The organism is Psychrobacillus sp. INOP01 (assembly GCF_018140925.1).
GTDB lineage: Bacteria > Bacillota > Bacilli > Bacillales_A > Planococcaceae > Psychrobacillus.
In genome coordinates this window covers 806630-1729375 of sequence record NZ_CP073315.1, presented here as the reverse complement: position 1 = coordinate 1729375, position 922746 = coordinate 806630, and the positions used below count along the sequence as shown (strand labels likewise).

The 922746-nt window shown below is 36.8% G+C and carries 862 protein-coding genes, 25 tRNA genes, 14 rRNA genes, 1 other RNA gene, 11 pseudogenes, 11 riboswitches and 1 other annotated feature (2 of these 925 only partly in view); of the genes and pseudogenes, 697 read left to right on the top strand and 216 right to left on the bottom strand.

Translation table 11 applies throughout. From position 1 onward, the window contains the following. Window positions 1-341, bottom strand: the 5' portion of a protein-coding gene (locus tag KD050_RS08680) for an RNA polymerase sigma factor SigV (protein WP_211895771.1). 157 nt of this gene lie to the left of the window's left edge; only the first 341 of its 498 coding nucleotides appear in the window; the start codon lies at window positions 339-341; its stop codon lies beyond the left edge, outside the window. 191 nt (window positions 342-532) lie between these two features. Here KD050_RS08680 and KD050_RS08675 point away from each other — a divergent pair, with 191 nt between their 5' ends. The 5 genes from KD050_RS08675 to KD050_RS08655 all read left to right on the top strand — a co-directional run bounded on the left by KD050_RS08675 (window position 533) and on the right by KD050_RS08655 (window position 4804). Then, on the top strand, window positions 533-910 hold the full coding sequence (locus KD050_RS08675; protein ID WP_211895770.1) for a GntR family transcriptional regulator: 378 nt from the start codon (window positions 533-535) through the stop codon (window positions 908-910). Next, entirely contained in the window at window positions 907-1779 is an 873-nt protein-coding gene (locus KD050_RS08670; RefSeq protein WP_211895769.1) for an ATP-binding cassette domain-containing protein, read from the top strand. Before KD050_RS08675 ends, KD050_RS08670 begins: the two co-directional genes overlap by 4 nt. Before the next feature lies 1 nt (window position 1780). Further along, on the top strand, window positions 1781-2563 hold the full coding sequence (locus KD050_RS08665; protein WP_211895768.1) for a hypothetical protein: 783 nt from the start codon (window positions 1781-1783) through the stop codon (window positions 2561-2563). 259 nt (window positions 2564-2822) lie between these two features. Continuing rightward, a complete protein-coding gene (locus KD050_RS08660; RefSeq protein ID WP_211895767.1) occupies window positions 2823-3512 on the top strand; it encodes an ABC transporter ATP-binding protein in 690 nt (229 codons plus the stop codon). Beyond that, a complete protein-coding gene (locus KD050_RS08655; RefSeq protein WP_211895766.1) occupies window positions 3512-4804 on the top strand; it encodes an ABC transporter permease in 1293 nt (430 codons plus the stop codon). Before KD050_RS08660 ends, KD050_RS08655 begins: the two co-directional genes overlap by 1 nt. A gap of 823 nt (window positions 4805-5627) precedes the next feature. Here the strand turns inward: KD050_RS08655 and KD050_RS08650 are convergent. Genes KD050_RS08650 through nhaC form a run of 3 tightly spaced genes read right to left on the bottom strand, consistent with a single transcriptional unit; the run spans window position 5628 to window position 8525 of the window. After that, the gene (locus KD050_RS08650) at window positions 5628-5891 is read right to left on the bottom strand and encodes a hypothetical protein (RefSeq protein ID WP_211895765.1); all 264 of its coding nucleotides are present in this window, start codon (window positions 5889-5891) and stop codon (window positions 5628-5630) included. 37 nt (window positions 5892-5928) lie between these two features. Further along, window positions 5929-7092: a class I SAM-dependent methyltransferase gene (locus tag KD050_RS08645; RefSeq protein ID WP_211895764.1), complete on the bottom strand. Its 1164-nt coding sequence runs from the start codon at window positions 7090-7092 to the stop codon at window positions 5929-5931. Between the two features lie 53 nt (window positions 7093-7145). Further along, entirely contained in the window at window positions 7146-8525 is a 1380-nt protein-coding gene (nhaC, locus tag KD050_RS08640) for a Na+/H+ antiporter NhaC (RefSeq protein WP_211895763.1), read from the bottom strand. Between the two features lie 174 nt (window positions 8526-8699). On the opposite strand from nhaC, the gene KD050_RS08635 reads away from it, so the two are divergent. The 4 genes from KD050_RS08635 to hflX all read left to right on the top strand — a co-directional run bounded on the left by KD050_RS08635 (window position 8700) and on the right by hflX (window position 13044). Then, complete coding sequence (locus KD050_RS08635) at window positions 8700-10331, top strand: AMP-binding protein (RefSeq protein WP_370627197.1); 1632 nt, start codon at window positions 8700-8702, stop codon at window positions 10329-10331. A 71-nt stretch (window positions 10332-10402) separates the two neighbouring features. Then, window positions 10403-10921, top strand: a complete 519-nt coding sequence (locus tag KD050_RS08630) for an RDD family protein (protein WP_211895762.1) — start codon at window positions 10403-10405, stop codon at window positions 10919-10921. Window positions 10922-11012: 91 nt separating this feature from the next. Further along, window positions 11013-11759: a VOC family protein gene (locus tag KD050_RS08625; protein ID WP_211895761.1), complete on the top strand. Its 747-nt coding sequence runs from the start codon at window positions 11013-11015 to the stop codon at window positions 11757-11759. A 13-nt stretch (window positions 11760-11772) separates the two neighbouring features. Continuing rightward, window positions 11773-13044 carry a GTPase HflX gene (gene hflX / locus KD050_RS08620; protein ID WP_211895760.1) on the top strand — a complete coding sequence of 424 codons (1272 nt, stop codon included), beginning with the start codon at window positions 11773-11775 and terminating at the stop codon, window positions 13042-13044. Window positions 13045-13229: 185 nt separating this feature from the next. Here the strand turns inward: hflX and KD050_RS08615 are convergent, their stop codons facing one another. Continuing rightward, the gene (locus KD050_RS08615; RefSeq protein ID WP_211895759.1) at window positions 13230-14948 is read right to left on the bottom strand and encodes an ABC transporter ATP-binding protein; all 1719 of its coding nucleotides are present in this window, start codon (window positions 14946-14948) and stop codon (window positions 13230-13232) included. A gap of 322 nt (window positions 14949-15270) precedes the next feature. Between KD050_RS08615 and KD050_RS08610 the strand changes: the two genes are divergently transcribed. From KD050_RS08610 to zupT, 11 genes are all read left to right on the top strand, one after another. Next, on the top strand, window positions 15271-16758 hold the full coding sequence (locus KD050_RS08610) for a peptide MFS transporter (protein WP_211895758.1): 1488 nt from the start codon (window positions 15271-15273) through the stop codon (window positions 16756-16758). 133 nt (window positions 16759-16891) lie between these two features. After that, window positions 16892-17737, top strand: coding sequence for a DUF6612 family protein (locus KD050_RS08605; protein WP_211895757.1), 846 nt, complete (start codon window positions 16892-16894; stop codon window positions 17735-17737). Between the two features lie 477 nt (window positions 17738-18214). Then, window positions 18215-19171 (top strand): ABC transporter permease, encoded by a 957-nt coding sequence (locus KD050_RS08600; RefSeq protein ID WP_211895756.1) that lies wholly within the window; start codon window positions 18215-18217, stop codon window positions 19169-19171. Beyond that, window positions 19158-20114, top strand: a complete 957-nt coding sequence (locus KD050_RS08595) for an iron chelate uptake ABC transporter family permease subunit (RefSeq protein ID WP_211895755.1) — start codon at window positions 19158-19160, stop codon at window positions 20112-20114. The genes KD050_RS08600 and KD050_RS08595 overlap by 14 nt, the downstream gene beginning before the upstream one ends. Then, entirely contained in the window at window positions 20111-20878 is a 768-nt protein-coding gene (locus KD050_RS08590) for an iron ABC transporter ATP-binding protein (protein WP_211895754.1), read from the top strand. The genes KD050_RS08595 and KD050_RS08590 overlap by 4 nt, the downstream gene beginning before the upstream one ends. 119 nt (window positions 20879-20997) lie before the next feature. Then, on the top strand, window positions 20998-22035 hold the full coding sequence (locus KD050_RS08585; protein ID WP_211895753.1) for a siderophore ABC transporter substrate-binding protein: 1038 nt from the start codon (window positions 20998-21000) through the stop codon (window positions 22033-22035). Between the two features lie 387 nt (window positions 22036-22422). Beyond that, a complete protein-coding gene (locus tag KD050_RS08580) occupies window positions 22423-23034 on the top strand; it encodes a phosphatase PAP2 family protein (protein ID WP_211895752.1) in 612 nt (203 codons plus the stop codon). Window positions 23035-23079: 45 nt separating this feature from the next. Then, the gene (locus KD050_RS08575; protein WP_211895751.1) at window positions 23080-23730 is read left to right on the top strand and encodes a uracil-DNA glycosylase; all 651 of its coding nucleotides are present in this window, start codon (window positions 23080-23082) and stop codon (window positions 23728-23730) included. A 197-nt stretch (window positions 23731-23927) separates the two neighbouring features. Continuing rightward, on the top strand, window positions 23928-24287 hold the full coding sequence (locus tag KD050_RS08570; protein ID WP_211895750.1) for a hypothetical protein: 360 nt from the start codon (window positions 23928-23930) through the stop codon (window positions 24285-24287). A 92-nt stretch (window positions 24288-24379) separates the two neighbouring features. Continuing rightward, window positions 24380-24712 (top strand): antibiotic biosynthesis monooxygenase family protein, encoded by a 333-nt coding sequence (locus KD050_RS08565; RefSeq protein WP_211895749.1) that lies wholly within the window; start codon window positions 24380-24382, stop codon window positions 24710-24712. A gap of 331 nt (window positions 24713-25043) precedes the next feature. Continuing rightward, window positions 25044-25853, top strand: a complete 810-nt coding sequence (zupT, locus tag KD050_RS08560) for a zinc transporter ZupT (protein ID WP_211895748.1) — start codon at window positions 25044-25046, stop codon at window positions 25851-25853. A 123-nt stretch (window positions 25854-25976) separates the two neighbouring features. Here the strand turns inward: zupT and thrB are convergent, their stop codons facing one another. Together thrB and thrC are read right to left on the bottom strand one after the other, a co-directional pair. Continuing rightward, window positions 25977-26888, bottom strand: coding sequence for a homoserine kinase (gene thrB, locus KD050_RS08555; protein WP_211895747.1), 912 nt, complete (start codon window positions 26886-26888; stop codon window positions 25977-25979). Beyond that, window positions 26888-27946 carry a threonine synthase gene (thrC, locus tag KD050_RS08550; RefSeq protein ID WP_211895746.1) on the bottom strand — a complete coding sequence of 353 codons (1059 nt, stop codon included), beginning with the start codon at window positions 27944-27946 and terminating at the stop codon, window positions 26888-26890. The genes thrB and thrC overlap by 1 nt, the downstream gene beginning before the upstream one ends. A gap of 182 nt (window positions 27947-28128) precedes the next feature. On the opposite strand from thrC, the gene KD050_RS08545 reads away from it, so the two are divergent. The 4 genes from KD050_RS08545 to KD050_RS08530 all read left to right on the top strand — a co-directional run bounded on the left by KD050_RS08545 (window position 28129) and on the right by KD050_RS08530 (window position 31998). Next, window positions 28129-29331 carry an MFS transporter gene (locus tag KD050_RS08545; RefSeq protein ID WP_211895745.1) on the top strand — a complete coding sequence of 401 codons (1203 nt, stop codon included), beginning with the start codon at window positions 28129-28131 and terminating at the stop codon, window positions 29329-29331. Window positions 29332-29424: 93 nt separating this feature from the next. Next, a complete protein-coding gene (locus tag KD050_RS08540; protein ID WP_211895744.1) occupies window positions 29425-29946 on the top strand; it encodes a P-loop NTPase family protein in 522 nt (173 codons plus the stop codon). 194 nt (window positions 29947-30140) lie between these two features. Continuing rightward, window positions 30141-31412 carry an acetyl-CoA hydrolase/transferase family protein gene (locus KD050_RS08535; RefSeq protein WP_211895743.1) on the top strand — a complete coding sequence of 424 codons (1272 nt, stop codon included), beginning with the start codon at window positions 30141-30143 and terminating at the stop codon, window positions 31410-31412. After that, the gene (locus KD050_RS08530; RefSeq protein WP_235753952.1) at window positions 31384-31998 is read left to right on the top strand and encodes a DNA-3-methyladenine glycosylase; all 615 of its coding nucleotides are present in this window, start codon (window positions 31384-31386) and stop codon (window positions 31996-31998) included. Before KD050_RS08535 ends, KD050_RS08530 begins: the two co-directional genes overlap by 29 nt. Before the next feature lie 50 nt (window positions 31999-32048). Here the strand turns inward: KD050_RS08530 and dnaN are convergent, their stop codons facing one another. From dnaN to hmpA, 3 genes are all read right to left on the bottom strand, one after another. Further along, window positions 32049-33182, bottom strand: coding sequence for a DNA polymerase III subunit beta (dnaN, locus tag KD050_RS08525; protein ID WP_235753951.1), 1134 nt, complete (start codon window positions 33180-33182; stop codon window positions 32049-32051). A gap of 662 nt (window positions 33183-33844) precedes the next feature. After that, complete coding sequence (locus KD050_RS08520) at window positions 33845-34645, bottom strand: GNAT family N-acetyltransferase (protein ID WP_211895742.1); 801 nt, start codon at window positions 34643-34645, stop codon at window positions 33845-33847. A 158-nt stretch (window positions 34646-34803) separates the two neighbouring features. After that, a complete protein-coding gene (gene hmpA, locus KD050_RS08515; RefSeq protein ID WP_211895741.1) occupies window positions 34804-35991 on the bottom strand; it encodes an NO-inducible flavohemoprotein in 1188 nt (395 codons plus the stop codon). 155 nt (window positions 35992-36146) lie between these two features. On the opposite strand from hmpA, the gene KD050_RS08510 reads away from it, so the two are divergent. From KD050_RS08510 to KD050_RS08500, 3 genes are all read left to right on the top strand, one after another. Then, window positions 36147-36596 carry an RrF2 family transcriptional regulator gene (locus tag KD050_RS08510; RefSeq protein ID WP_211895740.1) on the top strand — a complete coding sequence of 150 codons (450 nt, stop codon included), beginning with the start codon at window positions 36147-36149 and terminating at the stop codon, window positions 36594-36596. Between the two features lie 38 nt (window positions 36597-36634). Then, window positions 36635-37564, top strand: a complete 930-nt coding sequence (locus tag KD050_RS08505; protein ID WP_211895739.1) for a manganese-dependent inorganic pyrophosphatase — start codon at window positions 36635-36637, stop codon at window positions 37562-37564. Between the two features lie 240 nt (window positions 37565-37804). Next, on the top strand, window positions 37805-38440 hold the full coding sequence (locus KD050_RS08500; RefSeq protein ID WP_211895738.1) for a DsbA family oxidoreductase: 636 nt from the start codon (window positions 37805-37807) through the stop codon (window positions 38438-38440). A gap of 44 nt (window positions 38441-38484) precedes the next feature. Here the strand turns inward: KD050_RS08500 and KD050_RS08495 are convergent, their stop codons facing one another. After that, complete coding sequence (locus tag KD050_RS08495) at window positions 38485-38838, bottom strand: DUF2500 domain-containing protein (protein WP_211895737.1); 354 nt, start codon at window positions 38836-38838, stop codon at window positions 38485-38487. 98 nt (window positions 38839-38936) lie between these two features. On the opposite strand from KD050_RS08495, the gene KD050_RS08490 reads away from it, so the two are divergent. The 6 genes from KD050_RS08490 (at window position 38937) to KD050_RS08465 (ending at window position 45071) form a co-directional block, all read left to right on the top strand. Beyond that, window positions 38937-40469 (top strand): FAD-dependent oxidoreductase, encoded by a 1533-nt coding sequence (locus KD050_RS08490; RefSeq protein WP_211895736.1) that lies wholly within the window; start codon window positions 38937-38939, stop codon window positions 40467-40469. After that, the gene (locus tag KD050_RS08485; RefSeq protein WP_211895735.1) at window positions 40459-40620 is read left to right on the top strand and encodes a hypothetical protein; all 162 of its coding nucleotides are present in this window, start codon (window positions 40459-40461) and stop codon (window positions 40618-40620) included. The genes KD050_RS08490 and KD050_RS08485 overlap by 11 nt, the downstream gene beginning before the upstream one ends. Continuing rightward, window positions 40607-41068, top strand: a complete 462-nt coding sequence (locus tag KD050_RS08480) for a PadR family transcriptional regulator (RefSeq protein WP_211895734.1) — start codon at window positions 40607-40609, stop codon at window positions 41066-41068. Before KD050_RS08485 ends, KD050_RS08480 begins: the two co-directional genes overlap by 14 nt. A 13-nt stretch (window positions 41069-41081) precedes the next feature. Continuing rightward, on the top strand, window positions 41082-42824 hold the full coding sequence (locus KD050_RS08475) for an ABC transporter ATP-binding protein (RefSeq protein WP_211895733.1): 1743 nt from the start codon (window positions 41082-41084) through the stop codon (window positions 42822-42824). Between the two features lie 118 nt (window positions 42825-42942). Then, window positions 42943-44634 carry an ABC transporter ATP-binding protein gene (locus KD050_RS08470; RefSeq protein WP_235753984.1) on the top strand — a complete coding sequence of 564 codons (1692 nt, stop codon included), beginning with the start codon at window positions 42943-42945 and terminating at the stop codon, window positions 44632-44634. Between the two features lie 131 nt (window positions 44635-44765). Beyond that, window positions 44766-45071, top strand: a complete 306-nt coding sequence (locus KD050_RS08465; protein WP_211895731.1) for a DUF4288 domain-containing protein — start codon at window positions 44766-44768, stop codon at window positions 45069-45071. 101 nt (window positions 45072-45172) lie between these two features. On the opposite strand, the gene KD050_RS21380 is transcribed toward KD050_RS08465, so the two are convergent. The 7 genes from KD050_RS21380 to KD050_RS08435 form a co-directional block, all read right to left on the bottom strand. Further along, on the bottom strand, window positions 45173-45295 hold the full coding sequence (locus KD050_RS21380) for a hypothetical protein (RefSeq protein WP_255553765.1): 123 nt from the start codon (window positions 45293-45295) through the stop codon (window positions 45173-45175). Then, window positions 45292-46578 (bottom strand): helix-turn-helix transcriptional regulator, encoded by a 1287-nt coding sequence (locus KD050_RS08460; protein ID WP_211895730.1) that lies wholly within the window; start codon window positions 46576-46578, stop codon window positions 45292-45294. Before KD050_RS08460 ends, KD050_RS21380 begins: the two co-directional genes overlap by 4 nt. 275 nt (window positions 46579-46853) lie before the next feature. Further along, window positions 46854-48575 carry an ABC transporter ATP-binding protein gene (locus KD050_RS08455; RefSeq protein ID WP_235753950.1) on the bottom strand — a complete coding sequence of 574 codons (1722 nt, stop codon included), beginning with the start codon at window positions 48573-48575 and terminating at the stop codon, window positions 46854-46856. A 134-nt stretch (window positions 48576-48709) separates the two neighbouring features. Further along, window positions 48710-48991: a hypothetical protein gene (locus tag KD050_RS08450; RefSeq protein WP_211895729.1), complete on the bottom strand. Its 282-nt coding sequence runs from the start codon at window positions 48989-48991 to the stop codon at window positions 48710-48712. 140 nt (window positions 48992-49131) lie between these two features. Continuing rightward, window positions 49132-50304, bottom strand: a complete 1173-nt coding sequence (locus tag KD050_RS08445) for a M20 metallopeptidase family protein (protein ID WP_235753983.1) — start codon at window positions 50302-50304, stop codon at window positions 49132-49134. A gap of 83 nt (window positions 50305-50387) precedes the next feature. Further along, window positions 50388-51575, bottom strand: a complete 1188-nt coding sequence (locus KD050_RS08440) for a hypothetical protein (protein WP_211895727.1) — start codon at window positions 51573-51575, stop codon at window positions 50388-50390. Window positions 51576-51761: 186 nt separating this feature from the next. Then, window positions 51762-52289: a YceI family protein gene (locus KD050_RS08435; protein ID WP_211895726.1), complete on the bottom strand. Its 528-nt coding sequence runs from the start codon at window positions 52287-52289 to the stop codon at window positions 51762-51764. A 249-nt stretch (window positions 52290-52538) separates the two neighbouring features. On the opposite strand from KD050_RS08435, the gene KD050_RS08430 reads away from it, so the two are divergent. The 8 genes from KD050_RS08430 (at window position 52539) to KD050_RS08395 (ending at window position 62533) form a co-directional block, all read left to right on the top strand. After that, window positions 52539-52844 (top strand): winged helix-turn-helix transcriptional regulator, encoded by a 306-nt coding sequence (locus KD050_RS08430; RefSeq protein ID WP_093537533.1) that lies wholly within the window; start codon window positions 52539-52541, stop codon window positions 52842-52844. Window positions 52845-52923: 79 nt separating this feature from the next. Next, entirely contained in the window at window positions 52924-53841 is a 918-nt protein-coding gene (murB, locus tag KD050_RS08425) for a UDP-N-acetylmuramate dehydrogenase (RefSeq protein WP_211895725.1), read from the top strand. A gap of 420 nt (window positions 53842-54261) precedes the next feature. Then, on the top strand, window positions 54262-56619 hold the full coding sequence (locus KD050_RS08420; protein WP_235753949.1) for a penicillin acylase family protein: 2358 nt from the start codon (window positions 54262-54264) through the stop codon (window positions 56617-56619). 240 nt (window positions 56620-56859) lie between these two features. Beyond that, window positions 56860-58053, top strand: a complete 1194-nt coding sequence (locus tag KD050_RS08415; RefSeq protein WP_211895723.1) for a YhgE/Pip domain-containing protein — start codon at window positions 56860-56862, stop codon at window positions 58051-58053. Between the two features lie 43 nt (window positions 58054-58096). After that, window positions 58097-58636, top strand: a complete 540-nt coding sequence (locus tag KD050_RS08410) for a PadR family transcriptional regulator (protein WP_211895722.1) — start codon at window positions 58097-58099, stop codon at window positions 58634-58636. 297 nt (window positions 58637-58933) lie between these two features. After that, window positions 58934-59308, top strand: a complete 375-nt coding sequence (locus KD050_RS08405) for an ArsR/SmtB family transcription factor (protein ID WP_211895721.1) — start codon at window positions 58934-58936, stop codon at window positions 59306-59308. Further along, window positions 59292-61388 carry a heavy metal translocating P-type ATPase gene (locus KD050_RS08400; RefSeq protein WP_211895720.1) on the top strand — a complete coding sequence of 699 codons (2097 nt, stop codon included), beginning with the start codon at window positions 59292-59294 and terminating at the stop codon, window positions 61386-61388. Before KD050_RS08405 ends, KD050_RS08400 begins: the two co-directional genes overlap by 17 nt. A 20-nt stretch (window positions 61389-61408) precedes the next feature. Beyond that, window positions 61409-62533 carry a GNAT family N-acetyltransferase gene (locus KD050_RS08395; RefSeq protein WP_211895719.1) on the top strand — a complete coding sequence of 375 codons (1125 nt, stop codon included), beginning with the start codon at window positions 61409-61411 and terminating at the stop codon, window positions 62531-62533. 154 nt (window positions 62534-62687) lie between these two features. Here the strand turns inward: KD050_RS08395 and KD050_RS08390 are convergent, their stop codons facing one another. Then, the gene (locus KD050_RS08390; protein ID WP_211895718.1) at window positions 62688-62843 is read right to left on the bottom strand and encodes a lmo0937 family membrane protein; all 156 of its coding nucleotides are present in this window, start codon (window positions 62841-62843) and stop codon (window positions 62688-62690) included. Window positions 62844-62959: 116 nt separating this feature from the next. On the opposite strand from KD050_RS08390, the gene KD050_RS08385 reads away from it, so the two are divergent. The 8 genes from KD050_RS08385 (at window position 62960) to KD050_RS08350 (ending at window position 68337) form a co-directional block, all read left to right on the top strand. Continuing rightward, the gene (locus tag KD050_RS08385) at window positions 62960-63229 is read left to right on the top strand and encodes a late competence development ComFB family protein (RefSeq protein WP_370627196.1); all 270 of its coding nucleotides are present in this window, start codon (window positions 62960-62962) and stop codon (window positions 63227-63229) included. A 122-nt stretch (window positions 63230-63351) separates the two neighbouring features. Then, window positions 63352-63771, top strand: coding sequence for a transcriptional regulator MntR (gene mntR / locus KD050_RS08380; protein WP_211895717.1), 420 nt, complete (start codon window positions 63352-63354; stop codon window positions 63769-63771). Window positions 63772-63835: 64 nt separating this feature from the next. Further along, entirely contained in the window at window positions 63836-64087 is a 252-nt protein-coding gene (locus tag KD050_RS08375) for a nucleotidyl cyclase domain-containing protein (protein WP_211895716.1), read from the top strand. Window positions 64088-64145: 58 nt separating this feature from the next. After that, window positions 64146-65006 carry a CvfB family protein gene (locus tag KD050_RS08370; protein ID WP_235753948.1) on the top strand — a complete coding sequence of 287 codons (861 nt, stop codon included), beginning with the start codon at window positions 64146-64148 and terminating at the stop codon, window positions 65004-65006. Between the two features lie 90 nt (window positions 65007-65096). Then, window positions 65097-66011 (top strand): DUF1002 domain-containing protein, encoded by a 915-nt coding sequence (locus KD050_RS08365; protein WP_211895714.1) that lies wholly within the window; start codon window positions 65097-65099, stop codon window positions 66009-66011. A gap of 249 nt (window positions 66012-66260) precedes the next feature. Then, the gene (locus tag KD050_RS08360) at window positions 66261-67229 is read left to right on the top strand and encodes a ring-cleaving dioxygenase (protein ID WP_211895713.1); all 969 of its coding nucleotides are present in this window, start codon (window positions 66261-66263) and stop codon (window positions 67227-67229) included. Between the two features lie 33 nt (window positions 67230-67262). After that, complete coding sequence (locus KD050_RS08355; RefSeq protein ID WP_211895712.1) at window positions 67263-67544, top strand: GNAT family N-acetyltransferase; 282 nt, start codon at window positions 67263-67265, stop codon at window positions 67542-67544. A 325-nt stretch (window positions 67545-67869) separates the two neighbouring features. Next, on the top strand, window positions 67870-68337 hold the full coding sequence (locus tag KD050_RS08350) for a DUF4064 domain-containing protein (protein ID WP_211895711.1): 468 nt from the start codon (window positions 67870-67872) through the stop codon (window positions 68335-68337). A gap of 17 nt (window positions 68338-68354) precedes the next feature. Here KD050_RS08350 and KD050_RS08345 read toward each other — a convergent pair whose 3' ends face one another. Beyond that, window positions 68355-68846, bottom strand: a complete 492-nt coding sequence (locus KD050_RS08345) for a GNAT family N-acetyltransferase (protein ID WP_211895710.1) — start codon at window positions 68844-68846, stop codon at window positions 68355-68357. 909 nt (window positions 68847-69755) lie between these two features. Here KD050_RS08345 and KD050_RS08340 point away from each other — a divergent pair. Further along, window positions 69756-70094 carry a hypothetical protein gene (locus KD050_RS08340; RefSeq protein ID WP_211895709.1) on the top strand — a complete coding sequence of 113 codons (339 nt, stop codon included), beginning with the start codon at window positions 69756-69758 and terminating at the stop codon, window positions 70092-70094. A 232-nt stretch (window positions 70095-70326) separates the two neighbouring features. Here KD050_RS08340 and KD050_RS08335 read toward each other — a convergent pair whose 3' ends face one another. Next, window positions 70327-71454, bottom strand: coding sequence for an MFS transporter (locus KD050_RS08335; protein WP_211895708.1), 1128 nt, complete (start codon window positions 71452-71454; stop codon window positions 70327-70329). A gap of 576 nt (window positions 71455-72030) precedes the next feature. Here KD050_RS08335 and KD050_RS08330 point away from each other — a divergent pair. The 4 genes from KD050_RS08330 to KD050_RS08315 all read left to right on the top strand — a co-directional run bounded on the left by KD050_RS08330 (window position 72031) and on the right by KD050_RS08315 (window position 75036). Further along, window positions 72031-72822 carry a helix-turn-helix domain-containing protein gene (locus KD050_RS08330; protein WP_211895707.1) on the top strand — a complete coding sequence of 264 codons (792 nt, stop codon included), beginning with the start codon at window positions 72031-72033 and terminating at the stop codon, window positions 72820-72822. Between the two features lie 78 nt (window positions 72823-72900). Then, a complete protein-coding gene (gene yidC, locus KD050_RS08325; RefSeq protein WP_211895706.1) occupies window positions 72901-73668 on the top strand; it encodes a membrane protein insertase YidC in 768 nt (255 codons plus the stop codon). A gap of 102 nt (window positions 73669-73770) precedes the next feature. After that, window positions 73771-74016, top strand: a complete 246-nt coding sequence (locus KD050_RS08320; RefSeq protein ID WP_211895705.1) for a hypothetical protein — start codon at window positions 73771-73773, stop codon at window positions 74014-74016. Between the two features lie 174 nt (window positions 74017-74190). Then, on the top strand, window positions 74191-75036 hold the full coding sequence (locus KD050_RS08315; RefSeq protein WP_235753947.1) for a M15 family metallopeptidase: 846 nt from the start codon (window positions 74191-74193) through the stop codon (window positions 75034-75036). Between the two features lie 300 nt (window positions 75037-75336). Here KD050_RS08315 and cls read toward each other — a convergent pair whose 3' ends face one another. Further along, window positions 75337-76791, bottom strand: coding sequence for a cardiolipin synthase (gene cls, locus KD050_RS08310; RefSeq protein WP_211895704.1), 1455 nt, complete (start codon window positions 76789-76791; stop codon window positions 75337-75339). A 173-nt stretch (window positions 76792-76964) separates the two neighbouring features. On the opposite strand from cls, the gene KD050_RS08305 reads away from it, so the two are divergent. The 5 genes from KD050_RS08305 to KD050_RS08285 all read left to right on the top strand — a co-directional run bounded on the left by KD050_RS08305 (window position 76965) and on the right by KD050_RS08285 (window position 83430). Next, window positions 76965-78359 (top strand): L-cystine transporter, encoded by a 1395-nt coding sequence (locus tag KD050_RS08305; RefSeq protein WP_211895703.1) that lies wholly within the window; start codon window positions 76965-76967, stop codon window positions 78357-78359. 170 nt (window positions 78360-78529) lie between these two features. Continuing rightward, on the top strand, window positions 78530-79459 hold the full coding sequence (locus KD050_RS08300) for an ABC transporter ATP-binding protein (protein ID WP_211895702.1): 930 nt from the start codon (window positions 78530-78532) through the stop codon (window positions 79457-79459). A gap of 15 nt (window positions 79460-79474) precedes the next feature. Next, on the top strand, window positions 79475-80749 hold the full coding sequence (locus KD050_RS08295) for an ABC transporter permease (protein WP_211895701.1): 1275 nt from the start codon (window positions 79475-79477) through the stop codon (window positions 80747-80749). Beyond that, complete coding sequence (locus tag KD050_RS08290; RefSeq protein ID WP_211895700.1) at window positions 80746-81855, top strand: ABC transporter permease; 1110 nt, start codon at window positions 80746-80748, stop codon at window positions 81853-81855. The genes KD050_RS08295 and KD050_RS08290 overlap by 4 nt, the downstream gene beginning before the upstream one ends. A 15-nt stretch (window positions 81856-81870) precedes the next feature. Beyond that, entirely contained in the window at window positions 81871-83430 is a 1560-nt protein-coding gene (locus tag KD050_RS08285) for an aminotransferase class V-fold PLP-dependent enzyme (RefSeq protein WP_211895699.1), read from the top strand. An 89-nt stretch (window positions 83431-83519) separates the two neighbouring features. On the opposite strand, the gene KD050_RS08280 is transcribed toward KD050_RS08285, so the two are convergent. Genes KD050_RS08280 through KD050_RS08270 form a run of 3 tightly spaced genes read right to left on the bottom strand, consistent with a single transcriptional unit; the run spans window position 83520 to window position 86217 of the window. Continuing rightward, window positions 83520-84083: a hypothetical protein gene (locus tag KD050_RS08280; protein WP_211895698.1), complete on the bottom strand. Its 564-nt coding sequence runs from the start codon at window positions 84081-84083 to the stop codon at window positions 83520-83522. 2 nt (window positions 84084-84085) lie between these two features. Then, window positions 84086-84973 carry a hypothetical protein gene (locus KD050_RS08275; RefSeq protein WP_211895697.1) on the bottom strand — a complete coding sequence of 296 codons (888 nt, stop codon included), beginning with the start codon at window positions 84971-84973 and terminating at the stop codon, window positions 84086-84088. Between the two features lie 17 nt (window positions 84974-84990). Further along, window positions 84991-86217 carry a helix-turn-helix domain-containing protein gene (locus tag KD050_RS08270; RefSeq protein WP_211895696.1) on the bottom strand — a complete coding sequence of 409 codons (1227 nt, stop codon included), beginning with the start codon at window positions 86215-86217 and terminating at the stop codon, window positions 84991-84993. Window positions 86218-86343: 126 nt separating this feature from the next. Between KD050_RS08270 and KD050_RS08265 the strand changes: the two genes are divergently transcribed. Continuing rightward, window positions 86344-87639 (top strand): MFS transporter, encoded by a 1296-nt coding sequence (locus KD050_RS08265; RefSeq protein ID WP_211895695.1) that lies wholly within the window; start codon window positions 86344-86346, stop codon window positions 87637-87639. Between the two features lie 240 nt (window positions 87640-87879). Here the strand turns inward: KD050_RS08265 and KD050_RS08260 are convergent, their stop codons facing one another. Both KD050_RS08260 and KD050_RS08255 read right to left on the bottom strand, forming a co-directional pair. Beyond that, window positions 87880-89043 carry an MFS transporter gene (locus KD050_RS08260; protein WP_211895694.1) on the bottom strand — a complete coding sequence of 388 codons (1164 nt, stop codon included), beginning with the start codon at window positions 89041-89043 and terminating at the stop codon, window positions 87880-87882. Window positions 89044-89223: 180 nt separating this feature from the next. Then, complete coding sequence (locus KD050_RS08255; RefSeq protein WP_211895693.1) at window positions 89224-89637, bottom strand: CBS domain-containing protein; 414 nt, start codon at window positions 89635-89637, stop codon at window positions 89224-89226. Window positions 89638-89811: 174 nt separating this feature from the next. Here KD050_RS08255 and KD050_RS08250 point away from each other — a divergent pair, with 174 nt between their 5' ends. After that, window positions 89812-89949 (top strand): Lmo0850 family protein, encoded by a 138-nt coding sequence (locus KD050_RS08250; RefSeq protein ID WP_211895692.1) that lies wholly within the window; start codon window positions 89812-89814, stop codon window positions 89947-89949. A 313-nt stretch (window positions 89950-90262) separates the two neighbouring features. Here the strand turns inward: KD050_RS08250 and KD050_RS08245 are convergent, their stop codons facing one another. Next, window positions 90263-91444 (bottom strand): FtsW/RodA/SpoVE family cell cycle protein, encoded by a 1182-nt coding sequence (locus tag KD050_RS08245; RefSeq protein ID WP_211895691.1) that lies wholly within the window; start codon window positions 91442-91444, stop codon window positions 90263-90265. Window positions 91445-91598: 154 nt separating this feature from the next. Here KD050_RS08245 and KD050_RS08240 point away from each other — a divergent pair, with 154 nt between their 5' ends. The 9 genes from KD050_RS08240 to KD050_RS08200 all read left to right on the top strand — a co-directional run bounded on the left by KD050_RS08240 (window position 91599) and on the right by KD050_RS08200 (window position 100462). Next, window positions 91599-92342, top strand: a complete 744-nt coding sequence (locus KD050_RS08240) for a hypothetical protein (RefSeq protein WP_235753946.1) — start codon at window positions 91599-91601, stop codon at window positions 92340-92342. A 61-nt stretch (window positions 92343-92403) separates the two neighbouring features. Further along, the gene (sugE, locus tag KD050_RS08235) at window positions 92404-92739 is read left to right on the top strand and encodes a quaternary ammonium compound efflux SMR transporter SugE (protein WP_211895690.1); all 336 of its coding nucleotides are present in this window, start codon (window positions 92404-92406) and stop codon (window positions 92737-92739) included. Beyond that, window positions 92739-93053 carry a DMT family transporter gene (locus tag KD050_RS08230; protein WP_211895689.1) on the top strand — a complete coding sequence of 105 codons (315 nt, stop codon included), beginning with the start codon at window positions 92739-92741 and terminating at the stop codon, window positions 93051-93053. The genes sugE and KD050_RS08230 overlap by 1 nt, the downstream gene beginning before the upstream one ends. Before the next feature lie 66 nt (window positions 93054-93119). Continuing rightward, window positions 93120-94202 (top strand): D-alanine--D-alanine ligase, encoded by a 1083-nt coding sequence (locus KD050_RS08225; protein ID WP_211895688.1) that lies wholly within the window; start codon window positions 93120-93122, stop codon window positions 94200-94202. Window positions 94203-94206: 4 nt separating this feature from the next. Then, window positions 94207-95577: a UDP-N-acetylmuramoyl-tripeptide--D-alanyl-D-alanine ligase gene (gene murF / locus KD050_RS08220; RefSeq protein ID WP_211895687.1), complete on the top strand. Its 1371-nt coding sequence runs from the start codon at window positions 94207-94209 to the stop codon at window positions 95575-95577. Window positions 95578-95596: 19 nt separating this feature from the next. Beyond that, on the top strand, window positions 95597-96310 hold the full coding sequence (locus tag KD050_RS08215; protein ID WP_211895686.1) for an alpha/beta hydrolase: 714 nt from the start codon (window positions 95597-95599) through the stop codon (window positions 96308-96310). Between the two features lie 338 nt (window positions 96311-96648). Next, a complete protein-coding gene (locus KD050_RS08210) occupies window positions 96649-98202 on the top strand; it encodes a degradosome RNA helicase CshA (RefSeq protein ID WP_211895685.1) in 1554 nt (517 codons plus the stop codon). 282 nt (window positions 98203-98484) lie between these two features. Continuing rightward, window positions 98485-98964, top strand: coding sequence for a PH domain-containing protein (locus tag KD050_RS08205; protein WP_211895684.1), 480 nt, complete (start codon window positions 98485-98487; stop codon window positions 98962-98964). Then, window positions 98957-100462, top strand: coding sequence for a PH domain-containing protein (locus tag KD050_RS08200; RefSeq protein WP_211895683.1), 1506 nt, complete (start codon window positions 98957-98959; stop codon window positions 100460-100462). Before KD050_RS08205 ends, KD050_RS08200 begins: the two co-directional genes overlap by 8 nt. A 596-nt stretch (window positions 100463-101058) precedes the next feature. Here the strand turns inward: KD050_RS08200 and KD050_RS08195 are convergent. Then, window positions 101059-101685: a rhomboid family intramembrane serine protease gene (locus KD050_RS08195; RefSeq protein WP_211895682.1), complete on the bottom strand. Its 627-nt coding sequence runs from the start codon at window positions 101683-101685 to the stop codon at window positions 101059-101061. A 68-nt stretch (window positions 101686-101753) separates the two neighbouring features. On the opposite strand from KD050_RS08195, the gene acpS reads away from it, so the two are divergent. The 29 genes from acpS (at window position 101754) to KD050_RS08050 (ending at window position 127530) form a co-directional block, all read left to right on the top strand. After that, complete coding sequence (acpS, locus tag KD050_RS08190; RefSeq protein ID WP_211895681.1) at window positions 101754-102107, top strand: holo-ACP synthase; 354 nt, start codon at window positions 101754-101756, stop codon at window positions 102105-102107. Window positions 102108-102165: 58 nt separating this feature from the next. Further along, complete coding sequence (locus tag KD050_RS08185; RefSeq protein ID WP_211895680.1) at window positions 102166-103191, top strand: LolA family protein; 1026 nt, start codon at window positions 102166-102168, stop codon at window positions 103189-103191. Window positions 103192-103257: 66 nt separating this feature from the next. Further along, complete coding sequence (alr, locus tag KD050_RS08180) at window positions 103258-104364, top strand: alanine racemase (RefSeq protein WP_211895679.1); 1107 nt, start codon at window positions 103258-103260, stop codon at window positions 104362-104364. 133 nt (window positions 104365-104497) lie between these two features. Continuing rightward, entirely contained in the window at window positions 104498-104779 is a 282-nt protein-coding gene (locus KD050_RS08175; protein WP_235753945.1) for a transcriptional regulator, read from the top strand. Window positions 104780-104783: 4 nt separating this feature from the next. Continuing rightward, window positions 104784-105134 (top strand): type II toxin-antitoxin system PemK/MazF family toxin, encoded by a 351-nt coding sequence (locus KD050_RS08170; protein ID WP_211895677.1) that lies wholly within the window; start codon window positions 104784-104786, stop codon window positions 105132-105134. A gap of 313 nt (window positions 105135-105447) precedes the next feature. Next, window positions 105448-106275, top strand: coding sequence for an STAS domain-containing protein (locus KD050_RS08165; protein ID WP_211895676.1), 828 nt, complete (start codon window positions 105448-105450; stop codon window positions 106273-106275). Next, complete coding sequence (locus KD050_RS08160; RefSeq protein WP_305080244.1) at window positions 106275-106637, top strand: STAS domain-containing protein; 363 nt, start codon at window positions 106275-106277, stop codon at window positions 106635-106637. The genes KD050_RS08165 and KD050_RS08160 overlap by 1 nt, the downstream gene beginning before the upstream one ends. A gap of 5 nt (window positions 106638-106642) precedes the next feature. Next, window positions 106643-107044: an anti-sigma regulatory factor gene (locus tag KD050_RS08155; RefSeq protein ID WP_211895675.1), complete on the top strand. Its 402-nt coding sequence runs from the start codon at window positions 106643-106645 to the stop codon at window positions 107042-107044. A gap of 16 nt (window positions 107045-107060) precedes the next feature. Beyond that, on the top strand, window positions 107061-108059 hold the full coding sequence (locus tag KD050_RS08150) for a PP2C family protein-serine/threonine phosphatase (protein WP_211895674.1): 999 nt from the start codon (window positions 107061-107063) through the stop codon (window positions 108057-108059). Window positions 108060-108126: 67 nt separating this feature from the next. Next, entirely contained in the window at window positions 108127-108474 is a 348-nt protein-coding gene (locus KD050_RS08145; protein ID WP_211895673.1) for an anti-sigma factor antagonist, read from the top strand. Beyond that, window positions 108461-108931, top strand: coding sequence for an anti-sigma B factor RsbW (gene rsbW, locus KD050_RS08140; RefSeq protein ID WP_211895672.1), 471 nt, complete (start codon window positions 108461-108463; stop codon window positions 108929-108931). Before KD050_RS08145 ends, rsbW begins: the two co-directional genes overlap by 14 nt. Further along, window positions 108909-109694, top strand: a complete 786-nt coding sequence (gene sigB, locus KD050_RS08135) for an RNA polymerase sigma factor SigB (RefSeq protein ID WP_211895671.1) — start codon at window positions 108909-108911, stop codon at window positions 109692-109694. The genes rsbW and sigB overlap by 23 nt, the downstream gene beginning before the upstream one ends. Then, a complete protein-coding gene (locus KD050_RS08130) occupies window positions 109691-110287 on the top strand; it encodes a PP2C family serine/threonine-protein phosphatase (RefSeq protein ID WP_211895670.1) in 597 nt (198 codons plus the stop codon). The genes sigB and KD050_RS08130 overlap by 4 nt, the downstream gene beginning before the upstream one ends. 113 nt (window positions 110288-110400) lie before the next feature. Further along, window positions 110401-112566, top strand: a complete 2166-nt coding sequence (locus tag KD050_RS08125; protein ID WP_305080243.1) for a Tex family protein — start codon at window positions 110401-110403, stop codon at window positions 112564-112566. Between the two features lie 65 nt (window positions 112567-112631). Continuing rightward, on the top strand, window positions 112632-113102 hold the full coding sequence (locus KD050_RS08120) for a SprT family protein (RefSeq protein WP_211895669.1): 471 nt from the start codon (window positions 112632-112634) through the stop codon (window positions 113100-113102). 80 nt (window positions 113103-113182) lie between these two features. Beyond that, a tRNA-Asn gene (locus KD050_RS08115) sits at window positions 113183-113257 on the top strand. Window positions 113258-113261: 4 nt separating this feature from the next. Beyond that, a tRNA-Glu gene (locus KD050_RS08110) sits at window positions 113262-113333 on the top strand. 28 nt (window positions 113334-113361) lie between these two features. Then, window positions 113362-113437 (top strand) — tRNA-Asp (locus KD050_RS08105). 3 nt (window positions 113438-113440) lie between these two features. Then, window positions 113441-113515, top strand: a tRNA-Gln gene (locus KD050_RS08100). Between the two features lie 5 nt (window positions 113516-113520). After that, window positions 113521-113593: transfer RNA gene (locus KD050_RS08095), tRNA-Lys, on the top strand. A gap of 64 nt (window positions 113594-113657) precedes the next feature. Then, window positions 113658-113744: transfer RNA gene (locus KD050_RS08090), tRNA-Leu, on the top strand. Window positions 113745-113772: 28 nt separating this feature from the next. Beyond that, window positions 113773-113846: transfer RNA gene (locus KD050_RS08085), tRNA-Gly, on the top strand. Window positions 113847-113995: 149 nt separating this feature from the next. Then, window positions 113996-115549 (top strand): 16S ribosomal RNA (locus KD050_RS08080). A gap of 197 nt (window positions 115550-115746) precedes the next feature. After that, window positions 115747-118675 (top strand): 23S ribosomal RNA (locus KD050_RS08075). A 185-nt stretch (window positions 118676-118860) separates the two neighbouring features. Continuing rightward, a 5S ribosomal RNA gene (gene rrf, locus KD050_RS08070) occupies window positions 118861-118976 on the top strand. 1246 nt (window positions 118977-120222) lie between these two features. Then, window positions 120223-121776 (top strand): 16S ribosomal RNA (locus tag KD050_RS08065). A gap of 197 nt (window positions 121777-121973) precedes the next feature. Continuing rightward, window positions 121974-124902 (top strand): 23S ribosomal RNA (locus KD050_RS08060). A 185-nt stretch (window positions 124903-125087) separates the two neighbouring features. Continuing rightward, a 5S ribosomal RNA gene (rrf, locus tag KD050_RS08055) occupies window positions 125088-125203 on the top strand. The 16S, 23S and 5S rRNA genes sit together here with 7 tRNA genes alongside, the layout of an rRNA operon. Before the next feature lie 635 nt (window positions 125204-125838). Continuing rightward, entirely contained in the window at window positions 125839-127530 is a 1692-nt protein-coding gene (locus KD050_RS08050) for a M3 family oligoendopeptidase (protein ID WP_211895668.1), read from the top strand. Between the two features lie 345 nt (window positions 127531-127875). Here the strand turns inward: KD050_RS08050 and KD050_RS08045 are convergent, their stop codons facing one another. The 3 genes from KD050_RS08045 to KD050_RS08035 form a co-directional block, all read right to left on the bottom strand. Continuing rightward, complete coding sequence (locus tag KD050_RS08045) at window positions 127876-128274, bottom strand: VOC family protein (protein WP_211895667.1); 399 nt, start codon at window positions 128272-128274, stop codon at window positions 127876-127878. Window positions 128275-128465: 191 nt separating this feature from the next. Then, window positions 128466-128948: a hypothetical protein gene (locus KD050_RS08040; protein ID WP_211895666.1), complete on the bottom strand. Its 483-nt coding sequence runs from the start codon at window positions 128946-128948 to the stop codon at window positions 128466-128468. Between the two features lie 292 nt (window positions 128949-129240). Beyond that, window positions 129241-129594, bottom strand: a complete 354-nt coding sequence (locus KD050_RS08035) for a VOC family protein (protein ID WP_211895665.1) — start codon at window positions 129592-129594, stop codon at window positions 129241-129243. Between the two features lie 197 nt (window positions 129595-129791). Here KD050_RS08035 and KD050_RS08030 point away from each other — a divergent pair, with 197 nt between their 5' ends. The 4 genes from KD050_RS08030 to KD050_RS08015 are packed head-to-tail and all read left to right on the top strand — an operon-like array spanning window position 129792 to window position 132454. Next, window positions 129792-130163: a GntR family transcriptional regulator gene (locus KD050_RS08030; protein ID WP_211895664.1), complete on the top strand. Its 372-nt coding sequence runs from the start codon at window positions 129792-129794 to the stop codon at window positions 130161-130163. After that, on the top strand, window positions 130163-131050 hold the full coding sequence (locus KD050_RS08025) for an ATP-binding cassette domain-containing protein (RefSeq protein ID WP_211895663.1): 888 nt from the start codon (window positions 130163-130165) through the stop codon (window positions 131048-131050). The genes KD050_RS08030 and KD050_RS08025 overlap by 1 nt, the downstream gene beginning before the upstream one ends. After that, complete coding sequence (locus tag KD050_RS08020) at window positions 131037-131765, top strand: hypothetical protein (RefSeq protein WP_211895662.1); 729 nt, start codon at window positions 131037-131039, stop codon at window positions 131763-131765. The genes KD050_RS08025 and KD050_RS08020 overlap by 14 nt, the downstream gene beginning before the upstream one ends. After that, a complete protein-coding gene (locus KD050_RS08015; RefSeq protein WP_211895661.1) occupies window positions 131762-132454 on the top strand; it encodes a hypothetical protein in 693 nt (230 codons plus the stop codon). The genes KD050_RS08020 and KD050_RS08015 overlap by 4 nt, the downstream gene beginning before the upstream one ends. A 34-nt stretch (window positions 132455-132488) precedes the next feature. Here the strand turns inward: KD050_RS08015 and KD050_RS08010 are convergent, their stop codons facing one another. After that, window positions 132489-133631 (bottom strand): FAD-dependent monooxygenase, encoded by a 1143-nt coding sequence (locus KD050_RS08010; protein ID WP_211895660.1) that lies wholly within the window; start codon window positions 133629-133631, stop codon window positions 132489-132491. Between the two features lie 52 nt (window positions 133632-133683). On the opposite strand from KD050_RS08010, the gene KD050_RS08005 reads away from it, so the two are divergent. Further along, a complete protein-coding gene (locus tag KD050_RS08005; protein WP_211895659.1) occupies window positions 133684-134664 on the top strand; it encodes a GNAT family N-acetyltransferase in 981 nt (326 codons plus the stop codon). Window positions 134665-134764: 100 nt separating this feature from the next. Here KD050_RS08005 and KD050_RS08000 read toward each other — a convergent pair whose 3' ends face one another. Continuing rightward, a complete protein-coding gene (locus KD050_RS08000) occupies window positions 134765-135766 on the bottom strand; it encodes a PQQ-dependent sugar dehydrogenase (RefSeq protein ID WP_211895658.1) in 1002 nt (333 codons plus the stop codon). Between the two features lie 162 nt (window positions 135767-135928). Between KD050_RS08000 and KD050_RS07995 the strand changes: the two genes are divergently transcribed. Both KD050_RS07995 and KD050_RS07990 read left to right on the top strand, forming a co-directional pair. Then, on the top strand, window positions 135929-136663 hold the full coding sequence (locus tag KD050_RS07995; RefSeq protein WP_211895657.1) for a sulfite exporter TauE/SafE family protein: 735 nt from the start codon (window positions 135929-135931) through the stop codon (window positions 136661-136663). A gap of 13 nt (window positions 136664-136676) precedes the next feature. Further along, on the top strand, window positions 136677-137636 hold the full coding sequence (locus KD050_RS07990) for a D-2-hydroxyacid dehydrogenase family protein (protein ID WP_211895656.1): 960 nt from the start codon (window positions 136677-136679) through the stop codon (window positions 137634-137636). Between the two features lie 57 nt (window positions 137637-137693). On the opposite strand, the gene KD050_RS07985 is transcribed toward KD050_RS07990, so the two are convergent. Further along, window positions 137694-139826 carry a M28 family peptidase gene (locus tag KD050_RS07985; protein WP_211895655.1) on the bottom strand — a complete coding sequence of 711 codons (2133 nt, stop codon included), beginning with the start codon at window positions 139824-139826 and terminating at the stop codon, window positions 137694-137696. Between the two features lie 199 nt (window positions 139827-140025). Between KD050_RS07985 and KD050_RS07980 the strand changes: the two genes are divergently transcribed. Further along, window positions 140026-140481 (top strand): helix-turn-helix transcriptional regulator, encoded by a 456-nt coding sequence (locus KD050_RS07980; RefSeq protein WP_211895654.1) that lies wholly within the window; start codon window positions 140026-140028, stop codon window positions 140479-140481. Between the two features lie 17 nt (window positions 140482-140498). Beyond that, entirely contained in the window at window positions 140499-141659 is a 1161-nt protein-coding gene (locus tag KD050_RS07975) for a PstS family phosphate ABC transporter substrate-binding protein (RefSeq protein WP_211895653.1), read from the top strand. A gap of 202 nt (window positions 141660-141861) precedes the next feature. Here the strand turns inward: KD050_RS07975 and KD050_RS07970 are convergent, their stop codons facing one another. Genes KD050_RS07970 through KD050_RS07950 form a run of 5 tightly spaced genes read right to left on the bottom strand, consistent with a single transcriptional unit; the run spans window position 141862 to window position 144748 of the window. Then, the gene (locus tag KD050_RS07970; protein WP_235753944.1) at window positions 141862-142344 is read right to left on the bottom strand and encodes a small multi-drug export protein; all 483 of its coding nucleotides are present in this window, start codon (window positions 142342-142344) and stop codon (window positions 141862-141864) included. A 17-nt stretch (window positions 142345-142361) separates the two neighbouring features. Next, entirely contained in the window at window positions 142362-142772 is a 411-nt protein-coding gene (locus KD050_RS07965; RefSeq protein ID WP_211895652.1) for a DUF3021 domain-containing protein, read from the bottom strand. Then, window positions 142769-143227: a LytTR family DNA-binding domain-containing protein gene (locus KD050_RS07960; RefSeq protein ID WP_211896241.1), complete on the bottom strand. Its 459-nt coding sequence runs from the start codon at window positions 143225-143227 to the stop codon at window positions 142769-142771. The genes KD050_RS07965 and KD050_RS07960 overlap by 4 nt, the downstream gene beginning before the upstream one ends. A gap of 52 nt (window positions 143228-143279) precedes the next feature. Continuing rightward, the gene (locus KD050_RS07955; protein WP_211895651.1) at window positions 143280-144026 is read right to left on the bottom strand and encodes an ABC transporter permease; all 747 of its coding nucleotides are present in this window, start codon (window positions 144024-144026) and stop codon (window positions 143280-143282) included. A gap of 11 nt (window positions 144027-144037) precedes the next feature. Continuing rightward, window positions 144038-144748: an ABC transporter ATP-binding protein gene (locus KD050_RS07950; protein WP_211895650.1), complete on the bottom strand. Its 711-nt coding sequence runs from the start codon at window positions 144746-144748 to the stop codon at window positions 144038-144040. 451 nt (window positions 144749-145199) lie between these two features. Here KD050_RS07950 and KD050_RS07945 point away from each other — a divergent pair, with 451 nt between their 5' ends. Both KD050_RS07945 and pcp read left to right on the top strand, forming a co-directional pair. After that, the gene (locus KD050_RS07945) at window positions 145200-145400 is read left to right on the top strand and encodes a cold-shock protein (protein WP_090568674.1); all 201 of its coding nucleotides are present in this window, start codon (window positions 145200-145202) and stop codon (window positions 145398-145400) included. A gap of 211 nt (window positions 145401-145611) precedes the next feature. Further along, window positions 145612-146220: a pyroglutamyl-peptidase I gene (gene pcp, locus KD050_RS07940; RefSeq protein WP_211895649.1), complete on the top strand. Its 609-nt coding sequence runs from the start codon at window positions 145612-145614 to the stop codon at window positions 146218-146220. 247 nt (window positions 146221-146467) lie between these two features. Here pcp and KD050_RS07935 read toward each other — a convergent pair whose 3' ends face one another. After that, entirely contained in the window at window positions 146468-148156 is a 1689-nt protein-coding gene (locus KD050_RS07935; protein WP_211895648.1) for a methyl-accepting chemotaxis protein, read from the bottom strand. A 227-nt stretch (window positions 148157-148383) separates the two neighbouring features. On the opposite strand from KD050_RS07935, the gene KD050_RS07930 reads away from it, so the two are divergent. From KD050_RS07930 to KD050_RS07900, 7 genes are all read left to right on the top strand, one after another. Next, on the top strand, window positions 148384-149334 hold the full coding sequence (locus KD050_RS07930) for a coiled-coil domain-containing protein (protein ID WP_211895647.1): 951 nt from the start codon (window positions 148384-148386) through the stop codon (window positions 149332-149334). A gap of 942 nt (window positions 149335-150276) precedes the next feature. Next, window positions 150277-150792 carry a hypothetical protein gene (locus KD050_RS07925; RefSeq protein WP_211895646.1) on the top strand — a complete coding sequence of 172 codons (516 nt, stop codon included), beginning with the start codon at window positions 150277-150279 and terminating at the stop codon, window positions 150790-150792. Window positions 150793-150960: 168 nt separating this feature from the next. Continuing rightward, window positions 150961-151161 carry a cold-shock protein gene (locus tag KD050_RS07920; RefSeq protein WP_090568691.1) on the top strand — a complete coding sequence of 67 codons (201 nt, stop codon included), beginning with the start codon at window positions 150961-150963 and terminating at the stop codon, window positions 151159-151161. 211 nt (window positions 151162-151372) lie between these two features. After that, window positions 151373-152011: a PAQR family membrane homeostasis protein TrhA gene (locus KD050_RS07915; protein WP_211895645.1), complete on the top strand. Its 639-nt coding sequence runs from the start codon at window positions 151373-151375 to the stop codon at window positions 152009-152011. A 248-nt stretch (window positions 152012-152259) separates the two neighbouring features. Beyond that, a complete protein-coding gene (rlmN, locus tag KD050_RS07910) occupies window positions 152260-153327 on the top strand; it encodes a dual-specificity RNA methyltransferase RlmN (protein ID WP_211895644.1) in 1068 nt (355 codons plus the stop codon). 238 nt (window positions 153328-153565) lie between these two features. Then, window positions 153566-154180 (top strand): NUDIX hydrolase, encoded by a 615-nt coding sequence (locus KD050_RS07905; protein ID WP_211895643.1) that lies wholly within the window; start codon window positions 153566-153568, stop codon window positions 154178-154180. Window positions 154181-154410: 230 nt separating this feature from the next. Beyond that, window positions 154411-154617, top strand: a complete 207-nt coding sequence (locus tag KD050_RS07900) for a hypothetical protein (protein ID WP_211895642.1) — start codon at window positions 154411-154413, stop codon at window positions 154615-154617. 433 nt (window positions 154618-155050) lie between these two features. Here the strand turns inward: KD050_RS07900 and KD050_RS07895 are convergent, their stop codons facing one another. Continuing rightward, window positions 155051-156019, bottom strand: coding sequence for a sugar phosphate isomerase/epimerase family protein (locus KD050_RS07895; protein WP_211895641.1), 969 nt, complete (start codon window positions 156017-156019; stop codon window positions 155051-155053). Between the two features lie 200 nt (window positions 156020-156219). Here KD050_RS07895 and KD050_RS07890 point away from each other — a divergent pair, with 200 nt between their 5' ends. From KD050_RS07890 to rpsN, 8 genes are all read left to right on the top strand, one after another. Next, window positions 156220-157203, top strand: a complete 984-nt coding sequence (locus KD050_RS07890; RefSeq protein WP_211895640.1) for a LacI family DNA-binding transcriptional regulator — start codon at window positions 156220-156222, stop codon at window positions 157201-157203. 122 nt (window positions 157204-157325) lie between these two features. Beyond that, entirely contained in the window at window positions 157326-158291 is a 966-nt protein-coding gene (locus KD050_RS07885; protein ID WP_211895639.1) for a substrate-binding domain-containing protein, read from the top strand. Window positions 158292-158369: 78 nt separating this feature from the next. Further along, window positions 158370-159884, top strand: a complete 1515-nt coding sequence (locus tag KD050_RS07880) for a sugar ABC transporter ATP-binding protein (protein WP_211895638.1) — start codon at window positions 158370-158372, stop codon at window positions 159882-159884. Continuing rightward, entirely contained in the window at window positions 159877-160851 is a 975-nt protein-coding gene (locus KD050_RS07875) for an ABC transporter permease (RefSeq protein WP_235753943.1), read from the top strand. Before KD050_RS07880 ends, KD050_RS07875 begins: the two co-directional genes overlap by 8 nt. A gap of 9 nt (window positions 160852-160860) precedes the next feature. Continuing rightward, the gene (locus KD050_RS07870; RefSeq protein WP_211895636.1) at window positions 160861-161895 is read left to right on the top strand and encodes a Gfo/Idh/MocA family protein; all 1035 of its coding nucleotides are present in this window, start codon (window positions 160861-160863) and stop codon (window positions 161893-161895) included. A 269-nt stretch (window positions 161896-162164) separates the two neighbouring features. After that, a complete protein-coding gene (locus KD050_RS07865) occupies window positions 162165-163307 on the top strand; it encodes a GTP-binding protein (protein ID WP_211895635.1) in 1143 nt (380 codons plus the stop codon). Next, complete coding sequence (gene rpmG, locus KD050_RS07860; protein WP_211895634.1) at window positions 163304-163453, top strand: 50S ribosomal protein L33; 150 nt, start codon at window positions 163304-163306, stop codon at window positions 163451-163453. Before KD050_RS07865 ends, rpmG begins: the two co-directional genes overlap by 4 nt. 54 nt (window positions 163454-163507) lie before the next feature. After that, entirely contained in the window at window positions 163508-163777 is a 270-nt protein-coding gene (gene rpsN, locus KD050_RS07855; RefSeq protein WP_211895633.1) for a 30S ribosomal protein S14, read from the top strand. Window positions 163778-164141: 364 nt separating this feature from the next. On the opposite strand, the gene KD050_RS07850 is transcribed toward rpsN, so the two are convergent. Next, window positions 164142-164573 carry a MarR family winged helix-turn-helix transcriptional regulator gene (locus KD050_RS07850; RefSeq protein ID WP_211895632.1) on the bottom strand — a complete coding sequence of 144 codons (432 nt, stop codon included), beginning with the start codon at window positions 164571-164573 and terminating at the stop codon, window positions 164142-164144. 117 nt (window positions 164574-164690) lie between these two features. On the opposite strand from KD050_RS07850, the gene KD050_RS07845 reads away from it, so the two are divergent. After that, a complete protein-coding gene (locus tag KD050_RS07845) occupies window positions 164691-165278 on the top strand; it encodes an NAD(P)H-dependent oxidoreductase (protein ID WP_211895631.1) in 588 nt (195 codons plus the stop codon). A 401-nt stretch (window positions 165279-165679) separates the two neighbouring features. Beyond that, on the top strand, window positions 165680-165922 hold the full coding sequence (locus KD050_RS07840; protein WP_211895630.1) for a hypothetical protein: 243 nt from the start codon (window positions 165680-165682) through the stop codon (window positions 165920-165922). Window positions 165923-167132: 1210 nt separating this feature from the next. On the opposite strand, the gene KD050_RS07835 is transcribed toward KD050_RS07840, so the two are convergent. The 4 genes from KD050_RS07835 to KD050_RS07820 all read right to left on the bottom strand — a co-directional run bounded on the left by KD050_RS07835 (window position 167133) and on the right by KD050_RS07820 (window position 171489). After that, window positions 167133-168335 (bottom strand): hypothetical protein, encoded by a 1203-nt coding sequence (locus tag KD050_RS07835; protein ID WP_211895629.1) that lies wholly within the window; start codon window positions 168333-168335, stop codon window positions 167133-167135. Between the two features lie 236 nt (window positions 168336-168571). Continuing rightward, window positions 168572-169315, bottom strand: coding sequence for a hypothetical protein (locus KD050_RS07830; protein ID WP_211895628.1), 744 nt, complete (start codon window positions 169313-169315; stop codon window positions 168572-168574). A 460-nt stretch (window positions 169316-169775) separates the two neighbouring features. Then, a complete protein-coding gene (locus KD050_RS07825) occupies window positions 169776-169940 on the bottom strand; it encodes a hypothetical protein (RefSeq protein ID WP_211895627.1) in 165 nt (54 codons plus the stop codon). A gap of 304 nt (window positions 169941-170244) precedes the next feature. Continuing rightward, entirely contained in the window at window positions 170245-171489 is a 1245-nt protein-coding gene (locus KD050_RS07820; RefSeq protein ID WP_211895626.1) for a helix-turn-helix transcriptional regulator, read from the bottom strand. A 1446-nt stretch (window positions 171490-172935) separates the two neighbouring features. Here KD050_RS07820 and KD050_RS07815 point away from each other — a divergent pair. From KD050_RS07815 to KD050_RS07755, 13 genes are all read left to right on the top strand, one after another. Further along, a complete protein-coding gene (locus KD050_RS07815) occupies window positions 172936-173196 on the top strand; it encodes a PqqD family protein (RefSeq protein WP_211895625.1) in 261 nt (86 codons plus the stop codon). A 143-nt stretch (window positions 173197-173339) separates the two neighbouring features. Then, window positions 173340-173630: a lasso peptide biosynthesis B2 protein gene (locus KD050_RS07810; RefSeq protein WP_211895624.1), complete on the top strand. Its 291-nt coding sequence runs from the start codon at window positions 173340-173342 to the stop codon at window positions 173628-173630. Continuing rightward, window positions 173617-175410 carry an asparagine synthase-related protein gene (locus KD050_RS07805; protein ID WP_211895623.1) on the top strand — a complete coding sequence of 598 codons (1794 nt, stop codon included), beginning with the start codon at window positions 173617-173619 and terminating at the stop codon, window positions 175408-175410. The genes KD050_RS07810 and KD050_RS07805 overlap by 14 nt, the downstream gene beginning before the upstream one ends. A 59-nt stretch (window positions 175411-175469) precedes the next feature. Next, window positions 175470-175688, top strand: coding sequence for a hypothetical protein (locus KD050_RS07800; protein ID WP_211895622.1), 219 nt, complete (start codon window positions 175470-175472; stop codon window positions 175686-175688). Between the two features lie 130 nt (window positions 175689-175818). Beyond that, window positions 175819-176244: a hypothetical protein gene (locus KD050_RS07795; RefSeq protein WP_211895621.1), complete on the top strand. Its 426-nt coding sequence runs from the start codon at window positions 175819-175821 to the stop codon at window positions 176242-176244. A gap of 7 nt (window positions 176245-176251) precedes the next feature. Beyond that, window positions 176252-176665: a MauE/DoxX family redox-associated membrane protein gene (locus tag KD050_RS21510; protein WP_211895620.1), complete on the top strand. Its 414-nt coding sequence runs from the start codon at window positions 176252-176254 to the stop codon at window positions 176663-176665. Between the two features lie 40 nt (window positions 176666-176705). Beyond that, window positions 176706-177239: a MauE/DoxX family redox-associated membrane protein gene (locus KD050_RS07785; protein ID WP_211895619.1), complete on the top strand. Its 534-nt coding sequence runs from the start codon at window positions 176706-176708 to the stop codon at window positions 177237-177239. 2 nt (window positions 177240-177241) lie between these two features. Then, entirely contained in the window at window positions 177242-177781 is a 540-nt protein-coding gene (locus KD050_RS07780) for a hypothetical protein (protein WP_211895618.1), read from the top strand. Then, window positions 177765-179597, top strand: a complete 1833-nt coding sequence (locus tag KD050_RS07775; RefSeq protein WP_211895617.1) for an ABC transporter ATP-binding protein — start codon at window positions 177765-177767, stop codon at window positions 179595-179597. The genes KD050_RS07780 and KD050_RS07775 overlap by 17 nt, the downstream gene beginning before the upstream one ends. Window positions 179598-179626: 29 nt before the next feature. After that, window positions 179627-180388: an ABC transporter ATP-binding protein gene (locus KD050_RS07770; RefSeq protein WP_211895616.1), complete on the top strand. Its 762-nt coding sequence runs from the start codon at window positions 179627-179629 to the stop codon at window positions 180386-180388. A gap of 6 nt (window positions 180389-180394) precedes the next feature. Further along, window positions 180395-182962: an ABC transporter permease gene (locus KD050_RS07765; RefSeq protein WP_211895615.1), complete on the top strand. Its 2568-nt coding sequence runs from the start codon at window positions 180395-180397 to the stop codon at window positions 182960-182962. 641 nt (window positions 182963-183603) lie between these two features. Then, window positions 183604-184044, top strand: coding sequence for an Lrp/AsnC family transcriptional regulator (locus KD050_RS07760; protein ID WP_211895614.1), 441 nt, complete (start codon window positions 183604-183606; stop codon window positions 184042-184044). An 11-nt stretch (window positions 184045-184055) separates the two neighbouring features. After that, a complete protein-coding gene (locus KD050_RS07755; RefSeq protein ID WP_211895613.1) occupies window positions 184056-184715 on the top strand; it encodes a LysE/ArgO family amino acid transporter in 660 nt (219 codons plus the stop codon). A gap of 24 nt (window positions 184716-184739) precedes the next feature. On the opposite strand, the gene KD050_RS07750 is transcribed toward KD050_RS07755, so the two are convergent. Both KD050_RS07750 and KD050_RS07745 read right to left on the bottom strand, forming a co-directional pair. After that, window positions 184740-185270, bottom strand: coding sequence for a dihydrofolate reductase family protein (locus KD050_RS07750; RefSeq protein WP_370627194.1), 531 nt, complete (start codon window positions 185268-185270; stop codon window positions 184740-184742). Between the two features lie 51 nt (window positions 185271-185321). Then, window positions 185322-185954: a TetR/AcrR family transcriptional regulator gene (locus tag KD050_RS07745; protein ID WP_211895611.1), complete on the bottom strand. Its 633-nt coding sequence runs from the start codon at window positions 185952-185954 to the stop codon at window positions 185322-185324. 114 nt (window positions 185955-186068) lie between these two features. On the opposite strand from KD050_RS07745, the gene KD050_RS07740 reads away from it, so the two are divergent. From KD050_RS07740 to KD050_RS21505, 5 genes and pseudogenes are all read left to right on the top strand, one after another. Next, on the top strand, window positions 186069-186818 hold the full coding sequence (locus tag KD050_RS07740) for an SDR family NAD(P)-dependent oxidoreductase (RefSeq protein WP_211896240.1): 750 nt from the start codon (window positions 186069-186071) through the stop codon (window positions 186816-186818). 95 nt (window positions 186819-186913) lie between these two features. Further along, a pseudogene (locus KD050_RS21260) lies at window positions 186914-187048 on the top strand (CoA pyrophosphatase); the annotation flags it as partial. Window positions 187049-187171: 123 nt separating this feature from the next. Continuing rightward, complete coding sequence (locus KD050_RS07735) at window positions 187172-188005, top strand: alpha/beta fold hydrolase (protein ID WP_211895610.1); 834 nt, start codon at window positions 187172-187174, stop codon at window positions 188003-188005. Between the two features lie 272 nt (window positions 188006-188277). After that, window positions 188278-188436 (top strand): hypothetical protein, encoded by a 159-nt coding sequence (locus KD050_RS07730; protein WP_211895609.1) that lies wholly within the window; start codon window positions 188278-188280, stop codon window positions 188434-188436. Between the two features lie 316 nt (window positions 188437-188752). Further along, window positions 188753-188878 carry an HRDC domain-containing protein gene (locus tag KD050_RS21505; protein WP_370627224.1) on the top strand — a complete coding sequence of 42 codons (126 nt, stop codon included), beginning with the start codon at window positions 188753-188755 and terminating at the stop codon, window positions 188876-188878. A 141-nt stretch (window positions 188879-189019) separates the two neighbouring features. On the opposite strand, the gene KD050_RS07720 is transcribed toward KD050_RS21505, so the two are convergent. Then, the gene (locus KD050_RS07720; protein WP_211895607.1) at window positions 189020-189346 is read right to left on the bottom strand and encodes a nucleoside triphosphate pyrophosphohydrolase; all 327 of its coding nucleotides are present in this window, start codon (window positions 189344-189346) and stop codon (window positions 189020-189022) included. A 182-nt stretch (window positions 189347-189528) separates the two neighbouring features. On the opposite strand from KD050_RS07720, the gene KD050_RS07715 reads away from it, so the two are divergent. Together KD050_RS07715 and KD050_RS07710 are read left to right on the top strand one after the other, a co-directional pair. Then, window positions 189529-190683 (top strand): TerD family protein, encoded by a 1155-nt coding sequence (locus KD050_RS07715; protein ID WP_211895606.1) that lies wholly within the window; start codon window positions 189529-189531, stop codon window positions 190681-190683. Between the two features lie 37 nt (window positions 190684-190720). Then, window positions 190721-191452, top strand: coding sequence for an MBL fold metallo-hydrolase (locus tag KD050_RS07710; protein WP_211895605.1), 732 nt, complete (start codon window positions 190721-190723; stop codon window positions 191450-191452). Between the two features lie 134 nt (window positions 191453-191586). On the opposite strand, the gene KD050_RS07705 is transcribed toward KD050_RS07710, so the two are convergent. Continuing rightward, window positions 191587-192174 carry a hypothetical protein gene (locus KD050_RS07705; RefSeq protein ID WP_211895604.1) on the bottom strand — a complete coding sequence of 196 codons (588 nt, stop codon included), beginning with the start codon at window positions 192172-192174 and terminating at the stop codon, window positions 191587-191589. Window positions 192175-192295: 121 nt separating this feature from the next. On the opposite strand from KD050_RS07705, the gene splB reads away from it, so the two are divergent. Together splB and KD050_RS07695 are read left to right on the top strand one after the other, a co-directional pair. After that, a complete protein-coding gene (gene splB / locus KD050_RS07700) occupies window positions 192296-193324 on the top strand; it encodes a spore photoproduct lyase (RefSeq protein WP_211895603.1) in 1029 nt (342 codons plus the stop codon). A 204-nt stretch (window positions 193325-193528) separates the two neighbouring features. Beyond that, window positions 193529-194206, top strand: a complete 678-nt coding sequence (locus KD050_RS07695) for an ankyrin repeat domain-containing protein (RefSeq protein WP_370627223.1) — start codon at window positions 193529-193531, stop codon at window positions 194204-194206. A 305-nt stretch (window positions 194207-194511) separates the two neighbouring features. On the opposite strand, the gene KD050_RS07690 is transcribed toward KD050_RS07695, so the two are convergent. Further along, on the bottom strand, window positions 194512-195390 hold the full coding sequence (locus tag KD050_RS07690) for a LysR family transcriptional regulator (RefSeq protein WP_211895601.1): 879 nt from the start codon (window positions 195388-195390) through the stop codon (window positions 194512-194514). Between the two features lie 119 nt (window positions 195391-195509). Between KD050_RS07690 and hutG the strand changes: the two genes are divergently transcribed. Both hutG and gltS read left to right on the top strand, forming a co-directional pair. Further along, a complete protein-coding gene (gene hutG, locus KD050_RS07685) occupies window positions 195510-196493 on the top strand; it encodes a formimidoylglutamase (RefSeq protein WP_211895600.1) in 984 nt (327 codons plus the stop codon). Beyond that, window positions 196477-197667, top strand: a complete 1191-nt coding sequence (gene gltS, locus KD050_RS07680; RefSeq protein WP_211895599.1) for a sodium/glutamate symporter — start codon at window positions 196477-196479, stop codon at window positions 197665-197667. The genes hutG and gltS overlap by 17 nt, the downstream gene beginning before the upstream one ends. Window positions 197668-197769: 102 nt before the next feature. Here the strand turns inward: gltS and KD050_RS07675 are convergent, their stop codons facing one another. Beyond that, window positions 197770-198180, bottom strand: a complete 411-nt coding sequence (locus tag KD050_RS07675; RefSeq protein ID WP_211895598.1) for a pyrimidine dimer DNA glycosylase/endonuclease V — start codon at window positions 198178-198180, stop codon at window positions 197770-197772. A 188-nt stretch (window positions 198181-198368) separates the two neighbouring features. Between KD050_RS07675 and KD050_RS07670 the strand changes: the two genes are divergently transcribed. Further along, window positions 198369-199040 (top strand): DUF4386 domain-containing protein, encoded by a 672-nt coding sequence (locus tag KD050_RS07670; protein ID WP_370627192.1) that lies wholly within the window; start codon window positions 198369-198371, stop codon window positions 199038-199040. Between the two features lie 8 nt (window positions 199041-199048). On the opposite strand, the gene KD050_RS07665 is transcribed toward KD050_RS07670, so the two are convergent. Then, complete coding sequence (locus tag KD050_RS07665) at window positions 199049-199633, bottom strand: Crp/Fnr family transcriptional regulator (protein ID WP_211895597.1); 585 nt, start codon at window positions 199631-199633, stop codon at window positions 199049-199051. Between the two features lie 169 nt (window positions 199634-199802). Between KD050_RS07665 and KD050_RS07660 the strand changes: the two genes are divergently transcribed. The 15 genes from KD050_RS07660 to KD050_RS07590 all read left to right on the top strand — a co-directional run bounded on the left by KD050_RS07660 (window position 199803) and on the right by KD050_RS07590 (window position 216895). Next, window positions 199803-200507, top strand: coding sequence for a DUF421 domain-containing protein (locus KD050_RS07660; protein WP_211895596.1), 705 nt, complete (start codon window positions 199803-199805; stop codon window positions 200505-200507). A 286-nt stretch (window positions 200508-200793) separates the two neighbouring features. Further along, on the top strand, window positions 200794-202377 hold the full coding sequence (locus KD050_RS07655; protein ID WP_211895595.1) for a SpoIID/LytB domain-containing protein: 1584 nt from the start codon (window positions 200794-200796) through the stop codon (window positions 202375-202377). Between the two features lie 557 nt (window positions 202378-202934). Then, a complete protein-coding gene (locus KD050_RS07650; RefSeq protein WP_211895594.1) occupies window positions 202935-203906 on the top strand; it encodes an N-acetylglucosamine kinase in 972 nt (323 codons plus the stop codon). A gap of 55 nt (window positions 203907-203961) precedes the next feature. Further along, the gene (locus KD050_RS07645) at window positions 203962-205014 is read left to right on the top strand and encodes a serine hydrolase domain-containing protein (protein ID WP_211895593.1); all 1053 of its coding nucleotides are present in this window, start codon (window positions 203962-203964) and stop codon (window positions 205012-205014) included. Window positions 205015-205024: 10 nt separating this feature from the next. Then, a complete protein-coding gene (locus KD050_RS07640; RefSeq protein ID WP_211895592.1) occupies window positions 205025-205741 on the top strand; it encodes a PIG-L deacetylase family protein in 717 nt (238 codons plus the stop codon). 1 nt (window position 205742) lies between these two features. After that, window positions 205743-207311 carry a beta-N-acetylhexosaminidase gene (gene nagZ / locus KD050_RS07635; protein ID WP_211895591.1) on the top strand — a complete coding sequence of 523 codons (1569 nt, stop codon included), beginning with the start codon at window positions 205743-205745 and terminating at the stop codon, window positions 207309-207311. 105 nt (window positions 207312-207416) lie between these two features. Next, a complete protein-coding gene (locus tag KD050_RS07630) occupies window positions 207417-208568 on the top strand; it encodes an anhydro-N-acetylmuramic acid kinase (RefSeq protein WP_211896238.1) in 1152 nt (383 codons plus the stop codon). Between the two features lie 25 nt (window positions 208569-208593). After that, window positions 208594-209925 (top strand): extracellular solute-binding protein, encoded by a 1332-nt coding sequence (locus KD050_RS07625; protein WP_211895590.1) that lies wholly within the window; start codon window positions 208594-208596, stop codon window positions 209923-209925. Window positions 209926-209985: 60 nt separating this feature from the next. Next, entirely contained in the window at window positions 209986-210930 is a 945-nt protein-coding gene (locus KD050_RS07620; protein WP_235753941.1) for a carbohydrate ABC transporter permease, read from the top strand. 17 nt (window positions 210931-210947) lie between these two features. Beyond that, a complete protein-coding gene (locus KD050_RS07615; RefSeq protein WP_211895589.1) occupies window positions 210948-211916 on the top strand; it encodes a carbohydrate ABC transporter permease in 969 nt (322 codons plus the stop codon). Next, the gene (locus KD050_RS07610; RefSeq protein WP_235753940.1) at window positions 211916-213079 is read left to right on the top strand and encodes an exo-beta-N-acetylmuramidase NamZ family protein; all 1164 of its coding nucleotides are present in this window, start codon (window positions 211916-211918) and stop codon (window positions 213077-213079) included. Before KD050_RS07615 ends, KD050_RS07610 begins: the two co-directional genes overlap by 1 nt. Before the next feature lie 12 nt (window positions 213080-213091). Then, entirely contained in the window at window positions 213092-214006 is a 915-nt protein-coding gene (murQ, locus tag KD050_RS07605) for an N-acetylmuramic acid 6-phosphate etherase (protein ID WP_211895588.1), read from the top strand. 6 nt (window positions 214007-214012) lie between these two features. Beyond that, window positions 214013-214960 (top strand): GNAT family N-acetyltransferase, encoded by a 948-nt coding sequence (locus KD050_RS07600; RefSeq protein WP_211895587.1) that lies wholly within the window; start codon window positions 214013-214015, stop codon window positions 214958-214960. A gap of 56 nt (window positions 214961-215016) precedes the next feature. Then, window positions 215017-215895, top strand: coding sequence for a MurR/RpiR family transcriptional regulator (locus KD050_RS07595; protein ID WP_211895586.1), 879 nt, complete (start codon window positions 215017-215019; stop codon window positions 215893-215895). Between the two features lie 325 nt (window positions 215896-216220). Next, window positions 216221-216895: an AlkZ-related protein gene (locus KD050_RS07590; protein WP_211895585.1), complete on the top strand. Its 675-nt coding sequence runs from the start codon at window positions 216221-216223 to the stop codon at window positions 216893-216895. 55 nt (window positions 216896-216950) lie between these two features. Here the strand turns inward: KD050_RS07590 and KD050_RS07585 are convergent, their stop codons facing one another. The 5 genes from KD050_RS07585 to KD050_RS07565 form a co-directional block, all read right to left on the bottom strand. Further along, complete coding sequence (locus KD050_RS07585) at window positions 216951-217631, bottom strand: cyclase family protein (RefSeq protein ID WP_211895584.1); 681 nt, start codon at window positions 217629-217631, stop codon at window positions 216951-216953. 12 nt (window positions 217632-217643) lie between these two features. Further along, window positions 217644-218687, bottom strand: coding sequence for a zinc-dependent alcohol dehydrogenase (locus KD050_RS07580; protein ID WP_211895583.1), 1044 nt, complete (start codon window positions 218685-218687; stop codon window positions 217644-217646). Beyond that, window positions 218688-219575 carry a 3-hydroxyacyl-CoA dehydrogenase NAD-binding domain-containing protein gene (locus KD050_RS07575; protein ID WP_211895582.1) on the bottom strand — a complete coding sequence of 296 codons (888 nt, stop codon included), beginning with the start codon at window positions 219573-219575 and terminating at the stop codon, window positions 218688-218690. Between the two features lie 14 nt (window positions 219576-219589). Continuing rightward, a complete protein-coding gene (locus KD050_RS07570; RefSeq protein WP_211895581.1) occupies window positions 219590-220192 on the bottom strand; it encodes a carboxymuconolactone decarboxylase family protein in 603 nt (200 codons plus the stop codon). 212 nt (window positions 220193-220404) lie between these two features. Then, window positions 220405-221736 carry a short-chain fatty acid transporter gene (locus tag KD050_RS07565; RefSeq protein ID WP_211895580.1) on the bottom strand — a complete coding sequence of 444 codons (1332 nt, stop codon included), beginning with the start codon at window positions 221734-221736 and terminating at the stop codon, window positions 220405-220407. A 155-nt stretch (window positions 221737-221891) separates the two neighbouring features. On the opposite strand from KD050_RS07565, the gene KD050_RS07560 reads away from it, so the two are divergent. Beyond that, window positions 221892-222212: a DUF3870 domain-containing protein gene (locus tag KD050_RS07560; RefSeq protein WP_211895579.1), complete on the top strand. Its 321-nt coding sequence runs from the start codon at window positions 221892-221894 to the stop codon at window positions 222210-222212. Window positions 222213-222290: 78 nt separating this feature from the next. On the opposite strand, the gene KD050_RS07555 is transcribed toward KD050_RS07560, so the two are convergent. The 6 genes from KD050_RS07555 to KD050_RS07530 all read right to left on the bottom strand — a co-directional run bounded on the left by KD050_RS07555 (window position 222291) and on the right by KD050_RS07530 (window position 227874). Further along, a complete protein-coding gene (locus KD050_RS07555) occupies window positions 222291-223484 on the bottom strand; it encodes a thiolase family protein (RefSeq protein ID WP_211895578.1) in 1194 nt (397 codons plus the stop codon). A gap of 12 nt (window positions 223485-223496) precedes the next feature. Continuing rightward, entirely contained in the window at window positions 223497-224132 is a 636-nt protein-coding gene (locus KD050_RS07550) for a 3-oxoacid CoA-transferase subunit B (RefSeq protein WP_211895577.1), read from the bottom strand. Further along, window positions 224125-224811, bottom strand: coding sequence for a CoA transferase subunit A (locus KD050_RS07545; RefSeq protein WP_211895576.1), 687 nt, complete (start codon window positions 224809-224811; stop codon window positions 224125-224127). The genes KD050_RS07550 and KD050_RS07545 overlap by 8 nt, the downstream gene beginning before the upstream one ends. A gap of 14 nt (window positions 224812-224825) precedes the next feature. Further along, window positions 224826-225542, bottom strand: coding sequence for a carboxymuconolactone decarboxylase family protein (locus KD050_RS07540; RefSeq protein WP_211895575.1), 717 nt, complete (start codon window positions 225540-225542; stop codon window positions 224826-224828). Window positions 225543-225741: 199 nt separating this feature from the next. After that, window positions 225742-226575 (bottom strand): alpha/beta fold hydrolase, encoded by an 834-nt coding sequence (locus KD050_RS07535; protein WP_211895574.1) that lies wholly within the window; start codon window positions 226573-226575, stop codon window positions 225742-225744. A 756-nt stretch (window positions 226576-227331) separates the two neighbouring features. Next, window positions 227332-227874 (bottom strand): NADPH-dependent FMN reductase, encoded by a 543-nt coding sequence (locus tag KD050_RS07530; protein ID WP_211895573.1) that lies wholly within the window; start codon window positions 227872-227874, stop codon window positions 227332-227334. 388 nt (window positions 227875-228262) lie between these two features. Here KD050_RS07530 and KD050_RS21255 point away from each other — a divergent pair, with 388 nt between their 5' ends. The 3 genes from KD050_RS21255 (at window position 228263) to KD050_RS07515 (ending at window position 230905) form a co-directional block, all read left to right on the top strand. Next, on the top strand, window positions 228263-228511 hold the full coding sequence (locus KD050_RS21255; RefSeq protein WP_235753939.1) for a LexA family protein: 249 nt from the start codon (window positions 228263-228265) through the stop codon (window positions 228509-228511). Between the two features lie 837 nt (window positions 228512-229348). Further along, complete coding sequence (locus KD050_RS21445) at window positions 229349-229984, top strand: 3D domain-containing protein (protein ID WP_305080241.1); 636 nt, start codon at window positions 229349-229351, stop codon at window positions 229982-229984. 171 nt (window positions 229985-230155) lie between these two features. Next, a complete protein-coding gene (locus KD050_RS07515) occupies window positions 230156-230905 on the top strand; it encodes a 3D domain-containing protein (RefSeq protein ID WP_235753938.1) in 750 nt (249 codons plus the stop codon). A gap of 255 nt (window positions 230906-231160) precedes the next feature. On the opposite strand, the gene KD050_RS07510 is transcribed toward KD050_RS07515, so the two are convergent. Together KD050_RS07510 and KD050_RS07505 are read right to left on the bottom strand one after the other, a co-directional pair. Beyond that, window positions 231161-232186: a FecCD family ABC transporter permease gene (locus KD050_RS07510; RefSeq protein ID WP_211896233.1), complete on the bottom strand. Its 1026-nt coding sequence runs from the start codon at window positions 232184-232186 to the stop codon at window positions 231161-231163. Beyond that, window positions 232186-233226, bottom strand: coding sequence for a FecCD family ABC transporter permease (locus KD050_RS07505; RefSeq protein ID WP_235753937.1), 1041 nt, complete (start codon window positions 233224-233226; stop codon window positions 232186-232188). The genes KD050_RS07510 and KD050_RS07505 overlap by 1 nt, the downstream gene beginning before the upstream one ends. A 122-nt stretch (window positions 233227-233348) precedes the next feature. Between KD050_RS07505 and KD050_RS07500 the strand changes: the two genes are divergently transcribed. Next, window positions 233349-234344, top strand: coding sequence for an ABC transporter substrate-binding protein (locus KD050_RS07500; RefSeq protein ID WP_211895572.1), 996 nt, complete (start codon window positions 233349-233351; stop codon window positions 234342-234344). Between the two features lie 44 nt (window positions 234345-234388). On the opposite strand, the gene KD050_RS07495 is transcribed toward KD050_RS07500, so the two are convergent. After that, window positions 234389-234886, bottom strand: a complete 498-nt coding sequence (locus KD050_RS07495) for a hypothetical protein (RefSeq protein ID WP_211895571.1) — start codon at window positions 234884-234886, stop codon at window positions 234389-234391. Between the two features lie 142 nt (window positions 234887-235028). On the opposite strand from KD050_RS07495, the gene purU reads away from it, so the two are divergent. Beyond that, on the top strand, window positions 235029-235937 hold the full coding sequence (purU, locus tag KD050_RS07490) for a formyltetrahydrofolate deformylase (RefSeq protein ID WP_211895570.1): 909 nt from the start codon (window positions 235029-235031) through the stop codon (window positions 235935-235937). A gap of 523 nt (window positions 235938-236460) precedes the next feature. Here purU and KD050_RS07485 read toward each other — a convergent pair. After that, window positions 236461-237507 carry an acyltransferase family protein gene (locus KD050_RS07485; RefSeq protein WP_211895569.1) on the bottom strand — a complete coding sequence of 349 codons (1047 nt, stop codon included), beginning with the start codon at window positions 237505-237507 and terminating at the stop codon, window positions 236461-236463. A gap of 110 nt (window positions 237508-237617) precedes the next feature. On the opposite strand from KD050_RS07485, the gene KD050_RS07480 reads away from it, so the two are divergent. The 8 genes from KD050_RS07480 (at window position 237618) to KD050_RS07445 (ending at window position 242960) form a co-directional block, all read left to right on the top strand. Beyond that, window positions 237618-238229 carry an SGNH/GDSL hydrolase family protein gene (locus tag KD050_RS07480; RefSeq protein WP_211895568.1) on the top strand — a complete coding sequence of 204 codons (612 nt, stop codon included), beginning with the start codon at window positions 237618-237620 and terminating at the stop codon, window positions 238227-238229. Window positions 238230-238289: 60 nt separating this feature from the next. After that, window positions 238290-238700, top strand: a complete 411-nt coding sequence (locus KD050_RS07475) for a YugN family protein (protein WP_211895567.1) — start codon at window positions 238290-238292, stop codon at window positions 238698-238700. A gap of 236 nt (window positions 238701-238936) precedes the next feature. Then, entirely contained in the window at window positions 238937-239389 is a 453-nt protein-coding gene (tsaE, locus tag KD050_RS07470) for a tRNA (adenosine(37)-N6)-threonylcarbamoyltransferase complex ATPase subunit type 1 TsaE (RefSeq protein WP_211895566.1), read from the top strand. Continuing rightward, on the top strand, window positions 239386-240072 hold the full coding sequence (tsaB, locus tag KD050_RS07465) for a tRNA (adenosine(37)-N6)-threonylcarbamoyltransferase complex dimerization subunit type 1 TsaB (RefSeq protein ID WP_211895565.1): 687 nt from the start codon (window positions 239386-239388) through the stop codon (window positions 240070-240072). The genes tsaE and tsaB overlap by 4 nt, the downstream gene beginning before the upstream one ends. Continuing rightward, a complete protein-coding gene (gene rimI / locus KD050_RS07460; protein ID WP_211895564.1) occupies window positions 240062-240517 on the top strand; it encodes a ribosomal protein S18-alanine N-acetyltransferase in 456 nt (151 codons plus the stop codon). The genes tsaB and rimI overlap by 11 nt, the downstream gene beginning before the upstream one ends. Continuing rightward, window positions 240514-241533 (top strand): tRNA (adenosine(37)-N6)-threonylcarbamoyltransferase complex transferase subunit TsaD, encoded by a 1020-nt coding sequence (tsaD, locus tag KD050_RS07455; RefSeq protein WP_211895563.1) that lies wholly within the window; start codon window positions 240514-240516, stop codon window positions 241531-241533. The genes rimI and tsaD overlap by 4 nt, the downstream gene beginning before the upstream one ends. A 526-nt stretch (window positions 241534-242059) precedes the next feature. After that, window positions 242060-242548 (top strand): DinB family protein, encoded by a 489-nt coding sequence (locus KD050_RS07450; RefSeq protein ID WP_211895562.1) that lies wholly within the window; start codon window positions 242060-242062, stop codon window positions 242546-242548. 67 nt (window positions 242549-242615) lie between these two features. Next, window positions 242616-242960 carry a helix-turn-helix domain-containing protein gene (locus KD050_RS07445; protein ID WP_211895561.1) on the top strand — a complete coding sequence of 115 codons (345 nt, stop codon included), beginning with the start codon at window positions 242616-242618 and terminating at the stop codon, window positions 242958-242960. A gap of 60 nt (window positions 242961-243020) precedes the next feature. Here the strand turns inward: KD050_RS07445 and KD050_RS07440 are convergent, their stop codons facing one another. Beyond that, window positions 243021-244952: an ABC-F family ATP-binding cassette domain-containing protein gene (locus KD050_RS07440; RefSeq protein WP_211895560.1), complete on the bottom strand. Its 1932-nt coding sequence runs from the start codon at window positions 244950-244952 to the stop codon at window positions 243021-243023. Between the two features lie 130 nt (window positions 244953-245082). On the opposite strand from KD050_RS07440, the gene KD050_RS07435 reads away from it, so the two are divergent. Next, on the top strand, window positions 245083-245724 hold the full coding sequence (locus KD050_RS07435; protein ID WP_211895559.1) for a redox-sensing transcriptional repressor Rex: 642 nt from the start codon (window positions 245083-245085) through the stop codon (window positions 245722-245724). 223 nt (window positions 245725-245947) lie between these two features. Here the strand turns inward: KD050_RS07435 and KD050_RS07430 are convergent, their stop codons facing one another. Continuing rightward, on the bottom strand, window positions 245948-246685 hold the full coding sequence (locus KD050_RS07430; protein ID WP_211895558.1) for a CPBP family intramembrane glutamic endopeptidase: 738 nt from the start codon (window positions 246683-246685) through the stop codon (window positions 245948-245950). A 187-nt stretch (window positions 246686-246872) separates the two neighbouring features. On the opposite strand from KD050_RS07430, the gene groES reads away from it, so the two are divergent. From groES to KD050_RS07400, 6 genes are all read left to right on the top strand, one after another. Next, window positions 246873-247157, top strand: coding sequence for a co-chaperone GroES (gene groES, locus KD050_RS07425; protein ID WP_211895557.1), 285 nt, complete (start codon window positions 246873-246875; stop codon window positions 247155-247157). A gap of 38 nt (window positions 247158-247195) precedes the next feature. Then, entirely contained in the window at window positions 247196-248827 is a 1632-nt protein-coding gene (gene groL, locus KD050_RS07420) for a chaperonin GroEL (RefSeq protein WP_211895556.1), read from the top strand. Between the two features lie 94 nt (window positions 248828-248921). Further along, a complete protein-coding gene (locus tag KD050_RS07415; protein ID WP_211895555.1) occupies window positions 248922-249833 on the top strand; it encodes a tyrosine-type recombinase/integrase in 912 nt (303 codons plus the stop codon). A gap of 475 nt (window positions 249834-250308) precedes the next feature. Continuing rightward, the gene (locus tag KD050_RS07410; protein ID WP_211895554.1) at window positions 250309-251838 is read left to right on the top strand and encodes a DEAD/DEAH box helicase family protein; all 1530 of its coding nucleotides are present in this window, start codon (window positions 250309-250311) and stop codon (window positions 251836-251838) included. A 257-nt stretch (window positions 251839-252095) separates the two neighbouring features. Then, on the top strand, window positions 252096-253031 hold the full coding sequence (locus KD050_RS07405) for a hypothetical protein (protein WP_211895553.1): 936 nt from the start codon (window positions 252096-252098) through the stop codon (window positions 253029-253031). Window positions 253032-253090: 59 nt separating this feature from the next. After that, complete coding sequence (locus KD050_RS07400) at window positions 253091-253306, top strand: hypothetical protein (protein WP_211895552.1); 216 nt, start codon at window positions 253091-253093, stop codon at window positions 253304-253306. A gap of 418 nt (window positions 253307-253724) precedes the next feature. Here KD050_RS07400 and KD050_RS07395 read toward each other — a convergent pair whose 3' ends face one another. The 3 genes from KD050_RS07395 to KD050_RS07385 form a co-directional block, all read right to left on the bottom strand. Then, window positions 253725-254246, bottom strand: a complete 522-nt coding sequence (locus KD050_RS07395) for a putative periplasmic lipoprotein (RefSeq protein WP_211895551.1) — start codon at window positions 254244-254246, stop codon at window positions 253725-253727. Window positions 254247-254394: 148 nt separating this feature from the next. Next, window positions 254395-254838, bottom strand: a complete 444-nt coding sequence (locus KD050_RS07390; RefSeq protein ID WP_093533805.1) for a hypothetical protein — start codon at window positions 254836-254838, stop codon at window positions 254395-254397. Window positions 254839-255001: 163 nt separating this feature from the next. After that, window positions 255002-255442, bottom strand: coding sequence for a hypothetical protein (locus KD050_RS07385; RefSeq protein WP_211895550.1), 441 nt, complete (start codon window positions 255440-255442; stop codon window positions 255002-255004). Between the two features lie 638 nt (window positions 255443-256080). Between KD050_RS07385 and KD050_RS07380 the strand changes: the two genes are divergently transcribed. The 8 genes and pseudogenes from KD050_RS07380 to KD050_RS07350 all read left to right on the top strand — a co-directional run bounded on the left by KD050_RS07380 (window position 256081) and on the right by KD050_RS07350 (window position 269325). Beyond that, the gene (locus KD050_RS07380; RefSeq protein ID WP_211895549.1) at window positions 256081-258024 is read left to right on the top strand and encodes a retron Eco8 family effector endonuclease; all 1944 of its coding nucleotides are present in this window, start codon (window positions 256081-256083) and stop codon (window positions 258022-258024) included. A 317-nt stretch (window positions 258025-258341) separates the two neighbouring features. Beyond that, window positions 258342-259262: a reverse transcriptase family protein gene (locus tag KD050_RS07375; RefSeq protein ID WP_211895548.1), complete on the top strand. Its 921-nt coding sequence runs from the start codon at window positions 258342-258344 to the stop codon at window positions 259260-259262. Between the two features lie 520 nt (window positions 259263-259782). Continuing rightward, a pseudogene (locus tag KD050_RS21500) lies at window positions 259783-259923 on the top strand (hypothetical protein); the annotation flags it as partial. Window positions 259924-260430: 507 nt separating this feature from the next. Further along, on the top strand, window positions 260431-261000 hold the full coding sequence (locus tag KD050_RS07370; protein WP_211895547.1) for an SF0329 family protein: 570 nt from the start codon (window positions 260431-260433) through the stop codon (window positions 260998-261000). 1101 nt (window positions 261001-262101) lie between these two features. Continuing rightward, on the top strand, window positions 262102-263526 hold the full coding sequence (locus KD050_RS07365) for a hypothetical protein (RefSeq protein ID WP_211895546.1): 1425 nt from the start codon (window positions 262102-262104) through the stop codon (window positions 263524-263526). Between the two features lie 413 nt (window positions 263527-263939). Then, the gene (locus tag KD050_RS07360; RefSeq protein WP_235753977.1) at window positions 263940-264761 is read left to right on the top strand and encodes a nicotianamine synthase family protein; all 822 of its coding nucleotides are present in this window, start codon (window positions 263940-263942) and stop codon (window positions 264759-264761) included. A 907-nt stretch (window positions 264762-265668) separates the two neighbouring features. After that, the gene (locus tag KD050_RS07355) at window positions 265669-268455 is read left to right on the top strand and encodes an ATP-binding protein (RefSeq protein WP_211895544.1); all 2787 of its coding nucleotides are present in this window, start codon (window positions 265669-265671) and stop codon (window positions 268453-268455) included. 12 nt (window positions 268456-268467) lie between these two features. Beyond that, complete coding sequence (locus KD050_RS07350; RefSeq protein ID WP_211895543.1) at window positions 268468-269325, top strand: CheR family methyltransferase; 858 nt, start codon at window positions 268468-268470, stop codon at window positions 269323-269325. Window positions 269326-269509: 184 nt separating this feature from the next. On the opposite strand, the gene KD050_RS07345 is transcribed toward KD050_RS07350, so the two are convergent. The 4 genes from KD050_RS07345 to KD050_RS07330 all read right to left on the bottom strand — a co-directional run bounded on the left by KD050_RS07345 (window position 269510) and on the right by KD050_RS07330 (window position 272874). Then, window positions 269510-270649, bottom strand: coding sequence for a SpoIIE family protein phosphatase (locus KD050_RS07345; protein WP_211895542.1), 1140 nt, complete (start codon window positions 270647-270649; stop codon window positions 269510-269512). A gap of 298 nt (window positions 270650-270947) precedes the next feature. Further along, window positions 270948-271736, bottom strand: coding sequence for an ABC transporter permease (locus tag KD050_RS07340; protein ID WP_211895541.1), 789 nt, complete (start codon window positions 271734-271736; stop codon window positions 270948-270950). Continuing rightward, window positions 271733-272638, bottom strand: coding sequence for an ABC transporter ATP-binding protein (locus tag KD050_RS07335; RefSeq protein WP_211895540.1), 906 nt, complete (start codon window positions 272636-272638; stop codon window positions 271733-271735). Before KD050_RS07335 ends, KD050_RS07340 begins: the two co-directional genes overlap by 4 nt. Continuing rightward, window positions 272635-272874: a PLD nuclease N-terminal domain-containing protein gene (locus KD050_RS07330; protein WP_211895539.1), complete on the bottom strand. Its 240-nt coding sequence runs from the start codon at window positions 272872-272874 to the stop codon at window positions 272635-272637. Before KD050_RS07330 ends, KD050_RS07335 begins: the two co-directional genes overlap by 4 nt. Window positions 272875-272997: 123 nt before the next feature. On the opposite strand from KD050_RS07330, the gene KD050_RS07325 reads away from it, so the two are divergent. The 14 genes from KD050_RS07325 to KD050_RS07260 all read left to right on the top strand — a co-directional run bounded on the left by KD050_RS07325 (window position 272998) and on the right by KD050_RS07260 (window position 288210). Then, window positions 272998-273543 (top strand): helix-turn-helix domain-containing protein, encoded by a 546-nt coding sequence (locus KD050_RS07325; protein WP_211895538.1) that lies wholly within the window; start codon window positions 272998-273000, stop codon window positions 273541-273543. A gap of 28 nt (window positions 273544-273571) precedes the next feature. After that, window positions 273572-274036, top strand: coding sequence for a tetratricopeptide repeat protein (locus KD050_RS07320; protein ID WP_211895537.1), 465 nt, complete (start codon window positions 273572-273574; stop codon window positions 274034-274036). A gap of 9 nt (window positions 274037-274045) precedes the next feature. After that, window positions 274046-274579 carry a hypothetical protein gene (locus KD050_RS07315; protein WP_211895536.1) on the top strand — a complete coding sequence of 178 codons (534 nt, stop codon included), beginning with the start codon at window positions 274046-274048 and terminating at the stop codon, window positions 274577-274579. A 120-nt stretch (window positions 274580-274699) separates the two neighbouring features. Continuing rightward, the gene (locus KD050_RS07310) at window positions 274700-275518 is read left to right on the top strand and encodes a class I SAM-dependent methyltransferase (protein WP_211895535.1); all 819 of its coding nucleotides are present in this window, start codon (window positions 274700-274702) and stop codon (window positions 275516-275518) included. A gap of 170 nt (window positions 275519-275688) precedes the next feature. After that, window positions 275689-276051 carry a helix-turn-helix domain-containing protein gene (locus KD050_RS07305; RefSeq protein WP_211895534.1) on the top strand — a complete coding sequence of 121 codons (363 nt, stop codon included), beginning with the start codon at window positions 275689-275691 and terminating at the stop codon, window positions 276049-276051. A 292-nt stretch (window positions 276052-276343) separates the two neighbouring features. Beyond that, a complete protein-coding gene (locus tag KD050_RS07300) occupies window positions 276344-277447 on the top strand; it encodes a sugar ABC transporter substrate-binding protein (RefSeq protein ID WP_211895533.1) in 1104 nt (367 codons plus the stop codon). 84 nt (window positions 277448-277531) lie between these two features. Continuing rightward, entirely contained in the window at window positions 277532-279052 is a 1521-nt protein-coding gene (locus KD050_RS07295) for a sugar ABC transporter ATP-binding protein (protein WP_211895532.1), read from the top strand. Between the two features lie 13 nt (window positions 279053-279065). Continuing rightward, window positions 279066-280241: a sugar ABC transporter permease gene (locus KD050_RS07290; RefSeq protein WP_211895531.1), complete on the top strand. Its 1176-nt coding sequence runs from the start codon at window positions 279066-279068 to the stop codon at window positions 280239-280241. 275 nt (window positions 280242-280516) lie between these two features. Continuing rightward, window positions 280517-281497: a substrate-binding domain-containing protein gene (locus KD050_RS07285; RefSeq protein WP_211895530.1), complete on the top strand. Its 981-nt coding sequence runs from the start codon at window positions 280517-280519 to the stop codon at window positions 281495-281497. Beyond that, window positions 281494-282957 (top strand): sensor histidine kinase, encoded by a 1464-nt coding sequence (locus tag KD050_RS07280; RefSeq protein ID WP_211895529.1) that lies wholly within the window; start codon window positions 281494-281496, stop codon window positions 282955-282957. The genes KD050_RS07285 and KD050_RS07280 overlap by 4 nt, the downstream gene beginning before the upstream one ends. After that, entirely contained in the window at window positions 282932-284479 is a 1548-nt protein-coding gene (locus KD050_RS07275) for a response regulator (RefSeq protein WP_211895528.1), read from the top strand. Before KD050_RS07280 ends, KD050_RS07275 begins: the two co-directional genes overlap by 26 nt. Window positions 284480-284491: 12 nt before the next feature. Next, complete coding sequence (gene xylF / locus KD050_RS07270; protein WP_211895527.1) at window positions 284492-285553, top strand: D-xylose ABC transporter substrate-binding protein; 1062 nt, start codon at window positions 284492-284494, stop codon at window positions 285551-285553. Between the two features lie 485 nt (window positions 285554-286038). Continuing rightward, window positions 286039-287943 (top strand): endonuclease MutS2, encoded by a 1905-nt coding sequence (locus KD050_RS07265; RefSeq protein ID WP_211895526.1) that lies wholly within the window; start codon window positions 286039-286041, stop codon window positions 287941-287943. A 90-nt stretch (window positions 287944-288033) separates the two neighbouring features. After that, window positions 288034-288210, top strand: a complete 177-nt coding sequence (locus tag KD050_RS07260) for a hypothetical protein (RefSeq protein ID WP_211895525.1) — start codon at window positions 288034-288036, stop codon at window positions 288208-288210. A 104-nt stretch (window positions 288211-288314) separates the two neighbouring features. On the opposite strand, the gene KD050_RS07255 is transcribed toward KD050_RS07260, so the two are convergent. From KD050_RS07255 to KD050_RS07245, 3 genes are all read right to left on the bottom strand, one after another. Continuing rightward, window positions 288315-290393 (bottom strand): SA1320 family protein, encoded by a 2079-nt coding sequence (locus KD050_RS07255; RefSeq protein WP_211895524.1) that lies wholly within the window; start codon window positions 290391-290393, stop codon window positions 288315-288317. Window positions 290394-290406: 13 nt separating this feature from the next. Next, entirely contained in the window at window positions 290407-291357 is a 951-nt protein-coding gene (locus KD050_RS07250) for a DUF1672 family protein (protein WP_211895523.1), read from the bottom strand. Window positions 291358-291629: 272 nt separating this feature from the next. Further along, window positions 291630-292232, bottom strand: a complete 603-nt coding sequence (locus KD050_RS07245; protein WP_211895522.1) for a DUF1672 family protein — start codon at window positions 292230-292232, stop codon at window positions 291630-291632. 754 nt (window positions 292233-292986) lie between these two features. Here KD050_RS07245 and KD050_RS07240 point away from each other — a divergent pair. The 7 genes from KD050_RS07240 (at window position 292987) to KD050_RS07210 (ending at window position 296780) form a co-directional block, all read left to right on the top strand. Continuing rightward, a complete protein-coding gene (locus KD050_RS07240; protein ID WP_211895521.1) occupies window positions 292987-293694 on the top strand; it encodes a nucleotidyltransferase domain-containing protein in 708 nt (235 codons plus the stop codon). A gap of 16 nt (window positions 293695-293710) precedes the next feature. Then, window positions 293711-294034, top strand: a complete 324-nt coding sequence (locus KD050_RS07235; RefSeq protein ID WP_211895520.1) for a hypothetical protein — start codon at window positions 293711-293713, stop codon at window positions 294032-294034. 15 nt (window positions 294035-294049) lie between these two features. Then, complete coding sequence (locus KD050_RS07230) at window positions 294050-294496, top strand: NUDIX hydrolase (protein ID WP_211895519.1); 447 nt, start codon at window positions 294050-294052, stop codon at window positions 294494-294496. An 18-nt stretch (window positions 294497-294514) separates the two neighbouring features. Next, window positions 294515-294970 carry an SRPBCC family protein gene (locus tag KD050_RS07225; protein ID WP_211895518.1) on the top strand — a complete coding sequence of 152 codons (456 nt, stop codon included), beginning with the start codon at window positions 294515-294517 and terminating at the stop codon, window positions 294968-294970. 150 nt (window positions 294971-295120) lie between these two features. Continuing rightward, window positions 295121-295585: a hypothetical protein gene (locus KD050_RS07220; protein ID WP_211895517.1), complete on the top strand. Its 465-nt coding sequence runs from the start codon at window positions 295121-295123 to the stop codon at window positions 295583-295585. A 70-nt stretch (window positions 295586-295655) separates the two neighbouring features. Next, complete coding sequence (locus KD050_RS07215; RefSeq protein ID WP_235753936.1) at window positions 295656-296135, top strand: GNAT family N-acetyltransferase; 480 nt, start codon at window positions 295656-295658, stop codon at window positions 296133-296135. A gap of 114 nt (window positions 296136-296249) precedes the next feature. Beyond that, the gene (locus KD050_RS07210; protein WP_211895515.1) at window positions 296250-296780 is read left to right on the top strand and encodes a D-glycero-alpha-D-manno-heptose-1,7-bisphosphate 7-phosphatase; all 531 of its coding nucleotides are present in this window, start codon (window positions 296250-296252) and stop codon (window positions 296778-296780) included. A gap of 145 nt (window positions 296781-296925) precedes the next feature. Here KD050_RS07210 and KD050_RS07205 read toward each other — a convergent pair whose 3' ends face one another. Genes KD050_RS07205 through KD050_RS07195 form a run of 3 tightly spaced genes read right to left on the bottom strand, consistent with a single transcriptional unit; the run spans window position 296926 to window position 300700 of the window. After that, window positions 296926-298023 carry a GerAB/ArcD/ProY family transporter gene (locus KD050_RS07205; RefSeq protein ID WP_211895514.1) on the bottom strand — a complete coding sequence of 366 codons (1098 nt, stop codon included), beginning with the start codon at window positions 298021-298023 and terminating at the stop codon, window positions 296926-296928. A 16-nt stretch (window positions 298024-298039) separates the two neighbouring features. Beyond that, complete coding sequence (locus KD050_RS07200; RefSeq protein WP_211895513.1) at window positions 298040-299203, bottom strand: Ger(x)C family spore germination protein; 1164 nt, start codon at window positions 299201-299203, stop codon at window positions 298040-298042. After that, entirely contained in the window at window positions 299204-300700 is a 1497-nt protein-coding gene (locus KD050_RS07195) for a spore germination protein (RefSeq protein WP_211895512.1), read from the bottom strand. Between the two features lie 339 nt (window positions 300701-301039). Here KD050_RS07195 and KD050_RS07190 point away from each other — a divergent pair, with 339 nt between their 5' ends. From KD050_RS07190 to KD050_RS07175, 4 genes are all read left to right on the top strand, one after another. After that, window positions 301040-301318 carry a DUF1292 domain-containing protein gene (locus KD050_RS07190; protein ID WP_211896231.1) on the top strand — a complete coding sequence of 93 codons (279 nt, stop codon included), beginning with the start codon at window positions 301040-301042 and terminating at the stop codon, window positions 301316-301318. A gap of 76 nt (window positions 301319-301394) precedes the next feature. Next, the gene (locus KD050_RS07185; RefSeq protein ID WP_211895511.1) at window positions 301395-301694 is read left to right on the top strand and encodes a DUF1292 domain-containing protein; all 300 of its coding nucleotides are present in this window, start codon (window positions 301395-301397) and stop codon (window positions 301692-301694) included. Window positions 301695-302148: 454 nt separating this feature from the next. Next, window positions 302149-302871, top strand: coding sequence for an EcsC family protein (locus KD050_RS07180; RefSeq protein WP_211895510.1), 723 nt, complete (start codon window positions 302149-302151; stop codon window positions 302869-302871). Window positions 302872-302970: 99 nt separating this feature from the next. Then, a complete protein-coding gene (locus tag KD050_RS07175; protein WP_211895509.1) occupies window positions 302971-303162 on the top strand; it encodes a hypothetical protein in 192 nt (63 codons plus the stop codon). A gap of 1 nt (window position 303163) precedes the next feature. Here KD050_RS07175 and KD050_RS07170 read toward each other — a convergent pair whose 3' ends face one another. After that, window positions 303164-303955 (bottom strand): serine/threonine protein kinase, encoded by a 792-nt coding sequence (locus KD050_RS07170; RefSeq protein ID WP_235753935.1) that lies wholly within the window; start codon window positions 303953-303955, stop codon window positions 303164-303166. Window positions 303956-304077: 122 nt separating this feature from the next. Between KD050_RS07170 and KD050_RS07165 the strand changes: the two genes are divergently transcribed. The 13 genes from KD050_RS07165 to KD050_RS07105 all read left to right on the top strand — a co-directional run bounded on the left by KD050_RS07165 (window position 304078) and on the right by KD050_RS07105 (window position 316942). Further along, a complete protein-coding gene (locus KD050_RS07165; RefSeq protein ID WP_211895508.1) occupies window positions 304078-306306 on the top strand; it encodes a PepSY1/2 domain-containing protein in 2229 nt (742 codons plus the stop codon). Between the two features lie 264 nt (window positions 306307-306570). Beyond that, window positions 306571-307053, top strand: a complete 483-nt coding sequence (locus KD050_RS07160; protein WP_211895507.1) for a PTS sugar transporter subunit IIA — start codon at window positions 306571-306573, stop codon at window positions 307051-307053. Between the two features lie 38 nt (window positions 307054-307091). After that, on the top strand, window positions 307092-307916 hold the full coding sequence (locus KD050_RS07155) for a PRD domain-containing protein (protein WP_211896229.1): 825 nt from the start codon (window positions 307092-307094) through the stop codon (window positions 307914-307916). Between the two features lie 63 nt (window positions 307917-307979). Beyond that, window positions 307980-309422 (top strand): N-acetylglucosamine-specific PTS transporter subunit IIBC, encoded by a 1443-nt coding sequence (gene nagE, locus KD050_RS07150; protein WP_211895506.1) that lies wholly within the window; start codon window positions 307980-307982, stop codon window positions 309420-309422. A gap of 115 nt (window positions 309423-309537) precedes the next feature. Continuing rightward, the gene (nagA, locus tag KD050_RS07145) at window positions 309538-310692 is read left to right on the top strand and encodes an N-acetylglucosamine-6-phosphate deacetylase (RefSeq protein ID WP_211895505.1); all 1155 of its coding nucleotides are present in this window, start codon (window positions 309538-309540) and stop codon (window positions 310690-310692) included. A gap of 20 nt (window positions 310693-310712) precedes the next feature. Continuing rightward, entirely contained in the window at window positions 310713-311432 is a 720-nt protein-coding gene (locus tag KD050_RS07140) for a sugar isomerase domain-containing protein (protein WP_211895504.1), read from the top strand. A gap of 147 nt (window positions 311433-311579) precedes the next feature. Continuing rightward, a complete protein-coding gene (locus KD050_RS07135) occupies window positions 311580-312278 on the top strand; it encodes a glucosamine-6-phosphate deaminase (RefSeq protein WP_211895503.1) in 699 nt (232 codons plus the stop codon). A 163-nt stretch (window positions 312279-312441) separates the two neighbouring features. Beyond that, a riboswitch (guanidine-I (ykkC/yxkD leader) is annotated at window positions 312442-312540 on the top strand. Between the two features lie 64 nt (window positions 312541-312604). Further along, entirely contained in the window at window positions 312605-312946 is a 342-nt protein-coding gene (locus tag KD050_RS07130; RefSeq protein WP_305080239.1) for a DMT family transporter, read from the top strand. Further along, window positions 312946-313260, top strand: a complete 315-nt coding sequence (locus KD050_RS07125; protein ID WP_211895502.1) for a DMT family transporter — start codon at window positions 312946-312948, stop codon at window positions 313258-313260. Before KD050_RS07130 ends, KD050_RS07125 begins: the two co-directional genes overlap by 1 nt. Window positions 313261-313508: 248 nt before the next feature. Then, on the top strand, window positions 313509-314783 hold the full coding sequence (gene kynU, locus KD050_RS07120) for a kynureninase (protein ID WP_211895501.1): 1275 nt from the start codon (window positions 313509-313511) through the stop codon (window positions 314781-314783). A 15-nt stretch (window positions 314784-314798) separates the two neighbouring features. Continuing rightward, window positions 314799-315647, top strand: a complete 849-nt coding sequence (kynA, locus tag KD050_RS07115) for a tryptophan 2,3-dioxygenase (protein WP_211895500.1) — start codon at window positions 314799-314801, stop codon at window positions 315645-315647. A gap of 143 nt (window positions 315648-315790) precedes the next feature. Beyond that, the gene (gene kynB / locus KD050_RS07110; protein WP_211895499.1) at window positions 315791-316417 is read left to right on the top strand and encodes an arylformamidase; all 627 of its coding nucleotides are present in this window, start codon (window positions 315791-315793) and stop codon (window positions 316415-316417) included. A 93-nt stretch (window positions 316418-316510) separates the two neighbouring features. Then, a complete protein-coding gene (locus KD050_RS07105; RefSeq protein WP_211895498.1) occupies window positions 316511-316942 on the top strand; it encodes a hypothetical protein in 432 nt (143 codons plus the stop codon). Between the two features lie 45 nt (window positions 316943-316987). On the opposite strand, the gene KD050_RS07100 is transcribed toward KD050_RS07105, so the two are convergent. The 3 genes from KD050_RS07100 to KD050_RS07090 form a co-directional block, all read right to left on the bottom strand. Beyond that, window positions 316988-317167 carry a hypothetical protein gene (locus tag KD050_RS07100; protein WP_211895497.1) on the bottom strand — a complete coding sequence of 60 codons (180 nt, stop codon included), beginning with the start codon at window positions 317165-317167 and terminating at the stop codon, window positions 316988-316990. Between the two features lie 88 nt (window positions 317168-317255). Then, window positions 317256-317516: a helix-turn-helix domain-containing protein gene (locus KD050_RS07095; RefSeq protein ID WP_211895496.1), complete on the bottom strand. Its 261-nt coding sequence runs from the start codon at window positions 317514-317516 to the stop codon at window positions 317256-317258. 198 nt (window positions 317517-317714) lie between these two features. Beyond that, a complete protein-coding gene (locus KD050_RS07090) occupies window positions 317715-318056 on the bottom strand; it encodes a hypothetical protein (RefSeq protein ID WP_211895495.1) in 342 nt (113 codons plus the stop codon). A gap of 578 nt (window positions 318057-318634) precedes the next feature. Between KD050_RS07090 and KD050_RS07085 the strand changes: the two genes are divergently transcribed. The 5 genes from KD050_RS07085 to KD050_RS07065 all read left to right on the top strand — a co-directional run bounded on the left by KD050_RS07085 (window position 318635) and on the right by KD050_RS07065 (window position 327672). Then, the gene (locus KD050_RS07085; protein WP_211895494.1) at window positions 318635-320026 is read left to right on the top strand and encodes a protoporphyrinogen oxidase; all 1392 of its coding nucleotides are present in this window, start codon (window positions 318635-318637) and stop codon (window positions 320024-320026) included. Window positions 320027-320149: 123 nt separating this feature from the next. Then, the gene (locus KD050_RS07080; RefSeq protein ID WP_235753976.1) at window positions 320150-321094 is read left to right on the top strand and encodes a nuclease-related domain-containing protein; all 945 of its coding nucleotides are present in this window, start codon (window positions 320150-320152) and stop codon (window positions 321092-321094) included. 225 nt (window positions 321095-321319) lie between these two features. Continuing rightward, a riboswitch (SAM riboswitch) is annotated at window positions 321320-321429 on the top strand. A gap of 72 nt (window positions 321430-321501) precedes the next feature. After that, a complete protein-coding gene (locus tag KD050_RS07075) occupies window positions 321502-323361 on the top strand; it encodes a bifunctional homocysteine S-methyltransferase/methylenetetrahydrofolate reductase (RefSeq protein ID WP_211895492.1) in 1860 nt (619 codons plus the stop codon). After that, window positions 323342-326785 carry a methionine synthase gene (metH, locus tag KD050_RS07070; RefSeq protein ID WP_211895491.1) on the top strand — a complete coding sequence of 1148 codons (3444 nt, stop codon included), beginning with the start codon at window positions 323342-323344 and terminating at the stop codon, window positions 326783-326785. Before KD050_RS07075 ends, metH begins: the two co-directional genes overlap by 20 nt. 281 nt (window positions 326786-327066) lie before the next feature. Then, window positions 327067-327672 (top strand): TetR/AcrR family transcriptional regulator, encoded by a 606-nt coding sequence (locus KD050_RS07065; protein ID WP_211895490.1) that lies wholly within the window; start codon window positions 327067-327069, stop codon window positions 327670-327672. 230 nt (window positions 327673-327902) lie between these two features. Here KD050_RS07065 and tatA read toward each other — a convergent pair whose 3' ends face one another. The 4 genes from tatA to KD050_RS07045 all read right to left on the bottom strand — a co-directional run bounded on the left by tatA (window position 327903) and on the right by KD050_RS07045 (window position 330980). Beyond that, window positions 327903-328106, bottom strand: coding sequence for a twin-arginine translocase TatA/TatE family subunit (tatA, locus tag KD050_RS07060; protein ID WP_211895489.1), 204 nt, complete (start codon window positions 328104-328106; stop codon window positions 327903-327905). A gap of 83 nt (window positions 328107-328189) precedes the next feature. Then, window positions 328190-329914 carry a GMC family oxidoreductase gene (locus KD050_RS07055; protein ID WP_211895488.1) on the bottom strand — a complete coding sequence of 575 codons (1725 nt, stop codon included), beginning with the start codon at window positions 329912-329914 and terminating at the stop codon, window positions 328190-328192. Between the two features lie 26 nt (window positions 329915-329940). Further along, a complete protein-coding gene (locus tag KD050_RS07050; RefSeq protein WP_211895487.1) occupies window positions 329941-330693 on the bottom strand; it encodes a gluconate 2-dehydrogenase subunit 3 family protein in 753 nt (250 codons plus the stop codon). Window positions 330694-330722: 29 nt separating this feature from the next. Further along, a complete protein-coding gene (locus KD050_RS07045) occupies window positions 330723-330980 on the bottom strand; it encodes a hypothetical protein (protein ID WP_211895486.1) in 258 nt (85 codons plus the stop codon). Between the two features lie 396 nt (window positions 330981-331376). Between KD050_RS07045 and KD050_RS07040 the strand changes: the two genes are divergently transcribed. The 3 genes from KD050_RS07040 to KD050_RS07030 all read left to right on the top strand — a co-directional run bounded on the left by KD050_RS07040 (window position 331377) and on the right by KD050_RS07030 (window position 336008). Further along, on the top strand, window positions 331377-331973 hold the full coding sequence (locus KD050_RS07040) for a hypothetical protein (RefSeq protein WP_211895485.1): 597 nt from the start codon (window positions 331377-331379) through the stop codon (window positions 331971-331973). A gap of 72 nt (window positions 331974-332045) precedes the next feature. After that, window positions 332046-333650 (top strand): catalase, encoded by a 1605-nt coding sequence (locus KD050_RS07035; RefSeq protein ID WP_235753934.1) that lies wholly within the window; start codon window positions 332046-332048, stop codon window positions 333648-333650. Window positions 333651-334652: 1002 nt separating this feature from the next. Then, entirely contained in the window at window positions 334653-336008 is a 1356-nt protein-coding gene (locus KD050_RS07030; RefSeq protein ID WP_211895483.1) for an FAD-containing oxidoreductase, read from the top strand. 265 nt (window positions 336009-336273) lie between these two features. Here the strand turns inward: KD050_RS07030 and KD050_RS07025 are convergent, their stop codons facing one another. Continuing rightward, window positions 336274-337059, bottom strand: a complete 786-nt coding sequence (locus KD050_RS07025) for an SDR family oxidoreductase (protein ID WP_211895482.1) — start codon at window positions 337057-337059, stop codon at window positions 336274-336276. Between the two features lie 203 nt (window positions 337060-337262). Between KD050_RS07025 and KD050_RS07020 the strand changes: the two genes are divergently transcribed. From KD050_RS07020 to guaA, 9 genes are all read left to right on the top strand, one after another. Beyond that, on the top strand, window positions 337263-338015 hold the full coding sequence (locus tag KD050_RS07020; protein ID WP_211895481.1) for an exodeoxyribonuclease III: 753 nt from the start codon (window positions 337263-337265) through the stop codon (window positions 338013-338015). A 102-nt stretch (window positions 338016-338117) separates the two neighbouring features. Further along, window positions 338118-339398: an aminotransferase class I/II-fold pyridoxal phosphate-dependent enzyme gene (locus KD050_RS07015; RefSeq protein ID WP_211895480.1), complete on the top strand. Its 1281-nt coding sequence runs from the start codon at window positions 338118-338120 to the stop codon at window positions 339396-339398. A gap of 605 nt (window positions 339399-340003) precedes the next feature. Continuing rightward, window positions 340004-342187 carry an outer membrane protein assembly factor BamB family protein gene (locus KD050_RS07010; RefSeq protein ID WP_211895479.1) on the top strand — a complete coding sequence of 728 codons (2184 nt, stop codon included), beginning with the start codon at window positions 340004-340006 and terminating at the stop codon, window positions 342185-342187. A gap of 291 nt (window positions 342188-342478) precedes the next feature. Next, window positions 342479-343963: a nicotinate phosphoribosyltransferase gene (locus KD050_RS07005; RefSeq protein ID WP_211895478.1), complete on the top strand. Its 1485-nt coding sequence runs from the start codon at window positions 342479-342481 to the stop codon at window positions 343961-343963. Next, window positions 343963-344790 (top strand): NAD(+) synthase, encoded by an 828-nt coding sequence (gene nadE / locus KD050_RS07000; protein ID WP_211895477.1) that lies wholly within the window; start codon window positions 343963-343965, stop codon window positions 344788-344790. The genes KD050_RS07005 and nadE overlap by 1 nt, the downstream gene beginning before the upstream one ends. Before the next feature lie 159 nt (window positions 344791-344949). Next, window positions 344950-345900 (top strand): AAA family ATPase, encoded by a 951-nt coding sequence (locus tag KD050_RS06995; protein WP_211895476.1) that lies wholly within the window; start codon window positions 344950-344952, stop codon window positions 345898-345900. Continuing rightward, window positions 345897-347102 carry a DUF58 domain-containing protein gene (locus tag KD050_RS06990; protein ID WP_211895475.1) on the top strand — a complete coding sequence of 402 codons (1206 nt, stop codon included), beginning with the start codon at window positions 345897-345899 and terminating at the stop codon, window positions 347100-347102. Before KD050_RS06995 ends, KD050_RS06990 begins: the two co-directional genes overlap by 4 nt. Then, window positions 347099-349303 carry a transglutaminaseTgpA domain-containing protein gene (locus KD050_RS06985; RefSeq protein WP_211895474.1) on the top strand — a complete coding sequence of 735 codons (2205 nt, stop codon included), beginning with the start codon at window positions 347099-347101 and terminating at the stop codon, window positions 349301-349303. The genes KD050_RS06990 and KD050_RS06985 overlap by 4 nt, the downstream gene beginning before the upstream one ends. A 34-nt stretch (window positions 349304-349337) precedes the next feature. Then, a riboswitch (purine riboswitch) is annotated at window positions 349338-349439 on the top strand. Between the two features lie 252 nt (window positions 349440-349691). Continuing rightward, a complete protein-coding gene (gene guaA, locus KD050_RS06980) occupies window positions 349692-351245 on the top strand; it encodes a glutamine-hydrolyzing GMP synthase (protein ID WP_305080237.1) in 1554 nt (517 codons plus the stop codon). A 52-nt stretch (window positions 351246-351297) separates the two neighbouring features. Here the strand turns inward: guaA and KD050_RS06975 are convergent, their stop codons facing one another. After that, on the bottom strand, window positions 351298-351681 hold the full coding sequence (locus tag KD050_RS06975) for a GyrI-like domain-containing protein (protein ID WP_235753933.1): 384 nt from the start codon (window positions 351679-351681) through the stop codon (window positions 351298-351300). Between the two features lie 31 nt (window positions 351682-351712). Then, window positions 351713-352639: a helix-turn-helix transcriptional regulator gene (locus KD050_RS06970; protein ID WP_211895472.1), complete on the bottom strand. Its 927-nt coding sequence runs from the start codon at window positions 352637-352639 to the stop codon at window positions 351713-351715. A gap of 189 nt (window positions 352640-352828) precedes the next feature. Next, window positions 352829-352930, top strand: a riboswitch (purine riboswitch). A gap of 91 nt (window positions 352931-353021) precedes the next feature. On the opposite strand from KD050_RS06970, the gene KD050_RS06965 reads away from it, so the two are divergent. From KD050_RS06965 to rrf (KD050_RS06950), 4 genes are all read left to right on the top strand, one after another. Further along, window positions 353022-354353 (top strand): NCS2 family permease, encoded by a 1332-nt coding sequence (locus KD050_RS06965; RefSeq protein ID WP_211895471.1) that lies wholly within the window; start codon window positions 353022-353024, stop codon window positions 354351-354353. 596 nt (window positions 354354-354949) lie between these two features. Next, window positions 354950-356504: ribosomal RNA gene (locus tag KD050_RS06960) — 16S ribosomal RNA — on the top strand. A 197-nt stretch (window positions 356505-356701) separates the two neighbouring features. Further along, window positions 356702-359630, top strand: a 23S ribosomal RNA gene (locus KD050_RS06955). 185 nt (window positions 359631-359815) lie between these two features. Further along, window positions 359816-359931, top strand: a 5S ribosomal RNA gene (gene rrf, locus KD050_RS06950). Between the two features lie 801 nt (window positions 359932-360732). Here rrf (KD050_RS06950) and KD050_RS06945 read toward each other — a convergent pair. Then, a complete protein-coding gene (locus KD050_RS06945) occupies window positions 360733-361059 on the bottom strand; it encodes a transposase (RefSeq protein ID WP_211895470.1) in 327 nt (108 codons plus the stop codon). Window positions 361060-361503: 444 nt separating this feature from the next. Here KD050_RS06945 and KD050_RS06940 point away from each other — a divergent pair, with 444 nt between their 5' ends. The 34 genes from KD050_RS06940 to rlmD (KD050_RS06775) all read left to right on the top strand — a co-directional run bounded on the left by KD050_RS06940 (window position 361504) and on the right by rlmD (KD050_RS06775) (window position 399466). Continuing rightward, on the top strand, window positions 361504-362046 hold the full coding sequence (locus KD050_RS06940) for a DUF2179 domain-containing protein (protein WP_211895469.1): 543 nt from the start codon (window positions 361504-361506) through the stop codon (window positions 362044-362046). Next, window positions 362043-362228 carry an NETI motif-containing protein gene (locus KD050_RS06935; RefSeq protein WP_211895468.1) on the top strand — a complete coding sequence of 62 codons (186 nt, stop codon included), beginning with the start codon at window positions 362043-362045 and terminating at the stop codon, window positions 362226-362228. The genes KD050_RS06940 and KD050_RS06935 overlap by 4 nt, the downstream gene beginning before the upstream one ends. 101 nt (window positions 362229-362329) lie before the next feature. Then, window positions 362330-362429, top strand: a riboswitch (purine riboswitch). Between the two features lie 219 nt (window positions 362430-362648). Beyond that, window positions 362649-363137 (top strand): 5-(carboxyamino)imidazole ribonucleotide mutase, encoded by a 489-nt coding sequence (purE, locus tag KD050_RS06930; RefSeq protein WP_090567971.1) that lies wholly within the window; start codon window positions 362649-362651, stop codon window positions 363135-363137. Continuing rightward, window positions 363134-364255 (top strand): 5-(carboxyamino)imidazole ribonucleotide synthase, encoded by a 1122-nt coding sequence (gene purK, locus KD050_RS06925; protein ID WP_211895467.1) that lies wholly within the window; start codon window positions 363134-363136, stop codon window positions 364253-364255. Before purE ends, purK begins: the two co-directional genes overlap by 4 nt. A gap of 16 nt (window positions 364256-364271) precedes the next feature. After that, the gene (gene purB, locus KD050_RS06920; protein ID WP_211895466.1) at window positions 364272-365567 is read left to right on the top strand and encodes an adenylosuccinate lyase; all 1296 of its coding nucleotides are present in this window, start codon (window positions 364272-364274) and stop codon (window positions 365565-365567) included. Between the two features lie 28 nt (window positions 365568-365595). Further along, a complete protein-coding gene (gene purC / locus KD050_RS06915; protein WP_211895465.1) occupies window positions 365596-366312 on the top strand; it encodes a phosphoribosylaminoimidazolesuccinocarboxamide synthase in 717 nt (238 codons plus the stop codon). Next, window positions 366309-366563: a phosphoribosylformylglycinamidine synthase subunit PurS gene (purS, locus tag KD050_RS06910; protein ID WP_211895464.1), complete on the top strand. Its 255-nt coding sequence runs from the start codon at window positions 366309-366311 to the stop codon at window positions 366561-366563. The genes purC and purS overlap by 4 nt, the downstream gene beginning before the upstream one ends. Beyond that, window positions 366560-367246 carry a phosphoribosylformylglycinamidine synthase subunit PurQ gene (purQ, locus tag KD050_RS06905; protein WP_211895463.1) on the top strand — a complete coding sequence of 229 codons (687 nt, stop codon included), beginning with the start codon at window positions 366560-366562 and terminating at the stop codon, window positions 367244-367246. Before purS ends, purQ begins: the two co-directional genes overlap by 4 nt. Then, window positions 367230-369461, top strand: a complete 2232-nt coding sequence (gene purL / locus KD050_RS06900; protein WP_211895462.1) for a phosphoribosylformylglycinamidine synthase subunit PurL — start codon at window positions 367230-367232, stop codon at window positions 369459-369461. The genes purQ and purL overlap by 17 nt, the downstream gene beginning before the upstream one ends. Further along, entirely contained in the window at window positions 369437-370858 is a 1422-nt protein-coding gene (purF, locus tag KD050_RS06895) for an amidophosphoribosyltransferase (RefSeq protein WP_211895461.1), read from the top strand. Before purL ends, purF begins: the two co-directional genes overlap by 25 nt. A gap of 11 nt (window positions 370859-370869) precedes the next feature. Then, window positions 370870-371925 carry a phosphoribosylformylglycinamidine cyclo-ligase gene (gene purM / locus KD050_RS06890; protein WP_211895460.1) on the top strand — a complete coding sequence of 352 codons (1056 nt, stop codon included), beginning with the start codon at window positions 370870-370872 and terminating at the stop codon, window positions 371923-371925. After that, window positions 371925-372503 (top strand): phosphoribosylglycinamide formyltransferase, encoded by a 579-nt coding sequence (gene purN / locus KD050_RS06885; RefSeq protein WP_211895459.1) that lies wholly within the window; start codon window positions 371925-371927, stop codon window positions 372501-372503. The genes purM and purN overlap by 1 nt, the downstream gene beginning before the upstream one ends. Window positions 372504-372928: 425 nt before the next feature. After that, a complete protein-coding gene (purH, locus tag KD050_RS06880) occupies window positions 372929-374464 on the top strand; it encodes a bifunctional phosphoribosylaminoimidazolecarboxamide formyltransferase/IMP cyclohydrolase (RefSeq protein WP_211895458.1) in 1536 nt (511 codons plus the stop codon). Window positions 374465-374478: 14 nt separating this feature from the next. Then, window positions 374479-375738 carry a phosphoribosylamine--glycine ligase gene (gene purD, locus KD050_RS06875; RefSeq protein WP_211895457.1) on the top strand — a complete coding sequence of 420 codons (1260 nt, stop codon included), beginning with the start codon at window positions 374479-374481 and terminating at the stop codon, window positions 375736-375738. A 352-nt stretch (window positions 375739-376090) separates the two neighbouring features. Continuing rightward, entirely contained in the window at window positions 376091-377821 is a 1731-nt protein-coding gene (locus tag KD050_RS06870; protein ID WP_211895456.1) for an adenine deaminase C-terminal domain-containing protein, read from the top strand. Between the two features lie 13 nt (window positions 377822-377834). Continuing rightward, on the top strand, window positions 377835-378893 hold the full coding sequence (locus KD050_RS06865; RefSeq protein WP_235753932.1) for a DUF3048 domain-containing protein: 1059 nt from the start codon (window positions 377835-377837) through the stop codon (window positions 378891-378893). Window positions 378894-378928: 35 nt separating this feature from the next. Beyond that, on the top strand, window positions 378929-379246 hold the full coding sequence (locus tag KD050_RS06860; RefSeq protein ID WP_211895455.1) for a YerC/YecD family TrpR-related protein: 318 nt from the start codon (window positions 378929-378931) through the stop codon (window positions 379244-379246). Between the two features lie 354 nt (window positions 379247-379600). Beyond that, window positions 379601-380290, top strand: coding sequence for a heptaprenylglyceryl phosphate synthase (locus KD050_RS06855; RefSeq protein WP_211895454.1), 690 nt, complete (start codon window positions 379601-379603; stop codon window positions 380288-380290). Between the two features lie 53 nt (window positions 380291-380343). Next, entirely contained in the window at window positions 380344-382572 is a 2229-nt protein-coding gene (gene pcrA, locus KD050_RS06850) for a DNA helicase PcrA (RefSeq protein ID WP_211895453.1), read from the top strand. 18 nt (window positions 382573-382590) lie between these two features. Then, window positions 382591-384594 (top strand): NAD-dependent DNA ligase LigA, encoded by a 2004-nt coding sequence (gene ligA, locus KD050_RS06845; protein WP_211895452.1) that lies wholly within the window; start codon window positions 382591-382593, stop codon window positions 384592-384594. 13 nt (window positions 384595-384607) lie between these two features. Beyond that, window positions 384608-385744: a CamS family sex pheromone protein gene (locus KD050_RS06840; protein ID WP_235753931.1), complete on the top strand. Its 1137-nt coding sequence runs from the start codon at window positions 384608-384610 to the stop codon at window positions 385742-385744. Window positions 385745-385823: 79 nt separating this feature from the next. Beyond that, on the top strand, window positions 385824-386114 hold the full coding sequence (gatC, locus tag KD050_RS06835; protein ID WP_211895451.1) for an Asp-tRNA(Asn)/Glu-tRNA(Gln) amidotransferase subunit GatC: 291 nt from the start codon (window positions 385824-385826) through the stop codon (window positions 386112-386114). Between the two features lie 21 nt (window positions 386115-386135). Next, on the top strand, window positions 386136-387599 hold the full coding sequence (gatA, locus tag KD050_RS06830; RefSeq protein ID WP_211895450.1) for an Asp-tRNA(Asn)/Glu-tRNA(Gln) amidotransferase subunit GatA: 1464 nt from the start codon (window positions 386136-386138) through the stop codon (window positions 387597-387599). A gap of 1 nt (window position 387600) precedes the next feature. After that, window positions 387601-389028, top strand: a complete 1428-nt coding sequence (gene gatB / locus KD050_RS06825) for an Asp-tRNA(Asn)/Glu-tRNA(Gln) amidotransferase subunit GatB (RefSeq protein ID WP_211895449.1) — start codon at window positions 387601-387603, stop codon at window positions 389026-389028. Between the two features lie 721 nt (window positions 389029-389749). After that, the gene (locus KD050_RS06820; protein WP_211895448.1) at window positions 389750-390397 is read left to right on the top strand and encodes a Type 1 glutamine amidotransferase-like domain-containing protein; all 648 of its coding nucleotides are present in this window, start codon (window positions 389750-389752) and stop codon (window positions 390395-390397) included. Between the two features lie 76 nt (window positions 390398-390473). Continuing rightward, window positions 390474-391007: a sigma-70 family RNA polymerase sigma factor gene (locus KD050_RS06815; protein ID WP_211895447.1), complete on the top strand. Its 534-nt coding sequence runs from the start codon at window positions 390474-390476 to the stop codon at window positions 391005-391007. Further along, a complete protein-coding gene (locus tag KD050_RS06810; RefSeq protein ID WP_211895446.1) occupies window positions 390991-392133 on the top strand; it encodes a hypothetical protein in 1143 nt (380 codons plus the stop codon). The genes KD050_RS06815 and KD050_RS06810 overlap by 17 nt, the downstream gene beginning before the upstream one ends. Before the next feature lie 83 nt (window positions 392134-392216). Further along, window positions 392217-392780 (top strand): thioredoxin family protein, encoded by a 564-nt coding sequence (locus tag KD050_RS06805; protein WP_211895445.1) that lies wholly within the window; start codon window positions 392217-392219, stop codon window positions 392778-392780. Between the two features lie 126 nt (window positions 392781-392906). Beyond that, complete coding sequence (locus tag KD050_RS06800; RefSeq protein WP_211895444.1) at window positions 392907-393818, top strand: diacylglycerol kinase; 912 nt, start codon at window positions 392907-392909, stop codon at window positions 393816-393818. A gap of 258 nt (window positions 393819-394076) precedes the next feature. After that, window positions 394077-395423: a cytochrome ubiquinol oxidase subunit I gene (locus KD050_RS06795; RefSeq protein ID WP_211895443.1), complete on the top strand. Its 1347-nt coding sequence runs from the start codon at window positions 394077-394079 to the stop codon at window positions 395421-395423. Then, complete coding sequence (locus KD050_RS06790; protein WP_211895442.1) at window positions 395420-396448, top strand: cytochrome d ubiquinol oxidase subunit II; 1029 nt, start codon at window positions 395420-395422, stop codon at window positions 396446-396448. The genes KD050_RS06795 and KD050_RS06790 overlap by 4 nt, the downstream gene beginning before the upstream one ends. A 217-nt stretch (window positions 396449-396665) precedes the next feature. Beyond that, entirely contained in the window at window positions 396666-397373 is a 708-nt protein-coding gene (locus KD050_RS06785) for a YjjG family noncanonical pyrimidine nucleotidase (protein WP_211895441.1), read from the top strand. Window positions 397374-397516: 143 nt separating this feature from the next. Further along, entirely contained in the window at window positions 397517-397840 is a 324-nt protein-coding gene (locus tag KD050_RS06780; RefSeq protein ID WP_211895440.1) for a YckD family protein, read from the top strand. Between the two features lie 267 nt (window positions 397841-398107). Then, window positions 398108-399466 carry a 23S rRNA (uracil(1939)-C(5))-methyltransferase RlmD gene (gene rlmD, locus KD050_RS06775; RefSeq protein ID WP_211895439.1) on the top strand — a complete coding sequence of 453 codons (1359 nt, stop codon included), beginning with the start codon at window positions 398108-398110 and terminating at the stop codon, window positions 399464-399466. A gap of 52 nt (window positions 399467-399518) precedes the next feature. Here the strand turns inward: rlmD (KD050_RS06775) and KD050_RS06770 are convergent, their stop codons facing one another. Beyond that, the gene (locus KD050_RS06770; protein WP_211895438.1) at window positions 399519-400217 is read right to left on the bottom strand and encodes a ferredoxin reductase domain-containing protein; all 699 of its coding nucleotides are present in this window, start codon (window positions 400215-400217) and stop codon (window positions 399519-399521) included. Between the two features lie 524 nt (window positions 400218-400741). On the opposite strand from KD050_RS06770, the gene KD050_RS06765 reads away from it, so the two are divergent. From KD050_RS06765 to KD050_RS06685, 17 genes and pseudogenes are all read left to right on the top strand, one after another. Continuing rightward, window positions 400742-401545 carry a hypothetical protein gene (locus tag KD050_RS06765; RefSeq protein WP_211895437.1) on the top strand — a complete coding sequence of 268 codons (804 nt, stop codon included), beginning with the start codon at window positions 400742-400744 and terminating at the stop codon, window positions 401543-401545. A gap of 545 nt (window positions 401546-402090) precedes the next feature. Further along, entirely contained in the window at window positions 402091-402942 is an 852-nt protein-coding gene (locus KD050_RS06760) for a DegV family protein (protein WP_211895436.1), read from the top strand. 182 nt (window positions 402943-403124) lie between these two features. Then, complete coding sequence (locus tag KD050_RS06755; protein ID WP_211895435.1) at window positions 403125-403634, top strand: YfiT family bacillithiol transferase; 510 nt, start codon at window positions 403125-403127, stop codon at window positions 403632-403634. A 418-nt stretch (window positions 403635-404052) separates the two neighbouring features. Then, window positions 404053-405024 (top strand): tRNA dihydrouridine synthase, encoded by a 972-nt coding sequence (locus KD050_RS06750; protein WP_211896224.1) that lies wholly within the window; start codon window positions 404053-404055, stop codon window positions 405022-405024. 31 nt (window positions 405025-405055) lie between these two features. After that, window positions 405056-405622 carry a DUF4256 domain-containing protein gene (locus KD050_RS06745; protein ID WP_211895434.1) on the top strand — a complete coding sequence of 189 codons (567 nt, stop codon included), beginning with the start codon at window positions 405056-405058 and terminating at the stop codon, window positions 405620-405622. Window positions 405623-405980: 358 nt separating this feature from the next. Then, entirely contained in the window at window positions 405981-406634 is a 654-nt protein-coding gene (locus KD050_RS06740; protein ID WP_211895433.1) for a M48 family metallopeptidase, read from the top strand. 268 nt (window positions 406635-406902) lie between these two features. Then, a complete protein-coding gene (locus KD050_RS06735; RefSeq protein WP_211895432.1) occupies window positions 406903-407091 on the top strand; it encodes a hypothetical protein in 189 nt (62 codons plus the stop codon). Between the two features lie 18 nt (window positions 407092-407109). After that, window positions 407110-407339 (top strand): annotated as a pseudogene (locus tag KD050_RS06730) (DUF4256 domain-containing protein); the annotation flags it as partial. Window positions 407340-407581: 242 nt separating this feature from the next. Then, window positions 407582-408382: a nucleotidyltransferase gene (locus KD050_RS06725; protein ID WP_211895431.1), complete on the top strand. Its 801-nt coding sequence runs from the start codon at window positions 407582-407584 to the stop codon at window positions 408380-408382. A 167-nt stretch (window positions 408383-408549) separates the two neighbouring features. Beyond that, window positions 408550-408969, top strand: a complete 420-nt coding sequence (locus tag KD050_RS06720; protein WP_211895430.1) for an SRPBCC family protein — start codon at window positions 408550-408552, stop codon at window positions 408967-408969. 78 nt (window positions 408970-409047) lie between these two features. Then, entirely contained in the window at window positions 409048-409920 is an 873-nt protein-coding gene (locus KD050_RS06715) for an aminoglycoside 6-adenylyltransferase (protein ID WP_211896223.1), read from the top strand. Between the two features lie 301 nt (window positions 409921-410221). Further along, the gene (locus tag KD050_RS06710) at window positions 410222-411058 is read left to right on the top strand and encodes a phosphate ABC transporter substrate-binding protein (protein ID WP_211895429.1); all 837 of its coding nucleotides are present in this window, start codon (window positions 410222-410224) and stop codon (window positions 411056-411058) included. 180 nt (window positions 411059-411238) lie between these two features. Beyond that, on the top strand, window positions 411239-412153 hold the full coding sequence (gene pstC / locus KD050_RS06705) for a phosphate ABC transporter permease subunit PstC (protein WP_235753930.1): 915 nt from the start codon (window positions 411239-411241) through the stop codon (window positions 412151-412153). Between the two features lies 1 nt (window position 412154). Continuing rightward, window positions 412155-412982 (top strand): phosphate ABC transporter permease PstA, encoded by an 828-nt coding sequence (gene pstA / locus KD050_RS06700; protein WP_211895428.1) that lies wholly within the window; start codon window positions 412155-412157, stop codon window positions 412980-412982. Window positions 412983-413062: 80 nt separating this feature from the next. Continuing rightward, window positions 413063-413830 (top strand): phosphate ABC transporter ATP-binding protein PstB, encoded by a 768-nt coding sequence (pstB, locus tag KD050_RS06695; protein ID WP_211895427.1) that lies wholly within the window; start codon window positions 413063-413065, stop codon window positions 413828-413830. 166 nt (window positions 413831-413996) lie between these two features. Then, on the top strand, window positions 413997-414656 hold the full coding sequence (gene phoU, locus KD050_RS06690; RefSeq protein ID WP_211895426.1) for a phosphate signaling complex protein PhoU: 660 nt from the start codon (window positions 413997-413999) through the stop codon (window positions 414654-414656). A 171-nt stretch (window positions 414657-414827) separates the two neighbouring features. Continuing rightward, window positions 414828-415340, top strand: a complete 513-nt coding sequence (locus tag KD050_RS06685) for a YehS family protein (protein ID WP_211895425.1) — start codon at window positions 414828-414830, stop codon at window positions 415338-415340. 423 nt (window positions 415341-415763) lie between these two features. Here the strand turns inward: KD050_RS06685 and dapA are convergent, their stop codons facing one another. Beyond that, complete coding sequence (gene dapA / locus KD050_RS06680; protein ID WP_211895424.1) at window positions 415764-416651, bottom strand: 4-hydroxy-tetrahydrodipicolinate synthase; 888 nt, start codon at window positions 416649-416651, stop codon at window positions 415764-415766. 263 nt (window positions 416652-416914) lie between these two features. Then, a riboswitch (Lysine riboswitch) is annotated at window positions 416915-417094 on the bottom strand. Window positions 417095-417276: 182 nt separating this feature from the next. Here dapA and KD050_RS06675 point away from each other — a divergent pair. The 8 genes from KD050_RS06675 to KD050_RS06640 all read left to right on the top strand — a co-directional run bounded on the left by KD050_RS06675 (window position 417277) and on the right by KD050_RS06640 (window position 426432). Next, window positions 417277-418464: a DHH family phosphoesterase gene (locus tag KD050_RS06675; RefSeq protein WP_211895423.1), complete on the top strand. Its 1188-nt coding sequence runs from the start codon at window positions 417277-417279 to the stop codon at window positions 418462-418464. Between the two features lie 274 nt (window positions 418465-418738). Further along, window positions 418739-419797: an LLM class flavin-dependent oxidoreductase gene (locus KD050_RS06670; RefSeq protein ID WP_211895422.1), complete on the top strand. Its 1059-nt coding sequence runs from the start codon at window positions 418739-418741 to the stop codon at window positions 419795-419797. Between the two features lie 225 nt (window positions 419798-420022). Beyond that, window positions 420023-422395, top strand: coding sequence for a polyprenyl synthetase family protein (locus KD050_RS06665; RefSeq protein ID WP_211895419.1), 2373 nt, complete (start codon window positions 420023-420025; stop codon window positions 422393-422395). Between the two features lie 242 nt (window positions 422396-422637). Then, window positions 422638-423648 carry an ABC transporter substrate-binding protein gene (locus tag KD050_RS06660; RefSeq protein ID WP_211895418.1) on the top strand — a complete coding sequence of 337 codons (1011 nt, stop codon included), beginning with the start codon at window positions 422638-422640 and terminating at the stop codon, window positions 423646-423648. 14 nt (window positions 423649-423662) lie between these two features. Further along, a complete protein-coding gene (locus tag KD050_RS06655) occupies window positions 423663-424652 on the top strand; it encodes a FecCD family ABC transporter permease (protein WP_235753929.1) in 990 nt (329 codons plus the stop codon). A 1-nt stretch (window position 424653) separates the two neighbouring features. Next, on the top strand, window positions 424654-425433 hold the full coding sequence (locus tag KD050_RS06650; RefSeq protein WP_211895417.1) for an ABC transporter ATP-binding protein: 780 nt from the start codon (window positions 424654-424656) through the stop codon (window positions 425431-425433). A 31-nt stretch (window positions 425434-425464) separates the two neighbouring features. Beyond that, the gene (locus tag KD050_RS06645) at window positions 425465-425974 is read left to right on the top strand and encodes a heme iron utilization protein (protein WP_211895415.1); all 510 of its coding nucleotides are present in this window, start codon (window positions 425465-425467) and stop codon (window positions 425972-425974) included. A 26-nt stretch (window positions 425975-426000) separates the two neighbouring features. After that, window positions 426001-426432, top strand: coding sequence for a DinB family protein (locus tag KD050_RS06640; protein WP_211895414.1), 432 nt, complete (start codon window positions 426001-426003; stop codon window positions 426430-426432). Window positions 426433-426628: 196 nt separating this feature from the next. Here KD050_RS06640 and KD050_RS06635 read toward each other — a convergent pair whose 3' ends face one another. Continuing rightward, window positions 426629-427123: a L,D-transpeptidase family protein gene (locus KD050_RS06635; protein ID WP_211896220.1), complete on the bottom strand. Its 495-nt coding sequence runs from the start codon at window positions 427121-427123 to the stop codon at window positions 426629-426631. 181 nt (window positions 427124-427304) lie between these two features. Here KD050_RS06635 and KD050_RS06630 point away from each other — a divergent pair, with 181 nt between their 5' ends. Both KD050_RS06630 and KD050_RS06625 read left to right on the top strand, forming a co-directional pair. Continuing rightward, complete coding sequence (locus KD050_RS06630; RefSeq protein WP_211895413.1) at window positions 427305-428000, top strand: hypothetical protein; 696 nt, start codon at window positions 427305-427307, stop codon at window positions 427998-428000. A gap of 138 nt (window positions 428001-428138) precedes the next feature. Then, complete coding sequence (locus tag KD050_RS06625) at window positions 428139-429044, top strand: hypothetical protein (RefSeq protein ID WP_211895412.1); 906 nt, start codon at window positions 428139-428141, stop codon at window positions 429042-429044. A 102-nt stretch (window positions 429045-429146) separates the two neighbouring features. Here the strand turns inward: KD050_RS06625 and KD050_RS06620 are convergent, their stop codons facing one another. From KD050_RS06620 to KD050_RS06610, 3 genes are all read right to left on the bottom strand, one after another. After that, window positions 429147-430955: a sulfatase-like hydrolase/transferase gene (locus KD050_RS06620; RefSeq protein WP_211895411.1), complete on the bottom strand. Its 1809-nt coding sequence runs from the start codon at window positions 430953-430955 to the stop codon at window positions 429147-429149. A 351-nt stretch (window positions 430956-431306) separates the two neighbouring features. Then, on the bottom strand, window positions 431307-431669 hold the full coding sequence (locus KD050_RS06615) for a phospholipase A2 family protein (RefSeq protein ID WP_211895410.1): 363 nt from the start codon (window positions 431667-431669) through the stop codon (window positions 431307-431309). A 154-nt stretch (window positions 431670-431823) separates the two neighbouring features. After that, entirely contained in the window at window positions 431824-432567 is a 744-nt protein-coding gene (locus KD050_RS06610; protein WP_211895409.1) for a GTP pyrophosphokinase, read from the bottom strand. 152 nt (window positions 432568-432719) lie between these two features. On the opposite strand from KD050_RS06610, the gene KD050_RS06605 reads away from it, so the two are divergent. The 6 genes from KD050_RS06605 to KD050_RS06580 all read left to right on the top strand — a co-directional run bounded on the left by KD050_RS06605 (window position 432720) and on the right by KD050_RS06580 (window position 438938). Further along, a complete protein-coding gene (locus KD050_RS06605; protein WP_211895408.1) occupies window positions 432720-432893 on the top strand; it encodes a hypothetical protein in 174 nt (57 codons plus the stop codon). A 217-nt stretch (window positions 432894-433110) separates the two neighbouring features. Next, window positions 433111-434226 carry a M20 metallopeptidase family protein gene (locus KD050_RS06600; RefSeq protein WP_211895406.1) on the top strand — a complete coding sequence of 372 codons (1116 nt, stop codon included), beginning with the start codon at window positions 433111-433113 and terminating at the stop codon, window positions 434224-434226. Between the two features lie 39 nt (window positions 434227-434265). Beyond that, a complete protein-coding gene (locus tag KD050_RS06595; protein ID WP_211895405.1) occupies window positions 434266-434913 on the top strand; it encodes a GntR family transcriptional regulator in 648 nt (215 codons plus the stop codon). Window positions 434914-435054: 141 nt separating this feature from the next. Continuing rightward, on the top strand, window positions 435055-436170 hold the full coding sequence (locus KD050_RS06590) for a M20 metallopeptidase family protein (protein ID WP_211895404.1): 1116 nt from the start codon (window positions 435055-435057) through the stop codon (window positions 436168-436170). 41 nt (window positions 436171-436211) lie between these two features. Then, window positions 436212-437624 carry a YfcC family protein gene (locus tag KD050_RS06585; RefSeq protein ID WP_211895403.1) on the top strand — a complete coding sequence of 471 codons (1413 nt, stop codon included), beginning with the start codon at window positions 436212-436214 and terminating at the stop codon, window positions 437622-437624. Window positions 437625-437714: 90 nt separating this feature from the next. After that, window positions 437715-438938, top strand: coding sequence for a M20 metallopeptidase family protein (locus KD050_RS06580; protein WP_211895402.1), 1224 nt, complete (start codon window positions 437715-437717; stop codon window positions 438936-438938). Between the two features lie 207 nt (window positions 438939-439145). On the opposite strand, the gene KD050_RS06575 is transcribed toward KD050_RS06580, so the two are convergent. Further along, window positions 439146-440708: an alkaline phosphatase family protein gene (locus KD050_RS06575; protein ID WP_211895401.1), complete on the bottom strand. Its 1563-nt coding sequence runs from the start codon at window positions 440706-440708 to the stop codon at window positions 439146-439148. Window positions 440709-441067: 359 nt separating this feature from the next. Here KD050_RS06575 and KD050_RS06570 point away from each other — a divergent pair. The 10 genes and pseudogenes from KD050_RS06570 to KD050_RS06525 all read left to right on the top strand — a co-directional run. After that, a pseudogene (locus KD050_RS06570) lies at window positions 441068-441541 on the top strand (GGDEF domain-containing protein); the annotation flags it as partial. Window positions 441542-441651: 110 nt separating this feature from the next. After that, window positions 441652-442356, top strand: a complete 705-nt coding sequence (locus KD050_RS06565) for a YwaF family protein (RefSeq protein ID WP_235753927.1) — start codon at window positions 441652-441654, stop codon at window positions 442354-442356. Then, on the top strand, window positions 442343-443122 hold the full coding sequence (locus KD050_RS06560; RefSeq protein ID WP_211895399.1) for a methyltransferase domain-containing protein: 780 nt from the start codon (window positions 442343-442345) through the stop codon (window positions 443120-443122). The genes KD050_RS06565 and KD050_RS06560 overlap by 14 nt, the downstream gene beginning before the upstream one ends. A gap of 71 nt (window positions 443123-443193) precedes the next feature. Further along, complete coding sequence (locus tag KD050_RS06555) at window positions 443194-443979, top strand: SDR family oxidoreductase (protein WP_211895398.1); 786 nt, start codon at window positions 443194-443196, stop codon at window positions 443977-443979. 164 nt (window positions 443980-444143) lie between these two features. After that, a complete protein-coding gene (locus KD050_RS06550) occupies window positions 444144-444605 on the top strand; it encodes a hypothetical protein (RefSeq protein ID WP_211895397.1) in 462 nt (153 codons plus the stop codon). Window positions 444606-444824: 219 nt separating this feature from the next. Continuing rightward, window positions 444825-444965, top strand: coding sequence for a hypothetical protein (locus tag KD050_RS06545; protein WP_211895396.1), 141 nt, complete (start codon window positions 444825-444827; stop codon window positions 444963-444965). 16 nt (window positions 444966-444981) lie between these two features. Continuing rightward, window positions 444982-445449, top strand: coding sequence for a cytochrome c oxidase subunit II (locus tag KD050_RS06540; RefSeq protein WP_211895395.1), 468 nt, complete (start codon window positions 444982-444984; stop codon window positions 445447-445449). Between the two features lie 16 nt (window positions 445450-445465). After that, a complete protein-coding gene (locus KD050_RS06535) occupies window positions 445466-447145 on the top strand; it encodes a cbb3-type cytochrome c oxidase subunit I (protein WP_211895394.1) in 1680 nt (559 codons plus the stop codon). Between the two features lie 65 nt (window positions 447146-447210). Continuing rightward, window positions 447211-447843: an SCO family protein gene (locus KD050_RS06530; RefSeq protein WP_211895393.1), complete on the top strand. Its 633-nt coding sequence runs from the start codon at window positions 447211-447213 to the stop codon at window positions 447841-447843. Next, window positions 447836-448393 carry a hypothetical protein gene (locus tag KD050_RS06525; RefSeq protein ID WP_211895392.1) on the top strand — a complete coding sequence of 186 codons (558 nt, stop codon included), beginning with the start codon at window positions 447836-447838 and terminating at the stop codon, window positions 448391-448393. The genes KD050_RS06530 and KD050_RS06525 overlap by 8 nt, the downstream gene beginning before the upstream one ends. 300 nt (window positions 448394-448693) lie before the next feature. Here the strand turns inward: KD050_RS06525 and KD050_RS06520 are convergent, their stop codons facing one another. The 4 genes and pseudogenes from KD050_RS06520 to KD050_RS06505 form a co-directional block, all read right to left on the bottom strand. Beyond that, window positions 448694-448987 carry a metal-sulfur cluster assembly factor gene (locus KD050_RS06520; RefSeq protein WP_211895391.1) on the bottom strand — a complete coding sequence of 98 codons (294 nt, stop codon included), beginning with the start codon at window positions 448985-448987 and terminating at the stop codon, window positions 448694-448696. A 23-nt stretch (window positions 448988-449010) separates the two neighbouring features. Continuing rightward, window positions 449011-450255 (bottom strand): hypothetical protein, encoded by a 1245-nt coding sequence (locus KD050_RS06515; RefSeq protein WP_211895390.1) that lies wholly within the window; start codon window positions 450253-450255, stop codon window positions 449011-449013. A gap of 1 nt (window position 450256) precedes the next feature. Further along, window positions 450257-450472 (bottom strand): annotated as a pseudogene (locus KD050_RS06510) (DUF2249 domain-containing protein). Continuing rightward, on the bottom strand, window positions 450462-450716 hold the full coding sequence (locus KD050_RS06505; protein ID WP_211895389.1) for a DUF2249 domain-containing protein: 255 nt from the start codon (window positions 450714-450716) through the stop codon (window positions 450462-450464). Before KD050_RS06505 ends, KD050_RS06510 begins: the two are co-directional and overlap by 11 nt. 182 nt (window positions 450717-450898) lie before the next feature. On the opposite strand from KD050_RS06505, the gene KD050_RS06500 reads away from it, so the two are divergent. The 6 genes from KD050_RS06500 (at window position 450899) to KD050_RS06475 (ending at window position 455174) form a co-directional block, all read left to right on the top strand. Further along, window positions 450899-451366, top strand: a complete 468-nt coding sequence (locus KD050_RS06500) for a GNAT family N-acetyltransferase (RefSeq protein ID WP_235753926.1) — start codon at window positions 450899-450901, stop codon at window positions 451364-451366. 50 nt (window positions 451367-451416) lie between these two features. After that, the gene (locus KD050_RS06495; RefSeq protein WP_211895388.1) at window positions 451417-451887 is read left to right on the top strand and encodes a hypothetical protein; all 471 of its coding nucleotides are present in this window, start codon (window positions 451417-451419) and stop codon (window positions 451885-451887) included. Window positions 451888-451937: 50 nt separating this feature from the next. After that, on the top strand, window positions 451938-453173 hold the full coding sequence (locus KD050_RS06490; protein WP_211895387.1) for an erythromycin esterase family protein: 1236 nt from the start codon (window positions 451938-451940) through the stop codon (window positions 453171-453173). Window positions 453174-453259: 86 nt separating this feature from the next. Further along, on the top strand, window positions 453260-454009 hold the full coding sequence (locus KD050_RS06485; RefSeq protein WP_211895386.1) for an aminoglycoside phosphotransferase family protein: 750 nt from the start codon (window positions 453260-453262) through the stop codon (window positions 454007-454009). A gap of 115 nt (window positions 454010-454124) precedes the next feature. Next, window positions 454125-454880, top strand: a complete 756-nt coding sequence (locus KD050_RS06480; RefSeq protein ID WP_211895385.1) for a class I SAM-dependent methyltransferase — start codon at window positions 454125-454127, stop codon at window positions 454878-454880. Between the two features lie 27 nt (window positions 454881-454907). Beyond that, window positions 454908-455174 carry a hypothetical protein gene (locus tag KD050_RS06475; RefSeq protein ID WP_211895384.1) on the top strand — a complete coding sequence of 89 codons (267 nt, stop codon included), beginning with the start codon at window positions 454908-454910 and terminating at the stop codon, window positions 455172-455174. A gap of 62 nt (window positions 455175-455236) precedes the next feature. Here the strand turns inward: KD050_RS06475 and KD050_RS06470 are convergent, their stop codons facing one another. Continuing rightward, a complete protein-coding gene (locus KD050_RS06470) occupies window positions 455237-455929 on the bottom strand; it encodes a Crp/Fnr family transcriptional regulator (RefSeq protein WP_211895383.1) in 693 nt (230 codons plus the stop codon). Between the two features lie 174 nt (window positions 455930-456103). Here KD050_RS06470 and KD050_RS06465 point away from each other — a divergent pair, with 174 nt between their 5' ends. The 5 genes from KD050_RS06465 to KD050_RS06445 all read left to right on the top strand — a co-directional run bounded on the left by KD050_RS06465 (window position 456104) and on the right by KD050_RS06445 (window position 459283). Continuing rightward, window positions 456104-456343 (top strand): DUF2249 domain-containing protein, encoded by a 240-nt coding sequence (locus KD050_RS06465; RefSeq protein ID WP_211895382.1) that lies wholly within the window; start codon window positions 456104-456106, stop codon window positions 456341-456343. 150 nt (window positions 456344-456493) lie between these two features. Continuing rightward, a complete protein-coding gene (locus tag KD050_RS06460) occupies window positions 456494-457627 on the top strand; it encodes a TIGR04053 family radical SAM/SPASM domain-containing protein (protein ID WP_211895381.1) in 1134 nt (377 codons plus the stop codon). A 166-nt stretch (window positions 457628-457793) separates the two neighbouring features. Continuing rightward, window positions 457794-458291 (top strand): YbaK/EbsC family protein, encoded by a 498-nt coding sequence (locus KD050_RS06455; protein ID WP_211895380.1) that lies wholly within the window; start codon window positions 457794-457796, stop codon window positions 458289-458291. After that, window positions 458275-458748: an NUDIX hydrolase gene (locus KD050_RS06450; RefSeq protein ID WP_211895379.1), complete on the top strand. Its 474-nt coding sequence runs from the start codon at window positions 458275-458277 to the stop codon at window positions 458746-458748. The genes KD050_RS06455 and KD050_RS06450 overlap by 17 nt, the downstream gene beginning before the upstream one ends. Before the next feature lie 73 nt (window positions 458749-458821). Next, complete coding sequence (locus KD050_RS06445; protein ID WP_211895378.1) at window positions 458822-459283, top strand: hypothetical protein; 462 nt, start codon at window positions 458822-458824, stop codon at window positions 459281-459283. 58 nt (window positions 459284-459341) lie between these two features. Here KD050_RS06445 and KD050_RS06440 read toward each other — a convergent pair whose 3' ends face one another. Both KD050_RS06440 and KD050_RS06435 read right to left on the bottom strand, forming a co-directional pair. Then, entirely contained in the window at window positions 459342-460796 is a 1455-nt protein-coding gene (locus KD050_RS06440) for a phospholipase D family protein (RefSeq protein WP_211895377.1), read from the bottom strand. Window positions 460797-461015: 219 nt separating this feature from the next. Next, a complete protein-coding gene (locus KD050_RS06435) occupies window positions 461016-461528 on the bottom strand; it encodes a helix-turn-helix domain-containing protein (protein WP_211895376.1) in 513 nt (170 codons plus the stop codon). Between the two features lie 169 nt (window positions 461529-461697). Between KD050_RS06435 and KD050_RS06430 the strand changes: the two genes are divergently transcribed. From KD050_RS06430 to KD050_RS06405, 6 genes are all read left to right on the top strand, one after another. After that, window positions 461698-463038, top strand: coding sequence for an MFS transporter (locus tag KD050_RS06430; RefSeq protein ID WP_211895375.1), 1341 nt, complete (start codon window positions 461698-461700; stop codon window positions 463036-463038). A gap of 62 nt (window positions 463039-463100) precedes the next feature. Further along, window positions 463101-464084 (top strand): ornithine cyclodeaminase family protein, encoded by a 984-nt coding sequence (locus KD050_RS06425; RefSeq protein WP_211895374.1) that lies wholly within the window; start codon window positions 463101-463103, stop codon window positions 464082-464084. A gap of 186 nt (window positions 464085-464270) precedes the next feature. After that, the gene (locus tag KD050_RS06420; protein ID WP_211895373.1) at window positions 464271-465248 is read left to right on the top strand and encodes a ring-cleaving dioxygenase; all 978 of its coding nucleotides are present in this window, start codon (window positions 464271-464273) and stop codon (window positions 465246-465248) included. Window positions 465249-465775: 527 nt separating this feature from the next. Next, window positions 465776-466738 (top strand): ABC transporter ATP-binding protein, encoded by a 963-nt coding sequence (locus KD050_RS06415; protein WP_211895372.1) that lies wholly within the window; start codon window positions 465776-465778, stop codon window positions 466736-466738. Continuing rightward, window positions 466739-467383, top strand: a complete 645-nt coding sequence (locus KD050_RS06410; protein ID WP_211895371.1) for an ABC transporter permease — start codon at window positions 466739-466741, stop codon at window positions 467381-467383. Window positions 467384-467387: 4 nt separating this feature from the next. Then, complete coding sequence (locus tag KD050_RS06405) at window positions 467388-468281, top strand: glycine betaine ABC transporter substrate-binding protein (protein WP_211895370.1); 894 nt, start codon at window positions 467388-467390, stop codon at window positions 468279-468281. Between the two features lie 42 nt (window positions 468282-468323). On the opposite strand, the gene KD050_RS06400 is transcribed toward KD050_RS06405, so the two are convergent. Further along, entirely contained in the window at window positions 468324-468806 is a 483-nt protein-coding gene (locus KD050_RS06400; RefSeq protein ID WP_211895369.1) for a QueT transporter family protein, read from the bottom strand. Between the two features lie 7 nt (window positions 468807-468813). Next, window positions 468814-468858: riboswitch (PreQ1 riboswitch) on the bottom strand. 113 nt (window positions 468859-468971) lie between these two features. On the opposite strand from KD050_RS06400, the gene KD050_RS06395 reads away from it, so the two are divergent. The 5 genes from KD050_RS06395 (at window position 468972) to KD050_RS06375 (ending at window position 472385) form a co-directional block, all read left to right on the top strand. Next, complete coding sequence (locus KD050_RS06395) at window positions 468972-470174, top strand: MBL fold metallo-hydrolase (RefSeq protein ID WP_211895368.1); 1203 nt, start codon at window positions 468972-468974, stop codon at window positions 470172-470174. Further along, a complete protein-coding gene (locus tag KD050_RS06390; RefSeq protein ID WP_211895367.1) occupies window positions 470161-470406 on the top strand; it encodes a DUF3006 domain-containing protein in 246 nt (81 codons plus the stop codon). Before KD050_RS06395 ends, KD050_RS06390 begins: the two co-directional genes overlap by 14 nt. A 261-nt stretch (window positions 470407-470667) precedes the next feature. Beyond that, the gene (locus tag KD050_RS06385; RefSeq protein WP_211895366.1) at window positions 470668-470931 is read left to right on the top strand and encodes a CD3324 family protein; all 264 of its coding nucleotides are present in this window, start codon (window positions 470668-470670) and stop codon (window positions 470929-470931) included. A gap of 154 nt (window positions 470932-471085) precedes the next feature. Then, the gene (locus tag KD050_RS06380; protein WP_211895365.1) at window positions 471086-471727 is read left to right on the top strand and encodes a FusB/FusC family EF-G-binding protein; all 642 of its coding nucleotides are present in this window, start codon (window positions 471086-471088) and stop codon (window positions 471725-471727) included. A gap of 16 nt (window positions 471728-471743) precedes the next feature. Further along, window positions 471744-472385 carry an NUDIX hydrolase gene (locus KD050_RS06375; RefSeq protein ID WP_211895364.1) on the top strand — a complete coding sequence of 214 codons (642 nt, stop codon included), beginning with the start codon at window positions 471744-471746 and terminating at the stop codon, window positions 472383-472385. Window positions 472386-472401: 16 nt separating this feature from the next. On the opposite strand, the gene KD050_RS06370 is transcribed toward KD050_RS06375, so the two are convergent. From KD050_RS06370 to KD050_RS06360, 3 genes are all read right to left on the bottom strand, one after another. Beyond that, entirely contained in the window at window positions 472402-472968 is a 567-nt protein-coding gene (locus tag KD050_RS06370; RefSeq protein WP_211895363.1) for a 3D domain-containing protein, read from the bottom strand. A gap of 450 nt (window positions 472969-473418) precedes the next feature. Continuing rightward, a complete protein-coding gene (gene dapF / locus KD050_RS06365) occupies window positions 473419-474267 on the bottom strand; it encodes a diaminopimelate epimerase (RefSeq protein WP_211895362.1) in 849 nt (282 codons plus the stop codon). Window positions 474268-474334: 67 nt separating this feature from the next. Beyond that, window positions 474335-475183, bottom strand: a complete 849-nt coding sequence (locus KD050_RS06360) for a KPN_02809 family neutral zinc metallopeptidase (protein WP_211895361.1) — start codon at window positions 475181-475183, stop codon at window positions 474335-474337. A 121-nt stretch (window positions 475184-475304) separates the two neighbouring features. On the opposite strand from KD050_RS06360, the gene KD050_RS06355 reads away from it, so the two are divergent. The 12 genes from KD050_RS06355 to KD050_RS06295 all read left to right on the top strand — a co-directional run bounded on the left by KD050_RS06355 (window position 475305) and on the right by KD050_RS06295 (window position 487637). Continuing rightward, entirely contained in the window at window positions 475305-476336 is a 1032-nt protein-coding gene (locus KD050_RS06355) for a S66 family peptidase (RefSeq protein ID WP_211895360.1), read from the top strand. A 3-nt stretch (window positions 476337-476339) separates the two neighbouring features. Beyond that, window positions 476340-477428, top strand: a complete 1089-nt coding sequence (locus KD050_RS06350) for an NAD(P)/FAD-dependent oxidoreductase (protein ID WP_211895359.1) — start codon at window positions 476340-476342, stop codon at window positions 477426-477428. Window positions 477429-477452: 24 nt separating this feature from the next. Next, complete coding sequence (locus KD050_RS21440; protein WP_211895358.1) at window positions 477453-478361, top strand: methyl-accepting chemotaxis protein; 909 nt, start codon at window positions 477453-477455, stop codon at window positions 478359-478361. A gap of 69 nt (window positions 478362-478430) precedes the next feature. Then, window positions 478431-478721 (top strand): hypothetical protein, encoded by a 291-nt coding sequence (locus tag KD050_RS06340; protein WP_211895357.1) that lies wholly within the window; start codon window positions 478431-478433, stop codon window positions 478719-478721. Window positions 478722-478836: 115 nt separating this feature from the next. Next, window positions 478837-478938: riboswitch (purine riboswitch) on the top strand. Between the two features lie 146 nt (window positions 478939-479084). After that, window positions 479085-479672, top strand: a complete 588-nt coding sequence (locus KD050_RS06335; protein WP_211895356.1) for a xanthine phosphoribosyltransferase — start codon at window positions 479085-479087, stop codon at window positions 479670-479672. After that, a complete protein-coding gene (locus tag KD050_RS06330; RefSeq protein ID WP_211895355.1) occupies window positions 479669-480943 on the top strand; it encodes a nucleobase:cation symporter-2 family protein in 1275 nt (424 codons plus the stop codon). Before KD050_RS06335 ends, KD050_RS06330 begins: the two co-directional genes overlap by 4 nt. Before the next feature lie 176 nt (window positions 480944-481119). Then, window positions 481120-481560 carry a cell wall hydrolase gene (locus KD050_RS06325; RefSeq protein WP_211895354.1) on the top strand — a complete coding sequence of 147 codons (441 nt, stop codon included), beginning with the start codon at window positions 481120-481122 and terminating at the stop codon, window positions 481558-481560. A gap of 225 nt (window positions 481561-481785) precedes the next feature. Beyond that, a complete protein-coding gene (locus KD050_RS06320; RefSeq protein ID WP_211895353.1) occupies window positions 481786-483072 on the top strand; it encodes a globin-coupled sensor protein in 1287 nt (428 codons plus the stop codon). Between the two features lie 303 nt (window positions 483073-483375). Beyond that, window positions 483376-484650, top strand: a complete 1275-nt coding sequence (locus tag KD050_RS06315; protein ID WP_211895352.1) for an MDR family MFS transporter — start codon at window positions 483376-483378, stop codon at window positions 484648-484650. A 400-nt stretch (window positions 484651-485050) separates the two neighbouring features. Continuing rightward, on the top strand, window positions 485051-486034 hold the full coding sequence (locus KD050_RS21230) for a bifunctional NUDIX hydrolase family protein/GNAT family N-acetyltransferase (RefSeq protein ID WP_235753925.1): 984 nt from the start codon (window positions 485051-485053) through the stop codon (window positions 486032-486034). A gap of 186 nt (window positions 486035-486220) precedes the next feature. Beyond that, on the top strand, window positions 486221-486571 hold the full coding sequence (locus tag KD050_RS06300) for a hypothetical protein (RefSeq protein ID WP_211895351.1): 351 nt from the start codon (window positions 486221-486223) through the stop codon (window positions 486569-486571). 79 nt (window positions 486572-486650) lie between these two features. Beyond that, window positions 486651-487637: a ketoacyl-ACP synthase III gene (locus KD050_RS06295; RefSeq protein ID WP_211895350.1), complete on the top strand. Its 987-nt coding sequence runs from the start codon at window positions 486651-486653 to the stop codon at window positions 487635-487637. A 124-nt stretch (window positions 487638-487761) separates the two neighbouring features. On the opposite strand, the gene KD050_RS06290 is transcribed toward KD050_RS06295, so the two are convergent. Next, window positions 487762-489126, bottom strand: coding sequence for an aspartate kinase (locus KD050_RS06290; protein ID WP_211895349.1), 1365 nt, complete (start codon window positions 489124-489126; stop codon window positions 487762-487764). 733 nt (window positions 489127-489859) lie between these two features. Between KD050_RS06290 and serA the strand changes: the two genes are divergently transcribed. Beyond that, on the top strand, window positions 489860-491446 hold the full coding sequence (serA, locus tag KD050_RS06285) for a phosphoglycerate dehydrogenase (protein WP_211895348.1): 1587 nt from the start codon (window positions 489860-489862) through the stop codon (window positions 491444-491446). 730 nt (window positions 491447-492176) lie between these two features. On the opposite strand, the gene KD050_RS06280 is transcribed toward serA, so the two are convergent. Together KD050_RS06280 and KD050_RS06275 are read right to left on the bottom strand one after the other, a co-directional pair. Next, the gene (locus KD050_RS06280) at window positions 492177-492956 is read right to left on the bottom strand and encodes an HAD family hydrolase (RefSeq protein ID WP_211895347.1); all 780 of its coding nucleotides are present in this window, start codon (window positions 492954-492956) and stop codon (window positions 492177-492179) included. 60 nt (window positions 492957-493016) lie between these two features. Next, the gene (locus KD050_RS06275; protein WP_211895346.1) at window positions 493017-493625 is read right to left on the bottom strand and encodes a DUF3298 and DUF4163 domain-containing protein; all 609 of its coding nucleotides are present in this window, start codon (window positions 493623-493625) and stop codon (window positions 493017-493019) included. A 54-nt stretch (window positions 493626-493679) separates the two neighbouring features. Here KD050_RS06275 and KD050_RS06270 point away from each other — a divergent pair, with 54 nt between their 5' ends. From KD050_RS06270 to KD050_RS06245, 6 genes are all read left to right on the top strand, one after another. After that, window positions 493680-494414, top strand: coding sequence for an AAA family ATPase (locus KD050_RS06270; RefSeq protein WP_211895345.1), 735 nt, complete (start codon window positions 493680-493682; stop codon window positions 494412-494414). Then, a complete protein-coding gene (locus tag KD050_RS06265) occupies window positions 494415-494990 on the top strand; it encodes a VanZ family protein (protein WP_211895344.1) in 576 nt (191 codons plus the stop codon). A 48-nt stretch (window positions 494991-495038) separates the two neighbouring features. After that, window positions 495039-495197, top strand: a complete 159-nt coding sequence (locus KD050_RS06260) for a Fur-regulated basic protein FbpA (RefSeq protein ID WP_211895343.1) — start codon at window positions 495039-495041, stop codon at window positions 495195-495197. 123 nt (window positions 495198-495320) lie between these two features. After that, window positions 495321-496472 (top strand): DEAD/DEAH box helicase, encoded by a 1152-nt coding sequence (locus KD050_RS06255; protein ID WP_211895342.1) that lies wholly within the window; start codon window positions 495321-495323, stop codon window positions 496470-496472. Between the two features lie 2 nt (window positions 496473-496474). Further along, a complete protein-coding gene (locus tag KD050_RS06250; RefSeq protein WP_211895341.1) occupies window positions 496475-497704 on the top strand; it encodes an aminopeptidase in 1230 nt (409 codons plus the stop codon). A 13-nt stretch (window positions 497705-497717) separates the two neighbouring features. Next, complete coding sequence (locus tag KD050_RS06245; RefSeq protein WP_211895340.1) at window positions 497718-498587, top strand: SGNH/GDSL hydrolase family protein; 870 nt, start codon at window positions 497718-497720, stop codon at window positions 498585-498587. 272 nt (window positions 498588-498859) lie between these two features. Here KD050_RS06245 and KD050_RS06240 read toward each other — a convergent pair whose 3' ends face one another. Both KD050_RS06240 and KD050_RS06235 read right to left on the bottom strand, forming a co-directional pair. After that, window positions 498860-499129, bottom strand: coding sequence for a magnetosome magnetite crystal formation protein family (locus tag KD050_RS06240; protein WP_235753973.1), 270 nt, complete (start codon window positions 499127-499129; stop codon window positions 498860-498862). A 321-nt stretch (window positions 499130-499450) separates the two neighbouring features. Continuing rightward, window positions 499451-500515, bottom strand: a complete 1065-nt coding sequence (locus KD050_RS06235; protein WP_211895339.1) for a M20 family metallopeptidase — start codon at window positions 500513-500515, stop codon at window positions 499451-499453. A gap of 106 nt (window positions 500516-500621) precedes the next feature. Further along, window positions 500622-500713, top strand: a riboswitch (TPP riboswitch). Between the two features lie 63 nt (window positions 500714-500776). Between KD050_RS06235 and thiT the strand changes: the two genes are divergently transcribed. Together thiT and map are read left to right on the top strand one after the other, a co-directional pair. Next, entirely contained in the window at window positions 500777-501358 is a 582-nt protein-coding gene (thiT, locus tag KD050_RS06230; RefSeq protein WP_211895338.1) for an energy-coupled thiamine transporter ThiT, read from the top strand. A 47-nt stretch (window positions 501359-501405) separates the two neighbouring features. Beyond that, a complete protein-coding gene (gene map, locus KD050_RS06225) occupies window positions 501406-502155 on the top strand; it encodes a type I methionyl aminopeptidase (protein WP_211895337.1) in 750 nt (249 codons plus the stop codon). Between the two features lie 747 nt (window positions 502156-502902). Here map and KD050_RS06220 read toward each other — a convergent pair. Continuing rightward, a complete protein-coding gene (locus KD050_RS06220) occupies window positions 502903-503631 on the bottom strand; it encodes a tryptophan-rich sensory protein (protein ID WP_211895336.1) in 729 nt (242 codons plus the stop codon). Between the two features lie 157 nt (window positions 503632-503788). Between KD050_RS06220 and KD050_RS06215 the strand changes: the two genes are divergently transcribed. Then, on the top strand, window positions 503789-505591 hold the full coding sequence (locus KD050_RS06215) for a M3 family oligoendopeptidase (protein ID WP_211895335.1): 1803 nt from the start codon (window positions 503789-503791) through the stop codon (window positions 505589-505591). A 6-nt stretch (window positions 505592-505597) separates the two neighbouring features. Continuing rightward, on the top strand, window positions 505598-506143 hold the full coding sequence (locus KD050_RS06210) for a GNAT family N-acetyltransferase (RefSeq protein WP_211895334.1): 546 nt from the start codon (window positions 505598-505600) through the stop codon (window positions 506141-506143). Window positions 506144-506246: 103 nt separating this feature from the next. Here KD050_RS06210 and KD050_RS06205 read toward each other — a convergent pair whose 3' ends face one another. From KD050_RS06205 to KD050_RS06195, 4 genes are all read right to left on the bottom strand, one after another. After that, entirely contained in the window at window positions 506247-506816 is a 570-nt protein-coding gene (locus tag KD050_RS06205) for a beta-class carbonic anhydrase (RefSeq protein ID WP_211895333.1), read from the bottom strand. A 649-nt stretch (window positions 506817-507465) separates the two neighbouring features. Then, complete coding sequence (gene mreBH / locus KD050_RS06200) at window positions 507466-508473, bottom strand: rod-share determining protein MreBH (RefSeq protein ID WP_211895332.1); 1008 nt, start codon at window positions 508471-508473, stop codon at window positions 507466-507468. A gap of 255 nt (window positions 508474-508728) precedes the next feature. Then, a complete protein-coding gene (locus KD050_RS21375; RefSeq protein ID WP_255553613.1) occupies window positions 508729-508863 on the bottom strand; it encodes a hypothetical protein in 135 nt (44 codons plus the stop codon). 91 nt (window positions 508864-508954) lie between these two features. Then, window positions 508955-510187: an aminopeptidase gene (locus tag KD050_RS06195; protein WP_211895331.1), complete on the bottom strand. Its 1233-nt coding sequence runs from the start codon at window positions 510185-510187 to the stop codon at window positions 508955-508957. A gap of 191 nt (window positions 510188-510378) precedes the next feature. On the opposite strand from KD050_RS06195, the gene motA reads away from it, so the two are divergent. The 4 genes from motA (at window position 510379) to KD050_RS06175 (ending at window position 514056) form a co-directional block, all read left to right on the top strand. After that, complete coding sequence (motA, locus tag KD050_RS06190) at window positions 510379-511182, top strand: flagellar motor stator protein MotA (RefSeq protein WP_211895330.1); 804 nt, start codon at window positions 510379-510381, stop codon at window positions 511180-511182. Continuing rightward, the gene (motB, locus tag KD050_RS06185) at window positions 511166-511939 is read left to right on the top strand and encodes a flagellar motor protein MotB (RefSeq protein WP_211895329.1); all 774 of its coding nucleotides are present in this window, start codon (window positions 511166-511168) and stop codon (window positions 511937-511939) included. Before motA ends, motB begins: the two co-directional genes overlap by 17 nt. 108 nt (window positions 511940-512047) lie before the next feature. After that, complete coding sequence (locus KD050_RS06180; RefSeq protein WP_211895328.1) at window positions 512048-513148, top strand: carbohydrate kinase; 1101 nt, start codon at window positions 512048-512050, stop codon at window positions 513146-513148. Further along, window positions 513145-514056: a pseudouridine-5'-phosphate glycosidase gene (locus tag KD050_RS06175; RefSeq protein WP_211895327.1), complete on the top strand. Its 912-nt coding sequence runs from the start codon at window positions 513145-513147 to the stop codon at window positions 514054-514056. The genes KD050_RS06180 and KD050_RS06175 overlap by 4 nt, the downstream gene beginning before the upstream one ends. A 480-nt stretch (window positions 514057-514536) precedes the next feature. On the opposite strand, the gene KD050_RS06170 is transcribed toward KD050_RS06175, so the two are convergent. Together KD050_RS06170 and KD050_RS06165 are read right to left on the bottom strand one after the other, a co-directional pair. Further along, window positions 514537-514758 (bottom strand): DUF1128 domain-containing protein, encoded by a 222-nt coding sequence (locus tag KD050_RS06170; RefSeq protein WP_211895326.1) that lies wholly within the window; start codon window positions 514756-514758, stop codon window positions 514537-514539. A gap of 65 nt (window positions 514759-514823) precedes the next feature. Then, window positions 514824-516182 carry an alanine/glycine:cation symporter family protein gene (locus KD050_RS06165; protein ID WP_211895325.1) on the bottom strand — a complete coding sequence of 453 codons (1359 nt, stop codon included), beginning with the start codon at window positions 516180-516182 and terminating at the stop codon, window positions 514824-514826. Between the two features lie 200 nt (window positions 516183-516382). Between KD050_RS06165 and KD050_RS06160 the strand changes: the two genes are divergently transcribed. After that, window positions 516383-516766, top strand: coding sequence for a YtxH domain-containing protein (locus KD050_RS06160; RefSeq protein WP_211895324.1), 384 nt, complete (start codon window positions 516383-516385; stop codon window positions 516764-516766). A gap of 26 nt (window positions 516767-516792) precedes the next feature. After that, a complete protein-coding gene (locus tag KD050_RS06155) occupies window positions 516793-517764 on the top strand; it encodes a YihY/virulence factor BrkB family protein (protein WP_211895323.1) in 972 nt (323 codons plus the stop codon). Between the two features lie 725 nt (window positions 517765-518489). Here the strand turns inward: KD050_RS06155 and KD050_RS06150 are convergent. The 3 genes from KD050_RS06150 to KD050_RS06140 all read right to left on the bottom strand — a co-directional run bounded on the left by KD050_RS06150 (window position 518490) and on the right by KD050_RS06140 (window position 522701). Further along, a complete protein-coding gene (locus KD050_RS06150) occupies window positions 518490-520400 on the bottom strand; it encodes a heavy metal translocating P-type ATPase (protein ID WP_211895322.1) in 1911 nt (636 codons plus the stop codon). Between the two features lie 370 nt (window positions 520401-520770). Next, window positions 520771-522300: a fumarate hydratase gene (locus KD050_RS06145; protein WP_305080236.1), complete on the bottom strand. Its 1530-nt coding sequence runs from the start codon at window positions 522298-522300 to the stop codon at window positions 520771-520773. 215 nt (window positions 522301-522515) lie between these two features. Further along, the gene (locus KD050_RS06140; RefSeq protein WP_211895321.1) at window positions 522516-522701 is read right to left on the bottom strand and encodes an SE1561 family protein; all 186 of its coding nucleotides are present in this window, start codon (window positions 522699-522701) and stop codon (window positions 522516-522518) included. Between the two features lie 394 nt (window positions 522702-523095). Here KD050_RS06140 and KD050_RS06135 point away from each other — a divergent pair, with 394 nt between their 5' ends. From KD050_RS06135 to KD050_RS06120, 4 genes are all read left to right on the top strand, one after another. Beyond that, window positions 523096-524274 carry an MFS transporter gene (locus tag KD050_RS06135; RefSeq protein WP_211895320.1) on the top strand — a complete coding sequence of 393 codons (1179 nt, stop codon included), beginning with the start codon at window positions 523096-523098 and terminating at the stop codon, window positions 524272-524274. Then, entirely contained in the window at window positions 524271-526022 is a 1752-nt protein-coding gene (locus KD050_RS06130; protein WP_211895319.1) for a methyl-accepting chemotaxis protein, read from the top strand. The genes KD050_RS06135 and KD050_RS06130 overlap by 4 nt, the downstream gene beginning before the upstream one ends. Window positions 526023-526159: 137 nt before the next feature. Beyond that, window positions 526160-526597 carry a hypothetical protein gene (locus KD050_RS06125; protein WP_211895318.1) on the top strand — a complete coding sequence of 146 codons (438 nt, stop codon included), beginning with the start codon at window positions 526160-526162 and terminating at the stop codon, window positions 526595-526597. A 363-nt stretch (window positions 526598-526960) separates the two neighbouring features. Then, complete coding sequence (locus KD050_RS06120; RefSeq protein WP_211895317.1) at window positions 526961-527785, top strand: DUF2785 domain-containing protein; 825 nt, start codon at window positions 526961-526963, stop codon at window positions 527783-527785. 72 nt (window positions 527786-527857) lie between these two features. Here KD050_RS06120 and KD050_RS06115 read toward each other — a convergent pair whose 3' ends face one another. Next, window positions 527858-528997, bottom strand: coding sequence for a zinc-dependent alcohol dehydrogenase (locus tag KD050_RS06115; protein WP_211895316.1), 1140 nt, complete (start codon window positions 528995-528997; stop codon window positions 527858-527860). 138 nt (window positions 528998-529135) lie between these two features. Here KD050_RS06115 and KD050_RS06110 point away from each other — a divergent pair, with 138 nt between their 5' ends. Together KD050_RS06110 and KD050_RS06105 are read left to right on the top strand one after the other, a co-directional pair. Continuing rightward, on the top strand, window positions 529136-529480 hold the full coding sequence (locus KD050_RS06110; protein ID WP_211895315.1) for a MerR family transcriptional regulator: 345 nt from the start codon (window positions 529136-529138) through the stop codon (window positions 529478-529480). Continuing rightward, on the top strand, window positions 529477-529929 hold the full coding sequence (locus KD050_RS06105) for an SRPBCC family protein (protein ID WP_211895314.1): 453 nt from the start codon (window positions 529477-529479) through the stop codon (window positions 529927-529929). The genes KD050_RS06110 and KD050_RS06105 overlap by 4 nt, the downstream gene beginning before the upstream one ends. A gap of 47 nt (window positions 529930-529976) precedes the next feature. Here KD050_RS06105 and rlmD (KD050_RS06100) read toward each other — a convergent pair whose 3' ends face one another. The 3 genes from rlmD (KD050_RS06100) to KD050_RS06090 are packed head-to-tail and all read right to left on the bottom strand — an operon-like array spanning window position 529977 to window position 533150. After that, window positions 529977-531350, bottom strand: a complete 1374-nt coding sequence (rlmD, locus tag KD050_RS06100; protein WP_211895313.1) for a 23S rRNA (uracil(1939)-C(5))-methyltransferase RlmD — start codon at window positions 531348-531350, stop codon at window positions 529977-529979. A gap of 42 nt (window positions 531351-531392) precedes the next feature. Continuing rightward, on the bottom strand, window positions 531393-532202 hold the full coding sequence (locus KD050_RS06095; protein ID WP_211895312.1) for a polysaccharide deacetylase family protein: 810 nt from the start codon (window positions 532200-532202) through the stop codon (window positions 531393-531395). A 51-nt stretch (window positions 532203-532253) separates the two neighbouring features. Continuing rightward, a complete protein-coding gene (locus KD050_RS06090; RefSeq protein WP_211895311.1) occupies window positions 532254-533150 on the bottom strand; it encodes a TIGR01777 family oxidoreductase in 897 nt (298 codons plus the stop codon). A 103-nt stretch (window positions 533151-533253) separates the two neighbouring features. Between KD050_RS06090 and recX the strand changes: the two genes are divergently transcribed. From recX to KD050_RS06075, 3 genes are read left to right on the top strand one after another with little or no spacing between them, the layout of a single operon-like run. Beyond that, on the top strand, window positions 533254-534066 hold the full coding sequence (recX, locus tag KD050_RS06085) for a recombination regulator RecX (protein ID WP_211895310.1): 813 nt from the start codon (window positions 533254-533256) through the stop codon (window positions 534064-534066). Continuing rightward, the gene (locus tag KD050_RS06080; RefSeq protein WP_211895309.1) at window positions 534059-534388 is read left to right on the top strand and encodes a YfhH family protein; all 330 of its coding nucleotides are present in this window, start codon (window positions 534059-534061) and stop codon (window positions 534386-534388) included. Before recX ends, KD050_RS06080 begins: the two co-directional genes overlap by 8 nt. 1 nt (window position 534389) lies before the next feature. Beyond that, window positions 534390-534656, top strand: coding sequence for a YfhJ family protein (locus KD050_RS06075; RefSeq protein WP_211895308.1), 267 nt, complete (start codon window positions 534390-534392; stop codon window positions 534654-534656). A gap of 684 nt (window positions 534657-535340) precedes the next feature. On the opposite strand, the gene KD050_RS06070 is transcribed toward KD050_RS06075, so the two are convergent. Beyond that, window positions 535341-536321: a metal-dependent hydrolase gene (locus KD050_RS06070; protein WP_211895307.1), complete on the bottom strand. Its 981-nt coding sequence runs from the start codon at window positions 536319-536321 to the stop codon at window positions 535341-535343. A 122-nt stretch (window positions 536322-536443) separates the two neighbouring features. On the opposite strand from KD050_RS06070, the gene mutY reads away from it, so the two are divergent. The 10 genes from mutY to nikC all read left to right on the top strand — a co-directional run bounded on the left by mutY (window position 536444) and on the right by nikC (window position 547057). Beyond that, window positions 536444-537508: an A/G-specific adenine glycosylase gene (gene mutY / locus KD050_RS06065; protein ID WP_235753924.1), complete on the top strand. Its 1065-nt coding sequence runs from the start codon at window positions 536444-536446 to the stop codon at window positions 537506-537508. Window position 537509: 1 nt separating this feature from the next. Next, window positions 537510-538256, top strand: coding sequence for an enoyl-[acyl-carrier-protein] reductase FabL (gene fabL / locus KD050_RS06060; RefSeq protein ID WP_211895305.1), 747 nt, complete (start codon window positions 537510-537512; stop codon window positions 538254-538256). Between the two features lie 361 nt (window positions 538257-538617). Further along, window positions 538618-538770: a gamma-type small acid-soluble spore protein gene (locus KD050_RS06055; protein ID WP_235753923.1), complete on the top strand. Its 153-nt coding sequence runs from the start codon at window positions 538618-538620 to the stop codon at window positions 538768-538770. A 138-nt stretch (window positions 538771-538908) separates the two neighbouring features. Then, entirely contained in the window at window positions 538909-539448 is a 540-nt protein-coding gene (locus KD050_RS06050; RefSeq protein ID WP_211895303.1) for a nucleoside tri-diphosphate phosphatase, read from the top strand. A 60-nt stretch (window positions 539449-539508) separates the two neighbouring features. Further along, window positions 539509-541260: an ABC transporter ATP-binding protein gene (locus tag KD050_RS06045; RefSeq protein ID WP_211895302.1), complete on the top strand. Its 1752-nt coding sequence runs from the start codon at window positions 539509-539511 to the stop codon at window positions 541258-541260. A gap of 178 nt (window positions 541261-541438) precedes the next feature. Continuing rightward, a complete protein-coding gene (locus KD050_RS06040; protein WP_211895301.1) occupies window positions 541439-542458 on the top strand; it encodes an ABC transporter ATP-binding protein in 1020 nt (339 codons plus the stop codon). After that, window positions 542433-543416 (top strand): ABC transporter ATP-binding protein, encoded by a 984-nt coding sequence (locus KD050_RS06035; RefSeq protein WP_211895300.1) that lies wholly within the window; start codon window positions 542433-542435, stop codon window positions 543414-543416. Before KD050_RS06040 ends, KD050_RS06035 begins: the two co-directional genes overlap by 26 nt. A gap of 25 nt (window positions 543417-543441) precedes the next feature. Continuing rightward, on the top strand, window positions 543442-545070 hold the full coding sequence (locus KD050_RS06030) for an ABC transporter substrate-binding protein (RefSeq protein WP_211895299.1): 1629 nt from the start codon (window positions 543442-543444) through the stop codon (window positions 545068-545070). Between the two features lie 68 nt (window positions 545071-545138). Next, window positions 545139-546143, top strand: a complete 1005-nt coding sequence (locus KD050_RS06025) for an ABC transporter permease (RefSeq protein WP_211895298.1) — start codon at window positions 545139-545141, stop codon at window positions 546141-546143. 23 nt (window positions 546144-546166) lie between these two features. After that, entirely contained in the window at window positions 546167-547057 is an 891-nt protein-coding gene (gene nikC / locus KD050_RS06020; RefSeq protein ID WP_235753972.1) for a nickel transporter permease, read from the top strand. Window positions 547058-547291: 234 nt separating this feature from the next. Here the strand turns inward: nikC and KD050_RS06015 are convergent, their stop codons facing one another. Beyond that, window positions 547292-548374: an FUSC family protein gene (locus KD050_RS06015; protein ID WP_211895296.1), complete on the bottom strand. Its 1083-nt coding sequence runs from the start codon at window positions 548372-548374 to the stop codon at window positions 547292-547294. 38 nt (window positions 548375-548412) lie between these two features. Beyond that, window positions 548413-549699 carry a glutamate-1-semialdehyde 2,1-aminomutase gene (locus tag KD050_RS06010; RefSeq protein WP_305080235.1) on the bottom strand — a complete coding sequence of 429 codons (1287 nt, stop codon included), beginning with the start codon at window positions 549697-549699 and terminating at the stop codon, window positions 548413-548415. Between the two features lie 179 nt (window positions 549700-549878). Between KD050_RS06010 and bcp the strand changes: the two genes are divergently transcribed. From bcp to perR, 3 genes are all read left to right on the top strand, one after another. Continuing rightward, window positions 549879-550361: a thioredoxin-dependent thiol peroxidase gene (gene bcp, locus KD050_RS06005; protein WP_211895295.1), complete on the top strand. Its 483-nt coding sequence runs from the start codon at window positions 549879-549881 to the stop codon at window positions 550359-550361. A gap of 2 nt (window positions 550362-550363) precedes the next feature. Next, complete coding sequence (locus KD050_RS06000; RefSeq protein ID WP_211895294.1) at window positions 550364-551305, top strand: D-2-hydroxyacid dehydrogenase; 942 nt, start codon at window positions 550364-550366, stop codon at window positions 551303-551305. 113 nt (window positions 551306-551418) lie between these two features. Continuing rightward, a complete protein-coding gene (perR, locus tag KD050_RS05995; protein ID WP_139185114.1) occupies window positions 551419-551862 on the top strand; it encodes a peroxide-responsive transcriptional repressor PerR in 444 nt (147 codons plus the stop codon). A 290-nt stretch (window positions 551863-552152) separates the two neighbouring features. On the opposite strand, the gene KD050_RS05990 is transcribed toward perR, so the two are convergent. Next, a complete protein-coding gene (locus KD050_RS05990; RefSeq protein ID WP_211895293.1) occupies window positions 552153-552497 on the bottom strand; it encodes a YgzB family protein in 345 nt (114 codons plus the stop codon). A gap of 134 nt (window positions 552498-552631) precedes the next feature. On the opposite strand from KD050_RS05990, the gene KD050_RS05985 reads away from it, so the two are divergent. The 21 genes from KD050_RS05985 (at window position 552632) to KD050_RS05885 (ending at window position 560580) form a co-directional block, all read left to right on the top strand. Then, window positions 552632-553498: a nucleotidyltransferase-like protein gene (locus KD050_RS05985; RefSeq protein ID WP_211895292.1), complete on the top strand. Its 867-nt coding sequence runs from the start codon at window positions 552632-552634 to the stop codon at window positions 553496-553498. A gap of 340 nt (window positions 553499-553838) precedes the next feature. Beyond that, window positions 553839-555392, top strand: a 16S ribosomal RNA gene (locus KD050_RS05980). Between the two features lie 94 nt (window positions 555393-555486). Then, window positions 555487-555563: transfer RNA gene (locus KD050_RS05975), tRNA-Ile, on the top strand. Between the two features lie 16 nt (window positions 555564-555579). After that, a tRNA-Ala gene (locus KD050_RS05970) sits at window positions 555580-555655 on the top strand. Between the two features lie 115 nt (window positions 555656-555770). Continuing rightward, window positions 555771-558699: ribosomal RNA gene (locus tag KD050_RS05965) — 23S ribosomal RNA — on the top strand. A gap of 118 nt (window positions 558700-558817) precedes the next feature. Next, window positions 558818-558933: ribosomal RNA gene (gene rrf / locus KD050_RS05960) — 5S ribosomal RNA — on the top strand. Between the two features lie 8 nt (window positions 558934-558941). Further along, window positions 558942-559016: transfer RNA gene (locus KD050_RS05955), tRNA-Asn, on the top strand. A 5-nt stretch (window positions 559017-559021) separates the two neighbouring features. Further along, a tRNA-Ser gene (locus KD050_RS05950) sits at window positions 559022-559113 on the top strand. Window positions 559114-559137: 24 nt separating this feature from the next. Continuing rightward, window positions 559138-559212, top strand: a tRNA-Glu gene (locus tag KD050_RS05945). A 52-nt stretch (window positions 559213-559264) separates the two neighbouring features. Next, window positions 559265-559340: transfer RNA gene (locus tag KD050_RS05940), tRNA-Val, on the top strand. Window positions 559341-559493: 153 nt separating this feature from the next. Beyond that, window positions 559494-559568: transfer RNA gene (locus tag KD050_RS05935), tRNA-Met, on the top strand. Window positions 559569-559571: 3 nt separating this feature from the next. Then, window positions 559572-559647, top strand: a tRNA-Asp gene (locus KD050_RS05930). A gap of 141 nt (window positions 559648-559788) precedes the next feature. Beyond that, window positions 559789-559864: transfer RNA gene (locus KD050_RS05925), tRNA-Phe, on the top strand. Window positions 559865-559873: 9 nt separating this feature from the next. After that, window positions 559874-559949: transfer RNA gene (locus KD050_RS05920), tRNA-Thr, on the top strand. 7 nt (window positions 559950-559956) lie between these two features. After that, window positions 559957-560040: transfer RNA gene (locus KD050_RS05915), tRNA-Tyr, on the top strand. A gap of 9 nt (window positions 560041-560049) precedes the next feature. Continuing rightward, window positions 560050-560123: transfer RNA gene (locus KD050_RS05910), tRNA-Trp, on the top strand. A 26-nt stretch (window positions 560124-560149) separates the two neighbouring features. Further along, window positions 560150-560225, top strand: a tRNA-His gene (locus KD050_RS05905). Window position 560226: 1 nt separating this feature from the next. Then, window positions 560227-560298 (top strand) — tRNA-Gln (locus tag KD050_RS05900). A gap of 7 nt (window positions 560299-560305) precedes the next feature. After that, window positions 560306-560380 (top strand) — tRNA-Gly (locus tag KD050_RS05895). 12 nt (window positions 560381-560392) lie between these two features. Then, window positions 560393-560466, top strand: a tRNA-Cys gene (locus tag KD050_RS05890). Window positions 560467-560497: 31 nt separating this feature from the next. Further along, window positions 560498-560580: transfer RNA gene (locus KD050_RS05885), tRNA-Leu, on the top strand. Window positions 560581-561078: 498 nt separating this feature from the next. Here KD050_RS05885 and KD050_RS05880 read toward each other — a convergent pair. Both KD050_RS05880 and KD050_RS05875 read right to left on the bottom strand, forming a co-directional pair. After that, window positions 561079-561927 carry an MBL fold metallo-hydrolase gene (locus KD050_RS05880; RefSeq protein WP_211895291.1) on the bottom strand — a complete coding sequence of 283 codons (849 nt, stop codon included), beginning with the start codon at window positions 561925-561927 and terminating at the stop codon, window positions 561079-561081. Window positions 561928-562174: 247 nt separating this feature from the next. Next, window positions 562175-562579: a nuclear transport factor 2 family protein gene (locus KD050_RS05875; RefSeq protein ID WP_211895290.1), complete on the bottom strand. Its 405-nt coding sequence runs from the start codon at window positions 562577-562579 to the stop codon at window positions 562175-562177. A gap of 164 nt (window positions 562580-562743) precedes the next feature. Between KD050_RS05875 and KD050_RS05870 the strand changes: the two genes are divergently transcribed. The 4 genes from KD050_RS05870 to KD050_RS05855 all read left to right on the top strand — a co-directional run bounded on the left by KD050_RS05870 (window position 562744) and on the right by KD050_RS05855 (window position 564794). Next, a complete protein-coding gene (locus tag KD050_RS05870; RefSeq protein WP_211895289.1) occupies window positions 562744-563196 on the top strand; it encodes an SRPBCC family protein in 453 nt (150 codons plus the stop codon). Window positions 563197-563420: 224 nt separating this feature from the next. Further along, window positions 563421-563816, top strand: a complete 396-nt coding sequence (locus KD050_RS05865; protein WP_211895288.1) for a VOC family protein — start codon at window positions 563421-563423, stop codon at window positions 563814-563816. 125 nt (window positions 563817-563941) lie between these two features. Further along, a complete protein-coding gene (locus tag KD050_RS05860; RefSeq protein WP_211895287.1) occupies window positions 563942-564328 on the top strand; it encodes a DUF1801 domain-containing protein in 387 nt (128 codons plus the stop codon). Window positions 564329-564332: 4 nt separating this feature from the next. Next, entirely contained in the window at window positions 564333-564794 is a 462-nt protein-coding gene (locus KD050_RS05855; protein WP_211895286.1) for an SRPBCC family protein, read from the top strand. Window positions 564795-565009: 215 nt separating this feature from the next. Here the strand turns inward: KD050_RS05855 and KD050_RS05850 are convergent, their stop codons facing one another. Then, complete coding sequence (locus KD050_RS05850; RefSeq protein ID WP_211895285.1) at window positions 565010-565381, bottom strand: VOC family protein; 372 nt, start codon at window positions 565379-565381, stop codon at window positions 565010-565012. 206 nt (window positions 565382-565587) lie between these two features. Continuing rightward, window positions 565588-566370: an alpha/beta fold hydrolase gene (locus KD050_RS05845; protein WP_211896213.1), complete on the bottom strand. Its 783-nt coding sequence runs from the start codon at window positions 566368-566370 to the stop codon at window positions 565588-565590. 220 nt (window positions 566371-566590) lie between these two features. Then, window positions 566591-566806 (top strand) — a binding site (T-box leader). A gap of 242 nt (window positions 566807-567048) precedes the next feature. Between KD050_RS05845 and proS the strand changes: the two genes are divergently transcribed. The 3 genes from proS (at window position 567049) to KD050_RS05830 (ending at window position 569997) form a co-directional block, all read left to right on the top strand. After that, a complete protein-coding gene (proS, locus tag KD050_RS05840; RefSeq protein WP_211895284.1) occupies window positions 567049-568488 on the top strand; it encodes a proline--tRNA ligase in 1440 nt (479 codons plus the stop codon). A 134-nt stretch (window positions 568489-568622) separates the two neighbouring features. Continuing rightward, window positions 568623-569135, top strand: a complete 513-nt coding sequence (locus tag KD050_RS05835) for an RNA polymerase sigma factor (RefSeq protein WP_211895283.1) — start codon at window positions 568623-568625, stop codon at window positions 569133-569135. Further along, entirely contained in the window at window positions 569122-569997 is an 876-nt protein-coding gene (locus KD050_RS05830; RefSeq protein ID WP_211895282.1) for a hypothetical protein, read from the top strand. Before KD050_RS05835 ends, KD050_RS05830 begins: the two co-directional genes overlap by 14 nt. A gap of 89 nt (window positions 569998-570086) precedes the next feature. Here the strand turns inward: KD050_RS05830 and KD050_RS05825 are convergent, their stop codons facing one another. After that, complete coding sequence (locus KD050_RS05825) at window positions 570087-571148, bottom strand: ATP-grasp domain-containing protein (protein WP_211895281.1); 1062 nt, start codon at window positions 571146-571148, stop codon at window positions 570087-570089. A 32-nt stretch (window positions 571149-571180) separates the two neighbouring features. Next, window positions 571181-571846: a B3/B4 domain-containing protein gene (locus tag KD050_RS05820; protein ID WP_211895280.1), complete on the bottom strand. Its 666-nt coding sequence runs from the start codon at window positions 571844-571846 to the stop codon at window positions 571181-571183. A 55-nt stretch (window positions 571847-571901) separates the two neighbouring features. Between KD050_RS05820 and queG the strand changes: the two genes are divergently transcribed. The 10 genes from queG to KD050_RS05770 all read left to right on the top strand — a co-directional run bounded on the left by queG (window position 571902) and on the right by KD050_RS05770 (window position 579862). Further along, window positions 571902-573041, top strand: a complete 1140-nt coding sequence (queG, locus tag KD050_RS05815) for a tRNA epoxyqueuosine(34) reductase QueG (protein ID WP_211895279.1) — start codon at window positions 571902-571904, stop codon at window positions 573039-573041. 12 nt (window positions 573042-573053) lie between these two features. Beyond that, window positions 573054-573527, top strand: coding sequence for a tRNA (uridine(34)/cytosine(34)/5-carboxymethylaminomethyluridine(34)-2'-O)-methyltransferase TrmL (gene trmL / locus KD050_RS05810; protein ID WP_211895278.1), 474 nt, complete (start codon window positions 573054-573056; stop codon window positions 573525-573527). 296 nt (window positions 573528-573823) lie between these two features. After that, window positions 573824-574006, top strand: coding sequence for a hypothetical protein (locus tag KD050_RS05805; RefSeq protein WP_093538562.1), 183 nt, complete (start codon window positions 573824-573826; stop codon window positions 574004-574006). A 40-nt stretch (window positions 574007-574046) separates the two neighbouring features. After that, a complete protein-coding gene (locus KD050_RS05800) occupies window positions 574047-574871 on the top strand; it encodes an aldo/keto reductase (protein WP_211895277.1) in 825 nt (274 codons plus the stop codon). Window positions 574872-575393: 522 nt separating this feature from the next. After that, on the top strand, window positions 575394-575669 hold the full coding sequence (locus KD050_RS05795) for a hypothetical protein (protein ID WP_211895276.1): 276 nt from the start codon (window positions 575394-575396) through the stop codon (window positions 575667-575669). A 21-nt stretch (window positions 575670-575690) separates the two neighbouring features. Beyond that, window positions 575691-575909 carry a hypothetical protein gene (locus KD050_RS05790; protein ID WP_235753922.1) on the top strand — a complete coding sequence of 73 codons (219 nt, stop codon included), beginning with the start codon at window positions 575691-575693 and terminating at the stop codon, window positions 575907-575909. Between the two features lie 20 nt (window positions 575910-575929). Next, window positions 575930-576493, top strand: a complete 564-nt coding sequence (locus tag KD050_RS05785; protein ID WP_211895275.1) for an NUDIX hydrolase — start codon at window positions 575930-575932, stop codon at window positions 576491-576493. A gap of 360 nt (window positions 576494-576853) precedes the next feature. Continuing rightward, entirely contained in the window at window positions 576854-577069 is a 216-nt protein-coding gene (locus tag KD050_RS05780) for a hypothetical protein (protein WP_211895274.1), read from the top strand. A 5-nt stretch (window positions 577070-577074) separates the two neighbouring features. Beyond that, window positions 577075-577557 (top strand): NUDIX hydrolase, encoded by a 483-nt coding sequence (locus KD050_RS05775; RefSeq protein ID WP_211895273.1) that lies wholly within the window; start codon window positions 577075-577077, stop codon window positions 577555-577557. A gap of 532 nt (window positions 577558-578089) precedes the next feature. Beyond that, a complete protein-coding gene (locus tag KD050_RS05770; RefSeq protein WP_211895272.1) occupies window positions 578090-579862 on the top strand; it encodes an HNH endonuclease in 1773 nt (590 codons plus the stop codon). Between the two features lie 72 nt (window positions 579863-579934). On the opposite strand, the gene KD050_RS05765 is transcribed toward KD050_RS05770, so the two are convergent. Next, window positions 579935-580174, bottom strand: a complete 240-nt coding sequence (locus tag KD050_RS05765) for a 23S rRNA (pseudouridine(1915)-N(3))-methyltransferase RlmH (protein WP_370627222.1) — start codon at window positions 580172-580174, stop codon at window positions 579935-579937. 846 nt (window positions 580175-581020) lie between these two features. Between KD050_RS05765 and KD050_RS05760 the strand changes: the two genes are divergently transcribed. Next, complete coding sequence (locus tag KD050_RS05760) at window positions 581021-581791, top strand: isocitrate lyase/PEP mutase family protein (RefSeq protein ID WP_211895271.1); 771 nt, start codon at window positions 581021-581023, stop codon at window positions 581789-581791. Window positions 581792-581837: 46 nt separating this feature from the next. After that, window positions 581838-582083 (top strand): annotated as a pseudogene (locus tag KD050_RS05755) (Ada metal-binding domain-containing protein). Window positions 582084-582199: 116 nt separating this feature from the next. On the opposite strand, the gene KD050_RS05750 reads toward KD050_RS05755, so the two are convergent. From KD050_RS05750 to KD050_RS05735, 4 genes are all read right to left on the bottom strand, one after another. Beyond that, a complete protein-coding gene (locus KD050_RS05750; protein ID WP_211895270.1) occupies window positions 582200-584821 on the bottom strand; it encodes a cadherin-like beta sandwich domain-containing protein in 2622 nt (873 codons plus the stop codon). Window positions 584822-586082: 1261 nt separating this feature from the next. After that, the gene (locus KD050_RS05745) at window positions 586083-586931 is read right to left on the bottom strand and encodes an RluA family pseudouridine synthase (RefSeq protein ID WP_211895269.1); all 849 of its coding nucleotides are present in this window, start codon (window positions 586929-586931) and stop codon (window positions 586083-586085) included. Window positions 586932-586982: 51 nt separating this feature from the next. Then, window positions 586983-587453, bottom strand: a complete 471-nt coding sequence (locus tag KD050_RS05740) for a thioredoxin family protein (protein ID WP_211895268.1) — start codon at window positions 587451-587453, stop codon at window positions 586983-586985. A 1-nt stretch (window position 587454) separates the two neighbouring features. Further along, a complete protein-coding gene (locus tag KD050_RS05735) occupies window positions 587455-587880 on the bottom strand; it encodes a disulfide oxidoreductase (protein ID WP_211895267.1) in 426 nt (141 codons plus the stop codon). Window positions 587881-588009: 129 nt separating this feature from the next. Between KD050_RS05735 and KD050_RS05730 the strand changes: the two genes are divergently transcribed. From KD050_RS05730 to KD050_RS05715, 4 genes are all read left to right on the top strand, one after another. Beyond that, on the top strand, window positions 588010-589551 hold the full coding sequence (locus KD050_RS05730) for a carbon-nitrogen hydrolase family protein (RefSeq protein WP_211895266.1): 1542 nt from the start codon (window positions 588010-588012) through the stop codon (window positions 589549-589551). A gap of 21 nt (window positions 589552-589572) precedes the next feature. Then, window positions 589573-591294 carry a phospho-sugar mutase gene (locus tag KD050_RS05725; protein WP_211895265.1) on the top strand — a complete coding sequence of 574 codons (1722 nt, stop codon included), beginning with the start codon at window positions 589573-589575 and terminating at the stop codon, window positions 591292-591294. An 822-nt stretch (window positions 591295-592116) separates the two neighbouring features. Continuing rightward, complete coding sequence (locus tag KD050_RS05720) at window positions 592117-593232, top strand: GAF domain-containing sensor histidine kinase (protein WP_211895264.1); 1116 nt, start codon at window positions 592117-592119, stop codon at window positions 593230-593232. Window positions 593233-593244: 12 nt separating this feature from the next. Further along, window positions 593245-593892, top strand: coding sequence for a response regulator (locus tag KD050_RS05715; protein WP_211895263.1), 648 nt, complete (start codon window positions 593245-593247; stop codon window positions 593890-593892). 133 nt (window positions 593893-594025) lie between these two features. Here the strand turns inward: KD050_RS05715 and KD050_RS05710 are convergent, their stop codons facing one another. Both KD050_RS05710 and KD050_RS05705 read right to left on the bottom strand, forming a co-directional pair. Next, a complete protein-coding gene (locus tag KD050_RS05710; protein WP_211895262.1) occupies window positions 594026-594910 on the bottom strand; it encodes a cation diffusion facilitator family transporter in 885 nt (294 codons plus the stop codon). A gap of 82 nt (window positions 594911-594992) precedes the next feature. Next, window positions 594993-596327 (bottom strand): hemolysin family protein, encoded by a 1335-nt coding sequence (locus KD050_RS05705; RefSeq protein WP_235753921.1) that lies wholly within the window; start codon window positions 596325-596327, stop codon window positions 594993-594995. Window positions 596328-596548: 221 nt separating this feature from the next. Between KD050_RS05705 and chrA the strand changes: the two genes are divergently transcribed. From chrA to KD050_RS05660, 9 genes are all read left to right on the top strand, one after another. Beyond that, window positions 596549-597706 (top strand): chromate efflux transporter, encoded by a 1158-nt coding sequence (gene chrA / locus KD050_RS05700; RefSeq protein ID WP_211895261.1) that lies wholly within the window; start codon window positions 596549-596551, stop codon window positions 597704-597706. 377 nt (window positions 597707-598083) lie between these two features. Further along, complete coding sequence (locus KD050_RS05695; RefSeq protein WP_211895260.1) at window positions 598084-599826, top strand: ABC transporter ATP-binding protein; 1743 nt, start codon at window positions 598084-598086, stop codon at window positions 599824-599826. Beyond that, entirely contained in the window at window positions 599823-601562 is a 1740-nt protein-coding gene (locus KD050_RS05690) for an ABC transporter ATP-binding protein (RefSeq protein WP_211895259.1), read from the top strand. Before KD050_RS05695 ends, KD050_RS05690 begins: the two co-directional genes overlap by 4 nt. A gap of 985 nt (window positions 601563-602547) precedes the next feature. Beyond that, window positions 602548-603354 carry a DUF2935 domain-containing protein gene (locus tag KD050_RS05685; protein ID WP_211895258.1) on the top strand — a complete coding sequence of 269 codons (807 nt, stop codon included), beginning with the start codon at window positions 602548-602550 and terminating at the stop codon, window positions 603352-603354. Window positions 603355-603504: 150 nt separating this feature from the next. After that, entirely contained in the window at window positions 603505-604758 is a 1254-nt protein-coding gene (locus KD050_RS05680) for an MFS transporter (protein ID WP_211895257.1), read from the top strand. Window positions 604759-604821: 63 nt separating this feature from the next. Then, window positions 604822-606144 (top strand): transcriptional regulator, encoded by a 1323-nt coding sequence (locus KD050_RS05675; protein WP_211895256.1) that lies wholly within the window; start codon window positions 604822-604824, stop codon window positions 606142-606144. Window positions 606145-606743: 599 nt separating this feature from the next. Continuing rightward, a complete protein-coding gene (locus tag KD050_RS05670; protein ID WP_211895255.1) occupies window positions 606744-607862 on the top strand; it encodes a mandelate racemase/muconate lactonizing enzyme family protein in 1119 nt (372 codons plus the stop codon). Window positions 607863-607887: 25 nt separating this feature from the next. Further along, a complete protein-coding gene (locus KD050_RS05665) occupies window positions 607888-609306 on the top strand; it encodes a YfcC family protein (protein WP_211895254.1) in 1419 nt (472 codons plus the stop codon). A gap of 32 nt (window positions 609307-609338) precedes the next feature. Continuing rightward, on the top strand, window positions 609339-610517 hold the full coding sequence (locus KD050_RS05660) for a M20 metallopeptidase family protein (RefSeq protein WP_211895253.1): 1179 nt from the start codon (window positions 609339-609341) through the stop codon (window positions 610515-610517). A 133-nt stretch (window positions 610518-610650) separates the two neighbouring features. Here KD050_RS05660 and KD050_RS05655 read toward each other — a convergent pair whose 3' ends face one another. After that, window positions 610651-610854: a YheE family protein gene (locus tag KD050_RS05655; protein WP_211895252.1), complete on the bottom strand. Its 204-nt coding sequence runs from the start codon at window positions 610852-610854 to the stop codon at window positions 610651-610653. A 72-nt stretch (window positions 610855-610926) separates the two neighbouring features. Between KD050_RS05655 and KD050_RS05650 the strand changes: the two genes are divergently transcribed. The 7 genes from KD050_RS05650 to KD050_RS05620 all read left to right on the top strand — a co-directional run bounded on the left by KD050_RS05650 (window position 610927) and on the right by KD050_RS05620 (window position 618382). Then, a complete protein-coding gene (locus KD050_RS05650) occupies window positions 610927-611316 on the top strand; it encodes a ferritin family protein (RefSeq protein WP_211895251.1) in 390 nt (129 codons plus the stop codon). A 66-nt stretch (window positions 611317-611382) separates the two neighbouring features. Next, window positions 611383-612525 carry a DUF445 domain-containing protein gene (locus KD050_RS05645; RefSeq protein WP_211895250.1) on the top strand — a complete coding sequence of 381 codons (1143 nt, stop codon included), beginning with the start codon at window positions 611383-611385 and terminating at the stop codon, window positions 612523-612525. 19 nt (window positions 612526-612544) lie between these two features. Further along, a complete protein-coding gene (locus KD050_RS05640; protein ID WP_090570206.1) occupies window positions 612545-612889 on the top strand; it encodes a YlbF family regulator in 345 nt (114 codons plus the stop codon). Window positions 612890-613505: 616 nt separating this feature from the next. Next, entirely contained in the window at window positions 613506-614285 is a 780-nt protein-coding gene (locus KD050_RS05635) for an enoyl-CoA hydratase (RefSeq protein ID WP_370627186.1), read from the top strand. 280 nt (window positions 614286-614565) lie between these two features. Then, window positions 614566-615267, top strand: coding sequence for a polyphosphate polymerase domain-containing protein (locus tag KD050_RS05630; protein WP_211895248.1), 702 nt, complete (start codon window positions 614566-614568; stop codon window positions 615265-615267). Window positions 615268-615328: 61 nt separating this feature from the next. After that, complete coding sequence (locus KD050_RS05625) at window positions 615329-616015, top strand: DUF4956 domain-containing protein (protein ID WP_211895247.1); 687 nt, start codon at window positions 615329-615331, stop codon at window positions 616013-616015. Between the two features lie 51 nt (window positions 616016-616066). Further along, a complete protein-coding gene (locus tag KD050_RS05620; protein ID WP_211895246.1) occupies window positions 616067-618382 on the top strand; it encodes a carbohydrate-binding domain-containing protein in 2316 nt (771 codons plus the stop codon). 403 nt (window positions 618383-618785) lie between these two features. Here the strand turns inward: KD050_RS05620 and KD050_RS05615 are convergent, their stop codons facing one another. Next, window positions 618786-618971 (bottom strand): YhzD family protein, encoded by a 186-nt coding sequence (locus tag KD050_RS05615; RefSeq protein ID WP_211895245.1) that lies wholly within the window; start codon window positions 618969-618971, stop codon window positions 618786-618788. A gap of 134 nt (window positions 618972-619105) precedes the next feature. Here KD050_RS05615 and KD050_RS05610 point away from each other — a divergent pair, with 134 nt between their 5' ends. The 6 genes from KD050_RS05610 to yhaM all read left to right on the top strand — a co-directional run bounded on the left by KD050_RS05610 (window position 619106) and on the right by yhaM (window position 624791). Then, window positions 619106-619321 (top strand): helix-turn-helix transcriptional regulator, encoded by a 216-nt coding sequence (locus tag KD050_RS05610; protein ID WP_370627185.1) that lies wholly within the window; start codon window positions 619106-619108, stop codon window positions 619319-619321. After that, entirely contained in the window at window positions 619314-619625 is a 312-nt protein-coding gene (locus tag KD050_RS05605; RefSeq protein WP_211895243.1) for a DUF2178 domain-containing protein, read from the top strand. The genes KD050_RS05610 and KD050_RS05605 overlap by 8 nt, the downstream gene beginning before the upstream one ends. A gap of 18 nt (window positions 619626-619643) precedes the next feature. Continuing rightward, on the top strand, window positions 619644-619838 hold the full coding sequence (locus KD050_RS05600; protein WP_211895242.1) for a hypothetical protein: 195 nt from the start codon (window positions 619644-619646) through the stop codon (window positions 619836-619838). Between the two features lie 95 nt (window positions 619839-619933). Then, window positions 619934-621145 carry a metallophosphoesterase family protein gene (locus tag KD050_RS05595; RefSeq protein ID WP_211895241.1) on the top strand — a complete coding sequence of 404 codons (1212 nt, stop codon included), beginning with the start codon at window positions 619934-619936 and terminating at the stop codon, window positions 621143-621145. Beyond that, complete coding sequence (locus KD050_RS05590; protein WP_211895240.1) at window positions 621142-623856, top strand: ATP-binding protein; 2715 nt, start codon at window positions 621142-621144, stop codon at window positions 623854-623856. Before KD050_RS05595 ends, KD050_RS05590 begins: the two co-directional genes overlap by 4 nt. Then, window positions 623853-624791 (top strand): 3'-5' exoribonuclease YhaM, encoded by a 939-nt coding sequence (gene yhaM / locus KD050_RS05585; protein ID WP_211895239.1) that lies wholly within the window; start codon window positions 623853-623855, stop codon window positions 624789-624791. Before KD050_RS05590 ends, yhaM begins: the two co-directional genes overlap by 4 nt. Before the next feature lie 402 nt (window positions 624792-625193). On the opposite strand, the gene KD050_RS05580 is transcribed toward yhaM, so the two are convergent. Beyond that, window positions 625194-626144, bottom strand: a complete 951-nt coding sequence (locus tag KD050_RS05580) for a peptidylprolyl isomerase (protein ID WP_211895238.1) — start codon at window positions 626142-626144, stop codon at window positions 625194-625196. A 140-nt stretch (window positions 626145-626284) separates the two neighbouring features. Between KD050_RS05580 and KD050_RS05575 the strand changes: the two genes are divergently transcribed. Beyond that, a complete protein-coding gene (locus KD050_RS05575; protein WP_211895237.1) occupies window positions 626285-626395 on the top strand; it encodes a YjcZ family sporulation protein in 111 nt (36 codons plus the stop codon). A gap of 114 nt (window positions 626396-626509) precedes the next feature. Here the strand turns inward: KD050_RS05575 and KD050_RS05570 are convergent, their stop codons facing one another. From KD050_RS05570 to KD050_RS05545, 6 genes are all read right to left on the bottom strand, one after another. Next, the gene (locus tag KD050_RS05570) at window positions 626510-626695 is read right to left on the bottom strand and encodes a hypothetical protein (RefSeq protein ID WP_211895236.1); all 186 of its coding nucleotides are present in this window, start codon (window positions 626693-626695) and stop codon (window positions 626510-626512) included. A 70-nt stretch (window positions 626696-626765) separates the two neighbouring features. Next, window positions 626766-627311: a DUF3267 domain-containing protein gene (locus KD050_RS05565; protein WP_211895235.1), complete on the bottom strand. Its 546-nt coding sequence runs from the start codon at window positions 627309-627311 to the stop codon at window positions 626766-626768. A 112-nt stretch (window positions 627312-627423) separates the two neighbouring features. Then, window positions 627424-627960 carry an HTH-type transcriptional regulator Hpr gene (locus KD050_RS05560; protein WP_211895234.1) on the bottom strand — a complete coding sequence of 179 codons (537 nt, stop codon included), beginning with the start codon at window positions 627958-627960 and terminating at the stop codon, window positions 627424-627426. A 473-nt stretch (window positions 627961-628433) separates the two neighbouring features. Next, window positions 628434-628805, bottom strand: a complete 372-nt coding sequence (locus KD050_RS05555; RefSeq protein ID WP_211895233.1) for a YtxH domain-containing protein — start codon at window positions 628803-628805, stop codon at window positions 628434-628436. A 258-nt stretch (window positions 628806-629063) separates the two neighbouring features. Next, the gene (locus KD050_RS05550; RefSeq protein WP_211895232.1) at window positions 629064-629588 is read right to left on the bottom strand and encodes a tryptophan transporter; all 525 of its coding nucleotides are present in this window, start codon (window positions 629586-629588) and stop codon (window positions 629064-629066) included. A gap of 119 nt (window positions 629589-629707) precedes the next feature. Then, window positions 629708-630133: an HIT family protein gene (locus KD050_RS05545; protein WP_211895231.1), complete on the bottom strand. Its 426-nt coding sequence runs from the start codon at window positions 630131-630133 to the stop codon at window positions 629708-629710. 121 nt (window positions 630134-630254) lie between these two features. Here KD050_RS05545 and KD050_RS05540 point away from each other — a divergent pair, with 121 nt between their 5' ends. Both KD050_RS05540 and KD050_RS05535 read left to right on the top strand, forming a co-directional pair. Next, a complete protein-coding gene (locus KD050_RS05540; protein WP_211895230.1) occupies window positions 630255-631004 on the top strand; it encodes an ABC transporter ATP-binding protein in 750 nt (249 codons plus the stop codon). Beyond that, entirely contained in the window at window positions 630988-632184 is a 1197-nt protein-coding gene (locus KD050_RS05535) for an ABC transporter permease (RefSeq protein ID WP_211895229.1), read from the top strand. Before KD050_RS05540 ends, KD050_RS05535 begins: the two co-directional genes overlap by 17 nt. Before the next feature lie 19 nt (window positions 632185-632203). On the opposite strand, the gene KD050_RS05530 is transcribed toward KD050_RS05535, so the two are convergent. Further along, complete coding sequence (locus KD050_RS05530) at window positions 632204-632698, bottom strand: antibiotic biosynthesis monooxygenase family protein (protein ID WP_211895228.1); 495 nt, start codon at window positions 632696-632698, stop codon at window positions 632204-632206. 199 nt (window positions 632699-632897) lie between these two features. On the opposite strand from KD050_RS05530, the gene hemE reads away from it, so the two are divergent. The 12 genes from hemE to KD050_RS05470 all read left to right on the top strand — a co-directional run bounded on the left by hemE (window position 632898) and on the right by KD050_RS05470 (window position 644953). Beyond that, on the top strand, window positions 632898-633950 hold the full coding sequence (gene hemE, locus KD050_RS05525; RefSeq protein WP_211895227.1) for a uroporphyrinogen decarboxylase: 1053 nt from the start codon (window positions 632898-632900) through the stop codon (window positions 633948-633950). Between the two features lie 17 nt (window positions 633951-633967). Beyond that, complete coding sequence (gene hemH / locus KD050_RS05520) at window positions 633968-634897, top strand: ferrochelatase (protein WP_211895226.1); 930 nt, start codon at window positions 633968-633970, stop codon at window positions 634895-634897. Window positions 634898-635543: 646 nt separating this feature from the next. Further along, window positions 635544-636479: a YncE family protein gene (locus KD050_RS05515; protein WP_211895225.1), complete on the top strand. Its 936-nt coding sequence runs from the start codon at window positions 635544-635546 to the stop codon at window positions 636477-636479. Beyond that, window positions 636479-637153 carry a response regulator transcription factor gene (locus tag KD050_RS05510; protein ID WP_211895224.1) on the top strand — a complete coding sequence of 225 codons (675 nt, stop codon included), beginning with the start codon at window positions 636479-636481 and terminating at the stop codon, window positions 637151-637153. Before KD050_RS05515 ends, KD050_RS05510 begins: the two co-directional genes overlap by 1 nt. Then, the gene (locus KD050_RS05505) at window positions 637150-638544 is read left to right on the top strand and encodes a sensor histidine kinase (protein ID WP_211895223.1); all 1395 of its coding nucleotides are present in this window, start codon (window positions 637150-637152) and stop codon (window positions 638542-638544) included. The genes KD050_RS05510 and KD050_RS05505 overlap by 4 nt, the downstream gene beginning before the upstream one ends. Then, a complete protein-coding gene (locus KD050_RS05500) occupies window positions 638541-639005 on the top strand; it encodes a FixH family protein (protein ID WP_211895222.1) in 465 nt (154 codons plus the stop codon). The genes KD050_RS05505 and KD050_RS05500 overlap by 4 nt, the downstream gene beginning before the upstream one ends. A gap of 90 nt (window positions 639006-639095) precedes the next feature. Further along, window positions 639096-639665 carry a TetR/AcrR family transcriptional regulator gene (locus KD050_RS05495; protein WP_211895221.1) on the top strand — a complete coding sequence of 190 codons (570 nt, stop codon included), beginning with the start codon at window positions 639096-639098 and terminating at the stop codon, window positions 639663-639665. A gap of 68 nt (window positions 639666-639733) precedes the next feature. After that, entirely contained in the window at window positions 639734-641923 is a 2190-nt protein-coding gene (locus tag KD050_RS05490) for a YhgE/Pip domain-containing protein (protein ID WP_211895220.1), read from the top strand. A gap of 387 nt (window positions 641924-642310) precedes the next feature. After that, a complete protein-coding gene (locus KD050_RS05485; RefSeq protein ID WP_211895219.1) occupies window positions 642311-642979 on the top strand; it encodes a vWA domain-containing protein in 669 nt (222 codons plus the stop codon). Window positions 642980-643314: 335 nt separating this feature from the next. Then, the gene (locus tag KD050_RS05480; protein WP_211895218.1) at window positions 643315-643953 is read left to right on the top strand and encodes a nitroreductase family protein; all 639 of its coding nucleotides are present in this window, start codon (window positions 643315-643317) and stop codon (window positions 643951-643953) included. 193 nt (window positions 643954-644146) lie between these two features. After that, window positions 644147-644575, top strand: a complete 429-nt coding sequence (locus KD050_RS05475; protein WP_211895217.1) for a MarR family winged helix-turn-helix transcriptional regulator — start codon at window positions 644147-644149, stop codon at window positions 644573-644575. 81 nt (window positions 644576-644656) lie between these two features. Next, window positions 644657-644953 (top strand): putative quinol monooxygenase, encoded by a 297-nt coding sequence (locus KD050_RS05470; protein WP_211895216.1) that lies wholly within the window; start codon window positions 644657-644659, stop codon window positions 644951-644953. 87 nt (window positions 644954-645040) lie between these two features. On the opposite strand, the gene KD050_RS05465 is transcribed toward KD050_RS05470, so the two are convergent. Beyond that, window positions 645041-645184 carry a hypothetical protein gene (locus KD050_RS05465; RefSeq protein WP_211896398.1) on the bottom strand — a complete coding sequence of 48 codons (144 nt, stop codon included), beginning with the start codon at window positions 645182-645184 and terminating at the stop codon, window positions 645041-645043. Window positions 645185-645230: 46 nt separating this feature from the next. Then, window positions 645231-646487 (bottom strand): MFS transporter, encoded by a 1257-nt coding sequence (locus KD050_RS05460; RefSeq protein ID WP_211895215.1) that lies wholly within the window; start codon window positions 646485-646487, stop codon window positions 645231-645233. Between the two features lie 145 nt (window positions 646488-646632). On the opposite strand from KD050_RS05460, the gene KD050_RS05455 reads away from it, so the two are divergent. Then, window positions 646633-647547, top strand: a complete 915-nt coding sequence (locus KD050_RS05455; RefSeq protein WP_211895214.1) for a LysR family transcriptional regulator — start codon at window positions 646633-646635, stop codon at window positions 647545-647547. Window positions 647548-647979: 432 nt separating this feature from the next. On the opposite strand, the gene yhfH is transcribed toward KD050_RS05455, so the two are convergent. After that, window positions 647980-648105: a protein YhfH gene (yhfH, locus tag KD050_RS05450; protein ID WP_211895213.1), complete on the bottom strand. Its 126-nt coding sequence runs from the start codon at window positions 648103-648105 to the stop codon at window positions 647980-647982. Between the two features lie 122 nt (window positions 648106-648227). Between yhfH and KD050_RS05445 the strand changes: the two genes are divergently transcribed. From KD050_RS05445 to KD050_RS05420, 6 genes are all read left to right on the top strand, one after another. Then, complete coding sequence (locus tag KD050_RS05445; protein WP_211895212.1) at window positions 648228-649220, top strand: lipoate--protein ligase; 993 nt, start codon at window positions 648228-648230, stop codon at window positions 649218-649220. Between the two features lie 82 nt (window positions 649221-649302). After that, the gene (locus KD050_RS05440; protein WP_211895211.1) at window positions 649303-650007 is read left to right on the top strand and encodes a response regulator transcription factor; all 705 of its coding nucleotides are present in this window, start codon (window positions 649303-649305) and stop codon (window positions 650005-650007) included. Between the two features lies 1 nt (window position 650008). Next, window positions 650009-651055: a sensor histidine kinase gene (locus KD050_RS05435; protein WP_211895210.1), complete on the top strand. Its 1047-nt coding sequence runs from the start codon at window positions 650009-650011 to the stop codon at window positions 651053-651055. Further along, window positions 651015-651788, top strand: a complete 774-nt coding sequence (locus KD050_RS05430; protein ID WP_211895209.1) for an ABC transporter ATP-binding protein — start codon at window positions 651015-651017, stop codon at window positions 651786-651788. Before KD050_RS05435 ends, KD050_RS05430 begins: the two co-directional genes overlap by 41 nt. Continuing rightward, complete coding sequence (locus tag KD050_RS05425; RefSeq protein ID WP_211895208.1) at window positions 651760-653691, top strand: FtsX-like permease family protein; 1932 nt, start codon at window positions 651760-651762, stop codon at window positions 653689-653691. The genes KD050_RS05430 and KD050_RS05425 overlap by 29 nt, the downstream gene beginning before the upstream one ends. A 145-nt stretch (window positions 653692-653836) precedes the next feature. After that, window positions 653837-655399 (top strand): fatty acid--CoA ligase family protein, encoded by a 1563-nt coding sequence (locus tag KD050_RS05420; RefSeq protein WP_370627221.1) that lies wholly within the window; start codon window positions 653837-653839, stop codon window positions 655397-655399. A gap of 156 nt (window positions 655400-655555) precedes the next feature. On the opposite strand, the gene KD050_RS05415 is transcribed toward KD050_RS05420, so the two are convergent. From KD050_RS05415 to KD050_RS05405, 3 genes are read right to left on the bottom strand one after another with little or no spacing between them, the layout of a single operon-like run. After that, window positions 655556-656776 carry an FtsW/RodA/SpoVE family cell cycle protein gene (locus tag KD050_RS05415; protein ID WP_211895206.1) on the bottom strand — a complete coding sequence of 407 codons (1221 nt, stop codon included), beginning with the start codon at window positions 656774-656776 and terminating at the stop codon, window positions 655556-655558. Further along, window positions 656752-657141, bottom strand: coding sequence for a helix-turn-helix transcriptional regulator (locus KD050_RS05410; RefSeq protein ID WP_211895205.1), 390 nt, complete (start codon window positions 657139-657141; stop codon window positions 656752-656754). Before KD050_RS05410 ends, KD050_RS05415 begins: the two co-directional genes overlap by 25 nt. Then, complete coding sequence (locus KD050_RS05405) at window positions 657132-657611, bottom strand: sigma-70 family RNA polymerase sigma factor (RefSeq protein ID WP_211896209.1); 480 nt, start codon at window positions 657609-657611, stop codon at window positions 657132-657134. Before KD050_RS05405 ends, KD050_RS05410 begins: the two co-directional genes overlap by 10 nt. Before the next feature lie 278 nt (window positions 657612-657889). Here KD050_RS05405 and KD050_RS05400 point away from each other — a divergent pair, with 278 nt between their 5' ends. Next, window positions 657890-659866 (top strand): S9 family peptidase, encoded by a 1977-nt coding sequence (locus KD050_RS05400; protein WP_211895204.1) that lies wholly within the window; start codon window positions 657890-657892, stop codon window positions 659864-659866. A 163-nt stretch (window positions 659867-660029) separates the two neighbouring features. On the opposite strand, the gene KD050_RS05395 is transcribed toward KD050_RS05400, so the two are convergent. Continuing rightward, window positions 660030-661385 carry an amino acid permease gene (locus KD050_RS05395; protein WP_370627184.1) on the bottom strand — a complete coding sequence of 452 codons (1356 nt, stop codon included), beginning with the start codon at window positions 661383-661385 and terminating at the stop codon, window positions 660030-660032. Window positions 661386-661521: 136 nt separating this feature from the next. Here KD050_RS05395 and KD050_RS05390 point away from each other — a divergent pair, with 136 nt between their 5' ends. Genes KD050_RS05390 through fetB form a run of 3 tightly spaced genes read left to right on the top strand, consistent with a single transcriptional unit; the run spans window position 661522 to window position 663520 of the window. Beyond that, window positions 661522-662049 carry a GNAT family N-acetyltransferase gene (locus tag KD050_RS05390; RefSeq protein ID WP_370627183.1) on the top strand — a complete coding sequence of 176 codons (528 nt, stop codon included), beginning with the start codon at window positions 661522-661524 and terminating at the stop codon, window positions 662047-662049. Then, complete coding sequence (locus tag KD050_RS05385; RefSeq protein ID WP_211895202.1) at window positions 662046-662765, top strand: ABC transporter ATP-binding protein; 720 nt, start codon at window positions 662046-662048, stop codon at window positions 662763-662765. The genes KD050_RS05390 and KD050_RS05385 overlap by 4 nt, the downstream gene beginning before the upstream one ends. After that, a complete protein-coding gene (gene fetB / locus KD050_RS05380; RefSeq protein WP_211895201.1) occupies window positions 662762-663520 on the top strand; it encodes an ABC transporter permease in 759 nt (252 codons plus the stop codon). Before KD050_RS05385 ends, fetB begins: the two co-directional genes overlap by 4 nt. A 90-nt stretch (window positions 663521-663610) precedes the next feature. Here the strand turns inward: fetB and KD050_RS05375 are convergent, their stop codons facing one another. After that, a complete protein-coding gene (locus KD050_RS05375) occupies window positions 663611-663865 on the bottom strand; it encodes a DUF6774 domain-containing protein (protein ID WP_211895200.1) in 255 nt (84 codons plus the stop codon). Window positions 663866-665026: 1161 nt separating this feature from the next. Between KD050_RS05375 and KD050_RS05370 the strand changes: the two genes are divergently transcribed. From KD050_RS05370 to KD050_RS05310, 13 genes and pseudogenes are all read left to right on the top strand, one after another. Further along, entirely contained in the window at window positions 665027-665941 is a 915-nt protein-coding gene (locus tag KD050_RS05370; RefSeq protein ID WP_211895199.1) for a tetratricopeptide repeat protein, read from the top strand. Between the two features lie 154 nt (window positions 665942-666095). After that, window positions 666096-666452, top strand: a pseudogene (locus tag KD050_RS05365) (putative zinc-binding protein). A gap of 139 nt (window positions 666453-666591) precedes the next feature. Beyond that, window positions 666592-668436, top strand: a complete 1845-nt coding sequence (locus tag KD050_RS05360; protein WP_211895198.1) for an SLC13 family permease — start codon at window positions 666592-666594, stop codon at window positions 668434-668436. 129 nt (window positions 668437-668565) lie between these two features. Beyond that, window positions 668566-668739: pseudogene (locus KD050_RS05355) on the top strand (SDR family oxidoreductase); the annotation flags it as partial. Between the two features lie 518 nt (window positions 668740-669257). Next, window positions 669258-670209, top strand: a pseudogene (locus KD050_RS05350) (DUF4822 domain-containing protein). A gap of 115 nt (window positions 670210-670324) precedes the next feature. After that, complete coding sequence (locus KD050_RS05345) at window positions 670325-671821, top strand: sensor histidine kinase (protein WP_211895196.1); 1497 nt, start codon at window positions 670325-670327, stop codon at window positions 671819-671821. After that, complete coding sequence (locus KD050_RS05340) at window positions 671799-672488, top strand: response regulator transcription factor (protein WP_211895195.1); 690 nt, start codon at window positions 671799-671801, stop codon at window positions 672486-672488. Before KD050_RS05345 ends, KD050_RS05340 begins: the two co-directional genes overlap by 23 nt. A gap of 38 nt (window positions 672489-672526) precedes the next feature. Then, window positions 672527-673231 carry an ankyrin repeat domain-containing protein gene (locus tag KD050_RS05335; RefSeq protein ID WP_370627220.1) on the top strand — a complete coding sequence of 235 codons (705 nt, stop codon included), beginning with the start codon at window positions 672527-672529 and terminating at the stop codon, window positions 673229-673231. A 277-nt stretch (window positions 673232-673508) separates the two neighbouring features. Next, complete coding sequence (locus tag KD050_RS05330; RefSeq protein ID WP_211895194.1) at window positions 673509-674726, top strand: amidohydrolase family protein; 1218 nt, start codon at window positions 673509-673511, stop codon at window positions 674724-674726. A gap of 192 nt (window positions 674727-674918) precedes the next feature. Further along, window positions 674919-675557, top strand: a complete 639-nt coding sequence (locus KD050_RS05325; protein ID WP_211895193.1) for a class I SAM-dependent DNA methyltransferase — start codon at window positions 674919-674921, stop codon at window positions 675555-675557. A gap of 12 nt (window positions 675558-675569) precedes the next feature. After that, complete coding sequence (locus KD050_RS05320; RefSeq protein ID WP_211895192.1) at window positions 675570-676040, top strand: S-ribosylhomocysteine lyase; 471 nt, start codon at window positions 675570-675572, stop codon at window positions 676038-676040. Continuing rightward, the gene (locus KD050_RS05315; RefSeq protein WP_211895191.1) at window positions 676040-676969 is read left to right on the top strand and encodes a PLP-dependent cysteine synthase family protein; all 930 of its coding nucleotides are present in this window, start codon (window positions 676040-676042) and stop codon (window positions 676967-676969) included. Before KD050_RS05320 ends, KD050_RS05315 begins: the two co-directional genes overlap by 1 nt. Before the next feature lie 2 nt (window positions 676970-676971). Further along, window positions 676972-678105 carry a bifunctional cystathionine gamma-lyase/homocysteine desulfhydrase gene (locus KD050_RS05310; protein WP_211895190.1) on the top strand — a complete coding sequence of 378 codons (1134 nt, stop codon included), beginning with the start codon at window positions 676972-676974 and terminating at the stop codon, window positions 678103-678105. Between the two features lie 833 nt (window positions 678106-678938). Here KD050_RS05310 and KD050_RS05305 read toward each other — a convergent pair. Further along, the gene (locus KD050_RS05305) at window positions 678939-679190 is read right to left on the bottom strand and encodes a hypothetical protein (RefSeq protein ID WP_211895189.1); all 252 of its coding nucleotides are present in this window, start codon (window positions 679188-679190) and stop codon (window positions 678939-678941) included. 146 nt (window positions 679191-679336) lie between these two features. On the opposite strand from KD050_RS05305, the gene KD050_RS05300 reads away from it, so the two are divergent. Beyond that, window positions 679337-680176, top strand: coding sequence for a DUF2268 domain-containing putative Zn-dependent protease (locus KD050_RS05300; RefSeq protein ID WP_211895188.1), 840 nt, complete (start codon window positions 679337-679339; stop codon window positions 680174-680176). An 87-nt stretch (window positions 680177-680263) separates the two neighbouring features. On the opposite strand, the gene KD050_RS05295 is transcribed toward KD050_RS05300, so the two are convergent. Continuing rightward, complete coding sequence (locus KD050_RS05295; RefSeq protein ID WP_211895187.1) at window positions 680264-681142, bottom strand: LysR family transcriptional regulator; 879 nt, start codon at window positions 681140-681142, stop codon at window positions 680264-680266. Between the two features lie 133 nt (window positions 681143-681275). On the opposite strand from KD050_RS05295, the gene KD050_RS05290 reads away from it, so the two are divergent. The 4 genes from KD050_RS05290 to KD050_RS21495 all read left to right on the top strand — a co-directional run bounded on the left by KD050_RS05290 (window position 681276) and on the right by KD050_RS21495 (window position 684052). Continuing rightward, complete coding sequence (locus KD050_RS05290; RefSeq protein WP_211895186.1) at window positions 681276-682244, top strand: DMT family transporter; 969 nt, start codon at window positions 681276-681278, stop codon at window positions 682242-682244. 104 nt (window positions 682245-682348) lie between these two features. Further along, window positions 682349-683230 (top strand): DMT family transporter, encoded by an 882-nt coding sequence (locus KD050_RS05285; RefSeq protein WP_211895185.1) that lies wholly within the window; start codon window positions 682349-682351, stop codon window positions 683228-683230. A 164-nt stretch (window positions 683231-683394) separates the two neighbouring features. After that, window positions 683395-683715 carry a DUF378 domain-containing protein gene (locus KD050_RS05280; protein WP_211895184.1) on the top strand — a complete coding sequence of 107 codons (321 nt, stop codon included), beginning with the start codon at window positions 683395-683397 and terminating at the stop codon, window positions 683713-683715. Between the two features lie 232 nt (window positions 683716-683947). Then, entirely contained in the window at window positions 683948-684052 is a 105-nt protein-coding gene (locus KD050_RS21495; protein WP_370627182.1) for a putative holin-like toxin, read from the top strand. Between the two features lie 210 nt (window positions 684053-684262). Here the strand turns inward: KD050_RS21495 and KD050_RS05275 are convergent, their stop codons facing one another. Continuing rightward, complete coding sequence (locus KD050_RS05275; RefSeq protein WP_211895183.1) at window positions 684263-685039, bottom strand: enoyl-CoA hydratase-related protein; 777 nt, start codon at window positions 685037-685039, stop codon at window positions 684263-684265. Window positions 685040-685196: 157 nt separating this feature from the next. On the opposite strand from KD050_RS05275, the gene KD050_RS05270 reads away from it, so the two are divergent. Then, on the top strand, window positions 685197-686426 hold the full coding sequence (locus KD050_RS05270) for an EAL and HDOD domain-containing protein (RefSeq protein ID WP_211895182.1): 1230 nt from the start codon (window positions 685197-685199) through the stop codon (window positions 686424-686426). Between the two features lie 212 nt (window positions 686427-686638). Next, complete coding sequence (locus KD050_RS05265; protein WP_093495024.1) at window positions 686639-687004, top strand: YhjD family protein; 366 nt, start codon at window positions 686639-686641, stop codon at window positions 687002-687004. Here the strand turns inward: KD050_RS05265 and KD050_RS05260 are convergent. Next, the gene (locus KD050_RS05260; protein ID WP_211895181.1) at window positions 687001-687540 is read right to left on the bottom strand and encodes a competence protein ComK; all 540 of its coding nucleotides are present in this window, start codon (window positions 687538-687540) and stop codon (window positions 687001-687003) included. The two genes, KD050_RS05265 and KD050_RS05260, sit on opposite strands and share 4 nt — an antisense overlap. Before the next feature lie 178 nt (window positions 687541-687718). Here KD050_RS05260 and KD050_RS05255 point away from each other — a divergent pair, with 178 nt between their 5' ends. The 4 genes from KD050_RS05255 to KD050_RS05240 all read left to right on the top strand — a co-directional run bounded on the left by KD050_RS05255 (window position 687719) and on the right by KD050_RS05240 (window position 694323). Next, entirely contained in the window at window positions 687719-687955 is a 237-nt protein-coding gene (locus KD050_RS05255; RefSeq protein WP_211895180.1) for an IDEAL domain-containing protein, read from the top strand. Between the two features lie 301 nt (window positions 687956-688256). Continuing rightward, window positions 688257-690239, top strand: a complete 1983-nt coding sequence (gene uvrB, locus KD050_RS05250) for an excinuclease ABC subunit UvrB (protein ID WP_211895179.1) — start codon at window positions 688257-688259, stop codon at window positions 690237-690239. A gap of 6 nt (window positions 690240-690245) precedes the next feature. Next, window positions 690246-693137, top strand: a complete 2892-nt coding sequence (gene uvrA, locus KD050_RS05245) for an excinuclease ABC subunit UvrA (RefSeq protein ID WP_211895178.1) — start codon at window positions 690246-690248, stop codon at window positions 693135-693137. An 82-nt stretch (window positions 693138-693219) separates the two neighbouring features. Then, complete coding sequence (locus tag KD050_RS05240) at window positions 693220-694323, top strand: DUF4097 family beta strand repeat-containing protein (protein ID WP_211895177.1); 1104 nt, start codon at window positions 693220-693222, stop codon at window positions 694321-694323. 801 nt (window positions 694324-695124) lie between these two features. Here KD050_RS05240 and KD050_RS05235 read toward each other — a convergent pair. Further along, complete coding sequence (locus tag KD050_RS05235; RefSeq protein ID WP_211895176.1) at window positions 695125-695676, bottom strand: N-acetylmuramoyl-L-alanine amidase; 552 nt, start codon at window positions 695674-695676, stop codon at window positions 695125-695127. A gap of 123 nt (window positions 695677-695799) precedes the next feature. On the opposite strand from KD050_RS05235, the gene hprK reads away from it, so the two are divergent. The 20 genes from hprK (at window position 695800) to KD050_RS05135 (ending at window position 712766) form a co-directional block, all read left to right on the top strand. Then, window positions 695800-696735: an HPr(Ser) kinase/phosphatase gene (gene hprK, locus KD050_RS05230; protein WP_211895175.1), complete on the top strand. Its 936-nt coding sequence runs from the start codon at window positions 695800-695802 to the stop codon at window positions 696733-696735. Window positions 696736-696758: 23 nt separating this feature from the next. Continuing rightward, window positions 696759-697568: a prolipoprotein diacylglyceryl transferase gene (lgt, locus tag KD050_RS05225; protein WP_211895174.1), complete on the top strand. Its 810-nt coding sequence runs from the start codon at window positions 696759-696761 to the stop codon at window positions 697566-697568. 15 nt (window positions 697569-697583) lie between these two features. Further along, on the top strand, window positions 697584-698522 hold the full coding sequence (locus KD050_RS05220) for a nucleoside recognition domain-containing protein (RefSeq protein ID WP_211895173.1): 939 nt from the start codon (window positions 697584-697586) through the stop codon (window positions 698520-698522). Then, complete coding sequence (gene ppaX / locus KD050_RS05215) at window positions 698519-699169, top strand: pyrophosphatase PpaX (RefSeq protein ID WP_211895172.1); 651 nt, start codon at window positions 698519-698521, stop codon at window positions 699167-699169. The genes KD050_RS05220 and ppaX overlap by 4 nt, the downstream gene beginning before the upstream one ends. Next, complete coding sequence (locus tag KD050_RS05210; RefSeq protein ID WP_211895171.1) at window positions 699166-699675, top strand: acyltransferase; 510 nt, start codon at window positions 699166-699168, stop codon at window positions 699673-699675. Before ppaX ends, KD050_RS05210 begins: the two co-directional genes overlap by 4 nt. A gap of 294 nt (window positions 699676-699969) precedes the next feature. Next, window positions 699970-701148, top strand: a complete 1179-nt coding sequence (locus KD050_RS05205; protein WP_211895170.1) for an ATP phosphoribosyltransferase regulatory subunit — start codon at window positions 699970-699972, stop codon at window positions 701146-701148. Further along, window positions 701141-701770, top strand: a complete 630-nt coding sequence (hisG, locus tag KD050_RS05200; protein WP_211895169.1) for an ATP phosphoribosyltransferase — start codon at window positions 701141-701143, stop codon at window positions 701768-701770. The genes KD050_RS05205 and hisG overlap by 8 nt, the downstream gene beginning before the upstream one ends. Window positions 701771-701778: 8 nt before the next feature. Beyond that, window positions 701779-703062 (top strand): histidinol dehydrogenase, encoded by a 1284-nt coding sequence (hisD, locus tag KD050_RS05195; RefSeq protein ID WP_211895168.1) that lies wholly within the window; start codon window positions 701779-701781, stop codon window positions 703060-703062. Beyond that, window positions 703062-703655, top strand: coding sequence for an imidazoleglycerol-phosphate dehydratase HisB (gene hisB, locus KD050_RS05190; protein ID WP_211896206.1), 594 nt, complete (start codon window positions 703062-703064; stop codon window positions 703653-703655). Before hisD ends, hisB begins: the two co-directional genes overlap by 1 nt. 15 nt (window positions 703656-703670) lie before the next feature. Continuing rightward, entirely contained in the window at window positions 703671-704411 is a 741-nt protein-coding gene (gene hisA / locus KD050_RS05185; RefSeq protein WP_211895167.1) for a 1-(5-phosphoribosyl)-5-[(5-phosphoribosylamino)methylideneamino]imidazole-4-carboxamide isomerase, read from the top strand. Between the two features lie 47 nt (window positions 704412-704458). Continuing rightward, window positions 704459-705085 carry a bifunctional phosphoribosyl-AMP cyclohydrolase/phosphoribosyl-ATP diphosphatase HisIE gene (gene hisIE / locus KD050_RS05180; protein WP_211895166.1) on the top strand — a complete coding sequence of 209 codons (627 nt, stop codon included), beginning with the start codon at window positions 704459-704461 and terminating at the stop codon, window positions 705083-705085. A 78-nt stretch (window positions 705086-705163) separates the two neighbouring features. Further along, a complete protein-coding gene (locus tag KD050_RS05175) occupies window positions 705164-706690 on the top strand; it encodes a tetratricopeptide repeat protein (protein WP_235753920.1) in 1527 nt (508 codons plus the stop codon). 69 nt (window positions 706691-706759) lie between these two features. After that, the gene (gene trxB / locus KD050_RS05170) at window positions 706760-707710 is read left to right on the top strand and encodes a thioredoxin-disulfide reductase (protein ID WP_211895164.1); all 951 of its coding nucleotides are present in this window, start codon (window positions 706760-706762) and stop codon (window positions 707708-707710) included. A gap of 197 nt (window positions 707711-707907) precedes the next feature. Then, complete coding sequence (locus KD050_RS05165; protein ID WP_211895163.1) at window positions 707908-708378, top strand: NUDIX hydrolase; 471 nt, start codon at window positions 707908-707910, stop codon at window positions 708376-708378. A gap of 3 nt (window positions 708379-708381) precedes the next feature. Next, window positions 708382-709266, top strand: a complete 885-nt coding sequence (rapZ, locus tag KD050_RS05160; RefSeq protein WP_211895162.1) for an RNase adapter RapZ — start codon at window positions 708382-708384, stop codon at window positions 709264-709266. Window positions 709267-709270: 4 nt separating this feature from the next. Next, window positions 709271-710242, top strand: a complete 972-nt coding sequence (yvcK, locus tag KD050_RS05155) for a gluconeogenesis factor YvcK family protein (protein ID WP_211895161.1) — start codon at window positions 709271-709273, stop codon at window positions 710240-710242. A 28-nt stretch (window positions 710243-710270) separates the two neighbouring features. Continuing rightward, entirely contained in the window at window positions 710271-711212 is a 942-nt protein-coding gene (gene whiA, locus KD050_RS05150; protein ID WP_211895160.1) for a DNA-binding protein WhiA, read from the top strand. A gap of 18 nt (window positions 711213-711230) precedes the next feature. After that, window positions 711231-711488 carry an HPr family phosphocarrier protein gene (locus KD050_RS05145; RefSeq protein ID WP_211895159.1) on the top strand — a complete coding sequence of 86 codons (258 nt, stop codon included), beginning with the start codon at window positions 711231-711233 and terminating at the stop codon, window positions 711486-711488. Between the two features lie 502 nt (window positions 711489-711990). Then, window positions 711991-712416 (top strand): hypothetical protein, encoded by a 426-nt coding sequence (locus KD050_RS05140; protein WP_211895158.1) that lies wholly within the window; start codon window positions 711991-711993, stop codon window positions 712414-712416. Window positions 712417-712478: 62 nt separating this feature from the next. Next, window positions 712479-712766: a MafI2 family immunity protein gene (locus tag KD050_RS05135; protein WP_211895157.1), complete on the top strand. Its 288-nt coding sequence runs from the start codon at window positions 712479-712481 to the stop codon at window positions 712764-712766. Between the two features lie 113 nt (window positions 712767-712879). On the opposite strand, the gene clpP is transcribed toward KD050_RS05135, so the two are convergent. Beyond that, a complete protein-coding gene (gene clpP / locus KD050_RS05130) occupies window positions 712880-713476 on the bottom strand; it encodes an ATP-dependent Clp endopeptidase proteolytic subunit ClpP (RefSeq protein WP_211895156.1) in 597 nt (198 codons plus the stop codon). Between the two features lie 162 nt (window positions 713477-713638). Between clpP and KD050_RS05125 the strand changes: the two genes are divergently transcribed. Further along, a tRNA-Arg gene (locus KD050_RS05125) sits at window positions 713639-713710 on the top strand. Between the two features lie 603 nt (window positions 713711-714313). Here the strand turns inward: KD050_RS05125 and KD050_RS05120 are convergent. Then, window positions 714314-715252 carry a catalase gene (locus KD050_RS05120; protein ID WP_211895155.1) on the bottom strand — a complete coding sequence of 313 codons (939 nt, stop codon included), beginning with the start codon at window positions 715250-715252 and terminating at the stop codon, window positions 714314-714316. Between the two features lie 395 nt (window positions 715253-715647). Here KD050_RS05120 and KD050_RS05115 point away from each other — a divergent pair, with 395 nt between their 5' ends. Together KD050_RS05115 and KD050_RS05110 are read left to right on the top strand one after the other, a co-directional pair. Next, window positions 715648-716226 (top strand): LemA family protein, encoded by a 579-nt coding sequence (locus tag KD050_RS05115; protein ID WP_211895154.1) that lies wholly within the window; start codon window positions 715648-715650, stop codon window positions 716224-716226. Beyond that, the gene (locus KD050_RS05110) at window positions 716226-717038 is read left to right on the top strand and encodes a TPM domain-containing protein (RefSeq protein WP_235753919.1); all 813 of its coding nucleotides are present in this window, start codon (window positions 716226-716228) and stop codon (window positions 717036-717038) included. The genes KD050_RS05115 and KD050_RS05110 overlap by 1 nt, the downstream gene beginning before the upstream one ends. A gap of 69 nt (window positions 717039-717107) precedes the next feature. On the opposite strand, the gene KD050_RS05105 is transcribed toward KD050_RS05110, so the two are convergent. Both KD050_RS05105 and KD050_RS05100 read right to left on the bottom strand, forming a co-directional pair. Continuing rightward, the gene (locus tag KD050_RS05105; RefSeq protein WP_211895153.1) at window positions 717108-717854 is read right to left on the bottom strand and encodes a hypothetical protein; all 747 of its coding nucleotides are present in this window, start codon (window positions 717852-717854) and stop codon (window positions 717108-717110) included. Next, on the bottom strand, window positions 717829-718353 hold the full coding sequence (locus KD050_RS05100; RefSeq protein ID WP_211895152.1) for an RNA polymerase sigma factor: 525 nt from the start codon (window positions 718351-718353) through the stop codon (window positions 717829-717831). The genes KD050_RS05105 and KD050_RS05100 overlap by 26 nt, the downstream gene beginning before the upstream one ends. Window positions 718354-718563: 210 nt before the next feature. Here KD050_RS05100 and KD050_RS05095 point away from each other — a divergent pair, with 210 nt between their 5' ends. From KD050_RS05095 to KD050_RS05005, 19 genes are all read left to right on the top strand, one after another. After that, window positions 718564-718794: a glutaredoxin family protein gene (locus KD050_RS05095; protein WP_211895151.1), complete on the top strand. Its 231-nt coding sequence runs from the start codon at window positions 718564-718566 to the stop codon at window positions 718792-718794. A gap of 280 nt (window positions 718795-719074) precedes the next feature. Then, window positions 719075-720112, top strand: a complete 1038-nt coding sequence (locus tag KD050_RS05090; RefSeq protein ID WP_211895150.1) for a sugar-binding transcriptional regulator — start codon at window positions 719075-719077, stop codon at window positions 720110-720112. Between the two features lie 12 nt (window positions 720113-720124). After that, the gene (gene gap, locus KD050_RS05085) at window positions 720125-721132 is read left to right on the top strand and encodes a type I glyceraldehyde-3-phosphate dehydrogenase (protein WP_211895149.1); all 1008 of its coding nucleotides are present in this window, start codon (window positions 720125-720127) and stop codon (window positions 721130-721132) included. 151 nt (window positions 721133-721283) lie between these two features. Then, window positions 721284-722468 carry a phosphoglycerate kinase gene (gene pgk, locus KD050_RS05080; protein ID WP_211895148.1) on the top strand — a complete coding sequence of 395 codons (1185 nt, stop codon included), beginning with the start codon at window positions 721284-721286 and terminating at the stop codon, window positions 722466-722468. Window positions 722469-722483: 15 nt separating this feature from the next. Then, a complete protein-coding gene (tpiA, locus tag KD050_RS05075; protein ID WP_211895147.1) occupies window positions 722484-723245 on the top strand; it encodes a triose-phosphate isomerase in 762 nt (253 codons plus the stop codon). Continuing rightward, window positions 723238-724776: a 2,3-bisphosphoglycerate-independent phosphoglycerate mutase gene (gene gpmI / locus KD050_RS05070; protein WP_211895146.1), complete on the top strand. Its 1539-nt coding sequence runs from the start codon at window positions 723238-723240 to the stop codon at window positions 724774-724776. Before tpiA ends, gpmI begins: the two co-directional genes overlap by 8 nt. Window positions 724777-724778: 2 nt before the next feature. Further along, the gene (gene eno / locus KD050_RS05065) at window positions 724779-726074 is read left to right on the top strand and encodes a phosphopyruvate hydratase (RefSeq protein ID WP_211895145.1); all 1296 of its coding nucleotides are present in this window, start codon (window positions 724779-724781) and stop codon (window positions 726072-726074) included. 691 nt (window positions 726075-726765) lie between these two features. After that, entirely contained in the window at window positions 726766-726993 is a 228-nt protein-coding gene (secG, locus tag KD050_RS05060; RefSeq protein WP_211895144.1) for a preprotein translocase subunit SecG, read from the top strand. Window positions 726994-727242: 249 nt separating this feature from the next. Beyond that, window positions 727243-727989 (top strand): alpha/beta hydrolase, encoded by a 747-nt coding sequence (locus tag KD050_RS05055; protein WP_211895143.1) that lies wholly within the window; start codon window positions 727243-727245, stop codon window positions 727987-727989. A gap of 42 nt (window positions 727990-728031) precedes the next feature. Beyond that, window positions 728032-730344, top strand: coding sequence for a ribonuclease R (gene rnr / locus KD050_RS05050; RefSeq protein ID WP_211895142.1), 2313 nt, complete (start codon window positions 728032-728034; stop codon window positions 730342-730344). 47 nt (window positions 730345-730391) lie between these two features. Beyond that, window positions 730392-730859: an SsrA-binding protein SmpB gene (gene smpB, locus KD050_RS05045; RefSeq protein WP_090566820.1), complete on the top strand. Its 468-nt coding sequence runs from the start codon at window positions 730392-730394 to the stop codon at window positions 730857-730859. Window positions 730860-730948: 89 nt separating this feature from the next. Continuing rightward, window positions 730949-731303: a transfer-messenger RNA gene (gene ssrA / locus KD050_RS05040) on the top strand. A 151-nt stretch (window positions 731304-731454) separates the two neighbouring features. Beyond that, a complete protein-coding gene (locus tag KD050_RS05035; RefSeq protein WP_211895141.1) occupies window positions 731455-731859 on the top strand; it encodes a hypothetical protein in 405 nt (134 codons plus the stop codon). A gap of 56 nt (window positions 731860-731915) precedes the next feature. Beyond that, window positions 731916-732890, top strand: a complete 975-nt coding sequence (locus tag KD050_RS05030) for a tyrosine-type recombinase/integrase (protein WP_211895140.1) — start codon at window positions 731916-731918, stop codon at window positions 732888-732890. 166 nt (window positions 732891-733056) lie between these two features. Next, window positions 733057-734325, top strand: a complete 1269-nt coding sequence (locus KD050_RS05025) for a hypothetical protein (RefSeq protein ID WP_211895139.1) — start codon at window positions 733057-733059, stop codon at window positions 734323-734325. A gap of 231 nt (window positions 734326-734556) precedes the next feature. Beyond that, window positions 734557-734730 carry a hypothetical protein gene (locus KD050_RS05020; RefSeq protein ID WP_211895138.1) on the top strand — a complete coding sequence of 58 codons (174 nt, stop codon included), beginning with the start codon at window positions 734557-734559 and terminating at the stop codon, window positions 734728-734730. Between the two features lie 488 nt (window positions 734731-735218). Continuing rightward, the gene (locus KD050_RS05015) at window positions 735219-736184 is read left to right on the top strand and encodes a ParA family protein (RefSeq protein WP_211895137.1); all 966 of its coding nucleotides are present in this window, start codon (window positions 735219-735221) and stop codon (window positions 736182-736184) included. Between the two features lie 20 nt (window positions 736185-736204). Beyond that, complete coding sequence (locus KD050_RS05010; RefSeq protein WP_211895136.1) at window positions 736205-736555, top strand: hypothetical protein; 351 nt, start codon at window positions 736205-736207, stop codon at window positions 736553-736555. Further along, the gene (locus KD050_RS05005) at window positions 736552-737205 is read left to right on the top strand and encodes a hypothetical protein (protein WP_211895135.1); all 654 of its coding nucleotides are present in this window, start codon (window positions 736552-736554) and stop codon (window positions 737203-737205) included. The genes KD050_RS05010 and KD050_RS05005 overlap by 4 nt, the downstream gene beginning before the upstream one ends. A 425-nt stretch (window positions 737206-737630) precedes the next feature. Here the strand turns inward: KD050_RS05005 and KD050_RS05000 are convergent, their stop codons facing one another. Then, on the bottom strand, window positions 737631-738386 hold the full coding sequence (locus tag KD050_RS05000; RefSeq protein WP_235753918.1) for a tyrosine-type recombinase/integrase: 756 nt from the start codon (window positions 738384-738386) through the stop codon (window positions 737631-737633). A gap of 36 nt (window positions 738387-738422) precedes the next feature. After that, a pseudogene (locus tag KD050_RS21490) lies at window positions 738423-738500 on the bottom strand (hypothetical protein); the annotation flags it as partial. Window positions 738501-738819: 319 nt separating this feature from the next. Between KD050_RS21490 and KD050_RS04995 the strand changes: the two are divergent. From KD050_RS04995 to KD050_RS04975, 5 genes are read left to right on the top strand one after another with little or no spacing between them, the layout of a single operon-like run. Next, window positions 738820-740226 (top strand): DNA cytosine methyltransferase, encoded by a 1407-nt coding sequence (locus KD050_RS04995; protein WP_211895134.1) that lies wholly within the window; start codon window positions 738820-738822, stop codon window positions 740224-740226. 12 nt (window positions 740227-740238) lie between these two features. Then, entirely contained in the window at window positions 740239-741378 is a 1140-nt protein-coding gene (locus tag KD050_RS04990) for a DNA cytosine methyltransferase (RefSeq protein WP_211895133.1), read from the top strand. Between the two features lie 11 nt (window positions 741379-741389). Beyond that, entirely contained in the window at window positions 741390-743441 is a 2052-nt protein-coding gene (locus KD050_RS04985; RefSeq protein WP_211895132.1) for an AAA family ATPase, read from the top strand. Continuing rightward, on the top strand, window positions 743441-744898 hold the full coding sequence (locus tag KD050_RS04980; protein ID WP_211895131.1) for an LlaJI family restriction endonuclease: 1458 nt from the start codon (window positions 743441-743443) through the stop codon (window positions 744896-744898). The genes KD050_RS04985 and KD050_RS04980 overlap by 1 nt, the downstream gene beginning before the upstream one ends. A gap of 21 nt (window positions 744899-744919) precedes the next feature. Next, a complete protein-coding gene (locus tag KD050_RS04975) occupies window positions 744920-745324 on the top strand; it encodes a hypothetical protein (RefSeq protein ID WP_211895130.1) in 405 nt (134 codons plus the stop codon). Window positions 745325-745878: 554 nt separating this feature from the next. Here KD050_RS04975 and KD050_RS04970 read toward each other — a convergent pair. Next, complete coding sequence (locus tag KD050_RS04970; protein WP_211895129.1) at window positions 745879-747057, bottom strand: hypothetical protein; 1179 nt, start codon at window positions 747055-747057, stop codon at window positions 745879-745881. Between the two features lie 570 nt (window positions 747058-747627). On the opposite strand from KD050_RS04970, the gene KD050_RS04965 reads away from it, so the two are divergent. Together KD050_RS04965 and KD050_RS04960 are read left to right on the top strand one after the other, a co-directional pair. Beyond that, the gene (locus tag KD050_RS04965; RefSeq protein ID WP_211895128.1) at window positions 747628-747879 is read left to right on the top strand and encodes a hypothetical protein; all 252 of its coding nucleotides are present in this window, start codon (window positions 747628-747630) and stop codon (window positions 747877-747879) included. 290 nt (window positions 747880-748169) lie between these two features. Beyond that, complete coding sequence (locus tag KD050_RS04960; RefSeq protein ID WP_211895127.1) at window positions 748170-750266, top strand: HelD family protein; 2097 nt, start codon at window positions 748170-748172, stop codon at window positions 750264-750266. A gap of 849 nt (window positions 750267-751115) precedes the next feature. Here KD050_RS04960 and KD050_RS04955 read toward each other — a convergent pair. Further along, window positions 751116-752510: a sigma-54 interaction domain-containing protein gene (locus KD050_RS04955; protein WP_211895126.1), complete on the bottom strand. Its 1395-nt coding sequence runs from the start codon at window positions 752508-752510 to the stop codon at window positions 751116-751118. Between the two features lie 364 nt (window positions 752511-752874). Between KD050_RS04955 and KD050_RS04950 the strand changes: the two genes are divergently transcribed. The 8 genes from KD050_RS04950 to KD050_RS04915 all read left to right on the top strand — a co-directional run bounded on the left by KD050_RS04950 (window position 752875) and on the right by KD050_RS04915 (window position 761712). Then, window positions 752875-753621 (top strand): SDR family NAD(P)-dependent oxidoreductase, encoded by a 747-nt coding sequence (locus tag KD050_RS04950; protein ID WP_211895125.1) that lies wholly within the window; start codon window positions 752875-752877, stop codon window positions 753619-753621. 186 nt (window positions 753622-753807) lie between these two features. Beyond that, window positions 753808-754587: an SDR family NAD(P)-dependent oxidoreductase gene (locus KD050_RS04945; RefSeq protein ID WP_235753917.1), complete on the top strand. Its 780-nt coding sequence runs from the start codon at window positions 753808-753810 to the stop codon at window positions 754585-754587. 19 nt (window positions 754588-754606) lie between these two features. Next, entirely contained in the window at window positions 754607-756007 is a 1401-nt protein-coding gene (gene gcvPA / locus KD050_RS04940; RefSeq protein ID WP_211895123.1) for an aminomethyl-transferring glycine dehydrogenase subunit GcvPA, read from the top strand. Window positions 756008-756032: 25 nt separating this feature from the next. Beyond that, the gene (gene gcvPB, locus KD050_RS04935) at window positions 756033-757610 is read left to right on the top strand and encodes an aminomethyl-transferring glycine dehydrogenase subunit GcvPB (RefSeq protein ID WP_211895122.1); all 1578 of its coding nucleotides are present in this window, start codon (window positions 756033-756035) and stop codon (window positions 757608-757610) included. A 77-nt stretch (window positions 757611-757687) separates the two neighbouring features. Further along, window positions 757688-758410, top strand: a complete 723-nt coding sequence (locus KD050_RS04930) for an amino acid ABC transporter ATP-binding protein (protein ID WP_211895121.1) — start codon at window positions 757688-757690, stop codon at window positions 758408-758410. A 29-nt stretch (window positions 758411-758439) separates the two neighbouring features. Next, window positions 758440-759270 carry a transporter substrate-binding domain-containing protein gene (locus KD050_RS04925; protein WP_211895120.1) on the top strand — a complete coding sequence of 277 codons (831 nt, stop codon included), beginning with the start codon at window positions 758440-758442 and terminating at the stop codon, window positions 759268-759270. Window positions 759271-759313: 43 nt separating this feature from the next. Then, window positions 759314-760012 carry an amino acid ABC transporter permease gene (locus KD050_RS04920; RefSeq protein ID WP_211895119.1) on the top strand — a complete coding sequence of 233 codons (699 nt, stop codon included), beginning with the start codon at window positions 759314-759316 and terminating at the stop codon, window positions 760010-760012. Window positions 760013-760059: 47 nt separating this feature from the next. Beyond that, window positions 760060-761712 carry a M20/M25/M40 family metallo-hydrolase gene (locus KD050_RS04915; RefSeq protein WP_211895118.1) on the top strand — a complete coding sequence of 551 codons (1653 nt, stop codon included), beginning with the start codon at window positions 760060-760062 and terminating at the stop codon, window positions 761710-761712. A 447-nt stretch (window positions 761713-762159) separates the two neighbouring features. Here the strand turns inward: KD050_RS04915 and KD050_RS21485 are convergent. Further along, window positions 762160-762857 (bottom strand): annotated as a pseudogene (locus KD050_RS21485) (M24 family metallopeptidase). Between the two features lie 182 nt (window positions 762858-763039). Here KD050_RS21485 and rpoN point away from each other — a divergent pair. Further along, window positions 763040-764347, top strand: coding sequence for an RNA polymerase factor sigma-54 (gene rpoN, locus KD050_RS04900; RefSeq protein WP_211895115.1), 1308 nt, complete (start codon window positions 763040-763042; stop codon window positions 764345-764347). Between the two features lie 90 nt (window positions 764348-764437). Here the strand turns inward: rpoN and KD050_RS04895 are convergent, their stop codons facing one another. Continuing rightward, window positions 764438-764671: a hypothetical protein gene (locus tag KD050_RS04895; RefSeq protein WP_211895114.1), complete on the bottom strand. Its 234-nt coding sequence runs from the start codon at window positions 764669-764671 to the stop codon at window positions 764438-764440. A gap of 61 nt (window positions 764672-764732) precedes the next feature. On the opposite strand from KD050_RS04895, the gene KD050_RS04890 reads away from it, so the two are divergent. Next, window positions 764733-764924, top strand: coding sequence for an aminopeptidase P family N-terminal domain-containing protein (locus KD050_RS04890; RefSeq protein ID WP_211895113.1), 192 nt, complete (start codon window positions 764733-764735; stop codon window positions 764922-764924). A 209-nt stretch (window positions 764925-765133) separates the two neighbouring features. Here KD050_RS04890 and KD050_RS04885 read toward each other — a convergent pair whose 3' ends face one another. Further along, a complete protein-coding gene (locus tag KD050_RS04885; protein WP_211895112.1) occupies window positions 765134-765772 on the bottom strand; it encodes a 2OG-Fe(II) oxygenase in 639 nt (212 codons plus the stop codon). Between the two features lie 481 nt (window positions 765773-766253). On the opposite strand from KD050_RS04885, the gene KD050_RS04880 reads away from it, so the two are divergent. The 10 genes from KD050_RS04880 (at window position 766254) to sstT (ending at window position 775678) form a co-directional block, all read left to right on the top strand. After that, window positions 766254-766721 (top strand): hypothetical protein, encoded by a 468-nt coding sequence (locus KD050_RS04880; protein ID WP_211895111.1) that lies wholly within the window; start codon window positions 766254-766256, stop codon window positions 766719-766721. Between the two features lie 154 nt (window positions 766722-766875). Further along, window positions 766876-767160, top strand: a complete 285-nt coding sequence (locus KD050_RS04875; protein ID WP_211896204.1) for a DUF3219 family protein — start codon at window positions 766876-766878, stop codon at window positions 767158-767160. A gap of 16 nt (window positions 767161-767176) precedes the next feature. Beyond that, window positions 767177-768181: an LLM class flavin-dependent oxidoreductase gene (locus KD050_RS04870; protein WP_211895110.1), complete on the top strand. Its 1005-nt coding sequence runs from the start codon at window positions 767177-767179 to the stop codon at window positions 768179-768181. Window positions 768182-768798: 617 nt separating this feature from the next. Next, entirely contained in the window at window positions 768799-769146 is a 348-nt protein-coding gene (locus tag KD050_RS04865; RefSeq protein WP_211895109.1) for a PadR family transcriptional regulator, read from the top strand. Continuing rightward, entirely contained in the window at window positions 769133-770140 is a 1008-nt protein-coding gene (locus tag KD050_RS04860; protein WP_211895108.1) for an HAAS signaling domain-containing protein, read from the top strand. Before KD050_RS04865 ends, KD050_RS04860 begins: the two co-directional genes overlap by 14 nt. 330 nt (window positions 770141-770470) lie before the next feature. Continuing rightward, a complete protein-coding gene (locus tag KD050_RS04855; protein ID WP_211895107.1) occupies window positions 770471-771607 on the top strand; it encodes a YibE/F family protein in 1137 nt (378 codons plus the stop codon). Beyond that, on the top strand, window positions 771604-772368 hold the full coding sequence (locus KD050_RS04850; RefSeq protein ID WP_211895106.1) for a YibE/F family protein: 765 nt from the start codon (window positions 771604-771606) through the stop codon (window positions 772366-772368). The genes KD050_RS04855 and KD050_RS04850 overlap by 4 nt, the downstream gene beginning before the upstream one ends. A 393-nt stretch (window positions 772369-772761) precedes the next feature. Then, window positions 772762-773163 carry a hypothetical protein gene (locus tag KD050_RS04845; RefSeq protein WP_211895105.1) on the top strand — a complete coding sequence of 134 codons (402 nt, stop codon included), beginning with the start codon at window positions 772762-772764 and terminating at the stop codon, window positions 773161-773163. 607 nt (window positions 773164-773770) lie between these two features. Next, window positions 773771-774157 (top strand): gamma-type small acid-soluble spore protein, encoded by a 387-nt coding sequence (locus KD050_RS04840; RefSeq protein ID WP_211895104.1) that lies wholly within the window; start codon window positions 773771-773773, stop codon window positions 774155-774157. A gap of 288 nt (window positions 774158-774445) precedes the next feature. Beyond that, a complete protein-coding gene (sstT, locus tag KD050_RS04835; RefSeq protein ID WP_211895103.1) occupies window positions 774446-775678 on the top strand; it encodes a serine/threonine transporter SstT in 1233 nt (410 codons plus the stop codon). A gap of 470 nt (window positions 775679-776148) precedes the next feature. On the opposite strand, the gene KD050_RS04830 is transcribed toward sstT, so the two are convergent. Continuing rightward, the gene (locus KD050_RS04830; RefSeq protein ID WP_211895102.1) at window positions 776149-776928 is read right to left on the bottom strand and encodes a DeoR/GlpR family DNA-binding transcription regulator; all 780 of its coding nucleotides are present in this window, start codon (window positions 776926-776928) and stop codon (window positions 776149-776151) included. Window positions 776929-777261: 333 nt separating this feature from the next. On the opposite strand from KD050_RS04830, the gene KD050_RS04825 reads away from it, so the two are divergent. The 11 genes from KD050_RS04825 to fsa all read left to right on the top strand — a co-directional run bounded on the left by KD050_RS04825 (window position 777262) and on the right by fsa (window position 787873). After that, window positions 777262-778275, top strand: a complete 1014-nt coding sequence (locus KD050_RS04825) for a DctP family TRAP transporter solute-binding subunit (protein WP_211895101.1) — start codon at window positions 777262-777264, stop codon at window positions 778273-778275. A gap of 38 nt (window positions 778276-778313) precedes the next feature. Continuing rightward, on the top strand, window positions 778314-778796 hold the full coding sequence (locus KD050_RS04820; RefSeq protein WP_211895100.1) for a TRAP transporter small permease: 483 nt from the start codon (window positions 778314-778316) through the stop codon (window positions 778794-778796). Next, entirely contained in the window at window positions 778793-780070 is a 1278-nt protein-coding gene (locus KD050_RS04815; protein WP_211895099.1) for a TRAP transporter large permease, read from the top strand. Before KD050_RS04820 ends, KD050_RS04815 begins: the two co-directional genes overlap by 4 nt. Before the next feature lie 272 nt (window positions 780071-780342). Then, window positions 780343-781338 (top strand): dihydroxyacetone kinase subunit DhaK, encoded by a 996-nt coding sequence (locus KD050_RS04810; RefSeq protein WP_211895098.1) that lies wholly within the window; start codon window positions 780343-780345, stop codon window positions 781336-781338. A 5-nt stretch (window positions 781339-781343) separates the two neighbouring features. Continuing rightward, on the top strand, window positions 781344-782033 hold the full coding sequence (gene dhaL, locus KD050_RS04805) for a dihydroxyacetone kinase subunit DhaL (protein ID WP_211895097.1): 690 nt from the start codon (window positions 781344-781346) through the stop codon (window positions 782031-782033). After that, window positions 782026-782823 (top strand): triose-phosphate isomerase, encoded by a 798-nt coding sequence (locus KD050_RS04800; protein ID WP_211895096.1) that lies wholly within the window; start codon window positions 782026-782028, stop codon window positions 782821-782823. The genes dhaL and KD050_RS04800 overlap by 8 nt, the downstream gene beginning before the upstream one ends. Further along, a complete protein-coding gene (locus KD050_RS04795; protein ID WP_211895095.1) occupies window positions 782814-783620 on the top strand; it encodes a sugar phosphate isomerase/epimerase family protein in 807 nt (268 codons plus the stop codon). The genes KD050_RS04800 and KD050_RS04795 overlap by 10 nt, the downstream gene beginning before the upstream one ends. Before the next feature lie 85 nt (window positions 783621-783705). Continuing rightward, window positions 783706-784551 carry a phosphogluconate dehydrogenase C-terminal domain-containing protein gene (locus tag KD050_RS04790; protein ID WP_211895094.1) on the top strand — a complete coding sequence of 282 codons (846 nt, stop codon included), beginning with the start codon at window positions 783706-783708 and terminating at the stop codon, window positions 784549-784551. 115 nt (window positions 784552-784666) lie between these two features. Then, on the top strand, window positions 784667-785134 hold the full coding sequence (locus KD050_RS04785) for an RpiB/LacA/LacB family sugar-phosphate isomerase (protein ID WP_211895093.1): 468 nt from the start codon (window positions 784667-784669) through the stop codon (window positions 785132-785134). 80 nt (window positions 785135-785214) lie between these two features. After that, entirely contained in the window at window positions 785215-787209 is a 1995-nt protein-coding gene (tkt, locus tag KD050_RS04780; RefSeq protein WP_211895092.1) for a transketolase, read from the top strand. Between the two features lie 13 nt (window positions 787210-787222). Then, window positions 787223-787873: a fructose-6-phosphate aldolase gene (gene fsa, locus KD050_RS04775; RefSeq protein ID WP_211895091.1), complete on the top strand. Its 651-nt coding sequence runs from the start codon at window positions 787223-787225 to the stop codon at window positions 787871-787873. A gap of 84 nt (window positions 787874-787957) precedes the next feature. Here the strand turns inward: fsa and KD050_RS04770 are convergent, their stop codons facing one another. Continuing rightward, a complete protein-coding gene (locus tag KD050_RS04770; protein ID WP_211895090.1) occupies window positions 787958-788590 on the bottom strand; it encodes a GntR family transcriptional regulator in 633 nt (210 codons plus the stop codon). 175 nt (window positions 788591-788765) lie between these two features. Here KD050_RS04770 and KD050_RS04765 point away from each other — a divergent pair, with 175 nt between their 5' ends. From KD050_RS04765 to KD050_RS04695, 15 genes are all read left to right on the top strand, one after another. Continuing rightward, entirely contained in the window at window positions 788766-790211 is a 1446-nt protein-coding gene (locus KD050_RS04765; protein ID WP_211895089.1) for an aldehyde dehydrogenase family protein, read from the top strand. A 17-nt stretch (window positions 790212-790228) separates the two neighbouring features. Further along, window positions 790229-790990 carry an SDR family NAD(P)-dependent oxidoreductase gene (locus tag KD050_RS04760; RefSeq protein WP_211895088.1) on the top strand — a complete coding sequence of 254 codons (762 nt, stop codon included), beginning with the start codon at window positions 790229-790231 and terminating at the stop codon, window positions 790988-790990. Window positions 790991-791038: 48 nt separating this feature from the next. Continuing rightward, on the top strand, window positions 791039-792097 hold the full coding sequence (locus KD050_RS04755) for a tartrate dehydrogenase (protein ID WP_211895087.1): 1059 nt from the start codon (window positions 791039-791041) through the stop codon (window positions 792095-792097). Beyond that, on the top strand, window positions 792094-793347 hold the full coding sequence (locus KD050_RS04750; RefSeq protein ID WP_211895086.1) for a nickel pincer cofactor-dependent isomerase, group 22: 1254 nt from the start codon (window positions 792094-792096) through the stop codon (window positions 793345-793347). Before KD050_RS04755 ends, KD050_RS04750 begins: the two co-directional genes overlap by 4 nt. Window positions 793348-793377: 30 nt before the next feature. Beyond that, window positions 793378-794823: an aldehyde dehydrogenase family protein gene (locus KD050_RS04745; protein WP_235753916.1), complete on the top strand. Its 1446-nt coding sequence runs from the start codon at window positions 793378-793380 to the stop codon at window positions 794821-794823. Between the two features lie 18 nt (window positions 794824-794841). Continuing rightward, window positions 794842-796047 (top strand): hydroxyacid-oxoacid transhydrogenase, encoded by a 1206-nt coding sequence (locus KD050_RS04740; protein WP_211895085.1) that lies wholly within the window; start codon window positions 794842-794844, stop codon window positions 796045-796047. 104 nt (window positions 796048-796151) lie between these two features. After that, window positions 796152-797141, top strand: a complete 990-nt coding sequence (locus KD050_RS04735) for a 2-hydroxyacid dehydrogenase (RefSeq protein ID WP_211895084.1) — start codon at window positions 796152-796154, stop codon at window positions 797139-797141. 13 nt (window positions 797142-797154) lie between these two features. Continuing rightward, window positions 797155-797763 carry a uridine kinase family protein gene (locus tag KD050_RS04730; protein ID WP_211895083.1) on the top strand — a complete coding sequence of 203 codons (609 nt, stop codon included), beginning with the start codon at window positions 797155-797157 and terminating at the stop codon, window positions 797761-797763. Next, entirely contained in the window at window positions 797760-798302 is a 543-nt protein-coding gene (locus KD050_RS04725; RefSeq protein WP_211895082.1) for an ECF transporter S component, read from the top strand. The genes KD050_RS04730 and KD050_RS04725 overlap by 4 nt, the downstream gene beginning before the upstream one ends. Before the next feature lie 448 nt (window positions 798303-798750). Further along, window positions 798751-799929, top strand: a complete 1179-nt coding sequence (locus KD050_RS04720; protein WP_211895081.1) for a NupC/NupG family nucleoside CNT transporter — start codon at window positions 798751-798753, stop codon at window positions 799927-799929. Window positions 799930-800629: 700 nt separating this feature from the next. After that, complete coding sequence (ahpC, locus tag KD050_RS04715) at window positions 800630-801193, top strand: alkyl hydroperoxide reductase subunit C (RefSeq protein WP_211895080.1); 564 nt, start codon at window positions 800630-800632, stop codon at window positions 801191-801193. 15 nt (window positions 801194-801208) lie between these two features. After that, the gene (gene ahpF, locus KD050_RS04710; protein WP_211895079.1) at window positions 801209-802741 is read left to right on the top strand and encodes an alkyl hydroperoxide reductase subunit F; all 1533 of its coding nucleotides are present in this window, start codon (window positions 801209-801211) and stop codon (window positions 802739-802741) included. Window positions 802742-803050: 309 nt separating this feature from the next. Next, entirely contained in the window at window positions 803051-803254 is a 204-nt protein-coding gene (locus tag KD050_RS04705; protein WP_093269942.1) for a helix-turn-helix transcriptional regulator, read from the top strand. Further along, on the top strand, window positions 803255-803932 hold the full coding sequence (locus KD050_RS04700; protein ID WP_211895078.1) for a DUF3169 family protein: 678 nt from the start codon (window positions 803255-803257) through the stop codon (window positions 803930-803932). A 369-nt stretch (window positions 803933-804301) separates the two neighbouring features. Next, complete coding sequence (locus tag KD050_RS04695) at window positions 804302-804511, top strand: hypothetical protein (protein ID WP_211895077.1); 210 nt, start codon at window positions 804302-804304, stop codon at window positions 804509-804511. A gap of 66 nt (window positions 804512-804577) precedes the next feature. Here the strand turns inward: KD050_RS04695 and KD050_RS04690 are convergent, their stop codons facing one another. After that, window positions 804578-807610, bottom strand: coding sequence for an efflux RND transporter permease subunit (locus KD050_RS04690; protein WP_211895076.1), 3033 nt, complete (start codon window positions 807608-807610; stop codon window positions 804578-804580). A 565-nt stretch (window positions 807611-808175) separates the two neighbouring features. Between KD050_RS04690 and KD050_RS04685 the strand changes: the two genes are divergently transcribed. From KD050_RS04685 to KD050_RS04560, 26 genes are all read left to right on the top strand, one after another. After that, window positions 808176-809468: an ABC transporter substrate-binding protein gene (locus tag KD050_RS04685; protein ID WP_211895075.1), complete on the top strand. Its 1293-nt coding sequence runs from the start codon at window positions 808176-808178 to the stop codon at window positions 809466-809468. A 76-nt stretch (window positions 809469-809544) separates the two neighbouring features. Next, complete coding sequence (locus KD050_RS04680) at window positions 809545-810492, top strand: carbohydrate ABC transporter permease (RefSeq protein WP_211895074.1); 948 nt, start codon at window positions 809545-809547, stop codon at window positions 810490-810492. Further along, window positions 810489-811331 carry a carbohydrate ABC transporter permease gene (locus tag KD050_RS04675; protein ID WP_211895073.1) on the top strand — a complete coding sequence of 281 codons (843 nt, stop codon included), beginning with the start codon at window positions 810489-810491 and terminating at the stop codon, window positions 811329-811331. Before KD050_RS04680 ends, KD050_RS04675 begins: the two co-directional genes overlap by 4 nt. A 34-nt stretch (window positions 811332-811365) precedes the next feature. Beyond that, window positions 811366-812400: a LacI family DNA-binding transcriptional regulator gene (locus tag KD050_RS04670; protein WP_211895072.1), complete on the top strand. Its 1035-nt coding sequence runs from the start codon at window positions 811366-811368 to the stop codon at window positions 812398-812400. 18 nt (window positions 812401-812418) lie between these two features. Further along, window positions 812419-813762, top strand: coding sequence for a GH1 family beta-glucosidase (locus KD050_RS04665; RefSeq protein WP_211895071.1), 1344 nt, complete (start codon window positions 812419-812421; stop codon window positions 813760-813762). Between the two features lie 774 nt (window positions 813763-814536). Beyond that, window positions 814537-815019: an MgtC/SapB family protein gene (locus tag KD050_RS04660; RefSeq protein WP_211895070.1), complete on the top strand. Its 483-nt coding sequence runs from the start codon at window positions 814537-814539 to the stop codon at window positions 815017-815019. 256 nt (window positions 815020-815275) lie between these two features. Continuing rightward, on the top strand, window positions 815276-816544 hold the full coding sequence (locus tag KD050_RS04655) for an ammonium transporter (RefSeq protein ID WP_211895069.1): 1269 nt from the start codon (window positions 815276-815278) through the stop codon (window positions 816542-816544). A 73-nt stretch (window positions 816545-816617) separates the two neighbouring features. After that, a complete protein-coding gene (locus tag KD050_RS04650) occupies window positions 816618-817592 on the top strand; it encodes a DUF294 nucleotidyltransferase-like domain-containing protein (protein ID WP_211895068.1) in 975 nt (324 codons plus the stop codon). Then, window positions 817582-818304, top strand: coding sequence for an exonuclease domain-containing protein (locus KD050_RS04645; RefSeq protein ID WP_211895067.1), 723 nt, complete (start codon window positions 817582-817584; stop codon window positions 818302-818304). The genes KD050_RS04650 and KD050_RS04645 overlap by 11 nt, the downstream gene beginning before the upstream one ends. 338 nt (window positions 818305-818642) lie before the next feature. Beyond that, window positions 818643-819296, top strand: coding sequence for a sugar transferase (locus tag KD050_RS04640; RefSeq protein WP_235753915.1), 654 nt, complete (start codon window positions 818643-818645; stop codon window positions 819294-819296). A 246-nt stretch (window positions 819297-819542) separates the two neighbouring features. After that, complete coding sequence (locus tag KD050_RS04635) at window positions 819543-820847, top strand: tyrosine-protein kinase domain-containing protein (protein ID WP_211895066.1); 1305 nt, start codon at window positions 819543-819545, stop codon at window positions 820845-820847. Window positions 820848-820861: 14 nt separating this feature from the next. Continuing rightward, the gene (locus KD050_RS04630) at window positions 820862-821587 is read left to right on the top strand and encodes a tyrosine-protein phosphatase (RefSeq protein WP_211895065.1); all 726 of its coding nucleotides are present in this window, start codon (window positions 820862-820864) and stop codon (window positions 821585-821587) included. Between the two features lie 30 nt (window positions 821588-821617). Next, the gene (locus tag KD050_RS04625; protein ID WP_211895064.1) at window positions 821618-822781 is read left to right on the top strand and encodes an O-antigen ligase family protein; all 1164 of its coding nucleotides are present in this window, start codon (window positions 821618-821620) and stop codon (window positions 822779-822781) included. Next, window positions 822759-823754, top strand: coding sequence for a glycosyltransferase (locus KD050_RS04620; RefSeq protein WP_211895063.1), 996 nt, complete (start codon window positions 822759-822761; stop codon window positions 823752-823754). Before KD050_RS04625 ends, KD050_RS04620 begins: the two co-directional genes overlap by 23 nt. A gap of 9 nt (window positions 823755-823763) precedes the next feature. Continuing rightward, window positions 823764-825248, top strand: a complete 1485-nt coding sequence (locus KD050_RS04615) for a lipopolysaccharide biosynthesis protein (RefSeq protein WP_211895062.1) — start codon at window positions 823764-823766, stop codon at window positions 825246-825248. Further along, window positions 825248-826459: an ATP-grasp domain-containing protein gene (locus KD050_RS04610; protein ID WP_211895061.1), complete on the top strand. Its 1212-nt coding sequence runs from the start codon at window positions 825248-825250 to the stop codon at window positions 826457-826459. The genes KD050_RS04615 and KD050_RS04610 overlap by 1 nt, the downstream gene beginning before the upstream one ends. 32 nt (window positions 826460-826491) lie before the next feature. Further along, window positions 826492-827610: a DegT/DnrJ/EryC1/StrS family aminotransferase gene (locus KD050_RS04605; RefSeq protein WP_211895060.1), complete on the top strand. Its 1119-nt coding sequence runs from the start codon at window positions 826492-826494 to the stop codon at window positions 827608-827610. Further along, window positions 827607-828485 (top strand): glucose-1-phosphate thymidylyltransferase RfbA, encoded by an 879-nt coding sequence (gene rfbA / locus KD050_RS04600; protein ID WP_211895059.1) that lies wholly within the window; start codon window positions 827607-827609, stop codon window positions 828483-828485. Before KD050_RS04605 ends, rfbA begins: the two co-directional genes overlap by 4 nt. Window positions 828486-828496: 11 nt before the next feature. Further along, window positions 828497-829531 carry a dTDP-glucose 4,6-dehydratase gene (gene rfbB / locus KD050_RS04595; RefSeq protein WP_211895058.1) on the top strand — a complete coding sequence of 345 codons (1035 nt, stop codon included), beginning with the start codon at window positions 828497-828499 and terminating at the stop codon, window positions 829529-829531. 18 nt (window positions 829532-829549) lie between these two features. Next, on the top strand, window positions 829550-830749 hold the full coding sequence (locus KD050_RS04590; protein ID WP_211895057.1) for an ATP-grasp domain-containing protein: 1200 nt from the start codon (window positions 829550-829552) through the stop codon (window positions 830747-830749). 59 nt (window positions 830750-830808) lie between these two features. Continuing rightward, the gene (locus KD050_RS04585) at window positions 830809-832095 is read left to right on the top strand and encodes a type III PLP-dependent enzyme domain-containing protein (RefSeq protein WP_235753914.1); all 1287 of its coding nucleotides are present in this window, start codon (window positions 830809-830811) and stop codon (window positions 832093-832095) included. Window positions 832096-832179: 84 nt separating this feature from the next. Beyond that, window positions 832180-833280: a glycosyltransferase family 4 protein gene (locus KD050_RS04580; protein WP_211895056.1), complete on the top strand. Its 1101-nt coding sequence runs from the start codon at window positions 832180-832182 to the stop codon at window positions 833278-833280. Further along, on the top strand, window positions 833277-834185 hold the full coding sequence (locus tag KD050_RS04575) for an NAD-dependent epimerase/dehydratase family protein (RefSeq protein WP_211895055.1): 909 nt from the start codon (window positions 833277-833279) through the stop codon (window positions 834183-834185). The genes KD050_RS04580 and KD050_RS04575 overlap by 4 nt, the downstream gene beginning before the upstream one ends. A 15-nt stretch (window positions 834186-834200) precedes the next feature. Continuing rightward, on the top strand, window positions 834201-835835 hold the full coding sequence (locus tag KD050_RS04570; protein WP_211895054.1) for a GNAT family N-acetyltransferase: 1635 nt from the start codon (window positions 834201-834203) through the stop codon (window positions 835833-835835). Window positions 835836-835884: 49 nt separating this feature from the next. Beyond that, the gene (locus tag KD050_RS04565; RefSeq protein WP_211895053.1) at window positions 835885-836607 is read left to right on the top strand and encodes a hypothetical protein; all 723 of its coding nucleotides are present in this window, start codon (window positions 835885-835887) and stop codon (window positions 836605-836607) included. Between the two features lie 4 nt (window positions 836608-836611). Then, window positions 836612-837619: a polysaccharide deacetylase family protein gene (locus KD050_RS04560; RefSeq protein ID WP_211895052.1), complete on the top strand. Its 1008-nt coding sequence runs from the start codon at window positions 836612-836614 to the stop codon at window positions 837617-837619. Window positions 837620-837824: 205 nt separating this feature from the next. Here KD050_RS04560 and KD050_RS04555 read toward each other — a convergent pair whose 3' ends face one another. Continuing rightward, a complete protein-coding gene (locus KD050_RS04555) occupies window positions 837825-839039 on the bottom strand; it encodes an NAD(P)/FAD-dependent oxidoreductase (protein WP_211895051.1) in 1215 nt (404 codons plus the stop codon). Between the two features lie 103 nt (window positions 839040-839142). Between KD050_RS04555 and KD050_RS04550 the strand changes: the two genes are divergently transcribed. Then, window positions 839143-840018, top strand: a complete 876-nt coding sequence (locus KD050_RS04550) for a 5'-3' exonuclease (RefSeq protein ID WP_211895050.1) — start codon at window positions 839143-839145, stop codon at window positions 840016-840018. On the opposite strand, the gene KD050_RS04545 is transcribed toward KD050_RS04550, so the two are convergent. Beyond that, window positions 840019-840534 (bottom strand): C39 family peptidase, encoded by a 516-nt coding sequence (locus KD050_RS04545; protein ID WP_211895049.1) that lies wholly within the window; start codon window positions 840532-840534, stop codon window positions 840019-840021. Between the two features lie 146 nt (window positions 840535-840680). Between KD050_RS04545 and eis the strand changes: the two genes are divergently transcribed. Continuing rightward, window positions 840681-841940: a GNAT family N-acetyltransferase gene (eis, locus tag KD050_RS04540; protein WP_211895048.1), complete on the top strand. Its 1260-nt coding sequence runs from the start codon at window positions 840681-840683 to the stop codon at window positions 841938-841940. A 204-nt stretch (window positions 841941-842144) separates the two neighbouring features. Here the strand turns inward: eis and KD050_RS04535 are convergent, their stop codons facing one another. Next, window positions 842145-842603, bottom strand: coding sequence for an STAS domain-containing protein (locus KD050_RS04535; RefSeq protein WP_211895047.1), 459 nt, complete (start codon window positions 842601-842603; stop codon window positions 842145-842147). Between the two features lie 188 nt (window positions 842604-842791). Next, a complete protein-coding gene (locus KD050_RS04530) occupies window positions 842792-843112 on the bottom strand; it encodes a thioredoxin family protein (RefSeq protein ID WP_211895046.1) in 321 nt (106 codons plus the stop codon). Between the two features lie 243 nt (window positions 843113-843355). Between KD050_RS04530 and KD050_RS04525 the strand changes: the two genes are divergently transcribed. The 17 genes from KD050_RS04525 (at window position 843356) to KD050_RS04445 (ending at window position 862491) form a co-directional block, all read left to right on the top strand. After that, window positions 843356-845695 (top strand): 3-hydroxyacyl-CoA dehydrogenase/enoyl-CoA hydratase family protein, encoded by a 2340-nt coding sequence (locus tag KD050_RS04525; protein ID WP_235753970.1) that lies wholly within the window; start codon window positions 843356-843358, stop codon window positions 845693-845695. Window positions 845696-845724: 29 nt separating this feature from the next. Then, the gene (locus KD050_RS04520) at window positions 845725-846900 is read left to right on the top strand and encodes an acetyl-CoA C-acetyltransferase (protein ID WP_211895044.1); all 1176 of its coding nucleotides are present in this window, start codon (window positions 845725-845727) and stop codon (window positions 846898-846900) included. A gap of 25 nt (window positions 846901-846925) precedes the next feature. Beyond that, window positions 846926-848707 carry an acyl-CoA dehydrogenase family protein gene (locus KD050_RS04515; RefSeq protein ID WP_211895043.1) on the top strand — a complete coding sequence of 594 codons (1782 nt, stop codon included), beginning with the start codon at window positions 846926-846928 and terminating at the stop codon, window positions 848705-848707. 1124 nt (window positions 848708-849831) lie between these two features. After that, entirely contained in the window at window positions 849832-850194 is a 363-nt protein-coding gene (locus tag KD050_RS04510; RefSeq protein WP_211895042.1) for an arsenate reductase family protein, read from the top strand. A 74-nt stretch (window positions 850195-850268) separates the two neighbouring features. Beyond that, window positions 850269-850649 (top strand): glycine cleavage system protein GcvH, encoded by a 381-nt coding sequence (gene gcvH / locus KD050_RS04505; protein WP_211895041.1) that lies wholly within the window; start codon window positions 850269-850271, stop codon window positions 850647-850649. 74 nt (window positions 850650-850723) lie between these two features. Next, a complete protein-coding gene (locus KD050_RS04500; protein WP_211895040.1) occupies window positions 850724-851074 on the top strand; it encodes a toprim domain-containing protein in 351 nt (116 codons plus the stop codon). 11 nt (window positions 851075-851085) lie between these two features. Then, complete coding sequence (locus tag KD050_RS04495) at window positions 851086-851406, top strand: thioredoxin family protein (protein ID WP_211895039.1); 321 nt, start codon at window positions 851086-851088, stop codon at window positions 851404-851406. A 34-nt stretch (window positions 851407-851440) separates the two neighbouring features. Then, a riboswitch (SAM riboswitch) is annotated at window positions 851441-851545 on the top strand. Between the two features lie 90 nt (window positions 851546-851635). After that, window positions 851636-852661, top strand: coding sequence for a methionine ABC transporter ATP-binding protein (locus tag KD050_RS04490; protein ID WP_211895038.1), 1026 nt, complete (start codon window positions 851636-851638; stop codon window positions 852659-852661). After that, complete coding sequence (locus KD050_RS04485) at window positions 852654-853322, top strand: methionine ABC transporter permease (RefSeq protein ID WP_211895037.1); 669 nt, start codon at window positions 852654-852656, stop codon at window positions 853320-853322. The genes KD050_RS04490 and KD050_RS04485 overlap by 8 nt, the downstream gene beginning before the upstream one ends. 62 nt (window positions 853323-853384) lie before the next feature. Continuing rightward, window positions 853385-854191, top strand: a complete 807-nt coding sequence (locus KD050_RS04480; protein WP_211895036.1) for a MetQ/NlpA family ABC transporter substrate-binding protein — start codon at window positions 853385-853387, stop codon at window positions 854189-854191. Window positions 854192-854387: 196 nt separating this feature from the next. Beyond that, window positions 854388-855545 (top strand): dicarboxylate/amino acid:cation symporter, encoded by a 1158-nt coding sequence (locus tag KD050_RS04475; RefSeq protein WP_211895035.1) that lies wholly within the window; start codon window positions 854388-854390, stop codon window positions 855543-855545. A gap of 556 nt (window positions 855546-856101) precedes the next feature. Then, on the top strand, window positions 856102-856881 hold the full coding sequence (gene sufC / locus KD050_RS04470; protein ID WP_211895034.1) for a Fe-S cluster assembly ATPase SufC: 780 nt from the start codon (window positions 856102-856104) through the stop codon (window positions 856879-856881). 18 nt (window positions 856882-856899) lie between these two features. Then, on the top strand, window positions 856900-858207 hold the full coding sequence (sufD, locus tag KD050_RS04465; protein ID WP_211895033.1) for a Fe-S cluster assembly protein SufD: 1308 nt from the start codon (window positions 856900-856902) through the stop codon (window positions 858205-858207). After that, window positions 858207-859439 carry a cysteine desulfurase gene (locus KD050_RS04460; RefSeq protein ID WP_211895032.1) on the top strand — a complete coding sequence of 411 codons (1233 nt, stop codon included), beginning with the start codon at window positions 858207-858209 and terminating at the stop codon, window positions 859437-859439. The genes sufD and KD050_RS04460 overlap by 1 nt, the downstream gene beginning before the upstream one ends. Next, window positions 859429-859863, top strand: coding sequence for a Fe-S cluster assembly sulfur transfer protein SufU (gene sufU / locus KD050_RS04455; protein ID WP_211895031.1), 435 nt, complete (start codon window positions 859429-859431; stop codon window positions 859861-859863). Before KD050_RS04460 ends, sufU begins: the two co-directional genes overlap by 11 nt. Before the next feature lie 21 nt (window positions 859864-859884). Further along, window positions 859885-861282, top strand: coding sequence for a Fe-S cluster assembly protein SufB (gene sufB, locus KD050_RS04450; RefSeq protein ID WP_090567075.1), 1398 nt, complete (start codon window positions 859885-859887; stop codon window positions 861280-861282). Between the two features lie 444 nt (window positions 861283-861726). Then, window positions 861727-862491, top strand: a complete 765-nt coding sequence (locus KD050_RS04445; protein ID WP_211895030.1) for a DUF3891 family protein — start codon at window positions 861727-861729, stop codon at window positions 862489-862491. Window positions 862492-862550: 59 nt separating this feature from the next. On the opposite strand, the gene KD050_RS04440 is transcribed toward KD050_RS04445, so the two are convergent. After that, window positions 862551-863630 carry an FAD-dependent monooxygenase gene (locus KD050_RS04440; protein WP_211895029.1) on the bottom strand — a complete coding sequence of 360 codons (1080 nt, stop codon included), beginning with the start codon at window positions 863628-863630 and terminating at the stop codon, window positions 862551-862553. A gap of 197 nt (window positions 863631-863827) precedes the next feature. Here KD050_RS04440 and KD050_RS04435 point away from each other — a divergent pair, with 197 nt between their 5' ends. From KD050_RS04435 to KD050_RS04405, 7 genes are all read left to right on the top strand, one after another. Next, complete coding sequence (locus tag KD050_RS04435; RefSeq protein ID WP_211895028.1) at window positions 863828-864679, top strand: DUF72 domain-containing protein; 852 nt, start codon at window positions 863828-863830, stop codon at window positions 864677-864679. Next, window positions 864680-865498, top strand: coding sequence for a sulfite exporter TauE/SafE family protein (locus tag KD050_RS04430; protein ID WP_211895027.1), 819 nt, complete (start codon window positions 864680-864682; stop codon window positions 865496-865498). 148 nt (window positions 865499-865646) lie between these two features. Then, on the top strand, window positions 865647-867020 hold the full coding sequence (locus tag KD050_RS04425; protein WP_211895026.1) for a bifunctional metallophosphatase/5'-nucleotidase: 1374 nt from the start codon (window positions 865647-865649) through the stop codon (window positions 867018-867020). Window positions 867021-867062: 42 nt separating this feature from the next. Continuing rightward, window positions 867063-867833: a sporulation protein YunB gene (gene yunB, locus KD050_RS04420; protein WP_370627172.1), complete on the top strand. Its 771-nt coding sequence runs from the start codon at window positions 867063-867065 to the stop codon at window positions 867831-867833. Between the two features lie 48 nt (window positions 867834-867881). Beyond that, a riboswitch (Lysine riboswitch) is annotated at window positions 867882-868064 on the top strand. 79 nt (window positions 868065-868143) lie between these two features. Continuing rightward, window positions 868144-869703: a Na+/H+ antiporter NhaC family protein gene (locus KD050_RS04415; protein ID WP_211895025.1), complete on the top strand. Its 1560-nt coding sequence runs from the start codon at window positions 868144-868146 to the stop codon at window positions 869701-869703. A gap of 108 nt (window positions 869704-869811) precedes the next feature. After that, window positions 869812-870747, top strand: a complete 936-nt coding sequence (lipA, locus tag KD050_RS04410) for a lipoyl synthase (protein ID WP_211895024.1) — start codon at window positions 869812-869814, stop codon at window positions 870745-870747. Between the two features lie 14 nt (window positions 870748-870761). Next, window positions 870762-871103, top strand: a complete 342-nt coding sequence (locus KD050_RS04405; RefSeq protein WP_211895023.1) for a YutD family protein — start codon at window positions 870762-870764, stop codon at window positions 871101-871103. Window positions 871104-871828: 725 nt separating this feature from the next. On the opposite strand, the gene KD050_RS04400 is transcribed toward KD050_RS04405, so the two are convergent. Continuing rightward, window positions 871829-872095, bottom strand: a complete 267-nt coding sequence (locus KD050_RS04400; protein ID WP_211896199.1) for a DUF3055 domain-containing protein — start codon at window positions 872093-872095, stop codon at window positions 871829-871831. Between the two features lie 85 nt (window positions 872096-872180). Between KD050_RS04400 and KD050_RS04395 the strand changes: the two genes are divergently transcribed. Together KD050_RS04395 and KD050_RS04390 are read left to right on the top strand one after the other, a co-directional pair. Then, a complete protein-coding gene (locus KD050_RS04395) occupies window positions 872181-872642 on the top strand; it encodes a DUF86 domain-containing protein (protein ID WP_211895022.1) in 462 nt (153 codons plus the stop codon). Continuing rightward, a complete protein-coding gene (locus tag KD050_RS04390) occupies window positions 872629-873393 on the top strand; it encodes a TIGR01457 family HAD-type hydrolase (protein WP_211895021.1) in 765 nt (254 codons plus the stop codon). The genes KD050_RS04395 and KD050_RS04390 overlap by 14 nt, the downstream gene beginning before the upstream one ends. A gap of 28 nt (window positions 873394-873421) precedes the next feature. Here the strand turns inward: KD050_RS04390 and KD050_RS04385 are convergent, their stop codons facing one another. Continuing rightward, on the bottom strand, window positions 873422-873658 hold the full coding sequence (locus KD050_RS04385) for a YuzB family protein (RefSeq protein WP_090567114.1): 237 nt from the start codon (window positions 873656-873658) through the stop codon (window positions 873422-873424). Between the two features lie 127 nt (window positions 873659-873785). Between KD050_RS04385 and KD050_RS04380 the strand changes: the two genes are divergently transcribed. Next, window positions 873786-874853, top strand: a complete 1068-nt coding sequence (locus KD050_RS04380; RefSeq protein WP_211895020.1) for an NAD(P)/FAD-dependent oxidoreductase — start codon at window positions 873786-873788, stop codon at window positions 874851-874853. Window positions 874854-874911: 58 nt separating this feature from the next. Here KD050_RS04380 and KD050_RS04375 read toward each other — a convergent pair whose 3' ends face one another. Further along, complete coding sequence (locus KD050_RS04375) at window positions 874912-875235, bottom strand: YuzD family protein (protein WP_211895019.1); 324 nt, start codon at window positions 875233-875235, stop codon at window positions 874912-874914. 82 nt (window positions 875236-875317) lie between these two features. On the opposite strand from KD050_RS04375, the gene KD050_RS04370 reads away from it, so the two are divergent. After that, window positions 875318-875551 carry a NifU family protein gene (locus KD050_RS04370; protein ID WP_090567122.1) on the top strand — a complete coding sequence of 78 codons (234 nt, stop codon included), beginning with the start codon at window positions 875318-875320 and terminating at the stop codon, window positions 875549-875551. A 229-nt stretch (window positions 875552-875780) separates the two neighbouring features. Here KD050_RS04370 and KD050_RS04365 read toward each other — a convergent pair whose 3' ends face one another. Further along, window positions 875781-876473, bottom strand: coding sequence for a DUF2225 domain-containing protein (locus KD050_RS04365; protein ID WP_211895018.1), 693 nt, complete (start codon window positions 876471-876473; stop codon window positions 875781-875783). A 146-nt stretch (window positions 876474-876619) separates the two neighbouring features. Here KD050_RS04365 and KD050_RS04360 point away from each other — a divergent pair, with 146 nt between their 5' ends. The 4 genes from KD050_RS04360 to KD050_RS04345 all read left to right on the top strand — a co-directional run bounded on the left by KD050_RS04360 (window position 876620) and on the right by KD050_RS04345 (window position 879513). After that, complete coding sequence (locus KD050_RS04360) at window positions 876620-876982, top strand: HesB/IscA family protein (protein WP_211895017.1); 363 nt, start codon at window positions 876620-876622, stop codon at window positions 876980-876982. Window positions 876983-877491: 509 nt separating this feature from the next. Beyond that, the gene (locus KD050_RS04355; protein WP_211895016.1) at window positions 877492-878703 is read left to right on the top strand and encodes an NAD(P)/FAD-dependent oxidoreductase; all 1212 of its coding nucleotides are present in this window, start codon (window positions 877492-877494) and stop codon (window positions 878701-878703) included. 273 nt (window positions 878704-878976) lie between these two features. Continuing rightward, window positions 878977-879093 (top strand): YuiA family protein, encoded by a 117-nt coding sequence (locus KD050_RS04350; protein WP_370627219.1) that lies wholly within the window; start codon window positions 878977-878979, stop codon window positions 879091-879093. 96 nt (window positions 879094-879189) lie between these two features. Next, entirely contained in the window at window positions 879190-879513 is a 324-nt protein-coding gene (locus tag KD050_RS04345; RefSeq protein WP_093062552.1) for a YuiB family protein, read from the top strand. A 384-nt stretch (window positions 879514-879897) separates the two neighbouring features. On the opposite strand, the gene KD050_RS04340 is transcribed toward KD050_RS04345, so the two are convergent. Further along, window positions 879898-880371, bottom strand: a complete 474-nt coding sequence (locus KD050_RS04340) for a divergent PAP2 family protein (protein WP_211895014.1) — start codon at window positions 880369-880371, stop codon at window positions 879898-879900. A 121-nt stretch (window positions 880372-880492) separates the two neighbouring features. Between KD050_RS04340 and KD050_RS04335 the strand changes: the two genes are divergently transcribed. The 4 genes from KD050_RS04335 to KD050_RS04320 all read left to right on the top strand — a co-directional run bounded on the left by KD050_RS04335 (window position 880493) and on the right by KD050_RS04320 (window position 883501). Continuing rightward, window positions 880493-881995 carry a leucyl aminopeptidase gene (locus KD050_RS04335; RefSeq protein WP_211895013.1) on the top strand — a complete coding sequence of 501 codons (1503 nt, stop codon included), beginning with the start codon at window positions 880493-880495 and terminating at the stop codon, window positions 881993-881995. Between the two features lie 59 nt (window positions 881996-882054). Beyond that, window positions 882055-882294, top strand: a complete 240-nt coding sequence (locus tag KD050_RS04330) for a hypothetical protein (protein ID WP_211895012.1) — start codon at window positions 882055-882057, stop codon at window positions 882292-882294. 205 nt (window positions 882295-882499) lie between these two features. Next, window positions 882500-883066 (top strand): signal peptidase I, encoded by a 567-nt coding sequence (lepB, locus tag KD050_RS04325; protein ID WP_211895011.1) that lies wholly within the window; start codon window positions 882500-882502, stop codon window positions 883064-883066. Window positions 883067-883132: 66 nt separating this feature from the next. Further along, window positions 883133-883501, top strand: a complete 369-nt coding sequence (locus KD050_RS04320; protein WP_211895010.1) for a hypothetical protein — start codon at window positions 883133-883135, stop codon at window positions 883499-883501. A 139-nt stretch (window positions 883502-883640) separates the two neighbouring features. On the opposite strand, the gene KD050_RS04315 is transcribed toward KD050_RS04320, so the two are convergent. From KD050_RS04315 to KD050_RS04280, 8 genes are all read right to left on the bottom strand, one after another. Then, complete coding sequence (locus KD050_RS04315; RefSeq protein ID WP_211895009.1) at window positions 883641-885125, bottom strand: polysaccharide deacetylase family protein; 1485 nt, start codon at window positions 885123-885125, stop codon at window positions 883641-883643. A gap of 146 nt (window positions 885126-885271) precedes the next feature. Continuing rightward, window positions 885272-885631 carry a monovalent cation/H(+) antiporter subunit G gene (mnhG, locus tag KD050_RS04310; RefSeq protein ID WP_211895008.1) on the bottom strand — a complete coding sequence of 120 codons (360 nt, stop codon included), beginning with the start codon at window positions 885629-885631 and terminating at the stop codon, window positions 885272-885274. Then, on the bottom strand, window positions 885615-885896 hold the full coding sequence (locus KD050_RS04305; RefSeq protein WP_211895007.1) for a Na(+)/H(+) antiporter subunit F1: 282 nt from the start codon (window positions 885894-885896) through the stop codon (window positions 885615-885617). Before KD050_RS04305 ends, mnhG begins: the two co-directional genes overlap by 17 nt. Next, window positions 885893-886372: a Na+/H+ antiporter subunit E gene (locus tag KD050_RS04300; protein WP_211895006.1), complete on the bottom strand. Its 480-nt coding sequence runs from the start codon at window positions 886370-886372 to the stop codon at window positions 885893-885895. Before KD050_RS04300 ends, KD050_RS04305 begins: the two co-directional genes overlap by 4 nt. Window position 886373: 1 nt before the next feature. Continuing rightward, window positions 886374-887861, bottom strand: coding sequence for a Na+/H+ antiporter subunit D (locus tag KD050_RS04295; protein WP_211895005.1), 1488 nt, complete (start codon window positions 887859-887861; stop codon window positions 886374-886376). Then, window positions 887854-888195 carry a Na(+)/H(+) antiporter subunit C gene (locus KD050_RS04290; protein ID WP_211895004.1) on the bottom strand — a complete coding sequence of 114 codons (342 nt, stop codon included), beginning with the start codon at window positions 888193-888195 and terminating at the stop codon, window positions 887854-887856. The genes KD050_RS04295 and KD050_RS04290 overlap by 8 nt, the downstream gene beginning before the upstream one ends. Next, the gene (locus tag KD050_RS04285; protein ID WP_211895003.1) at window positions 888195-888617 is read right to left on the bottom strand and encodes a Na(+)/H(+) antiporter subunit B; all 423 of its coding nucleotides are present in this window, start codon (window positions 888615-888617) and stop codon (window positions 888195-888197) included. The genes KD050_RS04290 and KD050_RS04285 overlap by 1 nt, the downstream gene beginning before the upstream one ends. Then, entirely contained in the window at window positions 888604-891036 is a 2433-nt protein-coding gene (locus KD050_RS04280) for a Na+/H+ antiporter subunit A (RefSeq protein WP_211895002.1), read from the bottom strand. Before KD050_RS04280 ends, KD050_RS04285 begins: the two co-directional genes overlap by 14 nt. Before the next feature lie 246 nt (window positions 891037-891282). Between KD050_RS04280 and KD050_RS04275 the strand changes: the two genes are divergently transcribed. The 4 genes from KD050_RS04275 (at window position 891283) to KD050_RS04260 (ending at window position 894031) form a co-directional block, all read left to right on the top strand. After that, window positions 891283-891843 (top strand): DUF5366 family protein, encoded by a 561-nt coding sequence (locus tag KD050_RS04275; protein ID WP_211895001.1) that lies wholly within the window; start codon window positions 891283-891285, stop codon window positions 891841-891843. 110 nt (window positions 891844-891953) lie between these two features. Continuing rightward, complete coding sequence (locus KD050_RS04270; protein ID WP_211895000.1) at window positions 891954-892469, top strand: GrpB family protein; 516 nt, start codon at window positions 891954-891956, stop codon at window positions 892467-892469. Between the two features lie 76 nt (window positions 892470-892545). Then, the gene (locus KD050_RS04265; protein WP_211894999.1) at window positions 892546-893418 is read left to right on the top strand and encodes a protein kinase family protein; all 873 of its coding nucleotides are present in this window, start codon (window positions 892546-892548) and stop codon (window positions 893416-893418) included. A gap of 52 nt (window positions 893419-893470) precedes the next feature. Then, window positions 893471-894031 (top strand): AAA family ATPase, encoded by a 561-nt coding sequence (locus tag KD050_RS04260; RefSeq protein WP_211894998.1) that lies wholly within the window; start codon window positions 893471-893473, stop codon window positions 894029-894031. Window positions 894032-894345: 314 nt separating this feature from the next. Here the strand turns inward: KD050_RS04260 and KD050_RS04255 are convergent, their stop codons facing one another. Further along, on the bottom strand, window positions 894346-895044 hold the full coding sequence (locus tag KD050_RS04255) for a Type 1 glutamine amidotransferase-like domain-containing protein (RefSeq protein ID WP_211894997.1): 699 nt from the start codon (window positions 895042-895044) through the stop codon (window positions 894346-894348). 153 nt (window positions 895045-895197) lie between these two features. Further along, the gene (locus KD050_RS04250) at window positions 895198-895419 is read right to left on the bottom strand and encodes a hypothetical protein (RefSeq protein ID WP_211894996.1); all 222 of its coding nucleotides are present in this window, start codon (window positions 895417-895419) and stop codon (window positions 895198-895200) included. Window positions 895420-895600: 181 nt separating this feature from the next. Here KD050_RS04250 and KD050_RS04245 point away from each other — a divergent pair, with 181 nt between their 5' ends. Then, window positions 895601-896329, top strand: a complete 729-nt coding sequence (locus KD050_RS04245) for a hypothetical protein (RefSeq protein WP_211894995.1) — start codon at window positions 895601-895603, stop codon at window positions 896327-896329. Here the strand turns inward: KD050_RS04245 and KD050_RS04240 are convergent. The 3 genes from KD050_RS04240 to KD050_RS04230 form a co-directional block, all read right to left on the bottom strand. Beyond that, window positions 896313-896828 (bottom strand): DNA topology modulation protein, encoded by a 516-nt coding sequence (locus tag KD050_RS04240; RefSeq protein WP_211894994.1) that lies wholly within the window; start codon window positions 896826-896828, stop codon window positions 896313-896315. The two genes, KD050_RS04245 and KD050_RS04240, sit on opposite strands and share 17 nt — an antisense overlap. Before the next feature lie 227 nt (window positions 896829-897055). Beyond that, complete coding sequence (locus KD050_RS04235; protein WP_211894993.1) at window positions 897056-898909, bottom strand: transglycosylase domain-containing protein; 1854 nt, start codon at window positions 898907-898909, stop codon at window positions 897056-897058. 70 nt (window positions 898910-898979) lie between these two features. Then, window positions 898980-900215, bottom strand: coding sequence for an MFS transporter (locus tag KD050_RS04230; protein WP_211894992.1), 1236 nt, complete (start codon window positions 900213-900215; stop codon window positions 898980-898982). Between the two features lie 136 nt (window positions 900216-900351). Here KD050_RS04230 and KD050_RS04225 point away from each other — a divergent pair, with 136 nt between their 5' ends. Together KD050_RS04225 and KD050_RS04220 are read left to right on the top strand one after the other, a co-directional pair. After that, complete coding sequence (locus KD050_RS04225; protein WP_211894991.1) at window positions 900352-901089, top strand: peptidylprolyl isomerase; 738 nt, start codon at window positions 900352-900354, stop codon at window positions 901087-901089. 16 nt (window positions 901090-901105) lie between these two features. Beyond that, window positions 901106-901309 (top strand): hypothetical protein, encoded by a 204-nt coding sequence (locus KD050_RS04220; protein ID WP_211894990.1) that lies wholly within the window; start codon window positions 901106-901108, stop codon window positions 901307-901309. A 719-nt stretch (window positions 901310-902028) separates the two neighbouring features. On the opposite strand, the gene KD050_RS04215 is transcribed toward KD050_RS04220, so the two are convergent. After that, window positions 902029-903195: a MalY/PatB family protein gene (locus KD050_RS04215; RefSeq protein WP_211894989.1), complete on the bottom strand. Its 1167-nt coding sequence runs from the start codon at window positions 903193-903195 to the stop codon at window positions 902029-902031. 76 nt (window positions 903196-903271) lie between these two features. On the opposite strand from KD050_RS04215, the gene KD050_RS04210 reads away from it, so the two are divergent. Next, window positions 903272-903532, top strand: coding sequence for a DUF1871 family protein (locus tag KD050_RS04210; protein WP_211894988.1), 261 nt, complete (start codon window positions 903272-903274; stop codon window positions 903530-903532). Between the two features lie 49 nt (window positions 903533-903581). On the opposite strand, the gene KD050_RS04205 is transcribed toward KD050_RS04210, so the two are convergent. Together KD050_RS04205 and KD050_RS04200 are read right to left on the bottom strand one after the other, a co-directional pair. Then, on the bottom strand, window positions 903582-903794 hold the full coding sequence (locus tag KD050_RS04205; protein WP_211894987.1) for a helix-turn-helix domain-containing protein: 213 nt from the start codon (window positions 903792-903794) through the stop codon (window positions 903582-903584). A gap of 90 nt (window positions 903795-903884) precedes the next feature. Further along, window positions 903885-905222, bottom strand: a complete 1338-nt coding sequence (locus KD050_RS04200; protein ID WP_211894986.1) for a sodium-dependent transporter — start codon at window positions 905220-905222, stop codon at window positions 903885-903887. 129 nt (window positions 905223-905351) lie between these two features. Here KD050_RS04200 and KD050_RS04195 point away from each other — a divergent pair, with 129 nt between their 5' ends. The 3 genes from KD050_RS04195 to yugI all read left to right on the top strand — a co-directional run bounded on the left by KD050_RS04195 (window position 905352) and on the right by yugI (window position 908476). Then, on the top strand, window positions 905352-905906 hold the full coding sequence (locus KD050_RS04195; RefSeq protein WP_211894985.1) for an RNA polymerase sigma factor: 555 nt from the start codon (window positions 905352-905354) through the stop codon (window positions 905904-905906). Next, window positions 905896-908025 carry a hypothetical protein gene (locus tag KD050_RS04190; protein WP_211894984.1) on the top strand — a complete coding sequence of 710 codons (2130 nt, stop codon included), beginning with the start codon at window positions 905896-905898 and terminating at the stop codon, window positions 908023-908025. The genes KD050_RS04195 and KD050_RS04190 overlap by 11 nt, the downstream gene beginning before the upstream one ends. A gap of 76 nt (window positions 908026-908101) precedes the next feature. Next, window positions 908102-908476, top strand: coding sequence for a S1 domain-containing post-transcriptional regulator GSP13 (gene yugI, locus KD050_RS04185; RefSeq protein WP_211894983.1), 375 nt, complete (start codon window positions 908102-908104; stop codon window positions 908474-908476). Window positions 908477-908684: 208 nt separating this feature from the next. Here yugI and KD050_RS04180 read toward each other — a convergent pair whose 3' ends face one another. Continuing rightward, window positions 908685-909992 (bottom strand): AAA-type ATPase lid domain-containing protein, encoded by a 1308-nt coding sequence (locus KD050_RS04180; protein WP_211894982.1) that lies wholly within the window; start codon window positions 909990-909992, stop codon window positions 908685-908687. Between the two features lie 137 nt (window positions 909993-910129). Between KD050_RS04180 and pruA the strand changes: the two genes are divergently transcribed. The 4 genes from pruA to KD050_RS04160 all read left to right on the top strand — a co-directional run bounded on the left by pruA (window position 910130) and on the right by KD050_RS04160 (window position 915654). Continuing rightward, window positions 910130-911674 (top strand): L-glutamate gamma-semialdehyde dehydrogenase, encoded by a 1545-nt coding sequence (gene pruA, locus KD050_RS04175; protein WP_211894981.1) that lies wholly within the window; start codon window positions 910130-910132, stop codon window positions 911672-911674. Window positions 911675-911738: 64 nt separating this feature from the next. Then, window positions 911739-912932 (top strand): ornithine--oxo-acid transaminase, encoded by a 1194-nt coding sequence (locus KD050_RS04170; RefSeq protein ID WP_211894980.1) that lies wholly within the window; start codon window positions 911739-911741, stop codon window positions 912930-912932. A gap of 82 nt (window positions 912933-913014) precedes the next feature. After that, entirely contained in the window at window positions 913015-914259 is a 1245-nt protein-coding gene (locus KD050_RS04165) for a Glu/Leu/Phe/Val family dehydrogenase (RefSeq protein ID WP_211894979.1), read from the top strand. 231 nt (window positions 914260-914490) lie between these two features. Next, window positions 914491-915654 (top strand): iron-containing alcohol dehydrogenase, encoded by a 1164-nt coding sequence (locus KD050_RS04160; RefSeq protein WP_211894978.1) that lies wholly within the window; start codon window positions 914491-914493, stop codon window positions 915652-915654. Window positions 915655-915736: 82 nt separating this feature from the next. Here the strand turns inward: KD050_RS04160 and KD050_RS04155 are convergent, their stop codons facing one another. Further along, the gene (locus tag KD050_RS04155; RefSeq protein WP_211894977.1) at window positions 915737-916726 is read right to left on the bottom strand and encodes a cation diffusion facilitator family transporter; all 990 of its coding nucleotides are present in this window, start codon (window positions 916724-916726) and stop codon (window positions 915737-915739) included. A gap of 12 nt (window positions 916727-916738) precedes the next feature. Beyond that, window positions 916739-917458, bottom strand: coding sequence for an MgtC/SapB family protein (locus tag KD050_RS04150; protein ID WP_211894976.1), 720 nt, complete (start codon window positions 917456-917458; stop codon window positions 916739-916741). Window positions 917459-918103: 645 nt separating this feature from the next. Here KD050_RS04150 and KD050_RS04145 point away from each other — a divergent pair. Beyond that, window positions 918104-919657: ribosomal RNA gene (locus tag KD050_RS04145) — 16S ribosomal RNA — on the top strand. A 197-nt stretch (window positions 919658-919854) separates the two neighbouring features. Further along, a 23S ribosomal RNA gene (locus tag KD050_RS04140) occupies window positions 919855-922746 on the top strand; it runs 37 nt beyond the window's last position.

The following is a 922746-nucleotide window of genomic DNA, read 5'->3' as shown; positions in this document are numbered from 1 at the left end:
GGTGCTAAATTATCGATTGCTTCGTACAGGTCGATATCTGGTACTTCCATTTCGCTGGAGGGTAAATGAAAATCTAAAACTTCATCCTCCACTACAACTATTCGTTTGTTTTTATGAATAAAATCTATGGACGTATTTATTAAAATGCGGTAAAACCATGTTTTTAAATACCCGGTTTGCTCAAGTGAATCAATAGATTTTAAAGCTTTCATAATACTGTCCTGAATAATATCAAGAGCCGATTCCTTATTTTTAACATAGCTAAAGGCAAGCCGATAATGGGCATTTTGATTTTCAATTATATAGTTTTCCACTAGTTGAAACTTTTCTGATTTTGTCATGACAGGGGTGTGCTCCTTTTTATAACTATAACGTTCGAACGTATTAAATATTAGACGGGGTTAGCTGTAAGAAAGTTTGCCTTTTATAAATTTTAACGATAAAGCTCCTGCTTGACGAAAATTACTCTAGCTGTTATGGTTATACACACAAGTATATAACCATATAAGTGGTAAGGGAAGAGGTTTTTGTAGTGAGCACACTTTTCGACCATGATAAACCGATCTATTTGCAAATACGGGAAAAAATTGAAGATCAAATTGTAAACGATCAATTAAAAGAAGGAGAGCAGGCACCTTCTACGAATCAATTGGTTAGCTTCTACAAGATAAATCATGCAACCGTATCAAAAGGGGTCAATCAATTAGTAGAAGAAGGAATACTATTTAAAAAGCGGGGGATAGGGATGTTTGTAGCAGAAGGGGCTAAAGGAATGCTCGTCCAAAAACGGAAAGACGCATTCGTAGATGATTATATAGTGGGTCTAGTGAGAGAAGCTGAGAAATTAGGTATAACCGAAAACGAAATTATCCAGCTGTTAAGCAAAGTGAAAAGGAGTGATTCTAAATGACTTTAAATGTTTCAGTAAACAATTTAAGCTTAACTTATGGTTCCTACCCTGCTTTAAAGGATGTTTCGTTCATGCTAAATGAGCCAAAAGTTTACGGGTTATTAGGTAGGAATGGTGCTGGAAAAACATCTCTACTGTCTATCTTGGCTTCGTTCAGGGAACAAACAAGTGGAACTGTTACAATTGGTGGCGAAGCTCCATTCGAGAATGCAGAAGTTATGCAATATGTATCTTTCATCTTCAATAAAGACTATAAAGATGAATCAGATAACGTAAAAGAAACGCTAGAGTATGTAGCGAGATACCGTTCAAAGTTTGATGCAAAATACGCTGACTATTTAGTGCAAAAGTTCAAACTTCCGTTAAAAAAACCAATAAAAGAATTTTCAAAGGGTATGCAGTCTGCTCTAAATGTAACGATTGGTCTAGCGAGCAGGTCCCCGATTACGATATTCGATGAGGCCTACCTAGGGATGGATGCCCCGACTAGAGATATATTTTACCGTGAATTGTTAGAGGACCAATCAAACCACCCGCGCATCATTATATTATCTACACATCTCGTTTCCGAAATGGATTACTTGTTCGATGATGTAATCATTTTGCATAAAGGAAGTATCGTTTTGCAAGAGGATTTTGAGTCACTAATAACAAAAGGTTCCTCCATTACAGGTGCGACAGAGGTTGTAGACGAATTTGTACGCCCGATGAAACAGTTAAATACCCAACAATTAGGAAATACGAAGTCCGTTATGGTATATGGAGAACTGAATGATCGTGACCGAAAAGCGGCTCAGCAAAAGGGACTCGAGGTTGGTCCTATTTCACTTCAAGATCTGTTTATACATTTGACAGAGGGGGATGATTAAGTTGAAAAAAGCATCGATTTTTCCAAAGGTAGCAACAGATTTGTTCTGGGTTCAACTATTTTGGGCATTCGGCTTCTTAGGAATAATGTTCGCTATTCATATAGTAAAAATTGTCCTAGCTATTAACAGTGACAATGATATGGAATTGTATTTTGTCTCGACATTTGTAGCTTCTAATATATTCATGCTTGTAGTAGGTATAATTTCATCATATGGTTTTTTGCCTCACTATGTTAGTAATGGAGTAACGAGAAAAGATTACTTTAAAGGAGCGGCACTTGCTTCTGTCGGGCTTTCTATTACCCTGCCAGTGATAACGAGTATAGTTTCTGGAATTGAATTATTCGTTTTGAAAATATTTAACATGTCTACTGTATTTACTACTACTTTTGGAGAAAGAGTCAACATGGAAGACGATGGGATTGTCACTGACATTATTCAATCTATTATTATAGCTCCTTATGTTGATCCTCAAAGTAACTGGTTGTTAGCGATTTTCATCGTTACTTTAAACCTCTTAACGTTCTATCTACTAGGTTGGTTAATAGGAAGTGCCTTTTATCGCTTTGGAGTGATAATCGGTATAGTGTTCATCGCAATTTCAATTGTCTTAATCCTCATAGAGAATGCATTATTAAGTATTGGATTAGGACTTACAGTATCAGAAAGTTTCTCCTCATATGACTTTGGTTTACCTATATCAATACTAGGGGTAGTAGTAATAATAATTATAGTTCTATGGGTTATCCGCCAGATTACGAAAAGGGTAGCTATTAAAATGTAAAAAAGTGATGTGAGTGTACGAAGTGAAAACTTCGTGCATTTTTTATTTTATTGTCCAGTTCCGGATACCAGCCCCTCGTTTCGCTTCAATCTTGCTAATAAAGACGCGCAAAGCTCGTCGCTGAAGAACGGTGTTAGGGCTATCAGACGACTCCGTCCACATTTCAACCTATCTTAAGAATTTCTTCATTTTTATCCTTCTAGAATGTTAAGAATTGGTGGGTACAATTAGTGAAGTAGCGAAACGGGAGGGTAAATAAATGATACAAGTTAATCATGTGAATCATACATTTCTAATAGGAAAAAAAGGAAAAGAGAAAAAAGTGCCGGTTTTAAAAGGTTTATCGTTCGAAGTAAAACAGGGGGAAATCGTGGCAATTGTAGGAAAAAGTGGATCTGGCAAGTCGACTTTGCTTCATACAATAGCAGGATTTATGAGTCCCGAGCATGGTTCGATTACAGTAAATGGACAAGAAACAGCTAATTTAAATGAAACGGAAAGAGCAGCATTTCGCTTAAATAATTTTGGGTTCATCTTTCAAAACTTTCAACTGATGCCTGGATTAACAGCTTTTGAAAATGTAGAGCTACCTTTGAAACTAAAGGGTATATCACCGAAACAAAGAAAAGCAAGTGTTCAACAAATGATGGACAAGGTAGGGCTAACGGAGGTTGGGGACCATTATCCAAATGAATTATCTGGTGGACAGCAGCAGCGTGTAAGTATTGCACGTGCTGTAATTACTAACCCACCTATACTATTTGCAGATGAGCCGACTGGGAGTCTAGATTCCGAAACCGAACAGGATATTTTATTGTTAATACAAAATTTAAATCAAACACTAGGCGTAACGTTTGTGATGATTACGCACGACGAGGAAGTGGCGAGTATTGCGCATAGAACATTTAAAATGCGTGACGGGGAATTAGTGAAGGGGGATGTTCTATAATGTTATTTAAAGATCAGATCGACTTTGTTCGCCAACATATTAAGAAAAATAAACTACGCGTATTTATGACAGTGCTTGCCGCAACAATGGGCTGTGCATTTTTGATCGTACTAGCTTCCATTGGATTTGGTATACAAGATACGATGCGCAACGAAATCCTACAAGATCAATCCATCACGGAAGTGGAAGTTTACCCGAATGAAGATGAAGAATTGAATCTGGAAGAAATAAAATCTGTTCCACATGTTGGAGCAATCGTCCAAAGAACAAGCATGGAAGTCATGACAAATTTTCAATTCGAGGATCGTTCGATACAAGGAAACTTGCTATTAACTGATATGAAAGAGGAAGAACAATCAAATCTAAAATTATCAGAAGGCCGTTTACCGCAAAATGAATCGGAAATAGTAGTAGGCTATCACTTTGCACAGAATTTATGGACAGACGCAGAACGTGCAAAGATGGAAGAAGGTTTAGAAGAGGCAGATTTTCCAAAGGGCTATGAAAAGTCGATGATAGGCGAAACAGTTTCATTATCTTTACAACCATATGAGTCGGATGATGCTTTCCCAGAACAATGGGATTTTACAGTAGTAGGTGTAACGGATAACCCTGCAAGAGACTGGATTGTAGATCAAAGTATTTTAATGGATAAATCATGGCTACCGAAATTAACAGGAGCTTATGAAGCAAATGCAGAAGAAATTCCGGAAAACTTTACTTACACAACCACAAAAATATATACATCTAGTTTAGAACATGTGAAATCAGTAACTAAAGAATTAAAGGATATGGGCTATAACGTCTATTCTGTCTCAGAGCAATTAGAGCAAATCGATGTGTTCTTTATGGCCTTTAAGATTGGATTAATATTTGTTGGAACTATTGCAATTCTAATATCATCTATTGGTATCTTCAATACAATGACAATGGCTGTAACCGAACGAACTCGTGAAATTGGGGTGATGAAAGCAATTGGAGCTAGCCCTAAACTCATTCAACGATTGTTCTTAATGGAAAGTGCGTGGATTGGCATAATTGGGACTGTCCTTGCAGTCATTATTTCATACGCAGTGAGCTTCCTAGCTAACTGGCTACTGCCGATGGTTGTTGGGGCTGCATTAGGAGAGGATGGACTTCAAGACTTATCTATTACATTTTCATTAATCCCTTGGCAGCTAGTGGCTTTAGCATCAACTATTAGTATTGGGGTAGCAATGATCTCCGGTTGGAGACCAGCACGCAAAGCTACTAAAATTGATGTGATCCAAGCATTACGTCAGGAATTATAAAAGAAAAGAGTGGCCAATGAGTGTCTTAAGACATCTATTGGTCACTCTTTTTAAAAGATAAGAAATTATATAAAGATGTAGTGAATACTGAGTTCATGGGACTTGAAAGAATGAATAATACTACTGATTTCCGTTTCAGGTGGACGCTTCCCGCGGGGTCTCGACTTTCTTGCTTAGATGATAAGAGTAGTCAAAATTAATATAGGGATAAAATCGTCTGTTGAATTAGGGATACTATGCTGTCATGAAGGATGAAGTAAGTAGATTTTCTTTTATTCTAGTGAATATATACAGTGAAATAATAAGTGTTCACTAAATAAAGAAGCGTAATAGCGAACGAAATTGTATCTTCGGGGCCCGCATGATGCGGGTCAGGCAGTCGTTGCGAAATAGTTTTTATTTTGCGACGAGCTTTGCGCAGGAGCACCACGATGTCGCGTACCTAGACTGTCATCCCCTCTACGAATAGGAAAGTATTTTTTCTCTAGTTATCCAAAAACTCACTTACCTGTTTCTAAGAGTTGTAGAAGGGCGACGGACAGATAAAGTGAAACTTCAATTAATGGGGCTTCATCCACCACTAATTGTTAGTTGAACCATTCGGGCTTTTACGGGCAGTTATCTACTACCTGTTAATGCGGGATAAACGCCATTAGATTAACGAAAAAAAGGGATGCTGGTTGGTTGTGACGAACGTCACAACCAACCAGCATCCCTAAAAATTCCCTCGGCAATCATATAGTAAAATGTCTGTCCAAAGCCCTTCGGAAACGATAGAAACAGGTTTTGGACTTAAACTGGGCATCTTTTTACCCGGTTTTTCTTATCCAGAAATCTTAAAATAAGCGATAAAAAGAACAAGTACAACGACTCCATTTATTAAATTATAATTAGTTCTAGAAATCGGTTGATCCAATCTATCGAATTTATTTATTGATACAATACCAAGATAGGTTATGAAAATCGCTAAAAACAATGCGAAAATTGGAGGCATCGCATAAACGCGAGCATCGATAAAGTGCACAATGATTATTGCAATCGCCATTGCTATACCATAGGCTACCTTTTTAATAGTTGGTTCTTTCATCGGTAAAACCCCCAGTAGCATAATATTTCAATCTTTATCAATTGAGATAATCCTTCAATTCATTCTCCAAAAATGGCTTTGCATTTAGCATCTGTTTAAATTGTTGATAACTTATCATTTGTTCAGAGGTTGGTTTTTTACCAGTTTTATAAGCACGTATCAATATGTTTTTCGGTGTGTTTTCCATATCGATAAACTCGACTAATTGTGCCTCGTAGCCAACCATATTCAAAATCTCCGCTCGAATGGAGTCCGTTGCTAGGGCAGCAAAACGTTCCTTTATTAGTCCATGTTTCAACATAATATCTAAACCCGGTGCATTTAGCTGTGTGTTTAATTCATGCTGACAGCAAGGTACACTTAAAATTACGCTCGCATCCCATTTTACGGCTCTAGCAAGTGCCATATCTGTTGCAACATCGCAGGCATGAAGCGTGACAACCATATCCACAGCAGTTTCGTCATTGTAGTCATTAATATCTCCTACTAGAAACTCTAACTGCTCGTATCCTAAATCATCTGCAATTTGTGCACATTCCTCAATGACTTCCTTTTTCAAATCAAGTCCAGTAACCCGAATATCAAGCCCTTTTTCGATTTTCAAATAATGATACAATGCGAATGTCAAATAAGATTTACCAGATCCAAAATCGAGAATTCGAACGGTTTTATCCTTTGGCAAGTAGGCAAGCGTATCATCTATAAACTCGATGAAACGATTTATTTGTTTAAACTTGTCATACTTTTGCTTTTTTACTTTTCCGTCAGGTGTCTGAACGCCTAATCGAATAAGGAATGGGTATGGTGTATTTTCATCCAACAAATAATTCTTTTTACGGTTATGGGAGAGGTCTACCGTTTTGGTGTCTGTTGCTTTCTCGGATTTCCACATGACTTTGTTTTTCTTAGAAAGCTGAGCCTGTACTTTTTCCGCTTTGAAATCTATATGAAGCTGACGGAACTGTTCTAAGAGTTCATCTAATGTTTCTGTAAAAGCATCTAATGGGATATTTTCATGCTTTAAAACTCGTTCATATTGGTATTCTAGCTGGATATGATACGTATTTTTTATCTCAATCGGTTTTAATTTTACACGTTTCACTTCATTAGACTTTGCGCGTGGTTGACTAATGGTTGCGCTGACTAACTGCTTCGCTACTATTTGCTCAAGCAAGTATTCTTTCATTTCCTGAAATTCCATAATATCGCCTACTTTTTCCGTAATGTACTTGGAAATAGTGTATCATATTGATCTCATTTATTATAAGTAAGTGTTTTTCCAGTCAGTCCAAACAAAATAGTGAGTACTGGACAAAGCAAACAGAAAAAGGCGAACGGCAAGTAGTCAATCGTTGATACATCTAATACATCTGTGATGAAAATCCCACAAACACTCCAAGGGACCAGTGGGTTTACAACAGTACCTGCATCCTCCATCACACGAGCTAGGTTTTTGTTTGCTAATCTGACTTTTTGGAAATGGGCTTGGAATGTTTCACCTGTCAATAAAATCGATAAGTATTGCTCTCCGATAAGCACATTCACACCAATAGCGGTAAAAGCCGCTGCTGAAATAACCTTCCCTACACTCGTTAGTAAACTCTCCACTTTCTGCAGTAAACTTTGTACGATACCTAAAGTAAATAAAAGGCCACCCATGCTCAGGGCCAGTAAGACAAGTGAGATAGTGAACATCATACTAGTCATTCCGCCTCTAGAAAGTAAAGAGTCAACCGCCTCTATACCAGTTTGAGATGTATAACCACTAAAAAGGATGTTTAATACTTCACTTGCAGTAAAAAAATGATGGAAATATGCAACAGCTATTGCGCTAGCAGAAGTCAATGCAAGAGCTAAAATAGCTGGTACTTTTTTAAAAGAAAGCACAATAAGCAAAGCTAACGGCAGTAATGAATACCAATGAATCATACCAGTTTGAAGTAGACCATCCTTAAGTGTATTTATTTGTTCTAGCTGCTGAATTTCCTTGTTAGGTGAAAGTATTGCATAACCAATAATCGCTATAAAAAAAGCAGGAATTGTCGACCATCCCATATTTCGAATATGCTCAAATAGATCTACTCGAACAATGGCAGATGCTAGATTCGTTGTATCAGATAAAGGAGACATCTTGTCGCCGAAAAAGGCACCAGATACAACAGCCCCCGCAGTTATAGCCAAAGAAATATCCATAGCACTTGCTATTCCGACAAAAGCAACACCTATAGTTGCTACTGTTGTCAATGAACTTCCAATGGATAAACCAATGACGCAGGTAACTAAAAAGACAATTGCAAAGAAAAAATGTGGAGAAATGAATTGAAAACCTATATAAATAAGCGTTGGAATAGTTCCACCAATCATCCAGCTACTTATTAAAATTCCTATAAAGAAAAAGATGAAAACTGCTCCAAGTCCCGTTTTAGAACCTTCTATGAGACCTTCTTCCAATAAGTTGAATGGTACTTTTTTTATGAACCCATAAATGATTAAAAGTAAAATAGCAAATAAAATGGGCATGTGAGGTACAGCCTCAAATTCTATAATACAAACAGCCATTAAAGTAATGATTACTAAAATAAGAAACAATGCCTCTCGAAAAGGAGGCGTAATCGTAGATGAAATTCGAAACATTATATAACCTCCTAAATTAATTTTAGCACTTCGTCGATTCAACGCTTTCAATCGTTAAAGTAATTAGGATTTTACCATGTTTCAACAGACTGTCAATTGGAAAACGAAATGTCTATTTCATCAGAATTTTATGATAAAATAGAATACATATAAACAATCAAAGGGGTGATTGGTTTGTTAAATGAAAAAACAGTTGGGGAAATTGTTAAAGAAGCAGCAAGAAAATTTCCAGACACAGAAGCGTATGTGTATCCGGAGCATGGTATTCGAAAAACCTATAAGGAATTTGATGAAGAAACGGATAAGCTAGCAAAAGCATTTATCGGCATGGGTATTCAAAAAGGAGAGCATGTGGCCATTTGGTCTGACAATAAGAGAGAGTGGTTACTTAGTCAATTCGCAACAGGCAAAATGGGTGCAGTTCTAGTGACAGTAAACACAAACTATCAAGAAAAAGAGCTTGAATACTTATTGCAGCAATCCGATGCTACAACTCTCATATTATGTGAATCTTTTAAAGGAACTTCCTATTTAGATATTATACGTGCTATATGCCCGGAAATCATTCAGTCGGAAAAAGGCAATATTCACTCCGAAAAGTTTCCGTATTTTAAACGTGTCATTGTAATGAGTGAGAATGAGTATAAAGGTATGTATACATGGTCGGAGCTATTAGCGCATGCTGATCAAGTTGCTGACGAAACACTGGAGAACTCTATGAATTCACTTCACAATGAAGAGGTTATTAATATTCAATATACTTCTGGGACAACGGGCTTCCCTAAAGGTGTTATGCTCTCGCATAAAAATGTAGTAAATAACGGGCAACTTGTAGGAGACTATATATATTTGACCGAAAAAGATCGTCTTTGTATTCCAGTACCATTTTTCCACTGCTTTGGTTGTGTAATGGGAACAATTGCATCCGTGACACATGGGTCTACAATGGTTGTTATCGAACGGTTCGATCCAGGAAAAGTACTTCAAATGGTACAGGACGAAAAATGTACAGCGTTGCATGGGGTACCTACAATGTTCATCGCAGAATTAAACCATCCAGACTTTAAAAAGTTTAAATTGTCTACGCTACGAACAGGTATTATGGCAGGATCCATTTGTCCAATCGAAGTGATGAAAAAAGTGATGAATGATATGGGCGCAACCGAAATAACAATAGCTTATGGACAAACTGAATCCTCTCCAGTCATTACGCAAACTAAGACGAATGATCCAATTGAGAAACGTGTGTCATCAGTTGGCCAGGCACACCCGGGGGTTGAGGTTAAAATTATCGATCCAGTAACTGGAGAAGATACACCAGCAGGAGTTCCTGGTGAGCTTTGTACTAGAGGATATTTAGTGATGAAAGGCTATTATAAAAACGAACAAGCAACTAAGGCAACAATCGACAATAATGGCTGGCTTCACACGGGTGATATCGCAGTGATGGATGAGGAAGGATATATCGATATAACAGGACGTATTAAAGATATGGTCATCCGTGGCGGAGAAAATATCTATCCAAAAGAAGTGGAAGAATTTATATATCAGCACCCTAAAGTCCAAGACGTACAAGTAGTTGGAGTACCTGATCCAAAATACGGGGAAGAACTTATGGCGTGGGTTATTTTAAAAAGTGGTGAGCAATTAACTTCTGATGAATTAAAGGGATACTGCAAAGGGAAGATCTCATTTCATAAAATACCGAAGTATATTGAGTTTATAGAGGCATATCCAATGACAGCTTCAGGGAAAATCCAAAAGTTCCTCCTTCGTGAAATGTCTAAAGAGAAGACCGAGGCATAATTCGAATTATTTCCTGGGAAATCGACAAGTTTCATGTAAGAAAACAAATCCAATAGGAGGAGTAATTTTAAGTGAATGCAACATTTCTTATGCGTTTCAAAGCGTTTATGCTTGATTACTTTCTTATATTTGCCTACTTGGTTGTTCTCGCTATCTTGAATGTATTTCTATTTCCATCTATACAGAATCTTTTTAGTAATTCACTTGTATTAGCACAGCTCACAGGATTTCTAATGGTGACATTGCCGGTTTCACTCTATTTTATTATTAGTGACTCAGTCGTAGGTAGGCAGTCATTTGGAAAAAGATATATAGGGATTAAGGTGGTCAATGAACGGAATGAAACTCTTTCTATACAGCATGCAATTTGTAGAACCATCCTGAAATTTCTACCTTGGGAGCTTTCGCATTATCTTGTTTATCGACTAATCTATCTGGGAGATGCAGAAGTACCATTAAATTACTATGTATTTGGTGGAATTATCTATGCGCTTATGTTTGCATATATCTTAACGACTCTATTTACTAAAAGAAAAAAGTCGCTTTATGATATTGTTGTCAGGACACAGGTTATTAAGGTAGGGTCTTAGTAAAATATGAGAGCATCGGTTTTTAAAACGATGCTCTTCACATTAGTTGGTATACTGATGAAAGGGTAAAATATTGAATGGAGGTGCTACAATGTATTTGGATCATATCGTTCATAGCGTAACGAAAAAGCCAATAGAAGTAGCTGAGGATTGGACTGATAAAGGTATCCATGCAGTAGTGGGTGGCCAACATACTCAGTGGGGAACATATAACGCACTTCTTTATACGAAAACTAGCTATATTGAATGGCTTGCAGCAGAATATGAAGAAATTGCAAAAAACGCTAATCATCCTTTAATAAATCTTATGCTTCATGATTTGAAAACGAGTGGAGCAGGGTTCAATACAATTTGCATTCGCACGACAACCATTGATGATCTTAGTAAACAGCTAGAGGAGCAGGGTATAAAAACATCTGGAGTTCTACATGCTGAAAGAAAGACGACTAGTGGATTAGTACGTAAGTGGAAAATGCTATTTGTGATAGAAGAGATAAGTGACGCACTTCCTTTGCCGTTCTTTATAGAATGGGAGGAAAGCGATGAGGACAGGTTTCGCTTACTTCAGGAGGATGGAACAATAGAAAAAAGTAATTTAGAGTTATCTATTGCTACCTGTGAGTTTCATGTTCGAAATCCGCGGGAAGTAATGAATAAGTGGAAAAGTTATTTTCAATTTGTCGAGCAGGATGAACAAACATTACTGTTGGAAAATACACGATTAATATTTAAGCAAAATACTAGTGAAACAAAAGAGCGACTTGCAAGCATTGATATAAATGGATCTAATCGACATGAAGAAATCATATATGAACAAGCAATCTATCGCTTTCTTTAAAAGGAGAAAATAAATGGATGAATTAATAGAAAAGGCAATACTAGTTGCAGTGAAACTACAAAAGGACGAGCATTTTGAATATGGATTAGAAGAATTACACAATTTAGCAGAGGCATTAGATGTGGAAGTAGTTGGAGAAGTAACGCAAAATCTTGAACGTGTTACCTCGTCTCATTACGTTGGTACAGGTAAGGTAGAGGAGATTAGAAACCTTTATGAAGAAGCTGGAGCCAATCTGGTAATATTCAATGATGAGCTTTCACCGTCACAAATTAGAAACTTAGAACGTGACCTAGACTGTAAAGTTATTGACCGCACTATGCTTATCCTCGATATTTTTGCTCGACGTGCAAAATCAAATGAGGCACAGATGCAAGTTGATTTAGCGCAGCTTCAATATATGCTTCCACGTCTTGTGGGACTTCGAGCATCTCTTGGTCGACAAGGGGGAGGAACTGGCGGCGGATTTAAAAACCGTGGTGCTGGGGAAACAAAGCTAGAGCTTGATAGACGTAAGATTGAAGACCAGATTGCTAAGCTTAAAAGGGATCTCGAACATGCAAAAGATCAACGAGAAACACAGCGGAAGCAACGTAGGAAAAATGCAATTCCTGTAGTATCCTTAGTAGGTTATACGAATGCTGGTAAATCGACGATTATGAACCAATTGCTTTACAAAGCTGGGCAAGTGGAATCCAAGCAAGTATTTGAAAAGGACATGCTTTTCGCAACTCTAGAAACTTCCGTTAGACAGATTAAACTTTCGGACCAGAAGGAATTTTTATTAACCGACACGGTAGGGTTCGTTAGTAAGCTTCCCCATCACTTAGTGAAAGCTTTCCGTTCAACATTGGAAGAAGCTCGTGATGCGGATTTACTTCTACATGTTGTAGATGTCTCCAACGACGAACATCGCTTTATGATGGACGTTACGAATGAAACACTTCATGCTGTTGGTGTTGAAGATGTTCCAACTGTCTTTGTATACAACAAATCTGATTTAGCAGATATGAAATACCCACATATGGCTGGAGATAATATTTGGATTTCTGCGAAAGAGGGAGCAGGACTGGATGAACTATTAGAGATTATTAAAAAGCATATTTTCTCTAATTATGTACGTTGCTCATTATTGATCCCGTTTGATCGTGGAGATATTGTGTCTTATCTAAATGAGCATGCATCAGTTTCCTCTACTTCATATGAAGAAGAAGGGACAGTTGTACAAGTAGAATTGAAAAAGTCAGATTATGACCGCTTACAAGAATTTCTATTTGTTCAATAGAACCTGTTTTAGAGAAGCTAATCATGAAACACTGGAATGTTGTAGAGAAACACCCGAATGCACCAAAGAAACACCTGAATACAGTGAAGAATCACCGTAAAGCATCGAAGAATCAATAAGGTAAATAAAAAAGTTGTCTCGCCAGTGGTTTCCAACTGGGAGACAACTTTTTAGTTTAATTAGTATTAAACCTCTTGAAACTGTATATTATGCAGTCTAGCAAATATACCATCTTGTGCCACTAAATCACTATAGGATCCATCCTCCGCAATCCCGTCCTCTGTTACAACAAGTACACGATCTGCATCACGAATAGTCGCTAGTCTATGTGCAATAATAAGCGTAGTTCTATTTTCAGCTAGTTCCATTAAAGACTTCTGGATAAATCGTTCCGTTTCAGTATCAAGAGCCGATGTTGCCTCATCCAAAATGAGAATCGGCGGGTTTTTCAAGAACATACGCGCTATCGCTAGACGTTGTTTCTGCCCACCAGATAACTTAAGTCCACGTTCCCCGATTTGTGTATCGTAACCCTCAGGTAGAGAAGCAATCATGTCCTCTAAATGTGCTTTTTTGGCAGCATCCCGAATTTCAGCTTCACTTGCATCTTTTTTACCGTATGCAATATTTTCCCGAATAGATCCAGTGAACAAAAATACATCCTGTTGAACAATCCCAATCTGTGAACGTAATGATTTCATCGTAATATCTTGAATGTTCAATCCGTCAACAGAAATGGCACCCTCTTGAACATCGTAAAATCTTGGGATAAGTGAACAAATTGTAGTTTTTCCTGCACCAGATGGACCTACAAAGGCAATAGTTTCTCCAGCTTTTATAGACAAATTAATATTGTCTAATACAGGTTTATGTTCATCGTATCGAAAACCAACCTTCTCAAAAGTAATATCTCCTTTTAAATGCTGAACAGTATGTGCATTAGGCTTGTCCTGAATTTCAGGATCCTGTTCAACAAGCTCTAAGAAACGTTTGAACCCAGCCATTCCTTTAGGGTATAGCTCAAGTAGTGCGGTAATTTTATCAACAGGTTTGATCAACACATTGACATATAGAACAAAACTTACAAGCTCTCCGTAAGAAATGACTTTCTTGAAAGTAAACCAAGCTCCGACAACAAGCACGACTAATGTCACAAGGCGAGTTAACATATAAATACTGGAATGTGTACCAGCCATCACTTTATAGGCAACAAGCTTAGCTAAACGGAATTGTCCGTTATCTTCTTTAAAACGAGCTATTTCAAAATTTTCATTTGTAAATGATTGAACGACGCGAACACCAGAAACACTGTCTTCCACTCGTGCATTAACATCGGCAATTTTGCCGTACATGTTTTTCCAAGCTTTATTCATCATAATGTTACCGTATGTTGCTACGACGGATAAGATTGGCACCATGACAATAGCGATGATTGCAAGTTCTGGATTGATATTGTACATAATCGTAAATGCCCCGATTAACGTCATAATTGCTATGAACAAATCCTCAGGACCATGATGAGCGAGTTCACCAATATCAAATAGATCATTTGTAATTCGACTCATAATATGACCTGTCTTTGTATTATCGAAGAATCGGAATGATTGGCGTTGAACATGGGTGAATAATTGCTGTCTCATATCGGTTTCGATATTTATGCCAAGCTTATGGCCAAAATAACTTACAACATACTGTAGAAAAGTGCTGATTACGTAGACTACTAGTAGTAGAATACTAATTCGTGTAATCATGCTCCAATCACCAGTAGGTAACAAATCATCGATAAACCATTGAACTGCTACTGGAAATGCAAGCTCTAAAATTGCTACAAATACAGCGCTGCTGAAGTCAATGATAAAAAGTCGTTTATGCGGTTTGTAATATGAAAAAAACTTCTTGAGCACTTAAATCGCTCCTTCCTCTGTCATAACGACTATTATAACGAACAATTTCAAAAGTCGAAATAATAAAATTAGATTAGCGAACTAATTATTCTAATTTTTGGTAATTTAAAGATGTGAATGTTTTGAATTTCGTTGTTATAACGGCTTTTTTGAGAGTAAACTTCCTAGTTTAAATATAAAAGGTTTTTTGACAATTGAAAAAGGGAAGTTTATAATATGTGTCTTGTTAGTGTAAGGACATTAAGTAACTTTTCATATGCTTCAAGTTATATTGAAGTATAGAGATTTCTAAAGTTTTCTAAATTAGAAAAGAGGTAAAAAGATGGCAACACGAGAGGAAATAATTAAATCCGTCCCACAAAAGGGGTTCTTTGGTCATCCGAAAGGATTACTATCATTGTTTTTCACTGAGTTTTGGGAGCGCTTTTCTTACTATGGAATGCGTGCCATATTAATTTATTACATGTACTACGAAGTGACGCAGGGTGGACTAGGTTTAGAGCGTTCTACTGCTAACTCAATTATGGCTGTTTATGGTTCACTAGTATACATGTCCGGAATTATTGGAGGTTGGATAGCTGACCGTCTATTTGGTACAACGAAAACCGTATTCTACGGTGGTGTTCTGATAATGTTTGGTCATATCGTCTTGGCATTCCCAGGAGGATTGACTACTTTGTTTGTTTCGATGGCATTAATCATCATTGGGACAGGCTTGCTGAAGCCAAACATTTCAAGTATTATCGGTGATCTTTACTCGAAAGAAGATACTCGCCGTGATTCAGGATTTAGTATTTTCTACATGGGGATTAACATGGGAGCGTTCATCGCACCTTTAATCGTTGGAACAATTGGTCTAGAGTATAACTTCCATTTAGGATTCGGACTTGCTGCAGTTGGTATGGCATTAGGATTAATCGTGTTTTTAATCACGAAAAAGAAATATCTAGGATTAGCAGGTACATATGTGCCAAATCCAATGTCTAAAGAAGAACGTAAAAAAGTATTAACGAGAATTGGTATTGCTTTAGTTATTATTCTAGTTGTTGGATTTATATTGATTCAACAAGGTATATTAACGATAGATGGATTCATCATGACAGTCTCTATTCTAGGTATCGTTATTCCTACATTGTACTTTATCGTTATGTATAGAAGCAGCAAAACAACAGAAGATGAAAAGTCTCGATTACTTGCTTATATTCCATTATTTGTTGCAGCTATGATGTTCTGGGCAATTCAAGAGCAAGGATCAAATATCCTAGCACAGTATGCGGATGAACGAGTCAATTTAATGATTGGATCATTTGAGATTTCACCTGCATGGTTCCAATCGTTAAATCCATTATTCATCATTGCACTTGCGCCGGTGTTTGCGTGGATGTGGATGAAGTTAGGGGATAGACAACCATCTACTCCGAAAAAATTCTCGTTTGGTTTGCTCTTTGCGGGGATGTCCTTTGTCGTCATGATAATTCCTGCTTACTTAAATGGAACAGAGTCTCTTGTTAGTCCGTTTTGGCTTGTTCTGAGTTTCTTCCTAGTAGTATTAGGGGAATTATTATTATCACCAGTTGGATTATCTGCTACTACAAAGCTTGCACCAGGAGCGTTTGCTGCTCAAACAATGAGTTTATGGTTTATGACGAACGCATCTGCTCAAGCTATCAATGCTCAAGTAGTTAAATTTTACACACCGGAAAACGAAATTATTTACTTTGGTGTCATTGGAGCAGTAGCTATAGTTATTGGTTTATTACTCTACTTTATGACTCCGTTGATCCAAAAATATATGCGTGGCGTTAAGTGAAGTGAAAATTCCATCAGTGTGGAGTTCTTCATCCATCACTGCCCGTTAATGCGGAGTAATTCCAAAATAATGAAACTTTTTAAGTAATCATCCCGTAAAGTAAGTATCTTACTGAGAAGGGATGATTATTTTTATGAAAAAATGGACAGCGCTATTATCGGTAGTAACCTTATCATTAGGTTTGGCTGCTTGTAACGAAACTGCAACTCCGGTACAAGAAAAAGAGGTAACGGAAACTAGTAAACTCACTTTACAAGAAGTATATGACAAGTCATTGAAAACTTCGGAAGAGCTAAAAAGCGTAAAAGGCACGATAGATATGAAACAGACGATGAATATCCCAAGTGCAGAAATGACTTTGGATATTAAATCTTTATTGGAAATGGAATATATAATAGAACCCATGAAAATGCATCAAAAGGGTACAACTACTATGATGGGCGTTAGTGAAGGTGGAGAATCTCAAGAGACTGACATGGAGACTTATATTACGGAAGATGCGATGTATGTGTATGAAGGCACTACTGCACAATGGATGAAGTTTCCTCAGGAGATGGTAGACCAAATGTTGAGTACTACAAAACAAACTGATCCTTCAGCTCAACTGCAGCCTCTACAAGAGTATCTAGAACAAGTGGAATTTGAACAAGACAATGAAAACTATATTTTAACACTTGAGGGTAGTGGTGAAGAGTTTACGAGTCTTGTGCAAGATCAGGTAGATAAAGCACTTCAAAGTCTTACTACAGAAGAAAATGTTAACTTAGATGTTACTATTCATTCGGTCAACTACCTAGTTCATATTGATAAACAATCATTCCAAACGAACAAATTAGATATGATTATAGATATGGACATGAAAATGGATGGAGAAACGGTGAACATGAAAATGGATGCTAAAACTGACTTCTCTAAATTCAATGAAATAGATGAAATTGTCGTTCCTCAAGAAGTTATTGATAGTGCTACTGAACTTTAAATGAATAGCTGGTGTCAAAAAGACTATTGTAATTGTTGCGAAAAATCAACAATTGCAATAGTCTTTTTGAATTAGGGGGAGAATGTAGTAAAATAGAATAGGACTAAAATAGATTCAAACGGCATATATGTGTATGGTCAATTGAAAATCATTTTCATCTAATCGTTGACTTAACTAGTCGAGATGCTATAATTGAACTGTCATTAATTGATAATGATTTTCAATGTCGTCTATTTACAAAAAGAATGATGAGGATAGTTGCAAAGTCGTAGTAGAAAAAAGTTTGTATCACGAACTACTGCTGGGACGTTTGATGCAACTAGATTAGAAATATCAGTATTAGTATGTACTAATACATCGTATTTTACATTTGTCCCTTAGTTGGGTTAATGTTTAGGAATATTTTATCAAGTATTTACTCAGTGTTGAGAATAATTTTCACTAGCATCTGAGAATAAAAGAAATATGGGGTTCAAAATGAGACTGTGGATGTTAATTGTTACAGTAATCATCCTGTCAGTTATTTCGCTATTTATTGGTGCAATTGACATAAAGCCAAGTGATTTGCTTAATTGGGAATCATTAGAAACACAGATTTTCTTAATAAGTCGTTTACCAAGATTATTAGCAATAATTTTAGCTGGCGCAGGGATGGGTATTGCAGGTTTGATAATGCAAAGTTTAAGTCGAAACAAATTTGTATCGCCAACAACGGCTGGTACGTTAGATGCAGCAAAACTAGGGATTATCATATCAATGATGTTCTTTACAGGTATGTCATATATTGGGCAAATCGCTTTTAGTTTTGCATTTGCTTTAATTGGTACATTTATTTTTATGCAGCTGCTTGAACGAATTAAGTTCAAAGATGCTGTGTTTGTACCACTTATCGGTATTATGTACGGAAATGTTATAGGAGCACTATCTACTTTCCTAGCGTATGAAGGGAACATGCTACAAAATGTCGATGCATTTTTTCAGGGGAGTTTCACGCTAGTTGTTTCTGGACGCTATGAGCTTCTTTATGTAGCTGTACCAGCAATTATTATTGCTTATATTTACGCCAATAAATTTACCGTAGCGGGTATGGGTGAGGATTTTGCTAAAAATCTCGGCTTAAGCTATCGTACGGTATTGAATATAGGGTTAATTATTGTTGCTGTTATTTCGACGACAGTCATATTAACTGTGGGTGTTATCCCGTTTTTAGGATTAATAGTACCAAACCTTGTTTCCCTTTATTTAGGGGATAATTTACGTAAAACAATACCACACACCATTTTTATGGGTGCAGCATTTTTATTGTTCTGTGATATTATTAGCCGCTTAATCGTACATCCATTTGAAATTCCGGTAAATACAACTGTTGCAGTAATTGGTAGTGCGATCTTCTTAATTATGTTGTTTAGGGGGAAAGCATATGCGAAAAAATAGTACGAAGTTAATTATATTATCGGTTATTGCGCTCATTTGTATGTTGTTATTTGCCTTATACGATATTCAAGGTGGTTTTAGTTATGCATTTCCAAAACGTTTAGAACGAATGTTTGCGATGATCATTACAGGTACTGCAATCGCTTATGCAACAGTAGCGTTCCAAACTGTAACCCACAATCGGCTATTAACACCATCGGTAATGGGTATTGACTCCATGTACAATATAGTTCAAACGATTATTTATTTTGCCTTAGGTTCATCTTCCATTTTTGTTGTAAGCCGTTATTTAAACTTTGGAGTATCAATTATTGCAATGGTTTTGTTTGCTTTAATTTTATACCGCTTCTTATTTCGTGCAGATAAGTATCCAATTTTCTTATTGCTATTGGCAGGAATGATTATCGGTACATTGCTTGGAAGCTTAGTTACCTTTATGCAAGTAATTATTGATCCAGTAGAGTATGAAAGCTTACAAGCTAGATTGTTTGCTAGCTTTATGAATGTAAAGACAGAATTGTTATTTTTATCAGCAGGTATTTTAGTATTAGCATTTCTTTATGGCACACGCATATTACATAAATTAGATGTTATGGCTTTAGGGCGAGATAATGCCATGAACTTAGGTATTGACTATGACAAGATGGTTTTACGAATTCTAATTTTGTCATCGATTTTAATAGCAGTATCGACAGCGTTAGTAGGACCAATTACGTTTTTAGGGTTAATCGTTTCCAACTTAGCATATCAATATTTTGCTACATACAAACACTCGGTTTTAATTATAGGAGCAAGTTTAATTAGTATCATTGCATTAGTCGGCGGTCAATTTTTAGTGCTACACGTATTTAATTTAACGACAACGATTAGTGTAATTATTAACTTTATCGGCGGTCTTTACTTTATTTACTTATTACTAAAGGAAAGTAGGAAAGCAGCATGATAGAAATTAAAGGGCTCTCTAAAAGCTTTGGGAAAAAAATTGTAGTCGAAGATGTTACTTTAAAAATTCAATCAAAAGCCATTACGTCCTTTATTGGACCTAATGGTGCGGGGAAATCAACGTTATTATCAATGGTAAGTCGTTTGTTAGATGCGGATACAGGTGAAGTATTGTTAGACCAATCAGATGTAAAGAAAATGAAATCTGATAAATTTGCGAAGCGTGTTGCAATTTTAAAGCAAGCAAATCATTTAAATATTCGTTTAACAGTTCGAGAGCTTGTAGCTTTTGGTCGTTATCCATACTCAAAAGGGCGTTTGAACGAAGAAGATAACAAGTTTGTGGATCAAGCGTTAGAGTATATGAATTTAACTGATATGCAAGATAAGTTTTTAGATGAGCTTTCTGGTGGACAAAAGCAGCGTGCATTTATATCTATGGTTATTGCGCAAGATACTGAATACATTTTACTCGACGAACCATTAAACAATCTAGATATGAAGCATTCGGTTCAGATCATGAAGATTCTACGCAAATTAGTGGATGATTTAGGGAAAACAGTAGTTATCGTATTGCATGATATTAACTTTGCCTCTGTCTATTCAGATCGTATCGTTGCGTTAAAGGATGGTCGTTTAGTAAAAGATGGTCCAACAGCTGAGATTATTAACTCAGATTCTTTACGTGAAGTGTATGATATGCATATTCCTGTTCAAGTGCAAGATGGCTGTAGAATTTGTGTCTATTTTAATTCACATAATTAAATTTAAGAAAGTAATTGACAATTGAAGCAAACTAAACTAGAATTTGGTTTAGTTGATTGAGAATGATTTTCATTATCGCTATAAAAATGAAAGAGTTTTATTAGGAGGAGAAATATAGTATGAAGAAGTGGAATATTATAACTGCTGCAGCATTAGCATTAATGTTAGCTGCTTGTGGATCAGAAGAAACAGAGACACCTAAAGTAAGTGACACGAACGAAGCAAGTGAAACAGAAAAAGAAGTAGTGGAAGAATCAGCATTTCCAATGACAGTATCTTCGTTAACTTCTGCTCGCGAAACAGAAGAAGGTGCTTCAGTTACTTTTGAAGACATTACGTTGGAAGAAGAGCCAAAGCGCATCATCTCTTTGGACTATGGTTTCTTAGATACACTTGACGCATTAGGAGTTGAAGGTATCGTAGGTGTAGCAGCAGGTGGCGGTAAAGGGAATATTCCAGAACACTTAAAAGAAAAGTATGCACCAAGCGATGAGATTGCTGATGTTGGTACATTAAAAGCAATCGACTTCGAAGCAGTTGCAGCTGCAAATCCAGATATCATTTTTATGTCAGGTCGTCAAACTCCATTCTATGAAGAGTTAAAAGAAATTACACCAAATGTAGTATTTATCGGTTCCGATAATTCAAACTATATTGATGCAGTTTATGAAACAGTTGACCTAGCTGCTAACATGTTTGATAAAGTTGAAAAAGGTGAAGAGTTAAAAGCTGAATTACAAGAAAAAGTTGATGCTGTGAAAGAAAAAGCAGCTGGCTATGAAAATGCATTAGTTGCAATGTATAACGACAAAAAAATCTCTGGCTTTGATAATGGCGAAGATTCACGTTTCGCATATGTGTACAATGACTTTGGTTTCAAACCAGCAACAACTGATATTAAAGCATCTTCCCACGGGTCTGACTTTTCTTATGAGTCATTACTTTCTGTAGATCCAGAAGTATTATTAATCGTTGACCGTACAGTTTCGGATGTAGAAACGATTAAAGCAGATATCGAAAATGATATTATCAAACAAACTCGTGCTTATAAAGAAGGTAAAATCGTATACTTAGATGGTACGAACTGGTACTTCTCAAGCAACGGTGTAACAACTGAAGCAGCAAAACTACAAGAAATTTTAGATGAATTAAAATAATCCATACTAAAGAGCTACCCTATTCGTGTATACGAGTAGGGTAGCTCTTTTTATTATTTTGCATCTGAGGGGGTTGAAGAAAATGTTTGTCCAAATTCGAAACATATTGCGGGTCATAAATCGAAAATTAAATCATGGCGGTAAGTCACCAATGGCCAGAATATGTTCTTTCAATGGAGCATGCAAACTATAAGGTTATAGAATAGCTTTACTTGTGAATGATTAAATAATATCTAGACTATAATAGAAATCGAATCAACCTACTTTACCAATCAGACTGAAAAGTAGGTTTTTTCACTTAAGTGAGGTTTTGGTTTTCGCTGTATTCATTGTACAACCTAAAAATTTTAGCATATAATTTGGGTAATGGATAGGAGGGTTTTTGTTATGAGGAAATGGTTTTATCCACTTAGCCTAGTAACATTATTAGGATTTGCTGTCCTGCTATTATATTTCAATTCGAAAGAAATAGCTCAGTTCGACTATCAGATGTCCCAGTTGTTTGGGGATAATAAAGTGATTGGATTGTTCCATTACTTAGGGGAAACTAAATTTATTGTATTTATAACGCTTATATTAATAATTTATTTGTGGTTTCGGTCCAGAAACTACCGGGGAATGCTCTTTGTTGTACTTTCCATAGGATTTGGAAATGTTCTGAACCAAATGCTCAAAAAATGGGTTGAAAGAGAACGTCCGGATGTTCCACAACAGTTAGAAACCTTTAGTTTTCCGTCCGGTCATGCGATGGTCGGACTTTTATGTTGGTTTACGATTGCTTACTTTTTAACAGAGCATCAGTCGAGTAGACTGAAACAGGTTCTAATCTGGATAATCACCATATTAATCACCATGATGGTCGGGCTATCTCGTATTGCAGAACATCGACATTATGCTTCAGATGTAATAGCTGGTTGGATGATTGGGTATTCTTGGTTTGTAATCGTGGCATTGTGGTATGAATATAGAAACAGAGTTTTTAAAAAGTATACACAGTAAAAACCTTTCCTTGCTGGAAAGGTTTTTTTAGGAGGAGTGAGATACTTGTTCGAAATACCAGAGGAGCTTGTTAAACTAGGGATCGAACGTATAGCAGGATTTCCTGTAGAAGGATTTGTTAAAGGGAAGGGGCCAAAAAAACCAAGTATACTACTAATAGGTGAGGCACCAGGAGAGAATGAGGCGATAAAAGGAGTACCATTTATCGGTAGAGCTGGTGACGAGTTAAATAAGTCATTAGAAAGTATTGGATTGACTCGAGAAGACGTATATATGACAAGTGCAGTTCGTAGTCGACCATATGTGTGGAGAGAAAAGAAGGCTCGAAATGGAGAGTTAATACAAAGAAAGTATAATCGCCCTCCTACTCAATTAGAAGTGGTTGCACATGCACCGATACTAGATTATGAATTAAAAAACATTGTACCTCAAATTATTGTTACGTTAGGAAATGTAGGTTTACAAAGGTTATTAGGAAAAGATGCAAAGGTATCATTATTGCATGGAGAATTGCTTCATAGGCAAATACGTCATTTGGAATCACTGGATTCTGCTGGGTTTATATGGTCTGCTGAGAGTTATATAATCATTCCTACCTACCATCCTGCATCTGTTTTTTATCGACCATCCAATCGGGACCTTCTTGAGCAGGATTGGGTGCATATTGGAAACTATTTAGCGAATAGGAAGTTTTAATGGATGTTTTAGACGAGAAGTCGTATCTATCTTATATAGTTGCAGCTAATCTCTGTTCCAAATGATGACTGCCTCTATTCAAGGGTTTCGGTAATGTTGTATTTTAAGCTAGTTTCAAATAATATCAATTGACTAATTGTATACGTTTGTATACAATTTTAATTAAGTATACAAACGTATACGAAGGAGGCGTTGATATGAGAAGTGAATCACATTCTAGAGGTAGGCATGGTCATCGTGACGAACATCATCGCGAAGGACGACGCAGAGGAAGACCAGAACAAGTAGAGGGTATAGAGAAAAGACATGGTGCTAAAACGTTCCGACGAGGTAGAGCATTAGCTTTTTATGATATGATGAATATGAAATCTAATGCATTAAAGAAACAATTGGAAACTCCTGAATTACAGTCGATTAATCCAATTTTAGTGGGTGAATTGAAGGCAGTAGAAACACTAATGGAAGAGTTTGCACAGCTATTTGAATTATATGAAGTAGAAGAAACAGCTCAAGAGGTTATTAATGAAGAGAAGTCAATTGATACGGAAAGCTTATAAGATAGAAGTAGTATAAATCCTGTCCAGAAAAGCTGCTATGCATTAAAAATAGTATAGCTTCACTCAGATATATATTAAATGGAGGAATGGAAATGTTAGTACAAATTCGTAAATGGACAGTGACGGAAGGAAATGCTGATAAAATTCTTGAACGTTTTAAGAAAAAGCCAGATCAAGGTCCATCGTTAATTGAGCAACGTGAAGGTTTTATAGGCCGTGAGTTATTAGTGAAAAATGTTCGTCGCGGTGAAGAAGAAGTATTAATGATTGTTCGTTGGGAATCAGAAGAGGCTTGGAAAGCATGGGAAAAGAGTCCGGAGCATATTGCGGGACATAAAAAGAAAATTAAAGAGCATAGTGGAAAACCACCACAGCCTGAATATGTAATTGCTATGGAGCATGGTAGTTACACTATCGTGGAATAGAAGAGTAGCGGCAATAACGTAATAATAAAATATATATATATAATTCTAGCATTGGATTTAGTGTCTCAAACACTTTTTCCAATGCTTTTTCATTTCTATGAAGGGGATAGGAGGACGTTTGCATTTTAAATTGAATTGGCATACACATAGGTAAAATCTAGTTCATTTAGGGAACAATTGAGGAATGGGATGGTACTTTCTTAATTTGTAAGAAATTTTCCAATTGACCATAGGTAAAAAATAATGTTTTCGTTAGTTGAAAAGAGTTGCACAAAGGAAACATTCTGCGTATAATAAATGAAAATCGATTAAAAAGAAAGAAGTTGAGTCAATGGATGGAAATGTAGTTTTTGCTTTGTTACTTACATTATTTGCTGGTCTTGCAACAGGGATTGGTAGTCTGCTATCTTTATTGACATCTCGTACAAATACAAAGTTTTTATCAGTTGCACTAGGTTTTTCAGCGGGTGTCATGATTTACGTGTCCTTAGTAGAAATTTTCGTGAAGGCTAAGGATTCTCTTGTAGCAGAACTTGGAGCGACTAATGGGTATTGGATGACAATAGTTGGTTTCTTCGGTGGGATGGTTGTAATTGCAGTAATCGACCGATTAATACCTACTCTTGGTAATCCCCATGAAGTTAAAAGTGTAGAGGATATGGATGAGAAGTTAAGTAACCCAGAGCATACAAAATTGATGAAAATGGGTGTTTTCACAGCTCTTGCTATAGGAATTCATAACTTTCCTGAAGGAATTGCAACTTTTGCATCTGCTTTGCAAGATCCCAATTTAGGAATTGCAATTGCAATTGCGGTAGCAATTCACAATATTCCAGAAGGGATTGCCGTAGCAGTGCCTATATACTTTGCAACAGGAAGTCGAAAAAAGGCATTTAAATTATCCTTCTTATCTGGTTTAGCTGAACCAGTTGGAGCGTTCGTTGCGTATTTAATACTGATGCCGTATTTAAATGGAGCGGTATTTGGAGTAGTATTTGCAGCGGTAGCGGGAATTATGGTCTTTATTTCATTGGATGAATTACTACCAGCAGCGAAAAAATATGATGAAACTCATTTATCTATTTACGGAGTCGTTGCAGGAATGCTCGTAATGGCCCTAAGTCTCGTTCTATTAGCTTAACGATGAAAAAGGCAGTGTAGCTTCTCTTAGGAGAGAGTAACACTGCCTTTTATTATTTATCAAAGAGGTATAAAATCTTCAACCTGTAGAAAACTTTCTATAAGTACATACCTACTTAAGTGCTTAACGAGTGCGTTCTGCGTCTTTTACTGAAACAATGGTTCCAGTACTATTCATGGGTACTGCAACGAGGTCGAAATTAGAGAACTGTCCTTTTAACTTAGAGATGAATTCCTCTTCTGTTCCTTTTTCAACAAGTGAGAGCAGGGTAGGTCCAGCACCACTTATACAAGTTCCATACGCACCTGCATTTTTAGCTGCGATTTTAATGTCTTTACTTTGTGGGATTAAATCGAGTCGGTATGGCTCGTGAAATAAATCCTGTTCCATATAAGTTCCAGCTTGTTCAAATGCTTGTGATAAAAAAGCTGCAGTTAACAAGTTTGCAGTGGCACTTGCTTGTGCTGCATCTCGACGTGTATAGGTATCTGGTAATACTTGTCTGGCCTTTTCTGTTTTTAACTCAAAATTTGGGATAAAAAGCACAAATGATGCCTCGATATGATTGGCATGAAATACATTTATTTCTCCATTATCTGCATTAGAGGAGATGGTAAAGCCTCCATAAATGGAAGCTGCTGCATTATCAGGATGTCCCTCCATAAGTGTTGCGACTTTTAATTTGTCCTGGGAGGTCAAGTGTAATTCCATGATTTGATTGGCTAACTCAACTCCCGCGACAATGGCAGAAGCACTGCTCCCCATCCCTCGTGCTAATGGAATTTCACTCTTCACTCGCACTGTGCACGGAGGAAGTGAAAAACCATGTAACTCAGCAGTTTTTTCGGCAGCTTGGACAATTAAGTGATCATGTGGGTTTGGAATATCGGGAAGATTACCCGATAAATTAATGATTTCCCAATCAGAACCTAACTCGACTTCAAGCTCCAAATACTTATCTAATGCAATACCAATGGAATCAAAGCCCGGTCCAAGGTTCGCTGTACTTGCTGGAATTGATATACACCAAACCATTACGCTAGCACCTCCTCTATAAATGCGCTAAGAGCTGGTGCATTACTTTCAAGTTTATGTGGCTCAGCAACTTTTACGTCGATAGCAGTTTGTGGATCTTTTAAGCCATTACCAGTTAATACTGCAACTACTTTGCTTCCTGCTTTAATTTTTCCATTTTTTACTGAACGTAATAGACCTGCGATAGATGCACAAGAGCCTGGTTCTGCGAAGATACCTTCTCTGCTTGCGATTAGTTTATAGGCTTCAATAATTTCTTCATCAGTTACAGCTTCAATAACACCATTAGACTCATCACGCGCTGCTTCGGCGCCTTTCCAGCTTGCTGGATTACCGATACGAATTGCAGTAGCAATTGTTTCAGGGAATTCGATAGGTTTTCCTTGTACGATGGCAGCAGAGCCCTCTGCTTCAAAGCCAAAGATTTGAGGTAGACCTGTTTGTTTTTTCTCGTTATATTCTTTAAACCCTTTCCAGTAAGCAGTAATATTACCAGCGTTTCCTACTGGTATTGCCAGATAGTCAGGTGCAGTACCTAACACATCGCAAATTTCAAAGGCTGCTGTTTTTTGTCCTTCAATACGATAGGGGTTAACAGAATTCACTAGTGTAATAGGAGATGTTTCGCTAATTGCACGGACCATATCAAGCGCCACGTCAAAGTTTCCTTCTATTTGAATGACTTCTGCTCCATACATATATGCCTGTGCTAATTTCCCGGCAGCTACTTTCCCTTCAGGAATAACAATAACTGCTCGCATTCCAGCACGAGCTGCATAAGCAGCTGCCGCAGCTGAAGTGTTACCTGTAGAAGCACAAATAACTGCTTTGCTACCTTCTTCTTTTGCCTTTGCAACCGCAAAAACCATGCCTCTATCTTTAAATGATCCAGTAGGATTTGCTCCTTCTACCTTCACGTATAATTCGATTCCTAATTCTTTTGATAAATTTTCTAGCTTAATTAGAGGCGTATTACCCTCTAGTAAAGTCAATTTAGGTGTTTTTTCTGTTACTGGTAAAAACTCTTTATACTCTTCGATTAATCCTTGCCAAGCCATGATGGATTCCGCCTCTCTGTTCTCCTTGAATAAACATATGTATTTGTATAAAGGACATTTTACTCTAATAAAGTGCAAAAAACAAGATAAAATTTATATTGTAACTTTGATGTTCCATGCGTATACTAAACAAGTAAACTAAAAACTTTACAGGTGTAAAGACAGGAGTGAAATGCAGAGCTATGAAAGAACAAAAAAAGATATCTAAAAATAAACTACTAGGAATAGCAGGGCTTGCATGGATGTTCGATGCAATGGACGTTGGAATTCTATCATTTGTAATTGCAGCCTTGGCTGTGGATTGGAATTTATCTCCAGAACAAATGGGGTGGATTGGTAGTGTCAACTCTATTGGGATGGCGGTAGGGGCTCTAGTATTTGGAGTTTTTGCAGATAAAGTAGGACGAAAAAAAATATTTATGATTACTCTACTAATGTTCTCTATCGCAAGTGGACTATCCGCACTAACGACAACTCTTGCTGCATTTTTACTTTTACGATTCTTTGTAGGAATGGGGCTTGGAGGAGAGCTTCCAGTAGCATCTACATTAGTATCTGAAAGTGTGGAAGCAAAAGAACGGGGAAGAGTGGTTGTTCTATTAGAAAGCTTTTGGGCTGCAGGATGGATTATTTCCGCAATAATTGCCTATTTTATAATTCCTGATTATGGCTGGAGAGTTGCTTTAATAATCACAGCATTACCTGCCTTTTATGCAATTTACTTACGTATAAAATTACCCGATTCCCCTAAATACACGGAGAAAAAATCGGAATCCAGAAGTATTATGCAAAACATGAGTGAAGTTTGGTCAAAGAAATATGCGAAGCGAACATTAATGTTATGGATAGTATGGTTTACAGTCGTGTTTTCCTATTATGGAATGTTCTTATGGCTACCAAGTGTAATGGTCATTAAGGGATTCACTCTTATTAAAAGCTTTGAATACGTATTGATCATGACTATTGCCCAATTACCGGGATATTTTTCTGCTGCGTGGTTAATCGAGAAGGCAGGACGTAAATTTGTATTAGTTACTTATTTATTGGGAACTGCGGCAAGTGCATTCGTCTTTGGTTCAGCCGAGACAACAACGTTATTGATAGTTTCAGGAGTTCTTTTATCATTCTTTAACCTTGGTGCATGGGGAGCATTATACGCTTACTCCCCAGAGCAATATCCAACTGTCATTCGAGCAACCGGTTCTGGAATGGCCGCCTCTGTTGGGCGTATAGGGGGGATTTTAGGTCCGTTGTTGGTTGGGACTCTCGTAATGAGAGGCTATGAAATTGGCTATATCTTTACTATCTTCTGTATTGCAATCGTTATCGGAGTATTTGCGGTACTGTTCTTAGGTACAGAAACAAAACAAGTAGAATTAGAATAGTTGCAAAACCTGTTCCTAAAGGAGCAGGTTTTTGTTTTGCCAGCAGGTGAAAACATAGTAAAATGAATAATGGCTTAACAAAGGGGGTAGAGGATGTATCAGTTAAAACATAAACGTATACTCATCATCGGTTCAAGCGGTGCAGGTAAATCTACATTATCCAAACGATTGTCTGAAAAATGGGATTTGCCTTTAATCCATCTAGATGCTCTTTATTGGAATGAGGGGTGGGTCCCTACACCAAAGCCAGAATTTCGTGAAAAAATTCAAGCAGAACTAGAAAAAGATAAATGGATCATAGACGGAAATTTTGATTCGACATTAGAATTGCGAGCATCCTATGCAGATTTAATTGTTCTTTTGGATTTCTCTAGAGTATTATGCACGTACAGAGTTTTCAAAAGGGCATGGATCCATCGTGGCAAAACACGTCCGGATATGGCACCGGGCTGCAAGGAAAAAATGGACATAGAATTTGCTAAATGGGTATGGCGTTTTCCAAAGGATGTACGCCCACATACAATCGACATATTAAGAAATGTAAAAAATACAGATATATGCATTTTGCGAAATCCTAAGGAAGTAGAAGGATTCCTTATGACCGCACCATTTTAGTCAATTTCATAATTACTTATTTTGAATGATATTATATTCAGTTATCTGTTTAGATAAAGTGGGCTTCGTTGATTGGAGCGGAAAGCGTCCGCCTGGAGAGAAAATCAACTTTGTCCGTATTTTACTTCTAATTACTACTTTCTGAAATTAGCACCAATGATAAAAAATATGATACACCATAGGAGTATAACAACATGAATAACAAACAACTAACAGAACAACAGGTAATCGATCTAATTCCTAATAATGCAGATATTATTCTTCCGCTAACGAATGGAGAACCACATAAACTGTTGGATATTTTAGAGGATCAAGCACATCAATTATCTAATGTGAAAATACATCAATTGCTTGCCTTACAATCTAGAAAGTATATGAATGGTTCCTTTCCAGGACAACTACACCATGTCTCTTACTTTTTAAGCGGGGCAACAAGAAAACAGTTCTACCAGGGATTGGTAGACTTAGTACCTAATCATTTTCATGAGATGCCTCGCATATTAAAAAGCTCTACAAACCTGTCAATGATTATGGCTGTAGCTTCGCCAATGGACGAATTTGGTTACTTTTCACTAGGGACACAGGCAGATGTTGTGAGTGAGTTTATCGGTACAGTCCCGTTTATATTAGAGGTGAACCAGCATATGCCTCGCACTTTTGGTCAAAATCAAATCCACATTAGCCAAATTGCCGGATTTGTTAATAATGATCGTCCTCTATTCGAGGATGTTGCAGTTCCTATCGGAGAGAAGGATTTGAAAATTGCTGAGTATGTGACGGAGACGATTAAAAATGGGGACACACTGCAAATAGGTATTGGCTCAATTCCAAATGCAGTAGTGAGCTTATTAAAAAGTCATCGTCATTTAGGTATTCATACAGAAATGTTCGTCGATGGAATCGTGGATTTAGTACAAGCAGGTGCTATTGACGGGACACAAAAGTTTACGAATAAAGGGAAGATTATTGCTACATTTGCTCATGGATCAAAGAAAATGTATGACTTCCTAGACAACAATCCTTCTGTGGAGTTTTTACCTGTAAGTATTGTGAATGATCCACGAGAAATTGCTAAAGAGGAGCGTATTGTTTCGATTAACGCAACTACAGAGGTCGACCTATTTGGACAATGTGCCTCCGAAACGGTAGCTGGTAAATACTATTCATCTACGGGTGGCCAAGCTGACTTCGCTCGTGGTGTTCGTTTTGCTAAAGAAGGAAAAGGCTTTGTATGTATGACCTCTACAGCCAAAAATGATGAAATCTCTCGTATAAAACTAAGTATTACTCCAGGCTCAGTTGTAACTACTTCAAAAAATGATGTGGATATGATTGTTACGGAGTACGGCGTTGCTAAAATGTTTGGGAAACCAATTTCAGAGCGTGCGAAACAGCTTATTTCAATTGCTCATCCAAAGTTTAGAGAAGAGCTAACATTTGAAGCGAAAAAAATGGGGTTTATTTAAGGTGAAGCCAATCGATGCTAGTTTTTTTCAACAGCCAACTTTAGAACTTGCTCGTCAATTATTAGGGAATTACATTGTCCATGAGCATCCAAGTGGATTAATTGTTGGTAAAATCGTAGAAACCGAAGCATATATGGGGCCAGATGATCGAGCAGCACATAGTTTTGGTAATAGGAGGACGAAACGGACGGAAGTTATGTTTGGTGAGCCAGGTTTGATTTACACATATCAAATGCACACTCATACACTCATCAATGTAGTCTCGGCACCTATCGAAATTCCCAATGCAATATTAATACGTGCTGTGGAACCAATAGAGGGCTTAGATTTGATGAAGGAATTCCGTAACGATCTTCCTATGAAACAGTGGACGAACGGACCGGGAAAGCTAACAAAAGCTATGGGCATATCCATGGAACACTACGGTTCACATTGGACCGATAAGCCTTTGTATATGGCAGAGGGAGAGCAGATAACTGCTATATCGGCTGGACCAAGAATAGGCATTGAAAACAGTGGAGAGGCTGTACATTACCCTTATAGATTTTGGGAAACAGATAATCCATTTGTATCGAAAACAAGATAACCAGAGATGGCCTGAAAATAGGTCACCTCTGGTTTTTGTTATGTAAAGTATTAGTTTGTACGTACTTGTGAAATTAGTTGGATATAAGAAGGATTATTGATTGAATCGATTAATATCGGACCCATTGAACCACTATAACTCAATCTAAATTCCTCTTCTTTAATCGCTTTTAAAGCGTCCATTAAAAAACTTGCATCAAGTGAAATCTTTAAGTCCGTCTCCCCAGTGATTTCTTCGATAGGTTGTGTTTCTTCTATTAATCCTATCTCAGAGAAGTATGATGAAATTTTAATTTTATTTTCACTTTCTATTTCTAGATATACGTTATTATTTCTCCACTCACTTGCAAAAAGGCAGGCTCTATCAATACCTTGTAAAAATTGTTTGGTGTTTAAAGTAATGATTGTTTTAGACTCTTTTGGGAACAATCCCGATGTGTTGGGATAACTACCTTCTATAAGGTTTGAAAAAAGTGTCAGACTTTCAGATTTAAATACTGCATACTTTTCCGAAAAATAAATAGTAATCATATGAACTTCATTTTTAATTAACTTAGAAAGCTCTCGTAAACTTGTTTCAGGAATAATGAATGAGCCTTCAAATCTTGTTTCTAATGCTAATTTTAGGGAAGCTAGTCGTTGTGAATTAGTTGCGATAAATGAAATTTCATTTGCGGATAAGGTAATATTTACACCTGTCAAAACTGGTCTAGACATGTTTTTAGAAACAGCGAACAAAGTTTGGTCTATAATATCTAACAGTTTATTGCTTGGGATACTTATGTGTTTTGATAAATCGATGTCTGGAAGAGTAGGATATTCCTCCGAACTAAAACCATTTAAATGGATTATGATTTCTTCCGATTGTATAGCTACCAATTGTTTCTCCTGCATTTTTATATGAATGTCACTGGGTAACTTTTTTACGATTTCACTTAAATGTTTTGCTGATAAGACAACGCTACCTGTTTCAATAACATCCAATACGTTATAGTTATTCAATGTTAATGGAATAACCCTTTCTATAGCAATTTCAGAATTGCTTCCACTTAGGATTATATGATCACTATTGACCACTATCCTAATGCCCGATAAGACTGGTAAAAGTGACTTCGGCGACACTGCCTTACTAACATCTGAAACTGCTTTGTTAAAACAATCTTTATTGATTTTAAAATCCAACATACTACTCCCCCCATCTCAGTAACAATTCGACATTATGTTACAAATTCCTTTTCACAAATAAAGAGACTTCCAGGAGCTAACTATTGGAAGTATTTGTTAGAGAATAATATAGTATATAAAAATATAGAATGGAACACTTGGTTCATGTACTAAACAATTGAATAGTACTGCTGATTTTCGTTTCAGGCGGACGCTTTCCGCGAGGTGAGCGATAAGCCATCACCGCCGCTTATGCGTTCGTCTGTGATGTCTTATCTGCATCACTCATCTCGAGAGCTTCCTCTATGAATAGGAAAGTAGCTTTTCTCTAGTTATGCAAAAACACACTTACCTGTTTCTAAGAGTTGTAGGAGGGAGAGGGACAGATAAAGTGAAACTTCAATTAGTGGCGCTTCATCCCCCACTAATTGTTAGTTGAACCATTCGGGCATTAACGGGCAGTTATCTACTGCCCGTTAATGCGGGACAAACGCCATAAGATTACCGAAAAAAGTGATATTGGTTGTGACGAACGTCTCAACCAATATCACTAAAAATTCACTCGGTAATAATATAACGAATCGTATGTCCGAAGCCCTTCGAAAACGAAGAAACAGGTTTTGACCTTAAGGGCAGGGCCTGTCTTTTTGCTTGGTATTTCTAAGAGGATGTTAAATCAGATTCTAAATCTGTTTTCCCATATAGTATTCATCTACGAATTGGTCATGAATAATTAATGCGTTTTTTCGTGTACCCTCTAATTCAAACCCAAGCTTCTTATACAGCTTTTGGGCATTGATGTTTTCTTTAATAACAGTAAGTTCCAGTTTAGAAATACCAGATCCTTTTGCCCACTTTTCTCCTTGAATCATTAGAGAAGAAGCAATTCCCTTTTTAGAAAAGGCTTGTTTAACCCCTATAACCACGGAAGCTCGATGTACAGCACGTGGAGCTGGACCTCCTATAAATTGTACATAGCCTGCATATTGACCGTTCATAATAGCTAAAAGCAAAATAGAGTTAGGTGAAGTTTTCCATGTATTCATGCTCTTGCGGATACTTTGAACTGTTAATTGTCTATCAGATTTTCCGAATAACATAAAATCTGTTTCTGCAAAAATGGTTTCCTGTAAGTTTATAAAAGGACGTGCATCCTCTAAATCTGCTTCACGAATAATAAGGATATCCTTATTGCTGTTATCATCGGATTTCCGTTCATCAGTCTCATGTAAAACACTATGAAAATGAATTGCTTTTCCAAGATCAACGCTCTTTACAGAATATCCAGAATCTGTCCATGCAAAATAATGGAGCGCAGGTGGCTTCGTTTTTTTCCACCAACTACTACTTAAATAAGCAGCATTAGGAAGAACATGCCCAATAATTGCTTCGATTTCAGCGTATGTTAATGTGATTTCTTTGTTAGTCGATTGTTTAAAAAAGTCGGCCAACGGAATATATTTGCTCTCAGAATTTTTGGGCATTAAACATTTTCACTCATTTCTACTCAAAGTATGAATTATATCCTAATTATAACATTATTGTTGATAAGTAAACAAAACTTAAAATCTATTCATAAGTAAAATTATTCCTAAATTGAAAAAGTGTTACTTCAAATAGAAGTAACACTTTTAAAAAAATATTAGGCCTTCACTAATTCTAATTGCATCGCTGGTCCGAAGAATTCGAAGTGAATATTTTCATTTGGAACTCCTAGCTCTAATAAGTGATTGATCATAGCTTCCATAAATCCTGCTGGACCACATACGTAAATATCGCCGTTTATATTAGCATGTTCTTTAAGAACATCTTTTGTGATAAAGCCATCCCCAGTTTCAGAGTAAAGCGATATATATTTTGCATCATCCATGTTTTCCATCAAAGAACGAATATCTTTATCGAATGGATGTAAGTTTTCATTACGGGCACTATAGATAAAGGATACAGAACGGCTCGGATTGTTTTTCGCAATCGTCTCGAACATACTCATCATTGGTGTGATTCCAACGCCACCACTTACGAATGTTACTGGTGTTGTTTTTAATGGATCTAAAATGAAATCTCCAGCTGGTGCAGTAAGCTCTACTTTGTCTCCAACATTCACATTATTGTGAAGGTAAACAGATACTTTACCTTCCGGATTATTTTCATCCTCTTTTTTAACAGAAATACGGAAAGATTCACTATCTGTTGCTTTTGATAAACTATATTGTCTGTTCATCAAATATTTTTCTCCAGGGATACTAACACGAATCGTGATAAATTGACCAGGCTCATAAGATGGTAATACAGAACCATCTGCAGGCTTCAAATAGAATGAAGTAATATTATCACTTTCTTTTACTTTGTCAGCAATAACGAAGTCTTTGAAGAATCTCCAACCACCTTGTTTAGATTCAGTTTCCGTATACATTTCTTCCTCTATACCGATAAACGCATCTGCGATTATTCCGTATGCCTCTGCCCATGCATTAATAATATCATCCGTTGCTGCATCACCAAGTACTTCTTTAATAGCACCAAGTAAGTGTTCTCCGACGATTGGATAATGTTCAGGCTTAATACCCAAACTTACATGTTTTTGCCCAATTTGTTTAACTACAGGAATGATTGCTGCAAGGTTATCGATATGAACAGCAGCAGCATAAACTGTGTTCGCTAAAGCAGTTTGTTGACGTCCCTTTGCTTGGTTTGCATGATTGAATATATTTAATAATTCTGGATGAGCTTCGAACATATTTTTGTAAAAAGCAGTGGTAATAGCTACACCGTGTACTTCTAAAACTGGTGCTGTAGATTTTACGATATCAATTGTTTGTTGGGATAACATTTATGAACACGTCCTTTTTATTTGATTACAAACACAATATACTCCTGTCCATATTTAAAAGCAATATTTAAAATACATCTTTAATAAATCAGACACATTTATACCACAATGTTGTCAAAATCGTTATAATGATATGGAAGAATGGCGGTGGCAATATGAGAATGACTATGTATACAGATTTCTCACTTCGCGTGTTAATATACCTTGGAGCGCAAGAAAAAGAAAAACTTTCTACAATTCAAGCTATATCGGATGCTTATGGTATATCGAAAAACCATCTGATGAAGGTAACCCATGAGCTTGGGAAACTTGGCTATATAGATACAGTTAGAGGAAGAGGTGGCGGCATCCGTTTAGCAATGGAGCCTGAAGCTATTAATATAGGACAAGTCGTACGACATACAGAAGACGACTTCCATCTTGTAGAATGCTTTGATTGTCAGTCGAATAGTTGTGCTATTACATCAGTTTGTGGATTACGTGGAGCGTTACGTTTAGCGCTTAATGCCTATCTACAGGTGTTAGACGGATATACACTGGCAGATTTTCTACATCAAAAGCATAAATTAGCGGATTTACTTTTCAATGACACACAGGATGTATGATAAAATATAGTCGGAAATAGATTTTAGGAGGATTATTCATGGAAAAAGTACTCGTTTTTGGACATAAAAACCCTGATACAGACACAATTACATCTGCTATCGTTTATGCACACTTAAAAAATCAGATTGGTGTGAAAGCAGAAGCGGTTCGTTTAGGCGATTTAAATAATGAAACAAAGTTTGCATTAGAAAAATTCGGCATAGAAGCACCGAGATTAATAGAAAACGTCTCAACAGAAGCAAAAAAAGTTATTTTAGTTGATCACAATGAAAAACAACAAAGCGCAGATGGTATCGAAGAAGTTCAAGTAACTGAAGTAATCGATCACCACCGTATTGCAAACTTTGAAACAGCCGATCCACTATACTATCGTGCAGAGCCAGTAGGTTGTACAGCAACTATTATAAATAAAATCTATAAAGAAAAAGGCGTAGAAGTACCTGCAAATATTGCTGGATTAATGCTCTCTGCAATTGTTTCAGATACATTATTATTCAAATCACCTACTTGCACAGAGGAAGATATAACAGCTGCAAGAGAGTTAGAGAAAATTGCTGGAGTTAATGTAGAAGAGTACGGGCTTGCAATGCTAAAAGCAGGAGCAGACTTAAGTGATAAGAGCTTAGAGGACCTACTTACGCTAGATGCGAAAGAGTTTGGTATGGGTGAATCTAAGGTAGTCATTGCGCAAGTAAACGCAGTAGATGTCAACGATGTGATGAATCGTCAAGTGGAACTAGAAGAGTTAATCACTCGTGAAATCCAAGAAAAAGAATTGGATCTATTCTTCTTTGTCGTAACAGATATCCTAAACAACGATTCTGTAGCATTAGCTCTTGGAAAACTAGCATTAAAAGCAGAAGCTGCATTCAGCGTGAAATTTGAAAACAATACTGCCCTTCTAAAAGGTGTAGTATCTCGTAAAAAACAAGTTGTACCAGCCTTAACAGAAGCATTAACTGAATAAGAAATACCAAAAAACGGTGCAATTTGCATCGTTTTTTTTATATCATGCAGTAAACGCACAATCCTCTAAAATTCACACTCTTGGTAGTGGGATAATCTCTAAAAGCATTTACTTGGTTTGACATGTTGTTTACTTTCGCTCAAAGGGTATTTACTTGCAAAAAAAGATAATTATACAGCAAGCAGTAATTTTGAATTCAAGATTTGTTCCTATTACAATGTAGAAGAGGTGATGATGAAAATGAAAATTGAAGTTTGGTCCGATTTCGTATGTCCTTTTTGTTATATTGGAAAAAGAAGATTAGAAGAAGCATTAGAACAAACTGGTTTTACTTCACAAGCACAAGTAGAATTTAAAAGCTTTGAATTAGACCCAAATACACCAAAGCAATCAAATAAAACCATGTACGAGGTGCTAGCAGAAAAATACGGCTCTACGGTGGAAGCTGCGAAAACGATGACAGCTGGTGTAGTAGAACAGGCGAAAACAGTTGGGCTAGATTATAATTTTGATGCAATGAAGCCTGCTAACACATTAGATGCACATCGATTAGTAAAATGGGCATCTGCACAAGGTAAAGCAAAAGAGGCAAATGAGTTATTATTGCATGCTTACTTTATCGAAGGGAAAGAAATTGGAAATAATGATGTACTGCTTGATCTGATCGAATCACTTGACCTATCAAGGGAAGAAGCAGAAAAAGTCTTAAACTCCAAAGAGTATTTAGCAGATGTACGTATAGACATCGCTAAAGCAGGACAAATCGGAGTCCGTGGAGTACCTTTCTTTGTTATAAACGACAAATATGCTATTTCAGGAGCTCAACCAACAGAAACATTCGTTGGTGCGCTACAAAAAGTGGCTGAAGAAGGATAACAAAAATAAAAAGAACGTGCAGCTCAAATTGAACCTGCACGTTTTTATTTTCTTTCAAATGAGTGATATCTTGTACCCTGGAAAGTCAGTACACCTAAATCATCCTCTGCTAGCATTCCATAATCTGAGCCACTAAGACACAATTCCAAACGATCGCCACTATCAAATTGAAAAGTAACATAGTAGTAAGTCGATGCTGAGCTATCGCCCGCACCACCGCTCGTTTTAGAGCGTTTAGTCACAACCTGTGCAGGCACAGATAACTTAGGTGAGTTATTGTTCTTACTCCACTGCGTTAAACCCTTAATAATAGTGAAAATAATAAGCCCAAAAATTAATAAAAATACTACCACAAAAAATATAGGCATCCCTGCAACGAAGAACCCAAAAGTATCCATGCTCATTCCCCTAACTAAAAACTGTTTTTCTGTTATACGCAAAATATTGAATAAAGTTTCATCAATAGATAGACACTGTAGAAAAAGGAGGAAATACATTGTCAGATCAAATTTTACCTAAGGAATCTAAATCTTACTGGAGAGCAACTAATGACCTTCCACTATTCCCTAAAATAAACGATAATATCGAAACGGATATTGTCATTGTCGGTGCTGGCCTCACAGGAATTACCGCAGCATATTTGCTGAGTAGTAGCGGTCGAAAGGTGACAGTGGTGGAGGGTAGTCGGATATTGGAAGGAACTACGGGATTCACAACTGCCAAGGTGACAGCCCAGCATGGTCCCATCTATCAGCAACTAATTACTACCTTTGGAGAAGAACAGGCACGGTTATACTATGATGCAAATACAGAAGCCAAAGAGTTTATCAAACAAACAATTGAACAATTGGGCATACACTGTGACTATGAAACGATGCCCGCCTATATTTATGCAGATACCGAGGTTGGTATAGAAAAAGTGGAAAAGGAAATGGAAGCTTACAATACTCTTGGCATAGAAGGAGCAGCCCTGACGAAGGATACGGGACTACCTTATACAGTGAAGCAAGCACTTAAACTAGAGGGGCAAGGTCAGTTCCATCCGATAAAATACGCAAAGGCATTAATGGAAAAAGCAATTGAAAATGGTGTGGAATTTTTTGAAGAGTCTCGTGCAAAGACGGTTAAGTCTAATACAGTAGAATTGATGGAGGGTCAGCTAATACGTGCAAACAAAGTATTGGTATGCAGTCATTTCCCATTTAATGATGGAGATGGATTATACTTTGCGCGAATGCATTCAGAACGTTCCTATGCACTAGCTTCTATCGCACCGACTAATTATCCAAAAGGTATGTATATAAATGTAGAGAAACCGACAAGATCTGTACGAACTGCATTAGGCAATGATGGAAAAAGGTATTTGATGATTGGTGGAGAAGGTCATGTAACTGGCCGTTTCGAAGGCGATACAAATGAAAATTACGAAACCCTCGCAGCTTTTGGTCGAGAACAGTTTAAAGTGAAAAATTATGATTATCGCTGGTCTGCTCAGGATTTAGTCACTTTAGATCAGCTACCATATGTCGGTGCGATGACAGCAGGAAAGTCAGATGTATTAGTAGCAACGGGATATGCAAAATGGGGAATGACCAACAGTACTGTTGCCGCAAGAATCATGGCTGATCTTGTATTGGAAAGGGAAAACCGCTATATAGAACTTTATAACCCAGCCCGCTCTAAACTGAAAAAAGAAGATATAACAAGCTTCGCAAAGACCAATGCAAGTGTTGCAAAGGAACTAGTTAAAGGGAAAACAGAACTGGTAGATTTGAAGCTAGAGGATATACAATCCGGTAGTGGAGATATAATAATGATGGATGGTAAAAAGGTAGGGGCTTATAAGGACGACCAAGGAAAAGTATACCTTGTTAAACCTGCTTGTTCACATATGGGCTGTAATGTTTCTTTTAACAATGCGGAAAGTTCATGGGATTGTCCATGTCATGGTTCAAGATTTAGTTATAAGGGAGACGTACTAGAAGGCCCAGCATTTGAACCATTAGAAAAAGTTGAATATGTCGACTGATAGTAATTGGAATATACGATTCCATAATAGTTTGATCACAGAGGAGTTACCTAAATTATATTGGGTAACTCCTTTACTATTGTTTTTAATCGATATATCGATTAATATTATCGATATAAGTGAAGGAGTTGGTTTACATGAAAAAGCGTAGAGGATTTGTTCAAATGGCAATCTTGCATCTATTGGAGGAAGCATCGATGCATGGATACCAAATAATGAAACAATTAGAAATTAGGTCGGGAGGACATTATTCAGCCAGTGCGGGAACAGTATACCCGGCACTTCAAGAATTGCTAGAGCAGGAAATGATAGAACTCGAACCTTCATCCGATAAAAAGACTTATTGCATTCAAGAAAAGGGGAAAAGTCGCTTGCAGGAGTTTGCAAACCGTAAAGAGGGAGCATTTTGGAGCAACTGGGAGGCTCGGTGGATCTGGCAAAACTCTGAAGAAGCTATTCGTTTAAAAGAGACAATCGATTTGTGGGAGGCGGAGCTTAGAAAGGCGATAAAGCAAAGCCGGAGCACTCCCGAGAATTCGCCAAAACTTATTGCGTTTATGAAAGAAATAACAGAACGATTACAGACAGAGGACTATTAGGGAGTGAGATTTTATGAAATCCTTTAGGAAATTACTTCCTTATGTTAAACCATATATGCTTTTTGCTATTTTAGCACCAATTTTTATGTGTATTGAAGTGGCGATGGATTTATTATCCCCGACAATCATGCAACATATTATTGATGATGGTATTGCTAATGATGATACAGCTTATGTCGTGAAATTAGGTGTTCTAATGCTTGTAACAGCAGTCATTGGGCTGATAGGTGGAGCAGGATGTACGATATATAGTACTAGAGCTGCAGTAAATTTTGCTGCTGATATTCGAAGAGATGTATTCAAAATGACAGAGAAGTTTTCAAGTAAAAATATGGACAATATTGGTGTGGGAAAATTAATAACGATTGTGACAAATGACATCACTGCTGTCCAACAGGCACTTATGATGACACTTCGAGTTTTTGTAAGGGGACCGCTGTTATTTATAGGAGCAGTTGCGATTGTTTGGTTTACAGCTAGAGAGTTATTTCCTGTGCTATTGGTTGTTATTCCTATCTTAATGGTTTTAATCTACTTTTTCTCTTATAAAACAGGTAAATTATTTGCGAGAGTACAAAAAGCTATGGACAAAGTGAATACGAAGCTTCAAGAAACGTTTGCAGGTATACGTGTGATTAAAGCATTTGATAGACAAGATTATGAGATAAAAGCATTTAAACGTGTAAATGAAGAGTTAACGAAACGTAATATGTCGGCAGAACAGGTGATTCTTACACTAATGCCCGTTATGCTATTTATCGTTAATATTGGAGTAGTAATTGGAATGTGGATGGGTGCCATCAAAGTAAATGAGGGAACACTACAGGTCGGTGTTATTTTAGCGTTCATCAACTATTTAACTATTATTATGAACGGATTGGTATCGAGTAGTCATGTATTAATGCAAATTACGAAATCGTTCACTTCTGCTGGTCGAATTCAACAAGTTTTGGAAACAAAAATTGATATAACTGATCCTGTAAACCCTGTATCGGAGAATGATATCAAGGGCGAGGTAGAGTTTAAATCGGTCTACTTTAGCTATAGTAAAAATGGAGAATATGTATTAAAGGATATTTCCTTTCATGTGAATAGTGGAGAAACGATTGGAATTATAGGACCAACAGGAAGTGGGAAGTCAACGCTTATCAAACTTCTCCCTCGATTGTATGACCCTGATTTAGGAGAGGTATTGATCAACGGGATAAATATAAAAGAGTATTCTATTGAGAAGTTACGAGGGTTAATTGGGTTTGTACCGCAGAATGCAACGTTATTTGCAGGATCAATAGAGGAGAATATACGCTTTGGAAAAGAAGAAGCGACCTTAGAAGAGATGAAAAAAGCGACAAACTCAGCAGCGGCAAGTGAGTTTATAGAAAAATTAGAAGACCAGTTTGCGCATGAGCTTATGCAAGGGGCAACCAATTTGTCAGGAGGACAAAAACAACGATTATCCATGAGCCGGGCATTCATACGCCAGCCGAATATATTAGTTTTAGATGATTCAACTTCAGCAATAGATGCAATATCTGAAGTTCAGGTACAACAAGCACTTGGACAGTATCTATCGGATACAACTGTATTCATCGTATCATCCAAAGTCTCTTCCATTATAAATGCTGACCGAATTCTTGTAATGGAAGATGGAATGATTGTAGCAAGTGGTACACATGAAGAGCTGCTTGTAGCGAGTGAGGTTTATTGTAGTATTTATGCAACGCAAAGTGGAAAGGGGGTCCTTTCCTATGAGTAAAGCTCCAGCTCAACCAGCCTCTAATGCAATAGGTCGTGCAAGAGGCCCAAGAGGATTTGGTGGACCGGTAGAGAAAGCAAAAGATAAAAAGGGTACGATAAAACGAATCTGGCGATATATGGAGAAACAAAAAATTGCTATTGTTGTTTCAATTATATTGGTTGTAATTTCTACTTTATTAAACTTGTTGGTTCCTTATATGATTGGTGTCACCATTGATGAGTATATAATTCCAAAGGATATGGACGGAACACTACGTTTCTTAGTAATATTAGCAATTGTGTACACGGCAGCTGCTATGTTTACTTGGCTACAGAACTTTTTAATGGTTCGAGTGTCTTTGAAAACAATTAGGTCACTACGCCAGGATTTATATGAAAAGTTTCAAACTCTGTCATTGCGGTTTTTCGATAAACGTACGCATGGAGACCTTATGAGTCGCGTTACGAATGATATTGAAAGTTTGAATAACGCATTAAGTCAAAGTGTGATTCAAATTATTTCTACTATAATGATGGTGACAGGTGTAACGATAGCGATGTTTATGCTTAACTGGGTGTTGGCTATAGTGTCACTGTTAGTGGTTCCATTAGTTATTTTCACAACGAAAAAGATAATCACCTATAGTAGTAGCAACTTCATCAAAAGACAACGTGATTTAGGTGAGCTAAATGGTTTTATAGAAGAAGCCATTTCAGGAAATGAAGTAATTACCCTTTTTGGGCAAGAAGAAAAGAATTTCAACAAGTTCTCGATAGTTAATGAACGACTTCGTCACTCAGCAACTGCTGCTGATACTGTATCGGGATTTCTAGGACCTATCAACAACTTTATCAACAATTTAGGTCTTGCTTTAATTATTGGAATTGGGGCAGTGATGACAGTACAAGAATTGGCGACAGTCGGTATAATTGCAGCATTTGTTAATTATTCAAGACAATTCTTTAGACCAATTAATCAGCTTTCAACTTTATTGAATACCTTTCAGTCTGCTATAGCAGGAGCTGAGCGAGTATTTGAAATTATGGATGAAGCTCCGGATCTTCAAAACCAGGAGAACGCACTTACAATAGATACTTTAAAAGGGGACGTTACATTTTCCGAAGTTCACTTTTCTTATGATACTGGAAAACCGATTTTGAAGAATATTAGCTTCGAGGCTAGAGCAGGAGAAAAGATTGCTTTAGTAGGTCCAACAGGATCGGGGAAAACTACAATTATTAATTTGCTTATGCGTTTTTATGAATTAGACTCTGGAAACATCAAAATCGATGGGAGGTCCATCAGTGAATATCAAATAAGTAAGCTTCGTGAAAAAATTGGTATTGTTTTACAAGATACCTTTCTGTTTTCAGGCTCCATTTTAGAAAATATTCGCTACGGTAGACTGGAGGCAACTGATGAGGAAGTAATAGAAGCTGCTAAACTGGCATCTGCTCATCGGTTTATCAAGCATTTACCTGATAAGTATGACACGCAGATTGCTGGGAATGGGTCTAATTTAAGTCAAGGACAGCGCCAATTATTAGCGATTGCTCGTGCCATTTTAGCAGATTCAGATATACTAATCCTAGATGAAGCAACTTCAAGCATCGATACGAAAACGGAGATAGATATTCAGCAAGGGCTCAATAGACTTTCTGAAGGACGTACTAGTTTTGTCATAGCCCATCGTTTAAAAACGATTGAAAACGCAGATAAAATCTTAGTCATTCACCATGGTGAATTAATCGAGGTTGGAACACATGCAGAGCTACTGAAACAAAAAGGTTTCTACTCCGAGCTATATGAAAGTCAGTTTAATATATAAACTAACAAAAACGATGAAAGTAAGAACAAAAAATGTGGTTTAAGTGCATATTTCCTGCGACACTTTCACACATGAAATATATAGCATTCCAAGTGCTCACATAATAGAGTTATAAGTAAGAGGTGAGCACAATGTATAAAATTTTTTCAGTTAAATTATTGTTTGAACACATTTCGTTATCCAAAACCGTGTCTAACAAAATCTATGAAGAGACCATTAATATCATACGCGCTGCAAAAATAGAGGATGTTGATCCACTAGTAAAGGCACATTATAAAGATATCACCTATAAAAACATTTTTGGAGAAGAAACGACGATAAAGCTCGTAATGATTCTCGACGTCTTTGAGCTTGTCGACAATATTGAGGAAACCTTGGAATTTGTAGAGGTATACAGCCAGCATATTATTGTGGATGAAGAAGTGGCGGTTGAATAAGAGTTCCTAAAGCTAATAGTATTTAATATATTTAACAGATAAAACGAGTCCATCTTTTGAGGAGGACTCGTTTTTATGTTTCACTAAATCTGATTTTCAGTTTAGATAAATTCGCCAACAGAAGTGATTTTTGGCTTGTCATCTTCTGCAAGATGGTTTGAACTTAAAAGCGGTAGTGCGAATAGAACGAAACAAAGTAGAACCCCAAATACAACTTTTTTCATGACAATTCCTCCCAACTAGATACTTTTGATAGCTTCAAATGAAAATGAAAACCTAAATCGTAGTAAATTGACGCTTGCTTATATTGTTTAGTTTCAGCTAATCGCTTAGCTAAAACGTGGCAATAAATCATACAGTTTTTATAGTCCTGCTTACCACCGAAATAATCCAAAGCTTTCTTGAAAATAGCGATAGTCTCTTGTTTCTCCAGTAATATCGCTCCATATACGGAGAAGTGGTTTGTATAAAGTTCCTTTTTGCTATTAGATAGATGCTCAGAAATCTCTAGACCCTTTTGCAACCATACTAATGCATTCTGTAAATCACCATTTTTGTGATATTCCTTCAAGATAGATAAAATAGTCACAACTTTATCATTAGGGCCATGCTTTGCATCTAAACTATAAAAAAAGTGCTGCAATGCTTGATGAGAGTCTTTTTGTAGCGAGTAACAAGAGCCTAAATTATGCTCAATCATGCCATTGAACTCAGAGGATTCTATTTTTGAATTGATATCTCTCGCCCTTTCAAAAGTAGCGAGGGCTTCCTTTAAGAGACCGGTATTCTTTTGTGCAATCCCAAGGATTATTAAACACTCAAGTGATCGTTCGATTAAAATCTCTTGATTGAAATAGGAAATGGCTTCCTTTACATAATCGATAGCTAGAATGTAGCGAGATTCAGATAAAAGAGATAACCCAGATATGTAATATAGTTCTGCCATCTCCCAGTCTTCCATTCGAAAGCCTTTTATCAATTGAAAAACTTCTTTAAAAATATGAGAGGCTTGGCTAAACTGATTATCTTGATATGCGGTAATACCTTGAATTGTGTAGAGATAAAACAACTGTTCAATCGACATTTCTTTTTTGAATTCTTCTAAAATGTAGACATTACTTTTCATATCCCATGCTTCAGGTAACATAAGCATCAAGCGAGCTTCTAATAAAAGGAGCGTTAGTCTTTCTTCCTCTAGCGGATGTTCCACGATATAAAGATGAATTTCAGAAAAAAGCTCTTTAGCCAACTTTTTATCTCGAGAATTTAGTACTTGCTTGAACTGTAATTTAAACTGAACAATCTTTTTTTCATTTTGATTGCTATTCAACGAGTCTAAAGAAATATTTAATCTCATCAGAATATGATGTTTTATGTCTTCACTTGGAATGACTAATCCGTTTTCAATTCTGCTCAAGTAAGAAGGGACACAAATACCAATAGCCAATGCCTCTTGCTTTATATTCTGTCTCTGTCGCTCTAACTTGATCAATTGTCCTAGGTTCATCTAATCTACACCCCCTCCTAAGCCAATGAAAAGGAAAACAAATCCAATTATATAAATAAGATACCATATTCTAGTAAGAAAAACATAGAAAGCATTCATTATGAAAGTAATGATGGAAAAGCACTAAAATACAACACTATTTCAGTGTAACTTTCTTAGTTTAGCAATGACGCAACGAAAAAATGACAAGTTGCCAGGGTTTTAGTTTTGGGCAATTTTCTCGGAGTTACTAGTGTATACAAGTCTGATCGTTCTTTCATGTTGTTACAGTCCGATTAAGATAAACCTTGTCCGTGAGTAAACTCTCGATACAGATTGTGTTGGGCAAGCAGCTCTTCATGTGTACCGCTACCTGTAATTTTTCCTTGTTCTAAAAAGAATATTTGGTTGGCGTGAATAATCGTTGCTAGTCTATGTGCAATGATTAAGGTGGTTCTACCTTTCATTAAACGTTCGAGCGCTTCTTGTACGGATGCTTCTGAACCACTATCTAAGTTAGAGGTTGCTTCGTCTAATAATAATATTTTGGGATCATGTAAGAGTGCACGTGCAATAGCTATCCGTTGACGTTGACCCCCTGATAGCTTGATGCCGCGTTCTCCAACAAGTGTGTCGTATTTGTCTGGCAGTTCCTCTATAAAATCTGTAGCATTCGCTGCCTCAGCAGCTTGGATTATTTTATCCATCGGAGGATCTTCCGTCATTCCATACGTCATATTCGATAAAATAGTACCGCTCATTAATGGACTTTCCTGAGAGACGTAGCCAATTTTAGAGCGCCAGGCATGTAAAGATAAATTGGTAATAGGTGATCCATTAAATAAAATGGTTCCAGAATCGGGGTCATAAAATCGTTCTAGCAAGGAGAAAATAGTTGTTTTTCCTCCACCACTTGGTCCGACAAAAGCAGTAACGGTTCCTGGATGAGCTGTTAAGGAAATTCCATCTATTACTTTCTTCTCGGGGCCATAAGAAAAATAGACATCATCAAATGTTATAACTCCATCTTTTAAAGGTTTTGGTGCTTCTAGTTCTACTGCCTCAGCATCCATATGGAATATTTCTTGGATACGCTCCGTTGCTCCAACTGCTTTTTGGAAAGAGGTGAAGAATGTTGCCATCTGTGCAAAAGGAACAATAATATTCACTAAGTAAAAGATGATCGCAACAAGATCTCCGGCAGATAAGATTCCTTTAGACACTTGTAAACCGCCATAGCCTAAAATAACGACTAAAATTGCCATCATGATGAGTGTCATAAAAGGGGAGATGAACGCTTGTATTTTCGCTTCTTTCAAGCCAAATCGATATAAATTTTGAATGGCTTCATTTCCACTAACAGTTTCCGTTTTCTCCGCACGGTAAGATTTGACTAACCGGATTTCAGATAGCACTCGTCCTAGAAGTCCTGAAAACGAAGCCATTTCTTTTTGGGTAGATTTTGATACTTTATGCATCATCGTGCCGAGTGGCATCATGATCGCTATGCTTAGCGGAACACTAATAAGCATGATTAATGTCATTTTCCAATCAATAAAAAATAAGATAATAACGGACCCAATAATTGTAATAATTCCAGATACGAAATTTACTAAATGATCCGTAATAAGTGATTTCAACGTCGTCGTATCCTGTGTAATACGACTCATCGTTTCGCCACTTTCATTTTGATCATAGTAGGGAACAGGAAGATGGAGTACTTTGCTCCATAGTTTTTTACGAAGATCCGCTACGATAAATTCACCGATATAAGATAATAAATAAAATGAAAATCCGCCGGATATCGCCTGTAAAAGGAATACGACGAGTAAAACGCCAATCATTTTCCAATTAAAAGCAGTAGTTGTTAGCGTATCAACTAAATCTTTTGTAACAAGAGGTACGATTAATCCAATAACAGTGCTTAAGAGAGATAGAACAATCGCTATAATTGTTATCTTTACTGGCCATTTAAGACTTTTAAGTAGTTGGAAAAATCCTTTGGTAGATGTTTTCATAGTAAACTCCATTTCGTTTAGTAGATTATTTCTATTGTAATCGATGGATTGGTAAAGTAGCGACTGAGAAGGATAGGGGTGAGGAATAATTCTTCGAAAAAACAATCGTGCGGAATAAAATCTGCACGATTGTTTTAAGTAGATATAGTTTTTGTCTCCGTTTGTACACTTTTTTGCAAATCTAAAACAAGTGGATCTGAGCTTCCTAGCAAGTTTTCTTGTTTTTGCTGAAGATCGATTCGCATTTTTTCCGTTTCTAGTAAAAAGTTATTATATTTGAGTTTTTCTAGTTCAATTTCATCTTTTACAATTATTAATTTCACTTTCTGCGACTTTCGTAGATGGGTTGTCCAAATTGCAGTAAGCGGTATAGAAAAAACCATAACCACGGCCACTAATCCTATAAAATTTTCCATAAATATCCCTCCAAGTCTTTTATATAAGTATATACGATTTTCTGTATAAATAGTTTCAAAGATCAGATAATAATCTACTCGCAAAAAAGGGCAGAGAAAACTACGAATCTGTTTTCTCTACCCGAATGCATTTTAAGACTTTATTTATTCAAATATGCCCAAGCGTACTGCGCGTATAGTTCAGCGCCAGTAGAAAGTGCATCCTCATCTATATTAAAGTTACCATGATGATGAGCCCACTCTGTATCCTTTTCAGGATTTCCGCTACCGACAAATGCAAAGCTACCAGGAGCTCTTGTTAAAAATGCAGAGAAGTCCTCTCCACCCATTGTCGGCTTCTCATTGTAAACTACTTCTGGTCCAAATGCAGCTGAAGCCACCTGTTGGACAAGTTTAGCACTTTCTTCATCATTATCTACAGCATCTGTGCCTCTTATATATTCTACTTCAGCAGTTGCTCCGTAAATTGCTGCTACACTTTCTGCATACTGGGTAATAGATTTTTCAATATGGTCTCGGGTAGCAGGCTGGAACGTACGGACAGTTCCCTCTATCTCTGCATTCTCCGCAATTACATTAAATCGTGTACCAACGACCATTTTACCAACTGTTAGAACAGCGGGGCTTTGTGGGTCAATAGTTCTTGAAATAACTGTTTGAACGTTCATAACGAAGGAAGAAGCAACAATAGCTGCATCGATACAAGCCTCTGGAATGGCACCGTGACCACCGCGGCCCTTGAATGTCACTTTGAAGATATCGGCTGCAGCGAAAGAAGGACCTGGGGTACAAGAAACCTTATTTGTCGGCATTTGAGACCAAATATGAATGCCGAAAACATTATCAACATTCTCCATAGCGCCTTGGTTAACCATAGCCTTTGCACCTTGCGCTATTTCTTCTGCTGGCTGGAATATGAAGCGTACATTACCGGGAAGCTGATCTTTTACCTCTGAAAGTGCCTTTGCTGCTATTAATAGCATAGATGTATGTGCATCATGACCACATGCATGCATTTTACCTTCTATTTTAGAGGCATAAGGGACGTGCTTGTTAAGCTGTTGAACAGCAAGGGCATCCATATCTCCTCGAAGAGCGACAGTTTTTCCTCCTGTTGCCCCTTTAATTTCTGCAATAACTCCGGTAGGTTCAGTTTTTCGATAAGAGATTCCTAGATTATCTAAATACTCGCATACAAACTGTGTTGTTTTGAATTCCTCAAATGATAGCTCAGGCTCGCTGTGCAATTTTCTACGTAATTGAGTTAGTTCTTCATTATTATTTTTGATTGATTCTTTTATTTTATTGTTAATCATGCTGTTCCCTCCGTTAATTGTAATGCCGTTCCATATATAATCATTGTTCAATATGTTCTTTGACTTTTTTCAAACACTCCTTATAAGAATCCTACGAAAATACCTGCTAGAATAACAGATACGATAGTTACACTAATGAATCCTCCTACAAGCATTGGAGGAAGCATGTGACTAGTTAAAACTTCTCTTTCTTCTTCATCCTCTGTCAAAGATTTAATAACTTCATTTGTAATGATGTAATCAGCGGGAAATCCGTAAAGTGCTGTTAAAGAAACTGCAAAGGCCATGTTTTTGCTAACTTTTAGGAGTTTTCCGATGATGAAGGAGAAGATGTACATCCCGATTACCCCTATAACAATTGTTCCTACAAGTGGATAAAGAAGTTCCATAATCATTGAGGGAGTAGCATTTTTCAGAGCATCGAAAACAAAGAGCATTAAAACTAAGATACAGATACCGAAGCTGTTTGCTTTTTGTAGGACATTTCTTTCTAAGAAACCAATACTTCCCGCGATAATACCAAATAACAAGCACAGTACAAAAGGACTGATTTCTATAATAGGATTTAAAAGAGTAGATACCCCATAAGCAAGGAAGCCGATGAAAGCTAGACGGAACAGCTTAAAATAATCCGTATTATATTTGGCTGGCAACTTGCTAAACATTTTAAGTTCTTCTTTTGATTTTCCTGCTTCACTGTTAGTTTGTCCTGCAATAGTAATCTCGCCAATACGGAACTTTTGAAGAAGGTCTTTTCCTTCTTTTTTTAGAACGATTGAAGTAAGTGGATACCCGGCGAATCCTTGCATAACGTAGATGACAATTGCGAAAACTGACAAAGTGGTAAGACCCGCATTCGCAGCACCTTCAGACATGATGAGAGCAGAAACGACACCTCCTACTAATGGAGGAATTGCAACAATGACAGTTTCAATTCCAAATAATACAGTTCCAATTGCGAATAATGCGACAATTATACCTAAAATTCCTGCTAATGAAATTAATATAGTTTTCCATTGTTCTTTTAATTGTTTAAGAGAAAGTAATGTACCCATATTTGTGATTAGAAGATAAATCATCATAGTTGCAACTACTGGTGGTACACCAGCTATCGAAACGATTTCCTTGGGGAAGAATGTCCAATAACCAATAATGAAAAGAACAGCAGCTACGAAGACAGATGGAATCCAAGCCTTAGTCCGTATGGAAACAAAGTCTCCAATAAATAAAATAGCAACGACAATAACCAAAGCGAGCATTTGCGACATAATATTCCGTCCTTTCAGAAAATAAGATAATTCATACAATAACACATTTTTTTATCAATATAAAGTATGTAATATATTTCTTAATATTCCGTTAATTTTAGGCGGTATTAAACTTGTGAACAGGTGGTTTCAATAGTACAAAACAAAAAAGCTATCCAAAAGGATAGCTTTTTGCATTTACAAGAATTATTGAGCAGGGTTTAATTCAAGTTCAACAGTGATTTTAATGTCTTCACCAACTAGAACGCCACCAGTTTCTAATGCTTGGTTCCAAGTTAAACCAAATTCTTTACGGTTTACTTTCGTATCTGCAGAGAAAGCTACTACTTCTTGACCCCATGGATTAGTACCTTTACCACCATATTGAACGTCAAATGTTACTGGTTTAGTAACGTCTTTAATCGTAAGGTCACCAGTTACGTCATATTCACCATCGTCTGTTTTCTTAATACTAGTTGCCACAAATTTGATGCTTGGGTAGGTTTCTGCATCAAAGAAATCTCCAGAACGTAAGTGGTTATCACGATCCTCGTTGTTTGAGTTGATTGATTTTACATCAATGTCAAAGCTAATTGTAGCACCGGTTAAATCTTCAGCATTACCATCTAAGTCTGCCGTAAAATTAGTGAATGATCCTTTTACTTTTGAAACCATCATGTGTTTTACTGAAAAGTCGATAGTAGAATGTGCAGCGTCAAGATTAAATTTTGTCATTGTTAATTTCCTCCTAAGAATTGTTTTTTTTAGTATAAAACAATATTGTTTTGAAATCAAGAGTTATTGTTTCGAAACAATATAATAAAACCATAATTTAAATTACCTGTTTTCTTTAAAAGGTAAACAAATAGTTACTTTATGTAACTAAATGTAGATTAATATCTTAGTTACGTCAAGTAATTAAATTACTTAATTTTACAAAGTGAGCAGAAAAGAATATAATAGGAAGTAATAGAGGTGAATCAGATGAAAGAAACGTTATTATGTCCACGTTTATCAAAGGCAATGGAGTTGCTGGGAAAAAGATGGACCGCGCTAATCGTGTATCAACTAATGGATGGAGCAAAAAGATTTAATGAAATTGAGTCGTCACTTCCTATAAGTGGCCGTTTGTTATCAGAGCGTTTAAAGGAACTTGAAAAAGAGGGAATAGTTGAAAGAACTGTCTTTTCCGAGGTACCTATACGGGTAGAATATAACTTGACGGAGAAAGGTCTTGCGCTAAAAGAAGTAGTTGGTGGAATCGAGACTTGGTCTAAAGAATGGTTATAGCATTTTCGCTTGATATATTATGAGTGAAAATGCATACTATGTAAGGGTAACAGGTTAAAGTAGAAAGGATTGTCTCTCTTTGAATAAACAAAAATGGTTTCAAAGCTTAAACGAAAAATTAAATCCGGAAAATATTAAAATAGATGAAGCATTGAATTTACACACAGTAACTAAAATGGGTGGAAAGGCAGATTTGTTTGTTACACCTTCCACACAGGACGAGGCAGCCTTTGTCGTTCAATATGCATATGAACATAATATACCGTTATTATTACTTGGAAACGGCTCAAATATGGTCGTTCGTGATGGTGGAGTACGAGGAATTGTACTGCGACTAGAAAATTTAAACAAAATTATAATTGATGGTAACAGTGTGATTGCCGAGAGTGGTGCTGATATAATTGATGTATCAAAGGCGGCAGCACAAAAATCCCTAACAGGCTTAGAATTTGCCTGTGGTATTCCCGGCTCAATTGGTGGAGCAATGGCGATGAATGCAGGAGCATATGGCGGAGAAATCCAAGATGTAATTGTACAATGTACAGTGCTAACTCCGGCAGGAGAAAAACTTGTTCTTTCCAAAGAGCAATTAGAGCTAGGATATCGAAAAAGTATTATTACGAAAAAAGGCTATTATGTATTATCGACTGAGTTTTTATTGGAAAAAGGAAGTCAAGAAGAGATCGATGCAAAAATTGCAGATCTTACTTTTCAACGAGAATCGAAACAACCATTAGAATACCCTTCTGCTGGTAGTGTATTCAAACGACCACCAGGATATTTTGCAGGAAAGCTCATTCAAGACAGTGGCTTGCAGGGTAAAGGCTTTGGTGGAGCAGAGGTATCCACGAAGCATGCCGGGTTTATCGTCAATAAAAATAATGCTACTGCAACTGATTATATTAGTACGATTGAAATGGTCAAAGAAACAGTAAAAGAAAACTTTGGCGTCGAGCTAGAGCTAGAAGTGAAAATTGTTGGAGAAAATATAGACTAATACAAGCCCTGACCCATGAATATAATTATTCATGGGTTTTTTTATTAAGAAATTATAAGGGTATTGTGTGGAAACGAGTGTTCATAGTACTTTAAAGAATAAAGCGATATTGCTGATTTCCTTTTCAGGCGGACGCTTTCCACGGGGGGAGAGAGGAACCTTCACCGCCATCCACTGCAATCAATGGTGTAAGTGTTTCTCAAGATTTAAATACAGCCATTTTATGAGTTAGTAAGTAGATTTATTATTAGAAGTTTTTACATCTTTTATTTCCAAAAATTAACTGTTAATAATAAGCTACAAATCTCCAAAGCACTTTGGAAACGATAGAAACAGCTTTTGTGCTATACGAGAATATTATTGGAAGGTGAATTTCTAATAATGTCGAATACTGTAAAGGAACAAAGGGGGGCAAGGTATATGAGAAAAGGGTGGAAGATAACTGCTTGGATAATAGGTACTATTGTTACTTTAGCAGTTATTGTCGTTATTGGGTTGAACATGTATTTGTCTAGCACGAAAGCAATTATTGAAGGGGAACTTGCGATGGAGGTATTGGACTCGGATGTAAAAGTAGTACGTGATGCAGACGGAGTTCCGCATATTACAGCTCAATCAGATGCTGATCTTTACCGAGCGCAAGGATTTGTGCAAGCACAAGATAGGCTTTTTCAAATGGATTTGGCTAGAAGGCAGGCTAGTGGGCGTTTGGCAGAGGTTGTTGGGGAATCTGCTGTAGATACAGATAAGTTTTTCTTAACCTTCAGCTTACGTGATGCTGCCGAGAAATCTTATGATGGATATAGTGAGGAAGCAAAAGAAGTATTAAAGTTCTATGCAGAAGGGGTCAATGATTTCATTGAATTTGCAAAAGAAGAAAATAAATTAAGCTATGAATTTAAATTATTAGGTTATGAACCAGAAGAGTGGACTCCAACTGACTCACTAGCGATTGGGAAGTACATGGCGTATGACTTAGGTGGAAACTGGTCGACACTTGCAATAAGACATTGGGCTTTAAACGAATTGGATGAAGAAAAAGCGAAGGAGCTTTTTATAACTTATCCCGATAATGCCCAATCAATTATAGAGGCGAATATAAGTAAACCAGTAAATGTAAGTGATTACTTTGATTCGTCGGTTCTACCGAACGAATTTAATGGTAGTAATAACTGGGTAGTGAGTGGGGAAAAGACAGCTAGTGGGCTTCCTTTACTTGCAGATGACCCACATTTAGGATTGAGTACACCATCTGTGTGGTATCAAATGCATTTAGAATCGCCAGAGCAAAATGTGAGCGGTGTTATATTTGCTGGAATACCCGGCATCATTCTGGGCCATAACGAAGAGGTTGCTTGGGGTGTGACCAATGTAGGACCGGATGTACAGGATCTTTATATTGAAACACCAAATCCAAATGACCGTACACAATTCTTATACGAAGGGGAATGGGAGCAGGCGGAAGTTCGTCCTTCCCCTATTAAAGTTAAAGGACAGGAGGATGTACCATTTGAAGTAGTAGTGACTAGACATGGTCCTATTATTTCGGATGTCTTATTCAAAGATGAGGAAGCATCTGCATTATTTTCCATGCAATGGACCGCGTTAGAACCTACGCTAGAATTACAAGCAATTATAAAAATGAATAAATCATCGAGCTGGGAAGAGTTTGAAATAGCTTTGGAGGACTTCCATGCACCAGCGCAAAACTTTGTGTTTGCTGCCAAAGATGGGACGATTGCATATAAAGCGAATGGGAAGATACCTCTAAGGAAGACGGGGGATGGTCAATTGCCCGTACCTGGAGACTCTGCCGACTACGATTGGGAAGGCTTTGTTCCTTATGACGAACTTCCAATAGTTGTGAACCCAGAGGAAGGCTTTATAGCAACTGCAAACAATGAGGTTGTGGATAATTCCTATCCATATCACATTACTAATTTTTGGGCTCAATCGTATCGATATGAGCGAATAGCAGAGGTACTTGAAAGTAAATCAGACCTCACTAAAGAAGATATGATGATTTTACAAATGGACCAAACGAATTTATACGCTAAAGAGTTTTTGACACAAATGCTTGAATCAGTTGAAAACCTTGATGCCGAGGGTAAATATAAAGAAATTCTTACTTTGCTGAAGCAGTGGGATCAAGTCGATGATAAAGATCAAGCAGCGCCACTCGTATTTCATAGGTGGATGAAGGAGCTACCTCAAACTTTGCTAGAGAAAGAAATGCCTGAAGATGTATATTCGATGCTACCTGGTAAAGGTAATATTTCGGATCAATTACTAAGAAAAGGCTACAATAACGAGCAAAGTGCTTGGCTAGAATCGTACGGTGGTGTAGACAAATGGGTATATGATTCATTTGTAGAAGCTACAGAAGAAATATCTGAGGAATTTGGTTCGAATGAAAAGAAATGGAAATGGGGAGATTACCACCAGCTAACCTTTGATCATCCACTAGGAGGGGCTTCTCCCATTTTAGCTTATCTGCTAAATCCAGACCCGGTACCAATTGGAGGATCCAATATTACCGTTCAAGCAGCTGGTTATGGAGAGGATGGAAAAGTGGATCACGGAGCGTCCTGGCGATTTGTTGCAGATTTGGCTAATTTAAATGAGACATATCATATTGTAGGGCCAGGACAAAGTGGTCACATGAAATCCGAATGGTATCATAGCCAAGTAGATGATTGGGCAAAAGGTAACTATCACACGACTGTAATAGATGGGAATATTAAAGAAGGATATGAATTACTACTGAAAGCAAACTAAATGAGGCAGCCGAAGATTAACTATCTTCGGCTGCCTCATTTAATGTGTCTAAAAAGTATCACTTCCCTCCACTTTTTAGACATATTTATATTACAAATAGATGAATTTAAAAATTTTATATTTGATTTTAAAAGTAAAATAGATTAATGTATCAATATGGTTTAATTAAAGTACTTTTATTAGAGTACTTTTGTGAGGGTGTTAAACTAAACCCGTTTAAGATGAGGAAGGAAGCAAAGAATGAAATTTGTAGAGTTTTTAAAAACTAAAGGTGCAATTGCATCGATTTTTATGGCAATATTTTATGCAGTTGCCATGTTAGGTATTTTCTTGCCAGGTTATACAGCTATACCAGGGAATATTGATCAATTACCGGTAGCCATTGTTAATGATGATGAAGGTGAATATGGTAAAATGATCGCAAAAAATCTAGGAGAGCAACTACCATTTGAAGAAATCCAAACAGATATAACAAATAAAGTAGCATTAAAAGAATTAGAAAAAAATGATATAGCTTTAGTTGTACATATCCCTAAAACATTCTCAGCGGATATGGAAAACGGAGAAATATCCTCAAGTATTGACTTTACGGTTAACGAGGCTGGAGCAACAGTTGTTTCTTCAACAATGACTTCGATTGTAACAGAAATTAATAACCAACTAAGTGCACAGTTTTCACAACAAACAGCACAAGGTGTGTTAATGAATTTTAACGTTCCCGAAGAACAAGCTGTTGAAATGGCGGATATGATTGAGAACTCCTATGTAGGAAATTTCATAACAATTAATGAAGTTCCAGATGGTATGCATAATAATATGCTACCGATGTTCTTAACGATGGCTGGTTATACAGGTGCAATGATCGGTGCAATGCAGTTAGTTGGATCATTTAAAGCGAGCCGTGGGAAAGCTAGTAAAACTCGGTTATTTATATATGTACAATTAACAGCATTATTAATTGGAGTTGTGTCTTCACTTGCTGCTGCTGGTGTTACATATTTAGTAAATGAGCCAAGTGGCGACATATTACTAAGTCTTCTAGCCCACCAAGTATTGAATTACATGGTAGCGTTTAATTTCACTGCAATTTTCATATTTCTAATAGGTGAAGGCGGTATGATTTTAAATCTACCGATTTTATTAATACAAACATTAGCGAATGGGGCCACTATCTCGCGTGACATGATGTACGCACCGTATGAATGGATGAGCTACATTTCACCAATGTATTATTCTGTACAAGCGTATTTTGCCAGTATGTATGGTAGCATAAGCCCAGCACCCTACATTTGGGGAATGATAGCTGTTGGTTTAGGGGCAATGTTGATTAATATGTTCATCGTGTGGATTTTCCACAAACCTTTACCAGTAACGGAATTAGAAGCAAACGTCAAAGTAGAAAATGAAAAGGTTAGTACTGAAGTAATAGCCTAGTTTTGTTACAATTGAAGTAAATCTCGCCAAAAGGGGCGTAATCATGGCAATCCAAATTTATATTTTGAGTAAACTGATGAAGGATAACAGTTATCCATATAAACTAAAAAAAGAGCTTTCAGAGCCAATTCCATTGGATAAGCTTGGGGGATTAACAGAAAGCAAACTGTATTATCATTTCGAAACGTTAGCTAAAAAAGGTTTAATCGAATCATTTGAAACTATTAAAGAAGAAAATAGACCAGATAAGCAAGTATTTGCTATTACTGCAAAAGGTCGTGAAGAATTACCGAAAAAAATTTATCAGTTGTTTGAAACTGCAGATACGATTAGTGAAATGCTCGTTGGCATCGCAAGTATTGAATATGTAGAACGTGATAAAGTAGTAGAAATACTAGAAAAGAAATTGGATAATTATATTGAACGTTGGGAACAGATTACAAATTATGATACGCACGTGCAAGTAGGTAACGATAAAGAAAAACTTTTGGAACTTATTGGTGGATATATGGAGACAAAAGTAGAACATGCAACTTTTTGGCTAAAAGAATTAATTAAACGTATTCAACAAAATGAAATTTAATTGCTCTAAGTACAATAAAGAGAAACGCTTATCGAACCGATAAGCGTTTTTCTTTTTTTAAAGATAAGAGAGTATATTAAAAAGTACCGTGAACACTGGACGCGTTCCACGGAGTTAGCGATGAACCACCGCCATCGCTCACGCGTTTATTGCTCATTTTTTAAAACATACAGGAACAAAAGCTATGAATAGAATCTAAAAAAACATTCAAATGCCCATTTGAATAAGTTGCATTTTAAATATTTTGAACATATACTAAAAATAACAATCAAACGAACATTTGAATGAGGTGAAAGTATGCAAGCGAAAGATATGTGTGAAGTAACAAAGGTACATGAAGATGTAGTAATTTCCGTGAAGAAGCAAATGCCAGAATTAGTGAAGGCTGCTCAAATTTTCAAAGCCCTAGCAGATGAAACAAGATTAAAAATAGCGTATGCCTTAACAATAGAGGAAGAGCTTTGCGTTTGTGATGTTGGAGAAATTATAGGTTCATCTACAGCGACAGCATCTCACCATTTACGATTTTTACGTGATTTATCTCTAGCCAAATCACAGCGCAAGGGAAAACTAGTCTATTATTCGTTAGCAGACCATCATGTGAATGCGTTAGTAAAACTCGCATATGAACATGCGATAGAAGAGGGTGAAGAGGATGGGGAAAGCAGTTAAGCAAGAATATCGGTTAGAAAATCTTTCATGTGCCAATTGTGCCATGAAATTTGAAAATAATATTAAAAATCTTCCTGAGGTAGAGGATGCCACGGTTAATTTTGGTGCATCTAAAGTATCCGTCATTGGAAAAGCAACGATAGAGGATATTGAAAAAGCTGGAGCATTCGATGGCATAAAGGTGACAACTGTCAAAAAACGTCAAATTGAAAAAGTTCCTTTTTTCAAAAGAAAAGAAAATGTCTTAACGGTTATTTCTTTTGTTTTTTTAGTAATAGGGATTATCGCATCATTTGCATTTGAGGAATCACACCCGCTCGCAATAGGATTATTTATCGTTTCTATATTAGTGGGAGGCTTTGATTTATTTAGAGGTGGGCTAGTTAATTTATCTCGTTTTTATTTCGATATGAAGACGCTTATGACGATTGCTATTATTGGAGCAGCGATTATTGGGGAATGGCGCGAGGGTGCTGTAGTAGTATTCTTATTCGCTGTCAGTGAGGCATTAGAAGCCTACTCGATGAATAAAGCGCGTCAGTCAATCAGTCAATTAATGGATATTGCACCACCGACTGCAACCATACGCAAAAATGGGAAGTTAGTAGAGGTTGATACAGATTTTATACAGATAAATGATGTGCTAATTGTAAAACCAGGACAAAAAATTGCGATGGATGGAGTTGTATTAAAAGGTACTTCTGCAGTGAATCAAGCATCAATTACCGGTGAGTCAGTGCCAGTCATGAAGTCGATAGATGATGAAGTTTTTGCTGGTACATTAAATGAAGAAGGGTCACTTGAAGTAAAAGTGACAAAGCGTGTGGAAGACACAACAATAGCAAAAATCATCCATCTTGTTGAAGAAGCACAGGCAGAAAAAGCACCATCTCAAAAGTTTGTAGATAAGTTTGCGAAGTATTATACACCTGCCATTATAGTCATTGCTATATTAGTGGCTATAGTTCCTCCGCTGTTCGGAGCAGATTGGCAAACATGGATTTACCAAGGACTTGCGGTTTTAGTAGTAGGCTGTCCATGTGCATTAGTAGTTTCCACTCCAGTTGCCATAGTGACAGCAATCGGAAATGCAGCAAAACAGGGCGTATTGATCAAAGGTGGTATCCACTTAGAGGAAATTGGTCGACTTCAAGCAATTGCATTTGACAAAACAGGCACGCTAACAAAAGGGTATCCAGAGGTCACACATGTAGAGGCTGAAGTTCCGAAAGAGTTTATTCAAAAAGTAATGTCTATCGAAACTTACTCTCAGCATCCTCTGGCGCAGTCTATTGTAAAATATGGTGCAAAAGAGCATATTCATCGTGTAGAAATCGAGCAATTCCATTCTGTCACTGGTAAAGGGACAGAGGGTGTAGTTGACGGAACAAAATGGTCAGTCGGAAGTGTTAGTTGGATTTCCTCTATAAGCAATGTTTCAACCGAAGTCATTACTAGAATTGAGCAGCTGCAAACGGAAGGGAATACTGTCATGCTTGCATCAGCAGATGGTGTATATCAAGGGTTTATAGCTGTAGCAGATCCAATACGCGCAACAAGTAAAAACGTACTTGAAAAGCTGAAAAAAGCAGGTATACAACATACTGTAATGCTAACAGGAGATGATAAACGCACTGCAAACGCCATCGCAGCGAAGCTTGGAATGACGGATATAGAGGCGGGGCTAATGCCAGAGCAAAAACTTTCTGCTATAAAAGCCTTAAAAGATAAGTACGGGACGGTTGCAATGGTTGGAGATGGTGTCAATGATTCTCCTGCATTAGCAGCAGCAACTGTTGGTATTGCAATGGGCGGAGCAGGAACAGACGCGGCACTTGAAACAGCAGACGTGGCTTTAATGGGCGATGACCTAGAAAAGTTGCCTTATACAATCCGATTAAGTCGAAAAGCATTGCATATTATTAAAGAAAATATTATGTTTGCTTTAGGATTAAAAGTAATTGCACTGCTCCTCATTATTCCTGGATGGTTAACTTTATGGATTGCTATCTTTGCAGATATGGGGGCTACATTATTAGTAGTGCTGAATTCTTTACGACTTATAAAGGTAAATAAATAGCACGTACGGAGGCAGGAAAAATGAAGCTTACGGAATGGACAATGGAAGAACAAGAGCAGCTAATCCACTTTATGACGACAAATAGTTGGCCCTATCATGGAAACTCACACCCAGCAAGGGAGCTAATAGAGAAAACGATTGAAGAGGGTGGATATCAATCGGATGAAGTGAAAACCTTTTGGATTGAAAACGAAGCAAATGAAAAAGTTGGGTTCGTTAAAATTTATGATTTACAAGATGAGATTCCCCTTTTTGACTTGCGTATTGCTGATCATGCTAGGGGTAGCGGCTATGGACCAAATGCATTAAAGCTTGTAGCAGAATATGTATTCCAACTGCCAGAAGCAAAAATTCGTTTAGAAGGTCATACACGACAAGATAATTTCGCGATGCGAAAAACGTTTGAGCGAGCTGGATTTGTAAAGGAAGCTCAACTACGACAAGCTTGGTTTTCACCTAAAGAGGATTCCTACTATGATGCAGTAACATATGGTCTGACGAGAGAGGATTTCTTAAAAGGGACTGCCACTCCGGTGAAATGGGATGAAGATTTTCATAAACCTTTACCTGTTAAAGAAGAGCTTTCTTTTCCTGAGGAATTTTACACGGAGCGTTTGTTGATACGTGCACCTAAAGTGGAAGACGCCGAGGAAATTTGGAAGGCGGTAATCAATTCGGATTCAGCATTAAAAGAATGGATGCCATGGGCGCAAAAAAAACAGTCATTGGAGCAGATAACTACTAATATGCGCCAAGCGGTTGCGGATTTTATAACCCGAAAGGATTTACGACTTCAGTTATATTTAAGAGACACAGATGAGTTTGTAGGTGCTTCTGGATTACATCGAATAGATTGGGATGTTCGTAAATTTGAAATTGGCTATTGGATCGATAGCAAGTTTGAAGGAAAAGGTTTAATGACAGAAGCCTGTGAACGTATTACCCAATTTGCATTTGAGGAATTACATGCCAATCGAGTAGAAATTCGTTGTGATAGTGAAAATGTCCGAAGCCGCTCTGTTGCAGAAAGGTCTGGATATACATTGGAAGGCATACTGCAAAAAGATTCTTTATCTGCGGATGGGAAAAAGCTGAGGGATACATGCATATACGCCAAAGTTAGGCAATCGCAAGAGTCCATCTAAGAAATATTGTTTAAAAAGTTTCGATAAAAACGGAGCAATATTGACAATGTAAGAGTAGATAGTTTAATTTAACTCAATCTTCTAATCTTTTAGGTGCTAGTTATAAGTAAATTAAAGATAGAAAAAGGTGTTGCCAGTTCGGCAACACCTTTCTTTACACTGATCTTTTTCCAGTGATTAATTGAACAACAAAAATAATACCTGCAATAATTAATAGTGCGTGAATAAGTCCTCCGCCAATCTTCAATACTAAACCAAGTAACCAAAGTACGATTAATACGACGATTATTCCCCATAAAATTTTACCCATAGTATATTCATCCTCTCTTTATTTTATTTATTAGTCATGTTGATATTAAAATTTTACCCTTTTGGGTATAGTATTAAACATGCTTCCATTTTCTATGCATGAAAGGAGTGTAGTCATTGCTTACGAATGTGATGCAAGAAATAGTTCATAGTCTTGTCAGTGTATTGATGAGAGGTCCGGAATACCAAACCTTCTGCAAATGTGAACAATGCGAGCGAGATATTATCGCATTGAGTTTAAATACATTACCGGCGCATTACGTTACAACAGAAAAAGGAAGAAACGCCGTTTTCGAACGCTTAAATACAAAAGAAAACTTAGAATGGATCAATAAAAGAATTATCCACTCCATTTACGTTGTGGGAAAATACCCGCATCGCCACTAGAACCTTGTCTGTATTTGATAAGGTTTTTCATATGTATCGAGATATAGGAAAAAATATCTATAATTGTGATAGGGTCTTCATTGTAGTAAAATATATAGAGTAGAGATGAAAGGAAGATATATATGCCAACACCAAGCATGGAAGACCATATCGAACAAATTTATTTGTTAATCGAGCAGAAAGGGTATGCTCGTGTGTCTGATATTGCAGAAGCATTGTCTGTATTACCATCTTCCGTAACAAAAATGGTTCAAAAATTAGATAAAGATGGCTTCTTAATATATGAAAAGTATCGAGGACTAACTCTTACCGCAAAAGGGATGAAACTTGGCAAGAGATTGGTGAAAAGACATGAACTTTTAGAAAATTTCTTACGGATCATTGGTGTGAAGGAAGAGAATATTTACAATGATGTAGAAGGAATCGAACATCATTTAAGTTGGAACTCCATCGACCGTATTGCAGATTTAGTATTATTTTTAGAAGAGAATCCAGCATTACAGTCAAAGCTTTTGGAATTACAAGACAGGGATAGTGAGTAATTTTCATTAGAATTATTGAGATAACAAATACAACATACATACAACCTTTGAGAAGGATATGGGGTTGAGTTTTGAAAGTAAAGGATTTATTACGCGCTTTTGTATTCATGAATTTATAACTATGGTTTATGATTCAGATGAATCGGTTATAGGGGAAGTAGCACATAATGTTCTTGTGAAAGTTCATGAAATAAGGGACAGTTATACCTGTGATGAAATTTGGATAACATTGTCGGTAAGTCAGGGTGGAGCAATATTACAAAAGTTAGAGGATAGTGAAGCGTCATTATTTATCCGAGCTGATAATGCTCTATAAAATCAAAAATAACAGGTAAAGATCAGTACCATAAATGGTCAGAAGGAGAGCGGTAATTTTGATAGGAACAGCATCAGGAGAAATAGTAAAGTTACAAGTGAAAGAACAAGACGGATCGAAATGGGTTTTAACATATGATGGAATGGACATTCCGTTAAATGCATCTGAGGCTCCAGAGGACTTAGAGGTTGGTGGCACAATTGAAGCATTCTTGTTTGTGGACAGACGAGGGAATCTATCTGCCACAACGCAGCTTCCATCTATTCAAAAAGGCACATACGGTTGGGCTCGTGTTATTAAAGTAGCTGATAGAGAAGGTGTATTTGTCGATATCGGTACGTCCAAGGAAGTTCAGGTTAAAGAGGACGATCTACCGAAAATTAAAGAATTATGGCCGGCTGTTGGTGATCATTTATATATGACTCTTCGTACAGATAAAGATGGTGAGTTATTCGGACGTTTAGCTACCGAGGATAGAGTAGAGGAGTTATATATAGACGCTCCAACGACATTATTCAATCAGAATCTTCAAGCGCGTGCGTATCGTTTGCTACCTGTAGGTACTTTTTTGTTAAGCGTTCCAGAAAACTATCGTATTTTTGTGCATGAGTCAGAACGACTAAATGAACCAAGACTAGGGGAAGATTTGACTGTTCGAATTATTGATGTGAAAGAGGATGGATCATTGAATGGTTCACTACTACCACGTAGACATGAACGTTTAGAGGACGATGCAGAATCTATATTCCGTTATTTAAATGATGTCGGCGGTAAAATGCCATTTACAGATAAGTCATCTCCAGATGAAATTCAAGAAATGTTCAGCATGAGTAAAGCGGCGTTCAAACGTGCCCTAGGCAAACTGATGAAAGATAAAAAAATTGTTCAAGAAGATGGTTGGACACAATTGAAAATGTAATTCATATGGAGTAAAAGGAATCGATTAGTCGGAACTTTTTACTCCTGTTTTCGTATTATTGAAGGAATAGAAGGGAAAGGGGTTAATAGAATGAAGAAATTATTTTTGCCATTCATTACAGCTATGTTATTAATTGGTATGGTCATCGCACCTACTTCTTCAATGGCAGATTCAGATGGCTCCACTGAAGAAGTTGTAAACGAAAAATTTGGTGCACCTATTGTAGTATATGGTGGAAACCTAACTGCTGAACAAAAAGATAGCGTAAAGAAAAGCTTGAAAATAACGGATAAATCAGATGTTCAAGAAATAGAAGTAACTGGTCAGGATCTAGCAACTTATTTACAGGACGGAGACGCATCTGCAAGAATGTTCTCTTCTGCTAAAATTACAAGAAAAGATGCTGGAAAAGGTCTGGTCATAAGCATTGTTACGCCAGATGATATTACCGAAGTAACATCTGAAATGTATGCAAATGCTATGCTTACTGCTGGAATTACGGATGCAGTAGTAGAAATTGCTGCACCCAAGCCTGTGACTGGCCATTCGGCTCTAGTAGGAATATACAAAGCTTATGAGGTTACAGGTGAAAAACTAGACCCTGAGCGTACTGATGTAGCAAATGACGAACTATCTATTGCTACTAGTTTAGCAAAAGATGCGGGTATTGATGAAGCAAAAGTAAGTGAATTACTAACGGAAATCAAAAAGCAAATTGCTGAACAAAATCCAGTTTCCCGTGAAGAAGTGGAGAAAATTGTTTCCGAGCAATTAACCAATCTAAACATTGAGCTTTCAGAAAAAGATCGCCAGCTATTAATCGATTTAATGGACCGCATTCGTCAATTAGATATCGACTTCAGCAAATGGTCAGATGAACTGAATGATTTAAGTAAAACAATTGAAGATAAAATTGCTGCAATTGTCGACAATGAAGGATTTTGGGAAGGTGTTAAAAACTTCTTTAAAGATCTAATTGATTCGATTCGCTCTATCTTCAACTGATATGTAGCCCTCCCGTCTATTATTGGACAGGAGGGTTTTGTTTGATGTAGTAAAGTAATGGGGATATGCTTGTTCCCGCATAGAATATATTCTATGTATATAGAGTTGTTGTCCTCTTGAATAGCGAGAGGGGCTCTAGTATAAAATCTATTCCCCTTATTCACTTTATTTGCAAAAGGTCCAACCCTTTGTTAATATAACAAATAATATATCTTGAATTCAAAGTAATTAGCAAAAGGAGGAAAACAAATGAAATTGGCAGGAATCCACCACGTCTCAGCAATTACCGCTGACGCTGATAAAAATCACGACTTCTACACAAGAATTTTAGGAATGCGATTAGTGAAAAAAAGTGTAAATCAGGATAATCCGTCCTCCTATCATTTATTTTACGCAGATGCGGTAGGCTCACCAGGAACGGATATGACATACTTTGACATACCACAAGCAGGAAGAACATATCCAGGAGTATCAAGTATCAGTAATACAGGTTTCCGTGTAAAAAGTGAGGAAGCACTGCAATTTTGGAAAAGTAGATTTGAGAAGCTAGGTATATCACATGATTCCATTACAGAACGATTTGGTCGTAGTACACTTTACTTTGAAGATTTTGAAGGGGCACGGCATATGCTAGTTGTCGACGATGGGACTGGAATTCCCTATGGTGAAGCATGGGTTAAGGAGGAGATTTCAGCTGATAATGCAATTGTTGGCCTAGGTCCAATAAAGCTAACTGTCCGAAAACCAGCGGCTACAAAAAAAGTATTAATAGAAATACTTGGATTTGAGTTAGCAGGTTCTTACCCATCCGACATCAATGAAATGCCACATATCCAGGTTTATACGACTGGAAAAGGCGGTCCAGCTGGCGAAGTTCATGTAGAGACACGTACAGATTTACCAATGGAGCGACCTGGACGCGGAAGTGTACATCATGTAGCATTTCGAATTCCCACTATGGAGGATTATCCAAAATGGGAGGAGCGTTTACGCGAAAATGGCTTTACGACGTCTGGATTAGTGGACCGTTACTATTTCAAGGCAATCTATTTCAGAGAACCGAATGGTATTTTATTTGAACTGTCTACGGATGAGCCAGGATTCGATACAGATGAACCAATGGAGACCTTGGGAGAAAGGTTAGCACTACCACCTTTTCTAGAAACAAGAAGAGAAGAAATTGAAGCAAAGTTGCGTCCGTTGTCAATCAATAAATAAATATGCTAAAATTCAGAAAAGGAGTGGTTAAAGATGGAATTTCAATTCAAAGAATTAGGAAACGATGTTTATGCTTATCAATATATACAAGGCGGAGAAAGACTAGGGGAAATTACATGGACGTTACTTGGGGATGTAATGGTGATGGATCACACATATGTTTCTGATAAATTGAGAGGCCAGGGAGTTGCTAAGAAATTATTAGATAGCGCTGCTTCTTATGCGAGAGAGCAGGAGCTAAAGATGGAGCCAGTTTGCTCGTATGTAGTGGCAGCCTTCTCAAAATCTGACGAATATGATGATGTAAAAGCATAAAACAAAAAGGCAATCCGCTTCTTTTTAGAAAAGGATTGCCTTTTTATAATAATCTTATTAAATTTGTGTAAAAAATACTAAAATTCCTGTTAATGCCGATGCACCTGCCAACGTATAAAGGAAATCTGATTGGCTAAAAATTAATTTTTTTTCCATGAAACTCATCCTCTCTATTTTCGTTAATAGTTTATTAATACCCTTGTCCTTGGATTTTTAAACAGGTTTAAACTATATTATGAAGGGGACATTAAAATTATACGAAACTTTTTCAAGTATTTATCGTAGAATTAAAAGGAACACATAAAAAATGAGGGGACTGAATTCTATGTCACGTACAGGAGAAATAGTATTAGGTGTCATTAGTGCAATTATGACATTACTTAGCATCATTTTAGTAACAATTTTAGTGATAAGTGGAAGCAACGTATTGAAAGATGAAGCTTTCACAACCGAATTCCAGAACGTCATTGCCGAGGAACCAACCATGACGGAAGCGGATTTGCAAATTATAGACGATAATATGGACTTAGTTATTGATGCGTTCAATATATTTGGCTGGGTATTTGTCATCATTCTTGTAATTAGCTTGATCTTGAATATTATCGGAATAGTTTCTATTTCAAAAAATAAAAACCCTAAGTTAGCAGGAATTATGTTCATCATAGCAGGTCTATTTGCTGGCATACTATCGCCAACATCTCTTCTATTGTATATCGCGGCAATCATGTGCTTTGTCCGTAAACCACCAGTTCAACTCCAAGAGGAATTCTATACAACAGAGAAGACACTTTAATTCACAAAAACACCGACCTAATAGGCCGGTGTTTTCAATAGATATACATATTTAGCTGTAGTTAAAGGATGTCCTTCAAAATATTCATCGAATTCTTCTAAACACTCAAAGCCGAAATTTTCATAAAAATGACGAGCGCTATCATTTTCGCTTTCAACGTAAACAAATAGTTGTCGACCAGCTGGCATTTCATTTAGCCCGGCTAATAATAGCTTTTTTCCATATCCAATGTGTTTGTACTCCGGTAATACATAAATTGCAGTTAGTTCTGCATCACCATCTTCGTCCACATATGTAAAATTGGCAAAACCAATAGGCTTACCTTCATACTCAGCAACTAAGAAAATAGTCTTTTCTATTCTTTTAACTAGCATCATAGGGGAATAAGCCTTTTCTAAAAAAAGCGATTGTATGTCAATAGGTATAATATTTTTATATGTATCGTTCCAACTGACCTTTGCGATCTGTTGAATCATCGAAATATCATCTAACGTAGTCGCCCTAATCATTTGAAATCACCTCTGAATTCTTTTTGTAATCATAACAAAAATAACTATAATCTTCTACAAATATATAGAATTAAAATCAATTAGAAATCAAAATGTAATATAAAATGGAAAAACTATTCTTTTACAGAACAACAAAGTATAAATTTTCGCTGCCATAATTGTAGTGTTGCCGATATTTTGAAGATTAAAATCTAGTCAATAAACACTGCTGATTTTCGTTTCAGGCGGACGCATTCCGCGGGGTGAGCGATGAGCCGTCACCGAGCTACGCTTCGTTGTGACGTCTCATCTGTCTCACTCATCCCGCCGGAGTCGCCACCTTCCACTACAATCAACTAAGGGAGCAGTACTCAACGATAAGATTTGCGTAGCATATCGCCAAGATAAAGAATTAATTTAATATAATGTAAGGAAAAATCATCCTGAAATCATCGAAGGGATGCTATTATCCTTTATAAATTCTGCTGAAATTTTCATATAGTAGTGGAGTTATAAAGAAATAGTGAGTAGCTATCCAATAGAGAAGGAGAGTAGCGACCGAAATTGTATCTTCGGGCGCTTACTCTATGTGTAGGAAAGAATTTCTTCCCTTCTTCCCATAAATATGTTAAATCTGTTTTGAGTTTTTGTAAGAGGGCTACGGAGAGACTAACCGTATAAGATTACTGAAAAAAGAGAGGCTTCTCATGACGTTAGTCATGAGAAGCCTCTGTGAAAAATAAACCGGTCATATTATTGCAACAGATCTGTCCAAAGCCCACTGAAAACGATAGAAACAGATTTTGACCTAAAGGTTATTTTCACTTTTTTTAATACTTAAATCTCTCTCAAAATTAGTTTGTTTAATAGGTGTGAACTTATTTAAAGTAGGGTATATAAACTATATATATAAAATTGGAGGTAATTATGATGGCAAAAAACAAATCACTTTTATTGGCAGGATTAGCAGCAGGAGCTTATGCATATTTTAGTAAAAAAGAGAATCGTGATAAAGCAATAGTAGCATTTAATAATACAAAATCTAAAGTGAATGCTTACATAGACTCACAGAAGCATCAAAAATCTGATTTAACTTCAGCGGGGCATCCAGATCCTCATGATATACCAGATAATAAAATGGTGGATGAAGGGGCTATGACAAGTGTTCAGTACTATAATGAAGAGGTACAGGACAAGTCTAAGAAGTCTTCTAAGGATACTGCAGATGCAGAAAAGAAACCTAATCTTAATGAGCAAATAACATTATAATGCATAATAAAAACAGGAATGGGCAAATTGCCACATTCCTGTTTTTTAAAGACATTATATGAAAATGTCCGGTGAACACTGGTTTCTTGGGTTGATTGGAGTGCAGGGCGGCGACTCCAGTGGGAACAGCAAATGTTTTCTGCACCGAAAGCGTCCGCCCGGAGCGGAAATTAACGGCATATCTATGTTTCTGTTCTTAAAGGACCAGGCGTCTTTTGCCCGGTTTTTCTTATTATTTCCTCCAGGCAAGTGCCAAGATAGACACGATGATCAATATAACTCCTGTCATCGTAAATCCGCCCGTGGCATCTAGTTCAAGAAAACCAGTAATACTTGATCCCACAACGACACCAATAGAGAAGAATGCGTAGAAATAACCGTATGCCTTACCACGGTATGACTGTTCGCTGGAATCGATTAAAAGTGAGTTAATAGAAGGAAATAGAAACGCAAACCCAATTCCATATAACCCCATGCAGATGTAAAGAAAGTTCAGGGATTCATTATGTCCAAGTAATAGCATACTGATTCCCATGATGCACATCCCAAAAGCAAGCGTGTAGACAGGCTTCACTCGATCAAATATTCGATTGATTGGTAGAATAAATACTAAAATTGCCACAAAACCAAACGTACTTAAAAGTAACCCACTTGTTTTAGTGTCAAATCCAAGATGTAATACCTTTAAAGGCAGCATATATGCTAAAACCCCTTGCGAAAACATTAAGAAAAAAGCACCTGCAAATGATTTAACTATTCCATTCTGTTGAAAAATAGAACGAACTGAATGAGGAGAGGAAGCCTCCTTATCCCTTCTTTCAATAGCTATTTTTCTTAAAAAAACTAATGACAATATACTTAATACAAGCATAATGGAACCTGTCATCCCTAAAACAAATACCTCACTTTTTTTACTAGCGAGAATTCCACTTGTAGCTGGTCCTATGATTGCAGCTAGTCCAACAAATGCACCAGAAAGGGCAACTCCCTTACCACGTTTATCCTTTGAAGTTTTATTGGCTGAATAGGTAAACGCTGCTGGTACTATTAGTCCGGCAACTAAACCATGTAAAAATCGTATAACTAATAACCCAATAGGATCTCCGGCAAATTGGTAAAGGAATAATGAAAAGCTCGTTGCAAACAAACCGATGATTAATATATAAAATGGTCCTTTTCTATCGGTTAAAAATCCAGAAACAATATTACCAATTGTATTCGAAAGAGAGTACATTCCTACAACTAAACCGGTTATAAAGGGGGTAGCACCAAGTGATTCTGCAAAGGGACTCATTATTGGTAGCTGGGAAAATAAGTCGAAAAACGAGAAAAAAATAATAATATATACGAAAAAGCGCATTGTTGCTCCTCATTTCTATAATGAACATTACTTATAGTTTAGCATTTATTTGTAGTAAAACGGTATAGTCTTGCAGAACAACTATATCGAATATCTACTGAAGAAATGGAGATGTATGATTTAGGTATTTGGAAGGGTGCACTGTTTCCTTTACTGTTGCCTTAGCGAATATAGTAGGAGGATTTGAAAAAATGGTAAATTCCGTCGAGATAAATGATGGGAAATTACATATTTATATTATAAAACAAGCAGGATTAGCTTCTATAGCTAGAATGGGTGCAAAATTTTAATTGGAGCCATAGAAACGATAATGGAGTTGAAGTGATTGAATCGAACCATAAATTAATCGAATTAGAAAACCTCTATATTCTACTGTAGATGGGGAAAAAGGGAGATTGTACACATTTGCAAAGAAAAGTATTACCCAAACATATAAAAATGCTATTTACCCAAAAAAATTGAAACTTAACAGTTGAAAAAACTCTTAATTTCCAGGATAATGATATAGAATAATACAACATACCTAATAGGGTTATATAATCAATAAGGCCTAACAAAAGAGAAAAAGAGGGACATATGAAGACTGTAGAGAAGCAATTTTTAGAGAATTTCTCCAAAGTATATAATAGAGAAATAGGTGCGATAATAAAATTAGAGGGTTTTGATTCTTTCCTAGAACTAGAAGAACAGCTATTTCAAAAAATGTTTTCCTTTGAAATAACTGAAGCAAAACAAATTTTAAGAAGCATGATTGATATATTAATAGCTAGAACACGTAAGAATATGATTCTAAACGTAAAGTATTACTACATACAATTATCAGCTGTTATGGCAAGAAAGTTAAATGAAAGTCAAGTACCAGCTGATAAAGTGATGGCTTTTAATATTGCATGTGTAGAAACGATCGAGACGAAAATGAGTGATGCACAATTTTTACTATGCGCAGATGAGCTGGTAGAGTTTTTTGTGATGGTAATAACCGAAAGGAAAAAACCATCATTTGGACATCAAACTGTTAACAAAGTAATCCTCTATATTAATGATGAAATAGAGTTAAATCTAACGGTAGAGGATATTGCTAAACACTTTAACATAAGCACTAGTCATCTTTCTCGTATCTTTAGAGAACATACGGGTGTGACTCTCGTGGAATATCTAAACATTCGTAAAGTGGAAGAATGTCAATATTTTTTAAGAAATACGAATAAAGCTATATCCGATATTTCGAATAGTTTCCATTTTTGTAATCAAAGCTATTTCACCCGCATATTCAAAAAGTATACGGGACTAACTCCGAAGCAATATCGGGATAACCAAGAATATCCAAGTTTTAAATATAATTTTCCTAATGAACAACAGTCTGTTTAAAAATTTAGGGTTAAATTTGATAAATAGCTTCATAGTAAGGTATACTTCTTATAGTTTGATGAGTGAAGGTGAATAGATTTGAAAAAGAAGATTAGTTTATTTTCTATCCTTGTATTTGCGGCATTAGTGCTTAGTGGATGTTCTGGAGTAGAAAACAAAGAAGGTACTTTTTATAATATTTTTGTTCGACCTTTTGAATTTCTTATACATTTCTTTGGAGAAATGTTCAATGGTAGTTACGGATTAGCTATTATCGCTATTACCGTGCTGATTCGACTTGCTCTTATGCCTTTAATGCTTAAAAATTATAAAAATCAACAAGGCATGAAACAAAAAATGGACAAGCTGAAACCAGAAATGGACGATATCCAAAAGAGACTAAAAGAGACAAAAGATAAAGAACAGCAAATGGCTCTACAACAAGAAATGATGGGATTATATCGTAAGCATGGGGTAAACCCACTAAACATGGGTTGTCTGCCGATGATTATTCAGATGCCTATAGTTATGGGATTGTATTTTGCGATTCTTTATTCTGCCGAAATTAAAGCGCATCCATTTTTATGGTTTAACTTAGGTTCTCCTGATATTGCGATGACACTTATTGCTGGAGCAGTTTATTTCATACAAGCAAAAGTCTCATTATGGACAGTCCCTGAGCAGCAACAGAAACAAATGAAGATGATGATTTATATTTCGCCTATTATGATTATGTTTATTTCCTTCAGTTCTATGGCAGCATTGCCAGTATATTGGGCAGTCGGAGGACTATTACTAATATTCCAAACATATTTGGGCCGTAAATTCTACTCAAATCATCCGGAAAAAGCAGAAGAATCTGTATAACATGAAAACGAAGCGCTTGCTGCTTCGTTTTTTTCTTGAGTGTCCAGACTCCAGTACCTTTCAAAATACAGGTGCTTACGCTTTTCTTAGGAGGTGTAATTGATGAAAAGAAATTGGATTTTTGGATTATTAATCGCTGCAGTGAGTATTTCTGCATTGGTATTTATCATTAAAGGAAATATTAATATGGCTGTTTTATTTATGACGGCAATCTTTGCACTTAGTAACGGCTTTCGAGCGATGAGCTTTAAAGAAAAAGGGTTCGTCAAAGAGGCAAAATGGATGAAGGGTATGTCCATTTTGTTTGCAGTCCTATTTTTTGTCGTTTTATTTTTATTATTTTTTTAATTAGAGCGTATTTACCTATAACAGGTAAATACGCTTTTACTTATTTAGGAGGATTCTTTTATCGGTAACGATGGTTATAATTATTTTGTTAAAGTTCAATTTGAATAGGAGAATAGTTATCGGAAAAATGGTAAACTAGAAATAACGTAATAAGAAAGAAGGAAGTCCAAAAAAATGCAATCAAGATATAATTTGTTACAAGGAAAAAAGAAGAAAAAATGGCCATATATTGTTTCTGGAACTACTGCAGGACTACTAATTGGAGTAATGGTAGTGTGGATAGGGATGAATGATTGGAATATAGATAAGAGTATAGAGGAACTTCGTAATCTGACAGAGGTTAAACAAACGGTTGAAGTAGACAAAGCAGGAGAATCTAATGTAGAGGAACCTATCGTAGAAGAGCCGGTACAGGAAATCCCTGTTAAGGAGGAGCCTGTTGTGGAAGAAGTAGATATGTCTGGGGCAAAGGGCTATATTGGAAATGAAACATTACCTCAGGAACCGACAGTAGTAGAAGGGGTAATAATTGCTAGTAAAAAATATCCTCTTCCCTCAACTTATGCACCTGGTGAAAGCAAAGAAGCAAGAGCAGCATTTCAAGAAATGGCAGCAGAGGCTACTTTGTCTGGATATGAACTTATAGCGTTCAGTACGTACCGATCATTTGACTATCAAACTCAGTTGTATGACCGCTACGTAACGAATGATGGTCAAGATGCAGCGGATCGTTATAGTGCGCGTCCTGGATACTCTGAACATCAAACAGGATTAGCCTTTGATATCGGAGAACAGCTTTTTGAGCAACATTTTGCACGGGAAAGCTTTGGTGAAACAGAGGCTGGAAAATGGGTGGCTGCTAATGCCCATAAGTACGGATTTATCATGCGCTATCCTAAAGGGTCAGAAAAAATTACAGGCTATATGTATGAGCCGTGGCACTTCCGTTACATTGGTGAAGAACTAGCTCTTAAAGTATACGAAGCTAACGTAACATTAGAAGAATTCCTGAATCTCTAACAGACGGGATTAGGATATAAAAAAGTGGTTTCCAGAAATGGAAACCACTTTTTTTATGAGAGAAGTAAGTATAAAATTTTGTGTCTTGAATCAGAAGATTTAGCATATCCTAACGAGACAAACGCCATAAGATTACCGAAAAAAGAGAGACAGGTTGTGACGTCAGTCACGACCAGCCTCTTAAAAAAATCAGTCGGTAATAATATAGCAGCAAGCCTGTACAAAGTTCTCCGAAAACGATACAAATTAGGTTTTTAACTTAAAAGGGCGCATCCGCTTTTCTTATAAGTCATAGTTTTATTAAAGTATTGGTGAAATCAAACGAGCTAATGACTCTTTAAATTTAATCATTCTTGTTCTTTCTTCATATATCTCTGCTGTCATCTCTGTAGATAACTTCATATCCTCTTCAAATGTCTCTGCTAACTGATGAGAAGTTTCACGATCATATATAAATGCATTTACTTCAAAATTCAATTTAAAACTTCGCACATCAATATTTGCCGTGCCCACTGTAGAAGCTTCATCATCAATTACAATCATTTTTGTATGCAAAAATCCATTTTGGTAAATATACACTTTAGCTCCTGCTTTTATTAAATCGCCTACATATGAGTACGTTGCCCAGTAAACAAAAATATGATCAGGTTTATTTGGGATCATGATTCTTACATCAATGCCGGAAAGACATGCGATACGTAACGTATCCATGAAGCTAGCATCTGGGATGAAGTATGGAGATTGAATATAAATATACTTTTTGGCCATCATAATTAACTTAAGGTATCCATTTTTTATTTGCTCCCATTCGGAATCGGGTCCACTAGAAACAATTTGTAAACCAACGGAACCCTTCATCGGAATAGCTGGGAAATATATATCAGAATACTCGATATCATGCTCTGCTGAGGCTTGGTTCCAATCTAGAATGAATCGAGTTTGAAGAGGATGCACAGAACTACCTTCAATACGTAAATGCGTATCACGCCAATAACCAAATTTCTTTTTTAGACCAAGATATTCATCGCCAACATTAAATCCTCCGATATATCCGATCCGTCCATCTATTACGACTATTTTCCGGTGGTTCCTATAATTCATGCGTGGATTGATTAGTGGAAAGATAGCAGGGAAAAATGCTTCTACACGTCCACCTAACGCAATTAGTTCATGAAAATGTCTCTTTCTTAAGGAGCGTGATCCAGTATCATCGTATAAAATTCTTACTTTTACCCCTTGTTTTGCCTTTGCTAACAAAGCCTGATAAATTTGCTGCCCTAGGGAATCTAATCGGAAGATATAGTATTGAATGTGGATATGATTCTTTGCTTGTCCAATATCGTGTAGTAGTGCATCAAATTTTTCTCGTCCATCAGTGAAAATTTCCACTTTATTGTCTTGGGTTAAGACAGCTTGGTTATTATGTAAATGCATGACGATTAACTCTTTGTAGTGCATTGCATCATCTAAACGAAAATCGAACGAGTCATCTTCAATAGCTTCCATTTGAAATTCAATGAGTTTATCGATACCAATCTTACTTTTTCCTTCCCAACGGAATAATGTTTTTTTTCGTAGCTTTCTACCAAACAATAAATAAATACCAAATCCTAAAATAGGTATAAAAAATAGGACTAGAATCCATGCCCAAGTAGCGGAAGCATCTCGACGCTCTAAAAATATTAGAGCAATCGCCAAAGAAATATTTAAAATAAGAATGCCGGAAACGATAATGCCATAAAAACTTGCTACCAAATTTTCACCCCCCGGTGCCTGTCTAATGATTCATTTATTTATTTATTTCTAGTATAGCTGATTTGTCTCAAAGAAAGTAGGGAAGACATATATTAATTAGAAAGTAATCCCTACTTGACCAATAGGGATAAAAGTATTATTATATGATGAGCACAAGACATGGAGGTATTTATATGAATTTATTATTTGTTATTCTTAACATAGTAGCTTTACTGCTATTAGTTGGGGTATTAATCATAATGCAGAAAAAACATGTTTCATTTTCGAAACGTGTATTTACAGCTCTAGGATTAGGTATTGTACTAGGGTTAGTATTGAATCTTGCCTACGGGGTAGATTCGGAAGTATTAGCAGAAACCGTACCTTGGTATAACTTAATTGGTACTGGTTATGTGAAATTACTACAAATGATCGTTATGCCTCTAGTATTCATCTCTATTTTAGGGGCATTTACAAAAATCACGATTGGTAAAAACTTCGGTAAAATGGCAGCAATCATTTTAAGTTTCTTAATCGGGACAACTGCTATTGCTGCAGTTATAGGTATTAGTTCCGCGGCACTATTCGATTTGAATGCAGACCAAATCATTCAAGGGGATGCAGAAACTGAACGCGCAGAATATTATGAAGGTCGCTCCGCAGAAGTTGCAGATAAAGGACTTCCAGAGCAAATGCTTGACTTATTACCCGCAAATCCATTTTTAGATTTCACGGGAGCACGTCCAACTTCAACTATCGGTGTAGTTATCTTTGCGGCATTTTTAGGGTTTGCTTATTTAGGAATAGCTCGTAAAGAGAAAGAAACGGCAGCAATTATTAAAACAGGCATTGATGCAATTTACAAATTAATTATGCGAGTAGTAACACTTGTACTTCGCTTAACTCCATACGGAATTTTAGCAATTATTGCAAGAACCGTTGCAACATCTGATTTTGGTGCCATATACAATTTAGGTAAGTTTGTTCTTGCTTCATATGTTGCGTTGGCGGTAGTGTTCGCAATTCATTTATTGATCATTTCACTTTCTGGATTAAACCCAATAACGTATGTGAAAAAAGCAGCAGAGCCATTAATCTTTGCGTTCACCTCACGTTCAAGTGCTGGTACGCTACCGATTAATATCAATACACAAACAACTAAAATGGGGGTATCAGAAGGGGTAGCAAACTTCTCTGGTTCGTTCGGTTTATCAATAGGACAAAATGGATGTGCAGGAATTTACCCAGCGATGCTTGCATTTATGATAGCTCCATCAGTAGGTATCAATCCATTAGATCCAATGTTCATCTTAACTGTAGTCGCAGTAGTAGCAATTAGCTCGTTTGGTGTAGCAGGAGTTGGAGGCGGTGCAACATTTGCTGCAATCCTAGTTCTATCCGCATTAAATTTACCAGTTGCGTTAGCAGGGCTTCTAGTATCTGTAGAACCATTAATCGATATGGGACGTACCGCAGTAAATGTAAGTGGATCTATGACAGCTGGTGTCGCAACTGCGAAAATCACTGGTGAACTAGATAAAGATCTATACAATACACCTTTAAACAAAATCGCAACAGACGAAGCATAAAATCAATAAAAAAGCTGTCCTTTAAAGGGCGGCTTTTTTGTATTTAAAAATACGCTCTCTCGGAGGCAACCGTTAATCCTTGTGAATACAAAATATTAAAAATATTTTTACATAAACTGGTGTAGTAGTTTGCTATAATCGTTTTAACTAGGTTGTAAGGAGATGGGAGAATGCTTCAAGCAAAAAATCTTTCCAAAAAATTTAAAACAAAGGAAGTGGTAAGAGCAATCAATATGGAACTGTTGGCAGGGGAATCAGTTGGACTATTAGGTCCAAATGGAGCAGGGAAATCGACAACTATTTCTATGCTTTCTTCTCTAGTCATACCGACAAGTGGTGAAATATTATGGGATGAAAAATCCATCGCGAAAGATCCGGAGCCTTTGCGTAAAACACTAGGTGTGGTTCCTCAAGAAATCGCATTATATCCCGAGCTTTCCGCAAGAGAAAATCTAGCTTTTTTCGGAAGAATATATGGGTTAAAAGGTGAACTTTTAGAAACACGGATAACGGAAGTGCTTATGAAAATTGGATTGTCTGAAAGACAAAAGGATATAGTTAAAACATTTTCTGGTGGGATGAAAAGACGTCTAAACATTGGGGCAGCTCTTCTGCACAAGCCTTCTATGTTAATCATGGACGAACCGACTGTCGGGATAGACCCTCAATCGAGGACGTATATTTTAGAAACGGTAAAACAGTTTGTAGAAGAGGGGATGACCCTTTTATATACCAGTCACTATATGGAAGAAGTAGAAATGCTATGTGACAGAATTTACATTATGGATCAAGGAGAAATAATTGCACGCGGTACAAAAGAAGAGCTTAAAGCGCTAGTCTCTGACAACCAAACAATTGAATTGAAAGCGAATTTACTTACGGAGAATTTTGAAAAAGCCTTGGGTGAACAGTTCCCAAAAGCAACTCTTCGAATAGAAGAAGAGATACTAACGATTTCGATGTCCAAAAGTGAAGAACCACTGGCGACTATTTTTGCGATTGCCGCGGCAAACAATGTAGTGATTACCTCTGCGATTGTCAAAGTGCCATCTCTGGAAGATGTGTTTTTGCATTTGACCGGAAAAGCACTGAGAGATTAGAGGGGAGATTGAGTCATGCTGTTTAGTTTAATTGCAAAGCAAATGAAAATGCTTATCCGAAATAAGCAACCGTTAATTATTTTGTTAGTCATGCCACTCGTTTTAATAACGATTCTTTCAAATGCGTTAGGAAGTATAATGGATGGTGGAGAAGGAGCGGCTATTCAAGCAAATTTACTCATAGTAGATGATTCATCATGGACTCAAGAGGAAGAAGCGATTAAGCTTTTTCTAGAACGAGAAGGAGTTACTGGTCCAGCCTTGGATGCTTTGCTCAAACAGTTTAAAAGTAGTGATCCAGTTGAATTATTAAAAGATACAATTCTGGCTTCCGATGAAATGAAAAAGTATATTGCAGTGGACTATAAACAGACAGTTGATTTAAAGGCTGTTCGACAGGATGAAAACATAGATGGGATACTAAATATTCCGACTGATTTTCGTCTGAATTATATTAAAACAGCGTACTTTAACAATGCAAACTTTGCAGAACTATCATTATACTTAAACCAAGATAATGACATTCGTGCGTCCATAATCCAATCTGTTCTAGCAGATTGGCAAAGTGGGTATACGCAATCGGCAGCACTTTTAGAGGCTAATTTATCACCTCAGGAGATAATGAGTAATCTCGAAGGTGTTGAGAAAATAGAGCAGGTTTTAGAGGCAAATGAGCGTAAAATCCCTGCATCTATTTACTACACAGTTGGGATGTTGGTGATGTTCGCGTTATATATTCCTGCTTTTCTAGCAGGCTTTGCTCTGCAGGAAGTACAGTGGAAAGTATATGACCGTATTTTATTGGCTGGAGTCTCGCCTATTTTATATACACTTTCGATTTTCTTTACAGGAACACTCGTGGCCTTTACCCAACAAGTGATTATGCTATTATTTGGTATGTTTGTATTAGGAATAGAATGGATTAGTTTAGAAGGCATGACCGTAATTATTGTTAGCTATAGTTTATTTGTTGGTGCGTTATCCGCTTTAATGACAACGCTCCAGTTTCGAACTAAAACAGATGGTATTGCGAATATATTCAACGGGTTATTCATAACGGTATTTTCCTTCCTAGGCGGATCATTCTTTAACATTCGAGATATTTCTGAAATGCTTGGGAAAATTGGAGATTTAACTCCCAATGGAGCAACGATGTCTGCCATACTATCTATACAAAAAGGTCAGGATTTATCTGTTATTTGGCCCTTTATGTTTGCTCTATATATACTTGTCGTTGTTTGTGTGTTACTTTCCATTGTTTTCTTTCCGAGAAGAGGTGTGGCAGAATGACGGGAATATGGATTGCTAGATTTCAAAATTTGGTACGTAAGCCTACCGTTTTAATAATGATGACGGTAATGACTTTAGTAATGGCATATTTGGTAGGAGGCACTAGTAATGGAAAGATGAGTATATCAGTGTCTGTGGATGGCTCTGAAACGACTCAAGCCGTACTAGAAAGATTAAAGGAAGAGGAAGGATATTCCCTTCGAGAAACTACAGAAGAAGAGTTACAACAACAAGCAAAAGAAGATATTCGAATGGTCGGTATTGCTTTGAAAGAAACATCCTATACCATTTTTTCTGCCTCGGATTCAGATAGTGTGAGAAATCTATCTCTAATAGTTGAATCAGCTTATAGTGATATTAGTTTTAAACAACAAGTAATACAGGCAGGAGGAGAGGGTGCATGGGCAAAGTTAGAAGTGAGTTTGAAAGAAAACCAAGCATTCCTTATTCAAACAGAGGCAATGGATGAGTCAGAGGTCTTTCGTTACGATAATGCTCTTCAAAGCTTGTTTGGTTTTATGTTATTCTTTGTTTTTTATACGGTGTCTATTAATGTTCAATTTATATTAGATGATAAGCGTTCGGGTGTATGGAATCGTTTGAAGCTAGCATCTATTAGTAGATTCCAATTATACTTTGGACATCTTTCTTTTAGTTATATTATTGGGCTTGTGCAAGTGCTGCTAGTCCTGTTCGTTTTCCGATATGTGTTAGGGACTAATATGTACGATGGTTTTTGGAAAGTAGTGATCATTGCTGCTTTCTATGTATTGCTTGTAATGGCGTTCTCTGTTTTTGTAATCTCTTTAGTGAAAACAGTAAGTCAGAGCAGTGTTGTCATTTCACTTGTAGCGGTGGCATTTGCAATGATTGGTGGAGCGTACTGGCCTCTGGAAATTGTTCAGTCGGAAGGGTTGCTTGCGATGAAATGGATTTCCCCTATTTATTATGCGATGGAGTCTATGAAACGAGTGACGGTTTACGAGGGAACTTTAAGTAGTGTTTGGACGTATGTAAGTATGATGGTCGTTATTGCACTATTACTGTTGGTAGTAGGGATTACTTTATTGGAAAAAAGAACAGAACGCTATCATTCCAGTGAATAGATGGGGGAGACGCGGATGTATTGGTGTAAAATTGCACGAACAGAAAAAGAATTTGAAGCTATTGCACGACTAAATTATGAAACGTTTGTGGAGGAGATACCACAGCATGAGCCGGATCCTAGTGGGATGCGGGTCGATGCGTTTCATCATGAAAATGTATATGTCATTGTACTAAAGGATCAGGAGTTAGCGGGGATGGTGGCGTTTCGAGCTGCGCGTCCCTTTTCTCTCGATTTAAAGCTTGGTCCGGTGGAAGAATTTCTTCCAAAGGATGCATTAACCGGATTGTTATGTGAAGTACGATTAATGGCTGTTGATAAGGCACATCGAAACGGACGAGTGTTTTATTACTTAGCACGTGCTCTATCCGATTACGCTTATGAAAATGGATATGGGGCAGCTGTAATATCGGGAACAGTAAGGGAACAGAAATTATATAATCAGCTTGGCTTTGAACCTTTTGCAGATCCAGTGGGTACAGAGGAAGCCAAATTTATCCCTATGGTACTAACTAGAGATCGTTTCGACCTTTCCGTTGCAGCCCGATTTAAACAGAAAAGATATTCGTTTTATCCGGGGCCAGTGCAACAGTCTGAAGCAATTCAGCAAGCATTTTCTGTGAGACCTGTGTCTCATCGAACACATGAGTTTAAAGTCATGCTAGAACGAGTAAGGAAAGACCTATTATCGATGAGTGGTGCAGCATATGTCCACTTGTTATTAGGTAGTGGTACGCTTGCAAATGAAGCTATGATAGCGCAGATACACGTATTAGGAGAGAATGGCCTGATCGTCAAAAACGGAGCTTTTGGTGACCGCTTGGAAAAACAAGCGAAACGTTGGCAGATATCTTTTGATGTTGCTCCTTTTGATTGGGGGCAGTCCTATAACCTGAAGTATATTGAAGAAAAATTGGCTACTGGGGCATATAGTTGGCTCTTAATGGTACATGGTGAAACGTCTACAGGAATGTTAAATAGCATGGAAGAAATGAAGTTATTATGTAACCGATATAATGTGCTGTTATGCATGGATTGTGTAAGCTCGTTTGGGGCACTTCCATTTAACTTAGAAGGAGTATATCTTGCTACAGGTGTGAGTGGGAAAGCCATTGGGACTATGAGCGGATTAGCCTTTGTATTCGCTAACACAGAAATAACATCGAGTAGTAATATTCCTTCATATTTAGATCTGGGATTAAGCGCGAATAATGTAATACCTTTTACGATGCCTTCCCAGTTTGTACATAGTTTAGAGGTTGCGTTAAAATCCTATGAAAATGGAGCAAGGTACAATTTGTTACATAGTCGAATGCGATTTATAGAAGGGGAAGTTTCCAAGCATGGGATTGAATTGCTTTCGGAAAACCACTATCCGATGATTTTCACATGGAAAGAGGAAAAATTTCCTTATCTATCGGAGGATGCAAGAATGTCCGGATTCGACCTTCACTATAAAAGCGATTATTTAATGGAAAAGGGCTTACTGCAGGTATCCTGTATTCAACCAGATTTTGAAGATGCCTGGGTAAAGTTCATGGATTGGCTAGACAACTATCGTTTATACCAAGGGTAACTTTTAGCGTCTCGTCAGATCTTAATTGTGAAAATCTAATAGAGAAAGGGCTGATTCTATCAAAAAATGAATAGATGTCAGCCCTTTTGCTATACAAATTTCTCAATCACACTATCTTTTGGGAACTGTTTTTGTATATTACGTAAGTACACAAGAAATGCAATCTCGATAATGAAAGAAGCGACAATAACGATAATCATTAGTTGAATACTTATATCCATTGAAATGTTCATCAAAAAAGATTGAGTTAATAGTGTACTAAGCGTTACGACCATATACCAGGAGAATATACGATTTGTCCTATAAATCGCTTCCTCCGTGGGAAGCAATTTAGCAACAACCCGCAGTAAATCAAATAAGTAATAAACAAGCACAATTTTGATCAGGTTTAACAAACTTGGGTAATATATAAGCCATTCGATTTGCTGAATCATCTGATCGTTCAAGAAGAAATTAGGGACAGATATAATTGCTAAAACAATGCAAAGTGTTTTTAGTTTGTCATATGACTGATTTGATAAAGTCGAGATTTGCTTAATACCGTTATATATAAAAATATAGCCAATAAAATCTGGTAAAATATCCACAATAATTTGGATTTTAAGAAAGACGAATAGAAAGCCGATAAAGAGTTGTTGGAATCCTTGTTTCATTTTCATTCACCTCTTGCTTTCTGAACGATATCAACAACATCCTGTTTTGAAAGATTGGGTTCAATTAGAAGAGGAAAAGTATGAGTAAAGGTTTCTCCGGATTCAGTTATACCCGACCAATCATTGACAATATCTATATAAGAATCGCTATCCTTTATTTGAAATATTAGTCCGACCGAATCACCTTTCTGAATTTCTAAAGGCCACTCTATATCATCGTATAGTGGAGCGGCGATATCCTCCCAATTCATGCTCGCTAGTTTATCAACCTTTGCTTCGACGGAGGAAGTGTCGGATAATAACTGCACCTTGAGGTCAACATGATTTAGTAGTGAATCTGGAAGTGCAATCGCATCCATCCTAACAGTTTCCGATGCCTCAAGAAGGTTTCCTTCAATCCCTTGGTTGCTTCCGAATCCAGCTTTACTCGATATGAAGTTCTGTTCGTTATGTGGTGTTCGGAAATTCAGTTTCTCCAATTGGACAGATACAACCTGACCATTTGTAAAACGTGCGTATAGTTCATTGGCCTGAAATCCTTTTAACACTTGTTTCAATGATTCATCATCAAATGTAAAACTTGCCTGTTTTAAATATTGATGTGTAAATTCTTGTCTGTACGATTGAGCAGTCACATCTCCAAACCATGGGAAAAAGTTTTGTTCATTGCTGTAGGTATATCCATCAGCAATTAGGGATTCTAACTCCACCACTTCACTGCTGTTAGTCAAATAAAATAAAGAGAAAATAGTGTTTTCGGAGGCAGGAATGTCAATGTAAGCATCTAATATGACAGGCTCTTCTAATTGATGTAGTTCAAAGTAAATTATATTAACAATCCAACTTATTAATATGATAATTAGTATTCCTAAAAACCAATTTTTCTTCAATTATCCGATCCCCCCTATCAATGTTTCATCACTTTCTCATATACATTTTGGATAAATATTTTATAAGGTGTGTCCGGCATTTCTTTAACATTGGTCATTGCTACTTTTACTGCTCTTATTGCCTTTTCTATTTGGTTTTGTTCTAGGTAGCATAATGCAATGTATGCATCCTTTTCATAGAAAATGGATAAATCGATTGGATGGTGGGTGATTTCGGGAATCGTTACTTTATCCAATTGAACAAATGCTTCCTCCAAACGTCCTAAACCGTATAAAGTCTTACCTCTTTCAAGCAGGAAGTACGGAGTGAATAACTTTACATTTAACTGGTCAATGGAAAACTTATGGTATAAAGCGTCTGCCTCTTCGTACCTTTTCTTAAACGTGTTTAAGTAATGAATATTAGCATAATGGATAAAAACTCTAGAATCCTCGTCATCAGCAAATTCGCTGTAGGCTTCAAGTTTTTTCAAATAATAATCCATTTTCTCTACATCTTCTTCCATCATTGCTTGCGCTGCTGCCAACCTAAATAGATTGTCTATGTGATTAAATATTTTATGTTCATTGGAATACTGAATGGCTTCGTTCATCATTCGAATGGCGTCCTCGTATTTCCCGACTGCAAAGTAAAACGCGGCTTCGTAATAGTCATAATCCATTCTTGATAACGGATCAATCCATAAAGGATTTGCTTCCAGTTTTTTTCGTTCTGCTAACAGAATATCTAACGCTTCTTGATATTGATGATTCATAAATGGAATTATTGCAAGATATGTTCCTATTTCAGCTCTTTTTGTTATCAAGTTCAAGTCTTCATACATTTTAGAAACCTTTTGCAATAGAACAACTGATTCATTTGGGGAAGAATAAGATAAACATCTTCCATATAACTCGAGTAAGCGCGTTGCCTCATATCCTTGAGTTAGTTTTGGAATTAAGGGTTCTATTAGATTCATCACGCGTTTAAACTCATCTTTGTGTTCATCGTACTTTGTATTGAACAGTAATTCTGCTTGATCCAATATCTTTCGCAACTCTTGTCCGCTTATTTCTTCCAGTAACTCAGTTACTTCAACACCTAGCTGTGATGCGATATAATTTAAGCTTTCCATGGAAGGATTTGCTTTGTTGTTTTCTATTAAACTGAGCATGCCCTTTGTTAACTCTGTGCCAGCTAACGCTTCAAGCGTCATTTTCTGCTGTTTACGTAATGTACGAATTCGTTCGCCTAATGTGGACAACTTTTTCACCTCTTTATTTAGTTTAATTATATTAAACTTTTTGTTGAAAAGGAAGGAAAACTATGGTATTATTTGTTTAATTAAATTAAACTTTTTGATAATTCTTAAAACAAAGGGGTAGGGAAGATGGATGAAGTATTAAAGCTTAAAAAAGCAACATATCACTTGTGGACGTTCACGGTTAGTAAGCTTGTTTCCACTTTTGGTGCACAGGTGTATTCATTTGCTATTAGTTTTTACATTTTGCAGTTAACGGGATCTGCGTCGAGTTTTGCGCTAAATCTGATTTGTAGCATTTTACCGAGGACATTGGTTGCTCCGTTTGCAGGATATGCTGCTGACAAGTATTCTCGTAAAATGATTGTCATCGTATCGCAGATTGCTACGACACTTGCAATTAGTGGCTTACTTATTGTGAGTTTGACGGCGGGTTTATCATTAGTAGCTATTTATAGTACGACTGTGATCCTATCGTTAACTTCTTTATTTTCCGGAGTGACTTTTAGTTCGTCTATTACAGGATTAGTTGACGAGGGACGAATTCAAAAAGCGATGTCGCTCAATCAAATGTCCATCTCTTTTGCAGCTATTGGAAGCCCAGCAGTAGGAGGACTTCTTTACGGAGCGGTATCTATGCCTGTATTTTTAATTATGTATATGGTTGCTTCCGTTATAGCGGTTATTTTGGAATCTACGATGGACTTTAAACTATTTGCTAAACGAAAAGTAGTTGTTGAAGGGGAACCTAAGGAATCAATGCTAGAGAGTATGAAAGCGGGCTTCCGTTACTTGATGAAGAAACCTATTTTAAAAACAATGGTTGTTATCTCCTTATTTATCAACTTCTTGTTTGGTGCCTATCAGGTAGGATACTCATTTATTCTAATTGAAAAATTGAAGGTTAGTGCTCAACACTTCGGTTTTACTGAGGGGGCATTTGCGATTGGGATGCTTCTACTGTCTATCTATTTCTCTGCACGGAAGGAATTGAAATTTCCGTTTCTAGTATCTAAATGGGGAATTATTGTCTTGGGAGTTCTTATGGGAGCAGTTGCTTTGCCATTGTTAATCAATATGTCCTATATAGTGATAGTTGTATTTTATATTGTACTAATGTTCTTCTTTGGAGTATCAATGATTGTGACAAACACGCCGATACAGGTAATGATGCAGAAAATGATAGAAGATGATTATAAAGGGCGTGTATTTTCTATAATTGAAACTTGCGCGTTGGCTCTTATGCCTCTTGGAATGGTTTTGTTTGGATTCTTATACGATGTCTTCCCAGCAGAAGGTATTTTAATTGTCTCTAGTATTTTGCTGATATTAGTAACTCTATTCTTGGCAAGACCTTCTGTAGTCAGATCAGCCCATCCAGAACTTGGACAGAAAAAAGTGGGTTATCTGAAAACGGAAAGTTGATCAGGTTTTGTGGTGGGAGAGAGAAACTATCCTATACGAGAATGAATAGCCCTTATACGAGAGAGATCCATGCCTATACGAGAGAGCATGGCATATACGAGAGGGACTACCAGTGATACGAGAGAGAATGAAACCTATTCGAGAGGGATTAACTCTTATACGAGAGAACTTAATCCACAAAAAAACAGGTGAGAGAAAACAATACGTTTTCTTTCACCTGTTTCCTATTAAAGCGCAATTCTACGCAACATTCTTCAGTGACTTCGTTGACTTGCGATATGCGAAGATTAAACCAATAGAAAGAACGGCAAGCACCCCAGATAACATATAAATATTGTCAGGTTGCATTGTAAACAGCCAAGCGAACAATAATGGACCGATAATGCGACCTAGGTTATCCATCGAGTAGGACATCCCGGCGGCTGTACCATAGCGTCCGCCAGATTCTTTCGTAGTTAGCGAAACAATTGTAGTTCGCGCTAGCGCATTTCCTGCGGTGAACACACATAGGGACAGTCCTGCCCAGAAAATACTTTGAGTGAAGACAGTCATGAATAATCCAACCGCTGTAACAATTTGCGCATATAATAGCCACTTTGTTTCTGTACCATTTTTAATGCGGCGGACAACACCACCTTGAATTGCTGCATCGACAAATCCACTGAACATAAACAGATAGCCGATTTGTAGTGGAGTAATTTCGATTCTTTCGATTTGAAACAGCTGGAATGTAGCTTCAAGACCTGCTAGTAAAAACGTTACCATGAACGAAAATAGGAATAGATATTTAATGCGATAGCTCCATAGACTTGCTGCTCCTTTCGGAAGGAGTGCACGTTTATTTGCTTCACCCGTACGTTTTGGTTCCTTTAAAATAATTAAAGCATAAACAAAAATCACGAGCAATAAAATCGCGGAAGCTGTAAACGGAAGTGCCAAGTCTATATGCCCTAATACTCCGCCGATTGCTGGACCAAAAATAAACCCTAAACCAATCGACATGCCGAGGAATCCCATATACTTATTTCGGTTCTCTTCATTGGATAAATCAGCCGCAAATCCAGTAACTGCTGTGTAAAGAGCACCGGAAAATAATCCACCAACTACACGAGACAAGTAGAGCATAAAGAGAGAATCAAAAAATAAAGAAAACAACCAAAAGCTTAAACTGAAGCCCACTAAACCGATTAAAATAAGCGTTTTTCGTCCAATACGATCTGATAGCATTCCCCATAATGGAGCAGTGAAAAAGGAAGCTAAAGAGTAGACCGTCAATAGACCACCAACGTGAATTTCATTATAATTTTGCTCTAAAATAACCTCTGGCAATACTGGAATGATAATTCCAAAGCCAAGATAAACCAAAAATTGGATAGACATTAATATAAACATAATCTTATTCATGCATCAAACCTGCTTTCTGCAAATCTTCTATCCTCTATACTACACGTTTTTACCCTGTTTGACACGTTGTAATCGGATAGCATTTAAGACAGCAGAAACCGAGTTAAGTGCCATTGAAGCACTAGCAACGCTCGGTGGTGAAATGTAAAAAGCCATCCTAATTTAGGATAGCTCGTATGTTTAGAATTGCCGTGGTTCGGATATACTTTCCATAGCATTAGAAATTTCTTGGACATGTGGGAAAGGGAAAGCTAAATCCGCTAAGGAGACGAAGCCAACGAGTTTGCCATCGTCCATTACGGGGAGTCGTCGAACTTGATTGCGTGCCATAACAATAGAAGCGTCGGATGTGGAATCTTCTGGAGAAACGGAGATAACGGACTTAGTCATGACATCCTCCACTTTGCTTTTCATATCTTTGGCAACCGACCTTGTCACGATGTCCCGATCCGTTATCATTCCAACTAATTTATTGTTACTGACTACGGGTAAACATCCAATGTCTAGTGTTCGCATTTGATCTGCCACTTCACTTACATAATCCTGAGGATTGCAGGTTACTACTTCTTTACTCATTACATCTTTTATATTCAAACCATTCACTCCTTTAGGAAATAGCATGGTTTACAAGTCCATAATATATGTAACAAAATTGAAAGATTCAACTTAGGTAATAAGTGGTATAATAAAATGAAGAAATTAGTTAAAAAAAAGAAACTTTTATTAAAGAAAAACGTAATTATTAAATAGAAGGACGAGGTGGATTCAATGGCAAAGGAAGTTGATTTGAAGAAAATTGTAAGTAATCTTTCAAAGCTTGGTGTTACTGTTACAATGACGAAATCTAGACTTGACCTACTTAAAGCTTTAGCACCACCAGCACAAAGTCCTCACGCACAAAACTAAAAAGAAGGTGACTTGAAACTTCGTTAGTAAATGAAGTTAGAGTCATCTTCTTTTTTTAAAAAGGGAATAAAGTATATAAAAATGTACCGTGAAAACTGGGTTCACGGAACTCTCCAGAATCAATAATCCTGCTTTATCCGTTTTATAAATGGAACGTTTGTTGATTGGAGCGCAGGAAGCGGCTGAAGCCGTGCCCACGGAAAGCGTCCGCTCGGAGCGGAAATCAACGGCCCGTTTTTTCTTATCCTGTCCCACCTATAAAAAGCGTGTAGAGAATGGACATAAGTCTCTTTCTCCACACGCTTTAACTAAATTAATCGTCTTCGTTTTTCGCAAACATATAAGTTCGATGATGAAACTTCATACCAAATACTAAACCAATAGCTAACATATTCCCCATGAGAGAACTACCACCATAACTTATAAATGGAAGAGGTATACCCGTAATAGGCAATAATTGAATGGTCATACCAATATTTTCAAATACATGGAATGTAATCATTGCGATAATTCCCGCACAGACATACGTACTATACGCATCTTTTAATTGAAGTGTAATTTTCGTCAAATGAAAAATAAGTAAGAAGTAAAGACTTACAACAATGCTTGCTCCTACAAAACCATATTCCTCTCCAATTACAGCAAATATAAAGTCGGTATGATTTTCCGGAACATATACAATACGCTCGCCATAGCCTTTGCCAAAAATCTCTCCAGAGCCAATTGCATTCAAAGAAGTGATTAAATGCATCCCTTCATCATTTGCATAAGAGTAGGGATCCAACCAAGAATAAATACGTGCAAATTGGTATGGATTAAAACCAAACTTGTCACTCAAAAAATCTTGCATATAGACGGCCATCCACAATAGTAGACCACCAATTCCTATCCCTCCTAAAAAGATGGGTAGAATTATCTTCCATGTAATTCCAGCGACTATAATAAGTGCCGCAGTGATTGCTAGGAACACTAACGAGGTGCCAAGGTCGGGCTGAGTAAGGATAAATGCTAGAGGGATAATTAGTGTAACCCCAATTTTTACTAGCAAAATTATATCTGTCTTTACTGTTTTAATAAGATTTCTCTCATTATGAATCGTGATTAATCGGGCAAGTCCTAGTATATAGAAGGTCTTCATAAATTCAGCAGGCTGAATATCACCTACAGGCAAGTGGAACCAACTCTTTGCCCCATTTCGTGGTTTTACTAAAGCTAAACTATCAGGCAAAAGGAAAAGGATAAGTAGTAGAACTACCCCGATTCCGTAAATATACCAGGATAATTTTTTATATTGCTCTGGTTCAAAAAACATAACAATGCCAATAATAACGATACCGACAACATACCAAAATAGCTGTTTTGGTATAAAATTTATTGCATATTGTCCAGATGTTTGTGCGGACGAAATAGCAAGTAAACTAATGATTAGAAATAATAATATGATAAAAGCAAGTGTCCAATCGAAACGATCAGCAAAGCCTTTTTTGTTCTCCATGTAAAGTCACCTATATTTCCTTCAAATTTCATTCACTTATTATAGCGTATAATGATATTTTTTGCTTGATGGTTTAATAGAGACGTCGGGGAAATAAAGATGTTTCCTAGGATAATTCATGCTATTATTATGAACAGATAAAGGAGTGAGTTTAGTGGCAAAAAAAGAAATGAGAGATACAGATGAGTATTTAACTCATTTATATGTTCACGTGAATGAGGTAGAGCACTTTGCTTTGTTTAGCGGGATTACGGTTCAACAATTTATAAGGAATTTCTCTGACTTGTCCGCTCTTTTATTGCTAAAGCATAGGTATGATGATGCTTCTTTTAATATGCATACACAGCTTGAATTTATAGTTCCCGAGCAATACAACCACTTTATAAAGGAATTTGCAGAAGGACCTTTTGAAGTTTGCTTCATGGATTTTGAAGATGAGCGCAAATTAAATATGCTTTCTCCTCAAGAACAAGCGGAGCTACTATACATTGCACATAAAAAAGAATCTTTTCGATCGCCTTTTTATCATCACCTACAAAATAGATTTGTCTATCTATCGGACGAAGGTGAGAAAATTACAAAAATATATTTCCGAGATATGGAAGACTTCAACCATTTAGTTGCAAGTGTCTTTACCCAACTGATTGCTGAAAAGTCAAAGTCAACCGCTTTTTGGCGTAAAAAAAACAATATCGTATTACCAAGATTGTCTGCAGAAAAGATGACAGAACATAACGAAATGTTTGAAGATGGTGTGCTTATGTCTTTGTTCAAAACAGATAAATCTAATTATGGTATTGAAATTCGCATTCTCCCTGAGAATATTTTCCCAGATGAAGTTTTGGAGGATTTAAAGTTACATATGGCTAGGCCTTTTGATGTCTTGATAGAAGTATAAATAGGACGCTTTTGCCACGAAGAAGGGGCAGGGGCGTTTATTATTTAATGAGGTGAAATATATGGCTTGGATTTTATTAATAATTGCAGGACTGACAGAAATAATATGGGCAATTGGTTTAAAAGAGGCTCATGGATTTACGGAGCTTGTCCCTTCTATTGTTACGATTATATTCTTAATCGTAAGTTTTTTCCTGTTTGCTAAAGCTATGAAGACGATTCCGATCGGTACAGCATATGCTATATTCACAGGCATTGGAGCAGCAGGCACGGCTATTGTAGGGATTATTTGGTTTGGGGAAGAGGTAGGCTTTGGTAAGCTCTTCTTTTTGTTTGTCCTACTATTTGGGATCATCGGTCTAAAATTAGTGGATGATGATGAAGAGGAGGCGAGATAATGGAGTGGATTTTATTAATAATCGCTGGGCTATTTGAAGTGGCATTTGTTATTTGTATGAAGTTATCTGATGGCTTCAAAAAAGTGAAATTTACAATTCTCACAGTTATCTCTGCTTCTTTAAGTTTTTTCTTATTGTCTTTAGCGTTAAAAGAAATTGCAGTCGGTACTGGTTATGCTGTATGGACAGGAATTGGGGCTGCAGGAAGCGTTCTTCTGGGGATGTATTTATTTCAGGAGAAAAAAAGTAGAAAGAAATTATTCTTTCTAAGCTGTATTATCATGGGAGTAGTGGGTCTAAAATTGTTTGGGTAATTACTCAACTATTGAGGCTGTCCGTGATAAACTAATAGTATCCAAAACATGGAGGTAACTTAACTAATGAAAATTAAAGTGGGCTTATTATACGGTGGGAAATCTGCAGAGCATGAAGTGTCGCTACTTACAGCGAGAGCAGTTTCTCAAGCGATCAATTTTGATAAATATGAAGTATATCCAATTTTCATAACGAAAACAGGTGAATGGAGAAAAGAGGGGCAGTTAACTGCACCAGTAGAGTCACTTGAATCTCTAAAATTCGGCAGCGAAATCACAAATCCGAATACCATTTCTAGTTTTCTACCGGAACAAGGGGACGATACAACTCAGCTTGATGTGATTTTCCCTCTTTTGCACGGACCAAATGGGGAAGATGGAACGGTACAAGGATTGTTAGAAGTATTGAACTTACCATATGTAGGTAATGGCGTATTGGCATCTGCTGCTGGGATGGATAAAGTGGTGATGAAGCAATTATTTGCACAGGCTGGCTTATCTCAAGTTCCTTATGTCTACTTCATAAGTAAAGAGTGGAAAAAGAATCAAGATGCTTTACTTCAAAAAATGGAGGAAAATCTACAATGGCCATTATTTGTAAAGCCTGCCAATCTTGGTTCAAGTGTTGGTATTAGTAGGGTTAAAAATCGAGAAGAGCTTATCAAAGCGGTGGAATATGCTTTTAAATATGACCGTAAAATTATAGTGGAGCAAGGGATTTTTGCGCGTGAAATTGAAATGAGTGTCATTGGAAATGATGAACCAAGATGCTCCGTTGCAGGGGAAGTACTACCGACCAAGGATTTCTATGATTACGAAGCAAAATATGAGGATGGTACAACGAATTACGCAATTCCTGCTGAAATTTCCGGGGATCTTCAAGCAAAGTTAGAGGATGCTGCTATTCGTGCGTTTAAAGTATTGGATTGTTCAGGCCTTGTTAGGGCAGACTTTTTTGTAACGGATTTAGATGAAGTTATTATCAATGAAGTAAATACAATGCCTGGCTTTACACCAATCAGCATGTATCCAAAGCTTTGGATGGAATCAGGACTTTCTTATCCGAGCTTAATAGAAGAACTTATACGTTTGGCAATTGAACGCCATGAAGAAAAACAGCAGCTTGAACACTCGAAAGACGGGAAGTGATCAAGTGAAAAAAACATTAGCGCATATAGCAGATTGGTTACACATTCAAAAGAAAACAGCTGATAATCCCGTTGTTACGGGAGTTTCCATAAATACGAGAACGATTCAACCAGGCGATTTATTTATCCCGTTTCGTGGAGAACAAGTCAATGGTCATCGATTTGTTCAGGATGCTTTTGCAAAAGGAGCAGCGGCATCACTTTGGCTGAAGGACGAACCGAATCCACCTGAGGACGTTCCGCTTTTATTTGTAGAAAGTGGGGAAGATGCACTTCAGCAAATGGCAGAGGCTTATCGAGCTGAACTGAAGTCGGTGTTTATTGGCATTACTGGATCTAATGGCAAAACGTCCACAAAAGATTTAGTGGCAGGCATGTTGTCACCTTATTTCCGTGTAAAAAAGACAGAGGGTAACTTTAATAATGAGCTAGGCTTACCTTTAACTATTCTTTCTCTAGAAGAAGATACGGAGTTTGCGGTACTCGAAATGGGTATGAGCTCCTTTGGAGAAATCGAATTTTTATCCAATTTAGCTAAGCCAAAATATGTAGTCATTACGAATATTGGGGAAGCACATATGCAGGATCTTGGCTCTCGTGAAGGGATTGCAAAAGCGAAATTTGAAATCATTGAAGGATTAGATAATGAGGGGGAATTATTCTATGATGGGGATGAACCATTACTTCGTCCATTTGTAGAAAATGCTCCTAATATAAAGGCAAAATCTTTTGGTGTTCAGGAGCAAAATGATTTGCGTATTTCTGAAGTGGGCTTTACCGAGCAAGGGAGTACCTTCCGTGTAGAGGGAGAGCTAAACGAGGAAATGTCTATCCCTGTGTTAGGTGAGCATCAAGTGAAAAATACACTTGCTGCGCTGTTGATCGGAAAAGAAATTGGATTGACTGCAGGGCAGATGCGTGAAGCGTTAAAACAAATAGTTTTGACGGATATGCGTATGCAGGTGATCGAAGGAAATAATGGTGCGATTTTCATTAATGATGCTTATAATGCTGCTCCGACTTCCATGCGTGCGGCAATTTCCTTCCTTGAAAAGTCTTCTATTAAGCCAGTAAGGTGGCTAGTACTAGGTGATATGCTCGAACTTGGAGATAATGAGCAGCAATACCATGAAGAGATGAGCAAATCGATTTCCAATAAGGTCTTTGACGGAGTTTGCTTATATGGGCCTCGTATGGAGTGGCTATATAACAAGCTAGTCAAAAAATTTACAGCTGAACAACTTATTTGGGTCAATGACGACGCAGAAAAACTCGTTGCTTTTTTAGCAAAAAAAATAAATGATCGCTCTATTGTTTTAGTGAAGGGCTCAAGGGGAATGCAGTTAGAAAGAGTTATTGAGCCGTTCCGAAAATAATATGACAGGTGTGGGGACAATGAAAACAGGAGTATTAGGTATTCACGGTTTTACAGGTGGACCATATGAAATTCAACCATTTGTTGACTATTTACAAGAACATACTGACTGGCATATTGTTGTTCCTACATTACCTGGTCATGGCGAAACATTGGAGTTAAGAAATGTAACGGCAGAATCGTGGATGATGGCGGCAGAACAAACTCTTAGACAGCTGCAAAATGAAGTGGACCGTGTAATTATTGTGGGATTTTCAATGGGTGGAATTATTGCAATGTACTTAGCGAATCGTTATCCAATACACAAGCTTGTTTTATTGAGTGCTGCAGCGAAGTATATATATCCGGCACAGCTTTTACAAGATATAAAGGATATAGCAAAGGAAGCAGTTGTCGGTAAGCTTGAGGAAAATTCTCTATATAAACAATACAGTTATAAAGTAAAGGGTACTCCATTTCCAGCGACGTTAGAATTTATTCGATTAGTACGTATAGTTCAGCCCTATTATGGTCAAATTACAGTACCAGTCTATATAGTCCAAGGTAAAAAAGATGGTATTGTCCCTTATGCCACTGCCCAGTTTATCTACGATGAAATTGGATCTTTGAAAAAGGAAATTGTCTATTCGGAATTAGGGAAACACCATATTTGCTATAGCGAGGACTGCGAAGATTGGTTTAGCACGGCACTAAATTTTTTAGGGAAAGAGGAGGAGGAAGAGACTATTAATTAACTAATAATTATAACAGTTGCTTATTCATTGCAACTGAGTTTGTTGCATGATATACTACGTTTAGAGCAATGGATACATTTTGTGTGAAGACTCTTCAGCGTTTATTGAAGAGTACTTTTTTTTGAACATAACGGTTTGTTGAAGTAGTATTGCATGATCACTCATTAACAGACCGCTCGGCAAAAGACCGGGCTTTCCCTTTATATAAGACCCCTCTGATCTAAAACCACAGAGAATTTTAAGTAACGGAAACGTTCCTCGTATAGGCTCGAATTTGCCGCAATTTCATCTGAAAATGTAACCATTTGTCAAAACAGAACAAAAAGGAGATTAAAATTTTGACAAATTTTTCAGAATTAAATATTAGCGCTTCTACATTAAAATCCGTACAACGTATGGGGTTTGAAGAAGCAACACCAATCCAAGAAGGTACTATTACACATGCTATGGGTGGACGCGACGTTATCGGTCAAGCACAGACTGGTACAGGTAAAACTGCTGCATTTGGTATCCCTATGATTGAAAAAATTGATACTAAAAACCCGAACATCCAAGCATTAATCATCGCTCCAACACGTGAACTTGCAATCCAAGTTTCGGAAGAGCTTTACAAATTAGGGTATGACAAAAAGGTTCGTCTATTATCAGTATACGGTGGGCAAGAAATTAGCCGTCAAATCCGTGCACTTAAAAACAAACCACAAGTTATCGTAGGGACACCTGGTCGTATTCTTGACCATATCAACCGTCGTACGTTAAAACTTGATCAAGTTCAAACACTTATCTTAGACGAAGCAGATGAAATGCTTAACATGGGATTCATTGAAGATATCAACACAATTTTGGAAAGCGTTCCTGCTGATCGCCAAACATTATTATTCTCTGCTACAATGCCAGGACCGATTCGTAAAATTGCTGATCGCTTCATGAAAGATCCAGTTGAAGTAAAGATTAAGTCTAAAGAAATGACTGTTGAAAACATTGAACAGTTCTACGTAAAAGCTACTGAACGTGAAAAATTTGATGTTCTTTCAAGAATATTAAATGTACACCAACCAGAACTTGCGATTATCTTTGGTCGTACAAAACGTAGAGTTGACGAATTAGCACATGCTCTAAGCATTCGTGGTTACCTTGCAGAAGGAATTCATGGTGATTTAAGCCAAGCGAAACGTATGTCTGTACTAAAACAATTCAAATCAAATAAAATTGATATTCTTGTTGCGACGGATGTAGCTGCACGTGGATTAGATATCTCTGGCGTAACGCATGTATATAACTTTGATATTCCACAAGATCCTGAAAGCTATGTTCACCGTATCGGTCGTACAGGTCGTGCGGGTAAAAGTGGTATCGCTACTACATTCGTAACACCTAGAGAAATGGGATACTTACGTATCGTTGAGAATACAACGAAAAAACGTATGGAAGCTTTAATCCCTCCAAGCTCAGATGAAGCTCTAGTTGGACTTAAACGTGTAGCAGTAGAATCTTTATCTGAAATTGTAAACAAAAATGATTTAGGCGATTACCGTCCATTAGCACAAGAAATGCTTGAGAAATATGAAGCAGTGGATGTAATTGCTGCAGCTTTAAAATCAATGACGAAAGAACCGGATGATACTCCGATTTCTCTTTCTGAAGAACGTCCACTACCTGCTCGTAGAGAACGTAGTGGTGGAGGCGGTTCTCGTTCCGGCGGTGGTTACAAAGGTAACCGTAGCGGCGGAGGCGGACGTAGTTCATCAGGTAGTCGTGGTGGAAGCAGCGATCGCGGACCTCGTTCAGGTGGCGGTTCACGCCCAAGTTCAAGCGGACGTCGTAGCAGTGGTCCCCGTGATGGTTCTACACAACGTAGCACAAGAACTCGTTCATCACGTAGCGAAAACTAAAAAGAAAAGCGTAAGCACCTATGCAAGCGCTGAGACATTTCGTGTAAAGGCTTCCTTTAGCGAAATATTCTGAAGCGACTCGCAAGGTTAGGTGCTGAAACTGGACAAAATTTCAAAGGATGAGCTTACATTTCAATGTAAGCTCATCCTTTTTATTTTGGAAAACTAAACTGTAGGCTATTAAGAAAGTGGACTTCATTTTTGAAGACTAGTAGAAAGTTGTAATATATTGAAACATTTTATTGTTGGTTTCGTATACAATGATGAAAGAGGGGGGTTAATATGAGACAAGAACCAATCAATCGGTTATCTGAAAAAGGGTTACGTGTATGGAGAATTTATGGAATATTTCAATCCTTAATTGCCTTACTAGTAGGTATTGGAGTAGGGGTTATCAATTATTTCACAGGGGAATATATATGGCTATACATAGTAGATGGAGTAGTGATATTACTCGTTGGATATTTATTAATTTATTTATTTCCGAAAATTAGATGGACTCGTTGGAGATACGAAGTGCGTGAACAAGAAATCGAATTGCAACATGGTTTGTTTATCGTCAAAAGAACGCTTGTGCCAATGGTTCGTGTACAGCATGTAGATACAGAACAGGGACCTATTTTGAGAAAGTATGATTTATCGTCGATTACTATTTCGACTGCTGCAACTAGTCATACAATTCCTGCACTCATAACTTCAGAGGCAGATGAACTTCGAGGCAGAATTTCTGTACTTGCAAGGGTGGCGGAAGATGATGTCTAAAGAAAAATTTACTTTACATCCTATATCTGCAGTTATTAACTTTGTAAAAGTATTAAAAGAAATGATTGTTCCATTAGTTGTAGTCATTGCAGTAAATGGATTTGGAGGAGGTAGGGACTCTGATGGCTGGAGCTCCTATATAATCTATATTATTTATGCAGTAGTATTAGTCGCAATGTTGGTTAGCGGAATTATTAAATGGAAAAGATTTCGTTACTGGTTCGAAGAGGAAGAGCTCCGCATTGAATATGGTCTTTTCGTGAAGAAAAAAAGATATATCCCATTTGAGCGCATTCAAAGCTTAAATTACACGGAGGGTATCTTTCATAGACCATTCGGGTTAGTAAAGGTGAAGGTAGAAACGGCTGGTGGGGGAGCAACTAAAGAGGCGGATGCAGAATTGACAGCAATTTCCAAAGAAGCAGCCGAACAAATAAAAAAAGAAATGAATTTCGCCAAAAATAAGCAATCAGATATGCTTGATGAAACGCTTCAACTAGAAGATCAGGTAATAGAACAACGAAAGCCTTTGTTCCGTATGTCACAAAAGGACTTACTCATTCTCGCTAGTACATCTGGGGGAGTAGGTGTCTTTTTCTCGGGTTTAGCTGTGTTTGTCTCGCAATTCTCGGAATTAATCCCATACGAAACTATTTATAATGAAATTATTATGTTTATCAGGTTTGGGGCGCTCTTAATCGCTTTATCTGTATTCTTTGTACTACTTGTTGCTTGGATTGTATCAGTGGCGATTACTTTTATTAATTACTATGAGTTTACTATTCGGGTAGAAGATGAGGAAATCATAATAACTAGAGGATTACTCGAAAAGAAAAAGATTACAATTCCTTTATCTCGTATACAAGGAGTACGTATTGTAGAAAATCCGCTACGTCAGCTTACAGGGCACGCGACAGTCATCGTTGACAGTGCTGGGGGGTCTTTAGCTGAGAAGGACGAGAAAATTAGATTAATCCCTCTTATTAAAAAGGACCAAATTAATCCTATTCTCGTTCAAATCTTTCCTAATTACGACTTTGAACCTAGTTTTACACGAGTTCCGAAGCGCTCTAGAAAGTTTTTCTATCGTTTAGATTTCTTGTGGATGATACCAGTGGCGGCAGTTGTTAGTTATTTCTTTTATCCGTTTGGATTGTTCTCTCTATTACTATTTCCGCTAAGCTTTCTATTTGGGGCATGGCAGCACAAGACTGCTGGATTTTGGATGGATGAAAAACAGCTAGTTGTGCAGTATCGCCTATTTAGTAGAGTATCTATATGGATGGAAAAGAAACGTATTCAGGCAATGACAGAACGTACTACGTATTTTCAAAAAAAAGCAGACGTTTCTTCTATTATGACTACTATCAAGTCTGGTGTGTCTGGATCGGCTACTACTATCCAGCATATTGAAAAAACTGATGCAGAAAGTCTAATGGAATGGTATGAACCAGCTAGAATAGAACCTATAGATATAGAAAAAGAACAGCCTTTGTAGTGGCTGTTCTTTTTTGAAGATTAGAAAGTGTATTGATTTCCGTTTCAGGCGGACGCTTTCTGAGGTGTGAGCGATGAACCTTCACCGCCGCTTCGCTTTCGTTGTGAAGTTCCGTCAGTCTCAATGATCCCTCCGGAGTCGTCGCCTTTCACTTCAATTAATAAAGTGATTAGTACCTATCGGGAGGAATTAGCATAGCTTATCGCTAAGATAATAGGATTAGATCTCCTGTAATAGCTATCTGAATTAGAAGTGGAAATATAAAGGAATAGTAAGTGTTTACCAAATAAAGAAGCGAAATAGCGAACGAAATTGCATCTTCGTGAGCTTATCTTATGGATTAGAAAGTATCGTTTCTTTCATTAGATAAGAATGCACTAAACCAGTTCCTAAAGTTGTAGGAGGGCGACGGACAGACAACGCGATAAGATTACCGAGAAAAGAGTTGCTGGTCGTGACGTTAGTCACGACCAGCAACTCCAAAAAATCAATCGATAATAATGTAGCCAAAAGTCTGTTCAGAGCCTACTGAAAACGCTAGAAACAAGTTTTGAACTAAAAGGACCGGGCATCTTTTTTGCCCGGTCTCTATTATGTTACACAGATTTAAGCTTACGTTTACGTTTTTTCCATGCGGCAATCCGTTTTGGGTGGAAGTAAACCATTCCAAGTATAAAACCGGTTATTAACCCTGCAATATGGGCAGTAACATTAATCTGTGGCTGTAAGAATGTCATAATGACACCAATGACAATAATCGGAATAATGATTTGTTTTAGCTGTGGCATGAAATTTCTCGTATAATATACTAAAGCCCCAAAAGCACCGAATATACCATAAATCGCGCCACTAGCCCCGACACTCGTATAATTCCAGTCCTGCAGTAAGTATGTGGCAATATTACCGACTAATCCCGCTAGTATATAGATAGTAAGGAAACGAGCTTTCCCAGCTAATTGCTCCAACTCTGGTCCAAATATGTATAAAGAAAACATATTAAATAATAAATGAGCAAAGTTAGCGTGCAAGAATATAGGAGTTAGTAAACGCCAGTATTCCCCCTCACTGATTAATAAGTTGAAATGAACGCCAAAATTAAAAAGTTGCGATCCAAGTATTGGAACCAAAGTTAACAAGTGAATAACTATATTTAATGCGAGCAGTGAAGAAACAACTGGATATAGTTTTATGTATTGTTTAAAATTTTCTGTTCTACTAAACATTATTTCACCTCAAGTTTTCTACTAATAGTATATCCTGTAAGAAGGATATTTGGAAAGGAGAAACATTCGTGATTACTGGAATAGGATTAGATATAACTGAAATAGAAAGAATAAAATTAATTCAAGCTAAAACACGTAAATTTGAAGAGCGTATACTTACCGACAAAGAAAGAGTTCAATTAAACGAATTATCAGAGGCAAGACAAATAGAATATTTAGCAGGAAGATTTGCAGCAAAAGAAGCATTTTCTAAAGCGCGAGGAACTGGAATAGGGAAAGATTGCAGTTTTCAAGACATTGAAATTCTTAAAGAACCTTCTGGTAAGCCAATCCTGTATTTTAAGGGAATAGAAGTTAATGGATTTGTTTCTATAACTCATACAAAAGTTTATGCGGCTGCTCAGGTAATTCTACAATCATAACCGGTCGTCCATCTACATACAATGAATGAACGCAGTGATAATAGAAAGGATGGACTGATTGAAGAGCCGAGTGGCTAAACTATTATTTTTATTTGTAACAATCTTAGTACTATCTGCATGTGGAGCCGATTCGAAAGAAGACGTTGTGAAAAAACTAAGTAACAAGTGGGTGGATACAAAGGGATATGAACTCACAGCTGAGATGAGCATCTTGACTGGGGATGAACCAAGAGTGTACGGTGTGGAAGTTTGGCATACTAAACCAGATTTTTACCGAGTAGAGGTGTCGGATACAAATGCTGAGAATACGCAAATGATAATTCGTAACACAGAAGGCGTATTTGTCGTAACACCAGCACTAAACAAAACGTATAAGTTTCAAAGCAAATGGCCAACTGAAAATAGCCAAGCATATTTGATCGGTTCGCTAGCTAACGACATCAAAAAAGATAAAACAGCAACCTTCAAAGAAGAAGGAGACAATTATGTCTTTGAAACAAAAACTAGTAATAATCATAAAAACATGCTGCCGCATCAAAAAATTTATATAAATAAAAAGACATTACTACCAACAGATGTTTCTATCATGAATGAAAACAAAGAAGAACAAATTCACATTAAATTCAACAAAGTATCGCTAGGAAAAACACGTGCAGCAGCGGAATATAAGATTGAACAAAAACCTACTGGTAAAGCAGAAGGCACGGAAGAAACAGTAGAGACATCAGCGGAGATCGATGATGCTGAATTTGAAACGTATTATCCAATGTTAAAATGGGATCAAGTGCATAACATTGATGAAAAAGTAATGGAAGTCGACGGAGAAAAAAGAATTATTTTAACCTATAGCGGAGACAAAGAATTTACAATTATTCAACATCGTAGTGAACAAGGCGATTCTTCTATCATTCCTGTATTTTCACCTGGAGATCCAGTTGATCTAGGAGTTGCAATTGGTGCGATAACAGACCAATCTCTTTCTTGGGAACAAGACGGAATGTCATTCTTTATTGCTTCTTCTACTTTAACAAAAGAAGAAATGATTGAAGTTGCGGCATCAATGACTACTGGTGGTTTAAAGTGATTAGGGTTGACTACTTCATTACACTAGTAGGATAATCGATTTAAACTGATTAAAAGAGGGAACTATATGTCGCAAGAGCATTACCGACCTACATTCATCAAGGTAAATTTACAAGCCATACAAGATAATATAAAACGACTCAAGGAAACACTTCCAGCACATACAGAAGTGATTGCAGTAGTTAAGGCAAATGGGTACGGCCATGGAGATATTGCTGTTGCGCGAGCTGCATTAAAAGCAGGAGCCATTCTCTTGGCGGTTGCCACGCCGGAAGAGGCATTGCGCTTAAGGGAAGCGGGTATTCAAGCGGATATACTTTTACTAGGTACATCCCCGCTCTCTTTCTTGGAGGAGGCTTCCAAACAGAACATTACACTTACAGCATATTCATATGATTGGCTAAATGCTACTCGGAATTTCCAAAGTCCTTTGAAGCTGCATATAAAGATTGATAGCGGTATGGGCAGAATTGGTTTTACGGAAGAAACAGAGCTACAGCAGGCACTTGCTTTCATTCGTGAAAGAAATTGGTTGCATATTACGGGCGTTTTCACGCATTTTGCAACCGCGGATGAGGAAGAACAAACACTATTCCAACAACAAGTTACAAGATTTGAAAAGTTATTAAATGTATTTGAGCAAAGACCTACCCTAGTACACACCTCTAATAGTGCAACGGCTTTGATACATCCTGAGCAACACTGGAATGCTGTGCGTTTTGGTATATCTATGTATGGGATATCACCATCCCCTTGGGTTAATGGGGAACTTCCATTTCCGTTAGAAAAAGCACTTACGTTGCACACGGAGGTTGCGCATGTAAAAAAGGTTCCAAAGGGCTCTACCATTGGTTACGGAGCTACATATGTAGCTCCATCAGATGAGTGGATTGCAACAATTCCGATTGGTTATGCAGATGGCTTATTAAGAAAACTACACAATCAATCTGTATTGATAAAAGGAAAAAAGATGCCAATCGTCGGGAAAATTTGTATGGATCAATGCATGGTTCGTCTCGATGAAAAAGTGAAGATTGGTGAAAAAGTTGTATTAATAGGTAAACAAGAAACAGAGGAGATCCTTATAGAAGAATGGGCTGAAGCACTGCAAACTATCCCATATGAAGTTTGCTGCACATTTTCCAATAGAATCCCTAGAATATATAGCAAATAAACTTTCGACAAAATTTAAGAATATATGCATAATTTGTCTAACCATTTCTCGTAATGTCTTTTATTTCATCTTGAGAAATGGTAAGATGAAGTATATTGTCATATAGGGAAATGTTTTGTCGGAGGTGTTTGCTGTGGTAAGTGATAAAAAGAAAAAGGAAGCGATTATTCAGCTTCCACATCAATTGGTTAATGAAGGAGTAAAAACCGTAAAACAATCATTAACTGGCGTAGAAAGTTTCGTTCGTGTCCAAGCAAATGAATATATAAAAAATGGTCAGGCAAATCTTATAAGAGAAGCGATGATGAAGGGCTATGTTGAGATGTCTCATATAAATCTATCCATTTGTACGGAGTGTTTACATGCAGAATACGAAGCTCAACATACAACAGAGCGACTCGTAAGTGGAGGATGAAAATTTGATCGTAAAACGTGGAGACGTTTTTTTTGCGGATTTATCACCAGTAATCGGGTCTGAGCAAGGTGGAACCAGACCCGTTTTGGTGATACAAAATGATATCGGTAATAGATTCAGTCCAACTGTCATTGTGGCAGCTATCACAGCTCAAATTCAAAAGGCAAAATTACCAACGCATGTAGAGATAAATGCAAAAGAATATGATTTTGAACGTGATTCGGTTATTTTATTGGAACAGTTAAGAACAATTGATAAATCTCGACTCACGGATAAAATCACCCACCTAGACGTAGACGTGATGGAAAATGTGGATCATGCATTAGGGATTAGCTTAGGGATCGTTAAATTTTAATACATAGTAAGAACACAATGTGTAGCCGACAAAGACACATTGTGTTTTTTAATAGCTAGAAATCTTTTGTTATTAAATAGAAGATCTGAATAACATCTATTAATAATTTTAATGAGGTTACAGTGGGCGGAAAACATTACCGTTCGTGCTTGCTCAATGTAGAAAAACGTTGTAGTTACACTGCGGCGTCTGTGCTTTTTTAAATGTGGACAAGTTTAAAAGATCACGTAAACCGTGTATAAAAGATGTAATGTAAGATGAAATTCTGTACAATATAATTACTAATATTCAACGAGGAGATGTATGGTAAACGATGAATAAAAGAATTGCTTCGTATATCCACGAAAATATTGATGAAATTTTAGAAAATTGGAGAGTCAAAATGGAAGAAGAAAAGGATGATCGTTTCTTCCAAATTATGTCGGATAAAGTTGTTGACAATACAGTTCGTGAATTCGGAGAGTTAATGATTTCGAATCTAACGGAAGAACGAGCAACATATACGGCAAAGTTAAATGATTTCTCCGTTCAAATTGTACGATATGGATGGTCTATTTCTTTTGTATTAAAGGCACTAACCAACTTTACGGAAGTAATTTATGAAAAAATGGACGAAGTAGAGTATTTAAACGAAGGTAATTTCAAATCACACAGAGAAATATTAACTAATTGGATTACTCCTTTAAATCATAGTATTGTGGATGCTTATTCTGTTGTTTGGGAAAAAACAGTGAGCTTACAAAAAATTGCGTTACAAGAACTTTCTGCTTCATTAATTCCTGTTTTTGAAAAAATTTCAGTAATGCCTTTAGTGGGTACAATAGATACGGAAAGAGCAAAACTAATAATGGAAAACCTACTACAGGGAGTAGTTAAGCATCGTGCAGAAGTAGTATTACTAGACATTACAGGAGTTCCTGTAGTAGATACGATGGTTGCGCATCATATAATTCAAGCGGCAGATGCCGTACGTTTAGTCGGAGCCAAATGTATGTTAGTTGGAATCCGACCAGAAATTGCACAAACTATCGTCACTCTAGGCATTAATCTAAATGATTTCACAACAACAAGCACTTTACAAAAAGGGGTTGAACAAGCCTTAGCAATGACAAATCGTGCAATAGTAGAGGTGAATATATAATGATGGCAAGAATACCGATTTTAAAACTGAGAGATTGTTTAATCGTTTCCATCCAATGGGAGTTAGATGATCAAACTGCACTTGCTTTTCAAGAAGATTTACTTGATAAGCTTCATACAACCTCAGCAAGAGGAGTAGTACTTGATCTTACTCCGATTGACTTTATCGACTCATTCATCGCTAAGGTACTGGGTGATGTTATTAGTATGTCCGGTCTAATGGGTGCGAAGGTAGTGATTACAGGCATTCAACCTGCAGTAGCTATTACCCTCATAGAATTAGGAATTAGGCTTGAGAATGTAGTCACAGCTCTAGACTTAGAAAATGGATTGGAAAAATTAGAACGAGAATTGGAGGACTAATCCATATGAACTTAAGGTCTTCTGTTGATATAATAACTGAGTGGGATATCGTTGCTGCAAGGCAACTTGGAAGAAATGAAGCGAAAGATGTTGGCTTCGGTACAGTTGACCAAGCGAGAATTACGACAGCGATTAGTGAACTCGCTCGAAATATATATTTATATGCAGGTAAAGGTAAAATAGAAATTAGACAAATTACAGAAGGTAATCATAGAGGTCTACTAGTAATCGCATCTGATAAAGGGCCTGGAATTGTAGATGTTCGAAAAGTCATGGAAGATGGCTATACGACATCAGGCGGTCTAGGTGCCGGTCTACCAGGTGTAAAGAGACTAATGGATGACTTTAAAATTGAAACTGTACTAGGAGAAGGTACTACAATTAGCGCATCTAAGTTATTAAGATAGGAGGTAAATTTAAAGTATGCCTCAAGAGTTTAAGAGACAATACAAAGAAATTTTAGGACAATATACACAGAGACAAACGGAACATAATTTATATGAGGGTCAAAATTTCAGCAGACAACTCATTCAAAAGAATATTTCTCCGGAGGAAGTTATAAGCATACATAAGGCTTCTTTAGAAGAACTTATGCCTGATTTGCCGAAAGATGTTTGGCATTCTTTTGACTTATTAATAGAAGTGATGATTAGATATGGACTAGCATTAAAAGAACATCAAACGTTAATAAAAAAACAGGAAAACTTTAAAATGGAAATGGAGCTGGCGTCTAATGTTCAACAAACCTTGTTGAAAACAAAGGTGCCAGAGATGAACGATTTGGATATAGGAATGATCTCTGTTCCTGCAAAAGAAATGAATGGTGATTATACGCATTTTCTAAATGACGATACTACAGTAGGTATCGCTGTTGCTGATGTAATCGGGAAAGGAATTCCAGCTGCCCTATGCATGTCCATGATTAAATATGGGATGGATAGTTTGAATGGGGCAGAAACCGAACCTATCATTGTACTAGACGTCATTAATAGAATTGTTGAGAAAAGTGTAAGTGATTCGATGTTTATTTCTATGTTTTATGGAACCTACGACACTTCGAAAAGTGTGTTTACATATGCATCAGCTGGACACGAACCACCTTTATTTTATTGTGCTAAATCTAATAGTTTTTCAGAATTACAAGCAAAAGGATTGTTATTAGGCGTTATTTCCAATGTTAAATATGAACAACATTCTATTTCCTTAGAAAAAGACGATTTTATCGTTATGATGACCGATGGCGTAACTGAATGTCGTTCAAAAGATGGATTCATTGACCAAAATACCGTGATGGATATTATTGAAAGCGTAAGAGATCAGTCCGCTCAAGAAATGGTGGAATATGTATTTCATAAGCTGGAGGAATTACAGGAGTTTGAACAACGAGATGATTTTACGCTCGTTATTTTCAAAAAGAAGTAATTTAAGGTTTATCAAAAGCTAATTGGTGGTATATAGACTATATATAGCGAAAACGGGGGAACAGTAAATGAATATATCAGTTGAATTACATACATTAGATGAGTTACACGTTAAAGGATTAATAGGTGGAGAGATTGATGCTTTTACAGCACCAATTCTAAGAGAGAAACTTATGGAGATAACCTTACAAGAAAATACGCATGTTGAATTGAATTTAATGGACGTTTCATATATGGATAGTACAGGACTAGGTGTTTTTGTTGGCTTTTATAAAAGTATAAATGCTGCAAATGGTCATATGGAGTTAACGGGACTTTCATCTAGATTGAAGCGCTTATTCGATATAACTGGTTTAGTTGAGATTATGGATATCCAGGCTACAGATAAAGAGGTGAAAATAGATGAAACCGTTTGATTATGTAGAAATCCGGGTGCCGGCAAAGCCACAGTATGTTAGTGTTGCTCGACTCACAATTTCTGGTTTGGCCAATCGCATCGGATTTACGTATGACGATATAGAAGACTTAAAAATTGCTGCAAGCGAAGCCATTACAAATGCTGTACAACATGCTTATGCGGATAATGAGGAAGGCGAAGTGGTCATTGGCTGCGCGTTGTACGAAGAAAAAATGGAAATCATGGTAGCTGATCATGGGAAAAGTTTTAACTTTGAAGAAACGAAAGCAAAAGTAGGACCATACCACGAGTTAGAAGAAATTTCTTTTTTAAGAGAAGGCGGTCTTGGGTTATATTTAATCGAGACGTTAATGGATGAAGTGAAAGTCCATCACCAAGAAGGTGTTACTGTATTTATGACGAAACATGTCGGAGTAGAGCAGGTGGATGAAAATGTCGAACACGTCCCTTCCTAATAAAGAATCGAAAGAGAAAATATTGGAATGGATCAAGGAATATCAAGAGACAGAAAGTGAAGAGGCTCAAACAAATTTAGTGCTAAATTATACTAGGTTGGTTGAATCTATTGCTCGAAAATATTCTAATGGTAAATCGCATCATGAGGATATCGCGCAAGTAGGCATGCTTGGACTCCTTGGTGCTATTCGAAGATATGATCCATCTTTCGGTAAAAACTTTGAAGCTTTTGCAATTCCGACAATTATAGGCGAGATAAAACGCTTTTTGAGAGATAAAACGTGGGCTATTCATGTTCCAAGAAGGATTAAAGAGCTAGGACCACGTATCCGAGCAGCGGTTGAAACACTAACAGTTGAATTTCAACGTTCACCTATTATCCCTGAAATAGCTGATTTTCTAGGGGTAGAAGTAGAAGATGTACTAGAAGCTATGGAAATGGGTAAAAGTTATCAAGCGCTATCTATGGATCATTCCCTTGAATCAGATTCGGATGGAAGTACAATTACATTATTTGACGTAATAGGTAAAACGGATGGCGAATACGAGAAAACTGATCAACGTCTACTTGTAGCTAATGCACTTAGTGTTTTATCTGAACGAGAGAAAGAAATAATTCAACTTACATATATGGAGCAGCTTAGTCAAAAAGAAACGGGAGATCGTCTCGGTATATCCCAAATGCACGTATCTAGAATTCAACGCAAAGCTATAAAGAAATTACAAGAGACCATTTTATCGTCAGGTGGAGTAGTAAAATGATGGATTTTTCAGATGACAAAGTAGAATTGTTTGTATACCAAGAAGCCAAAAGTGGAAATTTAGAATCTGGAGATACCTATTACATTACAAAGACAGATGATTTTATGCTTTGTGCTATAGCAGATGGATTGGGAAATGGACCAGTGGCTAAAGAGTCTGCTGATATTATCCCAGAAATTTTAGAGCAATATAAAGAAGAAACGTTAGATGAATTATTATTACGTTGCAATGATTTGATGATTCAAAAACGAGGTGCGGCAGTAGCCTTAGTTAAAATAGATTATAAAAATCAAACTATATCCTATAGCTGTGTAGGAAATGTGAAGTTTTATATGTATAAACGCGTTACCGACAAAATGATTTATCCTTTACCAGTAATGGGCTATTTGTCTGGAAGAAAACAAAGGATTAATACCCAAACGTACGCATGCGAAAAAAATGACTTATTCATGCTACACTCTGATGGTGTTGTGATGAGTAGTCCAAAATCTACTATTAAAGCTTCGGCAAATGCTCGATGTCTCTATGACACGGTTTTTAAGGAAATCGAACATGGCGACGACTCTACATTTATAGTTGGAAGCTTACTCTAATCTAGGGTAAGCTTTTTTTGTTGCTCTTTTTCTATATTCTTCGATAGTTCTCTAATAAAAAGAAGATGACACATATGGTAAAATGAGTACTATAAGGAAAGGACGTGTTTGTTTTGGAAATAAAGAAGATGCTCCAACTAGTTTCAAAAGATACGGGTGTCAAATCATCGCAAGCAGAACAGGTTATAAAATTACTTGAAGAGGGGAATACGGTTCCCTTCATCGCTCGATATAGAAAAGAACAAACAGGGTCTTTAGACGAAGTTCAAATAAAAGCCGTCGAAGATCGCTATAACTACATACAACAACTAGAACAAAGAAAAGAAGAAATTCTCCGCTTAATCGAAGAACAAGGTAAATTAACCGAAGAGTTGGCAACTTCAATTAATAATGCGACAGTGCTTCAGCGAGTAGAAGATTTATATCGCCCTTATAAACAAAAACGTAGAACGAAAGCTACTATTGCAAAAGAAAAAGGATTAGAACCGCTGGCTACTTTAATAATGACTTTCCCTAAGGAGTCCGTAGCTCTATTAGCAGAAGACTTTCTGAATGAGGATTTAGAAGTGCTATCTGTGGAGGACGCATTACTAGGAGCTAGGGATATCCTAGCAGAGCAATTCGCTGATGATGCCAAAATACGAGAGCAAATTAGAAATATTACCCGTGCAGACGGCAAAATTATTGCATCTGTTAAAAAAGCAGAGCTAGACGAAAAGAATGTATTTGAGATGTATTACGAGTACGAAGAACCTGTGAAAAAGATTGTTCCTCATCGTATTTTAGCGTTAAACCGAGGAGAAAAAGAGGATATTCTAAAAGTAGGTCTTCAGGTTCCAATGGAGAAAGCTACTAATGTGATGAAAGCTCAATGGATAAAATCCTCTTCTAGTAACGCGATAGATCAGATTGAAATGGCAGTAGAAGATTCGTATAAGCGACTAATACAACCTTCTGTAGAGCGAGAGATTCGAGCAGAGCTTACAGAAAAAGCAGAAGCGCAGGCTATTCATATTTTCTCTGAAAACCTACGAAATCTACTATTGCAACCACCTTTAAAAGGTAAAGTCATTCTAGGCGTCGATCCAGCTTATCGTACTGGGTGTAAGCTAGCGGTTGTAGATGATACAGGAAAGCTTTTAGAGGTTTCTGCTATTTATCCACATGCACCCAAAATGGATGTAGAAGGCTCAAAGAAAAAAGTGCTTGCTTACTTAAAGAATTATCCTATTTCTTTAGTTGCAATCGGAAATGGAACAGCCTCCCGCGAAACAGAGCAATTTATCGTGGACTGTTTGCAAGAAGCTGAGGGAGAAGTCGCATATGTAATAGTGAACGAAGCAGGTGCCAGTGTGTATTCAGCTTCCGAAACTGCACGTAACGAGTTTCCTGACTTACAAGTAGAGCAGCGTAGTGCGGTATCTATTGCAAGAAGGCTACAGGATCCTTTGGCAGAATTAGTGAAAATAGATCCAAAAGCAGTAGGAGTAGGGCAATACCAGCATGACGTTTCACAAAAAAAATTATCGGATTCCCTATCCTTTATAGTAGAAACTGCAGTTAACCAAGTCGGAGTAAATGTAAACACAGCATCAGCATCTCTATTACAATACGTTTCTGGACTTTCAAAAACAGTTGCAGAAAACGTTGTGAATATGAGGAATGAGCAAGGAAGATTTACTTCTCGAGCACAACTGAAGAAAATTCCACGCCTTGGCGCTAAAACATATGAGCAAGCAATTGGATTCTTACGCATACCAGATGCAAAAAATCCATTCGATGCAACTGGTATCCATCCTGAAAGCTATAAAGGTGCAGAGCAGGTACTGGAAATTGCGGGTCTAAAGAAAACGCAAATCGGCACAAGAGAAGCAGAAGAGGCATTAAAGGAAATTTCAATAGAAGAAGTCAGTAGAGAATTAGAAATAGGCGAAATCACATTAATAGATATAGTAGAAACATTGATCAAGCCGGCACGTGATCCTCGTGAAGCATTCCCACAGCCGATCCTGAAAAAAGATGTACTCAAATTAGAGGACTTAAAAACGGGGATGGAACTGCAAGGAACAGTACGAAATGTAGTCGATTTTGGTGCATTTGTCGATATCGGCGTAAAACAAGATGGCTTAGTGCATATTTCTAAACTGAAAAAAGGTTTTGTCAAACATCCTTTAGATGTTGTTTCGCTTGGAGATATAGTCACTGTATGGGTAGAACAGTTCGATGCCAATAAAGGAAGAATTGCATTAACGATGCTTCCTCCAGAACAACAAATGTAACTAATAGAGTTGTCCAATGGAGATATGTCGTTGGACAACCTCTTTTTAAATAGGGGTGAGTTAATTTGTCAGATGAAAAACTGTACGAACTAGTATGTCATGTATCGAACGAGATCTTTGGGAAAGACTTTCTACATAGCGCGTATTTTAACAAACGACTTAGAACTACTGGTGGAAGATATATGTTGAGATCACATCATATAGAAATAAATCCCTTAGTATTCGAAAAATATGGAATGGATGAATTGGTCGGGGTTATCAAACATGAACTTTGTCATTATCATTTACATATAGAAGGAAAAGGCTATCAACATCGGGATGCTGACTTTCGAGCGCTACTCCAAATAACAAACTCACCTAGATTTTGCTCTACATTAATGGAGAGAAAAGTAAGCAAGACTACAAAGAAGTATACGTATAAATGCGCAAAATGCTCCCTTTTATATAATCGGAAAATTCGTTTAAATACGAAGAAATACCGTTGTGGCAAGTGTTACGGGGATTTGATATTAGTTTCTTTAGAAAAACTGAAATAAATTTCCGAAAAGTAGTTGACGTTTTGCAAAACCCTCTCTATAATAGAAAAAGTCGAGTAAAACAAAACGACAAAAATTATTCCGAAGTAGCTCAGTGGTAGAGCAATCGACTGTTAATCGATTGGTCGTAGGTTCGAGTCCTACCTTCGGAGCCATTATGGCCCCTTGGTCAAGCGGTTAAGACACCGCCCTTTCACGGCGGTAACACGGGTTCGAATCCCGTAGGGGTCATTACCATTTATAAATTCATATCTTTAACGGTCCCGTGGTGTAGCGGTTAACATGCCTGCCTGTCACGCAGGAGATCGCCGGTTCGATCCCGGTCGGGACCGCCATGTTGGGGTATAGCCAAGCGGTAAGGCAATGGATTTTGATTCCATCATGCCCTGGTTCGAATCCAGGTACCCCAGCCATTTTTGAGCCATTAGCTCAGTTGGTAGAGCATCTGACTTTTAATCAGAGGGTCGTAGGTTCGAATCCTACATGGCTCATCAAATTGTTATTGACATTTAAGGTGTAAGAGAGTATAATCAACCTTGTCCTATTAATTACTAAGCGGTCGTGGCGGAACGGCAGACGCGCTAGGTTGAGGGCCTAGTGGGGGATAACCCCGTGGAGGTTCAAGTCCTCTCGGCCGCACCAGTCACATAACAATTTAACATAATTAAATGCGGGTGTAGTTTAGTGGTAAAACCTCAGCCTTCCAAGCTGATGATGAGAGTTCGATTCTCTTCACCCGCTCCATTATTTAATACTATTGAACATTGAAAACTGAACATGCAAAACGTTAAGACATACAGCTTATCGACTAACTTTGTTAGTTTGATAGCAAAACAATTTTGACATCATTTAATGATGATGCCAGCAAAACAAATGAGCTTTTTAAGTTCTCTATTATGGAGAGTTTGATCCTGGCTCAGGACGAACGCTGGCGGCATGCCTAATACATGCAAGTCGAGCGAATGACGAAGAAGCTTGCTTCTTCTGATTTAGCGGCGGACGGGTGAGTAACACGTGGGCAACCTGCCCTGTAGATTGGGATAACTCCGGGAAACCGGGGCTAATACCGAATAATCCATTTCCTCACATGTGGAGATGTTAAAAGACGGTTTCGGCTGTCACTACAGGATGGGCCCGCGGCGCATTAGCTAGTTGGTGAGGTAACGGCTCACCAAGGCGACGATGCGTAGCCGACCTGAGAGGGTGATCGGCCACACTGGGACTGAGACACGGCCCAGACTCCTACGGGAGGCAGCAGTAGGGAATCTTCCACAATGGACGAAAGTCTGATGGAGCAATGCCGCGTGAGTGAAGAAGGTTTTCGGATCGTAAAACTCTGTTGTGAGGGAAGAACAAGTACGAGAGTAACTGCTCGTACCTTGACGGTACCTCATTAGAAAGCCACGGCTAACTACGTGCCAGCAGCCGCGGTAATACGTAGGTGGCAAGCGTTGTCCGGAATTATTGGGCGTAAAGCGCGCGCAGGCGGTCCTTTAAGTCTGATGTGAAATCCCACGGCTCAACCGTGGAAGGTCATTGGAAACTGGGGGACTTGAGTACAGAAGAGGAAAGCGGAATTCCAAGTGTAGCGGTGAAATGCGTAGAGATTTGGAGGAACACCAGTGGCGAAGGCGGCTTTCTGGTCTGTAACTGACGCTGAGGCGCGAAAGCGTGGGGAGCAAACAGGATTAGATACCCTGGTAGTCCACGCCGTAAACGATGAGTGCTAAGTGTTAGGGGGTTTCCGCCCCTTAGTGCTGCAGCTAACGCATTAAGCACTCCGCCTGGGGAGTACGGTCGCAAGACTGAAACTCAAAGGAATTGACGGGGGCCCGCACAAGCGGTGGAGCATGTGGTTTAATTCGAAGCAACGCGAAGAACCTTACCAGGTCTTGACATCCCGCTGACCGGTCTAGAGATAGGCTTTTCCCTTCGGGGACAGCGGTGACAGGTGGTGCATGGTTGTCGTCAGCTCGTGTCGTGAGATGTTGGGTTAAGTCCCGCAACGAGCGCAACCCTTGATCTTAGTTGCCAGCATTCAGTTGGGCACTCTAAGGTGACTGCCGGTGATAAACCGGAGGAAGGTGGGGATGACGTCAAATCATCATGCCCCTTATGACCTGGGCTACACACGTGCTACAATGGACGGTACAGAGGGTCGCAACCCCGCGAGGGTGAGCAAATCCCATAAAACCGTTCTCAGTTCGGATTGTAGGCTGCAACTCGCCTACATGAAGCCGGAATCGCTAGTAATCGTGGATCAGCATGCCACGGTGAATACGTTCCCGGGCCTTGTACACACCGCCCGTCACACCACGAGAGTTTGTAACACCCGAAGTCGGTGGGGTAACCCTTACGGGAGCCAGCCGCCGAAGGTGGGACAGATGATTGGGGTGAAGTCGTAACAAGGTAGCCGTATCGGAAGGTGCGGCTGGATCACCTCCTTTCTAAGGATAATATCGGAATACAGATTTTTATCTGTATCTTAACGTTTTGCAGTTCAGTTTTGAATGTTCATTTTTATATGAAGATTCGATACTTGTTCTTTGAAAACTGGATAAAACGACATTGAAACAATAAACAACAAGAAATTCAAGTTGTGGTTACTTCGGTAATCATAATGTGTAAGACTTTTTAACTTTTAGGTTAAGTTAATAAGGGCGCACGGTGAATGCCTTGGCACTAGGAGTCGACGAAGGACGGCACTAACACCGATATGCTTCGGGGAGCTGTAAGTGAGCTTTGATCCGGAGATTTCCGAATGGGGAAACCCACTGTTCGTAATGGAGCAGTACATTTGCGTGAATACATAGCGCATCTGAGACACACCCAGGGAACTGAAACATCTAAGTACCTGGAGGAAGAGAAAGAAAAATCGATTCCCTGAGTAGCGGCGAGCGAAACGGGAATAGCCCAAACCAAGAGGCTTGCCTCTTGGGGTTGTAGGACACTCTACATAGAGTTACAAAGGAATGAGTTAGACGAAGCGATCTGGAAAGGTCCGCAGGATAGGGTAAAAGCCCCGTAGTCCAAAATTCATTCTCTCTTGAGTGTATCCTGAGTACGGCGGAACACGTGAAATTCCGTCGGAATCCGGGAGGACCATCTCCCAAGGCTAAATACTACCTAGTGACCGATAGTGAACCAGTACCGTGAGGGAAAGGTGAAAAGCACCCCGGAAGGGGAGTGAAATAGATCCTGAAACCGTGTGCCTACAAGTAGTTAGAGCCCGTTAATGGGTGATAGCGTGCCTTTTGTAGAATGAACCGGCGAGTTACGATTACATGCAAGGTTAAGTTGAGAAGACGGAGCCGCAGCGAAAGCGAGTCTGAATAGGGCGAATGAGTATGTGGTCGTAGACCCGAAACCAGGTGATCTACCCATGTCCAGGATGAAGGTAAGGTAACACTTACTGGAGGTCCGAACCCACGCACGTTGAAAAGTGCGGGGATGAGGTGTGGGTAGCGGAGAAATTCCAATCGAACCTGGAGATAGCTGGTTCTCTCCGAAATAGCTTTAGGGCTAGCCTCAAACGTTAGAATCTTGGAGGTAGAGCACTGTTTGGACTAGGGGCCCATCCCGGGTTACCGAATTCAGACAAACTCCGAATGCCAATGATTTATGTTTGGGAGTCAGACTGCGAGTGATAAGATCCGTAGTCAAGAGGGAAACAGCCCAGACCACCAGCTAAGGTCCCAAAGTATTTGTTAAGTGGAAAAGGATGTGGCGTTGCTTAGACAACCAGGATGTTGGCTTAGAAGCAGCCATCATTTAAAGAGTGCGTAATAGCTCACTGGTCGAGTGACGCTGCGCCGAAAATGTATCGGGGCTAAACAAATCACCGAAGCTGTGGATTGATACCTTTGGTATCAGTGGTAGGAGAGCGTTCTAAGGGCGTTGAAGTCAGACCGGAAGGACTGGTGGAGCGCTTAGAAGTGAGAATGCCGGTATGAGTAGCGAAAGACGGGTGAGAATCCCGTCCACCGTATGACTAAGGTTTCCTGAGGAAGGCTCGTCCGCTCAGGGTTAGTCGGGACCTAAGCCGAGGCCGATAGGCGTAGGCGATGGATAACAGGTTGATATTCCTGTACCACCAAACCACCGTTTGAGTAATGGGGGGACGCAGAAGGATAGGGTAAGCATGCTGTTGGTTATGCATGTCCAAGCAGTAAGGTGTGAATGTAGGCAAATCCGCATTCTGTAACATTGAGCTGTGATGGCGAGGACGTATGTCCGGAGTTCCTGATTTCACACTGCCAAGAAAAGCCTCTAGCGAGGTGATAGGTGCCCGTACCGCAAACCGACACAGGTAGTCGAGGAGAGAATCCTAAGGTGAGCGAGAGAACTCTCGTTAAGGAACTCGGCAAAATGACCCCGTAACTTCGGGAGAAGGGGTGCTCTTTTGGGTGCATAGCCTAGAAGAGCCGCAGTGAATAGGCCCAGGCGACTGTTTAGCAAAAACACAGGTCTCTGCAAAACCGTAAGGTGAAGTATAGGGGCTGACGCCTGCCCGGTGCTGGAAGGTTAAGAGGAGTGCTTAGCGCAAGCGAAGGTGCGAATTGAAGCCCCAGTAAACGGCGGCCGTAACTATAACGGTCCTAAGGTAGCGAAATTCCTTGTCGGGTAAGTTCCGACCCGCACGAAAGGCGTAACGATCTGGGCACTGTCTCAACGAGAGACTCGGTGAAATTATAGTACCTGTGAAGATGCAGGTTACCCGCGACAGGACGGAAAGACCCCGTGGAGCTTTACTATAGCTTGATATTGAATTTTGGTGCAACTTGTACAGGATAGGCAGGAGCCTTAGAGCCCGGAGCGCCAGCTTCGGAGGAGGCGTCGGTGGGATACTGCCCTGGTTGTATTGAAATTCTAACCCATACCCGTAACCCGGGTAGGAGACAGTGTCAGGCGGGTAGTTTGACTGGGGCGGTCGCCTCCTAAAGTGTAACGGAGGCGCCCAAAGGTTCCCTCAGAATGGTTGGAAATCATTCGAAGAGTGTAAAGGCAGAAGGGAGCTTGACTGCGAGACCTACAAGTCGAGCAGGGTCGAAAGACGGGCTTAGTGATCCGGTGGTTCCGCATGGAAGGGCCATCGCTCAACGGATAAAAGCTACCCCGGGGATAACAGGCTTATCTCCCCCAAGAGTCCACATCGACGGGGAGGTTTGGCACCTCGATGTCGGCTCATCGCATCCTGGGGCTGTAGTCGGTCCCAAGGGTTGGGCTGTTCGCCCATTAAAGCGGTACGCGAGCTGGGTTCAGAACGTCGTGAGACAGTTCGGTCCCTATCCGTCGTGGGCGTAGGAAATTTGAGAGGAGCTGTCCTTAGTACGAGAGGACCGGGATGGACACACCGCTGGTGTACCAGTTGTTCTGCCAAGAGCATCGCTGGGTAGCTATGTGTGGACGGGATAAGTGCTGAAAGCATCTAAGCACGAAGCCCCCCTCAAGATGAGATTTCCCATTACGCAAGTAAGTAAGATCCCTCAAAGACGATGAGGTAGATAGGTTCGGGGTGGAAGCGTGGCGACACGTGTAGCTGACGAATACTAATCGATCGAGGACTTAACCAAATTTGTTTAACGTAACAATGTCGTTTATCCAGTTTTGAGTGAACAAGCACTCTATTATAAGAGGGTTTCAAGATACAAGCAGTGCTAGGAAACGATTGAGAGAAGGAAGGAGCGTACTAACGTACGTGACTGACGGAACGAATGAAGTTGACAACGCAATGCGCAGTATATTGAAAGCCGAAGAGTCTAGTGATGATGGCGAAGAGGTCACACCCGTTCCCATACCGAACACGGAAGTTAAGCTCTTCAGCGCCGATGGTAGTTGGGGGTCTCCCCCTGTGAGAGTAGGACGTCGCTGGGCATCAAAGTAAAGTCATTACCGAGTAAATCGGTAATGACTTTTTTGTTTATACTAAAACAGAATAAATAAAGCCGTAGGCAGTCTTTTCTCTATAAGGTAGTGTGCAGGAAAGTAGAGGGGCAAAGAGTTCAAGAAAGCAATGAGAGAGGCTAGGAACGTATAACATACGCGAGAATCGCACGAATGTAGCTGACGAAGAAATCTGTAGCCCATCTGATTTCGCAGCCCCGGACACGGAAGTTGAGCTCTTGTGCCGATGGTAGTTGGGGGTCTCTCCCTGTGAGAGTAGGACGTCACTGCACCAAAGAAAAAGTCGTTACCGAATTATCGGTAATGACTTTTTTGTATGTTTGTAAAGAAAGCTCAATTAAATAATACTATTGTTTTCTGTTACAACTGGGCATTTTTCATGGTCTAGGTTGAGTCTCCACAGGTTTAAATATTGCAAATCACCACTAATTGTTTTCTTACGGAGATGATTCTAGCTTTCGTTCTTATATAAGAGCACTAGAAATTATAGATTAACTAAAAATATATGCTTACGTTTACGTAATTGACCAACTTTCTTCAGAATATAGGATCGATTTTTCTGACTCATTCAACGAAAATCATCAAATATAGTAATATCAATAATAAGATATAGCAATGCCTTAGAGAAAAAAGCCGAAGGCAGACTCACTCTATAAAAAATGTGTGAGAAAATAGAAGGTAAAGAGTTTGACGAAGCAAGTCTCAGAGCATATACGACATCACTTATTTAAATGAATTGTATCTCATATCATTATGTAGTAATCGAAGATCTTACTTTGTGCTAATATCTTTTATTTTGTTAAATAGATAACACTGCTGGTATTGAATAGGATGCAGTTAGCTTAATAAAATCCTAGTAATACAACAATATGAGGCAAGTAATACAGCTATTTATATATTAAATATAAAGTTTTTAAAAAAAATGAAAAAATCACTTGCCAATGTTAATGACAGGTGGTATAGTTATCAAGTTGTCATTTTCATTAGTGACTTACACAAAAAACAAATTAAAAAAAGTTGTTGACAACAATATCAGGATTTGATATGATATTAAAGTCGCCAAAACGACATCACAACAACATGAACATTGAAAACTGAACATGCAAAACGTTAAGACATACAGCTTATCAACTAACTTAGTTAGTTTGATAGCAAAACAATTTTGACATCATTTAATGATGATGCCAGCAAAACAAATGAGCTTTTTAAGTTCTCTATTATGGAGAGTTTGATCCTGGCTCAGGACGAACGCTGGCGGCATGCCTAATACATGCAAGTCGAGCGAATGACGAAGAAGCTTGCTTCTTCTGATTTAGCGGCGGACGGGTGAGTAACACGTGGGCAACCTGCCCTGTAGATTGGGATAACTCCGGGAAACCGGGGCTAATACCGAATAATCCATTTCCTCACATGGGGAGATGTTAAAAGACGGTTTCGGCTGTCACTACAGGATGGGCCCGCGGCGCATTAGCTAGTTGGTGAGGTAACGGCTCACCAAGGCGACGATGCGTAGCCGACCTGAGAGGGTGATCGGCCACACTGGGACTGAGACACGGCCCAGACTCCTACGGGAGGCAGCAGTAGGGAATCTTCCACAATGGACGAAAGTCTGATGGAGCAATGCCGCGTGAGTGAAGAAGGTTTTCGGATCGTAAAACTCTGTTGTGAGGGAAGAACAAGTACGAGAGTAACTGCTCGTACCTTGACGGTACCTCATTAGAAAGCCACGGCTAACTACGTGCCAGCAGCCGCGGTAATACGTAGGTGGCAAGCGTTGTCCGGAATTATTGGGCGTAAAGCGCGCGCAGGCGGTCCTTTAAGTCTGATGTGAAATCCCACGGCTCAACCGTGGAAGGTCATTGGAAACTGGGGGACTTGAGTACAGAAGAGGAAAGCGGAATTCCAAGTGTAGCGGTGAAATGCGTAGAGATTTGGAGGAACACCAGTGGCGAAGGCGGCTTTCTGGTCTGTAACTGACGCTGAGGCGCGAAAGCGTGGGGAGCAAACAGGATTAGATACCCTGGTAGTCCACGCCGTAAACGATGAGTGCTAAGTGTTAGGGGGTTTCCGCCCCTTAGTGCTGCAGCTAACGCATTAAGCACTCCGCCTGGGGAGTACGGTCGCAAGACTGAAACTCAAAGGAATTGACGGGGGCCCGCACAAGCGGTGGAGCATGTGGTTTAATTCGAAGCAACGCGAAGAACCTTACCAGGTCTTGACATCCCGCTGACCGGTCTAGAGATAGGCTTTTCCCTTCGGGGACAGCGGTGACAGGTGGTGCATGGTTGTCGTCAGCTCGTGTCGTGAGATGTTGGGTTAAGTCCCGCAACGAGCGCAACCCTTGATCTTAGTTGCCAGCATTCAGTTGGGCACTCTAAGGTGACTGCCGGTGATAAACCGGAGGAAGGTGGGGATGACGTCAAATCATCATGCCCCTTATGACCTGGGCTACACACGTGCTACAATGGACGGTACAGAGGGTCGCAACCCCGCGAGGGTGAGCAAATCCCATAAAACCGTTCTCAGTTCGGATTGTAGGCTGCAACTCGCCTACATGAAGCCGGAATCGCTAGTAATCGTGGATCAGCATGCCACGGTGAATACGTTCCCGGGCCTTGTACACACCGCCCGTCACACCACGAGAGTTTGTAACACCCGAAGTCGGTGGGGTAACCCTTACGGGAGCCAGCCGCCGAAGGTGGGACAGATGATTGGGGTGAAGTCGTAACAAGGTAGCCGTATCGGAAGGTGCGGCTGGATCACCTCCTTTCTAAGGATAATATCGGAATACAGATTTTTATCTGTATCTTAACGTTTTGCAGTTCAGTTTTGAATGTTCATTTTTATATGAAGATTCGATACTTGTTCTTTGAAAACTGGATAAAACGACATTGAAACAATAAACAACAAGAAATTCAAGTTGTGGTTACTTCGGTAATCATGATGTGTAAGACTTTTTAACTTTTAGGTTAAGTTAATAAGGGCGCACGGTGAATGCCTTGGCACTAGGAGTCGACGAAGGACGGCACTAACACCGATATGCTTCGGGGAGCTGTAAGTGAGCTTTGATCCGGAGATTTCCGAATGGGGAAACCCACTGTTCGTAATGGAGCAGTACATTTGCGTGAATACATAGCGCATCTGAGACACACCCAGGGAACTGAAACATCTAAGTACCTGGAGGAAGAGAAAGAAAAATCGATTCCCTGAGTAGCGGCGAGCGAAACGGGAATAGCCCAAACCAAGAGGCTTGCCTCTTGGGGTTGTAGGACACTCTACATAGAGTTACAAAGGAATGAGTTAGACGAAGCGATCTGGAAAGGTCCGCAGGATAGGGTAAAAGCCCCGTAGTCCAAAATTCATTCTCTCTTGAGTGTATCCTGAGTACGGCGGAACACGTGAAATTCCGTCGGAATCCGGGAGGACCATCTCCCAAGGCTAAATACTACCTAGTGACCGATAGTGAACCAGTACCGTGAGGGAAAGGTGAAAAGCACCCCGGAAGGGGAGTGAAATAGATCCTGAAACCGTGTGCCTACAAGTAGTTAGAGCCCGTTAATGGGTGATAGCGTGCCTTTTGTAGAATGAACCGGCGAGTTACGATTACATGCAAGGTTAAGTTGAGAAGACGGAGCCGCAGCGAAAGCGAGTCTGAATAGGGCGAATGAGTATGTGGTCGTAGACCCGAAACCAGGTGATCTACCCATGTCCAGGATGAAGGTAAGGTAACACTTACTGGAGGTCCGAACCCACGCACGTTGAAAAGTGCGGGGATGAGGTGTGGGTAGCGGAGAAATTCCAATCGAACCTGGAGATAGCTGGTTCTCTCCGAAATAGCTTTAGGGCTAGCCTCAAACGTTAGAATCTTGGAGGTAGAGCACTGTTTGGACTAGGGGCCCATCCCGGGTTACCGAATTCAGACAAACTCCGAATGCCAATGATTTATGTTTGGGAGTCAGACTGCGAGTGATAAGATCCGTAGTCAAGAGGGAAACAGCCCAGACCACCAGCTAAGGTCCCAAAGTATTTGTTAAGTGGAAAAGGATGTGGCGTTGCTTAGACAACCAGGATGTTGGCTTAGAAGCAGCCATCATTTAAAGAGTGCGTAATAGCTCACTGGTCGAGTGACGCTGCGCCGAAAATGTATCGGGGCTAAACAAATCACCGAAGCTGTGGATTGATACCTTTGGTATCAGTGGTAGGAGAGCGTTCTAAGGGCGTTGAAGTCAGACCGGAAGGACTGGTGGAGCGCTTAGAAGTGAGAATGCCGGTATGAGTAGCGAAAGACGGGTGAGAATCCCGTCCACCGTATGACTAAGGTTTCCTGAGGAAGGCTCGTCCGCTCAGGGTTAGTCGGGACCTAAGCCGAGGCCGATAGGCGTAGGCGATGGATAACAGGTTGATATTCCTGTACCACCAAACCACCGTTTGAGTAATGGGGGGACGCAGAAGGATAGGGTAAGCATGCTGTTGGTTATGCATGTCCAAGCAGTAAGGTGTGAATGTAGGCAAATCCGCATTCTGTAACATTGAGCTGTGATGGCGAGGACGTATGTCCGGAGTTCCTGATTTCACACTGCCAAGAAAAGCCTCTAGCGAGGTGATAGGTGCCCGTACCGCAAACCGACACAGGTAGTCGAGGAGAGAATCCTAAGGTGAGCGAGAGAACTCTCGTTAAGGAACTCGGCAAAATGACCCCGTAACTTCGGGAGAAGGGGTGCTCTTTTGGGTGCATAGCCTAGAAGAGCCGCAGTGAATAGGCCCAGGCGACTGTTTAGCAAAAACACAGGTCTCTGCAAAACCGTAAGGTGAAGTATAGGGGCTGACGCCTGCCCGGTGCTGGAAGGTTAAGAGGAGTGCTTAGCGCAAGCGAAGGTGCGAATTGAAGCCCCAGTAAACGGCGGCCGTAACTATAACGGTCCTAAGGTAGCGAAATTCCTTGTCGGGTAAGTTCCGACCCGCACGAAAGGCGTAACGATCTGGGCACTGTCTCAACGAGAGACTCGGTGAAATTATAGTACCTGTGAAGATGCAGGTTACCCGCGACAGGACGGAAAGACCCCGTGGAGCTTTACTATAGCTTGATATTGAATTTTGGTGCAACTTGTACAGGATAGGCAGGAGCCTTAGAGCCCGGAGCGCCAGCTTCGGAGGAGGCGTCGGTGGGATACTGCCCTGGTTGTATTGAAATTCTAACCCATACCCGTAACCCGGGTAGGAGACAGTGTCAGGCGGGTAGTTTGACTGGGGCGGTCGCCTCCTAAAGTGTAACGGAGGCGCCCAAAGGTTCCCTCAGAATGGTTGGAAATCATTCGAAGAGTGTAAAGGCAGAAGGGAGCTTGACTGCGAGACCTACAAGTCGAGCAGGGTCGAAAGACGGGCTTAGTGATCCGGTGGTTCCGCATGGAAGGGCCATCGCTCAACGGATAAAAGCTACCCCGGGGATAACAGGCTTATCTCCCCCAAGAGTCCACATCGACGGGGAGGTTTGGCACCTCGATGTCGGCTCATCGCATCCTGGGGCTGTAGTCGGTCCCAAGGGTTGGGCTGTTCGCCCATTAAAGCGGTACGCGAGCTGGGTTCAGAACGTCGTGAGACAGTTCGGTCCCTATCCGTCGTGGGCGTAGGAAATTTGAGAGGAGCTGTCCTTAGTACGAGAGGACCGGGATGGACACACCGCTGGTGTACCAGTTGTTCTGCCAAGAGCATCGCTGGGTAGCTATGTGTGGACGGGATAAGTGCTGAAAGCATCTAAGCACGAAGCCCCCCTCAAGATGAGATTTCCCATTACGCAAGTAAGTAAGATCCCTCAAAGACGATGAGGTAGATAGGTTCGGGGTGGAAGCGTGGCGACACGTGTAGCTGACGAATACTAATCGATCGAGGACTTAACCAAATTTGTTTAACGTAACAATGTCGTTTATCCAGTTTTGAGTGAACAAGCACTCTATTATAAGAGGGTTTCAAGATACAAGCAGTGCTAGGAAACGATTGAGAGAAGGAAGGAGCGTACTAACGTACGTGACTGACGGAACGAATGAAGTTGACAACGCAATGCGCAGTATATTGAAAGCCGAAGAGTCTAGTGATGATGGCGAAGAGGTCACACCCGTTCCCATACCGAACACGGAAGTTAAGCTCTTCAGCGCCGATGGTAGTTGGGGGTCTCCCCCTGTGAGAGTAGGACGTCGCTGGGCATCAAAGTAAAGTCATTACCGAGTAAATCGGTAATGACTTTTTTGTTTATACTAAAACAGAATAAATAAAGCCGTAGGCAGTCTTTTCTCTATAAGGTAGTGTGCAGGAAAGTAGAGGGGCAAAGAGTTCAAGGAAGCAATGAGAGAGGCTAGGAACGTATAACATACGCGAGAATCGCACGAGTGTAGCTGACGAAGAAATCTGTAGCCCATCTGCTCGTAGCCCCGGACACGGAAGTTGAGCTCTTGTGCCGATGGTAGTTGGGGGGCTCTCCCTGTGAGAGTAGGACGTCGCTGTGCACCAAAGAAAAAGTCATTACCGAATTATCGGTAATGACTTTTTTGTGCTTTGGGAAAATATAAAATCCAGGCGATATACAAGTGAATAACTATGCTGTTAGGGGCTTATGCTTTTATTTTTTTAGGCTATGTTTAAAGTTAATAGAAGATTTTTCAATTCTTTTTTTACTAAAGTTCCAAAGCTAATATATTCATTTATGAAAATAAATTATAGAAATTCTCTATGAATATTTTTGCTCTTTAGCGTAATTATTTTTTATTTCAGAGTATTTAATATTGTGTTTGAAAGTAAAATATATTACTCTTTAAAGTAACGAATGATTGGAGGGAGAAAAATGGATATTATTAAACAAAAGGAAGCCATCTTAGATATTGACCAATATGAAAAAGACTTTGAAAGAATGTTGAAAGCCTTTATAAATGCAGGTTCTTTTGAGGAGCAAAATGTCCAGTTCGAAAGGCTGAATCATTATCGGCTTGCTTATCAGGCGTCAGAAAATGAAGCGAGGATTCATTACTTTGGAGATACGGCAAATGATGATTATATTAAACAGCATGCCTTTTTCCAGGAGATAGAGCCACGCTGGCTATGGATGACAGGGGAATACTACAGAGAGATTCTGAAGGCGAAATTTAGGGAACAGCTTGAGAAGCAGTGGGGCAATCAGCTATTCAAAATAGCAGATATTAAGCTGAGAACCTATTCTGATGAAGTGCAAGAAGATATCAGGAAAGAAAATCGCCTTGTATCCGAGTATCAGCAGCTGTTGGGAAAAGCGGTCATTCCTTTCAATGGAAATGAACTTAGATTAAGTGCCTTGGCTCTATATCTGGGTTCACCTGATCGGGAGGTCCGAAAAGCAGCCTTTGAAGCAAAATCGGGCTATTTTCAACAGCATGCCTACGATTTTGAACGAATCCTCGATGACCTCGTAAAGACACGCAACCGAATTGCGAAAACGTTAGGTTATTCGTCCTTTGTGGAACTTGGCTACGACCGAATGCATAGAACAGGACATACACCCGACGACCTCGTTCAATACCGCAAGCAAGTGAAAGAGCATGGGGTACAATTCATTTCTGCTCTTAGAAAGAAACAGCTGAACCGTATTGGCGTTTCCAAACTGAAGTATTATGATGAGAGCTATTTCTTCAAGAACGGTTCGCCATCGCCAATAGGGACACATAAAGAAATATTAGAGGTTTATCGGGCTATTTTCCGTGAACTGTCTCCTGAAACGGGAGCATTTTTTGATGAATTGATAGAAAAAAGGAATGTTGACGTAGAATCACGTACAAACAAAATGGGTGGGGCATTTGCGTCGTATAGAGGTCCGGAAGTTGCTCCGTTTATCTTCGCGAATTTCAACGGCACATCCAATGATGTAAGGGTTTTTGCACATGAGGCGGGCCATGCATTTCAGTTTTATATGAGTCGTCACTCCAATATCCATGAGTACATTATTCCATATGATTCCTGTGAGATATTTTCATTCACGATGGAACGGTTTGTATGGCCTTGGATGGAACTGTTTTTTGGGCAAGATACGGAAAAGTACCAGTTTTCCAACCTGACCGAAGCATTTATTTATATGCCGGTTGTATCAGTTGTAGATGAATTCGAGCACTTCCTGTATGAATTCCCGACAGCCAGCACTCAAGTTCGGAAGCAAAAGTGGAGAGAGTTGGAGCAAGAGTACTTGCCAGAACGGGACTATGATGGCAATGAATTTTTAGGGCAAGGCACAGGTTTTTATGAAATAGGGCATCTGTTCACTTCGCCTTTTTACTACATGGATTATGATCTGGCCCATTTTGCTGCAGTACAGCTATGGATTAAACAGCAAGATGAACCGAAATCTGCTTGGGACAGCTTCCTGAAAATGTGTAAACAAGGGGGACAGCTCCCATACCCTGAGCTTTTGAAGAGTGCAAATCTGGAATCTCCTTTTGAAGAAGGAAGCATGGAGAGGCTTCTTGAAAAGGTTAAGAGCTGGATCAATCAGGTGGATGACCGCTCATTTTAATAGCAAGTCTATGGTAGCTGAAATTGCATCTTCAGCTACTTGTTTTATGTATTAGGTGGTGTCGATTATTTCATTCTCCCAACCAAGCTTCACTTTTGAAAAAGCCCAAAGAAACATTTTTTAAAATTAGGGGAAGGAGGATTTAATAACGGTATCCCTATTCAACTAACCTGTTGCTTTAGTTTAAGTTTACACATTTCACAAATGATCGCCGAAATCTACTTGATGTTCTGGGTAAAAAAAATAGACCATCGAAATGATGGTCTTGTTTAACTAAAGCACACTTAGTTGAAGAAATCATATTTTTATTTTGGTATCAGGAGGACAATGCTAAAGTTCTTCATATTATTTAGGAAGATTTAGTTGCCACGAAACTCCGAAGCGGTCATTTAGCCAACCGAACTTTTTACTGAAACCATAATCACCTACAGGCATGAGTGCTTGACCACCTTCGTTGAGTTTATGATAAAGATTGTCAAGTTCCTCTTCAGTATCACAAGTCACAAAGATTGAGAATGAAGGAGTGAAAGTAAACTGATGCTTCACATTACTGTCAATACACATAAATTCTTGCCCTTTTAAGGTAAAAGTAGCCTGCATTACAGTTCCTTCTTTTCCAGATTCATTAGGTCCATATCGAACAATGCTTGTAATTTGAGAATCCTCAATGAGGGTTGTGTAATAATTCATCGCTTCTTCTGCATTGTCTTCTTGAAACATTAAGAATGTTGCTACCTTCTCCATTATAAATCCACTCCTTTTCATAACTATCTCTAAAGTATAATACAATTCTTATAAAAATAACCATTCTTCAACTAACGTGCTGCGTTAGTTGAAGTATTATTGATGTTTTGGACTTATAGATAGACCATCGAAATGATGGTCTATATTACTAAAGCACCTCGTTTGTTCAATAAAGTTTATATTCGCCTCTTTTACTGATTTATTATTACTTCGTCTACATAGTTTAAAAGAGTGTTATATTTAGAATCTCCATTAAGATATTGTATAGCTTCATAAATTGGGCATATCACTTTGTCTAATTTTTTTGAGTAAAGAACACTTTCGCTTTCTACACTCATCATATAATTATCTAAATGAATCGTATTTTCTTGGATAGATTTAAATTCAAACCAATTATATTGGCCGTTTGTATGGTTTTTAATAACTTCTCCTAGATAGACTCCGATTCGTACAGGAAAATTATCTGGATGTTCTTTTAAAAGCTGCTGTCCAAAACCTGTATGCATTAACCTATCAGCATACTCATCAACCAAGCGAACACTTTCTATTGAAAGATTCAATTTATCTTTTGTAAGGTTTTCTTGGTCCCATTTTTCAGATGATACATCTTTATATAACAATTCCCCCATAAACTTTATATCAGTTTTAATTAATTGTCGTTTTTTAAAAAACATCTTTCTCTCCTCTTTCTACAAACTGTATTTAGACAATCTTATTTATAATTTAACATAAATATCCAGTGTAAATTAATATTGGGAAATCCACTCTCTGTATTCATTAATGATTAATCATCCTCTTCCAGTACAAAACCCTTTTTTAAGAACTTGCAAGAACCCTTCTATATCAAAACCTGTTTCTATAGTTTTCGGAAAAACTTTTTATACTTCCTATTAAAAACGCTGAATGTAACTCTTTCTGTAGTAAAAAAACAGTTTCAGTACAGTTATTGTACTGGAACTGTTTTAATTAACTCTCATTCATTAAGGCATGTGTATTTCCTTCAGTATCTTTAAAGAATGCCATCCATGTCTCCGTTTCCCCGACCTTTGCAACCATATGCGGTTCATCTATGAAAGTGGCACCTGCATCCTTCATTCTAGAAACCTCACTATTTAAATCATCTACTTGAAAATATAAGACGGAGCTTGGATGATTGAATTCTTCACTTTCAGGTCGGCTTAATAGAAGTCTCGTTTCTCCACATTGAAAAAATGCAAGACTGTCCATTTCAAATAATAACACTAATTTAACAACATCCTTATAAAATGCAACAGCTCGATCTACGTTAACTACATTTACAGAGACTTGTCCTAATTTCATAAATTATATCCCCCATTTCTTATATATTTATTCTCTATTAAATTGCAAACTCCTTTTAAAAGGTTAATGTAAGCTCAATGCATTTTAACAGAAGTGGATTATAATGCCAAAATACGCTAGACAATTTTCAAATGATATTATATACTACATTACAACACTGATGTACTGATTTTCAAATGAGAGGAGATTAACCTCAGGTGATTATAAATACCGATAGTACTAAGCCGATATATGTGCAAATTGCAGAGTGGTTGGAGAATGAAGTTATAGCAGAGCGTTTCAAGGATGATGAAAAAGTATATTCTCAATATCAGTTGGCGGAGCTTTTTAATATTAATCCTGCTACAGCTGCAAAAGGACTAACGATACTAGTTGAGGAAGAGATTTTATATAAGAAAAGGGGACTTGGGATGTTCGTAGCACCAGAGGCCAAAATAATGATTCTGGAAAAACGGAGAAATGAGACACTTACAAAAATGGTAACAGATATAGTTTTAGAAGCAAAAAGGTTATCGGTAACAAAAGAGGAACTAATACAACTCATCCATAACTGCGAGGAGGAGATCTAATGAATGTGATAGATTGTCAAAAAGTAAGTAAAGGTTTTCGACGGACTAATGCTTTGGTGAATATAACGTTTCAGCTGACAGAACAAAAGATAACAGGCCTTATTGGACGTAATGGAGCAGGGAAGACTACTTTGCTCAAAGTATTGGCAGGATTAACTAAGCATAATTCGGGTGAAGTAAGTGTCTTTGGGAAAAATCCTTATAATAACTTAATGGTTTCTGCAAACAGTATTTTAGTGGATGATCAAATGACTTTTCCAGACTCCCTTACCTTAGAAGAAATATTGCAAAGTGCACCAGCTTTTTATAAAAGGTGGGATGCACAGCTTGCTGCTCGTTTATTTCAATACTTTAAGTTGAATTCCAAGCAGCAGCATTCTAAGTTATCCAAGGGTGCAAGAGCTACATTCAATATGATTTTTGGGTTGTCAACTCGCAGTGAGTTAACGATGTTTGATGAACCAACAAACGGAATGGATGAAGCGGTTCGAACAGATTTTTATAGGGCTTTACTAAAGGATTATATAGCACATCCTCGCACTATTTTAATCTCTAGCCACCATTTAGCCGAAATAGAGCATTTGCTAGAGAATATTTTATTAATTCACAATGGGAAAGTTGTATTGCATGAATCTCTAGATGAAGTGAAGGAATATGCGGTAGCTGTTCAGGGCCCAATTGCTGATGTAGAAAGATGGACAGAGGGGGAAGAAATTCTTCATTCCAAAAGAGTTGATGCACAAAGGCTTTATGTAGTAGTTAAAAACAATTCTAAGCTGGAGAGAGCTCGTCTAGAGGGTGCTGTCATTCAAGCGTTACCTGCTAGTGAAGTATGCATGTATGTGACGAGTGAGACGAAAGGGGGAATCGATGATGTTTTTAAGTAATAGTAGCTTAGCAGGTGTTGTACTATCTCAGGTGAAGTTTAAGATAAATGCTTATAGTGGATTGATTTATTCGCTAATTATTTTGCAGTTAATGGGGATACTGTTCGCAAGTGGAGCATCAAGTAGCGGGACTTCTATTAATAGTATTTCTATTAATTTAAACATTTCCTCGATTGATCCGAGTTTTCTCTTTGTTTCATTATTAGCTATTTCAGTAGGAAATCTTATTACTACGAAAGCGTATCGATATGATGACTTTTCGTTTGTGGCAACTCGTCTTAGCAGCAACTTAGCAAATATTATTGTTCTGTTGATCTTTAGTTGTTTTGCTGGTTTAACTACTTTTTTATCAGGTTATATAATGCGTATTATTTTAACTATCTATAGTAGTTCCGAGTTTGTAGGAAGCACAGGAATTATTGAAGATCCTATCCGGTCTTTATTAACTATTCTAGCTATGATAACTCTCTTTTGGATGTTCAGTTCTTTAGGATACTTAGTTGGTATGTTGTTTCAAAAACATAAGTTGCTGTTTTTTGGTGTCCTAGCAATCTTTATTATGTTGTTGGTATCAAAAACTTGGATAAAAATATTAGAATTTATTTTTGTAGAGAACGGTTCATTGCTGATATTTACTATTAAGATTATTAGCATTACGATTATTTTCATTGCGGCTTCCATTGCAATTTCCCATCGTTTGGAGGTTAGATCATGAGCAATACATGGATGATCCTACTTATTGGATTAATACCTGTAGTCATTGTTATAATCATTGTGCTTTATCTAATGAAGAAAATAAAATATAAAGGTAACTTACGTTTAAATAAAATGATTATAGCAATCTATGTCGGTATATTAATCACTTCCGTTGTTGTATATGAAGTTCTACCAAAGGAACCTATGTTAGAACGATTATCCTTAGGGGAATTAAAACAGCTACAAACGGAAAATAAATCTTTTGAAGCAACATTGCTAAAACAGGAAGAGAACAAATTGAGTCAGAAGTTTCTCAAGGATGAATGGTCTCATGAATTAAGTGGAAATACATTATCTCTTGGATATATAGGGAATGATCCATACTCTACAAGAGTGGTTGTAGAATGGATTGACTCCACTGACCAAACGATAGAAGGAAAAGAATATCGGTCTCATATAAATGTATATGGAATAGAAATTGAAGACAGGATTCCGCTTCATGAAGTGGGCTGGAATGGAAATCAGTTAGTCATTCATGAGCCTTCAGAGCAACAGCTAACATTCGAGCAGTTTTCAAATGATTTGAACCTCTTACCGCAAAAGGTTGAGACTGAGGAGATTAGAATGGTAAGAGGGCAGACATATATTCACTTAAAAGTCCCAAAACATATAGAAATTGTGGATCCATTAGGACTGCAAATATATTAATCAAAAATAAAGTGCCTGCTAAATGCAAGGCACTTTATTTTAGTTTCACATCAAATAGGAATTTCAAACGTCCCATTAAAACCTTTGATGGGATAAAAGAGAATAAAAAGTCGCGAACTCCGGCGAGTGGCCGGAATTGAATTTGAGCGGTTGCACCTATTTGACGAGAAAGACGAATTACTTTTGCAGTCCGTGCAACTCGCTTCTGCTCATAAAATGCTAACACCTTATCCACATGTTCAAACTGTTTGAAGCCATTTCCTAGAACAATGGCATCTTCAATTGCTTGTCCAGCACCTTGACCCATATTGGGTGTAGTGGCATGAGCAGCATCTCCAAGAAGAACCACACGTCCAAAGGCAAACTGACGTAACGGTTTAATATCAGAAATATCGTGATGAAGAATGTTTTCAAAAGGTGTAGTAGTAATTATGTTGTGCACAACCTCTGGAAAGTGATGAAATAAGTCACCGATTTCCTGAGAAGTGAGATGCTGAAATTGTGGATTCCTTGCTGTTGTATTAATGCAGGCAAACCAATATACTAATCCATTTTTCATAGGAGCCATCCCAAATCGTCCTTGTGTGGACCATAATTCGGTGGATGTGTATTCATCGACCCTTCCTCTGTTTTCCGTGATGCCTCTCCAACATGTATAACCTGCGTATTTAGGGAGAGAGTCAGGAACAAGTTGTTGCCGTATAGATGAATGGATACCGTCGGCCGCTATGAGTAAGTCGGCGGTCACTGTAGTACCGTCTTCAAAGTGGACGGTTACTTGAGTATCACTTTGGTCGACAGATATGCATTTTTTATTGAAATGCAGTGTATTTGGTTCGAGTGCTTCCAGCAAAGTTCTATGCAAATCTGCGCGGTGGATAGTAATATTCTCTTGTCCATATAGCTTTTTTAGAACAGTAAAATCAATCGTATTTAAAGTTTTCCCAAACTCATCTTGAAAGACCTGCGTATGAAGTACATGACCATTTGCAAATACATCTTCACCTACACCAATTTCCATCAGTGCCTGCAAAGCATTAGATCCTATTCCAATACCTGCGCCAACTGGCAGAAACGTTGGATTAGCTTCAAATACTTGAACAGAAAATCCTTGTTTTTGTAAGGTTACGGCAGCACAGAGTCCCCCGATACCGCCACCTATTATCGCTATTTTCATTTGGTAATACCTCCGCCTCTTGTGATATTCTAATTAGAAAGGGGTGAAATTCATGATTAAGCTTACTATTTATAATGATGGTTATAGAAAATCGTTAGAGAATTATCCGTTATCTGAGGTGCATCTTTCATTTACTGGACATCCATTAGAATTACTAGAACGAGCTCAAATAAATGCATCGTATACTCCCATTATTATAACGGAAGACGATCAAGTTGCTGGTTTTTTCGTGCTAGACACTGGAGAGGATAAATTCCATTATACAGATATTGCGGAGAGTATTTTACTTAGAGGATATTCTATCCATACAGAATACCAGGGTAGGGGAATTGCGCAAAAGTCTATGAAGCTACTGCATACCTTTGTAGCCAAGCATTTTCCAGATATTAAAAGAATAGTACTTGGGGTGAATGAAGCGAACAATGCTGCACAAGCTGTTTATGCAAAATCTGGTTTTATCGATGAAGGTAGACGGTTTAATGGAAGATCTGGTATACAAAATGCAATGTCTCTTTCATTAGATACAATTGAGGTACGCAAGGCAGAGCCTGGTGATGAACAGGGAATTGTGGACGTTTGTGTAGCTGCTCAATGGAATACGTACAGAGATTTATATTCGAATGATTACATAGATAGAGTTATAGAAAAATTTTATACTGTGGATAGAGTTTCGAATGAGATTAAAGATACAAATCAAAATTGGAATGGTTATTTTGTAGCACTGTTGAATAATGAAATTGTTGGTGCGATCGGTGGAGGAGTAGATGAAGAAGGAGTAGCCGAGGTTTATGTTCTTTATTTGAATCCAGCAAAACGAGGTCAAGGTATCGGTACGAAATTACTAAATTACTTAACAGATGTTCAACGTGCTGAATACGGAGCACATGAACAATGGGTATCGGTCACAAAGGGAAATCAAATGGGTATACCCTTTTATGAAGCAAGAGAATTCACCTTTCAATATGAACAACAGGCGTATGAAAGCGAAACGGAAGATAATGCAGTTTCATTAAAATATAAAAGAACCATTTAATCCTCCTGAAAAGGAGGATAATCGATCAATCTCGCGGGATAATCGATCGATGACGTTCGATCATCGATCAGTCCCGAATATAACCGTTCAATCTCGAATCTTATTCAAGTCTATACAGAACGTCATCATCCTCACTAGGAGTTCCACGACCATCAGTATTATTAGTGACGAAATAAAGTGATTTCCCATCAGAAAATACGTCGCGTACCCGACCGAATCCTGTAATCGATTGCTCTATCTCGCCTGTTTCTATATTCATAACTTTAACTGATTCACCACGAAGGGTGGCTACGTACAATTTGCCTTCATGAAAGGTAATGCCTGATGGTGCCCATGTTTCATCGCTGCCAGATGTGATTATAGGAGATTCCAGTCCTTCTTCTGTTTCATCTCCTTCGATTATTGGATAGCCATAGTTTTTGCCTTGTTCGACCAAATTGATTTCATCATTTGCCGATTGACCATGTTCGGCTTCGAATAGCGTTCCATCCTCATCCCAAGCAAGTCCCTGTGGATTGCGGTGTCCCATGGAGAATATTTCAAAAGAGCCATCATCTTTCATTCGAAGGATCTTTCCATTCAGTGAAGATGGGTCCTGTGCATTACTAGGAATTCCCGCATCGCCGACAGTTACATACAATAATCCATCTGGTCCAATTTCTAAACGACCACCATGATGAATATTGCCGGTCACTATGCTGTCCAAATGTATAACGATTTCTTGCCATTGACCATCTTCGCGTTTAATAGTCACGACTCTGTTAAAGGGCTCTCCATTCATGTCATACGTATAGTAAGCATATGCTTCACCAGTTTCATCAAAGTCAGGTTTTAGCACAAAGCCGAGTAATCCTGCTTCAGAGATAGCTGCTAAATTATCCGAAAGTTGAACTGGCTCATGTACAACAGTGCTACCTTGTATACGTGCAATCGTTCCAACACGCTCTGATATATAAAAGATATTGTCATGTAAATTGATAGACCAGGGAATATTTAAATTAGTTGCGACCTTTTCTACAATTGGACCCTGAATGGGTAACTTTTCTGTCTCCTCCGTACAGCCGAATAAGATAAGTGAAATAACTAGAAACCATTTTTTCATGAAATCCCTCCCTGTATTACTAGTTCCCTTAAGAGTACTAATAATCCTTTCAAGGTTGATAAGTTTTTCATATGTAAAACGATAATAACTATCGAATTTACTTATGACATAAGTCGATGTATGCTAAATGAACAAAAGAGGATTTTGAAAGAAGGCATTTAAATGGAGTTTTTAATCTTTTTCATAATAGGAATTGTGGGGAATGTAGTTGGTACATTAGTTGGAGGTGGAGGGCTTATAAGCTTGCCGATGATGTTGCTAATGGGGCTACCAGTGCATTCTGCAATTGGGGCTAACAAAGTATCTAATACAGTTAGCTCGCTTTCGAGTTTCCTAGTGATCTTCACAAAAAAAGAGGTAACCGGTAAAGAGGCACTTTCGGTATTGTTGTTTTGCTTAGGTGGAGGAATAATTGGAGGACTCATTGCATCTTTTCTAAGTGGAGAGGTATTAATGATAATCGCTATTATTTTACTGAGCTTCGCTTTTGTTACTTCCTTTATGGGAAAAGGGAACTTTGGTGGAAACGAAACCTTTCAGCTGAATAAAAAATCAGCTCCAGCATTATTAGGAATTGGCATGTACGACGGCATGTTCGGTCCAGGGAGCAGCACACTAGCACTTTACTTGTACGCAAGTGAAAAAATTGCATACATACGTGCAGTCGGACTTGCTAGAATTGGCGTGTTCTCTAGTTGCTTTGGTGCATCGATTACCTATATTTCTACTGGTAAAATCATGTGGCCAGTTACTTTTGCGTTAATGCTAGGCGCGATAATTGGAGCCCAGCTCGGTCTTCGTCTTGCCCGAAAATTAAAGGCAGAGCATGTTAAGCCATTATTACGAGTGGTTACCATATTACTTTTAGTGCAAATTGTTGTGGACTATTTAAAGTGAAGGAGGAGTTAGTATGCGGATTCGTTGTGCAATTCTAGATGATTATCAGCAGGTTGCTTTAAAATTTACAGACTGGTCGTCTATTACAGAGAAGGTTGAGGTTGTATCGTTTTCTCAGCACTTTTATGATGAAAATGAACTTGTAGAATCCATTCGTGATGCGGAGATAGTAATTGTTATGCGCGAGCGTACACCTTTTAGAGCAACACTTTTTGAAAAGTTACCGAAGCTGAAGTTGCTGATTACTTCTGGTATGAGAAATGCATCGATTGACCTTGAGGCGGCATCTGCTCATGGAGTTGCTGTTTGTGGAACCGCGAGTTCTTCAGAGCCACCAACAGAGTTAGCTTGGGCATTAATATTAAACTTGGCACGTCAAATTATGAAAGAAAACGTTAGTTTTCGTAACAATGGATTATGGCAGAGTACAGTTGGGACAGATTTATATGGAAAGCGTATAGGGCTTCTTGGGCTAGGTAAAATAGGTGGTCGAATGGCAACTATAGCGAAAGCCTTTGGGATGGATGTCATAGCCTGGAGTCAAAACTTAACAAACGAGCAGACAGAAAAGCTAGGGGTTCAATTGGCAAGTTCAAAAGAAGAGTTGTTAAAGACAAGTGATTACGTCTCTATTCATCTAGTATTAAGTGACAGAACTAGAGGACTTATTAGTGAAAAGGACTTACGGCACATGAAAAGCTCCTCTTATTTGGTTAATACATCCCGATCAGCCATAGTTGACCAGCAGGCGCTTATAAAAGCGCTCCATGAGAATTGGATTGCCGGAGCAGGATTAGATGTATTTGATATCGAGCCCCTACCAACGGACCATCCATTTCGAACAATGCCAAATGTATTAGCCACTCCACATTTAGGATATGTAACAGAAAGAAACTATACTACATATTACCGAGAAGCAATAGAAGATATTCAAGCGTACTTGGATGGACTAGTTATTCGTTCTTTAATTTAATATATAGACAAAAGAAAGGCTATCCGAGTCACAACTCTCAGATAGCCTTTTTCAATATTATTTTAATACTTCTAGCTGTTTGCCCAGCTCTTGTACAGCTTTTGTTTCTTCATCTGTAGTTGATTTCAGTAATGCTTTTTGTCTTTCAAGTGCTTCATTCAGTGTTGCTAGTTCACCGGATACATCGGCACCTTCTTGTTCACTTTTTTCGATCAATGAGTTGATTGGATCGAATAGGTTTTCATGGCCAACAATTCTGCCTTCACCCCACATAAGTTTTTCCTTAGGAGCCTCTAGCACATAGTCTGTGAAATAATCGAATACTTCTTTATCAAAATCGTATGCATACCAATTGTTGTCGATAGCCCATAGGTGTTCATCAATTGCAGTAGTTATATCGCCTTTCTCTAAAGCATCAATAGCTAGTGCAAGATTATTAATATTGTTTTGAGCATGCTCGTGTGGGAATATTTGTGCATCCTCCCATGTTAAGCGAACGAATTGGTCTTCAGCGTATTTGAATGCAGCGAGTAGACCGCTATTCAATTCACGGCTTTCATCATATAATTTTTGTGCTTTTTCTGTTTCTCCATCTGTTAGTGCAGCAAAATAATCGTCATTTACTTTAGCAACCTTTGCATTTACTTCTTCTGCAAGGGCAATTGCTTTGTCAATCTCCGCAACTAATTGTTCAGAAGAAACATCAGCTTGTCCAAAAATATCAGCGTCAATTACTTTTTTCATTTCCGTCAAACGTGTTGTGAAATCCAGTGGAACGACTGCTGTTTGATCGTAATGCATCGAAAGTAATCCATATAGATTTAAATGGAATTTGAATGCTTCAGCATTATATGTGTCTTCGTTATCAAATTGTGAATGATAATGGGTACGCATAAAATCGCTATCTTGGAAATCATTTCGAAGAGCTGGAACACCAGCAATACCAAATGAGAAGTCATCTGACCATGTACGTAACGGAGAAACAACAGAAATGCCGTCTTTATAAACACCGTCCACGCTTGGTACATTTTTTGCAAATTCCGTTAAATAATTATTCAATTCGTAAACAGAACGAATTTCATCTTGTGTTGTATGCTCATAGGCTGGCAGCTCGAAGTTCATATTAGCAAATGCTTTTCCAACCCATTCAGGGTGAATATTGAATATTTGGTTATACGCTCCAGTTGACCAGTCATAGCGAGAATTAGAAACTCCCCATTCCTCAGCAGCAAGTGCGTTGAAAATAATCGTCTTTTCTGGTTGATAACCACTATCTACCAACCCTTTAGCAACACCCATCATTAACCCGATAGCTGCATGGTCATCCTGGAATCCTGTGAAGTAAGAATCGTAGTGAGCAGATAAAATAATATATGACTCAGGGTCTTTACCTATAATTTTTCCGTAATAGTTATAAGACTTTCCATCCATTTTCACAGTAGATTTAGCATCGAATTTTACAGTCATCGTACCATTCTCACTAGATTCTAAAGCTTTCTTAAGCTGATTTGCATCTGTTTGAGACATAGAAAATGCAGGAGCATCATCTGGTCCGCAGACATCCTGAGCATTAAGTGCATCTTCATCCGCTTCCGCATATCCAGCTTCCTGAACTGCAATTACTGCAGCAGCTCCTTTTAAATGTGCTTGGTAGGCAGGGTAGTTAATCCACCATTCCTCACGTTGATTTATGTCAATTAAAACTAGCTTACCTTCGACATCAAGATTTGCTAAATCATCAGCAGTACCTTTACCACCGTAGACGATTTCAAGATCCTTCACACCATTTGTATCGAAATTCACTTGGTAAGCCCCTAAAACAGCCAAATGCTCATCGCCGTTTTCATCTACGAAAGTTAGGTCAGCTTTTTCAAATTCCCATGTGTCTAAGGTGAACTCATCCTTTGTCACTTCAGTAAGTCCAATTTTCTTCATTTCTTCTGCAATTTTTTCCCCAGTTTTCAGCTCTGCCTCTGATCCAGCAGTTCGATAACCAAGTTTTTCATTTGTTTTAAATTCCTCAAGGCTCTTCGTGAAATCAAAAGCATAATCGACATCCACAGCGGATAGATATTCCTCATTTACATCGATCAATTTCTTCTCAGTCACAGCCTCTTCTTTAGGAGTACAAGCTCCTAATGTTAAAGTGATTAACAATGTTGCTGCTAATCCTCCCATAATCTTGTTCATGTATCACAGTCCTTTACAAATTTTTTTACAACTAGATAATTAAACGACAAAAATTGCTAAATATCAATACTTTTCTAATATTCTAATTCTCTATATTCCCTTTATTTAAAAGAAAAAACACAAAATATATTGTCTAGTTTACTCATTTAGTGTAAAATTACACTGAATAGAACGAAAATTCATTTTAAAGGGGCAGGGTATGGACAAAGAATATGTAATTCAGCTTATTTCATTGAGGATTCGAATGATTCGACTTGAAAAAGGCTATTCACAGGATAAAATGGCAAGTATTATGGGAATCTCAAAGAAAACGCTCGTCCAAATAGAGAAAGAAAGAGTCCTTGCAAGCTGGACAATTGTAATCGCTATATGTGCGTTGTTTCGTGATAGTGAAATATTACAGTCTGTGCTAGGGGATGAGCCCTTGGAAGTTATCGAAACAATTGCACATGATGGCATTAATCGTCCAAAGGATAAATCGATGGGTGGTCGTGTGTGGTGGAAGGAAATAAATTCAAAGGGGACTTTCCGAATGCAACAAAATGTCATTAGCCAGCACTACCGTATTTTAGATGACAAAAATTATCGTTGGTTTAGTTCGTTTGATGAAGAGGAAACAAATATTCGGCTTGATGAACTATTCAAAATAGGGTAACAACTGGGGGAATTGGGATGAAGACTGAGTCAAAAATTGCGGGAGTAATACTTTCTATTTTTGCTTTAATTGGAATGGCGTTCTTTGTAGTCATCGGTTTGTTTTTTGTACTTATAATGGGGAAAATCGATTATATTGCATTGCTCATAACTGTTGGAGTTGTATTATATATGCTGTTTGTGTTTAATATATTTCATTTTTTTCGAACGAAGCAGCGGAAAGTTATCTTTGGAAGTATTGCAGGTGTTGCAATATTAATAAGTGCGGTTGCTCCATTAAAAGATATATATACTCATTTAATACCGACAGTGGATTCTGAAGTAGATATTAGTAAGTACGAACCATTTTCGGAATTTGCTAGTGTCGCCACATTAAACGAGAAGGCTACGCTTCAAGTTTCCGGTGACCTACCAAAATTGGACGGAGCAACTGCACTTTATCCATTATATGCGGCAATTGTTGAAGCAACTTATCCAGAAAAATCCTATCCCCTTTACGATAGTGAAGTAATAATGAGTAATACACCCAATGCTTATGAGAATCTCTTTAATGACAGGGTTGATATGATTTTCGTTGCAGCTCCGTCCGAATCTCAAAAGAAAACCGCAGAGCAAAGAGGATTAGAGCTCATAATGACACCTATTGGTCGAGAAGCATTTGTCTTTTTCGTCAATCAGAAAAATCCTGTTGATAACCTTACAGTAGATCAAATAACAGAGATATATATGGGGAAAGTGACCAACTGGGAGCAGCTTGGGGGCGAGGATGATACAATTCGTGCTTTCCAACGACCAGAAGACAGCGGATCACAATCTGCACTTCAATCACTTATGAAGGGAATGCCACTTATGAAGCCACCTTCAGAGGATATCGTTACAGGAATGGGAGGAATCATAAATGAGGTATCTCAATATAGAAATTATAAAAATGCAATTGGTTTTACATTCCGCTTTTATTCCACAGAAATGGTCGGCAATGATCAGATCAAGCTATTAGATATAAATGGAGTAGCACCGACGAAAGAGAATATTCGAGCAGATACCTATCCTATTACATCAGAATTCTATATTGTGACAGCTGGAACGGACAATCCGAATGTGGAGCCATTGATTGAGTGGATTTTATCGGAGCAGGGGCAAGCACTTGTGGAAAAAGTAGGCTATGTACCATTAAAGTGAAACTTCAATCAGTGGGGGGGTCTTCATCGCCACTGATTGTTAGTTGAACCATTCGGGCTTTTACGGGCAGTTATCTCCCACATATGCTTTGTTACTTGGGTCTAGCCTTGAAGTGGGAGTCATACTGCCCGTTAATGCGGGATAAAAGAATAGAAACTACCAAGTCGCAGTTTTTAAACTGCGACTATTTTTAATTATATGTCTACTCTCGTACAAAAAAGTCAAAGCCGAGGGAAGTCACAACACCAAATATAATTGCCCAAGCAGCAATACTGATTGTCGACCATAACGTAGTTTTTACTTTAGATGCACCAAGCGTCATCCCTATAAATGCAGCAATATGAGTGCCAATTAAAATAGGTCCGAGCATGAGCAACCCAGGTAAACCGTATTTATCCCAAAGCTCTTTCGCACGTGCGCTTCGCTTCGATTCTTTTTTCTCTTTTCCTTCATTTCGTTTGGCAAGCCATAGTTTAAGCTTGTCGTAACCGATAATAAGAGCAAGCACGGTTACCATATTTCCTACAAAAGCTGCGATAATCACTGCAAAAGGATTCATCCCAGTAATAATTCCAAGTGGAATGACTAGTGTCAATTCGAGCCCTGGTATGGCTGCTCCCAAAAATACCAAGAAATAATCCACGATACATACACTTCCTTCCATCTCTTCAGTTACGATGATCATGTAAGAAAAGTTTCACTTTATAACAGTTCTAGTTCATCGTTCAATTTCTTTACTTGCTGTTTAAAATATATATAGAAGCAAATCCAGAAAACCAAATAGATTGCTAGGAATAATCCCATCGCTATTAAAAAACTTGAAAGGTTAAATGGCACCCAGCCTATCCCAAAGGCAAGTAAAAAATAGAGTACAACAACCGTCACGAAATGGAGGATCGTTTGTTGCCATAATTGGAGCTTTTTATTTTCGAAATATAAAGGGCTTACAGTAAAGAACCATCCACAAAAGACAGATCCTAGCGAGTTTTTGAGAAATAGTGCACTATCCAGCGTATCTTTCTCACTAAATAATACAACTGAATTGGTTAGTACAACTGAGATAAACGCTCCGAAGAAAATACCAATCATACTTCTAAATAGGAAGGTTTTCATCCATTTTTCCTCCTGTTCATTTTCAACGCCTCTTTAATGGCACTAACATAAGTACGTGATACATATTCTTTTGCCCCCGATTTAAAATACACACATAATGTCCCGTTAAAGGACGCCTCAAACCTACTTAACTCATGTAAATTGGCAATGACTGATTTAGAAAGTCGTATAAACTTATTGGTAGGTAGAATTTCTTCTAGCTCGTATAGTTTTTCCTTCAATTTATAGGAACCGTTTGCGTTGACTGCTAAAACAGAGTCATTTTCGGTATGAAAAAAGTGGATGTCTTGGGGCTTTAGTATATGTTGCATCTCATCTACTTTTCCGACTAAAAACTCTGTTTCTCTTCCCTTTATAAAATCAAGTACCTCTTGCACGGAATCATCTAATATAGGTGTCTCTATAATTATCTTTGCTTCTTTATAATCACGATCAATATCAAGTAAAACCTTCAACTCCACTCACACCCCTCTTTAGTATAAGTGTAATCGTTTCGCTGTGGGGCGGCTATCCTATTTTTCGTTTATTTTGAATACGTAGGCAAATCCACGCTACCATTATAAGTACCGCTAAGTATCCAACAGAGAGAAGTGTCTGTGAGTCCAACGAAAACTGTCCGTTCCAAATAGCGATGAAGAGGTTATTCATATGGTACAGAGGGTTAAAATCTGCGATTACTTGTATAAAGTTAGGCATTAGTTGTATAGGCATAGCTAAGCCACCTGTGAAAATAACAACTTGAAATATAACAATAGAGAACACCAATGCACTGTTCATACGTTGAAAAAAAGAATAAATAGCTGAAGCTAAAATGAGCATAACTGCATTCAATAGGATGAAAAACCCGTATGACAATAGAACATTCCAAATTCTAAGTTGTAAATCATACATAAGAAAACCGATAACTGAAATTAACGCAAATCCAAAGCTAGTCATAATGATGGCCCGAATAATACTAGAAAGGAGGAGTGTATTTTTAGAAACAGGAGAAATACTGATTCGTTTCTCCACCCCTGTCGTACGCTGCATTACTTGATCAAACCCAAAGGCGAAAAACACAACCGTGAACGTAATAACCAATATAAAGGATGGTGTATATGTTTCGGCATAATTTAAATTACCGGCATACGATTGATCTCCAAATAATTGCCCCATGAATAAATACGTAACTGGTGGAACGACGATTGTGAATACTAAGTAAAATAATTCTCTTGAAAACATCAGTAAGTCATATTTCAATTGAGTTAATAGCATATGATTTCCTCCTATATAGTTACTTTCTGAAGATAAAACTCATGAACAGACGGAAAGCCAGAAGCAAGTATTCCAGCAGTTGTGTCAAATACCTCATTAATCCCGTTATTAATAAGCATTACTTTGTCACAGTACATTTCAATTTCCTCCATATTATGAGTTGTCAAAATGACTGTTCCGCCGGTTCGAGAATTGTAGTTGGTTATATAGGTCCAGAGCATATTACGCATATGTGGATCTAACCCGGTAGTTGGTTCGTCCAAAATCAGCAACTTTGGATTAGATAAAAAGGCAATCGCTAAACTTACAATTTGCTTCCAACCTCCTGATAGTCTATCAAAGTATTTCTTTCGATGAGGCTCCAATTGGAAGTCCTCTATAATCTGATGAACCTCTACATTGGATTGATAATAGGCTTTGAATAATTTCAAAAGCTCTTCTACTTTTAGGGTTTTATAAAATTGAGTGGGTTGTAGAACGACCGAGATTTGCTTTCTAATTCCCTCTAAATTATTTTTTTGAATGTCTTTTTGAAATAAAACTACATGACCTTCATCAAATTCTTTGATAGTCATTAAAATTTCCAAAAATGTAGATTTCCCAGCTCCATTCTTTCCAATTACTCCGATTATTTCTCCAGCCTGTGCTTGAAAGTTTAGACCTCTTAAAACCTGATTCGAACCGTATGACTTTTCTAAATTATGGACTTCTACTATATTCATGTCGATTCCTCCCGTAACTTCTTTGTACACCAAGTGTATGTCAATACTACGTTCATGGTCTCCGGTTTCAAGGTGAAATGTATGAATATGAGAGCAACTTGCAGAAAAGGGGAGGTCAGTTGCAGGAGATACAAAGTTAGTAGCTAGAAATGCCAATCTTGTAAACAATGAAACCGACATTTTTATCTCTATTATATCCACAGGGAAAGTTGCTTCTAAAGTAGACCAATTCAATATAATTTCTCATTACTAATATCGAAAAGTAAAATTGTTTTTCTAACTATTAAACATTTCATTGGACAAATACCAAAATGTGTTATATAGTTAGGACAATAATTAAATTGCTTAGATAGAAACAATGAATTCACATATTACAAAAGGTAATCGTGAGTCTTCGGTAGCTTTTTGCAATATGTGAATTTTTTTATTCACCATAATGGAGGTTTTTTACATGACACAAGGTACAGTAAAATGGTTTAACGCAGAAAAAGGTTTTGGATTTATCGAGGTTGAAGGCGGAAACGACGTATTCGCTCATTTCTCAGCAATCCAAGGCGAAGGATTCAAATCACTTGACGAAGGTCAAAAAGTTGAATTTGACGTTGAAGATGGTCAACGTGGACCACAAGCAGTAAACATCGTAAAACTTTAATTCTTAGGAATTTTAAGTAAAGGTAATACTGTTAAAAAGAGGTACTCTTTCGGGAGTGTCTCTTTTTTTTATGTTCTTTTTTAGCATAATGATAATAGCATTTTTTTGGTAAACTATTAATAGTATTATTTTGAAAACATAGGAATGTAACAATAGTCTGCGTTTTTCCAATTTATACAAGAGCTTCATAAATGAAAAGGAGGGGTTAGGGATGAAAAGACTACTACTAACTGGATTTGAACCATTTTTATCATTCACTGTGAATCCGACCATGAAAATTGTAGAGGAATTAGATGGAACAACGATAGGCAGTTATGAGGTGATGAGCAGAGTTCTCTCGGTTGACTTCGCCAAGTCAGGAGCTCAGCTGATTCGTCATCTAGAGGAGTTAAAGCCAGATGCAGTTATGTCCTTAGGATTAGCTGGAGGACGATATAAAATTACTCCAGAACGCATTGCGATCAATGTGAAAGATGGTGCGGCAGACAATCAGGGACATACGCCGTTAGACGAAACAATCCAGCAAGATGGCGAACCTGGCTACTTTTCGACACTACCTATCCGTTCGATGGTGGATGAACTTATCAAAGAAGGTCTTCCCGCTACTATATCGAATACTGCAGGTACATACCTATGCAATAACGTCATGTATGAAGTTTTACATTATGCCAAAATGAACAATCTAGACATGCCCTCAGGATTCATTCATATACCCGCGTCTCATGAGTTAGCCATTCAACATGGGAAAATCCCAAGCTGGTCCCATGCGGATTTAAAGAGAGGCATAAAGATCTGTATAGAAGTGCTAGGGAATAAATAAGAAAAGCGGATACGCCTATGTTTTAGGAGTCAGTCCAAGTTCGCGACATCTTGGAGCTCCTACGCAAAATAAAAACCATTTCGCAACGACTGACAGACCCTTATCTTGCTGTCCCGCAAGTCTGAAGCGACTAGGAACTAGTGCTAGAAAGATAATAAGCAATACTTTCTAGTCTTTTAAAAAATCCACCCTACTAAAAAGAACCCATGATAACTAAGTTATCATGGGTTCAAAAGATATAACTTTATTAAGAAAGTTTGAATTTTTGTATTTCATCCTGTAGTTCTAGGGCGTTCTGACTAAGTTCTACAGCTACTCCGCTTACTTGTTCCATCGTCGCTGTTTGCTCCTCGATTGCTGCAGCAATACTTTCGATATTAGCAGATGCATTTATTGTGCCAGTTGCAATTTCATTTGCAGAAGCTGATACCTGTTCAGCTGATGCGGAAATTTCCTCAGAGGTTGCAGAAATTTCTTCGATCTGAATATTCATCTTTTCTACTGCGGAAACGATTCCTTCGAAAGAAGTCCCTGCTTGACCAATAATTTTTACACCATCTGATACAGAGGTTAAAGATTCTCCAGCTGCTTTCTCAACATTTTCCATATCGCTCTTAATCTCTTGGATTAAATCGACAATTTGATTGGCAGATGTCTTAGATTCTTCCGCTAACTTTCGAACTTCATCGGCAACTACTGCAAACCCTTTTCCATGTTCGCCAGCTCGCGCAGCCTCAATAGCAGCATTCAATGCAAGTAAATTGGTTTGTTCAGTTATCGCAGTAATTACATTTGTAATATTTTCAATTTCAGCAGTTTGTTTACTAAGTCTTTGTACTAACTCATTTACCATATTAGATGAAAGGTTTATCGTATTCATTTGATCACTAGCTTGGTCGATGATCTTTCCACCAGCTATCGCTGTTTGATAGGTTTCTCTAGAGCTTTCGTTTAAGCTTTGTGTGGATTCTGCAATTCGTTGAACTCCAGTTGCGGTTTCTTCCATTGCTAAGGCACTTTCGCTAGCTGATTGTGCAGCAGATGTTGAAGCATGAAGCGTATCATTTGCACGATTAGCCATTTCCGTTGTGGAAGCAGTAACTTCCTCGGTGCTAGCAGACAGTTCTTCAGCAGCTGCACTCAAATGTTCTGAGTTTTCTTGGATCCGACCGAGTAAAGAACGAAGATTATTTTTCATCAAATTATTAGCGGTTGCTAATTGTCCAATTTCATCTTGTGATTCGACGGGTATATCATCTTGAGATAGGTCACCATTAGCGATTGAATGTGAAATACTAGCCATAGCTTTTAATGGTAAAGCTATTTTTCTATGTACGAATAATACTAATAAAATCCCTATAATTATACTAATGATACACATTACAATCGAGATAGTTGTTGATAGACTTAAAGCATCATTCGTTTCATCCGTTAAAATCACTAATTGTTCATCCTGATACTCCATTATTTGTTCAGTCACTTCAAGAATATCGTCATTTGCTTTAGAGATATCTGTATTAAGTATTTCTGTACCTGCCTCTTTATTTTTTTCTTCCGCATATCCTAAATAGGTAGAAGTTGCAATATTGAATGCCTCATTATGTGCATTTAATTGTTCTATTAACCCTGCCATCGTGTCTGAAGATGACATGCGATCGATTTCAATGATTCGTTCATCAACATAGTCAGCATAATATTCTAGTTTCTCTAATGTTTCAGGTGTGTTATCTGTTAATAAAGCCCGGACATATTGTCCTTGCATTCCAATCCCTACTCGAATTTCTTCAATAACAAGTATTTGTTTTACCCGATTGTCTAGTGCCTCATCCACTTTATCTTTTACATTTGTTGAACTTAATATTGCCATACCAGTTGATACAAAAAGTAATAATATCATTGCTATGAAGGATAGATTTAACTTTTTTCCTATACTCATATACATACCTCTTCTCAATCCTATTTGATTTTCATAGTTATTATCGACTATTATTCAGCATAATGAAGTGAACTTAAATTATATTTTATATCTTTATCACCATAAATATTTTCTATTTTCAATGATATTTTGATTAATTAGATAATTTTCCGTTATGAGGTAAATATTAAGATTCATATTTGAAACAAAATAATCACTTATCCGTATAAAAGAAAGGGGGGATTTTCATGTGGGAAAAGTTACAAGAACGTCAATCGGTTTTAAAGTTGGAAATTAATAAGCGGGATAAGGCAAAGAGAAAGCTGCATACACTGAAAGAGCAATTAGAAACAGCATTACATAAAAAGCAAGAGTATTGGAAGCGATTAAAAGAAGAACAAAAGGATGTAGAAGATCTAGACGGGTTTTCAATCTTGAAAATGGTTCGAACATGGACAGGGAAGCAGGATGAAATTCGAGAGAAGGAATTAGGCGAGCTAGCGGCTGTAGAAGCAAAGTATAGAGAAATTGAAAAGACAGTAACAGATTTAGAGCAGGATATAGCAGACAATGAACGTGAACTAGATCAAGTGAACTGGGAATCTATTGATGTAGAATGGGAGAAGTTGATAAAAGAAAAAGAGCAATGGATTTTCGAAAATAAGCAGGAACAGGCATCTCGTCTCGAAGAGTTATACGAACAAAAGACATTTCTTGCAACGAATATCCGTGAAATAACAGAAGCTATCTCTGCTGGTAATGAAGCTAAAATCGCTTTAAGAAGAGCTCTAAAGTCACTAGAAGGTGCAAAGGATTACTCTACTTGGGATACTTTTTTAGGAGGAGGACTAATCGCCACTTCTTTAAAGCATAGTAAGCTCGATGAATCGGAAGACGCCATTCATGCTGCCCAGCATTCTCTACAAAGATTCCAGACAGAAATGTTAGATATCCAACACATAAAGGCTGACAACTTATCTGTGGGAAGAGATAGCTTTGTTACATTTGCAGATTATGTATTTGATGATATCTTTTCTGCATGGTCGACTCATTCAAAAATTAATAATTCGATAGACCGTATGAACGACACACTACGGGACATAACAAACATATCCAATCAATTACGGGAGCAGCTTAAAGTAAATCAGGATAAGTTATATAATATAGAAATAGAAATAGCCCAGATTATTGAACATTAAATATTGGTAAATAAAAAGAGTGCCAATAAATGGATTTCTTTTTGAAAGAGATAAGAAAGTATATAAAAATTTCCTATGAACACTGGGTTTGTGGCACTTTTAAAAATGAATAATTCGACTGATTTCCGTTACAGGTGGACGCGTTCCGCAGGGTGAACGATGAACCATCACCGACGCTTGCGCGTTCGCTTGTGATGGTTCATCTGTCTCACTCATCCTGCCGGAGTCGCCACCTTCGACTACAATCATTAAACGTGTAGGACTAAGGAATAGTATATAGAGCCTATAGCTAAGGTGATAAGATTAGTTAAATTTAAATGCTTTTATCCAATAATAAATGGGTAAGCAGATTTCTGTTATTCTATTGTAAATAAATAGAAGTAGTAGGTTTTTCCAATAAAGAAGCGAGATAGCGAACGAAATTGCATCTTCGAGAGCTTCCATTATGAATAGAAAAGTAGCTTTTTTCTAGTTATCCAAAAACGCACTAACCTGTATCTAAAAGTTGTAGGAGAGCGATGGACAGATAAACGCCATAAGATTACCGAAAAAAAGTGATATTGGTTGTGACGGAGGTCACAACCAATATCACTAAAAATTTACTCGGTAATAATATAGCAAACGGCTGTCCAAAGCCCTTCGAAAACGATAGAAACAGGTTTTGACTATAAAGGATCGAGCATCTTTTTGCCCTGTTTTTCTTATTTATGGATTATCAAATAAGAGAAGCATTTAAGAAGGCTTAGTAAAAAAATAGCCATTCAACATAGAATATGGTGGAAATTGACGCTAACTGTCATTATTTCTTGGGAAATAATTTGACATTTATATTGTCTATTAGACAAGTGGTTAACTTGGCATTTTTTACAATGGTATAATTTTATTAAACAGCGGCTAGTATAAAGAAAGGCTTCAGTAAATTGTGTCTTAGGAGGAAAGCCAATGTATGATCCAACTATTTTTGAAAACTTAAAAGTAGCATTTGAAAATCATGTTTATGACTTAGATAACATAGAACGAAAGATAGATATCAAAAATCGAGTCGATCAAATGGACCTTTCCATTATCGCTAGAACCTTTAGAATTGAATTTGCTCTAGCTGAGCAATCAAATATTACTGCGGAAATTATGATAGAAGCATCGCTGGAGGATTTAGCAGGGGAAATATTAGAACTTGCCAGGAAGAATGTGGGTTGTGAGCTGTCGTTGAATTTTATTAAAGCGATACAAAATGCAGATATACAATGTGAAGAAATTGAACAAGCAGTCGAAGCCATTTGGGAAGATGACATTCAGTTAACCCAAACACTCAGCTTTGTGTACGGAAAAGAGCTATCCAGCTATCTAAACAATATTAAAGTAAAGTTCACACAAAAGATTAATGAAGACCAAATAGCTGACATTGAAGTGTTTCTAGAGCATGTATTAGAAACTCTGCGCATACTAAATAAAATTTAATAGTCACTTTACTAGCTTTCTGTGTGGATATGGTATATAGTAAGGATAATAATTAAATTGCTTAGATAGAAACAATGAATTCACATATTACAAAAGGTAATCGTGAGTCTTCGGTAGCTTTTTGTAATATGTGAATTTTTTTATTCACCATAAATGGAGGTTTTTTACATGACACAAGGTACAGTAAAATGGTTTAACGCAGAAAAAGGTTTTGGATTTATCGAGGTTGAAGGTGGAAACGACGTATTCGCTCATTTCTCAGCAATCCAAGGCGACGGATTCAAATCTCTTGACGAAGGTCAAAAAGTTGAATTTGACGTTGAAGATGGTCAACGTGGACCACAAGCAGTTAACATTGTAAAACTTTAATTCTTCGGAATTAATTAAACATAGTTAGCAAAAGAGGCATCCTCTCTGAGGGTGTCTTTTTTTTGTGGGAATAACTAGCACAACTTAAATTAGAATTAATTTCTATTTAATATTGGACATGGTAACCCTAACATACTCATGATGTCAGCTTTTATTGGACCAAAGTGATAATATTATACATAGAGAATATCAGAATGGGATGATTAAAAAGATGAGCAATACACATATATTTTCAAAGCGTGAAGAGGTAGCTAATGCAACTATTCATGGGATAGGTGCTATTTTTAGCATCGCTGCTCTTGTGATATTAATCGTATCCTCAGTAATGTATGGAACAGCTTGGCATGTCGTAAGTTTTACATTGTTTGGGTCGTCGATGGTCCTTTTATATTTGTCCTCTACACTGGTCCACGGTTTTCCAGCAGGGCGTGTAAAAGATTTTTTTGAGATTATGGATCACTCTGCTATTTACTTTTTTATCGCAGGAACGTATACACCTTTCCTATTCCTCGCTATTAAGGGGCCATTAGGGTGGACATTGTTCGGTATCGTATGGGGGCTTGCAATTGGGGGTACCGTGTTTAAAGCATTTTTTGTAAAACGTTTCTTACATACTTCCACATTGTTATACGTTGTGATGGGCTGGTTAATGGTATTTGGATGGAAACCGCTTCTGGAGAATGTGTCATCTCAAGGGCTTTTACTGCTAGCGATTGGAGGCATCTTGTATACAGTAGGTGCCATTTTCTACGTGTGGCGTGGGTTTACGTATCATCACGCAGTCTGGCATGTATTCGTTCTTGCAGCGTCTATCTTACATTTCTTTGCTGTTATGACGTTGCTACCATAACATAGAGAGCTGCCGAGAATTAATTTCGGCAGCTCTTTTGTGGCTTTAAAGAGTATCTAGAGATTACGTTTTGGTTTCTCTTTGTATTTCAGCACATACTATAAACTATTTCCAAGATCAATCATTTTAAACTAAATAAGGTGGTTAACCGATAATCCAGTTTACGACATACTACTCTACGTTTTACCCCTCAGATGTTATAATGATATTTAAATGTTTAGAAGCAGATTTTAGAGAAGAGGATATTTATGAATAAAAAATCTATATATGGATTAACATTACATCAATTAATAGAGTGGCTTAATGAACATGGCCACAAAAAGTCTAGAGCGTTACAAGTTTGGGATTGGTTATATAGAAAACGTGTCACGAATTTTGCAGACATGACAGACGTACATGAAGAATGTATTCAATTATTGCAAGATCACTATACAATACAAACGTTAACGGAACATATAAAGCAGGAAGCGGCCGATGGAACGATGAAGTTTTTGTTTAGACTGCAGGATGGAAACTTGATCGAAACAGTTATGATGAGACATAAGTATGGGATTTCCGTATGTGTGACGACTCAAGTAGGCTGTAACATTGGCTGTAGTTTCTGTGCAAGTGGCTTACTCGCAAAGAGTCGAGATTTATCCAGCGGAGAAATTGTAGAACAGATCATGAATATCCAACTGCACCTGGATCAACTTGAACAAAAAGACATTGTAAGCCATATTGTAGTGATGGGAATTGGAGAACCATTTGATAATTTTGCAAATCTGTTAGACTTTTTAAACGTTGTTATCGATCATAAAGGACTGGCAATAGCAGCTCGAAAGATTACCGTTTCAACGAGTGGAATTGTCAATAAAATCTATGAATTCACCGATACGAAAATCCCAGTCAATCTAGCGATATCCTTACATGCACCGAACAACGAGCTACGCACTAGAATTATGAAGATAAATCGTGCTATGCCAATTGAAAAGCTAATGGAATCTCTTAAATATTATTTAGCAAAAAACAACCGTAGAATTACGATTGAATATATTTTATTGAAGGACGTAAATGATACAAAAGAGGTAGCGGAGGAACTTGCGGATCTTCTTCATGATATTAAGGACCAGCTGTATGTGAACTTAATCCCGTATAATCCAGTTGATGAACACAGTCAGTACCAAAGAAGTGAGCAGGAATCGGTTTTATCCTTCTATGACACGTTGAAAAAGCGAGGCGTCAATTGTAAAATTCGCCAAGAACACGGGACAGACATTGATGCAGCCTGTGGCCAGTTGAGAAGTAAGCAGCTTAAAAAGGAAAAAGTGCGCTAATTAGCGTATCAACTTCTGATAGAATTCAGAATTGAATTGAAACCTATTAAGGCTTTTGACTTAAAATAAACACTCAGATTAGATTTTCTATCTGAGTGTTTTTTTTCTACTTTATTCGATGCTTCGCTTTGGGTAAGAGAAAACTTTATCTTTGTTTGGCGAAAGATGCCATTTATTTTATGGACAGCAATTTTAATGATACGATAATAATATAAAACTTAGTGTTGGGGGAGATTCTGTGTTTTTGGATAAGCTGAAGAAGGAGCTACATGATAAGCAACCGCTTTTTATAGGAGAGGACACAGCGCTACGTTTTGCTGTTTTAATACCACTTGTGCAAGTGGATGACGAATGGCATGTCCTATTCGAGGTACGATCATTAACGATGAGAAAGCAACCAGGAGACATCAGCTTTCCAGGTGGTCGGATCGATCCTACAGATGCATCTCCAATGGAAGCGGCAATACGAGAAACACATGAAGAGCTAGGTGTCGATCCAGCATGCATCCAAGTCCTAGGACAGATGAGTGCATATATTGCTTCTCCTTCATTTGTTGTCTATCCATTTGTTGCTACTATCAACCATCACCAAATCGAATCCTTTAACAAAGAAGAGGTCGAAGCGGTATTCACTATCCCGCTGAGCTGGCTTTTGAACCATGAGCCCTATATGCACACAGTCTCTGTCCAACCGATGCCACCTATGGACTTTCCGTATGATAAAATTTTCAATGGTGACAAATACCAATGGAGACCTCGAACGATTGAAGAATGGTTTTATGACTACGGGAAATTTACGATTTGGGGATTAACGGCTAGGATGTTAAAGCATTTTGTGGAGACTATTAAATAGTTAAGGGTGCCAGGATCTGATAGAGTTCAGAAACTGGTACCCACTTTATGAACTTTAAATTTTTTCTCTAAATCCTCAATATTTTCTAAAACTAAGGTTAAATTAGACATCGCTTTAGAGATTTCGTTTATAGAGTTGAATTGTTGATAAGTAATACTGTTTGTTTATGATAACTAGGTTCGGTAAGATGAGAAGGATAAATTCGTGTTACAGCAAGAGGAGGTTCCCCATTGAAAATACTTGGAACAGTGTTGATGTTTATAGGTGCGGTGATGCTCGCTATTTTTATGTTTGCAGACTTAACAATGGATTTTGGGCTATGGATAACAGGTTTCTTGGTCAGCATGCTCGTTGCCGTTTCAGGAACAATGATATTAATTATTTATTTAGCAAAAGGTATTAAAGCAGATAAAACTTCTAAAAACGATTTCAAATAAGAAATCGTTTTTTTTTTTTTAGAATAAGAAAGTATATAAAAATGTCCCGTGATCACAGGGTTTATGGTACTAAAACGAATAAATAATACTAGTGATCTCCGTTACAACGCACTTTCATGTTTCGAAGCTAGCCTAGCGATGCGGAATATGCTGGTCGTGACGTTAGTCACGACCAGCATCTCCCCCAAAAAAACGGTAGTAGTATAGCAACAAGTCTGTTTAAAGCCTCTTCGAAAAAGATAGAAACAGGTCTTGAAATTAAAGAATCGGGCATCTTTTTTGCCCGGTTTTTCATATCTATGTGAGACACAATTTAAAGCAATTCGTTATAGTGTCTGAGTTGTTTTATATCCTTATACAGGGAACATATTATAAGGTGCCGGGTCCTTATTGAAATTAGAATTGTGTAGAGCCCGGTTCCCGTTTATGACTATTACGTCCACCACATCTGACTGATAGAATCTTTCACAATAATGGGTTTTAAGTTTTCGACTGCTTTTGTGAATCCCTCTTCGATCGACATTAATCCATCCTCATGTTCGATACTTACTACATAATCATACCCATATAATCGTAGAGTACTAATGATGTCTGCCCATGTTTTTTGATCGTGTCCAAAACCAACGGATCTAAAATACCATGCGCGGTCACGCATATTGGTGTAGTCGGTCATATCCGTAAGTCCGTTTCGGTTCATATTTTGCTGATCGATAATTGTATCCTTTGCATGAAAATGATGGATGGCATTCTCCCGTCCAAGTATTTTAATGGCTTCAATTGGGTCAATACCTTGCCACCACATATGGCTAGGGTCAAGGTTAGCGCCAATCATCGGACCACAGGCTTCTCTTAATCGCAATAGTGTAGCAGGTGTATGTACGGAGAATCCTCCGTGTAGTTCCAATCCGATCTTAACGTTAAGGGATTGTGCTAAATCATTTTTTTCTTTCCAGTATGGTATCAGTTTTTCTTCCCATTGCCATTTTAATACTTCTTGGAAATCATTTGGCCAAGGAGCTACTGGCCAGTTAGGATAAAGGGCATTTTCATGATCTCCTGGGCATCCCGAAAATGTATTTACTACGGGCACACCCAGTTTTGATGCAAGGTGCATTGTTTTTATAAATAATTCATCAGCAGGCTCTGCAATTTTTTTCTGTGGATGCAGTGGATTTGCATGGCAGCTTAGTGCGCTGATGGTTAATCCATATTCACTGATCTTTTGCTTAAAGCTTTGCAATTTCGTAGCGTCATTTAACAATTCATCCACTTTACAGTGAGAATCGCCAGGATAACCACCAGTACCTAGTTCAATTGCTTCTATACCTTTAGAAGAAACATATCTTAACATATCTTCAAAACTTTTATCGGAGAAGAGTACCGTAAAAACACCTAATTTCAATGAAACAACCTCCTATATTTATCAGAATATACTGTAATGTAAACCGTTACATTATTACCTTATATAAATTGTTCAAGTAAATCAATAGTTTTTTTAAATGAAAAATATATATTGACGCATAATTCGGAATATAATAATATGGAAATGTAAACGATTTCATTTTATCTTACAATGAAATCAGAGAAAGTGAGACTACTAAGATGACAAACATACAGCAAGTGGCTAAACAAGCAGGGGTATCTGTAGCCACAGTATCAAGGGTACTTAATGGACAAAATACAGTATCGTCGAAAACCCGAATTAAGGTTGAAGAGGCTATAAAAAATTTAAATTATGAGCCTAGTATGTTAGGACGGAATTTAAGAAATTCAGAAAGTAGAATTTTTTTAATATTAATTCCGAGCATTTCCAACCCTTTCTATTTAGAAATTATTAAAGGAATTGAACACGTTGCACTTAGTCAGAATTACAATATCCTGTTATGTGAAACTGATTCGAATCCAGAAAAAGAAAATATTTACTTTGACCTTGTTAGGAAAAAGATGGCCGATGGAATTATTTCAATGGATCCAGCAGTTAATATTGAAACATTAAAAGAGCTAGCAGAAAAGTATTCCATCATTCAATGTAGTGAGTATAACCTCGATAGTGGGATTCCTTACGTGTCGATAGATAATGAAGAAGCTTCGTATAGGGCAGTCAAGCATTTGATACAAATTGGTCATAAAAAAATTGCTCTTATGAATTCGGATGAAAAGTTTTTATATGCAAGACAGAGGGAGATGGGGTATCAACGAGCATTAGAAGAGCATGGTATACCTTTCAACAGCGAATATACTATTTATACAAAACAACTAGGATTTGAACATGGACAACAAGCTATGAAAAAGATATTAGCGATACAGGATCGCCCGACAGCAATATTTGCAGTATCTGACCTTTTGGCAATCGGAGCACTCAAAGAAATAAATGCATCTGGATTGCATGTACCAAATGATGTAGCAGTAGTTGGTTTTGACAAAATAGATTTTTCTAATATGACAAATCCAACGCTCACGACGATTGCTCAGCCTATGTATAAGATGGGTACTGTGGCAGGGGAAATGTTAATCGATAAGATCAGAGGAAATGATGTGGATAGTGTCATATTGAACCATGAACTAGTTCTTCGAGAGTCTACGTGAGAATATACAACTAAGGTTGGCGCTCTGTTATTAAATGGGATTAATAATAGAGCGTTGCCCTTAGTTTCACATGTAATCGATTACAAAGGGGAGCTTTTTATAAAAACAAAGGGGGAATAGTGTTGAAGAAGTTTCTAATCATATGTTTATCTTTAGTAACAGTTTTCAGTTTGGCGGCATGTAGTGATAATACGAATTCTGCAAATGGAAAAGAAGACGATACTCTTAAAATCGGTATTTCTTTACCTTCAGCAACACATGGATGGATGGGAGCACTAATTGATAGTGCTGAAAAGCAAGCGAAAGCACTTAAAGAAAGTGATGGCATTGAATATGTGATGACAAATGCTGCTGACCCAAATAAACAAGCAAACGATGTAGATGATTTAATCGCACAGGGTGTGGATGTTATTGTCATGCTTCCAATTGAGTCTGCAGCACTTTCACCTGTAGGACAAAAGATTAAAGATGCAGGAATTCCTTTAGTAATAGTGGATCGTGAGCTTGAAAATGATGCCGCTACTGTTGTTGTCAAAGGGGATAATGAAGGTATTGGAGTAAATGCTGGTAAATATTTTGTGGAAAAGTTAAATGGAAAAGGAAAAGTTGTGGAAATCTCTGGACCACCGAGTTCAGTTACAGAGCAACGCGGGTCAGGATTTAAAGAAGCGATGGAAAGTGCAGAAGGAATGGAAATAATTGCTTCACAGAGTGGTGATTTTTCTACTGAAAAATCGCTAGAAGTGATGGAAAACATTTTACAAGCACATCCGCAAATAGATGCGGTATTTACACAGGATGATGGAATGGCACTTGGTGTCATACAAGCTATTAAAGAAGCTAAACGTACAGACATTCAATTTGTAACAGGTGCTGGTGGCGGTAAAGCGGTATTTGAAGATATTAAAGCAGACGGTTTTATGTCAGCTACATTCCTTTACTCACCAACGATGGTAGAGGATGCAGTGAAAATTGCGGCGGATATTGCAAAAGGAAATGAACCAAAAGAATCTATGGTTGTAAAAGAAGCTACTCAAGTAACAAAAGAAAACGTGGATGAGTTCTATGATCCGGAATCTAAATTCTAAATGAATATTAGGAAATACAATAGTTGTGTAAACAGTTGTTGTATTTCCTCTTTTCCTATATTAGGAGGGATAAATACCATGACTAATAATCCTTATATAACAATGAGGAACATGAAGAAATCATTTAATGGTGTACCTGTTTTAAAAAACGTGACTCTTCAGATTGAAAAAGGGGAGATTCATGCATTGTTAGGGGAAAATGGTGCCGGAAAATCCACTTTGATGAATATTCTAGGGGGAGTTCATCAGCCTGATAATGGCTCGATTTACATAAACGATAAAGAGGTTAAGATGACCAATCCTAGAGTATCGCAGGAGCAAGGGATTAGCTTTATCCATCAGGAACTTAATATGGTCACTGATCTCAAAGTCTATGAAAATATGTTTTTAGGTTCCGAACTTCGAAACAAGGTGGGGTTTTTAAAGGTAGAGGAGATGTGCAAGCAAACACATGAAATCTTAGCTAAGCTCGGAGTGGACATAGACCCGAAGGAATACGTAAGAAATTTAGCAACCTCCTACAAACAGCTGATAGAAATATCTAAGGCACTGCTTCATAAATCCACCGTAATTATTATGGATGAACCAACAACCTCATTAGCAGAACATGAAGTGAACCGATTATTTGAATTGATGAAGAACTTAAAGAAATCAGGCATCTCAATTATTTATATTTCCCACAAACTAAAGGAAATCAAGGAAGTATGTGACCGTTATACCGTATTACGTGACGGAGAAATGATTAAAAGTGGAGATGTCGAACAAGAAGACTTAGAAGCAATAACTAAGCTTATGGTTGGCAAATCGATTTCTCAAAATCGATTTGTACATGAACATTCATTTGGTCCAGTATTGTTAGAGGTGAACAATTTAACAAGCTTAGGATTGTTTAAGAACATTCATTTTAAAGTGAAAAAAGGCGAAATAGTAGGCTTTACAGGCCTAGCAGGAGACGGTAGGACAGAGCTTTTTGAAAGCTTATTTGGATATCGAAAAAAATACACTGGTGAAATAAAAATCAATGACCAGCTGATAAAAATAGATCACCCTCGAAAAGCGGTTGAAGCGGGAATAGGTCTTGTTCCAAAGGATCGTAAAGAAAATGCGATCATAAAAGATTTAAGTGTGATCCATAATATGAGTCTGTCATCTCTAGGGAATTTTGAGAAAACCGGATTTATTCAAGATAATGCCGAGAGAGAAAAGTTTCAGTATTATAAAGAACTGTTGAACATCAAAGTACACAACCCACGAATTACAATCGATAAGCTCAGTGGTGGAAATCAGCAAAAGGTCATCATCGCCAAATGGCTTGAAGTCGGGGCAGATATACTAATCTTTGATAACCCGACACAGGGAATCGATGTTGGAGCGAAGCAAGAGATTTATCAGCAAATTGTGGCACTAGCCGAACAAGGGAAATCGGTGATTATTTTGTCATCAGAGGCACCAGAGGTAATGAGAATTTGTCACACGATTAATGTGATGTACCAAGGGGAAATTACAGCAAGATTTAACGGAGAAGAAGTAACGGAAGAAGAAATTATGCATTATGCAACCGGCTCGAAAAGGGAGGCCGCTAATATTGGCTAATACAAATGTAAAAGAATATAGTCCGCAAGTTTCAAATGCAAAAAGTCGTCTCACATGGCTGTGGTCCGAATATAGCGTTATTATTGCTTTCATTATTATTTTTATCGCATCATCTGTTATGAATCCAAGATTTTTAGATATTAATAACCAGCTCAATATACTAATGCAAGTTTCTATTATCGGAATAGTAGCATTAGGTATGACAGTCGTTATGCTGTCAGGAGGGATCGACTTATCGGTCGGATCAGTGCTTGCGCTAGTAGGTGTCATTACAGTTTTAGCGTTAAATGCGTCAGGTAGTATACTTGTTGGGATTTTTACTGCATTAGTCGTTGGTTCCTTTGCAGGATTTCTGAACGGATTAATGGTTGCAAAAGGTAGGATTGCTTCGTTTATCGCTACATTAGGAATGATGGCGGCCGCCCGTTCTATTGCGTTGTATATTGCAGAAGGTGGAAGTGTTTCAGGGGAAGTGAGTGGGTTTACTGCTATCGCAAATAGTGATTTATGGATTTTTGATTATCCAGTTATTATTTTCTTTGCTATGACTGCATTGGTTTATATTTTGATGCACAAGACACGTTTTGGAAGATACGTGTATGCACTTGGAAGTAACGAAAAAGCAGCAATGCTCTCAGCAATTCGAGTAGACCGTATTAAAATTGCTGTGTATAGTTTGGCAGGATTACTAGTAAGTGTAGCAGCGATAATTGAAACATCACGCTTAAATTCTATTTCATCTTCAAGTTCAGGAGTTCAATATGAATTAGATGCGATTGCTGCCGTTATAATAGGTGGTACAAGAATGACAGGTGGTCGTGGTAAGATTATTGGTACACTTTTCGGAGTGCTTATCTTAGGTATTTTGAATAATATGATGAATTTAATGAACGTTTCCCCGTACTTACAAGGCTTTGTAAAGGGTTTAATCATAATAATTGCAGTAGTATTCCAAAAGAGAGAGTAGGAGTGTCATATGGGGATAAAAGTAGGAATTATTGGTTGTGGGTCGATTACCAAGCTACGCCATGCACCTGAATATAAAGCAAATCCGCTGGTGGACGAAATCGTTTTTTATGACCGAAATCCTGAGCGTGCAGAGGCGTTAGCAGTCATGTTTGGTGGGACAGTAGTGCAAAATGTGGATGAATTATTAACAGATCCTACGATAAAAATAATTAGTGATTGTTCTTCGAATGAATATCATCATTTATTTTCTACCAAAGCATTATTAAATGGCAAGCATGTTTTGTGCGAAAAACCAATATCCCTTACAATTGAACATGCAAAAGAAATAGTAGATGCCCAAAAGCAATCCGGGCAAAAATTAATGGTAGATCATAATCAGCGATTTACTCGCGCGCATCAAAAGGCCAAAGAAATTATTAAAAGCGAAGAACTTGGTAAAGTGCTGACTTTTAGGACGACGTTTGGTCACTCGGGGCCAGAACAGTGGGGGATAAATAAATCAAACTCCACATGGTTCTTTCAAAAGGAGCGTTCTGGTTTAGGTGTTGCTGGGGATTTAGGAGTCCATAAGGTTGATCTATTGCATTACTTACTAGATGATGAAATTGAGCATGTAAGCGCCTTTCAAGGAGCACTCGACAAAGTCAATGAAAATAACGAACCGATAGAAGTAAGTGATAATATTGTATGTAGTTTAAAAACGAAAAAAGGACGGTTAGGCACTGCTTCGTTCTCTTGGACGTATTACGGAGAAGAAGATAATAGCACAATCATCTATTGCGAAAAAGGCATTTTGAAGATTTACCATAGTGATCAGCATCAATTAGAGGTGATTACAAAAGACGGGGAGAAGGTACAATACCAGCTAGAGAATATCCAAACAAATAACAACCAAACAAATAGTGGTGTAATTGATGCCTTTATCGAATGCATCCTTCTTGATCAACAGCCGCTTGTAACAGGGGAAGATGCACTCTCTTCGCTTAAAGTTATTTTAGCTATTATAGAAGCAGCTGAAACGAGTACGGTTGTGACGATATAAAGCACAAGGATCAAATTAAATTATTCTAATAAATAAAGCCGTTTTCTGACTAAACAGAAGACGGCTTTTATAATATAATGACGTTTCTCTTCCATTGTTGTTTATAACTTTACATGATTTCTTGCTGTTACCACGACTAACTACTTTTAATCAGCACTCTAAAGTTTGAAAAAAATACTTGCAGTTTATTTGGAAACAATATATTATTTAAATCGTAATCATTACTATTTACAATTCGATACAAAAGTGTTGAATGGTTAGGGGAAAAAATGGAGAATAGAATACCGGTAACAATATTAAGTGGATATTTGGGTTCAGGAAAGACAACTTTACTGAATCATATTTTACAAAACCGCAAAGGGCTTAAAGTGGCGGTCATCGTAAATGATATGAGCGAAGTGAACGTTGATGCTTCTTTGGTAAAACAGGGTGGTTTTTTACGTACGGAGGAAAAGCTGGTTGAAATGCAGAATGGATGTATTTGCTGCACACTTAGGGAAGATTTGGTAGTAGAAGTGGAGAAGTTGGCTCAACTTGGAGAAATTGATTATATCGTAATTGAGTCCTCCGGGATCAGTGAGCCTATTCCGGTAGCTCAGACATTTACTTACATTGATGATAGCCTGGGCATCGATTTATCAAAGTTTTGTAGACTTGACACTATGGTGACAGTTATAGACGCTAATGGATTTTGGCAGAATTTTTCTTCTGGAGAAAGGTTGCTGGACCGCAAAGAAGCAGCTACTAAGGAAGATGAACGGGAAATAGCCGATTTACTTATTGACCAGATTGAATTTGCCAACGTGTTAGTTTTGAATAAGGCAGATTTAGTTGATGAAGAGACAATTGGCGAGTTGAAGGCTGTCCTTAAAAGCTTAAATCCAGATGCGAAAATCATAGTAACAGTAAACGCGAATCTTACTTTAAACGAAGTGTTGAATACAGGCTTATTCGATTTTGAAAAGTCCAGTCAAGGAGCAGGGTGGATTAAAGAGTTAAACGAAGAACATGTGCCTGAAACCGAGGAGTATGGTATTGCCTCTTTTGTCTATCGAAGTCAGAGACCTTTTCATCCAGAGCGCTTTATGAGTTGGATTATGACTTGGCCAGTTGAAGTGATACGGACTAAAGGATTTTTATGGCTAGCAACTCGGGATGATACTGCAATACTGCTATCTCAGGCTGGGCCATCTCTAGGGATAGAGGGAGCTGGAGTATGGGATATGGAGTATGGTATCAAGATGACAGAACTGGTATTTATCGGAATAGAGATGGACCAGCTACAAATCACCTCCGACCTGAACCACTGCCTGTTGACAGAACATGAGTATGCACAGGATTGGACTAGCTTTACAGATCCACTACCTGCTTTTGAAATTGGGATTCAGACTAAAGAGGAGGAAGTAAGATGAGAGTGAATATCACATTGGCCTGCACAGAGACAGGTGATCGTAATTACATAACGACCAAAAACAAACGGAACAATCCAGAGAGGATAGAATTGAATAAATACTGTCCAAGACTTCAGAAGGTGACACTTCACCGAGAAACGAAGTAAAAAATTTTACGTATTTTTAAAGCGTAACCATTACGATATAAGAGAGGTGATAAAATGGCAAAAAAATCAAAAGTGGCAAAAGATAAAAAACAGAAGAAAATGGTGGCCCATTATGCAGAGCTTCGTAAAGAACTGAAAGACAAAGGGGACTACAGGGCATTAAGCAAGTTGCCGGGGGATTCTTCTCCGTCACGCTTGAAAAACCGTTGTGAATTGACCGGCAGACCGAGAGGTTATATGCGCAAATTTAATATGTCGCGGATTACTTTCCGAGAGCTTGCACACAAAGGACAAATCCCTGGCGTTAAAAAAGCGAGTTGGTAATTAAGTTAAGTATTCTTTTATTAACACGAACGGATAATAGAGTTTCTGTTGAGAAGCGAAGTAGCGAATCTCCCGGAAGAAAAGTATATAGAGGAAACAGCGGATGAATTCCACCAGCTGTTATGGAAGCACTCCCGCTTTGAGTAATTGCCTACTTGATGGATGAAATTGAATCGCAGCTTAACAGTAAAGTCAGTAAACTATGTAAAAAAGTAGGATGGACTGATTATACGAAAAGAAGAAGAGGAACAAAAAAATGAGATCAATACTGATCTCATTTTCACTAAACTATTTATTTATCCTTCGTTTAACTTATTGTTATTAAATGCAGCATCTTTACCATAAGAGAATTTTAAATCATGGCCTATGGATAAAATAGTTTTGTCTGAAGAATATCTATTGCACGTTCAATATCATCTAAATCTTCTTTAGAAGCATTCTCTATTCGCTTTAGAAAACGGGATTCTATAGTTGCAAAAGCTTCGTTCATCATGGCTTCTCCATCATTCGAAAGACGAATATATTGTTTTCGTCGATCTTCGGTATCATTTATCTTTTCGATTAAATTTTTCTTATTTAACTTGCTTAGCTCACGACTCGTGTTCGGCATAGACATATTTTGACAATCGTTAATTTCACTTGGAGTCACAGGTTGACTCACAGAAATATACTCAAGAATGTTATATTGAACCTGCGAAATGGAATCTGACTTCGCATTTTTTGTTAGTTCATGTGTTACTCGATGAACAGAAGATGTAAATGATACTAATTTATAAAAAAGAGCATTTTTGTCCATTTCTCTCACCTCTTATAGATAAGGTAACAAAAATATTATCAAATAACAATTATCAATTGATAATTAAAATTTTTCGTGCTATTATTTAGTTATCAAATGATAATAAAGAGGTGCGTTATGAAGGTGCTGCTAATTTACACATATCCAAACCACAATAGCTTAAACTATACATTTTTACAAAAAGTTATTAAGGGGAGTAATGAAAATCCCAAGATAGAGGACTTACAGGTTTTAGATTTATATGAAGAGAACTTTAATCCACTTCTAGTTTTTAACGAGCAAAAGCGAAGACGTGACATGCATACTGATCCTAGTACCGAAAAATATAGGAAACAAATTATGTGGGCTGACAAGATTGTTTTTATCTATCCGATTTGGTGGGGAAGACCACCCGCAATGCTAATTGGATATATAGATCAATTATTCTCTTCCAATTTTGCCTATAAAGATAAGAAGGGACTTTTTCCAGAAGGGCTTTTGAAAGGAAAGTCCGTTGTATGTGTATCTACCATGAAGGGGCCAACTAATTATCCATTTCTCTGGTTGAACAATGCCCACAAAATTCTAATGAAAAGAGCATTATTTAATTTCGTGGGTATCAAGAAAGTGAAGTTCTTTGAATTTGGGAATATGGAAAGTCCGAAGGGAAATCAAATGAAAAAGCTAGAAAAGGTTTATAATTATTTTAAAAAGATAGAGCACTAAGAAAACGGAAAACGTATTGTCCCTTTTTTTAATAGTGATGATCTAAAAAGGAGATTAGAACCGTCTAATCTCCTTTAATCCAGTAGATGCGTTTAGCATCCTGTACACCTTCTGAAACAGGGAATTTCATTTCTTTCCATGCTGTAATACCCCCGATCAATTCTTTAATTTTATAATCCTTTTCTTATAAAAATCTCGCTATTTTGGTAGCAGTAACTAAAATGGAATACCAAAAGACAAGGAAATTATTGTGTATTGCTGCGATTTCTGGTGCAACGAAAGAAATAAGAGAAGTTTAAATACGAGAAAACTAAGTTATACTGTAGGAAATTATAGTAAGTAATGAAACTAATAATGTCGAACAAATTAGCATTATATTTTACGAACAGGAGATATAAAAGGTGAAAGAATTCAAAGTAACTTACTTTTTTGATGAAGAGCATTATATAAGAAGGTTCATACATGTTGAGTCTCAAGAAAAAGCGGAAGAGTTAATTCGAAAAGAACGGGATGAATATATTTCATTTACAGATAGCAGAGGGATTTACCATGAACTGAACACTAAAGGAGTTCGGGTAATTCAAATATCGGAATATCACAGAATAGATAAGTCGAAAAAAGTATCAGGTATTGATAAAACCTGATACTTTTTAAATACAATGACAAGTACAAAGACTAGTTCTAGATTTACTCGCCTTTTACAAAATTAATTTTTTGCATTATATTTTGTATTAATACTGGAAAATAGTAAGCACCAAAAAAGCGCAAATAAAATCTATCAAGACTAGCTACCTATTCGTCAGTGGAATGTTCCCAATGAAATTTGGGGAAGATTGGCAATCCGAAGTATTTGGAAGTTATGTGGCGCAGTTTAGTAGGCACTAAAAATCCACTAATACTAATAGAGTAGTGAATTCACAAACAGCGGCCACATAAGAAAAAGAAGCACCAACATCTACTCCATCTTCTGGTTATCATACAATCACTGGAGTAATCAAAGAAAAATGGGAGTTAGGGCTTGATTTGATGAATCTGAACTTGAAATAACGGATGCGGATGAAGAAAGGGTACTGGATTACAAGGAAATTCAAAAAAGAATAAAAGAAAAGGAAGTAACCATTCAAAACTTTTTCTAACTCTATCCAACCGGTGAGAAGTAAAACAAATTAAAGAAGGGAACTGGGTTTATCTGACCATAAGTGAGATTCTCGGAACAGATAAACGATACTAAGCTTCTATGACCCTATGCCTTTGAGGCTCTTACATATGAGTGGTTACTAAGTAGACTTAGAGATTGAATTGGATGATGTACACGTAAGGCTAATGAAAAACCCAAAAAAGAGAATGATTTGCATAAGATTGTTCAATTTATGTTAAAAAACGTAGTAATCAAGCAAAGAAGAATTATTCTTATTTAAGAAGATAAAGGGATGGTTGTGAAAATATAAAAGATTAATGGGGTCTTAACCTTCTCTTATTTTAAAAGCTAAACAAACCAAAAACGTCCATTTCCCATCGTGAAAGGACATTTTTCTGATGAAATATAGTTAAAAATTAAAGTCAATTTTTGTACTTAAGAACGAATAACGTAACGTTAGGCTATGAATGCTCGGCATATGCTGCCCGTATTCCTACTATATTGTGGTAATATGAAGGATTCATACAAAATAAAATTTGCCTGACCAATGATTTGTATACTTTAATCAAAAACAGCAAATATTATAAAGGGAAAACGAATGAATAAATGTTGCGTTTGTGAAAACTTCAATTCTGGAAAGACGGAATTTCAAAGCCACAATTACCGTGATGGTATAAGAGTAGACTGTTAAAGATAAGAACTTAGGAATACTGTGATTAGTCTAAAATTTTCAAATCATAGGAATACACGTTTTTTCTTTTTATACTTCTTAATAATTCATCAAAACCTATAATATCCATAGATTCACTAAGTTTTCCATCGTCCAGCAAATATTTCTCTAAATAATATTTGTTGTCTTTTTTTTCGCTATACCTCAATACATATAGATAATTATCTTTAAAATAGGTTTCTTCATTATGTCTTATTTTAGAATGACTTGCGTTATTTAGAGTAAATTTTTTGGTTATTTTTTGGTTTGCTGTATTAAAAGTATAGACATCACCTAGACCATTCACAAAGTACAATTCATTTTTATAAATATAAGCGGAGTTTTTAAAATTGTATGGAATAGTTGCTACAAGATCATTAATATTATTATATTCTATAAAATCGAAAACTTTTTGTTTATAACTATATTTATCTATTCTATAAAGATAAATTTTTTCATTAAAGTCATCTAAAATAGAAGATAAGATTAAATAATAGTATTTACTGTCTGCTAATATAGGGGATAATGAATTAAGATATTCGTTTTTGGGAGTATTAACTCTAGTTATATGTTGTATTTTAATCGTTTTATCGAAAATTACTTTTCTAAGATTAAATTCATTCTTATTAATATCTTGTGTCAATATATCTACTTCGGTTCCATTCAGACCTGATGAAGCTATATAAAAAGGAATAGTGCCAGTTTTAAATTCCTTTTCGTTTCCATAGCGAACGTCTGAATTATAGTCATTTCCATTTTTATTAAAGCCGCTATTATAAATACTAAAGAAAATGTTTTTATCTTCTAAAAATCCAGTTCTTTCACCAGTATATTGATTACTTTCCATAGGAAATTCTTTATAATTTTCTCCAATAATTCTTACTCTTCCTTTATCTTCTAAAAATATACTTTTGTTATGTACAGCTGTACTACCTAACTCCAGCCCTTCCATAATTAATCCTTGTGATTTTCCATTTTTATCAATAAATATTGCGTAACTAATTCCATCACCATCTAAATCTTGATCGGCAGTTGTGGAGAGATAAATAACAGCTTTTTTATTATCTAGGAAGTCATCTTTCTTAATATCTTCTTTAGTTACGAGTAAACTGCTATTAATACTCGGAGCGCTGAAAAATAAGGAATAAACAATATAATAAGTTAACCCTAAAATAATTATAACTAAGACAAGATCTCTAAATTTTTTCATTTAATGTAAGCCCCCAACACGGTTTAAAGTTTAATATGAAGAAGAGGCTACCCCAAAAGTACATTTTTAGGATAGCCTCTTTTTTTAACTGAACACTTTGCACTTATAAAAATAAAATTCCATTAAAAATTCGAACATTATATACCGATTAATGAAAAGTAATGGAATTATAATAGAAAAAAGAGACTGATTTTAATTTGTCTTCATTTAAAAGCCTTTTCGGACAGCCTTTCTTTTTAAATATTTCGAACTAATGTAGTATCAGGTGCATCGCGTATATCCCTAGGATACACACCAAGTCCACCATCATCGTCTAAATCAAGATTACCATACTGTTTAAACGCGGCCCATATTAATTTAGAACAGTTTTTGGCTCCGGTATAGCTAGTAATGCGGTTAGTTGCAAAATTATAGGAGTAATTCTCTCCCACCTGAGTAAAAGCCCAGTTTGCTGCAGCATCCCTATTTGCAGTAGAAGTATTAACAGACTTTACTAAAGCCCCTGAGCTATCTACCTTTCTTGCAGTAGTTGATATTGTGCGGACACCATCAGTTGGTACAGATTCTACAATTGTAGTGGGAGTATAGTACATGCCAACATGCCCATGATCTAAGTATGCTGTTTGAGAAGGAGTATAGTAAAAGTTCCCCTTTGTACTTGATCCAACGCTAACTGTTCCGCCAGTACCACCAAATATTTGAGATTCGACATTTGTTTTATAAGTTTTAGATTCTCGAAGACCTTGCTCTTGATTCTCCTTCAATTCTTTATAAATGTGTTCTAGAATCTGGTTTTCTGACTCACCTGTGTTATTTGAAACTTCTTGAATACTAGACAATAATTCTTGGCTAGTAACGTCAGGCTGTAAAATCAAAATATCGTAAAGATAAGAAGAACTATTTTCCGATGCACTAGTAAAGGTACCTGCACCAAATAAAAACAAAACTGTTAAAGACAGAATAATAAATTTTCTTTTCATATTACATCCCCCTTTTTCCTATTTTCACTACATTTTCATATTAAAGGTAATATGGTTACTTTACAATTGAGAAAATATGAAATAAATCACTCTTTATTTTTGCTATTACGGCTATTTCTTTGAAAGTTTTCATGGAAAGGAGTGGAAAATTGTATTATGTGAATGTGTGAGTATTATAGTTGGAGAAATAGCAATTATAATACCGACAGAATTGGCGATAGCTATAAGAGATTTCTTTTCATTCTCACAGATATCAACAACAGGGTTTCTTGAACACCCACAACTGGAAGTAATTCCACGATTGCTTAATTCTTGGGCGCTGAGGCTAATTAATTATCGATACTTAATCAACATAAAAACCTCCTGCATAATTAATTTTACGCAAAATCGGGTAAAATTAATTATGCAGGAGGTTGCTCTTTTTTGTCTTTAGTGTCCCTAGAATTTGTCAGAAGTGGCTCTAAAATATGGCGCACGTATCACTTTCGCATGTCAGTATCCAGTCCCAAAAGCTAAGCGACCAAACCATGGCCTTGATTTGTACTACTACTACTACTACTACTACTACTACTACTACTACTACTACTACTACTACTACTACTACTACTATTACTAGTATTAGCATGTTTTGTATCCAAGATATTCACTTAAACCAATTATAAAAAGCTCCTTAAGAATCATATTAATGATATAAGACTCTTAAGGGACAAATATTCCTCTAGTAATTCTAAGACTGGTTGGTGTTGCTATTTTGAAGTATAGGTGGAAATTCTTCCCCACTCGCTAATTCATATTTTAATGCTGAAGAAAATTCTTTACTTGTATTAGAAAAATTATTATTGACGTGAGATGAAAATAACGGGGAAATAGAAATTATTAAGATTACTATATAGAATTTTTTTTTCACAATTGCACCCTCACTTATCGTTTTATAATTTTTTGTTTAATATTTTCTTACAATACTCAAAATAATAAGAGGATTGTTTGTATTTTCGTTTTTCTTTAAAGTATTCTGCTATAAGACCAGAATAATAGGATGAATTTGGATAAGATCCCTGTTTCTCGAAGAAGGGAAGAGCTACTTTAGTTGTATAATAGATGAAGTCCTCATATTCTTTTCGTGCCAAGTGTCTAAAAATTTGATATTCATGGAACAAAACACTGTCTTTTGATGATACATAAGAAATATATGGTTCGCCTGCTGCTAACCAACTTATTAATTTTTCTTCATTATTTTGTTTATAGTATATCTTCATTATGCAGATTATCGTATTAAGTTTACTGGATTCAGTCCCTTTTATATTCACGCTCCTTTCATAGTATTGCAAAGCAGTAGTATATTGCCCTTGTATATAATAAAGGTAACCTATGTTATGTTCAATAATACCAAATAAAGATTGATGATTTACTTCTTTAGCCAATTTACTTGCCCATTGATAATGAGAGGCTGCTTCATCATATTCTTTTGAACGTATGAATAATATGCCGAGAAGCAAATGGCAATCGCTACATCTGTGTAAGACATATTGATCTCTAAACAATTCAAGAGCTTGTTTAGTATAATAAATTGCAAGGTAAGGCTTTAATAACTGCGTTGTCACCATTCCAAGAGAGTAAAAAACATCTGCACGTTCTAAGGGCAGGATAGTTGAATCAAATAGAGATTCTGCCTGTTTATAAGAATTATAGGCTTCCGCAAAGTTGTTATTTAAATATTCGAAGGTACCCTTGAATTTATAGAAGTAAAAAAGTAATTCATTTGAAAATTCTTTTTTTACTCCTGATAACTCATTAATAATTTTTTTTGCTTCATCCAATTTCCCTAATGTTAAAAAATATCTAATGGATACTAAACTAAACAAAGAATTTGTATAAAATGAGCTGCTATTTTTGATTTTAATTAGTTCATAATAAACTTCTTTAGATTTTTCTAAGTTATTATTTATTATTAATTGATACCATGATTTTATTTCTTCATTTAGTTCAATTTCATTTACTATAGTATGCTGGATGCCTAATCTCAAGAATATCTCTTCGATTATATCAGGACTAACTTTTGAAAGTCCATTTTCAATTTTAGATAAATAAGATATTGAGATTAAACCGGTTACTAACTCTTCTTGAGTCAATCCTTTTTTTACACGATGAAACTTGATAACTTTTCCAAAATTCATAATTATCACCTCCTTTAGGTGTATTGAACTAAAATGAATTTTAATTCTAGTGTTAAAGGATAACAAAAATTCCGTTTTTTTAACTGTATTACAAATATTTAGATAACGTCAATAGTCTTATGTAAATATGTGTTACTTATTCTTGTAATTGCTCTTTTATTTAATCGTCTGGAACATTATTAGTTCCGGAGTTTTATCAAAGTCTAACTAACATCGTGTGAGGTAATGTTGATTGTAATAAACTGACTGGGTAATAAGTAAGCGTTTAAGCAATTCTTCGTTTGGGAAATGCTTAAACGCTTACTTATTCATTTGAAAAGCGTATAGGTCAAATCGGATAGTTGCTGAAAAAGCTACCTAGGAAACAATTCAGTTATCGTTTGCAGGTTTATTTTCCGGCAAAAGTCAACATGTCGATGGTTATCCCATGCCTTTAGAAGTGAAAGTGAGGAAAAACTAGCCGAAGTGGAAGAAGTACTGCAATTCTGTAATAAATATTCACTGTCAATTGCAAACTGAAAGAATAGACACCATCTAATAATTAGAGGTTCAGTTTTTTGACTAAATTTAGATAGACTGTAGTGAAAATCATAGCTTTAAAAAGATATTTAAGAGGTCGCGAAAGTTATGAAACAATTGCGTTATCTGTAGACATGATAAAAGTACAGTAATCAACTGTGCGAAACAATATAACCAAAATTCCTATCACTTTTTTAAATGAATTGACTAGAAATCAATAATAATCCCAGCGAATGTGCTATTTAAACTTATCATCCTTGGTCTCCAAAACTGACCGTTCGCTAAATAGATAAAGGGTGCTAAAAACTGCGCCATCATTTATAGCATTGTCGAAACGAGCAAAGAAAATTAACTAAATTCACTGAATTACATGTGTATTCTAGCAATTGCCGTTAATTGATGTGATGGGTAAAAAGCACTTGATCATTTACTAGCATAGTCAGAGACAGCCCCTCCAGACTATCGCTGCGAACACAACCAAAATAAAATAAATCATATACAAATATCCACTTGAAAAATAGGTGGGCATTTTCGATACTTACCCTTCTATTGAAAAAATAGAAGGGTTTACTCGTCTTTTTTTGGTAGTATTTCCAAAGTTTTTTAGAAAATTTTCTTATTGTTGAAGCGTATATATCGTTGTTCACCATATTTCTAAATAAAGCTTAAATTCTCTCGAAAAAATCATATGTTATTCTAAATCTAGTTTTAATAACAACATCATATATGGAATTTAATGGAAAATATTTTTATGTGAAATTAGAACAACTGATTATTCTACATTAAGTTACAATATTTGGAGTTATGAAGGAGTGAAATTGGTTTACAAATAGGTAACATTTAAATTAAAAATTCTGTTTATTCGATTAACTTTATATTTTCAAATAATAATGTGAGTAGAATCATTTAGATAGGTTGGTGGATCAAGTGAGTTATAAAATAAAAGAAGGCGTCACTATTGTAGAAGAAGATGGAGAATTAGTGGTTTTTGATTTTACAGGTGAAAAGTTTTTTGGTTTAGATATAGTAGGGAGTATCATTTGGGGTAAGTTGGAGGAAAATCACAATTTTGATGAAATATCAAGATATATAGGGTCTCTGTATAATATTCCGGAAGAGCAAGTAAAAAAAGATGTAACATCATTTGTAACTTCATTAATACAAAAAGGGCTGGTAATAATGAAATGACTCTATTAAATAAAATTACTTTATTTTTTAAGATTTACTGTTCACTCATAGTTTTGGATTACAGTTTAAAAAAAATGGGATTTCATAAAGTATTTATTAAATATGAATCACTATATTTGCTAAAAAATAAAGAGGTTAAGAGTTTGACTCACGAAACTTATTTAAACGTAAGTCAAATGGTAGATTTTATTGATAGAGTTTGTATTTTATACCCCAAAAAAGCGGAGTGTCTGCATAGGTCTTTCTTGGGTTATAAATACCTTAGAACAGAATTTAAATTACCTGTTGATTTAGTAATTGGAGTTAGAAAGTATCCTTTTTCTGCACATGCTTGGTTGACGATGTTTGAAGAGAATATAAATGATTCTAATGAATTAACAAATCAATATTCGGTCATTTTAAAGTCAAAGGAGAAAAGTTATGAAATTGTTTAGAGGGATATTTTGTCTGAATGGCTTCAACACTAAATCCATGCAAAACGATATTAGTATATTTGAAAAAGAAAATTATACAAAGAATCATATAACTAGTGAAAAAGTCGATATTTTGAGTATATATTCAAATTCTTCTCTAGTAGATAATGATTATTTTGAAATAAATACTTATAAAAGTTTAAAGGTTATTGGTGATATAAGAATAGATAATAGATCAGATTTAATTAATGAATACTTAAATCCAAATAAAATTTATACTGATGAGAAAGTTTTGTTAGGAATTTTTGGAATTTTAGGAAAAGATAGTTTTTCCAAATTAATAGGAGAGTTTGCATTTATTTTATGGGATGAAGTATCTAACGAATTATATGCAGTCAGAGATCAAATAGGAGTGAAAAGTCTATTTTGGATTAAACAAGATAAGTATATAGTTTTTGCAAGTGACATTTTTCTACTTCAAGCATATTTTAATCAAAATAATATAAATAAAGATTACTTTAAGGAGTTTTTAATTTGGAATGGCAATATAGATACTAGTATCACTCCATATAAAGAAGTGAATAGAATTCCAAGTTCTACTTATGTAAAAGTTAATAAAGATAACGGAGATATACGAGAATGCGAATATTGGAATTTATTTGATAGTGAAAAAGAAATTAAATATGCATCATTGAAAGACTATGATGAACATTTTGTTTCATTAATATATAAGGCGGTAGAAGCAAGAACTTCAAAAAGCAAAATTAATTCTGTCATGTTAAGTGGAGGATTAGATTCTACTAGCATATTTAGTGTTGTTAAAAGATTAGAAAATCCCAATATTCTCCCTGTATGTGGTGTTTTTGATGAGTTAACAGAATGCGATGAAAGAGAGTATATTGACCCATTAATGGCCATGTATAATGCTGATCCAATATATGAAGTTTCTGACGAACATTTAACTTTTAAAAATTTTCCTAATGATTCTCCTTGGACATATGAACCAAACGTGAATTCAGCTACTTATTTGTTTACAAAATCCATTTTACAAAAAGCAAAAGATAGCGGTGCTTCCAACATATTAACAGGTTACGCTGGGGATCATTTTTTAACAGGAGCTATGGTTTCGTTATCAGATTTAGTTAAGAGGATGAAGTATCAAACCTTTTTTAGAGAACTATTCTCATTAACAAAGGATTCTAGGACATCTATTTTTCAAACTGGTTGGAAATATGGAATTTCTCCATTAGTATCTTCCAATTGGTTAAAAGAATTTGGCGTTGAACAAAATGCCTTTCTTCTAAATCAGTTAACAAAAATAAAAAAAATAAATCAAAAGGAAATATTCTTACAATTAAATGGAACAAAAAGTCATATTTATGCTGATAGAGAAATTGGAAGAGATGTAAATATTAACTGTAATCATCCGTTTTTGGATAGAAGGTTAATAGAGTTTTTATACAATGTACCCGGTGAATATCGTTGGGGGAATGGACAATCCAAAATGTTTGTACGAAGAGGGTTACAATCTCACCTTCCTAAGAATATTATTGAAAGATTTGATAAAACAGGGCACTTACCATTGACATATAGAGGGTTGAGAGATAATTGGAAAGAGCTTTACGATTGTTTCTCTCAGTGTAAAATAGCTGAATTGGGCCTTATTGAAAAATCAGATTGGCTTGAGACATTAGATAACTGGAGACAAGGAAAGCGAGTCAGAGAAGATATTTGGCTGCTACTCACTTTAGAAATCTGGTTATACAAATTTGAGAAGAAATTTGATTTAGTGTTTTCTTAATTAGGGTATTAACTACATGGTTAGTTTATATAAAAAACATAAAAAAGGGAGAGATAATTATGAACTATGCAATACCTACTATTATTGAATTTGGAGCTTCTACAGATGTAATACAAGGAACTTGTGGTTGGGGAGGAGAAAATGCATTTTTAGATAAGACTGGTTATTTTAACCAAGCTTATAAAAAATGTAATTCACTTACGGGAAATTGCAATTGGTCAGATAAATGTAGTAACAGCGCTATAAGTGACGCATGTAGTTCAGATAATGACTGTTAATATTGCACTACTTCTAATAGATAAAAAATAAATTAACTAACTAATAAATATAACCATGCTAGTTTAATATAATATTCCAACACTACTCTTTTAATAAAGAGTAGTGTTGGTGTTTAGGAGAGATCGAGAAATGGTACTTTATATAACAATTATCATTGCTGTCTTGATTGCAATTAGTATAAATAAAGAAATTCAAAAATCTGAAGAATTCGTAAGAGGTTTACCAAGTAAAGGAGATTTAATCGATCAAACTAATAACTATACCGGCTATGTTTTATGTGTTGATCTAAGTACAACTAACAAAGTATATAAGAAAGTAGAGAAATTACTTTCTATTTTTAAAGGCTTTGGAGAGGACATAATTGTTATGGAAGGAGAAATGGTTACATCTGAAAATTTCGAGATTTCGAAAAGGTTAAGCATCGAATTTTTTCCAACTCTGATCTTTATGTTAAATGGAAAAAACATATCAGGAAATTTTGAGTTGAATTTGTCTGATCCTAACCATATTGATTCTGTTAAGGAATTTGTTAGCCAGTGGAAAAGGGAGGTATAGTCTAAAGGTGATAGGTTATATACAACTAGTTATAGTATTTTTTATTGCTTTAATTTATTACAAAAGCGGGATACAGAAGTTTAGAAATCCAATTAGTTTTTCGAGAATTGTTAAGCAGTATAGTAATAAATTTACAACAAAGGTTGCCCATAAGTTAACGATTATAATTGTTACAACTGAACTAATGAGTAGTTTATGGATGTTAATTCCGCATACTAGAGTGGTTGGATTAATAACGGGAATTGTATTACAGGTGATATTCTTGACCGTAATGATCACTAATTATGGAAGACATTTTGAAAATGGCTGTGGATGTTTTAAGTTAAATGCACCTTCTGTAATTACGTATAGACATATCTTAATGAATGTAAGCATTCTCTTCTTTTTGGTGGTTGCATGGAAACTAACAGATAATAATTAATTTCTCATAAAACAAGGAGATTTTCAAGGAGGTTAAGATAGTGGAGTTTTTTGCTCTTTCAGCATCAGTCACGATCGGAATCATTTTAATTTTAGCTTCGGTTTCTAAACTCTTTAATCTAAAGGGGTTTATTTTTGTTATAAGGTTACTTAATTTATTTAGCCGAAATTTATCTATTCTAATCGGGATCTTAGTCCCTGTAATTGAATTAACTTTGGGTTTGTGTTTTATATTTGGGATATATATTAAATTGGCAGCTGCTTTTTCTTTTTTTCTATTTATTGTATTCATCCTTTTAAATTTATATGCAATTAATACAGGTAAGGATATTTCTTGTAATTGCTATGGAAAATTGTTAAATACACAAATGGGGATTGGTGGAGTATTACACAATTTAATACTAGCACCATGTAGTTTAATTGTTTTGATTTGGGGAGATATGACTCTTTTCCAATTTAATGCGGAAATTAATCTAATAGATATATTTATATATATATTATTACCTTCATTTGTATTGATTTATACTTGCCTTACTGTATATAAAATAAATTTTACATATTTAAAAGGTCTTTAACGATGGATATGATGACAGGTCATCTCTTATCCCTTTGGCTAATTATTATTATTCAAAGTCTTGTAATATTCTATGTCATAAAAGTCGTTAAGAAAGTCTCTGAAGATGCTAATGGATTACCTCCCGGTAATAAATTCCCGAATATATTAAACTCTAATAACTTAGTAAATAAGGAGCCTCTTCCAGATATTCTTTTTAAGAATAATGACAATGTCTATTTTTTTGTTATTGAGGAAGAGTGTAAGTTTTGCAGAGAAATAATTCCTACAGTGGATTACTATAAACGTACAAATGCGCATGTGAACATAAAATTCCTTGTCATTGGCACTGATGTGTCTGCAAAAAGATTATTGAGCGTATCTAAGCATAAGTTTGATTATTGGTTAATACATCCGGAAAATGTAGTTAAACGCCTAAAAGTAAGATCCTTTCCTTTTGCTTTTGTCGTTCAAAAGGATAACTTTATCATAAAGCGTTCGACCATAAACTCTAAAAACTTTCAGAGATTTATGAGTAGCGAGGTGAGTGAGATTGCCCAATAACCTCGGATTATCTAACTATAAAATATTCAGTAGACTATTCAAATTAATATGGAAAAATAAAAAACGTCCTTTTATAATTTGGATGACTATTATTATTGTGAGTTCAGGATTTCCAGCACTTCAAATCATGCTACAAAAATTATCTGTAGATAGTATTGCTAGTTTAAACAAAGAGGTACAAACAATATATTATATTTTTTTTATTATAAGTCTAATGTATATTTCTATTTTTGTAAGCAGTATATTGAACGAAATAGCAAGTTTTTTGAGCTTATTAATTAAAGAAGACATTGATTTTAAATTGAAAACGGCTTTAATAGAAAAGACAATAGATTTGCCTATGTCAGAATTCGAAAGTGCAGAAATGTATAATCGAGTTAGTCTTGCAAAAGAAGCAGTCAATCAGAACCCTATAGAACTAATTAATAAATTCTTTACACTTGGACAAAAAATATTATCCCTCCTAGGAATAATGGTTTTAGTCACAGTGATTCATTGGTCGATGCCCATTATTTTAATATGTTCCTCCTTACCCGGGGTAATATTATTACTAATTATGAAGAAAAAACGATATAAATTAAGTGTAAACACAACAGAATATTCAAGAGCGATGGATTATTCGTATCGTTTGATGTTAAAAAGAGAGTCGGCAAAAGAGATAAGAATATTTAATTTACAACATTATTTAGTTTCCAAGTGGGCAAGTTTATTTCAAACGGTAAGAAATTTGCTTGTTAAACAATATAAGCGAGAAAGTTTTACAAGAATATTAGCTATGTTCTTTCTACAGATAACTGCAGTTACAGCTGCTTTTGTTATCGTGTTACAGATTTCAAAAGGGGACTTAACTGTAGGGGATTATGTTGCTCTAATGGGTTCTGTTATTATGATACAAAGTACTTTAGGAGGGATAGGAGAAGACTTAGGCGGGATATTTGAATCGTTTTTATATTCTAGAAATTTATTTAACTTTTTAGATGACGAAAATAATCAAAAGAGAAATACTAAATTGAAACAATACCCTTCTGAAGGATTTTCTTCTTTAAGAGTAGAAAATTTGAGTTTTAAATATTCTCATGAGGAACGTTACGTGTTAAAAAATCTGAATTTTGAAATTAAAAAAGGAGAAACAATAGCAATTGTGGGAGAAAATGGTGCGGGGAAAACTACTCTTATTAATTGTTTGTTAGGTTTATATTCTCCAACACAAGGGAGCATAAAGTTAGATAATCTTAATATTAATGATATAGACCCAGGGGCTTTTAAAAAAAATGTATCAGTGGTATTTCAAGACTTTATCAAATACGCATATACCTTAAGAGAAAATGTGGCATTTGGAAATTTAGAGAAAATGAGTGATACTGAAACTATTAAAAAGATGCTTAGAAAAGTAAATCTTTTAGATATACTGGAACAATTATCGAAGAATATAGACACAACGTTAGGAAGAGAATTTCAAGGAGGCCAAGAATTATCCGGAGGCCAATGGCAAAGAATAGCAATCGCTCGAGCTTTTTTAAAGGATGCAGAAATATTAGTGTTTGATGAACCTACTTCCGCATTGGACCCGAATGCAGAACTTGAAATTTTTAATTGTTTTGAAGAATTAGCCAAAGGAAAAACTAGCTTTATGATATCTCATAGACTCGGACCGACAAGGAGTGCTGATAAAATAATTGTACTAGAAAAAGGAAAAATTGTTGAGCAGGGGTCATATGATGAATTAATGGAAAAAGATGGTACGTATGCTAAAATGTATAGGAAACAATCTAAATGGTATGAAAACACAAACAAAAATATTGAGTTGTTAATCTAACATAAACTCTTAATTGGAGGAAAAAACAAGTGACAGATATTTTAGCAGCTTACAACGTTATTAAAGAGTTTAAAGAAGCAGGTAGGACAGTAAGGGTACTGGATAATTTAAATATTGAATTAAAAAAAGGGGAATTCGTGATTATCATGGGCCCAAGTGGTTCGGGAAAATCAACTCTCTTAAATGTAATAGGAGGATTAGAAAAGCCAGATGCAGGTGAGTTTTATATTAATGGAAACCGAATAAGTAATTTTCACCAAGAACCTCAATCATCCAAATTTAGAAGAGAAAATTTAGGCTTTGTCTTTCAATTTTTTAATTTGATGTCTGCATTTAATGTGGAAGAAAATGTAAAACTACCATTGTTATTTACCGGTGAATCAAAGGCCGATATTAAAAGAAAAACGGAAAAATTATTGAATTTAGTCGGACTTGAGCACAAAAAGAAGGAATATATATTTCAATTATCTGGTGGACAACAACAAAGAGTAGCTATTGCACGAGCTTTTATTAACAATCCTTCTATCTTGTTGGCTGATGAGCCAACTGGGAATTTAGATTCAAAAGCATCAAAAGAGATTTTGGAATTGTTTGTTACAATGAAAAAAACTCTCCAACAATCAATCATAATGGTAACCCACGATCCATATGTGGCTACTTACGGAGATCGTGTGTTAATTTTTAATGATGGTAAAATATTACAAGAGTATAAAAATGATAAATCTCTTGATAAAGAGAAAGAAGCATCTTTAATTCGTAAAAAAGTAGACCTTTCTATAAAGGAAGTGTGATTTAGTATGTTATTTAAATTGGCATTGAAAATTATTAAGTTCAGAAAGAAATCATACCTTTTCACAATTATTGGAATTGGATTTGGAGTCGGTTTGCTAATAAGTTCTAATTTTCTTTTTAGTCAATTAGAAAAATCGACGGAAATAGAGATTATTGACAAGTACGGAGAAGCAGATCTAAGAATAGGATATAGACAAGGAAAATTGCTTACTGCTAAAGAAGCGGAAATAGTTTCTAATGGAAATTATTTTGTATCTACATCCCAGGTTATAACGAACCCTCAACAATTTTCCTCATCCTTTGACAGTGCGCAACATAACAAGTATTTCATAGCTGTTGATAATCATTATTTGTCTAAACAAATTTATAATTATAATACATCGATCGATTTGGACGAGGTAATTCTTACCCAGAGATTGGCAACCAATTTAAATGCAAAACTTGGCGAAGTAGTAACCATCCCTCTTAATGATCAACGTTCTCTGAAAAAAAAGGTAAAAGAGGTGATTCCTAATATAGAAGATTCTTCGGCCCCAGATATAATATTATTTAATATCGATTCAGTTAAGGACGAAATGGGTATTGTTGGGGCTTCGAATTTGATATTTGCAAAATTAAATCCTGAAGTAGATGCTCAGGAAGCTATAACATATTTAAGAAATAATATTGACCAGGATTTGGTCATTGATGTAGTGGCTGAATTTGATGAAGTAAAGAAAAATGTTTACAATATGAAGTTATTGACCGTGGGTTTAGGAGTACTTATTGTTATATTAAGTGGACTTTTATTTTTAAATAATTTTCAGTTAGCTTTGCGTTCAAGGGATAAAGAAATAGCCACTATGCGAATGATTGGAGCTAATAAAAAACACATATTAAAGCTTATCATGAGTGAAGCTTTAATAATTAACAGTATAGGTGTTTTTCTGGGGGTTCTTTTATCCATAGTTTTTTCGTTAGGATTTAAGCCATTACTTGAGTCCAACTTTAATTTAGCGATAAATCCCTTTAATTTTAATCTTGGGATATTAATTTTGATTTGCTTCACTTGCTGGTTGTTCATAACGGTTTTATCTTTTGTTCCTGCTTTGCAAGCGATTAAAATTTCTCCACTTCAGGCTTATAGGAAATCTAATTATTCAAGAATAAATCCAAAAAAATGGAAGAAAGTATTATTTATACTATTTATTGTGACAGGTACTCTATTCCTAATAATAGAGAGTGTTTTGGCGGGTATTAATGCAGAGTCTAGAACATCTTTATTAGGGTTGGTAGGTAGTCTCATCTTTGCTATGGGATTATTAATGTGTATTACATATATTATTCCAAGTATCATAAGGTTCTTCCAACCGGTGTTGGTAATGCTAGGAGGAAATGAATCTATCATATCTCTAAAGAACTTTAAAGCTGAAAGAAATCAAAATACAAAAGTCATACAGATTATGGCTATATCTATAAGCCTATCTATTCTAATACCATCTGTTCTGCAGTTACTAAAGTCAGAGATGGAACAAAATGCAGCAAAGATTTATACAACGGATATTGTTGCTTCCAGTAATAAATTTATTAACAGTACGCTCCCAGAAGGAATTATGGAAGAAGTCTATGGAATTCAGGGAATAAAAAGAGCAATTCCTATTAGTACTTTAAACAATTTATTGTTATATAACTTTGATTTCAGTATGGGTGAACAAGAATGGTTAAAAGGCAAGAATGAGCTAATTTATGCTAAACAAAAAATAACTGAAAAAGAAATTCTACCATTTGTTTACACGGATATTTCAGCTCTTCAACAGCAAGGAATAATCGATGAAGAAAGTGAATATACAGTAAACTCGATAATATTCACTAAAAAAACTGCGAAACACTTAGGCGTTAAGGTTGGAGATATTATTACCCTTGGTAATCCTCCTTTTACTAATGGGCACGGGATAATGGGAGAGGTAAAAGTGGCTTCAGTTATTCCTTATATACCGGGTGATGGTGCTGAGGAGGGTGTTATTATAGATCGTAATAATCCTATCATTGAAGAAAGAGATATTAGTATACGTTCAATTTTGATAGATACTGAAGAAAATATGAAACCAATTATTTTTGAAAAATTGGAGAGTATGAATAATGAATATCCTGAATTATATTGGAGTAGCTTGGAAGAGGAACTTTCATCCATCGATAAACAAATAAATGAAAGGTTTATGTTGTTATGGATTATTCTATCTATAACAATCATTATTGCTCTTTTTGGAGTTATGAATGCCTTGAATGCAAATATCCAAAGTAATAGACGTGAATATGCTATTTTAAGGGCAATTTCTCTTGAACCATCCCAAATAAGTAAAGTTATTTATATAAATTCATTTATATTTAATTTGATTGGAATCATATTTGGAATAGTGATGGGCATAGTCCTAACATATGGTATATCATTATCCTTAAACACTAGTTTCTATGTATCTTTTAATAGTGCTTGGATTGTTATTATATTAATGTTTGTTCTAACGCAAATAATATCTATACCTATTTCTACTTTTATCAGAAAGAAGTCGATTTTATCTGAGTTGCATAATGAATAGAAATTATTCTGAAATCCACAATATAAAATGGGATTTGTTTCCTTTTCTATATTGTGTTTTTTTATTACGTTTTCACTAATTTTATTAGTGAAATCCAAACATGCCATAGCTGTTTCCATTTGTACACTTACAACCCCTCTCTCCAATACTTTCAATAGAAAGTTGTTCTAAGTAGCAGTCATTCCGTTTTTTGTAGTTCTGACTAATGCTTAAATTCTAACTCCTCTATTATTAATCTTACAATCCTATCCCACTAGCCGCATTATCCTCAAAAATAGTTCCATGTTTAATATAGCGTTGAGGGAACTTGATTGTTTAAGTCTAGTTTGACGCATAATTTGAAGTTCACTTTTCCCTGCTTTCGCCGCAGTCGATAAGTAGGAGATAACTGCCCGTAAAAGCCCGAGTGGTTCAACTAACAATCAGTGGTTTGTTTTGTAATGTGCTAGCTCAGGGTGAGGTAATTTAGAATGACCTAAAAATATTAGGATTTTTATATAAATTATACAATTGAACTTAAATATAAATAACGATAAACTGGATAAAACTTTATTTTTTATCGAATTACTCAATAATCATTTATTATTTTAAATAAATTTCATATAATAGTTTAAAATATGATTTCGAAGGGGGATTGGAATATGGATATTATTGATGCGAAAATTCTAGAGACTTTAAAGCACAATGGAAGGTCTACAGCTTCTGAAATTAGCAAAAAAGTAAATCTGTCTATACCTGCTGTATCAGAACGAATCAAAAAATTAGAAGAAGCAAACGTCATTGAGCAATATACAGTTAAGATAAACCGTGAAAAAATGGGATACAAATTGCTAGCAATTGTATTTGTAAATATCGATCATGCTGCCAATATTCAACACTTCAGAAAAACGATTATTCATTTTTCCGAAGTGATTGAATGCCACCATCTGGCAGGTGCATATGATTATATGTTAAAAGTATTATTAGAAGATACCGGCAAGTTAGAGATTTTTCTAAATGAAAAGTTAAAATCCATTCAAGGGGTCCAGAAATCCAACACATTGATTGTTTTGTCTACTTTAAAAGAAATATCAAACAGGTAGGAGAATAGCAGATGATTTGGAAAGGAATTCGATTTGGAATGTTTCTGCAGATCGCTGTAGGACCTATCTGCATTTTTATATTTCAGACTGCAGCTACATCTGGTTTTTTAGTAGCGGAAACGGGTGTGTTGGGGGTAGCCATGATTGATTGCTTATTTATACTTGCAGCAATTTTTGGAATAGGGAAGATACTGAATAAGCATCGGAAATTGAAAGAAATCATTCGTTACTTTGGAGCAACAGTCCTTGTTGTGTTTGGTTTAAGTAGTATAGCAGGAGGTTTTCGGTTATCGATCATCCCAAGCTTTAACTTTCTCTCTCAACAAAGTATAGAAACTGTATTTTGGAAAACGCTTGTTTTAACTCTCTCCAATCCATTAACGATTCTTTTTTGGGCGGGTGTTTTTGCAACGAAGCTAGTGCAAGAAAACATTAAGCAGAAGGATATATATTCTTTTGGACTAGGTGCAGTGTTATCAACCCTCATTTTTCTTACGTTTATTTCAATATTAGGAAGCTTTCTAACTATTTTTTTAGACCCAGTTGTTCTGAAAGTATTAAATGTAATTGTTGGAATAATGTTGGTGATCTTTGGAATACGTACAGCGTGGGGACAAAATTATGACCAATTAGATTCCCGTGAAATAACAGAGGACAAGACAAGTGAATAAGCTTCACTGTCTTGTCCTTTTTGCTTATCTATTTACTTCATAACGCAACTCGGCGAATTGATTAAAACGATTGATGCTTTTTAAGGTAAGCTCTAGTACAAAGTCAACTTCTTTAAACAAAGGAATTCCTTTTCCGATTAACACAGGAGACACTGTAATAATCAGCTCATCCACTAATTTTGCATTGATAAACGAGTGTATTAGATCTCCACCACCCATTACCCAGATATTTTTACCTTCTTTGTTTTTCAATTGATTCGTAAAGTTGACTACATCTCCACTGAAGAATTTGACGTTCTCATTATCCTCACTGAGGGTTCTTGAGAAAACATAGCATTCCTTACCCTCATAGGGGAAGCTTTCCAATTCTTGTTCTAGAAGCCAGTCATACGTGCGTCTGCCCATAATTACCGTATCTACTGTGCCGTAGAAGTCAGAATATCCATTATCTCCTTCACCATCCACCTTAAATAACCACTCTAGAGAGTCATCCTCCGTCGCGATATACCCATCTAAGCTTGTCGCAATGAACATTACGATTTTTCTTTGATTCATCATAAGCCTCCTATTGTTAGTTTAATATGTAAATTTCTAGAGAAACCAGCATTAAACAGGTCGTACATATGATAAGAGAATGTCTTTTAATACACGTCGTTGAATTAGTGGATCTATATCTTCCTCAAGAAAAGAAATAGGTGCTTTCAATATGACATTATTTACGAAAGTCCCAAAAGTATTAATGATAGTTATGAGGGTTTCTTTGATGGATAGATCCGTTCGAATGGATCCATCAGTTTTACCATCTTCAATAATTGGAATAAGGCTATTACTAATTTGTTTTTGGATTTCTATATAGTCTTCAATGTCTGGTAATGGCTCTTTTGTAAAAGAAGCGTAGCTTTCAAAAGCTTCCCGAAACTTGGAAGAGTTACTCTCATCTTGATCTTCAAGCAAGTAGACTAACACATCCTCCAACCGTTCATATGCCGTCTTAGGTGAGGATGCAATCTGTTCGAATGCAGGCAGTATTCTTTCAAGGTTTTGAATAGCAACAGCAACAATAAGTTTATCTTTTTTAGGGAAATACCGAAAAACTGTGGCGATTCCGACTTCTGCTTCTTTAGCTACATCTTGCATTTGGACGCTATCTAATCCAAGTTCAAGAAATAAGCGCTCAGCTGCGGAGACGATATGTTGATAACGTGTAGATTTATTTTGTTCCCGAACACTTAGTGGCATTGGATAACCTCCTTTATTTTTTTATTATACATCGTTTAAGTTTGCATCTGTCCATTTTCAGGAGTAAAATAAATGATAGTTAGACTATCAAAATATAATCATGAGGTGAATAAAATGAGATTAACAGGCAAAGTAGCGGTAATTACAGGAGCAGGAAGCGGAATGGGAGAAGCGGAAGCACTTATGTTTGCAAGAGAGGGTGCTAAAGTTGTTTTAACAGACATCAATTTTGAAGCAACAGAAGCAGTAGTCGCACAGATCAAAGAAGCTGGTGGAGAAGCGATTGCTATCAAACATAATGTTGCTTCTAAAGAAGACTGGGAAAACGTTTATAACAAAACAATTGAAGCATTTTGCAAATTAGACATTCTAGTAAACAATGCAGGAATCTCATTATCTAAGGATTTCATGGAGCAGACAGAAGAAGACTGGGCACGTACATATGCCATCAATATCAACGGTACGATGCTTGGTATGCAACTTGCGATTCCTTTGATGGAGAAAAATGAAGGTGGTTCGATCGTGAACATTTCTTCCATCTCTGCATTAACTGGGATGGCTGGAGCAGGAGCTTACACAGCTTCTAAAGGTGCTGTTCGTTCAATAACAAAAGCAGCAGCTGTTGACTACGGTAAGAAAAATATCCGTGTTAACTCCGTACACCCAGGCTATATCGTCACACCAATGAGTGCTCCACATATGGAACATCCGGATTACAAGAACTATTTCTTGTCTCAAATTGCCCTGCCGAATCTTGGAAAAGCCGAAGAAGTGGCTTCAGCGGTATTGTTCCTAGCATCAGACGAAGCAAGCCATATCACAGGTATCGAGTTACCGGTGGATGGTGGAGTTACAGCGAAATAAAAAGGTAAAAGCTATAAGATTAATAATGAGCTTGTGGAAGTGATAATGTCACTTTCTCAAGCTTTTTTGTGTGTGACACAGGGAGCGTATTTAATGAAAAGATCGTGAATGGCGATAAATACCAATGGAGAACGCATGCGATAGAGTAATGGTTTTATGATTTTGAAAAATATACAATATGGGGTTTAACCGCTAGGATATTAAAACTTTTTATAGAGACGATTAAGTAAGTAGATAGTTATTAGGAAATGTGAAAATGGAATTTTTATTACAGTATTCGAATATGGTGTATATAACGAAGAGTGGACAAGAATTCTATTATTGCTGCTCTTACGATAAGGGGGGGCTAGTTGATGACAGTGTCGGAAAGAAATTATGTGGAAGTAGATCCAGGTGTAGAATTATATGTTCAAGATGTAGGAAGTGGAGACCCTATTGTTTTCATCCCTGGCTTTACATTTACAACCGAAGTGTTTAGCCATCAAGTCGAACATTTCGCCAAAACAAACCGAGTAATTGTTATCGATCCAAGAAGTCATGGTCGTTCATCTATTGCGTTACAAGGGAATGATTATGTAACACACGGAACGGATTTGGCAAAGGTACTCAATGCATTACAATTAAAGAACGTTACACTAGCAGGCTGGTCGTTCGGGTGCTTAACAGTTTGGGAGTATCTTAAACAGAACGGCTATGACAATGTAAAATCACTTATTTTCATTGACATGTCACCAAAGGCATTGTCGACAAACGATGTAGAAGATTGGGTGGAAGGTCCCCTTAATGATATTGGGGCCATCTATAACACTTACTTACGTAATCCAGCAGGACAACGGGAATTTATGAAGGCATATACAACAAGCGTCATGGTACAACGTGATGTAAGCGAGGGCGAGTTGAATTGGCTAGTAGAGCAATCCTTAAAAACGCCCTATTATATTGCTGCGAATTTATTTGCTTCGGGCATGTTCTCTGATTATCGTGAAGAAGCGAGAACAGCTAGTGAAACAGTACCAACATTGACGATTGTTGCAGAACATTGGTCAACTACAGCAGTTGAATTTACACAAAACGTTTCTCCAAAATCCTCTATAGAAGTACTCGGCGGGCACTTGATGTTCTGGGAGCATAGTAAGCGATTTAACGAGCTGGTAGATCGGTTTTTGTCTGAAAAAATGTCCCTCTGAGGCATCCACGAAATAATAGGTTTCTCACGGGGGAAAATGATTTTGGCATTGTAGACACATCACTTTCTGAAAATTATCCTATTAAACTTATTGCTCAAAATTTTTGTCCTACAAGATAGATAAAGGATAACTATACAGCCATATTCTTACGCAAAAGGCTGTATTTTTTTGTGGAGGAAATGCTCGAATCATTAAGTTTTTAAAGAAAAATGTTAGAAGTGAATTTTTTAGGGAAAAGAAATAATGAAAAGATTATTAGGAAGGTGAATGTGATGAAAAAAGAGTCAAATCATGAAAAGGAATTCTCAAATCAAAAAGATCTAACAGTTGAGCAAGGAAAGCCCAATGAGTTAAGTGACGAACAAAAAGAAGAACTTCAAGTGAAAGATGGCCAAAATGATCATCATGTGGATGAACGCGGCGGAAATTAAGTCTAGAAAGATAATATGATGAAATCCGAGACTTCATGTGGCGCACAGACCTTAAAAATAAGACAGATAAAAACACCTTTCGTTAAAAGCAGGTATACAATACCTAAATCATTAATGCGGAGGTGTTTTTTCTATGGGGACAAAACTTTTGTGAGGTTTTTATTTTTATGAGTTTCTTTCAGTGGAAGGCTTTTCAAAATGCGAATCCAACAGAGTTTTGAATTTTTGACTTGTATCTATCTTCAAAAAGCTGCCAAGAGACAAATTCGGCAGCTTTTTTACTTTATGTGCCAACTTGTAAAGAAAGTCCCACGAAATTGTTTTAAAACAACCTATAACTTTGATAGAACTATCAACAATAAGAGGTATTGGTGATAAAAAGATAGAGGAGTTTGGGCACGATATTATTGAAGTTATTCAGAGACAGGGTTCGAAAGATTGAATAGTAAATCGGTTCTTGTCCATGTGCTAGAAACAGTCGTGTTAGTTCGAACAAACATGAATATTTAAACATTCGTGTTTGTTTGCTACACAGGGACAAGCAGTCGAGTCTTGAATTAGATTCAAAGTAATAAGTCGTTACTTATTCTTCCTCCACCTCTATTAAATAAATACCTCCCTCAAACCCACCGCGTTTTTCTTTCTTAGCAATGCGAATTGTCTCTAGGTCTTCATAAGTTGCTTCGTGAATTGGAAGGGCTGCATGGATTAGCTCCAAAATGTCGGCTAGTTCCTCTAGGGCATCTTGGTGATTCATCGTTTCTTGGAATTCCTGTACTTCTTCATATAGTTTTTTCTTTATTTCTGTTAAGTGTTCGGAAGGATCTAGCGTACGTGTAGTGAACTTGCTCCCTGATTTTTCGATGACTTGTGGTATTAGGTCGCGTACTAGTTTGTTGTAAACTGGCATTGGACATCCTCCTTTTTCTCTTATTATAGAGAAAATTAGAATTATTTGAAAGGAGGGTTCTATTGAAGGAGTCTAATCTGGTTGTCACAGTTAATTGAATAAAATTAAAAAGATTTCAGAAGATAAAGAAAAAACATGGCGCATTTTGTATAATGGAGGTACTAATCTTAAGGGGTGTTTTCATGCAGATACAACGTGGACAGAAGGTTAAATTAGAAAATATAACCCAACTCGAATGTTTTGTTCGATGGTCGACACCGAAAAAGGAAATGGAACTAGATATTTCTTCATTTTTATTGCAGGCTGGCAACCGCTGTGAAAAAGATGAACATTTTATCTTTTATGGCCAACCGAATAGTCCTGATAAATCAGTTAGCTATGCAAAACAAACATCTTTAGATGGTTCGATTACTATTCAATTGAATGCAGTGCCAGAAACAATTGAAAAAATAGCTATTGCCTTGACTATTCATGAAGGGGACGCACAAAATTTGCGTTTTCAAGAAGTAGAAAAATTAGAGCTTATTATAAGAGATGCTGTAACAGGAACTATTTTATACAATTATTCATTTGGTGATGACTTACAACAGGAGACAGCGATAGTTGTTGGTGAGCTGTATAGGCATCAAGGACAGTGGAAATTTAATGTGATCGGTAGTGGATTTAATGGAGGGTTAGAGGCATTATGCTTAAATTATGGTTTAGAGATTGAAGAAAGCGAGAGTAGTATACAGAATGATCTTCCTCTTCCTATAGAAGAACCTATTAAACAAAAGCCAAACCTTGAGAAGATGAATATTAATCTGAAGAAAAAGGAATCAATATCTATCGCTAAGTCCAATAAAATTGTAGCGACTTTGGAGTGGGCAAATCCTAAAAAAGATTTAGATTTATACTGCTTTTATGTATTGAAAAATGGTGATACCGGAAAAGTTTATTATCGTTCAATGGGGAATGCAAATCGTGAGCCATTTATTACTCTAGATGGTGATAGTCGAGTTGCAGGGAAAGAGACCATTGTGATTCATGATCCTTCCAAATTGAAATATGTACTGTTTGCGTCTTATAGTGCAGTTAGCAATGGCATTGGTAGCTTTAAAAGTATGAAGGCGCAGGCTGTCGTTGACAACCAACTGGGTCAACGGATAACTAGCCCATTATATGAGAAAAATCGTTTAGCCTACTGGGTAGCAATAGCGCATATTGATTTTACAGATGCTGAGAATATGAATGTCAGTCACGTAGAGAGGTATTCAAAATCTGGTTCTGAACGTTCACCAGAGCTATATGTTGATGGTTTATTTGAGATGGATCAAGGAGTAATAGAGTTTAAATAAGAATTATCGAATGGATTCATAGAAAGAGGCTAAACATATGGAGTGTAGAGTAATTGGTATGTGGGGAGGATTCCCTAAAAAGAATGGCCCTTGTTCGGGGTATTTAATTCAGCATGAGGGGTTTTCGTTATTAGTTGATTGTGGAAGTGGTGTCTTATCGGAATTACAAAATTATATAGAGTTAAATGATATAAATCATGTCATTTTAACTCATTATCATTATGATCATTTCAGTGATATTGGAGCGTATTTATTTTCTAGGTTGGTGAATACTCAGTTAGGTAGAGCAGTTGAAGAATTATGTGTTTATGGACCAGAAGACGAGGGGATGCGAAAGCAGGTGGAGGCTGTTGCTTATTCCCGATTTACTTCTTTTAACGAAAAGAGTCAGTTTGAAATCGGACCATTCACCTGTACATTTATGAGGAATATTCATCCAGTGGAAACGTATAGTATAAAAATTGTATGTGACAACAAAAGTATTGTATTTACATCTGACACTAGTTTTACACATGATTTAATTTCATTTGCAGCTAATAGCGATCTTCTGATAACGGAATGTAGTCTGTATGAAGGAATGGACGGAGTAGGTTCGGGACATATGACGTCCAAGGATGCAGGAATACTAGCATATCAATCAAAAGTAAAGAGGGTGTTATTAACACATCTTCCACACTACGGTGATTTGAACGATTTAGTAGTTAGTGCAAAAAAACAAGGAAACCCAAACATTGAGTTAGCAGAGTCAGGAATGTTAATAGAATTATAATAGCTGATAGAATGAATGCTCTTTGAAGTATTTGTTCTACCAGCTTTTTGTTTGTTTAAACAAACGAGATTACTAAAACATTCCTGTTTGTTTGCTACACAGGGACGAAAAAAGAAGCGATGAGGGCACTTCTTTTAGATAGGATTTGATTTCTCATTCTGCTTCCTCACCATTTTTAGGCACACGATGTATATAGTTATTAATGGATATAGGATTATTGTAAATGGTAAGGATATGAAGCTTAATGTGGAAACAATAGATACTGCGAGCAAGAGTTTATCCTTCTTGGTCTTCCACTGGATTAGTCCTTTAATACCTAGTACCGTCATGGAAAGTAATATACCCAAAAGCGTTGGAAAAATTACGATGAAAATGAAGCCAGCGTAATGTGAACTTACCCCTGGAAACAGAAGCGTGAAAAGATAACTAGTATTATCTATTTCTGGCTCTGGGAATAGCTTGTAAAAGAGTGGTATAACTATTAATAAAAAGTTATATAAAAAGAATACGAGTAAGGATTGGAATAATATCATGTTCTCGCTAGTCTTTGCTCGTAATCCGCAAATTGAGATGAATACAATTATTGTCAACGAGATGAAGAGCATGATTAATAGAAAAACAGTCATAGCTTCACCAACTTTCGTTTTTTGAATAGCAGTTTCTATTAGTCTAGCAGAAGTAGCAAACAGTTTCATTGTCAATGCTGTCTGTGTAAGAAACATTCATTTTTACACAGGGCAAACAATTAAGTCCACTTTCATAATTCCTCACTTTTAAGACAAGCTATATAAAAAGGGAAAGGTGATCGAATGGATAATAATTATGGATTGGGTAGTTCGCAGTATGAATAAACCCTTCACACCACAGCTTGTTTATTTTGAACCGAATGCACTTGATTATCCACTTGGAAAAGAACTGAAGGAAAAGTTCGAGAAAATGGGGATTGAAACGCGCTTTACGACTTCGCATAATCAAATCCGCGATTTGCCGGGTGATACGGACGCTCAAAAATATCGTATCGCAAAATCTACCTTAGTCGTAGGCATTCGAAAAACGTTAAAATTCGATACGTCCAAGCCTTCAGCCGAGTATGCAATCCCTCTTGCAACAGGGTGTATGGGGCATTGTCATTATTGTTATTTGCAAACGACGATGGGCAGTAAACCGTATATTCGAACTTACGTAAACGTGGAGGAGATTTTCGAAGCGGCCGATCGCTACATCGAAGAACGTGCACCAGAGATTACCCGGTTTGAAGCTGCTTGTACATCCGATATTGTGGGAATTGATCATTTGACGCATTCATTAAAAAGAGCAATTGAACATATTGGCCAAACAGAGCTAGGTAGGCTACGTTTTGTGACGAAATTCCATTTTGTCGACCATTTACTGGATGCCAAGCATAATGGAAATACGCGATTCCGATTTAGCGTAAACGCTGACTATGTCATTAAAAATTTCGAGCCCGGCACTTCTCCTCTAGATAAAAGAATCGAGGCTGCAGGGAAAGTGGCAAGAGCGGGCTACCCACTAGGTTTTATCGTTGCTCCCATTTACCTTCATGATGGCTGGGAGGAAGGCTACCGCCACATGTTTGAACGACTTGATGCAGAATTGCCGCAGGATTCAAGAGATGATATTACATTTGAATTCATTCAACATCGCTTTACGAAGCCCGCGAAAAAAGTGATTGAAAAGAACTACCCGAAGACAAAATTGGAGTTAGATGAAGAAAAAAGACGCTACAAATGGGGCAAGTATGGAATTGGTAAGTATATTTACCAAAAGGACGAAGAGGATGAAATAAAGTCTCATTTATACGGCTATATGGAAAAGTACTTTCCGAATGCGAAGTTAGAATATTTTACCTGAGCAATCAAAAAAGCGTAAAGGCCCCGGGGGAACTTGGTCTTTACGCTTTTTCTTGACGGATTGAATCAACCGTCACCATTGCTGTCCCTGTGTAAGAAACTTTCGTGTTAGTTTGATACACAGGGACAAGCAATGGAATTTCATTGTCTCCATTAGCGGAAGTTAGTATGATGGGGGTTAGAATAAATTAAGTTGTGGGAGGATATTATGCAGAGGTTGTTCATATTAATTGGGCTAATTTTTATCCTTCAAGGCTGTATGGTGATGAATGTAGGAGAGGATGAGACGATGCAGGAGCGATTATTTGAGGCTGTAGAAGAAAAAGAGTTTGATAAAGTTAAAGAGTTACTTGATAACGGTGTAGATATCAATGCGCAGGATCCACAAGGTAGAACGGGGATAATGATTGCTACTTACGCGAATGACGTGGAAATGGTAAAGCTATTAATAGATGCCGGTGCAGATGTGGATATTCAGGATGATATGCTTAATAATCCGTTTCTTTATGCAGGGGCAGAGGGGTATATGGATATATTAAAGTTAATGATTTCAGCTGGAGCGGATCCAACGATTACGAATCGATATGGAGGAGTTGCACTCATTCCTGCCTCTGAACATGGGTATGTAGAGGTAGTCGAAGAGCTATTGACGAATACAAAGACTGACGTAAATCATGTAAATAATCTAGGGTGGACTGCTTTACTCGAGGCGATTATTTTAAATGATGGTTCTGAAAAACAGCAGCAAACAGTTCGTTTATTAATCGAGCATGGTGCAAACGTAAATCTTGCGGATAAGGATAGTGTAACTCCGCTAGCGCATGCTAGGGAAAAGGGATTTAAAGAAATAGAAGCAATTTTGTTGGAAGCAGGAGCTAAATAATGTACGCAAGGAAACGACTGTTCAGAAGCAGTCGTTTTTATTTTGCAGTGTGTCAGACAAAATATGGTACTCCCTAAGATGCAAATTAATAAGGACCAGGAATGGGTTGTTTCTAACTTAAAAATGCAATGTCAGACCGAAATAAAAAACGTGCTGCTCGCTACCATTGATAAGAAAGGAAAATTTGAAGGTTTTTTTGTAAATGAATTGAATAGAATTGTCCCCTTGTGTAAGAAACATTCGTGTTAGTTCGAACTATCATGAATATTTAAACTTTCATGTTTGTTTGCTACACAGGGACTATATTAAAAAAACAGCTTTGTTTTATTTATAAATGTATGGATGGCAGGTGATACATAGCGGTTTTTTAAATAAGTTAGATAGACAGTTCTATTCAATGAAGGCGAATCGATAGATTTTTTTACAAGTGCTTTATCTGGAAGAGCTTGTAGATAGTTTTCCGGAATTAGTGTGATGCCGATGCCTTCTCGCACTAGGCTTAATGCTGTTTCAAAACGCTCAATCTCATACTTTATGGTAGGAATTATGTCTTCCATTTCAAAAGCGTTCAACACATCATCTCTTGTCTGAAACCCCTCACTGCTAATAATGAACGGCTCTCCTACTAGGTCTTTTAATGTTACTGATGCATAATTCGTCAACGGATTGCTCTCATGAAGCACTAATACGAGTTTTTCATTATATAAAGGAATGGTTTCGATATCGTTCTCTTCTATAAATTGATTGGTTATGATGGCATGTGTCTTGTAATTTCGTAACGAATTTTTTACATCATCTCCACTTAGAACTTCGGTTAACTTTATGCGCATATTGGGAAAATCATCATTGTATTGAAGAATCACCTTTGGAATCCAATGCTTTACTGATTCAATCATTCCAAGCTGGATCTCCCCACTTCCTATATGCTTTACTTCATCCATTTCTTTTTTAACCTTGTCCATCTCTAATAAAAGCTGAACTGCTTTACTATATAAAATAGCTCCTGTTTCAGTTAATTCAATATTTCTCGTATTACGATCAAGAATTTGAAAACCTAAATCACTTTCTAAAATTTTTATGGCATTACTTAGTGATGGTTGAGATATATGTAGTTTTTGTGCGGCTTTAGAAAAGCTCCTTTGGTCGACAATTGTCACAAAATACGTAAGCTGCTTTAAATCCATAAATGTCACTCCTACTATTTATAGTTAAAAACTATATATTTATAGTAATTATATATTAGAATTTATAAATGTGTTGTTTTATAATTGATAAAAATCTAAATTCATAAATTTCAGAAAGGATGAATGGCTTGCTAAAAAACGTAATTGAGGGTATTTGGTCAGGTCGGACCGATCATCTTGAAAATAGAACAAGTTTCCGGTATCACCAAATTGTTGAGTTGGAACAAATGGAAACGCTTAAATATTTAGAAGAAACTTGTGTAATTATCGGTTTTGAAAGTGAAGAGGGAGTCCGTAGAAATAAAGGTCAGCTAGGAGCAGCAAAAGCACCTAACGCTTTACGTTCAGAATTGGCAAAGCTACCATGGAAATTATCAAATGGAAAGCACCTTGCAGATATAGGGACAATTGAGTGTATTGGCAATGACTTAGAAAAAGCCCAACAACAGCTTGGGGAAGTAGTAAGCAAAGTTTTGAATAAAAAGATGACCCCGATTATTCTTGGCGGTGGGCATGAAACCGCTTACGGACATTATCTTGGTGTTCGAGATCATATTGGTGAAAAAGCGAAGTTAGGGATTATCAATATTGATGCTCACTTTGACTTACGTCCATACGATGAACAGACTTCATCAGGGACGATGTTCAGACAAATATTGGAACAAGATGAAAACAGTAGTTATTTCGTTCTTGGTATCCAACGATACGGGAATACGCAAGAGCTATTCGACAAGGCGGATGAGCTAGATGTTACCTATATTTATGAAGAGGATATGCATTATGGACAGTTTGACCAAGTGAATGCAGCTATAGAGAAGTTTATCCAAAAACATGATTGGATCATGCTTACGCTATGTATGGATGTACTAAATGCTGCATTTGCACCAGGTGTAAGCGCTCCATCACCATTTGGTTTGGATCCCACCATTGTTCGTGCAATTATCAAGACCGTAACTTCTCATGAAAAAGTGTTGTCTTTTGATATTTCGGAAGTAAATCCAATCTTGGATGAAAATAATCGAACCGTAAAACTTGGAGCTTATTTGACAAATGAAGCAATTACATCATTTTTAGGAGGAAGAAAGAATGACACTAGCACTTGACCAAATTACAACAATCTTTCTTTCCATAGCACTTTTGGTTTTAGGTACATACCTAGTAAAGAAGATTGGATTCTTAAATAAGTTCTGTATACCAGCCCCAGTAGTAGGGGGATTACTATTTGCATTACTTGCTACAATAGCTAAATCATTTGATTTGTTTGAAATTACATTGGATACATCTTTACAAGGATTGTTCATGCTTACCTTTTTTACTACAGTTGGCTTAGGAGCAAGTTTTAAACTTGTAAAATTGGGTGGGAAGCTACTCGTCATTTACTGGCTCGCTTGTGGATTTTTAGCACTTGCACAAAACACTATCGGTGTGTCTATGGCATATTTATTTGATCTTCATCCTTTAATTGGAATGATGGCTGGAGCTGTTTCAATGGAAGGTGGACACGGTGCAGCAACTGCATTCGGACAAACTGTTGAAGATTTGGGTATTAATTCGGCACTTTCTATCGGGGTAGCAGCTGCTACGTTTGGTCTCGTTGCAGGGGGACTTATTGGAGGACCAATTGTTAAATACCTTGTTACGAAGTATGATCTGAAATCAACCGAAACGGATGAAGGTACACAGGTTGAGCTTGAAGAAAATGATAAAGCAATCAAAACGAATACATTTTTCACACAACTACTGCTAATCACTTTCTGTATGGCACTTGGAACTTATTTAGGAGGTTTGTTCTCCTCTGCAACAGGATTTGTTCTCCCTGGATATGTTGGGGCTATGTTTGTAGCAGTTATAGTGAGAAATATTGTAGATAAATTTAATCCTAAGACTGTAGATATGAATAGTATTGGCTTAGTAGGTGACATTTCCTTAGGAATCTTCTTATCTATGGCACTTATGAGCATTAAACTTTGGGAAATAGCAGATTTGGCTCTTCCATTAATCGCAATCGTCATTGTCCAAGTTATTTTTATCGTTCTTTTCGGCATCTTTGTTCTGTTCCGTCTATTAGGAAAAAATTACGATGCTGCTGTAATGGTAGCTGGTTTCACGGGCCATGGTTTAGGTGCAACACCTAATGCAATGGCGAATATGGCTGCTGTAACAGAAAGATTCGGACCATCGAAAAAAGCATATCTAGTTGTCCCAATTGTTGGAGCATTCCTTATAGATGTGTTTGCAATGCCTATTATAATTACAACAATTAACTTATTCCAATAAACGATAAATAATCCCTTGTTCATGTTGTTGAACAAGGGATTATTATCGTCCCTGTGTAAGAAACATTCGTGTTAGTTCAAACAAACGTGAATGTTTAGGCTATCATGTTTGTTTGCTACATAGGGACAAACAATATATTTTTCTTAAAGCTTCATAGCGCTCCGCATCAAAATCCTTCTGACCGCGCATAAATTTTTCTTTTAGATTAAAATAACATATCTCCAAATATTCCTCGTTATGTTGATGAACGAATGGATGCGCCACCTTCTCATAAGATTCGTCTCCGAAATAACGCTCCATTTTATCTATCGTACGTATATTAATGCTGCGTGCACGCATTTCGTACAGAACAAGCTGAGTATAGGCAAACAAATCATCTTTTGAATAGTCATAAATATAGTTAATCAAAATATGACGGTCTTCCTTTGCGAAAATACTATTTAACTCCCGCCACTGTGCCAACAGCTGTGATTTTGGCAAAATGCTAAGTAAATTTTGATGCCATAAACGCAAACAAATCATCTCCCGTTCAATCTGTTGTGGCAATGAAAACAAAAAAAATCACTTTTTTGTTCGTAAAAGTAGTCGTCTTGATTTAAGTCAATGAACCATTTTAATCTTCCTATTACAATAAAATAAAAACAATAAAAACAATAATAGGAGGTTGTTTTATTATTAGCTTACAAAAGAACGTTACAAATTTGAGGGAAGCTGCTATTACTTCCGGTATATCGCTTATCATTATGGCCATTGCTGCAGGCTTTTCTTATGGTTATATCCACGGTAGCCTTGTCGTACCTGGCGATATAAGCACGACTTATCATAATATCGTATCATCCATAATGCTTTTCAAGGCTGAAATAATAGGGTGGGTTGTTGTCTTACTCCTCGACGTAATTGTGGCCTGGTCATTCTATATCTTTCTAAAGCCGGTTAATCAGGAGTTAGCTATGCTTGCTTCATGGCTTCGTCTTACTTATGCAGCCATATTGGGAATTGCCATTTTAAATTTGGTCTTTGTATTACTGCTCTCAAATAATGCATCAATAACGGATCATGTTCAAGCAAATGTTACTTTATACTTGGAGGCATTTGAAATGATTTGGTCTATTGGCTTAATTGTTTTTGGTGTCCATCTACTAGTTGTGGGATGGATTGGTTTCCAATCAAATAGCATTCCTAAAATTATTTCTATCCTGTTAGTACTTGGTGCAATAGGCTATATTGGTATTCACCTAAGTAAAACCTTACTTATCCAACAAAATATCACTACAACACTTGAACTTATTTTTTATATTCCGATGATTGCTGGGGAGTTAGGTTTTGGATTATGGCTGCTATTCAAAGGAGGAAAAGTCACTATCAACCCATGAAATCCGCTTTAATTGTTATCTATTTTTAAACGTTTCTTTATCCTACTTAATGACTCTGGAGTAATTCCAAGATAGCTTGCCAATTGATGTTGCGGTACACGAACAACTAGTTGAGGTCGTTTCGTTAATAATGTTTTAAAACGCTCTTCAGGTGTAGAGGCGATAAAAGTAGCAAATTCGTCTTGTACTTTACCGAAATTTTCCTCTATCATCTTTCGGGTCATTATTTCCAATTGAGTATATTTGCTATACATGTCCTGTTCAATATCTAAATCCCCTACAACCAATACAGAGTCTTCTAGACATGCAAAAGTGTATTCGGATGATTTATCTAGTTTATGATTATTGAAAACGGCAATTGCCTGTTCTTCTGTATAAAAATTAGAAGTTACTTCTTTTCCATTTTCATCTATTGAATATTGTCTTATGCATCCCTTTAACACAAAATAGCATTTAGTGGGAACATCTCCTTGTCTAAGAAGGATTGTTCCCTTTTTAAATTCCTCTATTTTTATTTCTTCAGCGATGGTCTTTTGTTGTTCTTTTGTAAGAGAAGTGAATTTAGACATGTACTTAAACAATATACTTTTCATTTTGCTCTCCTTTTATCCAAACGCTTTTTATCTATAATACTACAAATAAGAATGGAGATTTATGTTCCTATTTATTAGTTAAATTTATCCCCTAAATATGACTAATAAAATGACATCCGTGCAAACTAAGTAGTAGCTTTTTAGCTTTTGTGAGAAAAGGATGTGTCATATGGATTTTTTTCAAAGCCAGGAAACACTTACTACAATTGAGTGGATTCTACGCGCTGTTGTTGCATTTTTCTTTTTAGTCATTGTAGCTAAGGTTATGGGGCAGCGTGCCATCTCCCAATTAAGACTTCTAGATTTTGTTATAGCTTTAGTTATTGGTAATATTATTGCGCACCCATTGTCTGATGAGGGGCTGGGGCTAAAAGGGTCCGTTGTTACAACAACTGTATTGGTTTCCTTATATCTTTGCGGTATTTTTCTAATTCTAAAATGGCCTTGGTTTAGAAAGTTGATAACCCCTCCACCCATTAACCTTGTGAAGGACGGAGAAATCATTTACAAAGGATTAAAAAAGGCAAGAATCTCCATTGATGTATTATTAGAAGAGCTTCGGGAGGAAAAAGTAGAAGATGTGAAGAAAGTGGCATTAGCAATTTGGGAGGCTGACGGAAAAATTTCCGTATTTCTGGACCCAAAATATAATCCAATTACACCTGCAAACTACCAGCTAGTAACAGAGCCCTTCGATTTGCCAAAGCTAATCATAAAAGATGGAAAACTTGAATCAAAGCAATTAAAGCAAATTAATAAGGACGAGGAATGGATAGTTTCTAACTTAAAAATGCAATATCAGACGGAAATAAAAAACGTTCTGCTTGCTACTATTGATAAGAAAGAAAACTTGAAGGTATTTTTATATAAGTGAATGATTTTCTATGTTTATTTACACATGGAGCATGTTCATTTTTACTGGAAACTAAATAATCTATACCATAGAAACGACTGTTCAAGTGGCAGTCGTCTTTTTGTATTTTAACAAGTATTCGAAAATAAATTGTAGTTCTTTATCCTTAAGTATTTATACCACTTGGTAAACCAAACGAATGATTAAAATAAAATATCGAGAATATTTGAAAAATTCGGAAGGAATTATCATAATTGAGTCGAATCTATATCCCTTGAAACAAAATTATAGAATGAGAGGGATGGGTTTGTTGAAAAATCTTTTTAAGTATGTTGTCGTTTTTACAATTGTACTAGCTTTATTTGTTCAGGGAACGGCTCAAAATAAAGCATCTGCTGATATGGTGGCAGAACCGACGATTCGGATTGGGGTTGTACCGGGTGTAGAGTCATTGACTATTGGAGCAGAGGGTGCATTTGATGTACTCGATAAAGCTACTGGTGTAGTTTTGTTTTCAGGTCTAGATGAAGAAGTTTTTGTTGAGCTGGGGTCCACGTCTACCGTGCAAACCAATTATCGTTTGCAAGTTTCCTATACTACGAGTGAAGCATATGTGACCGATTGGGTAACGCGCGCAGAAGCTGAAGGTTATCCAACATATGTCGAAGATTACAACAATGGCTACCGCCTGTACATTGGCGAATTTGCCGCGGATGCTTCCTTCACCGTTCGAACTGCTTTTAAAAACGAAGTAGTTTCTAAAGGTCTTGCAGCAAATGATTCTTTTTGGAAAATCATTACTATTGCTGAAGGTGAAAATGAATTAAAGGTCATTCATAATGGGGAAGAAAAGGTAACAACTAATGCGGTACAAATAATTGCGCCATCAAAAAAAGTGTCCATCAATGGGACAACTTATCGTGGACTTGCGGAAGTTGGATTCAATAGCAGTGGGACATTAGCAGGTATCAATGAATTATTAACGGAAGAGTATCTATATGGAGTAGTACCACGCGAATTGCCACCTGTACCATATGGTGAACTGGAAGCGCAAAAAGCTCAGGCAATCGCAGCACGCACATATGCACTTTCTAACCTAGGTAAACGCAGTGCAGATGGTTATGATTTGCTGCCGACAACCTCTGACCAAGTATATGGTGGATTCGAAGCAGAACATCAGGTTTCAAATGATGCTGTAGATGAAACAAGAGGAATAGTTGCAACTTATGAAGGTAAGCTTATCACTGCAGTTTTCCATTCGACAAGTGGTGGCTTTACTGCAAATAACGAAGATGTATGGACATCGGAAGCGACACCTTATCTACGTGCTACTCATGTGGCGCAAAAAGGGAATTCATTAAAATACGTTCCTGCATTGGATGTATATAAATTGGAGGAAGATGGATCTGAATCACTAAGAAAAGTGAAAAAGGGAGACTTTGAAGCGGATTGGTCAAGATATTACCGCTGGAATTTTGAATGGACTTCCGAGGAAATCAGTCAGGTTCTTAGTACGTACTACAATACAGAAGTCGGAAAAGTTCTTGAAATTAATGTAACGGAGCGTTCTAGCTCTGGTCGAGCAGCCAAAATTGAGTTTGTCACAGAAAACGGGACGTTCTATGAATATAAAGACCGCATACGCTGGGCCCTCCAGTATATCAATGCAAGTGGAAACCCTGCTGTTTTGTTAAGTACATTATTTATCATTGAACCTGTAAAAGATGATGTAACAGGTGAAGTTACTGGCTTCAAGACAAATGGTGGTGGCTGGGGACATGGTGTAGGAATGTCCCAAGTCGGAGCAGTTGGTATGGCTGAAGCAGGTTATACGTATGACGTAATCCTGAAGCATTTCTACAAAGGAATTGATTTGGAAACAAAATATTAATAAAGAAAAGGCTTCTGCAGATAGAATGTAGAAGCCTTCTTTTTTAGTCTCTGTTATATCTTTTAGTTTAGCATATAGAAATCCTTCAAATTTAAAATCTTTGTTATACCACGGAAAAATTCAAACCATAATTAGTATTTTTCCAAACTAAGCTGTCCCTTTTGTATATGAACTATTTATGCATATTTGTCGTGTTTAAAAGCAAATGATCAATCCTAATTAATGGTTAAGTACTACACGATTTATTGATTGAAGTGAAAGGCGGCAACTCCAGCGGGAACAACAGTCAAGCTGAGACCCCACAGACTTGCAATAGCAAGTTGAGGAGGCTTAGCGACTGCCCGCGGAAAGCGTCCGACTGTAACGGAAATCAACAGTATTTTATAACAAATATTTTTTTAAAAATATGCTGCTATTTCTTGGAACACTGTCATTAATCTTCGTTCAAATACTCACAACTTAAAATAAATTAACGAAAATTAAAAGAAAAGTTGAAAAAATATTTCAAAAATTTATAATGTACATATATATTAGATAAAAAAAGGTGGGAGTAGGGGATGTATGTATTAGGGATTGATGGTGGAGGAACGAAGACGATAGCCATGGTTGCAGATGAAAATGGAACCGTTTACATGAGGGCGATAACCAGAGGCAGTAATCTAAATACGATGACACCAAAAGAGTTCGAGATTGTGATGAGTGGTTTGCTGCTGCAGCTTAATGTGCAAAATACCGAAATATTCAATCAAATATCCATTTGCTTTGCTGGGATGGCGGGAGTTGGTGAAAGCGGAAGGGATGCTGAAGTTGCTGACTTGCTAAGGAAATATTTGCCGAAGGACATCCATATAATTATCAAAAATGACGCATTCAATGCTCTATATGCTGGAACATTGGGAGAGACGGGGATAGTACAAATTGCCGGAACAGGATCGATTACGTTTGGAGTAAATGATGAAACGAAAATGGTGCGGTCAGGTGGATGGGGTTATTTGTTTGATGATGAAGGCAGTGGTTTTCATTTAGGTAATGAAGCGCTTCGTGCCGTCTTTAAAGAATTTGACCAGCGTGGACCATCTACCTCATTAACGGCTGCTTTTTTGCAATACTTTGAAGTGAATTTGGTTCCGGACATCATTGGTAAAGTCTATGGATTGGAGCATCCACGTTCAATCATTGCCCCTCTTTCCCAGCTAGTGGTAGATGCTGCAATTGCCGATGATGAAATTGCAAAAAGGATTATTGCTAATGCGTGTTCGGAAATGATGTGTTCTATACAGTCGTGTCACGATCAGCTATTCGAAAAGAATCACGCCACAAATATTGTGTTGTCTGGTGGTGTATTTACAAACGCCCACTTTTTTATAGATCATTTTCATCAGTTGGCAAAGGAGAAGCTCCCTAATATTAGGTTTAAACGAGCACTCGTATCCCCTGTTGGTGGGGCAGTTATTGCTGCTCTAATATCACAACAGGTCCCGATTAATGAACGAATTGTGAAGCATTTAAACGAAGAAATCTCAAGTTAAGAGCTGGATTCGTTATGCTTTATTATAGTCATTTCTATCAAAAAGGAGTGAGAGAATGAAAGATAAAGTGCTTACATTTTTACAGCAGGAAATCGACAAACACGTTACCCCAGGAGCGGTCATCCGGATTAAACATAAGGGGAAAGTCATTTTAGAGGAAGCTATCGGGAGCAATAGTTTGGAAGATGACCGCGTAACAATGACCAATAGGCATGTATTCGATATGGCATCTATAACAAAAGTGATGGTCACACTTCCAGTCATGCTTCAGCTCCTTGAATCTGGAGACATCCACCTGAATGATAAAGTCACTAAGTTTCTACCGGGGTTCGCCAAGAATGGGAAAGAAAGCATAACATTACGGCAGTTGCTGACGCATTCATCTGGACTAATTGCACACCGTCCTTATTTTGAACGGAAACTCACGACACCAGAAGTTCTCGCTGACATTTTGCAGGAGCAACTTTCTTATGTAACTGACACGCAAGTCGTATATAGCGATCTTGGTTATATTTTGCTGATGGAGGTTATTGAAAAAGTGACTGGACAGCCACTCGAGGAATTCTCCAAGCAGCATTTATTCCACCCACTTGCCATGATGAACACAGGGTACGTGCCTAAATACAAACGTACTCAGTTTGCACCGACTGAATTTCTTGAACATCTAAAAGGTCATAAATACGGTATAGTCCATGATGATAATACGGAATTTATGGGAGGTATTAGTGGTCATGCTGGGTTGTTCTCCACGATGGAGGATGTCTCCAACTTTACAGACATGTTGGAAAACTATGGAGTGTATGAGGGCAAGCAAATATTGCATCCTGAATGGTTGAGGAAATCACGAGACAACTTCACGCCATTTTCCGATGAGAGCCGTGGTTTAGGCTGGCAACTAAAAGGACACGGAATCAGTCCAGCAGGAGACTTGTTGTCACCCACCACCTATGGCCATACAGGCTATACTGGCACAAGCTTTTATATCGATCCAAGAAGAGAATTGACAGTTACATTATTAACTAATCGTGTGTATTTTGGTCGCCATGACCCAATCATTCGATTACGACCACGTCTACATAACATTATTGTTACAAATTTAACGAATTAGGAGTGTTGGTATGCATTTAATGATTGTTGGGGCGCATTGCGGAGATGGAGAGATTCAGGCTGGTGCAATTGCCCACAAATACGCACAAGCAGGTTATAAGGTCACGTTTCTTCATTTAACGGCGGGAGAAAAAGGAGCACCAGCCCACTTGGATGTCGAGACCTACCGCAAGCAAAAAATAGAGGAAGCAAAAAAGGCAGCAACCATCTTAGGGGGCACGAGCATTACGTTAAATCACCGAGATGCAGAGCTGACTTTCAATGAAGAGCTAGTAAAAGAAGTTGCTACCATTTTCCGAAAAGAAAAACCAGATTTCGTCATAACACATTGGGTGAATAGTATGCATCCAGATCATGCACTATGTCAGAAAATTGTACAGGATGCATGGTTGAAGGCTTCCTTGCCCGGTTTTGATTTAGGGGGGCTGCCACCACATGGATTGAGACGCGTGTTCCATAGTGAAAACTGGGAGGATATGGAGGGGTATGAACCAGATATCTATGTGGATGTCACGGATTCCTTTGCTGCATACTTGGAAGCTTTGTCTTGTTATTGGTTCATCATGAACTCTAATAGTTTCAGATACTATGACTATTACAAAGCACTTGGTACAACACGTGGTTGTTTGGGTAGAACGAAATACGCCCAGACCTTACAAAATTCAAAAGGGCTACATATTCGCCGTGAAGGGCATATCCCAGGATTCCCTATTATTAAGGAGGTATAGAATGAACTTGCATAAAAAAGTGGGCCGATTAATGATAGCCGGTTTTAAGGGTATTACTATGTCGGACGAGATAAAACACTTAATTCACGAATATCATATTGGCGGTGTCATACTATTTGGGCGAAACATTGGTACTCCACAGGAAATACTAACCCTGACCAAAAGCTTGCAAAAAGAAGCGAAGACTGCAGGGTATACTTCTCCATTATTAATTTGTATTGACCAGGAAAATGGTGTGGTCCGCAGACTTGGTGAAGGTACGACCATCATCCCGGGAGCCATGCTACTCGGGGCAACTCATAAGCCAAACCATGCCCGAAATGCTGGTTTTTTGACCGGAAAAGAATTGAAGGCAATTGGTATCAACTGGAACTTGGCGCCAGTTGTTGATGTAAATAATAACCCGAAAAATCCAGTCATTGGCGTGCGTTCATTCGGTGAAAATGTGCAGGAAGTGACGGCGATGGCGAAGAACTCCATGCTCGGGATGCAGGAAGCGGGAATTATGACGACTCTAAAACATTTTCCAGGTCATGGAGATACAAGTGTGGACTCCCATTTGGATTTACCCGTGATTGGACATGATCTAAAAAGGTTGCATGAGATTGAACTGGTGCCATTCAAGGATTGTATCGCAGCTGGAGCAGATGCGATTATGAGTGCTCATGTGTATTTCCCGGCACTTGAAAAAGAGTCAAACACCCCTGCGACTTTATCTCGCTCGGTGATTACAGGACTTCTTCGGGAAGAACTAGGTTTTGAAGGTGTCATCACTACGGATTGCATGGAAATGGATGCTATTGCAAAAGGAATTGGAACTGTCAATGGATGCGTCAAAGCGGTAGAAGCGGGCGTTGACTTAGTGATGGTATCCCATATCCATTCCTTGCAGGAAGAATCCATCTTAAAATTGGTGGAGGCAGTCCAAAATAATAAGATAGCAGAGAAACAAATCGACCAATCAATTAATCGAATTGAACGAATGATTTCCAACTATACGTCCTGGGAAGAGATTGAGAAAATACAAGAAGTCGCAAGTTTCGTAGGTTCACAGTTACATCAAGACCAAATGAAGACCATTTATAAGGATGGAATAACATTGGTTAGTAAAGAAGGTAAATCGATTCAAGTGGATGATCGGGTTCTATTAATTTACCCGACAAACATTTACGCAACTCTGGTCGAGGATAAACGCTATGCAACACTTGAAATGGCTGAAAAACTAAAGAAAGTTCACTCACAAGTGGATGAAATTGAATTGGATCCAACCGGTTATGAAGAAGCGCTGGAAAATGCTATAGACAAAGTGAATAACTACGACCATATCGTGGTTCTTACACTTAATGCTGTACAGCATGAAAACCAGCAGAAGCTCGTCCATCGATTAATCGCTTCCGGGAAGCCGGTGGATGTGGTAGCGATTCGTTCGCCTTACGATGCCTCCTATTTTCCACAGGCGAACCGTATGATTTGTGCATTTGAGTTCACGCAAACGGTATTTGAAGTAGTGGCAGAGTATCTAGTGGGAAGAACAGAAATTAATGGGAAATTACCTGTAACATTATTCTAAATGATATTTTTTTTTAGAATATTAGAAAAGTATTGATATTTAATTTCGAAACAACTAAACTATGTGTAAGCGCTTTTATCGAAAGGAAGGATGCTCGTGAAGCCCATGCGTGTTTGTGGATTAATGTCAGGTACATCCCTTGATGGACTTGATATCGCAATTGCTGATTTCTCGTTTGTTTCTGACAAGCTAACGTATGAACTGAAACATTTCGTGACAATGGCCTACTCAGAAGAATTGACTGCTCAGCTATTCCAGCTGATGGATCCACTAGCTCCACTGAATCATGTATCTTCGATGAATATGTATTTAGGCGAACTGTATGCAAAGCTCATCAAGGATTCTTTAGTAGATTCAGAGATTGATTACGCTTCAATAGATTTGATCAGCTCGCATGGACAAACGATTTGGCACGAGCCAATCGCAGTAAGTCAATGGGAATTTGCAAGGGCAAATACCTTGCAAATTGGTGATATTTCAGCCTTGGCTGAATATGCCGGTAAGCCGGTCATTGGCGATTTCCGAACACGAGATATGGCAGCTGGAGGGCAAGGAGCTCCGCTGGTACCATTTGCAGACCAACTTCTTTTTCAATCAAGTACAAATGGGCGAGTACTAGTTAATATTGGAGGTATTGCCAATATAACAGTGTTAGCACCCACTCAAAATGCTGAAGAAGTGCTTGCATATGATACCGGACCGGGAAACATGATGATCGATTCCTTTGTCTCCAAGTTTACCGGTGGTAAGCAAAGCTACGATTCTAACGGAGACTTAGCTAAATCAGGTAAGATTCATTTGGAATGGTTGAATCTGTTGATGAAGAATGATTACTTTTCTTTACCTGCTCCAAAAAGCACAGGCAGAGAGTTGTTTGGTGCTGATTATGCTGAAAAGCTATGGAACCAAGGAGAAGAATATGGTTGTTCAGCAGAAGACAAAATTGCTACGGTTACTATGTTAACCGCTAAATCATTAGCACTTGAGATTGAGCAATACATTGAGTCTCATAAATTGAAGGAAGTAATCATCAGCGGTGGAGGTGTCCATAACAAGACGCTCTTATCCTATTTAACTGACTTGCTTCCAGATCAGGTCAAAGTGAAAGCATTAGATGAAATTGGTTTCAACAGTGATGCGAAAGAAGCTTTTGTATTTGCATTACTTGGTTATTTAGGGTTTCAAAAAGTTCCAAATAATTTACCCTCCACAACAGGAGCAAAAAGACAAACAATTTTGGGGAAAATTGCGTGGTAAAATCGACGATTGGGGGAAATGGAAAATGAAGAAAGTGTTTAAAAAATCAGCACTTGCACTTGCAACGCTTGGTTTGGCAGCATCAGTTTTGGCTGCATGTAATGGTGATTCTGAAGAAGTCGGCAATGCGGAAGAATTCAAGGGGAAAATCACGATTTGGGATGGTCCAAGATGGCCCGACAAAGACGACAATAAATTCCACTGGTTAGAAGCGAAGATCAAGGAATACGAAGAGGCTAATGAAGGTGTTGAAGTGGACCTTGTTCAAGTGCCTTGGGCGGAAATGGGCGACAAATTAGGCGTAGCAATTGCTGGTAAATCATGGCCGGATATTGCTCCAGTTGATATTAGTGGTAGTGCAGTTAGTATCGATCATATCGAGCAAGGAGTAGTGGAACCACTAGATTCGTTCTTGGATAAGGATGAAAAAGCAGACTTTTATGAAAATGCTCTGGAAGCCTACACATATGATGATAAGTTATATGGAATTCCAAATAGTATCACGTTGCACTCGATGTTATTGAACTTAGATTTATTTGAAGAAGCAGGTGTGACACCTCCTGAAAATGGAAAGTGGACATATGATGAGTTTTTAGAAGCTGCGAAGAAACTGACGTTTGACCGAGATGGTGATGGAAAGACAGACGTTTACGGTTTCTCTACGTATATCATGCCTGGTTATTATGAAGCTTGGCCATTCTTCTACAAAAATGGTGGATCACCACTGAACGAAGATATGACGGAGTTTACATTTGATTCACCAGAAACAATTCAAGCAATCCAAGATTTGGCCGATTTAAAGCTGACTGAAAAAGTGGCACCTGAAACTCATGGTGGTGCAGATGTAGGTGGAACATTCCAAGCGTGGGCCAATGAAGAACAACGTACAGTAGCAATGCAACCATGGGCAACTTGGGCTATTGGAGCTGCACAGGGAGCATACCCTACAAACTTTGCTGTAGCCGAATATCCGACAGGAGAAAATGAATCTTCATCTACAATCGGTGGTGTTGGTGGATGGATTATGTTCCATCAGGAAGAAACGAATAAAAAAGCAGCAGTAGCTGACTTCATGAAATTCATATCAACGGCAGAAGAACAGTACAATATGGCACAAAATTATGGTATTTTCCCTGCACGTATCAGTGCGTCTGAAATGGATCCATTCAAAGACAACCCAGAAATGACTCGTGCAATGGAAATGTCTGATCAAGTGGTTATGCTTCCTCGTCATCCAGAGTGGAAAAAAATTGATGAAGCAATTCAAGCACAACTTCAATTAGTATTCAATGGTGAAAAAACAGCTGAAGCTGCAATGGCAGATGCGAAAAAAGCTGTGGACGAATTATTAAAATAACCAACATTAAGCAGGCTCTGCATTACGCAAGCCTGCTTCATTTTTAGGAGGTTTCCCAAAATGGCTCAAATTCCGATGGGTACTGTACCCAAAAAAGAAACGGAGAAATTAAAGGTTATAAAAAAACCGAATAAAGGCGTTTTTCAACAAATGAAAAAAAATTATAGCGCCTACCTCTTTTTATTGCCAAAGCTAATTTTATTCACCCTATTCATTGCGATTCCAGTAGTTTGGGCATTTGTCCTTTCATTTCAGGATCACAAAGTGTTTGGGAGTGAGTTTGCTGGTTTAGATAACTACATAAAAGTTTTTGAGAGTGAAGCCTTCCGGATTGCTTTGAAAAATACGTTATTGTTCACGGTTGTAACAGTACCATTTAGTGTGATTAGCGCACTCGTAATTTCCTCTATGATTTTTGCACTTGGGAAATTTTCACAAAGCCTATTCAGATCGGCATTTTATTTGCCAACTGTTACTTCGATGGTAATCATCGCGATGGTATGGCGTTGGATGTACAATTATGAATTTGGATTGTTCAATTATGTTCTTGGCTGGTTTGGTATTGAGCAGATCAATTGGCTCGGGCAGTCAGGAAGTGCACTTTGGGCATTAATCATCATGCAATGTCTAATTCCTTTCGGGGTAGGAATCATTATGTATCTTGCTTCCATGGGATCGATATCTCAATCTCTTTACGAAGCAGCTCGGATTGATGGAGCAAGTACCTTCAAGCAATGGCTTCACATCACAATTCCATTATTGAAGCCAACGACTTTATATCTTGTTTTGCTAAGTACGATTGGTTCATTCCAGGTATTCACTCAGATTATCATGATGACTGGCGGTGGACCGGGAAGTGCAACGGAAACCTTGGTTCATTTAATCTATAAGACTGGTTTCCGAGATTTCGAATTTGGACTTGCTGCGGCTCAATCTGTTGTACTATTTGTTATCATCCTCATCTTCTCGATTATCCAGTTCCGGGTACTTCGACATGATGAGTGATTGGAGGATCGATGATTATGATAAAACACAAAAGTAAACTGAACAAACTAGTTATTTTTGTTTTGCTTTCCGTATTTGCAGTGGTTTCTTTACTTCCGCTGTATTGGGTTTTCTCCACTTCCCTCCAGCTAAGCAGTTATCAATCGGAGGATATGGAACGTCCTGTTTCATATGTGGATGCCAATCCACCCAAAATGTACCCGATGGGAATACCCCTCTATTTTGAGCATTGGGGAGAGGCAAGAGAAGCGGCAAAAGAGGGGGACTCTAAACAAGAGGCTTACCACCGTGGGATGATGGATCACATTGTTGATAATACATTTTCTAGCTACAAAAGCTTGTTCCAAAAACATGATGTTGGGAAATGGTTTTTCAATAGCTTATACATTTCGGTCGTCGTGACACTCGGTATTTTATTAATCGATTCAATGGCGGGCTATGTACTGGCAAAGAAAAAATTCCCTGGTCGAAACTTGATTTTCTGGATTATTATTTCAACGATGATGATCCCAGGGCAAGTAACACTTGTTCCCTTGTTCATCATGGTTGGGAATTTAGGTTTAATGGATACTCATTGGGCTTTGATTTTACCTGATTTATCTATGGTATTTGGAGTGTTCTTAATGAGACAGTTCATGTTTTCCATTCCGGATGAGCTGCTAGAAGCGGCGAAAATGGATGGTGCAAGTGAATGGAAGACGTTTTGGACAGTGGTTCTGCCTCTTGCAAAACCTGGACTTGCAGCACTTGGAATCTTCACATTCATGAGTGTATGGAACTCTTTCCTATGGCCAATTATCGTCTTAAATAGCGCAGAATTGTACACGTTACCGGTAGGATTAAAAACATTGCAGGACGCAAACCTAGCAAGCTTCAAGCTATTGATGAGTGGAGCGGCAGTTGCTGCGATTCCGATGATTATCGTATTTATCTTATTCCAGCGTTACTTTATTAAAGGTTTGACTTTTGGTGGTGTGAAGGAATAATGATACGCAAAGTGAAACTTGGTATCGATGTTTTCATGGAACGTCATGTGCAGGAACTTCAAGGCAAGCGTATCGGACTACTCACCAATCAAACAGGGGCAAATGCCGAACTCATCTCGACAATACGATTGTTTCACGAGCATCCACAAATCCAACTTACGGCGCTTTATGCACCGGAGCATGGTCTGAAGACAAACACTAAGGAAGGTGAAAGGTTTTCAGACTCTGTTCACAGTATGACAGGGGTACCTGTGTTTAGTTTATATGGAAAATCGAAAAAACCAACCGATGCCATGCTAGAACCTGTTGACGTAATAGTCTTTGATATGCAGGATATTGGCTCACGTTATTATACGTATATTTACACAATGGCTTATATGATGGAAGCCTGTGCCCGTACAGGTAAGCAAATGTATATTCTCGACCGTCCGAATCCAATCGGTGGACATATCGTGGAAGGGAACTTGGTCGATACAAATTTCACCTCCTTTGTTGGCATGTACCCAATACCAAATCGTCACGGCATGACAGTAGGAGAATTATCAAGATACTTTAATGAAGTGTTTGCTATTCATTGTGATTTGAAGGTAATACAGATGGTAGGTTGGAAAAGAGATTCATTTTTCCATGAGACAAGATTACCTTGGATACCACCATCTCCAAACACCACGAGTTTGGACATGATGTTATTGTATCCAGGTACTTGTCTAATAGAAGGAACGAACTTATCGGAAGGACGGGGAACGACACAACCCTTTGAAATAGTCGGTGCCCCGTTTATACATGGGGAGCAATTGCAGGATGAAGTCAATTCATTGGGACTTGCAAATGTCCAAGCACGAGCAATTTCTTTTACGCCTACATACCAGAAATTCGCAGGTGAACCTTGTGAAGGTATCCAGTTGCATATTACCGACCGACAATTATTCCAACCAGTCCAAACTTTTGTACGGATTTTGGCAGTCATTGCAAAATTGTATCCTAAGGAGTTGAAGTTTTTAGAATATGGCAGTTTAAAGCATCCTATGTTTGATCTGCTTGCTGGAAACGCACAGCTTAGGAAGGTATTGATGGCAGGGGAGATAGAGGATTATATTCGACAATGCCATCTCGACACAGGCGATTTTATAAAAATGAGGCAACCATACTTACTATATAGATAGGAAGGCTGAGCGATGGAAAAGTTATCAAGGTTAGCAACAGAAGAATCAAATCCAAAATCAACAAGACTTGATGAAATGACCACAAATGAAGTTTTGAATATTATGAATGAAGAAGACCAAACCATAGCATTGGCTGTTCAAAAAGTGATACCACAAATTGAACAGACAGTGGAAAAAGTCGTGAATGCTTTTAAAAGTGGTGGGCGACTTATATATGTAGGGGCAGGGACGAGTGGACGCATCGGTGTTTTGGATGCAGTAGAATGCCCGCCAACTTTCAGTACATCGCATGAGCAGGTGCAAGCGGTTTTAGCAGGTGGAAAAGGGGCTATGTTCAACGCAGTAGAAGGAGCCGAAGACGATGAGCAGCTTGGCGCAACTGATTTGGAGAAGCTCGTTATCAAAAAGAATGACGTCATTATCGGTATTGCAGCAAGTGGTCGTACACCATATGTGAAAGGTGCACTCATCCATGCAAATTCTTGCGGTGCAACGACAGTCAGCCTTTCCAGTAATGAGCAATCCACCATAAGCAACTTTGCAGATATTAAAATCGAGGTTGTGACAGGTCCAGAGGTATTGACCGGTTCTACAAGATTACGTGCAGCAACCGCCCACAAAATGATTCTTAACATGATTTCTACTACTGCGATGATTAAAATCGGAAAAGTATATAAAAACCTGATGGTCGATTTGAATGCTAGTAATTTTAAATTGCGAGAACGTGCTAAACAAATGGTATGTAATATTACGGATGTAACATATGAACAAGCAGAATCAGTGCTGGAAGAAACCGATTATGATGTTAAGCTTGCAATCGTCATGATAATTGCCGAGGTCAAAAAAGAAAAAGCAGAGACACTGATTACAAATTCCAATGGTTTTGTAAGAGATGCAGTGAAACTTGCTTTTCAAGAAGAAGGGTGATGGACAATGTATCGAACATTTAAAAATGGGGATGAAGTAGGAATAATTGAGTTGTGGAATGACGTACTAAAACATGATCCAATCAATCAAACACGATTCCGTAAACAAATAATGCTCGATGCCAACTTCGATTCAAAGGGGTTAATTGTTGCGGTCCGTGACGAAAAGATAATAGGTGCCATCTTAGCTATTACTAGAAAGCTTCCTATGGAAGGAACGAATCTGGAATCCGATACGGGCTGGATCACCTTCTTTATGGTAGATACAAGCTTAGAAAGAGAAGGTATAGGTCATGAGTTAATGGAACGGGCTTCTGCTTATATCCGAGAGCAAGGTGCTAAAAAAATGTTCTTTTCTTCCTATGCACCAAACTATTTTTTACCTGGTATTGATGAATCACGTTATCCTTCGGGTTTTGCTTTTTTACAAAAGGAAGGTTTCCGACGCGTATATTCACCTGTAGCAATGCATCGTGCTCTAATCGATTATGTGTATCCTGACATTGTTCAAGCACTGAAACAAGAACGCGAACTGGAAGGCTATACCTTTGGAAAAGTTCAGGATGGAGACTTTTATGACTTAATCCAGTTTGCAAATACTCATTTCAATCCCGATTGGGGCAGGGCGATTCGTGAAGGTGTGCTGCAGGGGCTTGATCCCTCACATATTTTAGTAGCGAAGAAGTATGATCAAGTAGTCGGATTTGCGCTCTTCGGAGGTTATGAAGGTATTCGTGAACGTTTTGGACCTTTCGGGGTGGATAATAGTGAACAAGGAAAAGGTTTGGGGAAAATCCTGTTACACGAAACGCTCCATGCTATGAAGCAAAATAGTATACAAGGTGCTTGGTTTTTATGGACAAGTGAAACAAGTTCAGCTGGGCATTTATATATGAAAAACGGGTTTAAAACTTTTCGAACATTCCACGTAATGGTAAAAGAGTTGACAAATTAAGATGTGCTTTAGATGATAGGGTAGATTAGTAAGCAAGTGAAGAAGGGTTGATGGACATGGCAGTATCAAATGGTGGTTTAGTATTGTTAAACGAAATGAGGCACATGCTTCCCCCGTCGGAGCAAAAGATTGCAGATTTTATATTGGCCGATCCCGAGCAAATTGTCACCATGACTATTTCGGAGCTAGGTGAAATGAGTCAGACTAGTGGAGCAGCAGTTACAAGACTATGCAAATCTTTAAAGCTCAAGGGATTCCAAGAATTGAAACTCCGTATCAATGGAGATATTGGACGTAAAACGGAACTTACGAACCGTGATATTCAGCCAAACGAACCCGTTTCGACAACCATTCAAAAAGTGACGGAGCACGCTGTGCAAACCTTGCTAGAAACGGGGGAATTATTGGATAACGAGGAGCTTGAAAAGGCTGTTGAAGCCATTGTCAATGCAAAGAATATTCACTTTTTTGGTGTAGGGGCCTCTAGTATAGCTGCAATCGATGCACAACAAAAGTTCTTACGTATTCATAAAGCATCCACTGCGAGTACGGATTTACATATGGGCGCAACCATTGTAGCGAACGCGGGCGTTGATGATGTTGTTGTTGGAATTTCCTTTTCAGGTGCTACCTTTGAGGTCGAGAAAATCTTGGAGCTTGCAAATGAAAAGGGAGCTACAACAATCAGTCTGACCAAGTTTGGACAGTCTCCCATTTCACAAATTTCGAAAATCCAGCTACATACTTCCCCAACACGTGAGGCAAACTTTCGAAGCGGTGCGACATCGTCAAGATTAGCACAGCTACTCGTTATGGATATTCTGTTCATGTCAGTTGCTTCTAGACAATTTGAAGTAACAATCACCTATTTGGACGCTACACGAGAAGCGATTGAAGATATTCAAAATCAAACCTTTCGGAAAAAGAGGAAATAATGGTTGGACTGAAGTGAATTCTAGCTTCCCATAGTTATTTTCTATATTGATAAAAAAACAAACGCCCAAAGGATTTCTCCGGGAGCGTTTGTTTTTTTGGTGTGCTCATCCTTGATAAATAGCTATTGTTCGAACATCCAAAAGTACAACAGTAGTTGCTCAAAATTGAAGCGCATTTGACTTTTTCAAGTCTATTCAAAAGAAGGATTTATATAATATTTTATAGAATTGTAAAGGAGTTATCTGCGGAAAAGATGCAGAGAAGGTAGTTCAATGGATAATAGTCAATTGAATTTTGTATGTTAGTGAAAAGGAGCTGTTGAGGTTGGTAGAATATAAAGTTAAAACATATGAAGAAGCAATAAAAGTAATTGAGGAGCTTGGGTTACTTCCTCTTGCTTCCTTAATACCTGAATATCCTTCGTTGAATAGCTTAACTTTACAGGAAAATTGGCATTCTGATACAGAATTTGACCCTTGGATATGGAGGACTAAGTTTTCTTCTGACGGTGTCGCTGGATATGGGAAATTTATTAAGAAAAAATCAATACTAGTATCTCGTCAGTTGCTCCCATATGTAAAAAAGGTTTTGGGATCAAATGAATTAGTTGAAGAACGTTATTTTAGTGGAAGTATTTCACGGGAAGCAAATAGTATATATGAGATTATTAGTCAAGAAGAAGGGATAGATACAAGGGCATTAAGGGCAAAAGCAGGGCTGAAGGAGAAAGAGAAAAAGAAGGTATTTGAAAATGCTTTACTAGATTTGCAGGGATCAATGGATATTGTTATTTCAGGTATACAAGAAAAAAAGAATATAGATGGAGAAAAGAATGGTTGGAGTAGTACATCATTTGAGACGTATGATTCTTGGGCAAGCAGAAATAAAATAGCAAATATTGACTGTAGCAGAGAAGATGCAAAAAAATATCTCATAGCTCACTTTTCGAATGTATGTAGTAATGAATCTTTAACTAGATTTGAGAAAATTTTTAGATAGTAATAACGTAATTAGAGTACTCTTTCTATAAAGAAAGAGTACTCTAAAAGTGATCTTATTTTATAAACGCTACAGCACGAACAGGTGAAGCTGTTGCATTTTTTAGATTGAGTGGCAATGCCATAAATGTGAAGCGTTCATTTAATGGAAGTTGATGTAAATTGACTAAGTTTTCTACTATATAAATAGGGACACTTAATAGCTTTAAATGAACTTCGCGCATCATATTGTCGTGAACATCGATATTTGCTAGATCTAATCCAATACATTTTACTTGTTTTTCTACTAGCCAGTCACCAGCACAAGGGGCAAAGGCATGTTCTTCATAAAAGGAGCCTTCTCCCCATGCAAGCTTACGAGTGCGTGTGAGGACAATATCATTAGGCTGGACAGTAATACCTTGGCGTTTTTCAGCTTCCTCCAGCATTTCACGCGTAACTGCTTGAAAAGGATCTTTAAAATCGGACACATCTAATAGTACAGCTTCTCCATAGGCTTTAGTTAGGTCCATATCAGAGGTAGATTCGCCATCACGCATAAAATGTAATGGTGCATCAATATGCGTACCACTATGATCGGACATTTTTAGCATCCGAGACTCAAAACCTTCACAGGGAGCCACATAGCGATGACCGGAATTTTCAAAAGTAGATTCCTCTGCAATAGCGATTGGTGGATGTGATGTATATGAGCGAAGTCCATCATAAATTTCTAAAGATAAATCAACAAGTTTCATGTAAATTCCTCCTTACATTTTAATAACGACTTTACCTGTCGCCTTATTTAACGCACTTTCAAAGCCATATAAACATTCCTTAAATGGTACTGTTTTTGCAATTAGTTTTTGAAAAGGGTAGTGGGCATCTGCTGCAAGCGATAATACGGCTTCATAATTTGATTGGGTAATGCCATAGCTTCCTTTTATACTAATTTCCCCACGTACGATTTGATCCATCGGAACAGAAAAACTAGCAGGATTAATACCAACTAAGATGAGTTCGCCACCTCGTTTTAAAAGACGAAGTGCTGTATTTGGAATAGTCGGATGACCAGAACAGTCAATAATAGCGTCAAAACCTTTGAACTGTTCATGTGGTATATCCTCTGCATTTTCATAAACCTGGGAAACGCCAATGTCTTTAGCAAGCTGAAGCCGATCTTTATCAACAGCAGTGCCTAACATCATCACTTGTAAATTACCAGATCCGACTAAGATAGCTGCTGCACCTAAGCCAATCGGTCCTGGACCAATTACTAGAATCGACTTTTTCGCAAAGTTTTCTATTTTCAGCACAGCGGTATAGCTAACGGCTAGCGCCTCTGAGATTGCAGCAACCTCATCCGTTACTTCATCCGGGATGGGGATTAAATTTTTGTTGTCCACAACCATGTATTCCGCCATTCCACCCGGTTCGCGAAAGCCATAACGTAATGCTTCCGTTGGTGTTTTTAAATATTTATAATCATCGAAATCACAGCGATTACTTTCACCTGCAAGGCAGAATTCACATTCGCCACAGCTTTTATACGGGTTAATGACCATACGCTGTATAGGGATTTCACCTTCAGCAACTGCAACTACTTTACCAGTCACTTCATGTCCTAATACAAGAGGATAGGTTACCCAATCATAGCCACCATGTCCATCATACATATGTAAATCACTGCCACATATGCCCACAGCGTTTACTTTCAATAAGCTTTGATGGGGTTCTAAAGCAGGCATTTCGTATGTTTCAAATTTTACATCCTTTTGAGCTGCTGTATTTTTCACTAGTGCTTTGTAATGCATTTATTTACCCACCTCTTCATCCTGAGCTGACACAGCTCTAATAATATTTAATAGAACCTCATCTTTATCGGCCAGATATTGTTGTGTGTCGGTTTTGGACCAATCATAAAAACCTTCATTAGTCTTCGTGCCGAATCGTTTGTCTTCTATTAGTTGTTTATGAATTGATAATGGTTCAATACTATTTTCGAGAGTTGGATAAACATATTTCACAATGGCCATATGCGTATCAAGCCCATTAATATCTCGCTGTTCGAGAGGACCAGTGTTGGCTAATCGAATCCCCAAACTCCATTTAGCAATGAAATCAAGTTCTTCTGGTGAAACAATACCATTTTGAACTAGTGACATTGCCTCTCGTGAAAGTGCACTTTGAAGACGGTTAGCCACAAACCCTTGAATTTCTTTTTTAAGTAGTACGGGCTTTTTATCAATGGATTGTAGAAAGGTCATTGTTTTTTCAATATGATGAGCATCCGTGAAAGCGCTTGGCACAACTTCTACTAAAGGAGTGATATGTGCTGGTGAAAAGAAATGCGTGCCAATCACTCTTTCCTTATCTTTAACGTTTTCTGCAATAGAACTAATTAGATAGCTGGATGTATTTGTACAAAAGGTAGTAGAACTAGGAAAGTAATCTTCTATCCTTTCGAATAGCTGTTGCTTTGCTTGTAAATTTTCTGTAATTGCCTCAATAATAAAATCTACTTCTTTACATTCCTCTATTGTTTCTAAAAAGTGTACTTCCTGAAAAGCTTCATCTGCCATTAATTCCTGACGACGTGCTGTAAAACCTTCGTATAGCGATACCTTGATATGAGCTTTCAAAAAATACTTAGTCAGGGCAGTCCCCATAAAGCCACCACCAATTATACATACATGCTTCAAAAGATCACATCTCCTTAATCATTAAAAATGGCCTGGATACCTACCACGTAAATGCAGATGGTTCGAGTATCCTGTAGTACTTCATCTGTTGCACCTAATTGAATAGCGTTTGTCTTGTGAATATCAATGCCTTTTGGATATTGATCGCAAATGTTAATTGCGTATAAAAGTAGTTCCTTTAAGAAACGAGAAACGATGCCATCACTAAGGGAGGTAGTGCGTAAATTGCTATACTTTAATAGTGTATCTGGTGCATATTCTACTAAATAGGCTATCCATTTTGGAAGCTGTTCAAATTCTGATTGATAGTAGCTTACACACTCTTCTTGAGTAGAAAAAGCAGATATGTTTTCTGGTTCTTTTGTAGATTCAGCTTTCCCTGTTAGTTCAATTGCTTTAGAAATAGCCTCGATACCCGATAACCAAGTTGGGATTCCACGAGAAATAATAGCAGCAGAAATTAGTTCAGCAATTTCATTGACCGTATTACCGGCATTAATAGCCACCTCTGTAAAGTGAAGCATTGCCTGTTCCTCTCGACGAGCGGCAAATAAACCTACTAATAGTAATGACTTTTCTTTTTTAGATAGATGAGAATCCTTAAGTAAAGAGTGCATAACGAAACCTCCATTTAAATGAAAAGAGCCCATGTTATGAAAACAAAGGCTCGATTCTTATCCCGCAATAACGGGCAGTAAGACTTCCACTTCAAGTATTGACCGAAGTAATAAATCGTATGTGGGAGATCAACTGCCCGTAAAAGCCCGAATGGTTCAACTAACAATCAGTGGGGATGAAGAAAACCCCCATTGATTGAAGTTTCACTTTTTTAGCCAAGGTAAGACCAAGCTAGTGTAGCAACGATATAAACAATTCCAACATAAAACATAATCATTACTAAGAAGCCCATAATGTCTTTTAGTTTTAAACGAGATAGTGCTAGTGCTGGTAAAATCCAGAATGGCTGTACTAAGTCATTCCAAGCATTACCAAGCATAACGGACATGGAAGTCTCTCCAAGTGAAGCTCCTAATGCTTTTGCTGCATCGATCATGAAAGGTCCTTGTACTGCCCAGTGACCGCCTGCAGATGGTGCAAAGAAGTTAATGAAGAAAGAACTAATCAAGCCCCAGAACGGTAATGAATGCTGAGTGGAGATATCAACGAATACCTTTGCAATTGTATCTACTAAGCCAGAAGCAGCCATGATTGCCATAATACCAGCATAGAATGGGAATTGAAGAATGATACCTGATACTGTTTTGATACCATCTGATAAATGCTCTGTATATTTTGCAGGTGTACCAAGTAAAATAATTCCTACAAATAAGATAATAAAGTTAAGAATATTTAAGTCTAATGACTTTCCATTAGAGAAATGAATTATCACGTAAACAAGACCTAGGCCACCAATCACATAAGAAAGAATACGGCTATTGTTTAATTTGTTAGCGAATGTATTTTCTTCCAATACATTTACTTTTAACTTTTTCGTATCTGAGTGTAAAGTAGGATCTATTTCTTTCACATTTTTTGCGTCTTTTGGATGTAGCATAGCATTGAATAGTGGTAATGTGATTAATAAGAAAATAGTTGTAAGAATCATTGGTAAGCTAAAAATAGTTTCAGATAAAGCGATAAGTCCCATATTCTCTTCTAAGAAATGTCCTGGTGTTGAGATTAAAATTGGAATAGAAGCAGAGAAACCTAATCCATAAAATGTGAAACCAGAGTATGCTGCAGCGATAATTAATGGATAATGGACACCTTTAACCTTTAATGCTAATTTTTTAGCGATAATTCCACCGATTACTAGTCCGAATCCCCAGTTCAAGTAACTCCCGATTCCACCTACAAGTGTAGCTACAATAATTGCCGTTTTTGGTGTATGCACCATGCTGGCAATCTTATTCAAGAAGCGGTCAGTAATTGGTGCTGTTGCAAGTACATAACCCATTGCTAAAATGACAGCCATTTGTGTAGTGAAGGCTAAAAGGTTCCAAAAGCCGTCACCCCATGAAGTTGTTAAATTGAGGAATGAAATATCCTCAATTAAAAGTGCTAAGATAAAAGTTAAAATTGTTAAACCAATCGCAAACACGAATGGATCTGGCAAATACTTCTTCATCACTGAAGTGAAGAAATTAGTTAATCTTTCCATTATAAAATCCCCCTAAAATTGTTTAATAAGCAACAATTACTCCCATATAAATTTTTTGTAATTTGAACATTTTAATCTTATTTGCATAACAATGCCTATTTTCCGAAATAACTATGCTAAAATGTATCTAGTTTAAATTAACGGAGGTCCTATTTATGCAACAATTAAATACTTTATTAGTAACTGCATATGCAAAAGCGCCACAAGGTACAGCTATGTACGAAATCTATAAACACGCAGGTATTGTGTTAGAAATTGATAAACTAACGCATAAAATAGTGGATGCAGAATTTACATTCATAACTGAGTTAGCGCAAAATTTCTTTAAACGGATGTTAATAAATTTTGACTTCACGATGGATATCAACATTTTAATCGAGCGTATTGAAGAGCATTATATGGCCCCTTCGAGTGGAGCAGTTATAGTCGCTTTAAAATCTGCACAGAAAAGATATTTAGAAAAAATAGCTAAATAAGTTTACTAAAATTGTTCTTGATATTAAAGCGTTTACATTTGTCCATAAAAAGAAAATTCTCTTAGAAGAATTTTCTTTTTATTTTGCTTGGCAATTTTCAACAATTGTTGTTATGCCAAGTCCGCCGGCGATACATAGTGTAACTAAACCATATCGCTTGCCTGTACGCTCTAATTCATGGATAAGCTTTGTCATTAAAATAGCCCCAGTTGCACCAATGGGATGTCCCATTGCGATAGCCCCACCGTTAGGATTTACTTTGCTTTGATCTAAGCCTAATTCTTCTATAACGGCCAGTGATTGGGAAGCGAAGGCTTCATTTAGTTCTATCACATCAATGTCATCTATGGAAAGCCCAGCTTGTTTTAATGCTTTTCGTGTTGCTGGAACAGGACCGATACCCATGATAGATGGATCTACACCAGCTGCTGCCTGGGCGATGATTTTAACCTTTGGCTGAAGACCTAGCTCTTCGGCTTTTTCTTTTGACATTACTAGAAGGGCTGCAGCTCCATCATTACGACCGCTAGCGTTAGCGGCAGTTACAGATCCACCCTCGCGGAAAACAGGTTTTAAAGTAGCTAGCTTTTCTAGAGGTGTCAAACGTGGGTGCTCATCGACCTTAAATATTTCAGTTGTTTTACGTGCTTTAATCTCGTAAGGGACAATTTGTTTTTCAAAGAAGCCGTTTTTAATAGCATTTTCAGTACGAACTTGGCTTTGATACGCAAATGCATCTTGTGCTTCACGGGAAATGGAGTACTTTTCAGCTAAGTTTTCAGCTGTTTCGCCCATTGTTTTTAGCCCGTAGGATTCTGGTTGAGAGCCAGGCTGACTTTCTGTATTTGGATCTAAAATTTGGCTATTTCCAACATTTAGCCCGTACCTAGCATCGCGAATATAGTAGGGTGCTGTACTCATAGATTCTGTACCACCAGCAATAATAACGTCGCTTAATCCAAGCGCAATCTGCTGTGCAGCATTATTAATGGATTGTAAGCCAGAACCACATTGACGATGCACCGTGTAACCGGGTACTTCAAGTGGGATATCCGCACGTAATGAAGCAAGGCGAGCAACATTAGACTGATCAGCACTTTGTTTTGCTTGACCTAAGATAACTTCATCCACTTCATTAGGGTCAATTTGTGTGCGAGCCAATAGTTCTTTTATAACGGCAGCACCCATGTAGTCAGCGGTCTGAGTCATTAATGAGCCGCCAAGCTTTCCAATTGCAGTACGAACGCCTTCTACAATTACTACTTCCTTCATGATGATTCCTCCTTATTTCAAGCTATTTATAAATGTAGCTTCTGTATTAGCTTCTACTGTTTCTAAATCGACCCCTGGCATTAATTCAATTAAGTGTAATTGACCATCGATGTATTTAAAAACTGCTAAATCCGTAATAATTGTATCTACACTACGTGTGGAGGTAATAGGGTAATTACATTCCTTCAAAATTTTACTTTTTCCATCCTTGGATGTATGAGTGGTCGTTACAATGACCTTGCGAGCACCAACTAGTAAATCCATTGCGCCGCCTACACCTATAATGTTTTTTCCAGGTACTGCCCAATTGGCGATACGAGCGTGTTCATCTACTTGTAGTACTCCTAAAATTGCTACGTCCACGTGACCGCCACGAATCATTGCAAAGGATGCAGCGCTATCAAAGTAAGAGGCTCCAACAGCTTCTCCAACAGCAAATTTGCCTGCGTTAACGATATTCGGATCAATATCTTCCTCGGTAACATCCTCGACACCAAGCATCCCGTTTTCCGTGTGTAAGTAAACATGGTTTTGTTCTACATAATTGGCCACAAGTGTTGGAATTCCAATGCCTAAGTTAACAATTTGCCCTTGCTCTAATTCCCTGGCAGCACGCTTGGCGATAGCTTCTTGAATTGGATTAGCCATGTTCGATGACACCTTCCTTTGTCAAAATCTTTTTCGCAAGGATAACGCGATCAACAAACAGGTGGGGTGTAGCGATTTCATCACTTTTTAGTTCGCCAGCTTCTACTATTTCTTCCACTTCAACAATCACTGTTTTAGCAGCTGTTGCCATGAGTGGGTTGAAGTTGCGCGCTGTTTTGTAATACACTAGATTGCCTAATGTATCTGCTTTATAAGCACGAATAATGGCTACATCTGCCTGCAATGCTTCTTCAAGAACGTATTCCTCGCCTTTAAACACTTTGGTTTCTTTACCTTTAGCTAAATTAGTGCCAAAAGAAGTCTTTGTATAATACCCAGCAATCCCGGCGCCACCAGCCCGAATAGATTCTGCAAGTGTCCCCTGTGGCAAAAGCTCAATCTCGATTTCACCACGCTGGAAGGCATCGCCTACATCCCGATTTCCAGTGAAATAAGAGCCTATCGCTTTTTTTACTTTCTTTTGTTCTAGTAATTTCCCTAAGCCTTTACCTTGTTCACCGAGATTATTACTAATAATCGTTAAGTCTTTAACATCAAGTTCTACTAAAGTATCAATTAATGTGAGAGGACCACCTACAAGACCAAAGCCGCCTACCATAATTGTTTGACCAGTTTGGACACAATCAAGTGCCTCTTCGGCTGAATTATAAATCTTCATATTTTTTCACTCCGTTATTTTTGGATAAGTGCATCACTGATTTCAAACCAGGAAGGGATACCTGCTGTCAAAAGACAAATGTATCCAAGTTCCGCTAAGCGAGGTTCCTCCACGCCTTTTTCACGTGTTTTTGTTGCCCAGTAATCTGTTTCTATATTCTTTAACACTGTCGTGTAAATACCGGTCATTAAAATGTATTTCATTTGTTCATCGACTACGTTTGATGCTAGTAATTTATTAGTTAAAGCGTTTTCATCTTCGGATACAAAAAGAGATAGAATCTGTTCATAGTAATCTTTACTATCGTCAGTTGAAGCAAATTGTGCGTAATAACGAACAATATCAGTAGCTGTTGCATCGTGTGAAATCTTTTCAACTTGGGTGCCAGTTAGCTCAAGTGCATATTCAAAGGATTGAAGACCGATTTGTAATGCTTTCTCTCCACCGTAGTTATAGGCTACAAGTAAATACTCAGCCAATTCTTCAAGTGTAGCACCACCATCTATTGCACCTTTTGTGTGATAAACCATGCTTCGTGCATAATGTCGAGCAGAGTTAATACCAACTAGTAAAATATCTTTTTCCTTTACTGAAAGTACTCCTTCAGCCATTGCTGCCCCACGTAATGCTGTGTAATGATCTAACATCGCCGGGTTATAATCATGCATTTTTTGAACCCAACCTGGTACGACATCGTAAACTTTTTTAAAGTAATCTAATCCAGTTGACATATCATTTTCGCTCCTTTTTAAATAATAAAAAGGCCACACTACGCTCATGAAGACAATAGTAGTGTCCTTTGAGAGTAGTGAGGCCAACAGTCAAGTGGGGAAAAACAAAGAAAGGTCTTTTCTCTGTAGCCACCTGATAGGCTTTATATTAATGATTATCTAATTATTCACATAAAATCCGGCAAATTTCAACCTTTTTTTATAATTTCTTTACAAAATCCTTTATTGTCGGGTTTACATCGCTACGTTCCTCGAAAACAAGTGTATAGTGATTGCTATCAGTCGTAATTTTATGAATATTTCTCGCGTATTGTTGTGTTTCAATATACGATTCAGCTAAAAACAACGCTGGCATAGCACCGATACCACCAGTTGAATGCACTAGTAACACTGGACATTCTACCTGAGCAAACACTTCGGCTGGCTTGTAATCATAGAAGCTTTGGAAATCTTGACGAATTTTTGTTTCATCCGATTTATTCTCCCAATGACCATCTACTTCGGCTATTTCATAGCGACCAACACTTTCCATATGATCATTCCAAACTACTCCAAGATTACTATAAATTCTCTTGATTTCCTCCAAATAGTCCTCTGCCGTTTCATAATGTTTACTAATCCGGCCAAGAGAAGGCTCCACAATTTGTCGTTGATGATCCGTACAGGTTGCAGCACCATCAAGTAAAATAACACCTTTCACATCATCCCGTTTACTAGCTACATTAGCCATGATAAATCCACCCATTGAGTAGCCCATTAATATCGGATTTTGTATATTTAATGCATCGATTAAACTGATAATATCCTGTGTATGCTGCTCGATACCTGTATTTTCAGTAGCCTCGGAGCTATTTCCGCGACCTCTTAAATCGACAGAAATAAATCGATAGTCACCCTTGAGTAACTCGGCGTAGTAATGTAGCTGTTTACTATTTCCTGTTAAGCCGTGAACACCTATGATTACACCCTTTGTTCCTTCATATTCTGCGTAAGCTAAAGTACCACCATTAACTTCAATTGAACGATATTCCATATGTATCCTCCTTTATGTACAAAGTATAGAGTAATTTGTACACCTTCTTTCTAGAAAAGTCAAAATAATTATTTTAGTTATGAAATTAATTTCATGCTCCAAATTATCAATTTCATCGCTTTTTTTAGTTGTTTGAACTATTAATAATTTACATCGCTTCGCTAATGTTATTAGCGTTTTATTGTAGTAGTTGGAGGAATTCGTTTATAGTACTTTTTTGATATTTGTTTTAAGTGTATGGATATATACTTAGGTATATGGATATATGGTTTGGAAAAATTGGACATTCATAAAAATAAGTTGAAATTATTATATGAAAAAAGCAATGCGTACCATAAATTGTTATGCATTTTTTGTGCCTTTTCACACATATAAAAATGAACTTAGGAAACCTAAAATATTTCGACAAGTTTGGGCCAAGACGTATTTCAAACTGCGAAGCAATGTACTGGAAATTGTATCGCATTGAAGCCTTGTCAAGCGGGTGGATTAATGAAATTTGGTGCAGAGATTTCGGACTTTTATTATTCAAGGATGATATTACGGTGAATGAAATGAAATATGAAAAGTTCGAAGTGGTGATTCCAATTAGAGCAGGCTTTTTTATGGAAATCGATCGCGAAAAAGTGATGCATTATGCGAGAATGTGAAGGATAGACTGGTGAAGGTATGGTCATTTATATTTAACTTGAACAAATAATATTATCCCTAAACTTAGAAAACACCTCTTCTGCACGAAGAGGTGTTTTAGCATTATTATAAGTAATTTTTCATCCATTCTTGGAAGTTAGCGATTACTGTATCAATAAATTCAATTGTTGATTTGTCTGTTAATTCACCATTATCATTAAATTTCGTGTGCGCTGCTCCAACGTATACTTCGTTCATTGGTAGTAATGGTGAATTTAGGCCACTTGCAAACAAAATATCACGTAGGTGCATTTGAGCTTTTACAGTTCCTAAAGCACCCATAGAAGCTCCCATAATCATAGATGGTTTTACATTCATTACTTTATCTACACGACTCATCCAGTCAATTGCATTTCCTAATACACCTGGAATTGTAGAATTATATTCTGGTGTTACCCAAAGTACAGCGTCTGCTGCTTTTACTTTTGCTTTGAAGTCTAATACTTCCTGTGGTGCATCTAACTCGATATCTTGGTTATACATTGGGATTGGCTTTAAGTCTAAGATTTCTAACTCAAACTTATCTGCATAGCGTGCTTGTACATGTTTTGCTAGTTTTAAATTGAATGAATCTTCACGGATACTTCCTACGATTGCAACTACTTTCATGATGTGTTCCCTCCAAAGTTCTATTTAATGGAAATTTTTTTGATTTCCACTGTAAGTGTGTGACTCCCGGTTATTAACGATGACATGATACATTTCTTTGCGCTGAACGTTTGAGAAGCAGATTCTTCACATTGTGCCATGTCTTTACCTCAGTCCTTTGTTAGTATAGAAGGTTACTAAAAGTAAGTCAAAATATTTGGCTCGCGTTTTTCTATTTAGGTATTAAAGAAAATAAAAAAAGAACCGGTAGCGGCTCTTTTTGGCAAAGGCAGGATTTTATTTCTAGTTACTTTTAATCCATAAAAATTAATGAAGCACGGTAGCACTGATCTAGATAATGAAGAAGTAGCAGAATTCACGGATTTGGAATCCGGTCTTTTTGTAAATAATGATACGAAATGTAGTATTCCGCTTATCGGATGTAGCTGCCGGAGTTCCTATTTCTGTCAGCATTGAGTTTGATAATTTCCTTTCAATTCCAAAGGATTGGATCGTTTCAGAAACAGATACTTTCACACTTACTGTAACAGGGGATAGTATGATTGGAGCTGGAATTGATAAAGGAGATACGGTTATTGTCAACCGTCAGCAATCGGCTTCCAATGGGTGGTTACATTCTACTGATTTCCGAAAATGAAAAATATGAGCCTATTCAAATGAAAAAAGAAGATGTATTGATCAATGGTAAGGTAATTGGTGTTATGAAGAGTAAATCCTAAGGCCTGTTTTAAGTACTTAATAAAAAGGCAACAGAAACATACAGAATATCTAGTCATACAAAGGTAAAGCGTAGCAAGAGCGATTGTTCTCAATGGAGAAATAATCTTTTCTAAATTGGGGAAAGGTTAATTTTAAAAAAAGAATGATTAATATGAAACTGAGTCAATTTCATAATTACTTATTTCAATCTAAAAAACGAATATTTATGTGGAATTATATTAATTTATCCGTTTATTTAAAGTGGATTTCGTTGATAGGAGCGCAAGGCGGCGACTTCAACGGGAACAGCACGAGTTGAAAGCCCCGCAGGAACGCAGTGACGAGGAGATTGAAGCCGTGCCCGCGGAAAAGCGTCCGCCTGTTTCTGCATCGCTACGCTAGCTTCGAAACATGAAAGGGCGTTGGAGTGGAAATCAAATTTGTTCGGATTTAAGTGCTAATTAATTCATTATGAAATTGACTCAACTAAATAGAAAAAAAGAAGCTGCCAATTATCTTTGGCAGCTTCTTTTTATGAGACAAAAAATTATTTTCTATATCGAAAAAAGATATTTCCATATAAACCCTCGTATAAAAAAATTGTTTAGATGCACGTTAAAACAGTCAACAAAATCAGATATTAGGAAATATAGTAGACCATTAACTTTGCTAATAATAGCTATCTAATGTTAGTTATAAGCAAAAAGGTTTGTATGACTCATTTTAAGGGCAATACATATAAGGGATTATTGAAAAGTACATTGGAGGTATAACATTGAAGATTAAAATTGCGATATTTACATTATTATTTATAAGTATAACTATTTCTACAGCAAGTGCGGTAGAACCATTATTGAACCAAGTAAATTTACCGAATGAACATATGGAAGATATGCCTGTCTTAGAGGATAGCTCTATAGTTCTTCCAGATCCTTCTATACATACCGTAATAGATGGGGACAACTTATATGATATTGCGGCTACTTATAATATTTCAGTTGATTTACTAATGGAGTGGAATGGATTGTCAGATCATGTAATCTACCCAAAAGACCAGCTAGTGTTAAGTAGCGATACTGAATTGGTTAAGCACCCAGATTTAATACCGCCTGATGGACCAGGACAAGAAATGATAGTGGAGGCAACTGCCTACACTGCTTACTGCTATGGCTGTATTGGAATAACTGCTTACGGTATTGATTTAAGATCGAATCCAGAGGAAAAAGTGATTGCAGTGGATCCGACGGTTATTCCACTCGGTACTAAAGTGTGGGTGGAAGGTTACGGAGAGGCGATCGCTGGAGATACAGGTGGTGCGATAAAGGGAAATCGAATTGATGTGTTCATTCCTACTTATGATGGGGCGATTGAGTGGGGTAGACAGCAGATAACACTGAAAATTTTGGAGTAATTTTTTATGGTAAATTATGTGTTTTGAACGCCATTTTTCCAAACTGATTTTAATTGTTTGGGAGGATGGTTTCTTTTTATTTTGTGCGAATGTTTGTTTTTGAAAGTTTTTGGGCAATACTTAGTCAAATTTAAAAGTGATTGAAAGATTGCTTGTAAGGAGGATTTAGTATTGAAAGCAAAAACGATGTTAATGATTTTAGTTGTTACTTTTTCGATGAGTTCAGTAACGTATGCTGCTGACCTAGCCGCCACGAGCGGTGGAGAAGGATATGAGATATATACGTCAGATAGCGAGACGGATTTTATTCTTTTCGATGATGCATTAAATCTTGAACTAGCCTATGATTTTCTTTTTGAGCCTTTGACATACACGGTGGAAAAGGGTGATAATCTATTTCGGATTGCCCTTGAGCACAGCATTTCATTGGAATCGCTGCTGGAATGGAATAATATTGAGGGTGATTTAATCTTCCCTGGTGATGTATTAAATGTTAGCGAGGAGAGATTCCCAGAGACTGTTAATAAGGTGGCAGCTGCATCAACTGTAGCTAGAAGTTCCCCACCTACTAACGTGTCCGAAGAATCAAAAGTGACCGTGTCATCTTCTATTGTAGAGCCGGCAAGTTCCGGAGAAGAGATGATTGTTACCGCTACAGCCTATACAGCCTATTGTGAGGGGTGTTCGGGAACAACGGCATACGGAATTGATTTGCGAGCAAATCCCGATCAAAAAGTAATTGCCGTAGATCCACGTATAATTCCACTAGGCACAAAAGTGTGGGTAGAAGGCTATGGTGAAGCTATAGCTGGTGACACTGGGGGAGCTATTAAAGGAAATAAAATTGATGTATTCATCCCTTCATATGAAAATGCAATTGCTTGGGGAGTCAAAGAAGTAAAAATTAAAGTAATCAATTAAACCAAAAATCCAGACCAGCAATTATTTGCTGATCTGGATTTTTTAGATCCACTATTCGAAATTAGCTATATTCAATTTCATAATTACTTGTTTCAATTAAAAATACGAATGTTTACGTGAGATATCACAATTTTTATTAGCTTTTTTAAAAGTCGATTCCGTTGATTGAAGCCGTGCCCACGGAAAGCGTCCCCCTGAAGCAAAAATCAACATTGGTCTGATTTCACTATTTAGTATACTTTAATGAAATTAAATTCAAGTAGTTTTTATGAGCAAGTAAATAAAATAAGGTGCACCAAGAACAGAGATAACGATTCCAACTGGTAATTCCATCGGTGCTAAAATGACACGACCAAGTGTATCAGCAAGTAATAATAACAATGCTCCTAACAAAGCTGAAAGAGGTAATGATTTGACATGGGAAGCACCTACCAAACGTCGAGCTATATGCGGGGCGATCAAACCGAGAAAAGTAATTCCTCCTCCAACTGATACACAAACACCTGCTATAGCAACGGAGATGAAAAGCAGGAAGCGCCTTTCTTTTTCAATATTGGCACCGACGCCTATAGCGATGGAATCACCTAGCTTTAATACATCTAATACTCGAGATTTATAAAGAACAATCGGAATTAGGACAACTAACCAAAGAGCAATTGTCCACACGAATGTCCAATTTGTCCCCCAAATACTTCCAGATAGCCAAACAATAGCTTTCATAAAGTTAATAGGCTCCATCTTCATTTGAAAAATGGTCAGTCCTGCTCCAAATGCAGCATTAATACCAATTCCGACAAGTATTAGCCGAACTGGGGTTACTCTGCCATTTTTCCAGGAAAGAATGTAAATTAGGAACGCAGCAATAAACCCACCGATTAGTGCAGTGAAGGGCATGATGAAAATAGACAGCCAACCTGTTATAAATACAGTCCCTTGGAAAAAGAACATATAAAGCACAACTGTAAAGCCTGCACCGGCATTGATCCCTAGAATACCAGGATCGGCAAGTGGGTTTCCAGAAATTCCTTGCAAAATAGCCCCTGATATAGAAATTCCCAAACCAACGAGTAATGCCATGAATATTCGAGGTAAACGGAACTCGAATATAGTTAGTTCATTTTGAGGAGTGCCATTCCCAAATAATGTGGCAATAACATCAGCTATCGGTATTTTCATATATCCTGCATTAATACTTATAAGAACGGCAATAATGATTAAAACAAAGGTAATCACCATAAGAAATTTATACTTTGTCTCATTTTTAGATAAAGTGTTTGGCATCATAGTCCTCTCCCCTCTTTACGTGCTAGATAGAGGAAGAACGGTACACCAATAAGCGCAGTTATCGCACTGACGGGTGTTTCAAACGGGGGATTTACCATGCGTCCAACAATATCTGCAGTTATCAATAATAGTCCGCCTAAAATAGCAGAGCAAGGAATGATCCAACGATAATCGACTCCTACTAAAAATCTAGTGATGTGAGGGATTACAAGACCCACAAATCCAATCATACCTGCAATAGAAACTGCGGCTCCAGTTAAAAGAAGAACGGCAATTGTTCCTAAAAATTGTATATAACCGGTTCGTTGGCCAAGTCCTTTTGCGACATCTTCTCCTAAACTTAGCACAGAGATAGATCGGGACAGGATTAACGCTAATATAAGTCCTACAACAATAAATGGGATAGCAAATAAAATATGTTGCGGCTGAATACTAGAAACACCTCCAGCATACCAGTAGCTGATATCCTTCGATACATTGAACTTAATACCGATAGCTGTAGATAGGGAACTTAGTAGGGAAGTGATGGCTGAGCCGACCAGCGCTAATTTCACAGGAGTAACTCCACCCTTTGCCATAGCGGAAATTCCGAATACTAAAGCAGCACCAAGCCCAGCTCCAACGAATGAGAACATCATTAATCCCAAATAGCTTATACCTGGTAAAGCAGCAAGCGCAATGGCTATTAAAAAAGACGAACCCGAGGTAACACCCATTATGGAGGGAGAGGCCAGTGGGTTCCGTGTCATCCCCTGCATTATTGCACCAGATACTGCCAATGCAGCACCAACACAAATAGCAGCAACTGCCCGAGGAAGTCGAAGTTCACGAATAATTACATGTGATGAATTATCTTGATTAAAATGGAAAATAGCGTTCCATACATCTTGATAACTTAAGTCGGATGCTCCAAAATTGATGGACACTATAACACTAAGTCCAAGTAGTACAATGCCGATGATAACGACGAAGGAGCTAGTAAAAGGATTTTTAAAATCTATCGTAGTTTTTTTAAAATTCTTTGATTTTGTATTCATATGTATCATTATCTCCATTATTCGTAAAAATACCTATTGACAAATATAAGATTCTGCATTTTAATTGAAATCGAGAATCATTATCAATAAAGGAAGTATAACATACAAAAAGGGAGATTAACATGAAAAATTTACTAGTTAAAAATAAGTGGTTACAATTAGTAGGAGCAGGTGCTTTGGCTTTAACATTAGCAGCTTGTGGTGACGAGGAAACAACAGAGGATCAGTCTTCAACAGACCAAGCAGAAGAAAAAGCAACTGACTCACAAGAAGGTGAAACTCGTACATTGACAGATGCGATGGGCAATGAAGTTGTAGTACCAGCTAACCCGGAACGCGTACTAGCTTCCTACCTAGAAGATAATTTGGTCGCATTAGGAATAACACCTGTTGCACAATGGAGTGTAAATGACGGAGCTAGCATTCAAGGATACTTGCAGGATGACTTAAAAGACGTACCAATGATTCCTCATGACCTGCCATTCGAAGCGGTTCAAGAATACGCACCAGATTTGATCATTATGGACTCAGCAAGCATGGTGGAAGGTGGTAAATACGAGCAGTATAGTAAAATTGCCCCAACATATGTAATTGGAACAGAAGTAAATAACGATTGGCGCGATGAACTAAAGCGTGTAGGGGAAGTATTTGGTAAAGAAGCAGAAGCTCAAAAGGCATTGGAAGATTATGATGCAAAAGCTGCAGAAGCAAAAGCAACGATTGAAGCTGAAGTTGGGAATCCTTCCGTAGCAGCAGTATGGTTAGTAGGTGGGAAATTCTTCGTAGTAGGAGAAAACTTATCTAGTGGTGCTGTAATGTATGGTGATTTAGGGTTGAAGACACCTGCAGTAGTGAAGGAAATCTCAGCAAGTGCAACTGGTAACTGGAGCGAAATCTCTTTAGAAAAATTGGTTGAGTTGGATGCAGAACATTTATTCTTGATCAACAGTGATACAACAAGTGGTTCTGCTGCTTTAAGTGATGCTTTATGGAACAGTGTACCTGCAGTAAAAGCTGGAAATGTATATGAGTTCTCACCAGATGAAAGCTGGTTATACACTGGTACAATTGCAAACACACAAATTATCGATAATATTTTAAAAAGCATTGTAAAATAATTTACGCAGAAGCTATCTCCAGGTTATTGGGAGATAGCTTCTATTTATTTTAGCTCTTCTGCCAATTTAGATCTACGAAACTTTCTATGACGCTTAAACTCCTTCATCTCTTCCATCGTTTGATAGGACAATCGAACATGATAATAATTGGTATACTCTGCTAGAGCAAAAAGATATAGAAAGAGAAACCAATAGAATTCTTTTGGATAACTTATCAATTCATACATAACGAGAACAAAGCCAACTCCTAGAAGAAATAAATTCACTCTCTTCAGACCACGGAATAATTTTAGTTGATACTCGGGTAGAATAGAGAAATCCCTCCGCTTAGCTTTTCTCCATTTCAAATACCAATAATAACTTCCTTGTAATAAAAGAAACTCTAGTAATAGAAATGCAAATAAAGGAGCGAAAGAGGTTAAGTATGGTTTTGTCCATTCATGAATATTTAAAAACATTAGCCATACCCCTGCAAAGATTATTGTTGCTGCCAATTCCCCCGAAAACAAATTAAATAGTTTTTTTATAAGTTTGTGATACATTCAATCACCCCATTTGAGTCAAAATAAAATTGTAGAAACCATTATATAGCACTTTAGTCATTTAATTTGCTAAAGGGTTGAGAAGAAGGATAGAATATTGCATAATAAGAAAATTAATATTTAAATATTGGGAGCTGTTTATATGTCAATCAACACAAAAGCAAAAAGCAATTCGCAACAGCAAAACACCGATTTACAAAACCGCGGACGCCTACTAGTAAAATGTCCTGATAAACCAGGAATCGTTTCTGTATTATCGACATTTTTACATACACATAATTCAAATATAATTGAGTCTAGCCAGTACTCCAGTAATCCAGAGAACGGCACATTTTTTATCCGAATTGCTTATCATTGTGAAGGTCTACTCGAAAAGGCTTCGCTTATGGAAAAGGATTTTGAACAAATTGCTGCAGTGCATAATATGGAATATAGTTTTAATTATTTGCATGAGCGTACACGTTCCGCAATTTATGTTTCTAAGGAACCACACTGTTTAATGGAGCTTTTATGGGAATGGCAAAACGGAGATTTGGATACCGATATTGTTGTAGTCATCAGCAATCATGAAGACGCGCGTCCATTTGTCGAAGCTCTAGGCATTCCATATTATTGTATACCAGCAAACAAAGATATTCGAAAACAAGTGGAAACTGAACAAATTCGATTGATGGAGCAATTCAACGTAGACTTACTAATTTTGGCTCGTTACATGCAAATATTAACACCAGAGTTTGTGGAGCATTTTGAAAATCGCATTATTAATATCCACCATTCATTTCTACCGGCGTTCATCGGAGCGGGTCCATATGAGCGCGCTTACGAACGTGGAGTAAAGCTGATTGGTGCTACTTCTCATTATGTAACAAACAATTTAGATGAAGGTCCTATTATCGAACAAGACGTAGAGCGAGTGGATCATCGTGATGACGTGGTAGAGTTAAAGAAAATTGGTCGTACTATCGAACGTAGAGTATTAGCAAAAGCAGTCAAATGGCATTTAGAAAATCGTATTATCGTCGAAGGCAATAAGACGATTGTGTTCCACTAAGCCAAAAGTTGTAAAGACCTATATAGGTTGAATGCGCTAGTCATTCTGTATATAATGAACATAGAAACATAGACTATAAAGACTGGATACGCGAATATCCAGTCAGCAATTACAGACCGCAGAAAGAGCGGTTGGTCCAGGTCAGAATAACCGTCAAACCTTTAGCTCAGGGGACGGTTATTTCTTTTTTACAAAGAAAATGATAATGGTCACTACGATGGAAAAGGTTGCTATTAGTACAGCACTAAGCTGGATCAACAAACTCATCATCTGGTATGTTGTCATGGCAACACCTCCTTAAGGAAAAGTGACCAGCCGCCCACCCTGCTATGTAATTACCAACTTATTATAACACAAAAGGGAACTTACGTTCTATTTTATTTGTTCTATTGCGATTTAACAGCTTTAATTTGCGATTCGGGATAGCTAACTTGCGATTTCAGATCTGCATGCTTTCTCACGCAATTTTTTCTAATAATAAAAGCCCTACCAGAGCAATATTTTTTCTCTGTTAGGGCTTTTATTAGATTTGAATCGGTTTTTTCGCTCGGATATCTCCTAAGAAGAACTTTCCATATGGAATCATTTTTTGAATGGTGATGGATGCTATAATTGGTATGATTAAACCTAGAGCGGTAAAGCCAATTATGCCATATTGGAAAAAATCGTTTAGGATAATATCGGTGAAAATATGCAAATACATAATAGCAATCGAATGCTTTTCGATTTTAGCTAACCAGTCTAGTGATAGAATAGTAGTAATTCTTTGAAACAGACCGAGAATAACGATTATAAACGCAATCGGAATGACTAGGTCGAGCAGTAAATGTTCGTATCGTAGGAACTTCATACTAAGGTGATAATCAATAAAACCTAGTTTATCTGTTATTATTGCTGTGATTGCAACGATTAGGGCACCTATCAGCCATGGTCTTGTAATGTTCATCCAAATCGTTTTAGCGTAATAACCAAGAGAAAAATAGACGATCGCCATTAGAACCACATCTAGGTTCCAAAGCATAGGAATTGTTTGTGATGCTTCGTCTGGAGCCCCGCTAATATATTGCATTGCGAAAATACTTTCTAAATGAGCAACAATATAAAAGACAATGAGTAATCCAATTTGTTTGGCGCGACTTAAATACTTTGTCATCATTATGAATAATAAATAAGTAAAGAATAATGTCGTTATGAACCAGAAAACTCCATAAGCACCACGTGCAAACCGGCCTGCAATTACTAGCTTCCATAAATCTTGCAAGTACCAGGTTATATCAAAATTACCACCCGCAAGCTCCATACCGTATCGAACAGTTGTAATAGCTACTAGGAAAAACAAATAAGGAACTATTAGCTGTAGGAATCTTTTTTTAATAGGGACTTTTGTGTCTTGATCTTCTTTTAATTCTTTAAAAAATAATCCACTCAATAAGAAAAAAGCTGGCATATGAAACCAGTATATATAAGTGATGAATGGGAAATCCAATTCACCTGGATAATGTCCGATAACAACTAATATCATTAAAAATCCTTTTGTTACATCGACCCATGTTAAGCGCTTGTTAGCCATAAAACTTCCTCCAAAACATAATATCTATGTTTGTTTATCCGTTTTTGGGTAATTATAAACGTATAGTGTGTTTCAATTATATTACATATTTTTAAAAGGAGTTTTGTTATATGTTGGAAATAATTTGTTTTGGTGATAGTATCACTGCTAGAAAAGAGGGTCATCCATCGCCAATATTAACTCATAAATTGACGTCAAAATTGCCTAATTATGAATTTATCAATGCAGGAGTATCTGGAAATACAACGGAGCAAGCGATGTTTCGTTTCAATAAAGATGTCCTATCTAAACGACCTGATGCGGTTACGGTATTATTTGGAGCAAATGATTCGGCAACTCATAAATTTGTAGATTTAGATACGTTTAAGCGTAATATTTCTTTATTTGCCAAGCAGATAGGTCCAGAAAAGACGATATTGATAAGCCCCGCTCCTGTTGATGAGTCTCTTCAGCCCAATAGAACGAATGAGCGAATGGAGCAATATGCCTTGGCTGTTCAGGAGGTTGCCGAAGAAACAGATAGTTATTTTATCGATTTCTTTCACGTTTTTTATTCTCAGCCAAACTACAAGGAGCTTTTAGTCGGCGAGAAGAATGATGGTCTGCATTTTGGTGAGGCAGGCTATGAATTGCTCTCTGATTTAATAGTGCAAAAAGTAGAGGAAATGGAGATTGAGGATGGTTTCTTCAAAAAACTAGTAGACCGATTAATGAGAGGCTAGTATTTTTCAGACGATTCTTGGAAATGATAGTAGGAAGATTCGAACGAGGAGTGAATTTTCTTGCTGCAATTACAAACAAAGTTGGAAGGTAAAGAAATTGGTTTTGGTGATTTAAGAAGTAGAATAGATAGCCTTGGCTACACGATAGGTGGAAATTGGGATTACCACAAGGGCAGTTTTGACAATGTACTGTGGCGAGATGAAGGGGAAACAATCTACTTGCGACTTCCATTCGAAGTGGTGGAGGGAGAGTTAGATAATTACGATGCCCAAATTAAATTTCAAACCCCATATGTCATCAAGCATGTAGTCAATGTAGGCTTAGACGAGGATGAGAATTCGCTACTCACATCAACAGGCTTCAATCAATTCCAAGATCCTGTTGATAAGGATGGGCATATTGCCAACCAAAGCAAATGGGCATTAGCTGGAGAGCGAGCTGTTGAGAAGATCATACGATTAGTCCAATAATTGAAAGATCATTTTGCAGCAGATGCGAAATGATCTTTTTTTTAAAGAACAATGACGGAACTTACTGGTTTTTCCGTTAAGCAGGTTCATAAAGTCATTGAAAGTAAAGGCTAATGCACTATGCAATGGCCTTTTTTTATTGCGCTAAGTTGCCTTAAAGACCCCACACTTACAATATTCGATATATTTCTTTATAATAGAAGCATTAGAGATGTAACTGGAAAGGAATGCGACCGATGAAATATGAACGAATGATTAATTCGGAGCAAGAAACAAAGGCTCTTGCTGAGCAATTGGCAGCTCGCTTACATGCCGGTGATGTACTGACGTTAGAAGGCGATCTAGGAGCAGGTAAAACGACATTCACAAAAAGTGTGGCGAAGGGGCTAGGAATTACACGCAATGTGAACAGCCCGACGTTTACTATATTAAAACAATATGAGGGCAGACTTCCGTTAAATCATTTAGATGTCTACCGACTTGCGGACAGTGATGAGGATTTAGGATGGGACGAGCTGTTTTATGGAAATGCGGTTAGTATCATTGAATGGGCTCATTTAATAGCTGAGGATTTGCCAGCGGAACGGCTGGCGATTCAGATTCTTCGACTGGATGAGGCTGCACGAAAATTTACGTTTGAGCCATTTGGCAAACGATATGAACAATTATGTGAGGAGCTTTTTGGATGATTTGGTTAGGAATAGATACGTCACATACACCGCTTGCGGTAGCTATTGTAAAGGATGAAAAAGTACTTGCTTCGTTTCAATCCTCGGTGAAAATTACTCACTCGATTGGTGCTATGCCAGCTATTGAGGAATTAATGGAAAAGGCAAATATCAAACCAAGTGAAATAGAGGCGATTGCCGTAGCTAAAGGACCGGGTTCCTATACGGGAGTCCGAATTGGAGTAACGATTGGAAAAACGCTCGCGTGGACATTAAATGTACCGATATATTCCGTATCTAGCTTACATGTACTTGCCGAGAATGCACCGTATTTCCAAGGGGTTGTATGCTCCATAATGGATGCACGTCGCGGCAATGTATTTGCTGGAATTTATATGAACGGTGAAGTAGTAAAGGAAGCACATATGTCCTTAGTAGATTTACTGACAACTCTGGAAGATTTGAAACAACCTGTTTTATTTGTTGGCATGGACGTTACAATTCACTGGGATCAAATAAAAGAAGTACTAGGAGAAAAGGTTCAACGAGTTAATGCCGCTTTAGATTTACCAAATGCAGCTGTATTAATAGAGATGGCGAAAAAAATGGAACCTTTAGAAGTGCATTCAGTTGTGCCAGAGTACTTGCGTATTACCGAAGCAGAGGCAAACTGGATGAAAGAGCAGAAGAAAAATGGAAACTAATATAACATATCGCAAAATGACGCTAGATGATATAGATCAAGTACTGTTGATCGAACAGGAGGCATTCGACACACCGTGGACAAGAGAAGCCTTTGAGCACGAAATGACAACAAATTTATATTCACACTATCTTATTGCTGAAACAGAAGCGAACGAAATAATTGGATACTGTGGCATGTGGGTAGTGATGGATGAAAGTCATATTACTAATGTGGCAGTAGCCGAGCGAATGCGTGGAAACAAAATTGGAGAAGGCTTGATGCGTGAAGCTATCCGTGTTGTAACGGAGCAGAATGTAGTGCTCATGACGCTAGAAGTTAGAGTATCAAATGATGTGGCGAAGAACTTGTATCATAAGCTTAACTTTCAAGACGGAGGCATACGGAAAAACTATTATTCAGACACCGGAGAGGATGCACTTGTAATGTGGGTGGAATTCAAATGATAAAAGATCAATATATATTAGGAATAGAAACGAGCTGTGATGAAACAGCAGCATCGATTGTGAAAAATGGACATGAGATTATTTCCAATGTAGTCGCTTCACAAATCGAAAGTCATAAACGATTTGGAGGAGTAGTGCCAGAAATTGCATCTAGACATCATGTGGAACAAATTACTATTGTCATCGAAGAAGCATTAAAACAAGCCGGTATGACACCACGGGAAATAGATGCAGTTGCAGTAACAGAAGGTCCAGGTTTGGTAGGTGCACTTTTAATAGGCATAAATGCAGCCAAAGCGTTCGCTTTTGCACATGGGCTGCCACTTGTTGGAGTTCATCATATTGCTGGTCATATCTACGCAAATGCACTCGTTCAGAAGATGGAGTTTCCACTTCTTGCGTTAGTCGTGTCTGGAGGACATACAGAGCTTGTATTAATGAAGGAAGACGGAATGTTCGAATTAATAGGTGAGACTAGAGATGACGCTGCTGGTGAAGCGTACGATAAAGTAGCACGAGTATTGAATCTTCCGTATCCAGGAGGTCCACATATCGATAAACTTGCTAACGAAAGTGACGAAGCAATGCAATTTCCAAGGGCATGGCTAGAGGAAGGGTCTTACGATTTTAGCTTTAGCGGATTAAAGTCTGCGGTTATCAATTATCAGCATAATGCCGAGCAACGTGGGGAAGAAATCAATCCGAACCATCTAGCGGCAGGATTCCAGCAAAGTGTAGTGGAAGTGTTAACGACAAAAACTATTCGTGCAGCACGTGAATTCAAAGTGAAGCAGGTCATTGCTGCAGGTGGAGTCGCTGCCAATAAAGGACTTCGTACTTCACTAGAGGAAGCATTTACAAAAGAAAATATACCTTTTTATGTACCACCCATCAAGCTATGTACAGATAATGCTGCCATGATTGCAGCCGCAGGAAATTCTAAATATTCGGCAGGGCATACAGGTAATATGTCGATGAATGGTAGACCAGGTTTAGAATTAAATAGTTGGAACTAAGTGAAATCCTCTTTTCTTCGACAAGAAAAGAGGATTTTTTAACATGTAATTTAGGAGTTGTCAATAGAGAACATTCGTACTTATGCACAATTTGTGGATAACATGTGTGTAACTTAGTGAAAAACTATATATAGTATAAAAATTACACACATCTATGTGGATAATATATTTTTAAAATTGTGGACAATGTGGATAAAGCTGTTGATAGATTGATATAACTAGTTTTTTAATGTGAATAAATATGTGGAGAAAAATTATAACAAAATAGTACTTGACCAACATATATGTATACAATTCGACATAACACCAAATCTAAATTTAGAGCATTAGAAGGATTAATAATGAATTTGTAGAATTTTAGTAATAAGTGAGAAAATACCTGGAGCGGCAATCGACTTTGTTTGGATTTCACCAAAACTCTATTATGAAATTGAATCTGGTCCAATCTATTATTCCATAAATAATGGTTGAATAAAAAAGGTCTATAAGATAAAAGAATATTTTTCTATTTTTAGGAGGAAACTTAGTGAAAATGTTTTTTCAGTATAATTGGATGGTTAGGGAAGAATGGTATCAATGGTGTGAGAGATTAAGTGAAAAAGATCTGTTATGCAAACGTACAGGTGGAGTAGGAAGTATTCTAGAAACTTTATTTCATATAGTTGATGTGGAATGGAGTTGGATTCGCATTTTGCAAGATAAGCCCGACTTTCAGGAGAGTTTTGAAAATTATAATACGCTTGAAAAAGTACGGCAATTAGACGCTGAATTTCGATTGGAAGTCGAACCCTTTGTGAACGACTGGAATGATGCTATGGAAAGTCGCATACTTTACGATACGTTATCAGATGGAAGGATTGAACAGGATACTTGGGGTGAAGTTGTTCGACATGTAATTGCACATGAGATACACCATATCGGACAATTATCCATTTGGGCAAGGGAATTAGGAGAGAAGCCGGTATCTGCTAATGTAATTGGACGTGGCCTTGCTGATTCAGCAAAAAGTAAATGATTGCTTCATGATTCAAGCGGAGAAGTAATGTCCATCTACATTCACGAATATCAAGGGGAAGTGACTTATGAAAAAGGAATATTCTATCGTAATATTAGCTATTTCAATAGCTTTCAGTGGTTTTTGGATAGGAAATGCGATTATGCATCAACAGAACTCGGAAGTAGAAGTTGTGAATTACCAATTTGTTGATGAAGTTTTATCATTATCGGAAGCATCTGATTATCTGAAAATAAGTGAAAAATCGATCAAGGCAATTATTAGTCAGGAAAAAACACACTTGAATAACTATGGTTCATTTTCTGGTATGATGTTCCCTTATTCAAAAGTATATGGGGAGTATATCTTTTCAAAAAAGTCTTTAGATATATGGATAAATGAATCAACTACAAATAGGAATGAAAAAGAGTAAAATAAAAGGGATTAGAAAAGGTAGTAAAGCCAAACGAATTGGTTTCACTACCTTTTTTCTTTATGGTGCTATTTCTTCTAGTTGCTCCTGTAATTCTAACCATTCATTGGACAACTCATCTTGTTTTTCTTTAAGCTCATCCAGATTACGCTGCAATCGTTGAACAGCTTCGTGATCTTGGAAAATTTCAGGGTCACATAGCTTTTCTTCAATCGAAGCAATTTCCGCATCAACGGTTGGAATCTGACTTTCTAGTTCCTCTAGCTGACGTCGAAGCTGGCGTTCCTTTTTCTTTGCTTCTTTATCTATTGTGGATGTGTTCACTTTCGTAACTACCGTATTTTCAACTACGGCATTTTCTAAAGCAAGCTCTTCCATTTCTTCTTTTTTCTCTAAGTAATAGTCATAATCTCCAAGGAATAGAGTTGCATCTTCGCTTGCTAATTCAATAACCTTTGTTGCAATTCTGTTGATGAAATATCGGTCATGGGATACGAATATGATAGTCCCTGGAAAGTCGAGCAATGCATTTTCAAGAACCTCTTTACTGTCTAAGTCTAGATGGTTGGTAGGCTCATCGAGTACAAGGGTGTTCGCTTTTAAAAGCATTAGTTTTGCAAGAGCAAGTCTTGCCTTTTCACCACCGGATAATGTAGATACCGTTTTTTGTACATCATCCCCTGTAAACAAGAAACGACCTAATACGGTACGGACATCTCTTTCATTCATCAACGGCCATTCATCCCATAGTTCTTGTAATGCAGTTTTATTGCCAGTTAGTGCTGCTTGTTCTTGGTCATAGTATCCAAATTGGACATTTGTACCGTACTGGATTTTCCCTCCAGCAGCCTCCAGTTGTTTCATAATTGTTTTTAATAGAGTCGATTTTCCGACCCCATTTGGTCCAACGAGTGCAATTCGATCCTGCTTGTATACAGAAAACGATATATTAGATGAAACGGTCTTGTTTGGATAACCGACTGCGATTTCCTCTAGACGGAGCACATCATTGCCACTAGGACGGTCGATAGTAAACCCGAATGAGGCAGATTTTTCATCTCCATCTGGTGAATCCATCCAATCTGTCTTTTCGATAACCTTACGTCTAGATTGGGCCATTTTAGTAGTAGAGGCACGTGCTAGGTTTTTACTGACAAAATCCTCTAGCTTTGCTTTTTCCTCTTGCTGTTTTTCATACTTCTTTCTATCTAACTCATAGTTTTTTGCTTTTTGCGTTAAGTAGGAGCTATAGTTGCCAACGTATCTTGCTACATTATGACGAGATACTTCGTACACAAAGTTGACTACCTGGTCTAAAAAGTATCGATCATGCGACACAATAAGAACTGCGCCATTATAATTTTTCAAATAGTTTTCTAAAAAACTTAGCGTTTGAATGTCCAAATGGTTGGTAGGCTCATCGAGAATAAGTAAGTCTGGCTTGCTTAGAAGCATTTTAGCTAGTGCTAGCCTCGTTTTTTGCCCTCCTGATAATGCTTGGACAGGCTTATCGTAATCATCTGGGAAAAACTGCATGCCATGTAAGATGGAGCGGATATCTGATTCGAAGCGATAACCACCAGCCTCATTAAAGGCCAGCTGTAATTCATCATACGTTGCTGCCACTCTCGCATAAACCTCAGTATCTTCATATATAGAAGGGTCTGCCATTTGTGATTCTAAGGAACGAAGCTCTTTTTCTGAGTTAATAAGATGACTGAAGATCGTCATCATTTCCCCCCAGATGGACAGCTTGGATTCGAGTCCTGCATGTTGCTCTAAATAGCCAAGACGAATATTTTTAGGCATAATGATTTCGCCTGAATCGTATGACATTTCACCTGCTATTATTTTAAGTAAAGTAGATTTTCCGGCACCGTTTCTACCCACAAGGGCAACCCGGTCACGATCCTGAACCTCTAGCTTTACGTTTGTTAATATATCTTCGCCGTTAAAGGATTTTGTTATTTGATTGACTTGTAAAACGATCACAATTATTCGCACCTCAATTCTAACTTAAGTGTAATAGATAGGGCTTGTTGTTGCAACGCCATAGCTTTACAATGGTAGAAATGTCTAGTAAGATAATAACGATTTGTTTGACTAAACTAGGAGGATTTTTATGAAACCAGAAATACCGAGAATTCCTCAAGCAACTACGAAAAGACTACCTTTATATTATAGATTTTTACAAAGCTTTCATAATGCTGGACATAAACGAGTTTCTTCACAGGAATTGAGTGAAGCGATGAAAATAGATTCAGCTACAATCCGAAGAGACTTCTCTCATTTTGGTGCGCTTGGAAAAAAAGGCTACGGTTATGACGTTCCAACATTACTTGAGTTTTTCCGTAAAACACTCGACCAGGATGAGGCAGCGAATGTGGCTCTCATTGGGGTTGGTAGTTTGGGAACTGCTTTTCTAAAATATAATTTCCAAAAAAACCACAATACAAAAATTGTTGTGGCATTTGATACAAAAGCTCCAGTGGATGGAACGACAATAAGTGATATTCCTGTATATCATTCGAGTGTTATGCTCGAAAAGTTAGATGAATACGGAATTGAACTAGTCATTTTCACATTGCCAAGTCGATCTGCGCAGCAAGTTGCTGATCAATTGGAGGCTTCTTCGATTAAAGGAATATTAAACTTTACGCCCATTCGTTTACAAACAACCGACGCTATCCGAGTACATACAATCGATCTTTCTGTCGAATTGCAGACCCTTATTTATTTAATAAGAAACGAACTTACTGAATAACAAAAAAAGCCTTTGACCACAATGCTATTAGGTCAAAGGCTTTTATTGATGAAAAACTCTTTTAAAATCCACTGTTGATCTTCGCTTATGGCGGAGGCTTTCCATGGGCGAAATGCTGAGCCTCCTAGTGCGCTAAAGTTTGACTACGGGGTCTAATCACGTCGCTTTTACGTAGGAGCTGCCGCCAACGTTAAAATCCGCCAATAGTTAAATTCAACATAAATTAATGAAAAAATATTAACTGCATGTTTGAATATTGCTCAAAAAACTGTTGAATGTCTTCTCCGTAAAATTGAACGAGTACAACAAATCCATTTAATAGCATATGCGAAATAATAGATGCGATTATCCGCTTCGTCTTGTAATAGATAAAAGCGAATATAAACCCAGAAACCGCATATAGTAGGATGTGCGTAAAGTCAAAGTGGATAATTCCGAAAACAATTGCACTGACAGAAGCAGCTACAAAGAAATTCGTTTTTGGCAATAGAGTTCCGAAAATGATGCGTCGAAATATGAGCTCCTCTAATATAGGAGCAAAAATAACGATAGAAAAAATAGCTAAAGGAACGGCGTGGGCAATTTCGATAAATTGTGTTGTATTCTCTGATCCAGGATCAACACCAAATCTAAGTTCAATACTAGCTGCAATACCCTGGCCAACAAATACTAGAAAAAAACCGGCAATTCCCCAACCGATTGTTTGAAGGGTTGGACTTGGCTTACCCTTTAATGGTTTCAAGTATGTATTGTCTTTTCGGATGATTAACAGGGTGATTAATGTGGCGATTCCCATGCTAAGAAATACCCACCAACCAGAAATAATAATTGCTGGATTTTCCACGCCCCTTGCTTCTAATAACTTATAAAGGGACGGCAGGATTGGCACAAGCACAGCTCCTGATAATTGCATAACACAGTAGATGATTAAAATGTAGATACCAGTTTTTTGTTGTTTCATGAAAATTTTTATTCCTCTCTATATGTACCTTCTTCACTTATTGTATCGGAAATAGAAAATAAAAGAAAAAGATAGCTTCTCACTTGCAAAATGTTCTGTGATTAATTATTATTATAAGTGGGTTAGCACTCGAAGAGTAAGAGTGCTAATAATATTATATTTTACTATTTTAGGGAGGTAGTTTCACTTGTTAAGACCATTAGGTGATCGTATCGTAATCGAATTAATCGAAGCTGAGGAAAAAACAGCATCTGGCATCGTACTTCCAGACTCTGCTAAAGAAAAACCGCAAGAAGGAAATGTTGTTGCTACAGGAACTGGACGAGTACTTGAAAACGGCACTCGCGTTGAACTTGACGTAAAAGAGGGAGACCGTATCATCTTCTCTAAATATTCAGGTACAGAAGTGAAATATGACAACAATGACTATTTAATTTTACGCGAAAGCGATGTTCTAGCTATCATTGGCTAATAAAACTTTGGAAAATATATTCAGGAGGTAACTAACATATGGCTAAAGAAATTAAATTCAGTGAAGACGCTCGTAGCGCAATGCTACGTGGTGTAGATAAACTTGCAGATGCTGTTAAAGTAACGCTTGGACCAAAAGGACGTAATGTTGTTCTTGAGAAAAAATTTGGTTCACCACTTATTACAAATGATGGTGTAACAATTGCAAAAGATATCGAGTTGGAAGATGCATTTGAAAATATGGGTGCTAAATTAGTAGCAGAGGTTGCTTCTAAAACAAACGATATCGCTGGTGACGGTACAACTACTGCTACTGTATTAGCGCAATCAATGATTCGTGAGGGATTGAAAAACGTAACAGCGGGTGCTAACCCAGTAGGAATCCGTAAAGGTATCGACCTTGCAGTTGCTGCAGCAGTTACAGAGTTAAAAGTAATTTCTAAACAAATCGAAGGCAAAGAGTCTATTGCTCAAGTTGCAGCTATTTCTTCAGGAGATTCTGAAGTTGGTGATTTAATCGCTGAAGCAATGGAACGCGTTGGTAACGACGGCGTTATTACAATTGAAGAATCTAAAGGGTTCACTACAGAACTTGATGTAGTAGAAGGTATGCAGTTCGACCGTGGATATGCATCTCCTTATATGGTGACAGATTCCGATAAAATGGAAGCTATTTTAGATAATCCATATATTTTAATAACAGATAAAAAAATTACAAGTATTCAAGAAATCCTTCCTGTACTAGAGCAAGTAGTACAACAAGGCAAACCACTTTTACTAATCTCTGAGGACGTAGAAGGGGAAGCTTTAGCAACTCTAGTATTAAACAAATTACGTGGAACTTTCAATGCTGTAGCTGTTAAAGCTCCAGGATTTGGTGACCGTCGTAAAGCAATGCTAGAAGATATCGCAGTTCTAACTGGAGCTGAAGTAATTACAGAAGATTTAGGTCTAGACTTAAAATCTGCTAATATTACACAGTTAGGACGCGCTTCTAAAGTTGTTGTATCTAAAGACAATACGACAATCGTAGAGGGTAACGGAGAGTCGGATCGCATCGCTGGTCGTGTAACACAAATCCGTGCTCAATTAGAAGATACAACATCTGAATTCGACAAAGAAAAACTACAAGAACGTCTAGCTAAACTAGCTGGTGGTGTAGCTGTAGTTAAAGTCGGAGCAGCAACAGAAACAGAACTAAAAGAACGCAAGCTTCGTATTGAAGATGCTCTAAATGCTACTCGCGCAGCTGTAGAAGAAGGTATCGTAGCTGGTGGTGGTACTGCACTTGTGAACGTATACAACAAAGTTGCAGAATTAGCAGAAACCAAAGAAGGCGACGTAGCTACTGGTCTGAAAATTGTACTTCGTGCATTAGAAGAACCAGTTCGTCAAATCGCTAACAACGCAGGTCTTGAAGGATCTATCGTTGTAGATCGTTTGAAACGCGAAGAAGTTGGTATCGGCTTCAACGCAGCAACAGGCGAATGGGTGAACATGATCGACGCAGGTATCGTAGATCCAACTAAAGTAACTCGTTCAGCACTTCAAAACGCTGCATCTGTAGCTGCATTATTCTTAACTACAGAAGCAGTAGTAGCAGATATTCCAGAACCAGCAGGCGGCGGCATGGGTATGCCTGATATGGGTGGAATGGGCGGCATGATGTAATCTTTTTTACATCACTTTCTGTGAAGTAGTGTAAATCACAATTAATTAGTAAAGGTATAACCACTTCTCATAATTAGAGAGGTGGTTATTTTTTATGCTTTTAAAATTTGCTTATCAAGACTTTTTAGCGGACAGGAAGTTTAAGAACACAACCGAAACAAACATTAAGAACTATGAGATGACTTTAGGGCAGTTTATTAAGTATTGTCTTGAACAAGGTGTCATTAACATTGAAGAGGTTGGTCATCATCATGTACGTAATTATTTGCTAGATTGTCAAGAGAGAGGGAATAAACCGAATACTGTTAATACGAAGATTCTCAGAATCCGAGCATTCTTCAATTACCTCATCGAAGAAAAAATAGTAAGTGAAAATATGGGGCGAAGAGTAAAGTTACAAAAAGAAGATGTAAAAATTGATGTTTTTACAGATGAACAGATATATCAGATGTTAGCTTACTATCGAAGTTTAAGACGCAAGGAGAAGAGTTATTTTAGTTATCGTGGGTATCTGTTGATTATGCTGTTACTTGGAACGGGGTTGCGTCGCAAAGAGGTTATTAATCTAAAATGGTCAGACGTTGATATGCCAAGTTTAACGATGAATGTATACGGTAAAAATCGTCAATACGAAACAGTATTTATGACTGAGAAGCTTGCCAAAGAACTTTCAGTGTACCAAGTTTTTTGTAAGAATCATTTTGGACAAGGAAATGAATATGTATTCTTGAAGCGTGATAATACACAGATGACCGATAACTCAATAACACAACTGTTTAACAACTTACAGAATCACATGAATTTTAAAGATGTTCGTGTGTCAGCTCATACTTTTAGACATTCTTTTTGCCATAGATTAGCCATGAGCGGTATGTCAGCCTTTGCAATTCAGAAGATGATGCGACATAAAAATATCAATGTCACAATGCGATATGTAGCGATGTGGGGAAATGAACTTAAAGAGCAGAATGATAAACATAATCCATTGAATAACTTAAATATATAGAGTAAAGAGTTCAAGTGTAAATATCAGTTCACTTCACTCTATATAGCTCATTTTTAAGAATACTAAGAATCCAGTCTTTCACTAGATTGGGTTCTTTTTTATATTTCTCAAAAGAGCAGTGGTTCCTACAGAGCTAATCTCATACCTAACTTCCAGAAGCCTTTAGAATCAATTTTAAGCCTTCTATATAGTGGACTGACCAATATAATCCATAGATATTCAATGTTGTTTGTAACGCTTTATATACAGATTTAAGAAATTTAAGTGCTATAATTAAATTATAGCACTTATTGGAAGTTATTTATATCTTTTTACCTTATTTTAGTTGCTTTTTAATAGATTTATACATACTATTAGAACTAATAGAAGTATAAAAACTTTTCAGATTGAAGATTGATATTGACAATATATAACGAAATGATTAAAGGATTTATAATTCATTAACAACTTTAACAAGAAAAAAGGAGCTTTTTGAATGTATGTAGCTGAGAAGATTGGAAATGAATATATATCATGGAAGTTGGGGGACTTAGTAACAATAACGGCTGGAACAGGCAAAGGGAAAAGCCAATTCATCAAAAATGAATTATATAATTTAGCAAAGAGTAAAAAAGTGAAAATATTGTTTTTAGTTCACCGAGCAAATACATTAAGACAGTTTGAAGTAAAACTAAAATCGGAAAATAAAGATGATTTTATAGAACTAATGCTTTATCAAGAATTACAAAGAAAAATCTTAGAGAAACAACCAATAGATTTAACCAAATATCATTATATTGTTTGTGATGAGTACCATTACTTTTCTAATGATTCTAATTTCAATAAATATACTGATGTGGCTTTGGATGCACTACTTGCTCATAGAGAACAAGCAACGATTGTATTAATGAGTGCAACAAACTATTTTATTAAACAATATATTAAAGAGAGTTTAAAAATTGATGTAATAAATTATGAAATAGAAATTTCGTATGACTTCATTAAAAGTTTGGAGTTCTATATTACTGAAGAAGAGTTATCTAAGAGGTTAGACTACTTAGTTCAAAATAATATTAAATCCATTATTTTTATGGATTCAGCGAAGAAGAGCTATGAAGTCTATAAACAATTTAAAGAAATTAGCATGTTTGTATGTAGCGAGGGAAACACTAATTTTGCTCCTAAAATGGATAAAGACAAGAAAGTAAAACTTCTAAGTAGTCAAAAATTTGATGACCTATTCTTATTTACTACTCAAACGCTAGATGCAGGAGTAAGTATTTTTGATGATGACTTAGACTGTATAGTTGCAGATATTGGAGACATTGAAACTTTGATTCAATGCTTAGGTAGAAAAAGATTAGAAAATGAAGATGACCATGTGAAACTCTTATTAAGGAATCGAACTTCTAGCATATTAGGTAATGATTCTAAACGCTTAACCAATCAATTACAGCATGTAACTTTCCTAAAAGAAAATGGAGAAAATGCATACGCTCAAAATTATTATCGAAATGCTGATGAATTTCAAATAGTTTATTATGAACCTTTAGGAAATGGTACATATGAATTAAGGATAAATGATTTAGCTTACAAAAATATTTTATATAAAAAGCAAATTATTGAAGACATTAAATCCAAGCCAAGTGGTTATATGGAATACATTGAAGAATTATTCAATAAGACAGATAGTATTTTGCATGATAGGTACCTTAATAAAAAGGCTAGAGAACTACTTGATAAATATTATAAAGAATCGATTGTCATCGAAAATAAAGAAGCCAAAAATGAGTTTGCTGAGATTTTAGATTTTAAGAGTTCCAATGGTTTTGTTAAAACTATAGTGCCAATAAACAGAGAGCTTGGAAAAAAAAGAACACCTTATCGTATAGAGTGCTATGACAGTAGAAGGAATGGCATAGGGGATAAAAAAGCTTGGATAGTAAAAAAACTCCTTAGATTTCCTAGTGGTGATGAAATACCTGTGGATTATGAAGGAGAGAAAAAAATTAATGGTCTAATTTAATGTTTATATATATTAGTAGAATCTTAAAAATGACCAAGTGACCAAATGAAAATGATAATGATAATGTTCTTTGTAAAGCGTGCTCTTCGCTTTGCAAACAGTTGCATTACGCACTTTGTAATGCAGCTGCCATTAAATTATAGAATAGACTAAGAGATTTTAATAATAAGAACTGAAAGAATAGAGTACTAAAAGTATTGATGTTTTTTTGCTTTATCCTCTGATTTAAGAAATAAACTAATCAAGGAGTGAAACATATGCTAAATAATTTTTCCCCTCTATTTAAGGAAAACAGCTTTAATAGTCCTAAGATGTACTTAGCTATAAAGCAAGACGAACAAAATGTAATAAATCAACTGATTCAGCATGCTAAAAAGTCAATAGAAGGGGCTAAACATACAGTGTTCATCCAGGAATATTATAGTTTATACGAAGACCATATTGATTCGATAACTACTATTCTAAAACGTAGACAACCTTTATCAGAAAAACTAAGTGAACTTCTCAATAGAACTGAAGAAGCTACACCTGAAGAGAAAATAGAATTCGACGGCTATACTTTCTATGCTACTTTCGGATATGAAGGTTGGACGTTTATTTCTCCTCTTGGTTATGATAAGTATTTAGAAAAAGACACATATTTAATTCTCATTTATAATCAAACACCTAAGGGTTTTTGGCTTGCTGAAAGTGCTATAGGCTATACATCAATGGACATAGAATCACTTAGAAATCATCCAAATTACTTGGTGGAACAGTTCAATAAGTTTGATAAGCTTACAACAGTTGAGGAAATCATGGAGCACCATAAGAAATGCATTAAATTACTCTTAGAATGTTTTAATGTCAAGAAGAAATCAGATTTATATGCATTAAAACCTTCTTATAGAAATAAAGTCCTTGGAGAGCCTCACAAATTATTACAGTCTTTAATGACTAACAGAAATGAAAATATAATACAACTCTGTTTAAGTAATAATCATGTTACTGATGTAACATCAGAATTGATTGAATTGGTTCGTAATCAACATAAAATAAACTGGATTATTTCTAATGAAGAATTGTTAGCTGATGACGAGTTAAAAAATGATATAAAGTCTCTCGAACAGCGAAACGAAACTTTATTTCTACAACTTAAAGTCTCACAAGAATTACTCGATGTTTATGTAAGTTATCTTCCATCAGATTTGTAAAATAAGTACTTTCCCTATTGACAGAGGGGGTGGTTATTGTAAAAAAAGGAGTGAATTTAATGAAATTTATATATTTCAATGACACTGGTAGGGAGGTAAGTATACATCCTGCAACAAAAGAACATGGTACTAAATGCGAAATGACTATTATTTATCCATCTGAAGAACGAACTTTCTATCTACCAGAGAACACATATCCATGGGTGAAAATGTGGGATTACGGAGAGAGACAAGGACTTAGCATCTTGGTTTCTCCTCAAAAAGACAGAGAATAACCTATCTTTTCAACTATGAAGAAAAAAAGGCTTTAAAATCAAATGTAGGTCTTTTATGTGCAAATTGTCCTCGAAAGGTACTTAGAAGGAAAGAAAAGGTATTAGTCATTGAAGAATTGAAGTGTAATGGAGCAAATAATTGTACAGAAAATATCCTGTTAAATAACGATAAGGGTACTAAATTAAATAATACTATTTGATGAAAACCCTTATATATCCGCTATTTTCTGTAATCTGCTCCTCGAATATTTCAGTTCTATCGAAGTAAATTAGCTCTCGAATAGGTTTTTAGTTTATTAGACATGTACAAAACCCCTAATAAACCTAATAATTTGGTTACACTAATATTGTATTATCAACCTCGATGGGATTCGATAGAGGAATATTGATGAATGACATCGTAATTGGACATAATCTATTAATCCCACTCATTAGGAAGACGACTAATATTTGCATCGTCAAAACGCTCATCAATAACCACATCTATAATATTTGTTTTCTTATTCAGTTCATAATCTATTTCTTTAGATAAACCTAACTCAGATAACATATCATCATTACTTACTCCGTCCTTTAATTCCAGTTGAGCTTGAACAAGTTGACCATCTATAAATGTACCAGTTGCATAATCAAAGGTTTCCCCTTCTAAATAAAAATACCAATCTGCATATACAATAGAACCATCTTTCAATTCAAATTTGCCATTTATAAACGGTTCACTATATTCTGTATCAAGTTCATAACGATTGTTAAAATCGTCTAAAGTTAATGGTGTTAATTCACTTACCTCTGTTACTGGCTCAATAACATCAATTTCTTCAGATGACTCAGATACTTGTGTTTGTTTGTTATCCACTGTAACTTCTTTACTTATGGATGGTTTTGAATCACTACAAGCAGCTAATACCATGGCGCTAATTAAAATAAAAATCCATTTCAAGATAAACCCTCCATTTTGCAATATATAGAAATTTAGCTGATAGTTGTAGAGCTTGTAGAAGCATCACAAAGCTCATTTTCTCCTGCCTTTTTTAACTAAAGCACTCGTTAGTTGAAGAAAAATAGATGCTTAATTTAAATACAGTTCACTATTTACTGCTGAGGATTTTTTTCAAATAACACCCTAAATAGTATGAACCATACATTAGTAAAAAGGCCACTACGCTTGCTGTCCACATTTGAACATATAATCCTCCACCAATGATGAAGCTAGAAATATTAGTCAACGGTAAGTAATAAAATTGGGTAGCCAATCCAATCATATTAGGCCAAAATTGTTCTAACACCATATCTTGATACGTTAATAATAAGAGGGCGATTACAGCAGGTGTATGGATAAAGAGCGCCGAATGATATGGTGTTTTTTCAAACTTACAAGTTATAAATCCAACGAATACCCAAAAAACAAGAAATGTAATTCCTATTAATTTAAATGGTAATATACTATTTGGATTTTGCATCAACCAAGAATTCATGAGAAAACCTAACACAAAAGGAATAATTCCTATTAATAACAAAATCATTTTTTTCATGATATCAACCTCCTTATTTAAATATCAAAAACTCCTAATTTACACTTTTATACAACAAAGTAAATATTTAACCTTATTCAAGTAAACTGCTGCGTTACTTCAATAAGAAAAAAGCATTACTCCTTCTTGAAGTAATGCACCTCGTTAGTTGAAGAGTCCAAATTTAGTTTTGAACCAATTTCCTATTTTTAATAGTTTTTCCGCCAAAGAAAAATAAAAAACACAGGAACACGCAAATAGGTATTCCGATAAAAACAATCTCATCAGTAGATAGGTAGCCAGATACCCCATAAAGAGGACTTATTAGAAACACTAATACCAACGGTATCAATTCTTTGGAAACTTCTAATGTATTTGTTATTGGGAAAAATATAAGTGCAAGCAAGCCCCAATAGATAAGAATAATTAAATTAAATCCTCTTTTTAATTTGTATCCCATCATCATACTTACAGCTAACCAAACGATTAAGAAAGCAATTGTATTTACCAACCCAACGATTCCAGGAGGTCCCCCTGTTACAAAACCGAAATTAGAACTAATAATAATAAACGGAAGTGATATTGCTATTACAAGCAATAAATACAGAAGTAAACTTTTCACCAAATTTATACCCCCTCCTTATTCCATGTACATAAATATTCCTCATATTATCTCAACTTCGACAACTTTTTATATACTCCTTCTTATTCAACTAAACTGCGGCGTTAGTTTAAGTGAACACTTTCACAATCTTATATTTATTTTAACATAAACACCCAGTTGCAAGATTATATGGGATACCTAATTCATTAATGATTTCCAAACCTTTAATAATAAATTGTTCAACAGAAAATATTGAATGTATGCTTTTAGCTCAAAGCATACATGTGAATAGAAGAAATATCTATAAAATAATGATTTTATTTGAAAATGGTATGACTTAAATACCTATAGAATGGGCGTTCAGAGGTTTAGGAGGGGAGCTATTTTCCAATTTTTCAATAGGTATTATCCAAGTAGGCAGGGGGGGCAAGTATTTTCACACACTCAAAGTATAGATTTTAGGAGCAGCCATATTAGTGGACTGCTCCTTTTTATATAGAATCTACTATTTATACGAACAATTTTTTTTTTGAAGTCTATGAAATCACAATTTTATTTAAGGAACATTTTAAATAATATGATAATAATGGTACCACAATATGATATATTTAATTGGGAAATAAAATACTTTTATTTATATGAATTCATAGGAGACAATTATGGGAATCATAAATATTAGATTTAAAAATGTTAAGAGTTTAGAGAACACATTTATCGATTTAGAAAAATTAAACGTTCTTATTGGTAAAAATGGAGCTGGTAAAACAAACATTCAAAAATATCTTTATTACTTTTACGAAAACTTGGTTGAGACTAATATTGATAATAACATTATAGATAAAAATAATCCTTATAATAGCTATGCGGAAATTAGTGTTAAATTCGATTTAAGTAAATTTATCGAAATTGGAAACAAAAGTGAAAATATAGGAAAAGAATTCTTTAATAAAATTAGTTTACTTAATGAAAATGGAGATTCAAGTATAACATTGACATTTAAGCAGTATAAAAATAATACAATACTTTGGAGTCATGATTATCAAATTAGAAAGTTACTGAAATATTTATACCCAATTTATTATATAGATGTAAGAACATTAGATTTATATGATTGGGAAAATATTTGGGACATAATTGGTGAGTTTGGTCAAAGAAGAAGCGAAAAAGAGGAAGAATTTACAAAAGAATTCGATGGAATATTAAAAAAAATTTATGGGACAAAATATTTTGAATACCTAGTTCAGTTAAAAAGCGAGATAGACAGGTTAGAATATAATGTACAATCGTATAGTAATAGTGAAAAGTTTAAACAAATATACAAATTAAAGTTTGGTGGTGATAAATTTAATTTTAAAAAGAATAAACTAAATTTTTATTCAAAAGGATACAATTCCTATAATTATTTAAGGATTTTTTATACAGTATTGGATTTACTTCACAATAGTAAAGTTAAGAATCCAATAGTAATTCTTGATGAACCAGAAATAGGATTACATCCAAACTTAATAGATGAACTTATGCAATTAATAGCCGGACAAAATAAGGTAATTCAAACAATTTTGGCAACACATTCACCTCGTGTACTTAAAAATTCTTTAGTTACTAAAGATGTTAATATTTTTCAGTTGACTGAAATAAATTTTAAAACATCTGTTAGAAAAATTATGAATTTAGAGAATAAAAAAAGTCATAAAGTAATTAGTGACAAGGAAGCTAGTTATTACTTTGCAAATGGAATATTATTTGTTGAAGGTGTTACAGAATTTGAGTTATTCAGTAATGAATATCTTCAAAACTTATATCCTATTTTAAAAGAAATAGAAGTTTTTACATATAATTCTAATAACATTTCATTAGATGTATCCCACCCATTTCAGCGGAATTTAGATATACCATACTTACTTCTCTTAGATATGGATAAAATAATAAAATATGATAATGATAAAAAACAATTTTCTATTTCAGGAGATACTTATAATCCGTTAAAAAATTTAGAAATAATAAAAAGAGAAAAGTTTCTTTATGGGGAAAGACGTATATTATTACATTATAGAAATAGAATTAAAGGAATTTCAAATAAAGTTAACTTCAATTATGATGAAAACAAATTTGTATTTAGTGATAAATTATTTTATGAATACAGAGCTTTAATAAAAGCATATTGCAAAAATTATAATGTATATCCTGTAAATACAACAATTGAAGGTTCAGTTGTAAATAAATCAAATTATACTTACTTTTATCAATGGATAATGGGAGATGGGTGCAGTTATTCGGATAAGGTGAAATTAAAAGAAGCATATGATAAAAATGATAATATTTCCTATAAAATTAATATTCTAAAAACTATTATAGAAGGAAATTTAGAGCCTTTATTTAGATTGAATGAAAAGCGAGCAGGGAAAAGTACAACACAAAGTATAAAAGAGGGTTATCAAATAGCGATTAAGTTAGAAAAATTACAAAAAGGTTCCGGATGGATGACATTATTTATAGATGACATATTTAGTGGATTTAAAAAAGATAACCAAAAATCTCAATTTTCTATTTTATTTCCAGAAATTGCTGATATAATAAAAACGTTAGAAGTAATAATGAAGTAAGTAGCTAAGTGGTTATCTTTTCATTAAAAGTTTAGTTAGCCACCCTTGTAGCATTTGTTTTGAACCGACAAATTCATTGCAATTTTGAAAAACCAAGGGAATAATATTACTTTTTGCTCCGGCGTTTAGCCGCTGTATTCTGCAGCAGCATCGCTTCCAGGAAGTACTTACTTCATTTTTATTAAAGGGAGAGAATTTATATTAAAAAACCAATTTATAGTGAAGATTACTTTCACGGTAAGATTTTAGGATTAAATATTTTTGATGGCGTTCCCCTTACAGAAGATAGTAATAACTTTTATGAAGAGTTTAATATATTGGTAAACAAAAAAGTTAGAAAAATCAATGCTATTAAAACTAATAGTGTATTACATAATCTCCAAAAAAAAATCTCAAATAACTTTTTAGATAATATTCCTCTAGCGGATTGTGTATGTGGATTTGTTAAGGGAAAGAATTATTTAGATTTTTTACTTCCACATTGCGGGAGTAAATTTTATTTAAAGGTAGATATAAAAGATTTTTTTAATTCGTTAAAAGAATCTTTAGTAAGAGATACTTTATCAGAATATGTTGATATAAAAAATCGAGAAGAAAAAGATAGAGTATTAAAGGAACTAATATATATCACAACTCTTAATGGGAGTGTTCCTCTGGGTGCAATAACATCTCCTCAATTGTCTAATTTATTGCTAAGAAGAATAGATTTAAGAATAAAAAAATACTGTGAAAAATTTAATGTAATTTATACAAGGTATGCAGATGATATGTTATTTTCATCAAATAATCAAGAAGTAGCTAAGCCGTTTTTTCTTGGTAGATTAAAAGACATCCTAATAGATTTTGAATTAAAAATTAATTCCAAAAAAACTATAATAGCCGAAAATAAAATAATTTTAAATGGTTATGTAATATCCTCAAGAGTAACTCTAACGAGGAATAAAATGAAAAAATTAAATACACTCCTATACACTTTTGAATATAAGAGTGGTGTAAAAAGATATCCTAGAACTTTTAATGAGTTTTTGCAAAGACTAAAAACAGTCAATGAAGAATTATTTGATTTATCCAAGAGTATCCCAGAAACTAGGATTCAAATAATAAATTATTTAGCTGGATACAGAGCTTTTTTGCTCTCATTTAATAAATCTTCTATAAAAGATTACACTTGTGATTTTTCTAAAAAGATTAAAAGAACAGAAAAAATGTTAGATATCCTTTCTGATATCAGATATTAATATTTTGTTTAAAAAAGAAAATAGAGTAATGTGGAAAGGGGAGCAGCAGAAGTATGGCTGCTCTATTTTTATATACTTTTTTCTGAAGTTGAGAACTATTTTCAAAATAATTAGTGTAAAGAGACGGGGAAGTAAATCGATTTGAAATTAAACGGATTACAGATATAGATAAAATCTTTGCTGTGCATTACAGGGTACAAGAGATAGAATTTAATAGTGCATTTAAAAATAAAGAAACACATCAACATTATATTGAAACTAGGGACGAACTTTATCTTGCAAGTAATGAATGTACAGATGAATTACATATAATGAGAGAAAATCTCCAAAGAGATTTAGATAAGATGGAAAAGTAGCCATTTATTATATTGGCTTTATTTATGTGGAAAATATGAATGAGGGGTTATTTCGTCTATTTACAGATACTACTTCACAAAATGCAACAAATACTTCATAATAGAAACATATTAAATTTATTGAGAAGTGGTATCTCTCTAATAAATTGTGAAAGAACGGCTTTGTTACTCGTTCAGCACTTCAAAACGCTGCATCTGTAGCTGCATTATTCTTAACTACAGAAGCAGTAGTAGCAGATATTCCAGAACCAGCAGGCGGCGGCATGGGTATGCCTGATATGGGTGGAATGGGCGGCATGATGTAATAAGCCGCTGCAACCCTTGATATATAGGGTTTGTATGTAATGTGAAAGTGAAATGCTAACATAGTGGATTATAATCGAGGCTTCTCATTAGTTGTGCAAACTAATGGGAAGCTTCTTTTTTCATTTCTTTTGTCACATGGAGATAGACATTCTTGGTGATTTGATCATCTGAATGGCCGAGTTATCCATGATTTGTTCGAGTGCTACACAAAGGAGGTGACTCTGATGGGCCACCTCTTATTTGTGGTCGGATGATTATTATTGAGGCGATATGCTCGATATATCTTTTTAAATCATATTGTTGTCTTAAGTCGAATGTTTAAATTACTTATAGTTATTGTCTTATCAGTCTGGAAATTTTATTCGCTCACTATTATCGATACATCAGAAATTCAAGTCACACTTAAACCTAGTATTTAGTATGATCGATGTGTTGGTTATTGTATTATGGATAATAGAATGACTGCCTCAACAAATATTTAAAATATAAAATTTAAGGAGACTTACATGGCCTGGAGCAAATTGAAGCAAAATCTGGAGAGTTTTCTCTGTCCTGCATTATATGGAAGGATTGAATACACTGCAACTAGCTACCGTTATTTACCTGATAAAGCAGGACTTTGTTATATTGCGGTAGATAAAAAGAATGTACTCAATATGAGTGATAAAACTACCTTAATCAGATGGTATCTGACAGAGCTGGAAATTAAGAATGATTCAGATATCCAAATTCCTATCAACAAAGAGGAGATTGAAGCGGTAAGAAAACAAACTAAGGGGACAGTTCCGGAGGATCGTCTACTAGTAATTGCAAGGGGTAGAAAATTATCAGAATATGCTAAGGAGATTTTGTCAGCGCAGTCATCATTAAGTAAATCAAATTTTATCGTTGTAGCTAATAACTTCTTATCCACTTCTATAGAGGAAAGCATAGAGAGCAATGATATCCTATTGAATATCCTAGCTTTGGTGGACAGACGGGTTGGAAAAAAACGAATTTTGAACATGACTGAGCAGATGAAGTTAAAGCATCCAGCTGTGCAGTATTTTTATGAACTACGGCTTAGTACGTTATGATAATAAATAGCTCATCACCTGAACATCACTTATTGCGAAAAAATTATCTCCATGTAGATTTTAGTTTTATCCATGGGTTGGTTATCAGAAGAATGGAACCCTTACATCTCCTGAAAACCTTACATTACTTATTGATTTCATTCGTTTTCAATCCAAGAGAAACTTTACCGAGCTAGCAATGATTAATAAATTCGGGAAAATCAAGGAATTGAGGCTTCCCATTAGTTGTGCAAACTTTTGGGAAGCTTCTTTTTTCATTCTTTTTGTAGTGTGGAGATAGACATTCTTGGTGATTTGATCATCTTAATGGCCAAGTCTATCCATGATTTGTTCCAGTGCTACACCGGACTCCGTAAGAAGCGATTATGTGTATGTCGTAAAGTGAGTGGGGTTAATTCGAGATTTAAGTTTACAAGAGCAAGCAGTCTTGCCATTCTTAGTTGTACCGTTTCTATTTGCTCTTTTATCAGGGTTTATTAAGTAATTAAATCAAACTGTATCCATAGGCTACAAATGTTACTGAATAATAACGGTATTTAATTAATGAAACAGACACAAAAAATAATGTGTCTGTTTTTTCAATTCAATGTAAAAGGGGCAGGAATGGCAATGGTTTGAGAGAAACAGTGAGAATACTCTTATTTTTGACAACTACAGGAATGCTATTAGATGATTTAATATAAACACTTAATAAATAATCGTTATATTGTTTTGATAATTTTTACTTTCTAGTTTTATTTGTAAAGTATAATTGGAGCATTTTATTCAAATTATACGGAGTGGGAAAACAATTGAAATATCAGAGAGAACAAATATGAAAGCGCAATCACTTTTTTAGAATAGAGTTTTTTGGGGCTTTATATATTATTTCATATATTGCAAAATTCTATAAATACGTAATGGAAGCGTCATTTTTTTTAATCAGAGTAACACTAAATGGTAACAAAGCTTTGTTATATTCAAGGCAGGCAGATGATGGTGCTGCCGGAAAATTTGAGTAATAAACTTACTCAGGCTGATAAGAGGTGAAACGATAAATAAAGGAATTTATGAAAAATCCATCCTATCAGTAGAAAAATACGAATTAGGAGAGATCAAGTAATGAATAAAAAACAAATGGATTCTAAGAAAGCAAATAAAAAATTGTCGAAGAAAGTAGCTCCACTAGTAATGTCAACTTCAATGGTGGCTGCAACCTTTTTAGCAGCAGGTGCACCTATTTCTGCAGCAGAGCTTGATACAAAGGGCGCAAATCCGGAAGTTATTGAACAAGTGAAAAATCATGGACAGGAAGTATCTGCATTAGCAAAAAGTCTACCAGGATCTCCTGAAAAAGGTGAACTAGTTAGCAAACTAGCTCAAGTTAATTCCGGCAAAACTAATGATGATCCAGATAATAATGATAATATAGATGAAACAAATAATGATGTGCCACAAGAAGGCGAAATAAGTGATGATACAGCAGCGGAAGAAACAGAAGCACCAGCAACAGAAGATGGCCAAGTAGAAAATGGTACGGAAGCAGTTGATGAAGACATAGTAGCGGAAGAAACAGAGGTACCAACAGCTGAAGACGGCCAAGTAGAAGATGGTACGGAAGCAGTTGAAGAAGACGTAGTAGCTGAAGAAACAGAAGCACCAACAACTGAAGATGGCGTAGAAGATGGTACAGAAGCAGTTGATGAAGACATAGTAGCAGAAGAAACAGAAGTACCAACAGCTGAAGACGGCCAAGTAGAAGATGGTACGGAAGCAGTTGAAGAAGACGTAGTAGCTGAGGAATCAGAAGCACCAACAACTGAAGAAGGCGTAGAAGATGATACAGAAGCAGTTGATGGAGACATAGTAGCTGAAGAAACAGAAGCACCAACAACTGAAGAAGGCGTAGAAGATGATACAGAAGCAGTTGATGAAGACATAGTAGCTGAAGAAACAGAAGCACCAGCAACTGAAGATGACCAAGTAGATGGCTCACAAAATCAAGAAGATGACTCTAGTACATGGGTAGATGAATCTTATGAATTTATCGGTGATGGCTATCAAAGTGTTATTGGATACTATCAAACCCTTATTGAACAAAATTTAGATCAAACAAGTGAAGAATCTGAAAACGTTGAAACCATTGATGTAGTATCCGATGTATCTGCTGATACTGATGAAAGAGATACAACAACTTTAGAGGCAGATGCATCTCAAGACATCTCTGTTGATAACACAAATACAGATCTAACAAATGATACTGACGTTAATCTAGAAAGCCCAGTGGTTGTAGAAAATGAAGAGCAACCTTCTGAAGTAGAAACACCAGAGCAAGAAACCGTAGAATCAGTGGAAAATACAGTGTCAGATCTAGAAAAACCAGTACAAACAGTTAATGAAGAAGTAAATTTGGCTACTGAAACAGAACAAATAAGTGAAAATGTGGTAGAAAAGGAATCCGACCAAATCTCTTTAAAAGATAAAATAGTAGGATACTATCAAGATTTAGTAGCTTCATTCGCTAACTTTATGAACTTCTTAAAATAAGAGTGACTCTCTAGAATAATCGATCGCAGTATAAGAGTTTAATGGCTTTGAACTGAATAAAAAGAGGGGGGGGGAATGAAAAAGGAGAATATTCATTCCCCCCCTTTTTTGAATATATTGTAAAAAAGACTTCCGAATTGGTGTATATCATATCGAGCAACTTTTTTCTTGGGAGGAGATATATCCAATATTAGAATCGAGAATTGAATGGAAAGCCAATTATTAAAGGTAAACAAATGCAATCGAGATGAAAAGAGTACGATGATTTGATGGGATTAGCTCAGCTCTTATGAAATTATTGCAGGACTGATGGAGCGGAAATTCCATGTTTCATAGGCACACAAAACGTAGACATAAATGGCTAATTCCTTATCATATACTCCTAACCTGGGTGTGGAAATGAATTGGAGGAGATGAAAGGACTGTCCATGGTTAGCTATGTTGAATTGCTGGATTTATTGGACTCGTTTGAGAATGAAATTAAGCAGTTGATGACAACGGCCAATAATGCTCCCAAAGGATTGGAACTATTAGGTGCAAAACTTGATAGCCTTTGTGAATTTATAATTTGTGATGAGAATGAGAAGCATTGGAAACAGTGGGAGGACCGTGAAGATGTCAAGCAAAGCGCAGAGAGGTTAAGAGAAACATCCTCTGTAGCATTATGCATGGTCGAAAAAATGAGAGCACTATACGTATATACGGAAGAATTGGATATGGACCTGTATCTCTCCCTTTTATCTGCATCAGTTAACGAAGAAAGGAGTTATGCCCAAATTGATGGGACAGCTAAAGTTCTATTTATTGGTGCCGGTGCTTTTCCTTTAACGGCTTTTACTATTGCCAAGGAAACTAGTGCGGAAGTAGTTTGCACGGATATTGACAGTGAAGCCGTTCACTACGGGAAAGAGTTAGCGCAGTTTCTAGGCTTACATGGAATCCTTCATTATTCGGACAGTCACTTGAGACACCCTGAATTTCTAAAAACAGCTACCCATATATACATTGCATCTCTTGTGCCAGAGAAGCAGGAGATTATAGAGGAATTAAAATCTAAAGTCCATCCAGATTGCAAAATAATCGTACGTTACGGAAACGGTTTGAAGTCCTTGTTCAACTATCCTTTTGAGATAAGCTTAATAAAGGAATGGCAGGTCAAATTGATCAACCGGGATAAGTGCATCTATAATACGATCATTCTGCAACATTGTAGAACGGTAGCAGGGTCAGTTTAATGATTAATTAGTGATGGTATATTATGGAATAACTTAGAGAAGTCAATGAGAACCTGGTATTTTTCTTTGAATAGAACATATTTGTATATTTAAAACGCATTTATTAAGCTGTGGCTAATTAAATGCGTTTTTTAAATTTTCATGAAAAAATTTATAATACAATAAATAGGGATTAGAAGAAACTTTCTAATCACTTGGATATGTCCTAGAATTCGATTGGTATGTAATTAACTATTGAAGATTTTAAAGCGAAATACAAAGAGGACAGGTAGAGCCCGGTTTTTCTTATGTCTTTAATCTAAGAATACTGGATTAAATTTTCATAAACCATGTCCCGTGCCTATGAGAAGTTGTTTGCATTCTACCCCATACCGATGTGAGTTGCATTCAAGAGTAAGGTGCAAGTATTACATTTGGGTCTGCATCTTAATTTTCCGCAAAATCAAGACCATCCTTATCCCGGAAAACATTCGAATCCTTTCGGAAGAGTTCTTACCATATTAGCTATCTAAGGAAGAGGTCCACTGTCACATCTTAAACGCCGAAACTCGTTGCCGAGAAACCCCGTAACTACTCCTAGAGCAAGAACAACAACGTGATTAGCCCATTGAAATATAGTTAATCGTTCATGTTTTTTCCATTGCCGTTTACCAACCTTATAAACTACTACAATTTTAGGTGCTGAACTTTTTTGCTGACATGAACAACCTCAGCAGAGTAAAAAAATTTGTTAGTAACCCAGTTTTTAATAACCAAGAAAAAGAACAAAACAATAATCTACATATTCTTAAAAGCAACTTATAAAATTGTCTCAATTGCTTAAAATACAGTCTTAGGAAACACTGTTATTTTAATGACACTTAATATAGTATTAAAATAGAAAATCTAAAATAAAGGTAGGAATTAAATGGAGAATAAATGGAAATTTGGTATACGTTCTAAGATTACCATCGGATACATAATTATTATTGTTTGTTTATTTGCTTCCGTTATTATATTGAATAATCAAATTCGTTCACTTCAGCAAGAAAGAAATTATCTTCTACAATATAATAATGAAGTAGAAACATTGACAAATAATGTAGAAAAGTTTGTGATGGATATGCAGGCAGGTCAGCGAGGATTTGTTATCACAGGGAATGAAATCTACTTAGAGCCTTACTACAAAGCAGCTGGTGAATGGCAGATTGAATTCGAGGAACTGTATCAGTTAATGGAGGATAAACAGAACCAGAGACAAAAACTACAGGTGGTAAGAGAAACAATTGACCTATGGATTGCGGAGGCTGGTGAGAACGCGATAAGACTTAAAAGGGATAACAATGAAGTTGCCATCCAAGAATTCTATGTAAATGATCGTGGTCGCGAATACATGCAATCTATTAGAAACCAGTTTAATGATTTCCGTGAATCCGAAATAGAAAGTGCACAAGCTAGAGCCCGGGAGTTAGATAGTCGAAATAATACATTAACTGTGGGATTATTTGGACTACTTCTTGCTGTTTCTATAATTGCGATAATAATATCAAGTCAGGTTTCAAAGTCGATTGTTAGAACAATTGATGAAGTAACGAAAACCATTAAAAAGATTGCCACTGAAAATGGTGATCTTAAAGAAAGAATACATGTAAGCACTAAAGATGAAATAAATGACCTTGCAAGTGCAACAAATGAGCTATTGGATAACTTGGATGATCGAGAATGGTTACAAACAAGCCTTGCTGAAATTGTAACAAAATATCAGGGTGTTGCTTCTATAGATGCACTTGCAAAAGTATTTATGTCTGAAATAGCTACATTAACCAACTCTTCTTTTGGTGCATTTTATGTAAGAGAAAAAAATGATCACGAGAATTATTTCATTAAGAAAGCATCCTTTGCCGATACTTCTCCCCAGAAGGAAATTGGAAGAGAAAGTTTTCATTTAGGGCAAGGCTTGATTGGACAGTGTGCACTAGAAAAACAAGGCTTTGTATTTAATGAAATACCAAAGGATTATCGCTATATATCTACAGGTCTAGGGGAGGTACCTCCTCGTAGTATATTTATGGTTCCAATATTATTTGAAGGGGACGTCATTGCGGTGATGGAACTTGCTACCATTTCTGAATATAGTAAGATACAGCAGGACTTAGTAAATCAAATTGTGAAAACCTTTGGATTATCGATTAATAGCGTAATGGATCGTATGGAAATTGTTCGACTACTAAACGAATCCAGAGCGATGACAGAGGAATTACAAGTACAGTCAGAAGAACTACAAACTCAATCTGAAGAACTTCAAATGCAAACGGAAGAATTAACACAAATTAATGAACAGTTAGAAGAAAAAACAAAGGATGCGGAAACAAAATCCGAAGATTTAGAGAAAATTAGACAAGAATTAGAAGAAAAGGCAGAGCAGCTTACACTTCATTCAAACTATAAATCGGAGTTTCTTGCAAATATGTCTCATGAATTGAGGACACCTTTGAACAGTATCCTGATACTATCGGAAATGCTAGCAGAAAACAAACAAGGACGTTTAACAGATGAGGATGCAGAATTTGCAAATGTTATACATTCTTCAGGGGAAGATTTACTCTCATTAATAAATGATATTTTAGATCTTTCTAAGGTAGAGGCAGGTAAAATCGAAGTTTTATTTGAAGAAGTGAATTTAAGTGAATTACCTGTACATATGGAGCATGTATTCTCTCCTGTTGCACAGAAGAAAAATTTAGAATTTCATATTTTCAAAGCGGAGGATGTAAAAGACCTTTTCTTTACAGATGAAAAAAGGTTTCAACAAATTTTAAAAAATCTTCTATCAAATGCTTTTAAATTCACAAAACAAGGTTCCGTTGCTTTAACTATTAAACAATTTGATAGCCAATTGCAAACAGAGGAAATGAGAGCAATAAGTAAAGATTGGTTGGAAGTATCGATAGCCGACACAGGTATTGGTATACCTATAGACAAGCATGAACTCATTTTTGAATCATTCCAGCAAGCGGATGGGGCAACCGTTCGTAAGTATGGCGGAACAGGTCTTGGTTTATCTATTTGTAAAGAGTTTGCTAAGCTACTTGGTGGTTGGATTACTCTGCAAAGTGAAGAAGGTGTAGGTAGTATATTTAAACTAATTGTTCCAAGTCTTCCGAACGGCCTTATTCTAGATAAACATCTAAATATAGGTTATTCAGAGGTGGCAGCCACACAGGTATCATTGGAGCTGCACACAGATTTTGTGACAGACTTCGTTAATCCAGAGATACAGAAGCAAAAAATAATTGAAAAAGATGAAGTGCTGGCTTCTTTGCATGATCATGAGAATGTCTTCCAAGACAAAAATATTTTAATCGTTGACGATGATTACCGTAATATATATGCTCTTAAAACGGCCCTTGAAAGAAGAGGAATGAATATCCTTGTAGCCAAAGATGGCATCGAATGCTTGGATATATTACAGAGCAATGCTCAAATTGATATTGTACTAATGGACATCATGATGCCGAATATGGATGGATATGAAACGATGTCTAGAATTAGAAATGATCTACAATTTAAAGAATTGCCTGTAATAGCTTTAACAGCCAAGGCAATGAAAAATGATCGAGATAAGTGTCTAGAAGCCGGTGCTTCAGACTACATCAGTAAACCGCTAAATTTAGTTCAACTATTCTCAGTTCTTCGAGTATGGTTAGTTTCTTAAGGGGGTTAAGAGATGGACAACCAATATGAAAATATGGAACTTGAGGGCGTAGATGTACAACATGAAGGCTTGGAAATCGAGTTCCTGCTGGAAGCAATCTATCGCTTATCAGGATTCGATTTTCGGAAATACAATCGATCTTCCATTTCTCGTCGTATTCACAATCGCATGAATATTAGTGGCATTGAGACGATCACAGGCTTACTAGAAAAAGTGATACATGAAGAGAATTTTTTAGAACAAATGCTAAATGATTTTTCTATCAATGTAACAGAAATGTTTCGTAACCCAAGCTTCTTTAAAACTTTTAGAAAAGAAGTAGTACCTATTCTCCGTGAGTATCAAGAGATTCGTATTTGGCATGCTGGATGTGCTACAGGTGAAGAGGTATACTCCATGGCAATTTTGTTAGAAGAAGAGGGACTCAAGGACAAAACAGTTATATATGCAACGGATATGAATGAACAAGTATTAGAAAAAGCTAGCAAAGGAGCTTTTCCTATCCAAAAAATGCAAGCATATACCAAAAACTATATGCTTGCAGGAGGAAATTATGCATTTTCTGAATACTATAAAGCAGATCATCAATATGCTTATTTCCACCCATCGATACTAGAAAATATTATCTTTGCGCAGCATAACCTTGTGACAGATCAATCGTTCAATGAGTTTCATGTTATTATATGCCGAAATGTCCTTATTTACTTTACTTCAGAGCTTCAGGTGCAGGTGCAAAATCTGTTTTATGAGAGTATAAGTCCTCAGGGGTTCCTCGGGTTGGGGGACAAAGAAACGCTCCGTTTCTCTCAAGTCATGGAAAATTATCAAGAAATAGCGGAAAAAGAACGTATTTATCAAAGGGTTAAATAGTAATAGTAGAAAATCTTATGACATTAACGTCAGACTAAATAATAGGAAATAACTTTTATCTTTCAAATAGCAGACAAGATAAAAAGTTGTAAAATATAAAACGCATGAATGTTGTTACGTCAACATTCATGCATTTTTATATATACATATTTGTTGTAATTCCTTTTAGGATTTACTTTTTCTATTATGCTTTACATTTAATCATTAACACACACATATCGTCAGGCTGAGCCGTTTGTTTATCTTTTGATAGTAGGTTATCGATGAGTGACTGTGATTGGTTCCACTTTTTAGAAGCTAACTGTTCAAGCTGCTTTTCTGATTCAATTTCACATGGTCCCATTGCCTCTAGAACTCCGTCTGTATACAATATAATTTGTATATCTTTTTCGTACGTAATAATCTTTTTCTTAACCTCGATCTCATCAAAGAATCCAACCGCACAACTTCCTCGATCTATTGGAACTATTTTGTTACCGTCGATAAGTGCAAATCCGGGTGGATGACCAGCATTTACGTACTCAATAGTTTTCTGTTCTGTGTCAACTACCATATATATGGCTGTAAAATAATAAGGAATTCCAATCTTTTCGTTATGTAAAACAAGCATATAGCGATTTAATTCCTTAATAACAAGTTCTGGGTCCACTAATTGCTTAATAGATTCTCTTAATACAGAGGATATAAACATACATACTAGGGAAGCAGAAATACCATGTCCCATCATGTCCAACAAAACGACTACATATCGATGTTCACTTATTTTATGCCAATAGTACATGTCCCCGGCAAGATTAAAGGAGGGCAGGTATGATACTTCTATTTGAATCTTTCCTTCTTTTAAGGGGGGAGTTAAAAGACTTCTTTGTACATGTGTAGCTAAGTCTAGCTCGTATTGAATTTTGTTTTCATGCTGTGTATGCCAATCAAGTTCTGCCTTTAATCGAAGGGCTACACGAATTCGTGCTAAAAGCTCCACTTTATTTATTGGCTTAGTTATGTAATCAATTCCACCAATATCAAGTGCTTCAGCTAATTTGTTTTTATCCTCTAGTGCTGTTACGAATATAATTTGGATATCCTTAAATCGCTCATTTTGTTTGATGCGTCTACAGGCCTCAATACCATCAATTTCAGGCATCATAATGTCTAGTAAGATTAAATCCACCGAATTAAAGGTTGGATTTGGGTTGTCGAGCTGTAAATAGTCAAATAACATTTGAGCTGATGTTAGTGGGACTGTATCTTTATAACCAGCGCTATCTAATATTTTTTCTATTACGAATAGATTGACGGTATTGTCATCTACCAGTAGAATCGTCATTGGTTATTTCCCCCTGTAGTAAAAAAAGATAGTTTTGTATTTTATTATTTAAAAATAATAGCTAAACTCATTATCTCTTTATTATACAAAAGAATACACGGATACGGTATTTTTAAGTTTAAATACTTCAATTAAAAATCTAGTTCAATATTCTTGTATCAAGGAATCATAATTTAAAGAAATAATGCCTTGCTAACTAAAATACAATACGATCATGATTCGTCAATTGATACGGAAATAATCGAACCTAAAACAAATTTGATGGCTAGAGAGGTACCATTTCTATTTGTGTCTCCTATCATTCGTTACTGAATTTTTTATTGGAAATCCAATAGTTTGTTACAAATATCGCCAAGACAACACAAAGAAACGTTACACCTAGATTGCCTATTGCGTTTGAATTTACAGAACCTGTTATGAGTACTTCCATAGCATGTTTACTCATACTGGCGGGATTTACTAAATCTATCATTGAATTCAGGCCAACAATAACTCTGCAAGCTATTAAACATGCAATGGAAATTAATGCGATAAGGCCGGGACTATTTATTAGTGTGCTAATCATCGTTGTAAACGAGACTATAAAAAGAACCCAGACAAGATAAAACAAGAGGCCTATGAGCATATCGTAAACAGCAACATTTGTGAATAGAAAATTCACGTATAGATAGGATGCAAGGTATCCAACAGTAATACTAAATGCAGTAAAAATATAGTTAGAAGCAATTTTACCTCCAACGTATGAACGAACAGTTACAGGTCTAGTTAATATAAAGGCCAACATTCCGTTAGCTTTATCGGTTTGTATGATTCCCATCAAAGAGATTGCAATAATCATAATTCCTAGCTGATCAAATTGTGAAGCTAATGTGCCAGCTAAAATCTCTCCGCCTTGTTGATTTGTCATACTTGGGTCAATCGTAATGCCTTGACCGCTTCCTAAAGCTTCTAATATGGTGGGCAAGTAATACGTAATTACAGGTTGTGTAATTCCTAATAAGATAAATACTAGTGGTAGCCAAATGATTTTAAAATCTCGTATCATCTGGGTAAATTCTTTGTTCACCAGGACTATAAAACTATTCATTTCTCCACCACCAATTTCAAAAAGATTTCTTCTAATGTATCGTTTCCGACTTCAAACTTTAGGATATTTACATTATGCTCCAGTGCATGAACTAGTAATAAGTTTTTGTTAGTTTCTAGGTTTTCAACTTTCACCTTAAGCTTATTCCCAATTACTTCTATGCCTTTCACGTAAGGTAATTCTTCTATAACGCCAATCCATCCTTGATCCTTCTCTGTAATTTCTATATTTAATTTATTGTCACTATTTCTTTGAAGTAGTTCAGTAATTGATGTGTCCTCGATTTTAAGTCCATTTTTAATAACTATAAATCGCTCACAGATTTCTTGTGCATCACTTAAAATGTGTGTTGATAGTAGAATCGTTGTTTCCTTTTTTATCTCTTGAATAAGGTTTAATACTTCTCTCCGACCAATAGGGTCTAAGGCAGAGACAGGTTCATCCATAATAATGAGGGAAGGCTTATGTAGTAAAGTTTGAGCAATTCCAAGTCGCTGTTTCATGCCTCCTGAAAATGTGCCTACTTTCGTGTCTTCCTCTTTGCTTAATCCAACTTTTTTTAAAATGATTGGAATAGAGCTTGTTAATACATTTCTGCTTAGTCCCGAAAGTTTTCCCATGAACATAAGAGTCTCTTTGGCTGTCATCCAATGAAAGAAGTTTGGATATTGTGGTAAGTACCCAATTTCTTTTTTCATCGAAGAAATTCTTTTTCCGTTTAATAGAATTTCACCACTGTCCGGATTAATAATATCTGCGATCATTTTAATGAGCGTAGATTTCCCAGCTCCATTTGGTCCGATTAATCCGACACAATCTCCTGATTGTAGCTCCATCGAGAAGCTGTCGACGGCAGTTTTATTATTAAAAGTTTTCTTTACATTTCTAATTTCCAATTTCAAACTCGCTCACTATCCTTTCTTCCTATAACAAAATACAGAATAGGCCCAATTGTATTGCCGAAAATTATTATTAGCGTCCATATGAGCACATTATTCCTTCTTTTTTTATTTCTGTACAAGTCTATTAATGCAACCATTGCAAGTATAAAACCTACTAAAATAACTGGAAGCACAATAGGTAGAAACGACATTAAATCAAAGTCTTTTAAATCATTTATTCCATAATGTAATTGCATAATCCCAACTCCTTTAATAATTTCATTTTCATTATTGATAATGATAACACGGTAAGTTATATTTTGCACTATTTATTCTTATTATCTATAATGAGAATAAGAATAGAGAAATGAGGGGATAGAATGTTAAATAAAGTTGAAGTTCTAATGCATCCAGTACGAATGAAAATTTCTCAAGCATTATTAAGGAATAAAGAAAATGGATTAACACCATTGGAAATGGTCAAAATCATTAAGGATGTTCCTCAAGCAACTCTCTACAGACATATACAAGTGTTATTAGACTCCGAGATAATTCGTGTAATGAAGGAAAAGAAAGTAAAATCCGTTTCTGAGAAATATTATGTGTTAAATGAAGAGAAGCTGAAACTTAACCAAGGTGAATGGAATCAAGCATCTCAACAAGAAAAACTGGATTTTGTATCTTTTTATCAATTATCATTAATGACTCAATATCAAAACTATTTAAAGAAAATAGAAGAAACGAACCATTCTCATGATGGAGCAGCGTTTTCCTTAATCGAATTAAAAATGAATGATGAAGACTTCCTGAATTTTCAAGATGAACTAAAAGAGATCTTAACTAAATACTATCGTTCTACAAGTAACCAAGACGGAAAAGATATCCCCGTACGAACAATTGGGGTGACAATTATTCCAGATACATGAAGTAGTTATTGCAAAGGAGGTAATGATAATGGAACAACTTCAACAAGCTATCGAAATGCGTCGAGAAGGTAATATTGAAGAATCAATAAAAATATTAGAAAGTATCCCTTATAAAGATGGGCGTATATATTTTGAATGTGGATGGAATTATAGTGTTCTAGACAATGCAAATGAGGCCATCAAGTATTATGAGTTAGCCATTGAACTAGAGTTACCAAAGGAATTAAAGCAAAAAGCCTATATGGATCTTGGTTTTAATTATTTTTCACTCCTTCGGTATGAAGAGGCAGAACAAATACTCTTTAATGGCATAGGGAAATTTCATGATTCGGAAGCATTTCGTGCAATGCTTGCTGTAGTACGTTATAAGTTAGGAGATTCAAGGGAGGGCATGATTGATTTAATGCAGCTTTTACTTGAATTATATCCGAATTCGAGTAAGGAAATTGCCAAGTACAGAACAGAACTAATGCATTATGTCCAACAAAGGTAGAGGTGAATTATGGAGATAATAGAAAAGGTAAAAGCAGCTTTAACTGGAGTTGGTGTAGGTGGTTTCCATACTGGAATGGTACCTCCATATGACCGCTATGATTTATATTTAAATGATCCGGACATGGAAGTAAGAAGAAGTGCAACAACAGCTTTTACGATGCAACTTGGTACTTGGCATGCAGGTAGTAGTTTTTCGTTTACCCCTCAGCATAAACGTAAGTTTGTCGGTGGTTTTGGTGATGTAAAATGGAATGAATTTCATCACTATATTAAAGCTTTTGTCACACATCATCAGGACATCCAACGAGATTTTCCTATTATGTATGCATTTATTATATGGTTTTTTATTCATTTGGAGGACGAGAAACTAATATCGTTTGAAGAAAGGTTTCCAGAATTAGACCCTATTTGGTGTAATCGACTTAGGAAAGAAGTCTTACAGCCGAATGGGGACATTAACATACCTAATATGAAACATTTTTTTAGAGAAACAAAGCTTGAGCCATTTTTTAAAGATGATTTTTGGGATGATGAGAACTAAAATAAGCCTCCAATCAATTTACTGAATTGATCGGGGGCTTTTTTATATGAAGACTTTTAGAAGGAACTTTCTACCTTTGTGCAGAACTATTTATTAAATGAAAAGAATGTAGGTGGTTGTATGAGTAACATTATTGAATACTACAACAGGTTTGATGAATGGGGAAGACTAGACAAAGAGCCTATCGAGTTTCTAGTGAATTGGCATTATATTAAAAAGTATCTTCCTCTGAATGGGAATATTCTAGATAATGGTGCGGGACCAGGTAAATATTCTATGCACCTTGCTAATGAGGGATATAAGGTAACTCTTACTGATTTAACCCCAAAGCTTGTTGAGATTGCTAAAAATAAAGCGCAGGAACTTAAGGTAGAACAAAATTTTAATGGTTTCCATGTGGCTGATGCAAGAGATCTTACTGTACTTAAAGGAGAACAGTTTGATGCTACATTAATGCTTGGCCCTTTGTATCACTTACAAGAAGAAGCTGATCGTATTCAGGCAGTAGAAGAGTTATATCGAGTTACGAAAAAGAATGGTATTGTTTTTGTGGCATTTATGCCGAGAATTAGACATGTTTTAACTTCTCTTTTGCATCCTGAAAATTGGAAGCCAAATAACGAGATGGATAACATAGAACAATTTTCTCAAAATGGTTGTTTTAATCATGGAGATGAAGGACGATTTACAGGCGCTTATTACTTTAATATAGAAGAAATCAAACCCTTCATGGAGGAGCATGGATTTGAAAGTCTAGAATTAATAGGCTCCAATATAGGTGCTCTCTTGAGCAGTGATAATTGGAGTTACTGGAGAGATAAAGGAGAAAATGAGTTTGAGAAAGTCATAAGATTACTAACTGAAAAAGCTAGTGATACAAATGTATTAGGAATCTCCTCACACTTACTTTACATTGGAAGAAAGATGGATAGAATATAGAATAACAAATTTAAGATTACAATCTAAAAACTTATTTAGTCAGTCTAAATAACTATTCTCTTAGTATAGGTACTTTCTAGTCATTATCAGATAATTTACATAATAGTTATGAAGTGGGGTAAATATTAGTAGATTACTTATTAAATAATGGTTAGAAAGGGGAGTATACTTTGCAAATCAAGGGAGAGGTACTGCGTACAGTACGAAAAGAACAGAACATGTCACAGGAAGACCTAGCTTTAGAGTTAAAGGTTACGGTCAGCACCATTTCTAACTGGGAACGAAAGGAATACGTCCCAGATGAACGATATAATAAACCCATTGCACGAGCCCTAGATGTTAGTGTCTATAAGCTTACTGGAGTTCCATCTAATGTTTCATCAGTAGATGTGAAACCAATAGATACCTACGAGAAAGAAAATATTTTGCTAGAACGCTTGATGGAATCATTTGAACAATTTATACAAGAAAAAGAGAAAAATATAGAAAGTGATAAACAAGAATTTTGGGAAGATGATTGGCGAAATGGCTAAAGATATTGTTTCAATCACTACTTCGAAGAAATTCACGAGAGCCCAGATGCCAGATATACTGTAGAACATTCTAAGAAACCTGTAGCATTACATTGATGCTTAAGGTTTCTTTTTTATTGACATATATTAATAGTCGAGTGGAGTTTCACCCCAAAATCCTCTACATCATTCCAAAAGTTAAAAAAGTATAGGTAATGATAAAAGAATACAGTTGATAGCGCTTTCATAAAAATATTCCGAATTTATAATTAAGTAGTAATTACTTTTTAGAAAAAGGGAGAGGGATATTAAAATGAAGAAGTTCAAGGGGTTAACTTTTTTAGTTATTTTGATGATTTTCGCATTAGTGGCCGCGGGATGTAATAATGGCGGAGACAGTTCGGTAGATGTCGGTATCGTATTACCAACAAAAGATGAGCCACGTTGGGTTCAAGATGAGCAACGCTTTAAAGATGCTTTAGCAGATTCGGATTATTCTACGGAAATTCTGTTCAGCCAAGGATCTTCAGCGAAGGAAAAAGAAAATGTAGAAGCATTATTAAATAAAGGGATAAAAGTATTAATCATCACTCCACATGATGGAGCAGCGGCTGCAGCAGCAGTAGAAGCAGCAAAAAAAGAGGATGTAACAGTTATTGCATATGACCGTTTAATCACGGATACGGATGCAGTAGATTACTATGTAACTTTTGATAGCTTAGCAGTTGGTGCTGCACAAGCTCAGTATTTAGTAGATAATGCAGATGGTTCAGATGTGCCACTTTATTTGTATGCTGGTGCGGCGTCTGATAACAATGCGTTCTTGTTCTTCGAGGGAGCTTGGAAAGTGCTTCAACCGAAAATTGCTGATGGAACTTTCAAAATTGCCAACTCAAGTGAAGCAGAAGCTTTAAAGGATTCAGCGGATCTGTCGCGTGATCAATTAGGAAAAATTATCGGTCAGATTACAACGAACTGGGATGCAAATGATGCAAAGAACAAAGCACAGACACATTTAACTGCAGCTAGTGACGACTTAAAAGGTGACGTTTCTATTTTAGCACCAAATGATGGCACTGCTCGTTCTATTGCGGATGTATTTGCTTCTGACAACGCAATTACTAATTACTTTGTAACTGGGCAAGATGCTGAAAAAGCATCGATCCAATACATTATTGATGAACAACAATCAATGACCGTTTTCAAAGATGTTCGTACATTAGTAAAAGATGCTATGGGTATGGCAGTAGAAGTGTTAGATGGCAAAACACCAAAAACAACTGGTTCTTACGATAATGGAGCAGTTGAAGTAAAAGCGAAACAAACGGATGTTATTGTAGTTGACAAAGAAAATGTAAAGGCAGAGCTTATTGATTCTGAGTATTACGAGGCTAGTGAATTCACAGGTTTAGAGTAAAGCAGCTGAAAAGGAAGAATAGTGGTAGATTCATCTATCGCTATTTCTCCATTTTTAATTGTTTTAGTAAGGGGAGGCAATAGTATGAGTGATTACATTTTAGAGATGAATAATATTTCTAAAGAATTCCCAGGAGTCAAGGCCCTCTCAAACGTGAACTTTAAAGTGAAAAAAGGCGAGATTCATTGTTTGGTTGGGGAAAATGGTGCAGGTAAATCCACACTTATGAAAGTGTTAAGCGGGGTCTATCCATATGGTACTTATGATGGAGACATTGTATTTGAGGGAAAAGTTCAACAGTTCAACGAGATTACTGATAGTGTCAAAGTTGGCATCGGTATTATTTATCAAGAACTAGCTCTTTTTCCAGATTTGACAGTGTATGAAAATATATTCGCTGGAAACGAATTGAAAAAAGGTCCGTTCGTAGATTGGAATAAAACGATAGTTCAAGCAACCGGGCTATTGGACAAAGTGAAGTTAAGAGTGACTCCAGAAACTTTGATCAAAGAATTAGGTGTAGGGAAACAACAGCTAGTTGAAATTGCTAAAGCGTTAAGTAAGGATGTAAATTTACTTATATTAGACGAGCCGACTGCAGCACTGAATGAGGATGATAGTGAGAATTTATTGGTACTTCTTAACGAGCTGAAAGAACAAGGAATTAGCTGTATCATGATTTCTCACAAGCTAAAGGAAGTCATCTCAATTGCAGATAAAGTAACAGTTTTACGTGATGGACAGACGATTTGTACGCTTGATGCGAGTAACGGAGAAGTATCTGAAAATGTCATTATTAAAAACATGGTGGGTCGCGATATTGAAGACATATATCCAAAGCGTCCAGACAAGAAAATTGGAGAAACCATTCTTGAATTATCCGATTGGACTGCTTATGATACACAGCTCGGTCGGAATGTTGTAAAAAACGTTCGGCTCGAGGTAAAAAGAGGCGAGATTATTGGTATTGCGGGTTTAATGGGATCAGGACGTACAGAGCTTGCCCTTAGCATTTTTGGAAATCCTAAAAGCTATAAGCTACAAGGCAGCATGAAACTGTATGGGGAAACAAAGGTATTGAAGCATACAAGTGAGGCGATTAAAGCTGGTATTGCCTATGTGACTGAGGATCGTAAAGGAGATGGCTTATTCCTGCTACAGGATATTAAGAGTAATGTTTCTGCAGCGCATCTAAAAGGAATCTCCACAAAGGGAATACTAAATTTAAACGAAGAAGTGAAAATTGGTACAGAATATAAGGATTCACTCTATATTAAAGCAAGCTCACTCGAACAAATTGTTGGGAAACTCAGTGGTGGAAACCAACAAAAAGTATCACTTGGTAAATGGTTGTTTACTGGACCTAAGATTTTGATATTGGATGAACCAACAAGAGGAATTGATGTTGGTGCAAAGTTCGAAATTTATACAATTATGAATGAACTGATCAATGAAGGAATGAGTATTATTATGATTTCCTCTGAACTAGGTGAAGTACTAGGAATGAGCGATCGAATTTATGTCATGGCGGAAGGCTCCGTTAAAGGCGAACTAACCATGGAGGAAGCGACACAAGAAACGATAATGGAACTTGCGACGCAATAAAAGGGGGATTATGATGAACTTTTTTGGAGAAGCAAAAGCACTCGTCAAAGCCAACATTCGAGATTATGGAATGTATATTGCGTTAATAGTGATTATGTTAACGTTTACGATTATGACGAATGGACTATTCATGTCTTCGCGAAATATTAGTAATTTATTGGATTCAGCAGGTTATATCGCCGTTTTGGCAGTTGGTATGACGCTCGTGATTGTCATTCGTCATATAGATTTATCGGTTGGATTTTTAGCAGGATTTCTTGGTGCCATTGCCGCGATATTCTTAACACAAATGGGTGTATCGGTATGGATTACTATTCCAGTTATTTTAATCCTTGGAGCACTAATCGGGTTGGTTAATGGTGTATTAATTGCTAAAGTTGGGATACCAGCCTTTGTAGCAACGCTTGCAGGAATGCTAATTTTCCGTGGTGCATTACTCCAGGTTACAGAGAAGACAGGAACTATCATTATTAAAGATGACCAATTCAATGCGATTGGGAATGGATTTATTCCATCTATTATGCAAATAAATGGCTTGCACCTATTAACATTATTAGTAGGGTTAGTAGGAATTCTTTTATTTATTTACAATGAGATTTCAAATCGAAGCAACAAAATGACTTATGGTTTCGAGGTTATGTCTAGTGGATTATTTAGTGCAAAGCTTGTTTTAATATCCGCAATTATTGGATATATTACATGGATTTTAGCAGGATATAACGGTTTTTCGTGGACAGTAATCATTATGATTATAGTAGTAGTTATCTATCATTTCTTATCGACGAAAACGGTACTTGGTCGCCACATTTATGCAGTCGGCAGTAATCCAGAAGCTGCTCATTTAAGTGGTATCAATGTACAAAAGATTACATATATCGTATTTGGATCGATGGGAATGCTCGCCGCATTATCTGGGATTCTATTTACTTCTAGGCTTCAATCAGCAACGACTACAGCAGGTACACTATTCGAGCTTGATGCAATTGCGGCTGCATATGTTGGGGGTGTATCATCTGCTGGTGGTGTCGGTAAAGTAACAGGTGCTATTATTGGTGCCATTGTAATGGCTTCCTTATCAAGTGGTATGAACCTACTAGGAGTTGGTATTTCATATCAGTATATGATTCGTGGAGGAGTTTTAGCTGGAGCAGTAATTTTTGATGTAATGACACGTAAGCAACGAGCTTAATAGAATAGGTTATGATTTGTGGCACCCTTTCTGTTATAGGGGTGCCTCGTGTTATTAATATGAAAAGGTTTTTTCTGAAAGATATTATGGCGATTACTTGCTCCCAATGTTTAAATACATGCGGAACGGCTAATTTTACAAAAGATTAAAGGGATGTTCTAAAAAAAGGATTTCTCATGATTAAAGCATGGGGAAATACATCATAAAATTAGGATTGTCAATTTAATTCCGGGTGTTAATATGGAAGAAACAAGCCTATGGAAAGGGGAAGGTAAATGCGGAAAAAAATTGTTCTTCTACTAGGTGCACTCATCATTGCTTTCAGTTATTTCACGATTATATCTGCAACAAAGGCTTTTCGATCTACAAGTGAATTACCTGCTACCCTTTCCAAGTTGGAAGATTCTGTTCGTATTGTACTAATTACGCAAGAGTTAGATACCCCTTTTTGGAATAAGGTCGGACAAGGAGCTAAACAGCGAGCTAAGGAAGAAAATGTTGAGCTAGAAGTGTGGGGAAGCTACGGAAATGACCAGGACGATTTTTTAAAAAAAATGGAGATTGCCATTCATTCCAAAGTGGATGGGATCATCGTTCAGGGCCTAGATACCGAGGAATTTAAAGAGCTATCAAAAATAAAAGCAGCCTTTTATGGAATTCCTGTCATAACAGTTGCTAATGACGTTCCAGTGGAAGAAAGTTTGCGTAAAACATACGTCGGTTCAGATCAGTTCTGGGCAGGAAAGATGGTTGCCCATCAGCTTATTAAAGAAATGGGCACATCTGGGGAAGTGATAATTCTTGGGGATGAAGTGCAAGCATATTATCAAAAAGAACGTTTAGCAGGGATACGGGATGTCCTCGAGGGATACCCAGAGATTAACATAATCATTAGAGGAACAGAGGATACAAATGAACGAGTGATTTCGACAACCCAACAACTTATGAATGAAGCACCTAGAGCAACTGCGTTTATCGCGATCAATGCGAAATATGCGGGACCTATGATTCAGGAAATCGGAAGACGAACACAGGTGGAGCCTTATCATATTTATACGTTTGATGATGGAGTTGAATCGACTACCCTTTTAGAGCAAGGAAAGCTAGATGGTATTTTAGAGCAAAAGCCTAAAGAAATGGGCAAGGAAAGTGTAAAGTGGCTCATGGAATGGATTACGGGTAAGACAGTTCCGCTTGATTCCGATGGATATTTGACAGAAACGCATATGCTCGTACCGGATGGTGAAAAACCATGACAACCATTCAACGAAAGATTTGGTTGCTCGTTTCCGTTATGCTACTTATCATGGGAATTATTTGGATGATGCTGACTTATTACAATCAGCAAACCCAAGAACAAACCAATACCATTCTACAGCGCTATTTACGTATGAATGAAGTGACTATTGCTAGTCAAAAAATTATAACAGACTTAAATAATTACTTACTAGACCCATCAGAAGTGCATAAAGTACAAATAGAGAAAAGTATTAAAACTATTGAGGAAGTTCAACATGATGTAGCAAAGCTTCGCAATGAAGAAAATGCGTTTTCTGTTACGAATTATATACATTTAATCGATAGTTTAGTAGAGACGACAAATCGTTCTATACTATTTTCAGAGGAACAGGAGTTAGAAGGTTCTACAAATGAATTCAATGAAGCGAATCGTATATCACTGTACATATCTGAAATGACATTAACCATTTTAGAACGGGAACTAAAGACTTATAATCTGTTCTATCGAGAAATCATCAATCAGTCAGAGGAGTTAAAAAGGCTAGGGATTTGGATACTGCTACTAGTAACAGCTGTCTTACTTTTAGCTACCTATTGGTTCTCGCTTAGTATTACAAAACCTGTTCATCAGCTAACGAAGGCAGCAAATGAGTTAGCTCAAGGACGTTTTAATCAAAAAATAATAGTGGAATCTAGCGATGAAATTGCATTCTTAGCTCAAACGTTTGATGAAATGCGTATTAACATTAATGACTTGATATTGGAGATTCAGCAAAAGGCACAGCTTGAGCATGAGCTTCAGCAGAGTAAGCTTCTACTGAAGGAGAGTCAGTTAAGAAGTTTGCAGAGTCAGATTAATCCTCATTTTCTATTTAACACATTGAATACTTTGTCCAAGAAGGCCTATTTGGATGGAGCAGAAGAAACGAGCGACCTATTAGTTAGTGTAGCTGGGTTATTGCGGTATAACCTAAAGCGAATAGATCGATCAGTTACTTTATATGAGGAAGTACTTGTGCTCAATCAATATATGGAAATACAAAAAGCACGTTTTACAGATCGATTACATTTTCAGGCAACTATCGATGAATCATGCTTGCACGTCAATATCCCTGGTCTTACTCTCCAGCCTATAATTGAAAACGCTGTCATCCATGCAATCGAGCCAGAAGAGAATGGTGGTACTATTTCGTTTAGAATTTTAAGAGATGGCTCATGGGTTATTATTGAAATCGAGGATAGTGGAAAAGGAATATCGCAGGAAAAAATAGATCAGCTATTAAAAGGACAAATTGATGCAAATGAAGGGCATTCCACTGGCATTGGTTTTCAAAATGTAGTAAAAAGGCTCCATCTATTTTACGGTGTGGAAAATTTAGTATCCATTGAAAGTAAAAAGGGTATTGGAACGAAGGTAACCATACAAATCCCAGATACTAGGGAGGAGGTAAGTGATGAGACTTTTAATCGTGGATGATGAACCAATTGAGAGAGCAGGAATGGAAGCCATCCTACAAAAGGCATTTCCAGACCTTTTAATTGCACAGGCGAAAAATGGAAAGATGGCAATCGAACTTACAGACAGTTTTCAGCCTGATTTGGTCTTAATGGACATAATGATGCCTGGCATGAGTGGGCTAGAAGCCATTGAAACAATTCAGATTAGCCATCCTACTATCAAATTTGTGATGGTAACTGCTTTTGACATGTTTGATTATGCAAGACAGGCCATCAAGCTTGGCGTGAAGGACTATGTATTGAAGCCGAGTAAAGCTAGTGAAATTGTAGTGACAGTTGGAAAAGTACTGGAGGATTGTCAGAAGGAGCTAGAAGCAGCTAGTACTAGCAAGATGCAGAGCGAAAAGTGGAAACAGGCACTTACCTTAGTAGAAACTGACATCGTCACCCAATTACTATTTGACCACGTACATGAGGTTCATATTGATATGCTAGTAGAAATGCTTGATATTCACTCTACACTTGAAAAGTTTGTTGTGGTAGTTGTATTACCAGAAGGAGCACTTAATAATTATTTGTCGATTAAAGAAAGGGTTAGGGAAACTGGGGACGCTTGGGTAGGAGCTTTAAACGGGAGGCAGCTTCCTCTAATTATTTTTCGGGATTCAAAGAGGAGCTTTCGTTCCCAAGCGATAGCTTTAGCTAAAGCCATTTTATCTTTAGATAAGGAACGGCAGGGAACAGATTGGTTTTTGGGGATTGGTCAGGTGTGTCAAACACTAGATGAAATTCGATTGTCTTACCAAGAGGCACTTATTGCAACTATGGACACATCTTTAGCAGTTAAATACCGATTTTATATGGATGTTCCTGCGCTTACTTTAGAAACAGATACTCAGATTATTAAGCAACAGCAGAAAGATTTCTTTGACCATATTCGGCTTGGAGACTGGATGGCTATTCGTACTAGTTTGTTGGATGTGATTCAGCAGTACGAAAATGGCGGGAATTCATTAATTTATACACAGCAGCGAATACTTGAGTTACTTTGGGTGGCAAACCGTGTGATGGATGAAATGGGAATGGAAGCAATTGCGCTATTTTACTCCTTCCAAGCAAATGACTATCGACAGCTACGAACAGAGACATTATTACTGCTTGAACAGATGAATTCTGTATATAACGCACATTACGATCAAATAGAAGCCGATAAAATACATCAAATCCAACAGTATATTCGTGAACATTCGCATGAAGATATTTCATTAGATACGCTTGCACATAAAGTGAATTTAAGCCCAATTTATATTAGTAAAATGTTTAAGGAAAAGCTAGGAGTAAACTATATAGATTATCTAACGGAGTGTCGTATTGAAAAAGCAAAGAAATTGCTGAATGACCCAGAAAAGAGTTTAAAGGAAATTACCTTTGAGATTGGGTACCATGAACCAAATTATTTTAGTAAGGTATTTAAGAAAATGTGTGGAGTGTCTCCGAAGGAATATAGAAAAACATTATGGAGCAAAAAAGCTGAAGTGTAGAGGGGGAGTTAGATGAAAAGTAAAATCAATGCCGTATGTCTTTTAGGAGTAATCATGCTACTTTTTGGCTGTACGGAGACATCTGCACCTAAAACGCTTGAGCCAGAAGTTAGCCCAGTTATTAAAGACGATGACCCTGTACGAATTGGATTTTCCATGGATACATTACTGGAGGAACGTTGGTTAAAAGACCGTGACTTGTTTAAAGCAGCTGTAGAAGGCCTCGGAGCAGAAGTAGAAATTGTAGCTGCAAATGGGGACGATGCGTTACAGATATCACAAGCAGAGACGCTCATCCAAAGCGGCATTGATCTCTTGGTAATCGTTCCTCATAACGCGGCGGCTACAGCGGCAATTGTCCATAAAGCACATCTAGCAGGAATTCAAGTAATTGCCTATGATCGTCTCGTCAAAAACGCAGAACTAGATATGTACATATCCTTTGATAATGAGCAAGTTGGCAAAATGCAGGCAGAGGCTATGACAGCACTTGTCCCAAAGGGCAACTATGTCTTTATAGGAGGAGCCATTACAGACAACAATGCCCATCTATTGAAAGATGGCGTATTCAAGGTGTTACAACCGTATATTGAGCGTGGAGATATCCATGTTGTCTATGATCAGTGGACAAAGGATTGGACTCCTGCAAATGCACAGACCAATATGGAGCAAGCTATTCGTACGACTAATGGTCAGATTGATGCAGTAATTGCTGCGAATGATGCTACAGCTGGTGGCGCCATTCAAGCACTCGAGGACCACGGCTTAGCTAGTCAAATACCAGTAGCAGGACAAGACGCCGATCTTGCAGGTGTCCAACGAATTGTAACTGGAACACAAACAATGACTGTCTATAAGCCTATTCAAATCCTTACCCAAAAAGTAGCGGAAATAGCAGTCGCCATGGCAAAGGGAGAAACCGTGATCGCCAATCAACAAGTTAATAATGGAAAGAAGGAAGTACCATCCGTGTTGCTACCCCCAATTGCCGTAAATATAGACAATCTCGAAAGCACAGTTATTGAAGACGGATTTCATGCAGCAGAAGAAGTCTATGGAGCAATAAAAAAATAGGGTAGTTGTGATGAGAGAGATTTTAAAGGATTCAACTATCTGGAGAGGTGTACCAATTATAATTCCCGATTGACTCTTATTTTGAATGGTGATATAGTGGAAATATTCTAATAAAAGGTGTGGTGAAGTATGTCTGAAGTAGGTATGAGCTAATTTCCATTAGTTAAATAAGGTGTGTAGAAACCTGGTGATTAACCAGCTTATTTAGTACGCCTTGTTCTACATTGTTTTTCAATGTGGATACCTACCTGAAGACTGCTTCCTTTTCCATAGTTCGTTTAACATGATGTATGTTAGGACGAAGAGCGTGGTGGGATTTGTCCTGCTGCGCTCTTTTTCTTGGCCTCTTTTTGTGAACAATTTGTATGCCTCGTCTAAAATACTTGGCAGATGCCCGCAGGAGCTTTCTATCCATTTTTTTAAAATGGAGTGGTAGGAAACTTTTTTGCGGGCATTTTTTTATTATTCTTAGTGGAGGTAAGTAAATGAATACGATGACCTATGAAAAATTACAATATAACGAACTTAAAGAGATGGTGAAATCCTACTGCGTTAGTAGTTTGGGGAAGGAATTATTAGATAATCTTTTCCCAAGTCCAAACAGTAAAGTAGTAGGAAATAGACTAAACGAGACGACTGAAGCAAGAAAATTGTTAGATGCAGAAAATCATCTACCGTTAAAGGGTATCTCCAATATTGGTCACCTCATGGAGAAACTTGAAAAAGGGATGATTTTGGGGCCTTCTGAGTTAGTAGCAATATCGGATTTCTTAAGAGGATGTAGGATGATTAAGAAATTCATGTTAGGTAAAGAATTTTTTGCCCCTATTCTTCATTCTTATGCTTATTCCATGATGGAGTTTACGACTATTGAAGAAACGATTAATGCTTCTATTAGAGGGAATATGGTGGATTCTGAAGCGAGCAGAGAGTTAAAGCGTATACGAAATCAAATAGCAAAAACCGAAGAAAAGATAGAGGAGCGGCTGAATAAATTTCTCAAAAGTAGTGCCAACAAAGAATATATACAGGAATTTTTTATCAGTAAAAAAGATGATAGATTTACTATCCCGATTAAAGCTTCCTATAAAAACCAAGTACAGGGTACGATTATTGAATCATCCTCTAAAGGATCTACGGTATTTATCGAACCAGCAGCGATCACTAAATTTAACGGAGAGCTAGCAACCCTTAAATCGGAGGAATCAATAGAAGAGTATCAAATTTTGGCTACTATTTCGGGAATGATTCTAGAGGAAATTAGACAAATTCATATTAATATCGAATTGATTGCTCAGTATGACATGATTTTTGCCAAAGCGAAATTTAGTAAAAGTATCGATGGTATTGAACCGAAGTTAAACAATTATGGGTATATCCATTTAAAAAATTGCAAGCATCCAATTTTGACCGGTAATATCGTACCTCTAGATTTTGAAATTGGAAAGGACTATCGAAGCTTGATAATTACTGGACCAAATGCGGGAGGAAAAACGGTGGTGCTGAAGACGATTGGTATTTTAACTCTTGCTGTCATGTCCGGGTTTCATATAGCCGCCGATGTTGGGACGGAAATAGCGGTAGTCGATAACATATTTGTCGATATTGGAGACAATCAAAGTATTGAAAATTCTCTTAGCACTTTTTCTTCTCATATGAAAAATATTTCGGAAATTATGAGCACATCGACGAATAATACATTGCTTCTCTTCGATGAAATAGGAAGTGGAACTGAACCAAATGAAGGAGCGGCTCTAGCTATTGCAATCTTGGAGGAGTTTTATCAAATGGGCTGTATTACTGTCGCAACAACCCATTATGGGGAGATTAAGCGCTACTCAGAAATCCATAGTGACTTTATGAATGCGGCGATGCAGTTTGATAGTGAAGCATTAGAGCCGATGTATAAGCTTCTCATTGGTAAATCAGGGGAAAGTAATGCTCTATGGATTTCTAAGAAAATGAATATTCAAGAGAAAGTACTAAAAAAAGCGCAAAACTATATGGAAGACAAAACATATGATTTAGAACGTGTGAGAGAAAATAAGATTAAAAAACCAACTACTCATAGGGAATCACAAGTAGAAACGTACAGCTTCGAAAGAGGAGACAGAGTAAAATTACTTGAACATGACGATTTTGGTATCGTGTACGAGAAAAAGGATCAACAGAATAATGTATCTGTTTTCTACAAAAATGAAGTAATAAAGCAGAATGTTAAAAGGATAGTGTTGGAGGGAAAAGCAACCGACTTATACCCAGAAGGTTATGATCTATCTACATTGTTTGTAAGTTATACAGAGCGTAAACTCCAACATGATATGGAAAGAGGGTCCAAAAAGGCTTTAAGAAAAATAGCTAAGGAGATAAAAAAGAGAACGGATGAATAGCAAGAGAGTGAGTGATCTTGAATATACACTTACTCAGTAAGCATAAAACCATCTAGCTAGAGCAAATTATATTCTAGGAGGTGAATATTCATGAGTAAAAATAACAATAAGACCGTAAATGTAAGAACACACAATAGTTATGAATTGTACAAGAATCCTACGAATAATCCGGACGAGGAAATTGCTGAAGAATTTATAGAGGTATCGAAAAATAAAGTAACAAACAAAATCAATAAAAACCCATCTAACAAAAGAAAAAATAACTAGTACATGAAAGGTGAGATCGTTAGGAGCTCACCTTTTTCTTACCTCTATTTATCCCGCATTAACGGGGAATAATACCTACACTGATGGAAGATAGTTTACTTTATCTAAAGTGTACCTCGATTAACCTGCTCCTTTAATATCTGTAGGTTGCTCAATACATTCTTTGATACTTCTAGTGTTGCTTCAATAGCATTTGCTTTTTCATTGGATAATTGAAAGATAATATCATTAAATAGCATTTCCATTTCGTCTAGAATAGCTAAAGTTGAAATGTTATAGAGCCTGACATCATCAAACTTCCCAGGCTCGAAAATGGCTGTATCTATATAAGGCTTAAAGTTCTGAAGCATTTCAGGAATATTCGCTGACATACTACCAGCTCCAATACGCACAGTTTCTGCAATAGTTTTAATCTCCTCTAAAGGAACAAATGCATTATTAACTGCTGTTTTTATTTTTTGCTCATAATCTGTAAATAGGCTGATGAATAAACCAACTGGATTACCATAGAGCCCTACATTAAGAGCAGCTTTAACTCTAAAAATAATAGAAGATAATGCTGATTCAACAAACAGAGCGATCTGGTAAATATTGTCAACAATTGGCTGTAATATAGTAGTTACTAGTGAGGTGAATTGTTGATGAGCTAGATTAACCTGTAGTTCTTTTATTTTCATCCCTATTGTTAAATATGGGGAGTTTTCAATATTCATGATTTCAGTCTTTTGTATAGCATCTACACCGTCTGCAAGAGAGATCCCTGATTGAATAGAGCTTCCCAGATTTTGATCCTTGTTAAACATAGAAGTAGCTATATCTTTAACCTGTTTTTCATAGTTTGTTAATTGGTTATAAACAGCCTCTTTATTTTTGTGAACGATTGAGTAATGCGCATTTAGTTCACCAACTACTGCATCTACAAACATATCCTTGCCACCTTTAAAAAGCTCAGGTATGTATGTTTGGATGATGTTTTGTGCACCATTCACTAAGTTATCCACATCATCTTTTAACTGGTTTAAATATTCTCTTGCAGGAGCAAAGAGGCTCTCTACATCAATATTTATGGAAGCAATAAATTCTATTATTTCTGCAGGTTTAGAGTTCAAGATAGAATTTAGTATTCTGCATTTAGCTTCAGCAGCGTCTAATAGAGTAATTAAATGGTCGATACATCCTTTAATAAGGGTACCCGTGTTGGAGATTCCGTTGAATAAAGGATCTCCCGCAGTTTCATCAAACATCATTTGAAAGGTTTGCTGTAAGACTGTTACGCGAGTGCTAAACTGCATACTTTCATCTAAGACAATACTTACGGAGTTGTTTAGATAGTTTTGTACATTCGTAATTCTGCCTTTTACCTGATCTTGAATCCCGTTTGATAGCAGTAGCAAATTTTCTTTGTTTAAAACAATTTTTTCCGTTTGACCACCATATAAAGGGGAACCAGTCCAAAGGCTCGTGACAATATGATCATCAGCTCCAATATAGATAAATCCATGCCCCGGCTGACCTTTTACTCCTACTTCAATTTTGAATTCGCCATTCTCATCCGCTTCTATATAGCCTGTGTGATTAGAACCAAGCATCGAAAAGAGAGGAACGCCATTATTTATCCCATGTTTGTTTCCAGGAATCCGATCACCTAAACCAAGAGATTCCTCCGTCCCAGTAAGAAAATCATATTTACTATAGTAATTTGTAATATTAGGATATTCTTCGCTAGAATCGACCATACCAAAAGGAAGAATAGCAGGATTAAGCGTCACTGCTTTCACCTGTGGATTGTCGATTGCCACTGCATTTGTCAAAGCACCAGCAAGTGAATTTCCGGAGACAGAAGAAATTTCTCCGTATTTATCGTTCATTTGCTGGAAATATATTTTAGCGTCCTCAATTTGCTGTGGTGGGACTGTGCCAATTAGCTTAGTGTTTGTACCGAGCCAGTCTTTGTCTAACTGTTCGCTTCCTACGAATACAATGGAAATTTCTTTTGTTTCAAAATTCTTAACGGTTAATGCATCTAAACCAGATACAGAATTGTATTTTGTATGAATTACATCAAATCTTTTTCCATTAACCCATATATCACTGAATCTTTCATAGTGTTTATAGGAATGATAACCTGCAAGTTCAACCAAATCCTTATCGTCTGTGTTTGATACATCATTTATAGTGGTCATAGGTGCTCGACTCCTATTCTTTCACGATTTTATTCAAATCATTTTTGGATATAGTATTATCATTTGAATTAGTACCATACTTGCTGTCTATTGTGTTGTCGTTAAGTATCAAGGCATAGCCGCCCTTTGGAAAACCGTCACTCTCTTTAATTTTATTTAAAATTTCATCGTAAGCTTTCTCATCTGGTTCAGTGTTAGCTTCTTTCATAAAAAAGTTAAGAGTTATGCTAACTGACTCAGGGTCGAACTTACTTTCATCGAGGAATTTTCTTATTTCTTCTTTACTTATATTTTGGTCCTTCATATATAAAGTGTTAAGCTTATTGAATATATCATCGAATGCACTAATAAAGTAATGAGAGGTATAGTATCCTGACGAAGTATTGTTTACTGCTTCCATGTTTTTACCAACAACGGGATAATCTTTAATTACTTGGTTTACAAAAACGTCTAAATTATCTATTTCTTTTTCATATGCCATTGCAAATATTCCAGCTGATAGGGCGCTTTCTACCTGTCCTTCCTGAGACCATACACCATCCGTTTTCACTGTTTTACTTTTTACATCAATAGGGACTATTGCAAAAGTATGAAAATGTGGTTCGCCTACCGATTCTACGAATACCGAAACACCGTCCACAGCACCTACTAGATTATGCACAATTACTTCGGTTTTATATTTCTCACTAAAGAATTTTTTAACCGCTACTTCAATATCCTCACGGTTAGCTTCAGCAATCTTATCTGTCTCTTCACCATTTCTTAACGCATAGCCTTCTCCGTTATAGTCTTGAATACTAACTAGGTTTTCTGTGTTCATAGCAATTTCTTGCTCTCCACCAGCTTGTGCTACTGTTTCAGTTTCCGAATCCGTGCTTTTTACATTATCCGTCCCCATGCTACATCCTCCTAACAAAACTGTTATGCCTAAACCAAATGCCAAGACTTTCTCGTTCTTATGCATATGAAATCCTCCTCACGTGGATGTTAAAACTTAATAATTTCAAATATCCTATATTTACTAATTGTATTAAAACGAGAAGAGATATGAAAATGTAATCCTAATTTTTTGTTTGAATTTTTAAAAAACAGGTGAAAGGTTATGAACTTTTAATTGTTATTAAGGTCTTTTGAATTATAAAGGACGAGAGAAAATAATTGTATTGAACAATAATAGCGACTATAGTACGATTTCATGAGATATCTATTTCTCAATTGTTTAAAGGTGTAGAAAATCTATTCTTTCATGATCTCGTTCACTGCATTTTTATCTATAGTATTTCCTTTCGAACCACTCCCATATTTACTGTTAATCAAATTATCATGCATTAAAAAAGAATATGATCCTCTAAGAAATCCTTCAGCTGTTTCAATCTCCTTGTAAATTTCATCATAAGCTTTTTCATCTGGCTCTGTATTGTCTTCTTTCATAAACACGTTAAATACGATGTTCACATCATCCGGGTTGAACTTACTTTCATCCAAAATACTTCTTAGCTCTTTTCTATCTACATTTCGATTCTCTAAGTACAAAGAGTTAATCTTATCGAAGGTCTCTCCTATAGAACTTATGAAATAAAAAGGAGTTAAAAATCCTGTTCCACCGACATTTTGAACCGCTTCTTTATTTTTTCCTACTAGAGAATATTCTTTTGACATTTGGTTAACGAAGTTATTCAAATTTTCTATTTCTTTTTCATATGCCATTACATATAATCCACTGGCTAGAGCATCTTCTACTTGACCAGCCTGTGTAAACACTTTGTCTGTCTCAATTATTTTATTTTTTACATCAATTGGTACAATCGCAACAGCGTGATACATCAGAAAATTTTTCATTGGTAAAAAGTTTCTTTTTTCTCTTATTGAAGAATGGTGGAAATGGAACGATTATTATATCCATCTGGATCGAATGTCCGTTCCTAGTTCTAAAATTAAAGTTATTTTAATTCATGGAGCAGGTGGAAACGGTAGATTACTGGCACCCTATGCAAGGATGCTAAAATTACATGGATATGACGTTGTATCGCCAGATCTCCCTCCTTATCGTTTCCTCACCATTTCTTAACGCGTAGCCTTCTCCGTTATAATCCTGAACTTTAACAAAATTTTTGGTGTTCATTGAAATTTTTTGTTCTTCACCTGGTGGTACTGCTGATTCAGTTTCTATTTCAATACTTTTTGTATTATCCGTCCCTATATTACATCCTCCTAACATAACTGTTAGGCCTAAATAGGCCTAAACCAAATACCAAAACTTTCTTGTTATTACGCATATGAATAATCCTCCTAACGTGAATGTTAAAACTTAATCGAATATCCTATTTTTACTAATTGTATTAAAACTAGAAGAGATATGAAATTAAAATCATTGGTTCTTATTTGAATTATAAAAAACAGGTGAAAGGGAATGATTTTATTTTATAAAATCAGGACTTCTGTTTTAGAGTAAAAGGACTAAACTGCTAGATGTGCTTTTAAAGTAGTATATAGTCTGAGCGAAATAAGGATTTTAATTTTATGGATTGACTTGAATAATGAAGGTATTTCCTCCTTACTATAGAAATTATTAAGAGAGATGGAGGCGATAGACATGAACAAACATAATCCAATGGAGGTAGCTCAAAAATTTGTACATAAGTATTTTCCGAATTGTAATGGTGCTTTGTTAGCAGGGAGCGTCGTACGGGGAGAGGCAACGAATACATCCGACTTAGACATTGTGATTTTTGATGACACAGTTCCTTCTTCTTATCGAGAGTCGTTTATAGAATTGGATTGGCCAATTGAAGTGTTTGTACATAATGCGAGCTCCTATAAGCCATTTTTTGAGAGTGATCGAGAACGTGCTCGCCCATCCCTGCCTAGAATGGTATCGGAGGGAATTATTTTAAGGGACGATGGAGTAATTGAATCTATAAAAAAAGAAGCAGCGGAACTGTTAAATGAAGGACCAGAAAAATGGTCAGAAGAAATTGTACAAATAAAACGGTACTTTCTGACAGATACACTAGATGATTTTATAGGATGTTCCAATAGAGCCGAAGAAATATTCATCGCAAACACTTTAGCAGAACTATTAAGTGAATTTGTTCTAAGAACCAACCATTGTTGGATAGGTACTTCTAAATGGATTGTCCGCTCTTTACTTGCATATGATGAAGACTTCACCAATCAATTTGTCGAAGCATTTGATACATACTACAAAACTGGTGATAAAGGAAAAGTAATTCATTTGGTCGAAGTAGTGATGGAGCCTTTTGGGGGACGATTGTTTGAAGGTTTTTCTATAGGGAAATAAGGAATATGGAGGACGTATGAAAACTTTTATTGCTATAATATCCATATTATTTGGAGCACTATTTATTAATATAACAATTAATCAATTCGAAAAAGCAGGAAATATTCTGTTAACACTATATGGAATAACGTTATGCGTACTTAGAGCTATAGTACTTAGTAATCGAGGAATAGCAAACGGTAGAATCTATACAAAAGTTTTGGGTATAGGTATTGCGATGATTTTATTTGGAATTGCATTCGTATTGAAACCTGGAGATACGGGGAGCAGTTTTGGGATCCTGATAATTGTTATAGGTTCGTTATTTTCAATAGTAGATTACTTATGGACTAAAGTATAGAGAGTGGGAATGGAATTGCTAACTAAAATAGATTCTTTGCCGACTGATAAGAAAATTGCAGGAGTTCATTGTGTTCCGTTTACGGAAAATGGAAATATTCTTATGGCATGGGATAGGGATGAGCAACTGTTGACGACAATAGGAGGAAGACTAGAGGAAACTGAAAATATTGACCAGGCACTAGAACGTGAGGCAATGGAGGAAGTGGGTATTGTATTGGGAGAGGAGAAAATCCCTTTTGCTTTATGGTATTGGGATTCTACTGATTCTTATACTATATGGTTTTTAGCAAAAGTAATAGAGATGAAGCCATATTCTTTTGATTTTGAAAAAACAGGCTATGTTTCATTTAACTTTGAAACTGCCTTACAATTAATCGAAAAGATTGAACCGACCAATCCGAAAAGAACAAACCTTTTAAAGTTAGCTGAAGAATGTGCTAAGCAACATAATTGGCTTTAATAATAAGGGGGTAAGTACTTGCCTAAAATTGTACATAAACAAATCATAAATGCTCCGAAAGAAATTTGTTTTGACTTGGCAAGGAACGTGGAAGTACATACAAAAACAACCTCCCATACAAACGAAAAAGCAGTGGGAGGAGTAACGGGAGGTTTACTAGAGGAAGGCGACATAGTCACCTGGGAAGCAACACATTTCTGTATTCGGCAGAGGCTCACTGCTAAAATAGTATGGATGGATAGGCCAAATCAATTTAAAGATTCTATGATAAAGGGCGCTTTTCATTCGTTTATTCATACGCATGATTTTCTAGAAGTATCTGAAGGCACGTTAATGATTGATACATTTCTCTATAAGTCTCCGTTTGGCATTCTAGGAATACTGGCAGATAAATTATTTTTAGAAAGATATATGAAAAATTTCATTATTTCCCGATCCATGGAACTAAAAAAGATAGCGGAGAAAGATAGATGAATTTATTTTCAAGCTACGAACAAGTTCAAAATTATATGAAGTAAAATTAGAGTTGGAAATCAGCAAATGTTGGTTTTCAACTTTTTTTGGTAAAAAGATGTAACATTATTTAGTATTTATAGTCTAACTTTTATAAAGGGGGATTATCTTATGAAAGGAATTTTAGTAGTCATTTTGTTAGGCTTATCGCTAGTAATGACAGCTTGTTCGTCCGAATCAAGTAAACAAGAAAGCGAAAATGATTTTCCGCCTACAATGACAGGAACAATAGAAGTTAATGGGCAACAATATGATATGGCAATGGGGAATTATAGATGGGAAAGAAAACGAGGAATGGAGACAGAAGTTATAGAAACTGATTCAGCTTCACCCTATCAAATTGCGGAGAACTTTGATGCAATTCAAATCGGCCAGAGTGACACTATTCATATAAATATAGAAGATGAACCAACGATAACTGCTTATCTTTGGGATGAAAACGGAAGACAAAAAGAAGTGTCAGTAAATAATAACCAAATCAAAGCACCAGAAAGTGCCGGAAAGGATGTATATGAAATACTTGCAGAATGGTCAAATGGAGAAGTATCTTATACGTTTGTTGTAGAAATACAATAAGAACTTGCAGGGATAATTCTAGATTAGTAGAAGTAAGCAATATGCTGATATATGAGGTGACTTTACTTTGTTGAGTATTAGAAATTTAGAGAAAAACGAACTGGAATTCTTGAAGGATATGCTTTATGAATCTATTTATATTCCGGAGAATATAAAGAATAAAGTGGAGCTATTAAACTCCCCTTCTATAAAAAAGTACTATGAAGAATGGGGAAGAAAAGGTGATACAGCATTAATAGCAATTGATGAGAATAACAGAGCTGTAGGAGCCGTTTGGTATAGATTGTTTGATGAATCAAATAAGGGATATGGCTTTGTAGATAATAGAACTCCTGAATTAGGAATAGCAGTTACTAAAGAAGCCAGAGGATTAGGAATAGGGACATTGCTTATGAAAAAGATCATCCAGCAGGCTAAGGAGGATGGATATAAATCATTATCCTTAAGTGTAGACCCTGAAAACACGCATGCGGTTTATATCTATAAGCAGTTAGGTTTTAAAGATTATGGAATATCTGGGACTTCTATTACGATGATTTACCGAGTTTAGGATTTGAGTCTGGGGCTTATAATTATTTTGGGTGCCTGTAAAATAAAATAAAAAAGTCATTTCAGGGAACAATTTATTAGTAATAAGTAAATCTTAAACAAGGGTGTGTTGTACATGAAGAATGCAGTATTCTTAGATCGCGATGGCGTTATAAATGAGGTGCTATCAGAACGGGTTAAATTTGTGAACAAACCAGAGGAACTTTACTTTTTACAAGGTGTCCCCGAAGCCATTAAGAAATTGAATGCTTTCTTCGATTATATATTTGTCGTAACCAATCAAGGAGGAGTAGGATTGGGATTTATGAAGGAATCTCAACTGCAAAAAATTCATGACTATATGATTGCACAACTAAAAAAGGAAGGTGCCACCATTCATGAAGCAGTCTATTGTCCTCATAAGCCGAAATCTGGTTGTGCATGTCGCAAGCCAAACAGCAAATTAATCGCAGATCTTGGTAAAAAATATAATATTGATTTGTCTAAATCCTATATGGTAGGTGATACCGACACAGATATTATTGCCGGAAAGAAAGCAGGTACAAAAGGTGTTTTCTTAGGCAAAAGTGATCCTCTTGCGGATGCTGTTTTTCCAGATTTATTAAGCGCGGTAGACTGGATTTTACAGGATGCCGAAATAAGTTGAGGGAATCCAGTCGCAATGTTTGAATAGGCGGCATAGCTGTTATTAATCCATAGCTACCGTATCCATCGTAATATCCAGAACAATGTAATGGTTGGCGTAAACCCTGCTAGGATAATTAAAGAAAAAATGAATAATAAAAGAGTATTTATTGGGTCTTATTTATTTTATCTTTTATAAAAATTATTAGGCTGAGAAATAAGGGGAGAACTACCCAAAAAGGTAAAATAAATGGTATTGCAACTACTTGAGGAAACTCGACAGAGATTTCAACAACATTCCTTGGAAGTAGAGAAAGAAGGTAGGCTATACCAGCTATATAAAAAACCATTTTTTGTCTATTCTTTTTTAAGGTATACCTTGAAAAACCGTAGCTAGTTACAAATAAATATAAACAAATTTTCAAGAAGATGCTTAATATCCAAACCGTTATTACAATTGCATCTAAATTTTCAATGATGCCGAAAATTGAAATGTACCTTTCTAAAATTAAAAATGGATATAGATGAGTAGAAGCGATTTTAACTCCGAATGTAGTAATGATCGACGTAACAGTTAGCAAATATAGTAAACCACTTGTAAGAATACTCCACATCAAAAATTTTTCTTTTTTTGGATGAAATTCACTAAGATTAAAAATCCATAAAATTAATACACAATCCGTCAGAAAAGCAGCAGGTCCTAAGGAACCGGTTAAAATATCTAAAATGCCACTGTCGTACCAAAAAGGTAGTAGATGTTTTAAATCCATATTTACTATACCGAGTAGAATAGGAGATATAATTCCCAACAAAAGAATGGGGCCAAATATCTCTGCTAGACGACCTATAACCCCTAATCCATGAAAAGTTGGGTAAATGGCAGTGGCTAAGATACATAATATTATTACACTAATAGGTGTCTTTGGTAAAATTGTGCCCGATACAAATTCTCCGTATTGTCTAAGCATGACTGCTAAAATAACAGTAAAAGATATTAATAAAAGTATGGATAACAGTCTACCGAACCATTTTCCTACAATTGTTTCTATAATTTCATGAAAATCCATAGTTGGATATCTAGTGCACACTTTAGTAGAAATCCACAAAGTTAGTAAGGAAATTAATATTGCTACTAAAGCGGACAACCAAGCATCTTGTTTGGCTATTTTAATTGATCCTGAGGGTGTAAGCAGCATATTCATTATTACCTGCATACTTAAAAATAACCAAAATAATTGTTTATGTGTCAATACATTATCATTCAAAATCATAACACCTGCTCTATTTTTTCTCGATATTAAGATTTGTAACTCCTGGATTTTTAATATTTACTTCCACTTGAATTGATACTTCTATATTTTCATATTGTTCTTCCCAGTTTTCTTTTACATCATCCGTTTCTTTAGGATAGCTACGATGAAATGCTTCATAGAATTGAAGGACATCAGCTCTTAAATCTTTTTGTATATGATTTAAGAAATCTTCTATATCCCCTTTTATTTTCTTAGAAAACTCTTTTTCTAATTGATTCTTAACGGATGTATTATATATGTCGAGATTTGTGGAATTTTGTAGAATTACTAAGTCTGAATTTACTTTAAGCTTTATTCTCCATTTTTCTTCTTCTAAAAGGGGTGTAACTTTAATGGATTTTTTACTTGTTTGTGCAGTCACTTTACCATTTTTCTCAACAGGATTAATGGTAATAGGAATATTTGTCTTCGGAAATAACAACCATTGACTGCCAATATCTTTTTCCCCTGAAATAATTGAAATCATTTTTCCTTGATAGATAATAGCAGACCCTTTGACCGCAAAAGAGTCGATTGTATCTGCTGAAGTTTTAATACTGTTAGTATCGCTAACAGGAATGAGGCCAGCTTGAGAATTATTTACAAGCATTTCCTCTGTATCTTTTAATGTAATAGATTTTAAATAACGAGACTTTGGAATTTTACTAAACAATTCGGCGGTATTTATATTGACAAATTTATTTATTTCTACTTTAGCTTTGTCTTGGCTAATATAAATTTGGGATTGTTCTCTTGGTTCAGCAGTTCTAACTAGAAAATCAAGCTGCTTACCAAGTTCATTTTTTGCAAGCTCACTCCCAAAGATAAAAATATTTGAGTGTCCCCAAAAAATTTCTCTAGGAACTTCTGATTCCAGCTTCATAACTGCATCTGAAAATGTATCTCCAGTCATTGAAACTGAATAGGAATTTTTACTAGAGCCACTTTCTTCCCCACTCGCCCCGCCTGAAGGATTAGGTACATATAACAAAAAGGTAACTTCTATTTGCTCATCCTCTATTTGATCAATACCTGTAGCAATTACTATTGCTAGGTCGTTGACTTCCATTACGTCCCAACAACCGGAGAGAATAATTGAAGTTAATATAAGTGAAATATATATTTTTAAAGAACTATGATATTTTTTAAGCATTTATTTCCCTTCATTTCGTCGATTAGGATTAATGGATGAATAGATGGTCGGTCTTTTTTTCATGTATTTAAGTGGTACTCTTATTAAAACATCCTTTAACAAAGAAGAATCATTTGGAGTCAAGGGTGCTAAATAAGATAGACCGAATGATCTTAGTGAACAAAGATGACTAGCAACTATTAAAACTCCTAACATCAGACCAACTAGCCCCAGCATTCCAGAAAGAAACATTATCGGAAAGGGAATCCATCTTAGTACTATACTTAGTGGATACTGAGGTAACAAAAATGAGGAAATACCAGTAATAGCAACAATCATAACCATAGGTGCTGAAACAAGTCCTGCTTGAATCGCTGCTTGTCCAATGACCAATGTTCCTACTATACTGACCGTAGAACCCATTTGTTTTGGTAAACGAATCCCAGCCTCTCGAAGTACTTCAAATATTACTTGCATGAGCAAAGCTTCTAAGAATGCAGGAAAAGGAATTTCCTCTCTACTCTGTGCTATTCGCAGTAAAAGAGTAGTAGGGATCATTTCTTGATGAAAAGTCAAAATCGCTATATAGGCAGATGGGGCGAGTACTGCAACCATTAGAGAAAAATATCTGAGCCACCTACCTAGCGTTCCGTTGATAAACCTTTCTGTGTAATCTTCAGGAGATTGCAAAAGAGTAAAGAGAGTAACTGGAACCATTAAAACAAATGGAATACCATCTATAAAAATAGCTACTCTTCCCTCTAAAAGAGCTGCGGCTACTACTTCCGGTCGTTCGCTGTATTGGACTTGTGGAAACAGAGAGGACCAATTATTTTCTAATGCTTCTTCAATAGAAGCATTAGAAAGAACGGCATCAATATTAATCTTCGATAACCTTTCCTTCACATCTTCTACAATCTGTAAATTGGCAATACCTTCGATATAAGATATATAAATAGAAGTATGAGAATATGTTCCGATTACCATAGAACTCATTTTTAGAGAAGGAGTCTTTATTTTTCTTCTAACAAGAGATAAGTTTGTACTGACAGACTCAATAAATCCTTCTCTTGACCCAATCACAACAGATTCTGCTTGAGGCTCTTCAATCGATCTTTTTTCATAACTCGAAATACGATAGGTAACTGCCTGATTTTCTATATCATTAAAGAGAATGGTATTTCCATCTGCAATCTCTTGAATGATTTCTAGTGTATTAGAAAGAATCTTTGCATTTGTTATATTTGTTACATGAGATATAGTCAACGTTAAATCTGATGATGCTATGCTTGAATGTTGTATGGGTCTAATAATATGTTCGTGGATCTTTTCTTCGTCGCATAATCCACTCACAAAAATGAGAAGATAAGCAGATTGTTTAGAGAAAAAAGGATGAAAAACTATATCATCACAATTTTTATAGATTTCTTTCAATATTTTTGTTTTCTCTTCAAGTGATGATGGTAGAAATTCATAGGATTTAATAAGTTCTTTTAAATGAAGATCTGCTGTTTTCATCAAAATTCCTCTTCCTTAATGTTTATTTAATTATTTCCAACTTAGCTCGTTATCATTCAAGGTTGAAGATATTAGAGCTAAAGAAAACGTTCATTCTTGTAGAATTATATCGTGTGTCATTAGCATATAATTCGAAAAGAAATAGGATTTTGCTAAAGGCTAGCGAATGTGAGATGATTTGAATATGCATGGAGCCACGAATAAAACCATAGGTACGTGAAATACTATATGGGTAAACAAATCAAATAAATTTTGTGTAAATGCAAGCGGTAACGGGTAAGTGAATGGTTAGAAAAAATAACGTAACAATACTAGGAGGAATTTTGAATGGAAGAAAAAATGGGTAGCATCGAAGTGGGAGAAATCCTAACGGTATTAGATGAAGATGATCGCGAGCAAGAAATCGAAGTAATCGGGCTATTAACAATTGAAGATAAAGAATATGCAGCTGTTGCATTTGCAGAGGATACTCAAGAAGAAACAGACGAAGACATGGACGTATTCTTTTTCCAAGTGGTTGAAGGAGAAGACTTAGCGGAAATTGAAACGGATGAAGAATTTGAAAAAGTATCTGCAGCATTTCTTGAGGCTGAAGAAGCAATAGAGGACGAAGAATAGGGGAATTGGAAAAGAGAGGCTGATTTCCTCTTTTTTTAATTCACATCTAGAAAAGGTTTGCTAGGAGGTAAATGGAATGTTACAAAATGAAGGTAAACTGGAAGTTGGCGGTACGTTTAAGGTGTTAGACGAAAATGACCAAGAGCAGGAACTGAAGGTTTTAGGCTATTTAAGTGTAGATGACACCGAATACGTAGCAGTTAGCTTTATAGAAGATATAAAAGAAGATTCAGAAGATGAAATTGGGATTTTCTTCTTCCGAGTAGAGAATGATAATAACTTTGTCATGATGGAAAGCGAAGAAGAGTTTGAAAATGTAACAGCAGCGTATATCAAACTAGAGAAAAATAACTTTACTAAACAGAAAAAAAGATAATAACTTATAAAATTAGAACATGGTACCTGACACAATAGGTATCATGTTTTTTAACAATTATATCCTGTTGTGAACACAGTGTTCCTGGTTTTTAAGAAATAATATGAGTAATGTTCATCATGTTTAATGGTAAGGCTCAACTTAAATTAGTACTTAGTTGCTACATTATTTGTGATTGTAGTAGAAAGCGTCCGCTTGAAACGGAAATCAGCGGTATCTTATAATAATTTTCTAATTACAGCTGACAGCGTGTAGAAACGATTTAGAATAGTTTTTAGTAGAATGGAGCTTGCGCTAAGCTCTATAAACATTTCCAGGTGGGCAAAGAATATAGCGTTTGTACTTTTTCGTAAATACATCTTCAGGCGGAGATACAGCCGAACTCAAGGCTCATTTGAACGCAGCTGTAATAAGATATAATGAATCATAATAGTAATAGATAAGGGGTTAAAAGATGGATGCGTATAGATGGAAGGTTGAGGAGGAACTATTTCTTTGGAAGAGGAAAATGACTAAACGAACAGGATTAATAGGTCGTACGTCTAAAAATGTACAAACAAAGATTAACGGACTTATCCCTGAAAAGGTCCATCAAGTGATGACGGAGAGCATTAAAAATATGGTGAAGGCGACGCTCGTTGGGTCGAATATAAAGCTAAAAAAAAGATTGGCACTAAAACTTAGCCTTCAGGAGCGGGATGAACTTTTAAAGGAAAAACTCACTACGTTCCGGAAAACAGCTGTAGTAGAAGGAGCAGGAACGGGAGCGGGGGGTATTCTTCTGGGACTCGCTGACTTTCCACTACTATTATCTATTAAAATGAAATTCCTATTTGAAGCGGCAGCAACTTATGGATTTGATACGGATGAATACGAGGAACGACTTTATATTTTGCATATATTTCTTCTAGCTTTTTCTAGTGAGGAAAAACGAAAAGAAACGTTAGAAATTATGGAAAATTGGGAACAACAAAAGTACTTAATTGGTGAGATGGATTGGCGAGACTTTCAACAGGAATACCGGGATTATATTGATCTAGTTAAAATGTTCCAACTATTACCTGGCATTGGAGCTATGGTAGGAGCTGTTGCTAATTATAATTTACTCGATCAACTTGGTGAAACAGCGATGAATTCATATCGATTACGTTTATTATCTTTAAATAAGGAAAACTAAAGAGAATGGTCGTTCGTTTTCCAAAGACAAAAAGGCAGTTTGAGTGAGCCAGGTTGAATAGCCATATTAGACTACTTTAAAATAGGAAAAGAGGATTTTATGTTTAAGAAAATAATGAAACAAATCAAAAATGCATCCAGAGGGAGTAGTGAGCATAGGCAGGGTCACTATCGTAAAGGGAGCAGCAGCAATCATTATTATAAACGTGGAAGTAGCAGCAGTAACCACCATAAACGTAATCCACTAGGCGGAAGTAGCTACTACAAACGTAAAGGACGTAGTAGTAGCTAAGTTATTTTTTAGTGACTGCTAAAAGTGCAGTTTCTATATCTTGTGCAATGCTCTCTAAGGTGGAATAGGCTTCATCAATTTGTAATAATCTTTTTAGTAAATGAACAGTTTCCATTTCTAAAGAAAGTTCTTCTGTCCAAGGAAGGGCTTTTTTATTTTTAGAGGAATAGTTCGTGTATAGTAAATATAGAAGTACATCCCCTAAATCATAATAGTCGTATTGCCTCAACTCTAGGAATTTGGAGTCATTTTGTTCTATCTTTGACAATCCAAAATCAATAAGGAATAGTTTACCCTTGTTTATTAAAATATTTGAAATACGTATATCTCCATGAAAAATATTCTTTTTGTGTAAGTGATCTACTAAAGGAAGTAAATCTAAAATAAATGCTAGTGCATCCTTTTCAACGTATTTTCTATTCGTTGAAAAGATAAGATCCTCCATATTTATACCCTCTATGTAATTCATCGAATAAAAAAGAGAACCATTTACTGAAAAAGCTTCGTAAAACTGTGGCATGCTAGCGTGCTGTAACTTACTAATAATCGAAATTTCATTTTCAAATAAAGATACTTCGCTTTTTGTTCGTTGCTTACTAGGTCGCAGTTGTTTAAGTACTCTTATTTCATTAGTTTGTATTTCTTTACAATTATAAATAATCCCGTAACTACCAGAGCCTATTACATGTTTAATCTTATAAAGATTATTTATAATAGTACCCTGCTGGAGAGGTTTATCTACAACAAACTGGTACATTTTCCGAATTGAACGTATGAATGTGAATTTACTCACCTCCTATTTATAGCTCCATTGTACCTTAATCGGATGAATTAGATTCAATATCAAATAATTGGTATTTTCTCTCTCCTGCAATCATAGAATTCAAAGACTGCAAAATAAGGAGAGATTTTTTTATGGATTTTAAACATGTTGGTATCATATTAGGAGCTTCAGCATTATCACTTGGACTTTTTTCGGCGAACGTAAATGCAACTACAACTTTGAATGAACAACCCCCTGTACAAATTCAAGCGGCATCAACAGAGAATGTTTTCACAAAAGAAGATTTGATAAAGAAGTTTCGTGCATTTTTTCCGAAGCAATTTGATTTCTTAACGAATGCTGATTTTCAAATGAACGGTGGCTATTATTATCCTGGTGAGGAGACAATGCGTTACGATTTATTCTTTACAAAAACCATCAGTGGAAAGCAATTATATGGAAATGTTTCGTTTGTAGGTAAGGATTTACAAATAGAAAATTTTTCTTATCAACCGGCATCAGTAACAGAAGCGCTTTTTCCAGCTAAAGTTTCCAAAGATGAGGCAAAGAAAATTGCTGGAGATTTTATGAAAAAATATCTTGATGGTGGAGAATATCAATTAGAAACGGATTCTTATGGATATTACCCAACACAAATACTAACTGAACCAATCCGATACTCATTTTCGTACACTCGCTTGAAAAACAAAGTTTCCATTGCTGATCAACGAATAGAAGTTTCTGTTTTAGGAAACGGAGAGATAGTTGGCTTTTATAGAAATCCGGACGCTAACAAAGCTTCCACCTTTGATGATGTGAAACAAGTAAAAGCGAAAGATGCCATATTGAAAAAGGTAAAAGAAAATCTATACGTGGAAAAGCAATATCAAATAGAAACAGATTACCAAACTGGTGAACGCCATGTTCGACTCGTTTATCAACCGATACCAAGTTTACTTGGTGTTCATGCTTCATCTGGAAAATACCTAACTTTAAACGGATACTCAGCAGATTTCCCTAAGAAATCAACCATATCTATGCTAGCTTCAAAACCAATCCCATCCAAGAATGAGGGAGGGGTAACTATAGAAGAGGCAAAAAAAATAGCAGAACAATTACTGAAGATCGATTTGAAAGATGTTAAATCCAATATCGAGTCTATTAGAGAAATAAACAACTATAATGGGCAGGAAGTTTATAGTATTCAATATATGTACAGTTATCCAAATGGTGGTTCTGGCGCAAGTCTAGAAATAAATAAACAAACAGGCGAAGTCATTCAGTACTATAATATGAAGAGTCAAATTTTAGAGCAACTAGGAGAAAAACCAAGTGAAGCGAAACCTCTGTCAGAAAAACAGGCACTCGAAAAAGCAATTGGACATATAAAAAAATGGGTTCCATCCTACCTTCATAAATATGCAAAACCTATGGAGGCGGCATATTTGGATGAAATGCAAGGAAGCTATATGTTTAATTTCCCACGAGTTGTAAACGGAGTAATTGTTTCGGGTGACTATATTAGTGTTGGAGTAGCGAAGGATGGCTCGTTAAATAATCTTTATGTAAATTATCAAGAGGTAGAAAATTGGCCATCACTAGATAAAGCTATATCAGAAAAACAAGCTAGGGAAATTTTAACGAAGTCTTTAAGTTTAAGACTCAACTACATGAAGACCGATAATAAACAAGAAAATAACCATTATGACCTTGTCTACTCCACTTTATTTAATGAGAGATCTTTTAGTACTTTAGATGCTCTAACAGGAGAATGGCAAGCACTAAATGGAGAAAATAATTCACCTGTTGTTTCACATCCTTGGGCAGAAGAGGAGCTAAATTATTTTATTAATGCAAAAATCCTTGATATAAAAGATCCCAAAAAGTTTAATGGAGATGCTGCTATTTCCAAAGGAGAAGCTCTTCAAGTACTTATGAAATCCCTAACGTATATGTATTCTGACTATTATTATCCTGAACAGGAAAATAAGAACCAATCATTCGAAAATATCGACCCTAAACATCCTTTATATCAATCTGTTGAACGTGCTGTTGAAATGGGTGTGATAAAACCTGATACGAAGAACTTCGCAATAGATGAACCAATTAGTAAAGAACAGCTAGCTGTTTGGTATATACGTACATTAGGATTAGAACAGGCAGCCAAACATTCTACTATTTATAAACTGCCATTTACAGATACCGATAAGGTACAAAAGGAATTATTAGGTTATGTTGCATTAGCTAACTCTTTAGAATTATTAGAGGCGGATCAAGGTACATTCAATCCTAAAAAAGAAGTAACATATGCAGAGCTAGCGGTTTCAACGATTAAACTTGCTCATAAAATTTCAGATAAAGGAAGAGCTTTTCCTTATTAATATATAAACGCTCAAAATATTTTTCGACCATAGAAATTTACGTTGCTTTTTTGAACCTTTGATGATATTATCGGATTATAAATACACATATTGGTCACATGTTACTGAACTTTTCAGGCATGGTGGTAAAATGAGAGAGAATATTATTATTCTTTTTCTTTACCCCATCCCTTTTTATGTTCTTATTGGTTTCATGAAGCAATATATTTTAATAAGACGATTTTTTACAACTAGAAAAAACATCTATACAAAGGAGTTCTACTAATGTTTTCTAAATTTATGAAAAAAAACAAAGTACAAGTATTCTCATCATTAAATGGTCAAGTTATTCCTTTAGAACAGGTTCCAGATCCGGTCTTCAGCCAAAAAATGATGGGTGAGGGAGTAGCTATTATGCCGACAGGAGGAGATGTAGTTGCGCCAATTGATGGTACGGTTGTGTTAATATCCAAAACAAAACATGCTATAGGTATTCGTACAAAAGATGATACTGAGGTGCTAATTCATGTCGGATTGGAAACGGTTACATTAAAGGGTGAAGGGTTCACTCTATTTGTAAACGAAGGCGACGTTGTTTCTATGGGGCAAAAGCTCATGGCAGTGGATTGGGATTTTATAAAAGATAAAGTTCCAAGTATTATTACTCCAATAGTAATTACGAATAGTGCAGAGAGATCTGTAGAGTATGTTGATGCGACATCTAGTGTTGCGGGTGAGACGTTAGTAATGACTGTTTCTTCTAAGTAAGCACAAGTGGGAAAGTATGTGAAAGGAGCTGGCTTTCCATTAAGATCACAAAGGTACTTAATAATAATGCGGTGATTGTTCTACAAGATGGACGCGAGAAAATAGCAATTGGCTCGGGCATAGCTTTTCAAAAGAAACGAAATGATATTGTCATTGGTTCCAAGATTGAAAAGATTTTTGTCATGCAGGAAAATGACAAGCTGGAGCAATTATTAAGTCGAATTCCAGAAGAGCATTTTACTATCTCAGAAGAAATAATCACCTACGCAGAAACGTATTTAAATACAAGATTAAATGAGCATATTCATATAGCTTTGACAGACCATATCTCTTTTGCAATTGAACGGGCTAAGGATGGCATTAATCTAAATAACAGACTACTCCATGAGATTCGCGTTCTCTATAGAGCAGAGTTTGAAATAGGTCTTTGGGCAGTCAAGCATATAAATAATACGTGTCAGGTAGAAATGCCTGTTGATGAAGCGGCTTACATAGCGCTTCACATACACACGATGAAAATTCAAGGGGGGGATTTACATCAGACAATAAGGCAAACGAATTTAATAAAGGGCATGGTTTCATCGATTAAACGGTACTTGAACATTGAGATTGAAGAAAATGATATTTCTTATCATCGATTGATTACCCATTTGCGTTTTGCTTTAACAAGGTTAAATCAGTCTGAGCTTCATATGATGGATGAAGAAATGTTAGTGATGATTCAAAAGAAATTCCCGGTTGGCTATAGTTGTGCAACCGAAATAGCGAAAGAACTAAAGGAAGAGCATGGAATTGAGTTTCCTGAAGAAGAGTTAGGCTATATTGCACTGCATATTGAACGTTTAAGAACACAAGCTTCATAATTCGGCATTATTTTATACTATTATATTTTTATTTATAAGCATGAAAAAGGGGGATAAAAGATTATGATGAAATATTTACAAAAGCTGGGGCGTTCTTTAATGCTACCAGTAGCTGTCTTACCTGCAGCTGCTATATTAATGGGTATTGGATACTGGATTGACCCGACTGGTTGGGGATCTGGAAACGTACTTGCGGCCTTTTTGATAAAAGCTGGTGGCTCTATTATAGATAATATTCCTATTCTATTTGCAGTAGGGGTAGCCATAGGAATGTCCAAGGAAAAGGATGGAGCTTCTGCTTTAAGTGGATTAGTTGCATTCCTAGTTGTTACAACTATGCTTTCATCTGGCACTGTTTCTTTATTGCAAGGAATTGACGTTGAGAATGTCGATCCAGCATTTGGAAAAATTAATAATGCATTTATAGGTATTCTTTCTGGTATTGTCGCTGCAGTAATGTATAATCGCTTCAGTCACGTGAAATTACCTGACTTCTTAGCCTTCTTTAGTGGAAAACGTTTAGTACCTATCATGTCAGCTGTTGCAATGTTAGTTGCTTCTGCAGCACTATTTTATATTTGGCCAATCGTTTTTGGTGGTCTAGTTAACTTTGGTGAAACAATTAGTGGTATGGGAGCAGCAGGTGCGGGTCTTTATGGATTCTTTAATAGACTTCTAATACCAACTGGCTTACATCATGCATTAAACGCGGTGTTTTGGTTTGATACTATTGGCATTAACGATATCGGTAAATTCTGGGCAAGTGAGGGTGTTAAGGGTGTAACTGGTATGTACCAGGCTGGATTCTTCCCGATTATGATGTTCGGATTACCGGCAGCAGCTCTTGCGATGTATCATACAGCTAAAACGAAAAGAAAAAAACAAGCAGCATCTCTTATGCTTGCAGCTGGTTTTGCGGCATTCTTTACAGGTGTAACTGAGCCGCTTGAATTTGCATTTATGTTCTTAGCTCCAGCTCTTTATGTTGTTCACGCAGCATTAACAGGTTTATCTTTATTCATTGCAGCCTCCTTTAACTGGACAGCTGGTTTTGGATTTAGTGCAGGGTTTGTAGATTACGTTTTAAGTTTACGTATTCCTATAGCAAATTTCCCACTTATGCTATTACTTCAAGGGTTAGTATTTGCAGTTATTTACTATTTCTTATTCCGTTTCTTAATCGTGAAGTTTAACTTAAAAACTCCAGGTAGAGAAGACGACACAGACGAGACTGAAGAAACAGTTGTAGTTTCAAGTGATGATAAATTTTCAAATATGGCAGCTAGAATCTATGAGGGTCTAGGTGGAGATGCGAATGTTGCTTCAGTAGATCACTGTACAACTCGTTTGCGTGTAGAGGTTTTAGACATGGATAAGGTCGATCAAAAGAAAATTAAAGACACTGGTGTTCCGGGTATTAATGTAGTAGGACCGAAAAGTATTCAAGTTATTGTTGGAACAAGTGTACAATTTGTCGCAGATGAAATTGAAAAGATTCGTAAATAGTTAATAATTGAAAAAGCCGTTTAATATGGGATTCCACATTAAACGGCTTTTCTTTATATTTTTAGGTAATATTAATCTATACTGTAAATAAGCAAACTGCGGAGGGGTGTAGTAAATGAAAAAAAGTATACTCATATCGAATGTGATTATTGTGAATCATGACAAAGAAAGTATGGGAAATATATTTATTCAAAACGGCAAGATTGAAAAAATGGGACAAGCTCTACAAGTAGAGGCTGATGTCTATATAGATGGAACTTCAAAGAACTGGATAGTTATGCCAGGTTTTATCGATATGCATATTCATGGATCAGCTGGTTTTGACATGATGGATGCCACGGAAGAAGCCCTTAGAGGAATGTCACGTTCATTAGTAAAAGAAGGAACTACTAGCTATTTGCCGACGACAATCACTCAGGCAGTGGATGCGATTGAAGCAGCACTCCAAAATGTAAATGACTTTGTCAATAATGAAGATGAAGCAGAGATTTTAGGCGTTCATGTAGAAGGTCCATATATATCTACAAAATGGGCTGGGGCACAGCCAGTCGAGCATATTACCGAGCCATCTATTGAACAATTTTTAAAGTGGCAGATGCTAAGTGGTAATCGTATTAAACAAGTTACAGTTGCCCCTGAAATAGCGGGTGGTTTGGAATTTGTACAAGCCGTGAGTAAGGAAGGTATTGTCGTTTCTATTGGACATTCAGATGCCAGTTCAGAAGAAGTAGAAAAGGCGGTTCAATTAGGAGCTAAGCAGGCCACTCATTTATATAACCAAATGCGTCCATTCCATCATCGTGAACCAGGTGTAGTCGGATCTGTTCTGATGGAAGACCGTATGCAAGTGGAAATTATCGTCGATTATATACATAGTCATACAAAGGCAGTGAGTTTTGCATACCGTTTGAAGGGTGCAGAAGGAATTATATTAATAACAGATGCTATGCGTGCTAAAGGATTAGAGTACGGGGAGTATGATCTTGGTGGACAGACAGTTCATGTCACTGAAAAAGGTGCCCATCTTCCTAATGGTTCTTTAGCGGGAAGTATACTTACAATGGATCAGGCCGTTCGCAATATAAAACAGTCGACGGGTTGCTCATTGAAGGAACTCGTGTCGATGTCCTCTTCAAATGCAGCGAAGCAATTGAATTTATCCCACAAAGGATATATTGGTGAAGGCTTTGATGCAGATTTAGTTATATTGGATATGGAATTGAATGTACAAAAAACAATCTGTCGTGGAAATATTGTATTTGAAAATTAATAGAAATTTGAGGTGATCAAATGCAGTCCTATTGGAAGGAAATAAATATATTACTAGAACAAGTTGCAGAACAAGAAAATGAGAATATAGAGTATGCTTCTAAGTTAATGGTAGACCGCATTAAAAAGGGTGGAATAATACAATTGTTTGGATGCGGACATTCTCATCTTTTGGCTCAGGAAGCATATTACCGGGCGGGTGGGTTAGTGCCGGTTGCTCCCATTACGTTAGAACCTTTAATGCTACATAAAGGAGCACTGACTTCTTCACAGAACGAGAAAGATCCTACATTCATCGGGCAAAATAAGGATCAAATAAGCTTTGAACCAAATGACATTTTGATCGTTATTTCTACTTCTGGTCGCAATCCAGCACCAATAGATATGGCTTACTTGGGAAAGGAAGCTGGGATCTTGGTCATTTCACTTCAGTCTTTATTGTACAGTGATCAGGAAGGTCGTCATGCAAGTGGAAAACGACTTGAGGAAGTTGTTGATATCGTATTAAATACACATGTCCCTGTTGGTGATGGTCTATTAAGTAACAAGGGACTGCAATATGGACCGGCATCCACAGTTGTTGGTGCTGCACTTCTCAATGCACTCATATGTCAAGTAATCGTGGAGATAAGTAAGGAGGCAGAAGAAATGCCTGTTTTTAAAAGCGCAAATCTATCGGATAGCCACCTTCATAATGAAGCTTTGATGGAGAAATATAAGAATCGAATTGATTTTAATTGAGTAATTATTAGTGTCAGTGGCTTCTCCATTTGCATCAAATGTTCAAATTGAATATAATGATAATTTCACTAACTTATAATTTAAATAGGCGAAGCATGCTAGTATTTAACGATTGAGTGCAATTAAGGGAAAAAGGTGGGTTTAGTAATGACATTAAATTTAGAAGTATGGGAAGATAAGGATGCATTATATAGTCGTGCACAAGAAATCTTTTCAACAGAATTAGAGAATGGTGCAAGTACATTTGGATTGGCAACGGGCGGGACTATGATACCGCTATATGAAAAACTACGAAATAGTTCTTTGGATTTTTCTAATTGTAAGAGTGTGAATTTGGACGAGTATGTGGGAATTCCACAAGGACATCCCGAAAGCTACTATACGTTTATGCAACAGCATCTCTTTGAAGCAAAACCATTTAAAGATACATATATTCCAAATGGAGTAGCAGAAGATGTACATGCCGAAGCGTTGAGATATGAAAACTTGTTAAAATCACTAACCGTCGATATGCAATTACTTGGTGTCGGATTGAACGGCCATATAGGTTTCAATGAACCAGGTACGTCCTTCCAAAGTGAAACAGATGTGGTCGAATTAACAGTTTCCACAAGATCTGCAAACGCAAGATTTTTTGACACAATGGATGAGGTTCCAAAGCAAGCCATTACGATGGGGATTGCCTCTATAATGAGAGCAAAATGCATTCTTTTAATAGCGGTAGGAGAAGAGAAAAGAACTGCCATTGAAGCGTTGATAAAAGGAGATGTAACGGAGGATATTCCAGTTACAAGACTTTGCAATCATCCCAATGTCATCGTGTTAACAGATTTGAAGATGAATTGAAAATTAGAGGAGTAATTGCTTGAATAGTGATTACTCTTTTTTTGTTTACAATACTTATTCTATTAGACCATGTTACCAATTTAATGCAATCCCCACCGTTACTTCGAATGTTTTTAATTGAATTATTTTTAAGTTTGTGTATAATTTTAGCTAACTGGATATTAAAAATGTTTTCTAGGGTTCCGCAACCATTGGGGTTGGCCTGGTCCGAGAGAAAACTCGCAGCTTTGCTGTGTCACGGAAGGATAAAAGCCTGGGAGAAACTGTTTAACAGTTTTCTTCCAGGCTTTTTTTATATAAAAATATGAATAGGAGGCATTATTAGGATGAAAATCGAGTGGATTAAAGTTTACGTGGCAGCATTTTTTGAAGTTTTTTGGGTGATTGGGTTAAAACATGCTGATGACGGCTGGACTTGGACAGGAACTGTTCTTGCTATAATTATTAGCTTTTACCTCATGATTATGGCTGGGAGGAAACTGCCTGTAGGAACGGTTTATGCTGTCTTTGTAGGAATGGGCACAGGGGGAACGGTTTTATCGGAAATTATCTTTTTTGGGGAATCTTTTCAAGTAGCTAAGATCTTAATGATTTTAATATTATTGGCAGGTGTAATAGGTTTGAAATTAGTGACAGATGATAAGCAGGAAAAAGGAGTGGAATCTTGATGGCATGGATTTCTTTAATTATTGCAGGGTTGTTTGAAATGTTTGGAGTTGCAATGATAAACAAGTTGCATAAGGATAGGAACTGGCAATCAGCCGTTCTACTATTCATTGGCTTTGGTGCAAGCTTTTGCTTTCTCGCCTTTGCGATGAAGACATTGCCTATGGGAACGGCTTATGCAATTTGGACGGGAATTGGTGCTTCAGGAGGCGCCATAATAGGGATGCTTTTTTACAATGAATCAAAAGATTGGAAGCGTATTATATTTATCGCAATGGTGTTAGGTGCAGCCGTAGGATTAAAATTGCTTTCATAGCATTTAATTAACTTAGATATAAATTCTTTAATACATGGACATGGAAGGGAATGCATCATTACTATATATGCCATATGTTTTTGCGGATTGGCGGCTCTTTCTAGCAGAAACAAAATTACTTCCACTGAATTATATAATTCAACGTTTGCCAAATTACTCTTTCATTCATTGACACTTGTTCTCTTAAAACATATGATTTATGTAAATAGAATGAAAATTTAGTTTTTAATAGGCTGGTGATGTTTTAGATGAAGAATACCATGTTGGAATATGCGAAAAAATTAGATGATCAAGATGCTTTGGGGATGTATCGAGATGAATTTTATATCCAACGGAATATCATTTATATGGATGGAAATTCACTGGGATTACTATCTAAGCGAGCAGAAAAGTCAGTATTGACGTTACTAGATTCATGGAAACAATACGGAATAGACGGATGGACACAAGGGGAGCATCCATGGTTTTACTTCCCAGAAACTTTAAGTGAGATGTGTGCTCCTCTGGTGGGTGCTTTAAAGGATGAAATTATCATAACAGGCTCTACAACGGCAAACCTACATCAATTAGTAGCTAGCTTTTATCGACCAGAAGGAGTACGTACGAAAATAGTAGCGGATGAACTAAATTTTCCATCCGATTTATATGCAATTAGTAGTCAGCTAGCGTTGCATGGATTTGATGCTGAGGAAAATATGAAACTGGTAAAAAGTCGTGATGGCTTTACTTTACAGGAGGAAGATATTATAAAGGCAATGACGGATGATGTGGCTTTAATAGTACTACCTAGTGTGCTATATCGAAGTGGTCAGGTATTAGATATTGAGATGCTTACCAAGGCCGCGCATGAGCGAAATATTATTATTGGTTTTGATTTATGTCATTCGATTGGCTCTGTACCACATGAACTGGATAAATGGGATGTAGATTTTGCTTTTTGGTGTAACTACAAGCATGTGAATGGTGGACCTGGAGCAACAGGGGGCTTATATGTAAACCGTAAGCATTTTGGAGGAAAGCCTGGACTTGCAGGGTGGTTCGGCTCAGATAAGGAGAAACAGTTCGATTTATCTACCCATATGATTCCAGCGGCTGATGCCAGTGCCTATCAAATTGGAACTCCAAATATTCTAAGCAGTGCTCCGCTACTTGGTTCGCTGAAAATGTTTGAAGAGGTTGGAATTGATGCTATTCGTGAGAAGTCGTTGAAGCTGACAGATTATATGATGACGTTAATCGAGTTGGTGTTAGGTGAATATAATTTTGTAATTGCCAATCCACGTGAATCGGTGAAGCGAGGAGGACATATCTTTTTAGTACATGAAGAGGCAGCTCGTATATGCAAAGCATTAAAAGTGCACCAAGTCATTCCTGATTTTCGTTCACCAAACGGCATTCGTCTAGCGCCAGTTGCACTGTATAACTCGTTTGAGGATGTGTGGAAGACTGTGCAGATTTTAAAGATGATTATGGAGGAAGAGCTTTATAAAAAATATGAAAATAAACGTGATGTTGTTGCTTAAATTAGGAGGGATAGCATGCCAGAAGATATAAAGGAAAGTGGAATCCACACAGATTTTCGAGAAGATATGACGTATGGTGAATACTTGCAACTGGATAATTTATTGTCCAGTCAAAAAAGGTTATCTGGACATCATGATGAAATGCTTTTCATTATTATCCACCAGGTTAGTGAACTTTGGATGAAGCTTATATTGCATGAGTTGACTAGTGCAATTCATGCAATTCAAGCGGATAAAATGCAAGCAGCCTTTAAAATGCTAGCGCGAGTCACGAAAATTCAAACACAAATTATTCAGGCATGGGATGTTCTTTCAACATTAACCCCTGCCGAGTATTTAGAGTTTCGAGATAAGCTAGGTAAGGCGTCTGGCTTTCAATCTTTTCAATACCGACAAATCGAATTTGCACTTGGCTATAAAACGAAGCATATACTAAAGATTTATGAGCAAGAGAAAGAATTGTATGAGGATTTAAAAGTTGCCTTTTATGCACCGAGTATCTATGATGTTTCGATTCAAGCTTTGTCGAGAGCAGGGTTTCCGATAAATCCTGATTTATTGAATCGAGATTATTCCATTACGTATGTTGGGGATGAATCTGTGGCAAATGCATGGAAGGAAGTTTATCAGAATGTCGATCAACACTGGAATTTGTATCAATTAGCAGAAAAGTTAGTAGATGTGGAGGACTGGCTTCAGCAGTGGCGCTTCCGTCATATGAAAACAGTAGAAAGAATTATAGGATTTAAAAAGGGCACTGGAGGATCATCTGGTGTGAACTACTTACGACATGTATTAGACCATCGTTTCTTTCCAGAGCTTTGGGATTTGCGTACCAATTTATCCCGCATTAACGGGCAGTAAAATCCCACACTGTAATGCTCAGCCAAAGAACTAAAGTATTTGTGGGAGATCAACTGCCCGTAAATGCCCGAATGGTTCAACTAACAATCAGTGAGATGAATCCCCACTGATTGAAGTTTCACTTTATAGGGGAGGTTAGGAAAATGAACAAAGAATGGATTGATATTACACAAACTATTTCTACTAGAATAGCAACATGGCCAGGGGATACTCCGTTTGCATATGAACTAACCGCTACAAAGGAAGAGGGTGGTGCTGCAAATGTTGGGACGATTAAAGCAAGTTTGCATACTGGAACTCATGCAGATGCACCATTTCACTATGTAAGTGAAGGAAAAACACTAGATATGCTTGACGTGAATATGTATATTGGACGTGCAAAAGTGGTGAGTGTCGTTGGTGCCACTGAAATTGGCAGAGAGGAATTAGAAGGATTTGATTTAACGGGTGTAGAGCGTTTACTTTTAAAAACGACGAACACTGCATCACCTGAAAAATTTCCTGAAAAGATTAATATTTTGAAGGAGAATATTGGACCCTTTTTAAAGGAAAGGGGTATTTTTCTAATCGGCACGGATCAACCATCAGTTGATGATATAGAAAGTAAGGAGCTATTAGCCCATCATTCCCTGTTTAATAATGATGTGCATATTATAGAAAATCTCTTGTTGGAAAATGTGGAGCCTGGTGATTACGATTTAATCGCTCTACCCTTGAAAATTGAAGGAGCAGATGGAAGTCCCATACGTGCTGTGCTAAAAAAAATATAATAAACGGGATAGATAGCACTTTGATATGCTTGTCTATCCTTTTCTGTTTTAAAAGGTAAGTAGCTTAAGTACAAAAATGAAGGAGGAGCTAGAATGAAAAGGTTTTTATTTATTTTCTTTTCCACAGTAGTAATTGGATTTATTTTTTATTTTGGTATGGATTATCAAATGAGATTAAGAGAAAAATCTGCAATTATATTTGATCTTAAACCGTATATAACATTTGCAAGTTTTTTCTCTATTTTTATTGGAATGTTGTTACGATTACCTAAATTGATTTTAGAAATTAAAGATAAAAAGAGATGGTCGTTTGATTGGATTAAGGTCATCGTAATTGGAATCCCATCTCTCTATATAGCAATGATTCCACTTCTTGCTATTGCTTACGGAACTAACTTGTTGTTTTCAAATGCGGTTATGTTGTTAGGAGATATAACATTCACATCAATAGCTGGGGTTATATTTGGCTATGTTTTGTTAGATAGCTTAAAAAGTAACACTTCCTCTACTAACAAGGCGCTTTAGTAGAATAGAGCATTCAGGAGAAAATAAAGGCATGCTACAGAAAAATTAATAATCTAATTGACGCAAATACAATAGTAGTTCATTTTCATTAATTTTTTTTATTTTGTACTTACGGATTTGGCTTTCAATTTTCTTTTGCTCAGCATCTTTATTACTGAATAGGTTTGCTAATTGAAAAATCGCTTCTGCTAAAATTGTTACTGTTCCAGCAGAACCTAATTCCAACCTTAAAGTTTCTGTTTCTGAAAGCTGGGCTTCAGCAAATTGATCTATTTCCTTTTTATATTCACCCTTGATTACAATATAAGTTTCTTTATTTTAAAGCTAATAGTAAGTCATCTACATTAAATGCTTCAAAGTATGCATTTTCTTGTTCTAACCGTACTAACTCTTCTAAGACAGTACCTACACTCTTCTCTACTGTTTTTGCGATTGCCTGTATCGTCTTAACTGAATAACTGCTTATATCTTTTTTGTTTACACTTGCGAGCATTTGCTGACTTATTCCCGTTTTTTTGAATACATCGTACCGTTTCTTCCCGTTTTTTTGTAAATAAATATCTAAAAGGCTCATTTCCTATACCCTCCAATTAATAAAATATTTTGGCTATGTTAAAGGCAAAGGTTGATTTGAAATGCACATAAAAAAATGAGCTGGAAAATATATCTCCACGCTCATTTTACTTTGGTGTATGTTTTTACTAAAGCACCCGTTTGTTTAAGTGTATTTATTCACATAGAACTATCAAAAATAGTTCTATGTATGCAAGTTCTAATAATCTAACTGCTTTAAGCTCAATAATAAACCATCATCTGTAATCTTTTTAACCTTGAATGAATTTAACTTTCTGTCAATTTTTTTATCCATTTTATCTGCATTACTGAATGAATTTCTTACTGCATCTATTGCATAATTAAGAATTGATAACACACCTGCGCTTCCTAATGCCACTCCTATACTTTCGTTCTCTGGAAGATGAGTATCCATAATCTTTCTTACTTCTTTATAATAGTCTCCTTTAATAAGGATATATTCAGATTTTGCCTCTAAACCTGCTAATAACTCAGTTCGATTATGTGCTTCATAAGCTTCTATACCATTCACTTTGTACATAAAAAATCCACCTTTCAAGTGTCATAATAATCAAATCATAATAATTATACGAATATAAACAAACTAGAGTTCCGCTTTTTTCTAATTTTATTTATTCGACTAAACTGCTGCGTTAGTTTAAGTGTAACACTTCACAAACTAAGAAAAATCAACCCGCACCTTTAACATAGCCAATATTTTTAACTAAATTATATTTTAGTATATGTAAAGTTAAATATATATATAAGGGTTTTTGACTAAGTATTTGAATTTTTTTAGAAGTTGTAGCAAATGAAAAAGTTCTACCTATCTTTATGTTGAGAAAAAAGTTAGATGAGAGATATCTTTCAAATAAAAGGACCCTCTAATTGGTCCTTTTATTTAAGATTAAGAATACTAAAAATGATAGAACCTAGAAATGTAATACTGACAACGAATCCGTATTATCTCCTCCTATACAGATTTACTACTGAACGATATCATTAGAGCTAACTTCTCCATTTGTACATAATTTACCTTCTAGCAGTGATGTAAATCATATCCGATATTTTCAAAAACGCTTATACTAGTTGTATGAATTGAAATAAGGAGTGGTTACGTTGAAAAAAGTAGTGGTTATTGGTGGGGGAATTACAGGACTTTCTACTATGCATTATTTGCAAAAACTTAAAAACGAAAGGTCTTTAGATATAGAGTTAGTATTAGTTGAAGCAAACGAGTATTTAGGCGGCAAGATTCATACGATGCAGGAGGATGACTTCATTATGGAGGTTGGAGCTGATTCAATCGTAGCAAGAAACGAAGCCATCACAAAATTAATTGAAGAGCTACAGCTAGAAGATGAAAAGGTGTACAACTCTACGGGCATTTCATACATTTACACAAACAATGAGTTACATGCAATTCCGGCAGATACTGTATTCGGTATTCCCACAAGTATTGAGTCGTTAAATAGCAGCACTCTAGTGTCAGAAGGAGGGAAAAAAGAAGCATTAAAAGATTTGGAATTACCAAATGAAACCTTCACTAAAGAAAGCTCAGTCGGGTCATTTTTGGAATATTTCTTAGGGAAAGAATTAGTTGAAAAACAAATTGTGCCTGTGTTATCTGGTGTGTATTCTGGAGATTTACATAAGCTTACTATTGCTACAACATTGCCTTATTTGATTGATTACAAAAATAAGTATGGCAGTATTATTAAGGGTCTTGAAGAAAATAAAGCGAAGTTTCAAGCTAATGCAAATAAAAAATTTATCTCTTTTCAGAATGGACTTTCTACACTGATTGACCGCTTAGAGGAAGTACTTAGTGAAACAACGATAATTAAGGGTGTGGCAACGAAGAAAGTTGAAAAGAAGGATGGCCGTTATATCGTTTTATTGACTAATGGAGACACGATTGAAGCAGATAGTGTAGTGCTTGCTACTCCTCATCATGTAGCTCAGGCAATTCTTCAAGACGAAGAGTTGGATACTGATTTCAACAGCCTGAAAAATTCATCACTTATTAGTGTATATCTTGGTTTTGATATACCAGACGGGCAGCTTCCAGCAGAGGGCACTGGTTTTATCGTGTCCGAAAATAGTGATGTGAAATGTAATGCATGCACGTGGACAAGCCGTAAATGGACACATACATCAAAGGACAATCAATTACTTGTACGTATGTTCTACAAGAGCTCAAGCCCATTCTTCGAGAGCATGAAAAATATGACGGAGGACGAGCTAGTAGAAGTTGCACTCCAAGACATTGAAATGAGCTTGAAATTAACGGGCAAGCCTAAAGTAATAGAAGTAACGAAATGGAACGATCAAATGCCAAACTATCATTTAGCACACGGTGAGGCAATTCAATCATTATCAGCTAAAATGACTGATGCAATGCCAAACGTAGTACTGGCAGGCTGTTCTTATTACGGAGTTGGAATTGTCGCTTGTATTAAAAACGGTAAAGAAACTGCAGAAAAAATCGTAAATTCAATAGTTGAATAAGTTTTTGGACCAAAATTTAATTTTGGTCCTTTTTTTTATGGGGAAAATGAAATAGTTGCTTATTTGGTGGAATTTACAATTATTAAGGTTGTGATACGATGCGGATGGGGTGATCTATTGATAATGAAAGTGCGTACTGAAGAGTATAGCTATTTTGGGTTGCAACTATTGGATCGGCGATTGCCAGAGATGCATGAGTTGAAGGAATTAATTCGTTCGAAAATGCATTTGGCGATGGCAGGGATTCATGGGGAATTTCGAGTGGACGAGGTGTTTCATAAGTATTCATTTCCGTTTGAATATGTGGTGTTGCACGATGTAAGTTTGGAATCGTATGGGAAATTTCAGATTGATACAGTGTTTTTGACGCAGCATTTTGCAGTGGTTTTAGAGAGTAAGAATATAGGAGGGAAGTTGAGCTTTAAGGAAAATCCTTATCAATTAGAAAGAGAAAATGAAGAAGGTAAAGTGGATGTATTTGAGAGTCCCGAGATACAGATTGAACGTAATATTTATTTACTCGACGAATGGATGAAACAACGAAGTGTGACAATTCCTATTTACGGAGTAATTGTATTAACAAACTTCAAAGTTAGAGTTATAGAACCTCCCACAAAATATAATGCTATTCTTCATCAAACAATTCCTGTCTATTTACGTAAAATTCCTCTCGAAAAACAGTGTATGTCTAGCAATGATATGCATGCATTGAGTAAAGAAATCGTTACAAGTCACAAACCTTACTTTCCATATCCAATGTGTAGTCGGTGGGGCATCCATCCAAATGATTTACACACTGGAGTGTGCTGTGAAAAATGTGGAGTGTTTGGCATAGAGAAAAAGAAGAATGGTTGGAACTGTAAGCGTTGTGGTCATGTAGACAGGCTAGCACATGAGAAAGCGATTCGAGAGTGGTTTGTTTTAATTGGGAAGACAATTAAGAATCGGCAATGTAAGAAATTTCTTCATCTGGATACTTCACAATCTGCTTGTCGAATCTTAAACTCAATGAATTTAGTGAAAAGTGGAAATGGTAAAAACACAATTTATACATGGAAGTGGAAGTAAAAGCAGGAATCGGTCGAATACGAGTAAGAATCGGTTGAATGTGAGTGATAATCGGTCGAATAGTTGGTCATATCGGTCGAATATATAATATTATCGGTTGAATAACGCTCAACATCGGTCGAATCATTATTTTCTCGCTCGAAGTGTATAGAAAATTCAAAACATATCTTGACGCTTTAGTTGAATAAAGGTACGATATGTCTAATAGAAAATTGAATAGTGAAATTCTTATCAAGAGAAGCCGAGGGACTGGCCCTACGACGCTTCAGCAACCAGCCAATTAATTGGTCAGGTGCTAAATCCAGCAGACTTTGCAAAAGTTTGAAAGATGAGAAGGTGGTATCTTGCATACTCGTAAAGCCTTCTTTTCATGGAAGGCTTTTTTATATGGGAGAGGATGGATACAAATGGGTTTATTAGAGAAATTACAGACGTCTATACTGACAGCGGATGGGGCAATGGGAACACTTCTTTATTCGTATGGAATTGACTATTGCAATGAGGAATTGAATATTAAGAAGCCGGAAATTATTGAGAAGATTCATCAAGACTATATTGCGGCCGGAGCGGATATTATTCAAACGAATACGTATGGGGCGAATGCCATTAAGCTGGCACGCTATGGATTAGAAAACCAAGTGAAAGAAATAAATGAAGCGGCAATCCAAATTGCCAAAAAAGCTGCTGCACCAGGCAATCAATTTGTCCTCGGTACGATCGGGGGTATTCTAGGAATTCGGAAAAGTGATGCCTCGCTTCAGGAGATTATCCATTCACTCGATCAGCAGGCAATCCAGTTGTTAGCGGGAGATCCAGATGGTTTGTTACTTGAAACGTATTATGACTTGGAAGAATTAAAGACTACTGTGACTCATCTTCGTACACTAACTGATATTCCAATCATTGCCCAAGTATCTATGCATGAGCCTGGTATTTTGCAAAATGGCTTACCTCTGAATGATGCGCTACATCAGCTCGAGTCAATCGGAGCAAATGTCGTGGGAGTCAACTGTCGACTAGGTCCCCATCATACAATTCAAGCATTTGAAGGAGTAAAGCTTCCAGAAAAAGCATTCCTATCAGCTTATCCGAATGCGAGTCTGCTTGATATAGATGAAGGACGGATTGTCTATGAGTCCGATGCCGATTATTTCGGTAAAGCAGCATTGCACCTAAGGGATGCGGGAGTCCGCTTAATAGGAGGCTGCTGTGGGACGACACCAAAGCATATCGAAGCAGTGAAAAAACATATTGGTCATTTAATACCTATTACTAGTAAGGTTGTAGAGACAAGAAAGCCTATTATTATTCAAGATGCCAAGCCGACTAACACACAACCCCTTCATGAAAAAGCTAAAACAGAACGGACGATTATTGTTGAATTAGACACCCCTCGTCATCTTGATACGGCAACGTTTATGGAAGGTGCGGAACAGCTATACGCTACTGGAGTTGATGCAGTGACGATGGCGGACAATTCATTAGCCTCCCCACGTATTAGCAATATGGCAATGGGTTCAATGTTAAAGTATGAAAAAAATATTCGTCCCCTTGCTCATATTACATGCCGTGACCGTAATTTAATCGGTCTCCAATCTCATTTAATGGGACTGGATGCGCTTGGGATTCGTGATATTCTTGCTGTAACAGGAGACCCAACGAAAATTGGTGATTTCCCAGGTGCAACGAGTGTTTATGATGTTTCTAGTCTAGAACTACTTCAGCTAATAAAACAATTAAACGAAGGTATTTCTTTCTCAGGAAAGTCACTTCGTAAAAAAGCTAACTTCTCTGTAGCTGCCGCGTTTAATCCAAATGTTCGAGTGCTTGACCGCGCTGTGAAGCGACTAGAGAAGAAAATCGAATGTGGAGCGGATTATTTCATCACACAACCTGTGTACTCGAAAGAAAAAATTCATGAAATATATGAAGCGACCAAGCATTTATCGACTCCTATTTTCATCGGCATTATGCCACTGACTAATAGTCGAAATTCAGAATTTCTTCACAATGAAGTGCCGGGCATTAAATTGTCCGAAGAAGTGCTGGAACGTATGCGTTTATGTGGAGAAGATCGAGAGCGTGCTACTGCAGAAGGTATCCAAATATCGAAGGAATTAATTGATACAGCAGCAGAACTATTTAACGGCATTTATATTATTACGCCATTTTTCAGATACGATATGTCCCTCGAGTTAATTCATTATATTCAAGAAATTGATCGTAAGAAAGAGAGAGAATTCAGCTATGTCCAAACATCTAATTGAGCAGCAACTCCATGAGAGAATTCTAATTATTGATGGTGCGATGGGAACGATGATTCAAAATGCGGATCTTAGTCCCGAAGATTTCGGTGGAGAAGAATACGACGGCTGTAATGAATATTTAAATATCGTTAAACCGGATGTTATTGAACAAGTCCATCGTGAATATTTAGCGGCTGGTGCTGATATTATTTGTACGAATACATTTGGTGGAACCCCGGTCGTATTGAATGAATATGATCTAGGTGATCAAGCACATGATATCAACTTTTGTGCAGCAAAACTTGCTAAAACATGTGCAAAGGAATTCTCTACATCTGATTGGCCACGGTTTGTAGCAGGGGCAATTGGACCGACGACAAAAACATTGTCGGTCACTGGTGGTATAACATTTGATGAACTTACTAACGATTTTTATGTGCAGGCGAAGGCTTTAGTAGAAGGTGGAGTAGATGTTATCCTACTGGAAACAAGCCAGGATATGCTGAACGTTAAAGCTGCAACAATAGGTATCAAACAGGCATTTGAGGTGCTGAAGAAAGAGCTACCTATTATGATTTCAGGAACCATCGAACCAATGGGAACGACCCTTGCAGGGCAAAGCATTGAAGCCTTTTATATTTCAATCGAACATATTAAACCACTTTCAGTTGGCTTGAATTGTGCGACAGGGCCAGAATTTATGACAGATCATATTCGGTCGCTATCTGAGTTATCGGACGGGTATGTTAGCTGTTATCCAAATGCAGGCTTGCCAGACGAAGAAGGGCATTATCATGAATCGCCAGAATCACTTTCTAAAAAGCTCCGTGGCTTTGCGGAAAAAGGATGGTTGAATGTAGTAGGTGGATGCTGTGGCACGACTCCTGCTCATATCAGGGCAGTACGTGAAGAAGTGAAGGATCTTGCTCCGCGGAAACCGGTAGAGACGGGGCGTCGTCAAGGGCACGTCGTTTCCGGTATAGAACCCCTTCAATACGATGAATCGATGCGTCCGTTATTCATCGGGGAGCGTACAAATGTAATTGGCTCTCGAAAGTTTAAACGATTAATCGTAGATGAAAAGTTTGAAGAAGCATCTGAAATTGCGCGAGCACAGGTTAAAGGTGGGGCGCATGTTATTGATATTTGCCTTGCAAATCCTGACCGTGATGAACTAGAGGACATGACTAACTTCATGAAAGAAGTAGTAAAAAAAGTTAAAGTACCTCTTGTTATTGATTCGACGGATGAAAAGGTAATCGAAGTAGCACTTAAATATTCCCAAGGAAAGACAATTATTAACTCGATTAACTTAGAGGATGGGGAAGAGCGATTTGAAGCAGTAATGCCTCTAGTGAAAAAATACGGTGCGGCAGTAGTAGTTGGAACGATCGATGAATTAGGAATGGCTGTTACGAGACAGCGGAAGCTTGAAATCGCACAGCGTTCTTATGATTTATTAGTAAATAAATGGGGACTTGCGCCTGAGGATATAATTTTTGATCCACTTGTATTCCCAGTCGGAACAGGGGACCAACAATATATCGGGTCGGCAGTAGAAACGATCGAAGGTATTCGTCTAATAAAAGAAAAATTGCCACGAGCTCTAACTATTTTAGGAGTAAGTAATGTATCATTTGGTCTTCCACCTGTTGGTCGTGAAGTATTGAATGCTGTCTACTTATACCATTGCACACAGGCGGGACTGGATTACGCAATTGTAAATACAGAAAAGCTTGAAAGATATGCTTCTATTCCTAAAGAGGAAATCGATATGGCTAATGAGCTATTATTTACAACGACTGATCAAACACTTGCTGATTTCACAGATTTTTACCGGGACAAAAAGAAAGAAAAGACTGAGGATGATATTCCAAAAACTGTCCCCGAGCGTCTTGCCTATTACGTTATTGAAGGAACTAAGGAAGGGCTTATCGCAGATTTAGAAGCCGCACTTCAAATGTATGATGCACCACTAGACGTCATAAATGGTCCATTGATGAAGGGTATGGCCGAGGTAGGGCGACTGTTTAATGACAATCAGTTAATAGTTGCCGAAGTTCTTCAAAGTGCAGGGGTAATGAAAGCCTCTGTTGCATACTTGGAGCAGTATATGGAGAAAAAAGAGGATGATTCGGGTAAAGGTAAAATCGTCCTTGCGACTGTTAAAGGCGATGTGCATGATATTGGAAAAAATCTTGTAGATATTATATTGAGCAACAACGGTTATAAAGTAATCGATGTTGGAATTAAAGTAACTCCAGCCACGTTAATAGAGGTTATTCGGAAGGAAAAGCCGGATATGATCGGACTTTCTGGACTACTTGTAAAATCAGCACAGCAAATGGTCATCACTGCGCAGGATTTTAAAGAAGCAGGTATTGATGTGCCTATACTAGTAGGTGGAGCAGCACTTTCTCGTCGTTTTACAGAAACGAAAATTTCGGCAGAATATGATGGCCCAGTATTATATGCGAAAGATGCGATGCAGGGACTTGACCTTGCCAATCGTTTGCAAAATGAAGTGGATAAAGAGACTTTATTAGTCGAACTTGGTATTCAACAGGAAAAACGAAAAATTGCAGAAGCTAATCGCTCAGCTAAGCAGGCCGTAGCCATTTTAGAAAAACCAGTGAAAACCGTACGTGAAGATGTTCAGGTATATATACCAAAAGATGTTCGTAGACATGTATTAAAAGACTATTCGGTCTCCCATTTGCATCCATATGTGAATATGCGCACGCTAATCGGTCATCATTTAGGGTTAAAAGGGTATAGTGAAAAACTATTAGCGGAGAGTGACGAGCGTGCAACTGGGTTACATGAATTAGTCACAGGGTACTTACAATCGGATATTTTGAAGCCACAAGGGGTATATCAATTTTTCCCTGCGCAAGCGGATGGAGATGATGTAATTATCTATGACCCAACCGACGCGAAAACAGTAATCGAGCGATTCACATTCCCACGCCAATCCGCCCTGCCATTCCTTTGTTTAGCAGATTATTTAAAGCCTGTGGACAGTGGGGAAATGGACTATGTTGCGTTGATGCTGGTAACTGCAGGACATGGAGTTCGTGCTGCAGCAGCAAAACTAAAAGACAAAGGAAAATTTTTAGAAAGCCACGCACTGCAAGCGACTGCGCTAGAATTAGCTGAGGGATTTGCCGAACGCATTCATCAAGAAATTAGAGACCAATGGGGATTCCCAGATGCAACGGATTTCACAATGCGCGACCGTTTTGCTGCAAAATACCAAGGACAACGCTTCTCCTTTGGCTATCCAGCCTGCCCGAATTTAGATGATCAAGCAAAACTGTTTGGCCTTATAAAACCGGAGGTAATTGGAGTAGAGCTTACAGAGGAATTTATGATGGAACCCGAAGCATCTGTTTCTGCTATCGTATTTGCTCATCCTGACGCAAGGTATTTCGTCGTAGACTAAAATGAAACACTGCCATCTTGGCAGTGTTTTCTTGTAGAAAATGGCGAATCGGTCGAATAAGGAGAGAAATCGGTTAAATGTTAGTGATAATCGATCGAATATATAATATTATCGGTCGAATAACACTCAACATCGGTCGAATCATTCAATCGGACAGAATAATCGATGAATCTAGCAGACAACAAACTTAGGAATATATAGGACACTCACAAAGAGTTTGGTTCAAGGGTGACTAATCATGTATAATTTTTACTATGTATAAAAAACAAGGGGGATTGCTCATGAATTCAGAAAATCATTCGATGGGGGATCGAAGAATTCGGAGAACAAAAAATCTCTTAAAGGAGCATTTTGTGCAGCTTGTGAAAGAAAAAGGATACAAAAATGTAACGGTCACGGATATCGTTGAAAAGGCTGACTATAATAGAAGCACCTTCTATTTACATTTTAAGGATAAGGAAGATATAGCAGAAGAATTGGTTGCGGAAATTTTAAAAGGTTTAGAAGTGGCATTTCATCAACCTTTTATAGATACGAAAATTGTAGAGTATGACCTAATTTTACCATCATCCAATACTTTCTTTAGGCATTTTTATAATAATAGAAATTTTTATAGTTTATTAAACTTGGAAGATACCATTCCTAGATTTAAAGAAAAATTCTTTTTGAAATTTAAAGAGGTATTCGAAGGAATCACATATTTAAATGAAGCAAATGAGGGCATTGTGCTAGAGCACTTTAATACGTATAAAATGTATGGTTCTTACGGAGTTATTCTGGAATGGATAAACGGTGGTTGTATACAGACACCAGAGGAAATCGCTGATAATCTGTTAGAAATATTTAAAACCAATTCCATTTCATTTCGATTCAATAAGAAAAGCTAGCTTTTTAAGGGTTGTTAAATGAATGAGTCAATTTCATTATTACTTGTTTCATAAAACACGAGTATTTATGAGCTATTAACGTACTTTCATGTTTCAAATCTAGCGTAGCGATTGGAGCGAAAATCAACTTTGGTCAGTGTTGAGTGTTTATTACTAATTACCTTATTATGAATTGACTCAAATATAATATGAAAAAAGCTGGTCTTGACAGATGTCAGGACCAACCAAAATTATTTCTTGTCTAAATCTACTTCAGATGCTTCGACTTTCTTATCATCTTTTTCTTCATCATTTATAATATCTCGAGTTGAGGTTTTGAATTCTTTTAACGTTTGTCCAACTGCTTTGCCGAGTTGAGGTAATTTAGATGGACCAAAGATAATCAAAGCAATAATTAATACAAGTATTAAACCAGGTACTCCTATGTTTGGCATAGAATCTCCTCCTTCTATATATAGAGTCGTTATTAATATAACATATTCTGTGGAAAAATGATGGTTCTAAACTTGCGACTGTATTATTTTTTAGAAACTAGTGGACCGCCGCCGTTTTTCAAGTACTCGATCATACCTTCAGCTGCTCGGTAAGCTAAAGCGCCAACAGTGGGGGTTGGGTTCGTTGGACCAAAGTGAGGGAATGCCGACGCTCCACAAACGAATAAGTTATCTACATCCCACATTTGCATGTAATTGTTGACAGCAGAGTTATCTGGGCTATCTCCCATAATTACACCTCCACCATCATGTTGGAACGTGAATCTTCCACCGAAATGCTCAGCCATTGGGATTGTGTCGATAATGTCGGCTCCCATTTCTTTTACTACTTCATTACATTTTTCTACTAGAAATTCATTACGTTTATGGTCCATCTCAGTATAATCGAATGTTACGCGAATTAATGGATCACCATAATCATCTGTATACGTTGGATCTAAATCTAGATAATGATCTTTATGCGGCAAAATAGCTCTTTGGGATACAACAGTTACATTTCGGTAGAAGTAATGCAAAGAGTTTTTCTTAAATTCTTTACCCCAGGTCGGTGTTCCAAAAGGAGCAGGGTTATTAGCAATTGGTTCATTTCCCATTAAATGCATTTCAATCTGACCGCCATGGATGAAATCAAGGTTAGCGTGGTCAAAGTTATCAGCATTAAAGTCATTGAAAGCAGAGCCTAGAGAACCTGTTCCAATGTAACTATTGAATTTCTTCTCTTCAAAATAACCGATTGCTCCAGTAATAGTATGGTGATCTGTATAGTTTTTTCCGATAATTCCTTCGCCAGTTTTTGGATTATATGGTTTACCAATACCGGATAACAATAATAAGCGAACATTGTTAAAGATATAGCTAGTTAAAACAACAAGGTCCGCTGGTTGTTCGAATTCCTCACCAGTTCTCGTATCTTTATATAAAACCCCAGTAGCTTTTGTTCCATCGTATAATACACGAGTAACAATAGAATTTGTGCGTAGTTCAAAGTTTCCGGTTTTCTTCGCAGTTGGGATAACGGTTACGATTGGGTCTGCTTTTGCACCATACTCACAGCCATAGTTACCACAAAATGCACAGTATTGGCATGCATTTAACGTCTCTCCATCTGGATTTGTATAGCTTTGCGAAACGTTTGCTGTTGGAACTACGAAAGGGTGATACCCAAGTTTCTCAGCTGCTTCATGGAACATTTTCATTTGAGGTAATTTTTTTAATGCTGGTGTTGGGTAATCGATTGAACGATGTCCAGCTAATGGATCGGGTTCCCCAGAAATACCAGCCATTTGTTCAAACTTAGAGTAATATGGTTCGATTTCATCGTAAGTAATACCCCAGTCTTGAATAGTAACTCCTGAAGGTATTTTACTTTCTCCATATTTTTCAATCGTTTTACTCCGAATTTGAAAATCGTATGGGAAATAGCGATATGTTTGACCACCCCAGTGAGCACCACCACCACCAGTACCTGTTCCTACTACAAAAGCACCTTCATCACGTATTGGTTTTGCTGTGTCGTTTAATGTATTACGGAATGTAATAGTATCCTTTGTTAACTTTTGCATTAATTCTTTATGAATATTATATTTTAGTTCATCATGACCATGTAAATAATCTTCGATTGATCTTTCTACTCCACGTTCTAATCCCACAACATGGTAGCCGGCTTTCGTTAGTTCAGCAGCAACAATACCGCCTGTCCAACCCATACCTGTTGTTACTACATCAACTTTAGGTAATTTTGTAACCATTGTAATCCTCCTCGTGTTGTTTCAACTTATGAATGTTTGTGTCCGCCTAAACTGATTGGCTCTATTAATACAAATTCCTCTTCTTCTAAATAGGATGTATAAGACATTTGAGCTCCTGGGAATTCTTTCATTTTCCAGCCGGCCATGTTTTTGTTTCCCCCGTAAAGTGGATCTGAGAAGCAACCTTGCAAAGTAAGGGTTCTCAGCAACGCAAAGAATGCTGCTGAATTTACTAAGTCCATTTCGACTTCTCCTGCTTGGAAAGAAGTAAGGATGACAATTTGTTGCTCTTCCGTTAAATCTTTAAAGACTGTTCCATCATGCTCTTTTTCCGCAACCTCATTTAGCTTGCGAACCCCCTGTAGCATAATCTCAGCTTTGTCGAGTGGAACTTCTCCAGGTTGGAAAGGACCTTTTTTATAATCATCCGTACTGATCCCCCAAGGGCTAGCTAACTGTTTATCAATAAAATAAGGTGCTCCTAGAGTTATAGCACCTGGTCCCTGCTCATCCTCTGGATAAATTAGTTCAGCAGCTGTGCTAAGTGCGTCAAAATCTTTTTGACGTACAAAAAACTGACGTGTATCACTATAATCGATTGCAGTATGAGTAGCTCCGCTTGTTTTTGTATGAGTAGTAGTTTCTGTTTTTCCACCAACTAAAGAACCGATGGCTCCTCCTAAAACAAGACCACCTACAGTTAACCCAGAATTTTTGATAAATGTGCGTCTAGATGAACGCTTATCTAAAATAGGATTATTTTTTTCTTGCTCTGTCATATTCAAATCCTCCAATTATGTAAAAAGTATTAATGTACAATAGCTTGCCAATTATAAACGATTGAAAATACTGCCGTGCTTACTAATAAAGCTGCGATAAAGCATAAGTATTTTTTTCCTGTCCAACAAGCAACGATAATGGACAAGCCAATCCCTGCGCCAAACAGTGCGAACCAAGGAAAAACAGTATTATTAAAATGAAGAAAAAGTGCAAAATCGGCAACGATAAATAATGCAAATAAAAACTGATTCAATATTTTTAATTCTTCTAAATTATATTGGGTCACAATATCTCTCCTGTTATATTTTATTTCTGTGGAATAATAATTATTTTGTAATTATTACAAACAATGACAGTGTAACAATTTTGTAATATGTCCACAATCATTAATGCAAGGCTAAACGACTACTCACCCAACACACATATTAGAAGTGTTTAATAGAAAAGTTTATTTTGAATCTTCCATTATTTAGAAAAGTTATATAAAATGAATGGACAGTATAGTTTTAAAAAGATGATTACTTTTCCGATCTATCTCGCTAAGAATCGTATTATATCAATCAACTACGCCTTAGGTCGTAGTTATTTTCCACCTTAAGTACGTATGGAATAATCAGCGAATAGAGCATGATTAAAATAATAGAATTGAGGCAAAAATGTCTCTAATGAACGAGGTGGAAAAATGGGGAAAAAGATTTATATAATTCTTAGTAATACCGGTACATTATTTTCAAAGGCGATTGGTATGTATACAAAAAAAGATTTAAACCATGCCTCCATTGCTTTTGATGAAGAATTAAATGAGATGTATAGCTTTGGTAGGAAAAGTAGTCATAATCCATTCAATGGGGGGTTCATTAAGGAGAATCCTATTGAAGGACTGTTCCAAAGAGCAACCTGTGCTATTTATGAGTGCGAGGTGACAAATTCCGAATATATGCGGATGAAAAGCAAAATTAGCCAAATGGAAAAACAAAAACAATTATATAAATATAATTTAATAGGTTTGGTGTTAGTTGCCATAAATATTGAAATGGAGCGTGAGAATGCTTACTTTTGCTCTCAATTTGTCGCAACAATTATGAAAGAATGTCCATCTTCACGACTACAGGTTGCCCCCCCTTTGGCTCAACCGCATCACTTTGAACAACTTTCAGCATTAACCTTAAAATTTAAAGGGAATCTGCAAACATATGTAAGTAGTAAAAGGAAAGTAGAGCAACCGATTCATGTATCAGTTTGGAGAAAATATGCCTTTTCGATTGCAAGCTTTATGTAATATTGGAATATTTACTCAACGTTCTGGACAGTATATAGAAGAATGTAAATTCTATTTTGAATGTTTAGGAGGATGAAGAGAGTGACAGAAGAACAGCCAAATTACGATACAAATGTGGAAAATGAAGATACGCTCACGAATAGACAGGGGCATCCTGTAACGAATAATCAGCATATGAGGACGGTAGGAAACAGAGGTCCAGCAACTTTAGAAAACTATGATTTTATTGAAAAAATTAGTCACTTTGACAGGGAACGAGTGCCGGAGCGTGTCGTACATGCACGTGGAGCAGGTGCGCATGGTTATTTCGAAGCGTATGGTGCTGTTGGGGATGAGAAAGTGTCTAAATATACTCGAGCTAAATTATTCCAGGAAAAGGGGAAGAAAACTCCTGTATTTGTTCGCTTTTCCTCCGTAATTCATGGAGGACACTCCCCCGAAACATTACGTGATCCCCGTGGATTTGCTGTGAAGTTTTATACAGAGGATGGCAACTGGGATTTAGTAGGGAACAATTTGAAGATTTTCTTTATTCGCGATGCGATAAAGTTCCCAGATATGATTCATGCGTTTAAACCAGATCCAGTAACGAATATCCAAGATTCCGAGCGCTTTTTTGATTTTTGTGCTAGTTCTCCTGAGTCATTCCATATGGTGACTTTCGTCTATTCTCCATGGGGAATTCCGGCAAACTATCGAATGATGCAAGGGTCTGGTGTGAATACGTACAAATGGGTAAATAACGAAGGAAAAGCAGTTCTCGTCAAGTATCACTGGGAGCCGAAGCAAGGTATTCGTAACTTAACCCAAAAGGAAGCAGAGGAAATACAAGCTAAAAACTTTAATCATGCCACACAAGATTTATATAATGCGATTGAAAAAGGCGATTTCCCTGAATGGGAGTTACTAGTTCAAACGATGAGTGATGATGATCATCCAGAGCTAGATTTTGATCCGTTAGATGATACGAAGCTTTGGCCAGAAGATTTATTTCCTTGGAAAGCCGTTGGAAAAATGGTGTTAGATCGAAACCCTGAAGATTACTTTACGGAAGTGGAGCAGGCAGCATTTGGTACTGGCGTGCTTGTAGATGGCCTGGACTTTTCAGACGATAAAATGCTACAGGGGCGCACATTTTCGTATTCCGATACACAGCGACACCGTGTTGGAGCGAACTATTTACAGCTTCCGATCAATGCACCGAAAAAAAGAGTAGCAACCAATCAAAGCGGCGGTCAAATGGCATATCGATTAGATAGAGGACCCTTCCAGAATCCACATATCAACTACGAACCGTCTATATTAGACGGCTTAAAGGAAGCAACACAGTTAGGTAAAGAGTATACTCCAATGATAAAAGGAAACTTAGTGCGTGAGTCCATCGAGCGCCAAAACAATACAAAGCAAGCAGGAGAAACCTATCGCCAATTTGAGCAGTGGGAAAAAACTGAGCTCATCTCCAATTTAGTTAATGACCTCTCTGCATGTGATCCACGAATTCAAGAGAAAATGATTGCCTTAGCGGAGGAAGCAGATGAAGACTATGGTCGACATTTAAGGGAAGGACTTGCTCACGCTAAAAGTAATAATTCCTCTCAAAAACCGTTGGGGAATAAAGACGGAGATAAAGCACCAGAACAAGCAGTCAATAAAAGCCATGAAGCAGAACCGTATTAATAGTAAAACCCCACTTCTAACGACTAGAAGTGGGGTTTGTAGCGTTCACTTGCGAGTGAATCACTAAAATTTTTTCGCTTGATACCTAATCAGGGCGTTCGTATCGTTTGAGTGGGGGAAATTATATTGAAAAAGAACATAACTTTTGAAGTCATGCCCTTTCAGTTGATATATTACAATTCCTATGGCTGAGTTAAATCAAATCTATATGATAAGTTTTCTAGTATTTCTAGTTCTTGACCATATTGTCCTTCAACGATGCTAATAATCGTTGGAACAATGGTTAGCTTTTTATAGGACTTTTCCCTTGGAGGTTAGAGTGTAACAAATATGTTTCAATAACTAATCCCACATTATTCCTAGGAAAGAATAAAAAAGCGAGAAATCCATAAGGAAATCTTGCTTTTTTTTATTACTGTTTACTACAAAGGGAAAACTAATTTATTTTTTTGAAAATTAACTCATTGATTTTACTTTGATGCAGTAGTATAAATACTAATTCTAAAGTAAACGTCTAATTTCATTCAGCAAATGTTTTTTTGCGACGATCTTACACAGGAGCAGAAGTCTCCCACTTCTTATAAGTGATGAGATGAATGCAAAGTATGTATACAAATCAGTGGGGTCTACAAACCCCTGCTGAACGAGGAACTCTGGCTAAGTTCACCGCACCCTGCGGCAACGCCTGAGTGACCAACTTCCTGTTGGCCCAAAGCCTCCGGGGGATGCCACAGATTTTTAGAGGAATTTATCGAGCGAGTTCGATAAAAATCTGGGCGCACTGTTTTCTGCGGAGCTGAACAAAGTGAAGCGGAAGCATTATTTTTTCTGCGGAGCTGAACAAGGTGAAGCGGAAGCAATACGCCGAGGCGTATTTGATGAGAATGGACTGTCTTTTTGGTTGTCTAGCCAAGAGGACAATCCTTTTTTATCTCTAATAGTTATAATCGTTGAGTTTACATAGAGCGGATGAAGGAAATAGATTAAATGGGAGGTTTTATAATGAAAAAATTTGATGCAGTTATTATTGGCTTTGGTAAAGGTGGGAAAACTTTAGCAACTGAGCTTGCAAAAAATGATAAGACGGTTGCGGTGATTGAGAAGTCCTCAAAAATGTATGGAGGAACATGTATAAATATTGCGTGCATACCAACCAAATCGCTTGTTCATTCTGCGGATAACAGAAAATATTCCAACACAGCTAGAGAGGAATATTTTACAAATGCGGTTCATCAAAAAGATGAGCTGACTTCTTTATTGCGAAATAAAAACTTTCATATGCTGGATGACCAGCAGAATATAATGGTAATTACGGGAGAAGCAACTTTCTTAAATGATGAAAAAATACAAGTGAAAACAGAAGAGGAACAAATTGAAATTATCGCAGAACAGATTTTCATAAACACTGGTGCATCACCAATTGTGCCGCCAATCGACGGATTGGAAAATACTGATTTTATATACGATTCCACAACTTTACAAGAGTTGGAGCAGCTTCCTGAAAAACTAATTATTATTGGTGGTGGGTACATAGGATTAGAGTTTGCATCGATGTACGCAAATTTTGGGTCAGAGGTGACAGTCATAGATGGCAATGAAGAGTTTCTACCGAAAGAAGATAAGGATATTGCGGAAGAAGCTAAAAAAGTATTAGAAGCAAAAAGTGTTAAAATTGTGCCAAATAGTAAAGTAAAGTCCGTAAAAAATAAAGACGGAGGAGTAATTGTCACATACAAAGAAGGCGATTCGAATCGTGAAGTGTATGGGAATGCTATACTTCTTGCGACTGGGAGAAAGCCAAACACGGAAAACTTAGGATTAGAAAACACTTCAGTGGAAGTGAATGATCGTGGAGCTGTTGTAGTGGATGACGCATTAAAAACGACAGCTAAAAATATTTGGGCTTTGGGTGATGTCAATGGGGGACCACAATTTACCTATATCTCACTAGATGACTTCCGAATTGTAAAGGATCAGCTTTTCGGAGATGGCTCCTATACAAAAAAAGATCGTACTAACATCCCATACTCCGTTTTCATTGATCCTATACTTTCTCATGTCGGGCTCAATGAAAAAATGGCAAAGGAAAAAGGAATTGAATACAAAGTATTGTCAATACCAGCAGCTGGAATTCCAAGAGCTCGAATTTTGGAGAAAACAGAAGGACTGTTAAAGGCTTTAATCGATCCAAAAACAAATGAAATACTTGGCTGCACACTTTTTTGTGCTGAATCAAGTGAAATGATTAATGTAGTAAAAGTGGCAATGGAGGCGAGATTGCCCTCCACATTTTTACGTGACACAATCTTTACCCATCCAACCATGAGCGAATCCTTGAATGATTTATTTGGTAGCTAATTAGAGGTTGCATGGTTCTCGGGCTAATAACTAAAACAGACGCTTATTTCTCATGGCTCCTTGCACATTTCCGATAAAGAAATATAATTAAAGGAATGAAAGCACCAAAGGAGGATGTTTATGAGTTTACTTGTATTTGGAGCTATCTCATTGGTTATTTTGTTTGGGTTATTTGTACTGGCACTCGCGATATTTGTATTATTGAGGTTTAGTAAAAAGAAAGAGTGAGTCACTTTTGTGACTCACTCTTTCAAATTAATTCAAATCAATATTTATAAGATTGGCCACCATCAATCGGAATAACTGCGGCATTGATAAAGTTTGCTTGGTTAGATAGTAAAAAGGCTACTAAGTATCCAACTTCTTCAGGTTTTCCGAAGCGTTTCATTGGATTTGGTTGAACAAATTCTTTACCTACTTCTTCCCAATTGTCTCCACCTATTTGTCTTAAGGAGCCTTCTACCATTGGAGTCATTATTGCACCAGGTGCGATTGCTTTTATGCTGACACCATATTGACCGTACTCGATTGCTGAGTTTCGTGTTAAGCCAACAACACCGTGCTTACTTGCTGCATATCCGGATTGATTGCCAACTCCACGGATACCACCAACTGAAGCAGTGTTTACGATTGATCCAGATCCTTGTTTTTTCATTACGGCTAATACATATTTCATACCATAAAATACACCATTTAAGTTTACGCTAACAACTTTTCCAAATTCTTCGGCGCTGAAATCTTCAGTAAGGTTTTGTTTTCCTTCAATCCCTGCATTGTTAAAGAACCCATCAATGCGCTCGAATTTACTAACTGTTTCATCTACATAGCTTTTTACAGCTGCTTCATCCGCTACGTTTGCAGTGATTAATAGTGTTTCTGCTTCTGGTGCAGCTTCTAAGATTTGTTTTTTAGTTTCTTCTAAAGCCTCTTGGTTTAAATCTACTAATGAGAGATTTGCTCCTTCTTGAGCTACTTGTAGTGCTGCAGCTCGTCCTAATCCAGAACCTGCTCCTGTTATTAAAACAACTTGACCTTCAAAACGTTTACTCATTATAATCTCCCTCTCTTGTGCCTATAATGTGAATATCTTGAATACGAGATAAATATACTCCAATCTAAGCTATATGTCTAATTGTTTGCTCATTTCATTCTGCGTATTTTTTATTTGGCTATTCGCAATTTTTCATTGAACTTAGATTTTGTTATGATTAACATAAAACTAGTTACATAGGTTTCAATTTTGGAGGAAGTAATATGAAGTTGGTTTCATGGAATGTGAATGGCTTAAGAGCCTGCGTGAAAAAAGGATTTCTAGAATACTTTAATGAAGTAAACGCTGACATTTTTTGTTTGCAAGAAACGAAGCTGCAGGTAGGTCAAATAGAGCTCTCATTAGATGGGTATGAACAGTACTGGAACTATGCTTTGAAAAAGGGGTATTCTGGAACAGCAGTGTTTACGAAGGTAAAACCACTTTCTGTGAAATATGGTGTGGGAGATAATGATTCAGAGGACGAAGGTAGAATTATTACGCTTGAGTATGACCAATTCTATTTGGTGAATGTATATACGCCAAATGCTAAACGAGATCTAACAAGACTTCCGTATCGACTGGATTGGGAAGACGAAATGCGGACATACTTGAAGACGCTAGATGCTATAAAACCTGTAATTATGTGTGGGGATTTAAATGTGGCTCATGGCGAAATAGATTTGAAAAACGCAAAATCTAATAGAGGGAACTCTGGATTTACGGATGAGGAACGTGGCAAGATGACGGATTTACTTGCAGAGGGATTCGTAGATACATATCGTTATTTTTATCCGGAAGCAGAAGGTGCCTATAGCTGGTGGTCCTATATGAATACTGTAAGGGAACGTAACATTGGCTGGAGAATCGATTACTTCATTGCCTCTGATAAGCTAACTCCATTATTGAAGGATGCTTCCATTGACTCTCTAGTATTCGGAAGTGATCATTGTCCGGTTATTTTGGAGCTAAAGTAAGGGCTAAATTCTGCGATGTTAATATATTTTATGAAGGGGTATAATACTTTAGTCAAATAGAGTACAATACTTTTAAATCAATTATTTTGGAGGTACCAATAGATGAATGCTTTAGCAACGCAATTAAACGAGAAAATACAAAAAGAAAATCCAGTTATTTATAATATGTTATCGGACTTAGGGAAAAACTTGTATTATCCAAAAGGTATTTTAAGTCAAAGTGCAGAAGCAGGGAAAAAAGCACATCGTTTTAATGCTACCATTGGAATCGCAACAGAAAATGGTGAACCAATGCATTTTCGCCATATACAAAAGAAATTAGATTATAAACCAAATGATATATATCCATATGCCGCTCCACAGGGTAAGGAGACTTTACGGTCTTTATGGAAGGAAAAGCTTTTAGTAGACAACCCTTCAATGAAAGGTAAATCGATTGGTACACCGATTATAACTAGTGCACTAACACATGGTTTAAGTATCGCGGCAGATTTGTTCATGGACGCTGGAGACGTGTTAGTAACACCGCAGCAATACTGGGGTAATTACAATACAGTATTCCAAATAAGAAGAGGAGGACGTGTCGAAACTTTCCCTCTATTCAACGAGGCTGGTGGTTTCCATGTGGAAGCTTTCCGTGAAACACTTGCTAAGCAAACGGAAAAAGCGATTGTTTTGTTGAACTTCCCTAACAATCCTACTGGTTTTACTCCTTCTGTAGAAGAAGCAGAAGCAATCGTCCAAGTGTTGAAGGATACTGCTGAAGGTGGCTTGAAATTAGTTGTTTTACTAGATGATGCTTATTTCGGGCTATTCTATGAGGATTCTATTAAAGAATCATTGTTCGGTTTACTTGCAGACAGCCATGTGAATATTTTGCCAGTAAAAATTGATGGTGCCACGAAAGAAAACTACGTTTGGGGATTACGCGTTGGGTTCATCACATACGCAGCGGCTCCAGACACACTAGATGCTTTAGAGCAAAAAACGAAGGGCATCATTCGTGGTACTGTTTCAAGTGGGTCTCATATTTCTCAGACAATTCTTTTGGAATCACTTCAATCCGAAGATTTTTTACAAGAAAAAGAAGAGAAATTCCAAATCATGCAAGGAAGAGCTGTAAAAACGAAGCAAGTCTTAGCGGATGAAAAATACGCACAGCATTGGACTTATTATCCATTTAACTCAGGATACTTTATGTGCTTGAAGTTAAATACCCTAGATGCTGAAACGTTACGACTACATTTACTCGATCAATACGGTGTAGGTGTAATCGCAAGCAACAAAACAGACATCCGAGTAGCATTCTCCTGTGTAGAAGAAAATGATATTCAAGAGTTATTTGATCTAATCTATGAAGGTTGCAAGGATTTAACTAAATAAGAGTTCGATAAAGAAAACTGTTCAAGAGTCTAAACTCTGGAACAGTTTTTTTGTAAGAATCAGAGGATATGAAATTTTGCTTCTTATGAATCCAGTGTTCCTGGTACCTTGAAGAGTAGCTATTAAAAGTTACCGCAGGATTTCCGTTTCAGGCGGACGCTTTCCACTGGGTGAGCGATGAGCAATCACCGCCGCTCCGCGTTCGTTGTGTTGTCTCACTCATCCCGCTGGAGTCGCCGCCTTTCACTGCAATCAATTAAGTGAGTAGTACTAAGAATAAGATTTAGCATAGCCTATCGTTAAGATAATAGTATTAGTTTAAGTTAAGGGTACGCCCTTGACCTTTGTAGGAGGGCGAGGGAAAGCGCCACTGGAGAACCTTAAATAGAGGGTCGTGACTTCGTCACGACCCTCTACTTAAGGTTCTCGGTAATGATGTAGCCTAAGTCAGTCCAAAGCAATCCGGAAACAGAAGGAATTAGGTTTTGATCTTAAAGGGCTCTTGCGATTTTCTTACTCAGAATTTGAAAGAGACGACATTTCTTTAAAATTCGAAACATAAACTATTTAATCAGGACATTTCAATAGGTTGGAGGGAGAGTCAGATGCGAAATAGAGGGCTATCGGTTTCCGCACTAATCTTTATAGGTTCATTAATTACTTTTGTAGCTTTTTTTATGATATATCTAGTAATAAATTTTGAAAACTTGGATGAAGGGGACGAAGAAGTTCCATATGCCAGCATATCAGTAAAAGAAGAACCAGAGAAAGAAACCCAAGTTGAACCTAGTCCATCAAGTCATGATGGAGATGTAAAATATGCTTCAACAGAATGGACAACACATGGTGGAGATTACTACAACAGACGTTATTCTATGCTAAACCAAATTACTACTGAAAATATAGGGGATTTAAAACCAACTTGGGTTAGTAGCTTAGGAGGATCTGGCGCAGAAGGTAAATACTCTGGTGAAGCAACTCCACTAGTAGTGAATGGTGTAATGTATATTGCGACAGGGGCAAACGACGTATTTGCTATCGACGCCAAAACAGGGGAACAAATCTGGTCATATAAACCAGATATCCCACAAGAGATGGATACAGTATGTTGCGGATGGACAACACGAGGTGTTGCTGTTGGTGATGGTAAAGTATACGTGGGATTACTTGACGCTCGCTTAATTGCACTTGACCAAAAAACAGGCGAATTAGTATGGGAAACAGTGGTAGCAGAGTGGGAAGAGGGTTATACCATTACCAGTGCACCACTTTTTTATAATGGTAAAGTCTACACAGGCGTTTCTGGTGGAGAGTATGGAATTCGAGGTCGTGTGATGGCATATGATGCTGATTTAGGCTTTGAAGTATGGCGTTTTTATACAATACCAGGTCCAGCGGATATTAATGGGGATACTTGGCCATCTGATAATGATGCTTGGTTAACAGGTGGAGGGCCAGTATGGAATACACCAGCGGTGGATCCGGAACTAGGATACATTTATTTTGCTACTGGTAATACAGCTCCGGATTTAGACGGAAGTAATCGTGAAGGGGATAACCTATATGCCAACTCTATTGTTGCAGTGAATGCAGAAAACGGAGATTATGTATGGCACTTCCAGGAAGTGCACCATGATATTTGGGATATGGATCCTACTAACCCAGTTATTTTATTTGATGTAGAAATGGACGGAGATATGCGTAAAGGTCTTGGGCAAGCAGGTAAAACTGGTTGGGTTTATCTCTTAGATCGTGCGGATGGAACACCATTAGTAGGGATTGATGAAAAACCAGTGCCACAAGATGATCGTCAAAAAACGGCTGCAACTCAACCGTTTCCAGTTGGGGATTCATTTGTCCCACAAGGTGTAACAGAAGAAGACGTGAAAAACGATTTAGAACCAGCATTTACGGGTGAAATTGGTAGTATTTTTACACCATTTTGGGATGTACCAGTAACAATTAAACCTGGACCGTTTGGAGGAGCAAACTGGCCACCTTCTGCATACAATCCTGATACTGAGTATTTTTATGTATTAGGCAATGATCACTACATGTCATTTGAAAGAAGTGAATTAAGTGAGTTTAAGGAAGGAGACGCGTATTTTGGAAGTGTTTTTGGGCCAGTTCAAAATGCGCCTACAAGAGGAACGGTTACTGCAATTGATGTAAAAACGAATAAAATAGCTTGGCAACAAAAATGGGATGCTCTAGCTTATAGTGGTGTATTAACAACTGCTGGAAATCTAGTATTTGTTGGTCATAACGATGGACGCTTAATAGCTTTCGATGCAAAAACAGGAGAGCAAGTTTGGGAATATATGATGGATGCAGGTGCGAATGCCCCATCTGTTACTTATGAAATTGATGGTGAACAGTATATTTCTATTTATGCTGCTGGTAATGCGCTCGCTGGAACGAAACATGGCGACAAAATTTACACATTTAAATTAGGAGGATCTTTACCAGAAGGGCAAGTTATTGATGCCTCTGCTAAAGATAAAGCTCCTAAAGAAGATAAAGAAGAAACAGGAGTAACCGTAAGTGTTGATGCAGGGCTTACAGGCTACAAAAATAGCTGTATAGCTTGTCATGGAGATCAAGGAGCAAACGGACACAATGGTCCAAACTTGCAAAATAGTACAGTAGCAGAAAACAAAGAAGATGTAATTGACCGCATTACAAATGGTAAAGGTGCAATGCCAGCATTTAAGGATACACTTACAGCAGAAGAAATAGATGCAATAGCGGAATACGTAGCTACTGTCGTTTCTCCGTTGGGCGATTAATATAAAATTAGAACCAGCCTTCCTTGGATGGCTGGTTCTATTTGTGATGGAGGATTGTTGTAGAAACATAGTTGATATAATTATGTACTACATTCTACTTGCTACTAGCAACAATAGAAAAATATGTGCAATATATACCGAAATACTTGCAACATTTTCAAACCCATTTGGAACTTTTCAAAGCAAGGTTCTTCCGGATGATTAGCAGCCACTTCCCGGTTAGGATTACTTGCCAAGAAAAAGGGTAAATAGTGTATACTAAGTTCAATAGTTATGGAGAAGGGGATATTTATGAAAAAACATTATCCAGATGACGGTTTAGCATTACATACTGACTTATATCAAATAAATATGGTGGAAGCCTATTGGGCAGATAATATGCATGAGCGAAAAGCGGTGTTTGAATTATTCTTCCGTAAACTTCCATTTGGCAATGGCTATGGCATTTTTGCTGGTTTGGAAAGATGTCTTGATTATTTGCGGAATTTTCATTTTACCGATAGTGATTTAGCTTACTTACAAGATGAGCTTGGATATAGAGAAGATTTTATAGCGTATTTGCGTACTGTTCGTTTCACTGGAAATGTGTATTCGATGGTTGAAGGGGAGCTTGTTTTCCCAAATGAACCAATTATTAGAATTGAGTCGACGCTTGCGGAGGCGCAATTGGTAGAAACGGCCTTACTTAATATCGTCAATTATCAAACGTTAATAGCGACTAAAGGATCTCGTATCAAACAGGTGATAAAAGATGAGGTCGCAATGGAATTTGGTTCTAGACGTGCACAAGAAATGGATGCGGCCATTTGGGGAACTAGAGCTGCATACATAGGTGGAATAGATGGAACTAGTAATGTTCGTGCAGGGAAAATGTTTGGGATTCCTGTGACGGGTACGCATGCTCATTCGTTAGTACAAGCCTATAAAGATGAATATGAAGCTTTTCATTCGTATGCGAAGCGCCATAAAGATTGCGTATTTTTAGTGGATACATATAATACATTGAAAACGGGAGTACCTACAGCGATAAAAGTAGCAAAAGAGCTTGGCGATAAGATTAACTTTATCGGTATCCGTCTAGATTCAGGTGATATTTCGTTTTTATCGAAGGAAGCAAGAAAAATGTTAGATAAAGCCGGTTTCCATGATGCAAAAATTGTTGTTTCCAATGATTTAGATGAATATACGATTCTAAACCTAAAAGCACAGGGGGCCAAGGTTGATAGCTGGGGTATCGGGACGAAACTAATCACAGCGTATGATCAGCCGGCACTTGGAGCTGTATATAAAATTGTTTCGATAGAAAATGAAGCTGGGGTAATGGAAGATACGATTAAGATTTCTTCCACTACTGAAAAAGTTACGACTCCTGGTCAGAAAAAACTATATCGAATTATCGATAAAGAAAATGGCAAAGCAGAAGGCGACTATATCACGATGTATGATGAAGATCCTACGCATGAGGAACGTTTAAAGATGTTCCATCCAGTGCATACATTTGTCTCTAAATTTGTGACTAATTTTGAAGCAAGGGATTTACATAAAAAAGTGATAGAAAATGGTCAAATAGTCTACGAAATCCCTGAGTTATCTAAGGTTCGTCAATATGCGCATGATAACCTTGATTTGTTGTGGGAGGAGTATAAACGCTCTTTAAATCCAGAGGAGTATCCAGTGGATTTAAGTCAAAAATGTTGGGATAATAAAATGCGTAATATTCAAGAGATTAAAGAGATGGAACATCATTTTATTGATCAAAATGGAGGTAGGTATTAATGTCAGCTAACCAACAAGAAATTATAGCGGAGTTAAAAGTGAAGCCGACCATTGATGTACAAAAAGAAATACGTATTAGTATTAATTTTATGAAGGACTATTTAAAGAAACATCCATTTTTGACAAGTATGGTTTTAGGTATTTCTGGTGGTCAGGATTCTACGTTAGTTGGTAAACTTGCACAGCTTACAATAGACGAATTAAATAAAGAGCTTGGTGAGGAAAAATATTCATTTATAGCAGTAAGTTTACCGTATGGTGTTCAATTTGATGAAACAGATCGTCAGGATGCACTGGATTTCATAAAGCCGAGTAAACGTGTGACGGTCAACATAAAAGAAGCGGTAGATGCTAGCGATAAGGCTTTAGAAGAAGCAGGTATCGTCCTATCTGATTTTGCTAAAGGAAATGAAAAGGCACGAGAGCGAATGAAAGCCCAATACTCTATTGCAGCTATGAATAATGGGGTCGTTCTTGGTACGGATCATGCAGCTGAGGCTGTAACTGGTTTCTATACAAAATACGGGGATGGTGGGGTGGATATCACCCCAATCTTCCGTTTAAACAAGCGGCAGGGTAAGCAATTATTGAAGGAATTAGGTTGTCCTGAGCATCTTTATACGAAAATCCCTACTGCTGATTTGGAAGAAAACAGACCTGCACTACCAGATGAAGTAGCGCTTGGCGTAACATATGAAGTAATTGATGATTATTTAGAGGGTAAAACGGTATCGAAGGAATCTCAAGAAAAAATTGAAGGATTTTATAACAGATCCATGCATAAGCGTCATTTGCCAATCACCATTTTTGATGACTTTTGGAAATAATACCAAGACCACAATAATAAAACAAAAAGTCGAGCTGATTAAAAGACAGCTCGACTTTTTGTTTTCTATTTGTACTTAAGGCAAATTTTGGGTATGATTATACTGTATTGTATAAATTTTCGCGCAAGTCTATATATAAGGTATTAAGGGGGAAAATGGATGAGAGAACAAGCACAGATAGATGCAATTATTGAGAACATAGAAAAAGTAATGATTGGTAAAAAAAATATTGCCCAGCTCGCTGTAGTTGCATTATTGGCTCAAGGGCATGTGTTATTAGAGGATGTACCAGGTGTAGGGAAAACGATGATGGTACGAGCACTTGCCAAATCTATCGGAGCAGACTTTAAAAGAATCCAATTCACACCGGATTTATTACCTTCGGATGTATTAGGGGTATCTATTTACAATCCAAAGGAAATGGAATTTGAATTTAGACCAGGACCGATTATAGGAAATATTGTTCTTGCTGATGAAATCAATCGGACATCTCCTAAAACGCAATCTGCGCTTTTAGAAGGGATGGAGGAAGCTTCTGTTACGATTGATGGAGTGACGATACCAATTCCGAAGCCATTTTTTGTTATGGCAACACAAAATCCAATTGAACATGAAGGAACCTACCCGTTACCAGAGGCGCAGTTAGACCGGTTCTTATTAAAATTAAAGATGGGCTACCCACATCCGAGTGAAGAAATTGAAGTATTAAATAGATTAGAGCATGCGTCACCGATTGATACATTAGTGCCCGTCATTTCCTTAGAGGAATTGATCCAACTACAAAAACGAGTGAAACAAGTAAAAGTAGATGAAACGATGAAGAACTACATTGTTGACCTGGCTAATCGTACAAGACAAGATACATATATTTATCTAGGGGTTAGTCCTCGTGCATCTATTGCACTGATGCGCGCATCACAGGGGCTTGCCATGCTTCATGGTAGAGATTATGTTACTCCAGATGATATTCAGTATTTGATGCCTTATGTATTTGGACATCGTGTCATTTTACGCCCGGAAGCACGATATGATGGGATTTCTTCCGAAGAAGTGCTAGCTCGAATTGTGAAGCGAACACCGGTCCCTATTAAGAGGAAAGTAAGTCAATGAAGCGATTGCTTAATCGATGGAAGAAGATTCAAGGAGTAGTAGGCGTGCTATTTCTGCTAGTAGTAGCATTTGTGTATGCAATGTTTCAAGGGGGATTTGTTAGCTGGTTTTTGTTTTATTTGATCGTCCCTATTTCTTTATATTCGTTGATGTTATTTATGAATTCGTTAGCCGATATCGTCGTTGAGCGAATAATTGAAACGCGTAAAGTTCAAAGTGGTGGTAGGTTCTCGGCGACAATTCGCGTGACGAGGAAAAGTCGTTTTCCGCTTATGTACGTTCAGTTGGAGGAGAAGGTGAGTCCTTCCCTTGCGACAGAAGCTTCTTGGAAACAGCTTACTTTTTGGGGCATGAAAAAAGAATTTACATGGACCTATGAAATAGAGCATATTCCACGTGGTGAGCATGTTTTAGAGGGGACGAGCATTTGGGTAAGTGACTTGTTTGGGTGGGTGAAAAAGGAAATATTTTTAGCCAATCCTAAAACAATTCTAGTATTTCCTAATTTGACGGAGATGGTGTACATACCAATTGAAACGAGATATGACCAAGGAGCAGCTGCGTCTAGAATCCAAGCAATGAAAGATACATCGATGGCGACTGGAGTTAGATCATACCAACCTGGTGACCGAGTATCGTGGATTCACTGGAAGTCCTTTGCGAGAACGCAAACTTTAAAAACAAAAGAATTTGAAGATCGGCAATCTCAGGACATGTTCGTCATGATCGATCGAACTCCCTCATCCTTGTTTGAAGAAGTTGTCGATTTAACGGCTTCCATAATGCAAGCAATCGTCAGGCACCAAGCTTCCTCTGCATTTCTGTCAGTCGGAGAGGATCGAATGTTTTTACCTGAAGTTCAGACTGATCAACATCTACAGCGAGTGTTATACCATTTAACAAAAGTAAGAGATGACTTAAAAAAACCACTAGAACAGGTAGTTTTACATGACCGATCGCTTTCTAATGCTACAACACTTTTATATGTGACTAGCAACCTAACTTATGAATGGATGGATAGTGTACAAAAAAATGCAACAAACCTCCGAGCTTGTACTTGTTTTATCATAAAAACTAAAACTGAAAAAACTACCAGTGAAGAGAATGCTATGTACAAGTATGCAGCAAGTAGAGGCTTTCGAGTACAGTCCATTACGAAAGACCGCTTTGCCCAAGCCTTTTTGGAGGTGAAACGTTCATGAGTAAAAAAACACAGCAAACCATACTATCTGTATTTATTTATTCATTTGTTTTTTTACTAATGTTGGAATGGTTAAAGCCAGTAATTGAACTAACAGATACGGGTTTCTTAGACTTATTTGGTTGGTATTTAGCTATCTCCTTTGCATTTTATCTATTAAAATTGAAATGGGTATATGTATTTCCCATTAAGTTAGTTTATATTTTTTGGGTAATTGTACATATCTATACAGATTTAGCTTTCTTATCAATAGATACTTTTAAGTTAATTTGGGGGATGTTCGTAGAAAATATTGCTTCTCTTTTAAGTCAAGACTGGGTAGAGGTTACGAATCCCTTTCGAACATTTTTGTTTTTTGTTTTACTATGGATGACTACTTATTTACTAAACTATTGGATGCGGCAGCGTAAAAACTTGATGTTATTCTTTTTATTTACGGTTTTATTTATAACGATTTTAGATACGTTTAGTCCATATAGTGGCGAGAAAAGTATCGTTATCGTATTAACTTCTGGGTTTATCATTTTAGGCTTGTTATATGCACAAAAAATGATACATGAGCAAGAAGGTAAGCTTCATGGGGCGTTTTTTGTGGCAGGTATTGGAAGTTTGTGCTGTATCGTGGTTATTAGTAGTACCCTTGCCTATGCGTTGCCAAAAGCAGGTCCAAGCTGGCCAGATCCAGTGCCTTTTCTATTATCTACTAGTCCAAATGCGTCGAATGGTGATGATGGAAGCGGTATGGGTGGAGCTACCCAAAAAGTTGGGTACGGGGAAAATGACGAGCGGTTAGGCGGAGCTTTCGCGAGCGATGATACTCCAGTATTTTATGCAACTGCTCCAACGAAGCAATATTGGAAAATTGAAACGAAGGATACATATACTTCGAAAGGTTGGGTCAATTCAGCAACGGAGCCTTCAATTCATAGGCCTTATGAGTTAGGAGAGACGATTGAATCTGATATAGCACCTGGAACAGAAGATGCATCGTTAGTGGCAAGTATTTATATGTCCCAGGCTTATCCTTTTATAATGCAACCATATGGAATCGAGCAGGTGGACTCAGAGGAGCCAATTACTTTATCGATGAATGATAGAAACCAAAAGCTGTATTCGGTTAATCAGGGCATTGAAGTACCTGTTGGAACTTATGATGTAACTTACAATGAGCCGATGTATAGCTTAAAAGCACTTAGGGAGACAGTGCCTACCAACTTAGAAGGACTATCTAGTGAATTCGATCGCTATTTGCAGCTTCCAGAAACATTACCTACTAGGGTAAAAGATTTGGCAAGTACTATTACTTCAAGAAGTGATAGTTTATATGATAAAGCTAAAGCAATTGAACGGTATTTCAGTCTAAGTGGCTTCAGTTATAATCAGGATATGGCTGCGATTCCAGAGGACGATACCGACTATGTTGATCAGTTTTTATTTGATACAAAGATAGGCTACTGTGATAACTTCTCGACTTCGATGGTTGTGTTATTGCGGTCTGAAGGAATTCCTGCACGTTGGGTGAAGGGCTTTGCTCCAGGAGAGGTAGTCGAACGTCAAAATGGTCTTCCGGTTTATGAGGTGACAAATAATAATGCCCATTCATGGGTAGAAGCTTATTTCCCGGGTGTAGGATGGATGACGTTTGAGCCAACTATTGGATTTTCGAATGCTGTCAATTTAAATTATGATGTAGACACTGAAAAAGATGAATTGGAAACACCTGAAAATACTCCAGAGGAAACTCCAAAAAAACCTCAAGCAGATAAAGAAGAGAAGGAAGTTTCTAAAGGTTTCACAGAAATCTTGAGTAAAATTGCCAAATGGGTATCTGATCATAAAGCGCTAATTTTTTGGACGATATTTGGTTTGGCTTTATTATCTATGATTGCATATCGCCATCGGAGAAAGTGGTTATCAAAAGTATTGATACCGGTTAACCGAATGCGGAAAAACGATTGGGATACGTTTGAAAAAATGTATCATCAGCTTTTAAAACAATTAGATGCATATGGAATGACAAGAGAGCAAGGACAGACGTTATCTGCATATGCAAAATATGTAGATGCAAGCTTTGGAGATTCGCATATGCGCAAATTAACGGCTGAATACGAAAAAGGTTTATATGGTAATAATCGAGAAGGTATAAATTATTTGTCGATGAGAGAAAGTTGGGAAAATTTAATCAATCAGCTTAGCGGTTGATTTTGAGGGCAACAACCTGTAAACTGAAGTCAAATAAAATGACCAATGTTGCCCTCGTATATGTCCGATGATATGGTTCGGATGTTTCTACCAAGTTGCCATTAACAACTTGACTATGAAGGTGGATGCAGTCATGTCTTTTTCAGGCATATGCATTCACCTTTTTGATGTAGAAAACATAAACGCGTAGAAAGAGGTATGCTTTCTAACGCGTTTTTTTATCCTGGTTTAACAGGCTGTAACCCTCCCACCTCACCTTTTTGAGAAAAAATCAAAGATAATAGGTGGGTATAAACGGCCTGTAAATCCCCACTGATGGAAGTTTCACTTTATCATTCAATGAGACTGAGGTAACAAATTGGATTACTAATAAGAAGAGGTGGAGCTAATGTCTTTAACACCATTGTTAAAAGAACAAGAAAAAATTGTCGTTCTAGATTTCGGAAGTCAATATAACCAACTAATTACGCGTCGTATCCGTGAATTTGGAGTATACAGTGAACTACTTCCACATACAGTTACAGCAGAAGAATTGAAAAAAATAAATGCAACAGGAATTATCTTCTCAGGTGGTCCTAATTCAGTTTACGATGAAAATGCATTCCATATCGACTCAGCAATTTATGACTTAGGTGTGCCAATTTTAGGTATATGTTACGGTATGCAGTTAATGTCGCAGCATTTCGGTGGGAAAGTAGAAAAAGCTTCTCATAGAGAATATGGTAAAGCAGAGATCAATGTGAAAAATGCAACGCCTTTATTTGGACAACTTCCGGAAAACCAAGTTGTTTGGATGAGCCATGGAGACCATGTAACAGTAGCGCCTGAAGGCTTTGAAGTTATTGCGACTAGTCCATCTTGTGAAGTGGCTGCAATGGCAAATGAAGCGAAAAATTTCTATGCTGTACAATTCCATCCTGAAGTTAGACATTCTATTTACGGGATTGAGTTAATTCGTCAATTCGTATTTGATGTTTGTCATGCTAAAGGTGACTGGTCGATGGAAAGCTTTGTTGAAATGCAACTTCAAAACATTCGTCAAGAAGTCGGTGATAAAAAAGTTCTTTGTGCATTAAGTGGTGGAGTGGATTCCTCTGTAGTTGCGGTATTAATCCATAAAGCAATTGGTGACCAATTAACTTGTATGTTCGTAGATCATAACTTAAACCGTAAAGGTGAAGTGGAACAAGTTATGAAGACTTTCACAGAAGGCTTTAACATGAACGTCATTAAAATTGATGCTCGTGAGCGCTTCATGAATAAATTAGCTGGCGTTTCAGATCCAGAGAAAAAACGTAAAATTATCGGTAACGAGTTTATTTATGTATTCGATGAAGAAGCTTCTAAGTTAGATGGTATGGACTTCCTAGCACAAGGAACTCTTTACACAGATATTATTGAGTCTGGAACTGCAACAGCTCAAACGATCAAATCTCACCATAATGTTGGTGGACTTCCTGAAGATATGCAGTTTAAACTAATTGAGCCATTAAAAACTTTATTTAAAGATGAAGTACGCGCATTAGGATTAGAACTTGGTTTAGATGAAAAAATCGTTTGGCGTCAACCATTCCCAGGTCCTGGTCTAGGAATTCGTGTGTTAGGTGAAATTACAGAAGAAAAATTAGAAATCGTTCGTGAATCTGATTTCATCCTTCGTGAAGAAATTGCAAAAGCTGGACTTGACCGTGATATTTGGCAGTACTTCACAGTGCTTCCTGACATCCGCAGCGTTGGAGTAATGGGTGATGCACGTACATACGATTACGCAATCGGTATTCGTGCAGTAACTTCTATCGACGGAATGACTTCTGACTGGGCACGTATCCCTTGGGACGTTCTAGAAAAAGTAAGTGTTCGTTTGGTAAATGAAGTGCCACATATTAACCGCGTAGTGTATGACATTACGAGTAAACCACCAGCAACGATTGAGTGGGAATAGTTAATTAAAAATAGCCTTGTGTCCTTATTGTAAAAGGACGCAAGGCTATTTTTTAAGACTTAGGTAAAACGGATAAATAAATGGCTATACTTCCGTTTTGTTTATAAATTTCATAATCCGTTTTATAAGCTCTAGGTAAATCACTTTCCCAAATTTCTCTCCAGGCCTTACCAACACTATTTAGGCCATTAGATTCCACTTCCCAAACATAATAATCTCCATTTTCGATAGTGATGCTATCTTCTCCTGCCATTTCTTCCGTTCCAATCATAAAGTCAAAGTCACCGGTATAGTCACTTTCATAGTTACTATAGATTGCATAAATATCGCTATTTACTTTATTCTGTAAAAATTCCTCCCACTTCTTCGAGAATATACTACTATCATTATTGTTTGTTCTAACTTTATTTCCGTAAATCACTTTAGTATCTTTCACTTTAAATCTCCACCCTTCTAAAAGGAATATATCATGGTATATATGACAACTGATTGTCATCATTTATTTTTTTGGAGATTTTGTTTAGTTCATTGTAATATTCTTGTTTCAATATATGTGGTTTTATCACATTAACAGTGCTGCCGAACATTAATAAAAATGGTATTAGTTTTCTATTGCTATCATATTTAAAAGTGACCTTAATAGTATTGTTATGTATTTGAATTTCTTCTTCTAAGAAAAAATCATATAACTTGCCTAATTGATTTCTTTGGAAAATTAATTCAGCCTGCTTGTAAATAATTGTTTCCCCAATTTCCTTTGCCTCTAATGGGATTAATTCTTCATCTATTAAGAGGAGTTCTCTAATTCGGGTAAGCTTGAACATTCTTCTATCTTTTCTTTTTTCACAATATGCATTTATATACCAACTACCATCTGTTAAAACAATGTTGCTGGGAGAAATAACACGTATAGTAATCTCCCCATTTAAAGAGGTATACTTTATTTCCAGCTTTTTCTTCTGTGCTATAGCTTCTCTTAAAGCTGATAACTTTACTTTGGTTTCCTTTTCTATTTCTGTTCTATGTATGGTAGGGGAGTAAAAGGAAAGGTTACTAAAAGATTCATCATTTCCCTTTAGATTCTCCAACTTTTCTATGAGAACTTGGTTATCCTCTTGTAACATATTATGTTGCATTCTTAAAGATTCTATAATTTTTTGTTTCTCCTCATCAGAGAACAAATATTTATCCATCTTGTAGGAAGGCATTAATCCTACGCCTCCATTTCGACCGTGAATTGTTATGACTGGAAGCCCTGATAATCCTAATGATTCAATATCCCTATAAATCGTTCTTTTACTAACTTCTAGTTTTTTGGCTAGTTCATCAGCTGATACTATTTCTTTATTTAATAAAGCGACTAGTATAGATAATAGTCGTTCGATTTTTATCATTATGCACACTCCTTCTATATGAAAACGAAATTATCGATTAGATTCTTTTATTATACTATGGCTCAAATGTGCTTTCGTGTTTTGAGTTTTGTATCGGTGGAATTGTCATATTAACGAACTATTTTGCAATTTATTTGAATAATGTTCGGATTTAGTATTGATTTTCTAAAATAATGATGTTATATTACTTACATAATTTAATTATGTCGTCGTATAACGTTGGGAATATGGCCCAAAAGTCTCTACCGAATCACCGTAAATGATTCGACTACGATTAAGAGGAAGAAGAATAGTTCTTCCCTTACTTGAGATACTAAAGCATACGACTGATTGACTAGTCGTATGCTTTTTTCTGTTATACAGACAATAACTGGAGGAAATTATGAAAAAATATTTTCAGTTTGATGAATTAGGTACTAACTACCGCAGTGAAATTATTGGTGGTTTAACGACATTCCTAGCAATGGCGTACATCCTCGTAGTAAATCCGATGATACTATCGCTTGAATCAGTAGAAGGATTACCTGACTTTATGCATATGGATAAAGGTGCTGTGTTTACGGCTACTGCCCTTGCAGCAGGTCTTGGTTCTATATTAATGGGAGTATTAGCGAAATACCCAATTGCACTAGCACCAGGAATGGGATTAAATGCATTTTTTGCTTTTACAGTAGTATTGGATTTTGGGATATCATGGCAAATTGCCTTAACCGGGGTTTTTGTGGCAGGTATTATCTTTATTCTTCTTTCATTAACCGGTATTCGTGAAACAATCATTAATGCAATTCCAACGGAGCTAAAATATGCAGTGGGCGCTGGAATTGGTTTGTTCATAACCTTCGTAGGTTTGCAAAATTCTAAAATTATCGTGAGTGATCCTTCTGTAATCGTTGGACTAGGAGACTTAACGGATCCAAATATTTTATTAACAATTTTTGGACTTGTAATTACAGTGATTATGATGGTGAAAGGCGTTAAAGGTGGAATTTTCTATGGTATGCTAATTACTGCTATCGTTGGGATGATCTTCAGCCTAGTACCACTACCAACCGGAGTCGTAAGTAAGATTCCAGATATCAGCCCGACATTTGGAGCTGCACTTGATCCGATTTTTAATGATCCATCTTCTTTATTGACAACTCAATTTTTAGTTGTAGTACTTACTTTCTTATTTGTAAACTTCTTTGATACAGCTGGAACATTAATATCTGTAGCAAACCAGGCTGGATTGATGAAAGGTAACAAATTACCGCGTGCGGGTAAAGCATTATTAGCTGATGCAATCGCTACAACAGCTGGAGCGGTAGCGGGAACTTCAACTACTACTAGTTATGTAGAATCGACTGCAGGTGTTGCAGCGGGGGCACGTTCAGGTTTTGCAGCAGTAGTAACAGGAGTACTAATGTTATTGGCATTATTCTTCTATCCAATATTAAGTGTAGTTACTTCTTATGTTACTGCGCCAGCGTTAATTATAGTTGGAGTATTAATGGTATCTTCTCTTGGCAATATAGAATGGAGAAAATTTGAAATTGCAGTGCCTGCTTTCTTCGTAATTATTGCAATGCCATTAACTTATTCTATTGCAACTGGTATCGCAATTGGATTCTTATTCTACCCAATTACAATGATCGTTGCAGGACGCATTAAAGAAATACATCCAATAATGTATGGTTTATGGGTCATATTCCTTTGTTATTTTATCTTCCTATAATATGTATAGACAGAGAGGGGCGACTTGCCTCTCTTTTTTGTTTATTTTATATAGAGGTATTTTAATTGAAATAAAAAAAGGAGTTATTTATTGGGGGATTGGTTGTCATGCGGATGAATTGGATAATATAAATTATAACCTTATCTACTTAGAGTTCGTTCTAAATATTAAAATTGATGATGAAATATATAGTAGAAGTTATATATACTTACGTAAACTAGACTTTAAAGTATTATCAAAACGAGGAATATTAATAGATGTAAGTTTAATAATAGAATCAATTTATTGACTTAAAGCTAGTGTTTTCAAGGAGTTATATAATAATTCGTTAATAGTTGCATTTATCTGAATAAAATGTTATTGTATTTCACACACATACTTTTTAAAAAGGTGTTGACGAAGTCGTTAAAAGGGTGTTAAGATACAAAGGTCGCTGAAACAAGACGACAACTTAAACAACATGAACATTGAAAACTGAACATGCAAAACGTTAAGACATACAGCTTATCAACTAACTTAGTTAGTTTGATAGCAAAACAATTTTGACATCATTTAATGATGATGCCAGCAAAACAAATGAGCTTTTTAAGTTCTCTATTATGGAGAGTTTGATCCTGGCTCAGGACGAACGCTGGCGGCATGCCTAATACATGCAAGTCGAGCGAATGATGAAGAAGCTTGCTTCTTCTGATTTAGCGGCGGACGGGTGAGTAACACGTGGGCAACCTGCCCTGTAGATTGGGATAACTCCGGGAAACCGGGGCTAATACCGAATAATCCATTTCCTCACATGGGGAGATGTTAAAAGACGGCATCTCGCTGTCACTACAGGATGGGCCCGCGGCGCATTAGCTAGTTGGTGAGGTAACGGCTCACCAAGGCGACGATGCGTAGCCGACCTGAGAGGGTGATCGGCCACACTGGGACTGAGACACGGCCCAGACTCCTACGGGAGGCAGCAGTAGGGAATCTTCCACAATGGACGAAAGTCTGATGGAGCAATGCCGCGTGAGTGAAGAAGGTTTTCGGATCGTAAAACTCTGTTGTGAGGGAAGAACAAGTACGAGAGTAACTGCTCGTACCTTGACGGTACCTCATTAGAAAGCCACGGCTAACTACGTGCCAGCAGCCGCGGTAATACGTAGGTGGCAAGCGTTGTCCGGAATTATTGGGCGTAAAGCGCGCGCAGGCGGTCCTTTAAGTCTGATGTGAAATCCCACGGCTCAACCGTGGAAGGTCATTGGAAACTGGGGGACTTGAGTACAGAAGAGGAAAGCGGAATTCCAAGTGTAGCGGTGAAATGCGTAGAGATTTGGAGGAACACCAGTGGCGAAGGCGGCTTTCTGGTCTGTAACTGACGCTGAGGCGCGAAAGCGTGGGGAGCAAACAGGATTAGATACCCTGGTAGTCCACGCCGTAAACGATGAGTGCTAAGTGTTAGGGGGTTTCCGCCCCTTAGTGCTGCAGCTAACGCATTAAGCACTCCGCCTGGGGAGTACGGTCGCAAGACTGAAACTCAAAGGAATTGACGGGGGCCCGCACAAGCGGTGGAGCATGTGGTTTAATTCGAAGCAACGCGAAGAACCTTACCAGGTCTTGACATCCCGCTGACCGGTCTAGAGATAGGCTTTTCCCTTCGGGGACAGCGGTGACAGGTGGTGCATGGTTGTCGTCAGCTCGTGTCGTGAGATGTTGGGTTAAGTCCCGCAACGAGCGCAACCCTTGATCTTAGTTGCCAGCATTCAGTTGGGCACTCTAAGGTGACTGCCGGTGATAAACCGGAGGAAGGTGGGGATGACGTCAAATCATCATGCCCCTTATGACCTGGGCTACACACGTGCTACAATGGACGGTACAGAGGGTCGCAACCCCGCGAGGGTGAGCAAATCCCATAAAACCGTTCTCAGTTCGGATTGTAGGCTGCAACTCGCCTACATGAAGCCGGAATCGCTAGTAATCGTGGATCAGCATGCCACGGTGAATACGTTCCCGGGCCTTGTACACACCGCCCGTCACACCACGAGAGTTTGTAACACCCGAAGTCGGTGGGGTAACCCTTACGGGAGCCAGCCGCCGAAGGTGGGACAGATGATTGGGGTGAAGTCGTAACAAGGTAGCCGTATCGGAAGGTGCGGCTGGATCACCTCCTTTCTAAGGATAATATCGGAATACAGATTTTTATCTGTATCTTAACGTTTTGCAGTTCAGTTTTGAATGTTCATTTTTATATGAAGATTCGATACTTGTTCTTTGAAAACTGGATAAAACGACATTGAAACAATAAACAACAAGAAATTCAAGTTGTGATTACTTCGGTAATCATGATGTGTAAGACTTTTTAACTTTTAGGTTAAGTTAATAAGGGCGCACGGTGAATGCCTTGGCACTAGGAGTCGACGAAGGACGGCACTAACACCGATATGCTTCGGGGAGCTGTAAGTGAGCTTTGATCCGGAGATTTCCGAATGGGGAAACCCACTGTTCGTAATGGAGCAGTACATTTGCGTGAATACATAGCGCATCTGAGACACACCCAGGGAACTGAAACATCTAAGTACCTGGAGGAAGAGAAAGAAAAATCGATTCCCTGAGTAGCGGCGAGCGAAACGGGAATAGCCCAAACCAAGAGGCTTGCCTCTTGGGGTTGTAGGACACTCTACATAGAGTTACAAAGGAATGAGTTAGACGAAGCGATCTGGAAAGGTCCGCAGGATAGGGTAAAAGCCCCGTAGTCCAAAATTCATTCTCTCTTGAGTGTATCCTGAGTACGGCGGAACACGTGAAATTCCGTCGGAATCTGGGAGGACCATCTCCCAAGGCTAAATACTACCTAGTGACCGATAGTGAACCAGTACCGTGAGGGAAAGGTGAAAAGCACCCCGGAAGGGGAGTGAAATAGATCCTGAAACCGTGTGCCTACAAGTAGTTAGAGCCCGTTAATGGGTGATAGCGTGCCTTTTGTAGAATGAACCGGCGAGTTACGATTACATGCAAGGTTAAGTTGAGAAGACGGAGCCGCAGCGAAAGCGAGTCTGAATAGGGCGAATGAGTATGTGGTCGTAGACCCGAAACCAGGTGATCTACCCATGTCCAGGATGAAGGTAAGGTAACACTTACTGGAGGTCCGAACCCACGCACGTTGAAAAGTGCGGGGATGAGGTGTGGGTAGCGGAGAAATTCCAATCGAACCTGGAGATAGCTGGTTCTCTCCGAAATAGCTTTAGGGCTAGCCTCAAACGTTAGAATCTTGGAGGTAGAGCACTGTTTGGACTAGGGGCCCATCCCGGGTTACCGAATTCAGACAAACTCCGAATGCCAATGATTTATGTTTGGGAGTCAGACTGCGAGTGATAAGATCCGTAGTCAAGAGGGAAACAGCCCAGACCACCAGCTAAGGTCCCAAAGTATTTGTTAAGTGGAAAAGGATGTGGCGTTGCTTAGACAACCAGGATGTTGGCTTAGAAGCAGCCATCATTTAAAGAGTGCGTAATAGCTCACTGGTCGAGTGACGCTGCGCCGAAAATGTATCGGGGCTAAACAAATCACCGAAGCTGTGGATTGATACCTTTGGTATCAGTGGTAGGAGAGCGTTCTAAGGGCGTTGAAGTCAGACCGGAAGGACTGGTGGAGCGCTTAGAAGTGAGAATGCCGGTATGAGTAGCGAAAGACGGGTGAGAATCCCGTCCACCGTATGACTAAGGTTTCCTGAGGAAGGCTCGTCCGCTCAGGGTTAGTCGGGACCTAAGCCGAGGCCGATAGGCGTAGGCGATGGATAACAGGTTGATATTCCTGTACCACCAAACCACCGTTTGAGTAATGGGGGGACGCAGAAGGATAGGGTAAGCATGCTGTTGGTTATGCATGTCCAAGCAGTAAGGTGTGAATGTAGGCAAATCCGCATTCTGTAACATTGAGCTGTGATGGCGAGGACGTATGTCCGGAGTTCCTGATTTCACACTGCCAAGAAAAGCCTCTAGCGAGGTGATAGGTGCCCGTACCGCAAACCGACACAGGTAGTCGAGGAGAGAATCCTAAGGTGAGCGAGAGAACTCTCGTTAAGGAACTCGGCAAAATGACCCCGTAACTTCGGGAGAAGGGGTGCTCTTTTGGGTGCATAGCCTAGAAGAGCCGCAGTGAATAGGCCCAGGCGACTGTTTAGCAAAAACACAGGTCTCTGCAAAACCGTAAGGTGAAGTATAGGGGCTGACGCCTGCCCGGTGCTGGAAGGTTAAGAGGAGTGCTTAGCGCAAGCGAAGGTGCGAATTGAAGCCCCAGTAAACGGCGGCCGTAACTATAACGGTCCTAAGGTAGCGAAATTCCTTGTCGGGTAAGTTCCGACCCGCACGAAAGGCGTAACGATCTGGGCACTGTCTCAACGAGAGACTCGGTGAAATTATAGTACCTGTGAAGATGCAGGTTACCCGCGACAGGACGGAAAGACCCCGTGGAGCTTTACTATAGCTTGATATTGAATTTTGGTGCAACTTGTACAGGATAGGCAGGAGCCTTAGAGCCCGGAGCGCCAGCTTCGGAGGAGGCGTCGGTGGGATACTGCCCTGGTTGTATTGAAATTCTAACCCATACCCGTAACCCGGGTAGGAGACAGTGTCAGGCGGGTAGTTTGACTGGGGCGGTCGCCTCCTAAAGTGTAACGGAGGCGCCCAAAGGTTCCCTCAGAATGGTTGGAAATCATTCGAAGAGTGTAAAGGCAGAAGGGAGCTTGACTGCGAGACCTACAAGTCGAGCAGGGTCGAAAGACGGGCTTAGTGATCCGGTGGTTCCGCATGGAAGGGCCATCGCTCAACGGATAAAAGCTACCCCGGGGATAACAGGCTTATCTCCCCCAAGAGTCCACATCGACGGGGAGGTTTGGCACCTCGATGTCGGCTCATCGCATCCTGGGGCTGTAGTCGGTCCCAAGGGTTGGGCTGTTCGCCCATTAAAGCGGTACGCGAGCTGGGTTCAGAACGTCGTGAGACAGTTCGGTCCCTATCCGTCGTGGGCGTAGGAAATTTGAGAGGAGCTGTCCTTAGTACGAGAGGACCGGGATGGACACACCGCTGGTGTACCAGTTGTTCTGCCAAGAGCATCGCTGGGTAGCTATGTGTGGACGGGATAAGTGCTGAAAGCATCTAAGCACGAAGCCCCCCTCAAGATGAGATTTCCCATTACGCAAGTAAGTAAGATCCCTCAAAGACGATGAGGTAGATAGGTTCGGGGTGGAAGCGTGGCGACACGTGCAGCTGACGAATACTAATCGATCGAGGACTTAACCAAATTTGTTTAACGTAACAATGTCGTTTATCCAGTTTTGAGTGAACAAGCACTCTGTTATAAGAGGGTTTCAAGATACAAGCAGTGCTAGGAAACGATTGAGAGAAGGAAGGAGCGTACTAACGTACGTGACTGACGGAACGAATGAAGTTGACAACGCAATGCGAAGTATATTGAAAGCCGAAGAGTCTAGTGATGATGGCGAAGAGGTCACACCCGTTCCCATACCGAACACGGAAGTTAAGCTCTTCAGCGCCGATGGTAGTTGGGGGTCTCCCCCTGTGAGAGTAGGACGTCGCTGGGCACCATAGAAAAAGTCGTTACCGAGTTATCGGTAGCGACTTTTTTTGTCTATAATAAAACAGAATAAATAAAGCCGTAGGCAGTCTTTCTCCATAAAAAAGTGTGCGAGAAAGTAGAGGGGCAAAGAGTTCAAGGAAGCAATGGAGAGAGGCTCGGAGCGTATAACATACGCGAGACTCGAACGAGTGCAGCTGACGAAGAAATCTGCAGCCCATCTGCATTCGCAGTCCCGGACACGGAAGTTGAGCTCTTGCGCCGATGGTAGTTGGGGGTCTCCCCCTGTGAGAGTAGGACGTCGCTGGGCACCAAAGAAAAAGTCGTTACCGAATTATCGGTAACGGCTTTTTCTGTCTATACTAGATCCGAACAAATAAGCCGTAGGCAGTCTTTCTCCATAAGAAAGTGTGCGAGAAAGTAGAGGGCAAAGAGTTCAAGGAAGCAATGGAGAGAGGCTCAGAGCGTATAACATACGCGAGAATCGAACGAGTGCAGCTGACGAAGAAATCTGCGGCCCATCTGCATTCGCAGCCCCGGACACGGAAGTTAAGCTCTTGCGCCGATGGTAGTTGGGGGTCTCCCCCTGTGAGAGTAGGACGTCGCTGTGCATCAAAGAAAAAGTCGTTACCGAGTTATCGGTAGCGGCTTTTTTTGTATATTTTGTTGAAAAGAAAGGAGAAAAATTTGGTGCATTGTCTCGCTCGCAGACAATTAGACTGGTTCAATTCTAACTTGCCCACTCTGTTCAGGTAACGTTAAGAAAAGTATATTTATGTGGTCGTTGCTAAAATACATTAAAAAATTTTTAAAGCTTCTTTAACTTTTGAGGGTAGGGAAGCTTTTTTAAGTGGATATAAATGGGGAGCTTTTTAAGCAACTCCAATTCTTGCTGTTCATTATATTTTTTTTCTATTTCTTTAAGACGCATTATTTCTTCTTGAGAATAGGAGGAGAGACCGTTTTCACCAGCTTCTTTAAATTTTCTTATCCATGTCGTGATTGAATTGACACTCACATTCAATTCTTCTGCTACTGCTTTGCGTCCTCGTCCATTTTTAAGAACTTCTTGTACTGCATACTTTTTTTGTTCTTGTGTTGTTTGCGTATATCTTTTCCTAGCTTGTCCATGCATTGACTGATCCCCCTATTTAGAAACTGGTTAAATTTGTTACTAGCACTCATGAAATAGAGTAGAATAATTCTTACATTTAAATACTTCACTCAATTAGTGTATTGTACTATCTTTAATGCTATTTGTCATTTAGATATTAGAAAATTTAAATTCAATAAATAATTAAATTTTCTAAGTAATATTTAGAGCGCTTGCGATTATATAAAAGTTTAGAAAGTATATACCTTTTTTCACAGTAGCTGTCTAACTTTGAGAATTTATGTAAAGGCAAAAGAGTCTTAAGTGAAGTTCTTCCTTTGCTTGCTCCTACGCAAACTTCGTCGCAGAAGATTGTTGTTAGGGCTTAAGATATTCTTCTAATTAAAGCAAGCTTGAATTCCTTGAAATTGTGTCACTATATGCGATAATGAGGAACAATATAAAAACATATTAGGAGTTGATTGGATGGATTCATCTGCAATCTTAATGGTAGTTATTATCTTTTCTATTAATATTGTCTACGTTACTTTCTTTACTTTGCGAATGATTCTTACATTAAAAGGATACCGCTATATCGCTGCATTAATAAGCATGGTAGAAGTGGTAATATATATAGTAGGACTAGGTCTAGTTTTAGATAACTTAAATGAGATTCAAAATTTGGTTGCTTATGCGGTAGGGTATGGGACTGGAGTTGTTATCGGAACGAAAATTGAAGAAAAAATGGCGCTTGGGTATATTATGGTTAATGCAATCTCCACAGATACGAAATTAAACTTACCAGTAATATTAAGAGAAGAAGGGTATGGGGTTACTGATTGGCATGCAAATGGTCGACAAGGTGAGAGACAAGCCCTTCAAATATTAACACCACGAAAATATGAGTTAAAACTGTATGCGAGACTTAAAGATCTTGATCCGAAAATTTTCATAATTGCGTATGAACCTAAGTCAATTCACGGTGGATTTTGGGTTAAATCCATTAAGAAAGGAAAATTATTTAAATGAAGAAAGAAACAAAATGGTTTGAAGTTGGAGAGAATGAAAGTATTACTGAGTGTTTAGAAAGAATGACTAAAGATGGTTTCCAGATTGCAGGACGGAGAGAGGAGCCGCTTTTTGCAGAGGTTGACGGTCAACCTGTACCGGTAAGACAATTAATTATGTTGAAAGGAATTAAAGAAACTTAATAGCGATAATCTGACCTAAAACCGAACAATAAAGTTATCTGAAAATTAATCGTTCGTATTTAAGCGTTGACGTCTTCCATTTAAGTTGTTAAAATATGAATAGAAATAGACGATTATATCCCCATATATGCTAAAGGATTGGCTTTAGCGTCTCTACCAAGTCACCGTAATGACTGGACTATGAGGGAAAGCGACTTATGGATACTGCAAAAGGATGTGTTTGTTTATGTTATTTCCGACACAAACTGGGCAATTATGTTCCCTAAGTAAACTGCTTTTCTTTCATAGAGAGAGTAGTTTATTTGGGGAATTTTTTATGCTTACAACATTTATACCTTAGGTTAATCCATTAAGCTCGATGTAATCGCCTGAGTTTTAGTTTCGATGCCGAGGTGAATTTGACAGAAGGGACGATAAATAATGAATACAAAAATTGGTGTGATAATGGGTAGCTCTAGTGACTGGGAGACAATGAAATATAGCTGCGAGATTCTTGAGGAGCTTCATATACCTTATGAAAAACGAGTAGTATCTGCACATCGAACACCAGACTTAATGTTTGAATATGCAGAGGAAGCAAGATCACGTGGAATACAGGTGATTATTGCAGGAGCTGGTGGCGCAGCACATTTACCAGGTATGGTTGCAGCTAAGACAACACTTCCGGTTATCGGGGTGCCAGTTCAATCTAAAGCACTAAACGGATTAGATTCATTATTATCGATTGTTCAAATGCCAGGTGGAGTACCGGTGGCAACTGTTGCAATAGGAAAGGCTGGAGCTACAAATGCAGGATTACTTGCCGCTCAAATCCTTTCTATCCTAGATCATGAGTTAGCAGAACGTCTTGAAAAGCGAAGAGAAGATACGAAAAACAAAGTATTTGAAAGCAATGGTGAACTTCAATGACAAAAGTAATTTATCCAGGACAGACGATAGGAATTATTGGTGGCGGGCAGCTTGGTCGAATGATGGCACTAGCTGCAAAGGAAGCTGGATTTAAGGTAGCGGTTTTAGATCCTACGATAGATTCACCTTGCGGACAGGTTTCCGATATACAAATTGTTGCCCCGTACAATGATGAAACGGCGTTAGAGGAGTTAGCAGAGGTCAGCGATGTTATAACCTATGAGTTTGAAAATATTGATTATGCTGGTTTAAAGAGATTATCAGAGATTGCTTATGTTCCTCAAGGAGCGGAATTAGTGAGAATCACTCAAGATCGTATTCTTGAAAAAAAAGAAATCCAGTCAGCTGGTGTACCGATTGCGAAATTTGTCGAAGCTAGTACGTATGAAGAGTTAGAGCAAAGAATTGATAAAGTAGGCTTTCCATGTGTAGTTAAGACCTCTCGTGGAGGATATGACGGCAAAGGGCAGCAAATAATTCAAACAAAAGAGCAACTATCTTTAGCAAAATCTTTGTTTGCTCATTCTGCTTGTATCGCTGAAGCCTTTGTTCCATTTACGAAGGAAATATCGGTCATAGTACAGCGTAATGGAAGTGGTGACACGTATTGCTTACCGATTGGTGAAAATATTCATGTAAATCACATTTTACATGAAACGATTGTGCCAGCTCGTGTTGATGAATCACTTTCTTCAAAAGCAATAGAGTCCGCTAAAAAAATTGCCAACCGTCTAAATTTAATAGGCACACTTGCGGTTGAAATGTTTGTTTTAGAGAATAATGAACTATTAATAAACGAATTAGCACCGAGACCACATAATTCAGGACACTACTCAATCGAAACGTGTAATATTTCTCAATTTCATCAGCATGTGAGAGCTATCTGTGGGTGGCCTCTAAGAGAACCAAAGCTTTGGATAGAAACAGTCATGGTGAATATATTAGGCCAGCATGTCATTCCTGTAACAAATAATCTTGCCAAATATCCAAACTGGTCAGTTCACTTGTATGGCAAAAGCGAAGCGAAAGAGAATAGAAAGATGGGACATGTAACAATCCTATCAACAGATATAGAACAGACATTAAATGAAATAGAACAATCTAAAATTTGGTTATAAACTAGGAGGAAATTAAATGATAGAACGTTATACTCGCCCAGAAATGGGAGCAATTTGGACAGAACAAAATAAATACAATGCATGGTTAGAAGTAGAAATCCTAGCTTGTGAGGCTTGGGCTGAAATTGGAGACATTCCAAAAGAAGATACAGTTCTTCTTCGTAAAAATGCTTCCTTTGATGTAGAACGTATTTTAGAAATTGAAAAAGAAACAAGACATGACGTAGTGGCGTTCACTCGTGCCGTATCAGAAACATTAGGAGAAGAGCGTAAGTGGGTGCATTACGGACTTACTTCTACGGATGTAGTAGATACAGCTCTTTCTTATATCATTAAGCAAGCAAACGTTGTTTTGCGTAAAGATATTGAAAACTTTATCGAAATCTTAGAAAACAAAGCAAAAGAACATAAATACACAGTAATGATGGGACGTACGCATGGAGTTCATGCAGAGCCAACCACTTTCGGATTAAAGCTAGCTCTATGGACAGAGGAAATGAAACGTAACCTAGAACGTTTTGAAGCTGCTGCAAAAGTAATTGAAACAGGTAAGATGTCCGGTGCTGTTGGAACATATGCAAACATCGATCCATTTGTAGAGCAATATGTATGTGAAAAATTAGGTTTAGCTGCATCACCAATTTCTACTCAAACATTACAACGTGATCGTCATGCACAATACTTAAGTGTTATCGCATTAGTTGCTACTTCTATTGAGAAATTTGCTACAGAAATTCGTGGTCTTCAAAAATCAGAAACACGTGAAGTAGAGGAGTTCTTCTCAAAAGGTCAAAAAGGTTCTTCTGCTATGCCACATAAACGGAATCCTATCGGATCTGAAAACATGGTTGGGCTATCTAGACTTATCCGTGGTTACATGATGACAGCATATGAAAATGTAGCATTATGGCATGAAAGAGATATTTCTCACTCATCTGCAGAACGTGTTATTTTACCGGATGCAACGATTGCACTTAACTATATGCTGAATCGCTTTGGGAATATTGTGAAAAACTTAACTGTTTTCCCAGAGAATATGAAACGCAATATGGATTCAACTCTTGGTTTAATCTACTCTCAACGTGTGTTACTTGCGTTAATCGACAAAGGCTTAGCTCGTGAAACAGCATACGACACTGTACAACCACTTGCGATGCAAGCATGGGAATCTCAAACTGCTTTCCGTACTTTTGTGGATGCGGATGAGCAAGTTACTTCTTTATTATCAAAAGAAGAGCTAGATGATTGCTTTGACTATAACTATCACATTCAACATGTAGATATGATTTTTGAACGTTTAGGACTTAACTAAGCTTTAGATTGATTAGGGGGAATTGAAAGTGGAAAAAGGTCGTCTATTATACGAAGGTAAAGCAAAACAATTATTCGAAACAGAAGATGAAGATATATTGTTTGTATCCTATAAGGACAGCGCTACTGCATTTAACGGTGAGAAAAAGGAAAACATCGATGGAAAAGGTATTTTAAACAATAAAATCACAACGATCCTTTTCGAGCAACTAAAAAGCAAAGGAATTGAATCCCACTTTGTAGAGAAGATCTCAGACAATGAGCAACTTGTTCGCAAAGTGGATATCATTCCACTTGAAGTAGTAGTCCGTAATATTGCAGCTGGTAGCCTATCAAAGAGATTGGGAATCGAAGAGGGAACACCTTTAAAGCACACCATCGTAGAATTTTATTATAAGGACGATGACCTCGGAGATCCTTTATTAACAAATGCTCATATAGAATTACTAGCACTTGCTACACCAAAGGAAATAGAAACACTTCAATCGATGGCACTAGAAATCAATAAAGTGCTTCAGCCTATCTTTAAAGAAATAGGTGTAACCCTAATCGATTTTAAATTAGAGTTTGGAAAAACGGTAGATGGTGAAATCCTTCTTGCTGATGAAATTTCTCCCGACACTTGTAGATTATGGGACGACAAAACAAATAACAAACTAGACAAAGATGTGTTTAGACGTAATTTAGGAAGCTTAACAGAAGTTTATGAAATAATACTTTCCCGCCTAGGAGGATTATCCAAATGAAAAAAGTTAAAGTGTATGTGACATTACGTGAAAGTGTTTTAGATCCACAAGGTTCTGCAGTTATGGGAGCTCTTCATTCAATGGAATATAACGAAGTGAAGGATGTTCGTATCGGAAAATTTTTAGAGCTTCAATTGGAAGAGGGAACTCGTGATATAGATACAGTAGTTAAAGAAATGTGTGAAAAACTTCTAACCAATACAGTAATCGAAGACTATCGCTATGAAGTTGAGGAGGCTGTAAGCAAATGAAGTTTGCAGTAATTGTATTTCCAGGATCGAACTGTGATTTAGATATGTATCATGCGATCAAAGATGAGCTTGGGGAAGAAGTAGAATACGTTTGGCATGATGAAAAGGATTTAAGCGGATTTGATGGTATTTTATTGCCAGGAGGATTCTCTTATGGGGATTACCTACGCTGTGGTGCCATGGCTAACCAATCTAACGTAATGTCAGAAGTAGTTAAAGCTGCAGAAGCAGGCAAGCCGGTTCTTGGTATTTGTAATGGATTCCAAGTGTTAACTGAAGCAGGGTTGCTACCAGGAGCGCTTCTACGTAATAAAAATCTTAAATTCATGTGCCGTACCGTGGAATTAAAAGTTATTAATACTGCTACACAGTTTACAACTGGCTACGAAAAAGACGAAATAATACAAATTCCAATCGCACATGGTGAGGGAAATTATTATTGTGACGATGAAACTCTTACTAGATTAAAAAATAATAACCAAATCGTTTTCACATACGCTTCAGACAATCCAAACGGAAGCATCGAGGATATTGCAGGTATTGTCAATGAAAAGGGAAATGTGCTTGGCATGATGCCTCATCCAGAGCGTGCTGTACATGATCTTGTGGGTGGCTCGGATGGACTAGCATTATTCAAATCAATAGTTAAACAGTGGAGGGAAACTCATGTCAGTCATGCTTGAACCAAATCCAATGCAAATTAAAGAACAAAAAATATATGCTCAAATGGGAATGTCAGATTCAGAGTTTGAGATGGTGGAGAAAATTCTTGGACGTCTACCGAACTATACAGAAACCGGCTTATTTTCAGTTATGTGGTCTGAGCATTGTTCGTATAAAAACTCTAAACCGGTTTTAAGTAAGTTCCCTACTAAAGGAGAGCATGTTTTACAGGGGCCAGGTGAAGGTGCTGGAATCGTTGATATTGGTGATGGTCAAGCAGTTGTATTTAAAATGGAGTCCCATAACCATCCATCTGCAATTGAACCTTATCAAGGAGCAGCAACTGGTGTAGGCGGTATTATCCGTGATGTTTTCTCGATGGGAGCTCGTCCAATTGCAATGCTGAACTCACTTCGTTTTGGAGAGCTAAAGACTCCGCGTGTGAAATATTTATTCGAAGAGGTAGTAGCAGGTATTGCCGGCTATGGTAACTGTATAGGAATTCCAACAGTAGGCGGAGAAATTCAATTTGACGACTGCTACGAAGGAAATCCACTTGTTAATGCAATGTGTGTTGGGCTTATCAATCATGAGGATATTCAAAAAGGGATTGCGGCTGGTGAAGGTAACACAGTAATGTACGCTGGAGCAAAAACTGGGCGTGATGGTATTCATGGAGCGACATTCGCATCGGAAGAATTAACAGAAGCTTCAGAAGAAAAGCGTCCTGCTGTTCAAGTAGGAGATCCTTTCATGGAGAAACTTCTATTAGAAGCTTGTCTAGAAGTGATTAAATCAGATGCTTTGATCGGTATTCAAGATATGGGTGCGGCAGGATTAACTTCTTCATCCGCTGAGATGGCGTCCAAAGCTGGCTTCGGTGTAGAAATGAACTTAGACTTTGTGCCACAGCGTGAAACTGGAATGACTGCATATGAAATGATGCTTTCTGAATCACAGGAGCGTATGCTAATCGTTGTGAAAAAAGGCCGTGAGGATGAGATTGTAGAAATCTTTGAAAAATACGACCTGGATTGTGTAGCGGTTGGTAAAGTTACGAGTGATAAAATGCTTCGCTTAATCCATAACGGAGAAGTAGTAGCGAATGTTCCTGCAGATGCACTTGCAGAAGAAGCGCCAGTTTATTATAAACCATCATCAGTACCTGCTTACTATACAGAATTCCAAGCGATGGAAAATGTAGAGCCTGCAGTTTCAGATTATAAAGAGACTTTATTAAGCCTACTTCAACAACCAACAATAGCTTCTAAAGAATGGGTTTATGATCAATACGACTACCAAGTACGTACAAGTACAGTTGTAACACCTGGTTCGGATGCTGCGGTAGTTCGAGTTCGTGGGACTAATAAAGGACTAGCTATGACAACAGATTGTAATTCTCGTTATATCTATCTAGACCCAGTAGTCGGCGGTAAGATTGCAGTAGCTGAGGCGGCTCGTAATGTCGTTTGTTCAGGTGCAAAACCACTTGCTATTACTGACTGCTTAAACTTTGGTAATCCAGAGAACCCAGAAATTTTCTGGCAAATTGAGAAATCAGCAGACGGTATTTCAGAGGCTTGTATCGCATTAGAATCACCAGTAATTGGTGGGAACGTTTCGTTATATAACGAGCGTAGTGGAACAGCAGTTTACCCAACGCCAACAATTGGTCTAGTAGGACTTGTAGAGGACCTTGCACATGTAACTACTCAATCAGTGAAACAAGCGGGAGATATTGTATATGTAATTGGAGAAACAAAAACTGAGTTTGGTGGGTCTGAGCTTCAAAAATTAGTTGAAAAACGTATTTTTGGGAAAGCACCATCGATTGATCTTGAAGTAGAAGTTGCTCGTCAAAAAGCTCTTCTTGAAGCGATCAAAACAGGCGTTGTTCAATCAGCACATGATATCTCTGAAGGCGGCTTTGCAGTAGCATTAGCTGAAAAAGCATTCGGCGCAGTTGGACTTGGGGTAGAAGTTACAATTGGTGGTTCGGCAACAAGTGCATTATTCAGTGAATCTCAATCACGCTTTATCGTAACGGTAAAACCAGAACATGCTAGTAAGTTTGAAGAAATCGTAGCAGATGCAGTACAAATTGGTACAGTAACTGATTCTAATAATATAGTAATCTCACATCAAGACGGAACTACTTGGATTAGCGGTTCTGTTGATGAATTCCGTTCCGCTTGGAAAGGAGCAATACCATGCTTGCTGAACTCAGAGGCTTAAACGAAGAATGTGGTGTATTCGGGATTTGGGGACATCCAAATCCTGCGGCCATGACTTATTACGGATTACATGCACTTCAGCATAGAGGGCAAGAAGGTGCTGGAATTATTGTGACGGATGGTAATAGTCTACGCGCGGTTAAAGGGGAAGGCCTAGTAAACGATGTATTTAATAATGGCAAGTTAGAGAAATTAGAAGGTCATTCAGCAGTGGGACATGTTCGCTATGCTACTTCTGGTGGGTCTGGAATTGAAAATGTCCAGCCTTTATTGTTTAACTCGACAACTGGTGGCCTTGCAATTGCCCATAACGGAAATATCGTAAACGCTACACGTTTAAAACGTAACTTAGAACAGCAAGGTAGTATTTTCCAAACTACTTCTGATACAGAGGTTCTTGCACACTTATTGAAGAAAAGTAATCTTGCTTCATTCGAGGATCGTGCAAAACAAGCATTACGTTTATTAGATGGAGCTTTTGCTGTTGTTATTATGACTGAACATGCGATGTATGTAGCACAGGATCCACAGGGCATGCGTCCTCTTTCTTTAGGGATGCTTGACGGGGCTTGGGTTGTTGCGTCTGAAACAAGTGCATTCGATTTAATAGGGGCAGAGCTAGTTCGTTCGATTGATCCAGGCGAGTTATTAATTATTAATGAAGACGGCTGCCGTTCAGAGCGTTATGTAGAGAAAAAAGATCGCGCTATTTGTACGATGGAATATGTGTATTTTTCTCGCCCTGATTCAGATATTGATGGGATTAATATCCATATGGCTAGAAAACGTCTTGGCAAGCAGCTTGCGAAAGAATTGTCTATTGATGCCGATGTCGTAACAGGTGTACCTGATTCAAGTATTTCTGCTGCTATTGGTTTTTCAGAAGCTACTGGAATTCCTTATGAGCTTGGTCTTATTAAGAATCGTTATGTTGGCAGAACATTTATCCAACCGTCTCAAGACTTACGCGAGCGGGGAGTGAAGATGAAGCTTTCACCAGTACGTCAGGTTGTAAATGGCAAGCGAGTTGTCATGGTGGATGATTCGATTGTTCGTGGAACGACATCACGCCGTATTGTGAAGATGCTTAAGGATGCAGGAGCGAAAGAGGTTCATGTTGTTATTAGCTCTCCACCTTTAAAGAATCCATGTTTTTACGGCATTGATATAAGTTCAGATTCAGAGCTAATCGCTGCTAATAATACAGTGGAAGAAATGCGTGAATTGATCGGAGCAGACTCGTTAACATTCTTATCGGTTGAAGGAATGGTAGAGGCAATTGGAAGATCAGATGACGAAAAAAACTGTGGGCATTGTTTAGCATGCTTTACTGGAGAATATCCTACAAGTATTTACGCGGATACGAAATTACCACATGAAAAAGAGCTTGTTCGATAGGAGGATTTTACATGTCAAAAGCATATGAAAAAGCAGGCGTGAATATTGAAGCAGGGTATGAAGCCGTGCAAAGAATGAAATCACATGTCGAGCGTACAGCTAGAAAAGGAATCATGGGTACTTTCGGTGGTTTCGGTGGGATGTTCGATTTATCTTCATTGAATTATAAGGAACCTGTTTTGATCTCTGGAACAGATGGTGTTGGAACAAAATTGAAGCTTGCCTTTATGACAGATTCCCACGATACAATCGGTGTAGACTGTGTCGCAATGTGTGTCAATGATATCGTTGCACAGGGAGCAGAGCCTCTATTTTTCTTAGATTATGTAGCAGTAGGTAAGGCGTTCCCTGAACGAATTGAACAAATTGTTAAAGGTGTAGCAGATGGCTGTGTACAATCTGGAGCGGCGTTAATCGGCGGGGAAACAGCAGAAATGCCAGGTCTATACGAGGAAGATGAGTATGATCTTGCTGGATTTGCAGTTGGCGCATGTGAAAAATCGAAAATCGTAACTGGTGAGAATATTGCAGAAGGTGATGTGCTAGTGGGTATTGCTTCAAGCGGTGTTCACTCGAATGGATATTCACTTGTACGTAAAATTATATTTGAAGAACAAGGCTACTCTCCAAGTGATGTCGTAGAAGGGTATGAAGCGTTAGGTGAAATTGGTAGAGCTCTTTTAACACCTACGAAAATTTATGCGAAGCCAGTAATGGAAATGCATCAAGATCTATCTATTCATGGGATGGCTCATGTTACAGGTGGAGGGTTTTACGAAAATCTACCTCGTATGATGCCTGATGGTTTGGCTGTTGAAGTTGAACTTGGTTCATGGAAAGTGCTACCTATATTTGACTTGTTAAAGGAAAAAGGCGAGCTAGCGGACCGTGATTTATATAATGTATTTAATATGGGAGTAGGCTTTGTACTTGCGCTTTCTGCTGAAGAAGCGGAAAAAGCGATTGCAATTGCGGAAGCTCATGGAGAAAAAGCATATACAATTGGACGTGTTGTGAAAGGTGAAGGTGTTATCTTCAACGGAACACATGACGGGAGTTTAGTGTAATGACCGGAGTGACGAAATTTGCTGTGTTTGCGTCAGGTAGTGGGACGAACTTTCAAGCTATTTATGATGCAATACAGGAGGGGGATCTTTATGGCGAGGCAGTGTTAGTAGTTACCGATAAGCCTGGCGCTTTAGTAGTAAAGCGTGCAGAGAATGCGGGCATTGAAACACTTGCTATAAAACCTTCAAGTTTTCCTTCCAAGTCAGCTTATGAAGATGCCATTTTAGAAAAGCTTAATAAGCTAGATGTGGAATGGATTGTCCTAGCTGGATATATGCGCCTGATCGGTGATGTATTATTACAAGCATTTCCTAATCGAATTATCAATATCCATCCTTCGTTACTACCTGCTTTTCCAGGGAAAGATGCCATTGGACAAGCAATGGAGCATGGAGTGAAGGTAACCGGAGTAACGGTTCACTATGTGGACGCAGGAATGGATACGGGAACTATAATAGCTCAGCAAGCTGTAGAGGTAGTAGAAGACAGTAGAGAACAAACTGAAGAACGCATACATGCAGTAGAGCATGCATTGTATACGAAAGCATTACAGCAGTTGTTTGGTTTAGATAAGTGAAACATTGAACCCGTTACAGGCTGGTGCTTGCTTCTTCTCTGCGGGGGGCTCGGCTTGATCAATATTCCAACTGGAGCCGCCGCCTTTCACTGCAATCAATTAAAAGGTAGTTCTTCTCATCGGCAGTCAATAGGATGTGCGCCTTAAACGCCGCATGAGCGCGAAGAATGAGATTTCAAAAGGATGAAGGAGCCGGGCTTTATTTGCCGCGACGAGTTTTGCGCAGGAGCAAAAGTGACACATCCTGAAGGTTCATGCGTAGCGTGCGGCAGCGCACAACCGTATTGAATAGACATCTATAGGCAAATATCTTATTTTCATACCCGCTTACTTGTTTTAGCATGTCAGTTAATTGCTCTCAGGTAAGATTTACTTCTCAACAACTATGAACACAACTAGAACTACCAATTTAAGGAGGAATTATGGTGTCAAAACGTGCGTTAATTAGTCTTTCAGATAAATCAGGAATTCTCGAGTTTGCAAAAGAGTTGGAACTACTTGGCTATGAAATTTTATCGACTGGTGGAACAAAAACATTTTTAGAACAAAATGGGGTTGCTATTACATCAGTAGACCAAGTAACAAACTTTCCAGAAATTTTGGATGGTCGAGTAAAAACATTAAATCCAATGATACATGGTGGTTTATTGGCAAAGCATGACGACCCTTCTCACCAAGCACAACTAGAAGAGCATCAAATAACTCCTATTCAAGTAGTTTGTGTAAATTTATATCCTTTCCGAGAAACAATTTCTAAGCAAGATGTGGCGTTTGAAGATGCTATTGAAAATATTGATATCGGTGGTCCATCAATGCTTCGTTCGGCAGCGAAAAATCATCAGTATGTAACAGTGGTAACAGATGCATCTGATTATGATGAAGTGCTTGCTCAGTTAAAAGGGACTGGTGAGACGACACTTGAAACACGACGCAAACTTGCTGCAAAAGTGTTCCGTCACACAGCTGCGTACGATGCGTTGATCGCTGGCTATATGACTGATTTAACTGGAGAAGAGTTCCCAGAATTATTAACACTTACATATGAACGTAAGCAATCTTTACGTTATGGTGAAAATCCACATCAACAAGCAGCATTTTACAAACGACCACTTGGCTCTGATTTCTCTATTGCTTCTGCCACTCAATTGCACGGGAAAGAGCTATCTTATAACAATATCCAAGATGCCAATGCTGCTATTCAAATAGTAAAAGAATTCAAGCTTCCAGCTGCAGTAGCGGTAAAACATATGAACCCGTGTGGTGTTGGGACAGGCGAAACAATTTCTGATGCTTTCAACAAAGCATATGAAGCAGATTCTACGTCTATTTTCGGTGGGATTGTTGCTTTAAACCGTGAAGTAGATGCAGCAACTGCAAAAGTATTAGCGGGTATTTTCTTAGAAATCATCATTGCTCCTTCATTCTCTGATGAGGCGATTGCAATGCTAACAGCGAAGAAAAACATTCGTCTTCTAACTATTTCTTATGAGCAAACTAAAAAGGATGCTTGGAATACAGTATCTGTGGAAGGTGGATTACTAGTTCAATCCCCTGATACATTCGGATTAAAAGATGCAGATGTGAAAGTCGTTACAGACCGAGAGCCAACTGCTGAAGAATGGAAAGCATTAGAGCTTGGCTGGAGCGTAGTTAAACACGTAAAATCTAATGCAATTGTAGTAGCAACAGAGGATATGACCATTGGTGTTGGTGCAGGGCAGATGAACCGCGTAGGATCAGCTAAGATCGCTTTAGAGCAAGCTGGAGAACGTGCACAAGGAGCAGGTCTTGCTTCAGATGCATTCTTCCCAATGAATGATACGGTGGAAGCGGCAGCTAAAGCAGGTATTACAGCTATTATTCAAACAGGTGGATCAGTGAAAGACCAGGATTCTATCGACAAGGCGAATGAATATGGCATCGCGATGGTATTCACTGGCGTACGTCATTTCAAACACTAAGGAGGAATTTCTAGATGAATATTCTCGTAATTGGTAGTGGCGGCCGTGAGCATGCGATCGCCAAGCAATTCATGGATTCTCCATCAGTTGAAAACGTATTTGTAGCTCCTGGTAATGACGGTATGTCAAGGGATGTTCAGATTGTTTCTATTGATGCGTTGGCTTTTGAGGAGCTAGCAAACTTTGCAAAGGATAATAAAATCGATTTAACATTTGTTGGACCCGAGCAACCACTTGCAGCTGGCATCGTGGATTATTTTGAAGCAGAGGGGTTACGCATATTTGGACCGACAAAAGCTGCTGCTCAAATCGAAGGTAGTAAGGCATTTGCAAAAGAAATTATGGATAAATACAATATTCCGACTGCCGCATATGAAACTTTCACAGAAGTAGATAAAGCAAAAGCATATATCGAGAAGCTAGGTGCCCCAATCGTTGTGAAGGCAGATGGACTTGCTGCTGGTAAAGGTGTAGTAGTTGCCATGACAGTAGAGGAAGCAAACCAAGCTGTGGAAGACATGATCGGCAATCAGTTATACGGAGAATCCTCATCACGCGTAGTCATTGAGGAGTATTTAGACGGGGAAGAATTCTCCTTTATGTCATTCGTGCATAAAGGTCAAATTTACCCAATGGTCATCGCTCAGGATCATAAACGTGCCTATGAAGGTGATAAAGGACCAAACACAGGCGGAATGGGTGCTTATTCACCAGTTCCACAAATTTCCTTAGATACTGTTGATATAGCTTACGAAACAGTGGTTGTCCCAACAGTGAATGCAATGACAGCTGAAGGAATTTCTTTTACTGGTATTCTTTACGCAGGACTTATTTTGACGAATGAAGGACCAAAAGTAATCGAGTTCAACGCACGTTTTGGGGATCCGGAGACGCAAGTAGTATTGCCAAGAATGACGAATGATTTCGGAAAGTTTATGACAGCATTAATGGATGAAACACCGTTTGAATTAACTTGGTCAAATGAAGCGATGCTTGGTGTTGTAATTGCATCAGAGGGTTACCCAACTGACGTAAAAAAAGGTGCTAAGCTTCCAGATTTAAGTACATTAACTGACGCTGGCTTATACGTTTTCCACGCTGGTACAAGAGCAGATGGCGAAGACTTTATCGCCAGTGGAGGACGTGTCATCCTCGTGGCAGCTAGCGAGTCTACTTTAATAAAAGCACAACAAAAAGTATATGAAGGCTTAGCTCAATTAGAATGGGATGGTCTATTCTTCCGTAAAGATATTGGCTGGCGTACATTTCAATAATGGATGAACAGGCAAGGAAAAACGACATGTTTTTCTTTGTCTTTTTTTATGGGTTTGATTTAAGTTTTCCTATTTCCTAATTTTCCTAAAAGATTTCTCCAAAATTAAAATTCAATACTTTGCTTTACTAAAGTACTATGCTAATATTATTTTTATGAGAGTCAATTTTACAATTACTGCTATCTATAAATAACACGGACGTTAACGTGATTTTACATACGATTATTCGCTGATACAAAGTGGATTTCGTTAATTGTAGTGGAAGACATCCACCTGGAGCGGATATCAACTTTGTTCGGATATCACTACTTATTACTCTATTAAGTAAACAAAAGAAAGGAGAATGAATGGAATGCAATATCCCATTTGGAAGATTGAAGAAATAAGGCATCAAATTGATGTGGTCAATGGAACGCAGTCTCCAGACATTGTTATTACTAATGCAACGTTTCTGCATAGTCATTTAAAGAAATGGATTACAGGAAACATCTGGATTGTGAAAGATCGAATTGTTTATACAGGTTCTGAGATGCCATTGGTTACTGACCAAACAGAGGTATATGATGCAACAGGTCAAAAAATAGTACCTGGTTATATTGAGCCTCATGTACATCCTTTCCAGCTTTATAATCCACAAACATTCGCGGACTATGCTGCTCAATTAGGAACGACAACATTTATCGCAGATAACTTAACATTTTTCTTGATGCTTGAAAATAAGAAAGCGTTTTCATTGATAGATGAACTTGGAAAAATGCCATTTTCTTTCTATTGGTGGGCACGTTTTGATTCTCAAACGGAGTTAGAAAATGAAGAAGAATTGTTTACTTCAAAAACGGTAGGAGAATGGATTAATCGCCCTGATGTCATTATGGGTGGTGAGTTAACTGGATGGCCGCGCTTGCTTTCTGGTGATGATCAAATGCTTTATTGGATGCAGCAAGCCAAGACAAATGGTATGAAAATTGAAGGACATTTTCCTGGAGCTTCTGAGCGTACGCTTGCTAGGATGCGCTTACTAGGAGCAGATGGAGATCATGAGGCGATGACCATAGAAGAAGTGGAACGGCGTATTCTTCATGGGTATGCGGTAACACTCCGTCATTCGTCGATACGTCCTGATCTTCCTCATCTACTAAAAGATATTTTAGAAAGGGATCTTCATATTTTTGATCATTTAATGATGACGACTGATGGAGCTACACCTTCTTTTCATGTAGATGGGGTCATGGATAAATGTATTCAAGTCGCACTAGACGCAGGTGTAAAACCGATTGATGCCTATTTGATGGCATCCTTTAATGTGGCGAAATACTATAATTTGTCCAATTTACATGGCGTAATTGCAACGGGACGTTTTGCAAATCTCAACTTCTTAAAGGATGAGCAAAGTCCTATCCCATTAAGTGTGCTATCCAAAGGAGTTTGGTTGAAGAAAGAGCAGCAAAAGACGAAAGAACTAGAGCCAATTGACTGGTCATCTATGCCGGACCTTAACCTGTCATTTGATGTATCTGAAAGTGATTTTCAGTTCTCTATGCCATTTGGAATAGAAATGGTAAATGATGTAATTACAAAACCTTATTCCATCAGCATAGATACAACTGATTTAGAGCTTTCTAAAAATCATGACGAAAGTTTTCTGTTGTTAATAGATCGCAAAGGGAAGTGGAAAGTTTCTACCCTTATTAAAGGGTTTGCAACTTCTCTAATGGGCTTCGCCTCTTCGTACTCGAATACAGGAGATATTTTATTGATCGGAAAGAACAAAAAAAGTATGCAACAAGCCTTCCGCGAAGTAAAAAAAATGAATGGTGGAATTGTCATTGTAGAGGATGAACAAGTCATTTGTTCTATTGAGCTACCAATAGGTGGGGTACTCTCAAATAAGTCATTAGAAGAATTAATAGAAGAGGAGCTAGTATTAAAGAGAGAACTAGCTACTAGAGGATTTAAGCATGGGGATGCGATATACACATTGTTATTTCTTCAAGCGACACACTTACCATATGTAAGAATTACGCAAAGAGGAATTTTTGATGTGATGAAAAAACAAGTATTATTTCCAGCATTAATGAGATAGGGGGACGTAGGTTGTGTTCAAACGATGGGGGATTTTAGTAGCCGCAAGTGTACTTCTTGTAGCCTGTTCCAATGAGGCGGAAGGACAAGAAGAAGTAAATCCAGTGGAAGAGGTAATAGACGAAATTGTGGAGGAAGTAGAAGTTCCAGAAGAGGAGACAACATTGCCTTATATGGCTCCTTTCACTGGTATTGGCGTAGAAAAAGAATTGACGCAAAGACCTGTATTAGTCACTATAAATAATCATCCGCTCGCACGTCCACAGTCGGGAATCTCAAAAGCGGATGTCATTTACGAAATGTTAGCAGAAGGCAATGTAACAAGATTTTTAGCAGTGTATCAAAGTGAGATTCCAGAAAAACTTGGTCCTGTTAGAAGTGCTAGAGACTACTTTGTGGACATTGCCAAAGGGCTGGACGCATTTTATATTGCACATGGATATAGTCCAGATGCTCAAAAAATGCTGAATTCGGGAGTAGTTGATAACATAAATGGGATGCAATACGACGGTATATTATTTGAGCGATCAAGTGAGCGAAAAGCTCCGCATAATTCGTATATTTCAAAGGATAATGTTTTAGCAGGTGCAGAAAAAGTAGGGGCTTCGATGGAAATTAGTAAAATACCAAAGTTCTCTTTCTTTGAATCCTTTGAAGGGGTAAAACTTGGTAACCCAGTATCTAGCTTTTCTATCCATTACGGCTCGGGCTCCTCTTTTGAAAATAAATATACGTATTTTTCCGATGAAGGTATATATAAAAGAGAGACCGCTGGAGTTCTAACAATAGATAAAGAGACGGACGAAGCTATTAAAATTGCAAATGTAATATGTATGGAAATGCCTCATAAAGTTATTGATAGTTCTGGTCGACTTCAGTTATCTTTAAATGATGGAGGAAGAGCTTATATTTTTCAAGCGGGTATTATGAAGGAAATCGAATGGGAAAATATCGATGGAATTCTCATGCCAATGGAAAATGGAGTACCTGCTAAATTAGTACCTGGACAGACCTGGATTAGTTTTATACCAACAAGTCCTGGATTAGAGGAAATGGTAACTTATTTACCTTAACATAGCCAATTCAAAGAAAGAGGAGGATGACCGCAATGCAAATTGAGAAAATAAAAGGCAATCAAACGGAACAACTATTTAAAGCGGTATTAGAATTAAAAGATATGGAAGAATGCTATCGATTTTTTGATGACCTATGTACGATAAGTGAAATTCAATCCTTGGCACAGCGTTTCGAGGTAGCTCATTTATTGCGATTGAAGAAAACATATGAATCTATAAAAAAAGAAACTGGGGCAAGTACTGCAACAATTTCACGAGTAAGACGAGCATACGACTATGGTAATGGCACCTACGATGAAATGTTAGGGCGCCTATATCCCGAAGAAAATTCGGCACCAACAATAAAGTGAAACTCCAATCAGTGGGGTTTTCTTCATCCCCCACTAAGTGACTCAGGCAATTAACGCCGCATCGTGCAGCAATGCCTGAGTGACCAACATCGGCCTTCCCGTTAATAGGATTAAAGAGTAGGAAGAAAAATATAAGTTTTCAAAATATGTAAGAACATGTACTGAACAGCGATGTCTGTTCAGTTTTTTTGTTATAATAGAAAAAGTGAAACTTCAATTAGAATGGGGCTCTTTATCCCCTACTGATTGAAAATTGAACTCAAGCAAATAACACGGCGTTGTGCGGCAATGCCAAAGTGACCACCCCCCGTTAATACGGGATAAATGTTAACTAATTAGATGTAGGTGAAAAAAATGGAATATAAAGATTGGCGACATATATTTAAGTTAGACCCGGCAAAACCTATAGATGCAGAGGCTCTTGAAAAGATATGCGAATCTGGTACAGATGCGATTATCATCGGGGGATCAGATAATGTCACGCTTGACAATGTGATAGATTTGCTAATGCGTATTAGAAGATATGCAGTTCCTGTGGCGTTAGAGGTATCTACGATTGAATCTATTACTCCTGGATTTGATTATTATTTTATACCGAGTGTGTTAAATAGCTCTGAAACGAAGTGGGTAAAGGATTTACATCATGCAGCTACTAAAGAGTTTGGGGAAGTTATGAATTGGGATGAAATTATTCCAGAGGGATATTGTATTTTAAATCCTGATTGTAAAGCAGCAAAACTGACAAACGCAGTGAATCCAGACAGTGAAGAGGATATCGTAGCGTATGCGGAAATGGTGGAGTATTTGTTCAAATTCCCTATATTCTACATGGAATATAGTGGGGTATATGGTGATGTAAATACAGTAAAAAAAGTGAAGGACCGTTTAAAAAACACAAAGCTATTTTATGGTGGGGGTATTCAAACGGAGGAGCATGCAAGACAAATGGCTACCTATGCGGATACAATCATTGTGGGCAATCAGGTATATGACAACTTGGCAGAAGCGTTAAAGACAGTTCAAGCTGTAAAGAACATTGAGTAAATAAAAGAATTACGATATGATAGAACAAATGTTCTGGAGGAAGGAAGTGCACTATGGAAATCATCGCGAAAAACTTATTGAATGGTATGAATAAAGAACAAGAAGAAGCCGTGAAGACAACAGAAGGTCCACTTCTTATTATGGCAGGTGCAGGATCTGGTAAAACGCGTGTATTAACGCATCGAATCGCATACTTGATCGTCGAAAAGGAAGTATATCCATCGAAAATTTTAGCGATCACCTTTACAAACAAAGCAGCAAGAGAGATGCGAGAACGTATAGATGGCTTATTAGGACCAGGAACTGGGGAAAGAATGTGGGTATCTACATTTCACTCCATGTGCGTACGTATTTTAAGAAGAGATATTGATCGAATTGGATACACAAAAAACTTTTCGATACTAGATACAAGTGACCAATTGACCGTTATTAAAAATGTATTAAAAGAGCAAAATATTGATTCGAAACAATATGACCCTCGCTCGATGCTAAATGCCATCAGTGGCGCCAAAAATATTTGTATTGATTCGGATACATATCGTGCACAGATGAATGAGATGAATCCGTTTGAAAAGACAGTGGCAAATGTGTATCAAAGCTATCAAAAAAAATTGAGAAAGAACCAATCACTCGATTTTGATGATTTGATCATGCTGACATTGACATTGTTCAAACGAGTTCCTGATGTACTTGAGTTTTACCAAAATAAATTCCAGTATATCCATGTGGATGAATATCAGGATACGAACAAAGCTCAGTACGAATTAGTGCAAATGCTTGCTAAAAAGTTCAAAAATATTTGTGTCGTTGGTGACTCGGATCAATCGATTTATCGCTGGCGTGGAGCAGATATTCAGAATATCCTATCGTTTGAAAAGGATTACCCTAACGCAAAAGCGATTATGTTAGAACAAAATTATCGTTCTTCTCAACGAATCCTACAGGCTGCAAACGACGTCATTGGAAATAACACGAGTAGATATCCAAAGGTTTTACGAACGGAGAATCTAGAAGGGGAAAAACTCGAGTTATTCCGTGCGATGAATGAACATCAGGAAGCACAGTATGTTGTACAAAAAATCCAAGAATTAATGGAATTAGAAAATCGTACATTAAATGATTTTGCAATTTTGTATCGCACGAATGCTCAATCTCGTGTGATGGAGGAAGTGCTCGTTAAATCGAATATGGCATATACAATTGTGGGAGGCACAAAGTTCTATGATCGCAAAGAGATTAAAGACTTACTTGCCTATTTACGTTTAATAGCCAATAACGATGATGATTTATCACTTGCTCGAATTATTAATGAGCCTAAACGAAATATCGGAGCAACGTCTTTTGAACGTATGGCGCTCTATGCACTAGACCAAGACCGTTCGATTTTAGATGCATTAAATGAAGTCGACTTCATGGGGATACCAGCTCGTGCTGTAAATTCTGTTATTCAATTCCAAGGGCTAATCAATAATTTGACCCAAATGCAGGAATTTTTGTCTGTCACAGAAATTGTTGAGCAAGTGCTTGATAAAACGGGCTACCGTACGATGCTAAAAAATGAAAAGACTATTGAAGCGGAAAGTCGATTAGAAAATATTGAAGAGTTTTTATCTGTAACGAAAGCATTTGAGGAAAAGAGTGAGGACAAGTCATTAGTTGCATTTTTGACAGATTTGGCTCTTATCTCCGATATAGATAAATTGGATGAAGATGAAGATATATCTAAAGGAAATATTATTTTAATGACGATGCATGCGGCAAAAGGCTTGGAATTCCCAGTAGTATTTATCATTGGAATGGAAGAAAATATCTTCCCACATTCACGATCACTTGGTGATGATGATGAAATGGAAGAGGAACGACGCCTGGCCTACGTGGGAATCACCCGAGCAGAAGAAAGACTTGTAATTACTTGTGCGCAGTCCCGAACTATATTTGGTCGTGGCAGTTTTAATAGCCCATCTCGTTTTATCAAAGAAATTTCAGATGATATTATTGAGGTCGTTGGTTGGACTAAAGACATTGGCAAAAATCCAGAAAAACATGCAAAAGCTATTGGTAATGCTCGTAAAGCAGTAGTTACTCGTCCAGCATATAACGAATCAGGTGGGGAGAAAATGGGCTGGCAGGTTGGTGATAAAGCGGCTCATAAAAAATGGGGCGAAGGTATGGTTGTCAGTGTTCGTGGCGAAGGTGAGAATACCGAGCTAGATATTGCATTTCCAAGTCCTACGGGTATTAAGCGTCTACTCGCTAAATTTGCCCCAATCGAAAAAGTATAACAACAGGAGGAACCCTGGATGGATCAGTTAGAACAACGAGTACAAGAACTACACAAGCTGTTAAATGATTATGGTCATGCCTATTATGTATTAGATGATCCTATTGTTCCAGATGCCGTTTACGATCAATATTTGCATGAGCTAATAGCCTTGGAGGAACAAAATCCAGATTTAATATTACCGGATTCTCCTACTCAGCGAGTTGGTTCCATCGTAAGTGAAGGCTTTAAAAAAGTAACCCATGCAAACCCAATGCTTAGTCTATCGAATGCTTTTAACGAAGCGGATCTGCGTGATTTCGACAAACGTATTCAAGGTATTATCGATGAATCACCAACGTATGTATGTGAATTGAAGATTGATGGACTTGCAATTTCCCTATTATATGTGGATGGTCTTTTAGTAAGAGGGGCTACCCGTGGGGATGGTACGACTGGTGAGGATATTACAAGTAATATTAAAACCATTCGTTCCATTCCTATGCGCTTAAAGGAAAAGGTAACTATGGAGGCAAGAGGAGAGGCATATATGCCAAAGTCTTCCTTCGCAAAGTTGAATGAAGAACGCACAGCACAAGCAGAGGTATTATTTGCAAATCCTCGTAATGCAGCAGCAGGCTCTTTACGTCAGCTCGACCCTAAAATAACGGCTAGCCGTAATTTATCAATGTTCGTCTATGGTATGGGTGGCGACGGTGAGGACCAGAATATAGACAATCATTTAGATGCACTAGGATTTATGAAAAAACAGGGATTACCTACTAATAAGGAAACAAAAAAATGTACATCCATCGAAGAAGTACTTAGCTTTATAGAAGAGTGGACGGAAAAAAGACATGACATTCCATATGAAATTGATGGAATTGTTATAAAAGTAAATGACTATGCACAGCAAGAAGAGCTAGGATTTACTGCGAAAAGTCCACGATTTGCTATAGCTTATAAATTTCCAGCAGAGGAAGTAGTCACGAAAATTATCGATATCGACTTAACAGTTGGTCGCACGGGTGTTGTTACTCCAACTGCTATTTTAGAGCCAGCACAAGTGGCGGGATCTACTGTCCAACGTGCTACACTTCATAACGAAGATTTAATCCGTGAAAAGGATATTCGAATCGGTGATCGTGTCATTATCCGAAAAGCAGGAGATATAATTCCTGAAGTAGTAGCCGTTATAACTGCAGAGAGAAAAGGCACGGAAGTACCATACGAAATGCCTACCAATTGTCCGGTTTGTGAAAGTGAATTAGTTAGAATTGAAGAAGAAGTCGCACTTCGTTGTGTAAATCCACAATGTCCTGCCCAAATTCAAGAAGGTATTTACCACTTTGCTTCTCGCAATGCGATGAATATTGATGGACTTGGAGAAAAAGTGGTGGAACAGTTATTTAGAGAACAACTCATCAAAGATATTTCAGATTTATATACATTAACAGTGGATGATTTAGTAAAGCTGGAGCGTATGGGACTAAAATCTGCAACTAATTTAGTGGAAGCAATAGAAGCATCAAAAGCAAATTCAATGGAGCGAGTATTATTCGGACTTGGAATTCGTCATATTGGAGAAAAAGCTGCAAAAATACTTTCGGAGAATTTTCATAACTTTGAAGCATTAATGAAAGCAACAAAAGATGAGCTTATAGCTATTTTTGAAATTGGTGATAAAATGGCAGATTCATTAGTGACCTATTTTGAACAGGATGAGGTCCAGTTATTGATTGGTCGATTAAAAGATGCAGGATTGACGCTACAGTATACTGGTAGAATTATTGATGCAGCTGTAATGGAAAACAGCCCATTTGCGGGTAAAACAGTTGTATTAACAGGGAAGCTTATCCAACTAACTCGGACAGAAGCAAAAGAAAAAATAGAGTCATTAGGTGGCAAAGTTGCCGGAAGTGTCAGTAAGAAAACGGATTTAGTCATTGCTGGAGAAGAAGCAGGATCTAAACTAGAAAAAGCAACAAGCCTTGGTATCGAGGTTTGGGATGAACAAAAATTATTAGACTCCGTAACGGAGTAAGGGAGTGGCGAACATGACCAAAAAACACATAGGCATGTTGACACTGGCTTTATTACTAACGGTCTCTGGTTGTGCTCCTTCTTTGGGTGACGAAACAGAGGTTTTACAAAATACAGAAGAAGAAGAGACCAAAACAGTAATAATTCCGAGTTTGCAGCTAGACGAAACATATTACCGAACATTATTACCTTATGAGGAAAGCGCGAGTAGAGGATTAGTATTATCTAATTTATCTACTAAATACGATATGAAGGAAGTGGAAAACGGACTTCTTCGTATATCTCAAAATGAGTTCTCACCGGATAAGTATTTGTTCCAGGAAGGGCAGTACCTAGATACGAGCACCCTAAAGGATTGGCTAGCTAGAAGCAATCAAGAAGAAGGTGGATTAAATCCAAGTGATGAAGGTTTAGTTGGAGAAGAAAAGGCCCAAAAAGCACCAGTCTATATAACGCATATCGTGGAACAAAATTATTTAGAAAAGAAAGATAATGCAGTAAGTCTATCTGGAATTTCCATAGGTTTGGCGTTAAATTCAACGTATTACTATACGAAGGAAGCATATGGTGCTACTTATGAAGAGAAACTAACACAAGCTCAAATTGAAGAGAATGGTAAACGGATTGCCGAAGAAGTAGTTACCCGTTTACGCAAAATGGATGGTCTTGCGGATATTCCAATTGTAGTAGGATTGTTCAAGCAAAATAGCCGGAATGCAGTTGTTCCAGGAACATATTTTACGTATAGTACAGCACCGGCAGGGAAAAATGTTTCTGATTGGAAGGCTAATGACGAAGAATATGTTCTATTCCCTACAGCGGACTCTCAAGAAAAATATCGTGATTTAGATACAATTTTCCGTAACTTCAAACAGGATGTAGAGTTGTATTTCTCTAATTACACAAGCATTATTGGGACAGGGTATTTTAAAGACAAACAACTGCAAAAGTGGACCATCACTATTCCTATTCAGTTTTATGGAACCGCAGAGGTGATTGGATTTACACAGCATCTCGCAGGCTTGATAAAAGATCATTTTAATCCTTCGATGAATATCGAAGTACAAGTGAATTCGTTAGATGGTGCAGAAGCATTGCTTGTGAAAAAGCCTGGTGATGAAGAGGCATATGTGCATATATACTCCCAATAAGCTATGGTTACTCTCTGTTCAAGCAGAGTGAAAAATGATATGATATTTCTTATGGTTATTGAATTCGGAGGTGTGATAAATGGCGGAATTAACAAAAGAAGAAGTAAAGCATGTTGCGCATCTTGCAAGACTTGCAATTACGGAAGAAGAAGCAGAAAAGTTTGCACTACAACTAGGGGCAATTACGGAATTTGCTGAGCAATTAAAAGAATTGGATACAACAAATGTAGAACCTACTACACATGTCCTACCATTAGTAAATGTGCTAAGAGAAGACGTTGCTACTAAAGGGCTGGATCGTGAAGTTATGATGTTAAATGTGAAAGAACAAGAAGCTGGTCAAGTAAAAGTACCATCAATTATGGACTAATAGATGTAAGGAGGGAAAATCATGACGTTATTTAATCGTTCAGCGAAAGAACTACAAGCGCTTGTACATAGTAAAGAAGTTTCTTTAGTAGATTTGACAAAAGAAGCTTTTGAACGTGTAGAAAAACTTGATGGCGAGGTAGAAGCCTTCTTAGCTTTAAATAAAGAAAAAGCATTAGAAACAGCTACAGAATTAGAAAACACTCCTTTTGAAAAACGTGGACCATTATTTGGTTTACCAATAGGAGTGAAGGATAATATCGTAACAGAAGGATTAGAAACTACTTGTGCAAGTAAAATTTTACAAGGATTCAATCCTATTTATGATGCAACGGTTGTGAAAAAGTTACGCGAGGCTGGTATGATAACAATCGGTAAATTGAATATGGATGAATTTGCAATGGGGTCTTCCAATGAAAATTCGGCATATAAAACTACTAAAAACCCATGGTCATTAGACCGTGTTCCTGGTGGTTCTTCAGGTGCATCGGCAGCAGCGGTAGCAGCTGGAGAGGTGCCATTCTCATTAGGTTCAGATACAGGTGGATCTATTCGTCAACCAGCATCCTATTGTGGTGTTGTTGGGATGAAACCTACATATGGACGTGTTTCACGTTTCGGACTAGTAGCGTTTGCATCTTCTTTAGATCAAATTGGTCCAATCACTCGTAACGTAGAAGATAACGCCCTACTTTTAGAAGCAATTTCTGGAGTTGATGCAAATGACTCTACATCTGCGGACGTTGAAGTTCCTAACTTTGCTGCTGCTTTAACTGGAGACATTAAAGGTCTTCGTATTGCCGTACCTAAAGAATATTTAGGAGAAGGTGTAAGTGAAGCAGTTCGCCAATCTGTGATGGATGCGTTGAAAGTATTAGAAGCACAAGGAGCAACTTGGGAAGAGGTATCATTGCCACATTCTAAATACGCTTTAGCTACATACTATATTCTTTCATCTTCAGAGGCTTCTTCAAACCTTTCTCGTTTTGATGGAATTCGTTATGGCTTCCGTGCTGAAAACGTTGAAAATTTATTGGATCTTTATAAAGAAACTCGTGCGCAAGGATTTGGTGACGAAGTTAAACGTCGTATTATGCTTGGGACTTATTCGTTAAGCGCGGGTACATACGATGCTTACTATAAAAAAGCACAGCAAGTTCGTACACTTATCAAACAAGATTTCGATAAAGTGTTAGCGGACTATGATGTAATTGTCGGACCAACTGCACCAACTCCAGCATTCAAAATTGGAGAAAATGTAGAAGATCCTTTAACGATGTATGCAAATGATATTTTAACAATTCCGATTAACCTTGCAGGTGTACCAGCAATTTCTATCCCTTGTGGATTTGAAGATGGATTACCACTAGGGCTACAAATTATCGGAAATTATTTTGACGAGTCAACGATTTACCGCGTAGCACATGCTTACGAGCAAGCTACTGATTTCCATAAACAAACTCCTCAAATTTGGGAGGGAAAATAACATGAACTTTGAAACAGTTATTGGATTAGAAGTACACGTAGAGTTAAAAACTAATTCTAAAATCTTCTCATCAGCACCTAATCATTTCGGAGCTGAGCCAAACACAAACACAACAGTAATAGACCTAGGATACCCTGGCGTATTACCTGTACTAAATAAAAACGTAGTCGATTTCGCAATGCGTGCAGCACTTGCATTAAATATGGAAATCGAACAAAATACAAAATTTGACCGTAAAAACTATTTCTACCCAGATAATCCGAAAGCATATCAAATTTCACAATTTGATAAACCAATCGGTAAAAATGGTTGGGTTGAAATTGAAGTAAACGGTGAGAAAAAACGTATCGGTATTACTCGTCTTCATATGGAAGAAGATGCTGGTAAACTTTCCCACGCGGATGGATATTCTTTAGTAGACTTTAATCGCCAAGGCACACCGCTTGTAGAAATCGTTTCAGAACCAGATATCCGTACACCTGAGGAAGCTTACGCTTACTTAGAAAAAGTAAAATCTATTATCCAATATACAGACGTTTCAGACTGTAAAATGGAAGAAGGATCTTTACGCTGTGATGCGAATATTTCTATTCGTCCTTATGGTCAAGAAGAGTTTGGTACTAAAACAGAGTTGAAAAACTTAAACTCGTTCAACTTTGTACGTAGAGGACTAGAGCACGAAGAAGTTCGTCAAGCAGAAGTATTATCTGCTGGTGGAATCATTGAACAAGAAACTCGTCGCTATGATGAGAAAACTGGTAAAACGATTCTTATGCGTGTTAAAGAAGGTACGGATGATTATCGTTATTTCCCAGAGCCAGATTTGGTGGATCTTGTAATTGATGACGCATGGTTAGAACGTGTACGCTCAGAAATTCCAGAGCTACCAGATGCTCGCAAACAACGCTATATCGAAGAGCTAGGATTATCTCCATACGATGCACATGTATTAACATTATCTAAGGATATGGCTAACTTCTTTGAAGCAACTATTGCTGATGGAGCTGACGTAAAACTATCTGCTAACTGGATGATGGGTGAGGTTTCTGCATACCTAAATGCGGACCAAAAAGAATTGAAGGATATTCTACTAACTCCTGCTAATCTTTCTGGAATGATTAAACTAATTTCTGATGGTACAATTTCATCAAAAATCGCGAAAAAAGTTTTCAAAGAGCTTGCTGACAACGGCGGAGATGCTGCAGAAGTCGTAAAAGCTAAAGGCTTAGTACAAATTTCTGACGAAGGCGCACTACGCGAAATCGTTACAGCAACACTTGATGCTAACCCACAATCTATTGAGGATTTCAAAAACGGGAAAGACCGTGCAATCGGATTCCTAGTTGGACAAATCATGAAAGCAACAAAAGGCCAAGCTAACCCGCCTCTTGTTAACAAAATCTTGAACGAAGAAATCGTTAAACGTTAATACACAAGGATGCCCTATTCACTCGGGCATCCTTTTTTGAAGAATAAGAAAGTATATGAAAAGTACCATAAACACTATGTTTATGGTACTTTACTGATTTACGTTTCAGGTGGACGCTTTCCGCGGGGTGAGCGATGAGCCATCACCGCCGCTCCGCGGTCGTTGTGATGTCTCATCTGTCTCACTCTTCCCGCCGGAGTCGCCACCTTTCACTACAATCAATGAGTGACTAGTATCTAACAAGAAAATTTAGCATAGGTTATCGCTAAGGCGAAAGGATTATCCTAAGTTAATGAAGGAATAGTACCGACTTGTAATCCTTGTTGCAATTCATACTAGTTGAATTTCGCGCGGCGGCAGGTTCTACGGGAATAGGAGGAGCGGAAGGGGCCTCTAAAACGTAATGAGAAAGGAAGGCTAAAGACGCCTCTACCGGAGGCAATGAACTTCATGAGCAACATCCTGTTGGCTTAGGTGAATGAAACCATGTTGAGTGAAAAGAAAGCATCCGCCGTACTGAAAATCAACGGTGTTTCTAAGGTTACTATTCTTAAAAGGACTGGGCGTCTTTATACCCGGTTTTTCTTATGGCAGGCTCTCTCGTATAAGAACATTTCTCTTCTCTCTCGTATAGCATTTAGGTTAGATAATATTTATTTCCAGAGCTTGCAATGCTATGATGAATGAATATTTTATTTAATAGGTAATGGGGGTAAGTAGAGTGGAGCTATGTTTTATTGGTGGTGGGCATGTTTTAAAGGGTGAATTGGATGAAGTGTTTGAGGAATTGTCGAAGAGCATTAAACCAAATGCAAACATTTTAGTAGTTCCTTTTGCGACGGACGTTTCAAAATATGATAGCTGGATGGAAAGTCTAGAACAGATTTTTTTAAAGATTTCAAATGTGACATTAGAGTTATTGCATGAGGATCTTTCCACAAAAGAAATGATAACTATGATTAATGATAGTGATGTCCTTTATTTAATAGGCGGGAGACCGGAAAAGTTACTTCAGTTAATAGAAGAAAAAGAACTAGCTTCGAGTATTAGAAACTATTCTGGGTTGTTAATTGGCTATAGTGCAGGGGCTCTGGCATTTTGCGAGGATTGTATTTTAACAAAAGACGAAGACTACCCAGAGTCTTTAGTGATGAAAGGTTTGGGCTTAGTAGACTTTAGTGTGGAGGTACATTATAACGAAGCAATTGATGATGAATTATTTTCCCTTTCCACTGAACGTACTATTTATGCTCTCCCAGATGGAAGCGCCATTTTTTACAAGGATGGTAATATACATAAGCAAGTGAATGACGTAATTTCTTTTCAAGAAAAGAAAAAATTAATAGTATATAAAAGGGCTATCTTATAGATGGTCTTTTTTATTGTAAAATGAAACCACTATGGACCTTGCATTGTCTAACAGATAACAAGGAAGGAGGGGTAGTTTGGAGAAGTTCGAAAAGGACCAATTGTTAATAAAAGCAATGGATGAATACGGTCACTATCTCACCCGACTTGCCTATGCTTTTGTAAAGGATGAGGTAAAGGCAGAGGATATCGTCCAAGAAGTATTTATACGCTATTACCTAAATATTGAAAATTTTGAAGGTCGTTCAAGTGTGAAAACATACTTATATCGCATCACCGTTAATGAGTGTCATAACTATTTTAAAAGCTGGTCTTATAGAAAAATGGAACTCTCTAATCTAGTGAGTAATTTACTAACCAATAAACAAACCACTGAAGAAGAGATCCTGCAAAAGGAACAAGCTGAATATGTTGCGATAAAAATAAATGAATTACCTAGTAAATATAAAGAGGTATTATGGCTTCATTATTATGCGGAGTTATCAGTTCTTGAAATAGGAGAAGTTTTAAAATGTTCTCCAAACACGGTGAAGACAAGATTAGTGAGAGGTCGAAACGCGGCACGGTTAACATTAAACGAGGAGGAGATTCAACTTGCGAGAAGACATTAAACGTCATTTAGATGAGTCTATTCCAAGTCATATTACGTTAACGGAAGCTCAAAAAAATAAAATTATCCATGAGGTACCAAAGCGGATGAAAAAGAAAAAGTTCAAGCTGCCATCAATTCCTCTTATAGTTAGTTTAGCAATCATATCCCTTTCTTTATTTTTGGTGATTCCGTATTTAGATGATGATTTACAGCAGCTCTATGAAGAGAATTTAGTTGATGTGACAATACCGTATGATCCATACGCTTCGTTAATAAGATCAATTTATGTGGATGATAGCAAAGAAATGATTTATACGGATTGGAATGGAATATATGCTTATTCGGTGGAGACTAATACAAAAGAAATACTTGTTACCCCAAAGGAAGAAGCACGAATCCATCTGTTTGCTGTGAATGAGAATTGGCTAGCTTGGGAGGATATCACGACCAGTACATTAAATGTGTTAAACCGAAATAACAATGAAGTTATAGAATTAACTAATACGCATGTAGGAGATATACATCTCCAGGATGACACGCTTCTAATTTACTACATCGGAGACAGCGATAATTTTATGGGTTATAGAGCAATAGAATTAACTTCTATGAAACAACGCGATCTCCATGAGATAACCGGTAATGGAAGTAGAAGCCTTGCAGATGTTCAAGACAACTTATTGGTAGTTCCAGAAGAAATAGAAGTTGAAGGTCAAAAGCTAGTTAAATTTTATTTATATGATATTGAGCAAAATGTTCAAGTTGCTGAGTATCAAGTTCCTTATGAAATAGCGGAGTTTGTAACACTTACAGATAATAAGATATTTGCCCAACTAAGTAATGAGGATGAAAATTCTCACTTAGGTTATATTGATTTAGAGGATGGAAAATTACATGAAATAAAGACTCCACTATTTTCAGAGTTTGCTGTGTATAAAGACTACGTAGCATTATCGGTTCTTATTAAGGACAGCACTACGGTTAAATTATATCAAATAGAAGCCAATGAGCTTAGAGAGCTCCCGGCATTCAAAAACATAAGCGAACGACTTGTGCGACCTCGATTTACAGATGACGGTATGCTAATAGTAAACGGAGAAGGTGCACAGCGAACGATGTATTTGCAGGACCTAAATATCAATCCATAATATAATTTGTAAAAACATGAGTCTAGCTTGTTTGAATAAGAATTGAAAACGAAGTATACTTAGAAAAAAAGGGGGCAACTCACTTGTCTACAGAACAACAGTATTTTGAAAATGCAAAACCACTAACTCAATATATGGATGATATGACTACGAAGAAAGAAGAATCATTCAGCATCTACCATAAATTTGATGTACCCGCGGATGATGAATTCATTCAAGTATTAAAAGAAAAAACTCCACATATATTAGTTATTACAGAAGATTGGTGTGGAGATGCGATGATGAATAATGCTATTTTACGTAAAATTGCAGAAGCTGCTGATCTAGAAGTACGTGCTGTTTATCGCGATGAAAACCTAGAATTAATCGATCAGTATCTAACAAATGGCGGACGTTCGATTCCAGTTTATTTGTTGTTAAATAAAGACGGTGAAGTGATTTCTAAATGGGGTCCGCGTGCTGAAAAAGTTCAACAGTTCGTAATGGATGGTAGAGCAAAATTCCCTGCAAAAGAAGATCCTACATTTGAGGAAATACAAAAAGAATTTTATGCGCAAATGAGCAATGAGTTTGTTAGCAATCAAGAATTTCACTTAGCTGTATATGAAGATATTCGTAATACTTGGTTACAAGCACTCCAAAAATAATATTTCTAAAACAAATCCTTAAAGGAGTCGGCCAGTGTCGACTCTTTTAATAGTGGCATGAAACTTTTTGTGATGTGATGAAGTCTATATGACAAGAAAGTATTGTGAAGCAGAAAGGAAATAAGTATGAAACGTGCAAGAATAATCTATAACCCAACTTCCGGAAGAGAGTTATTTAAAAAAAATCTGCCAGAGGTGTTGGAAAGCTTAGAAATCGCTGGATATGAAACGTCATGTCATGCGACAACTGCTGAAGGAGATGCCATAGAGGCAGCCAAAAAGGCGGTAGAAAATGGCTTTGATATCATTATTGCCTCTGGAGGAGATGGAACGCTTAATGAGGTAGTTGCAGGTGTAAGTGAATTTGAAAATCGTCCTAAAATTGGGCTGATTCCAATGGGCACGACGAATGACTTTGCAAGAGCTGTCCATATCCCAAGAGACATAAAAAAAGCCGTGGAGATTATTGTTAAAGGTGACACAATACCTGTTGACGTGGGCTTGGTTAATGATCGCTATTTTATCAATATTGCAGGTGGCGGTCGAATTACGGAGCTTACTTATGAAGTACCAAGCAAGCTTAAAACGATGCTTGGGCAGCTTGCCTATTATTTAAAAGGTATCGAGATGCTTCCATCGATCAATGCAACAAAGGTTAGAATTGAATATGATGGAGAAATATTTGAAGATGAAGCAATGATGTTCTTAGTAGGTCTAACGAATTCAGTCGGTGGATTTGAAAAGCTTGCCCCGAATTCTAGTATTAACGATGGGTTATTTTCTTTATTGATACTGAAAAAATTGAACATTGCCGAGTTTATTCGTGTGGCGTCTTTAGCCTTACGCGGAGAACATTTAACCGATCCACATGTTATTTATAAAAAAGCAAAACATATTAAAGTTACGTCTGATGATAAAGTTCTCCTTAATTTAGACGGTGAATACGGTGGAACTATCCCTGCAACATTCCAAAATTTATACAGACATATAGAAGTCTTTGTACCAATCGATGAAATTCGAGAACAGGACAGACCGTAAGTAAAAGCTCAACATTGTAAATGTTGAGCTTTTTTATATGCTCTATTACAACCTACAAAAATTACTGCTATCAAAATTTTGTACAACAGTCATGATATAAAGTTCAATCAATTTAATTTTGGGTATTATGTAGATAAAGGAGTGGAGCACATGTATAAGAAACAGGAAAAATATTTAATGTGGCTTGCTTTTGTTGTTGCAGGGATTATGATGCTATCGATTGCGGGTAGAATATTTGGGAATTAGAAAGGGGGAAGAATGATGAATGAAGAATCCGTATTTTTTAGTCGCGTACTTACCGAATTGACCTTATCGTTTCATATTATTTACGCAACTATTGGTGTTGGTGTTCCTTTAATGATTATGATTGCCCAGTGGGTAGGTATTAAAAAGAATGATGAGCATTACATATTACTGGCACGTAGGTGGGCAAGGGGCTTCGTTATTACTGTAGCGGTTGGAGTAGTGACGGGGACAGCAATTGGTATGCAGCTTTCCTTACTGTGGCCGAACTTTATGGAGTTAGCGGGAAATATTATTGCGCTTCCACTATTTATGGAGACATTTGCTTTCTTTTTTGAAGCAATTTTTCTAGGCATCTATTTATACACATGGGATCGATTTGAGAATCAAAAAAAACATCTCCTATTGCTTATTCCAGTGGCCATAGGAGCATCGTTTTCCGCTGTCTTTATCACAATTGTAAATGCGTTTATGAATGCGCCTCAAGGGTTTGATGTAGTTAACGGGGAGTTAGTGAACATTAGCCCGCTACTAGCAATGTTCAATCCTGCCATGCCAACAAAGGTGGCACATGTGGTGGTGACAGCGTATATGACCTCCGCATTTGTGTTAGCAGCAATTGCCGCATTTCGTTTGTTGAAGGGATCTAATCATATATATCATAAAAAAGCATTATTCTTAACGATGAAGGTTGGTTTAGTATTCTCAATTGCTACTGCTATTATTGGTGACTTTTCGGGGAAATATTTAGCTGAATATTTCCCCGAAAAGCTAGCAGCTGCTGAATGGCATTTTGAAACGGAGGAAAATGCACCACTAATTTTATATGGGATTTTAGATAATGGAGAAGTGAAGTATGCGATAGAAATACCATTTGCTTTAAGTATTCTAGCCCATTTCAATCCGACTGCAGAAGTAATTGGTTTAGATCAGTTCCCAGAGGATGAAATACCGCCATTATATATTCACTATTTGTTCGATATAATGGTGACTATTGGTATGTCCATGGTAGTACTTTCGGGATTATATTGGCTTGGTAAAAAGCTAAAATGGTCCTTTGTCGACTCTAAATGGTATCGCCGGCTCATCGTTTTAGGCGGGCCAGCATCGATAATCGCAATTGAAGCTGGCTGGTGGCTTGCAGAAGTCGGAAGACAGCCGTGGATTCTTAGAGGCATTATGCGGGTGGAAGATGCCGCAACATCCAGTCCGCATGTGGATATAATGCTTATCCTATTTGCAGGTCTATACCTGGTGCTTGGTGTCGGAAGTATTGTAGTTTTAAGTCGTATGTTTAGAAAAAATCCAGTGGAGCAGGAAATAGAAGATCGACATGCTGAAAAGGGCGGTGATATTTTATGACATTAGAAATCATCGGAATTTTTGTATTGTGGACGTTTCTCTTTGGCTATTTGATCGTAGCATCCATTGACTTTGGCGCAGGTTTTTTTAACGCTTACAGTTTGCTCACTGGTAAGCAACGAATACTAACGAATATTATACAACGTTATTTGTCGCCGGTTTGGGAAGTAACGAATGTGTTTCTTGTATTTTTCTTTGTGGGCATCATCGGGTTTTTCCCGAAGACCGCTTTTTATTATGGTACGACCTTACTAGTACCCGCTAGCATCGCATTAATATTACTTGCGATTCGTGGTTCTTACTATGCGTTTGAAACGTATGGCTCTAGAGGACATAAGGGCTATTCATTTATGTACGGTCTTGCAGGTCTATTTATACCGGCTGCCCTGTCTATCGTATTGACCATTTCAGAGGGCGGTTTCGTCCATATGATCAATGAATCACCAACCCTCGATTATGAGGCGCTATTTACAAGTCCACTCACATGGTCGATTGTTGTGTTAAGTCTTACTTCTGTTCTGTACATTTCATCCGTATTCTTAACCTGGTATGCCAATAAAGCTAGAGATTTAGACGCAACAAGGCTGATGAGAAAGTATGCGCTCATTTGGGCGCTTCCGACCATTATAACAGCTGGTGGGATTATGGTGGAGCTGCGTTCACATAATCCGGAGCATTATGATAACATGCTCGATATTTGGTGGGCATTTGCATTATCGCTATTGCTCTTTATCGGAACAGTATGGTTACTATGGTCGAAACGAAGTTATGGATTGGCATTTGTACTACTAGGAGGGCAATTCCTAATAGCATTCTTCGCTTACGGATTTGCTCATCGTCCATATTTACTGTACCCACACCTAACGATATACGACAGTTTTACTAATGAAGCGATGGCTATTGCTCTCATTGTCGCTTTTATAGCTGGGCTTGCTCTGTTAATCCCGTCACTGTACTTATTACTAAGGTTATTTTTATTCAATAAAGACTATGTCCGTGGAAAAAAGGAAGATAACCACGCATAAGGAGGAGCTAATATGACAGAGTTTATGATATTTTATGCACCATTCATTGTATTAATCGGATCTATTATCGTAGCCTTTTGGGCTGCATCTAATGATGGAGCAGTAAAGGATGAATAAAGGTAATGACCCCGATCGAGTAGGTTGGGGTCATTTTTTACGAACTAAAATAAAAAAAAGATATGCTACAATTAAGTGAATAAGGAAGGGAGCAGTTTTAATGAGATACGATGTGTTGCTATTTGATTTGGATGATACTTTACTCGACTTTGGAATGACTGAACATAATGCATTCCGTCTTTTATTTGAAGAATATGGGCTTCCAAATGGTTTTGATGATTATTTAGGCAGCTATAAAACCATTAGTAAGGTTTTATGGGATGATCTAGAGAAAGGACGAACAACCTTAGCAGAGTTGAAGGTCGAGCGTTTTAAACGATTATTTACAGAACATGCATTAAACATCGACCCGATAGTATTTGGTCAAAAGTACATAGAAAATTTAGGGAAAGAAGTTCATATGATTGCAGGCGTAGAAGAAATGTTCGCTAACTTGAAGAATTTCCGAATTGGACTTCTTACAAATGGATTTAAAGATGCACAGCATGCAAGGGTAAATGGATCGGCATTAAAGAATTTATTTGAAGTAATTATAACTTCAGAAGAAACAGGATTCCAAAAACCGCAGAAAGAAATTTTTGCATATGCTTTAGAAAAGCTTCAAATTTCCGATCCATCTCGTGTATTAATGATTGGGGATTCGCTTACATCCGACATCCAAGGTGGCAATAACTTCGGAATTGATACATGCTGGTTTAATCCAAATCGAAAGTTAAATCATCTTGATATCCAGCCAACCTTTGAAATTCATTCGTGGAATCAGTTAGCGGAAATTGTAAATACAAAAGTATTAGAAGTAAAACTATAAATCATGGACCTCGAAATGAGGTTCTTTTTTTGTATATTTCATAGGATTTATCCACATCCAGAAACTATACAGTTTTTCGAAAAAAGGATAATTGTTGTCAAATAGCACACGATAAAACGAAACAAGAAAAGGAGGAATTATGGATGAGCAAACGTTGGTTTAGTGTCTTTACAGCGATTTTAATGACTGTTGGGATAATGGGATTGTCGTTGGAGGCAAAAGCAGATATGCCAACAGATGTTAAATTAACGACGGAACAGCAAGAAGAGATAAAGTCTTTACAACAAGACGCTCTTAAGCAAAAGAAAGAAATTATCAACAAATATGTTGAGTATGGCGTCTTTTCAAAAGAAAAAGGTCAAAAAATAATAACTCATTTAGAGGAGCGTTATATAAAATTGGAACAAAACGGATTTGTTCCAATCTTTCATGACGACTATAAAAAACATCGAAGCAAAGAATCCTGAGCAATAAAATATTAGCAGCCAAAGTAATTATTTTGGTTGCTTTTTGATTTTTGGCGAAAGTTAATGCAAGGAATGTCACGAGAAACTTTAAGTAATAAGCTAACCGTATTCAGGTAAAAAGGCTAAATCGAGCTAGAAGGCCAAAGAAAAATAATGCTTTTACAAATTGAAGAACTGAAAAATATATGATTATGCGTATGAGTCAGCAGACTTGTACGCATTCTTTTTGGTATAATGAATCAATCATAACTAGAACGGAGATTAACATTGAATACACCAGTACAAAAAAATGATCAGTTAACAGTATATATTGAAGATTTAACACATGACGGAGCGGGAGTCGCGAAGGTAGACGGATATCCTCTATTTATAGCAGAAGGCTTGCCGAACGAAACTGTGGAAGTCCATGTGCTAAAAACATTAAAAAACTATGGTTTTGCCAAACTAAAGAACATCGTAGAACCTTCACCATTTCGTATAGAAGCACCATGCCCAGTATTTTACGAATGTGGAGGCTGTCAGCTTCAGCATATGACGTATGAAGGGCAGCTTGCATGGAAAGAAAGCATGGTTCGTAACGTCATGAAACGCATAGGAAAAATAGATGCGCCAGTACTACCAGTTAAAGGGATGGACAAGCCTTGGGAATACCGTAACAAATCTCAAATTCCATTCGATTTAGAAAATGGTCAAGTAATCGCAGGATTCTATCAATCCAAGTCACATCGAATCGCAGATACGAATACTTGTTTAATACAAACAGATGAAGCTGATAGATTGCTTAGAGCAGTAAAAGAAAACGCTTTGAAGCTAGATCTAATCCCATACAATGAAGAAACGAAAAAAGGTCAGCTGCGCCATTTAGTTGTTCGTAAAGGTCGAGCAACTGGGGAAGTGATGGTTGTACTTGTAACGAAGCATGCAAAATTATCAAAGCAAGAGGAAATTATACAGTTCATTCAAGAAGTCGAGCCAAATGTTAAATCGATTGTTCATAATGTGAATAACCGAAACACGAATGTAATCTTTGGAAATGATACTAACGTTATCTGGGGCAAAGCCGTTATCGAAGACTTGATCGGTGATGTTCGCTTTGAAATTTCAGCTCGCTCCTTCTATCAAGTAAATCCTGAACAAACTGAGGTTCTATACAAGCAAGCCCTAGATTACGCACAACTAACAGGTGAAGAAACAGTAATCGATGCATATTGTGGTATTGGTACAATTTCTTTATTCCTAGCTCAAAAAGCTAAACAAGTCCTTGGAGTAGAAATCGTTCCACAGGCAATTGAAGATGCAAAACGAAATGCGGAGCTGAACGGATTTACTAACACTTACTTTGAAGCAGGACCTGCAGAAGTAGTCATTCCAAATTGGTATAAAGAAGGCAAGGAAGCAGATGTATTAGTAGTCGATCCTCCAAGAAAAGGCTGCGACGAGGCATTATTAACGACAATCATTGAACAACGTCCAAAACGTGTCGTCTATGTATCCTGTAACCCAGCAACGCTTGCTCGAGATTTGAGAATTTTAGAAGATGGTGGTTATAAAACGAAAGAAGTACAACCAGTGGATATGTTCCCACAGAGTACACATGTAGAGTGTGTGGCTTGGTTGGAGATTTAATTTGTGGATAAGAAAAACGGGAAAAGGTGAATCTTTTCCCGTTTTTTTTAAATCATAAAAACTCAGACAGTTGCTGTTGACGTTTATCAAGCATAATTTTTTCTGGCTTGATACCTTGTGCACGCAGTAGATCAATGTTCTGCATGAGGAATTCGTCACTGCCAACTATATAGAATAGTCCATCTTTATCTGCAGTTAGATTTTTCACTTCTTTATAGTAGTCTTTCCGATTATCGACGAACTGTGATATGAAGTTCTTATCGGGAGCGGATTCAAAAACATTTGTGAATAGGAAATCTTTTGACGAATCGATGTTCAAGGAATGAACTTGTTTGACGTTTTCCGCACGTTCGAAATAATCGAGTACAAGTGGTCTGAAAGTTGCCAGGCCAACACCTGATGACAGTAGATAAACATTTTTGTCTTCTCTTTTAAGTGGTATATTCGAATGAGTTTTAAATATAGCAACTTCATTGCCGACTTCATGATTTCTTAGGGTCGCTTTAAACTCAGAACAATGTTCTCTGATACGTGTTGTAATACCAATTGAATTTTCATAGGGTAAAGTGGATATTGACATGTGGCGAATTAAGCCACGGTTCGGTTTATCTCCAGCATTAAAACCTTTCAGTGCGAAATGAGTGTGGGAACCTTCCTCCCATGAAAAGTCTTCCGGACGATCGAGCAAGTATGTTTTCACTTCTGGAGTTTCTTCAATAATTTTATTTATTTTAGTCCAGTATATTTGCATTAAACTCTCCCCTTACATAATTATATTTTCCATCACTATTAAATATATAGTAGTTGATAATGATTATCAATTAAATAGTTTTTTATTTCAAGTTTTGTAAAAAAACAATAGATAACTTCAACCAATTCAGACCGTAGACGTGACCACTAGCGTTGCATGATTTACAAATATTATGAAATTAACTCAATAAACGATTAAAACCTGTTACGCTAATGTTATCGAAGATTCACAAAGTAAAGCATCTAAAACGATGCTTTTTTTTATATGTGAAAATGTTATAGAAATTTGTTATGGATCTAGAAACGTTTTCAGCGGTGATTGATTCAGTGAATGGTATAGATTACGACTTGCAAGAAGATATTCAAGTAAGAGGTATATCTAGAGCGTCATTTGAATTCAAACAGGGGACGAAAAAAACAAATAAGTAATTCAGCATTTTTAATAGTAAACTCCTAAGTTAGTCAAAGGGAGTTTATTTTTTCGGGGGGAGGGAAAATTAAATATATTAAGAAAGGAAGATTCAAATGAAAGCTTTAACGCGAATTTTTATTCCAATTTATACGATAAGTTTGCTTAGTGCCTGTTCCACTAACGGTGACGCTGAAAAAGCTAACAATGAAACGAAAGAGCCGATTCCGGAAGTTCAAATAGACCAAACCCAAGTTTCAGAATCGGCAAATGAATCCAATGAAACTAAACCAGCTATGACACAAGCTGAAGTAATAGAAGCCATAAAAACAGAGTTGAAAACAGATTTATCTAAAGTACTTCCAAACGAATTGCCATTAGAAAAAGGAAAGTATTTAACTGCAACGACTAAGTCAGACGAAAGTCGTTATGAGGTTGTTTTTTACGAAAGTGATGAACCAATTGCCATAAATCATGAAAATTTAGTAGATGGCCAAATAGCAACGGCTATAGCTCGTCTTAGTGGAGAAAAGTATGAGAATGAGCAGGAAGCAAGTCGACAAATAGCTTTTGAAAACTTTAGTGAGCTAGGAGGTCAAATGGTCGATCTTGGGTACGGAATAACTGGATACCAGGATGTTGGGGCAGGTTCATTGAGGACAAGCTGGAACGAAGGTAGGTGGGCAATCGCTGCTCATACTCGTACTGCAGAAGAGGAGAAAGGAGTAAAGCTTGCTAAAGAAGCTACAGAATTTTTAGAAACACATGCACTGCCTATTCCTAAACCAAATGGATTCGCTCATATTGACGTATACCAAAAAGATAATCGAATTAAATGGCAAGATGAAAATGTAGTTTATATGATAGACCAAGTAAAAGATCCAATGATTGCATTAGAAATTGCAACTTCTTTTAAATAATTTCCATGAAGTAAGCATCTCTTTATTTAAAAGAGATGCTCTTTTTATTGGATTGAAATTGAAAAGATATAGGATTTAATTGATTGTATAAAGAATATAACCATATAGGTCACCCACCACATTGTGAAGCTTGTGCATGGCTCGAACTAGCTGAATAAGCCTAATTTAAGCATGCTTTTCAAAGTATGCTTTATTAGGATGATTCTTGGCTATTTTTAATTTAATATTTGTTGAGACATAAAAAGCAGACGGTTTAGAAGTGCGATAATGCACTTCTAAACCGTCTGCTTTTACTATTACCTTATGAATGAACCGCGCTAATAAAGATGGCGTTAGTTCTGTAATAAGTTGTTTAGGGTTAAGTTGTCGTAGAATATGTGCTTTCAAGCAAATGCCCTATAATTTTTGTTCAGGTTAGTGTTGATATTCCATTACGTAAATTTTCTGATTATTTTTCTGGATAATTTCCCCTTCTAGTGTATATTTAGGATAAATAAAATAAATAATTACGCAAGAATGGATGCGTTAGTTGAAAGGAATGTTCAATGAGAAGGATTATTTTTTCGACAGAGAGTGGAGCGGATTTACCGAAAGACCTGGTTGAAAAACATCAAATTCAAGTAGTACCAATGCATGTCATAATGGATGGGAAGGATTATTTAGATGGTGAGCTATCTGTAGAGGAAGTTTTTGATTATCATAGTCGCACCAAAAAAATACCATCTACTACAGCAACGAATGTACATGAGTATCATGAATTGTTTACGAAAATTAGAATAGATTTTCCTGATAGCATCATTATTCACATTGGATACACGTCCAAAGCATCTGCTTCCTTCCAAAGTGCGTTAATTGCTGCGGAAGATTTTGAAAATCTTTTTCTAATTGATGCGCTAAACGTTACAGGTGGATTAGCTGCAATAGTGATGTATGCGGTAACTATGCTTGAGGAAGAGCCTTCCATTAGCCATGTTCACTTAATCGAAAAAATAGAATCCGTGGTGCCTAAAACAAAGCTGGCTTTCATTCCCGGCAGTTTAGACTTTCTAAGAGCGGGTGGACGGGTAAGTAACATTGCTTATATTGGAGGGTCATTGTTAAAAATAAAGCCCTGCATCGAATTAAAAGAAGGAAAGCTTGTTTCAACTAGAAAATATCGTGGGAATATGAGCATAGTTGCGGAAAAGCTCATGCGAGATTACTTAAACCAATACGATATTGATAGAAAACAGTTGTATTTGATCTACTCTATCGGACTTGATGAAAGTATTAAGAGACGAATGGATGAAATCGCAAAGGAAACAGGTTTCGAAAATGTAACATGGATGCAAGCAGGTGCAATGATTTCCACCCATGCTGGACCTGGAGGTTTTGGGATTGCAGGACTGGAGTATTAGAAATCTTAGGGATTTAGTATAGAAATTAAAGAGTGAATTCTAAGTAAGGGGAATCACTCTCTTTGGTTGGGATTGTGGGTGGTTCCTAGTATCTTAGTTAACTAATGTTTACATCATCTGAACCAATTGGTATATTAAGGGTTGATATTAGAAGAATAAAGAATAGGGAAAGGGGTTTGAAAATGGATGTAAAATACCCAATTGGAAAATTACAAGTTCCTGAAAAAGTAACATTAGAATATATTCAAGAATGGTTAAAGGAAATCGAAACTTATACGATTCGATTAAGAAAAACTGTAGACTCATTAAGTGATGAGGAATTAAGCAAAACTTATCGTGAAGGTGCCTGGACAGTTCGTCAACTTGTTCATCACATTGCAGACTCTCAGTTGAATATGTATCAACGTTTGAAGTTAGCTTTAACAGATGACAATCCAACAGTACCGGCTTTTGATGAAGAAAAGTGGGCTATTCAACCAGATACAGAGCTTCCTGTAGAAAGTTCTATTAAAATGTTAGAAGGGATAAATGAGCGTATCGTATCTTTAGGGCAAAGTTTAACTGAAGAGCAATTAGAACGAGCATTTACTCACCAAACTAACGGTAAAATAACAGTGGCAACAAAAGTTGCAAAATTAGCTTGGCACGAAGAGCATCACTTAGCTCATATTAAAATTGCCTTACCAAAATGATACAATTTATAAGTTTTATTAAACTTAATATTTGATAAAACATAAAAAGCAGACGGTTTAGAAGTGCGATAATGCACCTCTAATTAGCCGTCTGCTTTTACTTCTAAATTTCCAGTAGAAAACATGTGAGAAGATAAATTAAAAAAGCTAGGTTATACTATAATAATGACTTGTATAAGTCAATTTCATAATTACTTATTTAATTTTATAATACGAATGTTTACTTTATGTCGTAGTTTTTTATTAGTTTTTAAAAAATTGATCCTGTGGATTGGAGCGGCAGGCGGCGACCCCAGAGGGCATCCGCCTAAAGCGGAAATCAATGTTGTAGGGATTTCATTATTTAATATGCTTGAACGAAATTAACTTATATATTTACTCGCCGATTACACCATAATGAGAGGATTTGAATTTGAATATGACAGAGAATTTTTGGCGTGATTTACCACGGCCATTTTTTGTACTTGCACCAATGGAAGATGTGACGGATGTTGTTTTTCGTCATGTCGTAAGTAAAGCAGGTAAACCGGATGTATTTTTTACAGAGTTTACAAACACAGAGAGCTATTGTCATCCAGAGGGACAGAAAAGTGTACGTGGACGATTGATATTTACAGAAGACGAACAGCCAATGGTTGCACATATATGGGGGGACAAGCCAGAACATTTCCGTGAAATGAGTATTGGCATGGCAGAACTAGGCTTTAAAGGCATAGATATTAATATGGGTTGCCCTGTACCGAATGTAGCAACGAGAGGGAAAGGAAGCGGCCTTATCTTACGTCCAGATGTTGCTGCAGAAATTATACAAGCAGCAAAAGCGGGAGGATTACCTGTCAGTGTTAAGACAAGGATTGGTTACACGGATATTGAGGAGATGGAGGACTGGCTAACACATATTTTGAAACAAGACATTGCTAATCTATCTATTCATCTCCGTACAAGAAAGGAAATGAGCCAAGTAGATGCGCATTGGGAGCTGATCCCGGAAATTAAAAAATTACGCGATTCTTTAGCACCGAATACTTTACTAACAATTAATGGTGACATTCCTGACCGTGAAACTGGGCTGAAGCTGGTTGAACAATATGGTGTTGATGGGGTCATGATTGGGCGTGGTATTTTTAAAAATCCTTTTGCTTTCGAAAAAGAGCCGAAAGAGCATAGCACCACGGAGTACCTTGATCTTCTAAGATTGCAACTGGATCTTCAAGATCAATATTCAGAAGAATTGCCACGTTCCATCACAGCACTACACCGTTTCTTCAAAATATATGTCAAAGGCTTCCGTGGAGCAGGTGAATTAAGAAATCAATTGATGAACACAAAGTCAACGGATGAAGTGCGTGCATTGCTCGATAACTTTGGAGAAGAACAATCTAGTCTTTAAAAGAGTAAAAACGATAAGGGGGAGAACTAATATGACAAAGCAAAATTTGGAGTTGTCACTAGAACAGCGTGAGGAATTACTCAGCGTATTGAAAAACCGATTTGAGAAAAACATGAATCGTCATGATGGTATTGAATGGATTAGTGTCCAAGCAAAGCTAGAAGCGAATACTGAAAAACTGTGGTCGCTCAATGAAATGGAAAAAACTGAAGGGGAACCGGATGTTGTTGGTTATGACAAAGAAAAGGATGAATATATTTTTAATGACTGTTCAGCAGAAAGTCCTAAAGGTCGCAGAAGTGTTTGTTACGACCGTGAAGCGTTGGAGTCAAGAAAAAAACATAAACCAGAAAATAGTGCTCTTGATATGGCAACAGCGATGGGCATTGAACTTTTAACGGAAGAACAATATCGGGAGATGCAGAAACTTGGAAATTTCGATTTGAAAACGTCGAGCTGGGTGCAAACACCTGATAATATTAGAAAACTAGGTGGGGCTCTCTTTTGTGATTGTCGCTACGACACTGTCTTTGTCTACCACAATGGAGCAGACTCCTACTATGCTGCAAGAGGTTTCCGTGGCTCGCTGAGAGTATAGATTTTATACAAACAGCCCTATATTTTGTATTTAAGAGCTATCACCTGTGGCGGGGTATCTCATACTTCAACTACCGGTGTCTTTAATAGAATGAGAAAATAAATTTAGAGTGAAGGTGCCAGATTCTAAAACAATCCAAAATTGTATTAGGGATCTGGCACCTTTTACTACGTACTTTTTTCAAGCGAGAAACAGTTTGTTTATGTTAGGCTAAACCCCTCTTTAAACACAACGCTTATTCCACGATTTTATTGATAGTCAAGAACAGAGTTATTAACCGAGTTATGCGCGAAATAGAAGAAATGATTTTATTAAAAAAACTAAGGTTGGATATTAATATATAAAAATGAGGGTAGTTATGAAAGTTGAAATTGAAAATAATATGATCGAATTTCACGTTCAGTATGGAAATAGGAAGAAGCTAGCTATTCATATAGATTCTTTAGGTTTCATAACTGTTAAAGTCCCAAAAGACACAAGTAAAGAAATTATTGTTAGTGCAATAGAGAGTAAAGGGAAATGGATACTAGACAAAATTCATGAAATTGAAATAGCTCGAGAAATACCTAAGGCAAGAGAGTATCACGCTCATGGAAAGTTCTTATACATTGGGAAAGAAAGATTTCTTCATGAATTAATAGATTGTAGTGAGTTAAATGAAGAGGTACTTAGAAAAAATCTCAAGAAGTTCTATATGACTAGATGTAAGACTATTGTAGAGGAACGTATAAAAATATATCAAAAACAGCTGAAAGTTAAGCCTAAAATCATTGAAATAGTAGAATCTAAAGTCAAGTGGGGTAGTTGTAGTTCGGATAAAAAGATTACCTTTAATTTTCGTCTTGCTATGGCTCCAGTAGAAGTAATCGATTATGTGATAATCCATGAATTATGTCATATAACTCATATGAATCATGATCGATCATTTTGGCGACGTGTTGGAAGTATTATGCCAGATTATAAAGAAAAGGAAGAGTACTTGGCAAGGCATGGTCATTCGATGTCACTTTAAAAAACGATCACATTTTCAAAAAAATGTGGCCGTTTTTTTTTATTAAAACCCTGTGTAAGAAACATTCATGTTAATTCAAACAAACGTGAATGCTGTGATTTTTGTGTTTGTTTCTTACACAGGGTACATTATAATTTTCATCCGCAATGCAAATCTAACTAAATTCCTTTTCACTGTGCGCATACCCTCCGTGTGCCTTAGTTGTTTGCATATTTTATAGAGAGGGGAAAGTTTATTGTCCTCTTTGATTAATTTATAGGGGGGAGGAATGGACATGCTGTTTTTTGAAAATGAAATAGAGAAAGTAAGTAAAAAAGTGGGACCGACAGAATGGAGTACAATGCGATTACAAGACCCACGCATAAATGGACAATTGCAGAAGGATCAGATTGCCCGGGAGACGGAAGCAAAGGAAGTAGAGAATCGTGGAAATCGCTTATTGAACGGAGATGACTGATAATATTTGTAGGGGTATCTGTCAATAGAGATGGGCATTGAACTTTTAACGGAAGAACAATATCGGGAGTTACAGAAACTAGGGGATTTCGATTTGAAAACGTCGAGCTGGCTGAAAACACCTGACAATATTAGAAAACTTGGTGGGGTCTCTTTTGTGATTGTCGCTACGACACTGTCTTTGTGTACCATAATGTAGCAGACTCCTACTATGCTACAAGGGGTTTCCGAGGCTCGCTAAGGGTATAAAGTGACCAAGTTTATTCGGCTACAATTTCCAGGGAAATTGTAGCCGTTTTTGTGTTAGAAACATTCACGTTAATTCAAACAAACGTGAATGTTGTGAGTTTCATGTTTGTTTCTGACACAGGGTACGTTATAGTTATATTGATTTAGAAATGGAAGGAGCATTATATATGTGTTGCTCATGTTGTCCAGTTGTAGATAAATCCCTTATCTGAAAAGAAATTATTAGATAAGGAGATTAAAATATGTTAATTCAAAATAAAATTATAAAAAGTGTTAAAGCTAAATGTATTCAGGATGAAATTGTTTCAGCGTGTATGATGTATGGATCTTTTACAAAAGGTGAAGGAGATCAGTATTCTGATGTTGAGTTTTATATATTCATTGAAGATGATAAGATGGATAAACTTAACTCAAAACATTGGATTTCTGAAGTTTATCCAGTTGACTTGATCTTTTACAATGAGTATGGAACAGAGGTAGTGATTTTTTCAAACATGATTCGTGGAGAATTTCATTTTCTTCCTGAATCAAAAATGAAAGTTATAAAGAGTTTTAAGCATACTGGAGTTTTTCCAGATACTGAGTCTATGTATATTTACGATTCTACAGAGCAATTAAAGACTTTACTTGATGATTTAGGTGGAGCTGGTCCAGATCGAATGACTGATGAGAACGTTAACTTTGCTTTTAATAATTTCGTGAATGCTTGGTTGATGGGTGTGAACGTGATGAAAAGAGGAGAGTTAGCACGTTCTCTGGAGGTATTAACCCAGGTGCAAAAGTATATATTGCAATTGATAAGGGTTAAGGAAAACACGGTTGAACGATGGTTAAACAGTACAAAAAATTTAGAAGCAGATTTAAGTACAGAGTCGTATAAAGACTATGTTTCAATTACCTCAAAATTAAAAGAAAATGAGTTAAAGACTGCTTATAAGAATGGGTTGGAAATAGTAAAAGAACTGAATGAAGTGCTAGGTTCACTCTATATAGTTGATTTAGACAAAGATCTAATTAGTAAGTTAGACAGCTATCTTGGATAGCAACCCTGTGTAAGAAACATTCACGTTAATTCAAACAAACGTGAATGTTGTGATTTTCATGTTTGTTTCTGACACAGGGAACAAAATTTTTTGGGACAAACTAAGAAGGAATAGTGGATAGGAACAGCGAATCTACAGAGAATAACATAGAAGAAGGAGACGATAAAATGGATACAAATCGTTCGGTATTAACGGTTGAAGCAATTGTGCATGCACCAGTTGAAAAAGTATGGGAATATTGGACAGTGCCGGATCATATAAAGAAGTGGAATAATGCCTCTGATGAATGGCATACACCGCACGCTGAAAATGATTTAAGAGCCGGTGGGAAATTTGTTTCTCGGATGGAAGCAAAAGATGGAAGTTTTGGTTTTGACTTTGGTGGCATTTATGATGAAGTGCGTGCCAATGAGTTCATTTCTTATGCATTAGAAGATGGAAGAAAAGTTGAAATCACTTTTATACCTCAAGAAAACGACACGAAAGTGGTAGAAGTATTTGAACCTGAAACGATTAATGCGATTGAAATGCAACAAGAAGGTTGGCAGGCGATTTTAAACAATTTCAAAAAGTATGCGGAGCAATAGTAATTAAAAAAGGTGCCTGGTTCTAATACAATTCTGTATTTAGAAACAGGCACCTTTTACTAAAGGAGGGGAAATAACATAAGAACATCAAATGAAATGATTGAATTAGTTTTGAATTATGCAAAGAATGATGAAAGAGTTCGTGCAGTAGGACTTAATGGTTCGCGGACGAATCCAAATGCTCCAAAGGATATGTTTCAGGATTTTGATATTGTTTACCTTGTAACCGATATGAATTCATTTGTGGAAGATCAACACTGGATAGATGTATTCGGTGAACGAATCATTATGCAAACTCCTGAGAATATGTCCATGTTCGCACCAGAGTTAGGAGGGAGGTTCTCTTATTTAATGCTGTTTACGGACGGTAACCGTATTGACCTTACACTTGTTCCGATTGAGGAAAAAGATAAGTATTGCAAAGAGGATAAGTTAACGGTTATTTTAATGGACAAGGATAACTGTCTTCCAGAACTCCAGCCTCCAACAGATGTGGACTATTGGGCAAAGCGTCCTTCTGCAGAATTTTTTTCAGATTGCTGCAATGAATTTTGGTGGGTATCTACATATGTGGCAAAGGGATTATGGAGAAGGGAAATTCTTTATGCTCATGAGCATCTAAATAATATCCTCAGACCGATGCTGCTAAAAATGCTTGAATGGAAGGTTGGTATTGAAAATTCTAACTCCGTTAGTATAGGTAAATGTGGTAAATATTTGGAGAAGTATCTTTCGGAAAAGTGTTGGCATGAGCTACTTTCCACTTATGCTAGTGGAAGTTATGAAGATATATGGAGAGCGTTAATTGCAATGATTAATCTATTTCGAAGTACATCCAAAATTGTCGCCGATAGATTAGGTTATGAATATTCAAGAGAAGAGGATGAAAGAGTTACTACTTATTTAGAGCATGTACGACAACTATCTCCCAATGCAACGGAAATCTATTAAGGAATTATATAAATTAAAAAAGCTCGAAAGTTCAACTTTGAATTTTCGAGCTTTTTTATTTTTGGACCAAGTAGAATGATTTTGAAATAAATGGAAAGTAATATAGTACCGATATATACTCATCCTAAGTTATCTTTCAAAGGTAAAATTTTAACAATATTTAACATAAAACATCTTGTTATTAATTAAATTTACAAAAGCTTAACAATAGAAGTGTCGAAAATTTACACAATGCATTTATTCTACAATTAGACAAAATACGTCATAGAAAGTACCTAACTTATTTTCATGGAGGTAAGAAATGAACAGCTTGAAAAAAGTAAAAATGGGATTATTAATGCTGTCTATACTTACTGTATTATCAGCATGTACAAATAATAATGATACACAAGAATCAGATGGTAATAATGCTACAGTTTCTATTTCAGGATCTACATCTGTAGGGCCGCTTGCTGAAAAATTAGCAGCTAAGTATACAGAGAAAGACAACACAAATATTGAGATAAATCAAATTGGTTCTTCTGCAGGAATTACCAATGCTATTAGTGGAGTGTCAGAAATAGGGATGTCTTCTCGTGATTTAAAAGAAGAAGAAATAGCGAGTGCCTTGAATGAAGTGGTTATTGCTTATGATGGAATTGTAGTAGTAACTCATCCAAGTAACAAAGTAAAAGATCTTACGATGGAGCAAATAAAACAGATTTTTACTGGAGAAGTGACAAATTGGAATGAACTTGGTGGAGATGACTTAGAAATCGTAGTTGTTTCTCGCGAGGATGGATCAGGTTCACGAGATGCATTTCAAGAAATAGTAGAATATAGCTCTGGTGAGTTAATAAGAAACGCAATCATCGCAAGCGGTAATGGGAATATTAAAACAACGGTTGCGAACAATAAACATGCGGTTGGCTTTATCTCTTTTGAATATATAGATGAATCCATTTCAACAATCGATATTAATGGCATAGAAGCAACTGCAGAAAATGTACTACAAGAAAAATATAGTTTGTCTAGACCGTTCTTGTTCGTTTACAAAGAAGGAAAATTAACAGACGCAGGACAACGATTTATAGATTTTATCCTTAGTGAAGAAGGACAACTCATTGCAGCAGAAGCAGGAGCAATTCCTGTAAAGTAAACATTATAACTTTATTCAGCAAATTTTTTTCTGAATGAAGTTAAAGCCTCCGGCAGATGCCACAGATTTTTAAAGGAATTTATCGAGCGAGCTCGATAAATTCTGGGCGCATACGCGCCTTGGCGTATTTGATAAGGAAGACAACAACATAATTTTTGACATAATTTTGGAGGAATAAGAGTGTCTATCCCAACAACTAACAAGCAGACCGTAGAAATCGGCAAAGCAAATAAAAGGAAGTATATGTTAGAGAAGGTGTCGCAAAGATTATTCTTGATTTGTGCACTTCTCTCTGTAATAACTTTATTGTTAATCATTGGATTTGTATTTTATAAAGGAGCTCATCCATTTGTAGCGGAGGGCTATAGCTTTTTAGATTTTATTTTTGGTAGTGATTGGGTACCGAGTGAAGATAAATTCGGTATATTCCCAATGATTGTTGCATCCATTTTTGCGACCATCGGAGCATTAATCATTGGAGTTCCTATTGGTTTATTTACAGCTATATTCTTAGCTGAGATTGCCTCTGAAAGGTTAGCAAAAATAATTTCACCAGCAATTCAGTTGCTAGCTGGAATTCCATCTGTATTATATGGTGTATTCGGACTTGCAATAATTGTTCCGTTTTTACAAAATACTTTTGGTTTAGTGAAAGGACAAAGCTTAATAGCCGTTATTCTTGTGCTAGCAATCATGATGCTACCAACAATTGTGACTGTAGCTGAAACGGCAATTCGTGCTGTTCCACAAACATACCGTGAAGGATCATTAGCCCTCGGGGTATCACAAATTGGGACAATTTTTAAAGTCATTGTGCCAGCAGCAAAATCAGGTATTATGACAGCAATTGTATTAGGTTTAGGACGTGCAATTGGGGAAACGATGGCAGTCATATTAGTAGCTGGTAATAGTTTAATCGTACCAACTAGCTTAACAGATAGTGTTCGTCCACTAACGACAAATATTGCGTTAGAAATGGGTTATGCATTTGGTACACATCAAGAAATGTTGTTTGCAACGGGAATTGTTTTATTCTCATTTATATTAATACTAAATTTTGTTTTAGCAAAAATAAGTGCCAAAGGAGGTAGCTAAGGTGAGACAATTTAAAGATAACTTACTCCGTGGACTTTTGTGGTTATCAGCTTTCTTATCAGTTGCCGTCCTTGTCATGATTGTTGGATTTATTTTTTATAAAGGGATTGGTTTGATAAGCTTCGATTTTATCTTTGGTGATTATTCTCCAACTGGAGATGGTGGTATTTGGCCAATGATCGTAACAACTATATATACAGTCCTTATCTCGCTAGTCATTGCAACACCTATCGGAATATTGGCAGCTGTTTATCTGCAAGAATATGCTAAACAAGGCAGGTTAGTCAGACTAATACGCTTTGCAACAGAAAGTTTAACTGGGATTCCATCCATCATTTATGGTTTGTTTGGAGCGGTATTCTTTGTAACAACATTAAAATTAGGTATGTCAATTTTAGCTGCTTCATTAACTTTAACGATTATAGTGTTACCAGTAATTATACGAACAACTGAAGAGGCATTAAAAACAGTTCCACGTTCGTATCGTGAAGGTTCGTTAGCACTTGGAACGACAAAATTACAAACATTATATAAAGTGATCTTACCAAGTTCAATGCCGGGAATTTTGTCTGGTATTATCCTTTCAGTTGGACGAATTGTTGGAGAATCAGCTGCAATTTTCTTAACTGCTGGGACTGTAGCAGCTATGCCAGATAGCATTCTATCATCAGCTAGAACTTTAACTGTGCATTCTTATTTAGTTACACAAGAGTCAGGAGACATTGAACTTGCAGCAGCAGTTGGTATTGTCTTAATAGTAATTATTTTAGCAATCAATCTTTCAGCAACATATATTTCGAAAAAATTTAACAAGGCAACAAACAAATAAGAGTATGTTAAAGAGTCCATAGTAATAGAACATGCTGAGCTAACGACCAAATAAATTAAGTAGGGAAGGTATTTTAGCATATGGAGCAACGTAAAGATGCATCGATAATTAATGTAAGGGATTTAAATTTATTTTATGGCGAGAAACAAGCATTATTCGGAGTCGATCTTGCAATTCATGAAAAAGAGGTTACTGCTTTAATCGGTCCATCAGGCTGTGGTAAATCAACTTTTTTACGAACATTAAATCGTATGAATGATTTAATTGATGGTGTGAAAATTACAGGAGATATTGTCATTGATCATGAAAACATATATAAATCAAATGATGTGATCAAACTAAGAACAAAAGTAGGAATGGTATTTCAAAAGCCAAATCTATTCCCAATGAGTATTTATGACAATGTTGCCTATGGACCAAGAATGCAAGGTATTAAAAATAAGAGAGAATTAAATATAATTGTAGAAGAGAGTTTGCGGAGTGCAGCGATTTGGGATGAAGTAAAAGACCGTCTTAAAACATCTGCACTTGGTTTGTCAGGTGGTCAGCAACAACGTGTGTGTATTGCTCGTGCTATAGCTATGAAACCAGATATTATTTTAATGGACGAGCCTACTTCAGCATTAGACCCAATTTCTACACTAAAAATAGAAGAGCTAATCACCAATATGAAAGAAGATTATACGATTGTCATTGTTACACATAACATGCAGCAAGCTGCTCGAATTTCTGATAAAACAGCGTTTTTCTTAAATGGAGAAGTAGTTGAATACGATGATACAGATAACATTTTCTCTACACCACAGGATCAAAGAACTGAAGATTACGTAACAGGCCGATTTGGATAAAGTGAAACTTCAATCAGTGGGGGTATTCTTCCACCCACTGATTGTTAGTTGAACCATTCGGGCTTTTAGGGGCAGTTGATCTCCCGCTTACGCTTTTTTGTGTTTCAACCAAGCCTTGAAGTGGGAGTCTTACTGCCCGTTAATGCGGGATAATAGGAGGCTACAAATGGGTATTCGTGTAAACTTTGAGAATAATTTAGAGGAACTAAAAAGTAAAATTACCGAAATGGGTGAACTATCGATTGTTGCTCTAGAAAAATCTTTTAAGGCGTTAAAAACACAAGATGTGGAGATTGCTTTAAAAGTTATTGAGGGAGATACAGCGATTGATAATCTGGAAATAGAAATTAATCAATTCTCCATATGGATGATAGCAAAAGAGGCACCTGTTTCTAGAGATTTACGTGAGATTATTGGGGTACTTAAAATTTCATCTGAAATTGAACGGGTCGCGGATTTTGCTGTAAATATTGCAAAAGCAACTATTAAAATCGGTAATACAACATCTTTACTGGATATTACTAAATTAGAGAAGATGAAGGATGTATCGATTGAAATGCTTCGAAAAGCAATACAATCTTTTTTAGAGGAAAATATCCTACTTGCTAAAGAAGTTGGTGACTTAGAGGAGGATGTGGATCAATATAGTGGTGAAACATATAAAAAACTTACTACTTATCTAAGTGATCATCCAGAGGAAACAAATCAGCTAGTACAATTATTATTTGTTAATCGTTTTCTGGAGAGAACAGCAGACCATATAACAAATATTGCTGAAAGCACAGCATATTTGATAAAAGGCCAAATATATGATTTCAATTCATAAAAGTTTTAGAAAATGAAATAAAACTGGAGCAGAAAATGAAAAAATTTCTCCTCCAGTTTTTTTATGCTATTCTAGTAATGATTAGTTCCCGTGTGATACCTGTTTACACCTCGCAAAAGTCGATGTAGTGACTAGTTAGAATTAAATTCGCAGACATTAGGAGGTTTATAAATGGAGAATAATGATATATTAATCAGATTGAGATATGCCCTAGATATAAAAAATAAGGACATGGTAGAGATTTTTAAACTAGGTGGCGTGGAAGTTACAAAAGAAGAAGTTTTAAAAATTCTTACCAAATCGAAAGAAGATAGTGATGATGAAGAAGTAGTGGAAGATGAAAACCACATGAAGTGTAACAATAAAATGCTGGAGTCATTTTTGAATGGGTTAATCACGCATAAAAGGGGCAAACAGGATCCAAAACCTGGGCAGGCTACAAATCAGGAACCTGTAGAACAGCATAAGGACCATGTGAATAATATGCTCCTGAAGAAACTGAAAGTAGCTTTACAATTAACAACAGAGGATATGCTAGAAGTATTGGATGATGGTGGTATCATTGTTTCAAAAGGGGAACTTGGTGCTATTTTACGAAAGCCTGGTCATCGTAATTATAAAGAATGCGGAGACAATTTTGCTCGTAAATTCTTAAAAGGCTTAGCAGTAAAATATAGAAGTTAAATTATAAAAGAGCGAATCCAAATGATAGTTGGAGTTCGCTCTTTTATTTTGGAGAATAAGATCTATCTAGTAATACTATTGATTTTCGTTTCCGGCGGACGCTTTCCGCGGGCGAGGTCGAGCCTCCTCGGGCGGCGCTACGCTTCCTCCCTGCGGGGTCTCGACTTTCTCGCTTATCCCGCTGGAGTCGCCGCCTTCCACTCCAATCAATCAAGAGAGTAGTCTTTATTAATAGGATTTAGCACAGCCTATGGCCAAGGTGACAGAATTAGTTTCAGTAAATGCAGTGAAACAAGCTGTATTTAGGAAAGATAAACACTTAAAACTACCGAGAAAAGAGAGCATAATTTAGCGACAAGTCTATTCAAAGTCTTAAGAAATCGATTTAAAACAGTTTTTTCCTAAAGGGTGCTCCTGCTTTTCTTATGAGGATACAGTTTCTAGCTGTGCGGCTAATATACTCTGTAAAGCACTGAGTTCCTCCGCATTTAAAGGAACCATAGGTAAGCGAACGCCACCTACAGGAATTCCTTTTAAATTTAATGCTGTTTTTACAGGTGTTGGATTTGGTGCTGCAAATAGTGCTTTCATGACAGGTAATAGTCTGCGGTGATCCTTAGCAGCTTCTCTTACATTGCCACTATTAAACTTTGCTATCATAGCTTGCATTTCATTTCCAATAACATGTGATGCTACTGAAATAACTCCTGTTCCACCAATCGATAGTACCGGAATTGTTAACCCATCATCACCACTATATAGCGAAAAGTCTTCAGGTGTATTACTAATAATTTCAGACATTGTATCTAAATTCCCGCCAGCTTCTTTAATAGCAACGATATTCGGAATTTCGGAAAGTCGGATAACAGTTTCTACTGACATGTTGACGACACTACGACCTGGAATATTGTATAGCATAGTCGGCAATGATGTAACTGCAGCAATAGTTTTGAAGTGTTGGTATAAACCTTCTTGTGAAGGCTTGTTATAATACGGAACTACAAGCATAATACCATCGACACCTGCATCAGCTGCTTGTCTTGTTAAATCGATGGATGCTTTAGTGTTATATGAGCCGGTACCAGCAATTACTGGGACTCTACCATTCACAACTTCCACTGTAAATTTAAACAGCTGGACTTTTTCTTCTTCTGTTAACGTAGGAGATTCTCCAGTTGTACCAGATACGACTAACCCTTCTGTTCCATTGGCAATTAAATAATTTATTAAATTTCGTGTGGCTGGAAAATCTATCTCTTCATTACGATCAAAAGGAGTCACCATAGCCGTTAATATTTGTCCAAAATTCATAACTTCTCCACATCCTATAGTTTTATTATTAAAAATTCAGGGAGAAGGGCAGTTATCAATTATGCCTCGGCGATAATTGCGTCTAGATTTTGAAGTGTGCTCAGGCCTGCGTGATGCAAGTCAGGTAGCCTTTAAAAATTCCCTTCAAAATCTAAGAATTCCGCCAGAGGCTTAACTTGAAACTTGCTTACTCAAGTTAATTAGACGCAAAAAAGCAACAACGAGGGCTCGTTGTTGCAGTAGAAATAAAGTAATATTTCTGTGCGTAAGATAGCCCTCCATATAGTCTCCTATATGACAATTCAGTGTTTATTCAACAGCTGAACCAGCTTCAAGAAAAATGAGATTCTTTCAACTTCGGCAAATTCCCCTTTCCACAATTGTCATAGGATCTCATTATCCTCCGAATGTGTACTGATGGTCTTCGCGCCTCTATCCTTACTTCAAATGTGCTTGAAATAAGAGAATATTTAATTATTAAAATAATACATGCTTTTTAATACTTTTGCAAGAGTTTACCTGTAAAATAAATATTAACTTATTTTTATGGCATGATAAACTATATTTTTGATGAAAACTAATAAGTTTCACAAGCAAAACCCATACTATACTAGAGGTGAAAAGGATGTATAAATTATTGTCTCATAATGATTTAGATGGAGTCGGATGTGGTATTTTAGCAAAGCTAGCTTTTGGAGAGCAAGTGAAAGTGCGTTACAATTCGATTTCATCCCTTAATCGAGAGATTGAATATTTTTTAGAAAATGATGAGCCAGATACGTTTTTATTTGTAACTGATTTGAGTCCAAACGAGGATAATGAAAAAAGACTTAATGATTTTTACAATGCAAAAGGGAAGGTCCAACTAATTGATCATCATAAATCGGCTTTGCATTTTAATGATTATGAGTGGGGATATATTTTAGTAGAAGATCAAGAAGGTAAATTAACTTCTGCTACTTCATTGTTATATGAATATCTTGTAACAAATAAACTGTTGGAACCAACTGCTGCACTAACGGAATTTGTAGAGCTAGTAAGGCAGTATGATACGTGGGAGTGGGAGAAGAACGGGAACCAACAAGCTCATTCCCTTAACTCACTTTTCTATTTAGTATCTATTGAAGAATTTGAAGGAAAAATGATGGATCGACTTCGCATAAGTGACCATTTCGATTTTGATGAATTTGAAAAGAAAATATTGAACATGGAAGAAGACAAGATTGACCGGTATATTCGTCGGAAGAAAAGAGAGATTGTACAGGCAAATGTAGGAGAACTTTTAGCTGGTATCGTGTATGCTGAAACGTATCATTCAGAGCTGGGCAATGAACTAGGAAAAGAATATCCACATCTCGACTATATAGCAATAGTGATAATGGGAGGAAAAAGAATCTCCCTTCGTACGATTTATGACCATATTGATGTATCTGAAGTTGCTGGTCAGTTCGGCGGTGGAGGTCATCAAAAAGCATCTGGCTGTACTTTAACAGAGGAAGCTTATAAATTATTTGTGTTGGACACTTTCCATCTGTCTCCAATACCAGAAGATGCAAAAAGAAATCAATATAATTTGAAAAAATCATCTTTCGGTTCTTTTTATAAGAATAGAAATAATGATACTTTCATTTTGTATTCTAAAAATAATCAGGATTGGATCCTTGAAAAAAATAAAACAGAAATAGAACAAACCTTTACTAGTTTTGAAGAAGGCGAGCGGTTCTTGAAAAGAAACTATGAGGCAGCTTTGGTAAGAGATGATCTGTTTGTCGATTACTTAATGAGTGAAGTGAAAAATAGAGAAAATTCATAATAATTTTTTGGTCATGACGGAGCAATTTTGAATTCTGAGCAGAAAGTAATTGCCTTTTGGACCAATTACTTTCGGTCATTTTTCGAATACTTGCGTAATGACTTTACTTAATTTTAATCTAGGTTTACTTGCGGAACGGAATATTGAACCAAAAAGTTGCTTTCTCTAATGAAACCGGAAAATTGAATATAAATAGAATGATAAGGTATGATTAAAGTCGACAGAATCTTTTATAAAAACAATTGGAACCGGAGAATTTAAGGAGGCAAATCAAATGGAAATTGGAATAACAACGTTTGTAGAAACAACTCCAGATGTAAAAACTGGCAAAGTAATTAGCCATGCTGAGCGCATTCGTGAAGTTGTAGAAGAAATTGTATTGGCAGATCAGGTAGGCTTAGATGTTTTTGGTGTAGGTGAACATCACCGAAAGGATTATGCCGCTTCTGCACCAGCAGTTCTTCTAGCAGCAGCTGCTTCACAGACAAAGCAAATAAGACTCACAAGCGCTGTTACGGTACTTTCTTCTGATGATCCAGTGCGAGTATTTGAGGAATTTTCTACATTAGATGCTATTTCCAATGGTCGTGCAGAAATCATGGCTGGACGTGGTTCATTTATCGAATCCTTCCCACTTTTTGGTTATGACCTTCAGGACTATGATGAATTGTACGAAGAAAAGTTAGATTTGCTATTAAAAATACGTGAGTCTGAAATGGTTACTTGGAATGGTAAGCATCGAGCTGCTATTCAGAATCGTGGGGTTTATCCCTGTCCCGTACAAAAACCACTACCGGTTTGGATCGCTAGTGGTGGAACACCGCAATCTGTTGCGCGAGCTGGTTTCCTTGGATTGCCACTTGTGTTGGCCATTATTGGAGGTAGCCCATTGCAGTTTGAACCACTTGTGAAGCTATATAAGAAAGCTGCTAGTGAAGCAGGACATGACGTATCGAAGTTGACAGTTGCATCACACTCCCACGGTTTTGTTGCTGAAAGTACGGATATTGCAGTGGATAAATTTTTCCCTCCGACACAGCAAGCAATGAACGTTTTAGGAAGAGAACGTGGATGGGGTCCTTATACTCGTTCAACCTTTGATGCTGCTCGTAGGCTTGAAGGAGCTTTATACGTAGGAGATGTAAAGACAGTAGCTGATAAGATCATATTCCTTCGTAAAAACGTTGGTATCACACGCTTCATGCTTCATGTACCAGTTGGATCAATGCCCCATGAGGACGTGATGAAAGCAATTGAACTGCTAGGTTCAGAAGTGGCGCCGATAGTTCGTGCAGAAATAGATAGATGGGAAGCAGATAGTGAAAGTAATTAATGTAGTTTTTTCTAAAAAAATTTTAATATAGAATCACTTAGGGAACGTTTTTCGTTCTCTTTTTTTTATTTTTCTATAATGAAGTGGTAGTTCTTCTCATAGGAATAGAAAGAGTTATAAAATCAGAGGTTCATAATAAGTTAAAAAAGAGTTAGATGTTATAATAGCCATACCTATAATATTTGTTTCGGAATGTATAAAAAAGAAGTGAAGGTGAGTAATGATATGAACGAAAATCTAATAATCAATGCCGATGATTGCTACCAGCAAGCAGAGGAAAAGGCCAATCATTATTTCCAATCACTTTATACGCAGGTTCAGCAAAAGACGTACGCGAAAATCCTTACAGAAGATATACATCAGTGGAAAGGTAACCATATTCGGCATAGCTCCCTATTTACATTGTTTTCCCGGGGAAATAAACAACCGAATTCAAAAGAGTATCACCATTATATTAAGTGGCTAAATTATACAGGGAAATTAGATAATTATTTGAATCGAAGTATTTCTTATATTTTTATGCGAGATTTAGGCAAAGCATTGAACTCTCCAGACACAGAGAACCGGATCCGGAGTGTAGTGGAAAGTTTGAAGAATCATCTTACATCTACGACAAAGGATCGAAAGAATGATGGTGAGATGTTCAGTATGAGTGGTTTGTACCGCCTTGCACAGAAGGAGGGGTTGGAATCGACCTTCATATGGCTGATTAACAAGCTCAAGATAGTATCCGCAAATATTCCGACAGGGATGGATGCTGAGCATGCACAGCGAAAACTTATTAAAATCATTGCTGGAGTAATCATGCAAGAGATTGAAGAGATGAACGATGAGGTTTCTTCAGAAGAGCGGAAGCAGAGGCTTGATAAAGCGATTAGGCTCGGTTATTCCTATGGACTTACCTATCCTTTTATTGATGATCTTCTAGATGCAAAAATTTTATCAGACGAAGAAGAAAAACAATATGCTAATCTGATACGTACAACGCTTACTACTGGGGTAGTCCCAGAACTAGAAGACTGGATTGGAAATAATGCAGAGTTAATAGGTTATGTTCATTCGGAACTCCGGGAAGCCTTTGATTATATAAAGGCTAATCAGCGGCAAGAGACCAGAAATAACTTTTTTGAGCAATCTTATGTGTTTTTCAATTCACAAGAAGTAGACCGCGAAAAAGACCTCGCTAATGGAAAATATACAAACGAAGAGCTGTATATACCAGTCATTTTAAAATCAGCTTCTTCTCGATTGATTGTTCGTTCCGTAATTGGTGCTCCTGAGGATGAGGGATTTGACAACAGAACATTTTTTTATGGCATTTACAATCAACTTGCAGATGATTTCGCAGATATGTTTGATGACATGAAGGAGGGCGCAGTAACTCCCTATACGTACTACTTGAAGTATCACGATAAACGGTCAGATCTCATAAATCCATTTGAAATGTACTGGACAGTAATCTCTAATCTGATTCATCAAGTTTATAATTCAGATAAAATGACGCGTGAGGTAATTTTAGATAGAGCTATAAACGGGCTTAAACGATTTAAGGAGCGAGCTGGTACTGAAAAATACATAGAGGTAATGGACCTTTTTGCTTCCGGAAATCCTAAATTCAATAAACTAATTCAAGAGATGGTACGAAAAGCAGATGATGTAGATTTCTTTGACAAACTGCTGCGTGATCATATGATTACAAGCTTGAAAAATGACAAACAAGGGCAGGAAGACTTTATAGATAATGCAAAAACTATACGAACCCAGATTAACAAAGTCCTAAATATCCCGAAAACTAATGAGATGACTGATTCCATAATAGATGCTGCAAACTACAGTCTACAAGGAGATGGAAAGCGATTAAGACCAATAGTCACGTGGTTCATGGGTGTAAACGCATATGGCTTAAATAGTTCGGTACTGGAACCACTTTTAAAATCATTAGAGTATATGCATACAGCCTCTCTCATTTTTGACGATCTTCCGTCTCAAGATAATGCTTCACTTCGCAGAGGTCGTCCAACACTACATGAGGTTTATAATGTATCTATCGCAGAGTTAACTGGGCTTTTCCTGACTCAGAAGGCTATTTGGGAGCAAACCACTTTGGAGCAGTTCGATTCGAAAGCTGTGCTGAGACTTATCCAATATTCAGCTCAAGTGACAGCGGATATGTGTAGAGGTCAAGCGATGGACTTGAATTCCACAGGAGAACATTTGACTTTAGAACAATTAAATAAAATGTGCTTTTACAAAACCGGACTAGGATTTGAAGCATCTATTCTAATGCCAGCAATTCTTTCAAATACTAGTAAATTAGAAATAGAAGCATTGAAAAAATTTGCCCGCCATGCAGGTATTGCGTTTCAGATTAAGGATGACCTTCTCGATGTAGAGGGTGATACAGCCTTACTTGGGAAAACGATTGGTAAGGATATAGAAAATAACAGCTCAACTTTTGTATCTATATTAGGTGTGGATGATGCCAAAAAAGAAATGTGGGAAAATTACTGCATTGCGATGGAATCATTACAAGATGTACCGCGGGATACCAAATTCTTGAAGTATTTTTTAAATTACATTATAAACCGAGATCGTTAGGAATTCGAAACTGATTAAAAAAGTACCAAGTTTAAAACAACGTAGAATTGTTTTGAATGAGGTGCTTTTTTGGTTTTTAGAAAACTAAAGATAAATATATACTTTCTTTTATTAAACTAAAAATAGTTTGACAAATGAGAATGATAACCGTTATCATTGGTGACGTAATGAAAATCATTATCAATTAAATTTCTATGTATTGGTAGTGATGTAGTTAACATACATTTATGGAGGTATACATTTTGAAAAAGTATTATTTAGTTCTGCTTCTGGCAGTTCTTGTGTTAATGTCTGCATGCACATCCAATTCAGCGGAGGATGCGACGAAAAAAGAAGAAGTATCAAATACTGAAAGTAAAGAGTCTAGCGAAACAGAACAAGCAGAAGAAGCTGATACTGTATTTAGCTTGGAGAACGATGGTATAGATCATGCCAAGTTTGAAGAAGCGTTAAGTCAATTCCCTTCAGAGGTGCCAGAGCGAGTAATAACAACCTCGGTCCCATTAACAGAGATGTTACATTTACTTGGAGTTACTCCAGTTGGTGTACCAACTTCTACTAATCCTATTCCAACAGCTTTTGATGCGATTGAGAGAATTGGTTCACCAATGGCTCCAGATCTTGAAGTAGTAACTAATCTTAAGCCAGATTTGATTCTTGGAGCGGAAGCACTTAGAGGTACTTTGGATAAAAATCTTGAAGGAATCGATTTGAAAACTGCTTACTTACCAACGGATTCGTTTGATGATCTAAAACTAAGCTTTAAAGCATTAGGAACTTATTTCGATAAAACAGAAGATATGAACAGGGTACTAAGTACAATATTGAACAAAGAAAACGAATTGATTGAACAAGGAAAAGGAAAAGAATTACCTAGTGTCATGCTGATGATCGGAACTTCGGATTCATTCATGGTTATGAGTGAGGGATCATATTTGGGAAGTTTGGTTAAGAAGCTTGGTGCAGATAATATTGCAACCTCAGTTCTCAAAGTTTCAGATACATACTCTCCAATTAATATGGAGGACGTTGTAGCAGCAGATCCGGATATTGTTCTAGTACTTGCTTCTGGCGATCATGGAGCATCAGAGGATATGTTCAAGAAAGAAGTGGAGAGTAATAACACATGGACCAAACTCTCTGCGTATAAAAATGATAACATCCATATTCTAGATTACGATATCTTTGGTGTAACATCGATTAGTAACGCGGAGCAGGCATTGACTCAAATAGCAAACTATTTTTATGAATAAAAGAGGGTTATCAAGTGATTAGTAAATCTAGAAGCGGAACAATTGTAATCGTTACGTTCATGTTAGCAATTGTTGCCGGAATTATTGCTATTGGATTAGGCAGTGTGACTATCACGATTCCAGAAATATTAAAGGTGCTTTTTAGCTCATCGGATATAGGTGTACACGATACGATCATTTGGGATATTCGCTTGCCACGTGTGCTGTTGGCAATGATTATCGGTGCCAACATTGCAATTTCAGGCGCACTATTGCAAGCCGTTATGGGCAATCCGCTTGCAGATCCTGGTTTAACGGGTGTGACTAGTGGTGCGGCTGTTTGTGTGCTTGTCATTATGCTTGCTGCCCCAGAGTATACGCAGTTCATTCCAATTGCTGCATTTATAGGTGGACTCATTGCTGCAACTATCGTCTATTCTCTAGCGTGGAGAAGAAATGGTATTTCCCCGATCACAATTATTTTGTCCGGGGTTGCAGTTAACGCCCTATGTGGAGGAGGAATTGGATATTTATCTATAATATATAGCGATCGACTTCCTAGTGCTGTGCAATGGCTGAACGGCAGTTTGGCGGCAAAAGGTAACAATGCTTTGTTCATGGTATTCCCATATGCGATAGTTGGTTGGATTCTATCTATTTTTGCTATACGTAAGGCGAATATTATTCGACTTGGAGATCAGGTTGCATCAAATCTCGGTGAAAATGTTAACCGTATCCGCATTTTACTATCTCTATTGGCTGTTTTCTTAGCAGCTATTTCAGTTGCTGCTATAGGTATGATTGGATTTGTTGGACTTGTTGTACCCCATATGGCTAGATTATTAGTCGGCTCAAATTATAAATATTTATTACCAATGAGTATGGCACTTGGAGCACTTGTATTGTTACTTGCAGATACTGGGGGAAGAACATTATTTTCTCCAACGGAAATACCTGCTGGTATCCTAATGGCCGTTATAGGTGCACCATGCTTTTTATACTTGATGAGAAGGAAGGCATTCTAATATGTTTACTGTAGATTCCATTTCAATTCGGTATGAACAAAAAGATGTAATTAGTAGTTTCTCATTCACCATAGCTCAAGGTGAAGTAGTGTCTATCATTGGTCCGAATGGTTCGGGCAAGTCAACACTACTAAAGGCAGTTTCGGGGCATATTCCTTATCATGAAGGTTCGGTAAAGTTTGAAGGTGCTAATTTGAAATCTATGAGCGCTAAACAAGTCGCACGTAAAATGTGTATGTTAAGTCAAAAAAACCAAGCACCGAGCGATATGACGGTGATTGATCTTGTTTCTTATGGTCGGTATCCACATAAGAAATGGTTTGAGAAATTAAATAATGAGGATATGGAAATTATCCATTGGGCACTTGAAAGGACACAACTAATAGCTTATAAGGATCGAACAGTCTCTTCCTTATCGGGTGGTGAATCACAGCGTGCTTGGATTGCGATGGCACTTGCCCAGCGACCAAAAGTGTTATTTCTTGATGAGCCAACAACCTATCTTGATATTTCTCATCAGCATGAAGTGTTGGAGCTTGTTCGAGAACTTAACCGTGACATGGGAATGACGGTTGTGATGGTGTTGCATGATCTCAATCAAGCTTCTAGTTATAGCGATAATATTATTGTAGTAAAAGCGGGTGAGAAAGTGAAATACGGCACTCCAAATGACGTCATGACTACTGAAATGATTCGACAAGTATATCGAATGGAGGCAGAAATCCAATATATTTCCCCAGATAAGAAACCTCGAATTCACCTGTTAAGTACGGTTAGATGATAGTCAAATAAAATAGTAGGTGGGAAAAACTATGGTTAAAACGGTTGATTTAGAGAAAAACAAAGAAAAGTATTTACAATTTGTTGCGAATAGAAAAAATCTGATTTTAAATTTACTAAATGATGAAGGGAAACCATTTAGCAGTTGTGCACCGTTCGTGAAGAAAGATGGCAAGTTATACATATATATTAGTAAAATTGCAGAGCACTATGGATTTATGGAAAGAAACGAATATGTCGATGCATTTCTTATTGCAGATGAGTCCTCAACAGCTAATCCATTTGCAACGGAGCGAGTTCGTTGGAGCTGTACAACGAAAAACATCGGCAATGAAGGGAATGAGGACATCTTCGAGTTATTTAATAACGCATATGGAGCAAAACTGCTAGATGTATTGCGTGGATTAGATTTTTCCCTTTTCGAAATGACTCCAGTAAAAGGACGCTATGTAGTAGGCTTTGGAATGGCATTCGATCTAGACATAGATGCAAATGTATTTAATCATGTTGTTGTTGATAAGAAGACGGAAGCAAAAGCGTAAAATCGAAGCGAAGGAGATAGGCGCATATGACATACTCTACAGTGTTTCCAATTTGGAATGCAATTCGAGAGAGGTTTCATAAAACTGCTAATACATTACTGGCGCAAGATTTAGGTTTACAGTTAGGAAATACGAAAATTGGTAATTTGCTTCATCATACTGCCGAAGTCGAGTATATGTTTGCAGAATGGTTTTTTGGGAAAAAAATGCCCGAAGAGGGGATTGCAATGCCTGCTTTTACAGATGTGAATAAGTTTGTTGAGCAATTGAAAGCTTCAAATGAACATATCATTCAAGCTATGAAAGAGTTGCCAGAGGAAGATTGGCATAAAATTATGGAGTCACCGATTGGAACATCAACACCTTTAGAAGCTGTTGGAAGATTAATGTATCATACGGGAATACATGCAGGACAGATTTCACTTATTAAGAAGAATGGGTATAGTCATGAAGAATAACTAATAGTGCCAAAACTTGGCGACGGACAGATAAACGCCGTAAGATTATCGAGAATATAGAGGCTGGTCGTGACGTTAGTCACAACCAGCCTCTATTAAAATGAATCAGTAAATATAGCACCAAGTCTGTCCAAAGCACTTCAAAAACAATACAAAGTAGGTTTTTGTATTTAGAGGGTGCTTGCGCTTCTCGTAATTATGGCCGTATTGAAACCGGAGTTCCTATCGGAATAATACGTGCTAATTCCTCAACATCTTTATTGTACATGCGGATACAACCATGTGAGACTGCTTTACCAATGGAACTAGGATCGTTGGTCCCATGAATCCCGTAATGTTCTTTTGATAAACTCATCCACATTGTACCGAATGGTCCACCAGGATTAGGTGCTTTATTTATAATGATAAAATCCCCTACTGGTGTATTGTATAACATTCTTCCCACAGCTATAGGGTACTCTTTTTGTAAAAGCCCATCTTTTCGTAATCGTAGCCGACGATTGTTAATGGAAACTTCAATTTGATATGGAAGTGAATTGGGGTCTGGAAAGCCTGGTATTACAATGGATTGACCAATAAAAAGTACATTCGGATTTATAGATTGGTTAGCGTTAATGATTTCGGATAGGGGGATACGGTAGTCTCTGGCTATCTGACTCAGTGTTTCCCCTTGTTGAACAGTATGAATCAGTGTAAACACCTCCGTTATTAATTGTTAAAATAGTATATTATATGCTAATTTTAAAAAATGCTTCATCATGTCGTGTTTTTTCGATATACTACCTGCTCGCGGAAAGTCTTTTAATTTTAGTATAAGGACATAGTTTTACGAATAGAATCTCTTATAACAGAATTCTAAAGGTGGAATGAGATTGAAAATACTATTTATATTTCTATTATTTGTTGTTTATTTTGCATTATCACTTTCACTAGAAAGTACAAAAGCAATTGGCATATATTTAATCATTTCATTGGGCTTATTCTTTTGGGGAGTCATCGAGTGGAGACGTATCATTAATAGGAGAAACACTGAGAATAGAACGAGATGTGAGGAGTTAATCGCGGCGATTCCGCATACTCAATCTCTGATTTCGGAGAATTTGTTAAATGCTATGCTAATTGATGATGTAAACAACATTCTTTATATACTTCAAAGAGATTCTTTGGAAGAAGATTTTAATATTGAAAATATTCCGTTTTTTCAGGTGCTAGAGGTCGCAATAGTAGAGGAAGAACGTGTTTTAAACTTATATCCTAAGGAAGGTCTACTGGGAAGTACACTAGTGAATAACGAAGAAATAATGGATGAAGATTCAGATGGGGATGAAGAAGATGAAGAAGGGGAAGAAGAGGAAGAATCTATAGAAGCATTGTGTTTGAAAATAGTAGTAGATGATTTAACCAAACCAATTTTAGAATATCCATTTGTAGAATTTGGTAAATTACTTGCGATAGACTCTGAGGAATATATAGAAGCAAATTCACTTTGTAACGAATGGTATCAAAAAATATGTATTATTATTAAACGCTATGAACATGACAAAGTAGTTGTGAGACTTTGGCAATAAAGAAAATAGGAGTGGAATAACTTTATTAATTGAATAGAAGTACTAAATTAAACCATTCTAAAGGGTAGTAATTTTCAATGTAACGATATGGACAGGAAAACGTCTATATTAATAGATGACCTTTTAGGAGGCGAAAAAATGAAAAAAATACTAAGTGTAATTCTTTTGATGAGTATTTCTTTAGTTGGATGTGGAAATATAGAAAATGACGTGAAGGTTCATTCGGAAGAGCATTCTCAAGAAGAGACTAATAACCAAGCGGAGAAGGTTGTACGAGAATTAGTAGAAACGTTTGGGAGTCGACTACAAAACGTTTCATTACTAGGTCAAGGAGAGGACTTAGAAAAGAGCATGAAACAAAGTTATGGAGAATTGGTTACTCCAGAGCTTATCGAAAAATGGTTGGATGATCCGCTAAACGCTCCAGGAAGACTAACTTCCAGTCCATGGCCAGATCGGATTGAAATTACTAAGATCCAAGAAAAGTCTAAAATTGTATATGCGGTGACTGGTGAAATAATCGAAATAACAAGTGGTGATGAGGTAACTAACAAAATACCGATAGAACTTCTAGTAGAGAAAATAAGTGAAGAGTGGCTGATTAGTGATGTAGTAATGACCGGTGCTGATCAGAACAATTCAGTTGTATATCACAATTCCGAATACGATTTTTCATTCACTTTACCGAATACTTGGAAAAACTATTCGATTGTAACAGACAAGTGGGAAGGCTTATCCTTACCTACAACTGGTAAAGAAGAAGTAGTTGAAACAGGACCGATGATATCTATTCGTCATAAGGAGTGGTCTGCCAATGATCCACGCCAAGATATTCCCATCATGATTTTGACAATAGAACAATGGGATTTGCTGCAAAAAGAGAAATTTCATATAGGAGCAGCACCGATTCCACCAACAGAATTAGCCAGAAATGACAAATACGTCTTTGCATTACCAGCACGGTATAACTTTGCATTTCCAACGGGATATGAAGAAGTCGAGCAGATTTTAGAAGGAAATCCAATAGAGGCAACTGAACAATAAACATAATAAAAGGTGTCAAACCAAGGAATGGAAGATGCTTGGGGCGGCACCTTTTTATTTTACTCTTCAAAATCGGTGTAATTTATACTTTAATCAAGTAATCTAGTTCTCACAAGTAGGCATACCTGGAACGGCTCCACTTGTAGGAGATAATCTCTTTTGTTTGCGTTGTTCTTGGAGAATATTTACTAATATTTTCTGAATTACTTTTGATTCAGGTGTTTCATTCAAATGAAATGCAAGATTGCATTCTTCTGTGGGGTCCCTTGTAATATTGTATAATTCATACTGATCGTCGACCGGCGATTGCTTGGTTGTAGTTATACAAATAGCAACTTCCTTCGTATCTGAAACTGAGTGGGGATCTTTCCGATCGGACACTTCATCATCTACACCTGGATTACTCCAAAATTGAGGGTTATCAAAATAACGAGTAAGCTTCCAAATTTCTTCTGTTTTTTCTTTCCCTGTAGGCAATTTCAAAATCACCGTTTCTAAATGATTTGGCTGAATAACTGATTCATATGGCTTTCCGGTTACAGTAAACTGGTTCAATCCTTTCGTTACTTCATCATCCGTCATAAAATATATAGGCTCGTTGGCTCGAGGGAATTTGTTATTCCCATCTAGTAATGCGGTGAGATCTCGTCCTACTAGAGGATGCACCTCGGTATGACTTTTTTTGAGTTTATTTTGAGCTTCGATCACATCTATATTTGCGAGACCTAAAAGAGTAGGAATGACATCTAAATGGCTTGTGATCATATCAGTTTCCATAGTAGTAGAAAGTTTTGGGCTATGAATAATTAGTGGGACATGCAGGGATTCTTCGTAAGCATTATGCCATTTTTGAAATAAACCACCGTGTGCTCCGACTAAGCTTCCATGATCTGCTGTAAAGATTATAATTGTATCCTCATAAAAAACAGATGATTGAAGAGCTTGAAATACTTTATACATCTCATCGTCTACCTTTTTTTGAAGAGAATAGTAAAGCTGTCGATACAGCAGTGAATCGAATGTTGGCTGAAGCGCTTGTTGATAGATATCGCGATAACTCAACTGAGCAGATGGTTTCGTGAGTAGGTTTTCATTTGCTGTAGGAGCAGGTGGAACGAAAGGAAGAGTAGGATTAATATCAAAATTAAAAGTAGGATTGAATCGAGTAAATAGACCAAGAAGGGTAATATCATGTGGATTTACAAAGGAGGATACAATTAGCCATGGCTGATCTTCAGTCGAATTTACTTTTTTTTCGAGCGAATGAATTAAATCCACGACTTCCTTTGCATATATTTCATCCCTGCCACTCACCCCGATACCAGCTGAAGACCCAGAGTTTCGTGGATTCGTTCCATGTGGTTCAGGACCAATCCAACCATCAAAACCATAATTATTCAACCTATTGGCATGTTCATAAAGCTGCTCTTGTGCATGGTTAGGTATACCAGTTTTAGTGTTATAGCTCGGTAGTGCGTTATGTGTACCAGGGATTAAAATATCCTCATCGGAAAGATGCCATTTTCCTTTCCAATAGGTTTGATATCCTGCAGTACGAAAGTATTCACCCAAAGTAGGTACTGTATTGTGATCTAACCAAAATACATCGGGGTCAAATGCACCTTTTGCAACCCCAGTAGTTTGTGTCACTCCGTGAAGTGATGGATACTGTCCAGTAAAAAGCGTTGCTCTACTTGGTGAACAAGCCGTACTTCCAATATAATGATTTAAAAATGTCATCCCATTATTCCGTAAAAGCTCTTGTGTTTTTAAGTTTTTTATTCGCCATTCTTTTAACGCCTCGGTTTCATAAATAGTCGGAAATCTCTCTTCATCTACAATCATAAAAAGAATATTTGGTCGCTTTTTATGGTAATGAGAACTTGAAAATAATTTATTTGAATTGCTCATTTTAAAACTCCTCCAATTAATATATATCCATTTAGCATATGAAAAAAGAAAGTACTGAAATGGATATTTTGTCTAGGGAGATTTCCAATTTAGGATGCTAATTACTGAGATGATTCTGAATTTTATTAGACGCTTGTACTTTTTTTATCCTAAAATGTGTACAATTACCTTATTTATTTGGAGAAGGAGATGGGCTTTTTGTTTAACTTCTTCGTGATACACCTACCTCCTTTGATCGAGAAGGAAAAATATAATGTACAAAGAGTTCACGTTTATAGCAAAACAGCCCATATTGCGTAAATGCTATTCGTGCTGTTTTGCTCATTTTTGTTGTTAATCGCGGAAAAGGTTCTAGTTTCTAAAATTTTTGCAAGTAAAAACGGTTTGCAATTTCATGTAATTATAGAGTGTACGGGCATGTCTTCCTTTTTGTGTATAATTATTTATTTTAGGCTTTAGTTCGCGGAGAAATTTATGATCACATTCACACCGATTATTTCCCCTTCTATAACATTCGTCATGTGCTTTACAAGCTGCATCCACGTCATTTATTGGCGCACCGGGCCCACTACAACCGGGTCCACACCAATTATACCCAGGCAACACGCAAAAACGACGGTTTCCATTTCTTCTACGTGTCAAATCAACAACCTCCTTAGAATTGTTTTGTTTCTTATAGTCTATTCGGAAACTTCGATTATGTATAAACTCCATTGTAAAACTTACTGAATTACCAAATGAACGGATTATTGAAATAAAGCAAGTACTTGGTTTGTAAATAAAATTTATAAGGCAAAAAGCTACAACGACAATTAGTCATTGTAGCTTTTATTTATTTCTTCTTTTTCGCATCCCTTAAAAAAGGCTATCATCTTATTTTTTCCAACATGTCTAGGAAAGCAGGAGGAATCGTTTGTTGTTGGCTTGAATTACTTATTAACTTAGTTAATTCATCTACTTCAGTTATTTTATTTTCACCTTTAATTACTTTAACTTCATTATGCAGTCGTTCCATTTTCTCATCTAGTGCAAATGCCGAATCGGCAGCTTCTTTTAATTCAATTAATAATTGTTCCGGCACAAACTGATCATATTTATAAAAGATTTTATGTTCAAGGCTTGCCCAAAAATCCATCGCAATAGTTCGTATTTGTACTTCGACTGTTACAATTTCCTTGGCATCGGACATAAACACAGGAGTTTCCAATAAAACATGTAAACTCTTATAGCCATTACTTTTTGGATTTTTAATATAATCTTTTACTTCTAATACTTTAATATCACTTTGTTTTTCCAACATGTCAAAAACCCGATAAATATCAGAAATAAATGAACAAGTAATCCGCATTCCTGCAATGTCTTTCACGTTTTCTCGTATGCTGTCTACTGAAATACTTTTACCTTTTCGATTAAGTTTTTTCAATATACTTTCTGGTGATTTCAATCTAGAATTTGTATGTTCAATTGGATTATATTCATGAATCATTAAAAATTCTTCTCGCAGAATTTCGATCTTTGTTTCAAGCTCACTTAATGCAAATTTATACAACAGCATCATTCGCGTCATTTTCTTTTTCATTTGCTGAAACTGTTCTACTTGTTCTGGATTCATCTATAAGCGCTCCTTCAATATGTGTACATGAGAAAATCATAGCAAATTTAAACATGCTAAACAAATATTTGCGTATTGCAAAATAATCCAATAGTGATTTGTCGGATGAAGAGAAGGAAGCTTTTAAGGCATCGACGGCGAAGTTTACACGTATGTATGCATTTCAAATTGCTAGTTTTATAGATGTCGCTATCTACTTCGAAAGCTTCTGCGTAGTAGTAATGAGAAGGATATATATGGCGGATGATGTTGCGTTACAGTGTTGCCGTAACCAAAAAGTATTCGAAGGCAGCGTTGAACTGGAGAAAATGGAAGTGAAGAATTAACACCTGTTTCATACGGTACAAGTGAGTAAAAGAAGATGAAAAAGTACGCCTTTCACCCATTTTAGAAAAAATTAAATGACCGCTTTGGACCGGGATTTTCCGAGACAGATTTTTTATCTTGAGAATAGGTAATAATGTTAGATTCTATTTATTTTCAATATATTGTATTATACTTTGAATTATATTGTGAAGTGTTCATATAAAGGAGAGATATATTTTGGAAAGTAAAAATCTTGAATTAGCAATTCAATTGCGTCATGAGTTGCACCAACATCCAGAACTGTCGAATTATGAAAAATGGACTAAACAATATTTAATCACTTTTTTGAAAAATCATACAAAACTAGAGGTAGTTGATAAAGGTAAATGGTTCTACGCTATTTATCGCGCAGGTGAAGACAAACAAAATATAGCGTTCCGTGCAGACTTTGATGCACTCCCTATGGCAGAAGTAATTAACATTCCACATGCCTCACAATTCCCTGGAGTTTCTCACAAATGTGGTCATGATGGTCACTCAGCGAGCCTTGCTGGGTTTGCTTTGGAAATCGATCAAAAAGGAGCAGACAAAAACATTTTTTTCCTCTTTCAACACGCGGAGGAAACAGGAGATGGAGCTATTCAATGTGCTACTTTTATAAAGGAAAATAATATAAATGAAATCTTTGCCTATCATAATTTGAGTGGCATGGCATTCAACACAGTTAACGTTATTGATGGAACGGCTCAATGTGCCTCAAAGGGAATGACAATCCACATGGAAGGTTCACCTGCACATGCTAGTCAACCTGAGAATGGTGTAAATCCCTCCTTTGCTATTGCCAAAATCATCGAAGCAATCCCGGGTTTTGTTTCTCCTGAGGAAAACGAAGGTATTATTCTGTGTACAGTAATTCAAGTAAATATAGGTGAAAGAGCATTTGGCATGTCTGCAAGCAAAGGAGAATTACTACTAACAATCCGAGCATTATACGAAGAGGAATTAAATAGGCTTCAGAAAAATCTAGAAGATCTTGCCATAGCTCAAGCTGAAAAGTTTGGTATAAAAGTAAGCTTTTCATATAATGATGAATTTCCGGAAACTGTAAATCACAAAGAAAGCTCTGATAAAATACGAAGAGTATGTGATGCAAAGGGACTACAATTAGTCGAATTAAGCGAAGCATTTCGTCCATCGGAGGATTTTGGTCATTACTTGAAGTTAACAAAGGGAGCAATGTGCTACATTGGAAATGGTGAGGATTATCCACATGTCCATACACACCAGTACGACTTTCGAGACGATATCATCGAAACTGCCGTAGAACTGTTCAAAGGTCTTGCAAAACTGTAAAAGCTTAGTTCTAGATACCACAAACAGAGGAGTAAAATTATGACAGAATATTTATCGTTAAAAGACCATGTTTATAATTATATCGTTGAGCAGATTAATAACAGGAAATTGATCTCTAATAGCAAGGTGAACGAAAATGCGATTTGTGAAAGTTTGAAAGTTAGTAGGACTCCGGTTAGAGAGGCATTAATACAACTTTCTTCAGAAGGTCTATTAGAGAATGTTCCCCGAAAAGGATTCGTGATAAAAGAACTTTCAAAGGAGGAAGCAAAAGAAACTTATTTTATTATTGGTGCACTGGATGGCTTGGCTGCTTCACTGGCACTACCGTTTCTAACTGGGAAAGATTTAAAAGAAATGGAATTCTATATTCAGAGTATCGATTTAGCAATTAATACAGGAAATTTTCAAATGTATCATAAGATGCAAGAACTTTTTCATGGTGTTTATTTATCAATCTGTCCGAACAAAAGTCTCGTAAATCTTCTCTTAAAATCTCAAAAAAAATTTTTAAAAACCTATGATTATGCGGGTCAACAGGAAGAAATGAAGATAAAACTCTTAGAAACAAATAATGAACATAAAAAAATGCTAGAACTTTTTAAAATAGGAGATTCGGCAGGATTAGAAAGTTTTATAAAGGATGTTCATTGGAATATAGATAAAGTAGAGTTAATACCACTGTAGTCATAAATATATAAATAGAGAAAATAAACTATGATTCTGTTTCAATTGAGACAGAATTTTTTTTATTGTAAAAATTTAAAACATAAAATATAATATATAATATACAAAAATGAATGAAAATTTTTAAGGAGATGGCGGAAAGTGGAAAATAAAAATTTTGAATTAGCGAAAAAATTACGACATGAATTGCATCAACATCCTGAACTCTCTAACGAAGAGATATGGACAAAAAAACATTTGATAGATTTTTTGAAAACGCATACAAGCCTTGAAATTGTAGATAAAGGGAATTGGTTCTATGCGATTTATCGGGCAGGCATAGATAAACCAAGCATTGCATTCCGTGCAGATTTTGATGCACTTCCAATGGATGAAGTTATCGATCTTCCATGGGCTTCTCAATTTCCAGGAAAAGCACATAAATGTGGTCATGATGGCCACGCAGCAACACTAGCTGGATTTGCACTTGAAATTAATCAAAAGGGCGCAGACAAAAATATATTTTTCCTCTTCCAACCTGCTGAAGAAACTGGTGATGGCGCAATTCAATGTGTTGATCTTATTAAGGAACATAATATTGATGAAATTTTCGCTTACCATAATATGAGTGGTTTTCCTTATAAATCTGTAGGAATTATCGATGGTACAAGTTTTTGTGCATCTAAAGGGATGACTATACATTTGGAAGGTTCTCCTGCCCATGCAAGTCAACCAGAAACAGGGAATAATCCATCTTTGGCGATTGCTAATATTATTCAAAAGGTTTCTGAATTCACATCTCCAGAAATAAATAAAGGTCTTATTCTGTGCACAGTTGTACAAATCGATGTTGGTGAAAGAGCTTTTGGTATTGCTGCATCAGAAGGAGATCTTCGTATGACCATTCGTGCCCTTTACGAAGATGAGTTAGATCGGCTTCAAGAAAACCTTGAAAATTTTGCTAAAGCTCAAGGAGAGGAACACGGATTAAAAGTAAGTTTCTATTATAACGATGAATTCCCGGAAACTGTAAACCACAAAGAAAGCGCTGAAAAGATTCGGTTAGTTGCAAAATCAAAAGGCATTGAATTAGTTGAACAAAATGAGGCTTTTCGAGGTTCTGAAGACTTTGGTCACTATACAAAGTTAACAAAGGGGGCGTATTGCTTAATTGGAAACGGAGAAGATTACCCACATGTTCATACAAATGAATTTGATTTCCGTGACGAACTCATTGAAACAGGGGTTGAACTTTTCAAGGGATTAGCTGAATTGTAATATTGCACAATATTTAGGGTGGGAGATTGGGAGGATTTATCATGTCAACTAAGGAAAAAAGAAAAGGGTTTAATTTTCCTCATGTATATATAATGTTCATCCTTGTAATGCTATTAGTAGTGGCACTATCGTGGGTTGTGCCGAGTGGACAGTACGAAAGAGTACAAAATCCAAATACAGGGATAACAGAACTGAACACAGAAAAATTTGAGTATGTGGATCAGGCAAACTCAATAGGATTTATGGATTTCTTTACAGCTTTACATAACGGGGTTGTTCAATCGGCAGACATCATTGTGATGCTACTTTTTGCAAGCGGAGCTCTTTATATTCTTGAAAAATCAGGAGCAATTGCAGCAGGTATACATACGTTATTGAGGGTTGCTGAAGGAAAAGAAAAGTTAGTAATTATTGCATTAATAACGCTGTTTTCCATTATGGGAACAATTGGTTTCGGAGAAGGGGGTATTCCTTTTATCCCATTAGCAATGGCTGTAGTAATGGGTATGGGATATGACCGAATCACGGGTTTTGCAACTTCGACTATTGGTTTAGCGATAGGTTTTTCAGCAGGTGCGGTAAACTTCTATACTACAGGAGTTAGTCAAACAATTGTAGGGTTACCGATTTATTCTGGTGTTGTATTTCGTCTCATATCTTTAGCAATCTTTCTAGTAATCTCTATTTTATATATTCTTCGTTATGCTAAGAAAACAAAAGCAGATCCAAGTAAGAGTATTGTAGCTACAGAATATATAAAACAGTTAAAAGAAGCGAATAAAGCAGAGTATGAGGAAGAAGAGTTTACGCTATCACGAAAAATTGCATTATTAGGTTTAGTTGTCGTTTTAGTAGGTGGTGCATTTGGTGCTATTGAACTCGGTTGGGGAATGCCAGAATTATCTGCTATCTATGCAGTCTATGCAGTATTCTTAGTAGTTGTTTTAAGGATCAATCCGAGTGAAGCAGCGGTTATATTTGGAACTGGTGCAGCAAGACTTCTGCCAACAGGACTAGCTATCGGTTTTGCTCGATCAGTCATGATTTTGATGGACCAAGCTCAAATAATTGATACAGCAGTCCATTCATTATCTGGAGTGTTGAATAACACTGGCACTGTTGTCACTTTACTAGTTCTCTTCCTCGTTGTTATTTTCTTCAATTTCTTTGTAGTTTCCGGCAGTGGAAAAGCAATGATCTTAATGCCTATTATGGGACCTTTAGGAAAAATACTTGGAATTAATCAGCAAGTAATGGTGGTAGTTTACCAATTTGGTGATGGTTTTACGAACTATTTGTGGCCGACTTCTGGCGGTTTAATGGCTGCACTTGGAATGTCTAATGTGAACTATGCAGATTGGATTAAATTCTCATTGAAATTATTTATGTTACTACATTTTGCAGCATTTATCTTGATTTTAGTTGCTCATTATATTGGATTAGGACCGTTCTAAAAGACGTTTTACAAACCTAGATGATTTTATCAGAATTGTCGTATGTCTATTAATATATTTAACATAAAGATTATTAGAGGAGATGTCTATATGAATAGTATTCTACAAGCTTCAAAAAAGAATGAAGAACAGCTTATTAAAGATCGCCGTTATTTACATCAGTATCCAGAAATTGGTTTCGAGCTTCCAAACACACAAAAATATATTCAACAACGTCTTGATGAAATGGGAATTGAGCATAAACCGTGTGGAGTTATACCAGCAGAAATTAAAGAAAAGTATGCTAAAGCGGGATTTGGGAAACAGGACAATTGTACAGGAGTTGTGGCTATCATTGGTCAGGGGGAACCTTGTATTCTTCTACGTGCGGATATGGATGCATTACCAATTGAAGAGGAAGTTGAATCAGAATTCAAATCAAAAAATCCTGGTTTAATGCATGCTTGTGGTCATGACTCGCATGCTGCTATGCTATTAGGTGCTGCTCAAATATTGAAGGATAATGAGGCAGAGCTAAAAGGTACAGTTAAATTAATGTTCCAACCTGGTGAAGAGTGGGGTTATGGTTCAAAGTTAATGATTGATGATGGTTTACTTGAGAATCCTAAAGTGGACACTGCTTTTGGTATTCATATAATGCCAGATCAACAAGCTGGAACTTTATCCGTCCATAAAGGTACTTTTTCACAAGCAATGGATACGTATATTGTTGAAATTCAAGGAAGTGGTGGGCATAGTTCGCAACCACATAAAACAATTGATGCCAACATGATTATGAACCAGCTTTACACAAGTTTGAATCTATTATTTACTCGTGAAGCACCACCAAATGCAAGTGTGACATTTTCGGTAGGTGCAATGAACGGTGGTATAGTTACAAATATAATTCCCGATAAGGCAGTTTTACAAGGAAATATGCGTAGTTATGATCAGGAAGCACGAGATCATTTATGTAAACGAATTCCTGAAATGATTGACCATGTAGTAAAAGGATGGCGCGGAGAGTACAATACAATTGAATTCCATACACCAACGACATTTAATGACCCTGAATTCGTTGAAGAAATAATGCCTTCCCTAGAAGAAGTCATTGGGAAAGATAATATTGTAGATGAGGGTGTAATGAGTGGTTCTGAAGATTTTTCCTATATCTCTCAAGAAGTACCTTCTGCATTTGTTGTTTTAGGTACAGGCAAAGTGGGAGAAGCACCAGTTCACAATCCTCGTATGCATCAAAATGAGGATATCTTTAAGTACGGTGCAGCTTTACATGCTAACGTCGCAATGGAATGGTTAAAACAACACCAAAAATAACAGGTATACTTGAGTTTTACCCCGCTGTTGAGTGATAGAGTAGTTAGCCTATATAAGCAGGAACAGAAAATATGGAAGCACCAGTTCAAAAGTATTTTTGCGTTTTAGAATCATCAGAAAAGAAATACAGTATTGTTGGTACTGGTATCCACACAATTTGAAAACTATTCAGTACTATTTTAGAAACTGGTGCCCTACATCAAGTATTCATTTGGTTATTCTAAGAATCCATTTTTTAAAGTCCACTAGTCTATTGTATTCTGGTTTTTCATTAGTCCCAGCGATTATCAATGGGACAACAGAATCGAATTTGTGTAAAGAACCATGTGCTCCTCCTCCTGCATGATCATGACTATGTTTTGCGATGAATTCATATTGTGGCTTTGCATCTACAATAATGAATCTACCTTCATGTGAATGTAAGGCACCGTAAAGCCTGGCGAGGGCATCCGGATAGTCGCCATATTCGATATGCTCCTCGCTATCAATCGATAAATTTAAAATGGAATGATCTCCATCTAACTTCCACGATTGATTGTATATATCCTTGTACGGACCTTTCGGAGAAAATGCAAACTCCTTATTGGATTGCGGAGAAATGACGTAGTTTGTTTCTCCCTCTTTCCATGCAACAAAACCAATGCGCTCCTCCACTTTTAATCTCTTTACTACCTCTGAAAACTCAATGCTTTCTTCATTTAAGTTAATGTACGCCATTCGCTCGTTAATCGCAATCGCAATTTCGCCATTCGTGTTTTCACGTTCCCAAAAGGTATAGTCCTTCAACAAATCATTTAAATCGATAAGAGAAGCATTTTTATCCTGCATAACCGTAGATTGAGAACTATCTCCATGAACTATCCAAATTGCCTGTTCAATCGCTTCCTCCCAATTTGAATAAGAATTTAATAGCTCTTGAAGAGACTGATCTGCTTTTTCAATCGCTTTTATATCATCTGGTCCGTTTGTATGTAAATCCTTATCTGCATCTGGTAGATAAGCGAGTGTAAATGCAGGCAACTTATTTTGTTCGATCAAGAATTTCAACTCGTTAACCGTAAATTGGTTGTTTACACCCATTCTTTGCCATGCCAACTTGTGGTGATTATTTTCAGGATTATATTGAGATAATGTACCCAAAGAAAGTAAGAAGGGTCCATTGATATCTATATCATTCGGTAGAAGTCCCATTGCAGATATAAGCTTAGGAATATTTAATGGGTGGTGGAAACTTCCACGATATAAAATACCATTAATAGAGGCAGATTGAATATTATTGGTTGAAAGCTCTTCATGAATGGTCTGAACATTTTTGCTCAAATGTTCTTCGTTTAGATGAAAAATACTATCAAGAGCAACATTTTTCACTCCAAGATTCCAAATTTCACTCAGACCGCTCCCATAACTAATAACACGATTTTCATCTTCCTTAAACCAAATAAGACCTGGAATCTTATGCTGATCTGCATAAGTACCAGTCAATACAGTGCTATCGATCGTCACGGACATTGTAGGATATGAGCTAATTACTTCAGGGTGGAATTGTCCGTTGTTTATTAAAAATGAAAAGGCAGGGGCCTTTCCTTCTTGAATGGCTTTTTGGAGCGGCTGACTCATAATAGAATCGACAGTGATGAGTATGACTGGTTTTTTCGTTTCATTGACAACAGTTTCGTTAATTTTTTTCGTAGGTGACATTGAAAAGGCCATTACTAGAACAACCATTAGAAAAATGAATACGATAACGGATACAAGTATTTTACGCTTCATGCTTTCACCCTTTTTCCATAATGAACATTAGTATGGTTTAAAATATACAAATGGATACGTCCTATCAATTGGAATTACAATTTCGGCTTTGAGATAATAAATTCGTAAACTTAACTAAAAGTTAAAAAGATCATGAAGGGAATGCAATTGTATATATTAAAGCTAGGTTCCTTTTGTCTAGAATAATATTGCTATTTAAATAGACTGAATATAAGATTAGTTTAAGAATGAGAGAATAAACGAAGGAGAAAGGGGCATCTAGGCTAATGCGACATAGTACATCTATGTTGGAAGATTATCAAAAAACGAATTTGCATCTAAATGAAGAAGATTTCTATGATAATTAGACACGGCTCCCAAACCTTAAATACGTGACCAAGTACTTTAAAGATGTGCTAGATGAGAGAAGAGAAGATATACAAGTTGCACTTTGTATGATCGAAATTGATCATTTTAAAAACTATAATGATTTTCACGGTCATATAGAAGGGGATCATTGCCTAAAGCAAGTTGCTGATTGTATGAAAGTAGTTTTGGGTGATCATGAAGGGATTTTAGGCAGTTTGGGTGGAGATGAGTTTGTTTGTTTTTTAACGGATATTAATCCAGAAGAATTTGCTCAATTTACAGAGACCTTGAAAGAGTCTATCGAACACTTAAGCTTATTATTTTGTTGGGAGCAGCATTCCTTTCAAGTAACTATCAGTGTTGGCGGCGTTCATGGTTTTTTGAGCCAGTTTAAGGATAAGGCTGAAATGTTATCTATGGCAGGAGAGGAGCTATTTAAAGCAAAATCGACTGGACGTAATAATGTGAAAATTAAGTTCAAATGATGAAAGCTACTAGATGATGAATCAAGTAGCTTTTTTATCCCAACTTTTATGTAGAGGAAATCCAAAGGCTTCACCCGAATATTAATAGACTCAAAGTGGGAGGGAAAAGATTGGAATCTGCCTTTGAAATGTTTTCAGCAGTACATATAAGTTCAATAATTACTTTATGTTTACTAATCCTTCTGTTATTTTTCAGTAGAAAAAGATTGTCTATTCAACACCAGAAAGTCCATCTCATTGAACGTTTTTTTGGTCTTACATTATTTATAATAGACGGCTGTTATTATATATGGCTTGTTCAAACAGGAAGATGGGATTGGGGCAACTCATTACCATTTGAACTATGTAGTATTAGTTTGATCGTAACGATTGTTTTATTGTGGACTGGGAACAAGAAACTCTATCCATTTGTTTTTTACGCTGGAATTGGGGGAGCTATTCAAGCAGTTGCCACACCGGTTTTGGATATTAACTTTCCACATTTTAGGTTCTTCCATTTCTTCTACACGCATTTTGGAATCATCTTAACTGCTCTTTATTTTACGTGGGTTAAAGGTTACAGGCCAACCTTTAAAGGGGTTATCCAGACGATGATAACGTTAAACATATTGCTACCCTTCCTTGTTGCTATAAATTTTTTAGTTGAAGGCAATTATATGTTTTTACGGGAAAAACCGAGAGGTGGAAGCTTATTGGATTTATTAGGTCCTTATCCATGGTATATTTTATCACTAGAATTTGTTGCTTTTATTGTATTTATTTGTTTATGGTTTTTCTTTAAAGAGAATAAGGAGGTTAATAATGACATTATATAATCCAACAACCTTCTTAGGTTGGTTATCACCGCATTCCATCGAATGGTATCAACAACTTTCTGAGTTACAGCGTATTTATACATATACTTGGAACTCTACACATACTAAGCCTAATGGAGAATCTATGTTTGATGAAGAAGTAAGGAAGATGGTTAAAGACAGAAAAGTTTTGGACGTTGGTTGTGGACATGGAGAATTCACCCTTCAGTGTAGTTCAATTGCAAAAGAGATAGTAGGGTTTGATGTAACCGAAAATTTCCTAGAAGTTGCAAAGGTAAATGAAAAGTCGAATCTTTCATTCATTGTTGGAAATACAAAACAGGGATTACCTTTTGAAAAAGACGAGTTTGAATGCGCATACATTCGAAAGGGACCTACTTCTGCATATCCAGCCCTTTCAAAAGTAGTAATGAAGGGAGGAACAATTCTCGGGCTTCATCCCGGTGATGGATCCGCAAAAGAGCTTCCTTTAATTTTTCCAAATCTATTTGATCACTCTTTTGGAACACCAATATTAAATAAAATATATCAACAACTGGAGATTAGTAGCTTCACTTCCGCTGAACTCGAACATGTAACAAGTACAGAATATCTGCATTCCCCTATAGATGTATTAAAAATACGCTGCTTTGGTCAAACAGCATCGGTTTTTGAAAGGCTAAAGAAAGAAAATTTCTCGGAAATTACGAAAATATTTGAAAAAAATAGTACAAAGCAAGGACTACCTATAACCTTTTCACGCTATATAGTTCGTTTAACTATTTAAATGGAAGGAGTGTTTTATTTATTTCTGGTAGGGAACAGAAAATAGAAGACACTTATGTAGGAGGAATAAAAATGAGTAAAACTATTTTTATCACAGGTGCAGGTAGTGGACTTGGAAGAGGTGCTGCAATTGGTCTTGCAAAGAAGGGTCATCGGTTAATTGCTACAACAGAAAATACTGCTCAAAAAACCGACCTGTTGCGAGAAGCCAACGAGTTAGGTTTAAATATGGAAATATTCAAGATGGATATTACAAATGAACGTGACCGTGATCAAATGGAAGATTATGAATTTGATATTTTTGTTGCAAATGCAGCTATCAATGAAGGTGGCCCACTAGGAGAGGTACCGATGGATCGATTTCGTGCATTGTTTGAGGTAAACGTTTTCGCTACTTTAGAAACTGTACAGATTGCTGCTAAGAAATTCGTGAGTCAGGGAAGTGGAAAGATAGTCTTTATGAGTTCTATTGCAGGTGTATCAGCGACACCATATGTAGGTCCATATACTGCTACGAAGCATGCAATCGAAGGGATAGCCAAGACATTGGAAAAAGAGTTAAAAGAGTTTGGAGTACAAGTGGCGACTATAAACCCTGGACCATATAATACAGGATTCAACGATAGAAGTGCCGAGGAAAAATACAAATGGTATGATGAAGAGAGCAATTTCACGAACAAGGAAGATATGAAAAAACAGGAAGAGCAGTTAAAAAACCAATTTGATCCCAAGGATATGATTGAAAAAATGATAGAAATCATACCTGCAGACCATCATAAGTTTCGCACTATGCATCCAAAGGAAACTGAACAAAAAGCGAAGCAAGCTCAGCAGGAACGTTGGCAAATGGAAATTTAATATCTTTCATATAGAGGTAGAGTTACCAATATATCGGTGCTCTACTTTTTTATGCAAATCTTATGGTTCGGAGTAAATTGCTACAGGACCTGGTAAATTATTAAAAGGAATGAAACTTTTTATTTTGCAGATGGGTCTAATTCATAAAGGAGAGGTATTACAGTATGAAATTATTTAAAAAAACCGGTAGGAGCATGGCTGTTCTAGTTATGTTAAGTGTCATTTTGTTAGGGGCCTGTTCCGAAGAAACAACACCAAAAGAAACAACATCAACAGGTGAACAATTAGCAAAAATTATTAATTATGAGCTATCTACAAGAACTCTCACTTTGGATGAGGTTGAATGGATCGAGGAATCGGACACGGATAGGATTAAGGAATTAGGGTTAGATGTGGAGAAAGATCTACCTACTGGATTTGTTATTTATAACGAAACAAATGAAGAATCAAGCATTAAATTAGCCGAGGATGCAGAGTTCTTACTTGTAAATCAAGAGAATCCTTCGGAGCCTAGAGCGGTTGATGAAAAGGAGTTTATCTCATACTTATTAGCTGTCAAAGGACCTTATTATGTAACGGTTAAAGATGAGGTAGTAGTTAAAATCGAAGAAAAATATGTGCCATGATAAAGAAAAGCACTCGGTTACTGTTTGTGAACAGTAACCGAGTGCTTTTTTTCTTGTAGGTATAAAATCGTTCATCCGTTATGGGCTATCCAGGCATTCCAAATCACACAAAACACCCATCGTGTTCAAAATCACAGGTACAAGTGATTTAGAACACTTTTTAGTTTGCCTTTTGTTACTAGAATAGGAGTAAGAGGAAATTCAAGGAGGGCGAAAAAGATGGGGATCAATAAAGAAGTAAAAGTAAAAAAACACGGGGAATCTTATAGTGGAGCATTATTTGCCTCTCTCGTTTTTGTAGGGGTGCCGATTACTTTATGCATTGTTCTACTACTAGTTTTATATATGGATCGAGTTTGATAGGAGGAGAAAATGGATGAAAATGCATCGTGCAGAAGAAATTTGGCTAATCATTGGCGTAGCAATTTTAGTAATTTCGATGGCAATAACGGGATATCAAGCATTTGCTTTGGATATGGGGACGCCTAGTGGACTTGAGACAATAGATCCACAGAAGGTTGATGAAACAGCACCGTTTGATAAACCAGGTGTTTATAAAACTAGGGACAATGAATATGAGGTTGTCATGACTTTACAAATATTCTCATTCACACCAATGGATATCGAAATCCCTGCTGGAGCAGAGGTGACATTTATATTAACGTCTAAGGATGTTGTTCATGGTTTCCAAGTGGCAAACACGAATTTAAATGCAATGGTTACACCAGGGCATATTCAAAGAGCAACGCAAAAGTTCGATGAACCAGGTGAATATTTAGTTTTATGTAATGAGTATTGTGGAGCTGGACATCAAATGATGAGTACTACGATAACTGTTAAATAGAGGAAGGAGGATCATCGTGGAAGCAGTAGCAAAGAAAACAATAAAACAAAAAGTAAATAACGTGTTAGGAGCCAATCCTCTAGATGCACGATTTTCTCTAGCGCTTTTTGTAGTAGCATTTATCGCGTTTTTTATTGGAGGAGCTTTAGGATTACTTCAAGGTCTTAATCGTGCGGGAATATTAGAATTACCAACGTGGCTAAATTACTATCAAGTACTGTCAGCGCATGGGGTACTCTTAGTTCTAGTGTTTAGTACAACATTTACGATTGGATATTTCTACGCAGCATTATCTCATACATTAGGAGGGCTACTTCCGAAGGTTAGAAAACTTGGATGGATTGGCTTTGGATCAATGGTAGTCGGGGTTGTGTTTGTTGCAACAACTATTATCATGGGTGATGCATCTGTAATGTATACGTTTTATCCACCAATGGCAGCATCCGGTTGGTTTTATGTAGGATTAGTATTTCTTGTAGTAGGTATTTGGCTATGCGCATTTGGTGCATTCATTAATGTAGCGAACTGGAGAAAGAATCATAAGCGACAGCATATTCCTTTACTCGCATTCTTCGCAGTTGGTGTATTCGTACTTTTGTTCTTCGGTAGTATTGGTGTAACAATAGAAGTATTAATGATTATTCCCTGGGCGTTTGGTTGGACTGATACGATTAATGTTCTGTTAAGTCGTACGCTATTCTGGAGTTTTGGTCATACACTTGTAAACATTTGGTATTTAACTGCTGTATCTACTTGGTATATTGCTGTACCGAAAATTATTGGTGGAAGACAATGGAGTGATATGCTTACTCGACTGGTTGTAATACTTTTAGTAGTTTTAAATATTACTGGAGGATTCCACCATCAAATTGTAGATCCAGGAATCACTGAAGGTATTAAATTCATGCATGTATTTATGAGTTTATCTATCGGATTCCCTTCATTAATGACAGCATTTGCTATGTTTGCAATTTTCGAACGTTCAGGTAGAAAGAAAGGTGCGAAAGGTCTGTTAGGGTGGATTAAAAAATTGCCATGGGGCGATGTTCGATTCCTAGCACCAATGATTGCGATGATCGCTTTTATCCCTGCTGGAGCTGGGGGTATTGCACAAACAAATAACCAACTAAACACTGTTGTACACAATTCAATGTGGATTGTGGGTCACTTCCACTTAACTCTAGGGGTTACTGTTGTATTATCATTCTTTGGGGTTGCTTACTGGTTGATACCACATTTAACTGGACGTGTTCTTACTCCTCAGATGAATAAATTAGGGGTTATTCAAACATTAGTTTGGACAATTGGTATGGCGCTAATGTCGGGAGCTATGCACACAGTTGGACTAATTGGTTCTCCAAGAAGAACTTCTTATACAACATATGGAGATCATGCAACAGCATTAGGCTGGGACCCTTACTTATCACTACTAGCAGTTGGTGGTACATTGTTAATGGTTGGTGTCGTGTTAATGGTCTACATTGTATTCAATCTAATGTTTTTTGCACCAAAAGGACAAACTGAATTCCAAGTTGCAGAGCCAGAGGAAAATGCTGCACCAACACCGAAATGGACAGAACGCTGGACTTTATGGATTGTTCTAATGATCTTAGTAGTTTCCATGGCTTACGTAATTCCAGTGGTGGATATGATTGTAAACGCACCGCCGGGCTCACCACCGTTTAGAACTTGGTAAAACGAAGTTGAGATAGTCGTTGAAGGCTATCTCTTTCTTCAATAAATCTTGAGGTTGTGATTGTTATGAAGAACAAACAATACAATTCAATAGCAATCCTTGTTGTCCTACTATTCGGAGCGATTCTATTTTTTATAGGAACAGACGAATTTACCGCATATACAGTGGAAACCGCTCGGGTGAACAAATTAATGGAAGTAAATCCAGTTTTTCCTGAAGTCACACTAGAGGATAGTAAAGGAAGAGTGTATCACTTCTCAGAGTTTGAGGGGAAATATGTGATGCTGACATTTATATATACTGCCTGCTCGGATGTTTGTCCTCAATTAGAATTTAATTTAGCAGAGGTTTATAAGCAAATTCCAAGGAAGTATATTGGTGAAGATATCGTCTTTTTAAGTATCAGCTTTGATCCAAATAATGATGACCCGGCAACTCTTGAAAAGTATCGCTATTATTTTGACAGCGACGGTGAGACATGGAGAATGGCGAGAATCTCAGACCAGCAGGAGTTAGAAGGATTATTGAATGAATTTGGTGTGACTGTCATCCCAGATGAAAACGGCAACTTCCAGCATAATTCAGCATTCTATTTAGTAGACCCAAATGGTATTTTAATCGAAGTTATGGATTATGAAAAAATCGAAATTGCAGCGGATAAAGTAAATTCCATTCTCGATTCGAAAGTAGGTGAATAGCTTGAAATATGGACTAGTTCTATATATTTTCTTAATGCTACCGCCTGTTGCCGATTTAGCAGAATCAGTTATGGCTATTCATATGCATATGCAAATGACGTTGTTTGTTGTCGTTGGTGCACTAATGGCTCCATTTTTTCAAAAACGATTTCCTAGATTCTTTGAAAAATGGAATAGCAATGGAGTACCAGGTATTCTATTGTTTATGGTGATACTCGGATATTGGCTGCTTCCGAGAACGATGGATGAAGCACTGTCGATACCCGCAGTCGAACTATTTAAATTTATAAGCTTACCATTTTTAGCTGGAGTTCCATTACGAGATAGCTGGGGCAAACTAAGCAACTTAGGGGAAAATATAATGTATGTTCTTTTAAGTATAATTTTTGGAGTCATGGCATGGCTTTACATCGAATCACCTGTCCAGTTATGTAATAACTACTTAATCATTGAACAAAAGACACTAGGCTGGGGCTTTGTATTTTTTGCAGTCAGTATTATGATTTATTTCATCTCAACACTGATAATTGATCCCTCAGATTATGAATAAAAAGTGGACGATTTGTATAGCGAATTGTCCACTTTTTATATTGTATGGCTATACGAGAGAGATTTTGACCTATAAGAGAGAGTCAACCGGATGCGAGTGAGATTCCTGTCTATGTAAGAGCGAATAGATTGACCCTACATCCCTCATCCGAGAGCGATCCTTATCTTGGCGAGCGGACTTGCGATTTGAGAGAGTGAACTTGCTATTCTACAGGTCGATCTTGCGATTAAACCATTTCCACCCAATCCCTATAATAAAAATAGACTTGCTCATCAAGAACAAGTCTATCCTTAGCTTTCCCTACAACAGTTCTTTCGCTAGGTCACTCATATTACTCGGACTCCACTCGGGCTCCCAAACGAGATTTACTTCGACCTCTCTAACATCCTCTAACTGACTAACTCGGTGCTTAACTCCATTTGTAATACTGTCGTGCATGGGACAGCCTGGGGTAGTGAGCGTCATAGTAATTATCACATTGTTTCTCTCATCTGCACTTACTGCGTATACTAGTCCTAAATCTACAATATTAATCCCTAATTCTGGATCGACCACATCATATAATGATTGTTCTACTAATTCCTCATAAGACATTTAAAGAACTCCTTTTCTTAATACTATTTAAATAAAATACGAATGATGGAGAATACATATAAAAATGAGGTTACAGTAAGTAATATTTGGAAGGTCAAAACGACTAAACTGATTTGTAATAATGCTCCGGCAGCCAATCCAATAATACTAACTACAAACAAAATAAATAATACGACGCTCATTTTTTCGTCAATCATATCCTTCATTGTAGGAACTTTTTCTTTGCCGATTTTATCTGCATATTTATGTGTCCACCAAAGAAACGGTACAATTTTATACAAATATCCTAAAATACTAAAAATAATCCAGCTCATAACGAATAAAAATATTAGCCAGCTCCAAATGGACGGATCGGTTATTCCAATCAGACTGAGTATTAAAGCAAGAAGATGAATTACTCCACCGTTCCCTATCGCAATTACCGAAAATGTAAAAGGCTTATCTAGTTTCTTCTTCAAGCGTTTTTGTAGAATTGCTTTCATATCTAATATAAAAAAGCTGAATCCTATGAAAAGAAATAGCCAGCCAATTGTAGTTAGGGCAACAAACTCAATCCAAAAGGATACGATGAGTATAAGCAATCCGAACACATAGGTTGAGAAGGAAAGACTGGTCCATTTCAATGAAAACCCATGAGATAAGCTAAACATAGGCACTAATTTATAAGAAAAACCGAATATTAAAAGTGTAAACCATCCCGCTACACCTAACGTTATATGGGAATATAGAATTGTATGATGACTTTCTATTCCACCATAGGCAATATTCCAAGCTAGTAAAAACCCTGCCAAGATAGTGAGGGCAAAACTCGCAATAGCCGCAATGACAAAAAATGAAATCATGTTTTGTTTTTTCTGTTTACCAATCGTCATTGCCATTTGGATGATGAATAAGGTAATGCCAATGATTGTTAGAATCCCTCCATAAATTGCGTAGCTAGGCTGAAATCCAAGAAGGAGAGTAAGGCTAGTTATACCAACAACTGTAATTATAAATTGCAGGTATCCCAATTTTTGATTCCAAATTGGGGTTAAAAATGCAACAGGAACTAACTGATACATAGCCCCCATAGCTATCATTACTGCAAAGCCTAGCAACAGGAAGTGTGCGTCCATCCATAAACTAGGAAGTCGAAATTGACTCGAGACTAACAACTCGCTATTCAGCAAAAGAACACCCTGTGCTACAACAAAAGCTATTAAAGCATACAAGATAAATGCTAATGGAAGTTTAATATTTGTCTCGGATTTTAAACTAGTTGGATTCAAGTTACTCACCAGACTTTGTTATTGTAATTTTAAAGCTACCATCATCAAGAGCTTCTGTACTATGTAAATAGCCAAGCTCAGTTAACTCTTCATATAAAAACATTGGTCAACGGTCGTTTATAATAGTTATTGTTTCTCCACCAACCATATTTTCTAGCTTTGTTAATGTGCGCATCATTGGTTGTGGTGGTTCTAAGCCCCGATTATCAAGAATCACTATCCTTCAACCCTTTCTGTATATAAGTAACCTGCCAATGTTTTTTCTCTAACTTAATCACTTCATAAATGAATCCCTTACTACCTAATAATTTGTGCAATGGTATCGGATTAAATGGTGCATGTAACACGAAAATCTGACCAGGCTTTAACTGTTTAACCGCTCCCATGATCTTGTCGAAAGGCTCTTTTTTAAGTAATAAATCCTCTCTCACATCTAGCTCCACAATCGTTTGCGTATTCATAGTATCCCACCTTTATGTTGTTATCTATATGATAATCGTTTTCAATTACATATGTAGTGACGTACATCACTTTATGAAATAAGCTTAAGATATCAGTATAAATTTTTATATTAAAAAAGGGATTAGATGCTATTGGTAGAATGTAATAGAAGAAATCAATTAATAAAAGGGAATGAATTCTCATGTATATATTGAAAAAAATGACACAGGAACAAGCTGAGGATATAGCAAATAATTGGCATTATAATGATGAATATTCTTTTTATGATATGGAAGCTGATAAAGAGGATCTAGTAGAATTCTTGGATTCTGAACAACGAGGAGAGTCCATGTTTGTCGTTATGGCTGGTGAAGATGTTATAGGTTATTTTTATTTTAATAGAGTAGATAAAGAAACAATTGATATAGGCTTAGGGATGAAACCAAATCTAACAGGAGTTGGAAAAGGAGTCGAGTTCCTAAAAGCTGGCTTAGATTTTGCCAAACATACATATAATCCTGATCAAATCACATTATCGGTAGCAACCTTTAACCATCGAGCTATAAAAGTATATAAAAAAGTTGGATTTGAGGAAGTACAGACATTTATGCAGACTACAAATGGAGGCTGTTTTGAGTTTCTTAAAATGACTTATCAATGTGTACTCTGAAAGGGGAGCTTTTTATAAAATTAAAATTAACTATCGTCATGGTATGTTTAATGGTTTTATGGGGGTGTACAGAAAAGCAGCTTATATCGGAAGAAACGATTCGTATTGGAGTTATTGGAGATAACCTAGAACAATTTGAGTATTCAAATGTCATTTATGAATCTTTAAAGGTTGAGGAATTGCTTACAAATGACGAATTGAAAACGAAGTATAATTTTCTAATGATCAGTAATGAACATTTTAATACTGTATCGGAAAGTGATTATATATCTCGTTTTGAAAGTATACAGATGCCTGTTTTATTTGTTGATTCAACAAAAGGTTGGATGCCCTTTATTAGCCCAATAACCTTGCAAATGCCTAAATTATATAATGAATATAACGATGACCAATTTAAACAATCTATCGTTTCAACTTATGAACGTTCGGGAGTATTTAGTGGAATATCAGTTCGTTATTCAGCAGATGAAAAATTATCACAAGAAGAATTTGAAGAACTAGCGACTTATATTTTCAGATAATATAAGCTTGTGAAAGTGGAGACCTTAATATTTATATTTTGGAGGGGAAAATGTCAATCTTTCAATCAATGAATAAAAAATATAGCAACGCAATTGAGTGGGTAAAAGAAAATTCATATGGAATAGAGTCTTTATCAGATTGTGAAATGGATCATTTACGGTTTTTAGAACAGGTTCTTAAGGATAAACGAATCGTTTGGCTTGGCGAAAATGGTCACGGAATTGCAGAGCATTCCTCACTAAAAACTAAACTGATTAATTTCCTATACCAAAGAATGGGATTCAAAGTGATCGCATTTGAAAGCGGATTAAGTGAATGTTATAGCTCTAACTACATAAAGGATAAACTTACAGTTAACGAACTAATGGCTAAGTCTGTATTTTCTTTGTGGAAAACAGAAGAAACATTACCATTGTTTCAACAAATAAAAGAGAATGATGACTTAATGCTTATAGGCTTCGATTTTCAGCCATCCAGCAAAGAGAGCTTACTTTTAGATTTCCTTGAAAGTATCGACATTGATTTTACATTTGAATTTAAAAAGAATATAAACAAGATAGACGAGATGATAATAGACTGGTATAGGCACATTGGAAAATATAAAGCGGTAAGAAAAAAGGTTCCAAAAGATATTTCCATAAGTTTTCAAAGAGACAAACAAGTGCTCTTTGACATGATTACTCAGACAAATATAGAACTGGAAACTTGGAAAGAAGAGTTTCTTCGCAAAGACTTATATGTTCCATATATTGTAGTTCAAAAGATATTAGATAATAAACGGAAATTTATAGATAAATTAGATGCTAAGCATAGGGAGTACTTAAAATTTCGAGATCAAATAATGGCGGAGAACTTAGAATGGATTTGCAATAAATTATATCCAAATGAAAAAATTATCATTTGGGCGAACAACACTCATATTTACAAAAACATTCAATCATTATTTAGTCACAAGCCGATGGGTTCATTAATGAGTCCGGATTTGATCAATCAGTCTTATTACCTCGGTCTTTTTATGTATGAAGGAAATGCAGCTTTAAATAATGGAAACGTTTATAAGCTACGGAAACCTCCTAAGAAGAGTTTGGAAGATTATATGAATCATAATCAATCTCAAGTATCATTTCTTGATTTTGCAAGCATAACATCAAATGAATCTAATAAATGGATTTTTAATAATACGGTTATTATGGAATCAGGAACGATGGAACAGCTAATCACTCCTGTTGAGCAACTAGACGGCGTTTTCTTTATCAAAAAAGTATCACCTCCTCGTTATATTTGAAGTTTTATCAAACCAAATGGAATTGTAAGTTGATTAGACATACATTTGAATTACTAATATTTTTATATAGAGGGGAGAGATATTGAATGGACTTAGGTGCTCCAATAGCGATAGGAAATACCGCAAAAATATATCTTGTACAAAACATGGCTATCAAAATATTTAATGAATCTCTACCTAAAACAGAATCTACTTACGAGGCTAATAAGCAAAAGTTAGCCTATTCGTGTGGTCTTCCTGTCCCAAAAGTTATAGATGTCACAGAGATTGATGGGAAACAAGCTATTGTTATGGAATATATTAAGGGGAAAACATTAGGCAGCATGTTATTAGAAAATATGGAAATAGCCGAATATTACATGGAAATTTTCATTGATGTGCAACAGCAAATCCATATGATTGTTCCAAGTTCACTTGAACCTATGTCCCAAAAATTAAGACTTCAAATTGAATCGGCTCCTATTTTGGATCAGAGACAAAAGTATAAATTAATGAATAGGCTTGAATTGCTGACATATGAAAAAAGACTTTGTCATGGAGATTTCCATCCTTTTAATTTGGTTATGTCTGATAAAAATATAACAATTATTGATTGGGTTGATGCGAGTGCAGGAGATATTCGTGCTGACATATATCGTACTTACCTATTGTATTCACAGTTTTCAACGGAATTAGCAGAGATATATCTACAGCTTTACTGTAAGAGGAGCGGTTTGTCGAAAGAAGAGGTTTTTGAATGGGCACCAATTATTGCAGGAGCAAGATTATCTGAAACTGTATCATCTGAAAATTCTCAACGCCTGATTGAAATTATAAATCGTTACTGTCCTCAATAATATTGTCATAGTCAAGGGCTTACCCAAATTAGGAGCCGGAGTTTTTCTATTATTATTTGTTAAATCATCAGAAGAATGAGTTGTGTATTTAATTTTTAGAGATGGAGAGGAAATTATGACTACTGAAATCATAAAACAAAACAAGCAAAGTTGGGATGTGGTAGCTCACCATTTTAATGGAGTAGATGCTTTGCCTAATTATGGTCCCTTTGCTCAAACTGAAAAGGAATTAGGATTATTAGAAGATGTGGCAAACAAGAAAGTACTGGATATTGGTTGCGGAAGCGGACACTCATTATTGTATATGGCGGAAAGGGGGGCTAGCGAACTTTGGGGAGTCGACCTTTCTGAGAAGCAGATTAAGACTGCCGAGGAAACGCTACAAGGTTTAGAAACTCATTTATTTTGTTCCCCTATGGAAGTTGATATTGGATTACCGAAATTGTATTTTGACTGTGTGTACTCTATTTATGCTATTGGATGGACTACTGATTTGACTACTACCTTTAGATTAATTTATTCCTATTTGAAGCAAGGAGGAAGCTTTGTATTTAGTTGGGATCATCCGTTATATCCTCATATTGCCAGTCAAAATGGGCAACTTAGTCTTAATGGTTCATACCAGGAAGAAGGAGTAACAACATATCCGAACTTCAAAGGTGAAGATGCTCCGATGGTAATTCCTAAAAGAAAGCTCAGTACATATATAAATGAATTGATAAAAGTAGGATTCACGATTGACTCTGTAATAGAAAGTGATGTATCAGTAAATTATGAGTCGACTAAGGAAGAAGTATCTGATCGGTATTATTCTTTATACAAAGCAAAAAGATTCCCGACTACTATGATTATTAAAGTTACAAAAAAATAGTATGAGCTTTTAGATGGAGGAGAGAAAATGGAGGAGGACAATAAGTTCACTTTATATTTTCATACGTTTGTAGGTGCATTAGGTCTGATTCTTTTAACAGTAACTATCATCAAATATTATGAAATTATTGAAGTTAGTTCTGGTTATTTGCTACCTTTCTTTGGATTTATTCTTACGTTTTCTTATATAAATTATCTGGAAAATAAAGCTGGTGTTAGTAAAAAAGTTATTTGGATCAGATCTATTTCGTCAATCATTATATTGCTGTTAATTTCAAAGGTATTATTTTTTTAATATCTCAATTTCTAATAATCATAAAAAAGGCATCCAATTAATTTGGTTGCCTTTTTGTCTCTTTAAAACAATTCATCTTTTAATTTGTCCATGTTCAAAATAATATTGCCTGCTGGATCAGAGCTAATTAGTTTTGACTTTTTCAAAGAAGTGAGCGTTCTGCTAACTGTTTCACGGCTTGAACCGATCATATTAGCTAAATCTCGGTTTGTGAACTGCGTTGTGAAGATATAGTGATCGTCGTCGTGTTTCTTCCCATGACTTTTTACTAGGCGTATTAACAGCAAAATAATTTGTTCGTATGTATTATGCAAAATTTTCTCTTCCAACCGATTTTGTAAGTCTACGATTTTATCTCCGAGTATTCGGAAAATCTTTACACAAATTTCTGGATTAGTTTTTAGAAATTGCTCGAACAAATGAATTGGGATATATATTAAAACCGCATCCTCTGATACCTCTGCATGAGCGGGATAGGTACCTTTGCGAAAGAATCCCATATGAGGAAACATTTCACCCTCCCCAAGAACATTGATGATTTGTTCTTTTCCTTGCATATCCGTACGATATATTTTTATTTGTCCTTGATGTATGAAGTACACATTGGTTAGTGGATCATCTTGCATAAAAATATGAGTACCTTGGCGATAAAACCGATTTTTTGCCAAATCAAGTATTGGTTCTATTTCTGCATTGGTCAAATCTTTAAATAAGGAAAAACGTTGTAGAAGTGCTTGTATCGATTCCACATTCATGTAGCTCATCCTTTCTCCCAGAGACTGTCATTTTCATTGTACCATCAAAAGTTTGTCTTTGGAGAACTATGACAAGTGATTAAAATCATAGGGGCGATGTGTTTTTTCTCACTTCTGTTTAAAATAGTAAGCCTTATGATATGAACAGAATCAAAAATATTGGAGGGAACGATAATGAGTAATATTCCATTTGCAGTAAAACTAAACGCACCAGATATTGAACCAAGAATTCGTCATCCAAGAATATTTGAAGCATTTGATGCTATACAGTCTGGGGAGTTTTTGGAGCTTTCCAATGACCATGATCCAAAACCATTACTCTATCAATTTATGATGGAACGTGAAGACACATACACCTGGGAATATATTGAAAACGGTCCCAATCATTGGAGGGTCGCTATCGGTAAAAAATAAAATATCTCTAAACGATCCTGGGATAAATTTTCTGGGATCTTTTGTTTATCTCGCATTAAATACTCAGTAAGTGAATAATATCACTTCGGATTTAATATGAAAATGTTAGACTCCAAGTATAAGATGTTTCTTGCAATAGGAGGAAAAATTATGTTTTCACGAGATTATAATGAAAATCCATTTATCGTTATTTGGGAGTTAACCCGTGCATGTCAGCTACATTGTTTACATTGTCGTGCAGAGGCTCAGCATCATAGACATCCATTGGAGTTAACATTAGGTGAAGGTAAAAAGTTAATAGATGATATTTATGAAATGGAAAATCCATTACTTGTATTTACAGGTGGGGATCCGTTGGAACGACCAGATGTATTTGATATAGCCGAGTATGCTATAAAAAAGGGCGTTCGTGTATCTATGACTCCATCAGCTACTCCAAATGTGACGAAAGAAGCAATGCAAAAGGCAAAAGATATTGGGCTAGCTAGGTGGGCTTTTAGTATTGATGGGCATTGTGCAGAGGTTCACGATCACTTTAGGGGGACGACTGGTTCGTTTGATTTGACGATGAAGGCTATCGAATATTTAAATGAATTAGGAATGCCTTTACAGATTAATACAGTTATTTCGAGATATAACTATGCATACTTAGAGGAGTTAGCGGAAATGGTTGAGAAGTTTAATTGTGTACTATGGAGCGTATTCTTCCTAGTTCCAACTGGTAGAGGGAAAGAAACAGACATGATCTCACCTGCAGAGCATGAAAAAGTGTTTAGATGGTTATATAATCTATCAAAACGCGTACCATTTGATATTAAAACAACAGCAGCCCAGCATTATCGCCGAGTAGTTATTCAACAAAAACTACGCGAACAAAAAGGATTGAGCGATAAAGAGCATATCTTCTATGAAGATGCATTAACAATGGGTGATACCGGTAAAATCGATGGTCTAGGAAGAGCGCCAAAAGGAGTAAACGATGGGAATGGCTTTGTCTTTATCTCGCATACAGGTGATGTGTTTCCGAGTGGACTACTACCGATAAAAGCTGGAAATGTCCGTCAAACACCATTAGTAGAAATTTACCGTGATTCGGAGGTATTCCAAAACCTTCGTAGTCCCGATAAATATAAAGGAAAATGTGGAGTCTGCGAGTTCAATAAAGTGTGCGGAGGATCCAGATCCAGAGCATACAATGTTACGGGAGATTATATGGAAAGCGAACCATACTGCGTATATATACCGCAGTCCATGCGCAAGAAAAAAAAGCAACCAACTGTATAACTATAAAGCAAGTAATAGGGGGAGATGCTATTACTTGTTTTTTTATGGGCTGACAAGATTGGGTTATGAGCAAATTTATTTTAGGCTAGGCAAATTTCCATGAAAACAAGTAGAATAGATGTATTAGTCAGAAAAATACGGCGAAAGAGTAACGAGGGATTAGATAATGGCAATTGAACTAGTAAGAGAGTATTTTAAAGAATTTGGTATGGAAAACAAAATTCAAGAATATGAGGCGTCTAGTGCCACCGTGGAATTAGCGGCTGTCGCATTGAATGTCGAACCTGCTAGGATAGCTAAAACACTTTCTTTTAAAATTGAGGATGGCTGTATACTCGTAGTAGCTGCTGGTGATACAAAAATTGATAACGCAAAATTTAAGAGTATATTCGGTGTGAAAGCAAAAATGCTATCTCCAGAAGAAGTATTAGAACAGGTGGGACATGCAGTTGGAGGAGTTTGTCCATTTGGAATTCCAGCACATATTAACGTTTATCTAGACGAGTCATTAAAACGTTTTGAGACGGTTTTACCAGCTTGTGGGAGCAGTAATAGTGCAATTGAGCTTTCATGTGAAGAACTTTTTACCTTTGCAAAAGCGGCTGAGTGGGTAGATGTTTGTAAAGGTTGGTATGAGGAGGAAAAAAGTGGATATATCGTTTAAGACTACGGAGGGTAGATTTAATTATCGTGTTGCAGGATTGTTGGTACACGATGAGAAACTGCTGGTTATGCAAGACAAAGGCCAACCATATTATTATGTGCCAGGTGGTCGTATCAAGATGAACGAAAAAAGCGAAGATGCCGTAAAGCGTGAAATAAAAGAAGAACTCGGAATAGAAGTGAACGTAAACCGAATGCTTTGGGTAAATGAAAACTTTTTCAAGGAAGATACATTACATGAGCAATTTCATGAAGTTTGTTTCTTTTACTTGCTAGAGCTAAAAGATGAGGAAGTGCTTCAAAAAGGCAATGAATTTATAGTCGATGAGAACGGAAAAATACATACCTATCATTGGAAAACGCTGGAGGATATAAAATTTATAAATCTATATCCAGAGTTTTTGAAGGAGAAAATGAGCGAGTTACCTTTGCATATAAAGCATATTGTTGAAACTTGAAAAAAGATCTGAGGTAATGTGACTGGATGAGGGGGAATTAATAATAAAAAAAATTAAAGTAAGTCGTAGTGATTTGCAAACTAATGATGAAATTTGGAATGCTGTTTTATCAGCTTATAGCGAATATGTTTTCCCGACAGACGACGTGAAAATGAACGATTTCTTCATATTGTTTAATTATTTTTGTGAGCTTGAAAGTGGAGGACATGAAAGCTTATTCAATTGGTTTTCAGAGCATATTGAGGAAATGGGTATTCAAACGTACTTAAATAGATTGACGAAAATGCTTGAAAAAGTTGAAGCACATGAATACGCAGAAATAGAAAAGAATTATACGGAGGAACTATGGAGATTATTTTTATCTGTGGAAAATAGTGGAACTGAAGAACCTCATTATGAAAGCTTAGAAGCAGAATTTTATATGACTATTGAAAAAGCAGATAGTGAATATAGAAGTCTAGGTGATAAATTAAGTGAGCGACTAAGTAGTTATGCGACTGTTATTTATACGGAGATAATCGAAATAGTGGAATAAAAAACGCTGAATATACTCAGCGTTTTTTTATGTCTTGGTATATAGGAAATATTTTTTATTAATAAGTAGTCACTTTCGTAAATTTTTGCAATGTATAAATCCATCGTTGCCACCAAGTAAAGTTATCTTGGAACTCTTCCAATTCTACTGTGTACAAAGCATCTTCATTGTTCCAAAGACGTTCAAAATAGGTTTCCATTTCTATTGCTAACTCGCTATCATTTGGTGCAATTACCTTTAAATTATTTTCTAGATTATAGTCGTCTAATGTTCGTTCTGTATAATTTGAGGAACCACTAGAAATAATCGTATGCTCATCCGATTGAATCCAAATTGCTTTTGTATGGTATTGACCGATAACGGTATTGTACCAACGTATATTTAATTTGCCTTTTGTGTCCTCGACCATTTCCTGCACGACTGGACGATTTGGAAGTCCAGATTTTTGCTGGCCAAATGAATTTTCGTTTGGATCGAGAATCATATTAACTTCTACACCTCGGTTTGCTGCATCTATGAGTGCATTGACAATATCTCGTTTGGCTACAAAAAACATACCTAGCCAAATTTTATCACCTTCTTCAGTTGCTGCTATGTCCGCAAGTAACGCATCAAGAATTTTCTTCTCTGTTAAATACTGAACTTGATATTGTCCACCAGATTCTTCTGTATCAACACGGGGTAATTTAGGTCCTCCGGAAAACAAAGAAACTGCTTCCTCGGATTCTAGAATATCATTTAAAATAGGGCCACTTACTTTCAAAGCAATATTTCCATGAAACCCACTTGCATCGTGCGGGTTAGAAGACGTCACCATTGCCTCTTTCTCCGTTACCAATGCCTTACGATGATTTGCCTTTACATTGAGTAATGTTAAATACGACGCAACCGTCATCTTAGGTGCCTCACTTGCCATCGCATTCGCAATCCAGCCCTTTCCTCCAAAGTCAAACCATTGAAAAAAAGTGCGATAAATACCCGAATAGACGGGTGTAGAATCTCTCAGAGTGTCTAAATCGGTATAAACAATTTCTACGCCAGCTTCTCTCATTTTCTTAAACCACTTATTTTCATAGGATCCATAGCCCTTGTTCAATGGATCAGTGATAAATATAACTGGCATATCCGGACGGTCTATCTTTTTTTGAGCTAATGTTGTAGACAGAGTATCGGCAATTTTAGGGAAATCTTCCTTTTCATCGTAAAAACCATCAAACAAGAAAAAATCTACTACAACAAAATCCTCAGCTTCCTCGATCATGTTATATACTTCGTCAAATATATAGTTTTCGTGTACCATGCCAGTTCCTTCTCTGTCCTGTGCATAGGTTAAATCAGTAATCATTTCAACTGAATCCGTATTATGTATCTCCCCTTTAAAGGAAACGCCTTCTGGTAAAGGCTTATATGTATGCCACAGTATAACTGCTATATAAATAAGTACGAATACACCTAGAGAACCCATCACGATTCTTTTCCGCTTACTCCATGGCTTACTTTTCTTTTTAGCCATATTTCTTCCCCCTATTAATCTCTCTTTTTAAGTGCTTTTCCCTTATAATGACTATTACAAACCATTTAGCATATATAACCTGGAATGAATATAAAGGCGCGTATAGAATTATAGGTGTTTTTTGTTCAAAGAAAGTAGAATAGAGTAATAGCTAATAATGTACTGTGAAAAACCAAAAGAGCCCATTCATATTCAGCTTGGGCTCTTTTGTGTTGCCTATTATTTAGAAGAAACTACAAGAAAACGAATTGGCTTTTCTGAATAGTTATACCAGTAATGGGGTTTGTTCGCATCGAACATGATAGATTGCTGCTCCTGTAATTCCTGTTTTACCTCGTCTACCACAACGGTCAAAGTCCCTTCTAGGACAAATAAAAATTCATGACCTCCGTGTGAAAAGGCATTTCCTTCGTTTTCACCTGGCTGTAGAGTTACTAGTATAGGTGCATAGGATGCTTCTTTCATACCACATGATAAGTCCTTGTAATAGAATTGCTGTCTTATTTCTTCTAGTTCCTCTGCTTTTGTGTTTTCTGGGAAAAATATCGTTGGATTCACTTTTAATGCATCTGCAATTTTTTTTAGGGATTCAAGTGTAACGCTCGATTTTCCACGCTCTACCTGGGATAGGAAGCTGATAGAGACATTAGTCTGCTCTGCTAGCTCCTTTAAGGTTAGCTTTCGTTCTTTTCGTAATTCTTTTAAAATCTTGCCTATTGAATGAGAAGACATCTATTATTCTCCTTAACTTATATGTATATATCCATCATACCCTACTCTTTTGAAATCCTTCCAATTTTTATTTTCAAAACAATGTTGACAGAAAATTTGAAACTCTTTAGAATGAAAAATAGGGGAGAATTAAAGTGTCACTTCAATTTCAAAAAAGGGGAGATGTAAGATGGATCCAAAGAGTATGAGAAAAATATGGATTGCTAGTTTGGTAGGAAGCTCGATAGAATGGTTTGATTATTTCTTATATGGTACAGTTGCAGCACTTGTTTTTAATCAATTATTTTTTGTCACAGAAGACCCATCAGTAGGGCTCTTACTAGCGTATGCATCCTTTGCTTTATCGTTCTTTATTCGTCCATTTGGAGGGATTATTTTCAGTCATATTGGAGATAGAATAGGACGTAAAAAAACACTTGTTGTTACTTTATCGCTAATGGGCGTTGCTACTTTTGGGATGGGATTACTTCCAACCTATCAGGCAATCGGTATTTGGGCACCTATTCTGTTAATCACTTTACGCTTAGTTCAAGGGCTAGGTATTGGGGGAGAATGGGGAGGAGCCTTATTATTGGCAGTTGAGTATGCACCGAAAGAAAAAAGAGGATTATATGGATCTATACCTCAAATGGGTGTAACTATCGGAATGGTAATGGGAACAGTTGCGTTATCTATCATGACTTTACTTCCAGAAGGAGCGTTCATGACATGGGGCTGGCGCGTGCCATTTATATTAAGTGCTTTACTAGTAATTTTCGGATTGTGGATTCGTAAAGGTATTGATGAAACTCCTTCATTTAAGAAAGTGCAGGAAACTGGAGATATTCCAAAATTACCACTTGTAGATACATTAAAGTATCACTGGCGTGAAGTATTAATAGCAATTGGCGCGAAAGTAGTAGAAACGGCACCATTTTATATATTTGGGACATTTGTTGTTTCCTACGCAACTACGGAACTAGGTTTTTCCCGTACAACAACGTTGAACACTGTAATGGTAGCTACGATTATTACTACCATTCTGATTCCTATTATGGGAAGTTTATCGGATAAGATTGGACGGAAAAAAGTGTATGTTGCTGGAACAGTTGGGATGCTGCTTTTTGCTTTCCCATACTTCTGGATGCTTCAACAACAATCAGTTGTGCTGTTGGTTGTCGCAACAGTAATAGGACTAGGAATTATTTGGGCTCCTATTACAGCGGTACTCGGTACTATGTTCTCTGAAATCTTTAATGCGAAGGTTCGTTATACAGGAGTTACTCTAGGCTACCAAATTGGAGCAGCTTTAGCAGGAGGTACTGCACCATTAGTTGCAGCAAGCCTAATGTTAAAGTTTAACGGTTCTTATGTACCAGTAGCATTTTATATTATTTTCACTGCAGTTATTTCATTGATTGCTATATGGGCAGTTAAAGATCGTAGTCAGGAAATTTTAGATGAAGAAAATCAAACAGTAGAAAAAGATAATAAAAATATTCGAGTAAGTAAAGGTTTAAGCGAAGTCTAAATAACAAAACTCGTCTTTGCTTTTAATGAAAGACGAGTTTTTCATCATTGGAGGAATACATAATGTTAGTAGTGAATGAACAACAAATAATGCATACATATAATATGAAAGAAGCTATAAAAGATGTAGAAGATGTGTTGAAGGCCAAAGTAGCAGAGAAAATTGCAAACCCTCATCGAACAGTTATCGAATTTCCACAACATGAAGCATCTGCCCTGTACATGCCAAGTGCTGATCTAGTGGAAGAAGTATCAGCTGTAAAAGTAGTAACCATTTTCCCGAACAATCCATCCAATGGTAAACCTACGACTCAAGGGGTTGTATTATTATCGGATGCTCAAAATGGTGAGCATGTGGCAATGTTGAACGCTTCTTATTTAACTAGATTACGTACAGGAGCTTTAAGTGGAATTGCGACAAATTATTTAGCTAGAAAAAATGCAAAGGTATTGACGGTTATTGGTACTGGGGCTATGGCTTTCGAACAAGCTTTAGGTGTCCTTGCTGTCCGAGATATAGAACGTATTATTTTATTTAATCGTACTGCTGAAAAAGCACAGAAATTCGGAGAAAAGTTAACAAACTTTGGTGTTAAGGTTCCATTTGAAGTAGTGGAAGATGTATCGATTGCTGTCCGTCAAGCGGATATAATTTGTTGCGCGACTCGTTCCAACGAACCAGTATTTAATGGAGAGGATCTACAGCCTGGAACGCATATCAACGGTGTAGGTTCCTATTTACCACATATGCTGGAGATGGATGTGACAACTATCAAAAGTGCTTCTAAAATTGTAGTGGATGATCTTGCGGGAGTGAAGGATGAAGCAGGTGAATTGATGCATGCGGAGAAAATTGGCGAGTGGTCATTTAATGACGTTCATGGGGAGCTAGGGCAGCTAGTTGGTGAGGAAGTAATTGGGCGAGAAAATGAGGATGAAATTACATTGTTCAAATCGGTTGGAGCGGCTTATTTTGACTTGGCTGTGGCTAAAGGGGCATATGTAAAAGCTAAAGAGCAAAACATTGGAACACATATAGAAGTTTGATGAATAAGTAGAAACTGTCTTAACTATAGGACAGTTTTTTTGTTTGTGTAAATAATTACTCCAATATGAGGTTTTCTTTTGTTATTTGGTGGAAGGATAGAGTTGTTGACATGTTATTTTGTTCATGATAAAATTACCTCGAATTAAAGATAATTAAATTAAAGATAATATATTGGAGGAATATATATGAATCACTTAAAAGGTATGCACCATGTTACCGCAATTACAAGCAGTGCTGAAGAAAATTACAAATTTTTCACTTATGTATTAGGTATGCGACTCGTTAAGAAAACAGTCAACCAGGATGATATTCAAACGTATCACTTGTTTTTTGCAGATGATGTTGGTGGAGCTGGTACGGATATGACGTTCTTCGATTTTCCAAACATTCCAAAGGGGACGCATGGAACAAATGAAATATATCGTACGGGCTTCCGTGTACCGACTGACGCGGCTTTAGATTACTGGGTAAAACGTTTTGATAGACTAGATGTGAAGCATACTGGAATCCAAGAGCAATTTGAAACAAAGGTACTGTCATTTGTTGATTTTGATGACCAACAATATCAACTAGTATCCGATGAAAACAATAAAGGCGTTGCAGCAGGTACACCTTGGCAAAAAGGTCCGATTCCACTAGAGTATGCAATTACCGGTCTAGGTCCGATTACTATTCGTATTGCTGAATTTGACTATATGAAAGAAGTACTTGAAAAGGTTCTATTATTTAAAGAAATTGGACAAGATGGAGCATTCCACTTATTTGAAGTAGGTGAAGGTGGTAATGGTGCACAGGTTATTGTGGAGAAAAATATCATTCTTCCCCCAGGTCGTCAAGGTTTTGGAACAGTTCACCATGCTGCTTTCCGAGTTGAAGATAGAGCAGTGCTAGATGAATGGACACATCGTATGGAAAGCTTCGGCTTCCAAACATCAGGATTCGTCGATCGTTTCTTTTTCCAATCATTGTATTCGAGAGTTGCAAACGGAATCCTATTTGAATTTGCAACAGATGGTCCAGGATTTATGGGAGACGAACCATATGAAACCCTAGGAGAAAAATTATCGTTGCCACCTTTCTTAGAACCAAAACGCGAACAAATCGAAGGACTAGTGCGTCCGATCGATACAGTACGTAGCACCATCGAGTTTGTAAAAGAGTAATAATCGAGTGAGCCGCTTCCTAATGGAGGCGGTTTTTGCATAAATTAGACATGTAGATACTTTTGGAGAAATTATCCGTTTAGCAAGTAACAGTAGCTTTTAAAGCTATAGTGGCCGTCATACGAGATGGAGATGTACTATACGAGAGAGCTTAGCTATGTGAGAACCGCCAGCCCTTATACGAGAGAGAAAATGTGCTATACGAGAGAGCTTAGGCTATGTGAGAGCGACCAGCCCTTATACGAGAAAGAAAATGTACTATGCGAGAGCCGCCGAAGTCTATACGAGAGAGCCTTAGGCTATGTGAGAACCGCCAGCCCTTATACGAGAAAGAAAATGTGCTATACGAGAGCGACCAGCTCTTATGCGAGAGATTAAGTGCCTTATACGAGATAGCACAACTTAAACGATGATTTCCACAAACTCTAAAATTTTTCAAAAAATAGAGGAATCGAACGCTTTATCTTAAACTTTTTAGGGTAAATATAGTAGGAAGTAAATATAGTAGAAGAAAGGAGGCAAGTGATTTGATTCGTTTTGAAAATATTATGAAAGTGTTTCCAGATGAAACGAAAGCTTTGAGGAATGTCTCTTTAACAATTCCGAAGGAGCAATTAGTGGTAATCATCGGACCGAGTGGATGCGGTAAAACTACCCTTCTAAAACTGATCAATCGCTTAGAAACTCCTACGTCTGGTGAAGTTTACGTGGAGGATAAGGCAATATCCACTATAGATCCTGTTGAACTACGTAAAACGATTGGATACGTTATTCAACGAATTGGCTTGTTCCCTCATATGACGATTGAAAAAAATGCAGCACTTGTACCGAATTTGAAGGGATGGCAAAAGGAGAAGACGACAGCTCGAATTCATGAGTTAATGAAGATGGTTGGACTTGAACCCGACCAATTTTTACGTAAATATCCACTTGAGCTAAGTGGTGGTCAGCAGCAACGCATAGGTGTTGTGCGGGCACTTGCTGCGAACCCGGATATTATATTAATGGATGAACCATTTAGTGCACTGGATCCGATAAGCCGTGAACAATTGCAAAATGAGATAAAGTATTTACAGGAAAAAATTAAAAAAACAATCATTTTTGTTACTCATGATATAGATGAGGCATTAAAGATTGCGGATATGATTGTCGTCATGAAAGATGGAATGATTGAGCAAGTTGGAACACCTGCAGAGATAATAGAAAATCCTATTAATGACTTTGTGAAAAACTTTATTGGAATCGAACGTATCAATAGAAAAAAATCGGTTGGCAAAAGAGAATTACAGGACTTCGCTTCATTTTTTGAAAGTGAAAAGGAATCTCAATATCTAGTGGTTGATGGTTCTATGTTAGTGGAAGAAGCTATCGCTTTACTGGAAAACGAAAGTACGAAAGGGTTGCTAGTAATGCGTAGTAAGAGGGTGCTAGGCTTTGTTAACCAATCAATACTTCTTCGAGCAATACTTGCAAAGGAAGAGGTGCTATAGGTGAGTAACTTTATAGAGACGATTCAAAGCCGTTCAGATTTAATACAAGAGGCATTTATGCAACATATTTACTTATCCTTTATTGCTTTATCAGTAGGGATTGCAATTGCCTTACCTTTAGGAATATTAGTTGCAAGGTATCGTAGAATAGCAGAGCCAGTTATAGGAATCACAGCGATCTTTCAGACAATACCTAGCTTAGCATTATTCGGATTTCTTGTTCCACTTATAGGAATTGGCGCTAAAACAGCTTTGATTGCCCTAATCATTTATGCACTTTTACCAATTTTACGTAATACATATACTGGTATTTCAAATATTGATGAATCTATGATAGAGGCAGGTAGGGGAATGGGCATGACAAAAAGTCAGCTACTTTGGCAGATTGAATTTCCACTTGCCTTACCATTTATAATGGCGGGTATTCGAACGGCTACAGTTCTTACTGTAGGTATAGCAACACTGGCGACATTTGTTGGAGCAGGTGGGTTAGGGGATGTAATTTACCGTGGATTGCAATCCTATAATAATTCACTCGTTCTAGCTGGTGCCTTACCCGTTGCATTATTAGCAATTCTGTTTGATCTACTATTAAAGTGGATTGAGAAAAGAGCTACACCAAAAGGAATGAGTACGGGAGGATGATGGGATGAAAAAGTTAATGGGGATAGTAGGACTTGCAACAATAATGCTTTTAAGTGCCTGCTCGGATTCAGAGGAAACATTAGTAATTAGTGGGAAACCATGGACGGAACAATTTATACTCCCTCAGATTTTAGGACAATATATTGAGGAGAAAACAGATATAGATGTGGAATATAAAGAAGGTCTAGGAGAAGTAGCAATTATGACTCCAGCTCTAGAACAAGGCGATATTGATCTGTACGTGGAGTATACTGGCACGGGCTTAAAGGATGTTTTGAAAGAGGAATCTGCAGTGGGAGAAAGCTCAGATAGTGTGCTGGAAAAAGTAAGAAAAGGCTATGAGGAGCAGTTTGAAGCTACGTGGTTAAGTCCACTTGGATTTGAAAATACTTATACATTAGCTTATACAAAGGATAATGGTTACGATGCAGATACATACTCTGATTTAGTAGAGGCTTCTAAAACTGATGGTATGGTATTTGGGGCACCTCATGCATTTTATGAAAGAAAAGGAGATGGCTTTGACGATCTAATAAATACATATCCATTTGTATTTTCAGAAACGCAAAGTTTAGATCCAAATGTTATGTATGAAGCGTTGAAAAATGGCGATGTCGATGTTATACCTGCATTTACGACAGATGGTCGCATTGAGCGCTTTGATTTGCAAACGACAACGGATGATTTAGGGTTTTTCCCTAAGTATGATGCGGCTCCAGTCATACGCATGGATGCACTACAAAAGTTTCCGGAGCTAGAAAATACGTTAAATGAGCTAGCAGGTAAAATATCTGAAGAAGATATGCTGAAGATGAATGCAAGAGTTGATATAGATGGCGATAAACCAGAGGATGTTGCTCGAGACTTTCTGGTAGAGAAAGGTCTAATAAAAGAATAAAAAAACACCCGGTTCTAGCATCCTAGAATCGGGTGAAATTATTTAGATTAGTGTCTTGAAATTCAGTCGTTTATCTAAAGCAATAATAATTGGAATACCGACGGCCAATACAGCGAATTCACCAGCTGCAACGGTTAACCATGTATAGAAGAATGGAAAATCAAGCGCAAGCATTAGTTCGAATGCGATAATACACATAGTAAATGTAAAGAGAACTGTATTAATAACCATGCGTGCAATGTTTCCTTTTACATACTTAGTCGCCAAAATCGTTAGTGATAGCGTAATGATAGAATGCGCTACTCCAAATGTTAGGTCGTAAGCGGCCATTGGAGAGAACATGTTTGTGATGAATACTCCTAATACAATTCCAAAAAAGTATTTTTTATTAAATACGATTAAGTGATTGAACATCTCCGCAATACGAAACTGTACTGCACCAAATGCAAAAGGAGCCACTAGTAGAGATACCGCGACATAAAGAGCGGCAATAACACCAGTTACTGCTATAGTCTTTGTTTTCATTATTCATTTCTCCTTAGTTTTTTTCCGTGGGAGGTTCTCGAACCACGTTAGTTTTCACAAACAGTTATTTTATGCGAATAGCTATCAACTGTCAAGGAAATCTTTAATATATGAATCTTAGTGTCCTATGGTAGAATTTGCAAAGTACGAAAAGGAAGGTTTTATATGAGAAAGTTCACATTTTTAGTAAGTATATGTATAGCCGTTTTGCTTAGTGGCTGTACATTAAATCAGCAACCAGATAAAACAATACAAGCATCACAAGTGCCAGTGGAACCTGGAGACAAAATGAAGGTTCATTTTATAAATGTAGGGCAAGGGGATTCAATATTAGTACAATCGCCAAACGGAAAAAATTTGTTAGTAGATGGGGGCACAAAAGAAGCTGGAAAAGATGTAGTAAATTATCTACGAAAACACGGGGTGGAGAAGCTCGATTATGTTGTGGCAACCCATCCAGATGCCGATCATATTGGAGGTCTACATTCCGTGTTGAATTCTATATCTATAAAAAATTTCGTGGACTCTGGAAAAACACATACATCTCAAACGTATGAGGAAATGTTACAGCTTATATTAGACAAAAATATACCATTCATCGTCCCAGAAACTGGCGATACAATTCCTCTAGATGAGGAGTTAGATATCTCTGTCATACATATGGGAGACAAATCAGCTGATAATAATGAAGCATCTATAGTATTAAAATTATCTTACGGAGAAACTTCCTTTTTATTGATGGGAGATGCAGATATAAGGGTAGAGAAAGACATACTAGAAGAGACGAATGTTAAAGCAACCGTTTTGAAAGCAGGACATCATGGTTCGGACACGAGTAGCTCGCAAGATTTTATAGAAGCAGTAAATCCAGAGGTTACCATTTTAAGTTATGGAAAAGATAATTCCTATGGTCATCCAAATACAGAGGTGAAGTCAAGACTGGAGCGGATAAGTTCACAATTATATGCCACAGCAATAGTTGGTAATATAGTAGTGGAAACAGATGGAGTAGATTATAACGTAATAACAAATGGTAATGTTGGGCCAACTGAAATTGCTAATACGGAAGCCATAGGTATTAATATTTCTAGTAAAGACCTTAGAGACGAAATAGTAGGAATTACCAACTCTGGTGAGTCAGCTGTTAATTTAGAGGAATGGCATTTAGTTTCCGTAGCTGGTAATCAAACATTTAAGTTTCCGAACATTAGCTTGCAAGCAGGGAAAACAATATACGTCACAAGTGGACCCAAAGCAAAAGAGGGCGCTGGCTATTTGAAATGGACTACTACGCAAATGTGGAGAAATGATGGGGATGCAGCTATATTATTGAATAACAAAGGAGAGATTGTGAGTGAATTCGAATAAATACACATTAGACCGTTTTGAAGGGGACTATGCAGTCTTTTTGAAATATCCAAATGAAACTGAGAGCCTCCTTGTCTGTAGTTCTGAACTAAATGATAAGGTAAAAAAGGGTGATATAGTTAATATTTCAGTTAAAGAAGATAAATATAAGATTGAACCTTTAGTTGAAGAAACAATGAACCAGAAGGAGAGGATTAACCAATTACTTGAACAACTAAAAAATAGAACCTGAGGAACGTTTCAGTTTATTGGTTTTTAAAAATTACTTCATTATGTAATTGATTCACTTGTATTATAATAGAAAACAACGCAACTTGGAGGTGAGCAGAATGGCAAATAGTAGGATCTTGCTAGACAGTGCAACGCCTCATGCAAAGCCTAATGATGGAAGGGCGATACTTTGTATGAGAAGCTATAATTTAATTTATATCGCCATTTCATAATATTGGCTTTGCACCTTATTTAAATTTTAAAAATAAGGAGCGAGCGTAAAATGACATATATTAAAGCAACTTCCGTTTTACCTGAGGAGCTAGTGAAGGAAATTCAAAAGTATATTCAAGGGGAAACGATTTATATCCCAAAACCGGGAAAAACTTATAAACAATGGGGAACGCTTTCTGGTGAAAGAAAGCGGATTGATGAGCGAAATAATTCCCTAAAGGAAGCATATAGAAGTGGGGCTCCTATGGGACAGCTTGCAAAAGAGTATCATCTATCCATCGAAACCATTAAGAAAATTATCTATACAAAGTAAAGGTATACACTGGTAGCTCCTCCTTGATGGGCTGCCAGTTTTTTTGGATGATTTATATGGTGAAAACAATTCCTAATCATCTTATCCGTTTATTAAGCAATTACTATTCGATACAATTGGACTAACGAAAAAAATTGTGAATGGAGCTGTATATATGAATCCTTTCATTAGAAGTGATCAATATAACTTTATAAAAAGACAAGCGCAAGCATTGGTAAATGGGCATGCGACTGTAAACGATCGGGCTGTTTTAAATGCTTTACAAGCATTATCATACGAGAAGGTATTCGGATTATTTGTGGAAATGACAGTAGACCAAAAAAGTCTATTGAATCCGATTGTAGGAGTAAAAGAAAAATTAGATGCAGAAGAATTTTTAGAAACTCTAAAGCCCTATGTCATTCCATTTAAAGAGATTAGCGAGACTGCTATTAAAAAGATTTTTCCGAAGGCGAAGAAACTCAAAATTCCTTCATTAGAAAATATTGATTTTAAGGAAATATCTTATTTAGGCTGGTTAGATAAAGGGTCCAATAAAAAATTTCTTGTTGTTGAATATAAGAACAAATTAGTAGGAATATCTGGTGGTTATAAAGTTTCGAACAAAAAAGGAATTTGTGCATTATGTAATCGCACAGAAGAAATTGGAATGTTTACTTCATCGGTCAAGGGTGTAACACAAGATGCTTTCATTACGAGAGGGAATTATATTTGCCAGGATAGTCAAAAATGTAATGAGAACATTATTTCATTGGATAAATTAAATAATTTCGTAGAGCTTATTCAAAATAAATAAATGAAGAGGTATCAATATGGAGCAGGAGCTACTAAAGATATTTGACGAGAAGCATAAGCAAATAGGTGTTGAGACCCGGGAGGAGATTCACAGACTTGGTTTGTGGCATGAGACATTTCAATGCTGGTTTATAGGTATACATGAGGGAAAACAATATGTTTACTTGCAATTACGAAGTGACTTGAAAAAAGATTATCCTGGATTGTTGGATATTACTGCCGCGGGGCATTTATTGGCGAGTGAAACAGTTTTTGATGGGATAAGAGAGGTGAAAGAGGAGCTTGGGATTGAAGTGCTCTTTGAGGAATTATATTCACTTGGTGTTATTAAATATTCTGTTACGACGGGTAAATTAGTAGATAATGAATTAGCTCATGTATTTTTATATGACTGCGCATTGGAATGGGAGCAATTTACGTTACAGACAGAAGAGGTTTCGGGAATAGTAAGAGTGGAGATTTCGGAGTTTGTTAAACTTTGGAAAAACGAATTAAAGGAACTAGAAATCTTCGGTTTTAAAGTAGATGAAGAGGGTGCTAAAAGTTCGATTCATCAGGTTGTTGGTAAAACGAGTTTTGTTCCACATGATCAGTCTTACTACGACGAAATTTGCAAAGAAATGATATCTTTTTCATTAAAAAACCAACTTTCTAGTTAAGAAAGTTGGTTATATTTTATTCTAAAATTTTGATTTTTACACTTTTTCGACCCCATTTATAGGCCTCGCTTTTCGTTGGGAAAAATACATCTATTTTGTTTCCTTTAATAGCACTTCCCGTATCTCCAGCTACTGCATATCCATACCCTTCGACATAAACTTTCGTACCAAGTGCAATTATATTGGGATCTACTGCGATGACCTTTACATCCGGATTACGCTTGAGATTGATGCCTGTGCTAGTGACACCAGAGCATCCGTTACAGGTTGCTGTGAACGCACTTGCAGTAACAACAATTTCTTTTACTACTTTATCATCTGTAGATCTAGAAGGGTTTTTCTTTTTCTTTGCAGCAGTTGCCGCTTTTGATGAGATTTTTAACTTTTGGTTGAGTTTAATCGTATCTGATTTTAAGTGATTCCATGATTTTAAAGTTGATACAGACACTTTGTGCGTTTTAGCAATTTTATACAAAGTATCTCCTTTTTGAACAGTGTAAGTTGAAGATGCGGCTAGGCTTGTGCTTGTTCCGCTAACCAATAATGCAAATGTAATAATGAGTGTCCCAAGAATTCTTCTCAAATACTCTACCCCTTGCTATTTAGTCTAAGCACATCTTACCAGGACTTTATTACGAGAATATTACGATGACTTACCAATATCGTTACAAATTTTAATAATGTTAGATCTGAAAATTAACATTCGCAGATTATAGTTTATTAAATAGATTTATAATTTATACCAAAAACCTATAAACTTTCAGCAAAGCTTATAAACGGTTCAATAAGAGTTTGTGAGTGACACTAATACCAATATTGCTTAAAGTCCTTAAACTTTTCAAGATAGCCCATAACTCATCCCACACTTATATAACATAAAAAGAACCTCACTAGTTTTCACTAGAAAGGCTCTCCATCCATCAATCTATCCTGCATTAACGGGCAAGTAAGTTTTCCACTTTAGGCTTGGCTTAAGCAACAAAACATAGGTGGGAGATAACTACCCTTAAAAGCCAATGATTGAAGTTTTACTTTATAGATCCATTAAAATCTCTCCATCAAACACGCTTACTGCCGGTCCTGTCATAAATACTCCTTCATCGGTGTAGCGTATAACAAGATCACCGCCTAATAGTTTTACGGTTATATCGGAGTCTTTGTCACAGTGTCCATTTAAGACTGCTGCCACTACTGCAGCGCAGGCACCAGTTCCACAGGCAAGTGTTTCACCACTGCCACGTTCCCATACTCGCATATAAACGGTCTTGCGATTTTCTATCGAGATAAACTCTGTATTCACACTTTCTGGAAAAAAAGAATGATGCTCAAATTTTGGTCCAATAAGTGGTAAGTCTACTAACATTGGATCTTCCACAAAAACAACACAGTGAGGATTACCCATTGATACAGTTGTAATATGATATGTTTTTTCTTCCACCTCGAATGGGAAGTTTATTAACGGATTTGACGCTTTTGACTGAACGGGTATAAGTGCTGGTTCTAAAATGGCTTTGCCCATATCTACTTTAGCAGAAGTCATTTTGCCATTTTCGAGAAAGAGTTCAATTGTTTTAATACCACTAAGTGTATCGATGGTTAACACTTCTTTTGTTGCAATATTATTATCGTAGACGTATTTAGCAACGCAGCGGATAGCATTTCCGCACATTTTTCCTTCACTGCCATCTATATTGAACATACGCATCTGAGCATCTGCTATATCAGATGGGCATATTAATACAATTCCATCTCCACCAACCCCAAAATGTCGGTCAGATATATGTTTGCTTAGTGTATTGGGATCATCGATAACATGCTCAAAACAATTAATATAAATATAATCATTTCCGCAGCCATGCATTTTTGTAAAAGGTATTTTCATCTTCGGTGTAACTCCCTTTGTCGCAATCTTCTTATTTATCCCATTATAGCATATGGGTCAATGGGATTTATGGAGTCTTGCTATTAAACGTGTCCCCACCTTGAATCGTGCCGTTTTCATAACCTTTATAAAACCAACCCTTACGCTGTTCAGAGGTACCATGTGTGAAACTTTCAGGGACGACATAGCCCATCGCTTGTTTTTGGAGTGTGTCGTCTCCAACTGCACTTGCCGCAGTCAATGCTTCGTCTAAATCTCCTTCTTCAAGATAGCCCAATCCTTGCGCATGTTTCGCCCATACACCGGAGAAATAATCTGCCTGAAGTTCAAAGCGGACAAGGTATTTATTGAATTCTTCCTCACTTAACTTTTGTCGTAGGGGCATTACTTGTTCAGTTGTCCCAAGTAATGTTTGAACATGGTGACCAACTTCATGTGCAATAACATAAGCCATTGCAAAGTCTCCAGGTGCATTGAACTTCGTTTGTAATTCTTGATAGAAGCTTAAGTCGATATATAATTTTTGGTCCCCCGGACAATAAAAAGGCCCAACTGATGCACCAGCTGCACCACATGCAGAATTGACACTACCAGTATATAAAACTAAAGTTGGCTCCACGTATTGCATTCCATTTTCTTGGAATATTTTAGTCCAGACCTTTTCCGTATCAGCTAGTACAACGGAAACAAATTCCGATAGCTCTTTTTCTTGTTCAGTTTCCTCATAAGGTACACTGTTCGATTGATCTGTTGTACCAAGGTTACCCATTAGATCTTCAGGGTTTCCGCCAAGTAACGCAACAATGATTACAATTATTAGTCCTAAACCACCACCAACGCCAGCAATTGCCTTACCGCCACCCTTTCCCCGACGGTCTTCCACGTTGGAACTACCAGCTCGTCCTTTCCATTTCATCTCTCGCACTTCCTTTTCCATTGTAGATAGTATGTATATTGTTTTTATACCCAATAATTTTCAAATTAGACATTCACGGAGGACGGTTTGCTTTATAATGGATAAAAAAGGAGGATTAGTCATGCTGAAAAAACCAAAAATGCTAAAAGCTGGAGACAAGGTGGCGACAATTAGTTTGTCATGGGGAGGAGCAGGGGAACCTGATCTTCGCTGGAGATATGAACAAGGAATAGATAGATTACGTGATGTGTTTGGATTGGAAGTTGTAGCAATGCCAAATAGTTTAAAGGGTGGAGACTATATATACAAAAACCCACAGGCTCGTGCAGAAGATCTAATGAATGCATTTAAGGATCCTTCCATTAAAGGAGTATTCTCTAATATCGGAGGAAGCGAAAGCATTCGATTATTACCTTATATTGATTTTGATGTAATTCGAGATAATCCAAAAGTATTTATAGGCTATTCCGATTCTACTGTAACGCACCTATTCTGTCATAAAGCAGGAATATCCTCCTTTTACGGACCAGCTATATTAATGGATTTTGCAGAAAATGTGGAGATGCATGAATATACGGTAGAGGCATTGAAGAAGACTTTGTTTGCAGTCGATGCAATTGGTGAAGTGAAGCCTGCAACTGAATGGACAAGTGAACGATTAGAATGGATTGTTGAAAACAAGGACAAAAGACGACAGATGAATCCAAATAAAGGCTATGAACTATTACAAGGATCTGGAGTAGTGCAAGGTAGATTAATCGGCGGCTGTATCGAGGTATTAGAATTTGCAAAAGGCACATCACTTTGGCCAAAAGAAGAATATTGGAAGGACAGTATATTGTTTTTTGAAACGTCTGAGGAACTTCCAACACCTGGACAATTAGAATATTGGCTACGTAATTACGGTACCCAAGGAATTCTTCAGCAAGCGAAAGGAATTATTTTTGGCAAGCCTCAAAACGAGAAGTACTATGAGGAATATAAAGATTCCATTCGTTTAATCATGAAAGAGCTTTCATTAGATAATCTACCAATTTTATATAACTTGAACTTTGGACATACGGAACCTAAATTTGTACTCCCATATGGCGCAATGGCGGAAATTGATTGTCAAAATGTAATGTTTTCTATTTTAGAAAGTGGAGTGGAGTAATCGATGTCTTCTTATATAGTTGTAGGTGGTGGAATTTTGGGAGCGTCCACTGCATATCATCTGGCGAAACGAAATGTGAAGGTTACTTTAGTCGATCGTCAAGATAAAGGACAGGCATCTGCTGCGGCGGCGGGGATAATTTGTCCTTGGATTTCCCAAAGAAGAAATAAAAAATGGTACGCATTAGTAAAAAATGGGGCAAACTATTATAAACAGCTTGTAGAGGAGTTAGAGGCTCTAGGAGAAACTTCTACAGGTTATAAACAGGTTGGGGCGATTGCTCTTCAAAATGATCCTAAAAAACTACAGAAAATGCTAGAGCGAGCTCTGGAAAAAAGAGTGGATGCACCTGAAATAGGGGAATTGAAAATACTTTCACCAGAAGAAACGAATGCACAATTTCCTCTAATAACAGAAGACTTCACTTCCTTGTATGTGGAGGGTGCAGCTCGAGTGGATGGTACTGCGATGCGAGATGCATTAATAAGATCTGCTAAAAAGTTAGGGGCAGAAGTGATTTACGGCGATGCAACGTTTGCGGATGGTGTTTTAACAGTGAATGGTCAGCAAGTGGAAGCAGATGAGATTGTGTTAACAGCAGGTGCCTGGGGCAATGAGCTGCCTCAGGAGCTTGGTGTAGATATGAATGTTAGTTTTCAAAAAGCACAGATTATGCATTTACAAGTGAATAATTTGGATACTGGTGAATGGCCTGTTGTGTTACCACCCACGAATCAGTATTTATTAACATTTGATAATGGAAAAGTTGTGGCAGGCTCCACATACGAAGAAAACACTGGTTATGATACAGAGGTGACTGAGGCGGGTAAGAACGAACTGCTAGAGAATGCTGTAAGTATCGCTAGTTCACTGGAGAATGCTTCAGTTACTGAAGTTCGAGTAGGATTTAGACCATATACGCCAGAGTTTCTTCCGGTAATTGGAAAGTTACCTGGTTATGAGTCCATTTATTTCTCCAATGGGTTAGGGGCATCAGGTTTAACGGCAGGGCCATTTGTTGGTTCTGAGCTTGCTAGACTAATCTTAGGGGAAGAAACAGTTTTGGATTTATCGGAATACGCACCAGTATAAAAAGCATATATGGGGGTTGGGAATATGAATTATTCACAGGTGGAAGAAGTAAACGATATGACAGTGGTTGAGGCTTTAGAAAAGAATTTAGCTATAATCCGGTTCGATTTAGATCGTCGTGTTGCTTATGTAAATGAAAACTTTGCTAGAGAGATTGGTTATTCTGTTAGTGAATTAATGGGGAAACAGCATAAAGAGTTATGTTATCCAGCTTTCACAAAAAGTCCAGAATATGAAAAATTTTGGAAGGATTTAATTGGTGGAAAGAATTTTCAAGATAAGGTGGAGCGTAAAACTAAACAAGGTAATAGTGTTATGTTAGAAGCGACTTATATGCCGATATTCGGCTCTGCTGGTAAGGTGTTAGGGGTAACTAAAGTTGCAACGAATGTAACGGAACGTCATGGAATATTATTGAGTGTGACAGAAGAACTGAAAGAAATGTCAATTGAATTGAGCACGCGTGCAGAGGTTGGCACAACTAGAAGTGAGGAATTGCTTCAGCGAATTGATGAAATTGCGAACGGCTCAAAAGAAAATACGGAAACTCTACAGAATCTACAAGTACAAGCGGATTCGATTCGAGGAATCGTGCAAACCATTCGAGAAATCGCGGCTCAAACGAATTTACTTGCTTTGAATGCAGCGATAGAAGCAGCTCGGGCAGGAGAGCATGGACGTGGGTTTAATGTAGTAGCCCAGGAAGTGCGTAAATTAGCTGGAAGAGTAGAGAACTCGATCGTAGAAGTACGTGAAAATATCGAAGGAATCGCGAAGCAAGTGGAGAAAGTAACGACTAGTAATAGTAATTCTCAAGCAAGTATAGAAAAAAGTCAGGAAGAAATACGTTCTGCTTTGGAGGAGTTCAAAGATATCTCATCAGCAGCAATTAAATTAGAGAGTCAAGCTGCTGAATTTGTGAAGCTAATTTAAGGAAGGTCTCTTTGCGTATATTCCAACCTAAATCATGTTAAACTAGATGAGGTATAGGAGGTACAGCGGATGAGTAAATATTTCATAGGATATATAGAAATTGAACGACAGATAGATTTCTATTTTCAAATGAAGCAGGTTGAAAAACAATTCGAACTCCAGTTAACGATGGATGGAATTATATCTGAGCGCAATAAGTTTAAGCTGCAGCATGTGTATGATGTATCTCATAAACCATTCTCGTATGGAGGTGGTCTTTTATATCTTCATACTAACCAAGGAGTTTTTCCATTTCAAATTCGAGAAAATCCATCGAACTTTATACAAGGCTTTAAGTCATTGAAAACTGAACACTCTTAAACATCTACACTTTAAAAAAGCGTGGGTGTTTTTTTGTAGATTTCGACTGAATTTTATGAATCATGGAACATATTGTTGAAAGATTGTAAATGCTTTAATGAGTGCTATAATGAGAAATATTCAAATAGCAACAACTCGTATAATAGCAGGGATATGGCCTGCAAGTTTCTACCAGCTTACCGTAAACAGGCTGACTATGGGTGGCGATGAAATATTAGAAATATGACATTTTTGTCATGATTTTCTATTATTTCTATTCGACTTTTTTAGCTCGAATGACATTGCTCCACTCCATAAATGAGTGGCTGCAATATCATTTGAGCTTTTTGTTGTCCAAATTATAACTGGAGAGGAACAATCATTATGAAATTACTGCAAGATAAAATTAAACAAAATGGTAAAGTGTTATCGGAAAATGTATTGAAAGTAGATACTTTTTTAAATCACCAAATTGATCCTGTATTAATGCAAGCAATAGGCAATGAGTTTGCAGCACGTTATAAAGAGGCTGGAATCACAAAAATACTAACGATTGAATCTTCTGGTATTGCTCCTTCCATGTTTGCAGGTCTTACATTAGGAGTGCCTGTTGTTTTTGCTAGAAAGCGTAAATCACTAACGCTATCTGATAATTTATTTACTTCTAAAGTTCACTCTTTTACCAAAGGAGAAACGAATGATATTTCGGTCTCAAAAGATTTTATCAACAATGAAGATGTTGTATTGATCATTGATGATTTCTTGGCAAATGGACAAGCTGCGTTAGGACTTTTAGATATTTTAGATCAAGCAGAAGCAAAAACTGCAGGTGTTGGGATTGTTATTGAAAAAGGTTTCCAACCAGGTGGAAAAATTATTCGTGATAAAGGTATTCGTGTAGATTCACTTGCGAATATTAAATCATTGGCAAATGGTAAAGTTGAGTTTTTTGAGGAGGAAACGGTAAGATGAATAGCGCTTTAAAAAACACTGCGCTCGGTATTCAGCATGTCCTTGCAATGTACGCAGGAGCAGTTATTGTACCGTTAATCGTTGGGGGAGCAATTGGTCTTACGTCAGAACAGCTTACATATTTAGTGGCTATTGATATATTAATGTGTGGTGTGGCAACCATTTTACAGGTTATGAGTAACCGATTTTTTGGAATAGGACTTCCTGTAGTACTAGGATGTACGTTCACAGCTGTGGGACCAATGATTGCTATAGGTGGAGATTATGGGGTTTCCGCTATTTATGGAGCGATTATAGTTTCTGGTGTAGTCGTAATATTGATAAGTGGATTTTTTGGGAAGCTTGTAAAGTTTTTCCCTCCTGTAGTAACAGGATCTGTTGTAACTATTATTGGGATTACGTTAATACCCGTTGCTATCAATAATATGGGTGGCGGACAAGGAGCAGCAGATTTTGGTTCCATTTCGAACATTCTATTAGCCTTTGGTACCCTTCTATTTATCGTGCTGTTATACCGTTTCTCTACAGGCTTTATAAAAGCTATTTCTATATTAATAGGGATTATTGGCGGCACGATTGCCGCAGCATTTATGGGGAAAGTTGACTTTTCTCCTGTGAGAGATTCAGATTTCTTTCATATGGTTCAACCCTTCTACTTCGGCACACCGACTTTTGAAATTTCGCCTATTATTACGATGACGTTAGTAGCAATAGTATCGTTAGTCGAATCAACAGGCGTGTACTTTGCACTTGGAGATATGCTTGGGAAGAAAATTGAAAAAGAGGATTTAACGAAAGGTTATCGTGCCGAAGGGATTGCCGTTGTATTAGGTGGTATTTTCAATTCTTTCCCTTATACAACGTTTTCTCAAAACGTAGGGCTTATGCAAATTTCAGGAGTCAAGACGAAAAAAGTCATTTATATAACTGGAGCAATGCTGATCGTACTTGGCTTTATCCCTAAGATTGCAGCTCTAACAACAATCATTCCTGAGTCCGTGCTAGGTGGGGCAATGATAGCTATGTTTGGGATGATTGTGGCACAAGGGATAAAAATGCTAAGTAAAGTAGTGTCCGATACGGAGGACAATTCGATGATTATTGCATGTTCTATCGGTATAGGACTTGGAGTAACAGTGGTTCCTGAGTTATTTGATTCATTACCAACGAGCATGAAAATATTGACGAGTAATGGGATTGTGGCAGGAAGTATAACTGCAATCGTGTTAAATATAGTCTTCAACATGATTCCAAGAAGGAAAATTTCATAACTTTTCAGAACTACGATGGAGATGATCCTTCGTAGTTTTTTTTATACAGCTTTGTTATATCTTATTGTTGATTTAGTAATAGGCGATACGACAAAATAGTGTACTATGGGCAGTATACAAGTATTAAAATGACACCAATGAAGGCATTTTTTCATACTATACTTTGGGGTGATAAAATGCCGAGAGTAAATTATCGAAGTAAAGACGTTGACTTAATGGCTAGGATGATGAGAGCGGAAGCAGAAGGTGAAGGAAAACAAGGAATGCTATATGTTGGAAATGTAATTGTTAATCGTGCTAAAGCAGATTGTTTAGACTTTAATGATGTTAGAACAATTGAAGACGTCATTTTTCAAATACAAGGAGGAAATTATTCTTTTGAAGCTGTTCAAAAAGGTAATTTATTTTACCAAAGAGCGAGAACTGCTGAAAAAAACTTAGCAAAAAAGAATTTGGATTATTGGAGAGAACACCCAGGGAAATATGCACTTTGGTACTTTAATCCATATGCTCCATGCCCTCCAACATGGTATGATCAACCTTTTTCCGGTCAATACAAAAGTCATTGTTTTTATGAACCAGCAGCTGGAACATGTGAAAGTGTTTATATGGGTTAAGGAACAATTTTGATTTACTTGATTTGTATTTAAATAACTTTAAAGAGCCTTACTACAGTCTAATGTAGTAAGGCTCTAGTTTTATGAGAAGAAAATTTAATAACTTATTCAACGCCTTATTTGTAAAGCAATTGTAAAATATTTAAAAATGTGAGGAAAGTCACTGTGGACAAATTACCTATTTGTTAGCATAAATAATAATGCTTTATAATTCGGAGGTTTGATATGTTTAGGAAAAAACGAAATTTGCCAGCAATCAATCTGTTAAATAATCCTGAAGTTCACTTAGCAATTCGAGATACCGACATTCTATTTCAGCTTCAGTTGATCAATTTCTCCGAAAAAGATCTTGCTAACCTTAAACAAATGGAGTCATTTATGGTGCCTAATATTCCCGGAGCAGTGAAGAACTTCTACGACTCCCTAATGGTAAGTGAAAAATTAGTGGACATTATCAATAAACATAGTTCACGCAATCGTTTAGAACAAACATTAGTAAAGCACATAGCAGAATGGTTTACTGGAGTTTTGGACGAGCAGTACATAGAAAAACGAAAGAAAATTGCTAAAATGCATGTGCATATTCAGCTAGAAACGAAAAGCTATTTAGGAGCATGTTATCAGCTTCAAAACAGTTTAGTTGAAAAGGTACTATTAGCTCAACTGCCAATAGAACAACAAATCCAATTTGTATCCTCTTTAAACAAAATAATTAACTACGAGCAACAATTGGTTGTGGAGGCTTACGATCAATATGCCGAAGAGCAAGCAAAGGAAAAAGAAGGTGAAATAAAAAGAGCAATCAAAGAGACATTGGGAAATATCGTTACTAACCTAGAATATCAATCTTCTGAAACAACTACCTCTGTAGAAGAGCTAATTGGAACGACAAAGGAAGTGGAGGCTGAGGTTGCAAAGAGTATCGAAATCTCCAATAAGACGATTGAAAAGGCGGAAACTGGTAAGCGAATTATACAAACCTTAACTGGTCATTCGCAGGAAATATACGAAAAAACAAATTCCATGTCAGGTTTAATCAATAAATTAAACCAATCCTCTCAAGAAATTTTGAATGTTGTAAAAATAGTCAAAGATATAGCGATAAAAACAAATTTACTAGCATTAAATTCAGCTATAGAAGCAGCGAGAGCGGGAGAGTATGGAAAGGGTTTTGCTGTAGTTGCAGAGGAAGTACGTAAGCTTGCGGAACAAACTAAGAATTCTGTAGAGCAAATCGACTTGCTAATTGGCGTCTCGGATGATGCACAGCAGGAAGTAGTAAAGTCTATTCAAGATGTTCAACGTTTAGCGGATACAGGGTTAAAAGAAAGTGAGGAATCAGCATTCTCTTTAGCAAGTATTGCTTCCATGATTCAAGAAGTAGCAGCTGATTCTGAAATAGTCGGCAAGGATATTCATGACTTAACTTTTGCAGTGGAATCTATTGGAGCAGCATCCATTCAAATACTAGAGTCTACAAAACTATTAGAAGAGACAATTCGAAAGATTTAGCTAATCCTTTTAAACTTGAGATATGATAATGTGTGTAGCAATAGGGACTGCTGTTTCCTATTTAGAATAGTCAGGTGAATATGTCTTAACCTTATTAATAGGATTACGCATTTTTATGGGCAGTTGTATATAGTTTCAGGGCTATATTAGTAGTTTCAATGGGCTTTCCTACTCATCTCACAAGACTCATTTATTAAATACGAAATCCTCGTAATAAGAAAACAATCTCTAGTGAAATTTCTATTTCGCAAACCGAAATAATGTGATAATATTGTCTAATCTATGAGATGTGAGGAAAAGATGATGAAAATAAGAGATTGGGATCGTAGTTTACAGGTCCGTTTGTTTGGAGAGTTTTTTAGTAATTTAAGCTTTTGGATGGTATTTCCCTTTTTAGCGATTTATTTTGCTGATGAATTTGGTACGAGTATGGCAGGGGTTTTACTGGTTGCATCGCAAGTATTTTCGGTTGGTGCTAATTTAATCGGAGGTTATTGTGCAGATAGATTTGGTCGAAGGACAATGTTATTTTTCTCTGCAACTGCAGAAGGGTTAGCATTTATTTTATTTGCTTTTGCGAATTCGCCATGGTTTGATTCATCGATGCTAAGCTTTGTGGCCTTTACGATTGCAGGTATGGCTGGTTCCTTATATCATCCTGCTAGTCAAGCGATTGTTGCAGATATTGTGCCGGAGAAGGATAGAAGTACTGTATTTTCGGTGTTCTATACGTCTATAAATATTACGGTAGTCATTGGACCAATAATAGGTGCAGTATTATTCTTTAATTACCGTTTTATGCTTTTATTAGTTTCCGGAATTATATTCTGTTTAGTTGGCTTGGCCATTAGATTTTTAACAGAAGAAACGTTACCGACTGATGTAAGGGCCAAGATGGCAAGTGGCTCGAATAATTGGATTCAGGTTATCATCAAGCAGGTTAAAGCTTATGGATTGATTGTGAAGGATAAGGTTTTCTTCTTGTTTGTCATTGCTGGTATTTTGTTAGCACAAACATATATGCAATTGGATATGCTCATACCAGTTTATATGAAAGAAGCTATTGATAAGCAGGTACTTGGTAATTTGTTTAACAGGGAGTGGGCGGTAACAGGGGAAGGATCGTTCGGTATTCTACTTTCTGAAAATGGATTATTAGTAGTACTGTTTACGGTGTTTGTCACAAGATGGATGACGAAGTATCCGGAGAGGTGGGTGTTCTTTCTATCCTCGTTCTTATATGCAGTGGCAATGCTTGTATTCCCAATCACAGCCAACTTCTGGGTTTTCTTGATTGCGATGGCGATCTTTACATTAGGAGAACTAGCGACGGTTGGATTGCAGGAAAGCTTTGTTTCAAAATTAGCTCCTGATGATATGAGGGGACAGTATTTTGCGGCGGCAAGTTTGCGCTATACAATTGGTCGTACAATTGCACCTTTAGTATTTCCGCTAGTCACATGGATTGGGTTTACATGGACATTTGTTATACTAGCAGCTTTAGCGCTACTAAGTGGATTCATCTATCTGCTGACGTTTAAAGAATACAATAAACGAAAAAAAGAAATAGCCGTATAATTGGACAAGGGGTGTTCTCCTAATGAGAACACCCCTTGATTTTGTATAGGTATAACATAACTTTTGAATTTTAAATTTCATCCCGAAAAGTTCGGGGAATAATTTCCATGAAAGGTTCCTCTTTCAATGCCGCGGTAAATTGTTCCACTGGTTGCCTTCTAACCTAAGCAACGTAAACCCTACCTTCTTTTACGTCCTTGCGACCCTGTAGCCGCTCCAGTGTGAATAAGTATTATCAAAAACACATATAGCAGAATGCCAATATCTAAAAACTATGTCGTACCAAATGTTAACTATGACATTATCTCATACAAAAAAATAAATGTCAAACATGGTCAAAAATAAAGAGCTAAAATGATATACTAATTCAATGGTAAATTGAGTAAAGTGGGTGGAGAAAATGGAACAATGGGATATCTTAAATGAGTTCAGAGAGAAAACAGGAAAGACCTGGATAAGAGGAGATGAAATGAGTGAAGGGGACTTTCATCAGGTTGTTCATATTTGGATTATGAATGATAAAGGAGAGTTTCTTATTCAACAACGTCAACCATGGAAAATAGGGTGGCCTAATATGTGGGACTGTGCTGCAGCAGGGTCTGTTTTAATAGGAGAAACTAGTGAAATGGGTGCTATTCGCGAAGCTAAAGAAGAATTAGGCATTGAGTTAAAAATGGAGCATGCAGAAGTGATGTTTACTGTAAAGTTTTCTCGTGGTTTTGATGACCATTGGTTGGTAAAACAAGAGATAGATATGGAGCAATTAAATCTGCAATACGAAGAGGTAGCTGATGCTAGATGGGTAACAGTAAATGAAATCCTCATGCTAGTCGAAAGTGGAGAGTTCATCCCGTATCAAATTTTGGAACCGCTTTTTGAGATGAGTATGTCATCTATTTCACTTAGGAAGGCTAGTTTATCAGATGCTGAGGAATTATTTGCTATGCAAAAAAAGGTGTTTCAACCTATTTATGAAAAATATCAGGATCATGATACGAGTCCGGTTTTCCAATCGTTTGAAAGATTTACAGAACGTCTGCAAATAGGGGACTACTTTAAAATCGTTGAACATGGTTTGTTGGTAGGAAGTGTCCATGTTTATCCGAAGTCTTCAGGCATTATGCGATTACATATGATAAATATTTTACAACAGTTTCAGGGTAAAGGAATTGCCCAAAAGGTCATGAGACGTCTTGAAAGTATGTATCCTGAAGCGGTGAGCTGGGAGCTAGATACGATTAAGCAGGAGCATAGAAATTGCTATTTATACGAGAAGATAGGCTATGTCCAAACAGGGGAAGAATGGAAGGTAAATGAGCAGATGACCCTTGTTCACTATACGAAAACGAATAGTTTTAACCATTTGAAACCAATTTCAACATAAATGAACATATTATAGCAAAGTAATAATTAGATATTAACAATATTTGTTATATGCCGATACTTAGAGAGGAAAGTTATTTTGTCATCTATGTCTAAAGTAGGGTTAGTATTTTAAGTGAAAATTCCTATTTTATATAAAGATGAATGCAACTTTTAACAGATCTTAATAAGGAAGTGTTTTTAAATTATGGCAGAAGGAACTTACACAATGAAAGTAAATCCGGTGAAGAAAACTGTTGATATGACAGTGAGCGGAACTTTTACTCCTGAAAAAGCTAAACAATTTATCGATGATTATCAGCATAAGTTATCATCGATTAATGCAAGTGAATTCGTCTTGGAATTTGATTGCAGAGATTTGGATGTTGTAACAAAAGAAATGATACCGGATCTGGAAAATTGTTTAACACTTTATAAATCTTCTGGATTTAAGAAAGTAGAAGTAGGTATTAAGAAAAGTGCTATAATCTCCATGCAATTAAAACGCTTGGCGAATAATGTGGGGCTAACTACGTTTGAAGTAATTCAAAAATATTAATACTCGTAAAAAGGTAGGGAGCTATTATAGGTCCTGCCTTTTTATTTGATAATTTCATATAGAGAGGTTTATTACAACTATGACTAACATTAGAATTAAAGCAGTGGATGTTTACCATGCGAAAAAGCAAGTAAACAATGACGTTTACCTTGAACACTTTAAAAAACAAGGAAAAGATATTACAAATTTCTTGAATATTATGGGAAGAAAAAAGCGTTATGTCATTGATAATCCCGAAGAAAATACAATTACTATGGCGATTGAAGCAACAAATCGGGTGTTGAAAAAAGTGGGATTAGAAGGTAAGGATATAGATATGATTATTTTTTCTACTCAAGTACCTGAAGTAACTGTTCCAACCAATGCTATGTTCATTCATAATGCTATTCAAGCAAAAAAAGGAACAGTTATTTTTGATATGAATGCAAATTGCGCTGGTATGACAATAGCAGTAGAGCAGGCGTCACGATATATGAAATCCAATCCACATGTTAATACCGCACTTGTGGTAGGCTCTGATTATCTTTCATTGGTGGCTGATCCTAAGGATGCAATGACCTATGCTAACTTTGGAGATGCTTCTTCTGCAATTATATTAGAAAAGACTTCGAATGATACAGGATTTGTTGACGCGATGTTTGAAGTAGACTCAAGTAACCGAAATAATATCTTATATCCCCATAAGGGATTATCTCAAACAATTAAAGCTGGTGAAAGTGCAGAATTCATGCATTGGCTACCATTTGACGGAACGATGTCTCTGCCTTATACGTATGAAATGTTCGAAGCCATTTTAGAAAGAAATCAGCTTAAAATTGATGATGTGGATGTGTTCTGCTTATCTCAATTTGCTAAAGTAAATATGGATGAAATTCAAAAACATTTTAATATACCTGAAGAAAAAATTATTTATGTAGGAGACAGGTACGGATATACTGGTACGAGCAGTCCTTTTATTGCCCTTCATGAAGGAATCGAAACTGGTAAGATAAAGCGTGGAGACCTAATATTATTTTGGACAATCGGTGGCGGTCACGAGTTCATTACTATGTTATTTAGATATTAAAGTAAAAGGGCGACGTGCAGAGATAATCACCATGAAAAGCCGATGAACTAAATTTTCACTAATACTATTTGACTTTGCCAAAAACATCAAACCAGGCTATCTCTATCTGAGGTAGCCTGGTTTATTATCCAACTGTTACAGCAGAGAAAAATTCACTGTATAGTGCACGCAGTATTTTGTTCTCATTACTTTCATGTACTCCAAATGAAAGGCTGACCTCTGAAGAGCCTTGGTTAATCATTTCAATATTTGCACCAGTATTTGCAATAGCAGATGCAGCACGTGCTGCCAGTCCAGTACTATTATTCATACCTTCTCCTACAATAACAATCATAGAAAAATGATGACGGAAATGTACATCATCTGCGTTTAGTTCGTTTAATACACGATTCATTATACGCACTTCTTTTTCTGGATCCAATTGATGACTACGCATGATAACGGAAATGTCGTCTAATCCTGATGGTGTGTGTTCATATGAAATATGCTCTTCTTCTAAAATTTGAAGTAGCTTACGACCAAACCCAATTTCTCGGTTCATCAAATATTTACTGACATATAAAATAGAAAATCCGTTATCAGCAGAAATTCCAGTGACAGGACGTTTGTTTGCTTTACGTTTAGCTACTATATTCGTGCCAGGTGCTGATGGATTATTTGTATTTTTAATACATACTGGGATACCGCTTTTATAAACAGGCATTAATGCTTCATCATGAAAAACAGAGAAGCCTGCATAGGAAAGCTCACGCATTTCCCGATATGTTATTTCTTCTATTTCCGCAGGATGATTAACTACTCTAGGATTAGCGGAAAATACGGAGTCGACATCGGTAAAGTTTTCATATAAATCAGCTTTTACCGCAGCTGCTAGTATAGAGCCAGTGATGTCCGATCCTCCACGATCGAATGTACGAAGAACTCCGTTTGGTGTATATCCAAAAAAGCCCGGGAAAACAATAATGCCAGAAAGGTTGTTTAATGCATTTAGATTGTCGTATGCTTGTGGCAATGCTTGAGCTCGTTCAGGAAAATCATTTACGACTAATCCAGCAGTCTTGGGATTAATATATTGAGAGTCAAGACCAATGCTTGTGAAATAAGTAGAAATTAGTTTTGCGTTGTTATCTTCTCCACTTGCTTTAATATTGTCTACAAATAATTCAACTTCACTTTGATCTTCATTGATGCGTGCTCGTAGATCTTCTTCGATAACGTCACAGATGGTCTCGTCTAATGCTAGCCCCTGTGCAATTTCTTTATAACGCTCCACTACTTGGTGGAGTTTTTCTTCCACTTTTTCATTATGTATAGCGGCAACTGCCAATTCGATTAGTAAGTCTGTTACTTTTTTATCGGCATCGAAGCGTTTACCCGGTGCAGACACAACAACGAATTTACGAGATGGATCTGCTTTAACAATTGCAGCCACTTTTCTGATTTGGACTGCGCTTGCTACAGATGTTCCGCCAAATTTACTTACCTTCATCTAATCAAATCCTTACTTTTTTAATATGATTGTACTTATGGAAAAAACAAATGGTTTTATACAGTGTACAAATATTATCATTAGAGGTCAATAACTTTGTAGTTATTTCTTTAACTTTATTTTATTAACACGAACTTTATAGTTATTTTTTAAAATAAAGTTCGTGTTTTTTGACTGGATGATATACATTGATTTAATTTTTAATAGTTTCGTCACTAGAACACGAATTATAAAAAAATAAAAATATTTTTTCGAATAAGTAAACTGCATGAAATCAGTGTTTTTGGAGTTAAAAATAAAATGGTAGCGGTTTCAAATTTTTTAACTATATTGACAATAAATTTGCTGGTGCGTATGATAGGTTTAATTCAATAAAGCGTGAACAATTTTGACGGAGATAGGCTTTACATGTTGAAATCTTTAGAGAGCTGATGGTTGGTGCAAATCAGTGGTTTCGTTTGTGGGGTAGCACTCTTGAATTGGTGGACTAAAAACAGAGGATTTAGGTTCATCCGTGAATGCGCGTTAAGCATACTAATTGAGAATCTGCGAGATAATTGCAGTAAAATTTGGGTGGTACCGCGTGAGCAATTATAAGCTCTTCGCCCCTTACATAATTGTAGGGAGTGAAGGGCTTTTTTATGTTTCCAAAATAAGGAGGAGAATCATTAATTCGATCAGCAGAAGAAAAGCAATACAACAAAAATATAGTTATAAAAGGAGAAAAAATAATATGACATTCAATATTCTAATTAGCGATCCACTAAGCGAAGATGGTATTTTCCCACTAAGAGAAGCAGAGGGATTTAATATCGTTGTAGATACCACGTTAACTCCAGAACAGCTTGGCGAAAAAATTGGTGAGTTTGATGCATTATTAGTTCGTAGCCAAACACAGGTTACTCGTGAGATTATTGAAAAAGGGACTAATTTAAAAATTATTGGTCGTGCTGGAGTTGGGGTAGATAACATTGACTTAACTGCTGCAACAGAACGAGGGATCATCGTTGTTAATGCTCCTGACGGAAATACAAACTCAGCAGCAGAGCATTCTATCGCTATGCTTATGTCTCTAGCTCGCAATATCCCTCAAGCCTTCCATTCTTTGAAAAATAAAAAATGGGATCGCAAAACATTTATCGGTGTAGAAGTGAAGAACAAAACGTTAGGTGTCGTAGGATTCGGAAGAATTGGACAAGAGGTCGCTTTTCGTGCAAAAGGACAACGTATGAACGTCATTGCGTACGATCCATTCCTAACAGCTGAAAAAGCAGAAAAATTAGGAGTTCAATATGGAACAGTAGAGGATGTTATCAAAGCCGCAGATTTTATAACTGTGCATACACCACTATTAAAAGAAACTCGTCACATAATAAATAAAGAAGCTTTTGAAAAGATGAAAGACGGCGTTCAAATTATTAACTGTGCTCGTGGAGGAATTATCGATGAAGATGCATTGTATGATGCAATCGTGTCAGGTAAGGTCGCAGGAGCTGCATTAGATGTTTTTGAGGAAGAACCGTTTGTAGAACATAAATTATTAACGCTTCCTCAGGTTATTGCAACACCTCACTTAGGTGCTAGTACTGTAGAGGCACAAGAAATTGTAGCAATCGATGTATCTTATGACGTAGTGAGCTTCCTGAAAAATGGAACAGTGAAAAATCCAGTAAACCTTTCTTCAGTACCTAAAGATGTCCTAGCTAAAATTGAGCCATTCTTTAATCTAGTAGAGCAATTAGGTTCATTCCTAAGCGATCTTGTTGAAGGAGTCCCAGAGGAGGTAAACATTACTTATTCTGGAGAATTAGCAAACTTCGATACTCGTCCATTATCTCGTAATGCTGTAAAAGGTCTTCTAAAAAGCAAACTAGGAGAATCAGTTAATGATGTAAATGCAAAATTCCTAGCAGACCGTTTAGGTATAACAGTCAATGAATCAAAAACTTCAAAATCAAAAGGATTTACCAGCTTGATAACGCTTGAAATGAAAACTGCAGCCGGAACAAGAAAAGTTGCGGGTACTTTGTTAAATGGCCTAGGTGGCCGTATCGTACGTGTTGATGACTTCATCGTAGACGTTGTTCCATCTGGGTACTTATTGTTTATCCGTCATAAAGACCAACCGGGTGCTATTGGACGCGTAGGAACATTGCTTGCGTCTGAAGGTATCAATATCGCAGCCATGCAAGTAGGTCGTTCCGAAGTAGGTGGAGATGCGATTATGATGCTTTCCATTGATAAGCACGTAGAAGAGTCAGGTGTTGACCAGCTTAAAGCATTAGAAGACATCTTTGATGCAACACCGATTGACCTTTAATAAAATTGGGTGGATTCACGACAAGTAAATGTCATGGATCCACTTTTTAATAGAAGGAGAAAGTATAAAATTTTTTACCGTGATTTCCGTTACAGGTGGGGTACAAAGGCTAAGTGCGCCACCTCGTGTGGCAACGCCTTCGTGACCAACATCCTGTTGGCCTCCGTGGGGTGAGCGATGAGCTATCACCGTCTCTGTGATATCTCATCTGTCTCACTCATCCCACTGGAGTCGCCACCTTTCACTCCAATCAAAATTAAGTGAGTAGTACTCCACTAAAAGATAGAGCATAGGCTATCGCTAAGATGATAAGTAGTCAAAGTTAATGTAGTGATAAGACCGGCTGTTGAATTAGGGATACTGTAAGGAAGGTTGAAGAAAGTATATTTTCTTTTTTCTTATGGAAATTATGAGAAATAGTTAGTGTTTACTAATTAAAGAAATGAAGTAGCGAACGAAATTGTATCTTCGAGAGCTTCCTCTATGAGTAGGAAAGCATCGTTTCTCTAGTTATCCAAAAAAGCATTAGCCTGTTTCGAAAAGTTGTTGAAGTGCGACGGACAGATAAATGCCATAATTAAGATTACCGGAAAAAGAAGGGGTGGTCGTGACGTTAGTCACGACCACCCCTTCAAAAATTAGCCGGTTAATAATATTGCATTAAGTCTGCTCAAAGCTAACCGAAAACGATAGAAACAGGTTTTTACTTTAAAGAGTCCTTACGCTTTTCTTATGCAAGCAGCGTCAATAGTTCTTTTAAGTTCTCAATTGTGTACGTAGGCGTTACTTCTTCACTAACAGGTTTTTCTTCGCGATTGATCCACACGGATTGCATACCGACCTTAGAGGAGCCTAATATGTCGGTCATTAGATTATCACCGACCATCAATACGTCATCTGCCGTCATTCCGACAATTTCTAGTGCATGCTCAAAGATGGATGGATCAGGCTTACCTTTACCAAATGCTCCAGAGATAAGTATATGGTCAAAGTATGTGGCAATCTCCGGTGTGATTTCCAATTTAATGTTTTGAAGACTTGGCGAGCCATTTGTCATTAATAGCAATGTATACTTTCCTTTTAATTGATCTAACACTTCATAGGTTTCTTCATATACAAAGGGGCTTTCTTTTCGCATTTTCGGAAAATATTCTGCTAACTTTCTACCTAATTCTTCATTAACAATCCCTAGCTTCTCTAATCCCTTTGTCCATGCTAATTGTTGATACTCTGGTACGATGACTTTCATTTTTTGAAAATCCTCAGAAGGGTCGTCAAATGTTCCCCATAATCCTTCAAAGGGATTAATACCGATCATTTGAGTGAATGTGCGTGTTTCATATGTATCGTACAATGCACTTGCTTCTGCACGTACGGCTTGTTCTAATTCAAGTGGATCGATGTTAACATGTGTTGCAGCAAATGCACATGTTTTGTGAAACGCAACGGACACACTTTTATTGTCCCATAGTAAAGTATCATCTAAGTCAAAAAAAATTGCTTTTTTCATACCTTGTAACCTCCAGCACGTATTTACTTAATACTTTACCGTACTAAAGAGTCCGTGTCACTAGAAAGGAATCATTTTTTCTAGAATTCCACCTTCCCGAATAATTCCTTCTATATCTTTGATGATAATTGGAAAGTAAGGGAAGCCGTACACGTATGGAGTCAATTCATACACTTGAAAATATATGACAAGTGAGTGATCGGCTATGTAAAAGTCTTGGTCACTACGTATTTGTGTAAAACCCTCTAATAGAGGCACATCCCACTCTACCATTTTCTTTTCAATCATTTCAGAGAGTACTTTCACATAATTACTATCCGGCTTAAACAGTTCACTTAGTGCATACTGCTTGCCTGTCTTGACGTCGAAGGTGAGTGATTTCGTAATTGTAAGACCGTGCGCACCTCCTGTAAATGAATAGACAGTTAAACTTAAGCTTAGAACACCACGCTCATTTGTTTTGATCTCATAAGTACCGACCATTTCTACTAAATGCTCACTGTAAAATCCTTGTTCGATCAAAAGCTTGTTCAGTTCATGAATAATATCTGCATTTATCTTTTTTTCAACTGCAGGATGAGGTAAGTTAGTTACAATAGGATAATAAACGTTAATCTTTGGTGAACTTTTCCTAATATATTTCGTTTCTATACGAACAGGAAGATCCAAGGCAAACAACCTTTCTTAAGTAATAATAAATAATATGAGTGGGAGAGGAATCATATGTTTTTAAATAGAGTGACCCTTTTCAAAGAGCCACAATTGGAAAGTCATTATCCATTCACGATTCCAACAATTAGTAACTTTAGAGAGCTAGAGCTAACCTCTCCTGTAACTTTTTTTGTAGGAGAGAATGGGACTGGGAAATCGACTTTATTAGAAGGAATTGCAGATAAATGTGAATTTAATACAGCAGGTGGAAGTCGGAATAATTTATATGATGTGGATGCTGCAGAAAGTGCATTGGGGAAATATCTAAGACTTTCCTGGATGCCAAAAGTAATGAATGGTTTCTTTTTACGGGCAGAATCCTTTTATCAATTTGCTTCACATATTGATGAACAGGAAAGAGAAAATCCTAACCGAGGTGTACTAGATAGTTATGGTGGAAAATCCCTTCACGAGCAATCACACGGAGAGTCTTTTCTATCTTTGTTTCTAAATCGTTTTAATGGACAGGCTATTTATCTTTTAGATGAGCCGGAAGCAGCATTATCACCACAGAGACAATTGGCATTTTTACGAATCATGCATGATTTGATCAAGGAACAGAATTGCCAATTTATCATTGCGACACACTCTCCCATAATTTTAGGGTACCCAGAAGCGACCATCCTAAGTTTTGATGAAGGAGAGATTGAGGAAATCGACTATGAAATGACAGGGCATTATCAAATTACAAAATATTTTTTAGACAATCGGGAAAAATTTTTAGAAGAGATATTTGAAGGTGAGTAAATGTATGTAATCATAAATTATTTAGATGATATGTTATTTTTTATAGGGATTGCATTTCCATTGATTGTTATTTGGCGACTGTATCGTTGGAAGAAGAGAGGATTTCAGCTAAAAGAGATATTACATGAGCTCGGAATTTTAGTCTTTTTCTCTGTACTTGTTGGTCTATTTTCTCAAACAATAATACCTAAACCAGGTGAAGTGCCAGCCTATACCACCGGCGTTAATTTAGAATTATTTCGTGTGGTAGAAGAAACATATAATGCCATTGTATATCTAGGATTTTGGCAACCATTCTATATTAACTTTCTTGGTAATATTATTCTATTCATGCCAATTGGGTTTCTTCTACCTTTACTATTTAAAAAGATGGAGCTTTTTATATTCCCAGTATTTGCTGGATTGTGTCTATCTTTATTTATTGAAATTATGCAGATTCCGCAAAGCAGAAGCAGTGACGTCGATGATTTATGGCTGAATACGCTTGGGGCATTTCTTGGCTATGTGTGCTATTACTTTATTCGAAAAGCTTTCCCAGCATTTACAGCTGCTTTTAAAAAAGTTTATGAAAACTAAGAATGGGTAGACATAGGAGAGTATTAATATTGCAAGGAGATTTTAAACATGATGAAAATTAAAGAATCAAAAACTGAGCAAAAACGTGATGATATTATCGAAGAGTTTGTGAACAAAGGCGTATATAAAATTGATGGAAGACAATTATATGAGTTAAATTTTTATGAATTAATGAAGGAATATACAACTGAAGATGAAAGTAGATAAGTGCCTTTTCTATAGGGCACTTTTTTTGAGAAAAAAAGTATGTCCTATCTATTATCTATAAATATTAGTCGATATAAAAAATATGGTACACTTGACTCAAATACAGATGAGGTGGAAACAAACTTGACTTTTATAACTAATTTAAATGAATCATTACAAAAAAAATGGGGAGACGCAAATTTTGCTTCTCCAATGCCGATACAATCCAAATTAATCCCACATATGTTGGATGGCTCCGACGTAGTGGCAGAATCTCCAACAGGAACTGGAAAAACACTTGCTTACGTACTTCCAATCCTGCAGAAAGTTGATCCGACTAAGAAACAAATACAGGCTATGGTAATCATTCCTTCTCAAGAACTTGGTATGCAAATTGTGGAGGTATTCCGTGAATGGGTGAAAGATACAAACATCTCAGTTGCCCAATTGATCGGTGGAGCAAATATTAACAGACAGATTGATGTGCTTAAAAAGAAGCCGACAATTGTCGTTGGAACTCCAGGTAGATTACAAGAGCTAGTGAAAACTAAAAAACTAAAAATGCATGAAATAAACATCGTTGTTCTAGACGAAGGAGACCAACTCCTAAGCAGAGAGCATCGTACAACCGTGAAAAGTCTAGTCGACGCAACTGTGGAAAGTCAGCTGATTGTAACTTCTGCAACAATTACAGAAGAAATAGAATTAGTTGCGGAACGTATGATGAAGAATCCTGTGCGCATTCAGGTATCAGCAGAGGATGTTCCTTCGCAAGGTGAAGTTGTACACAGTTTTGTGAAGACAGAACCTCGTGATAAAACCGAATTACTACGTAAAATCTCTTATTTAAAAGGCATGCGAGGACTTGCGTTTGTAAATAGTCTAGATCAGCTATTAATGAAGGATGCAAAACTTGCATACAGAGATGCACCAATTGTTTCTCTTCATTCTGAAATGAAAAAAGACGAACGAAAGAAAGCATTGGATGATTTTAAAAGCGGTAAGGTCAGTTTACTAATTGCTACAGATGTGGCAGCAAGAGGCTTAGATATTTCTGGGCTTACTCATGTTATCCATGTAGATGTACCACATTCAGTTGAACAGTATCTACATCGTTCGGGACGTACTGGTCGTGCGGGGGCAGATGGTGAGGTAATGACATTATTAACTTATGCCGATGAAAAGACCTTTAAAAAATGGACAAAAGAGCTTCCTAAAAAACCAGTTCAAAAAGTATGGTACCGTGGTGAATTAATCGAAGGATCATCCAAAACTATCAGTCAAAAGGGGAAATAATGATGGATTTTCAACAAAAGCTTGAAGAGTATGCCGAATTAGTAGTAAAAGTTGGTCTGAACATCCAGCCTAACCAACCACTTCTTATAAATACGACGACTGACACAATTGAATTTACACGTTTAATTGTGAAAAAGGCATATGAAGCAGGTGCTAAACGAGTAGACGTAAACTATACAGATGAAGTAAACGCACGTGCATTTTATGATTTTGCTCCAGATGAAGCCTTCCAGGAATTTCCTAAATGGGCTGCTAAGCAGCGTGATGAGTTAATCGACAATAAAGGTGCATTACTATGGATTGATGCGGATAACCCAGACCTATTAGAAGGTGTTTCGATTGATCGTATTTCAAGCTTTCAAAAGGCAAGTGGCAAAGCGTTAGAGAACTATCGTAAAGCAGTGATGAATGATGTTATTACATGGTCAATCGTTGCAATGCCTTCAGAAAAATGGGCTGCCAAGGTATTTCCAAACCTGAAGCCTGAGGAACAAATGCAAGCACTTTGGGAGTTGATATTCCAAGTTGTGCGAATCGGGGAAGGAACAGCAGTTCAAAAATGGAAAGAACATATTGATAACCTTGAGAGTAGAGCGGCACTACTAAATAATAAGCGCTTCAAGAAGCTGCACTATAAAGCGGAAGGAACAGATATTCAAGTCGAACTTCCGAAAGAACATATTTGGTTGTCAGGATCAAGTAAAAACGGTCAAAATGTTCCGTTCATAGCGAATATGCCAACTGAAGAAGTATATACTGCACCACTTAAAACAGGTGTGAATGGTTATGTGAAAAATACGAAGCCATTCGTCTATCAAGGAAATGTAATAGATGATTTTACCTTGACCTTTGAAAATGGCAAGATTACTTCTATTACAGCTGGAACTGGTGAGAAACTTTTACAAGAACTAATTGGAACAGATGAAGGAGCAAAATATTTAGGAGAGATTGCTTTAGTACCGCATGAGTCACCTATTTCTGCTTCGAATGTATTATTCTTTAATACGTTATTTGATGAAAATGCTTCTAATCATTTCGCTATTGGAGAAGCATATCCTACTTGTGTAGAGGGTGCTCGAGGCTTGACTCATAGTGAATTAGAGGATCTGGGTATTAACACATCTATTGTTCATGAAGACTTTATGATTGGTAGCGGAGAGATGGATATTATGGGTGAACTAGCGGATGGAACGATGCAGCCAATATTCATAAAAGGTACTTGGGCTTTTTAAGGAGTTGATAGGCTTGAAAAAATGGCTTTGTACTTTAATCATTCTATTTGTTTTATTTGGATCCACTACCGTAGATGCCAAGGGAGCTGAAGTTTATATTGCGCTTGGGGATTCCTTGGCGGCCGGTCAAACACCGAATCGTGCTATAGATACTGGCTACACAGACTTAATAGCTCAGAAGCTAACTAAGAACGGTCAACTTGCTTTTTATTCGAAAGCATTGGCATTCCCTGGTTATACAACAGCGGATGTCCTTGAAAAGGTTCAGACGGATGAAGCCAAGGAATTGTTGAAGAATGCTACGTTGGTTACGATATCTGTGGGAGCAAATGATTTACTGCAAATGGTGCAAGTGAATCCAACAAGTGGTTCCATCGCTTATCAGCAAATCCCAGCTGATTTTGCGTTAAATAATGTTCGAAAAAATATAGAGCAAATTATTACAGAAGTACAGGCAACAGCACCAAAAGCGAAAATTTATGTAATGGGCTATTATTTTGCCTATCCTCATGTGAGAGCGTCCCAAAAGGAAGGTATAAAAAAAGAATTAGACCTATTGCATACTATTTTAAAGACGCAGTCAGAGGTTAATGGAGCGACATATGTATCAGTAGAGGAATCGTTCGGTGTAAACGCTGCAACATTATTACCAAATCCTGCAGATGTGCATCCAACGATGGAAGGATATCGTGTTATGGCAAATGCATTTTTTTCGCAATACAACAACCGATTAGTAGTTAGACAAAACGAATTGCCAGCACCTAATCCACTTACTTTTGAGCAAATTCTGAATGCAGATAAAGACCAGATGAAATCTCCTGTGGCAAGATCAGAAGGAATGGACCAATACTATTCATTAACAGAATTGAAGCCATTAATTTAGCATAGTCTTGGCATTATTAATGCTTAGTTCCGTAAAGCACATTGAACAACCATTTAAGGAAATAATAATAAAAAAGCTGTCCCCGAATCAGGAGGACAGCTTCTTAGCGTGTGCTTTTTTTAGATTTTACTACCTTGCGTATAATTGGATAAACAATTGGTGCCCATTTAATTGCTGTTTTGACTAAGTTTTTTACTTTCATCGTTATCGCTCCTTGGCTTTCGATATTAATAGTTATATACCCTCAAAAGCCTATGCATAAACGTTTCACTTTAACGTAAAACTTTAATGCCTTGGACGATATTCCAAACCATTACTATGACATACACGAGCATGTAAATAGCCATAAGTATGAGCGGCCCTGCAGCCATCCATAACGAAGGTTGTTCATTAAATCCCGTAGCAATAGGGGTAAAACTTGAGAAAATACTAATGAATAAAATTATTAATAAAACAACAGGTATGATGTGAGAGATTAATGATTTTCTTGCATGGTATTTAACTTCAGAATCCTGTGATATAAAATAAACGATAATCGGCAATAAAAAGGGTGCAAACAATACACTGAAATAGGAAAGTGCTGATAATATTTTAGGATTATCCAGTCTATTCTACCTCCTGTCCTTCTAATATATTTTTCTCGCATTAACGGGAGGGCAGATTAAAGTCGCCACGTCCTGTGGCAACATCGGCACTTGTACGGCCCGTACGTCGCAGAATTCCTACTTACGTTTTGTCAAAGCTTCATAAAATAAGATTAAATAGCCCGTAAAAGCCCGAAAGGTTCAACTAACAATCAGTGGGGCTGAAGAAAATCCCACTGATGGAAGTTTCACTATTTACGGAATGATAGGCTATATGTTTCAGTTCTTAACTAAGGAAACTAATATATTTTTGAAGGTTTCCGTAGAGGAAATAGATACATATTCTTTTTCACCATGCCAATCTCCGCCACTTGGTCCAAACTCAATTGCCCCTGCTCCAGTTTCTGCGTAGAAGCGAGCATCTGCAGCTCCATGCTGCCCAAATAATTCAGCAGGTTTTCCTATAAACTGTGAAGTGACATGAGCAATGCGTTCGATATATGGGTTGATAGCCTCAGTAGTTACTGCAGGAGCAGTCGTTTGAATCTTCATTTCACTATTGGAAAATTCCTGAGCCAACTTTGTAATATCTTCGATAATACTCTGCATATCCTGTCCAGGAACGAAACGAAGGTCATAGCTTACTATGCACTCGTCGGGTACAACGTTATAGCGTTCACCTGCTTGTATTTTCGCCAAGTTTAAGGAAGGATAATCATAGAACTCATTGCTTGCAGTTAAAAAAGAAAGTGTGCGGAGCTGTTGGTCAAATAGAAAAGCTTGTTCAATAGCATTTTTTCCTTCCCATGGACGACTTCCATGGCTAGGTTTTCCTTTTAAAATCACATCGAACTGGATAATTCCTTTTGCTTGTAGGCCAATCTTTAAGTGTGTAGGCTCGCCACATATAACAAAGTCACCAGTATATCCTTGATCTACTAGAAATTTTGACGTTTGACCGTCTGTTTCCTCATCAGTCACAATATGTAATTGAATTTTTTTAGTAAGACTTTTAGGTTCCTTAGATAGCTCGTAAAAGGCTTGCATCATCGCAGCAACTCCTGCTTTCATATCAGCTGTTCCGCGGCCATATAACAAATCTCCTTCTACAAATGGCTCGAATTGTTCCGGGTTTCCTGGAACAACATCTACATGACCATTCCAAATCATACATTCATCACCATCTCCAATTACTGCCACAAGCATCAGTTTATCCTCATGCTTTAAGACAGTAGTAGTAATCCCTCGTTCCTCTAGCCAACTTTCACAGAATAACAAAGCACTATTTGCGCCATCGATTGAGTCACTTTTCATACGTACCAAATCTTTTAATAAAGCAATCATGTATACATCCCCTTTTGCATATAGTATTTTTACAAGTATAACAAATGAACAAAAGAAGGTTGCATTACTTATTCTATTCAGCTACAATGAATTCGAACTAAATAATTCAAACCACAAGGGGCGTCGCTGATGCGGCTGAGATAGTACCCTTCGAACCTGTAAGTTAATGCTTGCGTAGGGATGTGGATGGAAACTGACAATCGCGCGATGTCTGGGTCTATCCCAGGGGTCGTTTTTTTGTGGTCAAAAAAGGGGATTGTCATGAAAAATCAACGAGTTGTAATATTAATGGAAATCGCTATTTTTGCAGCGTTAGGATACGTTTTAGATATGATTGGCTTTGGAATGCCACAAGGTGGGTCCGTAACATTCGTTCTTGTACCTGTTATTTTAATGGCCTTTCGTCGTGGTGTTGTTGCGGGACTTGCTACTGGCTTTTTGATAGGCGTTTTACAAGTAGTGACAGGTCGTTTTTATGCAGCGCCATTATCATTTGAAATAGTTATTGCGCAGGTAGCAATCGATTATTTCATCGCCTTTATGGTTGCAGGATTTGCTGGATTTCTAAGACCTGCATTTATACAAGCATTTGAACAAAAGGATAAAGTGAAAATGATTACAGCGGTTGTCTTGGGTGCATTCATCGCAGGTTTTCTTCGCTATTTAGCACATGTGACTTCAGGTATTCTATTTTTTGGAGAATTTGCTGGAGATCAAAACGTGATTTTGTATTCATTAATCTATAATTCTACTTATATGATTCCAGTATTTTTAATAGCTGCTTTCATTTGTTCTGTTTTATTTGTTAAAGCTCCGCGCCTAGCACTGCCGAATTCTCACTAAATATGATATGATTAGAATACATTTAGTGAAGAAGGGATCTTGTTAAGATGATTGTACAAACTGACGAAGAGTTAGTAGCATTAAAAAAAATAGGGCGTATTGTTGCAGAAATTCGAGAAGTGATGAAGGCTGCAACTAAACCTGGGATTACAACAAAAGAATTGGACGAAATCGGTGGAAAGCTATTTAAAGAGCATGGAGCTATTTCTGGACCAATGGGTGAATATGATTTTCCAGGATATACTTGTATCAGTGTTAATGAGGAAGTAGCGCATGGAATGCCAGGCTCTCGTGTTATTCAAGATGGCGATATCGTGAATATAGATGTTTCTGGATCACTTGATGGTTACTTTGCAGATACTGGGATTTCTTTTGTTGTTGGTGAAGGTTATGAAGAAAAAGAAAAGTTATGTGCTGTAGCTGAGAGTGCATTTGATCGTGCGATGCTAAAAGTTAAGGCTGGTTCTCGTTTAAATCAAATCGGAAAAGCCGTAGCAAGAGAAGCGAAAGATAATAGCTTACATGTTATTATGAACCTAACTGGACATGGTATTGGGAAATCGTTACACGAAGCTCCTCAGCATGTGTTGAATTATTACGATGCATGGGATCCTACGATATTAAAAGAAGGAATGGTTTTAGCTGTAGAACCGTTTATTTCTGAAAAAGCAGAGCATATCGTGGAATCTGGTGATGGTTGGACATTTGTAACTCCTGATAAATCGTTAGTAGCACAGATTGAGCATACAATTGTTGTGACAAAAGGTGCTCCTATTTTATTAACTAAATTAGATTAAAATAAAACAAAACGCCTTCGAAATTTTACTCTTTCGAAGGCGTTTTTTAAAATTAAGTATATGGATTATCATACTGCGAAACCAGTGTTCATAGATACTGCTGATTTCCGTTTCAGGTTTACGCTTTCCATGGGCGTTGCCTCAGCCTCCTCGTTCGGAAAACATATGCTCCTGCGATTACTCGTCGCAAAGACATTACCCAAACAAAGTTTGGCCAATGTCTTCGCTGCGGGGTCTTCGCATAACGCTTTTCCCACTGGAGTCGCCACCTTGCACTACAATCAATTATTTGAGTAGTCCCCATAATTAGATTTGGCAAAGCATATCGCTTAGATATTAAGATTAGTCCAAGTTAATGTAGGGAAAAAGCATTTGTAATCACTGTTGAATTAGAAATGCTATTATTTCATGATGGATGAAGGAATCAGACTTTCTTTTTACTAGTGGAAATAAAGAAAAATAGTAAGTGTTTGACTCATAAAGAAACGAAGTAGCGAACGAAATTGCATCTTCGAGAGCTTCTTCTATAAATAGGAAAGTAGCTTTTCTCTAGTTATCCAAAAATGCATTTACCTGTTTCTATGCGTTGTAGGAGGGCGACGGACAGGCAAACGCCATAAGATTACCGAAAAAAGTGATATTGGTTGTGAGGGATGTCACAACCAATATCACTAAAAATTCACTCGGTAATAATTTAGCAATACGTCTGTCTAAAGCCCTTCAAAACGCTAGAAATAGGTTTTGAACTTAAAGGGGTCTTGCACTTTTCTTAAGGAATATAATCCCTACAATCAGGACACAGCTTAAGAAAAGAGAGGCTGCGGTTAGGAGTAGTTGACTAAAGTTGTGTTGAATTGCAACTCCAATGAAAGTCCAGATAAAAACAACAGACATAAGACGGTCGAAATAATGATACCGAAAATGAAGAGCTATGGCTGTCGCAATGGTTAAGAAGATAACTCCCCAAAGAGATTTTGTCATACCAAATCCATCAAATTCATAAAACGTAAGGAGATAAGATAGATTTGTGAAGAAACTGATAAATGTCCAGCCTAAAATTAAGGAAATTGGCAAACGTTTCTTTCGATTTATATCATCTAAAGGATAAGTTATATAAAGCATGAACAAACAGCTTAATAAGACGGTGAGAGTAACAAAAGAATATACAAACTGCTCATAATGCCAACTAAATATGCACAAAATATATAAAATAGAGGATGCTCCAAATAATAGAATGCGCTTCGTAGGTATAGGACGAGAAGATTTGTAGTCCTTCATAATATTCCAAATCCACCAAGCTAATAATATAAAAATAACAATCCATATATAAAATACATAATTTGCTGGAGTAAAAAAGACGGGAAGTCTATTGAATATCTCGCCACTAGTTTGACCATTTATGGGTAGTAAAGTAGATAGTAATTTAACGATTACAGTAGATATAAAAAATAACATTAAAAGGATTATTTTAAACATTCAGCTGCCTCCTTCTATTTAATAAGTATACCTTTGATATATAGCTACAACAAATTAGAATTATGAATGTTATGTGACGAAAATCAAACAATCTGCATTAGAAAAACATGATATACTAGAATTCTAAAATAATTGTCAATATAGGAGGAATATTTAGATGATTGAACAAACTTATCCGGTTGTCTGGGATCTTGATCGCTTTTTTGAAGGTGGTAGTAGCTCGCCATCTTTAAGAAGCCATTTGGATGAAGTAAAAGTAAAGCTAAGCAATTTTGAAACTAAACTAAAAAACTTTGAATCACCAACATCCATTGCTGATGTTTCAAATATCGAGCAAACGATTAATGAGTTAAAAGATATAGCAACCAATTTATCAGAAGGTGGAGCAGTAATAGGTTGTTTTTTGGCACAGGATACAACGGATAAGCAAGCGGCATTATTACAGGGGGAAGTAGGATCGCTATATGCTAAGTTCTCTTCTCAAATGCTAACCATTCAACAAGTGCTAAGTAAAACGGAAGAAACAGTGTGGAAGGAGCTACTTGAAACAGCTGGGCTTTCTCCATTTGCCTTTGTGTTAAATGAATGGAGAGATGAAGCAAAGCGAATGCTATCTGAAAAAGAGGAAGACATGATTACGACGCTTGGAGTGGATGGCTATCATTCTTGGGGGCAGCTTTATGATTTACTAGTCGGTGATATTCGCATTAAACTTACAATTGACGGTGAACAAAAAGAAATGTCGGTTGGTCAAGCAAATAATCTCAGTTCCCACGAGGATGCTACGATTCGTAAAGAGTCATTTGAAGCGCTAGAAGCTGCTTGGACAGATAAAGAGGAGTTCTTTGCCAAAACACTGAATCATATAGCAGGCTTCCGTCTTGCAATTTACGAAAAAAGAGGATGGAATTCCGTTTTAGAGGAGCCCCTTCATATTAATCGCATGAAAGAAGAAACATTAAATGCAATGTGGGGGGCTATCTCGAAAAATAAAGCTCCATTCGTAGAATACTTAAATAAAAAATCGGCAATGCTAGGCGAAAAACAAATGCATTGGTATGACCTAGAAGCACCAGTAAGTACTTCTACGGAGAAAATGGATTATCAACAAGGCGCGGAGTTTATCTTAAAACATTTTAAAGAATTTGGACCAAAATTAGAATCATTTTCAAGAAATGCATTTGAAAAGGGTTGGATTGAGGCAGAGGATCGTCCAAACAAACGTCCAGGAGGATTTTGTACAGGTATGCCTGTATCAGAGGAATCACGTATATTCATGACGTATAGTGGATCAATGTCCAATGTTTCTACACTGGCTCATGAATTAGGTCATGCCTTCCATTCATATGCTTTAAGACCGGTACATTGGATGAATCGCCAATATGCAATGGGGGTTGCTGAAACCGCCTCCACATTTGCAGAAATGATTGTAGCAGACGCTGCTGTAAAAGAAGCAAAAACAGATGATGAAAAAATTGCTTTACTTGAAGATAAAATTCAACGTAGTGTAGCATTTTTCATGAATATCCATGCTAGGTTCTTATTTGAAACTAGATTCTATGAGGAGCGTAAAAATGGAATCGTATCTGCTGCTCGATTAAGTGATTTAATGGAGACAGCTCAACAGGAAGCATATGGCGATGCATTAGATACAACTCATCCGCATTTTTGGGCATCTAAATTGCATTTTTATATAACAGAAGTACCATTTTATAACTTCCCGTACACATTTGGTTACTTATTCTCTTTAAGTATTTATGCAAAAGCTATAAGCGAAGGGACAAACTTTGAGGAAAAATACATTGCTTTATTGCAAGACACTGCAGTAATGTCAGTGGAGGATTTAGCGATGAAGCATTTAAACGAAGATATTACTCAGGAATCATTTTGGATAAAAGGGATTGATCTTTGTATTCAAGATGTGAAGGAGTTTATCCAATTAACTAACGCAAAAGGGTGAAGGTGTTTGATTTATCTAGAAGGAGATACATGTTATTTACGAACATTAAATACAAAAGATGCACCAGCCCTAGCGGATCTGACTTATCGCAATAAGATGTATTGGTCCGTTTATGAACCGTTACATCGTGATGATTATTACACGACTTCTGTTCAACGAGAGAAAATTCGAGAATCTCTCACGTTGTCTAAGGAAAAAAGAGAATATAGCTTCGGTATTTTCGAACATCAGACAGAAAGAATGATTGGTAGTGTATCGCTATACAGTATTAAAAGAATGCCTTTTTCAAGTGGGCTTATTGGGTATTCTATGGATGAATTTTATATTGGAAAAGGAATTGCTTCTGAAGCTGTACATTTAGTGAAAATATTTGGATTTGAGCATGTCCAATTAAATCGTATCGAAGCATATGTATCTCCGCAAAATAATGGCTCTATCAAAGTCTTAGAAAAAAATGGTTTCAAGAAAGAGGGTCTATTAAGAAAGTTGCTCTATATCAATGGTAAATGGCAAGATCATTTTATATATGCATCCTTAACTGACGAGCTTTGAAAGAGCATGGGTATAATTGAATAACTAAAAACCCACTTATTCATGAATAATGAATAAGTGGGTTTTCTTTCATATTTTCGATGTCGATTTCCCAGGAAATAATTTATTTCTTGTCGATATTACCATCTGTCAGTAAATCTAAGCGACCAGTTTCTGGATCAATAATTAGGCCGTGAACTGGAATTGATGGAAGCATAAGCGGGTGATTTCGTATCATCTCAACACTATGTAAAACACTACTTTCTACGTTGGAAAAACCTTCCAACCATTTTTCTAAGTTCACTCCAGAATTTTGTAGGATATCTAATACACGAGGGTCCACTCCTCGAGTAATCATTTTATCCATAATTTTATCGGTTTCTATAGCACTCATTCCACAATCATGATGACCAATTACATAAATCTCATCTGCCTTTAGCTCATAAACAGCTACGATAAGGCTACGCATAATTCCACCAAATGGATGGTTGATGATTGCTCCAGCACTTTTAACAATTTTCACATCACCATTTTTAAAATTCATAGATTTTGGGAGCATCTCTGTTAACCTTGTATCCATGCAAGTTAAGATAACAATTCGTTTATTTGGAAATTTCGTAGTTAAAAATGGTTCGTATAGTTTGTTTTCCACAAAGTCATCATTGTATTTTAAAATCTCATGCAAGCTTGGCATCTAATTCCCCCTTTATGTTGTAATTATATTTTATAGGAAATGAAAAATAATTGCTTTGTTTTTTACTTAGTACCTTCCAAATAATCTTTGATACTTTAATGAAGGCTCTATTCAATTGATTTCCGCTACAGGCAGAGGCTTTCCACTCAAATAAACGAGATGTGCCTTTAATAAACGAGTAAAATATTGGGATCTCGTAAAACATTTTTTGTTTTTTATAGAAACAAATAATTATAAAATTGACTTCTTTCTAATTAAGTGTCATTTGTATTTCAATCTTATAAATATATAAAAAAGCAATAATGCTATTCACCAGATGAGTAACATTTTGCTTTTTTATTGGTTTTTTAGAAATAGAATTATCTTCCAAATATTATATCGAACAGCTTTCATTTCTAGAGGAGATTCTATTTTACCCCGCATTAACGGGTCGGCCAGTTAAAGTCGCTACGTCATGTACGTTGTGAGACTCCCACTTCAGGGCTTGCCCCAAGCAAGAAAGCATCAGTGGGAGGTAACTGCCCGTAAAAAAACGGTATAGAACATAGACGAAAAGCGCCACGTCGTGTGGCTTCGTCCGCACAATGGAGCGTTTATATGCCTGAGTTTTGTTCAAACAGAGGAAAGCTCCCTTGATTGAAGTTTCACTTTATCTTGCTAGTTTTTGTTTTCTGTCTGTTATAAAAAAGGATTTTCCTGTACCAATAGCCACAGACTGTAATGGCTCTGGTGCAAGATGAACCGGTACTTCAATGACCTGAGTTAACCATTCAGAAATGTCTTTTAGTAATGCACCGCCACCAGTTAATATTACCCCATGGTCGACTATATCTCCTGCAAGTTCAGGTGGGCAGGTTTCTAGTGTAGCGCGAATTGCTTCTAAAATTGTTTCCAACGATTCTTTTAAAACACCTTGAATTTGAGTAGAAGATAGATGAATAGTCTTCGGTAAACCACTCACAACATCTCTTCCTGTAACTTGCATTTGTTCTACTGCATGAGGCACTAAAGCATGTCCAACAGTCATCTTTATAGTCTCAGCTGTAGGTTCGCCAATTATGACATTATACTCTTTTCGAACAAAGTGAATAATTGCTTCATCCATACGATCTCCAGCAGCTTTTACTGTATTAGATGCTACAACTCCACCAAAAGAAATTATACCTACTTCTGTAGTACCCCCACCAATATCCACAATCATACTAGCTACTGGCTCGTCGACTGGTAGACCAGCACCGATTGCAGCGGCAACGGGCTCTTCCATTAACTGTACTTCCTTTGCTCCACTTTGTCTTACTGCATCTTGTATGGCTCTTCGTTCAACAGAAGTTGCACCAGATGGAGTACATACAATTACAGTCGGTTTTCTTAATGAAGTACCAAGTTTTTTTCCTGCTTTTTGCATGATTAGTTTCAATAATTGTGTTGTAATATCAAAATCGGCAATGACTCCATCCTTCAAAGGACGTATTACCTCGATAGAAGTGGGTGTTTTGCCAATCATTTTTTTTGCTTCCTCGCCGAAAGCAACGATTTCACGAGTTTTAGTATTAACTGCTACTACTGTAGGTTCATCTATTAATAAGCCTTTGCTTTTTGTATAAACTAACGTATTTGCTGTACCTAAATCTATTCCAATATGTGAGTTTGAAAACATTTGTCTTCCTCCTATTCCAATCATACTAAGTAAGTATAATAGATAAACAGGGCATTGCCATTTGTAACATAATGGAAGTTTACATATATTTCAGAGGTTTTTAGGTCATTTGAAATAGAATAGATAGAAAAAATGAATGAATAGTACTGATTTGTCATCTAAATGTAATTGATTTGTAGCTGATTTGAGAAGAAAAAGAGAAGAGATAACATATAAAAAAACAACCGTCAGCTTACTCGACGGTTGTTTTGTGTGTTATTGAAAAGGTTTTGGATCTACTGTAGATGCATCTTTTGAATTCATACCTTTTCCAAAGTAATGTAAAATCACATAGCCTGCGATTCCCATAATTGCAGTAAAACCAAGCACTGTAACTGTGTATAAAGCCATTTTATAACACCTCACTAGTTTTCTTGTTTTTATTATAACGTAAAAATGAGTGAATTGTAACTAGAAATATATAGAATTTCAGTTAACAAGATTAAAATGCCCAGTTCCCATTACGGAATATTGGCTCTGAAGTTCCATCTTCTCTAATACCATCGATATCCATTTTGTCTGAACCTATCATGAAATCTACGTGAGTAATACTTTCGTTTAAACCATTATCTGCTAGTTCTTCTCTACTCATTTTCTTGCCGCCTTCTAAACAGAAAGCATAAGCACTACCAATTGCTAAGTGATTAGAAGCATTTTCGTCGAATAATGTGTTGTAAAACAATAGATTAGAGTTAGATATTGGTGAGTCATGTGGGACAAGTGCTACTTCACCTAAATAATGAGACCCTTCATCCGTTGCAACTAAGTTTTCTAGCACTTCTTTGCCTTGTTCAGCCTCAACTTTTACAATACGTCCATTTTCAAATGTGATAGTGAAGTTATCAATAATATTACCACCGTAGCTTAATGGCTTCGTACTTGCTACATAACCGTTGACGCCCGTTTTTAATGGGACAGAGAATACTTCCTCCGTTGGCATGTTAGCCATGAAAGAAAATCCTTTTTCGTTTATGCTACCAGCTCCACACCATAAATGTCCTTTTGGTAATTCGATCGTTAAATCCGTTCCAGGAGCTGTATAATGTAGTTTTTTATAATTTTTTTCGTTTAGATAATCTACCTTTGTATGTAAAAGATTATCATGTTCAATCCATGCTTGTGTTGGATTTGGTACATCCGCACGAACAGCTTGGAAGATTGCCTCCCATAGGGCAGGTACTTGTTCCTCCTCTGGTAATTTAGGGAATACCTTTTTAGCCCATTCTGTAGATGGAGATGCAATTACTGACCAACTAATTTTATCCGATTGTACATATTGACGATATTTACTTAATGCTTGACCAGCAGCCTTTTGGAACGCTGAGATTTTAGAAGAATCCATGCCTTTCAAAAGGTCGGGGCTTTGGCTTACAACGCTAATAAATGCAGCGCCACCTTCAGCTAATAATTCTTTTTCTTGAGCTTTCCAAGAAGGGAAGAAATCAAATGAGTCCCCAGGTGCAAGCTCATAGCGTAAGCGAGTAATCTCATCATCTGTAAAATCTACGAATACTTGTTTAGCGCCGGCTACATATGCTTTTTTCGTTATCAATCGTACTAATTCCACGCTATCAGTGGAAGCGGCGATAAATAAATTTTGACCTGGTTGAATATTCACTCCTACTTCTACAACAAGAGAAGCATAGTTTTCTAATTTTGTATTAAAAGATGTCATATGGATACTTCCTTTCTATTATTATCTCCATAATATCAGTTTTGAGCTTGTATTATCAATATTCAAATAAGTCTATAAGCTAAATTTTGTTCATAATTTAGAAATTTAATATAATCATTCGGTCGATTTTTATTAAAAAGTTATTAATATAGCCGAAATAAAGGAAAGAAATAGAATGTGGGGGAAGTTGAATGGATAAGTCTACAGTATTCGGTTTAATAATAGGGGTTGTTTCATTAGCTGTTGGTATGATATTAAAAGGGGCAGGTTTAGCAAGCTTATTAAACCCTGCTGCAATTTTAATCATCATATTCGGAACAATCGCAACAATTGTCATTGGGTTCCCAACAAATGAGTTAAAAAGGATACCTAAGCTTTTTGGAGTTATTTTTAAAGAGTCAAAGCTAGTACCTGATGTGGAAGTAATTAAAATGTTTTCAAGTTGGGCAGATCTTGCGCGTAGAGAAGGATTATTAGCGTTAGAAAGTAAAACAACAGATGTAGAAGATCCATTTTTAAAAAATGGCCTGACATTGGCTATTGATGGGCAAAATGCAGATTATATTCGTGATGTCTTGACAGAGGAAATTGACGCATTAGAGGAAAGACATTCTGGAGGAGCCCAAATTTTTACGCAAGCAGGTACATATGCACCTACTTTAGGTGTACTTGGTGCAGTAGTTGGACTAATTGCAGCTTTAAGTGATATGAGTGATATCGATAAATTAGCACATGCCATTTCTGCAGCATTTATAGCGACACTACTAGGGATTTTCACTGGTTATGTTTTATGGCATCCATTTGCGAATAAACTAAAACGTAAATCTAAACAAGAAGTTAGACAAAAAACTATGATGCTTGAAGGGATACTTTCTGTTTTAGAGGGAGATGCTCCTCGGGTTATCGAACAAAAACTGGCTTCCTATTTATCTATGTCAGAGCGCAAAAAAGTCTTAGAGGAAAGCGGGGAGGCTGGCCTTGGCAAAGAAGCGTAAGAAACATAAGCATGAAGAGGAAGTAAGTGAAGCATGGCTTCTTCCATATTCCGATGTTTTAACCTTATTGTTAGCCTTATTTATCGTATTGTTTGCTTCAAGTTCCGTAGATCAGCAAAAGTTGGAACAAATGTCACAAGCATTTAACCAAGTGCTCGAAGGAGGGACTGGTATTTTTGAACAGCCATCTCCTGTTGAAATGCCTGATGCCCCAAACGATTCAGGTCAGGGCGAGGATGGTGAGAGCACTGCATATATGGAGGATCAGCAAGCACTTGCAGAAATCCAAGACAGTGTGGATGAGTATATAGCAGTTAATGCATTAGAAAAACAATTCGTTACTAAACTGACGGATGAAGGCCTCCTTGTTACGATAAGAGATAGTATATTATTCGATACCGGTGAAGCAGAAGTAAAAGGGGAGTATCGTCAAATTGCGGAAGATATCTCTGATTTGCTTGTGTTTGATCCCCCTAGAAATGTGGTTATCACTGGGCATACCGATAATATTCCCATCTCTAGTAGTGAGTTTTCTTCCAACTGGGAGTTAAGCGTTATGCGTTCAGTGAACTTCCTGAAAATATTAGCAGGAAATAATACAATAGATCCGCTATATTTTAGTGCAAAAGGTTACGGTGAATTTAGACCGGTAGCTTCGAATGATACTCCAGCAAATCGAGCAAAAAATAGAAGAGTTGAAGTACTAATTCAGCCACGTGTTTTAGAAGATGGTACTTTAAACGATCAACCTGAATAAAAGTGAAAGCTGACAACAGAATAATTGTTGTCAGTTTTTATTTGACTTTTTAAAACAAAAGTTTATAATTAAAACAAAAGTTCAGTTTAGAAGGAAGGTGTACTTAAAATGAATACAAAAGAAATAAATATTTTAAAGTATCTCCGGGAAAATCCATATGCATCCCAAATGGAAATAGCAAATGAACTAAACATGTCTAGACCAGCCGTTGCTAATATTATTTCCCAATTAATAAAAAATGGGAACATCACAGGAAGAGCTTATATTTTACCCGAGAACAAAGAAATTATTTGCATTGGCGGAGCAAATGTAGACAGAAAATATACGCTAATCAATGGGCTCCAAATGGGTACATCTAATCCTACATCAAGCTTACAAAGCGTAGGAGGGGTTGCAAGGAATATTGCAGAAAACTTAGGTAGACTAGGACATGCTGTACGTTTGTTATCTGTTGTAGGGACAGATATGGAATATGAAGCTATTGAAAAAGCTTCTAGTAATTGGATGAATTTATTTTCCATTGAAAAGCTACCTAATTACACAACAGGAACATACTCTGCGGTGCTAGATTCAAATGGCGAAATGCTTCTTGCTTTAGCAAATATGGATATCTATGAACAGTTGACTGTAGATTATTTAAAAAAACATGAAGCTCATTTGACGAATGCTCAGCTCATCATTATAGATATGAACTGCTCAAAAGAAGTGATTGAATATATCCGAACTGTTTCAGTTGGACATAACATACCATTGGCATTAATACCTGTATCTTCCCCGAAAATGAATAGAATGCCTGAATCATTAGAGGGGATTGAATGGTTAATCGCCAATAAAGATGAAGCAGAAACGTATTTAGGTATGAATGTTGAGGATAAAGAATCGTGGAAAGAAGCAACAAGACAATTTGTGCAAAAGGGTATTTCACGTGTAGTTATAACCTGGGGTAGTGAGGGTATAATGTACGCAGGTAGTGACATGGAAACGTCCTATTTTCCAGCAATGCAGGTAGAGGATGTAATTGATGTAACTGGTGCCGGGGACGCATTTGTTTCCGCTACTTTATATGCTTGGTTGAATGGTGAGGATATTACGATGACCATACAAACAGGTATGATGAACGCAAGTAAAACTATTCGCTCAAGCGATACAGTAAGAACAGAGCTTTCCCGAAATAATTTAACTAATGAGATGGAGGAAAATATAAAATGAAACAATACATCACTTATTCAGAAGAAGTAGCAAAAGGAATGCAAGAAGGAAAAGCTATCGTAGCGTTAGAATCGACGATTATCTCTCATGGTATGCCATACCCTCAAAATGTTGAAACGGCTAGAAAAGTAGAACAAATTGTGCGTGACAATGGTGCTGTTCCAGCGACTATTGCTATCATGGACGGGAAGATTAAAATTGGTTTATCCGATGAAGAGTTAGAAACGCTAGGAACAAGCAAAGATGCTAGAAAAACTTCTAGAAGAGATCTTGCTTATGTTGTATCTTCAAAAGAAATTGGTGCAACGACAGTAGCAACAACAATGATTTGTGCAGAAATGGCTGGCATTAAGTTATTTGTTACAGGTGGAATCGGTGGTGTGCATAGAGGCGCAGAAACGACTATGGACATCTCAGCAGATTTAGAAGAACTATCAAATACAAATGTAGCTGTAGTTTGTGCCGGTGCAAAATCTATTTTAGATATTGGTTTAACATTAGAATACTTAGAAACTAAAGGTGTTCCAGTAGTAGGCTACCAAACAGATTCTTTCCCAGCATTTTATACAACTACAAGTGAATTCAATGCGAATTTCCGTTTAAACAACGAAAAAGAAGTAGCAGAAATGCTGAAAGCTAAATGGGATCTTGGTTTAAATGGTGGAGCAGTAATTGCAAATCCTATTCCTACAGAACATTCATTGGAAGATTCTTATATTAATACGATCATCCAATCTGCTCTACAAGAAGCTGAAGAGAATGGCATTAAAGGAAAAGATGTAACTCCATTCTTGTTAGGAAAAGTAAAAGAACTAACAGAAGGAAAATCTTTAGAGGCTAATATCGAACTTGTTTATAATAATGCTCGAGTTGGATCTAAAATTGCAGTTGAATTAAATAATCTATAATAGTAAGGGCTATCCATTGTCAGTAAGATGACAATGAATAGCCCTTTTTTATATAGTGCGGGTCCATTGTAGACAAGGTTATCCTTTCTACGGGCATGAGTAGAAGTGGATAAATTTCCCGTTCCGCATGTAAACGTCTGATAATCGCAAGTAAATAGCTACGAAGAGGTATTCTTTCTATATAGATCCTTTCTATACGGATGTGCGCTTGCCGCACGCTACGCATGAGCCATCAAGGATGTGTCGCTATTGCTCCTGCGCAAAGCTCGTCGCAGCAAAAGCGGCCCGCTCCTTCATCCCTTTTGAAGTCTCATTCTTCGCGCTCATGCGGCTTGGAAGGCGCACATCCTAGTGAATGCTAGTGAGGGGTAGATGACTTTCTAAAGTCATCATAGATATAGTCATTATATTTTATATAAAAAAATGGTTGGTCATGAAATATATCATGACCAACCATTTTAATAAATCTAATTGTGTTTCTTATTTTCTTAAGTTTCCTAGCTCAGATGCAATTGCTTGCATTTCACTTGGGCTGAAAGTATCTCGTTTTTTAACCATTTCGTATAAGTAAACAAGATCTTCGTATTGTGTTGCATTAAAATCTTCTGATCTCATTGCATCTACGTTGACCATACGAAGTTTCTCTTTAATAGTCTCAATCATATACGTTACATTTTCTGCTGAGGGTTGTGATAGATTCATCCGTTGTAACCTGCCTTTCATACATTAGAATTAATCATTTCACTCTACGCCTACAATGTCAAACACTAAATAGATTTTTCAACCTTTTTTTCTTCCTTTAACTTCTCCTGAATTTTTTTCGTTTCATAAATAATTACACCAGAAAGTCCGAGAAGTCCGATTAAGTTAGGAATTGCCATTAATGCATTGGTAATATCAGAGAAAGTCCAGATTAGATCTAGTGAAATAACAGATCCAACAAATACCATCACTACGAATGCAATACGATACACAATTAGTAGTGAAGGATTTTTAAATAAATATTGGAAACATTTCTCTCCGTAATAAGCCCAACCAATTATCGTGGATGAGGCAAAGAAGATCAATCCAATTGCTACTACAATTGGTCCAAAGTCACCTAAGAAGTGACCGAATGCTCCTGTTGTTAGTTCATTTGCAGCTAAACTTTTATCCGTATATATTCCTGACATGACAATTGTGATACCAGTAATTGAACAAATGATAAATGTATCAAAGAACACCTGAGTCATCGAGATAAGACCTTGTCGACCTGCAAGATCTGTTTTTGCAGCAGCCGCAGCAATAGGAGCAGATCCTAAACCTGCCTCATTGGAGAATACCCCACGAGCAATACCGTATCTTATGGCAGCACCGATTGCACCACCTGCAGCCGCTTCACCTGAAAATGCCATCTTGAAAATCGTAGCAAATGCTTCAGGAATAGCAGTAACATTCATAATCATTACAATTAGTCCGGCAGCTACATAGAATATCGCCATTACAGGAACAAAAACTGCCGTAACCTTACCGATTGATTTAATGCCACCTAAAATAACTAATGCAGCAAAAACAGTTAACACAATTCCAGTAATCCAAGTTTCAATACCAAATGTTGCGTTAACTACTCCCGCAACGGAATTGGATTGTGTTCCATTACCGATACCGAATGCTGCAATTGCCCCAAAAATTGCGAAAAGGACAGCTAGCCACTTTTGTTTTAAACCATGCTCTAAATAATACATAGGTCCGCCGGCCATTTCACCATTAGCATCTTTCACACGATACTTAACGGCTAGTACCGCTTCTCCATACTTTGTTGCCATTCCGAAGAATGCGGATACCCACATCCAGAATATTGCACCTGGTCCACCCAAAACTACAGCAGTGGCAACCCCAACAATATTACCAGTCCCCACTGTCGCAGCTAATGCTGTCGTAAGAGCCTGAAACTGTGAAATATCGCCTTCTGCTGACTTATCATGATTTTTGGAGAAAACTTGCTTTAACGCAGCAGGCAACAAGCGTAATTGTAAAACTCCTAAACGAACAGTCAAATAAATACCCGTACCTACTATTAATACCAGAAGTGGAATACCCCATAAAAAGGTTGAAACAGACCCTAAAAACTCATTCAATTTCTCCATCGACAATAACCCCCAAGTTTTTTATCCATTATCAAAATGAAATCTATCATCCTTTCAAATTATTTATCCTTGTTACAATATTCGTAAAATTCCGAGTACTAGTCAAGCCTATTTTTTAAATAAATGAAAATATTGTTTGATTCTATTTTAGTGAGGGTATAATTAAAGCATCTACATAGATAAATTTGGAGGTAATTTGGATGAGTGAAAATAAATTTGTAAAAGGAATTATATGTGGTGCTGTTATTGGTGGTGCTTTAACGATGCTCGATAGAAAAACAAGAGATTCAGTTATGAACAAAACAAGATACATTCGAAATGAAATTCAGTATTACAGCAAAAATAGGGAAGAATTAAAAACAAATATCGAACATCAAATAACCAAATGGAAATCTGTCTACGATCAGTTTTCATCGGATGCAATGTATTTAACTGAAAAAGTGAAAGAGGCTAAAGAAATTACACCACAGGTGAAAACCATATTAACTGATACAAAAGATACATTCTCCCAATCAAAAGAGGAGTACAAATCAATAGTAGTTCCCGAAAAGGAAGAAAAAAGTATTTTTGAACCAAAAAAGTAATCTTTGCTAAGAAAGGAGAGGATGGAGTGAAAGAATTTAATGAGACAAAAGAAAATAATAAAACTTCATCCTCAAACAATAGCTGGTTTGCGAAGTTAAAATTTCTAAATATAAAAAAGAAGGAAAAGAAGGAAGAAGTGCATCATGATCTTACTACATGGTCAGGTTACATAAAGCATTTAATACTACATATTCAGAAAACGGATATTGCAGGCTTTGCAGCTCAATTAGCCTATTTCTTCCTATTATCTTTATTTCCGTTATTAATTTTCATAATAACCTTGTTGCCGTACTTAAACTTGGACGAGGCACAAGTCTTTCGTCTTTTAGAAAACTATGCTCCACAGGACGTATATATTCTAATTGAGGAAACATTATCTGAAGTTTTGGCAAATAGGAACGGTGGGTTACTATCCATCGGGATTATTGGTACGATTTGGTCTGCTTCGAATGGGATGAATGCAATTGTAAAATCGTTAAACCGTTCATATGAACTCGAAGAAACAAGACCCTTTTTCATCGTCAGACTATTATCTATCGTATTTACGTTATTAATGATTATGTTATTTATGGTAGCGCTAGTATTACCGGTCTTCGGTCAACAAATTGGTTCAATTCTATTTTCATACTTTGGTTTTGAAGAAAGCTTTGTAAAGCTTTGGAATAGTTTAAGATGGACGATTAGTCCGTTAATTATGTTTATTGTATTGATCGCCTTGTATTGGATAGTTCCAAATACAAAATTATTCTTAAGAAGTGTGCTACCAGGAGCTGCTTTTGCAGCATTTGGTTGGATTATCGTATCATTAGGATTCTCTTTCTATGTTAGTAATTTCTCTAACTATTCTTCTACTTATGGAAGTATCGGTGGGATTATTGTATTAATGTTATGGTTATATATTTCGGGAATCATTTTGTTGGTTGGTGGTCAAATAAATGCAGTTATGCAGGAACGTAAAATAGCATTAGAAAAAAAAGAAACAGAAGGACGCATCTAGCCGCGGTCCTTTTGTTTTTGTATAAAGATTAAGAAGGTATATAAAAGGGTCCCGTGAATACAGGGCTCATGGAACTTGAGAGAATGAATAATGCTGTGATTTCCGTTCCAGGTGGACGCTTTCCGCGGGCGAGGTCTAGCCTCCTCGTTCGCTACGCTACTTGCGGGGTCTCGACTTTCTCGCTGTTCCCGCTGAAGTCGCCACCTTGCACTCCAATCAAATAGCGGGTAGTACTCCACTATAAGATTTGGCGAAGCATGTCGCTTAGATGATAAGATTAGTCAAAGCAAATGTAGGGATAAAATGATTGGTAATCGCTGATGAAGTAGAAATACTATTTTTCGATGATAGAGGAAAGCAGACAATTTTCTTTTACTAGTGGAAATAAAGAGAAATAGTGAGTGTTTACCTACTAAAGAAGCGAAATGGCGCCAGAAATTGTATCTTCTGGCGCTTACCTATTAATAGGAAAGTATCTTTTCTCTAGTTATCCAATAACGCACTAACCTGTTTCTAATAGTTGTAGAAGGACGAGGGACAGGCAACCGCCATAAGATTACCGAAAAAGTGAGTATTGGTTGTGACGGCTGTCACAACCAATACTCACTACAAATTCACTCGGTAATCCTATGGCAAAACGTCGGTCCAAAGCACTTCGGAAACGATCGAAACAGGTTTTAACCTAGAAGGATCGGCTGCTTTTTTTCCGGTTTTTCATAGTTCACTTAAATATTTCTATTCAGCATTCGCAGTCCATTTAATATAACTAATATGGTACTGCCTTCATGACCGATAACTCCCAATGGCAGGTCTACCACTTGAAGGAAATTTGAGACGACTAAAAGCATGATTACAGTTATTGAAAATACGATGTTCTGCTTAACGATCCGACGCATTTTACGTGACATTTTCACTGCATACGCAATTTTAGACAAATCATTTTTCATAAGAACGATATCTGCTGTTTCTAGAGCTACATCTGTACCCTCTCCCATGGCGAATCCTGTTGTTGCTGTTGCAAGTGCAGGAGCATCATTGATGCCATCTCCAACCATCCCAACAAATCTATGTTCCTTAAGTAATTCTTTCATATGCTTAACTTTAGTTTCTGGTAGACATTCGGCAATATATTGATCAATTCCAGCCTCTTTGGCAATTACGCTTGCCGTTTTCTCATTGTCTCCTGTAAGCATTACTGTTTTAATACCGAGTAATTGAAGTTGCTTAATGGCAGTTTTTGCCTCTTCTCGAACCGTATCTTTTAGCGCAACAGCAGCAGCGATCCCTTTATCGTCTCGCATAAAGATAACTGTTTTTCCTTCTTCCGCAAGCGAGGAAGCAATCCCGTTATGAAATGTAAATGCATCGTTTTTAATTACAAAATCAGGTTTTCCTACTAAAACTGTTTCTCCGTCAATTATAGCCTGGACTCCAAAGCCAGGTTTATCTTCAATATGGATTGGAGGGAGATGTCCTACACCTTCTAATTTTGCGAAAGCTGTAATTGCTTGGGCTAGCGGATGGTTGGATTGCCCCTCGATAGTTGCAAGCGTTGTTAAAGTTAATATTCTATCTAAATCTGGTCGAACTAAAAAGTCTGTAACGACTGGTTTACCAGTTGTTAGCGTACCTGTTTTGTCTAATGCAATTGCTCTCATTTCACTGACATTTTCTAAATGTACTCCACCTTTAAATAATATACCTACTTTAGCACCGTTAGAAATCGCTGCTAAAGTAGCAGGCATGATAGATGCTACAAGTGCGCATGGTGATGCCACTACCAATAAAACCATTGAGCGATAGAATGTTGTGTTCCAGTCCCAATCAAGTAGAAAGTGAGGGAGAAACAGCATGAATGCTACGGTAATTAAAACAACTTTCACATAAGTACTCTCAAAGCGTTCAATAAACTGCTGAGCAGGTGATTTTTCATCCTGAGCTGTTTGAACAAGATTGATAATCTTTTGGAAAAGTGAGTCCTTGTTTGCCTTCGTCATTTCCATTGTAATAGCACCGCTCATATTAACTGTACCTGCGAATAGTTCATCATGTAGTTGTTTAGTTACAGGAATGGATTCGCCACTTATTGCGGATTCGTCAATAGCAGTTGTACCGCTTATTACTTTGCCATCTGCGGGAATACGTTCACCTGGTTTTACAATAAGCTGATTACCTACAACAAGCTCACTCACTGCGATGCGTGAAGTAGTGCCATCACTATTTAATCGCAATGCCTCTTCTGGCTGAAGCTCCATAAGAGAAGAAATTTCCTTTTTGCTTTTATTCATCGTGTACGTTTCTAGTGCACCACTTACTGCGAATATAAATATTAGGATTGCTCCTTCTGTCCAATAGCCGATGATGGAAGAGCCTATTGCTGCTAATATCATTAACAACTCCACGTTTAACTCTTTTTCTTTAAAAGTTTCTATTAAACCTTCTTTGGCTTTTGCATATCCACCTATTACAAATGCTAGTAAGTAGAAAATGATTGATGCTGTTTCTTGCTGTGCATTACCTAAAAGCCATGCTATTAGAATTAGTATTCCAGAAAAAAGAGCTGCTACCAATTCTGCATTGGCCAGTATAGGTTTAAGAAAAATTGTGGTAGATTTCCTTTCGGTAATCGTTGTCATATAAAAACCTCCTTGATAATGAATTTCAATATTAATAGTCCATATAAATGAAGAAAATGGACTTCCAATAGGAAATCCATTTTATATTTATTACTAATTTATAATTATTATAATTTAGAAGTTATTATAAGTCAACTGAATGAATTAATTTCATAAAAGCTTACTAAATAGTGAAATCCGAATAACGTTGATTTCCGTTTCAAGCGGACGCATTCCGCAGGCAGAAGTTAAGCCTCCTCGACTTGCAAATGCAAGTCGAGGAGGCTTAGCCTTACTACTGTTCCCGCTGGAGTCGCCGCCTTTCACTCCAATCAACGAGAGCGTTTTTTTAAAAATTGAAACAAGTAATTATGAAATTGACTCAATTAATTTAGCTAAAAACTTTTTCTTTATAAGCAGATAGCTTTTCTAATGAAGACTTGTCTACATCTGCATGTAGGCTGTTGCCATGGGAATCCATGGTTACAACTGCTGTGAATTTTTCAACACGAAGATGCCACATTGCTTCTGGAATACCGAACTCCATCAGGTCAACACCTTCAACCCCTTTAATACAATCTGCATAATACTGAGCAGCACCTCCGATTGCATTTAAGTAAACTCCGCCATGTTCAGCAAGAGCAGCAAGTGTTTTTGGACCCATACCACCTTTACCGATAACAGCACGGATGCCGAATTTTTTCATAATATCCCCTTGGTAAGGTTCTTCACGTATAGATGTAGTTGGACCTGCAGCACGGACATGCCAGTCTCCAGCTTCATCCTTTTGCATTACTGGACCACAGTGATAAATAATTTGTCCATTTAAGTCAACTGGTGCATCATGGCTCATCAAGTGATGGTGGATTGCGTCCCGCCCAGTATACATACGACCAGTAATTGATACGACATCTCCCACCTGTAGCTCGCGAATTTGTTCTTCCGTAATAGGAGCTTGTAATTCAACAACCTTTTTAGGAGCTTCTTCTGATGATTGGTCCTTGAACTCAATTTTCTCTCCATCTTGGTAATGCCATTCGATAATTTCCCCAGTAGCAGGGTTGATATTAATCGCCATACGACGGTAAGCCCAACAGTTATAAGCAACAGAAACATAGAAACTTGCAGGGATACGATGCATTACGCCAATTTTACAGCCGAGTAAAGTAGCTTCTCCTCCGAAGCCCATTGTACCAATACCTAGTGTGTTAGCTTTTTCCACTATATATTGCTCTAATTTTGCTAGGTCAGAATTTGGATTTGTATCTTCCACATGGCGGAACAATTGTTCTTTAGCTAAATCATAGCCAGAAGAACGATCGCCACCGATTCCTACTCCGATGAATCCTGCTGAGCAGCCTTGTCCCTGTGCTTGATAAACAGAATGTAAAATGCATTTACGAATTCCATCTAAGTCACGCCCAGCACGACCTAATCCTTCTAATTCGGTTGGTAGGCTATATTGAATATTTTTATTTTCACAGCCGCCACCTTTTAAAATAAGCTTCATTTCAATATAGTCGTTTTCCCATTGCTCAAACTTTACGACAGGAAGCCCATCTCCTAAGTTATCTCCGCTATTAGTGCCTGTTAAAGAGTCAACTGCATTAGGACGAAGCTTTGCATCCTTAGTAGCTGAAGCAATAGCACGCTTAATAGCAGCTTTAATTTCTAATTGGTTTACGCCAATAGGTGTTTTAATCTTGAACGTTGGTAAACCAGTATCTTGGCAAATAGGAGAAACATTATCATCGGCCATTTGAATATTGTTTGTGATCGTATCTAGACTCATCGCTGCACGCGTACCAGCATTTTCTGCCGCTTTTGCTTTTTTGATTGCGCGACGAACATCCTTCGGTAAATTTGTAGAAGTTTCAGTAATCAAATCATAAATACTTTTCTCTAATTGCTCCAATTGCATGATGCAAACGCTCCTTTTATATGTATATAGATAACAAACATTACAAGTATACTATTTTATAAGCATGAAAAAAAGAGTAGCTGAGGCAATAAATACTTGGGAATTAGCTTACGCAGTGGTTATGTCTTTGGGAAAAGAATTCTTCTGTCCGGGAGCAACAGCCATCCCCTTCCAAATAAAAAAAGTTCGGAATGGATTCATTCCGAACTTCTCGTTTATTCTTTTGTGTTTTTAAACTGCTCCATTTTTAACTCAAGGTCGTCCATCATTTGAATCAGACGATCAATATCTTCAAGTTTTGTCGTTTCAGGCTCTATTGTGTCTAATACTTCTAAAAACATTTGTAGTCGATCTTTTAAATAAGATACTTGTTGTTCTGGATTTGAAATATGTTTACCCACAGAAAAACACCTCACTTTATATGTATAGGATAAAGGAAATTGTAAAGAAAAGATAGGTCTAAAGAGTTAATTTAATGATTCGTTTATTTACAATCTTTACAATATTCTGTTTATATGTTAAAGTATCAATAAGATACATAGAAGGGAGGCCGTAGTGAATAGTCGACCATTCTAATCAGTTGAAGGAGGGTGTTTAGACATTTCACCGGCAAACAAGCCGAAAATGCAGTTATGAATATACAAGTGAATAGTAGTTATATGTAAAGGTTCAGTCCATTATCTTACAGAGATATCGGCTGAGCCTTTTGTTGTGTAAATTTATATATTAACAATACATATTCTCTGCTAAACTAATGCTATTAGGTAATTAGTTTGGATAAAAAGAGGTATTATTATGCATGAATTTACTAAAGAAGAAAAAAAACGTTTTAGTATTTTAGTAATTATTGTTTCTATATCTGGTTTTTCACAAGGGATGTTACTTCCTTTGATATCTGTAATTTTTGAACAAGATGGAGTTAGTGCTACTTTAAATGGGTTAAGTGCAACCGGATTATACATAGGTACGTTATTGATATCTCCGTTTATGGAACCACCTTTGCGAAAGTTTGGGTATAAGCCAATTATTATTATCGGTGGACTTCTTGTAATTGTTTCCTTAATGCTATTCCCATTGTGGAAAAGTGTTGCCTTTTGGTTTGTTTTACGGTTATTAATCGGTATTGGTGATCATGCACTTCATTTTTCGACACAGACTTGGATTACTAGCTTTTCACCACAGCATCGATTAGGTAGAAATATAGCTATTTATGGATTATCGTTTGGAGTAGGTTTTGCGGTAGGACCTTTATTTGTTCAATTGGTCGAAGTATTTGAAGGTTTACCGTTCATCATTTCGAGTATTCTTTGTTTATGTGCCTGGGTTCTTGTATTCTTCATTAAAAACGAGAAGCCAGATGTTTTTACTGATAGTGCGTCCTTAGCTGGAACATGGAAACGTTTTGGTGCAGCATTTGCAGTTTCTTGGATCGCATTTATTCCACCGTTTAGCTATGGTTTTTTAGAATCATCTTTAAACGCAATTTACCCTGTATATGGGCTTCGAAACGCCCTGGATATTAAAGATCTATCTTATATACTCGCGGCCTTCTCTATCGGTGGCGTCGTATCACAGTTGCCGTTAGGAGTATTAAGTGACCGTATTGGCAGACGAAAAGTGCTTATTTTAGCATTAGCTTGTGGCGCGGTAACCTTTGGGGTAGCAAGTATGTTCGAAACCTCCACTCTAGTGATAGGAAGTTTGTTTTTTATAGCAGGTACATTTGTAGGTTCCACATTTTCGCTTGGCATTTCGTATATGACCGATTTAACACCAAAAGAATTACTACCAACAGGCAATCTATTATGTGGAATCTTTTTTAGTTTAGGAAGTTTGTCGGGACCTTTCTTAGGTGGTCTTTTTATTCAACTATTTGATGGGGTAAGCTTCTTAGTTCTTATAGCGCTTTTGTTAGGCTCATTGTCATTTCTCATATTTATCTCAAATCCACAGAAGAAAGGTCGATTGCTATGAAGCAACAATCCTCTAAGTTAGGCAATAAAATTACACTCTATTTTATCATTGGAATACTTTTACTTGTGGCGTTATTTATTTCTGTCCTTGTATATAACACGTATAACACAGTGAAGGATACATTAGGAAAAAATGGTATAGATATAGCTCAAAATATAGCTACGCTAGTTGATGTCCCAGCCTATGAAGAATTTAAAAAGAAACCAGAGCAAAATGAAATATATTGGGAATTAAGAGAAGAGTTAAATGATTTATTAATACAAAATGGCGTTATGTATACGTATATCACGGATATTCCGAAAGAAGGAGAACAAGCGACAATCATTGTAGATGCTGCAGATAAAGGTAATGATAACGTCTATTTACCAGGAGAAATAAGTGAAGGAACGGATTATGAAGGTGTAGAAGGTGCATTAAATGGAAGTGGAAGTTACACAGATATAGTCGAGGATGAAGTGTACGGGGAATACTTGTCATCGTATGCTCCTTTAAAAAATGAAGCAGGAGAAATAATTGGAATCGTTGGAGTTGATATTTCTGCAGCAGATGTCAAAGGAATTCAACAAAAAAGTTTAAAAGAATCTGTTCCTTTTTCTATGACTATGGTTATTCTGTTAAGTGCAATCATTATTTTCCTACTCTACCGTTATATTCGATCAGCATTGAAGCCACTTTCAAAAATGCAGGATGCTTCTTATAAGTTTGCAAATGGAGACCTCCGAGGTGCTGAGGAAATATTAAAAACTGTACCATTAAAACAAAATAATGAAATATCCGATTTTGCTAAATCATTCCGAAAATCTATTGTACAATTATCCTCTATTTTAACAAATATGAATGGAACAGCAGGTTCGCTATTAAAAGTATCCGATGAACTAGAGGAAGTAATGAAGTCAGTTAGAACATCTAATGATGAAATATCAGAAAGTATTTATAAAATAGCTTCTGGTTCTGAAGTACAGAAAACAAATAATGATGAAGCGGTAACTGCTATGGAAGAAATGACTATTGGTATCCAGAGGATTGCAGATTCTTCTACATCGGTAGCCATATCATCCAGTGACATGACAGAACTTGTTACCACAAGTGCAGCAAATTCTAAGTCAGTCGTTCAACAAATTAAAAACGTGGAAGCCTCGGTACTTGCAACTGAAAAGCATGTAAAAGATCTAGGAGAAAAATATCATTCCATCGAAGAGATGGTTACAGTTATAACTAGTATTGCAGATCAAACGAATCTCCTAGCATTGAATGCAGCAATTGAAGCAGCTCGAGCAGGTGAAGCAGGTAAAGGCTTTGCAGTTGTCGCCGACGAAGTAAGAAAGCTTGCAGAAATGTCAAGAAACTCTGCAGAAGAAATTCGCAATCATATTCAAGGGTTCCAAACAGTAACCGTCCAAGCACTCGAAGAAATGGCTAAAAGTGCTGCAGATGTGCAAAGTGGGTCTGTAGCTGTGGAAGAAATCGGAAACGACTTAAATAAGGTGCTCAATTCTGTGCTTCATGTAAATGAAGAAGTACAAGATGTTTCAGCTGTAACAGAACAAATGTCTGCAAGCTCCGAAGAAGTGCTTGCATCAATGGAGCAGGTTGCAGCTATTGTAAATGAGTCAGTGGAGCAAACGAAAACCGTGGCTGTTTCAGCAGATTACCAAGTGTCTACCGTCGAAAATTTAGATAAAACGATTCAAACACTGCAACAATCAGCTGATCAGCTTCACAAAGCAATTAACCAATTTAATCTATAATAACGAAGCACTAAGGCATGTTCTGATCTTGGAACAGTGGGCCTTAGTGTTTTTTTAGAGTAGTGGAACTTTACTGATAATTCTGCGTATAACTAGTAGAACATACGACTTCAAACAAAAATAGGGAGGGAGCGATTTTGAAACTTACTATCGAAACAAAATTTAGAAATTTGCTTATATGCTTGCTTATCATAGCTTTTGGGATAGTCACATATTCCTTGGATTTATATCCAGGTGGATATCAATTAGATTATTATAGTGAGGCGCAATCATTCACATTAACTAAGAAGGATATTCTTCACTCAGAGCAATATAAGATTGATAAAACAGAGATATCTATGTTAAAAGTTCTTTTGATAGATAACGAGATTACTGTTATAAAAAGTCTTTGGCTTCTGAGTATAATGTTATTCTGCACATGGCTGAATAACCTTTTCATTTTACTTGAACAAGAAAAAATCAAACCAGCCCTTTTAATATCAGCTATTTATGTTGTAATTTTTGTGGTGGCCACTTTTGTCTATATAGACAGGTTAAATTTTATGAATGAAGTGATTGGGAGATTAGTAGTCTGAACAAAAATTACAAATTAATAAACAGAGTTGCTAGCAGTCTACGAGAAATTTAAAGACTTTGTTATTATAAAAAGGACGGACAAGTGAAGAATATCAGTACAAAATTTAATGTATATTAACGAAGCACTAGGCGCTCAGAAAAGTGAGTCTTAGTGCTTTATTTCTTGATAAACGAAAAAGTAGTGGAACTTTCAGTGAATTTATCGTATAAATAGAAGAATATACCATTTAGATAAAAAGTAGGAATTGTATATTGTGAAATATATTTTGTAAAGAAAGGGTAGAAACTCACTTGTATACATATATATTAAATCTTTATCACATGGATATTAACTAGATTAAGGAAGGAAATGAGATTTTCAAATGGAAGCAATTGAACTTAAAAAGATTTTATCGGATATTAAAAGTGGGGAAAGAACTTGGGAAGACGAGCAGAAAGTTGTTATTGTAAACTCCATGCTAGAACATATAGGTTCTACTGATGGCGAACTAAGGGACCATTTAATTTATAGCTTATTTTATCAATTAATAGTAGAAAAGAATTTACTAGAGCCCGAACTATTAACGCGATTATTGGAAGTGGCATTAAATGATTTGTTATGGAAAGGAATCGGAGAAAAAGGAACAGATACTGTTTTTACGAGGTCTTTTACTTCTCTTTTGATAGCACTTATTCTATCTAGAGATAACGAAGATGACTTTCTTGACCAAAATATGATTTTGCAAGTAAAAGATAAATTAATAGATTATATGAACTTGGAAAAGGATTTAAGAGGCTATGTTGCAGATAAAGGTTGGGCTCATAGTATTGCGCATGTAGCAGATACTTTTGATGAACTTATAAAAAGTAAAAAAGTAGACGAAGGACTCTATGGAGAAATATTACGCGCACTTTGGAACAAGATTTTTGTTAGCAACAGTGTTTATATCCATGAAGAGGAAGAAAGAATATTAGTTCCGATAATGGAGGTGCTCGAGAGAGGTTTGGAAATAAAAGAAATAGAAATACTTTTGCAGCAAATACCGAATGAATTAGAAAAACAAAAAAGTTTAATTGGGGAAGAAGAGTATTGGTTCTTGTACGCAAACTGTAAGAGATTCTTAAAAAGCTTCCTGATTGAAGTTCAAAGAAAACCAAATTTATATCCAATACAAAAAAGTTTAGCTAGCTGCCTACAAGAAATTTAAAATGACTTTGTTATTATAAGAAAGTGGACAGACAAGTCATGAAAGTCTGTCCAAAGTTACACTTTAAATTTTTTAAGGCTTCAACACAAACTTAATACTTTCCTCTTCATGATCATGGAAGGTTTTATAAGCATCACTTGCTTTGTCTAGTGGTACGCTATGTGTAATAATTTCCTTTGGATCGAACTCACCATTAGTAATTTTATCAAATAATATAGGCATATAATGAATAACAGGAGCCTGTCCCATTTTTAGTGACACATTGCGTTCAAAAATATTACCTAATGGGAACATATTATATATGGAGCCGTAAACACCGGTCAATTGGATCGTGCCAAATTTTCTTACTGCGTTTATACTGATATCAATAGCACTTAGAGTTCCACCTTGGAGTTTTAGTTTTTGCTCTACTTTTTCGACCATTGACATTTTACCATCCATACCTACACAGTCAATGACGACGTCTACTCCCCCATTAGTAATTTCTTTAATATGTGAACCCATATCATCATATTGCTCGAAATTATAGACTTCTACGTTATTCATCTTCACAGAGTGCTTTAAACGATAATCTAAGTGATCGACTGCGATTACCCGTTTTGCACCTTTCATCCAGGCAAACTTCTGTACCATCAGACCAATGGGACCAGCTCCTAAAACTGCAACTGTGTCTCCCTCTTTCATGCCTGAGTTTTCAATACTCCAATAGGCAGTCGGTAGAACGTCCGAGAGAAATAACAATGACTCATCCTCTAGTTCACATGATTCCGGTATTAAAAAAGGCATGTAATTTCCATAAGGCACTCGCAAATATTCAGCCTGTCCACCTGGAAAATTTCCATATCGTTCTGTATAACCAAGATAAGCGCCAGAGTCTAATGCAGGATTATCATTTGAATTATCACATTGGCTTTCCATCTCATTTTGGCAATAAAAACATTCCCCACATGATACGTTGAAAGGAATTACAACGCAGTCTCCTTTTTTAACCTTTGTAACTGCTGGACCAACCTCTTCTACGATACCCATCGGCTCATGTCCAATAACAAAGTCTTTTCTAGTAGGTATGCCACCTCTATAAATATGGAGGTCAGACCCACAAATAGCAGTTGTCGTTATGCGAACAATAATATCATCCTGTTTCTCCAGTTTTGCATCGGGAACTTCTTTTACTTGAATATCTTTGGCACCTTGAAATGTGACTGCCTTCACATAATTTCCTCCTTCAATTCTATGTTCACATTATTGATTCCCTTAAGGCCTTCAAACAAAACGTATCATGATATATTTAGGTTAAATGGATTGACTCTGTGGTGCACCCCACAGTTTATAATAAAAAGGAGGCGCAGAATGTATAAAATTAGTGAATTTGCTGATGTAACTGGGTTAAGCAAAGAGACCTTACGATACTATGCAGAAGTTAAGTTACTCGAACCAGCTTACATTGATCCAGTCAATAAATACCGGTACTACGATGATGGTAGCTATTTTCTAGCCATTCTCTTAGTGAAACTGAGAGGTTTTGGATTTACTATACAAGAAATGATTTCTGTGATGGAGGATGAATCGTTTGCTAACCTTGAAAAGATATTGCAGCAAAAAAGAAATACTATATTGCTTCAAATAGATAATCTAACAGCCAAATTGGCAGAGTTAGATGAATTTTTAGTATCAGGAAGGGAGAATGAGGAATGATTAAATGGAATGAAGAATTAGAAATAAAGGTTAACATCGAAAAAGTATGGAGCTTATTTATGGATAAAAACATTCATAAAATTATGGACAAAGTAGAGGAGCACGTTCTTATTGAAAAGCAGGAAAATGAGGTAGGAGCGAAGCATAGACAAAGTTACCGGGAAGGGAAGCGAGTAGAGACATATATCGTGGAAACATTGGCATATGAGGACCGACCAGATAAAAAGCACAAACAAATAAGCTTTGTATTGGGGAAAGCGTTTGAAATTACGTTTAGTTTTACTTTGTATAATATTGATGACAATCAGACAAAATTTATTTACGAGGGTCAAAATAAAGGAGTAAATTTTGTAGGACGAGCAATGATGAAACTTGGTAGTGAGAAAAGTAATAATAAAGTGGTCCAAGAATTTATGGAAAAGGTGAATCGAGAAGCATTAAAGCTATAGAACCAAAAAAGCTGCCGGATAAATTACATATCTCCGACAGCTTCTTTTTATTTTAACTCCAACAGTGTAACTGCTTCTACATGGGCAGTTTGAGCAAACATATCAACAGGTTGGATATACTTGATATTGTAAACTTCTTTAAGTGCTGCTAAATCCTTTGCAAGTGTCGATGGATTACATGAAGTGTAAACAAAACGTTTTGGTTTAATATCTAATATTGTTTTTAGAAGATCATCATCTAAACCAGCTCGAGGGGGATCCACTGTTAATACGTCTGGAACAAATCCTTCGCTTTTCCACTTTTGTAACCAATGCTGTGCAGTACCGTGAACGTATTTGGTGTTTTTAAAGCCATTTCGTTTCGCATTCTTTTTCGCATCTTGGATAGATTCCTCGACGATATCCATACCACGAACTTCTTTTGCGTTTTTGGCCAGCCACAATCCAATCGTACCAACACCACAATAAGCATCTACAATTGTTTCTTCACCTGTAAGAGCGGCTGCTTTTTCAATTTCATTGTATAAATGTACAGTTTGTTCAGGATTCAATTGGAAGAAAGCACGAGCCGATAAGTCAAAAGCTAGTTCTCCAAGTTTTTCGTGAATCGTTTCTTTACCATGTAAGTTAAATGTCGTGTCTCCAAATACAAGCGAAGTATCTTCTGCATTGATGTTCTGACTAATGGACACAATATTATGATCAATTGCTCGTATTTTTTGTACTAGTTCTTCCTTATGTGGCATTTTCTTTTGAGTTGTTACAAGTGTAACTTGAATCTGACCAGTTTTCATCCCAGTACGAACGACAATTGTACGGACGATTCCTTTAGAGTTTCTACCATCATATATGGAGATATTTAGCTCTTTAAGAAATCTTTTTATTTCATTAGTTATATGTGTTGTGGCAGGATGTTGAACCGAACAATCGTTAATATCAATTAACATATTGGATTCCTCTGCGTATAAACCAGCAATAACTTTATCGCCTAATTCTCTCACTTGGAATTGACTTTTGTTACGATAATGCCAAGGGTTTTCCATACCGATTGTAGGTCTCACATCAATTGTCGAAGCCAAGTCTTTCACATAACGTTCAAGGGCTTGTAAAACTAAATCTCTTTTTACAAGTAACTGACTTTCATATGTCATATGTTGCAATTGGCATCCACCGCAAGCTTCATATACCGGGCAAGGTGGGTTGACACGATGTGGAGACGCTTCTCTAATTGTTTTAATCTCTGCTTGGGCATATTTTGGATTTACTACTGTCACTTGTGCAGTTACAACCTCTCCTGGAAGTGCTCCTTTTACAAAAACAACATTGCGTTTAAAAAATCCAACACCTTCTCCGTTAATACCAAGTCTTTTAATCGTAAGAGGGAATTCTTGTCCGACCTCTATAACTGTTTTTTCACTCATACCTTCACGTCCTTTATAATCATCTTTCTATTATAAAGGAGTTTATTCAGGAAGCAAAGTAAGCGGAATATCCAGATTATTTATGACTAGTTCGTCTAGAGTGCCAAATGTATACCCCATTTTTCTAGCCTCTTTGATGAACATTGGTAACCCTTCTGCATTATCAGGAGAAACGGTATGCATTAATATAATGGCACCAGGATGGATTTGTGACATTAACTGATCATAGGCATATTTGCCACCTTTTTTCTGATCCTTATGCCAATCAATAAATGCTACAGACCAGAATATATGCTGATATCCAATGTCATTAGCAGCCTCTAATACCTGTTCATTAAAAATTCCTTCTGGTGGGCGAGTGACTGTTGTTCGAGTTAATGAAGTTAATTCACTTAAACGTGTATCAAACTTTTGTAGTTCTTTTTGAACCCCTTCCTTTGAGAGCTTTGCTAAATTTGGGTGCCCATAAGAGTGGTTGCCAATTTGATGTCCCTCTGCAATCATTCGTTTTACTAGAGGGGTTGCACTTTCTAAATAATGGCCGGTCAAAAAGAATGTAGCTTTTATATCTTCCGCTTTTAGGGTGTCCAAAATACTTTCGGTATAGCCGTTTTCATAGCCATTATCGAATGTAAAATACAGTATTTTTTTATCTGCAGAGCCTTTATATATTGCACCATGTTTCTTTAGCATAGCATCCAATTCTCCGCCTGCTTCTGCTTGTTGCTCATTTGTCGCTTTTTTTAACCCCCAATGGATTTCCTCTGCTTGTGCAGAGAAAGGTTTATACATTAATCCAATACTTAAAATAATAGTAGCAATAACGATTCCTACAAAATGAGATTTCCACATAAAAACGCAACCTTTCTTTTTTAGTAGGTTGCGCCAATGAGAGTTAGTTATTCATTTGTAAATATCTCGTAATGCACTTTCCAAATTCGGGAAATGGAAAGAATAACCTTCATCTATTAACGTCTGTGGGATGACATGTTGGCCTTCTATAACAAGCTGACTTTTTTCTCCAAGTACAAGCTTTAATGCAAAAGATGGAACTGGAAAATAATGCGGTCTTTTTAATATAGTCGCTAAAGTTTTTCCAAAATCCTTCATCTTTTTTGCGTGAGGAGCAGTCACATTGAAGGGGCCATTAATAGGATGCTCTATCGCAAATAATAAGGCATCAGCAACATCTTTAACATGGACCCAAGACATCCAATTCTCACCGGCTCCAACAGGTCCACCAACAAATAGTTTATACGGGAGTGCCATTAAAGGGAGTGCACCTTCTGATTTTCCTAAAATAATGCCAAATCTGCCACAAGCAACACGAATCTGAAGCTTTTCTGCACTTTGTGCTTTAATCTCCCAATCTCGAACAGTACGTGCCAAAAAGTCCGTTCCAAGTACTTTGGATTCCTCGGTATATCTTGTGCTATTAGAGGGTGGATAAATGCCAATTGCACTCGCATTTACTAGCACTTTTGGCTTTACAGTTAAGGTATGTAAAATTCGGAGCACTTCATCTGTCGTTTTCATCCGACTATCATAAATTTTTTGTTTTTGCTTTTCCGTCCATCGCCCATTATTTATAGACTCACCTGCTAGATTGACAAAAGCATCAACGCCTTCTAACTGTTTTTCGGGATTTGCATTTTCTGATAGCCACTGTACATAAGTTATGCCACGTTCTGTACCTTGTTTTGAACGAGATAATATAAAAACTTCATGTCCTTTTTGCAAAAGTAAATCTGTAAGTTCGCTTCCTACGAAACCAGTTCCTCCAGTAATTGCAATTTTCATTTGTCACCAACCTCCTTCTTAAAATAATCATAACAGTTCAATCATTTATCACCAACCAAGTTATAAGTTATAATTGAAGAAAGACGAATGGAGAGAAGTATACATGCCGGTTATTACAAGAATTGGTCGCCAAAAAAATAATAATGAGCGGTATAATTTATATTTGGATGAAAAATATGCATTTAGTTTAGACGAAGCAGTACTGATTAAGTACCAATTATCCAAAGGAAAAGTCATCGAGGCATTTACATTAGATGAAATTGTTTTTGATGATGAAGTAAGGAAGGCGTTTAATAAAGCAATTAACTTTTTAAGCTACCGTATGAGAAGTGAGCATGAGGTAAAACAAAAACTTCTTCAAAATGAGTTTGGTGAAGCAGTAATATTAGAAGCAATTCGAAAACTATATGAGTATGGCTTTCTTAATGATGAAAGTTTTACAATGGCTTTAGTTGAAACTCAGAAGAAGAACAGCAAAAAAGGACCTGCTGCAATTCGTCAGGAATTAAAGAAAAAGGGAATTGAAAAAGACCTCCAAGAAGAAGTGCTGGGTAACTATTCCGAAGAAGAGCAAGTTGGTATAGCGAAAACTTTGGCAGAGAAGATCATCAATCAAAATCAAGATAAAACACCAAGACAAATTAAACAAAAAGTTCAAGATACACTCCAAAGAAAAGGATATAATTTTTCAATAATCTCCCAAGCCCTTTCCACCTTTGAATTAGAAAAAAGTGAGGAGGAATGGATTGAAATTATTGCTACGCAGGGAGATAAAATTTGGCGGAAGCATGCCTCAAAATATAAAGGGAATGATTTGCGCAAGCGTATAAAGACAGCATTGTATCAAAAAGGATTCCCTGCTGAACAAATTGATCTTTATATCGAAAAGAAGGAGTTGGAAGAGCAAGATGAGTGAAAAAAAATATAGTGATATGACGGTACCGGAACTACGAACAGAAATTGCGAACCTGAAAGAAAAATCACGTAAAGCAGAGCAACTGGGTATAGTAAATGAGTATGCTGTATATGAAAGAAAAGCATTGATGGCACAAGCCTTTCTGATAGATCCAGCTACTATTAAACCAGGAGAGATGTATCGTATTATTGGGGATCCAGGTGTATTCTTTCATGTGGAATATTTAAAGGGAAGGTTTGCATGGGGATATAGATTAGGCGGAGATAAATATGAGGAAGCCTTGCCTATTTCCATGTTAGAATCTCTAGAGGAAGGTAAATAATATGCAAACAAAAATAGATGAATTAACTTTCGCACTACTTGAAAAAAACGATAAATTATCCGCCGCAAAAGCAAGGGCGTGGATAGAGCTTCTATGGTCAGACTTTGAATCCTCTTATGCAAGAGCAGGCTATGATTATAAAGGAGCAACCGTCACGGAAATGGTTATTCGAAAATGGATAGATGGCTACGGTGGACAATTGCATGAATTTGCAAACACTAACGAGAAGTATAAGCATTTATTAGAAACGGATGACTTTATAAATTAAAACGCTAGGAAATGCATCCTAGCGTTTTTTCTTAAAAGATAGAAAGTATAAAAAAGCTTCGTGAATACTTGGCTCATGGGACTTAAAGAATGAATAGTGCTATGATTTCCGTTTCAGGTGGACCCGTTCCGCAGGGGGAGCGATGAACCATCACCGACGCTCCGCGTACGCTTGTGATGGTTCATCTGTCTCCCTAATCCTGCCGGAGTTGCCACCTTCCACTGCAATCAATTAGTGTGTAGTACTCCTCTATAAGATTTAGCATAGCTTATCGCTTAGATGATAAGATTGCTCAAATTTTAGAGAGTGCTCAAATTATTTGTAATCGCTTTTGAATTAGAAATGCGATTATCCGATGATAAAGGAAGAAAGTAGATTTTCTTTATTACTAATGGAAATAAAGAGAAATAGTAAGTGTTTGATTTATAAAGAAGCAAAATAGCTAACGAAATTGCATCTTCGAGAGCTTACTTATTGAATAGGAGGGCGACGGATAGACAAACGCCATAAGATTACGGGAAAAAAGGATGCTGGTTGGTTGTGACGGATGTCACGACCAACCAGCATCTCTAAAGATTCACGCGGTAATAATATAGCAACAAGTCTGTTCAAAGCTCTTCGGAAATGATAGAAACTGGTTTTAATCTTAAAGAACCGGACGTCTTTTGACCGGTTTTTCTTATGTTAATGCGAAATGAAATCTAATTTCTTTCTAAGCTTGTCTTCGCTGAATATCCAACCCGTGTAGGAATTGACTATTTCTAGGTCTTCATTTAAGTGGGCTACAGCTACAAATGGATAAAAGTCATTACTACGATATCGTAAATCAATAAGCCTTACTTCATAAATATGTTCAAACTGAGTAATCTCCCAGCGATAAATAGGAGAAAAAGAAGTAAAGGCACTTAAGTTATTATCCTTCAAGGCCGCTCTTACTAAATCAGATTCGGGCAGCGGATTACGTTCGAACTTATCGTAAATAGTGATAGACCTACCATATGCCCGACCGACATAATGATGTGTTTTTGAAATTGCTGCTACTCTCCATTGTAGAAATTTCATCGTTGGTGCGACGATAATTTCATCTGCATCGGGAATAGTATGCTTTACAGAATTTTTTACGGCATGCTGTACGGCAAATCGTAAAATATAATAGACGAAAATAATGGCGTACATAGTAAGAAAGGTTGGAACAGGATTTAAGCCGAACATCCAAAACAGTATACCAACCACATGAATGCCAAAGATAATCGGATCAAATGTATTGATAACGCCTAGGGCAACCCATTTCCTTGAAAATGGCCTTAATGCTTGAGTTCCATAAGAATTGAATATATCTACAAAAACATGTACAAACACCGCTAAAAAGGTCCATAACCATAAATGCAGTAAATTGGCTTCTGGTAAAATAAGCCATAATACTCCTGCTATCAAGATCGGCCATAAAAAAACGGCAGGAATGGAGTGGGTAATCCCACGATGATGTCGAATATAAACAGCATTATTACGTAATTTTAAAACAGTATCTATATCAGGGGCTTGTGAGCCGATTATTGTACCTGCTATTACTGCAGTCGTTGTAAGAGTACTACCTGCAACTACGGGGTCAATAAGGGATAGACCACCCAGTGCGATACCCATAACGACATGTGTACCTGTGTCCATAAAACCAGCTCCTTTTAGGATTACAGCTAACTACATCTTAAAATAGATTACTTAAAAAACAAAGCTACTACTATTCATATACCCATTATTTCATGTCAATAATCGCAAGGAAGGATTTTACAGTGAATGAATTATATAAAGAACAGGTTAGAGTTGCTCTAGTATCATGGTTTTTAGAAGAAAAACGTGATTTACCTTGGAGGAAAACAAAGGATCCTTATAAAATTTGGGTTTCCGAGGTTATGCTACAGCAGACGAAGGTTGATACCGTTATCCCTTATTATGAAAGATTTATCGCAAAATATCCTTCGCTTGAGTCACTAGCTAGTGCTGATGAAGGAGAACTATTAAAAGAATGGGAAGGATTAGGTTACTATTCCCGTGCTCGAAACCTACAGACAGGTGTTAAGGAGGTGGTCGAAAAATATGGAAGTGTTGTCCCTTCCACTCGAAAAGAAATTTCCAAGTTAAAGGGTGTAGGTCCATACACAGCTGGGGCTGTTCTTAGTATTGCATATGGAGTCCCAGAACATGCCGTAGATGGAAATGTCATGCGTGTACTTTCTCGACTATTATTAATAAAAGAAGATATCGCAAAGCCGAAAACGAAGAAAATATTTGAAGAGGCGGTAATGGATTTAATAGATCCTGAAAATCCCTCTGCTTTTAACCAAGGACTTATGGAGCTAGGCGCAATAATTTGTACTCCAACTAAACCAAAGTGCCTACTATGTCCAGTAAGAGAAAACTGCTCTGCATTTTTTGAAGGTATGCAAGAAGAGCTACCAGTAAAAACAATTCAAAAGAAATCGAAGATACATAAAGTAAAAACGGTCGTTATACGCAATAAGGATGGTCTTGTTTTATTGGAAAAACGACCTTCTAAAGGTTTACTTGCGAATATGTGGCAGTTCCCCATGGTAGAGCTACCAACGCCTAACCATACAGTTGAAGAGGTTGTTGAGCATGATTACGGAGTGGAAATAGCAAAAGGTCCTTCGATCAATGAATTTAAGCATGTATTCTCTCATTTAGTTTGGGAAATGGAGAGCTTTGAAGCGAACTTAATAAAGGAAAAAGAACTAACATCTCGATGTAAATGGCTTACTATTGAGGAAATAAATCAACAACCGATGCCTGTTCCAATGTTAAAAATATGGAATGCATGGAAAGAGAGGGAGATCTAAAATGACAACAAATAAAGTTGCACTAGTTACAGGTAGTAGCAGAGGTTTAGGGAAAGCTATTGCTATTGAACTTGCCAAAAATGGTTATGATATCGTTGTAAACTATGCGAGAAGTAAAACTGCAGCCCTTGAAACAGTTAAGGAAATAGAGGCTTTAGGAAGAAAAACACTTTTAGTGAAGGCGAATGTAGGGGATGTAGAGAAGCTACGAGTTATGTTCCAAACAATTAAAGAAGAATTTGGTAGACTAGATATTTTTGTTAGCAATGCAGCGTCTGGTGTTTTACGTCCTATTATGGAATTAGAAGAATCACACTGGGACTGGACAATGAATATTAACGCAAAAGGAATGCTCTTTGGTGCCCAAGAAGCGGCAAAGTTAATGCCAAAAGGTGGAAAGATATTAGGGATAAGTTCTCTAGGGTCTATCCGCTATTTAGAAAACTACACAACGGTTGGTGTATCTAAGGCTGCTATCGAGTCACTTACAAGATATTTGGCTGTGGAGCTTGCTCCTAAAGGTATTGTAGTAAATACTGTTTCTGGTGGTGCACTCGACACAGATGCTCTTAAGCATTTTCCAAATCGGGAGGAACTACTAGAGGATGCCCGAGTGAACACACCAGCCGGACGAATGGTAGAAATCGAAGACATGGTAAAGACCGCTATGTTTTTACTATCAGATGACGCTTCTATGATCCGCGGACAAACAATCATTGTGGATGGTGGAAGATCTATAAAAATGTAAGATTTGGCATGCTACATTCGAGTATAACTTCTATTATTAATAGATGCTCGATATTACAGATTTCCGTTGCAGGTGGACGCTTTCCGCGGGGTGAACGATGAACCTTCACCGCCGCTTAGCGTTCGTTGTGAAGTTTCATCTGTCTCACTGATCCTGCTGGAGTCGCCACCTTCCACTACAATCTTATAAAATGAGTGGTACACGAGAATATGATGCTGTCATTTTATAGGTAGTAGCACTTCGGAAATACTAGAAACAGCTTTAGAACTTAAATTGTGCGATGTGCTTTAATTAAAAATCAAAAAAGTGAATAATATTTTGCTATCTGCACATGATATCTATGTGCGGAGGTGAAAAATCCATGAAGAATAACAGAAAACAGCAGAACCCAAACCAAGAGTTTGCTTCTGAAACTGATATTCAAAAAGTTAAAGAACAAAATCGTCAAGCAGAGTTGAAAAAACAACAAGCTAGCGGTCCACAAGCAAATCGTTCTTCTAACCCAACTAAATAACATGGATTCACCAAAAGTCAGCGAGGGTAAAAATACCCTCGCTGATTTTTTTACTATAGTTTTTTACAGTGAATTGCTATAATAAGAAAATAAGTATATAAATTCTAAATTTGCGCTTGACGAAAAGGTGGCTAAATCATGGCGATTCCAAACGAAGGAGAGACTATTCAAATTCACAGCTACAAGCATAATGGCCGAATCCACCGTGTCTGGCAAGAAACGATGGTTTTAAAAGGAACCAAAAATATTGTAATTGGTGCAAATGAACGAACACTTGTAATTGAATCAGATGGTAGAACTTGGATTACAAGAGAACCTTCTATTTGCTACTTTCATGCAGAATATTGGTTTAACATTATTTGTATGCTGAGAGAAGATGGTGTATACTATTACATCAACATGAGTTCTCCGTTTGTCTATAACAATGGAATGCTTAAGTACATTGATTATGATTTGGATGTGAAGGTATTTCCTGATATGACCTACACAATTCTAGATGAGGACGAATACGAACAACACAAAAAGGAAATGAAGTATCCAGAAGAAATTGATGGCATTCTAGATCGTAATGTAGAAAAGCTCATTTCCTGGATCAAACAAAGAAGAGGTCCATTTGCACCGGATTTTATTGAGGCATGGACAAGTCGTTATCATTTTCATAAACAGTTAAATGAGTAGTTGGAGAAACCTGTTGAAAATATGCAACAGGTTTTTCTCATGGTAGAAGGGAGTTTTAAAATGAGTTCGATGAAAAGATATATGCAATTTGTAAAACCATATAACTTTCAAATTTTCTTAACGATTTTGATCGGGATTATTAAATTTGCAATTCCATTATTTATACCGATTCTTATCAAGATTGTTATAGATGATATTATAGGAGCAGAAGCCTTAACAAATGATGAAAAAATAACTCAATTAGTTTATTGGCTTGGAGGGACTGCATTAGTATTTTTAATCGTCCGTCCACCAATAGAGTATTATAGACAATATTTAGCACAGCTGGTGAGTAATAAAATTTTGTTTGATATACGTAAAAATCTGTATATTCACTTGCAAAAGCTAAGCTTGAAATATTATTCCAACACCCGTGCTGGCGAGGTTATTTCACGTGTAATAAATGATGTGGAGCAGACGAAAAACTTTGTCATGATTGGTTTGATGAATGTTTGGCTGGATTTAGCAACTATTTTAATCGCTATCGGAATTATGTTAACGATGAATGTAAAGCTTACTTTAGTAACGCTATTGGCTTTTCCATTTTACGCATTCAGTGTCAAATATTTCTTCGGAAGATTACGGGACTTAACGAAGGAGCGTTCACAAGCACTAGCTGGGGTTCAAAGCTATTTACATGAGCGTGTACAAGGCATGAGTATTATTAAAACATTTACATTAGAAAAGCATGAACAAAAACTTTTTAATGAAACAAATGGAGAATTTCTAGATGCAGCAGTAAAACAAACAGTTTGGAATGCAAAAGCATTTGCAGTAGTTAACACGATTACGGATATTGCACCTTTACTTGTTATTGCTTACGCTGGTTATGAAGCTATCCATGGGAGACTTTCTGTAGGAACGATGGCTGCATTTATAGCATATATTGAACGTTTATATAGCCCGTTAAGACGGTTAGTCAATTCATCCACAACATTAACACAGTCTTTTGCTTCTATGGACCGTGTATTTGAGTTAATGGATGAAGAGTATGATATTGTCGATAAAAAAGGTGCCTCTACTTTAGGTATTGCTAGCGGTGAAGTGACATTTTCAAACGTTTCTTTTCAATACGAAAAAGATGGTCATATGATTTTAGAGGATGTCGACTTCCGTGTTAACGCTGGAGAAACAGTGGCTTTTGTAGGTATGAGTGGTGGCGGTAAATCAACTATTATAAGCTTAATTCCTAGGTTTTATGATGTCACCACTGGACAAGTACTAATTGATGGAAAAGATGTTCGGGATGTCACTATTGAATCTTTGAGACAGCAAGTTGGTATAGTGCTACAGGATAATATTCTTTTTAGTGATTCGGTCAAATCCAATATATTAATGGGAAAACCAGGTGCTACAGACGAAGAAGTAATGGAAGCTGCAAAAGCTGCAAATGCACATGATTTTATCATGGAGCTACCAGGGGGATATGAAACAAAAGTTGGAGAACGTGGAGTGAAGCTTTCAGGAGGTCAAAAGCAACGCGTTGCTATCGCACGAGTATTTTTAAAAAATCCACCTATATTAGTTCTAGATGAGGCAACTTCCGCATTAGATTTAGAGAGTGAATCTTTAATACAGGATTCTTTAGAGAAGCTAGCTTCAAATCGTACTACTATTATTGTAGCTCACCGGCTATCTACTATTACCCATGCAGATAATATATTTGTTATTGAAGATGGTAAAGTAATGGAGAGCGGTTCACATGTACAATTGATGAATCAAAGAAATATTTATTATAATTTATTCCAAATCCAACAACTTGATATTGAATAGTAATTTAAACATCTTATAAGTGCTTTTAAGCTTATAAGGTGTTTTTTTCTAACCTAATGAGAAAACAGAGTCGTGTGACTTTTCAGAAAAGTATTGCATAAGAAAAGTTTTTGTGTAAAATTAAATTAATAGTAAATTAGTTAGAAAATTTTCAATTTTTGTGAAATGAGGGAACATCATGGGAGAACGACAAACAATTTTGGAAGTGAAAGATCTTCAAACGTCCTTTTTCACAGATGATGGTGTTATTCCATCCGTAGACCATATTGATTTTCATGTAAGAGAAGGGGAAATATTAGGTATTGTTGGGGAGTCAGGATGTGGAAAAAGTGTAACATCTCTTTCTATTATGGGACTAGTTCCTAGTCCACCTGGAAAAATTACTAGTGGTCAAATAATGTTCGAAGGAAAAGACTTAACGAAGTTTTCGGAGAAAGAAATGCGTAAAGTACGTGGTAACGATGTTGCAATGATTTTCCAAGAGCCGATGACATCTTTAAATCCTTTATTTACTATTGGAAATCAATTGCTTGAGGCAATTACCTTACATAAGAAAGACTGGAACAAAAAGAAAGCATATGCAAGAGCGCTGGAAATGTTAAAACTAGTTGGACTACCTAGAGCAGAAGAGCTTATGAAAGACTATCCACACCAGCTCTCCGGAGGAATGAGACAACGTGTAATGATTGCAATGGCTTTAGTGTGTGATCCTAAGCTTTTAATAGCTGATGAGCCAACTACCGCTTTAGATGTAACAATTCAAGCTCAAATATTAAAACTAATGCGCGAGCTAAATGAACGTCTAAACACAGCTGTAATTTTAATAACACATGACTTAGGGGTAGTAGCGGAAACTTGTGAGAGAGTAGTAGTAATGTATGCAGGAAAAGTAGTGGAAGAGGGTACTGTGGATACGATTTTTAATAACCCACAACATCCTTATACGAGAGGCTTAATCGCTTCTGTTCCAGATATGCGTTATAAAAAACAACGACTTTATTCTATTCCTGGAAGTGTTCCAAAACCTGGTTCGATTAAACAGGGCTGCAGATTTGCCGCTCGCTGTGAATTTGTATTTGGAAGATGTAGCGAAGAAAATCCTCCATTATACGAAACATCGGAAGGTCATAAAACAAGATGCTTCCTATTCGATGAGAAGGAGGTTTTGGCAGATGACAGAGCCGTTGTTAAAAGTTGAAGGCTTAAAAAAATATTTTCCAATACGTACTGGACTGTTAGGAAAGCACACGGGGAATGTAAAGGCAGTCGATGATATTTCTTTTTTTGTTAATGAAGGAGAAACTTTAGGTATAGTTGGCGAATCTGGATGCGGTAAATCTACTACTGGCAGAATGCTTATGAGATTACTAGAGCCTACTGAAGGAAAAGTGACATTTAACGGAAAAGAGCTAACGAAGATTTCCAATGACGAAATGAGAAAGGCAAGACGTGAAATACAAATGGTATTTCAAGATCCATACGCATCCTTGAATCCTCGGCATACCGTAGAAAAGATTTTAATGGAGCCTTTAATTGTTCATAATATTGGAGACCCAAAGAGTCGGAAAAAGAAAGTACATGACTTTTTAGAAATTGTTGGTTTAAGTAGCTATCATGCAAAACGTTATCCACATCAATTTAGTGGAGGACAGCGGCAACGTATAGGAATTGCAAGAGCTTTGATGACTAATCCGAAGTTAATAATAGCGGATGAACCAGTATCTGCTCTCGACGTTTCCATACAGGCACAAGTTTTGAATCTCATGCAAGATTTACAGAAAGAACTAAAGCTAACCTATATCTTTATCGCCCATGATTTAGGAGTAGTTCGCCATATCAGTGACCGTGTAGGGGTTATGTACTTAGGTAGAATGGTAGAGCTTGCTACAAGTGAATCTATGTATGCTGAACCTTTACATCCTTATACAAAAGCTTTGCTGTCCGCGGTACCAGTGCCGGATCCAGAATTTAAACGTGAACAAATCATTCTAGAAGGAGACATTCCAAGTCCCTCTAATCCACCTACAGGGTGTACCTTCCATACAAGATGTCCTTTTAAAATGGATATATGTGTGAAGGAAATTCCACAATTACAAGAAGCTAAAACTGGTCATTTTGTTGCGTGCCATTTATACAATGAGCAACTGCAACATTGATAATAAATTTTATGGAGGGGTCCAAATGGGGAAATCGAAAATATGGTCATTTTTGCTGCTGATGTTCGTTGCACTTACTGTAGTACTTGCTGCGTGTTCATCTGACGATTCATCAGACGGCGATACAGAAAAAGATAATGACAAGGGCACTACAGACACTGCGGAAGAAAAAGTATTAATCTTTGGTCGTGGAGGCGACTCTGTTTCACTAGATCCAGCTGCAGTTACGGACGGTGAATCATTTAAAGTTACACAAAATGTGTTAGAAACGTTATTAAACTTTGGTGAACAAGATACTACGATCAACGAAGGATTAGCTACAAAATGGGAACCATCTGAGGATGGACTTACGTATACGTTCACACTTCGTGAAGGTGTAAAATTCCATGATGGAACTGACTTCAATGCAGAGGCAGTAGTGAAAAACTTTGAACGTTGGGCTGGCGGTTCCGAAGATCTATTCCCGTATTATGGATCAATGTTCGGTGGATATGATGGGGACGAAGGTCATGTAATTGAATCAGTTACTGCTGAGGGAGATTACACAGTAATATTTAAGCTTACTCGTGCACAAGCACCTTTCTTAAAAAATATCGCGATGAGTCCTTTCGCAATTGCAAGTCCGACTGCATTTGAAGCAGCTGGCGACAAATTTGGTGATAGCCCAGTTGGTACTGGACCATTCAAATTTGTGGAATGGAAACGTAATGATTCTATTACTATTGAAAAAAATGCAGAGTATTGGAATTCAGAAGAGCCTAAATTGGATAAAGTTGTTTTCCGTTCTATTCCAGATAACTCTGCGCGTTTGAACTCACTTTTAAATGGAGAAATAGATTTAGCTGATGGTGTAAATCCGTCAGATGGTAGTACAGTTGAATCAGAAGCGGCTCTACAGTTATTCGAACGTCCATCTATGAATGTTGGATACCTTGGTTTAACAAGTACTCGTCCACCATTTGATAACCAAAAAGTTCGTCAAGCCGTAAACTATGCAATTGATAAACAAGCGATTGTCGATGCATTCTTTGAAGGGCGTGCAGAAGTAGCGAAAAATCCTATGCCATCATCTATTAGTGGATACAATGATGATATTCCTGGATACGAATATGATCCAGAAAAAGCGAAACAATTATTAGCAGAAGCTGGTTTTGCTGACGGATTTGAAATGGAACTATGGGCAATGCCTGTTCCACGCCCATATATGCCAGATGGCACAAAAGTAGCGGAAGCTATACAAAAGAACTTAGCTGATGTTGGCATAACTGCTAATATCGTATCTTATGAGTGGGCTACTTATTTAGAAAAAGCTAAAAACGGAGAAGCAGATGCATTCCTATTAGGCTGGACAGGTGATAATGGAGATGCAGATAACTTCATTTATGTATTGCTTGACGAAGATAATATCGGAAGTAATAACTACAGCTACTACAGCAATCCTGAAACACATAAAATCTTAATCGAAGCACAAACAGAAGTAGATGAAGAGAAGCGTAATGAACTGTATAAACAAGCGCAAGAAATTATCTTTGAGGATGCTCCGTGGGTTCCACTTGCACACTCAACACCTTTACTAGCTGGTGATGCAGAAATCATTAATTTCAAACCACATCCGACTGGTTCTGATCGATTAAACAAGGTCGACTTTAAGTAATATGCTTAAGGGGGGAGGTCTTCGTGATTTCTCCCCTTTCTTTATTTTAAATTAGAGAGGTGAAGAAAATGCTTCACTATATCGGTAAACGATTATTACAGTTGATACCAGTATTACTTGGTATGACATTTGTTGTATTCATGATCATACGAGCAATTCCTGGTAATCCAGCTCAAGTAATTCTAGGACAATTAGCATCTAAAGAAGCGATAGAAGCATTGGAGATTAAACTAGGCTTAAATGAGCCTTGGTATACACAATATTTCGACTATTTAGTTGGTCTCTTAAAAGGTGATTTAGGAGAATCGATGCGAACGGTTCAACCTGTTGCTGAAGAGATTTGGCCATATTTAGCAGCAACAATTGAGCTAGCTTTCTTTGCAATTATTATAGCAGTGATTATTGGAGTAAATGCAGGTATTATATCCGCTTGGTTCCAAAATTCTTGGTTTGATTATTTGGCAATGGTTTTAGCTTTAATAGGTGTATCTATGCCAATCTTTTGGTTAGGTTTGATGGAACAATGGATTTTTGGTGTTGAATTGCAGTGGCTTCCAACGACTGGTCGAGAAGAGGTCCGAGATCCCGTAAATTCCATTACTAGCATGTATATTGTAGATACAATTATACAGGGAAGATTCGATCAACTTGGTACTGTATTGAAGCATTTAGTGTTGCCAGGTATTGCATTAGCGACAATTCCAATGGCGATTATTGCTCGTATGACTAGATCAAGTATGCTCGAAGTAATGAGAGCGGACTATGTTCGGACAGCTAGAGCTAAAGGTCAAAAAATGTTTTGGGTTGTTTACAAACATGCTTTAAAAAATGCAATTATTCCTGTATTAACTGTAATTGGACTTCAAACAGGACTTTTACTTGGAGGCGCTATTTTAACAGAGACTATCTTTGGCTGGCCGGGAATCGGACGGTATATTTACGAAGCTATTTCGTTCCGTGATTATCCTGTTATTCAGTCTGGTATACTGGTTGTCGCTTTTATATTTGTAATGATTAATTTATTCGTAGATATTTTGTATGGGTTAGTAGACCCGAGGATCAAATATGATTAAAAGGAGGAATAGATATGTCCGAAATGGTTCCGAATTCGACAAATGATCAAGTAATGGCAACTAAAGAAACGTCGACCGGTCCTTGGCGAGATGCATGGCGTAGCTTTCGTAAAAATAAAGGAGCGCTTGCAGGAGCAGGGATTGTCTTATTCTTCGTATTTTTAGCATTTTTTGGTCCTTGGCTTGCACCACAAGGTATTAATGATCAGCTTTTAACAGATCGACTAAAACCACCATCTGGTCAGTATTGGTTCGGTACAGATGATTTTGGTCGAGATATATTTTCTCGAATTATTCATGGAGCAAGAATTTCCTTAGTGGTAGGATTTTTCTCTGTTATTGGTTCTGTAGTAGTTGGTAGTATTTTAGGTATTGTTGCAGGTTACTATGGTAAATGGATAGACATGATTATTTCAAGAATTTTCGATATCATGCTAGCTTTTCCAAGTATACTATTGGCAATAGCAGTAGTATCTGTTTTAGGGCCGTCTTTGCAAAATGCTTTGATCGCTATTGCAATTATTAATATCCCTAACTTTGGTCGACTAATACGTTCGAAGGTTCTAAGTATTAAAGAAGAGGAGTACATAACATCTGCTAAAGCTATTGGGATGAGAGATATTCGAATTTTGTTTTCTCATATTTTACCTAATTCAATGGCACCGGTTATTGTTGCAGGTACACTTGCAATTGCATCGGCCATTATTGAAGCAGCCGCACTAGGGTTCTTAGGACTGGGTGCTCAGGCACCTGCTCCTGAATGGGGAAAGATGCTAGCGGATGCCCGTATGTATTTAAGGAATGCTCCGTGGACGATGATTTTCCCAGGACTTGCAATAATGTTGACAGTAGTAGGATTTAACTTGATGGGCGATGGACTCCGAGATGCACTGGATCCTAAGATGAAAAATTAACAAACATGCCACCTAGTGACTTTATTACTGGGTGGCATGTTTTGTTTGTTGCTCTATATAAGAGTGAATAGGTTGAATACTAGTAAAAATCGGACGAATACAATGAAAAATCGGCTGAATACTACTAACAATCGGTCGAATCCAATGAAAAATCGATCGAATACTTGAACAGTCAAAAACTGTCTATATGAAAAACAGGTTGGTCGCGAGGGAACTCGCGATCAACCTGTTTTTTTAATAAGGCGTTTCTTCAATTTGAACAGTCAGTTCTTCACTATGGAAGTTTTGATACGACGTGATCAGTCTATCCACATGCTCCAATTGTTCCTCATATTTTAAAATAGACGACAGTAAATGCAGAAGGTGGTAAGACGAAAATTCCTCTTCCATTTGAGTAATGGTAATTTGTTTGACGAAAATATCCATTACCTCTTGCCTTTGAAGAAATGCCTCCGAATCGTTCCATTCCATATGCTCGGGTCTTAACTTACCTATAAACTTCAAATGGAGCTGTTCATGATAGGTTAACAGAGCATCTAATCTTTCCTTTATCATCATCCGAAAATGTTCTGGTAGCTGAGTCAATTCATTTTCATGAAGATGTAATTTTTTGAGTACATCTAAGCTTTTATAAGAAGTGGAAATTAATTCGCGGTAAACGACTAATTTTCTTCCCTTTGTGTGATTTGCTTTTTTCGTATACCCACGTTCTTCCTTAAAGAAAGAGTACAATTGATCGACTCTAACAAGTCTATCCTTTAATTGATTAATTGTTTGTTTAGTCGATTGATGATCTGACGCCTGTCTAACTGCTATTCGTAGCCAACGGATTATTTCATCCTGCGTATAGTGAATTGCATTGAAAAGCTTCTTTTCAAACTTAGGAGGTAAAAATACCAAATTCACAATAAATGCGGAGATTACCCCAACAAGCATTGCTGCAAATCGTAACAAAGCGAATACTAAAAAGTCGTCACCCTGTATTTCCATAATCGCGATTACAGTTACTAATGCGAGTGAGATAGTTTTCTCTAGCTTTAATTTTAGCATTAGTGTAATTGCCACAATTGCAGCAAATCCAACAGCAATATAATCATTTCCGAAAACTAAGGTGAAAACCACCGCAATGACAGCCCCTATTAAATTCCCTTGAATCTGCTCGGTTACTGTTAAATAGGACCTATAAATAGAAGGCTGAATGGCGAAAATAGCTGCTATTCCTGCGAAAACAGGACTAGGAAGCTGAAGTAAATCTGCTATGAATAAAGAGAAAACAATAGCTACCCCAGTTTTAAAAATTCGTGCTCCTAATTTCATTAAATCCTATCCTTTCGTAAGAAACAGTGTACCTGATATTAGAGTTCAGCAAAGGCATTATTAACTGCTTTGAGTGTTTCTTGAATATCTCTTTCTGTATGGGCAGTTGTTATAAACCATGCTTCATATTTAGAAGGTGCTAAGTTAATACCTTGGTTTAGCATTAGCTTAAAGAATTTCGCAAACATTTCACCGTCACTTGCTTCTGCTTGCACATAATTTTCTACCCTTACTTCTGTAAAGTAAACGGATAGAGCTCCTTTAATACGATTAATGGTAATAGTTACATTATTTTTCTTGGCAGCTTCTAGAATTCCAGCTTCAAGAAGTGCGCCTAATCTATCTAGTTCATCATATAATCCTGGAGTTTGTAGAACCTCTAAACAAGCAATCCCTGCTTGCATTGACGCTGGATTACCTGCCATTGTTCCCGCTTGGTATGCAGGTCCTAGTGGTGCAACCTGTTCCATAATTTCTTTTTTGCCGCCGTAAGCACCAATTGGAAGTCCTCCGCCGATGATTTTACCTAATGCTGTTAAATCTGGCGTTTGTTCTAACATGGTAGATGCCGCGCCATAGTGGAAGCGGAAGGCTGTAATTACTTCATCATAAATGACTAGTGCACCTTTGTCTTTTGCAATCTTGTGAACTAGTGGAAGGAAACCTTCATTTGGCTCTACCATACCGAAGTTACCAACGATTGGTTCTACTAAAATACATGCTAGTTCTTCTCCCCATTTCTCCATAGCTTCTTCATAAGCTTTTGGATCGTTGAATGGAATAGTGATTACTTCTTTAGCAATAGATTTAGGTACCCCCGCGGAATCTGGTGTACCAAGTGTTGCTGGTCCTGAGCCGGCTGCAACTAATACTAAATCGGAATGTCCATGATAGCATCCTGCAAATTTCATAACTTTTGTTCTTCCAGTGTAGGCACGTGCAACTCGAATTGTTGTCATGACCGCCTCTGTTCCCGAGTTTACAAAACGAACTTTATCCATAGAAGGAATAGCATCCTTTAACATTTTCGCAAAGGTTACTTCATGTTTTGTTGGGGTACCATATAATAGACCAGTTTGTGCAGCTTTTGTGATGGCTTCCGTAATATGAGGATGCGCATGACCAGTAATTATGGGACCGTATGCAGCTAAATAATCGATATATTTGTTACCATCTACGTCATAAAAATAAGCGCCTTCTGCTCTTTCCATAACGATTGGTGCTCCTCCGCCTACAGCTTTATACGATCTCGATGGACTGTTTACACCACCAACTATATGTTCTAATGCCTCTACTTGTATTATTTCTGATTGTGTTTGTTTCAATGTAATAGCCTCCGCTCAGTTTGTTTGCAGATAGAAAGTATACCGTTACTATCCAATTATTGTCTAGTGTATTTCTACTGTTAGTACTTCTTAATTGTAGACAATAGTAAGGAGAAATGCTAAGAAAATTGAACATAGTGACTAACTTCGATACGATATAATATATAGGAGGGATTATGATGGAAAAATTAGAAGGTATGATAGCACCTAACTTTTCATTGAAAAATGAAAAAGGTGAAATTGTTTCATTAAAGGATTTTGCAGGCAAGAAATATGTAGTTTTGTATTTTTACCCAAAGGATGCTACCCCAGGTTGCACAACAGAAGCATGTGATTTTAAAACTGCCTATACAAGTTTTACGGAGTTAAATGCTGTTATTCTTGGAGTTAGCGCAGATGATGAAAAGGCTCATACCAAATTTATAGACAAGCATGGTCTGCCGTTTTCTCTATTAGTAGATGATACGCATGAAGTTTCCGTAGCATATGGCGTTTGGAAGCTGAAAAAGAATTTTGGGAAAGAATATATGGGTATTGAACGTTCTACTTTTTTAATCGATCCTACAGGGACGGTCGTAAAAGAATGGAATAAAGTAAAGGTCGATGGACATGTCGAAGAAGCGCTATTAACATTAAAATCATTAGTGACTGAGGGAAAATAAGTATGAAAATATTATTTTCTTTTTTACCAAAACAGAAGCAACAGGATGAATTATTTCAGAAGTTTCCAGATGCAGAATTTGTATTTCAAAAAGGTATTAATGAAGAAGTATTAAAGTCATCGCAAATCTTAGTTACGTATGGAGAGGACTTACTTGTTAGTCATCTTGAAACGGCCGTACAACTAAAATGGATTATGGTAGCTTCTGCTGGACTAGAAAAAATGCCGTTACAGGAAATTGCAAATCGAGGTATTGTCGTTACCAATGTGCGAGGAATTCATAAAACACCTATGGCAGAAACGATTTTAGCACATATACTTTCTATCAAAAAGTCACTCCCATTGATTCATGAAAATCAACGTAACGGGGAGTGGTCTAAGCGAGTATTTCCTACTGAATTACTAGGTTCAACCGCGATAATACTAGGACCGGGTGCAATAGGCGGAGAAGTAGGCCGAATACTGCAAGCTTTTGGAGTGCATACAATCGGTTGTAATGGCAGTGGACGACTAGCTCCATATATGGACGAAATAGTTTCCTTTGATAAATTAAATGACGTTTTACCAAAAGCAGATATTGTCATTTCAATCCTACCGAGCACGGAACATACAAAATACCTGATCACATACGAGCATTTACAGTCTATGAAACCTACAGCCATCTTTATGAATTTTGGACGTGGAGATGTAGTAAAAGAGGAGCTCTTACTGCGTGCATTAGAAGAAGAGCAATTTGCATATGCTGTTCTAGATGTATTTGAGAAAGAACCTCTTGCAGAGGGTCACCCATTTTGGAGCATGAACAATGTTGTCGTTTCCCCACATGTCTCTAGTCACTCTTCTCAGTATGTAGTACGAGCATTGGAAATCTTCTCCAGAAATTTATGCGCTTGGGTGGAGCAGAAGCCGTTGGAAAATGAAATTGACTTGGAGAAAGGCTACTAATCTATGTATTTCTTTCCTTAAGGTGTTATAAATTTGACAGTTCATGCATCTTTTAATTATACTTATTGTAACAATTATAATTAAAGAATGAATATGAAAAGAGGTGCATTGCGATGACGGAAGTACATTTAAGAGATGCTTTAGATACATTAAAATCGACTGGTGTACGAATTACGCCTCAACGCCATGCGATACTGGAATTTATAATCCAATCTATGTCACATCCCACTGCGGACGATATATATAAAGCACTAGAAAGTAAATTTCCTAGCATGAGTGTTGCAACGGTCTATAATAATTTACGCGTTTTTAGAGAAGCAGGACTTGTGAAAGAGTTGACTTACGGAGATTCTTCTAGTCGTTTCGATTTTGTTACAAATGATCATTATCATATGATTTGTGATGCTTGTGGCAAAATAGTTGATTTTCATTATCCAGGATTAGATGAAGTAGAGCATTTAGCTTCCCATTTAACTGGCTTTGATGTAAGTTATCATCGAATGGAAATTTACGGTGTTTGTCCAACATGTAAAGAACATGCAACTAAAGTCCAATAAGCAAAACCGAGCGTAGAAACGCTCGGTTTTTTATATGGAAACTATTAGAATCGAACAATTAATAACCCTATTCAAAAAAATGGTTGGTCGCGGATATGTTGCGACCAACCATTTATATAGAAAATACTATCTCGCTGGCTGAGTTTCAAGCTCATCGTACAGAACAATAGGCTTGAACCCACTTTCTCTTTCTAGTTTACGACAAATAATTGACCTCCTCTTAAAGGATCTTTATTCTATACTACTTTGAACGTTTAAAAAACACTTTGCTAAAAAAGCAAAGTGTCGAATTATCTTTTTTTATTCAATGCTTCATCAAATTCTTGTCCTTCAAGATTAGGATCAAGCGTTAGAGGTTCTTTACAGTACATGCACATATCTACTCTGCCTAATACTTTAGTATGTTTGCCGCAGTTGGGACATACAACAGGTACAGCTTTTGTAGATAATAATCCTATCCATCCATAGACGGCCGTACTTGCTAAAATAGATAGTAACCCAAGCGTTACGAAAATGGTAACTAAAATTCCATTATCTTTAAAGAATATCGCACCATACATTATGATAAAACCAAAGAATACAAGTCCTAGTGCAAAGGAGCGTATACGATTTATTTTGTTTTTATAGGGTTTCATTTTTCGACCTCCTAATTTCTACATACACTATATCATATTTTAGTATAAAATTAAGTTCTGAATTAAATATAGAAGGAAATATAGAAAAGTTGTCGAAAATTTAATAGAAGAAGGAAATAAAGGAGGCTTCATTTTTGGAAGCATTATTGAGACCAATTTATCAAGAAAGAGCCAGTGAACCTAATACACTAGGTATTATTTTAGTCGAGAAACGGGCAGAATTTAGCCCTATCACAGATATGTTTGATTCCATTTTATTTATCATAACAAAAGAATCTCCTATACCTGTATTCACAAAGCATTATACTTATGGGGATAAAAAAACTGCACTCCATATACTAACGGAGAAGCAGCTAAGAAAGTGGTTATTGTTGGGGACTAACCCTAAAATGGTGGATTGGTTGATCAATGGTCGTGTGGTATTTGATCGAAATGAATATGTAGAAAGTTTGAAACAGGAGCTTTACGTATTCCCGATAAACGGTAGAAAAGCTCGTATGGGTATTGAGTTTGCTAAACTAACGAGAAGATATTTAGAAGGTAAATTATTTTTTGAACAACGTAACTATCTAGATGCTTATAATCATATGGTAGATTCTTTACATCATTTGGCTCGTTTAGCTGTTTTTGAAAATGGCATGCATCCAGAGGTGATGGTATGGAATCAAGTAAAACAATTAGATCCTTCTATTTATAAATTGTACGATGAGTTAATCTCTAGTGAGGAATCATTAGAAAAAAGATTAGAACTTCTATTTTTAGCAAGTGATTTCTTAATCCATTCCCGAACAAAAGAAGGGGCACAGCACATTGTAGAGGTTTTAGGATTAAAAGAGTTTTGGACTATCCAAGAAATTCATGAGCAAGAAGAACTTAAAAACTACTCTGTAGATTTAGAGGTTTTCATCGAGTTTCTAATAGATAAAGGATATATTATAATTGAAAAACAACAGACGAAAAGTAACGAAATCATGCATAGATACTATAAAGTAATACGGTAGGAATGCTACTTAAAAACGGACAATTAATTTTGTTCGTTTTTATTGTTGACATATGATTTTGTTTCGTGCTATTATAATAAGCGTCGTCAAAAGCACAACAAACTATTTCAATAAATACTAACGAAAAAAGTTTTTTAAAAAACTTCTTGACACTTACTTAGTACGATGGTAAATTAGAGGAGTCGCAAAAAACGACACAGCAAATTGAACATTGAAAACTGAACATGCAAAACGTTAAGACATACAGCTTATCAACTAACATTGTTAGTTTGATAGCAAAACAATTTTGACATCATTTAATGATGATGCCAGCAAAACAAATGAGCTTTTTAAGTTCTCTATTATGGAGAGTTTGATCCTGGCTCAGGACGAACGCTGGCGGCATGCCTAATACATGCAAGTCGAGCGAATGACGAAGAAGCTTGCTTCTTCTGATTTAGCGGCGGACGGGTGAGTAACACGTGGGCAACCTGCCCTGTAGATTGGGATAACTCCGGGAAACCGGGGCTAATACCGAATAATCCATTTCCTCACATGGGGAGATGTTAAAAGACGGTTTCGGCTGTCACTACAGGATGGGCCCGCGGCGCATTAGCTAGTTGGTGAGGTAACGGCTCACCAAGGCGACGATGCGTAGCCGACCTGAGAGGGTGATCGGCCACACTGGGACTGAGACACGGCCCAGACTCCTACGGGAGGCAGCAGTAGGGAATCTTCCACAATGGACGAAAGTCTGATGGAGCAATGCCGCGTGAGTGAAGAAGGTTTTCGGATCGTAAAACTCTGTTGTGAGGGAAGAACAAGTACGAGAGTAACTGCTCGTACCTTGACGGTACCTCATTAGAAAGCCACGGCTAACTACGTGCCAGCAGCCGCGGTAATACGTAGGTGGCAAGCGTTGTCCGGAATTATTGGGCGTAAAGCGCGCGCAGGCGGTCCTTTAAGTCTGATGTGAAATCCCACGGCTCAACCGTGGAAGGTCATTGGAAACTGGGGGACTTGAGTACAGAAGAGGAAAGCGGAATTCCAAGTGTAGCGGTGAAATGCGTAGAGATTTGGAGGAACACCAGTGGCGAAGGCGGCTTTCTGGTCTGTAACTGACGCTGAGGCGCGAAAGCGTGGGGAGCAAACAGGATTAGATACCCTGGTAGTCCACGCCGTAAACGATGAGTGCTAAGTGTTAGGGGGTTTCCGCCCCTTAGTGCTGCAGCTAACGCATTAAGCACTCCGCCTGGGGAGTACGGTCGCAAGACTGAAACTCAAAGGAATTGACGGGGGCCCGCACAAGCGGTGGAGCATGTGGTTTAATTCGAAGCAACGCGAAGAACCTTACCAGGTCTTGACATCCCGCTGACCGGTCTAGAGATAGGCTTTTCCCTTCGGGGACAGCGGTGACAGGTGGTGCATGGTTGTCGTCAGCTCGTGTCGTGAGATGTTGGGTTAAGTCCCGCAACGAGCGCAACCCTTGATCTTAGTTGCCAGCATTCAGTTGGGCACTCTAAGGTGACTGCCGGTGATAAACCGGAGGAAGGTGGGGATGACGTCAAATCATCATGCCCCTTATGACCTGGGCTACACACGTGCTACAATGGACGGTACAGAGGGTCGCAACCCCGCGAGGGTGAGCAAATCCCATAAAACCGTTCTCAGTTCGGATTGTAGGCTGCAACTCGCCTACATGAAGCCGGAATCGCTAGTAATCGTGGATCAGCATGCCACGGTGAATACGTTCCCGGGCCTTGTACACACCGCCCGTCACACCACGAGAGTTTGTAACACCCGAAGTCGGTGGGGTAACCCTTACGGGAGCCAGCCGCCGAAGGTGGGACAGATGATTGGGGTGAAGTCGTAACAAGGTAGCCGTATCGGAAGGTGCGGCTGGATCACCTCCTTTCTAAGGATAATATCGGAATACGAATTTTTATTCGTATCTTAACGTTTTGCAGTTCAGTTTTGAATGTTCATATTTATATATGGAAATTCAAAGAGGGCCTATAGCTCAGCTGGTTAGAGCGCACGCCTGATAAGCGTGAGGTCGATGGTTCGAGTCCATTTAGGCCCACCATACCTTTTTAAATTTCGGGGCCTTAGCTCAGCTGGGAGAGCGCCTGCCTTGCACGCAGGAGGTCAGCGGTTCGATCCCGCTAGGCTCCACCAAATTTATAATTTGTTCTTTGAAAACTGGATAAAACGACATTGAAACAATAAACAACAAGAAATTCAAGTTGTGGTTACTTCGGTAATCATAATGTGTAAGACTTTTTAACTTTTAGGTTAAGTTAATAAGGGCGCACGGTGAATGCCTTGGCACTAGGAGTCGACGAAGGACGGCACTAACACCGATATGCTTCGGGGAGCTGTAAGTGAGCTTTGATCCGGAGATTTCCGAATGGGGAAACCCACTGTTCGTAATGGAGCAGTACATTTGCGTGAATACATAGCGCATCTGAGACACACCCAGGGAACTGAAACATCTAAGTACCTGGAGGAAGAGAAAGAAAAATCGATTCCCTGAGTAGCGGCGAGCGAAACGGGAATAGCCCAAACCAAGAGGCTTGCCTCTTGGGGTTGTAGGACACTCTACATAGAGTTACAAAGGAATGAGTTAGACGAAGCGATCTGGAAAGGTCCGCAGGATAGGGTAAAAGCCCCGTAGTCCAAAATTCATTCTCTCTTGAGTGTATCCTGAGTACGGCGGAACACGTGAAATTCCGTCGGAATCCGGGAGGACCATCTCCCAAGGCTAAATACTACCTAGTGACCGATAGTGAACCAGTACCGTGAGGGAAAGGTGAAAAGCACCCCGGAAGGGGAGTGAAATAGATCCTGAAACCGTGTGCCTACAAGTAGTTAGAGCCCGTTAATGGGTGATAGCGTGCCTTTTGTAGAATGAACCGGCGAGTTACGATTACATGCAAGGTTAAGTTGAGAAGACGGAGCCGCAGCGAAAGCGAGTCTGAATAGGGCGAATGAGTATGTGGTCGTAGACCCGAAACCAGGTGATCTACCCATGTCCAGGATGAAGGTAAGGTAACACTTACTGGAGGTCCGAACCCACGCACGTTGAAAAGTGCGGGGATGAGGTGTGGGTAGCGGAGAAATTCCAATCGAACCTGGAGATAGCTGGTTCTCTCCGAAATAGCTTTAGGGCTAGCCTCAAACGTTAGAATCTTGGAGGTAGAGCACTGTTTGGACTAGGGGCCCATCCCGGGTTACCGAATTCAGACAAACTCCGAATGCCAATGATTTATGTTTGGGAGTCAGACTGCGAGTGATAAGATCCGTAGTCAAGAGGGAAACAGCCCAGACCACCAGCTAAGGTCCCAAAGTATTTGTTAAGTGGAAAAGGATGTGGCGTTGCTTAGACAACCAGGATGTTGGCTTAGAAGCAGCCATCATTTAAAGAGTGCGTAATAGCTCACTGGTCGAGTGACGCTGCGCCGAAAATGTATCGGGGCTAAACAAATCACCGAAGCTGTGGATTGATACCTTTGGTATCAGTGGTAGGAGAGCGTTCTAAGGGCGTTGAAGTCAGACCGGAAGGACTGGTGGAGCGCTTAGAAGTGAGAATGCCGGTATGAGTAGCGAAAGACGGGTGAGAATCCCGTCCACCGTATGACTAAGGTTTCCTGAGGAAGGCTCGTCCGCTCAGGGTTAGTCGGGACCTAAGCCGAGGCCGATAGGCGTAGGCGATGGATAACAGGTTGATATTCCTGTACCACCAAACCACCGTTTGAGTAATGGGGGGACGCAGAAGGATAGGGTAAGCATGCTGTTGGTTATGCATGTCCAAGCAGTAAGGTGTGAATGTAGGCAAATCCGCATTCTGTAACATTGAGCTGTGATGGCGAGGACGTATGTCCGGAGTTCCTGATTTCACACTGCCAAGAAAAGCCTCTAGCGAGGTGATAGGTGCCCGTACCGCAAACCGACACAGGTAGTCGAGGAGAGAATCCTAAGGTGAGCGAGAGAACTCTCGTTAAGGAACTCGGCAAAATGACCCCGTAACTTCGGGAGAAGGGGTGCTCTTTTGGGTGCATAGCCTAGAAGAGCCGCAGTGAATAGGCCCAGGCGACTGTTTAGCAAAAACACAGGTCTCTGCAAAACCGTAAGGTGAAGTATAGGGGCTGACGCCTGCCCGGTGCTGGAAGGTTAAGAGGAGTGCTTAGCGCAAGCGAAGGTGCGAATTGAAGCCCCAGTAAACGGCGGCCGTAACTATAACGGTCCTAAGGTAGCGAAATTCCTTGTCGGGTAAGTTCCGACCCGCACGAAAGGCGTAACGATCTGGGCACTGTCTCAACGAGAGACTCGGTGAAATTATAGTACCTGTGAAGATGCAGGTTACCCGCGACAGGACGGAAAGACCCCGTGGAGCTTTACTATAGCTTGATATTGAATTTTGGTGCAACTTGTACAGGATAGGCAGGAGCCTTAGAGCCCGGAGCGCCAGCTTCGGAGGAGGCGTCGGTGGGATACTGCCCTGGTTGTATTGAAATTCTAACCCATACCCGTAACCCGGGTAGGAGACAGTGTCAGGCGGGTAGTTTGACTGGGGCGGTCGCCTCCTAAAGTGTAACGGAGGCGCCCAAAGGTTCCCTCAGAATGGTTGGAAATCATTCGAAGAGTGTAAAGGCAGAAGGGAGCTTGACTGCGAGACCTACAAGTCGAGCAGGGTCGAAAGACGGGCTTAGTGATCCGGTGGTTCCGCATGGAAGGGCCATCGCTCAACGGATAAAAGCTACCCCGGGGATAACAGGCTTATCTCCCCCAAGAGTCCACATCGACGGGGAGGTTTGGCACCTCGATGTCGGCTCATCGCATCCTGGGGCTGTAGTCGGTCCCAAGGGTTGGGCTGTTCGCCCATTAAAGCGGTACGCGAGCTGGGTTCAGAACGTCGTGAGACAGTTCGGTCCCTATCCGTCGTGGGCGTAGGAAATTTGAGAGGAGCTGTCCTTAGTACGAGAGGACCGGGATGGACACACCGCTGGTGTACCAGTTGTTCTGCCAAGAGCATCGCTGGGTAGCTATGTGTGGACGGGATAAGTGCTGAAAGCATCTAAGCACGAAGCCCCCCTCAAGATGAGATTTCCCATTACGCAAGTAAGTAAGATCCCTCAAAGACGATGAGGTAGATAGGTTCGGGGTGGAAGCGTGGCGACACGTGCAGCTGACGAATACTAATCGATCGAGGACTTAACCAAATTTGTTTAACGTAACAATGTCGTTTATCCAGTTTTGAAAGTACAAAAAAATATAAAAAAAAGCTTGAATTTATTTCTAGTTTTGTTATAATAAATAGTGTCTTTCAAATTAATAATGTCTAGTGATGATGGCGAAGAGGTCACACCCGTTCCCTTACCGAACACGGAAGTTAAGCTCTTCAGCGCCGATGGTAGTTGGGGGTCTCCCCCTGTGAGAGTAGGACGTCGCTAGGCTGTATTATTCCGAAGTAGCTCAGTGGTAGAGCAATCGACTGTTAATCGATTGGTCGTAGGTTCGAGTCCTACCTTCGGAGCCATTTTTGGAGAGCTGTCCGAGTGGCCGAAGGAGCACGATTGGAAATCGTGTAGGCGGGTTAAACTGTCTCAAGGGTTCAAATCCCTTGCTCTCCGCCAGATAAGTTTTCTACATAAAAGTATGGCCCCTTGGTCAAGCGGTTAAGACACCGCCCTTTCACGGCGGTAACACGGGTTCGAATCCCGTAGGGGTCACCATTATTTTAATCAAGTTGACGCAGAGATGCGAAGCTTATCGTAATTTTACCCAGGAGGATTAGCTCAGCTGGGAGAGCATCTGCCTTACAAGCAGAGGGTCGGCGGTTCGAGCCCGTCATCCTCCACCATTTCTTTAGAAACAAATTAGTAAGTATAGTATTGTCGCGGGTGGAGCAAATCGTCAAACGAAGATGACGATTAACACCGATGCAGGAGAAACCGAAGCAGGTGTCCTACATATCGTGAGCGTATTATTATAGTGATTGTAAGTATTTTATTGTCGCGGGGTGGAGCAGTGGTAGCTCGTCGGGCTCATAACCCGAAGGTCGCAGGTTCAAATCCTGTCCCCGCAACCAAATGGTCCCGTGGTGTAGCGGTTAACATGCCTGCCTGTCACGCAGGAGATCGCCGGTTCGATCCCGGTCGGGACCGCCATTTATTATTTTAATTTGAGATTTAGGATAAGCAAGCAGGTCAAGGAAGCAATCGAGCGAAAGAAGGAACGTACTAAAGTACGTGACTGACAGAGTGAGTGAAGCTGACAAAGAGATGCGCCGCTTAGCGTAAATCGAAGAAGGCTCAGTAGCTCAGTCGGTAGAGCAAAGGACTGAAAATCCTTGTGTCGGCGGTTCGATTCCGTCCTGAGCCACCATATTTATATGCCGGAATAGCTCAATTGGTAGAGCAACTGACTTGTAATCAGTAGGTTGAGGGTTCAAGTCCTTTTTCCGGCACCACTATAGTGGTGGGGTAGCGAAGTGGCTAAACGCGGCGGACTGTAAATCCGCTCCTTCGGGTTCGGCGGTTCGAATCCGTCCCCCACCACCAGTTTTTAATAGGGGCATAGTTTAACGGTAGAATAGAGGTCTCCAAAACCTTTGATGTGGGTTCGATTCCTACTGCCCCTGCCAAATGTATAAGTTAACTTTGAATAATGGCGGTTGTGGCGAAGTGGTTAACGCACCGGATTGTGATTCCGGCATTCGTGGGTTCAATTCCCATCAGTCGCCCCATTGGGGTATAGCCAAGCGGTAAGGCAATGGATTTTGATTCCATCATGCCCTGGTTCGAATCCAGGTACCCCAGTTTTTTTGCGGAAGTAGTTCAGTGGTAGAACACCACCTTGCCAAGGTGGGGGTCGCGAGTTCGAACCTCGTCTTCCGCTCCATTACTTAATTTCGGCGGCATAGCCAAGTGGTAAGGCACAGGTCTGCAACACCTTTATCACCGGTTCAAATCCGGTTGCCGCCTCCAATTTTTAAATAACTGCCTAGTATTTTATTTTGCCGGTGTGGCGGAATTGGCAGACGCGCGGGACTCAAAATCCCGTATCCTCTGGATGTGCCGGTTCGACCCCGGCCACCGGTATCATCGTTATACACGAAAATAACAAAATATTACTATCGAAAAAAGTAAGAACGGGAATGCCCTGTTCTTACTTTTTTCTTTTTACGATTGAAGATTGTTTTATGAAAATTATTTTTCATTGTATAATTGATCAAATGTGACATTAATCGAAGAAATGGGTCAGTTTCGATACTAAAAAGAAAACCCCAAGAGAGAGAAATCACACCTTGGGGTTTATGCGTTTACAAGCCACCACTAAGCTTTTTATTGCATTAGTAGTGGAGTTCTTTTGTCCATATTATTACATGGTTGAGACTTCCACGGCAAAACTGCAATCTGAACACCTCTGGTATCCAATAATGGGGTTCTTGTTTCCAAAGGTGAAGTCAATTCGCTGACGTGCAAGATGAGAGTATCTCATTACTCATCCTAAGATAGTGCATCTCACTATTATCCTATATTTGAAGAAGTAAGCTTTCTTGTTCGGAAAATCTGTAATGTTTAAAACATCAATACATTTTAAACATAACCATTTACAAAGTACCTGATTATTTCTAAATCGTCTTCAGTCAAGTTACGTCCAAAATGAGAGGACATCTCCGCTGCAATTACCTCTAGTTTGCCTTTATGTTTATTCGTTAATTCAGCACTTGTCTTCAATAATGAAACAAAGGAAGCAAATTCATCCTTTGTCAAAGGTGCAGGATGATGAGATAGGAAGTAGATTTCCGCATCATAATCTTTAATCTTCCCCAGAAGGTTATACATCTTTTCAATGGTATAATGCCACTTTTCTGCGTACATATTTGCATAGAGGCAGTCACCAAGAAATAGCGTTTTTTCCTCCGGTATATAAATGAGATTCGAATCAGACGAATGATCTCCACCAACATGTTCAATGATACAGGTAACCCCACCGATATTCAGTTTTATTCGCTTTTCAAAAATGATAGTGGGATCTGGTATGATAACCTCTCGCATACTTCCAAGCTCTAGCTTTATCGCGTCTGCACAAAACGGAATTTCAATCCCTGCTTCGACACGTTCATCCAACTCCTTGTCTCCCCATGATAACTCTTGTAGTTCTTTTACTTTGTCGTAGGTCATGAAATTGGCAATTGAAGGCATAGCCATTTCACATAAGCCAAATACATGATCCCAATGCCAATGTGTGAGAGCCAGAATATCTCCGGTGACATGATAGGAAGCTAATTGATCTTTGAATTGTTTAGCATGAATAGAAGAATTCCCAGCATCTATCAATAGTGTCTGATTGTCTCCTACAACAGCAGCTAATATTGGTCGATCTGTTTTTTGATATGGAGGCAGGTAGAAGAGTCGATCGGAAAGTTTTTCTAATGTTTGCATGAATTCGTACTCCCTTAAGAATGTTTGTAACGTTCATTATATACTACTATTTACAGAGATGACAGAATACTGCTAGAAGTGTCTTTAAATTCATTATTCGCGGTTATCACAGAAGGATATTTATTAATGGTGTGTATTAAGTAGAGAACGGTCCACCGGTATCATTAGCACAAACATATTATTAAAAGAAACACTCACAAAATTGTTAAGTCAACATTTGTGAGTGTTTTTTGTATTCCAGTTTTTATTAAAACATTCCATTCTTATTAGGAGAATCCTCAGGTATAAGTTGACCTACATCCCACATTTCAACGATTTGGTTATCTTTGAAACGAAAGATATGTACTACAGCTGCTCCAAGATCTTCTGGATTTTGCTTTATGTGTGAGTAAACCGTAACCATATCTTTTTCTTGTATCGCAAGTTTTACTTCCAGTCTTTTATTAGAGTTCTTGGTAGCATTTTCTTCCATTGCTACCATTAGAGATTTGGAATCGCCTGGGAAAAATGGGTTATGATGAAGAAAGTCAGGACCTACGAATTTCTGGTAAACTTCTCGAACATTGCCAGATGCTACGTTCTGAAGAAAAAGAATAGATTTCTCTTTAAGTGAGAGGGGCTTCGACTGTTGTTCAATGCTCAACATATTCATCCTTTCATAATTAGAGATTTAACTTTTTAGAGAAGTTTAAGTTATAGTAGCGTTTATGTCAAACTACGTTGCAAATAGGGGGTATAATACTTCAAGATTATCTTAATCAAAGACGACATGGCTGTATGGTATACTTTAGAAAAACTTTAAAGGGGGCTATCAGTTTGAGTATTAATTTTGAAGTGAAAAGAACTACCCAAGTATCTAAGCAGCAAGTATATTATGGTTTATTTGATATAGATGCCGCTAATCACTGGATGCAAGGACTTGTAGGAATTGAGCGATTGGATGATGGACCTATGCAAGTGGGAAGTCAGTGGAAGGAATCGAGAAAGATGTTTGGACAAGTGGCTACAGAACATTTTGAAGTGGTTGAACTAAATGAGCCAGATAAAATTGTTCTTCGCTGTGATGGAACGAAAGGAACAACTGGTAAAGGAGAATTTATCTTTACATATATAGTTACTTCATCTAATAACCTTACGGAGATTACGTTGAACGGAGAAATAAAAGGCCTCACTGGCATAACTAAACTATTTGGTAAAATGATGGCGGGTACCTTTAAGAAGGCCTCTGCAAAGGATTTAGATGCATTGATAGCATACTTAGAGAAATAATTTATAGGGATAGCTTATCCATGGTTTTAGTGTAATTTAGTTATAAAAATCCTTAACAATATATGGATATTTCTAGTGAAACTTCAATTGAAAATTTTAAACTAGAAAGTACTTTAATAAATTGATTTAATTTTCAATCTTTATTACAATGATGAAGAAGGTATACCAGTATTCAATGGTATACGGCTTTTAAACCTTGAATGAAACAAAATAGGAGGAGAAGTATGGGGAGATTAGTTCATTTCGAAATTCATGTGGATGACATGGACCGTGCAAAGAAGTTTTATGGAGAAATATTTGGATGGACATTTGAAGATTGGACTGATTATGCGGGGATGCCTTATTTTGGAGCTGTGACTGGTGATGCAAGTCAGCCTGGTATTGATGGAGCTTTAATGAAACGTCAAACACCTCCTCCAGAACAACATCAGCCTATGAATGGCTTCTCTTGTACATTGGGTATAGAAGATTACGATTCAACGGAAGCTAAAATCCTTGAGTATGGTGGAAAAGTAGCAATGCCAAAGTACGCCCTTCCTGGAATGGCTTGGCAAGGATATTATGTTGATACAGAAGGCAATATTTTTGGTATTCATCAGCCTGATGAGAACGCGAAGTAGAATCTATTATAGGAACGTTACAAATGACGTTTGAGATTACTATAATCTCGAGCGTCTTTTTTAAATTGGATTTAAGAAAGGGCATAGCAATTATTCTTAGTAAGAACTAGGGAAGGAGAAAAATCATGGAAAATAACACAAGAACAATTACAGAAGTTGATAAGTTTATTCAAGATTTACCTGATAATATTCAAAGCATTGCTGAGGCATTAAGAAAAATAATTCTAGACGCATCCCCTGCTCTTGTAGAAGAATATAAATGGTCGATGCCAAACTATTCGTATAAAGGATTAGTTTGTTATCTGCAAACAGCCAAAAAGCATGTTAATTTAGGTTTTCAAAAGGGTAATGAACTTGTAGAAAAAGACATACGCAATTTACTGCAAGGTACGGGAAAAACAATGAGACATATTAGAATTACAAAGATTGATGATATCCAATCAGAAGTTTTTACTTCTCTTATTCAAGCAGCAATGTACTTGAATGAAGATCATAAGGATAAGGAGAATTAAAACAATGACGAACCTTAATGATATATCAACTGTTAATGTAGGAATGCTTATTAGAAAGCCTGTAGATGAGGTGTTTGAAGCTTTTATTGATCCAGCAATTACTACGAAATTTTGGTTTACTAAGAGCAATGGAAGATTAGAAAAGGGAAAGCAGATTCGTTGGGATTGGGAGATGTACGGAGTTTCAGCAGAGCTTGATGTGAAAGAAATTGAACAAAACAAGCGAATTCTTATCCAATTTGATGATGACACAACTGTTGAATGGATTTTTACTCCAAGAGAATCAGAAGAAACATACATCGAGATAATAAATTATGGGTTTAAGGGGAATAAAACTGAAATAGTAAATCAAGTAATAGACTCAACAGGTGGATATACTATTGTTCTTTGCGGCCTAAAGGCATTGCTTGAGCATAATATTATATTAAATCTAGTTGCAGATAAGTTTCCAGATGCTAACGTATAAAATTTACAAATAAAAAGCAAGTTCTCCTATACGAACCTGCTTCCCTAACCTCAATTGTCCCTTAAAAGTATAATCGAAAAAATCAATGAAATCTAAAAAGTGCCTATCTAAAAAGATTTAGGCACTTTTTAGCATTATCTGGCTACCTCGAAACGCCAGCAGCTCGATTCCTTCAGGGGGAGTCTGCAACTTTTCTTAATATATATTCCCTATAATTATCTATGTTGATCTATTAGAATCTGATTGCCATCAGGATCTTCGAGTGTAAAATGTGCGGGACCTTCTGTAGTTTCATCTGCTTCTGTCTGCAGTTTTATTCCACTCTGTTTAAGCTGCTTTTGAAGCTCACGGACGTCAGTAAAAGATTCTAGATTTTCGGCATTACTATTCCATCCAGGATTAAAGGTTAGAATATTTTTCTCAAACATACCTTGGAACAAACCAATTATGGTATCCCCATTCTTCATGATTAACCAATTTTGATTAATTTCACCTCCAAAGGATTGAAAGCCAAGTTTTTCATAAAAATCTTTTGAAGCATTAATATCTTTTACATTTAAACTTACAGAAAATGCGCCTAGTTTCATGTTTCTCCACCTTTCGTATTTCGCTTTAATAATTGAAGATTCAATCATTTATAAGTATAAGATATTATGATAGTATTTTCTACTTATTGTGAGTCTTTGGGGTGATAACTGGCTATATATTCAGGTGTATAACAAAAAAGTTCACAAGTAGCTTAAAAGCTTCTTGTGAACCTTGGTATTTTGGAGTTAAATATATTCCACTGTATCTAGCCGACAAACTGCTTTACGAGCTCGTTAAACTTTTCTCGTTCTTCCCAGAAAAGACCATGTCCGCTGTAATGGAATGGGACGAGATGCGAATTTTTTATTGTCTGATTAAGTATTTGAGCTTGTTCAAATGGGATAACCTTATCATGTACACCATGAACGATTAATGTAGGGACTGTTATTTTGGGAAGGTCTGCATCAAGCTTTTCATCCCTCAAGGTGTTGATAATGGCTGCGGTAGACCATCCCGCTGCTTGTAGCCCTAACCCATTAAACCAATTAGAGAATGGAATTGAAATATATTGAAAGAAAAAAGTATCTGTTACACCTTGCATCATTTTTGGTCGATCATTTAATGTTTCTGTTAGTAGATTGTTTGCATTTTCCTGTGAAAATCCAGTGGGAGCCGCGGCATCTATTAGGACTAGTTTAGATACTCCGTAGCCATTATGACGAGCAGTATAGCGTATAGCGATTGCTCCTCCAGTGGAGTGGCCAATTAGTGTGAAATTGCTTAGTTGGAGTGCTCTAACTACGGCATGAATATCATCTGCTAGTCTGTCGTAATTATAGCCGCTCATAGGTTTATCTGACTTTCCAAATCCTCTCCAGTCAATACCAATACAGCGGTATCCCATTGATGGTAAAACATCATACTGATATTCAAATTGTTCATGGCTTAATGGCCACCCATGTAAAAACACAATTGTCTTGCTTGCACTTGGATTGATGTCTTCTACATACAAATTTACACCTTGCTCCACGTTCACAAAATATCCCAGACTAATTCCTCCATACCAAAATAGCATTTTATGTATAAGATACTCAAAGGTAACCATATGGGTGAATACCTATAGCGAATGAACAACTTCCTAACGATGAATCGCAAAATACAGTCCTTTAATCTCAAATTCCACTGCCGCTCCTCCACATATAAATTGAAAATTTCAGGTATATTAATCCACATTGTATTAAAGTAGGTTATTTGGTATATTATTAGTAATACAATCTGCGAAGTGACCAAGTAGATAAGAATTGTGAAACAGAAAGTATAGCGTACGCTGAGAGCTATATCACCACTTCTTGTTGAAACCTATCACGGAGATGTTATGCAAACATAACCGATTCGTTTTCGTTATCAAACGTTTAGAGGGCTTAAATTATTTTAAGCTAAACTAAGGTGGTACCACGTCTATTCAGCACAAAGACGTCCTTTTACGAGGATGACTTTGTGCTTTTTTAATTCGATTCAGCAGGTGTTGGACTCTGCTAAATCGAATTAATGCCTCCGGCAGAAGTCACAGATTTTGAAATGGTGATAAGGGTGTTAACCTAAGTGCGTCGCATTCATGCGACAACGGCTACCTGACCTGTATCATGTATCACGCAGGTCTAATCACAATTCAAAATTTGGACGTAATAACGCAGAGGCATAATTGATATAAATAGGAGGAATTTAGATGACAAATCAACAGCAAAACGATTTTACTAAATGGTATATCGATACAATTCAGAAGGCGGATTTAATGGATTACACGCCTGTTCGTGGGTGTATTGCTTTTAAACCAGATGGCTTTGAAATTTGGGAGCATATTCAAGATGAAATGAACAGACGTTTTAAAGAAACAGGACATCGAAATGCTTATTTCCCAATGTTGATACCTGAATCTTTCTTCCAAAAAGAAAAGGATCATATTGAAGGGTTCGCTCCAGAGCTACCATGGGTAACGGAAGCTGCTGGTGAAAAATTGGAAGAACGTTTAGCGTTACGTCCAACATCAGAGACGATGATTGGTCATTTGTATTCAGATTGGATTAAGAGTTACCGTGATCTTCCAGTTCTTATCAACCAATGGGCAAACGTGTTCCGTTGGGAAAAGAAAACTCTTCCATTTATCCGTACTTCTGAATTTTTATGGCAGGAAGGACATACAGCGCATGTAGATGAAGAAGAGGCACGTCACGAAACAATGCAGATGCTTAACATCTATAAAGAGGTTGTAGAGGAGCTTTTAGCCATCCCTGTTTACGATGGTCAAAAAACACCTTCTGAACGCTTTGCAGGTGCTGTAGACACATATTCAATCGAAGCAATGATGAAAGATGGGAAAGCTGTTCAAGCTGGTACTTCACATTATCTTGGAACAAAATTTGCAGAAGCATTTGATATTAAATATTTGAACAAAGAAAACAAGCATCAGCATGTGCATACAACCTCTTGGGGAACGTCTACTCGATTAATCGGCTCGGTTATTATGGTACATGGTGATGAGCAAGGGCTTGTATTACCACCACGTGTTGCTCCAACTCAAGTAGTGCTAATTCCAGTCGGTCCTTGGAAGAAGAACCCAGCAATTATGGAAAAATTAGATGAGCTTTATGCAGCGTTAAAAGTAAAAGGTATTCGTGTTCGTCTTGATGATTCAGATCAATCTCCTGGTTATAAATTCAATGAATGGGAGCTTAAAGGTGTACCAGTTCGTATTGAATTAGGACCTCGTGATTTAGAAAACAATCAAGCACTGATCAAAGTACGTGATGAAGCTGAAAAAGTTTCCGTGGAGCTAGCAACGGCTGTTGAATGTATTGAAGGTGCCCTAACTACAATGCAAACACGCTTACTTGAAAAAGCTCGTGCATTCCGTGATGAAAACTCCCATACAAATGTGGATTCTCTGGAGCAGTTAAAGCAACATCTTACGGATTCAACGGAAAAAGGAGAAATTCCAGGATGGATTCTTGCAGGATGGTGTGGGGATGATGCTTGTGAAGAGAATGTGAAAAACGAAACGAAATTTACCACTCGTAATATTCCATTCAACCCACCAGCTGAAAAAACAACATGTATCAACTGTGGTAAGGATTCGAAACATACTGTATGGTTCGGTCGTGCGTACTAATTAGATAATGGATATAGAAAAAATCAACCATTGACTGTTCAATGGTTGATTTTTTATTTCTTCAAAATTAAATCTATTATCATGTAAGATTAAAGCAATGTATTCGTCTAATTATTAAAGGAAGGGGGGATCCCTTGGAGATCAATTTGATTGAGAAATGGTTTAATTTATATGAAAGGGATATTACTAGCTTTCTAATCTACTATACCGGATCTATGGATGTAGAAGATCTTGTACAAGAAACTTTTCTTCGTGCTATGAGAAAAATTTCAATTTATAACGAGAATGCACATCCAAAAACTTGGCTAATATCCATAGCAAGAAATTTAGTAATCGATCATTATCGAAGGAGTCGGGTTTGGAGTAAAATTAGACATATGTTTTTACAAGAGCAAGTTTTTTCTATTGATATGGAGCGCCGTATTATTATCAATCAAGAAAACAGCAATTTATACAATTCAATTAATAAGCTTCCATCAAATTATAAAGAAGTAATTATTCTAAGAGGGATATTGGGTATGTCGTCCAAGGAAGTTAGCGAAGTGATGAAAAGCAATGAGAATAACGTAAATGTGATGTACTACCGTTCCTTAAAAAAGCTGAAATCTTTAATGGAAAAGGAGGGGTATGAATATGGAGAATTATAATAAACTTGAAGATAAGTTAAAAAAGCTTCCTAAATATTTTCTTGAGAATGAACAAAAAGAGAAAATATTATATACGTTAAAATCTAAGCGAACTTCTAAAAAGAAACCTATCTTTTTAACACCAATCCTTACTATCGTAGGAATATGCACTGTTTTCTTAATTCTTTTTTTAACGAAAGAGGATTCTTACAGACTAAGTGCACAACCAGGAACAGCTTTTACTTTGCCCGACAGAGATCAAGAGGTGGTGGGAGTAGAAGAAAAAATAGGGATCCTCGTGGTAAATGAGCAATTTGTTGCTAAAGACAAGAGAAGAGGAGGAAAGCTAATGCTTTACTTCTGGGGAGATGCGAGTGCTCTTGTAGGAAAAAATTATCGTGTTGAAGCGGAGAACACTAAAGGGGAAAAAATCCAGCTGTCACAAGGGGGTCTTTCAAGTGGTCTTTATAGTGAGGATGCTCATACATTAACTAGCTTTATCCCATTTCCCTCAGAAGGAGAATGGCAGTTATCGTTTTATGTGGAGGAAGAACTATTCGAAGCATTTACAATTAATGTATTCCCACCATTTCCTAAAACGGAGCATTATACAATGCTTGACTCTCCAAAGGAAATTCCAATTGGTGAATCATATGAAATATACTTAGAAAGCTTAAATGGAGAAAAAGAAAAAATTGAAGTAAAGCTGCTCGATAAAAAAGGGAATGTTGTAGGAAACACAACTTTCAAGCGGGATGGTAGTTTTATTGATGGTGGAGGGTTAGGAACAATGTATTATTACAAAGGCAAAATTACGCTGAAGGAACATGGAACATGGAAATTGCTTATTGATGGAGAAGCAACAGGCATATTTGAGAATTAGGATAAAAAAACCTCACAAGTCATTGAAATTTGATTTGTGAGGAAATTCTATCTATAGAGGCTGTTTCTTATTCTTTGTAAACAGTCAACCTAAGCTAACACTACAGTCTCTTCCAAAGATGATAATATCACTGGTTGTTCAATATGAGTTGCTTTGACCCCAAACTTTGGATCAAGAGCTTCTACTTGGTATCCTAGCAGTAACTTTATAGCATAATAGGGAATATTAATATCTGCAAGACAGCTTATATGTAATCCACCACTCATGCGGGGGTTAATCTCTAATAGCTTGGGGATGCCGTCTTTATATCTAACTTGGATATTAAACACGTAAGGAATCTTATATTGCGCAGCCATTCTCACAGCAATTTCAATTAATTCTTCATTGTATTCAATCTCACGAATTCGTCCATTTCCTTTTTTCCTCGGTATTGCAGTAAGTAAAGTTCCATCTGCGTCGGCTAAACAATCAATGCTATACTCATAGCCATCTAGATATTCTAAAACCATTAAATCTGGAAAATGCTCCTGCGTTTGTAAAATCTTAAAAGCTGTTTCATAGGAAATCTTTTGGGAAGAAGCTGTACTTAATATAAAAGGAATAGTATCTGCATCATTATCTATAATACGGAATCCACTTGCTCCTTCTCCAATTACAGGTTTAATACATAACTTCGTATTATCCTTACTTAATTCTTCAAAAGCTACTTGGAAGTCTCTCGCATTGTTAACAATACGGTAGGAAGGAATAGTTACTATAAAATTCCCTTCATTTTCTTGATTCTGTAAAGATCGATACATCGCTGCTTTATCATCTACAATGGCCATTAAATCACCATCCGGACAAACCAGCACTTTTACACCGATTTCTTCGAACTTGTCTAAGTGTTGAGAAATAAGCACATTTTCTTTTCGTGGTACAAAGATATGAATCTGATTTTGTATACAGTAGTCTAAACAAAACTGAAGATATTCTTCTCCAGCGATATCTGGTTCAGTACCAAATACATCACAGTAATTAAAATACACAGTATCTGGATTAGGGTGCGTTCCGTAAATAACAAATTCCTGTTGATCGGGGTTATGTCGGATCAACTCCATATAATGTGACACAGTGGAAAACCATCTATTAAACCAAATATTAAGCACCATTATTATTCTCCTTTATATTTTTATATTATAAACTAACCAATCAAAGTAGTATCAAAATCTCCACCATGTATTTGCGTGAACATTGTCGCCATGGAATTAATCAATTGTTGACCATCCTCTTTACTTATCGAAGGTCGTAGAAATACAACTTGCAGAGCATTAGTTGTATTTTCAGATACAGCGGTTCGAACAGAATCTACAAACGGACTTCCAAATGGTCCTAAGTTGTCCTGAAGAGTAAGTATATTGTGTAATTTGTTATCTCTACCATTTAATCCACTATATTTTGTTTCTTCTTTGCCAATTGTTAAGGTTATTTCACCAAGAATTTTTTCGACGTCATAGATTCCCATTGGAATTTCATATTGCATAGAGAAGAAGTTGTTTAAATCCACAGCTGAATGCATCGGTGTGATATAATTTTGTTTTGCAATCCTTCTGTACATAGCTTCCATTGACGGACGGTATCTATTTGGATCTGCTCCGAACTTTTTCCAAAGAGCTCTCCATTCTTTTATCCCGTCGAAATCAGTTACGGCTTTGTCATCCAGTTCAAAGAAAAGTTGTTCTTGAAATAATTGAAGACGTCCTTTAAGCATTTGGGGCGAAGAAGTAACAACAATTTTGGTATAATGGATAATGCCTATTTTAAATGAAGGCTCTATCTTAACAATTGAATCATCCAATTTTACTATCATATCAACCATCCTTACACTTATTTTCTATAGTGTAGCATAAGAAAGGAGAACATTTGTGAATATCATTCAGTTTCAACAAAACCTCATAGATTACGCTGCATCCATTGGAATTGATAAAATTGGATTTACTTCTGCTTCTCCATTTCACGAATTAAAAAATCGATTGATCAGGCAGCAGGAGTTAGGATATGCTTCCGGATTTGAAGAACCTGATATTGAGAAAAGAGTTCATCCTAAAATTTTGCTAGAAGAAGCCAGTAGCATTATATCTATCGCAATTGCGTACCCTTCAAAAATGAGGGATGCTCCACAAAGTGTGAAGGGTGCAAGACGAGGCATTTTCGCACGTGCATCATGGGGCATAGATTATCATACCGTTTTACGAGAAAAGTTAGCACTATTAGAATTATATATTTTAACGCATATACCAGAAGCTAATCTTCGTTCTATGGTAGATACGGGAGAACTTTCTGACCGTGCTGTAGCGGAGCGGGCTGGTATAGGATGGAGTGCGAAAAACTGCTCTATTATTACCCCTGAGTTTGGTTCCTATGTCTATCTCGGAGAAATGATTACGTCTATTCCATTTGCTCCGAGTGAGCAGATGGAAGACCAATGTGGAGATTGTCGGTTATGTATAGATGTTTGTCCGACAGGAGCCTTAATCGAAGGCGGTCAGTTAAATGCACAGCGCTGTATTGCTTTTATTACGCAAACAAAAACAATGGTGCCAGACGAGTTTCGAGCGAAAATAGGCAATCGAATTTATGGTTGTGATACATGCCAAACAGTTTGTCCAAAAAATAAAGGAAAAGCTAACCTTCACAACGAAGCGTTTAAGCCAGATCCCGAGTTAGTGAAACCCTTGCTCCTTCCGCTACTAAAAATGACGAATCGTACTTTCAAAGAAACGTATGGCCATATGTCCGGAGCTTGGAGAGGGAAGAATCCAATTCAGCGAAATGCTATAATCGCATTAGCACACTTTAAAGAGCAGACCGCTGTGCCTGCGCTTATAGATTTAATGCAGCATGATGCTAGGCCAGTAATAAGAGGTACTGCAGCATGGGCAATAGGTAAAATAAACACAGATGAAGGCTTACTCGCACTTAAAGAGGCTGAACAAAATGAACAAGTAAAAGAGGTCATAGAAGAGATTCGAAAAGGGCTCGAATACTATACAATAGAGAACTAGGAAGTGGAATAATTGAGTATTAATGTTGTTTTATATCAACCAGAAATACCTGCTAATACAGGAAATATAGCTAGAACATGTGCAGGAACAGGGGTTAAATTACATTTAATCCGACCTTTAGGTTTCTCGACAGATGACAAGATGTTAAAGCGTGCAGGACTAGATTATTGGGAGCATGTTGATATTACCTATTATGATGGGCTAGGGGAGTTTTTTGCAGCACATCCAGAAGGAGAATATTATTTAATCACTAAGTTTGGTGCTAAGCCACATACTACATTTGACTTTAGTGAGTCGGAGAAAGATCATTTCTTTATCTTTGGGCGTGAAACAAAAGGCTTGCCACGTGAGTTTATCGACGCACATCCGGAGCGTGCTTTACGAATTCCTATGAATGATAATATTCGTTCACTAAATTTATCTAACACAGCAGCAATACTAATCTATGAAGCATTACGTCAGCAGAACTATCCGAATTTACATTAAAAAAACGGACGAGGTCATAGAAGACTCGTCCGTTTTAAAATAGATTATTTTTCAGATGCACCTGGTTTGTCATCGTATCCTGCTTTGAAAATTGCAGCAAGGAACGAAATACAAACACCAAGAATAAGGATTAGTTTCATATGGAGTGCCTCCTCTATAGTATTCTGCACCTAGTATACCCTAAATTGTATGAAAAAGAAATAATGCGAAAAATGAAATTTGACAAAAATCGTTCATTTGAATGTTGCAACCTTTAGAATATTCTACTAACATTAAGAAAAGGAGTGATTTTTGGAATGAATGAATTCAAAAATGGTCCAGAGAACGGCTCAATGGCTACGAATATGGAAGAAGTAAAGCAACTAGGAAAACAGATGGATAGGATGAGGGACAATAAAGAGTTAGAAGAGGATAATCGCGTATCCGATCCAGCTCAATCTGAAGATACTTCCTCTATGAAGAAAAGAGAAAACGACTGATTTTCATCAGTCGTTTTCCTTATAAGAAAGGATGAGAAAAATGAATATAAATTCAACAAAACAATTGGATAACGGAATAGAGATGCCAAGACTTGGATTAGGTGTTTATAAAATGACAGAATCCGATATTGCTATTCAAGCAATTACAACTGCACTGGATTATGGCTATCGTCATATCGATACAGCAAGTTTGTATGCCAATGAAAAAGAGGTAGGCGAGGCTGTTCGAGCATCAAATGTTCCACGCAAAGACATATTCATTACAACAAAAGTGTGGAATACAGATCAAGGATACGATCAAACACTCAGAGCATTCGAAAAATCTTTGGAATTATTAGAAATGGATTACGTAGATTTATATTTAACTCATTGGCCAATTAAAGAAACTTTTGTGGATACATATCGTGCGATAGAACGACTATATGATGAAAAGCTGATACGTGCTACTGGAGTAGCAAATCATCATGAACATCATTTGGAGGCGATTGCTGCTAAAGCAAACGTTAAACCAATGGTCAACCAAATTGAATGTCATCCGCGACTCACTCAGTTTGATCTACGTGAGTATTGTGCAGACCAAGGAATCGCGATAACTTCGTGGTCACCACTTGCAAGAGGTCATATACTAGAAGAGCCAACACTTCAACGTATTAGTGGGAAATATGGTAAATCAACTGCTCAAACAATTATAAGATGGCATCTGCAACATGATTTAATCGTTATTCCTAAGTCAGTAAATCCATCTAGAATTGCGGAGAATATGGATGTGTATGATTTTGAGCTATCCTTCGAGGATATGAAAAATATTGATGCACTTAATTTAAATGAACGTACTGGTAAAGATCCGGATAATTTTAGTTTTTAATAACAAATAATTCTACGGATTTCCGTTTCAGTCGGGAGCTTTCCGTGGGCGAGGCAGAGCCTCCTCGGGTCAGTAAACTACTGTTCACAAATTGTCTGAATATGAAACAAAATATAGCCTTCGTTCCTACGGATACTCCCTGCGGGGTCTCGACTTTCTCGCTGTTCCTACTGGAGTCGCCGACTTTCACTTCAATCAAAAATGAGCAGTATTTAACTATTAATTAGAATTGAACTTTTCTATTAAACACGAGGTCGATTCGAGGTCATATATAGATCCTATCTTCAGCCAACTTAGTGACTAGCAAACGCCAAAAAGGGAAAATCTGGTGTAATAGAAATCAACAATATGATATAACTCTCCTAATAAATCAAAATTAAACTAGCACGATAGTACTTCTTCACTTAAGAAGTACTATCGTGTTTTTTTTGCGGGTTGGAAAATATTACTCAATAATGAAACCTATTACATATTTTAACGTATTAGTAATATAGATTAATAAATATTAGATGAGGTCCATTGATGAGTATATTTTTTGAAAAGACGAACAAGAAAAAAAGTAGTACACCATTTATAATACTAAAGCTGTTATTGCTAGGCTTGATGATTACAATGCTAGTAATGGCTATTTTAAACGGTATCGATATTTTCTATGTGAAGTTAGTGTTCGTATTTGTAGGAATTAATTCAATTGTAGAAGGAATAGAAAGTTATCTTCAAAAAGAAAGTAAGAAGATTATAAGAAGAGAAATAGGATTAGGGATATTGTATATCCTATTTGCTATTATTCTTCAGTGACGAACGATTGGAGGCAACAAAATGGAAAATTTAATGGGAACAGGAAATTGGTTAGGAATCTTTTCTACCGCATTTATAATACTATGTTTTTACTTTACTCTTACTTTTTTCCAACACTTAAAACACAGTGATGCTAGATTAACAAGCCAATCCAAAATAGCAGCAGTAGTCTGTCTTGCAGCCGGCTTGCTGATTCCTGCATTATACAATCTCTATATCTTTAATGAAATGATGAAATAAGGGATTAGGCGGTGATAAATATGGAACGGTGGAAAATGTTACATTCCGAGTATGTTCATAAAAGTCCTTACGGAAATATTAGAAAAGATACTTGTGAGCTCCCTAATGGGATTGTTATCGATGATTATTATGTGAATGAATATTCCAATTGGGTGAATGCGGTTGTACTTACAAAAGAAAATCAAATGGTGCTAGTCGAACAATATAGACATGCTGGAAATGATATTTACTTAGAAATTCCGGCGGGGAAAAAAGAAAACAATGAGACGGATGAGGAAGGTATTATAAGAGAAATTAGAGAAGAAACCGGCTTTGTTTCACAAATGAAACCTATTTTGCTTGGTGAATTTATGATAAATCCTGCCACACAAAATAACAATATAAAAACCTATCTTATACTGGATGCTTTTAAGCAATATGAACAAGATTTAGATGAAACCGAAGAGATAAATATAAGGCTGATTGATTTTGAGTTATTTAGTTCTATGTTAAAAAGGAATGATATTAAAACGCAGCTATTTACTGCTAGTGCTTATTATATGGCAAGAAATTTTCTTGTTGAGAACATATACAAATGTAACTAAAAGGAACATTAGATCATAGAGGTGGGATTATTATTATTACTAGTCCAAATTATTTTATAGTGATCATTTGCTTGATTGTGAGTTTGATTTCAGCATTTATTTACAAAGATAAGGAAAAAGTCGATAAAGGATTTGTATTTGCTTTCTATAAGTTAAGCTATAGAAGAAAATTGATTCGAACCTTGTGGTCAGTTCCTCTTATTATTCTTTGTCTTTTCATTATTTATAAATTAGCTTACTGGTCACAAATTGAATTTATTCTTTTCTCAGGAATTTTGGTAGTAGTAATAATTGGGCAATTTTGTTATGACTTTGCTAAATGGAAAAAGTACGAGCAAGATCCATTAGGAGGCGATTCTGATGGATGATCGTTTTGAAGTAAGTTTTCGCAATCCTCTTGTTCGTATGTGGTTTTATGTGATGTTGCCGACTATAATTGCTTCTATTATTTTGTTTATCATTCTGCCATCTGAATATCATCTAGTTGTAAGAATGGCCGGTACTCTTATTTTGGCAATCTTTACAATCTGGGCTTTTATTAATAACAGAAAAAGTAAAGAGAAGAAGGGGGGATAAGTAGAATGATTATGCCTACGCATATTGTTGCTGTTGGGGGAATAGTTGAAAATGAGCAAGGGGAAATACTGTTAGTGAAAACGCAGCATGGAGGATGGGTCTATCCTGGTGGACAAGTGGAGGTTGGAGAAAATCTAATAGATGCGTTAGTACGAGAAGTTAAAGAAGAAAGTGGAATTGATATTGAGGTAGGTCACTTAATAGGAACCTATTCAAATACAGGAATCTATAAATGGTATGACGAAGTTACAGATGTGCCTACAAAAGTAATGTTCGATTTTGTATGTAAGCCTATTGGTGGAGCACTAAGTACTTCTGAGGAAACTTCTGAGAGCTGTTGGGTTAAGAAAGAGAGAGTACTAGAATTCGTTACGGCAGCTGCTATTAGAACCCGATATGAAGCATATGAAAACTTTAATGGGAAGATAAAATATATGGAATATGTGACGAATCCTAAGTTTGAAGTGAAGTTGGATAAGTATATGTAGTTGTAGCTTTGTAAAAAAGATTGATAATTTGCCTAAAGTTTGATTAAAATTATCTCTTCCTTTTAAATTTCTTAGAAGAAAGATGATTTTTTAATTTGATATTTATTAAATATAACTAAAAAAATTATGAGAAAATGTACTTAACAATTTGTCAAAGACGTTGTTTAGGATTACTAGTGGTGATGCTTACCACTCCAAATCCTAAAACTAATTTTATGTATTTTGGTGCAACGGTGAGGTTTGCTATACATATGAAACGTGGTGTTATAAGCCACGTGAATAGATTTGATTTGAAAAGATTGTTGAGGTGACCAAATATGGTCACCTTTATTAGTATTTGAAAAATAAAGGGATATATAATAGATATTTGTCGAATATTGCTTAGTGCATTAGACGTGATAAGATTCGTGAAGTAGCTCATCTGTGAAGAAATTATGAAACGAAATAGTTATTAATCTTAACAGTATTGTTATCAAAACGAAGAGCGTCATTTACAGACTATGAATTCTAAAGGACTAGGATGTGGCAACAAATGAAGACTAATCTTAGAAGAGCGATTTGGAAAGCACACAAAAAAAAATGTTATTACTGCGATGAGAATGTCTCAATTAGAGAACTAGAAATTGACCATTTTATTCCTAAAAGCACCGATAAAAGTTTAAAAGAAGAGCTACTTAGAGAATTAATGCTCGATTCTAATTTTGATTTTAATGGTTTAAAGAATTTAGTGCCATCACATACATCATGTAATAATGCAAGAAAGGGTAGATATGTTCCTACTGCAAAGAGTTTTTCAGGTGTACTTGTAATTACGGAGAGACTACTACAAAAAATATTAGAAATTAAAGAGGAGCTTGACCTTGAGGAAAAATATGATGAAAATATTGGTCAAATAGAGAGTTATATTGAAAAGGGACAGGCATCAGTAGAAGAGCTCTATGATTATTTAAATAAAGATGAAGCGAATTTTGAAGAAGTTGAGAATATTGATCATAGTTCTATACGAGTAAGTACCAAAAATGTGATGATTCAATGTTTATTGCCTAGATTTCCAGAATTGCATGGGTCGATGCTCATTACATTTCGAAGTTTAAGGGTTAGAGATTGTTTAATTACTTTTAATCATTCGGGAATAGTAAATGAAATATTTCAAGGAATTGGTTCATCACCAAAAGACGGGTATAGAGGGTTCATAGTTTATAATGACGCTAGCAAAAATAGTTCTGTTGTTCAGTTAGGGAATAATCGATTTTCTCTAACTTTAGATGAAGTAAGTCAGTTATGTAGACTTATTGACAAAATATCACCTATATATATTAATACTATCAAATCTATTGAGAATGTCTTTAAGACACAAAGTTTTGCATATTCTACGAAAGGGAGATTCAGGCTTCTAAAAATATCTCGTTCATTATGGCGAGAGATACTTGAATTTGCTTTTGAACATGACTATGAAAATGGAACGACAGAATGGCATATTTTTGATGGTAGGGCGAGCTATTTGAAGATATATTGTCAAACACCTGGAGATAGCGACAGAGATTATCGTACATTTATATATCCAGAAGCTGTTGATGAAGGTTTATGGGACAAATTCATTTCTTCTGATAATGAAGTGTGGTTATGTTGGGAACCATCTATATTGATAGATAATGAGAGTGATAACACAAGAGTTCAAAATAATATTATTTGGAGTGCAAAGTATACATACGATTGGCTTTTAACTCGTTTAATACCAACTGTCATTGAATACCGAAGAGAGAAAGACAGGTCTCTTCTGCAGAGATTGTTTGGTCAGAAAAAGAAATTACTTTCACCTTTTAACGAATTTAATTTAGACTTAGCTTATAATAACGCCTTATTAATTACCGATTATAAAGATATTGATACCCTAGGGAAATGGGTACGTGAAGTACAAGTTTTTTTTGCTATTCATTCAAATCATTATTTAAGTGTTGGCACTATTGAGGGGGTATATAAATCTATCATGCTCTGTCTAAGAAATTTTAAATTAAATCAAGGGACTTTTGAATATATAAAAATAAAACTCGATGGTAATCGTTCAATAGAATCGATAATTGCAAGTGTCGAGTCCAAATTGAATGATTTATCTAACAAGAATGGGATTAATGGTAGTAATATGGAATATGCACTAAGATCTCTATGTGCTTTACTTCATGAAGGCAATTATGGCGAACAGGATGAGGCTATATTAGTTCAAAAGCTCACTATTTTTCTTGAGATGCTTTCCCAAGAGTATAGATTTCTTAGTGACTTAGAAAGGGTAAGAGATTTATGGAAATAATGTTAATAAAGAAGTGTTTCTATTTGTAATCTTAAATATATTAATTTTAAAGGTGACTCAATGGGTCACCTTTTACTTGTGATAAGGTTCATTTTTGAGGATACGGTATGCTCTGTATAGTTGTTCAAATATAACAAGCGTTGAAGAACCTAAATCCATATCCATCTTACTTATAGAAATGTCCTCTTCATCTGGAGCATTTTTTGCCCCTATTAATATTGTCACATCTGAATTACCTGTTATACTCATGTTGTCGATTTTTAGAGCCATTTCCTCTGAGTTAAGTATATTACCTTCAGTAGATACTTTAATCTTATAAGATCAATTCGACAGTTTCTTTAATAACGCATCTAGGTTAGTAGCAGAGGTTGAAAAAGATACAAAAGTAATCATGCCAAGTATCGTGGCAATCTGTACCGATTTGGAAGAGCTATATAAAATGCTATGCATCCTACGTGATAAAGGGGTAAAACTCAGCCTTTTAAATCCAACAAAAGGCCAGAGTATTATTGTTATCAACATAATGACAAGAAAGATTAACATCATGGAGGTATAACAAATATGGAACAAAAAATTGTGCAGTAGATAATACTCTTGAAAACCTTGCCCCGCTATTTTATCGGTCAAGTATAAAAATAGGTATTTTTTGGGTTTATTAAGATTTTCATTATATTTCCTTAAAATCATCCAAAAAGAAGTTAAGAACTGTCTGCTTGATTTGTATAGGAATAGGTATTTTCTCCATCCTCAGTGGTATGATGCAAATGAAATACTAACAGCTACCACGAACTAGAAGGAAAATAAAAGCGTTGTATTAAGATTAAAAGCAAGCCATATTTATAAGATATTAAAGCAAATAAGTTTTCTTGACCTATTTACCAGTAAGGATTTGGTGAAACCTCATTTAGTCTCGTTACGGGTAACCGTATCATAAGCAAATGAGGTTTCTCTTAATAATAATTTTCCAATAAACCAAGAGAGTACAAATCAGATAGTTAAAGAAGACTAATTAATAATGAGTTTATAGGGCGTAGAAAAGTGAAGCAGATAGCTTCACTTTTTTTGTTTTAAAAAACAGACCATAAGAGCAAGAAGGAGGACGAAACGGAGGTCGATTAATTGTTAAAATGAATCCAACAAGCATTAGGAGGAAAAAAAATGAACAAAATTCAGGAATTCAAAGATATGCATTTTTCAAATGATCTATTATTTTTAGGCAACGCTTGGGATTTACTTTCGGCCTTAACACTTGAAAAAGTAGGGTTCAAAGCGATAGGTACAACCAGTTGGGGTATTGCAAACTCACTAGGATTACCAGATGGAGAATTGATTGATTTTGACAGACATTTAGGAATCATCAAAACCATAGTTGAGAATGTGAAAATTCCTGTTTCTGCCGATATTGAGGCTGGATATAGCGAAGACATTAACACGATTATTGATAATGTTTTAAGGATGGCAGATGTGGGGGTAGTGGGTATTAATATTGAAGATTCATTGAAAAAATCAATTGGCTTAAGAGGGATTTCAGAGCACTGTAACCTTCTGGAGAAATTAAGAATAGCATTAGACCAAAATGATTATAATGATTTTTATATTAATGCCAGAACAGATACTTATTTTCAAAGGCAAAACCCTTTAATGGAAACAATTGATCGGGCAAAGGCGTATGTAGAGAGTAGTGCTAGCGGGATTTTTGTTCCGGGCCTAAAAGAATATGCTGAGATTAAAGAAATCACCATGAATGTAAATGCTCCACTAAATGTATTATCTTTACCTGGACTAACGAATTGTAACAGGCTTAAAGAATTAGGTGTGAGAAGATTTAGTTTTGGAAATGCCCTATCTGATAAAGTGGTGGCTCATTTAGAAAAGAATGCGGATGAATTAATAGCGTTTATGGATACTTCCCATTTGTATGAGAAGTAGTTAAAGAAGTAGTTAATATTAGTGTGCAGAAAGGATAGCGAATTAAATGGCAAATAATCTTCCATTTGAAAAGTTGTGGGCGAAAATGATCTCTTGTAACCGTAAATATGATGGTCTATTTTTTACAGAAGTAAAAATAACGAAAATCTATTGTCGTCCTTCCTGCTGATCAAGAAAGCCTAAAAAGACAAATTTACCATTTTATGATGATATCCATGCAGTGAAAGCAGTGAGTTTTCTCCCTTGTAAAAGATGTCAGCTAAAAGTTGAACATTCTCCACATATTGAGTGATGGTTAGTTTTGATTGAGGCATAAGAAAAGCACTTCTAGATACGCTAGCGTATCTAGAAGTGCTAATCATTTATATGCGTTATTTGTTTACGAGCTTACAATGAATCTAGTTTTTCTTATTCGTTAATTATTTGTAAAGATCGATACAAAATTGCAGCAAATTGTGCTCTCGTTATATTGTTATTTGGATTAAAGTAACCATCATCTCCTAGGACAATGTTATTTGTTGCTAGAGCACTTACATATGGGAAATACCACGAATCTTCAGATACATCTTCAAAAGATTTTGATCCGCCTATTTCAAAATTATATAGTAGAGCAATAATTTTTGCTGCTTGTGCTCTTGTTAATGGAGAATTCGGATGAAACTTACCATCTGAGCCATCTATAACACCTGCTAATTGAGCCAATCGAATATCATTATAATATAAATAATTTAATGGAACATCGGTAAATTCTATAACATCTCTTTTCTTCGTTAGTAGTCCTAATCTTGTAATCATTAAAATCATATGCTCACGACGAATCAATTCATTCGGTCTAAATTCTTTATTTGGATAACCTAATATGACACCATCAGAAACAAGTGATTGAATTTCATTATATGCCCAAAATTCAGCATCGACATCTCTAAAATCGGGTATTGTGTTCGATGGTGTACTATCACTAACTGTTAGTATAAACGTTGCGTTGTTGCCTGCATTAAATTTGAAAACAAATTTATACGTACCTGGACTTAAAGTTCTCAAATATTCCTTATTCAATGTTACGGTATTGCCTGCAGCATTGATTTCATATGCACTTGTTGCGAGAGCTGTACCCCCAACTTCAACTTGTTGGAATATATTAGTCGCTAAGCTTAACTGTATTAGAATATCTTGATAGCCAGAGGAAGAAACATATTGATCAAAGCTCGTTGTACTTGGAGAAATGAAACTGTTCGGAATGCTTGGTGAAGTGGAGCTGTTCGGGATGCTTGGTGAAGTGGAACTGTTTGCTGACGCCGCCCGTGTCACTGTGACGGTATACGTTTTCGTAATGCCGTTACCTGATGTAACCATCACCGTTACTATGTTGTTCCCAACGTTCAGTGTTGTCGATTGCGTTTGCCCACTTGTAACTACCACGCCGTTCACCGTCACTGTTGCCCCGGAATCCGCTGTCGTCGGTGTTACATCTATGCTCATCACTTCATTCCTAACACTTGCCATGTAGATAGTTGTTGACGCGTTGAATGCTGGCGACAATGTACCGCTACTTAGCGTCAGTCCGCTCAAATCGGCGTTCGCTGACGCCGCACGTGTCACCGTTACGGTATACGTTTTCGTAATGCCGTTACCGGATGTAACTATCACCGTTACTATGTTGTTTCCAACGTTCAGTGTTGTCGATTGCGTTTGCCCACTTGTAACTGCCACGCCGTTCACCGTCACTGTTGCCCCGGAATCCGCTGTCGTCGGTGTTACATCTATGCTCGTCACTTCATTCCTAACACTTGCCGTGTAGCTAGTTGACGCCGAACTAAATGCTGGTGATAATGTACCGCTACTCAGCGTAAGTCCACTCAAATCGGAGCTTTCCCCAAACTTCATAAGGCGGTCTGCTGCAAATGGAATCATCCAAACATTTTCCCCGTCATACACCCCGCCAAGGAACGCACTACTATCTTTCGTAAAACCGCTAGGCCAATTGTTGAATCCAGTCATATCTCCCGTCGCGGCATTGACCTTAACTAACATGTTAGCCGACATTGGCACCAGCCATATATTCGTACCATCATAAACACCGCCTGCAAAGCTGCCGCTACCTTTTGTAAAACCGCTAGGCCATCCATTGTATCCTGTCATTTCACCTGTTGTCGTATTGATTTTAACCAGATGAGTGGCATTATACGGTATTAGCCATATATTTGTTCCATCGAAGACGCCTCCCCAAAATGCATCTGCGCTTTTGGTGAACCCGCTAGGCCAATTGTTGAATCCAGTCTTATCCCCGGTTGCCGGATCAACCTTGATTAGTTGATCGGCACCATTAGGAATCAGCCATATACTAGTGCCATCGAAAACAGAACCATAAAACGGATAACTACCAAGGCTTGTCCCACTTGGCCAACTATTATAACTGGTCATTTCTCCAGTCGTTGTATCAACCTTGATTAAACGACTGCCAGAATAGGGGGTGAGCCATATGTTGGTACCGTCAAAAGCACCTCCAATAAATTGCTCGCTACCTTTCGATCCACCAGGCCAACTGCTATATCCCGTCATATCACCTGTAATCGCGTTAACCTTGATAATCTGATTTGCACTATATGGAATAAGCCATATGTTAGCACCATCATAAACACCTCCAGCAAATGCGTTGCTCCCCTTAGTGAAGCCTGCGGGCCAATTACTGTATCCCGTCATTTCACCTGTAGATGGATTAACCTTTACTAATTCGTTAGCGTTATAAGGTATCATCCATATGTTCGTGCCATCATAAACGCCACCTGCAAAGGAAGTGGATCCTTTTGTAAAACCGTTAGGCCAAGTCTGATATCCAGTAAAAGTGGTTCCTACCACTTCATTTTCAGGAATGGAGCCACTATACCCGATCCCGTCTTGACTGAGTATGTTTGTAGCTGCTGCAACGGTTGATACGCCAGCAATACTTGCGCCGAATATTCCTGGAATACTGCCCATTGAAATAAAAATTATCAAAACCATTACCGCTAATTTTCTATTTATTCTTGTCACCGTTTTTTCGTCCTTTCGTATAGAGAATCATTTGTTGTTGGAAAACATAGACGTTTAGTAATCAACCTCTAAAATAACAAAATGACTCTTCAAGATTGTTGTAATCTGCTTAGCAATGGAAATGAACTCACAAAAAGCCACACGAACTTCCCATATGGCTACTAATAAGCAGCATGATGTATTGTAAAGAGAGCAGATTATACTGCTGCTGTAATTCCTTGCTCGAATGGATGCCCCAGTTATTCCCCAGCAATTTGGCTTAGTCACGATAATACTGCTCCGCGCTTTCTCATTATTAGACATATTGTTTGAATACTAGCTAGCTCCTTCCTTATAGTTTTGGAACTACCTTTTCATAAGCCCTCTTCTCTAATTTAATTTAATAAATGGTTGTGTAATACTGACAAATGTTAATGATTGGACTATTAACATTAAAAAAATGAGTAGGAGTATCATAAAAAAATAGTAGATTCAGCGTTCTTCCATCTATAATTCTTTAAAAAACTTCTTTATAAGATTGTGAATGGTCTGCAAAGATTCTAAGTCGCAAGTTCAAGAAGGATTGCTGAATTTAATATATTTTGTTTATGATATTTAATATAGAAGAAAAGTAGGGCTACTAAATGTACCAACAGGAGCAGATTATTTTGAGGGACTAGCATATTATGATGTTCAGCAAAGTATAAGTACAATCTAATTTTCGATTTTGATCTAGACGAAGAATATTTAAAAGCAAGTTCGGCTAAAGTGCTAGAAGGAAATTATCTTCATGAAAATGGTTATCTCTTTTAAAAGGGAAATAAAGTGTATCCTACTTTTATCCGTAGCGATTAGCTGTTTGAAGCTTTAAGTGCGGAGAGAGATGGATAAATTGGAGAAACTGGGGTTAATTTTGCATGAGATGATTTGATTCCTACCATTGAAAATGATTTGCAGGATGTCCCGATTTACTTGCTCACTATCAAAATTTTTCGCATGGATATCAAAAAGACTGAGCAAGATATGTGTATAGTGCAAAGCAGGAACTAACGAAAACAAAGCGTCGGAAGAAATGAAGCAAATATAAGTAGAAGGTTAGAGTAGAGATTTATATATACGACGTGATATATAATTTTTTCTATAAAAAAAGCAGATGAGAAATGAAAATCTCTCATCTGCTTTTTCGTTTGCACAACTTTTCATTGCTTATGCGCAACATTCCGCTGCTTATACGCAACATTGAGCTGCTTTAGCGCAACTTCCGCTAGCCTTCTGACCTATATTATCGTTTATCTTCCACAACAAGTACTTCACCTGTTATTGGATGATTGAATTGAACTTTAAATGCATGTAGCTCGTACATTTTTGTAGGTGTTTTTTTAGCTCCGTATAATTCGTCTCCAACAATTGGATGTCCCAAGTGAGCTAAGTGCACGCGAATTTGGTGGGTACGTCCAGTTTCTAAAATTGCATGTATTTTCGTGAACTGTTCATGCTTTCCTGCAACTTCATAATGTGTAATCGCATTTTGACCAGATGGAGAGACTCTTTTTCGAGTTGGATGGTGGCGGTCGTTTCCAATAGCAGCTCGAATGGTACCATGCTGATTTTTTACTTGTCCTTCTACAATTGCCTCGTAGGTGCGGACGATTGTTTTATTTTCCAACATACGGTCTAGCATACCTTTAACAAGAGGATTTTTTGCAATGACGATTAAACCTTTTGTGCCTTCATCGATGCGATGTACATGTTCTCCGTAATGATGACCTTTACCGTGTAAATAATTTGTCACGGTGTTCATAAAGGTATGATTTTGACCTTCTTCATTGGGATGCGTCGATACACCACGTGGTTTAGAAGCGATCAGTAAATACTCATCCTCATACGCCACATACAATGGGATTTGATCGGACAGGAGATAATCAGAGGATTCTCCTTCCCATTTAATCACAAGTACATCACCTTTTTTGTTTGGAAGCTTCCATTGTAAAAGCTCTCCACTGTTATTGCTTACGGCCTTTTGCATGCGTAGCTCATGTATTAACTTTTTGCCTAATTTCCACTTTTCTTGGAAAAGACTATCGATAGTTAAGCCATCCTCTTGGATAGTATATGTGAATGTATGAATCATTTTCCCACTCCTTTAAAAAAAGGGCCTGTCTACTCGACATGACCCTTTTGGTTATTTTAAAACGACTTCATCAAAGAATCCTTGAATTTGATCGTTAGAAATAGCGCCTTCTACTCTTACAACTTCTTTGCCATCTTCAAAATAGATCATTGTTGGTGTTGCTTGGATAAGATAGTCATCCCAACCTTGTTCATACTCAAGTACATTATATTTGACAATTTCAATGTCATTTTCTTCAGCAAGTGGTGTAAGACGCGGTGTCATTTCTTGACAATGAACACATTCTGGGCTGAAGAAATAAGCTGTAACAGGTTCTCCAGTAGCAATCTTTTTTTCCAAATCCTCTGGTAAAATAATGTTCTGATAGTTCGGATCATCAATTAGATCAATGGTAGATTGTCTTAAATCCTCAGTATCATATGGATTATTAGCTAATGCATCCTTGTTTTTTTGTGAGTTTAAAACAAAGATTAATACAAAGACTGCGATGATAATACCACCAAATATAAGTAGTTTCTTCAAGTTATTTTTCCTCCTTGATGTCCTTCCATACAATAACACTTGTAATTGCGATTAAAATAAATGCAATAAGAGCTAAAAATGGGATTGTGATAAATCCTGCATAGTTTATATATTCTCCTGTACAAGCAACTCTCCCACAAGCTGGTGCAGATTCCTGCATAAAAGTCAGCTTTTGAATGCTATAATGATAGGCAGAAATACATCCTCCGATCACAGAGAATACAAGTGAAGTTACTGCGATTTTCGGATTTTTTTGAACGTACGCAATCCCCAATATTAGTACAAGAGGATACATGAGTATACGCTGATACCAACATAAATCACAAGGTTCGTATCCCCTTATCTCTGAAAAGTAGAGGGAACCTAGTGTTGCAGTAAAGGCAACTGTCCACATAAATAGTAGTAGATTTTCCAGTTTTTTTGTCATAGGAACTCCTTTAAATTACTTTGAACTCAAATTAAAGTATAATGCTTCTTTAAATACATGTAAAATATTTTATCTGAAGAGAAAAGAGCTATATAATGAAAGTTACCTAATAAAAGAGGAGCCGATAAAATGACTGAAGAATTTGATTTATCTCCGTTTGAACAAAGCATGATTATAAGACAAACGTCTTTTTCCGATATAGACTCAATTTTAGAAATTCAGCGTTTATGTTTTCCGGGTATGGACCCGTGGAAATTAGCTCATTTACGTAGCCACTTAACTATTTTCCCAGAAGGGCAGCTAGTTGCTGAGTTGGATGGAAAAGTAATTGGTTCCTGTTCAAGTCTTATTATTAACTTTGATGAGTATGATGACCGGCACTCTTGGTCGGATGTGACGGATGAAGGATATATTACGAACCATAATCCAGAGGGATATAATCTGTACGGGATCGAGGTAATGGTACACCCAGAATTCAGAAGAATGAAGGTTGGCCAACGTTTATATGAAGGCAGGAAGGATATTGCAAGACAGTTCAATTTAAAATCAATTATTATTGGAGGGCGTATTCCAAACTATCATAAATTTGCAGAAGAGATGTCTCCAAGAGAATATGTGACGTCTGTTTCTCGCCATAAAATATATGATCCAGTTTTAACTTTCCAGTTGATGAATGGTTTTACATTGATGCGTATTAATCCTAACTATCTACCAGATGATAAGGCATCTGCCAAATATGCAACACTCATGGAGTGGAATAATATTGATTATATCCCACTTTCTAAACGTCACTTCAAAACGAGCTATCCTGTTCGAATTTGTGCAGTCCAATATATGATGCGCAAAATTAATTCATTTGAAGAGTTTGCTAACCAATGCGAATATTTTGTTGATGTGGCATCCGATGCCCAATCTGATTTTGTAGTGTTTCCCGAAATCTTTACTACACAACTAATGTCATTCCTAAATGAACCTTCTCCAAGTCAAGCGGTTCGTAAATTGACGGAGTATACTCCGCAATATATGGAATTATTTTCGGATTTATCGATCCGTTACAATATTAATATTATTGCTGGTTCTCACTTTGTTGAAGAAGAAAATGAGGAAATATATAATATCGCTTATTTATTCCACCGAGATGGTGCCATTGATAAGCAATATAAAATTCATATTACACCGAACGAACGTAAATGGTGGGGAATAAGTGCAGGTGACTCCGTTCAAGTATTTGATACGGATTGTGGTAAAATTGCGATTCAAATTTGCTATGATATAGAGTTTCCAGAGCTTGCACGTATTGCAACAGATATGGGCGCGAATATTATTTTCTCTCCATTTTGTACTGAGGATCGTCAAGGGTACTTACGCGTTCGCTATTGTGCACAAGCACGGGCAATTGAAAACCAAATCTATACAGTTATTTCTGGGACAGTTGGAAACTTACCGCAAACAGAGAATATGGATATTCAATATGCTCAGTCTGCTATTTTCGCCCCATCCGACTTTGAATTTGCTCGTGATGGTATCGTAGGTGAAACTGAGCCAAATGTAGAAATGGTTTTAATAGGGGATGTAGATTTAGAAATCCTCCGCCGCCAACGTCAAGACGGGACGGTAAAACAATTAAAAGATAGACGTCATGATATTTACAGTGTCGATTATAAAAAATGATAGAAAGGGGTTAACGAACATATGCGATATAGACAACTATTTGACCAATGGAATAACTTCTCAGAGCTTGAGTCCAATTGGAAAGAGGATCTTCAACTTCTAACAAATGATGAAAAAAAAATAGAAGATGCTTTTTACCGTGATTTAGAATTTGGAACTGGCGGGATGCGAGGGGAGATCGGTGCTGGAACCAATCGTATAAATACGTATACTGTTCGTAAAGCGACCACTGGACTTGCTTCTTATATTAAGGGAGCTGGAGCAGAAGCTATGGAGCGTGGAGTCGTTATTGCTTATGATAGTCGCAGATATTCTCCAGAGTTTGCGCAGGAAGCAGCAAATACGCTAGCCTCTAATGGTATAAAAGCTTATTTATATATGGAGCCGCGAACTACACCCCAGCTTTCATTTTCAGTAAGGCACTTGCATGCATTCATGGGGATAGTGATTACTGCAAGTCATAATCCACCTGAATATAATGGGTATAAGGTTTATGGAGAGGATGGTGCACAGTTAAATCTAGAGGACGCTGAGGTAGTTATCCAACACGTATATGATGCGGGAGATGCACTCCATATCGATCAACGAAATCCAGATAAACAATTAGTAATCCAATTAGATGAGCAGTTGGATCAAGCATATATGGATGCCCTAAAGACAGTCCAAGAAAACGACGGATTAGCATCTTCTACTGATTTGAAGGTAGTATTCACACCTTTACACGGAGCATCTGGAAAAACGGTTAAAAGAATGTTAAGTGAGATTGGCTATGAGCATATCTACTATGTTGGTGAGCAAATGGAGCCAGACGGAGATTTCCCAACAGTAGTATCTCCAAATCCAGAAGAGCAAAGCGCTTTTGAATACGCTATTCAATATGGAGAAAAAAATGATGCAGATATTCTAATAGCTGTTGATCCAGACGGGGACCGAGTAGGTATTGCTGTTAAAACTCCTTCTAAATATGAGCTTTTAACGGGCAATCAAACCGGGGCTATTTTAATCGAATATCTCATGTCACAGCGTAAAGCGGAAGGGAATATACCTGCAAATGGGCGTGTTTTTAAAACCATTGTAACCTCGGATCTAGGGCGAGTAATAGCCGAATATTACGGAGTAAGTACAGAAGATGTATTAACCGGTTTCAAATTTATCGGTGAAAAAATCAAGCAATACGAAGAGACCAAAGAGTTTGAGTTTTTATTTGGCTATGAGGAAAGCTATGGTTATCTCATAAAAGACTTTGCACGTGATAAAGATGCGGTACAAAGCGTGCTAGCAATAGTAGAAGCTGCTGCCTATTACAAAAAACAAGGTAAGACTCTACTAAACGTATTATCTCAATTATATGAAAGACATGGCTTCTATTTGGAAGGACTCAGGTCTGTTACGAAAAAAGGAGTAAGTGGCGTGAATGCAATTCAAAACTTACTTGAGCAGGTTCGTGTAAATAGAATTACGGAAGTTGCCGGTATTAATGTTGTTTCTCAAGAGGATTACTTGAACTCAGTTAGAACATTCACGGATGGTCGAGAAGCGGAAGATATATTCTTGCCAAAATCAAACGTTATTAAGTACTTCCTTGCAGATGGCTCATGGGTTTGTGTTAGACCAAGCGGAACAGAGCCAAAGATTAAATATTATTTTGGAGTACTTAGTGGGTCAGAAGCAGAAAGCATAGAAAAACTAAAAGCTATACAAGATGATTTTTCGTTGAAGATGAATCAATATTTAAAAGAATAATAGAGAAACAGGAAAAGTGAACTTGCTTTTCCTGTTTTTTTTTTAGAGAAAATATATATATTTTGTACCTTGAACTCAGTGATCCAGGTATTTTGAAAAATAAAATCTATACAATGATACTGCTGATTTCCGTTCAGGTGGACGCTTTCCACGGACGTTGCCTCAGCCTCCTCGCTTCGCTGCGGGGTCTTCGTCTAACGCTTTTCCGCTGGAGTCGAGTCGCCACCTTTCACTGCAATCAATATAATGAGTGGTACTCAATTACTAGATATAGCATAGCGTGTCGCTTAGATTATAATAGTAGTCAAAGTAAATAAAGTGATAAAAGCGACTGCCTCATTAGGGATACTATTCTATAATGAAGGATGAAGAAAGTAGATTTTTTTATACTAGTGGAAATAAAGAGAAACAGTAAGTTTTCACTAAATATAGAAGGGAGAGAGCTAACGAAACAGCATCTTCAAGAGCCTCCTCCATGAATAGGAAAGTATAGTATCTTATCCAAAACCGCATTAACCTGTTTCTAGAAGTTGTAGGAGGGCGAAGGACAGACCAACATCATAAAATTACCAAAAAAGAGGGAGAGTGGTTGTGACGTCTGTCACAACCACTCTCCCTTAAAAAATCACTCGTTAATAATATAGCAAAATGTCTGTCCAAAACCCTTCAAAATCAATAGAAACAGGTTTTGACCTTAATGGACCAGACATCGTTTTATCAGGTTTTTCTTTTTCGGTCAAAAGTATGATGTCCAGATTCTACAGTGAATAGTGGATAAGTGATAATATGGAATTAGATGAATTACAACTTGGAGGAGTTTACATGCTATCAAATGAACTCTCGAACATTGAATTACTAAAAGAAATAGCAGAATTACTGAACGAAGAAACTGAAATGGAAAAAATGCTACAGGGTGCCTTACACAAACTATTAGAGGGCACTTTATTTGAAACGGGTTGGATATTTTTTATTGATGAAAAAGGAAAGCAACAGCTAATTGCACACGAAAATTTGCCGAATGCACTACGGCAAAATGACTGCAAACATTTGCAAAAAGGTGGCTGTTGGTGTGTTTCAAGGTTTCAAAATGGGGAGCTAAAAAAGGCTTCGAATATTATTGAATGTAAAAGAATTGTCAATGCAAGAAAGATGAGTAATGAGGATAGTGGTGGAATTACGCACCATGCAACGGTACCGTTACAATCAGGTCAAGAAAGCTTTGGTCTACTAAATGTAGCTACTCCGAATACGATTCGATTCTCAGATGGAGAGCTTGCTTTACTGGAATCTGTAGCCTTCCAAATTGGGTCAGCTATAAAGCGAATTTTCCTTACTAAGCAGGAACAGCAAGTAGCGCTTGTACAGGAGCGTAACCGACTTGCACGAGATTTACATGACTCAGTTAACCAATTATTATTCTCTGTAACCCTAACGGCTCGCGGTGGAGTAGAAATGACAGAGCAGCAGGAGATAAAAAATACATTTAGAGAAATACAATATTTAACTCAGGAAGCGCTAACAGAAATGCGTGCACTCATTTGGCAGCTCCGCCCTAAAGGATTGGAGTCAGGGATTATCGAAGGTCTTAAAGGATACGGAGATATTTTAGGGATTTCATTGACGGTGAAGGTAAAGGGTGTCATTAACCTACCTGCAATTATTGAAGAAACACTATTTCGAATTGCTCAGGAAGCATTAAATAATATTCGAAAGCATTCTGGTGTACTTCAAGCAGAACTATATTTAACGGTTACTCCTACAGATGTTTTATTAGTTGTGAAAGACGAGGGTTGTGGATTTCATATGAAAGAACCTAAGAAACTACGTTCAATCGGATTACAAAGCATGAAGGATAGAGCGAATTTTGTTGGTGGAACGGTGGATTGGGTAACTGAGTGGGAAAAAGGAACAGAAATATTAGTGCGATTACCTTATTAGGAGGAAGTAATTATGATACGTGTACTAATTGCAGATGATCATCATGTAGTAAGACGAGGATTGATGTTTTTTTTAAAAACGCAAAAGGATATGGATATTGTAGGAGAGGCTACAAACGGGAAAGAAGCTGTGCAGCTAACAGCAGATTTAAAGCCCGATGTTATATTGATGGATTTGGTCATGCCAGTAATGGATGGTATAGAAGCAACGAAGCGCATAAAGGCTACATATCCAGAAATCCAAATATTAATGCTCACTAGTTTTTCAGATAGAGACCATGTTATACCTGCATTAAAAGCTGGCGCAGCGGGATATCAGCTAAAGGATATAGAGCCAGATGACTTAGCTGATGCAATTCGAAAGCTCATGCGTGGAGAAAATACATTACATCCAGAGGCGACAACCCAGTTAGAAAAAGAGTGGGAGCCAGTGGAACTAAGTCCACATGAAGAGCATCCGTTAACTCCAAGGGAACAGGACGTATTATCTGAATTAACAAAAGGGAAAAGTAATAGAGAAATAGCATCCTCTTTGTTTGTTACCGAAAAAACAGTAAAAACGCATATTTCCAATATATTTGCCAAGCTACATGTTCAAGACCGTACACAAGCTGCTCTTTATGCGGTGAAGCACGGTTTAACAGAACCAAGTGGACAATAAAAAGCACGGAAAATCGCAATGGTCATGCGATCTACCGTGTTTTTTGTTTGTTTGGGCATATATCTAGTAGAATCTTTTAAACATTGCGCAAAACCAACTAGTCCTAAAAATTGATCAATCACGAAAAAATTACTTACTTCTCAGCAAGTATGTCCATATTTGGTTCAATGTGGACTAGGATAACGGAAAATGGCTTGACCTTCATTATACGTTGTTCTATTTCCTCTGTGATACGATGGCTAGTAACAACATTTAAGTTTGGATCGACTGTTACGGTAATATCGACAAACATCAAATTCCCATGCATTCTCGCTTTAAAATCCTTTAGTTCATCGACACCATTGACGAGTCTTACTATTGTAGAGAGTGATTCCGCTTCCTCCACATTAAAGCCGTCAGATAATGTGTAGGCTGCATCATGGAAAATGGTATAAGCGGTATAAATAATGATTATCCCGACTAATAGGGCAGTTATTCCATCTAAAATTGGAAAGCCTAAAATAGATCCGACTATACCAATAGTTGCTCCGATACTAACTAATGCATCTGATCGATTGTCATAAGCTGCTGCTTTTAGAGCAGCACTGTTTATACGGTTTCCTAGCTGTAAATTATATCTATAGACAATGTACATGATAATTGCACTTACTAGTCCAACAATCGCGGTCAAAAATGAAGGGGTTTCTTCAATAGGGTTAGTAAGATGTTGTATTGCTTGAATAAGTACTTGAATTCCAATAAATGCCATGATAAACGCAGCTACTAGCGAAGCAATGGTTTCTGCACGTAAATGTCCATATTGATGATGCTTATCTGGTGGTTTCTGAGAAATTCGCAGTCCGATTAATATAGCGACAGAGGCGATGATGTCTGTAAAATTATTAAGACCATCTGCTTTTAATGCCTCTGAGGAACCAAGAATACCAATGGTTAGCTTAAGTGTACTTAATAGTAGATAAATGCTAATACTTATCCAGGCACCTTTTTCCCCTTCACGTAAGTTTGTGTATAGCTCCACAATGTTTCCTCATTTCAACAATTATAGACATAGGAAAACGACCCTCAAATGAGAGTCGTTTTTGTGATCTATAATGATTTTATTATTCAACTTTTGGCTCTAGCTCTTCAATTGGTGGAGCAGATTTAATAATCTCTAAGTATTGAATATGATGCCCATCAATCTCTTTAATCATGAAATCATAGCCCTGTTCTTGAATTTTTTCACCTTTTATGGTTTCATAGCTTTTTGTCATAAACCAGCCACCTATAGTATCTATATCCTCTTCATCGATATCTATACCTAGTAGGTCGTTAACATTTTCGATTAACATTTTAGCATCAACAATATAATGATTTTCTTCTAACTTTTGAACTTCTGGCAGCTCATCGGTATCGAACTCATCACGAATATCGCCTACGATTTCCTCGATAATATCTTCAATAGTCACAAGTCCTGAAGTACCACCGTATTCATCCATTAAGATAGCCATATGGATTCGTTCACGTTGAATCTTAAGTAACAAATCGGCAATAGGCATATTCTCAATAACACGGATAATCGGTTGCATATAATCACTTACAGGAGTCGTTGCATTTGTAGGATCTTTTATATATGCAGTTAATAGATTTTTCATATTAACGAGTCCAATAATGTGATCTTTATCTCCATCAGTTACTGGATATCTTGTATATTGTTCTACACCAATCAGTTGGAATACTTCATCTAACGTAAAGTCCTTATCGATAGAAGTTATCTCTGTACGGGGAACCATAATTTCTTTTGCAATACGATCATCGAATTCGAAAATTTTATTAACGTATTTATATTCGGCTTGATTGATTTCCCCGCCTTTAAAACTGTCGGATAAAATCATACGAAGCTCTTCTTCGGAATGGGCTACCTCTGACTCTGAGACCGCATCTAAACCAAATACTTTAGTTGCTAAGAATCGTGCTGAACCATTCATACCATGAATGACTGGATACATAAGTTTATCAAATATGATAAGCGGTTTTGCTACTGCTAGTGTAATTTGTTCTGCCCTTTGAATGGCAAATGTCTTTGGTGTTAACTCTCCTACAACTACATGTATATACGTTACAAGAGAGAATGCAATAATAAATGAAAGTAAAGAGGCAACACTCTCTGGGAGCTCAAAATAATTAAATGCCGGATGTAGAATCCGTTCGATTGTCGGTTCTCCGAGCCAACCTAGCCCTAAAGCTGTTATGGTGATCCCGAGTTGACAGGCGGATAGATATTCATCCAGATTGGAAACTACTTTTTTGGCATTTATCGCCTTAGTGTTCCCTTCAGCGATGAGCTGATCAATTCTTGTAGTTCTTACTTTTACAATTGCAAACTCACTCGCAACGAAAAATGCAGTGAATGCGATTAAGACAGCAAATGCTGTCAATCGTATGGCTATGTCCAAATAATTACTTTGTCCCTAACCCAAATGAGGGGTAAGACAAAGTGTACACCTCCTGTTTTCTAAAAAATAGTTTATACGTTTAATAATAAAATATAAAAAAAGAAATTACAAATCTTTCTACTTTAAATAGAGCTAAACTATTATTAATATTTACAAAAGCTTAATATCTTTGCGCTTAAGAATATTAGATAATATAGATTAATATAGTTGAGGAGGTCCAGATGAAAAACAAATATATAGAAATACTGAAGGCATCTACTAAGCTTGGTTTAACATCTTTTGGAGGACCAGCCGCTCATATAGGTTATTTTCGGGCCGAATATGTGGATAAAAGAAAATGGCTAGATGACAAATTGTATGCGGATATCGTTGCGTTATGTCAGTTTTTACCTGGACCAGCTTCCTCTCAAGTAGGAATCTCTATTGGATTATTAAGAGGTGGAATATTGGGAGGTATTATTTCATGGATTGGTTTTACGATGCCATCGGTAATCCTTTTAATGGTATTCGCTGCATTCATCTCAAGTTCGGGTTCTTTTGATAGTGGTTGGATCCAAGGGTTAAAAATAGTGGCAGTTGCAGTTGTTGCACATGCCTTAATTGGTATGCAAAAATCATTAGCTCCAGATCGTATAAGGATTACTATTGCAATAGGATGTGCAATACTCACGTTGCTTATTCCTACGGCAGTTGGTCAAATAGCGATCATTATCATTTCAGGCATTTTTGGTTATTTGTATTTTAAAAATGAATCAATTGATTCTGTCCCTGAGATGAAGCTAAGCTTTGGAAAAAAGACAGGAATAATTAGCTGGATATTATTTTTTATGTTACTAATTGTACTGCCTCTACTAAAGCCATTTGCACAATCTGTCTATTATGCAATTTTTGATACTTATTACCGAGTTGGATCGATTGTATTTGGTGGAGGGCATGTTGTATTACCAATGTTACAAAGGGAAGTAGATGTATCTGCAGATATGTTCCTTACTGGGTACGGAGCAGCACAGGCAGTACCTGGACCGTTATTCACGATTGCTGGTTTTTTAGGACAAATAACTGCTGGAACTGGTGGAGCATTGATAGCAGTTTTTGCGATGTTTCTACCATCATTTTTATTGGTTATTGGAACATTGCCATTTTGGTCTATTATTCGTTCCAAAAAAGGGATTCAATCCGCTTTAAAGGGAGTTAATGCTGCTGTTGTAGGAATTCTTCTTGCAGCACTTTATGATCCAGTATTCACGAGTGCTGTGAATAGTCCGATGGATTTTGTGATTGTATTAATAACTTTTACGCTATTAGTTGTATATAAATTAGCACCATACAAAGTAGTACTCATAAGTGTTGTGTTAGGTGCAATAGTCCATTCATTATAAAAATTCAAAAAGTATTGACAATTAAATTTTCGGTATGCTACTGTTAATATACACAAAAAAATGGAAATGGAGGTATGACAAAATGATTCGTTTAAAAGATGGCGTTGTTAACTTTATAAGTTGTTCATACCTACCATTAGACTGGAAATGATTTAATAACAGACATTTACGTATTATATTGTCTATTATTAAAGCGCATTACCTCTAGATGGGTAATGCGCTTTTTTATGTCTTTTTACTTCCAATTTTTGGTGAAAAATAGGAAAAGGAGTGTTGGATATGAATATTCAACGGACAAAACAAATTTTACTAAAGGAATCTCTTGAAGGTGGATAGCTAATAAGTATGTGTAGAAAGAAGAAAAGAGGGGTTATACAATGTTTTCTGTTTTATTTAAATTGAAATGGTTTTTTAAAGATCATTGGAAGCGTTATACAGTAGCGGTTAGTCTGTTAATAATTGCTAGTGCATTTGAGGTTTTACCACCGTGGTTAGTTGGTGAGGCAATCGATTCAATAACTATGGGGGAAATGACAAAAGAGTCATTAATGCAATATGTACTCTATTTTGTTGGAATAATTATTATAGGTTATGGGCTTAACTTTGTTTGGCAATATCAATTATTTGGTGGTTCGATCACGATCGAGCGTATATTACGTTCAAAGTTAAACTTAAAATTTTTGAACATGACACCTACATTTTACGAAAAAAATCGTACGGGTGATTTAATGGCCCGTGCAACAAATGATTTGAATGCTGTAGCAACTACAGCAGGATTTGGAATCATGACATTAATTGATTCGACCATGTATATGGCTGCACTTATACTTGCAATGGGCTTTATCATTTCATGGAAACTTACTATTTTTGCAATTTTACCAATACCTATTCTAGCATTTATAATGCAATATCTTGGGAAAATTATTCACGAAAAGTATATGGTTGCACAGGATGCATTTGGTGATTTAAATGACCGTGTATTAGAATCAGTTGCTGGGGTTCGCGTTATCCGCGCTTATGTCCAAGAAAGAGCTGATGAACAGAAATTTGCTGATATGAGTGAAGAAGTCTATGAAAAAAATATGGTTGTAGAACGAATTGATGCACTTTTCGGTCCTATTACTAAAGTGGGAACCGGTATCAGTTATGTAGTTGCCCTAGGTTATGGTGCTTATCTAGTATCAAAGGGTGAAATGACAGTTGGTAATTTAATCACCTTTAACGTTTACTTAGGAATGGCAATTTGGCCGATGTTTGCAATTGGAGAGTTAATCAATGTAATGCAGCGTGGAAATGCCTCGCTTGATCGTGTGCAAGAAACACTAGACTACGACCAAGATGTAAAAGATCCTATATCACCAGTCCAGTTAAATAGTGTGGATTCCATTGGATTTAAGGATGTTGGATTCCAATACCCATTGTCCCAAGTAAAAAATCTTCAAAATATTCGAGTGAACCTCCAAAAAGGTCAGACACTTGGGATTGTAGGTAAAACTGGTTCCGGAAAAACTACCTTTATGAAGCAATTATTAAAGGAATATCCGATTGGTGCTGGTCAGCTTACAATAGGAGAGACTGCAATTTCTGCACAAACGAAAGATCAGGTTCTAGAATGGATTGGATATGTTCCACAGGACCATGTATTGTTTTCTAGAACGATTCGTCAAAACATTCTTTTTGGTAAAGAAGATGCGACGGAAGATGAGTTAGAAGAAGCAATTCGACTTGCACATTTTCAACAGGATTTAATGAATTTACCGATGGGCTTAGAAACGTTAGTTGGGGAAAAAGGGGTATCATTATCTGGTGGACAAAAACAACGTGTATCCATTGCACGTGCACTTATTAAAAATCCAGAAATTTTACTGTTAGATGATTCTCTTTCTGCAGTAGATGCAAAGACAGAAGCTAAAATTATCGAAAATATACAAAATGAACGTAGTGGAAAGACAACAATTATTACGACGCATCGATTGTCGGGTATACAGCATGCTGACCATATTATCGTTTTAGATGAAGGTCTTATTGTGGAAGAAGGTTCTCATGAAGAACTTCTTGAACAAAATGGTTGGTACAAAGAGCAATATGATCGTCAACAGCTTGAGGGGGTGTCGTCATGAGTACAGGAAAACGACTCTACCATTATGCGTTATTTTATAAAAAACCAATTATCCTTGGTCTAATCTTTTTAACTATTGCGGTATTTGCTGATTTAACCGGTCCATTCATTGCTAAGAAAATTATCGATGACCATATTACAGATGGAGCTATTAACCTTCAGCCTATATTAATGTTATTAGCTGTCTACTTTGGTTTAGCTATTGTAACAGCGGTGTTTAGATATTTTATGTTTATCAATTTGCAGATTGGTGCAAACCGAGTTGTGCAAAAGCTCAGAAATGATGTTTTTCAACATATTCAAACATTGCCAATACAGTATTTTGATAACTTGCCTGCTGGAAAAGTTGTAGCACGTGTTACGAATGATACAGAAGCAATTCGTAATTTATATGTGCAAGTATTATCTCAGTTTGCAACTAGTATCATTTCTATTGCAGGGGTTTACGTAGCATTGTTCATCTTAAATGTGCAAATGGCTTTAATGGCACTATTTGTTGTTCCTATTGTGTATGTTTGGATGATTGCTTATCGGAAGTATGCATCTAAATATAATCATGTAGTTCGTACGAAAATTGCCGATTTAAATGCTATGTTAAATGAATCCATCCAAGGGATGTCCATTATTCAAGCATTTAAACGCGAGAAGCAAATGGAACGCGAATTTGAAGAGATGAATGAAGAACATTATACTTATCAGAAAAAGTTACTTACTCTAGACTCAGCAACTTCATTTAACTTAGTAAGTGTACTTCGTACGATTATGTTTGTGATGTTCATCTGGTATTTCGGAAGCTTATCCATGGAGCCAAATACAATCATTTCAGCAGGTATGCTTTATGCCTTTGTAGACTATACGACTCGTTTATTTAATCCAATCACAGGGATTGTTAACCAATTTGCTCAGTTAGAAAGGTCATTGGTTGCTGGCCATCGAGTGTTCCAATTACTTGATGAAACAGGAGAAGAAGTTAAAGACGAACGTATGAAAAGATATGAAGGAAATGTGGAGTTTCAAGATGTTTCCTTTGCATATAAAGCAGATGAATATGTATTGAAAAATTTGAACTTTGTAGCAAATAAAGGAGAGACAGTAGCGCTGGTCGGTCATACAGGGTCAGGTAAAAGCTCTATTATGAACTTGTTGTTCCGATTTTATGATCCTTCCAAAGGGAGAATTTTAATAGATGGAATAGATATAACTACCGTATCTAGACAAACGATCCGTGATCATATGGGCATTGTTTTACAGGATCCTTATTTGTTTTCAGGAACGATAGAGTCAAATGTAAGTTTAAGTGATCCGCGTATTTCTCGAGAGACAGTTGAGGCTGCTTTAGAGGCTGTCGGCGGGGAGCGAGTATTGAAAAATCTTGAAAAAGGCTTGGATGAACCTGTTATTGAAAAGGGGAGCACATTATCGTCCGGTCAACGACAGCTCGTTTCTTTCGCAAGAGCTCTTGCATTCGATCCGGCTATATTAATATTGGATGAAGCGACATCTAATATTGATACAGAAACCGAGGAAATTATTCAACATGCGATGGACGTTTTGAAAAAAGGAAGAACCACTTTTATCATCGCTCATCGACTTTCTACTATTAAAAATGCTGATCGCATTTTAGTACTAGACCGAGGTGAAATTGTCGAAAGTGGATCTCACGACGAGTTAATACAGCTACAAGGTCGCTATGAACAAATGTATAAATTACAAGCAGGAGTATCTCAGCATGTATAACACATGCGGGGATATTCCCTTTTTTTACATATAGGAAAGTATATAAAAATGTACCGTGTACATAGGTTCTAACAAGGAAAATCTCCAGAATTTTGAGTAACTCCAATGATAATTGAGAAGGTTCTCAAATCACGTTTTGGGAATATTTTTTGTATAGAACAACCTTTATTAAATGAAAACGTCTATGTATGTAATAGCAAAAAATTGAGGTGATATTATGCGATTCATGTTAGATAAGATAACACTTATTAGCATAAGTTTTTTATCATTTTGTTTAATAATAATTGGATATATATTACAAACCATTCTTATCCCTTTACAAGATATTAATTCTATAAGTAGTAAAGAGCTATTGGAATATCAAAAAGAATATGCAATAAACTATCCATTAGGAACAGGGCTACTCTATTTAGGTCTGTTTCTTATGGTTTTATTTATAATTCTATTCATTATTAAGTTTAAAAAATTAAAAAGTACTAACCAAAATTCAGATGTATAACTATCCAACTACAATAAAAAATCTTCCCGAATGAAAGTTTGCGAATAAACTAAAAAGTAACGAACATTGTCATATCAATGTTTTTCCGTGGGGTGAGCGATAAGCCATCACCTAGAAAGTTAGAAAGTCGAGACCCCAAAGAGTTGTTTACAGAGGAAAAAAGCCTAAGAGCGCTACCTCGAGTGGCAACGCCTTCGTAACCAACATCCTGTTGTCCCTAAGAGACTGAAGCCATGCCAGCGAAAAGTGTCCGCCGTAGCGGAAATCAACGATGTTTCTAAGTTTACTCTTCTTAAAAGGACTGGGTGTCTTTTTCTCTTTTGATGCCTAGTGTTTCCTTGAAAAAACTCCAACAATCAAGTTTTACCAATCTCTTCTACCAGAGAAATTAGACAAATGACGAGGAAGCATTTGAAAAAAATGTTTGGAGATTATTTTGCTAAACGTATCATACGATAACAGTAAGAAAAACTTGGAGGTGGATGGTTGGCAAATGAGTTTGTTGAAAGGTCATTAGATGAAATTAGATTTTGGTCTAGGATTATGAAGGAACATGCATTATTTTTAAGCTTAGGATTTACTTTTAATGAGGAAAAGTTAATTGAAGAAGCACAACAGTACATTGCAATTTTTGAAAAAATTGAAGAGCAGTTAGCGGGTTACTCTGTGAATTCTGATCCAAGGCAAATACAGGCTTTTAATTCACATGTGTATCAAGCGGTCGTATCGATTTGGGGGTATAAAAGAAAAGTATTAGGACTAATACTGCGATGCAAAATCAGAACTAACAATTACCCACTATTAGTTGATCATATAAGTAGAGAGGCAGCTTACTTTGCTAAAAGGTTAAAAGAATTAAATGAAGGGAAACTGCAGCCTTTACCAGAAGCAATCATTAAAGAAAATGTGTTTTTCCTTAAAATTATGGCAGACCATGCTAAATTTATTGGTCATCTTTTAGATCCTAGTGAACGAAAATTAGTCGATCAGGCAAGAGAATTTAGCCACGATTTTGATCAGTTATTATATCAAGCACTTGACTTGGAAAGCATGAGACCACAATCAGAGACTCCTCCACTGCTTCACCAGTTTTTAGATCAAAATCGAGTATCTGTCGTTTCTTTAAGAGATTTTAAGAAAACGGCACGTGACTTAATTGAGGCGTGTCGAATTAAGAGCAATATTCATCCACTATTAGCAGACCACACGTTTAGAGAAGCAGAACGTTTTATAGAAATTATTGATCTATTTGAGGAAAACCTTACTAACGGACCCCCTTTGACAAGTCAATAATCTTGTTATTAAGGACTTCCAAAGAGACTAGAGGGAGTTTGTAAGCTAAAATTCCATGACATCAACAGATTAATGAAAATATTTTAGATTGAAATTTTTATTCGAAAAACATATATTTAGAGTACCGAAATAAAAAAGAAGAGGTACTCTATGTATATTTGGTTTGCTGATTGGAAAAAGAAGTTATCTTCCTTTAATAGGAATGTGAAAATGTTTATGCTTGCAAATATACTCATTCAAATTGGAATGGGTGTATTTTCAGTTATGTACAACCTATACATAAAAGAGCTTGGCTACCCTGAAACTCTTAATGGCAAGATTATTTCCATGACATCTCTTGCTTCTGCCCTTATGTTAGTGCCAGCAGGTTATTTAAGTGACCAATTAGGTAGGAAAAGAATCATAATCGCAGGTGCTGTAGTTGCTGCAAGTACCCTATTCTACAGAAGTTTAGTAACAGGCGAACAATCACTGATTTATGCTGCATTCTTTACAGGATTATTTATGGCATTAGTTCAGGTATCCGGCGTTCCTTTTTTAGCCGAAAATACAGACTCTAGTGAGCGTATGCACCTTTTTAGTATTCACTTTTCCTTGATGACCATTGCTAGTGTAGTGGGAAGTTTAGGGGGAGGGGTGCTAGCTGATGCTCTTCATGTAATTGGAAATATTCCTACGGTAGATTCGATTAAATATGTATTAATTATAGGAGCAATCATTTTCACATTCGGCTTGCTTCCTTTGTTCCAACTTAAACCTGTAATTGTTAAAGAAGATAAAAACATCAAGGTTGAGGAATTTGAAACAAATGCACCGAATGGTTTCCGCAAAAATTTCAAGGTTATCCTATTATTCGGCTTTGCAAACTTACTAATTGGAACTGGTTCAGGGCTTGTCATTCCTTATTTGAATTTATATTTTTCTAATCGCTTTGATGCATCGAATACGTATATTGGTCTCATATTGTCACTTGGCTCTGCAATGACGGCTGTAGCTATGTTGCTAGGACCTGCTTTAGTGAAAAGGGTTGGTAAAGTAAAGGCATTAGTTATTTTTCAGCTGCTGTCGATACCATTTTTATTCATCACTGGTTTTACTAATTCTTTAATCATCGCTTCTATTGCTTTTTTAATGCGTCAGGCTTTGATGAATGCTGGGAATCCTATTCAAAGCGCAATTGCAATGGATCTCGTCCAGGATAAATATAAGGGGCTTGCGAATTCGGTAAACCAAATGGTATTTAATGTAGGCTGGGCAAGTACTGGAGCAATTTCGACTGGACTTGTCATGACATTTGGCTTTTATTGGGGATATGCGTATACGTTTACGATTACTGGTATTCTTTATATTATTGCATCTACCTATTTTTATATCCTGTTTGGGCGTAAGAAAAAAATTGAATGAGTATTACTCTGCTTTCTATATTAGTCCAATTATGGTATAAAAAAGGCAGAGGCGGTGTTTGTGATGATTCATATAGCAGCGGTAAGTTCGAAAGAGGCGATTGATCAAATAATAAGGAATAGCAATAAATTAAAAGACGTGAAAATTACACCTTACATTTATGCAGATCCATCTAAGAGTAGGGAAGTAGTCGAAAGCATTGTTGATTGTGACGTCGTAATTTTTGCGGGTCCACTTCCATATCTTGTGTGTAAGGATATATTAGAAGAGCGAGGATGGCAGGCAGTATTTATCCCTTTAGATGAATATACGCTAACTAGTACATTGTTTTATTCCATGATTCATCAAGAGAAAGGAATTAAACGATTGTCGATTGATGTAGGGAGTGCTCTTTACGTAGACCATGTGGTGGAAGAATTTAATCTTTCAAGAGATGATTGGTATGTATTTGATAGTGGTGAAATGATAAATGACTCTCCAGAATCATTTAATGTGGAAAAAGTGATTGATCATCACTTGCAACTGTGGAATTCTGGGAAAATTGATTTTATAATTACGAGCGTGGATTATGTGTATTCAATGCTACGAGAAAAAGGAATACCGTCGGTGCCTATGAATGTTCCGGAAAAAGCGGTAGTTGATACAATACATAAAGCAATTACTTATGGGCGATTAGCTATAAGTAAAAACGCGGAAATTGCCATTGGGTTAGTTACATTTAGTCTATCAGATAATGCTATTCATGAATTCGATACGATGGAACAAAACACAACTATATTTCTTCACCAAATGATGTTAAATTTTGCTAGGAAGCATGATTATTCTTTGCGATTAATAGGGATGGATCAGTTTATCTTGTATGGAACGAGAGGAAGTCTAGATAAGTTTATAGAAAAAGAAAATTTGGAAGAATTTTTTCACCAGGTAGAGAAATCTTATGGAATATCGATGAACATCGGATTTGGTCTTGGATACTCTGCGAGGATAGCGGAAGGCAATGCAAGAATTGCACTTTACCATGCGCGAAAAAAAGCGGAACAAAGGCATTCTATTTATATTGTTTCGGAAAACCAGGAAATCATAAATCCTTTGCAAGGAAAAGATAAAGTATATTCTCTAAAGAGTGAAGATGATTATATCTTATCTATTGCAAGTGCAACGAGAATGAGTGTGTCAACCATTACAAAGTTAGTACGTTTTGAGGCATTAAGAAGAAGTACAAGCTTTACGACGATAGATCTTGAAGAATATTTAGGAATTAGTAGACGAAGTGCTGAAAGAATACTAAAAAGCTTAATAGAATGTAATTATGTTAAGAAGGTTGGAGAAGAACAACCGCATTCAAAAGGACGTCCCCGTTCTGTGTACCGTATTAGTTTCGATTAATATGGTTCTTTTTTTTTAGAGATAAGAAAGTATATAAAAATGTACCGTGTACATATGGTTCATGGGACTGGAAAGAATGATTAGTACCGTTGATTTCCGTTTCAGGCGGACGCTTTCCACTACAATTAATATAGGGAGTAGTATTCCACTATGTGGTTTGGCAATTCATATTGCTTAGATGATAAGATTTTCCTTATTACTAGCGCTAATTTCATCATGACTTTTTATCCTATAATACTCGTTTATTTAGCTGATACTATTTACAATTATAAGTTTTTATAAAGGGAACGTTGTTGATTGGAGCGAAAATCTTTTTTGCGAGGAGCTTGCGCAGGAGCAAAGGAAGTGGCTGAAGCCGTGCCCACAGAAAGCGTCCGCTCGGAGCGGAAATCAACGGCATATCTGGGTTTCTGTTCTTAGAGGCCGGGCGTTTTTTCGCCCGGTTTTTCTTTTTTAAAACTTTCTGTAAATTCGATATTGACTGGCTATTAATAATATAGTAAATTTATATCAATCTATTAGCGTCTATATAAAGGCAAATGACGTTAAGTGGTTTTTATAAATTGAAAAGGCTTACATAAAGAGGGGGAGATCGGTTCTTGAAAATTATATCTATACAAGTAAATGCTATTCACTTACCTTTTAAAAATCCTTTTACGATAGCTTATGAAACGTATAAAGTGATGCCTTCTCTTATTCTAAAAATGGAAACAGATGATGGTTTAGTAGGATATGGTGAGGCTGTACCTGACCAGCATGTAACAGGAGAAACTTGGGAAAGTACATTATCCAATATTAAAAACTATTTAGCACCTGTAGTTTTAGGAGAAAATCCTTTTAACATTGAAAAGATTCACGACAAAATGAATGCCGTATTACATTATGCACCAACAGCAAAAGCGGCCATTGATATTGCTTGTTATGACTTAATGGGTAAGGTAGCCAAACAGCCAATTTTTAACTTACTCGGTGGCGCTTATTATCAATCACTAAGTATTACTCATGTAATTGGGATGGGAACCAATGAAGAAATGATAAAAGAAGCAAAATCAGCAATAGACCAAGGATATAGTGAATTAAAAATAAAAGTGGGAAATACTCCAAGGGAAGATGTTCAATTAGTTGCAGAAATACGAAAAGCTGTTGGTCCGAAGATTAAGCTAAGGCTAGATGCAAATCAAGGGTGGAAGCAAACTACAACGGCATTACAGGCACTAAAAGAGCTTGAAAAATATTACATTGATTGGATGGAACAGCCTATTATAGCAGCAAATCGTGTAGGGTTAGCAGAACTTCATCAAAGGACTTCTATCCCAATAATGGCAGATGAATCAATACATGGAGCAGAACAATTAAGAGAATTGATTTCGTTAAATGCTATAGATTTGATCAATATTAAACTGATGAAGTGTGGAGGGATTTATCCTGCACAGCAGCTTGTTCATCAAGCGCAAATGGCAGGTATCAGTTGTATTATAGGTTCAATGATTGAATCTTCTATTTCAACAGCAGCTGGGGCACATTTAGCTTTATCCAAGAAAAATGTAGTGGCGAATGAATTGGGGAGCCCACTTATATTTTCAAAAGATATTGCACCAATGATGTACAAAAAAAATAAATTATTTGTTCCACAACAGCCGGGTCTTGGCATACAAGTGAATGAGGAGTTACTAAAGAGATTGTCCATTAGGGGAGAAGAAATAAGCAGTTCACTATAAAATTATGTACAAAGGGGAAAATTAAATGACGACTATTTCAAATGAGCAAACTCTAAAACAGAAAAAAATTAGAGAAGCACCTCATCCATTTATTATATTATTTGTAGTTGTCATCGTCATGGCAGCATTAACCTACCTTATTCCTGCTGGGCAATATGAGCGTGTTGTGACTGAAGATGGAAGAAGTGTGGTAGTAGATGGATCTTACACGACGATAGACTCTAAAAGTGCTGGTTTTTTAGATGTTTTTAATGCTATCCATAAAGGAATGGTTCAATCCGCTCCAATTATATTCTTCATATTTATTGTCGCAGGTTCTTTTAACTTGTTCCGAGAATCAAGAGCTATTGAAGGAGCATTTGGATCACTATCTACTAAGATGAAAGGTAAAGAAATGCTACTAATTCCAGTAATCATGTTATTTTTCGGATTTGCTGGAGCGGGGATAGGGATGTTCGAAGAAGTCCTTCCATTTATTATGATTTTAGTCCCTATTGCAATTGTGATGGGCTTTGACTCTATGGTTGGAGCAGCAATGGTCATTGTAGGTGTATCAGCTGGATTTACAGCGGCATTCATGAATCCATTTACCATCGGTGTGGCACAAGGACTTGCAGATGTACCGATTTTCTCAGGGATGGGATTACGTATAGTATTTTGGATCGTGTTTATGATTGTATCGATTGGTTATGTCATGATTTATGCAAGAAAGATTAAAAAGGATCCTACCAAAAGCATTATGTACGAAGAAGACCGAAAAAGAAATATAGATATTAATGCAATTGAACAAGATTCGATTACGAAAACGCAAGTGGCAACTTTAGTGGTTTTAGGATTGACTTTAATAGTGTTAGCAGTTGGAGTACTTAAATTTGGATGGTTCATGACAGAGATTGCAGCCTTATTTTTGATAATGGCGATTGTAATGGGGTTAATTAATCGAATGAACTTTAATGAAATAACAAAGTCATTTGTGCGTGGGTGTGAGGAACTTGTAGTAGGTGCACTTGTAGTTGGCTTTGCGTATGGGGCACTTGTAATTTTGAATGAGAGTAACACGATTGATACTGTGTTATACGGTATTTCCAATTTAGTAGAAGAATTACCATCAGGTTTAACAGCAATAGGAATGTATCTTATGCAAACAGTATTAAATGTGATTGTTTCGTCCGGTAGTGGTCAAGCAGCTTTAACGATGCCGATTATGGCTCCTCTTTCCGACTTATTGGGCGTTAGTAGACAAACGGCAGTACTTGCATTTCAAATGGGTGATGGTATTACAAATATTATTACTCCAACAAGTGGGCTAATTTTAGCTGCACTTGCTATGGCTAAAATCTCTTATGGTAAATGGGTGCGATGGTTATGGCCACTAATTGTTATTCAATTCGTTTTAGGTGGAGTTTTCATAACGGTTGCACATTTATTCTTTTGGCCAGCATGAGTTAATGGATAGAATTTTTAGGAGGAAAAGTTATGATTGAACAATTATTTAATAGATTAGAAGAAATTTATCCAGAGTTAGTTAATATACGAAGAGATTTGCATATGTACCCAGAGCTATCGCATGAAGAGGTAGAGACTCCGAAAAAAGTAGCAGATTTTCTTACTGAATTAGGATTAGAAGTGAAAACAGAGGTTGGTGGAAGAGGAGTATTAGGTTTTTTACGAGGCGGAAAACCGGGGAAAACAATTGCTTTACGCGCAGATTTTGATGCTCTTCCTATCCAAGACGAAAAAGAAGTAGACTATAAATCTAAAATTCCTGGTGTTATGCATGCTTGTGGACATGACCTTCATACAGCTGCTTTATTAGGAGTTGCAAAAATATTGAGTGAAGTAAAGGAGCAAGTTCCTGGTACAATCGTATTCTTACATCAATTTGCGGAAGAGACATCTCCTGGTGGAGCGGAATATATGATTAAAGATGGTTGCTTAGATGGTGTAGATGTAATTTACGGAGCACATGTCATGTCTCAGCAAGCCTATGGAACGTTTAGTGTAGTGGAAGGCTATGCATCCTCTGCACAAGATGACTTTTATATCACAATTAATGGGCGGGGGGGACATGGATCATCTCCTCATGAAACAATCGATGCTCTAGTCACTGGAAGTCAAGTAGTGCTTAATCTGCAGCAAATAGTTAGTAGAAAAGTAAATCCACTAAAAGCAGCAGTTGTTACAATTGGTTCGTTTAATAGTGGTAGTACTACAAACGTAATACCTGATTCTGCTTCTATTAAAGGAACTGTTCGGACGTTTGATGAAGAAGTCCGAAAAATGATTCAAGTTTGGATGGAGAAAATTGTGAAAAGTACTTGCGAAGCAGCTGATGCTTCATACGAGTTAAAATATGTAAATGATTGTCCTTCTATTTGGAACGATCCAGACGAAACAAAAAGATTAGAGAACATTGCAAAAATGATTGTAGGAGAAGAAAATGTAATTCAAGGAGATCTAATGATGGGAAGTGAAGATTTCGCTTATTATCAAAAAGAGATACCAGGTGTGTACTTTATAGTTGGTGGTAGAAACGAAGAGTTGAATGCTATTTATCCACATCATCATCCTAAGTTTGATGTCGATGAGCGTTCGATAAAAGAGATTGTAAAAGTATTTATCGGAACCGTATTTGCTGATTTGGAGAATGAATAAAAAGTTAAACTGCATGTGTTTGTACGCAAACATATGCAGTTTTTTTCTTGTTGCATACTGTGTAAAAACAAACTTAACATTAAACAATTACGTTTATACAAACAAACGTGAAAGTTTTTTACAAAGTGAAACTTCAGTCATACACATGAAATAACATTAGCTCGTGTATCATTTTTTTCACTGTTTCTTCATCAGCTGGTGTTTCACCTATCCATTTTATCATGCCATCCGGTTCATATTCTGCAGTATATCTCTGTTGTTTATAAAAGAAAGAGACAGTCCAACCTGGAAGTTGTTTGTTTTCATAGAGTGGTTTGAAGCTAAAGTGTTGTAGCATGGATATCAACCTTTCATGTGAGAGAATTTGTTAGCATACACTAATATAAATGATTAGTGAAGGAGCATTGAATTGTTTAATGAGCAATTAAGGCAAGCCATACTTAACGAATTTCAGGATTATCATTTTTATCGTACTATGTATAAATTGACGGATGATCCGTATTTTCAAGGTTTTATCGAACATATATATGAGGATGAAAAAAGCCATTACGAAATGTTCCAACAACTCTATTATATGCTGACCGGTACATTTGTACAAAACTTTCCGGAACCCGTATTATGCACAAATTTGAAAGAATGCTTAAAAGATGCGATTAGGGATGAATTGGAATCTGCGGAGCTTTATAAGGAAATGTTGTTACAAATACCAATTCAACAAGCTTATGCTCCACTATTTGTTGCAATGCATGATGAGACCGAGCATGCAATCCGTCTTACTACGATACTGCATTTATTGTAAATTCTTTTAGTGTTTGTCTATCCTCTGCTATAATAATCTATATGCTAGAGGAAAAAGGTGAAATCGATGGATTTTATATGGACAATCACATTTATGGCAGTAGTCGGAGCAGCGATCGGAGCGGTGACTAATCACTTAGCCATTAAAATGTTATTTAGACCACATGAGGCAAAATTTATAGGCTCTTGGCGCATCCCGTTCACACCGGGGCTTATCCCAAAAAGACGCGATGAGCTTGCGAAGCAATTAGGAAATACTGTTATACAGCATTTACTAACGCCTGATATTTTCAAGAAAAAATATTTCAATGAAGAAATGAAAAATAAAGCAAATCATTTCCTAACGGAGCAGTTGAACGAAAAAATCTTTCAGTCGGACAAAACGATAAAAGATTGGTTGAAACTTGCTGGACTAGAAAATGTGCCAGCTATTGTGAATGGCAAAATAGAAGAACAGGTGGATGTTCAATTTAGTCAATTAAAAACTAGATTCGAACAAGAAACTATACGTCAGCTTGCACCAATGGATTGGCAACAAAAAGCTGATACCAAAGTTGGAGAAATTGTTTCGTACATTTTACTTAAAGGCGAAGATTTCTTTGAATCAGCTGAAGGTAAGCAGACGGTAAAAAATCTTATTGATGATTTCCTTTCAACAAAAGGAACGCTCGGCAATATGATTCAAATGTTCATGGGTGAATCCTCATCACTTGCTGGAAAAGTTCAACCGGAAATATTAAAATTCCTAAGAGCACCTGGAACAAAAAATATGCTAGAAAAAATAGTCCGAAGCGAATGGGAAAAATTAAAAGATCGTCCTCTAAATGAAATGATGGACGGCTTTGACTTTGAGCCTATTGTTAAAAATGTTAAAGTATATTTGACAGAACAATTGGCAATCGAAGAAAGATTACATTATAGCTTCTTGCATTATTTCCCAGGAGTAACTGGATGGACAGAGTCATATCTGATACCGAAAGTGACGACATTTGCATTTCAAGAGGCTGAAGCAAAGCTAGAAGAAGTCTTGCGTAAAATGAAATTAGAAGATATGGTAAAAGAGCAAGTAGATACTTTCCCAGTATCACGCTTAGAGGAAATCGTTCTTGGTATTTCGAAAAGAGAGTTCAAAATGATTACCATTTTAGGTGGTGTTCTTGGTGGACTTATCGGTATTATTCAAGGACTGATTGTATTCTTTACTACTTAAATTAAAGGAGCTTACTAACATGATTAACATTTATGACGACATTAACAAACTAGAAAAAACACTACGCCAAACAGATGAATTCTCCAATGTACAGACAGCAGTAGAATCTGTAAAGGCTGATGAAGAGGCTCTAGCGTTATTCCAAAGTTTCCGTAAAGTTCAATTGTCTCTACAAGAGAAGCAAATGAATGGGGAAGAAATTTCTGGAGAAGAGATTGAGTATGCTCAAAAAACAGCTCAGCTAGCACAAGGAAACGAAAAGATATTCCACATGCTTCAAGCAGAAATGGCTTTAAGTCAACTAATTGAAGAAGTAAATCGCGTATTGATTAAGCCTGTTCAAGAACTTTATGAAGGCATCTAAGAAATTAATGAAAAGAACTTTTCCTATTATGGAGAGGTTCTTTTTTCGTTTTCTTTACGTTCTATGGCGTGAAACAGTATAAGTGGATAAATATTCTGTTTCGTAAGTAAATCATAATCCATCGCAAGTTAATGGAGAAGGAGCGCAAGTTACCTATAGATGAGCAAGTAAATACATCAGCAAGTAAATAGTTTTCACAATAAAAGTATCTATTTATAGGGGGTGGCCTAATACGGATGTGCGCTGCCGCACGCTTCGCTACTTCCCCTTTTGAAGTCTCATTCTTCGCCCTCTTGCGGCCTGGAAGGCGCACATCCTAACGACCACTGCTGATAAAGAAAACAGGAATTATATATGGAATAACATGTAGAATTCACACTACTCTTTAGAACAATTAATGGAAAGTCTAATAATATGAATTAGCCTACATTTGTCTTCACGTTTTCCAGGCCGCATGAACGGCCGTATGATACGGATGTGCGCTACCACTCCTACACCCTTTTTGAAGTCTCATCAGATAGTCTAAAAACTTCACCTTTATAAGCAGGATATTTAGTGCATTATAACGAATGTAATAGAAGAATGAATGACTATTCACTTACAAAGGGGAATGTATATGTATAATACTTTATTGTTAGAAATAGAAGGGCGTATTGCAACTTTAACATTGAATCGTCCAGAAGCGATGAATTCAATGAATGGAGTGATGATGAGAGAGCTAGCAGAAAGCCTAGAATCACTTCAATCTGACAGATCTGTTCAAGTGTTAGTTATTAAAGGAGAGGGGCGCGCATTTTCTGCAGGTGGAGACATTAAAGCGATGCTGGATAAGGAGAATCCTTTAGATATTGACGAGGCGATGACGTACCTTACGCGAATTGCGAAAACTTTATATACGTTACCTCAAATTACTATTGCTTCAGTACACGGGGCAGCGGCAGGATTAGGATTTAGTTTGGTATTAGGTTGTGATATTATCATCGCAGAAGAAAATAGCAAGCTTGCCATGAATTTCATCGGAATTGGGTTAGTTCCGGATGGAGGTGGCCATTTCTTCCTAAAAGAAAGAGTCGGTATTCCAAAAGCAAAACAGCTTATGTGGAGCGGCCAACTGTTCTCTGGAAAAGAAGCACAAAAAATCGGTCTTGTGGATGAAGTTGCTTCAGATGGTTTAGGATCTGCAACTGCCGCATCATATGCACAAAAGCTAGTCCAATCACCAGTTGCTGCAATGATTGCATCAAAAGAAATTTTACATTCAACAAAATTAAACGAATTACAATCTGTTCTAGAAAGAGAAGCTGTTACACAATCCACAATGCGAAAAACGGAAGATCATGTAGAAGGGATTCAAGCTTTTGTGGAAAAGAGAACTCCCCAGTTTAAGGGGAAATAGATAGTAAAGGGGGATCATTTAGATGATCTTTCTTTTTTAATATGAATGGAAGCAAATATAAGAAGTTATCGGATGTTTTTATTAACAAAAAAGAGGATGGAGGTGACGCTAGTCACTCTCATCCTCTTTTTTTCAATTATATATCCTCATAAGAATACCATCAAAAATTACAAAATATTTACTTGACGTATTCCTGACTTATTCAGGAGTTAAAGTATGTTTATCAGCAAGTTAGTTGATCTTTTCCAAAGCGTATCAAATTAAAAAAAGGAGTGTAATCATGCCTATTCATACATCATTTAATCCGAATGGTCGACAAGAACTGAAGTATGGCATCACATATATAGATTATATGTTATTAAAAAATAGACTGAAATATGTGATGCGTTTAGATACCCATTCTGGTCCAACAGGAAAATATTTAATTCGTTCGTGTTACTTTGATAACTTTGAAAACAAAGTAATGAACGAGAAAAAGGAAGGCTATTTAACTAGAGATAAATATCGTGTTCGTATTTATGGAAAAAGTGATGGGATTATTAATCTTGAACGGAAAAGTAAGCGTAATAATCTTACTTTTAAATCTAAGTGCAATATGACGAGGTCAGAATTTGAAAAAATTCGTATCGGTGATATTCAGTGGATGGAAAAAGATGATCGCCCGTTAATTTGTGACTTGTACTTAGAAATGAAAGGGAACTTAATTAAGCCAATGTCAGTAGTCGATTATGAAAGAGAGGCTTACGTTTATTTGTATGGCAATGTAAGAGTGACTTTTGATAGTAAAGTGCAGACAAGCATACGTAATACAGATATGTTCAATAAGCATTTACCAATGATCGATGTCCTTGATCCGACAGAGGTTATTTTAGAAGTAAAATTCGACGAGTACTTACCCGATGTTGTGAAAATGATGCTTCAAGGTATTAATACGAAACATGAGGCTTATTCCAAATATCAGTTAAGTCGTATGTATATATAAAGTAAAAATTCAATCAGTGGGGGTCTTCATCCCCTACGGTATAAAATTAGGAGGAAATAAAATGGCAACTTCAACAACATTTACAGATATTTTCAAATCAAGCTTTATAGAAAAAACAGTTTCATTTTCTTTAACTGATTCACTACTAGGACTGATTTCAGCATTCCTATTGGGGGTAGTTATTTATGTAGTTTATAAGAAAACGTTTAATGGTGTAATTTACTCCCATACATTTAATATCTCATTGATGGTTATGACAATGGCAACAGCACTAGTCATAATGGGTATCAGCCAGAATGTTCTATTATCACTTGGTATGGTTGGGGCGTTATCTATCGTTCGTTTCCGTACGCCGATTAAGGATCCAATGGATTTAGTTTACTTGTTTTGGTCAGTAATTGTAGGCATTTTATGTGGTGCAGGTTTTATACTGTTGGGAATCGTCGGCACAATCTTAATAAGTTTAGTCATTATCGTATTTGCAAATAAAATTGTAGTTGAAAATCCATATTTATTAGTTGTGAAATTTGCTAATGGTGAAGCAGCAGATGCTATAGATCAATTACTAAGAAATTCAACGAAGAAATATGCATTAAAATCAAAGTCCCATATTTTAGAGTATGAAACGGAAGTCACATATGAAGTGCGTGTAAAAGAAAATGATACAAAAATCGTTTCAGATATTTCTAACGTAAAAGGTGTGTCTTCAGCAGTAATGCTAAGTTACGATGGTAACTTTACAGCATAAGTCGAAAAGGTCTGTAAATTTACAGACCTTTGTTTTATAGGAGGTAATATGATGGAGAAAAAAATAGCAATCCCGCTAATATTATCGGTAGTTTTAATTGCTAGCGGATGTAATGAAAAGAGTAGTACAGAGACATCAGTAGATACTGAAGCACTAATTTCTCAATATGTAAATTATGATTCAGAAGATTTCTACACTGCCTGGGAAGGTGATGTATTTACAAAAATAACTTTAAATGATGACGCAACAACTTTTGACGGCTCTGGTGGTGTTATTATTAATGGGCAAAATGTAGAGATTCATACATCAGGTACTTATGTACTGGAAGGATCCCTCTCTGATGGTCAAATTAAAGTTAATACAGAGGACACTGGTAATGTACGCTTAATCCTAAATGGGGTAGAGATTACTTCATCTACTAATGCAACAATTGATATTGAGCAATCAGATAAAACGATTATCTCACTTGAAAAAGGAACTGAAAATATTTTAACAGATGCAACATCTTATGTTTATGAAGACGAAGCAAATCAGGAAGTTGGGGCAGCTATTTTTAGTAAGGATGATTTAATCATCAATGGTACTGGTATGTTGACAGTTAATGGTCATTACAAAGACGGAATAGTGAGCCGTGATGATTTGATTATTACAGGTGGTACTATTAATGTAACTGCAATCGATGATGGTGTTGTCGGTCGCGATGTGTTTGCATTGTCTAATGCTACTGTAAATATAACTGCAGATGGCGATGGTGTAAAATCATCAAATGATGAGGATGAAGATCGAGGCAATATTGTTCTCGAAAGTGGCTACTTAACAGTGATAGCGCAGGGTGATGGTTTACAAGCTGAAAAAGAAATTATTGTAATTGATGGTGAGCATTCCATCAAAACTGGTGATGGTAGTCCAGAAATCGTCTCATCTTCAGAGTCAGGCATGGGAATGGGTATGGGAAGTGGTACAGGAAATATGCCAGAAATGGGTGCAGGAATGAGTATGGATTTCAGTTCAATGACAGATGACGAAGTAGAAGCATTTGTTGAGAATATGGAAAGTATGAATTTCCCAATTGATATTTCAACTGAAATTGAAGGCATGACAACAGAGGAAATTCGAGAGTATTTAACAAAGACTTTAGAATCTATGATGCCTCAAGGCGGTGGTGGAATGGATCGTCAAAATCCAGAAGGTAGTGAATTACCTGAAGATGGACAATTGCCTGGTGTAGGTGCTGACCAAAATACTCCACCAGAAAAACCGCAAAATTCAGATTCTAAAGCTCCAGTAGAAAGAAATACAGAAGAAGATAATAACGCCAATGCTTCAAATGTTGATACTACAAGCCAAAAGGGAATTAAAGCAGGAACAAATTTAAATATCGTAGGTGGAACAATCACAGTTGATACAATGGATGATGCACTGCATAGTAATGGAGATCTAACCATTCAAGGTGGAGAAGAAACTCTTTCAACGGGCGATGATGGTATACATGCGGATGGTAATGTATTTATTGCTGGTGGTGATATTACGATATTAAAAAGCCTAGAGGGTATAGAAGGTACTAATATTGAGATTTCAGATGGTTCCATTCATCTGAAAGCAGCAGATGATGGCGTCAATGTAAATGGTGGTAGTGATATGAATGAAATGTTTGGTGGTTTCGATCAAACCTCAACTACAACAGAGACTGAGGAAATAGAAGAAGTTGACTCTACAATAGAGGATGGCCAGCTTACGATTTCTGGAGGATATCTATACGTCGATGCAGATGGTGATGGATTAGACTCTAATACGAATATTACGATGACGGGTGGTACTGCTATAGTCTATGGTCCAACTGAGATGATGAATGGTACGTTAGATTATGATGGAACATTCATAATGCAAGGCGGAACGTTAATAGCTTCTGGTAGTGCTGGAATGCCGTTAGGTGTATCTGATGGATCAACACAAAATACGATTATGATGACATTTGATGAGACACTTGAAGCAAACACACCTGTTACAGTGACAAATGCTGATGGTGAACAAATTATCACGGTTGCACCTGAAAAAAATTATCAAATGATAGTAATTAGTTCTCCTGATTTAGATCTAAATGAAGAAATGACATTAAGTCATGGAGGTACTCTAACAGGTGATGTTGTTGATGGGGTCTATACGAATGCAACTACAACAGATCCGACAGGTAGTGTGACTTATTCACCCACAGCAGTCATGACTTATTTAAATAGTAGTGGAATGACAGAAGAAGGCTCATCTATGATGGGCGGTGGAATGAGAGATAATATGCAAGGTGGAGGTGGTTTTGGTAGAGGCCAAGGGCGGCAACAAACAGAAACAACAGAGGATGCTACAAATGAATAGTACAATGTAGTTTTAGATGCGATCAATTGTATAAGCTTTAATGTAGATCTCCCATTATAAAACAGCCTCTGATATAAAACAGCCTCTGAAGTCGAAAATATCGATTTAGGGGCTGTTCTTTTAGGTATTTAATATTTAGATGAGAGTAAAGAAAAAAGTACATCGTTTGAATTGTTATTATGAAAAGAAGGCTAACGAAATTCTGGTACCTAGATTCGTAGTAAAGAAGAATAATATACCTGACTAACTGAAAAGTATATATAATGGCTTAACGGAATAATGAATGCTAGTGAAGCTCATTGAAATTAGTAGGTAGAATAACACTAAGGGATTTAGCCATCAAATGGTTAAAGTCCCTTTTGCTTTTAAAGGATAAGAAAGTATATGAAAAAGTACCGTTTTTTTATACGTGAAATAGCACCAGCTTACCAGAACTATTTACTAAACGATGTGTTTTAGTGGAAAAGCCTTTTTCTTCAATAACTGCTTCCCCTTTTCGCTTCGCTTCATCATCATTTTCATAGTTCCAAGTTTCCTCTAAAATTAGTTCCCCTGTCGGTTCAAATGCAGTAAATTTATATGGTTTCAAGATTCAAACACCCCTTTATTATTCTAACTATATATTATACACAAAAAATTATGAAAATAAAATGTAAAGTTAGCTTGACAACTAGAAAATAAGTAAAGTATACTTTACGTAAAGCTAACTTTACAAAAAGGGGGATGAATTTGAAAAACTACGTTCGAGATAAAAGGATGGCATTCGGGCTGACACAGGATGAACTCTCAGAAAAACTTGATGTATCTAGACAAACAATAATATCGTTAGAAAAAGAGAAATACAATCCATCTATTAATTTGGCTTTTAAGCTATCCAGACTTTTCAAATGTACGATTGAAGATATATTCATTTATGAGGAGGATGAGAAGGATGTATGAAAAATTTGATTTACTTTCATTTTTAATAGGTTTGCCACTAGCAATTGTAATTATGGTTATTGTTTTCATTATCAATCGGAAAATTGGAAAGAAAAAGAGATGGTTTGATGAACGTTACAATAGAATTCATGAAAAAGCACGATCCTATTCATGGGTAGCGACGACCGTTGCTATCCTTATAGTGTGGATGATTGTCATTATTATGGAAGGACCAGGACTGACCTTTTTCTTACTAACAGGTCTTTGGTTGGTTCATATGATTTCCTATTCAATCGGTGCAATTATTGCAAATCAAGATAACTAAATAAGGGGGCAGAATAAAATGCAAAATACAAAAGCTGCATTAATCGTTTCGTTATGTGCTCTAATTGTAATTCCTGGATTATTTTTGATTGTTTCGTTGTTTACCGGTCAATGGAAGTATCTTCTATTTAGTATTCCTCCTTCTCTGATCGCAGGATTAACTGGATTACTGTTAACTCTTCGGCAAATAAAAATAGAACGAAAAATTGTATAACAATATAGTAAGAGACTGTATACATTTAGTTGTATACAGTCTTTTCTTTATGTTAAAATAAGAACAAATATTCTATTTTAGGTGAGGTGTACTTGATGGCAAGAATACGTTTTCTACATGTGGCAGATTTACATTTGGACAGCCCTTTTAAAGGTATTTCCTCTATACCTAAAAATAGATGGAAAGATATACGCGAGAGTACTTTCCAAGCATTTCAAAACATGATTAATTATGCGATTGAAAGTAAACCTGACTTCGTATTGATAGTAGGGGATATTTATGATGGTGAAAATAGAAGTCTACGTGCGCAGCATTTATTTCAAAAGGGTATGGAAGCTCTGCATGTAGAAAATATTCCGGTGTTTATTTGCTATGGAAATCATGATCATTTAAGTGGTAATTGGGTTCGTTTTCAACTGCCCGAAAATGTTCATGTGTTTGGAGCAGGGGTAGAGACAAAAACTCTATCGGTACATGATGAAAAAGTGCATATTACAGGATTTAGTTATAAAGAGCGGCATATTCAGGAACCTATGCATAGCTACTATCCCTTTGCAAAACATAATGAGCTTCATATTGGGATGCTTCATGGTAGTGTGGAAGGCAATAATGAGCATGATGTATACGCGCCATTTAGAAAAAGTGATTTGCTAGAGAAAGGCTATCATTACTGGGCGCTTGGTCATATACATAAGCGCCATATTATCCATTCTGATCCACCAATTGTTTATCCGGGAAATACCCAAAGCAGGCACCGAAATGAAAGAGGTATTAAAGGATTTTACGACGTATCATTATTTAAAAATCAAGCAGAGCTTCAGTTTGTCCCGTCAGCTGCTTTTATATATGATGAGCTTTCCATAGATTGTGTGGGCATGTTCCACGCCAATGAGTTACTAACCTACATTGAAAATGAATTGACAAGTTATAGTCAAATAAATGGAAAAGCGATTATTGAGCTTACGATTAACGGAATAACGGAGGAAACGATTGACCTATTAAAGTCGACTAGTAAAGATGAATGGCTGTCATTGATCCAAGAGAGTCTAGAGCTGGCAAGCACCTTTTTAATAGTAAAAGAATTACATATACGATTTCCAATTGAGCGGAGCGCCGAATCTACAATGCTACTATCTGCTTTGAGTGATTGGGATACTTCGGAATGGAAACTCGCTTTAAAGGAACTTTATCAGCATTCTAAAGGGAGCAGGTATTTACAGCCAATTGATGAATGCTTCATCGATGAAGTCCTAAAAGAAGCGGATATAGTAGTTTCAAAGGCTATGGCAAGGGGGAGTGAAGATTGAAGCTAATAAAACTTCATATATATGGCTTTGGAAAACATGAGAATGTAGAAATAGGTCTGATCAATGGCATAAACGTGTTCTTCGGTGAGAACGAAGCAGGAAAGACTACCATTCAACAATTCATCTTGCATATATTATTTGGATTTCCACAAAGGAACTCACAGTTACTCCGTTATGAGCCGAAAAGCAGCGCAACCTATGGAGGTAAAATTCAAATAATAGATGAGCATGGACAACCTGTAACTATTGAACGAGTAAAAGGGAAGGCAAGTGGAGAAGTTACACTATATTATCCGGACGGTAGAAGAGGAGGAGAAAGGGAGCTGGCTAGTATTCTTCATTCGTATTCCCGAGCAGATTTTGAAGCTATTTTCTCTTTTTCTCTACTTCAGTTACAGGGCTTCGAAAAGATGACAGAAGAGGAGCTAACGAGAACATTATTATCTTCTGGAACGACAGGAATAGATACATTAGCATCTGTTGAAAATCAGTTTATAAAAGAAATGGGCGAACTATTTAAGCCAACTGGAAGAAAGCCACTTATCAAAAAAAAAATTGAAGAGCTACGTGAATTAGAAACTACCTACAAGCATCAGCTAGAGGAAGTAGAGAAATATGAACCTTCTATTAAACGACTTAACGAGCTTGAAACAATTGTTTTTGAAATAGATCAACAAGAAAAAGAGATTTCTACGCAGTTACAACTATATTTGGAATGGAAACAACTGAAACCATTGAAAGAAAAGGAAACTAAACTGAATCAGGAGCTAGACAAAGTAAAGCATCAGTCCTTCCCCACAGATGGTATCCGTAGATTTGAGTTAATAAAAGATAAACTGAATCGTAATCATATAGAAATGGAGCAGTTGAAAAAAGAGTCGGATTCTTTAACAACCCATACAACTAGCTTAACCACTCAGCAATTAGAGGAATTACAGTCCTTTCTAAATCGAGAAGCAGAATGGCATCAGCTTCGTTCCAAGCGAATACAAATAGAAGAAGAGCAAAGCAAAACACTACAACTCCAAATGCAACAGCTAGCTTTAGTTGGAATTGATTGGGAAAAAAGCTTATCGCATATAGTCCAAGCCGATGTTTCAATTCAGCAAGAAGATAAACTAGTTACTATTCTTCAAACTGAAAAAAACTTGGAGCTGGAGCTACAACAGGAAAAACGATTATTACAAATGAAGGAACAGGACCTCCTACAACAACAGCAAAGAGTGACAGAATCGAAACGAGTAAATAAAAATTCTTCCAATAAAAAAGTGAATAGAATAATGTTCTGCATTATTGCAGCTACTGTCCTAATTGGAGTAATCATAGGGGTTACCCAATCGAATTGGATGGTTGCACTTACTACAATTATCATTAGTGGAATTGTATATGCAGGCTTTTCTCTAATATTGAATACATGGAAACAATCAAATGATGTTCAAACATATGCAGATTTATTGAAGAAGGAACAGGAATCATTACAACAAGCTATTTCTATGTTGAAGCAAAAAATTAGTGGGTTAGAAAACAAGAAAACAGAAATATCTAATCAAGTAAACGAGTTTTTAACAAGGTATCATATTAATGAACAACTATCACCAAGTCTATTGCCTGAACTATTTAAGTGTCTGCGCATGATTCAAGAACAACAAATACAACTAGACCAAATGGAAACAAAGCTCTATGAAGTTCGGTTACAAATACAGGCGTTAAATAAACAAGCTCAGGACAAAGTTCAAATAAATCTCCTTGAAGATATGCTCTTTCACCAATTAAGAGAATTCTATCTAGAAGAAAAGAAAAAATCAGAAGATCAACACTATAAAGAGACAAAGGTTTCCGAGCTTAAAAAGAAGCTTCAGGAGCTATCATTATTTCAGCAATCCTTTACTGAACAAATCAACATATTGTTTCGTGAAGCAAATATAGAAACGGAGTCTGATTATTATAATGCTCATACCATCTATGAACAAAAAGTAGCATTTGAAAAGGATTTGCATCATATTCATCTACAGCTAGCTGGAAAACAAATAAATCTGGACGATTTTGATGATATATTTGAGGACGAGTGTAAGAGGAATTTACTTCACTTACAGCACCAGAGACATGAATACAATGACGAGAAAGCATCTCTATCTTATCAAACGATGAAACTATTAGAAGATGAAGAGCAAAGTGAACAATTGCAACTAATTGAACAGAGAAAAGCAGAATTACATGAACTTGTGAGAAAATGGGCTGCACAAAAAGTAGTCGTAGAATCGATTAAACAGATAATGAGGCAGTTAAAAGAGGAGCGACTTCCAGAAGTATTAGAAAATGCACAGCATTATTTTCAACTGCTTACAAACAAATCTTATGAACAATTGATATTATCCCCAGAAGGTAGCTTTGAGGCAGTTAAATCATCTGGACAGCGCTTTAAAATAGCAGAGCTAAGTCAAGCGACTAAAGAGCAAGCATATATTTCCTTGCGTATTGCGCTAGCAGTATCATTACAAAGCAAAACTCCTTTTCCGATCATAATGGATGATCCATTTGTACATTTCGATCGTGTCAGACTTCAACAAGTGGTACAATTAATGGCAGAGTTACAAACAGAACACCAACTTTTATATTTTACATGTCATGAACAAATGAGATATGTATGGCAAGACGCATCCGTAGTACAAGTAGCTACATTATTATCCAGAGAGGCGGGGATTGTGAGATGAAAGGCATTACACAATTACGAGTAGGTGATCCAGTTGATCATTACTTACTTATAAAGCAATCGACAAAGGGTGTAACAACCGTTGGTAAACCATTTATGTCACTGATATTACAAGATAAGAGCGGAGATATCGAAGCAAAACTTTGGGATACAAATGAAGAACATGAAAAACTTTATGGTGCTAGTCAAATTGTTCGTGTAGGTGGAGAAATTCAAGATTATCGTGGTAAGTTCCAATTACGTGTAAAAAGCATTCGACCAGTAAAGTCAGAAGAGCCCATTGCGATAAATGATTTAGTACCTTCTTCTGAAAAGCCAAAAGAAGAATTGATGGAAGAGCTTTTACAATACTTCTTTGAAATGAAAAATCCATTAATACAACGCATTACGAGACACTTGATGAAAAAACACCAGACATCATTTATGACGTTCCCAGCAGCAACTAAAAATCATCATGATTATGCGTCTGGATTAATCGACCATGTTGTGTCTATGTTAAAGCTAGGAAAAGCGCTATGTGATTTGTATCCAACCCTAAACAAAGATCTTCTATACGCTGGAATCATTTTACATGATATAGGAAAGGTTATAGAGCTTTCAGGTCCTGTTGCAACAACATACACAATTGAAGGGAATTTACTTGGACATATTACGATCATGGTCAATGAAATTTCTAAAGCAGCAGAAGAGCTAGAAATCGAGGGCGAAGAAGTAATGCTTCTTCAGCATATGGTTCTCTCTCATCATGGTAAAGAAGAATGGGGTAGTCCAAAACGTCCTGCACTCCGCGAAGCTGAGATGCTGCATTATATCGATAATATTGATGCGAAAATGAATATGCTCAATCGTGCATTAGATAAAACAAACCCAGGTGAATTCTCCGAACGATTATTCCCTCTTGAAAATCGTTCATTTTATAAGCCTACATTTGAATAATAGAAAAAGCGTAAAGGTAACTTTACGCTTTTTTTTGTATATGGATTATCACGCTGTGAACCGAGTGATCATAGTACCTTTTAAGAATATAACAATACTGATGATTGCCGTTTAAGGCAGACACTTTCCGTAGGCACGGCCTCAATCTCCTCGTCACTACGTTCCTGCGGGGCTTTCAGCTCGTGCTTTTCCTGCTGGAGTCGCCGCCTTTCACTTCAATCAACAAAGAAGTAGTACTCAACAATAAGAATTAGCATAGCCTATCTTTAAAGTGATAGGATGAGAATAACTAAACATGTATTGAACTTAAAGGTTGCTTGCACTTTTTTTATTTACAAGACTCAGTAAAGAAAAAAAGTTGATCATGACCGAAGTCACGACCAACCGTTATGCTTGTCTTACTTATTTTTCATCCTCAGTTGCTTCTGTATCTTCAGTTGCATCTGTTTTAGCTTCCGCATCTTCTGCAGGTGCTTGTGTTTCAGCTGCTGCTAAAAATTGGTCTAATGATGTTTTTAGATCTTCATCTTTGATGACAATATCAGCATCTTTCATCATTTTAGCTACTTTTGGTAACAATGTAGATTGGTCTGCTTTTTCTAGCTTCAATTGTTTTTCAATCTCTGCTTTTTTATCTTCATATGTTTCTTCAATTGTACGTTTATCCGTTACTTCAATAATGTGGTAACCAAAGCTTGATTTAATAGGATTACTGATAACGTTTTTCTCTAAAGCAAATGCCCCTTTTAAGAAATCTTCATCCATATTAGTCGTCTTTGTAATCCAGCCTAGATCTCCACCAGTCGTTTGAGCAGGTTCTTCAATCGAGTATTCTTTTGCAACTTCTGCAAAGTCTTTACCAGAATCTAACTCAGCTTTAACTTTTTTAGCTGTTTCTTCATCTTCAACTACAACGTGACGAACATTAATTTCCTCTTTGATATTTTCATATTCAGCTTTAATTTCGTCTTCTGTTACTTTAACATCTTCGATTAAAGCTTTTTCTTGCAATAGGTTTAGTTCTAAGAATTTTTTGTATGACTCTTCTGTATAGCCCTGCTGAGCGATCATCGGTTCAAAGCTCTCACCATATTGCTCTTTATCAGCTTCTAATTGAGTGTTTACTTCCTCTTTAGTCACCTCGTACTTATTTGAAAGTACTTTTTCAATAGCTAGCAACTGGAATGCTTGATCGCCAATTGATGATTTCATCTCTTCATACAAATCATTCTGAGTAATATCCCCGATTTTAGATGTTGCAATTACTTCACTGCTGTCTGCTGAATCCTCGCTACAAGCTCCTAAAGCAAGAACAGATGCTGCTAACGTTAATGTTAATACTGTTTTTTTCATGAAATTTTCTCTCCTAACTTCTTTGTGTTGCCAGTTGTTACTATAACATAAACGAAATAAAAACAAAAATAGTTCCCGTTCATTTGCCTACCGAATATTTAAAATACCGCATAGGATACATGGAAAAGGAGGTGTTTTAAATGAGCGGACAATATAACGGTGGCGGAGGATATGGTAGTGGCTCTGGATTTGCTTTGATCGTTGTTTTATTTATTTTGTTGATCATTGTAGGGGCAGCGTTTATCTACTAATTTAACAAGAGAAACTAAGATCGGCTATAAATTGATCTTGGTTTCTCTCAATTGGTAGTACAAAAAAAGAAATGACCCTAAATCATATAGATGATTTGGGTCCATTTTTTTCTCTTAAACTGTATAAACTAGTTCAACATAAAAGGAAACAAGAAGAATCGTTATCAAAATATTAATCGTACGAAAAATCTTCGGATGTTTCTCTTCCGGAATTTCTTTTGACATTACTAAAGCATATGTCATTCGGTTAATTTGTAGCAAATAAAATACTGAGAATAGAACTAACGTGAATATAATCATGTCTAGACTCCCTTCATATCCTAATTAAGCATAACAAACAATGAGGGGGATATACAAGTGTTACATATTGTTAATAGTCTGGTTCCGCTATTAAAATCTCGTACCCTGCATCAGTTTCTTCAATTAAAGCGTACTTTGGTGATTTACTTAAATTTTTCGCATAAATTAGATCAATTAAGCAAATTCCACAATGATAAGCAAATAAAATAGTGAAATAGTGAGCAAAAATAGGAATTGTTAAGGCTCCGATAATAAGTATTACATTTACGAATATAAAAGGAGATAATAAGATAAAAAGAAATCTACTCTTATGAACTGGTTCTACTATACGCAAATGTAAAGTAGGGACACATTTAAATTGGTTAATGACGATGAATTTTATTTTATCTCTATGACGAAACATTGGAATAAAGTGAAATAATTTATGAAGTGGATAAACACCAAAAAATGCTATCACGAATATCCAAAAGTAATCGTCCGATTTATGAGAGTTATTAATAATTCCTAATAAGGCATATGCAAATGAAAAAACCATTATAACTACTAAAGAGGATAGTATAAACAATCTCTCTAAACCATATTGTTTTCTCACATTAATTGTTTTCCAGCAGTGCAAGGTATGCAACTCCTATATATAAATTTGATTTAGATACATAAGATAATCCTTTTTATAATAAAAAGCAACCTCTTTATTTGTTAAAAATTATTAACCGCTTTCAAACTGCGTATTATTTACTTTCGGAACTGATTGTATCCTCTATGTTTTTTAAAGATTTTTCGAAGATATCCATGAAATCATCACCATAAACATTGCGGATAACCGCCGTTACATCCATGAAATCTGGAAATTTTCCATATAACTCTTTTATAGGAAGAGACCCCTCAAGCACTGCATGCGGAGTAGCATGGTAATTTTCATACATCTCTTCTAAAAGTACTTTGCCTTTTTTGGTAACATCTACATACGTATTACGCTTATCTGTATCCCTTTTAGAAAAAGAAAGCAGACCACGCTCTTCTAGTTTTTTAGAAAAATTAAATGCTGTCGAGACATGCATTACTCCAAACTTTGCTATATCAGAAATAGTTGCACCTTGTAGGTGATATGATATCCATAAAATATGATGCTCATTAATATTTAAGTCATAAGGTTTTATCCATGCTTGCCAATCTTTTTCTACTGCTTTCCAAAGTGCTTTAGATAGTTGCGCTATCCGCTGACTATAGAGCATTGCTTCTTTCATCGTATAAAATTGATCTGCCATGTAAACCCTGCTTTCTATATTTATTTTCTTTCAAACATTATAGCAAGAAAGTATGTAAGTGAATACTAGTTAAAAAAATATTATAATAATTATAATAAAAATTCTACTAGTCTCTGATTAAAAGTGGTTCGAAATTTCTCTAACAACAGAAAAAAAGGATATTTCCATTTGCAATAATAATGCTTATTTCTGGGGAAGAGCAATGAGCCAATACTTAAAAGTGTGAGAGTAGAGACCTCAAAGAGTAAGATCCCATGCTGTAAACGCTGTTGAATTAGGTCACTGTCATCCCCATTGTAGGAAAGAATAGTATCCTTCATTATAAAAATACTTATGAACCTAAAACTACCAAAAAAGAGAGGATAATCATGACGTTAGTCATGATCATCTTCTCTAAAAAATAAGGTGGTAATAATATAGCGGCAAGGTCTAAGGTCTCAACGATAGACCTTAGCGGTGCTTGCTCTTTTGTATTAAACTGTTGCTTCTTGTTTCTTTGGTAATTTCTTTTCTAGTTCTGCCATTGCCTCTTGAATAGATGAAATTTCCGCCTGGAGATGTGCTTGTATAGGAGCAGTTTCATTTTTCCAATGGGCAATACTAGATTTAAGGTCTTCAATTGTACCTGGAACTACTTCTTTTGAAGAATTCGTTAAGTTGTTTATCGAATTTTTCACATTTGCTAGTTGAAGCTTTATGTCGGAAAGCTTGTCTCGAAAATCGTTGGAGGAAGCCTTAAAGGAAGAGCGAACTTCCATACCTGATTTTGGAGTGGTCATAAGTACTGTAGATGCCCCAACTAGTAGACCAGTTGCAAGGCCGCAAAATAATGGTGCTAGTTTCATAATAATTCACTCCTTTGCTTATATGTATTATTCCTTACCTTATGATAATTAAAACATATTATTTTATATAACAAAAGCGCAAGCGCCTATGTCTGCTCTGACAGGCAACGTTCTTCTGAGACGAGCTTCGCGCAGGAGCAAGGCGCTGGAGGCTGGACTGAGAATCACTTGTAGAAATTTATTCATATGTTATTGATTATATAATTTTCTGAAGCACAAAAAAAGCTTTCCTTCGAAAAGGAAAGCAGATAGTTTCATTTATGCTGTTAGTGCTGTGTCAAAATTAGTACGTTTGATCAAATTTCCGATAATCGGATAGATGATAAAGAACGCTATCGCATTAATTGCAATGGCTGGAACAACTACAAGAATGAATAATTCTTGAAAAATAGCACCTGCTCCAAAAACAAAAATTGCTGTTGATAAGAAAACTGTACCCGATACTACTGTTCCGATACTAGTAAGGATTACTCCGACTGCAACTTTATTTGCCAATTTGCTTAATAATAAAACAAGTCCTAAGAAAACGAATGCTGTTACTGCTTTATCAATGATATTTGGAACGAATCCTCCTGGAAAGGTAGAAAACAACCCAGAAATAACTCCTGTTGAAATACCTAGCAAGAAAGTACTTTTCACATTAGGGAATAAAAGTATCCCTATAAACATCATCGTAAGCATAAAGTCTGGTTTCATCCCACCATTAATTCCTGGGATAATAATGTAAAGAACTGCTCCAACACCTACTAATAGGGCCATTAAAACTAAATTCTTCGTATTCATCTTCTCATCTCTCCTCAACTATTCTAAGCTCTGTTTGTTGTTTTCCTCTAACGTATCCTCATGATCGTTAGCAAGAAACTTATATCGATTGTACGTTCTCTACGTTAAAAAAGCAAGAATTACTTCTTCAATTTTTCATATAATTCTGCAGCTAAATTTTGAATGATCTCAGGAGTAAATGTTTTCTCTTTTGTAATCCAAGTTGGACGGAAGCCATCCGTTTGATCGTAGCGTGGGATAAAGTGTAAATGGAAATGGAACACGCTTTGCCCTGCAGGTGCACCATTATTATTTAATAGGTTCATGCCTACTGGACCGAAGTTATCTTTCAGTACACTTGCTATTTTTGGAACAACTTTAAACAAGTTACTAGCTTCTTCTTCGGATAAATCATAGACGTTCTCTTTGTGATTTTTAGGAATAATTAGTGTGTGACCCTTTGTTAGTGGCATTATATCCATAAAAGCATAAACATGCTCGTCTTCATAGATTTTCGCACTTGGGATAGAACCATCGATTATTTTACAAAAAATACATTCACTCATAATATACCCTCCATATTCATCGTTATGAAAAGTTTAACATATAATAGGACAGGCTGTGGGATGATAGAGGATTTTTTGAAATTATTTTGGTAAACTTATAATAAGAAGTGAGGTGCGAAAGATGACTGTATTAGAAGTCAAAGACGTAACAGGTGGTTATACTAGAAAGCCTGTTTTACATGATTTAAACTTTTCAATTGAAAAGGGAGAGCTAGTAGGATTAATCGGGTTGAATGGTGCAGGGAAAAGTACAACCATCAAACATATTATTGGAACAATGAATGCATTAAAGGGCGAGATCCTACTTAATGGTAGAACGTTGAAAGAGGATCCGGCACTATATCGTTCATCCTTTTCCTATATACCTGAAACACCTGTACTCTATGAAGAGTTAACTTTAAAGGAACATCTGCAACTAACTGCTATGGCCTACAATTTAGATGAATCTGTTTTTGAAGCAAGAAAAGAGGCTCTTTTAAAAGAGTTCCGTATGGAAAAAAGGTTGAATTGGTTTCCTGCTCACTTCTCTAAAGGAATGAGACAAAAGGTAATGATTATGTGTGCATTTCTAGTGAATCCAGCATTATTCATTATCGATGAACCATTTGTAGGGCTTGACCCTTTAGGCATTCAATCATTATTAGATCAGATGAAATCTAGAAAAGATGATGGTGCATCCGTATTAATGTCTACACATATTTTGACTACAGCAGAGAAATACTGTGATCGTATCCTTCTATTGCATAATGGGAAAATTCGAGCACAGGGAACAATGGATGATCTGCGAGCGGCATTTAAGATGCCAGATGCAACGCTAGATGATCTCTATATCGAAATGACGAAGGAACAACAAAATGAACAATTTGCGTGAAGTATGGAGTAAACGGTTTTTATTTTATATAAATGAATTGCAAAAATACTTGAAGTATATTATTTCTGGGCATATTGCAATTGTTATTGTATTCATAATAGGTGCAGCAGGATATACGTATAGTGAATGGTTAAATACAGCTCCAAAGGATTTTCCCGCCTACTTAGTTGTATCCTTCGTTGTAAGTATTTTAATAGCGCTGAGTACGCCAGTTACGTTAATGAAAAAAGCGGATAGTGTTTACTTTCTTCCATTAGAAACAAAACTAGGTGAATATTTAAAACTCGCCCTTACATGGACATTCTTTTCGTCCATTGTTGTACCGTTAGCAGCATTAGTTGTGTCGATACCACTGTTAACAAGAATAGCAGGATCTACATCAGGGGAAATTTTGTATTTCTTCGGTGCAATCCTTATATGGAAGTATTGGAGTATACAAACGGAGTTCCAATATCGCTGGGCATCCAACGGCAAAAATGTTTGGATAGATTATTTCATGCGAATGATTTTATTGTTTGCAGGTTTATATTTTTTACTGAGTGGTAGCTATTTATTTTTACTTGCAGTTGTTATTATTCAAGTACTGTATTTAATAGCTTGGAAGAAGAAAAAAGAAGAAGTACCTTTTCCTTTTGATCATTTCATTGAAGTGGAGCAGGCACGGATGATGCGTTTTTATCGTTTCGCAAATTATTTTACGGATGTTCCGCATATTCAGGGTATGACGAAGAGAAGAAAATGGCTTGATGTTCTGTACAAATTTGCACCTTATGAACAAAAAAATACTCAATTCTATTTAGTTTTGCGCACGTTTGTCCGTACGAATGATTATTTTTATTTGTGGGTTCGCCTTACAGCACTCGCCATTGTTGGAGCTATTTTTATCCCGTTTCCGATCGTTGCGATTATTTTTACTAGTGCGCTTTCATTTGCTACGGTTATTCAACTGCGCCAGTCCTTATCGTCTGGACATGAATTTCGAATGGATCTGCTGTTCCCTATTAATGAAGGAACGCGAATAAAAGCAATTAACCGCCTGATCCGGATCATCCAATTGATACAGGCAATCTTCGTGTTGATCGTCATTGTATTCCAGGCTGGAATCGCATGGGAACTTCTACTTATCCCCATTATAATGATAGCAGTTTCGGAATTGACTTTACGAATTAGTAAGATATAGCAAGCAAAAAGAGGGAGCTTTAAATAGCTTCCTCTTCTTGCGTGGATTGATAAGTTGAGATGTATGGTGCGCTCGTAAATAGATTTTGCTTGTCAGCAACCATACTAAAATCAAGGTTGACTGATTTTTCCCATACTTCGTAACTGCTTGGACCAGACCATTCCGATAAAATAATATATGTATCGGATTTGATCGGTTTAAGAACCCTTAGAGCGATAAATCCAGGTTCATTTTTAACGGTTGGGCTTAAATTTGTAAATTTATATTCAAAAATGGATTTCCCTTCATCTGATAGGGGTATATTGTGTAAGACGAAGTAACCTTTATGGGAGAATTGTCCAGCCGACTCTAAAATTTCATACTTTCTAGGTACTTGAAAAACTGTTTTATTGGAAGATTCGTGGATTAGCACTGAATTTCCAGTTCCATGTAATAGGAATAGTTCTTCGTTTGGGTATTTCTTTTTTATGGATTGCATAAATTCTGGTGTTCCGGATGTCATATATAGATTCATAATTAATACCTCCCTTTTTCACTTTTAATATATCTTTCCCATAATAACGCCTTTAAAAACATAATACACAAGTATCATATAGAATTGCGGACAATTTTATGACAAATACACTATATCGCTATACAACCGAAATAAGAACGTCTATAGTTGAAACGTATAGGAAATAGTACGTATACATAAAGAGAGGCAGGTACCTTTAATGACTAAATTTAACGATACACTTCTTCGTGCAGCACGTGGAGAGCAAGTTGATCACACACCAGTTTGGTTTATGAGGCAAGCTGGAAGATCACAACCCGAATACAGAAAAATAAAAGAAAAATATTCCTTAGAACAAATTACACACGAACCTGAATTATGTGCTTATGTAACACGTTTACCAGTAGAAAATTATAATGTCGATGCAGCTATCCTATATAAGGATATCGTTACACCGCTTGTTGGAATTGGCGTAGATGTAAAGATTAAATCTGGAGTAGGACCTGTTATTTCAAATCCAATTCGTACTGTACAAGATGTGGCTAACTTAGGTGAATTATCACCAGAGGATCATGTGCCATTTGTATTGGATACGATAAAATTATTAACGACAGAACAGCTGAATGTCCCACTAATCGGATTTGCCGGTGCGCCATTTACTCTAGCTAGTTATATGATTGAAGGGGGACCTTCTAAAAGCTATAACAAAACGAAAGCATTTATGGTATCTGAACCACAAGCTTGGCTTGCATTAATGGACAAGCTTGCGGATATGATTATCGTATACATCAAAGCACAGGTTAAAGCTGGGGCGAAGGCTATTCAAATATTTGATTCGTGGGTTGGAGCATTAAATGTAGCAGATTATCGTATTTTCATCAAACCGGTGATGACACGTATTTTCACGGAGCTTCGTGAAACAGGCGTGCCGCTTATTACATTCGGTGTCGGGGCTAGCCACTTAGCAATGGAATGGCATGACCTTCCTGTAGATGTGGTTGGGATTGACTGGCGTTTATCTATAGAAGAAGCTCGTGCAAAAGGATTGACGAAGCCATTGATGGGGAACTTAGATCCATCTTATCTAATTGGTGAATGGGCAGAGATTGAAAAACGCGCAAAAATTATTGTAGAGCAAGGTGTGGCACAGCCAGGACATATTTTCAACCTCGGCCATGGCGTGTTCCCTGAAGTAGATCCAGACACACTTAAACGTTTAACTTCCTTTGTTCATGATTATAGTAAAGAACTAATCACAGCAAAATCAAACTAAATTTTTATGAGGTGAATATGATGAAAAAAACAATGGGATTATTAGTAATGGCTTACGGAACCCCATACTCTGAAGCGGATATTGAACGATATTATACACATATCAGACATGGTCGTAAACCAAGTGATGAGCAGCTAGCTGATTTAACTGGTCGTTATGAAGCAATAGGCGGGATTTCACCGCTTGCTAAAATTACAGAAAGCCAAGCAAGAGGATTATGTGACCGTTTAAATGAATTACAAGATGAAATTGAATTCAAGCTCTATATTGGCTTAAAGCATATCGAGCCTTTCTTAGAGGATGCTGTTGCAGAAATGCATAAAGATGGCATTACTGAAGCGGTATCAATGGTATTAGCACCGCATTTCTCAACATTCTCTATTAAATCCTATAATGGCCGTATTAAAGAGGAAGCAGAAAAGCTTGGCAACCTAAAAATTACTTCAATTGAAAGCTGGTACGATGAACCAAAATTCATCCAGTACTGGAGCGATAAAGTAAGTGCAGCATTTGCAGAAATGACTGAGGAGCAACGCGAAAAAGCATGCTTAATCGTATCTGCTCACTCACTACCAGAAAAAATTAAAGAACTAGGTGATCCATATCCAGACCAATTGCAAGAAACTGCAGATCTGATTGCCGGGGCAGCAGGCGTGAAAAATTATGCAGTCGGCTGGCAAAGTGCAGGACAAACTCCTGAGCCATGGATTGGTCCAGACGTACAAGATTTAACTCGTGAATTACACGAACAAGAAGGATATACTACGTTTGTTTATACGCCTGTAGGGTTCGTAGCAGAGCATTTAGAAGTTCTATATGACAATGACTACGAATGTAAAGTAGTATGTGACGATATCGGAGCAACATATGTACGCCCTGAAATGCCAAATGCGCAGGGCCAATTTATCGACGCTATGGCTGATGTCGTTTTGAAACATTTAAAATAATAGTTAGGTTAAATGTCTTAAACATCTTTTGGATGTTTAGGACATTTTTTTAAAGAATGTATAAAATTTGTGTGCCTTAACAGTTGTTCCTGTTATTTTAAAGAGTACAATTATAAATTGATGCTGCTGATTTCCGTTCAAGGTGGACGCTTTCCGCGGGCGTTGCCTCAGCCACCTCGCTTCGCTGCGGGGTCTTCGCCTAACGCTTTTCCCGCTGGAGTCGCCACCTTTCACTTCAATCAACAAAAGAGTAGTACTCAATAATAAGATTTGGCATAGCCTATCGCTAAAACGAATGGATTTTTCAAAGTTAATGTTGGGATAATATCAAACTATAATCGTTGTTGAATTAGGGATTCTTTTGCAGCAAGATTACCTAAAAAAAGAAAGACTGGACATGACATCAGTCACGACCAGTCTTTCTAAAAAAATTAGTAGGTAATAGTAAAATATCAAATCTGTCAAAAAGCCCACCGAAAACGATAGAAATCGATTTTGATCTTAAAGGGCACTTAAGCTTTTTCTTGTGGAGCTATACTCGCTTTGTGAAAATCTAACTCTGTTTGGTGAAACTCAAAAAATTGAAATCTATTTCAAACTTTTTTCACATGTTCTCGTTATAATGGAAGAAATGGGGGGTGGATAGGTGAAAAAGTTGTATATACTTTTGTTACTTTGCTTTATTGGAGGGTGTTCAGAGGCAAGCTTTCCAGCCATCCCCTCAGATACTGATTTTGTAGCTAGCTTGAACATTTTAGGGGGAAGTATTGATTTTATTTCTGACAAGGCTGAAATACTCGAGTCATGGGAGCTAGAAGAGGCCTATACTGGTTTTGCGTTAGTGACAGATGATTTACTTCTGGTTTATGGATATACCGTTGAGAAGGCAAAGCTAATTGAATTATCCACGGGTAAACAGTTAGCTTCGATTGATGTAGGTGAGGGTACTACGAATGCGTATGTGTATGAAGAAAAAATCTATATAGCAAATGGGCAAGATAATACAGTTTCTCTCTATAATACAGAGGGGGAAAAACTGAAGACCAATTCTACTGGTAATTATCCAATGGCTATGATTTCTGATGGGAACCATATTTTTGTTGTCAACTTTAAGGATGAAGTCCTTTCTGTACTGTCTATGAAATTGGACCAAGTGGATGAGTGGGTGATTCCGACATCATCTCATGGTCTTTTTATACAAAACAATGAGCTTTGGCTTGGTGGACATGGTGCAGGAAGTAGTCCAAATCGTTCCATCAAAAGAATTAATATTAATACTGGTGAGCTTATAGGAGAAATTGAGACTCCATTAATGCCTATAAATATGGCAAGAGCAGCAAATGGACATATTTTTACCGTAAGTCATGGGAGTAGTACAGTTTATGAAATATCAGAAACTGGGGAAGTTTTAAACTCTATGAAAGCAGGAGCAAACCCGTTTTGGATAAGCTCTTTTGGGAATAGTATGGTACTTGCCGGATATGATGACCATCAAATATATTTTATCCAATCCGATGAAATTACAAAAAAACTGCAGGTTGGAAAAGGTCCATTCCAATTAATCGTAAGGGAGGTTGAATGATGACTACTATATTAGTCGTAGATGACGAACGAGAAATGCGCAAGCTAGTTGAACTTCATTTACATAAAGCGGGTCATCATGTACTCCATGCGGAAGATGGAGAATCCGCAATTGAACTAGTACAAACCTCCAAAGTAGATTTAATACTCCTAGATGTGATGATGCCTGGCAAGAGTGGATTTGAGGTTTGTGAGGAGATTCGAACGTTTTCTTCCGTACCAATTATCTTTTTAACAGCGCTAGATGCAAAGACCGATTTAGTTAAAGGGCTAAAGCTTGGTGGGGATGATTATGTCATTAAACCTTTCACTGCAATTGAATTAATGGCTCGTATAAATGCTATATTCCGTAGAGCTGGTATTTCTACAACGAATGAACAACATAAAGCGGGAATTATTGAACATGATCTAATAGGCAGACAAATTTCAGTTAATCACGAAAAAATCCAACTGACGCTAAAGGAATATGAACTACTTCATATATTTATGAATTATGAAGGGAAAGCTTTTTCCAGGGAGCAGCTATTAGTACGAATTTGGGGTATTGATTATGAAGGTGGAACTCGTACTGTTGATACGCATATTAAAACACTGCGTCTGAAGCTAGGAGAACAGGCAGGGAAATATATTGAGACAGTGTGGGGGATTGGATATCGCTTTGAGGTAGTGGAATGAAAAAGCTATCCGTTAAAATTTGGATGCTGCTTCTTTTATTCATAGCTATTACAATTGTTTTCTTAGTAATATTCACTAATTTTCTATATGAGGAGCTATATGTAGAGGATAAAGAAACCTCGATGAGGGAGATTGCGGAAAACTTACAAACTACGTATAAGGGTGGAGCGGTTACAAATGAGTTCATCAAACAAACAGAAGACTTCAATCGTTTCTCTGACGTAGAGGTTTTTACTGTTCGAAACCCGAGGGAACTCAGTGCTTGCCTACCTTTTGATATAGACTATGAGACATTGATAGGACCTGAGGAACGTGCTGAGCTTATTGGTGGTGAAGCAGTTATTAAACGTGGTTATGAGAAAAGATTTAATCGGGAAGTTGTATCCGTTATCTATCCGTTAGTTGATGAAAATAGGCTTGAAGGCATTATTTATGTATATGTACCTTTAACGAAGATGACGGAAATGGCTTCGAAGGATGTAATTTTTTTATTGATAACAGTATCACTTCTACTCCTAATAATGGCATGGATCAGTTTGAAGACATTGCAAAAAGTTCTTGTTCCGTTAGATAAACTTAAAGTAGCAGCCAATGAAATGGCATCAGGGAAATATGAAACGCGAGTAGAAGTAAAATCCTCTGATGAAATAGGAGAACTTGCGAAAACCTTTAACCAAATGGCAACGTCTATTCAACAGGAGGATGAGAAGAAAAGAGATTTCTTATCTATTGTCTCTCATGAGCTACGTACGCCAATAAGTTATATAAAAGGATATGGTGAAGCATTTGAACAGGAGCTCGTTCCAGAGGAAAAGAAAAAAGAGATTTACGCACTTATTGTACAAGAGGCTAATCGTATGCAGAAACTGACAAATGATTTGCTTACGGTAGCACGTTCTGAACAGAATCACCATATTGATATGTCACCATTAGTATTATCGGAGGTTGTACGCGAGGTATTGCCGCTAGTAAAATCATTGGCAGACAAGAAGCAAATTCGCTTTATTGTTACAATAGACGAGGAAACAATTTTAAAAGCGGATGAGCAAATGACCAAACAAATATTGATCAACATTTTAGAAAACGCTATTCACTATTCGCCTGTTTCTTCCACCATCACTATAGGAAATGAAATAGCAAAAAACGAAACAACTATTCATATTAAAGATGAAGGCTGTGGAATTGCACCAGAGCATTTACCGCATATTACCGAAAGGTTTTATCGTGTGAATAAAGCGAGAAGTCGTGTAGACGGTGGAACTGGACTTGGATTATCCATTGCTTCTCAACTTATCGAAATGCAAAAAGGCAGACTAGTATTCACAAGTGAAGTAGAAAAAGGAACTACCGTTTATATAACATTACCTATTTGGGAGGATTCATTTTTATGAAAAAAACATTAGCAGTACTTGCATTAGCAACAATGACACTTGCAGGTTGTGGGGATAAAGATGCACCGGAGAGTAATGCAACACATCACAATGAAGGTACACTAGAAGAAGTGGTAGTAGACATCCAAACGGCTGAAACACTATCAGTAGAAGACGTTGTATTGTCTGCAAAAGTAACACAATCAGACGAAGCTGTAGATGATGCAACCGTTGAATTTGAAGTGTGGGAATCAGGCATGCGTGAGGAAGGTCATATGGTAGAAGGAAATTTAACAGAAGATGGAGTGTATGAAGCGAATTTTTCATTTGATCATGATGGAGTCTATTATATGTTCGCCCATACGAATGCAAGAGGACTTCATGTTATGCCGAAGCAGGAACTCATTGTTGGAGAACCAGATATGAGTAAAGTGATTCCGGATGAAAGTGATGATTCAATGAGTCATATGAATCATGAATAAAAGCTTGCCAAAGAAATAAGAAGAGTGTATTATAATGACTAGATGACCGAAATGGTTTTCTGGTCATTTTTTTTGATTGGGGTGAACAAAATGGATCGCAGGCAGGAAATATTAGAAGCTGCAACTAAATCTTTTTCCTTGTTCGGCTATAAAGCTACAACTATGGAGCAAATAGCTAAAATTGCAAATGTAGGAAAAGGAACAATCTATACTTTTTTTGATAATAAAGAAGTACTTTTTCAAGAAATTGTTCTTCGTATTATTGCAGAGATGAAACAGGAAGCGACAAAAGTAATAAAAGAGGAAGCTTCTTTTCAAGAAAATGCACATGCAGCTTTGATGAAAATGTTAGAATTCCGGGATACTCATCAGCTGTTTGCTAAAATTATTGCAGAGGAACAGGAATGGAGAACTCCAGCAGTAAAGCAGGTGAAGGCGCAAATTGAGCAGGCAATTGTTTCCTTTATTAAACAGAAGATTGATAAGTATATAAATGCAGGGGAAGTTCGCCAAGTAAATAGTGAGCTCGTTGCATACTTACTATTAAAAGGGTATTTGGCGTTTGTAAACGACTGGAATTTAACGCACGATAGACCTTTAACAGAACAGGAAATTACAGACTTTTTTCAAGATACCATTTTTCAAAGTCTCATTATTTGAGACTTATATTTTTGAAGTAAATTGACCAATTGAACATATTGGTCATACAGTTTTAGGAGGAAATATTAATGATAAAATCAGAATGGAAAAATATTTTCACAAATAGGAAGCTACTCATTCCCATAATTGCGGTATTGTTTATACCCGTTATGTACGCAGGAATGTTCCTATGGGCGTTTTGGGATCCTTATGCAAATTTAAGCGATCTACCAGTAGCAGTGGTTAATGCAGACGAAGGTGCAACGTTTAACGATACTACTTTATCGTTAGGAGATGACCTATCTGAGAAGCTAAAGGAAAGTGGACAGTTTAAGTTTGTTTCTGTTTCAAAGGAAGAAGCGGATGAGGGATTAGTAAATGAAGACTATTATTTATTAATCGAGATTCCTGAGAACTTTTCACAACATGCAACAACATTGTTAGATGAAGAACCTCAAAAAATGGTCATTACGTACAAAGCAAATGAAGGATATAACTTCCTATCCTCTCAAATTGGTGAAACTGCAATGGACCGAATTCGTGCAGAAGTAAATAAGCAGGTTTCTGCAACCTATGCGGAACAATTATTTGATTCTATTACTAAATTGGGAGATGGGTTTGCCGAGGCATCGGATGGAGCAGGTGCATTAAAAGATGGTGCTGCAGAGATTAATACTGGAGCATCTGATTTAAAAGGCTATTTAGAACAGTTGGCAAGCAGTACAATCGAGCTTCGTGATGGTACTGGTACAGTAGTGGATGGTATACAGAAAGCTGCAACTGGTTCAACCGATTTAAATAGTGGATTATCCACACTTACAGATGGATCAAAGCAATTAGCAGATGGAGTCAATCAAACTGCAACAGGTGCAGATCAATTGAACAGAGGTATCCAAACGTATACAAGTGGAGTAGCTAAACTAAACGAAAGCTATCAATTATTAGGTAAAAAAGAAAAAGAATTAATAAGTTCTTTAGCTACATTACAATCAAGCAGTGCAACTATTAATAATAGTACGAATCAGTTATCTGAAGGTTCTACACAGGTTACTGCTGGAATTCAAGCATTATCCCAACAGATAAACCAGCTGTCAGCATCATTACCAGATGAACAGGTGGCACAACTAATAGAAACAGTGAAACAGTTAGAAACTGGTAGTACAACAGTATCGGCTGGTTTAGAAAAGCTGGCTAATGGTACAGCAGCCCTATCAAAAGGGACTACTCAAGTAAGTAGCGGAGCAGAACAGCTTAGTGCAGGTTATACACAAGCACAGCAGGGTATTTCACAATTGAATGGCTCCTCAAGTGGATTAATAGAAGGTTCCGCAAGCTTAGCAACAGGAACTAGTACACTTGCATCGAAAATGAGCGAATTTACAACAGGTATTCAACAAGCATATAATGGCTCCTCTAGTTTAGTAGCGGGTCTAAATGAGTTAGCATCTGGCTCAAATCAATTAAAAACAGGTACTGGAACATTAGCAGAGAAATCTGGAGAGTTAGCAGATGGCTCAACGAAACTAACAGAGGGAACAGAACAATTAGCAGAAGGAACGGAAACTTTACAATCCAGCTTAAAAGATGCTAGTGAGCAATCGAAAGAAGTATCAGCGAATGATTCAACCTATGAAATGGTAGCATCTCCAGTAGATGTGGAAGTCGTAGGAGTGAATGAAGTACCGAACTATGGTACAGGATTTACACCTTACTTCCTATCACTTGGATTATTTGTAGGTGCATTACTTATATCGATCGTATTCCCATTCGTGCAGTCTGCGATTAAGCCTTCAAGTGGAGCTTCATGGTTTATAAGTAAGATCTCGGTATTGGGTGTAGTAGGGATTATTCAATCTCTAGTAGTTGTAGCTATCGCCTTGTTCGCTTTAAAACTGGAAACACAAAGTGTAGGATTGTTTATATTATCGACAATCATTACAAGCTTTACTTACTTGGCAATTGTCCAATTACTTGTAACGGTATTAAGTGATTCTGGTCGCTTTGTAGCAATTGTCATCTTAATACTTCAATTGACAACTAGTGCAGGTACGTTCCCATTGGAGCTAATACCGCAGCCATTACAAATTTTTAATAAATTCTTACCGATGACTTATTCAGTCCAAAGCTTTAAAGCTTCCATTTCGACGGGAGACATAAGCAATTTCTGGTCAACTAACGGCGTTTTATTAGGATTTATGTTTGTATGTCTTGCTCTAACTTTTGGGTATTTCATGCTACTGTTCAAAAAACGTCACTCTAAAGAAACAGTTGAAGCTTAAAATTTTGAACCCATCTCTTAAAAGAGATGGGTTTTTGGTTTGAAGAATAATTTTTTTGCGGCTTATGAATCCTAAGATACTAGTATTTTGATGCGTAGATCTATTTATAGATATCGATGATTTTCGTTACAGGCGGACGCTTTCCGCAGAGGGAGCGATGAGACATCCCCACCGCTACGCGTCCGTTGGGATGTCTCATCTGTCTCCCTCATCCTGCTGGAGTCGCCGCCTTTCACTGCAATCGACTGTTTTGGATTTAAAAAACGAATAAAAAAATATGATCTAACGTAAATATTAAAGTTATTTATTAAAACAAAAAATTAGGTGTAAACTCGTAAAATACTAAATATTCGGTATACTTTAATTAGAAAACCTAGGAGGGAAAATATGAGTACTATTTCATTAAAAAAGAGTGCAGCTAGTATTGTATTAGAAAAGAAGAAATTAACGGGTGTTGTTGCTAAAGTCGGAATCGTGCTAGATATTTCAGGTTCTATGCGGAAGTTATATAAAGAAGGTATTGTTCAAGAAGCAGTGGAACGTGTATTAGCGGTAGCTAGTCAATTTGACGATGATGGCTCGTTAGATGTTTGGGTATACGACAACGAATTTTCACGGTTGCCATCAGTTACTGAAAAAGATTTTACTAATTATGTAGAAAAGCAGATTCTAATGAATGAAAGTATTCATAAATTCGGGAGAAATGATGAACCGAAAGTGATGGAAGATGTTATAAGGAAGTATATAAAAGAAGAACCGAGCGAAGAACCTGTTTTCTTAGTATTTATCAATGATGGTGGATGTAAGCCAGGTATAAAAAAATTCATTGTAGAATCATCTATCCAACCTATTTTTTGGCAATTCGTCGGCATAGGCGACTCCAACTTTGACGTTTTAAGAAAATTAGATACGATGGAAGGTAGAATTGTTGATAACGCGAATTTCTTTCATCTAGATGACTTAAAGAAAGTTTCAGACGAAGATTTATACAATCAATTATTGGATGAGTTCCCAATGTGGTTGAAAGAGGCGAAGGAAAAAAGGATACTACGCTAGACTAATAGGAAATATTTTATAGACACTTTGTTGAAAAATTAATCATTAAAATCCCTGTAAATGAAGAGACTCCTAAAAGTTAGACACGGTTATTTCATCAGGCAGCTTGCTCAAAATGAGTTCGGTATAGCACCGAACTCATTATAAATTTTGCCTTCATCCGTTTTTAAAAAGTTACTACTAGACAAATACATCTTTTTAGTAATGAGCCAATTTTTTTTAATAAATTTGGGCAATAGAACTTATGTATTGCATATTTCTCTAATTTATATTATATTAATTGACGTATCAATAATTGATGCATCAATTAATATAAAAAAAGGAGTACCTACACAATGCATAAATATCAAAAAACGAATGATTTCAATGAAATTGTATACGGTCGTCGTTCCATTAAGGTATATGACCCTACGGTTAAAATTAGCCGTGAAGAAATGACCGAAATTATAGCTCAAGCTTCAAAAGCCCCATCTTCTATTAATTTTCAGCCTTGGCGATTTATAATCATTGACAGCGAAGAAGGAAAAGCAAAGCTTGCAACGCTTTCAAAATTCAACAAGGATAAAGTATTAAGCTCATCTGCGGTAATCGCTGTCTTCGGTGACCGAAATAATTTTGATTATGCCGAAGAAATATATAGCAAAGCAGTTGAACTTGGATATATGCCTCAAGAAGTTAAAGAAGCTCAATTAAATTATTTTAAACCGCTCTATGAAAATATGTCCGATGAGCAAATGAAAGATATAATTATGCTAGATGCAGGTCTTGTTTCAATGCAACTCATGCTAGTAGCTCGAGCTTACGGATATGATACGAATCCTATCGGTGGTTATGAGAAAGAAAAGATTGCCGAAGCCTATGGTCTGGAAAAAGATCGTTATATACCGATTATGTTAATTTCCATTGGTAAAGCCATTAATGAAGGTTATCAATCGTATCGCTTGCCAGTCGATACAACTACAATATGGAAATAAGATAGAATCTATTGAATATAAATTGGTATGTTTTATTTTGATTTATCACAATTACACTTGGATAAGTTACCGTTTGGAGTTGTAGTTTAAAAAATTTTGTATTATATTTATTGACAGGTCAATAATTGAGGGTTCAATAAAGTAGTAGACGCTCGTATATGTTGGCCTCATAAACTACTTAGGAGGTCAATTGATGCGTTGTTCACTTTCGAATCATGAACAAATCTTACATCTGCTTAAAGGGCTTAATAATCAAATTAGCCCTAAATTTGAGCGGTGCACAGGTATTAGCTCATCACGCTATGAATTGCTTCATCAGCTTTATGAAACAGATGAAATCAATCAGTCCACCCTGCAAAAAGCTGTTAATATAGATAGTGCTGCTATTACTCGTCATCTAAAACAACTTGAGGCAAACGGAATGGTGACAAGACGAAGAAATCCTAACGATAATCGAGAGATATTTGTTCGTCTTACAGAGGAAGGGCGCGAGCAAATTGTTGGTTACAAAAAAGAAAAGATTAATTTCGTGAACCAAATGCTTCATGATTTTAATCCAGAAGAATTGGTATCCCTATCTGACATGCTCAATCGTATGCAAAATAATATTAGTGAATACTAAAATTTTAAACAAATCAATTGAAATGGATCTTATCAAGTATAATCCTTTAAATCAATTAATCTAATAAAAAGGATGATTACTATGATTATAATTCATGCACATCTCCAGGTGAAAATGGATCAAGAACAAGCATTTTTGGAAGAAGCCAAAACACTCCTTTCAGCAACAAGAGCTGAAAAAGGTAACATTAGCTATGATTTGATGAAATCAACTTACCAAGATTACCATTATACAATGGTTGAACTTTGGGAAGATGTTGAGGCTACTATAGCCCATAATACGAGTGAACATTTCACAGCTTTCATTCAAAAAGCTCAAGCTTTCATGGCCGCACCGATGGATCTTAAAGTATTCGACGGAGAACCTGTAAAAGCATAAATTTATATTAAATAGCAAACACCTCAAGGATTTAATCCTTGGGGTGTTTGCTTGTGTTCATTTTTCAGTGTTTCTAACACAGGGTCGCTATTGAACCAAAATTGGATTAATCGATTGAAGCTCAGTTGTTTCCAGCTGTTGCTTTAAAGTCGAACGTTTCAAATACATCAATTCTAAAAATGCAATTGCTCTTCCTCTAACGTTAAAACGTAGTTGACCAATTTTGAACATTCTTCAAAAATCTTCATTAATTGAAATGCTTTTAATTCATTTTTCCTTATTTAGTTAATGGAATTGAATGTTGTTTTTTAATAACGATGACAAACAAGCTTGCTAATAAACAGAAAACTCCTGCCAAAAAGAATGCCCAAGTATAGGAGTTAAAAAACTTGAAAATTAGCCCCCCTCCATAAGCTGCAGTGGCTGCTCCTGCCTGATGGGATGCAAAAATCCAACCATAAATAACTCCACTTTTTTTTATACCGAAGATTTGTCTTGAGATACTAATAGTTGGTGGAACAGTTGCAATCCAATCTAATCCAAAGAATACAGTAAAGAGAACTAGCATCGTAACAGAACCTTCTTTTAACGCATAAGGAAGTAGAACGAGAGAAGCCCCTCTTAAACTGTAATACCAGAATAATAGCCATCGATTATCGAAACGATCCGATAACCAACCAGATAAAGTTGTTCCTACTAGATTGAAAATCCCCATAAACGAAAGAATCGAAGCCGCAGTAATCAAAGGAATTCCAAAACTTATGCAATACGAAACAAAATGTGTTCCTATTAAGCCACTCGTTGAAAGCCCACAAATAAAGAAACTACCTGCTAACAACCAAAATTCCTTCACTTTTACAGCTTCGAATAAACCTTTGAATGCAACAACAATAGGATTTTCCTTTCGCCCGTCCGTGCTTTCTTGTAGTTCTTCTTCAAGTCCATATGGAAGTACACCAGCATCCTTAGGTGTGTTTTTCATAAATAAAAGAATCATGATAAGCATAATGATACTGAGGGTTAAAATTAAACCAATCGCCCAGCGCCATGAATAACTTTCTATAATAGCCGCTAAAACAGGAAGTAAAATTAACTGACCTGTTGCTGTACTAGCAGTTAATATTCCTACTGCAAGACCCCTTCTTTTCACAAACCAATGATTCGCGACATATGGGCTTAATACCGTTAAAAAAAGACTTGATCCTAGCCCTATAATAATTCCCCAAATGATGATTAGATGCCATGACTGATTCATAATAAAAATTAGTATAAGACCTGTCATCACAGTTGCCATAGAGATAATCATCATTTTCTTTAAACCAATCGAATCAAGTAATGCTGCCATAAACGGACCTGATATGCCGTATAAAAACATACTAATGGCAAAAGCTAGTGTAATAACAGATCGATCCCAGCCAAACTCTTTTTCAAAAGGATTTATAAAAACTCCTGTAGAAGCCACCACAATTCCGGCTACAATTATGGAGAAAAATGTTACGCCAAGGACAATCCAGCTATAGTGTATACGTTTCAAAACTAAACCTTCTTTCTATCGACGTTTTCATAACATTCACTTTTCTACATTAACCTACGATTAATTATTAGTAAAATTGAAGTTTGCGAAGCTATCCATTGATTTTTTTGATAACATAGAAACAAAAGCTAAAAAGGTTGGTGAAATGATGGAAATACGCCATTTTGTTACGTTTAAAAAGATTGTTGAAACGGGTAGCTTTACCCAAGCAGCAGAACATTTAGGTTACACGCAATCCACGGTGACGTCTCATATTCAAGCACTTGAAGAACATTTAGGGGCCCCACTGTTTGATCGAATGGGTCGAAAAGTACGACTGACTGATATCGGTAAAAATTTATTGCCCTATACGCAAGAGATTTTAGATACTTACGGAAAGATCGAAAGCATTACGAGTGATGGAGAGGACACGAGAGGAGAGCTAAAGATTGCAGCTCCGGAATCTTTAACTGTATACCGCCTAGAACCAATATTAAGAGAATATAGAAAAAAGTTTCCTCATGTACATATCAGTTTAAATAATGCCACCTGTGGAGATAACAAAAGAGCGATCCTTAATGGGAGTGCAGATATTGCATTTGTCTTGTTGCCACAGTTACAGGATGCTGATTTAATTGTTCATTCGTTATTGGACGAACCTATTGTCCTTGTTGGTGGCTTTGACTGTTCGTTGAATATTTTAGATAAAAGCTACGAAAATCAAAAGTTATGCGAGTGTTTGATTACAAACGAGAAAGAATGCAGTTACCGAACGATGTTTGAAGAATACCTTGGTGAACGTAGAATCGTACCTTCTCAAACGATGGAGCTTTGGAGTGTAGAAGCGATGAAGCGTTGTGTAATGAGTGGACTTGGTATTGCGTGTTTACCTTTAATGACAGTAATTGATGAAATAAAGGAAGGAAAGTTAAAAGTTATCCCTTGCGATGGTGATTTTAAGCAAATCTATTCTCAAGTCGCTTATCACAAAAACAAGTGGGTCTCCCCAGCTTTATCAACCTTTATCGATATAACTTTGAAACATGCAAAAGAGTGGTCATTTGAGGAGACTACTTGTTGAGTGAACATAAGTATGATATCAGGTGTGGCTTTGAATTAAAGTTTGATTCTTTGTTATTTTTTTATAAAACCTACATTTGAATTTGCTGGATAAGAAACCATTTTGATCAATGTTTTTTTCAAAATGGTTTCTTTTTATTTATCGTAAAATATGGGTTAGCGAGGTATTTGTGATCAATCTTTATTTTAAAGCAACAATAGCATGAGTTGAAGGCCTTGCGCAGGAAGGCTAAAGACGCCTCTTCCTGAGGCAATGCCTTCATGACCAACATTTTGTTGGTCCGGGAGAGTGGTGCCATGCTCATGAAAAGAGTCCGCTGTAGCAGAAATCTACGTTGTTTCTAAGGTTACTTTTTTTTATTGTATGTTCTTAGAAATGGAATAAAAAAACCCACTAGAAAGGGGAGTATCTAGTGGGCATTTCTTTCAATTATTATAGTGTCGTGCATTTATCACAGTGGTTCCCGTAGCATTCATGTTGTTCTTCAATTGCTTCACCACATGTAGCACATTTCTTCGCGGGTAGGTTACGGAAAAATTCAATTACGTTTTCTAACATAGTTGTTCCACCTCCATCTGTTATATAACTAATTTAATTATTGTTATTGTATTATAACACAGTTCGATTTGTCAACATCTTATCGGAACTTTTGATAAAATAATCTTAAAGGAGAGATGAACATGTATTTTATCGATAACAAGGGAATTACAGATCCACGTATTAACTTAGCAATAGAGGAGTATGCATTAAACACAATGGACGTTGAAAAGGATTCTTTTCTTCTGTTTTATATAAATCAGCCTTCCATTATTATTGGGAGAAACCAAAATACCATTGAAGAAATAAATACTGATTTTGTAGAAACAAATGGAATTATACCGGTTCGCAGACTTTCCGGTGGTGGTGCTGTGTACCATGATTTAGGAAATCTGAATTATAGCTTTTTAACAAAGGACGATGGAGAAAGCTTCCGTAACTTTAAAAAGTTCACACAGCCTGTTATAGATGCACTTGCAAAAATGGGTGTAAATGCAGAGCTGTCCGGCAGAAACGATATTTTGGCTGAAGGGAAAAAAATCTCTGGAAATGCTCAATATTCAACTCGTGGACGCATGTTCAGTCATGGAACGTTAATGTTTGATACAGAAATAGATGCAGTTGTATCTGCCTTAAAGGTAAGCAAGGAAAAAATTGAATCTAAAGGCATAAAATCAATCCGTAGTCGTGTCACTAATATAATCGACCTACTAGAAAATCCAATGACAGTTGAACAATTCCGTTTAGAACTTCTTGCGTCTATTTTTGAAGGAGAAGAGAATATTCAATACTGGGAGCTAACAGATCAGGACTGGGAGAATATCCATAAGCTTTCGGAAGAACGTTATCAACAATGGGATTGGAACTACGGTAAATCACCTAAATTCAATATGAAGCATTCGCATCGCTTCCCAGTTGGTGGTGTAGATGTTCGTTTAGATGTAAACAAAGGTATGATTGAAGAAGTGAAAATCTTCGGAGATTTCTTCGGTGTAGGTGATATGGCGGAAGTTGAACAGCTATTAACTGGCAAACCATATAGCAAAGAAGGCATTGAAGCAGCATTAACTAACGTAGACGTACCTAAATACTTCGGTGGTATTACAAAAGAAGAGCTTGTTCAATTAATTTATTAAGAAATGGGGAAGGAGTCTGACGTATGTTGGGCTCTTTTTTGATATGATAAAGTAAGAACCGTTTTTGTGGAGGAGGATTATTGTGACGACGCATCGTGTGTTAGTTGTAGAGGATGATCGAAAGATTGCATCTTTGCTTGCAGATACTTTAAGGAAATATCATTACGAGGTGCATACCATCGAGGATTTTGATCAAATAGTAGAGGAGTTTACTGCGTTTGATCCACATATTGTTTTGTTGGATGTAAATTTACCGTCGTATGATGGATATTATTGGTGTCGACAATTGCGCCAATTAACTACTTGCCCAATTATATTCGTTTCTGCGAGATCTGGTGAAATGGATCAAATATTTGCTCTAGAGAATGGTGGAGATGATTTTATCACGAAGCCTTTTCACTATGAAATCGTCTTAGCTAAAATAAGAAGCCATTTGAGAAGAACATATGGTGAATATGCCGCAAAGCAGGAAGAAAGAGTTGTCAAGGTTGGTAGATTACAGCTTTATATGGAACGCATGGAGTTACATACTGTACATGGTGAAATTCCTCTCCAAAAGAAAGAGTGTACGATATTGGAATTATTATTACGAAATTATCCGAAGCTAGTGACTAGAGAGCATCTATTAGAGGAGCTTTGGGATGACCAGTCATTTGTTGATGAAAATACATTAAATGTAAATATGACAAGAGTTCGAAAAAAGCTAAGTGATTATCATGTTTTGTCAACGATTGAGACTGTAAGAGGAGCAGGGTATCGACTAATCCTAAGCCCGGAGGAGTCATAATATGATTCGATTGTTCATAAGAGAGCATTTAGTCTTTTTAGTGTTTCAGGTTTTATTAGTATTATTTGTGATGCTTTTATATTGGCTGGATGGCTTCCGAAATGTAGATACTGCGGTGTATTCCATTGTTATTACTAGTATATTGACAATTACCTTTTTAGGAACATTATTTGTTAAAAAATATACATTCTATAAAAAGATTCTTTCGGTACCTACTAAGATAGAGGTTGTATTGCAACAGGAGGCTCAGTCGCCAGAGATAAAACAAGTCGAGAAGTATTTGCAACATATTTATCGTTTATATCAAAAGGAAGTACAGCTACTATATGCAAGGCAAAATAGACATCTACAATTTATGAATAGTTGGGTGCATCAGATGAAAACCCCTATTTCGGTTATAGAGCTGATGACCCAAGGGGATGATCAAGTTGATGCAGCAGGTGTTTCTGAGGAAATGGATCGACTGAAGCGTGGTCTGGAAGCAGTTTTGATGAATGCCCGTCTAGATACATTTGAAGAAGATATGCAAATTGAGCAAATTGACTTAAAGCAGCTTGTTACGGAGGTTGTTTCCAGTAATAAGCGTTTATTTATAGGAAGTCATGTATTCCCGGTTATTTCCATTGTGGAAGAATGTACGGTTACTTCAGATTCGAAGTGGTTACGGTTTGTTATAACTCAATTTTTAACGAATGCAATCAAATATACATTTGAGGAAAATAAAAAGGTATACTTTGAAACTTCTTTTGAACATAATCACGTTATTTTGTCCGTGAGGGATGAAGGAATTGGCATACCTGTCTCAGATATGAAAAGGGTGACGAAAGCATTTTTCACTGGGGAAAATGGAAGGAAAACTGGCGAATCTACTGGAATGGGATTATATTTGGCACAGGAAATTTGTCATAGATTAGGGCATGAGATGAAAATAGCATCAACCGTTGGAGAAGGAACGACTGTATCGATTGTATTTGAACAACAAGAAATTGCAGAACGAGGTGAGCTCGATGTCGATATTGATGATGGAAGAAATAACGAAGGTTTATGAGGGGAAAGTAGCGCATCTAGCGATTAATCAACTGAGCTTCGAGGTCGAAAAAGGAGAATTTCTTGCAGTTATGGGCCCTTCAGGGAGTGGCAAAACAACATTGCTCAATCTGATATCAACGATAGATCGTCCAACTTCAGGAGATATGATGATTAATGGCTTAGATCCATTGCAATTGAAAAGCAATGATCTATCATTATTTCGAAGAAGACAGCTTGGTTTTGTATTTCAAGATTTTAATTTACTCCCAGCATTAACAGTGGAAGAGAATATGGTATTACCATTAACATTAGATGAACAGCCCGTAAGTGTCATGAAACAAAAAGTTAATAGGATTGCGGAACAGCTTGACTTAACCACTATCTTAGAAAAACGACCATTCGAAATTTCAGGGGGACAAGCGCAAAGAACTGCTATTGGCAGAGCATTAATACATGAGCCTTCTATTATACTGGCAGATGAGCCAACAGGAAATCTGGATTCAAAAGCTGCGAGGGATGTATTAGAACTACTATCAACTGTAAACAAAAGAAGTAATACGACCATTATTATGGTGACACATGATCCGATCGCTGCAAGTTATTGTGATCGAGTACTTTTTATAAAAGATGGTGAGTATTTTAATGAAATTTATAAAGATGACAGAAGACAAACGTTCTTTCAACGTATTTTAAATGTCTTATCTTTACTAGGTGGAAATGTAAATGACCTTTCGACAATTCGCTTATCATAATGTCATTCGAAATGCTCGCGTATATGCTGCATTTTTATTGGCGAGTATCTTTTCGGTTTTAGTGTTTTTTGTCTATTCTATGTTAATGTTTCACCCTGATATTGAGGATCAATTTTTAAAGAATATCGCATTTGGCGGAATGTTCATAGCACAGGTCATTCTGATTATATTTACTTTGTTTTTTTTATTTTATTCTATGAGTGCTTTTCTAGAGGCACGTTCACAGGAATTTGGAGTGCTTCTCAATCTAGGGATGGACAAGCGTCAGCTTAATCGGATGATTTTCTTAGAGACGATGATTTTAGGGTTTATATCAACGACAGTAGGTATCTTTTTTGGATTTGCTTTTTCTAAGTTTTTCTTTATGGTAATTCGAGAGATGTTTTTCCTGGATAGTCTACCTTTGTATCTGTCATGGAAACCCTTTGCATTAACTATATTTATTTTTTTATCGTTATTTATCATTATTTCGTTTAGTAGTTCTGTATTTCTTCGTAAAAAGAATATTATTCAGCTTCTAAAGGGATTTGGTAAACAAAATGAGCAAGAGGCTTATAGTAAGGGAAGGGCAATGTCCGGATTGCTACTACTCTTAGCTGCTTATAGTTTGGTTATATTATCTCTTTTTCAAATTAAAATATATATGAGCTTTATCATTATTATACTGGCACTGGTTGGTACTTATCTTTTCTATACAGATAGTGTTTTGTATTTGTTAGGAATTATTCGAAAACGCAAGAATTTGTACTGGCGTTCTTTTCGATTGATAGCTTTTGCGGAAGGTTCTATTAAAATAAGAGAAAATGCTCGAATGTTTTTTATAGTAACGGTTGTTTCAACTATAGCCTTTCTATCGGTTGGTGTCGTTACCTCGTTTACTTCTTTTACAACGCAATATCGGGAAATGAATCCAGTCAGTATTTTCTATTCTAGTAATTGGGATAACCCCTTTGAGGAAGAGCATGTGATGAAATTATCACAGGAGCTTCAATTGGAAGGTTTGTCTTACGAGTTGGTTAAGTTCACTGTAAAAAAACAAACTTCCTCCAATTTAAGTAACGAAGTAAATCTTATAAAAGAGTCTGAAGTGAATAGTTTAGCGGTTGCGTTGAAAATTCCATTGATTGACCTACAAAATGGGGAAGCAATAATCATACCGAATACGCGTGATGATTATGCAGCTTTAAGGATAGAAGAGGAGCAAACGGTGTTAGAGGAAAGTAGTATACCTATTCAAATTAAAGGAGTTTATGATCGGTTGATATTCCCTTCACTTGCTATCAAAGATAGAACATTAATCATTAGCGATGAGGATTATGAACTTATTACCGAGCCTTTGTATGGGTATGGCTTAAGAGAATCTAGCATGACATTTTATGCTTTTCACGTTTCCGAGTGGCTTCGTACGAAGGATGTTGGAACTGACTTAGATAGAATTATGACGCAAACCATGGGAACTTCAGATGTAAATCCCAACTCTTACTATTACTTTAATCCTGGCTCAAACTATTCTATCATCCGAGCTACGTTCTCTTTATTGTTATTTACAGGTTTACTCGTGGCAGCTGTATTGTTGCTTGCAGCTGGAAGTTTTGTTTACTTTAAGCTTTATACCGATCTTGAGCGTGATAAAAAACAATATGGTGTACTTCGTAGAATGGGAGTTACGGATAGGGAACTAGTGAAAATCGTAAATCGCCAGTTAATTCCTCAGTTTTTCTTACCTTGGGGATTAGCTATGCTGCATAGTACGTTTTCATTTATGTTTTTACAAGCATTTTGGGTGGATATAGCCGCAGTTTCAATTGCGATGGAAATGCTACTTGTGTTGATAGCATTCACGATTATTCAAGTTTCTTATTTCTTTTTGATCCGTTGGAGATATATTGCCCATATTCAATGATGAAAAGAAGGTTATGAAAGTAACCTTCTTTTTTAAAATTTATCTATTAACCTCTAGTATTCTACATTCTAGTTTTTCTTGAATTGTCAAAACTTTTCTTATATAATGAATATGGGGATAATGAATGGTCATTCATTCAAAAAAGATGGGAGACGAGAGTATGAGTTTGGTTTCAAGTGTTCTACAGATTGCCAATGAGCATCCAAAGAAGATTGCCTATCATTTTATGGGGAAAGATACTACATACGCAGAATTCGATCAGTCAGTGGAACTATTTGCGGGGGCATTAAAGTCAATTGGTGTGGAAAAAGGGGATAATATAGGTTTTTTATTGGGGAACTCACCACATTTTTTAATTTCTTTATATGCTACTATGCGAATTGGTGCTACGGCAGTTCCGATTAATCCAATTTATTCACCAGATGAAATCAGTTATATTGTAAAAGACAGTGATGCTAAAGTGATCATTGCTCTTGATGCACTATTGCCTTTAGTGGAGAAAGCTGCCGGGGTATTCACATCGGTTGAAAATTATATTATTTGTGAAACACAACCTGATACTGTTCAAAAACTAGCTGCTTTACCAGAAAACTTGAAGATAAAAGTGAAACCGTTTTCAGTGCTGATTTCTTCATCTACCTTGGGTACTTCTGCAGTGGAAACAGATCCAGATGATATTGCAGTAATCTTATATACTTCCGGGACAACTGGTCATCCAAAGGGTGCTATGCTAACATACAATAATATTTATTCAAATGCTCGTGATGTTGCAGAATACTTGCAGATTAATACAGAGGATCGTGTAATCACCACTTTACCTGTATTTCATGTGTTTGCGCTAACAGTTGTTGTGAATGCACCATTATTAATGGGTGCAACACTACTATTAATCCCGAGATTTAGTCCACAAGAAGTGTTCAACATGACGAAAGAGCATCAAGCGACCGTGTTTGCAGGTGTTCCGACGATGTACAATTTCCTTTATCAATTTCCGGATGCAAACGTTGAAGACTTTTCTAGTATTCGCTTAGCGATTTCAGGGGGATCTTCACTACCAGTAGCACTGTTACACAATTTTGAAAACAAGTTCAATGTTCGTGTATCTGAAGGATATGGTTTGTCGGAGGCATCACCGGTGACATGCTTTAACCCAATCGATCGTGATCGTAAGCCTGGTTCAATCGGAACAAATATTGTAAACGTTGAAAATAAAATCGTCAATGAACTTGGAGAAGAAGTTCCAGTAGGCGAAGTAGGTGAACTAATCGTTCGAGGACCAAACGTTATGAAGGGTTACTACAAGATGCCAGAAGAAACGGAAAGTGCTATTCGTAATGGATGGTTGTATACTGGAGATCTTGCGAGACAAGATGAAGAAGGCTATTTCTATATAGTCGATCGCAAAAAAGATATGATAATTGTTGGGGGATATAATGTATATCCTCGTGAAGTAGAGGAAGTCCTATTTTCACATCCTGGTATAGTAGAAGCGGCTGTTATTGGCATACCAGATCCCAACTTTGGAGAAGAAGTTCTTGCGTTCGTTGTGAAAAAAGATTCTACTTTAACAGAACAACAATTACATGACTATTGTGCAGAAAAACTCGCAAAATATAAAGTACCTAAGAAGTTCGAATTCATAGAGGAACTTCCTAAGAATACAACAGGAAAAATATTACGTCGCTCTTTAAAAGTACAGATAGTTTAACTTGGTTCAGCTAACTTTGCCTCAGTTGAGATAATAAAGTTATTTAATTGTATCTTCAAGAATTCAGTAACCTCCTACCAAATCAATTAGTAGGAGGTTATTAAAGTTGTTTAAAATTCTAAAATAGCTTTCATACTACTCAACCACAGAAATGTTTTATATCACATATGATTTAAGACGCCACACACTTAGTCCGAAACCAATCATCACTGCTGCAATAATCGTTGGCATTAAGCCATAACTAATAAAAGGTAATGACATCGCCATAATCGGTAAAAAACCGAAAATCATACCAATATTCACGACAACTTGTGTGGCAAATAGAGTCAAACTACCAGTGAGTAAATAGCGACCAAATGGATCACGAACCTTTTGAATTATCACGAGTAAACGAATGATACAGATAAACAATAAAACAGCGATGAATAAAGCAGGCCCTAACCCGTAGGAACGAATAATCCCAGCAAAAACAAAATCTGTGTGCAATTCTGGTATCCCTTCAAATGGAATAGCACCAAACCATCTCGCTTCACTGATTAATTGCTGCAGACGTATATAGAGATAGCCAAAACCCTCTGGATCTTTGTCCGGATTGACAAACGCAAAAATCCTCGCAACTTGATAAGGCATAGCATTCGCTAACAAAAATACAATAAACGTAGTACCAGCTATAGCACTTGTCACTATTGTGATCACTTTTGTTTTGATTGTGTGCTTACTACATAGGAAGATTACCATGAACATCATGGTATGTAATATAAATGCGATTAAATGTGGTTGCAACATAAATAACATAGAAATAAAGGCAAATAACGCAAACCCACCCAATAATGGACGTTTTTTCGTAAAGTAGCTAGCCCAGCCAATGACAAGCAGCGGTAACGTCCATAAACTATCTATACGGAAAGCACCTAATTTCAGCTCTGGCTTGCCGTTTATGTGATTTGTTGGGAAATACGCAAGTAAAAGCAAAACCACGATAGTCGCCACAAAAATCCACTTCGCATGCTTTATGAGTTTTCGGTAGTCATATCGGTAAAGAACAATGACTAATCCTACACCAAGGAGAATGGTAATTATCTTTTTTGAATACGCGGGTGCTTCGAGTGGTAAGAATCCACATAATAATAATGCACTAAATGCAGCAATGAGCAGCCAATCGATTTTAGGCTTATGGATTTTATTCATTGATCTTCCAAGAGCGACAGGACTTCCCATGTCCTGAATTGCTTTTTTCATCGCTCCTTCTTCAGGTAGCCCATGCTCCATATATTTTGTTTGCGCTAGTGTTAAATGTTGCTTTAACTCTTCTGCTACAGTGGCTTTTGCTTCTTTGGATCGAATAAGCTTTGTTACTTGCTGTATAAAGCTTTCCATTTAACACCTCCGATTGGTCTTTGCGTCAATGCGAGTTGCTTTTGTCCCTTTTTCGAAAGGAAATATACCTTCTCGCCATTCTTCCATAAGCCAGTAATGAGCTCTGCCACTTCTAATTCATGTAAGCATTGGTATAGCAACCCTTCATTTTGATAAATGGCTTGCTCTCCACGCATATGCATTAATTCTGTTAGCTCGAATCCGGACTTTTCGGTTTGCGTAAGTCCAAGTAATGCATATTTTAGGTTCTCAACAGAAACGAGTTGTTGAATTTTTGTATGCACAGCTTGCTGTTCCTTTTCATCAAATTGAACATCTTGGAATGTATGCTTATGCATCGCCTGTTTTATATTCTTTAAATCCACTCGCTCACCTCCAACTGCTCTTTTAAGAATTGCTTCGCTTTACGGAGTCTTGTTTTAACCGTATTCTCATTTATCGATAACACGCCCGCTATTTCCTTACTCGTATAGTCTTCAAAGTAAAATAAATAAATTACTTCCCGGTACACGATGGGTAGTTGCATCACCGTTTTTGCAAGCCTTTCCTGCTCGTCTTGCTGAATGACCTGTTGTTCCACATTACTGCTTGCCTGCACGTTGACTCCGGCATCCACAGCCACTTGAATATTCTGGTTATACCAGCTCTTTAAGTAATCTTTACAGTGATTAATAGCAATTCGCCACATCCATGTTTTCAATGTGGATTTCCCTTTAAATGTTGGATATGCCTCGTAACATTTAACAAAGATCTCCTGTGTTAAATCCTGTGCGATTGCCTTGTCCTTTACGTAGGTATACACAAGCTGCAATAAGTCTTGACCATAAAGCATCATGTCATCAATTGGGATATGTATAGATTCTATAGGTACTGATACATCATTCACACATTTCCCTCCTTTACAATGATTAGACGATTATCAAATGAAAATAGTTTTCAAAAAACAAGCACACAAGGGACACTTGCTATTAATAATACACTCCAAATCAACCTTATTGTCACTTTACTTGAGGAGCATCTTTCTTATAGGCTTTTTTTAGAAAATAGGAGGAAAAGGATTTCGGATGTCGAAATAAATAGGGAGAGAAGTTTTAAACAGAAGGGGACTTTTAAATGACTAAAAGAAAACTAGAAGCAACTGATTTATTTGCAATACAATCGATAACAAATCCTGTGATTTCACCAAACGGGAATGAGGCAGTTTTCATCCGTACGGAGATGCACAAAGAGGATAACAAATATTATGCTTACTTATATCATGTAGATATCGAAACTAATGAAATAACACAATGGACCCACTCGAAAGAAAGAGTGTCCTCTCCAAAATGGTCGGCGGATGGGAAACAACTAGCATTTTTGTCGAATCGTGACGACAAAAACCAAATTTATGTAATGTCCGCTAATGGTGGAGAAGCAAAACAAGTGACAAAATTAGAAAAAGGTGTTTCTAGCTTTATCTGGTCACCTTGTAGTAAAAAGATTTGGTTCTCGGCTTCTTTAAAGGAAGGGAAAGGGTGGTCTGACAAGGCTGAAAAAGAAGATAAGAAATTACCTGAAGCCTATATTGTAGAAAAAATGAAGTACCACGGAGATGGTGTTGGGTTATTACCAAAAGATACATACCGACAAATTGGATCTATCATTATAGCGTCTGGAGAAATTACAGCCTTTACAGAAGGTGCATTTAATCATAGCCTTCAAGCAATTTCTCATGATGGGAAACAACTAGTAATTGGTGTGAATAGAGATGAAAATCAAGATTTTTCATTCCGTGAACCTATGTTATTAATCGATGTAGAAACGAAAAAAGAATCGGTAATTATTGAAGAAAACGGATACTTTGGAGGGGCAACATTCTCTGCGGATGATCAATATATCGCTTTTGGTGGGATGCTCCACACATTTAAAAATGCAACGCACGAAGAAGTGTATGTATATGAAGTGAGTACTGGAAAACTTCAAATACTTACTGAAGGAATTGATGCTCCAGTAGGCGATTATGCAGGAGCAGATATCCAACAAGGAGCAAACGCACCTGATGTTGTTTGGACAAACCAGAATCACTTGTATTTCCAACTGTCTACAATGGGTGACGTTCGTTTGTATTTTGCATCTCTTGAAGGGGAAATTTACCCAGCAACTCAAGAAAACGAGCATGTATATGGATACGATATTGCTAGCAACGGAACCTATGCTCTTGCGACAATAAGTAATGCAATATTTCCCGGGGAATTATTTAAACTAATTTTGGCGACTGGTGAAAGAATCGCCCTCACTAAATTTAACGAAGAGTTGTTAAATGAAGTAGAGCTTGTCGAACCAGAAGCCATTGTGTATAAAGGTCTTAATGATTGGGATGTACATGGTTGGTTAATGAAACCAGCAGGTTATCAGGATGGAGAAAAATACCCACTTATTGTAGAGATTCATGGTGGACCACATACGATGTATGCAAATACATTTTTCCATGAGCTCCAACTATTAGCTGCACAAGGTTATGGAGTATTGTATGTAAATCCACGTGGAAGTCATTCATATAGCCAACAATTTGTGGACGCTGTTCGTGGAGACTACGGTGGTGGCGACTATGAAGATATCATGGCTGGAGTAGATTATGTATTGAAGGAAAATGATTGGATTGATGAGAATCGTTTAGGGGTTACTGGTGGGAGTTACGGTGGGTTTATGACTAACTGGATTGTCGGTCATACGAATCGCTTTAAAGCAGCGGTTACACAACGTTCAATTTCCAATTGGATTAGCTTTTATGGAGTTTCAGATATTGGATACTACTTCACGCCATGGCAAATTGGTACCGATATGACGGATATTGATAAACTATGGGATGCGTCTCCGCTCAAATATGCAGCTAATGTAGAGACACCTTTATTGATATTGCATAGTGAAAATGACTATCGCTGTCCAATCGAACAAGGGCAACAGCTGTATATAACTTTAAAAGCTATGGGGAAAGAGACAAGCTTCGTCCGCTTTCCACAATCAGATCACAATTTATCTCGAGTTGGATTGCCGAATTTAAGACAAACACGATTAGAACAAATTACTAGTTGGTTTGAAAGGTATCTATAAGAACAGACAAACCCCCTTCACTTCGAAGGGGGTTTGTTAAATCGATCGATAGAGCGTGATGATCGGCTGAAAAACGGGAATAATCGGTTGATTCCGCCTAACAATCGGTCGTAAAGTTGAGAAAATCGGTTGAATCTGACGAATAATCGGTCGAATCGAACACTCAGTTTCTTTTATGAAATCCTTTTTTATAATATACGAACACTAATCCGATTATCCATATAGGTCCAACTATTAGCGCTATACGAGTATCAGGGAAATAAGCCATTAGACCAAGTACCAATACTAAAAAGGCTAGTGCTAAATAGGACCCTACTGGATAAAATAACGCCTTATAGGAAAGCCGTGAAACTTCTCCTTTTGTTAGCGTTTTACGGAATTTTAATTGAGATAATAATATAATTCCCCATGTCCAAACGGCACCGAATGTTGAAATACTCGTTACCCAGATAAATACTTTTTCTGGAACTAGGTAATTTAATATAACACCAACTAATAGTAAAAAGGCAGAAAAGATAATTGCTTTTGAAGGTACTCCTGTTTTGCTAATTTTAGAGAACGAATTAGGAGCCTGTTTCTGCTGAGCTAGATTAAACAACATACGTCCTGTACTAAAAATACCGCTATTACAACTAGACAAAGCAGCTGTAAGCACTACAAAGTTAATAATACCTGCTGCTGGTCCAATACCAATTTTCTCAAACATTAAAACGAAAGGACTTCCGTTGGCTCCTATCTCGTTCCATGGATAAATGGACATTATTACGAATAGTGCTCCAACATAGAACAGTAAAATACGCCAAAATACCGTATTGATCGCTCGTGGAATTACCGTTTTAGGATTTTTCGCTTCTCCTGCAGTTACACCAATCATTTCCACACCCAAATAGGCAAACATGACCATCTGTAAGGACATAAATACACCAGTAACTCCATTTGGTGCAAACCCGCCGTTCGACCACAAATTACTTATCCCGACTGCAATTCCATCATTACCAAGACCGAAAAGAATAACACCTAGTCCAACAAAAATCATAGCTAAGATGGCAATAATTTTAATAAGTGCAAACCAAAACTCAAACTCTCCATAAGCTTTAACTGCTATTAAGTTAACAAGTGTCATAATAACTAATGCCGCTAATGCCCATATCCAAGGCGCAGTGTCTGGATACCACAATTTCATGTATACTCCCACAGCAGTAATCTCTGCCATACAGGTAACTACCCATAAAAACCAATAATTCCACCCTGTTATGTATCCCGCAAGAGGACCTAGATAATCCTTTGCATATCGACTAAATGAACCCGAAACTGGATTATGTACCGCCATTTCACCAAGTGCTCGCATGATGATAAAAATGGCCATTCCTCCGACAATATAAGAAATCAGAATTGCTGGTCCTGCAAGCTGTATTGCTGTTGCTGAACCTAAAAATAGTCCAACCCCGATTGCCGCTCCTAATGACATCAAGGTGATATGTCGCTGTTCTAAACCTCGCTGTAGTTGATTTCCACCCAAGTTATGTCACTCCTTCAAAATTTAATACTGTATAAGATAAAACTCTATCACAATAGTGTGCATATTGGGAACAGTCTATCATACTGATATTGTGGTAAAATTATGAATACAATTCATGAAAGATTGGAGTTAAATGATGAAAGATATATCAATTCGTCCTATTGTCGAAGAAGAGCTTGTTCAACTTTGGGAATTAAGTGCAAAGCAAGAGGCACCTGAATGGAAAAAATGGGACGCACCCTATTATCCCCATATACCTAAAACTTTAGAACAATTTTTAGAAAAGAAAGATCAATTGGTCCATCAAGAAGATATGTGGGGAATTTATGTAGATGGAGAATTAGTTGGTTCACTCTGTTACTACTGGGAGCACGAGGAATCCCTCTGGTTAGAAATGGGGATTGTCATTTATGAACCTCGTTTCTGGAGTGGTGGACTAGGTACAGAGGCCCTTCGAATGTGGATTAATCATTTATTTAAAGAATTACCACTTGTTCGCGTTGGCTATACAACCTGGTCTGGCAATGAACGCATGATTAAAGTCGGTGAAAAATTAGGCATGACAATGGAAGCTAGGCTACGCAAATGTCGATTTTATAATGGAGTTTATTATGACTCTATCCGAATGGGTATATTAAGAGAAGAATGGGAAGAACGTGTATGATTCCATTATTTGAAGTAAAGCAGCTGACGAAAAAGCATTGGGATGCACAGGTAAAAAGAGAATTATTTTCTGACATAACTACGTGTATCGAGCGACCAGTGCGTATTGCTTTACTCGGTAAATCTGGTCAAGGCAAAAGTACGCTTTTACGCATTCTAGCTAAATTAGATTCTGTTGATAGTGGAGAGGTATGCTTTAACGGTCAATTGATGAATGAGGTAGATAGTAGAACGTGGCGTATGAATATATGTTATGTAGCACAGCAAGCAACAATGTTGCCAGGAACTATAAAAGATAATTTAATTATTAGCAGCAAAATACATAATCGACCTTTTGAGGAAGACTTCGCAAGACAGTTGATAAAAGAAGTAGGATTAGATGATTTAGACTGGGAGAAACAAGCAGGGGATCTATCTGGTGGGGAAAAACAGCGCATCGCTTTAGTTCGGTCGTTGTTGTTACGACCGAAAATATTACTTCTAGACGAGATTACAGCTTCTCTTGACCAACAGAGCAAGGAGTTAGTAGAACAGCTATTAATCAAACTGCACCAAAAAGAGGAAATCGCTTTTATATGGGTAACGCATGACACCGAGCAGGCAAATAATATTAGTGAGCGTATTTGGTATATGGAAGATGGGAAACTTGCTAGTGATTTAAAGACTTCTGAGTTTTTTGGCGACCAGGCGAGCTTCCCTACACAGGTGATACTATGAGTTTGATAGCGTTAAGTTTCACCCTACTATTTGTCATTATTACGATGCTTGTATCAGTTTGGCAAAAGCTTGACTTAGAGAAGGATATTGCAATTGGTACGGTTAGAGCAGCGATTCAGCTGCTTGCTGTCGGATATGTATTACAATTTGTATTTCAGTCCGAAAATGTTCTATTTATTATCCTAATTGTTTGCGTCATGATTGTTGTTGCAGCATTTAATGCAGCAAAACGGGCAAAAGGCATGGCAGGAGTCGTATGGAGAATTATTCTCTCCATTGCTACGATGGAAATCCTCATGATGGGACTATTACTAAGCTTGCAAATCATCGAAGCAACGCCACAGTACATCATCCCGCTAAGTGGAATGACAATCGGTAACGCAATGGTTGCATGTGGATTATTCTTAACACAATTAAAGCGAGAAACAGAAAGCTCTAAAGGCGAAATTGAAACCTTACTTTCACTCGGTGCAACGAGTCGCCAGGCTGTGCAAGATGTGTTAAAACGCTCCGTCAAATTCAGTATGATTCCGACAATTGATGCGATGAAAACAGTAGGACTTGTCCAACTACCTGGTATGATGACAGGAATGATTATTGCTGGTGCAGATCCGGTCGAAGCGGTTCGATATCAAATATTAATCATTTTTGTATTTACTAGTTCCTCTGCTATTACGAGTATGATGTTAAGTGTACTTTGTTATAAAAAACTATTTACGAAGGATTTACAATTGAAAGATTGGAGATCTAATTGAGCATTTGTTTCGCAACTTTTAAGGGTCGTAAGAGGACAGGACTTGGAAGCTAGTATGTTTTTAACCTTGTCCTCCTTCTAATATAGAACACTAAAGATGCCAAGATGTCTTATTATTTATTTGTTTTTTTAGTTGTTTCACTTCATTGGTTAAATAATCAATCTGTTTTTGCATATTATTATTGCTAACTTGTTCTTGCTGTTCTTCTTTCAAAGCTTGAACTGCTGCGATAGTAGATATTGCATCTCCCAGCGTAGCTAATAATGCACCCCATACAGCAAGCTCTAGCGAACTTATTCCATTGGAATCTTGATCTTTTTGATCATTGTTTTCAATGTTCGTCATTAAAATTGCCTCCAATATAAAAAAATTTACCGATATAATTTAAATACCCTAGAAGATTTATTATCCTGTTATAATTTTTTAGTGCTTTAATACTCTGAGTGCTTCTGCAAATTTTGGGGCAGAAGTCAATGGGGATTTAACTGGTATCTGGCTACGCACGTAACTATACGACGATGTTGAATAATTAAATAAAACTTCTGTCCAAGTCAGTCCGTAGGTTTGCTATTTGCAATCGGAGCATCTTGAGGACAAAGGTTCTGGAAATTTTCCATTAAATACACGCTATTTGATTATGCCTTATTGTATGAACTGAATAATGTGCTCTAGAACATACTTCCATGAGCAGGAATAGTAAGGGTATTAAAAAAAGCAAAACGATTTTTCGTTTTGCTTTTTGACGTTAGATCGTCTTGAATTTTGCAAGCATAGCAATAGCTGTGCCAATAAGCGAACCTATTATAATGCAAATAAACATAAAGAAAAAACTCATTGATGCCCAACCGTCCAATGTGAAAAAGCTTACGACAGCGATTAAAAATGATATTCCTAATAGAACACTGGGTATCCAATACTTGGTGTAATTCTTTTTTCGAAGAATAGATGTTGAAATAGTAACTATGATAATTGTGGCTATAGTTATATAAACAAAATATTGCACTAAATATCTCTCCTATTTCTTTATTATATCTGTAAATTCAAATAATATAAGGTTGGGTTTGCATTTCAGCGCTTCGATGCGTAATTTTACAGCAGGTACTAGAGATCTTACTAAAAAATTATATCTAACACCCAAAAGAAATGAAGTACAAGATTGGATGAAATGTTACAATTAATGAAAAATAATCCATTGTGATTGGAGGGGAATTTAATAGTGGGATGGCTAATTATTGTCATAGTTGCATATCTGCCAATTGTTTATCGAATTCATAAACGTCTTGATTATTTAGAGAAAGAGGTCAGAAGATTAAATGGAGATGATAAAAGTTGAAAAAATTTCAGGAAATGTCTTATAAAGAAAATGGAAAATGAAAGCTAATACTAAAGGCAATTCTATATTTATCTATAATAATATTATGGGCATTATTATATGTTACTTCGTTTTTATTACACCGTATAACGTTTCTGATAGCTGGAGTAGCTTTGCAGGATGGAGGGAAATAATTGAATACTAACCAAAAGGCTCTTGAACTATTTGAACAAAATGAATATGAAAATGCATTAGAGCTTTTTCAACAAGCAGTAAAGGAATCAAGAAATATACAATCATTAAATAATCTAGCTTGGATGTACAGTTACGAGGAAGAAGATGATAACCAAGCCCTTGTACTAATTAAAGAAGTAATACATATGAAGCCCTCCTCTTATTTTCCGTATAACTTATTAGGTGAAATTAACCTCAGGCAAAAAAAGTGGAAACTTGCATCGGATGCACTTTCAAAGTCTATTTCAATTCAACCATCCATGGAAGCTTATCAAAATTTAGCAGTTGCAAAATATTATTTAGAAGAATTAGAGGTGGCATCTGATAATTTCTTGCGTGCTGCAGGAAATTCGGATGTTGTTATGTTCTATCATGTTAAATGTTTAATTGAGCTTGAAAAGAAATCGGAAGCAAAAGAAAAACTAGATGCTTTTAATGAAGATGCAGATGACTTCATAGGAGAAGTTGAAGTTGCTGATTTGTATGTTGAATTAGGTTGTTTTAACGAAGCGATTCAATGGTTTGAAAAAGGATGGAAAGAATACTGGAAAACCCCTAATTGGATTAGCAGATTTGTCTACGCTCTATTTAAAACAAAAAATATTACCCGCATCAATGAAGTTATTGAAGAATCTATTCTACAAAAAGATGAAGAGATCAAATCTGCTCATGAAGAAGAATGTGATGAAAATTGGACAGAAGGCGATAAAGAAACACATATTAAACAATTACTCGAAGAAAAGAACGAATATGAGTATATGGTTGACCGAATTTCATCAGGACATATCCCCTTAATGGAATTTGAGCCTGCAATTACTGGGGCTTGTTATCTGTTTGGATGCAAGCGACATAACCACCCAGATTACCAAGAATAAGCATAGGTTAAATCATTTCTATCGATAAATCTTAATGAAACAATAAAGTGATGCTCGTCACTGCTGATAAAAAATACTTGTATTAAACTAAATAGTATAAAAGTTAGTCGAGTAAGACTGGACGTTTCTCGACTAAGTGAGGAGAATTGTGCAGATGAAAAAATCGGATTTACCTATTGTTTATTCCTGTTCTGGATGTTCCTCGGCAGCACAGACGGCTAACTTAATTGCTCTAAAGATGGATCGCGAGAATATTGCATAAATGTCTTGTATTGCTGGTGTTGGTGGAGATGTTAAACCGCTTGTTCGGACTGCAAAATCAGGAAGAGAAATTATTGCTATAGATGGCTGTCCACTAGCCTGTTGCAAGCATTCTCTTGCCAGACATAATGTTCAAACAAACCATCATTTTTTACTATCTGACTTTAATGTTCCTAAAAAGTTAGGAGTAGATCCAGACCCAAATTTGTTTATAAGTGCTTACGATAAAATATTAGAGCTTACTAACTAATGATTACCTTCTTTCTTTTTATTAATGGCTCTGTTATATCTTCATGTTGATTTTTTTCAGCTGTGCCTTCGGTTAGGAACTTTCCACACACTTCTTATATAATGAGGGTAGAATTATGTGAGAAAGGATTCATTCTATTATGCAATTAACTATAACATTTGTCGTTTTGGCGATAAGTATCATTTTATTTGTAAGTAACCGAGTGCGTGCGGACCTTGTTGCACTTCTTGCACTTTTAGCTTTTGTTATTTCAGGTGTGTTAGAGCCAACAGAAGCACTTGCTGGCTTTTCTAATTCAGTAGTCATTATGATTGCCGGACTATTTGTTGTGGGTGCAGGTATTGTTCGGACAGGTCTTGCGCAGTCTGCCGGGAATTTATTGTTAAAATGGTCTGGGAAAAGTGAGAAAAAATTATTTGTTTTATTACTCATTATTACAGGCAGTGTTGGTTCGTTTATGAGTAACACTGGAGTAGTCGCGTTAATGCTACCGATTGTGATTAGCATTGCCATCAGTATTAATAGTAGTCCTTCTAAGTATTTGATACCCCTATCTTATATTAGTAGTTTATCTGGTCTAATGACGCTAATTGCCACACCTGCTAATCTGATAGTTAGTCAGGTGCTTGTGGATAATGGGTTTGAAAAGCTTAGTTTTTTTGAAATTACTCCCCTTGGAATCATTGGAATAACTACAGGTATTTTATATTTTCTATTTGCTAGAAAATATGTGTTGCCTAATGATAAAAGAAAAAACAATGCGGGAGAAGGGCATAAGCTATCCCCAAAACAATTGGCAGCTGACTATGAATTAGGTGGTAATTTACACCGTGTTCGTGTGGTAGAAGATTCTCCGATTATTGGAAAAAAACTTTCTGAAATAAAGCTTCCCGCAAAATATCATTTAGCAATTCTAAAAATCGATCGTAAATCAACGGAAGGGATGAATATTCTACCTATCCGTTATCAGGAAATGGCTGGTCCGACGAGTGTGTTTGAAGCGAAGGATATTTTGTACGTTCAAGGTCCACTTGAGAATGTGTTGCAGTTTGTAAAAGATTTTCGGTTAGAGCTAGAAGATGAAGAATCGAATGCAGAGGAGCTAGTTTCTAAACAATTAGGCATAGCAGAGGTACTATTAACACCTCATTCCAATTTGATAAATGAAACGGTTGGTAGTATCGGTTTCCGAGAAAAGTATAATTTAAATATACTCGGCATCAATCGCAAAGGGGATTACGTATTAACTGAAATGGCTAATGTACGTTTGCGATTTGGTGATGCACTGTTGGTCCAAGGCGCATGGGAGGAGATTGAGCTTCTTTCCAGGGCTGTAAAAGATGTTGTGATTATCGGTCAGCCAAAAGAGCATGCAAGTATGGCGGCTGCAAGTGGAAAAGCACCAATTGCAGGTGCAATAATGCTACTAATGATTGGTTTAATGATTCTCGAAGTATTCCCGGCGGTGATTTCTGTTCTTTTGGCAGCTACCTTAATGGTTATGACAGGTTGTCTCCGTAATATGGATGATGCCTATGGCAAAATGAACTGGGAGAGTATTATTTTAATTGCTGCGATGCTTCCTATGGCTACTGCCCTTGAAAAAACTGGCGGTATGGTCATCTTATCCGAGGGGATTGTTAATCTTCTTGGCCGGTTCGGAGCAATGGGTGTTTTGGCTGGTATTTACTTTATTACGATGGTTTTTGGACAATTTATTAGTAATACGGCGACAGCTGTTTTATTTGCACCAATAGCAATGACCGCAGCAATTAGTTTAGATGCAAATCCTTATACTTTTTTAATCGCCATTGCGGTTTCGTCGAGTATGGCTTTTGCAACTCCTGTAGCTTCTCCCACGAATGCGTTAGTAATGACAGCTGGAGGATATAAATTCTTTGATTTTGTAAAAGCAGGGATTCCCTTGCAAGTAATTATGTTCATCATTATGATGATTGCAATTCCTATCTTTTTCCCATTGTAATGCAAAAAGAGCTTCTCTTTATAAGAGAGGCTCTTTTTTAAATTGACATTTTTTAGAATATGATACTGACTAAGATTAATAAAGTATGCGGATTCACCAAAAGCAAAAAAATTCACAACAAACGAAGGTGTTGCTGATCAGTTTGCAGAGGGTGGTTACATTCTTTAAGAAATATCAACTATGAGAATCGGGCGATATGCTGAGCCGAATGAACTCGCTGAAATGGTAGCTTTCTTAGCATCAGATAAAGCAAGTTATATGACCGGTTCAATTGTTCTTGTAAATGGCGTTTTAACTTTATAGTCAATAAAAACATCCCATTGGGTAGAATACTGAGGAATTACGAGGAACTCACAATACCTTTTAGCGGTAAGAAATTAAAGTACTTACTTCAGCTATCAAGAAAAGGGTGAATTTTATTTAGTAAGGTTTCCGCCAGGCACATGAAAGTCTTCAAACTGGCCATACACGCTGACAGATTGTTATTCGAGATAAGGAGTAGCATATTAAAGAACTAAATAAATAGAAAATGATTTTTTTTAAGAGAGGTGTAGTCCATCATACACCTCTCTTTGTTAGTTAATTGCTTTTAATGTATTCAAATAATGTAAGGAGTTGATGCGGCAATTCCTTTTTTATCCTAAAAAAGAACACATCCTGGAAATCATATACTTTCTTAATTAACATTTAATACTTTTTTAAGACTTTGTTTTCAGGGAGTTAAGTATTAAAGGATACAATGTAATTACGTCGACGATAATAATAATAATCAATGTAAATTGATAACAGTAGAAATGCTATGAAAATTTGGAGGAATTAATATGAAAAAGCTTTTAATATTACTTATTGCAAGTATAGGTCTACTTGGAGCCTGTCAATCAAAACCAAACGAAAATGAGAATGTTGTAAATGGGGAAGAAACACAAAGTAACGATATTAAAACTGCTGAAAAGGAGAAGAAGTCTGAAAATAAGGTGACAAATGGGCAAGAAATGGCTAGTATTCTTAGTGACACAAATTGGCAAGGAACAAGGGTTTATGATAAAAATAATAATGACTTAACAAAAGAGAATGCAAACTTCATTGGTCTTGCGAAATATGATGTAAAAACAGGAAGATATGAATTTTTTGATGCTCAAACAGGTGAAAGTCGTGGCGATAAAGGAACTTTCTTTATCACAAATGATGGGGAGAAGAGAATATTAAGCTGTTGTTGATATGACAGAGTTAAATGAAGATGTTTTTACTTATAAAAGAATGGGAAAAGATGCTAATGGCAACGACGTAGAGGTATTCGTTGAACATGTTCCATATAAAGAAAAAGAGCTTGCTTTTACTGATCCGGACAAGCAGTTGAACGCTATTACAGGAGATATTGTTAAAGTCGTTGATGGAGATAAAATTTTAGGTAGTACCCTTTGGAACGGAACAAAGGTATTAGATGAATACGGTAGTGATGTAACAGAGTATAATTTGATGTTTATAAGTGTGGCAAAATTTGATGACAATACTAATAAATATGAATTTTTCAATACTGAAACAGGTGAAAGCCGTGGTGATTATGGCTACTTCGATATTGTACATGAAAATAAAATAAGAGCCCATGTCTCACTTGGAGAGAATAAGTATGGTGCAGCTCTTGAACTTACAGAACTTAATAATAATAAATTTACGTATAAAAGAATGGGTAAAGACAAAGATGGCAAAGACATAACTGTATTCGTTGAACATGAACCTTATAAAGGTGATCTTAATCCAAATTTTACTATGTAGTTAAAGTGGAACGGTGATTTCCGTTCCCTTTTTAGTTTGGCACTGTTAGTTGTCGCAAAACTCGGATAACTTTTTTTCTATTATACGAATATTTTTACCCTTTAGGAGGGATTGCGTGTCAATCCGTATGAGAATGTTATTATCCTATACAGCCATGTTAGTTGTAACCATGGGGCTTTTTATAATTAGTGGATTGTTGATGATTTTAGCGATTACAGGGGATATAAGTAGTGTAAAACATTTATTTGCAAATCATTACACGCATAAGCCGATAACAGCACAAGAAGAAAATGTGTTCTTGGACTTGAAATATCTAGCGAAAAACCAACCAAATCAATTATTAAATAAAGGTTCTTTGAAGTTATATGATGAGATGTTAAAAGATGTACCAGCTGGTCTTATTATCCGTAAAGGTGATGAAATCACATATAAGACAGATATGCTAATCTCGATAAAAAGTGCAGATGACCTCCCTTCCTTTGAGCCTTCCAATATAAATGTTAGAGATACGATCAGTTTTGGAAAGTATTATTTTTCTTATGTTAAATTTGACTTTTATTATCAGGATAAAGAAGAAGGTAGCATATTTGTCATAAAGAAAGTTAGCCCATATGCAGCGTTATCAAAAAATCTGTTTCCTATATTAGCTGGTGTTTTACTCCTTTTATTAATTGTAACTAATGGAATACTTAATTACTTGGTTACTAGAAGTATCGTAAAACCTTTAGATACATTGAAATTTGCGACAGAAGAAATAAGTGAAGGAAATTTAAATTTTCAAATGACTGCAATTACAAAGGATGAAATAGGACAGCTAAGTATGGCTTTTGAAGAAATGCGTCAAAAATTAAAAGAATCAGTAGACTTGCAGTTAAAATACGAAGAAAACCGAAAGGAACTTATTTCAAATATTTCTCATGATTTGAGAACTCCAATTACGGCGATAAAAGGATATGTAGAGGGAATTAAAGATGGGGTTGCTGATACTCCCCAAAAAATGGACAAATATCTTTCAACGATTTATAGAAGAGCGTCTGATATGGATTCTCTAATTGATGATTTATTTCTTTTTTCAAAGCTAGATCTAAGAAAGATCCAGTTCAACTTTGAAGAAATAGACATTGTTCGATATATCAAGTACTTTATTGAAGAACTTAGCTGGGATCTTGAAGAACAAGGTATCCAAGTACAATTTAATGTTCATTTGTATAATTTTCAAGAATTGGTGATAGCTGATAGGGAAAAATTAAGGCGTGTATTAGCCAATATCATTCAAAATTCCATAAAACATATGAAAAATGAAGAAAGAATTCTACGAATTTCTGTAACCCAAATAGGTGAAAATATTGAGATTAAAATTAGTGACAACGGTAATGGGATTGAACCTACAGCTCTTCAGTATATATTTGATCGATTTTATCGCGAGGATAGTGCGCGAAATGTTACAACAGGTGGAAGTGGTCTTGGTTTAGCCATTGCTAAACAAATTATTTGTGAGCACGGTGGAGAAATTTGGGCAACGAGTGAATTAGGAAAAGGAACGGACATTTACTTTACACTTAAATATGCCAAAAAAAGAGGTGAACGGATTGAAAAAAATATTAATAATTGAGGATGACCCTAGCATTGGAGAATTACAAAGGGATTATCTTGTCATTAATGATTATGAGGTTAATCTAGTTGACTCTGGAAAGGTGGGTCTCGAACAAGCACTTACGGTTGAATATGATTTGATAATTATTGATCTTATGTTACCCCATGTAGATGGTTTTGAAATTTGTAGACAAGTACGGGAAGTAAAGGATATACCGATTTTAATCGTTTCTGCTAAAAAAGAGGATATCGATAAAATTAGAGGTCTAGGTCTTGGGGCAGATGATTATGTGATTAAACCGTTTAGTCCAAGTGAGCTTGTTGCTAGAGTCAAAGCGCATTTGGCACGCTATGATCGTTTGAGTGGTAATAAGCAACAAGATAAAAAAGAAATATGTATAAGAGGATTAAGAATTGATGAGACATCACGTAGAGTTTATGTAAATAATAGTGAAGTCAATTTAACTGGCAAAGAATTTGATCTACTAGCATTTCTTGCGAAGCGCCCAAATCGTGTTTTTAGTAAGGAAGAACTTTTTGAGTTAATATGGGGACTTGAATTAACGGGAGATACTACGACTGTAACTGTCCATATCCGAAAAATACGAGGAAAAATAGAAATTGACCCTGCAAATCCTCAATTTATTGAAACTGTATGGGGTGCAGGTTATCGATTTTCTATATAAATATGAAAAATACCTTGTAGGAAGAGGAGAAAAAGGTGATTTTAAAGAAAGTATTATTTCTATTCATAATTCCATTGTTTTTAATAGGGTGTCAAAACACTAAAGAATGGAATGAATTTGCCAATACTCCAGAGGTAAATGGGGACAAAATGAATGAACAATTTTTTCAAGCAGCAGAACATGGAAATATATCTAAGCTTAAGAGTCTATTGGAGTCAGGGATAGATATAAATATTATAGACAATAATGGCAGAACTGCAGTCATGATTGCTACTTATGCCAACTATCCAGAAACAGTAAAGGTCTTAATCGATAATGGTGCCAATTTAGACATTCAAGATGATATGAAAAACAATCCTTTTTTATATGCAGGAGCAGAGGGCTTTTTAGAAATTTTAAAGATGACAATTGACGCAGGTGCTAATCCAAACCTTTTAAATAGATACGGTGGCACGGCACTTATTCCAGCTTCAGAACATGGTTATTTTGAAGTAGTAAAGGAACTTCTAGAGAACACCAATATCGATGTGAATCTTGTTAACAATTTAGGTTGGACTGCCGTGATGGAAGCGATTGTTCTAAGCGAAGGGGGAAAAATACACCAGGAAACAATAAAAATATTAATTGAATATGGAGCAGATGTGAACATATATGACTCAAAAGGAGTCACTCCACTTCAACATGCTAAAGATAGAGGTTTTGAAGAAATCGAAGAAATACTTCTTCGTGCTGGAGCGGAGTGATGGAGTTTCGATAGCTATTTTATTAAATAGGTCTTTAACTGTTAACAATCCTTCCTCACTCCTCAGATATAATTTGAACACAATCAATTGTACAACTTGCACAATGTAGCAGGGGCAACGTAGTTGGCCCGCGATAGGAACTCCTGCAAACATGGTATTTTTAGAAGCAAGCTGTTCTGCTGTGTTGCAAGAAGAGCGAAACAAAAAGCAGTTTTCTTTAATGGAATGCTTGTTTCAGGTTCCTTGACTATTAATGCTTAATAGATAGGAGAAGAATATGGAAAACTATTGGATAAAAAACGTTTTACTAGAAAAAGGATATAAATATGAAAATGGTGTAATTTCAAGTACTTTAACGGAGATCTGTCATATTCGAATTGAAGATGGTAAAATTACGAATATTGTTCCTTTCGATACGGATATAAATGACGATCTAATAAAATATGATTCGAACCAAATGCTAATGTTACCAACTTTTAAGGAAATGCACATACATATTGATAAAACTTATTACGGTGGTCCATGGAAGGCAATACAACCAGCAACAAGTATTTTTGATAAATTCGATGAAGAAAAAGAACTCCTTCCAAAACTTTTACCAACTGCCCGGTACAGAGCAGAAAAAATATTGGAGACTTTACTTAGTTTCGGTTCGACACATGTACGTACTCACTGTAACATAGACCCGGTTATTGGTTTATCAAATCTAGAAGCAACAATGCAAGCACTAGAGAATTTTTCAGGAAAGCTCTCCCATGAAATTGTTGCTTTTCCCCAACATGGACTTCTACGGTCAAATTCTGTTGCACTAGTTAGACAAGCCTTAAAGCAAGGAGCGACAGTAGTTGGTGGTGTTGATCCAGGGAGTGTTGATGATAATATCGAAAAATCATTACAAACAATTATGGATATTGCAGTAGAAGCAAATGCAGGTATAGATATCCACATCCATGACAAGGACACGTTAGGAATGTTAGCAATGAACCGACTTGCAGATCTCACAGAAGAGGCGAAATGGCATGGGAAAGTAACAGTAAGTCATGCCTTTGGATTTGCTGGAGAATCGAGTGTTGATTCCTCCGAACTTGCTGAACGCTTTGCTAAGCTAGGTATATCAATTACCTCAACAGTACCTATAGGTAATCTTATTATGCCAATTCCAATGCTTCGAGAAAAATGTGTGAAAGTTGAACTAGGAACTGATAGCCTTACAGATCACTGGTCGCCATTTGGTAATGGTGACAATTTAGAGAAGGCTGGACGGTTGGCCGAACTTTACCACCATTTGGACGAATTATCTCTATCTCAATCGTTAGGCTATATCACGGGAGGTATAACTCCTTTAGACAAGGAAGGAAATCAAGTTTGGCCACAAGTCGGCGATAAGGCAAGCGTCGTATTTGTTGATGCCAGCTGTTCAGCAGAAGCTGTCGCAAGAAGGTCGAAAAAACGAGTTGTGCTTTTCAATGGGAATATTGTTTCAGGGTCATTTTAAAAGCTTCGAATTTGTTAGAGTGTATTAATTGCAATTCCTATCTTTTTCCCATTGTAATGCAAAAAGAGCTTCTCTTTATAAGAGAGGCTCTTTTTTAATTGACATTTTGTTGGAATATGATATAACTATTAATATTAAGCCTAAAACAAAGTATGCAGGTAGGAATAATATGATTCAAAAAGGGGTTTTAAAATGGGTAGAGAATTTGTCAATATTTTTGATGGTTGGGCAGACTCTTACGATGCCTCCGTTTCTGGAAAAGATCCAGAGTATAGAGATGTATTTGAAGGTTATGAAACTATATTAAATGAGGTAGCTAAACGTGTTTCTGGTACTATTATTGAATTTGGAACAGGCACTGGAAATCTAACTGCAAAGCTATTAGAAGCAGGTAATCCGGTTATCGGTATAGAACCTAATACTAAGATGCGTGAAGTAACAGCAGAACGTTTCCCCGCTATTCAAGTAATTGATGGGGATTTACTTGAATTTAATGAAGAAAATGAACATATAGATGCAATTGTAAGCACTTATGTATTTCATCATTTAACAGATAAAGAAAAAGGTTTAGCATTAAAAAAATATGCGACTCTACTTTCGAAAAATGGAAAGGTCGTTTTTGCAGATACTGTTTTTCTTACAGAAGAAGCAAAACAAGCACAGATTTCTAAGGAAAGAAACCGTGGCTTTTTTAATGTAGTAGAAGACCTAGAAAGAGAATACTATACGACTATCCCTATATTAGAAGAATTATTCACTGAAGCAGGGTTTCAAGTAAGCTTCGTGAAAATGAATGACTATGTTTGGTTAATAGAAGCAACGAAAAAATAAGGAGCGATACTCATGAAAAAAATGAATGTAGAAAGCTTTAACTTAGATCACACAAAAGTAGCGGCACCATTTGTACGCCTTGCAGGAACGAAAGTAGGAAACAATGGCGATGAAATATTAAAATACGATATCCGTTTTAAACAACCGAATAAAGAACATATGGAAATGCCCGGCCTACACTCTTTAGAGCATCTAATGGCAGAAAATATTCGTAATCATACAGATCAGGTAGTGGATATTAGTCCAATGGGTTGCCAAACTGGGTTTTATTTATCTGTCATCAATCATGATAACTTTGATGAAATTCTTGAAATTCTTGAAAAAACATTACAGGATGTTCTAAATGCAACTGAGGTTCCAGCTTGCAATGAAGTTCAATGTGGTTGGGCTGCAAGCCACAGCTTAGAAGGTGCAAAAGAAATCGCTTCTGAAATGCTAGCTAAAAAAGATGAATGGCGTCAAATATATATCGAGGAAGCATGATGAACATATTTAGTAGTGTACAAGATTTAATAGGCAATACACCTGTAGTTGAGATTAAGCATATCCCAATTCCAAATAATTGTCGTATATTCGCCAAGCTTGAATATCTCAACCCAGGGGGCAGTGTGAAGGATCGACTGGGCTTGTCTTTAATTGAGGATGCAGAAAAGTCAGGGAAACTCATACCAGGTGGGACCATTATAGAACCAACAGCAGGTAATACAGGAATTGGTATTGCTTTGGCTGCTATTGGAAAAGGTTATAAAGTTATTTTTGTTGTTCCACAGAAATTTAGTGTGGAAAAGCAAACATTGATGCGTGCATTAGGAGCTGAGATCGTCAATACAGATACAGCATTAGGCATGCAGGGAGCAATTAATAAAGCAGCAGACCTAGTGGTTGAAACACCGAATGCTTTCTCTCCTTCTCAATTTTCAAATACTGCAAATCCAGCTACGTATACGAAGACATTAGGACCTGAATTATGGCGAGATTTAGATGGTGAAATTGACATCTTTGTAGCTGGTGCTGGATCCGGTGGAACATTTATGGGTACTTCAACATATTTAAAAGAGCAAAAAGAATCGATTAAAACAGTTATTGTAGAGCCGGTTGGATCCATATTGAACGGTGGAGAATCTGGCTCTCATGTGACTGAAGGAATCGGTATGGAGTTTCTACCTGACTTCATGGATACTTCCTATTTTAATGCAATCCATACCGTAAGCGATGAGGATGCGTTTAAACAATTAAGAGCTCTATCAAAAAATGAAGGTTTACTAGTCGGAAGCTCGTCTGGAGCCGCTTTTCATGGTGCATTGAAGGAAGCAGAGGTAGCGAAAGAGGGAAGTCATATCGTGACGATTTTTCCAGATTCGAGCGAACGATATTTAAGTCAGAAGGTTTATGAACTATTCAAGGAGGCATAAAAATGCGCGCTAAAACGAAATTAATACATGCAGGAATTGTAGGAGACGAGGCAACTGGAGCAGTATCGACACCGATTTATCAAGTAAGTACGTATAAACAAGAGGCAGTAGGTAAATTCAAAGGCTATGAATATTCACGTACTGGAAATCCTACTCGTCATGCTTTAGAAGTATTAATCAGCGAGCTAGAAGGAGGAGTTGCGGGGTTTGCTTTCGCATCTGGAATGGCTGCGACAAGCTCTGTTATGATGCTTTTTGGCAAAGGTGATCATGTTATTTTAACAGATGATGTATACGGAGGGACTTTCCGTGTTATTTCTAAAGTGTTGAATCGCTTTGGAATTGAAGCTACATTTGTAGATACTGGAGATATATCGAATGTAGAAGTGGCAATCAAAGAAAATACAAAAGCGATTTTCTTGGAAACACCTACTAATCCATTATTAAAAGTTACTGATATTGAGGAAATTGCGAAGTTTGCGAAAGAAAAAGGATTATTAACAATTGTAGATAATACGTTCATGACGCCATATTTCCAACAACCAATTTCACTTGGTGCTGACATCGTCGTACATAGTGCGACAAAATATTTGGGTGGACATAGTGATGTCGTAGCGGGTCTTGTTGTTGTAAACTCCGATCAGCTAGCAACTGACTTACATTTTGTACAAAACTCTGTAGGAGCAGTTCTTGGGCCACAGGATTCTTGGCTACTAATGCGTGGTATTAAAACACTTGGTATTCGGATGGAAGAGCATAATATAAATGCACAACGAATTGCAGAGTTTTTGAATAACCATGAAGCTGTTTCAAATGTTTTTTATCCGGGATTAGCTACTCATCCTGGACATGATTTGATGAAAAAACAGTCAACAGGCTTTGGTGGGATGATTTCCTTCGATGTTGGAAGTGCTGAGAAAGCGGATGAACTTTTAGCGAAGCTGCATTACTTTACTCTTGCTGAGAGTCTAGGGGCAGTGGAGAGTTTAATCTCTGTACCTGCTCGAATGACCCATGCATCTATCCCAAGTGAGCGTCGTGCAGAGCTTGGCATAACAGATGGACTTGTCCGAATTTCAGTAGGAATTGAAGATGTAGAAGACTTATTAGAAGATTTAACGCAAGCACTAGCATAATTTTAAATGGAGCACACCACTTTGACATGAGTGGTGTGCTTTTTTAAAAGAATAAGTATATAAAAATGTCCCGTAAACACTGAATTCACGGGACTTTAAAGAATGAATAATACCACTGATTTCCGTTCCATGCAGACGCTTTCCGCGGGCGCGGTTTCAATCTCCTCGTCACTCTCGTTCCTGCGGGGCTTTCAGCTCGTGCTGTTCCCGCTGGAGTCGCCACATTACACTTCAATCAACTAAATGAGTAGTACTCCACAAGAAGATGGTGCACATCCTATCGCTAAGAAGACAGAATTAGTTTTGGTTAATGTAGGTGAACATCCCATCTTGTTATCGCCGTTGAGATAGAATCGATTATTTTTCTAAACTCTGGTCGACTTTTGCGCATTTTTACAGGATATAAGTATATAAATGTAGCCCTTCATCTAGCATTCATATGATTTTAATGTCATTTATCTATCAGTTAATGAGCGATTAAGGGAGTAGAATTATTTTTATTGTAGTAGACATACAAAGAAATAGTAAGTGTATACTCAATAAAGAAGGAGAGGTGAGACCGAAATTATCTTCGGGCGCTTCAACTATGTGTAGGAAATAGTTTCTTCCCTTCTTCCCAAAAATGTTTGGAACCTGTTTCGAAAAGTTGTAGGAGGGCGACGGACAGACAAAGGCCATAAGATTACCGAGAAGAGAGATGCTAGTCGTGACGTTAGTCATGACCAGCATCTCCAAAAATTAGTCGGTGATAATATAGTAATAAGTCTGTCCGGAGCTTTCCGAAAACAATAGAAACAGGTTGTAGATCTTAAAGGGCGTTTGCGATTTTCTTATTACCAGAAAAATGCGGAAGCTAGTGCGATACCGGTAATTGCACCTAGAGCAATACCGAAGCCAAAGCCAAATCCTCCAAAGCCGAAAAATCCTAGACCATAACCACCAAGATCCTCATCAGGTCGAATCCAGACCATATTTCTATTAACTCTTGTAACTTCTCCAACATGTACGCGACCTTCTCTATCTGTGATTCTTACCCTTTTTCCATGATATCTACAACAGAGATTATATAATTCATTTTGATTCATCTATAGACCTCCTCTCTACAAGACTACATACAAGTATGTTCTATTAGTCTATGTTGGCAATGAGGACTTGCTAGAGACACTTGTCTATACCCTGTAGCTAAAAAGAATTAAAAACATATGCTATAAGACAAAAAAGGAGAGGATTCATGTCGGTCAAAGAAACGAGAAATATGCTCTTTACGTTCGCAGAAAGAAGTGAAGAACAAGATGGGCGAGGGGTGGAGACTTTACAGCGAGAGATTATATGCGATTCAGTTATGAAGTTTTTCCCGGATATAAATTCTGAGGTCATACAATATGAACTTTTAAAAAGTGGTTTATTTGAACCGACTGAATGGAAGTCTGTAAAGAAAATCGTGCGAGAATTAGAAGACAAAAATGTTTGGGATATCGTGAAGCAAGAATATAAATACTTGCGTGAATTATGGAATGGCCCGAAGGTTTCGATTTATATTTTCCCGATTAAAAAAGCAAGCACACGGCGTACAAAGGATTTTCCCCGTAAAAACGGCATCGCTTATAAAAAGGTGCTTTTTCTTTTCGTATCCCCCGATCTTACAAGAGAAGAGGTGAAAGCATTAGTAGCGCATGAGTACAATCATGTATGTAGATTACAATTTGTAGATTCTCCTCCAGCGGCCATCACCTTAGATGATTCGATTATTATTGAAGGGCTGGGTGAGTTTGCGGTAAAACAACTCTATGGTAAAAAATGGACAGCACCTTGGACAAATATGTATAGTTTGGAGGAAGCAAGAGAAATATGGAAAAGGCATTTTACTCCTGGCTTGCAGATAAAGGGAGTTAGAAATCATCAGCTATACTTATTTGGTCAAACTAACACACCGTTTCCGAAGTGGATCGGATATCATATTGGGTATCAAATTGTGTATACGTACAATAAAAAATGTGGTCCTTTTGTTATGAAAGATTTGCTCCTTAAGTCATCCGATGAAATAATAGCAGGCTCTGATTTTGCATTATAAGCTATATTCTCTATATAAAAAGCGTCATCTCTAGAGATGACGCTTCGTTTTTTAGTTTGAACTTATCTTAAGAAATTCTACCGTTATCTAAAACTGTAATAGCTCAGAGGATTCTCCATTACTCAAATCAATAGTTTCGATAAATCTTTCGACTGTAGTTGTTAAATACGTATTTGAACGTCTTATAAATACGGTTTTAATTTCACTATATTTGGTAGGTAATAAATGACATTGGATAAGTCCACGTGCTTCTAAATGTGAAACTGCTGATTTGGGGATAAAGGTGATGCCTAAACCTGCGACGACACTACTTAATATTGTTTCTAACGTTCCGAACTCCATTACTTTTTTAGGAACTATATTTTCATCTTTATACCAAGCTTCTAATCTTGCTCTATATCCACATCCTTTGCTAAAACATAGAAAGGGTTCATTTTTTAGTTGCTCCAAGGATGTTGTATCTTTATTGGATATGAGAACAAGTTCCTCTTGAAAAACATCATGGGAGACAAGTTCTGGGTGGGGAGTGGTTTCTGTGACAAAAGCTCCGTCCAATCGATGATTTAATACGTCCTCCTGTAGCTTTTCTGTGACACCCGAGAAAAGAGAAAGGTCTACTTCCTTATACTTTTTAGTAAAGGTAGATAAAATGGTTGGTAGTTTTATAACAGTTTCGACTGTTCCAATTTCTAATTTTCCAGATGGTTGGTCTTTATTTTGAACTACTTTTTTCATTTCATTGGTTAGCGATAGAATTTGCTCGCAATATACTAATAGCTTCTTTCCTTCAGGAGTTAAGCTCATTCCTCTATTATGTCGATTAAATAATGGTGTGTTTAGCTCTGTTTCAAGCTTTTTTATACGTGCAGTAATATTTGACTGAACATAGTTTAGTTCTTTCGCAACCTCTGTGATGGTTCCTTTTTGAGCAACGTGTTGAAATATTTCTAAATCTTTTAACTCCATCTTGCAATCTCTCCCTTATCTATTTTTATGGTATCACTAAAAATGATATCTAGCATCAAAAATATTCATTTTACATGATGGGTCTACTTGACGTTTAATGAATAAGGGAATAAAAGAAGGAGATTACTTATTTATGAAAAACAATATTTTTTTAGGTGCTTTTTTATGTTTTATCGCAAGTGTGTCATGGGGAGCGATGTTTCCGGTAGCACATCATGCTTTTACTTATATCGATCCATTTTATTTTACTATTTTTCGTTATGGAGCAGTTTCCATTATTTTAGTCGTTCTTTTATTATGGAAGGAAGGACCAAAGGCGTTTCGTATGGAGGGGAAAGGAACGCTTTTATGGTTTTTCGGCACAATGGCATTTACCATTTATAATTTACTTATTTTCTGGGGTGAGGATTTACTAGGAGAGCCAGGTGTTATGGTTGCGTCTATTATGGAATCATTGATGCCGATGATTTCTATTATTATCGTTTGGTTATTTTATAGACGCCGCCCTTATTCTTTTACATTATTATGTGTTGTTGTTTCTTTCGTTGGAGCAATACTTGTTATTACTAAAGGGAATATAGGAGCTTTTCTTTCTGCAACAAATAATATAATTCCATCGTTATTAATATTAATCGCTGTAGTTGGTTGGGTTGTGTATACGATGGGTGGAGACAAATTTAGAGGGTGGTCTGTCCTTCGATACTCGACATTAAGCTGTTTGCTAGGAACGATTTCTGCAGCAGTCATTGTAGGGGTAGCAACAATGGTAGGTTACGTCTCCGTACCGACAATAGATACGATTCAAACAGTTAGTCCACATCTATTATTCATGATTATCTTTCCAGGAGTTATTGCTTTAGTTGGATGGAATGTTGGAGTGAGTATTCTATCACCTTTAAATGGTTTGTTGTTCATTAATTTTGTTCCTGTGACGACGCTTGTTATTTCGAGTGCTCAAGGAAATCATATAACTTCCTTTGAAATTATAGGAGTAGGCTTTATCATACTGTCCCTTCTTGCTAATAATATTTTTGTACGCTTACTTCAAAAGAAAGAGATAAGACAACGAGTAAAACAAAGTCTACAAGAAAGTATTTCCTAATTATTAAAGCGACTTCTACTACAATAGAAATTTTGTAGAAGAAGGCGCTTTTTTTTGAATTTTTGCGATATACTAGTTCTAGTGAAAAAAGGTTGGTGGAAAAAATGTTTAAATATATTGGAGAAATATTGTTAGTTTTTACTGCGATTATTTGGGGTAGTGGGTTTGTGGCAAGTGCAGTGGCGTTGGAACATTATACGCCTTATCAGATTTTAGCTGGTAGGTTTTTAATCGGAGCTGTTATATTAAGTCTTATATTTTTTAAGAAGCTAAATAAACTGAAGAAAAGTACGCTGATTAAAGGATCATTATTAGGGATATTTTTATACATAGCTTTTGCTCTTCAAACAGTTGGTTTGCAATTCACAACACCATCAAAAAATGCTTTTTTAACGGCTGTGAATGTGGTTATCGTACCTTTTATAGGATTTCTTCTATATAAAAGAAAAATAGATATGTACGAACTAACAGGTGCAGTTCTCGCTATTGTTGGTATTGCTGTATTATCTTTAAAATTATCTTCTGACGTGAATGTAGGGGATATATTGACTTTAGGGTGTGCGGTAGGATTTGCTTTTCATATTTTTTACACTGCTAAGTTTGTTAAGACGGAAGATCCTGTTGTGCTAACTATTGTTCAAATGGTTACTGCGGCAGTAATTGGTTGTATTGTCGTGTTATTTAGAGGAGAGACAAGCTTTTCTATGGAAACAGAGGGTATGATTAATTTGTTGTACTTAGGAATCTTCTCCACAACCATTGCTTTTTTAATGCAAACAGTGGCTCAAAAATACATAACAGAAACAAAGGCTGCAATTATTTTAGCTACTGAATCTTTTTGGGGCATGGTCTTTTCCGTTATCATCCTGAGTGAGATTATGACGAGCAGAATGATTATCGGCGCATTGCTTATACTATTAGCTATTCTTATTTCAGAAACAAAAATGGAATTTATGAAAAAGGATAAAATAAAAACAGTCGCCTAATTTTGCAGCTCTTATTATGTATTAGAACAAAATTTTAATGGAATTTCTCTTCATGTATGATTCGTTACTTATGGTAAAAGATAAGAGCGAATCTTAGTTGTTTACGATATGTTATCCCATATCGTCGCTATCATTCATACAACTAATGAAGGAGGAGTTAATCAATGGGATTCATACATCGGCTTGCTTTAGCCCTCGTTATAATTGGTGCAATTAACTGGGGATTGATCGGCTTTTTCGAATTCGATTTAGTCGCTTCTATTTTCGGAGGGCAGACTGCACTATTTTCTAAAGTGATCTATGCATTGGTTGGCATAAGTGGCTTAATCTGCATTCCACTTTTATTTCGAACGGATGATGAAGAAGTAGTTGAAACAAGTAGACAAAGTTCTCGCAACCTTCAATATGGAACTGAATTCGGTGAAGAACCTGAATTCAAAGATATAAACGAAGTCGCTTCGAAAGAGAATGAGCTGAAAAAATAATTAAAAAAGGATAGATAACTGCGCTTTCAAGCAGATTATCTATCCTTTTTTGATAAGAATGTACTTAAAGGATATGCTTGCTGATAATGGGGAATTTTAATTACTAATATGTCTGTTAATTCTGACGTTATAGAACGTGTGTGTGGTATAATAGAGGAAATAGATTGATAAACTCATGGGTGGTTGGCACTTTTTTTATTCTTTCTGTCACTAAATTATAGACAGAAAGGGGGTGTTGCTTTTGACTGTTTTCGAATCGCTTGTAATAATGATTAGTTTTTCTTCGCTACTTGTAGCTCTTATTACGCTTAGCTTTTCAATGACACGGAAAAAGTAATCCACCTATGAGTTAGCGCTCGGTTGGATTACTTTTGTCTGTCGTGCCATTCCCCTTGCAGGGAATCATTCTATTTTGCCGCTTAGATGGTTGCACATCTAAGCGGTTTTTATATTGTATCTATTTTATGCCTTCAGTATACCAAGTTTTAGTCCGAGTATCAAAGAAATCAAAAAAATTCTTAACCTGCCTTTGTAAACTATGGATAAATTAATTTCCTTTAAAAACAGGCTTTCTTTTTTCTACAAAGGCTTGCAGTGCTTCTAATCGATCCTCTGTAGGTATAGTGACTTCATATGCTTTTCTTTCAATACTTAGACCAGTTTGTAGATCTACATTCATCCCGTGTTTTACCGCAAACTTAGCTTGTTGTAATGCAATCGGTCCATTTGCAAGCATCAGTGTTGCAAAAGTTACTGTTTCTTCCTCCAGTGCTTCTCTCGTTGTTACCTTGGTTACTAACCCATACGACAGTGCTTCTTCTGCATTTAGTCTTTTAGCAGTTAAAATTAGTTCTAATGCTTTCGATTCTCCGATAAGTCTTGGGAGACGTTGTGTTCCACCGGCTCCTGGGATTATGGCCAAACTTGTCTCAGTTAAACCAAGTTGAATATCATTTGAGGCAATTCTAAAATCACAGGCAAGTGCTAATTCTGTTCCGCCCCCAAAAGCATAGCCATTTAGCATAGCTATTGTTGGCTGTGGAAGGTTTTCAATTGCAGTAAATAATTCTCCAATTTTGTATATATTACGTTTAACTTGTTGATCAGTTAATGTTCTTCGTTCCTTTAAGTCTGCACCAACACTAAACGACTTTTCTCCTGCACCTGTGAAAATAACAACACGAATATCCGGATTAATGCGAATAGACTCTGTAATATCTCCAAGTTTACGTAGCATCTCATAGTTAAATGCATTTAATGCGTCAGGTCTGTTTAAAGTGACATATGCTAAATTCCCCTGTTGTGTATAACGGATGGATTCCATTAATATTTCTCCCCTTTCGACTTTCTTCCCCATTATCAAACATATCATGTTCTAAGTTTTCTGTCATCCACAGGAAATAAGTAGAAAATAAATCGATTTTATTGGAAAGATTTGCTACAATAGACATATTGAATATTTATGGATTTGAGGAGTTTGTATGGATATTTTTGTGGCGAGACAGCCTATCTTTACAAAAAATGAGCATATTTTTGCCTTCGAATTATTGTATCGTGATAGTGGTATTAATTCTTTTCCTGATATAGATGGGGATTTGGCAACTTTAGAGGTATTAACTCATTCATTTTTGACGATAGGCATAAATAACCTTGTGGGAGAAAAATTGTGTTTTATTAATTTTACGGAAAATTTATTAGACAATACAGTATTTAATAAAATTCCGCCTAAACGCATAGTTGTGGAAGTATTAGAAGATATTCCAATCACACCATCTTTAATCCAGAAGCTTAAATACATTAAAAAGTTAGGTTTTTTACTTGCTTTAGATGATTTTATTTTACATAAAAATATAAATTTATATGATGAGTTATTTAGTTTAGTTAATTTTATCAAAGTTGATTTTATTTTGAGCAAACCTTCTGAGAGGCAAGTTATTGAAAAAATTGTGAAGAAAAATTATCCTCATATTGTACTTTTAGCTGAAAAAGTTGAGACACGCGAGGAATTTTATGATGCAAAAGAGGCTGGATACGGATTATTTCAAGGTTACTTTTTTGCCAAACCAGAGATTATTAAAGGGACTGACATCCCTGTTAATATGGCGCAATATTTTCGAATTATTAGCTTGCTTAGCAACCATTCTTCTTCTATTGAACAAATAGCTGAGGAAATCGAGCGTGATGTGTCACTCTCCTTCAAAGTTTTGAAAATTATTAACTCACCAGCCGCTAGAAAAAAATCTAAAATTCGTTCCATTAAACAAGCGGTAGTGATGTTGGGGCTAGAAGAATTGAATCATTGGTTATATGTATTAATGTTAAGAGAGTCGAAAGTAAATTCTAATGGAGATGGAATGGCTCTTATTGAAGCATCCTTATTCCGGGCAAAGCTTTGTGAGCTATTGGCTAAAAAGCAATTTTTGCAAAACTCCTCTGAATATCTTTTAGTAGGAATGTTTTCCTTAATCGATACATTACTGCATCAGGAGATGAATCATTTACTTCAAGAACTTCCACTTACGGATGAGGTAGTAGAAACGCTTTCCGGGAAACGTACTGATATGACTCCTTATTTAGAGCTTTCCGTAGCTTGTGATGAAGTGAGATGGGATGACATAATAGCGGGTGCAGAGGCTATCGGTGTCGATCACGCTACGTTAAACAAATATTATTTAGAAGCCCGTAGTTGGGCTATGGATATAATAAGTTAAGAACAACTGCCATTTTTTAAAGAATGGTGGTTGTTCTTTTTTTTTCTAAGAATTAGAAATCGTAAGAGTAGAAGCTGGTACTCATACTTCAACAAAGCTTACTTTTGTAAGCCTAAATAAATTCCTCTATTTTCCACGGGCCGATTATTGCATTTTCCGATAAAAGTAGTACAATAAAAGGAACATATGTTCTTTAAAGAGGAGGAGTAGTTATGCCATTAATACCGGAAGAGGCAATCCCATATTTTGAAAACATGATCTATCTTCCAATGGTCTTGACTATTTTAGAAAAAGATCGAACTATTTTTGAAAAGGCTCCATTTAAATTAAAGCGCCCGTATATCGTTTTAGTGGAAGAAGCAGGAAAGCAAGTTCAGAAAGAATTAAAACAGACGCATATGTATATGAAGCGTCACAGTATGAAAGTTCTTCGGGGAGAAGGCGATGATATGTTCACAGAGTATGTATTTTTTCATGGAGGTTATGAAGAACATCGTCGTTACCTAAACGTTCGTCTCCGCAACAGAGTCGAAGAACTACTCTCTATATATTTGGCAGTAGTAGAAAAACTTCGTTAGTACTGTGAGTCTTTTTGAAATTGTGGAGTTCTAGTGATGTAACCAGTATTTATCAGATAACTCATCCGTTTTAGTAAATGCATATTTAGTATATTAGCAAATCCAACCTGCCTACTTATTGTTTGTGGAGAGGAAGGAACAGTTATTTTTTGACCATTTGTTAAAACGACCACACAACCATCTTCGGAAGGATAAAATGATTCTATTGCTCTAAAAGAGAACCAAACATTCAAATCCGATTTAGGAGAGAGTATTGGTATCAATATACACGGATTTCCGAAGTCATGAGCTATAAGAATCGGTAGCTTTAAATAATTTCCAATTGCATCCCTTGATAATCGAACTGTATGCTGGAAAGAAGAGCCATAGAAAGAACAAGAGTGACGAACAATATCAAAAGGCTTTTTACCTATTATATTTGACTCACCTGAAAAGTTAGTCACTTTCGTAAATATTGTATTATTCACTACAATAGGTTGAAGTACAGCGGTTTCAAATGAAATGAAAAAAGATTGTTCTTCTACTTTATTCGACATAAAAATCCACTCCTTTGTATTATGTACCTCAATTATAGTTAATTTTGGAAATAAATCAAGCATATATAACGGATTTTTAAAATATTCCCTTTTTACTGTATAGTTGTAATTTTCTCAAAATGATTGCAAGTATCTCGTTGCTTTTATATAATAGAAAAAAGACATCGGGGTGATGGAGATGGACAAACAATATTCATATGCAGATTTCTTGAAAGCAATGGGTCAAACGGGGAAAGAAAGCTCTGCCGAAAATTTGTTAAACGAAATATATCTTGATATGTTTTTGAACATTATCCACCGGGAACAAAGTAGTAAGCGTCTCTTATCATTGATAGACGAGGCACTAGATCAGAAAGATAGGGCTGCATTTATGGAGTATTCAACTGCACTTCATCAGCTAAACAGTCCAAAATAATCGAACAATGATAAAGAAACCACTTCCATTGGAGTGGTTTTTTTATATTAAACACAATAAATGTGCTAAGTTATAATGACTAAATCTGTAGCAACAAGTTAATGAGAAGAAATTGATTAAACCTTTTTATAACTAGTTAGTATTTAGTGTATTTATTTTAACGGAGACAAACAATAGAAAAATCCAAAGCCACTGGTATCAGTGGCTTTTTGTTATATATAAAAAACGTATGTTCGTTTTAGTAGGAATCAAAAAAAGAGTGTGTTAAACTGAAATTATTCAGAAAATGGGAGGCTTTTGTATGGAACAAATTTTTGATTTACAAGCTCCGTATGAGCCAGCGGGAGATCAAGTAGAAGCAATAAAAGAACTAGTGGAAGGCGTTAATGCGGGAAAAAGATATCAGACCTTACTTGGTGCAACAGGTACAGGTAAAACATATACGATTTCAAACGTGATTCAGCAAACAAACAAACCGACGCTAGTAATGGCGCATAACAAAACACTTGCTGGACAATTATATAGCGAGTTTAAAGAATTCTTCCCAAATAATGCTGTGGAGTATTTCGTTAGTTATTATGATTATTTTCAACCGGAAGCATACGTTCCACAAACCGATACATTTATAGAAAAGGATTCAAGTATCAACGAGGAAATAGACAAGTTACGACATTCTGCTACGTCCTCTTTATTCGAAAGAAAAGATGTCATTATTATCGCTTCAGTATCTTGTATCTATGGGTTAGGAAATCCAGAAGAATACAAAGAGATGGTCGTATCACTAAGAACGGGAATGGAAATTGAACGCAATCAGTTATTACGAAAACTCGTCGACATTCAGTATGAACGAAACGATTTGAACTTCGTGCGTGGAAAGTTCCGTGTTCGTGGTGATGTAGTAGAAATTTTTCCTGCTTCACGCGATGAAAAATGTCTGCGAGTAGAATTCTTCGGGGATGAAATTGATCGTATTCGTGAGGTTAATGCACTTACTGGAGAAATTTTAGGTGAACGTGATCATGTCGCAATATTTCCAGCTTCCCACTTCGTTACTCGTGAAGAAAAGTTGAAGCTAGCCTTAGCAAATATTGAAAAAGAATTAGAAGAGCAGCTTGCGTATTTAAGAAGCGAGGATAAGTTATTAGAAGCTCAACGATTGGAGCAACGTACGAGATATGATTTAGAAATGATGGAAGAGATGGGCTTTTGCTCAGGGATTGAAAACTACTCTCGTCATTTAACCTTAAGAGAGGCTGGAGCAGTTCCTTATACATTACTTGATTATTTTCCAGAGGATTTTTTACTCGTAGTGGATGAAAGCCACGTTTCATTACCTCAAGTGAGAGGAATGTATAATGGTGACCAAGCTAGAAAATCAGTGCTCGTAAATTATGGTTTCCGATTGCCATCTGCACTAGATAATCGTCCTCTAACATTCAATGAGTATGAAAAACATATAAACCAAGCTATATTTGTTTCAGCAACACCTGGTCCTTATGAGCTGGAGCATACACCGGAAATGGTGGAGCAAATTATTCGTCCAACTGGTCTATTGGATCCCGTCATTACAGTGAAGCCTATTGAAGGGCAAATAGATGATTTGATCAATGAAATACATGAAAGAGCTGCCAAAAATGAACGTGTTTTAATCACGACGCTAACGAAAAAAATGTCGGAGGATTTAACGGACTACTTAAAAGAAATCGGTATAAAGGTACAGTATTTACATTCAGAAGTAAAAACCTTGGAACGTACTGAAATTATTCGTGAGCTCCGTTTAGGTACCTACGATGTATTAATAGGAATTAACTTGTTACGAGAAGGTATAGATATACCTGAAGTGTCATTAGTGGCCATATTAGATGCAGATAAAGAAGGGTTTTTACGTTCCGAGCGTTCATTGATTCAGACTATTGGCCGTGCTGCGCGAAATTCCAATGGGGAAGTAGTTATGTATGCGGATAAAATGACGGACTCCATGCGAAAAGCTATAGATGAAACGAAACGTCGCCGGACAATTCAAATGGAATACAACGAGAAACACGGAATAACACCAAAAACGATTCAAAAGAAAATAAGAGAAGTGATACGTGCTTCACAGGTTGCTGAAGAGGAAGAAACGTATGCACAGCGCTTAATAAGTGGAAAACCATTAACGAAACAGGAAAAAGCAACACTTCTAGAAAATTTAGAAAAAGAAATGAAAGATGCAGCCAAAGCTCTTAACTTTGAACGGGCTGCAGAACTACGTGACACAATTTTGGAACTGAAGCTGGAAGGGTGATAGGTGTTGAAAAATCAAGAAATCGTGATTCAAGGTGCACGTGCACATAATTTAAAAAATGTAAGTTTGAAGATACCAAGAGATAAGCTCGTGGTCATGACTGGTCTTTCAGGCTCAGGCAAGTCTTCTTTAGCTTTTGATACAATCTACGCTGAAGGACAAAGACGCTATGTAGAGTCATTATCTGCCTATGCACGACAATTTTTAGGGCAAATGGATAAGCCAGATGTAGATGTCATTGAGGGACTATCACCAGCTATTTCCATCGATCAAAAAACGACGAGTAAAAACCCACGATCTACAGTTGCAACCGTGACCGAAATTTATGACTATATGCGACTATTGTATGCACGAGTTGGAAAACCAATATGTCCCAATCATGGTATTGAAATTTCATCTCAAACGATTGAACAAATGGTAGATCGCTTAAGTGAATATCCAGAAAAAACAAAGATGCAAGTACTAGCGCCTATTGTTTCAGGACGTAAAGGAACGCATGTAAAGCTCTTGGAAGAGATGAAAAAAGAGGGCTTCGTTCGTGTACGCATCGATGGAGAGTTAATTGATTTAGATGATGATATCAATCTAGATAAAAATAAAAAACATAATATTGAGGTTGTAATCGACCGAATTATAATGAAAGAAGGAGTTGCTGCAAGACTTAGTGATTCCATAGAGTCAGCACTAAGACTTGCAGATGGTAGAGTTTTAATAGATGTTATGGAGCATGAAGAAGTTCTATTTAGTGAGCATCATGCCTGTCCAATATGTGGATTTTCTATCGGGGAATTAGAGCCACGAATGTTTTCTTTTAATAGTCCATTTGGTGCGTGTACAGATTGTGATGGACTTGGTACGAAGTTAGAGGTGGATCCCGATTTAGTTGTTCCCGACAAAAGTGTCACACTCGCAGACGGAGCTATTGTCGCATGGCAGCCAACAAGCTCCCAGTATTATCCAAAGCTCTTAGAGGCAGTATGTAAGCATTACAAAATAAAAATGAATGTTCCGGTTGAAAAATTACCGATCGATCAATGGAACAAAATTATGTATGGTTCAGGGAATGATAATATTCGTTTCCGCTATGAAAATGAATTTGGACAAGTTCGAGATAACTTGATTACATTTGAAGGTGTTCTTGCTAATATTGAGCGTAGATATAAGGATACGTCCTCCGATTATATTCGTGAGCAAATGGAAAAATATATGGAGCAACATAATTGTCCTACATGTAATGGCTATCGTCTAAAAGAAGAAACACTTGCAGTGAAGATAAATTCTCTTCATATTGGGGAAATTACGAAATATTCCATTGAAGAAGCAAATAAGTTTTTCAATGAGTTAAGTTTATCCGAAAAAGATATGCAAATTGCTCGCCTTGTGCTGAGAGAAATTAATGAACGTCTAGGGTTTCTAGAGAATGTTGGACTAGATTATTTAACATTAAACCGTGCTTCGGGAACTTTGTCAGGTGGGGAAGCGCAACGTATTCGCTTGGCAACCCAAATTGGATCGAGATTGACAGGTGTGTTATACATTTTGGATGAACCGTCTATCGGGTTACATCAGCGAGATAATGATCGACTAATCGAAACATTAAAAAACATGCGAGATATTGGGAACACCTTAATAGTTGTAGAGCATGATGAGGACACAATGATGGCAGCGGACTACTTAATAGACGTGGGCCCTGGTGCAGGAGTGCATGGCGGAGAGATAATCGCTGCAGGAACTCCAGAGCAAGTGATGAAAAACAAAAAGTCTTTAACCGGTCAATATTTAAGTGGGCAAAAGTTTATTCCTCTTCCAGTAGAAAGAAGAAAGCCAGATGGTCGCTTTATCAAAATAAAGGGTGCTTCAGAAAACAACTTGAAAAATGTAAATGTAGATGTTCCGTTAGGAGTATTTACAGCTGTTACAGGAGTTTCAGGGTCTGGTAAAAGTACATTAGTAAATGAAATATTATATAAATCACTAGCACAAAAACTAAATCGTTCCAAAGTGAAGCCCGGAGCACATAAAAGCATGGAAGGTATCGACATGTTGGAAAAGGTAATTGATATAGACCAGTCTCCGATTGGCCGTACTCCACGGTCCAACCCAGCTACTTATACAGGAGTTTTTGATGATATGCGTGATCTTTTTGCATCAACGAATGAAGCAAAAGTAAGAGGATATAAAAAAGGAAGATTTAGCTTTAATGTTAAAGGCGGGCGTTGTGAGGCATGTCGTGGGGATGGCATTATAAAAATTGAAATGCATTTCCTTCCAGATGTATATGTCCCATGTGAAATCTGTCATGGCAAACGATACAACCGTGAAACATTAGAAGTACAATACAAAGGTAAAAATATTGCTGATATACTTAAAATGACTGCAGAGGATGGGCTGGCCTTTTTCGAAAATCATCCGAAAATCAGCCGTAAACTACAAACAATTGTAGATGTAGGGCTTGGATATATGGAATTAGGACAACCAGCAACTACCCTCTCTGGTGGGGAAGCGCAGCGTGTAAAGCTAGCTTCTGAATTACACAAGCGTTCTAATGGGAAGTCATTTTATATCTTGGATGAACCGACTACAGGTCTACATGTAGACGATATCGCAAGATTGCTAGTAGTACTTCAACGTTTAGTAGATAACGGAGATAGTGTATTAGTAATTGAGCATAATTTAGATGTCATTAAAACAGCGGATTACATGATTGATCTAGGGCCAGAAGGTGGAGACAAAGGTGGAACAATTATTGCGGTAGGTACACCTGAGAAAATTGCTGCATCGAAAGACTCGTATACAGGGAAGTACTTGAAAACTATTTTAGAAAGAGATCGACAACGGATGGATGAAGTTGTAACGAAAGCGTCTAAAAAGAAAAAAAGTCCTGTATCGACTTCGTGATGAAACTTTTTGATTTTTCAATCGTATAAAGTAGTGTTAGTAAAATGATTTATAGTCTAAATTCATGAGGAGGCCTTTCACTATGCAAGAAGAACGAAAACGTATTTTAGATATGGTTGAAAATGGCACGATTACTGCGCAAGAAGCATTGGCATTACTTGAAGAGCTTGGAAAACAAACAACACCTGCCACACAGTTTATACCTGAGGAGAAAGAATATACAAAGTCACAAAACAAAAATACCGATTTTGTGGAAGATTTGAAGCGCGATTTCACGGTAATGGGTGAACGATTTATGCAGTTTATGCAAGGAACTGTGGACAAAATGAAGGATTTTGATATGCCATTTGGAGAACCAGTTGTTTTTGAAGAACAATTCGTTAAAGAGGATGTAGATTTGACGGATATTTCTATTAATATTGCGAATGGTAAAGTTGAAATTCAACCCACGGAAGAACAGCATGCACGTGCTACTGTTAAAGTGAAATCCTTTAAAAATTCAACTGAAGAGGAAGCGAAGAAACGTTTCCGTGAAGAGTTTATTTTCACAACAGAAGGAAACAAATTACGTGTGTATAGCGATATGAAAACTACTTCGGTACAAGTAACGTTATATGTTCCAAACAAAGAATATAATAATATTTCTGTCCGTTTGTTCAATGGTGAGTTCTCAGCTAAAAATTTAGAGGCAAACTCATTTAGAATTAAAACAACTAATGGAAAAGTAGAATTAGATGAATTGAAGTTTGAAAGAGCTGATATAGAAACGGTTAATGGATCGGTTCAGGTTCAACGTGTTGAAGGAGAAACGATTGAAGTAGAGACGATGAATGGTCGTATTTATGTAGATGGTAAGCTCAAAGAAATAGAAGGTTCATCGGTGAGCGGACATGTTATTTTAACAACTAAAGATAAAGACGCTCGTAAAATAGAAGGCACAGCGGTGGCTGGAACAGTTGAACTGTATATTCCAAAGGATGTATCGATAAAAGGGGAGGCTACTTCCCAAATTGGTAAAATAGATGTTCAATTGGCTGATGTTACCCACCTAAACCAATCTGAGCAGCTGTTAAACAAAAAAGTAGGGTTCACGAAAATAGTGGATTCAGAAGCTGCACCTCTACGAGTACACGGTGATGCAAAAACAGGATCAGTTGTTGTCCGTTATACAGTAGAAGGAGAATAAAAAGTGGAGCGGGATATTATCCCCTCCACTTTTTTATTTTGAAGAATAAAAAGTATATAAGAATGTACCATGAACAACTAGTTCCTGATAATTAAACAAATGAATAATACCGCTTTGATTTCCGCTTCAGGCGGACGCTTTCCGCTGGCTTGGCTTCAGCCTCCTCGTCGCTAGCTCCTGCGGGGTCTTCAGCTCAAGCTAATCTCGCAGGAGTCGCCGCCTTCCGCTACAATCAATCAATCAATTAAGTAAGTAGTTATTATTCATAAAGTAAAATAAGCTTTTATGATAAACACGATGAATATGCAGAATCATCTACAGACTCAATCTATAATAGTTGACCTATTGAGTAGAAAAGAACTAATAGTAATTCGATTCTACACATTTGGGCTGTGAATCAATAAAGAACTTTGGCGAAATTTTCCGTTCCGCAAGTAAAAGGTAAAAAACCGCAAGTAAATGTAGACTAAGAGCAAGTAAATCATTCACGACTGCAAGTAAGTAACAAGTGGAGGCAAGTAAACAATAGATGAGAGCAAGTAAAGATAAATAAGATTCACTTATTCATAAAAGATAAGGATGTATATCCTTCTTGAGTTTACATAATCATTGTTCTTCCTGGCTCTTTGAATGATATGGAATCCAATGGATTGCATGAAAAGTAGAGGCTATGGATTTGTTATCTGTAAGAAGTCTGTTCAAAGCTTATTAAAAACGGTAGAAACAGGTGTTAAGCCTAAAGGACCGAGCCTTTTTTTGCTTGGTTTTTGTTATAATATGCTATTTTAAAGTTTTTCTGGATCACCGCTTTTGCTGGATCCAACATAGAATTGCAAAAGAGATGGCTTTCGCGCAGCGCATTCTGTACTCTGTTGATTGCAATAAAATTGCTTCGTGTTTGTTCGTCATAAATCCACATTCTACTAGCACAGCTGGCATCCTTGTGTCTCGAACAACTGAAAAATCAGCCTTCTTCACTCCTCGATTCCATCTTCCCGTAATAGAGCATAGAGAGTTTTGGATAAGCGTTGCGAGAATAACAGATTGCTCGGAAGGTTTTGTATAAGTAAAGGTTTCGATTCCACTAGTATTATTCCACGTTGTACCATACGCATTGGCATGGAGAGAGATAAATGCGTCAACTCTCATTTTGTTAGCTAATGTTGTTCTTTCCTTAAGAGGAACATCTCTCTCCCTGTCATGACAATTCATAACAATTAGATCAAAACCAGTTAGTTCATTTTTTACAAGTTGAGCAACCGCTTCATTAAATTCAAACTCTTTCATTTTTCCATCTGGTGTCCTTTTGCCGATAGTGTTAGGTCCATGGCCTGCATCAAGCATAATTTTCATAGAAAAAACCTCCTTTCATCTTTTAAATAGATGAAGAAAAGATAAATGGATACAATTTAAGTAGACAATCATGATAAAATAAGTACTAGGTTTACAAATGTAGGACGAAGGGAGTTTAGGGGTATGTCACATGTGACGACGAAGGACATTAAAGAACATTTGAATCTCACATTAGTAAGTGGGGAAGAAGGCATTGGGCGTCATATTTCGGTGAGTGATATTTCTAGACCAGGAATTGAAATCGCAGGATATTTTACACATTATCCTTCCAATCGGATACAGCTTTTAGGTAAGACGGAGATTTCTTTTTTTGATTTGTTACAACCTAAAGAAAAAAGTGAACGTATGAGAAAGCTTTGTGCACAAGATACACCGGTCATCATAGTTTCACACGGAATGGAAGTGCCGAAAGAATTAATCACAGCCTCCAATGAAAATTCAGTTCCTGTATTAACGACTAGCTTGCCTACTACAAGATTTTCTAGTATGCTAACGAACTTTTTAGAAAGTAGGTTAGCACCTTCTACTGCTGTGCATGGCGTACTCGTAGATATTTATGGGGTTGGTGTGCTAATCACTGGGAAAAGCGGAGTCGGGAAAAGCGAGACGGCATTAGAGCTAGTGAAAAGGGGTCATCGTTTAGTAGCGGATGATTGTGTAGAAATTAGGCAAGAGGGCGAGGATACGTTGGTCGGTAGTGCGCCACAGCTGATCGAGCATCTCTTAGAAATTCGCGGATTAGGTATTATCGATATAATGACACTATTTGGGGCAAGTGCCATTCGAAGCTATAAACGTATAACGCTTGTAATCGAATTAGAGATTTGGGATGAGAAAAAGACATATGACCGACTAGGTCTCGAAGAAGAGAAGATGGAAATTATTAATACAGCTATTACGAAGCTAACTGTTCCAGTTCGACCAGGTCGAAATATAGCAGTAATTATTGAAGTGGCTGCAATGAATCACCGATTAAAAAAAATGGGTGTAAATGCTGCGGAAGATTTCGCCAAGCGTTTAAATGATGTTATAGAACAAAATTCAGAAGTGGATTATTAATAGATGCTTGAAGGGAGTTACATATGAGTTTATTACAGATTATTGATCCGGTAGCATTTTCTCTAGGACCGTTAGAGGTACGTTGGTATGGAGTAATAATTGCCCTCGGGATAGTATTAGCATTTTTCGTTGCGCAAAAAGAAATGGTGAAGCGAGGATTTCATCCAGATTATTTAACGGATTTGCTTATTTGGGCAGTTCCAATCGCCATTATTAGTGCTCGTATTTACTATGTTATTTTTAAATGGGATTTTTATAGTGAAAATCCAGGTAAAATTATTGAAATATGGAATGGCGGAATTGCGATACACGGGGCATTGATAGGGTCGTTTATAACGGCTTATATTTTCACGAAAAAACGTGGCTCTTCTTTCTGGAAGGTTGCTGATATAGTAGCACCGAGTATTTTAATAGGTCAGACTATTGGTCGTTGGGGAAATTTCATCAACCAAGAAGCGCATGGTGGAGAAGTAGCGAGATCTTTCTTAGAAAATTTGATGCTTCCAAATTGGATCATCGAACAAATGTATATAGATGGAAAGTATTATCACCCAACATTTTTATATGAATCTGTTTGGAACTTTATCGGAGTTATAATATTAATACTGCTTCGCAAAGTGAATTTACGTCGAGGGGAAATGGTGCTATTTTACGCGGCGTGGTATTCTATTGGACGATTTTTCATCGAAGGAATGCGTACTGACAGTCTCTATTTAATAGGTGAATTGAGAACTGCGCAAGTCGTATCGATTGTGACAGTTATAGTTGCAATTATTTTATTTGTATATAGAAGAATGACGATAAAACCTGTTGTTCATTATCAAGATAAGTAAGAAAGCTGGGATAAGATGGGGACGTTGAAGAATGGGCTGTTTGCTGGTCTTAAAACAACATGGACATTAAGTAAAGTAATTTTCCCAATTACATTAATCGTAGTAATTTTGCAGTATACGCCTGTTCTGCCTTGGATTATTGACATCATATCACCGTTTATGGGGCTATTAGGTCTTCGTGGAGAGGCAGCAATTCCTTTAGTTCTGGGAAATGCATTAAACTTATATGCGGGGATAGCAGGGATACTATCTTTGGAATTGACTGTGAAGGAAGTTTTCATACTAGCGACGATGTTATCCTTTTCCCATAATATTTTCATTGAAACTGGAGTTGCCCTTCGAGTTGGAGTGAAATTATGGGTTGTACTGGTTGTTCGATTTGGTTTGGCAATTCTGTCTGCAGTCATTATTAACCTAGTGTGGCAAGGTGGCGGAGAAGTAGCAAAATATGGTGCGCTACAAGTAAGTCAGCAAGTTCCTGATGGATGGGGAGAAATTATTTTGTTTGGCTTACAAAAGGCGACGTTCGGCGTTATACAATTAGCGCTAATCGTCATACCGTTAATGGTGATTATCCAGTTTTTAAAGGATCGGAATTATTTGCAAAAGTTTTCAGAAAAGCTAGCTCCTTTTACGAAAGTTATTGGTGTACAACCAAATGCTTCCCTAACGCTTGTGGCTGGGCTTGTGATTGGGCTTGCATATGGAGCAGGTGTAATGATTCAAGCAGTGAAAGAGGATGGGGTAAGTAAAAAGGATGCGACATTGGCCTTTATTTTCTTAGTGGCATGTCATGCAGTGGTAGAGGATACGTTAATCTTTATACCATTAGGAATTCCAATCTGGCCATTATTATTAATACGATTAATAACTGCTTTCTTACTAACCATAGTAGTGGCTTATGTTTGGAGGAAAGCGGAGCAAAGTAGACATAAGGAAGTGGTAATCCCGTGAAAAACTATAAAGCACTACTTTTTGATTTAGATGGAACATTATTAGATACGAACGAACTAATTATTGAATCTTTTTTACATGTGTTAGGCGAAACATTTCCGGGGAAATATAGTCGGGAGACTGTCCTACCGTTTTTAGGACCACCATTATTTGAAACATTTGATGCGATAGATCCAACTTTAACGGAGACTTTAACTGCTTCCTATCGTAAATGGAATCTGGAACGACATGACCAAATGGTAGCTCCATTTGATGGAGTCGTAGAAACATTACGACAACTAAAAAAAGATGGCTATAAACTGGCGATTGTTTCTACTAAAAGACGGGAAATGATCGATAGAGGTCTAAAAATAATGGAATGTGAAACGTTATTTGATACAATTGTTGGCTTTGACGATGTTACATATACAAAGCCAAATCCTGAGCCTATTCAAATAGCATTACAAAGAATTGGGGCTAATAAGGAAGAGGCGCTTATGATTGGCGACAATTTTCATGATATCGTAGGTGGGCAAAGAGCTGGAGTTGATACAGCTGCTGTAGCTTGGTCCATCAAAGGAGAAGCATTCTTGTCTACTTATAATCCTACTTATATGCTACATCAAATGAGTGACTTACTTGATATAGCAAAAGGGCAGCGTGTATGAGGAGAACAGAACGATATCCTGTAAAAGGGGCAAACTCGCTTTGGCATGTGTATGATACCGTTCCATTTTGGAAAGTTATGAAGAACTTTATCTTTATTCAAGCCGCTAGATATTCCCCTTTTTTAAGTTGGAAAAATTTTTTCTATCGTGTTTTTCTGAAAATGGAAGTTGGAAAAGAAACGTCTTTTGCTTTAATGGTAATGGTTGATGTCATGTTCCCAGAGCGTATTAAAGTCGGCGATAATTCCATTATTGGCTATAACACGACGATTCTTGCGCATGAATATTTGATCGACGAATATCGTATTGGAGATGTCATTATTGGTAATCGAGTATTGATCGGGGCAAATACCACAATTTTGCCAGGTATTACGATTGGGAATGATGCCATTGTTTCTGCAGCAACACTCGTCAATGCAGATGTTCCAGAAGGATGCTTTGTTGGAGGAAATCCAATGCGTATTATTTATACGAAGGAACAAATGCTAGAACGAAATAAAAAATAATGAAAAGCTATTCTACTTTGTGTTGAACTAAGGGGGATAGCTTTTTTTTGATGGGATAATGATTATAGGAATCGTCCACCTGAACTGTATCAATTGTTGAACTTGCGATTTACACGATTCATATTGCGATTAGTGAAGTTAAACTTGCGATTTGGAGCACCTAACTTGCGATTCGGAAAAATCTTAATGGAACTGAAAGACAAGTTGACGAAAAGGGTAAAATAGTATAAAATTCTATTAATTCATCTTATTAGTTCTCTAGTGTGTTAAAGTGAAATTTTTAGGAGTGGTAAAATGAGCAAAATTCAAATGTTCGAAAAGCCTCTTGGAATGAGAGATTCTTTTCCAGAAGTAAACGAACAAAAAGAATATATACGATCGACAGCAAGAGATTTTATACGAAAAAAAGGGTACGACTTTATAAAAACACCTTCCGTGGAGTATTTTGAAACAATCGGTAAAGCTTCCGCTATTGATGAGTCGTCCTTGTTTAAACTAGTAGACAATCAAGGTGAAATGCTTGTTTTACGTCCTGATATGACGACACCGATTGCTAGAATAGCAGCTTCCAAGTTATTAAAGGAAAAAAATCCATTACGCTTAGCGTACTATGCGGATGTATTTCGTGCTCAACAACGAGAAGGCGGAAGACCTGCAGAGTTTGAGCAGCTAGGACTGGAACTTGTTGGGGATTTTAGTCCATACGCAGACAGTGAAATAATCTATACTGCGATAGAACTACTGAAGGCTTTAGGTGTAGAAAGCTTCCGAATTACTATTGGACATGCCGAAATTTTAACTGCTTTCTTAACAAACTACACAAATAGCACAGAGCAAGTTGAAATGCTAAGACAACTATTAGTAGAGAAAAATTTAGTAGGTTTCTCACAAAAGTTAGAAAGCATGGACTTACTGAAAGTACAAAAAGAAAATCTTATAAAAATAATAGATTATACAATAGACTCTAATGTATTTACGGATTTCCGCCAGTTTCTTAATGACGATCAGCAATATTTGATCGATCAGGTTGAGGAACTTCAAGAATTACTAGAATTCCAATTGAATGACTTTTCAATTGTATCGTTTGATTTTTCTTTAGCGAGTCATATGAGCTATTACACTGGTATGCTGTTTGAAATTCACGCTGCGGGAAGTGGTTTCTCCATTGGGAATGGTGGACGATATGATGAGTTATTTAAACAGTTCGACGAAAAAGTAGGAGCTACAGGATTTGGGATTCGTGTTGACCGATTATTAGAAGTATTACCGAAGGTTGTCGTTGATGAGAAGCATACGCTTCTTTTATTTGATAAAGGGTCTTTTTCTAAAGCAAATGTATTAGCGGAAGCTAGAAGAAATGCATCCGAATATGTGACGCTGCAATATGCGGAGAGTGTTAATGATATTGAAGCGTTTAAACAAATTTTCGATGAAGTGATTATCGTGTCTGAGGGTGGTTTTTTCCGTGAATGAGTTAACTATTGCAATGCCAAAGGGGCGTATTTTTGAAGAAGCATATAAACTATTTGTGGAAGCAGGGTTTGATTTGCCTAAAGAGATTAGTGATTCCAGAAAGTTAATCGTTGAGGCTCCGGATGAACGAATTCAATTCATATTGGCAAAACCGATGGATGTACCTGTATACGTTGAACATGGTGTAGCAGATATCGGTATAGCGGGGAAGGATGTTTTATTGGAGCAGCACCGTGATGTCCATGAGCTATTGGATTTACATATTAGTAATTGTTATATAGCAACTGCCGGTCTTCCGAACACGACGATGAATGAGATTGCTCCACGTGTCGCAACAAAGTATCCGAGAATTGCAACAAACTTCTACAAGGAAAAAGGAGAGCAAGTAGAAATTATTGAGTTGAATGGTTCGATTGAGCTAGCACCAATGATCGGTCTTGCAGATCGCATTGTCGATATTGTTTCCACTGGACAGACGCTTAAGGAAAATGGCTTAGTTGAATTTGAAAAAATCGTTTCTATCTCCTCTCGATTGATCGTCAATCCTGTAAGCTATCGAGTGAAAAGTGAACGAATCAATGCTTTTGTTGCACAACTAAAAAATGAATTGAATAAAAGGTAGGGAATCCTATGAAAATAGAAAAGCTTACAGATACAATTTCATTACTACGTTCGGTTGAACAAACAAATGCAGATTATTTAACGACTGTACGTGAGGTAATCGTAGATGTACGGCAGAACGGCGATCAAGCCCTTCTTCGTTATACAGAGAAATGGGATGGTGCAAAACTTACATCACTCAAAGTATCCAAAGAAGAAATGGATGAGGCATACGCTAATTTTGATAGACAATTGGTAGATGACTTGGAAGAGGCTGCTGCTAATATTCGAGCGTTTCATACGGAGCAGGTTCGCAGGCAAATCGACTTCCCATTAGCTAAAAACTCTTATATTCAATATAAAATTTCACCCCTAGATGCAGTAGGCTTATACGTTCCCGGTGGGACAGCAGCTTATCCTTCTTCAGTATTAATGAATGCAATACCTGCAATAGTAGCTGGGGTAGAAAGAGTTGTCATCGTATCACCTCCATCTATGGAAGGGAATCTACCTGACTCAGTATTAGTAGCAGCACGTATTGCTGGTATTACAGAGATATATAAAGTTGGTGGAGCCCAAGCAATAGCGGCTCTTGCGTACGGAACTGAAACGATCAAAGCGGTAGATAAAATTACAGGTCCGGGTAATAGTTTTGTAGCACTTGCTAAAAGAGAGGTGTTTGGTAAGGTTGCGATCGATATGATAGCGGGACCTAGTGAAATAGCAATTATTGCAGATGAAACTGCCTATGCTGATGAAGTAGCAGCAGATCTACTTGCTCAAGCAGAGCATGACCGATTTGCAAGTTCTGTTTTAATCACAACAAGCCCATCCCTTGCCGAACAAGTGTCAATAGAAGTAGAAAAACAATTAAAGCTCCTTCCTAGAGAAGAAATTGCTCGCAGTTCGATCGAAAACTTCGGATGTATCTATATCGCAGACTCAATGAAGCAAGCTGTAGCAGCAGTGAATGAGCTAGCACCAGAACATTTGGAAATTATTACGGAGCAACCCGAAGAACTAAGTAAAAAGATTAAGCATGCAGGAGCTATTTTCATCGGGAGATTCAGTAGTGAGCCAGTAGGCGATTATTTTGCGGGTACGAATCACGTACTGCCGACAAATAGCACAGCGAGATTTTCAAGTGGATTATGTGTTGACGATTTCGTTAAGAAAACAAGCGTCGTATACTATTCAAAAGAAATGTGGGAGGAGCAATATCCTAAAATTGCTCGCTTAGCTAGACTAGAGCAATTAGAAGGACATGCCAGATCTGTAGAGTCAAGAAGCTGGAATAAGGGGGATTCACAATGATGGATAAAAGAGCGGCGAAAATCGAAAGAATGACGAACGAAACAAAAGTATGGGTTGAAATAGACTTAGATGGTGAAGGTAAAGCGGAAATTGATACAGGTGTCCCTTTTATGGATCATATGCTAGATCTATTTACAAAGCATGGTTTATTTAATGCTTCTATTAAAGCTAAAGGAGATACATATATCGATGATCATCATACAACAGAGGATATCGGTATTGTTCTAGGACAAGCAGTAAAAGAAGCATTAGGAGATAAAAAAGGTATTAAACGTTATGGAAATGCCTTTGTACCAATGGATGATGCCTTAGCTCAAGTAGTAATTGATATTTCAAATCGTCCGCATTTAGAATTCCGTGCACAGTTTCCAACTCAAAAAGTAGGGAATTTTGATACAGAGCTAGTTCATGAGTTCCTATGGAAATTTGCTTTGGAGGCACGTATGAATGTCCACGTAATTGTTCATTATGGTGCAAATTCACATCATATGATTGAAGCGATTTTCAAAGCATTGGCTCGAGCAATTGATGATGCTATTACAAAAGACGATCGAGTGAAGGGTGTTCCTTCTACAAAAGGACTACTTACATAATAAGGAGAGAATAAGATGACGTCGATTCAAGTTTACCCTGCGATTGATATGAAAGGTGGAAAATGTGTACGCCTGTATCAAGGGGATTATGATCAGGAAACCGTTTATGGAGATTCTCCATTCGATATGGCTAAAAAATTTGCAGATGAAGGGGCAACTTGGATTCATCTAGTAGATTTAGATGGAGCAAAGGACGGCAAGAAAATCCATGCGGACGAAGTTATTCGTATTGCAAAGGAGCTTCCGGTTAGTGTGCAAATTGGTGGGGGAATTCGGACGAAGGATGACGTTCAATTTTATTTGAACAACGGTGTGAATCGTGTAATTATAGGAAGTCTCGCTATTTCACAACCGGATTTAGTGGTGGGGTTAATAGAAGAATTCGGTGGAGAAAGAATTGTCATCGGACTAGATGCAAAGGATGGAATGGTGGCAACACATGGTTGGCTAGAAACTTCCACTCAATCTGCCGTTGAAGTAGGACGATATTTTGCTTCTAAAGGAGCAAAGCACGTTATCTTTACAGATATTGCAACAGATGGAACGCTTCAAGGCCCAAACTTATTGGCAAATAAAGAGCTGGCAGAAGAAACTGGATTATCTATTATTGTATCAGGTGGGATCAGTTCCTTAGAAGATATTGCAGCAGTTGCAAAATTAGCACAAATGACGACAGTTGCTGGTGTTATTACGGGTAAAGCATTGTACAATGAACGGTTTACTCTAACTGAAGCTCTACAAGAATCGGCCAAATAAGTAAACAAACATTCGTATATATCGAATGAAAGAGGAGTAGAACTATCATGACTAATTTAACATATGATGAAAAAGGATTAATACCTGTAATCGTGCAACATGCAATTACAAGAGAAGTGTTAACACTTGCTTATATGAACGAAGAAGCCTACGCAAAAACAGTAGAAACACAGGAAACCTGGTTTTTTAGTCGAAGCAGACAGGAACTTTGGCATAAAGGAGAAACTTCAGGGAATACACAAAAAGTAGTTTCTATTAAGACAGACTGCGATTCGGATGCATTAGTTGTAGAAGTATTACCAACTGGACCTGCATGCCATACAGGAGAAGAGACATGCTTTCATAATACATTAGAAAAAATGGATAATACGGTAGGCTACAATACGATTACCTCTCTAATCAATGTTATCAAAGAAAGACAGCAATCTATGCCAGAAGGTGCTTATACGACGTACTTATTTGAAAAAGGTGTAGATAAAATTTGTAAAAAAGTGGGAGAGGAAGCATCCGAAGTTATTATCGCTTCCAAAAATAATGATGGTGAAGAGTTGAAATGGGAAGCAGCAGATCTTCTATATCATTTGTTAGTTCTTCTACAAAACCAACAAGTTAGTTTCTATGACTTACTACAAGTATTACAGAAAAGACATGAAGTCAAAGCAGATAAAAAATAAATATATGTGATATACTGAAGAATATACTAATAAGGGGCGTTTTTTAAAACGTTCCTTATTATTTTTCGGAGGATTATGTTGAATAAAAAAAGTAAAAAAGTTCTTAGAGAAAATATCATTTCGTTTTTACCTACGGGTGAATACTACTATAAAAAAGCATTAGATGAACTACAAAAAGAACAATATGAAAAAGCACATAAATACTTAAAACGAGCAGCAGAACTAAGTCCCAATGATCCCATGATATTACTACAATATGCGATATTACAAATGGAGATAGATAATTTTGAACTAGCTCATGAGCTTTTGAGAAGTGCCCATGCAATTGACCAAAACGAATCAGAGATTATTTTCTTTTTGGCAGAAGTAAATGCCCATCTCGGTAACTTTGTAGAGGCCAATAAATTTGCTCAGATGTATTTGGAAATTGATATTCAAGGTGAATATACGGAAGAGGCCATGGAGATTGTCGACTTCACGGAGCAAGAGGATGTAGTGTCACTTCAGGTAGATACGCCTTCTGGTGAAGCACTATTTTTACAAGAAAAATCTAGACGTTTAATGGAGCAAGGTAAGTTTGCTGAGGCAGTAGAGTTATTAGAATCCATCGTGGTAGATCATCCAGATTTTTGGGCAGCATTTAATAATTTGGCGCTTGCTTATTTTTATATTGGCGAAGAGGAACAAGCAAAGGCGTTACTACATGATGTACTCAATGAAAATAGAGGTAATATCCACGCACTATGTAATTTAGCTGTAATTCATTATTATGAAAAAAATGAAGATGAATTGGAAGAAATCGTAGAATTACTAGTCAAGATAAACCCTTATTTTGTTGAACATCGCTATAAGCTAGGCGCGACTTTTGCGTTAATAGGCAAATATGAACAAGCATTTAAGTGGCTAAGAAGTTTACAGCGAAAAGGTTTCGAAGGGGATCCAGGTTTTTATTTTTGGCTGTCTCATTCGGCTTATTTTTCTGGTCATGAAGAAGTAGCTAAAAATGCTTGGAAGGCATTATTGAAGCTGGATCCGGAAAAAGCTGGATTTGAACCATGGCTACCAACTAAAAGTGAATCTGATGATGATGCTTCTAAAATCCAAAAGGAATATATTTTAGAAAAGATAGAGCATAAGCATGTGAGTGAACGTATTTATGGGTTTTATTTGTTAGGAAAATCAAAGCATCGACAGGAAATTATTTCACATCCTAAATGGATTGTTGTAGATGATTTAACAACTATGGAAAAACTATTCCTTGCTAATTCTTTAGGGCATGATTTTGATGATAAGTCTCCTGCAGAGAAAGCCTTTTTACGTGCAATTGCCGCAACAGACCTATTGTACGATAAATATAAGCCTTTAGAGCATGAAGATACGTTTCTATTTCAAATGTGGTTTGTATTAGTGGAACGTGCATTAGAGAAAGCATATGGTTTCAAAAATCCACGTGCATTAGCAGCAGCAACAGAGTATATGTATGAATCGTCCCGTTCTAAAAATGTAACGAAAAAACATTATGCAGAGCAATATGGTATTACAACCAACACATTGACTAAGTATATTAACGAACTTATGCAATTTTTACCTCTTTTTGATGCCTAGGCAAAATAGTTGAAGCGTATTAAAAAATCCTATAGATTGAGGATAGTAGCAATGTAGGAGGAAATTAAAATGACTGAAGATAAAATTTATGATGTAATTATAATTGGAGCTGGACCTGCTGGAATGACAGCAGCGGTATATACTTCACGCGCAAACCTTTCCACTTTAATGATCGAACGCGGAATTCCAGGTGGCCAAATGGCGAACACGGAGGAAGTGGAAAACTACCCTGGATTTGAAATGATCTTAGGACCAGAGCTTTCGACAAAAATGTTTGAACATGCGAAAAAGTTCGGTGCTGAATATGCATACGGCGATGTTTCAGAAATTATCGATGGAGAAGCTTACAAAACAGTTAAAGTTAGTGGAAAAGAATATAAAGCATTAGCTGTTATTATTTCTTCTGGCGCGGAATACAAAAAAATGGGTATTCCAGGAGAAACAGAGCTAGGTGGACGCGGAGTTAGTTACTGTGCAGTCTGTGATGGAGCGTTCTTTAAACAGAAAAACCTTGTAGTTGTAGGTGGAGGAGACTCAGCTGTTGAAGAAGGTGCGTTCCTAACTAAATTTGCAAACAAAGTAACTATTGTACATCGTCGTGACGAGCTACGTGCACAAAAAATTCTTCAAGACCGTGCATTTGCAAATGAGAAAATTGATTTTATCTGGAATACAACATTAAAAGAAATTCACGGAAAAGATGGAAAAGTAGCGAGTGTTACTTTAGTGTCTACCGTGGACGGTACGGAAAGAGAATTTGAAACAGATGGTGTATTTGTATATGTAGGGATGCTTCCATTAACAAAACCTTTTGGAAACTTAGGCATTTTAAATGACAATGGATACATTGTAACAAACGAAAAAATGGAAACAACTGTACCTGGGATATTCGGCGCAGGGGATGTTCGTGAGAAAATGCTTCGTCAAATTGTAACTGCTACAGGAGATGGAAGTATTGCTGCACAAGCTGCGCAACACTATATTGAAAATTTGAAAGACAAAACAATTTCAAACGTTTAATTTAATTTTATCTTAATCGGATTGTAATAGTCTTGAAATAAATAAAGTGTATAGTAAAGAATATAAATTGACCCCCTTTTTATATAGAAACATTTGGACAGGCTGTTTCGCGATTTTAATCGTGGAGCAGCCTCTTTTTATGAAAATTAATGTATAATATAGTTTATTAACACATGATAGATGTGGAGTGATGATTTGTGCAAAGAATAGCAAACCTACTCGTATGTAAAGACGGAAAAGTACTACTATTAAAAAAACCAAGAAGAGATTGGTATGTGGCACCAGGCGGCAAAATGGAGATGGGAGAATCTATTTTAGTTTCTGCAGTAAGAGAATTTACAGAAGAAACAAATACCGTTCCTATACAACCGCATTTAAAAGGAATTTATACAATGGTCATTGAAGAAGATGGAAAGCGTATAGATGAATGGATGTTATTTACCTTCGTTGCTAAAGACATAGAAGGAATACCTTACGAGGTAACAACAGAAGGTATATTAGAATGGCATTCAGTCGAAGATTTACACCATCTTCCTATGGCTGAAGGAGATCGGACAAATCTATTATTTGCAGCTCAAGCCAAAGGGATGCAATATGGAACATTTGTATATACACCTGATTTTTCTCTTATAAAGGAAACGATTCAGCAATCAACGGAGGGAGAATGAGTAATGGATAGTCTTCAAAAGCACGAAACGGAAGTTGTAATTATTACAGGAATGTCAGGTGCTGGAAAGACTGTAGCTATCCAAAGTTTTGAAGACCTTGGCTATTACTGCATTGATAATTTACCGCCAGAGTTATTGAGTACATTCATCAAACTAATGATAGATTCGAATAAACAACCTCGAAATATTGCGGTTGTGATGGATTTACGCGGAGGGGAAATGTTCAACTCCTTAGCAGAATCTGTTAATGAATTAGAAGAGGCAACAACTGTGACGCCTAAGTTATTATTTTTGGATGCTGGGGACGAGGTATTAGTAAGACGGTACAAGGAAACACGCCGTTCTCATCCGCTCGCTAACTCTGGGTTACCTCTAGAAGGTATTAAAAAAGAAAGGCAAATGCTTTCTGATTTAAAGGGCAGAGCACAATACATTTACAATACTTCTAAGATGAAGCCTCGAGAACTAAGAGAGAAAATACAAGAAGAGTTTTCCTCTAAAGGCAGCCAAGTATTCACTGTAAACGTCATGTCCTTTGGATTTAAACATGGTATCCCGATAGATGCTGATTTAGTATTTGATGTGCGCTTTCTTCCTAATCCCTATTATATTGAAGAGCTACGTTTGAAATCAGGACTTAACGAAGAGGTATCCAGCTACGTTCTAAAATGGGTAGACACTAAAACATTAATCGAGAAGCTAACGGATTTGTTCCATTTCATGATTCCTCAATACAAAAGAGAAGGCAAAACCCAGCTTGTAATTGCATTTGGATGTACAGGAGGGCAGCATCGCTCTGTTACGTTAGCAGAATACTTTGGAAAGTTATTGAAAGAAGACGACAAAACCATTATTACGCATCGTGATGTTGTCATTAGAAAGGAATGAAGGAATGGAACCTAGAGAACACCGTAAAAAACTAGTTATACTCGGTGGAGGTACGGGTCTGTCTACGTTACTTCGTGGCTTAAAAAGATTTCCACTGGATATTACGGCAATCGTAACGGTCGCAGATGACGGAGGAAGCTCGGGGAGACTACGTGACGAATATGACATACCACCTCCAGGAGATGTACGGAATGTACTAGCGGCTCTTTCAGAAGTAGAGCCCTTAGTTGAAGAAATGTTTCAGTATAGATTTTCTCAATCAGAAGAATTGGAAGGGCATTCATTAGGTAATTTGATGTTAGCTGCATTAACATCAATAACAGGTGATTTTGCTCATGCCATAACTGAAATGAGTCGAGTACTAAATATTCGTGGGAAAGTGCTGCCTGCGGCCAATCAACTAGTAACATTACACGCAATATTTGAAGATCAAAAAACCATTAAGGGAGAATCTAAAATCCCATGCTATGGCAAAAAAATCGAAAAAGTGTTTATTACTCCTCCAGACGTAAAACCGTTGCCGGAAACTATTAATGTCATTCGACAGGCTGATGTTATAGTTATTGGTCCAGGAAGTTTATATACGAGTATTTTGCCAAATCTATTAGTGCAAGATATACAAAAAGCGATTAGACAATCCAAAGCGAAGAAAGTATATATATGTAATTTAATGACACAGGCCGGTGAGACGGGTAATTATTCTGCATTTGATCATGTAAATGCATTGATCGATCATGTGGGAGAGAACTTCTTGGATGCTGTGTTAATAAGTAAGGAAGAAATTCCTGAAAATGTGAGATATTTATATAAACAAGAGCAAGCATCTCCTGTTAAAATAGATATTGACCAATTAGAAAAGTTGAATATTGATATAGTAAAAAAAGACATTTCAGTCGTTCATGACGGTGCAGTTCGTCATGATGCAACGGAAGTAGCGAAATGGCTTGTAGAATACGCAGACGGGTTAAAAGTTTAACCGTCGAGGAGAAAGGGGGAAACGGAATATGTCGTTTGCTTCTGAAACTAAAAAAGAGATGACTCAAGAAGAGTCTGAACCTTGTTGTGCACGTGCAGAGCTTTCTGCACTTATACGCATGAATGGATCACTTTCATTTAGCAACAAAATGTTAAGCCTAGACGTTCAAACAGAGAATGCGGCTATTGCTAGAAGGCTATATACACTCATAAAATCGTTATATCCATATCAAGTTGAATTACTTGTTCGAAAGAAAATGAGATTGAAAAAGAATAATATTTATATTTGTCGTATTCGAGAAGGGGCAAAAAACCTGTTAGAGGATCTTCAAATTTTAAAGGATGGCTTTCAATTTGAATATTCCATTTCCAAAGAACTTGTTCAAAAAAGTTGCTGTAAACGAGCTTATCTAAGAGGAGCCTTTTTAGCTGGAGGTTCGGTTAACAATCCGGAAACCTCGTCATATCACTTAGAAATTTATTCTTCCTATAAAACACATAGTGATGCACTGGTAGATTTGATGAATGAATATGAACTGAATGCGAAAACCATTGAACGAAAAAAAGGATTTGTGGCATATTTAAAGGAAGCAGAAAAGATTTCCGACTTTTTAAGTATTGCGGGAGCGCATAGAGCTTTACTGAAATTTGAAGATGTTCGGATCATACGAGATATGCGAAATAGCGTAAACCGTCTTGTCAATTGCGAAACGGCCAACCTGAATAAAACAATCAGTGCAGCCATTCGCCAAGTGGACAATATTCGGTTTATCGAGAATTCTATCGGTTTAGACCAGTTACCAGAAAAACTTCGTGAAATAGCTAGGTTACGTGTAGAGTATCAAGATGTTACACTTAAAGAACTAGGTGAAATGGTTTCTACTGGAAATGTGAGTAAATCAGGAGTTAATCACCGATTGCGAAAAATAGATGAAATAGCAGATGCGCTTCGCAATGGAGAGACAATTTAGAGAAATGGGGAGTAGACTATGGCAGAACAGCAGGTGGAAGTAAAATTATCTTCAGGACTTCAAGCAAGACAGGCTGCACTTTTTGTACAAGAAGCAAATCGTTATATTGCAGACGTCTATCTAGAAAAAGATACTAAAAAAGTAAATGCAAAGAGCATTATGGGAATTATGAGTTTGGCAATTGGCAAAGGAACAACTGTAAGCTTAAGTGCCGATGGTTCTGATGCGGAGGAAGCAGTAGAAGCTTTAGGAAATTTCATCTCAAGCGAATCATAAAAATGAACGGCCTCACTAGTCACTTTAGACGAAAGGGCGGTTTTTTTTTGAGAAAAAAAGTGTGTCTTGAAGAATAAAATCTATATAATAATATTGCTGATTTTTCTTTCAGGTGGACGCTTTCGAGGACGAGGTCGAGCCTCCTCGGTCGGCGCTATGCATCTTACCTGCCGGGTCTCAACTTTCTCGCTTATCCCGCTGGAGTTGCCACCCTTTCACTACAATCAATTAAGTGAGTATTATTCAAGAATAAGATTTAGCACAGCCTATCGTTATTTCACGGGAATGATATAGCAAAATGAGTCCGAAACACTCTAGAACAGTAAAGATAGGTTGTTTCTCTTAAACGGGCTTGTACATTTCATGAACTATTGTCTAATTCTGAAGACTACGAATTCGAAAATTGTTTTTATTACTTAATATAAAGGAATTTAGAAGTAGTTGCAGAATAACTATCTATATCTTTTGATTCGAGAGAAGAGCAAATTGAGGTGGTGGCTGTATGAAAAGTTCTAAAAAATTTTTCGTTTTAGGGGTAATAACACTTTTAATCTCAATCGTTTTAGTAGGTAATCAATTATCAAAAAATCTAAAAATAGAAGATGCATTAACTGATGAGTTTTTCAGGAGTGATACTAATTTAAGTATAGAGGAAATAAATAATATAACTTTTACAGAAATTCATATATCTGAAAAAAGACAAACTGAAATTAAGGAACTATTTAAAGAATTGAAGCTAAAAAGAACTGATGATTCTTATTCTCCACTTGATGCGAGATACACGATAGTATCAACATCGAACCCAAATGACCAAATGTATATATTTGTTGATGAAAATGTAATTGTATTTCCACATAAAAGTAGTACAGGGTATAGCATAAAAAATAATGATGAGTTTATAAAGGAAATAGAAAAGTTATTGAAATAAAAAATAGGTTCGTATTAACAACAAGGTACATCTAAATCAGATATGAAGTGGGGTCATACTACATGTCAAATATGCAACTTATTCTAAGTGTGCAAAGAGCTCTTTTTCGCTCTATACCTAAAAATACGAAAGCTATTTACGCAAAAATCGAAAGTAATAATCTTATTTGGAAAGTATACTTTGATGAAATTCCTACAGAAGAAGAAAAAGAAATGCTAAGTATAGCGGCGACAGAAGTGTTATGCGATTTTCCGGAAATACTATTTTCTGATGAACAATATATTTACCATCCAGAACCAATAAATTTTAAAGATACAATATATTATAATTGGCCCTATACACGTTATTGATTTGGGATTCGATGCTTTATAGCGATTACATATATGGAAATTAGTAAAATATAATGAAAACAAAAAATCCCAAAGGACTAATTCCTTTGGGATTTTCATCGATTAATTATGAATTATGATTTCTTCATTTCACTACGGTCGATAATATGATCGATTAGACCGTATTCTTTTGCACGTTCAGCAGTCATGAAGTTATCACGATCTGTGTCTCTTGCAATTACTTCGATAGGTTGACCAGTGCGTTCAGAAATAATGTGGTTTAATTTATCACGTAAATGTAAAATGCGTTTTGCAGCAATTTCGATTTCCGTTGCTTGCCCTTGTGCTCCACCAAGTGGTTGATGAATCATTACTTCAGCATTCGGAAGCGCATAGCGTTTACCTTTTGTACCTGCTGTAAGTAGGAATGCACCCATAGAAGCAGCCATACCGATACAAATTGTTTGTACATCTGGTTTGATGAACTGCATTGTATCATAAATTGCCATACCAGCAGTGATACTTCCGCCTGGGCTATTAATGTAAATAGAGATGTCTTTTTCTGGATCTTCTGCTTCTAGGAATAATAATTGGGCAACTATGGAGTTTGAAACGTTGTCGTCAATACCACTTCCAAGCATAATAATACGGTCTTTTAATAATCGAGAATAGATGTCATATGCACGTTCTCCACGATTAGTTTGTTCAATAACAGTAGGAATTAAATTCATCCTGATTGCCTCCTTCAAAGGTGGTTTAGTATAGGTTACTGAGAAAGTCTTCCTCAGTTGTAACTTTATCATACACATTATGGTCAAGGAAGGTCAAATATTAAGCTTCAAAATGTTTGCTTGAATTCTTTTCTTTCTATTTGTATAATAGATAAGTCGCTTGCCCTTGTAGTGTAATGGATAACACACAAGCCTCCGAAGCTTGGAATGTGAGTTCGATCCTCGCCGAGGGCATACCGTTTCAACGTTTTCACTAAGAACTTGCGTGTTATTATTATGATGAAAATAGCACGTAATAATAACAAGTAACCCTCCGTTTATTTTGCGATAAAGCAAACGGAGGTTTTTTTATGAGTAAAAAAAATACTGGACCCAATTTTAACCTAAACGCTCCTCACAAAGATGCATACTTTAAAGAGAATTTATTTTAGAATGAGGAGTGAAGTTGAATGGTATTACCATATGGAAATGAATGGAGAGAGGAAAGTCCGGATTATCGACAAGGCTATCCTAGGTATCCACGCTACCAAAGATACCCACAGTATCCTCGATATCCCCAGTATCCATATTACCCGTATTATCCATATTACCCGTATTATCCATATTACCCACCATACCAAAGATACCCATATTATCCACCTTACCGAAGATACCCATTTTATCCTAGGATTCCGAGATATGGCTATCCATGGTCTCAAGGGAATTATGGTAGTCCTGGTTACGGTTATTCACAATATTAAGTATATAATTAGTTCATTAGCTTGGAATGTGAGTTCTTAAATCCTCGCCGAGTCATAAAAGTTAAGTAATACACTCTTTACATTGTACGTTAAATGTTTAGGGTGTTTTTTTGTTTTCTTTATTTCTTCTATCGTACGATACTGCATACGCCTCATGCCTAAAATGGAGAATTGGATCATTTGGTAATTCGATGCCTTTGCCAACGATGGTAGGGTCGAACAATATGCTTTCTGTTGGAAATATTTTTTTATTTATTGTTAATAGACCTACTAAAATTTTTTGTCTGTCAGTTGGCCAAATGACGGTAGGATCATCTGTAGGGTCTGTGTCCTCTGCTAATCGAATATATAGCTCGAACGATACAGTTCCCTTTTCGAGTCGTTTCTCCAAATCCTCGCTCAAATAATTGGTGGACAAATTAATGCTATCAAGGATGGAAGGTGATTTTTCCTCCTTCAATGGATGCCACTCGTATTTTATGGCTTGCCGCTTACCTACAGCATTAACTAAATAGAAGGCATGTATAGGGTAGTAATGTAGAGCTGCGTAACTAATTGGTGGTTGCTTTAGCTGTTCCTTGAGTGCGAGTAACGTGTTTTTATGTTCTGGGAAGGTAGTAAGAAGTTGTACAATTCCTAAACCTAAATCAATCGAATGTATGCCAGTTTTATGTGAGCCTAAAATTTTTAACATTTCGATAAAGGTTTTTGGATCACTTGTTATGAACATAGGGATGGTGGTACATACTTGGTGACTAGTAAAACCATCTGGTTGCAGAAAATGGATAGACATTCCTTTTGCCGGAGATAGGAAGTCTGCTGCAGTAGGATCTGGTGGACTATTAGAAAAACGGACTGTAGCGGGTACCGGTGCTTGCTGCAGATGTCCTGCTGTCGTATAAGGAATCGCATTCCCGTTTGGAGTAAAAATGGCTTCATAAAATTCTCCTTTTGCATGTGCGCGACGATAGCCAGGAAATTTCCCTTGAATTTGTTCTAATGTATGAACCGCATCTTGTGGCAGTGAATTACTCATCAAAATCACCTCGGTTTTTAGATTGTAACGATAGATTTCATCTATTAATCATTACCACTGAATACTTTAACTAAACAATGAAATACATAATAATTAAGCGTGGGTAGCCAATAAAGTGTTCAACAGGGGAAAATCCAATCCATTTTTTTAGTTCTATATTGCATTTACTTGCGGTACATGATGCTTTACTTGCTATAAAGAGAGATTTACTTGCACTCTTTTACCGGATACTTGCTTTCTATTGTTGTTTACTTGCTAAACGGAAAATTCTTACAATGGATTTTCATCTTTAAGGAATATGAAACTAAAATCACCTTATTCCGTAAATAATAATAGGTTTTGTATTATCGATTTAAAGGTACAATAATACTATAAATACTGAAGAGGTGAACACATTGAGAAAATTACTAGTGCCAATTATTATTGTCATTGTAATTATTGCAGTTATTGCTGGGATATTTATGGCAAGTTATAACGGATTTGTAGACAAAGAAGAAAACGTGAATAATGCGTATGCACAAGTAGAGAACCAGCTGCAACGAAGAATGGATTTAATACCGAACTTAGTTAATACAGTTAAAGGTTTTGCGGCACATGAAGAAGAGGTGCTTGGGAATATCGCAGATGCCAGAAGTAAATTGGCGGGAGCTGGGACACCCGAAGAACAATCTGCGGCGAATGATGAATTATCAGGAGCTTTGAGTCGACTATTAGTAGTTGTGGAGAATTATCCAGATCTTAAGGCAGATGCAAACTTTAGACAATTAATGGATGAGCTTGCTGGGACAGAAAATAGACTTTCTGTAGCAAGACAAGATTATAATACAGTTGTTTCGGATTACAATAAAAAAGTTAAACGTATGCCAGGGAGTATAGTAGCTTCTATGTTTGGCTTTGATGAGAAGGAATATTTCCAATCAGCCGAGGGAGCAGAAGAAGCACCAGTAGTCGATTTTGAAGGAGATGGAGAGTGATGAAGAAAAGTGCACGTGCCATTTCACTTGCGCTTCTACTTACTCTATTATTCCCATTGATAACGCTTGCTGAATCTGATTACCCAGCTGCAATACCAGGAGAACTATATGTTCAGGATTTCTATGATGTTTTATCAGAAGAACAGGAGCAGGAAATTGAAGTACTTGGACAAAATTTAGAGAAGGCTACTGGTTCCCAAATTGTTGTAATGACAGTCGAGTCTTTAGAAGGACAGGATGTTGCGACATATGCGGTAGACGTAATGCGTGGATATGGTATTGGTGATGAAGAGAAAGATAATGGAGTACTATTTATACTGGAAATGGATCCTAATAAAGTCGGTAACCGCGACGTTTATATTGGTGTGGGCTACGGTTTAGAGGGTGCTTTACCGGATGGAAAAGTTGGGAGAATATTAGATGAGTATACATACCCTTTTTTAGAGCAAGGTGATGCGCCGGGTGCTATACTTTCTACTTATCAGCTTTTATATAACCAGGTTGCTACAGAGTATGGGTGGGACGGTGAGTTGGCAACTCCACAGGAGCCTTCTCCCCTTGCAGGATCTACAGGTGGTGGATTCTCTCTTCCAATGATTATTGTCGGCATAGTTGTTATTTATTTAATTATGCAGATGATGTCTGGAGGCGGTGGTGGTACCGGTTCAGGTAGAAGACGTAATAGCACTAGAATGTTCGGTCCAGGAGGCTTCGGTGGAGGTTTCGGCGGAGGCGGTAGAAGTTCGGGTGGTGGTTTTGGAGGTTTTGGCGGCGGTAGCTCCGGCGGTGGCGGAGCAGGTCGTAAGTGGTAAATTATATAGCAAGCTTTTCTTGGATAAGATCTAAACAAAAAACCAACAATCAGTTGGTTTTTTTGTTTATCAATTTTCAGCGAATTCAAGATTCTCTATTTTCTCTCGAAGTTCTAAGCCCCCACCATCTTTAACTCCATTATAGCTCCCTATTTTTCCGGGTTCTGATTTAGAAAAGATAAATTCTTCTCTTAATGTATGAGAAATTTTCTGTCCCTGACTATTTGTTAAGGATACCTCTATGATGGGGCGATAGATATTGGGATGATCTTTTTCCTGTATAATTTTGACGTCTTCTAGATGCATTTCTATGTCGTTATCTATTAGATAATGATTATATTTGAAAATCAAATTCGAACTAATCGCATTTGTCAGCATGTTCTCAGTGAAGTATTCACCAAAAGTGGTTTGATAATAATTCATTAAATCTTTGTATTCCTTTGATTCTAGAAGTTGATCGTACTCTTCTTGGGTCTTCGTTTCCGTTGTACTTTGGAGGTTCCACCAATCGTTCAATAAGCGGGAAATCTCCATATCTGGTCCATTATATTCTTTCTCTAATACTGCTTTTATAACCTCTTCATTAGAAAGATGCTGAGCTGATTGTTCAATCTCCGAGGGATTAATAAATGTAATGATAAGAATGGAGGCAATGGCTACTATTGCTAATGAAATAAAAGCGGGAAGTATATTGCGTCTACTCTTTGTTTCTATTCTCCCCTTTAAGGCTAACCACGTATTACGCTTCGCTTCCTCCGAGCGCTCCACGTTTTTCATTTCCTCAAAAAACTTATCGAATTCGTTTGATGGCTCCATCTGTATGACCTCCTTCCTGATGAAATTCCTTTTTAAGTGCCTCTAGCGCTCGCGTCATTTTCATCTTTACTTTTGCTTCTGTCCAGCCCAATATATAGGATGTTTCTTGAATCGAACATTCTTGTATCTTGCGTAGGAGCAGTACTTCTTGATAATCTTTTTTTAGTTTACTTAGGGAGTCGTACATTCTAGCAAGCTGTTCCTTTTGTTCATATCGACTCTCTGGTGATAGTGCGTTTGTTTCTAAATCATGTTCTTTATCAAAGGTGAAAAATTGTATTACCCTTTTCCTTCGAAAATAGTCATAGGTCAAATTACGTGCTATTTTTAATAGCCAAGTGGCAGTTGAAGCTTGCTTGTTAAAGGTGTCTAGCCCCTTATATGCTTTATAAAATGTTTCTTGTGTAAGATCCTCGGTACATTCTTTTTGTCGGACAAGAAAGTATATATAGCTATAAACTCTATCGCTATGTTCTTTGTATAGCTGTTCCATTTCCATCTTCTGACCTCCCTTATTGCTATAGACGAATGGATAATTAAAAGGTATCGCTTTTATTTTACTTTTATTATGAAATTGACTACTTTAAACGATTGATTAGTATTTAAAAGTTACTTTTAAAAAGTTAATGACCAAGTCCACAATAACACGCTTTTATTTTTCAAAAAGATTATAATAAAATTAAATGATTTTTGGGAGGGATGGTTTAAAATGATTGTCCATTTTTATACAAGACCAGGCTGTCATTTATGTGATGATGCGAGGCTTATGTTGAAGCTTGTAAGAGAAGATGTTGAATTTGATATCAAAGAAGTGAATATTGAAGAAGATGATGCACTACATGAAAAATATATGCTGATGATTCCTGTCATCGTATTGGAAGATAAAATTATTCAATATGGGCAAGTAGATTACGCAACTATTTTAGAAGCATTACTTTGATGGTTTTTACGTAATCGCAAGTTAATGAGGCTCAGTCGCAACATCCACTTCCTAAACCGCAATATCAAAGCCGCAAATCGCTATATAGAAAGGCATAATCGCAACATAAACATTTATGGGGAGCATTTCAGGATTAAATTTGTTCATATTCGTGTTTCAAATTCTTGCTATTGGGAATATACTATTGTATCCTTAATTTAGAAATTAAATTTTTTTAAATACATGGGACAAAAAAAGTGATGGTGGGACAAAAGCGTCATGGTCAGTTGGGATGTGAAAAATGGATTCGTTACTACAGGCTCAGTTAAAGCTAATGCCTGAGATGAGCATCTTGTTACAAAAAAGATATAGAATACTTCAAACAATTCAATTGTCTCCAGGGTACGGTCGAAGAGTGATCGGTGATCTTCTAAGACTGTCAGAAAGAGAAACTAGAAAAGAATTAGACTTTTTACGCAATCAAGGATTTATCGAAATATCGAGAGATGGAGCAAGTATAACTTCTAGTGGAAATGATTTATTGATAGAGCTAAAAGAAGTTGTACGAGAATGGTCTGGTAGATTGCAACTCGAACAATCACTTGCAAGTTATTTAAATATAAAAGAAGTGATAATTGTTCCGGGAAATGTAGATACTAATACGAATACTGCATTGCTTCAGTCACAAGAAGCAGCAAAATATTTGGAAAGTATTTTATCAGATGAGTCCATTATTGCTGTTACTGGCGGAACAACGATTGCTTCCATTTCGAATCATGTTCATCAAACCGACAAGTGGAAACGACTATTATTTATAGCTGCAAGAGGCGGAGTTGGTAAGGATGTTCGGCTTCAAGCCAATACAATAGCCTCTCTATTTGCAAATAAAATGAATGGTTCTTATCGAACGTTATACATGCCGGATAGCCTGAGTGAGGAAGCTTACTCTACGATGAAAAATGAACCATTTATAAAAGAAATGATGGATTTATACGAACGAACTAATATCATCATTCATGGTATTGGGGACGCACTTGAGATGGCTCGCCGAAGAAATTCTAGTTTGGAAGAAATTCAACGCTTGAAAGAAATCGGTGCAGTTAGTGAAGCCTTTGGGTATTACTTTAATAACCAAGGGGAAGCAGTCCACAGAATTCGCACGATTGGAGTTCAACTAAAACAATTGGGAAATATGGGGCATCTTCTAGCAGTAGCTGGAGGCACTAAAAAAGCAAATGCTCTATTATCATATTTTAAACAAGCACCAGCTCAAACGGTGTTAGTTACCGATGAAGGTGCAGCACAAGAAATGCTGAAAATAATTGAACATAACAACTAGGAGGAATTTAAAATGACAGTAAAATTAGCGATTAATGGTTTTGGACGTATTGGACGTAAAGTATTCAGAGAAGCTTTAGAACAAACAGAGCTAGAAGTAGTAGCGATCAATGATTTAACGGATGCTGCAATGCTTGCACATCTGTTGAAATATGATTCTGTACATGGAATTTTAGATGCAGACGTTACTTCTGAAGGAGATTACCTTGTAGTAAACGGCAAAAACATTCGCGTGTTCGCTGAAAAAGACCCTTCTGCACTTCCATGGAAAGAGCAAGAAATTGATATCGTAATTGAGTGTACTGGAATTTTCAGCACAACTGAAAAAGCTAGCAAGCATATTGAAGCTGGAGCTAAAAAAGTAATTTTATCTCAGCCTGCTAAAGACGATATGCCTACGTTTGTTATGGGTGTAAATGCTGATCAATACAATCCAGAAACAGATCATGTTATATCAAATGCATCTTGTACAACAAACTGTTTATCACCACTTGCAAAAGTGTTGCAAGATCAATTTGGTATTAAACGTGGAATGATGACAACTATCCACTCATACACAAACGACCAACGTATTTTAGACTTACCGCATAGCGATTACCGTCGTGCTCGTGCAGCAGGAGAATCTATGATTCCAACAACAACAGGTGCAGCATCAGCTGTTGCAAAAGTACTTCCTGAACTAAAAGGGAAGTTGGATGGAATGGCAATCCGCGTACCAACACCGAATGTCTCTTTAGTAGACTTTGTAGCAGAGCTTGATAAAGAAGTAACAGCAGAAGAAATAAACAAAGCGCTAAAACAAGCTTCTGAGAATGAATTAAAAGGAATTCTTGCTTTCAATGAACTTCCATTAGTATCCATTGACTATAATGGAAATACTGCATCTTCTACAATTGATGGACTTTCAACAATGGTACTTGGAGACAATATGGTGAAAGTATTATCTTGGTATGACAATGAATCAGGATATTCAGCACGCTGTATCGACCTAGCACTACTTATGGCTAAAAAAGGACTATAATTTTTTCGTATTTGACTAGAAAAAACACATAACATGAATGTGACTTTTCGTGGCGAATCGATACAATTACCTCTATAATGAAAAAGGGTAAAGGAGCCAGGGATTACCCCTAGCTCCTTTTTTTTAACAGAATTTAAAGGAGGCTTATCTCATGAAGGTAAAACAAACAATGAGCGATGTAGCTTTACAAGGAAAACGTGTATTTTGTCGTGTAGACTTCAACGTGCCAATGGAGGATGGAGCAATCACGGATGATACAAGAATTCGTGCTGCACTACCAACGATCAATTATTTAATCGAACAAGGTGCGAAAGTGATTCTAGCAAGCCATATGGGACGACCTAAAGGTGAAGTGAAGGAAGATTTACGTTTGACTAAGGTTGGAGAGCATTTAGCAAAACTTTTGGATAAGCCGGTAAAAAAATTAGAGGAATCTATCGGAGAGGCTGTAGAGAATACAGTTTCAGCTATGAAAGACGGAGACATCGTATTATTAGAAAACGTTCGGTTCCATGTAGGTGAGGAAAAGAATGATGCGGAGCTAGCAAAGTCCTTTGCAAAGCTTGCTGATGTCTATGTTAATGATGCATTTGGTGCTGCGCATCGTGCACATGCGACAACAGAAGGTATCGCAAAATTACTTCCAGCCGTTTCAGGGCTATTAATGCAAAAAGAGTTAGATGTATTAGGAAAAGCATTAGCGGAGCCTGAGCGTCCATTTACTGCCATTATCGGTGGAGCAAAAGTAAAAGATAAAATCGGTGTAATCGATCATTTATTGGACAAGGTAGACAACATTTTAATAGGTGGTGGCTTGTCGTATACATTTACGAAGGCACAAGGCCATGAAATTGGTACTTCCCTACTGGAAGAAGATAAAATGGAACTTGCAAGAGGCTTCATCGAAAAAGCGAAAGAAAAAGGTGTTTCTTTCTATTTGCCAGTTGATGTAGTAGTGGCAGATGAATTTTCGAAGGATGCTAACACAAAAGTTGTAGATATCGATCAAATTCCCTCTGATTGGATGGGATTAGATATTGGTCCAAAAACAAGAGAGCTATACTCGAATGTTATTAAAAATAGTAAGCTAATTATTTGGAATGGACCTATGGGAGTATTCGAAATGGATGCATTTGCAGAAGGTACAAAAGCTGTAGCGAATGCAATGGCTGAAACAGCTGGTTATACGATTATCGGAGGCGGCGACTCTGCAGCGGCAGTAGAAAAGTTCAATGTTGGCGAGAAGATGGATCATATTTCGACTGGCGGAGGAGCTTCCTTAGAGTTTATGGAAGGCAAGGATTTACCAGGAGTTTCTGCTTTAAACGATAAGTAATGGAGGAGATGTCATATGCGTAAACCAGTAATAGCAGGGAATTGGAAGATGTATAAAACACTTGGTGAGGCAAAGGAATTTGCACTTCAGTTAAAAGAACTACAAGTGGATAGCACAAAAGTCGATGCAGTAATCTGTGCTCCAGCGCTATTTTTAGATCAGCTTGTTCAAGCGACAAAGGGTTCGTTTATTTCTATCGGAGCACAAACAATGCACGAGGAAAAAGAGGGAGCATTTACTGGTGAGGTTAGCGGCCAACAGCTTCAAGACTTAGGAGTAGAATATGTTGTAATTGGGCATTCAGAACGCCGTCAATATTTTAACGAAACAGATGAATCCGTAAATAAAAAAGTAAAATCTGCGTTTGAAAATAAACTAACACCAATCATTTGTGTAGGAGAAACATTAGAGCAACGTGAGCAAAATGAAACAGAATCTATTGTTTCCAACCAAGTAATGGCTGCAATTGAAGGATTGACAGAGGACCAACTAATCCAGTCCATTATTGCGTATGAGCCTATTTGGGCGATTGGAACTGGGAAAACTGCTACTGCAGACGATGCAAATGACGTATGCCAAGCAATCCGTGAAACTATCCTAGATGGCTTCGGAGAAGAGGTAGCAAGTCAAGTTCGTATCCAATACGGCGGTAGTGTGAAACCTGAAAATATTGAAGAGCTTCTTTCTAAGGAGCATATTGATGGTGCACTAGTAGGAGGAGCAAGCCTACAAGTAGATTCTTTTGTGAAACTATTGGAGGCTGGTGCAAATGCCTAAAAGTCCAGTAGCACTAATCATACTAGATGGTTTCGGCTTGCGTCATGAAGCGTTTGGAAATGCAGTTGCACAGGCAAACAAACCAAATTTCGATCGTTATTGGAGTAACTTTCCGAATGCTACATTGACGGCCTCTGGAGAAGCGGTTGGCTTACCAGAAGGTCAAATGGGTAATTCAGAGGTTGGTCATTTGAATATTGGTGCGGGTAGAGTCGTGTACCAAAACCTAACTCGAATTCATAAATCAATTCGAGAAGGAGATTTTTTCTTAGAGCCTAAGCTTTTAGCTGCGATTGAGCATGTGAAGCAATCAGGTGGGAAATTACACTTGATGGGATTACTTTCTGACGGTGGCGTTCATAGTCACTATTCGCATTTATTTGCTCTATTGAAGCTCGCAAAAGAACAAGGGCTAGAAGACGTGTTTGTCCATGGCTTTTTAGATGGACGCGACGTAGGTCCTCGAACTGCGATCGGATATGTAGCAGAAACAGAGAAACAAATGAAGGATATCGGTATAGGAAAGTTTGCATCCATTAGCGGTAGATACTATGCAATGGATCGTGATCGACGCTGGGAGAGGGTTCTACTAGCCTATAAAGCAATAGTGGATGGCTTAGGTAGAACTGCAGAATCAGCAACAGCTGGTATTTTAGCTTCTTATGAAGAGGATATTGTGGATGAGTTTGTTGTTCCTTTCGTTATAGAAGAAGATGGGAAGCCTGCTGTAACGATTGATACGAACGATGCAGTTATTTTCTTTAATTTCCGTCCTGACCGTGCTATTCAATTATCGATGGCTATTAACACACCATCATTTGATAGTATTCCTTTAAGCGAAAAGAATCCAACGAATCTAAAATTTGTTACGTTTACTCATTATAGTGATGATGTTGTGGCAGATGTGGTGTTCGAGAAAGCGGATCTCTACAACACAGTTGGAGAAGTAATTTCGAAGCACAACAAAACACAATTACGTATTGCAGAGACTGAAAAGTATCCGCATGTAACGTTCTTTATGAGTGGCGGCAGAGAGGCAACCTTCCCAGGAGAAGAGCGTATACTGATCAACTCTCCAAAGGTTGCTACATATGATTTACAACCTGAAATGAGCGCATATGAAGTAACGGATGCGCTGTTAGATGCAATTGCCAATGATCGTTTCGATGCGATTATCTTAAATTTTGCCAATCCAGATATGGTTGGTCATAGCGGAATGCTAGAACCAACGATTAAAGCAATTGAGGCTGTAGACGATTGTTTAGGTAAAGTTGTCGATGCACTTTTAGCTAAGGGCGGGCATGCAATCATTACAGCAGATCACGGTAATTCAGATGAAGTAACGACGATGGAAGGGCAGCCAATGACGGCTCATACGACTAATCCAGTTCCAGTGATTGTCACATCGAAAAATGCAACACTAAGAAGTGACGGAATTTTAGCCGATTTGGCTCCAACCATGTTACACTTATTAGGGATAGAAACACCGCCTGAAATGACAGGTAAAACACTAATCGAAACGGAGAGTTAAAAATGCCAATTATTACACAAATTCAAGCACGTGAAGTATTAGATTCACGCGGTAATCCGACAGTAGAAGTTGAAGTATTTACAGAAAGCGGTGGATTTGGACGCGCAATCGTTCCGTCTGGTGCATCTACTGGTGAATATGAAGCAGTAGAACTTCGCGATGGTGACAAGTCAAGATATCTAGGCAAAGGTGTTTTAAAAGCAGTAGAAAATGTAAATAACATTATCGCAGCTGAACTAGAAGAAAACTTCTCGGTATTGGACCAAGTAGAAATCGACCATGCGATGATCGAATTAGACGGAACTGAAAATAAAGGGAATTTAGGCGCTAACGCTATTCTTGGCGTATCTATTGCTGTAGCACATGCAGCTGCAGATTACTTGGATATTCCACTTTATCAATACTTAGGCGGTTTCAATGCGAAGCAACTACCAGTTCCAATGATGAATATCGTTAATGGTGGAGAGCATGCGGATAATAATGTTGATATCCAAGAATTTATGGTAATGCCAGTAGGCGCAGAATCTTTCCGTCATGCATTACGTATGGGCGCTGAAATTTTCCATAGCTTAAAATCTGTATTACAAGAAGCAGGATTAAACACAGCAGTTGGGGATGAAGGTGGATTTGCACCGAACTTAAAATCCAACGAAGAAGCTCTTTCAACAATAGTGACTGCAATTGAAAAAGCAGGATATAAACCAGGAGAACAAGTACTTCTTGCAATGGACGTTGCCGCTTCTGAGCTATTCAACAAAGAAGATGGTAAATACCACTTATCTGGTGAAGGTGTTGTCAAAACTTCAGAAGAAATGGTTGCTTGGTATGAAGAGCTTTGCGAAAAATACCCAATCATCTCAATTGAAGACGGCTTAGATGAAAATGACTGGGCTGGTCATAAATTATTAACAGAGCGTTTAGGTAAAAAAGTACAATTGGTTGGCGATGATTTATTCGTAACGAATACGAAAAAATTAGCGCAAGGAATTGAACAAGGTGTAGCTAACTCTATTCTTGTAAAAGTAAACCAAATTGGTACACTTACTGAAACATTTGATGCAATTGAAATGGCAAAACGCGCTGGCTATACAGCAGTTATCTCTCACCGCTCTGGTGAATCAGAGGATGTAACAATTGCGGATATCGCAGTTGCAACAAATGCTGGCCAAATCAAAACTGGTGCACCATCTCGTTCAGACCGTGTAGCAAAATACAACCAATTACTTCGTATTGAAGATCAGTTATATGAAACTGCTCAGTACCTAGGTGAAAAAACATTCTATAACTTAAAAAAATAATGAAACAAAGCAGTTAGCGCAAGGTGCTAGCTGCTTTTTTACTTGCTAAGGAAAGTATAAAGTTTTCCGTTCTATAAACTCATTAATAAATGATACTGCTGATTTTCGTTACAGGTGGACGCTTTCCGTGGGGTGAGCGATGAGCTATCATCTTAAAAGAGTGAAAGTCTAGAACCCAAAAGTTTTTTACAAAGGAGCGCAGGCTAAGAGCGCCACATCGTGTGGCAACGCCTTCGTGACCAACATCCTGTTGGCCTCCGCCGGAGTCGCCACCTTTCACTACAATCAAATATGAGAGTAGTACCCAACAAGAAGATTTAGCAAAGCTTATCGCCTAGACACGAATGGATTGATCTAGATGGGGATAGCTTTATCCTCTACTCATTGTTGTCACCTGTACTAGTTGTACGCATAGGAACTGAAATTTAATGGATAAAACTCCTGTTTCGCAAGTGAAGTATACTTGAGAGCAAGTAAACAATCAGTGAGCGCAAGTAACTAATAGATGAAGGCAAGTAAACTCTTCATGAACGCAAGTAAAGGCCATGCTGGAGCAAGTAAATAGTCTTGTAGGTATAACATAGAGGAGTCAGATTTTTTTAACTAAATATTTTGGCGATAGGTTGTCAATGTTCCTGTTTTTTGGTAAAATTAATTATGTTGTGAACGTTCTTATCAGGAGGTGGAATAAATGCACGCATTATTTATGACATTACTTGTCATCGTTGCGATCGCATTGATCGTTGTTGTATTGTTACAATCAGGGAAAAGTGCTGGTCTCTCAGGAGCCATCTCTGGTGGGGCTGAACAACTTTTTGGAAAACAAAAAGCTCGAGGTATGGACCTAGTCTTACATAGAGTAACGATTGTACTTGCAGTTCTATTTTTTATATTGACTATTGCCGTAACTAAATTTTAATCCTAATCTATTGATAGGATAATTTTTTCTGACGAGTGTATTATACACCAAAGCCTTTTTGAATATAAAACAGATGCGAACCGCCTGACCGACTTCTGATTGGTTAGGCGTTTTCTTTTAACTAAAATAGTTTTATAAATAGTTTATACATATGAAATATAAGGCATTATTCGGGCATATTAAACTAATTAATGAAATAATTAGTATGATGAATAATGCAAAAGCTTAATATTTATGGAGGTTTTACATATGCGAATTTCAACTCCTAAGCCATTTTTCTTTGAAGCTGGAAAACGTGCAGTATTGCTACTTCATGGTTTTACAGGAAATTCCTCAGATGTGCGTATGCTTGGACGCTTTTTAGAAAAAAATGGATACACATCATTAGCTCCACATTACAAAGGACATGGAGTTCCACCGGAAGAACTGCTAGAAACAGGACCACAGGACTGGTGGAAGGATGTCATGCGTGGTTATGACCGTTTAAAAGCAGAGGGCTATGAGGAAATTGCTGTAGCTGGGTTATCACTTGGAGGAGTATTTTCACTGAAGTTAGGGTATACAGTACCTGTAAAAGGCATTGTAACTATGTGTTCCCCGATGACGATGAAAACGACTGATATTATGTTTGAAGGTGTATTAAAGTACGCAAAAGAATATAAGAAATATGAAGGAAAATCCGAGCAGCAAATAGAAGAAGAAGTAGAGGCTATTCGAAAAACACCAATGGAGACATTGGCTGAGCTAAGAGAATTTGTTTACAATGTCCGTGATCATGTAGATCATGTATATGCTCCGTTGCTAGTAACTCAGGGGAAAAAGGATAAGGTAATCGATATTACTTCTGCCAATTACATTTTTGAGCAGGCAGAATCATTTGAGAAAAACCTAAATTGGTATGAGAACTCAGGACATGTAATTACACTTGGCTCAGAAAAAGAACAATTGCACGAAGATATATTAAACTTTTTAGAGTCGCTCGATTGGAATGTGTAAAACAGACCAAATGTGCACACGCTGAAAAAGGAGGGATGTTAGATGGAAAACATGAAAGAACAATTACTCGAATTACTAAACACAGAAGACTATAAACCATTAACAACGAAAGAGTTAGAAGAACATTTTAATCTGGTAGATGCGGATGATTTTAAAGAATTAGTGAAAACACTGGTCCAAATGGAGGAACACGGTTTAGTCGTTCGCTCTAGATCGAATAGATATGGGATTCCTTCTCGTATGAATCTTATAGTAGGGAAATTCATTGGACATGCTAAAGGATTCGGTTTCGTTACTCCTGAAGAGAGCGGAATGGATGATATTTTCATACCACCTACTGAAGTTAATGGAGCAGTCAACGGGGACAAAGTACTTGTACGAGTTTCCAAAGATTCATCTGGTGACCGAAGAGAAGGCTCTATTATCAAAATAACTCAGCGCGGCATATCTCAGGTTGTCGGAACATTCCAAGACAATAAAGGATTTGGATTTGTGATCCCGGACGATAAAAAAGTCCCTATGGATGTATTTATCGCTAAAGGAGATACACTTGGCGCAATTGAGGGTCATAAAGTAGTCGTAGAAATTACAGAATGGCCAAATGAAAGAAAGTCCGCTACCGGGATGGTAACACAAATCCTAGGTCATAAAAATGATCCAGGTGTCGATATACTTTCTATTATATACAAGCATGGAATTACTATCGACTTCCCAGAAGAAGTGATCAACCAAGCAGAAGCTGTTCCAGATCAAATTGATGAAAAGGACTTGGATAATCGCCGAGATCTTCGAAATGAAGTAATCGTTACAATTGATGGAGCAGATGCTAAAGACTTGGATGATGCCGTAACCGTTACAAAAAATTCTGATGGTACATATAAACTTGGCGTTCACATCGCTGACGTAAGTCATTATGTAACGGAAGGTTCACCATTAGACCGTGAAGCATATGACCGTGGAACAAGCGTTTATTTAGCAGACCGTGTCATACCAATGATTCCTCATCGTCTATCAAACGGAATTTGTTCGTTAAACCCTCAAGTAGATCGTTTAACATTATCCTGCGAAATGGTCATCGACGGTTCTGGAATGGTTACTTCTCATGAAATATTCCAAAGTGTTATTCGAACTACGGAAAGAATGACGTATTCAGATGTTTACAAAATTTTAGAAGAAAAAGATACTGCATTAATAGAACGTTATAAAGACTTAGTTCCTATGTTTGAACTTATGGGAGAGCTTGCGGAAGTTCTTCGTACGAAACGTGAAAGACGTGGTGCCATTGACTTCGATTTCCCAGAAGCGAAAATCATTGTCGATGAAGATGGTTGGCCAACAGATATTGCAACAAGAGAACGTACAGTTGCAGAGCGTCTGATTGAAGAGTTCATGCTTGCAGCCAATGAAACTGTTGCCGAGCATTTTAAATGGATGGATGTACCTTTTATTTACCGTATCCATGAAGATCCTAAGCCTGAAAAGCTAGAACGATTCTTTAATTTCTTAACAAATTTTGGGATAGTCGTTAAAGGTACTGGAAACGAAGTTCATCCAAAAGCATTACAGGAAATTATTGAAAACATTGAAGGAATGCCAGAAGAACCGGTTATTTCTACAATGCTTCTACGCTCATTACAGCAAGCTAAATACTATTCCGAATGTCTAGGACATTTTGGTTTATCAACCGAATTTTATACCCACTTTACTTCACCAATTCGTCGTTATCCGGATTTAATCGTTCATCGTTTAATTCGTACGTATTTGGTAAATGAAGATGTGTCACAGGCTACCATTAATCATTGGGGAGCTATTATGGACGATATTGCAGAGCATACGTCTAAACGTGAACGTCGCGCAGTAGATGCAGAGCGTGATACAGATGCACTCAAAAAAGCACAGTATATGGCTGACAAAATCGGCGAGGAATTTGAAGGTATTGTTAGTTCCGTAACTAACTTTGGTCTATTTATCGAGCTTCCGAATACAATTGAAGGTCTAGTACATGTCACGAATATGACCGATGATTATTATCGTTTTGACGATCGTCAAATGATGATGATAGGAGAACGTGCTGGTAAACAATTCCGTATTGGTGATGAGGTTACGGTTCGAGTATCTGCCGTAAAACCAGAAGAAGCTTCGATTGATTTTGAAATCGTAGGCATGAAAAAAGCATTCCAACGAACTAGAAAAGAAACACCAAAAGTTATACATGCGTCTAAAAAGGGCAGCGGTAATACTGGGAAAAGAGAACAATCTCAGCCTGGCCCGAAAAAAGGACCAAAGCAGAAACAAAAATTTTACGAGTCCGTTGCGAAAAAATCTCAACGTCGTAAACGTCCAAAGAAAAAATAAAAGAGCGATGACTGTCGCTCTTTCTCAGTTTTTGAGGGGTGAATGAAATGGCTAAAAAGCATGATGATAAGGTACTTGCACAGAACAAAAAAGCAAATCATGATTATTACATTGAAGAAACAATCGAAGCAGGGATAGTTCTTCAAGGAACAGAGATTAAATCTATTCGTAACGGTAAAGTGCAATTGAAGGATGCTTTCATACGTATTCGTAATAACGAAGCGTGGATTTCCAACATGCATATCAGTCCATATGAGCAAGGAAATCGATTTAACCACGATCCGCTCCGAGCGAGAAAGCTATTGCTGCACAAAAAACAGATAAGCACTTTAATTGGTGAAACAAAAAGAGATGGTTATACCATCGTGCCGCTGAAAATGTATTTGAAAAGTGGCTATGCCAAAGTATTGATCGGTGTAGGTAAAGGGAAAAAAGATTACGATAAACGTGACGTCTTGAAGAAAAAAGAGGCTAAGCGTGATATCGAAAGAGCATTTAAAGAACGTAACCAGTAACATTACCATAGCTGGTAGAATGTCTCACTTGAATTTTGACCATTTTTGATGTATAGTAAGCTATGTAACTAAGCTTACATTCCATAAACGGGGACGTTATGGATTCGACAGGGATAGTCTGAGCTTGAGTTGCGCGTCGGAGGCTCGGCTCCGTAAAAACGGAACTTATAACAACAGGCAAAACAAACAACAACTTAGCATTCGCAGCGTAAGCTCGGATCTGCTTTATCTATCCATCGCCCATGTGGCTAGGTAAAGCTCAACTTTAGTGGGATACGGTAGGCAGTGCCACTTGAGCTGTCTGCAAGAGATTTCCAAGTTAGCGTACACAACGCCCGCTTATCGGCATAATGCTACGCGAAACTTTAAATAGGTAAGATACACGCGTAGAAGCTTAAGTGTTAGAGTTTCTGGACGCGGGTTCAAATCCCGCCGTCTCCATATTTAAATGACTATAAACATAGTCATATCAAGGTTTTACAGATTAGGGATATTGAACGGGAGTCGAACTCTTGTTGAATATCCCTATTTTCATCCCTGTAAATTTAGTATACAGTTAACTATGTGTTACTGTTAATAAATGGGGTGGAGATTCATGTTTAAGGATTCAAAGAAGTTAATAGTCTCCATCGGGTTGGGTTTTTTTACCTTTTCAATTTTCTATTTTTTTGGTGATTTTTCCTTACCCTCAATAGTTTTAGTCGGTATAGCCATTTTTGTTACTATCTTAGCTTTAAATGATTATTTATCTACAATCTTAAATAATATGAAGTATAGGGAATCCCTAAATAATAATTTCTTTTTAGCTATGTATTGGTGTACATACTCGTTAAAAGAATCCTTAATGGTATTATCAATTCCACTTACTATTTTGATTGTTTTTATAGCATGGATAAATATTTCATTTGAAGTAATTATAAAATTACAGAATATATTAACTCTATATTCTCTAGGATTGACATTACTAACTATAGCAGCTAGAAAAGAGGAAACTAGTTAACTTCAATTTGGTTTAAGACCTTCTAATTCAAACAATGAATTGGGAGGTTTTTTTTGATGTCTAGAAGTAGAAAGCATGGAGTATTTGCAGTAAATGGTGACGTAGTTGTACTGCCATCAAAGAATTATGAAGTGATAAACAACAGTTTAACAATTCGTGCTGCACTTGAGACAGTATTTCAGCAGATGAGGATAGCGGGGAATCGTCAACGCACGATAGAAAGCTATGAATACATCTTTAATCAATTCATAACTATCAATAGTTTACAATACGTTGAGGATGTAACAGTTGAATCAATTTATCATTATTTAGATGTTCTAGAAGTATCGTCACGTACTAAGTTAATCCGTTTAAAGTCCACAAAGGCAGTATTGAGTAAGTTCTTTAATAACGGTTGGATTAAAGAGAAGTTTTGGAATAACATTCATATCAAAATTGATAAGGAAGTTAAGAAAGGTGCTAAAGAATCAGATATAGATAGATTATTAAAAGTGATTGACCAAAGTACATTTATTGGATTTAGAGATGCAGCGGCAATTAAATTGATGTACAAGACAGGTATTCGGATTCGTACGTTAGGTGAACTAAGAGAACGTCATGTGGACTTTGAGAATCTTTGTTTAAATTTAGACGGATCAACATTAAAAAATCATAAGTTTTTAAAGTTACCCATTGATGAAGAATTATCGGCTATGTTAAAAATACTAATAAAATTAAATGAGGGCATCCGCTACCACTTTGAAACAGATAATCGAAATGTATTTATTACGCAGAACGGTTTACCTATGAATAAAAGTAAATCATCTAACTGTGCTATTTCTAAGCAACTGAACAAATATTCGAAACGATTAGGTATAGAAAATATCAATGCACATGCTATTAGAAGGGCATTTGCGAAGAACTTACTTGATAAAGGGGCGAGTATTGTACTCATAAGTAAAGCATTGGGGCATTCGGATTTAGCGGTGACAACTCAGTATTTAGATTTAGATGTCGAAGAAGTAGCAACAAATTTAAGAGATTTTTTATAATATTGTGTACTTAATATAGAAACAATCGCAAGCATTTAATTGAGTAATTCTCAATTAGGTGCTTTTTATTTGAAGTTTTTTATAGTGATCGTCCTAAATTGAAGTTAAATTGCAAGTACCTAAGAGTAAGGGTTATTCCTTATAAAAAAATTAAAGGAGATATTTTATGAAATCATTAGTACAAAATAGAAATCCAATTACAGTAGTAGACTCAATTATGGGAAGTGGCAAAACAAGTTGGGCTATTCAATATATAAATGAAAGTCCAGCTTATATGAAATTTATATTTATTACACCCTATCTAACAGAGATAGATAGAGTAATTGAAAATACTACTAAGAAATTTATTCAGCCAGAACAAAAAGGTAAGAAAAGTAAACTTGAATCGCTAAAACAAGCTATTGCTAATGGTGAGAACATTGCATCTACTCATGCTTTATTAAAAAGAAGTGATGCAGAATTGATTCAACTTTTAGAAGCAGAAAATTATATTCTAATCCTTGATGAAGTAATTGATGTGATAGATGAAGTTAGTATGACACCCGATGATATAAGGATTCTTAACAATTCTGTTGATGAAGAAGGTATACCTATTATAAGTATTGGCAATCGTGGAGAAGTTACATGGAATGCTAGGGACTATGACTGTGGCAATTATCAATCCATTAGAAATATCGCAAATGCGGGGAATTTAGTTTTATTTGATGAAGCCAAAATGTATTGGCTTTTTCCAACGGATCTATTTAAGGTATTCAATGAAGTTTATATTTTGACGTATATGTTTGAAGGGCAAATTCAGTGTTATTACTATCGTTTATTCAACATGAAATTTAATTATAAATCAGTCGGCTATTTAGAAGGTAGTGGCTACTCTTTGAATGAGTATAAGGGTAGAACGGGGGAAAACAGAAAGCATTTTAAATCGTTGATTAACATTTACTATTCTTCACCTAGTGACAACAGAGATATTAACAAGATTGGTGAGAAGTTTAATGCTTTTAGCAAAAGTTATTTAACCGTCAATTTAAAGAGTGACAAATATAAGAATATGATTAAGAACAATAGCTACAATTTTTATCGTCACAAAATGCAGTGTTCTACTAAAAAGGTTATCTGGACTACATTTAAAGATTTTCAGAAATCATTAACACCAAGTGGATTAAAGAAATCTTTTGTGCCGTTAAATGCAAGGGCGACCAATGAATACTCATTAGCTACGAGTTGTATTTATTTAGCGAATCGTTATATGAATCCTATGATTAAGCGTTTCTTCCATTCGCATGAAATTAAAGTAGATGAAGATATGTTTGCTTTATCAGAATTACTACAATGGCTATTCCGTAGTGCTATTCGTAACGATGAACCAATCAATGTTTATATTCCATCAGAACGAATGCGAACACTGTTAGAAAAATACTTAAATAATGAGGTCTAATTTGCATAATAAAACTAGCAAATAACACTACAAACGTTGATATATAAGGATTTATAAAACATTTCCTTAAAGAAAGAATAAATACACTACACACACTCCGAGGGATACAAACTATCCCTCTCCATGTGATGAGTGCATGTTTAGAAATAAATACTATATTAGCTATCAATAGTGGGAGTGAAACGACCACATACGCAGCGTAGCGGAGTATAGAGAAAGGAGAGTACATGAATGAAGGATAATAATAATATAATCGATAGTATGATTAGATTAGCGATGAGAAATCAATCCATTATCGAAGGTAAGGGAGTATCTAAAGGTGATATTAAAGCAATAGCGATGCACGATTTGATAGTAAAACAAGAAAAGATAATCAATAAATACTATGCAAAATTGTGCAAATAAAAATAGCGTAGCAAGGGGATGCTATGGAGGACGGGGTACTTAATGGTGTAGGTCAGGCTACTGCACAATTTACACAATGGTTTCAAAACTTTTTATGCACAACCAAACGTGGCGGATTTTATTGTATCTCATAGCGATAAGTATAGACAAGAGTCAGCGTAACTTTATCTACACAAAGCAGCATCTCTACATTCTAAATAACTTAATCCCCTCGCGATTTATTTCTACTTTTATTACAGTACCATCAAGTATTTTTAACAAACCAAGTACTATCATCGAATAGTTATGTAAAAAATCAAATTTTTTATTCTTTTATAATAATATTGTGTGGAGATTGTGTTGACATCAATTGGCTACTAAATAGTACACTGACTCTATATCGATTCCAATATTATTAAGTTATGAATAAATTTTTTTTTTGCATAATTTAGAGAAGTATGTAATATTTTAATTAGTTGAATTACTAATTTTATTATAGGGGTGTCTTAATGGAGAAAAATGGTACTGTTATTTCGTTTATCAATATGAAAGGTGGAGTGGGTAAAACCACACTTAGTATAGGTATAGCAGATTACCTAGCGAAGTTAGAAGATTATAATGTTCTAGTTATTGATATTGATCCTCAATTTAATGCAACACACTCTTTGATAGATGCATATAAAAAGAAAAGTGTTATTGATGATACAATTATAGACGATGAAAAAGTAGATCTTAGGACTACACTAGAAGAAGTTTTTCTGGGAAATGCAGACGATGAAGATGAAGACGAAGAAGTAAGTAATAACTTTTATACTTTAGAAGTATTGAATAAGAATAAAACTATTTTCCAATTATTCAAACCTCAATTAGATATGTCTAAAAGATATTCCTTACCAAAAGCAGAAGACTTAATAATTAACTTGAAAGATGGTTTAGATTTATTGTGTGGTGATTTAAATTTAGTTTTAGCAAATAAAAATAGTGATTTTAGCTTAGTTAAGCGATTGAAAAATTTTATTTCAGAAAGTAGATTAAGGAAACAATATGATTATATAATAATTGATTGTCCACCTACATTAACTATCTATACTGATAGTGCACTTTTAGCCTCAGACTTTTACATAATTCCTAATAGAATTGACCGATACTCTATTATAGGTATTGATTCTTTACAAACAGCAGTAGGTAATTTAATAGCTTCGGAAGGAATAGATTTAAAATGTCTGGGAATTGTTTATACAATGGTAAATAAAAATATGAATACAAAACAACTAAAAATAAAAAATGATTTTGAATCAAAGAAATCCGTAAATGATATAGATATTTTTGACTCAATTAGTCATATAGTTAACCATATTCAGTATGGTTATAGTGGAACCTTACCTACAAAATATAAATCTTCATTAGAGGATATTGAATCTATTAGTCATGAAATGTTAGAAAAAATTGCATTTACATTGGAAGCAGTGAATTAAATGGGTATTGGAGATGCAAAATGGATGAATTAAAAATTTATAGAAATGAATTGAAAAATTCAAAACCCCCAAAATATAAGTTGATAGGAATTGTAAGTGAAATAATTTTATCAACAGAGTTGTTTGATAAAAATATAGATACTAAATCTTTCTTGATGGAAGTTTTTAATAAGGAATTTAATGAGTATGTTTATGCTTCAAGAACAACGATAGTTTCTAGAACAATAAGGTTAATTGAAGATTGTGAAGATAAAGTTTATTTGGAGTATAAGAATAACCTGTATAAATTTATTGATAAAGAGATTGATAAACGGCTAGAAAATTCGAAATCAAAGATCGGTAATACTTTTGATGGATGGATAAAAGTATGAATGAAGTAGGCTTAAAAATTTGTAAAGAGGAAATAAATGATCTTATAACTTATATTGAACAACTCTCACAATTAGATAAAAAAACAATTGAATATTATAGAGTAATAGCTAAACAAACATTGTTTTTTAAACATATATTGAACGCATATCCACAAACTTATTTTGTAGAAGTTTTAATTTCAGATTTCTTTAATTTTATTTTAAATGATATAAATGAATCAACTAGATATCTATATTTAAATGAAAGATCTATTATAGAGAACTACATTAGGTTAATTTTAAAAAAAGATGAATACATATCTCATATTACTTCGCAATCCTTTGTAGATTTAAAAGAACAAAATAGGTTGGTTTTAAATGAATCAGAGTACAGTAAAATAATGAATGAGTATAAAATTTCATGTTCGTATATTCATGGCGGTAATATTCTAGCTAATCATTTAGTTGCTAATTTTGAAGAATGTGTGAATGGTGTAAATGATATTACTAAAAGAAATAAAGCAAATCGAATGAATCAAACATTAGATTTGTTTAAAATATTAAATAAATTATTTATTATCAATAATTTAGAGGTAGTCGATAATTCATTTCACAGAAATAAGTATGCATTAAATTATTTATTAGGGAAACAATATTCATTGTTATCTTAATAATCTTAAGCTAAAACAAATTTAAAAGTTGAACTTAAATAAACCATACTACTCTTTTTATTTTACAAACATGTGTTATATACTAGACTTCGGAAGGTCTTTGAACCAAGTTCGTAAATATGTAATACTCCCTAGCGGAGAAAACTTTTGAATATAAAATTATGGAAATGGCATAAACCGTTGGGACTCTAATGTCGGCATAGTGCTACGCGAAACCTAAATAGGCAAGATACACGCGTAGAAGCTTAAGTGTTAGAGTTTCTGGACGCGGGTTCAAATCCCGCCGTCTCCATATAATGAGATCATATGATTTCATACAGTGTCAAAACCCTTGATAATCAAGGGTTTTTTCTTTTGCACTGTTTCATTAAATCTCAGTTAATTGCAACAACCCGATGTTAAAAGCGATGTTAATAAATCTGTTCTTAGATGCTCATGAAGGTAGCAAATTTATTGATTGCTTCTTCTTTTGCCTTCTTAGTGACATGAGTATAAATGTTCATAGTTGTTTGTACATCGCTATGACCTAAACGCTCTTGGACTTCCTTTAAACTAGCCCCAGCTTCAAATAACAACGAACAATGTGTATGTCGCAAGCCGTGTGTAGTGATAGTGCCAAGATTATATTTTTCCTGCACATGTAAAATCCATTTTCGAGTTTTTGTAGGTTGTAGATACTCATTTTTATCATTACTAAATACAAGCTGTTTTGGCTGCATTGTATTGTAACCTAGCGCTAAATAATCCTGTTTCTGCTTTTTCTTCCAATCTTTTAATATTGCCATCGTTTTATCATCCATTTTGATTGTACGTACAGTACCAGTTTTTGTAGACTTTACATATAACTTATTATCTTTACCTCTTGCAATGCCCTTATTAATACGAATTTCATTTGTCTTGAAGTTAAGGTCATTCCAAGTAAGTGCAAGTGCTTCACCTTTACGCATACAACTAAAAGCAAGTAAATGAAATAGGACGTATGCTTTGTAGTTACTTTCTTTTTCTAGGCATGATAAAAATTCTATTAGTTGTTCACGAGTATAGAAGTTTTCTACTTCTTCATCGGTTACAATTTCTTTCTTAGCAGTTGCTGGCATGTTTACATAGGCAAAAGGATTAGTTTGTAGATATCCTCGTTTAATCGCAAAATCAAGTACCTTAGCTGCGTATGCTTTTACCATGCGAAATTTCTTCAGCTTTAATGCCCATTCATCGACATGTTTTTGACAAACATCAATATTGATTTTCTCAATTTTATAGTCACCCATTGCAGGCAAAATATGGTTAGGGAGCATCTTTGCAAAGAAGGAATCAATCCAGTGCTATTGCCTATGGAATCTGATATTACATTATTGCCAAATACTGCGTCTAGGCTATTTTCAGCCTAGTTTCATATACAAAAGCCCAGAGGTAGCGACATGACTACTCTGGGTGTAGGGTTGAGGAGATAGAATGGATAATTTTTTAGGGTGTGGAGATAGGATGGATGTGAGTATTAATAATAGAACAATTGTAAAATTTTCGATTAGGCGTCAAAAACTTGACGCCTACATTCGAGTTGAGTATAATTAGTCCGAGAGAATATATGTTTGTACATAAAAGAAGGATGATACTATGGGTTTAAATTTAAATGGATTTAAGATGTGGTTGGCGGCAAATAAGGATTATTGTAAAGAAACGATAAGCGATACGGTTTCAAGAATGAAAAGGGCAGATAATATTTTGCCTTGGTTTAATGACATTGTTTATCAGTTTCGGCTGGAACAAGAATTGGCTTATCAAGCCCTATCTGTTTCCGTGCGCTCACAAATAAAAAAATCTGTGAAGCTTTATTTCGATTATATAAAACAAGATTCTGTAATGGCATCTGTAACTTCGAAAGGAAGTAATATGAAAGTACTATCGTTGTTTTCAAATATTGGTGTAGCAGAGTCTTATTTTGAAGATATGGGCATAGAGGTTTCCGTTGCTAATGAACTTGTAGAACGACGGGCTAAATTATATTCAAAAATTTATCCTGATACTCACATGATTTGTGGGGATATCACTAAAAAAAATGTATTTGACGACATAGTCAAAGAAAGTAGAAAAGCTGGTGTTAATATTATAATGGCGACACCTCCATGCCAAGGAATGAGTACCGCTGGACAGCAAGAAGAAAACGATGAAAGAAACAAACTTATTATCCCTGTGATTGAGGCAGTTAAAGAGATTAGACCCCAATACGTATTTTTAGAAAATGTCCCCATGTTTTTAAATACCAGTATAGAAGTAAATGGCGAGCAAGTTTTAATTCCTAATTTACTAGAAAAAGAGTTGGGATCTGAATATAAGATTTCACAAGATATTATCGATACAAAGGATTACTCAGTTCCACAGACACGAGAACGGGCAATTATTTTAATGACCCGCAGAACAGAGGATATAAAAGAATGGGGCCTTCCAAAGAAAGATTCAAAAATTGTTACTATGCAAGATGCGATTGGGGATTTACCTAAATTAGATCCTTATATAAAAGATGTCTCAGAAGATGAGTTGTTAGAAATCTTTCCTCATTTTTATGAGCGGCAGGAAGTTGCGGCTAATATTTCAAAATGGCATGTTCCTCCCCATCATGTAAAGAGGCAGGTCATAGCAATGCAACATACCCGTACCGGCTGTACAGCATTTGATAATACGGTTTTTTATCCCAAGAAAGCCGATGGAGAAGCTGTAAAAGGTTTTCGCAACACCTATAAAAGACAAAAATGGAATACAGCCGCTTATACCGTAACTATGGATAATCGGAAAATCTCATCACAAAACAATGTTCATCCAGGAAGATTAGAATATGTAGATGATAATGGAGAAGAAATATATTCGGATGCAAGAACTTTGACTCTTTATGAGTTACTGATTGTTATGAGTTTGCCAGAAAGTTGGCCTGTACCAGAAAATACATCAGAAGCTTTTTTACGAAGAATAATTGGCGAAGGGATACCACCACTATTTGTGAAAAGAGTATTTGAAAATATTAACTAGGAGATTAAATCAATGGGAAAGTTAAATGGTATTTCATTGTTTGCTAATGTTGGAATTGCAGAAGCTTACATGGATGAACTAGATATTGAAATAAAAATTGCAAATGAGATAGATGAAGATAGAGCTAGATTTTATCAAGATGTATATAAAGATACACATATGATTTGCGGAGACATTACGGACGATAGCATCCGGAGTTCTCTTGTAGAAGAAGCTATTGAAAAAAATGTGGACTTCTTAATAGCCACACCACCATGTCAAGGAATGAGTGAGGCTGGATTAAGATTAGAATTTGATCCACGTAATCAGCTTATTTCGTATGCAATTGATGTAATCAAAAGGGTTAAACCGAAGTTTGTATTATTAGAAAATGTCCCAAGACAATTGACTACTCGTATTAAATACGGTGATGAGATTATCTTGATTCCAGAATATATAAAAAAGGAACTTGGAGACAGCTATCGTTTTAATAAGGACACACTTGTTATGGCAAAGGATTATGGTGTACCCCAATTAAGAGAAAGGAATATATTCTTGCTTGTCAGAAACGACCTACCATATGTTTGGGAGTTTCCAGAAAAGCAGAAGGAAATCACTCTTTTTGAAGCCATTGGAAACTTGCCTTCTCTTGACCCTAAACTAAGAGAGGGGGTAGAATTTACTTTAGAAAAATTTCCGAATTATGAAAGTAAGCGAAAAGAAGCACTTGAGATATCGAAGTGGCATTTTCCACCAACCCATTCGTGGAAACAAGTGGAATGGATGATGCATACACCTACAGGGAAATCGGCTATTTACAATGATGTTTACTATCCACAAAAGGCAGATGGTGTTCCTGTTAAAGCTCATCATAATCATTATCGTAGATTGAAATGGGACATGCCTTGTAGAACTATCATACAGAATAATGGCGTTATCTCATCTTTAGCTTGTGTTCATCCAGGGCGATTGTACCAGAATGAATCAGGTGAAGATTTATACTCTGATGCCAGAGTTTTATCTATATATGAGCTGTTAATTGTTATGTCTTTGCCTCTTGATTGGCCAATTCCAGATTGGCCTAATGAAACTTTTATTAGAAGGGCGATTGGTGAGGGCATACCTTCAAAACTTATCAAAGAAATCATGAAAGCATTAATTCAGCAATTATAAGGAGGATATTGATGGGAAAGATAGTGATGCCAAAAAATAGTGCACTGTTGAACGAAATTGAATCAGTTTTGCACATATACCATGAAGCTAACGATTGGTTGACAAATGCCATATATAAAGAACATTTAAAGGCAATGATTGGGTCTGATCAATACCAATCTTCTTATACTAAAAAGGCCCAGATTACATCTTACTTTGGCTTTACAGTCTGGGAAGATATTAATAACCCTCAGTCAAGAAGAAGGATTACTGAATCCGGTAAGAAAATGTATGAAGCAATAACAGAAAGTAATACTGATAAAATACAAGAAGTATTAATGAATGCATTAGAAACTGTGAGGTTTGGTCGGCACAACTATGGCTGTCCTGAAAGTAACTCTGATGTGGAACCTCCTGCACTGTATATTAGAGCTATAATGGATTTGGGTTATTTGACATATAGGGAATTTGCATTTTTACTTTGGAAACTCGAAGATGTAGGCGGTAACTATACAGATACTTTAGCTGAATTAAGGGAACTAAGAAATCAAGGTCCTATTACATTGAGTGAAGAGGCTAATAGATATGCAGATTGTAAGCCAATTATGATACTGATGCGTTGGGGATTCTTGGATGAAGACGCTGACAAATCGGGTGGTAAACATATAATTATTAAACCGGAAATACTTCGCAAGTACGAAACTCGCCTGAAAAATTTGAAAATATACAATATCGATATGGACGTTGCTGAACCTATTGTCGACGATGACTTGCTTGTGCACCCAGTGCAGAGTATTTACAAGACAAGTATCAAATCAGATTTCCACCGTAATAGAATTATCTTTGGTGCTCCAGGAACAGGTAAAAGTTATGATCTAAATCGAGATAAGGATACCTTGCTTAAAAATGGTGGTGAGTATGGGCGTGTGACTTTCCATCCCGACTATTCGTATGCAAACTTTGTGGGAACTTACAAGCCTACGATGTTGGATCCTGTAAATGATCTCATTGTAAGCGAAGATGAGAAGGGGGTTTTATCTGTTCTATTGGATGATAAGACGGCCCAAGAAAAATATGATTTGCTATATGACAAGTTTAAAGAGGGCGATTTAACTCGCCTGCCACTTTTACTGGGATTATATAATGATGACAAGTTTAAAACTAAGAAAAAAGATGGCTCTGATGCTAGTGGTGATAATAGCGTTGAACGAAATCATGGTCGTGCGATTAGGCCATATGTAAATCTGATTTCAAATAAAAAGTCTGCTAGTGAAATTACATATGAATACGTCCCTGGCCCATTTATGAGGACGTATGTTAAAGCACTTAAAAATGCTCAGACAGATAATCCTAAGCCATATTTATTAATTGTTGAAGAAATCAACAGAGCAAACGTTGCAGCCGTATTTGGTGATGTATTCCAGTTGTTAGACCGTGATGACGATAATGTTAGTGAATATGCTATCCAAACATCTGAAGATATTAAAAAGTACCTTGCTAAGGAATTAGGTGGTAAGCCACAAGAGTATTCTGAAATCAAAATTCCAGATAATATGTTTATATGGGCAACTATGAATAGTGCTGACCAAGGCGTATACCCTATGGATACTGCGTTCAAACGTAGATGGAATTTTGACTATCTTGGTATAAATCATAATGAGAATGACATTAAGGGGAACTTTGTTACTATGGGTAGCGAGGTCTATCATCGTGAGATAGAATGGAATGAACTGCGTAAGGCAATCAATAATACACTTTCTTCTTATAAAATTAATGAGGATAAGCTATTAGGACCTTATTTCCTTTCAAGAAAAATCGTAGTTCCAAGTTCAGGTAATAAAATTAACGCTGATATCTTTATTTCTGCCTTCAAGAGTAAAGTTCTAATGTATTTATTTGATGATGCTGCAAAACAGAAAAGGGCATCTCTATTTGATGGATGTAAGGACGCAACGAAATATTCCTCTATTTGCGAGGAATTTGATAAGCGTGGTGTAGAAATTTTCTGTAAGGAGATTAGGGACAAGTTTCCAAGGGCTATGGCTATAGCAGGAGTTGCTGAATCTGCAGAGGAGTATAAATAATGATATCCAAGTTTGTACGTGAACAGAAACGATATACACAGGAAAACTTGCGAAACATTTTTGATTGTACAGCCGAAAAGACCGTTGCTATCATAAAAAAACTGAAGGAATACGGTGTCTTGAAAGCTGTAAAAGCAACTGATGTGCAGAAGGATATGTCTGACCTAATCGAAAAAGATATTGAAGTAATCGATGTTGAGGTTGGAGAAAATGAGCATCTTTATGTTTTTACATTTGTGGGTGTCATTACGGTTTTGGATTGCATCTTAAAATGCTATCCGAAATATATAAGTAACGTTGCTCCTAAAACAGAATTAAAGCAAATCATAAAAGTTCTGGAAAGATATAATTCCAAGGAACAAATTATTCGGATGTACAATGATAGCGAAGAAGGTAATTCATTTAACCTACTCTCTGTGATGATTTATCTTTTGAATGACTACCATGAAAATGGCGCTTACACGAATACACAAGATATAATTGAAACTAATGGTTCGGGTGAAATACTGTGGGACAAGACGATAAATGAGACCTTTACTTATCTCAGCAATAATCGCCCATATTACCCAGAACTGTTTACACAAAAACGTATTAATGATGATTTTGATTACTTTAAAAGGATCCACGAATCAATTATCAGTATTTGCTCAAGAGAACTACAAGATGCAGATTTATTGGATTTGTTTGACATACTACCGGTTGAAGTGTCTGATGAAGAACTAGATGATTTTAGAGAAACAGATTATATACTCTATCGAATACAGAATGAATTAAATTTACAGTTTAATACAAGAAAGCAACTGTTATTAAAGACGTTATATGCCTATATCGCTCATAGTAGCACTCTTGTAGATATTGATTGTTTCACTATGTTTGGTACAAATAGTTTTAATCTGGTATGGGAAAAGGTGTGTGCGGAAGTTTTAGACAATCAATTGCAGACTCCGCTCGGCTCACTCCCTATATCTTTAGCAAATGGATACAATCCTCAGGATTTACTCATTTCACTAATAGAAAAACCAAAGTGGAATGGTTATACGCAAGACGGTACAGAATTTCAAAAGATTGCCAATGAGACCCTTATTCCAGACCTTGTATCAATCCATAAGGTGAATAACTCACATCAGTTCATCATTTTTGATGCCAAGTATTATACCATTCAACTTGAGCAAGGAAAAAAACTGCGAGGACAACCTGGAATTGTAGATATTACAAAGCAGTATCTCTATCAGTTAGCGTTTAAAAGGTTTGTTAATGACCATGGCATTCAAGATGTACAGAATTGCTTTTTGTTGCCAACTGAACAACAAGGAATTATTGTCAAGGGATATGTCAGTTTGGAAATGTTAGATGCTATGGGGTTACAGAGCATCAAAATAAGACAATTACCAGCTGAAATGATGTACTCACACTATCTATCTAGTGAAAAAATGGATATAGGGTTACTTTATTTCTAAAGTGGGTATGGAGGGGGTAATATGGCAGGCAATCGTTCATTTAAGGATTATGTGGCAGATAGATTTTATAATGAGATGTTTGCCGCCATACAAGATTACACCGCAGATAACTACAATGACTTAGGTTTACGGCTATATAGAGTTCGAAACATTGGCGGCATAGAATTGTCAGATATAGAAGTAAAGTTTGTGTCTGTTAATGACTTACAGGACATGAAAATAAAATTTGATGTTGCTGTTGAAGCTGAATTTGAAGTCCGGAAGTCAGATTATCACTATGATGAATCGGAAAATTGTTGGCAGTGGTTTATGCAACAAGCTTTTAATGCGCAGTGCTTTGCATCTATACTACTTGGTGGCTATGTCATGAAAATGTTAAATCAAAAGAAGAAGTTATTGAAGAGTTTAGTATCAATAAAAACATAATTGATAAGTTAGTGAGGCAATGAGTACCTCTAAAACAAATAATACAGATGAATAATATTGATCTTTTTAGGTCCTTGCCTCCGAATAGGCTTTTTTATTAAACCGATGCTAAAACCGATGTTAGTAAACTTTATAATGTACAAAAAAGCTGTGTGGACACTAGTTTTGAGCCGTTAATGAAAAAGTCGGGTTCTACTCCCGCCGTCTCCATATAAAAAAGTCGCTCCCTCTCGAAAAATCAGGGGTTGAGCGACTTTTTATTTGGTATAATGAACGCTTTTTGAATATCTATCCTTTACCACTAATTTTGCTTTTATTATATTGCTTAACGCAACGGTACAAAATAATGGGAGAATACTCATCAAACGAATTGTTTTAGTAATAAATAGTAATTAGATAAACTGGACTAATGCCAGTTCTTTCAAAAGATTTTGTAGATAAGTAAGGAATTAATAATTTTCTATGGAAAATAGAAAGGGCGAATTTAAACGATTTTTCGTTACATTAGGCAAAAAACCGGTGGAGATATTCTAATACACACTTCAGTATATTATTTATGCCTTTTTGTCTATTTTAGAATTTATATCTTTTAAATTTAGTTTATTTCTTTTAAGTAATAAATTCATGTTTAGAGTTTGGTTGTTATATAATTCCATTACATTGAGTTTAACGTGGGTATTTCGTATTTCTGCAATTTCATCTTCTATTGTATTAATGTTATTACTTTCAGAAGATCTTTTTTCTTTTAATTGAATAAGTTGCTCTTCAAGAATTTGTTTTCTTACTAAGATAGTTTCTTTCTTAACAATCTCTGTAGCAACTTTTGTATTCACATATATTTGATTAAGTTTTTCAGTTTTAATTTGTTCATCTCTTAGTTCTTGTTCTTTTTTTGAATCATATATGGTTTTTCCTATTTGTGCTGCACCAGTAAGAATATCAAAAAAGGGAGGGCTATTGTGTCCAAATCTCTTAAAGTCTAACTCTGGCAATGTTTCTTTTCGTTTTCTAAGGTGTTTTGAACAGATAATTTTGATTTTCTTTTCTTCCTCTAAATATATACCAACTAGAGGTTTGCTGGTTTTTGAGAATAATTCGAAAAAATAATTAAAATATTGATCTAATAGATTAGTAGTATCTATTGCTTCATTATTTTTTAATTGTTGAATGAGTTTATTTATCTCTTCTTCGTGTGATAGATAATTAGTATATTCTTTCTCAATTTCATTTTTTATATTAATTATATTATTTTTAATTGTTATACTAGCATTTTTAGGTAATTTTTCTAAGGCTGCTTCATATAAATTATTTAGTGTCGAAGAAAGTGACCCATTATGTAATTTTTGATATTCAGACGTTAATATATTACTTGAGATGTTTTTGTTAAGTATTTTGTTTAATCTCTTATAAAGCCTAATAACAAGGGACATTTTTAGAATTTCTTTATTAGGATACAGACTTATAGGATAACCTATGCTTTGAAAACTATTAAACATAGAAGAATTTTTTAAGTCAATGTATTCATAATTAATATATTTTCTCTTTATAGAATTGTTTAAAATTAAAATATTTTCTGGAAGTTCACCTTTCTCTAATTCTAAAGCTATATTTCTTAAAAGGTCAAATTTATAATATTCATTACCAAAGTCATTTATAAAATTTGAAAGTTCCCAGGGGTCAAATACTTCATTTACTGTTCTTACAAAATGTAGTTCAAATCTCTTATCAGACATATTGCACCTCTTTAGTATTAAAGTTATATACATTATACAACACAATTTCATAGTTTTTTCCTACATATTGCAAATTATATGTAAATGCTATACTAAAATAGATCCATTTAAAGGGATAGAGTCGGTGGAAAGGGTGGAGAAAATTTCACTGTTATACCTGATAATGGTATTCCACGCACATATAATCAACGTGCGATCCCTTACTTAGAAAACCCAACTGCAAGGCATGAAGGAACTTTTGATAATGAATCCTATTTTAATGCTATTGATGCCATAAAAAGTGGAAGTATTGAAGAGTTGAATAAAATTGTAGTGGCTAATGGAAAGAATCCAATTTCTAATGTGGATTTTACGGATTTTCAGGCACATTACAATGATTTTCGAGATAATGTAAAAAAGTGATTGAAATACAAATGCCACATATGGACTGAAAGGTACTGCTGCTCCATGGAAGAAAATTTCTTCAGGAGAAAGATTAATGGATGGGGGAGCAGAGCAAATTGTAACACCATTAAATGCTGAAATGTTAGAAATGATCGGAACCATTCCGAAATACTAGGGGGTAATAACGTGACAAAGCAAGAGTTTCTAAATAAATTTGAATCTGAAAAACTAAAATTAGGTGAATACATTATGATACTGGATAAGATATCAAATGCTCCTCTTGTAATTGGATGTGCATTTGATCAAGGTATGTGGAAAGTTTATAAAACAAAAGAACGTGGAGGCCACTATATAATTAAAGAAACTGGTAGTGAGAATGAGGCGTTTGATTTTTTTAATGAATTAGTATTAAGTGCACATAATAGACTTCTGAATTAGTGTTTTTAAAGGTGGCTATTAAGCATGTTTGTGTTTCATACCACCAGCTGAAGTCTAAATCTCACTAAACCTCAACTAGCAGCACTTGCCCCGCAATGTAAATTTTATCAAGCGTAGTCTAACAATTAAATACCTTCCCTGTGTCAGAAACATTCATGTTAATTCAAACAAACGTGAATGTTGTGATTTCCACGTTTGTTTCTAACGCAGAGAACAATTGACTTTGTACATACATATTTTATACAATTGTAACTCGACTGAAATTTTAGAAAGTTGGGGGGAGTATCATAATGAGCACTATATATGAAGAGGAATTTAAGAGATTGCAAGAGGTTTTATCTACACTGGATGACCGAATACACAAGCTAGAAAGTATTCCGGTCTATCATGGAGATAACTATACCGAGCAAGTACTTGAAAGTATGAGGGAGTTAAATCGGCAAAACTTACGAATTGGTGTACAAGAGCCATACTTTGGTCGGTTAGATTTTAGGGAGGATGGCCATTTAGAGCCAAATTCTTTATATATTGGGAAAGTCGGTGTATCTGATGAGGAAGCGAAGAAACCAATAGTTATTGATTGGCGTGCACCAGTTGCGAGTATGTTTTATTCCTTCAATGGTGGAGAAGAACTGGCTTTTTATCAATCGCCTGATGGATTGGTAGAAGGAGAAGTCTATTTAAAAAGAAACATAGCCATTCGTAAAAGAGAACTAGAGCGTGTGGTTGATACGTATGTAAAGGGAAGTGAAGATGTATCCCTGACAGACGAATTTCTCTTATACCGATTAGGTGAAAATAAAGATAATAAATTAAAAGATATCGTTTCAACGATACAATCTGAGCAAAATGAAATTATCCGAGCTGTGAAAAATATGCCATTATTGATCCAAGGGGTTGCAGGGAGTGGGAAAACAACTGTCGCTTTACATCGCCTTGCTTTTTTAATTTATGAATATCGTGAACAGCTACAAGCAGATAGAATGATCATTTTCGCTCCAAACAGTTTGTTTTTAGACTATATTTCTGGTGTACTTCCTGAACTGGGAGTAGGTAATATTAAACAAACTACTTTTCCAGAGTGGGCGTTACGTCTCTTAGATAATGCGGTGAAATTAAAACAACCAGAAGAAAAGTTGAAAGAAGCTTTTTCAATTAATCGTGACAATAATAAAGTTATGCAGGGTAAATTAAAAGGGTCAATCAAGTTTAAGTCATTTATTGAAAGAAGTCTCATTCAATTTGAAGAAAATCTAGTACCAACAACTAATTTAGAACTATGGGATCAAGCTGTGATAACAGTAGATGAAATTAAGAAGTGGTTATTGGTTGAATATAAGCATTATCCATTAACAAAGCGCAGGGAACGATTAGTTGCACGAATCAAGCGTTGGATAGAAATAGAACTTAAAAAGATCGAAGGAACCAATGAGAAAAAGCTATTGAAAAAAGAGGCTAATATAAGATTAAATGCATATATGAAGTTTTGGCCGAAAATAAGCGCTTTATCATTTTATAAATCTTTGATGAAACGAAAAGAAATAGTAGAACTATTGCCAGAAGCGCTTGTACGAGAAACAGAAAAGAATTGCCAAAAGAAAGAAGTAAATGTAGAAGATTTAGCGCCACTCCTATATATTCATCATCAATTAACGGGAATAGAAGGCAAGCAAAAATTTCATCATGTTGTCATCGATGAAGCACAAGACTTTTCACCATTTCAAATTTATGTTTTAAAAGAGATTACACTGGGAAATTCTTTTACCATTTTGGGCGATTTATCTCAGGCAATTTATAATTATCAAGGTATTGAGGACTGGAATGACTTTAAAGAATTGTTTCAACAAACGGGTTATTATGAACTGACGAGAAGCTATCGTTCTACAAAGGAAATTATCGAATTTGCAAATGAGGTCATTAAGCATGCTGAAGTTCCAGTAGGTCTTGCAACACCAGTTTTTCGTAGTGGTGAAAAAGTGAAAGTGATTGCTACGGATGATCAAATTACCGAAATCGTTAAAGTATTACAAGATTTACGAAAAGGAAATCTCAAGACGATTGCGATTATAGGTAGAACAGATGCTGAATGCCGTTCGATACATGAAAAGTTACTAACTGCAGGGATTAATGCGAATGTCATTGAAGCAAATCAAAGTAAATATGCAGGTGGTATATCAGTGGTACCGGTGTATTTAGCTAAAGGTTTGGAATTTGATGCAGTGCTACTTATCGATGTGGACGCAAGTCACTATAAAGATTCAAAGTATGATGCCAAATTATTATATGTAGGCTGCACGAGGTCTCTCCACGATTTACGTATTTTCTATTCTGGTGAAGCATCACCATTAATTCAAGGAATTCCAGAAGAATTTTATGAAAGTAAATAATATATGTTTGAAGAGGATTACTCAGTGATATGTTAGAGGGTCCTCTTTTTTGCGTTAATTTAGCAAGAGTAGTTAGTATTCTTGGAGAAACTGTAACTTTTTAAAACTATGTCCTTGTGTCAGAAACATTCATGTTAATTCAAACAAACGTTAATGTTGTGATTTTTATGTTTGTTTCTATCTCAGGGACCAAACACAATTTTGAATGCGATTTATGAAGATCTAAAAGCTACGATTACCGAAGATGATTCGGTAATCGTGGCTTTTTGGTTTAAGTAAAATTTTTTGACACGGAAGTGGAGTCTGGTTTTACTTCGCTGAAGTTGAGGTAAATAATGAAGGAACCCTATAATAGATTTCTTTCACCTTAATCTTAAATCCTATGCTACCCTTTATTACATTTTCTAGGAGATTAGCAGGAGGTTTATCCCGCAAAATTGGATTTTCAAGATGTTGTTCATACTTTTGCAGCATCTCGGTAAGATCTTGATTAAATTTTTTTCGCTCAAAACACTAGCTGTACTAAACGTATATAGTTCCATGATGGGACATTTCATGCTCTTACCAAGAACACGAAATGTTGCATGTGATTCAAAAAGAGCTTGGAAATTCCAAGCTCTTAATAATTTTCTTTTAGTTCTTAGAACAACCGCAAAATCTATAAATTTAATTTTTACCTAAAGAAAACCCTTTAAATAAACGTCCTCCAAATGGTTCAATAACGTTACCATCCAGACTAAAAAGATTATATCATTCATATTTTTTTACTACAGTTGCAAAGCCTACATCTCGAAGACTAAGGAAAGAATAATTCAAAATTAGGCGTAATTACATAAATTTGTAATTGATTCAAGACTCTATTTTTAGCTTATCCAACTTTCGATAAAGCGTTCTAACACTAATTCCTAAGTCTTTAGCTACCATTTGTTTGCCATTGTAACTGTTCCCGTAGAGATTGAGTTTTTGAATGATAATTTCTCTCTCCATTCCTACTAATTCTATGTTCTTGCATAAACTCAGATTTAAATTGTAATTGTCTGATAAGTAAGGGGGAAGAGACGCTTCAGTTAAAGTACTGTCATTTTCAAAATTCATACTATATTCAATAACGTTTTCAAGTTCTCTCAAATTACCTGACCAGTGATAAGAAGAAAGGGCTTCCATAAATCCACTTGTATAAGAGTTGAAATACTTACCAGATCGATGTTTTAAGTTTTCCATCATTTCTTCTACAAGTAAAGGTAAATCAAGTAGCCTTTCTCTTAAAGGGGGGATATTAATAGGGATTACATTTAAACGATAAAATAGGTCTGACCGGAACTTCTTTTCTTGTATAGATTTTTCCAGTGGTTGGTTTGTAGCAGCTATTATTCTAGCATTTACCTTTTTAACACTAGTTCCGCCAACCCGTTGGATTATCCCATCTTGTAAAACCTTTAATAGCTTCGATTGCAAGTGAATTGGAATCTCCGCAATTTCATCTAAGAATAACGTGCCGTTATCTGCGGATTCAAAATAACCTTTTTTTCCACCCTTCCTAGCGTTAGTAAACGCACCACTTTCATATCCAAATAATTCACTTTCAAATAAACTCTCAGGAATACTTGCGCAGTTAATTTCTACTAGTGGACCATCACTCACTGTGCTATTTTCATGAATGTATTTTGCGAGCATACTTTTGCCAGTCCCCGTCTCTCCGGTAATAAGAACTGTTGATGTACTATTACGCATTTTTTTGACCAATTTAGTAATATATTTAAACGCATTACTATCTCCGAAAATGTAGTTTCCGGAAGAATAAACAGGTGAAAGATTACTTTTGAATTCATTTGAATCCCTTAAAATTGAAATGATAATATCTTTTAAACGGGTTAACCACTCTGTGTAGAAATCTTTTTGTTCAATTAAAACACTTTTATTATGACTGGATAGACTAACAAAAGAAAGATATCCAAACTTTTCCCCATTAAACATCATATCTTGAATGAGTTCCGCTTTTGATGGACATTTATTAAAAAAATGACAACCCTCACACATATTCATATCTCCAGGTTGGTGAAGTAGAGTAATGTGATTTCCATATATTTTATCAAAAAAAGGAACATGGACCTTCATACCCTTAAGTGTTATATAATCCTCGGTTGCGGCTATTATACGTCCATTTTTATCAAAACAGGCAATATCGACTTGCAAAAGTCCTGAAAAAGCTTGAATTACTTTCGAAATAGAACTTAATAAAATCATTCAATCACCTCTCATTTAACTTATTCATCTTCTATCAAAATTATATTTATAAGATTCTGAATAGTCAATTTAAAAATGATTATTGTGACAAATATGTTATGTCATTTGTCAAAAGTGTCATATGCAATTAATTAATATCTTTTTTCATGTTTACACATTTTCCTAGTCTTTATCCAATTTGTAGTCCATTTACTATAGTTGGCATGGAAATTGCAAGATTAATAAGTATAAGTAGAGTATGGAAAATTCAGGGATGTTAATAATTTGCTTCTTGAATTAGTAAGGAGGATAGATATGTAGAAACTTTAAACAAATGAGACCTTTAAACAATCAATAGGTTGAAAGTGGAGGGATGGATTCAAAAATGAGTAACTATCAAGATAGTCTAAGTGAAAAACGTGTTGTTATAACTGGAGGTGCTAGTGGCATTGGGCTTGCTACGGCTCTTCGATTTGCAGATGAAAATGCAATTGTCACTATAATTGATAACAATAAAGAATCATTAGATAGAGTATTGAGTGAATATCCGGATATTAAACATGGTATCGTCGCGGATGTAAGCAATTACGAGAGTGTACAAGATGCGTTTCTAAAGATAGATGACTTGGCTAGTGGTATTGATATCCTTATTGCAAATGCCGGCATAAGCGTTAGATCTAGTTTTCTAGATATTACGCCAGAACAATGGAATAAAGTAATCGGCGTTAATCTGAATGGTACTTTCTATGCAGCACAAGAAGCGGCGAAGAGAATGATTAAACAGGAAAATGGAGTAATTTTAATGACAGCTTCTACTAACGGTTTAGTAGGACATCCAAATTATGCGGATTACAATGCCTCAAAAGCTGGTGTAAATCTTTTAGCACGAACGATGGCATTGGAATTAGCACCTACAATTCGTGTAAATACGGTTTGTCCGGGATATGTACTTACTCCAATGCAAATGGCAGAATATAGCCCAGAAGCATTAGAACAAGTAAATGAAAAAATTCCATTAAAACGCCACGCCCAACCCGAAGAAGTTGCTGGATTATTTGCTTTCTTAGCATCTTCAGAAGCGAAGTATATTACAGGACAACATATTCCAATTGACGGTGGAGAACTAGCATAACTTCACTAGTTTTAAAGAGATGACGTAAATGACAAAACAGACAAACTTTGTCATCTATGACACTAGTTATTTATAGAATTATTTACTACACGTTAGCAATACTCTTTGTTTTATATGAGTTTTTTACTTTAAAATAGTTGGCACACAAATTGCAATATTAATTTACGTAGAGAGGGAGAGATGCATTTGAATTACGAAGACTTATTAGGGGTAAAAAACAAAGTAGTTGCTATTACAGGTGCTGCATCAGGAATAGGTTTAGCTACTGCAAATTTATTTGCAGAACTTGGGGCCTCAGTAGCGTTAATAGATATTAATGAAGAAAAAGGAAAAAAGGTTGCTGCGGAGTTAAGTGATAAAGACGTAAACGCAAAATTTTACAAATGCAATGTGACATCTTCGGAAGATTGCAAAGCAACTGCTAAGAGAATCGAAGATGACTTCGGTAAAATTGATGTACTTTTCAATAATGCAGGAGTCATCCGGCGAAAAACAGTTGTCGATCATACTGAAGAAGATTGGGATTTAGTACTAAATGTTTCGTTAAAAGGAGCATTTCTATTATCTAAGTATATTATTCCTATTATGTATAAAAACGGTGGAGGAAGCATTGTTAACACCGGATCTGGATGGGGATTGAAAGGTGGGGATCTGGCAGCATCTTATTGTGCCGCGAAAGCTGGCGTTGTGAATTTAACAAGAGCAATGGCTATTGATCATGGACCACAAAATATTCGAGTGAATTGTATTTGCCCTGGAGATACAGACACACCTCTTCTAAGAGATGAGGCAAAACAATTAAAACAGGATGAAGATGCTTTTTTAGCAACTTCAGCAGTTGATAGACCACTAAATCGAATTGGAACCCCGCTAGATATCAGTAAAGGTGTACTGTTCTTGGCTAGTGATATGGCTTCTTGGGTCACGGGAACGGTTCTTACGGTTGATGGCGGAGGTCTAGCATAAAAAATAGGAGGAAATTGTTATGAAAGAATCGAAAAAAATTGCACATCCTTATATCCCAAATACTGTACCGGAAATCAAAGAGCAAATGTTAAAAGAGATTGGAGTAAAGACGGTTGAAGAGTTATTCGCTGGAATTCCTGAAGAGCTTCTTTACCGTGAAACAATGAATATTCCGAAAGCGCTTTCAGAATATGAATTACGCAGATATATGGATGGGTTGTTATCTAAAAATACGAGTACATCAGAATATCTGAACTTTTTGGGTGCTGGTTGTTGGAATCATTTTATCCCAGCTGTTTGTGATGAAATTAATTCACGTGCAGAGTTTTTAACTGGGTATGCAGGAGATCCATACGAAGATCATGGTCGCTTCCAAGCTCTTTTTGAATACCAGAGTTTAATGGCAGAGTTAGTAGATATGGATGTTGTTAACGTTCCGACATTTGATTGGGCACAAGCAGCATCAACATCTATTCGTATGGCAACCAGAATCACCAATCGTACAGATATATTACTGCCTAAAACAACCTCACCTGATCGTCTGAAAGTTATTAAAAACTATTGCTCGCCATATATAAATGTTAGTTTGATTGATTATAAGGAAGATACTGGACAAATTGATTTGGAAGATTTGAAAAATAAATTATCGTCAAATACAGCAGCTATCTATTTTGAAAATCCATCCTATTTAGGCTTTTTAGAAACACAAGGTCAACAAATTAGTAAACTAGCAAAAAAACATGGGGCAATTACGATTGTGGGAGTCGATCCTAGTTCTCTAGGTATTGTCGAGCCACCTAGTCACTATGGTGCTGAAATTGTTTGTGGCGATCTTCAACCGCTAGGCATGCATATGAATTACGGTGGTGGTCAATCAGGGTTTATTGCAACCCACGATGATATTAAATTTGTGCAAGAATACCCATCTAGATTATTTGGAATTGCACCTACGGTTGTAGAAGGTGAATATGGGTTTGGTGATGTTTATTATGATCGAACTTCCTTTGCACAAAGAGAAAATGGAAAAGAATCGGTAGGCACCCAGACGGCATTATGGGGAATTACCGCAGGAGTTTATTTATCACTTCTGGGTCCTGAAGGAATGTATGAGCTTGGGAAATCTATCCTGCAAAAATCGCAATATGCAATGCAACAGATTGGCAGTATTCCAAATGTAGTAGCTTCACGATTTGAGTCAACTAGTTTTAAAGAGTTCGTTGTAGACTTCTCCTATACTGGGAAATCAGTGAAAGAGATTAATAAGTATCTTCTGGACAATAGAATTTTTGGTGGTAAAGACCTTTCAGAAGATTTTCCAGAATTACAACAAAGTTCTTTATTTTGTGTTACAGAAATTCATACGAAAGAAGATATCGACCAACTCGTTTCTGTAATTAAGCAGTGCATAAACGAAAAATGAAATAAATTGAAAAGGATGAATGGCTATGAAAAAAATTAACCGCGAACATAAAGTACGAAATTTTCATCAAGCAAAATGGGATGAACCGATTATTTTTGAACTTCATAACAGTGGTGAAAGAGGGGTTTTACTACCGCAAGTGGAAAGTGAAATTGTAGATTGTGTAGGCGATGGGCTATCAGTTTTACCAGCGTCTTTGATCAGAAAATCAGCCCCTAAACTACCTGAAATTTCACAAAACAGAGTTCTTCGTCACTATTTAAGACTTTCTCAAGAAATGCTAGGGGGCGCTCTGAATGTTGAAATAGGTCAGGGTACTTGTACGATTAAATATTCTCCTAAGATAAATGAAGAAATTGCTTCATCTCCTAAAATGACAGAGCTTCATCCTTTACAAGACGAAAGCACCGTGCAAGGCACTTTAGAAATAACACATAAATTAGATCTATGTTTGAGAGAAATTTCCGGTATGGATTACTTTTCTTTCCAACCAGGCAGTGGAACACAGTCGTTGTTTACAATGGCTTCCATCGTTCGAGCTTATCATGAGAGCAATGGGGAGGGTGAGCAGCGAGATGAAATTATTACAACTATTTTCTCACACCCATCTCAGGCAGCAACTGCGGCTGTAAAGGGATATAAAATTATAACACTGTATCCTGATAAAGATGGTTTCCCTGATCTTGAAAAGTTAAAGGAGGTAGTATCTGACCGTACAGCCGGATTTGTAGTAGCAAATCCAGAGGATACTGGAATATATAATACACATATAAGAGAATTTACAAAAGTTGTTCATGATGTAGGAGGGATTTGCTATTACGATCAAGCAAATGCGAATGGTTTGCTAGGAATTACTAGAGCTAAAGAAGCAGGATTTGATATGTGTTTCTTCAATCTCCATAAAACATTTTCTACACCACACGCTTGTGGTGGTCCAGCTACTGGGGCACTGGGAGTTGCTGAGAAACTTAAAGAGTTTTTGCCTGGTCCAATAGTTGAAAAACAAGGTGATCAATACACGTTAAAAAGTGATATGAAGCATAGCATTGGAAAAGTTCGTTCGTTTCAAGGGGTACCTCAAATGATAATACGTGCATATGCTTGGATTCGAGCACTTGGTGCAGAAGGATTAAAGGATGTTGCTGAAATCGCTGTATTAAATAACAATTACTTGTATCACCATATTTTAAAAATTCGTGGTGCAAGTGCTCCATATATTAAAGGGCAGAGATTGGAGCAAGTGCGCTATAGCTGGGAGCAGTTAACTCGCGAAACGGGAGTTACAACCGATGATATTTCACGAAGAATGGCCGACTTTGCACACCAATACTGGACTAGTCATCATCCATATGTTGTTCCTGAACCTTTTACGCTTGAACCAACAGAGTCAACTTCAAAATCAGATTTAGATGAATATATTGCCTCTTTAACCTATATTGCAAACGAAGCTTATGAAAAACCTGAAAAAGTAAAAAATGCACCTTATAATAGCTCTATTCACCGAGTAGATGAGCAAGACTTCTTTGAAAACCCTGAAAAATGGGCGGTTACATGGAGATCGTATTTAAAAAAGAGTAAAGAAATAGAAAAAATAAGATCGTAAGGTTTTCTCCTCGTTAACGCATCTAAATAGCTTGTTAATGGGGAGTCATTGATATTAAAAGTAAGGTGGTATCTTACATGATAATAGTAAAGAATTTGAAAAAATCTTTTGGGGATTTAGAAGTTCTAAAAGATATCAATGTGGAAATAAACCAAAAAGAAGTAGTAGTTGTCATAGGTCCTTCTGGCTCAGGAAAGTCAACATTCCTACGTTGTCTAAACAAGTTAGAAGAGACAACTTCCGGAACAATTCTATTAAATAATATTAACCTCACAGATAAAAAAATTAATATCAATAAAGTGCGAGAAGATATCGGAATGATTTTTCAGCAGTTCAACCTATTTCCTCACAAGACCGTTTTAGAGAATATTATTATCGCCCCTATGAGAATACGAAAAAAAAGTAGAAAAGAAGCAGAAAAAATTGCATTTAATCTACTGGAAAAGTTGGGCTTAGTTGATAAAGCAGGGGCATATCCCGACTCGCTTTCCGGGGGGCAAAAACAAAGGATTGCAATAGCTAGAGCGCTTGCAATGGAACCAAAAGTAATGCTTTTTGATGAACCGACTTCTGCACTAGATCCTGAAATGGTTGGAGAAGTTCTTAATGTGATGAAAGAACTTGCCAAAGAAGGAATGACAATGGTTGTTGTTACCCATGAAATGGGGTTTGCGCGTGAAGTAGGGGATCGTGTAATTTTTATGGATGAAGGCTATATCATCGAGGAAGCTCACCCATCCCAATTATTTAGTAAACCTCAACATGAGCGTACAAAGGCGTTTCTATCGAAAATTTTATAAGAAATAACAAATAGTTTGTAAAAATAGAGATGGAGGAAAAAATTATGAAAAAGAATTCTTTATTTGCTGTGATAATCTTATGCACATCTCTTATTTTGTTATTAGCAGGATGTGGAAACAAGGAAGTTTCTACGAATGTTAGTGCTACCGAGCAAGAAAGTGAAGCGGATTTGAAATTAGTGCATGATGGAAAACTAACTTTTGCGATGAGTGGGCTACTTAAACCATTAAACTATAAGGATAATGGCAAACTTGTTGGTTTTGACGTTGAAATTGGTACCGAAATTGCAAAACGTATCGGGCTAGAGCCAAACCCAGTAACGAATCCTTGGGAAACAATACTTCAAGGATTAAAAGGGAAAAAATACGATGTAATCATAGGAAGTATGACTGCCACAGAAGAACGATCAAAACAGGTTGACTTTTCAGACCCATATTATATTTCTGGAGCGCAAATTTTCGTTGCAGAAACAAACGACACCGTTCAAACAAAGGATGATTTGGGTGAGAAATCAATTGGTGTAATGCAAGCAAGCACTCATAAAGAAGTAGCAGAGAAGTTATCGAACGAAGTGAAAGGATATCCAAGTGAAATATTTGCTTTGCAAGATTTAATACCAGGACGTATCGATGCAGTCATTACTGATAAAATCGTTGGAGTCTCTGCAATAAAGGAACAGGGAATGAAAATAAAAACAGTTGATGGTGTTCTAAATAGAGAAGAAATTGCTGTAGCAATTAATAAAGATCATCAAGCTTTACTAGACAAGATTAATGAAGCCATCGCAGAAATTATAGAAGATGGCACATATGAAAAAATAAGTATGAAATGGTTTGGCGTAAATATTATGGAGGACTAAACTAGCGACTATAAGGTTCCCTTAGTAAAGGAGATAACTTACAATGAGTTTCATCGAAAGTATTGCGTCCATTATCCAAAAACATGGAATTGCTTTTCTAGAAGCGACTACTATAACGATATCTATAACAGCTGTCTCTTTAATAATTGCAACTGTTATAGGTTTAGTATTTGCCTTCTTTAAAGTATCGAATATTTGGATACTTGAAAAACTTGCGGATCTCTACATCTTTATAGTTCGCGGTCTTCCATTAATAGTTTTAATCATGTTTTTGTATTACGGAATTTCCAGTGTTATTGTCCTAAGTGATTTTGTGGCCGGTGCGGTTGCATTAGGTATTCATTCCGGTGCATATTTAGCGGAAATTTTCAGGGGGGCAATACAATCTGTTGATAGAGGTCAAAACGAGGCAGCACGATCGCTTGGTATGACTGCTCCTTTGACAATGAGTACGATTATTTTGCCGCAAGCTTTCAAACGAGCGATTCCTGCATTAGGTAATCAGTTTATCATTGGTCTTAAAGATTCATCCCTTGTTGCTTATATTGCCGTTACTGAGCTATTCAGTCATGCCTTAACTGCTTCAGCTGAAAACTATATGCCATTTGAAACATACTTGGTGGTAGGATTCTACTACTTAGCGTTAGTCTTGATATTCACTCTCTTACTCAATTATGTTGAGAAAAGATTAGATACGGGTGTAGTAGGTAGAAAGTTAAAAAAGAATGCTTTCTCTTCATAATTATAAAAAGTCCAATACGTAGTGTGGCAAGAAAAGGAGTATGAAGTATGATTACTACAAAAAATGAAGTACTGAAATTGACAGAAGAACTTGTTCGTATTGAAAGTATAGTAGAAACACCAGGTGAAATCGATGCTGCTAAGAAAATATATGAAATGATTGCCGAGATGCGTTACTTTATCCAAAAACCTGACCAAGTAATTCTTTCTAAAACAAGTGATGACCAATTCGAAAGATATAATGTACTGGCATTTATAGAAGGTACAAAAGAGAGCGGTAACAAAAAGACAATTATCTTAATGGGCCATCTGGATACTGTTGGTATTGATGATTATACAAATTTAAAAGATGTTGCATGTAATCCAGATGAACTAATGAAGAAATTACACGATGAGCAACTTCCTCGTTTAGTAAAAGAGCAGCTCAACTCAGGAGAATGGTATTTTGGTAGAGGCGTATTAGATATGAAAAGTGGTGTAGCTAGCCATATGTCGCTTTTAAAGTATTTCTCTGAACATCCTGAAGAACTAGCAGGAAATCTTGTTTTCTTTTCAGAATGTGATGAAGAAGTAAGCTCCAAAGGTGTTTTATCTGGTCTAAAAGATTTGAAAAAATGGAAGGAAGAGCGTGATTTTGACTATATAGCATTAATAAATTCAGATTTCGTAGCTCCTTTATACGACGGAGATGTGAATCGTTATATTTATAAAGGAACTGTTGGGAAATTACTTCCTTCTTTTTTCATTACGGGAGCTGAAACGCATGTTGGCTCTGCCTTCGAAGGGTTGGACCCGAATTATATCGCAGCAGAATTGACGAGACAAATTAGCTATAACCCGGAATTATGTGATCGTCATTTAGGGGAAACACCTGCTCCACCACTTTCTTTAAAACAGATGGATTTAAAACCTAACTATACGGTGCAAACTGCTCTATCTGCTTACGTGTATTTTAATTTATTCGTGCATTCATGGACTCCACAAGAGGTTCTAACTAAGCTCACGGAACAAGCGAATATCGCTTTTGAAAACGCCGTCAAAACAATAAACGAACGATATGAAAGTTTTTGTAAACTAAGTGAGCAACCTTTCAAGCAATTACCATGGAAATCACGGGTAATCTTGTATGAAGACATGAATAAAATATTAAAAGAAGAACATGGGTCAGTTTTTGTAGAGCATATGAACAATTTTAAAGCGAATCTACTACTGGATGAAAACTTAGATACTAGAATGTTCGCGGCTAGAGTTGTAGAAGAGGAATGGAAATGGATGAAGGATCAAAGCCCAGCAATTATTTTACTATATTCATCCCTATATTCACCTTGCTTAGACCTTACCGGGAGGAATGAGCAAGAGGAAAAGCTGATTTCGGCCTTAGATAAAGCTATAGAAACAGTGCAACCTCAATACAAATACCCAATCGTTTCAAAAAATTACTTCCCGTATATTTGCGATATGAGTTGTGTTGCTTTAAAAGATGATGAAAAATCTATCCAATCAGTGATTAATAATAACCCGGCTTGGGGGACTAAGCATTATGTGAATTATGAAGATATTAGAGAAATCAATGTCCCTGCCATTAATATTGGACCTTATGGATATGATGCACATAAACGCCTTGAGCGTATGGAGATTGAATATTCTACCGAGGTTATTCCAGCAATAACGAAGGAAATCATTAAAACTCTAATTGGTTAGCTTACTACCCTGTGTAGAAACTTTCATGTTAATTCAAACAAACGTGAATGTTGTGATTTTCATGTTTGTTTCTGACACAGGGAACAAAGCCACGGTATTCTACCTGGCTCTGTTCTTTTAATTTCCATACAATGTCTGCCAGTTTGGGAAATTTGGAAGGTTTAGAAGAGATTTTCATACTTGATATCAGTAGTAAATGCTTTTCAAAAGCAAAGACTATCATTAAATTCAAAAGTTGATTTCGAAGATAGTCTAAATGCATGAAGATATTCTACAATGCATATTTTCTTTAGCTGAGTATTTCAATTCCCTTAGAACTCATATGATTCTCCCAGTACTGCTGTAATTTCCGTTTTCCTTCAACCACAGCAGGATGGACAGAATTAAAGTTCCTCCCTGTACACCCTAGGTTATAAGGAATTACAGGGGGACTTCAGTATAAACCGGCTATAAAATAATTAACTCTTTATTGGATTTTGTGCGTACTCCTCCAAGATTTGGAATATAGATGCCAGGTTCTATCGTTAAAACCATTCCTTCTTCAACCAGCTGCATACACTTCGGATTCATGAAAATATCTTCGTGTATATATAGACCAATTCTATGACCCATACCATGTCCATAATACTCTCCATATCCTCTTTCACTAATATAGTCACGGGTTAATACATCTGCCTCTTTCCCAGTCATTTCAGCTTTCATGTTCCAGGACGAATTACCGTTAAGATATGTGAAAACGCAGCATCCGAAATTTCTGCAGCTATTTCTGCTTCATTTTTAATCATACGTAACTTTTCTACTGCGTTGGAAAGTGTTACTAGCTCTGCTTTTATGCACTTACTGAGTTGTGTGTAGTATTGAAAGGAAACATGCTGTTGTTCGAGTCCTAAACTATTTATCTCTAGACTTTTTACTAGATGAGCAATTTCTTCACTGATAATGGCCCGATCTATTTCTTTCACAGTAAAACCATTAGTCTGAGCATTCGCCTGGCTAGTATAACGAAAATCTACAAGTTGATACGCTTTCGTTTTGGTAACAAGCACTGTACCGGCACTTCCCGTAAAGTCCGTTAGATATCTTCGATTAATACCATCAATGCCTTGTTCTTCAAACGTTTCTCTCAATTTTAGTAATTTTTCCATTCCAAACCTCAAAAACTTTTATTTTTAAATAATCAGAAAATTCTATTTTCGTATTTTCGTCTATTCAATACTATGCTACACTAAAAGTAGTATTTTATATAACAATAAAAAATTATCAAACTAATTAAAGTGATAGCTACGGAGAAAGCGCTTACATATAATGATAGAAAAGGATGATTTTTATGAATCTTTTTATTCAGCAACGGCAAGAAATGAAAATGCTAATGACCGTTCAGTTAAGACAGTCTATTGAATTACTTCAATACTCCACGCTAGAACTGGAACAATTTATACAACAGCAAGAATTAGAAAATCCGCTTATTGAGTTAGAATATAAAGAGGAAGAACAATACTTTGTAGAAAAAACAAATCATTCTTCTATTCATACTGAGAGTAAACAAAACGATTACGTGCAAAACCAGCGTATTGACTTTCGCTATGAATTGTTTGAACAGGTAAAGTTTACATTTTCAGATATCCCAACGCAAAGATTATTAAAAACGATTATTTTTAATCTGGACGATAGCGGTTATTTACATGTTGAAACATCTACTGAAAAGAATTGTTTCTCATTAAATGAGCAGGAAATAGAAAATGGGATCCATTTATTACAACAAATTGGTCCACTTGGCATCGGTGCTCGCAATTTAAAAGAATGTCTCCAACTACAAATTACATACCAGTATCCCGGAGAGACGTTAGCTAAAATTTTAGTAGCAGATTACTTACATTTTCTCGCAAATCATAAATGGAATGACATAGCTGCTGGCATGAATATTTCATTGACTAAAGTAAAAGAATTAAACGATTTTATTAAACTTTTAAATCCTAAACCTTGTGCTGCATTTGATACCCATGTAACAGAGTATATATGCCCTGATATTATTGTGGAACAAAAAGACAAGCATATTATCTTTCAATTGAATGATCGCTTTTTGCCTACTATACGGATGAATGATTATTATGCTGCTTTTCGCAAGAACAAATGCGAAACTGCAAAATATATACAGCCTCACTATCAACATTTTCAGTGGTTAATAAATAGCCTTGAACAGCGTCGTAATACCATTAATAAAATTATGAACATACTTATAAAAAGACAAGAAGAGTTTTTCAAGAAAGGTTTTTTATACTTGCAACCGTTAACATTAAAAGAGGTGGCAGATGCTATCGAAATGCACGAATCTACCGTTAGCCGTGCAACAACCAATAAAATAATTCAAACTACATTTGGCACTTTTGATATTAGAACTTTGTTTGCATCAAAACTAGAAACTGCAGATGGTGAAAGTATTTCACAAACGAAAGTAAAAGCGTTATTGCAAAATATAATCGCTAGTGAAAATAAACTAAATCCATATTCTGATCAAAAAATTGCTGAATATTTTAATGTTGAAAAAGGAATTTCAATTTCTAGAAGAACGATAAACAAATATAGGGAAGAATTGAACATCCCTTCTTCCAGCAAGAGAAAAGAAATTTCCGTTTAGCGGATAAAAGGCATCTGAAGATCCAATTTCAGATGCCTTTTTTAATAGAATAATAAAGTATATAATTTTCTGCTCCATAATACCGGTGTTTTAGATGTTTTGAAGAAAGTATTGATTCATCGATACATTTGATTTCCTTGCAGGCGGACACTTTCCACCAGGGAGCCTGGAGCCATCACCGCCGCTTGGACGAACTTCTGTTATGTCTCCTTTCTCTCCACTCATTCTGTTGGAGTCGCCGCCTACCACTACCATCAATGAAGTGAGTAATTCTCTGCATGAAGAGTTAGCATAGCTTATCGCTAAAACACGATTAGATGGCATGATAAATTGCATCCATGTTAACTTGTAGGACGGCTCGAGTTATCATAAAGGAGGAAATTAAATGGAAAGAATAACGAAGATTCAAAGTAAATTGGACGAATTGGACATTGATGGTTTGATGATTAATGGTGACTGGAATCGAAGATATGTTACTGGCTTTACGGGGAGCAACGGTATAGCTCTTATTACGAAAAATGATAATAAAATAATTACTGTTTACCGTTATCTGGAGCAGGTGCTAGTTGAATTTTGAATTCTATTAGAACTAGGTATCTTTTTTTATAAGCTGTCGTCTGCTAATGTACATAAAGAGTCCTCCTTCTTGTCTGAAAGTTTGTTCGCACTTACTTATTTAGACATTTAAGGGAGGACCTCTTTTTTGCTGCTAAAAACCCTTGTGTTATAAATGCTCAGAGTTACTAAATTGATTCAGTTGAAAAGTATTTAAGTTAAAGCACTTTTTCACCTTACTTTTTGCTTCCTCATCCATTGCGTTGCGACCCACTTTTCACCGGTAATAACTGGTGCTCCACCATGTAAAGTTAAATCGTTTAAACTTTGATCGTTATAGAAATACTCGAAATAAACTGCCATACCTTTTTTGGGCGTTACTGAAAAGTTTAGTTTAGGGAAATAAGTTTCTCCACCTTGTTCTACATCATTTAAGTACATAACGAGTGTACTAATTCTATTATTGTTTGCTACTTTGCTAGTTGATGAAAAGAAATCATTATGAGCTTTATACTCTTGACCAGGGGTATACTGAAGTATTTGAAGGCCTTCTCCGTGTTCAATGGGTATATTCATAATAGATGAGACCCTTTTTTCGACTCTAGCAATAATTTCGTTTTCACTTTCTTCAAAAAACATACTACTACTTGTTCTAAGTTCATTTACTTCGCGTGTCGTACCAATTTTTGAACGTTTCAATTTGTCCTTAGATAATCTGATTAGCTCATCACACTCTTCGTTACTTAAAACATTTCCTAAAACCACTATCAGTGGCTCCTCTAATCTAGTGACTATGTCAATCTCTCTATCTGTAATTATTTTACTTCCAACGTGATCAAATATAGTTTGCTCTTTATTCTTCGTTATCAACTTCAAATCACCTCTTAATCTATTAAATTTTCAAAACGAGTACGTTTACACGTCGTAAGACTTTATAAGCAAATGATTTTTCTTTTATTTCAAATACTTGAATAAAAAGGTAAACTCTTATGCTTTATTCTGGAATTAATTTCAATTTATTTTATCATACTATTTTTATATATCGCAAATTTGAGAAGATTAAAACAAAATTATTTTACTAATATCGGAGCTAATTGAGGAAGAGGATAATGATAAATAACTTCGCTTAAATTGGTTTCAATTAAATATTTTATGAAATAATACTTTAGCTAACGGATGCGTTGATCCAAGAAGGATTAAGATCTTTTAAAGAAGTAATGAGGATGGCTTGCAAAGTTCTTTAATTAATGAATATCGTGAGCTGCTAGAAAGAAAAAAATGTATACTTAATGCAATACATAAAAACGATAAAGTTGAGATTTGTAGATTAAATATGGGAGGGGACATGATCTTGGAATCTGGTGATTTTATTATTTGGGAACCACTTAAGAATAATCCATTTGATCGCTTTCATGAACCAATGAACTTAGTATCTTTGAATTATGATGGTGAAGATTTTGTATTAACCTTCTCGGCATTCAACAGTGAAGAAGAATTCAAATTCACATACAGGCAAAATGATCCTAGTTTTTATGCCATTCGTCATTTCCGTATTCTTAAGGAATGGACAAGAGGTGATATTGAAATCCTTATTAGTAAATTACGAGAGGAAAGGGAAGCTGAGGGATTGCCTAAGTTCGAGTACGATCCCACTTTTTACAAAATAGAAAATTCAAGTTTTGAATCTTGGTATAAGACTATTGATTTTTCTTTGCCATCACCTGAAGATTCTCATCTAGAACATCACTTGTATATATCATCCGATTATTTTATTGACGTACTAAGTGAAAATCAACCCACAATTACTAAATCAACTTAGATAATTTAACAACTAGAATAGGTGGTGCCGGTGACTGTATTTGAAGCATTAATTGTATAAATCCTTAATCACTATAAATACCTTCGAAGATGTTACACTAAATCCAATACTTAAATACGGAGGGTTTGGCATGAGCAAAAACGCAGAAGATAACATGGTGAAAGAAATTATACTAGATAATAAGTTAATTAAAGTAAACTATTATGAAGAAGAAACAGTAAATGGTTTACACCAAATTTCAATTGTGTTTAACGTAACAAGTGAAGAATATCATGATATTGCAACTTTATTGTATAAAGGTACTTTTGAAGTTACTGTTCCAGACTCTGTTTTATTTTTTCGGGGGACTATCAATAAATACTCTACTTCCATTACTAACTTATATGAGGAAGGGCAAGTTGGAGAATATAGATTGAGCTTGCTGGAAACGCAGATATAAGGAAGGGGCTAGAGAGATGAAGTTAAGTATTCTGGATCAATCGCCAATTTCTTCATATCAAACAGCTAAAGAGGCTCTAAATGAGTCTTTGAAGTTAGCACAAGCTGGAGAGGCATTGGGGTATACTCGCTATTGGGTTACAGAGCATCATGATTTACCTGGACTAGCAAGTTCAGCTCCAGAAGTGATTTTAAGTTATATTGGAGCAAATACCAATACAATTCGCATCGGCTCGGGAGCTGTTTTGTTGCCTCACTATAAGCCATTTAAGGTTGCAGAAGTTTATAATACACTCGCTACTTTATTTCCTAATCGTATTGATGTAGGTATAGGGCGAGCTCCAGGGGGTTCTGCTGAAGCAACCAATGCTCTATCGGATAATTTTTTGCAAAATGTCTATAAAATGCCTAGCTTAGTGAAGGATTTACTCCATTTTCTGGACGATGATTTTCCAGCTGAACACGAGTATTCTAAAATTTCTGCCTCACCAATTCCAGAAGTGTCGCCGGTTCCTTGGCTTCTTGGGACTAGTAAAAAGAGCGCTTTACTAGCTGCGGAAAATGGGATTGCTTATACATTCGGTCAATTTATGAGTGACAATGATGGGCAATCTATTATTCAGGAATATCTAGATGCTTTTACTCCTAGAAAACAAGGACAAACAGCACAAGTCATGGTAACTGTTTCAGTCATTTGTGCAGAAACAACTGAAAAAGCAAATGAAATTTCGTTAAGTGCGCTCATATGGGAACTGGAAAAAGCTAAAGGAGAAGGGCATCGTGGAGTTCCTTCTATTCAAGAGGCCAAGCAATATAAGTTGGACGATCGAGAGAAAGATACATTCGAAAATATGAAAAAGAATATAATTATTGGTAACCCAAAGGAAGTAAAACAGAAACTGCTCGAATTGCAAGCTACATATAAAGCAGATGAAATCATGCTGAGCACAATTACATATTCTGCTGAAGCAAGAAGAAATTCATATAAACTAATAGCAACAGAATTGCTCTTCAAAGATTAAATAGTGTGATGCAGCTACCCATTGTTAGAAACATTAAGTATGATTTTTGATGGACTAAGTGAACAACAACCCATACTCACAAGAAAATTACGATAAGAATGCTCGTGAAGTTATTAACTTCGCGAGCATTTTTTGAATTAATTTAATAATTAATATCTCAATTAAAAACACGGAAGTTCACTTGATTACACAATTTTTTTATTAGTAATAAATAAGGTTGATTCAGTTGATTGGAGCGGAGGGCGGCGACTCCAGCGGGACCAGCGCGACCTGAAAGCCCCGCAGGAAAGACATTGGTCAAACTTTGTTTGACCAATGTCTTTGCGACGAGTAACCGCAGGAGCATATGTTTTCGTAGTGACGAGGAGATTGAAGCCGTGCCCGCGGAAAGCGTCTGCCTGTTTCTGCATCGCTGCGCTAGCTTCGAAACATGAAAGTTCGTTGGAGCAGAAATCAACGTTATTTGGACTTCACTATTTAATATACTTTTAAAAGAAAGCCTAATTATATTCAGATTTTTTATAATGTAAATAAAAATTGTTATTAATTTTATAATAGTGTATTATACACAGTATAAGATAGTGTACGACGCATAGTATACATTAGTGAGGTGAAATATGGAAAAATTGCTAAGTTCATTAATAACAGAGCTACGGAGAGGAACATTGACGCTTGCTGTATTGAGCCAGCTCAGAACGCCTCAATATGGATACTCTTTAGTGCAACTTCTAGAAGAGTCGAGTGTTTCCATCGAGCAAAGCACCTTATATCCTTTGCTACGGCGTTTAGAAAAACAGGAATTAGTCGAGAGCAGCTGGGATACAACGGAGAGCAGACCGAGGAAATATTACGTATTAAGCGAATATGGAATCGGAATTTTGGAGCAGCTAAAAGCCGAATGGGAAAAATCAACGAAAGAACTTCAAAATTTATTAGAAGGAGATGTGAAAAATGCACCTGATTGATATTTATATACAGGAAGTGACACGCAGACTTCCAGTAAAAAGTCGTGATGACATTGCGCTTGAATTAAGGTCAACTATTGAAGATATGCTCCCGGAAAACTACTCAGAGAAAGAAGTAAAAGAGGTTCTCAAAAATCTAGGAAATCCAGCATCACTTGCTAGTGAATACTCAGAACGACCAATGTATTTAATAGGTCCAAGATACTTTGATCCGTATATGACTCTATTGAAAATAGTTATACCAATTGTGGCGATAATTGCATTTTTTGTTATTATTGTAGAAAATATCATTACTTATAGTGGCGAAGAAGACATAGTCAACGGAATTATTAACGTAATCATCTTAATCCTTGGCCATGGTATTTGGGGTATAATCAGTGCAACGATTCAGACTTTCTTTTGGATTACGCTAGTTTTTGCCATTTTGGAGCGCACGGATACTTCGAAAGAAAAATCACCGCTCACACCGGGTTGGACAGAATGGACACCTGATGATTTAAAAAGCACACCACTGATTTCAAAAGAGAAGAAAATTTCCACTGGGGATATATTTGGTAGCCTGTTTTGGATTGCTGTTTTTATTGCAGTCTACTTTAATGCTAGTCATTTACTAGGTGTTTATGAAAAAGTACAAGGCAAAATACAGCTAATAATTCCTACATTCGATCAGGAGGTATTACATTCGTATTGGCTTATTGTAATAGTTGCTTTAATAATAGAAATTGCTTTTGTATTTTATAAACTCATCGTTCGTCAATGGACATCTAAATTGGCAATTATGAATACGGTAAGAAATATAGTATCTACCATTGTATTTATCGTAGTTATTAGTACTGATCAGCTTATTAATAAAGAATTTTATATGTATTTAGAGGATTTGTTTGATTTGCCATTTGAGCTCAAAAATTCAGCTATCATAATTGTTATTGTGCTATGGTTATTCTTAAGCATTCTTGACATTGTGCAAGGATTTCGAAAAGGTAATACGAAATAATTACTCTACCCTCTGTAAGAAACATTCATGTTAATTCAAACAAACGTGAATATTGCGATTTTCATGATTGTTTCTTACACAGGGAACAGTAGCAAAGAGCATCCATCTATAAGGGTGCTTTTTTCTTGCCCTAAATTATTTTACTTGTAATGTTTCGTCCACTCTTTATCTTTACTTTTCACAACTATGTCGGATATGTATCAGATGTATACTTATGTGAAGAAATAAGAAACGAACCAAATTGATTAATACTCTCAATGTAGCCCATTGGCATGTTAAACAGCTATACTAAAATTATAATTTGGATACGTTAGTATCGGAGGTCTATTCATGAATTTCGTTGGAAGCATATATAAGATGAGCTTCAAGCATAAAATCTTTTTCACCGTACTCTTATGTAGTTTTATAGGTTCAGTTATTTTTGTTTTTAATAACCATTCTTTATATGAACGACCACTAGCTAGGGTCGTAAAAACAACTATAGAAGATGTGACGAAAGTAAATGATATTAATGGTAATGAAGATAAATTATATACACAACATATAATTGCAGAATTGAGAAATGGAGAGGATAAAGGTAAGGAGATTCATTTAACAAATGAATACTCTCAATCTAAAGCCTATGACCATCAGTTTCAAATTGGAAATGAGCTATTTATTAAAATAGATGAGCACATGGAAGATAGTGCGGAATTAACTGGGACCATTCTGGATGTCAAACGTGATAAGTATTTGTTGCTAGCTGGATGGGTATTTATATTTGTCTTATTAATCGTAGGAAAAAAGCAGGGGCTGTTTTCGTTCATTAGTTTAGCTTTTAATGCCGTAATTCTATCATATGCATTGGATATCTATATTCACACTTCCAATCAAAGTCTTTTATGGATTTGCGGAATAAGTGCTATTTTATTTACGGTTATTTCGTTGTTACTTGCAAACGGTTTAAATGATAAAACATATGCAGCAATTATAGCGACTCTGCTTGGAACTTTTATTTCACTATTGATTACTTATCTCGTTCTATTAGTAACAGGCGAAAAGGGACTTCGATATGAGGAAATGCAGTTTATTACTCGACCATATCGAATGGTGTTTATGGCAGGGCTGTTTCTCGGTTCTTTAGGAGCTGTGATGGATGTAGCTATAACCATGTCTTCTTCGATTTTTGGATTGTATGAGAAAAATAATGATATTTCAGTAAAAGCACTTATTACATCAGGGATGGAAATTGGAAAAGATATTATGGGAACGATGACTAATATTTTGTTTTTTGTTTATGTAAGTGGTTCAATTCCCACTCTTGTTCTCTATTTTAAGAACGCGGCTCCGTTTGGTTATACGCTTTCCTTAACTCTTTCACTGGAATTGGCTCGTGCGTTAGCTGGGGGAATAGGTATTGTGTTAACTATTCCGATAGGTCTCTATACCACATTATTTTTCATGAATAGAAAGAGGGCAAGACAATGAATGTATTAGTGATACTGGCCGGGATATTATTCCTATTGATGACCCTTATTGGCGGAAGAAAAGGAGTACGATCTTTTCTAGCTATATTTTTCAACTTTGGTGTCATTATTATAACTGTCATTTTGATGAACGACCCGATTATTGATCCAGTGATTTTAACAATAATTGCATGTGGAGTGATCAGCTGCATCAATCTTTTCTATATTAATGGAGTAAACAGCAAAACAAAAACAGCTTTTCTTTCAACGATTATCTGTACTGTTATCTTACTGTTGTTTATTATCTTTATCACTAACCAGGCTATGATTCAAGGATTCGGGGAAGAAGAAATAGGGGAACTTGGAATGTTTTCCTTATTGGTCGAAGTAGATTTTGTGAAAATTACGGTATCTGTGATTATTATGAGTACGATAGGCGCTATTACGGATACGGCTATAGCTGTTTCATCTCCTATGCGGGAAATCCATTTTCATCATCCGAATATTAGTCGAAAAGATTTGTTTCTCTCTGGATTAAATATTGGCAGAGATATATTAGGAACAAGTACGAATACGCTGTTTTTTGCCTTCTTTGGAGGCTATTTAGCATTGCTCATATGGTTTAAAGATTTATCGTATTCTGTTGGGGAAGTTGTAAATTCAAAGATTTTTAGTGCAGAAATGATAACCATTATTTGTGCTGGAATTGGTGTAACACTGGTTATCCCGATTACCACATGGATTACTGCCTACTTTTTTGTGAAGAACAAAGAAAATATCTGAGAATATTAGATAAAAAGTGCGTTATTCCTTGTGATAGGTAAGCATCAAATACCATACTTTAACCTCCAAATTATTTTTTTTGGAGGTTTTCTTAATGGAAATGAAGCAATAGCACTTATTTATTATCTAGCTGCCCCTGGAGAATGGAAGTAAGTAATATGCATTGAAGGAATGAACTAGCGAACAAAACAATTATCAAGAAAGTTCGAATTAAATTGAATTGACGTCGATAATGATTTTCATATACAATAATAAATGAAAGTGATTATCATTATCATTTAATTTTTACTTTAACATGTTAAAAAGAAGGAATAATACAATTGACAGTATTGTATGAACAAAAAATACAATTTGGATCTTTCAGAAAAAACCAAAACGAGGGAGGACCATCTAGTGAATGAAAATTTTATAATACTAGAAATGTTTCAACATGAAGTAAGCTGCTGCTGTCCGGGACAAAAGCACAAACATATGATTGAGTTCCATAAAAGTGATGTTTGGACAATTATAAATGAGCAGAAGTACGACGATTTGCTTGGATGGCACTTTCTAGTAACTGTCAACAGAGAGTTTCAATTTCTTATTCAAGTGGATGATATTGAGAAACTGTGCAACGAAGGCAAGATTTGCTCCGTCTTGGATTTAGAACTAAAAATTATTCATCTGAATCTTAATGTGAATAAAGCACTCGATGAACATGATAAGGAGTCATTTCTTTTATTTGCAAATGAACTAAACAACGTTCAGAAAATCAAGGACAATGGATATTTCTCTGTTGGTATACAAGCTTTTTAAGAAACGAAATAAGTTCATGAACAAATCATATAAAACTATGTAACCTCATAGAAGCAGACTTATTATAAAAGGTTTGTTAAACATATGCTGAAAAGAATTTAATAATAGGTTTTAAGCCTTTTCGTTTATAGATATTCAGCCGAAGTTTGTTACCAAAATGAAGCGGAAAACTAATGTTTAATTTTTCATATAGTGTCAGGTCAGAAAGAGACCGATATAAGGGAAACACAAATGAATATTGAGGAGAGATACACATGAAATGCGGAGCAAGATGCTTTGTTGTGCAGGCTGAAGTTAATGGCAAGTTGCAAACGATTCCCGTGACAGCGAGGACTTCGATCCAAGCAAGAAAAGTTGTATGCCTAGAGTATAGTGATCAATTAAAGATTATTGCGGTGAAGTTTAACACAGCTACCCTGTGAATTGTGTAATGATTTTCATGTTTGTTTTGGACACAGGGACAAATTCAATTTAAACACATTGTTAAATATTATAAACGAAATATAAAATAGTATGTACTGTTAAATAATTTGTCCAACCATCTCCAATAATTGCTAATAATATTTACCTCCGTTTTGGCAATCATAATTCATGGAGGTGAAGAAGAATGGCAAACAAAAATAATAACAAGGTTCCAGTTGAAGCCCAAACAAATGTACAAGAAGTTAAACAACAAAATGCTCAAGCTAATCAAAAAGCTCAACAAAATGGACAAAGTGCCTCACAAAACATGTTTAATGAATTTGGATCAGAATTTGGCGTATCAATTGAAGGTCAGACAAATGCCCAAGAAGTCAAACAACAAAATGCTAAAGCTAATCAAAAAGCTCAACAAAATGGACAAGGTGCCACACAAAACAAGTTTAATGAATTTGGATCAGAATTTGGCGTATCTATTGAAAGCCAAACAAATGCCCAAGAAGTTAAACAACAAAATGCTCAAGCTAATCGTAAAGCACAACAAAACGCAAATAATCAAGGAAACAAAAACTAACATAATTACGATGGGAGCATAAACTCCCATCGTTTTTTTATTGGATTAGAAATGTTGTACTTGAACTTAAAAGTTAATACAATCAAAACAATTCCCTCTAATATGGAAAGCTTACATAAGAAATTCCGGAAGATTTCCTAACAAAAAATAACAATGCAAAATTCTAAAAATTTGTGCTAAAATAAAATATCAGTCTACTTAAAGTTAAAATAAGTACATATTATTTTTACTAGGGAGAATTGATTTTTGCATTCTTTTATAAATGGAGAAACATTGGGGGATAGTATAATGAAAAATTTATTAGTTAAATGGAATCAAGTGAGCCTAGTAAAAAGGATTGTTATTGGTATTATTGTCGGTGTAATCTTGGCTTTAACCGTTCCAAGTGGCGCAAGCTGGATTTCCATTTTTGGATCTTTATTTGTCGGTGCATTAAAGGCAGTTGCACCAGTATTAGTATTATTCCTAGTTATGCATGCGATTGCTGCACATAAAAGTGGTAAGAAAACGAATATGAAATCGATTCTTGGCCTTTATGCTATTGGTACATTTCTAGCGGGGGCTGTCGCTGTAGTTGCAAGTTTTCTGTTCCCAGTTACTCTAACACTGACAACTGGAGCAGATGACCTCACTCCACCAGAGGGTATTTTAGAAGTTATTGAATCATTACTATTTAATTTAGTTGCCAATCCAATCGATGCTTTAGTAAATGCAAACTATCTCGGTATATTAATGTGGGCTATTGTTCTTGGGCTTGCACTAAAAAATGCAAATCAAAGTACAAAGGACATGTTAGGTAATTTTTCGGATGCAATCACTAAAGTAGTACAATGGGTGATCAATTTGGCTCCGCTTGGTATAATGGGGCTTGTATTCGATGCTATTGTAACGAGTGGTCTTTCTGCTTTACTTGAGTACGGTAGATTAATTGTAATTTTAGTTGGATGTATGCTGTTTATCGCACTAGTAGTGAATCCGTTAATCGTGTTTATCTATACGCGAAAAAATCCTTATCCGCTTGTTTTAATGGTTTTAAGAGAAAGTGGTATTACGGCATTTTTCACACGTAGTTCGGCTGCAAATATTCCAGTAAATATGAAATTATGTGAAAAACTTGGCTTAGATGAAGATACTTATGCAGTGTCAATCCCTCTAGGCGCTACGATTAATATGGCTGGTGCAGCCGTTACTATTGCTGTATTAACTCTTGCAACAGTAAATACGCTTGGTATTGAAATTGATTTTGTCACTGCACTTCTGCTCTGTGTTGTAGCAGCAATCTCTGCAGCAGGTGCATCAGGTGTTGCAGGGGGATCACTTTTACTTATCCCACTAGCTTGTAATCTATTTGGTGTTCCAAATGATATTGCCATGCAAGTTGTTGGTGTTGGTTTTATCATTGGGGTTATTCAAGATTCTTGTGAAACAGCACTGAATTCATCTTCTGACGTACTATTCACAGCAACAGCTGAGCAAGCTAAAGATCGCAAAGAAGGTAAAGAGGTTACTATGATTTCCTAGAAACTATGATAATAGTAGAATGAAAATAGAAGCCTAAGTAATGATCCAAATTTCCGAAAAGGTATTCATTTGATTGAATGTGTAATAGCTGCGATTACTGATGATGATTCAGTGATCGCAGCTTTTTGGTTGTTTAATAGATGATCGTAAGGAAGGTATATTCAGTAAAATCGAAAAGAATATAATTGTCGGTAATCGACAAGAAATAAAATAGAACTTATTTTAGTTAAAAGCCTTATAAAGTAGATGAAATTATGCTGAATATAATTACCTATTCTACCGAAGACCGAAGAAACTCATATAAACTAATAGCAACTGAATTACTTTTTAATGATAAAACTATTTCCATTTTCTTTAGCACAATACTAAAAATGAGTTGCAAGTGAATTTAAAACAGAAGTTGTTCATTATAATATGAATATTAAAAGAAGCCTTCCTTGCTCGAACTTTGAGAAGGAAAGGCTTATTTTTTATGTGATAATAATGTTTAAATTTGGACTTGCAGTCAGAATTTCTTGCTTGATATTATCTGCAATTTTTTGATCCGTAATAATGATATCGATATCGGTAATCGATGCAAAGGTAGCGATAGAGTTTTTGCCGAATTTCGAATAATCAAGTAGGCCAACAACTTTTGCTGCATTTTTAATCATATATTTTTTTAACTCGACTTCATAAACACTAAAGTCCTGCATTCCATTTGTTATCGTGAAGCCATTGGCAGAAACAAAAAATGTATCAATATTTATTTTAGATAATAAATCTATGCCAAGGCTTCCTTCTAAAATAGGCGATGACTTCTGCAGTATCCCACCGAGTAAAATTACGGTTATATCCCTATTCTGATTTAGTTCAAGTGCAGTATTGATACCGTTTGTTACAATGGTTAAACGTTTTTGGGTTTTCGATAACAATTTTGCTAATTCAAGAGCAGTAGAACTAGCATCTAGCATAATACTTTGATCGTCCTGTATAAATTCAAACGCTTTCATAGCAATAGACAATTTTTCATTCTTATTTGTAGATTCACGAGTAGATAAAGTTAACTCTTGCTCTAAATAATCAAGTGAAATTGCCCCACCGTGTGTACGTTTTAGTAAATGATCCTTTTCCATTTTTGCTAAATCATTTCTTAAGGTGGCATCTGAAACATTGATTCTTTCAACTAATTCCTGAATGGTTATACGTTTATTTTCGCTAAGCAAATCTAAAATTTGCTGTCTTCTTTCCTCAACAAACATTTTACTCATTTAGTTCTTCCTCTCATGCTAGTACTATTTGTAATAAATTCGTTAGTTAAATACCTCTACTATACAACAATTAAATTGAAAACGTATAGTAAAACTTTCAGTTAATTTTAAAAATAGTTAAATAAACATACAAAACAATAAAAAATAAAAAAAAATAAAAATAATTATGGAAAAGAACGTAAACAGATGTTAATATAATAACAAATATCTGAAAATTATGAATTTCAGATATTTATTAGTGCTTATCTTTAACACTTGAGGGAGGCGGTTATTTTTAAAATAAAATGTAAGCGTTATCTTTCGGGTGGAAATTAAAAAATAGGGGGAAAAATAATGAAAAAGTTAATGTTATTAGTTTTTATTTCGATTTTAACGATAGTGCTAGCTGCATGTGGAGACTCAGATTCAGATTCAGGTAGTTCGGATGCTGAGGCGGAGAGCATAGTAAGCAAGATGACTGTTGGTACAACTCAAACAGAAGATTCACATTACGGAGCATTTTTAAAGACATTTAAAGAGAAAATAGAAGCTGATTCAAACGGAGAAATTTCAGTTACTATTCACTATAACAGTGAAATCGGAAATGAACGTGACATGTTAGAGTCAGTTCAGCTTGGAACTTTAGATGGAACATTTATCTCAACAGGAGTAATTAGTAACTTTGTAAAAGATTTCAGTATACTAGACTTCCCATTCCTATTCGATAATGTTGAGCACGCACGTACAACATTAAGTGGTGAAGTTGGTGACATTTTAAACTCTAAATTAGAAGAGAATGGAATTGTAAACTTAGCATTTGCTGAGAATGGTTTTCGTCATATTACGAATAGCGTTCGTCCAATTGAAAAACCAGAAGATCTAGAAGGATTAAAGATTCGGACAATGGAAGTGCCTTTACATCAAGAGGTATTCAGTGCATTTGGAGCGAGTCCAACTCCAATGGCTTGGAGTGAAGTGTTTACATCTTTACAACAAGGTGTAATAGATGCTCAAGAAAATCCAATTGCGATAATTTATTCTTCAAAATTTGAAGAAATTCAAAAATATATCTCACTTTCCGGTCACGTTTATTCACCCGCGGTATTACTAGTTGGAAAAGCTACATTAGAGAAGTTCTCTAAGGAGCACCAAGAAATTATTCGTGAAGCATCAGAGGAAGCGAAACAAGCAAACTTTACATTTATCGATGATAACGAGGCTAAACAAATGGAAGAGCTAAAATCAAAAGGTATGGAAATTAACGAAGTAGATACAGCAGCATTCCAAGCAGCAGTACAGCCGACAATAGATAAATATAAAGGGGAATATGAAGAGATTTATAACAAAATTAAAGAAAGTGCTAACTAATAGAGCCTGAATGTGTTTTAGAGAGGGGTAACTAGAGAATGAATTCAATTGTAAAAAGTGTTGATGGAATTAATAAAATTGTGAAAATTGCACTAATGATTACTCTTATTGTAATGACAATAATTATGGTTATGCAAGTATTTTCACGTTTTGTTTTTAACCTTCCACTTCATTGGTCAGAGGAATTAACGCGATATTTAGGGATATATGCAGTATTTTTTGGAGCAGCTTTAGCGGTACGCTACAATGAGCTAATAGCGGTTGAAGTAGTGCCAGATTTATTAAAGCCAACAGGGAAAAAAGTTTTGAAAGTTATAGGATTGATTATATCTATTATATTTTTCGGGATTTTGTTAGTACAAGGCTGGAACTTAGTAAGCCATGTAAGTGTCCAAAAATCACCGGCTCTACAAATTTCTATGTCAATACCATATTTTTCGATCCCGTTAGGGGCCTTCCTACTTATTATTAATGCAGTAGCAGCAATAACCGTAGCGATTAAAGGAGATGTTAAAGAATGACAGCAGTTTTAATGGGTTCATTATTCTCCTTCTTTATAATTGGGGTGCCAATTGCAATAGCGTTAGGCTTATCAGCTGTACTTACATTAATGTACGGAGGAGATGTGTCTCTACTACTAGTTGCACAACGTATTTTCACCTCGATTGATTCGTTTTCATTAATGGCAATCCCATTCTTTATTTTAGCTGGGAAGCTGATGGAAACGGGCGGAATTTCGCAAAGACTTGTAAACTTTGCGAATTCTTTAACGGGTCATCGTACGGGTGGTTTAGCAATAGTAACAATTCTTACGTCTATGTTCTTCGCTGCAATTTCAGGTTCGAGTGCAGCCACAGTAGCAGCAGTTGGATCAATACTTATTCCTTCGATGATTAAACGTGGGTATCATCGTAATTTTGCAGGTGCTGTAACTGCTGTGTCAGGGGAGTTAGGAATTATTATTCCACCTTCTGTACCGCTAATCTTATACGGAGTAACAACGAATACTTCTATCGGCGACCTATTCATGGCTGGTATTTCACCAGGGATTGTTATAGTAATTTCACTGATCATTTTAGTGTATGTAATTGCTAAAAAGAGAAATTATCCTAAGGAAGTAAAGGCAACTCGTGCAGAAGTATGGGCAACTTTTAAAGATGCGATTTTAGCGCTATTAATGCCAATAATTATTTTAGGTGGTATTTATGGGGGGGTATTCACTCCAACAGAAGCAGCTGTAGTATCTGTGTTTTATGCATTTATCATTGGAACTTTTGTTTATAGAGAAATTAAATTAAAAAACCTATATGAAATGTGTGTAAATGCTGGAATTACTTCAGCGATTGTCATGTTTATTATTGCAAATGCGGGAATATTTGGCTTAATACTAAGTCGTGAGGGAATTCCTGCCATGGTAGCTACCTTCTTTACAAGTATCACAGATAATCCATTAGTCTTCCTACTATTAGTCAATCTCCTTTTAATCATTGTAGGTATGTTTATGGAGACAAGCGCATCGGTAATTATTTTAGCTCCATTATTAGCACCGGTAGCAGTAGCAATGGGTATTGATCCAGTTCACTTTGGTATTATTATGATTGTGAACTTAGCGTTAGGTATGTGTACACCTCCACTAGGTGTAAACCTATTTATAAGTTGTCGAATTGCCGATATAAAGCTGACCAGTATCACTAGAGGATTGATCCCGTTCTATTTCGTTTTATTCCTAGTGTTAATGTTAATTAGTTATGTCCCAATTATTACGATGTGGTTACCCACTCTCTTAGATAAATAGCTTTCTTTTTAGTAGTACAAATCTAAAAGGATTTGTACTACTTTTTTTTTGAATCATTATTTACTTCCATACATGAGTAAAAGGGAGTATTAATATGTGAGGATAATTAATGAAATAAATTAATAAATTACTGTTTTTTAAAAACAAATAAAAATAAATGAAAATAAATAAAAAAAAGTAAGCATTAACCTCTTGATTTGAAATAGTATTAAATGGTATTCTTACTTTAATGATTGAGTTATCAGAATTTTTCGTTTAAAGGGGATGAACTTTTGAAAAAGATAATAAATAATCCAGATAAAGTTGTGCAAGAAATGCTAGAAGGATTTTTGGATGCGTATGGAAGCGTTTACAAGAAAACGCCCAATGAAAATGGAATTTATATAGAAAATGAAAAGAAGCAAGTAGCCATTGTTACAGGTGGTGGAAGTGGGCATGAGCCGTTATTCTTCGGATTTGTAGGAGAGGGCTTAGCAATGGGGGCAGCTGTAGGAAATGTGTTTTCGGCACCAACGCCAAATACTATTATAGAAGTAACAAAAGCTGTTGATGCAGGAAAAGGCGTTTTATATATTTACGGAAATTATTCTGGAGACATATTAAATTTTGATATGGCTACAGAGCTTGCGGAATATGAAGATATTCAAATAAAAACAGTTTTAGTAAATGACGATATTGCATCAGCTTCTAAGGAAGAAGCTCATAATCGCCGAGGAATTGCAGGGGATGTTTTTGTTTTGAAGGTAGCAGGAGCGGCGGCGGCAGAAGGATTACCTTTGGAAAAGGTAGCAGACATTGCACAAAAGGCTGCTGATGCAACACGTTCCATTGGTGTAGCACTTTCACCAGGATCGATTCCAAGCACGGGACGCTACACATTTGAGATCGCCGAAGATGAGATTGAATTTGGAATGGGTATTCATGGAGAATCTGGTATACGTACAGAAAAATTTATGGAGGCAGACGAACTTACACAAATAATGATGCAATATATTTTTGATGATTTTGAAATTAATGAAGGTGAAGAAGTTTGTGTTTTAGTCAATGGCCTAGGTTCAACAACATTAATGGAGCTTTTTATCGTAAATCGTAAAGTTACTGAAATATTATTGAATAAAGGAATTAAAGTCCATCATGCCGATGTAAATAATTATTGCACAACACAAGAGATGGCAGGATTCTCTATTACTTTAATGAAGGTCGATAGGGAGCTGAAGACGTATTATGATAAACCAGCCTATTCACCATATTATTTTAAGAGAGGTTGAAAGTTATGACAAATCAAATAAACAATGTGAGTAGTATATTGACGGTAGCACAAGTGAACGACATGTTTATATATGTTGGAGAAAAAGTAATTGAAGCAAAGGCATGGTTAACAGATATTGATTGTGCTATTGGTGATGGAGATCATGGTATTGGAATGGAAGTGGGATTTAAACATGCGCTAGAAAAATTGAAAGCAAATAATTACGACAAGATAAATGATGTTTTTGCTGAAATAGGAAAAGCAATGATTGGAAACATGGGGGGGGCTTCTGGTGTTTTATTTGGAACTTTGTTTTTATCGGGTGTTAAAGGACTTGAGAAAATAGAGCAATTGGATGTGGCAATACTAGGGACAATATTCGGAAATGGTTTATTAGGAGTTCAATCTCGTGGAAAGGCTGAGGTTGGTGATAAAACGATGATTGATGCATTATCACCTGCTGTTGATGCTCTAAGAGAAGCGAATAAAAACCAGCTTGGATTAGTCGCTACATTTACAAATGCAACGAAAGCAGCTAAGCAAGGCGTAGAAAATTCAAAAGCATTAGTTGCGAAATTTGGACGTGCAAAATCCTTAGGGGAACGAGCAATCGGTCATCAAGACGCAGGTGCTACTACCATTTCAATTATTTTCGAATCCATGCAAAATTACGTTGTGGAACTTGAAAATAAAGGAGAACTATTAAATGCATAAGATTTTAATAGGAACCAATTGGAAGATGTACAAATCTATTGCAGAGGCTAAGGAATATACGACTGCATTGAAAGCATTTTTTGAAAACTTTTCAACTGATATTGAACTATTTATCATTCCATCCTTTACGAGCCTCCATCCAGTGCAAGAAATTGTGAAAGATTCTACTATTCTATTAGGGGCACAAAATATGCATTGGCAAGATGAGGGAGCTTATACAGGTGAAATTTCTCCAGTTCATTTAAAAGAAATAGGTGTACAGATAATTGAATTAGGCCATTCAGAAAGAAGAGAGTATTTTAATGAAACGGATGAAATTCTTTATAAGAAAGTAAAAGCAGCACTTAAGCATGGACTAAAACCCTTAATTTGCATTGGTGAGACAAGAGAAGAAAAAGAGCTCTTTCTCACAAAAGAAGTATTAGCAACACAGCTAAAAACGATTTTTCAAAAGATTGAAGTGCATGATGCACAACAACTTTGGATTGCATACGAACCACGCTGGGCAATAGGAGAAGGTGGAAAAGTTGCTGAGCCTAAGTATATTGAGGAAGTACACGAATGTCTGAGAGATTTGTTAATAGAAATTCTAGGTGAAGTTGGCAAAACGGTTCCTATTCTATTTGGAGGAAGTGTAAATTCTAAAAATGCCATTCCTTATCTGAAATGCAAGCATGTAAGTGGATTATTCATAGGGCGAGCGGCATGGGATCTAGATTCATTTAAAGATATTTTACTTCAAGTAAAAAAATTTGTTGAGCACAGAAAGAAGGTAAGGTCATGCAGCTAGGATTGAGCACCTACTCATTTTTCTGGCAAATTTCAAAGAATAATCCAAATGCCTTAACCTTAGAGGACATTATTAAAGAGACAAAAGCCTATGGTTTAAATTTATTGCAAATTTGTGATTTTCCTGAACTAGAGACGTATAGTGATGAAAAGTTAATCGAAGTTTCGAATATAGCTAAGGAGCATGGAGTTAAATTGGAAGTAGGTACTAGAGGTATTTCTTTTTCTAAGTTAACTGAATATTTGAAAATATGTAATTTATTGGAGAGTAAAACACTTAGGACAATGTTGAATGATGCATCATTTGAACCGAGTCAAGATGAAGCTATTCAGTTATTAAAGGAAATGACTCCTGCCTACGAGCAGAAAGGCATACAAATTTCACTAGAAACATATGAGCAACGAAAAACAGCAGAACTCATTGAAATTATAAAAGAAGTGGATAGCCAGTTTTTAGGTATTTGTTTAGACCCTGCCAATTGTATTGCTAATTTAGAACTACCTGAAGACGTAATGAAGCTAAGTGCTCCATATGTTAACAATCTACATCTGAAAGATTTCAAATTTACTCGAAAAGATGGTTGGGTAGGCTTTAGTTTAGTAGGTACTTCATTTGGTGAGGGACAATTGGATGCCACATTAATGTTGGAGATTTTAAATGAACGTCATAAAAAGCCGAATGCCATAATAGAGTTTTGGCTTCCGTTACAAGAAACAATGGAAGAAACGGTTCAGCTAGAGAAGCAGTGGATTGAAAAAAGTATAGGGAATATTAGTGACCTATTCTCGAAACAATGAGCAAAAACTAAATACGGATTTATGGAATCTATTGTTTTGCTTTGGTGTTGATATTTTATCGTTTAATTTGAGGAGGAGAGGAAAAATGGGAAATTTAGCAGATTTAAAGATAACTTTAGTAGGGGCAGGAGGAAAAATGGGAACGCGAATTTCGAACAATTTAGTAAATGCACCCTTCCAATTAAATTGTGTTGAAAGCTCTGAACGAAATTTAAAGAACTTACAGGAACGAAATTTGGAGGTAGTTTCATTAGAGCACGCTGTTCCAGAAAGCGATTATGTAATTTTAGCAGTTCCAGATATTTATATTAAGGATGTGTCTGCTCAGGTATCACCCTTATTAAAGTCAGGTGCTGTAATTATTACATTAGATCCAGCTGCGGCCTATGCAAATCAGCTTGTTATAAATGATTATAATACATCGATTGTTGCCCATCCATGTCATCCATCCGTTTTTTTAGAACGCAGTACAAAAGAAGAGTATGAGGATTCATTTGGTGGAGTAGCAGCTCCTCAAGATGTTGTTGTAGCTGTCCATTCAGGAGATGATAAAAAACTTATAGAAGCGTTGGAAATTATTAAGCTAATGTATGCACCTGTAATACAATGCCATGTTATAACGGTTGAGCAAATGGCTATTCTAGAGCCAACATTAGTAGAAACAATTACATGTATGATTGGTACAGTTTTCAAGGAGAGCTTAGACGAAACGATTAAACTTGGTGTTCCAGAGGAGGCTGCAAAGGCTATGCTATATGGTCATATAAATATTGCCCTAGCTGTCGCCTTAAAAGGTACAAATCCATTCTCTGATGCATGTCTAATAGCAATTGAATTAGGAAAAGAAGCAATTATTAAGCCAGAATGGAAAAAGGTTTTTGAAAAAGAACATCTCGATCTAACGATTCAAAAAATGCTTAAGTTAACTTAAATCCATTTTAGATGTTTATCGGTTGATGGAAGCGATGAATGGTACATCTATAGAAAGCATCTGTATTAGAAGTGAAGATTACAAGAGCTTATTTTAAATAAAAGGAGGGGTAATAATGAAGATTGGTATAGGTGCAGATCACAATGCAATTGAATTAAAGGATGAATTAAAAAAGTATGTCATAGATTTAGGCCATGAGGTAATTGAATATGGTGAAGATTCAGCTTGCACTGAAATAGATTACCCAGGTATAGCCTTTAAAGTAGCAGAAGCTATTAATTCGAGAGAGGTTGAGCGCGGTATTTTAGTGTGTGGTACGGGATTAGGAATGGCTATTGCAGCAGGAAAGGTTCCACGTATTAGGGCTGTAACATGTCACGATACATACTCAGCAGAGCGAGCTCAAAAAAGTAATGATGCGCAAATTATTACATTAGGCTCAAAGATTATAGGACCTGAGCTAGCTAAGCATGTTGTCAAAATTTATTTAGAATCAAGTTTTCCAGGTGGAAATTCAGCTAGAAAGGTTCAGCAAATTACTGATCGAGAAAAAGAGTACTTAGAAAATAAGCTAGGTCTATAAATAATAAATATATTACAGACTTTTGTGGACTTGCTTCGTTTGTGATACAGGGCTATTTTTTTATAGAAAGGGTGACTCAAATGACGCAACAAATGGATCAATTAGCTATTAATACCATACGTACATTATCAATTGATGCAATCGAAAAAGCAAACTCAGGACATCCGGGATTACCAATGGGCGCTGCACCAATGGCATATACGCTTTGGACAAAACAACTACGTCACAATCCACAAAATCCAAAATGGTTTAACCGTGACCGATTTGTTTTATCTGCTGGTCATGGTTCGATGCTTTTATATAGCTTATTACATCTAGGTGGATATGGTTTGGAGATGGAAGAAATTAAAAACTTCCGTCAATGGGGGTCAAAAACACCTGGACATCCAGAATATGGTTTTACAGTTGGCGTGGAAGCAACAACAGGCCCACTAGGTCAAGGGATCGCCATGACAGTTGGTATGGCAATGGCGGAACGTCATTTAGCTGCAACTTACAATAAGCCAGGTCATGACATAGTGAATCACTACACATTTGCTTTGTGTGGTGATGGCGACTTAATGGAAGGTGTTGCTGCTGAAGCTATTTCTCTAGCAGGTCACTTACAACTTGAAAAATTAATAGTTCTTTATGATTCAAATGATATCTCACTAGATGGAGATTTAGAAAAAACATTCTCAGAAAACATTCAAAAAAGATTTGAATCATACGGCTGGAATTACCTAAAAGTGTACGACGGCACAGATATTACTGCAATCAATACCGCGATTGAGCAAGCAAAACAAAATACAGGTGGTCCAACCATCATTGAAGTAAAAACGGTTATTGGTTTTGGTTCACCCAACAAATCTGGGAAATCAGATTCTCATGGCGCACCACTTGGTATAGAAGAGGTCATTTTAACAAAAGCAGTTTATGGTTGGGTTCATGAACCATTCGATATTCCTGCTGAAGTATATGACATATTTAAAGCAGCGGCGGTTGTACAAGGTGTACAAGAAGAAGCAGCTTGGAATGAAAAATTGAGCGATTATAGAGCGGACTTCCCAGAGCTTGCAGCACAATTCGTGAACGCAATGGAAGGGACACTACCAGAAGATTTCGCGTCTGAATTACCGGTATACGAAGCAGGTAAATCTGTTGCAACTCGTTCTTCTTCCGGTGATGCAATTAACGCCATAGCGAAAAAAACACCATCTTTCTTCGGTGGTTCAGCCGACTTAGCTGGTTCCAACAAGACTACAATTAAAGGCGGAGGTGACTTCTCACTGGAAACACCAGAAGGCCGAAACATTTGGTTTGGTGTACGTGAATTTGCAATGGGTGCTGCGATGAATGGGATGGCGCTTCACGGTGGTGTAAACGTATTCGGAGGTACATTCTTCGTCTTCTCGGACTATGTACGTCCTGCTGTTCGTTTATCTGCTCTAATGGGCTTACCAGTGACATATGTGTTCACACATGACTCAGTAGCCGTTGGGGAAGATGGTCCCACACATGAACCAGTAGAGCATTTAGCCGCATTACGTGCAATTCCAAATATAAGCGTCATTCGTCCAGCAGATGCGAACGAGTCAGTAGTTGCTTGGAAATTAGCCATAGAGAGTCAATCAACTCCAACTGCATTAATCTTATCTCGTCAAAACTTGCCAGTGCTTGATGTGCCAATTGAAATTGTTCGTGCAGGTGTTGAACGTGGTGCTTACGTGATTTCTCCAGCAACGAAAGAAGTAGCAGATATCCTCTTAATAGCAACTGGATCTGAAGTAGCACTTGCGATAGAAGCACAAAAAGAATTAGCAGCAGAAGGTATGGATGCAGCAGTTGTTTCGATGCCAGAAATGGCACGTTTTGATGCTCAATCAGCAGAATACAAAGAGGCTATTCTCCCGAAAGCAGTAACAAAACGTTTAGCAATCGAAATGGGCGTTTCATTCGGTTGGCATAAATATGTAGGCCATGAAGGAGGAGTGCTATCAATCGATAAATTCGGTGCGTCTGCTCCAGGAGAAATAGTCATTGAAAATTATGGCTTCACTGTTAATAATGTGGTGAAAAAAGTAAAGGCATTATAAGGAGGAGAAATAGATGAAATTTTTCGTAGATAGTGCAAATGTAGAGAAAATAAAAGAATTAAATGAGTTAGGTTTAGTAGACGGTGTTACTACAAACCCTTCAATAATTGCAAAAGAGGGAAAACCTTTTAAAGAAGTAGTTCAAGAAATCTGCAATATTGTGAAAGGCCCTGTAAGTGCTGAAGTAACAGAGCTAGATTGTGATGGGATGCTATCAGAAGCACGTGACATAGCAACATGGGCTGACAACATTGTAGTTAAAATTCCGATGACAGAGGAGGGTCTAAAAGCAGTTTCCATCTTATCAAAAGAAAATATTAAGACGAATGTTACGTTAATTTTTTCAGTTGCTCAAGGTTTATTAGCTGCAAAGGTAGGTGCTACCTATATTAGTCCGTTTATTGGGCGTTTAGATGATGTAGGTGCCACTGGAGTAGAATTAATTGAACGGCTAAAAAAAGTGCTAACTAATTATCAATTTGACACTGAAATTATTTGTGCAAGTATCCGAACTAACCAACACCTGGAATTGTGTGCTGAAGCAGGTGGTCATATTGCAACAATTCCAGACTCATTATTTGGAGCTTTATCGAAACATCCATTAACAGATGTAGGAATAAAAAATTTCATGAAAGATTGGGAAAACTATAAAGCTCTTGTTTAAATTAATGAGATAAATATAAGCTCTGTTATGTGTAGTTATTTTTTACTACACATAACAGAGCTTATTTCAATCTGATAAATTATTTTATAATAAGGTTTGCTTTCCGTATTCTAAATGTTTGGTTATGATATTTGCAGCTTCCTCACCGTTTCCTTCTAAAATTAAATTGTAAATTATTTGGTGCTCATTGAAAAATAACTCTAAATTTCCTTGTTTGCTTTTGAATACCTCTAAAGCTAAAAGTAGTAATTGATTTTGAATTTGGTCAAAAACTTTTATGATTTCTTCATTTCCATAAAACTTCAATATTAAATAATGAAACTCTCTATCAAAATAAGAGAATTTTATAGAGTCTTGTTCATCCATGGCATTTTTTTGCGCAGCTAAATTTTCTATAAAGCTCATTTTCATTTCTTCGGTCAATACAAAATGAGAATATTGCTTCGCACTATGGGATTCTATAGCAATTCGTAGATCATAAATATTTACAAGTTTATGAAAGGAAATATTTGAAACGACAGGCCCTTTATTAGGGAAATTCTGAATAAATCCATCAGCTTCTAATTTCTCTAATGCTGATCGAATCGGTGTACGACTCATGCTTAAACTTTCTGTGAGTTCTCGTTCAGTTAACGACTCACCGGGCTTAAAATTTCCATCTATAATTAATTGTTTAATTTGCTGATAAGCTTGTTCTTTTAATGAAAGTTTCTTCATTTAGGCACTCCTTCACTTCTGAAATTATAATTATAAAATAGCAATATAATAAATATTATACATGTTTTAGTTATCTTATCATTAATACAAATTGTATACAATGTGTATTGACGTAAGGATACACATAAAATATAATTGAATTAGATAGAAAATTCCGAATAAAGGAGAGAGGAATTTGGTTAAACAAACAAAGCTACTAGAAATTGGCCATGTTATAAACGGCGAGCATATTTATGAGGGCGAAACGTTAATAGTCGAAAATAAGTTTACAAATGAGCATTTGGCAACAATTTATTGTGCAGATGAAGAAATGGTAAAGAAAGCGGTAACAAATGCGAAGGAAACTTTTCAAAATATAAAACTTTCTGCACAGGATCGTTATGAGATTTTATCTAAAGCAGCGAATATTCTTCGAAGAAGGAAAGAAGAGTTAGCATTGTCTCTTACGAGAGAAGTGGGGAAATCCTTAAAAGATTCATATGTGGAAATTGATCGAGGTATTGAAACCTTAATCATCTCTGCGGAGGAATCTAGAAGAATTTTTGGTCAAGGTGTACCACTTCCGAACAAAACAATGGAGGAAAAAAAGCTTGCTTATACAGTTCGTGTACCTGTTGGTGTGGTAGCAGCCATTACACCATTTAATTTACCGTTCACATTAGCAATACACAAAATAGCCCCAGCCATTGCAGCAGGAAACACAGTTGTTCTAAAGTCAGCGGAGTTAGCACCTATTACAGTTGCTCAAATTATTGATATTTTCAAAGAAGCTGGTTTACCAAATGGCTTTATTAATTTGGTAAATGGATACGGTCATAAAACGGGCGAGTATTTACTTCATGATGAACGCATTAATATGTATACGTTTACAGGCAGCGTTGGTGTAGGAACGCATATTAAAAACTCTGTAGGTGTAAGAAAAGTAACATTAGAGTTAGGTAGCAATTCTCCAAATATTATCCATAAGGATGCAGAGGATTTAAAAAATATTGCACAACTCTGTGCAACAAGAGGCTTAGCAACACTAAATGGTCAAGCTTGTATTTCTGTTCAACGCATTTATGCGCATAAAGATATTTTTGCAGAATTTGAACAATATTTAACGGATGCTGCTCGAGCTCTTGTAGTAGGAAATCCAGAAGAGGTAACTACTGATGTAGGACCTTTAATTTCGGAACGACAGGCTGAACGAGTTGAAAGTTGGATAGAGGAGGCAGTTGTAAACGGCGCAATCGTTGTGACAGGTGGAAAGCGTAATCGTGCGTTCATAGAGCCAACTATTTTAAAGAATTTAACTCCTTCAATGAAGGTTGTATGTGAAGAAATTTTTGGTCCAGTTATTAGCCTAATTGAATACGAGGAGATTGATGAAGTAATTAAAGAAGCGAATAACTCTAAGTTCGGTCTCCAAGCTGGATTATTTACATCGGATTTAAATTTTGTGATGCGTGCGTCTGCTGAATTAGAGTTTGGTGGCGTTATTGTTAATGATGTATCAACATATCGTTCTGACTGGCAGCCATACGGAGGGGTTAAAGATAGTGGACTAGGCAAAGAAGGTCCAATTTATGCGATTAAGGAAATGACAGATGAAAAAGTAATTATTATAAATTATAACTAAGAAATGGGGAAAGAATTATGGGGAAAAAATATGAGAATAAAGTAGTTATTATTACTGGAGCAGGATCAGGAATGGGACGTGCAACAGCGCTAGAGCTTGCAGGAGAAGGAGCAGCAGTAGTTATTGCAGATATTAACGAGGAGAATGCATTAGCAACACAGGTATTAGTAGAAAATCTTGGTGCGAAATGCAAAGTCATTACAGGAGATATTTCAAAGCAAGAAGTTGCAAAAAAAATTATCGATGAAACAGTAGAAGAATTTGGACAAATTGATGTTTTAGCGAATATTGCAGGGATGCCAATGGCGTTTACTGAGATTGAAAAAGTTGAAGAGGACTTCTGGGAAAAACAAATGGCGGTCAATATAAAAGCGCCATTTTTATTATCAAAATATGCTGTGCCATATTTAAAAGTAACGAAAGGGAATATCGTTAATATTTCTTCGATTGCATCAGTTCGTCCGCGTCCAGGTTTATCAGCATATTGTGCATCAAAGGGCGGGTTAGTTGAGTTCACACGTTCATTAGCGTTGGAGCTTGCTCCACACGGGGTACGAGCGAATGTTATTAATCCAGGACCTGCGGAAACGCCGATGCTAGAGAAATTTTATAGTGGATTAGATCCAATTGAAGGACGCAAAATTTATGAGGATTCTGTGCCAATTGGCCGATTATGTTCTCCAGAGGATATTTCTAAAATGATTGCTTATTTAGCTTCAGAGGATGCTTCGTTTATAACAGGCTCTATATTTAATGTTGATGGTGGACGAGGTCTATAATAACTATCTATTAAACTTATTTAGGAAAATATAAGGAGGATATATGGGATGGGGAAAATTAATTTAGCCGTTTTACCAGGGGATGGTATTGGTAAAGAGGTTGTGCCAGCAAGTTTAAAAGTGCTAGATGTATTAGCAGATATTCATGGTGGAATTGAGTTTGAAAAAATAATTTATCCATGGAACTGTGATTATTATATGGAGCATGGGAAAATGATGCCAGATGATGGCTACGATCAATTAAGGAATCATGATGCCATTTTTTTAGGAGCGATTGGTGATCCAAAACGTGTACCAGACCATATTGCATTGTGGGGAGCACTAATTAATATTCGACGTGAATTTCAGCAGGTTATTAACTTACGCCCCGTAAAAAGCTTAAAGGGTATTCAGTCTCCGCTTAGAAGTGATGTACCATTTGACTTTGTGGTTGTACGTGAAAATAGTGAGGGAGAATATAGTCAAGTTGGTGGGTTGATCCACCAAGATGAAGATGAAATCGCAATTCAAACAAATGTGTTTACTCGAAAAGCAACTGAGCATGTGATTAATTATGCATTTGAATTAGCTAAAACGCGTGGCAATAAGCTAACAAGTGCAACAAAATCAAACGGCTTATTTTACAGTATGCCGTTTTGGAATAAGGTATTTGGTGAAGTAGCAGTAAAGCATCAAAATATGGAGACAGAGCTAATTCATATTGATGCGTTAAGTGCCTACTTTGTGACAAAACCGGAATCTTTCGATGTCATCGTGGCAAGTAACTTGTTTGGAGATATCTTAACTGATATTGGTGCAGCCATCATGGGTAGCATTGGAATTGCACCAGCGGCCAATATCAATGTAAACGGAAAATACCCATCCATGTTTGAGCCAGTTCATGGTTCAGCACCAGACATCGCAGGAAAAAATATTGCTAATCCGATTGGACAATTATGGACTACAAAACTTATGTTAGATCACTATGGTCATAAAGAAATTGCTACATTGCTCTTAGATACAATTGAAAGTTTATTAGTTGATGGCATTAAAACTCCTGACCTAGGTGGAAAATATGGAACAACAGATTTTACTGAAGAATTAATAAAGAGATTAAAGGAAAAATGATAGATTCCCGATTTCAAGCGATTAGCGAATTAAAAATGTATAAAATAAAAAACATATTTTTAGATAAAGAGTTATTGAATTTAGAAGAAGAAATTTTATTTCAATTAGCTGCATTGAATTTATCTGAGAAACATTTAAGAGATAAAAAGATTGGCTTAACCGTGGGAAGTAGAGGGATAAATAATTTAAGGCTAATCGTTGTGTCGGTTATCAAATTTTTAAAAGAAAATGGAGCACAACCTTTTATTATTCCTTCCATGGGAAGTCATGGTGGTGCAACAGCAGAAGGACAACTGGAAGTATTAGAAAGCTTAGGAATTACAGAAAAAAGCTGTGGAGTACCAATTCTTTCATCAATGGAAGTAGTAAAACTTGGTGAAACTAAAAATGGAGTGCCGGTTTATACAGATAAAATTGGCTATGAAAGTGATGGCGTAATTATCATTAATCGTATAAAAAAACACACTGATTTCACAGCAATTTATGAAAGCGGTTTAAGTAAAATGTCGACAATTGGCTTAGGGAACCATGCAATGGCAAAGACGATTCATTCTTATGGTGTGGAAGGTTTGAAGAATCATATTAAAGATGCTGCGGAAATCGTATTTAATTCTGGGAAAATCTTGTTTGGTCTTGCAATTATTGAAGATGCTTATGAGCATACATGTGCTATTAAAACTGTTCATACTCATGAAATTATTTCGACAGAGCCAAAATTACTAGAAATAGCAAATAATAATCTCCCAACGTTACCAGTTGATGAGATTGATATTTTAGTAATTAACGAAATAGGAAAAAACTTTAGTGGTACAGGAATGGATACAAACGTCATTGGTCGAATTAATATAAAAAATCAGCAAGATCCCTTAAAGCCTATGATTGAATTTATTATTGTGGATGATTTATCTGAATCATCCCATGGAAATGCACTAGGTATAGGTTTAGCTGATTTTGTGACAGAAAAGTTATTTCATAAAATTGATTTTAAAAAAATGAATGAAAATACAATTACAACTACTTTCTTAAAGAGAGCTTATATTCCAATGGTCTTAAAAGACGTCCATGAAGCATTGAAAACGAGCATTCAGCTATTGAAAAGGGAAGACCCATCTGATTTAAAGTTGATCCAAATACCGAATACACTTAACTTAGAAGAGATGTATGTCTCAGAGCAGGTACTTCTAGACATGCAAGGAAAGAAGCATTATGAGGTTTTAGAACAACTCACATATCGGGATATTTTTATGTAATATCTAACCATAAGATAAGAGGTGAATGATGTGAAAATAGTTGCTAGAAGTGTAAAGGAAGTTGGAAATCTATTAAATGGTGAATGGTGTTTTAGCGCAGAAACTTTTGACGTTCAAAATAAATACAATAAAAATATTATCGCAAAAGTGTCTTATGCAGATGGAAAAACTATTGATGATGCAATCACCATTGCAAAAGAAACATTTGAAAAAGAAACTTTGTCCATAGTACAGCGCTATGAAATTTTAATGAGAACAGCAGAGGTATTTGCTCGTCGTAAAGAGGAAATTAGCTTAGCTATTGCACAAGAAGTTGGAAAGCCAATTAAGGAAGCACGTCAGGAAGTAGACCGGGGTATTCAAACATTCATTGCTTCAGCTGAGGAAGCAAAACGTATTGTTGGTGAGGGAATGCCGATTGAAGGACAGCCAGGAAATGAAGGGAAAGTCTCATTTAGTATTCGTGTTCCGAAAGGGGTAGTTTGTGCGATTACCCCGTTTAATTTCCCATTCAATTTAACTTGTCACAAAATTGCACCTGCAATTGCTGCTGGCAATACAATTGTACTAAAGCCAGCACAAGCAACGCCAGTTTCTGCTGCATTCATTGGGGAAGCTTTACTTGAAGCAGGACTGCCTGCAGGGTTTTTAAATATTGTAAATGGTAAAGGTAGTGTAATTGGACAGCAATTAGTCAAAGATCCTCGCATTGACTTCTATACTTTTACGGGAAGTCCTGATGTTGGGCAATTTTTAAAAAATAACTCAGGTATTCGCCATGTCGTATTAGAGCTTGGAAGCAATTCGCCAAATATTATTCATCATGATGTGAAAGATTTTAACTATGCAATGGATGCTTGCATTCGCAGAGGCTTTTCAAATGCAGGACAAGCTTGTATTTCGGTTCAACGTCTTTATGTGCATGAGGATTTATATGAAAAAAGTTTAGAACTGGCTAAAAAAATTGTGAATACAATTAAAGTTGGTGACCCACTGGAAGAGGATACGGATATCGGACCAATGATTAATGAGGATGAAGCAATTCGTACAGAACAGTGGATTGAAGCAGCTGTAAAAGAAGGAGCAACTATTGTAACAGGAGATAAGAGAATTGGTGCTCTTTTTGCACCTACTGTTTTAACGAATGTAAATCATATGATGAAGATTGTTTGTGAGGAAGTTTTTGCTCCTGTCATTACAATTATTCCTTATAAAACTATAGATGAAGCGATTAAAAATGCCAATAATTCTCGGTTCGGTTTACAAGCAGGTATATTTACTGAAAATCTATCTGTAGCAATGGAAGCAGTGAAAAAGCTACAAGTAGGTGGAGTTAATATTAATGAGACCTCTACATATCGAGTTGATATCTTACCATACGGTGGGGTTAAAGACAGTGGAATTGGAAAAGAAGGTCCAAAATATGTTATTGAAGAAATGACAGATTTAAAATTAATTAATATTCATGTTAACTAATTCGAGAGGGGAGAAGTCATGAAAAGTATTTGGGAGTTTTTGGGACCTCAACAAATTATTTTTGGGAATGAGGCTGTATTAGAAATTCCAGAAGTATTAAAGCGTTTTAACTATAAAAGTATTTTAGTTATTACAGATAAAGGCATAGCAAGTACACCGATATTAGAAAAGGTTTTAGCGCCATTAAAAAATGAATCATTTATAGTAACTGTATTTGATGAGGCGATTCCAGAGCCAACATTAGAGGCGGTTGTAACAGCGTATGAAAAATTAAGAGAGCAAACAAGTTTTGACTTAATAATAGGACTTGGTGGAGGTAGCTCAATTGATTTTGCTAAAATTGTTTCACTATTATTGAAATATGGTGGCTCACCGCGTGATTATTATGATGGGAAAAAGTTGGTGCCAGGAGAAGTAATTCCTATCATCGCAATCCCAACAACAGCAGGGACAGGCTCTGAAGTAACTACAGTTGCAGTTATTAATGATGTGGAGCTTGAGCTAAAGGTAGGACTAACTGATAACTATTTGAGACCGAGAATCGCGCTAATTGATCCGACCTTAACATTAGGATTACCCCCTTATGTAACAGCCTGTTCAGGGATTGATGCATTAGCGCATGCCATTGAGGCTTATACAGCAAAGCCTTTCTATACATTTGAACAGGGAGAAAGAGCAGTGTTCCAAGGTGCTTTTCCATTAACAGAGCCGCTTGCGTTAAAGGCTATTGACCTAATTGGAGGAAATTTGGAAATTGCTGTTCATCAAGGAAGCAATATTCATGCACGTGACAACATGCTTCTTGGTAGCCTATTAGCAGGTATTTCATTTTCAAATTCTGGTACAGCACTAGCCCATGCAATTGCTTATCCTATCGGTGGAAAAACAAAATCTCCACATGGAGAAATTATTGGCTTACTGTTACCTTATGTGGTGAAGTTTAATGCAAAAATGAATCCTGACAAAACTGCACAACTATATAGCTTACTAGTTAAAGGTGACGAAAACTTAATATTAGATGAGAAAATTAAAGCTTTATATAATTACCTGATTTCTTTAAATGAAAGTATTGGATTACCAATCAAGTTATCACAAATCGGGATTAAACAGGATGAGTTAGAAGGAATTGCAGAAAAAACGTTGGAAATTAAACGTCTAGCTCGAAATAATCCACGTGTGCTGACAAAAGATAATTTAGTAGCATTATTAGATGAAGCATTTTAATCATAATGAACTCACTTAGTTGGAAAAAAATCTAAGTGAGCTTTTTTTATAAGCCTGTTCTAACGTGTATTGTGGCTAAAGAATATTAATCGATGGAGGAACATATGAAAAAGATATTGTTCACGAGAGCATTTCAAAGAGAATTGTTAGCGCCATATATTGAGGGGAAATATGAGGTTGTAATGTGGGAGGAAGAGAATATTCCGATGCCTCGCCAGCTATTATTAGAAAAAGTAGCTGATGTAGAAGCAATTTATACGAATGTTGCAGATCAGCTCGATGAAGAATTTTTTAATGTAGCTAAAAATCTAAAGGCAGTTGCAACAATGGGGGTTGGTTACGACAATATAGCAATTGATATAGCAACTGAAAAAGGTATTCCAGTTGGTCATACACCAGATGTACTTTCCGAGGCAGTTGCTGAGCTCGCTGTAGCATTGATGTATACATGCTCCCGAAGAATCAGAGAAAGTATGGATTTTATACGGAATGGACAATGGAAAGCTTGGGGACCATTTATGTTTGCAGGCAGTCGCATTAAGGGTTCTACAATTGGCATAATCGGTATGGGGCGTATTGGGAAAGAACTGGCAGATATAGTAAATCGTTTAGGAATGAAGATTCTATATCACAATCGTAGGAGAGATCACGAGAGCGAGGAGCGATATGAGGCGCGTTATTGTTCCTTAGAAGAATTACTGAAGCAATCGGATGTTATTGTAATGCTAGCTCCGTTAACAGACCAAACAAGACATATGCTAGGATATGAGGAATTTAGCATGATGAAAAATACAGCTATATTTATAAATGTATCAAGAGGTCCCGTTGTAAATGAAAAGGATTTATTTCAAATATTAAAGGAAAATAAAATCTTTGCAGCAGGCTTAGATGTGTTTGAAATAGAGCCTATTAAAGCAACACATGAATTATTAACATTGCCAAATGTAGTGACAACACCACATATAGGTAGTGCTACCATTGAAACACGTTTGAGAATGCTAGATATTACTATGAATAATATTGTAAATGCGTTAGAAGGAAAAGAAATGTTATTTACAGTGAATAAGGATATATATCAGCCATCGAAGTTTTAAGGAGACTATTTAAATGGAGAGTTATGATAAATTAGTTCACTATATTAAACAACAACTTACCATTAAGGAAACTGTTATTATAGCGATTGATGGTAGATGTGGAAGTGGAAAAAGTACTTTTGCATCTACTCTTGCCAATGAATTAAACGGTCAAATCGTGCAGATGGATGACTTTTTCCTGCCAGTCCAGTTACGGACAAAGGAACGTTTACAGCAAGCGGGAGAAAATATTCACTATGAAAGATTTAATGAAGAAGTTATTATCCCTATTACTCGTGGAGAAGATATTGCCTTACAGTCCTATGATTGTACAACGGATTCTTTTAAAGAACTTCAGAAATTACCAAAAAAATTTTTATTTATAATAGAAGGAACGTATAGCTTGTATCAAAAGATAAGAGATATTTATGATGTGAAAATATTTATGACTGTAGATTCTTCTATACAGGTAACGCGTATAAAAGAAAGAAATGGGATAGAAAGTTTAGGGATATTTCAACAGAAATGGATCCCCTTAGAAGAAAAATATTTTTCTGAATACTCTATTGAGAATCATTGTGATGTAACAATTGATACGACAAATGGAGAGGGCATTTTTAGGAAAGGGAGTAAGATAATTTGAACAATAATACAACAAAGAAATTAATTTATACAGCCGTTTGTATTGCCATTGGAATCATTTTACCACAAGCTTTTCATCTATTACCTATTTCAAATGTAGGATCGGTATTATTGCCAATGCATATTCCGGTACTAATTTGCGGCTTTATTTGTGGTTATAAATATGGAGCAATTTGTGGTATTGTTCTACCGTTTTTATCATCCATCTTAACTGGGATGCCTCCTCTATTTCCAATCGGGGTATCGATGATGGCTGAGCTAGCAACCTATGGACTATTAACGGGTATATTATATGAAGTGACGAAGGGAAAAGTTCTTCCTTCCCTTTTATTAGCAATGCTTGGCGGAAGAATCATCATGGGTATTTCAAGTACATTCTTTATGGGACTAGCAAACATGCCTTTTGGTTTTGAAGCATTTATTGCGGGTGCTTTTGTGACAGCCCTACCAGGACTTATAATACAAATAATGATTATTCCATCGATTGTATTTGCACTAAAAAAATTAAATTTATTAGCGTATTCCAGCTATGTTACATGAAATTAGGCAACTTCTGTTCAACTTGAACAAGAAGTTGCCTATTTCTTTGTCTACTTGTTACTGTTTACTTGGCTTAGATGGTTGATTACATACACTTGAAACAAGAACTAATTTGCATTTCCTATCCATGTTACACCTACTATGAACAATGATGGTACAATACCTATCAAAACGGATTTTCCAAATATTTTTATTCCTTTAACGCAAATAAAATATCACTTACTTTTAGTTCAGGTCATAAAAAAATAGTCTATCATGGTTAATTTCAAATGAATGCCGGTTATGGTGTTACAAAATGGTGAACCGCTTACAAAAAATATACTTTTCCTTCATCAACATGTAAACATTGTATTTGGACATAATGAGTAATGCAGGTATACTTATTATGTGAGTTGAATAGTTGTCAGACGTTCAACCTTTAAACAATACATCTTTGTGGAGGCATTCAATGAATTATATTATCTCAATCCTTGGCTTAATTGTTGTTCTGGGTCTTGCTTGGATTGCAAGTAGCAATCGTAAAGAAATAAAAATCAGACCAATTATCCAGATGATCGTTTTGCAATTAGTTTTAACTTTTATATTACTGAACACCAAATTTGGGTTAATTATTATTGAGGGAATTGCTGCCGTATTTACAAAATTATTAGATTTCGCTGCTGAAGGAATCAATTTTGTATTTGGTGGCATTACGAACGAAGGACAGGCTCCTTTCTTCTTAACTGTTTTACTTCCAATCGTCTTCATATCAGCGCTAATTGGAATTCTACAGTATATTAAAGTTCTTCCTTTCATTATGAAGTGGTTGGGTTGGGGAATCAGTAAAGTAAACGGTATGGGTAAATTGGAATCTTATAACGGGGTAGCATCTGCTATTGTTGGCCAATCGGAAGTATTTATCACGGTGAAAAAGCAGCTTGGACAATTATCGTCTCAACGTCTGTATACACTATGTGCATCAGCGATGTCTACAGTTTCGATGTCTATTGTTGGGGCTTATATGACAATGGTGGAACCGAGATATGTCGTTACGGCTATCGTGGTTAATCTATTTGGTGGATTCATCATTGCTTCTATTATTAATCCATACACGGTCAGTGAAGAAGAAGATATCCTCGTTGTTCAAGAAGAAAAACAGAGCTTCTTTGAAATGCTGGGCGAGTATATTATGGATGGATTTAAAGTTGCAATCGTAGTTGCGGCGATGTTAATCGGATTCGTTGCACTTATGGCAGGAGTAAATACCATATTTGATATGGTATTAGGAATCTCATTCCAAGAAATTATTGGATATGTCTTTGCTCCATTCGCGATTTTAATGGGTATTCCTGTTTCCGAATCAGTAACAGCTGGTGGTATTATGGCTACTAAACTAGTTACAAACGAATTTGTAGCGATGCTCTCTTTAAATGATTTAGCATCAAATCTAAGTGAACGATCGATTGGGATCATATCTGTTTTCCTTGTATCATTTGCAAATTTCTCTTCTATCGGGATTATTTCAGGTGCTGTAAAAGGTCTTAACGAAAAACAAGGTAATGTTGTAGCGCGAATGGGCTTGAAACTTTTATACGGAGCAACATTAGTGAGTGTATTAACAGCAATTATTGTGAGTTTTATCTTATAATAGCTGTAATTATCTTGGGTTTTTGGAGTTCTATCTTTCTAATTTTGAACAAGTTGAATCGAGTTACTAATTTAGAATACAAGACAATAAATCATCTCACTTTTTAACTTAAGGTGAGATGTTTTTTTTAGAAATGAAAAATTTTTGTACGCCTGGGAACGACCGAAGTTGTATCTTCGAAGGCCTGTACGATACGGGTCAGGCAGCTACACTATGCTATAAACGCCAATGTGAATGGTATGATTTTCATGTTTTTTTCTGACACAGGGAACAAAATAAAAAAGATTTACTTCTATTTTTATAAATATGACTTTAATGAAAGTAATTTGCAGTATTAAAAAAGTGTAAATAACAGTGAATTTTTTTAAAACTTCACTAAAAGTAATATTCCAATGTATTGACCATGCTTCAGAAGTCGGGCTTATAAAATATTATGTGGTTTTCGATGAACTATAATACTAACTTATACCCTAAATTATTATTATGCAATTGGTATTATGTAACACTTTTTCGATACTTAAATACTTCGAACTCTTTTTTTATCCTATGAAATCAAAAGGAAATTTTTCTAGTATAGTATATTTTAAAAGTTTATACACAAAATACAGATGTGTTTTGGTTGACAAAATTCGACGCCTACGTAACAATTAATACTTGTTGATTATTATTATAATTACTAATTTTTTGGAGGAATTTAACTATGTCATTAATCGGAAAAGAAGTACTACCATTTACAGCACAAGCATACAAAAACGGTGATTTTATTGAAGTATCAGATCAAGATTTCAAAGGTCAATGGAGTGTTCTTTGCTTCTATCCAGCAGATTTTACTTTTGTTTGTCCAACTGAGCTTGAAGATCTTCAAGATCAATATCCTGCACTACAAGCTTTAGGTGTTGAAGTTTTCTCAGCTTCAAGAGATTCTCATTTTACACATAAAGCATGGCACGATACATCAGACGCTATTGGCAAAATTACCTATACAATGATTGGTGACCCTGCACACGTTCTTTCACGCAACTTTGAGGTGTTTATCGAAGAAGAGGGTGCTGCTGATCGCGGTACTTTCATCATTGACCCTGATGGTGTGATCCAAGCAATCGAAATTAATGCAGATGGTATTGGTCGTGATGCTAGTATTCTTATTAACAAAATTAAAGCAGCACAATATGTTCGCAACAATCCAGGTGAAGTTTGCCCAGCTAAATGGCAAGAAGGTAGCGAAACACTTAAGCCAAGCCTTGACCTTGTAGGTAAAATTTAAGGAGAGCGAAACTAAATGGCACTTGATACAGAAATTAAATCTCAATTAAGTCAGTACCTTGAACTGCTTGAAAACGATATCGTTCTTAAAGTAAGTGTAGGTTCGGACAAAGTTTCAGATGAAATGCTAGCCCTAGTAGAGGAGCTAGCTTCCCTTTCATCTAAAATTACAGTAGAAAAAGTAGAACTAACCAGAACACCAAGCTTTAGTATCAACCGTGTTGGAGAAGAACATACGGCAGTTACTTTTGCTGGTATTCCATTAGGACATGAATTTACTTCTTTAGTTTTAGCTTTACTTCAAGTGAGTGGACGAGCGCCAAAAGTAGATCAAAGTGTAATCGATCAAATTAAAAAGATTACTGGTGAATATCACTTTGAGACTTATGTAAGCTTAACTTGCCACAACTGCCCTGATGTTGTCCAAGCTCTTAATATCATGAGTGTTCTTAACCCTAATATTACACATACAATGATTGATGGTGCAGCATTCAAAGAAGAAGTAGAGAGCAAAGATATATTGGCAGTACCAGCAGTGTATATGAATGGCGAGTCTTTTGGAAATGGCCGAATGACAATTGAGGAGATTATATCTAAATTAGGTATTGGACCTGACGTTGAAGAATTTTCCGGAAAAGAGCCTTACGATGTGCTTGTTATTGGTGGTGGTCCAGCTGGTTCAAGTGCAGCAATCTATTCAGCACGTAAAGGTATTCGCACAGGAATTGTAGCCGAACGCTTTGGTGGCCAAATCTTAGACACACTTACTATTGAAAATTTTATCAGTGTGAAAACTACAGAAGGTCCTAAACTTGCACAAGCTCTTGAAGAGCATGTGAAAGAATACAACATTGACGTTATGAACCTACAGCGTGCAAAACGTTTAGAAAAGAAAGACCTAGTCGAGGTTGAATTAGAAAATGGTGCTATTCTTAAGAGTAAATCCGTAATCATTTCAACTGGTGCTCGTTGGCGCAATATTAATGTTCCTGGTGAGCAAGAGTTCAAAAATAAAGGTGTCGCTTATTGTCCTCACTGTGATGGCCCGTTATTTGAAGGTAAAGAAGTTGCGGTAATCGGTGGAGGTAACTCCGGTATAGAGGCAGCAATTGATCTTGCAGGGATTGTGAAACATGTAACAGTTCTTGAATATAACTCAGAATTAAAAGCTGATGATGTTCTACAAAAACGTTTACACACCCTTCCAAATGTCACAGTCTTAACAAACTCTCAAACAAAAGAAATTACTGGTACCGACAAAGTAAATGGTATTACTTATGTAAATCTAGAGACAGGCGAAGAAAGTCACATTGAATTAGCTGGTGTATTTGTTCAAATCGGTCTAGTTCCTAACACTGATTGGTTAGAAGGAACACTTGAAAGAAATCGAATTGGTGAAATCATCGTTGATAAGAGTGGAGCTACTACAATTCCTGGAGTATTTGCTGCTGGTGATTGTACAGACAGTATTCATAAGCAAATCATTATTTCTATGGGATCTGGTGCAACTGCAGCGTTAGGCTCATTTGATTATCTAATTCGAAATTAGTTATTCAACAGTAGAAACAGAGCTTTAGTTTAGTGGTTTTATAGAATGAAATACATCCATTTGTAATATAAGCAATTCCCACATTTAATAAATCACTATTCTTTCCTAATGGAAAGGGTAGTGATTTTTATTTATATTGATTATGAGTAATTTCTAGAAACGTGAAACTACTCTATATTTGACCGATTGATGCGCAAACATCAATTGGTCATTTTATTTTACTCAGATATTACGCTTGTTCAACTTGACAAGTATACTTGTCAAGTTGACTAGTTTTTGTTACACTTTATTTATGAGAGGGGATACTATATGAAAACTCGACTGAAAGAACTAAGGGCACGTGATGGGTTGAACCAAACGCAGCTTGCCAAGCTTACTAAAGTTTCAAGGCAAACGATTAGTTTAATTGAACGGGAAGAATTTATTCCTTCCTTATTAATCGCTGCTCGAATTGCACGTGTTTTTAATGAACCTGTGGAAAGTATATTTTTGATTGAGGAGGATGAATTATAAATGAAAACGGTGATACAAATTTTAATCTCTGCTGTAATTGGATTTATTGTGGCAACACTTATGTTAAATAATTTCACGCTAGACCTTTTCAAATATGCGGATGCGATTGTTGTAATTATTTTATTTATCATTGTCATATTGCTAGGAGTTAGCTTTAAAATATATTGGCAAGTGAAAAAACTGCATAACACTGAAGCTGACGGGGATGAAGAAGATGAAGTGGATTTATTAATATATAAAAAATTTGCTGATCACTCATTTTTTATTCATTCTAGTATTGTATTATCGGTGCTGGTTTTATGTACAACACTTATTACATCACAAAGTGTATACTTGACGATTATTGCCATAGTTACTATGATACTTAGTTATTTGTTTACGATATACATGACAAACTTAATCCGATTAATATATCCTGAACGCAATATCCCAAACATATCAGATTCCAAGTATGAAGAAAAAATTTTAGAAATTGCAGATGAAGGTGAAAAACATGTAATGTTTATTGGATTCTATAAATCTTATAATTTAATGAATGTTGCGTTATTCATTGCCATTGTACTATCTACTTTGTATTCAGTAACTACGAATCATTCTCAGTTATTCTCTATTATTGTAATGAGTTTTGTATTAATAATTGTAAATGGGAAGTATTGTTTTTCTGTTAGGAATAAATGATTGTAATGCCAATGCAACAACCAAGAACTTTAATATAGAAAATAAAAAAAGCACTATCTCCAAAGAGATAATGCTTTTTTTCTAAAGAATTCTTTGTTCCTAAAGAACTCTTGCGGGTTTGGCACCCATTAATGTCGACTAATATTATAATCGATAGTATGGATGTCAAAACATATTTGTTGTTAGTAATCTATTATAGCACGTATCAAGGATAAAAACAACATTTCTTTTAATAATTGTACAAGAATTCATAAAGTGGTGGTATAATAACACACTGAGGTAGATTTGGAATTCTAGAATCTAATTGATTGGAAGGCATTTAGTGTTTCTTCCTGTACTTAAATAATACACATCATCGGAGGTGTCGATATGAATAAAAAATGGACGATAGATGAAATAAGAAATTATGTTAGTAAGAATTCAGAATGTGCATTGCTTTCAAAAGAATATGTAGGATACTCACAAAAACTACTATTTAAATGTTCATGTGGTACAAATTTTGAAAAAACATTCACGAAGTTTAAAGGGAGCAATCAGAAAAAATGCTCTAATTGTCAAGAAGCTAGACCCTCGCGTTAACAAGAAACACATAAAAAACCCAGACCACAGCTTGATAGCAATGGTCTGGGTTTTATTATGTTGCTGTTAAGAAGAAGCCTCTTGATCAGCTGCTTGAGCCACTCGCTGTTTCTTAGATTTTCTAAAATAAAGCAATTCATAAATACATGGAATTACTATTAACGTCAGGAGGGTTGCCATAGCTAATCCACCAATAACAACGATAGCAAGACTTTGTGATACTAGGCTTCCTGTTTCGGCTTTTTTCAGCAATAGAGGAAGCATTGCACAGATGGTTGCGATTGCCGTCATGAAGATTGGTCTCATTCTTGTTGCAGCTGCCTCCACAAGCGCATCGCGAAGTATCATTTTTTGTTCGTTTTGTTTTACTCGGTCTAACAGTACAATTGCATTTGTTACGACGATACCAATGAGCATTAATGCACCAAGGAGTGCTGTAATATCCACTGGAATTCGACTAATAAGAATTCCTAATACGGCGCCGATTGCTGCTAATGGTAGAGAGCAAAGAATGGCAATTGGTGCTCTGATTGACTTAAAAGTAATGACCATTATTAAGAATACAATTCCAATGGAAACAAGCATTATTAAGAATAAATCTGCAAAATCTTCAGCTTGTTGACTACTCGAACCACCTATTAAAACCTCGACATTTTCAGGAATATCCATTCCTTCTTTATCCTTTTGATCTCCGAATATCTCTAAGTTAACTGCACTAGCGATTTCTGAAAGTTTGGAAGGATCAACAGATGCTGTTACTCGAAGGTAGGCATCTCCATCTTTATGGACCTGGTTAGTTGATCTCTCTTCGCTTTGCAATGTTGCAACGGAGGAGATAGGGACCATCCCTTCATTTGTCATGACAGGGATATCTTTAAGTTCTTCTGGTGTTACCGTATCTAGAAGAGGTTCAAGGAAAACAGTTTTTTGCTTGTCGTTTACACTAATTGTTCCGATTGGTGTTTTGTTTAAAAGGACAGCTAACTGTTGTGCAATTTGTTCTGTATTTCCTTTGGAAGGGTCCACAATTAGTGAATGTACAGTTTTCTTTTCATCCTGGTTGGTAGTGACTTCCTCTACACCGTCCAAGTTTTGTACCTTTTCCTTAATAGCTGTCGCTACACCCTCTAGTTCAGATATATCTTCTCCGACAACATCAATTGTAATATTTGTACTAGCTCCTCCCATCATAAAAGAAGCTGTACTTACTTCGAATAGTGCACCAGGATATTGGTCTTTTTGCTTTTCCATTTCCTTGGCTATAAAGTTCGTATCTTTTTTGTCCTCTAGCAAAATACTAAAAGATGCTTCTGTGGAGGAACCCACCCACCCATACTGTGCTGCTTCAGGAGGAGAACCAACTTGAGCAAATACGTGTTGAACCTCTTCCATATCTAATATCGATGATTCTAACTCAATTGTTTTTTCCTTCACTCTTTCAATTGGTGTATCACTTGGATAACTAAGTGTGACACTGACATAGTCAGCAGACGAACTATCAACCGCCCCTTTAGGGATGATGAAGTAAGCTCCTATAGAACCGACGAAGAGAAGGATAGAAACTAAGAATATGATCCATTTATGGTTTAAAGACCAAGTAACCATTTTAGGGAAACGAACGGCTGGTTTATGCTCAGGAATTTTAGCATTCTTCAATAATCCCGCACTCATCAGTGGGACAACCGTTAAAGCAACGATTAATGAAGCTAGTAAAGAATAGGTAACCGTTAATGCAAATGGTAAAAGGAATTCCTGAAGTCCCCCATTCAATAAACTCATTGGTAAGAAAACGGCTACTGTTGTTAATGTAGAAGCAGTTATGGCAACTCCCACTTGCTTAGTTGCGTCAATAATCATTTGGATAGAGAATTTTTCTGATTGCATCTTGCGGAAAATATTTTCAATTACTACAATACTGTCATCCACAAGTCGCCCAACTGCAACGGCTACGCCACCTAGTGTTAAAATATTTAATGTTACACCGGACCATGAAAGCAAAAATAATGTAAAGCAAAGTGATAGAGGGATTGAAATGATTGTTATAAAAGTAGAGCGTATATTTCGTAAAAATAGCATAATAACGATCGTTGCAAATAATGCACCAAGAAGAACTTCTTTTATCATCGTATGAACAGAATTTTCCACCAAATCGGTAGAGGAAATATAAATTACAGACTCCTGGTGGTCATACTTTTCGTTGATTTCGTTTGTTACTTTTTCAATCTCCTTGCTAATAGACACTGCATTAGAATGACTATCTTTTGTAATGCTAATATCCAAGCTATCCATGCCATTAAAACGGCTTATGAAGTTGGAATCCTTAGTTTCTTCAATAGTTGCAATATCACCTAGTGTTACATCGGAGGTAACTGATATGTCTTTTAGCTTATCTAGACTATTAATATTGCCGATTACTTTAATGTTACTTGTTTTCCCATCGATGATCTTTTCTCCGACTGTTACAGAAGTATTTTGACCTTGAAGAATACCTAAAATTGATTGAAGAGAAATTTGATTCTCTTCTAACTTTTCATCATCTATACTAATAGAAATGATGGAGTTTGTTATACCATAGACATCTACTTTAGAAACCCCTTTTACTTCTTGGTACATTGATTGCAGTTCATTACGTGCAAATTCTTTATTTTCCTCCGTTAACCCCTCATCGAAGGTGACCGCAATATTGACAATTGGAATCATAGATGTATTTAACTGAGAAATAGTTGGCTTGGATATATAGGTAGGCAAAGATATACTGCTTAAAGCATCTTGTACGTCCTGTTTTGCCTGTTTCATATCATATCCTGCCTCGTAGAACAGATCTACTTTCGAAAACCCATCTCCCGTTGTAGAATACAGGGTTGTTTTCCCATTCAGCCCAGTGACTGCTCTTTCGATAGGAAGGGTTACTTCTGTTTCCATCGTTTTAGAGTCAATACCCTGACCCATGGAAATAATAGTGACTTGCGGATTATCCGCAGTCGGTAGAAATTCCATAGGTAGTCTAAAATAACTGACCACCCCTATAACTAGTATTAAAACAGTTAAAACAGCTACAGCTGCCCTGTTTCCAAAAGCCCACTTTGTAAATAAAGACATAGAAATCTTCCCCCTAATAGTAAGTATAGAAATTAAAATAAATGCTTAAATCAAAGGCTATATAGCAATTTATAAAACAGATAATTTACGGTGCTCCTTCCTAAGAATGGTTTTGCTACCATTTCATTGTATAAAAGGGAGTGGAGATCTACATTGAGCCTTAGATTTATATATTGCTAGGGCTAGAGAAGTAGAAAGTCATAAGCAAATCGGTAACGAGCTGTTGGAAAATAAATTAACGTAATCGGTCTTTTAGAACTCCACATTCCATAGAATATAATGTTATGGAAACCGGTTTATAATAATTTTCTGAAAATTCATTGATTTTATTTTGAAATGGATTATAATAATAAATGAAAGCGCTTTATTTTTAAAATAACTGGTTTATTACTTATTTTTTTACCCATTAAGGAAACCGGTTTCTATGAAATTAAAGTGACTATAAGACACCGAAGATGCAGATGCTTGATGGATTAAATGATGGATTGGAGGGCAGTTTGGAGGTAGTAAGGTGGTTTTACTGTATGAAAACTATTAATCTATTAAATTTCAGGGGGAAATCATAATGAAATTGAAAAAACTGCTAATAGCTTCACTGTCCATTTTGTTCGTGTTCATCATTGCAGCTTGCTCTTCTGATACGTCATCTGATGATTCAGGTGAAACTGGAGACGATGGAGAAAAAATCACTTTAAACTTTTGGTTGTTTGGTGCTACGGGGTATGAAGAGCTTGCAAAAGAGTATGAAAAACAGAATGAAAATATAAAAATAAAAATAAAGACTTCAGAAACGGCTGATCATCACAATAATTTATTTACAGCCCTTTCCGCCGGCAGTGGGGCACCGGATATAGCGGCACTTGAGCTTGACCAACTCGATCGTTTCCGTGATGCACAAGATCGTTTTGTCAATCTATATGATATGGGTGCGGATGAAGTGAAAGGTGAATACTTAGACTGGAAATGGGAAATTGCAGAGAATGATGACGGCGAGTTCTTGATGGGTCTTCCAACTGATATTGGTCCAAAGGGACTTTACTACAGATTAGATATATTTGAAGAAGCTGGCTTACCAACAACACCTGAAGAAGTTTCAGCTTTAATCGCAACTCCGGAAGACTTCAAGGAAGCTGCTTTACAAATAAAAGAAAAAACCGGCAAACCAATGGTTGCGAGCATGGAAATGATGTACCGTGCACAATTAGATGCGTTAGAGGAAAGTTATTTTGATAAAGAAGGCAATTTATTGATAGAAGAAAGTGGTAACGGCGTTAAAGAAGCGTATGATCTAGCGATAGATATGAACGAACTTGGTTTAGTCGGAAATTATGCAATGTGGTCTGCTGAATGGGCAAATGGAGTTGATAATGGCGACTTTGCTGTTGAATTAGGTGCTGCTTGGTTCAAAGGATGGATGGAGTCAAATGCACCCGAAGCTGCCGGAGAGTTTAGTATAGCTACATTACCTACGGAGTATAGCGGAAACTGGGGTGGTTCCTACATTTCTATCCCTAAAGAAACAGAACATGCAGAAGAAGCGTATGAGTTTGTAAAATGGTTGGTTTCAGCTGAAAATCAATTGGAATCATTTAAGAGCAATGGTCTTTTCCCTTCAGCCCCTGCTGTATATGATATGGCTGAGTTTAAAGAAGCAAGCGATGAGTATTTTGGTGGGCAGTCAACACAAACAGTATTTGCTCAATCTGCACAAAAAATCGGAAAGGTATATAAAGGAAAGGATTATACAAGCGTTCACGATGAAATTCTTGCTGCTTTAGTTAACTCACAAGCTGGAGCAGATGCAGAGAAAGAATGGACCGAAGCTATCAAACGTATTAAAACAAAGCTAAATCGCTAAAGTCAGGAAAGTGATTAACATATTCGGCGGATATATCCGCCGAATATACTCTGTATGTAGGTGGGGGGACGAGTGTATGGTTTCTTTAGATGAAAAACAACAAAAGGGTCGAAGAAAAGGTTTTTCATCCCAAGAGATGAAGGAGATGCTTTCGGGGTATTTATATATATCACCTTTTTTTATCATATTTGCGATTATTGGCCTCTATCCGGCTATTTTTAGTTTAATCCTAGCTTTTCAAAAATGGAATGGTATGGGTGAAATGGAGTTTGTCGGGTTAAATAATTTTCAAGTAATACTAAGTGATCCGTTATTTTGGAAATCTGTTTATAATACAATCATTCTTGGACTGATGGGTACTGCACCTCAGCTTGTTATTGGGTTAGTTCTCGCGTTTTTATTGAATTTGTCTTATTTACGTTTTAAAGCTTTTTTCCGGATAACTATTTTTATGCCCTATATTACGTCAATGGTAGCTGTTGCTTTAGTATTTAGCGTATTTTTTAGTAACAATGAAACAGCATTAGTGAATTATATTATTGGATTGTTTGGCTTTGATCCAGTGAGCTGGAAGACCTCTGAATGGGGAGCGAAGATTGCAATTTCTACAATGGTTTTTTGGCGCTGGCTTGGCTATAATACGATCATTTATTTAGCAGGCATGCAAAGCATTCCAAACGAATTGTATGAAGCATCTAGAATAGATGGAGCTAGCATATTCCAGCAACTTCGATATATCACGATTCCATTATTGAAGCCATTTATTTTATTGACAGTATTCTTTTCGACAGTTGGAGCGATGCAATTGTTTACGGAGCCGACTGTATTTCTAGGTAATACTGCTTTTGCAAGGGATGAAGCGATGACCGTTGTTATGTATTTATATCGTGATGCGTTTAGGTTATCTTCCTTCGGGACAGCATCTGCATCTGCTATAGTTCTGTTGTTATTCATAGTAGTTGCCTCAGCTTTTAATATGATGCTCACTAAAAGCCTCGGTAAGGATGGGGGGAAACGTGTATGAAAAGTGATGTTGGTACTAAAAAGTGGGGCATTGGTCGTATTGGAATGTACTTGTTTTTAACAGTAATATCGCTCTTTTCGTTATTCCCTTTTTACTGGATGTTTGTTATGTCAACGAGTCATAGTTCTGCATATAATTCGATACCTCCAGCGATGGTTCCAGGTGATCAGTTGCAGGAGAATTTTCGAAAAGTATTGGATATGATTCCATTTTTCCAATCGATGTTTAATACATTAATCGTCTGTCTTACGGTAACGATTGTCGTATTATTTATAAGTTCATTAGCTGGATTTGCATTTTCTAAGCTAAAATTTCCTGGGAAGAATATTCTTTTCTTCGCAATACTATTTACTATTATTATTCCGCCTCAACTTGGATTAATTCCGCAGTATTTGTTGGTTGCGAAAGCTGGAATATTGGACCATTTGTTTGCAGCGATGATCTTGTTTTTCCTAAATCCTTTAGGGATATTTTTGATGAGGCAATATGTGAGTGAATCGGTACCAGATGAATTGATAGAAGCGGCAAGATTGGATGGTTGTTCAATTTTTAGGATATATCGTAGCATTGTACTTCCTATCATTTTACCGGCTTTTGCTACACTAGGTATTATTGTGTTCACTTCCGTTTGGGGAGAATTCTTATGGCAGTTTACGGTGCTTCGAGATCCTGAATCCTATACAATTCAAGTTGCTTTAGCATCATTGAACAATACATTTAAAGTGGATTTCGGTATGTTGTTATCAGGTGTATTCTGGGCGACGATTCCATTGCTTATAGTGTTCTTGTTGTTCAATAAACTTTTTATATCGAGTATTGCCGAGGGATCGGTAAAATAATTACGATCAGTACATGGAATATGAGGGATGTAAAATGACTTTAACTATACGAGATATTGCTCAAATGGCGGGTGTCTCAAGAGGCACTGTCTCTAAGGTGATCAACAACTATAATGGTGTAAGTGAAGAAACAAAGCGTAAAGTACTAGAAGTTATCAAAAAAACTGGGTATCAACCTACTTTTTCCGCTAAGTCACTTGCGACGAAGAAATCCAGTCTAATCGGACTCATTTATGCAGGGAAGATAAATGTAGAGTTTAACCATCCCTTTTTCAATGAAGTTATTTCATCGTTCCAAAAAACACTTGGTGCCATGGGGTATGATATTATCATTTTCTCCAATGAGATGTTTGATAAGGAAAATGTAGACTATCTTGCAAGGTCAAGACATTTTCGTTTAGATGGTTGCTTAATAATTGCTGGGGAAGAAGTAGAAGAAGCCGTGTCGGAGTTGGATAAGAGTGACATCCCTTGCCTTGGGATTGACATTGAGCTGACTGGACAGAATTCTAGCTACGTTATGACGGATAACTATAAAGTATCGCAGCTTGCTGTGGAATACTTGTATTTAAACTCTATCAGAGATGTTGGATATATTGCAGGGAAGAAAAGTTCTGATATATCGAACCAACGACTAGAGGGATTTCTGCAGACGATGAGTCAATTTGGTATTGCCGCACAAACGCGATGGATAAAACATGGAAACTTTTTTGAATCTAGTGGATACGAAGCTATGGAAGAAATTCTTCAGGGAGATTCTTTGCCAAAAGCAGTAATAGCTGCTTCCGATATGATGGCGCTAGGTGCTATGAGGGCTATAAAGGACTATGGACTTCGAATTCCGCAAGATATTCAAGTGATAGGCTGTGATGATGTAGAGGCTTGTCGTTATATGGAGCCTGCTCTCACTACTATTAAACAAGATAAGCAGAAAATTGGAAGATTGGCAGCCATAAAGCTAAACGATTTGATAAATGGAGTAACTGGTTTAAGACCGTCACTCGTAGATCCAGAGTTGGTAGTAAGGAATTCTTCGGGTGTTGTAGAGGAAACGACCAAGAAACGATAAATGAAAGGTGGGCAATAAATGGCGATTATACAGTTTCCAAAGGATTTTAGATGGGGAGCAGCAACTGCATCCTATCAAATTGAAGGTGCAACAAACGAAGATGGCAGAGGGGTCTCAATATGGGATACCTTTTCTAAAACTCCAGGGAAGGTACATAATGGAGATACCGGCGACGTAGCTTGCGATAGCTACCACCGGTATGGAGAGGATGTAGAGCTAATACATGACTTAGGAGCTAGTGTATATCGCTTTTCTGTTGCATGGCCAAGGATTTTCCCAAATGGTACAGGAGAAGTGAACCAAAAAGGAGTCGACTATTATCATAAATTAGTAGACTTAATGCTAGGAAAAGGCATCGAACCAATTTGTACGTTGTATCATTGGGATCTCCCGCAGGCGTTACAGGACAAAGGTGGCTGGGATAATCGGGAAACAATTGAAGCGTTCGTTCAATATGCGGACTTTATGTTTAAGGAATTCAACGGAAAGATTAAAAAGTGGATAACTATTAACGAGCCTTGGTGCTCATCTTTCCTATCTAATTATATTGGGGAGCATGCACCGGGAAATCAGAATCTCCAACTTGCGACTGATGTAGGGCATCATTTATTGGTAGCACATGGTCGTGCGGTGAAATGTTTTAGAGAAAGTGACGTGGAGGGTGAAATTGGATATGCTCCTAATGTTACTTGGTTTGAACCATACAGTACGAAAGAGCAGGATATTGAAGCGTGCAATCGAGGAAACGCTTGGAATTTAGAATGGTTTTTTGATCCAGTTTTTAAAGGGAGCTATCCTGATTTCATGTTGGAATGGTTTAAAGGAAAAGGTGCTACTCCAACCATTTTAGAGGGGGATCTGGAAATAATTTCGCAACCAATCGATTTTCTCGGGTTAAATTATTACACGGGTAATGTAGGACGCTATAAAGAAAATGAAGAGTTATTCGATTTAGAGAGTATCGATATGGGATATGACAAAACAGATATAGACTGGTTTATCTATCCGGAAGGTTTTTATAAAGTTCTTGTCAAAATTAAAGACCTTTACGGCAGTGTGCCAATTTATATTACAGAAAATGGTGCCTGCTATAATGATGAACCAGTTAATGGTGAAGTTGCTGATCATAAAAGAATTGATTACTTAAAAACTCACTTGACGGCTTTAAAGCGAAGTATGGATTCTGGTGTTAATGTAAAAGGGTTCTTATACTGGTCGCTACTTGATAATTTTGAATGGGCTTTGGGGTATAGTATGCGTTTTGGAATTGTGCATGTGGATTATGAGACATTGGTAAGAACTAAAAAGGATAGCTACCATTGGTTCCGTGAAACAATTAAAAATGGTGAATTTAAATTATAATTCTATAATGGAGAGGTGAGCACTTTGTAATTTAGTGTTCTCCTTTTTATTTAGATAGGAAAGTATATAAAGGTGTCCTGTGAACACTGGGTTTATGGCACTTTAAAAAATGAATAATATGACTGATTTCCGTTTCAGGTGGAGACAAAGGAACGATGGCTAAGAACGCCACCACGCGAGCGCAACGCCTTCGTGACCAACATCCTGTTGGCCTCCGCAGGGTGAGCGATGAACCATCACCGACGCTCCGCGTTCGCCTGTGATAGTTCATCTGTCTCGCTCATCCTGCCGGAGTCGCCACCTTCCACTACAATTAATATAGGGTAAATCGACTGTCTAAATAGGGATACTATTCTGGAATGAAGGATGAAGAAAGTAGATTTTCTTTTTTACTTGTGGAAATAAAGAGAAATATTAAGAGTGTCATCCCATCTATGAATGGGAAAGTGTCATTTCTCTAGTTATCCATAAAGGCACTAACCTGTTTCTAAAAGTTGTGGGATGGCGGCGAACAGACGAACGCTATAAAATTACCAAAAAAAGATGCTGGTCGTGACGTTAGTCACGACCAGTATTTCCTAAAAAAACAATCGGTAATAAAACGATAGAAACAGGTTTTGACCTTAAAGAACCGGGCATTTTTTTTTGCCTGGTTTTTCTTATGGATCGTGATTTATTATTAGGTATCCAATTTGTGATAGTATTTACCTTTGAAGGATTTTGAGAAGATTTATAGAATGTTATCCGAACAGAACTTTTAGGAGGATTTAAAATATGGACTTCATTACTACATTATTTAATTCGCATTATGACTTGTACATCCGGTTAGGTGTAGCAACTTTAATAGGATTTTTTATTGGTCTAGAGCGAGCGATAAAAAATAAACCAGCAGGTATCAGAACACATATTTTAGTATGTTTAGGATCAACTTTAGCTATGGCACTATCATCTCTAAACCAAGGAGCGTATATGGATCCCATGCGTTTGGCAGCTCAAGTAATAAGTGGTATTGGGTTCCTTGGGGCGGGGGTAATCTGGGTAGACAAGGATAATGTAAAACGAGGACTTACAACGGCAGCAAACCTTTGGATCACTGCATGTGTGGGGTTAACTATTGGATATGGTGCGTATGATCTTGCAATTATAACGGTCGTACTAATGTTCATCGCAATGAACTTACCAAAATTAGCGGTTAAAATGGGTATACTTCCTGCTCGAGGGAAGGAAGAAGAGGATAGCGACGGCGAGTGGAATTAAATAAATGTATGGTAGATAAACTGTCATCACTGTTAAAAACGGTGTAGGCGGTTTTTTTATTTGTAAAAATTTAATCTTGTTGAAAATAAGGTTTAAGAAGGGTTTGTTAAACTAACATATTTAAAAATAAAATATATTCAGAAAATTGTGTTGACATCTATGTAAAAATGAATAGAATAAATAATATAAACAATGTTATGTTTTCTTACATGAAAGGATAGAAAACCTAACATATAGAAAAAGGGGAGAGATGACAATGGAAGATGTAATGTATTTGATGAACAGCTTGTGGACGATGATAGCTGCAATTTTAGTCATATTTATGATCGGTGGATTTATATTATTAGAAGCTGGTTCTACAAGAATGAAAAATGCTGGTCACGTTGCTGGTAAAACAATATTCACATTTGGTCTAGCGTCAATGGTGTTCTGGGCAGTAGGCTATGGGTTTATCTTCGGGGGAGATGCAAATTTCTTCGTAGGAATGACAGACTTTTTCTATAGTGGAGAAATTCTAGAGGGAGCAGGTCTTGCTACAACCGTATTCTTTGTTTTCCAATTAGCATTTGCCGGTATCGCAGTAACCATAGCACTTGGTGGTTTTGCAGAACGTGCAAAATTATCCGCGTATGTTATTTTCACTATTCTTTTTGGAATAATTGTGTACCCAGTAATTGCTCACTGGGTGTGGGGTGGAGGTTGGTTGGCTGAACATGGCAAACAGGATTTTGCAGGCTCAACTGTTGTTCATTTAACTGGTGCAATGGCCGCTCTTGCAGCAACAATGATTCTTAAACCAAGAATTGGGAAATTCAATAAGGACGGCTCAGCAAACAACCTTGCCGGACATAACCAGGTATATACAGCTTTAGGTGTACTAATCCTTTGGGTTGGTTGGTTCGGATTTAACGCTGGTAGTACGGTATCTGTAGATGCAGCATTCTTTGGATATGTTGCTTTAAACACAACGCTTGCTGCTGGAGCGGGAGCTGTTGCGGCCACGTTAATATCATGGGTAGTACTAGGTAAATCAGATATTCCAACGATTTTAAACGGTGCTTTAGCTGGATTGGTTGCTATTACTGCTTCTTGTGCATTCGTAGATGTATGGGCATCTGTTGTCATTGGTTTAATCGCTGGAGTATTAGTATTCTATAGCGCTAGATTTTTTGAAAAGAGAAAAGTGGATGATCCAATTTATGCGCTATCTGTACATGGAGCTGCTGGAGTATGGGGAACATTATCTACTGGTTTCTTCGCAACACCGGAACTTGCATCCGTTGGTAAAGCTGGATTATTTTACGGGGGTGGATTGGATCAATTAGGTGTTCAACTAATGGGAGTTGTGTCCTGTGGTTTATTTGCATTCGTAGTTTCCTATGCTATCCTTTTTATAATGAAAAAAGTAATGGGTGGTATTCGTGTATCGGAAGAAGAGGAACTAATGGGTCTAGATATGAGCGAACACGGCAACTATGGTTATCCTGAACAAATGATTTTAGAAGAATCGAAATCTCTAAATTAAATTAATTCAAATCAAATCAAATCAAAAAAGCCTCTATTATTTAGAGGCTTTTTATATAAAAGGGCGTGTACTAGTGGAAACGTATGAATCTATTCGAGAATGGAAGGAATTATATATTACAAACTTCCTAGATGACATCGTTTCGCTCAATGATTTTCACGATCAGGTAATGCTTAAAGTATTGGAAGTAGCAACTAAAAAGATGAAAAGAGTTCCAGCTCCATGTGATTTTTCTTGGTTCATAACAGGTAGTGGAGGGCGATTAGAACAAGGAATGATCAGTGATCAAGATCATGGAATTGCTTATGAAATATCGAATGATGAAAATGATCTGTATTTTGAGGTGTTTGGAAAGGAAATTTCTTACGGGCTACATAAGGTAGGGTATCCGTATTGCGAAGGTAAAGTGATGAGCTCTAATTCTAGGTGGTGTAAATCCTATGATGGATGGAACCTACAACTCCAAGACTGGGTGGATGATGAAAGCTGGGAGTCGATTCGTTACCTTCAAATCTTTTATGATGCTAGGGTGCTTCATGGAAAGGTGGGATTCATCCATCAGTTGAAATCATACATTCATGCATACCAATTACAACATCCGAATTTACTAAACCTGTTTACTGCTAATGTAGAGCATGTCAAAAATGTAATTGGTCCACTTGGTCAGCTGTTAGTGGAAAGACATGGCTTATATCAAGGATCCGTGAACTTAAAATATTCTGGATTTCTACCATATGTAAATGCCATTCGACTCCTTTCGATAAGAGAGGGAATATTGGAAACTTCAACTTTAGTTCGAATGAGTCATCTAATTCAAATTCGGGAATATGCAGTCTTACTAAAAAATACCGAAAGAAATTTTTCGGATTTATTAAAGTATCGTCTGTCGTTATCTAAGGTTGAGAGCTATTTAGATACGCACTATTTGCAGGTTGAAAAACTGACCAAGGCTGAACAGAAAGATATTAAACGGATTATTAAAGGTGGCATAAAGTTACATCGCGAAGTGATTGCTTTGATGAAAAAAGGTGTGCACAATGGCGTTTGAACCTTTCATGCAAATACTAAGAGGTATTCAAGGAAAACGCACGAATGTTGGCATAGGCGATGTTCAAAGCGCACAACAAATGGCTTTTTTAAGAAACCTGCAAAAAGACATGAAAAAAGAGGATACTTTAAAAATTCTCTTGGATGAGCTAAAATTTGTAGTTTTCGACATTGAAACGACTGGCTTTAACCCAGAGCAAGGGGATGACATTATCTCCATTGGTGCAATAAAAATGATTGGTTCATCCATTCAAGAGGACGAGATTTTCTACTCGCTTATATACTCTGAAAAAGAAATTCCAATGGATATTGTCGGACTAACTGGTATTACAAATGAACAGTTGAAGGATGCAAGATTTATCGGGGATGTACTAATTGAATTTCTTCAATTTGCAAAAGACTGTACACTTGTTGCGCATCATGCAAATCACGAAAGAAATTTTATGCAACATGCAAGTACAAAGCTATTTCGTACACCATTTAAGCATCGCATCGTCGATACGTCCTTTCTATACAAAATTGCTGAGCCAAATATACAACTAAGTTCGTTAGAAGATTTGTGTAAGCATAACGATATCCCAATTGTAAGGCGCCATCATGCATTAGAGGACGCCAAAATGACCGCAAAACTTTGGAGCATCTATGTGGAAAAAGTTAAAATGCTTGGCTGTGAAACGTTACAGGATGTATATGATCAGTTTGCAAGAATCTAAAAACACTACAGGAGAAACTTTTCCTGTAGTGCTTTTTTTATGAAAATTCCAAAGAATATACTAAAACCTCATGGAATAATAAAATAAAATCCTACTATACTCTCAATTACCTCGAATACATCTATTGTTCTACGTTCCAATAAAAACAAGACATAAAAACTTTTATTATTAAGGAATGGATAGAATGTCCCCATACATAAGGTATATAAGCTCATAAGCTAATAAGGATGGAAAACATTTTCATAATCATATAAGAATACTTCTTTTTAATAGGAGCATTGAATATTCTTTTATGTACGAGGTTGTTTTCTAATATTTTATGTTAAGGAGAACAAATCGTGGAAAAATTAGATCAACCGCCTTATGAACAGGCGCCAATTTATTTTTATCGTAGTTTTGTTAAACGAACAGTAGATATATTAGGTAGCAGCTTGTTACTTATTTTGTTATTTCCTTTTATAATACTGTTTTCAGTTATTCTACTGATTTTCTCGGGACGTCCACTTTTTTACAAACAACTAAGGGCAGGCTTGTATGACCAACCATTTATTATTTGGAAGTTTCGAACCATGCAAGCGGAAGATATTGAATCTAGCTCTCACAAATATGAATGGAAAGATGAGGTGCCACAAGATTTTGAATTTACAACACCACAAACTCTATATATCACGAAACTTGGAAGAATATATAGAAAGTATAGTATAGATGAAATTCCCCAGCTTTGGAATGTTTTGAAGGGGGAGATGAGTATAGTAGGACCAAGGCCAGAAATGATTGAAATAACCAAACATTATTCCTCTACTCAAAAAAACCGTTTAAAAGTAAAACCAGGAATAACAGGGTATGCCCAAGTAAATGGCCGTTCCGCAATTACTCACGGAGAAAAAATCGCATACGATTTATATTATGTAAAGCATTGCTCCTTTTTACTAGACCTGAAAATCGTACTTCAGACAGTTTATATAGTGATTACAGGAAAAGGGGCTTGGTAAGAGTAACTTAAATCAGAAAGGGAGAGGGCTCTACCATGAAGGCATATTCTTAGGACTACATGTGGTGGTTGTGACACCATATAAGAAACTTCAATTTGCATTTGCAAGCTTGCAGCCCCTCTTAATTTCTAACATAAAGGTGACGTGGTAGAGAAATGTACAAGTTTATGGGATAAACGGTTGAATATAATTCTATCTGGAAATTTTAAGGGAGGAGTCTGCTAATTTGGACACGATGAAGTTAACATGAATTATAGTATCAATATTAAGCAAATATTTGGAGTAATAAAAAGTTATTGGATCCGAATAGTAGTGATTATATTGTTCATAACTTGCACTGGAGGAGCCATTGGACTAACAATTCCAAAAGTTTATGAAGCAGAAATGGATATTCTTGTTAATTACTCAACTACTCCAAACACAGGGGTCTCCATCAATGAGATCGATGCGAATTTACGTTTAATTGAAACATATAAATATTTATTAACTACAAACCAAGTATTAGAAAAAGTAAGTGATTCCATGGATAACAAAGTAAGTATAAATGAATTAAAAAATAAAATAACAATAATATCGAATAACCAGTCACAAATCATGACGATTCAAGTACAGGATGGAACAGCGAAGGGTGCAGTTGATTTAGTAAATATGGTTGCGAATGTATTTCAAGAAGAAATTAAGACTTTGATGAAGATGGAAAATTTAATTATCCTCGGGGAAGCTTCAATTAAAAATAATACAAAAGTGGTTAATCCGCATTCTGCGTTTTATTTCGTTATTTCTTTTTTCTTAGGAACATTTATTTGTTTCGTTTTCTTAATAATAAAAGAAACATATTTTACTATTTTAAATCTTGAGGAATTAACAGAAAAGCATCTTAGTTTACCTAGCATGGGTTCAATTCCTGTTATAAAAGACCAATTGAACAGGTTTGAAAATTCGATTGAGTCCTTTCGAAACATACGAGCAAATATACAATTCCAATTAAATGAACAAACAATTAAATCGGTTGTAATTACAAGCTCAGTTGCGGGGGAAGGAAAATCATTCATCAGTGCAAGTTTAGCGAAAACGTTTGCGATGGATAATAAAAAAGTTGTCTATGTTGACGCAGACTTACGTCGACCTGTAGGTAGAAAAATATTTAATATGAAAAAACAAGCAGGGATTACTTCCTTTGTAGCTGGGCAGGCAAAGCTTGCAGATATTATCCAACTTACAGAATTTGAAAACCTGTCATTCATTGGGGCAGGTCCTTATCCTCCGAATCCAGCTGAAATTTCTTCATCCAATGAGATGAAAATATTGCTCAACCAGTTAGAGAAGCAGTTTGATGTCATTATTATTGATAGTCCACCATTATTGGTTGCTGATGTGCTTAGTTTAGTAGATATAGCGGATGGCTGTCTGCTCGTTATCAATGGTAGTAAAACAAAAAAGGATATTGCAAAGAAAAGCTTAGAGAAGCTTCATAAAGTGCAAGCTAATGTATTAGGAACAATTTTAAATCGAAATAAATTTCAACAAGATCGATCAACTGATTATTACTAAAGGAGCGGAGACAATTGCTAGTAGATATTCATAATCATATTTTACCAGGGTTAGATGATGGTGCTGCAACAGTAGAACAATCATTGATGCTTATAGCGAATGCGGCAGCTAACGGAATAAAACATATTGTAGCAACTCCGCACCAAGACGAAACGTATAAAAATAAATCATTGATTGTATACACGAAGGTAAGGGAAATGAATGCACTATTACTAGAAAAAAATATTCCCGTTACGTTATATGCTGGAATGGAAATATTATTGAATGAAAGTATATTAGATAATAACTTATTAACCCTAGCGAATAGTGGGAAATATCTACTAATTGAATTACCTAATAATCACTTTCCTCCTTATCTATTCGATGTATTATATAAACTTCAATTAAAGGGCTTAATACCAATCATTGCTCATCCAGAAAAGAACGCATTTCTCTTGCAGAACAAAGATAAAGTATTAGAAATTGTAGCAAGAGGAGCACTTTTACAAATTACAGCTGGAAGTGTACTTGGAAAGAATGGAAGGAAAATTAAGGCATTTTCGAACCAGCTTCTAAAAGAACAACTTGTTCACTTTATTGCATCAGATGCGCACAGTTTAAGGCATCGACCTTTTCTATTGAACAAAGCATATGAATATATTGAAAGTAAATATAGTACTGACTTAGTAGAATATTTCAAAGAAAATGCAAAGCATGTTTTAAAAGGTAGCGAGTTTTACGTATTGGATACAAAGAGATAGTAGGGAAATATTATACATGAGGAGAAGACAATGGCTGAGAGAAGTAATAATTGGATATCGTATTTTTTATTTTTTACATTGGCAGTTAGCTCCTTCGTTGTCATCGAACCATCTCCTTATGATCTACTTATTATTCTACTTTTAATAATAGGTTTTACTTTCTCTATCTACAGCTTTTCAAAGGAAATGGTTTTTCCAATAATAATTCTCTCTATATTTTTAATAAGCAATATATTATCTTTATTTTTTATTAAAACTATTGGACCTTCTATTTTCTTTACAGCAATTACATTTTACTTAGCACTAACGTGGATTGGAATAATTGGGCTGAGTAAAAGGATAACTCGAATACGTTTGCAATTTATATTACATGGTTATTTAATATCTGCATGTCTTTCAGCAATTATTGGTATTTTAGCTTTTTTAAATCTCATACCTTTTAGTGATTTATTTTTAATGTATGGAAGAGCCAAAGCACTTTTCAAAGATCCTAATGTTTTTGGTCCATTTTTAGTTATGCCAGCCTTGTTTTCGTTAAGTATGACAGAGCGCAAGGACATGCCATTAAAGAAAAAAATGTTCTACTATCTTACCTTTCTAATATTAATTGCTGCAGTAATTATTAGTTTTTCTAGAGCAGCATGGGGCAACTTGTTTATCTCTCTATTTATCTATCTATTTCTGTTCAAAGTAAATCTATTTAAAAGAAGAATTCATACTGTATTATTTATCGTAATTGCCGGGATTCCGATTATTTTATTTATAATTCAAACTCCTTTAATCGAAGATTTACTCGTATCTCGATTAAGCTTTCAAAATTATGATAATGAGCGATTTGGAACGCAGCTTGCGGCATTTGAAAGTGGAATTTCTAACCCACTCGGAATTGGGTCAGGTCAGTCTGAGAATACCTTTAAATATTCTCCACATAGCCTTTACGCCCGGGTTTTTACAGAGAACGGTGTAATCGGTATTTTATCTTTCAGTTTTTTTCTCATTGTAAGTACGTTTAAAGCACTTTCCAGTTACTGGAGTTCGAAGCGGGAGGATGGCGTTTTTTATGTCGTCATTTTTGCAAGTCTAATAGGTTTAGCATTTAATAGTTTTTTTGTTGATACATTACATTGGAGACATTTTTGGCTGCTACTAGCTTTAGCATGGATTCCATTAAATGAACGAAGAAATGAGTGGTAGATTGAATATCTTAGTCAGTGTCAACTGTACTACTTACAATCATGAGAATTTTATAGCTGAGGCAATTGAAAGTTTTGTAAATCAAATAACAGACTTTAAATATGAAATTCTAATTGGGGAAGATTGTAGCACTGATAATACTAGAAAAATAGTAGATCACTATGCAAATTTGTATCCAGATAAAATTAGAATAATAACATCTCCAACTAATATAGGTGCAAGAAAAAATTCGCAACGACTTATTCAAAACAGTAAAGGAAAGTATATTGCTGAATGCGAAGGGGATGATTATTGGACAGATCCTAATAAACTGCAGCGGCAAGTAGACTATATGGAGAATCATCCAGATTGTACTTTATGCTTTCATTCTGCTGAAATAATTCAGGCACCGAGTAAAAGAACTGATAGATTTATTAGACCTTATGTTACTGATCAAGTTAGCCCAATGGAGGATATTATTACTGGAGGTGGAGGGTTTTGTCCAACACCATCGTTATTTTATCCTAAAAACTTAATGGAAAATCCACCTCACTTTTATGAAACAGCACCAATAGGTGATTATCCAATGCAGATGTTACTCGCAAGTCACGGGTATGCGTATTATATGGATAAATGCATGTGCGCATATCGAAGTGGTGTAGAGGGATCATGGACAAATCGCATGATTCTTAGCAGTAATAATAGAGAAAAGGTTACTCAAATAAATAGTGGAATTATTAACCTGTTAAACGGCTTTAATGAATACTCGGAATATAGGTATAAAAATGAAATAGCAAAGGTTCAGGAAGGCTTAGAATATGAATTATTAATCCTCCAAAAGAAAAGGATAAAGAATAAAACAATACCTAACTATTCTTTAATGTACAAAGTAAGTGTACATCTTAAAGTATTTCTACGCTGTAATTATCCGCAGTTGTTTATGAAATTATCCAGCTTAAAAACTACTAAATATATGAAAAAACCAAATGATTAAGGACATCATATGAAAGGTACAGCCTCTTTAACGAATAAGACGACACGAGCGATTGTTTGGAGTTTTACTGAATTGATGGCAAATTACGGGATTCAGTTTATTATACAAATAATTTTAGCTAGGTTATTAGTGCCAGAGCATTTTGGTGTGTTTGGAATGATTTTAGTATTTATCGCTATTTCTTACTCTATTGTGGACAGTGGATTTACCCAGGCCCTCATAAGAGATCAGCACACAACTCAGGAAGATTATTCAACTGTGTTCTTTTTTAATCTAGGAATCTCCTTTGTATTATATGGAATACTCTTTATCAGCTCTAAAGGAATTAGTGTTTTTTTTGAAGAACCTCAATTACTAGAGATTATTCGAGTGCTTTCTATTGTCATTATCATTAATGCCTTTGCAATTATTCAAAGAGTTATGCTTATGAAGAGGATTGACTTTCGTACAATTACAAAAATCAGTGTCATATCATCCGTAACTTCAGGAACAATTACAATAATTGTAGCAGTTTTAGGATTTGGAGTCTGGAGTCTGGTAGTTAATATGATTTTACTTCAGCTAATTCAGGCTTTGTTGCTCATTATTTATAATAGATGGCTACCAAGTTTTGTTTTTAATTACCAATCCTTTAAACGTTTTTTTAGTTTTGGTTCAAAATTACTTCTTTCTGGTCTCATAGATACTTTCTATAACAATCTCTATTTTTTAATAATAGGTAAGTTTTTTTCAATTACACAGCTTGGATATTATACAAATGCGGTAAAAGTTAGGGACCTTGCATCGCAATCCTTAGCTTCGACAGTACAACGAGTAACGTATCCAGTGCTTAGTAGTATCCAAGAGGATGAGAATCGTCTTGAACTAGGATTCAAGAAAATAATTAAACTTTCTGCATTTATTAACTTTCCATTGTTAATTGGCTTGGCAGCAATAGGGAACCCAATATTCCTAATTCTTTTTGGAGAGAAGTGGATGCCTTCAGTCATATATTTTCAATTGCTGTGCTTTGCAGGAATGTTATATCCACTTCACGCTTTAAACTTAAATATTTTACAAGTCAAAGGTAGATCTGATTTGTTTTTGCGATTAGAAATTATTAAAAAAGGCCTTCTCACCATACTTATTGTACTTTCTTTCTTATTTAAGCTAGGAATCATTGGATTAATTTGCGCGGCAGTCATAAATTCTTATCTTTCATTACTTATTAATATGCATTATTCAGCAAGAGAGATTTCATATTCGACTAAAGAACAGGTAAAAGACCTACTACCGATTTTGGGGGTTTCCATTGTAATGGGAGCTATTGTAGTTATGATTGGTAAGATAATAACACTCGGGAGTATTTCCACTCTTATTTTACAAATTAGTATAGGTATTGGAGCTTATATAGGATTAAGTAAAATCTGTAATATTCGTGAGTTGCTTCTTTTAATAGAACTATTAAGGTCTTTCTTATCTGGTCAGAAATCAAGAAAAAGTGAGGGGAATTAATGAGAAAAGTCATGTTCCTTGGAGGCTCAATACAACAGTTACCAGCAATACAATATGCCCAAAAACAGGGTTATCATACGATATTATGTGATTTCTTACAAGACAATCCAGGTCAATATTATTCAGATGAATTTTATTGTGAGAGCACAACTGATAAAGAGGCAATTTGCATAATCGCGATGCAAAAAAAGATTGATGGAATTGTGGCATATGCATCCGATCCAGCTGCAGCAACTGCAGCATTTGTTAGTAATAGATTAAATTTGCCTTCGAATTCCTACGAGTCAGTACTAGTGCTGTCAAATAAATACTTATTTAGAGAATTTCTATTCAAAAATAATTTTAATTGTCCTAAAGCAAAAAGCTTCAAAAACGTTGAAGAAGCAATTAATAGTTTAAGTGAATTTCAGTTTCCATTAATAGTTAAGCCAACTGACTCCTCAGGTAGTAAAGGTGTTTCCAAAATTGATAAACAAGAAGAATTAAATGATGCATTTAATACGGCAATTTCTTACTCCAAGAATAATCAGGTGATTATTGAAGAGTTTATTGAGATGTCACATGAGTATATGGTTGGGGGTGATATTTTTGTTGTTAATGGAAAAATAGACTTCTTTGGGTTATTAAATTGTCATAGAAGTAAAGAAATCAATTCCTTGGTACCAATAGGTAAGAGCTATCCATTATTAATCGAGGAAGAAAAAATACATTTAATACATGATGAGTTACAAAAAGTAATAACCCTTCTGGACATAAGAATGGGAGCATTTAATATTGAAGTAATGTTCAGTAAAGATAGAGGTCCATACATTATAGAAATGGGACCAAGAAACGGTGGGAATATGATACCACAACTACTCCAAATAATAACAGGGGTAGATTTAGTTGAAGCTACCGTTGAAGCAGCTTTAGGAAAAATCGATGAACTAAAAGTTGGCTGTTCTTTACCATTAGATTCTTATTTTTCAACTTATATCATCCATTCTTCTAAAGCAGGTAGATTAAAAAACATTATATTCTCCAAGGACATACAAGAGAATATAATTGACAAAATTATCTTTAAAGAGGTAAATGAAGAAGTTGAAATATTTGACAACTCTAGTAAAGCAATGGGAATTATTTTTTTGAAATATAGAAGTTTAGAAGAATTAAATTTCAAAATGAAAAATATGAATAAGTTCATTGAAATTCAATTAGACGATATGGAGTAATCAATCCAAATGAGATTAAAAGGGAGTTTTAGATGATAAAAGATGAATCTATATACATTACAAGACCATTACTTCCTGATCTAAATGATGTATACGCTAAGCTAAAAGATGTTTGGGATAGTAAATGGCTTACAAATAATGGCCCTCAGGAAGACTATTTGAAAGAAGAACTAAAACAATATTTGCAAGTAGAAAATTTATCCCTATTTAATAATGGGACATTCGCATTACTCTTAGGTTTAAGAGCTTTAAATTTAACCGGAGAAGTTATTACAACTCCATTTACTTTTCCCGCAACAGTTCAAGCATTAGATTGGAATAATTTAACTCCTGTTTTTTGTGATATAGATCCCACAACACTTACCCTAGACGCTGCAAAAATCGAACCCCTCATTACGGAAAAAACTTCTGCTATTCTTGGTGTTCACACATTTGGAAACCCATGTGATGTAGAACAAATTCAATCAATCGCAAACAAATATAATTTGAAGGTAATTTATGATGGTGCCCATACATTTGGAACAAATCTAAATAATAAAGCTATTGGCAATTACGGTGATATGACGATGTTCAGTTTCCATGCAACAAAACTCTTTAATACTGTAGAAGGCGGAGCATTAACTTTTAGAGACAATAGTTTAGTTGAAAAACTGAGCCTCCTAAAAAATTTTGGAATAGCAAACCCAGAGGAGGTGGTTCTTTCAGGTCTAAATGCAAAGTTAAACGAAATTCAGGCGGTAGTTGGACTTGAAGTATTAAAGCTTGTGGAAACCGAACGCAAGAAAAGACATGAAATAAAAAGAGCGTATGAATTGTACTTGACCGACGTACCTGGTATTAACGTGTTGACGAAATTAGAAGATGAATGCAGCAGTTATCAGTATTTTGTCATTCAAATAGATGAAGAGTTGTATGGAAGATCAAGAGATTGGCTACACGAGAAACTAAAAGAGTACAACGTATTTACACGAAAGTATTTTTATCCTTTATGTAGCGACTTTGAATGGTATCAGCATTTAGAATCTGCTCGTAAAGAAAATCTTCCGATTGCCAATAAAGCTGTGACACAAGTACTTGCTATGCCATATTACGGTGAATTGCAACTTGAATCGGTTGAGAAAATTTGTAAAGTGATCCGTGATTCTATATGAAAGGAATTATTTTAGCTGGTGGATCTGGTACTCGTTTATATCCGCTAACAAAGGCTATCTCTAAGCAAATGCTACCAGTTTACGATAAACCAATGATTTATTATCCTCTATCAGTTTTAATGCTTGCGGGAATAAGAGACATACTAATTATTTCTACTCCAAGAGATATAGAGGGATTTCAAGAATTATTGGAAGATGGTACTAAAATAGGGGTGGATTTAACATATGCCATACAAGAAAATCCAACAGGTCTTGCAGATGCCTTTATTATTGGTGAGGAATTTATAGGCGACTCTTCAGTTGCTTTAGTGCTCGGTGACAATATTTTTTATGGCTCTAATTTTGGGCATAAAGTACAGGAAGCAGCAACTAACTTATCAAAAGGTGCCCTTATATTCGGGTGTTATGTGAGGGACCCTAGAGCATATGGTGTAGTAGAGGTAGATGAAGAAGAAAATGCTATTTCAATAGAAGAAAAACCCGAGAATCCAAAATCCTTTTACGCGATACCAGGTCTCTATTTTTTTGATAATCAAGTAACAAAAATAGCTAAAGAGGTTAAACCTTCTGATCGAGGAGAAATAGAAATTACTTCTATTATTAATGAGTACCTTCAATTGGGAGAATTGAAGGTAAAAATAATGGGAAGAGGATTAGCTTGGTTAGATACTGGAACCCATGAGTCTCTTTTAGAGGCATCTAATTTTGTAGAAGCTATCCAAAACCGACAGGGATTATATGTTTCATGTATTGAGGAAATAGCCTTTCGCAGAAACTATATATCGAAAGAACAATTACTAAAGCTCGCGGAACCGTTAATGAAGACAAACTACGGCAAGTATTTAGTAGATGTTGCAAATTCTAATAGAGCATAAAGGAGATTAGGATGAATATCTTAGTTACAGGTGGCGCAGGATTCATCGGATCAAATTTTATAAAATATATGCTATCAAAATATGATTACACAATAGTTAATCTGGATTTATTAACGTATGCTGGTAATCTGCAAAATTTAAAGGATATCGAGCACGAAGAAAGATATCACTTTGTAAAAGGAGATATTTGTGATCGTGATCTACTATCTAAACTGTTTCACCAATATGATATTCAAGCTGTTATCCACTTCGCAGCTGAATCTCATGTAGACAGAAGTATTGATGAACCAGAAGTTTTCTTAAAAACAAATGTGTTTGGTACACAGGCATTATTAGATACAGCCAAACATTATTGGAAGGTCCATAAATTAGATAAATATTGCACTGAATATAAAGACGACGTTAAATTTATCCAAATTTCTACGGACGAAGTTTACGGTGCTTTAGGTAAAGAAGGATATTTTACTGAAAAGACAAATCTCTCACCGAATAGTCCTTATTCTGCCTCCAAAGCATCTGCAGATTTAATGGTGAGAGCTTATTATGAAACGTACAAATTACCTGCTGTTATTACTAGATGCTCAAATAATTATGGTCCATATCAATATCCTGAAAAGTTAATCCCTTTGGTTATTTCACAGGCTTTAAATAATCTTCCAATACCAGTCTATGGAGATGGAAAACAAGTAAGAGATTGGCTGTATGTGGAGGACCACTGCTCGGCAATCGATTCAGTTTTCCATAACGGAAGAATTGGAGAGGTATACAACATCGGTGGAAATAATGAAAAAGAAAATATAGAAACTATTAAATTCATTTTAAATTATTTAAACAAAAGTGAGGATTTAATCGAATTTGTTGAGGATCGTTTGGGGCATGATAGAAGATATGCGATTGCTAATACTAAGATTAGTGAAGAGTTGGGATGGGTTCCTTCTAATACATTCAATGACGGTCTTTCAAAAACAATACAATGGTATTTAGAAAATAGAAAATGGACAATGTCTCATATTTCTAATGCTAACAAGACTTCAAAAAAACATTAAGATTATTGGGGTGTATGTATGAAGAAAATCATGTTACTTGGTGGATCTGCTCAGCAAGTTATTGCGATTAAATGTGCAAAAGAACAAGGATATTACACTATTTTATGTGATTATTTAATAGATAATCCAGGACAATATCATTCTGATGAATATTATTGTGTAAGCACAACGGATAAGGAAGCGGTACTAGAAATTGCAAAGCAAAAGAATATCGATGGAATTGTTGCTTATTCATCAGAAGTAGCAACAGCTACGGCAGCTTATGTAGCAAACAAATTAAACTTACCATCAAATCCATATGAATCCGTATTAATTTTATCGAATAAAAACCTATTCAGAGATTTTTTAATGAATAACGGCTTTAATTGTCCTAAAGTGAGAAGCAACCATTCAAAAAGTGAAGCAAAGGATTGCCTTACAGATTTTGAATTTCCGATAATGGTAAAACCTGTAGATTCTTCAGGAAGTAGAGGAGTTACACGGATATTTTCTCTGGAAGAGTTTGATAGGGCGTTTGATAAAGCTCTTTTAAATTCAAAACAAAAACTAGTCATTCTCGAAGAGTATATTGATATGACACATGAGTGCATGATTGGTGGAGACATAATCGTAGTAGATGGAGTTATTGAATGTTTTGGATTTTTAAATGGATATAGAGATATAGAGAAAAATGTATTTATTCCAACAGGTAACAGTTATCCAGTTTTTATAGAGGAAGAAAGGCTAATACTAGTACGCAAGGAACTGCAAGAAGTAATAAATTTATTGAACATAAGTAGGGGAGTCTTTAATATTGAAGTTCTGTTTGATAGAAATGGAGAACCATATATTATTGAAATGGCTGCTAGGAATGGTGGGCATATGATATCTCAACTATTAGAAATGGCAACGGGTGTAGACTTTGTAAAAGCAACCGTTGAAGCAGCTTTAAATAACAACAAGATAGAAATTAATGACAGGCAGGTACAGAATTACTATGCCACTTATTACTTGCATTCATTTGAAAAAGGAAAGCTAAAAGAGATAGTATTTTCTGATGAAATAAAAGAAAATATTATTCAAAAAGTAATAAATAAAAAATATGAAGATCAAATAGAAATATTTAAAGGCTTAGATAAAATAGTGGGAATTGTTTTCCTAAAGTTTAGTTCCTCAGAAGAGTTGAAATTCAAAATGAAGAACATGAAACAATACATTGATATTCAATTGATTAGCTAAAAATTTATTTAATTTCAGTATTCAACCAATTATGAGATAAAAAAGGGGCTAATTAATCGGTGCACAATATTAAGGGAATAGAGAATAGTGACCAGGTTGATTATTTAGAGAAAGTGAATTTATTAAAAAAGCGATTTGGAGACTCCTTTTATTTATTTGACTTGGAAAAATTAAGCACAAACTATTTGAAGATGTTCTCAGCATTTAGTAGTAGGTACAGTAAATTTATTATTGGATATTCATATAAAACAAATTATTTACCAATTTTATTAAAAGAAATATCTAAATTAGGAGGATACGCAGAAGTTGTTTCTAGGATTGAATATGATTTAGCACTAAAAATCGGAATGAATCCAAAGAATATTATTTTTAATGGCCCGTTGAAGTCTCCGGATGATATCGCTTTAGCGCTGAAAGAAGGCAGCATTATTAACCTAGATTCGTTTAGTGAAGTTGAGATAGTAAAAGAATATATTCGGAAGAATAAAAGCAATCATTATAAAGTAGGATTAAGAGTAAATTTTGATATATCAATTGATGGGGAAAGCCCTCTTCAGGATGGATTTAAGCAAAGTAGATTTGGCTTTTGTGTTGAAAATGGAAATTTAGAAAAAGCTTTAAACGATTTAAAGCAAATAGAAAACTTAGATGTGGTTGGTCTGCATGGTCATTTTTCTACCCAATTAAGAAGTTTAGAAGTTTATGAGAAAATAACCCAGAAATTATGCGATCTTTCAAAAATATATATTTCAAACACGTTAGAGTATCTGGATATTGGAGGCGGATTTTATGGTCATGTACCCGAAACAATGAAAATAAATAACGTCCCTTCATATGATGATTATGCAATGGCGATCTGTTCCATTATGAATAAAGAAAAAATACATTTTAAAAACGAACCATTTTTAATAGTCGAGCCAGGTTTATCTTTAGTAGTTGATACATTTAAATTCTTTTGTAAAGTAGTCGATGTGAAGAGAAATGGTAATGAATATTTTGTTCTAGTTAATGGTAGTGTTCATAATATTAAACCTAGTATTAGTAAAAAAAATACCTCGATGGAACTTGTCAAAACAAATGTAGCTGACTATCAAACAGATAGGTTTAATGTTGTTGGTTATACATGCATGGAGAAAGATTATTTAATGATTGACCATGTTGGAGAAATTCCAAAAGCAGGAGATTTTCTAGTATTCCACAACATGGGTGCTTACACTATAGTACTTAATCCTCCTTTCATCAAAGAGAGACCCCCAATTATCGCAAAAATAGATAATCAATTTATGGTAGTTAGGAAGAGAGAGGAATTAGATGATTTCATCAGTAGTAATGTCTATGTCTTCTAATATGTAACTTCACGGATTACAAACTCTATATTGAATAGCGCTTACTCTCAATTGGTTTCTACAAAATAAAATGAGGGATAATAGATGAAAATTGTTCAGCTGATTACACATATGTATGAGGTAGGGGGAGCTCAAGTACATGTTCTTTACCTTTCGAAAAGACTGGTAGCGGACGGTAATCGAGTCTCAATCCTTTATGGAACCAAAAAACAACTAGCAGATGAGCTTTATGTAAAAGAGATTGAATACATTCCACTGAAGCATTTAATAAGAAATATGAACTTGGTCAAGGATTTACTCGCTTTTTTTGAAATTAGAAAAGCCTTAAAACAATTGGATCCTGATATTGTAGCTATTCATTCCTCTAAAGCTGGGATTCTTGGAAGAATCGCCTGTTGGACGCTTCGAATTCCTTTTGTATTCACAGCACATGGATGGGCTTTCACTGATGGTGTGGCGAAAAACAAACAGGTTTTATATCGTAGAGTAGAAAAGTGGATTGGTAAAATATCGAAAAAAGTAATTACCGTATGTGATTATGACAGAATTCTTGCGTTGCAACATCAGGTGTTAAGCCCTTCCAAATTAATAACAATTCACAATGGTGTAATGGATCAAAGCCGCGGTAACGTTCAACTAGTACCTAATGACATGGTAAAAATATTAATGGTGGCTCGTTTTGACAAACCTAAAAAACAATTGGAGCTATTACATGCACTTTTCCAAATAAGAGAATTAAATTGGTATATGATTTTTGCTGGTGACGGTAGGCTAAAAGAGCAGTCGGCTCAATATGTACAGGAGCATCATTTGGGGAATAAAGTAACATTTTTAGGCAATCATTCCAACGTCTCCGAGCTATTGATGGATGCGGATATTTTTGTACTCACTTCTTCATGGGAGGGGTTGCCTCTATCCATATTAGAAGCAATGGCGCATGGACTTCCAATTATTGCGTCTAATGTAGGGGGAGTGAAAGAGGCTGTGAGGAATTCTGAAAATGGGTTTTTAATTCACCATAATCTGCCCGAGTTACTTACTACATTAATCGAAAATCCTTCACTACGAAAAAGTATGGGGAAAAAAAGTCGCGAAATATATGAAGCTAGTTTTACCTTTGAGCGGATGTACAGTCAAACCTTTCAAACGTATAAAAACCTAATAAAATTGGAGGAAAAAGATTGAAAGTACTAGTAACGGGAGCAGCAGGTTTTATAGGATCATTTGTAGTCCAGGAGCTATTAGATCATCAATTTTCAGTCGTTGCTTTAGATAATCTTTCAAATGGAAAAAAAAGCAGAGTACCTAGAAATGCAACATTCTATGAAGCTGATATTACAAATTCTGAAACTGAACGCATTTTTGAACTAGAAAAGCCGGATTATGTTATTCATCTAGCTGCACAAACTTCGGTACTGGATTCTATGGAGAACCCAATAGCAGATTGTCAAGCGAATGTATTAGGAACACTCAATACACTTAAATACGCCAACCAATTTAACATAAAAAAATGTGTTTTTGCTTCCTCGGCCGCTGTTTATGGAAATCCGAGTGCTCTACCCGTAGAGGAAGATTCTAAATTATCTCCACTTTCCTTTTATGGATTATCAAAAGTTTCTGCTGAGAATTATGTGCGCTTGTATGAAAAAATGTTCGGCCTTAAAAGCTGTATTTTAAGGTTTTCGAATGTTTATGGGCCAAATCAGGAGAGTGGCGTCATCTCGAGCTTTCTTCATCGAATTTATAAAAAAGAAGCGCCAATTATTCATAATGGAAGTCAAACAAGGGACTTCATATATGTAAAAGATGTAGCCGCTGCTTGCCTTACTGCACTGGTAAGTCATGAAACCGGTGTGTTCCATATTAGTTCAGGAATAGAAAGAACGATTAACGAAGTATCTAAGTTAATCTCACACTTTACTAATATAGAAATAGAGCCAATTGTAAAAGAGTTGGATGCGGCGGAGATTAAACGAAGTGTACTGTCAAATGAAAAAGCTAAAAGACTTCTTCAGTGGGAACCATTTTACTCATTAGAGGAGGGATTGGAAGAAATTATTCAGTCTTTTAATATAGATAATAAATTGTAAACGAAGGAGAATTATTTGAAACTTATAAGTATTAAATCTTATAGTCATTTAGAAGTTTACAAACAAGACTGGAATAAAATTATGGAAGATAACGAAAATACTAATCCTTTCATAGAATATGAGTTTGTATATAACTGGTGGAGAATTCTAGGCTATCAAGAAAATGTTGAAATAATAGCGATACAAGAACACAACAGGATGATAGCTTTTTTCCCCTTTCAATTTAAAAAAACATGGTATGGCTATATGGCAAATTTTTTAGCACTTGGTATAGCAAATTATATGGATATTATTGTGAGGAAATCAGATGCAAGTCGCTCAATTATGTTTGCATTAGATGAATTGATAAAAATGAAGAAAAGTATTGTATTTTCTCTTCATGGGCTGTTGGAAAGTACAGTCACACCTTTTGCGATAACTCAGTATTTAAATGCTAGGAATATGAAGGAACGTCATTTCTCAATCATTACTCCATATATTAATCTGGAGCAGATTAATTTTGACGAGTATATGAAAACCCGAAAAAAACTACACGGTATGGATCGACGAGACAAGAGGTTGAGGGCATTAGGCGACGTTTCGTTGAAAGTACTAGAAGCGAATGAAATGGATGAAATTGTAAGGTTGCACAAGCGAAGATGGGAGAAGAAAAATGACACAAGCGGTTTTTCTTCAGAAAGTAAGCAGGAGTTCTTTAGATATTTAGCTGAGTTACCCAAAGGAAAGTTTTCAGTTCGTTTAACAACACTTCAAGTACAAGAAGAAAAGGTTGCTTTTACGTATGGATTTACTTGTCGTACACGTTATTTAGGATATGTATTAGGACATGATTCAGATTTTGATTGTTATGGGCCAGGCAGATTATTGATAAAAGAAAAAGTTAGCCAATTAATATCCGACGGTTTTCAAAAATTGGATATGAGTATTGGGTATGAACCTTATAAGATGGAATGGAATACGGATGTAGACTATACAAGAAAATCTATATTTTCTACAAATAACGTACGGGCAAAGACTATTAGAAATACACTATGGATCAAGAATATACTTATTTCTAAAGTGAAAAAATACAGAGCTGTTGTGTTGTTTCGAAGAAATACGATAGGGAAAGTTAGATACTTTCTACGTCAAAAAGGAAGTTTTAGCTATAGGGGAAGGGTTATTAATACGAAGTTATTTCCCTTTATCTATGATAAGAGATCTTATGTTATTGGGAAAATTTCAAACTTTGAAGAGATAGAGGACACGGAGACTAGCTTTACGGAACTCTCTCCAAATGCAGCTCTCTCTTCTGAACATGAACGAAAAGATATTTTACAGAGAATTTATAATGGATATGCTGGATTCTATTCAGAAGACCTATTAAAAGCATTTTGGGTAAATGAAAATGTCATTCGATTAGATAGTGTTGGGGTAGTCCTTAATCTGAAAAAAAGAAGCATTTATATAAATGATTGGAAGAATGAAAATATTATACAAATTCTAGGGTTTGTGAAGCATCGTTATAAAGGGAAAGATATATTTGTAAGTGTTCATATAAAGGATAAGGAAAGTGTTAATTTACTAACCCAACTTGGGTTTCAATGGACTGATAAAGTAACTTTTACTAGAGTCCTCGGAAAATCAAAAATTAGTAGAGAAGAATATTAAAAGAAAAGAAGGTGCCACAATAATCCTAGTAAAGCGAAAACTATTAAATTTGACATTAGTAAATTGCTACTTTTTAAAAACTGGGGAAACACCATTACCATCTGCGCACCTTATTGGTTTTTCTCATGCCTATCGACCAGTTAACCAATTGATAAAACAAACTACGCTACTTATTGATTTAACTAAAAGCGAAGAACAATTATTAAAAGACCTTCATCGTACAACTAGAAAACAAATTCGACAGGCAACTAAGTTTGATTTTCAAATAGAAGTAATAGACCAGCCGACCATTGCTAATATAAGAGAATTTCAAAACTTTTACAATGAATTTGCGAAATACACCAATACGTTTAAATGTGGTGCATTCCACGTAAAAACAATGGAGTTATTAATTGAATCGAATAATTTGATAATTACCAGAATAGTAAATGGGAGTAGTAATGAAATCCTTGGCTATCAAGTTTATATTACAGATAAGGAGACTGCCTTTTCTTTGTACTCTGCATCTCACTTTAGATTAAAGAATGACTCAACGGATAAAAGAATGTTAAGTATCGCTAGCCGTTATTTACTTTGGAAAAATATTCTGTATTTTAAGGGTAGAAGGAATTTGGTATACGACATGGGTGGTTTAACATCAAATGATAATATTAGCAGTTTCAAAATGGAGTTCGGCGGTGAAATTACTGAAGTCTATTCAGGTTATGAAGCAAGCTCCCTAATAGGGAAATTAGTTCTTTGGGGGAGAACGATTAAACTGAGGAAAGGATGAGGAGTTGGGGGCTCTTATTATATCATTAGACTTTGAGCTTAATTGGGGAGTACATGATGTTTATACAATAGAAGAATATGGAGCCAATATTCTCGGTGCTCGAGTAGCTATTCCTCAAATACTCCAATTGTTTTTAAAATATGATATTCATGCGACATGGGCAATTGTTGGTATGCTGTATTGCAAGGATAAACAGGAGCTATTATCATATTTTAACACGATGGATATACCTTATGAAAATACTGCATTTAGTCCAATAATGAATCTTTCCAAAGTAGGGGCGAATGAAACGGTGGATCCTTATCATTTCGGAATGTCACTAATCGAAATGATACGAGAAACATCCAATCAAGAGATTGGAACACATACCTTTTCTCATTTTTATTGCTTAGAAAATGGGCAAGATAAGGAGCATTTTAAGAAGGATTTGAAGGCTGTTTCTTCGTTGGGAAAAACGGCATCTTTGGTTTTTCCAAGGAACCAAGTAAATCCAGATTATTTACATCTATGTAAAGAGCTTGGAGTAAAGGCGTACCGAGGAAATGAAAAAACCTGGATGTATAAAGCTCATACAAGTGAAAAAAATTCATGGCTGAAACGATTGTGTCGTCTAATAGATGCGTATGTAAATATATCTGGCAATCACACGTATTGTTTAAAGAATATCGAAGCAGAACCCATTGTCAATATACCTTCTAGTCGCTTTTTGAGACCTTATAATAGTAGATTGTCCATGTTAGAACAGCTTCGTCTCCGCCGAATTAAAAAGGGATTAACTAGGGCCGCAAAGAAAAATGAACTCTATCATTTATGGTGGCATCCGCATAATTTTGGGAGAGATACAAAGGAAAACCTCCAATTTTTAGAAGAAATCTTAAAGCATGTCGACTATCTAAAGAACAAGTATAACTTTCAAAGTATGCATATGCGAGATGTTACCGACGTTTTAAAAATTATTACGTCAAAAATAGTAACGAATAGTTACTATTTCCCGTTTATTGTGATTTTCTAATGTCTATAACCGGAATGTTCAAGTTCTAACACTTTTTAAATTCCCAAGTAGACAGACAATCAAGAAGAATAGAGGGTCATACATAAGAAATGATCCTCTACAAACTTTCCTACTTGATGCTTATTACTGGTAATATTATTAAAAAATCTATCCTAAGCTCTGTCTAATAAATACAATCTAGCTTATCTTTCAAGCACTTTTATTGTTATGCTATACCATATTTCCGATCAAGTTGCACAAGCTCGGCATCTTCGTTTCGATTTCCTACTATTAAATCTTTTAAAATATGAGAGCCTATCATACTATATACAGTTCCATTGCCCCCATAACCAAGTAAATAGAATTGGTTTTGTTTACTAGGATGTTGCCCTATAAATGGTATATTATCTACCGACTCTCCAAAACTAGCAGCATATGCATAATCTATTTGAATATCATAATTAGGAAATAGTTCTCTAGACTGGTGTAATAAATTTTCCGCTCGTTTCTGAATGATTTCGTCAGAGTCGGGTGCTTCTGGTTTATCCTCGTCTAATCCACCAACAACTATTCTTCCTTCAACTGTTGAGCGAATGTATAAATAAGGTCGCTTTGTTTCCCAAATTAATGCTTGTTCATACCAATCACTAAATTCTGGGATTGGATTGCTAACAAATGCATAGGAACGATTAATATCGGCTCCAATTCTCCTACCTACAGGAGTAGTTTCATAGCCAGTTGTGTAGACGATATGTTTGGCGTAAAAAGATTGACCGGAGGTACGTATATTTAAAGAATCGTTATCCTCAAATACATCCAATACTTCCGTATAAGGAAATAAATGTACACCTAACTCTTCTAGTTTAGTTAGGACTCCATGCACAAACTTCAATGGATTAATCTCCGCATCACCAAATGTCACTAAGGCACCATGCTTGGAAAAAGGCATTTTTTCAGCCATCTCATTTCGTCCCCAATAGTCACAAGGAAACCCATATTTTTTTAATGTATCATATTCAGCTTTTATCATTTCTACGTCGTTTTCGTCGCTCGCATAACATATACTTGGTCTTCTAATGAAGTCTACTTCTATTGGTAGGCTCTTTGCTATATTCTCTAGATCATCCATTGCTTCATAACAGAGCTGGTAAAAGCGAACAGCATCTTTTTCCCCGATTTGGCCGATTAGTTGGTGCAGCATAATATCATTAGAGTATTGTAAAAGGCCAGTATTTGCGCTGGAGCTCCCTGTTGCCATCTCACGCTTGTCTAATATTGCTATCTTAAGACCACTTTCTGCTAATGCAAGTGCAGTAAGTGATCCAGACATTCCAGAGCCAACTATTACAACATCATATATATCTAGTTTTTCATAAGTAGTTTTTGGTATGAATGGCTTTGTAGTAGTAGGCCAATAAAGGGATCCATTATGTATTTTCATCTTTCATACTCCATTCTATTAGTTTCAATATATATACCCACTGTTTAATAGATTGAATCTACTCGTGTTATAATAAGTAAACTTTAAAAAAAGGGTGTTTAAAATGACTCAGGAAAAACCACATGTATTAGTAATAGATGGAATGGCATTATTATTTAGATCGTTTTTTGCAACTGCAATGTCCGGGAATTATTTTAAAAATGACAAAGGAATTCCGACAAATGCGGTGCAAGGTTTTGCTCGGCATGTATTGGCGGCACAAAATTTGATGCAGCCTACTCACATGGCTATTTGCTGGGATAAAGGTATGCTTACATTTAGAAATGAGCTTTACGATGGTTATAAAGCAAATCGCCCTAAGCCAGCCGAAGAGCTTATCCCCCAGTTTGATATGGCTCAGGAGTTATCTGAGCACTTGGGGTGGATGAACTTTGGAATAGCCGGAATGGAAGCGGATGATACAATTGCTTCAATTACACATAAATGGAAGGAGGACGCGAGGTTTACTATAGTTAGTGGAGATAAGGATCTTCTGCAATTACTCGAGCCATCCACAGAAATTGCGTTCACGAAAAAAGGTTTTACCATTTATGATGTATACAATGAAGCTCGTTTCCTTGAAGAATACGGCATTTCTCCTTTGCTTTTCCCAGATGTGAAGGCATTTATGGGAGATTCTAGTGATGGCTATGCAGGAGTGAAGGGAATCGGTCCGAAAACAGCGCTACAACTTGTCCAAACCTATGGAACAGTCGATAAAGTCTTAGAGGCATTGCCACTTTTGAAGGCAGGTCAACGAACAAAAATCGAGACGGATATGGAGATGCTGAAACTTTCCAAAGAGTTAGCTACGATTCGAAGAGATGTCCCGATAGGAGCAGAGCTGGATCATTTACAAATAAAAGATATCCCGTCGACGAAACATGATTTTTTACATGAGCACGGTTATACTATTTTGGCTAGACAGCTTCAAAAATAGTTATTTGTCTATAGGAGTAATTTGAACGAAAGTGAGAATGGATGCATTATCTGAATAGCGAACTTTTCTAATTTGACTGGGACGATTTCTACCTCCATTGTCATGGATGATTAACACCACTTCACCATCAACTAATTCATAGCCAATAAGTGGAACCCAATGATAGGAAAAATTACATTTTTTATTCCACTGTAGCGAAAAGTATTTATCAAACTTTAATGCGACAGGTCTTCCATTATTCAATTCTTTTAATGCTATTTGCAATGTACATTTGTTTACTTCCCAATTTGGTCCTAGCAACTTACGCAAGTTTCGAATAAATCGATAGGTAAATAACCCAATGCGAGTTCCACCTAATTTTTTATATAAATCATTAGGATGAAATGGACTTGCATTAGGTAACAAATAATTTAACAAGACAAAAGCTGTAACTGGTCCACAAGCAGATGCTTGATAGCTTGCCTGAATTGAAGAATCATATTGAGAATGACCTTTAATTGGTAATTGGACTTTCATAATTTGACCTCCGAGGTATAGAGATTTTTTCCTGTTAGCTACGGGAAAAAATTTTTTATTTTCCGTGAAGAATATTATTATTCTCAAAATAGTTTAACTATTCTATAATACAATTTAACACAATCATATAATAAGGGGGAATTAGTATGATTATTCGGTTACTACAGAAAGAAGATATGGAGCAAGCGGCTAATATAGCGGCAATGGCATACCCAGGTATGCTTATCCAATCAGTTGAAAAGACAAAGGAGTTCGCGGAACGTCTTATAATAGAACAAAAAGAAGACAATGGATTACAATTTTTTGGTTGCTTTAATGAGCAAGAGGATCTTGTAGGAATATTTAGAATAAATGATTTTGAGTGCAATATTAACGGGAAATTTCAACGTATTCTTGGTATTGGACTAGTAGCTGTCCACCTATTACATAAAAAAGAAAAAGTGGCATTTCAAATACTATCTTATTTTCATGCATATGCAAGGCAGGAAAATGCTGCGCTTGTAGCTTTGCATCCATTCAATCCCAGTTTTTATCGTAAAATGGGCTATGGGAACGGACCACTTCGATATGAATTTAAATTTAAGCCGGGAACATTACTGACGGATGGAGATAAAAGCAAAGTGAAATTTTTAGCTCCAGCGGATGAAGACGCAATTGTTTCTCTATATAATGAATATGCCCAAAACAATCATGGAATGATGAAAAGAACATGGAAGGAAAAGCAATATATTAAAACGAAAAAAACGTATTATGTTGGAGTAGAGGATGAAAATAATCTGATAGGTGCATTAGCTTTCACGTTAGAACCGGTGAAGGATAGCCATTTTTTACATCAACATTTGGAAGTACATGAATGGATATGGAGCACACCAACTGCATATAAACAACTTACTGCTTGGCTAAGCTCACAGCAAGACCAGGTGGACCGAATTATTTTCCGTACAAATGATCAATCATTTATGTACAATCTTTCTAACCCGTTAAATGATTCCAATCATTTAATTCCTAGTGTTTATCATGAAGTGGCGACCACAGGAACTGGTATGATGTATCGAATTACAAAAGTGGAAACATTCGTTACAAGTACTAATTTTACTGGACTTGGCAGACCTGAAAAAGATACAAGGATATTAATCGAATTAGTGGATACATTTTTACAGGAGCAGTCGGGGATATATGAATTACAGTACGAAGGGGAACTGTGGAAAATTCAAAAACTAGAAAAGGCTGAAGAACCGGTGAACTTAACAATTGGAATTCATTATTTGAGCTCTTGGTGGATGGGCTGTGTATCGCTAGAATCTTTGCATAATACTGGGCAAGCGAATGTCTCTAATATTGAACCAAAGTTATTAGATGAGTGGTTTAAGCCTAAAAGTGGACCAATTTGCTTTACATCTTTTTAATCCATAGTCTTGTTTAATAACACTTTTGAATTATAATGCTTCAAATGCAGTGCACTTTAGGAAATGTGAAGTGTATAGTGGGCTAAAAACTGAAAAACTGGTCGCAACTTTGGTCATGACCAGCCTCCAATGCCACTGTCCAACGAGTCGCATATAGGTAATGGATGTATTTACATGAAATTCTAATATTGCATTTTCTTAATTTTATTTAATATTTTGATCCGATTTAACTAAAAGCATATTCAATGCCTCACGGAAGCTTTTATATGTCTCAATATCCACTTGTATACTAGCATGAACAATTTCGCGGATAAATCGAGGATTGAACCCAACATAAATTGGACGAATTCCCATTAATTTAAGAGAGCTATTCAAACTGGTAATAGACATGGCGAGTTCATTGTAGTCGAATGCTTCTACGTCTTCTACATTAACCCCAGTAAAGTCAAATACCGCATGTTCGATTTCTTTGTGCTCTCCGATATAGTGGAGTGTTTTAGTTTGAATATTTTCAAAGCGCTCTCTAAACATATAGCCAGCAATAGGGATTAAAATGGTCTTAGGAACGATAGATGGAATAATTGGAGTAGAAACTGTTTTAATAATTCTTTCGTAATAAGCGAGTTTTTCTTTTAGTTCAATTATTTCTTGTTCTTGTGACATAAAAATCAGCACCTCTGTTTTTTCTTATTATACCGTATACAACTATTTGACTGCGATACTAAAATGAAAGGCTGCTTCTATAAGAAACAGCCTTTCTTGTTCTTTGCATCTAAGAATTCAGTAACCCTGCTCCTTCGCGAAGCTCGTCGCAGTATAACGTAGAGATACAATATGTTATTGATTCTTTCTTACTTATCTTGGGCATCTAAAAATTCTGTTACCTGCTCAGGAGATTTTGCATTTGCACTATGAAGATGAGCTTTTTTCTCGCCGTTTTGGTAAATAAGAAGACTTGGGATACCCATTACTTCATATTTTTCGGCAACTTCAGGCAGCTCGTCCCGATTGACTTCATACCAAGTATACTGGTTATACTTTTCAATTATTGGATCAATGAACATTTCCATACGACGGCAATCAGGACACCAGCCAGCTTCAAATTTCACTAATACCTCTTTGTCTTTAGAAATAATCTCATTGAATTGTTCAGTAGTTGTAATTTTTTGCATGTTTTATTTACCTCCTATGACTTTGTTTACAGTTTACACTGTTTCTTATTTTGGAGAAAGAAAAAAGAATTATTTATTCATTTTATTATTGCGAAAATTTAAATATTGTTCTAAACTAATAGACATAGAGGTTGCTTCTATTTTTTTTGCAATTAAAATGAATGAGTATTCATTCAAGATAAAGGGGAGGCAGTGCACGTGACGTATCAAATTAAAAAGGCAGCTGTTTTGGGTTCTGGAGTAATGGGTTCAGGAATTGCTGCTCACTTAGCGAATATTGGTATTCCAACATTATTATTAGATATCGTACCTAAAGAAGTTAGTAAAGATGAGGAAGCAAAGGGGTTAACAATAGAACATCCAGCAGTTAGAAGTAAATTTGCGGGGACAGCTATTCAAAAATTGTTGAAGCAAAAACCAGCGCCACTTACTGCTAAGAAAAACCTGCAGCTAATAACTGCTGGAAACTTAGAGGACGATCTTGAAAAACTGAAGGACGTAGACTGGATTATCGAAGTAGTAGTTGAAAACTTAGAAGTTAAAAAAAGCTTATATGAAAAAATAGATTCAGTCCGTAAGGCAGGAACAATCATTAGCTCTAATACATCTGGAATTAGTATTAATGCAATGGTGGAAGGACGTTCGGAGGACTTTGGAAAGCATTTCTTAGGAACGCATTTTTTCAATCCTCCACGTTATTTGAAGCTATTAGAAGTAATCCCAGCTAAAACCACGGATACAGAAGTTGTAGAATTCATGAAGCAATTTGGGGAAGATGTGTTAGGAAAAGGTGTGGTACTTGCAAAAGATACTCCAAATTTCATAGCAAACCGCATCGGGACATACGGATTGCTTGTAACATTACGTGAAATGCAAGCAAGAGGGTATTCGGTTGGAGAGGTAGATTCTGTTACTGGACCACTAATCGGTCGTCCCAAGTCAGCGACATTCCGTACATTGGACGTAGTTGGTTTGGATACATTCGCACATGTTGCAAAAAACGTATTTGACCAAACAACTGGTGAGGAACAAAAAGTATTTGAAATACCTGCATTTTTGCAAAAAATGCTGGAAAGCAAATGGCTTGGAGCTAAAACAGGGCAAGGGTTCTTCTTAAAAGAAGGAAAAGAAATTAAAGAATTAAATCCTGAAACCCTTGAATATGAAACAATGAAAAAATTGAAAACGCCTTCAATGGAAATGGCTAAGCAACAAAAAGGCCTTACTGCAAAAGTGAAAACATTAACTTATGCAAAAGATAGAACTGGTGAATTACTTTGGAGCATTTTAAGTCCAACATTAATCTATTCTGCAAAGCTTCATGGGGAAATTGCGGATGATATTGTTGCTATTGACCAAGGGATGAAGTGGGGCTTCGGCTGGCAACAAGGTCCATTTGAAATATGGGATGCAATCGGAGTGAAGGAATCAGTTGAAAAGATGGCGGCTGAAGGTCTTGAAATTCCAAAGTTTGTCCAATCATTGCTTGATAAAGGGTTCCAATCTTTCTATAAAGAAGAAAATGGAGATCAATACTACTTCAATGGAACTGATTATTCACTAGTTTCTGTAAGTGAAAAGGTAATTGACCTAAAAAGATATAAGAAAAAACATGGTGTGATTAAATCTAATTCTGGTTCAAGTTTAATCGATTTGGGTGATGGAGTTGCATTGCTTGAATTCCATTCGAAATCTAACTCAATTGGGCTAGATATCCTTCAAATGATTAGCTTTGCTGTTGATGAAGTAGAAAAGAACTTCAAGGGACTTGTTATAGGTAACCAAGGTAAAAACTTCAGTGTGGGAGCAAACCTTGGAATGATTTTAATGGAAGCACAGGACGATAATATTTTTGAATTAGATTTTGTTGTTCGTCAATTCCAAAATGCAATGATGAAAATTAAGTACTCGTCAAAACCTGTAGTAGTTGCTCCATTTGGTATGACATTAGGTGGAGGGGCAGAAACATGCTTACCGGCTGCTCATATCCAAGCGTCTTCTGAAACATATATGGGCTTAGTAGAGGCTGGAGTCGGTCTTATCCCAGGTGGTGGAGGTAACAAAGAGCTTTATATTAAGCACTTAAAAGGACTTCCAAACGGAGTAGAGATTGATTATCTCACTGTTGCAGGAAAAGTATTTGAAACGATTGCAATGGCAAAAGTTTCAACATCAGGTGAAGAAGCTCGTGAAAACAACTTCTTGAATTTTGCAGATGGTATTAGCGTGAACCCAGATCATTTAATTTACGATGCGAAGCAAGTTGTTTTAGCTCTTGCAGAAGCGGGATACAAAGCACCGATTCGTGAAAAAGTTCCTGTTTCAGGGTCACCAGGATACGCTGCACTTATTTTAGGTGCTGAAGGAATGCTCCTTTCAGGATTTATCAGTGAGCATGATCTCAAAATCGCGAAAAAGCTTGCTTATGTTATTGCAGGTGGAGAAGTTCCATACGGTACATTAGTGGATGAGCAATATTTACTTAACCTAGAGCGAGAAGCTTTCTTAAGTTTAGTTGCAGATCCAAAATCTCAAGCAAGAATGCAACACATGCTAGTGAAGGGTAAACCATTACGCAACTAATGTTGCATAAAGGTAAAGGAGGAGAGCTCATGCGTGAAGCAGTAATAGTAGCTGGGGCAAGAACACCAGTGGGTAAAGCAAAAAAAGGTTCTTTAGCGACAGTTCGTCCAGATGATTTTGGAGCGCTAGTAGTTAAAGAAACATTACTAAGAGCGGGCGGTTATGATGGCCCGATAGATGATTTTATATTAGGTTGTGCGATGCCAGAAGCAGAACAGGGCATGAACGTTGCTCGTAATATTGGTGCATTAGCGGGACTGCCGGATACAACACCAGCAATTACAGTAAACCGTTTCTGTTCATCTGGTTTACAGTCAATTGCATATGGTGCAGAGCGTATTATGTTAGGTCACGCCGAAGTGATTATCGCTGGTGGAGTGGAGTCTATGAGTATGGTGCCGATGATGGGAAATACGATTCGTCCGAATGCGCATCTTGCACAAACAGCTCCACAATACTACATGGGAATGGGTCACACAGCTGAACAAGTAGCAACTAAGTATGGTATTAGTCGTGAAGATCAGGATGCATTTGCAGTAAGATCACATGAACTAGCGGCAGCAGCGATTGCAGCAGGAAAGTTCAATGATGACATTGTACCAGTTGAAGTTATTAAGCATTTTGTAGATGAAAATAATAAAGCCCAGCAGAAAAAATTCATGTTCGAAATGGATGAAGGCGTACGTGTAGGAACTTCATTAGAAACTCTTGCTAAATTACGCCCTGCATTCAATGTTCGCGGATCTGTTACTGCAGGTAATGCTTCACAAACTTCAGATGGAGCAGGTGCGGTTCTAATCATGGACCGCGAAGTTGCAGAAGCACAAGGGTTAAAGCCGCTTGCGAAATTCCGTTCTTTTGCAGTTGGTGGAGTACCTCCTGAAGTAATGGGAATAGGACCGATTGTAGCTGTACCAAAAGCATTAAAGCTTGCTGGTTTATCTATCGAGGATATCGATCTTTGGGAAATCAATGAAGCATTCGCTTCTCAATCTATTCAAGTTGTTCGTCACTTAGGTCTAGATATAGATAAAGTGAATGTAAACGGTGGGGCAATTGCTCTAGGTCATCCACTAGGTGCAACAGGAACTATTCTATCTTTGAAATTGATGAGTGAGCTTAGACGTCAAGGGAAACAATTCGGAGTTGTAACGATGTGTATCGGAGGCGGAATGGGAGCTGCTGGAGTGTTCGAATTACTTTAAAATTAAAAAATAGGGGGAAATATACATGAATGAATTAAAAGATGCAATTAAAGGCGGAGCGTTTTTAGTAGAAGACTTAGATGCAAGTCGCGTATTTACACCAGAGGATTTTAATGATGAACAAAAGATGATAGCGAAAACGACAGAGGAGTATGTAAAAAATTCTGTGCTACCAGTTGTAGAAAACTTGGAGCATCACGAATTTGAACACTCTGTACGTTTATTAAAAGAAGCAGGAGATCTTGGTTTGCTTGCAGCTGACATTCCAGAAGAATATGGCGGAATTGGCTTAGATAAAATTTCATCTGCACTTATTGCAGAAAAAATGTCTGTAGCCGGTGGATTCTCTATTACCCACGGTGCACATGTTGGAATTGGTACATTACCAATCGTTCTATTTGGTAATGAAGAACAAAAACAAAAATACCTACCTAATTCAGCTTCAGGAGAAAAAATATTTGCTTATGCATTAACAGAGCCAGGTTCAGGATCAGATGCATTAGGAGCAAAAACTACTGCGAAGTTAAACGCAGAAGGTACACATTATGTCTTAAATGGTGAAAAACAATGGATTACAAATGCAGGATTTGCTGATGTATTCGTAGTTTACGCTAAAGTAGATGGAGACAAATTCTCTGCATTTATTGTAGAAAAAACATTCCCAGGAGTATCTGTTGGAGCAGAAGAGAAGAAAATGGGTATTAAATCTTCTTCTACTCGTACACTAATCCTTGAGGACGCTCAAGTGCCTGCAGAAAACCTGCTTGGAGAAATTGGCCGCGGCCATGTTATCGCATTTAATATTTTAAACATTGGGCGTTATAAATTAGGCGTAGGTACAATTGGTGGATCTAAACGTGCGTTAGAATTAGCGATTTCTTATACAAACCAACGCCAACAATTTAAAACACCGATTTCTTCTTTTAATTTAACAAAAAACAAACTAGCTACTATGGCTTCTAAATTGTATGCAACTGAAAGCTTAATCTACCGTACTGTTGGATATTTTGAAGAACGTATGAGTCAATTAAGTGCAGAAGAGCAAAAAGACGGAAAAGCAATTGCTGCTTCAATCGCTGAATATGCAATTGAATGTTCTATTAACAAAGTTGTAGGTTCTGAGGTTTTAGACTACATCGTTGACGAAGCAGTTCAATTACATGGTGGATATGGATTCATGCAAGAATATGAAGTAGAACGTATTTACCGTGACTCTCGTATTAACCGTATTTTCGAAGGAACAAATGAAATCAACCGCTTAATCGTTCCAGGAACATTCCTGAAAAAAGCGATGAAAGGTGAATTACCACTTCTTCAAAAAGCACAAGGTTTACAAGAAGAATTATTAATGATGATGCCAGAAGAGGTTGGTACGGAAGCACTTGCACAAGAAAAAGTATTAGTAGCTAATGCGAAGAAAATTGGCATTCTAGTTGCCGGACTTGCTGCACAACGTTTTGGTACAAAACTAGAGGCAGAACAAGAAGTACTAGTAAACATCGCTAATATTGCTAATAACCTATTTGCAATGGAATCAGCAGTTCTACGTACAGAAAAAGCAATCGGACGTGATGGAGAAGAAAAAGCAGCGCAAAAACTTCTTTATACTCAAATCTTCACACAAGAAGCATTTATTGAAATTGAACAAGCAGCAAAAGAAACAATTATTGCATCTGTAGATGGAGATAATCAACGTATGATGATCTCAGCACTACGTAAATTGACTCGCTACACACCATACAATGTGATCGAGAAAAAACGTGAAGCATCGGTTAAATTAATCGAAGCAGAAAAATACGTTCTTTAATCAAATACATGAAAAAGCCGATTCTTAATGGATCGGTTTTTTCTATTATAGGTATATGAATTATCATGCTGCGAACAAAGTCTTAATAGTATTTTGAAGAATAAACCATAGCTGCCGATTTCCGTTTCAGGCGGACGCTTTCCGCGGGGTGAGCGATGAGATATCACCGTCGCTAACGCGTCGTTGTGATATCTCATCTGTCTCCCTAATCCCGCCGGAGTCGCCACCTTTCACTTCAATCAATCTTATGTGTAGTACTCAACATAAGATATAGCATAGCCTATCGCTTAGATGATCATAGTAGTCAAAGTTGATATAGTGATAAAATCGTCTGTTGAATTAGGGATACCATTCTGTAATGAGGGATGAAGAAAGTAGATTTTCTTTTATCCTAGTGGAAATAAAGAGGAATAGTAAGTGTTTACAAAATAGAAGTGGAATAGCGAACGAAATTGTATCTTCGAGAGCTTCCTCTATGAATAGGAAAGAATATATTCTTTCGTTATCCAAAAACGCACTTACCTGTTTCTAAGAGATGCAGAAGGGCGAAGGTGAAGCAAACGCCATAAGATTGCCGAAAAAAAAGATGCTGGTTGGTTGTGACTTCAGTCATAACCAACCAGCATCCCTAAAAAAATCACTCGGTAATCATATAGCAAAATGTCTCTCCAAAGCCCTTCGAAAACGTTAGAAATAGGTTTTGACCTTAAAGGATCGTGCATGTCTTCTAGTTTTTTTTACTTTTAATCGCCTATAGAATACGACTATGTATTAATGAGAAGGTAGGGTGCCCCAGGATTTGTATGATTGGGTGTTTCTACCATTAATAACAGGACGATTACGTGATATCACATTATTTTTAAAAATAGTCGATTTTGCTGATTGGAGCGGAAGGCGGCGACTCCAGCGGGAACAGCACGAGCTGAAAGCCCCGCAGGAACGCAGTGACGAGGAGATTGAAGCCGTGCCCGCGGAAAGCGTCCGAGAGGAAAAAACGTTGTTCGGATTTCTCTATTTCATATTTTTTTCAAATTTAATTCACATTGTATAAACATTTCATTGTTCAAAATGATTGCTCATCGTTTACACTATTATGTATGATAAAAGAAAAAAGGTGAGATCATATGACTATTCAATATTACGGATATCCTAAATGTACAACTTGTAGAAAAGCGAGTAAATGGTTAAAGGACAATGATTTAGAATACATAGACAACCATATAGCTGAAAATCCTCCATCAAAAGATTTACTTCAAAAAATGCTCGAAGTCAGTGGATTGGAACTAAAAAAATTCTTTAATACTTCTGGTATTAAATATAGAGAGCTTGGTTTGAAAGACAAACTTGATACTATGTCAGAAGACGAACAATTATCCTTACTTTCTTCTGATGGGATGCTTATTAAACGACCAGTTGTTTTTGATGGAAAAAAATTAACGCTAGGCTTCAAGGAACAACAGTTTGAGGATGTGTGGAAGACTTCTTAAAGTCACTTGTTTTTACTATAAAAATATGTGAATATTATAGATGAATGTATGAAAAATGGAGAGGGGATTATTATATGAACGCACCTAAAGATTTAAAATACTCAGCAGAACATGAATGGGTAAAGACTGAAGGCGGAAATGTCCGTATCGGTATTACTGAATTTGCACAATCTGAACTTGGAGATATCGTGTTTGTCGAGCTTCCACAAGTCGGAGATGAGATCAAAGCAGGAGATCCTTTCGGTAGTGTAGAGTCTGTAAAAACCGTATCTGAATTGTACGCACCGATCAGTGGTAAAGTCTTAGAGGTCAATACAGAACTAGAAGATAGCCCTGAATATGTAAACGAGTCCCCTTATGAAAATGCATGGATGATTGTTATCGAACCAGCTGATTTAACGGAAGTGGATGGTTTACTTTCTCCAGAAAAATACGAAGAATTAATTTCAGAATAATTATGCAAACGCCGATTATTATCGGCGTTTTTTTCATATAATATTGGAAAGGGCATAGTTAGGAGAGAAGCTGAATGGCTATTGTCTTTAGTGAAAAATTAATTCTCGTTGAGGGAAGATCAGATAAACTAAAGCTTTTAAAACTTCTTGATGAATCAACAGAAATTATTTGTACAAACGGAACGATATCGAATGTAAAGCTAGAAGAAATTTTAAGTCCTTATGATGGTATTCCTATATATGCATTTTTAGATGCAGATAAATCGGGCGAGCAAATTCGGTCAGTTGTGAGGAAGGAATATCCAGAGGCGATTCATCTTTACACCAACCCCATGTATTGCGAAGTAGCGACTACACCGTTCAAAGTTTTGGCTTCCATTTTAAAAAGTGTTAATATAAAAGTGAAGAAAGAATATTTACTTTAGGATGATGTAATGTGAAAGAATGGACACTGGAACAGTGGAATAGCCATAAGAATAGTGGTCAGCTTGCGATATTTTATATTTATACACCTTTATGTGGAACATGCCAAGTTGCTAGTAAAATGATGCAAGTTGTACAAGAGATGAAGCCTTTTTCGATTGGGCAAGCAAATATTAATTATTTAGAGAACTTTGCAATGGATTATCATATTGAAAGTGTGCCATGTCTGTTAATAGCTAAAGGTGGCACTGTATATAAAAAAATATATGCCTTTCAATCTGTTCCATTTATATTAGACGCTATAAAAAGTATTGACGAACAAGTAGTCGTGTGATAATATACGATATACCAAGAATTAAATAGTGTCACTCTTATTAAGAGAGGTGGAGGGAAGTGCCCTTTGAAGCCCGGCAACCGTCATGTAAATGAAATGGTGCCAAATCACGCAAAGCAAATGCTTTGGGAAATGAGAGAATGGATGAATGTTATTAAAATGGATAACTTAAAACCCTTCTGCTCTTTTGCAGGAGGGTTTTTTTAGATAGAAAGGTGGCAAGGTTCCCATGATTAGTTTAAATAATGTTTCGAAAAAGTTTAGCACGAAACAAGGTACGATCGTTGCAGTTGAAGAGGTGAATCTTGACATAAAGAAAGGTGAAATCTTTGGCATCATCGGTTACAGTGGCGCAGGTAAAAGTACACTTATTCGCTTATTAAATGGATTAGAAAAACCAACCTCTGGACAAATTATCGTGAATGATCAAGATATCACAAAGATAAATGATGTGAAGCTTCGACAAGTAAGACAAAAGGTAAGTATGATTTTCCAGCATTTTAATCTGTTATGGTCAAGAACGGTTGAAGAGAATATTGCATTCCCATTAGAAATAGCTGGAGTTCCGCAAGCACAACGTTCTCAAAGAGTAAAAGAACTTATTGATTTAGTTGGTCTGGAAGGACGAGGACATTATTATCCATCTCAACTATCAGGCGGTCAAAAGCAACGTGTCGGAATTGCACGCGCATTAGCCAATCGACCAGAAGTACTTCTTTGTGATGAAGCAACCTCTGCGTTAGATCCAGAAACTACGGACTCAATTTTAGACTTATTAGTTAGTATCAATGAAAAATTAGGTCTGACAATTGTATTGATTACTCACGAGATGCAGGTCATTCAAAAGATATGCGGTCGAGTTGCAGTAATGGAAAAAGGTCATGTTGTTGAAGAAGGAAAAGTGCTAGACGTATTTCAAAATCCACAACAACCTATTACGAAGCGTTTTGTTTCGCAAGTCAGTGATTCAAATAAAGCCTTACAAACAATACAGCATTTAAAAGAACTATATCCAAATGGCAAACTGATCAAGCTAGTATTTGTTGGGGAGCAAACAGAGCAACCAATATTGTCTAGGCTTATCAAGCAATTTGATTTAGAAGTGAATATTGTTCAAGGGAATATTTCGCACACCCAAAATGGTGCATTCGGTACACTAATCCTTCAATTAGAAGGAGATGCATTACTAGTGGATGAGGCCATTCGCTATATACATGAACAAAAAGTAAATACAGAGGTGATCAACAATGATTAATGATTTATTTCCTAATGTTGATTGGCCAAAAATGTGGGAAGCAACACTTGAAACTCTTTATATGACTGCGGTATCCACTATTTTGACAGCAATTATTGGACTAGTTCTCGGTCTTCTACTTTTCTTAACTAGTCCTCATCAGGCGTGGGCGAACAAATTAGCTAACTGGTTAACTGGGGCTTTCGTTAATATATTCCGTTCTATTCCGTTTATTATTTTGATCATTTTATTAATACCATTAACGAAGTTTTTGGTCGGTACAATGCGTGGCCCTAACGCGGCATTTCCAGCTTTAGTAATTGGAGCTGCTCCATTTTACGCACGTATGGTATTGATAGCTCTTCGAGAAATTGATAAAGGTGTGCTAGAAGCAGCAAAATCGATGGGAGCTAAAACTACTACTATTATATGGAAGGTTTTATTGCCAGAATCTATGCCTGCTTTAGTATCTGGAATTACAGTCACAGCCATTTCACTTGTAGGTTATACTGCGATGGCAGGTATCATTGGAGCGGGTGGACTAGGGACTTTAGCCTTCTTGGATGGATTCCAAAGAGGTAGAACAGACGTAACACTTGTTGCCACGATACTAATATTAATAATGGTATTTATCATTCAGTGGATAGGTGATGTAATTACTACAAAAATAGATAAACGATAATAGGTGTTAACGAGAGAACTCGATCACATAGAAATCAAAGGATAAAAAGGGAGAGATTTTGAATGAAGAAGTTATTAGCTGGAGCTTTATTGTCAGTAAGTGCATTAACACTTGCAGCATGTGGAGAAGAAGAAGGTAGTCAGCTTGTAGTTGGTGCATCTAACGTACCTCATGCAGTAATATTAGAAGAAGTTAAACCTATTCTTGAAGAACAAGGAATTGAACTTGTTGTAGAATCATATCAAGATTATGTATTACCAAACAAAGATTTAGATTCAGGTGATTTGGACGCTAACTTTTTCCAACATATTCCTTACTTTGAAGCACAAAAAGCTGATTTTGGGTATGACTTCGCTAACGCAGGCGAAATTCATATCGAGCCAATCGGTTTATACTCTAAAAAATATGGTTCTATTGAAGAGCTTCCAGAAGGTGCGACTATCTTAATGAGTAACTCCGTTGCAGATCACGGACGTATCCTTGCTATGTTAGAAGCTAAAGGTCTTATTAAATTAGCAGAAGATGTAGACAAAACAAAAGCAGAAGTTAAAGACATCGTTGAAAATCCTAAAAACCTTGAATTTGACGCTAACTATGAATCAGCGCTAATGGTTCAGTTATATGAAAATGAAGAAGGTGATGCAGTATTGATCAACTCCAACTATGCAATAGACGCTGGCATTAACCCATTAGAAGACTCTATCGCAATTGAAGAATCTGATGAATCTCCATATGTAAATATCATCGCTGTAAACTCTGGTGATGAAGATAGTAAAGAGATTAAAGCCTTAGTAGAAGCATTAAAATCTGAAGAAATCCAAGACTTCATCCTAAGCGAGTGGGGCGGATCTGTAGTACCAGTAAAATAATATTATTTGAGAAAGCAGGCATCCTGGGATGTCTGTTTTTTTTGTTGTGGGATTGGCTAGCCCATAAACAGTTTAAACCACCATTTGTTAATAGAATATTATGTATATTGCTGTACCTATTCACTTTAATAAGTGAGTGTGCTAAAGTGTATAAATGTTATTAATAACACAATTGTACGTATGAGGAGGACATTTTGTGAAGAGGTTTGGGTTATTGCCGCGAATAGTGGTAGCTATTGTGGCTGGTGTTTTATTGGGATTAGTAGTCCCTAAAATAGTGGTTGAGATTATGGCTACTTTTAATAGTATTTTTAGTGCGTTTTTAGGATTTATTGTTCCTTTTATTATTATTGGATTTATCGTTCCGGGTATAGCTAAGCTAGGTAAGGGTTCAGGGAGATTACTCGGAATTTCTACTGGTGTTGCTTATTTATCTACTTTAGTTGCTGGTTTTATCGCATTTTTTATAGCTTCAAATTTACTACCAAAGCTTATCGGTGGTAAGGAGAGTGTAGAGTTAGAAAATCCAGAGGAATTTTTAATCGGGGGCTTATTTGAAATGCCGATACCTCCGATGATGGATATAATGACAGCATTAGTTTTCTCATTCATTATGGGAATTGGGATTTCTAGACTGAAGGGAAACACGCTACAAAATGCATTTGAAGAGTTTAGTGAGATTATAGAGAAGGTAATTTCTAATATTATTATTCCATTATTACCTATACATATTTTTGGGATTTTTATGAATATGGCGTACGGTGGACAGGTCGCAAAGGTATTATCTGTTTTTGGTGTTGTATTTATCATGATTATTGCGTTGCATCTTGTAATGCTTCTATTACAATATACAGCAGCTGGTACGGTAACAGGGAAAAATCCGTTGAAGCTATTAAAAACAATGTCCCCAGCTTACTTTACAGCTTTAGGTACACAGTCCTCGGCAGCGACTATTCCTGTTACGCTAAAACAGGCACAAAAGACTGGTGCTTCCGATAAAGTTACAAACTTTACGATTCCCTTATTCGCAACAATTCACTTATCAGGGAGTACGATTACACTTGTCTCTTGTTCAATCGGGGTATTGCTAATAAACGGACAAGATATTATGTTATCTACATTCATACCGTTTATATTTATGCTTGGTGTAACGATGATTGCCGCTCCTGGGGTTCCTGGTGGAGCGGTTATGGCAGCGCTTGGATTATTGGAAACAATGCTTGGATTTAACGGGGCAATGATAGGATTGATGATTGCTCTTTACATTGCACAGGACAGTTTTGGAACGGCGACAAATGTTACTGGAGACGGAGCACTTGCGATCATCGTAGACAAATTTTCTAAAACAAAGTAAGTTTTTTTAAAAATAAATGTTTAGCTCTCTAATAAGTGGGTATATAAGTGATGAACCTAAAAAAAGAGAGGAATGATTCATTATCAGTTCGGATGATTTACCTTATACAGAACAGATGGACCACGCATTTAGAGGAGTACATGGTTTTGGATATGATGAATTGAGACAAAGTCAGGAATTACGATTACAGGTCGAAAATAAGCGACAGGAAGATCATGAAAAATGTATGCAACTAGCTGCGAAAATTGATGCCCAGGCATTTAGGGGATAATATACTAGAATCCATGGAGATATTCTCCGTGGATTCTTTTGTTTTCACTAGCTTGATAGTGAAATCGATTCTCATTTAGATTATTCTTATTGAAAATAAAGAAAGAATACTATTTACCTAATAGTTTAGTGAAAAGTCAAGAGAAAACAGGAAATCTGTATATTCTACAATATTAAATAGAATATGCTCCAAAAGATTTGCAAGGTACCTTAGTTTGAGTTAAGATTAGAATGATAATAAATTAGAATGATTATACATTCGTATTTACTTAATGGAGGTTATTAAATGTCGACTTTAGTTATTAAAGATTTACACGTTGAAATAGACGGTAAAGAGATTTTAAAAGGTGTTAATTTAACGATTAATACGAACGAAATTCACGCTGTAATGGGTCCTAATGGTACAGGTAAATCTACTTTAGCTTCTGCTATTATGGGTCATCCAAAATATGAAGTTACATCTGGTTCAATTGAATTGGACGGAGAAGATGTTTTAGCAATGGAAGTAGACGAACGTGCACAAGCTGGTCTTTTCCTAGCAATGCAGTATCCAAGTGAAATCACTGGAGTTACAAATGCAGATTTCCTTCGCTCAGCGATCAATGCACGCCGTGAGGAAGGCGATGAAATCTCATTAATGAAATTCATCCGTGAGCTTGATAGCAAAATGGAATTTTTAGAAATGGATTTAGACATGGCACAACGTTATTTAAATGAAGGATTCTCAGGCGGAGAGAAAAAACGTAATGAAATTCTTCAATTAATGATGTTACAACCAAAATTCGCTATTTTAGATGAAATTGACTCTGGTCTTGATATCGATGCATTAAAAGTTGTTTCTAAAGGGATCAACCAAATGCGTGGAGAAGGATTCGGAAGCTTAGTAATCACTCACTACCAACGACTTCTTAACTATATCACTCCTGATCATGTGCATGTAATGATGCAAGGACGCGTAGTTAAATCTGGCGGACCTGAGCTTGCTCAAAGACTAGAAGCAGAAGGCTATGAATGGGTTAAAGAAGAGCTAGGAATTGAAGACGAAACAGTTGGACAAGAAGCATAAGAAAGGGGACGAATCAGCATGACGGTTGAAACAAAATTGGCATTAACCGAGCAAGAAATTCGCTCCTTTTCAGAAGGTAAACAAGAACCAAGCTGGATGACAGAACTTCGTCTAAAAGCATTTGGTGAACTTGAATCACTTCCGATGCCAACACCAGACAAAACAAAAATTACTAATTGGAATTTCACAGAGTTTCCAGTTCATACTGTGGATAGCAGTAAATTTGCATCTTTAGATGAATTACCTGAAGAAGTTAAAGCAGTTGTAAATGCTGATGAGCAAAAAAATATATACATTCAACATAATAATACACCTGCTTTTCTTTCATTATCAGAAGAGCTAAAAGCAAAAGGTGTTATTTTAACAGATATATACACTGCAGTTCGCGAGCATGCAGATATTTTTAAACAATACTTTATGACAGACGGTGTCAAAGTAACAGAACATAAACTAACTGCACTTCATGCTGCATTATTAAATGGTGGTGTATTCGTATACGTACCTAAAAATGTGGTAATTGAAGAACCAATTCAAGTTATCTATTTACATGATGATAAAAAAGCTTCCCTTTTCAATCATACTTTATTAGTAGCGGATGAAAATAGTTCTGTAACATATGTTGAAAACTACTTATCTACTGTTGATCATGCAGAAGGGCTAGCTAATATCGTGACGGAAGTTATTGCTAAAGACAATTCAAAAGTTACATTTGGAACTGTTGATGTTCTAGCAGAAGGATTTACAACATACGTTAATCGTCGTGGTGTAACAAGTCGTGATGCAGTTCTAGAGTGGGCACTTGGTATGATGAATGATAGTGATACTATTTCTGAAAACACAACACATTTAGTTGGTGATAATTCAGAGGGTCATGTGAAAATGGTTGTTGTAGGTCGCGGTAAACAAAAACAAAACTTTACAACAAAAGTAATCCATTGGGGCAAACATACAGAAGGTCAAATTCTTAAGCACGGCGTTATGAAGGATGAAGCATCATCTATTTTCAATGGTATTGGTAAAATTGAATACGGTGCTACTAAATCTAATGCAGAGCAAGAATCTCGTGTTTTGATGCTAAGCGAAAAAGCCCGTGGAGATGCAAATCCTATTCTTTTAATCGATGAAGATGATGTAACAGCAGGTCACGCAGCATCAGTTGGCCGAGTAGATCCACTTCAGTTGTACTATTTAATGAGCCGTGGTATTTCTCAACACGAAGCAGAGCGTCTAGTAATTCATGGATTCCTTGCTCCTGTAGTAAATGAATTACCTATTGAAGGCGTGAAGAAACAGCTGACGGAGGTTATTGAAAGGAAAGTTCGCTAATGCTCAATACTAAAGAGATTCGAAGCTATTTTCCAATTTTAGATCAAGAGATCAATGGGCATCCATTAGTCTATTTAGATAATGGTGCTACTTCTCAAAAACCAATTCAAGTGATTGAAGCTATTAAAAATTATTATGAATTTGAAAACTCTAATGTGCATCGTGGAGTTCATACGCTTGGTAACCGAGCAACGGACAGTTACGAAGGAGCACGTGAAAAGGTTCGCAAATTCATTAATGCTAAGTCTACTAAAGAAGTTATATTTACTCGTGGTACAACGACTGCTATCAATACGGTGGCACAGAGCTACGGCCTGGCAAACCTAAAAGAAGGCGATGAAATTGTTATTACGCATATGGAGCACCATTCCAACATTATTCCTTGGCAGCAATTAGCGAAGAGAACTGGTGCCGTATTAAAATATATTGATTTAGAAGCGGATGGTACACTTTCTTTAGAGAAGGTTAGAGAAACAATTACTAACCAAACTAAAATTGTGTCAATCGTTTATGTATCTAACGTTTTAGGAACAATGAATCCTATAAAAGAAATTACACAAATTGCACATGAGCATGGAGCAGTAATGGTGGTTGATGGTGCACAGGCTGCACCACATCTAAAAATAGATGTTCAAGCGCTTGACTGTGATTTCCTTGCATTCTCTGGTCACAAAATGTGTGGACCTACTGGTATAGGGGTACTATACGGGAAAGAAGCATTATTGGATAAAATGGAACCAATCGAATTTGGTGGGGAAATGATTGACTTCGTAGGGTTGTATGATTCTACGTGGAAAGAGCTACCTTGGAAATTCGAAGGAGGAACTCCAATAATTGCTGGTGCCATTGGTCTTGGAGCTGCAATTGATTTCTTAGAAGAAATTGGCTTAGATGAAATTGAAAAGCATGAACATGAGTTAGCTGCTTACGCAATGGAAAAAATGTCTACGATTGATGGATTATCGATTTATGGACCTATTGATCCTGCGAAACGTGCAGGAATTGTTACATTCAATTTAGATGATGTACATCCACATGATGTTGCAACAGTTTTAGATATGAGTGGAATTGCAGTTCGTGCAGGACATCATTGTGCTCAACCATTGATGAAATGGTTGCAATGTGTGGCAACTGCTCGTGCCAGCTTCTATATATACAATTCAGAAGAGGATTTAGATCGTCTAGTTACTGGATTGCTTTCAGCAAAGGAGTATTTTAACGATGTCTTCTAATTTAGATCAACTTTATCGTCGTGTCATTATGGATCATTATAAAAATCCTCGTAACAAAGGTAGTATTGAGGATGGCGCTTTGACAATTGATATGAATAACCCTACTTGTGGAGACCGCATTCATTTAACACTTCAAGTGGAAAATGGTAAGATACAAAATGCAAAATTTGATGGAGAAGGATGCTCTATTTCTATGGCATCTGCATCCATGATGACACAAGCAGTTAAAGGAAAGTCTGTAGAAGAAGCTTTACAACTTTCTAGTACTTTTTCAGAAATGATGCTTGGGAAAGATTACGATGATTCTATTGAGCTTGAAGATATAGAAGCATTAAGTGGTGTTTCTCAGTTTCCAGCGCGCATCAAGTGTGCAACTTTAGCTTGGAAAGCAATGGAAAAAGGCGTTTCAGAAGAAAAAGAATAACACACGAACGGAGGAAATACGATGGCAAAAAAAATGCCTGAAATTGGTGATTACAAATATGGTTTCCACGATAAAGACGTATCCATTTTCCGTTCTAAACGTGGATTAACGAAAGAAATCGTAGAAGAAATATCACGAATGAAATCAGAACCACAATGGATGTTAGATTATCGTTTAAAAGCATTAGAAATTTTTTACTCAAAACCAATGCCACAATGGGGCGGAGATTTAGGGTCATTAAATTTCGATGAGATTACTTATTACGTGAAGCCTTCTGAGCAAACAGAAACTTCATGGGATGAAGTACCAGATGAAATCAAAGCTACATTTGATAAATTAGGTATCCCAGAAGCAGAGCAAAAATATCTTGCAGGTGTTTCTGCACAGTATGAATCAGAGGTTGTATACCATAACATGAAGCAAGAGCTTCAAGATTTAGGGATTGTATTTAAGGATACTGATTCCGCTCTTCGTGAAAATGAAGATATTTTCAAAAAACACTGGGGTACAGTAATACCATCATCAGACAATAAGTTTTCTGCACTAAACTCAGCAGTATGGTCAGGTGGATCATTTATCTATGTACCACCTGGTGTTAAAGTGGAAACTCCACTACAAGCATACTTCCGTATTAACTCTGAAAACATGGGTCAATTCGAACGTACGCTAATTATTGTAGACGAAGGCGCTTCTGTACATTATGTTGAAGGATGTACTGCTCCTGTTTACACAACAAACTCACTTCATAGTGCAGTTGTTGAAATTATCATTAAAAAAGATGCTTATTGCCGTTATACAACAATCCAAAACTGGGCAAATAACGTTTATAACTTAGTTACAAAACGTGCAGTTTGTGATGCGAATGCAACGATGGAATGGATTGACGGAAATATCGGATCAAAATTAACGATGAAATATCCAGCTGTTATCTTAAAAGGTGAAGGCGCTCGTGGTATGACGCTTTCTATCGCAATTGCTGGTAAAGGCCAACACCAAGATGCTGGTGCGAAAATGATGCATTTAGCTCCAAATACTTCTTCTACTATTGTTTCTAAATCTATTTCGAAACAAGGTGGTAAAGTAACATATCGTGGTATCGTTCATTTTGGACGTAAAGCTACAGGTGCCCGTGCAAATATCGAATGTGATACATTGATCATGGATAATCAGTCTACTTCTGATACAATTCCTTACAACGAAATCTTGAATGATAATATTTCTTTAGAGCATGAAGCGAAAGTTTCAAAAGTATCTGAAGAACAATTATTCTACTTGATGAGTCGTGGTCTAAGTGAAGAAGAAGCAACAGAAATGATCGTAATGGGCTTCATCGAACCATTTACTAAAGAACTTCCAATGGAATATGCCGTAGAAATGAACCGTCTTATCAAGTTCGAGATGGAAGGCTCTATAGGTTAATCCAATTATATAAATGCAGCAAGGTGTACAATTCGCCTTGCTGCATTTTTTTATATGTGGATTATCATGCTACGAATCGAGTGTTCATAGCATTTTAAAGAATTAAACATTACCGCTGATTTTCGCTTCAGGCAGACGCTTTCCGCGTCGGTTGTGATGTCTCACCTGTCTCGCTCATCCCGCTGAAGTCGCCACCTTTCACTACAATCAATTAAGTAAGTTATACCGAAGAATAAGATTTAGCTCAGCCTCAAAAAAATCAGTCGGTAATAATATAACAACAATTCTGTCCAAAGCTCTTTAAAAACGATTGAAACTGATTTTTATCTTATATGGCGCTTGCACTTTTACACAATCCTTACTAAATAATGTTAGTTTGATTAAGTTCATTAAGTGGTATTCATAATTTAACTAGTGTAGTTTTGAAAAGAGAGGATATTGAAAATGATTGTATTTGAACGAGATAAAAGCTATATAATGTTTACGCAGGATGATCACGCGCAAATTTCAAAGCAAATAGCAGAGTGTTGTAAGGATGATTTTTATTATGATTCTAAACATATCGAAGAAGTAATACTAGCGATTCAAGAGCATGATCGTGGTTGGATAGATCCGGATAAGTCTCCGCTTTGGAATGATAAATCGGAGGAGCCATTCTCTTTTATTGATTATCCTACTGACCTCAAAATTTCTTTTTATGAAAAAGGATTGGATGAGGTGGAAGAAATGAGTAAGTATGCTTGTTTATTGTGTAGTTTACATTATTCCTCCTTCGTGCAGGATGCTGAAGAACCCGCAGTTCAAGAATTTTGGGATATAGAAAAGCAAAGACAGGAGCGACTTTATAAGGAATTAGGAATTGTCGGTAATGAGGAAAAGAAAGAGACATTAATGTATCATTTAGATCTGTTGAAATTCTCGGATTTCCTATCTCTATTTATATGTTTACACGAACCTGGAGATAATAAGAAGAAGCATCCTTTTTTCAAAAATGGATTTCCACAATTGTTTCTATTTGCAACGGACGAGCCAATTATAGCCGGTTGGGAAAACGAAGAACTTGTTTCCCTATCATTCTCCCCCTTGAAGAGCGAACTAGTTGTAAAAATGCCTTATAAGGAAGTTATGAAGGACCAGATTGAGAAGGATGGCCTATTACAGGCGTTCAAAAATACTCCGGTTACTATTAGAAAAGTTACGTTCAAATGAAACCATTGAAAAAACCAGTCAAAACATTTTGACTGGTTTTGCTGTATTTTATAAAGTTTTTAAACCATTACAACAAATTGAGAAGCAAAAGATTGTTCCTTTTCAATTTGGATGGCTTGAATCTTAGCCACTTCTTTTTTTCTTGCCGTGGCACAATCAGCTAAATTGAGCTGATCAATTGTATTAATATCAATTAAGTTAGCAAGAAAATCGGCATCTTTTAATGCACTATTCAATCCAAATGCTCCAGTAGGTGTCATCGTATGAACTGCATCTCCGATTAATGCGACTCCTTTTTTGCCCCAATTTTCACTAGTGCTACTATACACATCTAATAGAACGAAATCCTTCCACGATTGAATGTTTTCGCGCACTGTTTGTTCAAGTTCCGGAAACGCAAAAATAAGCTGGTCGATAAATGTTGTAAAAGGCTGCTTTCTAAGTGAGGGAAATGAACCTTCTTCAATATTCCAACCAATTTGAATATAACCTTTTGCTTGAGTAAATAGAGAAATTTGTTTATCACCAATTAAGGCCATTTTAATAGAAGGTTCCCATTTTTCTGGTGTTGGAATTCTTGCCCAAAGCAAATCATAACCATGTCTACGGGTAGTTACATCTAGATTCGCTTTTTTACGAACGGTCGAATTACGGCCATCTGCACCAATAACAAGTTCACTTTCAATAAGCACCTTTTCATCATTCTGTGAAGCTAAGACACCGGTATAAGTACCATCTTCATCCTGTAGTAGTTCCTCTACCTTCGTACTCAACATAAGTTGGAACGTAGGGTATTGCTCAGCTGCTGCTAATAATACATGTAACAAATGCGCTTGGGGAACATGAATGCCAAGATGCCCGACAGTTGAATCTGGTAAAATTGTTTTAAACAGCTCACCATCCTGCCAATACTCAAGTTTCTCCATTCGCAAAAGACCGAGCTTTTCCACTTCGTCAAATAAATTATATTTTTTTAAAATCGCTTCGCCTTCTTCATTTAAATGCTCTCCACGAAACGTTTTACCAATTTGATTTGTTCGCTCTATTAACACAACAGAAACATTCTTCCTAGCCAATAAATAAGCAAGAAGTGCGCCCCCTGGACCAGCACCTACGATACAAACATCTACTTTAACCATATTTATTTCCTCCCTTTGCTTCAAATAAGCGTAAAGGCTATTCGTAACGACACATATATATTTTAGCGAAATAAAAAATTATTATCCATCTTTTCATATTCTAAAGATTAAATAAGTTATTTGGCAGCAAAAGTCATTAATATCACTGAAGCAATCTCAGTGATATGATATTATTGTATTAATAGCGAGGTGATGAAATGATTCAAATCGGCCTAACCGGTTGGGGAGATCATCCGGACTTGTACATGTCCTCCGCAAAGGAAAGATTACAGGATTACAGTGCACACTTTCCCGTTGTGGAATTAGACGCAGCATTTTACGCGATTCAACCAATAAAAAATAGCTTAAAGTGGATCAAAAGTACACCAGATAATTTTCAATTTGTCGTGAAGTGTTATCAAGGGATAACTGGTCATTTACGTGGTGAATTACCTTTTGATTCGCTCGAGGAAATGTTTGAATTATATAGACAGTCGATTATGCCATTTAAAGAAGCGGGGAAGCTTTCAATGATACTTGCGCAATTTCCACCTTGGTTCCAATGCAATAAGGAAAGCGTGCAATATATACGTAAAGTTAGGGAGGAGTTAAAGGATTTTGAAGTGGTTATTGAGTTTCGTCACCAATCCTGGTATGCTCCTGAATACAAAGACTCCACACTTCAATTTTTGAAGGAAAATTATTTTCATCATAGTGTTTGTGATGAACCACAGGCTGGTGAAGGCAGTATTCCATTAGTTCCGATCGCCACTACAAATAAGGTGCTAGTTCGGTTGCATGGTAGAAATACATATGGATGGGTTAATCCTGGCAATAACGTGAAGTGGAGAGAAGTAAGGTACCTATATGATTATAATAAAGAAGAACTTTCTACTATAAAAAGCGTTTGCGAGCATTTGGAGAAACAAGCAAATGAAGTTGTAGTCTTATTTAATAATAACTCTGGTGGGCATGCAGCAAGCAATGCAAAAACGTTTCAGAACATGCTAGGATTAAATTTTGAAGGACTTGCTCCAAAACAATTAGATTTATTTGAAGGAGATTTTTAGATGGTATGGATTATACTGGCAATTGGCGGGCTTTTCTCTGGGATAGTAGGAGCCTTGGTTGGTCTTGGCGGAGGCGTTATTTTAGTGCCGGCTACGCTGTTTTTTGGAGCTTCTCTTGGCCTAATACCAAACATTACACCTCAAAGTGTTGTTGGGCTATCTGTTATTATGATGATATTCACAGGGCTGTCCTCTACACTATCCTATATGAAGACTAAAACGGTAGACTTTAAAAGTGGGTTTATTTTTTTTATCGGTAGTATTCCTGGAACAGTACTTGGAGCATTTGTAAACAAAGGATTGGATTTGCCTTCTTTTAACTTATATTTTGGTATTTTACTTGTTATCTTATCCACTTTATTGTTAGTTAGAGATCGCTTAAAACCAGTTCAGTGGTTTGTGGAAAACGGGAAAAAGAAAACCTTTAATGATGGCAATAAAACATATGTATACGGATATCCAATTTGGTTTGCATTATTATTAACTTTTGGTGTTGGATTTGCATCCGGTCTATTTGGTATTGGCGGGGGGTCTATCATCGTACCTGCGATGATTTTATTATTCCTCTTCCCACCACATGTAGCAGTTGGTACGTCTATGTTTATGGTGTTTTTATCATCAATGGTGAACTCTGTTACGCATATATCATTGGGCAATGTACCTTGGTTGTATACAATTCCAGTAATTCCTGCTGCTTATATTGGAGCAAAAATAGGTGCAAAGTTAAACAAAAAGTTGAATTCCGATACACTTGTGTTGGCTTTACGCATTGTACTTCTATTATTAGGTGTACGTTCCATTATAGACGGACTATTTTAAGTACATTCAGCTAATGATCTTTGCCATTAGTTTGCGTAGGAGCAGATGTTTTCTGCGACGAGCTCGCGCAGGAGCAATGTTTTTCCTGCGGAGCTGAACAGAGCGGAAGAAAATACGCCGCGGCATATTTGATTAAGGTGGGAGAAAAATGAGTGAGACGATTTATATATACCATACAAATGATTTGCATAGTCATCTAGAAAATTGGCCTGCTATTCATCAATTTCTCTCAGAAAGTCGGAAAAACCTTTCTGCACAGGCTTCCTATTTAACTTTAGATATTGGAGATCATTTAGATCGTTCGAATATATATACGGAAGGTACCCTTGGAAAGGGAAATGTGCAACTGTTAAATGAAGCCCAATATGATTATGTAACGATTGGAAATAATGAGGGGATCACCCTAAGCCACGAAGACTTGGAAGCCTTATACATAGATGCTAATTTTGAAGTTATCGTCTCAAACTTTACTGATTTGGAAGGGAATATTCCTTCCTGGGTATTGCCCTTTAAAATACATGAGACACAAACAGGTATTAAAATAGGTATTGTTGCGGCAACAGCAGATTATGGTATTTATTATGAAAAACTAGGGTGGCATGTTCAAGATCCGATTCCACGTCTGAAAGAGGTATGTGAAGCACTTAGTCCACAGGTGGATGTTCTGATATGTATGTCTCATTTAGGAATGTCGCAAGACGAAATAATTTCGTTGGAAATTCCTCAGGTTGATTTGATTTTGGGATCGCACACACATCACGCATTTGAAGAAGGTAAGGTAATTGGGAATACGTTGCAAGCTGCTACAGGTAAATTCGGTATGAATATTGGTCTTGTGACATTGGAATTTGATCATGTAGCAAGAGCAATCCAATCGAAGAGGGCAATATTATTTCGTACAGAAACACTGCCAGTTCCAATGAACGCAAGTGATTCACAGTTAGCATGGGAAAATGAAGGAATAGCTGAAATGTCTAGTATTGCTTTTTATAACCCTTCTATATTGAAGAAGGAATGGTTTAAGGAATCGGATTTATCTCATTTCTTCGGAAAAGCCCTTCTAGCCTTTACGAATGCAAACTGTGCAATGTTCCCAGCAGGAATTTTTTTAAAGGACCTTCAGCAGGGGCCGATTACTGCGAGAGATTTACATCAATGTTTGCCACACCCAATTAATCCATGTGTCATTACATTAACTGGCACAGAGCTACTCGAAGTCATTCGTACAGCGAAAAATGAAAAATGGCCAAAGCTTGAAGTAAAAGGGTTAGGGTTCAGAGGTAACTATCTAGGAGCAATATTATATGAACAACTTCAAGAACTAGAAGATGGTACAGTATTAGTCAATGAAACACAGCTTGAATTTGAAGAAATATATACACTGGCAACTTTAGATATGTTTACATTCGGTTACTTTTTTCCTTCATTAAAATTTGCACCAAAACAATATTTTATGCCAGAAATGATTCGAGATATCGTGAAATGGTATGGACAGTATGAAAAAAATGAATATAAGTCATGAAAATCCCTCTCCTTACATAAGTAGTAATTAGGGGGATTGTTTTTGTTCTATAGAAAGAAGAAAAAACGATTTGCTTTCTTTACTAGTCAGCGTAAATTAGCCATTTTTTTAATCTGTTTTATGTTATCAGTTGGAGGTCTCATCTATTATATTAATAAGCAGTTGACTGCAACCTACTTGGAATATGCAGAAGTTCAAACAACTAAAATAGCATCCATGGTAATTAATAAAGCTATTAACTCAAGAATTTCCAATACGCTCGATGTAAATGACATAATCGAAGAGGTACCATCAGATAGTACTACAATGGTAACTACTCGATTTAATACAGAAATAATAAATCGTATACTATCTGATACAAATCAGCTGGTTCAGTCTCATTTGGAGCAAGCTGAGCAGGGGAACTTTTCAAGTCTACCTTATTTAGATGACATCGAGTACGATAAACAAACGATGGAGGATCAGGGGGGAGTCGTATTTTTCGTTCCAATGGGGCAAGCGACGAATATACCCATCATTGGTAACTTAGGTCCGAAAATCCCTATACGCTTTCACGTCATCGGAAATGTACAATCAAATGTAGTGCCTTCAATTACTAAATTTGGTATAAATAATGCTTATGTTGAAGTCAATATCCACATTAAGGTAAATGTACAAATAATCGTTCCTCTAGCAAGTAAAATGAGTACGGTTGAACAGAGTATACCTGTTGCTATGGGAATCGTGCAAGGCCAAGTTCCTTATATATATACAGGTGGCGATGGGGACGCTGCTCCATCAATAGAGGTACCACTACCATTACCTGAAAAATAAAAAACCTTTAAAACATAGCATTTACTGCTATACTAGGAGAAACAAATAGAAATAGGTAGAGGCTGCAGAACTTAAGAGTAGTTTACAGGAGAATGACAACTGTGATTGTAAACGGAAGGAAGTTTTGCCGAAATTAGATGCTGATCGTCGAGACAAATCTAGTTGGGGTTATTTTGAACAAAAATAACACTGTCATTTATACAAAAGTATAAATGGAGAGCTACAGAGTAGAAAATTTATGCTTAAAATTTTTACTAAAAGCCAACCTATATGATATTAGGTTGGCTTTTTTATTTAGGAGGAAATTGTTTTGGAAAATACGATATTTTCGATTTTGCCGCCACTACTGGCGATTGTAATGGTGCTTGTGACGAAGAGAGTTTTATTATCATTGGGGGTCGGAATCGTTTCGGCAGCTTTATTAGTAGAAAGCTTTTCGCCAATTGATTCATTAATCATTCTTTGGGATTCCTTTATCACGTCGTTTTGGGATAATGGATTGAATATGTATAATATTTATATATTATCTTTTATATTGCTGCTCGGAGTAATTACCGCGATTGTCAGCTTATCTGGAGGAAGTACAGCTTTTGCAGCATGGGCAGTTAAGCGTATTAAAACAAATCGGGGATCAAAGCTATTAACAGCCTTTTTAGGAATTATTATTTTTGTAGACGATTATTTTAATGCGCTTGCTGTCGGACAAATTGCTCGACCAATTACAGATTCTCATCGAGTATCTCGTGCAAAGCTAGCTTATTTTATCGACTCTACATCAGCACCTGTTTGTGTAGTTTCTCCAGTTTCTAGCTGGGGCGCATTTTTAATAAGTCAGCTGGGTGTTATTTTTGCTACTCATGCAGTAACAGACTATACACCACTTGAGGCGTTTATGTTAATGGCACCGATGAATTTCTATGTAATTGCTGCGCTTGCAATGGTATTTTTTACTGCATGGACAGACAACGACTTAGGCGAGATGAAGAAACATGAAACTCTTGCAAAAGAAACGGGTGTTCTTTTTGATCCAAATAAATCAAATCCAGGTGATTTACAAGGTAATTTCCCGGAAAATAATTTTGGTAAAGTGAATGATTTAATCCTACCAATTGTATCGTTAATTGCTGTAACTCTATTTGCGATGTTTTGGACAGGCTACCAAGCTTCAGGAAAAGTAATGAACTTATTTGTTATTTTTGAGAACACAGACGTTCCATTCTCTCTATTTTTAGGTGGGCTGGTATCGAGTATTTTAGCTATATTATTGTATACTCGTCAATTCAAGAAAAACACAGAGGCAAATATAGGGTTAATAGGGAAAGCAGTTATTTCAGGTATAAATTCAATGTTACCGGCTATTTGTATTTTAATATTTGCTTGGTCTCTTTCGTTTTTAATAACAGCACTAGGAACTGGTGAGTTTTTAGCTAAGCTTGTTACAGAAAATAATATTCCGGTAGGGATAATACCAGTCTTACTTTTTGTTTTAACAGCTTTTATGGCTTTCGCAACTGGATCGTCATGGGGATCCTTTGGGATTTTACTACCAATTGGAGCAAGCATCATTATGGTAGTAGAGCCGGAATTATTACTTCCAGTTTTAGCGGCAGTTTTAGCAGGTGCAGTTTTTGGTGATCATTGTTCCCCTATTTCAGATACAACCATTATGTCAGCAACTGGGGCAGGGGTAAACGTAATTGACCACGTAATGACCCAGTTACCATACGCCATTATTAGTGCAGTCATTGCTGCAATTGGCTATTTAGTATTAGGTCTTACTGGATCCGTTATGTTTGGATTTATAACGGTAGTCATCATCCTTATCTTATTTTTCTCTATATGGAGTTTCAAAGGTAAAAGAGTAGTTTAGCTATTATAACATTGGATGTCTCAGGGAATTGTATGGTTGTTTGCAATTAAATAATATGTTACATTGACAACAGTGTAGTTAGTTTATTTAGAATGGGGTCGAGACGAAATGACATCGTGTAAACCAACGAAAACAGAGTACCAACGAAAACCAGAATGGTTAAAAATTAAGTTAAATACGAACGATGAATACAAAGGTCTAAAAAAGTTAATGCGTGAAAATAATTTAAATACAGTATGTGAGGAAGCAAAATGTCCAAATATACATGAGTGTTGGGGTTCACGTAGAACTGCTACATTTATGATTTTAGGAGCTATTTGCACACGTGCTTGCCGTTTTTGTGCAGTAAAAACTGGTTTACCTAATGAATTAGATTTGGCTGAACCAGAAAGAGTTGCTGATTCAGTTGTTATTATGAATTTAAAACATGTAGTCGTAACAGCAGTTGCTCGTGATGATTTAAAAGATGGTGGTTCTGAGGTTTTTGCTGAGACTATTCGTGCGATTCGCCGAAAAAATCCTTTTACTTCAATAGAAGTTTTACCTTCTGATATGGGTGGAATTGAGCAAAATATCCGTAATATTATGGATGCAAAACCCGATATCCTTAACCATAATATTGAAACAGTTCGTCGACTGACTCCAAGAGTTCGTGCAAGAGCTAAATACGATCGTTCACTAGAGCTACTACGTCGAGCAAAAGAAATGCAACCAAGCATTCCGACAAAATCGTCACTAATGTTAGGTTTAGGAGAAACACATGAAGAGATACTAGAAGTGATGGATGATCTTCGTGCTAACAACGTAGATATAATGACGATTGGTCAATACTTACAGCCTTCAAAAAAACATTTACCAGTTCTTAAATATTACTCCCCAGCCGAATTTGGAGAATTGCGTAAAATTGCCATGAGCAAAGGATTCTCACATTGTGAAGCTGGTCCACTTGTTAGAAGTAGTTATCATGCAGATGAACAGGTTAACGCTGCCGCTAAGCAAAGACAATTGCAAGGTGAGGAACTTCTAGCTACTCCAAATAGCTAATGGATGGTGATTGAATGATAGTTGCAGAAGGCTTTACTTATGAGATTATAGAAGATTATCGTGAGGCATTTAAAGAAGAAGCCTTTTTAGATCGTTATAGTGAAATTTTAACTAAATACGATTATATTATGGGTGATTGGGGTTACGGCCAGCTTCGTCTTAAAGGTTTTTTTGAGGACCGTAGTCATAAAGCTACATTTGATACGAAAATAGGGACGATGAAAGATTATCTATATGAGTATTGTAATTTTGGCTGTGCCTACTTCGTCGTGAAGAAAACAGGAGTAGCTCCAAAAATAGTTCCAGTAGAAGCTATAAAAGAAGTAAACGAAAACCTTGAGCAAGATCAACTATGATCTACTCAAGGTTTTTTGTTTTATGGGCTCTCCGAAAGCATATAAGAAAAACCGGGCAAAAAAAGTCGGTTCCTTTAAGGTCAAATCCTGTTTCTATCGTTTTCCAGGGGCTTTGGACGTTTTGCTATATTATTATTATCCGCCCCTTCTTTTTTTGGTACTCTTATGGATTTATCTGTCCATCGCACTTCTACAGCACTTAAAAACGGTTTAGTAAGGTTTTGGATAATTAGAGATAAGATACTTCAAATTGATAGATCAAGCTCTCGAAGATGCAATTTCGTTCGCTCTTTCACTTCTTTATATAGTGAACACTTACTATTTCTCTTTATTTCCACTAGTAAAAAAGGAAATCTACCTTCTTCATTCTTCCTTACAGAAGAGTATCGCTAATTTTGACAGACGATATTATCACTATTTTAACTTTGACTACTATTATCATCTAAGTGATAAGCTATGCTTAATCTTATTGTGGAGTACTACTCACTATGTTGATTGAAGTGTAGGGTGGCGTCTCCAGCAGGAAAAGCGTTAGGCGAAGACCCCACAGCGTAGCGAGGGGGCTGGGGCAACGCCTGCGGAAAGCGTCCATCTGAAACGAAAATCAGTAGTAGTATTATTCATTTTTTTAAGTACCATCAACCCAGTGCACACAGGACATTTTTATATACTTATCTTTTTAAAAATAGCTAGTCGTGATAGTAATCACAACTAGCCACTTTATATTAACTTAATAATTCACGTAGATAATCTCGTAATTCTACAGCCTCTTCTTCTGATCTATTAAATACATGTTCGAGATAGCCCGGTTCTTCGACATCATCCGCTCCGATTATTGCTGCTCGTCCATATTGTATATCCATCACAAGTACTTTTCCATAAAAACGAGAGCTTTGGGAAATGGCTAAATCATATCTTTGGGATTCCCCTGTAAAGCCAACAAATCGCGTTTTGGTATCTTCTACATCATCGTACAAATAAAATCGTTCCACCATGTGTCACTCCTTCCTACCTTAGAATTATGGTACTATAGAATAGGAGTATATATCAAATGAACAACAATTAGGAGGCTTTTCAATGTATTTTGTAGATAGAAAAAAAATTGCTTTAACATTGGCACATATGAACCAGTTGTTAGGCATTATAGAGGCAAAACAAGATTGGCAAGCAGATGAAGTATCCAAATTAGCGTTTGAGCGAATTGGTCAAAATATTATTGAGTCTATTATCGATGTAGGTAATTCGATGATTGATGGGTTTATTATGCGTGATCCAGGTGGATACGATGATATTATCGATATTTTAACGGATGAAAAAGTTATCACAGTTGAAATGGACGGCCCTTTAAAAGAAGTTATCGAGTTTAGAAAAGTACTTGTTCGTCAATTTTATGCGGTGGATCACTTGAAATTAGAGGAAGTTCTGACAAAGAATTTACGATTCTTAAAGGAATACCCTAAAGCAGTGGAAACATATTTAGTAGATGAATTAGGACCAGTTTCTGCATTTTTACCTGAGGATTCCAATGTTAAATTATAAAGCATATTTTATTGATTTAGATGGTACTGTCTATAGAGGGAAAACGCCTATTCCTGAGGCTGTAGAATTTATACATTATTTGCAAAGCAATGGAACAGAACCTTTTTTTGTTACGAATAATTCCTCTATGACCCAAAAGCAGCTTCAGGAAAAGCTAGCTATTATGGATATTCATATAGATACCTCACATATTATTTCATCTTCAATTGCTGCGGCAAATTATATTAACGAGTATTTACCGGGCAAAGAAGTATTTATGATTGGTGAACTTGGATTGGAAGATGCGCTTAAATCAAGAGATATTTCCATTACTACAGGTATGGCAGATGTTGTCGTTCTTGGAATTGATCGCGCTATTAATTATGAAAAGCTAGCTACTGCTTGTCTTTCAATACGTGCTGGAGCAGCATTCTTATCAACGAATAGTGATCATGCTTTTCCTTCAGAAATAGGATTTTTACCGGGTAATGGAGCTTTTACAAAATTAGTCGAGCATTCTACCGGAGCAGAGCCTGTATATATGGGGAAACCTCAACCATTTATGTTAGAGTTCATTCAAAAACAGTATGGATTTAACAAAGAAGAGATGGTTATGATTGGGGATAACTATCAAACAGATATTATGACAGGAATTCATATGGGGATAGATACAGTGCATGTAAATAGTGGGGTAAACAGTACTGCAGAAGTTAAGCTTCAGGCAGAGCAACCTACCTATTATTTAGATTCTTTAAGCGAATGGACAAAATAAAAAGACTGTAGATTGAAGTCTCAGTCTTTTAAAATAGAGGATTGTCCTCTATATATTGATAAATGTTTGCAACAAGTTCGCTTGGGGTATTTGCTTCTACAACCTCACCATTTACTATGGCAAATAAAGTTTCAGAACAGAGGGAGCAATAACTCAGGCAACCATACTCTAACACATCTAAATTGGAGTCCTGTTCTAATATGTCGAAAGCTTCTTGGGACCCGTTTGCAAGGTTGCTTATACAAAATTCAACCATAGGATTCACAGCTGTTCACCTCACTACATGGTCATGCTACTCTTTTTTAAAGAAAACGTCAATTAAGATGTTCTATTGTGAAATGTATCACAATCTATTATAATTTGAGATGACATTAAATTTAAGGGAGAATATTATGCGAAAATTAGTATTATTAGGTGGGGGATATGGAAATATGCGAATATTACTTCGCTTATTGCCAAATAATATTCCTGATGATGTAGAAATTACTTTAATAGACAGAACGCCGTTCCATAGTTTAAAAACTGAATTTTATGCACTAGCTGCTGGAACTTCTCCGGATAGTGGTATTCGAGTAGCATTTCCAGAGAACGATAAACTAAAAGTAACCTACGGAGAAATTTTAGAAATTGATGTAGAAAGTAAACAAGTCTTACTAGCTGATGGACAAGCCATTGAATATGATGACCTAGTAATTGGACTCGGATGTGAGGACAAATACCATAACGTACCTGGAGCAGATGAATTTACTTATAGCATACAAACGATTGGCCGTTCAAGAGATACGTATAATAAAATTGGGGGTCTACCTTCAGGTTCTGTTGTAGGTATTGTTGGAGCGGGACTTAGTGGAATAGAGCTAGCAAGTGAACTTCGCGAAAGCCGTCCAGACTTATCGATCAAGCTATTTGACCGCAGTCCTCGTGTTTTAAGAGATTTCCCAGAACGATTAAGTAATTATGTACAGAAGTGGTTCGACACAAACAATGTAGATGTGGTTAGTAATTCAAATATTACAAAAGTAGAGCCGAACAAATTATTCAATCATGAAGAAGTAATTCCTGTGGATGTAGTTGTTTGGACAGCGGGGATTCAACCTGCGGCTCCTGTAAGAGCCCTACCAGGTGAAAAAGATAAAACTGGTCGCGTCATTTTAACACAATATCACGATTTACCAAGTTATCCAAATGTATATGTTGTTGGTGATGCTGCATCTCTACCATTAGCGCCAAGTGCTCAGCTGGCAGAAGAACAAGCAGAGCAAATTGTTAAAGTGCTTCAAGCACGCTGGAAAGATACACCACTTCCTGAGAAAATGCCTGAAATTAAACTTAAAGGGTTTATGGGCTCACTTGGGAAAAAACAAGGATTTGCATACTTGGCAGACATCTCAGTCACTGGACGAATTGCACGTTTGATGAAATCAGGTTTACTTTGGATGTATAAGCGTCATAACGGGTAATATAAAAAGCTTCGAAAGGCTCTATCTTGAGCGCTTTGAAGCTTTTTTTGTCGTAATATTATTCCTTATAGCCATATTTCTCAAGTGCAGCATAGATTGGTTTTAATTGGATATAGCCTTCTGCAATGACATCAGTATTGATCATCACGAGTGGGTAGAAAAATTCATCCTCTGCAATTCGATTGGCAATATTTTGATGTCGCTCATTCTCAATTGGCTTTTCGATATCGATATAGCTGAAAGTAACTTGGTGATTTGGAAATTTACGGTCAATGGCTGCTTGTAGCCATTCGTATGTATCCATGGAAGATGGTGCATTTACGCAACTAGCACATACAACATCTGCTCCAAAAACTTCTATATTTAATGATTGAAACGTCATAATGGTGACCTCCTCGGAATTCTTTATTGGATTTTTTCCTTCCTTCACATTATAATGATTATAGCGAAAGGAGTCGATAGATATGACTGATACAATGAATGAACAAGTTCAAGAAGTTTTAGATAAATTACGTCCATTTTTACTTCGAGATGGAGGAGACTGTGAGCTTGTAGATATTGAAGATGGTATTGTAAAACTACGCCTTCTAGGAGCTTGTGGCAGCTGCCCAAGTTCAACGATTACACTTAAAGCAGGTATCGAACGTGCACTTTTGGAAGAAGTACCAGGAGTAGTAGAAGTAGAGCAAGTATTTTAATAACAAATAAAAGCGCAAGCGCCTATGTCTGCCTCGATAAGAGCAAATGGGGAAAAGCGAGGAGGAGCTTCTCAGCCACCACAATTCACTTGTTTGCGACGAGCTTTGCGCTGGAGCAGCTTTTTCACATTTGACCCCGAGCGGTGGAATATGGACAAAGAATCACTTGTAGCAAGTTATTTATATGCCATAAACTTTTAATTTCTTAAAGTAGAAAAAAGAAGCCTCTTTAGAGGGCTTCTTTTTCTTTTTGAGTACGAATTTCTTGCCAACGATTTTTTGCCATTTCAGTAATAGTTGGTTCTACAGAGGTACTTTGTTTTTCAATTACTTTAGAGAAGTAACGTGTAGCATATTCAATATCACCGATTTTTCTTGATAGTTCTGCTATTAAATAGAGCATACGGGATTCGGACATTTGAGTGCCATTATAGTCATCATTAGAATAGGAATCCGCATAACGATCACGAGCTATTTCCATAAATCGATATTCCTCTTTCTGTTTATCCTGTAATCGGTATAACCACGCTGTACGAAGCGCTAAACCTGCCAAACTTACAAATTTCTCTTTTTTTAAAGTACCAGAAAGAATTCCTAGTTTATAGGTCATAATTCCCTCTTCAATCGTACGTTCATTACCAAATGATCTTGGTGTCCATTTACTGGCAACTTGTTCTTGGATTATTTCCTTTGCACCTGGAGCAAAGTATTTTGTGAAGTCATCTGTAAACGAAAACCCACAATGCTCGCAAACAAATATGTTATATAACAAGGGGTTTACTTCTTTGTTTTCATATATAGGTTGAAAATCTGTATCATGCGATACAACTTTTATAAATTTTGAGCGAACCTTTGTCGTTTTGAACTTTTTTTTACAGTGTAAGCATTCAATGTCTTTTTGATAATAGGGAGTTAATTCCATCTTTAGTCCTCTTTTCACTCAACTACATTATAGTTCTATTATACCTGAAATACATCTTGAAAGCGAAGTAAATATTCGAGTAGTTTTCCTTGTGTACATAGTAAAAACATTGATATGATATAGATAAGAAAGGGAAGGTGATTCAGATGTCAGAAGTAGTTATTTTATCTGAAGCGGCAGCTTACCGCGTAAAAGAAATGATGACACATAATGGAGAAGAAGGCTCTGCCCTTCGTGTATCAGTAAATGGTGGTGGGTGCAGCGGTCTTTCTTATGGAATGGGATTTGAAAAAGAAAAACAGCAAGAAGATATAGAACTTCATCAGCACGGAATAGACATAGTAGTATCAACAGAAGATGCCTCTATACTGAATGGAACCACAATCGATTATAAGGAATCCTTAATGGGTGGTGGATTCACAATAGAAAATCCTAATGCTATCGCATCTTGTGGATGTGGGACATCATTTAGAACAGCTAAAAAAGAAGGAACGCCTGAAAGCTGCTAATAGACGAAAGAACATTTTCTGCTATAGGAAATGTTCTTTTTTTATAATAGAGTAGAAAATTTTAATTGCCTTGAACTCAGTATCCCAGTTATTTTTGCAGAATACGATCTGTCCAAAATGCTAATTTCCATTTCAAGTGGACTTTTTTTAGCGGGGTGAGCGAGGAGCCACCACTGCCGCTACACCATTCCTCTTTCTAACTCATTCTGTAGTCTGCAAATAGTGTAACAGGTTTGTCCTAAGTTCTACGTAAACGATATAAAGTTGTATTGATCTTTGTTATGTTTTTCATAGTATATCACAGGCATATTTAAACAATTGTGGAGGTTTAATCACAGTATTTTCAGACCTTTACAATAAAATAACATTGTATTGAAATCGTGTGTAAAAAGGTCTAATATAGGAAGTAAGAGTTTTTGTCGAACAATAGACAAAGATGAAGAGTTTTATGATGTAGATTCTGTGTCATAACTTTTCTCAAAAAATATAAAAAGGTGGTTGCGATCTTCGTGAAAAGACCAACAATTCTAGTATTGGGTGCAGGATATGGTGGACTATCTACAGTAGTAAACCTTCAAAAATTAGTAGGTGCAAATGCAGCGGATATTACATTGATCAATAAAAATGATTATCATTATGAATCTACATGGTTACATGAAGCTTCTGCTGGAACATTACGTCCAGATCAAGTTCGTTATGATGTTAAAAGTGTAATCAATTCTAGTAAAGTAAACTTTGTAAAAGCCACAGTAGATGCGATTGACGTAAATACTAAAAAAGTTACAACGAGTGCTGGTGAGTATACATATGACTATTTAGTTATCGGTTTGGGCTTTGAGGGTGAGACATTCGGTATACCTGGCTTAGATAAATATGCACTTTCAATTGCTAACGTCAATGCTGCTCGTCAAATACGTGATCATATTGAATATCAATTCGCGACATGGTCCACAGAGGAAGTACAAGATGATACTCGCCTTACAATTGTAGTTGGTGGAGCAGGGTTCTCTGGTATTGAATTCTTAGGTGAATTAGGAAATCGTGTTCCTGAACTTTGTAAAGAGTACGATGTACCGAAAGAAAAAGTTCGCGTAGTTTGTGTAGAGGCAGCTCCAATGGTATTACCAGGATTTGACCCAGAGCTAGTTGAATATGCGGTTAGACAATTAGAGGCTAAAGGAATTGAATTCTCTATTGGAACTCCAGTAGTTGAGGCAACTCCAGAAGGCGTGAAAATTAAAAAAGGCGAAGAAGAATTCGAATTCATCAAAGCTGGTACAGTAGTATGGGCTGCTGGAGTTCGCGGAAATCGCTTAATCGAATCATCAGGTATTGAAAATATGCGTGCGCGCGTTAAAGTAGAAAAAGATATGAGAGCTCCTGGATTCCCTGATGTCTTCATCGTTGGGGATTGTGCTCTAATGATCAATGAAGCTATTAACCGTCCATACCCACCAACAGCTCAAATTGCAATGCAACAAGCAGTAACTGTTGCAAAAAATATTGTAGCTCTTATGAATGGTAACGCAACAGAAGAATTTACCCCAAGCTTAAAAGGAACTGTATGTTCTCTTGGAGAACATGATGCAATCGGGGATGTAATGGGAAGAAAACTTACTGGTACAAAAGCATCAATTATGAAAAAAGTAATTGATAATCGTGCCCTTTACATGATCGGTGGAATTCCACTAGTAGTGAAAAAAGGTAAATTCAGCTTATAATTACAAGAAACTATAGTAGCTCCCACTTTCTTTTTAGTGGGGGCTTTTCTTTTATATAATAAGTAAGTAGATAAATCGTTTGGCGATCCAGTATTACTGAAATAGAAGTATTTTGTTAAAAGTTTCATCAATTGTTATAACTTATTTGGTCGTAAAGATAATATAAAGTAGCAAAGTTGTGTAACTATATTCCCCTTTACAAATTATTTTGTATGTGATATATTATCTGAATATTATAAATAGACCGAAAAGGAGACGATTTCTATGACAAGAATGAAAACTGAAACAAAAAACACGCATTGTCCGTATTGCAAAGGAGAAGGCTATTTCCAGCTTAGATTAGGTGGATCTGAAACATGCAGCTGCTGTAATGGTTCTGGAAGAAAGTAATGAAGATTATGACAAAAAAGTGAAAACAAATATGTTCATTGAATACTAACCTCCGTTAAGGTAAACTATTTACAGATGTTACGGAGGTTATATAATATGGAGTTTATGTTAGTTCAAATGATACTTTCAGTTGTTATATTTTTTGTCATGTTTTTTGGAATCGCCTTCTTATTGAATATGTTACTTCGTATGACATGGTTCATGGCCATTCTATATCCGATTGTTGTGGTGCTAATCATTGATGAAGTTGGATTTTTTGATTATTTTACAAAACCAGGATCTGCATTTTCTGCTCTAGGGGAAAAAATTGTATCTCTTCACGCTGCGGATATAATTATTTTAGCTGGTGGTCTTGTTGGTGCAATCGCCGCAGGATTTGTTATAAAATACTTAAGAAAAAATGGATATCAAATGTTTTAATAGAAAAGGATGGCTCAATTGAGCCATCCTTTTCTTTAAGAAAATATATAAGAACGTCCCAAATACACTGGTTTCATGGTAATTTAATCAATGAATAATACTACACATTTCCGTCTTGGGCGGACGCATTCCGTGGGGGTGAATAAGAAAGTATATTTTCTATAGTTCTCCAAAATGCACTTAATCTTTTTCTAGCAGTTGTAGGGGAGCTATGGACGGGCATATATCAAAAAAATATCGATAAAAGGAGAGGCTGGTCGTGACGTAAGTCATGACCAGCCTCTCGATATCCTGCGGTATTGATGTAGCAACGCCAGCCCGCAACAATCCGAAAACAGTTAGAAACAAGTTTATTCTCTTAAAGGATGACTAGAGTTTTTGTTGTTAAATAAAGCTATAAATTACAACAGAAATCAGTATACCAGTTATGGCACCCATGAAAACTTCAATAGGTTTATGACCAAGTAAAGTTTTGAGTTCTTCTATTTTTTCTTCATTTTTCTTATGTGACCAATCTTTCGTTTGCTCCACGAATTGCTGGAAGTCAAGACGCATTTTATTGATCATAATTGCTTGTTGACCTGCTTGAAAACGTACGCCTGTTGCATCGAACATAACAATTACTGCAAATACCGTAGCAACTGCAAACAATGGTGAGCCAAGCCCTGTTTCAAAAGCAATAGCGGTACATAAAGAAGTAACAGCAGCAGAGTGAGAACTAGGCATTCCACCAGTTGAAGTGAATAACGACCAATCTAATTTTCTAGTCATTAAAAAGTGAATAGGAATTTTGACGAATTGTGCAAAGAAAATAGAAAAAAGTGCAGCCATAAGTGGAGTATTTTGGAGGATTGCCAAAGTAGACACCGCCTTTCATTTGAACTTATATTATTGATAGTATAACACACTCAAACAATTCGAAAAATACGTAAAGTTCCTATATAATAAGATTATATCCGAAATAGTAGGGGGAAAAATGATGATTATCCATACAAATGAAGTATTGTTTGAAGAAGTACAATCTGAAACGCTTGTAGTTGCGGTTTCAAAGCATGTAGAAAATACACCAAAATGGGATACTTTTTTAAATAGTTTTGGAGAGCATATCGGGGACTGGGTAAAAAGTGGGGATATATCTACAGAGTTAAAGAAAATCGTCAAAATTCCTGTATCAAATCATGAGTCAGTAAAAAGAGTGCTATTTGTAGGAATCGGTGATCGTAAACAATTAACACAAGAGCGAGTGCGAGAAGCGTTTGGTCTTGTGGGTAAAGAATTACTAAGTAGTAAACCAGAGTCACTAGGTATTTGGCTTCCTTCATTTACTACAGAAGCGATAACTGTAGCAGATGTAGCATACTTAGCAGCTGAAGGTATCGGCATGGGGTCGTTTACATATGAGGGGTATAAAACAACTTCGAATGTTCCGGACTATTATTTACCGTCTATCGAACTGTTAATGGACGAAGAGGATGATGAGGTCGTTTCTTATTTTGAGGTAGGTACTATATATGCAGATGCTGTAAATGAAGCAAGAATTCTTGTTAACACGCCAGGTAATGTATTGACCTCTACTCAATTAGGGGAATATGCAAGAGAACTTGGAGAAACATACGGATTTGAAACAGAAATTCTTGGTAAAAAAGAGATTGAAGAACTTGGAATGGGTGCACTCCTAGCTGTAAATCAAGGCTCCGTTGAAGAACCAAGACTTATTGCTTTAAAGTATCAAGTAACGGATGACTGGACTGATGTTGTAGGTTTAGTAGGGAAAGGTATCACTTTTGATACAGGTGGCTATTCTATTAAAACTAAAACAGGAATCGTTGGTATGAAGGGCGATATGGGGGGAGCAGCAGCAGTTTTAGGTGCAATGCAAATTATTGGAGAGCTTCGTCCAAATAAAAACGTCATTGCTGTTATAGCCTCTACAGATAACATGATTTCAGGCAATGCTTTTAAACCAGATGATGTTATTACATCAATGAGTGGCAAAACTATTGAAATTTTAAATACTGATGCAGAAGGGCGCTTAGTTTTAGCAGATGCTGTAACATATGCTAAGCAACAAGGAGCGAACTATATTGTAGATGTTGCAACGTTAACCGGTGGAGTTATAACGGCTCTAGGGTACGATAAAACTGGCGCATTAACGAACAATGAAGAATTCTTCGAAACTTTCATGGAATCCTCACTCGAGACAGGGGAATTCGTTTGGAGACTGCCACTAACTGAAAATGACAAAAAGCGTATTCGTAAAAGTGATGTAGCAGATCTAAATAATTCACCTGGTGGAGATGGGCATATGATTTTCGGTGGTGGGTTTGTTGGAGAATTTGTTGAGGAAACTCCGTGGATTCATCTTGACATTGCAGGTACTTCAGATACGAAAGCGGCTCATGACTTTGGACCAAAAGGTGGTACAGGAGTTATGGTACGTACGTTAGCTACACTAGTGGAAAGAATGGCAGACGAAGAATAGGGCAAACGCACAGACTCACCTTCCCCAGTGGCATACACTGAGAGGAAAGGAGGAGTAGCATGGTAAGATTTCGGGGAGGTTTTAGGGGTCCTGGATATGGCGGTTTTAGAGGCGCTGGATTTGGAGGCTTTGGGAGCCCATTTGTAGGGGGCTTAGTCGGAGGTCTTGTAGGTTCTGCATTATATGGAGGATTCGGAGGGTATAGGCAACCATATCCATATTACCCGTATCCATATCCATATCCTTATTACTATCCATATACACCATATCCTTATCAGCCATACTATGGTGGTTATTAATAATAAAAGCGGTATATAGAAAAAAGCTTTTGTATCCTCGGTTACATCGGGGGGCGCAGAAGCTTTCTTTTATTTATTAATTGAGACAAGCTAATAAAACTTCATTAAATAAAAATTACTATTAATTCTATTACTATTATAGATTTTTGAAACTTATAGAAAATTCAAACGTCTATTATGTAAAATCATTTGGGGGTTGATATAGATGGGAAAAAGTAAAGAAAAAAATGAATTATTAGAATGGATAAAAGCGATAGGTATTGCTTTTTTATTTGCATGGGGAATAAGGTTTTTCCTTTTAACGCCAATTGTTGTGGATGGCGCATCTATGATGCCTACCTTTGAAAATGGGGACAAAGTAGTAGTGGATAAAATTGGACCAAGATTGACGGAGTATAACCGATTCGATGTGATTGTATTTGAGGCGAAGGAAGATACTAATTATATCAAGCGTATTATTGGTGTTCCTGGCGACCGCATTTCTTACGAAAATGATGAACTATTTGTTAACAATAAGCGATACGAAGAACCCTACTTGGAGACATATAAAAAAGAGTTACAAGATAATGGTACACTTACTGAGGATTTTACATTAGACGAATACTTAGGTGAGGTAGTTGTGCCAGAAGGATACTTTTTTGTTTTAGGAGATAATCGCCGATTTAGTAAAGATAGCCGAGATCCTAGCGTTGGTTTTGTATCGAGAGAAAAAGTATTAGGCACTGCAAAAATTGTGTTTTTTCCATTTAATAATTTTGAGGTTATAAAATGAAAAAATGAATTTGCAAAATCAGATATTTTGAAGAAACATTTTTCATCCGATTAATAGGAGGGCATTATGAGGTACATTACTATTAGTCTCTTATTACTATTATTTTTGGTTGGATGTTCTCAAAATCTTGGTAACCCAACAGCAAGGGATGTCATTAAGGAAAATGAAGATGCAGATATCTTTCAGTGGAATGATGGTTTGGTCTATTCAAATGCTGCCAACATAGAGTGGATTCAAAAATTAGAACTAACGAAAGGTGAAGAGCTTGGTGAAATCACTAGACAAACTAATAGTAAATGGTTATTTAAAGATGGAGTTGCTAGCCAATTGCCAGTAGGAACGAAGATATACAAGGCAAATGATGATGATACTTATAAGTTAATCATTGAACTGGAAAATACTGAAGTTGTTTACATAGCATTGCTGGAAGGTTAGAAAATTTTTGTTTAGCCACCTAGTTTATTAGATTTAGGTAGTAAGACAACCAATGAGTATATTCGAAATAGTCATTTGAACTTAAGATATGTAAAAGAGTGACCCAAAAGCTTTGCTTTTAAGTCACTCTTTCTTTTATTCACTCAAGTTCTGAAACAGTCACAAAAGTATATCCTTCACTCGTCAAATATTCAAGCACACTTTCTAATCCTTGGGCAGTGGATAAATGAATATCGTGCATTAAAACGGTACTTCCGTCATGAACACTGCTTTTCACAGATGCGAGTAGTTGGGCAGCATCACGGTGTTTCCAATCAAGTGTATCAACGTTCCAAAGTACGACTGGTAAGCTCAAAACGTTTAACATGTCATCATTAAAAGCACCGTATGGAGGACGAAAAACAGTAGGTGTTTCGCCAGTGGATTGTTCGATGATGTTATTTGTTCTTGAAACTTCTTGTGTGATTGCATCTGATGTCATATTCGTTAAGTTTGCATGAGTCCAAGTATGGTTGCCGAGCTCGTGGCCAGCTTCCAAAACATCGTTCGCGATTTCTGGATAGAATTCTACTCTGCTCCCAAGCATAAAGAAAGTTGCTTTAGCATCATATTTTGCTAAAGTTGCAAGAATCTGAGGGGTTACTTTTGGATCTGGTCCATCATCAAAAGTAAGGGCTACTTGCTTCTTCTTCGCATTTTCAGTTTGTTCGTCAACTTGAGTTTCAGTCTCAATGCTGTCGTTTACTTCATCTTCTTGTTCTTCTTCTATAATATCCTCAGTATCTTCTTCAACAGGCGGTTTCGGCAATACTTCCTCTGAGACAATAGGTTTGAAAGGAGCAACAAGCTGTTCAGATAGCTCTGCAAGTGGTACTGCAATAACTGGTGCGCCTGCTGCACCACTAGCTATTTCATACTCATCAAAATACAAAACAAGTGTGTCTTCTATTAACGCAAACTTCTCAAAGTTACTCCACTTCGGTTCAGTAGCCAGCATCATCTCTTCTTCAAATACTTTATCTTTTAAACTTGGGTCTTTTTTTATGCTATCTCGCACAAGTGATGATAGTTTTTCAAGTTTAGATTCTTCATGTCCAAATAAGTCATTAATTTTTATAATATTTGCAGATTCTGTGTTTAAATGAATCGTGTTAAAACTTGTGTATCCATTTGCACCACCTAAATAAGTTCCAGTAATCATTACAAACGAATAAGAACCTGATGTATGTGGAAATATTTCAAACGCAATGTTCAATTCTCCGGGAGTTTTACTACCGATCCGTTTATTTTCTTGCATGGCGATTAAATAAGTATCAAGTTGTTCATCTATGTATTTATTAATCTGTGCATTAAATGATTTTACTTTACTTTGTGGATATTGTATTGAATAAGGGGAATATTTATCATTTGATACCTCCGTTTTAATAAGTATTCCAGGAAAAGCCGATTCTTTAGTCGATTCCTCTTTTGTAATTTCAGGGGCTTTTCTGTTGTTGGTAGGTTGGTTTGCATTGCTCTTTGTTGAGTGACTGAGGAAGATAAGGCTTATACTCAGAAGTGCAATCATACTAATAAAAGCTAAATCAATCCAAAGTTTTCGGTTTTTATTACGGGATTTTTTCATTTTTTGGCTCTCCTTTCATTTATTAGACGTTTAATCTGATAAAATAGTTTGCTATTATAGCAATTAAATATTATTTGTATAGACACCGAATGAAATAAGAGCATGTTTGAAAAAATTCTTTTTTCAAAACATGCTCTTTCCTATTGTTATAGCTTTTCTCTTTTCTTTTTAATCACTTCGGCTAAATCATCCCGTACAGTCTTATTGGACATTTTTACACCTGACAGGTAAGCTGCACGACCCATCATATGGCCTCCAACAGGTCCTGTGATGAATATAAAGACAATTCCGAGTAAAATACGAGAATTGAAATGACCTTCGATTAACCAAAAATGAAGGAATACTCCTAGTAATATGCTCATTACCCCTAAAGTAGCACTTTTTGAGGCAGCATGGGCTCGTGAGAATGCATCAGGTAGGCGTACTAAACCAATAGCTGTAACTAAGATGAAAATGGTTCCAAAAGAAATAGTAGCAATGATAAGTATATTAGCTATTACGGTCACGTTGAATGATTTCTCCCTTCTCCGTGAATTTAGAAAAAGCAACAGTCCCGATAAAAGATAGAACCGCTAGTAACAATATAACCTCTAAGAAAAAGACGGTATCAAAAAGAATGGATATAAGCCCGATCAGCGTTATAAGCCCTACTCCTATAGCATCCAATGCAATAACACGGTCAGGAGTAGAAGGACCTTTCACAAGGCGATAAACAAAGCCTAAAATAGATAAACTGATTAACACTACAATTACCCATAGAAAGGTTGTCATGATCTGCTCACCTCCAAAATGGCTTTTTCGAACGTATTGCGTATGGAATCGACCGCTTCATCAATATCTTCAAAATCTATAGAGTGGATATACAATGTTTTATTATCATCTGAAATATCAATAACTACGGTACCTGGTGTTAAAGTGATTAAACTAGACAAAAGGGTAATCTCCCAATCTTGTTCTAGTACCGTTGGCATTGCGAAGATTGCTGGACGAATAGGCATTGTTGGTTGCACGATTAACTTTAATACAGAAAAGTTGGACAACACAAGTTCCTTTAAGAATAGACTAGCTAACTTAATGACGGCCCATAGACGATCCATATAAAATCTAGAGCTAAATGATTTACGAAGCATGAAAAGCATCAGCAGACCAAGTAAATAACCGACTATAAACGTCGTAGGTTTAAAAGAAACTGATAGGAACATCCAGGTAAGTGCGATTAGTACATTCAATAAAATTTGGAAAGCCATATTATTTCACCCCTTCGAAAACAGCATCAACATATATAGAAGGATCGAGGAGCACATTTGTGGCGTCAGCCATAAATGGTACCAAGTATTCTGCACCAACGCCATACAGGACAGTAATACCAGCTAATGTGATGGCTGGAGCCAATAAATGACGGTATTTTTTCTTACTAATAAGATGTTCTCCTTTTTCCTCACCCCAGAATGCGTAGATGAAAATACGAATTGCTGAAAGTAGAACTAGAAGACTTGACGCTAAAATGAAGATACTTTGCCATAAAAGCTCACCTTCAAATCCACCTTGTACGATTAAAAGCTTCCCAATAAAACCACTTAGAGGAGGAATACCAGCTAGTCCAAATGCAACGATTAAGTAACTCCATGCGAGCATGGGATAGCGCTTCATAAGACCGCCCATTTTACGTAAATCTGAAGTTCCTGTTATCTTAATAATAATTCCTATCAATAGGAACAGTGCACCTTTAATGAGAATATCATGGATCAAATAAAATACAGACCCCATCATTCCACTTTCATTCATCACAGAGGCTCCAAACAATATAACACCCACTGCTATGACGATATTGTAAATAATAATTTGTTTTACATCAAAATACGCTAGAGCTCCAATACACCCTACTACAATAGTGAGAATGGACAGAATCATTAATAAGTTATGCGTATACCCAACGTCTGCTGTGAAAAATAAGGTATACGTTCGCATGATTGCATATACTCCAACTTTTGTGAGCAGTGCTCCAAATAACGCAAGGACTGGCACAGGTGGGGCTGCATACGATCCTGGTAACCAGAAGAATAAAGGAAATATACCGCCTTTAATCCCAAATACGATAAGGAATAGTACCGCTATAACTGTGACAATTCCTGATGTTCCTATTTCTTCTAGCTTTACAGAAATATCCGCCATATTTAGCGTACCTACTACCGAATATAAATAACCTACTGTAATAACAAACAAAGAGGAAGATACAATATTAACAATTATGTATTTGATCGATTCTTTCAGCTGAAGCTTTTCTCCTCCTAAAACGATTAAAACGTAAGAGGACATTAATAATACTTCAAAAAATACAAACATATTGAAAATATCGCCAGTAGTAAATGCACCATTTACACCTGTAAGCATGAATAGTATTGCAGGGTAATAAAATGCTTTTTCTCGTTCCTCCCCTATAGAAGTGAAGCTATACCACACTACAAATAATGCGATGATTAGGGAAGAGGTAACCAATAATGCAGAAAGCATATCAGAAACCATTGTAATTCCAAATGGAGGTGCCCAGCTACCTAATGTTAGCGCTTGTACACCATCTACTTTTACTTTGTAAAGCAAGACAAAGGAGGAAGCTAAAGCAAATAGCAAACCTATCATCGTTACAATTCGCTGAGCTTTCACTTTTTTAGGGAAAAGTAATAGAACAGCAGCAAACAGAAAAGGAATTAGGACAGGGAATAATAATAAGTTAATCATTGTCTTCATTTCCTTTCATTAAATCCATATTGTCGGTACCTACAACTTTATAGGCACGGTAAGCTAAAACGAGCGAAAATGCAGTTACACCAAAGCTAATAACAATTGCTGTTAATATAAGTGCTTGTGGCAGGGGATCAACATAATCAGTTATTCCATCCGCTAATACTGGAGCAGATTTTCCGCCTAATCCACCCATCGTCAGTAATAATAGATGCGTACCATGACTAAGCAATCCAGTGCCAATTATAATACGTAGTAAGCTTCTAGAAAGTATTAAATAAACGGCAGCCATAAATAGAAAGCCGATTAAAATGGACATCAGGATCTCCATTATTCATCTCCTCCTATCATTTGAATGATGGTCATCGTAACTCCTACAACTACTAAGTATACGCCTGTATCGAAAAACATAGCTGTATGAATAGAGGTTTCCCCAAGCAGGGGTAAGTTAAAGTAATCGTATACGTGAGTGAAGAATGGAACATCAAAAAAAATGGAACCAGCTGCAGTAAATAGTGAGATTAATAATCCAATAGCAGTAACTACTGTGTAATTGAACGGTAACATTTCCTGTACAGTTTTCAAATCAAAAGCTAACATCAGTAAAACAATAGCGCTAGCCATGATTAATCCGCCTACGAATCCTCCACCAGGAGTATAGTGACCGGCAAAAAAGATGTGAATGGAGAATAGAAAGATGATGAAAAATACTACTTTTGTGGTCGTTTGAATAATTAAATCATTTGTTTTCAACTTTTCTATCTCCTTTCTTTTTTGCTAGGCGAACTGTGATCATTCCGATAATTCCAAGTGATGCAATAGTAAGTACACTAATTTCAAATAATGTATCGAAGCCACGATAATCGACTAAAATTACATTTACAATATTTCCTCCACCTGCCTCTGAATATACGGTTTCCTTGTAATATTCAGAGATGGATGAGACTAGCTTTTGAGAATGAGAAGCAATAGCTATTAACGTAACCATGATACCCACACCTAAAGCAATAAGGAAGTTATTCAATCGGAAACGACGATCTTCTTTCCCTTTTTCATACTTGTCCATCTTAGGAAGGTGATAGAAAGCACCTAAAAATAGAGCTACCGATACAGTTTCTATAACTAACTGAGTTAACGCTAAATCTGGCGCTTTAAAAATGATATAAAATAACGCCACTGTATATCCAACTGCTCCAAGAGCAATAATTGCTGTTAGTCGAGATTTGGTGATTAAAATAGTGATGGTACTAATGATTAATACACTTGAAATTAATACCTCAAAAAATTGTATTGGTGCTAAATTAGTAAGATCCATAACAAATGCATCTTTTATCCACATTGTAAGTGCTAATAGAATAACAAGCGCAGCGAACATATACATTAAGTACGATCGAATAGATCCGGTCATATAAGAAGAAGATAATCGATTTGCACCTTTATCGGATAGGTTCATCAGTCCATCGTAAAACCTATTGAGTGATATTTTAGCTGGGATCCTTTCGTATATAGGAGCCCATTTAGCAATAGTTTTGTATAAGATGAAACCTATTAAAAAGATGCCTAATGTCATATACAATGCTACAGAGTCAAAGCCATGCCATGCTTTAATCTTAAATCCAATGTCTGCCGGCAGTTGATAGGCTATTGGTTGAATGGCAGCTACAGCTGGCTTGATAAAAATACTACTAAAGTAGTTAGGAACAAAGAATATAACTACCACAAGTATTGCTAATATAGCTGGAGACACAAGCATACCCCAAGGTGCTTCATGTGCTTTTTTCGGTAATAGCTCAGGCTTGTATTTTCCGCGGAATGTATGCAATACGAAGTACAAGCTATACACAAATGTGAAAACACTAGCGATCCAAGCAACTAGTGGAAATAAAATCCACCATGAATCCAAAGAATGTACATTGAAATGCTGTAAGGAAAGGGTAGCATCTAAAAACATTTCCTTGCTTAAGAATCCATTAAATAGCGGAATACCAGCCATTGAGAAACTACCAATCATAGCGATCGTAAAACTAATAGGCATCAAGCTCATTAATCCGCCAAGCTTACGAATATCTCGAGTACCTGTTTCATGATCAATAATACCTGCAATCATAAACAAGCTGCCTTTAAACGTAGCATGATTCATTAAGTGGAATATTGCTGCAAAAGAAGCGAATGTAAAAGTAGTCACTAAATCTCCAGTAACATGATAAGAGATAGAACCAATACCAAGCAAGGACATGATTAGCCCAAGCTGACTAACTGTAGAAAAAGCGAGTATGGCCTTTAAGTCCGTTTGTTTCACTGCAAAGACAGAGCCCCAGAACAATGTCAGTAATCCTACTCCAGTTACAAGCCAAACCCAAACTTCTGATAAAGCGAATATTGGAGTGAATCTTGCAACTAAGTATAAGCCTGCTTTAACCATAGTTGCTGAATGCAAGTAAGCACTAACCGGAGTCGGAGCTTCCATCGCATCCGGTAACCATATGTAAAATGGAAACTGAGCAGACTTCGTAAATGCCCCGATTAATACGAGCACAAGTGCCCAGACAAATAAATCATGACCTGCAAGTGTTGGAGCCTGTTCGATTAATTCACGTATAGAGAAAGTCTCTCCCATAATACCTAGTAACAGGAATCCACCTAGCATCATCAGCCCACCGAAAACAGTAATCATCATCGATTTTAAAGCACCAAATCGAGAACGATCCTTTGTATACCAATATCCGATTAGTAGGAAGGAGGAAATGGAGGTTAATTCCCAAAAGAAGTATAAACTAATGAGATGATCTGATTGGACAACTCCAAGCATTGCGCTCATAAATAGTAATAGGTAAACGTAGAAGTTACCTAATTTCTCCTTCTCTTTATCTAAATAAAAGATAGAGTAGAGAACTACTAATGCCCCAATTCCGGTTATAAGTAATGAAAAAAGTAAACTTAACCCGTCTATGTATGAAACTAATGAGATATCCAATGATGGAATCCATTCAAATTTGTCTAAATATGTGGAGCCATCCATAATGGCGGATATATATGTTGCATAAAACGCAACTAAAACAACGGGTACGATTAACACAAACCATCCTGTATGGATACTTGAAATCTTCTTGAATAAAAATGGAATCACTAGAGCCGCTAAGATGGGTAAGAAAATTGCAAAAATTAGGGACAAGGGAATCCTCCTCTCAAGTGTATGTATTTTAATGCATCCCTAAAATTATAACGCAAATAAGTATTAATTGCATGGGAAAGTAATGGTTACTATTGCATATAGGTTCTTTCTTCCGATATGATATTTAGGCATAGTTAAATAAGTAGAACTAGGTTATTTTAAAGTGTCACAAAGAATTCACTTGCTTCTACAACAGTCATATCAAGTAAGGAAAAATAACAGTAACAGTCTATCAAAGGAGTACATATGAAAAACCCCTATGTGTTTGGCTTTTTACCACTAATTACAATTGTATTATTCAGTTTATCATTTGCTACATTTACGATGAATAAAGTTATAGAGCTTTTTAAGATAATTGGTGTATATAGTGGAATGAGAGAATTTCTTTCAGATTTAGAACTAAAACTATTTCTACTGATCATACTGGCGTTAATCTATTTTATGATTTTTTCTGCATTGAAATTAATTGCAGAGACAATTCATGAAATTGGTATGCTATTTTTCTCGAAGGACTACGAAGGAAAAACTATGGCACAGGCACGTGGAGGCTTTGTAATATTTTTTATTGGGGCAGTAATTTCTCTAGTTGGATTTCAATCGATACAATTATTACTAATTATATTTTTGTTAACTACTTTTATATATTTTGTTTATGTCGTATATAAATTGAGCAACTCAATGAGTCTTGTCGGTACACTTGGATTAGTCATGTTTGAAATCATCGTCTGGAGTCTTCTCATTGCACTCGTTATATATATAATTATCAAACTATATAATGGGATAGTCGCAAGTCTTCCATTACTTTAATGCTATTAAAGATACCGCTGATTTCCGTTTCAGGCGGACGCGGTATTCTTTGGTGAATTTTTCACCAAGTTTCCTTTATGAAAATTATGAACGAAAGAAGGATTATTATAATGGAAATTAGATTGACGGATTACTCGGATGAATGGAATATAGAATTTGAAAGAGAAGTTGTAAGATTAAAGAGAATTTTTAGTACGCTTGATATTCACTTTGAGCATTTTGGAAGCACATCTGTAAAAGGGATGAAAGCTAAACCAGTCATTGATATGATTGGCATTGTTCAGTGTATAGATGATTTAGAGCCTTTCCATGAACAATTACATGCTGAAGGTTATGATGTAGCAGGTGAGTGGGGCATCGAAGGTAGAATGCTATATCGGAAGGGCGGCGAAAATCGAACACATCACATTCATATGTATCAATTCGATAATACTCAAATTGAACGTCACTTAGTCGTTCGAGATTATTTACGATCTAATCCCGCAGAAGTAGAGATGTATAACCTATTAAAAATAGACCTATCTTCCAAATATAATGATACAAGAGACTACAGTAGAGCTAAAAAAGAATATGTGAATAAATTAGAAAAACGAGCATATGATTGGTATCTATCTAATAATTTCTAGACTTGTAGATTCAAGCTGGTAGACAAATATCGAATTAATTATTTGAAAATTTCGTAATTATAAGTGAGGTTTAGAAATGGAAATAATAGATGAAATCATAAACCGTCTTAAGTACCAGGGCATCATTAAAGAAGAGAATATAGAATATAAACAAATAAAAAGTGGTACTACAAATGGAACTATATATCTCCTATCCAATGGAGAGAAGCCATTATATGTATTGAAAAAAGATCGACCTGAAATTATTACTACAACTAAGGATTTTCTTAATGCTTATAGGAATGTACAGTTGTTGCCAAATGTTTATTATACAGACGAAAACAATGAATTCATCGTGTACTCGTATATTTTTGGAGATACTCATATAAATCGAGGATCTAAATTAGATTGGATGACTATCATAGTTGAGGAGCTGTTCAATCAATATAAAAAAGCAGATGAGAAGGTCAGTCGTGGTAGGGTTATGGGGATAAATAGAAACTCATGGGCAGATTTTAATCTTGAAAGCTTGGAATATGCTAAAGCTAATATTGGGGATTCATTTTCAAGCGAAGAACATAGTCGTGTAGAAGTTTTAGTAAATAAACTAAATACTTATGAGTATCAGGAAGAGAAGTATTATCTTCACGGAGATGCTGGAGTTCATAATTTCGTATTTAATGACAATAAACTGAATGGAATTATTGATCCGTCACCGCTAATAGGTCCCAAGATTTATGATTTTACATACGCATTTTGCTCTTCTCCAGACGATTTCGATTTAGAGACATTATTTTCTTCTTTTAAAGTATTGAATCAAGATAGCTCAATTGATAATTCAATGCTTTTGGAAGAGGTTCTTTTTCAATTATATACCCGTATTGGGATTTGTAAAAAAGTCCATCCTCATGACTTAGGTGCTTACCTTGAAGCATGGAAGGAATGGCGAGAGTATCTGCCTTCTAACTAAAATTCTTTATCTAATATTTTAAGTCCTACGAATAAAAGGAAGGAGTTTTCTGATGAAAAGATTAGCCATTATAACTGTAGGAAAAACGCATAGTGGCAAAACGACATTTGCCGGAGCTTTAGAAAAAGAGCTTGCGAACTCAGTTGTGATTGACCAGGATAATCATGCCGAGTTCCTACATACGTATTACCAATCCCTATTGCCAAAGCAGGGGAGTAACACGATAAAATATGCCATTACACAAACGATTGTTAATCATGCAGTTCATGAGACCAATTGTCATCTTATTCTTTGCAACTCAAATCGCAATCGCAGAGGACGTTTGAGACTAATCGAATATTATCAAAAACAAGGTTTTACTTGTATCCTCGTAAATTTTGAACTCCCAGATCACATTCTGAAAGAGAGAATCGCTGAAAGTCTACGTAGTACAAAGATATTAAGAGTCGCTTCTACTTTTGATGATGTACTCTCTAGGCAACAGGAAGAAACTAATACAGGCGATATAATAGAACCTACTGAAGAGGAAGCAGATCATTTATTTGTTATTAATAATTCAGATAGACTACCATCTGTTATTAGAGAAATAGTAGATCTTGCAATAACCTTATAAATAGATTATTTAAATTTGGGGACTATTCAATTTCTAGGGAAAACAAACCTCGAATTTTGTACAAAAATTGATCAAAATACGAGGTTGCCTGTTTATTGTTTTTTTATAAAAAATGATTCATTATATCTGAAAGCGATTCCTAAACTAACGAACCCGTTAGCCATCCATATAGTGCAAAACGAGCGCTAGATGAAATAAATATTCATTCAGAAGGCTATGCCATTTTTTAAAAAGTTTTTTCTCAGTTTCTTTTTAATGCAATTTTATAAGATTTTGAGTATTTTATTTCAAGGAAGTTTAAAAAGGGAATCGAATTATCTGCCCAAGAAATTTGTACTCACCTCGGTTTCTTTAATTTCACTATCTACACATTTAACAAAGTATGCCTTTGCTCTTGGCCTAGAACTTACAGAAGCAGATAATGTTTCATTTATAAAGTGAAGAGCCACACCGTCATCAACTGCATAACCTTCTTTTATATTTCCTGCTAAGATTGATTGATGATACGAAGGCTTTCTTTTATTCTCACCATCATAATGAGGACAATTACTACCCTTTAAGAGTCCTAAACAATCCAACTTATACAAAGGAGCATTCAATGGGTCAGTTAATCCTTCCTCGAACCAACAAATTGAACCAGCACTTAAGCCTGCAAGTATAACCCCTTTTTCATATGCCTTTTTCAAAGCGTTATCTAATCCCCATTCTTTCCACAAGATAAGCATATTTCTGGTATTTCCACCGCCCACATAGATTATATCTTGCTCAAGAACATAGCTTTCTAAGTTAATAAACTCTGGCTCAAATAATGATAAGTGAGAAGGTTGGCAAGGAAGAGTCTTAAATGCTTTATAAAATCTCTCAATATAATTTGTTTGGTCTCCACTAGCTGTTGGAATAAAACATATCTTCGGTAAATTGTTCTTAACTTGAGCTAAAATGTATTTATCAAGTAAAAGGTTTTCTGGCTCCATAGAAAAACCTCCGCCACCCATTGCAATAATCTGTCTCATTTCCCTTTTCCTCCTGTAGTTTACCTCATAAATTCTACAAAGGATGGTTATTACCCTTCTTTCTTTATCAACTCGTCTGCAACAATCCTACTCCTTTGAAAAAACGACAGTTCACGTTGAAACAATCGTTTGGGGTTTAACCTTTAATTAAGCTTATTTTTTTTTACTTATGAACCAAATTAATATCGTTAGAACAAGTAGTATGAGAGGGGTCAAACCAACATATTTCCAAGCATTATTTGCTCCTGAAAAATAATATGCTATCGGTATGAATGTAATTGTACTAATTAGTAAGAATATCCAAGACTTTTTAACAACACCTACCAGTAAAGTTAAAATTGAAATAAATAATGAAAGTTGCCATAATAATAACATTTTTCTACCTCCATTTAACTTATTCATTCATAAACTAACCGTTAGAAATTGAAGTTATCTCCAGCTTTTCCCCTTTTCGAATACAGAATTAGAACTCGTCTTTGAGGGAAATTAAAGGAAAAAGAAAATAGTAGTAAAATTATATTACTCTTGGGAATCATAAATGAAAGGAGTGAAAACAATGAAGAAATTTTTTGTATATTTAGTAATAGTGATTTTAGTTTGTCAAACAGGAAAAGCATTTGCTGTTCAGAGAGTTGTAACGTCACACATTATATCTGATGTGTGGTATGAAAATATTTTTTTAATTGCTGATAAAATAGATAGTATGACTACTAAAAACTTCACTGTGCAAGTTGGCGGTGGAGTGGACAGCATTGGCGGTGAATTATTATACAACTTTCCAAATTGGTATAATTCTAAGTTTGCCCCTAAATTATTTTATGAAGATATTAATGGCGATGGACTAAAAGATGTTATAGTCGCATTGATTTCTGGTGCAGGTTCTGGAATTTCTACAAAAGAAATACATGTGTTAAATCAAGTACGAGACCCTAATACGAGATACGAAGAAGTGCCAGTTGAATCCATTAATGATGCAGTAAAAAGACTTGTAAAAATGGAGCGAAAAGGCGATGAGATTACTGTTTTAATTGGTAAAAAGAAATACGTAGTGGACTATTTAAAATTTGGTTATCAATATTCTGAAGACCCTCCTGGATTAGGCTCAACGGAGGATTATAAACCTGAAAATGGTGTTCTTTTTGGCTATACAACAGTATTTGTAACTATTCCTGAAGCGGGTATAGGCAGTCTGAAAGTTAAATATGGTTGGGATGGAAAAATGTATAGAGCTGAATCTATTACTTTCAAGAAAGCTGAGCCATTTAAGGCTAAAACTCATTATTAACTTTGTCTAAAAAAAGTTGTACTTCTCTCGGAGAATTTAAAATAATGACTTTCTTATCATTGGGTAATCGTTCAAGTTTCTTTAAAACAACAGGTTTCTTTGTTTTAGGGTATTCCCAAACCCATTTCAGAAAGTCAAAATCAAACCTCTCATTGACGCCCTCAGCCATATCTGGTCTTGATTTTCCACGATATTGAACCATCCGCTTGAAAACTCTATAGATGCATATTACCCTATTGATATCCACAAAGATAATGGTGTCTACTGCATTCAGTCTTATATCCATTGTACCGTTATAATTCCCATCAATAATCCATTCTTCTTTTTTAACCAATTCATTTTGAACCTCTATTTGTTCCTCTTTTGACGTTGGCGTCCAATTTGGCTTCCAAAACAATGCATCTAAGTGATAAACTTCTATGTTCAATTTTTTCCCTAATCTCCTTGCGAGAGTAGACTTCCCTGACCCTCCTGAACCAATCAATGCAATCTTTTTCATTGTACGCCACCTTTTTGTTTACTTTAAAAACACCAAACTGCTGCTTTAAAGAACATTCGTTAACTCTTCTTATCATTGTAAAGAATTGAATTCACAATTATCCGGATCAAAAGATACCCCCAAAAATGCCATCAATAATACAATTGACAATACCTTTGCCTATCAATATTGTTATGACATTTAATAAGACCCACATAAATAATTTCATGAACCTACTTACTTTATTCTCAATTCATTATTTGATTAAATATCTTATGGTGAATCTTTTTAGATTCAATTTGTTTCATATTTTGCGGCATATCATAGCCAATCCATACAGCTGATGTATAAGTATCTGTAAGTCCAGTAACCCAGTAATCATAATAATCGTTAGTCGTACCTGTTTTAGCCCCAACATAAGAAGAATTAACATTTATTCCTTTTCCGGTCCCATTCACTACAACATCTCCTAGCAAATCTCTCATTATATTTACCGTTTTAGGAGACCATACTTCTATCTTTTCTTCTTTCCACTCATACAGAATGTCACCATTCTTGTTTGTTACTTTACGAATAGCATGAGCGGGTTTATACATTCCATCAATAAAACCTGAGTAAGCATCCGCCATCTCGAGTACTGTTACTCCATTTGTCAAACCACCTAGAGCCGCAGAGTAGGTATGATCTTCTTTTAATAAATGATTAAACTGGAATTGCTCTAATTTCTCAAATGCCTCTTCAATTCCCACTGTTTGGAGTAGACGAACAGCAGGGGTGTTATGACTAAAACGAAAAGCTTGTTTTAGGGAAACGTTTCCGTATACGGCTCCTCCATAATTTTGAGGACAATAACTCGCAATACATAATTTACCTCCATTTATTTCGTTGTTAGGAGTTAAGGAAGTAGTTTCAAAAACTGGACCGTATACAAGTAAGGGTTTTAAAGCTGAACCAGGTTGTCGCACTGCTTGATTTGCCCGGTTAAAATCAAACTTTCTATAATCCCTCCCACCAAACATACTGACAACTTCTCTTGTTTCATTATTAATGACAACAGAAGCAGCTTGTAAATCTTTTGTTTTGTCTAAAAGATTATCAATATATGCTACGTCTTCTTTTTGTTTATTAGGGTCTAAAGCGGTATGAACAATTAGACCTTGAGAAATTACCTCATTCACACGAGTTTGTAATTCATTTTTGAAAAATACTGCCTGCTGTTCATTGGCAGCGGATTCTATTTTCTCTTGAAATCCCTCATTAATACGGATCAAAGACTTTAATTCGTCTAAAACATACGTACTATAAACGGGATATAACTGTTTTTTTGTTTTTGTTTGAAGAACGATAGACTCATTTTTTAACTTATTCCCTTGATCTGTAGAAATTTTATCGTTTTTCACTAAAATATCAATCAACAATTCTTGCCGCTTTTTAGTAGCATCAAAATTTGTCAATGGATTATATACAGACGGGTTATTTGGAATAGCACTAATAAATACTTGTTGCGCCTCAGTTAATTCACTCAACGGTTTGCCAAAATAATAGGTTGCGGCTGCACCAATTCCATATACTTGGTTGCTAAAGTATATTTCGTTTAAATAATTTTCTAGAATTTCTTCTTTGTTCGATTGTTTTTCTATCTCGTATGCGTAGATTAGTTCTGTCACTTTCCGTTCATACGTTTTTTCTGTTGATAGGTAACGTAGCCTTACTAATTGCTGTGTAATTGTACTTGCACCTTGGTCGCTTGAATTGGCCGCTGCATTTGCAAAAACGGCACGGAAAATAGCACTGAAATCAAAGCCAATATGATTATAAAACTCTACATCCTCGCTTTGTATAAACACTTCTTGTACGAAGAGTGGGATAGATTCTAATGGCAGTGGATCTCGCCACTCGACATAATCCTCCGAGAAAACTTCCTTATTTTCATCTAAAAGAACGATAGGTGAAGTAATTACTGGTGTATGAAGCGGGATAGCTTCTTTTAAATCATCACTAAATTCTGTGGCAGTTAAAATCTCACTATGGATAAACGAATATAGAATCCAAATGAGCGGGAAGCATAGTAGAACAATAATATATCCAATTGCCTGACGCATAAGTTGCACTCCAATTCCAATAATCTAATAAAAAGAATAGCACACTTTCGGTATTGAAAGTGTGCTATCTTCAAGGTAACTTTGCATGCATTTCTTCTTCTATTAATACATCCTCAAAATCTATGCGAGGTTTCTTTCTAGCGAAGTATATGATGGTAAATGCGATTAAGAACAATGCACCGGTAACAAAAAAGACAGATGAAATACCAATATATCCACTAATAAATCCACCAAACATTGGTCCTATAATATTACCTAAAAAGCGGAAACTTGTATTATAGCCCATTAGTTCACCTTGAACCTCAATCGGAGCTTCCCTACGGATTAAAGCAGTAGTAATTGGTATTAGCCCACCGGAGGCTATGCCAAATAAGAAACGTAGTATTACTAATTGCCATAGCTCTGAGACGAATGCCTGGGGAATGATAAACACGAACGCAAGAATTAAAAGAAAGGATAGTATTTTTTCATATCCAATCGAATCACCTAGTTTACCCCAAGTTCTAGCAAATAATAGACTACCGACTCCAGTCGCACTAAAGGTAATTCCCGCGAGGAGCGCAACTTCTTTAGAGTTCGTTAAATGAGAAACATATAAAGATAAAAGAGGTTGAATACTAAACAGTCCAATTTGTATCAACGAGGTAATCATTAGAACATTTAAGATGAGACGATGATGAAATATACTTGAAATAACTGTCTTTCTAGAATATTCATGATCACCAGCTTTTTTCTCTTTGCGAATTTCATGTATACCAAATAATACGATTAACGCAGCAAGGGAAACGGCTGATGCTGTAATAATGAATGTGTATTGGAAACCAAATGTATCTGCTAAAAAACCACCAATAATGGGGCCGAATAGTGTACCAGAAACACTTCCCATTTGTAATGTACCCATCGTTTTTCCAGCTATATTCTTTGGAGTTTGTGAGCTTATGAAGGCCAAGGAGGTAGGGATAAATCCAGTAACAATCCCCATAAATAAACGAAGGACAAAGAAGGCTTCAACTGAATTGACAAAGCCCATTAGCAATACACTAAATGCAATCCCAAATCCATTAATGATTAAGATTGGTTTATATCCATATTTATCGGCTATTCTTCCCCAAATAGGTGACATTAAAAATGCAGACACAAATGTAGCGCCGAATACAAGCCCGGACCACTTTTGTACATAGCTTTCCGAGAAATCACCCATCGTATTTATATATAATGATAAAAATGGCATTATCATTGTCATGGTGGCCGAAACTAGAAAGTTAGAAAACCACATGATCGTAAAATTTCGTTTTTGTACGCTCATTGAAATCCCTTCTTTCTATGGGAGCGTAGCTGTTCTACTACTAGTATAGAACATTTAGTGTGTCGAAGAAAGTTAGATACTTTGTCACTGAATTATGTTGTATTGTTATGGTAAACTAATTTGGGGTGAATAATTCATGAAAAAAATATTATTACTTATAGGAATAGCAACAACTATTTGTTTTTTAAGTGCTTGTGGATCAGATGATTCTAGTGCACCGAAGGAAGAGGTAGAAAAAGAAGATTCTACTGTAAATACTGATACTGGGCAAGAAGGAGAGACAATCATGTATCCACAACTCTCTAAAGAGGTTGCTTCAAATGAAGCTTTAGTTACAATGAATACATCAATGGGACCAATTAAGATTAAACTATTCCCTGATCTAGCACCAAAAACAGTGGAGAATTTCTTAACACATGCAGAAAATGGCTATTATGATGGAATTATATTTCACCGAATTATTCAAGATTTCATGATTCAAGGTGGAGATCCAACTGGTACTGGGATGGGTGGAGAAAGCATTTACGGAGCAGAATTTGAGGATGAGTTTTCGATGAATCTCTTTAATATTAGAGGGGCTCTTTCGATGGCAAATGCAGGAGCAAATACAAATGGTAGTCAGTTTTTCATCGTCCAAGCATCTGATGCCCAAGCTACAGCGCAGCAACTGATCGATGGTGGATGGCCAAAGGAAATTGCTGAAGCTTATGAGGAGATGGGGGGTACACCGACCCTTGATCAAAAACATACGGTATTTGGACAAGTGATTGAAGGTTTAGAGATAGTGGACCAAATGGCAGCGGTAGAGACTGATGCTAATGACAAGCCAGTAGTAGATATTACTATAGATTCAATCGAAATTGTACAGAAATAATTAGAGGAGTGTATATATGTTTTCGTTTTTACATCTAGCTTTTTTGTATTTTCCAGAAGATAAATCGGAATATATACCTGTAGTAATCGAATTAGTTGTTTTATTAGTTCTTTGTGTAGTCGTTTTTAGATGGCTGCTAAAGAAATCTAAAAAAGATGCAGAAAAAGCAAAAGTTTTAGAAGAAAGAATTATGCAAGCAAAACAAGATAAACTTAAATAATAGTTTCTGTAATTGGCAACAGTATAAAATGAAAACACTAAAAGACCTTCCCTTGTTGGGAGGTCTTTTAGTGTTTTAAGAGATAAGCAGAAAGTATATATAATTTACGGTGAGCACAGAATTAATGGCACTTTAAGAATGATAATACTGGTGATTTTCGTTTCAGGAGGACGCTTTCCGCGGGCGAGGCCGAGTCTCCTCATTCGCTACGCTCTCTGCGGGGTCTCGACTTTCTCGCTTTTCCCGCTGGAGACGCCACCTTTCACTACAATCAATTAGTTTGTAGTACTCCACTATAAGATGTAGCATGGCTTATCGCTAAAATGATAAGACTGTTTAGATTTTAGAGAGTAATAAAATTATTTGTAATTGCTTTTGAATTAGAAATGCTATTATCAAATAATAAATGGAGAAAGCAGATTTTCTTTTCTACTAGTGGAAATAATGAGAGGTAGTAAGTGTTTTCCCAATAAAGAAGCGAAATAGCGAACGAAATTGCATCTTCGAGAGCTTATTCTATCAATTAGAAAGTATCTTATCTCTAGTTGTCCAATAAGGCTCTAACATGTCTCTAAGAGTTGTAGGAGGGCGATGGACAGATAAATGCCATAAGATTACCTAAAAAAAGAGATGCTGTTCGTGACGTCAGTCACGACCAGCATCTGCCAAAAGGGTGCTTACACTTTTCTTAAAAGCAGATATAGGCATTCTAACCATATCTATTGAAGTGATTTTACGAAGCGCGCTACTCCATCTTCAACAGTAGAGAGTGGACAAGCCACATTCATCCGCAAAAATCCATCTCCAGCTTTTCCGTATTTTGTGCCAGGCTCTAGAGCAAGCTTTCCAACTGTTAATAGACGATCCATCATTTCTTTTTCTGAAAGACCTGTCCCACGATAATCTATCCAAAGTAAATATGTACCCTCTGGTTTGGTAACTTTTATGCCCTCTAATTTCGAAAGATGCTCCACCACGTAATCTATATTTACTGTCAATACATCTAATAATTCCTCTAACCAAGGAGTTCCTTGTTCATAGGCGGTTTGTAGTGCTGTTAGTGAAAATATATTTAAACCCATGAATCCTCGGGTCATCTTAAGATTGTCTAATACTTTTCGTTTTTGCTCATCCGGAACAACCATAGCAGCAGCTTGAATTCCTGCCAAGTTAAATGTTTTTGTTGGAGCAAAAAAAGTGATGATGTTATTTGGATCTTCAGCCACATTAAGCATAGGGGTGTGTATATTTGGTTCAAAAATGAGATCCGAATGAATTTCATCGGACAAAACTAATACATTATATTGCTGACAAAGTGTAGCTATTTTCCTTAAGTCATCTTTACTCCATACCTTTCCACCAGGATTATGTGGATTACATAAGATAAAAGCTTTCACATCATTTTTTAAACAGTCTTCAAATGATTCCCAGTCCATCTCATAGGAATTATCCTTTTCTATTAACTGACTAGTTACCACTTCTCTACCTAAATTTGTAGGGACACTCAAAAATGGAGGGTAGACAGGTGTATGGATAAGAACTTTATCCCCAACCTCAGTGAATGCTTCAATTGCCTCTGCTATTCCAGGAATGACTCCATGAAGAAACAGAATCCATTCATTTTCTATAGTAAGTTGATGCTTGTCTGCAACCCATTTAGTAAGGGATGATTTTGTTTCTTCAGGTGCCATAGAATAACCAAACACTGGATGCTCCATACGTTTTTGTAAAGCCTCAATAATAACAGAAGGGATGGCAAAATCCATATCCGCAACCCACATAGGGAGTACTTCAGAAGCATCGTTGATAGAATATACTTGCTCTAACATATCCCATTTTGCTGAATATGTATTTCTTCGATTTAAAACAGTAGAAAATATAGACAAAGTAATTTCCCCTTTCAATTTGTATTTATTATGTTATTATAACCCTATCTAATAAAACTAGTAAGGTGAAATTTAAATGGACACAATTGAAATGAATAGAAGAGCAGTATGGACATTACAACAATGGGATCCTTTCCACATTGGAGAAAATGCCTATGATACAGAAACGGCAGATGTAGTCGCATATTTGCAAGACATTGATCACCCATCTGAATTGGCAAAGCGAATTCAGGAAATTTATGAACATTCTTTTGAAGAATGGATTCCATTAGAAAAATGCATGGATATATCTTACAAGTTGATCGCGTTAAAGTATGAAATGAAATGTATTATATAAAATGAAAAAGCTTTCGGTTTTAATGCCGAAAGCTTTTTTTATATAATCATTAAACTTCTTGTAGACCGTCTAATAAGTTAGAAGCTGGAACTTCAAGTGCATTGGACAATTTCAATATTGTTTGTACTGATGGCTTTTCTGCGCCTGATTCATATGCTTCTAGCTTCCCAGTACCAATTCTTGTTTTCAACGCAAGAGTTTCTAGCGTAATATTACGCTCTTCTCTTAATTGACGTAATTGCTCATGTAAATCTTTCTTCATGATTTCATCAACCCCTGTCTTAATTATTTTATTATTATAACACAATTTTTCTTAGTATTTTTGATATAAATGTCAGAAAAAGTACAATTTTTACATTAACAATTTCATGGCACCTTGGATAAAAACGATTAGTATGGCAATCGGAGCTGCAAAACGGACGATAACATACCAAGAATTCAAAAGAAAATCATTCATTCTAAGCTCATGGATTAGCGTGGGCTTAGAAAAATGGAAACCAGCAAATAATGAAATAAATAATGCACCTAGCGGTAGTCCGATACTACTTGTTAGGAAGTCGGCAAAGTCAAAGATCGACATACCTAGGACATCAACGTCTGATAGTACACCAAAAGATAAGGCACTTGGAATTCCAACTAAGAAGATAAGGAATCCGAAAATCCATGCAGCACGTTTCCTTCTATCATATTTAGATTTAATCCCAATTGATACAACTATTTCTAACATACTGATGGAAGAAGTAAGCGTTGCAAACAATAGTAGAATAAAGAATAAAATTAAGAAAAATTGACCGAAAATAATTTGTTCAAATACAGCTGGAATAATGATAAACGCTAAACCAGGTCCAGCATCGGGTGAGAAGCCTAATGCAAAGACTGCTGGGAAAATAACAAGTCCTGCCATTATGGATATTCCTATGTTCAAGACAGACACACTCAGTGCGGACGTACTTAAATTTGTCTCCTTCGGTAAATAGGACGCATAAGTAATCATTCCAGAAACACCAACACTTAAAGAGAAGAAAGCCTGTCCTAAAGCAAGTAAAGCTGTTTCCCATGTAAAGTATGACCAATCTGGTACAAATAAAAACTTAATTCCTTCGATAGCACCGTCTAATGTAAGAGACCGAATTGTTAATACTACAAAGAAAATCAGCAATAGTGGCATCATCCACTTACTTGCTTTCTCAATTCCTCCTTTAATCCCACCAGCTACAATCCAAATAGTTAGAAGGATGAAAGTTGCTTGAGCGATTACTACCTCCCATGGATTTGAAATAACTGTATTAAACAAGTCATTAAAGAATGTTTCACTACTACCGTTTAAACTAAACGTAATTGCGCGGAACAAATATGATAAAATCCAGCCTCCAACAACGCTATAGAATGATAATATGATAAAAGAAAATGCAAAACCTGCCCAACCTATTAAAAACCATGGTCTTCCGGGGGCCAACTTTTTAAAGCTACTCACAGCATCTGCTTGGCCTTTTCTTCCTATAACAAATTCCGCAAGCAATATAGGTAGACCTATAAGAAAAGTACATAGAATAAACAGGATAACAAACACACTACCTCCATTTGTACCTGCCATATAAGGAAACTTCCAAATAGCACCTAGTCCGATTGCACTTCCGGCTGCCGCCAATATAAATCCAATTTTAGATCCAAAATGATCTCGGTTTGTCACGATAATTCCTCCTTTAATAGGCCTGTCATATTTTTTACGAGGATTTATAGGAAATGTAAACTAATTTGTGAAACAATCTAGAACAATCTTTCGTATCACCAATAGAGCAACAGAGAGAGAGGGAGGACTATGTTAGAGCTTGAGTTAATAGAACGAGCACAACAGGGGGACAAAGCAGCATATACAGAACTCATACATATACATCACAGGACCATTGAAAAGTTTGCATTTCAGTGTGGCGTTCGGGTCTATGACATTCCAGATGTAACTCAAGAAGTTTTTGTAAAGCTGTATCGATTTCTACATCAATTTCAGCGTGACCGGTTTACGACATGGTTATACAAAGTCACATTAAATACTGCAAGGGATTATTACAGAAAAGAAACAAAAGAAAAAGAAAAGGAACAGAAACTACATGAAGTTGGATTAAATTATACGTCGAAATCCGCAGAAGACCGAGTTTTAGTTTTTGAAGAAGACCGAGAACTCCATGATGCCATTCAATCATTGGATGAAAAATATCGTCATCCTATCATAATGTTTTACTTTCATGATTTATCATACGAGCAAATTGCAGAAGTATTAAATGTACCCTTATCGACGATAAAAATACGTTTAATGAGAGCAAAGGTATTATTAAAATCGGCATTACAAATGAATGGAGGAGTTAAACATGGACGATAAACATTTAGAAGAACGCCTAAACCTTTTAAAATCATCCTATGATCGATTGCCTTCATCTGTAGATACTGATGAAATTCTAAAGAAAATAGAAAATGAAAAATATGTAGCTCCAATAGTAAAGAAAAATAAAGGAACCAAACGGCAGCGAATCACAGTGTGGGCAGTGAGTTTAGCAAGCGTATTTATCATTGGGATTCTGGGAACAACTTTTCTAAATGATTCTAATGATGTTACAACAAGTGATCAAGAAAATAGCGAAGATGATATTAAGAATTTGGAAAAACAATATAAAGAAGAACGGTTAAAGCGTAAGCAAATGCTTCAAATGGATGAAGACGACTTTGCTAACATCGAATTTGTTCAATATGCAGACAATATTTTCTCGGCACAAATAAGTCCAGGTACATTGGAGGGTAAAAATGATGACGTGTCTATAAAAGACGGATATGAAAGGGCCATTGATGGGTTAATGCTTCCATCCGAAATGGTAGAGGAATTTAAAAGTAAAGGGAAATTAGATGCAATACAAAGTATTAGTTTTATAAATGATTTTGTTGCGAAATCTGAACATCTCATTAATATCTATGAACTAATACTTCGGGACAATGAACAAGCTCTAAATATTGCAAAACACGATGGTAGATTAAGCGAGCATGTTCTAATTGCGAATCGATATAATATGCCTGAAGAAATACAAAATATGATTGAAGTATTACCTAAACAGGGATTAAAATTGGTAGTTAATGCAGAAGGAACAGCATTTCGAATTGAAACTGATTGGGCCTTATTTACAAGAGATCTTTTCACTGTTCTAGACGAAAATGAGTCGCGCTATTTATCATTATATAATTCAATTCCGGGTATTTATGGCATAGCTTATTTACTAGAGGAGCAAGAATTATCTCTCCTTGGATACTATTTAGCAGAAATAGAATTTATTCTATTAAATTCCACAGAAGATACAGTTATGCATTCTCGATTTGAAAATTATTACTTTGATCTTGCTGAGGCAATTCTTTTTCCATCAGAAACAAGCGAAATGTTTAATGAAAACAATGAAGTTAATATGGACACACGAATGGCTTGGGAATCGTTAGTTAATATCCCAGGAGTATCTCCAATAGCTACCTTAATGAAGCCAGTTGTTGCATCTATGAATGCAAGTGATTGGAAATACAACGAAACGTATAAAAGATTAGACATAGAGCAGCTGAGAGAATATTACTATATGGCGTTAGGTGATGAACTTGATATAACCAAATTAGATTGGTTTTCTATACTACCGGATGGAGAAGAGGTAAGCATAGAAACACCATATGCGCTATATGGTGTACATGAGTTATATAAAAAATTCAACGAAAATTTAGATTCATTAGTATTACATGGATTTAGCCCCATAGATATTACCCTTTTATATCATTATGCTGATGGTGAAAATAACTATGAAGTAATGTGGGAATTAATGAGTAGTGCGTTTAAAAATGAAAATGATAAAGAGGAATTTTTAAAGAATCCAACTCTAAGGAATATTATTGGAGACAGTGCCAAAAATTTATACTTTAATAAAGACTATCTAATCCAGGACAATCAATACTTAAAGACCTATATTGGTCAGGAAAAAGGAAATCAAGTTAGTTACGATTTACTTCTTCATCTTGAAAATGATGATATATGGAGAATTCAAGGGAAGGAGGATTATTTAACAAGTAAAGCAACTCTAGTGGATGATAAATTTGTCCAACGAGTGCATGCTTTATATAAGTCATTTGCTGGAACACATGATCAAAGCGTATTAAAAGGGGCTACTCCTGAGGAATTTGTGGGGTTATATTACTATTCAGCTCAGCTAAAGGATTATGAAACGCAGTATGAATTGTATATTAAGGATGAAGGGCGGCTGCAGATACCTAAAGATGAATACATGAGCGGAGAGCATCAGATTATAGAAGATATTAGGCAATTTAAAAAAATGGAATTTAAGGTTCATTCGAAAGGCGAGGGAGTAGTCACTTTAACGAAATATTCTGGTACGCATAAGTATGCAGAGGAGACAGTCCTTGGCTTTCAACTTATTCAAACTGAAAATGGATGGAGAGCACCATTTATGCCAACTCAGTGATTTTTGCGGTCATACTTCCTACTATGTTATAATTTAACATGACTATAACGTATATAAGAAAGTAGGAAGGAAAATTATGACTCAAAATTATAAGGTAGGAGATGTTGTCACGGGTAAAGTTACAGGGATTCAGCCATACGGAGCCTTCGTAAGCTTAGATGAGCAAACACAAGGGCTAGTGCATATTTCAGAAATAACATACGGGTATGTAAAAGAAGTGGAAGAATTTTTAACTGTAGGGCAAGAGGTAGAGGTGAAAATTCTGGAGATTGACGATGAAGCCGGGAAAATTAGCTTATCGATGCGAGAACTCCAAGAAAAACCAACACAACCAAAACGTGATGATAGACCTCGGAAATCACTTCAAGATCGCGTAGATGAGCATGATGAGGAAGGATTTAATACATTGAAAGAAAAATTAGCCGATTGGATTAAAAAATCGGCAATTTAAAAAGGATTTCTACAGTGAAGAAAGACACTGTAGATTTTTTTTTGGAAAGATAAGAGAACATATAATGTCTTATACCTAGTTTTACAGATTTTTTGAAGAATAGAACCTATCTAATGATACTGTTGATTTCCACCCGGAGCAGAAATCAACGTTGTACGGATCTCACTATCTAATATGCTTTTATGAGGTCAATTCAAGTATATTCTTTTTACTTTTTCATCTTCCGTAATCGATATTGTAAATTTTGCCTGCTCATTCCTAACGCTTCGGCAGCTTTTGTAATATTACCATCGAATTTATCTAAAGCTTTTTGTAGGTAGTACATTTCTGCAGAGCGCAAATACTCATCAAGTGGCACTAATTCCTTATCAGATGTAATAACAAAATCCTCGGCTTTCCCTGAGGTTTCGTTAAAATCCTGTACCTTCAGTTTGAAGTGCAGAGGCAGCATATCAAACTTCAATACTTGCTCGGTAGTTACCATTGAGCTAATCTCATCCAGGAGCAGTTCCAATTCCTTTAGATTGCCTGGCCATTCATACATTAAAAACGCTTGAACTACATCTTCATCAATTTCATTAATCGTGGACCCATAACGATTTAAATATCGATTAAAGTAATCATACATAAAAGGTAGAATATCCTCAGTGCGTTTGCGTAAAGGTGGAATACTTATTGATATTTTGGCGAAATAATAATATAACTCCTTACTTAACTTGTTAGAAGCTATAAGATCTACTGGATCCTCGCCGATGCTTGCAATATATAAATTTTGTCGTCCTTCATTTGAAGAAAGAATTTGCAATAGTTCATTTTGTAATTCGAGGGATAATAAATCAATTCTTTCACAAAATATTGTACAGTTCGAGATTTCTGTTAGTTCTTTTTGGAATTTATTTATTAATAAACTATCTGAGCTATGGCAAAAGAGAGAAATGAACTGTATATTTACAGGCGAAAGTTGATTGTGAATACCTTCAGCTATTAACTCCTTGCCAGTACCAGCTTCTCCAACTAAGAGGACAGGCATTCGTGCATGTGCAGCCTTAATCGAACGTTCTAATACTTCCTGCATATCCGTCGAAACGGCTGTAATGCTAGAAAGGGTGATTGCTTCATTGTAACGCTTTAAAGGCTGATAAATTATTCTTTCTAAAGCCGTTATATCGCGAGAGAATTCAACTGCCCCAATAAGTTTTTTATCTTGCCAGACAGGGTATGTATCATTAATAGTAGTTATTTCTTGTCCATTTCGATTCCAGTACGTCTGTTTAGCACGTAAAACTGGTTCTCCATTATTTAATACTTTTAGTAATGTACTTTCTTGTTGTTCAAATTGGAATAGTTCAAAGATGGAACGGTCGACGATATCCGTTAAATTTAAACCTTCAATTTCTTTCATTTTTTCGTTGTAAATAATTGTTTTGCCGGATAAGTCAACAGCGTGAATGCCTACTGCTACCTGCTCGGTAGCAAATTTATAAAACGGTAGAAAATCTTTTATTTGTTCGTCCAAATGGCTCACCTCAAAAAAATATTTCACATTTTAGAATTTTTTACTTGAAAAACGCAACAATCTTTTGCATTATTATATATGTAAAGTAAAAGAAACTGCAAATTTTTTTTGCACCCAATTCAAAGGAGGATATACATTTGATACCTTACAAACATGAACCATTCACAGATTTTTCGAAAGAAGAAAATAAAAAAGCTATTCAAGAAGGCTACAAAATAGTTGATGCATACCTAGGAAATGATTTTCCATTAATCGTTGGTGGGGAACGTATTACTACAGAGGCTAAAATTAAATCTTATAATCCAGCTAAAAAAGAAGAATTAGTTGGTGCTGTATCTAAAGCAACAAAAGAAATTGCTTCTAAAGCTATGGATATTGCTGATGAAACGTTCAAAACTTGGAAAAAAGTAAAGCCTGAAGTACGCGCAGACGTTCTTTTCAAAGCTGCAGCAATCATTCGTCGTCGTAAATTTGAGTTCACTGCTCTATTATCAAGAGAAGCAGGGAAAACTTGGGTAGAAGCTGATGTAGAGGTTGCAGAAGGAATTGACTTCTTAGAATATTATGGTCGCGAAATGTTACGTATAAAAAATGGTGCGCCAGTTGAAAGTCGTCCAGGTGAATATAACCAATATAACTATATTCCACTAGGTGTTGCTGTTGTTATTTCACCTTGGAACTTCCCATTTGCAATTATGGCTGGTACTACCGTTGCTGCTATGGTAGCAGGTAACACTGTACTATTAAAACCTGCTTCTACAACTCCAGTAGTTTCTTACAAATTTGTAGAAGTATTAGAAGAAGCAGGGATGCTTCCAGGAGTAGTAAACTTCATCCCAGGTTCTGGTGCTGAGATTGGTGACTTCATGGTAGAACACCCACGCACTCGTTTAATCAGCTTCACGGGTTCTCGTGATGTTGGTCTAGGAATTGTAGAAAAATCCTCTAAATTAGCTCCAGGGCAAATTTGGATTAAACGTTCTATTCTTGAAATGGGTGGCAAAGACACAATTATTGTTGATAAAGAGGCTGATTTAGAATTAGCAGCTCAATCTATCGTTAAATCTGCATTCGGTTTCAGTGGTCAAAAATGTTCTGCATGTTCTCGTGCAGTAATCGTAGAAGACGTATATGATACAGTGTTAAACCGCGTTGAAGAATTAACAAACGCTTTAACAGTTGGTATTCCTGATAATGATGAGCATTTCGTTGGACCAGTTATCGATGGTGCTTCATTCAAAAAAATTATGGGTTATATCGAAATTGGTAAAGAAGAAGGCCGTCTAGTTACTGGTGGTACTGGTGATGATTCTAAAGGATTCTTCATCCAACCAACTGTAATTGCTGACCTATCTCCAACAGCACGTATTATGCAAGAAGAGATCTTCGGACCAGTTGTAGGTATTTCTAAAGCAAAAGATTTCGATGAGGCATTAGATATTGCTAATAACACTGAGTATGGGTTAACAGGTGCTGTTATTACAAATAATCGTTTGAACCAAGAAAAAGCGCGTGAAGAGTTCCACGTTGGTAACTTATACTTCAACCGCGGATGTACAGGTGCGATTGTCGGTTATCAACCATTCGGTGGATTCAACATGTCTGGTACAGATTCAAAAGCTGGTGGACCAGATTATGTCCAACTTCATATGCAAGCAAAAACTACATCTGAAATGCTTTAATATATATACTGGGCAGACTCAGTAAAAGTCTGCCCAGAATTTGAATAAAAGGGGTAATGTATGAATGACTATTTCATCACAAGTGATCGAACAAACGGATAAATTTGGTGCGAACAATTATAACCCACTTCCAATAGTAGTGTCAGAAGCTGAAGGAGTTTGGGTAAAAGATCCCGAAGGCAACAAATACATGGATATGCTTTCTGCATACTCAGCAGTAAACCAAGGACATCGTCATCCAAAAATTATTCAAGCATTGAAAGACCAAGCGGATCGTGTAACTCTAACTTCTCGTGCATTCCACAATGACCAACTTGGTCCTTGGTATGAAAAAGTTAGTGAATTAACAGGAAAAGAAATGGTATTACCGATGAACACTGGTGCTGAAGCTGTTGAAACTGCATTTAAAGCAGCTCGCAGATGGGCATATGATGTTAAAGGCGTAGAAGCAGACCAAGCAGAAATAATTGCTTGTAACGGAAACTTCCACGGCCGTACTATGGGAGCTGTTTCACTTTCGTCTGATCCTGAGTACAAACGTGGATTCGGACCAATGCTTCCTGGAATTAAATTAATCCCATACGGTGATTTAGAAGCACTAAAGGCTGCAATTACACCTAACACAGCTGCATTTATAATCGAGCCAATACAAGGGGAAGCTGGAATTATTATTCCTCCTGCAGGTTTCATGAAAGCAGCACTTGAATTATGTCGTGAAAATAACGTGTTATTTATCGCTGACGAAATCCAAGCTGGTTTATGCCGTACTGGTAAAATGTTCGCATGTGAGTGGGAAGAAGTAGAGCCAGACATGTATATTTTAGGAAAAGCATTAGGTGGCGGAGTATTCCCAATCTCATGTATTGTTGCAAATAAAGAAATTCTGAGCGTATTTAACCCAGGTTCTCATGGTTCTACATTTGGTGGTAACCCAATGGCTTGTGCAGTTTCTTTAGCAGCATTAGACGTATTAGTGGATGAAAAATTAGCCGATCGCTCTTTAGAATTAGGTAATTATTTCATGGATGCGTTAAAAGAAATTAAAAATCCTTCTATTAAAGACGTTCGTGGTCGAGGATTATTTATAGGAATGGAATTAACAGAAGAAGCACGTCCATTCTGTGAAGATTTAAAAGAACTAGGATTATTATGTAAAGAAACACATGATACAGTAATTCGTTTTGCTCCACCTCTAATCATTTCAAAAGAAGAGTTAGATTGGGCTATCGAAAGAATTCAAAAAGTATTCAATAAATAATAATTATTAGAGAAATATCAACAATTCTATGTTACAATGATTCCGAAGAAATAATAATAAATTAAAGAGGCGAAAATATAAAATGGCTGAAAATTTAAACCTGTTCACATCAACTCAGGCGGTTATTAAAGAGGCTCTGCACAAACTAGGATATGACGAAGCAATGTATGACTTATTGAAAGAACCGTTACGTATGCTAGAAGTCCGAATTCCAGTACGTATGGATGACAATACAGTGAAAGTTTTCACTGGATACCGTTCACAACATAATGATGCTGTTGGACCTACAAAAGGCGGAGTACGTTTCCATCCAGGTGTAACACCAGATGAAATGAAAGCTCTTTCTATGTGGATGACATTAAAAGCTGGTATTGTTGACCTTCCTTATGGTGGAGGTAAAGGTGGAGTTATTTGTGATCCACGTGAAATGTCAATGGGAGAAATAGAACGTCTAAGTCGTGGATATGTACGTGCTGTTGGACAAATCGTTGGACCGACAAAAGACATTCCTGCTCCAGACGTATTTACAAATGCTCAAATCATGGCATGGATGATGGATGAATACAGTCGTATGGACCAATTCAATTCACCTGGCTTCATCACTGGTAAACCACTAGTACTTGGTGGTTCACAAGGGCGCGATCGTGCAACTGCTCAAGGTGTTACAATTATCATCAATGAAGCAGCAAAAAAACGTGATATTGATATGCAAGGTGCACGCGTTGTTATCCAAGGCTTTGGTAATGCAGGAAGCTTTCTAGCTAAGTTTTTAAGTGACCAAGGTGCAAAAGTTATTGCTATTTCCGATGCATACGGGGCTTTACATGATCCAAATGGTTTAGACATTGACTATCTATTAGATCGTCGTGATAGCTTTGGTACTGTAACAACTCTATTTGAAAATACGATTTCTAACCAAGAATTATTAGAATTGGAATGTGATATTTTAGTTCCAGCTGCTATTGAAAACCAAATTACCGCGGAAAACGCACATAATATTAAAGCGAAGATCGTAGTAGAGGCTGCAAATGGTCCAACTACTACAGAAGGTACTAAAATCCTTTATGATAGAGGAGTTCTATTAGTGCCTGACGTTTTAGCTAGTGCTGGTGGAGTAACTGTTTCATATTTTGAATGGGTTCAAAATAACCAAGGTTACTACTGGACAGAAGATGAAGTGGATGAAAAACTAGTGAAGAAAATGGTAGAAGCATTCCAAAACATTTACGAAGTTGCAACAACTCGTAATATTGATATGCGTCTAGCTGCTTATATGGTAGGTGTACGTAAAACTGCAGAAGCATCACGTTTCCGTGGTTGGGTATAAAGTGAAACTTCCGTTAAAGGGAGCTTCATCCCCTATTGATGGTTAGTTGAACCAATCGGGGATCTACAGGCTGTTTGGCCACGTATAATCTTTCGAGTTTATCTCGCAGAAGTTTATGTGGATGTTTACAGCCTGTTAAACCGGTATAAAAGTTAATAGTAAGGTGATCCGCTTGTATTTTACAAGCGGTTTTTTTATTATTAAGAAAGTATGGATAGAGGAGGATGTTAGATGAACGCTTTTTCATTTTATAACCCTGTGAAATTGATATTTGGTAAAGATCAAATTAGCAAATTAAAAGGGGAGTTATCTTCCTATGGAAAGAAAGTCCTTGTCGTATACGGTGGAGGTAGTATCAAGAAAAATGGTTTATACGATAGTGTTATGACTGAATTGAATGATGCCAAAATGGAAGTTTTTGAGTTAGCGGGTGTTGAACCTAACCCTAGACTATCGACAGCTAAAAGAGGGGCAGAAATTTGTAAAAAAGAAGGAATTGACGTTTTACTAGCAGTAGGTGGAGGTTCCGTGATTGACTGCACTAAACTTATCGCTGTTGCGGCTAAATACGACGGAGATCCTTGGGATTTTGTAACCCGTAAAGCAGTTCCACAAGAAGCATTGCCTTTTGGAACTATATTAACTCTTGCAGCAACCGGTTCAGAGATGAATTCCGGATCTGTAATTACTAATGAAGAAACTTTAGAAAAATACGGTTGGGGAAGTCCTTTAGTTTATCCTAAGTTCTCCATATTAGATCCAGTGAACACGTTTACTGTTCCCCTTGATCAAACTGTATACGGAATAGTTGATATGATGTCTCATATGTTTGAGCAATACTACAACAATGCAACAAATACACCAGTTCAAGACGAAATGATAGAAGGAACTCTTCGTGCAGTTATAGAAGTAGGACCAAAACTCATCAATGACCTAACAAACTATGATCATCGGGAAACTATACTGTTTGCGGGGACTATAGGTTTAAATGGCTTCTTGCAAATGGGTTATAACGGTGACTGGGCAAGTCATAATTTAGAGCATGCAATTTCTGCTGTGTATGATATTCCACATGGTGGAGGATTGGCTATCGTTTTTCCTAGATGGATGCGTCATAATGTAAAAGTAAATCCACAGCGTTTTGCTAAACTTGCAACTAAGGTCTTTAAAGTGGATTCTGAAGGGAAATCTATAGAAGAAGTGGCTTTTGAAGGAATTGATCGCTTAGAAGAGTTTTGGAAGTCATTGAATGCTCCATCCAAATTAGCGGACTACAATATAGATGATAGCAAAATTGATTTGATGGTAGAAAAAGCAATGGTTTATGGAGAATACGGTAATTTCCATAAGTTAAATGAAGATGACACTAAATCAATTCTAACTGCTTGTCTGTAATAGCACGAATACAAAAAACCACATGACGGAATTCGTCATGTGGTTTTTTAATTAATAATTTTGATAAATGTTTCGCATAACATTATTCACGTGTTTTTAATACGGTACGTTGATCCTTATGTTGGGTCCATGTTCTGATTCCATCATCCTCATCAAATGAGATTGTAATATCCGTAACTCCTTGTTGAGTTAAAATCAGCTCTTTTATATTATCGCGAATATCGTCCACCTCAGCGAAGGTATATTGAGGATCAATCTCTATGATTATTTCAACATGGAGATATTCACCTTCTTTTATAACCTCAAGCTTTTGGATATCTTTTACATGTTCGTTTTCAGATACAATATGAGCTATATGGACAAGCATTTGTTCATCCGTTTCCCCTAAAGCACCTCTAGCGTTATCTAGGAAGACTTTCCCTACTACATAGAACATCATTATACCAATCATAATAGAAGCAATACCCTCTGCTTGTAAAAAACCTGTGAAGTGGGAAATTAGAACAGCCACAAATGCTAAGATCCCACCTGCTGTCGCTACTAAATCTTCCATAAAAACAAGCTTTGTAGCAGGTTTAGCTCTACTCAAGTTAGCGAAACTTGTTGTTAATGGGGATAGAAGGGTCCCTTTAATACCAACTTCATGCAAAATTTCTTTCCCAGCCTTGTACAGAACAATAAATTCTAACACAATGGCAATTGCAAGTACGCTGAGTGTGATTGCTACACCTGTAGATTCGGTTGGATGTTGAATATGGTGCCAACCTTCTATAATAGTCTCGTAAGATAAAATACCAACAATAATTACAGCACCTAAACAAACGAGGTTTACTAAGCGTCCAAAACCATTTGGAAATCTTGGTGTTGGTGCTTTCTTAGACAATGATGAACCGATGTAAACGAAGAATTGGTTTGCTGCATCACCAATGGAGTGCATCATTTCTGCAAACATTGCTACATTTCCAGTAAAGAAAAAAGCCCCACCTTTTAATAAGGCTATAATTGTATTTACAATTGCTGCTAATAAAGAGGGTTTGTTACCGTCTTTTAATAACTTGAATAATTCTCCCATATGATTGCTCCTTTAAATGGACTCTACCTCTACCGATTCAATAAAATTTTGTTTTTTTATCGTAGCGTAGAATTCAGCGGTATTTTTTTTAGTAATTATGGATAATCTCATATCCATTTCGTGTTTAACCGTATTATTGTCTAAAGTGACGTCTTTAATGCGGATGCTTTCTATATAAACACCGCTTCCTTGTAAAAAGTCATATACTTTAGGAATACTTTCTGGATTTCCTACCAAAACTGTAAGAGATAATTCCTTTGATCTCAATCGTTTTGGACCTATTTTAGTGAGAAGTGGAGGGATCAACTCAATTCCCACTATTACAATAATTACACTAAGTACTGATTCAACATAAAACCCTGCACCAACAGCTATTCCTATCCCGCCAGCTCCCCAAATCATAGCGGCGGTTGTTAAGCCAGTAATACTATCATTTCCTTTACGTAATATAACTCCAGCTCCGAGAAAACCTATTCCACTCACTATTTGTGCTGCTAAACGCAATGGATCCATCGTAATATTTATAGCGTCATTTGGAGCAGCTTTATAAGCAGCTTCAATGGATATGTAGGTTAGTAGGCAGCTAAATGTAGCAATTACTATACTTGTCTTTAATCCAATCGGTTTCTTTTTTAGTTCCCTTTCTATACCTATTATTAAACTTAATAATGCTGCGAAAATTAATTTAAATATGATTTCAGTATAATCATTAAGGTAGTTTAGCCATTCCATCAAAAATTCCTCCTTCATTTCATTTGCAGTATTGAGGACTTTTATATTTATTATCTTCTATATAATGCCCTCATTCATGGAATAGCATAGTTTGGTAGATTTGTTTCTCTTATTATAAGGATAGAGGTAGGTAAAATAAAGCGCTGTTGTATTCGTTGTTTTAAGATATAAGAGGTTTTCTATTACTCAAACTAATAATTCTCTTGTGCCTTGAATGGATTGATAATTTGATTTACCAAGTTAACAAGGGACCATAAGAATGGATAGATACCTAGTTGGTTATATCGAATAATGTAAATCTATTCTATACAGATACAAGTAATTCAAGAGTTTAGTAGGTATTTTAAGTTTTTTTATAAAAAAGGGTTGCTTTTTATTTCTAAACGTTGTATATTAATACTTGTCCTTCGGAACGAGATACAAACAACTTGAAAAACTTCAAAAAAAATGTTTGACATCAAATCTGAAATAAGTTATACTAATAAAGTCGTCAAAACGACTTGAACAACATGAACATTGAAAACTGAACATGCAAAACGTTAAGACATACAGCTTATCAACTAACTTAGTTAGTTTGATAGCAAAACAATTTTGACATCATTTAATGATGATGCCAGCAAAATAAATGAGCTTTTTAAGTTCTCTATTATGGAGAGTTTGATCCTGGCTCAGGACGAACGCTGGCGGCATGCCTAATACATGCAAGTCGAGCGAATGACGAAGAAGCTTGCTTCTTCTGATTTAGCGGCGGACGGGTGAGTAACACGTGGGCAACCTGCCCTGTAGATTGGGATAACTCCGGGAAACCGGGGCTAATACCGAATAATCCATTTCCTCACATGGGGAGATGTTAAAAGATGGTTTCGGCTGTCACTACAGGATGGGCCCGCGGCGCATTAGCTAGTTGGTGAGGTAACGGCTCACCAAGGCGACGATGCGTAGCCGACCTGAGAGGGTGATCGGCCACACTGGGACTGAGACACGGCCCAGACTCCTACGGGAGGCAGCAGTAGGGAATCTTCCACAATGGACGAAAGTCTGATGGAGCAATGCCGCGTGAGTGAAGAAGGTTTTCGGATCGTAAAACTCTGTTGTGAGGGAAGAACAAGTACGAGAGTAACTGCTCGTACCTTGACGGTACCTCATTAGAAAGCCACGGCTAACTACGTGCCAGCAGCCGCGGTAATACGTAGGTGGCAAGCGTTGTCCGGAATTATTGGGCGTAAAGCGCGCGCAGGCGGTCCTTTAAGTCTGATGTGAAATCCCACGGCTCAACCGTGGAAGGTCATTGGAAACTGGGGGACTTGAGTACAGAAGAGGAAAGCGGAATTCCAAGTGTAGCGGTGAAATGCGTAGAGATTTGGAGGAACACCAGTGGCGAAGGCGGCTTTCTGGTCTGTAACTGACGCTGAGGCGCGAAAGCGTGGGGAGCAAACAGGATTAGATACCCTGGTAGTCCACGCCGTAAACGATGAGTGCTAAGTGTTAGGGGGTTTCCGCCCCTTAGTGCTGCAGCTAACGCATTAAGCACTCCGCCTGGGGAGTACGGTCGCAAGACTGAAACTCAAAGGAATTGACGGGGGCCCGCACAAGCGGTGGAGCATGTGGTTTAATTCGAAGCAACGCGAAGAACCTTACCAGGTCTTGACATCCCGCTGACCGGTCTAGAGATAGGCTTTTCCCTTCGGGGACAGCGGTGACAGGTGGTGCATGGTTGTCGTCAGCTCGTGTCGTGAGATGTTGGGTTAAGTCCCGCAACGAGCGCAACCCTTGATCTTAGTTGCCAGCATTCAGTTGGGCACTCTAAGGTGACTGCCGGTGATAAACCGGAGGAAGGTGGGGATGACGTCAAATCATCATGCCCCTTATGACCTGGGCTACACACGTGCTACAATGGACGGTACAGAGGGTCGCAACCCCGCGAGGGTGAGCAAATCCCATAAAACCGTTCTCAGTTCGGATTGTAGGCTGCAACTCGCCTACATGAAGCCGGAATCGCTAGTAATCGTGGATCAGCATGCCACGGTGAATACGTTCCCGGGCCTTGTACACACCGCCCGTCACACCACGAGAGTTTGTAACACCCGAAGTCGGTGGGGTAACCCTTACGGGAGCCAGCCGCCGAAGGTGGGACAGATGATTGGGGTGAAGTCGTAACAAGGTAGCCGTATCGGAAGGTGCGGCTGGATCACCTCCTTTCTAAGGATAATATCGGAATACAGATCTTTATCTGTATCTTAACGTTTTGCAGTTCAGTTTTGAATGTTCATTTTTATATGAAGATTCGATACTTGTTCTTTGAAAACTGGATAAAACGACATTGAAACAATAAACAACAAGAAATTCAAGTTGTGGTTACTTCGGTAATCATGATGTGTAAGACTTTTTAACTTTTAGGTTAAGTTAATAAGGGCGCACGGTGAATGCCTTGGCACTAGGAGTCGACGAAGGACGGCACTAACACCGATATGCTTCGGGGAGCTGTAAGTGAGCTTTGATCCGGAGATTTCCGAATGGGGAAACCCACTGTTCGTAATGGAGCAGTACATTTGCGTGAATACATAGCGCATCTGAGACACACCCAGGGAACTGAAACATCTAAGTACCTGGAGGAAGAGAAAGAAAAATCGATTCCCTGAGTAGCGGCGAGCGAAACGGGAATAGCCCAAACCAAGAGGCTTGCCTCTTGGGGTTGTAGGACACTCTACATAGAGTTACAAAGGAATGAGTTAGACGAAGCGATCTGGAAAGGTCCGCAGGATAGGGTAAAAGCCCCGTAGTCCAAAATTCATTCTCTCTTGAGTGTATCCTGAGTACGGCGGAACACGTGAAATTCCGTCGGAATCTGGGAGGACCATCTCCCAAGGCTAAATACTACCTAGTGACCGATAGTGAACCAGTACCGTGAGGGAAAGGTGAAAAGCACCCCGGAAGGGGAGTGAAATAGATCCTGAAACCGTGTGCCTACAAGTAGTTAGAGCCCGTTAATGGGTGATAGCGTGCCTTTTGTAGAATGAACCGGCGAGTTACGATTACATGCAAGGTTAAGTTGAGAAGACGGAGCCGCAGCGAAAGCGAGTCTGAATAGGGCGAATGAGTATGTGGTCGTAGACCCGAAACCAGGTGATCTACCCATGTCCAGGATGAAGGTAAGGTAACACTTACTGGAGGTCCGAACCCACGCACGTTGAAAAGTGCGGGGATGAGGTGTGGGTAGCGGAGAAATTCCAATCGAACCTGGAGATAGCTGGTTCTCTCCGAAATAGCTTTAGGGCTAGCCTCAAACGTTAGAATCTTGGAGGTAGAGCACTGTTTGGACTAGGGGCCCATCCCGGGTTACCGAATTCAGACAAACTCCGAATGCCAATGATTTATGTTTGGGAGTCAGACTGCGAGTGATAAGATCCGTAGTCAAGAGGGAAACAGCCCAGACCACCAGCTAAGGTCCCAAAGTATTTGTTAAGTGGAAAAGGATGTGGCGTTGCTTAGACAACCAGGATGTTGGCTTAGAAGCAGCCATCATTTAAAGAGTGCGTAATAGCTCACTGGTCGAGTGACGCTGCGCCGAAAATGTATCGGGGCTAAACAAATCACCGAAGCTGTGGATTGATACCTTTGGTATCAGTGGTAGGAGAGCGTTCTAAGGGCGTTGAAGTCAGACCGGAAGGACTGGTGGAGCGCTTAGAAGTGAGAATGCCGGTATGAGTAGCGAAAGACGGGTGAGAATCCCGTCCACCGTATGACTAAGGTTTCCTGAGGAAGGCTCGTCCGCTCAGGGTTAGTCGGGACCTAAGCCGAGGCCGATAGGCGTAGGCGATGGATAACAGGTTGATATTCCTGTACCACCAAACCACCGTTTGAGTAATGGGGGGACGCAGAAGGATAGGGTAAGCATGCTGTTGGTTATGCATGTCCAAGCAGTAAGGTGTGAATGTAGGCAAATCCGCATTCTGTAACATTGAGCTGTGATGGCGAGGACGTATGTCCGGAGTTCCTGATTTCACACTGCCAAGAAAAGCCTCTAGCGAGGTGATAGGTGCCCGTACCGCAAACCGACACAGGTAGTCGAGGAGAGAATCCTAAGGTGAGCGAGAGAACTCTCGTTAAGGAACTCGGCAAAATGACCCCGTAACTTCGGGAGAAGGGGTGCTCTTTTGGGTGCATAGCCTAGAAGAGCCGCAGTGAATAGGCCCAGGCGACTGTTTAGCAAAAACACAGGTCTCTGCAAAACCGTAAGGTGAAGTATAGGGGCTGACGCCTGCCCGGTGCTGGAAGGTTAAGAGGAGTGCTTAGCGCAAGCGAAGGTGCGAATTGAAGCCCCAGTAAACGGCGGCCGTAACTATAACGGTCCTAAGGTAGCGAAATTCCTTGTCGGGTAAGTTCCGACCCGCACGAAAGGCGTAACGATCTGGGCACTGTCTCAACGAGAGACTCGGTGAAATTATAGTACCTGTGAAGATGCAGGTTACCCGCGACAGGACGGAAAGACCCCGTGGAGCTTTACTATAGCTTGATATTGAATTTTGGTGCAACTTGTACAGGATAGGCAGGAGCCTTAGAGCCCGGAGCGCCAGCTTCGGAGGAGGCGTCGGTGGGATACTGCCCTGGTTGTATTGAAATTCTAACCCATACCCGTAACCCGGGTAGGAGACAGTGTCAGGCGGGTAGTTTGACTGGGGCGGTCGCCTCCTAAAGTGTAACGGAGGCGCCCAAAGGTTCCCTCAGAATGGTTGGAAATCATTCGAAGAGTGTAAAGGCAGAAGGGAGCTTGACTGCGAGACCTACAAGTCGAGCAGGGTCGAAAGACGGGCTTAGTGATCCGGTGGTTCCGCATGGAAGGGCCATCGCTCAACGGATAAAAGCTACCCCGGGGATAACAGGCTTATCTCCCCCAAGAGTCCACATCGACGGGGAGGTTTGGCACCTCGATGTCGGCTCATCGCATCCTGGGGCTGTAGTCGGTCCCAAGGGTTGGGCTGTTCGCCCATTAAAGCGGTACGCGAGCTGGGTTCAGAACGTCGTGAGACAGTTCGGTCCCTATCCGTCGTGGGCGTAGGAAATTTGAGAGGAGCTGTCCTTAGTACGAGAGGACCGGGATGGACACACCGCTGGTGTACCAGTTGTTCTGCCAAGAGCATCGCTGGGTAGCTATGTGTGGACGGGATAAGTGCTGAAAGCATCTAAGCACGAAGCCCCCCTCAAGATGAGATTTCCCATTACGCAAGTAAGTAAGATCCCTCAAAGACGATGAGGTAGATAGGTTCGGGGTGGAAGCGTGGCGACACGTG

Coding starts and splice junctions, on each gene's coding strand:
- KD050_RS08670 (WP_211895769.1), top strand. CDS start 907: ATGACTTTAAATGTTTCAGTAAACAATTTAAGCTTAACTTATGGTTCC.
- KD050_RS08660 (WP_211895767.1), top strand. CDS start 2,823: ATGATACAAGTTAATCATGTGAATCATACATTTCTAATAGGAAAAAAA.
- KD050_RS08655 (WP_211895766.1), top strand. CDS start 3,512: ATGTTATTTAAAGATCAGATCGACTTTGTTCGCCAACATATTAAGAAA.
- KD050_RS08650 (WP_211895765.1), bottom strand. CDS start 5,891: ATGAAAGAACCAACTATTAAAAAGGTAGCCTATGGTATAGCAATGGCG.
- KD050_RS08645 (WP_211895764.1), bottom strand. CDS start 7,092: ATGGAATTTCAGGAAATGAAAGAATACTTGCTTGAGCAAATAGTAGCG.
- nhaC (WP_211895763.1), bottom strand. CDS start 8,525: ATGTTTCGAATTTCATCTACGATTACGCCTCCTTTTCGAGAGGCATTG.
- KD050_RS08625 (WP_211895761.1), top strand. CDS start 11,013: ATGTATTTGGATCATATCGTTCATAGCGTAACGAAAAAGCCAATAGAA.
- hflX (WP_211895760.1), top strand. CDS start 11,773: ATGGATGAATTAATAGAAAAGGCAATACTAGTTGCAGTGAAACTACAA.
- KD050_RS08610 (WP_211895758.1), top strand. CDS start 15,271: ATGGCAACACGAGAGGAAATAATTAAATCCGTCCCACAAAAGGGGTTC.
- KD050_RS08605 (WP_211895757.1), top strand. CDS start 16,892: ATGAAAAAATGGACAGCGCTATTATCGGTAGTAACCTTATCATTAGGT.
- KD050_RS08600 (WP_211895756.1), top strand. CDS start 18,215: ATGAGACTGTGGATGTTAATTGTTACAGTAATCATCCTGTCAGTTATT.
- KD050_RS08595 (WP_211895755.1), top strand. CDS start 19,158: ATGCGAAAAAATAGTACGAAGTTAATTATATTATCGGTTATTGCGCTC.
- KD050_RS08590 (WP_211895754.1), top strand. CDS start 20,111: ATGATAGAAATTAAAGGGCTCTCTAAAAGCTTTGGGAAAAAAATTGTA.
- KD050_RS08585 (WP_211895753.1), top strand. CDS start 20,998: ATGAAGAAGTGGAATATTATAACTGCTGCAGCATTAGCATTAATGTTA.
- KD050_RS08580 (WP_211895752.1), top strand. CDS start 22,423: ATGAGGAAATGGTTTTATCCACTTAGCCTAGTAACATTATTAGGATTT.
- KD050_RS08570 (WP_211895750.1), top strand. CDS start 23,928: ATGAGAAGTGAATCACATTCTAGAGGTAGGCATGGTCATCGTGACGAA.
- KD050_RS08565 (WP_211895749.1), top strand. CDS start 24,380: ATGTTAGTACAAATTCGTAAATGGACAGTGACGGAAGGAAATGCTGAT.
- zupT (WP_211895748.1), top strand. CDS start 25,044: ATGGATGGAAATGTAGTTTTTGCTTTGTTACTTACATTATTTGCTGGT.
- thrB (WP_211895747.1), bottom strand. CDS start 26,888: ATGGTTTGGTGTATATCAATTCCAGCAAGTACAGCGAACCTTGGACCG.
- thrC (WP_211895746.1), bottom strand. CDS start 27,946: ATGGCTTGGCAAGGATTAATCGAAGAGTATAAAGAGTTTTTACCAGTA.
- KD050_RS08545 (WP_211895745.1), top strand. CDS start 28,129: ATGAAAGAACAAAAAAAGATATCTAAAAATAAACTACTAGGAATAGCA.
- KD050_RS08540 (WP_211895744.1), top strand. CDS start 29,425: ATGTATCAGTTAAAACATAAACGTATACTCATCATCGGTTCAAGCGGT.
- KD050_RS08535 (WP_211895743.1), top strand. CDS start 30,141: ATGAATAACAAACAACTAACAGAACAACAGGTAATCGATCTAATTCCT.
- dnaN (WP_235753951.1), bottom strand. CDS start 33,182: ATGTTGGATTTTAAAATCAATAAAGATTGTTTTAACAAAGCAGTTTCA.
- KD050_RS08520 (WP_211895742.1), bottom strand. CDS start 34,645: ATGCCCAAAAATTCTGAGAGCAAATATATTCCGTTGGCCGACTTTTTT.
- hmpA (WP_211895741.1), bottom strand. CDS start 35,991: ATGTTATCCCAACAAACAATTGATATCGTAAAATCTACAGCACCAGTT.
- KD050_RS08510 (WP_211895740.1), top strand. CDS start 36,147: ATGAGAATGACTATGTATACAGATTTCTCACTTCGCGTGTTAATATAC.
- KD050_RS08505 (WP_211895739.1), top strand. CDS start 36,635: ATGGAAAAAGTACTCGTTTTTGGACATAAAAACCCTGATACAGACACA.
- KD050_RS08500 (WP_211895738.1), top strand. CDS start 37,805: ATGAAAATTGAAGTTTGGTCCGATTTCGTATGTCCTTTTTGTTATATT.
- KD050_RS08495 (WP_211895737.1), bottom strand. CDS start 38,838: ATGGATACTTTTGGGTTCTTCGTTGCAGGGATGCCTATATTTTTTGTG.
- KD050_RS08485 (WP_211895735.1), top strand. CDS start 40,459: ATGTCGACTGATAGTAATTGGAATATACGATTCCATAATAGTTTGATC.
- KD050_RS08480 (WP_211895734.1), top strand. CDS start 40,607: ATGAAAAAGCGTAGAGGATTTGTTCAAATGGCAATCTTGCATCTATTG.
- KD050_RS08475 (WP_211895733.1), top strand. CDS start 41,082: ATGAAATCCTTTAGGAAATTACTTCCTTATGTTAAACCATATATGCTT.
- KD050_RS08470 (WP_235753984.1), top strand. CDS start 42,943: ATGGAGAAACAAAAAATTGCTATTGTTGTTTCAATTATATTGGTTGTA.
- KD050_RS08465 (WP_211895731.1), top strand. CDS start 44,766: ATGTATAAAATTTTTTCAGTTAAATTATTGTTTGAACACATTTCGTTA.
- KD050_RS21380 (WP_255553765.1), bottom strand. CDS start 45,295: ATGAAAAAAGTTGTATTTGGGGTTCTACTTTGTTTCGTTCTATTCGCA.
- KD050_RS08460 (WP_211895730.1), bottom strand. CDS start 46,578: ATGAACCTAGGACAATTGATCAAGTTAGAGCGACAGAGACAGAATATA.
- KD050_RS08455 (WP_235753950.1), bottom strand. CDS start 48,575: ATGAAAACATCTACCAAAGGATTTTTCCAACTACTTAAAAGTCTTAAA.
- KD050_RS08450 (WP_211895729.1), bottom strand. CDS start 48,991: ATGGAAAATTTTATAGGATTAGTGGCCGTGGTTATGGTTTTTTCTATA.
- KD050_RS08440 (WP_211895727.1), bottom strand. CDS start 51,575: ATGTCGCAAATGCTCGCTTTGGTTATTGTCGTTGCTATTTTATTTATT.
- KD050_RS08435 (WP_211895726.1), bottom strand. CDS start 52,289: ATGACAAAATTTAATCTTGACGCTGCACATTCTACTATCGACTTTTCA.
- KD050_RS08430 (WP_093537533.1), top strand. CDS start 52,539: ATGAAAGAAACGTTATTATGTCCACGTTTATCAAAGGCAATGGAGTTG.
- KD050_RS08420 (WP_235753949.1), top strand. CDS start 54,262: ATGAGAAAAGGGTGGAAGATAACTGCTTGGATAATAGGTACTATTGTT.
- KD050_RS08415 (WP_211895723.1), top strand. CDS start 56,860: ATGAAATTTGTAGAGTTTTTAAAAACTAAAGGTGCAATTGCATCGATT.
- KD050_RS08410 (WP_211895722.1), top strand. CDS start 58,097: ATGGCAATCCAAATTTATATTTTGAGTAAACTGATGAAGGATAACAGT.
- KD050_RS08405 (WP_211895721.1), top strand. CDS start 58,934: ATGCAAGCGAAAGATATGTGTGAAGTAACAAAGGTACATGAAGATGTA.
- KD050_RS08400 (WP_211895720.1), top strand. CDS start 59,292: ATGGGGAAAGCAGTTAAGCAAGAATATCGGTTAGAAAATCTTTCATGT.
- KD050_RS08395 (WP_211895719.1), top strand. CDS start 61,409: ATGAAGCTTACGGAATGGACAATGGAAGAACAAGAGCAGCTAATCCAC.
- KD050_RS08390 (WP_211895718.1), bottom strand. CDS start 62,843: ATGGGTAAAATTTTATGGGGAATAATCGTCGTATTAATCGTACTTTGG.
- mntR (WP_211895717.1), top strand. CDS start 63,352: ATGCCAACACCAAGCATGGAAGACCATATCGAACAAATTTATTTGTTA.
- KD050_RS08365 (WP_211895714.1), top strand. CDS start 65,097: ATGAAGAAATTATTTTTGCCATTCATTACAGCTATGTTATTAATTGGT.
- KD050_RS08360 (WP_211895713.1), top strand. CDS start 66,261: ATGAAATTGGCAGGAATCCACCACGTCTCAGCAATTACCGCTGACGCT.
- KD050_RS08355 (WP_211895712.1), top strand. CDS start 67,263: ATGGAATTTCAATTCAAAGAATTAGGAAACGATGTTTATGCTTATCAA.
- KD050_RS08350 (WP_211895711.1), top strand. CDS start 67,870: ATGTCACGTACAGGAGAAATAGTATTAGGTGTCATTAGTGCAATTATG.
- KD050_RS08345 (WP_211895710.1), bottom strand. CDS start 68,846: ATGATTAGGGCGACTACGTTAGATGATATTTCGATGATTCAACAGATC.
- KD050_RS08340 (WP_211895709.1), top strand. CDS start 69,756: ATGGCAAAAAACAAATCACTTTTATTGGCAGGATTAGCAGCAGGAGCT.
- KD050_RS08335 (WP_211895708.1), bottom strand. CDS start 71,454: ATGCGCTTTTTCGTATATATTATTATTTTTTTCTCGTTTTTCGACTTA.
- KD050_RS08330 (WP_211895707.1), top strand. CDS start 72,031: ATGAAGACTGTAGAGAAGCAATTTTTAGAGAATTTCTCCAAAGTATAT.
- KD050_RS08320 (WP_211895705.1), top strand. CDS start 73,771: ATGAAAAGAAATTGGATTTTTGGATTATTAATCGCTGCAGTGAGTATT.
- KD050_RS08315 (WP_235753947.1), top strand. CDS start 74,191: ATGCAATCAAGATATAATTTGTTACAAGGAAAAAAGAAGAAAAAATGG.
- KD050_RS08305 (WP_211895703.1), top strand. CDS start 76,965: ATGAATTTATTATTTGTTATTCTTAACATAGTAGCTTTACTGCTATTA.
- KD050_RS08300 (WP_211895702.1), top strand. CDS start 78,530: ATGCTTCAAGCAAAAAATCTTTCCAAAAAATTTAAAACAAAGGAAGTG.
- KD050_RS08295 (WP_211895701.1), top strand. CDS start 79,475: ATGCTGTTTAGTTTAATTGCAAAGCAAATGAAAATGCTTATCCGAAAT.
- KD050_RS08290 (WP_211895700.1), top strand. CDS start 80,746: ATGACGGGAATATGGATTGCTAGATTTCAAAATTTGGTACGTAAGCCT.
- KD050_RS08285 (WP_211895699.1), top strand. CDS start 81,871: ATGTATTGGTGTAAAATTGCACGAACAGAAAAAGAATTTGAAGCTATT.
- KD050_RS08280 (WP_211895698.1), bottom strand. CDS start 84,083: ATGAAACAAGGATTCCAACAACTCTTTATCGGCTTTCTATTCGTCTTT.
- KD050_RS08265 (WP_211895695.1), top strand. CDS start 86,344: ATGGATGAAGTATTAAAGCTTAAAAAAGCAACATATCACTTGTGGACG.
- KD050_RS08260 (WP_211895694.1), bottom strand. CDS start 89,043: ATGAATAAGATTATGTTTATATTAATGTCTATCCAATTTTTGGTTTAT.
- KD050_RS08250 (WP_211895692.1), top strand. CDS start 89,812: ATGGCAAAGGAAGTTGATTTGAAGAAAATTGTAAGTAATCTTTCAAAG.
- KD050_RS08245 (WP_211895691.1), bottom strand. CDS start 91,444: ATGGAGAACAAAAAAGGCTTTGCTGATCGTTTCGATTGGACACTTGCT.
- sugE (WP_211895690.1), top strand. CDS start 92,404: ATGGCTTGGATTTTATTAATAATTGCAGGACTGACAGAAATAATATGG.
- KD050_RS08230 (WP_211895689.1), top strand. CDS start 92,739: ATGGAGTGGATTTTATTAATAATCGCTGGGCTATTTGAAGTGGCATTT.
- KD050_RS08225 (WP_211895688.1), top strand. CDS start 93,120: ATGAAAATTAAAGTGGGCTTATTATACGGTGGGAAATCTGCAGAGCAT.
- KD050_RS08215 (WP_211895686.1), top strand. CDS start 95,597: ATGAAAACAGGAGTATTAGGTATTCACGGTTTTACAGGTGGACCATAT.
- KD050_RS08205 (WP_211895684.1), top strand. CDS start 98,485: ATGAGACAAGAACCAATCAATCGGTTATCTGAAAAAGGGTTACGTGTA.
- KD050_RS08200 (WP_211895683.1), top strand. CDS start 98,957: ATGTCTAAAGAAAAATTTACTTTACATCCTATATCTGCAGTTATTAAC.
- KD050_RS08195 (WP_211895682.1), bottom strand. CDS start 101,685: ATGTTTAGTAGAACAGAAAATTTTAAACAATACATAAAACTATATCCA.
- alr (WP_211895679.1), top strand. CDS start 103,258: ATGTCGCAAGAGCATTACCGACCTACATTCATCAAGGTAAATTTACAA.
- KD050_RS08165 (WP_211895676.1), top strand. CDS start 105,448: ATGAATAAAAGAATTGCTTCGTATATCCACGAAAATATTGATGAAATT.
- KD050_RS08160 (WP_305080244.1), top strand. CDS start 106,275: ATGATGGCAAGAATACCGATTTTAAAACTGAGAGATTGTTTAATCGTT.
- KD050_RS08155 (WP_211895675.1), top strand. CDS start 106,643: ATGAACTTAAGGTCTTCTGTTGATATAATAACTGAGTGGGATATCGTT.
- KD050_RS08150 (WP_211895674.1), top strand. CDS start 107,061: ATGCCTCAAGAGTTTAAGAGACAATACAAAGAAATTTTAGGACAATAT.
- KD050_RS08145 (WP_211895673.1), top strand. CDS start 108,127: ATGAATATATCAGTTGAATTACATACATTAGATGAGTTACACGTTAAA.
- rsbW (WP_211895672.1), top strand. CDS start 108,461: ATGAAACCGTTTGATTATGTAGAAATCCGGGTGCCGGCAAAGCCACAG.
- sigB (WP_211895671.1), top strand. CDS start 108,909: ATGTCGAACACGTCCCTTCCTAATAAAGAATCGAAAGAGAAAATATTG.
- KD050_RS08130 (WP_211895670.1), top strand. CDS start 109,691: ATGATGGATTTTTCAGATGACAAAGTAGAATTGTTTGTATACCAAGAA.
- KD050_RS08050 (WP_211895668.1), top strand. CDS start 125,839: ATGGATATTATTAAACAAAAGGAAGCCATCTTAGATATTGACCAATAT.
- KD050_RS08045 (WP_211895667.1), bottom strand. CDS start 128,274: ATGGAGAAGGTAGCAACATTCTTAATGTTTCAAGAAGACAATGCAGAA.
- KD050_RS08040 (WP_211895666.1), bottom strand. CDS start 128,948: ATGTTTTTTAAAAAACGACAATTAATTAAAACTGATATAAAGTTTATG.
- KD050_RS08035 (WP_211895665.1), bottom strand. CDS start 129,594: ATGAAATTAGGACAAGTCTCTGTAAATGTAGTTAACGTAGATCGAGCT.
- KD050_RS08025 (WP_211895663.1), top strand. CDS start 130,163: ATGAATGTGATAGATTGTCAAAAAGTAAGTAAAGGTTTTCGACGGACT.
- KD050_RS08020 (WP_211895662.1), top strand. CDS start 131,037: ATGTTTTTAAGTAATAGTAGCTTAGCAGGTGTTGTACTATCTCAGGTG.
- KD050_RS08015 (WP_211895661.1), top strand. CDS start 131,762: ATGAGCAATACATGGATGATCCTACTTATTGGATTAATACCTGTAGTC.
- KD050_RS08010 (WP_211895660.1), bottom strand. CDS start 133,631: ATGAAAATAGCGATAATAGGTGGCGGTATCGGGGGACTCTGTGCTGCC.
- KD050_RS08005 (WP_211895659.1), top strand. CDS start 133,684: ATGATTAAGCTTACTATTTATAATGATGGTTATAGAAAATCGTTAGAG.
- KD050_RS08000 (WP_211895658.1), bottom strand. CDS start 135,766: ATGAAAAAATGGTTTCTAGTTATTTCACTTATCTTATTCGGCTGTACG.
- KD050_RS07995 (WP_211895657.1), top strand. CDS start 135,929: ATGGAGTTTTTAATCTTTTTCATAATAGGAATTGTGGGGAATGTAGTT.
- KD050_RS07990 (WP_211895656.1), top strand. CDS start 136,677: ATGCGGATTCGTTGTGCAATTCTAGATGATTATCAGCAGGTTGCTTTA.
- KD050_RS07985 (WP_211895655.1), bottom strand. CDS start 139,826: ATGAACAAGATTATGGGAGGATTAGCAGCAACATTGTTAATCACTTTA.
- KD050_RS07980 (WP_211895654.1), top strand. CDS start 140,026: ATGGACAAAGAATATGTAATTCAGCTTATTTCATTGAGGATTCGAATG.
- KD050_RS07975 (WP_211895653.1), top strand. CDS start 140,499: ATGAAGACTGAGTCAAAAATTGCGGGAGTAATACTTTCTATTTTTGCT.
- KD050_RS07970 (WP_235753944.1), bottom strand. CDS start 142,344: ATGATCATCGTAACTGAAGAGATGGAAGGAAGTGTATGTATCGTGGAT.
- KD050_RS07965 (WP_211895652.1), bottom strand. CDS start 142,772: ATGAAAACCTTCCTATTTAGAAGTATGATTGGTATTTTCTTCGGAGCG.
- KD050_RS07955 (WP_211895651.1), bottom strand. CDS start 144,026: ATGCTATTAACTCAATTGAAATATGACTTACTGATGTTTTCAAGAGAA.
- KD050_RS07950 (WP_211895650.1), bottom strand. CDS start 144,748: ATGAATATAGTAGAAGTCCATAATTTAGAAAAGTCATACGGTTCGAAT.
- KD050_RS07945 (WP_090568674.1), top strand. CDS start 145,200: ATGACACAAGGTACAGTAAAATGGTTTAACGCAGAAAAAGGTTTTGGA.
- pcp (WP_211895649.1), top strand. CDS start 145,612: ATGAAAAGACTACTACTAACTGGATTTGAACCATTTTTATCATTCACT.
- KD050_RS07935 (WP_211895648.1), bottom strand. CDS start 148,156: ATGAGTATAGGAAAAAAGTTAAATCTATCCTTCATAGCAATGATATTA.
- KD050_RS07930 (WP_211895647.1), top strand. CDS start 148,384: ATGTGGGAAAAGTTACAAGAACGTCAATCGGTTTTAAAGTTGGAAATT.
- KD050_RS07925 (WP_211895646.1), top strand. CDS start 150,277: ATGTATGATCCAACTATTTTTGAAAACTTAAAAGTAGCATTTGAAAAT.
- KD050_RS07920 (WP_090568691.1), top strand. CDS start 150,961: ATGACACAAGGTACAGTAAAATGGTTTAACGCAGAAAAAGGTTTTGGA.
- KD050_RS07915 (WP_211895645.1), top strand. CDS start 151,373: ATGAGCAATACACATATATTTTCAAAGCGTGAAGAGGTAGCTAATGCA.
- rlmN (WP_211895644.1), top strand. CDS start 152,260: ATGAATAAAAAATCTATATATGGATTAACATTACATCAATTAATAGAG.
- KD050_RS07890 (WP_211895640.1), top strand. CDS start 156,220: ATGACAAACATACAGCAAGTGGCTAAACAAGCAGGGGTATCTGTAGCC.
- KD050_RS07880 (WP_211895638.1), top strand. CDS start 158,370: ATGACTAATAATCCTTATATAACAATGAGGAACATGAAGAAATCATTT.
- KD050_RS07870 (WP_211895636.1), top strand. CDS start 160,861: ATGGGGATAAAAGTAGGAATTATTGGTTGTGGGTCGATTACCAAGCTA.
- KD050_RS07865 (WP_211895635.1), top strand. CDS start 162,165: ATGGAGAATAGAATACCGGTAACAATATTAAGTGGATATTTGGGTTCA.
- rpmG (WP_211895634.1), top strand. CDS start 163,304: ATGAGAGTGAATATCACATTGGCCTGCACAGAGACAGGTGATCGTAAT.
- rpsN (WP_211895633.1), top strand. CDS start 163,508: ATGGCAAAAAAATCAAAAGTGGCAAAAGATAAAAAACAGAAGAAAATG.
- KD050_RS07850 (WP_211895632.1), bottom strand. CDS start 164,573: ATGGACAAAAATGCTCTTTTTTATAAATTAGTATCATTTACATCTTCT.
- KD050_RS07845 (WP_211895631.1), top strand. CDS start 164,691: ATGAAGGTGCTGCTAATTTACACATATCCAAACCACAATAGCTTAAAC.
- KD050_RS07835 (WP_211895629.1), bottom strand. CDS start 168,335: ATGAAAAAATTTAGAGATCTTGTCTTAGTTATAATTATTTTAGGGTTA.
- KD050_RS07830 (WP_211895628.1), bottom strand. CDS start 169,315: ATGAAAAGAAAATTTATTATTCTGTCTTTAACAGTTTTGTTTTTATTT.
- KD050_RS07825 (WP_211895627.1), bottom strand. CDS start 169,940: ATGCTAATACTAGTAATAGTAGTAGTAGTAGTAGTAGTAGTAGTAGTA.
- KD050_RS07820 (WP_211895626.1), bottom strand. CDS start 171,489: ATGAATTTTGGAAAAGTTATCAAGTTTCATCGTGTAAAAAAAGGATTG.
- KD050_RS07805 (WP_211895623.1), top strand. CDS start 173,617: ATGAAATTGTTTAGAGGGATATTTTGTCTGAATGGCTTCAACACTAAA.
- KD050_RS07800 (WP_211895622.1), top strand. CDS start 175,470: ATGAACTATGCAATACCTACTATTATTGAATTTGGAGCTTCTACAGAT.
- KD050_RS07795 (WP_211895621.1), top strand. CDS start 175,819: ATGGTACTTTATATAACAATTATCATTGCTGTCTTGATTGCAATTAGT.
- KD050_RS07780 (WP_211895618.1), top strand. CDS start 177,242: ATGGATATGATGACAGGTCATCTCTTATCCCTTTGGCTAATTATTATT.
- KD050_RS07765 (WP_211895615.1), top strand. CDS start 180,395: ATGTTATTTAAATTGGCATTGAAAATTATTAAGTTCAGAAAGAAATCA.
- KD050_RS07760 (WP_211895614.1), top strand. CDS start 183,604: ATGGATATTATTGATGCGAAAATTCTAGAGACTTTAAAGCACAATGGA.
- KD050_RS07755 (WP_211895613.1), top strand. CDS start 184,056: ATGATTTGGAAAGGAATTCGATTTGGAATGTTTCTGCAGATCGCTGTA.
- KD050_RS07750 (WP_370627194.1), bottom strand. CDS start 185,270: ATGAATCAAAGAAAAATCGTAATGTTCATTGCGACAAGCTTAGATGGG.
- KD050_RS07745 (WP_211895611.1), bottom strand. CDS start 185,954: ATGCCACTAAGTGTTCGGGAACAAAATAAATCTACACGTTATCAACAT.
- KD050_RS07740 (WP_211896240.1), top strand. CDS start 186,069: ATGAGATTAACAGGCAAAGTAGCGGTAATTACAGGAGCAGGAAGCGGA.
- KD050_RS07735 (WP_211895610.1), top strand. CDS start 187,172: ATGACAGTGTCGGAAAGAAATTATGTGGAAGTAGATCCAGGTGTAGAA.
- KD050_RS07730 (WP_211895609.1), top strand. CDS start 188,278: ATGAAAAAAGAGTCAAATCATGAAAAGGAATTCTCAAATCAAAAAGAT.
- KD050_RS07720 (WP_211895607.1), bottom strand. CDS start 189,346: ATGCCAGTTTACAACAAACTAGTACGCGACCTAATACCACAAGTCATC.
- KD050_RS07715 (WP_211895606.1), top strand. CDS start 189,529: ATGCAGATACAACGTGGACAGAAGGTTAAATTAGAAAATATAACCCAA.
- KD050_RS07710 (WP_211895605.1), top strand. CDS start 190,721: ATGGAGTGTAGAGTAATTGGTATGTGGGGAGGATTCCCTAAAAAGAAT.
- KD050_RS07705 (WP_211895604.1), bottom strand. CDS start 192,174: ATGTTTCTTACACAGACAGCATTGACAATGAAACTGTTTGCTACTTCT.
- splB (WP_211895603.1), top strand. CDS start 192,296: ATGAATAAACCCTTCACACCACAGCTTGTTTATTTTGAACCGAATGCA.
- KD050_RS07690 (WP_211895601.1), bottom strand. CDS start 195,390: ATGGATTTAAAGCAGCTTACGTATTTTGTGACAATTGTCGACCAAAGG.
- hutG (WP_211895600.1), top strand. CDS start 195,510: ATGAATGGCTTGCTAAAAAACGTAATTGAGGGTATTTGGTCAGGTCGG.
- gltS (WP_211895599.1), top strand. CDS start 196,477: ATGACACTAGCACTTGACCAAATTACAACAATCTTTCTTTCCATAGCA.
- KD050_RS07665 (WP_211895597.1), bottom strand. CDS start 199,633: ATGAAAAGTATATTGTTTAAGTACATGTCTAAATTCACTTCTCTTACA.
- KD050_RS07660 (WP_211895596.1), top strand. CDS start 199,803: ATGGATTTTTTTCAAAGCCAGGAAACACTTACTACAATTGAGTGGATT.
- KD050_RS07650 (WP_211895594.1), top strand. CDS start 202,935: ATGTATGTATTAGGGATTGATGGTGGAGGAACGAAGACGATAGCCATG.
- KD050_RS07645 (WP_211895593.1), top strand. CDS start 203,962: ATGAAAGATAAAGTGCTTACATTTTTACAGCAGGAAATCGACAAACAC.
- KD050_RS07640 (WP_211895592.1), top strand. CDS start 205,025: ATGCATTTAATGATTGTTGGGGCGCATTGCGGAGATGGAGAGATTCAG.
- nagZ (WP_211895591.1), top strand. CDS start 205,743: ATGAACTTGCATAAAAAAGTGGGCCGATTAATGATAGCCGGTTTTAAG.
- KD050_RS07630 (WP_211896238.1), top strand. CDS start 207,417: ATGCGTGTTTGTGGATTAATGTCAGGTACATCCCTTGATGGACTTGAT.
- KD050_RS07625 (WP_211895590.1), top strand. CDS start 208,594: ATGAAGAAAGTGTTTAAAAAATCAGCACTTGCACTTGCAACGCTTGGT.
- KD050_RS07620 (WP_235753941.1), top strand. CDS start 209,986: ATGGCTCAAATTCCGATGGGTACTGTACCCAAAAAAGAAACGGAGAAA.
- KD050_RS07615 (WP_211895589.1), top strand. CDS start 210,948: ATGATAAAACACAAAAGTAAACTGAACAAACTAGTTATTTTTGTTTTG.
- KD050_RS07610 (WP_235753940.1), top strand. CDS start 211,916: ATGATACGCAAAGTGAAACTTGGTATCGATGTTTTCATGGAACGTCAT.
- murQ (WP_211895588.1), top strand. CDS start 213,092: ATGGAAAAGTTATCAAGGTTAGCAACAGAAGAATCAAATCCAAAATCA.
- KD050_RS07600 (WP_211895587.1), top strand. CDS start 214,013: ATGTATCGAACATTTAAAAATGGGGATGAAGTAGGAATAATTGAGTTG.
- KD050_RS07595 (WP_211895586.1), top strand. CDS start 215,017: ATGGCAGTATCAAATGGTGGTTTAGTATTGTTAAACGAAATGAGGCAC.
- KD050_RS07585 (WP_211895584.1), bottom strand. CDS start 217,631: ATGAAACTTGTTGATTTATCTTTAGAAATTTATGATGGACTTCGCTCA.
- KD050_RS07580 (WP_211895583.1), bottom strand. CDS start 218,687: ATGCATTACAAAGCACTAGTGAAAAATACAGCAGCTCAAAAGGATGTA.
- KD050_RS07570 (WP_211895581.1), bottom strand. CDS start 220,192: ATGCACTCTTTACTTAAGGATTCTCATCTATCTAAAAAAGAAAAGTCA.
- KD050_RS07565 (WP_211895580.1), bottom strand. CDS start 221,736: ATGGAAAGATTAACTAATTTCTTCACTTCAGTGATGAAGAAGTATTTG.
- KD050_RS07560 (WP_211895579.1), top strand. CDS start 221,892: ATGCAACAATTAAATACTTTATTAGTAACTGCATATGCAAAAGCGCCA.
- KD050_RS07555 (WP_211895578.1), bottom strand. CDS start 223,484: ATGAAGGAAGTAGTAATTGTAGAAGGCGTTCGTACTGCAATTGGAAAG.
- KD050_RS07550 (WP_211895577.1), bottom strand. CDS start 224,132: ATGGCTAATCCAATTCAAGAAGCTATCGCCAAGCGTGCTGCCAGGGAA.
- KD050_RS07545 (WP_211895576.1), bottom strand. CDS start 224,811: ATGAAGATTTATAATTCAGCCGAAGAGGCACTTGATTGTGTCCAAACT.
- KD050_RS07540 (WP_211895575.1), bottom strand. CDS start 225,542: ATGTCAACTGGATTAGATTACTTTAAAAAAGTTTACGATGTCGTACCA.
- KD050_RS07535 (WP_211895574.1), bottom strand. CDS start 226,575: ATGGAATATCGTTCAATTGAAGTTAATGGTGGTACTTTAGCTTACGCA.
- KD050_RS07530 (WP_211895573.1), bottom strand. CDS start 227,874: ATGAAAGTAGTTGCAATCGTAGGAAGTATCCGTGAAGATTCATTCAAT.
- KD050_RS21255 (WP_235753939.1), top strand. CDS start 228,263: ATGATACGAAATGTAGTATTCCGCTTATCGGATGTAGCTGCCGGAGTT.
- KD050_RS07510 (WP_211896233.1), bottom strand. CDS start 232,186: ATGCCAAACACTTTATCTAAAAATGAGACAAAGTATAAATTTCTTATG.
- KD050_RS07505 (WP_235753937.1), bottom strand. CDS start 233,226: ATGAATACAAAATCAAAGAATTTTAAAAAAACTACGATAGATTTTAAA.
- KD050_RS07500 (WP_211895572.1), top strand. CDS start 233,349: ATGAAAAATTTACTAGTTAAAAATAAGTGGTTACAATTAGTAGGAGCA.
- KD050_RS07495 (WP_211895571.1), bottom strand. CDS start 234,886: ATGTATCACAAACTTATAAAAAAACTATTTAATTTGTTTTCGGGGGAA.
- purU (WP_211895570.1), top strand. CDS start 235,029: ATGTCAATCAACACAAAAGCAAAAAGCAATTCGCAACAGCAAAACACC.
- KD050_RS07485 (WP_211895569.1), bottom strand. CDS start 237,507: ATGGCTAACAAGCGCTTAACATGGGTCGATGTAACAAAAGGATTTTTA.
- KD050_RS07480 (WP_211895568.1), top strand. CDS start 237,618: ATGTTGGAAATAATTTGTTTTGGTGATAGTATCACTGCTAGAAAAGAG.
- tsaE (WP_211895566.1), top strand. CDS start 238,937: ATGAAATATGAACGAATGATTAATTCGGAGCAAGAAACAAAGGCTCTT.
- tsaB (WP_211895565.1), top strand. CDS start 239,386: ATGATTTGGTTAGGAATAGATACGTCACATACACCGCTTGCGGTAGCT.
- rimI (WP_211895564.1), top strand. CDS start 240,062: ATGGAAACTAATATAACATATCGCAAAATGACGCTAGATGATATAGAT.
- tsaD (WP_211895563.1), top strand. CDS start 240,514: ATGATAAAAGATCAATATATATTAGGAATAGAAACGAGCTGTGATGAA.
- KD050_RS07445 (WP_211895561.1), top strand. CDS start 242,616: ATGAAAAAGGAATATTCTATCGTAATATTAGCTATTTCAATAGCTTTC.
- KD050_RS07435 (WP_211895559.1), top strand. CDS start 245,083: ATGAAACCAGAAATACCGAGAATTCCTCAAGCAACTACGAAAAGACTA.
- KD050_RS07430 (WP_211895558.1), bottom strand. CDS start 246,685: ATGAAACAACAAAAAACTGGTATCTACATTTTAATCATCTACTGTGTT.
- groL (WP_211895556.1), top strand. CDS start 247,196: ATGGCTAAAGAAATTAAATTCAGTGAAGACGCTCGTAGCGCAATGCTA.
- KD050_RS07415 (WP_211895555.1), top strand. CDS start 248,922: ATGCTTTTAAAATTTGCTTATCAAGACTTTTTAGCGGACAGGAAGTTT.
- KD050_RS07410 (WP_211895554.1), top strand. CDS start 250,309: ATGTATGTAGCTGAGAAGATTGGAAATGAATATATATCATGGAAGTTG.
- KD050_RS07405 (WP_211895553.1), top strand. CDS start 252,096: ATGCTAAATAATTTTTCCCCTCTATTTAAGGAAAACAGCTTTAATAGT.
- KD050_RS07400 (WP_211895552.1), top strand. CDS start 253,091: ATGAAATTTATATATTTCAATGACACTGGTAGGGAGGTAAGTATACAT.
- KD050_RS07390 (WP_093533805.1), bottom strand. CDS start 254,838: ATGAAAAAAATGATTTTGTTATTAATAGGAATTATTCCTTTTGTGTTA.
- KD050_RS07380 (WP_211895549.1), top strand. CDS start 256,081: ATGGGAATCATAAATATTAGATTTAAAAATGTTAAGAGTTTAGAGAAC.
- KD050_RS07370 (WP_211895547.1), top strand. CDS start 260,431: ATGGCCTGGAGCAAATTGAAGCAAAATCTGGAGAGTTTTCTCTGTCCT.
- KD050_RS07365 (WP_211895546.1), top strand. CDS start 262,102: ATGAATAAAAAACAAATGGATTCTAAGAAAGCAAATAAAAAATTGTCG.
- KD050_RS07360 (WP_235753977.1), top strand. CDS start 263,940: ATGAAAGGACTGTCCATGGTTAGCTATGTTGAATTGCTGGATTTATTG.
- KD050_RS07355 (WP_211895544.1), top strand. CDS start 265,669: ATGGAGAATAAATGGAAATTTGGTATACGTTCTAAGATTACCATCGGA.
- KD050_RS07350 (WP_211895543.1), top strand. CDS start 268,468: ATGGACAACCAATATGAAAATATGGAACTTGAGGGCGTAGATGTACAA.
- KD050_RS07345 (WP_211895542.1), bottom strand. CDS start 270,649: ATGACGATTCTACTGGTAGATGACAATACCGTCAATCTATTCGTAATA.
- KD050_RS07340 (WP_211895541.1), bottom strand. CDS start 271,736: ATGAATAGTTTTATAGTCCTGGTGAACAAAGAATTTACCCAGATGATA.
- KD050_RS07330 (WP_211895539.1), bottom strand. CDS start 272,874: ATGCAATTACATTATGGAATAAATGATTTAAAAGACTTTGATTTAATG.
- KD050_RS07325 (WP_211895538.1), top strand. CDS start 272,998: ATGTTAAATAAAGTTGAAGTTCTAATGCATCCAGTACGAATGAAAATT.
- KD050_RS07320 (WP_211895537.1), top strand. CDS start 273,572: ATGGAACAACTTCAACAAGCTATCGAAATGCGTCGAGAAGGTAATATT.
- KD050_RS07315 (WP_211895536.1), top strand. CDS start 274,046: ATGGAGATAATAGAAAAGGTAAAAGCAGCTTTAACTGGAGTTGGTGTA.
- KD050_RS07310 (WP_211895535.1), top strand. CDS start 274,700: ATGAGTAACATTATTGAATACTACAACAGGTTTGATGAATGGGGAAGA.
- KD050_RS07300 (WP_211895533.1), top strand. CDS start 276,344: ATGAAGAAGTTCAAGGGGTTAACTTTTTTAGTTATTTTGATGATTTTC.
- KD050_RS07295 (WP_211895532.1), top strand. CDS start 277,532: ATGAGTGATTACATTTTAGAGATGAATAATATTTCTAAAGAATTCCCA.
- KD050_RS07290 (WP_211895531.1), top strand. CDS start 279,066: ATGAACTTTTTTGGAGAAGCAAAAGCACTCGTCAAAGCCAACATTCGA.
- KD050_RS07285 (WP_211895530.1), top strand. CDS start 280,517: ATGCGGAAAAAAATTGTTCTTCTACTAGGTGCACTCATCATTGCTTTC.
- KD050_RS07280 (WP_211895529.1), top strand. CDS start 281,494: ATGACAACCATTCAACGAAAGATTTGGTTGCTCGTTTCCGTTATGCTA.
- xylF (WP_211895527.1), top strand. CDS start 284,492: ATGAAAAGTAAAATCAATGCCGTATGTCTTTTAGGAGTAATCATGCTA.
- KD050_RS07265 (WP_211895526.1), top strand. CDS start 286,039: ATGAATACGATGACCTATGAAAAATTACAATATAACGAACTTAAAGAG.
- KD050_RS07260 (WP_211895525.1), top strand. CDS start 288,034: ATGAGTAAAAATAACAATAAGACCGTAAATGTAAGAACACACAATAGT.
- KD050_RS07255 (WP_211895524.1), bottom strand. CDS start 290,393: ATGACCACTATAAATGATGTATCAAACACAGACGATAAGGATTTGGTT.
- KD050_RS07250 (WP_211895523.1), bottom strand. CDS start 291,357: ATGCATAAGAACGAGAAAGTCTTGGCATTTGGTTTAGGCATAACAGTT.
- KD050_RS07245 (WP_211895522.1), bottom strand. CDS start 292,232: ATGAAAAATTTTCTGATGTATCACGCTGTTGCGATTGTACCAATTGAT.
- KD050_RS07240 (WP_211895521.1), top strand. CDS start 292,987: ATGAACAAACATAATCCAATGGAGGTAGCTCAAAAATTTGTACATAAG.
- KD050_RS07235 (WP_211895520.1), top strand. CDS start 293,711: ATGAAAACTTTTATTGCTATAATATCCATATTATTTGGAGCACTATTT.
- KD050_RS07220 (WP_211895517.1), top strand. CDS start 295,121: ATGAAAGGAATTTTAGTAGTCATTTTGTTAGGCTTATCGCTAGTAATG.
- KD050_RS07210 (WP_211895515.1), top strand. CDS start 296,250: ATGAAGAATGCAGTATTCTTAGATCGCGATGGCGTTATAAATGAGGTG.
- KD050_RS07200 (WP_211895513.1), bottom strand. CDS start 299,203: ATGCTTAAAAAATATCATAGTTCTTTAAAAATATATATTTCACTTATA.
- KD050_RS07195 (WP_211895512.1), bottom strand. CDS start 300,700: ATGAAAACAGCAGATCTTCATTTAAAAGAACTTATTAAATCCTATGAA.
- KD050_RS07190 (WP_211896231.1), top strand. CDS start 301,040: ATGGGTAGCATCGAAGTGGGAGAAATCCTAACGGTATTAGATGAAGAT.
- KD050_RS07185 (WP_211895511.1), top strand. CDS start 301,395: ATGTTACAAAATGAAGGTAAACTGGAAGTTGGCGGTACGTTTAAGGTG.
- KD050_RS07180 (WP_211895510.1), top strand. CDS start 302,149: ATGGATGCGTATAGATGGAAGGTTGAGGAGGAACTATTTCTTTGGAAG.
- KD050_RS07175 (WP_211895509.1), top strand. CDS start 302,971: ATGTTTAAGAAAATAATGAAACAAATCAAAAATGCATCCAGAGGGAGT.
- KD050_RS07165 (WP_211895508.1), top strand. CDS start 304,078: ATGGATTTTAAACATGTTGGTATCATATTAGGAGCTTCAGCATTATCA.
- KD050_RS07160 (WP_211895507.1), top strand. CDS start 306,571: ATGTTTTCTAAATTTATGAAAAAAAACAAAGTACAAGTATTCTCATCA.
- nagE (WP_211895506.1), top strand. CDS start 307,980: ATGATGAAATATTTACAAAAGCTGGGGCGTTCTTTAATGCTACCAGTA.
- nagA (WP_211895505.1), top strand. CDS start 309,538: ATGAAAAAAAGTATACTCATATCGAATGTGATTATTGTGAATCATGAC.
- KD050_RS07140 (WP_211895504.1), top strand. CDS start 310,713: ATGCAGTCCTATTGGAAGGAAATAAATATATTACTAGAACAAGTTGCA.
- KD050_RS07135 (WP_211895503.1), top strand. CDS start 311,580: ATGACATTAAATTTAGAAGTATGGGAAGATAAGGATGCATTATATAGT.
- KD050_RS07130 (WP_305080239.1), top strand. CDS start 312,605: ATGAAAATCGAGTGGATTAAAGTTTACGTGGCAGCATTTTTTGAAGTT.
- KD050_RS07125 (WP_211895502.1), top strand. CDS start 312,946: ATGGCATGGATTTCTTTAATTATTGCAGGGTTGTTTGAAATGTTTGGA.
- kynU (WP_211895501.1), top strand. CDS start 313,509: ATGAAGAATACCATGTTGGAATATGCGAAAAAATTAGATGATCAAGAT.
- kynA (WP_211895500.1), top strand. CDS start 314,799: ATGCCAGAAGATATAAAGGAAAGTGGAATCCACACAGATTTTCGAGAA.
- kynB (WP_211895499.1), top strand. CDS start 315,791: ATGAACAAAGAATGGATTGATATTACACAAACTATTTCTACTAGAATA.
- KD050_RS07105 (WP_211895498.1), top strand. CDS start 316,511: ATGAAAAGGTTTTTATTTATTTTCTTTTCCACAGTAGTAATTGGATTT.
- KD050_RS07095 (WP_211895496.1), bottom strand. CDS start 317,516: ATGAGCCTTTTAGATATTTATTTACAAAAAAACGGGAAGAAACGGTAC.
- KD050_RS07090 (WP_211895495.1), bottom strand. CDS start 318,056: ATGTACAAAGTGAATGGTATAGAAGCTTATGAAGCACATAATCGAACT.
- KD050_RS07080 (WP_235753976.1), top strand. CDS start 320,150: ATGAAAGTGCGTACTGAAGAGTATAGCTATTTTGGGTTGCAACTATTG.
- KD050_RS07075 (WP_211895492.1), top strand. CDS start 321,502: ATGGGTTTATTAGAGAAATTACAGACGTCTATACTGACAGCGGATGGG.
- metH (WP_211895491.1), top strand. CDS start 323,342: ATGTCCAAACATCTAATTGAGCAGCAACTCCATGAGAGAATTCTAATT.
- KD050_RS07065 (WP_211895490.1), top strand. CDS start 327,067: ATGAATTCAGAAAATCATTCGATGGGGGATCGAAGAATTCGGAGAACA.
- tatA (WP_211895489.1), bottom strand. CDS start 328,106: ATGCCAAACATAGGAGTACCTGGTTTAATACTTGTATTAATTATTGCT.
- KD050_RS07055 (WP_211895488.1), bottom strand. CDS start 329,914: ATGGTTACAAAATTACCTAAAGTTGATGTAGTAACAACAGGTATGGGT.
- KD050_RS07050 (WP_211895487.1), bottom strand. CDS start 330,693: ATGACAGAGCAAGAAAAAAATAATCCTATTTTAGATAAGCGTTCATCT.
- KD050_RS07040 (WP_211895485.1), top strand. CDS start 331,377: ATGGGGAAAAAGATTTATATAATTCTTAGTAATACCGGTACATTATTT.
- KD050_RS07035 (WP_235753934.1), top strand. CDS start 332,046: ATGAAGAGAGTGACAGAAGAACAGCCAAATTACGATACAAATGTGGAA.
- KD050_RS07030 (WP_211895483.1), top strand. CDS start 334,653: ATGAAAAAATTTGATGCAGTTATTATTGGCTTTGGTAAAGGTGGGAAA.
- KD050_RS07025 (WP_211895482.1), bottom strand. CDS start 337,059: ATGAGTAAACGTTTTGAAGGTCAAGTTGTTTTAATAACAGGAGCAGGT.
- KD050_RS07020 (WP_211895481.1), top strand. CDS start 337,263: ATGAAGTTGGTTTCATGGAATGTGAATGGCTTAAGAGCCTGCGTGAAA.
- KD050_RS07015 (WP_211895480.1), top strand. CDS start 338,118: ATGAATGCTTTAGCAACGCAATTAAACGAGAAAATACAAAAAGAAAAT.
- KD050_RS07010 (WP_211895479.1), top strand. CDS start 340,004: ATGCGAAATAGAGGGCTATCGGTTTCCGCACTAATCTTTATAGGTTCA.
- KD050_RS07005 (WP_211895478.1), top strand. CDS start 342,479: ATGAAAAAACATTATCCAGATGACGGTTTAGCATTACATACTGACTTA.
- nadE (WP_211895477.1), top strand. CDS start 343,963: ATGTCAGCTAACCAACAAGAAATTATAGCGGAGTTAAAAGTGAAGCCG.
- KD050_RS06995 (WP_211895476.1), top strand. CDS start 344,950: ATGAGAGAACAAGCACAGATAGATGCAATTATTGAGAACATAGAAAAA.
- KD050_RS06990 (WP_211895475.1), top strand. CDS start 345,897: ATGAAGCGATTGCTTAATCGATGGAAGAAGATTCAAGGAGTAGTAGGC.
- KD050_RS06985 (WP_211895474.1), top strand. CDS start 347,099: ATGAGTAAAAAAACACAGCAAACCATACTATCTGTATTTATTTATTCA.
- guaA (WP_305080237.1), top strand. CDS start 349,692: ATGTCTTTAACACCATTGTTAAAAGAACAAGAAAAAATTGTCGTTCTA.
- KD050_RS06970 (WP_211895472.1), bottom strand. CDS start 352,639: ATGATAAAAATCGAACGACTATTATCTATACTAGTCGCTTTATTAAAT.
- KD050_RS06965 (WP_211895471.1), top strand. CDS start 353,022: ATGAAAAAATATTTTCAGTTTGATGAATTAGGTACTAACTACCGCAGT.
- KD050_RS06945 (WP_211895470.1), bottom strand. CDS start 361,059: ATGCATGGACAAGCTAGGAAAAGATATACGCAAACAACACAAGAACAA.
- KD050_RS06940 (WP_211895469.1), top strand. CDS start 361,504: ATGGATTCATCTGCAATCTTAATGGTAGTTATTATCTTTTCTATTAAT.
- KD050_RS06935 (WP_211895468.1), top strand. CDS start 362,043: ATGAAGAAAGAAACAAAATGGTTTGAAGTTGGAGAGAATGAAAGTATT.
- purE (WP_090567971.1), top strand. CDS start 362,649: ATGAATACAAAAATTGGTGTGATAATGGGTAGCTCTAGTGACTGGGAG.
- purK (WP_211895467.1), top strand. CDS start 363,134: ATGACAAAAGTAATTTATCCAGGACAGACGATAGGAATTATTGGTGGC.
- purB (WP_211895466.1), top strand. CDS start 364,272: ATGATAGAACGTTATACTCGCCCAGAAATGGGAGCAATTTGGACAGAA.
- purS (WP_211895464.1), top strand. CDS start 366,309: ATGAAAAAAGTTAAAGTGTATGTGACATTACGTGAAAGTGTTTTAGAT.
- purQ (WP_211895463.1), top strand. CDS start 366,560: ATGAAGTTTGCAGTAATTGTATTTCCAGGATCGAACTGTGATTTAGAT.
- purL (WP_211895462.1), top strand. CDS start 367,230: ATGTCAGTCATGCTTGAACCAAATCCAATGCAAATTAAAGAACAAAAA.
- purF (WP_211895461.1), top strand. CDS start 369,437: ATGCTTGCTGAACTCAGAGGCTTAAACGAAGAATGTGGTGTATTCGGG.
- purM (WP_211895460.1), top strand. CDS start 370,870: ATGTCAAAAGCATATGAAAAAGCAGGCGTGAATATTGAAGCAGGGTAT.
- purN (WP_211895459.1), top strand. CDS start 371,925: ATGACCGGAGTGACGAAATTTGCTGTGTTTGCGTCAGGTAGTGGGACG.
- purD (WP_211895457.1), top strand. CDS start 374,479: ATGAATATTCTCGTAATTGGTAGTGGCGGCCGTGAGCATGCGATCGCC.
- KD050_RS06870 (WP_211895456.1), top strand. CDS start 376,091: ATGCAATATCCCATTTGGAAGATTGAAGAAATAAGGCATCAAATTGAT.
- KD050_RS06860 (WP_211895455.1), top strand. CDS start 378,929: ATGCAAATTGAGAAAATAAAAGGCAATCAAACGGAACAACTATTTAAA.
- KD050_RS06855 (WP_211895454.1), top strand. CDS start 379,601: ATGGAATATAAAGATTGGCGACATATATTTAAGTTAGACCCGGCAAAA.
- pcrA (WP_211895453.1), top strand. CDS start 380,344: ATGGAAATCATCGCGAAAAACTTATTGAATGGTATGAATAAAGAACAA.
- ligA (WP_211895452.1), top strand. CDS start 382,591: ATGGATCAGTTAGAACAACGAGTACAAGAACTACACAAGCTGTTAAAT.
- KD050_RS06840 (WP_235753931.1), top strand. CDS start 384,608: ATGACCAAAAAACACATAGGCATGTTGACACTGGCTTTATTACTAACG.
- gatC (WP_211895451.1), top strand. CDS start 385,824: ATGGCGGAATTAACAAAAGAAGAAGTAAAGCATGTTGCGCATCTTGCA.
- gatA (WP_211895450.1), top strand. CDS start 386,136: ATGACGTTATTTAATCGTTCAGCGAAAGAACTACAAGCGCTTGTACAT.
- gatB (WP_211895449.1), top strand. CDS start 387,601: ATGAACTTTGAAACAGTTATTGGATTAGAAGTACACGTAGAGTTAAAA.
- KD050_RS06800 (WP_211895444.1), top strand. CDS start 392,907: ATGAAACGTGCAAGAATAATCTATAACCCAACTTCCGGAAGAGAGTTA.
- KD050_RS06795 (WP_211895443.1), top strand. CDS start 394,077: ATGATGAATGAAGAATCCGTATTTTTTAGTCGCGTACTTACCGAATTG.
- KD050_RS06790 (WP_211895442.1), top strand. CDS start 395,420: ATGACATTAGAAATCATCGGAATTTTTGTATTGTGGACGTTTCTCTTT.
- KD050_RS06785 (WP_211895441.1), top strand. CDS start 396,666: ATGAGATACGATGTGTTGCTATTTGATTTGGATGATACTTTACTCGAC.
- KD050_RS06780 (WP_211895440.1), top strand. CDS start 397,517: ATGAGCAAACGTTGGTTTAGTGTCTTTACAGCGATTTTAATGACTGTT.
- KD050_RS06770 (WP_211895438.1), bottom strand. CDS start 400,217: ATGCAAATATACTGGACTAAAATAAATAAAATTATTGAAGAAACTCCA.
- KD050_RS06765 (WP_211895437.1), top strand. CDS start 400,742: ATGAAAGCTTTAACGCGAATTTTTATTCCAATTTATACGATAAGTTTG.
- KD050_RS06760 (WP_211895436.1), top strand. CDS start 402,091: ATGAGAAGGATTATTTTTTCGACAGAGAGTGGAGCGGATTTACCGAAA.
- KD050_RS06755 (WP_211895435.1), top strand. CDS start 403,125: ATGGATGTAAAATACCCAATTGGAAAATTACAAGTTCCTGAAAAAGTA.
- KD050_RS06750 (WP_211896224.1), top strand. CDS start 404,053: ATGACAGAGAATTTTTGGCGTGATTTACCACGGCCATTTTTTGTACTT.
- KD050_RS06745 (WP_211895434.1), top strand. CDS start 405,056: ATGACAAAGCAAAATTTGGAGTTGTCACTAGAACAGCGTGAGGAATTA.
- KD050_RS06740 (WP_211895433.1), top strand. CDS start 405,981: ATGAAAGTTGAAATTGAAAATAATATGATCGAATTTCACGTTCAGTAT.
- KD050_RS06735 (WP_211895432.1), top strand. CDS start 406,903: ATGGACATGCTGTTTTTTGAAAATGAAATAGAGAAAGTAAGTAAAAAA.
- KD050_RS06725 (WP_211895431.1), top strand. CDS start 407,582: ATGTTAATTCAAAATAAAATTATAAAAAGTGTTAAAGCTAAATGTATT.
- KD050_RS06720 (WP_211895430.1), top strand. CDS start 408,550: ATGGATACAAATCGTTCGGTATTAACGGTTGAAGCAATTGTGCATGCA.
- KD050_RS06710 (WP_211895429.1), top strand. CDS start 410,222: ATGAACAGCTTGAAAAAAGTAAAAATGGGATTATTAATGCTGTCTATA.
- pstB (WP_211895427.1), top strand. CDS start 413,063: ATGGAGCAACGTAAAGATGCATCGATAATTAATGTAAGGGATTTAAAT.
- phoU (WP_211895426.1), top strand. CDS start 413,997: ATGGGTATTCGTGTAAACTTTGAGAATAATTTAGAGGAACTAAAAAGT.
- KD050_RS06685 (WP_211895425.1), top strand. CDS start 414,828: ATGGAGAATAATGATATATTAATCAGATTGAGATATGCCCTAGATATA.
- dapA (WP_211895424.1), bottom strand. CDS start 416,651: ATGAATTTTGGACAAATATTAACGGCTATGGTGACTCCTTTTGATCGT.
- KD050_RS06675 (WP_211895423.1), top strand. CDS start 417,277: ATGTATAAATTATTGTCTCATAATGATTTAGATGGAGTCGGATGTGGT.
- KD050_RS06670 (WP_211895422.1), top strand. CDS start 418,739: ATGGAAATTGGAATAACAACGTTTGTAGAAACAACTCCAGATGTAAAA.
- KD050_RS06665 (WP_211895419.1), top strand. CDS start 420,023: ATGAACGAAAATCTAATAATCAATGCCGATGATTGCTACCAGCAAGCA.
- KD050_RS06650 (WP_211895417.1), top strand. CDS start 424,654: ATGTTTACTGTAGATTCCATTTCAATTCGGTATGAACAAAAAGATGTA.
- KD050_RS06645 (WP_211895415.1), top strand. CDS start 425,465: ATGGTTAAAACGGTTGATTTAGAGAAAAACAAAGAAAAGTATTTACAA.
- KD050_RS06640 (WP_211895414.1), top strand. CDS start 426,001: ATGACATACTCTACAGTGTTTCCAATTTGGAATGCAATTCGAGAGAGG.
- KD050_RS06625 (WP_211895412.1), top strand. CDS start 428,139: ATGAAAAAAATACTAAGTGTAATTCTTTTGATGAGTATTTCTTTAGTT.
- KD050_RS06620 (WP_211895411.1), bottom strand. CDS start 430,955: ATGAGCAATTCAAATAAATTATTTTCAAGTTCTCATTACCATAAAAAG.
- KD050_RS06615 (WP_211895410.1), bottom strand. CDS start 431,669: ATGGAGTTTATACATAATCGAAGTTTCCGAATAGACTATAAGAAACAA.
- KD050_RS06610 (WP_211895409.1), bottom strand. CDS start 432,567: ATGAATCCAGAACAAGTAGAACAGTTTCAGCAAATGAAAAAGAAAATG.
- KD050_RS06605 (WP_211895408.1), top strand. CDS start 432,720: ATGTATGCATTTCAAATTGCTAGTTTTATAGATGTCGCTATCTACTTC.
- KD050_RS06595 (WP_211895405.1), top strand. CDS start 434,266: ATGACAGAATATTTATCGTTAAAAGACCATGTTTATAATTATATCGTT.
- KD050_RS06585 (WP_211895403.1), top strand. CDS start 436,212: ATGTCAACTAAGGAAAAAAGAAAAGGGTTTAATTTTCCTCATGTATAT.
- KD050_RS06580 (WP_211895402.1), top strand. CDS start 437,715: ATGAATAGTATTCTACAAGCTTCAAAAAAGAATGAAGAACAGCTTATT.
- KD050_RS06575 (WP_211895401.1), bottom strand. CDS start 440,708: ATGAAGCGTAAAATACTTGTATCCGTTATCGTATTCATTTTTCTAATG.
- KD050_RS06560 (WP_211895399.1), top strand. CDS start 442,343: ATGACATTATATAATCCAACAACCTTCTTAGGTTGGTTATCACCGCAT.
- KD050_RS06555 (WP_211895398.1), top strand. CDS start 443,194: ATGAGTAAAACTATTTTTATCACAGGTGCAGGTAGTGGACTTGGAAGA.
- KD050_RS06550 (WP_211895397.1), top strand. CDS start 444,144: ATGAAATTATTTAAAAAAACCGGTAGGAGCATGGCTGTTCTAGTTATG.
- KD050_RS06545 (WP_211895396.1), top strand. CDS start 444,825: ATGGGGATCAATAAAGAAGTAAAAGTAAAAAAACACGGGGAATCTTAT.
- KD050_RS06540 (WP_211895395.1), top strand. CDS start 444,982: ATGAAAATGCATCGTGCAGAAGAAATTTGGCTAATCATTGGCGTAGCA.
- KD050_RS06530 (WP_211895393.1), top strand. CDS start 447,211: ATGAAGAACAAACAATACAATTCAATAGCAATCCTTGTTGTCCTACTA.
- KD050_RS06520 (WP_211895391.1), bottom strand. CDS start 448,987: ATGTCTTATGAGGAATTAGTAGAACAATCATTATATGATGTGGTCGAT.
- KD050_RS06505 (WP_211895389.1), bottom strand. CDS start 450,716: ATGAATACGCAAACGATTGTGGAGCTAGATGTGAGAGAGGATTTATTA.
- KD050_RS06500 (WP_235753926.1), top strand. CDS start 450,899: ATGTATATATTGAAAAAAATGACACAGGAACAAGCTGAGGATATAGCA.
- KD050_RS06495 (WP_211895388.1), top strand. CDS start 451,417: ATGGTTTTATGGGGGTGTACAGAAAAGCAGCTTATATCGGAAGAAACG.
- KD050_RS06490 (WP_211895387.1), top strand. CDS start 451,938: ATGTCAATCTTTCAATCAATGAATAAAAAATATAGCAACGCAATTGAG.
- KD050_RS06485 (WP_211895386.1), top strand. CDS start 453,260: ATGGACTTAGGTGCTCCAATAGCGATAGGAAATACCGCAAAAATATAT.
- KD050_RS06480 (WP_211895385.1), top strand. CDS start 454,125: ATGACTACTGAAATCATAAAACAAAACAAGCAAAGTTGGGATGTGGTA.
- KD050_RS06475 (WP_211895384.1), top strand. CDS start 454,908: ATGGAGGAGGACAATAAGTTCACTTTATATTTTCATACGTTTGTAGGT.
- KD050_RS06470 (WP_211895383.1), bottom strand. CDS start 455,929: ATGAATGTGGAATCGATACAAGCACTTCTACAACGTTTTTCCTTATTT.
- KD050_RS06465 (WP_211895382.1), top strand. CDS start 456,104: ATGAGTAATATTCCATTTGCAGTAAAACTAAACGCACCAGATATTGAA.
- KD050_RS06460 (WP_211895381.1), top strand. CDS start 456,494: ATGTTTTCACGAGATTATAATGAAAATCCATTTATCGTTATTTGGGAG.
- KD050_RS06455 (WP_211895380.1), top strand. CDS start 457,794: ATGGCAATTGAACTAGTAAGAGAGTATTTTAAAGAATTTGGTATGGAA.
- KD050_RS06440 (WP_211895377.1), bottom strand. CDS start 460,796: ATGGCTAAAAAGAAAAGTAAGCCATGGAGTAAGCGGAAAAGAATCGTG.
- KD050_RS06435 (WP_211895376.1), bottom strand. CDS start 461,528: ATGTCTTCTCATTCAATAGGCAAGATTTTAAAAGAATTACGAAAAGAA.
- KD050_RS06430 (WP_211895375.1), top strand. CDS start 461,698: ATGGATCCAAAGAGTATGAGAAAAATATGGATTGCTAGTTTGGTAGGA.
- KD050_RS06425 (WP_211895374.1), top strand. CDS start 463,101: ATGTTAGTAGTGAATGAACAACAAATAATGCATACATATAATATGAAA.
- KD050_RS06420 (WP_211895373.1), top strand. CDS start 464,271: ATGAATCACTTAAAAGGTATGCACCATGTTACCGCAATTACAAGCAGT.
- KD050_RS06405 (WP_211895370.1), top strand. CDS start 467,388: ATGAAAAAGTTAATGGGGATAGTAGGACTTGCAACAATAATGCTTTTA.
- KD050_RS06400 (WP_211895369.1), bottom strand. CDS start 468,806: ATGAAAACAAAGACTATAGCAGTAACTGGTGTTATTGCCGCTCTTTAT.
- KD050_RS06395 (WP_211895368.1), top strand. CDS start 468,972: ATGAGAAAGTTCACATTTTTAGTAAGTATATGTATAGCCGTTTTGCTT.
- KD050_RS06385 (WP_211895366.1), top strand. CDS start 470,668: ATGACATATATTAAAGCAACTTCCGTTTTACCTGAGGAGCTAGTGAAG.
- KD050_RS06380 (WP_211895365.1), top strand. CDS start 471,086: ATGAATCCTTTCATTAGAAGTGATCAATATAACTTTATAAAAAGACAA.
- KD050_RS06375 (WP_211895364.1), top strand. CDS start 471,744: ATGGAGCAGGAGCTACTAAAGATATTTGACGAGAAGCATAAGCAAATA.
- dapF (WP_211895362.1), bottom strand. CDS start 474,267: ATGAAAATACCTTTTACAAAAATGCATGGCTGCGGAAATGATTATATT.
- KD050_RS06360 (WP_211895361.1), bottom strand. CDS start 475,183: ATGAAATGGAAAGGACGAGCTGGTAGTTCCAACGTGGAAGACCGTCGG.
- KD050_RS06355 (WP_211895360.1), top strand. CDS start 475,305: ATGCTGAAAAAACCAAAAATGCTAAAAGCTGGAGACAAGGTGGCGACA.
- KD050_RS06350 (WP_211895359.1), top strand. CDS start 476,340: ATGTCTTCTTATATAGTTGTAGGTGGTGGAATTTTGGGAGCGTCCACT.
- KD050_RS21440 (WP_211895358.1), top strand. CDS start 477,453: ATGAATTATTCACAGGTGGAAGAAGTAAACGATATGACAGTGGTTGAG.
- KD050_RS06340 (WP_211895357.1), top strand. CDS start 478,431: ATGAGTAAATATTTCATAGGATATATAGAAATTGAACGACAGATAGAT.
- KD050_RS06335 (WP_211895356.1), top strand. CDS start 479,085: ATGAAATTACTGCAAGATAAAATTAAACAAAATGGTAAAGTGTTATCG.
- KD050_RS06330 (WP_211895355.1), top strand. CDS start 479,669: ATGAATAGCGCTTTAAAAAACACTGCGCTCGGTATTCAGCATGTCCTT.
- KD050_RS06325 (WP_211895354.1), top strand. CDS start 481,120: ATGCCGAGAGTAAATTATCGAAGTAAAGACGTTGACTTAATGGCTAGG.
- KD050_RS06320 (WP_211895353.1), top strand. CDS start 481,786: ATGTTTAGGAAAAAACGAAATTTGCCAGCAATCAATCTGTTAAATAAT.
- KD050_RS06315 (WP_211895352.1), top strand. CDS start 483,376: ATGAAAATAAGAGATTGGGATCGTAGTTTACAGGTCCGTTTGTTTGGA.
- KD050_RS21230 (WP_235753925.1), top strand. CDS start 485,051: ATGGAACAATGGGATATCTTAAATGAGTTCAGAGAGAAAACAGGAAAG.
- KD050_RS06300 (WP_211895351.1), top strand. CDS start 486,221: ATGGCAGAAGGAACTTACACAATGAAAGTAAATCCGGTGAAGAAAACT.
- KD050_RS06295 (WP_211895350.1), top strand. CDS start 486,651: ATGACTAACATTAGAATTAAAGCAGTGGATGTTTACCATGCGAAAAAG.
- KD050_RS06290 (WP_211895349.1), bottom strand. CDS start 489,126: ATGAAGGTAAGTAAATTTGGCGGAACATCTGTAGCAAGCGCAGTCCAA.
- serA (WP_211895348.1), top strand. CDS start 489,860: ATGACATTCAATATTCTAATTAGCGATCCACTAAGCGAAGATGGTATT.
- KD050_RS06280 (WP_211895347.1), bottom strand. CDS start 492,956: ATGAAAAAAGCAATTTTTTTTGACTTAGATGATACTTTACTATGGGAC.
- KD050_RS06270 (WP_211895345.1), top strand. CDS start 493,680: ATGTTTTTAAATAGAGTGACCCTTTTCAAAGAGCCACAATTGGAAAGT.
- KD050_RS06265 (WP_211895344.1), top strand. CDS start 494,415: ATGTATGTAATCATAAATTATTTAGATGATATGTTATTTTTTATAGGG.
- KD050_RS06260 (WP_211895343.1), top strand. CDS start 495,039: ATGATGAAAATTAAAGAATCAAAAACTGAGCAAAAACGTGATGATATT.
- KD050_RS06250 (WP_211895341.1), top strand. CDS start 496,475: ATGGATTTTCAACAAAAGCTTGAAGAGTATGCCGAATTAGTAGTAAAA.
- KD050_RS06235 (WP_211895339.1), bottom strand. CDS start 500,515: ATGATTGCTTTATTAAAAGATTTGGTACGTATGAAAAGTGACTCAATC.
- thiT (WP_211895338.1), top strand. CDS start 500,777: ATGAAAAATCAACGAGTTGTAATATTAATGGAAATCGCTATTTTTGCA.
- map (WP_211895337.1), top strand. CDS start 501,406: ATGATTGTACAAACTGACGAAGAGTTAGTAGCATTAAAAAAAATAGGG.
- KD050_RS06220 (WP_211895336.1), bottom strand. CDS start 503,631: ATGTTTAAAATAATCCTTTTAATGTTATTTTTTATATCTACTGTAATC.
- KD050_RS06215 (WP_211895335.1), top strand. CDS start 503,789: ATGATTGAACAAACTTATCCGGTTGTCTGGGATCTTGATCGCTTTTTT.
- KD050_RS06205 (WP_211895333.1), bottom strand. CDS start 506,816: ATGCCAAGCTTGCATGAGATTTTAAAATACAATGATGACTTTGTGGAA.
- mreBH (WP_211895332.1), bottom strand. CDS start 508,473: ATGTTTTCAAACTCACATATTGGAATAGATTTAGGTACAGCAAATACG.
- KD050_RS21375 (WP_255553613.1), bottom strand. CDS start 508,863: ATGGCTTTATACACAGTTACAGTGCTTGGTTTTACTGCAATTATGGGA.
- KD050_RS06195 (WP_211895331.1), bottom strand. CDS start 510,187: ATGACATCTTTTAATACAAAATTAGAAAACTATGCTTCTCTTGTTGTA.
- motA (WP_211895330.1), top strand. CDS start 510,379: ATGGATAAGTCTACAGTATTCGGTTTAATAATAGGGGTTGTTTCATTA.
- KD050_RS06180 (WP_211895328.1), top strand. CDS start 512,048: ATGAATACAAAAGAAATAAATATTTTAAAGTATCTCCGGGAAAATCCA.
- KD050_RS06175 (WP_211895327.1), top strand. CDS start 513,145: ATGAAACAATACATCACTTATTCAGAAGAAGTAGCAAAAGGAATGCAA.
- KD050_RS06170 (WP_211895326.1), bottom strand. CDS start 514,758: ATGAATCTATCACAACCCTCAGCAGAAAATGTAACGTATATGATTGAG.
- KD050_RS06165 (WP_211895325.1), bottom strand. CDS start 516,182: ATGGAGAAATTGAATGAGTTTTTAGGGTCTGTTTCAACCTTTTTATGG.
- KD050_RS06160 (WP_211895324.1), top strand. CDS start 516,383: ATGAGTGAAAATAAATTTGTAAAAGGAATTATATGTGGTGCTGTTATT.
- KD050_RS06150 (WP_211895322.1), bottom strand. CDS start 520,400: ATGACAACGATTACCGAAAGGAAATCTACCACAATTTTTCTTAAACCT.
- KD050_RS06145 (WP_305080236.1), bottom strand. CDS start 522,300: ATGCAATTGGAGCAATTAGAGAAAAGTATTTATGATTTGATTACTGAA.
- KD050_RS06135 (WP_211895320.1), top strand. CDS start 523,096: ATGCATGAATTTACTAAAGAAGAAAAAAAACGTTTTAGTATTTTAGTA.
- KD050_RS06130 (WP_211895319.1), top strand. CDS start 524,271: ATGAAGCAACAATCCTCTAAGTTAGGCAATAAAATTACACTCTATTTT.
- KD050_RS06120 (WP_211895317.1), top strand. CDS start 526,961: ATGGAAGCAATTGAACTTAAAAAGATTTTATCGGATATTAAAAGTGGG.
- KD050_RS06110 (WP_211895315.1), top strand. CDS start 529,136: ATGTATAAAATTAGTGAATTTGCTGATGTAACTGGGTTAAGCAAAGAG.
- KD050_RS06105 (WP_211895314.1), top strand. CDS start 529,477: ATGATTAAATGGAATGAAGAATTAGAAATAAAGGTTAACATCGAAAAA.
- rlmD (WP_211895313.1), bottom strand. CDS start 531,350: ATGAGTGAAAAAACAGTTATAGAGGTCGGACAAGAATTCCCTCTTACG.
- KD050_RS06095 (WP_211895312.1), bottom strand. CDS start 532,202: ATGTGGAAATCTCATTTTGTAGGAATCGTTATTGCTACTATTATTTTA.
- KD050_RS06090 (WP_211895311.1), bottom strand. CDS start 533,150: ATGAAAATTGCAATTACTGGAGGAACTGGTTTCGTAGGAAGCGAACTT.
- recX (WP_211895310.1), top strand. CDS start 533,254: ATGCCGGTTATTACAAGAATTGGTCGCCAAAAAAATAATAATGAGCGG.
- KD050_RS06080 (WP_211895309.1), top strand. CDS start 534,059: ATGAGTGAAAAAAAATATAGTGATATGACGGTACCGGAACTACGAACA.
- KD050_RS06075 (WP_211895308.1), top strand. CDS start 534,390: ATGCAAACAAAAATAGATGAATTAACTTTCGCACTACTTGAAAAAAAC.
- KD050_RS06070 (WP_211895307.1), bottom strand. CDS start 536,321: ATGGACACAGGTACACATGTCGTTATGGGTATCGCACTGGGTGGTCTA.
- fabL (WP_211895305.1), top strand. CDS start 537,510: ATGACAACAAATAAAGTTGCACTAGTTACAGGTAGTAGCAGAGGTTTA.
- KD050_RS06055 (WP_235753923.1), top strand. CDS start 538,618: ATGAAGAATAACAGAAAACAGCAGAACCCAAACCAAGAGTTTGCTTCT.
- KD050_RS06050 (WP_211895303.1), top strand. CDS start 538,909: ATGGCGATTCCAAACGAAGGAGAGACTATTCAAATTCACAGCTACAAG.
- KD050_RS06045 (WP_211895302.1), top strand. CDS start 539,509: ATGAGTTCGATGAAAAGATATATGCAATTTGTAAAACCATATAACTTT.
- KD050_RS06040 (WP_211895301.1), top strand. CDS start 541,439: ATGGGAGAACGACAAACAATTTTGGAAGTGAAAGATCTTCAAACGTCC.
- KD050_RS06035 (WP_211895300.1), top strand. CDS start 542,433: ATGACAGAGCCGTTGTTAAAAGTTGAAGGCTTAAAAAAATATTTTCCA.
- KD050_RS06030 (WP_211895299.1), top strand. CDS start 543,442: ATGGGGAAATCGAAAATATGGTCATTTTTGCTGCTGATGTTCGTTGCA.
- KD050_RS06025 (WP_211895298.1), top strand. CDS start 545,139: ATGCTTCACTATATCGGTAAACGATTATTACAGTTGATACCAGTATTA.
- nikC (WP_235753972.1), top strand. CDS start 546,167: ATGGTTCCGAATTCGACAAATGATCAAGTAATGGCAACTAAAGAAACG.
- KD050_RS06015 (WP_211895296.1), bottom strand. CDS start 548,374: ATGAAATTAGGAGCACGAATTTTTAAAACTGGGGTAGCTATTGTTTTC.
- bcp (WP_211895295.1), top strand. CDS start 549,879: ATGGAAAAATTAGAAGGTATGATAGCACCTAACTTTTCATTGAAAAAT.
- KD050_RS06000 (WP_211895294.1), top strand. CDS start 550,364: ATGAAAATATTATTTTCTTTTTTACCAAAACAGAAGCAACAGGATGAA.
- perR (WP_139185114.1), top strand. CDS start 551,419: ATGACGGAAGTACATTTAAGAGATGCTTTAGATACATTAAAATCGACT.
- KD050_RS05990 (WP_211895293.1), bottom strand. CDS start 552,497: ATGAAACCCTATAAAAACAAAATAAATCGTATACGCTCCTTTGCACTA.
- KD050_RS05880 (WP_211895291.1), bottom strand. CDS start 561,927: ATGCAAACATTAGAAAAACTTTCCGATCGACTCTTCTACCTGCCTCCA.
- KD050_RS05875 (WP_211895290.1), bottom strand. CDS start 562,579: ATGAATATGTTGAGCATTGAACAACAGTCGAAGCCCCTCTCACTTAAA.
- KD050_RS05865 (WP_211895288.1), top strand. CDS start 563,421: ATGGGGAGATTAGTTCATTTCGAAATTCATGTGGATGACATGGACCGT.
- KD050_RS05860 (WP_211895287.1), top strand. CDS start 563,942: ATGGAAAATAACACAAGAACAATTACAGAAGTTGATAAGTTTATTCAA.
- KD050_RS05855 (WP_211895286.1), top strand. CDS start 564,333: ATGACGAACCTTAATGATATATCAACTGTTAATGTAGGAATGCTTATT.
- KD050_RS05850 (WP_211895285.1), bottom strand. CDS start 565,381: ATGAAACTAGGCGCATTTTCTGTAAGTTTAAATGTAAAAGATATTAAT.
- proS (WP_211895284.1), top strand. CDS start 567,049: ATGACAAATCAACAGCAAAACGATTTTACTAAATGGTATATCGATACA.
- KD050_RS05830 (WP_211895282.1), top strand. CDS start 569,122: ATGGAGAATTATAATAAACTTGAAGATAAGTTAAAAAAGCTTCCTAAA.
- KD050_RS05825 (WP_211895281.1), bottom strand. CDS start 571,148: ATGGTGCTTAATATTTGGTTTAATAGATGGTTTTCCACTGTGTCACAT.
- KD050_RS05820 (WP_211895280.1), bottom strand. CDS start 571,846: ATGATAGTAAAATTGGATGATTCAATTGTTAAGATAGAGCCTTCATTT.
- KD050_RS05805 (WP_093538562.1), top strand. CDS start 573,824: ATGAATGAATTCAAAAATGGTCCAGAGAACGGCTCAATGGCTACGAAT.
- KD050_RS05800 (WP_211895277.1), top strand. CDS start 574,047: ATGAATATAAATTCAACAAAACAATTGGATAACGGAATAGAGATGCCA.
- KD050_RS05795 (WP_211895276.1), top strand. CDS start 575,394: ATGAGTATATTTTTTGAAAAGACGAACAAGAAAAAAAGTAGTACACCA.
- KD050_RS05790 (WP_235753922.1), top strand. CDS start 575,691: ATGGAAAATTTAATGGGAACAGGAAATTGGTTAGGAATCTTTTCTACC.
- KD050_RS05785 (WP_211895275.1), top strand. CDS start 575,930: ATGGAACGGTGGAAAATGTTACATTCCGAGTATGTTCATAAAAGTCCT.
- KD050_RS05780 (WP_211895274.1), top strand. CDS start 576,854: ATGGATGATCGTTTTGAAGTAAGTTTTCGCAATCCTCTTGTTCGTATG.
- KD050_RS05775 (WP_211895273.1), top strand. CDS start 577,075: ATGATTATGCCTACGCATATTGTTGCTGTTGGGGGAATAGTTGAAAAT.
- KD050_RS05770 (WP_211895272.1), top strand. CDS start 578,090: ATGAAGACTAATCTTAGAAGAGCGATTTGGAAAGCACACAAAAAAAAA.
- KD050_RS05760 (WP_211895271.1), top strand. CDS start 581,021: ATGAACAAAATTCAGGAATTCAAAGATATGCATTTTTCAAATGATCTA.
- KD050_RS05745 (WP_211895269.1), bottom strand. CDS start 586,931: ATGATTCATACATTCACATATACTATCCAAGAGGATGGCTTAACTATC.
- KD050_RS05735 (WP_211895267.1), bottom strand. CDS start 587,880: ATGACAAAAAAACTGGAAAATCTACTACTATTTATGTGGACAGTTGCC.
- KD050_RS05730 (WP_211895266.1), top strand. CDS start 588,010: ATGACTGAAGAATTTGATTTATCTCCGTTTGAACAAAGCATGATTATA.
- KD050_RS05725 (WP_211895265.1), top strand. CDS start 589,573: ATGCGATATAGACAACTATTTGACCAATGGAATAACTTCTCAGAGCTT.
- KD050_RS05720 (WP_211895264.1), top strand. CDS start 592,117: ATGCTATCAAATGAACTCTCGAACATTGAATTACTAAAAGAAATAGCA.
- KD050_RS05715 (WP_211895263.1), top strand. CDS start 593,245: ATGATACGTGTACTAATTGCAGATGATCATCATGTAGTAAGACGAGGA.
- chrA (WP_211895261.1), top strand. CDS start 596,549: ATGAAAAACAAATATATAGAAATACTGAAGGCATCTACTAAGCTTGGT.
- KD050_RS05695 (WP_211895260.1), top strand. CDS start 598,084: ATGTTTTCTGTTTTATTTAAATTGAAATGGTTTTTTAAAGATCATTGG.
- KD050_RS05690 (WP_211895259.1), top strand. CDS start 599,823: ATGAGTACAGGAAAACGACTCTACCATTATGCGTTATTTTATAAAAAA.
- KD050_RS05680 (WP_211895257.1), top strand. CDS start 603,505: ATGTATATTTGGTTTGCTGATTGGAAAAAGAAGTTATCTTCCTTTAAT.
- KD050_RS05675 (WP_211895256.1), top strand. CDS start 604,822: ATGATTCATATAGCAGCGGTAAGTTCGAAAGAGGCGATTGATCAAATA.
- KD050_RS05665 (WP_211895254.1), top strand. CDS start 607,888: ATGACGACTATTTCAAATGAGCAAACTCTAAAACAGAAAAAAATTAGA.
- KD050_RS05660 (WP_211895253.1), top strand. CDS start 609,339: ATGATTGAACAATTATTTAATAGATTAGAAGAAATTTATCCAGAGTTA.
- KD050_RS05655 (WP_211895252.1), bottom strand. CDS start 610,854: ATGCTACAACACTTTAGCTTCAAACCACTCTATGAAAACAAACAACTT.
- KD050_RS05645 (WP_211895250.1), top strand. CDS start 611,383: ATGGATTTTATATGGACAATCACATTTATGGCAGTAGTCGGAGCAGCG.
- KD050_RS05640 (WP_090570206.1), top strand. CDS start 612,545: ATGATTAACATTTATGACGACATTAACAAACTAGAAAAAACACTACGC.
- KD050_RS05635 (WP_370627186.1), top strand. CDS start 613,506: ATGTATAATACTTTATTGTTAGAAATAGAAGGGCGTATTGCAACTTTA.
- KD050_RS05630 (WP_211895248.1), top strand. CDS start 614,566: ATGCCTATTCATACATCATTTAATCCGAATGGTCGACAAGAACTGAAG.
- KD050_RS05625 (WP_211895247.1), top strand. CDS start 615,329: ATGGCAACTTCAACAACATTTACAGATATTTTCAAATCAAGCTTTATA.
- KD050_RS05620 (WP_211895246.1), top strand. CDS start 616,067: ATGGAGAAAAAAATAGCAATCCCGCTAATATTATCGGTAGTTTTAATT.
- KD050_RS05610 (WP_370627185.1), top strand. CDS start 619,106: ATGAATTTGAAAAACTACGTTCGAGATAAAAGGATGGCATTCGGGCTG.
- KD050_RS05605 (WP_211895243.1), top strand. CDS start 619,314: ATGTATGAAAAATTTGATTTACTTTCATTTTTAATAGGTTTGCCACTA.
- KD050_RS05600 (WP_211895242.1), top strand. CDS start 619,644: ATGCAAAATACAAAAGCTGCATTAATCGTTTCGTTATGTGCTCTAATT.
- KD050_RS05595 (WP_211895241.1), top strand. CDS start 619,934: ATGGCAAGAATACGTTTTCTACATGTGGCAGATTTACATTTGGACAGC.
- yhaM (WP_211895239.1), top strand. CDS start 623,853: ATGAAAGGCATTACACAATTACGAGTAGGTGATCCAGTTGATCATTAC.
- KD050_RS05580 (WP_211895238.1), bottom strand. CDS start 626,144: ATGAAAAAAACAGTATTAACATTAACGTTAGCAGCATCTGTTCTTGCT.
- KD050_RS05575 (WP_211895237.1), top strand. CDS start 626,285: ATGAGCGGACAATATAACGGTGGCGGAGGATATGGTAGTGGCTCTGGA.
- KD050_RS05570 (WP_211895236.1), bottom strand. CDS start 626,695: ATGATTATATTCACGTTAGTTCTATTCTCAGTATTTTATTTGCTACAA.
- KD050_RS05560 (WP_211895234.1), bottom strand. CDS start 627,960: ATGGCAGATCAATTTTATACGATGAAAGAAGCAATGCTCTATAGTCAG.
- KD050_RS05555 (WP_211895233.1), bottom strand. CDS start 628,805: ATGAAACTAGCACCATTATTTTGCGGCCTTGCAACTGGTCTACTAGTT.
- KD050_RS05550 (WP_211895232.1), bottom strand. CDS start 629,588: ATGAATACGAAGAATTTAGTTTTAATGGCCCTATTAGTAGGTGTTGGA.
- KD050_RS05545 (WP_211895231.1), bottom strand. CDS start 630,133: ATGAGTGAATGTATTTTTTGTAAAATAATCGATGGTTCTATCCCAAGT.
- KD050_RS05540 (WP_211895230.1), top strand. CDS start 630,255: ATGACTGTATTAGAAGTCAAAGACGTAACAGGTGGTTATACTAGAAAG.
- KD050_RS05535 (WP_211895229.1), top strand. CDS start 630,988: ATGAACAATTTGCGTGAAGTATGGAGTAAACGGTTTTTATTTTATATA.
- KD050_RS05530 (WP_211895228.1), bottom strand. CDS start 632,698: ATGAATCTATATATGACATCCGGAACACCAGAATTTATGCAATCCATA.
- hemE (WP_211895227.1), top strand. CDS start 632,898: ATGACTAAATTTAACGATACACTTCTTCGTGCAGCACGTGGAGAGCAA.
- hemH (WP_211895226.1), top strand. CDS start 633,968: ATGATGAAAAAAACAATGGGATTATTAGTAATGGCTTACGGAACCCCA.
- KD050_RS05510 (WP_211895224.1), top strand. CDS start 636,479: ATGACTACTATATTAGTCGTAGATGACGAACGAGAAATGCGCAAGCTA.
- KD050_RS05505 (WP_211895223.1), top strand. CDS start 637,150: ATGAAAAAGCTATCCGTTAAAATTTGGATGCTGCTTCTTTTATTCATA.
- KD050_RS05500 (WP_211895222.1), top strand. CDS start 638,541: ATGAAAAAAACATTAGCAGTACTTGCATTAGCAACAATGACACTTGCA.
- KD050_RS05495 (WP_211895221.1), top strand. CDS start 639,096: ATGGATCGCAGGCAGGAAATATTAGAAGCTGCAACTAAATCTTTTTCC.
- KD050_RS05490 (WP_211895220.1), top strand. CDS start 639,734: ATGATAAAATCAGAATGGAAAAATATTTTCACAAATAGGAAGCTACTC.
- KD050_RS05485 (WP_211895219.1), top strand. CDS start 642,311: ATGAGTACTATTTCATTAAAAAAGAGTGCAGCTAGTATTGTATTAGAA.
- KD050_RS05480 (WP_211895218.1), top strand. CDS start 643,315: ATGCATAAATATCAAAAAACGAATGATTTCAATGAAATTGTATACGGT.
- KD050_RS05475 (WP_211895217.1), top strand. CDS start 644,147: ATGCGTTGTTCACTTTCGAATCATGAACAAATCTTACATCTGCTTAAA.
- KD050_RS05470 (WP_211895216.1), top strand. CDS start 644,657: ATGATTATAATTCATGCACATCTCCAGGTGAAAATGGATCAAGAACAA.
- KD050_RS05465 (WP_211896398.1), bottom strand. CDS start 645,184: ATGTTCAAAATTGGTCAACTACGTTTTAACGTTAGAGGAAGAGCAATT.
- KD050_RS05455 (WP_211895214.1), top strand. CDS start 646,633: ATGATGGAAATACGCCATTTTGTTACGTTTAAAAAGATTGTTGAAACG.
- yhfH (WP_211895213.1), bottom strand. CDS start 648,105: ATGTTAGAAAACGTAATTGAATTTTTCCGTAACCTACCCGCGAAGAAA.
- KD050_RS05445 (WP_211895212.1), top strand. CDS start 648,228: ATGTATTTTATCGATAACAAGGGAATTACAGATCCACGTATTAACTTA.
- KD050_RS05435 (WP_211895210.1), top strand. CDS start 650,009: ATGATTCGATTGTTCATAAGAGAGCATTTAGTCTTTTTAGTGTTTCAG.
- KD050_RS05430 (WP_211895209.1), top strand. CDS start 651,015: ATGTCGATATTGATGATGGAAGAAATAACGAAGGTTTATGAGGGGAAA.
- KD050_RS05425 (WP_211895208.1), top strand. CDS start 651,760: ATGACCTTTCGACAATTCGCTTATCATAATGTCATTCGAAATGCTCGC.
- KD050_RS05420 (WP_370627221.1), top strand. CDS start 653,837: ATGGGAGACGAGAGTATGAGTTTGGTTTCAAGTGTTCTACAGATTGCC.
- KD050_RS05415 (WP_211895206.1), bottom strand. CDS start 656,776: ATGGAAAGCTTTATACAGCAAGTAACAAAGCTTATTCGATCCAAAGAA.
- KD050_RS05405 (WP_211896209.1), bottom strand. CDS start 657,611: ATGATGCTTTATGGTCAAGACTTATTGCAGCTTGTGTATACCTACGTA.
- KD050_RS05400 (WP_211895204.1), top strand. CDS start 657,890: ATGACTAAAAGAAAACTAGAAGCAACTGATTTATTTGCAATACAATCG.
- KD050_RS05390 (WP_370627183.1), top strand. CDS start 661,522: ATGAAAGATATATCAATTCGTCCTATTGTCGAAGAAGAGCTTGTTCAA.
- KD050_RS05385 (WP_211895202.1), top strand. CDS start 662,046: ATGATTCCATTATTTGAAGTAAAGCAGCTGACGAAAAAGCATTGGGAT.
- fetB (WP_211895201.1), top strand. CDS start 662,762: ATGAGTTTGATAGCGTTAAGTTTCACCCTACTATTTGTCATTATTACG.
- KD050_RS05375 (WP_211895200.1), bottom strand. CDS start 663,865: ATGACGAACATTGAAAACAATGATCAAAAAGATCAAGATTCCAATGGA.
- KD050_RS05360 (WP_211895198.1), top strand. CDS start 666,592: ATGCAATTAACTATAACATTTGTCGTTTTGGCGATAAGTATCATTTTA.
- KD050_RS05330 (WP_211895194.1), top strand. CDS start 673,509: ATGGAAAACTATTGGATAAAAAACGTTTTACTAGAAAAAGGATATAAA.
- KD050_RS05325 (WP_211895193.1), top strand. CDS start 674,919: ATGGGTAGAGAATTTGTCAATATTTTTGATGGTTGGGCAGACTCTTAC.
- KD050_RS05320 (WP_211895192.1), top strand. CDS start 675,570: ATGAAAAAAATGAATGTAGAAAGCTTTAACTTAGATCACACAAAAGTA.
- KD050_RS05315 (WP_211895191.1), top strand. CDS start 676,040: ATGAACATATTTAGTAGTGTACAAGATTTAATAGGCAATACACCTGTA.
- KD050_RS05310 (WP_211895190.1), top strand. CDS start 676,972: ATGCGCGCTAAAACGAAATTAATACATGCAGGAATTGTAGGAGACGAG.
- KD050_RS05305 (WP_211895189.1), bottom strand. CDS start 679,190: ATGAATCAAAATGAATTATATAATCTCTGTTGTAGATATCATGGAAAA.
- KD050_RS05300 (WP_211895188.1), top strand. CDS start 679,337: ATGTCGGTCAAAGAAACGAGAAATATGCTCTTTACGTTCGCAGAAAGA.
- KD050_RS05295 (WP_211895187.1), bottom strand. CDS start 681,142: ATGGAGTTAAAAGATTTAGAAATATTTCAACACGTTGCTCAAAAAGGA.
- KD050_RS05290 (WP_211895186.1), top strand. CDS start 681,276: ATGAAAAACAATATTTTTTTAGGTGCTTTTTTATGTTTTATCGCAAGT.
- KD050_RS05285 (WP_211895185.1), top strand. CDS start 682,349: ATGTTTAAATATATTGGAGAAATATTGTTAGTTTTTACTGCGATTATT.
- KD050_RS05280 (WP_211895184.1), top strand. CDS start 683,395: ATGGGATTCATACATCGGCTTGCTTTAGCCCTCGTTATAATTGGTGCA.
- KD050_RS05275 (WP_211895183.1), bottom strand. CDS start 685,039: ATGGAATCCATCCGTTATACACAACAGGGGAATTTAGCATATGTCACT.
- KD050_RS05270 (WP_211895182.1), top strand. CDS start 685,197: ATGGATATTTTTGTGGCGAGACAGCCTATCTTTACAAAAAATGAGCAT.
- KD050_RS05265 (WP_093495024.1), top strand. CDS start 686,639: ATGCCATTAATACCGGAAGAGGCAATCCCATATTTTGAAAACATGATC.
- KD050_RS05260 (WP_211895181.1), bottom strand. CDS start 687,540: ATGTCGAATAAAGTAGAAGAACAATCTTTTTTCATTTCATTTGAAACC.
- KD050_RS05255 (WP_211895180.1), top strand. CDS start 687,719: ATGGACAAACAATATTCATATGCAGATTTCTTGAAAGCAATGGGTCAA.
- uvrB (WP_211895179.1), top strand. CDS start 688,257: ATGGAACAAATTTTTGATTTACAAGCTCCGTATGAGCCAGCGGGAGAT.
- KD050_RS05240 (WP_211895177.1), top strand. CDS start 693,220: ATGCAAGAAGAACGAAAACGTATTTTAGATATGGTTGAAAATGGCACG.
- KD050_RS05235 (WP_211895176.1), bottom strand. CDS start 695,676: ATGAAAATTATGCTTGATGCAGGCCATGGACCTAACACTATCGGCAAA.
- hprK (WP_211895175.1), top strand. CDS start 695,800: ATGTCACATGTGACGACGAAGGACATTAAAGAACATTTGAATCTCACA.
- lgt (WP_211895174.1), top strand. CDS start 696,759: ATGAGTTTATTACAGATTATTGATCCGGTAGCATTTTCTCTAGGACCG.
- KD050_RS05220 (WP_211895173.1), top strand. CDS start 697,584: ATGGGGACGTTGAAGAATGGGCTGTTTGCTGGTCTTAAAACAACATGG.
- KD050_RS05210 (WP_211895171.1), top strand. CDS start 699,166: ATGAGGAGAACAGAACGATATCCTGTAAAAGGGGCAAACTCGCTTTGG.
- KD050_RS05205 (WP_211895170.1), top strand. CDS start 699,970: ATGAGCAAAATTCAAATGTTCGAAAAGCCTCTTGGAATGAGAGATTCT.
- hisD (WP_211895168.1), top strand. CDS start 701,779: ATGAAAATAGAAAAGCTTACAGATACAATTTCATTACTACGTTCGGTT.
- hisB (WP_211896206.1), top strand. CDS start 703,062: ATGGATAAAAGAGCGGCGAAAATCGAAAGAATGACGAACGAAACAAAA.
- hisA (WP_211895167.1), top strand. CDS start 703,671: ATGACGTCGATTCAAGTTTACCCTGCGATTGATATGAAAGGTGGAAAA.
- hisIE (WP_211895166.1), top strand. CDS start 704,459: ATGACTAATTTAACATATGATGAAAAAGGATTAATACCTGTAATCGTG.
- trxB (WP_211895164.1), top strand. CDS start 706,760: ATGACTGAAGATAAAATTTATGATGTAATTATAATTGGAGCTGGACCT.
- rapZ (WP_211895162.1), top strand. CDS start 708,382: ATGGATAGTCTTCAAAAGCACGAAACGGAAGTTGTAATTATTACAGGA.
- yvcK (WP_211895161.1), top strand. CDS start 709,271: ATGGAACCTAGAGAACACCGTAAAAAACTAGTTATACTCGGTGGAGGT.
- whiA (WP_211895160.1), top strand. CDS start 710,271: ATGTCGTTTGCTTCTGAAACTAAAAAAGAGATGACTCAAGAAGAGTCT.
- KD050_RS05145 (WP_211895159.1), top strand. CDS start 711,231: ATGGCAGAACAGCAGGTGGAAGTAAAATTATCTTCAGGACTTCAAGCA.
- KD050_RS05140 (WP_211895158.1), top strand. CDS start 711,991: ATGAAAAGTTCTAAAAAATTTTTCGTTTTAGGGGTAATAACACTTTTA.
- KD050_RS05135 (WP_211895157.1), top strand. CDS start 712,479: ATGTCAAATATGCAACTTATTCTAAGTGTGCAAAGAGCTCTTTTTCGC.
- clpP (WP_211895156.1), bottom strand. CDS start 713,476: ATGAATTTAATTCCTACTGTTATTGAACAAACTAATCGTGGAGAACGT.
- KD050_RS05120 (WP_211895155.1), bottom strand. CDS start 715,252: ATGAGTAATTCACTGCCACAAGATGCGGTTCATACATTAGAACAAATT.
- KD050_RS05110 (WP_235753919.1), top strand. CDS start 716,226: ATGAAGAAAAGTGCACGTGCCATTTCACTTGCGCTTCTACTTACTCTA.
- KD050_RS05105 (WP_211895153.1), bottom strand. CDS start 717,854: ATGGAGCCATCAAACGAATTCGATAAGTTTTTTGAGGAAATGAAAAAC.
- KD050_RS05100 (WP_211895152.1), bottom strand. CDS start 718,353: ATGGAAATGGAACAGCTATACAAAGAACATAGCGATAGAGTTTATAGC.
- KD050_RS05095 (WP_211895151.1), top strand. CDS start 718,564: ATGATTGTCCATTTTTATACAAGACCAGGCTGTCATTTATGTGATGAT.
- KD050_RS05090 (WP_211895150.1), top strand. CDS start 719,075: ATGGATTCGTTACTACAGGCTCAGTTAAAGCTAATGCCTGAGATGAGC.
- gap (WP_211895149.1), top strand. CDS start 720,125: ATGACAGTAAAATTAGCGATTAATGGTTTTGGACGTATTGGACGTAAA.
- pgk (WP_211895148.1), top strand. CDS start 721,284: ATGAAGGTAAAACAAACAATGAGCGATGTAGCTTTACAAGGAAAACGT.
- tpiA (WP_211895147.1), top strand. CDS start 722,484: ATGCGTAAACCAGTAATAGCAGGGAATTGGAAGATGTATAAAACACTT.
- gpmI (WP_211895146.1), top strand. CDS start 723,238: ATGCCTAAAAGTCCAGTAGCACTAATCATACTAGATGGTTTCGGCTTG.
- eno (WP_211895145.1), top strand. CDS start 724,779: ATGCCAATTATTACACAAATTCAAGCACGTGAAGTATTAGATTCACGC.
- secG (WP_211895144.1), top strand. CDS start 726,766: ATGCACGCATTATTTATGACATTACTTGTCATCGTTGCGATCGCATTG.
- KD050_RS05055 (WP_211895143.1), top strand. CDS start 727,243: ATGCGAATTTCAACTCCTAAGCCATTTTTCTTTGAAGCTGGAAAACGT.
- rnr (WP_211895142.1), top strand. CDS start 728,032: ATGGAAAACATGAAAGAACAATTACTCGAATTACTAAACACAGAAGAC.
- smpB (WP_090566820.1), top strand. CDS start 730,392: ATGGCTAAAAAGCATGATGATAAGGTACTTGCACAGAACAAAAAAGCA.
- KD050_RS05035 (WP_211895141.1), top strand. CDS start 731,455: ATGTTTAAGGATTCAAAGAAGTTAATAGTCTCCATCGGGTTGGGTTTT.
- KD050_RS05030 (WP_211895140.1), top strand. CDS start 731,916: ATGTCTAGAAGTAGAAAGCATGGAGTATTTGCAGTAAATGGTGACGTA.
- KD050_RS05025 (WP_211895139.1), top strand. CDS start 733,057: ATGAAATCATTAGTACAAAATAGAAATCCAATTACAGTAGTAGACTCA.
- KD050_RS05020 (WP_211895138.1), top strand. CDS start 734,557: ATGAAGGATAATAATAATATAATCGATAGTATGATTAGATTAGCGATG.
- KD050_RS05015 (WP_211895137.1), top strand. CDS start 735,219: ATGGAGAAAAATGGTACTGTTATTTCGTTTATCAATATGAAAGGTGGA.
- KD050_RS05010 (WP_211895136.1), top strand. CDS start 736,205: ATGGATGAATTAAAAATTTATAGAAATGAATTGAAAAATTCAAAACCC.
- KD050_RS05005 (WP_211895135.1), top strand. CDS start 736,552: ATGAATGAAGTAGGCTTAAAAATTTGTAAAGAGGAAATAAATGATCTT.
- KD050_RS05000 (WP_235753918.1), bottom strand. CDS start 738,386: ATGGTAAAAGCATACGCAGCTAAGGTACTTGATTTTGCGATTAAACGA.
- KD050_RS04995 (WP_211895134.1), top strand. CDS start 738,820: ATGGGTTTAAATTTAAATGGATTTAAGATGTGGTTGGCGGCAAATAAG.
- KD050_RS04990 (WP_211895133.1), top strand. CDS start 740,239: ATGGGAAAGTTAAATGGTATTTCATTGTTTGCTAATGTTGGAATTGCA.
- KD050_RS04985 (WP_211895132.1), top strand. CDS start 741,390: ATGGGAAAGATAGTGATGCCAAAAAATAGTGCACTGTTGAACGAAATT.
- KD050_RS04980 (WP_211895131.1), top strand. CDS start 743,441: ATGATATCCAAGTTTGTACGTGAACAGAAACGATATACACAGGAAAAC.
- KD050_RS04975 (WP_211895130.1), top strand. CDS start 744,920: ATGGCAGGCAATCGTTCATTTAAGGATTATGTGGCAGATAGATTTTAT.
- KD050_RS04970 (WP_211895129.1), bottom strand. CDS start 747,057: ATGTCTGATAAGAGATTTGAACTACATTTTGTAAGAACAGTAAATGAA.
- KD050_RS04960 (WP_211895127.1), top strand. CDS start 748,170: ATGAGCACTATATATGAAGAGGAATTTAAGAGATTGCAAGAGGTTTTA.
- KD050_RS04955 (WP_211895126.1), bottom strand. CDS start 752,510: ATGATTTTATTAAGTTCTATTTCGAAAGTAATTCAAGCTTTTTCAGGA.
- KD050_RS04950 (WP_211895125.1), top strand. CDS start 752,875: ATGAGTAACTATCAAGATAGTCTAAGTGAAAAACGTGTTGTTATAACT.
- gcvPA (WP_211895123.1), top strand. CDS start 754,607: ATGAAAGAATCGAAAAAAATTGCACATCCTTATATCCCAAATACTGTA.
- gcvPB (WP_211895122.1), top strand. CDS start 756,033: ATGAAAAAAATTAACCGCGAACATAAAGTACGAAATTTTCATCAAGCA.
- KD050_RS04930 (WP_211895121.1), top strand. CDS start 757,688: ATGATAATAGTAAAGAATTTGAAAAAATCTTTTGGGGATTTAGAAGTT.
- KD050_RS04925 (WP_211895120.1), top strand. CDS start 758,440: ATGGAGGAAAAAATTATGAAAAAGAATTCTTTATTTGCTGTGATAATC.
- KD050_RS04920 (WP_211895119.1), top strand. CDS start 759,314: ATGAGTTTCATCGAAAGTATTGCGTCCATTATCCAAAAACATGGAATT.
- KD050_RS04915 (WP_211895118.1), top strand. CDS start 760,060: ATGATTACTACAAAAAATGAAGTACTGAAATTGACAGAAGAACTTGTT.
- rpoN (WP_211895115.1), top strand. CDS start 763,040: ATGAATCTTTTTATTCAGCAACGGCAAGAAATGAAAATGCTAATGACC.
- KD050_RS04895 (WP_211895114.1), bottom strand. CDS start 764,671: ATGCCATCTAATCGTGTTTTAGCGATAAGCTATGCTAACTCTTCATGC.
- KD050_RS04890 (WP_211895113.1), top strand. CDS start 764,733: ATGGAAAGAATAACGAAGATTCAAAGTAAATTGGACGAATTGGACATT.
- KD050_RS04875 (WP_211896204.1), top strand. CDS start 766,876: ATGGTGAAAGAAATTATACTAGATAATAAGTTAATTAAAGTAAACTAT.
- KD050_RS04870 (WP_211895110.1), top strand. CDS start 767,177: ATGAAGTTAAGTATTCTGGATCAATCGCCAATTTCTTCATATCAAACA.
- KD050_RS04865 (WP_211895109.1), top strand. CDS start 768,799: ATGGAAAAATTGCTAAGTTCATTAATAACAGAGCTACGGAGAGGAACA.
- KD050_RS04860 (WP_211895108.1), top strand. CDS start 769,133: ATGCACCTGATTGATATTTATATACAGGAAGTGACACGCAGACTTCCA.
- KD050_RS04855 (WP_211895107.1), top strand. CDS start 770,471: ATGAATTTCGTTGGAAGCATATATAAGATGAGCTTCAAGCATAAAATC.
- KD050_RS04850 (WP_211895106.1), top strand. CDS start 771,604: ATGAATGTATTAGTGATACTGGCCGGGATATTATTCCTATTGATGACC.
- KD050_RS04840 (WP_211895104.1), top strand. CDS start 773,771: ATGGCAAACAAAAATAATAACAAGGTTCCAGTTGAAGCCCAAACAAAT.
- sstT (WP_211895103.1), top strand. CDS start 774,446: ATGAAAAATTTATTAGTTAAATGGAATCAAGTGAGCCTAGTAAAAAGG.
- KD050_RS04830 (WP_211895102.1), bottom strand. CDS start 776,928: ATGAGTAAAATGTTTGTTGAGGAAAGAAGACAGCAAATTTTAGATTTG.
- KD050_RS04825 (WP_211895101.1), top strand. CDS start 777,262: ATGAAAAAGTTAATGTTATTAGTTTTTATTTCGATTTTAACGATAGTG.
- KD050_RS04820 (WP_211895100.1), top strand. CDS start 778,314: ATGAATTCAATTGTAAAAAGTGTTGATGGAATTAATAAAATTGTGAAA.
- KD050_RS04815 (WP_211895099.1), top strand. CDS start 778,793: ATGACAGCAGTTTTAATGGGTTCATTATTCTCCTTCTTTATAATTGGG.
- dhaL (WP_211895097.1), top strand. CDS start 781,344: ATGACAAATCAAATAAACAATGTGAGTAGTATATTGACGGTAGCACAA.
- KD050_RS04800 (WP_211895096.1), top strand. CDS start 782,026: ATGCATAAGATTTTAATAGGAACCAATTGGAAGATGTACAAATCTATT.
- KD050_RS04795 (WP_211895095.1), top strand. CDS start 782,814: ATGCAGCTAGGATTGAGCACCTACTCATTTTTCTGGCAAATTTCAAAG.
- KD050_RS04790 (WP_211895094.1), top strand. CDS start 783,706: ATGGGAAATTTAGCAGATTTAAAGATAACTTTAGTAGGGGCAGGAGGA.
- KD050_RS04785 (WP_211895093.1), top strand. CDS start 784,667: ATGAAGATTGGTATAGGTGCAGATCACAATGCAATTGAATTAAAGGAT.
- tkt (WP_211895092.1), top strand. CDS start 785,215: ATGACGCAACAAATGGATCAATTAGCTATTAATACCATACGTACATTA.
- fsa (WP_211895091.1), top strand. CDS start 787,223: ATGAAATTTTTCGTAGATAGTGCAAATGTAGAGAAAATAAAAGAATTA.
- KD050_RS04770 (WP_211895090.1), bottom strand. CDS start 788,590: ATGAAGAAACTTTCATTAAAAGAACAAGCTTATCAGCAAATTAAACAA.
- KD050_RS04760 (WP_211895088.1), top strand. CDS start 790,229: ATGGGGAAAAAATATGAGAATAAAGTAGTTATTATTACTGGAGCAGGA.
- KD050_RS04755 (WP_211895087.1), top strand. CDS start 791,039: ATGGGGAAAATTAATTTAGCCGTTTTACCAGGGGATGGTATTGGTAAA.
- KD050_RS04750 (WP_211895086.1), top strand. CDS start 792,094: ATGATAGATTCCCGATTTCAAGCGATTAGCGAATTAAAAATGTATAAA.
- KD050_RS04740 (WP_211895085.1), top strand. CDS start 794,842: ATGAAAAGTATTTGGGAGTTTTTGGGACCTCAACAAATTATTTTTGGG.
- KD050_RS04735 (WP_211895084.1), top strand. CDS start 796,152: ATGAAAAAGATATTGTTCACGAGAGCATTTCAAAGAGAATTGTTAGCG.
- KD050_RS04730 (WP_211895083.1), top strand. CDS start 797,155: ATGGAGAGTTATGATAAATTAGTTCACTATATTAAACAACAACTTACC.
- KD050_RS04720 (WP_211895081.1), top strand. CDS start 798,751: ATGAATTATATTATCTCAATCCTTGGCTTAATTGTTGTTCTGGGTCTT.
- ahpC (WP_211895080.1), top strand. CDS start 800,630: ATGTCATTAATCGGAAAAGAAGTACTACCATTTACAGCACAAGCATAC.
- ahpF (WP_211895079.1), top strand. CDS start 801,209: ATGGCACTTGATACAGAAATTAAATCTCAATTAAGTCAGTACCTTGAA.
- KD050_RS04705 (WP_093269942.1), top strand. CDS start 803,051: ATGAAAACTCGACTGAAAGAACTAAGGGCACGTGATGGGTTGAACCAA.
- KD050_RS04700 (WP_211895078.1), top strand. CDS start 803,255: ATGAAAACGGTGATACAAATTTTAATCTCTGCTGTAATTGGATTTATT.
- KD050_RS04695 (WP_211895077.1), top strand. CDS start 804,302: ATGAATAAAAAATGGACGATAGATGAAATAAGAAATTATGTTAGTAAG.
- KD050_RS04690 (WP_211895076.1), bottom strand. CDS start 807,610: ATGTCTTTATTTACAAAGTGGGCTTTTGGAAACAGGGCAGCTGTAGCT.
- KD050_RS04685 (WP_211895075.1), top strand. CDS start 808,176: ATGAAATTGAAAAAACTGCTAATAGCTTCACTGTCCATTTTGTTCGTG.
- KD050_RS04680 (WP_211895074.1), top strand. CDS start 809,545: ATGGTTTCTTTAGATGAAAAACAACAAAAGGGTCGAAGAAAAGGTTTT.
- KD050_RS04675 (WP_211895073.1), top strand. CDS start 810,489: ATGAAAAGTGATGTTGGTACTAAAAAGTGGGGCATTGGTCGTATTGGA.
- KD050_RS04670 (WP_211895072.1), top strand. CDS start 811,366: ATGACTTTAACTATACGAGATATTGCTCAAATGGCGGGTGTCTCAAGA.
- KD050_RS04665 (WP_211895071.1), top strand. CDS start 812,419: ATGGCGATTATACAGTTTCCAAAGGATTTTAGATGGGGAGCAGCAACT.
- KD050_RS04660 (WP_211895070.1), top strand. CDS start 814,537: ATGGACTTCATTACTACATTATTTAATTCGCATTATGACTTGTACATC.
- KD050_RS04655 (WP_211895069.1), top strand. CDS start 815,276: ATGGAAGATGTAATGTATTTGATGAACAGCTTGTGGACGATGATAGCT.
- KD050_RS04645 (WP_211895067.1), top strand. CDS start 817,582: ATGGCGTTTGAACCTTTCATGCAAATACTAAGAGGTATTCAAGGAAAA.
- KD050_RS04635 (WP_211895066.1), top strand. CDS start 819,543: ATGAATTATAGTATCAATATTAAGCAAATATTTGGAGTAATAAAAAGT.
- KD050_RS04625 (WP_211895064.1), top strand. CDS start 821,618: ATGGCTGAGAGAAGTAATAATTGGATATCGTATTTTTTATTTTTTACA.
- KD050_RS04620 (WP_211895063.1), top strand. CDS start 822,759: ATGAACGAAGAAATGAGTGGTAGATTGAATATCTTAGTCAGTGTCAAC.
- KD050_RS04615 (WP_211895062.1), top strand. CDS start 823,764: ATGAAAGGTACAGCCTCTTTAACGAATAAGACGACACGAGCGATTGTT.
- KD050_RS04610 (WP_211895061.1), top strand. CDS start 825,248: ATGAGAAAAGTCATGTTCCTTGGAGGCTCAATACAACAGTTACCAGCA.
- KD050_RS04605 (WP_211895060.1), top strand. CDS start 826,492: ATGATAAAAGATGAATCTATATACATTACAAGACCATTACTTCCTGAT.
- rfbA (WP_211895059.1), top strand. CDS start 827,607: ATGAAAGGAATTATTTTAGCTGGTGGATCTGGTACTCGTTTATATCCG.
- rfbB (WP_211895058.1), top strand. CDS start 828,497: ATGAATATCTTAGTTACAGGTGGCGCAGGATTCATCGGATCAAATTTT.
- KD050_RS04590 (WP_211895057.1), top strand. CDS start 829,550: ATGAAGAAAATCATGTTACTTGGTGGATCTGCTCAGCAAGTTATTGCG.
- KD050_RS04580 (WP_211895056.1), top strand. CDS start 832,180: ATGAAAATTGTTCAGCTGATTACACATATGTATGAGGTAGGGGGAGCT.
- KD050_RS04555 (WP_211895051.1), bottom strand. CDS start 839,039: ATGAAAATACATAATGGATCCCTTTATTGGCCTACTACTACAAAGCCA.
- KD050_RS04550 (WP_211895050.1), top strand. CDS start 839,143: ATGACTCAGGAAAAACCACATGTATTAGTAATAGATGGAATGGCATTA.
- KD050_RS04545 (WP_211895049.1), bottom strand. CDS start 840,534: ATGAAAGTCCAATTACCAATTAAAGGTCATTCTCAATATGATTCTTCA.
- eis (WP_211895048.1), top strand. CDS start 840,681: ATGATTATTCGGTTACTACAGAAAGAAGATATGGAGCAAGCGGCTAAT.
- KD050_RS04535 (WP_211895047.1), bottom strand. CDS start 842,603: ATGTCACAAGAACAAGAAATAATTGAACTAAAAGAAAAACTCGCTTAT.
- KD050_RS04530 (WP_211895046.1), bottom strand. CDS start 843,112: ATGCAAAAAATTACAACTACTGAACAATTCAATGAGATTATTTCTAAA.
- KD050_RS04525 (WP_235753970.1), top strand. CDS start 843,356: ATGGGTTCAGGAATTGCTGCTCACTTAGCGAATATTGGTATTCCAACA.
- KD050_RS04520 (WP_211895044.1), top strand. CDS start 845,725: ATGCGTGAAGCAGTAATAGTAGCTGGGGCAAGAACACCAGTGGGTAAA.
- KD050_RS04515 (WP_211895043.1), top strand. CDS start 846,926: ATGAATGAATTAAAAGATGCAATTAAAGGCGGAGCGTTTTTAGTAGAA.
- KD050_RS04510 (WP_211895042.1), top strand. CDS start 849,832: ATGACTATTCAATATTACGGATATCCTAAATGTACAACTTGTAGAAAA.
- gcvH (WP_211895041.1), top strand. CDS start 850,269: ATGAACGCACCTAAAGATTTAAAATACTCAGCAGAACATGAATGGGTA.
- KD050_RS04500 (WP_211895040.1), top strand. CDS start 850,724: ATGGCTATTGTCTTTAGTGAAAAATTAATTCTCGTTGAGGGAAGATCA.
- KD050_RS04490 (WP_211895038.1), top strand. CDS start 851,636: ATGATTAGTTTAAATAATGTTTCGAAAAAGTTTAGCACGAAACAAGGT.
- KD050_RS04485 (WP_211895037.1), top strand. CDS start 852,654: ATGATTAATGATTTATTTCCTAATGTTGATTGGCCAAAAATGTGGGAA.
- KD050_RS04480 (WP_211895036.1), top strand. CDS start 853,385: ATGAAGAAGTTATTAGCTGGAGCTTTATTGTCAGTAAGTGCATTAACA.
- sufC (WP_211895034.1), top strand. CDS start 856,102: ATGTCGACTTTAGTTATTAAAGATTTACACGTTGAAATAGACGGTAAA.
- sufD (WP_211895033.1), top strand. CDS start 856,900: ATGACGGTTGAAACAAAATTGGCATTAACCGAGCAAGAAATTCGCTCC.
- KD050_RS04460 (WP_211895032.1), top strand. CDS start 858,207: ATGCTCAATACTAAAGAGATTCGAAGCTATTTTCCAATTTTAGATCAA.
- sufU (WP_211895031.1), top strand. CDS start 859,429: ATGTCTTCTAATTTAGATCAACTTTATCGTCGTGTCATTATGGATCAT.
- sufB (WP_090567075.1), top strand. CDS start 859,885: ATGGCAAAAAAAATGCCTGAAATTGGTGATTACAAATATGGTTTCCAC.
- KD050_RS04445 (WP_211895030.1), top strand. CDS start 861,727: ATGATTGTATTTGAACGAGATAAAAGCTATATAATGTTTACGCAGGAT.
- KD050_RS04440 (WP_211895029.1), bottom strand. CDS start 863,630: ATGGTTAAAGTAGATGTTTGTATCGTAGGTGCTGGTCCAGGGGGCGCA.
- KD050_RS04435 (WP_211895028.1), top strand. CDS start 863,828: ATGATTCAAATCGGCCTAACCGGTTGGGGAGATCATCCGGACTTGTAC.
- KD050_RS04430 (WP_211895027.1), top strand. CDS start 864,680: ATGGTATGGATTATACTGGCAATTGGCGGGCTTTTCTCTGGGATAGTA.
- KD050_RS04425 (WP_211895026.1), top strand. CDS start 865,647: ATGAGTGAGACGATTTATATATACCATACAAATGATTTGCATAGTCAT.
- lipA (WP_211895024.1), top strand. CDS start 869,812: ATGACATCGTGTAAACCAACGAAAACAGAGTACCAACGAAAACCAGAA.
- KD050_RS04405 (WP_211895023.1), top strand. CDS start 870,762: ATGATAGTTGCAGAAGGCTTTACTTATGAGATTATAGAAGATTATCGT.
- KD050_RS04395 (WP_211895022.1), top strand. CDS start 872,181: ATGTATTTTGTAGATAGAAAAAAAATTGCTTTAACATTGGCACATATG.
- KD050_RS04390 (WP_211895021.1), top strand. CDS start 872,629: ATGTTAAATTATAAAGCATATTTTATTGATTTAGATGGTACTGTCTAT.
- KD050_RS04380 (WP_211895020.1), top strand. CDS start 873,786: ATGCGAAAATTAGTATTATTAGGTGGGGGATATGGAAATATGCGAATA.
- KD050_RS04375 (WP_211895019.1), bottom strand. CDS start 875,235: ATGACGTTTCAATCATTAAATATAGAAGTTTTTGGAGCAGATGTTGTA.
- KD050_RS04370 (WP_090567122.1), top strand. CDS start 875,318: ATGACTGATACAATGAATGAACAAGTTCAAGAAGTTTTAGATAAATTA.
- KD050_RS04365 (WP_211895018.1), bottom strand. CDS start 876,473: ATGGAATTAACTCCCTATTATCAAAAAGACATTGAATGCTTACACTGT.
- KD050_RS04360 (WP_211895017.1), top strand. CDS start 876,620: ATGTCAGAAGTAGTTATTTTATCTGAAGCGGCAGCTTACCGCGTAAAA.
- KD050_RS04350 (WP_370627219.1), top strand. CDS start 878,977: ATGAAAACTGAAACAAAAAACACGCATTGTCCGTATTGCAAAGGAGAA.
- KD050_RS04345 (WP_093062552.1), top strand. CDS start 879,190: ATGGAGTTTATGTTAGTTCAAATGATACTTTCAGTTGTTATATTTTTT.
- KD050_RS04335 (WP_211895013.1), top strand. CDS start 880,493: ATGATTATCCATACAAATGAAGTATTGTTTGAAGAAGTACAATCTGAA.
- KD050_RS04330 (WP_211895012.1), top strand. CDS start 882,055: ATGGTAAGATTTCGGGGAGGTTTTAGGGGTCCTGGATATGGCGGTTTT.
- lepB (WP_211895011.1), top strand. CDS start 882,500: ATGGGAAAAAGTAAAGAAAAAAATGAATTATTAGAATGGATAAAAGCG.
- KD050_RS04320 (WP_211895010.1), top strand. CDS start 883,133: ATGAGGTACATTACTATTAGTCTCTTATTACTATTATTTTTGGTTGGA.
- KD050_RS04315 (WP_211895009.1), bottom strand. CDS start 885,125: ATGAAAAAATCCCGTAATAAAAACCGAAAACTTTGGATTGATTTAGCT.
- KD050_RS04305 (WP_211895007.1), bottom strand. CDS start 885,896: ATGACAACCTTTCTATGGGTAATTGTAGTGTTAATCAGTTTATCTATT.
- KD050_RS04300 (WP_211895006.1), bottom strand. CDS start 886,372: ATGGCTTTCCAAATTTTATTGAATGTACTAATCGCACTTACCTGGATG.
- KD050_RS04295 (WP_211895005.1), bottom strand. CDS start 887,861: ATGATTAACTTATTATTATTCCCTGTCCTAATTCCTTTTCTGTTTGCT.
- KD050_RS04290 (WP_211895004.1), bottom strand. CDS start 888,195: ATGGAGATCCTGATGTCCATTTTAATCGGCTTTCTATTTATGGCTGCC.
- KD050_RS04275 (WP_211895001.1), top strand. CDS start 891,283: ATGAAAAACCCCTATGTGTTTGGCTTTTTACCACTAATTACAATTGTA.
- KD050_RS04270 (WP_211895000.1), top strand. CDS start 891,954: ATGGAAATTAGATTGACGGATTACTCGGATGAATGGAATATAGAATTT.
- KD050_RS04265 (WP_211894999.1), top strand. CDS start 892,546: ATGGAAATAATAGATGAAATCATAAACCGTCTTAAGTACCAGGGCATC.
- KD050_RS04260 (WP_211894998.1), top strand. CDS start 893,471: ATGAAAAGATTAGCCATTATAACTGTAGGAAAAACGCATAGTGGCAAA.
- KD050_RS04255 (WP_211894997.1), bottom strand. CDS start 895,044: ATGAGACAGATTATTGCAATGGGTGGCGGAGGTTTTTCTATGGAGCCA.
- KD050_RS04250 (WP_211894996.1), bottom strand. CDS start 895,419: ATGTTATTATTATGGCAACTTTCATTATTTATTTCAATTTTAACTTTA.
- KD050_RS04245 (WP_211894995.1), top strand. CDS start 895,601: ATGAAGAAATTTTTTGTATATTTAGTAATAGTGATTTTAGTTTGTCAA.
- KD050_RS04240 (WP_211894994.1), bottom strand. CDS start 896,828: ATGAAAAAGATTGCATTGATTGGTTCAGGAGGGTCAGGGAAGTCTACT.
- KD050_RS04235 (WP_211894993.1), bottom strand. CDS start 898,909: ATGCGTCAGGCAATTGGATATATTATTGTTCTACTATGCTTCCCGCTC.
- KD050_RS04230 (WP_211894992.1), bottom strand. CDS start 900,215: ATGAGCGTACAAAAACGAAATTTTACGATCATGTGGTTTTCTAACTTT.
- KD050_RS04225 (WP_211894991.1), top strand. CDS start 900,352: ATGAAAAAAATATTATTACTTATAGGAATAGCAACAACTATTTGTTTT.
- KD050_RS04220 (WP_211894990.1), top strand. CDS start 901,106: ATGTTTTCGTTTTTACATCTAGCTTTTTTGTATTTTCCAGAAGATAAA.
- KD050_RS04210 (WP_211894988.1), top strand. CDS start 903,272: ATGGACACAATTGAAATGAATAGAAGAGCAGTATGGACATTACAACAA.
- KD050_RS04205 (WP_211894987.1), bottom strand. CDS start 903,794: ATGAAGAAAGATTTACATGAGCAATTACGTCAATTAAGAGAAGAGCGT.
- KD050_RS04195 (WP_211894985.1), top strand. CDS start 905,352: ATGTTAGAGCTTGAGTTAATAGAACGAGCACAACAGGGGGACAAAGCA.
- KD050_RS04190 (WP_211894984.1), top strand. CDS start 905,896: ATGGACGATAAACATTTAGAAGAACGCCTAAACCTTTTAAAATCATCC.
- yugI (WP_211894983.1), top strand. CDS start 908,102: ATGACTCAAAATTATAAGGTAGGAGATGTTGTCACGGGTAAAGTTACA.
- KD050_RS04170 (WP_211894980.1), top strand. CDS start 911,739: ATGACTATTTCATCACAAGTGATCGAACAAACGGATAAATTTGGTGCG.
- KD050_RS04165 (WP_211894979.1), top strand. CDS start 913,015: ATGGCTGAAAATTTAAACCTGTTCACATCAACTCAGGCGGTTATTAAA.
- KD050_RS04160 (WP_211894978.1), top strand. CDS start 914,491: ATGAACGCTTTTTCATTTTATAACCCTGTGAAATTGATATTTGGTAAA.
- KD050_RS04155 (WP_211894977.1), bottom strand. CDS start 916,726: ATGGGAGAATTATTCAAGTTATTAAAAGACGGTAACAAACCCTCTTTA.
- KD050_RS04150 (WP_211894976.1), bottom strand. CDS start 917,458: ATGGAATGGCTAAACTACCTTAATGATTATACTGAAATCATATTTAAA.